The organism is Shewanella psychrotolerans (genome assembly GCF_019457595.1).
Taxonomy (GTDB): Bacteria; Pseudomonadota; Gammaproteobacteria; order Enterobacterales; family Shewanellaceae; genus Shewanella; species Shewanella psychrotolerans.
This window is the reverse complement of record NZ_CP080419.1, coordinates 57672-980417: the sequence shown is the minus strand read 5'-3', so window position 1 is coordinate 980417 and position 922746 is coordinate 57672. Positions and strand designations below refer to the sequence as shown.

At 45.2% G+C, this 922746-nt stretch carries 796 protein-coding genes, 13 tRNA genes, 10 rRNA genes, 1 other RNA gene, 5 pseudogenes and 4 riboswitches (2 of these 829 running past the window's edge); of the genes and pseudogenes, 341 read left to right on the top strand and 484 right to left on the bottom strand.

Annotated elements, in window-relative coordinates; translation table 11 throughout:
• The 4 genes and pseudogenes from K0I62_RS04330 to K0I62_RS04320 form a co-directional block, all read left to right on the top strand.
• Positions 1-1203, top strand: partial view of a DEAD/DEAH box helicase gene (locus K0I62_RS04330; RefSeq protein ID WP_220070297.1) — the 3' portion only. The gene continues 96 nt to the left of window position 1, outside the view; 1203 of the gene's 1299 nt are visible here — the last part of the coding sequence; the start codon falls outside the window, past its left edge; it ends in the stop codon at positions 1201-1203.
• A gap of 159 nt (positions 1204-1362) precedes the next feature.
• A pseudogene (locus tag K0I62_RS19365) lies at positions 1363-1500 on the top strand (peroxiredoxin-like family protein); the annotation flags it as partial.
• 100 nt (positions 1501-1600) lie between these two features.
• Entirely contained in the window at positions 1601-2233 is a 633-nt protein-coding gene (locus K0I62_RS04325; RefSeq protein ID WP_220070296.1) for a DUF2913 family protein, read from the top strand.
• Positions 2234-2275: 42 nt separating this feature from the next.
• Complete coding sequence (locus tag K0I62_RS04320) at positions 2276-3757, top strand: carboxypeptidase M32 (RefSeq protein WP_220070295.1); 1482 nt, start codon at positions 2276-2278, stop codon at positions 3755-3757.
• A gap of 66 nt (positions 3758-3823) precedes the next feature.
• Here K0I62_RS04320 and K0I62_RS04315 read toward each other — a convergent pair whose 3' ends face one another.
• Both K0I62_RS04315 and K0I62_RS04310 read right to left on the bottom strand, forming a co-directional pair.
• A complete protein-coding gene (locus K0I62_RS04315; protein ID WP_220070294.1) occupies positions 3824-5650 on the bottom strand; it encodes a flotillin family protein in 1827 nt (608 codons plus the stop codon).
• Between the two features lie 89 nt (positions 5651-5739).
• Positions 5740-6384, bottom strand: a complete 645-nt coding sequence (locus K0I62_RS04310; protein WP_220070293.1) for a YqiJ family protein — start codon at positions 6382-6384, stop codon at positions 5740-5742.
• Between the two features lie 309 nt (positions 6385-6693).
• Here K0I62_RS04310 and K0I62_RS04305 point away from each other — a divergent pair, with 309 nt between their 5' ends.
• The 3 genes from K0I62_RS04305 to K0I62_RS04295 are packed head-to-tail and all read left to right on the top strand — an operon-like array spanning position 6694 to position 8045.
• Positions 6694-7182, top strand: a complete 489-nt coding sequence (locus tag K0I62_RS04305; RefSeq protein WP_220070292.1) for a GNAT family N-acetyltransferase — start codon at positions 6694-6696, stop codon at positions 7180-7182.
• A gap of 45 nt (positions 7183-7227) precedes the next feature.
• A complete protein-coding gene (locus tag K0I62_RS04300; RefSeq protein WP_220061770.1) occupies positions 7228-7476 on the top strand; it encodes a DUF2960 domain-containing protein in 249 nt (82 codons plus the stop codon).
• A 59-nt stretch (positions 7477-7535) separates the two neighbouring features.
• Positions 7536-8045, top strand: coding sequence for an RDD family protein (locus K0I62_RS04295; protein WP_220070291.1), 510 nt, complete (start codon positions 7536-7538; stop codon positions 8043-8045).
• Between the two features lie 129 nt (positions 8046-8174).
• Here the strand turns inward: K0I62_RS04295 and lptG are convergent, their stop codons facing one another.
• Positions 8175-9233, bottom strand: coding sequence for an LPS export ABC transporter permease LptG (gene lptG, locus K0I62_RS04290; RefSeq protein ID WP_220070290.1), 1059 nt, complete (start codon positions 9231-9233; stop codon positions 8175-8177).
• Positions 9230-10342 carry an LPS export ABC transporter permease LptF gene (gene lptF, locus K0I62_RS04285; protein ID WP_220070289.1) on the bottom strand — a complete coding sequence of 371 codons (1113 nt, stop codon included), beginning with the start codon at positions 10340-10342 and terminating at the stop codon, positions 9230-9232. The genes lptG and lptF overlap by 4 nt, the downstream gene beginning before the upstream one ends.
• 221 nt (positions 10343-10563) lie before the next feature.
• Here lptF and pepA point away from each other — a divergent pair, with 221 nt between their 5' ends.
• The 5 genes from pepA (at position 10564) to K0I62_RS04260 (ending at position 16320) form a co-directional block, all read left to right on the top strand.
• Entirely contained in the window at positions 10564-12072 is a 1509-nt protein-coding gene (gene pepA / locus K0I62_RS04280; protein ID WP_220070288.1) for a leucyl aminopeptidase, read from the top strand.
• Between the two features lie 467 nt (positions 12073-12539).
• Positions 12540-13307, top strand: a complete 768-nt coding sequence (locus K0I62_RS04275) for an EAL domain-containing protein (RefSeq protein WP_220070287.1) — start codon at positions 12540-12542, stop codon at positions 13305-13307.
• Between the two features lie 227 nt (positions 13308-13534).
• Complete coding sequence (locus K0I62_RS04270; protein ID WP_258405083.1) at positions 13535-14431, top strand: tetratricopeptide repeat protein; 897 nt, start codon at positions 13535-13537, stop codon at positions 14429-14431.
• A gap of 502 nt (positions 14432-14933) precedes the next feature.
• Entirely contained in the window at positions 14934-15362 is a 429-nt protein-coding gene (locus tag K0I62_RS04265; protein WP_220070286.1) for a hypothetical protein, read from the top strand.
• Complete coding sequence (locus K0I62_RS04260) at positions 15349-16320, top strand: hypothetical protein (RefSeq protein ID WP_220070285.1); 972 nt, start codon at positions 15349-15351, stop codon at positions 16318-16320. Before K0I62_RS04265 ends, K0I62_RS04260 begins: the two co-directional genes overlap by 14 nt.
• A gap of 432 nt (positions 16321-16752) precedes the next feature.
• Here the strand turns inward: K0I62_RS04260 and K0I62_RS04255 are convergent, their stop codons facing one another.
• The gene (locus K0I62_RS04255; protein ID WP_220070284.1) at positions 16753-18645 is read right to left on the bottom strand and encodes a methyl-accepting chemotaxis protein; all 1893 of its coding nucleotides are present in this window, start codon (positions 18643-18645) and stop codon (positions 16753-16755) included.
• Positions 18646-19244: 599 nt separating this feature from the next.
• Between K0I62_RS04255 and K0I62_RS04250 the strand changes: the two are divergent.
• From K0I62_RS04250 to K0I62_RS04240, 3 genes and pseudogenes are all read left to right on the top strand, one after another.
• Positions 19245-19760, top strand: a pseudogene (locus tag K0I62_RS04250) (IS110 family RNA-guided transposase); the annotation flags it as partial.
• Positions 19761-20389: 629 nt separating this feature from the next.
• A pseudogene (locus tag K0I62_RS04245) lies at positions 20390-20877 on the top strand (DNA polymerase III subunit chi).
• Between the two features lie 20 nt (positions 20878-20897).
• Complete coding sequence (locus K0I62_RS04240) at positions 20898-23798, top strand: valine--tRNA ligase (RefSeq protein WP_220070282.1); 2901 nt, start codon at positions 20898-20900, stop codon at positions 23796-23798.
• A gap of 127 nt (positions 23799-23925) precedes the next feature.
• Here the strand turns inward: K0I62_RS04240 and K0I62_RS04235 are convergent, their stop codons facing one another.
• Positions 23926-25578: a methyl-accepting chemotaxis protein gene (locus K0I62_RS04235; protein WP_258405082.1), complete on the bottom strand. Its 1653-nt coding sequence runs from the start codon at positions 25576-25578 to the stop codon at positions 23926-23928.
• 558 nt (positions 25579-26136) lie between these two features.
• On the opposite strand from K0I62_RS04235, the gene K0I62_RS04230 reads away from it, so the two are divergent.
• A complete protein-coding gene (locus tag K0I62_RS04230) occupies positions 26137-27675 on the top strand; it encodes an MFS transporter (RefSeq protein ID WP_220070280.1) in 1539 nt (512 codons plus the stop codon).
• Positions 27676-28169: 494 nt separating this feature from the next.
• Here K0I62_RS04230 and K0I62_RS04225 read toward each other — a convergent pair whose 3' ends face one another.
• From K0I62_RS04225 to K0I62_RS04210, 4 genes are all read right to left on the bottom strand, one after another.
• Entirely contained in the window at positions 28170-30437 is a 2268-nt protein-coding gene (locus tag K0I62_RS04225; protein ID WP_220070279.1) for an OmcA/MtrC family decaheme c-type cytochrome, read from the bottom strand.
• 159 nt (positions 30438-30596) lie between these two features.
• Positions 30597-31562: a LysR family transcriptional regulator gene (locus K0I62_RS04220; protein WP_220070278.1), complete on the bottom strand. Its 966-nt coding sequence runs from the start codon at positions 31560-31562 to the stop codon at positions 30597-30599.
• A gap of 119 nt (positions 31563-31681) precedes the next feature.
• Positions 31682-32452 carry a 16S rRNA pseudouridine(516) synthase gene (locus K0I62_RS04215; protein WP_220070277.1) on the bottom strand — a complete coding sequence of 257 codons (771 nt, stop codon included), beginning with the start codon at positions 32450-32452 and terminating at the stop codon, positions 31682-31684.
• 8 nt (positions 32453-32460) lie between these two features.
• Positions 32461-33087 (bottom strand): helix-turn-helix transcriptional regulator, encoded by a 627-nt coding sequence (locus K0I62_RS04210; RefSeq protein ID WP_220070276.1) that lies wholly within the window; start codon positions 33085-33087, stop codon positions 32461-32463.
• A gap of 155 nt (positions 33088-33242) precedes the next feature.
• Between K0I62_RS04210 and K0I62_RS04205 the strand changes: the two genes are divergently transcribed.
• Both K0I62_RS04205 and K0I62_RS04200 read left to right on the top strand, forming a co-directional pair.
• Positions 33243-33848: an NAD(P)H-dependent oxidoreductase gene (locus K0I62_RS04205; RefSeq protein WP_220070275.1), complete on the top strand. Its 606-nt coding sequence runs from the start codon at positions 33243-33245 to the stop codon at positions 33846-33848.
• A gap of 46 nt (positions 33849-33894) precedes the next feature.
• Entirely contained in the window at positions 33895-34320 is a 426-nt protein-coding gene (locus tag K0I62_RS04200; RefSeq protein WP_220070274.1) for a VOC family protein, read from the top strand.
• A gap of 39 nt (positions 34321-34359) precedes the next feature.
• Here K0I62_RS04200 and K0I62_RS04195 read toward each other — a convergent pair whose 3' ends face one another.
• Positions 34360-34674 carry a TehB-like domain-containing protein gene (locus K0I62_RS04195; protein WP_220070273.1) on the bottom strand — a complete coding sequence of 105 codons (315 nt, stop codon included), beginning with the start codon at positions 34672-34674 and terminating at the stop codon, positions 34360-34362.
• Positions 34675-34789: 115 nt separating this feature from the next.
• On the opposite strand from K0I62_RS04195, the gene K0I62_RS04190 reads away from it, so the two are divergent.
• Both K0I62_RS04190 and K0I62_RS04185 read left to right on the top strand, forming a co-directional pair.
• The gene (locus K0I62_RS04190; protein WP_220070272.1) at positions 34790-35260 is read left to right on the top strand and encodes a YcxB family protein; all 471 of its coding nucleotides are present in this window, start codon (positions 34790-34792) and stop codon (positions 35258-35260) included.
• Between the two features lie 182 nt (positions 35261-35442).
• Positions 35443-36117: a YiaD family glycine zipper/OmpA-like lipoprotein gene (locus K0I62_RS04185; RefSeq protein WP_220070271.1), complete on the top strand. Its 675-nt coding sequence runs from the start codon at positions 35443-35445 to the stop codon at positions 36115-36117.
• Positions 36118-36258: 141 nt separating this feature from the next.
• Here K0I62_RS04185 and K0I62_RS04180 read toward each other — a convergent pair whose 3' ends face one another.
• Positions 36259-36822 carry an acetate uptake transporter gene (locus tag K0I62_RS04180; RefSeq protein WP_220070270.1) on the bottom strand — a complete coding sequence of 188 codons (564 nt, stop codon included), beginning with the start codon at positions 36820-36822 and terminating at the stop codon, positions 36259-36261.
• Between the two features lie 629 nt (positions 36823-37451).
• Positions 37452-37547 (bottom strand): GNAT family N-acetyltransferase, encoded by a 96-nt coding sequence (locus tag K0I62_RS19195; RefSeq protein WP_258405081.1) that lies wholly within the window; start codon positions 37545-37547, stop codon positions 37452-37454.
• A 475-nt stretch (positions 37548-38022) separates the two neighbouring features.
• Here K0I62_RS19195 and K0I62_RS04170 point away from each other — a divergent pair, with 475 nt between their 5' ends.
• The 4 genes from K0I62_RS04170 to K0I62_RS04155 are packed head-to-tail and all read left to right on the top strand — an operon-like array spanning position 38023 to position 41311.
• A complete protein-coding gene (locus tag K0I62_RS04170) occupies positions 38023-38898 on the top strand; it encodes a MipA/OmpV family protein (RefSeq protein ID WP_220070269.1) in 876 nt (291 codons plus the stop codon).
• Between the two features lie 44 nt (positions 38899-38942).
• On the top strand, positions 38943-39314 hold the full coding sequence (locus tag K0I62_RS04165; protein ID WP_258405080.1) for a DUF3019 domain-containing protein: 372 nt from the start codon (positions 38943-38945) through the stop codon (positions 39312-39314).
• Positions 39314-40027, top strand: coding sequence for a response regulator (locus tag K0I62_RS04160; RefSeq protein WP_220070268.1), 714 nt, complete (start codon positions 39314-39316; stop codon positions 40025-40027). Before K0I62_RS04165 ends, K0I62_RS04160 begins: the two co-directional genes overlap by 1 nt.
• 12 nt (positions 40028-40039) lie before the next feature.
• The gene (locus tag K0I62_RS04155) at positions 40040-41311 is read left to right on the top strand and encodes an ATP-binding protein (RefSeq protein ID WP_220070267.1); all 1272 of its coding nucleotides are present in this window, start codon (positions 40040-40042) and stop codon (positions 41309-41311) included.
• Between the two features lie 7 nt (positions 41312-41318).
• Here the strand turns inward: K0I62_RS04155 and K0I62_RS04150 are convergent, their stop codons facing one another.
• Complete coding sequence (locus K0I62_RS04150) at positions 41319-41588, bottom strand: DUF1289 domain-containing protein (protein ID WP_220070266.1); 270 nt, start codon at positions 41586-41588, stop codon at positions 41319-41321.
• A 255-nt stretch (positions 41589-41843) separates the two neighbouring features.
• On the opposite strand from K0I62_RS04150, the gene K0I62_RS04145 reads away from it, so the two are divergent.
• On the top strand, positions 41844-42386 hold the full coding sequence (locus tag K0I62_RS04145) for a DUF4136 domain-containing protein (RefSeq protein ID WP_220070265.1): 543 nt from the start codon (positions 41844-41846) through the stop codon (positions 42384-42386).
• A gap of 96 nt (positions 42387-42482) precedes the next feature.
• Here the strand turns inward: K0I62_RS04145 and K0I62_RS04140 are convergent, their stop codons facing one another.
• Positions 42483-43952, bottom strand: a complete 1470-nt coding sequence (locus K0I62_RS04140) for an AAA family ATPase (RefSeq protein WP_220070264.1) — start codon at positions 43950-43952, stop codon at positions 42483-42485.
• A gap of 326 nt (positions 43953-44278) precedes the next feature.
• On the opposite strand from K0I62_RS04140, the pseudogene K0I62_RS19360 reads away from it, so the two are divergent.
• Together K0I62_RS19360 and K0I62_RS19355 are read left to right on the top strand one after the other, a co-directional pair.
• Positions 44279-45061, top strand: a pseudogene (locus tag K0I62_RS19360) (PAS domain-containing protein); the annotation flags it as partial.
• Positions 45062-45145: 84 nt separating this feature from the next.
• Positions 45146-45592 carry a methyl-accepting chemotaxis protein gene (locus K0I62_RS19355; protein ID WP_434086835.1) on the top strand — a complete coding sequence of 149 codons (447 nt, stop codon included), beginning with the start codon at positions 45146-45148 and terminating at the stop codon, positions 45590-45592.
• A gap of 351 nt (positions 45593-45943) precedes the next feature.
• Here K0I62_RS19355 and K0I62_RS04130 read toward each other — a convergent pair whose 3' ends face one another.
• Both K0I62_RS04130 and K0I62_RS04125 read right to left on the bottom strand, forming a co-directional pair.
• The gene (locus tag K0I62_RS04130) at positions 45944-47794 is read right to left on the bottom strand and encodes an SLC13 family permease (RefSeq protein WP_220070262.1); all 1851 of its coding nucleotides are present in this window, start codon (positions 47792-47794) and stop codon (positions 45944-45946) included.
• 461 nt (positions 47795-48255) lie between these two features.
• Positions 48256-48369, bottom strand: a complete 114-nt coding sequence (locus K0I62_RS04125; RefSeq protein ID WP_434086824.1) for a DUF3302 domain-containing protein — start codon at positions 48367-48369, stop codon at positions 48256-48258.
• Between the two features lie 290 nt (positions 48370-48659).
• Between K0I62_RS04125 and purT the strand changes: the two genes are divergently transcribed.
• The gene (purT, locus tag K0I62_RS04120; RefSeq protein WP_220070260.1) at positions 48660-49835 is read left to right on the top strand and encodes a formate-dependent phosphoribosylglycinamide formyltransferase; all 1176 of its coding nucleotides are present in this window, start codon (positions 48660-48662) and stop codon (positions 49833-49835) included.
• Positions 49836-49925: 90 nt separating this feature from the next.
• On the opposite strand, the gene K0I62_RS04115 is transcribed toward purT, so the two are convergent.
• The 5 genes from K0I62_RS04115 to K0I62_RS04095 all read right to left on the bottom strand — a co-directional run bounded on the left by K0I62_RS04115 (position 49926) and on the right by K0I62_RS04095 (position 54153).
• A complete protein-coding gene (locus K0I62_RS04115; RefSeq protein WP_220070259.1) occupies positions 49926-50879 on the bottom strand; it encodes a D-2-hydroxyacid dehydrogenase in 954 nt (317 codons plus the stop codon).
• An 84-nt stretch (positions 50880-50963) separates the two neighbouring features.
• On the bottom strand, positions 50964-51620 hold the full coding sequence (locus K0I62_RS04110) for an outer membrane beta-barrel protein (RefSeq protein WP_220070258.1): 657 nt from the start codon (positions 51618-51620) through the stop codon (positions 50964-50966).
• A 40-nt stretch (positions 51621-51660) separates the two neighbouring features.
• Positions 51661-52437, bottom strand: a complete 777-nt coding sequence (gene djlA, locus K0I62_RS04105) for a co-chaperone DjlA (RefSeq protein WP_220070257.1) — start codon at positions 52435-52437, stop codon at positions 51661-51663.
• A gap of 13 nt (positions 52438-52450) precedes the next feature.
• A complete protein-coding gene (murU, locus tag K0I62_RS04100; protein WP_220070256.1) occupies positions 52451-53152 on the bottom strand; it encodes an N-acetylmuramate alpha-1-phosphate uridylyltransferase MurU in 702 nt (233 codons plus the stop codon).
• Entirely contained in the window at positions 53149-54153 is a 1005-nt protein-coding gene (locus tag K0I62_RS04095; protein ID WP_220070255.1) for an aminoglycoside phosphotransferase family protein, read from the bottom strand. The genes murU and K0I62_RS04095 overlap by 4 nt, the downstream gene beginning before the upstream one ends.
• 156 nt (positions 54154-54309) lie before the next feature.
• Here K0I62_RS04095 and lptD point away from each other — a divergent pair, with 156 nt between their 5' ends.
• From lptD to K0I62_RS04060, 7 genes are all read left to right on the top strand, one after another.
• Positions 54310-56631: an LPS assembly protein LptD gene (lptD, locus tag K0I62_RS04090; protein ID WP_220070254.1), complete on the top strand. Its 2322-nt coding sequence runs from the start codon at positions 54310-54312 to the stop codon at positions 56629-56631.
• A 124-nt stretch (positions 56632-56755) separates the two neighbouring features.
• Positions 56756-58057: a peptidylprolyl isomerase SurA gene (gene surA / locus K0I62_RS04085; protein ID WP_220070253.1), complete on the top strand. Its 1302-nt coding sequence runs from the start codon at positions 56756-56758 to the stop codon at positions 58055-58057.
• Positions 58058-58062: 5 nt separating this feature from the next.
• On the top strand, positions 58063-59064 hold the full coding sequence (pdxA, locus tag K0I62_RS04080; protein ID WP_220070252.1) for a 4-hydroxythreonine-4-phosphate dehydrogenase PdxA: 1002 nt from the start codon (positions 58063-58065) through the stop codon (positions 59062-59064).
• Positions 59064-59873, top strand: a complete 810-nt coding sequence (gene rsmA / locus K0I62_RS04075) for a 16S rRNA (adenine(1518)-N(6)/adenine(1519)-N(6))-dimethyltransferase RsmA (protein ID WP_220070251.1) — start codon at positions 59064-59066, stop codon at positions 59871-59873. Before pdxA ends, rsmA begins: the two co-directional genes overlap by 1 nt.
• Positions 59874-59926: 53 nt before the next feature.
• Positions 59927-60307, top strand: a complete 381-nt coding sequence (gene apaG / locus K0I62_RS04070) for a Co2+/Mg2+ efflux protein ApaG (RefSeq protein WP_220070250.1) — start codon at positions 59927-59929, stop codon at positions 60305-60307.
• Between the two features lie 51 nt (positions 60308-60358).
• Positions 60359-61183, top strand: coding sequence for a symmetrical bis(5'-nucleosyl)-tetraphosphatase (locus K0I62_RS04065; RefSeq protein WP_220070249.1), 825 nt, complete (start codon positions 60359-60361; stop codon positions 61181-61183).
• A gap of 104 nt (positions 61184-61287) precedes the next feature.
• Positions 61288-63312: a methyl-accepting chemotaxis protein gene (locus K0I62_RS04060; RefSeq protein ID WP_220070248.1), complete on the top strand. Its 2025-nt coding sequence runs from the start codon at positions 61288-61290 to the stop codon at positions 63310-63312.
• Positions 63313-63697: 385 nt separating this feature from the next.
• Here the strand turns inward: K0I62_RS04060 and K0I62_RS04055 are convergent, their stop codons facing one another.
• From K0I62_RS04055 to rplU, 7 genes are all read right to left on the bottom strand, one after another.
• Positions 63698-64093, bottom strand: a complete 396-nt coding sequence (locus tag K0I62_RS04055) for a DUF3718 domain-containing protein (RefSeq protein ID WP_220070247.1) — start codon at positions 64091-64093, stop codon at positions 63698-63700.
• 85 nt (positions 64094-64178) lie between these two features.
• Positions 64179-64661, bottom strand: a complete 483-nt coding sequence (folA, locus tag K0I62_RS04050) for a type 3 dihydrofolate reductase (protein WP_220070246.1) — start codon at positions 64659-64661, stop codon at positions 64179-64181.
• Between the two features lie 40 nt (positions 64662-64701).
• The gene (locus K0I62_RS04045) at positions 64702-65172 is read right to left on the bottom strand and encodes a threonine/serine exporter family protein (RefSeq protein WP_220070245.1); all 471 of its coding nucleotides are present in this window, start codon (positions 65170-65172) and stop codon (positions 64702-64704) included.
• Complete coding sequence (locus K0I62_RS04040; protein ID WP_220070244.1) at positions 65169-65930, bottom strand: threonine/serine exporter family protein; 762 nt, start codon at positions 65928-65930, stop codon at positions 65169-65171. The genes K0I62_RS04045 and K0I62_RS04040 overlap by 4 nt, the downstream gene beginning before the upstream one ends.
• Positions 65931-65965: 35 nt before the next feature.
• The gene (gene cgtA / locus K0I62_RS04035; protein WP_220070243.1) at positions 65966-67129 is read right to left on the bottom strand and encodes an Obg family GTPase CgtA; all 1164 of its coding nucleotides are present in this window, start codon (positions 67127-67129) and stop codon (positions 65966-65968) included.
• A gap of 217 nt (positions 67130-67346) precedes the next feature.
• Positions 67347-67601: a 50S ribosomal protein L27 gene (rpmA, locus tag K0I62_RS04030; protein ID WP_011864676.1), complete on the bottom strand. Its 255-nt coding sequence runs from the start codon at positions 67599-67601 to the stop codon at positions 67347-67349.
• A 15-nt stretch (positions 67602-67616) separates the two neighbouring features.
• Positions 67617-67928, bottom strand: coding sequence for a 50S ribosomal protein L21 (rplU, locus tag K0I62_RS04025; protein ID WP_033537952.1), 312 nt, complete (start codon positions 67926-67928; stop codon positions 67617-67619).
• Positions 67929-68203: 275 nt separating this feature from the next.
• Here rplU and ispB point away from each other — a divergent pair, with 275 nt between their 5' ends.
• Entirely contained in the window at positions 68204-69175 is a 972-nt protein-coding gene (ispB, locus tag K0I62_RS04020; protein WP_220070242.1) for an octaprenyl diphosphate synthase, read from the top strand.
• Between the two features lie 116 nt (positions 69176-69291).
• Here the strand turns inward: ispB and mdh are convergent, their stop codons facing one another.
• Positions 69292-70227, bottom strand: a complete 936-nt coding sequence (gene mdh / locus K0I62_RS04015) for a malate dehydrogenase (RefSeq protein ID WP_220070241.1) — start codon at positions 70225-70227, stop codon at positions 69292-69294.
• 308 nt (positions 70228-70535) lie between these two features.
• Here mdh and argR point away from each other — a divergent pair, with 308 nt between their 5' ends.
• Positions 70536-71006: a transcriptional regulator ArgR gene (gene argR, locus K0I62_RS04010; RefSeq protein ID WP_220070240.1), complete on the top strand. Its 471-nt coding sequence runs from the start codon at positions 70536-70538 to the stop codon at positions 71004-71006.
• Positions 71007-71160: 154 nt separating this feature from the next.
• Here argR and K0I62_RS04005 read toward each other — a convergent pair whose 3' ends face one another.
• From K0I62_RS04005 to K0I62_RS03990, 4 genes are all read right to left on the bottom strand, one after another.
• Positions 71161-72096 carry a Dyp-type peroxidase gene (locus K0I62_RS04005; RefSeq protein WP_220070239.1) on the bottom strand — a complete coding sequence of 312 codons (936 nt, stop codon included), beginning with the start codon at positions 72094-72096 and terminating at the stop codon, positions 71161-71163.
• A gap of 173 nt (positions 72097-72269) precedes the next feature.
• The gene (locus K0I62_RS04000; RefSeq protein ID WP_220071274.1) at positions 72270-73301 is read right to left on the bottom strand and encodes an ABC transporter ATP-binding protein; all 1032 of its coding nucleotides are present in this window, start codon (positions 73299-73301) and stop codon (positions 72270-72272) included.
• Positions 73301-74932, bottom strand: coding sequence for an ABC transporter permease (locus tag K0I62_RS03995; protein ID WP_220070238.1), 1632 nt, complete (start codon positions 74930-74932; stop codon positions 73301-73303). The genes K0I62_RS04000 and K0I62_RS03995 overlap by 1 nt, the downstream gene beginning before the upstream one ends.
• Positions 74933-75104: 172 nt before the next feature.
• Positions 75105-76112, bottom strand: a complete 1008-nt coding sequence (locus K0I62_RS03990) for a Fe(3+) ABC transporter substrate-binding protein (RefSeq protein WP_220070237.1) — start codon at positions 76110-76112, stop codon at positions 75105-75107.
• A 171-nt stretch (positions 76113-76283) separates the two neighbouring features.
• On the opposite strand from K0I62_RS03990, the gene K0I62_RS03985 reads away from it, so the two are divergent.
• The gene (locus K0I62_RS03985) at positions 76284-76763 is read left to right on the top strand and encodes a hypothetical protein (RefSeq protein WP_220070236.1); all 480 of its coding nucleotides are present in this window, start codon (positions 76284-76286) and stop codon (positions 76761-76763) included.
• 113 nt (positions 76764-76876) lie between these two features.
• On the opposite strand, the gene K0I62_RS03980 is transcribed toward K0I62_RS03985, so the two are convergent.
• Complete coding sequence (locus K0I62_RS03980) at positions 76877-77617, bottom strand: ferredoxin--NADP reductase (RefSeq protein ID WP_220070235.1); 741 nt, start codon at positions 77615-77617, stop codon at positions 76877-76879.
• Positions 77618-77744: 127 nt separating this feature from the next.
• Complete coding sequence (locus tag K0I62_RS03975; RefSeq protein WP_220070234.1) at positions 77745-78326, bottom strand: DUF5610 domain-containing protein; 582 nt, start codon at positions 78324-78326, stop codon at positions 77745-77747.
• Between the two features lie 158 nt (positions 78327-78484).
• Here K0I62_RS03975 and K0I62_RS03970 point away from each other — a divergent pair, with 158 nt between their 5' ends.
• Together K0I62_RS03970 and K0I62_RS03965 are read left to right on the top strand one after the other, a co-directional pair.
• The gene (locus tag K0I62_RS03970; protein ID WP_220070233.1) at positions 78485-79018 is read left to right on the top strand and encodes a phosphoglycerate mutase family protein; all 534 of its coding nucleotides are present in this window, start codon (positions 78485-78487) and stop codon (positions 79016-79018) included.
• A 111-nt stretch (positions 79019-79129) separates the two neighbouring features.
• Positions 79130-79339: a hypothetical protein gene (locus tag K0I62_RS03965; protein ID WP_220070232.1), complete on the top strand. Its 210-nt coding sequence runs from the start codon at positions 79130-79132 to the stop codon at positions 79337-79339.
• On the opposite strand, the gene K0I62_RS03960 is transcribed toward K0I62_RS03965, so the two are convergent.
• Positions 79336-79599: a hypothetical protein gene (locus tag K0I62_RS03960; RefSeq protein WP_220070231.1), complete on the bottom strand. Its 264-nt coding sequence runs from the start codon at positions 79597-79599 to the stop codon at positions 79336-79338. The genes K0I62_RS03965 and K0I62_RS03960 overlap by 4 nt on opposite strands.
• A 359-nt stretch (positions 79600-79958) precedes the next feature.
• Positions 79959-81737, bottom strand: a complete 1779-nt coding sequence (locus tag K0I62_RS03955) for an ABCB family ABC transporter ATP-binding protein/permease (protein WP_220070230.1) — start codon at positions 81735-81737, stop codon at positions 79959-79961.
• A gap of 571 nt (positions 81738-82308) precedes the next feature.
• Between K0I62_RS03955 and K0I62_RS03950 the strand changes: the two genes are divergently transcribed.
• Entirely contained in the window at positions 82309-82485 is a 177-nt protein-coding gene (locus tag K0I62_RS03950) for a hypothetical protein (protein WP_220070229.1), read from the top strand.
• Between the two features lie 51 nt (positions 82486-82536).
• On the opposite strand, the gene aroG is transcribed toward K0I62_RS03950, so the two are convergent.
• The 5 genes from aroG to K0I62_RS03925 form a co-directional block, all read right to left on the bottom strand.
• Positions 82537-83595 (bottom strand): 3-deoxy-7-phosphoheptulonate synthase AroG, encoded by a 1059-nt coding sequence (gene aroG, locus K0I62_RS03945; RefSeq protein ID WP_220070228.1) that lies wholly within the window; start codon positions 83593-83595, stop codon positions 82537-82539.
• 927 nt (positions 83596-84522) lie between these two features.
• Positions 84523-85455, bottom strand: coding sequence for a tetratricopeptide repeat protein (locus tag K0I62_RS03940; RefSeq protein WP_258405079.1), 933 nt, complete (start codon positions 85453-85455; stop codon positions 84523-84525).
• A gap of 317 nt (positions 85456-85772) precedes the next feature.
• The gene (locus K0I62_RS03935; protein ID WP_434086823.1) at positions 85773-86126 is read right to left on the bottom strand and encodes a hypothetical protein; all 354 of its coding nucleotides are present in this window, start codon (positions 86124-86126) and stop codon (positions 85773-85775) included.
• Positions 86127-86220: 94 nt separating this feature from the next.
• Positions 86221-87471, bottom strand: a complete 1251-nt coding sequence (locus K0I62_RS03930) for an ammonium transporter (protein ID WP_220070226.1) — start codon at positions 87469-87471, stop codon at positions 86221-86223.
• 12 nt (positions 87472-87483) lie between these two features.
• Positions 87484-87822: a P-II family nitrogen regulator gene (locus tag K0I62_RS03925; RefSeq protein ID WP_220070225.1), complete on the bottom strand. Its 339-nt coding sequence runs from the start codon at positions 87820-87822 to the stop codon at positions 87484-87486.
• A 248-nt stretch (positions 87823-88070) separates the two neighbouring features.
• On the opposite strand from K0I62_RS03925, the gene K0I62_RS03920 reads away from it, so the two are divergent.
• The gene (locus tag K0I62_RS03920) at positions 88071-88613 is read left to right on the top strand and encodes a hydrolase (protein ID WP_220070224.1); all 543 of its coding nucleotides are present in this window, start codon (positions 88071-88073) and stop codon (positions 88611-88613) included.
• Positions 88614-88687: 74 nt separating this feature from the next.
• Here K0I62_RS03920 and nrfA read toward each other — a convergent pair whose 3' ends face one another.
• Positions 88688-90088 carry an ammonia-forming nitrite reductase cytochrome c552 subunit gene (gene nrfA, locus K0I62_RS03915; protein WP_220070223.1) on the bottom strand — a complete coding sequence of 467 codons (1401 nt, stop codon included), beginning with the start codon at positions 90086-90088 and terminating at the stop codon, positions 88688-88690.
• Between the two features lie 247 nt (positions 90089-90335).
• On the opposite strand from nrfA, the gene narQ reads away from it, so the two are divergent.
• Both narQ and K0I62_RS03905 read left to right on the top strand, forming a co-directional pair.
• A complete protein-coding gene (gene narQ, locus K0I62_RS03910; RefSeq protein ID WP_220070222.1) occupies positions 90336-92039 on the top strand; it encodes a nitrate/nitrite two-component system sensor histidine kinase NarQ in 1704 nt (567 codons plus the stop codon).
• 60 nt (positions 92040-92099) lie between these two features.
• On the top strand, positions 92100-92729 hold the full coding sequence (locus K0I62_RS03905) for a response regulator (RefSeq protein WP_220070221.1): 630 nt from the start codon (positions 92100-92102) through the stop codon (positions 92727-92729).
• 81 nt (positions 92730-92810) lie between these two features.
• Here K0I62_RS03905 and K0I62_RS03900 read toward each other — a convergent pair whose 3' ends face one another.
• Together K0I62_RS03900 and fkpA are read right to left on the bottom strand one after the other, a co-directional pair.
• A complete protein-coding gene (locus tag K0I62_RS03900; RefSeq protein WP_220070220.1) occupies positions 92811-93185 on the bottom strand; it encodes a YacL family protein in 375 nt (124 codons plus the stop codon).
• Between the two features lie 164 nt (positions 93186-93349).
• Positions 93350-94117, bottom strand: coding sequence for an FKBP-type peptidyl-prolyl cis-trans isomerase (fkpA, locus tag K0I62_RS03895; RefSeq protein ID WP_220070219.1), 768 nt, complete (start codon positions 94115-94117; stop codon positions 93350-93352).
• Between the two features lie 212 nt (positions 94118-94329).
• Here fkpA and K0I62_RS03890 point away from each other — a divergent pair, with 212 nt between their 5' ends.
• The 6 genes from K0I62_RS03890 (at position 94330) to K0I62_RS03865 (ending at position 100767) form a co-directional block, all read left to right on the top strand.
• Positions 94330-95283, top strand: a complete 954-nt coding sequence (locus tag K0I62_RS03890) for a WD40 repeat domain-containing protein (protein ID WP_220070218.1) — start codon at positions 94330-94332, stop codon at positions 95281-95283.
• A 9-nt stretch (positions 95284-95292) separates the two neighbouring features.
• Positions 95293-95505, top strand: coding sequence for a SlyX family protein (locus K0I62_RS03885; protein ID WP_220070217.1), 213 nt, complete (start codon positions 95293-95295; stop codon positions 95503-95505).
• 119 nt (positions 95506-95624) lie between these two features.
• Complete coding sequence (locus K0I62_RS03880) at positions 95625-96992, top strand: COG3014 family protein (RefSeq protein ID WP_220070216.1); 1368 nt, start codon at positions 95625-95627, stop codon at positions 96990-96992.
• Positions 96993-97016: 24 nt separating this feature from the next.
• Positions 97017-97610 carry a penicillin-binding protein activator LpoB gene (lpoB, locus tag K0I62_RS03875; protein WP_220070215.1) on the top strand — a complete coding sequence of 198 codons (594 nt, stop codon included), beginning with the start codon at positions 97017-97019 and terminating at the stop codon, positions 97608-97610.
• A gap of 110 nt (positions 97611-97720) precedes the next feature.
• Entirely contained in the window at positions 97721-100327 is a 2607-nt protein-coding gene (gene pepN / locus K0I62_RS03870) for an aminopeptidase N (protein WP_220070214.1), read from the top strand.
• A gap of 227 nt (positions 100328-100554) precedes the next feature.
• A complete protein-coding gene (locus K0I62_RS03865; protein WP_220070213.1) occupies positions 100555-100767 on the top strand; it encodes a hypothetical protein in 213 nt (70 codons plus the stop codon).
• An 89-nt stretch (positions 100768-100856) separates the two neighbouring features.
• On the opposite strand, the gene K0I62_RS03860 is transcribed toward K0I62_RS03865, so the two are convergent.
• Entirely contained in the window at positions 100857-101417 is a 561-nt protein-coding gene (locus tag K0I62_RS03860; protein ID WP_220070212.1) for a phosphoribosyltransferase, read from the bottom strand.
• 271 nt (positions 101418-101688) lie between these two features.
• Entirely contained in the window at positions 101689-103461 is a 1773-nt protein-coding gene (locus K0I62_RS03855; protein WP_220070211.1) for an alkaline phosphatase D family protein, read from the bottom strand.
• Positions 103462-103792: 331 nt separating this feature from the next.
• Between K0I62_RS03855 and K0I62_RS03850 the strand changes: the two genes are divergently transcribed.
• On the top strand, positions 103793-104215 hold the full coding sequence (locus K0I62_RS03850; RefSeq protein ID WP_220070210.1) for a CBS domain-containing protein: 423 nt from the start codon (positions 103793-103795) through the stop codon (positions 104213-104215).
• A gap of 21 nt (positions 104216-104236) precedes the next feature.
• Here K0I62_RS03850 and K0I62_RS03845 read toward each other — a convergent pair whose 3' ends face one another.
• Together K0I62_RS03845 and K0I62_RS03840 are read right to left on the bottom strand one after the other, a co-directional pair.
• A complete protein-coding gene (locus tag K0I62_RS03845) occupies positions 104237-104938 on the bottom strand; it encodes an LrgB family protein (RefSeq protein ID WP_220070209.1) in 702 nt (233 codons plus the stop codon).
• A gap of 1 nt (position 104939) precedes the next feature.
• Entirely contained in the window at positions 104940-105380 is a 441-nt protein-coding gene (locus K0I62_RS03840) for a CidA/LrgA family protein (protein ID WP_220070208.1), read from the bottom strand.
• Positions 105381-105488: 108 nt separating this feature from the next.
• Here K0I62_RS03840 and K0I62_RS03835 point away from each other — a divergent pair, with 108 nt between their 5' ends.
• Positions 105489-106382 (top strand): LysR substrate-binding domain-containing protein, encoded by an 894-nt coding sequence (locus tag K0I62_RS03835; protein ID WP_220070207.1) that lies wholly within the window; start codon positions 105489-105491, stop codon positions 106380-106382.
• A gap of 93 nt (positions 106383-106475) precedes the next feature.
• On the opposite strand, the gene K0I62_RS03830 is transcribed toward K0I62_RS03835, so the two are convergent.
• Positions 106476-107099 (bottom strand): peptidylprolyl isomerase, encoded by a 624-nt coding sequence (locus tag K0I62_RS03830; protein WP_220070206.1) that lies wholly within the window; start codon positions 107097-107099, stop codon positions 106476-106478.
• A 129-nt stretch (positions 107100-107228) separates the two neighbouring features.
• A complete protein-coding gene (locus tag K0I62_RS03825) occupies positions 107229-108149 on the bottom strand; it encodes a DUF808 domain-containing protein (RefSeq protein ID WP_220070205.1) in 921 nt (306 codons plus the stop codon).
• A gap of 315 nt (positions 108150-108464) precedes the next feature.
• Between K0I62_RS03825 and rpiA the strand changes: the two genes are divergently transcribed.
• Both rpiA and K0I62_RS03815 read left to right on the top strand, forming a co-directional pair.
• Complete coding sequence (gene rpiA, locus K0I62_RS03820) at positions 108465-109121, top strand: ribose-5-phosphate isomerase RpiA (protein WP_220070204.1); 657 nt, start codon at positions 108465-108467, stop codon at positions 109119-109121.
• Positions 109122-109276: 155 nt separating this feature from the next.
• Entirely contained in the window at positions 109277-109561 is a 285-nt protein-coding gene (locus K0I62_RS03815) for a helix-hairpin-helix domain-containing protein (RefSeq protein ID WP_220070203.1), read from the top strand.
• Positions 109562-109585: 24 nt separating this feature from the next.
• On the opposite strand, the gene K0I62_RS03810 is transcribed toward K0I62_RS03815, so the two are convergent.
• From K0I62_RS03810 to K0I62_RS03795, 4 genes are all read right to left on the bottom strand, one after another.
• Entirely contained in the window at positions 109586-110566 is a 981-nt protein-coding gene (locus K0I62_RS03810) for a catalase family peroxidase (RefSeq protein WP_220070202.1), read from the bottom strand.
• Positions 110567-111035: 469 nt separating this feature from the next.
• Complete coding sequence (locus K0I62_RS03805; RefSeq protein ID WP_028762437.1) at positions 111036-111410, bottom strand: PH domain-containing protein; 375 nt, start codon at positions 111408-111410, stop codon at positions 111036-111038.
• A 395-nt stretch (positions 111411-111805) separates the two neighbouring features.
• Positions 111806-113731, bottom strand: coding sequence for a peptidase U32 family protein (locus K0I62_RS03800; protein ID WP_220070201.1), 1926 nt, complete (start codon positions 113729-113731; stop codon positions 111806-111808).
• Positions 113732-113855: 124 nt separating this feature from the next.
• A complete protein-coding gene (locus K0I62_RS03795) occupies positions 113856-114173 on the bottom strand; it encodes a cupin domain-containing protein (protein ID WP_220070200.1) in 318 nt (105 codons plus the stop codon).
• Between the two features lie 180 nt (positions 114174-114353).
• Between K0I62_RS03795 and K0I62_RS03790 the strand changes: the two genes are divergently transcribed.
• On the top strand, positions 114354-116042 hold the full coding sequence (locus K0I62_RS03790) for a sensor domain-containing diguanylate cyclase (RefSeq protein ID WP_220070199.1): 1689 nt from the start codon (positions 114354-114356) through the stop codon (positions 116040-116042).
• Positions 116043-116101: 59 nt separating this feature from the next.
• Here K0I62_RS03790 and nagB read toward each other — a convergent pair whose 3' ends face one another.
• Positions 116102-116902: a glucosamine-6-phosphate deaminase gene (gene nagB / locus K0I62_RS03785; protein WP_220070198.1), complete on the bottom strand. Its 801-nt coding sequence runs from the start codon at positions 116900-116902 to the stop codon at positions 116102-116104.
• A gap of 237 nt (positions 116903-117139) precedes the next feature.
• Between nagB and K0I62_RS03780 the strand changes: the two genes are divergently transcribed.
• A complete protein-coding gene (locus tag K0I62_RS03780) occupies positions 117140-117754 on the top strand; it encodes a pseudouridine synthase (RefSeq protein ID WP_220070197.1) in 615 nt (204 codons plus the stop codon).
• A gap of 31 nt (positions 117755-117785) precedes the next feature.
• Here the strand turns inward: K0I62_RS03780 and K0I62_RS03775 are convergent, their stop codons facing one another.
• The 3 genes from K0I62_RS03775 to prfB form a co-directional block, all read right to left on the bottom strand.
• On the bottom strand, positions 117786-120281 hold the full coding sequence (locus tag K0I62_RS03775; RefSeq protein ID WP_258405078.1) for a putative bifunctional diguanylate cyclase/phosphodiesterase: 2496 nt from the start codon (positions 120279-120281) through the stop codon (positions 117786-117788).
• Between the two features lie 629 nt (positions 120282-120910).
• The gene (lysS, locus tag K0I62_RS03770; RefSeq protein WP_220070196.1) at positions 120911-122413 is read right to left on the bottom strand and encodes a lysine--tRNA ligase; all 1503 of its coding nucleotides are present in this window, start codon (positions 122411-122413) and stop codon (positions 120911-120913) included.
• 12 nt (positions 122414-122425) lie between these two features.
• Positions 122426-123524 (bottom strand): peptide chain release factor 2 gene (prfB, locus tag K0I62_RS03765; protein ID WP_220070195.1). Its coding sequence is split into 2 segments (ribosomal slippage): positions 122426-123448 and positions 123450-123524, totalling 1098 coding nucleotides; the frame shifts between segments, so codons are not numbered across the junction.
• A gap of 405 nt (positions 123525-123929) precedes the next feature.
• On the opposite strand from prfB, the gene K0I62_RS03760 reads away from it, so the two are divergent.
• Entirely contained in the window at positions 123930-124913 is a 984-nt protein-coding gene (locus K0I62_RS03760; protein ID WP_220070194.1) for an ion channel, read from the top strand.
• 251 nt (positions 124914-125164) lie between these two features.
• The gene (gene fdhF, locus K0I62_RS03755; RefSeq protein ID WP_220070193.1) at positions 125165-129397 is read left to right on the top strand and encodes a formate dehydrogenase subunit alpha; all 4233 of its coding nucleotides are present in this window, start codon (positions 125165-125167) and stop codon (positions 129395-129397) included.
• A gap of 107 nt (positions 129398-129504) precedes the next feature.
• Here the strand turns inward: fdhF and K0I62_RS03750 are convergent, their stop codons facing one another.
• The 5 genes from K0I62_RS03750 to ohrR all read right to left on the bottom strand — a co-directional run bounded on the left by K0I62_RS03750 (position 129505) and on the right by ohrR (position 135611).
• The gene (locus K0I62_RS03750; RefSeq protein ID WP_220070192.1) at positions 129505-131169 is read right to left on the bottom strand and encodes a methyl-accepting chemotaxis protein; all 1665 of its coding nucleotides are present in this window, start codon (positions 131167-131169) and stop codon (positions 129505-129507) included.
• Between the two features lie 239 nt (positions 131170-131408).
• Positions 131409-132587 (bottom strand): chromate efflux transporter, encoded by a 1179-nt coding sequence (gene chrA, locus K0I62_RS03745; RefSeq protein ID WP_220070191.1) that lies wholly within the window; start codon positions 132585-132587, stop codon positions 131409-131411.
• Positions 132588-132685: 98 nt separating this feature from the next.
• Complete coding sequence (gene rlmC / locus K0I62_RS03740) at positions 132686-133822, bottom strand: 23S rRNA (uracil(747)-C(5))-methyltransferase RlmC (RefSeq protein ID WP_220070190.1); 1137 nt, start codon at positions 133820-133822, stop codon at positions 132686-132688.
• Between the two features lie 120 nt (positions 133823-133942).
• Positions 133943-135112 (bottom strand): glycerol-3-phosphate dehydrogenase/oxidase, encoded by a 1170-nt coding sequence (locus K0I62_RS03735; RefSeq protein ID WP_220070189.1) that lies wholly within the window; start codon positions 135110-135112, stop codon positions 133943-133945.
• Between the two features lie 34 nt (positions 135113-135146).
• The gene (ohrR, locus tag K0I62_RS03730) at positions 135147-135611 is read right to left on the bottom strand and encodes a transcriptional regulator OhrR (RefSeq protein WP_220070188.1); all 465 of its coding nucleotides are present in this window, start codon (positions 135609-135611) and stop codon (positions 135147-135149) included.
• Between the two features lie 322 nt (positions 135612-135933).
• Between ohrR and K0I62_RS03725 the strand changes: the two genes are divergently transcribed.
• The 3 genes from K0I62_RS03725 to K0I62_RS03715 all read left to right on the top strand — a co-directional run bounded on the left by K0I62_RS03725 (position 135934) and on the right by K0I62_RS03715 (position 138328).
• Positions 135934-136368 carry an OmpA family protein gene (locus K0I62_RS03725; RefSeq protein ID WP_220070187.1) on the top strand — a complete coding sequence of 145 codons (435 nt, stop codon included), beginning with the start codon at positions 135934-135936 and terminating at the stop codon, positions 136366-136368.
• Between the two features lie 217 nt (positions 136369-136585).
• Positions 136586-137995 carry a cytochrome C biosynthesis protein gene (locus tag K0I62_RS03720; protein WP_220070186.1) on the top strand — a complete coding sequence of 470 codons (1410 nt, stop codon included), beginning with the start codon at positions 136586-136588 and terminating at the stop codon, positions 137993-137995.
• Between the two features lie 135 nt (positions 137996-138130).
• On the top strand, positions 138131-138328 hold the full coding sequence (locus K0I62_RS03715; protein ID WP_220070185.1) for a cytoplasmic protein: 198 nt from the start codon (positions 138131-138133) through the stop codon (positions 138326-138328).
• 572 nt (positions 138329-138900) lie between these two features.
• Here the strand turns inward: K0I62_RS03715 and ahpF are convergent.
• The 3 genes from ahpF to K0I62_RS03700 form a co-directional block, all read right to left on the bottom strand.
• Positions 138901-140466 carry an alkyl hydroperoxide reductase subunit F gene (ahpF, locus tag K0I62_RS03710; RefSeq protein WP_220070184.1) on the bottom strand — a complete coding sequence of 522 codons (1566 nt, stop codon included), beginning with the start codon at positions 140464-140466 and terminating at the stop codon, positions 138901-138903.
• A gap of 175 nt (positions 140467-140641) precedes the next feature.
• Entirely contained in the window at positions 140642-141211 is a 570-nt protein-coding gene (gene ahpC, locus K0I62_RS03705) for an alkyl hydroperoxide reductase subunit C (protein WP_220070183.1), read from the bottom strand.
• Between the two features lie 210 nt (positions 141212-141421).
• Positions 141422-142165 carry a spermidine synthase gene (locus K0I62_RS03700; protein WP_220070182.1) on the bottom strand — a complete coding sequence of 248 codons (744 nt, stop codon included), beginning with the start codon at positions 142163-142165 and terminating at the stop codon, positions 141422-141424.
• Between the two features lie 349 nt (positions 142166-142514).
• Between K0I62_RS03700 and K0I62_RS03695 the strand changes: the two genes are divergently transcribed.
• Complete coding sequence (locus K0I62_RS03695) at positions 142515-143060, top strand: mechanosensitive ion channel family protein (protein WP_220070181.1); 546 nt, start codon at positions 142515-142517, stop codon at positions 143058-143060.
• Between the two features lie 14 nt (positions 143061-143074).
• Complete coding sequence (locus K0I62_RS03690; protein WP_220070180.1) at positions 143075-144046, top strand: magnesium transporter CorA family protein; 972 nt, start codon at positions 143075-143077, stop codon at positions 144044-144046.
• 85 nt (positions 144047-144131) lie between these two features.
• Here the strand turns inward: K0I62_RS03690 and K0I62_RS03685 are convergent, their stop codons facing one another.
• Together K0I62_RS03685 and K0I62_RS03680 are read right to left on the bottom strand one after the other, a co-directional pair.
• A complete protein-coding gene (locus K0I62_RS03685) occupies positions 144132-144869 on the bottom strand; it encodes a dienelactone hydrolase family protein (protein WP_220070179.1) in 738 nt (245 codons plus the stop codon).
• Positions 144870-145061: 192 nt separating this feature from the next.
• Positions 145062-146051, bottom strand: coding sequence for a 2-hydroxyacid dehydrogenase (locus K0I62_RS03680; protein WP_220070178.1), 990 nt, complete (start codon positions 146049-146051; stop codon positions 145062-145064).
• Positions 146052-146339: 288 nt separating this feature from the next.
• On the opposite strand from K0I62_RS03680, the gene K0I62_RS03675 reads away from it, so the two are divergent.
• The 6 genes from K0I62_RS03675 (at position 146340) to K0I62_RS03650 (ending at position 150510) form a co-directional block, all read left to right on the top strand.
• The gene (locus K0I62_RS03675) at positions 146340-146750 is read left to right on the top strand and encodes a hypothetical protein (RefSeq protein ID WP_220070177.1); all 411 of its coding nucleotides are present in this window, start codon (positions 146340-146342) and stop codon (positions 146748-146750) included.
• Complete coding sequence (locus K0I62_RS03670) at positions 146725-147255, top strand: class I SAM-dependent methyltransferase (protein ID WP_220070176.1); 531 nt, start codon at positions 146725-146727, stop codon at positions 147253-147255. Before K0I62_RS03675 ends, K0I62_RS03670 begins: the two co-directional genes overlap by 26 nt.
• 74 nt (positions 147256-147329) lie before the next feature.
• Positions 147330-147617, top strand: coding sequence for a hypothetical protein (locus K0I62_RS03665; RefSeq protein ID WP_220070175.1), 288 nt, complete (start codon positions 147330-147332; stop codon positions 147615-147617).
• An 84-nt stretch (positions 147618-147701) separates the two neighbouring features.
• The gene (rluA, locus tag K0I62_RS03660) at positions 147702-148379 is read left to right on the top strand and encodes a bifunctional tRNA pseudouridine(32) synthase/23S rRNA pseudouridine(746) synthase RluA (protein WP_220070174.1); all 678 of its coding nucleotides are present in this window, start codon (positions 147702-147704) and stop codon (positions 148377-148379) included.
• A 204-nt stretch (positions 148380-148583) separates the two neighbouring features.
• The gene (gene asnC, locus K0I62_RS03655) at positions 148584-149045 is read left to right on the top strand and encodes a transcriptional regulator AsnC (RefSeq protein WP_220061902.1); all 462 of its coding nucleotides are present in this window, start codon (positions 148584-148586) and stop codon (positions 149043-149045) included.
• 145 nt (positions 149046-149190) lie between these two features.
• Complete coding sequence (locus K0I62_RS03650) at positions 149191-150510, top strand: IS4 family transposase (protein WP_220068122.1); 1320 nt, start codon at positions 149191-149193, stop codon at positions 150508-150510.
• A 46-nt stretch (positions 150511-150556) separates the two neighbouring features.
• Here K0I62_RS03650 and K0I62_RS03645 read toward each other — a convergent pair whose 3' ends face one another.
• From K0I62_RS03645 to K0I62_RS03630, 4 genes are all read right to left on the bottom strand, one after another.
• On the bottom strand, positions 150557-154354 hold the full coding sequence (locus tag K0I62_RS03645) for a S8 family serine peptidase (RefSeq protein ID WP_220070173.1): 3798 nt from the start codon (positions 154352-154354) through the stop codon (positions 150557-150559).
• A 310-nt stretch (positions 154355-154664) separates the two neighbouring features.
• Positions 154665-155771, bottom strand: a complete 1107-nt coding sequence (locus K0I62_RS03640) for a succinylglutamate desuccinylase/aspartoacylase family protein (protein ID WP_220070172.1) — start codon at positions 155769-155771, stop codon at positions 154665-154667.
• Positions 155771-157126, bottom strand: coding sequence for a lysine-sensitive aspartokinase 3 (lysC, locus tag K0I62_RS03635; protein WP_220070171.1), 1356 nt, complete (start codon positions 157124-157126; stop codon positions 155771-155773). Before lysC ends, K0I62_RS03640 begins: the two co-directional genes overlap by 1 nt.
• 131 nt (positions 157127-157257) lie before the next feature.
• A riboswitch (Lysine riboswitch) is annotated at positions 157258-157431 on the bottom strand.
• A gap of 130 nt (positions 157432-157561) precedes the next feature.
• Entirely contained in the window at positions 157562-157993 is a 432-nt protein-coding gene (locus K0I62_RS03630; protein ID WP_220070170.1) for a DUF3293 domain-containing protein, read from the bottom strand.
• A 573-nt stretch (positions 157994-158566) separates the two neighbouring features.
• Between K0I62_RS03630 and arcA the strand changes: the two genes are divergently transcribed.
• Complete coding sequence (arcA, locus tag K0I62_RS03625; protein WP_220061907.1) at positions 158567-159286, top strand: two-component system response regulator ArcA; 720 nt, start codon at positions 158567-158569, stop codon at positions 159284-159286.
• 333 nt (positions 159287-159619) lie between these two features.
• Here arcA and K0I62_RS03620 read toward each other — a convergent pair whose 3' ends face one another.
• The gene (locus tag K0I62_RS03620) at positions 159620-161872 is read right to left on the bottom strand and encodes a S9 family peptidase (RefSeq protein ID WP_220070169.1); all 2253 of its coding nucleotides are present in this window, start codon (positions 161870-161872) and stop codon (positions 159620-159622) included.
• A 208-nt stretch (positions 161873-162080) separates the two neighbouring features.
• On the opposite strand from K0I62_RS03620, the gene K0I62_RS03615 reads away from it, so the two are divergent.
• Positions 162081-163070: a class 1 fructose-bisphosphatase gene (locus tag K0I62_RS03615; RefSeq protein ID WP_220070168.1), complete on the top strand. Its 990-nt coding sequence runs from the start codon at positions 162081-162083 to the stop codon at positions 163068-163070.
• 381 nt (positions 163071-163451) lie between these two features.
• Here the strand turns inward: K0I62_RS03615 and K0I62_RS03610 are convergent, their stop codons facing one another.
• Together K0I62_RS03610 and K0I62_RS03605 are read right to left on the bottom strand one after the other, a co-directional pair.
• Positions 163452-164429, bottom strand: coding sequence for a transposase (locus K0I62_RS03610; RefSeq protein WP_220070167.1), 978 nt, complete (start codon positions 164427-164429; stop codon positions 163452-163454).
• Between the two features lie 877 nt (positions 164430-165306).
• Entirely contained in the window at positions 165307-167103 is a 1797-nt protein-coding gene (locus tag K0I62_RS03605) for a flavocytochrome c (protein ID WP_220070166.1), read from the bottom strand.
• A 397-nt stretch (positions 167104-167500) separates the two neighbouring features.
• On the opposite strand from K0I62_RS03605, the gene K0I62_RS03600 reads away from it, so the two are divergent.
• On the top strand, positions 167501-169471 hold the full coding sequence (locus tag K0I62_RS03600) for an ATP-binding protein (protein ID WP_220070165.1): 1971 nt from the start codon (positions 167501-167503) through the stop codon (positions 169469-169471).
• Between the two features lie 4 nt (positions 169472-169475).
• On the top strand, positions 169476-170855 hold the full coding sequence (locus K0I62_RS03595) for a sigma-54-dependent transcriptional regulator (protein WP_220070164.1): 1380 nt from the start codon (positions 169476-169478) through the stop codon (positions 170853-170855).
• A 69-nt stretch (positions 170856-170924) separates the two neighbouring features.
• Here K0I62_RS03595 and K0I62_RS03590 read toward each other — a convergent pair whose 3' ends face one another.
• The 6 genes from K0I62_RS03590 to K0I62_RS03565 form a co-directional block, all read right to left on the bottom strand.
• Positions 170925-172193 carry a dicarboxylate/amino acid:cation symporter gene (locus tag K0I62_RS03590; RefSeq protein WP_220070163.1) on the bottom strand — a complete coding sequence of 423 codons (1269 nt, stop codon included), beginning with the start codon at positions 172191-172193 and terminating at the stop codon, positions 170925-170927.
• Positions 172194-172740: 547 nt separating this feature from the next.
• Positions 172741-173961 carry a phosphoenolpyruvate carboxylase gene (locus tag K0I62_RS03585; protein WP_220070162.1) on the bottom strand — a complete coding sequence of 407 codons (1221 nt, stop codon included), beginning with the start codon at positions 173959-173961 and terminating at the stop codon, positions 172741-172743.
• A gap of 1 nt (position 173962) precedes the next feature.
• A complete protein-coding gene (locus tag K0I62_RS03580; protein ID WP_220070161.1) occupies positions 173963-174616 on the bottom strand; it encodes a hypothetical protein in 654 nt (217 codons plus the stop codon).
• On the bottom strand, positions 174617-178288 hold the full coding sequence (locus K0I62_RS03575; RefSeq protein WP_220070160.1) for an ATP-binding protein: 3672 nt from the start codon (positions 178286-178288) through the stop codon (positions 174617-174619).
• Between the two features lie 297 nt (positions 178289-178585).
• Positions 178586-178969 carry an MAPEG family protein gene (locus tag K0I62_RS03570; protein WP_220070159.1) on the bottom strand — a complete coding sequence of 128 codons (384 nt, stop codon included), beginning with the start codon at positions 178967-178969 and terminating at the stop codon, positions 178586-178588.
• Between the two features lie 54 nt (positions 178970-179023).
• The gene (locus tag K0I62_RS03565; RefSeq protein ID WP_220070158.1) at positions 179024-179839 is read right to left on the bottom strand and encodes a cobalamin-binding protein; all 816 of its coding nucleotides are present in this window, start codon (positions 179837-179839) and stop codon (positions 179024-179026) included.
• Between the two features lie 241 nt (positions 179840-180080).
• On the opposite strand from K0I62_RS03565, the gene K0I62_RS03560 reads away from it, so the two are divergent.
• The gene (locus tag K0I62_RS03560; RefSeq protein WP_220070157.1) at positions 180081-181634 is read left to right on the top strand and encodes a DUF3369 domain-containing protein; all 1554 of its coding nucleotides are present in this window, start codon (positions 180081-180083) and stop codon (positions 181632-181634) included.
• 38 nt (positions 181635-181672) lie between these two features.
• A complete protein-coding gene (locus K0I62_RS03555) occupies positions 181673-183001 on the top strand; it encodes a sensor histidine kinase (protein ID WP_220070156.1) in 1329 nt (442 codons plus the stop codon).
• 495 nt (positions 183002-183496) lie between these two features.
• Here K0I62_RS03555 and K0I62_RS03550 read toward each other — a convergent pair whose 3' ends face one another.
• The 10 genes from K0I62_RS03550 to K0I62_RS03505 all read right to left on the bottom strand — a co-directional run bounded on the left by K0I62_RS03550 (position 183497) and on the right by K0I62_RS03505 (position 193827).
• Positions 183497-184078, bottom strand: a complete 582-nt coding sequence (locus K0I62_RS03550) for a hypothetical protein (protein WP_220070155.1) — start codon at positions 184076-184078, stop codon at positions 183497-183499.
• A gap of 108 nt (positions 184079-184186) precedes the next feature.
• Positions 184187-184591 carry a GNAT family N-acetyltransferase gene (locus K0I62_RS03545; RefSeq protein WP_220070154.1) on the bottom strand — a complete coding sequence of 135 codons (405 nt, stop codon included), beginning with the start codon at positions 184589-184591 and terminating at the stop codon, positions 184187-184189.
• Positions 184592-186048: 1457 nt separating this feature from the next.
• Complete coding sequence (cobO, locus tag K0I62_RS03540) at positions 186049-186681, bottom strand: cob(I)yrinic acid a,c-diamide adenosyltransferase (RefSeq protein ID WP_220070153.1); 633 nt, start codon at positions 186679-186681, stop codon at positions 186049-186051.
• A 113-nt stretch (positions 186682-186794) separates the two neighbouring features.
• Positions 186795-188363: a cobyric acid synthase gene (locus K0I62_RS03535; protein WP_220070152.1), complete on the bottom strand. Its 1569-nt coding sequence runs from the start codon at positions 188361-188363 to the stop codon at positions 186795-186797.
• A gap of 18 nt (positions 188364-188381) precedes the next feature.
• Positions 188382-188906 (bottom strand): bifunctional adenosylcobinamide kinase/adenosylcobinamide-phosphate guanylyltransferase, encoded by a 525-nt coding sequence (cobU, locus tag K0I62_RS03530; protein WP_220070151.1) that lies wholly within the window; start codon positions 188904-188906, stop codon positions 188382-188384.
• Entirely contained in the window at positions 188903-189670 is a 768-nt protein-coding gene (locus tag K0I62_RS03525; RefSeq protein WP_220071271.1) for an adenosylcobinamide-GDP ribazoletransferase, read from the bottom strand. The genes cobU and K0I62_RS03525 overlap by 4 nt, the downstream gene beginning before the upstream one ends.
• 74 nt (positions 189671-189744) lie before the next feature.
• On the bottom strand, positions 189745-190773 hold the full coding sequence (gene cobT / locus K0I62_RS03520; RefSeq protein ID WP_220071270.1) for a nicotinate-nucleotide--dimethylbenzimidazole phosphoribosyltransferase: 1029 nt from the start codon (positions 190771-190773) through the stop codon (positions 189745-189747).
• 53 nt (positions 190774-190826) lie between these two features.
• Complete coding sequence (locus tag K0I62_RS03515; protein ID WP_220070150.1) at positions 190827-191900, bottom strand: FecCD family ABC transporter permease; 1074 nt, start codon at positions 191898-191900, stop codon at positions 190827-190829.
• Positions 191897-192787 (bottom strand): ABC transporter ATP-binding protein, encoded by an 891-nt coding sequence (locus K0I62_RS03510; protein WP_258405077.1) that lies wholly within the window; start codon positions 192785-192787, stop codon positions 191897-191899. The genes K0I62_RS03515 and K0I62_RS03510 overlap by 4 nt, the downstream gene beginning before the upstream one ends.
• 130 nt (positions 192788-192917) lie before the next feature.
• A riboswitch (cobalamin riboswitch) is annotated at positions 192918-193083 on the bottom strand.
• A gap of 141 nt (positions 193084-193224) precedes the next feature.
• Positions 193225-193827: a histidine phosphatase family protein gene (locus tag K0I62_RS03505; RefSeq protein ID WP_220070149.1), complete on the bottom strand. Its 603-nt coding sequence runs from the start codon at positions 193825-193827 to the stop codon at positions 193225-193227.
• A 389-nt stretch (positions 193828-194216) separates the two neighbouring features.
• On the opposite strand from K0I62_RS03505, the gene metH reads away from it, so the two are divergent.
• The 3 genes from metH to K0I62_RS03490 all read left to right on the top strand — a co-directional run bounded on the left by metH (position 194217) and on the right by K0I62_RS03490 (position 201067).
• Positions 194217-197942, top strand: coding sequence for a methionine synthase (gene metH, locus K0I62_RS03500; RefSeq protein WP_220070148.1), 3726 nt, complete (start codon positions 194217-194219; stop codon positions 197940-197942).
• Between the two features lie 239 nt (positions 197943-198181).
• Complete coding sequence (locus tag K0I62_RS03495) at positions 198182-200224, top strand: S9 family peptidase (RefSeq protein WP_220070147.1); 2043 nt, start codon at positions 198182-198184, stop codon at positions 200222-200224.
• A 180-nt stretch (positions 200225-200404) separates the two neighbouring features.
• Positions 200405-201067: an SDR family NAD(P)-dependent oxidoreductase gene (locus K0I62_RS03490; RefSeq protein ID WP_220070146.1), complete on the top strand. Its 663-nt coding sequence runs from the start codon at positions 200405-200407 to the stop codon at positions 201065-201067.
• 153 nt (positions 201068-201220) lie between these two features.
• Here K0I62_RS03490 and K0I62_RS03485 read toward each other — a convergent pair whose 3' ends face one another.
• The 5 genes from K0I62_RS03485 to K0I62_RS03465 all read right to left on the bottom strand — a co-directional run bounded on the left by K0I62_RS03485 (position 201221) and on the right by K0I62_RS03465 (position 205693).
• Complete coding sequence (locus tag K0I62_RS03485) at positions 201221-202705, bottom strand: protein adenylyltransferase SelO (RefSeq protein ID WP_220070145.1); 1485 nt, start codon at positions 202703-202705, stop codon at positions 201221-201223.
• A 159-nt stretch (positions 202706-202864) separates the two neighbouring features.
• On the bottom strand, positions 202865-203188 hold the full coding sequence (locus tag K0I62_RS03480) for a ribbon-helix-helix domain-containing protein (protein WP_220070144.1): 324 nt from the start codon (positions 203186-203188) through the stop codon (positions 202865-202867).
• A 75-nt stretch (positions 203189-203263) separates the two neighbouring features.
• Positions 203264-203824, bottom strand: coding sequence for a DJ-1/PfpI family protein (locus K0I62_RS03475; RefSeq protein WP_220070143.1), 561 nt, complete (start codon positions 203822-203824; stop codon positions 203264-203266).
• A 186-nt stretch (positions 203825-204010) separates the two neighbouring features.
• Complete coding sequence (locus K0I62_RS03470) at positions 204011-205093, bottom strand: rhomboid family intramembrane serine protease (protein ID WP_220071268.1); 1083 nt, start codon at positions 205091-205093, stop codon at positions 204011-204013.
• Positions 205094-205108: 15 nt separating this feature from the next.
• Entirely contained in the window at positions 205109-205693 is a 585-nt protein-coding gene (locus tag K0I62_RS03465; RefSeq protein ID WP_220070142.1) for a hypothetical protein, read from the bottom strand.
• 667 nt (positions 205694-206360) lie between these two features.
• Between K0I62_RS03465 and K0I62_RS03460 the strand changes: the two genes are divergently transcribed.
• On the top strand, positions 206361-207218 hold the full coding sequence (locus tag K0I62_RS03460) for a pirin family protein (RefSeq protein ID WP_220070141.1): 858 nt from the start codon (positions 206361-206363) through the stop codon (positions 207216-207218).
• 293 nt (positions 207219-207511) lie between these two features.
• Positions 207512-208987, top strand: a complete 1476-nt coding sequence (gene nhaD, locus K0I62_RS03455) for a sodium:proton antiporter NhaD (protein WP_220070140.1) — start codon at positions 207512-207514, stop codon at positions 208985-208987.
• A gap of 81 nt (positions 208988-209068) precedes the next feature.
• Here the strand turns inward: nhaD and K0I62_RS03450 are convergent, their stop codons facing one another.
• Entirely contained in the window at positions 209069-210451 is a 1383-nt protein-coding gene (locus K0I62_RS03450; RefSeq protein ID WP_220070139.1) for a Na+/H+ antiporter NhaC family protein, read from the bottom strand.
• Positions 210452-210970: 519 nt separating this feature from the next.
• Here K0I62_RS03450 and rihA point away from each other — a divergent pair.
• Positions 210971-211963, top strand: coding sequence for a pyrimidine-specific ribonucleoside hydrolase RihA (gene rihA, locus K0I62_RS03445; RefSeq protein ID WP_220070138.1), 993 nt, complete (start codon positions 210971-210973; stop codon positions 211961-211963).
• A gap of 50 nt (positions 211964-212013) precedes the next feature.
• Complete coding sequence (gene rbsK, locus K0I62_RS03440) at positions 212014-212925, top strand: ribokinase (protein WP_220070137.1); 912 nt, start codon at positions 212014-212016, stop codon at positions 212923-212925.
• Here the strand turns inward: rbsK and K0I62_RS03435 are convergent.
• Positions 212922-213443 carry a hypothetical protein gene (locus K0I62_RS03435; RefSeq protein WP_220070136.1) on the bottom strand — a complete coding sequence of 174 codons (522 nt, stop codon included), beginning with the start codon at positions 213441-213443 and terminating at the stop codon, positions 212922-212924. The two genes, rbsK and K0I62_RS03435, sit on opposite strands and share 4 nt — an antisense overlap.
• Positions 213444-213722: 279 nt before the next feature.
• Here K0I62_RS03435 and K0I62_RS03430 point away from each other — a divergent pair, with 279 nt between their 5' ends.
• Together K0I62_RS03430 and K0I62_RS03425 are read left to right on the top strand one after the other, a co-directional pair.
• Entirely contained in the window at positions 213723-213947 is a 225-nt protein-coding gene (locus K0I62_RS03430; RefSeq protein WP_220070135.1) for a ribosome alternative rescue factor ArfA, read from the top strand.
• Positions 213948-214113: 166 nt separating this feature from the next.
• On the top strand, positions 214114-215049 hold the full coding sequence (locus K0I62_RS03425) for a DMT family transporter (RefSeq protein WP_220070134.1): 936 nt from the start codon (positions 214114-214116) through the stop codon (positions 215047-215049).
• A 13-nt stretch (positions 215050-215062) separates the two neighbouring features.
• On the opposite strand, the gene K0I62_RS03420 is transcribed toward K0I62_RS03425, so the two are convergent.
• The 6 genes from K0I62_RS03420 to K0I62_RS03395 form a co-directional block, all read right to left on the bottom strand.
• Positions 215063-215236, bottom strand: coding sequence for a hypothetical protein (locus K0I62_RS03420; RefSeq protein ID WP_220070133.1), 174 nt, complete (start codon positions 215234-215236; stop codon positions 215063-215065).
• A gap of 189 nt (positions 215237-215425) precedes the next feature.
• Positions 215426-216325, bottom strand: coding sequence for a hypothetical protein (locus K0I62_RS03415; RefSeq protein ID WP_220070132.1), 900 nt, complete (start codon positions 216323-216325; stop codon positions 215426-215428).
• A gap of 106 nt (positions 216326-216431) precedes the next feature.
• Positions 216432-217556, bottom strand: a complete 1125-nt coding sequence (locus K0I62_RS03410) for an AI-2E family transporter (protein ID WP_220070131.1) — start codon at positions 217554-217556, stop codon at positions 216432-216434.
• Positions 217557-217559: 3 nt separating this feature from the next.
• On the bottom strand, positions 217560-218231 hold the full coding sequence (locus tag K0I62_RS03405; protein WP_220070130.1) for a potassium channel family protein: 672 nt from the start codon (positions 218229-218231) through the stop codon (positions 217560-217562).
• Between the two features lie 75 nt (positions 218232-218306).
• On the bottom strand, positions 218307-219593 hold the full coding sequence (locus K0I62_RS03400) for a BamA/TamA family outer membrane protein (RefSeq protein ID WP_258405076.1): 1287 nt from the start codon (positions 219591-219593) through the stop codon (positions 218307-218309).
• Between the two features lie 406 nt (positions 219594-219999).
• Positions 220000-221040, bottom strand: coding sequence for an endonuclease/exonuclease/phosphatase family protein (locus K0I62_RS03395; protein ID WP_220070128.1), 1041 nt, complete (start codon positions 221038-221040; stop codon positions 220000-220002).
• 314 nt (positions 221041-221354) lie between these two features.
• Here K0I62_RS03395 and K0I62_RS03390 point away from each other — a divergent pair, with 314 nt between their 5' ends.
• The 3 genes from K0I62_RS03390 to K0I62_RS03380 all read left to right on the top strand — a co-directional run bounded on the left by K0I62_RS03390 (position 221355) and on the right by K0I62_RS03380 (position 224161).
• Entirely contained in the window at positions 221355-222011 is a 657-nt protein-coding gene (locus K0I62_RS03390; protein ID WP_220070127.1) for a DNA-J related domain-containing protein, read from the top strand.
• A gap of 155 nt (positions 222012-222166) precedes the next feature.
• Complete coding sequence (locus K0I62_RS03385) at positions 222167-222829, top strand: thiol:disulfide interchange protein DsbA/DsbL (protein ID WP_220070126.1); 663 nt, start codon at positions 222167-222169, stop codon at positions 222827-222829.
• A gap of 258 nt (positions 222830-223087) precedes the next feature.
• A complete protein-coding gene (locus K0I62_RS03380) occupies positions 223088-224161 on the top strand; it encodes a DUF3083 family protein (RefSeq protein WP_220070125.1) in 1074 nt (357 codons plus the stop codon).
• A 238-nt stretch (positions 224162-224399) separates the two neighbouring features.
• Here the strand turns inward: K0I62_RS03380 and K0I62_RS03375 are convergent, their stop codons facing one another.
• Both K0I62_RS03375 and K0I62_RS03370 read right to left on the bottom strand, forming a co-directional pair.
• Positions 224400-225062 (bottom strand): cold-shock protein, encoded by a 663-nt coding sequence (locus K0I62_RS03375; RefSeq protein WP_220070124.1) that lies wholly within the window; start codon positions 225060-225062, stop codon positions 224400-224402.
• Positions 225063-225319: 257 nt separating this feature from the next.
• A complete protein-coding gene (locus K0I62_RS03370; protein WP_220070123.1) occupies positions 225320-226297 on the bottom strand; it encodes a transposase in 978 nt (325 codons plus the stop codon).
• A gap of 272 nt (positions 226298-226569) precedes the next feature.
• On the opposite strand from K0I62_RS03370, the gene K0I62_RS03365 reads away from it, so the two are divergent.
• Positions 226570-226956, top strand: coding sequence for a hypothetical protein (locus K0I62_RS03365; RefSeq protein WP_220070122.1), 387 nt, complete (start codon positions 226570-226572; stop codon positions 226954-226956).
• A gap of 418 nt (positions 226957-227374) precedes the next feature.
• Here K0I62_RS03365 and K0I62_RS03360 read toward each other — a convergent pair whose 3' ends face one another.
• The 8 genes from K0I62_RS03360 to K0I62_RS03325 all read right to left on the bottom strand — a co-directional run bounded on the left by K0I62_RS03360 (position 227375) and on the right by K0I62_RS03325 (position 235978).
• On the bottom strand, positions 227375-228352 hold the full coding sequence (locus K0I62_RS03360) for a transposase (RefSeq protein ID WP_220070121.1): 978 nt from the start codon (positions 228350-228352) through the stop codon (positions 227375-227377).
• Between the two features lie 116 nt (positions 228353-228468).
• Entirely contained in the window at positions 228469-228915 is a 447-nt protein-coding gene (locus tag K0I62_RS03355) for a hypothetical protein (RefSeq protein ID WP_220070120.1), read from the bottom strand.
• A 107-nt stretch (positions 228916-229022) separates the two neighbouring features.
• Entirely contained in the window at positions 229023-229502 is a 480-nt protein-coding gene (locus tag K0I62_RS03350; RefSeq protein ID WP_220070119.1) for a hypothetical protein, read from the bottom strand.
• A 905-nt stretch (positions 229503-230407) separates the two neighbouring features.
• The gene (locus K0I62_RS03345) at positions 230408-230935 is read right to left on the bottom strand and encodes a cytochrome b/b6 domain-containing protein (protein WP_220070118.1); all 528 of its coding nucleotides are present in this window, start codon (positions 230933-230935) and stop codon (positions 230408-230410) included.
• Between the two features lie 27 nt (positions 230936-230962).
• A complete protein-coding gene (hemG, locus tag K0I62_RS03340; RefSeq protein WP_220070117.1) occupies positions 230963-231484 on the bottom strand; it encodes a menaquinone-dependent protoporphyrinogen IX dehydrogenase in 522 nt (173 codons plus the stop codon).
• A gap of 208 nt (positions 231485-231692) precedes the next feature.
• Positions 231693-233315, bottom strand: a complete 1623-nt coding sequence (locus K0I62_RS03335) for a di-heme oxidoredictase family protein (protein WP_220070116.1) — start codon at positions 233313-233315, stop codon at positions 231693-231695.
• 89 nt (positions 233316-233404) lie between these two features.
• Positions 233405-234556 carry an imelysin family protein gene (locus K0I62_RS03330; RefSeq protein ID WP_220070115.1) on the bottom strand — a complete coding sequence of 384 codons (1152 nt, stop codon included), beginning with the start codon at positions 234554-234556 and terminating at the stop codon, positions 233405-233407.
• A 42-nt stretch (positions 234557-234598) separates the two neighbouring features.
• Positions 234599-235978 carry a hypothetical protein gene (locus K0I62_RS03325; protein ID WP_220070114.1) on the bottom strand — a complete coding sequence of 460 codons (1380 nt, stop codon included), beginning with the start codon at positions 235976-235978 and terminating at the stop codon, positions 234599-234601.
• Positions 235979-236209: 231 nt separating this feature from the next.
• Between K0I62_RS03325 and K0I62_RS03320 the strand changes: the two genes are divergently transcribed.
• Together K0I62_RS03320 and K0I62_RS03315 are read left to right on the top strand one after the other, a co-directional pair.
• Complete coding sequence (locus K0I62_RS03320) at positions 236210-237379, top strand: MFS transporter (protein ID WP_220070113.1); 1170 nt, start codon at positions 236210-236212, stop codon at positions 237377-237379.
• An 80-nt stretch (positions 237380-237459) separates the two neighbouring features.
• Complete coding sequence (locus tag K0I62_RS03315) at positions 237460-238284, top strand: TIGR03899 family protein (protein ID WP_220070112.1); 825 nt, start codon at positions 237460-237462, stop codon at positions 238282-238284.
• Here K0I62_RS03315 and cobA read toward each other — a convergent pair.
• Positions 238271-239092 (bottom strand): uroporphyrinogen-III C-methyltransferase, encoded by an 822-nt coding sequence (gene cobA, locus K0I62_RS03310; RefSeq protein WP_220070111.1) that lies wholly within the window; start codon positions 239090-239092, stop codon positions 238271-238273. The two genes, K0I62_RS03315 and cobA, sit on opposite strands and share 14 nt — an antisense overlap.
• 277 nt (positions 239093-239369) lie before the next feature.
• Here cobA and K0I62_RS03305 point away from each other — a divergent pair, with 277 nt between their 5' ends.
• The 3 genes from K0I62_RS03305 to K0I62_RS03295 are packed head-to-tail and all read left to right on the top strand — an operon-like array spanning position 239370 to position 242376.
• A complete protein-coding gene (locus tag K0I62_RS03305) occupies positions 239370-240299 on the top strand; it encodes a phospholipase A (RefSeq protein WP_220070110.1) in 930 nt (309 codons plus the stop codon).
• Between the two features lie 21 nt (positions 240300-240320).
• A complete protein-coding gene (locus tag K0I62_RS03300; RefSeq protein WP_220070109.1) occupies positions 240321-241775 on the top strand; it encodes a S41 family peptidase in 1455 nt (484 codons plus the stop codon).
• Between the two features lie 58 nt (positions 241776-241833).
• On the top strand, positions 241834-242376 hold the full coding sequence (locus K0I62_RS03295; RefSeq protein WP_220070108.1) for a peroxiredoxin: 543 nt from the start codon (positions 241834-241836) through the stop codon (positions 242374-242376).
• Between the two features lie 25 nt (positions 242377-242401).
• On the opposite strand, the gene K0I62_RS03290 is transcribed toward K0I62_RS03295, so the two are convergent.
• The 5 genes from K0I62_RS03290 to K0I62_RS03270 all read right to left on the bottom strand — a co-directional run bounded on the left by K0I62_RS03290 (position 242402) and on the right by K0I62_RS03270 (position 249463).
• Complete coding sequence (locus tag K0I62_RS03290; protein WP_258405075.1) at positions 242402-242839, bottom strand: DUF3010 family protein; 438 nt, start codon at positions 242837-242839, stop codon at positions 242402-242404.
• 65 nt (positions 242840-242904) lie between these two features.
• Positions 242905-244623, bottom strand: coding sequence for a hypothetical protein (locus K0I62_RS03285; RefSeq protein WP_220070107.1), 1719 nt, complete (start codon positions 244621-244623; stop codon positions 242905-242907).
• 532 nt (positions 244624-245155) lie between these two features.
• Positions 245156-245908, bottom strand: a complete 753-nt coding sequence (locus K0I62_RS03280) for a phosphoadenylyl-sulfate reductase (RefSeq protein ID WP_220070106.1) — start codon at positions 245906-245908, stop codon at positions 245156-245158.
• Complete coding sequence (gene cysI / locus K0I62_RS03275; protein WP_258405128.1) at positions 245901-247625, bottom strand: assimilatory sulfite reductase (NADPH) hemoprotein subunit; 1725 nt, start codon at positions 247623-247625, stop codon at positions 245901-245903. The genes K0I62_RS03280 and cysI overlap by 8 nt, the downstream gene beginning before the upstream one ends.
• Before the next feature lie 59 nt (positions 247626-247684).
• Positions 247685-249463 carry an assimilatory sulfite reductase (NADPH) flavoprotein subunit gene (locus tag K0I62_RS03270; RefSeq protein ID WP_220071266.1) on the bottom strand — a complete coding sequence of 593 codons (1779 nt, stop codon included), beginning with the start codon at positions 249461-249463 and terminating at the stop codon, positions 247685-247687.
• Positions 249464-250105: 642 nt separating this feature from the next.
• Here K0I62_RS03270 and K0I62_RS03265 point away from each other — a divergent pair.
• From K0I62_RS03265 to K0I62_RS03255, 3 genes are all read left to right on the top strand, one after another.
• Entirely contained in the window at positions 250106-251632 is a 1527-nt protein-coding gene (locus K0I62_RS03265; RefSeq protein ID WP_220070104.1) for a Re/Si-specific NAD(P)(+) transhydrogenase subunit alpha, read from the top strand.
• A gap of 11 nt (positions 251633-251643) precedes the next feature.
• Positions 251644-253128: a Re/Si-specific NAD(P)(+) transhydrogenase subunit beta gene (gene pntB, locus K0I62_RS03260; protein WP_220070103.1), complete on the top strand. Its 1485-nt coding sequence runs from the start codon at positions 251644-251646 to the stop codon at positions 253126-253128.
• A 471-nt stretch (positions 253129-253599) separates the two neighbouring features.
• Positions 253600-253884: a hypothetical protein gene (locus K0I62_RS03255; protein ID WP_220070102.1), complete on the top strand. Its 285-nt coding sequence runs from the start codon at positions 253600-253602 to the stop codon at positions 253882-253884.
• A gap of 91 nt (positions 253885-253975) precedes the next feature.
• On the opposite strand, the gene K0I62_RS03250 is transcribed toward K0I62_RS03255, so the two are convergent.
• Positions 253976-254812: a hypothetical protein gene (locus tag K0I62_RS03250; RefSeq protein WP_220070101.1), complete on the bottom strand. Its 837-nt coding sequence runs from the start codon at positions 254810-254812 to the stop codon at positions 253976-253978.
• On the bottom strand, positions 254809-256239 hold the full coding sequence (hldE, locus tag K0I62_RS03245; protein ID WP_220070100.1) for a bifunctional D-glycero-beta-D-manno-heptose-7-phosphate kinase/D-glycero-beta-D-manno-heptose 1-phosphate adenylyltransferase HldE: 1431 nt from the start codon (positions 256237-256239) through the stop codon (positions 254809-254811). Before hldE ends, K0I62_RS03250 begins: the two co-directional genes overlap by 4 nt.
• 103 nt (positions 256240-256342) lie before the next feature.
• Between hldE and K0I62_RS03240 the strand changes: the two genes are divergently transcribed.
• From K0I62_RS03240 to K0I62_RS03110, 27 genes are all read left to right on the top strand, one after another.
• Positions 256343-257269 (top strand): LpxL/LpxP family Kdo(2)-lipid IV(A) lauroyl/palmitoleoyl acyltransferase, encoded by a 927-nt coding sequence (locus tag K0I62_RS03240; RefSeq protein WP_220070099.1) that lies wholly within the window; start codon positions 256343-256345, stop codon positions 257267-257269.
• A 269-nt stretch (positions 257270-257538) separates the two neighbouring features.
• Positions 257539-259830 carry a nitric-oxide reductase large subunit gene (locus tag K0I62_RS03235; RefSeq protein WP_220070098.1) on the top strand — a complete coding sequence of 764 codons (2292 nt, stop codon included), beginning with the start codon at positions 257539-257541 and terminating at the stop codon, positions 259828-259830.
• A 184-nt stretch (positions 259831-260014) separates the two neighbouring features.
• A complete protein-coding gene (norR, locus tag K0I62_RS03230) occupies positions 260015-261562 on the top strand; it encodes a nitric oxide reductase transcriptional regulator NorR (RefSeq protein WP_220070097.1) in 1548 nt (515 codons plus the stop codon).
• A gap of 77 nt (positions 261563-261639) precedes the next feature.
• Positions 261640-263025 (top strand): M16 family metallopeptidase, encoded by a 1386-nt coding sequence (locus K0I62_RS03225; RefSeq protein ID WP_220070096.1) that lies wholly within the window; start codon positions 261640-261642, stop codon positions 263023-263025.
• Entirely contained in the window at positions 263022-264521 is a 1500-nt protein-coding gene (locus K0I62_RS03220) for a M16 family metallopeptidase (RefSeq protein ID WP_220070095.1), read from the top strand. Before K0I62_RS03225 ends, K0I62_RS03220 begins: the two co-directional genes overlap by 4 nt.
• 188 nt (positions 264522-264709) lie before the next feature.
• Positions 264710-265345: a helix-turn-helix transcriptional regulator gene (locus tag K0I62_RS03215; RefSeq protein ID WP_220070094.1), complete on the top strand. Its 636-nt coding sequence runs from the start codon at positions 264710-264712 to the stop codon at positions 265343-265345.
• A 110-nt stretch (positions 265346-265455) separates the two neighbouring features.
• On the top strand, positions 265456-265728 hold the full coding sequence (locus tag K0I62_RS03210; RefSeq protein ID WP_220070093.1) for a Flp family type IVb pilin: 273 nt from the start codon (positions 265456-265458) through the stop codon (positions 265726-265728).
• Between the two features lie 91 nt (positions 265729-265819).
• Positions 265820-266122 carry a Flp family type IVb pilin gene (locus K0I62_RS03205; RefSeq protein WP_220070092.1) on the top strand — a complete coding sequence of 101 codons (303 nt, stop codon included), beginning with the start codon at positions 265820-265822 and terminating at the stop codon, positions 266120-266122.
• A gap of 43 nt (positions 266123-266165) precedes the next feature.
• Positions 266166-267557 carry a hypothetical protein gene (locus tag K0I62_RS03200; protein ID WP_258405074.1) on the top strand — a complete coding sequence of 464 codons (1392 nt, stop codon included), beginning with the start codon at positions 266166-266168 and terminating at the stop codon, positions 267555-267557.
• Positions 267557-268420 carry a hypothetical protein gene (locus tag K0I62_RS03195; RefSeq protein WP_220070091.1) on the top strand — a complete coding sequence of 288 codons (864 nt, stop codon included), beginning with the start codon at positions 267557-267559 and terminating at the stop codon, positions 268418-268420. The genes K0I62_RS03200 and K0I62_RS03195 overlap by 1 nt, the downstream gene beginning before the upstream one ends.
• A 3-nt stretch (positions 268421-268423) precedes the next feature.
• Positions 268424-269095, top strand: coding sequence for a hypothetical protein (locus tag K0I62_RS03190; protein WP_220070090.1), 672 nt, complete (start codon positions 268424-268426; stop codon positions 269093-269095).
• 6 nt (positions 269096-269101) lie between these two features.
• Positions 269102-269293 (top strand): hypothetical protein, encoded by a 192-nt coding sequence (locus K0I62_RS03185; protein ID WP_220070089.1) that lies wholly within the window; start codon positions 269102-269104, stop codon positions 269291-269293.
• A gap of 14 nt (positions 269294-269307) precedes the next feature.
• Complete coding sequence (gene cpaB, locus K0I62_RS03180) at positions 269308-270204, top strand: Flp pilus assembly protein CpaB (protein WP_220070088.1); 897 nt, start codon at positions 269308-269310, stop codon at positions 270202-270204.
• Complete coding sequence (locus K0I62_RS03175) at positions 270201-271511, top strand: type II and III secretion system protein family protein (protein ID WP_220070087.1); 1311 nt, start codon at positions 270201-270203, stop codon at positions 271509-271511. Before cpaB ends, K0I62_RS03175 begins: the two co-directional genes overlap by 4 nt.
• 9 nt (positions 271512-271520) lie before the next feature.
• Entirely contained in the window at positions 271521-273215 is a 1695-nt protein-coding gene (locus K0I62_RS03170; RefSeq protein ID WP_220070086.1) for a TadA family conjugal transfer-associated ATPase, read from the top strand.
• Entirely contained in the window at positions 273208-274059 is an 852-nt protein-coding gene (locus K0I62_RS03165) for a type II secretion system F family protein (RefSeq protein WP_220070085.1), read from the top strand. The genes K0I62_RS03170 and K0I62_RS03165 overlap by 8 nt, the downstream gene beginning before the upstream one ends.
• Positions 274060-274068: 9 nt before the next feature.
• A complete protein-coding gene (locus K0I62_RS03160) occupies positions 274069-274932 on the top strand; it encodes a type II secretion system F family protein (protein ID WP_220063154.1) in 864 nt (287 codons plus the stop codon).
• A 1-nt stretch (position 274933) separates the two neighbouring features.
• Positions 274934-275278 (top strand): DUF192 domain-containing protein, encoded by a 345-nt coding sequence (locus tag K0I62_RS03155; RefSeq protein WP_220063153.1) that lies wholly within the window; start codon positions 274934-274936, stop codon positions 275276-275278.
• Entirely contained in the window at positions 275266-275748 is a 483-nt protein-coding gene (locus K0I62_RS03150) for a tetratricopeptide repeat protein (protein WP_220070084.1), read from the top strand. Before K0I62_RS03155 ends, K0I62_RS03150 begins: the two co-directional genes overlap by 13 nt.
• On the top strand, positions 275745-276428 hold the full coding sequence (locus K0I62_RS03145) for a TadE/TadG family type IV pilus assembly protein (protein WP_258405073.1): 684 nt from the start codon (positions 275745-275747) through the stop codon (positions 276426-276428). Before K0I62_RS03150 ends, K0I62_RS03145 begins: the two co-directional genes overlap by 4 nt.
• 61 nt (positions 276429-276489) lie before the next feature.
• Complete coding sequence (locus tag K0I62_RS03140; RefSeq protein WP_220070083.1) at positions 276490-280665, top strand: IPT/TIG domain-containing protein; 4176 nt, start codon at positions 276490-276492, stop codon at positions 280663-280665.
• A gap of 173 nt (positions 280666-280838) precedes the next feature.
• Positions 280839-281519, top strand: a complete 681-nt coding sequence (locus tag K0I62_RS03135) for a hypothetical protein (protein ID WP_220070082.1) — start codon at positions 280839-280841, stop codon at positions 281517-281519.
• Between the two features lie 86 nt (positions 281520-281605).
• On the top strand, positions 281606-282112 hold the full coding sequence (locus tag K0I62_RS03130; protein WP_220070081.1) for a hypothetical protein: 507 nt from the start codon (positions 281606-281608) through the stop codon (positions 282110-282112).
• A gap of 431 nt (positions 282113-282543) precedes the next feature.
• Positions 282544-283694, top strand: a protein-coding gene (locus K0I62_RS03125; RefSeq protein ID WP_220068250.1) for an IS3 family transposase whose coding sequence is annotated in 2 segments (ribosomal slippage) — positions 282544-282781 and positions 282781-283694 — 1152 coding nt in all. Because the reading frame shifts where the segments join, the coding sequence is not laid out codon by codon here.
• A gap of 144 nt (positions 283695-283838) precedes the next feature.
• Positions 283839-284240, top strand: coding sequence for a hypothetical protein (locus tag K0I62_RS03120; protein WP_220070080.1), 402 nt, complete (start codon positions 283839-283841; stop codon positions 284238-284240).
• 171 nt (positions 284241-284411) lie between these two features.
• Entirely contained in the window at positions 284412-285935 is a 1524-nt protein-coding gene (locus K0I62_RS03115) for a leucine-rich repeat domain-containing protein (RefSeq protein ID WP_220070079.1), read from the top strand.
• Positions 285936-286016: 81 nt separating this feature from the next.
• Positions 286017-287453, top strand: a complete 1437-nt coding sequence (locus K0I62_RS03110) for an OmpA family protein (RefSeq protein ID WP_220070078.1) — start codon at positions 286017-286019, stop codon at positions 287451-287453.
• A 341-nt stretch (positions 287454-287794) separates the two neighbouring features.
• Here the strand turns inward: K0I62_RS03110 and glnE are convergent, their stop codons facing one another.
• Positions 287795-290659, bottom strand: coding sequence for a bifunctional [glutamate--ammonia ligase]-adenylyl-L-tyrosine phosphorylase/[glutamate--ammonia-ligase] adenylyltransferase (glnE, locus tag K0I62_RS03105; RefSeq protein ID WP_220070077.1), 2865 nt, complete (start codon positions 290657-290659; stop codon positions 287795-287797).
• Positions 290660-290901: 242 nt separating this feature from the next.
• On the opposite strand from glnE, the gene K0I62_RS03100 reads away from it, so the two are divergent.
• The 8 genes from K0I62_RS03100 (at position 290902) to K0I62_RS03065 (ending at position 297788) form a co-directional block, all read left to right on the top strand.
• Positions 290902-291858, top strand: a complete 957-nt coding sequence (locus tag K0I62_RS03100) for a hypothetical protein (protein ID WP_220070076.1) — start codon at positions 290902-290904, stop codon at positions 291856-291858.
• Positions 291859-291871: 13 nt separating this feature from the next.
• The gene (locus K0I62_RS03095) at positions 291872-292771 is read left to right on the top strand and encodes a DUF350 domain-containing protein (RefSeq protein WP_220070075.1); all 900 of its coding nucleotides are present in this window, start codon (positions 291872-291874) and stop codon (positions 292769-292771) included.
• A 24-nt stretch (positions 292772-292795) separates the two neighbouring features.
• Positions 292796-294526 (top strand): polyamine aminopropyltransferase, encoded by a 1731-nt coding sequence (locus tag K0I62_RS03090; protein WP_220070074.1) that lies wholly within the window; start codon positions 292796-292798, stop codon positions 294524-294526.
• Between the two features lie 73 nt (positions 294527-294599).
• A complete protein-coding gene (locus tag K0I62_RS03085; RefSeq protein ID WP_220063136.1) occupies positions 294600-295013 on the top strand; it encodes a YjfI family protein in 414 nt (137 codons plus the stop codon).
• Positions 295014-295093: 80 nt separating this feature from the next.
• The gene (locus K0I62_RS03080; RefSeq protein ID WP_220070073.1) at positions 295094-295780 is read left to right on the top strand and encodes a PspA/IM30 family protein; all 687 of its coding nucleotides are present in this window, start codon (positions 295094-295096) and stop codon (positions 295778-295780) included.
• Between the two features lie 86 nt (positions 295781-295866).
• Positions 295867-296514: a DUF4178 domain-containing protein gene (locus K0I62_RS03075; RefSeq protein WP_220070072.1), complete on the top strand. Its 648-nt coding sequence runs from the start codon at positions 295867-295869 to the stop codon at positions 296512-296514.
• 80 nt (positions 296515-296594) lie between these two features.
• Positions 296595-296927: a hypothetical protein gene (locus K0I62_RS03070; protein WP_220063133.1), complete on the top strand. Its 333-nt coding sequence runs from the start codon at positions 296595-296597 to the stop codon at positions 296925-296927.
• Between the two features lie 66 nt (positions 296928-296993).
• The gene (locus K0I62_RS03065) at positions 296994-297788 is read left to right on the top strand and encodes an ion transporter (RefSeq protein WP_220070071.1); all 795 of its coding nucleotides are present in this window, start codon (positions 296994-296996) and stop codon (positions 297786-297788) included.
• 117 nt (positions 297789-297905) lie between these two features.
• On the opposite strand, the gene K0I62_RS03060 is transcribed toward K0I62_RS03065, so the two are convergent.
• On the bottom strand, positions 297906-299390 hold the full coding sequence (locus tag K0I62_RS03060) for a CYTH domain-containing protein (protein WP_220070070.1): 1485 nt from the start codon (positions 299388-299390) through the stop codon (positions 297906-297908).
• 253 nt (positions 299391-299643) lie between these two features.
• Here K0I62_RS03060 and K0I62_RS03055 point away from each other — a divergent pair, with 253 nt between their 5' ends.
• The 5 genes from K0I62_RS03055 to K0I62_RS03035 all read left to right on the top strand — a co-directional run bounded on the left by K0I62_RS03055 (position 299644) and on the right by K0I62_RS03035 (position 306608).
• Positions 299644-300324 carry a TIGR00153 family protein gene (locus K0I62_RS03055; RefSeq protein ID WP_220063130.1) on the top strand — a complete coding sequence of 227 codons (681 nt, stop codon included), beginning with the start codon at positions 299644-299646 and terminating at the stop codon, positions 300322-300324.
• 24 nt (positions 300325-300348) lie between these two features.
• Positions 300349-301617 (top strand): inorganic phosphate transporter, encoded by a 1269-nt coding sequence (locus tag K0I62_RS03050; protein ID WP_220070069.1) that lies wholly within the window; start codon positions 300349-300351, stop codon positions 301615-301617.
• A 505-nt stretch (positions 301618-302122) separates the two neighbouring features.
• On the top strand, positions 302123-302698 hold the full coding sequence (locus K0I62_RS03045) for a TIGR04211 family SH3 domain-containing protein (protein ID WP_258405072.1): 576 nt from the start codon (positions 302123-302125) through the stop codon (positions 302696-302698).
• A 315-nt stretch (positions 302699-303013) separates the two neighbouring features.
• Positions 303014-306193 (top strand): bifunctional proline dehydrogenase/L-glutamate gamma-semialdehyde dehydrogenase PutA, encoded by a 3180-nt coding sequence (putA, locus tag K0I62_RS03040; RefSeq protein WP_220070068.1) that lies wholly within the window; start codon positions 303014-303016, stop codon positions 306191-306193.
• Between the two features lie 238 nt (positions 306194-306431).
• Complete coding sequence (locus K0I62_RS03035) at positions 306432-306608, top strand: helix-turn-helix domain-containing protein (RefSeq protein ID WP_220070067.1); 177 nt, start codon at positions 306432-306434, stop codon at positions 306606-306608.
• A 6-nt stretch (positions 306609-306614) separates the two neighbouring features.
• Here K0I62_RS03035 and cydC read toward each other — a convergent pair whose 3' ends face one another.
• From cydC to K0I62_RS03015, 4 genes are all read right to left on the bottom strand, one after another.
• Complete coding sequence (cydC, locus tag K0I62_RS03030) at positions 306615-308423, bottom strand: heme ABC transporter ATP-binding protein/permease CydC (RefSeq protein WP_434086822.1); 1809 nt, start codon at positions 308421-308423, stop codon at positions 306615-306617.
• Entirely contained in the window at positions 308420-310231 is a 1812-nt protein-coding gene (cydD, locus tag K0I62_RS03025; protein ID WP_220070066.1) for a heme ABC transporter permease/ATP-binding protein CydD, read from the bottom strand. Before cydD ends, cydC begins: the two co-directional genes overlap by 4 nt.
• 764 nt (positions 310232-310995) lie before the next feature.
• The gene (locus K0I62_RS03020; RefSeq protein WP_220070065.1) at positions 310996-311676 is read right to left on the bottom strand and encodes a hypothetical protein; all 681 of its coding nucleotides are present in this window, start codon (positions 311674-311676) and stop codon (positions 310996-310998) included.
• Positions 311677-312456: 780 nt separating this feature from the next.
• Complete coding sequence (locus K0I62_RS03015; protein ID WP_220070064.1) at positions 312457-314319, bottom strand: sensor histidine kinase; 1863 nt, start codon at positions 314317-314319, stop codon at positions 312457-312459.
• A 193-nt stretch (positions 314320-314512) separates the two neighbouring features.
• On the opposite strand from K0I62_RS03015, the gene K0I62_RS03010 reads away from it, so the two are divergent.
• From K0I62_RS03010 to nrfD, 4 genes are all read left to right on the top strand, one after another.
• Positions 314513-315100, top strand: a complete 588-nt coding sequence (locus K0I62_RS03010; RefSeq protein WP_220070063.1) for a response regulator transcription factor — start codon at positions 314513-314515, stop codon at positions 315098-315100.
• A 295-nt stretch (positions 315101-315395) separates the two neighbouring features.
• On the top strand, positions 315396-317678 hold the full coding sequence (gene phsA / locus K0I62_RS03005) for a thiosulfate reductase PhsA (RefSeq protein ID WP_220070062.1): 2283 nt from the start codon (positions 315396-315398) through the stop codon (positions 317676-317678).
• A gap of 12 nt (positions 317679-317690) precedes the next feature.
• Positions 317691-318263, top strand: coding sequence for a 4Fe-4S dicluster domain-containing protein (locus tag K0I62_RS03000; RefSeq protein ID WP_041508400.1), 573 nt, complete (start codon positions 317691-317693; stop codon positions 318261-318263).
• On the top strand, positions 318260-319201 hold the full coding sequence (gene nrfD / locus K0I62_RS02995; protein WP_220070061.1) for an NrfD/PsrC family molybdoenzyme membrane anchor subunit: 942 nt from the start codon (positions 318260-318262) through the stop codon (positions 319199-319201). The genes K0I62_RS03000 and nrfD overlap by 4 nt, the downstream gene beginning before the upstream one ends.
• A 141-nt stretch (positions 319202-319342) precedes the next feature.
• On the opposite strand, the gene K0I62_RS02990 is transcribed toward nrfD, so the two are convergent.
• Positions 319343-319663 (bottom strand): DUF3622 domain-containing protein, encoded by a 321-nt coding sequence (locus K0I62_RS02990; protein ID WP_220070060.1) that lies wholly within the window; start codon positions 319661-319663, stop codon positions 319343-319345.
• A gap of 416 nt (positions 319664-320079) precedes the next feature.
• Between K0I62_RS02990 and K0I62_RS02985 the strand changes: the two genes are divergently transcribed.
• Complete coding sequence (locus K0I62_RS02985; protein WP_220070059.1) at positions 320080-321549, top strand: DEAD/DEAH box helicase; 1470 nt, start codon at positions 320080-320082, stop codon at positions 321547-321549.
• A gap of 208 nt (positions 321550-321757) precedes the next feature.
• Here the strand turns inward: K0I62_RS02985 and ftsZ (K0I62_RS02980) are convergent, their stop codons facing one another.
• From ftsZ (K0I62_RS02980) to K0I62_RS02960, 5 genes are all read right to left on the bottom strand, one after another.
• Positions 321758-322891: a cell division protein FtsZ gene (ftsZ, locus tag K0I62_RS02980; RefSeq protein ID WP_220070058.1), complete on the bottom strand. Its 1134-nt coding sequence runs from the start codon at positions 322889-322891 to the stop codon at positions 321758-321760.
• 32 nt (positions 322892-322923) lie between these two features.
• Complete coding sequence (locus K0I62_RS02975; RefSeq protein WP_220070057.1) at positions 322924-323952, bottom strand: helix-turn-helix transcriptional regulator; 1029 nt, start codon at positions 323950-323952, stop codon at positions 322924-322926.
• Positions 323953-324883: 931 nt separating this feature from the next.
• Complete coding sequence (locus K0I62_RS02970) at positions 324884-326737, bottom strand: PKD domain-containing protein (protein WP_220070056.1); 1854 nt, start codon at positions 326735-326737, stop codon at positions 324884-324886.
• A gap of 1175 nt (positions 326738-327912) precedes the next feature.
• Positions 327913-329316: an ATP-dependent RNA helicase DbpA gene (gene dbpA, locus K0I62_RS02965; RefSeq protein WP_220070055.1), complete on the bottom strand. Its 1404-nt coding sequence runs from the start codon at positions 329314-329316 to the stop codon at positions 327913-327915.
• Between the two features lie 269 nt (positions 329317-329585).
• Complete coding sequence (locus tag K0I62_RS02960; RefSeq protein WP_220070054.1) at positions 329586-331019, bottom strand: MFS transporter; 1434 nt, start codon at positions 331017-331019, stop codon at positions 329586-329588.
• A gap of 290 nt (positions 331020-331309) precedes the next feature.
• Here K0I62_RS02960 and K0I62_RS02955 point away from each other — a divergent pair, with 290 nt between their 5' ends.
• Entirely contained in the window at positions 331310-333232 is a 1923-nt protein-coding gene (locus K0I62_RS02955) for a methyl-accepting chemotaxis protein (protein ID WP_220070053.1), read from the top strand.
• Positions 333233-333355: 123 nt separating this feature from the next.
• A complete protein-coding gene (locus K0I62_RS02950; protein ID WP_220070052.1) occupies positions 333356-333667 on the top strand; it encodes a hypothetical protein in 312 nt (103 codons plus the stop codon).
• A gap of 28 nt (positions 333668-333695) precedes the next feature.
• On the opposite strand, the gene K0I62_RS02945 is transcribed toward K0I62_RS02950, so the two are convergent.
• Positions 333696-333896: a YheV family putative zinc ribbon protein gene (locus K0I62_RS02945; RefSeq protein ID WP_220070051.1), complete on the bottom strand. Its 201-nt coding sequence runs from the start codon at positions 333894-333896 to the stop codon at positions 333696-333698.
• A gap of 176 nt (positions 333897-334072) precedes the next feature.
• On the opposite strand from K0I62_RS02945, the gene K0I62_RS02940 reads away from it, so the two are divergent.
• Positions 334073-335986, top strand: coding sequence for an ABC transporter ATP-binding protein (locus K0I62_RS02940; RefSeq protein WP_220070050.1), 1914 nt, complete (start codon positions 334073-334075; stop codon positions 335984-335986).
• A gap of 51 nt (positions 335987-336037) precedes the next feature.
• The gene (locus K0I62_RS02935) at positions 336038-336472 is read left to right on the top strand and encodes a TIGR02444 family protein (protein WP_220070049.1); all 435 of its coding nucleotides are present in this window, start codon (positions 336038-336040) and stop codon (positions 336470-336472) included.
• Positions 336473-336531: 59 nt separating this feature from the next.
• Here the strand turns inward: K0I62_RS02935 and K0I62_RS02930 are convergent, their stop codons facing one another.
• Both K0I62_RS02930 and K0I62_RS02925 read right to left on the bottom strand, forming a co-directional pair.
• Entirely contained in the window at positions 336532-338124 is a 1593-nt protein-coding gene (locus K0I62_RS02930; protein WP_220070048.1) for a GMC family oxidoreductase, read from the bottom strand.
• A gap of 62 nt (positions 338125-338186) precedes the next feature.
• Positions 338187-338693, bottom strand: a complete 507-nt coding sequence (locus tag K0I62_RS02925) for a twin-arginine translocation signal domain-containing protein (RefSeq protein WP_220070047.1) — start codon at positions 338691-338693, stop codon at positions 338187-338189.
• Between the two features lie 135 nt (positions 338694-338828).
• Between K0I62_RS02925 and K0I62_RS02920 the strand changes: the two genes are divergently transcribed.
• The 3 genes from K0I62_RS02920 (at position 338829) to K0I62_RS02910 (ending at position 341039) form a co-directional block, all read left to right on the top strand.
• On the top strand, positions 338829-339800 hold the full coding sequence (locus tag K0I62_RS02920) for a hydrolase (RefSeq protein WP_220071261.1): 972 nt from the start codon (positions 338829-338831) through the stop codon (positions 339798-339800).
• Positions 339801-339805: 5 nt separating this feature from the next.
• Entirely contained in the window at positions 339806-340051 is a 246-nt protein-coding gene (locus tag K0I62_RS02915) for a YheU family protein (protein WP_220070046.1), read from the top strand.
• Positions 340052-340151: 100 nt separating this feature from the next.
• The gene (locus tag K0I62_RS02910) at positions 340152-341039 is read left to right on the top strand and encodes a phosphoribulokinase (RefSeq protein ID WP_220070045.1); all 888 of its coding nucleotides are present in this window, start codon (positions 340152-340154) and stop codon (positions 341037-341039) included.
• 291 nt (positions 341040-341330) lie between these two features.
• Here K0I62_RS02910 and K0I62_RS02905 read toward each other — a convergent pair whose 3' ends face one another.
• Positions 341331-342110: a tetratricopeptide repeat protein gene (locus K0I62_RS02905; protein WP_258405071.1), complete on the bottom strand. Its 780-nt coding sequence runs from the start codon at positions 342108-342110 to the stop codon at positions 341331-341333.
• A gap of 460 nt (positions 342111-342570) precedes the next feature.
• Here K0I62_RS02905 and crp point away from each other — a divergent pair, with 460 nt between their 5' ends.
• From crp to K0I62_RS02885, 4 genes are all read left to right on the top strand, one after another.
• Positions 342571-343206 (top strand): cAMP-activated global transcriptional regulator CRP, encoded by a 636-nt coding sequence (crp, locus tag K0I62_RS02900; RefSeq protein ID WP_011864391.1) that lies wholly within the window; start codon positions 342571-342573, stop codon positions 343204-343206.
• A gap of 80 nt (positions 343207-343286) precedes the next feature.
• Positions 343287-343625 carry a PepSY domain-containing protein gene (locus tag K0I62_RS02895; protein WP_220070044.1) on the top strand — a complete coding sequence of 113 codons (339 nt, stop codon included), beginning with the start codon at positions 343287-343289 and terminating at the stop codon, positions 343623-343625.
• A 108-nt stretch (positions 343626-343733) separates the two neighbouring features.
• Positions 343734-344408 carry a response regulator transcription factor gene (locus K0I62_RS02890; protein WP_220070043.1) on the top strand — a complete coding sequence of 225 codons (675 nt, stop codon included), beginning with the start codon at positions 343734-343736 and terminating at the stop codon, positions 344406-344408.
• The gene (locus K0I62_RS02885; RefSeq protein ID WP_220070042.1) at positions 344405-345739 is read left to right on the top strand and encodes a sensor histidine kinase; all 1335 of its coding nucleotides are present in this window, start codon (positions 344405-344407) and stop codon (positions 345737-345739) included. The genes K0I62_RS02890 and K0I62_RS02885 overlap by 4 nt, the downstream gene beginning before the upstream one ends.
• 78 nt (positions 345740-345817) lie before the next feature.
• Here K0I62_RS02885 and K0I62_RS02880 read toward each other — a convergent pair whose 3' ends face one another.
• From K0I62_RS02880 to orn, 35 genes are all read right to left on the bottom strand, one after another.
• Positions 345818-346615, bottom strand: a complete 798-nt coding sequence (locus tag K0I62_RS02880) for a DUF1338 domain-containing protein (RefSeq protein WP_220070041.1) — start codon at positions 346613-346615, stop codon at positions 345818-345820.
• A 158-nt stretch (positions 346616-346773) separates the two neighbouring features.
• A complete protein-coding gene (gene astD / locus K0I62_RS02875) occupies positions 346774-348234 on the bottom strand; it encodes a succinylglutamate-semialdehyde dehydrogenase (RefSeq protein ID WP_220070040.1) in 1461 nt (486 codons plus the stop codon).
• 9 nt (positions 348235-348243) lie between these two features.
• On the bottom strand, positions 348244-349263 hold the full coding sequence (gene astA, locus K0I62_RS02870) for an arginine N-succinyltransferase (RefSeq protein WP_220070039.1): 1020 nt from the start codon (positions 349261-349263) through the stop codon (positions 348244-348246).
• A gap of 137 nt (positions 349264-349400) precedes the next feature.
• Complete coding sequence (locus tag K0I62_RS02865) at positions 349401-350618, bottom strand: aspartate aminotransferase family protein (protein ID WP_220070038.1); 1218 nt, start codon at positions 350616-350618, stop codon at positions 349401-349403.
• Positions 350619-351013: 395 nt separating this feature from the next.
• The gene (locus K0I62_RS02860) at positions 351014-352159 is read right to left on the bottom strand and encodes an HDOD domain-containing protein (RefSeq protein WP_220070037.1); all 1146 of its coding nucleotides are present in this window, start codon (positions 352157-352159) and stop codon (positions 351014-351016) included.
• Between the two features lie 141 nt (positions 352160-352300).
• A complete protein-coding gene (locus tag K0I62_RS02855; protein WP_220070036.1) occupies positions 352301-354775 on the bottom strand; it encodes a S9 family peptidase in 2475 nt (824 codons plus the stop codon).
• Between the two features lie 171 nt (positions 354776-354946).
• Positions 354947-355522 (bottom strand): anthranilate synthase component II, encoded by a 576-nt coding sequence (locus K0I62_RS02850; protein WP_220070035.1) that lies wholly within the window; start codon positions 355520-355522, stop codon positions 354947-354949.
• Between the two features lie 237 nt (positions 355523-355759).
• A complete protein-coding gene (locus K0I62_RS02845) occupies positions 355760-356215 on the bottom strand; it encodes a ClpXP protease specificity-enhancing factor (RefSeq protein ID WP_220070034.1) in 456 nt (151 codons plus the stop codon).
• Positions 356215-356844: a stringent starvation protein SspA gene (gene sspA / locus K0I62_RS02840; RefSeq protein ID WP_220063096.1), complete on the bottom strand. Its 630-nt coding sequence runs from the start codon at positions 356842-356844 to the stop codon at positions 356215-356217. Before sspA ends, K0I62_RS02845 begins: the two co-directional genes overlap by 1 nt.
• 110 nt (positions 356845-356954) lie before the next feature.
• Complete coding sequence (locus tag K0I62_RS02835) at positions 356955-357656, bottom strand: cytochrome c1 (protein ID WP_220070033.1); 702 nt, start codon at positions 357654-357656, stop codon at positions 356955-356957.
• Positions 357656-358870 (bottom strand): cytochrome b, encoded by a 1215-nt coding sequence (locus K0I62_RS02830; protein ID WP_220070032.1) that lies wholly within the window; start codon positions 358868-358870, stop codon positions 357656-357658. The genes K0I62_RS02835 and K0I62_RS02830 overlap by 1 nt, the downstream gene beginning before the upstream one ends.
• Positions 358870-359460, bottom strand: a complete 591-nt coding sequence (petA, locus tag K0I62_RS02825) for a ubiquinol-cytochrome c reductase iron-sulfur subunit (RefSeq protein WP_220070031.1) — start codon at positions 359458-359460, stop codon at positions 358870-358872. The genes K0I62_RS02830 and petA overlap by 1 nt, the downstream gene beginning before the upstream one ends.
• Before the next feature lie 326 nt (positions 359461-359786).
• Positions 359787-360665: a protease modulator HflC gene (hflC, locus tag K0I62_RS02820; RefSeq protein WP_220070030.1), complete on the bottom strand. Its 879-nt coding sequence runs from the start codon at positions 360663-360665 to the stop codon at positions 359787-359789.
• 2 nt (positions 360666-360667) lie between these two features.
• Positions 360668-361810 (bottom strand): FtsH protease activity modulator HflK, encoded by a 1143-nt coding sequence (hflK, locus tag K0I62_RS02815; protein WP_220070029.1) that lies wholly within the window; start codon positions 361808-361810, stop codon positions 360668-360670.
• Positions 361811-361853: 43 nt separating this feature from the next.
• A complete protein-coding gene (gene hflX / locus K0I62_RS02810; protein ID WP_220070028.1) occupies positions 361854-363152 on the bottom strand; it encodes a ribosome rescue GTPase HflX in 1299 nt (432 codons plus the stop codon).
• 20 nt (positions 363153-363172) lie between these two features.
• Complete coding sequence (hfq, locus tag K0I62_RS02805; RefSeq protein ID WP_220063089.1) at positions 363173-363448, bottom strand: RNA chaperone Hfq; 276 nt, start codon at positions 363446-363448, stop codon at positions 363173-363175.
• 92 nt (positions 363449-363540) lie between these two features.
• Complete coding sequence (gene miaA, locus K0I62_RS02800; RefSeq protein WP_220070027.1) at positions 363541-364467, bottom strand: tRNA (adenosine(37)-N6)-dimethylallyltransferase MiaA; 927 nt, start codon at positions 364465-364467, stop codon at positions 363541-363543.
• Positions 364460-366307 carry a DNA mismatch repair endonuclease MutL gene (mutL, locus tag K0I62_RS02795; protein WP_220070026.1) on the bottom strand — a complete coding sequence of 616 codons (1848 nt, stop codon included), beginning with the start codon at positions 366305-366307 and terminating at the stop codon, positions 364460-364462. Before mutL ends, miaA begins: the two co-directional genes overlap by 8 nt.
• Positions 366308-366318: 11 nt before the next feature.
• Entirely contained in the window at positions 366319-367641 is a 1323-nt protein-coding gene (locus K0I62_RS02790; protein ID WP_220070025.1) for an N-acetylmuramoyl-L-alanine amidase, read from the bottom strand.
• Positions 367628-368101: a tRNA (adenosine(37)-N6)-threonylcarbamoyltransferase complex ATPase subunit type 1 TsaE gene (tsaE, locus tag K0I62_RS02785; protein WP_220070024.1), complete on the bottom strand. Its 474-nt coding sequence runs from the start codon at positions 368099-368101 to the stop codon at positions 367628-367630. The genes K0I62_RS02790 and tsaE overlap by 14 nt, the downstream gene beginning before the upstream one ends.
• Positions 368102-368209: 108 nt before the next feature.
• Positions 368210-369688: an NAD(P)H-hydrate dehydratase gene (locus K0I62_RS02780; protein WP_220070023.1), complete on the bottom strand. Its 1479-nt coding sequence runs from the start codon at positions 369686-369688 to the stop codon at positions 368210-368212.
• Positions 369689-370020: 332 nt separating this feature from the next.
• Positions 370021-370476: a hypothetical protein gene (locus tag K0I62_RS02775; RefSeq protein ID WP_220070022.1), complete on the bottom strand. Its 456-nt coding sequence runs from the start codon at positions 370474-370476 to the stop codon at positions 370021-370023.
• 465 nt (positions 370477-370941) lie between these two features.
• Positions 370942-372264, bottom strand: coding sequence for a serine hydrolase domain-containing protein (locus K0I62_RS02770; protein ID WP_220070021.1), 1323 nt, complete (start codon positions 372262-372264; stop codon positions 370942-370944).
• 90 nt (positions 372265-372354) lie between these two features.
• Complete coding sequence (locus K0I62_RS02765; RefSeq protein WP_220070020.1) at positions 372355-373110, bottom strand: enoyl-CoA hydratase/isomerase family protein; 756 nt, start codon at positions 373108-373110, stop codon at positions 372355-372357.
• A 29-nt stretch (positions 373111-373139) separates the two neighbouring features.
• Positions 373140-373916, bottom strand: a complete 777-nt coding sequence (locus tag K0I62_RS02760; RefSeq protein ID WP_220070019.1) for an enoyl-CoA hydratase-related protein — start codon at positions 373914-373916, stop codon at positions 373140-373142.
• A gap of 72 nt (positions 373917-373988) precedes the next feature.
• Complete coding sequence (locus K0I62_RS02755) at positions 373989-375578, bottom strand: AMP-binding protein (protein WP_220070018.1); 1590 nt, start codon at positions 375576-375578, stop codon at positions 373989-373991.
• A gap of 47 nt (positions 375579-375625) precedes the next feature.
• Positions 375626-376099, bottom strand: a complete 474-nt coding sequence (locus K0I62_RS02750; RefSeq protein WP_033538749.1) for a MaoC family dehydratase — start codon at positions 376097-376099, stop codon at positions 375626-375628.
• Positions 376100-376237: 138 nt separating this feature from the next.
• Positions 376238-376696 (bottom strand): MaoC/PaaZ C-terminal domain-containing protein, encoded by a 459-nt coding sequence (locus K0I62_RS02745; RefSeq protein ID WP_220070017.1) that lies wholly within the window; start codon positions 376694-376696, stop codon positions 376238-376240.
• An 81-nt stretch (positions 376697-376777) separates the two neighbouring features.
• Positions 376778-377992 (bottom strand): CaiB/BaiF CoA transferase family protein, encoded by a 1215-nt coding sequence (locus tag K0I62_RS02740; RefSeq protein ID WP_220070016.1) that lies wholly within the window; start codon positions 377990-377992, stop codon positions 376778-376780.
• Between the two features lie 1064 nt (positions 377993-379056).
• Positions 379057-379132, bottom strand: a tRNA-Gly gene (locus tag K0I62_RS02735).
• 15 nt (positions 379133-379147) lie between these two features.
• Positions 379148-379248, bottom strand: a tRNA-Gly gene (locus K0I62_RS02730).
• 9 nt (positions 379249-379257) lie between these two features.
• A tRNA-Gly gene (locus K0I62_RS02725) sits at positions 379258-379333 on the bottom strand.
• 8 nt (positions 379334-379341) lie between these two features.
• Positions 379342-379417 (bottom strand) — tRNA-Gly (locus K0I62_RS02720).
• A gap of 46 nt (positions 379418-379463) precedes the next feature.
• Positions 379464-379539: transfer RNA gene (locus tag K0I62_RS02715), tRNA-Gly, on the bottom strand.
• A gap of 104 nt (positions 379540-379643) precedes the next feature.
• On the bottom strand, positions 379644-380189 hold the full coding sequence (gene orn / locus K0I62_RS02710) for an oligoribonuclease (RefSeq protein WP_220070015.1): 546 nt from the start codon (positions 380187-380189) through the stop codon (positions 379644-379646).
• 115 nt (positions 380190-380304) lie between these two features.
• Here orn and rsgA point away from each other — a divergent pair, with 115 nt between their 5' ends.
• The 7 genes from rsgA (at position 380305) to K0I62_RS02675 (ending at position 389197) form a co-directional block, all read left to right on the top strand.
• Entirely contained in the window at positions 380305-381360 is a 1056-nt protein-coding gene (rsgA, locus tag K0I62_RS02705; protein WP_220070014.1) for a small ribosomal subunit biogenesis GTPase RsgA, read from the top strand.
• Between the two features lie 36 nt (positions 381361-381396).
• Entirely contained in the window at positions 381397-382257 is an 861-nt protein-coding gene (asd, locus tag K0I62_RS02700; protein WP_220070013.1) for an archaetidylserine decarboxylase, read from the top strand.
• Between the two features lie 8 nt (positions 382258-382265).
• Complete coding sequence (locus K0I62_RS02695; protein WP_220070012.1) at positions 382266-383147, top strand: DMT family transporter; 882 nt, start codon at positions 382266-382268, stop codon at positions 383145-383147.
• Positions 383148-383299: 152 nt separating this feature from the next.
• The gene (locus tag K0I62_RS02690; protein WP_220070011.1) at positions 383300-386488 is read left to right on the top strand and encodes a mechanosensitive ion channel domain-containing protein; all 3189 of its coding nucleotides are present in this window, start codon (positions 383300-383302) and stop codon (positions 386486-386488) included.
• Positions 386488-387186, top strand: a complete 699-nt coding sequence (locus K0I62_RS02685) for a glycerophosphodiester phosphodiesterase (protein ID WP_220070010.1) — start codon at positions 386488-386490, stop codon at positions 387184-387186. Before K0I62_RS02690 ends, K0I62_RS02685 begins: the two co-directional genes overlap by 1 nt.
• A 701-nt stretch (positions 387187-387887) precedes the next feature.
• Complete coding sequence (locus K0I62_RS02680) at positions 387888-388814, top strand: D-2-hydroxyacid dehydrogenase (RefSeq protein WP_220070009.1); 927 nt, start codon at positions 387888-387890, stop codon at positions 388812-388814.
• Between the two features lie 191 nt (positions 388815-389005).
• The gene (locus K0I62_RS02675; protein ID WP_220063075.1) at positions 389006-389197 is read left to right on the top strand and encodes a bacterioferritin-associated ferredoxin; all 192 of its coding nucleotides are present in this window, start codon (positions 389006-389008) and stop codon (positions 389195-389197) included.
• A 134-nt stretch (positions 389198-389331) separates the two neighbouring features.
• Here the strand turns inward: K0I62_RS02675 and K0I62_RS02670 are convergent, their stop codons facing one another.
• The 4 genes from K0I62_RS02670 to metB all read right to left on the bottom strand — a co-directional run bounded on the left by K0I62_RS02670 (position 389332) and on the right by metB (position 394806).
• Positions 389332-389559, bottom strand: coding sequence for a cysteine-rich CWC family protein (locus K0I62_RS02670; RefSeq protein ID WP_220070008.1), 228 nt, complete (start codon positions 389557-389559; stop codon positions 389332-389334).
• A 379-nt stretch (positions 389560-389938) separates the two neighbouring features.
• Complete coding sequence (gene metF / locus K0I62_RS02665; RefSeq protein ID WP_220070007.1) at positions 389939-390829, bottom strand: methylenetetrahydrofolate reductase; 891 nt, start codon at positions 390827-390829, stop codon at positions 389939-389941.
• A gap of 397 nt (positions 390830-391226) precedes the next feature.
• The gene (locus K0I62_RS02660; protein ID WP_220070006.1) at positions 391227-393620 is read right to left on the bottom strand and encodes a bifunctional aspartate kinase/homoserine dehydrogenase II; all 2394 of its coding nucleotides are present in this window, start codon (positions 393618-393620) and stop codon (positions 391227-391229) included.
• A 19-nt stretch (positions 393621-393639) separates the two neighbouring features.
• A complete protein-coding gene (gene metB / locus K0I62_RS02655; RefSeq protein WP_220070005.1) occupies positions 393640-394806 on the bottom strand; it encodes a cystathionine gamma-synthase in 1167 nt (388 codons plus the stop codon).
• Between the two features lie 223 nt (positions 394807-395029).
• On the opposite strand from metB, the gene metJ reads away from it, so the two are divergent.
• Complete coding sequence (metJ, locus tag K0I62_RS02650) at positions 395030-395344, top strand: met regulon transcriptional regulator MetJ (protein WP_220062133.1); 315 nt, start codon at positions 395030-395032, stop codon at positions 395342-395344.
• Between the two features lie 95 nt (positions 395345-395439).
• Positions 395440-396174, top strand: coding sequence for a sulfite exporter TauE/SafE family protein (locus K0I62_RS02645; protein WP_220071259.1), 735 nt, complete (start codon positions 395440-395442; stop codon positions 396172-396174).
• Positions 396175-396258: 84 nt separating this feature from the next.
• Here K0I62_RS02645 and K0I62_RS02640 read toward each other — a convergent pair whose 3' ends face one another.
• On the bottom strand, positions 396259-397455 hold the full coding sequence (locus K0I62_RS02640; RefSeq protein WP_220070004.1) for a conjugal transfer protein TraF: 1197 nt from the start codon (positions 397453-397455) through the stop codon (positions 396259-396261).
• A 589-nt stretch (positions 397456-398044) separates the two neighbouring features.
• Here K0I62_RS02640 and K0I62_RS02635 point away from each other — a divergent pair.
• The 4 genes from K0I62_RS02635 to K0I62_RS02620 all read left to right on the top strand — a co-directional run bounded on the left by K0I62_RS02635 (position 398045) and on the right by K0I62_RS02620 (position 403124).
• The gene (locus tag K0I62_RS02635) at positions 398045-398374 is read left to right on the top strand and encodes a c-type cytochrome (protein ID WP_220070003.1); all 330 of its coding nucleotides are present in this window, start codon (positions 398045-398047) and stop codon (positions 398372-398374) included.
• Positions 398375-398421: 47 nt separating this feature from the next.
• Positions 398422-400134 carry a DUF3373 domain-containing protein gene (locus K0I62_RS02630; protein WP_220070002.1) on the top strand — a complete coding sequence of 571 codons (1713 nt, stop codon included), beginning with the start codon at positions 398422-398424 and terminating at the stop codon, positions 400132-400134.
• Positions 400135-400180: 46 nt separating this feature from the next.
• Positions 400181-401587, top strand: a complete 1407-nt coding sequence (locus K0I62_RS02625) for a tetrathionate reductase family octaheme c-type cytochrome (RefSeq protein WP_434086821.1) — start codon at positions 400181-400183, stop codon at positions 401585-401587.
• Between the two features lie 379 nt (positions 401588-401966).
• Positions 401967-403124 carry a putative sulfate/molybdate transporter gene (locus tag K0I62_RS02620; protein ID WP_220070001.1) on the top strand — a complete coding sequence of 386 codons (1158 nt, stop codon included), beginning with the start codon at positions 401967-401969 and terminating at the stop codon, positions 403122-403124.
• A 129-nt stretch (positions 403125-403253) separates the two neighbouring features.
• On the opposite strand, the gene K0I62_RS02615 is transcribed toward K0I62_RS02620, so the two are convergent.
• Together K0I62_RS02615 and K0I62_RS02610 are read right to left on the bottom strand one after the other, a co-directional pair.
• Entirely contained in the window at positions 403254-404525 is a 1272-nt protein-coding gene (locus K0I62_RS02615; RefSeq protein ID WP_258405127.1) for an ammonia-forming cytochrome c nitrite reductase subunit c552, read from the bottom strand.
• A 170-nt stretch (positions 404526-404695) separates the two neighbouring features.
• Positions 404696-405907, bottom strand: coding sequence for an NnrS family protein (locus K0I62_RS02610; RefSeq protein WP_220069999.1), 1212 nt, complete (start codon positions 405905-405907; stop codon positions 404696-404698).
• 231 nt (positions 405908-406138) lie between these two features.
• On the opposite strand from K0I62_RS02610, the gene K0I62_RS02605 reads away from it, so the two are divergent.
• On the top strand, positions 406139-406474 hold the full coding sequence (locus K0I62_RS02605; RefSeq protein ID WP_220069998.1) for a thioredoxin family protein: 336 nt from the start codon (positions 406139-406141) through the stop codon (positions 406472-406474).
• Between the two features lie 15 nt (positions 406475-406489).
• On the opposite strand, the gene K0I62_RS02600 is transcribed toward K0I62_RS02605, so the two are convergent.
• From K0I62_RS02600 to K0I62_RS02590, 3 genes are all read right to left on the bottom strand, one after another.
• Positions 406490-407041 (bottom strand): NifB/NifX family molybdenum-iron cluster-binding protein, encoded by a 552-nt coding sequence (locus tag K0I62_RS02600; protein ID WP_220069997.1) that lies wholly within the window; start codon positions 407039-407041, stop codon positions 406490-406492.
• A 9-nt stretch (positions 407042-407050) separates the two neighbouring features.
• The gene (locus K0I62_RS02595; RefSeq protein WP_220069996.1) at positions 407051-407335 is read right to left on the bottom strand and encodes a DUF134 domain-containing protein; all 285 of its coding nucleotides are present in this window, start codon (positions 407333-407335) and stop codon (positions 407051-407053) included.
• Between the two features lie 204 nt (positions 407336-407539).
• Positions 407540-408037, bottom strand: a complete 498-nt coding sequence (locus tag K0I62_RS02590) for a peptidylprolyl isomerase (protein WP_220069995.1) — start codon at positions 408035-408037, stop codon at positions 407540-407542.
• 376 nt (positions 408038-408413) lie between these two features.
• Between K0I62_RS02590 and K0I62_RS02585 the strand changes: the two genes are divergently transcribed.
• Both K0I62_RS02585 and K0I62_RS02580 read left to right on the top strand, forming a co-directional pair.
• Complete coding sequence (locus tag K0I62_RS02585; protein ID WP_220069994.1) at positions 408414-410306, top strand: methyl-accepting chemotaxis protein; 1893 nt, start codon at positions 408414-408416, stop codon at positions 410304-410306.
• A gap of 208 nt (positions 410307-410514) precedes the next feature.
• Positions 410515-411147: a flavin reductase family protein gene (locus tag K0I62_RS02580; protein WP_220069993.1), complete on the top strand. Its 633-nt coding sequence runs from the start codon at positions 410515-410517 to the stop codon at positions 411145-411147.
• Between the two features lie 80 nt (positions 411148-411227).
• Here K0I62_RS02580 and K0I62_RS02575 read toward each other — a convergent pair whose 3' ends face one another.
• Both K0I62_RS02575 and dauA read right to left on the bottom strand, forming a co-directional pair.
• On the bottom strand, positions 411228-412691 hold the full coding sequence (locus K0I62_RS02575; RefSeq protein WP_220069992.1) for a carbon starvation CstA family protein: 1464 nt from the start codon (positions 412689-412691) through the stop codon (positions 411228-411230).
• A gap of 269 nt (positions 412692-412960) precedes the next feature.
• A complete protein-coding gene (dauA, locus tag K0I62_RS02570; RefSeq protein ID WP_258405070.1) occupies positions 412961-414709 on the bottom strand; it encodes a C4-dicarboxylic acid transporter DauA in 1749 nt (582 codons plus the stop codon).
• Between the two features lie 529 nt (positions 414710-415238).
• A riboswitch (glycine riboswitch) is annotated at positions 415239-415369 on the top strand.
• A gap of 172 nt (positions 415370-415541) precedes the next feature.
• Here dauA and K0I62_RS02565 point away from each other — a divergent pair.
• Entirely contained in the window at positions 415542-416930 is a 1389-nt protein-coding gene (locus tag K0I62_RS02565; RefSeq protein WP_220069990.1) for an alanine/glycine:cation symporter family protein, read from the top strand.
• A 104-nt stretch (positions 416931-417034) separates the two neighbouring features.
• Here the strand turns inward: K0I62_RS02565 and fliB are convergent, their stop codons facing one another.
• Positions 417035-418210: a flagellin lysine-N-methylase gene (fliB, locus tag K0I62_RS02560; RefSeq protein WP_220069989.1), complete on the bottom strand. Its 1176-nt coding sequence runs from the start codon at positions 418208-418210 to the stop codon at positions 417035-417037.
• A gap of 626 nt (positions 418211-418836) precedes the next feature.
• On the opposite strand from fliB, the gene K0I62_RS02555 reads away from it, so the two are divergent.
• Positions 418837-419316: a hypothetical protein gene (locus K0I62_RS02555; RefSeq protein ID WP_220069988.1), complete on the top strand. Its 480-nt coding sequence runs from the start codon at positions 418837-418839 to the stop codon at positions 419314-419316.
• 77 nt (positions 419317-419393) lie between these two features.
• Here K0I62_RS02555 and K0I62_RS02550 read toward each other — a convergent pair whose 3' ends face one another.
• Positions 419394-419780 carry a hypothetical protein gene (locus tag K0I62_RS02550; RefSeq protein ID WP_220069987.1) on the bottom strand — a complete coding sequence of 129 codons (387 nt, stop codon included), beginning with the start codon at positions 419778-419780 and terminating at the stop codon, positions 419394-419396.
• 184 nt (positions 419781-419964) lie between these two features.
• On the opposite strand from K0I62_RS02550, the gene K0I62_RS02545 reads away from it, so the two are divergent.
• The 7 genes from K0I62_RS02545 (at position 419965) to K0I62_RS02515 (ending at position 426591) form a co-directional block, all read left to right on the top strand.
• Complete coding sequence (locus K0I62_RS02545; protein ID WP_220069986.1) at positions 419965-420216, top strand: DUF2999 family protein; 252 nt, start codon at positions 419965-419967, stop codon at positions 420214-420216.
• A gap of 1113 nt (positions 420217-421329) precedes the next feature.
• Positions 421330-422946: a methyl-accepting chemotaxis protein gene (locus K0I62_RS02540; protein WP_220069985.1), complete on the top strand. Its 1617-nt coding sequence runs from the start codon at positions 421330-421332 to the stop codon at positions 422944-422946.
• 35 nt (positions 422947-422981) lie between these two features.
• Positions 422982-424214: a hypothetical protein gene (locus K0I62_RS02535; RefSeq protein WP_258405069.1), complete on the top strand. Its 1233-nt coding sequence runs from the start codon at positions 422982-422984 to the stop codon at positions 424212-424214.
• Positions 424215-424225: 11 nt separating this feature from the next.
• Positions 424226-424621 carry a type 2 periplasmic-binding domain-containing protein gene (locus tag K0I62_RS02530; RefSeq protein ID WP_220069984.1) on the top strand — a complete coding sequence of 132 codons (396 nt, stop codon included), beginning with the start codon at positions 424226-424228 and terminating at the stop codon, positions 424619-424621.
• Positions 424622-424922: 301 nt separating this feature from the next.
• Complete coding sequence (locus K0I62_RS02525) at positions 424923-425294, top strand: ArsR/SmtB family transcription factor (protein ID WP_220069983.1); 372 nt, start codon at positions 424923-424925, stop codon at positions 425292-425294.
• Positions 425291-425539, top strand: coding sequence for a thioredoxin family protein (locus K0I62_RS02520; protein WP_220069982.1), 249 nt, complete (start codon positions 425291-425293; stop codon positions 425537-425539). The genes K0I62_RS02525 and K0I62_RS02520 overlap by 4 nt, the downstream gene beginning before the upstream one ends.
• 44 nt (positions 425540-425583) lie before the next feature.
• Positions 425584-426591 (top strand): permease, encoded by a 1008-nt coding sequence (locus K0I62_RS02515; RefSeq protein WP_220069981.1) that lies wholly within the window; start codon positions 425584-425586, stop codon positions 426589-426591.
• A gap of 178 nt (positions 426592-426769) precedes the next feature.
• Here the strand turns inward: K0I62_RS02515 and K0I62_RS02510 are convergent, their stop codons facing one another.
• From K0I62_RS02510 to K0I62_RS02465, 10 genes are all read right to left on the bottom strand, one after another.
• The gene (locus K0I62_RS02510; protein WP_220069980.1) at positions 426770-427408 is read right to left on the bottom strand and encodes a hypothetical protein; all 639 of its coding nucleotides are present in this window, start codon (positions 427406-427408) and stop codon (positions 426770-426772) included.
• 224 nt (positions 427409-427632) lie between these two features.
• Positions 427633-428313, bottom strand: coding sequence for a hypothetical protein (locus tag K0I62_RS02505; protein ID WP_220071256.1), 681 nt, complete (start codon positions 428311-428313; stop codon positions 427633-427635).
• Positions 428314-428447: 134 nt separating this feature from the next.
• A complete protein-coding gene (locus K0I62_RS02500) occupies positions 428448-429611 on the bottom strand; it encodes a BamA/TamA family outer membrane protein (RefSeq protein ID WP_220069979.1) in 1164 nt (387 codons plus the stop codon).
• A 306-nt stretch (positions 429612-429917) separates the two neighbouring features.
• On the bottom strand, positions 429918-430322 hold the full coding sequence (locus K0I62_RS02495; RefSeq protein WP_220069978.1) for a hypothetical protein: 405 nt from the start codon (positions 430320-430322) through the stop codon (positions 429918-429920).
• 616 nt (positions 430323-430938) lie between these two features.
• Positions 430939-431193: a hypothetical protein gene (locus K0I62_RS02490; protein ID WP_220069977.1), complete on the bottom strand. Its 255-nt coding sequence runs from the start codon at positions 431191-431193 to the stop codon at positions 430939-430941.
• Positions 431194-431483: 290 nt separating this feature from the next.
• Positions 431484-432785, bottom strand: coding sequence for a HipA domain-containing protein (locus K0I62_RS02485; RefSeq protein ID WP_220069976.1), 1302 nt, complete (start codon positions 432783-432785; stop codon positions 431484-431486).
• Positions 432786-432788: 3 nt separating this feature from the next.
• Positions 432789-433025, bottom strand: coding sequence for a helix-turn-helix domain-containing protein (locus tag K0I62_RS02480; protein ID WP_220069975.1), 237 nt, complete (start codon positions 433023-433025; stop codon positions 432789-432791).
• A 559-nt stretch (positions 433026-433584) separates the two neighbouring features.
• Positions 433585-435189 (bottom strand): RICIN domain-containing protein, encoded by a 1605-nt coding sequence (locus tag K0I62_RS02475; protein ID WP_220069974.1) that lies wholly within the window; start codon positions 435187-435189, stop codon positions 433585-433587.
• Between the two features lie 528 nt (positions 435190-435717).
• Positions 435718-437367, bottom strand: coding sequence for a chaperonin GroEL (groL, locus tag K0I62_RS02470; RefSeq protein WP_220069973.1), 1650 nt, complete (start codon positions 437365-437367; stop codon positions 435718-435720).
• A 56-nt stretch (positions 437368-437423) separates the two neighbouring features.
• The gene (locus K0I62_RS02465; protein WP_220062912.1) at positions 437424-437714 is read right to left on the bottom strand and encodes a co-chaperone GroES; all 291 of its coding nucleotides are present in this window, start codon (positions 437712-437714) and stop codon (positions 437424-437426) included.
• A 223-nt stretch (positions 437715-437937) separates the two neighbouring features.
• On the opposite strand from K0I62_RS02465, the gene K0I62_RS02460 reads away from it, so the two are divergent.
• Both K0I62_RS02460 and K0I62_RS02455 read left to right on the top strand, forming a co-directional pair.
• The gene (locus K0I62_RS02460; RefSeq protein WP_220069972.1) at positions 437938-439305 is read left to right on the top strand and encodes an MATE family efflux transporter; all 1368 of its coding nucleotides are present in this window, start codon (positions 437938-437940) and stop codon (positions 439303-439305) included.
• A 41-nt stretch (positions 439306-439346) separates the two neighbouring features.
• Entirely contained in the window at positions 439347-440006 is a 660-nt protein-coding gene (locus tag K0I62_RS02455; protein ID WP_220069971.1) for a Qnr family pentapeptide repeat protein, read from the top strand.
• Between the two features lie 47 nt (positions 440007-440053).
• On the opposite strand, the gene K0I62_RS02450 is transcribed toward K0I62_RS02455, so the two are convergent.
• A complete protein-coding gene (locus K0I62_RS02450; protein ID WP_220069970.1) occupies positions 440054-440998 on the bottom strand; it encodes a LysR family transcriptional regulator in 945 nt (314 codons plus the stop codon).
• A gap of 194 nt (positions 440999-441192) precedes the next feature.
• On the opposite strand from K0I62_RS02450, the gene K0I62_RS02445 reads away from it, so the two are divergent.
• The 4 genes from K0I62_RS02445 to K0I62_RS02430 all read left to right on the top strand — a co-directional run bounded on the left by K0I62_RS02445 (position 441193) and on the right by K0I62_RS02430 (position 446246).
• Positions 441193-442272 (top strand): efflux RND transporter periplasmic adaptor subunit, encoded by a 1080-nt coding sequence (locus tag K0I62_RS02445; protein ID WP_220069969.1) that lies wholly within the window; start codon positions 441193-441195, stop codon positions 442270-442272.
• A gap of 3 nt (positions 442273-442275) precedes the next feature.
• A complete protein-coding gene (locus K0I62_RS02440; protein ID WP_220069968.1) occupies positions 442276-445374 on the top strand; it encodes an efflux RND transporter permease subunit in 3099 nt (1032 codons plus the stop codon).
• A gap of 147 nt (positions 445375-445521) precedes the next feature.
• Positions 445522-445848, top strand: a complete 327-nt coding sequence (locus K0I62_RS02435; RefSeq protein WP_220069967.1) for a hypothetical protein — start codon at positions 445522-445524, stop codon at positions 445846-445848.
• 44 nt (positions 445849-445892) lie between these two features.
• Positions 445893-446246 carry a hypothetical protein gene (locus K0I62_RS02430; protein WP_220069966.1) on the top strand — a complete coding sequence of 118 codons (354 nt, stop codon included), beginning with the start codon at positions 445893-445895 and terminating at the stop codon, positions 446244-446246.
• Positions 446247-446409: 163 nt separating this feature from the next.
• Here K0I62_RS02430 and K0I62_RS02425 read toward each other — a convergent pair whose 3' ends face one another.
• The 4 genes from K0I62_RS02425 to K0I62_RS02410 all read right to left on the bottom strand — a co-directional run bounded on the left by K0I62_RS02425 (position 446410) and on the right by K0I62_RS02410 (position 454657).
• Positions 446410-448812, bottom strand: a complete 2403-nt coding sequence (locus K0I62_RS02425; protein ID WP_220069965.1) for a zinc-dependent metalloprotease — start codon at positions 448810-448812, stop codon at positions 446410-446412.
• Positions 448813-448953: 141 nt separating this feature from the next.
• Positions 448954-452661: a response regulator gene (locus K0I62_RS02420; RefSeq protein ID WP_220069964.1), complete on the bottom strand. Its 3708-nt coding sequence runs from the start codon at positions 452659-452661 to the stop codon at positions 448954-448956.
• A gap of 267 nt (positions 452662-452928) precedes the next feature.
• On the bottom strand, positions 452929-454323 hold the full coding sequence (locus K0I62_RS02415) for a PhoH family protein (RefSeq protein WP_220069963.1): 1395 nt from the start codon (positions 454321-454323) through the stop codon (positions 452929-452931).
• Positions 454324-454471: 148 nt separating this feature from the next.
• Entirely contained in the window at positions 454472-454657 is a 186-nt protein-coding gene (locus K0I62_RS02410; protein ID WP_220069962.1) for a hypothetical protein, read from the bottom strand.
• A 41-nt stretch (positions 454658-454698) separates the two neighbouring features.
• Between K0I62_RS02410 and rapA the strand changes: the two genes are divergently transcribed.
• Positions 454699-457605: an RNA polymerase-associated protein RapA gene (gene rapA / locus K0I62_RS02405; RefSeq protein WP_220069961.1), complete on the top strand. Its 2907-nt coding sequence runs from the start codon at positions 454699-454701 to the stop codon at positions 457603-457605.
• 134 nt (positions 457606-457739) lie between these two features.
• Complete coding sequence (locus tag K0I62_RS02400) at positions 457740-458600, top strand: DUF3530 family protein (protein ID WP_220069960.1); 861 nt, start codon at positions 457740-457742, stop codon at positions 458598-458600.
• Positions 458601-458614: 14 nt separating this feature from the next.
• On the opposite strand, the gene K0I62_RS02395 is transcribed toward K0I62_RS02400, so the two are convergent.
• Both K0I62_RS02395 and K0I62_RS02390 read right to left on the bottom strand, forming a co-directional pair.
• On the bottom strand, positions 458615-459112 hold the full coding sequence (locus K0I62_RS02395) for a YqhA family protein (protein ID WP_220069959.1): 498 nt from the start codon (positions 459110-459112) through the stop codon (positions 458615-458617).
• A 126-nt stretch (positions 459113-459238) separates the two neighbouring features.
• Positions 459239-460045 (bottom strand): crotonase/enoyl-CoA hydratase family protein, encoded by an 807-nt coding sequence (locus K0I62_RS02390; RefSeq protein WP_220069958.1) that lies wholly within the window; start codon positions 460043-460045, stop codon positions 459239-459241.
• A gap of 399 nt (positions 460046-460444) precedes the next feature.
• Between K0I62_RS02390 and K0I62_RS02385 the strand changes: the two genes are divergently transcribed.
• Entirely contained in the window at positions 460445-461440 is a 996-nt protein-coding gene (locus K0I62_RS02385; protein WP_220069957.1) for a response regulator, read from the top strand.
• Between the two features lie 13 nt (positions 461441-461453).
• Positions 461454-462413 (top strand): GGDEF domain-containing protein, encoded by a 960-nt coding sequence (locus K0I62_RS02380; RefSeq protein ID WP_220069956.1) that lies wholly within the window; start codon positions 461454-461456, stop codon positions 462411-462413.
• A gap of 160 nt (positions 462414-462573) precedes the next feature.
• Here the strand turns inward: K0I62_RS02380 and rraB are convergent, their stop codons facing one another.
• The 6 genes from rraB to K0I62_RS02350 all read right to left on the bottom strand — a co-directional run bounded on the left by rraB (position 462574) and on the right by K0I62_RS02350 (position 467270).
• Positions 462574-462981: a ribonuclease E inhibitor RraB gene (gene rraB, locus K0I62_RS02375; protein WP_220069955.1), complete on the bottom strand. Its 408-nt coding sequence runs from the start codon at positions 462979-462981 to the stop codon at positions 462574-462576.
• A 33-nt stretch (positions 462982-463014) separates the two neighbouring features.
• Positions 463015-463746, bottom strand: coding sequence for a 1-acylglycerol-3-phosphate O-acyltransferase (locus K0I62_RS02370; protein WP_220069954.1), 732 nt, complete (start codon positions 463744-463746; stop codon positions 463015-463017).
• 208 nt (positions 463747-463954) lie between these two features.
• Complete coding sequence (locus K0I62_RS02365; protein WP_220069953.1) at positions 463955-464749, bottom strand: metal ABC transporter permease; 795 nt, start codon at positions 464747-464749, stop codon at positions 463955-463957.
• 63 nt (positions 464750-464812) lie between these two features.
• The gene (locus K0I62_RS02360) at positions 464813-465724 is read right to left on the bottom strand and encodes a metal ABC transporter solute-binding protein, Zn/Mn family (RefSeq protein ID WP_220069952.1); all 912 of its coding nucleotides are present in this window, start codon (positions 465722-465724) and stop codon (positions 464813-464815) included.
• The gene (locus tag K0I62_RS02355) at positions 465708-466910 is read right to left on the bottom strand and encodes a hypothetical protein (RefSeq protein WP_220069951.1); all 1203 of its coding nucleotides are present in this window, start codon (positions 466908-466910) and stop codon (positions 465708-465710) included. Before K0I62_RS02355 ends, K0I62_RS02360 begins: the two co-directional genes overlap by 17 nt.
• 78 nt (positions 466911-466988) lie before the next feature.
• Complete coding sequence (locus K0I62_RS02350; protein ID WP_220069950.1) at positions 466989-467270, bottom strand: ABC-type zinc uptake system zinc chaperone; 282 nt, start codon at positions 467268-467270, stop codon at positions 466989-466991.
• A gap of 289 nt (positions 467271-467559) precedes the next feature.
• On the opposite strand from K0I62_RS02350, the gene K0I62_RS19180 reads away from it, so the two are divergent.
• Entirely contained in the window at positions 467560-467685 is a 126-nt protein-coding gene (locus tag K0I62_RS19180; protein WP_258405068.1) for a hypothetical protein, read from the top strand.
• 52 nt (positions 467686-467737) lie between these two features.
• On the opposite strand, the gene K0I62_RS02345 is transcribed toward K0I62_RS19180, so the two are convergent.
• On the bottom strand, positions 467738-468073 hold the full coding sequence (locus K0I62_RS02345) for a hypothetical protein (RefSeq protein WP_220069949.1): 336 nt from the start codon (positions 468071-468073) through the stop codon (positions 467738-467740).
• 125 nt (positions 468074-468198) lie between these two features.
• On the opposite strand from K0I62_RS02345, the gene K0I62_RS02340 reads away from it, so the two are divergent.
• Entirely contained in the window at positions 468199-469830 is a 1632-nt protein-coding gene (locus K0I62_RS02340; protein WP_220069948.1) for a mechanosensitive ion channel family protein, read from the top strand.
• A 49-nt stretch (positions 469831-469879) separates the two neighbouring features.
• Here K0I62_RS02340 and K0I62_RS02335 read toward each other — a convergent pair whose 3' ends face one another.
• Complete coding sequence (locus K0I62_RS02335) at positions 469880-471577, bottom strand: formate--tetrahydrofolate ligase (protein WP_220069947.1); 1698 nt, start codon at positions 471575-471577, stop codon at positions 469880-469882.
• Positions 471578-471748: 171 nt separating this feature from the next.
• Between K0I62_RS02335 and K0I62_RS02330 the strand changes: the two genes are divergently transcribed.
• A complete protein-coding gene (locus K0I62_RS02330) occupies positions 471749-472639 on the top strand; it encodes an aldo/keto reductase (protein WP_220069946.1) in 891 nt (296 codons plus the stop codon).
• A gap of 92 nt (positions 472640-472731) precedes the next feature.
• Here the strand turns inward: K0I62_RS02330 and K0I62_RS02325 are convergent, their stop codons facing one another.
• On the bottom strand, positions 472732-473571 hold the full coding sequence (locus tag K0I62_RS02325; protein ID WP_220071255.1) for a MaoC/PaaZ C-terminal domain-containing protein: 840 nt from the start codon (positions 473569-473571) through the stop codon (positions 472732-472734).
• 206 nt (positions 473572-473777) lie between these two features.
• Here K0I62_RS02325 and K0I62_RS02320 point away from each other — a divergent pair, with 206 nt between their 5' ends.
• Entirely contained in the window at positions 473778-474566 is a 789-nt protein-coding gene (locus tag K0I62_RS02320) for a methyltransferase (RefSeq protein ID WP_220069945.1), read from the top strand.
• Here the strand turns inward: K0I62_RS02320 and K0I62_RS02315 are convergent.
• Both K0I62_RS02315 and K0I62_RS02310 read right to left on the bottom strand, forming a co-directional pair.
• Complete coding sequence (locus K0I62_RS02315) at positions 474563-475195, bottom strand: chemoreceptor glutamine deamidase CheD (RefSeq protein WP_220069944.1); 633 nt, start codon at positions 475193-475195, stop codon at positions 474563-474565. The genes K0I62_RS02320 and K0I62_RS02315 overlap by 4 nt on opposite strands.
• 118 nt (positions 475196-475313) lie before the next feature.
• The gene (locus K0I62_RS02310) at positions 475314-476198 is read right to left on the bottom strand and encodes a TraB/GumN family protein (protein ID WP_220069943.1); all 885 of its coding nucleotides are present in this window, start codon (positions 476196-476198) and stop codon (positions 475314-475316) included.
• A 48-nt stretch (positions 476199-476246) separates the two neighbouring features.
• On the opposite strand from K0I62_RS02310, the gene K0I62_RS02305 reads away from it, so the two are divergent.
• Positions 476247-476558, top strand: a complete 312-nt coding sequence (locus tag K0I62_RS02305; RefSeq protein ID WP_220069942.1) for a prephenate dehydrogenase — start codon at positions 476247-476249, stop codon at positions 476556-476558.
• An 81-nt stretch (positions 476559-476639) separates the two neighbouring features.
• Positions 476640-478409, top strand: coding sequence for a GGDEF domain-containing protein (locus K0I62_RS02300; protein ID WP_220069941.1), 1770 nt, complete (start codon positions 476640-476642; stop codon positions 478407-478409).
• On the opposite strand, the gene K0I62_RS02295 is transcribed toward K0I62_RS02300, so the two are convergent.
• Positions 478406-478927 carry a DUF3016 domain-containing protein gene (locus K0I62_RS02295; RefSeq protein WP_220069940.1) on the bottom strand — a complete coding sequence of 174 codons (522 nt, stop codon included), beginning with the start codon at positions 478925-478927 and terminating at the stop codon, positions 478406-478408. The two genes, K0I62_RS02300 and K0I62_RS02295, sit on opposite strands and share 4 nt — an antisense overlap.
• Positions 478928-479168: 241 nt before the next feature.
• Here K0I62_RS02295 and K0I62_RS02290 point away from each other — a divergent pair, with 241 nt between their 5' ends.
• Together K0I62_RS02290 and K0I62_RS02285 are read left to right on the top strand one after the other, a co-directional pair.
• Positions 479169-479474: a hypothetical protein gene (locus K0I62_RS02290; RefSeq protein ID WP_220069939.1), complete on the top strand. Its 306-nt coding sequence runs from the start codon at positions 479169-479171 to the stop codon at positions 479472-479474.
• 278 nt (positions 479475-479752) lie between these two features.
• A complete protein-coding gene (locus tag K0I62_RS02285; protein ID WP_220069938.1) occupies positions 479753-480064 on the top strand; it encodes a hypothetical protein in 312 nt (103 codons plus the stop codon).
• A 59-nt stretch (positions 480065-480123) separates the two neighbouring features.
• Here K0I62_RS02285 and K0I62_RS02280 read toward each other — a convergent pair whose 3' ends face one another.
• Positions 480124-480633: a DUF4240 domain-containing protein gene (locus tag K0I62_RS02280; protein ID WP_220069937.1), complete on the bottom strand. Its 510-nt coding sequence runs from the start codon at positions 480631-480633 to the stop codon at positions 480124-480126.
• Positions 480634-480777: 144 nt separating this feature from the next.
• On the opposite strand from K0I62_RS02280, the gene K0I62_RS02275 reads away from it, so the two are divergent.
• The 5 genes from K0I62_RS02275 to K0I62_RS02255 all read left to right on the top strand — a co-directional run bounded on the left by K0I62_RS02275 (position 480778) and on the right by K0I62_RS02255 (position 483905).
• Positions 480778-481167: a hypothetical protein gene (locus K0I62_RS02275; protein WP_220069936.1), complete on the top strand. Its 390-nt coding sequence runs from the start codon at positions 480778-480780 to the stop codon at positions 481165-481167.
• Between the two features lie 88 nt (positions 481168-481255).
• Positions 481256-482053 carry a response regulator gene (locus K0I62_RS02270; RefSeq protein WP_220069935.1) on the top strand — a complete coding sequence of 266 codons (798 nt, stop codon included), beginning with the start codon at positions 481256-481258 and terminating at the stop codon, positions 482051-482053.
• Between the two features lie 146 nt (positions 482054-482199).
• Positions 482200-482472 (top strand): HU family DNA-binding protein, encoded by a 273-nt coding sequence (locus K0I62_RS02265; protein ID WP_220062872.1) that lies wholly within the window; start codon positions 482200-482202, stop codon positions 482470-482472.
• Between the two features lie 238 nt (positions 482473-482710).
• Positions 482711-483403 carry a TorF family putative porin gene (locus K0I62_RS02260; RefSeq protein ID WP_220069934.1) on the top strand — a complete coding sequence of 231 codons (693 nt, stop codon included), beginning with the start codon at positions 482711-482713 and terminating at the stop codon, positions 483401-483403.
• Positions 483404-483731: 328 nt separating this feature from the next.
• Positions 483732-483905: a hypothetical protein gene (locus K0I62_RS02255; protein ID WP_220069933.1), complete on the top strand. Its 174-nt coding sequence runs from the start codon at positions 483732-483734 to the stop codon at positions 483903-483905.
• Positions 483906-484163: 258 nt separating this feature from the next.
• Here K0I62_RS02255 and K0I62_RS02250 read toward each other — a convergent pair whose 3' ends face one another.
• Positions 484164-485537 carry an alanine/glycine:cation symporter family protein gene (locus tag K0I62_RS02250; protein ID WP_220069932.1) on the bottom strand — a complete coding sequence of 458 codons (1374 nt, stop codon included), beginning with the start codon at positions 485535-485537 and terminating at the stop codon, positions 484164-484166.
• Positions 485538-485968: 431 nt separating this feature from the next.
• On the opposite strand from K0I62_RS02250, the gene K0I62_RS02245 reads away from it, so the two are divergent.
• Positions 485969-487885, top strand: coding sequence for a methyl-accepting chemotaxis protein (locus tag K0I62_RS02245; RefSeq protein ID WP_258405067.1), 1917 nt, complete (start codon positions 485969-485971; stop codon positions 487883-487885).
• A gap of 407 nt (positions 487886-488292) precedes the next feature.
• Here the strand turns inward: K0I62_RS02245 and K0I62_RS02240 are convergent, their stop codons facing one another.
• From K0I62_RS02240 to pmbA, 7 genes are all read right to left on the bottom strand, one after another.
• A complete protein-coding gene (locus K0I62_RS02240; RefSeq protein WP_220069931.1) occupies positions 488293-489999 on the bottom strand; it encodes an amidase in 1707 nt (568 codons plus the stop codon).
• A 79-nt stretch (positions 490000-490078) separates the two neighbouring features.
• A complete protein-coding gene (gene aguA, locus K0I62_RS02235; RefSeq protein ID WP_220069930.1) occupies positions 490079-491185 on the bottom strand; it encodes an agmatine deiminase in 1107 nt (368 codons plus the stop codon).
• Between the two features lie 494 nt (positions 491186-491679).
• A complete protein-coding gene (gene arsJ / locus K0I62_RS02230) occupies positions 491680-492900 on the bottom strand; it encodes an organoarsenical effux MFS transporter ArsJ (protein WP_220069929.1) in 1221 nt (406 codons plus the stop codon).
• Between the two features lie 39 nt (positions 492901-492939).
• Positions 492940-493950, bottom strand: a complete 1011-nt coding sequence (locus tag K0I62_RS02225) for an ArsJ-associated glyceraldehyde-3-phosphate dehydrogenase (RefSeq protein ID WP_220069928.1) — start codon at positions 493948-493950, stop codon at positions 492940-492942.
• Positions 493951-493984: 34 nt separating this feature from the next.
• A complete protein-coding gene (gene arsB, locus K0I62_RS02220; RefSeq protein WP_220069927.1) occupies positions 493985-495025 on the bottom strand; it encodes an ACR3 family arsenite efflux transporter in 1041 nt (346 codons plus the stop codon).
• 42 nt (positions 495026-495067) lie between these two features.
• Positions 495068-495412, bottom strand: coding sequence for a metalloregulator ArsR/SmtB family transcription factor (locus tag K0I62_RS02215; RefSeq protein ID WP_434086834.1), 345 nt, complete (start codon positions 495410-495412; stop codon positions 495068-495070).
• A 182-nt stretch (positions 495413-495594) separates the two neighbouring features.
• Positions 495595-496935 (bottom strand): metalloprotease PmbA, encoded by a 1341-nt coding sequence (gene pmbA / locus K0I62_RS02210; protein ID WP_220069925.1) that lies wholly within the window; start codon positions 496933-496935, stop codon positions 495595-495597.
• A 140-nt stretch (positions 496936-497075) separates the two neighbouring features.
• On the opposite strand from pmbA, the gene yjgA reads away from it, so the two are divergent.
• The 3 genes from yjgA to K0I62_RS02195 all read left to right on the top strand — a co-directional run bounded on the left by yjgA (position 497076) and on the right by K0I62_RS02195 (position 499370).
• Positions 497076-497615, top strand: coding sequence for a ribosome biogenesis factor YjgA (gene yjgA, locus K0I62_RS02205; RefSeq protein ID WP_220069924.1), 540 nt, complete (start codon positions 497076-497078; stop codon positions 497613-497615).
• Between the two features lie 226 nt (positions 497616-497841).
• Positions 497842-498738 carry a LysR family transcriptional regulator gene (locus tag K0I62_RS02200; protein WP_434086833.1) on the top strand — a complete coding sequence of 299 codons (897 nt, stop codon included), beginning with the start codon at positions 497842-497844 and terminating at the stop codon, positions 498736-498738.
• A 143-nt stretch (positions 498739-498881) separates the two neighbouring features.
• Positions 498882-499370 (top strand): hypothetical protein, encoded by a 489-nt coding sequence (locus tag K0I62_RS02195; RefSeq protein ID WP_220069922.1) that lies wholly within the window; start codon positions 498882-498884, stop codon positions 499368-499370.
• A 639-nt stretch (positions 499371-500009) separates the two neighbouring features.
• On the opposite strand, the gene K0I62_RS02190 is transcribed toward K0I62_RS02195, so the two are convergent.
• The 41 genes from K0I62_RS02190 to K0I62_RS01990 all read right to left on the bottom strand — a co-directional run bounded on the left by K0I62_RS02190 (position 500010) and on the right by K0I62_RS01990 (position 548496).
• Positions 500010-501161, bottom strand: coding sequence for an ABC transporter permease (locus K0I62_RS02190; protein WP_220069921.1), 1152 nt, complete (start codon positions 501159-501161; stop codon positions 500010-500012).
• Entirely contained in the window at positions 501158-502315 is a 1158-nt protein-coding gene (locus K0I62_RS02185; RefSeq protein ID WP_220069920.1) for an ABC transporter permease, read from the bottom strand. The genes K0I62_RS02190 and K0I62_RS02185 overlap by 4 nt, the downstream gene beginning before the upstream one ends.
• Positions 502316-502327: 12 nt before the next feature.
• On the bottom strand, positions 502328-503299 hold the full coding sequence (locus tag K0I62_RS02180) for an HlyD family secretion protein (RefSeq protein WP_220069919.1): 972 nt from the start codon (positions 503297-503299) through the stop codon (positions 502328-502330).
• On the bottom strand, positions 503289-504692 hold the full coding sequence (locus tag K0I62_RS02175) for a TolC family protein (protein ID WP_220069918.1): 1404 nt from the start codon (positions 504690-504692) through the stop codon (positions 503289-503291). The genes K0I62_RS02180 and K0I62_RS02175 overlap by 11 nt, the downstream gene beginning before the upstream one ends.
• A gap of 139 nt (positions 504693-504831) precedes the next feature.
• Positions 504832-506280: a metalloprotease TldD gene (gene tldD / locus K0I62_RS02170; protein ID WP_220069917.1), complete on the bottom strand. Its 1449-nt coding sequence runs from the start codon at positions 506278-506280 to the stop codon at positions 504832-504834.
• 65 nt (positions 506281-506345) lie between these two features.
• Positions 506346-507173: a carbon-nitrogen hydrolase family protein gene (locus K0I62_RS02165; RefSeq protein ID WP_220069916.1), complete on the bottom strand. Its 828-nt coding sequence runs from the start codon at positions 507171-507173 to the stop codon at positions 506346-506348.
• Positions 507097-511485 (bottom strand): YhdP family protein, encoded by a 4389-nt coding sequence (locus tag K0I62_RS02160; protein ID WP_220069915.1) that lies wholly within the window; start codon positions 511483-511485, stop codon positions 507097-507099. Before K0I62_RS02160 ends, K0I62_RS02165 begins: the two co-directional genes overlap by 77 nt.
• A complete protein-coding gene (rng, locus tag K0I62_RS02155; protein ID WP_220069914.1) occupies positions 511485-512987 on the bottom strand; it encodes a ribonuclease G in 1503 nt (500 codons plus the stop codon). The genes K0I62_RS02160 and rng overlap by 1 nt, the downstream gene beginning before the upstream one ends.
• An 81-nt stretch (positions 512988-513068) precedes the next feature.
• Entirely contained in the window at positions 513069-513650 is a 582-nt protein-coding gene (locus K0I62_RS02150) for a Maf family protein (protein ID WP_220069913.1), read from the bottom strand.
• Positions 513651-513652: 2 nt separating this feature from the next.
• Positions 513653-514141 (bottom strand): rod shape-determining protein MreD, encoded by a 489-nt coding sequence (gene mreD / locus K0I62_RS02145; protein ID WP_220069912.1) that lies wholly within the window; start codon positions 514139-514141, stop codon positions 513653-513655.
• On the bottom strand, positions 514138-515022 hold the full coding sequence (gene mreC / locus K0I62_RS02140; protein WP_220069911.1) for a rod shape-determining protein MreC: 885 nt from the start codon (positions 515020-515022) through the stop codon (positions 514138-514140). The genes mreD and mreC overlap by 4 nt, the downstream gene beginning before the upstream one ends.
• Before the next feature lie 141 nt (positions 515023-515163).
• On the bottom strand, positions 515164-516213 hold the full coding sequence (locus tag K0I62_RS02135; RefSeq protein WP_011864209.1) for a rod shape-determining protein: 1050 nt from the start codon (positions 516211-516213) through the stop codon (positions 515164-515166).
• Between the two features lie 230 nt (positions 516214-516443).
• Entirely contained in the window at positions 516444-520742 is a 4299-nt protein-coding gene (locus K0I62_RS02130; protein WP_220069910.1) for a DUF6701 domain-containing protein, read from the bottom strand.
• A complete protein-coding gene (locus K0I62_RS02125; RefSeq protein ID WP_434086820.1) occupies positions 520735-521235 on the bottom strand; it encodes an MSHA biogenesis protein MshP in 501 nt (166 codons plus the stop codon). The genes K0I62_RS02130 and K0I62_RS02125 overlap by 8 nt, the downstream gene beginning before the upstream one ends.
• Complete coding sequence (locus tag K0I62_RS02120; protein ID WP_220069909.1) at positions 521225-522049, bottom strand: PilW family protein; 825 nt, start codon at positions 522047-522049, stop codon at positions 521225-521227. Before K0I62_RS02120 ends, K0I62_RS02125 begins: the two co-directional genes overlap by 11 nt.
• Before the next feature lie 19 nt (positions 522050-522068).
• Entirely contained in the window at positions 522069-522638 is a 570-nt protein-coding gene (locus K0I62_RS02115; protein WP_220071252.1) for a type II secretion system protein, read from the bottom strand.
• Between the two features lie 70 nt (positions 522639-522708).
• Positions 522709-523155, bottom strand: coding sequence for a type II secretion system protein (locus tag K0I62_RS02110; protein WP_220069908.1), 447 nt, complete (start codon positions 523153-523155; stop codon positions 522709-522711).
• Positions 523156-523301: 146 nt separating this feature from the next.
• Complete coding sequence (locus K0I62_RS02105; protein WP_220069907.1) at positions 523302-523832, bottom strand: type II secretion system protein; 531 nt, start codon at positions 523830-523832, stop codon at positions 523302-523304.
• A 12-nt stretch (positions 523833-523844) separates the two neighbouring features.
• Positions 523845-524360 carry a type II secretion system protein gene (locus tag K0I62_RS02100; RefSeq protein WP_220069906.1) on the bottom strand — a complete coding sequence of 172 codons (516 nt, stop codon included), beginning with the start codon at positions 524358-524360 and terminating at the stop codon, positions 523845-523847.
• Positions 524361-524445: 85 nt separating this feature from the next.
• The gene (locus tag K0I62_RS02095) at positions 524446-525060 is read right to left on the bottom strand and encodes a pilin (RefSeq protein ID WP_220071251.1); all 615 of its coding nucleotides are present in this window, start codon (positions 525058-525060) and stop codon (positions 524446-524448) included.
• Between the two features lie 93 nt (positions 525061-525153).
• Complete coding sequence (locus K0I62_RS02090) at positions 525154-525645, bottom strand: hypothetical protein (RefSeq protein WP_220069905.1); 492 nt, start codon at positions 525643-525645, stop codon at positions 525154-525156.
• 40 nt (positions 525646-525685) lie between these two features.
• Positions 525686-526906: a type II secretion system F family protein gene (locus K0I62_RS02085; RefSeq protein WP_220069904.1), complete on the bottom strand. Its 1221-nt coding sequence runs from the start codon at positions 526904-526906 to the stop codon at positions 525686-525688.
• 2 nt (positions 526907-526908) lie between these two features.
• On the bottom strand, positions 526909-528669 hold the full coding sequence (locus tag K0I62_RS02080; protein WP_258405065.1) for a GspE/PulE family protein: 1761 nt from the start codon (positions 528667-528669) through the stop codon (positions 526909-526911).
• Positions 528666-529892, bottom strand: a complete 1227-nt coding sequence (locus K0I62_RS02075) for a tetratricopeptide repeat protein (protein ID WP_220069903.1) — start codon at positions 529890-529892, stop codon at positions 528666-528668. The genes K0I62_RS02080 and K0I62_RS02075 overlap by 4 nt, the downstream gene beginning before the upstream one ends.
• On the bottom strand, positions 529889-530797 hold the full coding sequence (locus tag K0I62_RS02070) for an ExeA family protein (protein ID WP_220069902.1): 909 nt from the start codon (positions 530795-530797) through the stop codon (positions 529889-529891). The genes K0I62_RS02075 and K0I62_RS02070 overlap by 4 nt, the downstream gene beginning before the upstream one ends.
• Positions 530798-530803: 6 nt before the next feature.
• Positions 530804-532495, bottom strand: coding sequence for a pilus (MSHA type) biogenesis protein MshL (gene mshL, locus K0I62_RS02065; RefSeq protein ID WP_220069901.1), 1692 nt, complete (start codon positions 532493-532495; stop codon positions 530804-530806).
• The gene (locus tag K0I62_RS02060; protein WP_258405064.1) at positions 532496-532837 is read right to left on the bottom strand and encodes an MSHA biogenesis protein MshK; all 342 of its coding nucleotides are present in this window, start codon (positions 532835-532837) and stop codon (positions 532496-532498) included. It abuts the gene before it with no gap.
• The gene (locus K0I62_RS02055) at positions 532818-533474 is read right to left on the bottom strand and encodes an MSHA biogenesis protein MshJ (protein ID WP_220069900.1); all 657 of its coding nucleotides are present in this window, start codon (positions 533472-533474) and stop codon (positions 532818-532820) included. The genes K0I62_RS02060 and K0I62_RS02055 overlap by 20 nt, the downstream gene beginning before the upstream one ends.
• Entirely contained in the window at positions 533471-534079 is a 609-nt protein-coding gene (locus tag K0I62_RS02050; RefSeq protein ID WP_220069899.1) for a fimbrial assembly protein, read from the bottom strand. Before K0I62_RS02050 ends, K0I62_RS02055 begins: the two co-directional genes overlap by 4 nt.
• Positions 534080-534958 carry an MSHA biogenesis protein MshI gene (locus K0I62_RS02045; RefSeq protein WP_220069898.1) on the bottom strand — a complete coding sequence of 293 codons (879 nt, stop codon included), beginning with the start codon at positions 534956-534958 and terminating at the stop codon, positions 534080-534082. It lies immediately after the preceding gene.
• A 247-nt stretch (positions 534959-535205) separates the two neighbouring features.
• The gene (csrD, locus tag K0I62_RS02040; RefSeq protein ID WP_220069897.1) at positions 535206-537116 is read right to left on the bottom strand and encodes an RNase E specificity factor CsrD; all 1911 of its coding nucleotides are present in this window, start codon (positions 537114-537116) and stop codon (positions 535206-535208) included.
• A 109-nt stretch (positions 537117-537225) separates the two neighbouring features.
• Positions 537226-538294 (bottom strand): IS630 family transposase gene (locus K0I62_RS02035; RefSeq protein ID WP_220068015.1). Its coding sequence is split into 2 segments (ribosomal slippage): positions 537226-537799 and positions 537798-538294, totalling 1071 coding nucleotides; the frame shifts between segments, so codons are not numbered across the junction.
• Between the two features lie 159 nt (positions 538295-538453).
• Positions 538454-538569: ribosomal RNA gene (rrf, locus tag K0I62_RS02030) — 5S ribosomal RNA — on the bottom strand.
• A 33-nt stretch (positions 538570-538602) separates the two neighbouring features.
• Positions 538603-538678 (bottom strand) — tRNA-Thr (locus tag K0I62_RS02025).
• An 83-nt stretch (positions 538679-538761) separates the two neighbouring features.
• Positions 538762-538877 (bottom strand): 5S ribosomal RNA (gene rrf / locus K0I62_RS02020).
• A gap of 122 nt (positions 538878-538999) precedes the next feature.
• Positions 539000-541893, bottom strand: a 23S ribosomal RNA gene (locus K0I62_RS02015).
• A 347-nt stretch (positions 541894-542240) separates the two neighbouring features.
• Positions 542241-542316, bottom strand: a tRNA-Ala gene (locus K0I62_RS02010).
• Between the two features lie 135 nt (positions 542317-542451).
• Positions 542452-542528 (bottom strand) — tRNA-Ile (locus tag K0I62_RS02005).
• Positions 542529-542655: 127 nt separating this feature from the next.
• Positions 542656-544198, bottom strand: a 16S ribosomal RNA gene (locus K0I62_RS02000).
• Together the 16S, 23S and 5S rRNA genes with 3 tRNA genes alongside form the textbook arrangement of a ribosomal RNA operon.
• 614 nt (positions 544199-544812) lie before the next feature.
• Positions 544813-547536 carry a preprotein translocase subunit SecA gene (secA, locus tag K0I62_RS01995; protein ID WP_220069896.1) on the bottom strand — a complete coding sequence of 908 codons (2724 nt, stop codon included), beginning with the start codon at positions 547534-547536 and terminating at the stop codon, positions 544813-544815.
• A gap of 60 nt (positions 547537-547596) precedes the next feature.
• On the bottom strand, positions 547597-548496 hold the full coding sequence (locus tag K0I62_RS01990; protein ID WP_220069895.1) for a M23 family metallopeptidase: 900 nt from the start codon (positions 548494-548496) through the stop codon (positions 547597-547599).
• Positions 548497-548523: 27 nt separating this feature from the next.
• On the opposite strand from K0I62_RS01990, the gene K0I62_RS01985 reads away from it, so the two are divergent.
• The gene (locus tag K0I62_RS01985; protein ID WP_220069894.1) at positions 548524-548976 is read left to right on the top strand and encodes a DUF721 domain-containing protein; all 453 of its coding nucleotides are present in this window, start codon (positions 548524-548526) and stop codon (positions 548974-548976) included.
• A 7-nt stretch (positions 548977-548983) separates the two neighbouring features.
• Here K0I62_RS01985 and lpxC read toward each other — a convergent pair whose 3' ends face one another.
• From lpxC to mraZ, 15 genes are all read right to left on the bottom strand, one after another.
• A complete protein-coding gene (lpxC, locus tag K0I62_RS01980; RefSeq protein WP_220069893.1) occupies positions 548984-549904 on the bottom strand; it encodes a UDP-3-O-acyl-N-acetylglucosamine deacetylase in 921 nt (306 codons plus the stop codon).
• Positions 549905-550082: 178 nt separating this feature from the next.
• Entirely contained in the window at positions 550083-551258 is a 1176-nt protein-coding gene (gene ftsZ, locus K0I62_RS01975; RefSeq protein WP_220069892.1) for a cell division protein FtsZ, read from the bottom strand.
• 33 nt (positions 551259-551291) lie between these two features.
• Complete coding sequence (gene ftsA / locus K0I62_RS01970; RefSeq protein ID WP_028763076.1) at positions 551292-552527, bottom strand: cell division protein FtsA; 1236 nt, start codon at positions 552525-552527, stop codon at positions 551292-551294.
• Positions 552528-552530: 3 nt separating this feature from the next.
• Positions 552531-553295 (bottom strand): cell division protein FtsQ/DivIB, encoded by a 765-nt coding sequence (locus tag K0I62_RS01965; protein WP_220069891.1) that lies wholly within the window; start codon positions 553293-553295, stop codon positions 552531-552533.
• Positions 553296-553444: 149 nt separating this feature from the next.
• Positions 553445-554896: a UDP-N-acetylmuramate--L-alanine ligase gene (murC, locus tag K0I62_RS01960; RefSeq protein ID WP_220069890.1), complete on the bottom strand. Its 1452-nt coding sequence runs from the start codon at positions 554894-554896 to the stop codon at positions 553445-553447.
• Between the two features lies 1 nt (position 554897).
• Entirely contained in the window at positions 554898-555983 is a 1086-nt protein-coding gene (gene murG, locus K0I62_RS01955; RefSeq protein ID WP_220069889.1) for an undecaprenyldiphospho-muramoylpentapeptide beta-N-acetylglucosaminyltransferase, read from the bottom strand.
• Positions 555983-557197: a cell division protein FtsW gene (gene ftsW / locus K0I62_RS01950; RefSeq protein ID WP_220071248.1), complete on the bottom strand. Its 1215-nt coding sequence runs from the start codon at positions 557195-557197 to the stop codon at positions 555983-555985. The genes murG and ftsW overlap by 1 nt, the downstream gene beginning before the upstream one ends.
• Complete coding sequence (gene murD / locus K0I62_RS01945) at positions 557190-558521, bottom strand: UDP-N-acetylmuramoyl-L-alanine--D-glutamate ligase (RefSeq protein WP_220069888.1); 1332 nt, start codon at positions 558519-558521, stop codon at positions 557190-557192. The genes ftsW and murD overlap by 8 nt, the downstream gene beginning before the upstream one ends.
• Before the next feature lie 6 nt (positions 558522-558527).
• Positions 558528-559610, bottom strand: coding sequence for a phospho-N-acetylmuramoyl-pentapeptide-transferase (gene mraY, locus K0I62_RS01940; RefSeq protein WP_220069887.1), 1083 nt, complete (start codon positions 559608-559610; stop codon positions 558528-558530).
• Complete coding sequence (locus K0I62_RS01935) at positions 559610-560980, bottom strand: UDP-N-acetylmuramoyl-tripeptide--D-alanyl-D-alanine ligase (protein ID WP_220069886.1); 1371 nt, start codon at positions 560978-560980, stop codon at positions 559610-559612. The genes mraY and K0I62_RS01935 overlap by 1 nt, the downstream gene beginning before the upstream one ends.
• Positions 560977-562446: a UDP-N-acetylmuramoyl-L-alanyl-D-glutamate--2,6-diaminopimelate ligase gene (gene murE, locus K0I62_RS01930; protein WP_220069885.1), complete on the bottom strand. Its 1470-nt coding sequence runs from the start codon at positions 562444-562446 to the stop codon at positions 560977-560979. Before murE ends, K0I62_RS01935 begins: the two co-directional genes overlap by 4 nt.
• Complete coding sequence (locus tag K0I62_RS01925; protein ID WP_220069884.1) at positions 562443-564179, bottom strand: peptidoglycan D,D-transpeptidase FtsI family protein; 1737 nt, start codon at positions 564177-564179, stop codon at positions 562443-562445. The genes murE and K0I62_RS01925 overlap by 4 nt, the downstream gene beginning before the upstream one ends.
• Complete coding sequence (gene ftsL / locus K0I62_RS01920; RefSeq protein WP_220069883.1) at positions 564176-564490, bottom strand: cell division protein FtsL; 315 nt, start codon at positions 564488-564490, stop codon at positions 564176-564178. Before ftsL ends, K0I62_RS01925 begins: the two co-directional genes overlap by 4 nt.
• 37 nt (positions 564491-564527) lie before the next feature.
• Entirely contained in the window at positions 564528-565469 is a 942-nt protein-coding gene (rsmH, locus tag K0I62_RS01915; protein WP_220069882.1) for a 16S rRNA (cytosine(1402)-N(4))-methyltransferase RsmH, read from the bottom strand.
• 33 nt (positions 565470-565502) lie between these two features.
• Positions 565503-565961 carry a division/cell wall cluster transcriptional repressor MraZ gene (mraZ, locus tag K0I62_RS01910; protein ID WP_220069881.1) on the bottom strand — a complete coding sequence of 153 codons (459 nt, stop codon included), beginning with the start codon at positions 565959-565961 and terminating at the stop codon, positions 565503-565505.
• A 409-nt stretch (positions 565962-566370) separates the two neighbouring features.
• On the opposite strand from mraZ, the gene K0I62_RS01905 reads away from it, so the two are divergent.
• The 3 genes from K0I62_RS01905 to K0I62_RS01895 all read left to right on the top strand — a co-directional run bounded on the left by K0I62_RS01905 (position 566371) and on the right by K0I62_RS01895 (position 568584).
• A complete protein-coding gene (locus tag K0I62_RS01905) occupies positions 566371-567078 on the top strand; it encodes a peptidase (protein WP_220069880.1) in 708 nt (235 codons plus the stop codon).
• On the top strand, positions 567075-568118 hold the full coding sequence (locus tag K0I62_RS01900) for a PepSY domain-containing protein (protein WP_220069879.1): 1044 nt from the start codon (positions 567075-567077) through the stop codon (positions 568116-568118). The genes K0I62_RS01905 and K0I62_RS01900 overlap by 4 nt, the downstream gene beginning before the upstream one ends.
• 166 nt (positions 568119-568284) lie before the next feature.
• Positions 568285-568584, top strand: coding sequence for a hypothetical protein (locus K0I62_RS01895; protein ID WP_220069878.1), 300 nt, complete (start codon positions 568285-568287; stop codon positions 568582-568584).
• A 47-nt stretch (positions 568585-568631) separates the two neighbouring features.
• Here K0I62_RS01895 and glpK read toward each other — a convergent pair whose 3' ends face one another.
• From glpK to leuA, 7 genes are all read right to left on the bottom strand, one after another.
• A complete protein-coding gene (glpK, locus tag K0I62_RS01890; protein WP_220069877.1) occupies positions 568632-570119 on the bottom strand; it encodes a glycerol kinase GlpK in 1488 nt (495 codons plus the stop codon).
• Between the two features lie 16 nt (positions 570120-570135).
• Positions 570136-570612, bottom strand: coding sequence for a nuclear transport factor 2 family protein (locus K0I62_RS01885; RefSeq protein WP_220069876.1), 477 nt, complete (start codon positions 570610-570612; stop codon positions 570136-570138).
• 224 nt (positions 570613-570836) lie between these two features.
• Positions 570837-572189 carry an outer membrane protein transport protein gene (locus tag K0I62_RS01880; RefSeq protein WP_220069875.1) on the bottom strand — a complete coding sequence of 451 codons (1353 nt, stop codon included), beginning with the start codon at positions 572187-572189 and terminating at the stop codon, positions 570837-570839.
• A 506-nt stretch (positions 572190-572695) separates the two neighbouring features.
• Positions 572696-573301 (bottom strand): 3-isopropylmalate dehydratase small subunit, encoded by a 606-nt coding sequence (leuD, locus tag K0I62_RS01875; protein WP_220069874.1) that lies wholly within the window; start codon positions 573299-573301, stop codon positions 572696-572698.
• A gap of 9 nt (positions 573302-573310) precedes the next feature.
• Entirely contained in the window at positions 573311-574711 is a 1401-nt protein-coding gene (gene leuC, locus K0I62_RS01870) for a 3-isopropylmalate dehydratase large subunit (protein ID WP_220069873.1), read from the bottom strand.
• Positions 574711-575805, bottom strand: coding sequence for a 3-isopropylmalate dehydrogenase (gene leuB / locus K0I62_RS01865; protein ID WP_220069872.1), 1095 nt, complete (start codon positions 575803-575805; stop codon positions 574711-574713). Before leuB ends, leuC begins: the two co-directional genes overlap by 1 nt.
• A gap of 92 nt (positions 575806-575897) precedes the next feature.
• Entirely contained in the window at positions 575898-577469 is a 1572-nt protein-coding gene (gene leuA / locus K0I62_RS01860) for a 2-isopropylmalate synthase (RefSeq protein ID WP_220069871.1), read from the bottom strand.
• 514 nt (positions 577470-577983) lie between these two features.
• Here leuA and K0I62_RS01855 point away from each other — a divergent pair.
• Entirely contained in the window at positions 577984-579732 is a 1749-nt protein-coding gene (locus K0I62_RS01855) for a tetratricopeptide repeat protein (RefSeq protein WP_220069870.1), read from the top strand.
• A gap of 21 nt (positions 579733-579753) precedes the next feature.
• Here K0I62_RS01855 and recQ read toward each other — a convergent pair whose 3' ends face one another.
• On the bottom strand, positions 579754-581586 hold the full coding sequence (recQ, locus tag K0I62_RS01850) for a DNA helicase RecQ (protein ID WP_220069869.1): 1833 nt from the start codon (positions 581584-581586) through the stop codon (positions 579754-579756).
• A gap of 310 nt (positions 581587-581896) precedes the next feature.
• Here recQ and K0I62_RS01845 point away from each other — a divergent pair, with 310 nt between their 5' ends.
• A complete protein-coding gene (locus K0I62_RS01845) occupies positions 581897-582361 on the top strand; it encodes a thioesterase family protein (protein ID WP_220069868.1) in 465 nt (154 codons plus the stop codon).
• Between the two features lie 160 nt (positions 582362-582521).
• A complete protein-coding gene (rarD, locus tag K0I62_RS01840; protein WP_220069867.1) occupies positions 582522-583406 on the top strand; it encodes an EamA family transporter RarD in 885 nt (294 codons plus the stop codon).
• An 81-nt stretch (positions 583407-583487) separates the two neighbouring features.
• Here the strand turns inward: rarD and argA are convergent, their stop codons facing one another.
• From argA to radC (K0I62_RS01820), 4 genes are all read right to left on the bottom strand, one after another.
• A complete protein-coding gene (gene argA / locus K0I62_RS01835; RefSeq protein ID WP_220069866.1) occupies positions 583488-584807 on the bottom strand; it encodes an amino-acid N-acetyltransferase in 1320 nt (439 codons plus the stop codon).
• A gap of 325 nt (positions 584808-585132) precedes the next feature.
• A complete protein-coding gene (gene rpmG, locus K0I62_RS01830) occupies positions 585133-585306 on the bottom strand; it encodes a 50S ribosomal protein L33 (protein ID WP_028773492.1) in 174 nt (57 codons plus the stop codon).
• Positions 585307-585312: 6 nt separating this feature from the next.
• Entirely contained in the window at positions 585313-585549 is a 237-nt protein-coding gene (gene rpmB / locus K0I62_RS01825; RefSeq protein ID WP_011867275.1) for a 50S ribosomal protein L28, read from the bottom strand.
• Positions 585550-585672: 123 nt separating this feature from the next.
• Positions 585673-586350 carry a RadC family protein gene (gene radC, locus K0I62_RS01820; protein ID WP_220069865.1) on the bottom strand — a complete coding sequence of 226 codons (678 nt, stop codon included), beginning with the start codon at positions 586348-586350 and terminating at the stop codon, positions 585673-585675.
• A 165-nt stretch (positions 586351-586515) separates the two neighbouring features.
• Between radC (K0I62_RS01820) and coaBC the strand changes: the two genes are divergently transcribed.
• From coaBC to folE, 5 genes are all read left to right on the top strand, one after another.
• A complete protein-coding gene (gene coaBC, locus K0I62_RS01815) occupies positions 586516-587712 on the top strand; it encodes a bifunctional phosphopantothenoylcysteine decarboxylase/phosphopantothenate--cysteine ligase CoaBC (protein ID WP_220069864.1) in 1197 nt (398 codons plus the stop codon).
• The gene (dut, locus tag K0I62_RS01810) at positions 587709-588167 is read left to right on the top strand and encodes a dUTP diphosphatase (protein ID WP_220069863.1); all 459 of its coding nucleotides are present in this window, start codon (positions 587709-587711) and stop codon (positions 588165-588167) included. The genes coaBC and dut overlap by 4 nt, the downstream gene beginning before the upstream one ends.
• Before the next feature lie 84 nt (positions 588168-588251).
• Positions 588252-588845 (top strand): nucleoid occlusion factor SlmA, encoded by a 594-nt coding sequence (gene slmA, locus K0I62_RS01805; protein ID WP_220069862.1) that lies wholly within the window; start codon positions 588252-588254, stop codon positions 588843-588845.
• Between the two features lie 128 nt (positions 588846-588973).
• Positions 588974-590938 carry a S9 family peptidase gene (locus K0I62_RS01800; protein ID WP_220069861.1) on the top strand — a complete coding sequence of 655 codons (1965 nt, stop codon included), beginning with the start codon at positions 588974-588976 and terminating at the stop codon, positions 590936-590938.
• A gap of 222 nt (positions 590939-591160) precedes the next feature.
• The gene (gene folE, locus K0I62_RS01795) at positions 591161-591805 is read left to right on the top strand and encodes a GTP cyclohydrolase I FolE (protein ID WP_220069860.1); all 645 of its coding nucleotides are present in this window, start codon (positions 591161-591163) and stop codon (positions 591803-591805) included.
• 76 nt (positions 591806-591881) lie between these two features.
• Here the strand turns inward: folE and pyrE are convergent, their stop codons facing one another.
• On the bottom strand, positions 591882-592523 hold the full coding sequence (pyrE, locus tag K0I62_RS01790) for an orotate phosphoribosyltransferase (RefSeq protein ID WP_220069859.1): 642 nt from the start codon (positions 592521-592523) through the stop codon (positions 591882-591884).
• 93 nt (positions 592524-592616) lie between these two features.
• Positions 592617-593330, bottom strand: a complete 714-nt coding sequence (gene rph / locus K0I62_RS01785) for a ribonuclease PH (RefSeq protein WP_220069858.1) — start codon at positions 593328-593330, stop codon at positions 592617-592619.
• A gap of 181 nt (positions 593331-593511) precedes the next feature.
• On the opposite strand from rph, the gene K0I62_RS01780 reads away from it, so the two are divergent.
• Positions 593512-594375 carry a YicC/YloC family endoribonuclease gene (locus K0I62_RS01780; RefSeq protein ID WP_220069857.1) on the top strand — a complete coding sequence of 288 codons (864 nt, stop codon included), beginning with the start codon at positions 593512-593514 and terminating at the stop codon, positions 594373-594375.
• Between the two features lie 198 nt (positions 594376-594573).
• The gene (locus tag K0I62_RS01775) at positions 594574-595788 is read left to right on the top strand and encodes a tyrosine-type recombinase/integrase (RefSeq protein ID WP_220069856.1); all 1215 of its coding nucleotides are present in this window, start codon (positions 594574-594576) and stop codon (positions 595786-595788) included.
• 74 nt (positions 595789-595862) lie between these two features.
• Here the strand turns inward: K0I62_RS01775 and K0I62_RS01770 are convergent, their stop codons facing one another.
• From K0I62_RS01770 to K0I62_RS01740, 7 genes are all read right to left on the bottom strand, one after another.
• Positions 595863-597122 carry a hypothetical protein gene (locus K0I62_RS01770; RefSeq protein ID WP_220069855.1) on the bottom strand — a complete coding sequence of 420 codons (1260 nt, stop codon included), beginning with the start codon at positions 597120-597122 and terminating at the stop codon, positions 595863-595865.
• Between the two features lie 162 nt (positions 597123-597284).
• Entirely contained in the window at positions 597285-599957 is a 2673-nt protein-coding gene (locus K0I62_RS01765; RefSeq protein ID WP_220069854.1) for an ATP-binding domain-containing protein, read from the bottom strand.
• An 87-nt stretch (positions 599958-600044) separates the two neighbouring features.
• Positions 600045-602792, bottom strand: a complete 2748-nt coding sequence (locus K0I62_RS01760) for a phospholipase D-like domain-containing anti-phage protein (RefSeq protein WP_220069853.1) — start codon at positions 602790-602792, stop codon at positions 600045-600047.
• Between the two features lie 57 nt (positions 602793-602849).
• Entirely contained in the window at positions 602850-605903 is a 3054-nt protein-coding gene (locus tag K0I62_RS01755) for an anti-phage-associated DUF1156 domain-containing protein (RefSeq protein WP_220069852.1), read from the bottom strand.
• Positions 605904-606027: 124 nt separating this feature from the next.
• A complete protein-coding gene (locus tag K0I62_RS01750; protein ID WP_220069851.1) occupies positions 606028-607107 on the bottom strand; it encodes an anti-phage-associated DUF3780 domain-containing protein in 1080 nt (359 codons plus the stop codon).
• Between the two features lie 50 nt (positions 607108-607157).
• Positions 607158-610283 (bottom strand): anti-phage-associated DUF499 domain-containing protein, encoded by a 3126-nt coding sequence (locus K0I62_RS01745; protein WP_258405063.1) that lies wholly within the window; start codon positions 610281-610283, stop codon positions 607158-607160.
• A 300-nt stretch (positions 610284-610583) separates the two neighbouring features.
• Positions 610584-610772 (bottom strand): helix-turn-helix transcriptional regulator, encoded by a 189-nt coding sequence (locus tag K0I62_RS01740; protein ID WP_220069850.1) that lies wholly within the window; start codon positions 610770-610772, stop codon positions 610584-610586.
• Positions 610773-610918: 146 nt separating this feature from the next.
• Between K0I62_RS01740 and radC (K0I62_RS01735) the strand changes: the two genes are divergently transcribed.
• The 4 genes from radC (K0I62_RS01735) to K0I62_RS01720 all read left to right on the top strand — a co-directional run bounded on the left by radC (K0I62_RS01735) (position 610919) and on the right by K0I62_RS01720 (position 612874).
• Complete coding sequence (gene radC, locus K0I62_RS01735) at positions 610919-611395, top strand: RadC family protein (protein ID WP_220069849.1); 477 nt, start codon at positions 610919-610921, stop codon at positions 611393-611395.
• Positions 611396-611563: 168 nt separating this feature from the next.
• On the top strand, positions 611564-611977 hold the full coding sequence (locus K0I62_RS01730; protein WP_220069848.1) for a DUF2787 domain-containing protein: 414 nt from the start codon (positions 611564-611566) through the stop codon (positions 611975-611977).
• 121 nt (positions 611978-612098) lie between these two features.
• Positions 612099-612659, top strand: coding sequence for a tyrosine-type recombinase/integrase (locus tag K0I62_RS01725; protein ID WP_220069847.1), 561 nt, complete (start codon positions 612099-612101; stop codon positions 612657-612659).
• Positions 612656-612874: a helix-turn-helix transcriptional regulator gene (locus tag K0I62_RS01720; RefSeq protein WP_220069846.1), complete on the top strand. Its 219-nt coding sequence runs from the start codon at positions 612656-612658 to the stop codon at positions 612872-612874. Before K0I62_RS01725 ends, K0I62_RS01720 begins: the two co-directional genes overlap by 4 nt.
• Before the next feature lie 211 nt (positions 612875-613085).
• Here K0I62_RS01720 and K0I62_RS01715 read toward each other — a convergent pair whose 3' ends face one another.
• Both K0I62_RS01715 and K0I62_RS01710 read right to left on the bottom strand, forming a co-directional pair.
• Positions 613086-613760: an inovirus Gp2 family protein gene (locus tag K0I62_RS01715; RefSeq protein WP_220069845.1), complete on the bottom strand. Its 675-nt coding sequence runs from the start codon at positions 613758-613760 to the stop codon at positions 613086-613088.
• Between the two features lie 373 nt (positions 613761-614133).
• Positions 614134-615360 carry a hypothetical protein gene (locus K0I62_RS01710; RefSeq protein ID WP_220069844.1) on the bottom strand — a complete coding sequence of 409 codons (1227 nt, stop codon included), beginning with the start codon at positions 615358-615360 and terminating at the stop codon, positions 614134-614136.
• 224 nt (positions 615361-615584) lie between these two features.
• On the opposite strand from K0I62_RS01710, the gene K0I62_RS01705 reads away from it, so the two are divergent.
• Together K0I62_RS01705 and K0I62_RS01700 are read left to right on the top strand one after the other, a co-directional pair.
• A complete protein-coding gene (locus K0I62_RS01705) occupies positions 615585-616367 on the top strand; it encodes a hypothetical protein (RefSeq protein ID WP_220069843.1) in 783 nt (260 codons plus the stop codon).
• A 439-nt stretch (positions 616368-616806) separates the two neighbouring features.
• The gene (locus K0I62_RS01700; protein ID WP_220069842.1) at positions 616807-617412 is read left to right on the top strand and encodes a paraquat-inducible protein A; all 606 of its coding nucleotides are present in this window, start codon (positions 616807-616809) and stop codon (positions 617410-617412) included.
• Between the two features lie 89 nt (positions 617413-617501).
• On the opposite strand, the gene K0I62_RS01695 is transcribed toward K0I62_RS01700, so the two are convergent.
• The 4 genes from K0I62_RS01695 to K0I62_RS01680 form a co-directional block, all read right to left on the bottom strand.
• Positions 617502-618788, bottom strand: coding sequence for an acetyl-CoA hydrolase/transferase family protein (locus K0I62_RS01695; RefSeq protein ID WP_220069841.1), 1287 nt, complete (start codon positions 618786-618788; stop codon positions 617502-617504).
• Between the two features lie 183 nt (positions 618789-618971).
• On the bottom strand, positions 618972-620033 hold the full coding sequence (locus K0I62_RS01690) for a phosphotransferase enzyme family protein (RefSeq protein WP_220069840.1): 1062 nt from the start codon (positions 620031-620033) through the stop codon (positions 618972-618974).
• A complete protein-coding gene (locus K0I62_RS01685) occupies positions 620026-620952 on the bottom strand; it encodes an NTP transferase domain-containing protein (protein ID WP_220069839.1) in 927 nt (308 codons plus the stop codon). Before K0I62_RS01685 ends, K0I62_RS01690 begins: the two co-directional genes overlap by 8 nt.
• A 154-nt stretch (positions 620953-621106) precedes the next feature.
• On the bottom strand, positions 621107-622231 hold the full coding sequence (locus tag K0I62_RS01680) for a hypothetical protein (RefSeq protein ID WP_220069838.1): 1125 nt from the start codon (positions 622229-622231) through the stop codon (positions 621107-621109).
• Positions 622232-622452: 221 nt separating this feature from the next.
• On the opposite strand from K0I62_RS01680, the gene gmk reads away from it, so the two are divergent.
• The 29 genes from gmk to K0I62_RS01535 all read left to right on the top strand — a co-directional run bounded on the left by gmk (position 622453) and on the right by K0I62_RS01535 (position 650241).
• Positions 622453-623076 carry a guanylate kinase gene (gmk, locus tag K0I62_RS01675; RefSeq protein ID WP_220069837.1) on the top strand — a complete coding sequence of 208 codons (624 nt, stop codon included), beginning with the start codon at positions 622453-622455 and terminating at the stop codon, positions 623074-623076.
• Between the two features lie 59 nt (positions 623077-623135).
• The gene (rpoZ, locus tag K0I62_RS01670; protein WP_220062238.1) at positions 623136-623417 is read left to right on the top strand and encodes a DNA-directed RNA polymerase subunit omega; all 282 of its coding nucleotides are present in this window, start codon (positions 623136-623138) and stop codon (positions 623415-623417) included.
• A 13-nt stretch (positions 623418-623430) separates the two neighbouring features.
• Positions 623431-625536: a bifunctional GTP diphosphokinase/guanosine-3',5'-bis pyrophosphate 3'-pyrophosphohydrolase gene (gene spoT / locus K0I62_RS01665; RefSeq protein ID WP_220069836.1), complete on the top strand. Its 2106-nt coding sequence runs from the start codon at positions 623431-623433 to the stop codon at positions 625534-625536.
• Positions 625537-625598: 62 nt separating this feature from the next.
• Entirely contained in the window at positions 625599-625982 is a 384-nt protein-coding gene (locus tag K0I62_RS01660; protein WP_220069835.1) for a RidA family protein, read from the top strand.
• Positions 625983-626053: 71 nt separating this feature from the next.
• Positions 626054-626752 (top strand): tRNA (guanosine(18)-2'-O)-methyltransferase TrmH, encoded by a 699-nt coding sequence (gene trmH, locus K0I62_RS01655; protein ID WP_220069834.1) that lies wholly within the window; start codon positions 626054-626056, stop codon positions 626750-626752.
• Between the two features lie 304 nt (positions 626753-627056).
• Positions 627057-628715: an AMP-binding protein gene (locus tag K0I62_RS01650; RefSeq protein ID WP_220069833.1), complete on the top strand. Its 1659-nt coding sequence runs from the start codon at positions 627057-627059 to the stop codon at positions 628713-628715.
• Positions 628716-629009: 294 nt separating this feature from the next.
• Positions 629010-631085: an ATP-dependent DNA helicase RecG gene (gene recG / locus K0I62_RS01645; RefSeq protein WP_220069832.1), complete on the top strand. Its 2076-nt coding sequence runs from the start codon at positions 629010-629012 to the stop codon at positions 631083-631085.
• Between the two features lie 142 nt (positions 631086-631227).
• Positions 631228-632094, top strand: coding sequence for a DUF3014 domain-containing protein (locus K0I62_RS01640; protein ID WP_220069831.1), 867 nt, complete (start codon positions 631228-631230; stop codon positions 632092-632094).
• Positions 632095-632288: 194 nt separating this feature from the next.
• The gene (locus K0I62_RS01635) at positions 632289-633026 is read left to right on the top strand and encodes a beta-ketoacyl synthase chain length factor (protein WP_220069830.1); all 738 of its coding nucleotides are present in this window, start codon (positions 632289-632291) and stop codon (positions 633024-633026) included.
• On the top strand, positions 633019-633840 hold the full coding sequence (locus tag K0I62_RS01630) for a lysophospholipid acyltransferase family protein (RefSeq protein ID WP_220069829.1): 822 nt from the start codon (positions 633019-633021) through the stop codon (positions 633838-633840). Before K0I62_RS01635 ends, K0I62_RS01630 begins: the two co-directional genes overlap by 8 nt.
• On the top strand, positions 633818-634072 hold the full coding sequence (locus K0I62_RS01625) for a phosphopantetheine-binding protein (RefSeq protein ID WP_220069828.1): 255 nt from the start codon (positions 633818-633820) through the stop codon (positions 634070-634072). The genes K0I62_RS01630 and K0I62_RS01625 overlap by 23 nt, the downstream gene beginning before the upstream one ends.
• Positions 634073-634080: 8 nt before the next feature.
• Positions 634081-634329, top strand: a complete 249-nt coding sequence (locus K0I62_RS01620) for an acyl carrier protein (protein ID WP_220069827.1) — start codon at positions 634081-634083, stop codon at positions 634327-634329.
• Positions 634329-634877, top strand: a complete 549-nt coding sequence (locus K0I62_RS01615; RefSeq protein ID WP_220069826.1) for a COG4648 family protein — start codon at positions 634329-634331, stop codon at positions 634875-634877. Before K0I62_RS01620 ends, K0I62_RS01615 begins: the two co-directional genes overlap by 1 nt.
• The gene (locus K0I62_RS01610; RefSeq protein WP_220069825.1) at positions 634874-636238 is read left to right on the top strand and encodes an AMP-binding protein; all 1365 of its coding nucleotides are present in this window, start codon (positions 634874-634876) and stop codon (positions 636236-636238) included. The genes K0I62_RS01615 and K0I62_RS01610 overlap by 4 nt, the downstream gene beginning before the upstream one ends.
• Positions 636231-636602 (top strand): ApeI family dehydratase, encoded by a 372-nt coding sequence (locus K0I62_RS01605; protein ID WP_220069824.1) that lies wholly within the window; start codon positions 636231-636233, stop codon positions 636600-636602. The genes K0I62_RS01610 and K0I62_RS01605 overlap by 8 nt, the downstream gene beginning before the upstream one ends.
• Positions 636602-638329, top strand: coding sequence for a glycosyltransferase family 2 protein (locus K0I62_RS01600; protein ID WP_220069823.1), 1728 nt, complete (start codon positions 636602-636604; stop codon positions 638327-638329). The genes K0I62_RS01605 and K0I62_RS01600 overlap by 1 nt, the downstream gene beginning before the upstream one ends.
• Entirely contained in the window at positions 638330-639892 is a 1563-nt protein-coding gene (locus tag K0I62_RS01595) for an HAL/PAL/TAL family ammonia-lyase (protein ID WP_220069822.1), read from the top strand. It abuts the gene before it with no gap.
• Positions 639893-639902: 10 nt separating this feature from the next.
• Positions 639903-640337, top strand: coding sequence for an acyl-CoA thioesterase (locus tag K0I62_RS01590; RefSeq protein WP_220069821.1), 435 nt, complete (start codon positions 639903-639905; stop codon positions 640335-640337).
• A gap of 1 nt (position 640338) precedes the next feature.
• Positions 640339-641049, top strand: coding sequence for an outer membrane lipoprotein carrier protein LolA (locus tag K0I62_RS01585; RefSeq protein ID WP_220069820.1), 711 nt, complete (start codon positions 640339-640341; stop codon positions 641047-641049).
• A complete protein-coding gene (locus tag K0I62_RS01580) occupies positions 641046-643442 on the top strand; it encodes an MMPL family transporter (RefSeq protein ID WP_220069819.1) in 2397 nt (798 codons plus the stop codon). Before K0I62_RS01585 ends, K0I62_RS01580 begins: the two co-directional genes overlap by 4 nt.
• On the top strand, positions 643442-644680 hold the full coding sequence (locus K0I62_RS01575; protein WP_220071246.1) for an NAD(P)/FAD-dependent oxidoreductase: 1239 nt from the start codon (positions 643442-643444) through the stop codon (positions 644678-644680). Before K0I62_RS01580 ends, K0I62_RS01575 begins: the two co-directional genes overlap by 1 nt.
• Positions 644677-645306, top strand: coding sequence for a DUF3261 domain-containing protein (locus tag K0I62_RS01570; RefSeq protein ID WP_220069818.1), 630 nt, complete (start codon positions 644677-644679; stop codon positions 645304-645306). Before K0I62_RS01575 ends, K0I62_RS01570 begins: the two co-directional genes overlap by 4 nt.
• A gap of 15 nt (positions 645307-645321) precedes the next feature.
• The gene (locus tag K0I62_RS01565) at positions 645322-646509 is read left to right on the top strand and encodes a beta-ketoacyl-[acyl-carrier-protein] synthase family protein (protein ID WP_220069817.1); all 1188 of its coding nucleotides are present in this window, start codon (positions 645322-645324) and stop codon (positions 646507-646509) included.
• A 4-nt stretch (positions 646510-646513) separates the two neighbouring features.
• The gene (locus K0I62_RS01560) at positions 646514-647020 is read left to right on the top strand and encodes a hotdog family protein (protein ID WP_220069816.1); all 507 of its coding nucleotides are present in this window, start codon (positions 646514-646516) and stop codon (positions 647018-647020) included.
• A complete protein-coding gene (locus K0I62_RS01555) occupies positions 647020-647748 on the top strand; it encodes a 3-ketoacyl-ACP reductase FabG2 (protein WP_220069815.1) in 729 nt (242 codons plus the stop codon). The genes K0I62_RS01560 and K0I62_RS01555 overlap by 1 nt, the downstream gene beginning before the upstream one ends.
• The gene (locus K0I62_RS01550; RefSeq protein WP_220069814.1) at positions 647748-648989 is read left to right on the top strand and encodes a beta-ketoacyl-ACP synthase; all 1242 of its coding nucleotides are present in this window, start codon (positions 647748-647750) and stop codon (positions 648987-648989) included. Before K0I62_RS01555 ends, K0I62_RS01550 begins: the two co-directional genes overlap by 1 nt.
• Before the next feature lie 155 nt (positions 648990-649144).
• Complete coding sequence (locus K0I62_RS01545; RefSeq protein WP_220069813.1) at positions 649145-649600, top strand: GNAT family N-acetyltransferase; 456 nt, start codon at positions 649145-649147, stop codon at positions 649598-649600.
• Positions 649601-649717: 117 nt separating this feature from the next.
• Positions 649718-650041, top strand: coding sequence for a rhodanese-like domain-containing protein (locus K0I62_RS01540; RefSeq protein WP_220069812.1), 324 nt, complete (start codon positions 649718-649720; stop codon positions 650039-650041).
• Between the two features lie 14 nt (positions 650042-650055).
• Positions 650056-650241, top strand: a complete 186-nt coding sequence (locus K0I62_RS01535; RefSeq protein WP_220071470.1) for a hypothetical protein — start codon at positions 650056-650058, stop codon at positions 650239-650241.
• A gap of 178 nt (positions 650242-650419) precedes the next feature.
• Here the strand turns inward: K0I62_RS01535 and K0I62_RS01530 are convergent, their stop codons facing one another.
• Positions 650420-651013 carry an FMN-dependent NADH-azoreductase gene (locus K0I62_RS01530; protein ID WP_220069811.1) on the bottom strand — a complete coding sequence of 198 codons (594 nt, stop codon included), beginning with the start codon at positions 651011-651013 and terminating at the stop codon, positions 650420-650422.
• Between the two features lie 314 nt (positions 651014-651327).
• Here K0I62_RS01530 and K0I62_RS01525 point away from each other — a divergent pair, with 314 nt between their 5' ends.
• The 5 genes from K0I62_RS01525 to K0I62_RS01505 all read left to right on the top strand — a co-directional run bounded on the left by K0I62_RS01525 (position 651328) and on the right by K0I62_RS01505 (position 657928).
• The gene (locus K0I62_RS01525; protein WP_220069810.1) at positions 651328-652695 is read left to right on the top strand and encodes a DUF4397 domain-containing protein; all 1368 of its coding nucleotides are present in this window, start codon (positions 651328-651330) and stop codon (positions 652693-652695) included.
• 245 nt (positions 652696-652940) lie between these two features.
• Positions 652941-655364, top strand: a complete 2424-nt coding sequence (gene plsB / locus K0I62_RS01520) for a glycerol-3-phosphate 1-O-acyltransferase PlsB (RefSeq protein WP_220069809.1) — start codon at positions 652941-652943, stop codon at positions 655362-655364.
• Positions 655364-656623 carry a tryptophan permease gene (gene mtr / locus K0I62_RS01515; protein WP_220069808.1) on the top strand — a complete coding sequence of 420 codons (1260 nt, stop codon included), beginning with the start codon at positions 655364-655366 and terminating at the stop codon, positions 656621-656623. The genes plsB and mtr overlap by 1 nt, the downstream gene beginning before the upstream one ends.
• Positions 656624-656834: 211 nt before the next feature.
• A complete protein-coding gene (locus tag K0I62_RS01510) occupies positions 656835-657614 on the top strand; it encodes a VOC family protein (RefSeq protein WP_220069807.1) in 780 nt (259 codons plus the stop codon).
• 140 nt (positions 657615-657754) lie between these two features.
• The gene (locus K0I62_RS01505; protein ID WP_220069806.1) at positions 657755-657928 is read left to right on the top strand and encodes a hypothetical protein; all 174 of its coding nucleotides are present in this window, start codon (positions 657755-657757) and stop codon (positions 657926-657928) included.
• 62 nt (positions 657929-657990) lie between these two features.
• On the opposite strand, the gene K0I62_RS01500 is transcribed toward K0I62_RS01505, so the two are convergent.
• From K0I62_RS01500 to K0I62_RS01475, 6 genes are all read right to left on the bottom strand, one after another.
• Entirely contained in the window at positions 657991-661134 is a 3144-nt protein-coding gene (locus K0I62_RS01500; protein WP_220069805.1) for an efflux RND transporter permease subunit, read from the bottom strand.
• A gap of 8 nt (positions 661135-661142) precedes the next feature.
• Positions 661143-662843 (bottom strand): efflux RND transporter periplasmic adaptor subunit, encoded by a 1701-nt coding sequence (locus K0I62_RS01495; RefSeq protein ID WP_220069804.1) that lies wholly within the window; start codon positions 662841-662843, stop codon positions 661143-661145.
• A 23-nt stretch (positions 662844-662866) separates the two neighbouring features.
• Complete coding sequence (locus K0I62_RS01490; protein WP_220069803.1) at positions 662867-663400, bottom strand: heavy metal-binding domain-containing protein; 534 nt, start codon at positions 663398-663400, stop codon at positions 662867-662869.
• 261 nt (positions 663401-663661) lie between these two features.
• Positions 663662-664069 (bottom strand): hypothetical protein, encoded by a 408-nt coding sequence (locus K0I62_RS01485; protein ID WP_220069802.1) that lies wholly within the window; start codon positions 664067-664069, stop codon positions 663662-663664.
• A gap of 106 nt (positions 664070-664175) precedes the next feature.
• On the bottom strand, positions 664176-664613 hold the full coding sequence (locus K0I62_RS01480; RefSeq protein WP_220069801.1) for a DUF2057 family protein: 438 nt from the start codon (positions 664611-664613) through the stop codon (positions 664176-664178).
• Between the two features lie 117 nt (positions 664614-664730).
• Complete coding sequence (locus K0I62_RS01475) at positions 664731-665186, bottom strand: hypothetical protein (protein ID WP_220069800.1); 456 nt, start codon at positions 665184-665186, stop codon at positions 664731-664733.
• A 370-nt stretch (positions 665187-665556) separates the two neighbouring features.
• Between K0I62_RS01475 and K0I62_RS01470 the strand changes: the two genes are divergently transcribed.
• Positions 665557-666120, top strand: coding sequence for a NapC/NirT family cytochrome c (locus tag K0I62_RS01470; RefSeq protein WP_220071245.1), 564 nt, complete (start codon positions 665557-665559; stop codon positions 666118-666120).
• Between the two features lie 202 nt (positions 666121-666322).
• Here the strand turns inward: K0I62_RS01470 and K0I62_RS01465 are convergent, their stop codons facing one another.
• From K0I62_RS01465 to K0I62_RS01445, 5 genes are all read right to left on the bottom strand, one after another.
• Complete coding sequence (locus K0I62_RS01465; protein WP_220069799.1) at positions 666323-666763, bottom strand: thioesterase domain-containing protein; 441 nt, start codon at positions 666761-666763, stop codon at positions 666323-666325.
• Between the two features lie 14 nt (positions 666764-666777).
• Complete coding sequence (gene dtd, locus K0I62_RS01460) at positions 666778-667215, bottom strand: D-aminoacyl-tRNA deacylase (RefSeq protein ID WP_220069798.1); 438 nt, start codon at positions 667213-667215, stop codon at positions 666778-666780.
• Between the two features lie 30 nt (positions 667216-667245).
• Positions 667246-667785, bottom strand: coding sequence for a type III secretion system chaperone family protein (locus K0I62_RS01455; protein ID WP_220069797.1), 540 nt, complete (start codon positions 667783-667785; stop codon positions 667246-667248).
• A gap of 62 nt (positions 667786-667847) precedes the next feature.
• Positions 667848-668798, bottom strand: coding sequence for an alpha/beta fold hydrolase (locus K0I62_RS01450; RefSeq protein WP_220069796.1), 951 nt, complete (start codon positions 668796-668798; stop codon positions 667848-667850).
• A complete protein-coding gene (locus K0I62_RS01445; RefSeq protein ID WP_220071244.1) occupies positions 668795-669670 on the bottom strand; it encodes a virulence factor BrkB family protein in 876 nt (291 codons plus the stop codon). The genes K0I62_RS01450 and K0I62_RS01445 overlap by 4 nt, the downstream gene beginning before the upstream one ends.
• Before the next feature lie 125 nt (positions 669671-669795).
• Here K0I62_RS01445 and K0I62_RS01440 point away from each other — a divergent pair, with 125 nt between their 5' ends.
• The 4 genes from K0I62_RS01440 (at position 669796) to K0I62_RS01425 (ending at position 673430) form a co-directional block, all read left to right on the top strand.
• Positions 669796-670026 carry a hypothetical protein gene (locus K0I62_RS01440; protein ID WP_220069795.1) on the top strand — a complete coding sequence of 77 codons (231 nt, stop codon included), beginning with the start codon at positions 669796-669798 and terminating at the stop codon, positions 670024-670026.
• 14 nt (positions 670027-670040) lie between these two features.
• Positions 670041-670691 carry a DUF2959 domain-containing protein gene (locus K0I62_RS01435; RefSeq protein WP_220069794.1) on the top strand — a complete coding sequence of 217 codons (651 nt, stop codon included), beginning with the start codon at positions 670041-670043 and terminating at the stop codon, positions 670689-670691.
• Positions 670692-670983: 292 nt separating this feature from the next.
• Positions 670984-672198: a 4Fe-4S binding protein gene (locus tag K0I62_RS01430; protein WP_220069793.1), complete on the top strand. Its 1215-nt coding sequence runs from the start codon at positions 670984-670986 to the stop codon at positions 672196-672198.
• A 101-nt stretch (positions 672199-672299) separates the two neighbouring features.
• Positions 672300-673430 carry an iron-containing alcohol dehydrogenase gene (locus K0I62_RS01425; protein WP_220069792.1) on the top strand — a complete coding sequence of 377 codons (1131 nt, stop codon included), beginning with the start codon at positions 672300-672302 and terminating at the stop codon, positions 673428-673430.
• Positions 673431-673599: 169 nt separating this feature from the next.
• On the opposite strand, the gene K0I62_RS01420 is transcribed toward K0I62_RS01425, so the two are convergent.
• The 3 genes from K0I62_RS01420 to K0I62_RS01410 form a co-directional block, all read right to left on the bottom strand.
• Positions 673600-674769, bottom strand: a complete 1170-nt coding sequence (locus K0I62_RS01420; protein ID WP_258405061.1) for a BamA/TamA family outer membrane protein — start codon at positions 674767-674769, stop codon at positions 673600-673602.
• Positions 674770-674843: 74 nt separating this feature from the next.
• A complete protein-coding gene (locus K0I62_RS01415) occupies positions 674844-676532 on the bottom strand; it encodes an aspartate-alanine antiporter-like transporter (protein ID WP_220069791.1) in 1689 nt (562 codons plus the stop codon).
• 317 nt (positions 676533-676849) lie between these two features.
• On the bottom strand, positions 676850-677755 hold the full coding sequence (locus tag K0I62_RS01410; protein ID WP_220069790.1) for a LysR family transcriptional regulator: 906 nt from the start codon (positions 677753-677755) through the stop codon (positions 676850-676852).
• Between the two features lie 239 nt (positions 677756-677994).
• Here K0I62_RS01410 and K0I62_RS01405 point away from each other — a divergent pair, with 239 nt between their 5' ends.
• From K0I62_RS01405 to K0I62_RS01380, 6 genes are all read left to right on the top strand, one after another.
• A complete protein-coding gene (locus K0I62_RS01405; RefSeq protein ID WP_220069789.1) occupies positions 677995-678207 on the top strand; it encodes a DUF1656 domain-containing protein in 213 nt (70 codons plus the stop codon).
• 12 nt (positions 678208-678219) lie between these two features.
• Positions 678220-679083: an efflux RND transporter periplasmic adaptor subunit gene (locus K0I62_RS01400; protein WP_220069788.1), complete on the top strand. Its 864-nt coding sequence runs from the start codon at positions 678220-678222 to the stop codon at positions 679081-679083.
• 12 nt (positions 679084-679095) lie between these two features.
• On the top strand, positions 679096-680535 hold the full coding sequence (locus tag K0I62_RS01395) for an FUSC family protein (protein ID WP_220069787.1): 1440 nt from the start codon (positions 679096-679098) through the stop codon (positions 680533-680535).
• A 452-nt stretch (positions 680536-680987) separates the two neighbouring features.
• On the top strand, positions 680988-682676 hold the full coding sequence (locus K0I62_RS01390; protein WP_220069786.1) for a hypothetical protein: 1689 nt from the start codon (positions 680988-680990) through the stop codon (positions 682674-682676).
• A 294-nt stretch (positions 682677-682970) separates the two neighbouring features.
• A complete protein-coding gene (locus K0I62_RS01385; protein ID WP_220069785.1) occupies positions 682971-685061 on the top strand; it encodes a carboxylesterase family protein in 2091 nt (696 codons plus the stop codon).
• A 77-nt stretch (positions 685062-685138) separates the two neighbouring features.
• On the top strand, positions 685139-686608 hold the full coding sequence (locus tag K0I62_RS01380; protein ID WP_220069784.1) for a phospholipase D family protein: 1470 nt from the start codon (positions 685139-685141) through the stop codon (positions 686606-686608).
• A 1350-nt stretch (positions 686609-687958) separates the two neighbouring features.
• On the opposite strand, the gene K0I62_RS01375 is transcribed toward K0I62_RS01380, so the two are convergent.
• Positions 687959-688402, bottom strand: coding sequence for a hypothetical protein (locus K0I62_RS01375; protein WP_220069783.1), 444 nt, complete (start codon positions 688400-688402; stop codon positions 687959-687961).
• A gap of 73 nt (positions 688403-688475) precedes the next feature.
• The gene (locus K0I62_RS01370) at positions 688476-689657 is read right to left on the bottom strand and encodes a patatin-like phospholipase family protein (RefSeq protein ID WP_258405060.1); all 1182 of its coding nucleotides are present in this window, start codon (positions 689655-689657) and stop codon (positions 688476-688478) included.
• A 321-nt stretch (positions 689658-689978) separates the two neighbouring features.
• Between K0I62_RS01370 and K0I62_RS01365 the strand changes: the two genes are divergently transcribed.
• Entirely contained in the window at positions 689979-690386 is a 408-nt protein-coding gene (locus tag K0I62_RS01365; RefSeq protein ID WP_232479471.1) for a glycine zipper family protein, read from the top strand.
• 111 nt (positions 690387-690497) lie between these two features.
• Here K0I62_RS01365 and K0I62_RS01360 read toward each other — a convergent pair whose 3' ends face one another.
• The 8 genes from K0I62_RS01360 to K0I62_RS01325 all read right to left on the bottom strand — a co-directional run bounded on the left by K0I62_RS01360 (position 690498) and on the right by K0I62_RS01325 (position 699653).
• On the bottom strand, positions 690498-691253 hold the full coding sequence (locus K0I62_RS01360; protein WP_220069782.1) for an enoyl-CoA hydratase/isomerase family protein: 756 nt from the start codon (positions 691251-691253) through the stop codon (positions 690498-690500).
• 42 nt (positions 691254-691295) lie between these two features.
• A complete protein-coding gene (locus K0I62_RS01355; RefSeq protein ID WP_220069781.1) occupies positions 691296-692624 on the bottom strand; it encodes a serine hydrolase domain-containing protein in 1329 nt (442 codons plus the stop codon).
• Between the two features lie 47 nt (positions 692625-692671).
• Positions 692672-693445, bottom strand: a complete 774-nt coding sequence (locus K0I62_RS01350; RefSeq protein ID WP_220069780.1) for an enoyl-CoA hydratase-related protein — start codon at positions 693443-693445, stop codon at positions 692672-692674.
• Between the two features lie 86 nt (positions 693446-693531).
• On the bottom strand, positions 693532-695112 hold the full coding sequence (locus tag K0I62_RS01345) for an AMP-binding protein (RefSeq protein WP_220069779.1): 1581 nt from the start codon (positions 695110-695112) through the stop codon (positions 693532-693534).
• Between the two features lie 38 nt (positions 695113-695150).
• A complete protein-coding gene (locus K0I62_RS01340) occupies positions 695151-695621 on the bottom strand; it encodes a MaoC family dehydratase (RefSeq protein WP_220069778.1) in 471 nt (156 codons plus the stop codon).
• Between the two features lie 82 nt (positions 695622-695703).
• Positions 695704-696162 (bottom strand): MaoC/PaaZ C-terminal domain-containing protein, encoded by a 459-nt coding sequence (locus tag K0I62_RS01335; RefSeq protein WP_220069777.1) that lies wholly within the window; start codon positions 696160-696162, stop codon positions 695704-695706.
• A 125-nt stretch (positions 696163-696287) separates the two neighbouring features.
• Positions 696288-697502: a CaiB/BaiF CoA transferase family protein gene (locus K0I62_RS01330; RefSeq protein WP_220069776.1), complete on the bottom strand. Its 1215-nt coding sequence runs from the start codon at positions 697500-697502 to the stop codon at positions 696288-696290.
• Between the two features lie 810 nt (positions 697503-698312).
• The gene (locus tag K0I62_RS01325) at positions 698313-699653 is read right to left on the bottom strand and encodes a metal-dependent hydrolase family protein (protein ID WP_220069775.1); all 1341 of its coding nucleotides are present in this window, start codon (positions 699651-699653) and stop codon (positions 698313-698315) included.
• Positions 699654-700462: 809 nt separating this feature from the next.
• Here K0I62_RS01325 and K0I62_RS01320 point away from each other — a divergent pair.
• Positions 700463-701722, top strand: a complete 1260-nt coding sequence (locus K0I62_RS01320) for a carbohydrate porin (protein WP_220069774.1) — start codon at positions 700463-700465, stop codon at positions 701720-701722.
• Positions 701723-701939: 217 nt separating this feature from the next.
• Here K0I62_RS01320 and K0I62_RS01315 read toward each other — a convergent pair whose 3' ends face one another.
• The 7 genes from K0I62_RS01315 to typA form a co-directional block, all read right to left on the bottom strand.
• A complete protein-coding gene (locus K0I62_RS01315; RefSeq protein WP_220069773.1) occupies positions 701940-703646 on the bottom strand; it encodes a hypothetical protein in 1707 nt (568 codons plus the stop codon).
• Positions 703647-703830: 184 nt separating this feature from the next.
• A complete protein-coding gene (locus tag K0I62_RS01310) occupies positions 703831-705477 on the bottom strand; it encodes an amidohydrolase family protein (RefSeq protein WP_220069772.1) in 1647 nt (548 codons plus the stop codon).
• Positions 705478-705855: 378 nt separating this feature from the next.
• On the bottom strand, positions 705856-706809 hold the full coding sequence (locus K0I62_RS01305) for a patatin-like phospholipase family protein (RefSeq protein ID WP_220069771.1): 954 nt from the start codon (positions 706807-706809) through the stop codon (positions 705856-705858).
• A gap of 12 nt (positions 706810-706821) precedes the next feature.
• Positions 706822-708084, bottom strand: a complete 1263-nt coding sequence (locus tag K0I62_RS01300; RefSeq protein ID WP_220069770.1) for a DUF4056 domain-containing protein — start codon at positions 708082-708084, stop codon at positions 706822-706824.
• 5 nt (positions 708085-708089) lie between these two features.
• Complete coding sequence (locus tag K0I62_RS01295; RefSeq protein ID WP_258405059.1) at positions 708090-709280, bottom strand: outer membrane protein assembly factor; 1191 nt, start codon at positions 709278-709280, stop codon at positions 708090-708092.
• Positions 709281-709289: 9 nt separating this feature from the next.
• Positions 709290-710189 (bottom strand): hypothetical protein, encoded by a 900-nt coding sequence (locus tag K0I62_RS01290; protein WP_220069769.1) that lies wholly within the window; start codon positions 710187-710189, stop codon positions 709290-709292.
• Positions 710190-710722: 533 nt separating this feature from the next.
• Positions 710723-712549, bottom strand: coding sequence for a translational GTPase TypA (gene typA / locus K0I62_RS01285; protein WP_220069768.1), 1827 nt, complete (start codon positions 712547-712549; stop codon positions 710723-710725).
• A 371-nt stretch (positions 712550-712920) separates the two neighbouring features.
• Between typA and glnA the strand changes: the two genes are divergently transcribed.
• The 3 genes from glnA (at position 712921) to ppnP (ending at position 715858) form a co-directional block, all read left to right on the top strand.
• The gene (gene glnA / locus K0I62_RS01280; RefSeq protein ID WP_220069767.1) at positions 712921-714330 is read left to right on the top strand and encodes a glutamate--ammonia ligase; all 1410 of its coding nucleotides are present in this window, start codon (positions 712921-712923) and stop codon (positions 714328-714330) included.
• Between the two features lie 267 nt (positions 714331-714597).
• Complete coding sequence (locus K0I62_RS01275; protein ID WP_220069766.1) at positions 714598-715422, top strand: N-acetyl-ornithine deacetylase; 825 nt, start codon at positions 714598-714600, stop codon at positions 715420-715422.
• Between the two features lie 121 nt (positions 715423-715543).
• Complete coding sequence (ppnP, locus tag K0I62_RS01270; protein WP_220069765.1) at positions 715544-715858, top strand: pyrimidine/purine nucleoside phosphorylase; 315 nt, start codon at positions 715544-715546, stop codon at positions 715856-715858.
• A gap of 85 nt (positions 715859-715943) precedes the next feature.
• Here ppnP and K0I62_RS01265 read toward each other — a convergent pair whose 3' ends face one another.
• Together K0I62_RS01265 and K0I62_RS01260 are read right to left on the bottom strand one after the other, a co-directional pair.
• On the bottom strand, positions 715944-717053 hold the full coding sequence (locus K0I62_RS01265; RefSeq protein WP_220069764.1) for an aminotransferase class V-fold PLP-dependent enzyme: 1110 nt from the start codon (positions 717051-717053) through the stop codon (positions 715944-715946).
• On the bottom strand, positions 717054-718235 hold the full coding sequence (locus K0I62_RS01260) for a PrnB family protein (RefSeq protein WP_220069763.1): 1182 nt from the start codon (positions 718233-718235) through the stop codon (positions 717054-717056).
• A gap of 205 nt (positions 718236-718440) precedes the next feature.
• On the opposite strand from K0I62_RS01260, the gene K0I62_RS01255 reads away from it, so the two are divergent.
• The 4 genes from K0I62_RS01255 to glnG all read left to right on the top strand — a co-directional run bounded on the left by K0I62_RS01255 (position 718441) and on the right by glnG (position 722208).
• The gene (locus tag K0I62_RS01255; RefSeq protein ID WP_220069762.1) at positions 718441-718905 is read left to right on the top strand and encodes an Lrp/AsnC family transcriptional regulator; all 465 of its coding nucleotides are present in this window, start codon (positions 718441-718443) and stop codon (positions 718903-718905) included.
• 134 nt (positions 718906-719039) lie between these two features.
• Positions 719040-719579, top strand: a complete 540-nt coding sequence (locus K0I62_RS01250; protein ID WP_220069761.1) for a DUF4124 domain-containing protein — start codon at positions 719040-719042, stop codon at positions 719577-719579.
• Positions 719580-719707: 128 nt separating this feature from the next.
• Positions 719708-720751: a nitrogen regulation protein NR(II) gene (gene glnL, locus K0I62_RS01245; protein WP_220069760.1), complete on the top strand. Its 1044-nt coding sequence runs from the start codon at positions 719708-719710 to the stop codon at positions 720749-720751.
• Positions 720752-720798: 47 nt separating this feature from the next.
• Positions 720799-722208, top strand: a complete 1410-nt coding sequence (gene glnG / locus K0I62_RS01240; RefSeq protein WP_220069759.1) for a nitrogen regulation protein NR(I) — start codon at positions 720799-720801, stop codon at positions 722206-722208.
• 55 nt (positions 722209-722263) lie between these two features.
• Here glnG and K0I62_RS19175 read toward each other — a convergent pair whose 3' ends face one another.
• Complete coding sequence (locus tag K0I62_RS19175) at positions 722264-722398, bottom strand: hypothetical protein (protein ID WP_258405058.1); 135 nt, start codon at positions 722396-722398, stop codon at positions 722264-722266.
• A gap of 92 nt (positions 722399-722490) precedes the next feature.
• Between K0I62_RS19175 and K0I62_RS01235 the strand changes: the two genes are divergently transcribed.
• Positions 722491-723381, top strand: coding sequence for a LysR family transcriptional regulator (locus tag K0I62_RS01235; protein ID WP_220069758.1), 891 nt, complete (start codon positions 722491-722493; stop codon positions 723379-723381).
• 113 nt (positions 723382-723494) lie between these two features.
• Here K0I62_RS01235 and K0I62_RS01230 read toward each other — a convergent pair whose 3' ends face one another.
• From K0I62_RS01230 to K0I62_RS01210, 5 genes are all read right to left on the bottom strand, one after another.
• Complete coding sequence (locus tag K0I62_RS01230) at positions 723495-726596, bottom strand: efflux RND transporter permease subunit (protein ID WP_220071240.1); 3102 nt, start codon at positions 726594-726596, stop codon at positions 723495-723497.
• Complete coding sequence (locus K0I62_RS01225) at positions 726593-727948, bottom strand: efflux RND transporter periplasmic adaptor subunit (protein ID WP_220069757.1); 1356 nt, start codon at positions 727946-727948, stop codon at positions 726593-726595. The genes K0I62_RS01230 and K0I62_RS01225 overlap by 4 nt, the downstream gene beginning before the upstream one ends.
• Entirely contained in the window at positions 727938-728594 is a 657-nt protein-coding gene (locus tag K0I62_RS01220) for a TetR/AcrR family transcriptional regulator (protein WP_220069756.1), read from the bottom strand. Before K0I62_RS01220 ends, K0I62_RS01225 begins: the two co-directional genes overlap by 11 nt.
• Before the next feature lie 190 nt (positions 728595-728784).
• Positions 728785-729654: a cation efflux pump FieF gene (gene fieF, locus K0I62_RS01215; protein WP_220069755.1), complete on the bottom strand. Its 870-nt coding sequence runs from the start codon at positions 729652-729654 to the stop codon at positions 728785-728787.
• A gap of 65 nt (positions 729655-729719) precedes the next feature.
• The gene (locus K0I62_RS01210) at positions 729720-730229 is read right to left on the bottom strand and encodes a Spy/CpxP family protein refolding chaperone (RefSeq protein ID WP_220069754.1); all 510 of its coding nucleotides are present in this window, start codon (positions 730227-730229) and stop codon (positions 729720-729722) included.
• Between the two features lie 317 nt (positions 730230-730546).
• Between K0I62_RS01210 and K0I62_RS01205 the strand changes: the two genes are divergently transcribed.
• Positions 730547-731230: a response regulator gene (locus K0I62_RS01205; protein WP_220069753.1), complete on the top strand. Its 684-nt coding sequence runs from the start codon at positions 730547-730549 to the stop codon at positions 731228-731230.
• Positions 731230-732597: an ATP-binding protein gene (locus tag K0I62_RS01200; RefSeq protein WP_220069752.1), complete on the top strand. Its 1368-nt coding sequence runs from the start codon at positions 731230-731232 to the stop codon at positions 732595-732597. Before K0I62_RS01205 ends, K0I62_RS01200 begins: the two co-directional genes overlap by 1 nt.
• Positions 732598-732924: 327 nt before the next feature.
• On the opposite strand, the gene acuI is transcribed toward K0I62_RS01200, so the two are convergent.
• On the bottom strand, positions 732925-733905 hold the full coding sequence (gene acuI, locus K0I62_RS01195) for an acrylyl-CoA reductase (NADPH) (protein ID WP_220069751.1): 981 nt from the start codon (positions 733903-733905) through the stop codon (positions 732925-732927).
• Positions 733906-734394: 489 nt separating this feature from the next.
• Here acuI and K0I62_RS01190 point away from each other — a divergent pair, with 489 nt between their 5' ends.
• Positions 734395-735945: a YjjI family glycine radical enzyme gene (locus K0I62_RS01190; protein WP_220069750.1), complete on the top strand. Its 1551-nt coding sequence runs from the start codon at positions 734395-734397 to the stop codon at positions 735943-735945.
• 39 nt (positions 735946-735984) lie between these two features.
• On the top strand, positions 735985-736914 hold the full coding sequence (locus K0I62_RS01185) for a YjjW family glycine radical enzyme activase (protein WP_258405057.1): 930 nt from the start codon (positions 735985-735987) through the stop codon (positions 736912-736914).
• Positions 736915-737381: 467 nt separating this feature from the next.
• Here K0I62_RS01185 and K0I62_RS01180 read toward each other — a convergent pair whose 3' ends face one another.
• From K0I62_RS01180 to K0I62_RS01160, 6 genes are all read right to left on the bottom strand, one after another.
• Entirely contained in the window at positions 737382-738719 is a 1338-nt protein-coding gene (locus tag K0I62_RS01180) for a metal-dependent hydrolase family protein (protein ID WP_220069749.1), read from the bottom strand.
• A 543-nt stretch (positions 738720-739262) separates the two neighbouring features.
• Positions 739263-739397 (bottom strand): hypothetical protein, encoded by a 135-nt coding sequence (locus K0I62_RS19170; protein WP_258405056.1) that lies wholly within the window; start codon positions 739395-739397, stop codon positions 739263-739265.
• Positions 739398-739524: 127 nt separating this feature from the next.
• The gene (locus K0I62_RS01175; RefSeq protein WP_220069748.1) at positions 739525-740100 is read right to left on the bottom strand and encodes a hypothetical protein; all 576 of its coding nucleotides are present in this window, start codon (positions 740098-740100) and stop codon (positions 739525-739527) included.
• Between the two features lie 80 nt (positions 740101-740180).
• Positions 740181-740528, bottom strand: coding sequence for a YkvA family protein (locus tag K0I62_RS01170; protein WP_220069747.1), 348 nt, complete (start codon positions 740526-740528; stop codon positions 740181-740183).
• A 74-nt stretch (positions 740529-740602) separates the two neighbouring features.
• On the bottom strand, positions 740603-742903 hold the full coding sequence (locus tag K0I62_RS01165) for a YgiQ family radical SAM protein (protein ID WP_220069746.1): 2301 nt from the start codon (positions 742901-742903) through the stop codon (positions 740603-740605).
• A 191-nt stretch (positions 742904-743094) separates the two neighbouring features.
• On the bottom strand, positions 743095-743490 hold the full coding sequence (locus K0I62_RS01160) for an MAPEG family protein (RefSeq protein ID WP_220069745.1): 396 nt from the start codon (positions 743488-743490) through the stop codon (positions 743095-743097).
• Between the two features lie 145 nt (positions 743491-743635).
• Between K0I62_RS01160 and K0I62_RS01155 the strand changes: the two genes are divergently transcribed.
• The 8 genes from K0I62_RS01155 to K0I62_RS01120 all read left to right on the top strand — a co-directional run bounded on the left by K0I62_RS01155 (position 743636) and on the right by K0I62_RS01120 (position 752235).
• The gene (locus tag K0I62_RS01155; RefSeq protein WP_220069744.1) at positions 743636-744856 is read left to right on the top strand and encodes a threonine/serine exporter family protein; all 1221 of its coding nucleotides are present in this window, start codon (positions 743636-743638) and stop codon (positions 744854-744856) included.
• A gap of 183 nt (positions 744857-745039) precedes the next feature.
• Positions 745040-746701, top strand: coding sequence for a ShlB/FhaC/HecB family hemolysin secretion/activation protein (locus K0I62_RS01150; protein WP_220069743.1), 1662 nt, complete (start codon positions 745040-745042; stop codon positions 746699-746701).
• A gap of 474 nt (positions 746702-747175) precedes the next feature.
• Positions 747176-747658, top strand: a complete 483-nt coding sequence (locus tag K0I62_RS01145; RefSeq protein WP_220069742.1) for a TlpA disulfide reductase family protein — start codon at positions 747176-747178, stop codon at positions 747656-747658.
• A 3-nt stretch (positions 747659-747661) separates the two neighbouring features.
• The gene (locus tag K0I62_RS01140; protein ID WP_220062738.1) at positions 747662-747877 is read left to right on the top strand and encodes a DUF4266 domain-containing protein; all 216 of its coding nucleotides are present in this window, start codon (positions 747662-747664) and stop codon (positions 747875-747877) included.
• On the top strand, positions 747868-749166 hold the full coding sequence (locus K0I62_RS01135) for a DUF3570 domain-containing protein (protein ID WP_220069741.1): 1299 nt from the start codon (positions 747868-747870) through the stop codon (positions 749164-749166). The genes K0I62_RS01140 and K0I62_RS01135 overlap by 10 nt, the downstream gene beginning before the upstream one ends.
• A 148-nt stretch (positions 749167-749314) precedes the next feature.
• Positions 749315-750157 carry an FAD:protein FMN transferase gene (locus K0I62_RS01130; RefSeq protein WP_220071238.1) on the top strand — a complete coding sequence of 281 codons (843 nt, stop codon included), beginning with the start codon at positions 749315-749317 and terminating at the stop codon, positions 750155-750157.
• A gap of 39 nt (positions 750158-750196) precedes the next feature.
• On the top strand, positions 750197-750856 hold the full coding sequence (locus K0I62_RS01125; RefSeq protein ID WP_220069740.1) for a response regulator: 660 nt from the start codon (positions 750197-750199) through the stop codon (positions 750854-750856).
• Positions 750856-752235 (top strand): sensor histidine kinase, encoded by a 1380-nt coding sequence (locus K0I62_RS01120; protein ID WP_220069739.1) that lies wholly within the window; start codon positions 750856-750858, stop codon positions 752233-752235. The genes K0I62_RS01125 and K0I62_RS01120 overlap by 1 nt, the downstream gene beginning before the upstream one ends.
• A 59-nt stretch (positions 752236-752294) precedes the next feature.
• Here K0I62_RS01120 and K0I62_RS01115 read toward each other — a convergent pair whose 3' ends face one another.
• From K0I62_RS01115 to rsmI, 3 genes are all read right to left on the bottom strand, one after another.
• Positions 752295-753812 (bottom strand): diguanylate cyclase domain-containing protein, encoded by a 1518-nt coding sequence (locus K0I62_RS01115; protein WP_220069738.1) that lies wholly within the window; start codon positions 753810-753812, stop codon positions 752295-752297.
• A gap of 445 nt (positions 753813-754257) precedes the next feature.
• Positions 754258-754603: RNase P RNA component class A (gene rnpB / locus K0I62_RS01110), an RNA gene on the bottom strand.
• 85 nt (positions 754604-754688) lie between these two features.
• Positions 754689-755531 carry a 16S rRNA (cytidine(1402)-2'-O)-methyltransferase gene (rsmI, locus tag K0I62_RS01105; RefSeq protein WP_220071237.1) on the bottom strand — a complete coding sequence of 281 codons (843 nt, stop codon included), beginning with the start codon at positions 755529-755531 and terminating at the stop codon, positions 754689-754691.
• Between the two features lie 88 nt (positions 755532-755619).
• On the opposite strand from rsmI, the gene K0I62_RS01100 reads away from it, so the two are divergent.
• The 4 genes from K0I62_RS01100 to dolP all read left to right on the top strand — a co-directional run bounded on the left by K0I62_RS01100 (position 755620) and on the right by dolP (position 759039).
• Positions 755620-757470, top strand: a complete 1851-nt coding sequence (locus K0I62_RS01100; protein ID WP_220069737.1) for a penicillin-binding protein activator — start codon at positions 755620-755622, stop codon at positions 757468-757470.
• Positions 757467-757811, top strand: a complete 345-nt coding sequence (locus tag K0I62_RS01095; RefSeq protein ID WP_220069736.1) for a YraN family protein — start codon at positions 757467-757469, stop codon at positions 757809-757811. The genes K0I62_RS01100 and K0I62_RS01095 overlap by 4 nt, the downstream gene beginning before the upstream one ends.
• 68 nt (positions 757812-757879) lie before the next feature.
• Entirely contained in the window at positions 757880-758473 is a 594-nt protein-coding gene (locus tag K0I62_RS01090) for a phosphoheptose isomerase (RefSeq protein ID WP_220062731.1), read from the top strand.
• Complete coding sequence (gene dolP / locus K0I62_RS01085; RefSeq protein WP_220069735.1) at positions 758470-759039, top strand: division/outer membrane stress-associated lipid-binding lipoprotein; 570 nt, start codon at positions 758470-758472, stop codon at positions 759037-759039. Before K0I62_RS01090 ends, dolP begins: the two co-directional genes overlap by 4 nt.
• Before the next feature lie 20 nt (positions 759040-759059).
• Here the strand turns inward: dolP and K0I62_RS19165 are convergent.
• The 4 genes and pseudogenes from K0I62_RS19165 to rpe form a co-directional block, all read right to left on the bottom strand.
• Positions 759060-759269: pseudogene (locus K0I62_RS19165) on the bottom strand (DMT family transporter); the annotation flags it as partial.
• A 199-nt stretch (positions 759270-759468) separates the two neighbouring features.
• The gene (gene trpS, locus K0I62_RS01080) at positions 759469-760467 is read right to left on the bottom strand and encodes a tryptophan--tRNA ligase (RefSeq protein ID WP_220069734.1); all 999 of its coding nucleotides are present in this window, start codon (positions 760465-760467) and stop codon (positions 759469-759471) included.
• Positions 760468-760472: 5 nt separating this feature from the next.
• The gene (locus K0I62_RS01075) at positions 760473-761171 is read right to left on the bottom strand and encodes a phosphoglycolate phosphatase (RefSeq protein WP_220069733.1); all 699 of its coding nucleotides are present in this window, start codon (positions 761169-761171) and stop codon (positions 760473-760475) included.
• On the bottom strand, positions 761168-761848 hold the full coding sequence (gene rpe / locus K0I62_RS01070) for a ribulose-phosphate 3-epimerase (protein WP_220069732.1): 681 nt from the start codon (positions 761846-761848) through the stop codon (positions 761168-761170). Before rpe ends, K0I62_RS01075 begins: the two co-directional genes overlap by 4 nt.
• A gap of 213 nt (positions 761849-762061) precedes the next feature.
• On the opposite strand from rpe, the gene K0I62_RS01065 reads away from it, so the two are divergent.
• Both K0I62_RS01065 and K0I62_RS01060 read left to right on the top strand, forming a co-directional pair.
• A complete protein-coding gene (locus K0I62_RS01065) occupies positions 762062-762409 on the top strand; it encodes a hypothetical protein (protein ID WP_220069731.1) in 348 nt (115 codons plus the stop codon).
• The gene (locus K0I62_RS01060; protein ID WP_220069730.1) at positions 762375-762593 is read left to right on the top strand and encodes a DUF2970 domain-containing protein; all 219 of its coding nucleotides are present in this window, start codon (positions 762375-762377) and stop codon (positions 762591-762593) included. The genes K0I62_RS01065 and K0I62_RS01060 overlap by 35 nt, the downstream gene beginning before the upstream one ends.
• Here K0I62_RS01060 and K0I62_RS01055 read toward each other — a convergent pair.
• The 9 genes from K0I62_RS01055 to K0I62_RS01015 all read right to left on the bottom strand — a co-directional run bounded on the left by K0I62_RS01055 (position 762590) and on the right by K0I62_RS01015 (position 771604).
• Complete coding sequence (locus tag K0I62_RS01055) at positions 762590-763429, bottom strand: Dam family site-specific DNA-(adenine-N6)-methyltransferase (protein WP_220069729.1); 840 nt, start codon at positions 763427-763429, stop codon at positions 762590-762592. The two genes, K0I62_RS01060 and K0I62_RS01055, sit on opposite strands and share 4 nt — an antisense overlap.
• 52 nt (positions 763430-763481) lie before the next feature.
• Positions 763482-764909, bottom strand: coding sequence for an AAA family ATPase (locus K0I62_RS01050; RefSeq protein WP_220069728.1), 1428 nt, complete (start codon positions 764907-764909; stop codon positions 763482-763484).
• Positions 764910-764927: 18 nt separating this feature from the next.
• Entirely contained in the window at positions 764928-766004 is a 1077-nt protein-coding gene (gene aroB, locus K0I62_RS01045) for a 3-dehydroquinate synthase (RefSeq protein WP_220069727.1), read from the bottom strand.
• 15 nt (positions 766005-766019) lie between these two features.
• Positions 766020-766535, bottom strand: coding sequence for a shikimate kinase AroK (gene aroK / locus K0I62_RS01040; RefSeq protein WP_220062721.1), 516 nt, complete (start codon positions 766533-766535; stop codon positions 766020-766022).
• 215 nt (positions 766536-766750) lie between these two features.
• Entirely contained in the window at positions 766751-768802 is a 2052-nt protein-coding gene (locus tag K0I62_RS01035) for a type IV pilus secretin PilQ (protein ID WP_220069726.1), read from the bottom strand.
• A gap of 21 nt (positions 768803-768823) precedes the next feature.
• The gene (locus K0I62_RS01030; protein WP_220069725.1) at positions 768824-769339 is read right to left on the bottom strand and encodes a pilus assembly protein PilP; all 516 of its coding nucleotides are present in this window, start codon (positions 769337-769339) and stop codon (positions 768824-768826) included.
• Positions 769336-769959 carry a type IV pilus inner membrane component PilO gene (locus tag K0I62_RS01025; RefSeq protein ID WP_220069724.1) on the bottom strand — a complete coding sequence of 208 codons (624 nt, stop codon included), beginning with the start codon at positions 769957-769959 and terminating at the stop codon, positions 769336-769338. The genes K0I62_RS01030 and K0I62_RS01025 overlap by 4 nt, the downstream gene beginning before the upstream one ends.
• Entirely contained in the window at positions 769956-770537 is a 582-nt protein-coding gene (locus K0I62_RS01020; protein ID WP_220069723.1) for a PilN domain-containing protein, read from the bottom strand. Before K0I62_RS01020 ends, K0I62_RS01025 begins: the two co-directional genes overlap by 4 nt.
• Positions 770525-771604: a pilus assembly protein PilM gene (locus K0I62_RS01015; protein ID WP_220069722.1), complete on the bottom strand. Its 1080-nt coding sequence runs from the start codon at positions 771602-771604 to the stop codon at positions 770525-770527. The genes K0I62_RS01020 and K0I62_RS01015 overlap by 13 nt, the downstream gene beginning before the upstream one ends.
• A 184-nt stretch (positions 771605-771788) precedes the next feature.
• On the opposite strand from K0I62_RS01015, the gene K0I62_RS01010 reads away from it, so the two are divergent.
• The gene (locus tag K0I62_RS01010; RefSeq protein ID WP_220069721.1) at positions 771789-774320 is read left to right on the top strand and encodes a penicillin-binding protein 1A; all 2532 of its coding nucleotides are present in this window, start codon (positions 771789-771791) and stop codon (positions 774318-774320) included.
• 210 nt (positions 774321-774530) lie between these two features.
• Here K0I62_RS01010 and argH read toward each other — a convergent pair whose 3' ends face one another.
• From argH to argC, 5 genes are all read right to left on the bottom strand, one after another.
• The gene (argH, locus tag K0I62_RS01005; RefSeq protein WP_220069720.1) at positions 774531-775892 is read right to left on the bottom strand and encodes an argininosuccinate lyase; all 1362 of its coding nucleotides are present in this window, start codon (positions 775890-775892) and stop codon (positions 774531-774533) included.
• An 85-nt stretch (positions 775893-775977) separates the two neighbouring features.
• On the bottom strand, positions 775978-777198 hold the full coding sequence (locus K0I62_RS01000) for an argininosuccinate synthase (RefSeq protein WP_220069719.1): 1221 nt from the start codon (positions 777196-777198) through the stop codon (positions 775978-775980).
• A 64-nt stretch (positions 777199-777262) separates the two neighbouring features.
• Positions 777263-778168 carry an ornithine carbamoyltransferase gene (locus K0I62_RS00995; RefSeq protein WP_220069718.1) on the bottom strand — a complete coding sequence of 302 codons (906 nt, stop codon included), beginning with the start codon at positions 778166-778168 and terminating at the stop codon, positions 777263-777265.
• Positions 778169-778193: 25 nt separating this feature from the next.
• Entirely contained in the window at positions 778194-778979 is a 786-nt protein-coding gene (gene argB, locus K0I62_RS00990; protein WP_220071236.1) for an acetylglutamate kinase, read from the bottom strand.
• 27 nt (positions 778980-779006) lie between these two features.
• Positions 779007-779987 (bottom strand): N-acetyl-gamma-glutamyl-phosphate reductase, encoded by a 981-nt coding sequence (gene argC / locus K0I62_RS00985; RefSeq protein ID WP_220069717.1) that lies wholly within the window; start codon positions 779985-779987, stop codon positions 779007-779009.
• A gap of 533 nt (positions 779988-780520) precedes the next feature.
• Here argC and ppc point away from each other — a divergent pair.
• Positions 780521-783160 (top strand): phosphoenolpyruvate carboxylase, encoded by a 2640-nt coding sequence (gene ppc / locus K0I62_RS00980; protein ID WP_220069716.1) that lies wholly within the window; start codon positions 780521-780523, stop codon positions 783158-783160.
• A gap of 5 nt (positions 783161-783165) precedes the next feature.
• Positions 783166-783702 (top strand): YceB family lipoprotein, encoded by a 537-nt coding sequence (locus K0I62_RS00975; protein ID WP_220071235.1) that lies wholly within the window; start codon positions 783166-783168, stop codon positions 783700-783702.
• A gap of 16 nt (positions 783703-783718) precedes the next feature.
• Here K0I62_RS00975 and K0I62_RS00970 read toward each other — a convergent pair whose 3' ends face one another.
• The 8 genes from K0I62_RS00970 to K0I62_RS00935 form a co-directional block, all read right to left on the bottom strand.
• Positions 783719-784993 (bottom strand): CinA family nicotinamide mononucleotide deamidase-related protein, encoded by a 1275-nt coding sequence (locus tag K0I62_RS00970; protein WP_220069715.1) that lies wholly within the window; start codon positions 784991-784993, stop codon positions 783719-783721.
• 354 nt (positions 784994-785347) lie between these two features.
• Positions 785348-785463 (bottom strand): 5S ribosomal RNA (gene rrf, locus K0I62_RS00965).
• A 103-nt stretch (positions 785464-785566) separates the two neighbouring features.
• Positions 785567-788460: ribosomal RNA gene (locus K0I62_RS00960) — 23S ribosomal RNA — on the bottom strand.
• 369 nt (positions 788461-788829) lie between these two features.
• Positions 788830-790372 (bottom strand): 16S ribosomal RNA (locus tag K0I62_RS00955).
• Positions 790373-790989: 617 nt separating this feature from the next.
• The gene (locus tag K0I62_RS00950) at positions 790990-791541 is read right to left on the bottom strand and encodes a TlpA disulfide reductase family protein (protein ID WP_220071234.1); all 552 of its coding nucleotides are present in this window, start codon (positions 791539-791541) and stop codon (positions 790990-790992) included.
• A gap of 38 nt (positions 791542-791579) precedes the next feature.
• Complete coding sequence (gene nrfF, locus K0I62_RS00945) at positions 791580-792059, bottom strand: heme lyase NrfEFG subunit NrfF (RefSeq protein WP_220069714.1); 480 nt, start codon at positions 792057-792059, stop codon at positions 791580-791582.
• Positions 792059-792616, bottom strand: coding sequence for a DsbE family thiol:disulfide interchange protein (locus K0I62_RS00940; RefSeq protein WP_220069713.1), 558 nt, complete (start codon positions 792614-792616; stop codon positions 792059-792061). The genes nrfF and K0I62_RS00940 overlap by 1 nt, the downstream gene beginning before the upstream one ends.
• A 17-nt stretch (positions 792617-792633) precedes the next feature.
• Positions 792634-794607 carry a heme lyase CcmF/NrfE family subunit gene (locus K0I62_RS00935; protein WP_220069712.1) on the bottom strand — a complete coding sequence of 658 codons (1974 nt, stop codon included), beginning with the start codon at positions 794605-794607 and terminating at the stop codon, positions 792634-792636.
• A gap of 407 nt (positions 794608-795014) precedes the next feature.
• Here K0I62_RS00935 and ccmI point away from each other — a divergent pair, with 407 nt between their 5' ends.
• Positions 795015-796259 carry a c-type cytochrome biogenesis protein CcmI gene (gene ccmI / locus K0I62_RS00930; RefSeq protein ID WP_220069711.1) on the top strand — a complete coding sequence of 415 codons (1245 nt, stop codon included), beginning with the start codon at positions 795015-795017 and terminating at the stop codon, positions 796257-796259.
• A gap of 594 nt (positions 796260-796853) precedes the next feature.
• Here ccmI and K0I62_RS00925 read toward each other — a convergent pair.
• Positions 796854-797147 (bottom strand): c-type cytochrome, encoded by a 294-nt coding sequence (locus K0I62_RS00925; protein ID WP_220069710.1) that lies wholly within the window; start codon positions 797145-797147, stop codon positions 796854-796856.
• Between the two features lie 336 nt (positions 797148-797483).
• Between K0I62_RS00925 and ccmA the strand changes: the two genes are divergently transcribed.
• The 6 genes from ccmA to K0I62_RS00895 all read left to right on the top strand — a co-directional run bounded on the left by ccmA (position 797484) and on the right by K0I62_RS00895 (position 801342).
• Positions 797484-798134 (top strand): cytochrome c biogenesis heme-transporting ATPase CcmA, encoded by a 651-nt coding sequence (gene ccmA, locus K0I62_RS00920; RefSeq protein ID WP_220069709.1) that lies wholly within the window; start codon positions 797484-797486, stop codon positions 798132-798134.
• A 10-nt stretch (positions 798135-798144) separates the two neighbouring features.
• Positions 798145-798831, top strand: a complete 687-nt coding sequence (ccmB, locus tag K0I62_RS00915) for a heme exporter protein CcmB (protein WP_220069708.1) — start codon at positions 798145-798147, stop codon at positions 798829-798831.
• Between the two features lies 1 nt (position 798832).
• Positions 798833-799579 carry a heme ABC transporter permease gene (locus K0I62_RS00910; RefSeq protein WP_220069707.1) on the top strand — a complete coding sequence of 249 codons (747 nt, stop codon included), beginning with the start codon at positions 798833-798835 and terminating at the stop codon, positions 799577-799579.
• The gene (gene ccmD / locus K0I62_RS00905; protein WP_220069706.1) at positions 799579-799773 is read left to right on the top strand and encodes a heme exporter protein CcmD; all 195 of its coding nucleotides are present in this window, start codon (positions 799579-799581) and stop codon (positions 799771-799773) included. The genes K0I62_RS00910 and ccmD overlap by 1 nt, the downstream gene beginning before the upstream one ends.
• 2 nt (positions 799774-799775) lie before the next feature.
• Positions 799776-800261, top strand: coding sequence for a cytochrome c maturation protein CcmE (gene ccmE, locus K0I62_RS00900; RefSeq protein ID WP_220069705.1), 486 nt, complete (start codon positions 799776-799778; stop codon positions 800259-800261).
• Positions 800262-800367: 106 nt separating this feature from the next.
• Positions 800368-801342 (top strand): ABC transporter substrate-binding protein, encoded by a 975-nt coding sequence (locus tag K0I62_RS00895; protein WP_220069704.1) that lies wholly within the window; start codon positions 800368-800370, stop codon positions 801340-801342.
• Positions 801343-801433: 91 nt separating this feature from the next.
• On the opposite strand, the gene rplQ is transcribed toward K0I62_RS00895, so the two are convergent.
• The 44 genes from rplQ to K0I62_RS00675 form a co-directional block, all read right to left on the bottom strand.
• A complete protein-coding gene (gene rplQ, locus K0I62_RS00890) occupies positions 801434-801826 on the bottom strand; it encodes a 50S ribosomal protein L17 (protein ID WP_220062695.1) in 393 nt (130 codons plus the stop codon).
• A gap of 40 nt (positions 801827-801866) precedes the next feature.
• Positions 801867-802856, bottom strand: a complete 990-nt coding sequence (locus K0I62_RS00885) for a DNA-directed RNA polymerase subunit alpha (protein WP_011863990.1) — start codon at positions 802854-802856, stop codon at positions 801867-801869.
• Between the two features lie 24 nt (positions 802857-802880).
• Positions 802881-803501: a 30S ribosomal protein S4 gene (gene rpsD, locus K0I62_RS00880; RefSeq protein WP_220069703.1), complete on the bottom strand. Its 621-nt coding sequence runs from the start codon at positions 803499-803501 to the stop codon at positions 802881-802883.
• 35 nt (positions 803502-803536) lie between these two features.
• Positions 803537-803929: a 30S ribosomal protein S11 gene (gene rpsK / locus K0I62_RS00875; protein ID WP_011863988.1), complete on the bottom strand. Its 393-nt coding sequence runs from the start codon at positions 803927-803929 to the stop codon at positions 803537-803539.
• A gap of 17 nt (positions 803930-803946) precedes the next feature.
• A complete protein-coding gene (gene rpsM / locus K0I62_RS00870) occupies positions 803947-804303 on the bottom strand; it encodes a 30S ribosomal protein S13 (protein ID WP_028764665.1) in 357 nt (118 codons plus the stop codon).
• 116 nt (positions 804304-804419) lie between these two features.
• Entirely contained in the window at positions 804420-804533 is a 114-nt protein-coding gene (gene rpmJ, locus K0I62_RS00865) for a 50S ribosomal protein L36 (protein WP_006083579.1), read from the bottom strand.
• 21 nt (positions 804534-804554) lie between these two features.
• Complete coding sequence (gene secY, locus K0I62_RS00860) at positions 804555-805895, bottom strand: preprotein translocase subunit SecY (RefSeq protein ID WP_220062693.1); 1341 nt, start codon at positions 805893-805895, stop codon at positions 804555-804557.
• Between the two features lie 7 nt (positions 805896-805902).
• Positions 805903-806337 carry a 50S ribosomal protein L15 gene (gene rplO, locus K0I62_RS00855; RefSeq protein WP_220069702.1) on the bottom strand — a complete coding sequence of 145 codons (435 nt, stop codon included), beginning with the start codon at positions 806335-806337 and terminating at the stop codon, positions 805903-805905.
• A gap of 1 nt (position 806338) precedes the next feature.
• On the bottom strand, positions 806339-806524 hold the full coding sequence (gene rpmD / locus K0I62_RS00850) for a 50S ribosomal protein L30 (RefSeq protein ID WP_028764668.1): 186 nt from the start codon (positions 806522-806524) through the stop codon (positions 806339-806341).
• 5 nt (positions 806525-806529) lie between these two features.
• Entirely contained in the window at positions 806530-807036 is a 507-nt protein-coding gene (rpsE, locus tag K0I62_RS00845) for a 30S ribosomal protein S5 (protein WP_028764669.1), read from the bottom strand.
• Positions 807037-807049: 13 nt separating this feature from the next.
• Entirely contained in the window at positions 807050-807400 is a 351-nt protein-coding gene (gene rplR, locus K0I62_RS00840) for a 50S ribosomal protein L18 (protein WP_028764670.1), read from the bottom strand.
• Between the two features lie 10 nt (positions 807401-807410).
• Entirely contained in the window at positions 807411-807941 is a 531-nt protein-coding gene (gene rplF, locus K0I62_RS00835; protein WP_220069701.1) for a 50S ribosomal protein L6, read from the bottom strand.
• A 10-nt stretch (positions 807942-807951) separates the two neighbouring features.
• Positions 807952-808344 (bottom strand): 30S ribosomal protein S8, encoded by a 393-nt coding sequence (rpsH, locus tag K0I62_RS00830; protein ID WP_220069700.1) that lies wholly within the window; start codon positions 808342-808344, stop codon positions 807952-807954.
• 23 nt (positions 808345-808367) lie between these two features.
• Complete coding sequence (gene rpsN, locus K0I62_RS00825) at positions 808368-808673, bottom strand: 30S ribosomal protein S14 (protein WP_220062690.1); 306 nt, start codon at positions 808671-808673, stop codon at positions 808368-808370.
• 10 nt (positions 808674-808683) lie between these two features.
• Positions 808684-809223, bottom strand: coding sequence for a 50S ribosomal protein L5 (gene rplE / locus K0I62_RS00820; RefSeq protein ID WP_011863978.1), 540 nt, complete (start codon positions 809221-809223; stop codon positions 808684-808686).
• Between the two features lie 12 nt (positions 809224-809235).
• Positions 809236-809550, bottom strand: coding sequence for a 50S ribosomal protein L24 (gene rplX, locus K0I62_RS00815; RefSeq protein ID WP_110456979.1), 315 nt, complete (start codon positions 809548-809550; stop codon positions 809236-809238).
• Positions 809551-809561: 11 nt separating this feature from the next.
• A complete protein-coding gene (gene rplN / locus K0I62_RS00810; protein WP_011863976.1) occupies positions 809562-809930 on the bottom strand; it encodes a 50S ribosomal protein L14 in 369 nt (122 codons plus the stop codon).
• A gap of 179 nt (positions 809931-810109) precedes the next feature.
• A complete protein-coding gene (gene rpsQ, locus K0I62_RS00805; protein WP_220062688.1) occupies positions 810110-810358 on the bottom strand; it encodes a 30S ribosomal protein S17 in 249 nt (82 codons plus the stop codon).
• Entirely contained in the window at positions 810358-810549 is a 192-nt protein-coding gene (rpmC, locus tag K0I62_RS00800) for a 50S ribosomal protein L29 (RefSeq protein WP_011863974.1), read from the bottom strand. The genes rpsQ and rpmC overlap by 1 nt, the downstream gene beginning before the upstream one ends.
• Complete coding sequence (gene rplP / locus K0I62_RS00795) at positions 810549-810959, bottom strand: 50S ribosomal protein L16 (RefSeq protein ID WP_028764677.1); 411 nt, start codon at positions 810957-810959, stop codon at positions 810549-810551. Before rplP ends, rpmC begins: the two co-directional genes overlap by 1 nt.
• Positions 810960-810970: 11 nt before the next feature.
• Complete coding sequence (rpsC, locus tag K0I62_RS00790; protein ID WP_110456982.1) at positions 810971-811660, bottom strand: 30S ribosomal protein S3; 690 nt, start codon at positions 811658-811660, stop codon at positions 810971-810973.
• A 9-nt stretch (positions 811661-811669) separates the two neighbouring features.
• Positions 811670-812002: a 50S ribosomal protein L22 gene (gene rplV / locus K0I62_RS00785; protein WP_011863971.1), complete on the bottom strand. Its 333-nt coding sequence runs from the start codon at positions 812000-812002 to the stop codon at positions 811670-811672.
• A 15-nt stretch (positions 812003-812017) separates the two neighbouring features.
• Positions 812018-812296, bottom strand: a complete 279-nt coding sequence (rpsS, locus tag K0I62_RS00780) for a 30S ribosomal protein S19 (protein WP_006083596.1) — start codon at positions 812294-812296, stop codon at positions 812018-812020.
• An 11-nt stretch (positions 812297-812307) separates the two neighbouring features.
• Entirely contained in the window at positions 812308-813135 is an 828-nt protein-coding gene (gene rplB, locus K0I62_RS00775; RefSeq protein WP_028764679.1) for a 50S ribosomal protein L2, read from the bottom strand.
• Between the two features lie 16 nt (positions 813136-813151).
• Entirely contained in the window at positions 813152-813451 is a 300-nt protein-coding gene (gene rplW / locus K0I62_RS00770) for a 50S ribosomal protein L23 (protein ID WP_011863968.1), read from the bottom strand.
• The gene (rplD, locus tag K0I62_RS00765) at positions 813448-814053 is read right to left on the bottom strand and encodes a 50S ribosomal protein L4 (protein WP_220062687.1); all 606 of its coding nucleotides are present in this window, start codon (positions 814051-814053) and stop codon (positions 813448-813450) included. The genes rplW and rplD overlap by 4 nt, the downstream gene beginning before the upstream one ends.
• 16 nt (positions 814054-814069) lie before the next feature.
• Positions 814070-814708 carry a 50S ribosomal protein L3 gene (rplC, locus tag K0I62_RS00760; protein WP_220062686.1) on the bottom strand — a complete coding sequence of 213 codons (639 nt, stop codon included), beginning with the start codon at positions 814706-814708 and terminating at the stop codon, positions 814070-814072.
• A gap of 27 nt (positions 814709-814735) precedes the next feature.
• Complete coding sequence (rpsJ, locus tag K0I62_RS00755; RefSeq protein ID WP_011070616.1) at positions 814736-815047, bottom strand: 30S ribosomal protein S10; 312 nt, start codon at positions 815045-815047, stop codon at positions 814736-814738.
• Positions 815048-815408: 361 nt separating this feature from the next.
• Positions 815409-816593, bottom strand: a complete 1185-nt coding sequence (gene tuf / locus K0I62_RS00750) for an elongation factor Tu (RefSeq protein WP_220069694.1) — start codon at positions 816591-816593, stop codon at positions 815409-815411.
• A gap of 79 nt (positions 816594-816672) precedes the next feature.
• Positions 816673-818769, bottom strand: coding sequence for an elongation factor G (gene fusA, locus K0I62_RS00745; protein ID WP_220069699.1), 2097 nt, complete (start codon positions 818767-818769; stop codon positions 816673-816675).
• 76 nt (positions 818770-818845) lie between these two features.
• On the bottom strand, positions 818846-819316 hold the full coding sequence (rpsG, locus tag K0I62_RS00740) for a 30S ribosomal protein S7 (protein ID WP_220069698.1): 471 nt from the start codon (positions 819314-819316) through the stop codon (positions 818846-818848).
• Positions 819317-819395: 79 nt separating this feature from the next.
• Positions 819396-819770 carry a 30S ribosomal protein S12 gene (gene rpsL, locus K0I62_RS00735; RefSeq protein ID WP_069670836.1) on the bottom strand — a complete coding sequence of 125 codons (375 nt, stop codon included), beginning with the start codon at positions 819768-819770 and terminating at the stop codon, positions 819396-819398.
• 189 nt (positions 819771-819959) lie between these two features.
• Entirely contained in the window at positions 819960-824177 is a 4218-nt protein-coding gene (gene rpoC / locus K0I62_RS00730; protein WP_220069697.1) for a DNA-directed RNA polymerase subunit beta', read from the bottom strand.
• Positions 824178-824258: 81 nt separating this feature from the next.
• Positions 824259-828290, bottom strand: a complete 4032-nt coding sequence (gene rpoB, locus K0I62_RS00725; RefSeq protein ID WP_220069696.1) for a DNA-directed RNA polymerase subunit beta — start codon at positions 828288-828290, stop codon at positions 824259-824261.
• 241 nt (positions 828291-828531) lie between these two features.
• Complete coding sequence (gene rplL / locus K0I62_RS00720; protein WP_028767981.1) at positions 828532-828897, bottom strand: 50S ribosomal protein L7/L12; 366 nt, start codon at positions 828895-828897, stop codon at positions 828532-828534.
• Between the two features lie 53 nt (positions 828898-828950).
• Positions 828951-829448 (bottom strand): 50S ribosomal protein L10, encoded by a 498-nt coding sequence (gene rplJ, locus K0I62_RS00715; RefSeq protein WP_220069695.1) that lies wholly within the window; start codon positions 829446-829448, stop codon positions 828951-828953.
• Between the two features lie 280 nt (positions 829449-829728).
• Complete coding sequence (gene rplA / locus K0I62_RS00710; RefSeq protein WP_220062681.1) at positions 829729-830430, bottom strand: 50S ribosomal protein L1; 702 nt, start codon at positions 830428-830430, stop codon at positions 829729-829731.
• Between the two features lie 4 nt (positions 830431-830434).
• A complete protein-coding gene (gene rplK / locus K0I62_RS00705; protein ID WP_011863956.1) occupies positions 830435-830863 on the bottom strand; it encodes a 50S ribosomal protein L11 in 429 nt (142 codons plus the stop codon).
• A 126-nt stretch (positions 830864-830989) separates the two neighbouring features.
• Entirely contained in the window at positions 830990-831532 is a 543-nt protein-coding gene (nusG, locus tag K0I62_RS00700; RefSeq protein ID WP_220062679.1) for a transcription termination/antitermination protein NusG, read from the bottom strand.
• A gap of 9 nt (positions 831533-831541) precedes the next feature.
• Entirely contained in the window at positions 831542-831913 is a 372-nt protein-coding gene (gene secE, locus K0I62_RS00695) for a preprotein translocase subunit SecE (RefSeq protein ID WP_220062678.1), read from the bottom strand.
• A gap of 284 nt (positions 831914-832197) precedes the next feature.
• The gene (gene tuf, locus K0I62_RS00690) at positions 832198-833382 is read right to left on the bottom strand and encodes an elongation factor Tu (RefSeq protein ID WP_220069694.1); all 1185 of its coding nucleotides are present in this window, start codon (positions 833380-833382) and stop codon (positions 832198-832200) included.
• Positions 833383-833568: 186 nt separating this feature from the next.
• Positions 833569-833642: transfer RNA gene (locus tag K0I62_RS00685), tRNA-Gly, on the bottom strand.
• Between the two features lie 36 nt (positions 833643-833678).
• Positions 833679-833763 (bottom strand) — tRNA-Tyr (locus K0I62_RS00680).
• A gap of 7 nt (positions 833764-833770) precedes the next feature.
• Positions 833771-833846 (bottom strand) — tRNA-Thr (locus tag K0I62_RS00675).
• A 234-nt stretch (positions 833847-834080) separates the two neighbouring features.
• On the opposite strand from K0I62_RS00675, the gene coaA reads away from it, so the two are divergent.
• Positions 834081-835031 (top strand): type I pantothenate kinase, encoded by a 951-nt coding sequence (coaA, locus tag K0I62_RS00670; RefSeq protein WP_220069693.1) that lies wholly within the window; start codon positions 834081-834083, stop codon positions 835029-835031.
• 5 nt (positions 835032-835036) lie between these two features.
• On the opposite strand, the gene birA is transcribed toward coaA, so the two are convergent.
• The 7 genes from birA to K0I62_RS00635 all read right to left on the bottom strand — a co-directional run bounded on the left by birA (position 835037) and on the right by K0I62_RS00635 (position 842641).
• Positions 835037-835996, bottom strand: coding sequence for a bifunctional biotin--[acetyl-CoA-carboxylase] ligase/biotin operon repressor BirA (gene birA, locus K0I62_RS00665; protein WP_220071233.1), 960 nt, complete (start codon positions 835994-835996; stop codon positions 835037-835039).
• Entirely contained in the window at positions 835989-837023 is a 1035-nt protein-coding gene (gene murB / locus K0I62_RS00660) for a UDP-N-acetylmuramate dehydrogenase (RefSeq protein ID WP_220069692.1), read from the bottom strand. Before murB ends, birA begins: the two co-directional genes overlap by 8 nt.
• A gap of 200 nt (positions 837024-837223) precedes the next feature.
• Positions 837224-837339, bottom strand: a 5S ribosomal RNA gene (rrf, locus tag K0I62_RS00655).
• Positions 837340-837442: 103 nt separating this feature from the next.
• Positions 837443-840336, bottom strand: a 23S ribosomal RNA gene (locus K0I62_RS00650).
• Between the two features lie 347 nt (positions 840337-840683).
• A tRNA-Ala gene (locus K0I62_RS00645) sits at positions 840684-840759 on the bottom strand.
• A 135-nt stretch (positions 840760-840894) separates the two neighbouring features.
• Positions 840895-840971 (bottom strand) — tRNA-Ile (locus K0I62_RS00640).
• A 127-nt stretch (positions 840972-841098) separates the two neighbouring features.
• Positions 841099-842641 (bottom strand): 16S ribosomal RNA (locus K0I62_RS00635).
• A gap of 659 nt (positions 842642-843300) precedes the next feature.
• On the opposite strand from K0I62_RS00635, the gene K0I62_RS00630 reads away from it, so the two are divergent.
• Entirely contained in the window at positions 843301-843762 is a 462-nt protein-coding gene (locus K0I62_RS00630) for an RNA recognition motif domain-containing protein (RefSeq protein ID WP_220062674.1), read from the top strand.
• 43 nt (positions 843763-843805) lie between these two features.
• Here K0I62_RS00630 and murI read toward each other — a convergent pair whose 3' ends face one another.
• Positions 843806-844597: a glutamate racemase gene (gene murI, locus K0I62_RS00625; protein WP_220069691.1), complete on the bottom strand. Its 792-nt coding sequence runs from the start codon at positions 844595-844597 to the stop codon at positions 843806-843808.
• 141 nt (positions 844598-844738) lie between these two features.
• On the opposite strand from murI, the gene trmA reads away from it, so the two are divergent.
• Entirely contained in the window at positions 844739-845836 is a 1098-nt protein-coding gene (gene trmA, locus K0I62_RS00620) for a tRNA (uridine(54)-C5)-methyltransferase TrmA (RefSeq protein ID WP_220069690.1), read from the top strand.
• A gap of 75 nt (positions 845837-845911) precedes the next feature.
• On the opposite strand, the gene fabR is transcribed toward trmA, so the two are convergent.
• Positions 845912-846526 carry an HTH-type transcriptional repressor FabR gene (gene fabR, locus K0I62_RS00615; protein WP_220071232.1) on the bottom strand — a complete coding sequence of 205 codons (615 nt, stop codon included), beginning with the start codon at positions 846524-846526 and terminating at the stop codon, positions 845912-845914.
• Between the two features lie 140 nt (positions 846527-846666).
• On the opposite strand from fabR, the gene K0I62_RS00610 reads away from it, so the two are divergent.
• The 3 genes from K0I62_RS00610 to mnmH all read left to right on the top strand — a co-directional run bounded on the left by K0I62_RS00610 (position 846667) and on the right by mnmH (position 850094).
• Entirely contained in the window at positions 846667-847773 is a 1107-nt protein-coding gene (locus tag K0I62_RS00610) for a fatty acid desaturase (protein WP_220069689.1), read from the top strand.
• A 171-nt stretch (positions 847774-847944) separates the two neighbouring features.
• Positions 847945-848988 (top strand): selenide, water dikinase SelD, encoded by a 1044-nt coding sequence (gene selD, locus K0I62_RS00605; RefSeq protein ID WP_220069688.1) that lies wholly within the window; start codon positions 847945-847947, stop codon positions 848986-848988.
• Positions 848988-850094 carry a tRNA 2-selenouridine(34) synthase MnmH gene (gene mnmH / locus K0I62_RS00600; protein ID WP_220069687.1) on the top strand — a complete coding sequence of 369 codons (1107 nt, stop codon included), beginning with the start codon at positions 848988-848990 and terminating at the stop codon, positions 850092-850094. The genes selD and mnmH overlap by 1 nt, the downstream gene beginning before the upstream one ends.
• Before the next feature lie 63 nt (positions 850095-850157).
• On the opposite strand, the gene K0I62_RS00595 is transcribed toward mnmH, so the two are convergent.
• The 4 genes from K0I62_RS00595 to nudE all read right to left on the bottom strand — a co-directional run bounded on the left by K0I62_RS00595 (position 850158) and on the right by nudE (position 854077).
• A complete protein-coding gene (locus tag K0I62_RS00595) occupies positions 850158-852032 on the bottom strand; it encodes an MFS transporter (protein WP_220069686.1) in 1875 nt (624 codons plus the stop codon).
• 181 nt (positions 852033-852213) lie between these two features.
• Positions 852214-852675, bottom strand: coding sequence for a GNAT family N-acetyltransferase (locus tag K0I62_RS00590; RefSeq protein WP_258405055.1), 462 nt, complete (start codon positions 852673-852675; stop codon positions 852214-852216).
• A complete protein-coding gene (gene cysQ / locus K0I62_RS00585; RefSeq protein ID WP_220069685.1) occupies positions 852668-853480 on the bottom strand; it encodes a 3'(2'),5'-bisphosphate nucleotidase CysQ in 813 nt (270 codons plus the stop codon). Before cysQ ends, K0I62_RS00590 begins: the two co-directional genes overlap by 8 nt.
• A 51-nt stretch (positions 853481-853531) precedes the next feature.
• Positions 853532-854077 (bottom strand): ADP compounds hydrolase NudE, encoded by a 546-nt coding sequence (gene nudE / locus K0I62_RS00580; protein ID WP_220069684.1) that lies wholly within the window; start codon positions 854075-854077, stop codon positions 853532-853534.
• A 98-nt stretch (positions 854078-854175) separates the two neighbouring features.
• On the opposite strand from nudE, the gene yrfG reads away from it, so the two are divergent.
• The 7 genes from yrfG (at position 854176) to K0I62_RS00545 (ending at position 861093) form a co-directional block, all read left to right on the top strand.
• Positions 854176-854844: a GMP/IMP nucleotidase gene (yrfG, locus tag K0I62_RS00575; protein WP_220069683.1), complete on the top strand. Its 669-nt coding sequence runs from the start codon at positions 854176-854178 to the stop codon at positions 854842-854844.
• 123 nt (positions 854845-854967) lie between these two features.
• Complete coding sequence (gene lexA / locus K0I62_RS00570) at positions 854968-855585, top strand: transcriptional repressor LexA (RefSeq protein WP_220069682.1); 618 nt, start codon at positions 854968-854970, stop codon at positions 855583-855585.
• Entirely contained in the window at positions 855582-856091 is a 510-nt protein-coding gene (locus K0I62_RS00565; protein ID WP_220069681.1) for a cell division inhibitor SulA, read from the top strand. Before lexA ends, K0I62_RS00565 begins: the two co-directional genes overlap by 4 nt.
• Positions 856092-856485: 394 nt before the next feature.
• On the top strand, positions 856486-858048 hold the full coding sequence (coxB, locus tag K0I62_RS00560; RefSeq protein ID WP_220069680.1) for a cytochrome c oxidase subunit II: 1563 nt from the start codon (positions 856486-856488) through the stop codon (positions 858046-858048).
• A gap of 9 nt (positions 858049-858057) precedes the next feature.
• Positions 858058-859650, top strand: a complete 1593-nt coding sequence (ctaD, locus tag K0I62_RS00555; RefSeq protein WP_220069679.1) for a cytochrome c oxidase subunit I — start codon at positions 858058-858060, stop codon at positions 859648-859650.
• A gap of 1 nt (position 859651) precedes the next feature.
• Positions 859652-860221 carry a cytochrome c oxidase assembly protein gene (locus K0I62_RS00550; RefSeq protein WP_220069678.1) on the top strand — a complete coding sequence of 190 codons (570 nt, stop codon included), beginning with the start codon at positions 859652-859654 and terminating at the stop codon, positions 860219-860221.
• Complete coding sequence (locus tag K0I62_RS00545) at positions 860218-861093, top strand: cytochrome c oxidase subunit 3 (RefSeq protein ID WP_220069677.1); 876 nt, start codon at positions 860218-860220, stop codon at positions 861091-861093. Before K0I62_RS00550 ends, K0I62_RS00545 begins: the two co-directional genes overlap by 4 nt.
• Before the next feature lie 63 nt (positions 861094-861156).
• On the opposite strand, the gene K0I62_RS00540 is transcribed toward K0I62_RS00545, so the two are convergent.
• Positions 861157-861375: a DUF2909 family protein gene (locus K0I62_RS00540; protein ID WP_220069676.1), complete on the bottom strand. Its 219-nt coding sequence runs from the start codon at positions 861373-861375 to the stop codon at positions 861157-861159.
• On the opposite strand from K0I62_RS00540, the gene K0I62_RS00535 reads away from it, so the two are divergent.
• The 12 genes from K0I62_RS00535 (at position 861323) to K0I62_RS00480 (ending at position 873472) form a co-directional block, all read left to right on the top strand.
• On the top strand, positions 861323-862132 hold the full coding sequence (locus K0I62_RS00535) for an SURF1 family protein (RefSeq protein ID WP_258405054.1): 810 nt from the start codon (positions 861323-861325) through the stop codon (positions 862130-862132). The genes K0I62_RS00540 and K0I62_RS00535 overlap by 53 nt on opposite strands.
• A gap of 161 nt (positions 862133-862293) precedes the next feature.
• Positions 862294-862839 carry a redox-active disulfide-containing membrane protein gene (locus tag K0I62_RS00530; RefSeq protein ID WP_220069674.1) on the top strand — a complete coding sequence of 182 codons (546 nt, stop codon included), beginning with the start codon at positions 862294-862296 and terminating at the stop codon, positions 862837-862839.
• Positions 862839-863822, top strand: coding sequence for a COX15/CtaA family protein (locus tag K0I62_RS00525; protein WP_220069673.1), 984 nt, complete (start codon positions 862839-862841; stop codon positions 863820-863822). The genes K0I62_RS00530 and K0I62_RS00525 overlap by 1 nt, the downstream gene beginning before the upstream one ends.
• A gap of 13 nt (positions 863823-863835) precedes the next feature.
• Positions 863836-864738 carry a heme o synthase gene (cyoE, locus tag K0I62_RS00520; protein ID WP_220069672.1) on the top strand — a complete coding sequence of 301 codons (903 nt, stop codon included), beginning with the start codon at positions 863836-863838 and terminating at the stop codon, positions 864736-864738.
• Between the two features lie 4 nt (positions 864739-864742).
• Entirely contained in the window at positions 864743-865372 is a 630-nt protein-coding gene (locus K0I62_RS00515; protein ID WP_220069671.1) for an SCO family protein, read from the top strand.
• A 155-nt stretch (positions 865373-865527) separates the two neighbouring features.
• Positions 865528-865827, top strand: a complete 300-nt coding sequence (locus K0I62_RS00510; protein WP_220069670.1) for an STAS domain-containing protein — start codon at positions 865528-865530, stop codon at positions 865825-865827.
• Entirely contained in the window at positions 865824-866186 is a 363-nt protein-coding gene (locus tag K0I62_RS00505) for a response regulator (protein WP_220069669.1), read from the top strand. Before K0I62_RS00510 ends, K0I62_RS00505 begins: the two co-directional genes overlap by 4 nt.
• Before the next feature lie 22 nt (positions 866187-866208).
• Positions 866209-868233, top strand: coding sequence for a chemotaxis protein CheA (locus K0I62_RS00500; RefSeq protein ID WP_220069668.1), 2025 nt, complete (start codon positions 866209-866211; stop codon positions 868231-868233).
• A gap of 35 nt (positions 868234-868268) precedes the next feature.
• Positions 868269-868826: a chemotaxis protein CheW gene (locus tag K0I62_RS00495; protein ID WP_220069667.1), complete on the top strand. Its 558-nt coding sequence runs from the start codon at positions 868269-868271 to the stop codon at positions 868824-868826.
• 22 nt (positions 868827-868848) lie between these two features.
• The gene (locus K0I62_RS00490) at positions 868849-871443 is read left to right on the top strand and encodes a methyl-accepting chemotaxis protein (protein WP_220069666.1); all 2595 of its coding nucleotides are present in this window, start codon (positions 868849-868851) and stop codon (positions 871441-871443) included.
• 118 nt (positions 871444-871561) lie between these two features.
• Entirely contained in the window at positions 871562-872386 is an 825-nt protein-coding gene (locus K0I62_RS00485; protein ID WP_220069665.1) for a CheR family methyltransferase, read from the top strand.
• A gap of 39 nt (positions 872387-872425) precedes the next feature.
• Positions 872426-873472, top strand: coding sequence for a protein-glutamate methylesterase/protein-glutamine glutaminase (locus tag K0I62_RS00480; RefSeq protein ID WP_220069664.1), 1047 nt, complete (start codon positions 872426-872428; stop codon positions 873470-873472).
• A gap of 58 nt (positions 873473-873530) precedes the next feature.
• Here the strand turns inward: K0I62_RS00480 and K0I62_RS00475 are convergent, their stop codons facing one another.
• Positions 873531-874577: a polysaccharide deacetylase family protein gene (locus tag K0I62_RS00475; protein WP_220069663.1), complete on the bottom strand. Its 1047-nt coding sequence runs from the start codon at positions 874575-874577 to the stop codon at positions 873531-873533.
• A 22-nt stretch (positions 874578-874599) separates the two neighbouring features.
• Here K0I62_RS00475 and K0I62_RS00470 point away from each other — a divergent pair, with 22 nt between their 5' ends.
• Positions 874600-875943 (top strand): MATE family efflux transporter, encoded by a 1344-nt coding sequence (locus K0I62_RS00470; RefSeq protein ID WP_220069662.1) that lies wholly within the window; start codon positions 874600-874602, stop codon positions 875941-875943.
• Between the two features lie 67 nt (positions 875944-876010).
• On the opposite strand, the gene nfuA is transcribed toward K0I62_RS00470, so the two are convergent.
• Positions 876011-876589, bottom strand: coding sequence for a Fe-S biogenesis protein NfuA (gene nfuA / locus K0I62_RS00465; RefSeq protein WP_220069661.1), 579 nt, complete (start codon positions 876587-876589; stop codon positions 876011-876013).
• Between the two features lie 208 nt (positions 876590-876797).
• Here nfuA and K0I62_RS00460 point away from each other — a divergent pair, with 208 nt between their 5' ends.
• Positions 876798-879335, top strand: a complete 2538-nt coding sequence (locus K0I62_RS00460) for a M14 family zinc carboxypeptidase (protein ID WP_220069660.1) — start codon at positions 876798-876800, stop codon at positions 879333-879335.
• Between the two features lie 112 nt (positions 879336-879447).
• Here K0I62_RS00460 and gltS read toward each other — a convergent pair whose 3' ends face one another.
• The 16 genes from gltS to moaA all read right to left on the bottom strand — a co-directional run bounded on the left by gltS (position 879448) and on the right by moaA (position 890654).
• Positions 879448-880671, bottom strand: coding sequence for a sodium/glutamate symporter (gene gltS / locus K0I62_RS00455; RefSeq protein WP_220069659.1), 1224 nt, complete (start codon positions 880669-880671; stop codon positions 879448-879450).
• Between the two features lie 255 nt (positions 880672-880926).
• A complete protein-coding gene (locus K0I62_RS00450) occupies positions 880927-881094 on the bottom strand; it encodes a DUF2986 domain-containing protein (protein ID WP_220069658.1) in 168 nt (55 codons plus the stop codon).
• Positions 881095-881281: 187 nt separating this feature from the next.
• Positions 881282-881449 (bottom strand): YqaE/Pmp3 family membrane protein, encoded by a 168-nt coding sequence (locus tag K0I62_RS00445; protein WP_220062647.1) that lies wholly within the window; start codon positions 881447-881449, stop codon positions 881282-881284.
• Between the two features lie 20 nt (positions 881450-881469).
• Positions 881470-882144 carry a TIGR01621 family pseudouridine synthase gene (locus K0I62_RS00440; protein WP_220069657.1) on the bottom strand — a complete coding sequence of 225 codons (675 nt, stop codon included), beginning with the start codon at positions 882142-882144 and terminating at the stop codon, positions 881470-881472.
• Positions 882145-882159: 15 nt separating this feature from the next.
• Positions 882160-883419 (bottom strand): sensor histidine kinase, encoded by a 1260-nt coding sequence (locus tag K0I62_RS00435; protein WP_220069656.1) that lies wholly within the window; start codon positions 883417-883419, stop codon positions 882160-882162.
• A gap of 49 nt (positions 883420-883468) precedes the next feature.
• A complete protein-coding gene (locus tag K0I62_RS00430) occupies positions 883469-884146 on the bottom strand; it encodes a response regulator transcription factor (protein ID WP_220062645.1) in 678 nt (225 codons plus the stop codon).
• A 4-nt stretch (positions 884147-884150) separates the two neighbouring features.
• Entirely contained in the window at positions 884151-884681 is a 531-nt protein-coding gene (locus tag K0I62_RS00425; protein WP_220069655.1) for a PepSY domain-containing protein, read from the bottom strand.
• Between the two features lie 57 nt (positions 884682-884738).
• The gene (locus tag K0I62_RS00420) at positions 884739-885095 is read right to left on the bottom strand and encodes a NirD/YgiW/YdeI family stress tolerance protein (RefSeq protein WP_220069654.1); all 357 of its coding nucleotides are present in this window, start codon (positions 885093-885095) and stop codon (positions 884739-884741) included.
• Between the two features lie 99 nt (positions 885096-885194).
• A complete protein-coding gene (locus K0I62_RS00415) occupies positions 885195-886304 on the bottom strand; it encodes an ABC transporter ATP-binding protein (RefSeq protein ID WP_220069653.1) in 1110 nt (369 codons plus the stop codon).
• Entirely contained in the window at positions 886285-886965 is a 681-nt protein-coding gene (gene modB / locus K0I62_RS00410; RefSeq protein WP_220069652.1) for a molybdate ABC transporter permease subunit, read from the bottom strand. Before modB ends, K0I62_RS00415 begins: the two co-directional genes overlap by 20 nt.
• A 3-nt stretch (positions 886966-886968) precedes the next feature.
• Entirely contained in the window at positions 886969-887721 is a 753-nt protein-coding gene (modA, locus tag K0I62_RS00405; RefSeq protein WP_258405125.1) for a molybdate ABC transporter substrate-binding protein, read from the bottom strand.
• An 81-nt stretch (positions 887722-887802) separates the two neighbouring features.
• Positions 887803-888267, bottom strand: a complete 465-nt coding sequence (gene moaE / locus K0I62_RS00400) for a molybdopterin synthase catalytic subunit MoaE (protein WP_220069650.1) — start codon at positions 888265-888267, stop codon at positions 887803-887805.
• Position 888268: 1 nt separating this feature from the next.
• Positions 888269-888520, bottom strand: a complete 252-nt coding sequence (gene moaD, locus K0I62_RS00395; protein WP_220069649.1) for a molybdopterin synthase sulfur carrier subunit — start codon at positions 888518-888520, stop codon at positions 888269-888271.
• A 28-nt stretch (positions 888521-888548) separates the two neighbouring features.
• Positions 888549-889025 (bottom strand): cyclic pyranopterin monophosphate synthase MoaC, encoded by a 477-nt coding sequence (moaC, locus tag K0I62_RS00390; RefSeq protein ID WP_220069648.1) that lies wholly within the window; start codon positions 889023-889025, stop codon positions 888549-888551.
• Positions 889018-889548, bottom strand: coding sequence for a molybdenum cofactor biosynthesis protein B (gene moaB, locus K0I62_RS00385; RefSeq protein ID WP_220069647.1), 531 nt, complete (start codon positions 889546-889548; stop codon positions 889018-889020). Before moaB ends, moaC begins: the two co-directional genes overlap by 8 nt.
• Before the next feature lie 125 nt (positions 889549-889673).
• On the bottom strand, positions 889674-890654 hold the full coding sequence (moaA, locus tag K0I62_RS00380; RefSeq protein WP_220069646.1) for a GTP 3',8-cyclase MoaA: 981 nt from the start codon (positions 890652-890654) through the stop codon (positions 889674-889676).
• A riboswitch (molybdenum cofactor riboswitch) is annotated at positions 890642-890776 on the bottom strand. (Overlaps the previous gene by 13 nt.)
• A 228-nt stretch (positions 890777-891004) precedes the next feature.
• Between moaA and K0I62_RS00375 the strand changes: the two genes are divergently transcribed.
• A complete protein-coding gene (locus K0I62_RS00375) occupies positions 891005-892654 on the top strand; it encodes an electron transfer flavoprotein-ubiquinone oxidoreductase (RefSeq protein WP_220069645.1) in 1650 nt (549 codons plus the stop codon).
• Positions 892655-892898: 244 nt separating this feature from the next.
• The gene (locus K0I62_RS00370) at positions 892899-894815 is read left to right on the top strand and encodes a methyl-accepting chemotaxis protein (protein ID WP_220069644.1); all 1917 of its coding nucleotides are present in this window, start codon (positions 892899-892901) and stop codon (positions 894813-894815) included.
• Between the two features lie 63 nt (positions 894816-894878).
• Here K0I62_RS00370 and K0I62_RS00365 read toward each other — a convergent pair whose 3' ends face one another.
• From K0I62_RS00365 to K0I62_RS00340, 6 genes are all read right to left on the bottom strand, one after another.
• Entirely contained in the window at positions 894879-895202 is a 324-nt protein-coding gene (locus tag K0I62_RS00365; RefSeq protein ID WP_220071230.1) for a DUF4870 domain-containing protein, read from the bottom strand.
• A 93-nt stretch (positions 895203-895295) separates the two neighbouring features.
• A complete protein-coding gene (locus K0I62_RS00360) occupies positions 895296-895988 on the bottom strand; it encodes an MOSC domain-containing protein (RefSeq protein ID WP_220069643.1) in 693 nt (230 codons plus the stop codon).
• Positions 895989-896448: 460 nt separating this feature from the next.
• Positions 896449-897288: a PfkB family carbohydrate kinase gene (locus tag K0I62_RS00355; protein ID WP_220069642.1), complete on the bottom strand. Its 840-nt coding sequence runs from the start codon at positions 897286-897288 to the stop codon at positions 896449-896451.
• A 326-nt stretch (positions 897289-897614) separates the two neighbouring features.
• Positions 897615-897896 (bottom strand): putative quinol monooxygenase, encoded by a 282-nt coding sequence (locus tag K0I62_RS00350; protein ID WP_088903504.1) that lies wholly within the window; start codon positions 897894-897896, stop codon positions 897615-897617.
• Positions 897897-897997: 101 nt separating this feature from the next.
• Entirely contained in the window at positions 897998-898621 is a 624-nt protein-coding gene (locus tag K0I62_RS00345; RefSeq protein WP_220069641.1) for an HD domain-containing protein, read from the bottom strand.
• Between the two features lie 69 nt (positions 898622-898690).
• A complete protein-coding gene (locus K0I62_RS00340; protein ID WP_220069640.1) occupies positions 898691-900028 on the bottom strand; it encodes a coproporphyrinogen III oxidase family protein in 1338 nt (445 codons plus the stop codon).
• A gap of 380 nt (positions 900029-900408) precedes the next feature.
• On the opposite strand from K0I62_RS00340, the gene K0I62_RS00335 reads away from it, so the two are divergent.
• Positions 900409-900930: a phage baseplate protein gene (locus K0I62_RS00335; protein WP_220069639.1), complete on the top strand. Its 522-nt coding sequence runs from the start codon at positions 900409-900411 to the stop codon at positions 900928-900930.
• A 35-nt stretch (positions 900931-900965) separates the two neighbouring features.
• Here K0I62_RS00335 and K0I62_RS00330 read toward each other — a convergent pair whose 3' ends face one another.
• A complete protein-coding gene (locus tag K0I62_RS00330; protein ID WP_220069638.1) occupies positions 900966-901835 on the bottom strand; it encodes an AraC family transcriptional regulator in 870 nt (289 codons plus the stop codon).
• Between the two features lie 192 nt (positions 901836-902027).
• On the opposite strand from K0I62_RS00330, the gene K0I62_RS00325 reads away from it, so the two are divergent.
• Entirely contained in the window at positions 902028-903191 is a 1164-nt protein-coding gene (locus tag K0I62_RS00325) for an iron-containing alcohol dehydrogenase (RefSeq protein ID WP_220069637.1), read from the top strand.
• A 64-nt stretch (positions 903192-903255) separates the two neighbouring features.
• Here the strand turns inward: K0I62_RS00325 and K0I62_RS00320 are convergent, their stop codons facing one another.
• The 14 genes from K0I62_RS00320 to K0I62_RS00255 all read right to left on the bottom strand — a co-directional run bounded on the left by K0I62_RS00320 (position 903256) and on the right by K0I62_RS00255 (position 919714).
• Positions 903256-904638, bottom strand: a complete 1383-nt coding sequence (locus tag K0I62_RS00320) for a class II fumarate hydratase (RefSeq protein ID WP_220069636.1) — start codon at positions 904636-904638, stop codon at positions 903256-903258.
• A gap of 195 nt (positions 904639-904833) precedes the next feature.
• Positions 904834-905760: a hypothetical protein gene (locus tag K0I62_RS00315; RefSeq protein WP_220069635.1), complete on the bottom strand. Its 927-nt coding sequence runs from the start codon at positions 905758-905760 to the stop codon at positions 904834-904836.
• 200 nt (positions 905761-905960) lie between these two features.
• Entirely contained in the window at positions 905961-906950 is a 990-nt protein-coding gene (locus K0I62_RS00310; protein ID WP_220069634.1) for a formate dehydrogenase subunit gamma, read from the bottom strand.
• Positions 906951-907020: 70 nt separating this feature from the next.
• Positions 907021-907590: a formate dehydrogenase FDH3 subunit beta gene (gene fdh3B, locus K0I62_RS00305; RefSeq protein WP_028763401.1), complete on the bottom strand. Its 570-nt coding sequence runs from the start codon at positions 907588-907590 to the stop codon at positions 907021-907023.
• A gap of 20 nt (positions 907591-907610) precedes the next feature.
• On the bottom strand, positions 907611-910466 hold the full coding sequence (locus tag K0I62_RS00300) for a molybdopterin-dependent oxidoreductase (protein ID WP_220069633.1): 2856 nt from the start codon (positions 910464-910466) through the stop codon (positions 907611-907613).
• 17 nt (positions 910467-910483) lie between these two features.
• Complete coding sequence (locus K0I62_RS00295) at positions 910484-910681, bottom strand: twin-arginine translocation signal domain-containing protein (RefSeq protein ID WP_220069632.1); 198 nt, start codon at positions 910679-910681, stop codon at positions 910484-910486.
• A 475-nt stretch (positions 910682-911156) separates the two neighbouring features.
• Positions 911157-912164, bottom strand: coding sequence for a formate dehydrogenase subunit gamma (locus tag K0I62_RS00290; RefSeq protein ID WP_220069631.1), 1008 nt, complete (start codon positions 912162-912164; stop codon positions 911157-911159).
• Between the two features lie 50 nt (positions 912165-912214).
• Entirely contained in the window at positions 912215-912805 is a 591-nt protein-coding gene (fdh3B, locus tag K0I62_RS00285) for a formate dehydrogenase FDH3 subunit beta (RefSeq protein ID WP_220069630.1), read from the bottom strand.
• 27 nt (positions 912806-912832) lie between these two features.
• Entirely contained in the window at positions 912833-915682 is a 2850-nt protein-coding gene (locus tag K0I62_RS00280; RefSeq protein WP_220071229.1) for a formate dehydrogenase subunit alpha, read from the bottom strand.
• Between the two features lie 66 nt (positions 915683-915748).
• Positions 915749-915949: a twin-arginine translocation signal domain-containing protein gene (locus K0I62_RS00275; protein ID WP_220069629.1), complete on the bottom strand. Its 201-nt coding sequence runs from the start codon at positions 915947-915949 to the stop codon at positions 915749-915751.
• A gap of 174 nt (positions 915950-916123) precedes the next feature.
• Entirely contained in the window at positions 916124-916789 is a 666-nt protein-coding gene (locus K0I62_RS00270; protein WP_220069628.1) for a TorD/DmsD family molecular chaperone, read from the bottom strand.
• Between the two features lie 10 nt (positions 916790-916799).
• Entirely contained in the window at positions 916800-918470 is a 1671-nt protein-coding gene (locus K0I62_RS00265) for a 4Fe-4S binding protein (protein WP_220071228.1), read from the bottom strand.
• Positions 918471-918659: 189 nt separating this feature from the next.
• Entirely contained in the window at positions 918660-919244 is a 585-nt protein-coding gene (locus K0I62_RS00260) for a DUF3306 domain-containing protein (RefSeq protein WP_220069627.1), read from the bottom strand.
• Positions 919244-919714 (bottom strand): DUF3305 domain-containing protein, encoded by a 471-nt coding sequence (locus tag K0I62_RS00255; protein ID WP_220069626.1) that lies wholly within the window; start codon positions 919712-919714, stop codon positions 919244-919246. The genes K0I62_RS00260 and K0I62_RS00255 overlap by 1 nt, the downstream gene beginning before the upstream one ends.
• A gap of 299 nt (positions 919715-920013) precedes the next feature.
• Between K0I62_RS00255 and K0I62_RS00250 the strand changes: the two genes are divergently transcribed.
• From K0I62_RS00250 to K0I62_RS00240, 3 genes are all read left to right on the top strand, one after another.
• Complete coding sequence (locus tag K0I62_RS00250) at positions 920014-920859, top strand: formate dehydrogenase accessory sulfurtransferase FdhD (RefSeq protein WP_220069625.1); 846 nt, start codon at positions 920014-920016, stop codon at positions 920857-920859.
• A gap of 14 nt (positions 920860-920873) precedes the next feature.
• Positions 920874-921779: a substrate-binding domain-containing protein gene (locus K0I62_RS00245; protein WP_220069624.1), complete on the top strand. Its 906-nt coding sequence runs from the start codon at positions 920874-920876 to the stop codon at positions 921777-921779.
• 269 nt (positions 921780-922048) lie between these two features.
• Positions 922049-922746, top strand: the start of a protein-coding gene (locus K0I62_RS00240; protein ID WP_220069623.1) for a DUF294 nucleotidyltransferase-like domain-containing protein. 1192 nt of this gene lie beyond the right edge of the window; 698 of the gene's 1890 nt are visible here — the first part of the coding sequence; its start codon is at positions 922049-922051; the stop codon falls past the right edge of the window.

The following is a 922746-nucleotide window of genomic DNA, read 5'->3' as shown; positions in this document are numbered from 1 at the left end:
CCAGCCATTCGTCGCGGCCAAGATGTGCTAGCCAGTGCACAAACAGGGACGGGTAAAACCGCCGCATTTGCCCTGCCTATATTGCAAAAAATGGTCGACAACCCAAGCGAGACTCAACGTTCAAATACCCGCGCGCTAATTTTAGCGCCAACTCGAGAGCTGGCCGCGCAAGTCGCTGATAATATCAAAGAGTACAGCCGCTATCTGCCCATATCTGTGTTGACCATCTACGGCGGCGTCAAAATGGATTCTCAGGCACAGAAGTTAAAGAAAGGTGCCGATATTATCGTCGCTACACCAGGCCGTCTACTGGAACATATTCAGGCTTGTAACCTAAGCTTATCTCATGTCGATTTCTTAGTACTCGATGAAGCCGACCGTATGCTGGATATGGGCTTTATCAGTGACATTCAAAAAATTCTGCAAGCGGTTAATAGCAAACGTCAAAACCTGCTATTTTCTGCGACCTTCTCAAATGCGGTAAAACAGCTCGCAAACGAGATGTTAGTTAAACCAAAACTCATTAGTGTCGATAAGCAAAACACCACCGCTGTGACAGTAAGTCAAGTGGTCTACCCAGTAGAGCAACGCCGCAAACGTGAGTTACTATCAGAGTTGATTGGTACTAAGAACTGGCAACAGGTACTGGTATTTACCGCCACTCGAGAAGCTGCCGATACCTTAGTTAAAGAGCTAAACCTCGATGGTATCCCTTCAGCCGTAGTACACGGCGAAAAAGCCCAAGGAAATCGTCGCCGTGCGCTGCGTGAATTTAAAGAGGGTAAAGTACGCGCTTTGGTTGCCACCGAAGTGGCTGCTCGCGGCTTAGATATTCCAGCGCTAGAATATGTCGTTAACTACGATCTGCCCTTCCTTGCAGAAGATTATGTCCACCGTATTGGCCGTACAGGCCGTGCAGGTCGCAGCGGCGTCGCCATCTCTTTGGTCAGTCGTGAAGAAGAGCGCACCTTACACGACATCGAAAAATTGATCGGTAATAAGATCCGCCGTATTACGATCCCAGGCTACGAGGTTGGTAGTCGAGAGCTACTGATCAAACATCTACAGAAACGTCGCAGTTTCGCCAAGAGACAACAGCGAACCGACAACGTCGGTGCCCAAGTTGTCGCCGAAAAGAATTTAGGGACTCGCCGAGTGAAGCTGAAGAACTCTGCTAACGCTAAAATAAAGAAGCCCAAATAATCGACGTACAGTTTTTATAATCAAATAAGGCACTTAACTGTGCCTTTTTTGTGCACATCGATAAAGCGTGGTTTATTTGACCAGTGCAAAAACAACTCAAACTGACCAAAGTAAGCAGCATGTAAAAAATTAACGATAAAAAATAGGGACGGCGACGAACGCTTTCGATTACCTGTTCCCGCCATCTATATCATAGATAAAAATGGCTTAGTCCACTTTCAATACGTCAACCCCAATTACAAGGTTCGCGCCGATCCAAAACTCATCTTAACCGCTGCGAGTTTAGTCACGCAGTAATAGAGGCATGCAGTTATAAAGGAATGCAATCATAGAGGGATAACAAGGATATAGGGTATACTCTCCGAGCAAATCGCCACTTTTTCTGCTCGGAGAAACCATGACAGAGCAAACCTATAACCAAGCCATTGTTGAATTAGCCCAAGCTGGACTCGCCGCTTTAGCCCAAAGAGCCGACACGCCTAATGCCATAAAAACCGCCGCGGCTGAGAGCCACTTTATTTGTAGCTGGATGGCACAAGCATTAAAAGAGCGACGTTTTTCCAAATTAGTTGCAGGCGATCTGACTAACTGGATCCGTGACGGTCGCAGTCTGGGCGCTAATGCTCAGCTGCCAGACCTTCTGGCTCGAATTAACACGCAATATCATGCAGCCATGGGCAACCAGGGTGTTGGCGATGCGCTAAAGGCGATGATTGCAGCACTTGATGAAGAAGAGTGGCTAGTGATCCTTGACTGCGAAGTCAGTGGCAAGCTTAAACTCGATAGCGATGGACGCAACAGCCTGATTATCTCAGTTGAACAGTATGAGCAACATATCCAAGCCGGAAAACTGCTTAAACCCATCACCCTCTATGTCCGCAGCGATGAGCAATTGCTTGCCCGACTTGCCGCCAAACATCAGCTACTGCTGAGCCCTGGCAACAAGAAAGCCAGCTTAATCAAACATCATAAAGCCTATAAAGTTTACCCAAATAATCAGCAACCAGCATTGGCGCTATTAGTTAGCTAACGCTAGCGAGCAATTCCAACAACTCTGCATACGAGAGCGGCTATGACATCATCATCACAACACTACAATAACTTGTGTCAGCAGTTTAAAACCATTTACCACTTTGAGCATTTGCAGGCTCTAGGAGATTGGGATCAGGCGACCATGATGCCTGCTGGCGGCAGTCAGGCTCGCGGCGAGGCCATGGCACAACTGGCACTGCATATTCATACTCTTAAGACCTCTGCCGATTTAGGCGAACAGCTGGCACGTGCCGCCTATGAACCATTGTCAGATGATCAGCGCGCTAACTTACGCGAAATGAACTACCAACACCTTCAAGCGACGGCGCTTCCGGGTAAACTGGTTCAGGCGAAAACCGAGCTCACTTACGCCTGTGAACATGGGTGGCGGGAGCAGCGAAAAAATAATGATTGGCAGGGATTTAAGCCCAATTTAGAAGCGGTTATCGCCTTGGTTCGAGAAGAGGCGAACATCCTAGGTGAAGTGCAAAATATCGCCCCCTATGATGCCTTGATTAATAAATTTGAGCCAGGTACCAACACAGCACAAATTGATAAGGTATTTGGCGATCTGAAAACCTGGTTGCCAGATCTTATCAGCCAAGTACAAGCGCAGCAGCAAGCGTGGCCGAAGCTCAAACTTCCCAGCGCCGCAGTCGATGCGCAGCGGATCTTGAATACCGAGGTGATAACCCAATTGGGGTTTGATTTTAGCCTAGGAAGACTCGACACCAGCAGCCATCCATTTTCAGGCGGTGTTCCTGGCGATGTGCGCATCACCACTCGCTATGATGAACAAGATTTTCTTACCGCGCTGTTTAGCACTATTCATGAAACGGGTCATGCTAGGTATGAGCAAGGATTACCAATCAAATGGCGTGGACAACCTGCTGGGCACGCCCGCTCGATGGCGATTCACGAAAGCCAGAGCCTGTTTTTTGAGATGCAACTGGCCCGCGGTGAAGGCTTACTCAAACAGCTCACTCAAAGTATTAACCTGCATCTCAATACCCAATTCAACGATAGCCAGCTACAACAACTGGTTACCCGAGTCTCACCTGGGCTTATCCGTGTCGATGCCGATGAAGTGACTTACCCTTGCCATATTATGCTGCGTTATGAAGTGGAAAAAGGCCTTATCGATGGTAGCCTGACCGTGGCCGATCTGCCTGAGTTTTGGGATCTGTCCATGCAATCGCTATTAGGATTATCGACTCAAGGAGATTATCGCAACGGCTGTATGCAAGATATTCACTGGCCTGTGGGTGAGCTTGGTTACTTCCCTAGCTACAGTTTAGGCGCCATGTATGCCGCCCAGTTCAGAGCCAGTATGGAGAGCCAAATAGGCAATCTAGACTCACTGATAAGCAGTGGCAAGATTGCTACAGTCATGCAATGGTTAAACGACAATATTTGGTCTCAAGGTTCACTGCTCACCACTGATGAACTAGTCACTACCGTGACAGGGGAAACCTTAAATCCGGCTCACTTTAAGCGGCATCTGCTTAATCGATACCTTTAGTAGTATTAGCGACACCTAAAACAAAGAAGCACCCAAACGGGTGCTTCTTGCTACGCAACTTACAGCCTATTGGCGCGGCTCAGCATCAGTAGCTGCGGCACCATTTAACCCGCTACTTTTTGAACCTGCACCGTTTAAGCCAGCCCCCTTGACAGCATCAGTATGGTAAGTGGATTCACCCGCAGGGAAAACCTCATTGATTAACTGATGATTGCCACTGAGTAGAGAGTTCAGGCTCCCTTTATCGGCATCCACCAAACCTAGCTCTCTTAACATAGCATCGACCAAGGGCGCATTAGCGCGATAATTAAGCGCCGCGCTAGTGACCTGCTCGGCCATACCGCCTTGACTTGCATGTCCTTCACCCTGACCTGTCGCTAGGGTATTTCCACCAGCGCCATAACCTTGAAGGATCTTAATCCCCTCAATGTTCTCTAACGGCTTAACCGATTGCTCAATGATCTGTGGTAAGGCCTTGAGCATAGCGAGTGCCTTCTGCAACTCGATCTGTTCTATACTCAGCACGTTTTCAGCTTCATGTAAGGCCTGCTTACCTTTAGCATCGACTTCGTACACTTTCTCATTCGCCTGTGCCTGCAATATCTTAGCATCTGCACTGGCTCTGGATTCCGTCAGAATCGCACTCGCTCTATCTTCTGCGGCGCGTTTCTCGGCTTCCGCTTCGACGGTTACCGCAACCGCTTCACGCTCTGCCTCTTTACGCGCATCGATGACTTCAATCTCTTTACGGCGATTAGCCTCAGCCACTTGACGAGCGGTAATGACCGCTTCCTCTTTCTCAACCTTTAACTTTTCAGCCTCGGCCGCCTTAGCACGCGCCGCAGACTCCTCTTCTGATTTAGTCGCAACGGCAATCTGTTTCTCCTGCTCGGCAACTTCAATATCGCGCTGCTGCTGAATGCGTGATTGCTCAATCGACTTACGCTTCTCAATCTCACGGGTTTCGATATCTTTGGTCTTTTCAATCTGTGCCGTTTCAACGGCGCGCTCTCTGGCGATCTCCGCTTCACGCTCTTCACGGGTCTTCTGTTCTTGCTGCTTTAAGATCTCAGCTTTTTGCTCGGCGCGCTTAAAGTCGAGCACCTGTTGTTGAGCCAAGCGGGCTTCTTGTTCCGCCTTTTCAATCTCTAGCGACTCTTTTTCCGCTTCGAGGTTACGCTGTTCGATCTTGATGCGATTATCTTGTTCGATATCGTTAGTTTCTTTGCGCTTCTCTTCAATAATCTTAGCCAGACGCGCGCGACCTTCGGCATCGAATGCGTTGTTTTCATTGAAAAACTGTAGGTCTGTTTGGTCAAAGCCGGTTAACGAGACAGACTCAAGTTCTAAACCATTCTTTTCAAGATCGTTGGCCACATTGTTTTGTACACGCTGCACAAAATCCGCCCGCTGCTCATGCATCTCTGTCATGGTCATCTCTGCTGCGACCGCACGCAGTACGTCGACAAACTTAGACTCCATCAGCTTTTTGACCTCTTCGACGCGGGTTGTTCGCGTGCCTAATGTCTGGGCTGCCATCGAGATGCCTTCGGAACTTGGAGCAACTCGCAGATAAAAATCGGCGCGCACATCGACGCGCATTCTGTCTTTAGTGATCAGCGCATCTTTTTGCATCTTCTCCACTTCGATGCGCAGCGTATTCATGTTGACGGCAATGGTCTCATGAAGCACTGGGAGTACGATAGCACCACCGTCCTTGATGATTTTTTCACCACCAAAGCCGGTTCGCACAAACGCCATCTCTTTCGACGCACGTCGGTAGAGCTTTGCGAATATCAATCCGATCACCAATAAACCAATTAATACCGCACCTGCGACAATAAACACAAAACTGCCGTTAAGCGTCGAGCCGATCCCCTGAATTTCACCCATTTTTATTCCTTAAAAAATGCCACTACTTATCGTTGAAAAACATCACCAGTGGCACTGGTAATGCCCGTTATTGACAAGACAAAGAAACGTCAATCGTTAATCTTTGCCGCTGACCATACCTTTCCTACGCGCTGAAGCAACACGACTTGTGTGCCTTTAGGAAACTCGAACGCTTCAAACTCAGGTTCGACTAACACATAATGCTTTTGATTAAAGCCATCGCGCACCGCAGCTTCACTTGGAAATCCGCGCCGGGCGCAACCCACGGTGATCACCCCCACCAATCCAGACAACTCATCGACAGAAATGGCCGAAGATTCGTTTTTAGGTAATAGCGAGGCTAACTTAGCGCCTAAAAATCGGCAGGATAATGCGGTAAATAATAGCGCTATAGGCAGGCTAATGATCACAGGTAGGGATGAATAGACTATCAAGGCAATATAATTGATAGAGAAGCCGGCAATAGCAAAGCTGGTGAGCATCAAGACCAGCCAGATGAGTAAGGGTAAGCGATCTAGGCATAACCAGCCCACAACACCGGTGATCCCCGTTACCCCTGTATCGACATCGGCATCAAGATCGATAGGTGATAGGTCGTCGAGTAAGCCAAATAAGCTTACGCCCAATACCATAGAAATACCTTCAACTATGCCTAACAGCACGACAAAGGCGATAGCTAAACTAAAAGGTAAGTTATCTGACAGAAGTAAAAAATCCACCTCATCTCTCTCCATGAGAATAGCCTTCACCAAGAGATGATTAAGGCCTAATTAATGTTTTACACTTACTTTGTGCCCCAAGACCATAGCAAAAATGTTGAGGCTGATGTGCGAACTGGATTTAAATAATTAGCGATTTAGGGTAACAGACTGAATAGGCAAATGAAACATTCAAGACTCAGATAAGCCGACTAAAAATACAGCCCTCAAGGTGCGTAGTGCGTTAGCAGATAATTGATTAGCTAATCATACTGTGAGATCATCGAAAATCGCTCAGCCCTCATTCGAATAACATTAACTCTAAGAATAAGCGATATAAGCATCATGAACATTCGTCATATAATTCCAACGGACTGGCCAGCAATTTTAACCATTCAGGAGGAGTGTTATCCCGATATCGTTCATGAATCCTTAGCAGCGTTGCAGAGTAAAGCCTTAGTTGCACCAGAGTCTTGTTATGTACTTGATGTTGATGATCACGTGTTAGGTTACTGTTTAGCCCACCCTTGGTATATCAACCAACCACCAAGCCTAGAGCAGGTTATCGATAGACCGAGCGATGCCGATACGCTCTACCTTCATGATATCGTTTTTTCACATAAAGCTCGGGGATTAGGCGCTGGGGAGAAAGTCTTTAACCGCTTGGTCAATAAGGCAAAACAACTCAATTTTGACACCCTGTCTTTGGTCGCCGTGCAGGGGGCGAACACTTATTGGCACCGTCTTGGGTTTAAATCGCGTATAATCGACAAACCCCTCGACAACTACCCCGAAGATGCCTGCTATATGGTGTATCAGTTATCTGATAAGTAGTTTTTAAGTCGATGAATTTAAAATATAAATATTTAAGAGAATGATATGGCCCGTAGAGTCGGTTACACCTTCAAGAAGCAATATAAAGAGATCAACTTTGTTTACGATAAGTTCAACGACATGTATGAGGCGGTTGCTGCTGCTGAGGGTGTCGATCTCACCCGTTATCACGCAATGGAAGCCCAAGTCGCGATGACCTCTAAAGGCTCACAAGCCGTGAAAGATTATCGCCTTAAGGAGTTTGAACGCTTCGGTTTTACCAACATCCATTTTATTCGTGATGAAATTGAATAAGCAGTTCGATAAACTATCGCTTTACGCATTCTCGTTTACCACTAGATGTAGGAACTCAGATGTCCAATAGTGAACACGCTAACTTTCCGCGGGCAGGATTTTTTCGCCGCCTAGGCGCCATTATTTATGATCTTTTACTGGCTGTTGCGGTATATATGATTGCTGGCGCCATAGGGTTTGGCATCTTTACCGCTTTAAGTTCATCAGGGCTCTTGTCGATGAACGGTTTCGAACATGTTTCAGATTTACTCAATGGCACACCGCTTTACAAAGGCATTTACCAGCTATGGATCACCTTATGTGTCGGTCTATTCTATATCCTGTTTTGGAGTTACGGTGGTCAGACACTCGGCATGCGCGCTTGGCGTCTGAAGATCCAACATCCTAACGGTCAGAGCCTAAGTATGATCACCGCAGCTGCTCGGCTAATCTGGTCTTTGTTGGGGATTGGCAATTTGTGGATCTTAATTAACGGCGATAAACTCGCATTGCAAGACATGATGACCCGCTCTGAAGTGGTGGTGCTATCGAAAGAAGCCAATCAAATGCGTAACTGGCATGGCGTGTAAATCGCTTGGTTCGTAATCGCGGTGTAAGCGGCTCATCGCAACTTTAGCCGCGTTAACCTACTAATAAAAAAGGACCTCTAGGGTCCTTTTTTATTAGTCTGCTTAGCATCAGGATATGCTCAGTCTACGCTATTTTCGAATATAGTAGATCGCCACGCCACTAAAAATAATGGGGGGCATTATCGCACCAACGATTGCGGGTAACCCATAAACTAAGGTCATAGGCCCAAAAATCTCATTACAGATATAAAAGCTAAAACCTGCCACAACCCCTAATAGAACACGCCCCCCCATGGTCACAGTGCGCAGCGGTCCAAACACAAATGACAAGGCAACCAACATCATTACCGCAACCGTAATGGGTTGCATCACCTTACGCCATAGTGCCAGCTCGTAGCGTCCTGAATCTTGATTGTTTATCTTTAAATACTCGAGATAATCGACCAAACCTTGAATCGAGAGCGCCTCAGGTTTTACCGATACGACGCTGAGCTTATCTGGCGTTAAGGTCGAATCCCATCGATACAGGGTCAGATCCGTAATCGCAACGCTATCTTGGCTTATCTTAGTTTGGCGCACATCTAAAAGACGCCAATGGTCTTGTGAATAGATACCACGTTTGGCCTCAATTGTATTGATCAACTTAAGGTTGTCATCAAACTGATACAGCATCACATTATGTAAGCTATTGATATTTTCTGCTTCGCCTATATTCACGAACAGGTCGCCATCTTTGGCCCAGATCCCACGACTCGACTTAAACAGGCTACCACCGGAAAGTTTTACCGCTTGCAACTCTTTAGCATGACGCTCTGCAACTGGCGCGCCCCATTCGCCCAGCGCCATGACTAACATCATCAAAGGCACAGCCGTTTTCATTGCTGACAGGGTGATCTGAAACCTTGAAAGCCCAGATGATTGCATCACCACTAACTCAGAGTTAGAGGCGAGCATCCCCATGCCAATGAGTGCACCGAGCAACACGGCCATAGGGAAAAACATCTCAATATCGCGGGGAATGAGAAACAATACATAGACGCCCGCATCCACCATACTATAGGTACCGCGGCCGACTAAGCGCAGTTGATCGACCCATTTAATAATGCCCGACAACCCGGTTAGCACAAGTAAACATAAGGCGGAGGTGCTTAACAATACTCTTGAGATATAGAGATCTAAAATTCTCACGCAGCCACCTTCTTACGTTTAAGCAGCCCAGAAAGTTTAACTCCAACAGGTCTTTCTTTACCCAATAGCAATATCCCCATAAAGAGTGCCGATGCATGAATCCACCACATCCCCAAATATGCTGGTACCACCTCATCTTCGAGCGCCTTACGCCCCGCAATCATCAGACCGAAATAGCCTAAATAGAGCAAAATGGCGGGGAACATCTTAGCAAACTTACCCTGACGCACATTCACCCTCGCCATAGGCACGGCAATCAGAGTCATAAAGGGAATCGACAGTGGAATAGCTAAACGCCAATGAAATTCGGCGACGGCACCAGGACCTTCGGTATCGCGAAGCTGAGCGATAGGCAATGCAGACAACTTACGTCTTCGCTGATCAACCTCTTGCTCCTTAATCTGCATCTCGTAACCCACAAAGTCAGCCACTTGATAATCGAGCTGCTTAGGCTTGCTTTGATACTGAGTGCCATCATTAAGCTTTAAACGCTGTGCTCCTGTCTCATCTTCAACGATGCTGCCGCCTTGAGCCACAACAATGTTAGCCTCGCCACTGCCATCTTCAGGATCGGGTAATTGAGCAACAAATACTTTATCTAAACGATTATCGCGACCGATACGCTCAACAAACAATACCGCCCGACCATTGGGACTTGTTTGAAAGCGGCCTTGAGTTAACGCTGCGAGTCCAGCCTCCGACTGTGCATTTTCTAATACGCGGTTTTGGGTCTCTTCAGCCCAAGGAGTGACGTAAATAGATAAAAAGCCAGTAAACAACATGTTGGCAAACGCCAATAGCAAGGTGACACGGGTAATATACCATTCACTAATACCTACCCCATGAAACACCACCATCTCGCTCTCGGCATACATGCGGCCATGGGCCACCAAAATCCCTAAAAAGAGACTCAAAGGTACCACTAGCACAGCAAGATAAGGTAGATTTAGCCCCAATAGGGTCATCACGAGCGAGGCGGGAAACTCGCCTTCGGACGCATCAGCAAGCACCCGAACAAAATGTTGGCTAATAAAAATAGCTAACAGTACTAAAAGTACCGCCATTTGGGCTTTTAAAACTTCTCGAATCAAGTATCTAAATACAATCACAGGCAGGATTCAGTCCCTAAACTTATATTTATGCTGGTATCAGCCCACTTTTCATGTAGACTGTCTACTTTTGGTAGTTTTGTGACCAACCATTAACTAAAAATGGTAGACAAACACCCGAAAAATTAACATTGGTGTACCAATTTTTAAGTCCGATTTGGACATAAGCAGACATTATCTAATAAATAATAAAATTTGTCTTTAAGAATCTAGGAGAGCTCATGGAGTTTAGCGTTAAGAGCGGCAGCCCGGAAAAGCAACGTTCGGCCTGTATTGTCGTTGGTGTCTATGAACCTAGACGCCTCTCTGGTATTGCTGAGCAACTGGATAAAATCAGTGAAGGCTACATTAGCAACCTACTTCGCCGCGGCGATTTAGAAGGTAAACCGGGTCAGATGCTGCTGTTGCATCATGTGCCTAACGTGTTAAGTGAACGCGTCCTTCTTGTGGGTTGTGGCAAAGAACGAGAACTAGACGAACGCCAGTACAAGCAGATCATCACTAAAACCATCAACACCTTGAACGAAACAGGTTCAATGGAAGCGGTTTGCTTCCTGACCGAACTGCACGTTAAAGGCCGTGATACGTACTGGAAAGTACGTGAAGCGGTTGAAACCACACAAAACAGCCTATACAGCTTCGATGCCTTAAAAACCCGTAAAGGTGAAACTCGTCGCCCGCTGCGTAAGCTCGTGTTTAATGTGCCAACCCGTCGTGAACTCACCGTTGGCGAACGAGCAATCGAACACGGCATGGCCGTCTCATCGGGGATGCACCTCTGTCGTGACGTAGCAAACATGCCACCTAACATCTGCAACCCAGCCTTTTTGTCTTCACAGGCTCGCCAAATTGCAGAGAACTTTGACAACCTAACGGTAACAACGGTAGGTGAAGAACAGATGGCTAAACTGGGTATGAACTCATACCTAGCAGTGGGTCGTGGTAGTGATAACGAATCCATTATGACCGTAATGGAATACAAAGGCGCAGTCGATAGCACTGAAAAACCGATTGTATTAGTCGGTAAAGGCCTTACCTTCGACTCAGGCGGTATTTCTCTTAAGCCAGGTGAAGCCATGGATGAGATGAAGTACGACATGGGCGGCGCGGCAGGTGTTATTGGTGCCATGAAGGCCCTTTGCGAACTCAACCTCCCCATCAATGTGGTAGGTATTTTGGCTGGCTGTGAAAACATGCCATCAAGCAACGCTTATCGCCCAGGCGATATCTTAACCACAATGTCAGGTCAAACAGTTGAAGTATTAAATACCGATGCTGAAGGTCGTCTGGTACTGTGTGATGTTCTGACCTATGTTGAGCGTTTCGACCCAGAACTTGTGGTGGATACAGCAACCCTAACCGGCGCCTGTGTGATCGCATTAGGTAAACATGCATCGGGTCTATTCTCATCACATAACCCACTCGCCCATGAGCTGCTCAATGCAGGCGAGCAAAGTGGTGACCGCGCATGGCGTATGCCAATTTGGGATGAGTATCAAGAACACCTCGAAAGCCCATTTGCCGACATGACCAACTTAGGTGGTCGTCCAGCTGGCGCAATCACAGCGGCCTGCTTCCTGTCGCGTTTTGCCAAGAAGTATAACTGGGCGCATCTGGACGTTGCCGGCACAGCCTGGAATAGCGGTGCAAACAAGGGGTCTACTGGTCGTCCTGTACCATTATTGACCCAGTTCTTGATCAATCGCGCAGGCGTTGAACAAGGCGAATAGCCCCAGGCAATAGTCACTGTCGACGCTAATTAGCGAAATAAAAAGGTGAAGCAGTGCTTCACCTTTTTATTACCTCAACCAACAGGGTCTTTGGTCTTATATCAATCAGTATAAGAAAGTGATCGACTCATCGTGTTTTTTGGCCACTAATCCAAGGCGAATGGATGACGGAATGATTGTTCCCTTGGGAGGCTATTCAACTCTGAAGTAGCAAGCGAAGAAACACGCCTAACAGGCGATTTTTAGCACTTTTGATGCTGTGTTAACGAGTTTTAGCCTAGTTCAACTATGCGCTTCACTCGTTTTGAACGTCTATGATATTAAACACGTAATGAACTTGGTGAACGTAAGCAACTGACTAAAATTTATCGATATTAATCGTCCTGATATACGCTATACTGGTTTACTAATAGTCTGCCATTATCAATATAAACAGAAGTGATAGACACAATAGAGAAGGGTATTAAATGGAAGCACATGATTCACTTTTAGCGAGCACTTCATGTAGTAATTGCGCCAACAATGAAAAGCTTCCCTTTGATTTCACTATGGCATTTCAGCCAATCGTCAATGTTGCCACTCAAAAAATATATGGTTACGAAGCCCTAGTGCGTGGCCCAAATAACGAATCGGCTTACTCAATTATCGCTCAAGTCAACAACGAGAATCGTTACGCTTTCGATCAAACCTGCCGCGTTAAAGCAATAAAGCTCGCAGCAGAGCTGAAGCTAGAAGGGATGTTAAGCATTAACTTCCTGCCAAAAGCCATCTATCAACCAGAACGCTGTATTCGTACGACGCTGGCCGCCGCAAAACAGTATGGTTTCCCGACAGAAAGGATCATGTTTGAATTTACCGAAGCGGAAAAAATTGAAGACTGTGGTCATGTAAAACGTGTGGTGGAATATTACCGCTCGCTCGGTTTCATTACCGCTATTGATGATTTTGGAGCAGGCTACGCAGGGCTAGGCCTACTGGCCGATTTTCAAACCAATATCATAAAGCTGGATATGGCGCTGATTCGAAATGTCGACCAAGATAAGGTACGCCAATCAATCGTTAAACATACACTGAATATTTGTCGCGATCTCAATATCACCATCCTGGCCGAAGGGATAGAAACTCAAGGTGAGATGAACTGGCTGAAAGATATCGGTATCGAATTAATGCAGGGGTATCTATTTGCCAAACCCGGATTCGAGTGTCTACCTGAGATCAAATTCCCTCAGGATTAACCGCGCTCCCCTCGCCACACCACCAGCGGGGTTACTGTCCGGCACTTGAACCCAAAGGCAAGTCAAAGCCCTCGAGCAACTTCCCCGACTTCGACACCTGAAACACTGAGTTTATTACGCTATAACAATTAGCTAAATTGGCATCAAACAGTGTAACTTGTTAGGGTATAGCTCTATTTTAGCCATCTCTCGATGAATTGCTTCACCAAAGTCCAAAGGAATCGACCATGTTTCGCCTGTTTATCTCCCTAATCACAGTTCTACTCGTCACTCTCACCTTCGATGTGAGTAGCGCTGCAAACGATGAAACCGTAGAAAAAGTGACGCCTGCAACCGTCGATAATCGTCATACGGATCTCGATATTCTGGATAGGCCATTAATCGAACGCTACATCTTAGACGAGCTCAAGGCGCTGAGAATGGAGCAGCAAGATTTAGAGCGCCGCATGACGGTAGATATTACCGACCGTGAACTGGCGGTGGCCGATAAATCCCTTAATTACGCCAACGTCACCGTGACTTACTTCTTCTATATCATCGCTGGTGTCGCCTCACTGATCGCCTTTATTGGCTGGCAGTCGCTGCGAGAGATTAAAACCAATACCGCTAAACTTGCCGCCGAACAGTTACAGAAAATCACTGAACAATATGAGAATAAGTTCAAGGATCTTGAGCACGACCTAAAGCGCAAGAGTCATATCATCACAAAAAACAACCGTGAAATCGAAATCATCAACGAAATCCACACCCTTTGGCTGCATGCTCAAAGTGCACAAACTCCTGAACAAAAGATCTCTGTCTACAACGAGATCTTAAGTATTCGCCCCGGCGATTTAGAAGCCATGACCTACAAAGCTGATGCCGCGATGGAGATGCGCGAATTTAACTGGGCACTCAGTCTATGCAATCGGGTACTCGAAGTCGATGGCGGCAATGCCCATGCACTCTACCAACGAGCCTGTGCCTTTGCCTGTTTAGGACAAGAAGATCGCGCGCTTTCTGACTTAGAACAAGCCATTGAAAACAGCGTCTCCTTCAGGGAGGTCGCCGCCAACGAAGCCGATTTTGCTAACCTGCGAGACAATCCTAAGTTCGATGTATTGATATCATCTAGCGAGGTCTAATTCAAACTGCCCACGCTGCAGCACCGCGGCCAAAGAAAAGGGACGAGTGTCCCTTTTCGCCCCCCCTTCGCTGTGACTTAACGACAGCCTGGCGAGGAATGTGTAAACGCTTGTGCGACACGGTGAGTGAAGTTAGCTTTGCATTAACGAACGAGAAGCGCTGCTGGCAAAAGCCACTGTCGCGTTTACACTCGGTATCCAACGTCTCTTCGATTTAACCTCACTGAACTCTCACTAAGACAAGCTATTATTTTTACGAAAAAAATTTCAATAAAATATGGCTCCGAATATTGAATTAATGTCGCAAAATAGATTAAAGTATCGGCACTCAAGGACAGAGCTAGGCCAACTCGACTCAAGCATCGACTACGCCATTCAGGGAATGAAAGCCAATCACCATGCACCAACCCACTCCCTCAAAATTTATTCTGTCCCTGTTAATTTGACCCTGTTTATTTGATTAGCTTATTTAGCTAAGAATAATATAAAAAAGGAATTTTATATGATGCGATTTCTCATGATTGGATTACTGTTAGTTGCCAATGCAGCCAACGCAACATCAATCGATGAACATACCGAAGATAAAGCACAGATACGCGCCCTGCTACACCACCTATATATTGATGGCAAAGATGCTAACTCTTCTGCAGAGGCATACTTATACAATTATTTTTTGCCAACCGACTTAAAAAGACTTCACATTGTTTCTGGTTCTGACGGTGAACGTAAAAAATGGAATAACATGTTGCAAGCTTTTGATATTGAAAATGAAAGGTTTCAGCAATATTTGGAGATGCTATCGAAAGCGGAGCACGCTTCAATCAAATTCTTTACCGGTAGAACAGGTGAATCTCAAGCAATCATAGAAGTCGAAGCGCCAAGACAACCACGCTTTACTAAGTATCAAGGGAAATGGTATGCATCAATGTAATTCTAGGATAGAAAAAAATACCCTCAGTAAATATGCCTTATTAACGCTATCGTTATTAATTAGCGCAAATACTTTGGCAGCCGATTGCCAGTATGATGTTAAATATCATTCCAGCCTGAAGAAAGGAAATTTTCTGGTCGATGTTTCGGTAGGGTTACCTGCCAATTTTACTTCTTCGGGTACATTAGAAATAAGTGGTTTCAAATGTGTATCTGAAGTCACTGCGGAACAAGAATTTAAGATGTCGATGAGCAAGCAAGCATCACTGCCTCAATTTGACATAATTTATACTGATCCTGATGGGGTTAGATTCAACAACATTATGCAAGCGAGCGTCTTTCCGTGGAGCAAATCCGTAAGAGTCGATATGCAATCTACAGTACTCGCTGATTTATTGAAGAATATTCCCAAGTTTCGACATTATGAAGACAAAGACAAACCAATATTATTAGACATGGCAAGCAAATCTTCATATTTAAGCAAATGGGCAGAATTACGTAGTCAACGCACCGCCAAAAACCCATTGATATATGCTTACCCACTTCCCAAAAATGAACATGATTTGCTGTTACTCGCTATCGACGAGTTCAACGAAAATTACAAACAGCTTCAGCAAAGCCATATCGATAAGATCGCTAAGCAACCCGACGAAGTGCTCTCAGAGCTATTTACAAAATTAAAAGCAGGTAAACTAACTGATGATGCCTTATCTGGTTATTTAGTTAACAAGAGAGAGTATAGTGATCGGTATTTGCAAGACCTTTTTGATAAACAGATCAAAGATATAAAAAAAGTTGAGTTGCTAGAAAGCAAACCCATCGACGGAAAGGCATTCGTGAATGTCACATATAACACTCAATCAAATCCTACGGTTGTAAAACAGAAATTTTTCATGAAGCGAGTTCAATCTCAATGGTTAATATTTTCTGCTTATAACCTACGTGTAGTGCCAAATTAGGTATTTATAGATGCCTTGTAGTGGCCAAGTTTAGGTGCTGCGGCGTCCATCACATTACTACCGTATGAAGGTCGTACCTTCATGGCCATTTATCACCTGCGGTGAGGGTTAATGAAACGTTAACCTTCGCTGTGACTTAACACCTGTCTGGTGGTGATCGATATGAATATACCAATGTCATGATCACTGGGTCAGCGATGCTCTATACATCACACTGACATGCCCCATATCCTTATGGGACAGATGTGAAGGAACGACCTTATGTGTTGGATTAACTTCTATAATAAAGGCGTTATGTAGAAAATAGATTCTCACTTAAAAGCTTGAGCATTGTAGCTCAAGCTTTAAGTTAATAATTAAGCTAAACAAATAGATGAGAACAAAATAATATCTGAAAGATCAGCATATGCTGATCAACCTAATTCAGATTAGTTAAACTTTAAACTGTGATACAACATCTTGCAGCTCATTACCTAATTGAGCTAATTGACCACTAGCCAATGCCGTTTGTTCATTTGCAGCAAATGCTTGTTCAGCCTCATCCCTAACACTAATGATGTTACGATTAATATCCTCTGCAACCGTTGTTTGTTCCTCCGCTGCAGTCGCGATCTGCTCATCCATATCACGAATATGACGAGTAAGATCTGCAATCGTAATCAAAGAACTATTAATTTGACCTATTAAATCAACAAGTTCATTAGTAGCATTAAAGCTATCACCGACTTCAACCGCAGCTTGTCCTGCCGAACTTTGCAGCTTGCCAATTATCTGTTCAATTTCAGAGGTAGAATCATGAGTACGCTGAGCTAATCCCCTCACTTCATCGGCAACCACAGCAAATCCTCGACCAGACTCACCAGCACGGGCAGCCTCAATTGCGGCATTTAGTGCCAGCAGATTAGTCTGTTCAGCAATACCTTTAATCACATCCATGATGCTGCCGATTTGATCGCTACTACTGACCATGCTCTCCATCGCAGCTGAAGATTGGGTCATTTTCGCACTCAGCTCTTCAACTTTACTTATCACGGTAACGATTTTAGCACTCGCTTCAGCAACATTTTTATCAGCCTGCTGTACTGCATCCGCTGCAGTTTCTGTATTACGAGCAACCTCAGCTACCGTAACAGTCATTTCATTCATAGCCGTAGCAACTTGATCGGTTTGATCTTTTTGATTGCGTGCGCTCATGCTAGTTTGTTCTGTAACAGCTGAAAGCTCAGAAGCCGATGTTGCAAGCTGTAATGAGGAGCCCTTCACTTTGGTGATGACATCACGCAAATTAGTATTCATCGTTTTAATCGCTGACTGTAATAGTCCTAACTCATCCTTACGATCAACGTAAATATCTGATGTAAGATTTCCGTCACTTATATTTTGCGCGATTTCTAATACTGATTTTAATGGCGGAACGATACCATTATTAATAAATATAGTTGCTGATATGCCTGCAACAATAGCAATTATCATTGTGACTAAAACAACAAAATACGCTCTATAAGTAGCGGTCTCTCTTTCTTCATCCTGAAATAGGCGTATTTTTTTACTATCTTTAACTATATTACTAGCCTCACCAACCAACTTTTCACCAAAGTTGTGTTGCTCTTCTTTAATCTTAACAACAGAAAAAACTTTATCTAAATAGCTGTTGAAACTTTCCTTAACACCATTAACTAATTCAACTTCTTGCTGATTCGTCATTTGCGTTTGAACGTTTGCCAGCTGGTTTTCAAGTTCAGCAACGGCAGAGCGCACACGATCTTCTTTTGAATTACCTAACATCATACTCAAAACCGAATAACGACTAACATAAAATTGCGTCTCTAAGTTAGCGAGTGATAGCTGTAACTCGCTATCAATATTCCTACCGGTAAAGTATTTTTTAAGTTCTGACAACATTTCGCTGCTAGTATTAATGCTTGCAACTAAAGAATTTTCTGTTTGCCTAAGCCGTTTTGTAGCGTTATCTATATTAGTAAAAATATCTAAATAACGATCAATATATCCCTTAAGCTCTTGTAGCAAAGCCAAACTGTTTTCATCAGCTCCGACTCTTAATTCATTTTGAGTCATTAGCGACGCGGCCTTTAGCGAACTAACGACTTTAGCTGCAGTTTGTGAATCAAAATCCTTAAGATATTCACGGCGAGCTTGTCCTGCTAGGGTAATGTAAGCGCTGAAATCATCGACTACCTTTTGATTCTCAACTGTAGTTTGAATTCTATCTAATGAAAAAAGAGAAACACCTCCTAATAATATAGTCAATAAGATAACAACACCAAAGCCAACAGACAGCTTGTTTTTAACACTCCAATTATGCATACCACTACCTCAATCCATTGTTAAGTTTAGCTTTTTTACAAATAACCCTATTGTAATATCTATGCTTAGCGAACCTCATTTAGTTCAAAATCAAAAACTATACAAAGCACTACATAAGCTTCAACTAATCTAAATTTTACTTATTAAACATCACTGGTATGTGATATGTGTCACCTAACTTTTTTCAAAAACATTAAGCAATAGCTATCTGAATAAATTGAAAAATGTGATCTTCCCCCCTTATTAACTAAGACTTTACTAAGTAAAAATAGTATAAAAATCTATTTCAACAAGACGTAGTTATTACTATTTCTACCCCACCATCAAACTTTTCTTAAATAACAAAAGCTTACGCTATTTACTCGAGTAAAAAAAATAGCGTTAAATAGCACATCACCAAATCCAAATTTAGCAATCGCTAACACAGGTTAAAAACTAACTAAATAACCCAATGAAAGCTGAATACCTAAATTTTAATTCCATTATGTAAATCTTAAACTAATAACTTTTTCTAAGAATCTCACTCATTAATAAGATGGTACGCCCCAACCTAGTGTTAAACTCCAGTTTGCCTGGTTAACAAAGAAGAGGTGATCATCATGTCTAACTTTCGCGTTATAGGGATTGATTTAGGTAAAAGCACATTTCATCTTATTGCTCATGACTATGCAGGGAGGGAAGTGCTTCGTAAGAAATTAACCAGACCGAGGCTGATTCAATTCTTATCCATTCAAGAGCCAACCATCATTGCAATGGAAGCCTGTGGTGGCTGCCATTGGCTGGCTAGAAAATGTGAGTCATATGGTCATCAAGTTAAATTGATCCCCGCTCAATATGTAAAACCTTACGTTAAAACTCACAAAAATGACTTCATTGATGCTGATGCCATTGCTGAAGCGGCAATGAGGCCTAGCATGAGATTCACATCACCAAAAAGTGAAACCGCACAAGTCGCCACTGTCATTCGTCGTATACGTTCCGGCTACATCAAAGAAAGAACTGCCAGCATGAATAGAATTGGCTCAATGTTGCTTGAGTTTGGTATGAGCTTCCCTAGAGGCCATGCCCATATGAAAAAGCTGTTCCAATGGCTAGCAGATAAAGGTGAACCAATGGAGATACCGTAGAAGAAGCATTAGCATTCCTAGAAGACGCTATCTCCGAAGCGAAGCAATATGCGATTGAATGGTTTATTAACCAATCGTTAGATAACCGAGGGTGGTGTCTTGACACTTGGTCAGAAACTAATTTGCGCAGATTGAGCAATTGCTTACACGGAATAAAAGAAAGTCCTCTCACCCAAGCTGTCGATGCTCTCTTAGGTAAGGATAATAACATTGACGTTGTCGCTTAGATTTAAGTAGGGTGAGAGCAAACATATCGATCTTGTTTTTTTATGCCATAAATGACTCACAACGCTAAATCGAAGAGACAGATAACTCAGTGTATGCGCGCTTTTGGCCCTCGGCGGCATGGATGCCGCCACGGAGCATATAGGGACATCCACAGCGTGCCAAAAGAGTGCATGCACATTCCCCGCCGGACAGGCGATTGAGAACCATGAAGGTGCGACCTTCAATCCCACTCAATCAATGACAATGCGGCCAAACGCTACCACCAAAAATATTACCCAATTTGTTATTCGACAAATCCCCTCCCCCTATGGTTTAACACCCCACTTTTAGTGTAAAATCTCCCCTTTCGTCAATCATCAAGTCAGACTCAGCCAACATAGAGCCAGATAATGCCAAACGCCCTGTTTTACCTGATGCCAGAAACACCCTCTGTGGCAGAGCAATCAGCCGCACAAACCAGTGTATCGGCGACCGATGACGTATACCGTTTGGCATGCCAACTTGCAGAGCAGGCACTTGCTCGCCAGCAGTTAGTCTATGTTCACTGTAATGACCAACAACAGAGCTACGCCATTGACGAAATTTTATGGCAGTTTGAACCCACAGCATTTGTGCCCCATAACCTAAAAGGTGAAGGGCCAACGGGCGGCGCGCCAGTGGAAATTGGCTTTGATAAGCTCGGCCCCAATAAAAAACGTCATCTTCTGATTAATCTTGCAGACCAAGCGCCGCAATTTGCGGTAAACTTTGGCCAGATTATCGACTTCGTTGCTAACGATGCTGCCAAAAAGACCATCGCCCGCGATCGTTATCGGCAGTACCGTGATTTAGGGATCGCCTTAACGACCCAAAATGCGTAACACAACCAATTAATTAGTTTGAGAAGCACACGCTCCTATGGAAAAGACATACAACCCACAGTCAATCGAACAAAGCCTCTACCAAGACTGGGAAGAGAAAGGTTACTTTAAGCCACATGGCGATGAGTCAAAGGGCAACTATTGCATTATGATCCCGCCACCAAATGTGACGGGTAGTCTGCACATGGGTCATGCCTTTCAAGACACCATCATGGATACCTTAACCCGTTACCAGCGCATGAAGGGCAAAAACACCCTTTGGCAGGTGGGCACCGACCATGCCGGTATTGCCACTCAGATGTTGGTTGAGCGCAAAGTGGAAGCCGAAGAGGGTAAGAGCCGTCACGATCTCGGTCGCGATGCCTTTATCGAGCGTATCTGGGATTGGAAAAACCAATCTGGTGGCACCATCACTAAGCAGCTACGTCGTCTTGGCGCATCGGTTGATTGGGATCGTGAGCGTTTCACCATGGACGAAGGGATGTCTGAAGCGGTACAAGAGGTGTTTGTTCGTCTGTATGAAGATGAACTCATCTACCGTGGTAAGCGCCTCGTTAACTGGGATCCCAAACTACACACTGCAATTTCTGATCTCGAAGTTGAGAACAAAGAGAAGCAAGGTAGCATGTGGCATTTCCGCTACCCGCTTGCCGATGGCGCGCTGACCGCCGACGGTAAAGACTACCTAGAAGTCGCCACCACGCGTCCTGAAACCATGTTAGGTGACAGTGCGGTTGCGGTGCACCCTGATGATGAGCGTTATCAATCACTCATCGGCAAATTTATCATTCTGCCTATCGTTAATCGTCGTATCCCGGTTGTGGCCGACGATTATGTGGATATGGAGTTTGGTACCGGTTGTGTGAAGATCACCCCTGCCCATGACTTTAACGACTATGAAGTGGGTAAGCGCCATGGGCTACCTATGTTCAACATCTTAACGATTGATGCGGCGATTCGCTCAACGGCTGAAGTGGTTAACACCGACGGCACCGCCAACAACGAGCTAGATAACAGTCTGCCTGAGCGTTATGCCGGCCTAGATCGTTTTAAAGCCCGTAGCGCCATCGTTGAAGAGTTTGACACCTTAGGCTTGCTGGGCAAAATTGATCCTCATGGATTAAAAGTGCCTTATGGCGATCGCTCAGGCGTAGTGATTGAGCCGCTACTGACAGACCAATGGTATGTTGCGGTTGCACCAATGGCGAAAACCGCCATGGAAGCGGTTGAAAACGGTGATATCAAGTTTGTACCGCAGCAGTATGAGAACATGTACAACTCTTGGATGCGTGACATTCAAGATTGGTGTATCTCACGCCAGCTTTGGTGGGGACACCGTATTCCGGCTTGGTATGACGAGGCGGGTAAAGTGTATGTGGGCCGCGACGAAGCTGAAGTACGTGCCAAACACGGCTTAGCTGACACCCTTGTGCTACGTCAAGATCCAGATGTGCTGGATACCTGGTTCAGCTCGGCGTTATGGACCTTCTCTACCTTGGGCTGGCCTAAAGATACGCAAGCGCTTAAAACCTTCCACCCGACCGACGTGTTGGTGACAGGTTTTGACATCATCTTCTTCTGGGTGGCGCGCATGATCATGATGACCATGCACTTCATTAAAGATGAAAATGGCAAACCACAAGTGCCATTTAAGACGGTTTATGTGACGGGCCTTATCCGCGATGAAGCGGGTAACAAGATGTCTAAATCTAAGGGTAACGTGCTCGATCCACTGGATATGATTGACGGTATCGAGCTTGAAGCCTTAGTTGAGAAGCGCACCGGCAACATGATGCAGCCTCAGTTAGCCGCAAAAATCGAAAAGAGCACCCGTAAAGAGTTTAGTGAGGGCATCGAAGCTCACGGTACTGACGCACTACGTTTCACCTTGGCATCGATGGCTTCAACTGGCCGCGATATCAACTGGGACATGAAGCGCCTCGATGGTTACCGCAGCTTCTGTAACAAGATCTGGAACGCATCGCGCTACGTGTTAATGAACACCGAAGTGCAATCGGATGATGCTGCAGATGATGCAGTAGGCGAGCCATTAGATTGTGGCCAACATGGCGGCGAAATGGAGCTTTCATTAGCCGATCGCTGGATTATCGGACTGTTTAATCAAACCATTAAGACTTACGATGAACACATGGAAAGCTACCGCTTCGACCTTGCGGCCAACACCATCTATGAGTTCACTTGGAACCAGTTCTGTGACTGGTACTTAGAGCTAACTAAGCCTGTGATGCAAAGCGGCACCGACGCGCAGCTTCGTGGTACTCGCCACACCTTGGTGACGATTCTTGAAGCGATGCAGCGCCTGATGCACCCAATGATGCCTTACCTAACTGAGACCATCTGGCAGCGCGTTAAACCGCTAGCGGGCGTTGAAGGCGACACCTTGATGTTGGCAGCGTTCCCTGAGTATCAGGCGAATAAAGTCGATGCGGTTGCGATGGAAGATCTTGAGTGGGTCAAGCAAGTGATCACTGCGGTACGTAACATCCGCGCCGAGCTAAACATTGCGCCAAGCAAGCCGCTTAATGCGCTGCTGCGTGGCGTGAGCGAGCGCGACAAGGCCCGTATCGAGACTAACCAAGCCTTCTTTAAGACCTTGGCCAAACTTGAAAGCATGACCATTCTTGGCGACGGTGAAACTGCGCCTATGTCGACCACTCAATTGATTGGTGACATGGAGCTATTGATCCCAATGGCAGGTCTTATCGATGTGGCGGCAGAGATGGCGCGTATCGACAAGCAACTTGAGAAGCTAGCGGGTGAGTTTAAGCGTATCGAAGGTAAGCTGTCTAACCAAGGTTTCGTGGCCAAAGCCCCTGCTGCCGTGATTGAAAAAGAGCGCGCTAAGCAAGCGGAATACCAGCGTGATATGGACAAGCTCACCGAGCAAAAAGCAGAACTTGCCAAGTTGGAAGCATAACCGCTTTTACAGGCTAGAAGGTTTAAGGGCTGGAAAGCGAAAAGGCTTAGTTAGTCGCTTAAAAAGAGAGGCAGTCGCGAGACTGCCTTTTTTATTATTTAACGAATCAAGTTCGATAAGAAAAGGGTCACACCTTGTAGTGAGCGATATCGGCTTCCATCGATTCGGCGAGTCTGGCTAAATCTTCGGTCGCGGCACTACTCTGCCTCGCCCCTTCCGCGGTTTGATCAGAGATCTCACTGATATTCGTGATGTTGATGTTAATCTCTTCGGTCACCGAACTTTGCTCTTCTGAAGCGGTCGCAATTTGCGTATTGAGGGCATTGATCTGCTCGATGCTATCCATGATCTGTTGTAAAGCTTGTCGTACCGACAGCGATTTATTGACACTCAGTTTCACCTGCTCGGTGCCACTTTGCATCATCTGCATCGAACTTTGCGCGCCCTGTTGCAAACGCTGGATCATCTTCTGGATCTCTTCGGTAGAGTCTTGAGTGCGCTTAGCAAGCGAACGTACCTCGTCGGCCACCACCGCAAAACCTCGTCCCTGTTCACCAGCCCTTGCTGCCTCAATCGCGGCGTTCAATGCGAGTAGGTTGGTTTGCTCTGAAATAGCCTGGATCACATCGACCACACTACCAATCTCATTTGAGTGCTGCGCGAGTAGCGTCATCGCTTCACTCGCACTGGTCAACTCTTTAGCGAGCGCTTCGATAACCGAGATGCTTTCATTGACTACGGTTTGCGCCCCGTGAGCGGCACTATTAGCCTCCTCTGACGCGGTTGCCGCGGCAGCAGCACTTTGCGCAACCTCACGCACGGTCGCGGTAAATTCATGAATAGCGGTGGCGATAAGCTGGGTTTGTTGTTGCTGATCTAAGACGTTGCGTTGGGTCTGAGTTGACACCACGGCGTTTTCTTCGGCAGAGCTTGCAAGACGCGACGTGGATTGATGAGTATTGTTGACCGCTTTTTGGAAGTCTGAGGCGATACTGTTCACATTTGCGGCAATATGAGCAAACTCATCGCTACCACCAAGTGAAATACGCTTCGTCAGATCTCCCGCGGCAATATCTAACGCTGTGCCTTCTAGCTGAGTAACTGACTCGCTAACCCGTTTAATGATAAGGGTTGAGCTTACACTTATGACTAACATACTGATGCCAGAGAAGATGGCTACCAGCCAGATATACTGGCCAATATTATCTTCAGACTGCTCAAAGCTGTTCTTCGCCTCATCGATCTGAAGATCTAAGAACCCTTGCGCCTCACTGGTGATATCTTTAAATAGTGGGTTAATTTTGGTCAACAGGATTTGATTCGATTGCGAATAATCGCCATTACTTAACGCCGTCGTGGCGGGCTTAAAGCCCTCCTCTGTCACCTTGTCGAGTAAGCTAACGAGTCGATTGACCTGCTGGCGCTCACGATCATCTAAATTTGAGCTTAAAATCTCGTTATCGACAATATCATGCAGCTTTTTAATCGATGCCTTACTGGCATCAAGGTGAAACTCAAGGGGATGATTGTGCATATCGGCAAATTTGCTGCTAGGATCATGTTGAAAGCCAAGCAATAGGCCGCTACGGGCCTTCTCTAGCTCATTTAATACTTTACCTGCGCGGATACTATGCTGCATACCTTGGGTATAGAGATCACCAATCGAATCCCCAGCTTGCTGCATTCCAGTTATCCCTTTATAGCCCAAAAACAGAAAAGCAATAATGATCAAAAACACATTCAACTTAAGTTGAAATCTCACTGATTTAATTCGATCCATAAAGTCATTTCCTTGCTGTCGATTCATATCATGTTCAACCCTAGTCTCTCTAGCGGACGATATCCCTATAACGGACTACATGCCTATAACGGACAATGTTTTTATAAGGGACACTGTCTTTATAATGAAGATAGTCTTTCATAATGGAGATCGTCTTTTCTCTTACCGGCCCACAAATTAACAACAAAGCAACAAAATATTAACCACCATAGTGCCACCCATTAAGCATACCTACTAGTAAGTAGATCACAGTTAAGAAATCATTTAATTATTATAAATGGGGTGCTCTGTATAGATTGATATCAACTGCCCCCCTTCCATATTAAGCCACTTGTACCTCATCTTCTGTCACAACATAAAGCAAAGCGCGACAAGCTTAATAAGCCAGATAAGCTACAGGTACGAATACTCATGTTTAAGCGAATTAAACTTCCCGTTAATCACTTTGGTTTTTAGTGCCAAATTTAGGTAAAGTGTGCACTGCAATCACAAGTGGTTATCGCAAGGTCAACATCATTGCGAATAAAACAACAATAAAATAAGAGTAGAAGGAAGGGTATGAGCGACTCCAAAGATGCTTACGCAGACAATGATCTGCGTGAAGTTAAGCAGCTGGGTATGTGGGCTTCCATTGCCAGCTTAAGTTATATTTTCTGGATAGTCGGCGGTATGGAGCTGGTAGAGCGTATTGCTTACTACGGCGTCAAAGCCAGTGCGGGCCTCTATGCCAAGGCACCCGTTTCTGAAGGTGGCTTAGGGATCAGCCTGCATGACTACGGTGTGATCATCTCTATTTGGGCCTTAATGCAGACCTTTATTCCTGTATTTACTGGCGGTATCTCAGATCGCGTGGGTTACAAGGAAACCATTTTCGCCTCGACCATTATTAAAATTTCTGGCTATTTAGTGATGGCCTTTTTCCCCAATTTCTGGGGATTCCTGTTTGGCGCTATCCTGCTTGCCAGTGGTACAGGAATATTTAAACCCGGTATTCAAGGCACCTTGGTGCTATCAACGGGCAGACAAAACACCTCGATGGCCTGGGGTATTTTCTACCAAGTGGTCAACATAGGTGGCTTCTTAGGGCCACTGGTTGCCGTACATATGCGTCAACTTTCGTGGGACAATGTATTTTATGCCTGCGCAGCCATTATCTCGCTCAACTTCCTATTCTTGCTGGCCTACAAAGAACCTGGCAAAGAGGATCGCATGGAGCGCAACCGCAAAATAAAAAGCGGTGAAGTTAGCCAGCAGGCACTATGGAAAGATGCCTGGCATGAACTGAAAAAGCCTGTCGTTATCTACTATATGCTGGTGTTTGCCGGCTTCTGGTTTCTGTTCAACTCACTGTTTGATGTTCTACCGATCCATATCGCCGAGTGGGTAGACACCAGTGTGATTGTGACTAGTCTATTTGGCACGGAAGGGACATCTAATGGCATCTTACAATTTTGGCTCGGTCTCGATAATACTGGGACTAAAGTGATGCCAGAAGGCATGCTCAACCTCAATGCGGGGATGATCATGACTAGCTGCTTCCTAGTAGCCGCACTCACTGCAAAATACCGTATCACCACCGCTATGTTAGGTGGCTGTCTGCTGAGTATCTTAGCCTTCGTGTTTATCGGCGCGACCAATGCGGCCTGGATGATCGTGCTGGCAATTGTGATGTTCTCTTTTGGCGAGATGATGATCAGTCCAAAGAAGAATGAGTTTATGGGTAACATTGCCCCAGAAGGCAAGAAAGCCATGTATTTGGGCTTTGTGATGCTGCCACAGGGGATAGGTTGGGGTCTGGAAGGCTATTTCGGTCCTAAGCTTTATGAGATCTATGCATCGAAAGAAATTTTCTCTCGCGAGCTATTAGCAGAGCGTGGCATGAACGCAAACGATGTCGCTGCGATTCCTCAGGGCGAAGCGTTCACGACGTTAGTGAGCTATACAGGCGAATCAGCGCAATCACTCACCACCTTGCTGTATAACACCCATAATATTGGTATGGCGTGGTATATCATTGCCGCTATTGGCACCATCTCTGCGGTAGGGATATTCATCTACGGTAAATGGCTGCTGAACTTACAGCGCGCCCGAGCCTAACTCAGTTAAGGGAGCCAATGGCTCCCTTTTTATTTGCGCCTCGACCGCTTTTTTACTCCCCCAGCGATAACCCGGTGTAACGCTTGACTTCATCGACGGGCACGTGCAGATATTTGGCAAAATGAAGCGACAGCAGTGCCATTAAGGCAAAAAAGGAAACAGAAGATAACCTAACTGACTCTGCTACACCTAGGCATCACAGGTTTGCAAGCCTGACAGGCACACATCCACCAAACCGTGCACGAGTGCCAGTAATGAGTTCACAAAGAAAAAGACAAGAGTGTAATAAAAGACTCATTTATCACTACTAAAACAGGCTGAGTAGCTCACTTTCTTGTACAGATTGTATAACCAGCCAAGTCCAATAGCGCGCCCTAGACACAAAAGCCGAGCACAAAAAAGGGGAACCTAAATCAGGTTCCCCAAGATTACAACTTTCTCAGTGGGCAGTTAGCAGGGGTATGCCCACTTAGCGAGAATTATTATTGTAGGCTCTAGTGAGCGCCTCCAGCGTGAACTTTATCAACACCGTATGTCTTACCTTCGGCGTGACAGGTTGCACAAGACTCTACAGGTAGATTAGCTGTGCCAGCAGGCGTACCTTGAACTGTCGCACCGTTACTCTCGAAGTGAGCGAGTGCAGATGCACTGATGTGACATGAACGACAGGATTCAGCTACAGGAGAGATGTAGTCTGTCGCAGAGACTTGGATTGAACGCTTACCAGAAGTCAAACCGCCATCTGCTGCGAAGAAGGTCGCACCATCTTTGTGACAGGCTTCACAGTCAGTCGCAAGGGCTGGGTAACCTACAGTTTCCAAGTTCTTATCTAGGTAGATACCACCACCGTAAGAGCCTGTGTGGAAACGGTGAGTCGCGGTCATCAAATCTCTGTGCGAGAAGGTTACACCTTCAATTGGCGCAGTGATTGGTTTACCATCGGCATCGACTTCACCTGTTTGATACATCCCATTTGGATAGTAAGTAACAGGATTTTTATCATTGTGACAATCCATACACTGAGTAAACTCGCTCACACCATGATGCCCTTCCTTAGGAACCGTCAAGCTACCGTGACAGCTATTACATTTGGCTTCAGTTACAGTTACACGAGCAGGATCACTCATACGAGCTTCTTTTGCGGCAACAGTTGAGTCATCTAAGTTAAAGTACTTAACAGGAGCGCTTGCAGACACTTTAGAAGGGTTATTAACCTCAGTACACTCAACAGCCTCACCATCGGCCGCACAAACCAGCATATCCCCTGTCACATAGATAGAGCCAGTCAGGCGAGTAGAGTCGAAGCTCTTAGTCGTAGTCAGGATACCGCCAGTGATAGCCACCCCTTTAACAGACATGCCTAATCCAGTAATTGGAGCTCCGTTGCTATCTACATTACCAATTAACAGTTTACCTGCCGTGTCAATGTATGGATCCAACATAACACCATCAGCAGGTGCAGCGCCATTGATAGTGACCTTAGTAGTAACGGTTAACGCACTAGTGCCATCTCCATTGTCAGTCACTGTCACGTCTTGGAAATCAAGAACCACTTGATCTTGTTCTATGACTCTGTTACCCACTTTGTGAGCAATTTTAGGACTTAAAGAACCAGCACCGTGACAGCCAGAACAGGCTGCATCACTACTGGGAACAATGCCTTTGTGACCTTCACCAGTTTCAAAGTTAACGGTTACGTGACAACCTACACAAGCTTCAGCATAAACATTGTCGTTCCACTGCGTGCCATTGTCGTGACAAGTTGTACATTGATTTAGCTCTGCTGGGAAGTGAACACCTGCAAACTCTTCTAAAGCCTCACCTTTTAGCACACCCCACTCGGCAAGATGACCACCAGCATGAATAGTGTGGATCATTGCGTTGAAGTTAGGGTTAAAGCCTTTTTCAGGATCGTTCTGGTCAGCGGCATAAGCTGGATTATGACACGCAACACAGTTTTCCACTTTCTGATAGTTATGGTGAGCACCGATGTTAGCAATGCGTTGATCGCCTTCACCATAGCCCATTAACTCACTGTGACACTGAATACAAGCAGCATTAGAAACTGAGTCTTTAGCTGACATGGCTAGCTCGCCAGTGGCAGGTATGAAATCAACTGGTGTAGAAAGTAATTTATCGCTAATGCCGACACCAGAAGCATCGGTCACGTTATAGGTACGCACCATGACGCGGAACATGCTAGTTGGATCGCCATCGGCAACCACTACAGGCGCATTGCCATCATGTTCCCATGTACCTGTATAAGTACCTGGGTTTTCAGGATCTTCTACCAAGGTACAAGCATCAACTTCGGCGCCGCCACGAGCTGTCGCCTTACCTGTCGGCGTACAGTACATGCTAGAGCCAAACTCGTTGACCAAGGCATTATTTGACCAGAGCAAAGGCGCGCCCGAATCAGTGGGGTTAGCCATCTGGTTCGTCACATAAAGAGCAACTTTGTCAAGACCTGTGAATGGAACGTCATCTCCTTTACTGTTTTTACCTGTTGCAGTGAACTTAATAGAGAAGTCATCAGTTCCTACAACTACGATATCACTAGGTGCAACAGTTAGTTTGAAGTCTGCGGCAGTGGCTACAGTATCAACGGTCGATCCCGCTGGTGCACCAGGTACACCAGGAGTACCTGGAATGCCAGGTTCACCAGGCGCTCCATCTTTACCGTCATCACCATCACTACACGCGCTCACACCAATGGCACAGAAGAGTGCCATGGCTAATAATGTAATTTTATTTTTTTTCATCGCCATATCCCTTTATAGGTATTTTCTGCTATTGCAGTACCTCTAATATAAGGGAGTTGTGACAAAATGTTAGTTAATTGAATCCAAGTTGTGATTGCAATTTAAAGATTCACTAACGGAAATTTCAAAATTTGAAATGGCGAATTTCAAATTTTGAAATCAGCTGGCAACGAGTAGCTTCTTGATAAGTTGAATAATTAGTTCGCGTTGTTCGATAGAATAGCGACGATACTCTTGCGGATTCTCGATTAACATGTATTCGGGGGACATACTCTCACCGTGAAGACGCTCAACTTCATCGGTGGATAAAGACTCAACTTTAATGCCTGGTAAGCTCGTACAAATTCCAGCTTCAGAGCAGGGTAAAAATGAGATTGACCCCATGGTTAACAAGTGACTATACCACTCGTCTCTGCTGCTGACTCGGGTGATACTCTCGATGGCCACTCCCGCTTGACGGGCAAAAACTTCGAGCGGATCAATTTTGTCATTAAACCCTTTACCGTCGAGGCAGAGAAAGGGATAACTACAGATCGTTTCTAATGTTATTGGTGCTGAAGTAGTCCAAATAGGATGAGCATCTTCCGCCGCAATGCTGATCTGCGACAATGCGCCGAGCGACTCAATAGACAACTGATGCTCATTTGTCGTATCGAATGCGACTCCAATATCAATCTCACCATTATGAATTAAATCTGCCGATTCACTATCCCAACAGACAAACTGCAACTTTCCAATTAAATGACGATATTGACTACGAGAAAATGCAAGTGACAAACTAGCCAAAATACTGGAGGCAACCGCTATTTTTATACACTCGACACTATGTTCTTCAACCTTTTCAGCTACAGACTGTTCTATTTTTAAAACGGCATCACAAAACTGACAAATAGGCTCATACAAATATTCAGCTAGCGGCGTGGGCTTTAAGCCCAACTGACGCCTGTAGAATAACTCGTCATCAAAAGTGGCTCGTAACATATTCAAACAACGACTAATTTTTGGGGCTGACACATTGAGTTGCTTAGCCGCAATATTGGCATGCCCAGTTTGAAATATCACTTTAAAAGCGATCAGGCAAAAGACATCGAGCTCACTGATTTTTTTTAGGCTTTGACTAGTCATCGGCATTATTGTTTATTTGAGCAATCTAATATTTATAACACAATATTCCATCAAAACAATATAGGGCACCATCACACTATTAGCACTCGCTTATTTATTTTTTTATGCGGAACATTTGACTAATTATTACCAGGAATACCTCCAACAGACATCATTTCCGTCGCCGTCAATTGACGACTTTGACCAGGTAAAAGCGATTCATCTAACCTTATATCTCCCACCGATAACCGGTGTAACCCAATCACAGGGTTTCGAAAGCGACCAAACATTCGCTTAATCTGATGGTAACGTCCCTCTTGCAGAGTAACCAAAGCACAATGACTGCTTATGATCTCTAATTTAGCTGGCAACGTCGTGATATCTTCATATGCAAAATAAAACCCTTCTTCAAATGCCTGAATATAACGCTCATCGATTGGGTTTTTCAGTGTAACGACATAGATTTTATCGACCTTAGAATCAGGCGACATAATGCCCTTTGACCACTGGCTATCGTTGGTCAGCAACACTAAACCTGAAGTATTTAAATCGAGACGCCCGACAATATGTAGGTCATCAGTATTGGATGACTCGCTATTTGATTGATTGCTATTAGGTGCATCGTTAACCGCTTCATTGATAAGATCAATAACCGTACGATGCTTATCGTCTTTTGTTGCACATACCACCCCGACGGGCTTATTAAGCATGATATAGCGAGCCTGTCGCTGCTGCAGCACAAGACCGTCGCAGATGATGTGGTTAAATTGATCGATTTGTAGATCAATATCCCTAGCAATTACCCCATCAACCTTTACTCGTCCCTGAGCTAATAGCAGTCTTACCTGCTTTTTAGGTATTTGGATATGACGACTAATAAACCGATCTAATCTTGAACGCTTAGACTGCATTATTCATCCTATGAGTTAGGAACCACTTTATAGGCACAACGACGTGCACCTTCGATGATATGTTCCTCTCTGCTAATCGTTGCCAGATCGTTAAACAGCCATTGAAACAGCTGTAATTCAGAACGACAAAAATTGACACAATGGCTTGCGGCCGCGCAAATAGGACAATGATTTTCTAGCAACCAATAATGATCCCTCTCCCGCTCAACCGTAGCGACATAACCTTCTTCTGTTCTCAGTTTAGCCAGAGCATTAAGCTTAGCAAGTACACTAGAATGAGCTGCTAATGCCTTCTGATAAAGCACTTTACTGGCCTCTTCTCTATGGCGAATCAATTGCTCTAAGCCACTATCGCCAAAAACCACTTTTACCGATTCGATCAGTTGACTGGTGAGATCATCGTGCCTATCAGGAAACAGGGAATAACTTTTCTCGGTGAGTGACCAATAGCGTGTTGGTCGGCCACGACTCGCTTTGCGATCTTCAAAGACAAGCATGCCCTCCTCTTCTAACCCTTGTAGATGCTGACGCACTCCCATGGTTGTTAGCGAGAACTGTTCAGCCAATACCTTGGCAGTAGTTGGCCCCTCTACCTTTAGATAATCCACTATTTTATCAATTGTTTTCTTAGTCACCCTATCTCCCCAAATAACATACCGCAGCCCACATTATTACCTATCGATAACGAGTATCCAATAAATAAGTAAACTTTTTTGTTTACTTTATTATTTACAATCTTAAGTAAATAAATTACATTACAAAACATTAAATAAACAATATGGTTTACATAATGAATATTCTTATCGTCAGCTCTAGTCAAAGAACCCCATCACAAAGCGCTAAAGTTGCAAGTTACATTGCGGAGCACTGCCCACAATTTCAATCAGTTACTCATATTGAACTGTGTAAGTTTACGCTGCCATTTTGGGATGGTGACAGAGCTAGCCCTGCGTTACTCAATAGTAATTGGAATGATATTAGCGCGCTGATCAAACAAGCCGATGCCTTAGTGCTGATCACACCAGAATGGGGTGGTATGGCATCGCCATTACTAAAGAATTTTCTCCTACTGTGCGATGGCCAAGATACCGCCCATAAACCCGCGCTGTTAGTTGCTGTATCGGGGGGCATTAGCGGTGCTTATCCCATTGCCGAACTCAAGATGAATGCACTAAAGAACAACAAACTGGTCCCTATACCTGATCACCTCATCATCAGAAACAGCGAAACTGTATTACTACAAGGTGAACAAGATCAGCGTGAGCAGCAGCTAAGAGGTCGAATTGATTACAGCATTCACATGCTGCATCAATACAGTATCGCGCTAAAAATGGTTCGAGATAACCATCAAGATCAACCCTACCCGAAGCAACAGGAATATAGTTATGGCATGTGATCGTTGCGATCATCTGACCGTGATTAGTTTCCTAAAGGAGTAAGAAATGATCCACTTAGAACATGTTAACTTAGTCGTTAGAGACATCAACGCCAGCTTGGCCTTCTATCAAGCAGCATTCCCTCACTGGACGGTTCGTGGTGGTGGCGAAGGAACTTGGTACGGCAAACCTCGAAACTGGATTCACTTTGGCGATGACTACCAATATCTGGCATTTAATGATGATGGAGAAGCAGATAACCGAGACTTAACAGGCCATCAAGTGGGCTTGGCACATTTTGCTTTTGTGACTCATGATCTTGATGGGGTTGTCAGTCGACTAGCGCAAGCAGGATTTGAGGTTGATAAAGAGGGTGCTATCGATCCCTATCGGCGTAATGTGTACTTTATTGATCCTGATGGATTTGAGGTTGAGTTTGTCGAATACTTGACCGACCACCCCAGCAAACGTAACAGCTACGAAATGCGCTAGCTGCAATATTATTGTCTTATGAGCGGGGGCAGATTAAGGTTAGGGGTTGTTTAAGGCTTCTGGTTTTATGTAGAAATGGATTTCAAACTGAGTATCATCTGTTAACGGCATGATGCTGTGCCAATATTCAGGATGGGATATCGCAGTTTCAGAGGCTTTTAATCTTACCTCTCGCTCAACCTCGCCCTCCTTATCTTTATAGCCATAAAACATCAGTTCACCACTAATAACATGGATCTGCTCATAAACTCCTCTGCGGGTAAAGTGACGTTGGGCATAGATATCGGGAATACTCTCTTTACCGAAAACTTCTGTAGTTTTGCACTTTACATAACCTTTTGGTATGCACGACATAGACACCTGCCTAACATTAAAATTCATTTATGAATAAAGATCTAAAGCTAGTACATCGTTGCACAAATTTCTATTGCTATTACACTAGGGCAAATTTTATAAACCCGTGATATGCATGACTAGCTCATTTCGCTATACCACACAATTTATTCTCGATAAGCCATACTATAGTGAGTGCTTCGATCAATCCGTCAGCCTTGATCATTCGATGAAACGTTATAGCAAAGCGGGGATCTTTGTTGCTATCGGAACAATACTCTTGCTAACTGGTGCAAATAATTATGCTTCATGGTTTATTATCGGGCTTGGGGTTCTCGAAGCATTAAGCGTTAAATTCAAACGCCCTTGGTGGCTACTACGCCAAATGTGGAGCAGAGCAGCCGGTAATGAGGTTGAACTGACGATAGATGAGAATGGTATAGCCACTAAATCGGCTTATATAGACTCCATTATCGCGTGGACTGACATTTACCGATTAAAAGAGACTGAGCAAGGTTTCCTTTTCACTCTAGAGCGAGGGCAAAGCTACCTTTCCAAACGCTACCTTGATCAACAAGCTTGCGAATATATACGTAGTAAACAGTAATAGCAGTCCGATTTTAACTAAGTAAAACTCAGGTTAACAAAGTAAGATCGCCAAGGAATGGTGAACAATAATCTATCACTTGTTTATGTAAATGCATTATCTACTTAATTCCCTTTGTTAGAAATGCGAAAATCTACACCGATATCAAGTCGACATTTTTCGACAGCATTTTGGGAGTCATCATGATCAAAAATAAACTTTCTTTAGTCGCGCTCTTTGTAAGCTCAAGCATACTGCTATCAGCATGCCAAACGACTAATCCTTATACCAATGAATCTCAAAATGCCAAAGCCACCAATGGGGCGATCATTGGCGCCATTGCTGGTGCCGCTATTGGGGTTGCCTCTTCAAGCAAAAGTGATCGTGGTAAAGGTGCCTTGATTGGTGCCGCTTCTGGCGCAGCTGTTGGTGGTGGAATTGGTTACTATATGGATGTACAAGAAGCAGAGTTACGCAAACAACTGCAATCTACAGGTGTGAGCGTGACTCGTAATGGCGACAATATCGTATTGAACATGCCAAATGAACTCACTTTCGGTGTCGATCAATCGAATCTGAGCCAACGCGCCAAACAGGTGCTAAATAGCGTTGCTTTAGTTGCGGCCAAATATGATGAAACTAAACTCAATGTACTCGGTTTCACCGACAGCTCTGGTAGCGACGCATATAACCTTCGACTATCACAAGTACGTGCAAGTGAAGTGGCAAACTACTTAATGTCACAAAAAATTGATAACCAACGTATCAGCTCTGAAGGGCTTGGTGAGGCTCATCCCATTGCCGATAACGCCACGCAGCAAGGCCGTGCCCAAAACCGCCGTGTTGAGATAGTTTTGACACCGATGCCAAAAGGTTGATTGAAAGCCCCTAAGCAGCTTGTCATCTGCTTAGGGGGCTAGATAACTTGTATCCCCCGCAGATTGAAAGGCTATTGACTCTAACCTTTCTATCGCGCAGAGCTCCTCTATACGGTCAAGGCTTCTATCGACTGACTGGTTTTAAGACTTCATTTCGCCGACAGGTAAGATCGTTCGACCATATTCACCGTTAAGTACTTGAGCCATTGCAAAATAGATAGCACTCGCACCACACAACATACCTTCAAAACCCGCTATAGTGCCAATCAGTTCGCTACCAGTGAAATCTCTTGCCGCCAGTAAAAAGAACAAAATGGTCAATGAACCAAAGACAAATTGCTTCGCTCTGGGATAACGCAGTGAACCGACAAACATAAATGCGGTAAATGTTCCCCACAGGGCTAAATACCACCCCATAAAGTGGGCAGGGCTTGCGGCAACCCCCGCATTTGGCATTAACATAAGACCGACTAAGGTTAACCAAAAAAGTCCGTAAGAGGTAAATGCGGTGGTGCCAAAGGTATCGCCTCTAGCAAAACACATGATGCCGACAATGACTTGACCAATACCACCGTAAAATATGCCCATAGCAAGGATCATCGAATCAATGGGGAAATAACCCGCATTGTGGATATTGAGTAAAATAGTGGTCATGCCAAAACCCATAAGCCCTAACGGCGCTGGATTTGCCAATTTTGTAGACATCAAGTTCCCCTAATAAAATCTCGTCAATAAATGCGTAGACTGCTTTGCCTGCGCAACAGGCGGCGGATTTTATTAGATGGCTATGTTCTCGGCAATCTCCCGTATCTGTAGGTGGCAATTTAAAACAAAAACATCTAAATACAATGACTTACAGGCATAAATATTCTTAATCATAATTATGTGAGGTAGTTTACTTATTAAAATCAATAGGATACAAACACACCCAATCCGCATGAGACTCTAATCAAGTAATCTATCGATATTGAGACAAGACTCACAAGATGAGACATCTAAGTAACTAAATAACAGGAGAAAGTAATTCAGCGACAACGATTACTACCACTTCGTTCTCACTAACTCAAATAACGAGATGTTAATCACAAACTAATTTAATGCTAAATAAAGTTGAATTTGAACTGATCTAGATCAGCTTTAAATACCACGCCTTTTTGGAAATAAGCTCAAACTCACGACTCAGATTAACAAGCTTTGACTCAACAAGCTTAACCATAAATAAGCATTAATATACTGACCGTCCCAAAAGCATAATCTTTAGCGCCCCTTCAATAACAAAGTCATGGCACTTATGTAACGCAATAGCAGCTTCATTATCGGTATAGACTTCCAATTCACGTAACGGCTAACCCATTGTGGGCTACATCAACAATCGCTTTCAAAAGTGCAGTGCCAACACCTTGACCTCTAGCCGATTCACATACCGCCATCCCCATATTCGCGACATGCTTGGCCCTAGGACCCGCGCAAACCTCCGTACCGTTCGGCCCCCGTATTGTTACCTCATAGCCTACTTATCAAGAGCCTTACAAAATAACGCCTGCCTGCACACCAAAAGCCTATTTTGTAGAAAGAGACGACACAATGTAGGGAATAACACGCTGATTTGAGTTACGCTTGCTAATGAACTATTTAAACCGTGCAAAATTGGGTCTCACTCAAGCTAAAACACCTGCTGACGTTACAAAAATGCAAACAACAGCACACAAGTAACAACAATATTTACTCAGATCGAACACAATACTTGCTCAGATAGAAAACAGTCGAATAAATTCAACATTACAACACCCAGAATTGTGTATCATTTTGCATCATAAAGACTGAAGTATCTGGTTAAAATGTAGTTCAGTGGTAATCTATATTTCCAAATAACCATTATTATAGAAAACGTAATAATCCTAAATCATGAACAAGTTTGCTGTTTGGTTACTAACGACATTACTCCTCTCATTTCACGCTTTTGCTGATAGTGAGGTTTTGTGTGAGGCAAATAATGATTGTATCGAAATTGGTCGCTGGGATATTGGCGTAGCATTAGGTTATGGCGTAAAAGAAAATCCATTGAAAGACCGCGAAGATATCCCTATTTATGTCGCCCCCACTATTGCTTATTACGGAGATAGTTGGTTTTTCGATAATGGCAATATTGGCTATACGCTAGTAGAAGATGAAAAATTTACCATCAATCTGAACACCAGCTTCAGCACAGATAGCGCATACTTCTATCGATGGGATCCATCGAATATATTTATAGCAGGCACAAATCAATTTGCTGTACCCACAGAGAAATTCGCGGGACCAAGGGATGTATCAAAAAAAGCAGAGCCGATATTTAATGAACTTGAAGACAGAAACTTTACGCTTCTTGGCGGAATTGATGCATTTATTTACACCGGCATCGGTATAATCAATTTAACGGTTGCGCACGATTTATTTAACGTACATTCCGGTTCAGAAGCCAAATTTAAATGGCTGTATAATCTCGCATTAGATGAGTGGAGAATTGAGGTAGCCGCTCTCGCTAATTGGAAAAGTGAAGAAATAATCAACTACTATTACAGCGTTAGACCTAGTGAAAACCGCTACTGGAGTGAACAGTATCAAGCGGGTTCGACAACCAATTTAGGACTAGAATTGACAACTCAATATGTAATTAACGAACACTGGGAGCTCGTTTTCTTAGCTCGCTACACTGAACTTGGCGATAAAATCGTAGAGAGCCCCTTAGTCAATCAACAGAATACCAATACTTTTTTTGTTGGCACTGCTTATAGGTTTTAAACCCAGTGCAATTGTCGATATATAAACTTTTACAGATAATTCTTGTGTTAGTTTTTCTGTGTAATACGGTGCAAGCAGCAAACGAGGCCGTTGGAGCTAGTCTATCGCTATCCCCAGAATTTTGTATTACCGATAGTCCAAATAAAACCTGCGATATTAAATTGGTACTCAATTGGCACACTGATACGCCGTATACGGTCTGCATTATGTCTGATAATGAATCATTAACGACGTGGTGCGCCGATTCACCCAATATTAACTCACTGAGCATAATGGTATCGACAGAGAAAGATATTCAGTTCGTGATGATGGATAAAGAAACCCATCAAACCTTAGCCGATGCCAAATTACATGTTACCCCCACAGCAGAGCCTCAAGTTAGGCGCCGCTACCGAAACCCATGGAGTCTATTCTAATGACCGAACCCCAATCACCCCATAGAGTATTACTTGTCGAAGATGATATTCGTCTAGCAAATTTGATTGTGGATTTTTTAAAGTCGCATGGAATGCATGTTGAAGTTGAACGTCGTGGAGACACTGTGCTTACCCGACTAATCAGCTATAAGCCTGATATTATCTTGTTAGATATCATGCTACCAGGAATGGATGGCCTAACCCTTTGTGAAAAACTACCAGACTACTTTGCAGGTCCAATTCTATTAATGAGTGCTCTTGGCTCAAACGAGGACCAAATAAAAGGACTAGAATTAGGCGCCGATGACTATGTCGTAAAACCCGTCGATCCTGCATTGCTGGTAGCAAGAATTAATAACCTGCTTCGTCGCTCGGCTAAACCGCCACAAGCCGAATCACATTGCCTCAGTTTTGGTAAACTAAGCATCGACCCTCATACACAAGCCATTAGATTAGGCGATATCGAGGTCGATCTGACAAGCCATGAGTTTGAATTACTCTGGTTACTCGCTTCGCAAGCTGGACAGGTACTAAGTAGACAATATATCTATCAATATCTACTTAATATTGACTTTGATGGTAAAGATAGAAAAATTGATGTCCGTATTTCACGCCTGCGTAAAAAGTTAGGTGACAACATCGAAACCCCGTTTAGAATCAAAACGGTATGGGGGCAAGGCTATCTATTTGCTCCCGAAGCTTGGAATAACTAGACGGGAGCATCGGTGAAAAGACTTTTTATCAGCCTATACCTACTGCTAAGCCTTAGCTTTTTAGGTATAGGTTGGACGCTAGATAGTTTATGGCAAAAAAATGTCGAAGAGAGTGGTGCTGCCGATGCACCGCTCATTGCATTAGCCCAGTTAATTAGCAAACTTCCAAAAGCGCAAAGAGCCCACTATCTGTCTGAGATCGATACCGCTGCCAATTACCCGCTTCAGTTACTAGACAAAGATAAAATCGCTTTAGGAACCAATGAGCCGCTGACGCAAACCAGCGTTCTAGTCGCTTCTCAGGACAAAGAACACGAGCTCCATTTTATCAAAGTCGATGCCGAACAAATCTTAATGGCAGGCCCTATAGAAATAGACCCTAGAGGCCAGCTTAGAGGCCTGTTTACGCTGTTTTTCTACTTATCATTGGCCTTTGTTACACTCATTTGGGTATGGCCTCTATCTCGCGATCTAAAAACCTTAAGACTGGCCACCAAAGAGTTTGGTCAATCAAACTGGGATACCCAAATCCAGCTTTCACGGCGCTCTCAGGTACAACCGTTAGCAAGTACCTTTAACGAAATGGCCAACCATATTCGAGCATTGATAGAAAGCCAGAAACATCTTTCTAATGCCGTGTCCCACGAAATAAGAACGCCACTGGCTAGACTTAAATTTGCCCTCGCGTTAATGCCACAATACTGCGGTCCAGATTCAAACGAAGCACGTAGGCTGGCGTTCTTAGATGAGATGCAGCAAGATGTAAAAGAGATGGAAAATCTACTGCAAGAACTACTCACCTACGCCAGTTTAGAGTCACAGCGCAAAGCCATTCAATTTGAGCGGTGTGATTTGACGAAGCTCACCCAGCAAACCATTGAGCGACTTCAAGGATTACATTCGATACCGATACAATTTGAGTGTGATATAAAACGGGTAGAAGTCATGGGCGATCCATCGCTTATAGAACGCGCGCTGCAAAACCTAATCATTAATGCACAACGTTTTGCCGATCAGATGATCGTTATCAAGTTGACCATTAAAAACAAAAGTATAGTCTTAAGTGTTATCGATGATGGCCCTGGCATCGCAGCAGAAGATCAGGGTAAGATTTTCGAACCTTTCTATCGTAGTAACGTCGTGCAAAATGGTAATAAAGGTCATGGTCTAGGGTTAGCTATCATCAAGCGGATCATGGAGCGTCATGAAGGAGAGGTGTTACTTCAAAGTCAGCCAGGGTTTACGCAATTTACACTCTGCTGGCCACCATTAAAGGCAAGTTAAACCAACTTTAAGGCTCAGCATCAAAATCAAAACCGTCTGTTGCTGCCGCGCGCTCTTGCAAAATCTCGATTTTCTTTGCTTTTAACAGTGCAAGTTGACGCCTTCGTTTTCGCTGCTTACATAAACGAATGACGTCATATTTTTGTGCATCAGAAAAACTAAGCCAATTAAAACGTTCATCTCGATTGCGCAAACACCCCTTACAATAACCACGAGCATCTGTTTGACAGATGCCAATGCAGGGGCTGGGGATCTCAAAAAACTCTAATTGTTCCATAAGTAACAACTAACCTGAACAGAGGCTAAATTGACACCTTATTTCAAATTCACTCATAATCGTCCCCCTTATCCCACCAGCAAATATGATCTACAAATCAATTAAGCTAAAGTTGGAAATCTAACAAAGTGATTAAAACATAACTGATTTATTTACCGTTTGCTAAATTTTATTCTTAATGAGTAATTTAAAAGTCTTGCATAAATAAGTAGATATGGTCACATTGTTTAAAATATACTCATCAAGGTGTTTGCAATGAACCTTAATAATAGGATAGTCATCCTACTCATTAGTTTGCTAGCTGTTGCTTGTGCAAGCAAGCCCAAGCTGGATTACGATACCCATTACGATTTTAGTCAGCTGCAACAGTTTACAACCCAACCACCACAGAACATCACAGATCCCCTAAGCGCAAGGCGCATCGAGTCGGCAATCGATACCTCGTTAACAGCACAGGGATTTATCAAGACAACTGACTCACCACAGTTTTCAGTCACCTATTCGTTTAAAGTTGAAGATAAGCCGAAAAGCTCAGGCTTATCTATCGGACTGGGTTCAGGTTCTTGGGGAAGTTCTGGTGGAATCAGTGTCGGAACCAGTGTTGGAGTACCATTAGGCAGTGACAGCAATAAAATTCAATTGATTCAAATTGATATTATCGATTTAGCCAGTAATCGTTTGATCTGGCGAGGCAGTGATAAATTTGATTTCAGTGACGGCGGAGTAGAGAAAGCCAGCGAGACTCAACAAACCGTGAGCAAAATATTGGCTCTGTTTCCACCTAAGCCTACCCCCTAATCAGCATAACCCCCTAACCTCGGTTGGCGGTGCAAACACTCGGCTTTGACACCGTCACTTCTATCTACCGCTCTTATCCAAAAAGCCAAGCAGACACTAGGAGGTATGCGCATTAACCGTGCGCCCATTGGCCCACTGCCTTAATGCGGTCAATTGTTCACGCATCACCACAGATAATGGTCGCGTTTTCATTAGTTCATCGAGCAGCAGTTGCTGCGACATCTCAATATTGGTCGCTCTGGCACTATAAATGGCAGAAATGATAGCCTGCTCAATTTCAGCACCTGAAAAGCCCTGGCTCGCCTGTGATAGTTGAGCCAAGTCAAAAAGGCTCGGTTCAAGTTGCCTGCGTTTAGCATGAATGAGAAATATCGCTTGGCGGACACTGTCATCGGGCAAATCGACGAAAAATATCTCATCCATCCTCCCCTTGCGCATCAGTTCTGGTGGCAACGCACTAATATCATTTGCGGTAGCAACTAAAAAAACCTCTGACTTTCGTTCTGCCATCCAAGTTAATAACGCCCCTAAAACCCGCTTAGAAGTACCATCATCGTTATGACTACTGCCTAAACCTTTTTCAATTTCATCGATCCACAATACACAAGGCGACATAAGATCGGCGAGCTCTAAGGCATTACGCAAATTTTTCTCTGTTTCACCTATATATTTGTTATATAAGGTAGACATATCCATTCGTAATAAGGGACGTCGCCACATTCCAGCGACCGCCTTAGCAGCTAAACTCTTACCACTGCCTTGTACACCGAGCAATAATATCCCCTTTGGCGAATCTTCCATATGACTATCGCTAGATGGCATTCGGCGTTTTAACCACTCTTTAAGGTTATGTAAACCAGCTACCTGAGAAAAATCACTGGTATCATATTCAAACTGTAACACTCCCTCCATATCGAGAAGCTTAAACTTTCCTTGGTTGATTCGATCGACATCGCAAAGGGTAATCGCCCCATCATCCACAATCGCCTTATGGGCCAGTCGTCTGGCATCATCGAAGGTTAACCCTCGCAGATTATCGGCAAGTTTACTCACAGCTTGGTCATCGACACTTTGCAATAAACCGTCACTACGCGCCCTATCTATCTGTTCATAGATTAAATTTTGTAGCTGACTAACATCGGGCAAAGAGAGCCTAAAATGAGCACAGTATCGCTGGATTTCGGGCGGTATATCAAAGGCGTGGCTGACTAATACCACGGTGTGTTTTAGTGCCTCATATTCGAGAGCGATCTCTTTTAGTAAGCGCACGTTCTTAGGCGCGTTGTCGACAAATGGATGAAAGTCACAGAGAACATAAATCCCCTGCTGACAGGTTGATTTTATCTGCCCTAAAATTTCGGTGGGATCGGTATTGAACTTCTGTGTCCCCATATTAACGTCCACACGAGTCAACCCCTGAGTTATGCTCCAAGTAAACAGCGGTTGGTAAAGAACCGTCGACACTCGCTTTAATAGCTCTATCACTCTATGTTCTTCGTAGGTTTCAATGATAACTAGTGGCGTGTTAGACCGCAGCACTGCGGTAAGGTCCCTGATATCTTGCATTTAACATCCTTTATGCATAGCTTTAATGGTGCTAGAAGCCTTTCTCAGCCGATGATTATAGATACTCCACATCGATAGCAAATTCAATCGTCATCTTTAAACAAGCAATACAGTTGCATCTAATTTGATCTTACCGTCCAGTTGGCTCGTATTAACGAGATAGTGTCCGCTAGAAAACGAGTTATAGCGATATTTTTTGATAACACGAGTTAAATATGGATGGTACGAGATCAGCAGCGCATCATTTCATTCAATTTGAACTAAGATTGCCGTGAGCAAATTTTTGTATATAGAGTCCTTGTACTCGAAAAATTAGGTGTATCCATATGTTTGATTTTGGTCGTCGTAAGTTAGAGATGCAGCAGAAAGAGCAACATTATCAAGAGTTGCGCTCAAACAACCACATATTAAAAGCTGTCCGCAATAACGTGCCTTACATTGAGTTTTCAGTGGATGGTAACGTATTAACTGCCAATGAGCAGTTTCTTGCGGCTGTAGGATACTCAATGGACGAAATCCAAAGGCGGCATCATAGTCTCCTGTGTGATAAACAGTTAGTAGCAAGTCGCAGTTATAAACAATTTTGGTATAACCTTACTCAAGGTAAACCGAACCACGGCGTCTTTCCGCGTGTTTGTAAAGATGGCTCAGTGATCTGGATTGACGCTACCTATGTGCCAGTGCTCGATAGTAATGGTCGTGTCATCAAAGTGATCAAAATAGCCAGTGACGTGACTCAAGATAAAGTAAAAACGGATCATCAAAAAGCGATGTTTGATGCATTGAGCAAGTCTCTTGCATTTATCGAGTTCACTCCGCAAGGAGACATTATTGATGCTAATGACAACTTTTGCAGCGCAATCGGCTATACCAATAATGAGATAAAGGGGCAACATCATCGTATTTTCTGTACCGATAAGTTCCTTCGTGAACATCCAGATTTTTGGACCTCACTAGCTAAAGGGCGCTTTCAATCTGGCCTATTTGAGCGCGTCACGAAACAAGGCAGCACCATTTGGCTTGAAGCAACTTATAACCCTATTTTCAACGATTCAGGAAAAGTCGTAAGAGTCGTCAAGCTAGCAAGTGATGTTACTGAGCGCATTCAACATCAACAAGCGGTGCAAAATGCATCACAATTAGCATATCAAAGTGCCATAGAGACAGTTGATATTGCCCAGAATGGTGCCAACATGATCGATTCAGCATCAAGTGTGGCTAATGATATCGATACCGCGGTATCTGAAGCGACCAGCTTAATGGAGCAATTAGCGCGGCAATCTGAGCAGATCACCCAAATTGTTAGCACCATTGCCAAGGTTGCCGATCAAACCAATCTTTTAGCCTTAAATGCGGCAATCGAAGCAGCACGAGCTGGTGAATATGGTCGAGGGTTTGCGGTGGTCGCAGACGAGGTAAGAACATTGGCAGCCAACACTTCTCAAGCCACTCATGATATCGAAAAAATTGTCGAACGTAATAGCAAGTTAACCAAGACATCTGAGGAGGGAATGCTATCCATCCAAGCGAAAGTTTCCGAGTGTAATCACCAATTACAGTTAGCCCAATCCTTGATAAACGATATTCGAGAAGGAGCTCAGAATGTTGCAGATACTGTCAATGATTTGGTCATAGAGTAACTCATACAATTTATACTCTTGCTGTGGTGACCTAACTAGACGCCAAAAGAGGTGCGATAAACACCTCTCTTGGACCTCACATTCAATCTAATTGCCCCCATAAGTGCCCTCACATTATTGTAGTTAATGAACAGCATAAAGGTCAGATGTTGTGAATATCTTTAATGCACGACGCTATGGATATAGCTGGTAGGGTAACGCATGGCGCTATTACCGAGGCGCAATTAAAGACCTTGCCTTATCAGCCCTAAACTTTAGTGCTAAATCGTCGCTGAGCCATCACATATTTATACTGATTAGTATTACTCATAAGGCGATGTTTAATCGACTAAATTCCTACAGACTCATTCATTAAAATGGCCACACCCATAACAACATAGGTACACTCACCGCAACCACAACGACTTCCAGAATCAAACCCAGCCGCCAATAATCACCAAAATGAAATCCTCCGGGACCAAGAATAAGGGTGTTGTTCTGATGACCAATGGGCGTTAAAAATGCGCAGGATGCCCCCACAGCAATAGCCATTAAAAAAGGATCTGGATTAACTCCAAGCTGACTTGCAGTACTAATACCGATGGGACACATCACGGCAGCTGTTGCGACATTATTCATTAAGTCTGATAGAAACATGGTTACCACTAACACCAACACCAGAGCCGCTATCGCGTTACTCTGGGCGATGGTATTTAACAGAAACTGGGCGATCAAATCGGCTGCGCCAGTGGTAAACATAGCATTAGCAACAGGAAGTAACGCTGCCAATAGCACGACAACAGACCAGTCGATTGAAGTATAAATCGAACGCACGGGGACAATCCCCAAAATAGCAAACGCGAGCGCCCCCGCAACAAAGGCGACCGCTGCAGGCAAACTCCCAAACGCCACTGCCGCCACCGCAATGGCCATAATTAACGTAGCGATAACGGCATGGCCTTTTTGGGGGACGCTTATCTCACGAGCCGCCAAAGGAAGGCAGCCAAATTGAGAGGCAAATCCTGAGACCGATTCAGGGTCTCCTTGCAGAAGAATGACATCGCCCTCTTTCACAGGGGTAGAGCGTAAACGCTTAACGAATCGCCGACCTTGACGAGATATCGCTAACAAATTAATGCCATAACGAGTACGTAATTGAATATCGGTTACCGACCGATTAACTAACGCAGCCCCTGGGGTTACCACCAGTTCCTGAATAACAACCTCTTCCGATTTGCTGACTGCCACGTCAGAACCTTGATCAAGAACCTGACTATCTGATCGATATACTTCTGCACCTGCTTTAGGGTCAATTTCTCCCTCCTCCGCGGAAGAAACATCTGCTTCCAGTTTCAGGCCTAGGCTGGAAATCGCTTTTGGCAAAGACTCAGGTTCAACCTCAATAACCAGAATATCGCCATCTTGCAAAATCCGCCTAGGATTCGGGGCTGATAGACGCACTTCACGGCGGATCATCGCAATGATCTGAGCATCGGCCTCATCGAGTAATTTCTCAACATCCCGTAAATTCATCTTTTCAGCTTTGCTGCCTGCCACAATACGCACTTCACTCAGATAGGTGCCTGTATCAAAGCTTCCCACATCAGACTGCTTACGCACAGGAACGAGTCGCCAACCTAATATGCCGACAAAGGCGATACCAGCAAGCGCAACCGAAACCCCGACAGGAGAAAAGTCGAACATAGAGAAGCTTCCCATGCCGCTTGATTGCCGAAAACCTGCAACCACCATATTAGTTGGCGTACCAATTAAGGTGGTCATGCCGCCTAAAATTGAACCGAATGCTAGAGGCATGAGCACTTTACCGGCAGGTAGCTCATATTTAGCAGCCATCTGTATTGCAATAGGCATCAAGAGTGCCAAAGCCCCCACATTATTGATAAATCCCGACAACAACGCGGCCAAGTTAATCAGCGCAAAAATACTCAATGTCGGACTGGATGTTGATGGCAGCAGGTGCTTTGCCAGTACATCTACAGCACCCGAAATTTTTAACCCATAACCTAATACCAATACACTGGCAACGGTAATGACTGCTGGGTGGCCAAAGCTCGCAAATGCCTCGTTGCTGGGTACTAACCCTGTAAACACGCCTACAAGCAACGCCCCCATCGCAACCACGTCATGACGCCATTTTCCCCAGAGGAACATCGCCATCGTGATCGCCAGTAGTGCCACAATGATAATTTGATTAAATGACATAATATTTAGACTCTATCTGTAGGAGCGTAAATGGGTTCCCTATTGTCTTTAACCAAAGCAATAACCGAAAGCCATTAATAACAGTCATTAACTGATAGCTTTATCATAGTTCACTTTCTCCATGAAAATAGTAGCTTATTTAAAAGTGACTTTAGTAACAGTCGAGCCTAGCTCTCCTAATAAATTGCTTTCAATCCATTTCGCGAACAAAAAAGGGCTCGCATTGCGAGTCTTTCGATATCATTAAATCAGCGCTTAATGTTACTGCACCTCCAGCTCTGAGATGGCTAAAGCAGCTCATTTTTGCATCACAACCACCCCAAAAAGCGTGGCATCAAGCTTAAGCTGCACCTCTCCTTTCTTCACAGGTACATTAGGTTTTACATTTATCTCTTTCACTACACCACGAACAGCAGGGTCAATCGGACCGGAAACAAAAATCTCTTTAGCGCAGGAGGTTATTAAGGATGGGGACGTTTTATCGCTATTTCATAGGGAATATCATGGATCACTCTCCCCAAAAAAAATAAAAATATCGCAACAAAGATCATGACGCACAACGCAAAATGTTCCAAAAACAAGACCCGCTTTTAACGGTCGAATAGCCGAAAAGCAACTGTACCACACGTTATCTTTTAGCTTTAAAACAATCGCTTGCGACACGCACCCTCCAAGCCTTTATACGGCAACACAGAAGAGTAATTGACTCTATTTCTCATTAAATTCCCTATAAATTGTTGATCGAGTACACACTTGTTCTGGGAAATCATCTAAATATTCCAGTAAAAAAGGTAAGATGCATCAAAATAATGAGTAAAAATTGGCGTTAACACCGACCAATCATATACAAAAAGGTACCCATACAATGATAGGCACACCACACTGTAAAGGCGCGATCAGAGCCATGCTCCTCGGCTGCGGCGAACTTGGTAAAGAAGTCGCTATTGAATTGCAACGAATGGGCGTTGAAGTGATCGGCGTAGATCGATACCCCAACGCACCTGCTATGCAGGTTGCTCACCGGTCTCATGTGATCAACATGCTTGATAAACAGGCCTTGCGAGACGTGATCATCCTAGAGCAACCACACCTGGTCATCCCTGAAATCGAAGCGATCGCAACCCAAACCTTGGTCGATATGGAAGCTGAGGGAATAAATATCGTTCCAACTGCGAAAGCAACACAGCTCACCATGGACAGAGAAGGCATTCGTCGTCTTGCGGCAGAAACCTTAGGCTTGCCAACATCACCCTATTTTTTCTGTGATACCCAAGCTGAATTCGAACAAGCCGTAAAAAAAATTGGGATCCCATGCGTTGTAAAACCCGTCATGAGTTCATCGGGCAAAGGCCAGAGCGTTATTCGTCAATCCTCTGAGATACTATCTGCTTGGCAATATGCCCAAGAAGGGGGACGTGCTGGCGGTGGAAGAGTTATTGTTGAAGGCTTTGTGCCATTCGATTATGAGATCACTTTACTGACGATTAGTGCGGTTAATGGTATTCACTTCTGCGATCCTATTGGTCACAGACAAGAAGATGGTGACTACCGTGAATCTTGGCAACCTCAGCAAATGTCAGCAAACGTGCTAGAGAAATCTCAACAGATAGGCCAAAAAGTCGTTGAAGCGTTAGGCGGATATGGGTTGTTTGGCGTCGAACTGTTTATCAAAGGCGAAGAGGTTTATTTCTCAGAAGTGTCACCGCGCCCACATGATACTGGACTAGTCACCCTGATCAGCCAAGATCTATCGGAATTTGCATTGCATGTTCGCGCCATACTTGGGCTCCCGATAGCGAATATTGCCCAGCATGGCCCATCGGCTTCGGCCGTGATTTTAGCTGAAGGCAAGTCGCAAAATATCTGTTATCAAGGCATGGCTGCAGCACTAACAGAGCCCAATACTCAACTAAGATTATTTGCCAAGCCTGAAATCGATGGTCGTCGCCGTTTGGGTGTAGGGTTAGCTCGCGGAGAATCGATAGAACAAGCAGTAGAAAAGGCGTTAACCGTAGCTTCTAAGGTCGAAGTTATTTTATAGACTAATCGATTTAGGATGTTGGCTTTTTAAGTTAATCGCTTACTAACAAAAAAGGCGCATCAGCGCCTTTTTTGTTGCAGACTAAAACGATTAGCAGATACGATTAACGGCATCACCTTTAATAAAAGCCTTTAAATTATCCAGCGCTATCGCCATTAAATTTGCTCTCGCTTCCAATGTCGCCCACGCATTGTGAGGACTAATACTGATGTTTTTCGCACGCAGCAGCGGATTATTTGCTTCCGGTGGCTCAGTCGAGAGCACATCGACACCAGCCGCCGCGATCACCCCATGATTAAGCGCATCGGCCAGTGCTTGTTCGTCAATCAAACCACCGCGGGCCGTATTTATCAACAGCACATTGGGTTTCATTCTTGCTAGGCTGACAGCATTAATCATCTGATCTGTGTCTGACGTTAATGGGCAATGCAGTGAGATAATATCAGCTTGCTTATACAGTAAATCAAGTTCGCACCAAGTGACGCCCTCGGGCAGATCTGTCTTAGGCCGATGGCTATTGACCAGCACCTGCATCTGAAATGCTCGTGCAATCGTCGCGACTTGGCGGCCAATATCACCATAACCGATAAGCCCTAATGTTTTGCCTTTGAGTGATTGCAACGGCGATAAAGTAAAGCAAAAATCATCACCTTGGCTCCATTGACCATCACTAACCGCGTGATGATGAGCGGCAACTGCTTGGGTATGGTGCAATATATGAGCAAATACCATTTGCGCAACGGCATCTGGTCCGTAACCAGGCACATTAGTCACCGTTACGCCATGAGCCTTTGCAGCCCCAATATCGACAACATTGGTACCTGTCGCTAACACCCCGATATATTTTAACTTGGGTAATGCGGCAATGGTTGCAGCATCAAGCACGGTTTTATTGGTTAATAAAACCTGTGCATCGATGGCTCGCTCAAGAAGTTGATTAGCAGGGGTTCTATCAAAACAGATAAAATCGCCAAACGCCTCAAATCCCTGCCAATTAAGATCGCCAGGGTTTAAGGTGTATCCATCAAGTACAACAATATTCATATTATCTTCCACTTTTACTTATGATAGCGCGATCAAATAAGCATCGATAAACCAAATGGCTGGGCCACTGATAATGATAAAACGTTAAAAGCTGAACTTTATTCCAGCATTAACCTGCCCTTGCCACATAATGTCGGCGCGAATATTCCACACACATTGGTTTGCATCACAAAATAAGGCGTTGTCACTACTGATAAAGGTGGCATATCCACGGGCATCGGCTAAAAGTGAGAATCTTTCTGTCATTTGATATTCAACACCCACACCAAATCCCATCGAAAAACGCGTTTCAATACTGTAGTCATCCGTTGGACGCATCTGCGTCATCCCCGCGCTGGCGGTAACATAGGGACGTAAATTACCCCGAGGGAAATAAAGCGAGCCACCAACATGCAGATAATCAACATCAAGCTGAGTAAGAAAATCTGGGCTAAAGCTGCCACCAAAGCTCAAATCTGTGACTTGATGGCTATAGAGCAAATAGATATCGCCAGGCTCCTTAGTTTTAACCCCGATCATCATGCCATAGTGCTCCGACTCGGCAATTTTAACCTTGGTGCTGGCACTATTGCCGATATTGTTAGTCGAGCTTATCTCATTCGCATCGAGTTCGCTCGCGGCAAAACTATAGCCACCAAAAGGAGCAATGAACCATTGCGACTCAGCATATGCCCCAGTAGATAAACTCATTACTAGCAATCCACATTTACCGCTAAGTAAACAACGTTTTGAACTAGTCATGCTCATCTCCCCCAGCAATATAATACCTGCAAACACAACCTTATCTCATACTGCGATCCTGTTTTACCCTATCATAAGCCGCTTGAATATCTTGGGCTTTTTTCTTAGCAAGCTCCATCATCTCGGCTGGTAAACCTTTGGCAACCAACTTGTCAGGATGATGTTCATTCATTAGTTTTCGATAAGCACGTTTAATCTGTTGGTCTGAATCGGATTCGCTCAGACCTAACACATCATAAGCATCTTTAAGGGATGTTTTATGATGACCACCGCTATGAAAATTAAACTCCGCTTGCCAACGCTTTAATAACTCATCAAGTTGTACCTGACTATAGCCAAGCTCTTTTGCAACCGTTAACAAAATAGCATGCTCATTAGCATCAATTTTGCCATCGGCAAGGGCGGTTTGAATTTGGATCTCAAGGAACATCTGCAGCAGTTCTTTGCGCCCCATCGAAATCAGGCGAAACGTTTTCAAACAGGCTTTTAGATCGAAACCACTCGCTTTACCTTGATTGAAAGCCGCTTGAGCATCACGCCTTGGCTGCCCAGTTAACTGCATTTGATCCATTAAGGCCGTTGCCATGCGGATATCATTTTCAGTCACCCGGCCTGAAGCTTTGGCAACATGCCCCATTACCGCAAAAGCGGTATTAAAAAATAACGACTGTCGATCGCTGCCTTTACCAATAACGGCGCTCAGTTCTGCCCGTTTTTTATCGTAAAGATGCCCAAGCCATAGGCCAATGATCCCACCAATAATTCTGCCAAACATAAAGCCAATAGCAAAACCAAAAAACTTACCCCAAATTTTCATTCAATGACCTATTTTATTTGTTCGCCGTTGCCGCTATGCGGTCGTTTAATTGAGCCAATCGGTCTAAGGTGCCGACATCACACCAATACCCAGGGAAACGTTCGCCAGCCACCAAATCTAAGGCCATTTTTTGCTTTAACAGCGGCGCCAAACCAAATCGACCATCGGGCGAGCTATCAAAAAATGCTGGGCGATATACCGCAATCCCGGAAAACGTTAACCTTGGTTCAGTCGTTAATTCGACCTGATCACCATTTAATCCAAAATCACCGTGAGGGTGCTGGGGAGGATTATCGACCAACCATAAATACGCCTGACGATTCATCATCGCCTTTTCAATAGCGGTTAACGACAGCGGTTTACCATTAATCGTTGGAGGCGCATCGATAAATACATCACCATTGATAACCAAAAATGGCTCAGTCCCCAGCAGCGGTAGCGCCTTCTTAATGCCGCCACCGGTTTCTAACGCTTCTAATTCACGACTGTAGCTGATCGTTAATTGCCAGCGGCGACCATCGCCCAAGGCTTGCTCTAACTTATGACCTAACCATGCATGATTAATAACGATATGCTTAACCCCAAGGGCGGCGAGACGCTCGATGTGATAAATGATAAGTGGCTTTCCAGCGACTTCAGCTAAGGGCTTAGGTATATGATCGGTCAATGGACGTAAGCGCTCACCTCGCCCTGCGGCTAAAATCATCGCCTTCACGATTGCGTCTCCATTAAGGGAATAACCTCGTTATCTAACCATGTCACTAAACGAGCTAACTCTGGGTAAGGCTTAGCGACATCCTTGATATATTGCAGCGTTAACGGAATATCTTTCATATAACCAGGCTTACCATCTCGGTAGTTTAATCGGCAAAATATGCCTGCAGCTTTGAGATGTCGCTGTATTCCCATCAAATCAAACCAGCGACGATATTGCTTTAAGGTGACCTCGTTAGCGAGCAAGCCAACCTCTTTCATCTGCTGATAATGACTTTGCATTAAAGACTCAACAACATCATCGGGCCAGCGCACATAGCAATCCCTTAAAAGCGACACGGCATCATAAGTAATGGGGCCAATGACAGCATCTTGAAAGTCGATAACCGCAAGCTTGTTATCACACAACATCAAATTGCGACTATGGTAATCACGATGCATCCCCACTTTAGGTTGTTCCCTGACATTACTCACCAGCAGTTGGTACACATCATCGAGCATTGATTGAGTCTGAGGCGCGAGCGTTAGCCCCAAGTGATGCACAATTAACCAATCAGAAAATATTGCTAATTCTCTTTCAACAAATGCATCATCGTACAAAGGCAGTGACTTACCGCCAGACTCTGTAATGCTGGCGATAGGATTTAATAGTTCCAAGGCCCGTTGATAATAATCGCTGACATTATCCAAATTAAGTACACTGAGCAGTTGAGTATCGCCTAAATCACTTAGCAGCAGAAAACCTTGTTCAATATCTTTTTCAATCACTTGAGGCGCATATATATCATTGTACTGATACATCTCGGCAAGTGAAATAAACGGTGTGACAGCGATTAAGTCTGGCGGGGAATCCATTGCAATATACTGTTCCCTTTCAAATGAGACTCTAAAATACCGCCTAAAACTGGCATCACCAGAGATGAGTACTATCTGCGCATCCGCGCCTAAAGTTCGCGCTATCCACGCTCGAAGGGCAATAAATCTCTGATCTGACAAGGGCACCTCATGGCTCTTAAGTAAAAATTGCTTTATTATAAAGCAAAATGGAAACAGCAATTAAGATGATTTTTATCTCCTTGCTAGGTTGCTTGTACATTTAGATGCAACTATCCTCTCCGATAACTTGTCTAGACTAAGAAATCACAAAAACGATAAAAGATGCATATCCGTTACTTATTGGCTTTAGTACTGCTTCCGCACCTAGTCTTGGCAGACGACTCAGCAACATCTCTTGATACTGGCGCGCAATGTCTTGTGGAGCCTCCAGTGCCTATTCCTCAAGCGGAAGAAACTGATACGCCAATTAATTTACAGCAAATTACCATTGTTTCAGATCGTACATCGGCAAAAATGGGCGACAAAACCAATTTCGATGGTGATGTTACCTTTAGCCAAGGTGGACGTCATATCTCAGCAGACAGTGCCATATTAGATCAAGCCAACGAACGTTTAGATGCTAATGGCAATTTAGTCTTTCAAGACAGTATGTTCACCGTTACAGCCGACTCTTTAAGCGCTGAAATGCGCAGCAACAACGCCCAATTAAACTCGGCTCAATACTGGCTTCATGGTCAACAGATACATGGTGAAGCACAAAAACTTGAGATCACCCAAGATAATAATCTGCATTTAACCAATACCAATTTCACCACTTGCCCACCAGGAGATAGCTCTTGGTTACTCGAAGCTGAAACGATCAAAATCGATAGCTCCGAAGAGTGGGGAGAACTGTGGAATGCGAAACTAAAAGTCGGTGATGTACCGGTGTTTTATCTGCCCTACATGACCATCCCGGTATCAGAAAAACGTAAGTCAGGTTTTCTTTTTCCGGCATTCAGCACCAGCACAACCAATGGTGTGGAACTGGCGACTCCATATTACTGGAACATAGCCCCTGAATACGATTTAACCTTTACGCCTCACTACATGTCGGCCCGAGGTCTTTTCCTAAAAACAGAGTTTCGTTATCTCATGGGTGAAGCTCAGCAAGGACAATTCAATGCTGAATATCTAGCCGATGATAGTTTGATGCCGAATAAAGACGATCGCTACCTTTATCATTGGCAACACAAAGGTGCAATTAACGACAATTGGCGTGTGTTAGCCAATTATACCAACGTATCTGATAATAACTATTTTAATGACCTCAAATCGGATGTATTGCGCTCAACTGACAACCAACTATCCCGAATTGGTGAAATCGCCTATTTTGAGAATAACTGGGACATTACGGCCAAAGTTCAAGATATTAAAGTACTGGGTGAAGACGAATCCCCTTACCAAGTGATGCCACAAGTCGGATTTAACTATCGTTCGCCTGCACTTTGGAGTGGACTAGATTTTAACCTATTAGGTGAAGCAACCAACTTCCGTCATCAAGATGACCAATACGCAACGGCTAAACGTATCCACATCGAACCAAGTATCACCCTGCCGATACATGGACCAGCAGGCTCATTAACCAGTGAGTTAAAGCTAATGCAAACCAATTACTGGCAAGATTTAACCAGTAATGTAAGCAGTGACAAACTCGACAGCACAGTGAGTCGTACACTACCTCAAGTACGAATACATGGGCAGATTAACTTCGAGCGCTTCACCGACTATTTTGATGCAAACTATCGCCAAACGTTAGAGCCTCAGTTTCAATATCTTTACGTCGGTTACGAAGACCAATCTAATATAGGTATTTATGATACGGCACGATTACAAGATGATTATTATGGCCTATTTAGGGATCGTCGTTTCTCTGGTCTCGATAGAATCGCCGATGCCAATCAAATGACGCTGGGTTTAACGACCCGATTATTTGATGAACATAATCTCGAAACCTTTAAATTTAGTATTGGGCAAACTTATTACTTTGAAGACAGTAAAGTCGGACTCACAGACCCGTCCCTGCCCAATCAAATGCTGAAACAGGAAAATACCTCTAACTCGGTATTAGCCGCGGAACTAAACACCAAAATTTATAACGACTGGTTTATGAGCGGTGCCATTCAATATGACACCAAAAACAGTGACAACAAGAAAAGCGAAGTTACCTTAGATTTTCGCCCTGAAACAAATAAATTACTGCAACTTAGCTACCGCTATGTTCCTGACTTAATTAACAGTAATACCAATGAGTCGGTTAATATATCGCAAACAGGAGTTCGAGCGGCATGGCCTATCAACGACAACTGGTATATCGTAGGCAACTGGTATTACGACCTCAATGAGAGTAGAAGTGTTGAGACTTATACTGGATTTCAATACGAATCTTGTTGCTGGGCGCTTCGCTTAAGTTATCATTACCGCATTAAGACAAACTACGATGACGATTTAGAACCCTCATTCGATGATCGAGAGTTATTTGAACATGGATTTTATCTTAACTTTGTAATCAAAGGCTTAGGAGGTTCTGGACCGCTTGGCGTCGCAGATATGCTTAACGATGGCCTGTTTAATTATCGCAAGCCCTTGTACTTAAAAAACTAGCATTTGATAATTAGTTAACATTTTGCTGAACCTAGATACGGACTTGTAGTCCAATCAGAATAATCGAATTAAGTGGTCGGTCAATAAGTGACAAACGACCTCAATATGCCAAGGATTTTTGTGGATGAGACCCTGTAAACAACTGATTATTGCTTTTCTGACATTAATAATGAGCCATGCCGCCCTTGCTGCACAACCTTTAGATCGCGTAACGGTGCAGATCAATGAAGGTATCGTTTTAGAAAGCGAAATCGCTAATATGATAAAGACAGTAAAAGCAAACGCACAAGCTTCAGGCCAAGCGTTACCCTCAGATAAGGCGCTTCGTACTCAAGTTATCGAACGCCTGATAATGACTCGTCTGCAATTGCAAATGGCCGATCGTATTGGTTTACATATTGGCGATCTACAATTAGACCAGACTATCGAAAACATCGCTAAAGAGCAGGAAATGACGCTTGAGAAGATGCGTCAACAAATCGAAACCGAAGGCTCAAGCTGGAATCAATATCGCGAAAAATTACGTGAAGAGATCACTTTAGGTGAAATACAACGTATTCAAGTTCAAAGGCGTATCCAAGTTTCACCTCAAGAGATCAACAGCTTAGTAAAATTGATCGAAGAGCAAGGTATGCAACAGGTTGAATACCAAATTGGCCATATCTTAATCGAAGTTCCAAGTAGCCCAAACAGCGAACAACTAGAGAATGCAAGCAAGCGTGCCAATGCAGTGTTAAAACGCTTGCAAGATGATGCTGACTTTAAGCAAACGGCTATTGCATCTTCCTCAGGCCCTAAAGCTCTTGAGGGCGGAATTTGGGACTACATGAATATTAATGAAATGCCAACCTTGTTCGCTGAACTACTAACTGGTGCCAAGACCAACGATATTATCGGCCCTGTTCGTAGTGGTGCAGGTTTTCATATCATAAAGGTAATAGATGCTCGAGGCTTACAAACGAAAGAGATAGATGAAGTACGTTCACGTCATATCCTCATCAAACCTTCACCTATTTTATCTGAAGAGCGTGCTAAAGCCATGCTAGATAAGTTTGTTAAGGAACTTCGTTCTGGTGATGCCGACTTTGCTGAACTTGCACGCCAATATAGTGAAGATCCAGGTTCTGCTACAAAAGGTGGCGAGCTAGGTTGGGCGGATCCATCTGTCTATGTGCCAGCGTTTGCTCAAACCTTAGGTACACTAGATATTAATGAAATAAGTGAGCCATTCCGTTCGAGTCATGGTTGGCACATCGTTCAGCTTGAAGAGAAACGCAAAACCGATGCGACGGATAAGTTTAATACTAATCGCGCACATCAACTCATCTTCCGTCGTAAGTTTAATGAAGAGTTACAAAACTGGTTAAACGAAATGCGAGCCGAAGCTTACATCGAAGTGTTTGATGCCGATTTTAACCGAGGCTAATTATATTGACGACTAAACGTATCGCTATCACACCAGGCGAACCCGCCGGTGTAGGACCAGACTTAGTCATTCAACTTGCTCAGCGTGCTTGGCCCGCTGAGCTTGTTGTTTGTGCCGATCCAGCACTATTGAAATCTAGGGCTAAAAAAATCGGCCTGCCAATCCAGTTGCGCCCATATCAACCTAGTCAGCCACCTAAACCTCAAGAAGCGGGTACATTAACCATAGTCCCGTTTCCATTGGTAACGGAAGCGATATGCGGCACGCTAGATGAACAAAATAGTAGCTACGTTATTGACACGCTGAGCTACGCAGGCGAAAAAAACATGAGCGGCGAGTTCGATGCCGTTGTCACAGGTCCGGTGCACAAAGGTATTATTAATCAAGCCGGTATCCCTTTTAGTGGACACACTGAGTTTTTTGCCCATCAAGCTAATTGCCAAGATGTGGTGATGTTACTGGCGGCTCCGGGTTTACAGGTCGCGCTTGTCACAACTCATATTCCACTTGCCTATGTATCGAAAGCCATCACGCGAGAGCGTCTGCACCAAATTATCAAAATATTGCATGAAGACTTGGTTAACAAATTTGGACTGACGCAGCCTAAAATTTATGTCTGCGGTTTGAATCCACATGCAGGTGAAGATGGCCACTTAGGCAGAGAAGAGATTGATGTTATTATGCCCGCGCTAGATGAACTGCGCGAGATGGGCATGAGTATAGTCGGGCCTCTACCTGCAGATACTCTGTTTCAACCTAAGTACCTTGAAGATGCCGATGTCGTATTAGCCATGTACCACGATCAGGGTCTTCCTGTATTAAAGTCACGCGGATTTGGTAGCTCGGTTAATATTACCTTGGGCCTGCCATATATTCGCACCTCGGTCGATCACGGAACGGCATTAGCCCTTGCTGGGACGGGTGACGCAGAAATAGGAAGCTTCGTCTGCGCACTAAATAAGGCTATAGAATTGGCCGACAGAAATGAGTCAAAAAAAGAGAAGTAATGAGTAATAAAGTACATTTAGGCCACACGGCAAGAAAGCGTTTCGGACAAAACTTTTTGACCGATAGCAATGTGATCAATCGAATTGTCGGTGCCATAGCACCCGACAATGATCACGTTATGGTTGAAATTGGCCCAGGCCTTGCTGCATTAACTGAGCCTGTTGCCGAGAGCATAGATAAGCTCACGGTAGTTGAGTTAGATAAAGATCTGGTTGAACGTCTAAAAACTCATCCTTTTCTCAAGGATAAGCTTGAGATCCATCAAGGTGATGCGCTTAAATTTGACTTTAATCAGCTGGTCGAAGAAGGCAAGCAGATGAAGGTGTTCGGTAACTTACCTTACAACATCTCAACCCCACTAATGTTTCACCTTTTTGAGTTTGCACAGCATATTGAAAATATGCATTTCATGCTGCAAAAAGAGGTGGTACTTCGACTATCAGCGTCTCCTGGCACAAAAGCTTATGGCCGTTTAACCGTCATGGCGCAGTATTTCTGCCAAATTATGCCTGTACTTGAAGTGCCACCAGGTTGCTTTACACCACCACCTAAAGTGGATTCTGCGGTTGTCAGATTGGTGCCCTACAAGAATAAACCATGGCCGTGTAAAGATGTCGACCTACTGAGACATATTTGTACTACGGCGTTTAATATGCGTCGTAAAACCCTGCGTAATAATCTTAAACATATTATTTCTGACGATGATTTTGAATCATTGGGTATCGACGCCAGCAAACGTCCAGAGCAGATAACAGTTGAACAATATGTTGCGATGGCAAATCTAGTCGCTAATAAGAAAAACGGCTAAGAACATCAAGGGGAAGCGATTCCCCTTCCTCTCTGTGACATTTAGGACTTTCAATGAACAAACTTGAATCCTCAATTAAAATTGAGGTAAAAACTGAATATATCGAAGAACAATCATCCCCCGATGAAGAGCGTTACCTTTTTAGTTATACCATCACCATAGTCAACCTTGGTGAGAAGGCGGTGACGTTAAAGAGTCGTATGTGGTCAATCACCGATGCCAATGGCCATCACAGCGAAGTCCAAGGTGCTGGTGTCGTTGGCGAAACTCCGACTATCGCTCCAGATACTGCATACCAATATACGAGCGGCACCGTTTGCGAAACGCCGTTTGCCGTGATGCAAGGCTACTATGTGATGCTAAGTGAAGATGGGATTGAATTTAAAGCCCCCATCGCCCCCTTTAGATTGGCAGCGCCAGGATTAATCCATTAGCTCGTCTGACAACTCTAATCATTTCCTAAATCGCTAACTAACGAGTATTTAATGGCAACATACTTTATCGGTGACATACAAGGCTGTTACGATGAGTTACAAGCCATATTGAGTCAAGTCGACTTCAATCCTTCAAAAGATGAGTTATGGATTGTTGGTGATATGGTGGCTAGAGGTAATAAATCACTACAGACCATCAGATATATTAAATCACTAGAAGGTTCAGCCAAGCCTGTCCTTGGTAATCACGATCTTCACCTTATGGCATTGCATGGTAAACTTAAACGCCCAAAGCCCAGTGATCAGCTTACTTCATTGCTCAACGCTGATGATATCGGCGAACTCGTCGATTGGTTAAGATTACAACCTTTATTAAGATGCCACCCTTCTAAAGCGATAGTGATGACCCATGCAGGTATTCCTCCTCAATGGGATATAGATACGGTAATAACAGAAGCGAATGCAGTCCATCAAGCGCTAATAAACCCAAATTACTTAACCTATCTAATCGCCGATATGTACACTAATGATATTGCTCGCTGGACGGACTCAATGCCAAATAAGGCGCGATTAATCTACTGTATTAATGCACTCACTCGAATGCGGTACCTTAATGCTGATGGGAGCTTAGATTTTGACTGTAAACTCCCCCCCGAATCCAATCCCGACAACACCTTGAAACCATGGTTTCAATTTCCAAGTATGACGAGCAACACTCACACATTAGTATTTGGCCATTGGGCAGCACTAATGGGCAAAGTTGACCATCCATCCCTTCAAGCCTTAGATACAGGTTGCTGTTGGGGTGAACATTTAACTCTTTGGCACCTTGAATCTAATCAAAAAATTACCCAAAAGAAGTTAGAAAAGAGTTAAACTGATTGCAATTCTGGCCGATATAAAGCTAGCTATGCATGCAAGAACTCCCCCTGATATTATTTTTATAATTAGGGGGATAACAACAAAAAGCGGAGTACCCTATGAAATTGAATGTCGCCACTAGAGTTATCGGTGGGTTTAGCGTTGTAACTTTATTGCTAATAGCATTAGGTGTTGCTTCATTAATAACCAACGAAAATATCAAATCGAGTACTCTGGTGTTGCAAGATTTGAGTATACCAGCGTTAGAAAGTAGCAATCATCTGACACAAAATTTAGCACTTCAAGAGAAACAACTTTTAGTCGCGTTTCATACTACACGTTCAGAAAAAATGCCTAAAGTTGAACAGAATTTCGAGGAGTATTCTCAGAGTTTTTTAAACGAAATAGGTACCTTACAATCGATCATCAGTGGCCATAGACAAGAGCTGGATGCCCAAATCACTTCGTTAAAAGCTAACTATCAGGGCTTTAAAGATAACAGCTTAAAAATGATGTCAGCACGTGAACAGTCTTTGCAAACTCAAGAAGGTCTACTAAAGCAGCTCGAAGATCTCGAAATTGCTGTCGATGATACCGCATCGCTGCTTATCGACCTGGTCGATTACGAATCCAGCGAAGACCCAACAGAAAGAGAAATCGCTGCAACAGCAGGCAACATAGACACCAGCTTTAGCAGTCTTATCACTAGTAGTTACGACCTCGTAAAAACTACAGAGAAATCGAAGTTCGAAACCATCACCAAAGAACTCGAATATGTAATCAGTGATGTAACGAACAAGCTGGAATATGTAAGTCGCCACTGGGAAGGAGTTATAGACCAAGATGTTATCGACGATATAACTAAAGAAGCAACAAAAGCCCTCGATATGCTTAACGGCGCAAATTCACTCCAGACTCGCAAAGGTAAACAACTCTCGCTTGATGCATCTACAACTAGGCTTTTAGAGCAAGTTGAAATCAACGTTGGCTCAGTAAACCAAAGTATGAATAGCCTTAATAAGCAGATCGAAGTTGTTTCACAAAAAGTCAGTAACGCTGCGTTAAAGGATATCGATAATGCCAGCTATAAAACCATGGCATTAGTACTAATCGCCATTATAGTCTCAATCATTGTCAGTATTGCAGTGATACGTCCACTCAAGCGCTCTTTAGACAGTGTGAATAACGCGCTCGACATTTTGGCTTCAGGCAATCTAACTCATAAGCTAGATGATTCTGGTCATGATGAGTTTGCAGAGTTATCACGTAACTGTAATCGTCTCGTCGACAGCTTAAGAACCCTCATACAGGGTATTTTAGACCGTTCTAATCAGTTAGCTGCCGCAGCAGAAGAAACCTCAGCCATTACCGCTCAAACCACTGCAGGTATTCAAGAGCAAAAGAATCAAGTTGACCAAGTGGCAGCAGCAACAACTGAGCTAAGTTCTAGTGCGATGCAAGTCACAAGCAGCGCCGACGAAGCTTTGACTCAAATAAAACAGGCCGATGATGAAGCTCAGCATATGCGTACCATTGCCGATGAAAACAAACGCACAATACTTGCACTCGCTGACGAAGTCTCAAAAGCATCTCAAGTGATCAACAAGGTACACTCTGACAGCGCTTCTATTGGCTCTATTTTGGATGTTATTCGAGGTATCGCAGAGCAGACTAATCTACTGGCACTCAACGCCGCTATTGAAGCGGCACGAGCTGGCGAACAGGGACGAGGGTTTGCCGTCGTTGCAGATGAGGTTCGTAGCCTAGCTTCTCGTACCCAAGATTCAACTCAAGAGATCCAGCAGATGATCCAAGTGCTGCAACAAGGCACTCAAGAAGCGGTATCAGTGATGGAACTTGGACGCAATCAAGCTAATAGCTGCGTCGAAAAAACAGAGCAAGCAAATATTGCTTTGGAAAGTATCAGCCAGGCAGTGCATAATGCCCATGACTCAGGTACTCATATTGCTAATGCAGCCCAAGAGCAGAACTTAGTCAGCCAGCAAGTTTCCGAGAAGCTAGAGCATATTGCAGCCATATCTGAAGAAACCGCAACGGGTGCAGACCAGACAGCGCAATCGAGTCATCAAGTTGCGCAACTTGCCGAGGAGCTTCAAGCTTCTGTCGGTGAGTTCAGGGTTTAAACTTAAAATAAGCCTGTTATTCTCAGGCTTATACCAATTAGTATAAAGATGTGATCGCTCAGCGAGAATTTAGCGCTTATGAGGCAAGGCAACGAGTGAAGAGCATAGTTGTTCTACGGTCAAACTCGTTAACACAGCATCGAAAGCGCTAAAACTCGCCTGTTAGGCGTGTTTTTGGCTTCCTACTTCTGCGTTGAACGGCCTCACAAGGGAGTGACCATTCCATCGTCCATTCGCCTTGAATTAGTTGCCAAAAAACACGCTGAGTAGATCACTTTCTTATACTGATTGGTATTATTTGGCGAATTCAGCAAATATAAGACATAAAAAACCGGATATAACATCCGGTTTTTTTTTAGTAAAATGTAGCTTAAAACTAATCTAATTACCCCGATATACGCTCTTTTATCGCAGCAGTGATTTCACTACCACCGTGCCCATTAGCTTCGGCCCATTCAACAACGGTTTTACCATCAGCCTCTTTAGCAACTAAATCAGAAGTAGATAAACGTTTTGCCACGAAAGACCCCACATCATTCGCACCACTTTTTATCGCAAAGCGTAAAAGACTATCACCTTCACAGGTGAGTGCTTGATAAACGGTACGCAACTTAACACGTGTTTCTTTTAATTTATTACGTAAACGGTTTTTATCATCTGCATGAACATAGTTGCAAATATTCGCTGCAAGCTGATCATTAGCATCAGCATGTACCGGAACAGTATAAGTATAAGCAGAGGCTGCAATAACCACAGCAATCGTTGTAGGTAACAAGCGCATCGGGTACTCCTATAATATTTTATTATTTTCAATAGAATAAGAATCACTCTATTATTCTAAAGACAACTCAGGACAACACCCTAATTTAACATTTTTTCACCAAAGTGATAAAGCGATATTGCAAGCTTTTATCATTTGTGTGACTTTCGCTTGCCTCTATTTGCCAAGACCCATCATCCCAAAGAGGAAAATGAGTATCCCCTTCTACATCTAAGGAGATCTCGGTCAAGTATAGAATATCCGCTTTAGGTAATAGCGCTTGATACAACTGTCCTCCACCGATAACAACTAGCTCTTCACATTCGCCAGCTAATTCGACCGCTTTCTCAAATGAAGTCGCACAAGTGACGCCTTCAATGAATAAATCTTTCTGCCTACTAATAACGATATTATGACGCCCAGGTAATGGCCGACCTATTGATTCAAACGTCTTTCGCCCCATGACCACAGGCTTCCCTAATGTCATAGCCTTAAAATGACGTAAATCTTCGGGCAAATGCCAAGGCATCTGATTATCTTTCCCGATAACCCGGTTATTCGCCATCGCGGCAATCATTGCAATTTTCATGGGCTCTCCAACGGTCTTTTGCCGTTTATTGAATTCAAAATCAGATCACAGGACGGGTACGAAAATAGAGCAGGCTGGGCATAGCCAATCCCACTGACAGTGCGCCTAAAATAAAGATGGTCTTCAGACCATTACTGACCACCTCGGCAGTTAGATCGGGATTGACCTCAGACAGAGCGGTCAACTGTACCAAGGCGATAACCGTATTGTAGGCATAAGTTCCAGGGATCATCGGGATAATTGCCGCAACCGCATACATGAGCGGCGGTGCAAGATGTCTCTTCGCGAAACCTATGGTTAATACACCGACCAGAGCTGCGGCCGCGAAGGTCCCCCACTCTATCGGCATACCAAAATGCATGAGCAAGGTACGTAAGCTATGGCCTAAAGCCCCGCCAAGGGCACAGTAAGGCAAAAAACGCCTCGGCACATTGAATACCATGGCAAACCCCACCGCAGGCACAGCCGAGAACAGTGCATCATTCAGCAGCTGAATGAACAGATCCATCATAGGAATAGTCCCCCAATCTGCATCGCAATAGTGATCCCGATAACCGACGAAACAGTTAACAGAGTGGCATGTCCCCAACGTGAGATCCCCACATTCAGGTGCCCCTTCACCATATCAGAGATAGCGTTGATCATAGGGAAGCCTGGGACTAGCATCAGTACGCTGGCAGCCATTGGTAACTTGGGGGTATCAGTCACTTGCAGGTGATACCCCAGTTGCGCCACCAAAGTGGTGACAAAGGCGGTAACGGCAAAGTTCAACAGCAGGTTGAAATGTCGCTTGGCAATAGCGAGGCGAACCGACATCCCCGCTGAGGCCGCTAATATCGTGATCAATACAGCCATGGTATCACCGCCAAACAGGTGGCAAAAGCTACCGCACGAAAGGCCGATCATGGGCACTAAATAGCGTTTGGGATAGCTCTTGGGTTGAATGCGGGCAACACGCTTACGCACTTCATTGAGGCCGTAGATCCCCTTTTCGGTCAATAGGCAGATACGCTGCAGCTCGCAGACGACACTCATATTGATACCATGTTCGCGAATCCGTCTGGTCGTCGTAATACAACGCCCATGCACTAAGCTGGTTAAAACGAGTGAATTGGAAGAGATTGAGATCTCAACACTGGCAAGGCCTAACGCCTGACCTAAGCGCTGACTGATCTCTTCTACAAGTTCAGATTCAGCACCATAGGCCAGAAGGAGTTGTGCAACCCGGACCACTTGCCGAGTAATATCATTTTGAGTATCTGCGTACACGTTATTCTCAGAATGAAAACATTAACAAGCGATAGTTATCTTTGATAGATGATCTCAACATCATAGTCATCATCGTCAAAGTCATCATCAAAATCATCATCATAATCTTCGTTAACAACCTCTTGATTCTGTTGATGATAATTATCCCATTTAAACTCAACTTCAGCATCAGGATCGGCTTCTTCTTCTTCAGGAAGCGCATCGATAAAATCCATCAGCTTAAGAGATAATGCTTCTGTACCTTGACGGTTATATGCCGAAATACTAAAGACTTCACCCTGCCAATCAAGCTCTTTAACAATACGTTCAATACGTTCTTGAATCTCTTCTTCAAGCAACAAATCCGTCTTATTAAACACTAACCAACGAGGTTTACTCGCAAGCAATGGAGAATGTTTTTCAAGCTCGCCAACAATCGCACGTGCACTATCAACAGGATCACTACCATCGATAGGCTCAATATCTAAGATATGCAATAATACACGACAACGTTCAAGGTGTTTAAGGAACCGAATACCAAGACCTGCACCATCGGCAGCGCCTTCAATCAAGCCAGGAATATCAGCCACAACGAAACTCTGCCCGTGACGTGGATTAACTACCCCTAAATTAGGCACTAAGGTCGTAAATGGATAATCAGCGACTTTAGGCTTAGCTCTCGATACAGCTCGGATAAAGGTAGACTTACCAGCATTAGGCATACCTAATAAGCCAACATCCGCAAGTAACATCAGTTCAAGCCGTAAGCTACGAACTTCACCCGGCGTTCCTAACGTTTTCTGTCTAGGTGCACGGTTAGTACTGCTTTTAAATCGCGTATTTCCCAAACCATGGAAACCGCCCTTAGCAACTAATAACTTTTGACCGTGAGTTTTAAGATCACCTAAGGCTTCTTGAGTCTCTTCGTCAACCGCACGAGTCCCCACTGGTACTTTAAGAATTAGATCTTCACCACCGTGGCCTGTACAATCGCGTCCGCGGCCATTTTTACCACGCTCGGCAAAATGAAAACGTTCAAAACGATAATCGATTAGTGTGTTGAGGTTTTCGTCCGCTTCTAAATAGACACTACCGCCATCACCACCATCACCGCCATCAGGACCACCATCCGGCACATATTTTTCACGTCTAAAACTAACGCAACCACTACCGCCATCACCAGCTTCAACTCTGATCACAGCTTCATCGACAAACTTCATACCAACTCCAGGCACCGCACAATAGACCGATTATACTGCCTATCTAATCGTACCGCCAAAAAAACAATTATCGTATCGAGCTAACAAACAAGGTTACTCAATGCTTTTCTGGTGCTGGAGCAACATAATCGGCTCATTTCACCAGATATTAATCTTTATAAACAATAAAGCCCTACCAGAGGCAGGGCTTTATAAACTATCTTAGGTGAACTAAGAATTAAGCTTCGATGCTAATGAACTTACGGTTCTTAGGACCTTTAACTTCAAACTTAACCTTACCGTCAGTTAGTGCAAATAGAGTATGGTCACGACCAATACCTACGTTAACACCTGCGTGGAACTTAGTACCACGTTGACGTACGATGATGTTACCAGCAAGAACTGATTCACCACCGAAACGCTTAACACCTAGACGTTTACTTTCTGAATCGCGGCCGTTACGAGTAGAACCGCCAGCTTTTTTATGTGCCATTAGTCAGACCCCTTATTAAGCGTTGATAGCTGTAATTTTAACTTCGGTGAACCACTGACGGTGGCCCATCTTTTTGTCGTGGTGCTTACGACGACGGAACTTAACAATAGTCACCTTCTCGCCACGGCCATGGCTGACAACTTCAGCTACAACCTTACCACCTTCAACTAAAGGTGCACCAACATGAACAGTCTCACCATCAGCAACCAAAAGAACTTGGTCGAATTCGATGGTTTCGCCTGTAGCGACTTCTAATTTTTCTAGACGAACAGTATGGCCTTCAGCAACACGGTGCTGCTTACCACCACTTTGAAAAACAGCGTACATAGCTATTTTACTCCGATATTTCAAGCACGCAGACCTTTTTGGTTTGGCTGGGTGCTATAAAAGCTTTAATGACAATGGTCGCGGAGTTTACGCTAAGTTAGCCAAGCTGACAACCCCTAATTCACTTTGATCAAAAAAAGATCGGAATTACTCGCACATTGTCGTTCTAATACTGTCTTGCAATCCATTTTTAGGTAGAATCTACTTATTATAACAATTTTGCCTTAATTTGGGTTGCCTGAACAACTTAGCACCCCTACAAGTAGAGCCTATATATGGATTTGAACGCCATTCGTCAGCTGGCTGATGCTGATATGAAAGCCGTCGACCAACTTATTTATAAGCAGTTGGAATCAGATGTAGCCCTAATTAATCAACTTGGGTTCTACATTATTAATGGTGGGGGCAAAAGAATGCGCCCACTACTCTCAATTCTTGCCGCAAGGGCCATCGCCTATGAAGGTACGACTCACTTAAAGTTAGCGGCAATTGTGGAGTTTATTCATACGGCGTCATTACTTCACGACGATGTAGTAGATGAATCCCTGCTTCGGCGTGGTCGAGAAACCGCGAATGCGCTATTTGGTAATAGCGCAAGTGTCCTTGTCGGTGACTTTCTCTACACTCGCTCATTCCAGATGATGACAGAGCTTGGCAGTATGAAAGTACTCGAAGTGCTCGCTGATGCAACTAATGTGCTTGCAGAAGGTGAAGTCCTTCAGCTAATGAACTGCAACGACCCTGATACCACAGAAGAGCGCTATATGCGTGTAATCTACTGTAAAACGGCTAAGTTATTCGAAGCAGCGACACGTTTAGCTGGCGTACTGGCAGGAAGCAGCATTGAAGTACAAACAGCCCTAGCCGATTATGGTAAATACTTAGGCACCGCATTCCAGCTGACTGACGATCTACTCGACTATACTGCTGAAACAGAAGAGTTAGGCAAAAATATAGGCGATGATCTTGCAGAAGGTAAACCAACCCTGCCTCTCATCTACGCTATCGCTAATGGGACGGAGCAAGAACAAGCACTTATTCGCAGTGCTATTGAGAAGGGCGATGGCTCAGGCCACATCGAAACCATTCTAAATGCACTAAATCAATGTGGTGCATTAAAATACACAGAGAAAAGAGCGCTAGAAGAAGCTGAGAAGGCGATAGACGCGTTAGATATATTACCAGATACCGATTATAAGCAAGCATTAATATCGCTAGCGAGAATCGCTGTCGCACGCAATCATTAATCGCACTCAGTAAGTCATAACAGCGTCGTTAAGTCTCGCGTTAACCTAAAGTTGATGACAAAGTGTAGACATAAAAATGGAGCCTCTAGGCTCCATTTTTATTACTTAGTTTTAGATTACTTCACAAATTCGACACCAAGCTTTATATCAGCTTTAAGCGTGTCGAGCATTGCATCACGAGCGTTGGCTTCAAACTCACTCACGTCTCCGTATGCAAGTACTTGTTCCACCCCATTCTTACCAAGAAGAATTGGTTGAGCAAAAAATTCGGCATGCTCGCTACCACCGTCTACATAAGCGCACTCAACCACATTGGCTTCGCCTTGTAGACCACGAACCAGTGATAGACCGAAACGACATGCCGCTTGACCCATAGAGAGGGTTGCGCTGCCCCCACCGGCTTTAGCTTCAACAACTTCAGTACCTGCATTCTGAATACGCGTAGTCAGAGCAGCAACTTCTTCATCACTAAAGCTCACGCCTTCAACTTGTGAAAGAAGGGGAAGAATCGTCACGCCACTATGGCCACCGATAACATTCACTTTAACATCGGCCACATCTAAACCTTTAGCTTCAGCAACGAAAGTTTCAGATCGAATAATATCTAGAGTCGTCACACCAAATAAACGAGCTTTATCATATACGCCGGCAGCTTTTAATACTTCAGCAGCAATTGCTACTGTCGTATTCACAGGATTAGTAATGATACCAATAAGCGCCTTTGGACAAGTCGCAGCACACTTTTCAACAAGATTACGTACAATACCAGCATTAATATTGAATAGATCTGAACGATCCATACCAGGCTTACGTGCGACACCCGCAGAAATAAGAACCACGTCGGCACCTTCTAGTGCGGGAGTAGGATCTTCACCAGCAAACCCTTTGACTTCAACCGCCGTAGGGATATGGCTTAAATCAACCGCAACACCAGGTGTTACAGGCGCAATATCATAAAGGGACAATTTCGAACCAGCAGGCAATTGAGTCTTAAGTAGTAGAGCAAGAGCCTGGCCGATACCACCAGCGGCACCAAGTACAGCAACTTTCATAGTTATCTCCGTCAATTCTTGGGTATTTGTGATGCAGATCATAATTCACTGATGGCGCAACATTACTGCAATCACATAAATAATTCAATTATCCGTTAGTCGTGTAGCCAGATATTTTACTTTTCTGCTCTAAATTGTTATTTCACTTGCTATCACGTATAGTCGGTGTGCCAACAAATCTTTCCACATCCCTTCATACACCACAATGTTAAAAGTGAATTTTTATTCACATTTTCCGATTAACACTTGACTTCAGCACTAACTCTATTCAGAATGAGCCAGATTTTTGAATAAAGAATAATAAAATTATGCAAGCAAATAAGAGTCAAGACGAATTAATCAAGACCTTTAAAGCTATTTTGAAAGAGGAGCGTTTTGGCTCTCAAAGTGAAATAGTCAACGCCCTTCAAGCTGAAGGCTATAGCAATATCAATCAATCTAAAGTCTCTCGCATGCTGAGTAAGTTTGGCGCTGTACGTACTCGTAACGCGAAGCAAGAGATGGTGTATTGCTTGCCGGCAGAGTTAGGGGTGCCGACGGCAGGTAGTCCACTTAAAAACTTAGTTCTAGATGTTGATCATAATCAATCAATGATTGTGATTCGAACCAGCCCAGGCGCAGCACAGTTAATTGCAAGACTACTCGACTCAATAGGTAAGCCCGAAGGTATCTTGGGGACTATTGCTGGTGATGACACTATTTTTATCTGTCCTTCTAATATTCAAGAAGTAGATAAGACGCTAGACACGGTGAAATCACTATTTAATTATGCTGACTAAATAGAGGCCGTTACTCTTGCTAGCTCAGTTTAACTTAAGTTGATTAACGCGCTTTTTACCTCTAAAAAGCTAGAGCACAAAAAATGGTTAAATAAAAACACACCTTTAAGGTGTGTTTTTTATTCTATGTTAGCTAACAGCTTAGATTCAGTAGTTAATCAACGACGCTTTCCATAAAGTCCAATGACGGCGCAAAAAACGCGGAGCCTGTTAGTGCTTGAGTAAAATGCATCAGGTGGTCATGATGTCCCTCTCCGTCACCATGGATCATGCTATGCAGCATTTTTTCGAAATGCACCGAATTACGGCAATTAGAGATAAACATTAACCCCTGCTCTTTCATCGACCCATAAGGCATACTCTGCCTTAAAATCTCCATTGACTTACCATCACTGTCTTTAAGATTAACTCGTTTCGTATGGCTAGTTAACGCTTTCTCTTCTGATGCGTATTCAATGTTGTCGATCTTTGTCCGGCCGAAGATATCTTCTTGTTTCTTTAGCGGTAATCTATGCCACTTACTTAAATTATGCGCGTATTTTTGTACATGCACATAACTCCCTGAACGAAATGGCCTATCTTCATCGCCAACTAAAGCCACTTCTTGACGATGACGGCCTTTAGGATTTTCAGTGCCATCAACAAACCCTGTAAGATCGCGAGTATCCATAAATTGGAAACCTCGCTCTTCATCAACAAGTTCAACGAGGTCCTCAAACATCTGACACACTTCATTAGCAACCAAGTGCAATATGTCGTAACGATCACATCGAAGATGAACGAAAAGATCATATTCGTGCGCTGGCGCATCTCGATTGTCAGAGCTCATTGCAGGAAAGGGTTTGAGTTGCGCTGGTCTGGCTATTGGATACAAGTTATCCCAATAATTAGCACCAATAGCCACAAAACCATTAAATGCACTATCAGCGTACTGATCTGATAAGTCATAAATATATTGAGCAATGTTTGCGACACAGGGACGCAATTGAGATTCAACGCCATCATTAGCGCTAAACATTAAATAAACACTATGCAAATTACCTTCTGCGCACACACCCAACTGTTCACGTGGCATAACCTGACTATCCATATAACCCCTACCCTTTGTCAGTCTCAACTTCGGCAATATTATCCGAAACTTTAGCGGTAAATAGTATTACATAACCCAAAAACCATTAAAATGAAACCCATATAACCGTTCAGGTTAACGTGTTTTTCTCCTAACGACCAGATACAGTTACAAAAGTGTTAAGCGTGATACCATTAAAACAAAACTAAGGCATGCTCCAGAATTTTAAAGCTAACACTTTGACCGACTTCAAGCCCGATCTGAGCCGTCTTGATATCGAAAATATGATCATCGGCCTGTACTCGGTAATGACAAATACTCCCTAAGAATCGTCGTTCAATAATACGTCCTAAGCCTTGTTCATCAGCAGTGATCGCTATCTGCTCTGGCCGTAAAAGTAGCTCGCCATGATAACCTATAGCTAGCTCCATTGATTGCGAGCTTTTCGCTTCGCCTATTGGAGTCGCGACGGTCATCTCATCAATTACTGTGGCAGCGACATAATTTCCTTTGCCAAGAAACTCAGCAACATATTTATTTGATGGATGACTATAAAGCGTTTCAGCACTGCCATATTGCGCAATTGCACCCTCGTTGAATAGAGCTAGTTTATCGGCAAATACGAATGCTTCGTCTTTGCTGTGGGTAACAAATACGGCGCTCACGTTACGTTGCTTCAATATAGCGCGGATCTCCAGCATCATCTCGCTACGTACTTTTGCATCAATATTGGAAAAAGGCTCATCGAGTAATAACAGCTCTGGCTCATAAGCAAGCGCACGAGCGATAGATACTCTTTGTTGCTGCCCACCAGATAGTTCGTGAGGATAGCGTTTGGCCAAACCATCAAGTTTAACCAGCGTTAACATCTCATCTAATCTCTGTTGCCGCTCGACTTTACTCAGCCCCTTTACGCCAAACAAAATATTCTCAGCCACAGTCAGGTGCGGGAAAAGCGCATAATCTTGAAAGATCATCCCCACCTCCCGTTGATCACTTGGAATGAATATATCGCCCGCCGACAATAATCGGCCATTAATGCTTATCAGCCCTTGAGTAATTGGCTGAAGCCCCGCAATTGCACGTAGTAACGTCGTCTTACCGCAACCACTTGGCCCAAGTAAGGCAGCGATTTCTCCTTGTTGAATATTAAGATTGAGTCCGCTCAATATCACCTGACCGTGATAATCACTATGAACGTTTTCGATATTAAGTGTCGACATAATTAGCTGCGATGCTCCAGAGAACGATTTAAATAGATAAGCGGAACAAGTCCAACAAGAACAATCACGATTGCCGCCAGTGCGCCATGTTCTAACTGTTCATCTGATACGAATTGATAGACATAAGTTGCAAGGTTTTCAAAACCAACGGGTCTAAGCAGCAGCGCAGCAGGAAGCTCCTTCATGCTCTCGATAAACACCAGCAATAGCCCTGCAAATATCCCCTTTCTAAGTAATGGTAAATGAACGCGCCACAACAAGATTTTCGGCTTAATCCCCATAGTAATTGCAGCCATATCGAGCGTCGGACTAATTCGCTTATAACTACTCTCTACACTGCCAATCGCTATCGCCACAAAACGAACACTGAAACCAAACAGCAATACAAAAACACTACCACTTAAAATCAGTCCGGGACCAATTGCATTAAAATAGGCATAAATGTCATTTATCGCAAAATCTAAGTATGTCAGTGGTACTAGTACGCCAATCGCGAGTACTGTGCCAGGTAAAGCATATCCGGTTGAAGCAAATCGAGAGGGAAGCTTATCGACCTTGTGTGGACTACATCTTCTAACAAACATCAACAATACCGCGATGCAGACGGTAATAACACTAACGAGCACCGCAATATAAAGGCTGTTAACAGCATAGTTGAGAAAGTCACGATTCCAGCTCACCTCAAAATACTGCCATCCATACCCCACTAGAATGATAAACGGTAACAAAAAGGCCAATAATAACAATCCAAAACAGTATGTCAGAGCCAAATATCCCTGCATTTTTGACAACGGATAACGGTCGCCATCATTTAACTCGGTATGCTTTTGAAATAGCTTTTGTTTTCTACGGGCAAACCGCTCTATACCTATGATGCCAAAGACGACAAACAACATGATGGCGGACAACTTAGCGGCAGCAGACAAACTGCCATATTCCAGCCAAGTATCATAAACGGCTGTAGTTAATGTCGGTACAGCAAAGTAACTCACGGTCGCAAAATCTGCCGCGGTTTCCATCGCAACTAATGCCCCACCGACAGCGAGAGCGGGTCTTGCCATAGGTAAGCTTAGACGCCAAAAGCTGCGCCATGGCCCACACCCCATAACCCGGGCAGCATGTTGCAAACTGGACGACTGCTCTAAAAAAGCCGTACGTGCTAAAAGATAAATATAGGGAAACAACACCAAAGCCAAGATGACAGAGGCACCCGCTAAGGTACGGATGTCAGGAAAGAAATAATCTTGAGGCGATTGCCAATTAAACAGGTGCCTCAACCCACGCTGAATAGGTCCCGCATAATCCAATAGATCGGTATAAACGTAGGCGACGATGTAAGCAGGCATAGCTAATGGCAGTAACAAAGCCCATTGAAAAATTTGCCGTCCAGGAAAGTCACAACGTGCAACTAACCATGCAGCAGGGATAGCGATCACCGTGGCTCCGATACATACAGAGAGCATCAATAACAAGGTATTGAGTATATAAGTCGGCAATACCGTGTTGAGCAGATGGGGGAAAATCGATTCATCAAGGGCTGTCGCCTGAATAACGATGGCGACAAGAGGGAGCGTCAATATTGCTGCAACAACATAGCTGGCTAACGACCAACGCTTAGCAAAACCTAAAATCATTAATTATCTCTTTTAACTCAGTCGCACAATTATCTGCCATCAACCTAAATCTAATCTTAAAGAACAAGAATAATAAATGACAAAATGAGCATTATTCGATAAAAAATAAAATAGCCCTCTCTATAGAGAAGGCTATCGCTTAAAGTCTATTAATCTGTTTTACAACACGCCATCACAGATCAAACTGAACCTCATCTAATAACTTAACTGCAGCTTTATGATATTCTGCTAATTTAAAAATCGGCAACTCATCGGATTTAAACTCCCCCCATGACGAGACAAGTTTTGACGGCGCCACATTTAACTTAACTGGATACTCCATATTGACTTCGGCATAAGACTTTTGCGCGGCATCACTTGATAGATATTCCATTAACTTTATTGCATTCTGTTTGTGTGGAGCATGCTTCGCTAAAGCCATACCAGAAACATTGATATGGGAACCTCGATTCTCTTGGTTCGGAAAGTTGATACTTACCGCCTCAGCCCAAGAGACTTGATTAGGGTCTTGCAGCATCTTACCTAAGTAATAACTGTTGCCAATGGCCAGGTCGCACAATCCCTCTTTAACCGCCTTGACCTGAGCGCGATCGTTCCCCTGAGGCTTGCGAGCCAAGTTTGCCTTGACACCTTCTAACCATACTTTGGTTTCCTGTTCTCCATGATGTGCGATCATGGACGCGACTAAAGAGATATTGTAAGGATGCTTGCCGCTACGAGTACAAATTTTGCCTTTAAACTTAGGATCAGCAAGATCTTCGTAGTCTATCGCTATTGGTCCCACCCGCTCTTTGGATGAATAGACATTTCTCACCCGCTTGGTCAATGCATACCAGTCATTTTGTGGCGATCTTAATGCCTGAGGAATATTGTCATTCAAGGTTTTACTATTCACAGGCTGCACGAGTTCTTTGTCTACTAACTCCATTAAACGAGAAAAATCTGATGTCAAAATCAAATCTGCAGGAGATAAGCGCCCTTCTCGCGCAACGCGTTCAGCAATGCCGTTTTTAGAAAAGACGACATTGACCTTCACGCCAGTTTCTTTAGTAAAGTCGGCAAGAATAGGTTCTATCAAAAACGCCTGACGATAGGAATAAACGGTTAAGGTGTCAGCCGCGTTCACTAACGTTGTGACACAAGCTAATCCTAAAACAGCCAAGCTTTTAACAAACTTCATTTATACTCTCCCACAACAATGGTGATAATGATTATCAATTACGGGTAGATTAATCAATCGATTGTTAAACGGCAAGCTAAAATCCCCAAAATCTATCTAGTATAAATTTTGCTCCTTTAAAGGTCTCAAACTAGACTTTGCTAAAAATAAGCAACAAACGGTATCGATATCTTGATTAAAATATTTGCTCTGGTGTTAGCTGTCACCGTCTTAATGTTTATGTTTAAACACAGATTTACTCGAAGGAAATTAAGGCGCTCTAAGAAAACGGTCCATCAACATGATAAAATTCGTCATAGCCCAATTAGTGAGCAACCACCGATTGCAAGTGAGCAGGAATTGATCTCAACTCACGAGGGGAAAGCAACCCCTCACTCCTATCACTGCGTTGAAATTGTGAATGAATCGGGCATGTGTGCTAGCGCAAAAGGATTAAAAGGCAAGCGCTATCTCTCTCAAGAAGCCCCTAGGCTGCCACTAGCTGGCTGTGAAAATGAAGAGTGTTGCTGCCGTTATATTCATTATGAAGATAGAAGAAAATACAATGAAGATAGACGATTAGATTTCGGAGTTACGCAAGAATTATTCGGCGTATTTGGTGAAAAGAATCGCCGAGGATCTAACCGGAAGGGACGACGATCATCAGATTAAAAATAGCGTTAGACTGCTAATTTAAAAATGCTATTCATATGATTAATGTAAAATAGCCATAAACCCAACAAAAACAATAATCGATATATTATTGTCCGACTAACATGATTTAACTACCAATACTTTTCAACCGTAATTTGTCCTGGTGCCCGACGTAAATTTTTCGCTAACCCACGCTCAAGTAGCAATTGATTGAGCTCTTTAATCATCTCGGGATGACCACATATCATCACCTGCGCATCTTCGGCTGTGAGCTTGACTCCTATTTGCGCTTCTATCACACCAGAGAGCATTCCTTGAGGTATACGCATATTAATTGCACCTTCATAAGGTTCTCTCGTTACCGAAGTCACCAATTCAAACTGTCCTGGATACAGAGACTTAAATGATTTCAGTTCTTCAAAGTAAGCCAGGTCATCTGCATGCCGGACACCATAAACCAAAATGACTTTCTCAAAACGACTCCAAGGTTGTGCTGTTCTCATCATTGAAATAAACGGCCCTACAGCAGTACCTGTGGCGAACAGCCATAAATGACGCCCTTGATTAGGTAATTCATCAAGCGTCATAAAACCTGCAGCTTTAGTAGAAATATCAATTCTGTCACCGACTTTCAAAGCTTGAAGGTTTGGAGACAGCATTCCACCTTCAACATTAATCGCCAGCACTTCGACAAAATCACTTGATGGGGCATTAACAAGCGAATAGGCGCGCGCCACACGCTTACCTTCTATATGTTGCGACAATTTTATAAATTGCCCAGCAATAAAATCACCGATATCAGCAGATAGCTTTAAAGTAAATAGTTGATCATTCCAATCTATACGCTCTACTACTCTAGCCTCCCCCCACATATATCCACCTCATCAATTAATTTTAACTGGTAATATATCCATCATTGATGGTTATTTCTCGTAGAGTCAAGATAACAAAAACTCCCTTTAAATAGCGGCTCATTATTGCAAGCAGACAAACCTATCTTTACTCAGGCTCTTTATCTGTAGTAAAGCTGTCTCGAAATGCCATCAAACCTTCCTGCACTAATCCGTAGGTTTGCTCGACACCATCTGCAATATCACCCTCGAGAACTTTGAGACCAGACAAAATGTCTTTTGCTTCATCAAATCCCTGATCGATCGCACCGCCAATAACATCCATAAAGGAACTGAGCTGCTCATCAAACGACATACCACGATTTTGTTCTTGATGAATGGCAAAAAATTGAGTCGCAAAGCTAACAATACGGTCAGCAGTTGCTTCAGGGGAAGTATCAACACCTTGTTCTGCGGCAGTTTCGATTGCTCGCTCACCCATAATAGGTGCCAACTCTTCATTTATCGCCTCAATAGCCGCTTTATATAGCAAGCGCATCGGCTCATTACCTGAACTCAAATTGACTTCTTGTTGAGCAGATAAGATAGCAGAATTCATCAAGTGCTTACTTGCAGCTAAAGCAGTCTTATTTTTGGCAACCTCAGAGACCTGCTGCCCATGATTCGATGTGGTTTCTGATTTTTGACGAGCAACCTCAGATACAGCCCCACCGTGATTTTGAATTTGCATAACTTCCTCTCTCAACATAACAGCCGATCGCCCATCTTCTATTATCGACCATTTTTCAAACAGCTTTAGACAAAAGTGTGAAATTCATCACAATTATTCGAATTTCCCCCCAGACTAGGGTATACTGCGACAGTTGCCATAGTAATGAAGCCACGACAATGCGACTGATTGGTATTTTTATAATTGCAGCATTATGCTTTAGCGCGACATCCGCCGCGCAGGACGCTATAACGAAAAGCGTTATCTTAGTTAGGCATGCTGAAAAATCGACAGAACGACAAGATCCGAGTCTTACTGAAGCAGGGAAGATTAGAGCGAGACAGCTTGCAAAAACGTTAGCAAAAACGGAGCTAACACTCGCAATAAGTACTCAGTTCGCGCGAACAAAAGAAACCTTGGAACCAATCACTAATGCGCAAAAAATTCCGTTGCTAATAATGCCAGCGACAAACGATATTAACCAACATATTCAACAAGTCGTAGCAAAAGTGAAACAGCACGATGGCAACATTATCATCGCGGGACACTCGAATACGGTTCCTCTGATAATAAAAGCTTTAGGGGGGCCGAAAATACCAATGTTATCAGAAGGCGAATATGACAATTTATTCATTGTCTCAATCCCCCAAAATGGTGCAGTAAGCTTGATCCGAACCCAATACGGTGCAAGTTCAAGCAACAATAATGAGTAGCTAAATATTAATCTAGATAGCCCTAGATTTATGGGCTAAACTCTATTACATTAGCAATGCATGGAATAGGGGGCGCTATTAGCCCAAGGTTTAAAGTAAGGAGAACTACTGGTGAGTGATTCATTTTTTGGATCGGGAAGTAAAAGCAAACCGTTATCGGTGAGCTGCCAAAATTGCGACCGATTAACCGTGATCGAAGGTGAAACAATCTGCTTTAAAGGCGGTGAAATAATTCGCCTAACCCCTTATGAGCCAAACAACATGAAGTTAAGCCTACTTTGTGATGGCTGGAGACTGATTAATACCTCCAAGTCAGCCTAAGGGCTAACCATACCTATAAAATCCTGCGAAGATATCTTTGGCTCTCTCGTTACTCCTTCAATTGATGTATCACCAACAATCTTTGACAAAGTCAGTCCTCTGGTTGTCACCCGCAGATAGGAAGTTAATTGCGCGTATACCAACATAAGTTCTTCTTGCTCTAAGCCACGCTTTTTTAATGTAGCCATAATAGCTAACCAGTCAGTATCTACGGTGGCGTGCTGACCCTCAATGCTCGCATGAATTGGTATATTTTTCATCGATATATTCTCGTTGCATTTTGCCTTCAACTTATTATGCAGCTGCAACCTGAACAAGAACTTAATTAACCAGCATTTATACTCATCAGTATCAGAAATTGTTCTACTGAGCGTGTTTTTTGGCAACTCCTTCAAAGCTAATTTATGATGGAGTGCTTGTTCCCTTGTGAGACCACTCAACGCATAAGTCGGAAGGTAAAAACACGCCTAACAGGCGAGTTATAGTACTTTTGATACTGTGTTAACGAGTTTGAGCCTAGAACAAGTATGCCCTTCACTCGTTGCAAACCACAAGGTCTTGCATCTTCCCTACATCCTCGCTGAGTGATCAGCTCATTGGTATAAAGCACATAAGATTATCATTGATGCTGATTCTGGACGGTCCATAGCTTGTGATACACCCCCCCAGCTTTTAACAAGCTATGATGATCTCCTCGCTCAACAATCTTCCCCTGACTTAACACTAAAATTTGATCGGCATCGACTACCGTAGATAGCCTGTGAGCGATCACTAAACTTGTATGTCCTTTAGCCATCTCTTTTAACGCTTTAAGTATTGCCTGCTCAGAATGACTGTCGAGTGATGAGGTTGCCTCGTCAAACACCAATAAAGGAGAGCCCTTCAATATCGCCCTTGCAATTGCCACTCTTTGCTTCTCTCCTCCTGACAACTTTAAACCTCGCTCACCGACTTTGGTATGCCAGCCATCATTAAGTTGTGCAATAAATCCTGAGAGATGTGCCATTTTAATAGCCTTATTCACCTCCTCATCAGAAGCATGAGGTGAGCCATAACGAATATTTTCAAGCAATGAATCGTTAAATAGCACGGTATCTTGAGGTACTATCGCAATTGCTTGGCGTAAGGCATTTTGGGTTAAAGAGCAAATATTGTAGTTGTCTATACATATGTATCCCTGCTGCGCCTCATAAAAACGAAACAGTAATTTAACTATCGTCGACTTACCTGCGCCGCTATCGCCGACAATGGCGACTTTCTTCCCTGGCGGTAATTCAAAACTCACATCATTGAGGATCATCCGTCCATCATAATTAAAGCTGATATTGTCAAAACGTAACCCACCTCGGAGTATCTCTGGGCTGCTCGCATCAGTGCTATCTTGGATTTTAGGTTCTCTATCCAACAACGAGAACATACGTTCAATATTAGCCAAGGCTCCTCGGATCTCTCGGTAGACAAACCCTAAAAAATTAAGAGGCATAAACAATTGCATCATGAAGGCATTAATGAGAACAAAATCACCAATGGTCATAGCTCCTTCACTCACATGTTTTGCGGCAAGAGCAAGCATCATCGTCATTGCCAACGAAATAATGAGCGCTTGGCCTGCATTTAATGCAAATAAGGATAAGCGGTTGCTACGTTTAGCACTCTCCCAAGCCTCTAAGGTCTGGTCATACTTTTCAGATTCATAGGTTTCATTATTAAAATACTTTACGGTTTCGTAGTTCAACAAACTATCTATTGCTCGCGTATTAGATTGCGAATCAGCGCGTGCGGCCTCTCGAACAAATTCAGTACGCCATTCTGTCGCAACAACTGAAAACAAAATATAAGCGGTAACCGCACCTAAAGTGATAAGCGCAAAAAGAACCCCATAATTGTAAAACAAAATGCCCACGACTAAGGCTATCTCCAACATAGTTGGCACAATATTAAACACCATAAAACGCATTAAGAAACTCACGCCACTAGTGCCTCGTTCGATATCACGAGATAAACCACCTGTTCGGCGCTCTAAATGAAACGCTAAATCCAGCCTGTGCAGGTGCTCGAATACGGAAAGGCCTAGACGACGAATCGCACGCTCTGTTACACGACCAAACAGCGTATCTCTCACCTCGGAAATCACAGTATTGAGTAAACGCATTCCGCCATAGGCAACAACAAGCGCAATAGGAACACTAATCATCTGCTCAGTAGATGCAACACTTAAGGTATCGACTAAAGACTTGAGTATGAATGGTAACCCGACGCTGGCTATCTTAGCGATAACCAAACATAGCAAAGCTAACACCACTCGTCCCTTAAACTCTAATAAGTAGGGCCAAAGCAACTTAAGAACATGCCAGTTTAATTTATCAATTGGACCATCAAAATACAGTGTGGGGCGCATAATTACTCCATGTAAAAAAACAAAATACAGATCGCCCCAAGGCTTACATCTGATAATAGTTAGAAAAATTGAACCTATCCCAACTTGAGTGTCTGTGTCTTAGTCACTCTGAATCAAGCTCCTACCTAATTGGTAATACTAACCTAAACAAGAGATTAATCTTGTTGTCTAATATGATTAAAACCAAGAAACTAATTACGCTTAACTCTGTACAGCCCTCGACCTTAAACTAGTCCTTTCAGTGACTTTCAACATTAGTGATTCCAAGAACAGATAACTTACTTTAACGCTGAGCTAAAACTCAAACTGTGATCATATGTCAGTAACAACAATCAACTCCTAGTAAACAGATTCCCCAGACATATCGAGTAGCACTTTAGTTCTACATTTTGTGTAAAAAACGATAAAAAAGAACTAGAATAGAGTGAATAATTTACCAAATATGCTCAAATGAGATGAATTGTTGTTATCTCTTTATATATATTTTGGTAATCTGCACTTGTCGCTAAGGCTGCTTAACCTTAGCGAGTATGACATCGGGAATAACCCCATATAGTTAAAGGAAGCCGATATGCCACAATCATCTGAAGCAAAATACCCACCATTGCCGTTAATACAAACTTGGGTATGGATGATGACAGAATCGAATAGCCCAGAAATTCAACAAAAAGGGCAAAACAACTTGATATCGTCTTTTGGTAGTCTCGCAAAAGCAAATGAATATTTGGTAAAACAGAAGTTAATATAACGACTGTAAGCTAATTTAATAAAAGGAAGCTTACGCTTCCTTTTATCTTTGTTACAAAGCTCTTCTGCGTTTAATAATACTATTACTCAGCACCGCTAATAGCTTTTCTGTATCTTCCCAACCGATACAAGCATCGGTGATACTTTGACCATAACATAATGGCTGACCTTCAACATAATCTTGACGTCCCTCAACAAGGTGACTCTCAACCATGACGCCAAAAATAGACCGATTACCAGCACTAATTTGACCTGCAACATCATCGGCAACTAGCATCTGATTCTTAAACTGCTTACTACTGTTAGCATGACTAAAGTCGACCATAATATTTGCAGGTAGGCCCACCTGAATTAATTGCTCTTGAATCGCATCAACATCTTGCGCGCTGTAATTAGGCTGCTTACCACCGCGTAAAATAATATGGCAATCTGGATTTCCCTTGGTTGACACAATCGCTGAATGTCCATATTTAGTCACAGATAAAAAATGATGGGGTGCACTGGCTGCACCGATAGCATCGATAGCAACTTTAATTGTCCCATCGGTTCCATTTTTAAAACCTACAGGACAAGATAAACCCGAAGCTAACTCTCGATGCACTTGTGATTCAGTGGTCCGAGCACCAATTGCTCCCCAGCACATTAAGTCAGCCACATACTGGGGCGTGATCATATCTAAAAACTCACCAGCAGTTGGAACACCAATATCATTGAGGTCAAGTAACAATTTACGTGCTGTTCTCAATCCATCATTGAGTTTAAAACTATTATCCATATACGGATCATTAATTAGCCCTTTCCAGCCAACTGTCGTGCGGGGTTTTTCAAAATAAACACGCATGACAATCTCTAACTGATCCTTATATTGCTCACGTAAACCGACCAAACGCTGGCCATACTCTAAAGCAGCTTTAGGATCATGAATTGAACAAGGGCCTATCACAACTAACAACCGATCATCACGATGCTTTAATAGTTCATGAATATTTTTTCGTGCGTTAAATACCGTCGCAGATGCATTTTCGGTAGCCGGGAATCGCTCAAGTATCGCGACAGGAGGTAATAACTCTTTAATTTTATTGATGCGAACATCATCATTTTGATAATACATGGTAACGTTTAAACTCCGGCTAACGATTAAATAAAAGTCTCTCTATTGCACTACTTCTTTCAATTTATCCAGTATTGGCTACCATTGCAATCAAACATTGATAAATTTAACAAACATAAAATAACATATTGTTATTATATGAAATTATATTTATTTAATTACAAAAATGCTTATCCCAACGAGCGTTCCCAACCCGTTAAACACAACAACAAAACCAACATGGCCGCCAAGTTTAGCTATATTACGCCACATCAAATCACTCATGCAGCGGAAAAATCTTCGACACGCGCAAAATATAGATACACACTGACTGTAAGCAACCACAAAGGATTGCCTAAACGACTAATGATATGTTTACTGTTTTTATTATGCTAAGAGTTTCGACAATTCAGTCATTTAGCCAATCCTGCGCCGCAAGAAACCCGTTACCGACTTGGCTCATTTATCGCTAAATGGGCTTCAAAATGCGACCTGATATTTGAGTGAGGATTTTAAACTGATGGCGGCCCCGCCAACGCAGCCAGGTATTAATGCTGTTTACCAAACGTGTCGAAGCGGTTGTATTATAAAGGCGAATGTTTGCTTATTATAAAGCGCTATTACAACACAGAGTAGATACGAGTTCCCCAGTGTCTGAGCATCAAATATTTGCGCCAGCACAACGAAAAACAGCCACCTTTGACAATGAGTTAACCTAACAGATAAATAAGGGGATCAAGCAGATCAATGCTAAACCGTCTGCAGAGTAGTATTCAATACTAACTAAACAGAAAGCAAACTATTCAAAGAGAATTGAGGCGGAGAGAAGCCTCAACACGCTATGGCTCTATCCATCGATTTACGTTAGTAAGCCCCGTTAAAGCCATCAAAAAATATAACTTAAGTTCAAACGCCTATGCTAAAAACGAGCATCAAAGATGTTAACCATTAATGGTTTTTCATCGCATGTAATTTTGACTGGTAACGACGTTTATTCATCTTATCCTCAGTTAAGGCTAATGCCTTTTCAAGATTTAATTGAGCCTTACGCTCATCCCCTGTCGCCCAGTACACTTGCGATAAACCGAAGTAAAACTCATGACGATAATTGGCCTTCTCAACCGCTCGTTTATACCAAGTTAATGCAGTTTGATACTCACGGTCAAAATATGCTTGTTGCGCCATATCGTAGTAATAGTAAGGATTACGAATCCTCGCAAGCTCAAGTGTTTTATGAACTTCAGCCCATTCGTCTAATCGCTGCTGACTCGACAATAACACCGCATAATTATATAGCGTCGTTAAGTCTTCGCTACTCTGAGATAAAGCTAACTTGTAAACCGTTTCCGCATCGCTATCTAGCCCTTTATGACGATATAAGATCGCTAACGTATTCAGCGCAGACACAAATTCAGGCTTTAATAATAAGCTCTGCTTAATATAGGCGTAGGCTAGGTTATACTTGCCATCAACCAAAGATTCCGCGGCAATGTTATTAAAGAACATGGCCATGACCGTGGTTTTATCTATGCGTTTTGTGGCATATCCGCGCATGCTTCTTTCTGGTAAGAAATCAATTTGGATTGCATCTTTAGAGACTAAATAGGTATCACTGGTTTCTCTGGGGATTAAACGTAAATTGATATGACCGTTAACCAAATAAAAGTTTCCATGCTTGCCCCAAACAGGCGGAACTTCTACCTCTTGAAACTCTACATTTACATCGAGTACTTCAGCCAAAGCAGCTGTAAGTAAAACTAAAGATAGGCAGTTCCCCGCTCTATCACTAAAGGTTTCTTGAGCAATACGGGTAACATTATCTTGATATATAAATCCACCGTTACTGGCATTGATGTAATTAGCCAACCAACGATTTGCCATAGTGTAATCTCTAGACCTGCGACTATTTTGAAAATCTTGCCTTAATGTCTCTGTGATCTGAGGAGATAGAGAGAAAAGCTCCTGCGGCTGAATAAGGTCGTCAACGGGGGAAAAATGAGCATCCAAAAAATACTGTTCTACATTGTCAATGGGAGTTTCTGATGTCGAAGATGCGCACCCTTGTATGAGCAGAAGTAAAGCGAATAAACATATTATTGACCTCATAATAGCGAACCTTTACGATCACATCATAAAATCTATCATAAGGCAGTAACTTGGCTTTCGCCTCATCAAAGCGTTACAAAATATTAACAACCTTATTTATTTAACGGTGGATCTACCTGAATATATACCTCGTCAACACCAGATCGAGCACTTGGATAGCCGTAAGGGCGATAGTAATAACCACCACAACGAAAATGACGATAGGGAACTGATATAGCTACGCAGCCTGTAGGTAGCGCTTGCAAAATTTTGATCTGCTGCTGCATTCGCAACATCTCTTGCCATTGATGGTCTTTAAGAACCTTATCCCTAACTGCAAACGCATCAAACGGTTCACTCGACTTGCGAACAACCACTTGACCTGAATGAACCACTGCAACAAAAAATAAACTAATACACAATGCTAGCACTCGCATGTGAGTTCTCCAGTCAACAATGACTCTCATTAATAATACCAATTAATATAACTTATCATACATAAAAAAAGGGCCTTTGCGTGAATAGCAAAGGCCCAGATAGAGATAACACTATATTAAGTGATTAGTTAGCACTTTTTAGTGATACAAACTCAGGATAAGCATCGATACCACAATCAGAAGCATCCATACCGTTGTACTCTTCCTCTTCGGTAACGCGGATACCCATCGTTAACTTAAGTGCATACCAAACTACAAATGACGCACTAAATACCCAAGCGAATATCACTGCTGCACCGTAGAGCTGACCCACTATAGTTGCATCAGCATTTGACACAGGCACCATCACCAATCCAAACAAACCAGCCACACCGTGAACCGAAATAGCACCTACAGGATCATCAATTTTAATACGGTCGAACATCACGATAGAGAACACCACAATGCCACCAGCCACTAGACCAATCGCACCAGCAAGCGGCAATGATGGAGATAGTGGGTCCGCGGTAATTGCAACTAAACCTGCTAATGCACCATTAAGAATCATGGTTAAATCGGCTTTACCCCATACCATTTTACATACGATCAAAGCAGATATTGAACCAAATGCCGCGGCAGAGTTAGTGTTTACAAAAATCTTGGCTACTGCTGATGCATTTTCAACATCAGACACTAACAGCTGAGAGCCGCCGTTGAAGCCAAACCATCCCATCCATAGAATAAACATACCTAATGTCGCCATGGGCAGGTTAGAACCAGGGATAGGATTAACCTGACCATTTGCGCCATACTTGCCTTTTCTCGCACCAAGCAATAACACTCCTGAAATCGCTGCAGCAGCACCAGCCATGTGCACAATACCACTACCAGCAAAATCAACAAAACCCGCTTCAGAGAGGAATCCTCCCCCCCACGTCCAGTACCCTTCAACTGGGTAGATCACGCCGGTCATGAAAATTGAGAAGACTAAAAATGCCCACAGCTTCATACGCTCAGCTACAGCACCAGAAACAATAGACATCGCAGTCGCAACAAACACCACTTGGAAGAAGAAGTCCGATTCCAATGCATGATCAGCATCTCCAGCTTGAGAACCAATCAAGCTCGCAAACGATGGCAACCAACCTCCTTCAGCATTATCGACATACATGATGTTATAACCGACGAGCAAATACATAATGCATGCAATTGAAAATAAACATACGTTTTTGGTTAAAATTTCAGTGGTATTTTTCGAGCGAACTAAACCAGCTTCAAGCATGGCGAAACCAGCCGCCATCCACATAACTAACGCGCCAGAAATAAGAAAGTAGAATGTATCTAGTGCGAATCGCAGCTCAGTAACTGTTGCACCCAGTGCCTTTAACTCTTCCATTATCTAATCCTCTTAAAGTGCTTCGTTATCGAGTTCGCCAGTACGGATACGGACAACCTGATCCAGATCCGTAACAAAAATTTTACCGTCGCCTATCTTGCCAGTTCGCGCAGCTGAAACGATCGACTCAATCAGATGATCAACATTTTCAGCTTTGGTGGCGATATCAAGTCTCACCTTAGGTAAGAAATCGACCTGATACTCTGCCCCACGATACAATTCTGTATGCCCTTTTTGGCGGCCAAATCCTTTCACCTCGGTGACGGTCATCCCTTCTATACCCAACCCAGCTATTGCTTCTCGTACATCATCCAATTTAAATGGTTTGATTATTGCGCTGATTAGTTTCATTCCAGCCTCCGGCTCGTAATTGTAGTTTTGTTATAAAAAAAACAATTCAAGCATCAGGCCAAAAGTAAAAACATAAAAAATACATACTGTTAACTTGTTGCGCTGCCAAATTTGAACACACCTACGCACCAATAAGGTGCAAACATGCAGCTAGCGCACAAAAAACGGGCAGTGTTTATTCGACCTATGACGGATTGGTAAAATAGTCTTTATCGGTATGATGGGACACCAAAAAATAGGAGGTAACTATGTTGACACCACAAGATTGTGTACTCGTCATCGTTGATGTGCAGGGCAAACTCGCTCAAATGATGCATCAAGCAGAAACAATGACGAACAAGTTGGAAACCTTAATTAAAGCAGCTGAATTATTTGAAATTCCCGTTGTTTGGCTTGAACAACTACCAGATAAACTCGGAGCAACCAGCCAAAACCTTCAAACACTGCTCTCACCTAAATATCAACCGATAGCTAAAGCACATTTTAGTGCGTGGCATACTGAGGCTTTTCGTGAAGCCATGGAGCGTCATGATCGCAAACAGGTATTAATGGCGGGGATTGAGACGCATATATGTGTTTATCAAACATGTAGAGATTTATTAGATAATTGTTTTGAAGTCAACGTGATTGCCGATGGAGTATCTTCTCGTACCGCTGAGAATAAGCAACTTGGTATTCAGATGATGACCCAATATGGCGCTAAAGTAACAAACTGTGAATCTCTGCTGTTTGAACTTCAACAGCACGCTAGCGGTGAACGCTTTAAAGCCTTACTTAAGATGATTAAATAGTGGTTAATCGCATAAAAAAACCCTGGTTATCTAACCAGGGTTTTTACTAAAACACTTTTACTAAATAATATGGCTTAGTAAGTTGCTTCGCGCTTCTTAGCCTCTTCATCCCACTTAGGCAATGTAGTTTTCTTGAACTCTTCTTTCGCAGCGTTCATCTTCTTCATATCCATACCTAGCGCAGCTTGCGCTTTGGCTTTGGTAGATACATCAGGAATAGCAATTGGTTGCTTCACGCCTTTAGCAGCAAGTAGTTGAGCAAGTTTAACTCGTGCATCACCCGCTTTATCTACTGAAGTACCAAGAATACGCAGTGCTTCATCTGCAGCATGAGCGGCTACACCATGAGATGCTGTTGCATAATCCCAACGCCATTGTGAATGACGAATATCCATAAGAATCGGCTTCATTTCAGCTTCAGTTGCACCAGCATCCCATGCCGCTTTCGCTTCAAAGTGAGCTTTAACTAACTGAGATTCAGCTCGAGCCTTAAGATCACTAACCTTAGTTTGCTTCTCTTTAGTCAAGTTAACCATGAACTCTTTGCTTTGAGAGTGACAAGTAGCACATGTCTCTTCGAAGCGATCGAATGGGTTACCTACTTTGTGGTCGGTAAACTTACGACCTTCAGCATTTTTAACTTTAGGCATATGGCAATCAACACAGGTCACATTGTTCTGACCATGTACACCAAGCTTCCAAGTTTCATAACCTGGGTGTTGTGCTTTCAACATTGGCGTCTTAGATACGGCGTGCGTCCAATCAGCGAACTCCATGTTGTCGTAGTAGACTTCCATCTGTTCAACGGTTGTGCCCATATCCCAAGGGAACTTAACAAACCCTTTGCGATCTTTAGTCTTCTCGAAGTAGTACTCTACGTGACACTGACCACAAACCATAGATTGCTTATCTTTCTTAGACGCTTTATCAAATGGTGTGCCTAATGTTGCCATTGCGCGATCGGCGAATGGACGAGACATACGTAGTTTAGAAGAACCTTTCTCATGACAATCACTACAACCGATAGTGTTAACGATTTCAGCGCCACCTTTATACCACTTACCAGTGAAGTAACCATCTTCACCTTGTTCTTCGATCACGCGAGGTACGTCAGGACTCTTACAAGACCAACATGCCATTGGCATTGGACCATCTTCGGCTGATTTAGGTGCACCGGTGCGCAGTGTATTACGAACATCAGTGACGGCATACATGTGGCCACGTGGCGCATTATAATCTTTGGCAAAACCATAACCAGCCCAAAGTACGACTAAGCTAGGCACTTTCTCGAGCATATCGACGACTTCTTTGCTCTCAGCAGTGTCATGCCAACTATCGTACTGCTTAGAAAACTTATCTTTATAAACTTCATTACGAGGCTCTGTTTTTTCGCTCGCCATCACGCCAGTAGCCATAAGGCTTGCCGCGACCAAAGCACTTAGTGCAAAGGTTTTCTTAGTTAATGTTTTCACCATCTCATCTCCGTGTTACTTTTATTGTAGTCTTAATAACCACATCATCTCCATGGCCAAAGTTAGCCTTTAACCCGCACTTAAAATATACCTCTTATGGGGTATCCTGGGTAAAATTTGAGTTAGATCATAATGTGAATGTGTTGTACGTCACACTTTTACCAATATGTTAATTTAATGCACGAAGACTAATAAAGCGGTGTAGTGGATAATCACTAAATTCTGAAATAAATTAATGAGTTCTAAATAGATGAAGAAAGGTAGTCTTACCTCCACAATTTTTGGGTTAATGTTAACCTTTATTTTACTTTCCAGCGGGCTGGCAACCTTTGCTATCGCTAATTTGGCATACAGCCTAGGTGACGCTAGAGCGATTAATGCCTCAGGGTCTTTGCGGATGCAGAGTTATCGCCTGATGTTTTATGCAAACTCGGGTAGTGCTGATGCCGATGAGAAAATTAAAGAGTTTGAAACAACCCTTTATTCCAACGCACTTAAGCGGTCATTAAGTTGGATGGCCCCAGATGTTCTAGGAGAGCAGTATCTGTTAGTGATCCAAAAGTGGAAGGTGATGAAAGCCTATATTGAAGAGGAAAACTCTCGCCTTTATGCCTCTGCACTCAAGGATTTTGTTGATACGATCGACCTTCTGGTTCTTGAGACTGAACAACATGCCGCCTTTAAACTAAAACTGCTCACCGCAAGCCAAATTGCAGGCTTAAGCCTAATGTTGTTGATCGCCTTTTTCGCCGTCCGCTATACCAAGCGAAAAGTCGTCAAACCATTGCATCAGCTAATGGAGTCAGCAAACACCATATCTAAGGGAAATTTTAATGTCGATGTACCTCAAAGCGAATATATAGAGCTAAGTGCGCTTAGTAATGCACTCGCCACGAGCGCCCTGGAACTATCAAGTCTATATGACAACCTCGAGAATCAAGTTAAAGAGAAAACCTTCGCATTAACCCGAGCCAACAATGAACTCAAATTACTCTATGACAACCTCGTCATGCTGCATTCAGGTAAGCTTGAAAAAAATACGATAAGACAGGCACTCAACCAATTAAGAGCACATGAACCAAGCACGTTTATCAGAGTGATCATAGTACAAGATGAAGATGAACAGCTCTGCATCGAGGCTGATGGGGGCTGGCCGCGTTCATCCATAGCACAGATACGCTTTGCCCTAAAATTCGCTGAAAATGAGCTAGGGTATCTCGAAGTTGCAGCAAACGGAGGGATCAATCATGCACTATTTGAAAACTTCGCCATCATGCTTGCTCGTTCAATTGTTATCTATAACGCGGGCGAACAACGTCAACAGTTAGCCTTAATGGAAGAGAGAGGAGTCATTGCAAGGGAGTTGCACGACTCATTAGGGCAACTGCTCTCATTTCTAAAAATCCAAGTTAGCCTGCTGTCTAAAGGGTTAAATGATCAATGCCGTAGCCCTCAAGTAGAACAACAGCTTAGCGAAATCAATGAAGGGGTAAATACAGCCTACGTGCAGCTTAGAGAATTACTATCCACATTTCGCTTAACCATTAATGATCCGAATCTTAACCATGCAATAGAGGCGATGCTAGATCAACTCCGCAGTCAATCAACAGCCGAGATCACACTCGACTATAAGCTCCCGATGCAATTACTCGGCGCTCATCAGCATATACATGTATTGCAGCTCACCAGAGAAGCGACCCTAAACGCAATTAAGCATGCCAATGCCAAACATATCGACATTTCTTGCGTGACCGAAGGTGCTAATGTTCGCATTAGCATCAGCGATGATGGTGTTGGCGTCGATAAATTAAAAGAACGAGATCAACATTTTGGGATTGGAATTATGCATGAGCGCGCCAGCAGGCTTTCTGGTATAGTAGACTTTTTTAGCAATGATAATGGCGGCACCACAGTAACCTTACTTTTTCCGCCAGAAAAAGCACCTGACCAATAGTCGGTTTAGGTAGCACACATTAATTTTTTTATACAGCATACAGCCGCTGGAGAGTTAAAAATGGGCAAACCTTACTCAGTACTCGTGGTAGATGACCATCCTTTATTACGCCGAGGGATCTGCCAACTCATCGCATCAGACACTGATTTTACTCTTTTTGGCGAAGCGGGTAGCGGATTAGATGCGCTATCTTCCACTGCTGAAGATGAGCCAGATATCGTATTACTCGATCTCAATATGAAAGGAATGACCGGACTAGATACCCTTAATGCCCTGCGGCAAGAAGGGGTCACCAGCCGTATCGTTATTCTCACCGTATCTGACGCCAAACAAGATGTTGTTCGCTTGGTAAAAGCTGGAGCTGACGGCTACTTACTTAAAGATACTGAGCCCGATCTACTCCTCGAAAAACTCAAAAATGCAATGCAAGGTCACCGAGTGATCTCTGATTCTGTAGAGGAGTTTCTTTATGAGCGTAAAGATAGTGAAGATGAGCAGATTTGGATTGATAGCTTAACGCCTAGGGAGTTACAGATTTTAGAATTGCTGGCAGAAGGCAAAAGCAATCGAGTCATCTCCGAACAACTCCATATCAGTGAAGGAACCGTAAAGGTTCACGTAAAGAATTTACTCAGAAAAGCCAATGCTAAATCTCGTACAGAAATGGCGGTGCGTTACCTAAATCAATAAACTCTGTCAATTGAACCTTGACGGTTTTTAAATAGTAAAGGCAGCTAACGCTGCCTTTACTATTTCGGTTTAATGCCTGTCTTAGCGGCTATCCTTAATAAATGCCTGCCAACTATCCAAGGCTGCTGCAAAATCCTCTAAACCACAAAAAGCTTCTGATTCACCATTATAGAAAGACATGGATTCATCGAGTTCAACCTCATCTCCCATCTCTAACACATTAGCAAATACGCGAACTTGTTCACTATCTAGTTCAATCGAAATCGCCTTACCCACAAAACGTTTATCACTTATCGCACTTTGTTGTAAAAGTAATATGGTATTTTGTAATTGCTGACATAATTGACTGTCCTCGCCCAGCTCATCGACAAACCACAGCCCCATGATCTCATGGTCCATCGAAAAATTGGCGACTAACGTGCCAGTTAACGTATTACGGCGAAACTCATATTCCATAACCAAAATCCCAAAACAACTATGTGCAAATTTTAACTCAAGCTAATGGGAAATGCGTAGTTATCTAGCTCGGTAAATTGACGTAATCAAAAAAGATCTATCAAGCGACTAAAATCCAGACACAAAAAAGGACGCTATGCGCCCTTTTAGTGTTTAGCTATCGCTTACTTTGCCGCCGCAGCATCTGCTGTTGGCGCAGCAGCTTTTTCAATAGAGAGCAGTTCCACTTCAAATATCAAGGTTGAATTTGCAGGGATACTACCTGTATCTCGATTACCATAGGCAAGCTCAGCAGGAATAACAAACTTATACTTAGCACCGACAGGCATTAACTGCACCCCCTCGGTCCAACCAGGAATAACACGGTTCAATGGAAACTTAGCCGGCTCACCGCGCGCAATAGAGCTATCAAACTCAGTTCCGTCAATTAGTGTTCCCACATAATGGACTTCAACAGTGTCTTCAGCAGCGGGTTTTTCACCAGTACCAGATGTTAACACTTCATATTGAAGACCCGATTCAGTAGTAACCACACCCTCTTTCGCCTTATTCGCCTCGAGGAAAGCTTTGCTTTCTGCTTGTGCTTTTTCAGCTAAAGCAGCTGCTTGTGCTTGACGCTTTTGATTTAAAGTTTCATCTAAACTTTGAAGAACCGTTTGCATCTCTTCTTCAGTCAGCTTGAGCTCATCACTAAGCCCATTGCTAAAACCAGTAATGATTAGACTGCGATCAACCGGTAAACCTAATTCTTCTTGCTCTTTAATGTGTCCTGACATGTACTTACCAATCGAAGCACCGACACTATATGCTTGCTTTTGCGCAGCTGTTTCTAACTTAACTTCTGGCGCAGTTGTTGTTTTTTCTTCTTGATTACAAGCAGTTAAACCTACCACTGCTAGCGCGACCAGAGAAATTTTGTAAATCGACTTCATTAAAGCTTCCTCAGTATTTTCTTGTGGTTACAATAACCTTACTGTTATAAGACGAACCACTCTATACTAGTTAATTAACATATTCCAATTACATTGCTGATGTTTAATCTAAGCTATATGAGTACGACTCAACATTCAGCATAGCGTGACGCTTTTAAACAGCATAATGCAATAACACTTGAGCTACAGACAATATCTTTAGGGACAAGTTCATGAAAAAAAGCAGTTTGCTGCTAATTTGCTCTATTATCACAGCCTGTCAGCCAAAACCTAACGCGACTCCGATTATCTATGAGCCAGGATATAGCGCTACGCTCTCAGCTGGTAGCAGGTTTTTACTGCTCAGCACAGCCCGCAGTAACTTACAGCTATGGGAGCTAAAATCTAACACCCAGCGTTATCAATGGTTTCATGGTAAACACAACGAACAAGCTATCGACACCGCAATTTCGAATAATCTCAAATATGCCGCATCGCTAAGTCGAGACTCCGTCGCCCTTTGGAATCTTGAAGATGGGCAATCTTTAGGTTGGTGGTCGCTACCATCCACAGGGCAATCTGTTTCACTGGCCAATACTGGTGCACTTTTAGTTGGCTTGACCGATGGCAGCGTGATGTCTTTAGCACCCAAAGAAAACCGCTTGATTAAATTTCTCGGCCATACGGAGAAGGTCAATAGCGTCTCCATCTCCAATGATGGACGGCTTGCGCTCACAGGGGCCAATGATAATCAGGTGATTTTATGGCGCGCGCAAACGGGACAACCAATATATCGATGGCAACTACCGAGTCGAGTGCTTAAAGTGAGCATCAGTAACGATGGTCAACTTGCGTTTGGTTCTGATAGCACCAACCAAGGTATTATTTGGCAAACTAAAAATGGTCAGCAGTTAAGTCAATTGAAGATTAATCGCCGAACAATGAACTTTTCATCCGCAAGGTTTACCAAAGACAATACAAGCCTACTTACTGGGTCCCCCGCGCGTGAAGTGATGTATTGGCAAGTTTCAAATGGGAAATTGCTGGCTAATTGGCGAGTTAACCTTACAGAGCATGCTCAAAACAAAGGAGCCGTAGTATACTCTGTCGCTGAAGCGCAAAATAATCAAGTTATGAGCATTAGCAGTAATGGCTTATTAGAAACTTGGGCAATCCCCGCCCAATAGAGGAAAAGATTGGTGCAACTAGAACAAAGAATTGAAGAACTGGAAATGAAACTCGCCTTTCAAGAAAGCACAATTGATGCACTTGATGAACAGGTGATAAAACTCAACGAGTTGGTCAATGAACAACAAGAAAAGCTACGCATACTTATCAGTAAAATACAACAGGTTGAACCCAGCAATATGGCCAGCCAGGCTGAAGAGACTCCTCCACCACACTACTGATAACGCTCCATTATAGCTCGGTATCGATATCGCTATTAACCGAGCATGGAAACCAATCAAGGGGTATTAAATAGTATGGCGATAACTCAACACGCTAGAGCCATTAAGGTGCATAGGTAATGAAACAGTTTTTGGTTGCCACTTTACTGAGTTTAAGTCTGTCAGGTTGCGCCTTCAACAGTATATTCATTAATTATCCTTCTCAAATTGCGCCGATTAAGGCGCAACTAAACTCACCAACCACAACGAATAGCTATCTGCAATTTGATGACAAGCTCAGTGGTGCCGATGGCTTACTATATGCTCAAGAAGCTGGCCGAGTCGCTCAGTTAGAAGGTGATTTTGAGGCCAGTAAAAGCTACTACGCTAAAGCCGTTGCGGCGTATGAGAAATTTGATGACAAGGCTGTGCTGAGTGCTAGTGATTTAGGCGCTACTGCCAGCAGTTTATTTATCAACGACAACGTTATTCCATACCGAGGTCCCGGCTTTGAGCGGATAATGTTGCATCAATACCAAGCGCTCAATTATCTGTTTAGCGGTGATGCCCAAGGTGCATTAGTCGAAGTTCGCCGCAGTAATGAGCTACAGAGCCTAGAGCAATCTCGTTATCAGAAGTCACAAAAATCAGTACAATCAATGGCAAATGGCACCATTGACAACGAGATGGATAGACTCGCCAACGCAGCGGGCGCTACAACGAGTTCATTTTTGAATGCTTACAGCTATTATACCACTGGCCTATTATATGAATTATTAGGGCAACCAAACGATGCTTTTATCGATTATCGAAAAGCGGCTCAAATAACGCCTAACAACCCTTACCTTCAGCAAGACCTAGTACGTTTAGCACAGCAGTTATCGATGCCTCAATATGATGAATTTAAGCGTCGCTGGGGAGAAGCTAAGACTGCAAGTAAGCAGCAAGGGCAAGTCGTCATTCTGTTAGAACGTGGCTTTGTTCCAGAAAAGCAAAGCCTCACAGTGCCATTTACGATAAATGGCAACTGGCAAACTGCATCTTTAGCGACCTATTTTCCTAACCGAATGGCAACTAAACCAGGCGAGATCACCGGCTTAGGTACCGTTTTGACCACAGCGCCTATAGCCAGTATTGATGCGCTCGCCATTACAGCATTAAAAGAAGATCTGCCCGCAACCCTTTTTAGGCAAGCAGCTAGGGTCTATGCTAAATCAGAGATGACTAAAAGCGTTCAAAGTAAATCGAAGCAACGCAACAATGAAATTGATGCGGTAGCAATAGCCATGCAAATTTTTAATGTGGTCTCGGAGCAAGCAGATAGACGCAGTTGGCTAACTTTACCGAGACAGGCACAAATAGCGAGGAAATATGTCTCCTCAGGAAGCTATCAAATAGCGCTCGACCAACGCGCGCCACAAAGCATCGAGGTACAAAGTGGTAAAACAACATTAATTTGGATAATAGATACTGGTAATTACACCCGCTTTTATTCAATAATCATTTAATCTACTTATAGGAATCGGTATTTTATGAAAAAGTTCAAACTTCTATTTATCATTGCAGTGGCAATCGGTCTCGCAGGCTGTCAATCAAAGGTCCAATACGGTGATGCGACTGAAGTAGAAACCGTCAATGAAAACTTCGGTTCCACCGATCTACAAGCGATAACCGCTAAAATGGTCGACAGTATGCTAACTTTCCCTCCAGTGGTGGCCATGACAGCAAATGACCGTCCAATCATTTTTGTTGATAAGATTAAGAATAAAACCTCAGAACATATCGATACTGAATCGGTTACCGACTCGATTAGTAACAAGCTATTACGCTCAGGTAAATTCCGTTTTATCGATATGACAAAAGTCGATGCGGTACGTAAACAGCTCGACTACCAAAACAACTCAGGCATGGTCGATCCATCAACTGCAATCAACTTTGGCCGCCAAATTGGTGCCCACTTTATGTTATACGGCAACCTATCTAGCATCGTTAAGCAAGATGGCAGTACTAAAGATGTCTATTATAAAATGACCATGCGTCTAATGGACCTTGAAACAGGGCTGATTGAATGGTCTGATGAAAAAGAGATCCGCAAGGTGAAGTCTAAGTCTTTTCTTGGCATGTAATGGCTAACGGTATTAATTTAGAACAGATTTAAAAAACCAGCAAAAGTGCTGGTTTTTTTATGCCATCAGGTTAAAAATAGCCGCGATATTTAATCATTAAGGGTCCCGTTTTGAAACTGATTCAGCTTTGTATTGTTGGCGTAATATCACTATTGCTTACTGCCTGTCAAAGCACCACAAATCCAAAGCCAAATTTGGTTTTAAACCAAAATCACAGCATGAGTGCACAGCAAGCCCTGCTGCGAGCCAAACGGGTCAGTGATGTAAATTATCAGCTTGATTTGGAATTAACTCACCCACGACAATTTAGTGGTAATGCCTTAATTAGCTTTAATCTAAGTGATACCGAGCAACCTTTGGCCCTCGATTTTAACCAAGCCAATGTGACCGCTTTTACCATTAACGGCAGCAAAGTTTATCCCAATTACGATGGCAAGCGTTTGAGTATCTCTGCCGCCCTGCTAAATCATGGTAACAACCAAATTAGCCTTCAGTTTCGTAAGCCATACAGCCAGACTGATCAAGGTCTGATCCGATACACTGATCCGATTGATGGTAATACTTATCTCTACTCTCACTTTTTACCGTCAAGCGCACAAATGATGGTGCCTCAGTTTGACCAACCCGATCTGAAAGCCGTATATGACCTAACGGTTACGGCCCCAAATGGTTGGACGGTGATAAGTGCCAGCACTTCTAGCAATCACACTAAAGGTGACTCTGCTACCCGCTGGCAATTCGCTGCAACTCAACCAATTAGTCCACACAGCTTTTCGCTGCATGCTGGGCCCTACAAGCATTGGCGCACCGAACTAGAGCAACTGCCCATCAACTTATATGCTCGCCAATCAATTGCCGAGCAAGTCGATTCAGCCCAGTGGTTTGAGCAAACTAGGCAGGCACTAACCTTCTATCAACAACAATTAGGCATTCCATATCCATTTTCTAAATATGATCAACTGCTAGTCCCCAAGCTACCACAAAGCATGATGGCAAATGCCGCTGTCAGCACTTTTGAGGAGCCAACGCTAGAAACCAAACAACTTCACTTTGTCGTGTCACGAGCGATTGCAGAGCAATGGTTCAGTAACCTTGTCACTTTAAGGTGGTGGGACGATCTATGGTTTAGCCAAAGCCTTGCGACTTTTATGGCTAACAAATCACTGGCAGGAAAACCTAGCGCAGCAATCGATTATCAAGATAAATATGATATTTATCAGATTGATGAACGGGATAATAGTCAACCTATAGAGACCGCAGTAACCACCAGTCAGCAGGTCGATGAGGGAGTTCCCCCTAGCACCATTAAAAAAGGAGTAGCCTTACTTACTCAACTTAGCTTTTTATTAGGTGAAAAACCGTTTTACCAAGGGTTAAATCAATACTTGAAGCAATACCAGTATGGGACTGCCACTCTCAATGAATTTATGGCAACGCTTGCTGCATCAACCAAACGCCCATTGGATGATTGGACAACGAATTGGTTCTATCGAAGTGGTGTTAATCAAATTGAAGCACAGTACCAGTGCAATAATAACCGTATTAGTTATCTTTCCATCAATCAGAGCGCAAGTGATGACAGCTCAGTCCTGAGACAACAAAAGGTCAAACTCGGCCTATTTACCTTAGGTCGCCAAGCACTGCATCCCAATCTGATATCCACTGTCACTTACGATGGCCAGACCACTAATATCAAACGTCTACAAGGTATTAGATGTCCAGATCTTGTTTTTCCCAATTACGAAGACTTAGGCTATGTCAGGGTAAAACTCGACCCTCGCTCACTTGAAACCGCGCTAATACATCTGCATAAAATTGAAAATGCACAACTGCGGAGCATGCTTTGGCAAACATTATGGGGCAGTGTACTAGAAGGAGATCTACCTCTTAATCGATTTTTAGGCAGCGTATTGATAAATGCGCCCCATGAACAACAACCTATGGTATTAGCGCAACTGATCGACAAACTAGAGCAGACTAAAGCACTATTAGAACAGATGAGCCCTAACCAGCAAAGTTATAGTCAAAAAGCGCTGCGAGCTCTGGAACAGATGAGCCTGCGCCTCACCATGACTCAAACCCAAGATCAGATAAAATCCTTATGGTTTAATGCCTATATAAACTTCGCGACTAGCCACCAAGCTATCCAACACCTTGCAGCGCTACTCGCTGGAACCGAACAACTCACTGGCATCAACCTCGATCAGAAACAGCGCTGGGCGATCATTATCCATCTCAACCGATACGATTACTCTGGTGCTCAACGGTTACTCTTTAAAGAGAAGCAAGTTGATAGCTCTGAAATAGCAGCAAAATATGCAATGAGTGCTGAAGTCGCCCAGCCTAAAGCAACTCAAAAGCGTCGATGGTTTGAGCGAGTACAACAACATGATGCTAATAGCGATCCTTTGATGCTAGATAAGTTAACGCTGGTAATGAAGCAACTGTATCCTAGCGAACAGAAAGCACTAAGCCAAGCGACCGCAGAACAACGATTAGCAGAGCTTACCGAAGTAGATAAACGCAATAGTCCCGAGTTTATGCGGTTATATACTCAGTTCCTTTTACCGATGAACTGCTCTTATGCCAGCGTCGCAAAGCTAACACACACACTCAATAATGAATCCCATTTAAGCCAAGTAACTAAGCAAGGGCTCGAGCGCGCTTTACAAACAGAAAAACAGTGCTTATTGGTTAAAGAGCGCATATTTCAGTAAAAGTATCATTAGCAAGAGTTGGAGATAGTCGCTGGAACTCTAAATAGTTAGTTAATTTAGCGAATAGTTAGTCAGAATAAAAACAGTAATACACCAATAACTTATAAAATCAACAAGATAAAACTGGCCCAAGCTTTGCTTAGCATTATCAATAGTGATTAATACCAATCCGTATAAGAAAGTTTGTATCTGAAAGTTTATAAAAATTGAGGTTAAGGGAGAAAACAATGGGACCTTTTGAAATTGCAGCGATAGCGATGATCGGTGGCTTTGCCATTAGTGGTTATAAGGAGTACAACAAACGCCACGCCAATATAGACAATCAAGAAATCGACACCTTAAAAGCTGAACTAGGGAAGTTAAAAGATCGCGTCGTAACCCTAGAGAAAATCGTCACCGATAAATCTTATCAATTAGGTGATGAAATAGACCGCTTATAAAACAAAAATGCCACCTAAAATTAGGTGGCATTTTTCTGGCTACGAGTCTAGTTCTGTTTAAGCAAACTAATATGCCAGCCTATTGATAACTATACAAATAAATGCTTGATATTCTTAAGATCACCTTTCCCCTCTGCAAGTTCTTCAGGCGTTAAACCAGACACTTCATGGGGAAAGACTAACCACTCTTCAGATTCATGAATAAAATAATCAGGTTTTAATTCAACGGCAGTATTCTTTGGCTTGTAATAGGGGCAAGCAATACGTACATCCGTTGGCATATTAAGACGCATTAACTCTTGTAACTTCTCTTTTAACGCATGAATACTACGCCCAGAATCAAATACATCATCTACGATTAGCAGGCCGTCATCCGCATTGGCATTTTCAACAATATAGTGCAGACCATGTACTTTAATCTGCTTGCTTTGTTGATTAATTCCATAATAAGAAGAGGTTCTAACGGCAATATGATCTGTATCTACCTTCTTAAAATCAAAATACTCTTGAACTGCAATACCAATTGGAGCACCACCACGCCATATCCCAACGATAAATTGTGGTCTGAAACCACTTTCATAAACCTGTGCCGCTAAGCGAAAAGAATCCTCAAGCAACTTCTGTGCAGTAATAAAGTGTTTTTCAGACATCAGACCGTCCCCATCTTGTTATATTTAGCGTTATGAGTAGGTAAAGAACTAATCAGAAAGATTAGCTTTCGCCCAAATTCAACGTAGCACAATTAAACCGGATTGATGCTCAAAACGGTTAAAAATTAGCAACGAGATTTTGGAGCTGGATTTTATACTAAAATCACTCAAACTGCAGAACAAAATAGCAAAATGTCGATACAGAATGGTCTTTTAGTCAAAAATTAAAGCCGCCTGACGGCAGCTTTAATTTTTATTATAAAAAGAAGGATTAAACTGGGGTTATTGCAGGTTCTCCCAACACAGTAACCGCAGCAAAATGCTTATCAGTCGCTTCATTAAACTCGGTAGACATCAAGGTATCAACATAATGCCAATCACTTCGGACTTGAGTTTGATTGAAGCTGAGCAACATAAATCCACGATCACGCAAGTTGGTATACTTTAGGCCATCAACAAGATCCACAATACCGGCTTCTGTCACCGTTTGCTGCTCCGCCTCTATACCCAAATAATACTCGAGCCCAGGAGAAGACACCGAGCTCGTCGCAAATTCAACAGCAACAACATCTCCATGACTATCAGATATTTCATTAGCCCAAGCATTGTGAGTATCACCGGCGATAACAACCAGATTAGCTGCTGCAGCCTTAGCCGTCGCTAAAATAACTTCTCGCTCATAAGCGTAACCATCCCAAGCATCTAAGTTATAAGGGATAGATGGCAGCTGTAACAGCCCCATCACCTCAGGTGTTAACTTATGCTGATTACCAATTAAATAACTGTATTCCTGTGTTGTTAATGTCGGATCGTTCGCAGCAGCGCGGGCGGCAAGTTGTGCCAACGCACCTAATTCAGCGTATTGATATACCGTCAGCTTTTGTGTCGCTATCGCTGCAGGCAACATCATGGTGCCCATTAAGACTTGTTGCCCTAACACCTGCCATTTAGCGGTTGAAGTAAGTAAATTAGCTTGAAGCCACTGCAGTTGATCAGCTCCTAGCATGGTTCTCTCACTGCTAGTCACATCAGCCATGAAGCGAGCGCTATCCATGCTATTAGTAGCGTCATCAATGTAGTCAGCATAATCTAACTGCTTGTCACGCGCCAAAAGACGAGTATCAAGCATATGTAAGTCAACTAAATCACCAAAACTAAAGGAACGATAGATCTCTTCATGATTCCCCTCTGTCCAAGGACGAATAGGTAACCACTCAAAATAGGCCTGAAGTGCTGCGGCTTTACGCGCGTCGAAATCACCTTCACCCTCGTTATGATTTTCGGCGCCATCAGACCAAGTATCATTAGCCACTTCATGATCGTCCCATACAGTAATGAAAGGGACCTTCGAATGCAGGCCTGAAAGTGATGCATCACTGCGATATTGCCCATAGCGCGTACGGTAATCTTCAAGAGTCAATAATTCTCCCGCTGGCAACACCTCTCGGCCAAGCGCTGCTGCATTCTCACTGGCATAGCCACCACGTCCATACTCATAGATGTAATCACCAAGATGCACCACTGCATCAAGAGAATCGATTTGGCTGGCTAATTGATATACGTTGAAATGACCCGCTGGAAAGTTAGCGCAAGACATCACGGCTAACTTAACACTATCGACGGCACCCTCTGGTAACGTCTTAGTCAATCCGATGTTAGACACCTTATCACCAGCTTTAAATCGGTAGTAATAATGAGTTCCCGAATCTAAACCAATAGCATCAACTTTAACGGTGTAATCACGATCTTTATTCGTCACCGTCTCACCGTTACCCACTAAATCAGTAAATTCAGCATCGGTTGCGATCTCCCAGCTAACGCTAATATCAGCGTCGATATCTGGTGTAACTCGCGTCCACAAAATTATGGCATTATGCATAGGGTCGCCACTGGCTACACCATGCTGAAACTGTACCTCAGCACTCGACGTTTCATCATCTTTAGCGCTGTTCGAACACCCCATGAGTCCGTATGAAACGACAGCGGCTCCAACACCTTTAGCCGACATTGCCAAAAAGTCCCTGCGCGAATAATTTGTTTTCATTGTTATTCCTTTAATTATGCCGGTTATCCCTTCAGATCTCATCTTACATCTAGTGAGCTTGGTAACTACCACATCGAAGAGAAACACGCATTATTATTTTTATTGCTAGTAAGAGGTCTAATGGCTTTTAATTATCAGTGACTGATGTTGCAGATTTATTAATGATAGGCAACTTTCAAGAGGATATTGTCAGGCCCCTTAATGGTATTGAAACAGGTGATAATTCCGCTCACACTCAAGATGGAAATACCTCGAAAACCCTTTTAGTGAACAGGACGATATCCAACAAAACTGTTATGCTTTACTTATCGATATCTTGAGGGAGTAAACCATGAAAGTGAGTGACATTATGACTGCAGAGCCTATCTGTATTAGCGATCAGGCAACGGCAAAAGACGCACACCTGCTAATGCAAAGCCGCAGCGTAAGGCATCTCCCCGTTATCAGCGAGGAAAGTGGTGATTTAGTTGGCATACTAACCCACAAGAAAATGATCTCTACCGTAGTTCATATGCTGACACATTACGGTAGTGGGGCGTTAGATAGAAAAGAGCGTAAAACCTTAGTCAAAGAGATTATGGAGTCTGAATTTCAAAAGTTGGCTTTAGATGAGCCCCTAGTTGTGGTTGTTGATTACTTTATTAATAACAAACTCGGTTGTCTGCCAGTCGTTGATGAACACCACAAAATAAAAGGAATTGTCACTTCATCTGATTTCGTAAAGTTATGCGCCACATTACTTAAATCCCAATAGCGTAATAGACGCCGATAATGTCTATATTAGAATATAGGCAAAAAATGGTGCGACAATTACCATAGTTATTCCTGTCAAGATCATGGTGAGGCTTGCGACAACGCCCTCCTCTTGTCCAAGTTCAGCTGCTTTTGCTGCGCCAACACCATGAGCCGAAGCTCCTAAGGCTGCGCCCTTCGCCAGAGGGCTTCTGACGCTAGCCAATTTAAAAACCGGCCCACACAGTAGCATCCCCAAGACGCCAGTAATTAACACTAACATTGCCGTCAAATCGGGAACGCCACCAAATGCTGATGTAGCCTCTAAAGCAAATGGCGTAGACACCGAGCGAACCAACATGCTGTGAGATAATTCTGGTGGTAAATAGATCAATTTCACTAACAACCAAGATGAAAGCAAGCCAACAAGCAAACCCGTTATCACGCCTAAACTGATGGTCAATGGATAACGTGCAATCAAACGTCTCTCTCTATAAATTGGCAGTGCAAAGGCAATGGTCGCCGGAGCCAACAAGGCACTTAAGTAATGACTATAAGCAAAATAAGTTGGCAGAGGGATCGCAAATAGCACTACCAAAGTGAGTAAGCTTGTGGGGGTTATAATCATGGGTGATAACCACCACTGACGAAAAGTGCGGTATAAACGCTTACTAACAAAGTAGCATACTAGCGTGGCAAGTAAGCACAACACGGCAACGCTTTGAGAGGAGAGATACTGCAACATATTAGTGACCAGCTACCTTAGAATGTTCAATCGGAGCAAAGACTCTTTTGGCACGATTATGACGTCGTTCAAAGCGAAACACTCTATCGATAACAAACCCTGTTATGAGTAAAACACTAGTGCTACCAAGCACTAAGGTCAGCATTAGGCTGACACCATATTGTTCAAACAGCGGAGCATAATGAAGAGAAGCAATCACTGGTGGAATAAAAAATAGTAGCAACTCCCCAAGTAACCAAGCAGCGCCAACAGCGACAAATCGTTCGGGCAACCAATTGAGCGCTAATAAGCACAATAACCCTCCTAAGCCCACAACACTACTCGGGATGGGTAGAGAAAACAGCTCAACCAGCCACTGCGCCGATAACGCAATCAAGCAAAGTAAGCTTACTTGCAGTAACACCTGAAAAAGACGTTTTAATGATAAAATAGAGTCATTCATGACCGAGTCTTAAACCGAAATGATTGTAATGTGATGATTTTACGCTTGCACTATTAATAAAAAAAATGAATATTATTTATCAACTGAATAACCAAAAGAAATTAAAATATGGATCTGAAGACACTGCATTATTTTGTGGAGATCGTTAACAGCAAAGGGTTTAACCGAGCAGCAGCTAAAATCCATATCAGTCAACCTGCGCTATCTAAATCAATAAACCAATTAGAAGCTGAATTAGAACTTCCCCTGCTGCTACGTGGTAAACGGGGAACAGCGGTCACACTAACCACTCACGGCCAATTGGTTTATCAATACGCGCAAAAGCTATTAGATACCAAACGTGAACTATTTACCGCACTCGATGCGCTTAAAGGGTTAAATAAAGGTGAATTAAAACTAGGACTGGCACCACTTGGCAGCGCAGAACTGTTTGCACCAATCATCGCCAAATATCGTCAACGCTACCCTCAAATTCACACCCAACTCTTAGTTCGTGGTGGTGTGGAGCAAACATCCGCTCTTAAACAAGGTGAGATCGAACTCGCAACAGGCATCATTGAACTCAATCAAGAATTTGAAGGAATAGCCATCCATACCGAACCTATGGTAGTGGTTTTACCTAGCGTGCATCCACTTGCGGAAAAGGCAGTTATTCCTATTAGTGCGTTACATCACTGTGCTCAAATTATGTTTGAGCCTGAGTTCTCATTATACGAAATGGTTATCAATGCCTGTGACAATGCACAGGTAACCATAGAGAACCCAACGCTTGTTAATCAGCCTGAATTTGGTATCGCATTGGTTGCAGCCGGAATAGGGGTGATGCTATTACCTAAGTTCATTGCTGAGCGTTATCAACTCGCAGGCGTGGTCAGCCGCCAATTGACAGAGACAGATCTCAACTGGCGCATGAGCCTATTTTGGGAGAAAGATAAGCCACTTTCATTTGCCGCAAATGCGATGATCAATCTGTTGCAGGAGCATTTAAAAGAAAAGTCTTAAAATAGACGCCGCATGGGTTAACGGCGTCTAATACCAACCGAGATGAAGATCAGTATAAAGATATGGCCCCTTCCCAGTACTGATTGGTCACTATTAAAGGCTAGCGCATTGAATGCTAGCCACTGATTCGATAACGACCTCGTTCACAGGGACATCACTGTGACCATTTTGATTCGTAGTGGCAACGATACTTATCTGATCTACCACCTCCATTCCTTCAATGACCTTACCAAAAACAGCATATCCATAGCTATTTGCACTTTGGTCTAAATGGGGATTATCAAGCGTGTTAATAAAAAACTGCGAGGTTGCCGAATTAGGTGCACTCGTACGAGCCATTGCTATAGTGCCCCGCTCATTAGTAAAGCCAACACTGGCCTCATTCACTATCGGCTCAAAACCTGGTTTGCCAATTAACCCCGAAGTAAAACCACCACCTTGGATCATAAAGTTATGGATCACGCGATGAAAAAGGGTGCCATCATAAAAGTTGGCCTCTACATAACGGGCAAAATTTTTGCCTGTAACAGGAGTATTAACAGTATCAATAGCTAAGGTAATATCGCCCAAACTGGTACTCATCAAATAGCATTGATCGCTAGATAACTGAGGTGTTGGAATTGGAGTCGGCGCAGGGGTAGTATTGCCATCTCTAGAATCAGAACCGCACGCCGTTAATGCAAAAGCCATAAAGGCTACAACCGATAATTTTCTCATTTGTACTTACCAACCTCATTAACATGTAAAAACCATCACGGGAATGTTAAGGGTTGGTAATCGTAAAAACAATATGAGATACAAGTTGTTACGGTAAACACTCTTACTCTGCATACACAATAATGATGTTTACCGTAGCTTGCTAATCGCAGACATAAACGACAAGACAATCGCACCAGCAATCACCCCAAACAGCGAATTGAGTAAGCTCGGTACCAGCATAGATAATGCAGAACCTACCACATGCCATTGCGCCACCAGCGATGCCCAAAGATTAAATTGCTCGCTAATAATATGAATACCGTGGGTCAGTATCCCGCCGCCCACCATAAACATAGCAATAGTACCGACAACGGTTAAACCACGCATTAAATAAGGTGCAGCATTAACCAGTCCACCACCTATCCAGCGCCAAAATCGCGTGAGTACACCTTGGCCTTGTCGTTGACTTAAATAGAGCCCTGCATCGTCAAGCTTGACTATGCCTGCAACTAATCCATAAACACCTATGGTCATCAATACCGCGATCACACTTAAAGTGACAAGCTGAGTTAAAAAGCTACTATCAGCAACCACACCTAAGGTGATAGCAATGATTTCAGCCGAAAGCACAAAGTCGGTACGAATCGCACCAGCAACTTTCTCTTTTTCAAAAGCCTTAAGATCGGTCACAGCCTTAGCTAACTCACTGTGACTCATCTCGTCTTGCTGTTTATGTACCATTGAATGATATAGCTTTTCAAAACCCTCATAACAGAGAAATAAGCCACCAAGCATTAATAATGGTGTCACTGCCCAAGGAATAAAAGCGCTGATTAACAAGGCTGCAGGTACCAAGATACACTTATTGCGCAGGGAGCCTTTAGCCACAGCCCAGACAACGGGTAGCTCCCTATCAGCATTCACACCTGAGACTTGTTGTGCATTTAAAGCTAAATCATCGCCAAGAACCCCAGCTGTTTTGCGCGCGGCAACCTTACTCATTAAAGCCACATCATCCAAAATTGCCGCAATATCATCAAGCAAGGTTAATAAACTTGCACCAGCCATGTTCTCTCCTAATTTCCTTATATTACCGACTATCGATAACGACTCATCTATGTAGTCGCTAAAGTACTCCGCTCAATCAATTTTTACCAGTCCTAGCGATATCAACAAGCTGCTCATTATATGACGGCTGATAAACGGGACGAAAACGATGTAGACTCAGCTACGTTCGTTCAAGCCATCTGCGATGACACTCGGCTTTCTAAATAAAGCAAAATACAGCCAAATGAAACAAACTGAGTCATTTGACATATCCCCAACGGCAACTAAAGGTATAATAGCGTCAAAATGATTCGCTTATCTTCATAGGAACTACTCATGACTCAAGATGAAATGAAAAAAGCTGCAGGCTGGGCTGCACTCCAATATGTTGAAAAAGATACTATTGTTGGCGTGGGTACTGGCTCGACAGTTAATTACTTTATCGATGCACTAGCCACGATGAAGGCTGAAATCGAGGGTGCGGTTTCTAGCTCTGAAGCATCTACTGATAAATTAAAAGCCTTAGGTATTCCCGTTTTTGATCTTAATAGTGTCGATGAGATATCTGTCTATGTTGACGGAGCCGATGAGATTAACAGCCACATGGATATGATTAAAGGTGGTGGTGCGGCACTGACCCGCGAGAAAATTGTTTCAGCCGTAGCGAAAAAGTTTGTTTGTATCGTCGACAATACTAAAGAAGTCGACGTATTAGGCGAGTTTCCACTGCCTGTTGAAGTTATCCCAATGGCTCGCTCATACGTGGCTCGCGAACTTGTAAAACTCGGCGGTGACCCGGTCTACCGTGAAGGCGTTATCACGGATAACGGCAATGTGATCCTTGATGTTTACAACATGAAGATCATTAACCCGAAAGAGATGGAAGAGAAGATCAACCAGATCGTCGGTGTAGTAACAAATGGTCTGTTTGCTCAACGCGGCGCAGATGTACTCCTCGTTGGCACCCCTGAGGGTGTAAAAACCGTTAAGTAAATCTTATTGGTTAACCATATCAAATAAGCCACTCATCGAGTGGCTTATTCTTTATAGCCATGCCCTATTCCTCAGCGGTTGCTCACGGAGAAACGAGACAGCTTAGGTGATAGCCAGTACACTGGTTCCCCCTGTCCAGAATAAAAGTCGATAAGATGAAATCCAGATACAAACAGGTTAGCGATCTAACATCGATCCCTAATGTCGGCAAGGCAACAGCAGAGGATCTGCATCTGCTCGGGTTGCATAATCCTGATGCACTGATTGGCCAAGACCCCTACCAGATGCACCAGCGATTAGAGGTCATCACCGGCAAACGTCATGACCCCTGTGTTATCGACGTATTTATTGCCGCCGTCCGTTATATGGAAGGACACGACGCCAAAAACTGGTGGGACTACACCGCCGAGCGTAAAGCTTATCTCGCGGGCAGAACGTAATCCCACACCAATACACTCTGTTATTTAGTTGCCGCTCAGTCGCTTGCCAAATGAGATAGCATAAGCGGTAGAGCGTAGCTTTAATACTGGGTCATCGCTCGGCTCAACGCCCTTAGAAAGCACGTTAGGATCATAGTTAATCTCATCACAGCTGCTATCACCACTTTGATTGATAGTTAGCAGACCTAAACTAATGATCAAGCGATCTTTCGGCCAAAACAGTGAAGGATCGTCAGTAACATCATCGTCATGCCCAATAATAGCTTGCAGCTCAAACTGTACACTATCGGTGATCAACTCTTGCTTTAGGTTATCAGCTAAAAAGGTCGGTGGTAGTTGTTCCATCTGCTTACTGGTTAAGGGAAGCTCACCCGCAACAGGCACCAAGCGCCATTTAAACTTGGTTTTATGACCGGCTTCATCGACAAAATAGAAGGCATGGATACCAAAGTACTGAGCACGAGAGTATGAACTTGGTGGATTATGAGTTCGTAACCAATTAAATTGGGCCTGTGTACTTGGATGATCTTGGCGATATTGACTGACTTTAGCAAAATCGACTTTGCCTTGCTCATTAGGCACCAGTGTTTTAAGCAGTCCCAAAAAAGTCTGTGGGTCCTTCCCCGGAAAAACGGGAGTCGTCAGGCCTGCAATATTATGAATACTGCCATCTGGCAGACTAAACTGAATGCCCACACCTCTAGGGCTACGAGCCGTTTCATCGGCAAATGGATTACCTCCAGCCATGGAGAATCGAATATTGGCTTTGATCTTTTGGCCACTGAACAAACGACTACTTGAATACGGCATCGCTTCTTGTGACGGTATAAAATCACCAAGCGCACATACGCCTTTCGCATGACCTTTTCTCACGCCTAGATGCTTACCCGACAGCTGCTCAAACACCTGAATAAAGTCATTGCCCTGCACTTCAGCACTTACCATCTGGCTCTGCATGATCGCTGGCAACAGAAGTATAGATAACTTTTTTAGTTTAGATATCACAAGCGACTCCAATATAGATGATTTTACACACTAATTTAATTTGAAATCAGATTAAATTAGGATTGAGCAATGTAAGACCGTAGCCAAACAGTTAATCTTTCACTCTTCCTAAAACAGATAACTGGGAGTGAAAACATCGATAGCAAAATTATCATACCCTGATAAAAGACGAGAGCTGGAACTGGCAGTAAAAATCCACCTTCTGAAGAAGGTGGCTTTGTATTAGCCCCCTCAAAGGGGGCCAAAAGCGTCTACTTATTTACCCAACCTATTTTTGGCTCTATTTAGCCTGCTTATAGCATTGGGAAAATAATTACACTGCCCCGTACGATGGGTAACTGCATCTATCCATCAATGCAAATTACAGGCTAAGCCTAAATGATGATAACCACCTACTGAAGTAGGTGGTTTAGGGCTGAAAACAAAAAGCCCAAGCATAAGCTTGGGCTCATTAAGACAAACTTAAAAGCTAGAGTGAGAAATTGGCGATGGTCTTTTGAATACCGACCACATCGGTACCTTTCTTTAACTCCTTCACTAAAGGATCTTTCTGACCCGAGATCCACAGCTTTAACTCTGAATCCATATCAAAAGTTCCGGCAGTTTCCACCTCAAAATGAGTGATCGCTTTATAGGGTACTGAGTGATAACTGACTTTCTTACCGGTCATCCCCTGCTTATCGATGAGGATAAGACGCTTGTTAGTGAACACAAACATATCTCTTACCACCCGATAGGCCAGCGCTAGCTGTTCATTGTCGCCCATTATTGGGCCCAACTCCTCAGCTAGCTCATCTAAATTTACCTCTGAAGCATTGCCCATTAGCGCGTCGAGTAATCCCATAGCCATTGTCCTTAATCTAGGCCGCGATTGCGGCAAAAAATATATAAGTACCTAACTTACCCATAAAAAACTGATTATCCAATAGCCTATGGAGAGTATTTGCTCCCGACACACTGCTTAGCCTCTAATGGATATCGCATTCCGCTCTACCAGCAAGGTCAATAAACAGCTCATATAACGCATCCGCCTTCAGGAGAGCTTGCCTATTTTGCTTTAGCAAGACGCCATAAATATATTCCTATAGGCACAGCTAAATCATCCCTGATGTAGACGCTTGCACAGCACTTCTCGCAAAGCTTAATTGATGCTAACCACCTACTTCTGTAGGTGGTTTAGGGCTGAAAATAAAAAATCGCCAATTGGCGACTTTTTAGGGGAGAAAACAGATGTGGCAATTAGTCGCTCGATTTAACCTGGCGATTTTCTGCGACCACCAGCATCTCACACTTAGGGCAATCAAAGACCAGCTTTAATACGTCTTTACCTATCTCCAATACCATAGGGTCAGCTTTGATCCCCGGAACCTCTTTTGGACACAGATTAAAATTAAAGCGTAAACAGTGTTTAGTGACCATTAATGGCACATCTTCGGTTACCCCATTTTTCTCATAGGTATCTTGAATGTCGATAACACCATGACGAGTATAAAAGTCTTTGGCCTTTTCATTGGCCACATTACCCAAATAACTTAGGTGTTTAACTGGATAAGTCGCTTCTTGATTATATTTCCATGCTTTTGGACGTTGATAGCCATCGACTCGCGCCAGTTCTAATGCCGCAACCGTGTCACGACGCAAGCCATTTAACATTGAAGTGGGGATAAACCAAGTTTGCTCGGTTTCGATGGCGATCTTACGCGCCTTAAAATCAGTACTGCCTAACTTAGCTAGTTGCTTACGCAGCCCCTGCAGTGTTTTCTCGACGTCGGTTGCCACTGTCTTTTCGACCACTAAAGACTGACTGGCACTATGACCATAGCAGTCGGTCATGGTTAAACATACGCCGTCGTCTGTATCGGTTAATTGCAGATCGACCTCAATCACCCGTTTAGATGACTCTTTAGCTAATACCGCTTCAAATGCCTGATTGTGATTACGATAGATGGTCATCCCCACCTGTAACTCTTTCGGGACGCGAGTAAGATGCAGCTTAAGGCCTTCGGCGCGGTTAACCCGCATCCCTTTTAACTTGTCATCTGACTGTTTAGCCTCGGTAAAGTTACTGGTAAAGAAACATAAGCCATCGCCATTATTGAAGCTTTCTTCTGAACTCACTTCGATAAAGTCACTGCCAATGCGTTTTACCTTGGCAACTTCTTCGCCGATGTACTTTGGCGAGCGAAAATCATTCATCCCTTGGCTGCGCTCATGGACAAAATAATCAGTCTTACCGCGGTTAAAGGTTTTCTCTGGATCTGGGGTAAAGCTATGCTCACAACGACCATGTGACGAGGCGGTAAACTCTGGGCGTCTCGCCATTATTTTATCTAGCTCTTGGCGATAATGGGCGGTGACATTTTTAACGTAACTTAAATCTTTAAGCCGGCCTTCAATCTTAAATGAGCGGACACCTGCGTCGATAAGCAGCTCAAGGTTGTCGGTTTGATTGTTATCTTTTAACGATAGTAGATGCTCATTTTGTGCTAACACTTCACCTTGGCGAGTTTTTAAATCTCCAGGTAAACGGCACAATTGCGAACATTCACCGCGGTTGGCACTGCGGTTACTAAAAGAGTGACTGAGGTTACATAAGCCACTAAACGCAACACAGAGCGCCCCATGAATGAAAAACTCAATTTGCATGTTGGTGTTGGCGGCAACGTCACGGATCTGACTTAAGCCAAGCTCCCTTGCCAATACCACTTGCGAAAAGCCCACCTGCTCAAGAAAGGCGACCTTCTCTGGACTTCGATTGTCCATCTGAGTACTTGCATGTAACGCAATAGGGGGAATATCAAGTTGCAAGATCGCCATATCTTGCACAATAAGCGCATCCGCGCCGGCCTCGTAGACTTCCCAGATCAATTTCTCTGCTGCGGCTAACTCGTCATCCATCAAGATGGTGTTGATCGCAACAAAGACCTGCGCATGATACCGATGAGCAAATTCACATAAGCGCGCAATATCTTCAACGCTGTTCCCGGCTGTCGCACGAGCGCCAAAGGCTGGCCCGCCAATATAGACTGCATCAGCGCCATGTTTAATCGCTTCGATACCGTAATCGGCATTCTTAGCAGGTGCTAATAGCTCGAGGCGATTAGACTGTACCTTTAGTGGTGCTGGCGATACAGAATCGGGGGTAAAAATCTCAGGCTTGTCCATGGGGTACTCAATCAGCTCACTGTTGGATAAAAGTTGGATAAAAATTAGCGCGCGATTATAACAGATCTAGCTCACAGATCACGGTTATCATAACTAGATTTTAGTCATGTTGAAGTGATAAAGCTTAATAATGCACAGCAAGCCAGAGAGTGGGTTCGCTTTCACAGGTCCAACTGACTCTGTGCTTACAGCGGGACGGAATGGTTATATAATCCCCCTTTTTGAGATGAACCACTTGTGAATCATCAAATACTAGCTTAGCTTCACCTTGTAACACCATGACCCACTCACTGCGATCTTGGCAGTACCATTGCCCTTTGGGCGTTACATGAGCCATAGAAATAATACGCTCAATAACAACGCCATCCTGATCCACAATCGGCTCAAACACCTCACAAGTTAAATCGTCTGGTAACGTGCTAAATATATTATGTTTTTCCAAATCAATGATCCGCCTTCGCTACAGAAACAATAAACTGCGCTAAAAACAACTATAAAATGCCAACCCATTCTAGGTGAAATTCTATGTTTGTGTTAAAGGTAGTCTTTGCGCTAACATATTATTTATAACGAACCTTAATAAAATTAGGGGCGCACATTATCACTTTTATTAAAGAAAACAATGACCTTTAAATGGATTTCATTCTACCTATTATTAGTAAGTACGCTAGCTTGTTTGGTAACTAGCAACGCCTATGGCTTAAATATAAATGACCACTATACCGACTCGATTAGCGAGCAGTTTTCCACGAAAGAAGCCCAAGAACACCTTTCTTCAGAGCAAATATTAAACAGTTACCTGAATGGCGAATTTAACCAAATTGAAAACAATGTCGCCAATTTTGGCATAAATGCAACACCTCATTGGCTTGCTATAAGCATTCGTAATCCCGAACAGTTCACAATAGAGAGACAACTTACCGTAAGTAATGCTTGGCTTGATAAAATTGAGTTCTATTTTTACTCCCCAAATGACAAGTACCACAAGTTAGTGCGGGGCGATCATCTCCCCTTTTCTCAACGGGGTAACAATCAACGATTCTTTAATATTGACTATGGGTTTCCCCCTGGCATCACCCATCTACTTATTCGCGTAGAGTCTATCGATCCCATGTTAGTACCCATATATTTTCAAGATGAAAATGAATCCGTAGCTCATCAACGCTTTGATAGTTATAGCTACGGCTTTCTGTATGGCGCAATATTCTGCCTATTGGCATACAACTTGATGCTATTTATCGGCCTAAGAAATGTAAGTTACTTTTATTATTCATTGTTTTTACTTAGCTTTATGATTCTCAACATGGCCTACACAGGCCATGGATATCAGTGGCTATGGCCTAACAGTATTCAATGGCAACAGCTGGCAAACCCGCTATTAATGGGAATATTTAACCTCTTTGGCTTACTCTTTGCGCTTCATTTTTTATCTATCAAAAGGCTAAGTCTATTGCTATATAGGAGTGTACTAAGCCTGTGTGCCATCTTCTTATTACCACTCATTATTATCTTAGCGATGGGCGAACAGGCCATTGCCTTATATATTGCATTTGTCTTTATGTTACTGTTTTCAATATTGATGTTGATATTGGGGATGTTTGCCATAAAAAGAGGAAACAGTAACGGCAAACTGTTTTTACTCGCTTCAATGACATCAATGCTTGGCACAGCTTCCACAGGTATAACGGTTTTGGGACTGATTCCCTATACCACATTGAGCTACCGAGCATCTGAAGCGGGCATGTTAGTGGATATGACGTTATTAGCTTTCGCATTAGCACGTCAATTTCGTCACATCGAAAATGAAAAACTCCACGCTCAATATATGGCTAAGCTAGACCCGCTTACAGGCCTTAATAATCGTCGAGCCTTTTATGAGTTAATGCCTCAATTGTGGCAACAAAGTCAACCTAAGCAGGGCTTGAGCCTTGCCATGATCGATATCGACTACTTTAAACAGATAAACGATAGATTCGGTCATTCCTGTGGTGATTTAGTGCTAGCCAAGGTTGGCTCAATGTTAATGCAGCAGTTGAGACAAAAAGATGTGGCTGTAAGGTGGGGAGGTGAAGAGTTCTTACTGGTTTTTTATAACACAAAATTAGCCGATGCTATTATCATCGTTAATGAGTTTGCTGCACAAATACAGCAATATCCGTTTGCTAAAGGAGATGAAACCTTCAATATCACCATAAGTGCAGGTGTCGCTTATGGAACAAGTAATCAATGTACTTTAGGTCAGCTTATTGATAAAGCAGACGAACTCCTTTACTTAGCCAAGCATGAAGGGCGCAACCAACTTCGCTTCTAAAGGTCAGCGTTACGTTGGTTAATCCGCACCGATGACCACAAAGTGGTGCAGAACACCAATTACCCCTTTGCTTTATATAATCTCGCCCTCAACTTTTGATTTTCAACTTCTATATGCTTATAAAAATCACAATCCGCTAATTTTGAAGCGGCGGCTTCATCCAATACTAATACAGCATGACGATGTAGCTGTAGTGCTGAAGCTGGACAAGAAGCGCTTAACGCTCCCTCAACCGTCGCCTTAATCGCATCGGCCTTATTATCACCAGTGGCGAGGAGTACCACTTTCTTTGCGTCCAAGATGGTGCCTATCCCCATTGTTATGGATAAATGTGGCTGATACTCTCCTTCGCTAAAGAAGCGGGCATTATCATCGATTGTCGCCTTAGTTAATGTCTTAACTCGTGTACGAGACATTAAACCTGAAGATGGTTCATTGAAACCAATATGTCCATTACGGCCAATCCCAAGTAGCTGAATATCAATACCACCAGCGTCAACAATTTGATTCTCATAACGCTCACATGCCTCTATAGGATCTTGGGCATCGCCTGGTGGAACAAAGGTTTGGGCCTTATTAATATCGATATGCTCGAATAGCTGTTCATTCATGAAATAACGATAACTCTGTGAATGAGAACCATCGAGACCAAGATATTCATCGAGATTAAAACTTGTTACCTGGGCAAAAGAGACCTCTCCAGCCCGATTGGCATTGATTAGTTGTTGATAAAGCGACACTGGCGTCGAGCCCGTCGCCAATCCAAGCACAGAGTCAGGCTTTGCCTTTAATTGCTCAATAAATATATTCGCTCCATATTCGGCGACTTCTACACTATTTTTTAGAATAACAATTTGCATATTTTTGACTCATTCAGCCGTTAGTAACACAGATCGATGCCGCCAGTTATTAATGCCCAAAACATGATAAGCGCATCAATGCCCCAGTGCGGGTGATCAAATTAACATTACTATAACCACGAATGACAGCGTTGTCATTATTAATATTGCAGTATATTAGTTCAAATATAGCTAGCATATAAACCCAAACTCAACATGATATAATCCACTTTTAACCTCCAAGAAGCTCGCTAACTCATGTCAGACAGTCAACAAGACTTAAACCGTGATCGTATCAAAGCGTCTCACTTTAAAATTTTCAAACCTTATAATTACTTAAGTCAGTTCGTACCCGAGCGACGTAAACGTAAACCGCTTCTGGCTGATTTGGCTGCCTTCCCAAAAGGCATAATGGCTATTGGGCGCCTAGATCATGATTCTGAAGGATTATTACTATTGACGACCGATGGGATGACAAGCCACCTAGTTCGCAGCAAATCAATAGAAAAAGAATATTATGTACAGGTAGATGGAGATATAGATGCTAAGGCATTAGCGCTGTTAACAACAGGGGTCAATATTGGCATTAAAGGGGAAAAGTACCATACCTTACCTTGCAAGGTATTTAAACTAACACAGATTCCCGAACTACCCGATAGAGGACGAGCCATCCGAGACCCACGCCATGGCCCGACAAGTTGGATATCCATTACGCTCACCGAAGGTAAAAACCGTCAAATACGTAAAATGACCGCTGCAGTTGGCTTTGCCACCCTGCGCCTAGTGAGAGTGCGTATAGGCAATATTCATCTCGATAATATGGCTTCAGGCGAAGTAAGACAGATAGATGACCTCCCCAGTGCAATATGTTAAGTGAATATCTCGTTATTAAGACTAGCGAAACCTAAGATAAAAATGACGCTAAATCTGTTGCTAATAACGGCCGACTGTAAAGGTAACCTTGTGCTTCATCGCATCCTGCGTTAATGAGAAACTCGGCTTGTTCCTCGGTTTCAACCCCTTCGGCGATAACCGTTAGATTCAAGGCATGTCCCAACGCAATAACCGCCTTAGCGATAGCTGTATTGTGACTATCACAGGGAATATCTCTGACAAACGATTGATCAATCTTTAACTTATGTATTGGCAACCGTTTAAGGTAAGTGAGTGAAGAATAACCCGTTCCAAAATCATCCACAGATAACTCAAGACCCAGATCACCTAGCTTCTTCAGCAAGGTGATCACCGTCTTAGGATCCGACATCATACAGCTTTCCGTCACCTCTAATTCTAAGTGATGTGGTGGCAAACCGGTGTCATTTAATACCCTTTTGACGTCATCATAAAAGTTCGCTTGTTGTAACTGTGGTCCTGCGACATTAACCGAAATACGCTCAAAGGTTTTTCCCTCGTCTAACCAGCGCATCCCTTGAGTCGCAGCATTTTTTAGCACCCACAAGCCTATTTCGTATATTAAACCGATTTTTTCTGCCACTGGGATAAAGATTGCCGGAGAGACATTGCCTAAACTAGGGTCTTGCCAACGAAGTAGCGCCTCAAATCCACTGCATTTAAGCGTAGTGAAATTAACTTTGGGTTGATAAACCAGATGAAAAGCATTGTTAGCAATTGCATCGTGGAGCGCACTTTGTAATTTCAGGTGTTCGATCGATTCCAGCGTTAACGATTGAGTATAAAAAGCATAGTTATTTCGGCCATTAGTCTTGGCCCTATGCATCGCAGCATCGGCATTACTTAATAAGGTATCACAGTTGTCACCATCGCCAGGATAAAGGGCGATCCCCATACTCGCAGTGAGACGAATTGCGCCACCGTCAAACACAAACGGCGCGTCAAATACTTCTCGCAACTGACTGACCATCAAAGCAACTTGATCGCTACTCTCGATATGGGATAACAGCGCCACAAACTCATCACTACCAAGACGAGCCAAAGTCCCTCGACTATCCAATTTAGCGGCTAAACGTTGTGCCAGTTCAACCAAAACCGTATCGCCAGCAACATGACCAAAACTATCGTTAATATGCTTAAACAGATCAACATCGATAAAAATGAGAGCAAGTTCGGCTTCTTCTCGCTTAGCATGACGTAGCTCTTGCTCAAGCTGCGCGGACAGTGTCATTCGGTTAGGTAATTGAGTCAAAGGATCATGATAGACCAAACGCGCTAACTCTTGCTCACTCTGTTTTTGCGCCGAAATATCAGTAAATACGGCGACAAAATAACGTACGTTATTATCATCATCATACATTGAACTAATCGTCAGTCTCTCAGGGAAAATAGCACCACTTTTATGGCGATTCCATACTTCACCGTGCCACTTTCCTTGAGTCAAAATCGCGTGCCAAAGCGCCTCGAAAAACGCTTTACTCTGTCGACCTGAACTAAATATTCGGGGGTTCTTTCCAATCACTTCATCACGACTAAATCCAGTGATGTCAGTAAACGCACCATGAACTTCGACGATATTGCCAGCGGCATCGGTGATCAATACACCCTCTAGCGAATTTTCAAAGACGCTAGCGGCCATTTCTAACTGCTCTTGGGCGGCTTTATGAGAAGTAATGTTTCGCGTTATTCCTATAACCCCTTCTAAGATACCATCATCACTGACCACTGGTACTTTGGTGGTTTCAAGCCAAGATTTTTTATCATCTATATCAAGACCTTGGCATTCAGCAGCCGTAATCTGTACCCCACGAACAACAGCGTCATAATCTCCCTGTACGAAAGCCTCTGCTAGCTTCGAGTCAAAGATCTCGTCATCGGTATGGTTAATAATTTGATCTCGAGGACGACCCCAAGCCAGCTCAACACTATGGTTAGCAATGATGTATCGCCCAGCAATATCTTTCATCCATATATGTTCTTTGATGCTATCGATGAACAGCTGCAGGTCTATTGGTGGAGATAAGGGAGATTGCCGAGATGCTATTTTTTGTTGGCGCGAAGACTTAAAAACACGATTCAATGATAATTCGATAGAATCAACACCCATCATAATCAATCTATTCAAACTTGGGGAGTTGCCACCTTGGGTTGAATCACTGACCTTATTAGATACAAGGCATAATGCGCCATAAACGGCTTTTTGCGGCCATAAAACAGGAATAAGACTGATGCCATCTTCAGACCGATAAACTTCTGTAGGCTCGGTTAAATGGATTAAAGGTGTTAATAAATTAAGGCCTTGTGCAACAAGCTCATCAGCGCGTAACATATCGTCAGCCGAAGCGTTTTGACATTTTAGCAGCAAACTTAACTCATCTAACTCGCCTAAAACGTAAAGAAAAATACTGCCATCAAAATGTTCAGACAGAGTATCTATAGACTCCTGCCATACCTTAACGTGTTGTTGTGAAAGCGAAATATTTATCACTATCTGCTGTTACCTTTAAAAATTCAAAACAAAACTATGTTTTACCGCTATTTAGCATATCGTCATTTAAAGCGAATAAACACAATCAACAGAAAACTTCTGGACGATAATAAACAAATACAATTAAATCATAGATTAAATCACTATACACCCCACTAACTAAAAGTCGCTATAAAACACCAGAAATGGATAGAGTCGGAGTTAAGAGGTAGCCCTTCTGACATAGAAACCGTGCTAATACCCATTAGTACAAAGATGTGATCGCTCAGCGACGATTTAGCACTAAAGGTTAGCGCTGATGAGGCAAGGTATTAAGGATGTCGGCAACATGCAAGACCTTGTTGTTTACAACGAGTGAAGCGCATACTTGTTCTAGGCTTAAACCCGTTAACACAGCATAAAAAGCGCTAAAACTCGTCTGTTAGGCGCATTTTTTACCTTCCGACTAGTGCCTTGAATGGCCTCACAAGGGAACAACCATTCCATCATTCATTGCCTTGAATGAGCTGCCAAAAAACACGCTGAGTCGATCACTTTCTTATACTGATTAGTATTAAACTGATTGGTATCAAAATATTTAGACATAAAAAAACCAGCCATTTGGCTGGTTTTTTAACTCCTGTCTAAGCTTATCCTTGAGGACGCATTGCAGGGAATAAAATTACGTCACGAATAGTGTGAGTGTTAGTAAACAGCATCACCAAACGGTCAATACCTATACCTTGACCCGCTGTCGGGGGTAAACCGTGTTCTAATGCTGTGATGTAGTCAGCGTCATAGAACATAGCTTCATCATCACCAGCATCTTTAGCATCGACCTGCGCTTTAAAGCGTTTATCTTGATCTTCAGCATCGTTAAGCTCAGAGAAACCATTAGCCACTTCACGACCACCGATAAAGAACTCGAAACGGTCAGTGATGAAATGATTTTCATCATTACGACGCGCTAGCGGTGAAATGTCCGCTGGATAACCAGTAATGAAAGTCGGTTGCATCAGCTTAGGCTCAGCGGTTTCACCGAAGATCTCTTCGAGTAACTGGCCACAGGTCCAGAACTTCTCGATTGTCATACCTAAGCTCTTAGCGAGGTTACGCATAAATTCAACGTCTTTGACCTCTTCATAGGTCATTGACTGAATGGTTTCATTGTCTGGGTTGTACTTCTTAATTGCGTCTAGCATGCTTAAACGCGCATAAGGACCACCGAAATCAACAGTATGCTCGCCATACGGAAGCTGTGCGCTACCACATAGCTCAATCGCGATAGAGCTGAGCATCTCTTCGGTAAGATCCATTAGATCTTTATAGTCTGCATACGCCATATAGAATTCCATCATAGTGAATTCAGGGTTATGGCGAGGCGATAGACCTTCATTACGGAAGTTACGGTTGATCTCAAATACGCGCTCAAAACCACCAACCACTAGGCGCTTAAGGTAAAGCTCTGGCGCGATACGCAGATACATAGCGATATCAAGCGCATTATGATGAGTTTCGAACGGACGAGCCGATGCGCCACCAGGAATGCTATGCATCATTGGCGTTTCAACTTCCATGAACTCTTTTTTGATCATAAAGTTACGGATTGCAGATACCACTTTAGAGCGCATGATAAACGCATTGCGAGACTCTTCGTTAACGATCAAATCGACATAACGCTGACGATAGCGAGTCTCTTGGTCAGTTAGACCATGGAACTTTTCAGGTAGTGGACGCAGCGCCTTGGTGAGTAATTGGTACTCTTCCATGTTGACGTAAAGATCGCCTTTACCAGAAAGGTGTAATTGACCAGTAACACCAATGATGTCACCAATATCGAGACCTTGATATTTCTCTTTCAGCTCTTTCTGTACATCTTTACCAGCATAGGCCTGAATACGACCGCTCACATCTTGGATAACCAAGAATGGACCACGTTTCGCCATGATACGCCCAGCAATAGAACGCTGAATATTCATGCCTTCCAACTCTTCTTTGGTCTTGTGACCAAATTCAGCTTGGATATCTGCCGCTTTATGTTTTCGATCGAAGTTATTTGGGTGACCGTTAGCAGGGCAAGAAGCGCGTACATGCTCCAACTTGGCACGGCGCTCTGCAATTAACTTGTTTTCGTCTTGAGTTTGTTCAGTCATCTTCTTCTCTCGTTAAAGGCCAGATTTAAGGCTAGCTTCAATAAACTTATCCAGATCGCCATCGAGGACGCTCTGAGTATTTCGATTCTCTACACCGGTACGCAGATCTTTAATGCGCGCATCGTCGAGCACATATGAGCGGATTTGGCTACCCCAACCGATATCAGACTTAGCATCCTCGGCGGCTTGCTTATCAGCATTTTGCTTAAGCATCTCCAGCTCATACAACTTAGCTTTAAGCTGCTTCATTGCTGAATCACGGTTCTTGTGTTGTGAACGGTCATTTTGGCACTGCACCACGGTATTGGTCGGCAAATGGGTAATACGGATCGCCGATTCAGTCTTGTTGACGTGCTGTCCTCCGGCCCCTGACGCGCGATAAGTGTCGATACGCAGATCCGCTGGATTAATGTCAATTTCAATTGAATCATCAATCTCTGGATAGACGAAAACCGAACAGAAAGAGGTATGGCGCTTACCTGACGAATCAAATGGTGATTTACGGACTAAGCGATGTACGCCCGTTTCGGTACGTAATGAGCCAAACGCGTATTCACCAGTAAACTTAATGGTCGCGCCTTTGATACCGGCAACGTCACCATCGGTCACTTCCATCAACTCAGGCTTATAACCCTTTGCTTCACCCCAACGCAAATACATACGTAGGACCATGTTGGCCCAATCCTGCGCCTCTGTACCACCAGAGCCAGATTGAATATCCAAGTAACAGTCTGATGCATCATGAGGGCCAGAAAACATGCGGCGGAACTCGAGTTCTTCTAAGCGTTTTTCTAAATCACTTAGCTCACTAGAGGCGTCGTTAAAAGTCTCTTCATCGTCTTCTTCAATAGCAAGTTCAAGAAGACCTTCAATATCTTCCAAGCCACTATCCATATCATCGATAGTCTTGACGACAGCCTCAAGAGAAGCACGCTCTTTTCCTAATGCCTGAGCATTATCAGGATCATTCCACACTTCAGAGCTTTCAAGCTCTCGGCTAACTTCTTCTAGACGCTCACTCTTGGCATCATAGTCAAAGATACCCCCGAAGAAGTTGGGTACGGTCAGCCAACTCCTTGATTTTAAATTTTACTGGATTTACTTCAAACATGACTTTTTCTACTTAAAAAACGATGGGCAGGAGTGCAAACGCGGTATTTTAACTCAATCACCCGCTTTAGCCTAGGGGCAGTGAACTTTTTACAGCTTGTTTTTAGCGCTATTTAGTTGGCTGTTTTGATAACCCAAAGACCATGACCTTGCTTCATTTTGCGAAGCATCACCGGCAATGCAGCCAAACTAATCTAGGCAGCGCCCACCTCAAGTTGCTTGCCATGCTTTAATGACGATTTCATCCGCTTTTGTATTAAAGCTACTCTGGTTTGTTGATTTACTCGACTTAGCTTAAGAATGAGAGTGAGCGAAAACCAACATATATTCAAGGGCTAGCCATAATTTTTTATAAGATCTAAGACACATCTCACCAATTGAAATTTGCTAGCTATACTTTATTAATATGGACCAAAAGCGAAACCAATGTTGCTATCACGAAGATGAAGGATTTTCATGCACTGAGCCCGCAGAACCTTCAGGTTTGTGTTACTGGCATGATCCCAAAATCATCAAAGATAAACCTGACGATATTGCCAGACTCGAGGAGTATGCTCGAAGCGGCGGTATGCTTCGGGGTATAAGTCTTAAACATGCACAACTTCCCGGCATAGACTTAGTGCGCCATCATCAAAAAACCGGGTTTGACATGAGCCATGCCGAGCTTTACCGCGCCAATTTGCAAGGCGCACACATGTTTAACCTCAATCTGCAAAATGCCAGCTTAATGAAAGCAGATCTGCGCGAAGCTAATGTACACTGCGCCAACTTAGTGAATACAAACTTGCTTGGTATAAAGTGGAATGGGGCCAAAATAGAGAATATTCATACGGGTAAGGTGCTCAAGCAAGAACGTTTAGCCAACGAAGCCGATCGCCTTAGAGAGCACGAAATCGCCGACGACTATTTTGAGCAGGCAGAAGAGATCTATCGTGATCTACGTAAAGCCGCCGAACGTGAAGGGTTATTCGCCATGGCAGGGGATTACCTGCGTAAAGAACTCACCATGCGCCGCCATCAAATGCCTAAATACAGCTATTCTCGCATGCTATCGAAAATGATCGATATTTTTTGTGGTTATGGTGAGGCCCCAATAAGAGTTATCGTTTTTTCAATGGGGTTGATCTTTGTCTGCGCGCTACTCTACCTTTTTACGGGATTAAACTATGATGGTAATGTGCATATTTTTAAATTGAGCAACAGTTTCTCCGCTAACCTCAATCTCTTCTTTAACTGCCTATATTACTCTGTCGTTACATTTACCACCTTAGGTTATGGTGACTTTACCCCAATAGGATATTCGAGGGCCATAGCCGCTATAGAAGCCTTTACCGGTAGCTTTACCATCGCATTATTTGTGGTTGTATTTGTGAAAAAAATGACACGTTAAACCTTCATGCTGCCAGCCCTAGCGGCAAAATCAGATAGCGCTCACCAAACCACCCCAGCAAGCCTCGACACGATCCCACTCTTCAGTACTATCGTGATCCCAACCACACAAACAGCATTAATTTGCACTACTAAGACCTGTCGCTAAAACAGCTCTGGGTATACTCAAGCAAAGCCTTAATCTCTATATGTACTAACTCAGGGTCATGGATTGCCGAGCATAGTTCACGAATCTAATGAAGGTCCCTATTAATGATAAAACTCAGTTTCGATGGTAAAACGGCTAATGCATCCTTAGGTGAAAACCTGCTTACCTGTGCCACCAATGCAGGAATAACAATCCCTAATTTGTGTCACCACACACCTCAACCTCACAGCAATAGCACAATTAACAATAAACAGAGCTGCGGGCTCTGCTATGTAGAATTGACCAATTCCAAAGGTGAAGTAACAACGGTCAAAGCCTGCGAAACCAGGATAACGGAAACAGTCAGCATCATTACCCATTCAGCAGCACTGAGTAAGATCCGCCAAGCATCCCTAAAACAACTATTAAGCGATCATTTTGCCGATTGTGAAGCTCCTTGCCAGCAAGCCTGCCCCGCAGGCGTCGATGTCCAATCCTACCTATTTCAAATAGCTCAGGGCAATCACCGAGAAGCAGTCAAGATAATCAAAGATACCTTACCACTGCCCTTATCTATCGGCCGCGTATGCCCCGCATTTTGTGAGTCTGCATGCCGCCGAGGCGAACTCGATGAGCCGTTAGCCATAAGGCAACTTAAACGCCATGCGGCCGATATCGATCTGCAGGGTGATAGTTACATTCCCAATAGAGCGCCTGCAACGGGTAAAAAAGTCGCTATTATTGGTAGCGGCCCAGCAGGAATAAGCGCCGGCTTTTATCTATCCAATGCTGGCCATGAGGTCACTGTATTTGAGGCGATGCCCAAAGCTGGCGGCTGGTTAAGATATGGCATTCCCGAGTATCGCCTGCCTAAAGCGATACTGGATCAAGAACTCGAATTACTCTGCAAAAATGGGATGAATATTCAAACAAATACTCGTCTCGGAAGAGATATTCACCTCAATGGTCTATTGGACTCTTTTGATGCCGCCTGCCTGGCCATTGGAGCGCAAAAAGCCGTACCGATGAACTATCCAGGGGTCGAGCTCGATGGCTGCTACCTTGGGGTTGATTACCTGAGAGACTTTTGCACCGATAAACACTACATCACAGGCAAAAAAGTCGCCGTCATTGGCGGTGGCAATACGGCTATAGACTGTGCCCGCACGGCTCTCAGAGAAGGTGCAGAAGTCACACTGGTTTATCGACGCACTCGTGATGAGATGCCTGCCGAAGATTATGAAATTGAAGAGGCTGAACACGAAGGTGTACGCTTCTATTTTCTAACTAATCCCATTGAGAATCATGCTGACAGTCATGGGCGTATTAATAGCGTCACCTTCGAGAAAATGGCACTCGGTGAAGCAGATGCTTCGGGGCGACGATCGCCTAAAGCCACTGGCGAAACCTTCAATGAGGCGTTCGATACGGTGATCCCTGCGGTATCACAAACACCCGATATGGCGTTTCTTGGTCACCCCGAAAGCCAGTTGTCTACAGGTGAAGTCGCACTAACGCGCTGGAACACCTTCTCAGGTTGCGAACACACCATGTCATCTGGTATTGAAAAGTTATTTGTTCTCGGTGACTCTCGAACAGGCCCCGCCACAGCGGTAGCCGCCGTAGCAGATGGCAAGAAAGCCGCTGAAGCTATCCAAAAACAGCTTAATGACCAGCTCACATGTGAACTCACACAAAAATCGTTTAACTCAGAAAAACGCAGCCAAACCCCATTAAATACGCATCATTTTCCTCAGCGATTAAATCAAAAAAAAGCAAAAATGGCTGAACTTTCAGTAGAAGCGAGACAGCAGAACTTCGATGAAATTGAGCTTGGATTTAGTGATGAAACGGCCATTGCAGAAGCGGCTCGCTGCCTCGAATGTGGCTGCCAAGCTAACACCGATTGCAAGCTCAGGGATTATGCTAGTGAATATCGTATCGACAACACAACACTCGACAGCGAGCAACACCGACATTTTGTCCAGGATAGCAGCTCACCTTTTATCAACTTTGATCCCAATCGCTGCATCAGTTGCGGCGCCTGCGTTGCCATGTGCCACCAACAAGCTGGACATAATGCAATCAGCTTTGAGGCCGACAGTTATCTGGCTATTCCGCAAGGGGCGCCACATGACACACTTCGTCAGGCTCCTCGAGCCGGATTTACTGCCACAATGGCAGACAGTCAATGCGTGCAGTGCGGCAACTGTGTTCAAGTTTGTCCAACTGGCGCGCTAACCGATGCGCGCGACAAGGCCCAGGGGCGCAAGGCCGCACTAAAACAAACATCCACTATCTGCACCTATTGTGGAATTGGTTGTCGAATGACCCTTCATACCGACCCAACCAACGACAAAATACTGCATATAAGTGGCGACGCAGCATCACCTGTCAACGAGGGAATGCTGTGTGTCAAAGGGCGATTTGGCTTTGACTTTGTAAATAGCGCTGAGCGTCTAACTACTCCACTGCTACGCAAGCAGGGACAACTGGTCGAAGTAAGCTGGGATGAAGCTATCGCCTATATTGCAAGCAAGCTTAAGCAGATCAAAGAGCAGCATGGTAGCGATGCCATCGCAGGTCTTGCATCCGCCAAAGCCACCAATGAAGATAACTATCTATTTCAAAAGCTATTTAGAAGCGTTATCGGTACCAATAATATCGATCACTGCGCTCGTTTGTGTCATGCCTCAACGGTAACAGCTCTGCAAGACGCCCTAGGCAGTGGCGCCATGACTAACGATATTCCATCGATTAAAGAGTCTGATCTCATCTTTATATTAGGCTCAGATACTGAAGTGGCTCATCCCATTATCGCCTCCAAGATAAAACAAGCTATCGACCAACATGGTGCAAGACTCGTCGTTGCCGATCCAAAACGAGTCAGTATTGCCGACAAGGCTGAGCTTTACCTTTGCCATCGCCCAGGTTCAGATGTCATGCTGCTTAATGCCTTAATGCAGCAAATCATTGTTAATAATTGGCACGATCTTGATTACATTGAACGCCGTGTCGATGGATACAACGCGCTATACAATGAGGTGATGAAACCAGATTACAGCCTTGAAAATGCGGCATTAATCACCGGTGTCAGTGCAGAGCAGATAAGCTTACTTGCCAAGATGATTGGCACTGCCAAGAAGACGGCAGTTTATTACGCCATGGGGATCACTCAACACACCAGTGGCCATGACAATGTCACAGCTATTGCTAACCTACAACTGCTGTGCGGCAACATAGGCGTCGAGGGAGCGGGGATCAATCCTCTACGGGGCCAAAGCAACGTACAAGGCGCCTGTGATATGGGGGCGCTACCTAACTACTTTACTGGTTATCAAAAAGTCGATGACCCGAAGGTACAGCGCCGCTTTAGAAACGCTTGGCACAACGAGGAACTACCTTCAAACATTGGCATAGCCGCAACCGAGATGATGCATTCCTTGGCTCACGGACAACTTAAAGCGCTCTATGTCATGGGGGAAAATCCGATTCTGAGCGACCCTGATCAGGCCCATGTACTCAAAGGGTTAAAAAATGCTGAATTATTGATAGTTCAAGATATCTTTATGACAGAAACGGCTCAGCTTGCCGATGTCGCGCTACCTGCGGCGAGCTTTGCTGAAAAACAGGGGCACTTCACCAATACCGAGCGCCGTGTTCAGCAGTTACAAGCGGCTATCCCATCTCCGGGTGAAGCTCGTCAAGACTGGCAGATCATTAATAATATCGCCAATGAACTCGGTGCCAATTGGTCATATCAAGATGAGCGCCAAATTTGGCATGAGATCAACCAAGTCACACCACAATACCGCGGCATTAATTGGCAGAGCCTCGATGCAACTAACCCTATAACTAGCGAAGGGATACAGTGGCCTTGCCCAAGTGAAGGGCATCCCGGCACTCCGATTTTACATACTGAGCAATTTACCCGAGGCAGAGCAATTATGACGCCTGTAGGCTATAGACTGCCAGCGGAAATGCCCTGTAAAGAGTACCCTTTTATGCTGTCGACAGGGCGGCTTCTAGAACAGTTCCATACAGGCACTCTGACTCGGAAGACTGATGGCTTAAACCAATTAGCGACACCTAGAGTGATGATATCGGCTTTCGACGCCGATAAACTGCAGCTCAGCAATGGCGATATGTTAACTCTTTCTACTCGGCGTGGAGCGATTAATATTGCTGCTTTTGTGACTAAGCGAGCGCAAGCTGGCGTGCTGTTTTTACCATTTCACTTTGCCGAGGCGGCAGCCAATAAACTCACTAATAATGTGCTCGATCCGGTAGCAAAAATTCCTGAGTTTAAGATCTGCGCGGTGAAAGTTGAAAAAGCACAATACAGCGAAGCGGTATAGTCAAAGTAGCGGAACTAAAACAGGACTAGAAGCCTGTAGTTAAAGCAGTGCTCACAACAAAAGGCCGCTAATGAAATAGCGGCCTTTACTTTTACACTTTAGAGTAACTAAACCTTAAACTGTCCCAATAGCTTATCTAAGTTACGCCCTTCATTGGCCAAACCTTGGCTAATATCAGACGCATTGTTGCTCGATTGCAACAGCTCATTAACGATATCTTGGATAGCAAACACGTTTCGATTAATCTCTTCTGTAACCGAACTTTGTTCTGTCGCTGCGGTGGCAATTTGCGTACTCATATCGTTGATAGAGGTCACCGCCGAGGTGACAGCACCTAAACTATCAGAAATCGCCCGTGATGAGATGACCGAACGATGGCAGCTCTGCTGACTCGACTCCATACTGGTCACCGCTAGCGACACCAGATTGTGAAGCTCAGACAGCATCTCATTAATCTCTAAAGTGCTCGCCTGAGTTCGACTTGCTAAACTTCTCACTTCATCGGCAACCACCGCAAAACCGCGTCCTTGCTCTCCCGCTCTAGCCGCCTCAATCGCTGCATTAAGTGCAAGCAAATTAGTTTGTTCTGCGATACCACCAATAACGCTTAGTACGCTATTAATTCTCTGAGATTGCTCATTAAGCGAATTAATATGATTAGCTGCGGTATCGATTTCAGACATTAAGTTAGACACTTCATGTAACGAGCTGTCTACACACTGCTGGGCATTACTCACATCATCAGTGGCGGCATGGGTCGCTTCTGCAACCTGGCTGGTATTCATTGCCACTTCAGATGCTGTCGCCGACATCTCAGTGATAGCCGTAACCACTTGGTCGGTTTCATTATTGTGACTAATCAACTGTGCGGCCATGGCGGCAGTTTGCGCTGAAATATTGTCGGCGCCACCTTTGACCTCAAGGGTGGCTCTGGCAACATCTTTGATAATCCCCTGAAGCTTATCGACAAATTGATTAAACGCTCTACCCAGCATGGCAATTTCATCACTACCATGAACATTTAAACGCTTGGTTAAATCACCTTCTCCTTTGGCGATATCTTCAAGGTTTTGCACCATGTTATGTATAGGATTAACCATACGCTGTGCGGCAATTAAAATAACCACTGCAGTTACTGCGACTAAAATAAATGCGATAAAGATAATCATCATGATTTTATCATTCATATGATTAGTCATCACATCGCGGTAGCTATCCACCTGAACATCGATATCATCGGTATAAGCGCCCGTTCCCAAAATCCACTCTTTACCCGGCACGGTGGCGGAGTAGCCAATTTTAGGTACTAGCCCTGTGACCCCAGGCTTAGAGTAATCGTAATTAAAGAATCCATCGTTGCGCCTCGCCGAATCGATAAGTCCCGCAACAATTTTCTTACCATTGGGATCGGTCATACCGATCTGTGCAGTACCTTCTAATGCAGGCTTAACTGCATGAAAACGGTTAAAACCATCGAAATCGTAAATATAGAAATAACCCGCACTGCCAAATTTGACATTACGTAGTGCTTTATTGACATCCCCAGCAGAACCAAGACTTAACTGGTACTCGACGATATCCAATGCGATATCAACTTGGTCTTTTAACTGTGCCTTTCGTTCGCTATAGAGACTATCTCGAAAAGTGGTCATGTTCTCTTCAAGTGAACTAGATTCGAGGTTATAGGTAATCGAAACCAAAAACAAAAAACTTAAAATCAAGGGCGATAGTGCAAAAACCAGCAGCTTATTCTTCATTTTTAATTGCCACATTTTTTTCTCCTGGGGCAAGTGATGCATCTACAAGCTAAAATATAGCTAATAAATGGGAATATCAGTGATTATTTATACTGAGGCGGTAATAGATCAATAATTTGGCTGATTGAACACTCTTCAGCAAAAGAAAGCAACGTTAGTTAATACAATAAGATTAAAGTGTTAAATAGATCAAGTCACCTAACACTAATTGCAGCGTTCTGTTTATCGAACGCTTTAAGATAAAGCAAATAATGTCATCCAAGAAGCAGTGTTAAATTTGAACTAATACCAAGCAGGCTAAAAATAAATAACAACCACATAATGTTGAGCCTAAATAGTTTAAGTAAACTAAAACCAATCAGCACAATGAGAACATCAACCAAAGAAGTCAAAGCACTGCTCATCACCGGAGTAACAAAAGCCGTCACAAGCAAGCCCACAACTGCCGCATTAATTCCCGAGATCCCCCCTTGTATTGAAGGAAGCTCAAGAGAGCTTTGCCAACTGTGACATACCGCTAAAAATAACAAAAAACCAGGCAAAAATATCGCTATTGTTGCGATAACAGCCCCTAACAATGGTGTATCGTTAAGTAGTTCGGCACCGAGAAAAGCAGCAATTGAAAACATCGGTCCAGGAACGGCCTGCGCCATCGCATACCCAGTAAGAAAACGTTCACTAGTCATATTCTGGCCAACCGTCATTTCTAGTAATGGCAGCACAACATGGCCTCCACCAAAAACTAAAGCGCCTGCCTGATAAAATTGAGCGAATAACTGACTCATTGGTTCATTCTGATCAATAAACAGCAAGCTAAACGCAAACAGTAATACAAATAAAACTAGCCACTTGTAATTAAATTTGATTGATTGAGCAGATTGATGACGCTGTAGTGTTGCATTTAAAGAACGGGGAGATAAAAAATAATACCCCATGGCGCCTGCAATGAACAATATGCCCAGCTGACTCCAAAGAGTTGAAATCGATAACGAGATAATAGCCGCCAACATCATTATTATCCGAGTTATTAGTTTACGACAAAACTGATTATACATAGATAGGACGGCATCAAAAACAACCACTACGGCCATCAACTTCAGCCCATGGATCAAACCATTAAACCAACTTTCATTGAGCCAAGGATCACTGGAAACAGCCAGAGAGAACAGCAACACAAAGGAGGGAGAAGTAAACCCTAAAAACGCCGCTATACCGCCAAGTAAGCCAAATCTATGGTAGCCAATGGCAAATCCTACCTGACTAGAGCCAGGCCCTGGGATCACCTGGCTTAACGCGACAAAACTGGCATAGGTATTGGCATCGAGCCAATTTAATTCATCGACGAAACGTTTTTTAAAATAACCGATATGAGCAGCAGGACCACCGAAACTCATCAAGCCTAATAGAAAAAACTGCCAAAAAATCGCCAACACCATCGCATCCTTTTATCCAATAGAGCCGATAGATTATTACTGCTGCGTGACAGCTTAATGACAGACTTTGGTCAATGCCTCTTTGGTATCAAGCAGGATTAGATCTCACGTTGTAACATGACTAGTACTTCGAAATGGTCCGTATGAGGAAACATATCAAAAAGTTGTACCTTAGTGATTCGGTAACCATTGATCTGTTGTAGATCTTTAGCCAAGGAGTACGGATTACAACTTGAATATAAGATAGCCTTAGGGGCAAATTGACTAAGTGAATGACAAAGCGCTTCGCCAATTCCCCTTCTTGGAGGATTAACAATAATCAGATCGGGTTTATCTTGGGCATCGCCACCACGAGCAAATTCGGTAGAATCAAGTGCAGTAAATTGCACATTTTTAAGCCCCATTGCCGCTGCTGACATCTTGGCACAAGCGATGGCTTCAGGCTCAATTTCAATACCCGTTAGTGCTATCTGCTTTGATGCGCAATGCAAGCCAAAACCACCCACACCACAAAACAGATCCCAAATCGCACTAGGTTGTAATTGCGCAGTCCATTCACGAGCGGTTTGATACAGTTTTTCGGCAATCTCTGGATGAGTCTGGAAAAAACTTTTAGGGCGAATAAAGAGAGGCACATCATTGAAGCGCTCCTCTAACCGTGTTGCTTCACTCAGAAAGATCTCCTCGTCACCTTCCAAAATAGCCATGTGAACGGGTTGCAGATTAACTGACACCACTTTTATCTGCGGATATTCAGAGAGTAATGTCGATAGTTCCCGCTCGATGCGCTCAATCGCGGTTGTCGAACGCAGTACAAACCTCAGCATATACTCACCACGCACTTGACTGCGCGTCAGCAAGATATACTTAAGTTCGCCTTTTTGTTTATCAACGCGATAAGGCGGGATCCCAGCTTGGCGTACGAAGCGTTCGAGTCGATGCAACAACTGCTGCATCTCTGGGGGATAAAGCGAACAGTCGCACAAGCTAACAGGCTGACCACTTGGGCTAACTAAACCTAAAATAGGTTGATGCGCGGCGCCAAGCACCACCATTTTCGCCTTATTGCGAAATCCGCTCTCTGGACCTGATATTGGTGGCAACCATTGCTCAACGGAGATGTCGGCAAAAAGCTCACCTAGTACTGCTGACTTTGCCGCTAACTGCGCCGACAACGGCATCTCAATATTGCGACAAGATAGGCACTGCTTGGCATCGAAATAAGCACACTTCACGAAAACTGGACTCGCTAAACGGGATAAAAAAGGCGCTACACTTTAGCCCTTTTACGGTAAAAAATCATCCCATCACTGGGATTTATTAAACACTGCAGAGTTAGATTCATACAATAGCCCTTAATCCAAAGTCAGTGAATTAATGTCAGCTTTAATTGGTCTCGCCCCTAACTGCTCAGCAATCCAGGTGACTGCCACCTCTGCAGTATGGCGAAAAGTGGTTAACTTACCGCCATAAATAGTTAACAGATGTGGGTGAGTTTCTTGGCTACTCATCAAAGTCTCTCTTGGAAGGTCAAATGCCTCGCCACTTAGCTTTGGCAGCACCCTAATACCACAATAACGACCGACTATCTTTTTATCTAATTGATTACTATCGGCGAGATGTGGAAAATAGTGGGCAAAAATACCCAGTAAATAGTCGGTTTCGGCACGAGTTATTCCAGCATCTTCTATTGTCGAGATTGGGGTTTCTGTGGTGCCAACCATAGTCTTACCATGCCAAGGGATCACAAACACCACGCGTTTGTCATAAATCGATTCAAGGTACAAAATCCCACTTGGCGGCAGAATATCGAGCACCAGATGACTCCCCTGCACTAACTCTATGTTGACCTTAGAGATTGCGGGTGACACTAGATCTAGTGTCTGATTAACCCAAGGACCGGTAGCATTGATGACACTTTTAGCGAAGATCTGTTTGGTTTGTTGCTGACATTGATAATCCAAGATACAGCCTTCAGCGTTATGAGTGATGTGTTTAATATCGACGTTAATTTCAATAGTTGCACCTAAGGCTTTGGCACTTTTTGCTACGGCTAAGGTTAAGGCATGATCATCTGTTTGCGCATCCCAATAGCGAAACACTGCACGCAATCCCTCAAGCTTTAATCCCAGTGAAGTCCACTCTTTAGCGTCGACAGATTTAAACTGCCCCAAAGTATCAAATTCACTTAACATCGCATAAAGACTTAAACCCGCACGTATTGCTAACGGACCTCGCTTACTCCCTTGATAAATAGGAATATAAAAAGGCACAGGCTTAACCAAGTTTGGCGCTAAAGTTAATAATGCCTTGCGCTGAGCCAAAGACTGTCGCACAAGACTAAGTTGCCCTGTCTCTAAATAACGTAAACCGCCATGAATTAGCTTACTAGAATTAGCAGAGGTTTTCTCTCCGATCCCCTCTTTTTCTAATACGAGAACACGATAGCCAGCAGCTTGCGCACACTGGGCAATGCCGACACCCGTAATACCGGCGCCTATTATCACTACATCAACAGCGTCCATACTGCGTCCTCTGGTTACACACTTATTGCGAAATTCAGTTCTTATCAGGTTTATCAGCGTTATCTAGGTAGCGGTAAGCCTTATCACAAAGTTGCTTTAACTGGGCAAACTCTTCGGGTTCGCCACCTAATTTACAACGCATTTGCAATGGAACCTCTACAGCCTGCTCTCTCAACAACGCCCCTTTATCGGTAAGGTGCAGAACCCTTACTCTTTCATCGAGTTCACTTCTGCCTCGGTTGACCAATCCCTTTGCTTCGAGTCGTTTAAGCAGTGGAGTTAGCGTCCCAGAATCCAGATGCAGCTTTTCACCAAGTGTTTTCACGCTAATTCCCTGATGTTGCCATAACACTAACATCGCTAGATACTGGGAATAGGTTAAATCCAAACGTTCAAGTAAAGGTCTATAGGCACGCACCATAGCGTTCGCCGCACTATATAACGAGAAACAAACCTGATTTTCCAAAGAGAGAGGATCACGCTGACTATCTTGACTCATTTTGACTTTACCATTATTTAATTGCACACAACCTTTAGTCAGTTTACTGCAATGACGAAACAAAGTGAAAATTTATCAAACATTTTATTTATAGAAATCTAAAGTCAATAAATTGTCATTTATACATAGACTTAATCAAATTACTACGCAAAACCATTAAGATAGTATCCGACTAGATTATGACGCTAGAAAAATAGCATCGCTTTGTCATTACATTTGACCAGTAGCGAGCAAAAACATGATTGATTTTCAAGCGAAAAAGGCCTAAGTTGCGTCCGAGGTTTAGATTTTTACTTTATAAAACACATTGGAGGTGTTCACTGTGAAGCGTCAGCTAATAGTGGTTGTGCCATTTCTGTTTCCCCTACAAGCGAGTGCTTATTGCCCACAAAACATAAATTTTGGCGATATTCCGTTTGAAAAAAATAGTTCGTACTTTGCTAATAAACATACAAAACAATTACAGCAGTTAATAGAAAAGACTCAGTCTGACAATGGCTACTTGCTGTTAGAGTTCCCCGTATTCAAAGGCCAAACAGATAAGAAACTGAGACAGTATGATATGTGGTTAGCGAATCGCCGTATCGAGCGTGTCCGAAACTATTTATCACAATCTGACTATAACCAACCCGTCGTCACTCGTATCCTCACCGCGAGTAACACAGACTCTCGCACATTGAGCATACATTGGTGCCAACCAGAACATGAGCAAACGATTGTCGCAGACGCAAACCAAAATCTTCACAATCTTGAATAGTGTTAAGCTACTTTGGCTAAATCAAAAATCGATACATGTGTTATTTCAGCAGGCAAAAAGCAGTGCTGGTTAACACTTTGCGTACATTTCAAGATTTCCATAGCAAATCGAGAACATAAACTTAAACTCCCCTTTTTTGCACAGTAAACTGTTGCTAGAGGATTTACGCCTTTGTCATCATGCTCTTGATTTGGTAAACACTTCCCGGGGAGGGAATATGTTAAGACCCCTGATTCTATGTTTGTTAATACTCTTTAGTACAATCCCATCATTTAGTCAGGCAGCTGACAGTCCAAACCCAGCGACAAGTACCTGGCATTATGTAGATGCGCAAGGCCAGCTAAAAATAAAATTGTACTTCTTCTGGTCTAAGACCTGTCCTCATTGTGCAGAGGCTCATCCTTTCATCGATGCACTACCTGAAAAATATCCTTGGATTGAGCTTGAGTCCTATATGGTTTCAGCAGAAGGAACCATGGATAAATGGCAGCAAATAGCCACTGAAACTAAGGTGCCTGCACGTTCAGTTCCCTATATAGCATCATGCGAAAAGGCTACTGTAGGCTACAGTAGCCAAGCGGTTACTGGTGAGTATATTTTACAAAGTCTCAAGACATGCTACCGCTCATTGGGTGGAAAAATCGATGAAGCAGACACAGGTGTTACGTCCGTTAATACTTCTACCGATGATGCATCCCCATTATTTGCCACTTGTAGTGAAAGCGCAGAAGAAGGCACCTGTGATTTAGGCTTGAGCAACAGCGACGAAACTCAGGTTAGCAATGTACAACCAATTGAATTACCGCTTATTGGGGTGATTGCACCAGAAACACTTTCGCTTCCAGTGCTTACTGTCGTGCTTGCTGGAGTCGATGCATTTAATCCATGCGCCTTCTTTGTATTGCTGTTTTTACTATCCATTATGGTTAACGCCAAAAGCCGCAGTCGCATGTTGATCGTTGGCGGGATATTTGTCTTTTTCTCTGGCTTTATCTACTTCTTATTTATGATCGCTTGGCTCAATATTTTTGAGTTACTCGGCGCAGGCAGTGATGGGGGATTAATAATCCTAGGCGCAGGGCTAATGGCATTAATCGCAGGAACGCTTAATATTAAGGACTATTTCTTTACCAAAGGTGAAGTCACCTTATCAATGTCTGCCGAAAATAGAACGGGTTTGATAAAACGAATGGGCAAACTCACGAGTGCTAGCAGTATGGCCGCGATGATAGCCGGCACTGTGGTATTAGCCATTCTTGCTAATGCATACGAGCTATTATGTACTGCAGGCTTCCCAATGATTTACACCAGCGTTCTATCTATGCATGAACTGCCAGCTGTGGAACGTTACATGTATTTGGTGTTTTATAATGTCGTTTACGTGATCCCGCTTGCGGCTATTGTTATTGCGTTTAGTGCGACCCTAGGCAAACGTAAACTCACTGAAAAAGAGGGGCAAACCCTAAAATTGATGTCTGGCATTATGATGATTGGCCTAGGCGGCACATTAGCAGTTGACCCAACGGCGCTACAAAATGTCACCCTAGCGGTGGGCTTGATAGCAGCCTCAATCGGTTTAACTTTTGTCGTGACGCTAACCAGAAAACTGGTGACTAAAAACAGCTAATAAGACCTTTTATTGGGTGAACACGTTCGATTAAAAGTTCACCCTAAGGTTTTACCAAACAGAGCCGATAATACTATAGTTAAGACGTGTCACCCTACTTATGTAACAGACATACATCAATTTAAGGCGGTAATTATGGCAGTAACAGTTGGAACAAGTAATCTTCAACCCAACCTAAGCAACGGAAGTGTTGGTGTGAAAGTGGCTCAACTTGCTAAAGAGCAACAACAGGCTGAGGGAGAGATTGCACTACAATTGATAGAGGCGGTGGATGCAGCCCCTAGTGCACAACCTGTTGGTAATAGTGGTCACAATATTAATACAACAGCTTAGTCAGAAAAAATATCGATAGCAACGCCATCCACTTAATCGATCGAGGTAAGGTTTTTAATTGTGCCTCGGTAACGGCTCCATGCATTACCCTATCTTCTATACCCATATCATCGTGCATTAAAGACATTCACAACACCCGACCTCCAGGGATGGAGGGAATGTCTTAAGTATATCGGGAACACACAAAACCTTGTTGTTTGCAACGAGTGAAGCGCACAGTTGAACTCGGATCAAACTCGTTAACACTGCATCAAAAGTGCTAAAAATCGCCTGTTAAGCGTGGTTTTACCTTGCGAGTTCTGCGTTGAATGGCCTCATAGGAGAGCCAAGCATTACATCATTCATTCGCCTTGAATGAGTTACCAAAAAAACACGCAGAGTCGATCACTTTCCTTTACTGATTGATATAACAGCCTCATCGAAGCTTTTGGGTATATAATTGTTCACACCTAGAAAAACTGCTCAGATTAGCTAATAAAATATAAATTTACTCAATATCTTAGCTAAATTATATGGTCAAATAAAAAACAGCCAGCATATAGCTGGCTGTGATCAACTTAATCTATACCGCTTTAAGCAGCAATCGTCTCGGTCGACTCGCTGTGGCGAATTAGATAATCGAACGCCCCTAAGGATGCGGTAGCGCCGCTTCCCATTGCGATGATGATCTGCTTATAAGCCGAGTTAGTGACATCCCCGGCAGCAAACACACCAGGTAGTGATGTTTCACCTTTACCATCAACGATAACTTCACCTCTATTAGTCAGTTCAAGCGTCTCTTTTAACCACTCTGCATTGGGTATTAAACCTATCTGCACAAAGATACCGGCTAGCTCAACGTGATGACTTTCACCTGTCGCTCTGTCTGTATAATTTAGCCCATTAACGCGGGCACCATCACCCGTTACTTCAGTGGTCATCGCCTGAGTAATAATTTTAATATTGCCCATGGACGCAGCTTTACGCTGTAATACTTCGTCAGCGCGTAATTTACTGTCAAACTCTAGCACAGTGACATGTTCAACGATATTGGCTAAATCTATCGCAGCTTCAATACCTGAGTTACCGCCACCAATCACCGCAACTCGCTTCCCTTTAAACAGCGGGCCATCACAATGCGGACAGTAAGCCACACCTTTTCCGCGATATTCTTGCTCACCGGGTACGTTCATTTCACGCCAACGAGCACCTGTAGCGAGTAATATGGTTTTACTGCGCAGCACGGCGCCACTTTCTAATTCAAGCTCGAAAAGCTCAGCGCTCTTTAAACTCAAAGCACGTTGGCTATCCATAATATCGACATCATACTCATGAACATGGGCTTCTAAATTGGCAACCAGTTTAGGCCCCTCAGTCGCTTTGACAGAGATAAAATTCTCAATCCCTACGGTTTCAGCCACCTGCCCACCAAACTTATCGGCGACGATACCTGTACGTAACCCTTTTCGAGCAGCATAGATAGCAGCTGACGCCCCCGCAGGGCCCCCGCCAACCACTAATACATCGAATGCCTCTTTCTGATTAAGTTGCTCAGCCTTTCGGCTACTGGCATTGACATCGAGCTTATTGAGAATTTCAACAACGCTAATGCCACCGACAGAGAATGCTTCACCATTAAGGTATACCGACGGCACGGCCATGATATTACGTTCATTCACTTCGTCTTGGAAAAGTGAACCATCGATCATCACATTGGTAATATTAGGATTGATCGCCGCCATCATATTCAATGCCTGCACCACCTCGGGACAAGTTTGGCAGCTCAATGACACATAGGTCTCAAATTGATATTTGCCAGGCAGCGCACGGATCTGCTCGATTAGTTCACTATCGAGCTTGAGTGGATGTCCACCAGTATGCAATAACGCCAATACTAGTGACGTAAATTCATGCCCCATAGGTAAACCAGCAAAGGTGATTTCGCTTTGGGATTCTTTATTGGTTACAGTCATCGACGGGGTGCGCAAACCCGCAGATTCGGTCAATGACACTAAATTTGATATGTTAGCAATATCTGTTGCTAACGACTTTAATTCTTGCGCTTTGGGACTGTCATCTGCAGATACGACAAGTTCAACTGGGCGCTTGAGGTTTTGCAGATAAGTAGTCAGCTGACTTTTTACATTCGCATCTAACATGAAAACTCCTAACAATAAGACAATGATTAATGATTCAAGAAAACTAAGATAAAAGGCCAGCTCACGCTTTGCAGGGAGCTAACATAAGCTGGCAGGAGATAATGGGGCTTAGTTAATCACCAAGCCTTATCAGATAAGGGAGATGAGTCCTTATCTGATAGGAGTTAGCGAGACATTAGATCTTACCAACGAGGTCTAGAGATGGTGCAAGTGTTGCTTCACCTGGCTGCCATGCTGCTGGACATACTTCACCGTCGTGAGTAGCAACATATTGAGCAGCTTGGATCTTACGAACCAACTCAGATGCGCTACGGCCGATACCTAGGTCATGAACTTCAGCAACCTTGATTTGACCTTCAGGGTTAATCACAAACGTACCACGTAGCGCTAGGCCATCTTCTTCGATCATCACGCCAAAATTACGTGTGATAGTGCCGGTTGGGTCACCAATCATTGGATAGTTGATCTTACCGATAGTGTCTGAACTGTCGTGCCAAGCTTTGTGAGTAAAGTGAGTATCAGTAGAGACTGAATACACCTCAACGCCCATAGATTGCAGCTTCTCGTAATGATCTGCCATGTCACCTAATTCAGTTGGGCAAACAAAAGTGAAATCAGCTGGGTAGAAGAAAACGACTGACCACTTACCTAGTAGATCTTGCTCTGTCACAGAGATAAAATCGCCATTGTGGTATGCAGTTGCAGAGAAAGGCTTGATTTCAGTGTTGATGATAGATTGTGTCATTTATAGCTCCATTTACGTTATTAACGGATTTTGTTACGGGTTGACGACAACTGCCGAAACCCTGTATTCGTTGTCGATGGAGTAATAATAACGACTGAAGGCAATTAAATATAACGGATAAAAGCTATCATGCTAATCGGTTTTTGTAATTGAACTATTTTCCCAACTCAAAAACCGATTAGTAAAAAGATAAAGTCTTTTAAATAGTAATCACTGCCAGTGCTCAAAACGAGTAAGGCTGCGCGCTAAAGGAAAGTCGAGTTGTACTGATAATTGCTGTGCATCTGCCTTCAAACCGCTACTGGTTATATCTCTGGCCACTTTGCCAGCAATCACAACCCAGTTGCCACCTCCTGTTAAGCAGGCTCTCACCTCAGAAAAGTGGATTTGCAACAAGGCTAACAACTCCCGATTTTGGCTATGTTCCTTCCAACAATTAAGCACCAAGTAACCATCGGCTTTAACCATGCTCGATGCATTAGCGATAAATGTCTCGGTCAATTGATTCTCATCGACCCCATCTGCACCGTATATATCGGCAAAGATCACATCGGCCTTTTTATGATCACGCTGCACTAAAAAATCGGTCGCATCTTGATGAATGAGCGAAAGCTTCTTACCTATGGGAAGTTGAAAATAGCGTTTAGCCACCTCGATCACGCTAGCCCTAAGCTCAACTGCGGTAACATTAATCGCCCGATCGTAATTACGCAATGCGTGAATAAGCCCCCCACCACCTAGACCCAATACAATCACTCGCTTTGGCTTAATAAACAGTAACACCAATAACATAGCTTGAAGGTAAGTATGCTGAGGAATATGCGGTGCGCTCTTGAGTAACTTACTTTGTTCGTCCGTGTCGCCAAATGAGAGTAAACGCATATCTCTATCTTCGAGTACGATCACTGGCCCGAACTCATCTTCACTGCGGTGTATAGTCTGATAATCTGTCATGCCATTTCCAAAATAAGCCCATTACAATAAGCCGCTTATTTCTTAAGTACTAATAGAATTAACATTATGAAGCAATTGCCTATTCAACACAGCAATTATCCCAAGTTGAATTGAGAAATGTCATTGGAGAACACAATAGTGAACGATTAATGGTTAGTATCATCTAATTCATACGAGGTCATTTACATCAGCCTTAAATACAACATTGATAACCCATTATTGCGGCAATAAAACAACGAGAATTGAAATAGCATCAGCTTAAGGTCAACAGTCTGTGACTGAAGATTAATTGCATAAATCTAGGCAATGTAGTATTTGTTTAAAATCTAATATTTATAGTAGTTTACTCATGACCCAATCACTGCTTATCATCTGCCTCTATATCGCGATATTTATTTTCGGTCAGCGTCTGCTCAACAATTGGGTGAATAAACTAGCACAGTTAAAACAGGTCTCTCAAACCCGCTCTAAACTGGTCACCCAATATATCAGCTACCTGTTTTTTGCCACTATGACTTGCTTAATGATAGTGTCTCTGGGCATCGAATATCAGCAAGTATCTCTGTTTATCTCCTCAATATTTGCCGTGTTAGGCGTCGCATTAGTCGCGCAGTGGTCAATACTCAGTAATATCACTGCGGGTATACTAATTTTTTTCGTATTTCCCTACCGTATTGGCGACAAGATTAAGATCATCGATAAAGATGAAGATGTAAGCGGCGTTATTGCAGAAATAAGCCTGTTTCACGTGCTGATCGAGCGAGAAGACAATGTTGTTATTACCTACCCGAATAATTTGATGTTACAAAAAGGGGTACTAAAGTTATCTCACAAAACCCCGAAGGCTATCTCCATTGATGAGCATAAAGACCATACCCAGCAGCAAAGCGATTAACTAGAGGTATAAGCATGATAACAACCTTACTCTACAATCCCAAAGACGACACTTTAGTCAAGGGAGGTGAATCGGCAATCGCTACTTGGCAACAGAGCGAAGACAGCATTTTATGGCTTAATATCGAGGGGGAATTAACTGCATCGCTGCAACAACAATTACAGCAAACCTTTGGCTTACACCCATTGGCGCTTCAAGATGCGTCTAGAGATAGACATCCGCCCAAAATCGAAGATTTCAATGATCACACCTTTATCATTTTAAGAGGCTTGTCTGCAGATTCTGAATCGATAGACTGCAATAACATTCTGCTGGCGATGTTTGTCAGCGAACGTTTCATCATTACCCGTCATTTAGATCGCTCGTTAAGCATTGAACGTACGATGACAGCGCTCGAATCAGGCTCGCTTTCCTTGAGCGCTGGCACCGGAGCGATAGCGCTCAAAATAAGCCGCTTTGTCATTAAGCGTTATCACAAAATCTTGTTTGACCTTGAAGTTCGCCTCGAAGAACTCGAATCGGTCATGCTGACCACAGCCGATGACAAAGTGCTCGCCGAAGTGGTGCTTTATAAAACTGATCTCACGCGATTACGACGTAATTTTCACTATCACGTAGAGTTATTTAACACATTACGCGACGAACAGTTTGCGCCATTTGACAGTCGTTTAGCCCATGAAATTAACGATGTGTGTGAGCATCAACACCGTGCCGCCAGCCTCGCGGATCTCTTCTATCAGGTATCTAGCGATCTTATAGATGGTTATATCTCTATTAGCGCCCACCGACTAAACAACATAATGAAAGTGCTCACCATTATCACCGCTATCTTTGTCCCATTAACCTTTATCGCGGGCATTTATGGAATGAACTTTGAATACATTCCAGAGCTAAAACATCACAATGGCTATTTCATCGTATGGGGAGTCATGTTGACCATCACTGCGGTATTAATCTGGCTATTTAGAAAGAGAAAGTGGATTTGATTTGATAACGCAATAAATAGGCGAACCTTAGTTCGCCTATTTATTATGCTTCAAACCTACGAGCTGGCTTGATGTTATCCATAAACTAACGCAGGACTCGATGGAAAAAGGCCACCGCTTGCTGATAGATCTGTAACGCCAACGCTGGGTCGTACCTGTCTCCTTCATCACGCATAAATGCATGCTGTGCATTCACCTCATGCCAACTGAACGTTCGCCCAGTTTCTGTCAGTCTGTCGTAAATCAACTTACGCCCTTCACCAGACACGTGAGGGTCTTGCTTACCGAACACCAATACTAACTCCCCCTGGATATCGGCGGTTCTACTCAGAGAGTCATTACCACTATTGCACGGTAGCGTATTTGAATGGATGTCTGTGGGATAAAGACAAAATGCGCCAACCACATCACTATTTAACGCCGCTCGATAGGCCAAATGACCACCGATACATACGCCCATAGCACCGACCAGACTAGTACAAAATGATTGGCTTTGGGCAAATGCCACTAACGCTTGAGTATCAGTATCGTGATGCTCTAACCCTTTAGTAAATTTGTCCTCATTGCCTTTATCTTTACCTACGTCATCATAGGCAAGAACAGTACCGATAGGATTGAGTTCATGGAACACTTCTGGCACTAAGACCACAAAACCGTGTCCAGCCAGCATCGCTGCCGCTCTTGCTATAGGTTCGGTCTGTTGAAATATTTCGGAATAGAAAATGATTGTAGAAAACTGCCCCTCAGCATCAGGGCGATAGAGATAACATCTCATTGTCCCTGTAGGGGTATCGATATCGTGAACGTCCTGCTTAACCATCATACTCACGCCCTCAGGCTAATAAATTTGACTATAAGTTATCAGCCAAAGAGATGAATGTCAGTTATCCTCGCAAATTAAATAAACCAACGCTTTATTAATGATAAAAACTGAGCTAAAACCCAAGGTAAACTGGGATAACTAGTGATTATAGCTATCCCATTGGTATCACCACAGCGCTTTTATTCCTCCTGCTTAATAGAGCTGGTTTGGACACGCTTCGCCATTAAGTAACTGTTTGATGTTGCTCAAGCTAGTATGGGCAATAGCGCCTAGCGCTTCTTCTGTAAGGAAGGCTTGGTGACCAGTAAATATGACATTATGGCAAGCCGATAAACGTCTAAATACATCATCATGAATGATCTCATTTGACTTATCTTCGAAAAATAACTCTTTTTCATTTTCATATACATCTAAGCCCAATGAACCAATTTGGCCCACTTTCAATGCTTCCATTGCGTCGATAGCGTTAAGTAATCCACCGCGACTGGTATTAATGACCATCACTTTCGGTTTCATCTTAGCAAAGCTCTCTTTATTCAACAGATGATGATTATCTTCGGTCAGCGGACAATGCAAACTAATGATGTCACATTGTGGATATAGCTCATCTAACGAACAATATTCGACGCCTAAATCGAGCACGGTTTGATTTTGATAAGGATCATATGCAACGACTTTACAGCCAAAACCGAGCAATATCTTTATGGTTGCAACCCCAATTTTACCGGTTCCAATAACACCAACTGTGCGGCCATACATATTAAAACCAACCAATCCTTCGAGAGAGAAATTTGCATCTCGGGTGCGCTGATAGGCCTTATGTACCTTACGATTAAGGGTTAACATCAAGGCGATAGTATGTTCCGCGACAGATTCTGGAGAGTAAGCAGGCACATTGACAACTTTTAGACCTAAGCGTTTTGCGGCAACTAAATCGACATTATTAAAACCGGCACAACGCATCGCAATGATTTTGGTGCCATTTTTAACTAACTCAACCAGCACTTCCTCACATAAAGAGTCATTTACAAAGGCGCAAATCACCTCATAACCCAGTGCCAATTTTACCGTTTTCATGCATAAGCGAGAATCAAAGTATTCAATATGGGCACCAAAGGCACTATTAGTGCGATTGAAATGTTCCATGTCATAGTATTTAGCACTAAAAAAACCTATTTTCATTTGTCGTTACCTAATGTTGTCTTTGCATTGTATTAAGCAGCGCTCAATACCCAATTGAATATATCTGTCGTTTAACAACGAATATGACCACAATATCTAAACTATGCCTTAGTATAACCAAGCATTATTGGCTATTGAACAATTGTCCACATCAGAGCTCAAAGTGAACAGACAAGTGCAGTCTAAAGCACAGTTTACAGAATAACAGCGCAGCGATCTCTGTCGCTAAATGTCTTTTCGAGTATTTCCTGATAAGCTGAGCCTAAATTTACCCACTTTACGAATCATATGGGACGAAAGCAGATCTCCGAAAAACAGTTTTGGGTGCAGCGACTCAGTAAAACCAGCTTAAGAGCCTTACATATTTTAGGTGTTGTTGGTGCGGGCGGAGGTATTTTATTAAGCGTACCTATGGCTGATTGGGCCCTTTATTGGATTATCGCGATGGTATCTGGCTCAATGTTAATGCTATGGGAAATATTTCGTGATTGGCGCTGGTTAATTCAACTTAAGGGCGCATTAACGATAATGAAGCTTGGACTGTTAAGCTTGTTCATTCCCCTCGCTAATTACAAACCTGAGCTGTTGATAACCATCATATTGTTATCTGTGGTGGTTTCTCATGGACCAGCAGGTCTGCGCCACTATTCGATTATTCATAGGCGACGTATCGATGGAAAAAAAGAGATTAAAGGATAACGCGTCAAAGTTACTGACTAACCATCTTGATTTGTTAAACATCAATAGCAATAGTCAAGTACTTGATTTGGCCTGTGGTAGTGGCCGTAATGGCTTATGGCTAGCCGAACTAGGAGCTAATGTCACTTTTGTCGATAGAGACCTAAGTGCGCTTAGTGACACCCCAACACATTGTCATACAGTCGAATTTAATCTAGAAACAGGCCAAACTCTCCCTCTCGCACAGCAATTTGATATCATCATCGTGTTTAATTACTTACACAGGCCGATATTCGAGTCACTAAAGCAGATGCTCAAACCCGGCGGTTTTTTGGTATATGAAACCTTTATCACCACTCAAGCAGAGTATGGTCGGCCGAAAAATCCTGATTTTTTGTTACGCGATAATGAACTTTTAGATGAGTTCAATGATTTTGCTGCTTTGCACTATTTCCAAGGTAATGTAGGCTGTGAAGATGACCCTTGCTTTAAGGCACAATTGATTGCCCAAAAGCCAAACAATTAAAAGCCAGTCACCTAAAAGCTACTCAATGACAAGCAAGGTTAGGCTTCATCTAAATACAGCATAAGGATATCCACATGTTTCCCTACCCTGAACAGTATCGACTCGCAGCACCGCCGCTGATAACCGCATTTATGGTGGTATGGTCGTTATTGTCTCGGGCATTGCTTGGTGATGCGAGTCCTATTGGTTTCTACCCACTATTCATGCTGTTCCCACTGGTAATTTTACTTCACGGTCATTTGATATGGACGGCAAAAGGAATGGAGCGATTAGATCAAGCCATCTATGCCTTCATTCACCTCTCGCTGGCATTCGTTGTTTGGACTTTTGCCATCATGCATGTCAATGGCCACAGCCTGTAAAGCTCGACTAACTTAACTCGTTTTCCTTGCTCGCAACTAAGGTAAAAGGTATCTTTGCTGCCGCTTAAAAATGACGAATAGACTATGACCGATTTTGTATACGCCCCACCCACTTCGCCATGGCTAGAGGTGGTTCATCAAGATAAAGACATTATTGTCCTTAACAAGCCATCGGGACTACTCTCAGTCCCTGGCCGCGATCCCAATTATCACGATAGTATCTACTCACGAGTCCTCAGTGAGCACCCGAATGCTCAGATAGTTCACCGTTTAGATATGGCGACTTCAGGGATCATAGTCATCGCTCTTAGACGCAGTGCCGAACGGGAACTCAAACGTCAATTTAGAGATAGAGAGACTGAAAAAACCTATTACGCTAGAGTCGCTGGACACCTAAAATCGCAGTTCGGGACAGTCGTTCTTCCGCTGATTTGCGATTGGCCTAATCGTCCAAAACAAAAAGTCGATCACAAAATTGGTAAACCTTCGACCACCCATTTTGAAGTCGTTAGTAGGGCCAAGCGTTCAACCTTAGTCAAGCTGACACCAATCACTGGTCGCTCTCATCAGCTTAGAGTGCATATGATGGCGCTTGGCCACCCGATCCTCGGCGATAATTTTTATGCCGACGCCTTAGCTAAACGTCTAGCACCGCGTTTATTGCTGCACGCTCAATCACTGACAATAAAACACCCATACAGTGGTGAGGTCATGACGTTTTCGACAAAAATCCCCTTTGTTGACGTGACAGAGCAGCAGTAACTTCGCATTATTGATATCGCCGTCTATAGACGGCTTTTATTAGCCTATCCAGCTACAGGATGCTGGTCGCATTAAATCGGCATAATAAGCGGTTAGCATTAACCCAAATGATGTTATAGCCAGCTTTAAACACAAAAAGTTAGCCGTTTAACAAAAAATACCGTAAATTAATTAACAATATTAGTCATTATGCGGTATCTATTGATGGATAACTCATTTCAACGCGATCAACTCGACAATCAAATTCTTTCAGCCTTAATGGAAGAAGCTAGAACCCCGTTTGCCGAATTAGCCAAACGATTTGGTGTCAGTGCTGGGACGATACATGTGCGCGTAGAGAAGATGAAACAAGCTGGAATTATCACTGGCGCACAGATCACTGTTAACCCAAAAGCATTAGGCTATGACGTTTGCTGTTTTATAGGTATCAACCTCAAAAGTGCTGGCGACTACCCTGCTGCTATCGCAAAACTGAACGCCCTAGAAGAGGTCACCGAAGCTTACTACACCACGGGCAACTACAGTATTTTTGTCAAAGTCATGTGTCAATCGATTGATGGCTTACAACACGTCTTAATCAACAGGATTCAATCTATCGATGAGATTCAATCAACCGAAACGCTGATCAGTTTACAAAACCCCATTGTTAGAGCAGTAAAGCCTTAAGTGGAATAATTAAAAGGCAACCCATATAAAAGAAAAAGGCTAACGTTCGTTTAATGCCGATCAGTTAATGCCAATATGATCGGTTGACTGATCTTTAAAAGCCGTCAAAATCCAGTACAGACTCTTGTTTGTACTGGATTTTTTAATGGAACTTTCTGAAGCTTTAGCGCGTACTTCTATCAATCGACCTACTGAGTTCACCAATCTTGGGGAGCTTCTTTGTCCAGAGCTTATTCAAAACTGTTTACAATCCAATGGTGTAGCCACGCTTCGTAAGCGAAAATTACCTATGGAGTCTATGATTTGGGCTGTTATCGGCATGGCTTTATTTCGGGGGGAGTCCGTTAGGCAACTGATTAATAAACTGGATATTATCCTCCCAAATAAGGTCGATTATGTTGCTCGAAGTGCTGTCACTCAGGCAAGAAAGAAATTGGGCAGTGACGTTGTAAAAGATATTTTTCGACAGACTCAAAAGAGATGGAACATGCTGGCTGAGCATCCACAATGGTGCGGCCTTAATCTTTATGGCGTGGACGGTGTCGTCTGGAGAACCCCTGATACACCTGAAAACGATAGCGCCTTTTCTCGCACGAGCAACCAATCGAGTAATGCTTCCTATCCTCAAGTTCGCATGGTGTGTCTAATGGAACTCAGTAGTCATCTGTTAGTCGACTCATCTTTTGGGAGTGTAGCTGAAAATGAAATGGCATTAGCCGCTAATCTCATCAACAATACGCCGGATAACAGTTTAACCCTGTTCGACCGGGGCTTTTACTCGTTGGGGTTATTACATGACTGGTCACAAGCTGGCAGTAATAGACATTGGTTAATGCCATTGAAGAAGAATACACAATATGAAGTGGTACGTTCTTTAGGGCGACAAGATAAGCTTATCAGGCTAACCACAACCCCTCAATCTAGAAAGAAAAGGCCTGATTTACCTGAGTTTATGGAAGCACGTTTACTCACTAAAACAGTGAAAGGAAAAACGCTGCAAATCATCACTTCACTCACAGAGCCAATGCGTTATCCATCAGGTGAAATCGTTGATTTATATGCACATCGATGGGAGATAGAGTTGGGGTACAGAGAGATGAAGCAGTATATGCTTGAAACTCGGTTTACACTCAGAAGTCAGCTTCCGGAATTAATTAGGCAGGAGTTGTGGGGAGTCCTTCTTGCGTATAACTTGCTGAGATATAAGATGGTATTGATGGCACACTCATTAAAAGGGGTCTTCCCTAACCAATTGAGTTTTAGAGAAGCGTCGTCGCATATTATTTTTAAACTATCCCAACTTCCTAGCATATCTCCCGGCAATATTCCTAAGGTAATCTTTGATATAGAAAAAAATGCAAAACAGTTTGTTTTAGAAGGAAAGAGGGAGCGTAGTTATCCTAGAGTGTTGAAGTGTTCGAAGGACCGATATCCCATAAAAAAGAAAGCCGTTCACGTTAAGTGAACGGCATTAAACGTTCGTTAGCCTTTTTTATTACTTCACAAATATATTAAGCTTTAAATTTGCGACGCATCCATACAAATGGCAATAACATCAAAGTCATCCATCCAGCAGCACCACCATTATCGGCTTTAATAGATTCAGCAATTGAAACATGAGTCGTTGCGACATCAGAGTTACCATTGCTATCAGACACTGTTAACTCAAAAGATAATATCATTCCTTTGCTGTCAACTTCTGGAGCCTCGAATGTAAACGATGCAGCAGACTTATCAATTTGAACAGGTGTGCCACCTGTTTGTACCCACTGATACTTTAATGCATCATCGTTGCCATCAAAAGATGAAGATCCATCAACAGTAATACTTTGACCCTCATATCCTGTAGCTGGAGAGCTAGCGATAGCAACTGGCGCAACTTCAGCGACACCAAACTTAAAGGTCTCTTCTATAGCGTCACCATTACGCTCATTAGTAAGCTTGAGCGCATAAGGATAACCAGCTTTAGTTGGAACCAGGTCAAATCCTACTGACAAACTCTCACCAGAAGAGGCCTCTTGAACGACTGTCCAAGTAATAGTATTGCCTTCCATTACACCATCATGAGAAATATTAGCGACCTTATGACCAGCAGACATCTGAGCACTAAAACTATATTCTCTATCTTCATCGGTAAAGTTAGGCTCGACTTCAAAGCTAACACGACTTGCTTCACCAGCGACCATCGCATCAGACAAGTCTGTCACATGCGTTACATCAATGGTACGAACAATACTATACGGCAATTGAACCATAGCTGACTTATCACCAGACTCAAGAACAACTATACCAGCAGAGTTTTTGTCGGTATCCCAGTTAAACGTCAGGTTAAACTTACCATCGGCTTCATCAACCACAACTGCAACATCATCACTTTTTGACTCATCATTAGCCAATACCGAAGTGACTCTTACAGTAACATCGTCACTTCCGCCCGGAGTCGATGCCTTATAACCGTCAACAACGATATAATAAACACCGGCTGGTAGATTAGTAAATGCAACCGCTTCATTAGAATCAGGGCCAGCACTGCTTCCAATCTGAACATAGTTAGCATCAAAAATGCGAAGGTCCACATCAGGTGCGGTTTCTGAAGAGGTAGAGAAAATAACATTACCTAAGTCATCAGGTAATTCAACACCAATGATTTCGTAATCATCCTCAGGTACACTCAATACCGTTGGTTCGATTAGATTCGACGTTTTATCATAGGCTCCAGCAGTAATATTACTTAGTTCATTAGAAGTAAAACCACTATAGGTAATACTCCCTTCTGAGCGAGAAGCGGTAATAGTTAAGCTATCTGGTAAGTTATCACCGTTAGACTTCACCGCAACAGGAAGCTTAACCTCTGGCATACCTTCAGAAGCGAGCTTGATATTAGCAAAGTTCCAACCTGCGCTTGCAGCAGAAACATCAGCTGTAACAGTAAGCTCTTGCGTTTCACCCGCCTTCAACTCAAAAGTACTAGGCGTTACGCTAAGCACTAAGCCATCGGTAGCACCTAAGCTACTTGCAGTCCACGCACCATCTTTAGTCGCCTTAACCGTTCTTGTCCAAGTACATTTCTCTACGCACTTAGCGTTCGCCATTGTTGCTAAGTTAATTTGAGAAGGTTGTCCACCTAAGCTTGGATCGGCTTTAACATAGTCAACATAGCTCTCATCCATCACTAAACCAGTTTTAGCTGCAGCCTCAACATTTGCATAGCCAGCGCCCATGTCAAAGAAATCTGATGGGGTTGTGCCATCATCTTTAAGGGTCGTTTGATTAGCTGTCATCATCAATGCAGACTGAACTTCAGCAGGAGTCCAATCAGGATGGATGCTTGCCAAAAGTGTCAAAGCTCCGGCGATATGAGGACTCGCCATTGATGTACCGCTTAGGAATGCGTAGTCACTTGGATCTGGAGAAGCTTTAAATGCATCAGACTGGTTATTAGCATAAGCAGCAAAAATACTAACTCCTGGTGCCGCAATTGAAGGAGCAATAACATCTGGTACTGATTTGTTAGGTCCACGAGATGTAAACTCAGCAGCAATACGTGCTAGTTTGTCATCATGGATAACCTTTGTGCCGCTTATGGTCGCCTTGTGATCTGCACCACTCGCTAACCACGCTCGAAGCACATCACCTTGAGCAGCATCGATATGAATTGCAGGCAATACGTGAGCATCTGCAACAACAGAATCAGCACCACCGCTAACATTTGCCAAAACTAAAGCTGAGGCACCACCAGATTTAACATTACGACCTTTATCAACTCGTGCTATTGCACCACGATCACAAACAACGATGGTATCTGCGGCAAATGTATTCTCAGGGAAAGGCTCAAGACACTGTGCAGGATCATTATCTGGATCATTAGCATTTTCAAAATCACCAGCATAAACAATAGAACCAGCAAAGGCTCCAGTCATTGCTTTACCCGTTAGTGCTGCAGGAGCTGCGGTATCTCCGCCGGTAAATCCACTAATTTCCTTTTCAGAAAAATCACGGTCATGGGTGTAGGCTGCAACTGAAGTTAACCATGGAGCATCTCCTGGCGAACCAACAGTTTCAGGTCCTGGACCAGAGTTACCAGCAGACGTCGCGACATGTATGCCCGCTTTGCGTGCAGAGAGGAACGCAAGAGCATCGGCATCATTCCAAGGATTACTTGAACCACCACCAATAGAATAGTTAAGTGCATCAACACCATGCTCAATTGCATGCTCAACAGCTAAAACCGTTAAAGATGGGAAGCAACCACCAAACCCAACATCATCATCTTCACCAGGAAGACAAACCTGATATGAAACAATATTTGCGTGAGGCGCTACACCAGACATTGAATCAAAAACCACGCCAGTATCGCCACCGTCAGCATCAGGAACATTCGTTCCAACTAGAATATTACCTGCTGTCGTGCTTGCGGTGTGTGAACCATGACCATTATGATCTTCACCATTAGCTGGGACATCAATATCATAATCAATATACTGATCGGTTATTGCTGGCCAACTATGAACACCAATCAACTTATCGTTACAAAGCTCTGGATAATCAACGGCACAATCCCCCGAATAGACACCGGGTCCCCAAGGGTTAGTATGGTCATAATTATCACCACCGATATCAGCAAATGATGGATGATCGCTATTAACGCCAGTATCGATAATACCAACGATCATGCCTTCACCCTTGCTCTCAACGCCAGTTGCATCTCCACTCCAAACTGCTGGCGCTTTGATGATTGCTGGACCAGCGTCAGTCATTGGCTTACGTAACACTTCTCGTTGAATCTGGGCAATTCCTGCAATGTTAGCAAGTTTGGCAGCTTCATTCTGAGTCATTTCAATGACCATACCGTTATAGGCCAGCGTCGTTCTCTGCTTAACGTCCAACTTACCTAATAAAGAACGCGCCTTAGATAAAACCGAATCTTGACGTGAAGTAAGCAAGGAACGGTAAGATGTTACATTTTTACTATTAATATCAAGTTTACGATTCTTATACTTAACCACTTCAGCGGAAGTCGCCTCATACCCTGGAATCCCTCCTTGATAGAGTGCTACAGGACTGTCAGTAAGGCGAACAAAATATCTATATTTCCCTTCCGGTAAATCATGTTCCGGTGAAAAAACAGCTCGATTACGTACTACCTGCTCCTGAGAGTAGGACTTAGAATCTACCTGAGGAATTAGATTTTTAACGTTGGCTGGCTTAGCTATAACAGCCGCAGAGGTTTGGATAGAACTTATTGAAGCTGCACTCGAAGACATGCTTAATAACGCAGTAGAGACTGCAATCGCGATTTTAGTTTTCACTTGTCAATTCCTTAACTTCTTATAGTATTTTTATTATGTCGGCTCTATCAACAGATAAAGCAGAACCTAATGCTCCCTTCCCAGAATAATCACTAGGTCAATACGACTTCGTCAGCACATTTATCTAACGAAGTACACCTTTTAACACGGAACGAACAAAAAAAACAAGACAGAAACAAAAGAAGTTTATTTGAAACAAGAGAACAATAAGAAAAGGGATGGCGGAAATTGTAAACCGTCATCTAAAAAACACGACATGAAGCGGAGGTAAAGCGATACTCACATAAATTACAAATAGTTAGACTTGGTTTTAAACCTCAAAAACATTGGTCATCACTTTATACAACTCGGTCCCTTGATAAACAGATGCTGACGCAAAATGTAAAATAGGAACACAATCTTGAGGTAAAGATAGTGGGGTGAGTACCTGTTCTGAGCCGTAATGATCTAACCGTAAAATGTTGGCAAGCGGTTGACCAGCCTCTAATGTTTGACCCACTTTAGCCAAGTACTCAACCATGCCACCGATGGGAGCATGATATTTTTTATAGTCCTTTAAGTAACAGCCAAACCTTTGCATATTAGCGGGTTCAACACGCTCACCTATAACGCCACGATGACTCAAATACGCCATAATCCCCTGGGCATCGACCAAAGCATCTTCTAGATCGATATGTTCCTGTGAACCGAGTTCCAAGGTAAATGCAGAGACTGGCACGGCAAACTTTCTGCCTTGCGTCTTAAGATGCTCACTAAGTTGCCACCATGGACAAAATATCGACTCATCCATTGCACCACCAAAATCATTAGGAATAAATAAAGTGTAAGGAATTGAAAACAGCTTCGCCGCTTCGGCATCGTATTCGGGGCAATAGAGGTGCTTACAGGACTTAGGTCCGGTATGTAGATCTAGAACAATATCTGCACCATGACCCATCAGCTGTAAATTCACTGCTTGATGGTGACCCGTGGTCACCCCCCAATCACTAACTAACCTCGAATGGCAACGCTCAATCAATAAAGTACGATAGTGCATAACTAACGCCTCATCATCTAAATGAGCATGCTGTTCATACCAAGTCGCCACATCGATATTATGATCTAAATACTCTCGGTTCCAATTAACGCCTGTAATAGGGTCGAAACGCCCTAAGGTAAACTCACCACTTTTTTGATTAATGCCTAAGGGGTTAGCCAAAGGCACCAAGGTTATGCGGCCCCGCACGTCGCTATCTTCCAGTAAGCGCATAAGCTGATAGATAACCGCATTGCCCTGTACCTCAGCGCCATGTACATTCGCTTGAATATAGACACTAGGTCCCGATATCGAATCAGGCTTAAACTGAAAAATAGGCAGTTCTAAATCTTGCCCTGTCGCCAATTCACCAATTTTAAGCATGGTTCGATTCGGTTTCATTACGCACCTTCAAACAAATTTTCATGTAGCGAACGAACAACTTGTGCCGCTTCAGATTCTGCTACCAAAACACACAAATTATGTGGACTAGCACCTTGACAGATCATGCGCACGTTATGGGGTTCTAGTACTTCAAATACCCGTCGGCAGACCCCTGGTGTGGAAGCGATTTTATTGCCAACAATAGCAACTAAGGCCAATTCATCCTCAACACGAACGCGGCAGTGCTGAGATAACTCCTGCAACAACGCCTCGCTGAGCAAGCTATTGCCAGCCGAATCTGAGCCGGTTTTATCTAATGTGAGCGACACATTCACTTCGGAAGTGGTGATCAAGTCGACACTAATTTTATGCCTAGCCAAAGTAGCAAAGGTTTCCGCTAAAAAGCCTTGGGCATGTAGCATCTGTAAACTATGAAGATTGAGTAATGTTTGATCTCGGCGCACGGCAACCGCGCGATAAATAGGTTCATCACTCACCTGATGACGGATCCAGGTTCCTCCGAGCTCAGGCTCTTTACTCGACCCCACAAAAACTTGAATTCTTTGTCTTACCGCAGGCAAGATTGTCGCAGGGTGTAACACTTTAGCACCAAAGGTTGCCATCTCTGCCGCCTCATTAAAGCTGATCTCGGCAATGGGTTTTGCATTCGGAGCCAAACGAGGATCGGTCGTATAGATACCTGCGACATCGGTCCAAATTTCTACCGCCGATGCCTTAAGCGCCTCGGCAAGTAAAGCTGCAGAATAGTCGCTACCGCCCCGCCCTAATGTTGTCGTTGCTCCCAGCTCATCAGCACCGATAAAGCCTTGGGTAACAATACGCTGACTAGCTAACAATGGCGCTAAATGTTCAGAACATAAGCTAGCTATCTGTTCTATTTGAGGTTCTGCACGACCAAAATGGCTGTCGGTACGCATTACTTGGCGAACATCAAAAGAGGATGCAGACTCACCTTTCTCACGCATTACGGCAGCAAAAAGGGCTGATGAACACTGCTCACCTTGAGACAACAGCTCATCCATCGTCGCCTTATTACGCTCTAGGCTAAGAGACTCACTTAACACCGCAATTCGGCTAAGCACAGTATCTAATCGAGCAGCAACATCACTCGGACGACCTAACTCATCGAGGATTTTATATTGAATCGATGCAATCTCTTTCAACAGTTGCTGACGTCGACAGTCCTCGAGTTGCTCTTGAGTAAGTTCAACCAGTAGGTTAGTTACACCACTGGAGGCACTGACAACAACGACACGCGTATCGGAACTGGCAAGAATAATATCAGCACAACGACTCATAGACTGATAATCAGCGACTGAAGTGCCACCGAATTTTGCAACAACAATAGACATTAGCTCACCTCAACTTGATTAATTGAGACAGGCATTAAAACTTGAATAGTTAACATGATTACGCTCCGAACTAACTTCGTTCGAAGAGCCTGGTGCAAAGATTACGCACCCCAAGACGGGAAACAGCGATCACCACCAGAAGCTCTCCACCAAAACAGGTGACAATCGACGGGATTCAGCCCTGACGACCGATAAGCAGATGAACCAAACAGATGCTTATCTCGGCGTTAATCTCCCTCATAAACCGTCATCAGAGTTTGGACTCTTCAAGCTTACTACCTAGTTAACGCTCCTCTTCTGTATCTCAATCAATAAAGATTAAGATGGACGAAAATTAGCAAACATATCTCTAACAAGTCAACGATTTTTATTCTATTTGAATAAGTTTCTCGTTCAACTCTGCAAATCCTGTCAACATTGTAAACAGCTAAGCCTTTAAGGATAAATATCTGGCAAACCGCTGACTAAACTCACCCGCGACGAAAAACACCCTAAGGACAGTTCGTCATAGTTAACTAAACAAGGAACCAGTTGCAGCTGATCTTGCTCTATATAATAGATAGCGTTTTGATTAAACACCCGACCTAAGGCGACCGCATCTATTTTATCCATAGTTATCGCCCAGCTTTTTTCCATATGGCTCTTGTCTGATGAACAGCCAACCACAGATCGGTAGGGATATTGTAGCTTCAATATATGCCGCTGAAGCTGCTTATCTAACAAACGATTCTGTGAGGGGAAGAGTATTTCACCTCTCGGATTATGAGCAGTAATTATTGCGAAGGATAATAAGGGAGAAAATGTTTGGGTTAATAGAAATTGTGTTTGCTGATAACAGTGCCAAAAATGATCAATCTCGGTACTCATCACTAAATCATTCCTAAATTAGACTCTGGAAATTATAGCAAAATAGCGCCCACTTACTATACCTGTGATATACATCACTTTATTAATTTTTATTAATTCACTAAATAACAATGACATAGAGAATTTTTAGTGACACAGATCAAATCTCAAAGCAAATTTGTTAACATTTCATTTGTTAACAAATGACTAAAACGAGTACAATAGCAGCTTGATTCACTTCCACTCATCTAACGATGAAATACTTTTTGTTACATCTTGCTCCTGAGGCAGTAGCACAAAGTTAGTCAGTTTCCTGTATAAAATGTAAGCTTAGGCTGTTTTAACATTTAAACTTGAAAATAGTTGATAGTTAAAGGAACTATTTCCTACTACAGTTAATCGAAGTGAATACAATTCGCGTAGCTTGTTATCAAGATACGCATACTTTACTAATCATGAAGTGTGTTGCTGTTTCAGGCCAGTTTTATGGAAACACCTACGTGAATCAGTAATGGTCAGCAAGACAAGATAGGCCACAGCACCATCAGGCGCTCATGGTTAGAACAGATTTAAACAAATATTAGGTAAATAAATATGCAAAACCCGCACATTCTGATCGTTGAAGATGAAGCCGTTACCCGGAACACGCTAAGAAGTATTTTCGAGGCTGAAGGATATGTGGTAACTGAAGCCAATGATGGCGCAGAAATGCATAAAGCAATGCAGGAAAATAAAATCAATCTAGTTGTTATGGATATCAACCTTCCAGGCAAGAATGGTCTTTTATTAGCTCGCGAACTCCGTGAAATCAATAATATCGGTCTAATCTTCCTAACGGGCCGTGATAACGAAGTTGATAAGATTCTAGGGCTTGAAATTGGTGCCGATGATTACATCACTAAGCCGTTCAATCCTCGAGAATTAACTATCCGAGCTCGTAACCTGCTAACTCGTGTAAATAGCACTGGCGCAGAAACAGAAGAGAAAAGCTCTGTTGAATACTACCGCTTCAATGGTTGGAGCTTAGAGATCAACAGCCGCTCATTGGTGAGCCCACAAGGCGAGTCATACAAGTTACCACGTAGTGAATTCCGCGCAATGCTGCACTTCGTTGAAAATCCAGGTAAAATTCTGACTCGTGCAGATTTATTAATGAAAATGACAGGTCGTGAGCTTAAGCCACATGATCGTACTGTAGATGTGACTATCCGTCGTATCCGTAAGCATTTTGAAAGCTTACCAGATACGCCAGAAATCATCGCGACCATTCACGGTGAAGGCTATCGTTTCTGCGGTAACTTAGAAGAAGCATAAATCACATCCAGCTAGCGCAAATGTGATTTGATTAAAAACCACGGTCTACAAACCGTGGTTTTTTTATGTTTTGAATTGCCTGTCCGGCAGGGAATATGCTGATACCTCTGCTCCACGGTGAGCTTGGCGACTGCCATATGCCTATGAACTAAAGAATAAGATTGTCAAACGAGCTTTTAGATAGGGATTGCATCAAATCCATATATGGACTTGATACAATCTGCGGGAGTCAACCGTTAATAAACACTCATTTTTTTCCGATAACAAAAAGCCCTGCCGCTTATTATCCCAAGCAACAGGGCTTTATTTTTGGCTAAGACTAAGCGCGATAGCCTAGTGTTTCAACTGCTTATCCAAGAAGTCAGCCAATGAACGATAAAGATGAGTTCTCACCTTCTCGCCGCGCATGGAGTGCTTAGAGCCTGGGTAATCGATCATTTGGAACAGCTTACCTTCATCTTGAAGCGCCTTGTAGACGCGAGTACTGTTTTCAAACAACACGTTATCATCAGCCATGCCGTGATACATCAACAGACCAGATTGATAATCTTTCACATAAGGTAATACGCTGCTGGCTTCATAACCTTTGGCATTGCTGTCGGGGTGTGAAAGATAACGTTCGGTGTAATGAGTGTCATACAGTGACCAATCAGTAACGGGTGCTCCAGAAATTGCCGCTTTAAAGTGGGTCGGCGCTTTGAACAGGCTCATCAATGCCATGTAACCACCATAGCTATGACCATAGATAGCAATATTGTCACCATCGACATAATTTAGGCTACGCAGAAAATCGACGCCCGCCTTTTGATCGTTCACCTCGGCTTCGCCCAGATGCTTATAGATCACATGCTCAAACTGAGTACCACGATGGGCAGAGCCGCGATTATCGAGCTGAAACACGATAAAGCCTTGCTGCAGTAGATACTGAGTAAAGTAATCTTGCTCGCTCCAGCTGTTAACCACCAACTGAGCATGAGGCCCACCGTACACACGCACCACAACGGGGTACTTTTTGGTTGCATCAAAGGAGGTGGGTTTAAATAGACGATATTGCAACGCCTGACCATCTTCGGCTTTTATCTGACCAAACTCAGGCAGTTGCCATTGACCGAAGAAGGAATAAAGCGGGTGAGCCTGATCGACTTTATTCTGCTCAACCCAAGCTAAATGCTCACCTTTGGCGCCATGCAAACTGATCTGTGGCGGCTGAGCTAGGCTATTAAAATAATCGAGATACACGGCTTGATTATCGGCAAATACCGGGCCATGCATACCACTTCGCTCGCTTACCTGCTCAACCTTGCCACCTTTTAACGCTACTCTGAACAAGTGCTTTTCGATGATGCTTGCTTTGCGACCAGTAAAATAAACCCAGCCGGCTTTTTCATCGATAAACTCCACTTCGTCGACAGCCCAATCACCACGGGTCAACTGTCTGATTAAGCGCCCCTGTAGATCAAAAAGATAAAGATGGTTGTAACCATCACGTTCCGACGCCCAGATCAACTCGGGCTGCTTTTTCAAAAAATGCAGATCGTTATTGAGATTAACCCACGCATCACTTTGTTCTCGTATGACAGTAACTGGCGCCTCATTATCTCTTAAGTCAGCAATACGTAGATCTAACGTCTGCTGATCGCGGCTTTGCCACTGAAACGATAACAGCTTGCTATTGGGTAGCCATTTTACTCTCGGCAGATAGATATCTTTGTCTTCACCGATATCGATCCACTTAACTTTGTTGTCATTAATGTTCACCACAGCAAGCTCGATGGTGACGTTATTTTTACCCGCATAGGGATAACGCTGTTCGGTGAGCTTAATACCATCGGCATAAATTTCGTTACGTGTCACCTGCTCGACACCCGACTCGTCAATACGGGTAAAGGCAATCGACGACTCATCGGGTGCCCACCAGTAGCCTGTCATGCGGTCCATCTCTTCTTGAGCGACAAACTCTGCCATACCATTTTTAATCGCCCCGCCACCATCGGTAGTTAGCGCGGTTAAGGTTTTCGTACTGAGATTTAAAACATAAAGATTTTGATCGCGAACAAAAGAGACAAAATTGCCTTTAGGAGAAAGCCTCGCATCAGTAGTAAAACCCTCACCCGTAGGCAGCTCGGCAACCTTACCATCGGCAATAGAGTAATAATAAAGCGCGCCAGATGCAGGAATTAAAATGGCCTTGCTATCATCAGCCCAAAAATATTCCATTATCCCGTCACCATAGATGCGCTGACGTTCGCGCCTCGCTTTCTCTTCATCCGAGAGTTCAGCACTTTTTAATCGATCGGCATTGAGTAAGATTTGCTGCTTCCCCGTAGCCACCTCCATCTGCCATAGGTCATAGAAGTATTGATCGTCACTGCGCCCGGCAAGATAGGTAACTAACTTGCCATCGGGTGAGAGCTTTAAGCCGCGAGGGCTAGTACCTGCGAGGGCTGGGGAAGCATAAAGCCGTTCGATGGTTAAAGGAGTGTTGCCGCCAACAGGCTGTTCTAAACCAACTTGAGAAGCGATCACAGATTGAGATAAAAGCATAGGCACCGCCATAAGGGCTGAACTTATCCATTTTTTAGTCATTATTATGTCCTGGATATAAAACGAATTCGATAAACCTGAGTAGCATACAGGCTCGAGCATTGTGCCTCAAACTAGCAAAAAACAAAAACCAACCACTTTGACACTGAAAAAACAGCAAAACTGGGGTAGAATCACCAACATAATTAAAACATATAATCTGGATCTGACCTTAAGCGTAAGCTTAACTCTCTATGTCATAGGAAATAACATGCAAACTCTGGCGCAAAACCTCAGTTCACAAGGGATAGAAGCCCCCTTATCTCAGCTTATTCTTACCCTAGCCGACACCTCGAAAGCGATTAGCTACGCCGTTCGTCGCGGTGCTTTAGCGGGTGTACTCGGTGCTACCGAGCAAGAAAATGTTCAAGGTGAAACCCAGAAAAAGTTAGATATCATCACCAACGACATGCTAAAAGATGCCTTAAAAGCCGACAGCACTGTGCGTGGTTTAGCCTCTGAAGAGGAAGATGATATCGTTGAGGTCGGCCAGAATGGCGATTACTTGGTGTGCTTCGATCCATTAGATGGCTCATCAAATATCGATATTAACTCACTTGTAGGCACGATTTTCTCAGTGCTTCCAGCACCAACAGGTGAATTAAGCGAGCAAAGTTTCCTACAATCAGGTCGCAACCAAGTTGCCGCAGGTTATGTGCTCTATGGTCCTTCAACTATGCTGGCATTAACCACAGGCCAAGGGGTGCAACTGTTTACCCTAAACCCTGAAACCAATGAATACCTGCTAACCGATGAAGCCATGTCAATCAGCAAAGACACAAGCGAATTTGCCATCAATATGTCAAACCAGCGCTTCTGGGAAGCCCCAATGCAAACCTACATTAGCGATCTGCTACTGGGTAAGATTGGCCCTCGCGAAAAATCATTCAACATGCGCTGGATTGCGGCCATGGTGGGCGATGTTCACCGTGTACTCTCTCGTGGCGGCTTATTTACCTACCCTACCGACAACAAGAACCCTGAGAAGCCATATAAGCTGCGTTTGATGTATGAGGCCAATCCTATGTCGTTCCTTGTAGAGCAAGCAGGCGGTAAAGCCTCGACGGGCTATGAGAACATTATGGATATCGCGCCGACCCACATCCACCAGCGTGCGGCGGTGATCTTAGGCTCTGCCAACGAAGTCGATGCCTGCCTTGAATACCACGGTGTTGATTACAGCGAAGAGCCGAGCCTGTAGGCGTTAGCCAATTGCCCGTGTCACTCGCAACAGAAAAAAGTCGCCAAGGGCGACTTTTTTATTACCTCTAACTATGACATTTTGAGCTATCGATTACTTGCAGCGTCTTACAGATTAGGTTTTGCGAAAGACCAAGCTACGAAAGACCGCCACGAAAGACCGAGCCACCCATAGTTAATCAATAACATAGCACCACTATTTGCTAGTGGTTTCTACGCCTATCCAGATAAGCATGACAAATGAGAAAACTCATCGATATGGCAGTCAGCGGAGCAGAAAATAGGTTTGAATAAGTGAAAAGATAATAAAAAAGTAGAATTTAAGGCATCACAAATTGACCTGACTAACAGGCCGAATGCAGAAGTGGAGAGCGGCTAAAGGCTAGCTGAACTGAAGGTGCTGGCAACTACTTGCAAAGTGCCTTCGTCGTTTTTCTAGGTGGGTATAATAGTCATCAACCTCTTGCACTGAACCAACTGGCCCTCTAAAGAGTTTGCCAAAATCTGTCGTTAATTTGAGCCAGGTTTCTGCTGGAACATTAATTCGTTGCAAGATATTCTCAGCACTTTTAGAAATAGCGCCTCGTTTATCTTCTCGGATAACCCGTCCAGTTTCGTCCACCAACTCAAGGTAATCTTTAAAGCTGAACGCTATGCCTTTCGGTTGTTGCGTTCGCTCATTACCAATAAACGGCAAAAGAGGCTTAGGCTGCTCACCGTTCAGTGCTGCATTAATACGTAATTGGATACTGGTGTAGTCACTGTGCTCTGGAGTGCTGGCTATCTTAGCTCTAACAGGGTTTAACTCAACATACGCCATACAGGCTAACAGTGCAGCTTCATCAAGTAAGGCTTGGCTTTTAAAGCGTCCCTCCCAAAAGTGCCCTGTGCAGTTATCTTCCATGTTGGCTTGCCTAGCGATGGGCTCATTGAGGCAGCGCATAAACCAACTGACATCACTGAGTCTTGAGCGATAAGTGGCAATAAGGTGTTTTAACTGGCTAACGAAATGCACTTCAATTAACTCACCTTTGACAAAGCGTTGAGTTAGGTCATTACCGGTAAACAACTTATGCCACTGTTCAACCACTTGTCTATCTGACCAGTTATTCACCGTCTCGATATCGATATGAAGCACTAGGTGAAGATGATTGCTCATTACACAATAGGCTGCTACATCAATGGCAAACACTTCTGATAGCTTCTGTATTTGGGCTTCAACCCACCCCCGACGATGGTCATAATTTTTACCCGTGTATTGGTCTTCTCCGCATAAGAACGCACGGCGAACAACGCGGCTACAACAATGATAATAGGGTGTGTCTTCGATGCTTATTTGAGTTCTGCGAGGGCGTGGCATAAAAACCTCCTTGTTCATGCTCTTCCAAAGCATAGCCGGAGGTTAACCTCTGCGCCATTAACGATGGGTGTCTTAACGATGGTGCATTAACGATGGGTGAGTCACACCAAAGACTGTCAAATCGAAGAGATAAAATCACCTAGTGTAAGTGCGGTTTTGGCCTTCGAAATCATGGATGATTTCGCTGAGCCCTGATGGATGTGCTCGCGGCAAGCCAAAAGAGCGCTTGCACATTCCTCGCCGGACAGGCGATTAGTAACAGTGAAGGTGTGACCTTCAAGCACACTTAACAAATAAGATGCGGCCAAACGCTACTCAAGCAAACATAAAAAAATGCCATCCCTTCATTCCAAGGGCAACAAACTTTGGGGCAAAACCTTCTTAGCTTTTAATTCTCAAGTCACACCAAACACTGTCAAATCGAAGAGATAACATGACCCAGTGTAAGCGCGGTTTTGGCCTTCGAAATCATGGATGATTTCGCAGAGCCCACATGGAAGTGCTCGAACAACATCCTTGTTTAAAAGCCAGTTCGGCAATCCCTGCCTCTCGTTCGTGAGCTCGAAGCTATGCTTCACTCACCGAGCCAAAAGAGTGCTTGCACATTCCTCGCCGGACAGGCGATAAGTAACAGTGAAGGTACGACCTTCAAACCCACTTCCCAAAAAACACAGCCCAACGCTACTTGAACAAACGCTACCTAAGCAACCCCTACAGAAACAACCACCTCGCCAGTAAAATGCAAAAAAGCCACAGTGCAATACTGTGGCTTTTTTAGCGGCGGCTTCCTAGCCACCTTTGAGTCTTACTAAACTATGCCAACAACCTATATTAATAAATTATGTTAATAATCTATAAGTTAGATTGATAAGAAGATTTAGTTCTTCTTAGCGTATTTCGCCGCTTCTTCACCCGCTAGACGACCGAAAGTGATGATGTCAGAGATAGCGTTACCCCCTAAGCGGTTAGCACCATGAACACCACCAGTGACTTCACCAGCGCCATATAGGCCAGGAATAACCTGTTTCTTAGCATTCATCACTTCCGCTTTAGTATCGATCATCACGCCCCCCATAGTGTGATGAACACCAGGAGTCACTTCGATAGCGTAGTAATTACCTTCGTTAAGTGCACGAGGCAGGTTTGGACGCTCAAAATCAGCATCTTTACCGCTAGTCACAAAACTATTGTAACGTGCAACCGTTTCAGTCAAGGCTTTGCCGTCAATTCCAACACCAGGCATATCACCGAGTTTAACTAAGCTATCCGCTGTTGGCGCGACACCTAAACCAATGTACTTATCAATTTTCTTCAATGATTTACGTACTGAATCATCGAAAATCAAGAAGGCTGATTTACCCGTTTGATTAAGAATAGCCGCAGACGCTTTATCACGAGTAGTGATTTCGTTAACGAAACGCTTACCTTCACGGTTAACCAAAATTGCACCGTTACCACGAACGGCTTCGGTCACCATTACACCACCTTTAACAGATAAAGTTGGGTGAGCTTGGATATATTCGATATCTTTCATCGCTGCGCCAGCATTTTCAGCCACATCGATACCATCACCTACCGCACCAGGTTGGTTAGTAGAGATAAAGCCTTTTAGCTTAGGATCAAACTTAGCGACGCGTTCATTGTTCTTAGCGAAACCACCAGTAGCAAGAATAACCGCATCCGCTTTAACCCAGTAGTATCCCTTATACATACCCTTAACGAGGATACCTTTAACTTTACCGCTATCGTCTTTAAGTATTTCGATACCGCGGGTGTTCATGCGTAAATCGATGTTACGTTTAACCGCATTATCATAAAGCACTTGAACCACGTGAGCCCCAACACCAGCACCACCCGTTGGACGGTGTGAACGGTTAACTGATGCGCCACCCATACGGCCCACATCGTTCAGATCGGCGCCCATCGCGGTCATCCAATCGACAGAACCTTTAGAGTGTGAGCTTAAAATTTCAACTAATGCTGGATCGTTAATGTTACGGCCACCTTTCATGGTGTCCTTATACATTAACTCTGGGCTATCGGTAATATCTTTGGCTTTTTGTTGATCGGTCCAAGCCGCGTTCATACCACCAGCGGCTAACTTAGCGTTACCACCAATAACGGGTTCTTTCTCGATAAGAATAACTTTAGCGCCATTATCATGAGCAGAAACTGCAGCAGAGAAACCTGCGCCGCCAGAACCTACAACCACTACGTCAACGGTATCATGCGGTGCGCTAGCAAGAGCTGCTTGACGTTCTGATTTGTCTTTTGCCAATTCAGCAATAGTAGGCTCGTTACGCTCCCACTTCTTAGCATATGGCATGTTAAAATCGAAGCTATGGCAAGAGTCACAGTAAACCATAGATTTTTCATGAGCGCTGTGACATGAGGTACATGCTACATCGCCAGGGAAATGAGAGTCATGAGCATTGTAATGTTCATGTTTAGTGCTTTCAGCCACCTCAGCTAGAGTACCGTGACAAGAAACACATTGTGCATTTTCATAAGTTAAACTGTCATTTGATAGTTCACCGTCTGGTGTATGGCAGCTATCACATTCTTGGTTTTGCACGTGGAATTCGGCTAAATTATCAGCCGCTATAGCATTGCCCACTAGACCGGCTGTGCCCATTAATGTGGCAAGACAGACTGCAAGTTTCATCTTTTTCATTTTTGCTCCCCCTTCTACATTTAACGACGATTAGCCTGCTAACTATAGAAGCACTCTCATTATTTTATTAAGGTTGAAGTGGTATTCACTTTCGAAAGTAGCGTCAAAACTTATCTTGATTTGAACGACTATTACTTTCGCTCGATTTAATCTTTACCCATCGCCTTAGGACCAGCAATAAAATAACCAGAAGTAGAGTGATAAATGACACCTCAATCACAAGCAGTAAAACTGCCTATGCAAAGATGCATAGCCACAAAGAGGTATATGCAATTTTGCATAGCCCATGTAGAGATAGATCACATTGACTCTACATTAACGTAAAATGTATATAACGATTTGCTAATTCGCGCAATACAGCACAGTTTCAATGACAGGTTGGAGGTAAAATTACGCTATGAAATATCTCCTAATTATCCTGTTCAGTATCATCCCCTCTTCCCTGCTAGCCCAGGAAAGCATTGTCTTTGGCGTTCACTCAAAAACAGCGCCATTAGAGTGGCGTAATAACGGAGTCGATCAAGGGTTTAACATCGAATTGATAAATCGAATCGGCCAGCTAATAGACAAGCGCATCATAGTGCGCCGCAAGAGCTTCCAGCAGTTACTAGAAGATGTGCATAATCCTAATAGCGATATCGATGTTATCGCTGTGGTGAGCCCTGTAAATTTAGATCGTAAGTTAAATCAATCCGATCCCATCTATGCCACCCATGCAAAAGCGTATACGCTGCAGGGCAAAGCACTAATAAACAACTGGGCCGATCTGGTTGGTAAGCGTGTTGCTATCAAAAAAAGTGCATTTGTAGATGTATACCTATCTGGCTATCCACAAAACTTTGAACGAGTGGATGTCGATCTCTATGAGACAGGATTTCAGCAGATGATTGACGGCAAAATTGATGTCGTTATTGCTGAAAACTTCGTCGCAAGGCGTTTACTCCCCCTCTACCCATCGGTACGTAGCTCAAGCAATGCGCTCATCTATGGTGCGTTTAACTTTGTTTGCAACGGCGAAAAAAACGCGCTAATGAATCAGATAAATGACGCACTTAGACAACTCAAACTGTCTGGCGAATATGACAAACTCGTCAATAAATGGTTTGGTACTGGGCGAGAAAAAGTTGACTTAACCTCTACCGAAAAGCGGATGTTTTCCTTAGCCATTTTAGTGGCTGTCATCTCTGCCATCGGGATGATCTATACCGGATTTATTAGTGCTAGCTTACGTCGCCATACTAAGGCGCTCGACGCCGAGCTAATTCAACGCAACCGAATAGAAGCTGAAATATCCGAGCTGTCGAAACAATTCCAATCTGTGCTTGATGGGATCCCCCATGGAGTCACCATAGTCAACCAAGAGTTACAACGCTTATGGAGTAATGACAACAATATCCACTTGCTGGTTTCCGACGAATTTTTCTATATCGACAATCGCTCTTTCGTCCTAAAGACAGCGGTACTTGATGTACTATCAAGCCAGAGCTCCTTCATTGCCGACATGCAGTACCAACAACAGTATTGGCAACTACAGATACACCCTATTGCCGAAGATCAGGTCGTTATTCTGCTTGAAGAGTCCACAGAGCAACATCGCCTACGACAAGCCAATGAAGAAGCGAGTCGCCTTGCCTCGCTTGGTGAATTATCGGCAGGTATTGCCCACGAAATAAATAATCCAACGGGATTAATCGTGCATGCGGTATCGCTATTTAGTGCCGCAATAAAAGACTTAACGCCTGCCACGGTACATTATCAGAAGCAAAACCCCTTTTGGCAGGTTGCTGGACTACAACCCCAAGTGGCCATGGAGGAGCTATCTCATAGCTGCAACACTATCGAAGAGGGTGCAAAGCGTATCAGCCGGATCGTTAACGATCTAAAACGTTACGCCATGCCTCATGTTGCCGACGAATATACCCAAGTGTGTCTCAATGATGTGGTCCAAGTCGCGCTGCGCCTGACAGCAAATCAAACTAAATATCACCAAGTAACCACCATGCAGTGTGAACCAAGCCCGCACATTAAGGGCGATGCTCAGCAGCTACATCAAGTACTGATTAATCTTATCCAAAATGCTTGCCATGCTTGCTCTGAACAATCTGGGGCCATAGTGATAGAAACTCATGTTGAAGATGATAAAGCCATATTGAGTATCACTGACAACGGCTGCGGCATGGATAGCGCCACATTAAAGCGTATAACTGAACCCTTTTTCACCACGAGACGCAACCTAGGAGGTAGTGGATTAGGGTTATCGGTATGTAGCCGAATAATCAAAGAGCACCGCGGAGAAATGCAGGTGCAATCGAGTCTGGGTAAAGGCACACAGATCCGCCTGACCTTCGCATTGGAACAACAGGATTAACAAGATGAAACTGGCCAGAAATATTCTTTTAGTCGACGATGAAGCCTCTTGGCTCCGAACACTTGCGGTAACGCTAAGTCGTCTGGTTCCCGAGGCCGATATCGACAGCTGCGTCGATAGTCGCCAAGTGAAGAACCGACTTCAAGTGGGCGACTATGCTCTAGTGCTGCTCGATTTGACGATGCCGTTTCACTCTGGTGAAGAGTTGCTAGCCATGATCCGTACTGAGTTTCCCAACACTCGGGTGATTATTGTGACAGGCGTGAATGAGGTCGATACAGCAGTGCGCTGCATTAAAAAAGGCGCCTATGATTACTTCATTAAAACAGACAATGTGGACGATCTCGCCCACACGGTGCGCCGAGCACTCGAAGTCGTCGGGCTTGAAAGAAACTACCTCTACATCAAAGAGAAATTTTTAAGTCGCAGCTTAGATAACCCCCAAGCCTTTAATAATATATTGACCTGCGAACCACAGATATTAGATCAATTTCGCTATCTCGAAGCCGTCTCATGTAGCCCTGAGCCATTACTCATTTATGGTGCCAGCGGTACAGGTAAAAGCGAGTTTGCCAAGTCTTGCCATAGCCTATATAGCCCAAACGAGCCCTTTATTAGCATCAACTTAGCGGGCATTAATAGCGAATCATTCGAACAGAAAATGTGTGGCCAACTCTATCATCACAGCAATGGTGAATTAGAAGCCGTTGCTGGATTACTCCATCAAGTGGGCAGCGGTGTCCTCTATCTAAATGAAATTGGCGCGCTACCGCTTAACGCCCAAGTAAAACTATTAGCGCTATTAGAAACCAAACAATATTACCCATTAGGTAGCGATACCGCCTACCCAGTAAAATGTAAATTTGTGGTATCGACACAAGACGACTTACTTAAACTCCATCAAGCGGGTCAGTTTCGCAGCGATCTGCTTTATCGTTTGCGCGCCCACAAAATAAAATTACCACCACTAGCGGAGCGTCAGCTGGATATCTCTATGCTAATCAATCATTTTATTGCGCTTGCCGCAGCCGAAATGAATTTACCGGCGCCGATCCAACCGTCAGACTTAGCACCGAGACTCGCCAATTATGATTTTCCAGGCAACCTACACGAGTTAAAAGGAATGGTGTTTGACGCGGTCAGCCGCAGCGATGGTATTGCACTTAACACCTCTCCGTTTATCGAGGCGATTAATGAGCACAAATCATTGCACGAAATCCCCCAAGATCAGATTATCTTCCCCAAGGTGTTACCCACCTTAGCGCAGATGAATCAGGCCCTAATGGATGAAGCCATGAGTCGAACCGCCAATAATCAAACCGCTGCGGCGCAGATATTGGGGATCAGTCAAAGCGCGCTAAGTAGAAGATTAAAAGGACACTAGCGATAACATTGAACATGCAAAAACTAAAAAGCTCGCTTTAAAGGCGAGCTTTTTAGGTCAAAACCAGATTTAGGCTTGATTCGTTTGTGCCAGTCTAGCTTCAGCTTCTTCAGACTCATGCTCTTTTTCTGTGGCATCGACAATGGTCAACACCGCCGCATCACCCACCACGTTACACGAGGTCAATACCATATCTATCAATCGATCTAGGGCTGCCACAATCACGAAGGCTTCAATAGGTAACCCCATCTGATGAATAAGCACACCTATCATTACCATTCCACCACCTGGCACACCACCAGCTCCAACTGACAGTAGGAAGATACTAAATAGCAACGATGGCAACTGCTCCATCGCAATAGGCGCACCAAAGGAGTTCGCCACAAAGAAGATAGCAATAGTGATGTAAATCGATACGCCGCCCATGTTCATCGTCGCGCCTAACGGAACACCAAACCCCGCAACTGCGCGCTTAACACCTAACTTTTCGGTCAAGGTGCGCATGGTCACTGGGATAGTCGCATTAGAGCTGGCAGTCGATAGTGAAAACAGGATCTGCTCTTGCGTCTTAGCACGAAACTCTTTCGCGCTAACCGACGAAAATAGACTCACGGCAACCGGGTATACTACGAAAATCCACAGCAGTAATAATGAGATAATCACCACCATATATTCGATAACACTCATAAACAAACTGGCTTCTAAGGTCGCTCCAAGCTTAAGCATCAAAGCAAACACCCCGAAAGGCGCCAGTTGCATCACTAGGCCGATGAGTTTCATCATCAGCTTGTTGCCTTCTTGAAAACCTTGAGTCAGCAAAGGTACCGCACTGCCCATCGACTTGAGTACGCCACCCACTAACAATGCCATAAAGATAACTTGTAGCATGTTGCCAGAGGTGAATGCCGACACGGGGTTATTAGGCACAATATTAACAATAAGCTGCATCAAATTAGGCAACTCGGTCGCGGTGATCTCTGCTCCAGTGCCGCCAGACATGTCGACCCCAAGGCCCGGTTTTAATAGCAGAGCAACCACTAATGCCGCAAAGATAGCGACTAAGGTATTGATGATGTAAAAACCAAAAGTTTTGCCACCTAAGCGTCCAAAGCTTTTAAGATCATCTAACTCCAACACACCACACACAATACTGACGAATACCAGCGGAACGACCATCATCATGATCATGTTCACAAACATGGTGCCCACACCAGAGGCGACTTCGACTGTCATGCCAGAAAATAGCGAGATATCCGCCAGGAAATACTGAATGATGGAGCCAAGAATTAGACCTGAAAATAGGCCAATAAAGATCCGAGTTGAAAGTGATTTTGTCATATGTTTGCCTTTAATTTAGCGTATCTAATTGCACGCTTTTATCTAAATATCTCATCATTTGAGATCAAGACTCGAGGTGGGAACCCCACTAAGTAGGCAAGGATAGTGAATCATGCTGGCATCAATTTCAATATCAATTAAACCAAGTTAAATCAATCACAAAAAAACAACAGCAAAAACCAAGCGTAAGCAACTGAAATAAAGCTACAAAATAAAAAGGCGACCTTAAACACTAAAACAAACTTTTACATCACATCATATAAAACAACTGTAGGGCCAAAAAACGCTCAAAAATAGCAGGGATATCAACTGCAAAAACCACAACATACAGCAGTAAACCCCACCAAAGATCAAGTGTTAAGTCAAAATGCCTGCACACTATATAACAGCAGTTGATCCCACTGATGTTGCAGCAAGTTAAACCAGTACTCGCACTGTTTTAGCACAAAATAAAAGCCGCCAAACCAAATATTATAAACAATTGATTTAGCAGCATTAATAAGATTAATTTAACAACAAGGTTAACCTAAAAGATAACATTTAGTGCTTAAGCTAACCAAAGCTCCACATCACGAATAATAAAGTTGCCAGTATAAACCGGATGAGGTTCACCTATTGGCTCTAGCTCAAAATAGCGGCGATGATCTTCAGGTAAGCCCTCATAACCACAAATCACCTGATACAACCAACTCTCTTGATCCCACGCCAATGCCAACTGTTGGTGATATTCTAGCGCCGACTGCCGCAACCCAGAATCAATCACAGCGCAGAAGTATTCATCGACCGCCAGTTTTAATGGATTATCAGGGATATCGAAGTCTTCAGCATCGACTAAGGCAAATGGCACATCGTGCTCACGCACAATCGTCTCGCGACCCACACGGGAGATCGCCTTGATCTGCGCCACCATCTGCAGCAGTTCGCTCTCATAGCCAGTATTATTCACATCGACCGCGGCGGGAGCCAATATGGCATCGGCGCGATTAAACAGTGTCGGCAGTTGCTTATGGCCAACGTGATCGGCTACCTGATAATCAGGATGCTGATCGGTATAAAGTAACCAGCCTTTAAGCAGACGAGTACGCCCCTGGATCTGTCTAAAACGCCCCAGTAGTTCAAGTAAACGGCCCTGCACCACACTCAGCTCCTGAGTACAGTCACTCAAGGTTTCCTGTAGGGTGGTGATAAGTAACTTACGTAACTCACGGATATCACCGGCGATTTCACCCAGCTCACTAAACTGGAACATCTCTAAGCCGTTAAGCAACTCAGAAACCTGACTCTGGGCTAATTCGTTTTCACGGATCTTGGCGTTGATGGTACCGACATAACCAAACTCGTTGTTAATCCGGCTCCAAAGTACCCGAATCGAATAACGTATGCCTTCTGCAAAGCTATAGACATGCTCACTTAAATCAGCCAGATAGGCCTCACTGGCACTGTAATCCACCGCATGACGGGCTTCTTTATAGTGATCGGCTAAGGTCTTAATCGTGGCGAGCCCTGAGCCAACATTGGCATCAATTTGACGATTACGCTCATCGCTTAACGCTTCTTCCAACAGTGCACGCACTGAGCGCTTAAGGCGCAGCTCTTGATCAGGTTCTGGGCGCCACAAGATATCGGCTTTACGCAGCTTCTCTACTGCCGCAGCATTCTCGCCATCTTCAGCAACCGAGCCAGATAGGTACACATCCATGACCAACTCGGCATGACGCCCCAGCTGTTTAAGTAGCGTTACCCCGGCTTGGTGTAAGTTACTACTCATATTAGATAAGATCCCTTTGAGTGGCGGTTTCGGCTTGCGCCTCTAAGCTTAAGCCTTCGGTTTCATCAATAAAGCGGATCACTTCATAAAGATAATCCAGTTTGCCAGTGGCGATATAGATTTGCTTCTCGATATTAGGACGCAGCAAATACCCTAGCTCCACCAAACGCTTAAACACCAACTTTATCTGCGCGTCCACTTGGCTACTGCTAGAGCCAAACAGACGATAATGGCTGATCTTAGCCAGTTGCTCGCGAAACGCAGGCGTATCTTCGATGCGCATCTGTAACTCGCTTAAACGCACGGCAGCGCCTTCAGATAACGGCGCATCTTGACCACTGGCCTCTTGCACTAGTACCAACCATTCCACCAGCGGGATCAATGCATTACAGATATCCTTAAACTGACTCGATATCACTTTACGTTCATCATCGCCGAGCTGAAGATAACCACAAAAAAACACCTCACCTTCACCGGCCGAGGCCACAGTACGGTTAATCTGATTCAGGTATTGCTCAACGCTATCGCGTGCCGATTGAGACTTTAGCGCACGCCAAGCCTCTTCGTTACTGGTGCGGCAGATAAACTCACCGCGCAACAAGCTTTCAATCAAAGCGCCCTGACCAACTAATACAGTTTGTGTGGTGCTACTCATTTACACAGCCTCCTTGGAAAATCGTTGGCTTAACTTGTCGGCGATAGGATTAACTTGTGGCTTAACCACCTGTAACTTCTTGGTCTGTTTGTTGATGATATAACGGTTAACAAACAGGTTAAGCACCTCAGATTCTGGGTTAGGGAACGCACCTAATACACTGATATTGTTGTTTTCACAGGCATCAAAAATCTTTTTCACGTTACCGTGGTGTAAAGTCCCCAGCTCATCGATAGGCCAATGAATAGTGACGTCGGCACGTCCTCTGAGCAGTCGGGTAAAGGCAAGCAGGAACTTACACAAGATCAGATAAGCCATACCATGGCTCGATGATTCATTTAGCTGTCTGTCGGTTCGAATAATAAGGTCGCTGTTCCCCTCTTTCAGACGTAGCTCAATCTCGAGCAACTTAGCGATCCCGCCAGTTAACGCAGCGCGGCCAATAATATCGAGTGCTCGGCGCATACTGTTGGTGTAGTGCTCATCGGGCAGCTCGGCAAAGCCATCGGCCTTCCACAGACGGAACGCCTTAACAAACACCTCAAGCTCAGGCCAAAACTCCAGTTCACTAATGCGTGAGCGGATACGAACCGCAGATTCGCTAACCCCATCGAGAAACAGTTCTTCACCCACTTCACGAGTAATACGCGCACTTTGCGAGGCGATGCGGCGATCGATATCGGCCAGTACATCGTAAAATGCGGTTAGATCGATACCAAAGTTACGCCCCTGTTCACGCAGGCCCATTACCGCTTGCGGCACCATAACATTAAGTAACTGCTCAAGCTGTGGCACCAATTTACGATAGTCCAGCAGACGGATGCCTTTATCGTTAATAAAGCTCGACTCTTCACGAGCGCGCTCCCAGGTTTCGGACAGACTCGAACCTGACTTGCTGGCGATCACCGAATCAAAGTGCTCGATATACTGTTTTACCGCCCCAAGTTGCTGATCACGGCGTAGTAATAACTCTTCACCTTGGCGCAGACGTTCGGTCAAGCCACCTTGAAGCTCATCGTTATTGGCTGGCAGTTTTAACTCAGCCAGTTTACGCATCACGCTGCGTAGCTTGGTGAGGTTTTCAGACGCCTCAACCTGAATCGCATCCGACTGTTTACGCTCACCATCGAGGATTTGACGCTGATGTTTAACCTCATTGGCCTTAGCTGTTAGCTGCTGCTCTAGTTCCGATGCGGCAATTTTGACCTGACTTAACTCTGTTTGCAGCTTAGGTTTACGTGAAAGCCAAGTGTGCTGATACCAGTCATCGAAACGCAGCACTTCGCTGCGACGTTGCTCGGCTTTGCTAATATTGGTTTCGAGATCGCGGATCTCTTGCTTAAGCTTAACGATCTTGTCTTCATCTACGCCGCGAGATTTAAGCTCGTTCTTGTACCATTGCTCACAGGCTTTCAGCTCGTTTTTGGCATCTTGACGGCGCTGGTTAATATTGGTTTTAACCTGAGCTAGCTGATTGTCGAGCACACCGACAACCTCTTGCCAATAGGCATTTTTCTCCATCCGCGCTTCGAGGGCTTGCTCTTTTTGCTCTTCGATCCACGCTTGATGTTGAGACGCAAGCTGCTTAACCTCGCTATCGAGGCGGCTAAGTTGCTTTTGCGCCTCGGCCTTACGACCACTTAACGCCTTATTGATCTTTTCTTGCTCGCTACGCTTCTCGTCGAACAGGCGGCGTAAATCATCACGGCTATTCTTATAAGCCGTCTTAGCAAAGGTCAGTTCACGATTGAGCTTATCCAGTTCGGCGTTAATCGCCACCAGCTGATCTTCTGCCTCTGCCTGCAGCGCTTTGGCAGCATTTAACGATTCTTCCGCTTCGCTATAGCGGCCGCGCAGCTCCTGCTCAGACGCCGCGTATTCAGGGATCTCAAGGGCTTTTAGATCGAGCGTTACGCCGCAGAAACTGTCTTGAGGCTCGGCAAGCGTCGGGTGCAGATCGCTACGATGTAGTAGCTCTGGGTTGATTAACTTACCGATATTAGTTTCCCAACCCGATACTTCTTTGCGTAAATATTCGAGTAAGGTGTGGGATTGTGGGAAAAGCACATGATGCAGCTCATCAAGCTGAGTCTGACGCTCAATGACGCGCAGACCGGCTTGACGCAGCGCCTCGTTGGCTTGATCGCGCTTAGCCCTAAGTTTTCGCTCTTCACCGCTGAGTCTATCAAGCTTAAGGTTGCAGGCTTCTTGCTCTTCATCGGCACGGGAGATCCGCTCATCAAATACCGCAAGCGCCAGCTTTTCCTCTTCACTATAGGTGACATTGTTGACCTGCATAGTCAGCTGGGCCGCTGTCAGTTTAAGCTGGTATTCCTGTTCGCTGTGCTTAGCTCGCCCAGCGTCCATCTGTTCACGCCACTGCAGCTCCAGTGCGGCAAGCTCATTGCGAGCTAACGCTTGCTGCTTGTCTCTGGCCTCACGGTGTTTATCTTGCTCTTTATCGAGTTGTTCAAGTTCGCGGTTGAGGTTTTCACCAATCTTACTGCGACGGGCGTTATAGGCCGCTTCAATATCTTGGTGTTTTTCGGTTTGCAGCTTATGACGCTCGGTTAAGTTCTCTAAACTGCCACGCCAGCTAGGCAGCTGCTCAAGATCCAGCTTGGCTTGCTCGATATTGGCATCGAGAAACGAACCATGCTGATCTTCGATAGCATCGAGTTCATATTCAATCTTAGCCACATCCCCCTTTGCCGCGGAGAGATCAAGGTTAAGCTCGTCACGAACTTCTTTCCACTCATCATCGAGTTGGCGTAGTTTAATGCCCAGCTCTTTAGAGCGCTGCTGATGTTGTTCTTGGCGCTCAACTTCTGCGGATTCATCTTTACCGTAGCCCCGCTTTAAGCTCCCAAGACGCTGCTCTGCACTCAGTAACTGGTTGAACTCTTGCTCTAACTTGTCGAATTCGGGACGGATCTGCTCGAAGCCTTGAATAAGCTGGCTTTCTCTAATCCAGGCTTCTACACGTTGTGGATTGAGTCGCGATGTCGGCGGGTTAACCCCATCTTCTTCAAGAATGGCAGCGATCATTGATTTGATCGTTTCCATCTTGCCCTCTTTCGAGTGCACCGCTTTGGCTAGCTTCTCAATATGGCGCAGCGAGTGCTCGCTCTGACACAGTGAAAATTGACGGGCATACGCCCTAAGCTCACTGCGGTTGCTGCCCGTGCTCAGAAGGGCGCGATCGTTTTGAATAATGGCGCGATATTCACGGGTATTAAGCAAGTTACTTACCGCAACGCCAGCCCGCTTCATCTCACGGCCCAGTTCAGCCATGTTATGGCATAAAATAGAGCCGCCTTGCTGTGACTTAACATAATCGTCTAACGCAAACTCTTTTGCGATAAAGCGGTAGTTAACCCCTTTACCGTCACCCGCTGAGGCTAATACGGCTTGGCTAAATAAGCCATCATCACGCGTGTACTCGTAAATGATATAACTTGAATCGTGGGGCAGATACCAACGCTCGAAACTGTCGCGTGTAGAGGGCACCACTCGGCTCGGGTATTCGCCATAAAATACCGGGACTAAACGCTGTAGGGTGGTTTTTCCAGATGCATTGGTACCACAAATATTAGTATGTCCATTGAGGGCGAGTTCCACTACGCCGGGGAGGTGCGTATTAATCAGCACTATTCGATTCAAGCTTGGCATCTGTATCCTTATCCAAACGGCACTAATGATCGACAATAGCTCGATACTAGCCCGTATAAAATCCAGTCGATATTAAGGCATCACTAGATAGGGTGTGCAATATAATCCCACTAAAGTAAATCAAAGCAGCAGGCTTGGCAATTAAGGCTGAAGATAGCAGCTTTTAGACGTTTAAAAAGCGCGCTGAGAGCGAAAATTGGTACAAGAAACAAACAGGCAGGCGACAACAATCCACAAGAATAATGCGATTCTTGTGGTCGACCTCTTCCGAGAGCGGGACATGATCAATAAGGAAAATTAAAACCCTTGGGCAAAGATCCCAAATGAGCAAAACACCGCCACAAACCAAGAAAGCGATCTCATGGTACTTTTATCAAGCAGATATAAAATATGGTACAGGATGCGTGCAAGCACATGGACGATAGCCAACAGCGCGACGGTATCGTTAACCTTACCCAGCGCCATGACAGTTAATGCCGATAGACCAAACAGTACCAAAGACTCAAAGGCATTTTGATGCCCAGCCACAGCGCGAGCGCCAAATCCAGTTAACTGCGCCTGTTGGGTTCTGGGATGGCTGTTATCATATCCCCCATGTTTGGCCATCGCCACTGCCACAGGCCCTTTGGCCAAATAAGGCAATAGCATGGCTATCAGTAAGCAGGTCAATAATATCGTCATGGTTATTATTCCTTATATCAGTCAGTTGCTAGGTGCTAGCAACGGTATTGATTTTCATCGCGCCTTATCGAGTGCATCGCAGAGCGCCTCAATCCCCAAAACAGTTCTTGGCGTAGCACGGTGTAACAGATCGGCATTTAACTGGTAAATGTGTGCTTGTTTCACCGCGGGGATCTCTTGCCATTTGGACCAGTCGATACCATTGATATTGCCCTCATCTTGGCTTTGCAAAATCACTTGCGGCATTTTCAGCAACACGGCCTCAAGGCTCACCTGTGGATATTCATTAGCGGCATCGGCAAACACATTTTCGCCGTGACACACCTCGATGATCTGCTCAATCCAACTGCCCTTAGCCACAGTCATTAAGGGCGTGGACCACAACTGATAAAACACTTTAACCGCACTCTTTTCATTATTGCTAAGGCGTAGGGCTTGCAGCTTGGCAAGGTATTGTTCGGCCACCCGCTGTGATTGCGCTTGATGACCTGTACGCTCACCAAGGGCTTTTAGATCATCGGCAACAGCTTGTAACGATTTGGGGTCACTATCAAAAATAGGGTAACCAAGCTGGGTTAAGCGCTCAATATCTTCCAGCTTATTACCGCTGCCCCAAACCACAATCAGATCGGGATTAAGCTCAATAATCCGTTCTATCTGGATGCCATAATAGCCACCAACACGTGGGATCTGTTTTGCTGCTTCGGGAAAATCGGCGTGATCTGTAGCCGCAACGATACTGTCTCCTGCGCCTATCGCATAAAGCATCTCAACCCCATGGGGCGAGAGCGCAACAATCCGGCTCGCGGGCGCTGCCAGCAAGGTAGAGGAAAATAAAAATAAGCATAAAAACAAACATCTACAATACATATTGACTCTTATCAACCTAATTAGGATAACGTTTAAAGGAAAACTGTTTTTTAGCATCAACAACGAAAAGCAATATTACTACTATAGCGTTTCGACACAAGCTAAAGTAGCATGGGTTGTAAGCCGAAAAATTAATCAGTACAGACATTTAGAGTTATAACCGCGCGCCCATAGATAATGTCTATACTTTTAAACAAATGTTGACTCACTAGCGACAATGCAAGCAACGGAGTACCCAGCTTTGTCTACATCACTCAAATTCAGTAATAAACCTAAACTAACCAAACCGAGTAGCACACTCCCGCCATGGCTGGTTCTGATCGTTGATGATGATCATGCCGTTCATCAAGTGACTAAACTGGTGATGCGTGGTTTTGAATTTTGTGGACGCAATATCGAATTTTTATCAGCCTTTAATGGCGAAGAAGCTAAGCAGATCCTAACAGACCAGCCCAATATTGCCATGACACTGCTAGACGTTGTCATGGAGAGCAACGATGCAGGTCTGCAACTAACCCGCTGGATAAGGGAAGATTTGGGTAATCTTAATATTCGAATTGTACTGCGTACTGGCCAGCCGGGTCAGGCTCCTGAAGAAAAAGTGATCCGTGATTATGATATCAACGATTACAAAGAAAAAACCGAACTAACCCACGCAAAACTCGTCACCGTATTCTATGCAAGTCTTAGAGGCTACCGGGATATTATTAAGCTTGAAAGAGCAAAACTCTCCCTTAGACGAGCAATCAGTGCAATTTCATCAGTTTACGATGTGCAGAACCTGCGAGAGTTCGCTTCAGCAGTGCTTGAACAGCTTAATGACCTGTTAAACTTTAACGGTGATGGGCTATGTGCCAGCATCACCGAAAGCTATACGGCAAGCTCCAATGAGGGGCAGCTTAAGATCTTAGCGGCAACCGATGCCTACTCAGATATGCAATTAGACAACAGTATTGATAACCTGCCAGCATCGGCTAAAGCCTCGATCCATAAAGCACTGCAAGACAAACAGCATCACTTTGATGAGTATTCAGTCACCTGCTATTACCGCAGTAAAGTGGGCAGTGAAACCGTTGTCTACCTCTCGTTTGACAATAAAATCGAAGCCGAAGGGCAAGAATTACTAGAGATATTCACCGCCAACGTCGCTATCACTTATGAAAGCCTACTACTGCGAGAAGAGATAGAGGACACCCAAAGATCGACCATCTATATTCTCGGAGAAGCCGTAGAAAAACGCTCCAAAGAAACTGGAGCACATGTTAAACGCGTCGGTGAAATATCCGCGCTGCTGGGACGAGGATTAGCCTTGCCAGAACGCTATGTCAATGACCTCCTCCAGGCTGCTCCTCTGCACGACATAGGCAAGATAGGGATCCCAGATGCCATACTCAACAAACCGGGAAGATTCGAACCCGATGAGTGGGAGATCATGAAACAACACGCATTTATCGGTTACGAACTACTGGCCAGTTCAGATAAACGTATATTACAAATGGCCGCGACCATCGCCCATCAACATCATGAAAAATGGGATGGCACGGGTTACCCTCAAGGATTAGCAGGTGAGAATATCGATATTGCAGGCAGAATATCAGCACTTGCGGATGTGGTTGATGCCCTAGTGAGTAAACGTTGCTACAAACCGTCTTGGCGTCTGCCTGAGGCACTCGATTATGTAAAATCTGAAAGCGGTAAACACTTTGACCCAACACTCATTAGCATACTGTTTTCAAACCTAGATCAATTAGAAAAGATTTATGAACGTTATCCAGATACCTATAATCTAGCTTGATTAACTGATGCCATTAAATGACCGCAATAGGCGACACTATGAAGACAACACTCTTTGATGACACAGAAAGCCGCATATTAGCTGAGGCCGCACTGCGAAAAATATCTGAAAACACCTCCCGCAAAACGGGAGATGACTTCTTTCAGGTGTTGGTAAAAGATCTCGCTCAAGCGCTGGACATCTTCTATGTTATCGCCGGTCGTATCGTCAAAGATGAAACACAAACCGTCCATAACCAAACCATCGCGATATGGGCTGGTGATGACTATATGGAAAATATCAGTTATCCGCTCCAAGATACCCCTTGTCACGAGGTCATGACCGACAGCATATGCTTTCATGGCAGTAATATATGCCAACTCTACCCCAAAGATAAGCTTCTGGTCGATATGGGGGCAGACAGCTATATCGGCATATCTATGGTCGATACCCATGGTGAGACTTTAGGGATACTGGTCGCAATAGATAAAAAGCCCATCGATGCCAATAAACGCTTATTGGCGCTGTCTTTACTCTCGATATTCGCCACTCGTTGCGCCGCAGAGCTACAACACCAAGATAGAGAGAATCAACTCGAAAACCTAGTTAAGCAGCGAACTGCAGCACTAAAGAAAACCCAAGAAAGTCTATTAGAAAAAGAGAAAATGGCTTCTTTGGGCTCACTGGTTGCGGGCATTGCCCATGAAATTAATACCCCAATAGGCGTTGCCGTGACTGGTGCATCTAGCCTGATTGAGTTTGCAAGTGAAATGGATCGACGCCTCAATAGTGATGAAGTCACCAGAGAGGAGCTACAAGAGTTAATTGATCTGATCACCCAAGGCGCACAGCTCATCGATGTCAACCTGCAACGAGCGGCAAGTTTAATAATGAGTTTTAAACAGTTAGCAGTTGATCAGAGTAATGAGCACAAGTCAGAAATTGAACTCGGTGAGTATATCGATAGCATTTTTATCGCCCACGCTGCCGCAATGCGAAAAGCCAAAGTCAGCTATAGACTCAAGATAATTGATAACGTCAGTATCCATCTCCATGTGGGCAAGCTAGCGCAACTGTTTTCTAATTTGATAATGAATAGCCTCACCCATGCCTTTCCTGAAGATAGTGGAGGCCAGATAACGGTTACAATCGAACACAAAAAACAGCAGGCAATAATTACTTTTACCGATGATGGCGTCGGCATTAAACCTGAAGTTAAAAGTCATATATTTGATCCGTTTTTCACCACCAACCGCGGAAAAGGCGGTAGCGGTTTAGGCATGCATATTGTCTATAACATCGTGAGTAACTTTAATGGCAAGATCGCCATACCAGATACAGAAACGGGCTTAACACTTAAGATCACCTTGCCGTTAATCGAAGATTAATATCTGCAGCAGCGCCGACACAGCGTTGTCAGCCGCCTCGATTTGAGCCTATGGGAAATTTTGAACATAAATGAGCTGACCTCCGAATGAAGGTATTAGCATTGTTTGGCTTGTAGCATTTGCCGGAATAGGTTTTTACATCGCTGATGGTAGCGTTAACCTTCATGGTTTTGAATTGCTTGCAGCAGGCCTCACGTGCAAACACATTTGTGACACGGTGAGTGAAGCGGAGCTTCGTGCTTACGAACGAGAGGCATGGATGCCGAACTGGCTTTTAGACATGGACGTTGTTCAAGCACTTCCATGTGAGCTCTACCTCGGCATCCATGCCTCGGAAGGTCACAACTGTGTTCACACCTAGTTTTCTATCTCTTCGATTTGACCTTACTGGTACCACTTGGGCAATCACAAGTTAACTCATTTCTGGACATTTTCGAGTTAAAACCTTAACTCTAACCTGTCTGTTTCAGATAAAAATTTCTATGGGATAACGCCCTAATCAGCCGACGCGTTAGCGGTCGGCTGCATTTGATTGTTATGCTCTGGTTCGATTAGGCGCTGTATCATTTGGTCGTAAGCTCTTTGCCGTAGTTGTACCGCCAACATTACCGAACAGAACAGCAGAAAGACAAAGCCGGCAACGGATGTAGCTCCATGACCAAAACCAAGCATCCCAAGTGAAAGCAGACCAAGAATGCTGAAGAAGCCTATACTCAACCTCAAAAACCAGAGATCAATAAATCTAAAAAATCTGTTTCGTGCAATTTGTGCGTACCGGAACTCGCCTCCTTCATAAGAGACCATTCCTGGTGTTTTCTTTAGTGCATAGATAATTTTTGAACACTGTTCATGTCGGATGAGCTCAATAATATCTCCGTAGCTCATTCTTAGTCCATGAATTAGGCGGAATAACTCGGTCACAGAATGAATGCTCTCTCTGCCGACTGCTTCTTCAAATTTTTCTAGGAGTTCAGCTTTGATTTTTCTTGATTGTCCTATATTGAAAAGCACCAAAGCAATCGTTCCAAGAGATGAAATTAGGCCGAAAGCTAATTTCGATATTACTTCAATGTCCATATTTCTCTCCGAGAGCATAACGCTTTTCTACACTGGCGAAATTGCGCGGAGCGTGATTGAGTCCAATGCCCACTGCGAAGCAGTTTTGTGGGCGGGTGCTAGAACTTGTTATATTTTCGTGCTCATTAATTTAGTACTACCTTGGAAACCATATTTTTTATATAAACTATGCGCATCATCTGTGGCAAGCATTAGAAATTTACCTTTCCACCTTTCATCATTAACAATGACATCCATAAGCCACTTTCCAATACCATTACCTTTGTGTTCGGTATCAATGATTACGTCCGCGATATACCCAAACGTAGCATAGTCAGTTACCACCCTACCAAAACCGATTTGTTCTTTGGCCTTATATACTGAAAAGCACACTGAATTATCAATTGTTGTTTTTATAACATCGATACTTCTAGTTGATGCCCAATATGATGATTCTAGTAATATTTTCAGAGTCTCTATATTAACCCGCTCTGAATCATCGGTAATATAATATTCGCCATTGTCTAGTTGCATATACTTTCCGAAATATAACGATCGTGATTCACGAGCCGAAGGTCTCGTGTAATGGGTTGTTCTTTACTTTCGGAGAGAGGCGGTTATCGCTACTCAATCCGTGAGTTCATATTCCATGCCCTTGGGGCTTAATTGATGCCCCCCTGCGGCGTGAGGGAAGCATCGCTTCTTTACTTGAAGTCAATTGCAGGTCTCTTTAAAGCTTCGCTTTACGAGCCTTAGCAAGTGCCTTCAAGCTATCATAAATAAGGCGTTTCTTCCATCGCGTTTGGCTCTATCTATTCCTTCGGCTAGACTTAAATATCACTTCTTTTTTGCTAAAAATCGTCTACCGCAGGTCAAGAACATTTTATTAGTGCGCATGCGCGTTTACCTCGTTGGACCAGTGAAAACGCGCACAGTTAACTATCTGTATGTAATGAACTTATCAGCATTTTGCTAAATATACCATCTGGAAAAACGCGCATGCGCGTTTTCCAAACCTATTATCTACTTGACGAATAGTATAAGTGATTAATTTTAACACTATTTATTTAAGCCAAAATGAGAAAATGCGCACGAATATAGGATAAAAATCGTTCAAAATCCTGATAATTTGAATATAACTGTATACTTATCCCATTTTTTGATGGGCTGTATGTAGTGGTATAGTGAATCACATCTCACGGGTGTCGCGATGATAATTGCTAGGCCAAAAAGTCCATTCATTACTGAGCTACCGAAAACCCATTAACCCACTTTTGGGCAAAAATCAGTTAGCTTTTGAACTAGCAGCTCACACCAAATGCAGCTTAATCGAAGAAACGTTAGAACCCAAGTGTAAACGCGGCTGCGGCCTTTGCCAGCATGGATGCTGGCGTAGAGCCCACAGGGACTGTGCTTGCGGCGAGTCGCAGAAGTGTTTGCACATTCACTCACCGCAGGTGATAGGTTGCCATGAAGGTACACTTTCAAGCACTAGTTCCAAAAAAGACTCCGCCAATTACTACCCAAACATAGTAAAAAATGCCAAGCCTTCATTTAAAGGGCAACAAACTTTGGAGGCACTTTTAATTCTGAATTCACACCAAATACGACTAAATCGAAGAGGCGTTAGATATAGGTGTAAGCGCGGTTTTGGCCTTCGAAATCATGGCCGAAAATGTTCCCGACATTGTTTCGGCATTCACGACTTCCATGTAAGTCAGATGATTTCGCAGAGCCCACATGGATGTGCTCGAACAACATCCTTGTTTAAAAGCCAGTTCGGCAATCCCTGCCTCTCGTTCGTGAGCTCGAAGCTATGCTTCACTCACCGAGCCCAAAGAGTGCTTGCACATACGTCGTTGCTTCATCTCCTTGTGATCACGACATTGGTACTTCCATGTACAGCACTCGCGGGACTGGCGTTAGGTAACAGCGAAGGGTCTCCCTTCAAGACTTTCAATAAATGAACATGCAGCCAAACTCTATCTAACTTAATAATCAAATCCGATTTGCGCTTTAACGCCGGCTTCAAAGGCGTGTTTAATCGGTTGCACTTCACTCACGGTATCGGCTAACTCTAAAATCGCGCGATGGCACGCCCTTCCAGTAATGATCACGTGTTGCATTGGCGGCCGATTCTTAAGGGCCTCAAGAACCCGATCTAACTCAATGTAGTGATAACTCACCATGTAGGTCAGTTCATCGAGCAAGATAATATCTATGGTGTCATCTTTAAGCAAAGCTTCAGCGGCTTCCCACGCTCCCATCGCCGCTAAGGTATCTTTCTCTCTGTCTTGGGTTTCCCAGGTAAACCCTGTGCCCATAACATGAAACTCGACTCCCACCTTCTCTAATACGTTGCGCTCTCCACAAGGCCAATTCCCCTTGATAAATTGCACTACCGCCGCCTTTTTACCATGGCCGACGGCTCGGGTTATACTGCCAAAGCCACCTGTAGACTTGCCTTTGCCATTACCAGTAAGTACCAGTAGTACCCCTTTTTCGATTTGCGCCTTCGCTATCTTAGCATCGACTGCCGCTTTTACTTTTTGTTGACGGGCCTTATGACGCTGCGCCTTTAGCTCATCTGTGCTCTTGCTACTATCATCCATCTTATCTGTCATTTTCATTCCTATTCATTCGCCTAGAGCCCTATTCCCTCACTTAGAGCGAAGTATTCAGTACGTTGTGCTTTTATGATTCTATTATTGGAAGATCATTTAGCTCGGCTAATGATCTATGTGCTTGCTGAAATAATTGCTGAGACTCTTTGCATATCCATATGTTCGGCTAACATATCTGCTAGTCGGTCTAACTGCTCTTGCCTCAGTGCATCAATATCTATAGCGTCAGGGCCCATCTTTCCTGACTCGCTCATGCCAGCCCAGCCCATTCCTGCCCAGCTTAGTAGTAAGCGGCACGCCTCTGGCGTATCGAAAACACCATGAAGATAGGTGCCCAAGATCTGCCCATCAGAGGATAGGCAGCCATCATGGAACTGACGACCATCATCACTGTTTAACATCATTAGCGCCGTTTGCTGAGAGAGAAGCTTAGAGCGGCCACAATGGATCTCATAACCACTCACCTTAGCTTGTTCACCGAGCAGATTTAAACAACCTGACACTTGGGCTAAACGCTTATCTGGGGTCAACTCCGTGACTATTGGCAGAAGGCCGAGACCATCACTCTCACCGACAGCTCCCTCAACACCTAAAGGATCATCAATTGCAAGCCCGAGCATCTGGTAACCACCGCAGATCCCAATCACCTTGCCGCCATACCTAAGATGGGTTTTAATCAGTTTGTCCCAACCGTTATTCAACATGGTCGTTAAATCTTGGCGAACGCTCTTACTGCCGGGCAAAATAATCAGATCCGCTTGGGGCGCTGTGCCATCAAATGTTGAAGTCACTGTCACATAATTAAACTCAATATCTGGATGTAAGCGCAGGGCATCAAAATCGGTATGGTTACTAATGCGCGGCCAAACCAACACCAACACCTTAAATTTCGCTTGAGCAGATTTTTGCGGTGCGACCATTAAGGCATCTTCGGCGTCCAGGTGCAGATCGTTCAGGTAGGGCAATACGCCTAACACAGGTTTATTGATCTCTGCTTCAAGCCAATCTAATCCCGATTGCAGCAGGCCAATGTCACCGCGAAAACGGTTAATCACCACTCCTTTCACTCGCGCACGCTCGGAGTCGGACAACAAGGCTAAGGTGCCAACGATATGGGCAAACACGCCCCCTTTATCGATATCGGCAATCAAGATAACCGGGCAATCGACCTCTTCGGCAAACCCCATGTTAGCTATATCACCTTCACGCAAATTAATCTCGGCTGGGCTACCCGCCCCCTCAACCATAACAAGCTCATATTGCGCTATTAATCTTGAGAGTGAATCAAGCACCGCAGCCATCGCCTTAGTACGATAACCCGCCGCATCTTTGCCAAAATAGGCTTGGCCGTCCATATGAGATAGCGCTTTACCTTGCACTATCACCTGCGAGCTGGTGTCGGAACAGGGCTTTAACAAAATGGGATTAAAATCCGTGTGGGCTGCTAAGCCACAGGCAACCGCTTGTAACGCCTGCGCTCGGCCAATTTCGCCACCATCAGCGGTTACGGCACTGTTTAGCGCCATATTTTGCGGCTTGAAGGGTGCGACCTTAACACCTTTCCGCGCAAAGTAACGGCACAGACCAGCCACCAAGGTACTCTTGCCCGCATCTGACGTGGTGCCCTGCACCATTAAGATTGATGATTGATTGCTATTTGAGGACACTGTTATCCAACCCATTCATTAACTATTTACGCCTCACTGCCCCTTCAAGATCATAGGTAATCCCGCCGTAACCAACACGACCTCATCGGCTAACTTTGCGATGGCCTGATGCAACCACCCTGCCTCATCAACAAAGCGGCGACTTAAAGGATCACCTGGCACTACGCCTGTACCCACTTCATTGGAAATTAATATTATCTTTCCCGGTAACGTCGATAGCACACGTAAAAAATCGGCTTTAATTTGCGACCAATCGCTACTGGGATTAAGCAGGTGATTAGTCAACCACAGGGTTAAACAATCGACCAAGATAACTCGATCGTCTTTAGCCTGCTTAGTTAAACACTGGCTCAAGTCTAGTGGACACTCGAAAGTTTTCCACGCCAGCGCAGCTCGCTCTATTTTATGACGCGCAATACGGCAAGCCATCTCATCATCAAACGCCTCGGCCGTTGCCACAAACAGACACTCATCGCCCTTGGCGACGTAATTGGCAGCAAGCTCGAGGCCATAGCTAGATTTACCGCTACGCGCACCGCCTAAAATAAAATGGATCATGACGCTAGCGCCAAAATAAACAGATACACCGAGAGTTCACTCACCTGCTGCGCGGCCCCTAAAGTATCACCGGTATAACCACCGATTTGCCGCCTAAAGCCCCAAATTAACAAGTAGCGCAGCACCAGCAACAAGGCGCACAGCCCTAGCGCCGCAGTGATCCTGCTAATCCAAAGGGCTAGCGCTCCTGTTATCAACAAAATAGCGAGTTCATTTATGGTTTGTGATTGAGCTAAAGGTTTGCTTTTACTGCTGGCATCTTCACGGACATAGGGTTCGGAAAAAATCAGCGATGCCGCCAGCACGCGACTCAAACAGTGAGATACGATAAGCGCACTCACCACTAAATGTGGCGCATATAACGCTATTTCACTGAGCAGTACAAACTTAAGTAGCAGCGCAAAGACCAGCGCCAAGACGCCATAAGTCCCCACACGAGAATCTTTCATGATGGTGAGCTTATCTTGCAACGTCCAGCCACCACCAAAGCCATCGGCGGTATCGGCTAAACCATCTTCATGAAAGCCTCCCGTGGTCAACACACTTGCGATCATAGCCAGTACAATGGCAATGCTACTGGGGAATAACTCGCTGGCGATCACATAGACCAGCGCACTTATGCCACCCACCACTATGCCGACAGCGCCGAAGTAACGACTCGCTTGATTAAGCCGCTCGCTGTTTACCTCAACCCATTTAGGCATAGGGATGCGCGTAAAAAAGCCCATCGCAATAAAAAACAGCTGCAACTCTTTTATCATCATCTTGCTCTCATCATTTGCGTCCACACGTTAAACCTTCAAGCCCTATTCCCCTCAAGCTATCAAACCTGCCAGCCTCAAATCTCAATCGACAAATCTTGTAAGCTAGCCATCTCGTTGTAAAAAGCCGCCGCAGCACGCACTAAAGGCAGGGCGAGTGCCGCACCAGAGCCTTCACCGAGACGCATGGATAACTTAAGCAGTGGCTTGGCCTGCAGATGGGTGAGCATTAACTGATGGCCACGTTCATCGGATTGATGGGCAAAAATCATATAATCTCGAGCGGCAGGCGCTATGCTTGTCGCCACCAAAGCGGCCGCCGTGGCGATAAAGCCATCGACGAGTATCAACATCTGATGCTCCGCCGCAGCCAACATAGCCCCGGTCATTTGTACAATTTCATAGCCACCAAGGGCCGCCAAAACAAGATAAGGATCAGATAATTGGTCGCGATGCAGATAAAGCGCCTGCTCAATTAACATCTGTTTACGGGCAAGGGTTGCCGAATCAATACCTGTGCCGCGTCCAACACAATCGGCCACGTCTAGCTTTAAGATAGCGGCCATAATGGCCGCCGCAGAAGAAGTGTTGCCTATACCCATCTCGCCAAACGCAATAAGATTAGTACCATTGTTATGATGAAAAGTGACGCGTTCGAAGGCCATAGCAAAACCTTGTTTTACCGCCCCTAAGGTCATCGCACTCTCTCGATGAAACGCATTTGTTCCAGCTCCGAGCCTGTGATTAATGAGGCGTTCGTCGCTTTCAATAGGAGTCGCAATACCGCAATCTATCACCTCCATATCGAAACCCGACTGAGCACAAAAAACGTTAATGGCTGCGCCGCCATTGAGAAAATTCTGTACCATCTGCGTCGTCACTGCACTCGGCGCAATTGACACACCAGAAGCCGCAATCCCATGATCGCCAGCAAACACCAGCAACTTAGGATTATTAATCGATGGTGACGTTTTTCCCAACACTTGCGCTATCTGCAGCGCTAATGGCTCAAGCTCTCCCAATGCCCCCAGGGGTTTAGTTTTGCCGTCTATTTGGGCTTGAATCGCTTGATCAAACTCATGACTCACTGGCGTTATAGTAAACATCTCTTTCATCTTACTGCGTCCTCACCTTACTGCACGAGAAACCGATACGAAGCCTATCCACGTCGCTTGGTGGCTAAAATAAATAAAAAGAACAAGCTACCAATAACGGCAGTGATAATGCCGATTGGCAATTCTTGATAACTCAGCAGGCATCTGGCCAACACATCTATCCAGATCATAAACAGGCCGCCAACCAAGCCTGTGGTCAACAAGGCAAACCTTCCAGGCAACAATAGCCGCACCATATGGGGGATCATCAAACCCACAAAACCGATACCGCCGCAATTGGCCACCAGCACGGCGGTAATTAAAGAGCAAAGCAGCAACATACCTAGGCGCAACCCCTGTACATTAATACCTAAAGTATGCGCGGTCTCATCACCGGCCTTCATGGCTAAGATCTGGCGTTTAGAGAGCAAGATGATTGCCGTGGCTAAACCTATCACCACAAAAGGCAAACTAAGCCCTGCCCAGCTTGCCTTAGCAAAACTCCCCAGACTCCAAAACAGCACAGAAGCCGCCGCTTGAGGACCGGAGAAATAGAGCAACAGACTGGTCAGTGCGCCAAACATAAATGATACCGCCACTCCAGAAAGCAACATGCGCTCGATCTGAGTGCTCATGGCTCGGCCGCACAGTGCCAGTACCATCAACACAGAAAGCGCCGCACCAATAAACGCACCAATGGGCAAGCTAATGCTATTTATCAATGAGCTAGGCAGTGTGCCCGACATCGCATTTGAGTTACCAAGTAGGGTGATCACCAATACCGCACCAAACGAAGCCCCAGAAGAGATCCCAAATAAATAGGGATCGGCAAGCGGGTTACGGGTAACGGTTTGCAATACTGCGCCAGCGATCGCCAGACCAAAGCCCGCGATAAAGGCCAGCAGAATACGAGGCAATCGTAGTTCCATCACAATCCGTGAGGTTACAGTGCCACTAGACTCACCATTTATCCCCCCTAATATGGCATCAATAACTTGTTTTACCCCTATATCGGCCGCGCCAAAACTGGCCGCTAAAATGGGGGTTAACAGAGAAAAGAGGACAATCAATACCACAAACAACATGACTCGCTTTAGCTTATTTGTGCCCAAGGAGCCTCGTATTACCTCGGTGATCATTTAACCTTGTCCCCTTTCAGATCGCGCGGTCCCAAATATCTGCTATTGGCAGGGTTAGCTTCTATGGATGAGCCACAGGCCGCGCCACCTTGATCGCCTAGATGGCGATAACCGTAAAAATAATTAATCTGCGGATTGCCATGTTGTGGATGAGGCAATACCTGACAGCATACGCCAAAAACCTCGCCAATCTGCTGCTCGGTCAGCACCTCTGCGGGCGAGCCTTGGATCACCGCTCTGCCTCGATTAAGCAGCAATAATTGATCACATAAGGCACTGGCTAAATTCAGATCGTGAATAGAGATCACCACGGTAATATCTAACGAGCGCAGTAGTTCTAAGATCTGGATTTGGTAACGAATATCAAGGTGATTTGTTGGCTCATCAAGGATCAATAATTTAGGTTTCTGGACGATGGCACGAGCGATCAATGCCCGTTGTTTCTCACCGCCCGAAAGTTGCTCATAGGATTGATTAGCCAGCTCATTCAGACCGACAGTTGCAAGCGCATGACGTACCTGCACCTTATCTTGCTCACTTGTGAAGGAGAATGCGCCTTTATGGGGCGTGAGCCCTAAGGTCACCAATTGCGCCGTCGTCATATCGAAATGATGGGGGGTATCTTGTAAAACGACAGCCACTTGCCGTGCAAATTCCTTAGCGGATAGCTCACTCGCAGGATGACCAAATAAGCAGATATCGCCTCGACTAGGGGTCAAATAGCGATAGAGGCAACGCAATAGGGTCGATTTACCCGCACCATTAGGACCGATAATCCCAAGCATTTTACCTTGAGACAGCTGCACACTGACATCAGACAAAATTTGGCGTTCGCCGCTGTGCCAGCATATGCCTTTAGCGGATAAGGCGGTAACGTCTTTAGTCACAAACACCTACCCAAGGTGCGGCCTTAATGCACAGGTATCGCGCGGCAAAAGATAAAGACAGGGCAACCGCCCCAAATGTAATGGTCATGAGTAGCTCCCTCAAGTCACCCGCTTGAGTCATAAGGCTATAAAGTAAGGCAGGTATCCTGACTCGTGGTTAACCTAAGGTACTCGCCTTATTTAACACACTCACAGTTGCGGGCACAGTTTGGGCTTATGGCTGATCGCCTTCCCAATTCCCTATTAAGTTTAAGTTACTCGACTCATGACTAGAGACGAATCTCAACACCTTACTCTCGGCATCTTCGCTACTGAAATTTCGCTATTGAAAGACACCTAAAAATTGTTGGTTATTATGCGGTATTTCAAGCAAGAGACAAGCACTAGCTATCGCGACATCAAACCAGCACTGACACTTATCGCTTATCTTCTATGATTCAGCCCCAATGCAGTCGCCAAAAACCCTTGCCATCCTCATCTCTATAATGAGTAATTTTCACCACACTGGCATACTCAAGGCTCAATTGCGTATAAAAGCCTACTGCCTTGATCACCCCTAGCGCCTTAGCCATTAAATAACGAATAACACCACCATGGGTAATAAGTAGCAGCTTCTCGCCACTATAAAGACTGACCAGCTCATCCACCAACCCATCGAGACGTTGCTCAAAGGCTGACATGGCTTCAGCTTCAGGTAAAGGGAACCGCCAAGGATCCTGCCAATAAGCCGTTAACTCTTGGCCGTGATCTTCATGTAAAGTGGGAATTTCAAGGCCATCCCAACGGCCAAAGTAGATCTCCTTTAAACGTTCATCAAAGCTGATGCTCATTCGCCGCTTGCTGGCGATATGTTCAGCAAAGGCGGCACAACGGATTAAAGGCGAACTCATTACTCTGTCAACGGCTTCGGGTAGCTTCGCATAAGCCAATTGCATCTGCGCAAAACCGATTTCGGTCAGCTGAATATCGCAATGGCCCCGCAGCAGATTTCCACCTTCACATTCGCCATGACGCATCAAATACAGCGTTGTTTGAGTCATATAAAACAGCATCGACTAGCTTGAGTGTAATACTTGAGGAGGATACTCTTAACCGATAATACATTGCAATAAATGATGATTCAGCTTTTAGTAATTTACAAAAATCCATTGCCATATCCATTTAATCAATTGCATCGCTACAGTCTCTTCACTGCCTAAATAACGAATAACATAGCTAGGTTATGAGTCCACAAAGGTTATACTATTTTGACTTGCCCTAAGCGCTATAAGTCGATTAGTATAGGCAAGAAGTATAGACGTCTATACGTTTATACTTCCGAGTGAACATAGCAAGCGTTATCGTACCCTGAATGACACTGCATTAACCTCATAACGATGGTTTCCCTGCAATGACGTAGTTAGAAGTTAGTAAAAATAGGTAAAACTTTATGGCGACCCATACCCCTGTTAATCATGTAAGACAGATAGCACCGCAGATCATCGAGCAACTCAAATCGCAGATCTTGATCCTCGACGGCGCAATGGGCACCATGATCCAAGAGCATAAGCTTGAGGAAGCAGCCTTTCGCGGCGAGCGCTTTAAAGATTGGCCCTGCGATGTTAAAGGCAATAACGATCTGCTCGTACTGACTCAACCAGCCATTATCAAAGATATCCATAAACAATACCTGCTCGCTGGTGCCGATATCATCGAGACGAATACCTTTAACGCCACTCGTATCGCCATGGCTGACTACGAGATGCAGGAACTGTCCGCCGAAATCAATCTTGAAGGTGCACGTCTTGCCCGCGCCGCCGCAGATGAGGTCAGCGCAGAAACAGGTCGTGCTTGTTATGTTGCCGGGGTTCTTGGCCCCACCAACCGCACCTGTTCAATTAGCCCTGATGTCAACGATCCTGGTTATCGCAATGTCAGCTTCGATCAGCTGGTTGAAGCCTACCGCGAATCGATTGAAGCGCTCATCGAGGGCGGCGCCGACATCATCATGGTGGAAACCATCTTCGACACCCTCAATGCCAAAGCCGCGCTGTTTGCCGTTGAAAGTATTTTCGATGAGATAGGTCAGCGTTTACCTATTATGATTTCAGGCACCATTACCGATGCCTCCGGTCGCACCCTAACCGGACAAACCACCGAAGCCTTTTACAACTCGCTACGTCATGTTAAGCCACTGTCGATTGGCCTTAACTGCGCCCTTGGCCCACAAGAGCTACGTCCCTACGTTGAAGAGTTGTCAAAAATTGCCGAATGTTACGTATCGGCGCATCCTAATGCCGGACTCCCTAATGAATTTGGTGGCTACGATGAAACCCCAGAGGAGATGGCCGAGGTTATCGGTGAATGGGCACAAGAAGGCTTTCTCAATATCATTGGTGGATGCTGCGGCACAACCCCTGCGCATATTAACGCCATTCGCCAAGCGGTGATTGCACATCAAACCCGTGAATTACCGACTATTCCCGTCGCCTGTCGTCTATCGGGTTTAGAGCCACTCACCATAGATGAAAACTCACTGTTTCTAAACGTCGGTGAACGTACCAACGTGACGGGTTCGGCCAAATTTTTACGCCTGATTAAAACTGGAGAATATGAAGAGGCGCTGTCAGTTGCCCGCGAACAGGTAGAAAACGGTGCCCAGATCATCGATATCAATATGGATGAAGGCATGCTCGATGGCGTCGAGGTAATGCAAAAATTCCTTAACCTTATCGCCTCCGAGCCCGATATCAGCCGAGTGCCGATCATGATCGACTCCTCCAAATGGGAGGTGATTGAAGCAGGCCTGAAATGCATTCAAGGTAAAGGTATCGTTAACTCCATCTCCCTCAAAGAGGGCGAAGAGAAGTTTATCGAGCAGGCCACCTTAGTGAAACGCTACGGCGCTGCCGCCATTATCATGGCGTTCGATGAAGTCGGCCAAGCCGATACCAAGGCGCGTAAAATCGAGATCTGCACCCGCGCCTATCGCGTATTAGTCGATAAGGTGGGCTTCCCACCTGAAGATATTATTTTCGATCCCAACATTTTCGCCATCGCCACAGGCATTGACGAGCATGACAACTACGCCGTTGACTTTATTGAAGCTACGGCCGAGATAAAACGCACTCTGCCACACGCGATGATCTCCGGCGGTGTATCGAACGTGTCGTTCTCATTTCGCGGTAACAACCCAGTGCGGGAGGCGATTCATGCGGTATTCCTCTACCATGCGATTCAAGCCGGCATGGACATGGGTATCGTCAACGCGGGGCAGTTAGCGATTTATGACGATATCGACAGCGAGCTAAAAGCGCGTGTCGAAGCCGTGGTGCAAAACTTACCTTGCCCAGTTGCAGATTCGAGCAATACAGAGCAGCTGCTGGAGATCGCCGAGAAGTTTCGCGGTGATGGCAGTCAAGTTGCTAAGAAAGAAGATTTAGAGTGGCGCAGCTGGGAAGTGAGCAAGCGTCTTGCCCATGCCCTAGTGAAAGGCATTACCGACTTTATCGATGAAGACACCGAAGAAGCCAGACAGCAGGCCACTCGGCCGCTGGATGTAATTGAAGGGCCGCTCATGGATGGCATGAACGTGGTCGGCGACCTCTTTGGCTCGGGTAAGATGTTCCTCCCCCAAGTGGTCAAATCGGCACGGGTAATGAAAAAAGCGGTCGCCTATTTGAACCCCTATATCGAACTAGAAAAAGTCGAAGGTCAGTCTAACGGTAAAATTCTGATGGTCACCGTAAAAGGTGACGTACACGATATCGGTAAGAACATCGTTGGTGTGGTGCTGGCCTGTAATGGCTACGAGGTGATCGATCTAGGGGTGATGGTACCCGTGGAGAAGATCATCGAAGTCGCCAAGGCAGAAAATGTCGATATCATCGGCATGTCAGGCTTAATCACCCCAAGTCTCGATGAGATGGTGCATAACGTTAAAGCCTTCCATAAGGCGGGGCTTACCATCCCCTCGATCATTGGCGGCGCGACCTGCTCGAAAATTCATACCGCAGTTAAAATTGCGCCCCACGCCCCAACAGGTGCTATCTATATTGCCGACGCCTCACGCGCCGTGCCTATGGTGTCGAAACTGATCAGCAATGAGACGCGCCAAGCCACCATCGATGCCGCCTATGATGAATATCAGGTGATGCGCGACAAGCGTAACTCGCAGGAGAAACGTAAGCAGATCATCCCGATTTCCGCCGCGCGCGATAACCGTTGCCAGCACGATTGGGCCAATTACACCCCATTTGTGCCTAACCAACTCGGGCGTCAGGTGTTCGATGACTACCCACTGGAAGACTTAGTCGAGCGTATCGACTGGACCCCATTTTTCCGCAGTTGGGAGCTGCATGGCCATTTCCCAAAAATCTTGGAAGACAAGGTGGTCGGTGAAGAAGCCCGTAAACTATACGCCGATGGCAAAGCCATGCTTCAACAGATCATCGACGAAAAATGGCTTACCGCCAAGGCGGTTATCGGCCTGTTCCCTGCCAATACCGTAAACCATGACGATATTGAGCTCTACACAGATGAAAGCCGCAGTGAACTTGAATTAACCACTCATCATCTGCGGATGCAGATAGAACGTGTGGGCAACGATAACTTCTGTCTGGCTGACTTTGTCGCCCCCAAAGACTCAGGCGTTGCCGATTACATGGGCGGTTTCGCTGTCACCGCAGGTCATGGCATCGACGAACATGTTGCCCGTTTCGAAGCCAACCACGATGACTACAACGCCATCATGCTCAAATGTTTAGCCGACCGTTTAGCCGAAGCGTTTGCCGAGCGGATGCATGAGCGTGTCCGTAAAGAGTTTTGGGGCTACGCCGCAGATGAAGATCTCGATAACACGGCACTGATTCGCGAAAAATACAAAGGCATTCGCCCAGCACCGGGTTATCCCGCCTGCCCAGATCACACCGAAAAGGGCTTACTGTGGGACTTGCTTAAGCCAGATGAAACCATTGGGCTTAATATCACCGAAAGCTACGCCATGTTCCCCACCGCCGCGGTATCGGGTTGGTACTTCGCGCACCCGCAATCACGCTACTTTGGCGTGACTAATATTGGCCGTGATCAGGTAGAAGATTACGCCGCACGTAAAGGAATGAGTATCGAGGAAACCGAGCGCTGGCTAGCACCAGTATTGGATTATGACCCAGAGTAGGAATTGATTCAGTAATCAGAATCGACCTTACGCTAACGCGGTTTTGCGTCGGTCTTACGACTTTCCTAGGTCGTAAGACCGCATCGCAAAATAGTAACAGTAAGCCCCATAACTTATGCTCCAAACTAATACAAAATTAATATCCACCATCTACAATAGACACGCACTGACGAACTAATTTAAAAACCAATTCAATAGTCTAATGTAAACCAGACGATCAAGTAGAAGGAGATCCACTCGTGAAGAAAGTAGGGATTCTATTAATCTGCCTGCTGATGCCCTTTGCTACGGCATTTGCACAAACCACTAAACCGCTTTCAGTCGATGTACTGTGGCAACTCAAACGTATTGGTAGCCCAATTATCTCATCGCAGGGTGACTATATTGTTGCACCAGTAACTCAATATGATGTCCCTGAAGATAAAGGTTCAACCCAGTTATGGCTGTTCGCTAAGGATGGGGCGAGCCAGCGCGCGATTACCGCCGAAGGAATGAGGGTCAGCGAGCCACTATTTTCTCCCGATGGCAAAACCTTAGCCTTTGTTAGTAAGCGCGACAAAGATGAAGATGGGCAAATTTATCTATTGCCAATGGATGCGCCCGGTGAAGCCCAGCGACTAACGAATGTCCCTGGTGGCGTTTATGGCATCAAGTGGGTCGGTGAACATCTCTATTTCATTAGCCGTATTTATCCTGGTAAAAACTGGGATGAAATGACGAAACAGTTAAAGGCAGACAAAGATTCGAAGGTCTCTGCCCATCAATGGAATGCCCTGCCCTATTCAAGCTTCGATCATTGGATTGAAGAGGAACGCCAAGCCCATATCTTCCGTATTCCAGCCAAGGGCGGCGATATAGAAGCTGTAACCCAGCCGCTAAAAATCGAATTACCTCGCTCTTCCCAAGGGGCTGACAGCTATGATATCGACCCAAGTGAAACCTGGGTGGCGTTTAACGCTAACGGCTGGGAAGCCGACCTTAAGACTCGCCAGGTCGATCCTAAGATTGATATCTTTTTGGCCGCAATTGGCAGTGATAAAGCGGTAAATCTGACCAAAGATAACCAAGCGCCCGACAGCAATCCCTCATTTAGCCCAGATGGCAAAACCTTGGCCTTTACTCGCCAACTCATTCCTGGCTTCTATGCCGACAAGTCACGCCTGATGCTACTCGATCTAAAAACACATAGTGAACGAGAGCTTGCCAAAGAGTGGGATCGCTCTGTATCAAGCTTTAGTTGGACGCCTGATAGTAAAGGGTTTTATGCCGCCATTGATGATGCCGCCACCAGACGGATTTATCACATCAATGCCAAAAATGGCAAAGTAAAACCTATCACTAAGGCCACCAATTTTGGCCAGCCAGCTATTGCTAAAGACGGTACCTTAGTCGCGACTAACGATAGCTTCCTCTATCCTGCCCGTGTTGTCGCGGTAAATCCCAAAAATGGTAAGACTTCGCGTTTAGACTCATTTAACGATGATGTGCTGGCCGATGTTGATATGGGCACCTACGAGTCGGTCACCTACAAAGGCTACCAAGGTGATGATATTCAGATGTGGGTGCACTATCCTCCAGGATTTGATCGCAGCAAGCAGTATCCGTTGATGATGCTGATCCACGGTGGTCCTCACAATGGTATCTCTGACGGATTTCACTTCCGCTGGAATGCACAAACCTTTGCTTCTTGGGGTTATGTTACCGCTTGGCCTAACTTCCATGGTTCGAGTGGTTTTGGACAAGAGTTTGCCGACAGCATCAACCCCGACTGGAAAAATAAGTCACTGGAAGATGTGTTAAAAGCCGCCGATTGGTTTAAACAAAAACCGTGGATCGATGGCGATCGCATGGTCGCTGGCGGTGGCAGTTACGGTGGTTACTTATCCTCAATCATCTTGGGCCAAGAAAACCCCTTCAAAGCCCTGTTAATTCATGCTGCGGTTTACAACATGTACTCGCAAATGTCGGCTGACTTTGCGGTCCATAGCACTCGTTTCGGCTACTACTGGGAAAAACCTGAGATCTATCAGTCCATCTCACCGCACTACTTTGCAGGCAACTTTAATACGCCGACACTGATCATCCATGGGCAATTGGATTACCGCGTTCCCGTAGGTCAAGGCTTTGAGCTATTCCGCACCTTACAGAGTCGCGGTGTCGAATCACGGATGATCTATTTCCCCGATGAAAACCACTGGATCTTGAAGCCTAATAACTCTATCTATTGGTATAACCAAGTTAAAGATTGGATGACCCACTACGCCGAGCCAGGTGGGCGCTAAACATCAACAAGACTCAGGCTTAACCGCTTGTCGATAAAATCTGAAGAGGCTACCGAATAAGGTAGCCTTTTTCATTTATTAACCTCAGCACTTGCTGCTAGCAGGCGCTTTTAGCATCACAGATTATGACTGATATTTAGGGCATAATAAGTCAATGTAAAACCATAGAAGTGAGTCCGCATGATACTAATTACTGGCGCAAGCAGCGGCTTAGGGGCGGCATTAGCCAAGCTTTATGCCGATGAGAACCAAGACGTGACTATTACTGGTCGCGACCAAATCCGCCTCCAGCAAGTCAGTGACGCATCAAATAAGATACAAAGCATCGCCGCCGATCTCAGTGATGAATCGAGCGTCTCGGCGCTGCTGGATCAGTTGCCCCATAGACCCGGCAGTGTTATTCACTGCGCTGGCAGTGGTTATTTTGGCCCCATCGAAACACAGCAAGTCACTGAGATAAATAAGTTACTGGAGAATAATGTCACCTCCACCATACTGCTAGTGCGTGAACTCGTTAAACGCTATAAAGATCAGAAGATCAATGTGGTGGTAGTGATGTCTACCGCGGCCTTAGCCGCCAAAGCGGGCGAATCGACCTATTGTGCGGCTAAGTGGGCGGTGCGCGGCTTTATTGAATCGGTACGTTTAGAGCTTAAAAATAGTCCGATGAAACTCATCGCCGTGTACCCCGGCGGCATGGATACCGGTTTTTGGCCGAGCAGCGGTAAGACACTGGATACCTCTAGTTTTATGTCGGCCGAGGAAGCGGCGGGGATGTTAAAACAAGCTGTGACGGCAAGTGAACATGGTTATATCTCAGATATCACCATTCAAAGGGGCTAGCGGTATAGCTAAAAACAGAAACTAAAAAGCAGAGCTAGCGCCATCACGCAATGACGGCACACTCTGCCTTTTGTTAATTTCAACTGCCTCAGTAACGACTGCTAAACTGAACTATTGCTTAGCTAATTGTTATTTAACTTGTATCTGGGTTAGTTAAGTACCGCAATAACTGACAAATGGACCAAAGCTCGCGGGGGCTGGCTTTGCGTAATCCTCTGCCCCCGATTGCGCAGTGTATGGGTTAGCTAACACACGAACCAGCTGTTCGAACGGCTGATAATCACCATGCTGCTCGGCGGCCTCGATCGCCTGCTCCACCAAATGGTTACGGGCAATGTAGAGTGGATTGACCTGATTCATCATCTTGACGCTATCGAGCGTGGATATCGACTCCTTCGCTAGGCGCGTTAACCACAATTGACGCCATTGATTAAAGTTAGTGCTATCGCTGAAGAGCTGTTCGCTGTCATTGCGACCGGTTTCTAGATCACTGGCCAGCTGACGAAACAGCAAGGTAAAATCCACCTTTTGACCCTGCATGGACTCAAGCAGCTGCTCGCCTAACTCAAAATCAGTATCCTCTTCTGTGGTTAAGCCAAGTTTGGCGCGCATCCCCTTAAGCCAGTGGTATTTAAATGGGGTCCAAAAGTCGCTGACAGCTTGGGTCCCTTCGGCTATAGCCAACTCATCATCGGTATTAATCAATGGTAATAAGGTTTCGGCTAGGCGAGCTAAATTCCACTGAGCAATAGCAGCTTGATTGCTGTATTTATAGCGCCCATCTCTATCGATGGAGCTAAATACCGCATTGGCATCATAATCATCGATAAAAGCACAGGGGCCGTAATCTATGGTTTCGCCGCTGATGGTCATATTATCGGTATTCATCACCCCATGGACAAAACCCACCAATAACCAGTTAGCAATCAACTTGGCTTGTCTATCTCGCACCGCGCATAGAAACGCCAGATAAGGCTGCTCACTCTGCAATACCTCAGGGTAATGACGACCAATGGCGTGATCGGCTAATAGCTTAACCTTATCTTGCTCACCTTGAACGGCAAAATACTGAAAAGTCCCCACACGCAGATGACTCGATGCAATCCGAGCAAGCACTGCACCTGGTAGTTGCTGGTTATTGCGTAAAATAGTCTCACCTGTGGTCACCGCTGCCAATGCTCGGGTAGTCGGTATATCAAGGGCGTTCATCGCTTCGCTAACAATATACTCCCTTAGCACCGCACCAATGGTCGCCTTACCGTCACCACCACGAGAAAAACGTGTCGGGCCAGAGCCTTTAAGTTGTAGATCGAAGCGCTGTCCCTGTTTATCTAATACTTCGCCGAGCAATAATGCCCGGCCATCCCCCAGCTGGGGATTAAAGCCGCCAAATTGATGCCCAGCATAAACCTGCGCCAGTGGCGAGGTCCCCAGTGGTGCATTACCTCCCGACAGTGCCAGAGCCAGTTGATCGCTATCGAAATTAGTTAGGCCAAGCTGCTTGGCCAGCGGCTCATTTAACTTGACTAACAGGGGAGCGGGCGCCACGTCTCCGAGACAAGCGACATAAAAACCATCAAGTTCATTGGCGTAGCTGTTATCGAAATTAAGGCCAAGATCGATAGGAGTCTGGGTCATGGTGATATCCGTAGCTGAAAAAGTGAATCGAGAATGCATGTCACTACTTTAGCTTAATTACGCCAAGAAAGAGACTGTAATTTACGGAGATAATATAGGCTCAAACCCTTACAAATAAAGGGGATTTGATAAATTGACAGTCTCAGACGGCGCTAAGGCTTATACCGTCATCTCAGAGTCGAGTGACTCAAGGTTCGAGATCGTCGGAGCAAGCACAAGTCGAGTACCTTGGTTCAAGTAAGTAGTACAAGCGACTCTTAATAGGGAACTAAAATTACTCATCTGTGGGTTTTTAAGTTGCACCTCACCATAGATGCGGGTTAAAAACTCAGCAATAGTCAAATCAGTCTCATCCGCTATCTGTTGTAAAATCTGCCAAAATACCGCCTCTAGGCGAATACTGGTAACCACACCATCGATACGAATAGAACGAGTCTTAAGGGCAAATAGTTCAGGCTCGGCACCGGAATAGATCTCACACATGATTTTCTCCCTGTTTATCACATCAACCTAGCCTGAACTCATTTGTGCTACAAGGCAATTAGACCTTTATCCCCCTTAACTCAACAAGGCGTTAAATTGTGCTAACCATGCAGGATGCGCAGGCCAAGCCGGTGCCGTCACCACGTTGCCATCGGTAATAGCATCCGTTACCGCAATATCACAATATTCACCACCAGCTTGAGTTACTTCAGGCGCGCAAGCTGGGTAAGCAGAAATTCGTTTGCCTTTAATCACGTTAGCGGCCGTTAATATTTGCGCGCCGTGACAAACCGCTGCGATAGGTTTATGACTAGCGGCAAAAGCCTGTACCAGTGCAATGACCGCCCCATTAAGTCGTAAATACTCAGGCGCTCGTCCACCAGGAATTAATAAGCCATCGAAGTCTGCTTCTACAACCTCTGTAAAAGTGCCGTTTAAACTAAAAAGGTGACCCGGTTTTTCAGTGTAGGTTTGGTCTCCCTCAAAGTCATGGATCGCGGTTTTTAGGTTATCTCCCGCTTTCTTGTCAGGACAGACTACAGTCACTTGATGCCCTACCATCTGCAATGCCTGAAACGGCACCATTAACTCATAATCTTCGACAAAATCACCCGCAATAATTAGTACCTTTGCCATCATTCACTCCTTGTCTGTTAATGGGACAAAATACAGTCTAATCCGATCTACTTTACCGATCAAAAACAAGGTGAGGTAATAGCCGATTACTACAAGACGAGTTAGGCTAAATAGGTGGGAAATAGATACGAAAAAGCGCCCGCTGGCGCTTTCAAAAAGAGAGGGTAAAACGATAAACAACGGCCCTTAACGAGTGACTTTCACCTCAGGTTCATTCAGCATTGCGAGTAACGGATTAGTCGCCATCACCTTGGATTTGAGCAGGATACCAATCACTAGACCAGCGATAAAGCCACCAATATGAGCCCAGTAAGCAACGCCCTCACCCGCCATTATTAGTCCAACAATATTAAAGCCTAGCCAGATCCCAAAGAAAGCTAACGGACTGAGTTTCTTCTGATAAACAACAAACATAAAGGTTAGGCTGGCGTGACGGAACCACATCAAATACATACCAAATAATCCGGCAATGGCACCGCTCGCACCGACCATATAAACGCTTGATGCTGGGTCTGCGACAATTTGCGCGCCCGCGGCGGCAAAGCCACACAGTAGATACAGGCCTAAAAACTTGACTCGGCCAAGTGCATCTTCAAGATTGTCTCCGACCACATAGAGGAAATACATATTGCCAGCCAGATGCATCAAATCTCCATGAAGGAACATATGACTCAGCAAAGACCAAGGATGATGCCCCGTAAGTAGATCGCTCGAACGCATGGCAAAGTTGTCAAATACCGTATCTGTGGTGTTGATATCGAAACCATACCCAGCAAAAATTAAAATATTCAGCGCCAGCAAAAGGTAGGTCACTATCGGACGCGATTTTGGCTTGATATTAAATTCGACAGGCATCTGTGATAAAAACTGAAATACCCAAGTTTTCACACTGATGTTAGCATCCAATTCACCCAACAGATGTTTCACCCTAGGGGAGTTAACCACCTTACTGCGTTCGTGCTCATCAATCCAAATGCCACTGCATTGATGACATACGTCGACCTCTATCTGATAACCATCCATCAAATGATAACGCTGCATGTTAAAGTCACACTGCTGGCAAAAACGCAGGGAAATCCCTAAGTGTTGGCCTAAGGTCTCTTCGACTCGCACCGCATCATCACCATTATCGGCTTTCGATAGTGCTGCATTTAGCTCGCCATTTTCAAACCACATACCACCACATTTTTTACAGCTATCAACTTCTTCACCATAAAAATGGTTTACTGTCATTACACCTAGCTCACAGCCAGGACAACTCATTACCATCATTAAATCCCTTTATTAATCAACAAAAATATCGTTACGCTTTAATTCGACGGCCAAAGCGCTATAGTTCGCCTTTAATGCTGGCAAGGTTTTATCACTAACCTCTTGAGTTAACTCTTTAAGCAAACCAGCACCATATTTAACCCCATAGATACGCCCCTCAATCTTGTCGATAATATCGGCTGACTGCATGTAAAAGCGACGGATCTCAGACAGCAAGGCTGGCGGTGTCTCTAAGGTATAGGGTGAATAACGCATGTTTTCCCATACAAAGTTCGACATTACAGGGTGGTGACTTTTTATATCATAAGGCGCATTACTTGAAATAAAATCGGCGTACTCATTGATAATAACCACGTTGTCATTCACTTCATCATACAGAGCCTGACGTAGGTAATAGTTATTTTGCTTATTGGTGAGGTTGTCAAAAGTGATTGCCTGAGATAACCCTTCTTGCGCAGCCAGATAAACCCCGACTATCGTTGCGATGATCATAAAGATCTGACTCACCCAGAAGCTGGTTTTTATTAGCTCACCATTATCGAGCTGAAAACGTTTGGTATGCACTTTATTGGCACTGGCATTTGAATTGATCTCCATATCCTACAGATTCCTTTAATAATACCAATCAGTATAAGAAAGTGATCTACTCAGCGTGTTTTTGGCAACTAATTCAAGGCGAATGGACGATGGAATGGTCACTCCCTTGTGAGGCCGTTCAACGCAGAAGTAGGAAGCCAAAAACACGCCTAACAGGCGAGTTTTAGCGCTTTCGATGCTGTGTTAACGAGTTTGACCGTAGAACAACTATGCTCTTCACTCGTTGCCTTGCCTCATAAGCGCTAAATTCTCGCTGAGCGATCACATCTTTATACTAATTGGTATAACATATGTAACTGGCAGTTTATCAAGCAGCTAGCTAATCTAGCTATTTTTAAGAGGGCGAATACTAACATAAGAATAAGTTAAAAAGTGCTCAATAATCATGATTGTAGCAATCAAAGCAACATGTTACCTAGCCTTCATGACGCCAGCGCTATCTCAGTCGTCATCGCGATGGCTCCGCAGATCTATGGCACTCAACGAGTGATACCAAACAATATAGATTCTAATAATTCGAATAATATGGGCAAAATTTCGCTATATTCGTTCGATGTAATAGTTGTTAATCTCAGCTTAATCACCTCTTGCTACGACACACTATTGAGCACAATAGTGCTATGAGTTAGCAGGCTACACAAATTTGGTCTCAAGCGAGGAAACAGAAATGAAAGTATTAAGTCAATTTAGCGCCAGACCCGCAATGGACGGCGACGGCGTCAACATTCGACGAGTCGCCGATTTTCAGAACACCAAGTTCGATCCCTTCTTGATGCTTGATGAGATAAAATCCGATGATGAACAAGATTTTATCGGAGGTTTTCCACCGCATCCTCATCGCGGTATCGAAACCTTTACCTATATTCGTAAAGGTGGTTTCGAGCATAGAGATCAATTGGGTAATGTAAAAGCCATTCGTGCCACAGATGTTCAGTGGATGAGCACGGGCAGCGGTGTGGTGCATTCGGAAATGCCCTTGGCCGATGCAACCGATGGACTGCATGGCTTTCAGATCTGGCTCAATATGCCAGCAAAAGATAAGATGCGTCCTGCAATTTATAAAGACAGTACCGATACTCGTAACCCTGAAATCAGCAATAGTGATGGCGCTGTACTACGCGCCTTAGCGGGCGATTGGCAGTTTGCAGGGGAAAACACCATTAATGCTCCTGTACAGGGATTAGCAGGCCAAGGTATGGTGGCCGATCTCATGCTTAACCAGAACGCTCGCGCCAAGATTGATCTAAGTCACCGCCAATATGCGGGCGTATATCTATACCAAGGTAGTCTGATTAATACTGAGCAGAATGAAACCAAACAGTATCGCGAAGGCCAATACCTAATCGTGGACAGCCAAACTTTATTGAGTTTACAAGCAGGTGCACAGGGGGCTGGCGCATTAATCTTTGCGGGAGATCCTATCAACGAGGAGATCGTCCATATGGGACCGTTTGTGATGAACACTCAGGCCGAAATCCGTCAGGCGATTGAGGACTATCAAGCCGGACGTTTCGGCGCCATCTAAAGCCCCTCTATATTTATCAAAGAGCGCACAATAATGGTGTGCGCTTGATCAATTCAATTAAGTCGTTTACAGCCAAACACCAACATCGCCCTGATTGCATTAACACTTACTAAAGCAACTAAATATGTATAAATTGTTAACAATAAGTGAATTTTATTGCACTTTATTAGCTCTTTTACGCAAAAAATTAGTAATTTGTTTAAAAGTAATACTAATAAACTTGAACCGTATCAAAATTTAACACATCGAAGCTGTGGTAATTTTTAAGTCATCCTTAACTTAGAGAATATTTGATGAAATTACTTCCGCTATTTAAACCCCTGCTTTCATCACCGATAGCACAGTGTATTTTACTCCTAACGGCACTCTTTACGCCTTCGGCATTTGCAAATGCAGCCGAAAGTGCAGAACAAGTGTTAAATCTCACCGCGTCAGGCGCGGGCTATGCTGCAGTGGCCATCTTCGTCTTAGCCTATCTGTTAGTTATGGGTGAGGAGGTGCTGCACCTTCGAAAGTCGAAACCCGTATTAGTTGCGGCAGGACTTATCTGGGGCATTATTGGTTTTATTTATGTGCAGCATGGAATGTCTGAGCTCTCAGAGGCCGCCTTTAAGCACAATCTACTTGAATATGCCGAGCTACTGCTGTTCCTGCTTGTGGCGATGACGTATATCAATGCGATGGAAGAACGTAATCTTTTTGATGCACTACGTGCATGGATGGTGGGACGCGGTTTTAGTCTGCGTACCGTTTTCTGGCTAACGGGATTCATGGCATTCTTTATTTCTCCCATCGCAGATAACCTGACAACAGCGCTATTAATGTGTGCAGTGGTGATGAAAGTGGGTGGTGACAATAAGAAATTTATCGCCATCGCTTGTATCAATATTGTGGTGGCTGCCAATGCTGGCGGTGCCTTTAGTCCCTTTGGTGATATCACCACCTTGATGGTATGGCAAAAAGGCATGGTCCACTTCGGCCAATTTATCGACCTGTTTATCCCCTCTCTGATTAACTATCTCGTGCCAGCCGTAATAATGAGCTTCTTCATTGTTAACACGGTTAATCAAGCCGAGGTCGAAAATGTGGCAATGAAACGCGGTGCGCGCCGAATTGTTGCACTGTTTTTGATGACTATCGCAACCGCCGTATGTACCCATAGCCTATTGGGTTTACCTCCCGTCCTCGGCATGATGACAGGACTCGGCTTTCTGCAGTTTTTTGGTTTTTACCTACGTAAGACCTTCCCTACGGCGGTAGTTAAGGCACGTGAGCAAGCTGAACGAGACAATAATATTAAGCGTCTAGAGCAACTCGGCAACGTTGTACCTTTCGACGTATTTGCTCGTATCGCCCGTGCCGAATGGGATACCTTACTCTTTTTCTATGGCGTAGTACTGTGCGTTGGTGGCCTTGGGTTTATGGGCTATTTAAGCCTAGTGTCTGAAGGCATGTACACCCATTGGGATGTCACCTACGCCAATATCGCCGTCGGCATACTCTCTTCTATCGTGGATAATATTCCTGTGATGTTTGCGGTGCTCACCATGAATCCAGATATGGCATTAGGCCAGTGGCTGCTAGTGACGCTAACCGCTGGTGTGGGTGGCAGCTTGTTATCGATTGGCAGCGCTGCTGGCGTAGCCCTTATGGGACAAGCACGTGGTACCTATACCTTTATGACCCATTTAAAGTGGTCACCAGTAATTGCCCTAGGATATGTCGCCAGTATATTGGTGCATCTATGGCTGAATTCGGCGCTGTTTTAATACCAATCCGTATCACAAAGTACGCTTTGGCTAATAAAAAAAGGGACCATAAATAGGTCCCCTTTTTATGCGCTGCGGTTTCTACGCCAGAATGAGGAAACCAACAAACGCAAGCCCTGCAGCAATAAGAGCATAGGGAAGCTGAGTCACCGCATGGCTGACAAGGTTACAATCTGAACCTTGAGCGGCCAGCACGGTAGAGTCGGAATAGAAACATGCTTGACTACCAAATGATGACGCCGATAACAGCGCGCCGATCACTAACGGAATATTGGCATCAACCGCCTGAGCCAGTGGCATGACAATCGGTATCGAGACCGCAAATATGCCCCAGCTCGATCCCGTTGCAAATGCCAATATCGACATGGTTAAAAACACCACTGCAGGCAAGAGTTGTGGGGTCATAAATGGACTGAGATTACCAATCACATACTGTGGCAACATCAACTTGTCACACACATCTTTAAATACAAAAGCCGCGATAACAGTACCAATAGCAGGCAACATAGACTTAAAGCCATCGAGCATCTGTTCCATCATCTCAGATAGTGGCATTAGGCGCTGCACAGCGTAATAAGGCATGGTGATCGCCAATGTGGCAATCAAGCCCTTAAGCACATCGATATCGAAATACAGGGTAAAACCCACCAGCAATAAGATAGGCACGAAGAAATTATGCAATTTACCGAAGTTATCAGCATGCTTAAACTCATCTTCGATCGCCTTCACACCATAATCATCAGGGGTTTGCACCTCATCAGGATTGCCTTGCTTTAAAGCCGGTTTCCCCTGAGCCGCGGCTAACTGCGCTTTCTTCATCGGGCCAAATGCAGGCACTATTCCCAAAATAACTAACAGCACCATAAACACGGCAAGCCAAGCGTAGATCATATAAGGGATCGCTGACATATAAACAGCAATACCTTGCCCTTCACCGGCGACTCCGTTATCGACTAACAAACCGCCAAAGAACACCGCCCAAGTTGAAAGCGGCACTAATACACAGATAGGCGCCGCTGTAGAATCAACAACGTACGCCAACATCTCACGAGACACCTTAAACTTGTCGGTGACTCGCTTCATGGTTGAGCCAACGGTCAACGCATTGAGGTAGTCGTCGATAAAGATCACGACACCAAGGATAAAGGTCATAAACAGTGATGATTTAGGTCCTTTGGCAAATTTTAGCGCGTAACGACCAAATGCCATCGATCCACCGGTTTTCACCAACAGCGCGATCAATGCACCGAAGCCACCACATACTAAGATGAGCCAGCCAATGGTTTCATCGGCCATCACGGATAATGAGATATCAGAAAAATTGCTTAGCACTTGATCGGGTTGATACATCACTAGACCGACTAACGCACCAATAATTAATGAGAGGATTGGACGGCGTAACCAAATAGCTAACACCAAAACCACCACAGGTGGGATAAGACTTAAGGCTGTCGGTTCAGACATGGCTTAAGGTCCTTCTTAAATTGAGCCAATATGGCAAACTAATTTCACTAGGCGTGATTGAATAAATTTTCAACAACGCTTAATTGCTGCTTTATTATGGACATACCACTGATCACAAGCTGGAGATCAATGCCTTTTTGTGCACCCTAGTTAAAACATCGGCGGCAAAATAATCCTCAAAGCAAGCTGAGTCAATAATAAATATTTATTTGGATAAAAAAATATTTTCACCTTAAACACAATCAAAGCTAAGCGACTGAAAAATAAAAATATAAGAAAGTGTTAAACGAGTAACCAATCACCATGTGATTCCCGTGGTTATTCACCTAATCTGCTTATCTAAATGTTTATTGGCTGGAAGGTGTGATTTGAGACTCAAGTGCTAGAGGCTCGAAAATCGATTTAAACATCGATGTTCCATTGCAGCTCAGCACCTTTAATCACAATTTACAATGAGAGAGATGACAATCACAAATAGCGTGTTAATCTGCCACTGGTGTCAATCAATGGAGTATGACAATGACAAATTCTACCACCCCTGTACATCCAACTGCGGCTATCAAACCTGCTGTATCGGCTCGGCCTATTATTCTTGATTGCGATCCTGGACATGATGACGCGATATCACTCATCTTGGCGTTAAGCAGCAACCAACTCAGCCCATTGGCAGTTACCACCAGTGCGGGGAATCAGACCCCAGATAAGACCCTCAACAATGCGCTACGCATTCTAACCTTACTTAACCGCTCTGACATTCCTGTTGCCGGCGGCGCAATAAAACCTTTAGCGCGCGAACTGATCATTGCCGACAATGTCCACGGCGAAAGTGGTCTAGATGGCCCTAAACTACCCGATCCCGCTTTTGCGCCTGTTGAGCAAAATGCGATTGAGTTGATTGCACACAAAGTGCGTCAAAGTAGCGAACCCGTCACGCTTATTCCATCGGGACCGCTCACTAACATTGCGCTGTTTATTGCCAATTATCCTGAGCTACACCACAAGATTGAGCGTATCGTTCTGATGGGTGGCGCTGCAGGTGTTGGCAACTGGACTCCCGCCGCAGAATTTAATATTTTCGTCGATCCAGAAGCTGCCGATATGGTATTTAAATCTGGTATCCCTATTACCATGTGTGGCCTAGATGTCACCCATCAAGCACAGATCATGGATGAAGATATTGAGCGGATTCGTCAAATCCCCAATCCTATCGCCCAATGTGTTGCAGCGCTGCTAGACTTTTTCATGATTTATCATAGAGACCCTAAATGGGGCTTTACTGGGGCACCATTGCATGATCCTTGTACTATTGCTTGGTTACTCAAACCTGAACTTTTCAACGCGCAAGAGTGTTGGGTGGGCGTCGAAACCAAAGGGGAGCATACCCAAGGTATGACCCTAGTCGACCGTTATCAACTCACAGATAAACCTGCCAACGCCACAGTGTTATTTGATATTGACCGTCAAGGGTTTGTCGATCTTATCGTTGAATGTTTAACCGCTTATAACCAATAAGTCACTCATAGAGTAGGAGGGAAAGCCCTCCTACTTAGGACAAGGAACCCATGACTAGACTACTTATTTTAGGCAGTGCTAATGCCGATCATGTAATGAATCTGGAATATCTCCCCAGCGCCGGACAAACCTTGTTAAGCCAAAACTACCGTCTCGAGCATGGTGGCAAAGGAGCTAACCAAGCTGTAACTGTTGCTCGCCTGCGAGACCCCAATACTCGGGTCGATTTTATCTGCCACCTTGGTGACGACGCCATAGGTGAAGCCATGGCGAATTCTTGGCTCAGTGATGGTATTCAGTCTGATGGGATCAACACACAATCGGATGTTGCAACAGGAACGGCGATGATTTTTGTCGCCAATAACGGCGAAAATATGATTGGAGTATCAGCGGGAGCCAATGCTTCTTTAACTCCCAAAGCACTTGAAAAACACCGCCAACTTATCATTGATGCTGACTATCTGTTAGTACAACTTGAAAACCCAGTGGTCACTATTATTGCCGCCTTAGCTTTAGCAAAAGAGCATGGTGTCACCACCATTCTTAACCCTGCGCCTGCCACGGTATTAGGGAAAGAGCTATTTGGTTTAGTGGACATCATTACCCCCAACGAGACCGAGGCCGAAGCACTAACGGGAATCGAAGTCACCGATGAAGAAAGTGCTAAATTTGCGGCGCAGATGCTACATCAACTAGGCCCAAAAACGGTGATCATTACCTTAGGTCAACAAGGTGCGCTGCTAAGTTGCGAGGGTTTTAGTGGCATCATCCCCGCGGTAGAGGTCAAGCCTATTGATACGGTAGCGGCGGGTGATACCTTTAACGGCGCATTAATGGTTGCCCTGAGCGAAGGTAAAGATATGGTTAGCGCGGTAAAATTTGCCCACCAAGCTGCCGCTCTGACAGTGACCCGTGAAGGCGCTCAACGCTCTATTCCTTATCGTCACGAAATCGCTAATTAACGAGCCTCACGACAATCGAGTAGCAATTGACGAAAATGGCCACCGAGATCTTGACTCGCAAACTCGCCGCCAGAACGGGCCAATTGTTCCACACTCAGCAAGGCTTGCTCTAAGCCTTGCTGCTCAACCAAGACTGACGCATAAGTGGCTAAATCTGCGCCTTGCTGCAACAGTGAGATGATCTGCGACAGACTAAACTCCTGCTCCATTGCTCCTTGAAGGTCGCTCATTAATTCGGTAATTTTTGTCGACTCCGCTAATGCACCCTCGACACTGACAAGCTGACCTAAGGGATCATTCGCTAATGTCGTTGCGATGCATTGAGACAAAGAGCCCGCCTTAGCGCCACTGGCAACCACATCAATACCTTGGCTACGGATCTCATCGATAATGCTTTTAAACTGTTGATCTTTATCCAGCCAAGCTTGTTCTATTTGTGTCTTGTCACTACCAATAAAACCGCAACTAGCAAGAAAAAGGAGCCCAAACACTATCATTGATTGCGTTATCGTATTCATCTATCGCCACTCCTTCAACATATAAACGATTAACCTGAGTTCAGGTCATTTAACTTTATTAGCAATAAAAAAATAAGTATAGGAACTCATACCAATCAGCCCCCAAATACCGCCCTATATTGGCTCAAAAAAAATACGACACCCGCTCATTTTTTGATTGATTTACCAGAAAAACAGGCGTAATGTTCGGCGATCTGAGCAAAGATGCTTAGCCTCAAACAGCGAGTTCATCGATGCACAGAATAGGTGGAAAACTTAGGTAATAATAGAGGATATTAAATGAGTAAAAATCGCAACAGGAGCGGTGCTATCTCCCACGATAGTGGTCGCGGAATAATTAAAGACAATGCCCTAAAGGCTATCGTTACCAGTGAGTTATTTAGAATGCGCACTGAGAAGCCAAGAAAAGGCAAAGGTTCATATAACCGCAAACAACAAAAGGGGCAAATGCTGAAGGGCGTTGCCCCTTTTGACTTTTTAGGCTTGCGCGTTTTGGCAGCCTAACGACTCATTAATTAAAGCCACACATTAATTGTAACAACGCCGCATAATCCCATAGCAATAAAAGTTAAACTCAGTCAAAATCAGCCTTTATCACTATTTGCTTAATCAACTCACTTAGCAAGTTAATCATAATAGCTAATCGTCGTCAGTAAGGACGCTGTTGTATATGTCATCTCAATCGGTTCTTCCCAAATTAGTCCCTATCTCTTTTTTGGCTGTCGTGTTGATCTGGTCCACGACACCACTGGGCATTGTATGGAGCAGTGAGTCGGTACATCCAACCATGGCGGTTCTGCTGCGAATGGTAATAGCACTGGTGATTGGCTCAATGATCATTTTGTTTTCTAACATCCGCCTACCTTGGAACAAAACAGCATTTAGACTCTATGGCTTCTCCTCGATAGGCATTGTTGGCGGCATGCTGCTGAGTTACTTTGCCGCGCGTTATCTGCCGTCGGGCACCATGTCACTCATTTTCGGCCTATCACCTTTGCTTTCAGGGCTTTTGGCACAAAAATTACTTAATGAACCCAAATTCAGTCGGATGAAGATTATCGCGTTGGTGGTGGCATTCACGGGGTTAGGTGTCGTCTGCTCAGCAAAGCTGTCACTTGCAAGCGACAGCTGGATAGGCCTAATGCTTATCTTGTGTGCCGTATTTTTGTTTAGCCTAAGTGGTGTACTGATTAAGACGGTTAACATTGCCATTCACCCTATCGCGAATACCGTGGGCGCCCTGCTATTTTCAACCCCTCTATTTGCATTAGCCTGGCTGCTATTTGATGGCACAGTTCCAATCGATACTTGGTCATTACGGTCCATGGCGGCCATCATCTACTTAGGTCTGTTTGGGTCATTAATCGGCTTTATTGCATACTTTTATATTTTGCAGCACCTCAATGCTAGCACGGTCGCACTAGTGACTCTTATCACACCTGTATTTGCCATGGGGTTAGGTGCAGTGCTCAATGGAGAGACAATAACCGATGCGCTAATCATTGGTGCAGGCCTAGTACTTGGCGGCTTAGGCCTATATCAATTTGGCGATAAATACCTCAGCAAAGGCTCATCGGCACTAGAGGCAACCAACAACAGAAAATAGGCACTCGCTACTTTCATCCTAGAGCGCTTTGCTCTCGACGGGTATGGGGGCAGGTTTGCAAATCACAACAGCGATACTGCCGCTGCAACTTGCGAATATAGTTGATACGTTGACGATACGCTTCACTCTCAAGGTACAGCGCCTTATTCACCACAAAGCCTAAATCAGATACATGACAGGTTTTCATATTCAGCTCCTTATCTATTGACCTAAAAGGTCATAGAGACTGGGACTACTAGACAACAATAATCACAGCATAAGTCGTACCAAGATAAGCTTAAATGAACTAACTCACTTATATACTGGGATATAACAGACTTATTAATGGATACGTTGAATATGACCTAACCGATCAAGTGTCAAAGATCTGAGCCAATCACTCCTCTTCTGCAATGGAGATGTGCATTCTGCTAATGTCGCGGTTCCATAGCTGAATAATTTTTCGTGTTTTGTCCTTATTCCAAAAACATTTACCAAAAATGATAATGCCAGCCCCTTCAAGATCTCGACGAGCGCTCACCGCAAAACGCTTCTTCAGCTCAGCGTTAAAGCCATCGATGGGAATACCGACATCTTTGCAGTCGGCGGGATTGAGCCAAGACATCGCCTTATCACTATGGGAAATTGTCCCCCAATACATGCGTGGCGCACCATTTTCTGTAGGCTCTGCCTCACTAAAATTAACGAATAAATTCTTGGCGCGCCAACGGTATTTTTCATCTGTATACACCCAAAGATCCGATGAGGCCAAATCGCTACCACGTAATAAGCTATGCAGCAGCTTCTCTAAGCCTTCGCTGCCAATTTTAGGATTAGGCTCAAGCGGTTTTTCAGCCACATGATAGCAAGGTTTTGACTCATTGATGTCGCTCTTGATGCGCTTTTTAGGTGAGGATGTGTCAAGGGCTTTAACGTCAACCTGACTTGTTTTCACTTGTTTATTAACAGGAAAATGAGATCTCGGCACCTTAGTGAAATCGATAATGAGCGCTTCGCTATCGACGATAAGCTGATTCACCTCAACCGCATCAAGCTCCTCTCGCTGACGACTTAAAGAGGGTTTAAACTCGCGGCAATCAAGCTGATGATAACGAGAGCCAAAGCAGGCCGCTTTACCATCGCTTGAAGCTTTCCTGAAATAGGCTTTACCATCACATACAGGGCAATATAGATGCTGGCGTAACCGTTCCATTTCCGCTTCATCTAGGGCTTGAAACCTAAACACCGAATAGGTGACCTGAGGAAGATCATCTATCCGGCAAATCGCATCTAACATTGACTACCTCTGCATTAACACTCATGCCAGCGTTAAGGATGTAGATTAAAATGAGTACACCTTTAGATGAGTGCAACCACTCGCTAAAAAGCAACTCACCAGCCTCTCACTTATCGCCCGTTTCTTGGCTGTCGCCTGCTAAAATCCCCTCTTGCTCAGCGACCTCTCCATTGCCTAGCCAGGTAATAAACAGCTCATACCAAATGGCCAAGATCACCGCGCCTAAAAAGAGACCAATAATCCCAGCCGTCAACATACCGCCAATAGCGCCAATAAGAATAACGGGCATAGGCACATCGACACCACGCCCCATCAACATAGGTTTAAGGACGTTATCAGATAAACCACCGAGTAAAACCCATATACTAAATATGGTCGCCGATGTGCCGTCCATGGTTGAATATGCATATCCAATCAACGGGAGCACGATAATTAGTGCAGGGAGTTGAGCGATTCCCATAAACAGCACAACCAAGGTCAGCAACCCCGCTAGCGGAATACCAAAAACGAATAACGCCAAGCCCATAATCATGGTTTGAATAAACGCGACACCGACCACGCCAAGTAACACGCTACGAATCGTCGCAGCCGTTAGGCTAGTCCATGCTTTGGCATCAGGGCCAACAGCCCTAACGGCAACTTTACTCACCGCGCTAGCACATGACTCTGCATTTGCCATAAAACCAGCAGCGATCAACAGGGAGATAATAAACATCACTAAGGTTAACAGACTGCTACCAATAAGCCCCGCGAGTGTAGAAAATGTCGATTTAATTTCTGGCAAAAATTGTAAAATGGCCTTCTCTACATTACTCGCAATCGAACTCCACCCTTCAAAAAGCTTGTCGCCAATTAAGGGGATCTCAGCCACTCTTTGAGTTGGACCTGGAATATTAATGTTGCCGCTTTGCAGTACCTCTATGGTACGTGCCACACCATCAAAAATAGAACCGCTTACCACAACAACAGGCGTAACTAACAGGACAATCCCCAGTACAGCTAATACTACTGCCGCTAATCCCCTACGCCCTTTAAAGGCACGTTCGAGACGATGAGTTAATGGCATTAACGCCACCGCGATAATCGCGCCCCATAAGACAGGAATAACAAAGGGTCTAACAATATCGTATGTCCATACAATTAAAATGAACAACAACCCGATACGAATTGCCGATTCCATCATATTGCTAACAAACCACTTTCTTTGTGCACTTAGATCCTGATTGTCCATAATTCATTCCCTACTATTTTTAGTTTGCGATAAACCCGTACTGACTAAACTTGCAACAACAACTGCCATGTAAAACACACCAACAATTGCCTCCATGTAAACCATAACCTGAGCAAATGGCGTTCTTGGACTAATATCTCCATAACCTAAGGTCGTTAATGTTACAAAACTAAAATAGGTTAATTCCGATAGATTCTGCCTCCAAGGTCCTCCTTCGATGCCATTAAAGGCCTGAGGAGATACAACAAAAATCAAAATATAGATTATCGACCAGATCAATCCAATCAATAGAAATAGCACAATTGAGCCAATAATTTTATTGGCATCAACATGACCAACAAACAGAATTTGCCGCGCTATCGATCGAAACGTTCCCCAAAAAAATGCCATCATCAAAACCAGTGTCAGATAATCGAGCATTTCGATAGCAAATAGACGATAAATTAGGGTTGCAGCAAGCCAGCAGATGATGAGACTCACCATAAAACGGGTCCACGCCTTGTCGAAGCGTAAACTCAATATACACACCCCAAATGTCAATAAGGTGAAACCCTCGACAATATATTCAAGTATCCCCTCGGGCATCACATTAACCAAAGAGGCACTGATCAGTAAGGCAATAAGCGCCAGCGCGGTATAAATAAAGTTGTTACGTTGAGTAATTTTTCCCGACATTTAATACTCCTCTTGTCAACACAAGGATGCCGCTAAGCCTTTTTATTCGCAAGTTCAACAACGCTCAGTCCCATACTAAAAAGGATGATCAACCATGATCCACAAATTCGTCCCCTCCTCAGATTGAGCGATATCGGTTCGAACCACTAAACCCGCCATCATAGCGCGCAGCGACACGCCATAGTCATACTTAACATCTTTTAGTAACTCACTGGCTCGATAAGACTCACCAACGCGACCAACCTCCACAAATCCGACTAATTGCAGCCAATCGAGATGCAGAAAACGCAGCCAATTAATATCGGCAATAGGGTTAGCCCTCAGGGTATAACGATATTCCGCCGTACCATAAATAACCGCCTTATCATGAAAGCGATTTTGATCATAACCACGCATGCGATAGAAGCCACCAAGCCGAGCGCCCTCATTGTAAGGGGCATTTCCAAAAACGGTTCGAGCGCCCATCTCGTTATATTTCAACTCCCATGAGGGTGAATATCCAGTCCAAAAGTTAAGCGCGACAACACGTTGACTGGCATATTTAGAACTCCCCAAGGAGAAATATTTACTCATATCTAAGTTGATAAAAGTCCATTCGTGGTCAGACTCAAACCAAGCCGCATCATGAGAAATAGACAAATACTGACGACTGCCATAAGAGGGATTAATAGGAAAATCTGTGTTGTCGTAGAGTATTCCCAGTTCAAGCGCATGGATGGTACCATCTAAGGTGTTGTGTTCAAACTCGAAGCTTTGATAGCGATTAAACTGCCTGAGCACAAGTACTGTAGCTCCGCTCTCAAGTGGATTCCACACTTTACCGCCACTAGGCTCTGATACCAGTAAACCACCCTCTAACTGATAACTCACTAGACCACTCTTTTTGGTTGCCCCCCAAGGCAGGGCGTACTCAAGTTTAATGTCGAACCAATTTGACGCGCCGTCTGCTTCAAGGTACTGCTCATTAGAAGAATCATTGCTACCAGGCAAGGGTTGATCTGGTGGCACAAATTGCCCACCCAATCCAGTATAAGCACGTTGATTAGGGTAATAGCCAAACATGCCATAAATGCTTAAAAACATTCTATCTGTATTTGGAAGAGCATAATTCCAAACACCGCCAGCGATACCTCGGCTAACATCGCCACCAAACGCGGTTCCCCCTATCGTCATCTGCTCCTGATAATACCCGCTTAACATACCGCCAACCCCAAGGTTTAATCCCATGGACTCAGTATTAAACAAATAGGGTAGCACTAGCTCCTCTTTCGCTTTATCAGGCATTTCGGCGCGATTAATAGCAATTTTAACATTTGCGGCAGGAGCCGCCTGAACGAAAGGGAAAAGGCTGCAACTAATCACCAACAATCCAACAAAAGCCTTACAACGCGGCCCCATTATACTCTCCGAATAAATGCTAATAAAAACAATATAACCTCATACCAATTAGTATAAAGATGTGATGGCTCAGCGACGATTTAGCACTAAAGGTTAGCGCTGATGAGGCAAGGTCTTTAATTGCTCCCCGGTAACAGCCCCATGCGTTACCCCACCTCCGATATCCATAGCGTCGTGCATTAAAGACATTCACAACATCTGATCTCCTTGAATGGAGGGAATGTCTTAAATATGTCAGGAACATGCAAGACCTTGTTGTTTGCAACGAGTGAAGCGCATCCTTGAACTCGGGGCAAACTCGCTAACACTGCTCAAAAGTGCTAAAACAACCTTGAAAGATCTACAGGATCTAAGCTTAATCAAATATAAATTACTGTCTCACTCTCAAAGTGATCATGACCGGCGCATGATCGGTACTGTGACTATCAAGCGCATACTCAGGGTTAATCAAATGACGCTCATAGGTATGATAATGTTCAACCTCTGCAAGACACTGATCGTTATGTGGGTCAAATTCACTCGATAACAATATGTAATCGATCACCGCCCCTTGATTTTGATGATAATGAGTTGCAGGCCTAGCAATCGCTGTGGGGCAATAATGAGAGTCTTCAAAAAGTTGATACGCATCTTGTAAGCGGTATTGTTGAAACTCTTTAACAGAGAAACAAGTTAACAAACGGGTATCCTTTGAGGTAAGGCCCATCAGCACACCATCATTAAGGCTGTCATTAAAGTCGCCCATCAATACAACGGCATTTTGCGTTTCTGCGCGGCGTTTGGCAATAGCATATCTAAGCAAACTCGCCTCACTGCCTCTAACGATGGCAGCGCTCCATTTAGCGGCGGCTTCAATGGCAAAACTCGGTTGCATCTCAGTGATATGCTCGCCTAATAACTCTAGTCCCTGTTCAACGTCAAATTGCCCGCGCTTAGATTTAAAATGCACTATGTAACAGTCACATGAGCCAATAAAGGGTAAAGCAACTGTCGCGCGTAATGGGACACGACTAAATTGAAAGGTATCACTCAACCCCATTAGCGCTGCTAACTTGCTATCAGGCTCACAAGGTGCAACATCGACGATTTCATACTTAGACGCTAGTGCCACCACTGGGCTGCGATAGATAAAGCCATCGCTGACCTCGGGTTGATCAACAACAGCGAAATAGGGATAGCCAGCCGATAACGCTAAATTTCGCAAGGCATCGATAGAAAAAACCTCTTGAAACCCGACAACATCGGGTTGATGGATTGCTAAATACTGAATGAGCCAGTCGCACTTTTTCTGCCACTGTTCATGGGAGTAAATATTAATAAAATCATAATATGCATTGGGAGGCGCTAGAAAATTAAACAGATTAATAGTGGCAATTTTTAAGCGTTGCTCTGCGATTAAATCAATAGACAATCAGCCTCCTTTCGCGCTCAATCAACGCCCTCACCTCATCCACCAAAAGAGTTCTCGGTGAGCTCAATGAAAGTAATGCGACCGCAACCTCAAACATGATAACCATGGCAGATTAAATGAAATATCAACCAACAAATCCTTATTCTATGGCAAATAATGGCAGATAATCAGGATCAAGGTAATAATTTCAGCATCAATAATACCTTAGCGTCATCACGCCCATAGTATAGCGATGAGCCTACAATTTAAGGCTTGCGTTCTTTTTATGCTATTGCCATAGTAGAAATCATCGCCAATCACGGATGACTCAACCTATGTTGCCAGCAAAACCTTCTCTAATGAAAGCTCAGGCCGATGATGAGACCGCCGCAGGCCCCATGTTCTCAATCAAAGGCGACAACCCTCTTATTTGGCCACTACTTTCACTACTCCAAAGTTCAAATCACAGTTGGAAAGTACATCACCTTGCCGCAGAACTACAGCAAAAAGGCCTGTTGCAGAACCTAGATGATAATGCCCAAAAAGCCCTGTTTAAACAAAACTTCTTACTCATGAATGCGCTGTTTGAACTACAACAGATGCTACTTCCAGATAGCTGGCTGCAAGTAAAATCGATGGAAATCCAAATTTTCAGGATCATCCCTAGCGATCTCAATCAACAGCTATATGAAGCCGATGCGCTACGTGATTACTATATGGATTGGCGTAACTACGACACCTGCCCAAACATTATCCAAGAGATGTTAGAGTCATTTTGGAATCGTTATGAACAATACATAGGCGCTAACCCCAATCTTATGCACAAAAGTCAGGCGTTACGGGTATTTGAACTCGATGACAATGCCACAGATAAGATGGTGCGAAAACAGTGGCGTAAGTTAGCACTCATATGGCACCCAGACCGAGAAGGCGGCGATGCGGCCAAATTTCGACAGGTTTGTGAGGCTTGGCAAACTTTGCGCGTAAAATGATAAAAAATCATCTCAATATACAACTTAGCTCACACTGTAGGCGCTGTTTCTTAGCACCAGTTCAGTCATGCTTAAGCTTTCGCTATTATGCTAAAAAACAATTTAATTTTTACGCTTAAGACTTTTGTACAGCGCAGCTGTCACTAGAGGACTCTATGATTAAACATATCGCATTAGCGCTCACCTTAGCTGTAGCGCCATTAAGCAGTTTCGCTACACAATTTATTGAAGGTAAACATTTCACTACGGTATCTGAAAAAGCCCCCAGTGCAGAACCCAAACTGACCGAGTTCTACTCTTTCTATTGCCACAACTGCTTCAACATGGAGACGCAATATCTTGGCGATATTAAAGCAAACCTAAAGCCAGAGGTGAGCTTTGACAGCAAGCATGTTGACTTCATGAACAGCGATATCGGCACAGAAGTGATGCGTTCACTGGCGGTTATCCAAGAGCTCAAAGTGCAAGATAAGATGATGCACGCGATGTTTGTTGCCATTCAAGGCAATGAAGGAGCCCACGGACATGATCATAACCACGATCATGGCGCCCACGAAAAACCACAAATCAACAACCGCGCCGATATCAAAAAAGTCTTTGCCGACAAAGGCATCGATATCAGTAAATATGATGAAATCGCAGACAGCAAAGCAGTTAATGAAAAAATAGCCCTATGGCGTGCGCAGCAACGAGAGTTTCGCATTCAAAGCGTGCCAACCTTTATCGTTAACGATAAATACGCCGTTAACCTCAGCGAAATGCGCACCCTTGGTGAGCTTATCGACCTGATTAACTATCTCGCGGTAGAGCACAAGTAAGCCCAGCGCTTAGCGTCGATTTCATAACATCGATTTCATAAAAAAAGGCTCCCACGGAGCCTTTTTTTATGCGCTTTGTTATTTAAATAAAGCACATAACAGAATAACGAGCTAAACATTAAACAATGGTATTATAACCTTAGCATCATGATATGACGCTAGCAGAAACAAAATGTGTGTTGGCACATCATTTTGTCAAAATTTGTCGCTATCATCTGCATCAGGCTAAATATAGTCAAATTACTACAAGGAGTATTTATGTCCCTTAGCCATAAGCAAAAAGTGTACATACCAAAGGAAGTTAGAAGTAATCAATACATTACAGCGGAGATTAAGGTAACCGATGAGTTGCTGAGTCATTACCCTGACTACAACACATGTTACCAAACACTGAGTCATACTATTTTCAACCTAGCCACTGAAGAAGATATCCGTAATATTCATGTGATCACCAATGATAAGCTACCCATCGTCCGCTTTCATACCGAGGCGTATTGCTTCCCAACGGCAGAGCAGATAGTGTTTTTCTATAATCCTCAATACCATGAAGCACAGACTCTTCATAGTCAGCCAGGTTACCGCGCACGTAAGATAAAAATTCTATTCTTAGCCACCGGTGACGAAATTCGCAGCAACTCGGCTAATTTTCACATTAAAGTGCTCTCTTTCCTCGAAAAGTTAGCGCCACAACTGCCAGAAGCCGCTCTCAAAATAAAAATCCGTGATCATCAACATCTCTCTTACGATCTCTTTGCAAAGGCCAAAGGCAATAAAGAAACCTACGGCTTTAAGCTGCGCCCTATCGACCTAAGATATAAAGCAAGGAACTGCCCACTGCCTGACGATCATTGCTCAATATGCTATGTCACAGTGAAATTAACCCTAAGCCGCAAGCTCAAACAAGAGATATTACCGAGTCATACCGATGACTATAGCCCGCTGTATAAAAAGCTAGAGGAGACATTTCTCCAAGCGGCATCAGCCAAGCAATTGAAACAAATAGCTATGGTTGCTAATGAACTAACACCACTGGTACGCAACAGTAAATATGACCAAGTTGAACGCACCGATGAAGTGCAGATGCTGGGTTTCAATCCCCATCAAGAAACGCAGCAATTTGTGAGTCATTGGGACGGAAATCATTTAGTCGAAATGGTTAACTTTATTATTGTAGCCGAGCCCAAAGACTGTAAAGATGCAGGTTTAGGTCGTTTTCTGAATCAAGTCGAAGATGCACTCAAACTGCTGACTTCTGGACTCGCATTAGATAAATCCCGTGAAAGCTTGATCGTCCGATTCTACCAGCACATTAGCTATCAAACCGCTAAGTAAAATCGTGCACTGGCCGCTAGCTCATAGGCTTAACGCGATGAGTTAGCGGCTAGTGAGTCAACCGCGACAAGTTGTCCCTAAATCCCGCCGAGTTAGATAATGACTATAAATCCCGTCTAACTACGTTAGCGAAGTCCACTGATGATCATTTAAAAAAATCTAAGCCACTACATCAGATATGGCGTCATGTAGTATAAATATACTGGTGGAAATCAGTTATTGACGCCATAGTCGTTGGTTAGGTAATTGCTATCAACACACCCACGAAAACGATACCTATAAGGATGTATAGCCCTACTTTGCTCGTCTCAAACTGTTTAGCTCTAGCTTGAGCTTCCGCTTGCTGAACCCGAACAAACTGGGTATCGAAATAGTCAACCTTATTTTGCAACTGCATCACCGAATCGGTTTCTTCAGCCTTGGAACTACAAGGAATGCTATCCGTTACAAGGGCAAAATCGCCCTTGAATGCATGAACTGTGTATTTATAGTTTCCAGATCTAAAAGTTTCTTTTTCAAAACCCAAATTCAAAATTGCGTTGCAGCCAGCTTCTCTTGCTAAAGTCTCAATATGCTCCCGAGCCTCTTCGAAATCCTTTATGAAGCGAGTATTAATTGCCTGTCTTTTTTCAACGTTTCCATGTTTGGGTAATTTGCTTTTGCTCGTAAAAAAATCAACGACCTGCTTTTTAAAGTAAACTGTCGGAATACTCACTTTTTTCGCCGCCAGCCCTTTTGGCGTTGGCGTCGGGTCAAACTCTATTACAACATCTTTTACTAGCTTAACTTCATCGTTTCTATCTAGTAAACCAGACACATGTAAGAAGTAGCTTTCACCATCCTCCCCCGTTACGAATCCATATTTTTTATTTGCAAGATATGATACAACTTTACCCTTCAAACCTATTCCTCTTTATAGTTATTCCATTTGAATGCTGAAAACAAGCCACCCATTATAAAACAAAAACATAATACGCTTTCGGTTTATGTTCAATCGCCGTGCTGTGATTTAGCCATATCTAGGTCGATACGATATTGCCGGAATATCGATGTATGACGACATTAACCCTTCTGACTTGAAAATGGCGTATTTCAGCTGCACTAAACCAACCTATTGCACCAGAACAACAGGTTTTGTGATGCAATAAAGCGTTAATATCAGTCTATTTTGAAATGCTGGCAGCTCGCGGCAAAGTGCCGTCGTCGCTTCTCTAAGTGTTCACAGTAATGGGTAACTGCTTGTAATGTGCCCACCGGGCCATGAAACAATTGACCGAATTTGCTGATAAGCTTAACCCAATTTTCATGAGGGATATTCAACCTTGTCAGTACGTTGGCACTGTTTTCACTGATAGCGCCACGTTTATCGTCACGAATAATACGTCCAGTATCATCAACCAGTTCGAGGTAGTCTGTTAAGGAAAAAGCAATACCATTCGGTTGATTGTCGCGTTCATTGCCGATAAAAGGGAGTAGCTTTTTGGGCTGCTCACCTTTTAAGGCAGCCTTAATGCGTAGTTGAACACTGGTATGGTCTGAGCCCTCAGGTGTCGCGGCCATCTTGGCTCGAATGGGATTCAAATCAACGTAGGCCATACAGGCTAAAACCGCGCCTTCATCTAACAAAGCTTGGGATTTAAAGCGTCCTTCCCAGAATCGACCCGAGCAGCCATCTTCTTGATTCGCTTGCCTTGCTATCGGTTCATTCAAACAGCGCATAAACCACGAAATATCACATAATCGACTTCGGTAAATTGCGATAGCATGCTTGAGTTTAACCACTTCATGGGGTTCAACTAACTCACCTTTTATGAATTTACGGGTTAGGTCATCACCATTAAACAGCTTATGCCATTGTTCAAGCACTTCTCGGTCAGTCCAGCGATTTGCGGTCTCGATATCAATACGTAGCACCACATGAAGGTGATTCGACATTACAGCAAATGCTGCCACATCAATGGCAAAAGCCGCTGCAAGCTCAAATAGCAGCGATTCAATCCAACTGCGGCGATGATCATAATTTTTCCCCGAATAAGCATCATCACCACATAAAAAGGCTCGCCTTACTACACGGCTACAACAATGATAATAGGGAGTGTCTTCAAGACTAATTTGGGTACGGCGAGGACGTGGCATAACAACCTCCTTGTCTAATGCTCTTTCAAAGCTTAGTAGAAGGTCGTTTCTGATGCACATTAACTATGGGTGTCTATTTATTTTCTCTGTAAATCATACAGTAAAGCAAATACTTCCTTAGCACAATGCGAACAGGATCATGTATCGGTTCAACGCATTCCTGAGCTACAGTATGTAAATTCATTCACCGGAAAAATATAATGAATATGTCACATTATTCACATTTGGATTCATATAAAATGTTTTAAATTATTATTTAATTAAGGTGTGTTATGAAAGCTAAAGTTTGGCTGTTGTCAGCATTGGCGTTTCCACTGTTTTTTACTTGCAAGAGTGCTAATGCAGAGGTAGAAATGGGACAATTCATCAATATCTGTAAAGAATCAGAAGATATATGTGCAATGATGTTTTTTTCGACACTAGACGGAATCAAATATGGTTCATTTACTAATGAAGACTATCGAGTAGGTTCTGACACTCAAAATAAAAAGCTTTTTGTTTGTTGGAAGGAATTAAATAAAAATAATCAGGGATATCTCTTTGAAGAGTTTTACAATAACTTGAATATAGAGCAATTTACCAGTGGTCCTGGCGCAAAACTTCCAGTTGCCTATGTCCTTACTTTTTCTTTAAAATCCAGATACCCTAGCTGTAGCTGAAAAATATTATTGTCTATCTTCATTATCACTGTTCTATAGTAATCTAAAGTTGATCACTATAGCCCCTGACAGTTATATGGACTATTTTCAGCTATGAATCGGCAAAGAATCGACTAATTTCAGATTCGAAGTTAGTATCGAAAAGAAATAAACCTGTGGCCAATTTTTATTGGCCACAGGTTTAGCAATAGGTTTCTGAAAACAAGCCACCCATTATAAAACAAAAACATAATACGCTTTCGGTTTATGTTCAATCGCCGTGCTGTGATTTGGCCATATCTAGGTCGATACGATATTGCCGGAATATCGATGTATGACGACATTAACCCTTCTGACTTGAAAATGGCGTATTTCAGCTGCACTAAACCAACCTATTGCACCAGAACAACAGGTTTTGTGATGCAATAAAGCGTTAATATCAGTCTATTTTGAAATGCTGGCAGCTCGCGGCAAAGTGCCGTCGTCGCTTCTCTAAGTGTTCACAGTAATGGGTAACTGCTTGTAATGTGCCCACCGGGCCATGAAACAATTGACCAAATTTGCTGATAAGCTTAACCCAATTTTCATGAGGGATATTCAACCTTGTCAGTACGTTGGCACTGTTTTCACTGATAGCGCCACGTTTATCGTCACGAATAATACGTCCAGTATCATCAACCAGTTCGAGGTAGTCTGTTAAGGAAAAAGCAATACCATTCGGTTGATTGTCGCGTTCATTGCCGATAAAAGGGAGTAGCTTTTTGGGCTGCTCACCTTTTAAGGCAGCCTTAATGCGTAGTTGAACACTGGTATGGTCTGAGCCCTCAGGTGTCGCGGCCATCTTGGCTCGAATGGGATTCAAATCAACGTAGGCCATACAGGCTAAAACCGAGCCTTCATCTAACAAAGCTTGGGATTTAAAGCGTCCTTCCCAGAATCGACCCGAGCAGCCATCTTCTTGATTCGCTTGCCTTGCTATCGGTTCATTCAAACAGCGCATAAACCACGAAATATCACATAATCGACTTCGGTAAATCGCGATAGCATGCTTGAGTTTAACCACTTCATGGGGTTCAACTAACTCACCTTTTGTGAACTTACGGGTTAGGTCATCACCATTAAACAGCTTATGCCATTGTTCAAGCACTTCTCGGTCAGTCCAGCAATTTGCGGTCTCAATGTCGATACGTAGCACCACATGAAGGTGATTCGACATTACGGCAAATGCTGCCACATCAATGGCAAAAGCCGCTGCAAGCTCAAATAGCAGCGATTCAATCCAACTGCGGCGATGATCATAATTTTTCCCCGAATAGGCATCATCACCACATAAAAAGGCTCGCCTTACTACACGGCTACAACAATGATAATAGGGAGTGTCTTCAAGACTAATTTGGGTACGGCGAGGACGTGGCATAACAACCTCCTTGTCTAATGCTCTTTCAAAGCTTAGTAGAAGGTCGTTTCTGATGCACATTAACTATGGATGTCTATTTATTTTTTCAGCCCGAAGGGCGATGCTGCCTTTGCTTGTTAGTGGTTTTTGACGATTAATTCGCATTTATAGCCGCCATTTTCGCTTTCCAAATTTGTGCTTACATAAAGTGTATATTTTCCTGGCTTGGAAAATATTGCTTCATTGCCGCCTTTACTGTCCCACCGATATCCCGTTGTTACTGGGGTTATTTCAATTGCGTTGACGCCTTCAAATTGCAAGGGAGACATTAAAGAAGTCATCGCCGATGGCGGTGAGCCAACAACCAAAAACAACCATAGATTCTCTTCGTGTCGATATACGGCAAGTTCTTTGCCGTGATGCTCACCAAGTTTTACTTGGAGAGATTCTCCTAGGTTTAATTCGCGTGGAACACATGAAACCATCTTATCTGATTCTAACCAGATGGTTTCTGGGGCCTCTGATTCTTCAGCAATCCCTTGCATGCAGGAGAGAGCGAAGATTAGAAATAGAGCTCGGTTCATGGTTGACCACTAACGCCTTGCTTTGGGGCCGCAGTGCATGCGCGAAGCGCCGGAACGGAGGTCCCAGCCGCGCAGCGGCGACAACAGCAACTTGTTATGAGTTGCCACTACGGAAGCTCCCCTAGATATGGAAATGCGCACCAGGACAACAATACAAATAGGGTGAGATTTGCAGTATATGCCAGCGCCCTAGACCCTTTAGCTAATGCTGTTGCCGATATTACAAACGCAACGCCAAAGCCCAATAAATTTTCAATGGCCACAATCTTGGTATGTTCTGGGCCCTGATATTTGATGCCATACTCCCATGCAATTTGAAAGTACATAAAGTTAAGAACGCCAATAGCGACCACCAAAGCCAAAATAATTTTAGTGAAGTGTACCGAAGAAGATGAAAGTTTAAGTACCAATAAGTAAAGTGCCGGAGTGACAAACGGAAAAAGAATCAAGGTAACAAATGCAACAATCACGATAGGTAACGGCATTGGAACCCAGGCATTGGGCACGCGACCTAACACGATAGCGCCTGAAACTGCTGCCAATAATACAGCCCCGCCATACATCCATTGTTTATGGGACAAATCCATGACTCTCCTGTGACTCATAACCTTTTATTAGTGCGCATGCGCATTTACCTCGTTAGACCAGTGAAAACACGCACAGTTAACTATCTGTATGTAATGAACTTATCAGCATTTTGCTAAATACACCATCTGGAAAAACGCGCATGCGCGTTTTCCAAACCTATTATCTACTTGACGAATACCATAAGTGATTAATTTTAATGCGATTTATTTAAGCCAAAATGAGAAAACGCGCACGAATACAGGATGAAAATCGTTCAAAATCCTGATGGTTTTAATATCACTGTATACTTATCTAGTTTTTAATGGGAAGTAGTGAATTACATCACACACGTGTCGCGATGAAAATTGCTAGGTCATAAAGTCCGTTCGTTACTGAACCACCGACAACTTGTTAACTCATTTGGGGGCAAAAATCAGTTAGCTTTCACGCCTTAAACACACCAATACCACCAAATCGAAGAGACGTTAAATACCAAGTGTAGATACGCCTGTGACCTTCGGTTTCAGGGATGAAACCGCAGAGCGGCCAGGGATGGCGCACAGCGTGTCACAGGCGTATCAGCACAGCCCTCGCCGGGCAGGCGTTAGATGGCGATGAAGGTACGACCTTCAACTCATTTAATAAATGAGCGTGTCGCCAAATGCCAACCAAGCAAACTAGAGAAATGCCAAACCTGCATTCTAAGGGCAACACATTTTGGGGCAAAACTAAGTTAGCTTTTGCACTAACGGCGCACACAAAATGAATCCGAATCGAAGAGATAGAATAGTCCAGTGTAAACGCGGCTGCGCCCTTCAAACACATTCAACTTAAACCCTAGCACCACCGAGCACAAACCGACTCGAAGCAAAGCAATCCCAAAAAACCTAAAACCTAAAATCTAAAATCTAAAACCTAATTGGGGCTAATTACGGATAAAATCCAGTAGGTGCGCTGCCGCACAAATACTATGCACTATGATAAAAGCGATAAAACCATGGGCGGCGCTATGGTGATAACTGCGCCAATTGAGCGCCTCACTGCTGCCTTGAGTAATAAACCACATCACCCCAGTAAACGACACTAAAACCAGTAAGATTAAACCAATCCCTTCAATAACACTAAACAGTCCTCGACCGCCCGCTAGGGGGATTTTACCTTGCTTAAGGCCGCAGATATCATTGCTCAGTTGACTAAAATCGCCTACAAGCCAAGGAAAATATTGACGCCATTTACCTTTCACGACATTGGTCAGCAAGATAGAAACCGAGAAACAGGCAACCAATAAGCCCAGATAGACGTGTAAATAGTCCCACATCGACGCATTAGCCCTAATGGCACGCCCCATGAGTAGCCAACCGCTAGTGGAGATTAAAAATAGCGACGATAGAATCAACACAAGATGTTGATATTCAATCACCTTCTTGCCCAATGAGGTGAGCAGTTTAACCATTTACTATCTCCTCAATACGGATTGCCACTAGAGTTGGTGCAATTGCTGTGCATACTGACTGACTTTATCCCAGTCAGTATATTCCACCTTAGTATCCGCCGCGGTTGGCCCCTTAGTTATCCACATAATAAAGCGAATGATGTTTCTATCGACGGCGTTATAACCTTGATAATCTAAGTTACCGCCGAATACGGCTAATAGCTTAGGCTTCCATGTTGTTTTCGCTAAGAATGCTTGCATATATGGGTTAGTTTCAGGGGTGTTTTTAGCCGGTTTTCGCGCCACTAAACTTACCGAAAAAAAACTACTGACCTTATCACTAAGCTGATTAATATTGCGGCTAATAAAATCGTAAACCGCTGGATTATGTTTACCATGGCGGATACTGGCACCGATCACCACTTTGTCGAAAACATCGAGTGCGGGCGCCTCATCAATACTGGCACAAGTCACCTCGTTGCCATAAGACTCTAACTGCTGCTTTAGATAGTCAGTGACTTTGCGTGTCTGTCCGTGAACGCTGGAATAGATGATTAAAATTTTACTCACTGATACCTCTAATATTATTAATTTCAATCTGTAACATCATCATAAGTCATCTAGGTCAACATTTAGTTGAAACAGATCACGAGGGATAAGTGCAAAACATCGAGTAAGTTTACCTACATCACAAATTAATTCCATCGATGTAAAACACAGGCAGAAAAAAGCGGAGCTATGCTCCGCTTTTACCTTTACGCTGTCGGTATAACCTAAGCTATAACGACATCACAAAAGCGATTAACTGTGCCCGTTCACTGACGCTCAAGGCCATAAAATTATCGGTGCTAGTTTGCGCTTCACCACCGTGCCATAAAATCGCTTCTTCTATGGTATTTGCACGACCATCGTGTAAAAAGCCCGCTTGTGGATTCACCGTTTGAGTTAAACCTATCCCCCATAACGGCCGAGTGCGCCACTCATTACCATTAGCTAAAAAGTCAGGACGACCATCGGCAAGCCCCTCTCCCATATCGTGGAGCAACATGTCAGTGAATGGATAGATAGTTTGTCCTTTTAATGCATCAATCATTGGTATGCCACCAATATCCCCCGAGGATTTAGTCACAAAACTCGGTTGATGGCAGCCACTGCAATTAAGCTCACTAAATAGCCGAGCACCTTCACGAACATCGGTATCTTGCACATTACGCCGCGCTGGCACAGCTAAGGTTTCTGCATAAAACACCACATCATCACTGAACGCCGCGCTGGCCTCTGGGGCACCACTCTCATCACTGCCAGTATCGGTAAAACCTGTGCGAGTTAAATAGCTATCATGCAGCGAGGTGCCGACAATGCTTTCGTCAGGAAACAGCGGATTGGTTATACCGATATCGCCTCGCAGCGCACCTAAGGATTGCACTCGCACACTTGGAGTATTGGCTTTCCAACCAAAACGCCCGAGTGACACTGGGTTTTTATCTCCATTTTGGGCTTTTACCGCATCGAAAACATAGTTAGGACGACCAGAAATATGGTCGCCATTCACATCATTCTCATCGGCAAGGGCGACAATATCGGCCTCAGGAATGGCCTCTAACAAACCGAGACCAAAGACGGGCATACCGTTACGCCATCCCATCAGCACATCATCTTGTAACAGGTTCGAGGTAAGGTTACTGCTAGCCTTGGTTTCCCCTGGGGCATCAAACGGGTTTTCAACCTCAAATAGGGGCTTTTTCAAATTGACGCTACGGCCATCGGGATAAGTCACGGTATGAGTCTCATAGGAGAGATACACATCGGCCTGACCACCAAACAGATTTTGCTCCCAGTCCGCACGCGCCTTAAGCACGCCACGATGAAACAGTTGCCCCCCAAAATTAGGCACAGGGATCGGGGCGCAGTAATCATTTTCCATCACCCCCTCAGTGCAAGGTACATCGGGTGCTTTACTGATTCGAAGAAAGATCCCGGCTTCTGAGCCCAGTTTGATACGCATCTTACCCGCAGGAATACTCGGTGTTGAGTTACGGCCATCTCGTTGATGACAAGAATTACAGTCGGCATTGTTAAACACTGGGCCTAAGCCATCAAGCTCTGGATGCTCACTATTGGGAGCCGTGGTAAAGGCGGTTTCAAAATTGACGTCTCCGGCGAGATGCTGGCTGAGTTCTGCGGGGGTGAGGTTGACCGCAGGGGTCGAAAATCCATGGCCAGATGAAGCCGAATCGAAGGTTGTAGTCTCTCCCCCCAATGCCGCTACATCGGTATAAGCTGGATAGACTTTATCTGGCGTTGGTGTGGTCACTTCATCACCCGAACCACCGCAACCGCTTAAACAACAAATGATCGCTGCCACGCCGAGCGCTTGGCGTTTAATATTATTTTTAATCATTAACTTACTCACATTTAACCTTGATAAATCTGGGGGCTTTGGGGCAAAAAAAGAGGAGAGCGCATAGCGCCTCCCCTTTTGTATTCGCCCTATTTCCCTTGCCACTCTTGCAGTAATGGCAGTACTTCGTTTTGTAGGCTAGTTTGTAACTTGGATAAGGCATCTACCGCTTTTTGTACCCTAACTCGCCCTGCGGTATCTTGTATTGCCTGACGGAATGGCATGTTATTGGTTCCTGCGATGGCGCGGATCTGCAAAATAGCCTCATCGATTTCTCGCCCAACACGGGTGGCTAACTCTGGATTTGCCGCGCTAACAAAATCGACAATACCTTGTTTATCCGCCTCACCTGTAAATTCACCTTGGTAGACATTACGTACCCCAATGATGTTGTCACTAAAATCGGTAAGCGAATTCCAAGAATATTGAGACTCTACCTTTGACGTATCGGCAGTTTGCGCCGAGCTACCGAAGGGATCGGCGATCTTACCGTTGCCCACTTCGTCGACGATACCGATCATCCCTTTAATCAACTCTTCAATTACCCCAACTTGAGAGCTATAAAAGGTATTGCCATTAGTCCCTGGTGTTTTAAGTAGCTCACCATAAGCGGCACCAGATTTGCCATCATGACTAACTAGCCAGGCATCGGCGAGGATCCGTGTATAGTCACGGAACACTTCGGCAAGCCCCATGAGATAATCGCGCTCATTTGCGCTAAGTTCATCGATACTTTTAACGTTGTTATTAACCCCATCGCCAAAGAGTAGATATTCCATGGTATGGAAACCTTGAACATCATCGTTCCACACTTTGATGGTATCGGCGTCAAAGCCAGAGCTATTTGCCAATACCGTTTGCAAATCTGTGGTGTTTAGCGGCCAGCTATCTAAATGGGGATCGATACCCAACGAGTCTACAGGACCAAAAATGTGCGATTCTCCCTGCTCCCAAGGCTGACGGGCATCTTTCCATGCCGCTTGCGCCGCCTCCAAATTGGCCTGAGTTGGTGTTGCCACTAAGGTTTGGGTCGCTAAGAGTAATGCCGTACCACGATCGGCTAAAATCGAATATCCGCTGACAATCACGTCATCACTTAGATTGACTATCATCTCGTCAGCCGAAAAACTAAAGCCCGTTTCTGGCTCCACGACGGGGGTATCGTCGCTACCAGAGCCACCACAAGCAGCTAAAGAAGAGATAAGGGCTAAGGCGATCGCACTGTATTTAAGTTGTTTCATTGATAACTCCATTTATTTATTCGAAATGACGGTCAGCGCCACTTATAGTGAGAATTGATATCCAACACCTAAAGCGAAAAAGTTGGTATCAGGAATGGCTGCGACGGCAACTTGCTGACGCCCAGCTTCAGCCTTAATGACGATTTCAGGAATTGGAGAATAGTTAACCCCGAGGCTGGTCCAGGTGTTTTCGTAACGTTTGGTAGCACTGCCACTGTCCACGTCGGCAAGCGGATTGGCATAATCGAGGTTGGCAAATACCGTTAATGGAAGGTCAAAGAAGTGATGTAAATCGATACCCGCTTCGATAAAGAAGGCTTCAGACTCGCTGCCCAGCTGGGCAAAGTTACCCGGCTTTAAGCCTGGGGTCGATTTATTCGCTTGAGTGATCGCATCGGCATCACTCAAGGTGCCATACAGATATTGACCACGTACGATCCATGGCCCTTCAACATAGGCTCCTGACACGGCAAGAATGCTGACACTACCATCGCCACTTACCTTGTTACTCTTATGGCGATTACCGCTCGTGTTACCGTAATAGTACGCCACACCAACGGCTGTACCTTTTTTAAAGCTGCCATAATCGAGGCGCAAAGCATAAGCTAAGTCGTCGGCATTGACGCTTTCGAAACGCTTTTGATGCCCTGACGCTATCCAATCGTAGGTACGAAAATATTCAGAATTCAAACCACTAATCACTTGAGCCTGATAGTGAAAGTCGGCATATTCACCAAAAATTCCCACCCCAGTTTCATTCCATACTGCGGGCAACATAGCCGCTTCACTACGATGACGCAGTACGGTCAGGTACTGATTAGGTTTATGTAATATGCTAGACAAGCCGATAGGCAGATGAATGTTACCGAACTTAATCCCAAAATGTTGATTGGGACGATAGCGAAGTTGGGCCTTTTCAATCATCACTTCACCGCCCGCTTCGACCTCTGACTCAAACTCACCAAACTCATCGAAACCATCGTATTCTAGCGCGCTCCCCGTGCCGCCATGTTCATATTCAATTTCGACCTCCATGTCCCATTCATCAGTAAACTGATAACCAAACTCGGTCACAATACGCTCGAGATCGAAACGGCCACGACGCTCTGGTCGAGTATCTTGAACATTGTCATAGTATTCATCACTGGTGTAATTAACACTGCCATATGATTCGAACTTAAATCGACTCCAAGGGCTCTTAGCCGCTTCCGACTGCACCAGGGTTTTTACCACTTCTTGCTGTTTTGATACTTGCTCCTGCTGCTGTTGAGCCATTGTCGCCAATTGCTGCTTCAATAACTTAAGTTCATTCTCTTGACGCTCTATTGCCTGTTGCAATACTTCAGGATCGACCGCAGCCAACGCGTTAGTCGATAAGAAAACACTCATCCCGAGTACCACTGCATTTAGATCCCACTTCATATTATCTCCACGCTGAACAAACAGCTTCCCCCCCTAAATGCGAGCAACATACATTAAATGCAAATCATTCTCATTATAATTTACATTTGTTAATAACATTTTTGCAAAATAACGATCACATGAAAATATCAAGCAGAAGAGGTTGGCAAAGATTGAATCCATCTTGGTGACTAAATAAACATGAGGTAGACTAGCTGTCTGTTTTTTCTCCCAATAATTAAGCAACAACTCATGCAGAAAAGTCCGCAAAAACTATTGTTATTAATGACATTTGTTATGTCTCTGGTGTTTTCTGTTTGGCAAGTATTACTGAATAACTTTGTTATCGAACGGGCCAACTTTACTGGTGCTGAAATCGGCATGTTACAAAGCCTCAGAGAAGTCCCCGGGTTTCTGGCATTCACCGCCATCTTCATTTTACTGCTGTTAAAAGAGCAGACATTTGCACTGTTATCTTTGGCGCTATTAACCATAGGTGTCGCCATCACTGGGTTTTTCCCGCAAGTGATTGGCCTCTATCTCACGACGATCTTGATGTCGGTAGGCTTTCATTACTTTGAAACAATAAATCAGTCACTGACATTGCAATGGATCGACAAACAAGAAACGGCAGGATTTTTAGGTAAAGCGTTGGCTTGGCGCTCGGCTGCAGCGCTAACGGGATACGCTAGCATTTGGATTATCATGACGTGGCTGCAACTCGATTATCAGTGGATGTATGCCATCATTGGTGCACTCGGCTTAGTGATGGTCATTATCTTAGCGGGTTATTTCCCACAGTTTCCTCAGGGGGAGCTCCAACATAAGAAAGTGATCTTACGCAAACGCTATTGGCTCTACTATTTGCTGACCTTTTTCTCAGGCGCAAGACGTCAGATATTCATGGTTTTCGCCGGCTTTATGATGGTTGAAAAGTTCGGTTACAGCGTTAGCCAGATCACCGCACTGTTTCTGATTAACTACGTGGTTAACCTATTGTTTGCACCTGCAATTGGTCGGTTTATTGGCCGCATTGGCGAGCGTAATGCCCTGACCTTGGAATATATTGGCTTAATCATCATTTTTACCAGTTATGCCTTTGTCGAACAAAGTGAATTTGCTGCCGCACTGTACGTTATTGATCATCTGTTGTTTGCTATGGCCATTGCGATAAAAACCTACTTCCAAAAAATTGCCGATCCAAAAGATATCGCCGCGACCATGTCAGTGAGTTTTACCATTAACCATATCGCGGCAGTCGTTATCCCTGCGTTATTGGGACTTTTCTGGCTTTACTCTCATAAAATAGTGTTCTTTATCGGTGCTGGATTTGCGCTATGCTCCTTGATGTTGGCATTCAATATTCCACGCCACCCAAGTGCGAAGAAACAAGTTAACTGGCCTATTGGCGCTAACTCTTAATTGCCTAAACAGACACTAGGGGCTATAAAACTTTTACGATAAACTGCTTTAATGCACCTATTACATAGAGCAACGTAAACATGGCTGAAGTCGTAAAGGTATCTAACAATCAACTTGATGTGTCTGCACGCAAAAAAACCTTGCTGCTAGGACGACAATTAGGTTTAGGTAGCGAGGAGGGCTATCGGCCATCGAATGCATCTATCATTGAGCGCGCCGAACATCGAGCGCTCAAACAGGCGAGCCAGTACCAGAGTAATATTGAGACCATCTACGCTATCGCAATATCTCACAGCTCATCAGAGGTCACTGGTGCGGACTTAGATCCTGACTGGGTACACCAGTTCTTTAAATTGGCAGAACAGATCCACAACCGCAACATGCAAGAGTTATGGGGACGAATCTTAGCCAACGAAGTCAGCAGCCCAGGGAATTTCAGCTTAAGAAGTTTGGCAGCACTCAAACAGCTGACCCATAAAGAAGCACAGATGTTCGAGAAAGTGTTAACCATGGCAGCCACCATTAATGGTGATTCAAAGCTCAAGCTTATCAATGGCTATCGTCACACAGGAGGCATTGGGCAACTGTTTAGAAAATCGGAAAACGTGAATATCGCCTTTTCACTGTTTGGATTACCCTACTCTTCAATCCTCACCCTGATGGATGCAGGATTGTTACACAGAAGTGAGTTCGAAACTGGTGAGCTAACCTCAAAGAATCCTATCAGCTTTACCCTAGCAGGCATTAAAAAGACACTCACCCCTAAGCATGGGCATCTGATCTTAAGCTACTATCGATTAACCTCTACCGGGGATGAATTAGCTCAGCTAGTTCACCCCAAACCAGATGAAGAGTATGCGAAGGCGCTAGGCGCCCTATTCACTAAAGATTTTAAACTTGATTAGTGACAGCTAGAGTTTCTTCAACAGAAAGATTAGCTTCATCAGGATTAAACCAGTTTAAGCTAGTCGCTAAACCGACAACTTCACCAATAATCATCAGCGCTGGCATCTTAAGTTCTGGTGATGCAGCTAATTGTTCAAGCTCACCTAAGGTACCAATAACGCTACGCTGATTTGCGGTAGTCGCTTTAGACACAATCGCCACTGGCGTAGAGGCAGCGCGGCCAGCGTTGATCAAGCCTTGCTGTATGGTGCCTGCATTTAAAATACCCATGTAGATAACGAGCGTATTTTGGCTATTGGCATAGCTGCTCCAGTCGGTTGGACGACTCTCAAGTTTGCAATGACCGGTAATAAAAGTGACCCCTTGAGCATGCTCTCTATGGGTCAGGGGAATACCAGCATAAGCAGAGGTACCGCTCGCAGCAGTAATGCCTGGAACCACTTCAAACGCCACACCCGCCTCAACCAAGGTTTCTAACTCTTCTCCGCCACGACCAAAAATAAACGGATCGCCACCTTTGAGCCGCACCACGTTTTGACGAGTATAGGCTTTAGTGACTAAGAGTTGATTGATCTCATCCTGCGCTGCACTGTGTTTACCTGCGCGTTTGCCTACGGCAATCTTTTCAGCATCTGCAGGCACCAATGCCATGATCTCATCACTCACCAAGGCATCATATAATACGACATCTGCTTTTTTTAAGATGCGATAAGCCTTAAGCGTTAATAGCTCAACGTCTCCAGGCCCAGCCCCAACGAGCCAGACCTTGCCGAGTGCCTGCTGCCTGGGTAAAGTAAATAGTTCCATGTTCGCATCTCTCACTGTGTAGTCAGACTAATATACCGCCATTCTTATTCCCTAAAAAAGAGCTAATAGTTAACATTTATTCCTTTTAGTTATTAAAAATAGAGACAGAGATGATAAGAGTTACTTTTGTAAAATAGATCAATGGTATAGAAGTGAGATAAACTGAAGAATATAAAAAGGTGCAGAATTGTGCTTCAGATGTTAAAACTGCTGTTCATTTTTACGCAATACCACATCATATGATCTGTGCTAAATGGTGCAAACAAGGACCCCTAAAATGAAAGTTGCTCATTATTGCTTATGCTTGCCTCTATTTGGCCTACTGACCTTTTCCTCGCAAACCTATTGCACAGAGAAACCAGCGGAAGCATCACCAAAAGAGAGTAATGATTCATTACTCAATGAGAGGATAAAAGATGAATTGGCAACGGCTGAGCTGCCTTTTGTGATCACTCCTCACAAGGTTAACTACATCTTGCCAATGACCTATAACAACACCCCCAATGAAGCTCCCTTTAAAGAGGAGATAGAAAGAAACTCAGCAGAGGTCGATAAAGCTGAAGCCAAGTTCCAGATTAGCTTCAAGTTTCCCTTGATGTATAACGTCTTTGGTGACAATGGCCATCTGTTTTTCGCCTATACCAACCAATCCTATTGGCAAGTTTACAATAAAGAGGTGTCATCCCCTTTTCGTGAAACCAACCATGAACCCGAAATATTTATGATGTTCAACAACGATTGGAAAATTGGCTCATTGACCAATTCGATTTGGGGCGTGGGTGCAGTGCATCAATCGAATGGGCAATCGGGTAATCTCTCCCGCAGTTGGAACCGCATTTATGGCACTATGGTGTTTGATGACGGTCCATTAGCATTGGGAGTAAAGGTATGGTGGCGCATCCCCGAAGATGAAAAGGAGTTTCCCACCTCACCTAAAGGAGATGATAACCCTGACATCTTAGATTACATGGGTAATTTCGAAATTCACGCTGTTTACGGGCTTGATGAGCATAGATTTAGCCTGATGCTTAGAAACAACCTCGAAAAGCCTAATTATGGTGCGATAGAAGCGACTTGGAGCTACCCTATCGTTGGCACGCTTAGGGTTTACGCTCAGTACTTTAATGGCTACGGCGAGAGTTTAATCGACTATAATGCCCATACCAATCGTCTCGGTATCGGCGTGTCGATAAACGACATATTATAGCCCCCAAATAGACTAAGGAGCATGATGAAATTCGGACATCAAACCATTATCAATGGGTTCGGACTGATCATGCTCATCAGCTGTATTCAACTCACTTTTATCGCGCTGCGGAGCGAGCCTCCAAAGGCGCTACTCAGTCAACAAGAGATCCACACCGATCTCGTGCTGCTTGAGCAGAAAATTGCCACTCACTCGTCTTTGGCCGCTATCGCCCCGCAGCATTTTGAGCAGTTTAAAAAAAGGGCGATGCAAGTCGCTAATTCACCGAGAACAACCATCAATCGCGGTGAATTTGCCATCCAACTCCTTAAAGTGCTCGCACCACTCGATGACATTTCCAGTCGAGTGTCAAACATTCGAGCCAAACAATACCTTCCCATCACACTGCGCCAGATGGATGGTGGCTGGTTAGCCTTAAATCGTAACGATGAGCCTCTAGATGCAGATTTTCCCTTTATCACACATATAGATGGCCTGCCATTAAAGCGCTGGGTAGCTGCCAGCCAACAATTTCTACCACCATCGATACAATCCGTAGCCACCGAGCAAGCAAAGATACTGCGGATGTTATCGATACTGCGACAGGAGATAGGTATCTCGAGTAGCGAAACGGTTCGTTTAACACTCAGTGATCAGCAACAACATATCCGCCAACTCAGCTTGGCCGTCGAACGGAATATACCTAGAGCGCTGCAACCTTCGAAGACCACCACAAACTTCAACAATACGCCAGAGGGTTTCTTTAGCTTTAATGATCTCAGCCAATTTACGCTCGGCAACTCACTCGAACAGTCTCTAAAACGCTCCCTATTTTCACCTATTACTATATTGGATTTACGTCATGCTTATGGCAATGGCGAACAGTTACTCGCTTGGCTAGCTAGCTATTACAGCCCAGCAGTGGCGGCGCCGCTCAGTGGAGTGAATCTATCGAACACTTACGCCATCGCTCGTTATAGACGCGCAGCAAACGTACGAGGCGACTACCTGACGCCAATGAACTTTGTCCCCTACGATTCATTATCGAGACAAGATCAGTATGAAGTTGATCTGACAGAGCAGCAGATAGAGACTCAGTTCGATGACGGTTTTAGCCAATGGCATGTTCGAAAATGGCAACAACAAGCGCTTCCGCTGCATCTATTGCCTCAACCCAAACCAGGAAAATTGATACTGTTAATCGGGCCAGGCTGTCGTCAGCAATGCCAATGGATAGCACATTTTGCAAAACAGTGGCCCAAGACTGTCTTAATTGGCGAACCCACTCGGGGGGATTTCGGCAAGCATCATCATTTTAAGTTACCCAGCAGTGGCATCACAGTGGCTATCACCAGCAGTATCATCTTTGACATGGTAGGACAACGTTTGTCGGGAGTCCCCACCAAACCAGATATTGAGCTTCCCATCGATGAGATACTCTATTGGCAAGGGATCCTTGCCTTAGTTAACGCGCACAACCAAACCAGTAGTCACTAACAATAATCCTCAGGTGCAATACCGCATCTGGCAAAATACCGACAAAAGGACGTCCAACATGAATACCCTTTTTAAACGCTTCATCATTAGTGCAGGCCTAATCATCAGCATCTGCAGTGTTAACTTGGCTCAAGCTACCGACCTTAACGTCGGTGACAAGGCACCTGAATTTCGTCTGCAAGCCACCGATGGCCACTTTTATCAGCTCAGTGACTATCTTGGAAAACAAACCTTAGTGCTTGCCTGGTACCCTATGGCGAACACCCGAGGTTGCACGCTTGAGTGCAAATCATTAGTGCAAAAAGGGGATCTTATTCGCCAATACAATGCGGTATATATGATGGCGAGCGTCGATGACTTAGAAGACAACCAGAAGTTTGCCAAAGAACAGCAAGCCGATTTCCCCATGCTTAGCGATCCCACTAAAGCGGTAGCCAAGGCCTATGACGTACTGAATCTGGTTCGAGTCGCTAGCCGCGTCACTTTCTATATAGGTAAAGATGGCACCATCTTAAAAATTGATGATGACATCAACCCAGAAACGGCTGCTGAAGATATCGCAGCAACATTAGCGCAGCTCGGTGTTGAGAAGCAGGGCTAGGTTCCGTCTATGTTGAAGTAACCATTTAAACCAATGCCTCGAAGGCAAGGTCGTAGGCCTTGCCTAAATCAAGCGTCTTGGGCTTATCAGCTTTCAATTCGCTATTTCTCTTATCAGTGGCTTTAAGCGTCGCGGGATGCACAAAAATGAGCGGCACTGGCGTAATAGTCAATAATACCCCTTCAAGTATAAATGTGCCCGCTCCACCAGCACCTTGGCCAGTGGTAGCACGTCGATTTAGCACTAATTGCTCAACATGATGTTCAATGCAATATGCACTGAACGCTTCACAAAACGTCTTGATATCTTCTACCGTTGGCGCCTTAGGAATGGCAATTTTATTGACCTTAGTGGCCACGACTCGATGCATGGCACGCGTCCCGTCAAGGCTAACTAAACGCACCTCATTGCCCTTTAAAAATACACCTGTCGTTATCAAAATATTCACCTCTACACAAAACATAAAGCCCCATCATTATGATAAGTCATAGTGATAGGGCTCTAGGAGAAACTTGCTTTTTAATGGTATTACTTGTTGTTATGGGTCTGCACAAAGGAATCGATAACAATACCTTGAGCATTCACATCCACATCAAGCTTAACCTTCATGTTGTAATCTTTAAGAGTGGCAAACTCAGGAGGAAGCGACTCGCCGCTCATCTCCATAAGGGTCATCATAGGCGTAAATATCTTGCCGTAGTCAGCCGACATACTCAGCAAACCATTCGCCGACAATGTCTCTTTTGCTAAACCATCAGCGATCGCTTGACTCTTGTTGCCGCTATAGATAGCCAAATGATTGCCTTTAAGTGCCATGTTAGCGCTAAAGCCAAGATATGGCGGCAGTTGCAATGCACGGTTGAGATCAACCGCACTACCATCTGTCGGTAACTGGATATTAGCAAGCTCAGGTGCAAATGGTTTCACCATGTTAAATAGGGTGGCAGGATCATCAGCCGATAACGTCACTATGGCATCGAGATCTTTAAGCTGAACCTGTTCAGTCCCCTCGCTCAATTCATAATCGATAAGCGACATAGACAGGCCTTTAACACCATTAGCCATTCCGGTGAACATGCCTAACATAGCAGGTGATTGATTTGCCATTTCAGCTTGCATCTGCTGCAATGGCCCACATTGATATGAAGGCGTTAGCAGTTCGTTCCATACCTTAGTCAAGGCTGGAACAAACTCGTTGACATCGACACCTAAGCCAAATGAAAACACACTGTTATTCACATCTTGGGTATAGGCAGGTAAGAATCCACGGATCTGCTTTAGTGCGCCCATGATCACCTGATTATGACTTTCGATCACAGTGCTAAAGCCCATGCGAGTCTGCTTATCTTTAATCTCAAACTCTGTATAACCGATGACGGTTCTAGGCCAGTTTTGCGCGATACCCGTTAATTCTGTGCGGCAAACATCGGATCTCAGCTCAGCAAAAGGATCTTCTTTAGTGATGGAATAAAAATGATTCAACTGTTTCGCCAGCTGATTACCATCACTAGTGGTGATAGCCTTAACAAGTTCTTGATGATTGATATAGCTGATGCCATCTTTTAAGAAACTATGCTTAGCAAAAATATCTTCGACAATACCCGCTTCACTCAGTGGATTAGGGACGGCTTTGATCCCGAGCGCGGTTTCAAGCAGGGCTGGATCGCTAAAGCTGGTTGCTAACGTGATAGTTAACACCCCTTTATCGATAGCCAATACGAGATCTATCTGCTCCTCTTCAGTTTCATCCAGTAGCGGATAGGCACGGTAACTAATGCCTCCTATCGTTCGTAGCTGGTGAGTTAGGCCACTTTCGGCATCGATACCATCTAATAACGCCCAAAGCACGTCGGGCTTAGCAACATCGAGCTTAAGGACAGGCAAAGCACCTAAGGTATAAAAATAACTGGTTAGGTTATCAGGTAAACCAAAGGTGTCGACAAACGTCTGACCATCTTTTATCGCGGCCATATAACGGTTAAATAATCCGAGGAAAAACTTAATACGTGGATCATTTTCATATTTCATAAGCTCATGAAGATCTTGAGGATATTGCTTTTGAGCATCAGAAATTGAATCGATGTAGTCTTTGATTGGAAATGGCTTGAACTGTGCTGAAAAAACTGGCGTATCTGCTGGCACGAATGCCAACATTGCATGATTGGGCTCGGCTTCCTTCTGCTGAGTCACCCAGTATGCGCCTGCTCCAATAGCGATCACTGCCGCTGCCACTAATGCCTTTTTCATTAAAAACTCCCTTTAAATTTTATAGCGGCTACGGCTTTAATTGAGCCTAAAACTCGCTTACACACAAATCGTGACACGGATGATACTATATGGATGAATAGAAAGGAAAATAACTCTGTGGCTTAACTTGTATCTTTAAAGATATTTTGAAATAGATATGAGGGATTGTGATTGGAAGCTCCCTGGATAGCCACAGCGGACTATCCAGGGCCTAAAGCTATTAATTAGCATGCGCTAGCAGGCCAATCAAACATCAAGCTCTCGCGAGTGCGAGGGTGTTTCGATATTGTCGGCGGCTCTGTCTGTAACTTAAAAGAGGAAGTAAGTTACGTGATCCAAATTAGATCGGATACAGACAACATATCAAAACCATCTACGGGAACTTATCACTATAGATCAACTAAACAACCTGTGCATAACGCTGTGCAAAAAAAGTGCACAATTCATAATAAAGTGCTAATCCTTTAGGCTAAGATCGTCTCATTGTTAGCTGAATAACTCTGCAAAACGCTGCTTCTGGCAAAACGCACCATTAGATCTCGTAATGCAATCCACATTCGCGCTTCAGACCATTAAAACGCGTTTCCTCCTCAGTCATTCCAAGCTCTAATGGCTTACTCGAATGAGTATCTCCCACAGAAACATACCCTTTCTCCCAAAGTGGATGGTATGGCAGTTGATGAGTGGTTAAATACTCATGCACATCCTTATTACTCCACTCTAAGATCGGCAATAATTTATAGCGATTGCCATGAATAGCCAACACAGGAAGCGCTTCACGAGTGCTAGATTGTGACCGTCTAAGGCCAGCGAACCAGGTTCCCACATTAAGATCTTGCAGCGCATTCTGCATAGGGATCACCTTGTTGAGCCGGTTATACTGCTCGAGACCATCGAGCCCTTGTTCCCAAAGGCGACCAAATTTAGCCTCTTGCCAAGCGGCACTCATAGGTGCGCGATACACCTTGAGGTTAAGGCCTAAACGCTCGGTCAATTCATCGATGAATTGATAGGTTTCGCTAAACAGATAGCCAGTATCGGTTAAGATCACCGGAATATCGCTTTGGATCTGACTCACCAGATGCAACATCACCGCAGCTTGGATCCCAAAGCTCGATGAGAGTGCATGGTTGCCCGGTAAATAAGCCAGCCCCCAAACCACTCGCTGGGCAGCGCTTAAGGTTTCCAGATAAGCATTTACCCTAACCAGCTCGGCTTGCTGCTCGACTTTTGGCGCATTGAGTAGTGCCAAAAGTGCATCGGCAGAGATCACGGATTTATCCATGAAAGTCCTTAGCGGCATCTAAAACCGCCTTCACTACGCCAACGCGCACAGTGAAGTTACCAAAAGTTTCGCCAGCTTCACGCTCACTCACGTAGCGAGCAAATAGCACATCTAACTCAGATAGAATCTCAGCTTCTTGAATATTCTCACGGTAAAGCTTATTCAAGCGCGTACCTTCAAAGCTAGCACCAAGATAAAGATTGTAACGTCCAGGGGCCTTACCCACTAAGCCGATTTCGGCAGCAAATGGTCGAGCACAACCATTAGGGCAACCTGTCATGCGGATCACTATGCCTTGATCGAGAAAACCATGTTTCTCTTGCAGCGCTTCAACCTTAGTCAAGAAATCAGGAAAATAACGCTCAGCTTCCGCCATCGCTAAGGCACATGTTGGCAATGCCACACACGCGATAGAATGACCGCGGGTTTCAGTGATCAACTTGCCCATCAAGCCATGACTGCGGGCAATAGCTTCAATTTGGGCCTTATCAGCTTCAGCAACGCCAGCGATGATAATATTCTGGTTTGAGGTCATGCGAAAATCGCCTTTATGCACTAATGCGATCTCACGTAATCCCGTCTGCAATGGCTGACCTGGAAGGTCTTTAATGCGGCCACCTTCGATGAACAAAGTTAAATGCCACTGGTCATCGACCCCTTTGATCCAACCATAACGATCGCCGCGATCACCGATCACTACATCTCGCTTTGGCTGAAACTTAATACCTGCTCGCAGCTCAACTTCAGCCTTAAATGCCTCAAAACCATGTTTAACTATGGTGTACTTCAAACGTGACTGCTTACGATCGGAGCGGTTACCCCAATCACGCTGTACTTTAAGGACCGCTTCGGCAAATTTTAGGCAATCTTCGGCTTTTATAAAACCAAAGTCATCGCCAAGACGCGGGAAGGTAGCCACTTCACCATGGGTTGAACCCATGCCGCCACCCGCGACTAAGTTAAAGCCAACCAGCTCGCCCTCTTCGGCAACAGCAACAAAGCCGAGATCATTGGTGTACACATCGACATCATTATCTGGCGGCACTGCAACGGCCATCTTAAACTTACGCGGCAGATAAGTTTTACCATATACAGGCTCAACCTCATCCCCTTCGCTCACCGCAACCTTGTCATCACCTAACCAAATTTCGGCATAGGCTTTTGTGCGCGGTAAGTAGTTATCCGATAGCTTCTTCGCCCAATAGTAAGCCTGTTGATGCAGCTTAGACTCCACTGGATTAGGGTTACACATCACGTTACGGTTCACATCACCACAGGCGGCAATAGAATCGAGAGCCTCTTTATCGAGATCTTGAATAAGCGTCTTCAAGTTGCGCTTAGGAATACCGTGATACTGGAACGTCTGGCGCGTCGTTAAACGAATACTATTTGAGCTGGTCAATGTCGACGCTATCTTATCGACGCCTAACCACTGCTTAGGTGTACACACACCACCAGCCACGCGAGCACGTAGCATAAAGCTATATAAAGGCTCTAACTTCTGCTCTTTACGCTCGTTACGCAGATCACGGTCATCTTGCTGATAGAAACCATGAAACTTAATAAGCTGCTGATCACCTTCACTAAAAGACCCTGTGAGAGAGGTATCTAGCCCCTCTTCGATAGTGCCACGTAGATAATTGCTGTCAGTCTTTAGGTACTCGTTTACTGATAATTTTTGTTCGCTCATGGCTACTGCCTTATCCTTTTCGAGCAGTCTTGTTATTACTGCTCATTAATCTTTTTAGTCAAATTTACGGGTATCAAGACCTAGGGTTAATAGACATCTTTTTGATAACGCTTTTCGCTACGCAATGTTTCTAAATACTCTGCCGCCTGCTCGTCATCTTTACCGCCGTATTGCTTCACTACATCGACCAAGGCTTGATGGACATCTTTTGCCATACGTTCAGCATCACCACAGATATAGAGATGCGCGCCATTTTCTAACCATTGCCATAAAACTTCACCGCGCTCGGCGATACGGTGCTGCACATAGATTTTATGGGCCTGATCGCGCGAAAATGCTGAGTCTAAACGAGTCAAAGTACCGTCTTTGAGATACTGCTGCCACTCGGTCTGATAGAGAAAGTCTTGCTCGAAGTGAGGGTTACCAAAGAACAACCAGCTCTCACCGCTCGCCCCTTGCTGACTGCGCTCCTGCATAAAGGCCCTAAACGGCGCCACACCAGTACCAGGACCTATCATGATCACAGGAGTTTCAGGATTTTCGGGTAGACGAAAATGGTTGTTAGGCTCGACATAAACCTTCACCTCGCGCCCCTCTTCTGCGCTAGCAAGGAACAGAGATGCACCGCCATAACGCTTGACGCCATCACGCTCATCTTCAACTAAAGCCACAGTTAAATGTACTTCAGCTTCAACTTCCGCTTGACTCGAGGCAATCGAATACAAGCGTGGCGTAATTGGGCGTAACAGCTCAACTAATTGAAATGGTGTAATATCCACTGGATAGTCAGCGACCAGATCGGCCAACTGATGATTAAGCACAAACTGGCGGGTTTGTTCTCTATCTTCACTTAACGTCTGCAAAGATTCACTGCCACTAAGTTGTGCCCAGTTTTGCACCAACCCCGGATAAAGCTGAGTCAATTCACGTTTATCTTTTAGCGCATCGAATAGTGACAGGCTTTCATCACCAATGGTCACTTCAGCTTCACCATCGAGTGACAAGCCAGTCAAAATCTCATTGACCAATGTGTCTGAGTTACTAAACCATACCCCCAGCGCATCACCGACTTGGTAGTTAAGCCCTGAGTCACCAAGGTCTATCTCGACGTGGCGCACATCTCTATCTGAGTCTCGACCTGTGAGTTTTTGACTCGCCACCAACTCAGCAGAATAAGGTTTCTGTTTGGTATAAGCCGAAGTGGCTACATTGCTACCTATGGATACCACACTCGCACTAGAGGCCGTGACTAAAGGCTTAACCGCTTCTAATACCTGCTGCTGCCACGTGCTCGCAGCAGCTTCATAGTCAACATCACACTCGACAAGCGGCACGATAGATGTTGCACCTAATGCCGATAAACGCTGGTCGAAATCTTTACCCGTTTGACAGAAGAACTCGTAGCTAGAGTCTCCCAACGCTAACACTGAATAATTAAGCTGCTCTAAACGCGGGGCACGCTTGGACGCTAAAAACTTATGCAACTCGATTGCATCATCGGGCGCCTCACCTTCACCATGAGTGCTGACAACTGCCAATAATAGAGTTTCTTGCTTAAGCTGACGCACTTTATAGTCGGCCATTGAGACCAAATTAACCGCATAGCCTTGAGCCTGAGCTTTTTCAGCCAGTACGCTGGCCACCCCACGACCATTGCCCGTTTGGCTGCCATATAAAATGGTAATGGTTTGCTCTGGCGTACTTTCGGCGCTTCCCGCATTGATGCCAAACTCTGCGGTGGCAGAAAGATAACCGCCCATCCATGCCAGCTGCACGGCATTCAGTTCAGAAGTGAGTTGCTTAAGCTTATCCACCTGTCCTTGGGACAATGGAGAAGCCAACGATGAAAGCTCTTTTAACAACATGGAAGACGGCCCTTTATCAGTGTAATTCACTCAGCTTAATCCTATATTCAAAAAGCAAAAAAGAATAAAATCTAATTTTTAATTCGATTTTGGAATATACAAAGTACAAGAATTAAGCTACAAAAGTGTGGACGGGTTAAAAGTTTTTGCTCCGACCAGTTAAGAAATGGTCACTATGAGAAATATGCACTTGTGTCTGACCACACAATTGCCACAATGAATGGCCGATGCTACAAGTCAATTTTCTCCTATTTACAATGGTTTAAACTTGTACAACTGAGCATCGACATAAAAGCAATGTCACCCGAATGGGAATAGAGTCCAAACTTATTATCCATTTGGGCTTACGGCTTATTGATACTAAGCCCTGCTCTGAGCTTTAAGCTAAATGGATTTAGCCCTAAAACACGATAATTTTTCTGTTTGTTTTGCCTAAAAAAAGCAATCCAAGTTAAATTGAATGGGTTCTCATGTGTTGGTCCACATGAAAACAACAATGGTGTGGGTGATAGCTCAACGCTTCAATCAAACACCTTAGAAAGATAGAAGTTATTATCGAAACATAAACCGATAGCGTATTTAACTGCGTTACACCGCAGAAAATAGATCAGGCTATTATTCATTAACTATCAGGGAATAGTCATGCAGATTGGAATACCGAGAGAGAGTCTCAATGGAGAAACCCGGGTCGCAGCGACCCCGGCGACCGTAGAGCAACTTAAAAAGCTCGGCTTTGAAGTTGCAATTGAAGCTGGTGCTGGCCAGCTATCTAGTTTCGATGATTCAGCCTTTGAAGCTGCCGGAGCGAGTGTCGTCGATAAAGTATGGGACGCTGACTTTATTTTTAAAGTTAACGCACCAACGGACGCCGAAATTGAGCTGCTAAAAGCAGGCACAACGCTTGTTAGCTTTATTTGGCCCGCTCAAAACCCTGAATTAGTAGAAAAACTATCCCAGCGCAATGTCACTGTGATGGCAATGGACATGGTTCCGCGTATTTCACGCGCTCAATCGCTCGATGCCTTGTCATCCATGGCCAATATCGGTGGTTATCGCGCTGTCGTTGAAGCCGCGCATCAGTTTGGCCGCTTCTTTACCGGACAGATTACCGCTGCAGGTAAAGTGCCACCAGCCAAAGTGTTAGTCATTGGTGCAGGTGTTGCTGGTCTTGCAGCCATTGGTGCTGCTGGCTCTTTAGGCGCTATTGTGCGTGCATTTGATACTCGCTTAGAAGTGGCTGAGCAGATCGAATCTATGGGCGGAGAGTTCTTAAAACTCGACTTCGGTGACGAAGAGGGTGGTTCATCTGATGGCTACGCTAAAACCATGTCGGATGAATTTATTGCCGCAGAGATGGCCCTATTTGCCGAACAGGCAAAAGAGGTCGACATCATCATCACCACCGCATTAATTCCCGGTCGCCCCGCGCCAAAGCTCATCACCAAAGAGATGGTCGATAGCATGAAGCCAGGTTCCGTGATTGTGGACCTCGCCGCGGCCACTGGCGGTAACTGTGAATACACCCAATCCGGTGAGTTGATTGTCACTGACAATGGCGTGAAAGTGATTGGTTACACGGATTTACCCGGGCGCCTACCCGCTCAGTCATCACAACTGTATGGTACCAACCTCGTTAACTTGATGAAGTTAATGTGCAAAGAAAAAGACGGTAATGCCGTACTCAACTTTGATGATGTTGTCATGCGTAATATGACTGTGACTAAAGAGGGTGAAATTACCTTCCCGCCACCAGCGATTTCAGTTTCTGCTGCGCCGCAAAAGCCTGCCGCGAAAGCCGAAGCCAAAACCGCTGAAGTGAAACAGCCTTCAAAACTCAAGTACATCTTAGCTGCGTTAGGCGTGGTTGGCTTTGGCGCTGTAGCCTCTGTCGCACCTCCAGAGTTCTTGTCACACTTTACGGTATTCGTACTGGCCTGTGTGGTGGGTTACTACGTGGTATGGAACGTATCCCATTCACTACATACACCACTGATGTCAGTGACTAACGCCATTTCAGGCATCATCGTTGTCGGCGCCTTACTACAGATCGGCCAAGGCTCGACCTTAGTCACTGTTCTGGCTTTTATCGCTGTGCTTATTGCCAGTATTAACATCTTTGGCGGCTTTACCGTCACTCAGCGCATGCTGAAGATGTTCCGTAAGGATTAAGGGGGTTTAACGTGTCTCAAGGACTGGTAACAGCAGCATATATAGTTGCAGCCATACTCTTCATCTTCAGTCTCGCAGGATTGTCGAAGCAAGAAACGGCCAAACATGGCAACTTATTCGGAATCATAGGTATGGCTATCGCCCTCGGCGCAACCATACTCAACCCAGACACCAATGGTGTGCAATGGATAATCCTTGCTATGGTCATTGGTGGCGTGATCGGTGTGCGCTTAGCATTAAAAGTCGAAATGACTGAAATGCCAGAGTTAGTTGCCGTGCTTCACAGTTTTGTGGGCTTGGCAGCGGTGCTCGTCGGTTTTAATAGCTTTATTGACCTACATCCACAAGCGGTAAATGAAGTCGTCGTGGCCGTTGGTAGCGATCTTGACAGCACATTAGCTGCCGTCAAGGAAGCCTACAGAGATGCAGCCAACGCCGCCGATAAGGTACATTTAACCGGTGCAATGCTTAATATTCACTTGGTTGAAGTGTTCCTCGGGATCTTTATCGGTGCAGTCACCTTCACCGGTTCGATTGTTGCCTTCGGTAAACTGCGCGGCATTATCTCATCGAAACCTATGATGCTACCCCATCGCCATAAGCTTAATCTGCTAGCGGTATTGGTATCATTCGCCTTGATGGTGTACTTCGTAAACACTGGCGGCACTATGCCGGCGCTACTACTGATGACACTGATTGCCTTCGCCTTTGGCTGGCACTTAGTGGCGTCGATCGGTGGTGCAGATATGCCAGTGGTTGTTTCAATGCTCAACTCCTATTCAGGTTGGGCAGCGGCGGCAGCAGGTTTCATGCTATCAAACGATCTATTGATCGTAGTTGGCGCGCTCGTTGGCTCTTCTGGTGCGATCCTCTCTTACATCATGTGTAAAGCGATGAACCGCTCGTTCATCTCTGTTATTGCGGGTGGTTTTGGTAGCGATGGCGTTGCTTCTACAGCCGATGAAGAGATGGGCGAATACCGCGAAACCAATGCCGAAGATGTGGCTGATATGTTGAAAAATGCAACTTCGGTTATTATCACTCCAGGCTATGGTATGGCCGTTGCTCAGGCACAATATCCGGTTGCAGAGATCACCCAGAAACTGCGCGAACGCGGGGTCAAAGTGCGCTTTGGTATTCATCCTGTTGCAGGACGCTTACCGGGCCACATGAACGTACTGCTTGCCGAAGCCAAAGTGCCTTATGATATCGTGCTAGAGATGGACGAGATCAACGATGACTTTAACGACACTGATGTGGTGCTAGTGATTGGCGCTAACGATACGGTTAACCCAGCAGCGATGGAAGATCCAGGAAGTCCAATCGCAGGTATGCCAGTGCTTGAAGTCTGGAAGGCACAAAATGTTATCGGCTTTAAACGCTCAATGAACACAGGTTATGCCGGTGTGCAAAATCCGCTGTTCTTTAAAGACAATACCCAAATGTTGTTTGGCGATGCAAAAGCCAGTGTTGAAGCGATTTTAAAAGCACTTTAACGCAGCAATGCACATACAGAAAAGGGAGCACAGGTTGCTCCCTTTTTTATTTTAATAACCCTAATACCAATTAGTATAAAGATCTGATCGTAGTATAAAGATCTGATCGCTCAGCGACCATTTAGCACTTAAGTTTAGCGCTGATGAGGCAAAACAACGTGTAAAGTGCATACTTGTTCTAGAGTCAAACTCGTTAACACCGCTTCAAAAGTGCTAAAACTCGCCAGTTAAGCATATTTTTTACCTTCCTACTTCTGCGTTGAATGGCCTCACAAGGAAACAAGCATTCCGTCACCCATTGCCTTGAATGAGTTGCCAAAAAACACGCTGAGTCGATCACTTTCTTAAACTGATTGGCATAATATCACCACTATGATCAATAAGTGGGATAGTACAACTTGCATAAATTTTCTACATCTGATTATATTATCGACGATACTTAAATTAGGTCACCCTAAAAAGGCAACTAAAATGCACGCATCAGCAATCGATAATATGTATCTATCTTTCGAAGATAGACGAATTGCCCATGCTAAATCAGGTGAGCATTGGGATAGATTAACCACTGCACAACGTTTCGCGTTTTACACATTAGCGAAACTGGGTTATCAGTTACTGTTTGTTAGGCAAACCCCAACCACTAGCACTGCGGTGGCAAAGCAAGATGAGCTGCTAGCAACTATAGATGATGATGGTGATATCGATTTTAACCCTACTTTGGTGTTGCGTGAGCGTCGCGCTCCTCGGCAACAGTAATTCGTAACTAAACGAATCCCGTTACTGAAAGTAACCTAAGTAAAATAAGTCACAAGAAAAGGAGCTTCTAGGCTCCTTTTTACATTTTGCTTCATTCACCATTCATCGCGTTTTGGGTTAACCAAGACTCGGCAGCTTGCTTGCCCATTAGCGTTTCTATCGTGGGGCGAATATAGCGTCCCATTTCAGGGCGACGCCAAAACATATAATGGGGTAAGCTGTGCATCACTCCTGAGCCAAATACCCGCTGAATTAAACTCGAAAACTCATTAAGTTCATCTTGATCATATTGGCTAAGCCTAGGATAAAGATCATCGATCAATGCATCGAACCCCTCAAACTCAGCCAACTGCTGCCAACTATATATCTGCATCAACTGGCCAAGCATAGGCGTCGTCCAATGAGACATCGCAGACGTACTTGCAAACACAGCGAGATTACGACGATGATATTGTTGCCATGCCAAATCATTCGGTTGATTGTTCTTTGCTAACGACCAGAGTAGATAAATATCGGCAAGCCATTCATGTTGATATCCTGATAGCCGATGATTGTTCAAGTAAATAGAGTGGGATGAAGCGATAGCCAGATGACCTAACTCATGTAACAGAGTCAACTGAACCGCATGTTGCAAGGTTAAACTGTACACCTGCCCATTCAAAAGCGCCGAAGAGGCACGAGGAATGTTATCAGTAGCGAGCAGTATTACCCCAGTAATAGACTGATGCCGAATGGGTCTAGCCATCGCGCCTCTATGACCCATTTCTTGCAGTAACACATTAGGATCTTGAGGCAGTTGCTGCCGAGCATCAGCTGGCAGCTGCGCTAAACATATTGTTAATTGAGGCGACTGACACACCAAAGCTTGGCCTTGGGGCATAGGCGCCCAAAACCAAGCAGAGGCAAGCAGCAACGCCTCGGTTATCACTGCTTAGCCATAATATTTTCAATAATGGCCGTAGTTGATACGCCATCTTCAAAGCCTAACACTTCAACGCTGCCACCCGCCTCGATAACCTCTTTACCACCGGCAATATCTTCAACCTTATAGTCACCGCCCTTAACCAGCATATTGGGTAATAACTTGGCGATAATACGCTGCGGCGTGTCTTCACTAAATGAAACCACCCAGTCAACCGAAGCGAGTCCTGCGAGCACCGCCATGCGTCTATTTAAAGTATTTACCGGACGACCATCGCCTTTAAGACGTTTAACCGAGTTATCATCATTGACCGCCACAATTAAACGCTCGCCTAAAGCCTTAGCTTGCTGAAGATAGCTGACATGTCCTGCGTGCAAAATATCAAAGCAACCATTGGTCATCACCACACGCTCACCGCGAAGTTTGGCCTCTTCAAGCGCGTAGACTAGCTGTTCTTCACTGAGGACACCAAAGCCAGTTTCGCCATGACTTAGATTCAATGCGGCAATCAACTCAATTCGGCTAACAGTCGAGGTGCCGAGCTTGCCTACAACGATACCGGCTGCCGTATTGCCTATGGCACAGGCTTGTGGCAAGTCACTTCCCGCAGCCAAGGCCGTCGCTAACGCAGAGATAACCGTATCGCCCGCCCCCGTGACATCATATACTTCACGGGCAACGGTCGGAATATGTAACTCAGGCGCTAAACGACTGATCAGCGTCATTCCTTTCTCCGAACGCGTAACTAACATAGCGTCTAAATCATATTCGGCTAACAGTGCTTGAGCTTTTTCCACAAGATCGGCTTCACTGGTTACGCTGCCAGCAACTTGTTCAAATTCAGCCATATTAGGTGTCAGTAAACTCGCGCCACGATAACGTGAAAAGTCACTGCCTTTGGGATCGACAAGTACCTTGACCCCTTTCGCTCTCGCTAACGCGATAAAAGCTTGTGGATTATCGATAGCGCCTTTGGCATAGTCGGAAAGCACCACTACCGCAACATTTTCAAGTTCTGACTCGGCTTGTTTTAGCAGCGCTTGGCTGTGGGAAGCAGCATAAGGCTCCTCGAAATCTAAACGCAATAACTGTTGATTTCGTGACATCACCCTAAGTTTAGTGATCGTCGGTTTGTCTGCCACACGGTGCCATTTGGGCTCAACCCCCAGAGTTTTCACTCCTTGAGTTAATGCGTCCGCGGTTTCATCTTCACCGACAATACCCGCTAAATGAACTTGGCCACCTAAAGCCGCAATATTCAAGGCGACGTTAGCCGCACCACCGGGTCTATCCTCAACCTGATTAACCCGCACCACCGGCACTGGTGCTTCAGGCGATATACGGCCAGTAGCCCCTGTCCAATAACGATCTAACATCACGTCACCGACTACGAGAACTTTGGCTTTTTCAAATGCTGGCAGAGAAATCTTCATATTGCGGTTATCTTTTTTAAAATTAATCCATGATTATACCTAATTTTACGCATTTTTTGAGTTAGAATAAGCGGTAATTTTCATTAATAACTCTGAGATGTCCGTGGTCGATAAAGCACAATTCTCCTCACAATTTTTCCACCCTAAATATTGGCTGATCTGGTTTGGTGTCGGAGTGATGCGGCTCACTCAGCTTTTACCGCTATCGATACAGATGTCCTTAGGTAAATGGTTAGGACGCTTTGCAAAAACCATAGCTGGCAGTCGAGTGAATATCGCTAAACGCAATATCGAACTCTGTTTTCCTCACATGTCCGCTACCGAGCAGGCACAGCTGTTAACGCGCAATTTTGAAGAGACAGGCAAAGCGATCTTCGATATCGCCAATGCATGGTGGTGGTCTGATAAAAAAGTGCAACGTCATATGACAATTAAAGGCCAGCAACATGTAGAACAGGCAATTGCCAGCGGCCAAGGTGTCATTTTATTTGCGGTGCACTGTCTACCACTTGAGATGGGCGCTCGTATCCTAGGTCAATTTCAGCCTGGCGTAGGTGTCTACCGCCCCCACAATAATCCACTGATGGAATACCTTCAGGTCAAGGGACGTTTGCGCTCCAACAAAGGGTTAGTACATAAGCGAGATATCAGACAGATGGTGCGCAGCCTGAGAAGCCCCAATGTGGTCTGGTATACCGCCGATCAGGATTTTGGTCGCTCCAGCGCCGTCTTTATCCCCTTCTTCGCTGTACCAGATGCGGCGACCATCACGGGTGCCACCACCCTAGCTAAGCTGGGCAAGGCCAAGGTGATGCCTTTTATCGTGGTACGCAACCCTGATGACCAGGGCTACACCATAGAGATCCAACCGCCACTAGAGGATTTTCCTGGGGAAAATGAGGTCGAGGATGCGATTCGCGGCAACAAGATCATCGAATCGATGATCGAACGAAATCGTGCCCAATATATGTGGTTACATCGCCGCTTTAAGACTCGCCCAAATAAAGACGATCCATCACTGTATAAATAGCACTTACCTCTAATTCAAAAGCCAGTATTGCACTGGCTTTTTGATGCCCCCTTTCTAAGCCATCACTAGCACTATCAATTAGACATTCATACAAATGTCAAATAGACACGCAAATGTCATTTTGACAATTAAAAACAGTGTCCTATTGACAGTCAAGAATAAACAAAAAGCAACAAAATCATTATAAAACAACTAATTAGATAATTGGCACAAACCCTGCTCTATACAAGCACATCAATACCCATACTAAATTTGTACAGAGAGGTTTTATGAGCAAACAACGGCTAACAGCGATAGCTTTACTACTGGTGCTAATCGCTTCTTTTACTGTGTTGCTGAGCATCGGCAGTGAGATCTATAGAGAAAAACCCCCTATTCCAACTGCATTTGTCGGTGAGCAGGGTCAAGTCCTTTACACTCAAGATGATATCGAGCAAGGGCAGTTAGTCTGGCGTTCAATGGGGGGGCATCAACTCGGATCTATCTGGGGACATGGCTCATATGTCGCGCCAGATTGGACCGCAGACTGGCTACACAAAGAAGCTCAAGCTTGGTTAGATATCACCGCTAAAAGCCGCTACAACCTGCCATTTAGAGAGCTCAACTCTGAAGTGCAAGCGGGCTTAGAGCAAGCACTACGCGAAGATATGCGTCAGAACAGTGTGGTTGATGATGCTAAAGGTACTATCACTATTTCCTTATCGGACACCCGTATAGCTGCGATAAACCAAGTCGGTGAGCACTATATCGCTTTATTTGGTGATGATCCTCAGCTCTCGGTTCTAAGAGAGCAATATGCAATGAAAGAAGGCACAGTTCCTGATTTAGCGAGACGCCAGAAACTCAATGCTTTTCTATTTTGGGGATCATGGGCAGCCGTCACCGAACGAGCGGGTGAGAATTACACCTACACCAACAACTGGCCCTACGATCCACAGATTGGAAATACACCAACCTCAGATAATATCGTCTGGTCTATTTTAAGCATTGTTACGCTTATCGCCGGTATTGGTGCTTTAGTTTGGCACCATGCTGCAGGCAAACATGAAGATCTACCTAAACCAGCGAGCCAAGATCCACTATTTTTAACTAAGCCTACGGCATCACAAAAAGCGGTAGGAAAATACTTTGTCACGGCTATAGGTCTATTTTTACTGCAAATATTCTTAGGTGGTATCACAGCGCATTATGCTGTTGAGGGGCAAAACTTCTATGGCATCCCCCTTTCTGAGATTCTGCCTTACTCAGTCACTCGTACTTGGCATACACAATTAGCCGTATTTTGGATAGCAACCGCTTGGCTAGGTACAGGCCTTTATATTGCCCCAGCGCTCTCTGGACATGAACCCAAGTTCCAACGCCTTGGTGTAAATATTCTTTGGGTCGCCTTAGTGATCGTCGTCCTAGGGTCTATGGCCGGAGAGTGGATAGGCGTTCAACAATATTTCGATCTCGACACCAACTTTTTACTCGGTCATCAAGGTTACGAATATATCGATCTCGGCCGCGTCTGGCAGGTATTGCTGCTTGTAGGGTTACTCATTTGGTTAGCGCTGGTAACTGCTGCGATTCGTCCAGCCCTGAAAGTTAAAGGTGAAATGCGCCCTGTAATTTGGGTACTGTATGCCTCTTGTGTCGCCATTGGCCTATTCTATGGTGCAGGCTTGTTCATGGGAAAACACACTAACTTAGCCATTGCCGAATATTGGCGTTGGTGGGTGGTACATCTGTGGGTTGAAGGCTTCTTTGAAACCTTTGCCACTTCGGTCATCGCGCTCATGCTAGTTCGTCTAGGGTTGATCCGTGGTCGTAGCGCTAACGCCGCGGTACTATTTACCACAGTTATCTTCTTAACCGGCGGCCTTATCGGTACCTTGCATCACCTCTATTTCACTGGTACGCCCACGGCGGTTATCGCATGGGGCGCAATCTTCTCTGCACTGGAAGTGGTTCCACTAGCCATCATTGGTTTCGAAGCCATGGAAAGCTACCGTCTACGTGAAGCAAGCCCATGGATGATCCATTATAAGTGGGCCATCATGTTCTTCGTCGCCACTGCATTTTGGAACTTAGTCGGAGCAGGCGTATTAGGTTTCTTAATCAATCCACCTATTGCCTTGTACTTTATTCAAGGGCTAAATACTACAGCAACCCATGGTCACGCCGCATTTATGGGAGTATATGGCATGTTAGGAATGGGATTAATGCTATTTTGTCTACGTGGACTGACAGGTCAAATTGTCTGGAATGAGAAACTACTTAAATGGGCATTTTGGACGCTTAATATCGGCCTAGCGGCCATGGTATTTATGTCTCTTCTACCTGTGGGCATTACCCAGTTCTTCGCGGTACTTGAACATGGCTATTGGTTTGCGCGTTCACCAGAGGTGATCCACAGCCCTCTCGTTGAAACCTTAGTTTGGATGCGTATGCCGGGCGACATTCTGTTTGGCGCAGGTGGTTTATTTATGGGAATATTTCTTTTTGATCTCATCAAAAAAGCCATCAATAAAAAGACACAACCAGTATTAAGCCAGGATCAACTCTCGGCTAATGCATAGAATGTTCATCAGCAATTAATATAAGGGGGTCATTAAGCCCCCTTTTTACTGACTACTGGCACGAGATAAAAGCATGATATAAAGTCGGTCAGCCTGTACCATCTAGTATTCTGACCACAAATAAATGTATGCAATAATGGTTAACCTATGTAACCGCCATCCCATATAAAATCGGAGATTTCACATGGCGTTAAGTCAAATAGAACTTACTCGTATGGCCCTAGATATTACCTCGGGGCTGTCGAACCATGACCGATTTTCCCGTTTGCTCGATACCATTCGTCAATGCCTGCAATGTGATGCAGCCGCCCTACTACAATTTAGTGGACAACAGTTTACGCCACTCGCTATTGATGGGCTTAGCCCCGATGTGCTCGGCCGACGTTTTGTGCTGCAAGATCATCCCAGACTCGAAGCCATTGCCCGAGCAGGTGATATCGTTCGCTTTCCTGCCAATAGTGATTTGCCCGATCCTTACGATGGATTGATCCCTAATCAAGGCGATAACCTTACCGTGCATGCTTGTATTGGCCTTCCTCTAATCGCCGACGGCAATTTGATCGGTGCCATTACGATAGATGGTTTCGACCCCAATCAATTTAAATCTTTTAACAATGAGCAACTACGAGGCATTAGTGCTATCGCAGCAGTCTCTCTTAGTAATGCCCTATTGATTGATAAATTGGAGAAGCAGGCACTTCAAATTCAATGGGATAATGCCCCCAGCAACTCACGCATCAATGCCTTAGAAACCGAATTAATAGGCCAATCTGCTGTCATGCAGACACTACAGCAAGAGATTGCCGTTGCAGCACCAACGGATCTCAACGTGCTGATTCTGGGCGAAACGGGGACGGGTAAAGAGCTTATCGCCAATGCGATTCATCAAGGGTCGCTACGCGCCAATCAACCACTCATCTACTTAAACTGCGCAGCATTGCCCGAATCCGTTGCCGAAAGTGAGCTCTTTGGTCATGTCAAAGGCGCCTTTACAGGCGCGATTAGCAATCGTAGCGGCAAGTTTGAGATGGCCGATAAAGGCTCACTCTTCTTAGATGAAATAGGTGAATTGCCATTAACACTGCAAGCTAAATTACTGCGAGTCTTACAATATGGCGACCTACAGAAAATAGGTGATGATCGCAGTCTCAAGGTCGATGTTCGTATCATTGCTGCGACCAATAAAAACCTAAAAAATGAAGTACTCGCAGGCCGATTCCGTGCAGATCTCTACCATAGACTCAGCGTATTTCCCTTAGTTGCACCACCACTGAGGGAGCGCGATCAAGATATCACCCTATTATGCGGTTTCTTTGTCGAGCGCAGCCGAAAGAAATTAGGGTTAAAAGGCTTAATGCTCAGCCCAGCGAGCCTCAAGTTACTCGGCGACTATTCTTGGCCAGGTAACGTCAGGGAGTTAGAACATAGCATCTACCGCGCGGGGATATTGGCCAGAGCAAAGGCAACTAATAACATCGCGCTTATTACTCCCGAGCACTTTGAGTTTTCGACCAACATAGAGCCTGCAAAGCCATCCTCGCTAGAGATGCTGCCCAGTGGCATCGCTGGTGGCCTAAAACAGGCGACCGAACAGTTTCAAGCGGGTTATATTAGTCAGGTGTTAGCTCAACATGAGAATAATTGGGCCGCAACCGCCCGTGCGTTAAATATCGATTCAGGAAATTTACACAGACTAGCAAAACGGCTAGGGTTAAAGCATTCTAAAAAATAACATATTCCCCATACAGGGCGGTATCGGTGAAATTGGACTCTTCTCGACACTTGATTAATCCATTGCTGATAATAGCAATGGCCTCTATATCGACTCTTACTCAAGCGAGCGAGCAAGAGTTAGCGACATTAGCCGCACCGCTATACCAACTCGAGCAAACCATACAATACCAGCGTCTCGATAATGGCTTACAGCTAAGGCTGTTACCCCTTAAAAATAAGCAAAGTGTCGCACTGGCAAGTCAATTCGGGGTCGGCTCTCGTAACGAGGCTGTCGGTCAAACGGGTTACGCACATCTGTTTGAACATATGCTTTTCAAAGGCAGTCAAAATGCCCCCGGAGACAGTTACAGCCAAACGATGAGCTCCCTCAGTGGCAAATTTAACGCCAGTACCTTCTTTGATTACACCAATTATTATTTGAATGTCCCAAGCCACGCCTTGCAGCTGGCACTATGGTTAGAAGCAGATCGTTTTATTCGTCCCGCATTAACGGAGCAAACCGTAAAAAATCAGCAACAAACCGTGCTAGAAGAGATGGCGACGACCATAGATAATCAGCCCTATATTCGTCCTGCTATGGAGTTCTTACTAAATCAAGTGAAAGGCAGCCCCTATGGCCATGCCGTGATTGGATCTAAAACCGATATTGAAGCGGCAACCACCGAGAGCCTAACTCAGTTTCATCAAACATTTTACCGACCCGATACCCTGCAACTAAGCATAGTGGGGCAAGTGCCACCACAGACACTCACCTGGGTAACAGCGTATTTTGCTGACTGGCCGATGCCAAACAACAAACCTCAAGGCTTTCATCCACTCGAGGTTAACAGGCAGTCGGTACATCATGAGATCATCGATGCTAGAGGCCCTTGGCCAGCTTTGCTACTGGCATGGCACACGGTTGGTCGTTCGCATCAAGATGCCGCCGCCATCAGTTTAGTTGAATCCTACCTGTTACAAAGCCGCTCTAGTGTATTAGAGAAACTCAGCCTCACAGAGCCGAAACAGTTGCTGTATTACTCATTGCCATTGACCATGGAACATTTTGGCGTGATGAACCTTGTGATGGTGCCAAGAGCCAACACCTCCTTAGATCAGCTCACCGAGCAGATCACCGCGATTATCGATGACCTTGCCGCTGGAGGGCTCACATCCGAACAACTTGAGCAGTTAAAGCTGCGATCACTACAGCAGCAGCTGGCAACACTTGATAACGACATCAGCTTAGCGACAACACTCAGTGCCACTCTTGAACAGGACAGATTAACCCCGCTATCTGGCCCCTGGGAACGCATAAACGCAGTGACCAACGACGATATTATTCGAGTGACTCGACAATATATACAGCCTGGTGTCGTCCGTTTAGATCTGCTGCCACCTTGGTATATTCGCTGGAGTAAAGCCCTACTCGAATGGCTACCGACGGGGTGGACCGACTCATTAGAGGAGCAAGCGCTATGAGGACGTTTGTTGTAAAGCTGTGCGGTATAAAATCAGGCCTCTTACTCAGTGTTTGTCTCATCTTGCTGATTTGTGGCGGTTGCCAGCAGACCAAAATGACCTTTACCCAAGTTCAATCCCCCGTGACCCCGAGCTTCAAACCGTTAATCAACGCACCTAAAATAGAATCGTCATCAGATTCGAGCCAAGTAGAACCCCATTTTGCGCCGCAAGTAAGTGTGCTAGCCCCATTTCATCACCTGCATATTCTCCCCGGAAGGTTATCTGCACTTAACCGTATTCATTTAGTCGCAATCAGTCCAAACCAGCCTTATCAAGATGCCGATATACTGGTAAAGGCGTTTCATGAAAAAGGACTTTGGCTGGCAAATAAAGCATCTGCAAAAACACCGCTCAACTGCATAGAGAGTTTTAAGCCACAAGTAAATCTACACAGTATTACACTCACTCTAGCCTGCCCTGATAATCAGCTTGAAACCGCCTTATCACTATTAATCGATACATGGTCAGCCGATAGTTTTAGCGATCTAGATATTGCCAAATTAAGCCGACAACTGGCACTCGATAAACATATTAACGCGTTTAATGGTAACGAAATAGAGAAGCTGTGGGCGGAAAAAATATTGGGGAAAAACCATCCTTATAATAGTGCGCTCAATAATGAATCACAGCAAAAAACATTAACACATAAGTCTCTTGAACAGATTACTCATCAAGCAGCGAATCAAAGCCAGTGGCATTTGATCATCGAACGCGACGCACCAATTGAGCCACAGCAAAAAACGGTTATCACAGCGCAGATGAAACGCCTGCCAGTGCCATCGAATTTCAGTAAACCAAAGCAAGATAACTTTAAACCCTATGGTAAGACCCTCTACGTTATCGATGCGCCGGGCAGCGTACAAACCCAAGTTCGCCTAGGTTACCATTTGCCATTACAGGTCGATGACAGTCATAGCGACCAAATGGATAGCACTTTTAATTGCGAGCTGCTCAGTCGCTGGCTAGGCAGAAGTTTTTCAGGAAGGCTTTACTATGATCTGCGTGAGCGACGAGGACTCACCTATGGAATTTATGGGCGCTGCTTCGACAACCCCATGGCAACAATTCTAAAGTACTATGGTAGTACTCAGTTACAGCACACAGGGGCTTTTATTAAAGGGATTTTAGATCATTTACAGCTAGCCCAAACTGAGCTCGCCGAAAACGACGAGATTAAAGCACTCGCAGATTACTATCAAAACCAATTCAACTTAATGTTTGACGATCCCGCTCACCGTACAGCGCGCTATATTCAGCTGCTGAGTAAACATCAAGAGTGGCAAGCGATAGTGAATCAGCAAGCTCAATGGCAACAGCTCAATCCATTGATATTAAAACAAACAGCACAGCAAGTGTTTAACGCTCCACCAGTGATGGTTATCCGTGGCGATCTGGATAAAATAACACCCGACCTCCAAGATAAACTACCAGATTGGCAGATAATCACACCCTAGGTTTAATTGTCTCATTTATGCCACATTATAGTGCTAGCAATCTGCGGGGTTGTGTTTAAGTAATATATCGATAGAATAGCTTACACATTTTGATACAACTAACATAACAATAAAGTCGTACGATTTAGTCGTTTCAAACATAACCCTAGTAACAAAGTAGTACATTATAAGTCTCATAAGGAAGTGAAATGTATAATGGTGAATTATTTACCCTGAGCAGATGCCCTAGAAATATTCAATTCTTAAAAAGTACTGCGGGCTTACTCAACTTAAAAACAAATATACTCACACACCAAAATACCGATCCACTCGTCTCATGGAAAAACTCTGAACATGAGAAAAAGATCCTATTTCATTTCATCAATAATGTTCAAAATGATCTTGTCAATATCCCACCAGCGGTAATGGACGACGGTAAACATGTCGCTATTTGTGAAAATCTATCTTTAGATGATGAGTTGATACTTTTGAAACTTGGTTTTTCGGCTGCAGCCAACACAGAAGAACCAGCCCACAACACATTGAAAATGATTGATAATGTTTTAAGTGAAAACTTACATTTCAGCCTAAAAGCACTTTCAAAATATATTTTAACTCAACAAAAAAAATCGCTGTCCAGCAATCAAGTTACTTTATTTTCAGGCATAACCAAGAAAGAAAAAGAAGTACTCTCTTTTGTCTGTAAAGGGCTGAGAAATTCTGAAATCGCTAACAAGATGAACGTTTCAGTCAACACAATAAAAATGCATCTACAGAACATTTACAAAAAAACAGATTGTAAGAGTAGAGGTCAACTATTAGTAAAATACCAGCAGCAAACATAATAATAATGGATAATATTGAGAGTTGAATATTATCAAAAAGGATAATTGAGTAACGAAGTTGTGACGATAAAATAGCCTAGTCTAAAAATGTATTCTCAAGGAGAAAAGAGATGTTAAATAAAAAACAACGCGGTCAAGGTATGACTGAATATATCATTATTGTTGCACTCATTGCCGTTTCGGCTATCGGTGTATACAGCTTCTTCGGTAAAACCATCCGTAATCAGGTCGCTGGACTATCGGCAGAGATGTCGGGAAATGATTCTTCCGGTCAAATTAGTAATGCACAAGGTGCAGCAACCAAGGCAGATCAAGTAGCAAATAAAGATTATAACCTTGGTTCCTACGACAAGGCGGCTAATAGCAGCGCTAAAAGCAACTAGAAATTCCTATTAGTGCTACTTCAAGCCACTAATACTATATAAGCAAGAAGTAGTGTGCTTCTTGCTTTAAATCCGATCATAAAAGGAGTTTATGGTGAAAAAATCAACACTACTGGGTCAAGGAATGACAGAATACATCATCATAGTCGCCTTAATTGCAGTATCAGCCATTGGGGTTTATAGCTTTTTCGGGAAAACCATTCGCAATCAAGTCGCAGGCCTAGCAGCCGAACTTTCAGGTCGGGATTCAGGCGCACAAATTGGCGCAGCCAAGAGCTCAGCCAGCGAAGCAACTCAAGTCGCCAATAAAGATTACAACTTAGGCAACTACAACGAAGGAGCCAACGGTGCAAGCGGTGGAACGGGTTCTGGAGGCGGTAGCGGCGTAGATTAATATCGCTGTTTCGCTGACGTTTTAACTCCAAGAGATTCCCCCTATGAATTTAATATCGACACGCTTTAAACAGCGAGGCCAGGCGATGGCATTATCGTTAATGTTAATGTCGCTTGCGCTAATGACCGTCATGTATAGCTTTAACACATCAAAGTTAAACCTTAATGGCACTAAGCTGCAAAATACCGCCGATAACACCGCCTACAGCGTGGCCACATTCGCCGCTCGAGACTTCAACTTTAAGGCTTATACCAACCGCGCATCAGTAGCAAATCAAGTCGCAATCGCCCAGATGGTGGGGCTTTCCTCTTGGTTTAACATGACAGATAGATTCGCCCAAAACGCTTGTAACACTCTCTGCTGGGTGCCATATCTTGGTCAGGTACTTTCAGGAATTAAGAGCGCCGTTGGTACCATAAATCAGGTCGCTCAACCTGTCCTCGAAGGGATGATTTTTCTCGAAGATAAAATGCTCTGGGCACTAAGCAGCTCACAACAAGTTATTCATTACGCAGGACTGACATCGAGTGTTGCCTCTGCTGGCGATGTTGTAAAGGCTAATGACCCTAACGCAAAGCTAGATTTAATGCAAAATCCACAACTGCTTGGAGACGTCCGTGATGTCTGGATGAAATTCCAAAACCGCCATTCTAGGCAAGCCAATTCAGGAAAGAGTACTCAATTTAGTGATTTTATTGGGGTCACCTTGAATTCTCGCGATTCATTCAGTGAGAAACGCAGCTACAAGCTCGGATTCCCTTGGTCATTAACTGCTTTTCCGCTGCGCTGGAAAACCTATAAGACTGGTGGCAGTGATTTGATCAGCAATGGTGAGAATGAGGCGGAAACTTGGACCTCTATGGATACCATCAGCTTCCACTTATCTAAATTTCGCTGCAGTTGGTCTGGCTGTCGCTGGCGTGGCTTTAGAGAGATCCCACTAGGTTGGGGCGCGACCACCTCAGATGATCGTGCAGACATATGGAGCGCTGGTAACAGAAGCTCTTGGGGAGAAAGTCGAAAAAGAAATGGAACTGCTGCCAAATACGCGGCCTACAACCAAGAAACTCATGGTGATTACGGTGGTGTACGGCCTTTCTATGGCCTATCGAACGATGCTTATAAAAAGAGCCAAACAGATAACATTGCCATCGTTGTCTCCAAGTCTCGCGACAAGGTCCGCACCACTGACACTGCAACGCTTGTTGGTAAGGGAATAGATCCCGCTGTCGATGAAGAGATGCTGGGCGATAGAATGACCGCACTGTCGACCGCACAAGCTTATTATTCACGTCCTCGCGATCTATCTGCTTGGGTCAGGGCCGATGGCCGCCATGAGTACGGTAATCTTTATAATCCGTTCTGGCAGACTCGTTTAACCGACTCCAGCAATGGCGAGCGTAGCATCGTACTCGCCTTAACGAGGATGTTGTAATGGCTATATCCTCTCAACGCGGGCAAGCACTAGTCGAAAGCATCATAGGCTTAAGTTTCGTGGTGATCCCCTTGCTTATCATGATGCCATTTCTCTCAAAGATTACTGGAGCACAACACAGAGCAGAACAAGCGGCCCATTACAGCGCATGGGAGCGTACCGTTTGGAAAGAACGTAATCCAGACCAGATGCCAAGTAGAAGTGGTTTGTATGTGGCAAAGCGCTCAGAAACAGAGCTAATGAAACAGATTCCTTGGCGTTTTTATCAGACTGACGGCCAACAAATTACTAGCCGATATCAAGATAAATGGGACTGGCAGCAGAATGTTCACCCCTTGCTTAAGCATCAAATGGAGCAAGATACTCAACAGGCTACCATTTTAAAATCAACTCAAGAATCACCAAATAACCAAAATGAGCTAGATAGACTCACCGCGACTAATCGTGGCGGAGATACCCCAGGCCTCTACGGTAAGAGTGTGGAAAAGGCGGTTGATCTAATCTCTTACACAGGATTTGACCTCGAACTTGACCAATACTACCGAGCCAGCGTAAGTACGGATTTAGAGAACCTTTATCTCGCCCCTTTTGACAACTTAAACCTCAAGATCAAAGGTCAAAGCGCCCTACTCGCATCGGGGTGGAACGCCGCAGGACCTCACCATGTTGAAAACCGCGTACGCCGTTTGGTATTGACCAACTATATGGATGTTGGCGTGATCAGAACCGCGCAACGTCTTGTCGGCATCATTCCCTTTGGCAAAGAACTCAAGCCCAATCGACTCAAGCTGGGTTTTGTGAAACCTGATGTCTTACCTAGTAACCGCCTATGCACCTATGGCACTAAAAATTGTGGAGGCTAATCTATGAAATCCAGTTTGTTCGTCGTATTGACCCTTGTTAGCGTCTTCGCTTACGGCAAAGATTGGCCCAATGTCGAGTTTCCAGACACTTCGGAAGTGGAAATTGTTGCCGATGAGATGCAATACAACGGCTACCCAATGAAGACATGGGTGGTCAAAGATAAGCGTAGTTTGATGGTGATGGCCGACTTTTTTAAAAAGCAGTGGCAGGCAGACAGTGAACGCTTCGATGCCCGCATGTTTAACGGCGACTATGTGATCAATAGCCTGCAACCACCTTATCTACTCACAGCACGTATCAATCAGCAATATCAAGGAGTTGTCGCTTATGTCGGCATCACCAAGAACATGGATAACACCCAGCTGGCTAAAGTAAATCGTGACAAATTCCCCAAACCTAGCGGCGCGGCTGTACTGTCTGATATCCAATCACAGGATCTCTATAAACTGGGTAGAACAGTCATCCTCAGCAGCACTCAGAGTTTATCGAGTAACTACCACTATTACCGTAGACACTTTCAACAAAAAGGTTGGATTGAAAACTCGGCCATTCTTGATACCAAGGCAGGTAAAGCCGCCCTACAAATGAGTCAAGGAACGGACAGTGTCGACATTAGTTTCGATACCAAAAATTCACAAGTATACATAGTTGCCAATCAAGTTACACAAGGATGATAACCAATGCGATTTAACATAAAACACGGCCGGGGTCAGGCTAGTGTCGAATATCTAGTGGTATGTGGGGCGCTCATCGCAGCACTGCTAACGCCGGTATCCAATAATCAGAATGTTTTAGAAATTAGCGCAGATACCTTAACCGATTGGTACACCGCTTTTGCCTATAACAAGTCTTTATCGATTCTTCCTAACTAATTTCAGGTTTTACAATGAAACTTAAATCAATTGATTTCAATTGGATATTGCTAGTTATTGCCTTGATATTAGGTGGTATTTCAGCGTGGGCAACCAAAAATTACTTTATCACCAAAGAGCAACAACTACGTGATGAACTGTCACATGACAATATTGAGATGGCTGACGTCATCGTTGCTACCAAAGAGCTGCGTAAAGGGGATATTATTTCAGATCAAAATATGTCGGTTCGGCAAATTCGTGCCGATACCCTGCCTCTGGATGCTATTCACCCAAGTCGCTTCGGCGAAGTTGCGGGCCAGATGATACTCGAGCCTATGTTACCGGGCAGACCACTCATAGGAACCTACCTACCCGGTATGCGAGTAGCCCAATTTTCAGACATTCTCCAAGAGGGTCAGCGGGCTATTACCATAGATATCGATGAAATTAACTCATCGGCAGGCATGCTCGTGCCTTCAGATCATATCGATGTGTTACTCGCTTTTAAGGAAGATAAAGACGGCAAAGATCGTGAAAAGTTACAACTTCTTATCGAAGATGCAACGGTATTAGCGACCGGACGACGCAGTATTGATATCAACCCCGAGCTAGTCGATACCCTCTATGATAATCCAAATGCCTACAACACAGTGACATTAGCCCTATCAGTTGAAGACGCTGCACGAGTCGCACTAGCCAAGGAGAAAGGTGATTTCGTTACCCTACTAAGAAACCAAAAAGAGACCTCAGCCCTAGAGTTTGTCTCGTTACATGAGGGACAGATTTTCGATACCTCAGAAGAGAGACTAGAAAATAGTGTCGAAGTGATCACCGGTGGCAGCGGCATCAAGACCAGTACCCAAACCTACCCCCTTTCAAACGAGATGTTAGAGCAGCTCAGTCAACAAAAAGATAAAGCCGTATTATGAAACTATTAAAAATTATCGCCTTTTTTGGGATTTGCCTCATGCTGCCCTCTGTCACCATGGCACACAATAATAAGCAGATGAAACTCTATGTTGGGGCGGTTGAACTTTATAAGGCCAGTAACGTAGAACGTATCGTGGTAGGTAACGGCAAAGTACTTAGCGCTAAAGTCGTTGATAACAAGGGAGTGTTACTTATCGGTGAAGCGCCGGGAAATACCGATCTTCAGCTTTGGCAAAAAGATGGCAAATTGATCAAGCTAAGCCTTACAGTGACATCCGATAACAGTCTGCGCACCACAGCAATGGTAAAGAAGATGCTCAGCGCCTTTCCATCGCTGACCGTCACCGAAAGTGACGGCCTAATCATAGTACAAGGCGAAGCAGCTCTTGGGCAAAAAGAGCAACTGGAGAAGATCCTTGAGGGTAGCCCAAATATTGTATCTCTGGTGAAGTATCTAAAATTTGCTAAAACCATGGCTCCCATGGTGAAGATGCAGGTCAAAATCGTCGAATTCAATAAATCGACACTAAACAATGTCGGCATAAAATGGGAAACAGCTATGGCGGGCCCCGCCTATGGTGTAGCAAAAGGCTTTACCGCTAACCCAATTTTCAATGTTGCCTCTCCAGGGCAGTACACCGAAGCAATAACCGAAGCGATCACAGGTAATATCGGCGTATTAGATACTCGCGGATGGAGCTCACTGGGTATCGTCTCTGGTATCGGCTCGCAGATCCAACTGTTATCGGAAAAGGGTGATGCTCGTATGCTCGCCGAGCCTAACCTAACCACTCGCAGCGGTGAGTCAGCCAGTTTCTTAGCTGGTGGTGAGTTTCCAATTCGTAGCGTCAGTGGTTTAGGTGCCGTCGATGTCGAATTTAAAGAATATGGCATCAAACTCGATATCGAGCCTGTTGTTGATGATGAGCTCAATATTGTTAGCCGAGTGATGGCAGAGGTCAGTTCTATCGATCCCTCCGTTGCCGTTGACGGTGTTCCCGGCATGCTAACCCGCCGCACCGAATCTGTCATCAATGTTAAAAACCACGAGACCATAGTGATCTCCGGTTTGGTTAACAGCGAAATGTCAAAAATTGTCAATAAGTTTCCTATTCTCGGCGATATCCCCATCCTCGGAGAGCTATTCAAGTCACGTGACTTTAAAGATGACAAGACCGAATTAGTCATCTTTGTCACCCCGGTCGTTGTCTATCCGGGGCAAGAAGATCACGATGCTCAACTCAATCGTGGCCTAGAGATGGCCGAAGAAGCAACTAAGCTCGAAGCTTTCTATATCTTGGACTAGGAGTGTCACATGTTTAATGTCTTAGTGAGTACAACAAAAGGCACCAAGGTTGGCGAGTTTCAATGTATTCATAGTGAGTGCATTGTTGGAAAAGATCCAGAACAACTGATCGTGTTAAGAGGCTTTAAGATCTCTAAACATCACGCGACGTTGCGCCAAAATGAACAAGGAATTTTCATTCTAGATAACAAGAGCCGAACGGGTATTAGGGTCAATGATGAAAAGCATCAAGAATTTGGCCCGCTATCACTCAAAGATAAAATACAGGTGGGTGATTACCAGTTAAGAGTGCAAAGCAGCGATCCTGAGTTTAATAGTAAACCAGCGACCGACTCGGCGCCTCAGCCTGCTCCAACGCCGGCAGTGCCACTCCCCAAAAAGGATATAGCACCACCAACGACAATAGATTCAGAGCTAGCCGCCAAGATACAACTGCGCAACGAATGGCGTCGTAAGGTACATACCGAACTGCTTAAGCAGATGGACCTGCGCCGCGTTAACGTTAACGAAATGAGTGACGTTGAACTCAGAGCGCAAAGCGAAGTATTGATCAAACAGATCATCGACAACATCAATCTTCCACAAGAGATCGAAGTAGCTGCGTTAACCAAAGAGGTACTTGACGAGACCATAGGCCTAGGTCCTTTAGAAGCACTGATCGACGATATCGATGTCACAGAGATCATGGTTAATAGCCATGATCAGATTTTCTATGAAAAGGCTGGTAACCTTTATCTTTCAGATATTGCCTTTTCAGATGATCAAGCTGTCTTAGGTGCGATCGAGCGGATCGTAACACCTATAGGTAGGCGAATAGATGAAAGCTCGCCCATGGTCGATGCTCGCCTAAAAGATGGCTCAAGGGTTAATGCCGTTATCCCTCCTCTAGCGCTAAAAGGTCCCTGCATAACAATACGTAAGTTTATGCAACGCAGGCTCAATTGCACCGACTTAGTCAAGTTCGGCTCGATGAGCGAAGCCATGGCGGACTTTCTCGAAATGGCTGTCATGCAAAAACGTAATATCGTTATCTCTGGCGGTACGGGCTCAGGTAAAACAACGTTACTGAACGTGCTGTCAAACTTTATCCCCGACAACGAACGCATTGTCACAGTAGAGGATGCTGCCGAACTACAGCTTTACCAACCCAATCTAGTGGCGCTTGAAGCCCGGCCACCTAACCAAGAAGGCAAGGGAGCGGTGGAGATCCGCGATCTGGTGAAAAACTGCCTACGTATGCGACCAGATAGAGTGGTTATTGGCGAATGTCGTGGTGGTGAGGCGCTAGATATGTTGCAGGCAATGAACACGGGCCATGACGGCTCACTAACAACAGCTCATTCAAACTCACCACGAGACTGTATTTCCCGCCTCGAAGTGATGGTGATGATGGCTGGAATGGATCTGCCAGTAATGGCAATACGTGAACAGATCACCTCTGCGGTTAATATCATCGTGCAGCAATCTCGTTTCTCCGATGGATCGAGACGAATTACCAGCATCTGTGAAGTCACAGGGATCGAAGGTTCGATGGTACAGCTATCGGAGATCTTTAAGTTTCAACAAACGGGCTTCAACGAACAAGGAAAAGTACAAGGATATTACACCGCAACAGGCACCTTACCAGAGTTCTATGAGCAACTAAGAAAGCAAGGTGTTGCCGTTAAACTCGACATTTTTGACAAGGAAACTGGTCATGAGTAGTCCGATATTCGCGGCTATTCTAGCCTTCTTCTCGGTCAGCTTGTTGATATGGGCGCTAAAACATCTATCAACCCGATTCGCCAAGCGCTATCAGGAAACTTTTACCAGTTCAGCCAGAACCAACCTATTCGATATGTTTCTCTTTATCGAGCCTCGGCAGCTGTTCTGGATAAATATGCTTACACTCATCGCCGTGCCCTTTTTAATTAGAGTGTTTTTAGGATCATGGGTACTGGGTTTTATTATCAGTATCGTTTTGGCGCTACTGCCTCGTTTTGCTTACAAGTTCCTTCACAAGCGACGTCGACGTAAGTTTGTCCACCAGCTACCCGACGCGCTCAACATGATCGCCTCATCAATGCAATCGGGGGCCAACGTCAGCAGTGCCATCGAATTTATGGCAGAAGAGATGGAAGCGCCAGCAAAACAGGAGTTTCAACTGTTTTTAAGAGAACAAAGACTCGGCGTAGAGTTTAATACGGCATTAGACAATATGTTTAAACGTATTCCTGAGGATGAATTTCAACTCGTTACAGCAGGGATGCAGATATCTAGAGAGGTCGGTGGAAATCTGGCAGAAGTTCTCCAACGTCTATCATCTACCCTGCGACGAAAGATAGAGATGGAAGGCAAAATCGATGCACTCACCTCACAAGGTAAGATGCAGGGTGTAGTGATGACCCTGCTCCCCATCTTCATCGGAGTGGTGCTATATCACATGGAACCTAGTGCTATGGGGAGAATTCTCACCGAACCCTTAGGTTGGGCGCTAATCGCCATGATCACCATCATGCTGACAAGTGGTTACCTGTCGATTCGTAAAATCGTAGCAATAGACGTATAGGATAAATTTATGGTCAATCTCATTGTTGCCTGTTTTGTAATTTCCGTCGTCTTTCTCGCGGTTAGTTGCATTAGAATCTATCGCAGAGTACCAACTGAAAGTCGCGAGTTTATGGATCCCCTCTCTCCGGGGTTAAAACTTATTTGGCCGCTTGTCAGGCTGGTCGCCTTTTATATCAGTGAAAACTTAAGTGTTGATTATCTAGAGCGAGTCTCAAAGAAGTTACAAGTATCAGGCTTGTCATACATCATGACGGCCGAGCAATACTTCGCCATTCGTATTTTAAGCACCCTGTTTGCGCTAGGCTTAGCCATTATCTGCAGTGCCTTACTTGACACCTACGTTACTCAATATCTATTACTAGCAGGCGTATTCGGTTACTTCCTCCCAGTAATGACCCTCAACGACCTACGTAAGAAGCGCCAAGGGCAAATAGTTAAAAGCTTACCCGTCTATCTAGACTACTTAACAATGTCGATCGAAGCGGGACTCAACATGACAGGCGCCCTTAGCCAAGCCGTCGAGCGCGGGCCTGCAGGGCCGCTCAGAATCGAATTTGAAAAGGTGATCCGTGATATGCGAGCGGGTATGTCCAGAGCCCAATCGTTTCGTAATATGGCAAACCGAGTTCAAGTATCCGAAGTCAACAGCCTAGTCAGTGCGCTTGCTCAGGCAGAAAAAACCGGCGCCAGCTTGGGTCAAACCTTAAGGATTCAATCGGATCAACGCCGAGTGGAACGTTTTCAACGTGCAGAGAAAAAAGCACTAGAAGCCCCGGTAAAACTGGTATTCCCACTGATCATCTTCATCTTTCCAGTAACCTTTATGATTTTGGCATTCCCGATTTTAATGAAATTTATGTATGAGCTATAACATGAAAAAATCAACAATAACCACGCCCAAAGGGCATGCGATATCAGAGGTATTTATCGCAAATACTCCATGGCTAAGACTAAGAGGCTTACTCGGTAGGCGTCCGCTTTCAAGCGAACAGGGGCTGCTTATCTCACCTTGTAACTCAGTACACACCATAGGTATGCGTTATCCACTGGATATCGTTTACCTCAATAAACACAACAAGGTACTTAAAGTCACTAGAGATCTAAAGCCTTGGCGCAGCAGTGCTTGCAGAGGAGCGACCACAGTATTGGAATTAATGGCAGGCAACTCTAGCCAGAAGCAGATCAAACCAGGAGATACGTTAACATGGACAGAATAAGGTTGCGCACACTCATCGCCATATTCGCCCTTTTACTGGCAGCATGCTCTTCAACTCCAAAAAAAGAGGAGCATCAAGGTAATGAGCAGATCATCGCGATTCAGTCTCAAGCTGAGCGAGCCTATAAGTTAGCCATGCTAGATCAAGCTGAGAGTCTCTACTTACAGGTTCTGCAAAGTGTTCCTAACTATGCCCCAGCCTGGTTTAGGCTCGGAAATATCTACACTCGCACCAGTCGCCATGAGGCGGCGATCTCGGCCTATATGCGTTGCATAGAACTTGAGCCTAACAATCAAAAAGCTTGGTATAACATGGGATTGGTTCGCATTAAGCAATCGACTAATGTGTTGACAAGTGCCAGCGGCCAAGGCGATAAAAATTCACCTGTTGGACGTCAAATTCGAGCACTACTCGATGCATTGAATCAACTGCAGAGCCAACCTCAAGCCGAGGCACAGGCATCACTATGATGTTGCAAGTAACTAGGCAGAAAGGCCAAAGCATGGTCGAGTTTAATCTCGCCCTGCCCTTCTTAATGCCTATCATCCTCGTCGCCATGATGTTGATCGTCCAATGGGGATTTATCTATGCCAGCAAGAGCACCTTAGATGCAGCCACCGTATCGGCGGTGAGAGCAGGAACACTGCATCACGGCAATATCAGAGATATCCGCAAAGGGCTTGCCCAAGGCATGATGCCGCTATTTGCTCACGGCACAGGCATGACTGACACACTTGAGGCTTTGGTTAGGGCGCAAGTAGCTGCGAACGTCCAAGCAGAAATCCGCGTTCTTAGCCCAGATCAAGCCACATTCGATCAATTTAAAGTCAGAAGTAGATACCCTAGTGGCCATATTTACGAGATCCCCAACAATAACTTGATGTATCGAAATCCCGGCCTCAAAAATGTCGGCAATAATCGCCAGCTCAATGTACAGGATGCCAACTTACTGCAGATTGAAGTGCGCTGGTGTCAAAAACTCATTGTGCCCTTCGCCAATTACATCATAGAGGAGATCGTCACCTCGGTACTTTATCAGCCGAGTCGAGATCAACTTGCCTGTAATGCGCTAGGACTTGCGACTGGCGACAGTTATTTAGCCTTAACTTCTCAAGGGCTGATGCGGATGCAAACGCCATTTCGCATGTAAACCAACGACCAAACATTAATTAGTACTATTTGGATATTCCAACATATAGGGACATACAAAGATGAAATACACGTTCAAGCTAACCAAATACCACTGGCTAGCATTATTACTCACTTCAACCATAGCGATAAGTGGTTGTAACGGTGAACTCGAAGAAGGCGAAGGACAAGGCACAGAAGTGCCAACCGATCCTATCGATCCGACTAATCCAGATCCAACCGACCCAGACCCAACGGATCCGGAGCCAACCGACCCAATAGAATTTGTTGGCACCTGGGAAAACAAGGATGAAGATGGTGACGGCGTACCAGATGAGCTAGATGATTATCCTTTTGATGCGAGTAAGAGTAAATATCCGCTATTTATCGAGCAGGAACCGAACGATAATCCTAGTGTTGCGACAGCGATTGAATTTACCGATGGTGTAAGAGTTCAAGGTGTTATTAGCTCAGAACTCGATAAAGGTGACCTGTTTAAATTTGAGGTAGAAGAGCGTCGTTCGTTAACTGCAATTTTTAAAACGCCATCATCGCGCTTTCAACCACAAGTATACATATCCAATGCCGATGGCTTGGTTATAGATTCGATTTTTTTATACAAATATGCCGTTCCTAATATCTATGTAGTTAACTTTCCTATCTATGATCCAGGCACTTATCAGTTAAGTGTAATAGATGAAAACTTTGCTGGTGGCCCTGACTTGTCTTACGAAATGATATTCTTTAATGACGAAGATGTGGATTCATTTGATGATATAAAAGAGCGTGCTTTTGCATCTGATTTAATTACAAATGACATGGACGAAGACAAAGTACTTGATGGTTTGGAGTACTTATTTGGTTTAGATACCGATGGGGATAATTTACCTAACTGGACTGATGTAGATGCTGATGCTGATACATTCTCTGACTTAGTTGAAGGTGATAGTGATATTGATGGTGATGGTATACCTAATTTTTTAGATAGGGATTCTGACGGCAACAATTTGGACGATCAATTAGAAAGTGGTTCTGCTAATTCGCCATTAGACTTTGATGACGATAATATTATCGATCACCTTGATATTGATGATGACAATGATGGTATTTTTGATGCTAATGACTTGCAAAGGCTTTCACCGGCTAAAGTACAGTTATGGCAAAAACCAGGTGACTTATTTATTGAGACGATAGCAACCTTGTATGAAGATACAAAGGTTAAGTATTTTGTCAGGTCTGGTGACAAATTTGAAATTGAAGTTGATGGTTATCCAAGTTCCTCTAATTCGCCAGTTTTAGTTGTAAATATTCAAGGAAAACTGTTTAATTTGCACCCTATTACAACTCGCACGGATGATGGATTAACCTATCTAAGTTTTTTAATGCCAACAGTCAAAGGTAGCGGAGAAGTTTCGCTAGCAATTGGTGAGATTAAGTCTGAGCCATACCCTATTGAAGTTGGTAGCGCTGATTTACCTTTACTTAAAGTGAATAATGTAAAGGAAGTGGCTGCAGGTGATGTGATTACACTGCAAGGTGATAATTTTGATGATGATACCTTAGTTTTTTTCAATTCAACTCCAGCTGTAACTCAATACCTTAATAGCAATGAATTAAGTTTAACCGTACCAGAAGGTATTACTGGCGGTAGTTATTCTGTCAATAATAGTGTGGGTAAAAGTAATTACATTACTTTTATCGTACAACAAAACGTACAGATTAATGTTGTAGCTCCAAATGCAAAACAAATTACAGCAATTGGTGGGATTTATCCGGAGTTAGCTTTACCACTATCATCCGATAACTACACGGTACAGAAAATGGGGACGAGCGCTGAAGTTGTTTTTACTTATACCGATAACGGTTATGAGTTAGTTAGCTACTTAAGCGCCATTCATTATGTTGGTGATACAAACCTCGAATTTTCATATCGTTCAACAGCATTGGCTAATATGGTTTTGCAGTTAAATTATTACCTTGAACCTAGAGGGCTAAATACAAAGCAAATTGCACAATTTATTGAAAAAACGTCGGTATATGAAGAGTATGTTTCTGAGGTCGAAGCGCACTTATCTGAGAGCAGTGACTTTTTTAGTTTTAAAAATCGTTCAGATGAAACCGTAAAGTTTTTAGCTGATTACGAAGCACGTATGCTTAAAGAATTAACGAGCATTCAAAATTTACCCCCAACAAGTCGAAGCCAAGTTAACCCTTCTAATTATGCGCTCAATGATAGAAATAACTCAGTATTATCAACTTTAGAGCCCACTATTGTCTCATACCCAGAAACCGTTGGAACCTGGAATGCTTTTGATATGACGATGGAGGCGACAACTTTTTTTGAAAACCAAGGCGAATTAGCGAATAACTGTGGTGAAGGGGTTGACCCTAAATGGTACCAAGTGCTCAATTTAGATGGATGTATAGAGTTAAAAAATCGCAGTCAGTTATATCTAAGTGCTCGAGTTTATGCGTTAGACCCAAAGACAGGATTAATGAAACAAGACTTAGCATCATTAAACTCACCTATTGAAAATCATGTTTCACAGCCTTGGGATAACGCTATGCTCGGGCCGATTACTGGGACATTTCTTGGCGTTGATGTTTGGTCTAGTGACTCACTTATTGATAAATGTGTTTATAAAGACTGTTTATATCAAATAGTAACACCAGGTGTTGACGGTGTTTTTGGTCCAAGTCCATATCAGTTTAATGGTACAGAAGACTATAATATAAAAGCCAATAAAGCTCGCCAATACCTCGCCATAAGAACGATTATTGACAACATAGTTATTCGTTTTTATTCCATATTGTTTGATGCAGCAGGCATCGATTTAGATGCTCCGGAGCATCGCTCTAAAGATAAAGTATTAAAAATCATCAAAGCGGTTTATACCGGAGTGCCAAGTATTGGCCAAGAAGTGGCTAAGATTTTATCTAAAGATACAATTACAGAAGCAGATTGGACGAATCTTGCTAGCGCAATAGGCCAAGGCTTGTATGAGAGTGAAATTAAAAAGGTGCTTAGTGATCCTTTAGATCTTGGTTCTTATGGGCCAGTGACAAAAGCAATTCTATCTACGTTAGAAATTACCCCAGAACAGTTTGCTTTAAAAATAGCTCAAAAAGTAGCTGAAAAGTTTATTCCTGGTTGGGGGCAGGTTACTGCGGCATATGAAGCAAGTACTCTCGCTTCTTCAATGATAGATATGGTGGCGACGATTAAAGATTTAATTGTTGTACCTACTAAACTTGATTTTATTGTTACGTGGGGCCTTAAAGCATCTGACATTACCCCGCGTATGATCCAAAAAACAGGCCAGACTAAAAGTTTTACCATTGTTGGAAGTGGCATGGCAAAAATACCCAGTAGCTTGGGTCTTGAACCAACTCCTCCCCAAGTTAAGGTTTACGACCTTGGCAATAGAGAAAAAGAATTGTCTACAGAGGTATCTTATGTTAATAAGCAAGGTACGGAGTTGACGTTTTATTTGCAATATATAAGCGAAATAGAAGCCGCTGTTGGCCCATTAAAAGTAGAGGTTGAACATCTTAATAAAGTTGCAACTGTGCCTTATGACATACTCATAGGCAGTGATTTAACGATTGCGGATATTACCCCCGCTAAAGCCAGTGCGGGTGAAGAAGTTGTTATTACGGGGGTTGGCTTTAGTCGCTCAGTTTCAGGTAATAAAGTAACTTTTAGTGGTGCTAATGGTCAACGCCTAACAGCCCCAGTCAAATCTGCATCTACTGACTCACTAACGGTTGTTCTCCCTAGTGGGGTTGCCTCTGGTTATGTAACAGTTGAAGTAGCTGGTGGTTTAAGCAATGAATATCCATTCTCTGGTCCAGCAGCTGTACTTATTACTTTTGGAGATAATGGTAATTTGAATGATGATGTGTTTAAACTGAGTGTGGATAACCGGGTGGTGTATGATAATAACCAACCAGAACGAAAGGTGGGCCCATTAACAGTTGCATTAGATGATGGTGATCACACTGTACAATTAACGGGTATTAGGGCTGATGACGGTATTGCAACTTATTATATCGAGTTTGCAGGTGATGTTATTAGTGTCAGCGGAGATGAGTTATCTGGACGAGATTTATGCCCTAACACACATAAGACTTATCAGCTAACGGTTAAAAGTGGCTCTAGTGTTGTCAGTAAAAGTAAATCTAAGCTTTCAGCACCATTAGTATTACTGAATGAGTCTGCAGCTGAGCCAACAGAGTGCCCTACGACTGGTAATTAATTTAACTCGCCCCGAAAGGGGCACAGTTTTATGCATTAAACGCTTATTCGCATTATGTGGCATACATTAACCTCTGTTTACTTGTTGTCGTTTTATCTCTGCGATGGTCAGTGTAAAACTATTATGAGAATAAAGAGTAAATTTATAGAAAGAGCAAATAATTAGAAGTAAATATGGCTAAAAAAATAGAGTTAGATGATAAATCTTGGTTTTATAACCTGCACATTAAAGGGATGCGTAACTTTAATGCACAGAGTGATGTGAGTTTATATGTCGCTAATATAGGTTACCCTCTTTCTTTAGGTGTTTCGCTGTTATTGCTTATTTTGATGGTCGGTTTGGCGGTGTTACCTCTTAACTTCCCTAATACTGAGCTTGCTCGTGCATTAGTATTAATCAACGTGGGATTATTACCTGTCTATTTAATAGGGCGGTATTGGCTGGTTAGGCGACGTTACGGTATTAGTGGGACATTACGTTGCTATGTGAGCCAGCAGCGTCTAGCCATTCCTGCTAATGCGATAATCAAAAAACCGTTGGGGACGTTGGAGTTACAACGCGATGACATTGAGCACCTCACGGTAAAGTATAAATCTCAAATGCATCGTCTACATGTGCGCAATCATATTACCGCTTGTGATATTAAGCTAAAAAACGGTGAAGTCATTACCCTTAATGCGATGTATTTCCCGCTTAAGCACATTGTTTACCTGCTGCGTTTTTTTGACTATCCAATGAAAACGCAGCACGGCAATTGGTCATGGACTTTTTTGCCTAATATAATAGCCCTCACATTTCCTGTTTTAGCCAATGTCGTTGTCACAGGCATACTAATGAAACACTATTTTTTTTAGTGTATGTTCAATTGATTACATATATGATTGATTGTGAGTTTTTAAGAGTTAGTAAAGAAATAACGTAAAATTAAAAGGATGTTTTTATGTACAAATTGATCGCTATCATTTCATTTCTACTTATATCGACGCCTTCAATGGGTTCTCCTGATGATAAAGATTTAATTCAGTGGTTGGCAGCAGCAAAAAAAATTGATCAGTCAGAGCCGAATGCATTGTGTAAAGCATCAGTCGATGTTGTTAGAAATCAAGATGTAAAATTATTCAGAAAGGTGTTTGCTGCAATACCAGCAACGGATGAGCAAGTAAAAGTACATTTATCTGAGTTACATGATAAATATTTTAAAACATCATATTTAGGTATCGATAATTATCAAATAGATGAAAATGCGGCGTTAGCTTTTGAAGATGCTAAAAACTCCACCAGTAACTTAGTTAGTGAAAGCGCAAAACAGCGGGGTTATGACTTAGCGTTGTGGGTTGCATACCGTTTCGACACGATATCACCAAAGACTAACAAGGCTATTCAAGGGTCTGGAACTTGCAAGCTAGCCTATTTACAAAACCAGTGGAAGGTTATTAAGTTATTGTAGGTAATCATATGGTGTAATGGCATAGTCAGTTTGGCCACCTGAACTGGAGCAGCTCTGGGCGACAGTGGCAAAGGTAACAGTACCTCAACGGCTTGTAAGTTCCTTCGTATAGGCGAGAACTGGTATTTCCGCTCACTAAGGCTATAACCTTAAATTAGTCGCAGTGTTCGAGGGTTCTACTCGTACTAGAAGGGCAATTTTATTGCCCTTTCTATCAACTTAAGCGGAAATAAAAAGTCATGATGCACTGTATCCATAGTTAGCAAAGGATTCTCAATCGCGATGAAATCACTCAAGCACCTGCAAGAAAATCTGCAATGGTTCGACATCACCTTCTTAAGCCAATATTACGGTCTTGATAGCAAGTGGTAAGCCCCTAGAACAATAGACACTTCATAGAGTTATAATGAACCAAAAATATGAGGTGTTACATGCGCGGAAAACGTTATCCTGATGAGTTCAAAATTGAAGCCGTCAAACAAGTCACTGAACGTGGTTATAAAATCGCTGATGTGGCAGAAAGGTTAGGTATCACAACTAAAAGCTTGCATAACTGGATTAACAAGTTCGATAAACCAGAGAAGCAACACATCACCATTGATAATCAGCAAGACGAAATTCGTAAACTGAAAGCAGAGCTTCGGCGAGTCACGGAAGAGCGAAATATACTAAAGGAGGCCGCCGTGTACTTTGCAAGCGAGTCAAAGAAAAGTACACGTTCATAAAGTCTCGACTCGACCAATATCCCATAGCCGTACTGTGCCGAGTGCTCAATGTTCATCGTAGTGGTTTTTATGCTTGGCTAAAGCAGCCCTGTAGTAAGCGTACCATTGAAGATAAGCGACTTCTGGGCAAAATTAAGCAATTTTGGCTAGAGAGCGGTTGTGTCTACGGTTATCGAAACCTGACTTTAGATTTAAAAGACGATGGCGAAAGCGTCGGGAAAAATCGTGTTTATCGAATAATGAAGGAAGCCCAAATAAAGGCCATTCGAGGTTACAAACGCAATCCAAGCTTTGGAGGTGGGAATATTAGCCACACGGCACCAAATACGTTAAATCGTGGCTTTGATGTCGCAGAACCCAACAAGGTTTGGGTGACCGACTTTACCTATATCCGTACGCATGAGGGCTGGCTATATTTAACAGTTGTTATTGACCTTTTTTCTCGTCAAGTCGTGGGTTGGACGATGAAGAATACACCTAAAGCTGACTTGGTAATTGATGCACTATTAATGGCCATTTGGCGACGTTCACCGAAATGTAAGGTTTTGATACATTCTGACCAAGGAGTGCAATATACCTGTTCTGATTGGCGTAGCTTCTTAAAAGAGCACAATTTAGAAGCCAGTATGAGTCGACGAGGAAACTGTCATGATAATGCTGTCGCGGAAAGCTTTTTCTCGTTGCTGAAGAAAGATAGAGTTAAGAGAAAAATCTATAAAAACAGAGATGAAGCTCGCTCAGAAATATTTAACTATATCGAATATTTCTATAATCCTGTGCGTCGTCATGGTAGTAATAATGGACTGTCTCCTGTGCAGTTCGAAAAACAGTACTTTGAGAAACAGTTAAGTGTCTAAGAAATTAGGGGCTTACCAATCCGTGCGTAAAACTAAAGTTTTATTTTTAGCAAATAAGGTTACATCTCATTGTGATGCTTTTTTGTCTAGATTAACATCCACTCCTTGATGGACGATTTACTGTTGATATAAAGGACTATTTTAATGAAATATGCTTCACTTTCTGCCTTAACACTTGCCGTTATTCTTACTGGTTGTGCTTCAGATCCAGGCCCTCGTATGGCACTCGAAAAAACGGTCGAAGTCGATGGTACAGTGCTCAAATTTAATGGCAGTTATCACGATAAGAAAAATATTTTGATCTTAACCGTAAACGGCGACCCCATTATGCAAGGCCGTTTTCCTCCTTACACTCCAACTCAAAACTTAAACGCCAATTACAGAGATTTTGCTGTACGCAGTCATTGCTACTTTGGTTCAGTGTTAGGTAATCAAGGCGGTGCCTTTGGTGCCATCGCAAGTGTAGTGCAATCATCAAAGAGCAGCACGGCCGATAAATGCGAGTTATATGTCAATGAAAAGTTAGTCGATAACTTATATTTCTAAATTTCGACTTAACGATTATTCAGGGGGCTTGTTCCCCCCCTGAATTAATATCTCATGGCCCATCTTTTGTGGTATAGCTTTTATAAATCAGCTTTATAAATCAGCTTTGTGGGCAACCTTTATGGAGAGTCGTCAATCAAGGTTAGATTGATTGTATAAACAGGGAAGCTAATGGCAATCAAGCGATTATTAAGACTAGCGTACGACCGCTGCTCGGCAATATCTTTTATATTTGTTCTCACAGCGATAACATTCAGCAGCGAGCTACTCGCAATGTCGACCCGCGATGCCATCCTGAATTTCAAACAAGATACCAGCACTATCGTCGAACAATCTCATCGACTCAGTAAACAGCATGCTCGGCAAATGGAGCTGTTATCACAAAAGCTGGACGAAACTCAAAGCGCTAAAATCGTGCTACAAAGCGAATTCATCGGTGATATGACACAGACTGCCGAGCAGATGTTAGCGCTCGCTAATGAGTACTTACCTCATTATCAGCATTTTCTCGCAAACATCGATAAAGACAGCGACTGCTACCAACCCGAGCAATTAGCGCGATTTCAACAAACTACAACTGAACTGCAAGACTATGTCGATAACATCGACTCCCTGCGAACAACCCGAGATGAAGCCGAAGCGTTCTCGGCATTAGTGGCGTTCAATCTTGGTCAAACTCAGGTCAATATGCTGGTAGACATGTTTGAGGTGTCTAAATTCTGCTATTTGTCTGAGGCTCTGCCCTCTCTGGTTGAAGATGTTCAGATCGTCGAAACTGAACTGGTTGAGAAACTGATACAACATGGGGCGACAGATGAATTTGATCACGCGACGTTGCAGACGGATCTAACAAGGGCACCTGACCCTCAAGCACCGCAGCTACAGAACAAGTCAGTTGAAACACTGACGCTAAGCTATGAATTTACGGCTAATGATCTCCCTTATTTTAACGATCTTAGCACTCTTGAAGTCAGCGATATAGCTGAACTCAAGCAACTTACGCTGACCAATCAACTCAGTATTAATGACCAGCTTCAGTTACAACTGCCTGATTCAGCATTAGCAGATATAAGCCTGCCATACCAAGCCCGTATTACCGGTGTTGTCGAGACCGACAATGAGCGAGTCACCCTAGATATATTACTAATCCGCTCGCCATCATATTCCATCGGTGCAATGTCATTTAACGATCCACAAATAGCAAGCTGTATAAAAGCTAGCGCCAAGCAGCTTCAATTAACTAACAGCAATGAGCTTACCCAGCTTAACTGCCGTCTGTCATCGACAGTAAATCTTGACGACCTGCAAAAATTCAAACAACTGCAAACAGTCAGTTTAATGGGCGGCAAGCTCACTGATTTATCCCCCTTATCGAGCTTAGCGCAATTAGAAATGCTCAACTTAGAGCGAAGTCAGATAACCCAGTTTGGCGATATCAGCGGACTATCAGCCAACCTGATGCTGTCAAATATCGACACTCAAGATTGGCAGGCATTAGCACAAAGCCAAGCAACATCGGTCTCCATCATGAACATTACAGATTGCTCGCGGTTAGCCCCTTTAGCGCACCAGCCTAATGTCGCCTTAATGTATAAAGGACTTAACCCCAATGAAATGATGGCGTTAATGCAACAGGTGGACAAGGGCAAAAAATCGCTGACAGTGTTAACCGATTGCTCTGCTCCCAAAAACTAATAACCAAACAGCTGAGCGACAGAAACTGAGCGACATAGATAGTCGATGGCCTTTAGCCAATAAACTGTAAAAGGAAATACAATGATAAAAAAAATGTTATTAGCACTATGTAGTACTTTAGCGCTTAGCGCTCAAGCAGAGACAGAGCAACTGCCATTTACACCGCTTGTCGATAGCCAGGTTTATAAAAAGCAGACTCGTCATTATATTCCTTTTGCCTTTATCTCAGGTATTGATAAGGGGTCATATCAAACTCAAACTTATGCCGGACAGCTAAAACGCATCTATTATGAACTGCCCACCAGCTATGACCCTAGCCATGCCGTTAATAACTATAAAGCACAAATTATAAAGCTAGGAGGCAACATACTGTTTGAGTGTCAGCTAGATGCCTGTGGTAACAAGAGCAAACTATCGAAACAAGTGAGTCCGCTTCACGATATTCCTAAAAGCTCTCCGGCGCTACTCACAGCTAAGCTCCCCCTTAAAAACAAACAAGTTTACCTCTCAGTCTATGCCGCCAATTGGCAAAATGGTGCTGGGCTGCAACTGGATATTATCGAGGAAATCGATGAACCATTGGATCTGTTAACAACCAATCAAGCCTATCTCGGCGCGGTGGTAGAACAAGAGTCATTTAAAGACAGAACAAATAAGGATACGCAAGGCGCTAGCGATCATCCCATGATAGCCAGACTACCCGGTGCCTATATTCATGATTACCTACAACAAGGATTTGGCCAAACCTTAGTGTTCGATGGCGTCGATAAAGACCAACACAAAATCAAAACCCTTGAAGGTAAGATCACCGATATAAACTATAAACTTCCTCGTGGTTATTCTGAGTATGAGGTCAATGCCAATTACAAGGCGGCGTTAGAAAAACTCGGTTTTGTGCGCGGATTTCACTGCCAAGGTAATGATTGTGGTCAATCACAAAAAATTCATCCACGCATCAAAACATTTGCACATATCGGACAGGATGAAAATCAGTTTTACTCTCTCTATACCTTAACTCGCCCCGAGGGTAATGTGCATGCCATGGTCTACATTACAGGTTACAAAAATGGCCTATGGAGCGAGCTTAAGCTCGTTGAAGAAACTAGCCTAGTAGATGATAGGTTAGTTATTGATCTAGAAGGTCTAACCGATAAAATTGCGCAAACGGGTCACGTGGCGCTAGACGGCCTGTTGTTTAAGTTTGATAGCGATGAAATGTTACCAGAAGCCGCCGAAGTGATAACGATTGTCGCAAGTTACCTTAAGGCGCACCCGAAGCAAGACTTTTATGTTATCGGTCACACCGATGATCAAGGCAAGCAGAGCTACAATCAAGTGTTATCAGAAAAGCGGGCTAAAGCAGTAGTGCAGTCATTAACAACTCAGCACAACATCAACAAGCAACAGCTTACCGCCAAGGGGATTGGCGAATATGCCCCCGTCGCAAACAATAGTAACGATGCAGGTAAGCAGCTTAATCGCCGTGTGGAACTGGTACTTCGCTCCGATAATAAGTAATCCCAATCAGTATAAGAAAGTGATCTACTCTGCGTGTTTTTTTGGCCACTCATTCAAGGCGAATGGATGATGGAATGCTTGTGCCCTAGTTAGGGCTTCAACACAAAAGTCGCAAGGTAAAAACACGCCTAACAGGCGAGTTTTAGCACTTTTGATGCGGTGTTAACGAGTTTGAGCCTAGTTCAACTAGGCTCAAACTCGTTGTTTTGCCTCATAAGCGCTAAATTATCGCAGAGGGCTCACATCTTTATACTGGTTGCCATCACTACGCTACAAAGCTTCTGCCTTGTATAAATACCCCACAATTCGCTGCCAAAATAATCTTACAAGCTCCGCAGGCCCTAGATACCCAAAATCTGCTCATAGATATCTAATACCCTTTGCGTATGCAACGCCACCATTTCTATCGGTAGTTTGCCACTTTGCTGTTGCAAGGTCAGGTGATGATTCTCATCTCGAAGATAACAATAAGCCTGAGTCAAATGCTGTGCACTCAGATGTGGTAAGAGTTCTAGTTCAGATAACACCTCAAAAATCCGCACATTATCGGACCAGATAGCCAACTCTGGATATGCGTGAGTATTAGCAAGCACCAAATATTGAGCAATGAATTCAATATCGGCAATTCCCCCTGCACTCTGTTTTAAATCGAAATAACCGTCCTCGACTTTAAGTAAATGCGCTCGCATCTTCTGGCGCATCTCTCGCACCTCTTTTGCCAGCTGTACTGTATCTCTTTTAGTCGCTAATACTTCAGCCCTTAGCTGACTAAATCGCGCCGCGAGCGCATTGTCACCAAATAGAAATCGCGCTCGCACCAATGCTTGATGCTCCCATGTCCACGCTTCCTCTTTTTGGTAGAGACCAAAATATTCAATTTCGCTGACTAATAATCCTGAGGCGCCAGATGGTCGTAAACGCATGTCGACCTCATACAATTCACCCGAGGTGGTACGAGTCGAAAATAGATGCAAAACACGTTGAGCCAACTTAAGATAGAAGTGACTAATATCGATCGGCCTGTCACCATTGGTTTCTAGGCTGTTAGGGTATTTCTCACGGCTATAGTCATGCAGAAAAACCAAGTCAAGGTCGGAGCCATAACCGAGCTCAATACCTCCAGCTTTACCGTAACCGATAACCCCAAAACCCATATCGCCCGCTTCGAGATGAGGCGGTACACCATGACGCGCTGCAATTTGTTGCCATGCTTGAGCCACCACCTGCTCAATAATAGCTTCTGCCAAAAAGGTCAAATGATCGCTTACTTGCATAACGGGTAACACACCAGTGACATCGGCGGCAGCAATCTTTAATTGTTGAGATAACTTGAACTGCCTTAACGCCTCCATCTGCTGCTCCATATCCTCTTCGGGCACGCGCAACAGATATTGGCGCAGCTCACTCGGATAATCATCAAGGGATGTGGTGTCGTATAAGTGAGCGGGATCGATAAGCTCATCGAGCAACATCGGAAACTTCGCCAGCTGCTCACCAATCCAGGGGCTGGCAAGACACAAACTCACTAACTGCTGACGCGCGCCAGGGTTTTCAAACAGCAATTCTAAATAGGTGGTACGAGTCAGAATTTGATCTAGTACCTTAGATACTGGCGCAAATGCTTTGGAGGGATGTGACAAATGAGTAAACTCTTGCAACAGCAGCGGCATCAGCTTATCTAATGTATCACGCCCTCGCGGCCCAATAGTGCGCTTGGCTACCGTATCTCGCCAACGTCTAAGTGCAGGCCACAGGTCTTGATCTTCGATACTTTGCTCCGCCATCAGGCTAATAGCATCTTCATCATCTTGGATATTCCACAGCTGCTGGGTCCAAAGATCATTGATTTCATCATTATCATGCCCCCCCACGGTTTCTCTAAAATAGCGATGTATTTTGCTCATCGCATCTTCAATATGAGTACGTAATTGGGCTTCACCCGCCATTCCCATGGCGAAACAGAGGCGTTGCCAATCGAGGTAAGTCGACGGCAAAGTTTGCGTTTGATGATCAGCAATTGCTTGCAATAGGTTTTCGACCCGTCGCAGCAGTAAATAGCTATGCTTAAGCTCGTCAACAGCAAGGTATTCCAGTTGCCCTAAGCTGTATAGGGTATCAATCGCCGCAAATAGACTCTGTTGCCTTAGCGCAGGCTCACGGCCGCCTCGAATTAGCTGAAAACTTTGTACCACAAACTCGACCTCACGGATCCCACCAGCACCAAGCTTAATGTTGTCGGTTAACTGACGACGCCTCACTTCTTGGGTAATTAACTGCTTCATTTTCCGTAATGATTCGATAGCAGAAAAATCGATATACCGTCGGTAAACAAAGGGGCGCAGCATATCGTGCAGTTCATCAGAGTGTGCGGTCCAAGGCCCTAACGCGCGAGCCTTAACCATGGCATAACGCTCCCAATCTCTTCCCTGCTCTTGGTAATAATCTTCCAAACCACTAAAGCTCACCACTAACGGACCGCTTTCACCATAAGGTCGAAGGCGCATATCAACGCGATAGACAAAACCATCGACCGTGACTTGATGCAATAAATTAACTAAACGTTGCCCCATGCGAATGAAAAATTGCTGGTTATCTTGAGAGCGGCGACCACCGACGGTTTCACCATGCTCAGGGAAAGTAAAAATGAGATCGATATCAGAGGAGAAGTTTAGCTCGCGCCCCCCCAGCTTCCCCATGCCGAGAATGATTAACGGTTGTGGATTACCGTCACTATCACATGGGGTGCCATATTGCTGGCACATCTGACCATAGAGCCAATCGCGTCCCGCAATAATAAGAGCTTCGGCCAGTGCCGAAAGATCTAATAGTGATTCATTAAGAGCGCTATAACCGAGAAAATCCCGCCAGGCTAAACGCACCATCTGCCGATTTCGATAACGGCGCAATATCGCTTTGGCTTGTTCCTCATCATTGGCGCCACAGAGTAAAGACTCAAGCTCCGATGAAAATGAAGAACGATCAAACTGCTGAAGTTGACCTTCAAAAAATGACATTACCCAGTTAGGATGCCGACACAACTGCTCGGCAACAAAATCACTCAAGCCCATGATTTGACGTAACTCTGACTCTTGGGCTGTCGTGAGTTGTTCGGGCATATCTGGCCATACTTCAATAAGGCGCTGCCAGTGCTGCTCAGCAGCTTGATTGACTACTTGGGGTAACACTTGTTCTCGAATATTTTCCATAGCCCAAACAATCCCTAACATTTAAACGGTCGACATAATATGTCTTGAGTGATATAGATATGTATCAATTGAAACTAAGCTGTCACCATCTAGGCACTAGGCCGTGATAAAACAGCAGTAGATAACGAATTGATCATGCTTAAGGGTTACTATAATCCATCTAATCGCGATATTATGCAAAGAAGTGATTAACTGATCATCCATTATCAGTCTCAATCTAAACTAAATTTTATGGAGAACACATGGCAGTGATGCTAATGCGAATCGTCACCCTAGTATTACTATTGACCTTAACTGGCTGTGGTGATGACAGGCCTGAAAAAATCGCAAAATTTCAGCAATTAGCTCAGGAACGTATCAACACCTTAGGTCAGATGTTGGACAATGGCGAGATCCGTAACGCCAACCTTCTCAAGCAATACACCAATATACTCGAAAGCCAGAAAACCGAGCTGGTTCCACTGCTCAATGAGCTATCCAAAGATGGCACCAGCAAGGGGCCGATGTATACCTCGTTAAAACGCCGTCTGAGCGAACTAGGTAATGGCAATAATTTCGTCGATCTTGATCAACAACTCGAAGAGGCGAATAATCTCTACCAAGCAGCCGATCCAAGTCTATTTAACGATATGCTTTCCGACCCAGTTAACGTTGTCGCTGACATGTCCGATGGCGCCCTTGCTCGGGTTAACTCTATTAGTCGAGAAGCAGCGGTGCTCGCCAATGGTGCCGAAGATTTTGGTGCCGGCAGTCAATTAGTCGGAAATCCCGCCTATGGTAACTGGCAAACAGGCTCTAATGGCATGTCATTTTGGGCTTGGTATGGCATGTACTCGATGTTTTCTAACGTGATGCGAGGCCCAGTCTATTACGACCGTTGGTCTAGCCGTCGCAACTATAGTTATTACAACGACGTAGGCCGCTATCGCTATACCTCGCCAAAACAGGCTAAAGCACAAAATCAAACCTTTGAACGCACCAAGAAGCAATTTGCTAATCAAGGTAAGCGGTTCGATAGCCCTTATGCTAAATCACGGGCCGGCTCGACCAGCCTTTCACGCCAAAGCAGCAGTGTCCCCAAGGCGAGTACCGTAGGCAGAGCAACGGGCGGCAGTAAGTTCCGTTCAAACTACTCAAAAAATAGTAACTTTAGAAATTCAGGAAGTCGCACGACTCGCGGTGTCCGTCGAGGCAAATAAACAGGAAATCGAGATGACAATTTTTCAAAACTTCGGCATCACACAAGATCTGGCAATCATACTCTGTATCGATCTTACGATTGCGATAGTGCTATTAACAGCAATGCGTTACCTGCAAGGTTGGAGCATTAAAGTGAATAGTACTCACGAACTCGCTGAGCAAGACAATTTTGCCTTTGGGATCAGTACTGCAGGCGCTGTAGCGGCCTTAGGTATTGTGCTAACAGGCGCAATAACAGGTGAAGCAGCGACCTCATATTTAACTGAGGCGATAGGCATGAGTGCCTATGGTATTTTTGGATTAATCTTGATCAAGTTTGGGCGTCTGCTACATGACAAAATCGTCCTTAACAAGATAGACAAAAACGCCCTTATCCTTAAAGGCAATATGTCTGTCGCAATAGTCGATGCCACCGCTGCAATTGCCACGGCGATCATCATTCGCGCGGTACTTATCTGGGTAGAAGACCTCACTATAGATACCTTTATTGCTATCTTCAGTGCCTTTGCTGTCTCTCAGCTAATGCTAGTGCTGCTGACCAGAATGCGTGAAAAAGGCTACGCTAAACGCAACCAGAATGCTTCAATGCAAGGAGCGCTTGCCAACGGTGATATCGCTGTTGCTATTCGTCATAGCGGTTATATGCTAGCGATGGCGTTAAGCTTTAATGCTGCTAGCCATTTCATTATTTTTACGCCAGAAGCCCATTTTAATAATATTATGGGTTGGTTGGTGTTCTCTGTGATCATGTTAGTCGCGCTGTCATTACTACAAGCGTTAGTCAAAAAGTTAGTGCTTGCCAACATCGATTTAGCCGCTGAGGTAGAACAACAACACAATATTGGTATTGCCACGGTAGAGCTGGCTATTAGCGTTGCAATCGCGCTTATTCTCACCAGTCTTATGATCTAACTCGCTCGCGCTTTAAAGGATTTAATGCAATCAACTTATCCCCCAGCGCCAACCCCTGTTGGCGCTAAAAAACTAACCTGGTTTGACGATCTACTCCTGCTCGGCATTATGGCGGTATTAGCAGCCTGCGGTCTGATTTACGAATATTTACTCTCCCATTACGCTGGTCGCGTACTTGGCGCATTAGAAGCCGCTATCTACACTATGATAGGCCTGATGATTGTTTCCATGGGGATTGGGGCATTTGCCGCCCGAAAAATCCGCTGCGCCTTTACTGGATTTGCCATATTAGAACTCAGCGTAGCCCTGTGTGGTGCATTAGCGATTTTGATCACCGCCGCCGTTATCGGCTTTGGCCAGCAACTGCCAATGATTATAGCCAACACCATAGGCCTGCCACCCGACCAACTGCCTCAAGGCGGCTTCATTGGTAAACTGCAAAAACTCAGTGAGTACTTACCCTATTTCTGGGGGGTATTACTGGGCTTAATGATAGGGATGGAGATCCCACTTATCGCCAGGGTGAGACAATCTCTATGCGAAGAACATCTGTTACATAATGCGGGCACCATTTATGGCGCCGATTATATAGGTGCTGGCGTTGGCGCGGCGATCTGGGTAACACTCATGTTGGCCATCGATATTCAGCTGGCAGCGGCCCTTACGGCGAGCTTTAATCTGCTGGCAGGCTTTATTTTTATCTGGCGTTTTTGGCACAAAATTCGTCATGCAAAAATACTACTGGCAGGGCATCTCATTGCCAGCGTGGTATTGCTAATTTTAGCCAATCATGGGCCACAGTGGGAGCAGCAATTTAATAATCTGCTCTACAAAGACAAGGTGATCTTTGCCAAATCAACCCGTTTTCAGCAACTCACCTTTACCGAACGTTTACGAGGTAACAACCTGCCACCTGTTTATTCACTTTATATCAATGGACGTTTGCAGTTTGCCAGCCAAGATGAGCACATCTATCACTCGTTTTTAGTTCACCCGACACTCGAAGCGAGTGCAAGACGCAACAATATTTTGATCATAGGTGGCGGAGATGGCTTAGGACTACGCCAAGTACTTAAGTGGCACCCAGAACACGTGACACTAATGGATCTCGACGCTGATCTGGTCAAGCTATTTAAGTCTGGTGATCAACAGATGCCAACAAGACTTTCGCACGCACTAACCCAGCTCAACGGAAATGCGCTTAACGATAAACGAGTAGAGCTAATTTTCGATGATGCCTTTAATGGTGCAGACAAACTGATTAAACGCGGCGATAAGTTTGATGCCATTATTGTTGATCTTCCCGATCCGAGTCATCCCGATCTCAACAAACTCTACTCAGATATGTTCTACCGTAAGCTGAAGGAACTATTGAGTGCGGACGGCGCCCTAACGGTTCAATCCACCTCCCCTTACCATGCCCCTAACGCGTTTATTTCTGTAGGTAAAACCCTCACCAGTGCGGGCTTTAATGTACAGCAATACCATCATAACGTGCCAAGTTTTGGTGAGTGGGGCTGGAGTATTGCAACAATGACAGGCAAAGATGCCAAGCAACGTTTGCAAACATTAACGAGTCTGTCGATTGAAGAAAACTGGCTGACACCTGGACTGATTAAGGGTAGCTTCGAATTTCCTGGCAATTATTACGATCATGCTGATGAGGTAAAGATAAATGCAATCGGCTCAACGCAGTTGTATCGTTATCATCAGCAGGCTTGGTCTGAAAATGAAAACCTGACACTTTTTGAATAGCAAAATAGCACTTGACATATTATGTCGTAGTGCTATCTTTAACCGCAGACATAATATGTCAAAGAGGACAAATATGAACATTCACAATATTGCAAACCACCTCAATGCTCTTGGTGACAACAGCCAGACAGGCTTTCAGTTTGATTGCTATCCCATTGACGGTGATGTTGAAGTATTGCAGGTCAATATTATTGGACGTGAAGAGATCCCATTGTTTGTATCGGTAACGGAAAACCAAGTGCTATGTATTAGTTACCTCTGGGGCGAAGATGAAGTTAACCAAGAACGTCGCAGTGAGATGTTCGAAACCATGCTTGAGCTAAACATTCCAATGCCACTGTCATCGTTTGCAAAGATTGACGACAAATATGTGGTTTATGGTGCTCTGTCAGTGCAATCGAGCATGCTTGAAATTGAACAGGAGTTATCAGTGTTGTCTGACAACTGCCTAGAAGTTATCGATGAACTCGCTGATTTCTTAAACTAACGACTAACCAAATTAAATCATGTAATGGTGAGCTAAGCATCTGTGTTTTGGTAGCCGTTACACTGTAAAGGAGTCTCAATATGGGCATTCTAAATAAGATATTAACTGCGTTCCGTGGTGGTGCAACCGAAGTGGGTCAAGGTATCGTCGATGCCAACTCTACTCGTATTTTCGAACAAGAGATCCGCGATGCAGAGAAGCACCTCACTAAAGCTAAACGCGAACTCACCGACGTGATGGCCAAAGAGATGCAAGCTAGCCGAGAAATCGATCGCCTAAAGCGTTCTATCTCTGAACATGAAGGTTACGCTACACAAGCACTTGAAAAAGAAAATGAAACATTGGCATTAGAAGTTGCAGAAAAGATTGCCATGCTAGACCAAGAACTAGCAGAGCAACAATCGGCAAATGACAGTTTCAACGCTCATGCGACACGTCTTAAAGAACTTGTGCGTAAAACCGAGCGTCAGTTAGCGGATTACCAACGTCAACTTTCTATGGTTAAAACCACTGAGAGCGTACAAAAGGCAACCGCAACAATCACTGATTCATTTGCCAGCAGTAACTCTAAGCTGCTTAATGCTAAAGATTCACTTGAGCGCATCAAGGCTCGTCAGCAACAGTTTGACGATCGCCTTAAAGCCTCTGAGACATTAGCAGAAGAAAACAGCGATAAATCGCTACAAGCGAAATTGGCAGAAGCTGGGATTGGCGAACAAAAATCTAATGCTAATGCTGTGTTAGAGCGCCTTAAAGCGCGTAAATAAACACGTTTGCCTATTTAATGAAAAGCACCTCTAGGCTAAGCCTACAGGTGCTTTTTAGCCATTCCCCTCAGCGTTAGGAGTATTTCATGGGATTCTTAAAAGGGCTTTTTGGTAAAAAGGCACCACCGCCACGACAACTGAGTCACCCCAACCACCTACAACTTGGTGACATGATATCAATGGACGACAGCTTTGCTCTTCCCCCGCAGCTACGTGGTCAACAACTGCGAGTCGAAGCCATTAATACTTATGAATTTGAACGCAAACAAATAACAGAGTGGGTGTTCAAAGGTCATGGTAATGACACGCTATTTTTATCACTCGATGAAGACGATGAAACCTATCTTGGCTTTTCACTGAAGATCAATCGTGCACAAGTTGAGCAGCTATTCGATCTCGATGCCTTTAGTGATATCTTTGAAGAAGATGTTCAAGCTCAACTGACAGTGCAACACCCTATTGCCGAGCAACTTGAACAGTGGCTTGGAAAGCAATACCATCAAATAAATTTTGCCCAGTTTGGCTATTTTCACCGCCAAGACTACCGAGGCCAACGTCCGCCACAGGATGAACAGGGTGCAACTGGCGAGCAATTTGAAAGTTATCTGTTACTCGATGATGAAGAACGATTTGCCGTTGAGGTCGAGGTCTATGAGGGTGGTGAAACCGATGTCATGCTTACTCTATATCGCCCCTTAAGTGATATCCGCGAATACTGGCCTGGTAAAACATGACAACAGATGGTGCATAATGTTGGAGCGGGCGACATTATGCCGTTGAATAATCAATAGGCGATACGACCTAAGGTGAGTTAATGACTAAAAGCAAAAATCCACTTCCAGAGCAATGGCTGCAAAATCAAAAAGCCGCTAAAGCAACTCAAGTCGCCTTCGATCTTGATGAAAAATTTCAATATTCTATCCGTAAAGCAGCACTCGATTCAGGTGTCAGCCCGTCGGATCAAATACGTGCGATCTTAGGTCTGTCGGTCACCAAACGCCCCAAGCGGCCCCGTCTCACCGTCTCATTAAGCCTAGATGACTATGAAAAACTGGCAGAAAAATACCAGCTCGATGCGAGTGAGCAACTGGAAATCAAGCGCAGAGTACTTGACGACTTGGTTCATTTTGTAGATGGAAAAGAATAAACTAACTAGTCGAAACCACCGACAAAGAGTCAAAACTCGATTTGACCAAAACTAAGGGTTTATTTTATGGCAGAAAAAAAGCGCTGGTTGCTTCCAATCAATCAGGCTCCAACGCCATTTCAGTTGGCGATGATGGTATTGTCACTTATTTCTGTGATCATAGTGTTGATGCTAACCTTCGCCAAACTAGAGAGTGAAACCCGTCGAGTACTCCTGTTTGTTGATACCAGTATCTGTACCATTTTTATTAGCTATTTCTTAATCAACTTATACCGCGCCGACAGCAAACTCGATTACATCAAGCATAACTGGATCGACCTTATTGCCAGTATTCCAGCCGTCGAACCCCTCAGAATGGCACGTCTGTTCCAAATATTGCGCGTTATTAGATTAATTAGAATGACCCGCTCAATTTTGGTCCCTATGATGAAGCAGCGACGTCAAGCGACATTAGCCAGTTTATTGGTCGCGATGGTCACCATATTAACCTTCGCCTCAGTGCTTATTTTGATTGTCGAAAGTGGCGAACCCGGTGCTAACATCCACACCGCCGAAGATGCTATCTGGTGGTCATTAGTGACGATTTCAACGGTTGGTTATGGCGACTACTATCCTGTCACCACGGTTGGGCATTTTATTGGCGGCATCGTTATTATTTGTGGCGTCAGCTTCTTTGGGGTAATTTCGGGTTATATGGCATCCATCTTTATTGCTCCCGACGAGCACGAAAAAATGGAAGTTCAGAGCAAAGAGATACGCTGCGAGTTGGAACTAGCCCTGGCTAGAATGGAGCAGAATCAACAAGAGTTAATAAAACAAATAGCCGAATTAAAACAACAGGTGAATGACAAACAAAGCTAATGAAAACTAAAAAGCCCTGACAGCATAACGTCATCAGGGCTTTATTTATCATGAATTTAGACCTCAAGGCTTAAACCATCAAGACTTAAGTTATAAAGACATTAGTTATCAGCTGATCTACCAATAGGGATGCGCTTTCAGCGCCGAACGTCTCGAATGTTCCATCGCAAATAACAAACTATGCTCTTTATTGTCGAGCCACTCTTGCATATCAATCCCCAGCTGGTGACTAAGCAGATTAATACAACGATAAGCGGCTAAGGTTCTGATCCCCAGCACTAAGTCTCGCCACGGCGCTCGAAACTGATCTCTCGCCTTAGCATCATAAAGCTCACCATAAGCAACCCCGACAAAGATACTTTCATCCAGCGCCTGGGCAAATGATTGATAATCTTCACTGTTGAGATCGGCTTTTGAGGGCATCAACTGCGTAATACGTTGCCAAGATGCCTCCTGCATCTTATCGGCAAAGTGTTGTAGCCCCATACCGATATCCACATTAATTTTACCAGCCTTGCACTCAAACAGCAGGTTAACTAGTTTAAGTTGCAGGTGCCCATAACAAGTATCAGCGAGCATGGCATCTATTGCATTAGGCATATTTAATTCCGCTAAGCCTTGATTCGCAGCAACGGATATCTGCTGTGCTTGGGGTAAACTAGCAAGTAAAGCCGCATCATTATCAAGGATCTCCGCTAAGCTCAAACCTGGTTCGACATACTCAAGATGACGCTCAATACAATCAAACTCATGGTTTAGCTCACTATCCAATAGCTCAAATTGAGATAATGAACAACGAATAAGACGCACGCAAGCTCGCAACCTATAGCTAAGTAACGGCAATTGCTCAACAGAGTCCCTAGACTCCAACAGCATCGCCTCGAGCAACTGCCAACGTTCCAGACCTGTGCTCAACAAGGTAACAAATGCCTGCTTTAGATCGTTAACTTGACCTAACTGAATAAACTCCAACGCCTCTAATTGTAGCGGACTCGCCATTGCAGCAAGACGATAACCTCGCTCGGCCTTGCTAGCTCGTCCGAGTCTAGTGGGGATCTGTTTAGCAACACCTTCTGCAAGAATTAATAGTGCCTGAGTATCGCCTGCGAGCAGTTCAAATTCTAACTCACAGATCGGCTCACTCAGCCCATTCGCGGAGATTTTACCGATATCGAGTGCCACTTCCACTAAGCTATCTTGCAGGTAAACATGCCATTTCATCCGGATAAAATCGGTATCAAACAATGACTGTAATTGCTGTTCAACCTGCTCAATATTTGCACCGATTGGCCAAATCTTCTCAGGGAAAAGTGATAAATTGACCTTTACTTGATCAATATCAATATTGTATTCGGGACGAGAATGAACCCCGCCAACCACACTGCCCGCCGTCTTTATTGTTTGCTCAAAACAGCCGTCACAGCCACGAATTCGCAATCCCATGTCCCAATGACGCAATTGTAACTCTGGGGTATCGAAGTAACTATTACTAAGATGTTTTGATCCTTTTGGCTCACTATGGGGTAGACTATCTAGCAGCGAAACCAAGGCTTCTCGTGCTTTTTCGGGGAAAAATAGTTTAAGTTCTATTTCGGCTTCCATTCGCCAATTGCTCACTTTTTGATTAACCAATCAGAAGATGTCATGAAAGTTTAATTATAATTTAATCAAGCCTTCATAGTGTAATATTGCTGTAATAAATGCCCTTTAGGATTATGCTTTGAAGTTTATATATAACTCGTTAGAATAAAAACTGTGGGTTTTTATATAAAAACACAGTTTCAATACGCGGACGCTTGGGTTAACATGCGCCCGCATTTTCCAACAGTGGAATAACCTAAATAGGTACACGGCAATGCCAGTAAACTCTATTTTGGGCGTGTTTGCAAAATCGCCAATAAAACCGTTACAAGAACACATAGATAAAGTGCACGATTGTGCGTCGATTCTAGTGCCATTTTTTGAAGCTACTGTCGCAGGCGACTGGGACAAAGCTGTTCAACTTCGCAAGCAAATCAGCCAAGCGGAAAGAGAAGCAGATGAACTCAAAAGAGAGATCCGTCTGACTCTGCCTGGTGGCTTATTTATGCCAGTTGAAAGAACTGACTTACTGGAGCTACTTACCCAGCAAGATAAGATCGCTAATAAAGCGAAAGACATTTCAGGCCGAATCATTGGCCGTCAACTACTTGTCCCAGAAGCAATACAAGAGCCTTTTTCTGCATATCTACAGCGTTGTTTAGACGCGGTAGCGCAGGCAAAACAAGCCATTAACGAACTCGATGACCTACTTGAAACTGGTTTTCGCGGACGTGAGGTAGATCTTGTCGCTAAAATGATCGGTGAACTCGACCAGATCGAGGAAGATACCGATGATCTACAAATCAAGATCCGTCGTCAGTTATTTAGCATTGAAAATGAGCTAAATCCTATCGATGTGATGTTCCTCTATAAGATAATTGAGTGGGTTGGAGACTTAGCAGATCTTGCTGAGCGCGTCGGTTCCCGCCTAGAGCTAATGTTAGCTCGCGTCTAAAACACAAGTTATCAAGGTATCAACATGGTTGATGTATTAGTCACCAATGGGCCATGGCTTATTGCTATTGCAGCCGCATTTGGATTTTTAATGGCGTGGGGTATTGGCGCGAACGATGTCGCTAATGCTATGGGAACCTCTGTAGGTTCTAACGCTATTACTATTAAACAAGCGATCATTATTGCAATGATCTTCGAGTTTGCTGGTGCTTATCTAGCAGGTGGTGAAGTCACAAGCACGATCCGTAAAGGGATTATCGATTCGGCTTACTTCATCGACTCTCCAGAACTACTGGTATACGGTATGATTGCCTCTCTGCTTGCAGCAGGTATCTGGCTAGTCGTCGCTTCAGCATTAGGCTGGCCTGTATCAACAACACACTCTATCGTAGGTGCAATCGTTGGTTTCGCCTCTGTTGGTGTGAGTGCAGATTCTGTCGCTTGGGGTAAAGTATTTGGTATTGTTGGCTCATGGATTGTCACACCCGCTATCTCTGGTTTTATCGCCTTTATGATATTCCAAAGTGTGCAAAAGCTGATTTTCAATACCGATAAGCCTCTCGAAAATGCTAAACGTTATGTGCCTTTCTATATGGCACTCGCTGGCTTTGTTATGTCACTTGTGACCATCAAGAAAGGGCTTAAACACGTTGGTCTTCACTTTTCAAACCTTGAAGCCTATGCCCTAGCGATAGGTATTGCCGTATTGGTTGGCTTAGCGGGTATGATTGCCATCAAGCGCCTGAAAATGAGCGACAAAGCCGATCGTCAAACTCAGTTTGGTAATGTAGAGAAAGTCTTCGCTATCTTAATGGTGGTGACGGCATGTTGTATGGCTTTCGCTCACGGTTCAAACGATGTTGCTAACGCCATTGGCCCGCTAGCAGCGGTTGTATCTGTCGTTAACAGTGGCGGCGAGATCAGCAGCAAAGCACCGCTTGTTTGGTGGATTCTGCCACTTGGTGCGGTCGGTATCGTCATGGGTCTGGCTATCTTTGGTAAGCGCGTAATGCAAACCATTGGTAAGAACATCACTCACCTGACACCTAGCCGTGGCTTTGCAGCCGAATTAGCAGCAGCGTCTACCGTTGTCATTGCATCTGGTACTGGTCTTCCTATATCTACTACACAAACCTTAGTCGGTGCGGTATTAGGTGTCGGTATGGCTCGCGGTATTGCAGCTATTAATATCGGTGTTGTACGCAATATCGTGGTATCTTGGGTGGTTACACTACCTGCTGGTGCGGCGCTCTCTATCGTGTTCTTCTTTATGATCAAGGGTATCTTCGGATAATTGATCTTAATATAGAGATATATCTAAAAAGGAAGCCAATCGGCTTCCTTTTTTGTTTTAGCGCGACTAAATACCAACATCTACGCCCCCTAACAAAAGCAATTTGAAGATGATATCAATCAGTATAAGAAAGGGAATATAAAGCTGTTATACCCATTAGTATAAAGATGCGATCGCTCAGCAACGAGTGAAGCGCATACTTGTTCTAGGGGCAAACTCGTTAACACAGCATCAAAAGTGCTAAAACTCGCCTGTTAGGCGTGTTTTTAGCTTCCTACTTCTGCGTTAAATGGCCTCACAAGGGAACAACCATTCTGTCATCCATTCGTCTTGAGTAAGTTGCCAGAAACACCCTGAGGCGATCACTTTCTTATACTGATTGCTATCAGCAAAATAAAAGCCTGTTTGAGATACCTTTGTTATCCTAGGTTCAATTTAACTAACCCTTGCAAAATTGTGTCTAAATCCCTAGCATGTGGCAATATTTCGTTGAAGAGAACTCAAAGTGTTAAGACTACTATCTATCGTTGCACTGATGTTGCTGTCGCCCACTCTTTTGGCAGCTGAGCAAACCCGATATATTTCGGATAACGTCTTCACCTTCCTCCATGGCGGCCCAGGGACTCAGTATCGTATCTTAGGCAGTGTCGAAGCAGGCCAACCCATCACCTACCTAGGTGAGACTCAAGATGACTACGTAAAAATTATTGACCATAAGGGCCGTGAAGGCTGGGTCGACGGAAAGTTGGTTGCTAGTGATAAGAGCTTTAGGGTGCAACTTCCTGAAGTGGAGGCTAAGCTAGAAACGGTTCAGGCTGAACTCGACGAGCTTAAAGCACAAACCAATAATAGCGATCAAACCATTCGCCAACTACGTTCACAACTCGCAAGTGCCGAAGAGCAGCTTTCTATCGCCAGTAACGAACGTGATAGCGCAGTGCGTGAATTGACACAGATACAAAATAACGAGCGTTTTGAACAGCTCAAGCAAGGCGGGATGATCGCAGGTATTGGATTAATCTTAGGCGTTATTATTGCCTACCTCCCTAGACCTCGCCGTCGTCAAAAGAATCGCTGGTGATCCCAAGCGATAATAGATTAAAAGCCAGCACTTTGATTGCTGGCTTTTTTGTTTTACCTCAAAAATGATAACAAATCGACAACATCCATATTTCCCCAAAGCCGCGTAAACACTGGGTTGGCGCACAGTCTCCACCGACCAGACCAAGCAAAGTTCACATTCCCGATCACAACAGTGTTCCTTATCACATTTTGGAGGTATAATCGGCGCGAAAAAGGCGCCAGATTGTATACAAAAAATAATAAGCGTCTTAACACATACATTTTGTTCAAGCCAAAACTGTCCCTAAATTAGGTCCAGGTGGAAGTTATTACTATGTTCCAAGCAAGTGAAGTTCTAACTGGTCGATACGACTCAGCTACCCTAGATGAGCTTTTTCAAGCGATCACCAACAACTATATTGTCGATGAAGAGCAATACCTCGCTGAACTGATTAAACTGGTTCCATCAAGTGAAGCAGAGATCCAGCGAGTCACTCAGCGCGCCCATGATTTAGTCAGTAAGGTCCGCCAATACGATAAAAAAGGCCTTATGGTCGGTATCGATGCTTTCTTGCAGCAATATAGCCTAGAAACACAGGAAGGCATTATCCTGATGTGTTTAGCCGAAGCCCTGCTGCGTATTCCTGATGCGGAAACTGCAGATGCATTGATCGAAGATAAGCTCTCTGGCGCCAAGTGGGACGAGCATCTCAGCAAGAGTGATTCGACACTGGTTAACGCTTCGACTTGGGGACTGATGCTCACGGGTAAGATCGTTAATCTAGATAAAAATATCGACGGTAAACCGAGCAGCTTACTTAACCGCTTAGTCAACCGTTTAGGCGAACCTGTGATCCGTCAAGCCATGCTTGCCGCTATGAAGATCATGGGTAAGCAATTCGTACTTGGACGCACAGTAAAAGAAGCACTTAAAAATAGCGTTAACAAACGTAAGCTCGGCTACACCCATAGCTATGACATGCTAGGTGAAGCGGCACTCACAATGAAGGATGCGCAAAAGTATTTCGATGACTACTCAAATGCCATCGCAACCCTAGGCGCTGAAAACTACGACGAAACCGAGGCACCACGCCCAACGATTTCTATCAAGCTGTCTGCGCTACATCCTCGTTATGAAGTGGCTAACGAAGACAGAACCATGACAGAGCTATATGACACCTTAATCAAGCTCGTCATTCAAGCTCGTAGTCTCAATGTCGGCGTATCTATCGATGCCGAAGAGGTCGACCGTCTAGAGCTATCGCTAAAACTGTTTGAAAAGCTATATAACTCAGATGCAGCCAAGGGATGGGGATTACTCGGTATCGTCGTTCAGGCCTACTCTAAGCGCGCTCTACCAGTATTATGTTGGCTTACCCGCTTATCTAAAAATCAAGGCGATGAGATCCCTGTGCGTCTAGTCAAAGGCGCTTACTGGGACAGCGAGCTAAAATGGGCACAAGTCGCGGGTGAGAGTGGCTACCCACTTTACACGCGCAAAGCGGGCACCGATGTGTCATACCTTGCCTGCGCGCGCTACCTATTGTCTGATGCCACTCGTGGTGCCATCTATCCTCAGTTTGCCAGCCACAACGCCCAAACCGTTGCCGCTATTTCAGATATGGCGGGCGATCGCTCATATGAATTCCAGCGCTTACATGGCATGGGCGAAGAGCTATACGACACACTGCTTGCAGAAAGCGGTGTCAGTACGGTTCGTATTTATGCCCCAGTGGGTGCCCATAAAGATCTACTGCCCTATTTAGTTCGTCGCTTACTTGAAAATGGGGCTAACACCTCGTTTGTACACAAGTTAGTCGACCCTAAGACACCGATTGAATCTTTGGTTGTCCATCCTTTGACGACCCTACAAGGCTACAAAACCCTAGCTAATAACAAGATAGTTCAGCCAGAAGATATATTTGGTACTGAGCGTAAAAACTCTAAGGGAATCAACATGAATATCATTTCAGAGTCAGAGCCATTCTTCGCGGCTTTAGACAAGTTTAAAGACACTAGCTGGTCGGCAGGTCCAATCGTTAACGGCGAAACCCTCAGTGGTGAAACCATTGAAGTCGTCAGCCCATTCGATACCACTAAGGTGGTTGGTAAAGTCGCATTTGCCAACAACCAAGCCGTTGAGCAGGCACTCGCCAGTGCTCATAATGCCTTTGGTAACTGGTGTTCAACGCCAGTAGAGGTTCGTGCTAATGCACTACAAAAACTCGCCGATCTGTTAGAAGAAAATCGTGAAGAGCTTATTGCACTTTGTACTCGCGAAGCGGGTAAGAGCATTCAAGATGGCATCGATGAAGTTCGCGAAGCGGTTGATTTTTGTCGCTACTACGCAGTACAAGCAAAGAAGATGATGGCGAAGCCTGAACTACTGCCAGGCCCAACGGGTGAACTTAATGAGCTATTCCTACAAGGTCGCGGCGTATTCGTCTGTATCAGCCCGTGGAACTTCCCACTGGCGATCTTCCTAGGTCAGGTCGCTGCGGCGCTAGCCGCAGGTAACACGGTTGTAGCTAAACCTGCCGAACAAACCTCTATCGTTGGCTACCGCGCAGTGCAACTCGCTCACCAAGCGGGTATACCGAAAGAAGCGCTGCAATTCCTACCGGGGACTGGTGCAACGGTTGGTGCAACGATCACCGCTGATGAACGTATCGGTGGCGTCTGCTTTACGGGGTCTACGGTTACGGCTAAACGCATCAATCTGACGCTAGCCCAGCGTGATGGTGCGATCATTCCGCTCATCGCCGAAACAGGTGGCCAAAATGCCATGGTTGTCGATTCAACCTCACAACCTGAGCAAGTAGTTAACGATGTGATTTCTTCCTCATTTACCAGTGCAGGCCAACGCTGCTCGGCACTGCGCGTGTTGTTCTTACAAGAAGATATTGCAGAGCGCGTTATCGACGTAATGAAAGGCGCGATGAACGAACTGACCATAGGTGACCCAAGTTTCGTCAAAACCGATGTGGGTCCAGTGATTGATGCCACCGCTAAGGCAAACCTCAATGCCCATATCGATCATATCAAACAGGTGGGTCGTCTGATCAACCAGTTGGAGCTGCCAGCGGGCAGCGAAAATGGTCACTTCGTGGCACCGACAGCGGTAGAGATCGATTCAATCAAGGTGCTTGAGAAAGAACACTTTGGTCCGATCTTGCACGTGATCCGCTATAAAGCCTCCGATCTGCCAAAGGTTATCGATGAAATTAACTCTACCGGCTTTGGTTTAACATTAGGCATCCACAGCCGCAACGAAGGTCATGCGCTAGAAGTGGCCGATAAGGTTAACGTGGGTAATGTGTATATTAACCGTAACCAGATAGGCGCAGTGGTTGGCGTACAGCCATTTGGTGGTCAAGGTCTTTCTGGTACTGGCCCGAAAGCGGGCGGCCCACACTACTTAACTCGTTTCGTAACCGAGAAAACCCGCACCAACAACATCACTGCAATCGGTGGTAATGCGACGCTACTTTCCTTAGGCGATAGCGACGAGTAATAAGCTGTTTTAAACCGCTTGTACATTAAAGCCAGTGATTCACATCACTGGCTTTTTTATTTTTAACTGCGTTGCAGATCAGCTCCTATACTTAATACCGATCAGTATAAGAAAGTGATCTACTCAGCGTGTTTTTTGGCCACTCATTCAAGGCGAATGTATGATGGAATGCTTGTTCCCTTGTGGGGCCATTCAACGCAGAAGTAGGAAGCCAAAACATCCAAATAGGAAGCCTAGCATGAGCGAAAAACAACTGACTCTCGATGAAGTCTGCACCCTACTCGATAAAACACCCGCGACCATTAAACGCTACGCCCGAGAAAACCTGCTATCGAATATCGCCGAGGGTGATGACTACCTTTTCAGCGAAGCCGAAGTACTACGCTATTTAGAGTTTGCTAAACGCTTAGGTTAACCTCAGTTAACCCACATTTGGGCTGTGCAATCTTCGATGCAAACTGGCGTAATGCGTATCTTGTTGCAACAAAGTTTGATGGTTGCCACTGCAACGAATCACCCCATTGTCCATCAGGTGGATCCTATCCATCTGTGCCATTGCCGTTAGACGATGGCTTATCATCACTAGAGTTTTATCTTGTGCAAATGCTAACAATAGCGCCATTATCTCTCGCTCGGTGCGTTGATCTAGCCCCTCTGTTGGCTCATCGAGTAACAGTAGCGGCGCATCACGCAGCAGAGCTCGGGCGACACCGATACGGCGCTGTTCACCTCCAGAAAGCTGACGCCCGCCCTCACCAATCCAAGTATCTAGCGGCTTATCACCTTGAGTCAATGTGGCTAGTCCGACTCGATTTAGTACCTCTATCAGCTTAAGGTCATTAGCGGCAACGGCTGCCTTTGTCTCTGCACGGGTTAAGCCTTGGGGTATCTCATCAAGCTGAGCTAAGGTTAAGTTATCTCGCAGCGTTCCAGTAAACAGATAAATACGTTGACTCACCACTGTCATACCGCGGCGCAGTTCACGTTCACTGTAGCGATCAATAGGTTGCCCATCTAAAGTCAGCTCACCCGCTTGTTGCTGCCACTCTCGGGTAATTAACGACAACAGGCTCGATTTACCACAGCCCGTTTGCCCAAGTAACGCAACTTTTTCGCCCGCTTTGATGGTTAAATTGATCCCATTGAGCACCTTATGCCCAGCAAGATAACCAAAATCAATATCTTTAAGCACTAGCGCACCTTGGGTGACTTGCCGATGCGAGGTTTCATCAAACTCAATACTAGGTGTTTTATCTACCAACTGATTAACACGTTCAGCCGCTGAAACACAGGCAGACAGATGCTGAAATGCTCCAGCCAGTGGCATCAACATCTCGATACAGGCTAAGGTCGAAAATACAACGAGAGCAAGCATGGGGCCTGGCGGCAGGTTATCGCCAACCCCATCGGCGGCCAAATAAAGCAAAGTAACAACAGCCAAGCCGTGAGATAAGACTAACGCGGCCTGACTCAGCGCGGTAACATTGGCCATCGCAGCCTGACTGGCAAAGAGTCGCGACTGAGCCTTATCTAATTCGCCACGAAAACGCGTCACTGCGCCAAACAGGGTTAGCTCAGATTGCCCCTGCAGATATTCGAGCATGAGCACCCTAAAATGACGCTTAGCATCCAGTTGCTCAATGCCGGGCTTATGCCCCAACTGGTAAAACGTTAACGGTAACAGCACCCACAACATCAACAACAGACTGCACAGGGTCAATGCCAGGGTTGAATCAAACCAACCGAGGAACAGATAGAGCGCGGCGATCATCAATAGTGAGGCCGCCATTGGGGTCACTAAACGCAGATAGAGGTGATCGAGCGTATCGATGTCTGATACCAAGCGATTAAGCAGATCGCCCCTACGCACCCCTTGAAGATCACTGGCACTGAGTGGCATTAGCTTGCGCCATGCCCAGCAACGAAGGGTTGTCAGTAACTTGAAGGTGGCTTCATGGGTAGCAAGACGCTCGCCATAACGACTGGCGGTACGAGCTATCGACAAGAAGCGCACGCCGCCGGCTGGGGTAAAATAGTTAAATGCCTGCGCCGTTGCCACACTGAGGCCCGCCACCGCAGTGGCCGATAAAAACCAGCCAGACAGTGACAACAAGCCAATACCCGCCATTAAGGTGGTAATACTCAAAGTTAAACCAATAAGCATCATCAGCCATTGGCGCCGAAACAGCTTTAAAAATGGTAGCAGATGCGCCACGCCGTTACGCTTCATAGTCGCACCTCATCTTCTGTTCCTTTTACTGCCACTGGTTCTATCTCTTGTTGATCGTGGCACATATCGCGAAATACCCCGACCTGACGGGCTAAATCGCTATAACTCCCCTGTTGCACCACAAGCCCTTTGTCTAACACAAAAATAGTGTCCATCTGAGCTAAGGAGTCCAATCTGTGAGTCACCATCAATGAGGATGCACAGCTCATCGCTTGCGTTAAGGCAGACAACACCGCTTGCTCGCTGTGGCTATCTAAGCTTGCTGTGGGTTCGTCGAGTAAAAACAGTTTGGCGTCTTGACCTAATGCTCTGGCAAGACATAAACGCTGGGCCTGGCCAACAGAAACCCCTCCACTTTGCTCACCAATAGGATGGGACAGCCCCAATACTTGTTTATCGACAAAGTCACGAATGTTGGCTTTATCGAGCAGTGACAAAATGGTCTCATCACTCATCTCTGGGTCACTCATTGCAATATTGTCGCGGATCGTGCCGTGAAACAGTTGCGGCTCTTGCCCAAGCCACGCCAAATGACGGCGATAACTCACTTTATCGAGTTGACTCAATTCAACACCGTTGACCAATACTGAGCCTTGATAGGGTAAAAAGCCGAGTAACATATTAAGTAAACTACTCTTACCCGCACCGCTTGGACCAACGAGTGCGATATGTTTTCCGGCGTGTAATTCTAAATTTATAGGCCCGACTAACCTTTTGCCATCGAGACTATTAACGATGACATCTTGCATCACTAGCTGTAGTGGTGCTCTGGCAGAAAAAGGCTGTAATGCTGTAGGCGGCTTGTCTGCTTCAACTTGATGGTTAAGGAGCTCCATCAAGGCTTCTGCAGCGCCAATTGCTTGGGCTTTGGCGTGATAATGGGTCCCCATATCACGCAGTGGCTGATAGAACTCTGGTGCTAAAATAAGCACAAACAAGCCAGTAAATAGCGTTAGCCCAGCGCCATAATGACCAAAATCTAAATGATCGAGAAAACTAAAACCAAAATAGACCGCCAACACGGCTATCGATACCGCGGCGAAAAACTCAAGTACCGCAGAGCTTAAAAATGCCAACCGTAAAACCGACATCGTACGCTCACGGAACTCTTCTGAAGCCGTTTCAATCACCTTGACTTCATTGCCACCGCGATAAAAAAGCTTGATGGTGCTCATCCCTTTAAGACGATCCATAAAGTGGCCACTGAGCTTCGCCAGCGCGCTAAAATTTTTGCGATTAGCATCGGCTGCGCCCATACCCACTAGGATCATAAATAGTGGAATAAGTGGCGCCGTCGCTAACAAGATGATGCCCGCCGCCCAGTTAATGGGAAACACCACGGCTAAAATCGTTAACGGAATAAACCCAGCTAACATCATTTGCGGCAAATACTTAGCGTAAAAGTCATGCAGATCTTCGACCTGCTCTAATACAATACTCGCCCAGCTTCCTGCGGGTCTTCCCTTAATAAAGATAGGCCCAAGGTCGGTTAACTTATCTAAAACGGCTTTACGAATCGCGCCCCTTAATAGACAGCCAGCCTTAAAGCTAACCCGTTCTCGCCCATAGGCTAATAAGGCTCGAAGCACGATAACACCAAGCAAGGCATAAAAGTGGTTAATAAACTGGGTTTTAGGCAAAGACTCGATGATCATACCCTGCAACATAGTCGCGAGTAGATAAGCTTGCGCTACCAAGGCAAATCCCGTCAGTACACCCAACATGACAGTTAGGTTGAGGTAGATACCACAAGTCGATTTTTGTTGTTTCAACCAACGAGACAATACTTTTTCTAAGCTTTTATCCATGGGGCTCCGAAGAGAACGGGTTTAAGGGCAAGAGGAGGCATATTCAATATTGGTGAAGTATCGCAGGCAATCAACAGGGAATAAATAGCGGCTAACGTAAATGTTATGAGGCTCACAAAAATTGAGCTAGATCAAAAAAACTGGGAACTCAGTTTTTATCGAGTTTGGTTTTAAGGTGTCAGGTTTGTTGGATTTTGATGGATTTCATGCAGTCTTCATGTGGCTAGGTTAATGACTGTAGCCACTGCTGGGGGTTGTGTTTGCTAACGTTTTGAAGGTCGCACCTTCATGGCTGTCTAACGCCTGCCCGGCGGGGGACGTGCAAACACGTTTTTGGCACGCCACAAGCACGTCCCTGTGGGCTCTGCGAAATCATCCCTGATTTCGAAGGCCAAAAACGTGTTTACACCAGTATCTATCGTCTCTTCGACTTGACCTTATTGTTTGCTGCTATGGGTTTAGCTTTGACCCAAATTTGAATTAATTAGAGAGACTGAAAAGCATACCTTCATGGCAACCAATCACCTGCCCGGCGGGTGCAGTAAATGGATGTACCAATGTCACGATCACATGGATGTGATGGAGTGACCTCATGTGCAAACACCAGTATCTATCGTCTCTTCGATTTAACGTTATTGCACAGCCTAGCTTTAAAAACATTCTTGGACAGAAATGGGTTAGAGTCAAAGCTCTTAAAGTGATGATTCTTATTAGGGAAAGTATGGCAAGCTGATATACGGTAACGCCCAAAGCAGCAGCGCGCGTTAGCGCGTCTGACTGCCTTTGTTTGTTAGCTGACTATTCGCATTCTGAACAATCAGCTCTCTTATTTTTACTAATTTGTTCACACCGAGCACATCACGCAATGAGTTCTGAATGTAATTAAGTTGAACCTCTGGATGGTTACTTGATGGCTCTTTCCAGGACGTAAATGCAGACAGAATTTCTAACAACTCTCGAGCTGCCTGATCTCTATGCTCCTGGTTGGTTCCTTCACCCTTGGGCATTTTTATATATTCACTATTAGCGCCCAAGGTGCGAAGCTTGTCTTCAAATTTGATTAGTTGTAGATCAATGTCATTCGTAAGCCATGCTGAAAACTTAAATCTCAATTTGGTCAAGTCACCTGCGAATCCTATGGCTTTTTCACTATCACGATTACTTCTTAAATAATGAAAAGCTTCCATAACCTTTTCAATATATAGCTCTGAAAACTCAACATGCTTATCAAACACCGTCCCAGCCATATGAGACATAGCGCCTAGGTTAAAAACTTGCTGTTCATGCTGTAACTCAGATTGAATTTCTTTCTTGAAAGCTTCTAATTTTTTACTGTATTCGTGACCGATAGACTGCTTGAGGCGCTCTTTTAACCAAAAGACTCCAATTACATTAATCAATAAAGCCAAAATACCGGATGCTGTTAAGGTTACTCCATCGATCAATTTACTCTCCTTGGCAGCTAACATTTGTATAGTGCGCATGCGCACGTATTTGGCAAAACACGCATGCACATTTAATAAACCTATTATTTAATTTTTGCTGAAGAAAAGCTATTGATTTATAAACACTCTACCAGAGTATTACTGGGTAAACGCGCACAGAAATGAGCAAAGTGAGCATTGGTATTGATGTTGAATCGAATGTCATTCGTGATTATTACTTATCGATTCGTAAAAGTTGGCCAAGAGACTCTTCACTGTGCTTTCCAGCTTATTGCCTGTAACTAATAAAGGGGCAGCTTTTGAACTAGCAACGCACACCAAATGCAGCCAAATCGGAGAAAGTTAGATACCAAGTGTGAACGCGGCTGCGGCCTTTGCCAGCATGGATGCTGGCGTAGAGCCCACAGGGATTGTGCTCGTGGCGTGTCGCAGAAGTGTTCGCACATTCGCTCACCGCAGGTGATAAGTAGCCATGAAGGGTCGACCTTCAAACTCACTTGACAAATAGACATGCAACCAAACGCTACTCGCACCCAATACCGTCAAATCGAAGAGACGTTAGATACCCAGTGTAGATACGCCTGTGACCTTCGGTTTCAGGGATGAAACCGTAGAGCGGCCAAGGATGGCGCACAGCGTGTCACAGGCGTATCTGCACATAAGCGAGCCGCAGGCTATTGGTTACAACTCAGGTTAACGCTACAACTAAGTAACTAAACTCAAACTACAACTAATGTAATCAACGGTAACAAGGCTAATTTGCCGATTAGCCCCAACCGGCTAACTTCCCTTCTCACAAGCCCCCAACTTTCTTGGTAAAGTTAAACTCACCACGCATCCCTCCTTCCAAGGAAGATCGGTGTGATCGGCGCAATTATCTATGGTGAACTTGCCCTTGTGCTGACGCATCACGTCGCAGCAGATGGCAAGCCCCAGCCCCAAGCCGTCGTCTTTAGTCGAGTAGAAAGAGGCCATAAGATCTTGCGCCTTGCCCTTGAGACCGGGGCCATTATCCACCAGCTTGAGGCTCACCTGCTGCTCACCATAATCAAGGCTAAGTAGCAGCCGCTTCTCCCGCTCTGAATGCATCTCGGCCATGGCATCGAGACTGTTTTTAATCAGATTCACCAGCACCTGATTCAAGCCGACGCTATCGCCGCACAGATGATAGGACGCGCCCTGAACCTCCTGAGTGAGGACAACTCCCTGCTGCTGAAACTCGCGGCGAAACAGCGCCAAGGTGTTGGTGACCAGCTCATCGAGGGACAGCTCTTCATACTGGGATTTACGCCGCTGAAGCAGACCTCGAATGCGGTGCACCACGGCACCTGCCCGAGTAGACTGAGCGTTGATCTTTGCCAGCAGCTCGTAGATCTCTGAGTCGGCATCACCATGACGGTTGAGCTGCATCATGCCGCCTTCGCTATATTGGGTAATGGCGGCGATAGGCTGGTTCAGCTCATGGGCCAAACCCGAGCCAATCTCGCCGAGGATCGCCGCGCTCTTCATCCGCTCTACCTGCAGCGCCTTATCCTTGAGCTGGCGCTCGGTATCGATCAAAAAGTCACTCTTCTGCCTGAACTTATATTCCAGCCAGAGGTGATAGACGGTGGACACCAGAAACAGCAGTAGCAGCGTCAGTCCCCACTCCTTGTTCTTCTCCATCCACTTTAATACCGTATAGTGCAGCGGCGGCGGTGGCGCCTTGAGTTGTAACTCTTTGAACAGTTTGATCACCCTGAGCTGACTGATGGGCGCTGTCCAGCCCAGCGTCTTGGCCTGAATGGCGGCCGGATGATCCGAAGGCAAGGCAAACAGTGCCTGGGTGATCTTTTGAGTAATGGTCGAGGGCACGGTATCGGCAGCGGCAAATGACCAGTTAGGATAAAGCTGGGTACTCACCAGGCATTCATAGCCCACAGGCATCGTGGGGTGGATCACTCGAAAATCTTCTTTGTTTACCAACCCCTCCTCAATCATCTCCTCCAGCGTACAGAAGGGAGTGATAGCGGCATCGACGGTCGCGTCGCGCACCTGATAGACAATGGGTTCCAGCGGGAATCCCAGAAAGCGCAGCGAGCCGAAGTAGTTCTCAGGGCGATACCCCATCTTATGCAGCAGACCTATGGCGGCCTGATAGCCCCCCAACGCCTGAGGATCACTGGCCACCAGATGTTTGCCTTCGAGATCTTGCAGGGTATAAATCTGACTGTCGGCGCGCACGATAATGGTGGAGCCGATGGCAAAGGTGGCACCGCCATGCATGTGGCTCTTCATGGTCGCCAACCAGGAAAGCGGAAATTTATTGCTGAGGTTTAAGTATTGTCCAGGGTTGGTGACGATAAACTGCAGCTCATGGGCCAGCAGTTGGCGGCTCATCTCATCGAAATCTACCGGCACCACCTCAAAATGGGTGCCAGGCACCTCTTGAGAAAGATAATCCATCATGGGCTGCCAGCGATCAATTCCCTTCTGCACCCCGTGATTAGCCAACACCCCGACCCTGAGATGGATAAGATCTGCGCGATCTTGCTTTTCCCCTTCGGCGCAGACACTGGAGCTCAGTAACAGGCAGAACACAAACAGGCTCAGCCAGCCAGTGCGCAGACAAGATACTAACCATTTACCGAATTGCCTTTTCATCGCGCGCCCAATCACTTAATCCAAGCCCTACTCTAAGCAAGAAGCCAACACTTTGATGTGAAGCGGTGCAAACTCCCTCTAGTACCAGCATCAGAAAATGATCATTTAGTGATCTGTCTCAAAGGCCCCGACGCCATTTTTGCCGCTTGTCCGTCAAGACGCTAGGCTAGATAAAACTGACTCAGGAGATCCCATGTCACAAACCCTGCCCCTCTACTTGGTCGACGATGATGAAGCTGTGCTCGATTCGCTGAGCTTTATGCTGCACCAGTTTGGTTATCAACTCACCACCTTTGTCTCTGGCCTCGACTTCTTAGACAAAATCGATTTAAATCAGGCGGGATGTGTCGTGCTCGACAGTCGTATGCCGGCTATCACAGGCCAGGCTCTTCATCAGCGCCTGAACGAGATCAACAGCCCCTTGGGAGTGATCTTTTTAACTGGCCATGGCGATCTGCCCATGGCGGTCAACGCCTTTCGCCAAGGCGCCTGCGACTTCTTCCAAAAACCTGTTTCGGGTCAAGCCTTGGCCGCTGCCATCGACAAGAGCATGCTCCGCAGCCAGAAGGCCTTCGAAGCACTGCAACTGAGCCAAAACCTAGCGACCCTCAGCGAGCGTGAACATCAAGTGCTGGAACTGTTGATTCAAGGTAAAACCAACAAGCAACTTTCCGAGGCACTCTATTTATCGCTGCGCACCATAGAAGTACACCGTTCTAACGTGATGAAAAAGCTCAAGGTACACAACCTGGCAGAACTGGCAAAATACAGCCAAATCTGATGCTTAAAATACACTTTCTGACTTTTTACTCGGCTCAGTCTGGCTGTTAGCCCTGCCCTTTATCACCCAGCGGTTCCCCCTCCGACCTTCCTCTAAGCGTGAGTAAAGGTCACATTTTTTTTACATTTGCGCTAAAAATCGTTGCGCCAGATCACGCCTGTTCTTCCTATGTGGTTTACCACAATACCCCTGTATTTCATATGGGATAACAATAGCCTCAGACCTCCTGCGGGAGGGAACAAAAACCAATAACAGTGTGTGATTTCATCTGCTCAGGCAGATGAAGGAGGAAACCATGATAAAGCTTGATAGACGAACGTTTATTAAGGGTGCTGGCGCAGGGGGAGCAAGCTGTGCACTAGCGACATTATTACCCGGTTCTTTAGCTGCGCTGGAGCAGAAACCCTTAAAAGGGGTGGGCAAGGAAGTCGCCAGTATTTGTGAAATGTGCTCGACACGTTGTCCTATTTCGGCACGAGTCGTCGATGACAAGAATGTATTTATTAGCGGTAATAAGGAAGCCAAGTCTTTTGGCGGTAAAGTTTGCGCCCGAGGCGGCGCCGGTCACAGCCTGCTGTATGATCCGCAGCGTATCGTCAAACCGCTTCGCCGGGTCGGCGAGCGCGGTGAAGGCAAATGGGAAGAGATCAGCTGGCAAGAGGCCTATAAGACGATCGCTCAGAAGCTCAATCTGATTAAGCAAGATCATGGCCCAGAGGCCGTGGCCTTCTCCTCTAAATCAGGCTCACTCTCAGGCCACCTGTTCCATTTAGCCAAGGCATTTGGCTCACCCAATACCTTTACCCATGCCACTACCTGCCCGGGTGGTTATGTGATTGCCGCCAAGGCGATGTTTGGCACTAAAGTGAAGCGTGACTTAGGCAACTCCAAATACATCATCAACTTCGGTCACAATCTCTATGAAGGGATCAACATGTCCGAGACTCGCGGCATGATGAAGGCGCAGATGGATAAAGGCGCCAAGTTAGTGGTATTCGAACCACGCTTCTCCGTGGTCGCCGACAAAGCGGACGAATGGTTTGCCATACGTCCGGGTACGGATGTCACCGTCGCGCTAGCCCTGTGCCATGTGCTGATCTACGACAACCTCTACGACCAGGCCTTTATCGAGCGCCACGTGGAAGGATTTGATGCCTTCGCCAAGGAGGTCAAAGCCTACACTCCAGAATGGGCCGAAGGGATCAGCGACGTGCCCGCCAAGGACATTCGCCGCATCGCCCATGAGTTTGCCGGCAAGGCGCCCCATGCCGTAGTGGACTTTGGTCACCGCGCCACCTTCACACCAGAAGAGTTTGAGATGCGCCGCGCCCTGTTTGCCGCCAACGTGTTAATCGGCAACATTGAGCGCAAGGGCGGCCTCTACCTGGGTAAGAAGGCTAAAACTTACAACAAGTTTGCCGGTGACAAGGTCGCTCCAGGTTTAGGTAAACCCGGTGTCGAAGGCATGCCTAAGCCTCAAGCCAAGCGTATCGACCAGGTAGATGAGCAGTACGCCATGATGTGGTCATCAGGCGGTATCTATCAAACCATTCTCGATGCCACCTTAGCAGCCAAACCCTATCAGCTTAGAGCCTGGGTGATGAGCCGCACCAACCCGATGCAGACCATGACAGACAGAGCCTTGGTGGTTGAGACCCTGAAGAAACTCGAGTTTGTGGTCAGCTGTGATGTTTATATCAGCGAAACGGCGGCCTACGCCGACATCATTCTCCCCGAATCCACCTATCTGGAACGGGACGAAGAGATCGCCGACAAGTCAGGCAAGAGTCCAGCCTACTACGTGCGTCAACGTGTGGTTGAGACCATAGGCAACACTAAGCCAAGCTGGCAGATCTTCAAAGAATTAGGCCATGAGATGGGTCTAGGGCAATACTTCCCATGGGAAAACATGGAAAGCCTGCAACTGCTGCAAGTCGATCGTGACGTGGCACGCTTAAATGAAATTAAAGAGAAGGGCTATGTCAGCTACGGCAAGCCGCTAATGCTGCGTGAACCCGCTATGGTAGCGGCGTTCGTGAAGCAGTATCCCAATGCTAAACCTACCGATGACGACGGCACCTATGCCAGCGCCATGAGCTTCAAGACCCCTAGCGGCAAGATAGAACTCAGCTCAGATAAGGTCGAGCAGATGGCCGCCGGTCGCGGAGTCATTAAGTATCGTCCAGTCAAACTCAAACAGGACAACGAACTCTACTTTATTCAGGGCAAGGTAGCGGTGCACACCAATGGTGCCACCCACAACGTGCCCATGCTGGCCAACCTGATGTCTGACAACGGCGTGTGGATCCACCCTATCACCGCAGGACGCTTAGGGATCGCCAGCGGCGATAAGATACGTCTCACCAGCAGTGTCGGCAGCGAAGAAGGTACCGCCCTGGTCACTCTGGGTATTCGTCAGGATACCGTGTTCGCCTACATGGGCTTCGGCTCTAAAAACAAAGAGCTATCCAGAGCGACCGGCAAAGGGGTTCACTGCGGTAACCTGCTGCCAAACAAAACGGCGCCTGTCTGCGGCATGAATATTCACACTACTGGCATCACGCTAGCGAAGATCTAATAGGAGTCCAGTATGAGTAAAAGATATGTAATGGTGCACGACGAGAATCGCTGCATCGGCTGCCAGGCCTGTAGCGTCGCCTGTCGCAGCGAAAACGGTACCCCAGAAGGGGTCACCCGTCTGCAAGTGCGGGTCGAAGGCCCCTTTGGCGATGCCCCGCACCTGCACTTTAAATACAACCGCGTCTCCTGTCAGCAATGTGAAAACGCGCCTTGTGTCACCGTCTGTCCGACAGGCGCGGCCTATGTGGGCGAAGATGGACTGGTCTCAATCAAAGAAGATAAGTGCGTCGGCTGTATGTACTGTGTGGCGGCCTGTCCCTACAAGGTACGTTTCATTAACCCTGAAACCAAGGCGGCCGACAAGTGTAACTTCTGTAAGGATACCCGCCTAGCCCGCGGCGAACTGCCAGCCTGCGTGACCGTGTGTCCCACCGATGCACTCACCTTTGGCGATGCCAACGATCCAAGCAGCGAGGTGGCCAAACTGATCAACACTAAAGCGACCTATCAGGAGAAAACCCATCTGGGTACTAAACCCAGGGTTTATCGCATTCCAACTAAACGAGGGGGGATACAGTCATGAACAATACCTGGGGCGATATGGCGCAATATGATCCAGTCACCTGGAACTGGATTATCGCGGTCTACCTGTTTATGGCAGGCCTCTCGGCAGGCTCCATCCTGATCGGCATAGGTCTGCGCTGGTACAGCAAAGATAAGTCGGTAGAGAGTGCAATATTAAAAGCGGCGGCGATTATCAGCCCAGTGGCTATCTCTGTCGGTCTTGCCTGCTTAATATTTGATTTAACTAAGCCATTTGATTTCTGGCTTATTCTAATCAACTACAACTTGAGCTCGGTAATGTCCATAGGGGTGCTGGCTTTGTTAGCTTACTCACCCATAGGGATCGCCTACTCCTTAATTGTGTTGCGAGATGAGCTGCCTAAGTGGAAATTGGGCTTCCTAGTGCCAGTGGCACACGCATTAATGCCATTTAGAAAGGTGATGGAAGTGGTGTTATTTGTGCTCGCCATTGGTGTCGGTGCCTATACAGGCTTCCTCATCTCAGCGATGAACGCCTACCCGATGTTAAACACGGCTGTGCTACCGGCACTCTTTTTGGTATCGGGTCTGTCTGCAGGCGCCGCAGCCAACGCCGTTGGCGCGCTGCTGATGTTTAACACTCACCCCCATGATGCGAATCTGGGTAAGATGCACGGCCTAGAACTGCCCGTGATGCTAAGCGAGATCATGTTCCTGTTCATGCTGTTCTGCGCCCTCTACTTCAAGGGCGGTGCAGCTGCAGCGGCGCTGGTGTCACTCACTACAGGTGTGTGGGCAAGTGTCTTCTGGGTCGGTGTGGTCGGTATCGGTTTTGCCATCCCACTGCTCACCATGCTGATGCCATCACAGACGCGCCACAGCAAGGGCGTGATGATCGCGGTGGCTTGCTGTAGCCTCACCGGGGTGCTGGCGCTGAGACACTTTGTGCTATATGCAGGGCAGAGTTATATTAGCTAATATTGTTTGCACTCTTAAGGTCACGCTAGGCTAAGCAGTAAGTAAGCTAGCAGCAAACCTAAATGACTTAATGTTAGACACAAAAAAGCCCAGAGATGCATAGCATCCTCTGGGCTTTTTCATCAACTGGCCGACAGGATTTTATTTGTCGTCTTCGTCGTAGATGTCGTCTTCATCTGCATCGTGTTCGGCGCGCCATTTCTCGGCAGCAGCATCCTTCTCGGCCAAAGCCTGATCGCGCTCCGCGCGTTGCTTAGCACGACGTTCGTTACGCACCATGAGATTTTCAACAATCTGTTGTAATGCTTTATTGCCCCACTCATTGGCTTCTGCTTCGGTAGCGAAACCTTTTTGAGATTTAGAGACAACCGTCTTACGTGCAGTCATGCGGCGAGTCACTTGTGCAGTCCATGTACCTTCGGCTTCGATCACACGAAGACCGTATTTCTTTTGTTGCGTCATTGTATTTCCTAATTCGATCTTCGAGTGTCTAGTTCGCTATCAATATGGGTTGGGTGCTGCTGACATAAAAATGATGTAAAGCAGAAAGGCGGCTATTGTAGTCTCCTTTGCACAAAACTCAATCATGAGCGACAGAATAATAGCATTAAATTGATTTTACTTAACCCGCTAAGCAAATATTCACCATGCCGCCGCGATGCAAGCGACGATCACTCACTGCTTTTTACACTTTCAGAGCGATTAGCCTATACTTTTATCCACACGAAAGACCCAACGTAATCTTTTAACTGTACGTTTGCTCGCCTAGTTTCACCGAATAATTAGCGATTATTAAGCAGATCCTGTAAGATGCACGCCCGCCAGCGTACCTGGCACCTGAAATTTTGCTGCCCTTGGCAGCCCCAAGAGACCCATCTATGAGTTTTACCTCCCTAGGTTTATCCGCCCCAATCTTAAAAGCTGTAGCCCACAAAGGTTATGAAACACCCTCTCCTATCCAAGCACAGGCAATACCTGCAGTGTTAGAAGGCAAGGATGTAATGGCGGCGGCACAAACCGGCACGGGCAAGACGGCGGGCTTTACCCTGCCACTGCTAGAACTATTGAGCAAAGGCGAGCGTGCTCGCGCGAAACAAGTGCGCGCCTTGGTATTAACACCAACACGAGAGCTCGCCGCACAAATCGCAGAGAGCGTCACCACATACGGTAAATACCTGCCGCTTCGCAGTGCAGTGGTATTTGGTGGTGTGGGAATTAGCCCACAGATCAGCCAACTTAATCGTGGTGTCGATATTTTGGTGGCAACCCCAGGACGTTTGCTCGATCTTTATAATCAAAGAGCCTTAAGCTTTAGCCAACTCGAAGTCTTAGTGCTCGACGAAGCCGACCGCATGCTGGACATGGGCTTTATTCACGATATCAAAAAGGTATTGGCCATATTGCCGCCAAAGCGCCAAAACCTAATGTTTTCGGCCACCTTCTCCAATGAGATCCGCACCTTAGCCAAAGGCTTAGTGAATAACCCCGTCGAGATCTCGGTGACGCCACGTAACACCACGGCTAACACTGTAGAGCAGCTAGTTTGTCCTGTAGACAAAACTCAAAAGTCAGCTGCACTAGTACAACTAATTAAGCAAAACGATTGGCAACAAGTACTGGTGTTTAGTCGCACCAAACACGGTGCCAACCGTTTAGCCAAGAGCTTAGATGCCAAAGGTATCACCGCTGCTGCGATCCATGGCAATAAGAGCCAAGGCGCACGAACCAAAGCCCTCGCCAACTTTAAAACCGGTGAAGTACGAGTGTTAGTGGCGACCGATATCGCCGCTCGTGGTCTCGATATCGACCAACTACCGCAAGTCGTCAATTTTGACCTGCCAAACGTACCAGAGGATTATGTGCATCGCATTGGTCGTACTGGCCGTGCGGGTGCCGATGGTAAAGCGATCTCTCTGGTGAGCAGCGAAGAGTTTAAACTGCTAGCGGATATTGAACGCCTTATTGGTAAAAACTTGCCACGTACCGAAGTGGCTGGGTTTGAATCGACTCACAAACTGCCAGAGACTGACTTAACGCCTAAGCGTCATAACCAAAACCGTGGCCCGCGTAATGCTAAGCCAAGCGGCAACCGCCCACCGCGTAATAGTGGTGGACACAACCGCAATGACGATAAGCCGCAAGCCAACCGCGAAGGCCAAAGTAAACGTCGCAGTGGCGCAGCCAGCAAACCTAGCGCCGAAGGCCAGAGCCAAGATCGTCAAGGTCAAGACCGTCAAGGGCAAGGACAAAGCAAGAGTCCTTACCAAGGCAAGAGCGAACACAGAGATGGTAACGCACCAGCACGCCGTCGCACTCGCCGCCCGAGCCAAGCGGCTACAAAAGCCTAAGCTCACAGATAGCGGACATACGACCGCTAATAGCAAAATAAGCCTGTCATTTGACGGGCTTTTTTATTGGTCAGGCACTAGCGTTGACTTAGCTTGGGAATTTACCGACAGCATGGCGTTCGGCATGGAGAGGCGTATGACATGGCAACAGGGAAAATAGACCAAATAGACGAAACAAACGCTTTGAGAGCCCTGTCGGCAGCTTGGCTCATCTATTTTTTAGTGAGCTAGTGCAAATAAAGGTCGGAGTGTCATATATATCAGGACGCATCTCATAGGGCCGCTCGCCCTGCTCTTGCGCCTCTTCCTTCTCCTTGAGAAAGTCGGTGATGTTAACCAGTTCGGCATTATCGAAACGCTCCCCAAGAGTGAGGCGCTCCTCCTTTGCCGGTATACCTGTGGCGATAACCATCAACTCAAGCTCACACTCAAGCTCGGGCACAATCGACAGGCCTATGATCACCTGTGCCTGCCTGTCGAGATGTTGCTGCACCAAGGCGCCGATGGCATGGTATTGGTTTAGCTCAATCGCCTCGGTTGCCACCACGCTAACGATAGCGCCTTTGGCACGGGACAGATCCATCTCTTCCAGTAGCGGATGATTAAGCGCATGGGCAACCGTGTCGGCCAAGGCATCGCCCGCCTGCTGTCTTGCAACGCTCATGGCCGCCCGCCCTTGATGGCTCACCACGGTGACGAAGTCGTTGAGATCGATATTGATAAGCCCAGATTGGCTGATGGTGACCGTCAGCCCCTGCAATACATCCTGCAGCACTCGATTGCTCTGACTAAAAGCATTCACTAGGGTGACCTTCTCATCCAACATGGCCACCAACCTATCATTGGGCAGCACTATCAAACTATTGGCCTGAGCTGACAACCTATCGACGCCTTGCTGGGCGACACGATTACGCTGATCACCCTCGAAGTCAAAGGGAGTGGTAACCACAGCCACCAGAGGCTTACCAAGCCGCTTCACCACTGCCGCGATAAAAGGCATGGCCCCAGTGCCCGTACCGCCGCCCATGCCGCCGGTAATAAATACTAAGTCGGCAGCGCCCACCAGCTCGCCGATCTCTTTTTCCGACTCCTGCGCGGCGGCCAAGCCTTTATCTGGGTCGGCGCCTGCGCCTAATCCGCGGGTGCTATGATCGCCTATCTGTAATCGACTCGTACACTGGGCACTGGCCAGCGACTGAGCATCTGTGTTGACCGCCACCAGCTGCACCGCGTCACTGAGCTCGGCCTGACTGAGTTGATTAATGGTATTGCAGCCACAACCGCCTACACCAACAACCAAAATCTTCGGCAGATAACCGCCTTGGGGAATGAGATCGAACATGGTAAAGCCTCCATTTGATGACTCGACCTAGCTTACCCCGCAGCTGCGACAAACTCCGTCGCAGCAGTTTGATATTGTTGATTTAGCTTGATTGCCAAGCGGCTAAAATGCGCCCTGAGCTTGGGCGGCGCCACCACTTCGACGCTATCGGCCATCTCCCACAGAAAGGCCCTGAGCCTGGGAGTATCCTTCACTTTAGCCTGCACTCGATAACGGCCATCATCAAGACGCTCGATATGTTGATCGGCGGCGAGCTTAGCCTGCCTGAGAATAAAGTTAGCCGAGGGTGAAAATAGCAGATCGATATTGATCCACTCTGGCTGACGCACCCCGTCGTGCAACGCATCCGCAAAGTTTTCGCGAGTCATCACAGGAGTGTCGAGCAGGCGTACATGACGAACAGAATCTATAGGCCGGGCGTAGAGCTTGGTGTGAAAGCTGCCGATGGTAAACACCAGCAAGGCCACGCCATCGCTAATCTTAATCCCTTGCAGATTTATCGGTGAATAGTCCACCCAATGCACCTCTCCCTTGATAAAACGCTTAAGCTGACAGGCTATCTGACGCTTTTGCAGCAAGGCCTCCTGCACCGTCGCCAGCACCTGTGGATCTTGCTCGATAAGCATCAAGGGCAGAGGCTCAGGCAACTGAGCCACGCGACAAGCCCAGTAGAGCCAAGATCTGTCCGAGTCGCTGCCCAGCACCTGATCGGCGCGATCGAAATAGGGCGCCAGCTGTTTGAGGCTATCGGGCGGCAACAGTTGACGAGCGTTATGTTTCAACGTGAAAAACGCCAAGGCCACATGACGGTCCATCAGGGTAAGGTTCATCCCCTGCCAACAGGCGGCGACCGACCAACCGAAGGGCTTGCACCTGTCGTCCATCTCCAGGCCGAACAGCCCCATCTCATACATGGCCTTGAGTTCGCGCTGCACAGTGCGCAGCCCCACATCGAAGTTCAAATCTTTGAGGTGCTCGGTGATCCTATTGGCCGTGATCCGTCTGGGATGCCTAGGGATCAGCTCAAGCATCTTAAGCTGACGCTGGATATTGGTTTGCATTCAGAGTTCCCTTGATGAGCTATATCAACAGCATACTACTCACCTACGACAAAATCTGTCGCAGCGATTCGCTTTGCTTCATAAATGTCAGGACTAGGGGCTCATATTGATACTTCCCATGTCCCTATGGGTCACGTGTGAAGGAGCGACCTCAAGTGTTGGTGCGGCTGAGAGATATTTTTAGCTGTTTTCGATTGGAGGATTTAACGGCCTTTGCCATTTTAAATGTGGGTTTTGAACCATGGCTTCATGGTGAGCCTATCACCTGCGATGGGTGAAATGTATGGATGCACCAATGTCGTGATCACATGAATGTGAGTAAACGGCCTTTTGTGCCCCCTCTCTTCGATTTAGCGTTAATTGTATGACTAGCGCAATCTGACTTATTTTTGGACAAAAGTATTTAGACCTTCGAATGAAGGTATTGGCTTTTTTAGCTTGTAACCTTTAGCTGCATAGGTTTTTACTTCGCTGATGGCAGCGTTGGACTTCATGGTTTTGAATTGCCTGCGGCAGGCTTATGTGCAAACACATTTGTGACACGGTGAATGAAGCAAAGCTTCGTGCCTATGAACGAGAGGCATGGATGCCGAACTGGCCGTTAGACAGGGATGTTGTTTGAGCACTTCCATGTGAGCTCTACCTCGGCATCCATGCCTCGGAAGGTCACAAATGTGTTTACACAGATATCTATCGTCTCTTCGATTGAGCGTTAATTGTGTGACTAGCACAAGCTGAAATATTTTTGGACAGAATGCGTTATAATATTAGATCAGTAACGCCCCAAGCATGGGCAATTTTCAAGCTGGCTAAAATTAGGAACGTAGCGACGGAGTCAGCTAAAAATTGTCCCATTGACTTGGCTTGTTAGTTGCTGATTAATGATAGTATCAATTTTCAAATGCAACGCACTTGTATCTATACAATAAAATCACGGCGCAATTACTATAACTCTTTCTCTTGCTGATACTGTATAGTTTTTATTTCCTATATATAGAAGCATTTCTTGCTCTCCTATATCTGTTGGTTGCCATACAACGCTTAACATATTGTTAGCTTTGTCAAACTCAACGCGGCAGTACCCTGATGTTACACGGCAATCTCCGTCAATTTCTGATAACGCAGTATACTGGTAATTAATAATTAGGGCTTTGTCTACTTCAATTTCGGCGACATTAGAAGTTACTTGATTAAGTTTAATTAACTGCGTATCTACCGCAATCAGGCCCCCTTCAGTATCAATACCGTATAATGTATCGTCCTTTTCAATCATACTAACTAGCTCGTCAGGCACTTTATATCGGGCAAAATGTTTTGGTTCAAAAGGATTTTTAATATTTAAGCTATTTAAATAATAGTTCCCACTTACCATGTACTGGCCAAATAACTGATCACTACTCAAAATTTTAAAATTCTCAAAATGTATTTGAGATAATGTAAGCTTTCTATTATGTACATCGTAAACTCGCAAATCACTTTGACTATCATCTATCCGATAAACAGCTCCATCATTCACTAAAATTGAATCAGGCCAGCCGGAGTCGGCATCTAAAAACTGGTCGCAACCATCAGCGTCATCTTTCCATACACTTACAGGCTCTGCTGTAGCTGTAACCAATGAACAATCCCCCCAAACATAGTAATCACCGTTTACATCAACACCAAAAGTATTACCGAATCTGCGAATGTACTGTGGATCATTTGGCATACTAATATCTATTGCATCATATAGCTCATCAAAGCCTTCATTTTCACACATTTCACAAACATCTCCGTTATGAGGTATATAAGCATATTGTGAAGATAAATAGAAAGGATCTGAAGCACGGAGAGTAATAGGGTATTGAGCAACTAATAGCAGCGATAATGGGTTACTCGCATCAATAACATCAATGCCATAAGAGCCTACTAAATAAAGGTGTTTGTTCGCAAAACCAAACTGTAAGTACTCCCCGCTATAGCTGTTTATCTCAATTATTTCAGTGCCATTATCTTCCAAGACAAGGAGTTTGTTACTTAACAGAGCGTATAAATATTGTCCGTCAGAGGTTAAAGATTTTAAAGGTTCGTCATATGTAAACTGACGAACTGCGCTATTAGTGCTGTACCAATCCGCCATAGGTATTGGATATTTGTTTTGTGAACGTTCACCGCTATACTTTTTACTGGAGATATTTACCGTACTCACATTGGTGTCATAATCATCAGACACGGTAAGCTCAAAAGTATAGATGCCATCATAATCGGATAGCTGTAGTTGTGGAGAACATGCGGTTGTATCACTTAATTTTAACTCAGGACCTTCCAATTGCTTCCAAAAAAAATTTAGATTGCCGATATCTGTATCATTCGGATTACAATTTAAGTTAAAACTTTCGTAATTAAAGTATGTTTTATCTTCCCCTGCATTAACAGGAAATAATATCGGGGTTATCGTTATATCTACAGTATCTGATGCTGTTGCCCCTTCATTATCTGTCACGGTAAGCTCAAACACTATTACTTCTTCAGTATCTACACTTGGTGTTACAAAGGATACAGCAGTTATATCTGTGCTTGATGTTTCTACCATGGAACCGCTAATTTGCGACCAATGGTAACTTACTATATCCCCGTCTTCATCAGAACCAGTACCGTAAAGAGTAATGGAGCTTCTTTCAGTAATAGTTTGATCAATACCTGCATTGGCAATTGGTGGGCTATTGACTTTGTCGCTAGAGCCACCGCAAGCAGATAGTCCGAATAGGGTAAAAAATAGAATGAATAATTTATAACTAAAGTCCATGTTGGTTTTTTCTCCTTATAACTCAATAGGGGGGACTGGGTTACATCAGTACTAGCTTGTAATCAATAGCACCTAACGATCGTGATTCACGAGCCGAAGGTCTCGTGTAATGGGTTGTTCTTTACTTTCGGAGAGAGGCGGTTATCGCTACTCAATCCGTGAGTTCATATTCCATGCCCTTGGGGCTTAATTGATGCCCCCCTGCGGCGTGAGGGAAGCATCGCTTCTTTACTTGAAGTCAATTGCAGGTCTCTTTAAAGCTTCGCTTTACGAGCCTTAGCAAGTGCCTTCAAGCTATCATAAATAAGGCGTTTCTTCCATCGCGTTTGGCTCTATCTATTCCTTCGGCTAGACTTAAATATCACTTCTTTTTTGCTAAAAATCGTCTACCGCAGGTCAAGAACATTTTATTAGTGCGCATGCGCGTTTACCTCGTTGGACCAGTGAAAACGCGCACAGTTAACTATCTGTATGTAATGAACTTATCAGCATTTTGCTAAATATACCATCTGGAAAAATGCGCATGCGCGTTTTCCAAACCTATTATCTACTTAACAATGGATGCAATTAGTTGATTTTAATGGAAGTTATAATATCAACAACGGCAAAACGCGCACGGATTTAGACTTAAAATCACCCAAAAGTCACATAATTTAAATATGACTGTATATCTGTCCAGTTTCTACTTCTTGTGGTGAATAGCCCAAACAGGACCTAGATAAGAAATTGTAGAGCAGTAAGTTTGCGATTTACAGGCTGACCACCGACTCACTTCGGGGCAAAACCAAAACAGCTTTTTCATTCCCTCTTCACACCAAACACGGCCAAATCGAAGAGACGTTAGATACCGAGTGTAGATACACCAGTGACCTTCTGTTTCATGGATGAAACCGCAGAGCGGCCAGGGATGGCGCACAGCGTGTCACGGACGTAGCTGCACATTAAGCCTGCGGCAGGCAATAAGCTTCAATGAGGGTCGACCTTCAAACTCTCTCAACAACTAAACATGCTGCCAAACGCTGCTCAAACAAAGAGATAGGATATCTCGATGAACTGCCCCCGCCAAACACCAGACAACAAAAAAGGAGCTAACGTTAGTTAGCTCCTTTCATCGAATCTATATGAATGTTACACACTCACTGCTGGCTAGCCTAATCGTTAGCTAATACGATAAGTTAGCGCAGTTCCCATGCGCGATAACTCTTACCTTTAAGCTTGCCTTTAGTTATCTTGTTAAGTGCCTTATTCAGCACTTTACGATCGACAGCAACATATGAGCGGAATTCGGTGATCTTAATTTTACCCACTTCGGTGCCTTCGATGCCGTTGTCACCCGTTAGGCAACCTAAGATATCGCCTGGACGAACTTTGTTCTTCTTGCCACCGTCGATTTGAATCGTCACCATGCGAGGCTGAGGTGGATAGGTATCGAGTAAGCTTTCGCTCGGTAGCGCCTCATCCACGATGTCACGGCCGATCTCATCTTCAAGCAGTGCGATCTTATAGCCATCTTCATGATTATAAAAAGTGTGCGCAGCGCCTTTACTGCCCGCGCGACCTGTGCGGCCGATACGGTGAATATGCACTTCGGTATCGTAGGCAACATGGTAGTTAACCACCATATCCAGCGCATCGATATCGAGTCCGCGAGCGGCTACGTCAGTTGCCACCATCACGCTGGCACTCTTGTTAGCGAATCGAAGTAACATCTGATCACGATCGCGCTGCTCTAAATCACCGTGAAGTGCGACAACACTAAAGCCATCATTAGCCAATTTAGCGGCCACATCTTTGGTTTCGCGTTTGGTATTACAGAACACTACAGCGCTTTCAGGCTTATGGTGCAGTAGCAGCAGACGTAAGGCTTTCATGCGATCGTTGTTATTACCGCACTCATAAAAATGCTGATCAATGGTGTTACCGTCATGCTTACCTTCCACTTTAACCATTACCGGATTAACCAAGAACTGCTCACTAATGGTTTGAATTTGCTCAGGGAAAGTGGCACTAAACAGCAAAGTCTGACGTTCACGCGGGACTTCAAACATGATAGCGTCTAGCTCCTTTTGAAAACCCATCTCTAACATACGATCGGCTTCATCGAGGACTAACATGTTCACGTTTTCAAGATCTAAGCGACCACGATCGAGATGATCGATAATACGACCCGGTGTACCAACAATAATATGAGCACCATGTTCTAGTGAGCCGATTTGTGGCCCCATAGGCACACCGCCACACAGAGTCAGAATCTTAATGTTATGGATACCACGCGCCAAAGTACGCAGATCGGCAGCCACTTGGTCGGCCAATTCACGGGTTGGACACATAACTAACGCCTGAATACGAAAACGTTTTACATCAAGTTTGTTAAGCAGACCTAAACCAAAGGCGGCGGTTTTGCCTGAGCCTGTTTTACCCTGACCAATGACATCTTCGCCATTTAGGATCGCGGGGAGACTTTGCGCCTGAATAGGCGTCATCGATTCAAAGCCGATGGTGGTTAAGGTATCGAGTAACTCTGGTTTTAACGGCAGGCTATTAAACGCAGTCGCAGTGTTTTTATCGGCTTGGCTCACGGTATTTTCCTAGTCGGATCATGCTGAGCTAGGCCGAGTATTAATCGTGCTTGCGCAGCTAATCGAATGTTATCGCTTGTAGATAGGCTAGCTAACCCAACCACATCTATGATGACCAAATGCGTTAAGTCCTGCCCTGTATTGGCGGCGATTATAGCAATGTTTTAACTAAAGTGCGTTAGGCAAGTGAGGTTAAAGAGATTAATCCATAAAAGCCCTGCACCAAAGTTAGCGAGTCGTACTGCGGCGCAGGGCTTAGATAGGAGACGTTATGCGGTTGCTAATTCGCCCTCATCATTATCGCTATTACTGTCTTTGGCATCGAGACGTTTAATTACCGCGCCATAGATAATCAAAGAGACAGCTGAAACACTCGCAATACCGGCAAAAACGTACCATATGTAGTGTGCATGGGATGATGCTTCAACCCACAAAGCGTGGTCACTAAAGGTGCGAGGATCGGGGCAATATGCTTCGAGCAGATATCCTGACAGACCAAAACCCAGCAGTGAACTGATAAACGAGTGTAGATGTGAGAAGCCCAAGTACAAACCTTCTTCGCCCTTAGGTGCCTGCAGTGAAAAATATTCCAAGAAGCGAGGCGAAATAAAACACTCAGCTAAACCTTGAAACACGATCCCTATGATCATCATCGCCGCAATAGGATGCATGCCTAAAATAGTTTCACTGCCAGCAAACATATTGCCCGATGCCATTAACAGTGCCGATACTGGCATGATAAACATACCAATAGTCATCGATGATAGTGCGCTGCGTTTAGCCATCATTGCGGTCACGACACTGACGCACAAAAACACCACCAGCGGATTCACGTTAGCGTACCAAGACGGCGAAGAGCCTTCGCCAGCCATGCGCAGTACATATTTTGGCATAGTGGCATAAAGCTGATGTTGCACCATCCAAAAACCAGAGATAATCACGGTAAGTGAAATTAAACGACCATTAGACAGCACTTTCGTTAATGCTTGCCAGATTTGGCCTAGGCTCTTACCAGAGCGATTATTGTCGGTACTTTTGAAGAACAAGAAAATACTGACAAAGGCGATAAAGGTCATGGTGGCGGCGAAGTAGTTGAGGTTAATGAGCCCCATATCGCCCATCGATTCACGTAGCGGTTTAACCACGGTCTTACCTGAAAACGCCCCTATGTTGACCATCATATAGAAAATAGAGAACCCTTTGGCACGGGTTTCTGCGGTGGTCGATAAGGCTACGGTTCCTGTGATCACCGCTTTAATAAAAGAGCCACCGATCATGATAATAATTAAGATAGGAATAATCGCCCAGCGAATATCGGCTTCTCTTAAGCCATGGTAAACCGTGTCTTTACCGTATTCCACCAGCCCCTGGGTCTCGATTAACATGGGGAAAATGGCTAATGACGCATAACCTATAGTCAATAGGCCAAACGCCAGCAACAAGGCGCCCCTGAAACCGATTTTATCGGCCAGAGCACCACTGAATGTCGGTAAGAAATAGAGACCGGCCGAGAAGGAGCCCGCAAGCCAAGCCGCTTCGACATCGCTAAAGCCCAAAATACGCGATAGATAGAGAGTGATAACAATAAATACGCCATAATAGGCGGCGCGCTCAAGTAGTTCGACCCCGTTAGCGATCCAGAACATCCGCGGAAATACGGTTTTTGTATTACTGCCAGGATTGGATGTGACTTTATTATTCATTTGATGTGATCCAAGATAAAAAAACACATCAAACTACCGCGAGCCCTTTAACAACGCAACAGTTGTAACCGCTATTAACAACTATTTTTCATTGATTGCGATCCATACCACATCCGATAACAAGCCTAGATCTGAGTCTGCATTTCACCATCGCGATCTAAGAGCTGTTACTTTTGGATCTGCTCACTTGCCGCAATTAACCCTAAACTTATCAGTCAGTTCTATGTAAACATTCCACTCCAGCATGGCGTTTCTCTCCTATACTTATTTTCACATAAGGAGAAAGCGCTATGTTAACACTCAATATTCGCCAAAAAGTGGTACTCGCTACTATCATCTCAGTGGTTTTATCCATCTTTTTAATTAGTCTCTATGCGATGACGAATAGCCGTAATATCATCTTAGACGGTACCCTTAACCGAGAGCTACCGGCTGTACTTGGCGAGGTTGCTAATGACGTCAATGGTCAACTGTTAACGCCGATAACCATCGCTAAAGTGATGGCAAATAATCTTAAATATCAATCTTATATTAACCAAAGCGAACCTAAAGAAATTCAACCTGAGCTTATTGAGTCGCTTGCGAATATTCAGCAAAAATTCAATACCATTACCGCTTTCTTAGTCTCTAAAAATACAGGCAACTACTTTACTCACGAGGGCTTATTTAAAACTATTTCGCCAACAGACAGTCGCGATAAATGGTTCTATAACTTTCTCGCCAGTGGTAAAGAATATGATTTCGCCATTGATGTCGATGACCTTAACCATACTTTGACATTATTTATCAATTATCTAGTAAAAATAGATGGTCAAGCTAGCGGGGCGGCGGGGGTTGGCCTATCACTGGACAGCTTAGCCAACAATGTTAGGCAGTATCATATCGGTGAGAATGGCTTAGTTTTTTTAACCGACGGTAAAGGGATAATCAAAATCCACGCCGATACCGCCAACGTGGGTAAGAGTGTTAGCGAACTGGGTGATATCGATATTAGCCAATTGATGAATCAAAAACTGTTTGCGACCTCTGAATACCGCAAAAACGGTGTAGATACACTAGTGGCAAGTCGTTATCTCGACACCATAGGTTGGTACCTCGTCGCTGAAATTCCTAAAGACGAGCTATATGGCCCGATCAATGATGCAACTTGGTCGTTAGTGGTGATGGGGCTTGTGCTCTCACTGATTATCATGGTCAGCAGTACTTGGTTAATCAATCGCTTGATCGCCCCATTTGGTGAGCTAGCCAAGATACTCAAAGCGATCGGTGAAGGAGAAGGCGACCTGAGCATACGACTCGATGACACCCGACAAGATGAAACAGGCAGTATGGCCGAGGGATACAACCAATTTGTCAGCTATTTAAGTAAAACTTTACAAAGCGTTTCTGCAACCGGAAATGATCTGTTTGATGCCGTCGAGCGCATAGATAATCAAGCCAAACATATGGAACATGAGATCAATGAGCAGGTGAGCAAAATTGAACAAGTGGCTACCGCAATCCATGAAATGGGTATGACAGCCGAAGAGATCGCAGGCAGTGCAAATAATGCCGCGCAAAATGCACAAGTCGCAGGTGAATCCGTTAGCCAAGGCAATCTGTCGGTACAAAACACCATAGCCAGTGTCGCCACCATGAGCGAGCAGCTCAACCATACCAGCCAAACCATTAGTCAGCTGGCGGAAGATGCCAACTCCATTGATACCGTGTTAGAAGTGATCCGAGCGGTGTCTGAACAAACGAACCTGCTGGCGCTCAACGCTGCCATTGAGGCCGCTAGAGCCGGCGAACAAGGACGCGGCTTTGCGGTGGTCGCCGACGAAGTGCGAACCTTGGCATCACGCAGCCACGCATCAACTGAAGATATTCGTCATATCATCGAAAAGCTGCAAACGAAAACCCGCGATGTCGTTGAAGCCATTGCCCAGAGTACCGAACTTAGTGAACATAGCCAGCAGGAGGCGATCACCTCTGGCGAACACTTACAAAGTATCTCTGAGAATATTTTGGCAATGAATGAGATGAGCGCGCAGATCGCAACCGCAACTGGTGAACAATCGAATGTGGTCGGGGAGATTAATCCCCATGTTACCGCGATTGCGGATATCTCAAGCGCCAGCAGTGAAGTCGTACGCCAGACCTCTTTAGATTGTAGCGATCTGCGAGAGATGGCGGTGCAGCTAAACGAATTGGTATCACGATTTAAGTTTTAGTGAGCCATTGCCAGCCAAACGGCTTAAGTACTTAACCTTGCTTAAGCCGTCGCATCTTAGGTCATTAATGGTTATCCTAGCCGCCATTGAATGACCCTATTGTAGAGACAACGTTTTAGCGCTATGACAAAAAATAACATCAGTAAGACTCAGCTAGTTGAACAACTAATGCAGTGGAAAAACAAGCAGATCTCAGCCGAGCAATTACAAGATTGGATGGTAAGCCATTATGAGCCCGATGAAGTCGATATTGGCCTAGGTGAATGCGAATGGACTATTGAAGCGATGAATATCGTAATGAATGAATATGAGATAGCCAAACTAGACAAGTTTCGCCAAGAGAATGCGCAACTTGCCATCGATTTCATCGACACCGACGAATCACGCTTTAACCAAACTCGGCATCTATTCTTGCAAGATGGTTTTAGAGACTAGCGTCTAGCATAGAGTAGACTCGGCGCGGCTATGGCTTAAACACTCCGATCACGCTGCCTGTTGCCTTTGCGGCCACTTGCTCTTCGGTTTGCTGGTCGCGATAGTCGCATTCGACACACTCAACCGTCTCAACGCCCTGCTCTTTAAACAAAACAATGGTGTCGGCCGCTTTACATTTAGGGCACTTTGCCCCAGCAACAAAACGTTTCTTGACTCTGATTCTACTCACGCTGCAATTAACCTGCTGACATAACAATAGCTGTGTTGATGGACGCATTTTGCCATAAGCAGATCAAAAAGACTCCAATTAGTTGGAAATAGTTCCGCCTAAAGAGTGGCTAAAATAGCCGTTTCTACGCTATTATCCTCCTCCAATTGTCTCCATGTAGTATCAAATCAACCGCAATGATCACCATTACTCAAGCGCAGCTTATTCGTGGCACCAAAACCTTATTGGACGAAACGTCACTAACCATCTATCCCGGCCATAAAGTGGGGTTGGTTGGCGCCAATGGCACAGGTAAGTCATCACTACTCGCCTTAATTTTAGGGCACTTGAGCTTAGATAAGGGTGAGATCAACGTGCCAAGCGGCTGGCAAATATCCACAGTGGCACAGGAAACACCAGCGCTGGATGTCAGTGCACTAGAATATGTTATCGATGGTGACCGAGAATATCGTCAGCTTGAGCAGCAACTACATCAAGCCCAACTCGATGACGATGGTCATGCGATTGCGCTACTCCATGGAAAAATTGATGCCATTGGCGGTTATGCTATTCATTCTCGTGCTGCGAGCTTATTAGCAGGCCTGGGGTTTAGTGAAACTGAGCAAAAAAATCCCGTTAAGAGCTTTTCCGGTGGTTGGCGCATGCGCCTTAACTTGGCCCAAGCACTATTGTGTCGCGCAGAACTGCTACTCCTCGATGAGCCAACCAACCACTTAGATTTAGATACCATGTATTGGCTTGAAGGTTGGATTAAGTCTTATCAGGGCACGCTGATCTTAATCAGTCATGATAGGGACTTTATCGATGGGATTGTCGATGAGATAGTCCATGTAGAGCACCAGAAACTCAACTACTACAAAGGTAATTACAGCGCCTTTGAACGTATTAGAGCCGAGCGTATGGCGCAGCAGCAAGTGGCTTTTGATCGCCAACAGAAAGAGCGCTCGCACATGCAGTCATTTGTCGACCGTTTCCGCTATAAAGCCAGTAAGGCTAAACAAGCGCAGAGTCGCCTAAAAGCCCTCGAACGCATGACCGAGCTGTTACCCTCAAAAGCCGATAGTCCATTTTATATGGAGTTCAGACCACCTGAAGCACTGCCTAACCCCTTAGTAAAAATGGAGCAGGTCTCCGTGGGCTATGGCGATAAAGCCATCTTAAATCATGTACACCTAAACTTAGTCCCAGGGGCGCGTATCGGCCTACTTGGTCGTAATGGCGCGGGTAAATCGACGCTCATTAAGCTATTGTCAGAACAACTCAAGCCCATGAGTGGCATCTATGAAACCAATCCCGGGCTTAATATTGGTTACTTCGCTCAGCATCAAATTGAATTTCTACGCTTAGATGATTCGCCACTGCAGCATCTAAGTCGTCTATCACCTAATCACAGAGAACAGGAGCTGCGCGACTTCTTAGGCGGCTTTGGTTTTAACGGTGATATGGCGCTCGCTCCTGTTCGCCCCTTCTCTGGGGGAGAAAAGGCGCGCTTAGTGTTAGCGCTGCTGGTGTGGCAACGCCCTAACCTATTACTGCTCGATGAACCCACCAACCATTTAGATCTTGAGATGCGTCATGCGCTAACCATGGCACTACAATCGTTCGAAGGCGCGATGATCATTGTGTCTCACGATAGGCATCTGTTGCGTCTCAGCTGCAGTGATTATTACCTGGTCGACCAAGGTGAAGTACGCAGTTTCGATGGCGATCTCGATGACTATCATCAGTGGTTACTCGATGCCGCCAAGAGTGAAAGTAAGAACGAAACAGCGCTAGAGGCATCACCAGCCCAAGATAAAAAATTGCAAAAACGCCTCGAAGCAGAATTAAGACAAAAACTTTCGCCCATGAAGAAAGTGCAAAGCAAACTGGAAAAAAGCCAACAGCAGTATACTGAAAGATTAAGCGAACTTGAGAACATGCTCGCAGACACGAGCTTGTATGATGCCGATAATAAAGCCAAGCTCACCGACGTATTAAGCGAGCGAACTAAGCTAACTCAAGCCCTCGAAGAGAGTGAACTTGAATGGCTTGAACTGCAAGAAGAAATAGAAACGGTAGAGCAAAGTGTCAAAGCTGAATTAAGCTAGCCTACAAGTAGCTACTGCTCTAAACATTTATTTGTAACAAGGATGACAATAATGACCTATCTTAATCACTTCGATTTGTCGCTATGGCAAGAGTGTGATGGGCTTTATGCCAAGCTGCAGGAAGCGTGTCTTAAATTACAAGACGCACACGGCGTTAACGTTAATCTGCTGCTGCTCGCTCATTGGCTAGACAGCCAACGTTATTGGCTCAGCACCGACGCATGGCAGCAACTTTTTGCACAGATAGACTGTTGGGAGCAGCGGATATTACAACCTTACCGCCGTCTTAGAAAGTTAAGTAAAAACAATTTAACAGAAAATGAATATCAGCAAATGTTAGATGTTGAATTGATGCTAGAGCGTAAAGAACAAGGGCTAATTTTACATAAATTAAGACAGTGCGCGGCAGAAGACACCTCACATAATCTGCCACGCTATCTGAGCCTATTTGGTATAGATGTTAACCTCTACCCCGAGTTGAGCTAAACAAGTCCAATTCGGACGTGCAGTTTAAGTGCTCAATTCAGTCAGCAGGTTAGCTTAAATCAGCTTTTTAATTTAAGCTCCTGCGCCAGCAGTGTCGCGTTTCTTGCAGTGATCCCATAAATTGACAGCTGCGGATTAGCGCCTAAGCTGGTTGGAAATAACGAGCCATCCATCACCGACAGATTGTCAAAATAATGTGAGCGCCCTTCGCTGTTCACCATCGACATCTTAGGGTCTTCTCCCATTGGGCAACCTCCCATCACATGTGCACTCGCCACTATGGTTTTTAGCGGTGCTAAGGTCATCTCTGCAATCGCTTTTTTAGCTTGGGGCCAACTTGATAGCATCGACATGCCTTCGCTGATGGGTAATACTTTTTCGGCACCAGCGGCAAATTGAAGCTCAGCCATGCTGGCAAATGCCCGTCGAGCCGCTTCCCAGAAGGCATTGTTGAGAGGGTAGTCTAGGGTAAATCCGTGATCAGTTAATTCCACCTGTCCACCTTGGCTATCGGGATGATAACCATCTCTGACCAATGCAATAGTGACTTGAAGTTGATTAAACTGTGCCATCAAATCCGCATGGCTTTGGCCGTAACCTAAGGTTTTCGATGCAATTAAAATCGGGTGCACTGGCGGTACTTCCAATTTATAACCCAGATCGCCAGCGGCCCCATTTTGCCAAACAAATTGATCGGAATAGATAGATTGCGGCGCACCACTATGGCCGTTAATCGCATCGTTAAACAACGCACCACTCAGTACCGTTGGGTGTAAAAAGGTCCGTTTGCCGATAATGCCGTAGGGGTCAGGTAGTTTAGATCGCATCATCAAGGCTGGAGTATGAATGGCGCCCGCACTCAAGATGTAATGTTTGGCCTTAAATAACAACTCAACCCCAGTAGGCGTTAATGTTTGACTCAGTGCTTGGGCCTTCAATCCAAAAATTTTATCTTGGTGATATTCAATTTTGGCCACTTTGGCACGACTAACTAAGGTGGCTCCACGCTCTAACGCTGCAGGAATGGTAGTCACCAACATCGATTGCTTCGCATTAACTGGGCACCCCATGCCGCAATAGCCAGTATTCCAGCAACCAGCTACATTGCGCTTGATCACTGTATACTCCCAACCTAATGCCTCACATCCCTGCTTTAGTGCCATATTGTTACGATTAGGCTCAAACTCCCATTTGCTGATATTGAGTCGCTGCTCCATCTTGGCAAACCAAGGGGCGAGCGTTTCTGTGGATAGCCCCTTAACAGACTTCTCTTTTGCCCAAAACGCTAATGCGTGATCAGGAGTACGGATCGATGTAGTCCAATTAACTGTGGTTGAACCTCCCACCGCCCGGCCTTGAAATATCCCAATCGCTTTATCTTTGGTTTTCATCGACGCGGCTTGTTGATAGAGGTTTGGATAGGCTCGTCGCTCCTCCATATTAAAGCTCTCGGACGACTTCAGTGGCCCGCCTTCGACAATGATCACCGATAAGCCAGCTTCAGCCATGATCTCGGCAGCAACGCCGCCGCCTGCGCCGCTACCAACAATAACCACGTCGGCTTCGAGCGTTAAGGGAGCGCTAACTTGGCTGGCATCAATATGATTCCAGCCCTTGGCTAAACCTTCTACTATGGGATCTTGTATGGCCAAGACTCTGCCTCCGAGCTGAATACTCTTTTTATATTATTAAGTAACAAACTAACGATAGCGGGTTAACTGAACAAGATGGGCTTCTCATAATTTAATCGCCCCCAATGTTCGGGACAAGCATAATAACTGGCCACCACCAACTCCCTTAATCCTTGGTAGGCCGTCACCATCATATCGAGATAACTCGATCGCCATTTTTCTAACATCTCAATAAGCTCATTAGGCGTTCGAAGCAACAGGGGGGTCATACTGCCAGTAAGGAGCAATAATCCTAAGCGAGACTCAAGCAGAGTTAGCAGCTGTTCTAGCTCATCGCGGGCGTCTGTTGGTAGCAATGCCATCGTTGCGACAATCGCGTCTATAGTGCGATTCTGCGCCGCTACACGTAAGGATTCGGTTTGTGGCAAGGCACCATCGAGAAACACCGGAACCAATAAACTAAATAGCAGCTGATGTTCGCTATTAAGGTGCTTGTTCACCCCCACGTAAGAAGGACTGTAGAGATTAACCCCGAGCGCCAGCGCTCCGGTACCCGCGAGAGCCGTGACTAAAAACGTACGTCTATTCATTGTCTCCGCTATCCTTAATATTACGCTGTCGATGTTAGGCCAAAAGGTGCCTTAATTTCAGTCCAAGGATCTGTGTTACACTAGCGTTACTTCTCATAATTAAACACACGTTTTAATATTCAGCAATAGCCAATGATGACAAAGCCTCTATTTACGCCACCATGGTGGGCGAGAAACCCTCATATTCAAACAATATTGCCAGTACTGACTAAGGTGGACAGACCTGAACTAACAAGGCAACGGTTGGAGCTAGATGATGGCGATTTTATCGATCTCGATTGGTTAAGCCCCCCCACTCAAGGTAACCCTATAGTCATACTGGTTCATGGCCTAGAGGGAAGCGCTGACTCACATTATATTCGACGCCTGCTGAACATGATGGCTGACAAAGGGGTATGCGCAGTCGTCCATCACCATAGAAGTTGCTCAGGTGTCACCAACCGTCTGGCTCGCAGTTATCACAGTGGCGATACCCAAGACTTACAGACCACGCTAACCATGATTGCGACGCAATATCCTGATAGCCCAATATCGGCAGTAGGTTATAGTCTTGGCGGTAATGTATTGACCAAATATTTAGGTGAGTACAGAGAGGCAAGTCTGGTTAACGCAGGAGTGATCGTATCGGCACCACTGCAACTCGGCGCCTGTGCGACAAGGCTTAAGAGCGGGTTTTCAAAGATTTATCAAAGCTACTTAATAAAGCAGCTACAGCAAAAAGTGCATGATAAGCTCAGCGTACCCAACCTAACGGCGCAAATGCCCGTTACTCAAGCAGAAGTCGCACAATTAACTACGTTTCATCAGTTTGATGATAAGGTGACAGCACCACTGCATGGATTTACTAGCGTTGAAGATTATTACCAGCGTGCCAGCGGTCTACCCTATTTGCGCCACATCACCAAGCCAACATTGGTCATTCACGCTAAAGATGATCCCTTTATGAATGATGAAGTGATCCCAGCCCACGATGATTTAGCCCCAGCAGTCACCTATGAACTGCATAGCAACGGGGGGCACGTTGGCTTTATTGATGGAGGTAGCCCCTTGCATCCCAAATACTATTTAGAAAAACGTATTCTCCACTTTCTGTTCGGCCAAGGATAAAAACCATGTTAGTGCCATATCAGTCGTTATTGCAGCTTCCCCAAGCCACATTGGAAAATTTAATAAAAGAGTTTCTGCTGACCCAGATGGAAGATGGTAGTTTTGTTACGATGGATGATCACGCAATGTCAATAGCCATTGCTCAATGTAAGCAAGCATTATCACGCTCTGAACTTGTGGTGGAATACAGTGAAGATGACGAATCTATTGCGATTCGACACAAAGATAACACGCTTGCGCAGCACCCATGAATGAACAGGAAGATTGACCTTTAACGGGTCTGTGCCGTATAACTATTGCTCCACCGCTGCTGTGCAACGGTGTCTATTTCAGCATTTCTTAGGTAAATAAATGTCAGCTAAACATCCTATTATTGCCGTTACAGGCTCCTCTGGAGCAGGCACAACCACCACCACAACAGCATTCAGTCACATATTCCGTCAGCTCGGAATCAATGCTGCCGTGATCGAGGGAGACAGCTTTCATCACTACACCCGCCCAGAGATGGAACTGAAAATTCGTCAGTCTCAAAATGAAAATAAAAACATTAGCTATTTTGGCCCCGAAGCCAATGACTTCGCGAAGCTAGAGCAGTGTTTTAGAGACTATAGCGCAACCGGTCAGGGAGAGACTCGCTCCTACTTACACACCTTTGACGAGGCGGTTCCCTTTAATCAAATGCCAGGTACTTTCACTCAGTGGCGACCACTGCCAGAAAATACCGATATGCTCTATTACGAAGGGTTACATGGTGGCGTGGTCACTGAGGACTGCAATGTCGCTCAACATGTCGATCTGCTTATTGGCATGGTACCGATTGTCAATCTTGAGTGGATCCAAAAAATCATTAGAGACACCTCTGACAGAGGCCACAGCCGTGAAAAGGTGATGGGGTCAATTGTGCGCAGCATGGATGATTATATTAATCACATGACACCACAGTTTTCACGCACTCATATTAATTTTCAACGCGTGCCGACGGTAGACACCTCGAACCCGTTTAGCGCAAAAACGATCCCTAGCTTAGATGAAAGCTTTGTCGTCATTCGTTTCCGCGGCATAAAAAATGTCGACTTTCCCTATTACTTAAAAATGATAGATGGCTCGTTTATGTCTCGAATTAATACCTTAGTGGTGCCCGGCGGTAAGATGTCATTGGCAATGGAGTTGATATTAACGCCACTGATCCGTGATCTATTAGAGAAGAGACAGCATCTGCTCGATTTAGATAATGAATAATGATACCGAATGCAGGTGAATTAACTTAAGCTTCGTTTAAGTCTGTCAGCGTATACTCTTGGTTATCGGGATTTCAGGCGAAAGACTGATAGTTAGTATACTCTTGGGAGTGAATTCCCCCATCTTGATCTGTTTGCTTCCTTGAGTATGCTAGCGTACCTAATCTCCCTCTCTTATCATTCCCGTCAGTAAATTCATCGAATACCAAAGACAAACGGCCATTAATTTTGAGCAAATAAAAACGCCAACCTCTTTCGACATTGGCGTATAACATAAGCTGGAGTTAAGTAACTACTCACCCAAAGGGATCACTTCACGATAGGGTTTTTGTTGCTGATAATGGTGCAATCTTGCTTCAAACTCATCATAGCGATTGTACTCAGCGGTTTGTTTCAGTGCTTCAATAGCACGCTGCTGCGTATTGATCGCGGCGGTATAATCACCAATTTCCGCATACGCTGCAGCTAAGTTATCTAAATTAGTCGGGTCTTGATTATTAGCCGCAACCAATCCTTTACCTATTTCAATGGCCATATCACCATTACGATACTCAGATTCGGGACACGTAGACAATATCCATACAACATTTCCTAGAGAAACGTCATCACCTACAGCCAGAAATCGGTCAACAGCCTTACCGCAGTTACGTTCAATTCCTTGACCACCGGCGGCATAAATAAAACCAAGGCGAAATTGCGCCCACTTATCATCTTTATCTGCAAGTTGCTGATACCAATGTTCAGCTAAGATCAGATCCCGTTTGATAATTTTGCCATCAAAGGCCAAATCGGCAATAGTTTGGGCAGCTTTTAGATGCCCTTGCTCGGCAGCCTTAATAACCCACTTAACCCCAAGATTTTGATCTTGTTCGACAAAACGACCAGACAGATACATTAAACCAAGTAGAAATTGCGCCTCAGACTCTCCCAGAGTCGCTTTTAGCTGAATATGGGCTAACTTGCTTGCTTTCAACGATTGCTCTGTCTGCGGAAGGGAAAATGCCAACACACCTTGACTGACTGACATGCCGGCCAATAATACAACGGCCATTATCCAAGCATTAATTTTCACGGTATCTTTTCTCCTAGGCCATTCACGCCATGTAAGCACTAAATGGTTCAACCACAACGTTTGGCAGCTTCAATCTTACATCTACATAACTAGAATCCAAAATTACGTTAGCAATAATTGACCTCTCAAGTCGAGAGAAAAGCACATTAAAATGCATTTAATCTTCCTGTGGTCACATTATGGTAAGGACTGTGAGGTATGGTAAAGACTGTAAGGCTAAGTTAGATGTGATTTACGCAGCATTGTCAGGCAAATAACATGCGGTTTTTAAGGTATTAGTTGACATATATTACTAATGTATCAAAATAAACCTCCATATCTAAATGGTAGTAGAATTGAGTAACGCCTTGCATCTTTATGGCAAAGTTTGATCTCCAACGAGGTTTTTTCAGCTCAATTGACGTAGTCTGCTTATTTAGCATATTCTTGTATTTACATTAATCAGTCGAGGAACACAGGCATGGCTCTGATTGGTAAGCCTAAACCGGATCCAACTTTGGAATGGTTTTTATCACACTGTCACATTCATAAATACCCAGCCAAAAGCACTCTGATCCATGCAGGTGAAGACTCTGATACTTTGTATTATATCGTTAAAGGCTCTGTCGCTGTCTTGATTAAAGATGAAGAAGGTAAAGAGATGATCCTCTCTTACCTTAACCAAGGTGACTTTATCGGTGAACTAGGTTTGTTCGAAGAACAAGCTGAGCGTACTGCATGGGTTCGCGCTAAACAAGCATGTGAAATTGCAGAAATCTCATACAAGAAATTCAAGCAACTTATCCAAGTTAATCCTGAAATCTTAATGAAACTGTCTTCACAAATGGCTTATCGTCTACAAAGCACCAGCCAAAAAGTGGGCGATCTAGCCTTCCTTGATGTTGCTGGCCGCATTGCGCAGACATTATTACACTTAGCTAAGCAACCTGATGCGATGACCCATCCTGACGGAATGCAGATCAAGATCACTCGTCAAGAGATTGGTCAGATCGTGGGTTGTTCACGTGAAACCGTTGGCCGTATTCTTAAAATGCTTGAAGAACAAAATCTTATTCAAGCACACGGTAAAACAATCGTGGTATATGGTACTCGCTAAGCTAGTATTAAGTTAGATTTAATAGATCTTATATAAAGTGGCCTGACATCTTGTCAGGCTATTTTTTTAGGACAGCGTTAGTGAAACCGATATACTTTGTTAGCGTATTAATGCCCTCACTCTTATCTGTCTCGTCGATTCAGGCGCAGCCGCTTATCGAAGTAGAACATAATCAAGCCAAACAACTTGTGAGCGAAGGAAAAATCGTCTCGCTTGATTTCGCCCTTACCCATATGAAACGATACTGCGCGGGTAAATTACTCGACGCTCACCTTTATCAAAACCAAGGCAACTGGCATTATGATTTACAGCTGCGTAGTGATGCTGGTGAGATGATCTCTTTGAGTATTGATGCGACTACAGGTAAACCTCAACAATACACGCAACTCCCCATTGCTTGTCGAATTGACAAAAAATAGCCTTAAGCTACATCCGCGAAATTAAAGAGTGTATTATCTTGTTAGTAACGCGACATAAATCGCGCGTTCAGCTAGTCACTCACAACCTAAAATAGGTAGATGCTTACTATGAAATTGCTGCTCGTTGAAGATAACCCCCTTTTAGTTGAAGAGCTCGCAAAGCAGCTCAAACAGGCTGGCTATGTCACAGACGTCACCGATAAAGTCAGTGAAGCAGACTACCTGACTAAAGAGACTCACTATGATTGCATCATTCTTGATATTGGCCTCCCCGACGGCAATGGATTAGATCTACTGCAAAAGTGGCGTACTCAAGGACTAAACACACCTGTCATCATGTTGACGGCGCGCAGTCAGTGGCACGAAAAGGTCGAAGGCTTTAATGCTGGCGCTGACGATTACCTTGGAAAACCATTCCATACCCAAGAGTTACTGGCACGGATCCATGCTCTGATCAATCGCGCCCATGGCAAAACCAACACGCCAACCAAAGAACTGAGCTTCGAAGGCGTTGTCTTAGATGAGAATCAGCAAAGTGTGATGGTGGGGGAGCATAATTTTGAGCTTACCGCCATGGAATTTCGGTTACTGAAAATCTTCTTGATGTCCCCAAAAAAGCTACTCTCTAAAGCACAGTTGACCGACAAGCTATATCAGTTTGATGATGAAAAAGAGAGCAATGTCGTCGAAGTTTACGTTACCCATTTACGTAAAAAGCTCGGAAAAACCGCTATCGAAACTCGCCGAGGTCAAGGATATATCTTTCACGGCCTGAAACAATGATATCGATTCGGACTCGGCTAAGCCTTTGGTTATCAGCTTTAGTGATCATCTCCACCTTCGTGGCGATTGTCATTTTTGAGTCTATGTTGCGCCAAGCGTTTCACGACTCTATTATTGCCCGCTTAGAGGAAGATCTGCAGCAAGTATTGGTTGCCATCACCTTTGAAGATGGCGAGATAAGCATAGACAATAGCCAGCTCTCCAGTTTCTATAAACCTGTCTATTCTGGCCGCTATTACCAACTCAATGTGGATGATATCGAACTAAGATCACGCTCCCTGTGGGATCAGCGCCTCGATGTTCGTCCTCTTACCAAAGGTCAAACTCGGGTTTGGCAAACCAAAGGCCCACAAAATCACGATATTCAACTACTTTCAATCGGCATAAGTAGCAAGAGCGCGAATATACAAACGACCCTGACCGTTGCTCAAGACTTAAGTATTGGCCGTCAAGTGTTCACCCAAGTCTACGGTACTAAGTTAGGGGTTAACCTCGCCATGTTAGTCGCCATGGTTTGCGGTATTTTTATTGTTTTAAGGCAATCGTTTAAACCGATAAGTGCTATGCAGCAAGCCTTAATAAGACTTCGCGAGGGCGAAATCACCTCCTTGGATGTTAACAAGATCCCCCCCGAACTTACGCCGATTGCCGAGACATATAACGAGTTATTGCAATACGCGAGCAAACAGATGGAGCGTAGCCGCAATAACTTAGGGAACCTTAGTCATGGCTTGAAGACGCCACTCGCGGTAATGCAACAGCAAGTTGAAACGCTGGGGTTGAAAGATCCAGACTCGGCCATTGCGCTGCAAAAGCAACTAGATCAAATTCACAAGATGATCGAACGCAAATTGGCTGCGGCAAGAATAACAGGCGACATGCTGCCAGCTGCGCAAATGCAACTGCCAAAAGATCTGCTCGACCTCACTCAAACACTGGATAAAGTACATCAAACAAAACAGGTGATTTGTCAGTTTGACATTCCCGATGCGGTTTCACGCCTACCTATCCACCGTGAAGATGGCATGGAGTTGATAGGTAACTTGCTCGATAACGCCTACAAATGGGCAAAGTCACAAGTTTTCATCAACGTCATCAACAAGGGAGACACTATTGAGTTCACTATTGAAGACGACGGTCCAGGGGTTGCTAATGATGAACTTTCACAGCTTACTGGCAGAGGAAAACGCTTAGACGAAGACATTATGGGTCATGGTTTAGGTCTTTCGATCGTCAAAGATATTGCCGAGCAATATGAGATTAAGCTGGACTTCGATCGAAGCCACGATCTTGGTGGATTAAAGATCTGCTTGGAGTTTAAAAAGCTATAGCTTTCATCGTTAACCAGCAGTTTTATCGTTAAAAAAGCCGATAAATTAATATCGGCTTTGTTTTTTTAAGCAATATGCTTACATCGCATTGGTGCTTTCAAAGATCTTGTCAGCAGAAGCTGCCACAAAGCCCGTGTAGAGCTCGCCGTCTGCTTTAGGGTAACGTAGAGCAAACTCATAGAAACAGCTTGGAATACGCTTTACAGTGTCTTTAAAGGCGACATCAATCTTATCTGCCATGGTTGAAGATTGCTCAAGTAACACCTCAGCAGAACCTTTCACTTCCCCACCGACGCTGTTAAGCACAAAGCCAGCCTGCTTAAGCGCATCATTCACTTCAACTATGGTGTGATAACCTGGCAGATGGTTAATCGACACCGTAAAGTGGTTAGCACGATAACCAAATGCGGCTACCCATGCGGCGTATTCACTTTCAGCAAGCAATGCTTCATAGGTGCTAGAGTCTAATTCCCAGTGGCGACCAGAATATAAGAAGTTATCCGCAGTAGTTGCTGCCACTTCAACTTGGTCAACCAAGCCTTTTATGGTGGATTGTAGCTCAGGACTAAACGCTTCAACCATCAACTCAGAAATGAAGACTTTGGGCTGAGTCGGATCTGAATGCTCAAAGTGCTTCGCCTTTAACTTCTTCGCTTCGAAGTGATAATCACCACATGCTACATATCCGATTGACTCGAAATGCTTGGCTAACACGCTCAAGTTTACTTTATCAATATTAAAGGTACGTAGCGCAATATGATCGTTAATAATATCGTCACCCTTAGCCAGCAATTGGTGTACTTTCGCGGCCGAAGGTGTCATCTCAACATAGTCTTCCCATAAGGAAGCAAATAGCTTATTTACATCTGTGTGCATTAATTTAATCCTCAACGGTATCCTAGTGCTAATCATTAGCTCACGCCACGTTAGTATTATTGTTATCACGATATCAACTAACCAGAGTACAGCGTCATCTCTTTAATGTACGAGCTATAAAAATGGGATATCTCAATAAGATATCCCATAATTTCATATTAAACAGTTAAGCCTGGACTTAAGGTTGCCGGCAGACTGACCGCATCGGCTTCAACCGAAGCAACAGGGTAAGCACAGTAATCGGCGGCATAGAATGCACTTGCCCTATGGTTACCCGACGCTCCGACACCACCAAATGGGGCCGCGCCTGACGCGCCAGTGATCTGTTTATTCCAGTTAACGATGCCAGCCCGAATACGCGCGAGGAAATACTCATAATCATCACGGCTATCGGCCAAAATACCAGCAGAAAGACCATAACGGGTATCGTTGGCCAGCTTTATCGCTTCGTCAAAGTCGCTGTAGCGAACCACTTGTAACAATGGGCCAAAATACTCTTCATCTGGCAGTTCAATCACCTGAGTGACATCGACAAGACCGGGAGAAACTAAGCCTGTACCCGCCTCAAGATGAGTCAGTTCAACCAAAGCAGTACCACCTAAGTTGATTAAATTGCGCTGAGCTTCAATCATACCTTTAGCCGCAGCTTCAGAGATCATCGATCCCATAAACGGCTGAGGCTGAGCATTCCAAGGACCCACTTTTATCTGCTTAACGGCTTTTATCAGTTCCGCTAATAGTGCATCCCCTTGAGTTCCCTTCTCTAGGTATAAACGACGAGCACAGGTACAACGCTGACCCGAAGAGATGTAAGCCGACTGAATAATGTCATGAACAGCGGCTTTAGTATCTTCAACCCCTTTGATGATAAGCGGATTATTACCGCCCATCTCTAAGGCTAAGATCTTACCTGGGTGACCGGCATATTGTTGATGTAAAATATGGCCAGTGCGTGAACTACCAGTAAAGAACAGGCCGTCGATTTGTGGATGAGAGGCTAATGCCTTACCCGTTTCGACTTCCCCCTGAACTAAGTTAATCACACCAGCAGGAAGCCCTGCTTGCTGCCAAAGCTTAAGCATTAGCTCAGCCGTTTTGGGGGTAAGTTCTGAAGGCTTAAATACCACGGTATTACCGGCAAGCAATGCTGGCACAATATGACCATTAGGTAGATGACCTGGGAAGTTGTATGGCCCAAATACCGCAACAACACCGTGTGGCTTATGACGCAGCACGGCGCGCCCTGCTGGCGTGTCGCTTTCACTGGTGCCAGTACGCTTATTGTACGCCGCAACTGAAAGCCCAATTTTACCAATCATGGCTCCCGCTTCAGTCGCCGTTTCCCACTGAGGTTTACCCGTTTCTTGAGCAATGGTTTCTGCGATCTCAGCCTTGTTAGCCTCAAGCTGATCACGGTAAGCCTCAACAATCGCTAAACGCCCCTCAAAGCCAAGCATAAACCAATCAAACTGTACATTACGGGCAGCTTCAACAGCGCTGTTAACTTGCTCTGGTGTCGCGGTTTTGCTATTCCAAATAATTTCATTATTAGCAGGGTTTTTCGATGTCACATCGTGACCAAGACCGGCAACCCACTGGCCGTTAATAAATTGACTCATTGTAATTCCCTAAATTGCCAAGACACGGATCTGCTCACCTTGAGCAACCATCAATGCAGTTGCAAGCTCAGGTGAAATTGTCACTTCATCAGTTTCGTCACTGACCAGCAAATTTGCCGATGTAGCGCGATAATCCGCTAACAAAGTATTTGAAAGAATAAAGCAGCTTTTTGATTCAGGCATATCACCGACATTCACGGTCAACAAACGACTCTCTCTCACCGCTCGAATATCGTTAAGATTACATTCAACCGTTGGACCGCCATCGAAAATATCGACATAACCACGGCATCTAAAACCTTCCGCTTGGAGTAGATTCAATGCTGGACGCGTATTGGCATGTACTTCACCAATCACCTTCTGCGCTTCTTCAGGCAGTAAACAAACATAAACAGCATTTTTAGGCATCATCTCAGCCATAAACGCCTTTTGCCCTAAACCAGACAAATAGTCAGCTTGCACAAAATCGATACCTAAGAAGTTCTTTTGCAACCAGCCATAAAAAGGTGAATTACCTTCTGTATCGCTCTCGCCACGCATTTCAGCAATCACCACATCACCAAAACGTGCAGCGTGTTGCGCTAAAAAGAGAAAGCGGCTACGTGACAACATACGGCCGTTATTATTTTTACGATAAGATTCACGTAAAAACAGCGTACATAACTCAGCAGAGCCAGTGTAATCGTGGCATAGCGTCAGCGTTTCAACTTCATTGCGTACGCCAATTTGCTCTGAATAGTAAACTTCGGTACCTAATCGATAATGATAAAAGGCATCTACCATGCCAACCGCAGCTTCGATTCCACAGGTACCGACCACTTCACCGGTCTCGGTATCTTCCAGAACCATTAGATAGCCTTCATCGAATGGTTTGTCGATCTGTTTAACAAATGATGCTTCGACGCGAGCAATTTTACTTCTTAATAGCGCTTCATTGACGGGTAAAGACGTGAATCCATGACCTGACTCCACAGCGATTTGATATAGAGCCTCATAATCGCTGGAACGAATGGGACGGATAATTAACATCTTTGGTCTCCTCAGTTTTGCTCGTCACTCAAATGCAAATCCCTGTTAAATATAAGACAGGCATTTAGCATCTAAGATTCAAGTATTTCTACTGACAAAAAAAAGCGCGAATAATCTATCCGCGCTTAATCTATCTATTAGCCAGCAACCACTTTAGCTACAGCACGTTCGAAACGAGCAAGACCTTCGGCAATATCAGCCTCAGGAATAACCAGAGAAGGGGTAAAACGAATAACATTTGCACCAGCGATCAGTGTCATCAAACCTTCAGCCACTGATGCAACGAGGAACTCTTTTGAACGACCTTGATATTGTTCATTTAACACCGCACCAATCAGTAGACCTTGTCCACGGACCATTTCAAAAACATGGTACTTGTCGTTGATCTTGTTGAGACCATCGCGTAATAGCTGTTCGCGACGCTTAACACCATCAAGTACTTCTGGCGTATTAACAACATCTAAAACCGCATTACCAATGGCACAGGCTAATGGATTACCACCATAAGTTGAACCATGAGTACCAATTTTAAGATGTTCAGCAATCTCATTGGTGGTCAACATAGCTGCGATCGGGAAACCACCTCCTAAGGCTTTAGCTGTGGTTAAGATATCAGGTACAACATCATTACGCATATAAGCATATAGCTCACCTAAACGACCGACACCTGTTTGTACTTCATCGAAAATAACCAATGCATTGTGCTTATCAGCAAGGGCGCGTACGGCTTTTAAGAATTCAATGTCCGCATCGATAATGCCACCTTCGCCTTGCAGCGGTTCTAACATAATCGCACAAGTCTTATCCGACACTTCCGCTTCTAACGCGACGATATCATTGAATGGTAAATGGGTAATGCTCTGTGGCTTAGGGCCAAAACCATCTGAATAAGCCGCTTGCCCACCCACACTCACGGTGAAGAAAGTACGTCCGTGGAAAGCTTTATCGAAAGCGATAATTTGATCTTTTTCTGCGCCAAACTTCTCCAAAGCGTAACGTCGAGCCAGTTTCAACGCGGCTTCGTTTGCTTCTGCGCCAGAGTTAGCGAAATACACTTTATCAGCAAAGGTAGCATCAACCAGCTTAGTGGCTAGTGCTAACGCAGGTTCGTTTGTCATGACATTAGAAAGATGCCAAAGCTTCTCTCCCTGCTTTTTTAGTGCGCCCACAAGTGCTGGATGACAATGACCTAAACAGTTAACAGCAATACCGCCAGCGAAATCGACGTACTCATTGCCATCCTGATCCCAAACTCTGCTTCCCTCACCACGAACAGGAATAACGGCAGACGGTGCATAGTTAGGCACCATTACTTCATCAAATTGGGCTCGGGTTAACGTATTGTTCACACTCATTCCTCTCATCCTTTATTTGTTGCCGATGGCTCAAAAGCCTGTCGTATCCGTCTTTTATCTTAACGATTGCCTATAGCGGCGACGGTTGTTTAGTTATCTTAAGTGACATTAATAACGAAAATGTGATCAAAATACCAGTTTCTTACACTCTAAGTAATGATTGAGAGCACGATTAGTGCATAAAGATTTGGGCTTAAGAGTTATACAAGCGTTTAGCATGGGGGTTTTGGGCATAATTAGTCATAAAAAAGTTTATTTGCACCCAAATTCACTAAGCATGCATCAATAATGCATATATAAACATCAAGATGCTATCACTTAGTATCCACACTTGTTAATTTTGCTGCTTTTTAACACAATGAAGGCAGCCAACCGCTGCCTTGATAACCTCAAACCTAAATTAAATCGAGCTTTCGATAATTTTGCCCTTTGAGACGAATATGCTCCTGTTCTGATAATTCATAATAATCAAACATTAAGCGTTTTTCTTTAGGCGAAATCATCCGCATCTCTTCTAGCATTAACACCTTAGCAAAGCAGCTTGCCCGCGCGACTAATGCCGAATAATCGGATAATTCGCTATAACTTAGGGTCTGGTCTAGTTCTGCTTGTACTTGGGTCAATGGGCTTTGCTCGAAATTAAGCAAGCTTAGCAGTTGCCAATTGAGTTTTTGTGCATGCTTTAATACCTGTTGATAAATGTTATCTGCTGGAAACTCTGTCGCCAAAACCGCGTCATAAAGCTCTTTATCTCGACTACTGCTAGCTTCTCGAAGCCAATTACCCCAGACATTTTCATATACTTTGGCGCCGTTCTTCAACACGACAGAGGTTCCCAATTGATGTAGTAAGCTACAGCTATAAGCTAACGCAACATCTTTCTCATTTAACTCGGCAAGTGCTTTGGCTGCAATACCGGTTAACATGGCGTAACGCCATAGCTTTCGCGTTGTCCACAGTAAGTTAGCATGACCAGTAGGCAGCCAATTACGTAGACAAAAATAAGGGATCAACATTCGTAAATTTTCAATACCGATAAAATTAAGCACTAACTTTATCTCGGTGACTTTAACATCGGAATGTTGTTGGTATTTATGACGAAAAGAAGCGCTGTTAACGATATTGGTTAAGTCTCGACACAGCCAAGGAAGCTCACTGATGAGTAGGCGTAAACGGTTCAAATCTAAATTCTTTTGATGCAATGTTTCTAGCACCAACATCTGATTTTCATTGATCCCTGAGTGCTTAAGTAACAACTCAGGAGAAGCCAATTGATTGTCGAGGGTGGAATTAACCGTGGTAATTAACTGGGCCGATACCGCTTCAAATACTTGCTTTGCTTGAATTTGTTTAGACAAACGCTGAAATACGGCATCGCGCTCGATGGCTAACTTATTAGCATCCCCCTCAAGCTCTCTATCTAGTGCATCAAACATAGATGCGGCAGCTTTTTGCTTACCTACGATGACTTGCTTCAAAAGCCGATGTTCTATCTCAATAATAATACCGGGGCGCACGCCACCCGAAACGGATTTACCCACCTAACGCTTTCTCCACGGAGTCTAATTGCTGTTAACTTAGCATATATTACACCAAATCACTGACTTGTAAGAAAATTGATTAATACCAAATAAAACGGGCCGCCAATGGAGACCCGTTTTATTATTTAAGCTGGACTAGGATTATTTAAGCTCTTGTTCGAAGAGTTTAAAAATACGACGATATTCATCTAACCAACTAGAGGGCTGACGGAAACCGTGTGGCTCAACTGGATAAATCGCAGTTTCAAACATGGGCTTCTCAAGCTCGATCAAACGCTGAACTAAGCGCACACTATCTTGAAAGAACACGTTATCATCAAGTACACCACTCATAATTAGCAGCGGTTTTTGTAATCCTTCGGCATGTTCTATCGGGGAGCTACGCTCGTAAGCGATAGCATCGATATCAGGCGTGTTTAAGATATTAGAGGTATAAGGTGCATTATAGTGAGCCCAATCCGTTACAGGACGCAATGCAGCCCCCGCTTGGAACAGATCAGGCTCTGTGAATAGTGCCATAAATGTTAAAAAGCCGCCGTATGAACCACCGTATGTACCGACACGATTAACATCGACATTAGCATTGCTGCCCATCCAACTTACGCCATCTTTCAAGTCTTCCACTTCAGGATGACCCATGTTGCGATAAACGGCCGTCCGCCAGTCACGTCCATAACCCTTTGATCCCCTATAATCCATATCCATGACAACGTAACCTTTTTGAGTTAATAGGTTATGGAACATAAATTCACGGAAGTAACCAGAGAAGCCATAATGTGCATTTTGCAGATAACCGGCCCCGTGGTTAAAGATAACAGCAGGATACTTGTCTATATTGGCTTTATTGTAACCTTGCGGTAAATACACCCGAGCATAAATATCATCAGCGCCATGGGTCGATGGCACCTTAACAACTTCAGGCGCTTGCCAAGGATATTGCTTAAACGCGTCACTAGTATAATGAGTCAACTGCTTTAGCTCACCGCCAATAGACTGAACAAATAACTCGTTTGGTTGAGTACGACGAGATGCACTAAGCAATAGCTTAGCCCCGTCTGGACTCAAGCTATAATCAAGCTGACCATCCCATTTCGTCAACTGCTCACTTTGACCTGACGTAATTTCAACGCGATAGACGTTGTCTATGCCTGGATGGTCTTTATTCGCTTTGTAGTAGATAAACTTAGCTTTAGGGCCCAAGGTAATATCGCTAACCACATACTTGCCTTGAGTTAACGCTTTAGCCTTACTGTCTTTAGCCTTCAAATAAAGGTGTGAGTAACCCGTTTCTTCAGAAAGATAATAGAGCGTATCGCTGTTAGGTAACCAGCCAAACTGATTAAAGTTGTAGTTTACCCAAGCGTCATCATGCAACCTATGTTCAGTAATAAGCTTGCCAGCGTTCAAATCGACTCGAGCTAACCAACGATCTTTGTTGTCAACGGCTTCAAGCATAATGGCAACTTGACTAGTGTCACTTTGCCACTGAATAGCACTTTGACTCCAACCCCAATCTTGCATCAGTTGGATTTTACGTGGTGCTTTTTCGCTTTTATAAGACTCTCCTTTAGCCTTAGCGTTTTCAGCTTTTACCGCGCCAAGCACATCAGCATCGAATCCCTTAAGCCCTTCGATGGTGATATCACGCTTTTTGTGCAACTCTAAATCCAACAACACTAAGCGCTCACCAGGCGGATTATCTTCAGCAACCCTTGCTCTAGCTGGCACGGAGTCAACATAGCCTTTACTTCCCAAATAGTTAGGCATAATGTCATGTTCGCTGCGCCAGCTGTAACTTTTGTCGACCAGAGACAGTAGCAAATAACGGCCATCGGGTGACAAACTCATCTCTGAAACCACCTCTGCATCACCCAGATACCAGGTCTTAGCCGCAACGGTTGGATCTAACTTGGTCAATTCAGCCTGATATTGCTCTTTTTGCTTAGCCTTGCTTTGTTGCAATGCCACATAATCGATCAATCTATGCTGTTGCTTAGCGATATAGCTATCAGGCTCTTGAACTCCCTGAGGTGCTTTAGCCATTTTGATATTCGCAATCTGTTCGTATAGGCCAGTATCTTGGTGGATCCTAAATACTTGCTCCCCCTGCCAATAGGCAATATCACCATTTTTCAAAAAACGAACACCATCAACATTGGTATTCTGTCGAGTTAATTGACGTACTCCCCCTGTAACTAAATCCTTAACGAACAAGTTACCTTGGTAGATATAGGCTTTTTGGCTACGACTAGTGTCATAAACACCGCGTTGTTGGTCGGCTAGGTGTAGCTGCTCGATGGTAAGCTGCGTCGCATTTTTTGCATCGATAGACTGCTGATAGTAATCGAGTATTGCTGAGCTATGAGGCTGACGGGCAAAATAGACAGATTGACTGTCATCGCTCCAATATTCACCTTTAGCGAAAACCCCCATCCAATCGGGATTAGCCATAATTTGATTGAGTGTTAATTGCTGCTCAACCGTTGGAGGTGTGACTAACGAGACAGGCACTGAATTGATCGCCTGAGATGATTCATCTTGGGGAGTAGCGGCGCATCCCCCTAAAATAGTAAGGGTCAATAAACTTAGACCGAAACCACGAAAAGCACCCTTCATCTTGCTTCCTTATCGTTATTTTGCAAAAGCAGCTGTCGCTACATAGGCAGTTATTTTGCTGCCTTTTATATCATAAAATAACGAAGAAACGCGGATGATCACTGATAAATCTTGTAACAGTTTGAAAAGAAAATCGACATTTTAGGGTCAAAGATTAACAACCAACATAGCTTAACAAGATTTGTTCACGAAGTTCTTTAGTAACGCTAACCCTTGCTCAGTCAATATTGACTCAGGATGAAACTGCACACCATATATGGGCAAACTACGATGGCTCATTGCCATAATTTCCCGGCCATGCTGCGGATCGTCAAACCAAGCATCAAGCTCAAAATTCTCAGGAATTTTATCAACTAGCAAGGAGTGATATCGAGTGACCGTGAGCGGTTGATTTAGATTAGTAAACAGACCTAGATTACGATGAGTAATTGCACTTGTTTTGCCATGCATAACACGCTTTGCACGCACGACTCTTGCTCCAAAAGCCTGAGCTATTGCTTGATGCCCCAAACAGACTCCTAATATCGGCAACTTACCGGCAAAATATTTAATCGCCGCCAAGGAAATACCCGCTTCATTCGGCGAACATGGGCCGGGTGAGATCACTAACAACGTAGGCGCTAATGCCTCTATCTGATCTAATGTAATTTCATCATTACGTTTAACGACAATTTTTTGCCCTAGCTGCTGAAAATACTGCACTAAGTTAAAGGTAAAAGAATCATAGTTGTCGATCATTAAGATCATATTACTGTTCGCTGGCCTGACGTTTTGGGGATTGGATACTGGCGCAGATGCTAACACAGAGTGAAATAGGATTCATCAAATTGAAATCGACGGCAACATTATAACAATCAATATAAGGAAGTGATCGACTCAAGGTGTTTCTTAGCAACTCATTAAAGGCGAATATTGGTATTACTAGCAAGATTTATAGCGACAAAAAAACCAGCCTTTTGGCTGGTTTTCATCACAATGCAGCGTCTATTTAACGACGGTAAGATGACTACGACGTTTAGGTTTATCCGTTTTCGTCGCAGGCTTATCTGCAGACTCTACCGAAGGCTTATCATCAACAACCGACAGACCTGTTTCTTCAGCCTCAGGCTCTAATTGATATGCTTCTTCCTGATCAAAAACAGTACCTGCACCGTTCTCACGAGCATAGATAGCGACAATAGAAGCCATAGGCAATAAAACCTGTTGAGGTACGCCGCCAAAACGAGCATTAAACTCAATAAAGTCATGCCCTATCTGAAGGTTTCCTACTGCACTAGCCGTAATATTAAGCACAATCTGTCCATCCTTGACATATTGCTGCGGCACTTGTGTACCTGGAACATAAGCATCAACCACTACATGCGGAGTAAGCTCATTATCCATTAACCAGTCATAGTATGCCTGTAGCAAATATGGACGATTAGGTGTCATCGGCTTCATTAGATACCCATGCGCATTTCGCGCTCGGCTTCTGTTAATGATGCTTTAAATGATTCACGATCAAAAATGCGCGTCATATAGGCTTTAACTTCTTTTGCTGTACGGCTATCGAGTTCGATACCCAATACAGGCAAACGCCAAAGTAGTGGTCCTAAATAACAATCTGCTAAACCAAACTCTTCAGCCATAAAATAAGGCATTTCATTAAAGATTGGCGAAATAGACGTTAAGCTCTCTTGTAACTGTTTACGAGCAGCGTCGGCACGATCACCATTACGGATACGATCGACCAAAGTGTACCAGTCATTTTCGATACGGTGCATCATCAAACGAGTTTGACCACGTGAAACAGGGTAAACAGGCATTAGTGGCGGATGAGGAAAACGCTCATCTAGATATTCCATAATAATGCGTGAGTTATATAGGACAAGTTCGCGATCAACGAGTGTAGGAACTGTATTATATGGATTTAGCTCAATTAGATCTTCAGGCATCTCGCTAGGGTCAACCTGCAGAACATCGACAGTTACTCCTTTTTCAGCCAAGACAATACGGACTTGGTGACTATAGAGATCGTCTGCGCCTGAAAACAGGGTCATGATTGAGCGTTTATTGGCAGCAACAGCCATTGATACCCTCCAAAATTAAAATCAAAAAGCTAAAAAAAGCAAAAAACAAACGAGGGGCAAAGCCCCCCGTTTAGAATATGCGGATAATACATTCTAACCTTTATTGGGGGTTAGTGTACATCTTTCCAATACTCTTTCTTTAAGAGATAGGCCACAATAAAGAAAATAAACAGGAAGCCCAATACCCACCAACCTAAGCGTTCACGCTCAAGTTTGACTGGCTCACCCGAATAAACCAGGAAGCCAGTGATATCGCGAACCACTTGATCATACTCTTCTGCAGTTAACTTACCGCCCGTTGTGACTAAAGTGCCATCTTCTTGTTTAACCGGCAAACCTTGCAGCTCTTCCAGTACGTGTGGCATGGCCACTGACGGAAATACTGTGTTGTTTACGCCAAAAGGACGACTATCATCCTGATAGAAGCTCTTCAGGTAAGTGTAGATCCAATCTTCACCACGCACCCGAGCTACTAGAGTCAAATCTGGAGGCGCTGCGCCAAACCATTTTGCCGCATAAACTTCTGGAATTGCGTTTTCCATCAGATCGCCAACTTTAGCGCCCTCAATAAACATATGCTTATTACGCATATCGTCTAGTGAAATGCCTAAGTCTTCAGCGACACGATTATAGCGTTGGTATTGAGTGCTATGACAACCAGAGCAGTACTGTTGGAATGACTCTAAACCACGCTGCAGTGACTCTGTATCTTTAAGATCGACGTTAGCACTTTCTAAATCTACATGTGCTCCACCTGCCGCAAAGGCAAGAGATGGCACCAATGTAACTAATGCAATTAATAATTTCTTCATTAGTGAGTCAACCTCTCTGGTACAGGCTTAGTTTTCTCATTCTTGCTGTAAATCCATAAAGCAAGGAAGAAGCCGAAGTATGTCAGAGTAAAGATACGTGCAGCAATTGTTAACGCTGGCGTTGCTGGAACAGCACCTAAGTATCCTAAGATAACAAATGATACCGCAAACTGACCAATGTTCAGTTTATGGATCATGCTACGGTAACGCACAGATTTAACCTTACAACGATCTAACCATGGCAATACGAACAACACAGCAATTGCTAAGCCCATGCCGACAACACCTAGTAACTTGTCAGGAATCGCACGCAAAATCGCATAGAATGGCGTGAAGTACCATACTGGCGCAATATGCTCCGGCGTCTTCATCGGATTAGCCGCTTCGAAGTTTGGCTTCTCGAGGAAGTATCCACCGCCTTCTGGCATAAAGAACAGCACGTAGCAGAAGACAATCAGGAAGCCAGCGACGCCCATGATATCTTTCACTGTGTAGTATGGGTGGAATGGGATACCATCTTTCGGCCAGCCATTCTCATCCTTGTTCTTCTTAATTTCGATACCGTCAGGATTGTTAGAACCCACTTCATGTAACGCAATTAAGTGTAGAAATACCAACACAACCAAAACTAATGGCAACGCAATAACATGCAATGCAAAGAAACGATTTAGTGTCGCGCCAGAAACAACGAAGTCACCACGTATCCAAAGTGTTAGATCATCACCAATCACAGGGATCGCGCCAAATAGCGAGATAATGACCTGAGCTCCCCAGTAAGACATTTGTCCCCATGGCAGCAGATACCCCATAAAGGCTTCAGCCATCAGTACCAAGAAGATCAACATCCCAAACAGCCAGAGTAGTTCTCTTGGCTTTTGGTATGAACCATAGAGCAGTCCACGGAACATGTGCAGGTAGATCACCACAAAGAAGGCTGAGGCCCCCGTTGAGTGCATGTAACGTAATAGCCAGCCATACTCCACATCACGCATGATGTATTCGATAGAGGCAAACGCACCTTCTGCAGTCGGTACATAGTTCATGGTTAGCCAGATACCGGTTAGCAGCTGGTTAACAAGTACCAACATGGCTAGCGAGCCAAAGAAGTACCAAAAGTTAAAGTTAGTAGGCGTCGCATATTGTCCGACATGACGGTTATAGGTCGCCGTCATAGGAATACGTGCATCAATCCAATCAATAATATTCTTAACCATTACGCAGCCCCCTGATCGACACCGATAATCACGTTGCCGTCATCAATATATTGATGAGGTGGAACAACAAGGTTCAATGGAGCAGGTACGCCTTGGAATACACGACCCGCCATATCAAACTTAGAACCATGACATGGACAAAAGAAACCAGACGCAACACCTTCAACCTGCTCACCAAAGGTATCTGGTAGATACGTAGGAGAACAACCTAGGTGAGTACAAAGACCTACAGCGATAAAATACTCAGGCTTAATTGAACGAACCGCATTCTGCGCATAAGCAGGTTGCTGTTCTTCACTTGAGCTAGGATCTCGTAGCTGATCGTCATGTGTGGCAAGACCTTTTAAGATCTCTTCTGTGCGACGGACAACCCATACAGGCTTTCCGCGCCACTCAACACGGATCAGCTGACCCGGCTCTAATTTACTAATATTTACTTCAACCGGCGCACCTGCAGCTTTCGCTTTGGCACTCGGATTCCATGACTTTATAAACGGGACCGCCACAGCGACGGCACCTGCACCACCTACTACGGCGGTTGCTGCGGTCAGAAATCTGCGACGTCCGGTATCGACTGGCGCATTGCTCATCCACTTATCTCCAGAGAGTGTTGGAATTTTTGTTTTAAAAATTTTTGAAAATGGGGTTCTACCCCAAAGAGCAAAAATCAAATTTGAGGCGGGGCTCATTATAGCCAAAAATTAGAGACAGATCATAGTAAAACAGAGAACAAAGTTAACTATGTAAGCAAAACAGCCTATCTAGAGGATTATATGCAACTACTCGGAGGGTATATATTCAATATTTAGCAGGTATAGTAACTAAAAAACAAATAACAACTTTATCTAAATTAGTTGTTTACTGAAGTACATATAAAAAAAGCCCGAACTAGTCGGGCTTTTTAAAATTATAACGCTTATTTGCCGTTGGCATGCTTCATATACTTGAAGAAGTCACTGTCTGGCTCTAACACCATGACGTTAGATCCACCTTCAAAGCTGGCTTTATAGGCTTCTAAACTACGCAAGAATGAGTAAAACTCAGGATCTTTATTATAAGCATCCGCATAGATCTTAGCAGCAATCGCATCACCTTCACCACGAACAGCAAGGGCTTTACGCTCAGCTTCAGCAATTTGAATCGTAACGCTTGCGTCAGTCTTAGCACGAATGATTTCAGACTGCTCTCTACCTTGCGCACGGTGTTCTTTTGCTACTGCGGTACGTTCAGCACGCATACGCTGATAGATACTTGAACTCACGTTTGCTGGCAAATTGATCTGCTTTACGCGCACATCAACAACTTCGATACCCAGATCTTTTGCACTGTCAGACGCATTTCTTAAGGCATCTTGTTGCAGTTCATCACGACTACCAGAAACAATATCTCTAATAGTGCGGCGACCAAACTCAGTACGTAAATCGTTATTTATCTTACGTTGTAATAAAGACTCAGCTTGAACCTTGTTACCACCGTTAGTGGCAAGATAGTATTTTTCATGATCTTTGATGCGCCATTTCACATAGGAATCAACCATCAAATCTTTCTTTTCAGAGGTAACAAAACGATCGGCTGCGCCATCCATCGTTTGGATACGTGAATCTAACAGCTTAATCTTATCAACCAATGGCAACTTAATATGTAAACCAGGCTTATAAATCCGCGTTACGCCATCATCTTTTAAGATCTTACCAAAACGAGAAACAATAGCTCGCTCACCCTCATTTACAACGAGCAGTGATGATAAGCCGATAGCGATCAAAATCGCCGCAATAATTACTGATAATCTACCCATGATTAGTTTCTCCCCTGGCGAATGTTGTCGCTACGAGAAGGACGCCCATCAAGTGGAATTCCAACACTATTTACTACGCTATTAACTGAATCAGTCGAAGTATCGTTCACAACCGTTTTAGGCTGCTTAGATGACTTACCCTGTTCCATTAGCTTATCTAAAGGTAGATACATCATGTTGCCATTGCTTTTAGCATCAACCAAAACCTTATTGGCTCCAGAATAAACTTTAGACATAGCATCGATATAAAGACGATTTCGAGTCACTTCTGGCGCAGCTTTATATTCAGGTAAAAGCTGTTCAAAGCGAACCACTTTACCGCGAGCTTCTAAAATTTCACGTTGTTTATACGCGTTAGCTTGCTGCTCCATACGCTGAACGGTACCACGAGCCTTAGGTTCAATCTCACGAGAATAAGCTTCGGCTTCTCGAATAAAGCGTTGTTCATCTTCCTGTGCAGAAATTGCATCATCAAACGCATCTTTCACCTCTTCAGGTGGACGCGCAGGCAAAAAGTTGACATCGCGGATCTCTATACCCAAATTGTAAGGCTCAATAATGCGATTCACTTCATCCCAAGTATCACGACGAATTTGGTCTCGACCAGTGGTCAAAATGTCATCCATCTTGTTGTGGCCAACCACATAGCGCAATGCACTATCCGTCGCTTCACGTAAACTTGAGTTAGCATCAACTGCGCTAAACATGTAGCGATAAGGATCGACTACAATATATTGCACATCAAGCTCAACCAACACGACGTTTTCGTCAGCAGTAAGCATGCTGCCAGATGCAGGTATAGAGCGGACGTTACTCACGTTCACGGGATAAACTTCATCAATAAAGGTCGCTTTCCACTGTAAGCCTGGCTCAACTTGGCCAATATATTGACCAAAGCGTAAGGCTACGCCTTTTTCAGCTTCTTTAACTGTATAGAAACCTGAAAGTCCCCATACAACCACTGCGATACCTAAGACAATAACGAATCCTAATGCACTGAATCCACCGCCAGAACCGTTACCTTTGCCGCCAAAGCGTTTAGAGATATTCTTAAACACTTCGTCTAGGTCTGGTGGCCCTTTGTCATTGCCATTTTTGTTTCCCCAAGGGTCTTGACCCTTGTTACCGGGCTCGTTCCAAGCCATTTAGCACTCCATAGGTGTATGAAATAAACGAGATTACTAAAAACTACTCTACTGCTGCTGTTTCAACAATAAAGGTTTCCAACTCCCCTTGGCTCTGCTTTGTTAATCGATGCCAATCGGCCTCTAATAAACGTACAGACAAGATACAGTTCCCCAGATCGTCATACTCTTTCTGCTGTATCACATCCAGTCGATAAAACTGACCAAGATAATGCCCAGCCGTCGCTGGGATTTGCAAGGTTAACTCTAGAATGACACGTCCAACAATTTTGTTGATTGCCTCCTGGAGCAGTTCCAAGCCTTTTTGCTGCTGAGCCGAAACCCAAACACGCGTAGGGACCCCTTCATCGTCGTAATCGATCTTAGGACCTACATCTTCCAACAGGTCAATCTTGTTACAGACAACCAATTGTGGAATATCATCGGCACCAATCTCTTTGAGCACAAGCTGCACTTGCTCAAAGTTATCCCCCATATTTTCATCAGCACAATCGACTATATGCAGCAAAAGATCAGCTTCACGAGTCTCTTGTAGTGTCGCCTTAAATGCTGCAACTAGATCATGGGGTAGATGCCTAATAAAACCAACGGTATCGGCTAAAATCACCGGACCATCTTTTAACTCTAACTTTCGCAGTGTTGGATCTAGCGTAGCAAATAACTGATCTGCTGCATAAACGTCAGAAACCGTAAGCGAGTTAAATAATGTTGACTTACCCGCGTTGGTATAACCCACTAAAGAAACTGTGGCTAATTCACTCCGCTGGCGAGCTCGTCGACTCTGCTCTCGCTGTTTATCGACTTTTTCCAGACGTTTGTTAATGGTTTTAATACGACCACGCAATAAACGTCTATCTGTTTCAAGCTGAGTTTCACCTGGGCCTCGCAGGCCGATCCCACCTTTTTGTCTTTCTAAGTGGGTCCAACCTCTAATGAGGCGCGTTGACATGTGGCGCAATTGCGCTAGCTCCACCTGTAACTTGCCTTCATAAGTACGTGCGCGTTGGGCAAAAATATCAAGGATCAATGTAGTGCGATCTAACACACGGCACTGACACACCTGCTCAAGGTTTCTCTCTTGTGCAGGGCTTAATGGATGATTAAAAATCACCACTGTGGCTTCTGTTGCAGCAACAAGCGCTGCTAACTCTTCCGCTTTACCTGAACCAACAAAAAACTTACGATCTGGAGAACGACGACTTCCCGTTATCACACCAACGGTTTCAGCACCTGACGACTCAACTAATAAACGAAGTTCAGTAATATCTTCTCTACTGTCTTCATCCGAAAAGTCTATATGAACAAGAACTGCAGCATCTCCCGCTTCATAGCGATCAAACAAAAAGCAAACTCCTCAGGAAATTACTCAGCACTATCATCTTGCGGTGCGTTATAACCGCCAGCTTGATTTGGTGTGTGGTGGTTACTCACGTTAAATGGACGTGCAGGTACCACAGTAGAAATAGCGTGCTTATATACCATCTGGCTGACAGTATTCTTCAATAAAATAACAAACTGATCGAATGACTCAACCTGTCCTTGAAGCTTGATACCGTTAACAAGGTAGATAGATACCGGAACGCGTTCACGTCGTAATGCGTTCAAAAATGGGTCTTGTAAAGATTGCCCCTTTGCCATTATATAATTTCCTTTTTATTAAAATTAAATAAAACCTAATACAGCATCAATTTCTGGTTTGGTTTTAGTATTATATAGAGTGAATGAATTAGCTAGCGACAATACTGTTTTAGTCGGGCTAGATTTGATTCATTTCCACTTTCTAGCCAATTTAGTTCAGCCCACCCTCGTAACCATGTTAATTGACGCTTAGCCAATTGCCTAGTCGCAACAACAGATTTTTCGACCATAGTATCATAGTCATAGTCTCCATCGAGATATTGCCATGCTTGACGATAACCAACACAGCGCATCGAAGGAAGGTCTAAATGCAGGTCTTCCCGAGCCTTCAAACGCTCAACCTCTTCAATAAAACCCTGATTTAACATCAATTTAAATCTTTCTTCTATAGCTCGATGTAACACTTTACGATCGTTAGGCGCGATTCCAAATTGAATAACTGAATAGGGTAATGCTTCAGATTTAACTTCAGTCAACTCAGTCAGACTTTTACCACTTATACGATAAACCTCTAACGCTCTTGATAATCGCTGAGGATCATTAGGATGAATCCGCTTCGCAGAAACGGGATCGATCTTGTGTAACTGTTGATGCAAAACTTGCCAGCCAAGGGTTTCTGCTTCCTTGGCAATCTCTGCACGGATCTGCTCATTAGCCGCAGGTAATGGAGATAACCCTTCCAAAAGCGCCTTAAAGTAGAGCATGGTACCGCCCACTAACAATGGGGTCTTGCCTGCATCAATAATATTTTCGATCTCTATAAGCGCATCACGACGAAAATCTGCCGCAGAGTAGCTCTCACTGGGATCGCGAATATCAATGAGTCTATGGGGTGCTCGGCTAAGCTCCTCAGCATTAGGTTTAGCGCTACCGATATCCATGTCTCGATAAATCAATGCTGAATCAACCGAAATGATTTCACACTGATGCTTTTCGACGAGTTCGATAGCTAACGCCGTTTTACCAGAGGCCGTTGGTCCCATTAGGGTCAAGATTGTCGGCTTGTTGTTGCTATTCACTCGTTTGCTCACCTAACCAATTCTGCCAAGGTAAAACCTTAGACTCTGACATAATATGTTGTTGCTGCGACTCAGATAACTGACAAAAATCAGTCCAAAGTGCTGCCGCCGAACTAAAATTAGCTCGGCTCTGTGTTACTAACCAGTTAGTGATCGCTTCATCTGCTGGTTCTTCGAAACGAATCCACTGTAAAAACTCAGGTATCACATTAGCTAACTGGCTCTGCCTTAGATATGGGGGCACTTTTTTGATAATCAACTGACCGAGACGAATAGTTAACTCTATTCCTAACTTTCTAATCAGTAGTGCTCGTTGGGCAATGGTATCTTGCCAATCTTCATCCAACTTTATTGATACGGGCATTAAAAGTGGTTGACCAACTAAGCCTGATGATAGTTTGCTACTAATTTGGCTTCGGACAACCTCATCGGCAACCATTGAAAATGAGATCAGCCGTAGCTCATCCGCTTCTGTGACGACCCAAAACTTGCCCGCAAGCACAGCAGGCATAGCTTTACCTTGCACAGGCTTATCTTCAATAACCCTAGCGTTAGGCGTTGTCATCAATTGTGCGTAGTTATTGATCGCAGTTTGAGATGGCAACTCTGGAGCGCGATAGTTATCAGTTCGCGCACCATGATTGCTATAGTCCCCACTATAAGCAGAAGCACGTTCACGAACACCCGCTGTCGGTGCAGACCAAGACAATGAGGTATCACGCTGCCTATGACTAATTGGCGGCTCACTACTGCAGGCATTAATCACCTCAGTTTCATATTGGTCGTCATCTTCCTTATCAAGCTCAAAGCCACAAGGTTCATTTGTGACACCGAGCGGCAATTGCTCAGCCTGTGACAATGCAGACTGTAATGCCTGTAAAATAAAATCATGTACATAACGACTTTCATGAAATCTCACCTCATGCTTAGCCGGATGCACGTTCACATCCACCTGATGAGGGTCGAGGTTCAGCATAAGCACATACCCTACCTGAACCCCTTCAAGCTGCTGAGCAAATGCCTGTCTAACGGCATGGTTCACTAACCGATCACGAACTAATCGACCATTGACATAAAAGTACTGGGTATCATTAGCGCTAGCTTCAAAATAGGGAGACTGAATATAGCCAGTTAACTGTAAGCCATTGTGTTCACAATCTACTGCTAACGCATGCTCAGCAAACTGCTTGCCACTGATCTGGGCTAAACGTTGTAGGTACTGTTGCTCATTTTTAGCTGGACGATAATGACGAACCATCTTGCCATTATGTTTTAAGGTAAAATGGATATCACGGCGCACTAACGCAATCCGTTTTAACCATTCATCAATATGGGTGAACTCCGTCTTATCACTTTTAAGAAAACGACGCCGTGCTGGTGTATTAAAGAACAAGTCGACCGCTTCAACCGTTGAACCGACAGGATGAGCCGCTGGAATCACTTTAACCGCCATATCAGAACCTTCAGCATACGCCTGCCAAGCCTCGGCTTGTTCGGCAGTACGGGAAGTCAAGGTCAAACGCGACACAGAGCTAATACTCGCAAGCGCTTCGCCACGAAAACCAAAGCTTAAGATTGCATCGAGATCATCCAAGGTGGCTAGCTTCGAGGTGGCGTGGCGCGACAAGGCTAAGTTGAGCTGTTCCTTTGGGATCCCAGAACCATTATCTTGGATCTTAATCAGCTTGCTACCGCCTTTATCGATCTCTATATCTACTCTTGTGGCGCCAGCATCTAAGCTGTTTTCAACCAATTCTTTAATAACTGAAGCTGGACGCTCAACGACCTCACCCGCCGCTATTTGGTTGGCAAGCTGTGGAGGCAAAATTTTAATCGACATTTTTGACTCCTTTAAGCGCGAGGAATAACCAGTTTCTGGCCAATACGTAACGTATTGGATGTTAACTTATTTGCCTTCTTTATGCTCGCTATCGAAACTTGGTAACGATGTGCAATAACAGACAAGGACTCACCTTTGGTCACTTTATGGCTAATCATCCCGTTTTTAGCCATTAACGTATTGGCAGGGGGATTGTTCTCAAAATAACGAACAACGCCTTTATGGACTGCATTTGCGATATTGTTTTGGTGCTCTCGTTGGGTCAACAGACGCTCTTCTCTATGATTCGAAATAAAGCCTGTTTCGACCAAAATGGAAGGAATATCTGGCGACTTAAGCACTGCAAAACTTGCCGCTTCAGGCTGATGCTTATGTAACTTGGTCACTCGCCCCAAATTAGACAATACGTCACCGGCAATATTGTGACTAATCGCCATAGAGCGATCCATCGACATATCGAGCAAGGTCATTGCCAAATATTGTTCGTTATCAGTATTTTGAATAATCTCGCCAGCACCACCGAGCAACTCCGAATGTTTCTCTTTTTGCTCCAACCAACGACCTATTTCACTGTTTGCGCGACGCATCGATAACACCCAAACCGATGCCCCTTGAGGTTGAGGAGAAGTAAACGCATCAGCGTGAATTGAGACAAGTAGATCGGCTTTACTATTTCGGGCGATTTCAGAGCGCTTATTTAAGTTAACAAAATAATCACCAGATCGGGTCATCACCGCCTTCATACCTGGAGTCGCATTAATTTTTGCTTCTACTTTTTTAGCGATCTGAAGAACCACTTTCTTCTCGTAAGTACCTGATGGTCCTATTGACCCAGGATCATCACCACCATGACCAGCATCAATGGCAACGATAACATCTCTCATTTTTTCAGAAGGATTTACTTTTGGAGCCTGTTTTACGCCACCAGCACCACCATCAAGATCCACAACCAAGCGATTGCCGTAGGGCGCTGTAGGAGATAAGGCAAAAAGATTCGCTTTAACCGGTTTAACGAGATCAATAACAAGGCGCAAAGTGCCTTTCGACGGCGGCTGGGAAATGCGCACCTTTTTTACAAGCTTACTATTATTCTCAATCTTGCTCAGGTTTACGTTCTTCACCGTTGAATTTAAATCAACCACTAGACGATATGGGCTGGTGAGCGTGAAATGAGTGTATTTTGGCGCTTCGCTCAGGTCAAAAACCACTCGTGTAGATTCAGGCGCCGCCCATATGCGTACACCTTCTAACTTATTTGCACTGTGCGCGATTGCCGGTACGCATAGCAGCAATACAACTAAAACAGATTTTATAATAGAATCAATTCTTATCATTATTATGCAAACTATCTAACAACTTCCCACCTGCCAGGGTTTGTGGAGTAAGCGTAACCTCTCGCCCTTTGCTTAGATACTTTATATCGATCAACAAATCGGCTTCGGGCAAAATACCATCACCCTTATCTGGCCATTCAACGATACACAAACTCGAAGCAGAAAAATAATCTCTTATCCCCATGAACTCTAACTCTTCAGGGTCACTCAATCGATAGAGATCAAAATGAAAAACGTCTATTCCGTTTAATTCATAAGGCTCAACAAGTGTATAAGTCGGACTCTTTACTGCCCCGCGGTGGCCCAAGCTTTGAATCAAGCCACGACTAAACGTGGTTTTACCCGCACCTAACTCACCACTAAGATATAGGGTCAAAGGTGGTTTAATCGCCTGCGCTAACTTTTTACCTAAGCTAACCGTTTCAGACTCATTTTCAAGATAAACTTTCACTGGCACCATTTACTATTCGCCGCAACCTAATAGATAACAAACCTCTTAATAACTGGATACTTTACCCGAAAGTGATCTCTATCTAAACAAACATTAGCGCTTTTTAATCTCAGCAGCCTAAATCTTATCTACCAACAATCGAATATAAGGGAAAAGATCGCAAGCAAGCATTCCTCTCTCTCCCTCTTTAGCAGCCATATCAGCAGCGATGCCATGAACGACAACACCAGCACTAGCGGCATCCATATTGGTCATACCTTGAGCCATCAAAGCCGCGATAATACCGCCTAAAACATCGCCACTACCACCACTTGCCAGTCCTGGATTGCCAACGGGGGCAACATGACAATGGGTACCATCATAAATCAAGGTTCCGGCCCCTTTTAATACTATGACGCCGCCATACTTTTTCTGCAGCGCATATACAGCTGCAAACCTGTCACGTTCAACCTCTTCAATGCTGATGTCTAACAATCGAGCGGCTTCCCCACTATGAGGCGTTAACACCCAATTGTCCTGTTTTTGCGGTTCGAGCGACAATAGATTCAGTGCATCAGCATCCACGACACTGGGTTTATCACTTAATCCAGTAGCTTTTAATAAGTTATATCCCCAATCGTGCTTACCTAAACCTGGCCCAATGAGCAACACATCCGCCCAACCAAGGCGTTGGTAAACTTCCATGTCAACTAACTCGCATCCCCAAAACATTAACTCAGGCCTACCGGAATTGATGATGGGCAGATGTTGAGGACGTGATACCACCGCCACCAAACCTGCGCCTGCTCGTAGGCAACTTTCTCCAGCTAATCTAGGGGCCCCCGCCATTCCAACGTCACCACCAATTACCGTGACTTTCCCACAAGATCCCTTGTGGCTGTTCTTGGCACGTATTGGCAAACCGAGATCTGTCATTCGATAGGCTATATTAAAACATCTTGTTTGCGGTAAAAATGGAGTAAGCCCAATATCGGCAAGCCATAGAGCTCCAACACAATCACGGGCCTTACCAGTAACTAAGCCTTGCTTGACCGCACCAAAGGTTAAGGTTGCATCGGCTTTGACTGCAACGACACCAGTACCAGTATCGGCCTCTATTCCAGAAGGGATATCTAACGAGAGTATCCAGCCATTATGTTGATTTATCGCATCAATAACGCTAGCGATAGGCGTTGACACCTCGCCATAAAAACCGGTTCCTAACAATCCATCAATAATAACATCGGCACCATCTAACGCGAGTTTAACGTCATCAAGCACTCTTCCCCCAGAAGCAATAAAGGCCGCTTTAGCATGGGCGATACCTTCACCGAGCTCATCTCTTTCGACAGCATACAATTGGACATTGCAACCCGCTTCCAGCAGTAAAGTGGCACAAATGTAAGCGTCTGCACCATTGTTTCCATATCCTGCAAAGACTGAAATATTGCCGCCAAGGCGCTGAGCATTTTGTAATAATTCAAATGCAGCCTGCCCCGCCCGCTCAATCAGTTCAATTAAGCTAACCTCTTGTGAATTAATAAAGCTGACTTCGGCGTCCCTAATCATTTGCGCAGAATATAGTTCTTGAGGAAGCTGAGCTTCAGTAAACAACATAGGTATCTCCTTGAGAAAAGCTTTTATATAAAACAGTTACCTTAAATAAGCTTTAAGCATATTCGATATTGACCGTTTTATTGCTGATTAGATTCATTAGAAGCAGGGCTTATTGAAGGAAGATTGATCTTGCACAAAAAATGAAGCGCAGCAGTGGTACTTTTGTTACAAATTCAATCCATAACTAGCACCCGCTAATGCAAAACAAAAAAGCCTGACTTCGGTAAATACCAAAATCAGGCCTCAAAAGTCACTTAACTAGGTAGACTAATTAACTAAGCCACCTCTATACGTGATTAGTCGTTATATTAAAAGCAAAATCAAAACAGCGACTAAATGTCTTCCATACGAATACTATTATGGACTAATCGCTGCTGCTGGATCTTCTCGACACGAACCAAATCATTAAGTGCATTTTTGACATCGCCAGGAACAGACGACTCGGCAGTCTTTTGCAATAGCCCGATGAGTCGATTATCTAAGTCTAGATGTAGCTCAAGTAAATCATCTTCATCCATATTGGCTTTTACAACAAGATCTTGGCAACGTTTGATAAAGTCTTCGAATACGATATCGTTATACCACAGCTCTAACAGACGAGATGGTGCCTCTTCGATGTAATCATCTATCTTCTGAGACACTTCTTTTTCATGTTGTTGCAAGTACTCTAGCATCAACTTCACGCGAGAAGAGTCTACGCCATCATGTAAACGACGATATAGCTTAGCCATCTCTAAACGACATTTAGAGACATATGCTAGCTGTTCATTTAGCTGTTGAAATCTCATCTTACCTTCTCCAATCGATGCCAATTCTAGGCGTTAGTACTGACTTGATTTCATTATGGAAGTATTTATCCCAGTTTTTTTTGAACAAGGTCATAGTTTGAGTACTTCTAAAGTCACTACATTAGATAAGCTTAAAGAATTTTATCTCATATCACGCAAATGCAAATTCTGTGATCTTCTCGCCGCAGCATTGCCAACTAGTTGCTAATTTAGGCGCTTTGGCAACCAACTTACCCAGCAACAACTTACTTAGATTAAACTCTTTTTAATAAATTAACATTCACCGCTTGCATCGGACAGCCACTTGGTAAGGCCTGAGAAACCTAGACACTTTCTAGCGACTGCAATGAACGCCTACAACACTATGCCCCCAGCTTTAAGTGAAAACATATCTGCGCCAGCAATACAAAAGCGGCACCCATTGGGTGCCGCCTTACGAGTATTCAACTTGCGATTAAGCGCAGTTTATTTGTCGAATAAACCTGACGTGGCAATTTTACGCGCATAGCGGTGGCCAGAGTGGTCTTCGTTATTCACGTTGAAATATACAATCACTAGGTCTCGGCTCGGTGATACATATAAACCTTGAGTCATCAAACCACCTTTCCACATATCACCATCAGCCCAAAGTACATCCCACTGACGGCTGTTAGCAACGATATCGGTAGAACCTAAGTAGTCCTCCATAACCGCGCCATCGAAGCCTTTCATAAAGAATTCGTGAGAACGTTTTTCAGTATGAATGCGTTTTAGAATGTCATCTGAAACCACTTGTTCGGTAGCGATTTTGTTCCAGCTTGGCGTGTAAAGCATACCAAAGCGTGCGAAGTCTCTCAGGTTACTAGAGATTAAGCCATGAGCCGCGACAATACCGTCGGTAGTCATGTGTAACTGTAGTGAACCTTCAGCGCCCACTTTTGACCATACTCGACGGTCAAATATTTGATGCCAACGTTCGTGCTCTACTTCTTCAGCAATAAGCACTAACATTTGAGTAAGGCCAGAAGCGTACTGAAAAGACAAACCAGGTTCTTCTTTAGCTTTAGTGCTTTTAAGTACTTCAGCCAGCTTTTCTACACCATGTTTTTCATTAGGAAAACCAAATTCCGCTTCATAAACACGGCGCGCCACGTTATTTGGGTCAAAGCGAGACTCGCTGGTATCTTCCAAATCCATACCCGTCGCCATATCCAAGATATCGCGTGTGGTAATGCCGTCCCAATCAGTGCCTTTAAACTCAGTTAAGTAGTTAGTTACTGGGGCATTTTCGTCAATTTTACCTTCGCTGATCAGCATGTCGATCAATAAGCTAGCGGTAGGTTTTGCCGACGACATCCATACGTGAACGTCCTCTTGGCGCATCCGTGGGTATTTTTCATATACAATATTACCTTTATGCACCACAAGGAAACCCTGCGCACCATCAGATTGCTCTAAAAACTGATCCAGTGTCAGCGGCCCTTTTAATTTACTTTCTGAGATCATGTCGGCTTTAATCAAGCCCACTTCAGGCATTGGCTTTTGCCCCAATGGCATCACCGCTTGGCGAGCCGGTAACACAGCCGTAGGTAAAAACTCAGAAGCACGCATGTTGAAATAAGCAGAAATATCACCGCCTAAAAACAACTCGCCATAGTTTGCTTCACGCGTTGCCTTCTCAAGTTCGATTGGAAAACCATTTTTAAACTCAATAAGAGGCGTTTTTTCTTGAGCCATTGCTTGCGGCAAAGCGCAGGCAAAAGCAGAGGCTAAAAGCACAGATTTAGAAACTTGACTAAACTTTTTCATGATGAACCCTATAAACATTATCTTGTTACACAAAGCCTATAAGCCATGGTGGCCTTATAGGTTTAAAGTTAAATAACTCGCCACTAACAATTATTTGGCTTGCCAGTTTGGTGCACGTTTTTCAGCAAAGGCCGTAGCGCCTTCTTTGGCATCTTCGGTTTTCATTAGCCATTCAAAGCTCTCTTTCTCAACTTTAACGGCTTCTGGTAGAGGTAAATCCAAACCTTTCATTACGGTGGTTTTCATTTTTTGCACTGCCAAAGGCGCACTTTTAACGATGTCTGAGGCAATTTGCTCACACCTGTCCATTAACTCTGCTACTGGCACAACATGGTTGACTAAGCCAAGGCGGTAGGCTTCTGCCGCATCAATACGGTTACCTGTGTAAAGCAACTCAAGCGCATTACCTAGAGGGATCACACGAGGTAAACGTTGGGTACCGTGACCACCAGGGATCCAGCCTAGGCGAATTTCACCAAAGCCATAGTGAGCATCGTCTGTTGATACACGAATATCTGCACCAAGAGCTTGCTCTAAACCACCACCATTACAGTGACCATGAATAGCGGCAATCACAGGTTTAGTCATGGTAAGTAGGCGAGGATATAAACGGTCAACATAACCGTCGGCAGCTGGAGAATTCACCCATTTAACATCGGTCCCCACACAAAAGGCGCGACCTTCACCACTGATAATGCCAACTCGTAAGGTAGGATCATTTTCTAGTTCATCCCAGGCATCGGCAATAGCATTGTAGGTATCGCCATCACAAGCATTCATCACTTCAGGACGGTTAAGTTTTACGTAAATAACACCATTTGCTTTTTCAACGATTACTTTTTCCATTTATCTATCCTCTTGATAATTTGATTTTTTTAATACTTACGGTAATTAGGTTTGCGTTTTTCGGCAAAAGCCGCCATGCCTTCTTTCTGGTCTTCAGTACCAAACAGGCCATGGAATAAGCGGCGCTCTAAATTAAGACCAGGCGCCAAAGGTAGTTCTGCTTGCTGGTTAACCGCTTCTTTACCCGCAAGCACCGCTAAACGGGGGTTGCTGGCAATGGCACTTGCTAATGTCATGGCTTCATCGAGCAACTGACCGTCTTCAACGACTTTAGTGATCAAACCGATTCGCTCAGCTTCTTCGGCGCTGAAAGGCTTGCCAGTCAGGATGTAATACATGGCTTTGGCTTTGCCTACCGCACGCGTTAATCGAGCCGGACCACCGCCGCCTGGAATCACACCTAGCGTTACTTCAGGTAAGGCAAATTTAGCGGTGCTATCGGCAATGATGATGTCGCACATCAACGCGATTTCGGTGCCGCCACCAAAGGCAAAACCACGCACTGCCGCCACTACCGGTTTACGCAGCTTAGCCACTTGGTCCATATAGGCCGCAAGGTTGCCACGATAAGCCGAATCAAAGTCTTGTGAGGCAATCCACTTTAGGTCTGCGCCAGCGCAAAAGGCTTTGTCGCCACCCGCCAATACCATGCAGCCTATAGCGTCATCTGCATCGAAGGCTTTCAGTGCATCAGTCACATCCATTTCTACTTGTTCATTTAAGGCATTTAATGCTTCAGGGCGATTAAAAGTCACCACTCCAACATTGCCAATCTGTTCTGTTGTTACGTATTTGTAGGTCGCCATCTTTAGCTCCTGATTAATTACTAACTATTTACAAGTTGTTGATATAAATCGAAAACCACATCAACAATGAGCTTATGACTCGATTGGAGGTAGTCGTTCTCTCAATACCTTTTTCGAAATTCTGTCTAGGGTTGAACGTGGAAAGCTCGCCACAATCATCACGTTTCTAGGGACTTTGAAATCCGCCAGTTTTTCACGACAGTGGGCTATCACTCTCTCACTCACTTGCTCATGTTTGAGTTTTTTGCCTTCATCACTCAATGAAACAAATGCAACTGGGACTTCACCTAACATGTAGTGCTGCTGGCCAACCACGGCACACTCCATCACTAAACCGGTTTCATCGATGGCAGTTTCGATCTCTAGTGCAGCAACGTTTTCACCGCCAACTCGCAACATATCTTTGTAACGCGCGACATAATGCAGCCAGCCTTGCTCATCGATGCGGATGATGTCGCCGGTATCGAGTGCGCCACGCTTATCGAACGCTTCCGCGGTATGGTCTGCTTGTTGGTAATATTCTTTAAACAGCGTCACGCCGCGATCGCCACGCACGAACAAGAGACCTTGCTCGCCTGGCCCGGCTAAACGCCCATCTTCTTCCTTACGAATTTCGATATCGTAGAAGGGTGAAGGACGGCCAATGCTCCCCGCAGGGCCTGGGTGAAACGGGTCGGTCACGATGCAAGCAGAGAGGGTTTCCGTCATGCCCCACATCGCCATAATTTGTACACCAAACTCTTTTTCAAGCTCGGGCATCAGCTCAAGCCCCATCATCACTCGGACTTTATGGTCTGAAGGCACCGGCTTACCTTTGAGCGCTTTAAAAGCGAAAGGAATCATAGATATCCAAGTGATATCATGATCAACACAAGCATCCCAAAAACGCGATACAGAGAATTTAGGCTGCACAACGACAGTACCGCCGACCCACAAGGTGCTTAATAAACTGATCTGTGCGTTGGCATGAAATAGGGGTAAAAAAAGTAAAGTTCTGTCGTCGTTATTTAAACGCAGGTTGGTTGACATCGACTTACCCGCCCACAATGCATTGGCATTGCTCCACATAGTGGGTTTAGGGCGTGAGGTGGTGCCTGATGTAAACTGAACCGCAAAATTACGCTCAGGATCGCGCGTTAGCTCAGGAATGGACTCATTGCACGCGAGATCGGCAAAGGATTCTGTATGTAAAGTGGCAACAGCTTCTGGTGCCATCTCCCCAGAGACAATCACGGGCGTTAAGTCGCCGCATGCTTCACGCACCACATTTGCATAGTCTGCTGACGTGATCGCACACACAGGGTTCATGACCTGCGCGAAATAGTGAACATTTTCCGCCACTGAGCGCGTATTGGTCGTCACCGGCACAGCACCAAGATAGGCACAGGCAAACCAAGCGATAAGAAAATCAGGCGAATTGTCAAAATGCATTAAGACAAATTTTCCTTCACTTACTCCGCGCTTTTTCAGTCCTGCTGCAACCTGCTTGGCTGCAAGTGATAACTCCGCATAAGTCCAAGATTGACTTGGGCTACCATCGAAAGGAGACCAAACAACAAACGGCTTGTCTGGTTGGCGCTCAACCCATTGGTTCAGCAGCCAAGCAACGTCCATACAACGAAACTGTTCCAATTTAGAGGCTTTATGTTCGTTTACTTTCATCAACTTATTCTCCTTTCAACGATAATTGGCGAGATAAACCTTAAAGACTAAGGATTACGTTTCTCTACATAGATAACGTGATGAGCAACGCATACAACTTGACCATGTTGGTTAGTGGTCACTTTCTCTTCAGTGATCAAACCGTGAGTCGGGCGTTTAGGATGATCTTTTTTCTCAATCACTGTCATGGTGACTTGAATGGTGTCACCTTCAAACACAGGGTTTGGGTAACGGATTTTGTCGTAACCGTAAGACATGCCATGTGGATTTAATGGCTCACCTTGAATACATAAACCCGTGCTGATACTAAATGTCGCATTGCCATGGATAATCGGCTTTTTAAACGGTTGTGTCTTACACCACTCAGCATCAGTGTGGTGTGGCATCCAGTCACCCGAATGCATTGCGTGCATAACAAAATCAGTCTCTGTAATGGTTCTGCCTGCAGTCGTACGTGTTTCGCCGATTTCAAAATCTTCAAAGAATTTGGCAACTTCTTTATATTTCGCTACTTCACTCATATCTGTTCTCTCTTTTTGAATTCTGCATGGCGCAGAATTTAAGGAAATTTAGCTTGGCATCGAACATCTGCACCATGCCATCTGGCTGAGCCTATCCTCGCTGAATATCAATCGCGGGGTAGGCTCAACCACTTGGTTTTATGCGGTTGGAGTTCGCTTGGTTACATACAACTCATGCTCAACATAAGCCACGGTGTCGCCACGTTGGTTAGTGGTCACTTCGGTCTGTGTTATCAGGCCGTGTGTTTTCTGCTTAGGATGGTCTTTCTTCTCAATGACGGTGACTTCTACCTTGATAGTGTCCCCAGGGAAGACAGGCGCTGGATAACGCACTTTGTTAAAGCCATAAGCCATGACGTTTGGATTTTCTGACGAAGATTGGAAAATCAAACCTGTACTGACACAGAAAGTCAGGTTGCCGTGGGCAATACGCGTTCTAAATGGTTGCTCTTTAGCAAATTCTTCGTTGGTGTGATGCGGTTGCCAGTCTCCACTGTGCATGGCGTGCATGACAATGTCGGTTTCCGTAATGGTGCGGGCGTTAGTGACAAAACTTTCGCCAATTTCGAAATCTTCAAAAAACTTATGATCTGACATGATATTTACCTTTTAGTTGAATTTGGAAACCCAACCTGGCCATACACCCAGGTTGGTATTACATCGTTTCGATTAATGTGATTAACGTGGAAGTCCAACGGCTTTCGCTGCAACCAGTGCCTGCACTTCTTCTTCGCTATAGCCAAGGCCAGTTAGCGCAGATATAGTATGCTCGCCAACTTTAGGTGGGTTTTGCGGCTTAACCTTGTTAATGCCGTTACCTTCAACCTGGATTGGGCTATCAATGGTGCGGATCCCCTCGGTACCCTCTACTTCAGGGAAGCAGCCATTGGCGATCATGTGCTCGTCACGAGTACACTCTTCTGTGGTTTGCACCACGCTGAAGTTGACTCCGAACTCTTTTAGACGTGCTTTTACCTTAGCGAGATCATGCAGGCCAACAATCGCTTGCATCTCATCAAACAGCGCTTGATGATTTACAGCGCGCAACTCAGGCGTTGCAAAACGCTCATCACCTTTTAAGTGATCCGCACCGAAGGCATCGCGTAAGTTATCAACGTTGTTTGGGTTCAGCTCAACGATAATGACATAACGGTTATCTTGGGTTTTGAACACACCGCCAGTGACAGGGTTTGGCCACTCTTCACGGTGATACTTCTTCATCGCTGGTGCGCCAACTAATGCGGCCTGCATCATGCTTGAGTTAGCCCACAAACCGTTATTCATCAGAGAGGTAGAGACTTTAGAGCCTTTACCGGTACGCTCTTTATGGAAAAGGCCTGTCATTACTGCACTGAACAGTGCCGTGGCGGTATTCAAGTCGCCGGTGCCAACTGGGAGCGGAACTGGGCCTGCTTCTTTCGGGCGTAGCTCTTCCATAATGCCTGTACGTGCATACCAAGCTGTCATGTCAAAGCCTGGAGCATCTTTGTCTGGACCTTCCAAACCGAAACCGTTAATCCAGGCGTATACGATTTCAGGATTGACCGCTTTGATATCTTCGTAGGTGTGCTTAAGATGTTTTTGCACATTACGTGGAGAGTTAGTTAAGAACACATCCGCCGTCGCAACTAACTTAAGTAGCGCTTCCTGTGCTTCTGGCTTTTTCAAATCCAGAGCCACTGACTTCTTAGTGCGGTTCTGTGTATAGGTGGTGTAGGCAATTTTGCTTTTTGGCATACCAGCAACCATGTGACCATAGCGCCATGGGTCGCCTGCTAGCGGTTCAATCTTAATCACTTCAGCACCGTGGTCGGCAAGCATTACGGTTGCAGATGGTGCAGCTGCCATTGATGCCACTTCAATTACTCGGATACCTTCTAGAATTCCAGCCATTATGGAGTCTCCTAATTTGAACTAAATCTATAAAACCTACGCATTAATAAATCTATTGATTGCAATGTGTTGGCTTAACTAAAAATCCAGTACAACTTGATTGTTAAATGCATCTTGGTTGCACAATGAATTCAAGTGACTGATTGCGTGAACCGGCCAAAACAGCAGGGCCCATAGTTGGGGTGATAAAATCGCAATGTTAATTTGCATTGTGATTTAGCCTCCCCTTCTTGATTCACCAGAAAGTAGTCAATGTATGATTAGGTCCTCCTCAAGCTAGCGGGGGGGAACTCATCTTTGTTGCCATCTCTCCGTCTTGTGATTAATTTATGCCAGTTTTTCATATACGAACAATACAATTTGAAGGACTGAACCCTTCAAACAACTTTTGGTAACTGAGCATGCTTTAACCGATAAGCCAGGATTCAAAGGGGCTTGACTCAACCGAGTGGGTGCCACTGACGGCAAACCAAGAGATAAATCGAAGTAAAATTATTTGCAGTAAAAAACAAAGGGTGTGAGAAAAAACTTGCTGGGGCATATTGGCTGGCCCTTACCTCTGCAAGGTACCGCACTTACTCTACGCAAAGCGGCAACTGAGCTAATGTCGTGAATAATATTAAAAGGGAAGTTAAAACTGAAAAGAAGATTGGAGCGACATATCGGCTTAGAAACAAACAGCCGATGACCTATACCTTAGCAAGGTATCGCACTGACTCTGCACAAAGCGGCAACTAGGCTAATGTCGTGAATAATATTAAAGGGGGAGTTAAAACTGAAAAGAAGATTGGAGCGACATATCGGCTTAGAAACAAACAGCCGATGACCTATACCTTAGCAAGGTATCGCACTGACTCTGCACAAAGCAGCAACTAAGCTAATGTCGTGAATAATTTTAAAGGGGAAGTTAAAACTGAAAAGAAGATTGGAGCGACATATCGCCTTAGCAACAAACAACCGATGACATACATCTTGGCAAGGTATCGCACAGACTCTGCACAAAGCATCAACTGAGCTAATGTCGTGAATAATTTTAAAGGGGAAGCTAAAACTGAAAAAAAGATTGGAGCGACATATCGGGTTCGAACCGATGACCTATACCTTGGCAAGGTATCGCTCTACCAACTGAGCTAATGTCGCATAAATCTTTAAACTTGGAGCGACATATCGGCTTCGAAACAAACAACCGATGACATAAACCTTGGTAAGGTATCGCCCTTTTGCTCTATACAAAGAGTCAACTGAGCTAATGTCGCATAAAATTTTGGAGCGACATATCGGGTTCGAACCGATGACCTATACCTTGGCAAGGTATCGCTCTACCAACTGAGCTAATGTCGCATAAAATTTGGAGCGACATATCGGGTTCGAACCGATGACCTATACCTTGGCAAGGTATCGCTCTACCAACTGAGCTAATGTCGCTTAAAATCTGTGAGTCTGGATATTGGTGTAGCCAAACTTTTTAATTTGGAGCGACATATCGGGTTCGAACCGATGACCTATACCTTGGCAAGGTATCGCTCTACCAACTGAGCTAATGTCGCATTTCAATCTCTACCAACGAACATGCTAGTAAAAAGTTGAGGCCGCATTATAGGAGAATTTCGCCCCTCTGCAACCCCCTAATTTAAAATTTTCTCTCGTTTGGTCAAATTTTAAATACTTTGTCACGATAAAATTGCAATTCAGCGATAGATTCCTGGATATCGACCAGCGCTTGGTGGGTACCTTTCTTCTTGAGCCCTTCCATCACCTCTGGCTTCCAGCGACGAACCAGTTCTTTAATTGTACTAACATCGATATTGCGATAGTGGAAGTAATCTTCAAGCTCGGGCATATAACGATTTAAAAAACGTCGATCTTGGCCAATACTGTTACCGCACATAGGTGAAACACCTTTTGGCACATATTGTTTTAAAAAGGAGATAGTTTGCTCAATCGCTTGAGATTCACTGATATTACTCGCTTTTACTCGATCAATTAACCCAGATTCACCATGATGTTTTTGATTCCAATCATCCATCTTTGCTAGCACATCATCAGGTTGAAAAATCGCAAGAACAGGACCTTCAGCTAAAATATTTAGCTCCTTGTCAGTTACAATAGTGGCGATCTCAATAATTCTATCGATGTTAGGCTCTAACCCAGTCATCTCCAAATCAACCCAAATCAGATTACTTTCATCCGCAGCCATATATCTGCCTTATAAATTAGTGTTCGCCTAAACTCAGGCTTTTTTGTTTAAGACCGTGTATCATACTGCTTTTTTAGACGACACAAAATAACCTTATTTTGACGATGATGACACTGTGAGCAAAAAGAAACCCCTAAGCCAAGGCCAACGCCGCCGTATGCGGGCCAATCACGAAAAGCGTTTGCAGCGAAAAGACGCTGGAGATACAGCTCCTGAATTACAGGATAGCTCACTCGGCCCAGAACTACTCGGTACTGTGATATCCCGTTTCGGTCAACACGCAGATATTGAAACCGAAGATGGCCAGCTCGTTCGCTGTAATATTCGCAGAAATATCGAAAGCTTAGTGACTGGTGACAAAGTGATTGTCCGTTTAGCTAACGAGACAACCGCTACCATAGCGGGTGTTGTCGAGGCAGTACATCCAAGGCACTCTTCGTTATCCCGGCCCGATCTCTATGATGGCATTAAAATTATTGCCGCCAACATTGACCAAATCTTAATTGTGTCATCGGTCGTGCCAAGTTTTACAACCCAGATAATCGACAGATACTTAGTTGCAGCAGAAGATACGGGTATTTCACCCGTTATCATTCTCAATAAAATCGATCTACTCAGTGAAGCCGAAGCTCCACAAGTTGAAGCTGCACTGAAACGTTATCAAGATATTGGCTATCAAGTATATCAAGTCAGTAGCATCAAAGGTGACGGCGTCGAAACCATAAAGTCACTATTGAAAGATAAGGTTAGCGTGTTTGTCGGCCAATCAGGTGTGGGGAAATCGTCATTAATTAACGCATTACTTCCTGATGCCGAGTTAATTACCGGCGATGTATCATCTAACTCAGGCCTAGGCCAACACACTACAACGACAGCTAAGTTATTACACTTCCCTAGCGGTGGAGACTTAGTCGACTCTCCAGGTGTTCGCGAGTTTGCATTATGGCATCTCCCTGCTGAACGCGTCGGCTGGTGTTTTATTGAATTTAGAGATTATATTGGCACTTGTAAGTTTAGAGATTGTAAACACAAGAATGATCCAGGATGCGCCATTACAGCCGCATTTGAAGAAGGGAAGATATCTGAAGACAGATATAATAACTATCACCGCATCATAGATAGTCTCGATGAGCAGCGCCATGCACGCCATTTCAGAAATGACAACGACTAACAAAAAAAGCCATATTGTATTTGAAGGATAAATAACGTGGACAAACTGAAAATTGCTTTGCAATACGTAATGCCAAAACACCTGTTATCACGACTTGTCGGCAAATTGGCCGCTGCTGAGCTAGGTGCCATAACGACTAGCGCCATCAAATGGTTTATCAAACAATATAAGATCGATATGAGCGAAGCAGCTCAAAGTGAACCTGAAGCGTACTCCAGTTTCAACGCGTTTTTCACTCGTGCCTTAAAACCTGGGATCCGTCCATTGTGTCAAGATGATGATTACATTGTTCACCCTGTTGATGGTGCTGTGAGCCAATGCGGTCCAATTAAAGAGGGGCGTATTTTTCAAGCCAAAGGACATGACTATTCGTCACTAGCACTGTTAGGCGATCAAGCGGAAGATGCCAAACGCTTCGAAGGTGGTGATTTTGCAACCATTTATCTAGCACCTAAAGATTATCATCGGATTCATATGCCAATTAAAGGTACCTTGTCGAAAATGACCTATGTCCCAGGCGAGTTGTTTTCGGTAAACCCGTTAACGGCTGAGAATGTGCCAGGACTGTTCGCTCGTAATGAGCGGGTTGTGGCCATATTTGAAACAGAAATTGGACCGATGGCGATGGTGCTGGTGGGTGCAACTATTGTCGCCAGCATAGAAACGGTATGGGCAGGTACAGTGACACCACCAACCGGTAAACAAGTGTTTACTTGGGACTATCCAACGCAAGGTCCAGAAGCCCTAACCCTAGACAAAGGCGATGAAATGGGCCGATTTAAACTCGGTAGCACAGTCGTGATGCTATTCGCAAAAGATGCGCTTGAAAAATTTGCTGACGATGTAAAACCCAAAGCTGTAACACGCATGGGTCAAGCCTTTGCAAAGATAGACTAGAGAGTATATTGAACACAAGATCAAGCAGCCACACAGGATTAATCGAGCTTCATATTGCCGTACTGCTCTTTGGTGGAACGGCATTATTCTCAAAACTGATCCCTCTTAGCGCACTCGACATTACCTTGCTGCGCTGCGCTGTGGCGGCCGTGATCTTAGCCCTTATCGTAAAAAGCACTGGCACTCGGCTTCGTCTCAAAACCCAAAAGGATTATTTCATTGCCGTTGGCTTAGGCGTCATCGTCAGCCTTCATTGGGTCACCTATTTTGCGTCGATGCAACTGTCATCCGTGGCTATTGGCATGATCGCCTTCTTCACCTATCCAGTAATGACGGTATTGATAGAACCTATTTTTACTGGAACCAAACTCAAGCTAGCAGATCTAATAAGCGGAGTCAGCGTTCTTTGCGGTGTCGGCCTACTGATACCAGAAGCAACACTAGGCAATGATGTCACTTTAGGGATCATGATCGGTATTTTCTCAGCCATGCTATTTACCGCACGAAATCTACTGCATAAACGCTACTTTTCAGAATATAGCGGCCCACAAGCCATGTTCTATCAAACTGCCGTTGCAGTGCCGTTTCTGCTGCCTTGGCATCAAGCTGACATCAGTGCTATTGAAAATAATGTATGGTGGTTGATTCTACTGTTAGGAGTATTTTTTACCGCAGCTCCCCACGCCTTATTCACCTCCGCGCTGCGTCAGCTTAGCGCTAAGACAGTGAGTTTGGTCTCCTGCCTGCAACCTTTATATGGGGCAGTATTGGCACTATTATTATTAGGCGAAGAGTTAGCCTTGAAGACTATTATCGGCGGCGCTTTAGTGGTTATCACAGCGATCTATGAAACCCAGCAAAGCCGTAAAGCACACCGAATAGCGAAATAGCTCAACCATCGATTTCGTCAGCACCGCTCTCTTTGCCGTTACTGGCAATCACTCTGAATTTCCTTAATTGAATTAACACTTAAGGATCACATCTGAAAAGAAGTTGGTATACTATAGCTGTCCATTCACGCGTTAACGCGAATAAAGCAATTATGTTTCGTACTTCACTGATTTTTTTGTGCCTTTTTTCTATCAGCACCTACGCTAATTCTCCGCTGTCTCTCGATAAGCGATTAGGGCTTGGCCAATCTAATGCCGTTGTCGAAAAGTCAACACAAGAGCAGCTTGCCTTACTTGAAACTCAAATTAATGAGCAAAGAGTTTTACAAGAGAGCTTTGAGGCCATTCAAAATCAATATCAAAATAAAAAGCGCCATCTAAATGAGCAGCTTAAAGAAGCCGATTTTCAATTGGAATGGCAGCCAAATCATGATCTTAGCCAACAAGCGTCAATGGCTTATCTACGTCTTTCAGAACTAAAAGAAACCGAAGCGAATCTTAGTCAGCAAATCAACCAACAGATCCAGCGTCAACATCAACTACCAGAGCTGATCACGCAAGCAAACACGACGGTCGTCCAATTTAAAAAAACGTCGACAAATACAGATAACTCAATAACTGAAGCGCAAAAAAGGCTTTCTAGCCAAACGTTATCAACGCTAGAGTCAGAACTTGCAAGTAGTCAAAAACATATTGCCCTGAACCAATTACAACTGAACGTCGTTCGCCGTCAACTACTTCAGCAAGAACGCCTCATTGAAGAGCTCAATAGTGCAATATCACTTGCGCGCCACAAAACCACCGCCGCAACCATTGCTGCAAGCCAAATCGAAACATTAGTCACCGATGACACGCTCGCACTTCAACTAAACGAACAAAATCGAGCCTATAGTGAGCAGCTACGACAGCTCACTCACGACATAACACGAGTCACAACCAAGCAAGAACAAGCTGAAACCCAATATCAATTTCAAGCAAAGCAACTGACCAATATTCAACAACAAATAGCATTGGTTAAGCTCAACTCTGCGTTTGGTGAGCGCTTTTTGCGAATTTTATCATCTCTGCCCAAACCACCCAATCAAGATGAAATTAGCAATGAGATAGCAAATGCACGGCTTTCCCGCTACCAGATAGAGCAAGATCAAGCTTTGTATGCCGGAACGATTGATCTTGGTACAGAGCAAACACAATTACAGACGAAGTTGCTTGCCTCTCAACAAAAGCTTCAACATCAACTGCTTGAAAATTATGATCTCTATATCGGTGAACTCGCAGAACTACGGGTGATTTATGAACAACTAGGGCAACAGTATCGCACCCTAAAGACTACCCTAAACGAACACCTTTTTTGGGTAGCAAATGCTAACAGCATCGATCGTTTCTGGTTTAACGATCTACTGCAAAGTAGTCAATGGCTGTTAACAAAAGCACCATGGCAGCAGCTCTCTGAATCCTTATCTGAACAAGGCTCATTATGGTCTTGGTGGCTGATCCTTTTGGTGCTATGTCTAGTCGCCCAAGATCTGCTAACACCACTCTTTCATCGCACGATGAGCCACAATGCTGCCTTTGTCGGTAATGTAACTCAAGATAAGTTTATCTATACCTTTTCAGCACTGTTCACCTCAATACTTTATAGTGCCATCAAACCACTACCACTTATCGCCGCTGGGTTTATCTTGTTCGTCTCGAACCAAAACTTAGTCTCATCGGTTGGTATGGCAATGCTCACGATTGGTGCGCTTTATTGGCTGTATAGAATCACCAATCTGCTGGCTTTAGATAACGGTGTATTAATTGGCCACTTTAAAGGAGATGCCAAACTCATTCATGCGACTCAAGAGCGCTTATATAGCTTTACGCTCATCACTATGCCATTCATCGGTATTATTGGCTTTACTGAAATACTCGAGACATCGATGATAAGAAATAGCTTAGGTCGAGGCGCTTTTATCCTATTTGCTATCATGTTGTTTTGGTTTTACAAAGACATACTGCAACTTTCAAAACAAGATCATAAGCATCATCAAGATGATAAAAATAAACGCTTATTTCAAAAAGCACTTTGGGCTGTACTACTCATTTTACCTGTAGCCTGTGCAATATTGGCTTTTAGAGGTTATTACTACACCGCGTTCCAGATGCTATTGCAACTGCAACTATCGCTCATTTTGTCCCTTGGTTTTATACTGCTATATCTGTTAATTAAACGATGGATGCTTATTGAGCGAAGACGAATTGCATTTAACCGTGCTAAAGCCAAACGTGCAGAAATATTAGCTCAACGAGAAAAAGAAGATGACAGCCCAAGCAATGAACAGGGTGATACCTATGAAGAGCCGGTCGTTGATCTAGAAACCATATCAAGCCAATCTTTAGGTTTAGTGCGTTCATTACTGACTTTGGCATTCTTAATCAGCTTAATCGGCTTGTGGACACAAACCCATAGTGCCATTTTCTCCTTCCTTGATGGCATCACGCTATGGACCAGCTCCACCGTTGTCGATGGTATTTCACAACAACTGCCTATCACGCTCAAATCCCTGTTATTAGGGCTTATTATTGTTGGATTATCTTTAATGATAGCCACTAATTTACCGGGTCTGCTGGAGTTAATGATATTACAACGACTCGATCTCTCTCAGGGCACAGGCTTTGCGGTCACGACGGTTACTCGATACCTAGTGGTTTTCTTCGGTATGCTGAGTGGTTTCTCTACCTTAGGGATGGAGTGGTCCAAGTTGCAATGGTTAGTTGCAGCATTATCGGTAGGTTTAGGTTTTGGTTTACAAGAGATTTTTGCCAACTTTATCTCTGGTCTTATCATTTTGTTTGAAAAACCAGTTCGTATTGGCGATACCATTACTATTCGAGATCTTTCAGGTACCGTCAGCAAAATCCAAATTAGAGCCACGACTATTGTTGACTGGGATCGAAAAGAGATCATTATCCCCAACAAGGCCTTTATTACTGAACAGTTAATTAACTGGTCTCTGTCAGACCCAATTACCCGAGTTATTGTGCATGTCTCTGTCGCTCGAGATTCTGATCCTGCAAAAGTAGAAGCTGTATTGTATCAAGCAGTTAAAGAGTGTGAGGAAGCCTTGCTCACACCAGAGCCTGAAGTATGGTTTGCTGGTTTTGGCAAGCATACTCAAGATTACGAGATCCGTGCTTACGCTAAAGATATGAGCGCTCGCTGGCCACTGCGACATACGTTGCACAATAAAGTCAGTAAAAAATTAAAAGAGAATGATCTCGAGCTGGCGTTCCCTCAACTAGAAGTTCACATTAAGGGAAACCAAACAAAAGAGACTCAAGGACTAATTAGAAGCTAATGTTAGTATTTGCCCATCGAGGGGCCAGTGGTTATGCCCCTGAAAACACCTTAGCAGCGATCAAGAAAGCGGTTGAACTTGGAGTTACCGCTATTGAGATAGATGTGCACAATGTCGAGGGTGAGTTATTCGTCTTTCACGACAGACGCCTCGATGGTAAAAGCAGCGGAACCGGTCTTATTGAAGAGGTGAGTCAAACCTATTTAGCCTCGCTCACTGTCGATGGCGAGCCGATACCTAAGCTCTGGGATCTCTTGGTTTATCTGCAAGATTTTGATTGCCTATTAAACATTGAATTAAAAGGAATGAAGTCTCTTCAACCTTTTCTAAACTTGTATCCTCAGATATTAACCCAACTCAACTTTACACCTGAGAAACTGCTCATATCCTCTTTTAATCATCATTTTATTAAAGCCGTTAAACAGCAATACCCTCAAACATTAGTTGCTCCTTTACTCGAAGGCATTCCAGTAGATGATGCTGCAATTGTCAGTCACGTAAATGCCTATTCATTGCATCTCAGTTTAAGCTTTATCACCGCGGAGTTAGTTGTGGACGCCCATCGACGCGGCGCAAAAGTCTATGTTTATACTGTCGATAACCCGCAAGATATCCATTACCTAATGGGGTTAGGTGTTGACGGTATTTTTAGTAACTATCCAGACTTAATCCAACAAATTATCGATAGTGATCAATAAACTAAAAATCGGCGACTTTATGACCCCTAGACACCCATCAATATTTTTGTAAACCTGCTCTAACTGACCTGAACTCAGGTCTATTGCCAGTCTATGGCAAGAAATGCAGCACATTTAGCGAAATAGAGTGCAGTTTAAAATAGAGACATAATACCAACCAGTATAAGAAAGTGATCAACTCAGCGTGTTTTTGGCAACTCATTCGAGGCAATGGATGATGGAATGCTTATTCCCTTGTGAGGCCATTCAACGCAGAAGTAAGAAGGTAAAAAAACACGCCTAACAGGCGATTTTTAGCACTTTTGATACTGTGTTAACGAGTTTGACCCTAGAACAAATATGCGCTTCACTCGTTGCAAACAACAAGATCTTGTATGTTGCCGACATACTTAAGAGATTCCCTCCATCTCTGGAGATCAGATGTTGTGAATGTCTTTGATGCACGACGATATGGATATAGAAGGTAAGGCGAAGCACGACTAAAGGGATTTAGGAGGTAGGGTAACACATGGAGCCGTTACCGAGGATGCTAGAGCCAAGGAGTAATTAAATACCTTGCCTCATAAGCCCTAACCTTTAGTGCTAAATGGTCGCTGAGCGATCACATCTTTATACTAATTGGTATAATCTCCGATTTCAGGTTAACAAACCCAAAAAGCAACACTCTCAAATAACAAGAATAACAGTAACAAGGACTCACTATGGAACACAAACTGATGCTCCTCACCAGTGACAATCAAAAATATCGAAAGTTACTAACCTCGTGTCACTTACCTCACTTAACCATACTTGGTGACGATCCCCAAAGCATACTAACTGCCGATATTTGGCTAGCTGAGCCGCCTTTAGCTGCGCCATTAATCGGCCACGCCAAAAGTATCACTTGGCTACAATCGACTTATGCGGGGGTGGATCCGTTGATTAAACCTCGGCTACGTAAAGACTACTTACTCACCAATATTAAAGGTATTTTTGGCCCCTTAATGAGCGAGTATCTATTTGGATATCTACTTGCCCATCAACGCCATCATCAACAATATAAATCGCAACAAGCAGAAAAAATATGGCGTCCAGGAAACTTTAAAACCCTTCAAGGTCAAAATTTACTGTTACTCGGTACCGGCAGCATAGCACAGCATATTGCACAAACGGCTAAGCACTTTGGCATGCATGTAACAGGTATCAACAGAGGTGCTAAACCGACCCTAGGTTTTGACCATATCGATACCTTAGCCAACTTAGCAAGCCATATTGCTCAAGCCGATGCGATTGCTGCGATTCTACCAAGCACGCCCAGTACCCAATGTATTTTAGATCAACAGACCTTAAGCCTACTTAAAGATGACGCCATTCTATTCAATCTTGGCCGTGGCGATGTACTCGATCTTGATGCACTCTATCAGCAGCTTAGTCAGCGCAAACAACAGCACGCTATTTTAGATGTGTTTAATCAGGAACCTTTACCACAAGAGCATCCAATATGGTCACTCAACAATGTGATCATCACTCCGCACATTGCGGCGCCGAGTTTTCCAGAGCAAGTAGTGGAAATTTTTGCTAACAACTACCACAAACTCATTAATAATCAACCGTTAAACAATCAAGTGAATTTTGAGCGTGGATACTAAATCAGCATTACAAATAGCAGTAGAATGTCTGGTTGAACTTATTTCTATACGGGCAGTAAACCGTGATATCTATCACCCTTTTTAATAGCTCGATCTATCCATATAAGTTCAGTTATATAGCTGATAGTTATTAGAATTGAGAATTGTTTTCATTTACAATTACAACTATCGAAACTGAAAGAGTTATTAGTATGTATGTTTGCTTATGCTACGCCATCACTGACACCCAGATAAAACAGGCTGTGGACCAAGGTGATTCCTCGTTGGCAGATGTTAAACAGCGCCTCGGCGTTGGTAGCCAGTGTGGCAAATGTACTCGTATGGCAAGTGAGATTATCCAAGCAAGATTGGATGTCGTGCCTAACTTCTACGAAGTCGCCTAATACCTCGATATTAATTTTAGCGAAAGGAGCCTAATGGCTCCTTTTTTATCTTTGTATAATAACTCTGTAGCACATGACGACCGATTTACTTCTTCAAAGATTTAAGTCGGCTTATAACGGTAAACTTGTACAGCTCAATCCACTCGTTTTAATCCTAACTGATATTCCTCAAGCAGCCGTTCGGCACAGCTCTGACAGATGCATGCCTTTATATCCTGATTGCTTAAGCCTACTGTGCTTTTGGGTGGGAAAACTTCTTGATGACACCAACAATGCTCAAGTGACTGCTTGTTTGCGACAGCACAAGCATTGAGCCGTTGGCATAATGGACACACTTTATCGCTATTAATCGATTGAGCCATGGGCTGCTATAAAAAAGGGAATAATAGTCTAAGCTACCACTCCCTTAATACTGGCTCAATATTGCTACCGTTATTTCGATGGATTTATAGGGTACGCTTTGCTACCGAGCAGGACATTGCCACCAGCACTCTTACCCTAATAGCCCTGATGTTGATGAGATTGCTTTTGCAAGGCTTCAATATCAACTGTATATCGAGGATCTTGTGGAAGCGAATGGGAGACGACGAATGCCGCAACAACCTATGCTTGTTGAGCACTCAGCTGAATACTCTTACCACAGGGCATATTCTCATAGATAACATTAGCCGCAGTGTAAACCCTATGCATAACGGCTCCCCAGCGTTAACACTGAGGCGTTTGACGCGTAAACAGCAAACCTTATTTTGCAGGCCTAACACCTAACGTATGGCAAATGGCATAAGTTAGTTCGGCGCGGTTTAAGGTATAGAAGTGAAAATCCTTCACCCCTTCACGAGATAGCACTTTGACCATATCGATAGCCACGTTAGCCCCAACAAGTTGACGCGTCGATGGGTCGTCATCTAACCCCTCAAACTGCTTATGTAGCCAACGAGGAATGGACACATTAGTCATACCCGCAAAACGTTTTAATTGAGTAAAGTTAGTCACGGGCAAAATACCAGGGATGATCTCGACATCGATCCCCGCCGCGACACAGCGGTCGCGAAAACGTAAATAAGATTCTACATCAAAGAAAAACTGAGTAATGGCTCGATTGGCGCCCGCATCAATCTTCTTCTTAAGATTAATCAGATCGGCTTGCGCATTGGTAGCATCAGGATGCCCCTCGGGATAGGCAGCGACAGAAATGTCAAAATCAGCTACCGAACGTAGTAAGCGAACGAGATCATTAGCAAATCGAGTCGGCTTAGGACTGCCATTAGGTAAATCACCACGTAACGCAACAATATCTCGAATGCCTGAGTTCCAGTAATGCTTTGCTAACTCAACAAGCTCCTCATCGCTAGCATCGACGAGCGTAAGATGAGGCGCGGCGACCAAATTGGTCTCTTTTTGGATACGCTCAATCACACCATGGGTGCGATCGCGAACGCCAGAGTTAGCGCCATAGGTCACCGAAACAAACTTAGGATTAAGTGGCTCAAGACGTCGAATAGAGTTCCATAAGATAGTTTCCATCTCTGGCGAGGCCGGCGGGAAAAACTCGAAAGAAACGTTTATGTCACCATTGAGCTCAGACAAGCTTTGGTTTAATGAGTTTGCATGTTGTGCGTGGTGAAAAGCCATCTCAATTTCCTCAGACGTTCGAATAAATGTTAAATGGACGTTTGGACGTCTATATGTCCATATACTAGAGAAACTCAGTTTGAAGTCAAGCGCAAAAGTTAATCAAAATTAAAAATAGTGTGTTCCGCACGAATCTCCACCTTTGAAAGCGTCTGAAATAAGGCATAAGCCATGGTTAAATTTAACTTAAACAACCAATCAAACGAGTCGACATCAGAAAGGAAAATGAGGATTTGGTAGCGAGGAGAAACAATTTATGCAAATCTGTTTAATCCATCAGTATAAGGTCAAAAAAAGATAAAGAGCACAAATAAAAAACAATAAAAAAAAGCCGCTATATTAACGGCTCTATTCTGCGTATAAGCGGTTCAGTGATCCAAGCCACTATCATTCACCGTTACTCTTGCAAGAGATCACGACAGATCTGTGCAAGGTCCGACTGCACAGCCGCAGCCGTGACCTCTCTGCCAGCGCCCGGGCCTCGAATGATTAATGGATTCGCCTGATAAAAATCACTACGGATCACAAACACATTGTCACCGGGAGTTAAATTTGCGTACGGATGATTACTGTCTACCCACTCAATACCCACTTGCGCTTTGAGCTGACCATCGAGGCGATCGAGCGCCGCCACATACCTCAGCACTTTATTCTGCTCAGCAGCAGCTTGAAACTGCCTTTGCATCTCATCGTCTAACTCAGGTAAACGCTCAATAAATTCAGACACCGAAATATCTGCAAGGTGTGCAGGTACTAAGGACTGCAACTCAATGTCATCGAGCTCAATGTCGTAGCCTATCTCGCGGGCTAAAATGAGCAGTTTACGCTGCATATCTCGGCCAGAAAGATCGTCTCTAGGATCGGGCTCTGTTATCCCCAATCCTTTTGCTTCTATAACGAGTTCTGAAAAGGGTTTCTTGCCATCAAAATGTTCAAACAGCCAACATAAGGTGCCCGAAAATATGCCCCCAACGGCTTCAATCTGATCGCCACTATTGTGTAAATCATTAAGCACATGCTGCACAGGCAAACCTGCACCGCAACTGGCATTGTAGCGCCAAAATAATCGACGATTACCCAGTTGCTGCTTCAGCTCTTGATAGAAAGGCAACGGCCCAGAACCCGCTAATTTGTTAGCACTAACAATATGAATACCACGAGCAAAAAACTCAGGGTATTGCAAGGTTAAGTCTGAACTGGCACTAATATCGAGCGCAATAAGTTCATCACACTCAAGACGTTGCAACTGCTCAAATAGATGGGTGTACTGCCAAGGCGTTGCTCGCTCGTCAAACTCTTGTTTCCAGTTGTCTAAATCGATATCCGTTTCACTGAGCAGGGCTTGTTTTGAGCTCAATAGTCCCACCAACTCGACGCTGACCTCTAACTCTTTATTGAGAACTGGCCTGGCTCGTTTAAACAGCTCAATCCAAGCTTCACCAATGTTACCAATGCCAAGCAGTAACACCCCAATACGCTTTCTTGGCCCCGCACAGCGGCGATGTACTTTCTGGGTTAACAGATTAACCTGCGCCTTAGGCACCAAGGTCACCAAGCTCAAACCATCATTACATAAAGGGTGAGCATCACGACTTAATAATCGCGAGAAACCACGGCGGTATAGTCCGGCATCGGCACTAACTAGCGCAACAAGACCAAGATCTTCACGCATTTGCAGCTCGTCAATCCCCAAGAATTCACGATTCGCTTCAAATATGGCTAATGCCTGCTTCTGGTTTTCATGGGTGAAAGCAAGCTCTGCTCGTCCATGGGCAAGCGACCAGTAGGCGAGTGGTGTCAAGCCCGCGTGAGCAAAACAGTTCAGTAACTGAGGTAACTCGGCATTTAGCGTCAAATAAAATAACGATACGCTAGGCAAACTCGTTACCACAGGCGCGCTAGCAGAAGAACTCTTAGGTGCAATTAAGGTAAAGTCAGTATGAGGCGCGTAACTTGAGCGTACAGCAAGACTCACTTCGGTATCAAATAGTGGCTGCAATGTACGATTATGCAGTACAGGTGAACCTAGGTGGGCCAAGCGGTTAGCTTCAGTTAAAGACATACTCTTTAGCAGTTTAGCATCGTTAATACGATTAGGATCTGCGTTAAACACCCCTTCGACATCGGTCCATATAGTCACCCGCTCGATATCTGCAAGACTGGCAAATAAGGTGGCACTAAAATCTGAACCATTGCGCCCCAGAAGCAAGGTTTCCCCTCTATCGTTGGCACAAATAAAGCCGGTGATCACTAGTCGTTCATTAGGATGCTTATTAAGCAAGTTTTGTACTTTACGCTTAGATTGCTCAATACGGATCTGCGGCACGGCACCTTCATCAGCGACCAATAAGGTACGAGCATCGACATCGGATGCGACTACACCAGACTCTCGCAGCAATGCAGCTAATAGTCGCGAAGACCAACGCTCACCGAAACTGACCACTTGATTACGCTGATAATCATTTAATGGGTCAATCGAGAGTAAGCTCGTTAATTGTGCTTTATCGGTCGATAAACGCTCACGTAAACTACGGGCTTGTTCATTAGAGAGTAACTGTTCAATTAAATTCTGTTGATAGCTAATCAATACTTGCAGCTCTTCTTGCCACAGTTGATTAGATTCACTTAGGTCGAGCAGCTTATATAAAAAATTTGTACTCTTACCCGCAGCAGAAACCACAATGAGATCATCGCTATGGCCATGAGTAAGAAGAATATGAGCGACACGGCGGTAACAATCTGCATCAGCTAAACTAGAACCACCAAATTTATGCAAATGACATCGTGTCATTTTTTGCTCCTCAATACCTTTAACAACTTACTGCTTCAGCAGCATCTAGACCCGCCAGAATATCAGCAACCAAATCATCACCATCTTCGATCCCCACAGACAAACGAATCAGAGTATCTTTTACTCCCGCTTCAAAGCGCGCTTCTGGGTCCATCGCTCTGTGGGTCATGGTAGCAGGAACTGCAACTAAGCTCTCTACCCCACCAAGACTTTCGGCCACTGAAAAGTATTTTAACTGATCTAAAAACGCAATAAGCTCTGATTCTCCACCTTTTAATTCAAAACTGAGCATAGCGCCAAAGCCTCTTTGCTGTTTTGCTGCAATCTCATGCCCAGGATGCTCTGTAAGCCCTGGATAATATACCTTGTCAACCGCAGGGTGAGATGTCAGCAGCGCCAGTACCTTCTGTGCATTTGCTTGATGCTCGCGAATTCTTATTGGCAAGGTACGTAAACCACGCAAAGTCAGATAACTATCAAAAGCTGAGCCAGTTAACCCTAAGGTATTAGACCACCAATGCAGCAGTTCGCCGAGCTCAGCATCTTTTGCGACAACCGCTCCGCCGACCACATCACTGTGACCATTGATATATTTGGTGGTTGAATGAATAACAATATCTGCGCCAAGTAATAAAGGTTGCTGCAAAATAGGAGATAAGAAGGTGTTATCGACCACAACCAGTGCACCGACACCGTGACATGCGTTCGCTATTGCTTCGATATCAACCACGCGTAACAGTGGATTAGAAGGCGTTTCTAGCCATACCATTTTGGGCTGCTGAGCGATCGCTGCCTCTAACGCTTTAGGATCGGTTTGATCGACGACAATAAGCTTAAAAGCCCCTTTCTTTGCAAGATTGGTAAACAGACGATAACTACCACCATAACAATCGTGAGGCACGATCAGCAGATCATCAGGCCCAAGCAAGCTAGTTACCAATGTAATGGCTGCCATACCGGTGCAAGTCACCACACCTGTTGCCCCTCTCTCTAATTCAGCTATCGCATCGCCCAAAATAGATCGAGTCGGATTCCCCGAACGGCTATAGTCAAAGTCGCGGGGATTGTTATGACCATCAAAAGCGTAATTTGTCGACAGGTAAATGGGAGGTACAACAGCACCATGTTGAGTATCCGACTCAATACCGGTACGAACCGCTGCGGTGGCTAGTTTTCGCTCTGTCATCTATTGCTCCTAAAATCGATACGCTAACAGTCATCTATCACAAAGAGATGTCTGGACGTCTAAATGTACCTAAGCAACTCGTCACCGTCAACATATTTAGACGTTTAGACGTCCAAACATTTAGAAATCTATTTGCAATTCACAAAAATTAAAGGCAATAATTTGACTGTAATTTGTAAGGGTATAAAATCTGCCCCGAATTTGAGAATTTACAGGTGAGTCGATGACTGAGTGGAATGGCGATTATATCAGCCCATATGCTGAACATGGTAAGAAGAATGAGCAAGTGAAAAAAATCACTGTTTCTATTCCTCTAAAAGTACTTAAGGTATTAACCGATGAGCGAACACGTCGTCAGGTAAATAACTTACGCCATGCCACCAACAGCGAATTGCTCTGCGAGGCATTTTTACATGCCTACACTGGTCAACCTCTTCCCCATGACGATGACTTGTCAAAAGACAAGCCTGACAGTATCCCAGCTGAAGTAAAAAAGTTAATGACAGAGATGGGTATCGAATGGGAAGAGCTAGAGTAATACGCTCTACTCACCAAATTGCCATCTAAAAAGGGATCCATTAGCGATCCCTTTTTTGTCTATCCCACCTGCCAAATGGAGTAACCGTGGCTGACTTGTTCATCGATCCTACGATCTTAGTGCTCGCCTCATTGATTATATTCATAGGTGCGTTAACTCAAAGTCTTATCGGTTTTGGCTTAGCCGTTGTCGCCTCGCCACTGCTTTACCTTGTCGATCCTAGTCTGGTTCCTGCTCCAGTAATTTTGATGGGATTTTCCATCTCACTGTTAACACTTTTTAGAGAACGAGGCTCACTTGAGTTTAACGGTCTGCAATATGCGCTAATTGGACGAATTCCAGGGGGTATATTAGGTGCTTCGCTATTGCTATGGGCACCACAACCCATATTAGGTTTAGCCATAGCAATTATTGTGGCACTGGCAGTATTGCTAAGTTTACTTAAATTATCTCTTCCTATCACGCGAACTAGCTTATTTGCAGCAGGTATATTGTCTGGTATTTTTGGTAATATTGCCGCCATTGGCGGGCCACCATTAGCGATCTTACTGTCAGGAAAAGACGCCAAACAGTTCCGAGCAGCACTGTCGGCATTTTTTATTTTCAGCTCAACTATAGCGCTCATCATTTTAGGCTTCAGTGGCCTGCTGACATTACACCACTTTTATATTTCGTTACTGCTATTACCATCGGTTATCTTAGGGTATTTGCTGGCGAATCGACTCATTGGGCGAGTAGATAAACATAAAACACGGATCATGACACTCTGTCTTTGTAGTCTCAGCGCAATCATCTTAGCAACTAAGTCCATTTTGGAGATAAGCAATTAATTTATAATATGTTATCGTCAAACTAATATCAAAAAAGCTGAGACAATCACTTGCCTCAGCTTTTATCGTTTTTAATTATCAAACTTAAAAATGATAAGACGTTTGAAGCACACCGCCAATAACATCATCGCTACCCATCATGCCGGTTAAGTCGAAATTGAATGAACGGCCAACGGTAAATCCCGTGCCAATGGAATAGATGTCAGCGGTCGAATCCTCAAGGTCATGACGATATCCTAAACGTAAGGCAAACCAATCGGTTGCTTTTATTTCACCGCCAACACGCCAGTACTGGGTGCTATCGATCTCATCAAAGCGCTTATTTTTATTGAGATCTATATCTGTCGTTACGCTAAATCTATTCCACCCATAAGAAACCCCTGCGGTATAAAGCGCCTCAACTCGATAAGTAAATTGACGCCCCAGTGACTCGACAGTATCCACTTTCTGGCTGATCAAATTACGACCAGACAAACCAACAACCATTCCTTCTAAGGGCTGCATTGCGACACCGACATCTAAGTTAATCGCGGTCTCCTTGTTACGATATTTTTTATCATCGAAATCACCCGCATCGAAATCATTAGCACTAATGACATAATTGTATGTATCAATACGTTGTAACTTAGGCGATATTCCGACAGCTATCGGCATGTTAACTATGGATAGAGGAAAGCTAAGTGCAACCCCTAAATCTGAAACTGCACCAGCGATAACGGCCCCCTGGGAATCCAGATCAGTCAAGGCGGGAGGACTATTGGGATCGATATTTTCCAACAAATCTAAATCACTTTGCTCTATCGCAGCGACACTCACCGCATCAATATACGTTTTATAGAATACTGCCATTGGCATGCGCTTAGTGGGCAATACCACAGAGAAACCGAGCCCTGCGCTAACATAAGCACTTTCATCTTCTAAAGATTGTAAATCACCGATTAGCGCCATTTTATAACTCTCAACTCCTGCCGCATCGGCTGCATCAATAGCGCTTTCTAATCCATCATAGGACAGCTGAAGCGCATCAAATTGATCGCTTAGGTTATCTACATTGGCGGCATCGGCTCCCAACGCAGGTAGCATCACCAATCCGCCAGAATATTTTGGCGCATGCACAGCTAATAATGCTGGATTGATAAAGGCGGCCCCCTCACGATGAGAAGAAGCAACACTGGCACCTCCCATCGCATCACTGCGTGCTTCATAATATTGTTGACCAGCGAATGCCGATACAGACAAACCTCCCAACACCATGGTAAATACCGTATTAAGGAACTTCATTCCATTCACCCTAATTTTTTTATTTTGATTCTCCTGCCGCTCGATTTTAAAGATAGTTCATCATCAGCATATTGTGGACGATTTATGCCCTACAACATAATTAATATATTGAACCTCATCAGCCCTAACCTTTCGTGCTAAATGGTCGCTGAGCGATCACATCTTTACCCTAATTGCTGTAGCACTGTCTATGATATTGTCACCCCAAATAAAACGAGTATTCAAAGCAATTTCACCCACCCACATTTTCGCAACAACATAACTTAACAGTCTCCTTCAAAACTCAAAACCACCTGTTAACCAAGCTTATTTAGACATCGTTAAAATAATGATATGTGACATAAATCATCAAAAAACTGGCCACGCAAATTTCAAACCGCATAAAACCATAAAACTAAATCATTAAATAACAATAAGTTAAATAACAATCATTAGATTTTTATTGATGATATTTTTATCAATTAGATTATTTTAATTAAAGTGATCAACATCAAATTAACATCCAATCTCTTTTGCTAAATTTTAAAACAAGAAGCAAACATTTTGTTTCATGTCAATAAATCACTCGCAGTAGTGATTAAGGAAATAGATGATGAAGAACCTAGTAAAAATTGCGACTTGCTTAATGTTAACCCTGTCAATCGGCGGACAAGCCTACGCCGTAGATGGCGGTAACCCTAAAAAGGGCAAACATCTCTACAAAAAAGAGTGTAAAGCCTGCCATAGCAAAGGTGATGCTGCAGGTGAATTAACCCCGATGAGTAAAACGATGAGTCAGTGGGACCGCTTCTTCCAACGTGATATGCACAAAGTAAAACCGGACGTATTTGAAAACCTTTCAGAAAAGGACCGTTTAGATATTCAACAGTTCCTTTATGACCATGCGGCGGACTCTGATCAGCCTCAAACTTGCGGTTAAAAAAAAGCGGCCAACTTACTGCATCTTTACGCAACGGGAGAGATCACATGCGTACTCTACTATCAATATTAATAGCCAATGCATTAGCTTTTTCAGGCAGCGCCTACAGTGCTGACCAAGAACAACAAAAGCTCGCAGACCTAAAACAGCAGCTAGCAGAACTAGCACGAGAAATTGACGATATTAACAGCCGTGTGGATAAAAATGAGCGTCATACTTCGTTAGATAGAATTGAAATCACTGGAGATTTTCGTACCAAGGCCCATTCATTGCATTACCAAAATGTCACCTGGAATCCTGCTATCAAGGTAGACTTTAATGATTTTGGTCAAAAAGCCATGTCTGGTGCCTTTGGTATGCCTAATGACCCTAGCTCACCACTAGGACAGATGCTCAGCGCCAACCCAGATCTTGCAATGGCTTTCCAAAACGGCCTGCTACAAGGTGTTATGCCTTATGTGCTCGCACCAAAGACCACCCAAGATATTAACAACGATATTTTCTACACCACCCGTTTACGCCTGAATCTAAAAGCCAAGGTCTGGGATAATGTTAGCTTCGCTGGTCGCCTAAGCATGTATAAAAACTGGGGCGACTCAACAGGCACCCAAGTATTCGATTCATGGCGCTCATTCACTATGGATGGCACCAGCAGCGGTAACACCAGCGGTGACTGGCTCAGAGTGGAGCGCGCTTATTTCAATTGGAAAGATATCGGCGGCTCGAATACTTTCCTATCGATAGGCCGCAGACCTTCGACCTACGGTCCTCCATCTCACTACCGTGAAAATGAAAAACGTGGTGGCACACCGTCAGGCCACTTAGTTAACTTTAACTTTGATGGTTTGACCTTAGGCTATAACCTCAGTGAAATTACCGGTATCGATGGCCAGATAGTACGCTTTTGCTACGGTCAAGGTTTCGAATCACAGTGGGGGAACGGCGAGATGTTTGGCGATATAGTCACCAAAGATACTCATCTTGGCGGCTTCAATATCGATGCCATCAACGACGGTAACCACTTCCTGCAATTTACCCTGTTTGGCGCCAAAGATATTAACGACGGTTTTAAAGGCACCATGGCCTTCCCCACTCAGTTAGCGGGCATTTTTGCACCAACCATGTACCAAGATATGCAGAAGTTTTCTAACTTCAACTTCGAAACCCGAGTGCAACCCAGCGGTGTCATCGGTGACATGTACTTAGGTGGTATCGGGTATGCCTATGAAAGCGATGAGGACATGAAAGTATTTGCCTCTCTAGGTTGGACTCGCGCCGAAGGTAACGGCAATGCTGGTATGTTCGGTGGCATGTTAAGCGATGCCGTATTTGAAGCACAGCTTAATGCCGATGGTAGCGAAATCATTATGATGCCAAGCGCTGCGGACTCAGATGATGCTAAAGATGGCTACGGCGTCTACGTCGGTATTCAACTTACTGTTCCTTACGGTAAATTTGGTCTCGAATATAACTATGGCTCTAAATACTGGACTCCATTCACTCAAGCCCAGGATGATCCTATTGGTAGCAAGTTAGCCACCCGAGGTCACGTTGCTGAAGCCTACTACATGTTCGATATCAATCCACGCATGTTCATCAAGCTTGCTGGTCTCTATTACGACTATGAATACACAGGGAGTGGCACCCCTGTTGGCGCGCCACAGAAAATTGATGATGTGATCGCTGGTACTGCATTCTCAATGCTACCAGCAGTCGACACAGCATATGACGTTAACGCCTCATTAGTTGTCAATTTCTAAACCTTTTACTCCCTCCGGCTTTAGGTCGGAGGGTAGGGATGATTCGATGAAACATACGCTTTATTTAGCTTCGATTATCACCGCAGGCGTAATGGAACTCACCACCTTTAACGCTGCGGCTGAAAATCCACATAAAGAAGCCATTCAAGGACCATTTACTCAAGGATCCCAAGTCACCGAACAATGTATCGAGTGCCATGAGGATCACGCAAAAGAGTTTATGAAGTCTTCGCACTGGACATGGGAGTTAGAACAGGAACTGCCTGGTCGCACCGTTAAACGTGGTAAGAAAAACGCCATCAATAACTTCTGTACCTCGATCTCAGGCAACGAACCAAGATGTACCAGTTGTCATGCTGGCTACGGCTGGAAAGATAACAGCTTCGATTTTACCGACATGACAAAAGTCGATTGCTTGGTATGTCATGACACCACAGGGACTTATGTAAAAGACCCCGCAGGCGCTGGTGAAGCGGCTTCTAAGGTCAATCTTGAACGCGTCGCACAAAATGTAGGGAGCCCTGTTCGCGATAACTGCGGAACCTGTCACTTCTACGGCGGTGGCGGAGATGCAGTTAAACATGGTGACTTAGACTCTTCGATGGCCTACCCCGACAAGGCAACAGATGTGCATATGGACAGTGATGGCAACGATTTCCAATGCCAAACTTGTCATACTACCGCGCAGCACCAAATCACAGGTAATGCCATGGGTGTCTCGCCTGGCGGCACTAACGATATCGGCTGTGAAAGCTGTCACGATAGCGCACCTCATAGCAACAAACGCCTTAATACCCATACGGCTAGTGTCGCTTGTCAAACCTGTCACATCCCATTCTTTGCCCGCAATGAACCCACTAAGATGTACTGGGACTGGTCTACTGCAGGCAGCGATCAACCAGAAACAGTCGATGAATACGGCAAGCATACCTTCATGAAGAAGAAAGGTAGTTTCGTATGGAAGAAGATGGTGCAACCTGAATACGCTTGGTATAACGGTAAAGCAGACGCTTACATGGCGGGTGATAAGATGGATCCCACAAAGGTCACTAAACTAACCTACCCATTAGGCGATATAGCCGATACCACAGCGAAAATCTATCCGTTCAAGGTTCATAGAGGTAAGCAGATCTATGACAAGAAACAGAATATCTTTGTCACGGCGAAGGTTTATGGCAAAGGTGGCTACTGGAAAGACTTCGACTGGGATAAAGCCGCGAAGTTAGGTATGGAGGCTAACCAAGCGTTAGCAGAAAAAGGGATCAAATATAGCGGCGAACATGGCTTTGCCGAAACCGAGATGTGGTGGCGCATCAACCACATGGTTTCGCCAAAAGACCAAGCACTTAAGTGTAACGACTGCCACAACAAGGGCACTCGGTTGGATTGGAATGCTCTTGGCTACCAAGGCGATCCAATGAAGAATAAGCAAGGCCCTAAACACGCGAAATAGCATCATATTGATAGCTCTATCTGCAACCGATGGAGCTAGTTTTATCGCCAATAAAACATCACTATTGCAATCAATGGTTATGAGTAACAATGATTTCATATGGTACAGCCCCTACCATACAGATAGCCTTGTTACTCAGCCATTTTTTGTTATGCAGCCATTGCAGTTATAGAGAAAGTGTTCGAACTCTTTGGACGACCCGAACATTAGTCATCGCCAATGTTAGACCTCTTGACCCACTTAGAGCCACCAATGTGACAACTTGTCTCAATTGATGGGATCAAACAGGCCCACAGACGTCCTATTTGCCCAATAAACTCACAAAAATGTGGCATTAAAATTGTATTACCGTCATTGACGATTTCCCACGGCAAGCTTTATGAGATGTAAGACAACACCCATCGACACCCTTAACAAATATTCTGGAGAATTCAGCGGCGCCTTTGCCGACTTGGGCACCTTCCTGCCCCTCGTACTCGGGCTTATCGCTATTAACCATTTTTCTCCCCAAGGGATCTTCATGGGGTTTGGCATCTTCGCGCTCTTTACCGCCTACTTCTACCGCAGACCCATTCCGGTACAACCCATGAAGGTGATTGCCGCACTGGTGATTGCCCAAGGATTAACCCCCGGCATGTTGCAGGCAAGCGGCATGATGATGGGAATAATTTTACTTATCCTCGCCTACAGTGGCGCTATCACCTGGATGGCCAAACAGCTCTCTCCGGCCATTAGCATAGGTATACAACTTGCGATCGGGTTACAACTGATCTGGATGGGCGGTCAAATGATTAGCGACATGTGGTTAATAGGCCTCACCGCCTTCAGTGCCCTATTTGTTAGCCGCTTTCTACCTTTGCCTTACCTGGCGATGCCACTGGTATTGATACTCGGTATCCTTTGGCAATCCACTAGCGGCCTCGCCCCTAGCTTTGACCTATCGGCCAGCAGCGAGTGGCACCTTGGCTGGCCAGCGTTAGAAGAGTGGAGCTCGGCAGCAGTGCTATTAGTACTACCGCAACTTGCACTCACCTTAACTAACGCCGTCATCGCAACCTCAGCGATGGCCAAAGACAAGTTCCCACAAGACAGTTTTGTGGATAAAGAACGCTTCAGTCCAAAGCGTTTGGCTACAAGCTCAGGCTGGGCAAATCTATTACTTGCGCCCTTAGGGGCAACGGCCATGTGTCACGGTGCAGGAGGACTTGCGGTGCAGCATCACTTCGGCGCGCGCACATGGATTGCGCCAACGTTATTTGGCTCAAGCTGTGTATTAATCGCCGTATTTTGGGGAGAAGGTATTGCTAGTCTATTATCACTTATACCGTTAGCGATACTCGGCAGCTTACTTGCTATTGCCGGAGTGCAATTAGCATGGTCGAAACGTTTTATCGACGGTAAGCCTTTTTGTATTTTTGTCATCCTGTCCACTGCAGCGATGTGTTTATTTATCAACACGGCGGCAGGACTTGCCGTTGGCGTACTATTAGAAATGGGACGACGTCAATGGCACCTCATTTCTGATTTAAAGAGTTGATCTAATCAAATCTAAGGCTAATACCATGCCTTGTTGAATCTCCTTTAGGCCCCATTGTCCACATGAGTAAAAACAATAACACCAGCCTTGCGGCCGGTGTTATTGTCGTTAATGATGCTCCCAATAGCCTTAATAACCGTGCTGACTCACCTCAGGCCAATGTTTGTCAATTTCATCTTTGATAAACGCTTGCTTCTTTTCGGTCAATTTGTCTAATTCTATACCAACCGCTTTCTGAGCACTCTCTTTAGTTGATATATCTGGATAACTAACTTGCTTGACCTCTAGCATGCTTAGTACTTCAGCCAAGGCTGTTCGTGCGTAGCTTGCCTGCTCAATAGCGGTATCGAGTAGTTCATTGCCCTCTTGTGGATTATGAGCATATAAACCGTGTGATGACATAGCAAAGTCCCAACGCCACTGAGCATGACGAATTGCCATAATGGCATCGTTCATGATCGGCCAACTCGCCCCTGCATCCCAGGCGGCACCCGCTTCATAGTGAGCTTTAACCAAAAGCAGCTCAACTTCTCGGGCTTTAGCGTCAATCTGTGCTTTCCCTGTTTCCAGCTTGGTCAATAACGCTTGCTTGTCTGTATGACAGTCTTGGCAAACCGTATCATAGTTAGGTAATGCCTTACTTACCTGATGGTTAGTAAATGTTTTTCCCTTACTATCAGACGATTGAGGCATATGGCAGCTAATACAGCTTACACCTACTTTAGCATGCTCACTACGGCTCCAATGTTCAAACTCAGGATGACGCGCCTTTAAGATTGGCGTCTTAGAGATAGGATGGATCCATTCATAGAAACGACGAGTATCGTAATACTTCTCGATCAAATCCGCTGTACTGCCAAAGATCCACGGAATATTGACCTTATTACTACGCTCAGGCTGAAAATAATAGGTCACATGACACTGACCGCACACTTGTGAACCTTGCATATTACTGTCTTGCTTTTCGAATGGCAGATGCACCTTACTCATAGCATCTTGAGCATGGGGACGAGGTAAAGCCAGCTTAGCTGAACCTTTAACATGACAATCGGTGCAATAAACAACGCTGTTCATTTCTGTGCCAAGATCGGTAAAGTTCTTTGCCGAAAACCCTTCAACGCCTAATTCATCGATTAACCGTGGCACATCGGGCGACTTACACGTCCAGCAACTTGCAGATAATCCTTTCTGCCCCTCGGCTGGTGCTACACCAGTTCGTAGCGTATGACTGACATCGGCGACAGCAAAATGGTGACCTCGAGGACTATGGTACTCTTTGGCATAAGCTGAGCCCGCCCATAAAATAATCGCGGCAGGGTAATTGGCGAGCATGTCACTACGTTCCTGCTGCTTGGAGGTTGCCAGCCAGCTCGCATATTGATTGGGGAATTTCGCCTTCATCACCTCAGGGCTAGCAACATCGTCGCCAGCAAAACAATTGGTTACAGGTAGCAGTATGGCGAATATCGCCATCGCAAACGGCTTAAAATCAGTAAACATAAATCGATTCGTTCTCCTGGTTATCTTTCCAAATGTAAACAGTATAGTGAACTCGCAACTCACAATGTTAATCAACCTGGTCGGCCATCGACTCTAGGTTTTGTCAAAATAGGCGCATACCACCAAACAAATAAACCAAAGGCTAAGGTCCAGCAGCTTGCCGCTGCCCAGAGCCAAAACTGTGAATATTGGGGCCATAACAGTGGCATGACCGCTCGAAGCACAGCCGCAAGTATCAAGGCAACAAAGGCGATGCTCATATTAGGACCTTGATAAATGTTTCGGCTGGTATGGCCAAGTGATACCCTAGAAATCATCGACAAACAGATGGCCGCTAACGTGCCGATAGCAAACAGATGCAATAGTTGACGATAGGCATTTTCATCATGAATATTCCATGCAAGCGCAGCTAAGGTAATAGGTAAACATAAATAGGCACTGTGCAGTGACCATAGCAAAGGCTCACCTAAGGTTTTATGGGGATACCAGCGTGACCAACGGATAAGATGGAGCAGAGCAGCCGCAGCCAGTAAGCCTTGTTCTATGTCAGCGGGTAAAAACTTGGTTATCCCTTGAAACACAAATACCAGCATCAACAAGATCAGGCTAATCTCAACCACTTTAATAGGATCAGGTTTAGTCTGCTTAATCCGCATTGCGGTAAAGAAGGGAATAACCCGACCACCGACAATGGTGATGATGAGCCCAAGCCACCACAGCATCCCCTGCCAAATATGCTGGCTTAAGGTAAAGTTACGCTCACTAAGCGCATAATAGCTAAGCAAATTAATACCGGTCGCCAATATCAACATTATCGGAAAGCCAATGTTATTCCACTGCTTGACCTTAAAAATACAGCGCCAGAGGGTAAAGGCCGAAATCATCAAAAATAGCGAATCAAACAAGGCAGGCAGCCAGATTGGCAATTCAAATGGCATCAGCAATAACACGCGTGCCATTAACCAACACCCAAAAGTTACCGCCAGAGGCCAGCCTTTTAAACTCGGTTGATTGGTCCAAGTTTGCACAGCTGTCAGTAAGAAGCCACATACGATGGCCAACGCAAAACCGAACAACATCTCGTGTGGATGCCACCATAAAGGGATGACTTTCACCCAAAACTGATCTTGAAAAAGGCTATATTGCGGCAGAAACCAACTTATGATCCATAAGGGGATATAGAGCATGGCGACACAAGCGCCCCCGAGAAAAAATGGTCGAAAGCCTAAACGCCAAATTGCAGGCGTCTTTTCAACTTCTCTAGGGTCATCAATATTTAACATTTATCTTGCTCCGCCAACCAATAACAAGCATATGAAATACAGCTTTAATATCATCTATAATAACCAGCAGAATCTGCTTCGACAATAGTTAAAAGAAAGTATCTGAAGAAGTGTGAACCAGACTGACAAAATTAACCACTATTTAGGTTGTATAGTGATGATATTAAAATAAAAATACCTCTTTAGAGGCATGTGGTAATGAACAACTAACGATGGATTGGTGAATGCTCAATGCACAACCTAACCCCAAACGACTCATCACACGAGTTACAGCAAATACTAAACCAACGCCAAGCTGTAATGATCTTGTTTGGTGCACCAAGCTGTGGGGTTTGCCAAGGTATAAAACCACGCTTGACGACAATGCTGAACGATCACTTTCCCAAAATGAAATTTATCTACATCGATTGCATAACCCAACCCGATATTGCAGCAAACCATAACGTGTTTGCACTACCCGTGGTCGAGCTCTATTTTCAAGGACAAGCTTTCGGACGATTTTCTAAGGTATTTTCAATGGTTGATGTGAAAGAGGCGATCACTCGCCCCTACAGCATGTTAGATTGATCCGAGTGGCATGAATCAATTAACGATTCTAAAGCCTGAATAACTCACAGGCTCATCGGCTAATGCTGTGGCTTGATGATGTTTATCAAGCATGCGAGAGCTCGATTCATCGGTTTTACTACCGCAACCACAGCCTCCAGCGCAATCGCCTGAATTAGTCTCTGAACTGGCACAACAGCCAGAGCTAGAGCTAGAGCAGCATCCACCTTTCTTCTCATGATTGAGCGAACTCCTTCCTTGAGAGGCATCGAGGAGTCGCAGGTTAAGGTCGCTCGTCGCCGTTAATAAGGATTCGATACTGTTAGTATTATCGCCCTTACTGACACTTATCCCTGCATCGAGTAGTTTGCCCAGCATCCGCTCACCAATTTGCTGCACAATCACAATATCGGTTTTTTGTTCAACAATAAGGGTTAACATTGCCTTTTTAGCACTGCAACCGCCATCAAGAGCAGGATTGTCAAAACTGGTAATTAACTGGTGATATTCATTAAAAAAGCCAATTCGCTGCGCTTTAGTAAAATGAGCGGCAAGGCGACCTCGGCTCATCGGCATAGCAATAATCATGATAATTTCCTATTGATCAGATTGAGGCAGCACAAGTGCATGCCCCTGAGTAATAGCTGTTGCTACCTTTTTACGTGCGCTCGCCAATAGATTGCCAAAGGTTTGCCTAGAGATCCCCATGGACTCGGCCGCATCGAGTTGACTTAATTTCTGCACATCACCTAAATTCAGTGCCTCAAACTCATCGGCTTCTAGTTGGATCTTGGTTAATTCATTCGATGCTATGCCATTAGGCTTAAACATGCTGCAAGGGGCGCAGCAAGAAAGCTGACGGCATTTTTTGGGTCTGGGCATAACGTTAGCCTATACATATGAAATCAAGACGTTTAACTGGGTAGAGATAAACAACACTATCAGTTATTGGCCTACGCCAATAACTGATAGTGTCTGCTTGTTAGCAATAAGAAACTGTGCCAACTGTCACAATCAGAAGATTTACGCTGATACGTCATAAATGGCGTTAATAATCTAGCCCCATTAGTTTGGATAAATGCCTGTTCAATCGTCCTTAATCGTCACTTTCTCGACCAGGATAATATCGACAGGCACGTCATCATGACCATCTTTAGAGCATGTTTTAACTTTCGCAATCTTGTTGACCACGTCCATCCCAGCAGTAACCTGACCAAATACTGCATAACCCCAACCCACATTGGTTGTCGCTGTGTGATCCAAAAAACTGTTATTGGCTAAGTTAATAAAAAACTGCCCTGTAGCCGAGTGAGGTGCATCGGTGCGCGCCATGGCGATTGAGCCTTTGACATTTTTAAGACCACGGTTGGCCTCATTAACAATAGCAGCACGCGTAGGTTTCTCATCCATATCAGCAGTAAATCCGCCACCCTGGATCATAAATCCTTTGATCACTCGATGAAAAATTGTGCCTTCAAAAAATCCATCTTGGCAATATTTAAGGAAATTCTTCGAACTGACAGGTGCATGCTCTATATCGAGCTCGATTTCGATATCGCCATAGTTGGTCGTAAAGGTGATCATAACAATTAACTCAGTTGCTTCATTTTAAGTTGGTGCAAGTATACCTGCTGTTTCGATATACAGAAAAGCGCGCTATGCCTACCCCCCTTAGCCCTGTTTACCGTCAAACATGCGGCGATTGGCGCACACGCTATCGGTTTTCTAGACCAACACACTGAAATAAACAATGAGTAAAACCCATTGAGCTACACAAGAAAGATCACAGCCAACTCTAAGCTGCGTCCGATGGCTAATCTTAGTAGCATTAAAGAATGAATATATTCACTAATTTGTTACTCTTAATTAAAGTTTTATCCAAACATTCCGATACTGAGTCCAGTGCAAGCACTATACTGAATTAACGTTAAAATCTATCTGGCGGCTAGAGGACTTTGATATGCGATCAACGCTCAAAACCCGTCTGCTATTCAGCAGTCTATGCGCGGTACTAATTACCGTTTCTGTCTTGGTTGTTATTTCAAGTTATTTCATCAGAAATAATGCACTCAATAATACCCAACAGGAGATTGATCAACTTGCCAACACCTTCGCTCAAGGCATTGGTGGATGGATTCAAGATAAAAAAAATGCCATATCAAGCCTTAAACAAACCATTGAAACAGATCCTGATCGCGACTTAGTTCCCTATCTTCTGCAGACTCATATCGCGGCTGGATTTGGCTTAACCTATTTTGGTGATGAACAAGGCAACATGTATCGCCAAGATCCCAAACTCAATAAGGCTGGTTACGACCCCAGAGTGCGACCTTGGTATCAAGATGCCAAAGCTGCTGGTCAAATGATCATGACTAAGCCCTATGTCAGCGCGACCTTAAAAAAACAAGTCGTTACCATAGCCGATCCTGTCATGATCAATGGGCGTCTATACGGCGTCGCGGCCGCCAACCTGACCATAGGTCAATTAACTGATGCAGTGCAAAAACTTCAAGTTCCTGGCAAAGGCTATTCCATCATGGTCGACAATGCGGGACTCATCATTAGTCATCCCAATAGTCAATTCAATAACAAGCAACTAAATGAGGTCGATCCAAGTTATACAACCAGTTGGTTATCACAACGAGCGAACGCCAACACAATGGAAGAGCGCAGTGTTAATGACTCAACATCGCTAATATATGTCGCGACAATTCCCAACACTGATTGGGCGATTATTTTTGTAATGAATAAGCAAGAGATTATGTCTCAAGCCACCAATTTAGCTTGGTGGATGTCTATGATGGGTCTCGCGTTATTGGTGCTATTTGGTCTAGTACTTATTGCTATCTTTAAAATTCAATTCAAAGATCTCGAACGAGTAGCACTGGCACTCAATGACATCGCCGAAGGAGATGGCGATTTAACGGTTCGTATCAAAACCGCTAACACTCATGATGAAATAGGTATGCTCGCCTCTGGCTTTAACCGTTTTGTAGAACGGATTCACGGCATGATATCTCGCATGCATGACATTGCAGGTCAATTAGAACATCAAGCTCAAGGTACGAGCACGTCAGCAACCGAAAATAGCCAAAGAATTGAAATTCAACAAGATGAGGTGACCATGGTCGCAACAGCCGTAACAGAAATGGCCAGCGCGACAGAAGAAATTGCCAATAACGCAGAGCATACAGCGCATACGGCCCAAGATGCGGTGGGTCTTTCTGAGCATGGTCAAAAACAAGTGATGCAAAGCCAGCAATCCATTCGTAATCTAGCCAACGAAGTGGATACCGCCAGTCATATCATTGGCGAATTAAACGAACACTCGCAAAAAATCAATAGCATCTTATTAACCATTAGCGGTATCGCTGAGCAAACCAACTTGTTAGCACTCAATGCGGCAATTGAAGCCGCGCGCGCAGGTGAACAAGGTCGTGGATTTGCCGTGGTTGCCGATGAGGTACGTGTACTATCCCAGCGCACTCACTCTTCGACGCAAGAGATCCAAGGTATGATTGAAACCTTGCAACAAACTGCGGCTAAGGCAGTAAAATCTATGGGTCAGAGTCATGACATGGCCGAAACCAGCGTTAACGATGCAAATTCTGCCAGCGAAAGCTTGCTGCAGATTAGCCGAGCAATTAACGATATCTCCAACATGGCGAGTCAAATCGCCACGGCAGCAGAGGAGCAAACCTCTGTAACCAGCGAGATTAATCGCAACACAGAATCGATTAGAGAAGTGTCAGAAAATCTCTCTAACGAAGCACAAACGTCGATGAGACAGGCTCAAGAGTTGGCGCAATTAGCCGCGTCTCTGCAACAGGAAGTTACCCGCTTTAAACTGTAACCGACAATACCTGTATCAAAAGCCCGTTTGTAATCATTTATAAACGGGTTTTAATTTGCGTTAGTTACATCTTTGGCCCAATGCCTAACTTACGCTATTGTCGGTAGCTAAACTTCTAGAACTAAGTAAACAACTAAGCAATAGTGTTTACAGACGGCGCAGCGTTAAATGTTGAATAAAGATAACGTGATTAGCTTAAGGTTTGACGATGACTAAAGATGATGTTTATTTCTATGAACCAAGTAAAGGACATGGTCTGCCACATGACCCTCTCAATGCGATTATTGGCCCAAGACCCATAGGCTGGATCGCTTCACGTAATGCCGAAGGGCAGCGTAATCTAGCACCATACAGTTTCTTTAACTGCTTCAACTATCATCCCCCTATCATCGGCTTTGCCAGTGTTGGCTATAAGGATAGTGTCGCCAATATTATAGAAACGGGAGAGTTCATCTGGAACCTAACCACTCGTGGTTTAGCTGAGCAGATGAACCAAACATCAGCGCCACTGCCTCCTAACCAAGATGAGTTCGATTTAGCCAAATTGACTCCATTACCTGGCAACCTCGTTGCTGCCGACCGAGTGGCACAAAGCCCTGTTAGCTTTGAATGCAAGTTATCACAACATATACAATTACAATCGGCCAATGGTGACAATATTGATACTTGGTTAGTGCTTGGCGAAGTCGTCGCGGTGCATATTGCGAAACATCTATTAGATGCCCATGGAGTCTATCAAACGGCGTTAGCTCAGCCCATACTTCGGGCCGGAGGACCATCTGCTTACTACGGAATATCTGAAGATTTGCGGTTCGATCTGCAGCGGCCCCTATCGACTTGATCAAGCCAAAGTTATCTTAATGGATCAAAAAACCGTCCAATATCAATATTGGACGGTTTGTTCAAACGCAGTGTAGTGATTTACGCAGGAACCACTTTACGTCGTCTATCGGCGAAGATCAGCGCGATTAAACAGATGATACCAGTTGCAATACCAATTGGATCGCTTAGCGACTGCTCTAAACCTAAGCCTATACCTGCCGTCGCGATATAGGATACCGTCACTGCCGTACCAATGATCGCAGGTAAACTGACAATCCAATGAATCGTTCCACGATCAAACAGATACTTAGTCGCTAACCACAATACACTGGTCGACAACAACATGTTTGAAAACGCAAAGTAACGCCACACCAACGAGAAATTAATCATAGTCATAAAGTACGCGATAACTAAGATAGGCACAGCGACTAATAGACGATTGCGGATACTCTGTGGGATCTTAAAGGCATCGATAATGGTCAAACGTAGTGAGCGGAACGCGGTATCACCCGAGGTAATTGGAAAGATAGCGACCGCAATAATCGCCATGATACCGCCAGCAACACCAAGATATGTGGTGGCGACTTGATTAACTACCAGACCAGGGCCACCAGCATCTAACACGCTTTTTAGCTCTGCATATCCACCAGGGAAGGCAGCAATACCCGCAAGCGCCCATACACAAGCGACAATACCTTCCGACATCATGGCGCCATAATAAACAGGACGAACATACTTTTCATTAGTTAAGCAGCGCGCCATGATGGGGGCTTGAGTCGAGTGGAAACCGCTGATCGCTCCACAAGTAATAGTCACAAACAGAAGTGGCCAAACTGGCAGTCCATCAGGATTAGGTGTCAACAAGGCTTCATGTGCACCGTGATCGAAATAAGCAAAAATATCATCGGCAACAGGTAGGTGCGGCGCATTGATAAGTAAAGCGACACCGATAGACACTGTCATAGTGATCATCAATAGGCCAAATGCAGGATAGAGCTTAGTGATGATTTTATCGATAGGTAACAGAGTCGCAAGGAAGTAATAAGCTAAGATAACCAACACCCAAAATGTATTACTGGCCATAATAGTGCCTTCAAACATGTCGAGGTGGCTAAGCAATCCTGCTGGGCTCATGATAAATACCACGCCAACGAAAAACAGTAGCATGGCGGTAAAGACTAGCATTAACCCTTTGAAGTAGATGTTAAAATAGTGACCGGCGATCTCAGGTAAACTCTTACCATCTTCTTTAATGCTAAGCACCCCAGAGAAGTAATCGTGTACCGCACCACCTATGATGTTACCCAATACAATCCAAACTAATGCAACAGGGCCATAAAGTGCACCCAAGATAGGACCGAAAATAGGACCAACACCCGCAACGTTAAGGAACTGAATTAAGTAAGCTTTAACTGGATGAACCGCGACATAGTCGACACCATCATTAAATCTTGCTTGTGGAGTTTTTGCGTTAGGGTCAATACCAGCCTGACGTTCTACAAAAGGACTGTAGAATTTAAAAGCCAATACGAGTAACGCAATACAAATAAAAAATATCAGCATTGTTATCACCATTTATAGATTTATAAGTAGGGTAGGAGCATCGATCTTCAGCAACTTATACAACCCCGTCAATTAACTATAGGTAGTATTGCAAAGCTATTGAAAAACCAGTTAGATTAACATCTAGTGCAGACTGCTCTTCAAGCAACAACAAAAATCTAACCTGCGGTTTCATCCTACTACAGGCCTAGTCGAATTAACATTAGTGACCACTGATATTTATCGTCATAAAATAGACAAGCTCATCGAGTCGTTTGCAAACCAAAGCGTTACAATAGGCTGGAACCATGACGCATTTTATCGACTAACTTAAAACTGTCACTTAAGGTTCTTGAGTACTCAACTTTACCCAAACGCTTGCGCACACCTGCCCGTCTGAGCTTTAAGATCATTCTTGGCTGTAGATTATTAATGATCAGCCCTACCTGTTTATTAGCAAGATCGTTGACGATAGACTCCATCGCCACAATAGCGCTCATATCAAGCAAGGTCACTTCCGACATATCGAGGACAACTATCTTCACATCAGGCCGCACCATAGCAATGGTTTTTAGTGCCTTTTGCGCTGAGCCAAAAAACAGCGGCCCATTAATATCGTAAACCACCACATCATCAGGTATCTCAGTAGAATCTGTTTGGCGCGCTAACGCTTTGGTGTCGGTCAAACTAATACTACGGCGAATAAACAGCAGCGCCGCTAAGCCCATTCCAACAGCGACAGCAACCGTCATGTCAAACAACACGGTTAATGAAAAGCATAAAATAAGAATCAGCACATCATCTCTAGGCGCGATTTTAACGGTACGAATAAAATGCTTCGCCTCACTCATATTCCAAGCAACAACCAACAATAACGCTGCCATTGATGCCATTGGTATATAGGACAATAGGGGCGAAAGTAGCAGGATCCCCAATAGAATAAATACACTATGGATCACCGAAGATAGGGGCGAGTTGCCCCCAGCCTTAACATTGGCAGCAGTACGAGCGATCGCTGCGGTTGCAGGGATCCCACCAAATAAAGGCACCAACATATTGCCTATGCCCTGACCGATAAGTTCATCATTAGAATTATGTTTTTTACCCGACATACCATCGGCAACAACGGCACATAATAGCGACTCGAGTGAACCTAAGATGGCAATGGTTATCGCTGCAGGCAACAGCTCTCTAATCAACTCAAAACTTAAGCCTATCGGCTCACCTACGGCATTAGGCAGATTCCATGGCCATTGAAAAATTGGTAAAAAAGGAGGAATGCCGTTGCCAATGACGCCACTGGCCTCAAAGTGGAAACGACTTCCTATGGTCGCTACTGAAAAATCGGCAAGCGTTTGAGTCATAACCCAGGCCACTATGCCACCGCATAATAATGCCGCTAAATGAGCAGGCACTTTCGTTCGTAATTTGGGCCAAACAAGCAACACAGCTAAGGTTAACGCACCAACTAAGGTCTCTTGCCAAGCTAGACTAGGAAACGCCTGCGCTATATTAGCGAGCTTTTCTAAGTAATGTTCACCACCAGCAGCAACTTCAAGTCCGAAGAAATCCTTAATCTGAAAGGTCGCGATCACAACCCCTATACCCGCAGTAAAGCCCACGATGACAGGGTAAGGCACGATTTCAATCAACTTGCCGAGTCGACCAAGCCCCATCATGACTAAGATCACTCCCGCCATGAAACCACTAATCAATAAACCGCCGAGGCCATATTGCTGCACGATAGGCAGCAAAATGACGACAAATGCTGCCGTGGGGCCGGAGATATTGACCTTAGAGCCCCCAGTAAGCGCAATAACGATCCCGGCGATAATGGCGGTATAAAGTCCATGTTGCGGCGGCACACCACTGGCAATGGCCAACGCCATCGACAAGGGAAGAGCGATCACGCCGACAGTCAATCCGGCCAATATATTGGCTTGAATATCCTGTGATGAGGGTTTACTCCTAACTGATTTCTTAAGTGCTGATAACATGTTAATCCCGATAAAATGGTGTCCACGACACCGTAATACCAATAGGTATAATGACTACCGAGTGTAGAGAGTCTAGATCAAGGCTTGTATGCACAAAGGCAAATAATGCAAGTCTGAGGTGACGGTACACCTTTGGGTTGTTGCAGGTGACAAAACTGAAAAGCTCAATCACATTTCATAACCACCAAGTGGATACAAGCTTTTATTCTAAACCCTTAGGCAGGATTTAGGTAAGGGGTGTTGTAAATAAATACCGAGAGAAATTAGGACCTAGTCAAGCCATGGTAACTGATACAGGGGCATCACTCTCTTTCTGGAATAAAACAGCGCAATCGAACTAAGTATTCACAAATTGTGAGCTTCCCCTCTTGAGCTAGGTCCCAAATTAACGCATGCTACCCGCCCCCGATAACTGACAACATACAACCATTGTCACTTATCGGGATCCGTTCGGATGAAGGTAGCAGGAGAGCGGGGATTAACCCCACACCGACGAGGCAACTTTGTCGCTGATAAATAGTCAGTGCAAAGCACTCTTTCAGGTGCCACTTTAGTGGTGAGGACTGTTACTGGACGAGCCTCTGGAGAGACTGTGAACAGATAGTGTTCGTTAGCTAGATGTCATCACGGCGCCGAAGGCGAAAGTATATAGGTATCAAACCTTTATGCGAAACGCTCAGGCAAAAGGACAGAGGAGAGGATGACTGTATCGGTTATAACGCTGTGCGTTATATCAGTCACTGTCGTTTGTCGCTGTACCGCTTCTGCCTTATCTCATGTAAGTCAGTGGTTACCTGCATTCGTCAGCGCCACCTATCAGCCATTTCTTTTCCTCCTCCATATTAATTTTGTTGTTTAATATTCGAGGAATATCATGAATTTTCACGCGCTACTCAGCGATATAAATGCGATCGTTTGGGGACCTGTCACCCTTTGTTTACTGGTCGGCACCGGTTTATACCTCACACTGCGGCTTAAACTTATCCAAGTCTTTAAACTGCCCCTCGCTCTGAGTCTATTATTTAAACCTGCAAGTGGTAAGGGTGATCTGTCGTCATTCGCTGCCTTATGTACCGCACTATCGGCAACCATAGGAACTGGTAATATTGTCGGTGTCGCTACGGCGATTAAAATTGGCGGCCCAGGCGCGCTGTTTTGGATGTGGCTCGCCGCCTTCTTCGGTATGGCAACTAAATACGCCGAGTGCATGCTAGCGGTAAAATATCGCACCACAGATGCACGCGGTCAAATCGCTGGCGGCCCAATGTATTACATCGAGCGTGGCTTAGGTCTAGGCTGGCTCGCCAAACTGTTTGCCATCTTCGGTGTCGGTGTTGCCTTCTTTGGTATCGGTACTTTTGCTCAAGTGAATGCCATTAGTGATGCGATGAATATCGCCTTCAATGTTCCGACATGGGGCACGGCTTTCGTGTTAACAATCATGGTCGCTGCTGTCACCTTAGGCGGCGTTAAACGTATCGCCAACGTCGCGCAAAAATTAGTACCGACTATGGCGCTGGGATATGTCATGGCTTGCGGCTGGATCTTAATCACCTTTAGCGAACAGATCATTCCAGCCTTGCAGTTGGTACTTCATTCGGCGTTTACCCCAACTTCTGCCGCTGGCGGATTCTTAGGTGCAACCGTGGCTCAGGCTCTGCAAATTGGTATTGCACGCGGAGTATTTTCTAACGAATCAGGCCTTGGTAGCGCGCCGATAGCGGCGGCGGCAGCTAAAACCAACGAACCCGTAGAGCAAGGTTTAGTTAGCATGACTGGCACTTTCTTTGACACCATCTTAATCTGCACCATGACAGGGCTGGTATTAATTATCACTGGCGTGTGGAACGGCGACACTGCAGGGGCTGCAATGACCAGTGCAGCATTTGCTTCTGGCGGCTCAGTTATTGTTGGACAATATGTGGTGACCATTGCCTTAATCTGCTTTGCTTTTACGACTATTTTAGGTTGGCATTATTATGGCGAGCGCTGCTGGTACTATCTATCGGGTAAACGCTTGGGAGAAAAAGGAGTCAAGATCTATCAACTACTGTTTTTAAGCCTCATTGCGGTCGGTGCATTTATTCAACTCGACCTTATCTGGATGTTAGCCGACACAGTCAACGGTTTAATGGCCATACCTAACCTAATCGCCATTATCGGGCTGCGGCACGTGATTTTGCTAGAAACCGACAAGTATTTTGCCAGAGTCAAAGGCCTTCATCATAGTGACATAAAAGAAACTCAATCGATAAACACCTAGGGGAAACAACTCAAACTTCGAACCTGAGTATCAATATGAATACGTATCTCTGATCCAATGAAATAATCTTCTGAGTTGCTTCCCCAAGCAACTCAGAATCAACATTACTTTGTCTTCAGTAGACTAATGGTCGAAGGTATTGTTTGAATATCCAACTCCTGCATTATTTCATCTATCACATCGGCAAAACTAGAACGATGCTGACGTACCACCTGATACACCTGAAAACACAAGATAATATCGCTCTGGGTTAAACCTTGATATTTAAAAGCCATCGCAGATAAATAACAACGGATAAGCAGACAATCCAACACCAATAATCTAAATGCTTTCAGTGGCCCATTCTTGCCCAACATCGGAAAGTGATTATGAAAAATAGAATAGAGAATAAATCGCTCAAACAGATCTGGTGACTCACTTAATGCAGGTAAGGCAATGTTGTGCCAAGCTTTATTTAACTCTTCAATACTGTACTGATTATCTTCATTACATATTGAATTTACCGCCTCATTTAATCTTGTAAAACGAGGCCGATGAGCTCGAGAATGGATTTTACATAATTTCGAGTGCACAGAAACGAAAGCATTTTCTTGCACGGCTGGTGTACAGGAGAGCTGCTCATACTGTTCATTTAACAGTCCTGCCTGAACAAATTTCTGTAGCTGTTCAAACCTGACATCAAGAGCTGAAGCAGGCTCGAGACCATTAGCAACGTTTTCGCTGGTTCGTATAAGCAACCCAATTGCAAGCAAGGCTTGCTCCCAATCTAACCCCAAGCCCACTAGCAACTCAAGACTATAATCGTAACTTTTCTCTTGCCACTCAGGAATGGGAGCCGCTGATTTATTACCGCTAATTTGAGCTTCAAATTGAAAGGCTTCTGGCTCAAACAGCACAATTCGAGCAACTTCAGGACAAGATAAGCTCAGACTCCTATATCTATTACCAGCTATATGATTGTTCACTTTAGGGTAGGTTTGACAAGTGTTACTTAACGCTTCCACCCCCGCTTGATCGTGGATCTTGCATAGCTTGTTCTCATTGAGAAACGGACAAGCTCCTGCTTCATCGAGTTCTATTACCGCCCAACTATTGTTGTCCGTTTTAACTTCCTTAAACGCTATTTTGGCTAACGAGGAAAAATCAGGATGTTTAACTATTTTTTTATAGGTCTTTTTATCGAAATAAATGCCCCAGTCATTGCAACAACTATCTTCGCATTTAGGTCCTATACAACTAAATATATTTACATAGTTTGGTGTAATGACGAGATTATTCATAGCAGTACTTCGATAGACTAATTTAAAATTAAGATAACAAACAAACACCTCTACTCACAAGATGATTTTTAGTGCAAAACCGGCAACAATCAAAGCTAATATATTCAAAATATAAACAAACTCCGCTTTATCAAATTGAGTTCTGGCCAGTGATTTAACCTAAACTTTAGAAATTTAACCACACTATCGTAGATCCCAAATAAAATGGCACTAAAGAGCCTTAGGATTTAATTCTTCCCCTAAACCTTAAAGATAACTTGCTGGCGCACAAATGAGCTAAAGTTTGATGCTGACGATTGATCTCTTAGAGATCTAAATCGAGGGCATTGCCCCACTCGATCAATTTATAATACGGCCCATTGAAGCCGCATGTAACATGCCAATCCTTTTGGCTAATTTAGGGGAGGGTTACAATATTAGCAGAAGATGTTACTTTCTAACTCACTCAGGTGTACTAAAAAGGTGAGCATCTGCGTAAAGTAAAAGACCCAACTTTTATCAAAATAGACTATTGAAGTGCCAAATAAACTTCCATATACCTAGTTGTAACCTATCGCTAAATTTATTCATCGGCAAACGCTGAGGTCTGTTAAAGTAAAACAAACTACACTAAAAGGAGTTAACTGATGCGTACATCTGTTGTTCTATCTATATCCTTCATTGCCACGCTACTACTAGGTTGCAATGAGGACGTTAAATCACAACCAACTCAAGAAAAGCAAGTAACCGAAAACAAAACAATTACTCAAGCCTCAACTCCCGAACTCACTGAAACTAAAACAGTAAATAATCAACTTGATACCCCAGATAATATGATGGCTGAGAAGCCACAAATTTCACAACCAAAAGGGATCGTTATGAAACAAGGCACGGTAAGGTATCTCAATCTTGAAGGGGGATTTTGGGGAATTATTAATGACGACGGTAGTCATCTGTTACCGCAAAACCTCGCAAAAGAATATCGAAAAGATGGCCTACGCCTGAGCTATAAAGCACAAGAAGTCAAAGGCATGATGACGATACAACAATGGGGTACCTTATCTACCTTAAGCGATATCGAAGTGATTGGCCAAGTCGAGAGTAAAAATAGCGATCCACGTATTTAGTGGTCAGCGGCGCTAACACTGGGCTAATCGCATATGCCGTTAGCCCTGATGCATTTATTGAGGTCAAAACAACTCAGTTATCCACCAAGTAGATCCCGTAGCTGCTGCTCGGCTATTTCCGCCGCTGTTTTAGGCTTGTCCGCTGTTTTTTCTGATGCCACTAGCGTCTCACCAACTAGCTCTGCGAACTCAGCCTTTGCTCGCTCATTAGCAAGACTCTTGGTATTGATATGCGCCATCATAGAGGGCTTAAAATAATCACAAAAATTAGCGCGCTCACGCTCCGATATCCATTCGGCACGCTCTTCACGGCAATCTCCTCGACCCGAATCATTAAAAAACTCACACATCTTACAAACATGCTGATCGGCATGACAAGCAACACACTCCTCTCGCCGCGACATAGGCAGAATAAGTGCTTCTAGCGGTTTACCACACTGCCAGCAATGAAATTGTTCAGACATAATGACACCTGCAAATAAACAGTCTACGAGTCTAGATAATAGCCGATATCACTGACTTAAAGCGATTGTTTCTCTCGTCATTTTAACCGACTGACTCTTACCTCCACACTAGCAGAATTATGTTAGAATCTCCGGCTAATACCAACTGGTACCATTAACGTTAACCACCATATAAGGCATCTCAATGAATCCAATTATTGCCATCTTAAAAGAACACAATGTAAGTGATCAGAAGATCAATGATCTATTTCAGACATTGACTGAAAACCCATTAATGGCGATGGGTACAATAGGCCAGCTAGGCATTGCGCCAGAGAAGTTACAACAGCTAATGACGTTAGTGATGCAAAATCCAGCTTTGATAAAAGAAGCCGTAACTGAATTGGGTTTAGATTTTGCTAAAGTTGAAGCCGCCAAAGCGCAGCTGCAAAAATAACTACAACTCACTGCCCTTCACGGGATTAAAAAGAAAGGCTGCCTTGAACTATATAGTCGTTTGTGACAGCCTTTTTTATTTTGCTGTGCCGTCAGCAGGTACGCGATAGCCCAACTGACCATGGGCTACTCACCTTGGCGTATTAAAGTTAGCCGCACCACAGTGAGGCGAGATAGATTGATAGCTCTCCGGCTTTTCCCAGTGATGACCCAAACGGGCTGTGCCCCCCAAAAATCCGCTGCTATCTGTGAATACATTTTGTATACCCTTGCATGGGTTAATCTTGCCTTGTTCTGTAAATACGATTCTCTTCACCGGCCCTCTCCTCTCGTTAACCCCCCCTAACCTAGTAGCGTTGATCAATCGTTATTCTTGTTACATCGACATGACCATTCTTGACGCTTACACCAAACCAAAACTCTCCAATACCACGTGCAATGCCAGCCAAACACTACGTTTCTCCTTAATTTACTGTACAAAAAAGATCAAACTGCGTGTATACACTGGTGATCCTTCGGCTTATAATTGAAATGTTAATTTTGTTACCTAAAAGAGCGGTGTTATAAATTATCAGCGCTATACAGTAACTCAGGGCAAGGAATCGCCTAACGATTAGTATTGATGCTATGGTTATTAATACTGATCAACTTAAACCGAAGAGTAGCTAACGCCTGCAGCGTTAATAGCGGTTTAATAGTGGCTTGAAATTGTCGCAGTATAGATAAACAAGGCAGGAAACCAAAACCACTTAACAGCAGCACAATCGTTAAGTTGGAAATCATTCAAGGAAAGCTCAAATTCAACTCTCTAGCACCGTCTATTGCGGGTGCTCTTCACTCGAAACATACGTTTACGATTTCAAAAATTATCATTAGCAATCATACGTGTAGCGTTATCTAAAGTACAGTTACCGACGAATTACTGTGTCGTGCACTTTTTAAGTATTGATTGCTAAATCAGGAAGATATGCGGTTTGCCGCTTCCTAAACACGGAAGTATCTCTTTGTTGCACTGGGTTAGATGATGGATAAACAAATATGCAGCCATTATCCATTTTATAGCCAGTAGTGTTATGTAATCATTTTACTCGCCGCAGGCAGCCAAGGTTAAGATATGAAACTCAACAAATTAAAAATCAAACATAGAATAGTGTTATTAACACTGGTGGCAATCTCTTCGTTCATTGTTTCTCTCGTCATCAACAATCAAAGTGTTCAAGATAACGCCGAGCGCCTCAACTACGTTAACTCTCAACTGTTTCCTGTATTGAAACTGGCAACCATCAATGATGGGTTAATCATTCAACTCGACCAAAATATTCAATCGGCTGTCACCACAGGAGAAGAAGACTCATTAGTCACCGTAGACAAAATGGTTGAGCAAATCGTGAAGAACTTAAATGACATAGGTCAGCTGCTGCCTAACGAGGCCGAACAAGCCCTATCCATGAGCAGAGATCTCAAGCTTTATCATCAAAAAGCGAGAGGGTTGGTCAACGAGTTTCTAAAGGATGATGTCGATTTTAATCTAATTAAGAACCAAGCCGCTGAAAACGCTGAGCGCTATAATAAGCTGCTTAAGCAATTTAATGCTAAACAACTCGACTTTTCTGAGCAGTTTGCGCAATCAATTCAAAACACCCTCAAAAGTTCAGACAACGCTTCAACATCTATGCTAACCATCGGTATCATCGCGTCTATTTTCCTGATCGTGGTGGGTTATTTTGTCAACAAATCTATTATTCTGACCCTCAATAGTGTTACCGATTCACTGCGTAATATCTCTGAAGGTGAAGGGGATCTGCGTTCACGCATTCAATATGACGGTAAAGATGAAATTGCCGTGCTAGTTCATTGGTTCAATCAGTTTGTGTCCAAACTACAAGCCTCTATTGCCGACACCCAAAGAACCACCGAAAGCCTCGGCAAAGTATCGACTACCCTACTAGACAGTTGCAGAAACAGTGAAATCACCGTCACCGAACAATCTCAATCGGTTAAGCAGATATCTGTTGCGATGCGCGAGATGTTTGTCAGCGTTGAGCACGTAGCTGAGTACGCCACCAATGCAGCCTCTGAGGCCGATAACGCCAACCAAGAAGCACTGCGTGGTCAAACCGTTGTGGCAAATGCCATCGCGACAATTAACCGATTATCAGAGGAAGTAAAAGCCGCTGCTATAGTGGTTAATCAACTGGACGCTTTCACCAGCAATGTAAATGCTATTTTGGGCACCATCCGTGGTATTGCAGAACAAACGAACCTACTCGCGCTTAACGCCGCGATCGAAGCGGCACGAGCAGGCGAACAGGGACGCGGCTTCGCCGTGGTTGCCGATGAAGTCAGAACCCTAGCATCACGTACTCAATCCTCAACAGAAGAGATCCAACAGGTACTGCAAGAGCTAAGCTCAACCTCAACCCAGGCAGTAGAAGCGATGCAGCGTGGTATAGAAACTGCTGATGAAGGGGTACAAAGTACTTCACTTGCGGGCGATGCATTGGTCAGCATTACCGACAAGGTTAGCGCAATCGTGGTCGTCAATGAACAGATAGCAGCCGCCACAGAGGAACAACACAACACCTCAGAACATATACAGCAATACGTAGCTGAAATTGAGAGCAATGCTCAAAAAGTGAAAGCCACCACCGATGAGCTAGGTGGCATTAGTTACGACATCGAAGGCGTCAGCAAACAGCTGACCACTATCACCGACCAATTTAAAGTTTAATCAAACAATATAAAAATAGATCCTATCGGGAGCATATGATGAACACACGATTCAATACGGCGCTAAAAGCGCTGCCAATAGCGGTATCTGTCGCACTGGTGTCAGGGCAAGTTTTTGCCGCAGATGAGACTAATGAACAGAAGATCGCTAAGCTAGAGCAACAAGTTAAAACTTTGCAAAATCAACAAACTGCAAACTTAACTGAACGCTTTAACTTTAATGGCTTCATGAGCGGCGCCTACATTACAGCCGATAATAATTCGGGCTATTTGGGTTCAAGCACCTCTGCCGACTTTAGCGAAGAGAGTAAGCTAGGTTTCCAAGCTATCTTTGCCATCACCGATAACACCCAAGCCGTGATGCAACTCATGATGAAAGGCGAAAACGATTGGGACGTCGAAGCCGAATGGGCTTATGTGTCTCATCGTTTCGAAAGTGGGGTGCAACTGCGTGGTGGTAAACTACGTGTACCGCTTTTTATGTACTCTGATTATTTGGATGTGGGTTATGCCCAACCTTTTGCTCGTCCACCTGAAGAAGTTTATGGCGCGGTACCATTTACAACCTACACAGGTGGTGATGTCAGCTATGCACTTGAGTTTGATGACTCGACCTTAACGGTGCAAGCCTTTGGCGGTGAATCAGAAGAATCAGGCATAGACATCAAGAATATTCTCGGCGCCAACCTAACATGGACCGATGAAACTTGGACCTTGCGAGCGGTTTACGGTCAATCCACTTTAGATGGTACCACCAGCCGCTCCGTGGCGATTCCGTCACAAGATCCAAACACAGGCTTGCCAATCTTTATCGATGCATCGGTACCACTGCTAACTCTCAACAATGAGAAAGCCACCTTTACTGGTGTTGGCGCAAGCTATGACAATGGTCAGTTCCTTGCCGTCACAGAGTGGACCCGAGTAGAAGTTGATGGTCAATATACCGACTCTGACTCTGGTTATATTACCCTAGGCTACCGCATCAATGCGTTCACGCCTTACGTCACAGCCGCCTATTATGAGTCGCAAGATGATGACCAAAGACCTGTTGTCGGTGAAAGTAGCGCACTGATTGCGGCTCTATTTAATGGCCAACGTACCTCATACAGCGGTGGCTTGCGTTGGGATGCACTCGACAACCTTGCCGTCAAATTTGATGTCACTTACGCCACCGACTTTGGCGATACATCAGGCGGCTTCCAAAGCAATGTGTTGCAAAAGTATGACAATGTCACTGTCTATACCGTTAAATTCGACGTGGTATTTTAAGGAGCGCTATAATGAAAAAACTACTCTCTATCGTAGCGCTTAGCCTATGCAGCATGGTCTCAGCTCAAGCCGCCGTAGTATTAATTGGCGCACCGGGTGCAAGCGATATTTCAGCCTCTGATGCTAAGAAATTATTCCTCGGAAAAGGCTCATCTTCTGCGGTGCCATTTGAACTTGATGAAGGTAACGCTACCCGCTCAGAGTTCCACGACAAAGTGACCAGTAAGAGCGACGCACAATTAAAAGCATATTGGTCAAAGCAGGTATTTACCGGTAAGGGTAATCCACCCGCCACAGTCAGCAGCGCTGCGGCAATGAAATCTACCATTGCCTCGACCCCTAATGCCATTGGTTATATCGACGAAGCGGATCTAGATGACACGGTAAAAGTTATCTTAAAGCCGTAAGTGTTAGCCTAGCTAACGTGATAAAAGCCGAGTGAATGATCACTCGGCTTTTTTGTCTGCGAGTTACTCACTCAATGACGTTCAACGCCAATCTCAACAAATGCCAATCTCAACAAATGCCAACGCTATATTAACGACACATTACGAAGCAGCCCCCCCAAACTCGGCATAAAGTGTTTAGTGCATCACGATAATGACCAAACATCTTGTGCAATACTTGTTCAGGTGAAATACATTTGGCTATTATGCCAAATAACAAAATGATAGTTACCCTAAAGCAGCATTCAGCTTGGAGATTGCCATGACAGAACAAGAACAGCTTAGGCTTAATGCTCGCGCTGCAGTTCTTAAGGCATTAGCACACCCAACCCGCCTATGGCTACTGGAACAAATACAGCAGCAAGAGCGATGTGTCTGCGATCTCACCGATGGCATCAATGCCGATATTTCCACGGTCTCAAAACACCTATCAATCTTAAAACAGGTAGGGATCGTCAGTAGTCGCCGCGATGGTAAACAGATCTACTATCGTCTCGAGACTCCTTGTCTATTAAAGATGGTTGGCTGCGTAGAGACCGTACTGGAAAAAAACGCCCAAGCACAAACCTCGTTGCTTCAATCTTCTCAAACACTCAATAACTCCCAAACACACGTAAACAAGGTAACGACATGAAAATTGAAATATTAGGCAGTGGCTGTAAAAAATGCACCAATTTGGCGGCCGATGTAGAACAAGTCGCTAAACACTTATCGGTAGATATTGAACTTGAAAAGGTGACCGATATGGCAACGATTTTAGATTATGGCGTCATGTCCACGCCCGCCATCGTGATTAACGGTATCGTTGTTTCTTCTGGAACTGTACCTGCTCATGCCGAAATCGAAAAACTATTAACCCAAGCTAATGTTGCCAATTAATCAATAAACTAACTCGGTTTTTCATCCTTTAGCGAGGTCGACCAATGTTAATTTGGTTTTCTGTATTTGCCGATTGGCTCGTCTACGATACGTTAGGGTTATCAAATCAAACCCAATTTGGACAAGCGCTCCACTTCTTTATTGAAGACACCAGCAAGATTTTCGCTCTGCTTATCGTGATGATTTATGCCATAGGCTGGTTACGCGCCTCGCTAAATGTCGAACGCGTTAGAGATTATTTATCGGGTAAACCTAAGGTAGTCGGCTATGGGTTAGGCGCGGGGTTTGGTGCTATAACCCCCTTTTGCTCATGTTCAAGTATTCCCGTTTTTTTAGGCTTTACCTCTGCGGGGATCCCCATAGGGATCACCATGGCATTCCTACTCACTTCGCCACTGATTAATGAAGTCGCTATCCTATTACTGTTTAGCCTATTAGGTTTAAAGATCACCCTATTATACGCCTTAACGGGGATCGTTATCGGCATGCTCGGCGGCGCATTACTCGATCTATTAAAAGCGGAGCGCTGGCTGCAACCATTGGCGGCCAAAGCGTATGCTAGGGGACAACAAACCGCCCCCTCAAACACCACCAATGAGACATCAGCAAACGCGCCTACTAGCAGCTTAAGCTGGCAACAAAGGCATCAGTTTGCGAAATCGGAAACCAGTGAAATTTTTGGCCGAGTATGGAAATGGGTGATTATCGGTGTGGGCATTGGCGCCGCACTGCATGGATTTGTGCCTGCGGGTTGGTTACAAGCCAATCTAGGTGAGGGTCAGTGGTGGTCTGTACCGCTTGCGGTATTAATGGGCATTCCTCTCTATGCCAACGCGACGGGTGTTATCCCCGTATTAGAGAGTTTACTCATACAAGGCGTGCCATTAGGCACAACATTAGCCTTTTGCATGAGTACGGTTGCTGCGAGCTTTCCTGAATTTGTGATGTTAAAACAGGTCATGCAGTGGCGCTTACTCACCCTACTGTTTGCTTTATTGTTGATCTCATTTACTGTCATGGGCTGGATATTCAATCTGGTTTCGTTGACCTAGCCTGCTCAGCAACACAAAAACCAGTAGAAAGATAGATGTTGAGTTTTGTGCATCCATGATAGCCGCTCCCTCTATTCACTGTCACAGCACACAACCAAGAAAATGAGTATAACTAGCGACCTTAGGCATAGATAAGAAATCTATGCCTACATATTGCCAAAGTGAACTATTTTAAGAGTTAAAACAGATCTTCGAGCCACTGCTTAGTCAAGCCAGCACCAACCATCAACTTAAGTTTTAACAGTGCCATGCTATCACCAGGCTCCAACACCTCTTCGCCACAACGCGGATCTGAGCGCTGCAGCGCACCAGTCATCTTATGGTCGATGGGGATAGGTTCGCAACCGTGACCAGACTCGCAAATAAAGTCCCACTTCTCTCTAGCAGGAGCATGGCAAGCAAAGCAGTTACCTTCGAAACGATTGACAACATCAACAAAACCACGCTTAGCAATTTTAGAGCCCCCCTCATCTACTTCTAACTCAAAAAACTCCCAATCATTAGTTGCTGCAAAGGTGCCCGGTTCACGCTTAACCATCACTTCGGTCGGTACCAGTTGCACCACAGAGCCGGTGGGATAAATAGCGCCTTCAGGCGAATTGGCAGCTGCGAGGGTTTCTTCAATATTGCCTAACAAATTATCTACGTAAAAATGGCGCACAGGCGTCATATCACGTATGCACTTAAAGCTGGTTTTATCGATATTGACAGCGACGGCTTCAGTTTTAGTTGTTACATCAGCATAGCTCGCTGTACTGGTAATTAATGTCATAAACAACATCATTACACCCTGGCCAATCGTTATTGCAACTTTCATGGTATCCCCTATGACTAAAACTGATTAATTTATTATGAGTTAGCACCTGTAGCGTTTATTGAACGGGTTCACAGCGATATCAAATATCGGCATTACACTCATATGGCATAAGCATAACGCACAAATAAATTGCGCGCAATTTAAATGCTAAAAACTCGTGGATTGTATGCACTTTTTATCAGTTTATGATAGATAAACTAATGTAGACGGGAAAAATTGGCGCGTTACTCGCAAGTAGAGCGATAGTGATTTAGCTTAATCAGACCTTGCAGCAGAATGCCATGATAGCGCGCCTGCACAAGCTGATAATCTAGCTCGGGAGCGAAATAGTAGGTCACCTCTTCGGCGCCCGTCTGCTCCACCGGCACCAGCATCAGCTCCCCCCAAGGGGCCACCTCTACCGGCTGCGGCGCCTTAACATAGTATTGATAGCGCTCGGTCGCATCCGATGCCTGGCGAATCAAGGCAAACTGGCTCCGTCCCTGCATTAACAATCGGCGGATCTCTAGCGCCAGGGTATCCACATCACGCAGCGCAGTTTCATCGGAGCGATAATGAGTCACCTCACCGTCCAGATCCACCCGTGCAGCGCGGCCATTGTCACTAAAACTCACCTGCATGTCTCTGCTACGAAAACCGCTCACCTGCTGATGAAACTTATTCGTTAACCACTCATCGCTTGCCGTCGACCAAGATAGCTCGGCGCGCTGACGATACTCAGTCCCTATACCTAAAATACTGGCTTTACTGTGAGAGGTCACTACGGCGCTTTGACCCTGCCAATGCTCGGTGCGGCTCATTGTGCCTGTGTGTATGCCACTAAGATAGATGTCGTATTCTGAGCTGCGCGTGCACTCAGGTTTTTGCTCAAGTGTCTTTTGCTCAGCCGATCTGTCCTCACTCATCGGTGCGCCGCCAGAGGCGACCTCACTCGAACCAGCAAGCGCTAGCGGGCTCGCCGCAAAAACGGCGACCGTCAAGAGTGTGGATAGTGACCTTGGCCATCGCCAAGTCTTGAGCTCAGAACAATTAGGCATGCTTAGAAGACTTCGTTCACATTGAGGTAAAAGTTGGTTTCGTTTTCACCCACACCCACGTCGAAACGCAGGTTGATGTTATCTTTAATCTTGAAGCGGAATCCCGTGCCGTAAGAGGTCAGCAGCTCATCGCTTAAATCACTCACCTTACCAGCCACGCTACCCACGCCGCCCCAGAACACCATGCCATAACGCTGAAAAATAGGCAGGCGATACTCGACCTGGCCCATCATCATCTGCTTGTCGCGATAACGTCCCTTGATGTAACCGCGCATGGCGCTGGAACCACCGAGATCAGGCAGCATGTTCCACGGCACATCACCACTGGTAAAGTGGCCCTGCACCTGCCAGGCAATAAGCCCAGGCATAGCGCTCAACAAAGCAGTGCTGCTGAGATCGATATAGTTGGCCAGCTCAAGATCATACTTGGCGAAACTGTCGTACTCGCTATTTTGATACAAGCCCACATCCAGCTGGAACAACCAGCCCTTGGTGGCATTAAGGCGATAGTCGCGCGAATCATAGATACTGGTCACCACCAGGCCCGAACTAAAGTTGTCCGGCAAAATGCCATCAGATGGCAGAGGAATATCGCCCTCTACCCGGGTGAACTTGTCGGCGCTGACATAGGTAAAATCGGCGCCCACGCCGATAAAATAGTTGTCGGCCATCTGAGTCATCCAGCGCGGCGTAAAGCTGTAGAGCTGCTCGTCAAACTCATGGTGATTGCTGTCAATATTGCCATCGGCAATCCCGCGGCCATAGAAAACAGACGCCTCGTTATGTAGCTCCAGCCCCAGTAGCAATCGCTGCTTACCGCCGTTGAAGAAGGTCATGTTTTCCACTTCAACGCCGTATGAGTTGTTCATCGACACAAAAGAGTTGAGCACCAGTGATGAAGGCTGCTCCTCGGGCGCCGCGCCCTCTGTCTTATACAGACCGACCATCAAGAGGCCCACGCCAAACTTCTTCTCGGGCGTGTAATAGGCGGTCGGCAGGTAACTCATATCTATGGGCTTGCTGTCATCAAATTCACCATCGGCGCCAAACACGTCGAGGATCTCATCGACCCAGGTGGGCTCCATATCTTTTGGGGTTTCAATCAAGGGTGCAACGGCAGCCGCCTGATGAGATAACACAAGCAGGGATAACAAAATCCGTTTCATAGAGACTCTGATCAATAGTGGAGAAAAATAGGGTGTAGGTAGGCAAGAGATCAATAAAAACTCCATCCTACAACGTCAACGACGGGGCGCATTTTAACACCCCGTCACTTTTCAACAACGACTTTTTTGATTAACAATTCTTCAAGTAAAGTACAATAGCCACCACAGCTTCGCCTAACCGCTTTAGCTGCTTGGGGAACAACAGAAAAATGCGCAACTCGCATTACAATAAAAAAGCCCTCTCGTATTTGGCTGGGCTATCTCAATTATTCAGCAAGCGTTCTGACGGCTCATCCGCTATAGGCGTTATCGTACCCAGCGCATCAATTGATTGGCGTCTTGCACTGCAAACTGACGTTTTACCAGCTTGCCCGAACCATCGAATAACAGCAGTTCGGCGGACCCAGCACGATACTTAGCGATCATCTTATCGCCCTCAGGAGTACCGACTCTGGCCAGCAAAAACAGTACATTGTCACCCAGGTGACCTCGCGCCTCATTCATCTGCTCGGTCTGAGATCCGCTAATGGTCAGGTTGGGATCATACACAAAAACCACCGCAGGTTTACCTGTACCTATCTCTTCATGGGTCGCCTTAAACCCTTTTGGCATCATCGCCAGCAATAAACCGATCAGCGCGACGACTGCCACGCTCACGCCAATGGCTATCCAAGGCCCTCGCTTAACGCCGTTTAATTGCTCATTATCCATGATGCTCACCCCTTTAATGACTATTCAAAACACTCAATAGCACCATACTACCCAAACAAGCTGAGACAAAGATTAAAAGTGGTTAAATAAATCAGTGTGCAGCCGCAACAAGTGCCCTAACAGTAACGCTTGAAGGTTTATGACGCTTGGTCTGATCAATCAAAGAGAATGGTACAAAATAATACGATTTACCCGACCTGCCTTACTAACAGATGAGTAAAAAGAGAGAAAAATAAATCTGTGGCGATTGAGTGTTTATCCATGCCTGATGATAGTGGACATATTGACTGAAAATGGATCGCCCCTGTAAGGCCACCACAATCAGTGTACTCTGACCCACTGATTGTGAGCTCACAAATACAGTTGAAGGGCCTAAGGAATCTCGCCCCCCCTGAGGCTCCTTACGAATTTAAACTCAATATCGACAACTTGTTCGATGAGGACTATTACGTCTTATACCAAACAGTATTAGAAAGTGATCTACTCAGCGTGTCGATTCATGGTGACCACCAAAACCAGCTAACGCGGGGTTTGGCCTTTAAACTAGAAGTTTACAGCCTCCACGTAAAGGTGACGAAGTGAATCAGAGTTTTTAGGTATGGGCTAGCTTCAATCATTACCTTTTTTTGGGAATATCCCTTGCACCCGCTAGTCGACCAAAAAATTCGCTAATACCGACCCGTTTTCTAATGCGTTCAGCCCAGAAGCCACCAATGATGAAACCCACAACTCCCCAAGCAATAATGGTGAGCGAGTTAAACTGACCCGATTGCAAACTCAACGCAGCCCCAACAAAAAGGCCTAAAAGCGTGGGGGATGCCGCAATAGCCAACCACTGTAACGAGTAAACCAATAAACTAACTAAGCGCATAGGTTCTCCTTAACCTCTTATATTTAAAGCAATAACAGAATACAGATTAAACAGTTTACTTGAAACATATTATGTCTCAAATGTCAGCATAGCATGCTTGAGCCCGCTCAAGCAGGTAAAACCCATTACAACCATAGTGTAAATTATCTGCAATTATGAGAAATTGAGTAGATGACATGCTTTTACAGGAATACCAAAGATTTGCAGTGGAATGCACTTTTGCTATAGAAAAGATCCCAGACGAATTCACGCTTAGCTCAGCTGCCAGGCCACTTTAACTTTAACTAGAACTACAGCTCTATATCTTTGATTTCTGGTGCCATCGCTAAGTAGCGCTCACACCTTGCTAATAACTGTTTTCTATAAGCATCGACAAAATCTTGCTCGGCCTTATCAAGCGCGGGGAGCATAGCGGTAACCTCATCTATGGCTTGGGCTATTTTGGTCGCCATTTGAGTTAGATTGTTGACTAGCAAAGCTCTTGGTAAGCCTATCTCATCAATAAATGCGGCGAGCTGATAGGCATAAATCTTGTTGGGATCGAACTCATCATCAATCGCCATTGCCAACTCTTGTTCAAAATCATCGTACAGCGCGACACATACCAAGTCGTACCATGGCGTCGGCGCTAAGCCTGTGGGTGTCATAAAGAATGAGTAGTTTTTGCCGTGGGCATCGGCATTGCCGCTCAGTAAATTAAATAACGCCCACTGCAACATATCTTGCTTAGCGGCTGCAGGGTTAGCGCACTGACTCGCTAAGCTAAACAACCTTGCGAAGCTAACCCCTTCACGGATATCTTTTACATCGCGGCCAGTACCAAAATTCCGCTCATACTTTTTGTTAACGCTAAAACCGAGTGTTTGGCAACTATCGATGATATGCCGTCTCTGCACCTTGTGTTCGGCTGGCAGGTAGCGACGATCAAAGCGTTCAACACAAAGCGCCTTATGTTCGCCAAAGTAGCTGATATCGACATTGGCCACATTCATTGAGATAGCGTTAGCCAAACGCATCGTCAGAAATTCATTAATCACTAAATGCTGGTGCTTTTCGAACTTGAGAATATGGGTCGATGACAGCGCACCTTCAGCAAAACCAAATGCTTCACCGTTATAGAACAAATTTAATTTTGACTGCACGCCCGCTACCGATAACCTTGGCTTACCGTCCCAGACTTCCATTGGCCAAATATCTGGATCCTCGAGTCGCTTTATCACTTCATCGTCGCTTATTGCTCGAAATGACGTTCCTGGCAATAATACGCCTTTAGGCACAAAGGCGATTGCTCCGGCGGTATCAAGACCGATGCCACGAATAAGCGCGAAGGTATTACCTCTCGATACTCCCAATGATTCCACGAGGTAATCGAGCCCCTTATTCTCGGGCAGTAAGTTAACCAAGAACATGGCAATTTGGTTACTACGACCACTGCCATCTAGCGGGATCATGGGTGATATGGGAAAACCATTTTGTTGCCATATGTCGGTATAGCTAACGGCAAATTTCTCGATATCTGGGTCGAACGACAACTCACCAATAATGCGATCGCCCAAATGCATATCCAAAACAAGCTTGACTGAATCCGTCATAAACTAGTACCACCCACTCGCATTAGCACTGTTGTCCTGCTTGGCAACAATAGCGACGCCCAATCCATCAAGAATTTTAAACACGGTAGAGATATAAACGTCTTCACCTTTCTCTACTCGGATAAAGGTCTTTTTAGTGACACCACACAACATCGCCGCCACCTCTTGAGTCAGCCCTGCTTTTTTGCGGCTTTCTTTAACCAGTGATCCCAAGGATTGTTGATTTAGCGAAGATTTCATAACGTAAATTCCGTAACGTTAGCTAAAAGTGTACTTTGATACACTTTAGCCCTAAATATTCGATTACTCAACACTAAAGTGTAACTTCGTACACTTTAGTATGGATAAGCATTTCGATATCACATAAAGTGTAACTTCGTACACTTTCGTTGTTGCCCTGCCATTAATCGGTCTCAAAGTGTAGTTATCTACCCGCCGTTATATTGATAGACGAAGCACCACGACTTACCTCGGCCATACAACCGCCGATTTAATAAGCAGACACAAAAAAGCCTCAGTACTTTTTCAAGTCACCGAGGCTTCCTTTTTAGATGTCACTCTCAGCGAACGAAGAGATCAGACCTATGGAGCAGGTGTTCTAGCGCAGGAAAAATTAAAAGTCGCAAAAGCTGGGGCAGAGTAAACTTAAAATATTTAGCTCAACTCCTTATCTAGAATCGACTTGCAAATGACACTTGCACAAATAAAAGCCATGCTTGAACAAAGTTTAGTAGCACTGTAATAAACTTGCTCAGCGCATGTTAAAAACATTCGCTGAGCAATAAGACGAGCTCTATATCTATTGAGGGCCAGTCCCTGCATCTACTTGGCTGCCCAAAGTATTTGCACTATCTAATCTATATGGGTAAAGCTGAACATCACTAAAAACCGTTGCGCCACTATCACGATATTGATCAGTTGCTGAACGTCCTGTGTAAATGTTTCCTGATGCACTAAAATATCCAGACCCTTGATTCCAATGAGGCTTTGCTGAGTTTTCAAAATAATTGTTCTCAACAAGTACTTCAGCGCCATCACTCCCACTAATTGCAAAATAAGTAATGTTTTTCCAGTAATTATTAAACATATGAACGCGTGAATTATAGCCATCTATTTTAGGGTTTCGCCCTGCTGCTGTATCCCAAAAGTTGTGATGAACAGTCACCTGAGAGTTTCTGAATAAATGAGTGTACCAATGCTGATTAGCGCAAACTTGGGTGTTATAACCATAGAAACGATTCCAACTAAGGGTAATATTCTGACTATTGTCAATATCGATATAGCCATCACTTATTTTGTTAAAGGCCATATGATCAACCCAAACATGACTACTATCATCAATTGAAATACCATCGCCCGCTTCTACAAGTGCAGGGTTAATGTTTTCAAGCATCACGTTTTTAATAATAATATTACGTTGCTTGCTTATAACGAGGCTGGCACCCACTATTTTTGAGTTTTTACCTAAACCTTGTAACGTTTTATTAGACTGAACAATAATACGACGTTCATTACGCGTAACGTTAACCTGTGAATTTGAAGCGCTGCCCAGTTCGCCACAGCTTTGATTCCCTACAGGTACTCGGTACCATGTTTTACCGTAATCGTTCCATTGGCCACAATCTAAGGGACACGCCTGCACAGTTCTGTTACTGGTATGGCAGTTAATCGTCGTGTTATCGGGGATGTGGATCACAGCAGGAGACGTCGAGCTTAACGCATTATTTAACGCGTTACAGCTTGTTACTGTAATAGGTGTTGCATTACCGCCACCCGTGGTTGTCGATAAGCCATCTTGGCCTGGTTGTGCAGCAAATCCCACTAAGTTACTCGGCGTTGGTTGGCTGCCACCGCTGCCACATTCTGCATCAACAGGGTTTATAAACCATCTTTGAGAGCTCATTCCCGCGTCATCATTTTGATATACATTAGCCGCATTGTTTGACCCAGCCACAGTCAGCGACTTATTCGTTAGCTTATTAGTAATATTAAACCCGCCGGATGACGATGCTTTAACTTGCCAACGTTGATTTGTACCCTGCCAATCATCATAAACAATAACGTTTGCCCCATTAGACTGAGACGAATCAAGCACATCTAACACTTTGTTGTTGTACTTAGAGCGGATAACCCAATAACCATCACTCTCTTTAATAAATTGAAACTTTTGATTATTGCCTCCCCAATAGTCATACGTTATAACATTAGGCGCAGCTCCCGAATCGGTCGTATTAATATCTAACGCTAAGCCAGAGCCTCGGTTAATAACAGAATACAATTGACCTGATTCAGGCATTGCATTGCAATCTTCAGCCTGCACTGAGTAACAGGATAAAGCCCCCAACAAAGCGACCCCCAACTGAAGTATCGAAGTTTTTTTAGATTTTTGTGTCAATTTATACATAAAACAAATCACTTCTCTAATTGTATTATTAAATTACATTTTGGAGCACTAAGACTAATTTATATGTAAAAAAATAAAAACCGAAATGTATAAGTTTTGTGAACAAACGTGTGGATATGGAGGGCCTACAGAAAGGAGTGTCTTTATAATTATATTAGATCAATAAAAATCATAAAATTAGCTACTTAACACTCAACAATTGCGCCCTTGGGCTTTTGCTTGGTATAGCGCTTCATCAGCCTAAACAGTGTATTTTATCGAAATACAGCCTTCTCTAACCCTAAAAAATCCCCTCTTAGTATATCCATATACTCCGGGGATAATCATTTCCAAATGAAAAAGCCCCGATACCGTTAGATATCGGGGCTTTACTATTAAATTAACTTGGCTTCAGGCTGTTAAGCTTAAGACCAGCAGAGTATTTTACGTGGTATAAATCTTGTTAGAGCAAGGCGCTTTACCGTGACGTTTAGTCTACTAAACGAGTGGTGAAGCAACGCAGCTATCACAGATTTAGGCCCGTAAAATTTACATCATGCCGCCCATTCCGCCCATACCACCCATTCCACCCATGCCGCCCATATCGCCAGCACCAGCTTCTTGAGCAACTTCGCCCACCATAGCTTCGGTCGTGATCATCAGACCAGCAATAGATGACGCGAACTGTAGCGCACTACGAGTTACTTTAGTTGGGTCAAGGATACCCATCTCTAGCATGTCACCGTAAGTGTCGTTACCTGCGTTGTAACCGTAGTTACCGCTGCCGTTCTTCACGTTGTTAGCCACAACTGACGCTTCTTCACCTGCGTTAGTCGCGATTTGACGTAGTGGCGCTTCCATCGCACGTAGGGCGATAGTCACACCGTGCTTTTGGTCTTCGTTTAAGACTTCAACTTCACCAATCTTGCTAGCAACACGCACCAGTGCAACACCACCACCAGCTACGACGCCCTCTTCAACAGCGGCGCGAGTCGCGTGTAGTGCATCTTCTACGCGCGCTTTCTTCTCTTTCATTTCAACTTCAGTGGCTGCGCCCACTTTGATCACTGCAACACCGCCAGCCAATTTGGCCATACGCTCTTGTAGTTTCTCTTTGTCGTAGTCAGAGGTTGATTCTTCAGCTTGGATCTTAATTTGTGCAACGCGAGATTGGATCTGCTCTTGTTCACCAGTACCGTCGATAATAGTGGTGTCATCTTTAGTGATAACAACGCGCTTCGCTGTACCTAGGTCTTCTAGGGTTGCTTTTTCAAGCTCTAGGCCAATCTCTTCAGCAATCACAGTACCGCCAGTTAGAATAGCGATATCTTGTAGCATGGCTTTACGACGGTCGCCAAATCCTGGTGCTTTAACAGCAGCCACTTTAACGATACCGCGCATGTTGTTTACAACCAATGTTGCTAATGCTTCGCCTTCAACGTCTTCAGCGATGATAAGCAGTGGCTTACCCGTTTTCGCAAGACCTTCAAGGATAGGCAATAGTTCACGGATGTTTGATACTTTCTTATCAACCAACAAAATGTATGGGCTTTCTAGCTCTACACTGCCAGTCTCAGGCTTGTTGATGAAGTATGGAGAGAGGTAACCACGGTCGAACTGCATCCCTTCAACGACGTCGAGTTCGTTTTCTAGTGCTTGACCTTCTTCAACCGTGATAACGCCTTCTTTACCAACACGCTCCATCGCGGTTGCGATGATTTCACCGATTGACTCGTCAGAGTTTGCAGAGATAGTACCTACTTGAGCAATCGCTTTAGTGTCGCTGCACTCTTGAGATAGGGCCTTCAGTTCAGCAACAGCAGCGATAACCGCTTTGTCGATACCGCGCTTAAGATCCATTGGGTTCATGCCCGCTGCAACGGCTTTTAGGCCTTCAGTCACGATAGCTTGTGCTAGTACCGTTGCAGTAGTGGTACCGTCACCGGCGGCATCGTTGGCTTTAGAAGCAACTTCTTTCACCATTTGAGCGCCCATGTTTTCGAACTTATCTTCTAGTTCGATCTCTTTTGCTACTGACACACCATCTTTAGTGATAAGTGGTGCACCAAAGCTTTTGTCTAGTACTACGTTACGGCCTTTTGGACCTAAGGTAACTTTAACTGCGTTTGCTAGTACGTTTACGCCCGCTAGCATTTTTACGCGTGCGTCATTACCAAAAAGAACTTCTTTAGCTGCCATGTTCTGTATCCTTTAAGAAAAATAGGTTTAACTGGGATAGAAAGTAACTTAGTGGATTATTCCACTACAGCCATTAAATCTGATTCAGATAGGATCAAGACTTCTTCGCCGTCGATCTTCTCTTTTTTCACACCGTAGCCTTCATTGAAGATAACCGTGTCGCCGACTTTTACGTCAAGAGGCTGAACAGTACCGTTTTCAAGGATTCGGCCATTGCCTACTGCAAGCACTACACCGCGAGTTGATTGCTCTGCTGCGCTACCTGTAAGTACGATGCCACCGGCAGATTTTGATTCAACTTCAGAACGCTTAACAATGACGCGGTCATGTAATGGACGAATATTCATCTATGGACTCTCCTAATGATTTTCTTGCCCAACAAACGTTGGCGGTTTATCAAAGTAATACGGCATAAGGCTTATACCGTCTGATGTTTGCTTATATGGGGATCACCGCAACAAGATCCAAGGGCTTTACAAAAAAAATCTCATTTTTTTAACTCGGTTTTATAAAATATCAGCCAACCCTGATAGAATTGCCCTCCTTCTTTAATTAGGCATTCCGTATTTAATGAGAGACAGACACGGGCTACTTAGCCAGCCAATCGGTCGTATACTGCTAAACATGAGCCTGCCGAACCTGATTGGTATCTTAACCATTCTTGGGTTTAGTCTTATAGATACCTTTTTCATTAGTCAGTTAGGCACTGAGGCCTTAGCAGCTATCAGTTTTACCTTTCCGGTTACTTTGATTATCTCCAGCATCGCGATTGGCATTGGTGCAGGCGTTTCGACTAATTTAGGCCGACTTATTGGCAGTGGCAACAGTCACAAAGCTAAGGTGTTTTTGCACGATGCGTTAATGCTCACCTTTTGGTTAATTGCGGCAGTATCTTTGCTGGGCAGCCTCTGTATTGGACCGCTGTTCACCTTGCTCGGCGCCAATGATTCCAGTTTGCCACTGATCCGCGACTACATGTTTTTGTGGTATTTAGGCGCACCACTGTTAGTGCTGTTAATGGTGGGCAATCAGGGATTACGTGCCACTGGCGATACTAAGTCACCAGCCAAGATCATGGCCCTAGCGTCGCTCATCAATCTAGTGCTCGACCCACTGCTTATTTTTGGACTTGGGCCATTTCCACGTTTAGAGATCCAAGGCGCTGCGATTGCGACCCTAATCTCTTGGATAGTCGCACTGTCGTTATCGGGTTATCTGCTGATTATTAAACGTAACTTGGTTGAGTTTGCCGAATTCAATTTGACCCGCATGCGCTGCAACTGGAAACAACTGGCGCATATTGCCCAACCAGCCGCATTGATGAACCTGTTAAACCCCGTGGCCAACGCCCTAATTATGGCGATGCTAGCACGCATAGATCATAGCGCCGTGGCCGCCTTTGGTGCAGGAACACGCTTAGAATCGGTGCTATTAATTGCGGTAATGGCACTGTCCTCTAGCCTAGTGCCCTTTGTGGCACAAAACTTAGGCGCAGGGCAAACCGAGCGCGCTCGCGAAGCCTTAATGCTGTCGCTAAAATTCGTGCTGATATTTCAAACCTTAATCTATCTGCCACTGCTGTTTTTCGCGACGCCTGTTGCCGAGTTATTTAGTAGCGATCCTCAAGTGCTTGAATGGCTGACGTTTTATATTATTGCCCTGCCCGCTGCTTATGGCCCTTTAGGCATGGTGATCTTAATGGCTACAACACTCAACGCCTATCATAGACCCATGAGCTCGCTGGTATTAAATGTCTGTCGATTGTTTTTACTGTTGCTGCCACTGGCGGCATTAGGCTCCTATCTTGGTGGCGTGAAAGGGTTATTGTTAGCGCTCCCTGTGACAAACACTGTGATGGGGATTGCCTGCTATATTTTGGCGAGCCGCATCACTGAACCTGCGAAAGCCGCTAAGCACACACAATCGATTAAGCATTAAGCTAAATTTGCGACAAACTCACACGCGCTAAGGAATAAACCATGTATATCATTGCTGATCAGCATTATATCGACCATGATTTTAGTGGCGAAGATCTGCAGGAGCATCAATTTAAAAATTGTTATTTCTATCGCTGTCAGTTTACCCATAGCGATCTCACCGATTGCCAGTTTGACCATTGTCAGTTTGTAGAAAGCAGCGATCTACTTGGCTGTGACTTTAGTTACGCGACCCTAACTAATGCTAGCTTTAAGCAGTGTAATTTGAGCATGAGCCTGTTTAAGGGGAGTCGCTGTTTTGGCGCAGAGTTTCGTGATAGTAACCTGCAGGGAGCCGACTTTCATCGTGCCAGTTTCGCCAACTATATCACACAAAAAAGCTACTTTTGTAGCGCCTATATTACCGGCTGTAATCTTGCCTACAGTAACTTTGATGGCGTACTGCTTGAAGAGTGTGAGCTGTTTGATAATCGCTGGCGCGGCGCGAATTTAAACGGTGCCTCAATGAAAGGTGCCGATCTGAGTGGCGGTGAGTTTTCTGCCGAACAGTGGGGCAGCTTTGACCTGCGCGGTGCTAATCTAACCCGAGTCGAGCTTGAAGGGCTTGATCCAAGAGTGGTGCCACTTGAGGGGGTGATCATCAACCAATGGCAGCAAGAACAGTTACTTGCGCCGTTTGGTCTCATCATTAGCCCTGATTAATGCTAGGGTTTACCTCAAAGACCATCGTTTAGCTCAACGCTCGTTTCTTAAATCAACGGCTTAATAACACCTTTGGTTCTGGCTTCGCGATCGCAGGCACCATTTTGAATACACGCTTCTAATGCTGTCATAATGTAGTCAATAAAACGTTGGCTGGCGAGGCTGATAAAACGCCGCGAAGGATAGACTAAGAAGCACTTACCTTCATAGGGCTCTACATCTTCAAATAACATCACTAACTTACCGTTTTCTACATACTCTTGCGCAACAGGAAGCGGCATCATAGAGATCCCTCTGCCCATCAATGTGGCTTCTAAGCAAGTCTCTAAACTGTTAACACACAAGTTACCTGTCACCGAGAGTGTCTTTTCCTTACCAAAGGGCACCTCATTAAAAATCCGGCCATTAGGGTAGCGAAACAGGATGGAATTGTGCTTGGGTAACTCTTCTGGCGTTAACGGTGTACCCACTTTTTCGAGGTATTCTGGGCTGGCAAAAAAGTGCACCCTTTCATCAATAATATGGCGTGCGACCATCTCATTCTCATTAAACGCGTCTTCAAGCATAAAGGCCAAATCGATGTTGTTGCGAATCATATCTTTAGGCTCTGAACTCACGATGATCTCAACCGTAAGCTCAGGGTTGATATCCATAAATTCAAAGATCGCATGGGTGATATGTAAAATCTCAGGGATGGGGAAAATTAAGATCCGCAGATGGCCGGCCACTTCCGCTTCTTGCCCTGACAGTTCCGATAGGGTTTGTTCCAATGCGGCCAACATCGGTGTGGTTTTATCATAGAAATGGCTACCTGAGGCTGTTAGTGTCATCGCCCTACTCTGACGATGAAACAACTTCACGTTCAGCTCATCTTCTAGGGCCTGCAAGCGGCGACTTAAGGTGGACTTGGGCAAGTTTAAAATATCTGCCGCCTCAACCAAACTGCCAGTTTCAACAATACGGTGGAATAGCGCAATATCTTCGGTCTTCATGGCGACATCTCAACATTTAGGCAATAGAACTCGACACACTATCACTTTGCACACACTCAAGGCGGTAAAGCAAGTGAAGATGGTTTCATTTTATGGAACCCATGATTTCACATAATTCCATTTTACTCAACAATAAGAGCTGCTATCTTGGCACGCTAGCAAGATACACTTCGTAACAATGTGAGATTAGTTTTATGAAAAACGTAACAATCGGGCTCTCTATTAGTGCACTACTGCTTCTAGCTGGCTGCACGACAGAGTCTGCTGAAATTCAGGCACCAAGCATTCGCCCGGTCAAATTGATGGAGATAACCGATCTCAATCGAGCGGCAACGCGCAGCTTTCCGGCCAAGGTAGCGGCAACAAAACAGGTAGAGCTATCATTTCGTCTCTCAGGTCAGCTAATTGATTTTTCACTAGTGGAAGGCCAGAGAGTAAACAAGGGGGATGTACTTGCTAGACTCGATGATAGAGATGCGCGCAACACCTTACTCAACAGAGAAGCGGATCATGAGTTAGCCGTTGCTGATTTCGAACGTAAAGGCGAACTGCTGCGTCGTGAGTTAATTTCACAAGCCGACTACGACTTGGCCAAGGCTCAAATAAAATCGGCGGCAGCCAACCTTGCTAGCGCTCAAGATCAACTTAGCTACACCATCATTAAAGCACCATTTAACGGCATCGTGGCTAAAAGATCGGTTGAGAACTATCAAATTGTTCAAGTAAACCAACCCATTTTAATCCTCCAAAAAGATGGCTTTATCGATGTGGTTATTCAGGTACCTGAATCATTGGCAAGTCAAGTAACACGCTTTAGTCCCGATGCACCTGCGCTGCCTAGCGTGACCTTTAGCAACCATCCAGAGCAACGCTATCCTGCGCGTCTAAAGGAGTTTGCGACTCAGGTGACTCCAGGCACCCAAAGCTATGAAGTGGTGTTTACCCTACCCGCGCCGCAAGATATCAGCATTTTACCTGGTATGAGTGCCGAACTGACCTTAGATCTATCGGGGGAAACGCAAACCAAGACAGGCGCAACAGTCCCCTTGAATGCGGTTATCAAGCGAGATCTGGATGGACAAACCATTATATGGACCTACAACCCAGAGACAGGTTTAGTTAAGTCACAAGAGGTCACCGTCGGAAGAGTCACCACGAATGGCATTGAGGTGCTCGACGGCATCAATGTTGGTGACAAGGTTGTCGTGGCTGGGGTGCAATATCTGCAAGACGATATGCAAGTAAAACCTTTGCGCTGGCAACGGGGTGTTTAATCGATGAATTTTGCCGAGTATTCGATTACCCATAAGGTTGTCAGTTGGATGTTTGCCCTGCTGCTATTAATTGGTGGCAGTATCTCTTTTTTCAGCTTAGGTCAGCTAGAGTTCCCTGAATTTACCATTAAACAAGCGCTTGTGATTACCGCCTATCCTGGCGCGTCACCTGAGCAGGTTGAAGAGGAAGTGACCCTGCCACTGGAAGATGCGTTACAACAACTCGATGGCATTAAGCATATCACTTCAATTAACAGTGCTGGGCTGTCTCAAATCGAGATAGAGATTAAAGAAAATTATGGTGCAGACGAACTCCCCCAAGTGTGGGATGAAGTGCGCCGTAAAGTGTACGACACCAAAGGAACCTTGCCCCAGGGCGTTATGGAACCTGCAGTTATCGATGACTTTGGTGATGTGTATGGCATTCTGCTCAATTTAAGTGGTGACGGTTACAACGACCGTGAGCTACAAAACTATGGTGACTTTCTACGTCGCGAACTCGTACTGGTTAAAGGCATTAAACGTGTCAGTATCGCAGGTATCGTATCCGATCAGGTGGTGGTGGAGATCTCAACCCAAAAGCTCAATGCCTTGGGGTTAAATCAAGATTATATCTATGGCCTGATCACTAGCCAAAACGTGGTTTCCAATGCGGGTAGTGTCAAGGTGGGTGATAATCGTATCCGTATTCACCCCACAGGGGAGTTCGATAGCGTAGAGCAGCTGTCACACCTAGTTGTGAGTTCGCCTGGCGATACCAAGCTTATCCATTTAGCCGATATTGCAAACATCTACAAAGACGTTGAAGAGACACCAGACAGTATCTATCACGGTGGAGGAAACAAGGCATTATCTATCGGGATTGCTTTCTCTAGTGGTGTTAACGTGGTGGATGTTGGCCAAGTGGTCAATGATAAGATCGCGGCCCTAGACAGTGAGCTACCACTTGGCATGACACTGACTACCGTCTATGACCAAAGTAAGATGGTTGATGAGACCATTAATGGCTTTTTAGTCAACCTTGCCGAATCCATCGCGATTGTCATTGGCGTGTTACTGATCTTTATGGGCGTTCGCTCGGGTCTGTTAATGGGACTAGTGCTGCTGCTGACGATTCTCGGCACCTTTATTATGATGAATGTACTCAATATTGAGCTGCAGATCATCTCATTAGGTGCGCTCATTATCGCCTTGGGTATGTTGGTAGATAACGCCATTGTAGTCACCGAGGGGATATTAATTGGGATCAAGCGCGGCCAAACACGCCTAGAAACCGCTAAGCAAGTGATCAGTCAAACTCAATGGCCACTGCTCGGCGCGACGATTATCGCTATCATGGCCTTTGCCCCGATTGGTCTGTCGGATAATGCGTCTGGTGAATTCTGTATCTCATTATTCTTGGTATTGTTGATTTCACTGTTTATCAGCTGGATCACAGCGATGACGCTAACTCCATTCTTTTGCAATATCATGTTTAAAGATGGCATACCCGTCGACGATAATAATGAAAGCGATCCCTATAAAGGCTGGTTATTCAACCTTTACCGTTTAACACTCAACCTAGCAATGCGCTTTCGGGCTCTCACCCTGATTGTCGTTATTATCGCTCTTGTGGGTTCGGTGATCGGTATGGGCCATGTAAAAAATGTGTTCTTCCCATCGTCTAATACACCGATGTTTTTTGTGGATGTATGGATGCCAGAAGGCACAGATATCAAGGCTACCGAAGCACAACTTAGCCGTATTGAGCAAGACCTGCTTTCAGAGCAAGCTGAACAAGATAGTGGACTGATTAATATCACCACGGTTCTAGGTCAAGGGGCACAACGTTTCGTACTGCCTTATGTGCCAGAAAAAGGCTACAAAGCCTATGGCCAGCTGATATTAGAGATGACAGATCTTGATAGTCTCAATAAGTACATGCGTAAACTTGAGCGCGATTTGAGTGTCCGTTATCCCGAGGCTGAATATCGCTTTAAATACTTAGAAAATGGCCCCAGTCCAGCGGCTAAGATTGAGGCACGTTTCTATGGTGAAGATCCTCAAGTGCTGAGAAACCTCGCCCAACAAGCGGTCGATATTCTTAAAGCAGAACCAACCGCCACCAGCGTGAGGCATAATTGGCGTAATCAGGTCACCCTGGTTCGTCCACAATTGGCTCTAGCTCAGGCAAGAGAGACAGGGGTTAGCAAACAAGATCTTGATAATGCGCTGTTGACTAACTTCAGTGGCAAACAGATAGGCTTATATCGTGAAAACAGTCACCTGTTACCTATTATTGCTAGGGCACCAGCGAGTGAACGTTTTAACGCGAATAGCATATCAGAGCTACAAGTATGGAGTTCGGGCAACAATGTGTTTGTGCCCATCAGCCAAGTCGTCTCTGATTTCAGCACCGAGTGGGAAAACCCGCTAATCATGCGCCGCGATCGTAAACGTGTGATTGCCGTGTTAGCTGAGCCAGTCAACGGTACCGATGAGACTGCCGACTCGGTATTTAGAAAAATCCGCTCACAAATAGAAGCCTTACCCCTTCCTGCGGGTTACACCCTCGAATGGGGCGGCGAGTACGAAACGGCAACCGAAGCTCAGGTCTCGGTATTTAGCTCAATTCCACTTGGCTACCTTGCTATGTTCTTGATCACCGTCTTACTGTTTAACTCGGTAAGACAGCCATTGGTGATCTGGTTTACTGTGCCACTCTCTTTGATTGGTGTGGTATCGGGTTTACTACTATTAAACGCGCCATTTAGCTTTATGGCACTATTAGGCTTGCTTAGTTTGACTGGGATGGTGATCAAAAACGGCATTGTATTGGTCGATCAGATCAATCTAGAGCTCAGCTTAGGTAAAATCGGTTATCAGGCGGTTATCGATTCGGCAGTCAGTCGTGTAAGACCGGTATTAATGGCGGCGATCACCACAATGCTGGGGATGATACCACTGTTATCGGATGCCTTCTTCGGCTCAATGGCAATCACCATTATCTTCGGCCTTGGGTTTGCATCGGTACTGACGTTAATCGTCTTGCCAGTGGCCTATACCTTGTTATTCGGGATCTCCCGCCCAGCGAATAATGGGAGGTCTACACAACAAAATTAATCAAAATCACGCTTCCCGGCGCGCCCAGCTCGATATGAGCTGGGCTTCCGTTGTTATCCTTCTGCAGTAAAATCCCACCATTATTGTCACTATCTTAAGTCGCCAGTTTGCGATACATTTTACGTATCGAATCGATAAGGATCCAAGATGAAAGCCGCTTTGATATTACTGTTAGCCATAGTTAGCACAGCCGCTAGCGCTGTGGATGATGAGACGCTATCGACTCAACAGCAGATTGGTTTTATGGTGCAATCCCTGGCTGATGCCATTGACTCGCCCTCTCCAAAATCGGTTGAGATTATTGCTCACTATGGCACTAACTCACGCTATTATGTGATGATTCGTGGCTGGCTAGTGCAAGAGTTAACGGGTATCGAAAGCCAGCTGGCGGCGCAAGGTGACAATGCCGATCCTGTGCTAGTGAACAAAGCCAAACACTTAAAAATCAGCCTTAGGCGTATCGACTTAGAATAGTTAACCTAAACTCGGGTTAATTAATCATCCCAAAAGAGAACCCCATGAATAAAGCCATGATTGCCGCCCTAATGTCAGCATTTATCTGTCCGGGCAGCGGCCATTTCTACCTTAAGCGTTATAACACGGGCACGCTTATTTCATTTATTAGCCTGTCGGGTTTGGTATATCTGTTATATAAAGCGGTTGAACGGGCACAGGCGATCTCCGATCGCATCCTATCTGGCGAGATCCCGCTGGATGTTAATGTCATCTACCAGCATATCAGCCAAGTTCCTGCAGGCGATGATAGCCAGTGGATTAACATTGCGACCTTTACGTTTATCGCAGCTTGGCTTGTGGGTATTATCGATGCTTATCGTATTGGTAAGCTATTGGACAAACAACAGGCTAGCTAACAAACCTCGACTTTAAGTAAAAATGAACCTCTGTTGGTGCTAATGGTAGGCTACCATTCAGAGCCTGAAAAGAAGACCGCTAGAAACTTTCTTCATTCGGTGCGCTCTCTATCACGAAAGTACACTAAAAAAGCCCCTTCAAATAGGGGCTTATCGCTATCAGTTAAATTGGTGATCCCGGCGGCATCGGTAGCGGCTTAGAAATAAGTTTAACCTTTGCGTCGACGAGCGCTTGCTCTACGCCTTGGCGCAACCACTCAAAATGTGCCGCCTCATAGGCGCTGCTGCGCTTAACCTTACGGCTCAATTGCTTCAAGACATAATTTAACCTATCCGCTAACAGGGCTTTGACTTCGGGGGAACTATCGTCACTGTGATAGCTACTGAGCAGTTGCTCTAACACCACGGCATTAACTCGCATCCAAACGCCTAATTCGGAGCCAGTAGGAATATCGCTATAGAGTGTCGCCCCCAATAATCGATCGACTAAGTTCAATACCGACAACTGCTCTTTATCGGCCAAGTACCCCTGCTCGACTCGGTTTAAGCGTGCTGGCGAGAGTAGTTGCTGACAAGTATGACGGCTAAGCACTTCAGCCATACCTACAGGATCTACAATAACTCCTGTAGCACCGACAAAGCTTTCCCTTGTCGCGCCATAATTACCCGATTTAGGCACTAATGCATCGACCACGTTAGTCGGAATGTTCAACGCACTAGACTTTAAGGTGCGTAACAGACTATCGAGCGCCTCTTTTTGTAACTCTGGCGCCATATAATGCCACTCTCTACCCGCATCATTGGTTCTATAGCTGTAATCACTACCGCCAATAAACTTGGCTGCAGCGGTGATTTGATAACGTGTTAGCAAATAGATTGGCACGAAAGCATCACGCAACTCGCCATAGGGTTGATCAGCCAACAACGCAGATGCGGAGAACTGTTCGATGGCTTTCTCGCGCACAGCCCCAAGACGATCGAGCTCACTAACGGGATCTTGACCATTATCCCAAAGACTTGCATAAGCATGGCTTGCTCCTTGAGCGCGCGAGTCGGCCTCGCCAATATAACGCAATCCCTCAGACTCCACATCACTCATGAGTTTGGCAAGCTGTTCGGATTGATGCTCAGGGCTGTACTGACCATAACCATAGGCAACGGTAAACTTATCCCAGCGGCCAATACCTTCATCATAGGGGGATGAAATATCGATGCTATCACCATTTAGCGTTGCCTTGGGATGGGGGTAGTCCATCACTGATGCATTATCATTGCTTGAGGCGGCAAAGTTATGATCTAGCCCTAAAGTATGACCGACTTCATGGGCGGCAAGCTGACGAATACGCGCGAGCGATAACGACGTAGCAGCCTCTTCGGCCGCATCTCTATCTTGCCATCCAGCCGTTAGGCCACGAGCGATAAGGTGATCTTGTCGTACTCGCTGACTGCCTAAAGTGACATGACCTTTAATGATCTCACCTGTGCGCGGATCGGCAATGGCGCTGCCGTATGACCAACCCCGAGTCGCACGATGCACCCACTGGATCATGTTATAGCGAATATCTTGTGGATCGGCATCCTCTGGCAGTAATTCAACCTTAAAGCCATTGATAAAACCTGCATTAGTGAATGCTTCCTCCCACCAACGAGCACCTTCAAGTAACGCGCTGCGGATCGGTTCTGGTACGCCGGGATCGAGATAGTAAACAATCGGTTTTACCACTTCAGAAGGCGCATCTCCGGGTGTCACTTTTTCTAATCGATGTCGCAGCAAATGGCGTTTCACAATGTCTTGATTAATGGCCGTACCATAATCAAGATAATCGTCAGAAAGGTAACCACTCATAGGGTGATATGCCCTAGGCTGATAGTTATCATCGGGCAGCTGTACAAACGAATAACGCATGCGTATCGACAGGTATTTTCCATCTGGTGTCACCTGAGCAAGCTGAGTTCCAGCCTTGGCGCTATTAAAGGTTAATAGCACGTCAATGTCGCTATTGCGCTCGAAGGATTTAACTCCCTGAGGCAGAATAAACGATCTCTCCTTATCTAGACGATAATCGCCCTGCTTAGTGTATTGGAGCACATCGCCAACACCATGAAGATCGTTAACGACCAGATCCTTAACCGACACGATAGCTCGCTGGCCCTCAACAATCTTGCCACGCCAAAGCACGGATTCAGCAAAGGCTTCTTTAACAGCACGCTGCTCGGCAAAGTTATCGGTATTGGCACGGTACTTGGTATTGAGCTGCTTTAAAATAAGATAGGGACCATGACGCTCAAATTGCACCATACGGGTGACACCAAGCTGGCCTCGGTCTAAACCGATATCATTGGAACCAACACCATGAGGCACGCTGGTTAATAACAAGAATGGTTGATTTAAGCGGTTGGCTTCGAGATACAAGTCGCCAGACTGTTTTTCATAAAATAGATTGATAAACCCTTGAGATAATTGACTCGTTTTAATCAATTTAGCACTACTATCTGGTGCAGCAATAACGTTGGCGGTAGGAAGGATCGCTAGAGCGACGGCCAACGCAAGTGTAGAGGGTTTCATGGGTACTCCTAATTTAGGCAGTTTGTTGTTTTTATGAGCCAGTCGAAAACCTAGCTTAACAGGTATTTTCGCTGCCTCAAGTGCAAATAATGGCTAAATAAAAAGGGAGCGAATGCTCCCTTTTTATCAACTGAGTCAAGATCAACGACTTTGGTTAATCCAATGGCTAAGGGTATCGAACAACTCATTTAATACTATCGGCTTAGTAATATGAGCATTCATGCCAGCCGCCAAACTCTTTTCTTTGTCACCCGACATTGCATGGGCTGTCATAGCGATCACAGGTAATTGCTGTTGAGAATAACGCTTACGCAGCTCTTTTGTTGCGGTTAAACCGTCCATCACTGGCATTTGAATATCCATCAATACCGCGTCATAGTCTCCCTTATCAACCATAGTTAACGCCACTTGACCGTTTTCAGCCACATCAACTTCGTAACCCGCACTTTTCAGTAGCTCTGTCGCAACTTGCTGGTTAATAAAATTATCCTCAACCAATAGGATTAAACCTGACACTTGACTGTCACGCTCTTTGGCTGGCTCCTTGGCCAATTCAAGGGCAGGATTAAGCTTAGGTTTATCCACAAAGGCGGAGATGATCTCATCGAACAATGCCGAGGCTTTAAAGGGCTTTTGTAACATGGCATAGATATCAAGATCATCTAAATCATCTTTAAGCGGCTCAGATGCGTAGGCGGTCATCATGATGATCACGGGGCGTTTATCTAGACGGCCATCGGCTACCATCATATCCAGCTCTTTAATCACTTCAATGCCATCCATTTCAGGCATCATCCAGTCTAACAAGAGCAGATCAACAGAGCGACGACCCAGTTTGTATAACGCCTCGGCGCCACTCGCGGCCGTTTCAACATCGAAGTGAAAATCTCGCATCGCACTGGAATAGATCTGTAACGCGGTAGGATTATCGTCCACGACTAAGGTTCTCAGTTCCCCTAGAACTTCAGGAACCACCAGTTTCTTCACTTCGGCTTCTTCAGCAATTTCAAAGCTAATCGTAAAGCTAAAGGTACTACCAACACCGAGCTCACTCTCAACCTGCATCGTACCGCCCATCATGGAGACCAGATGCTTACTAATAGACAAGCCCAGCCCTGTTCCCCCATATTTACGGGTGGTGGAACCGTCAGCTTGAGCGAACGCATCAAACAGGCTCTCTTGTTGCTCTTTGCTAATACCAATACCGGTATCACGAACCCAGAATTTCAAAGTAATTCGATGATCACGCTCACCCACATCTTCGCAGCCCAGTTCAATCTCACCATGCTGAGTAAACTTGACCGCATTACTGAGCATATTGATTAACACTTGCCCTAGACGTAGCGGATCGCCTTCGAGGATCAATCCCGCAGTGACTGGTGCATATAGCAGTAGCTCGACCCCTTTCTCTTGGGCTTTGAGCGCATTAAGATCGAGCGCATGATCCAGCACTTTGTCGAGCGGGAAGGCAACCCGTTCGAGTTCAAGCTTACCAGCCTCAATCTTAGAGAAATCGAGAATATCATTGATAATTCGCAGTAATGATTGCGCTGAGAATCCCGCTTTATCGAGATAGTCAGCCTGCTGCGCAGTAAGCGATGTCCGACTAGCTAACTGCAACATACCAATAATGGCGTTCATTGGCGTGCGGATCTCGTGGCTCATATTCGCCAAAAATTCACTCTTATACAGGTTAGCCGATTCCGCATCCTGCTTGGCTTCTAACAGCGCGACTTCGTTACTCTTATGACGGGTAATATCCTTGTGAGTACCCAACATACGTTTAGGCTGGTTGTCATCAGTGAACTCGACCACTCGACCACGACTAAGCACCCAGTGATAGAGGCCGTTCTTGCCACGCATCCTAAATTCGATTTCGTAGGCGCCAACTGGATCGGCTAAATACTGCTCACGATACTCTTCCACGCGGATACGATCATCGGGATGAATAAGCTCATCGATAGTCGAAACTAACGCTGGGAACTCATTGGTCTTATAGCCCAGCATAGAGTAGTAGGCAGGGTTACAGATGATCTGTTCCGAATCTAAATACCAATCCCATAGGCCATCTTCTACCGCATCCATCGCGAGATGATAACGCTCTTCAGAAAGACGTAGCTGCTCGGCAGATTCATATTCACGGGTCACATCACGCCATACGGCAATCAAACCTAATAGTTCACCGCGACGGTTGTAAAACGGAATTTTGAGGGTATCGAGCAGTACAGGTTTTCCAGCAAGTTCCACTTTCTCTTGATATCGCAGTGGCGTGCGTTCAGACAATACACGTTCATCTTCGGCGCGAATGCGGATAGATTGCTCATTGGTCGTCATTGACAAAGAATCTTGACCAATCATCTCACTCTCGGTGAAACCCAGCATACGTTCGGCAGACTTATTACAACCTAAGTATTTACCCTCTTTATCTTTAAAAAGAATCGCCTCAGGAATGGAATCGAGCAGTGAACGTAGCAGGGCATATTCCCGCTCCCGTCGCTCAGTGGTCTCTTTTAGTCGCTCGGTGCGACGAGCCACCAGCTTATCGAGGCGGCGGTTTTGCTCTGCAAGGTGACGAGTATATTGCTGGTTCTCCTCAAAAATACGGCTAACCAACTGGAACCAAGGCTCCCATCCTTTAGTGATCTTCTCTGGTGGCTTACGAGGCTCCTGTGAACACCCCTCAAGGTGAGAAAGTAAACGTGATGCCGGATTTACAAACGAACGCCGCGTCTGCCAATGTACTATGGTCACCAACACAGATAGCGCTATCACCACCAGCAAGAAGGTTAACTCTAATTTTTCCCACGAGTCTTTAAATAGCTCATTTTCATCTTGCAAATAGAGCAAACGCCACGGGGCATTTTGCAGTGCCACTGAGTGAATATAGTAGCCGTTACGCATGATCCCTTCGTGGGCATCAAACAACTCTGACTCGGGCACTGAGTGCAACGCCGAGGGGATCTTCTGGCTGATATGATAAACCCGGCTGATATCAGCGGTATCAATGTCACTGTCGGACAAAATGTTGTTTTGCTGATCGAGCAAAATCACTGTGCCAGGCATTTTGAAATAGAGGCGGATCTGCTTAGCAAGCGATGACAGGGTCATATCTAAGTTAATCGAACCGATAAATTCATCTTCAAGGTAGATGGGCACACCTAGGGTGGTTAGTAACCCTTTAGCGGTCGGTTCGACATAGGCCGGACTCCAAAACACGCTGCGCTGAGGATTCATCGCTGGCGTCGCGAGTTGGAACTGATTTTTATTAAGTAGCTCTTCTCTAAAGCGCTGCTCGTCCGATGGCCAAGGATAATAGGACATCATTCGGTGTTTAGAGATGTAATAGATGGATGAGGCTTTGGGGGCAGCTTCGGTAGCAACAGGGAAAGAGAGAGATAACTCAAATAGCATTTCAAGTTCTTGGTAAAACTTATCACTGCGGCCATTGAGAGAGCCTGCGCCCGTAATTCGTCCCATATTGGTAAATGGTTTACCACTAGTGGCATAACTAGGTTCTAAGGTAAAAAACTGCCCGCTTTCGTTAAATTTTTCATATTGGGGCAAGCGCTCGGTACGCACCAGTTCGCCCAACTTTAAGTGATCCACCGCCACATTGCGTAAGCTTTTTACCGCTCGAATACTCGACTCGAGTAATAAATCGATTTGCAATACATGGCGCTCAACCAACTCTTCGCGTTGGGACATCATCTGGGTTTTCTGCCGTTCAAAAAAGACCCAAGCAGTCAACAGAGCCATAATAATTACACCGATATAGGTGTAAAACACGGCACGGTTATAGTTTTTTTGGATCGGTGACTTAAGTTGTAAGTCCGGCTCTGTCGATTTCATTCATTACCTTTAAGAACAAGTGCCTGCCATAATGAATCCATATCATGGCACAACATATTCCTCATATAGTATCAGGAACCAAGTGCTTTGGAATACAAACTACAATGGGCTAGAGTAAAACTTAAATAATTTGTGAGCACTACAACGCAAAAAGACCCCAATCGATGGAGTCTTTAACACTCGGGTCTATTGAGCTTTGCCTGTAAATGTGTGTTGCTTCACCCAATAGCCCGACAGTGGCAGCTGCCTACAGAGTCCCTTTGAAGATCACAAATTCTCCTCCGCAAATTCGGCTAAACGTGAGCGCACTACGCCATTGAGATAAACATTGGCACTACCTTCAAAGTTTTTGAAACGTTCCACTATATAGGTTAATCCCGAGGTGACCGCAGTCAGATAGTTAGAATCAATCTGCGCTAAGTTACCGCTGCAGATCAGTTTGGTGCCCTCGCCCATTCGGGTGATCATGGTTTTAATTTGTGAAGCGGTTAGGTTTTGACACTCATCGAGCAATACCACAGAGTTTTGGATCGAACGACCGCGCATGAAATTAATCGATTTAAACTGGATATTGGCCTTATCCATGATGTAGTTCATACTGCCACTTGGGTTAACATCATTTTTATGAAGAACTTCTAAGGTATCGGTAATTGCCGCCAGCCAAGGCGCCATTTTCTCCTCTTCGGTTCCTGGTAGGAAACCAATAGATTCGGCGATTTCAGGGGTGTTTCGCGTCACGATTACCTTGTCGTATAAGCCGCGTTCCACCACCATCTCTAACGCTGCGGCCATCGCCAGTAGTGTCTTACCACAACCGGCAGGCCCAGTGAGTATCACCAGATCGATATCAGGATCGAGCAGCGCCTGTAACGCCATGCCCTGATAGATATTTTTAGGTTTAATTCCCCATGCATCTAAGTGCAGCAAGCGCTCTCGACCGAGATCAAGGATCTCTAAATCCTTGTCGTTATTGCTCAGGACTCGCCCACAGAAATTAGACTCTTCGTCGATGAGGTATTGGTTGGTGTAAAAGTTCTCCTCTCCTACTTCAGCAAGCGGCACTGTGTGCACAGTATGACGCCCCTGACTCTCTGTGGTCACATGCTCTTTGCGTTCCCAGAAGTCGCCGTCGAATTGGTGAAAGCCTTTCGTTAAAAAGCGAATATCATCGATTAACTGGTCAGTGCGATAATCTTCGACAAAGGAGATACCCGCTCCTTTTGCCTTCAGACGCATATTAATATCTTTAGTGACCAAAACAACTTTGCGGGGATGATGCAGATTTTGCAGATGTAATGCAGTGTTGATAATACGGTTATCGTTGTTATCGCCGGGAAGCGATGCTTGAGTGAACTCCAATTGATGATCGGGGAAAATAGACAGAGTACCAACGGCGTCGCCGTGACCTTCACGTTTAGGTAAATCCACCCCATTGACAATCTGTTCTGGGGTCGTCTGCCCACCGAGGATATCTTCTAGCGCTCTAATCGCGACTCGAGCATCTCGGCTAACATCTCGTTTTCTATCTTTGATCTGGTCTAATTCTTCCAGAACGGTCATGGGGACAACTACATCATGCTCTTTAAATGAATAGATAGCTAAAGGTTCATGCAGTAACACATTGGTATCCAGTACAAACAACTTCTTGTCGTTTTGTTCCATGGCGCCTCCACTTGTGCGTAGGGATAAATTGTCGTTAAGCTAGCACTTCGATAATCAACACTCTCCTTCTAGTCAGTATAATCGGCTTGAAATAATAACCACTTTCAAATCCATACTGACACCAAAGCCGATGAGCTTCAATCGAAAATTAAAGTCCCAAAATGAGCAGACTATCGATCAGAGACTGAAAGCGATCGATGACATTAGGATGACAAACCCGCCACATCAAAATTCGATTGATGGATTTGTAATCTATAGGGTTAGCAATTAGGCTTTTAAACAGAGCGGTAACGAGGCATTTGTGTTCGACATCATAGCCTCGATTGGATAACATACGCGCCCTTCCGTGATTCACCCTGTAGATGAGAATTTGTAATGCCCTTTTCCTTAGGTCAACGTTGGATTAGTGATACCGAATCAGAGCTTGGTTTAGGTACTGTTGTTGGATTAGAAGACCGTATGGTCACTGTGATGTTTCCGGCAACCGATGAGAACCGCATGTTTTCGCGCAACGATGCGCCATTAACACGCGTAATTTACAATCCTGGCGATACCATTGAGAGTCACGAAGGGTGGAGTTTGACGGTTAGCGAACTGGAAGAAAAAAATGGCTTGATTATCTATCACGGTGTGCACGCCGAAACGGGTGAGCAAACCAGCCTAAGAGAAACCTTGCTTAACCACAATATTCGTTTTAATAAGCCCCAAGACCGCCTATTTGCAGGCCAAATCGATCGTCTCGACAGATTCGGTGTCCGTTACCAAAGCCAACTGTTACGCCACAAATTAGCCACCTCAGATCTACTTGGGTTGCAGGGACCTCGTGTCGGCTTAATTCCACATCAGCAGTGGATTGCTCATGAAGTGGGTCAACGATATGCACCAAGGGTACTACTTGCCGATGAAGTGGGCCTTGGAAAAACCATCGAAGCGGGTTTGATTATCCATCAACAACTGCTAACTGGCCGCGCCGAACGTATTCTCGTCATTGTGCCAGACACTCTGCGCCATCAATGGTTAGTGGAAATGCTACGCCGCTTTAATCTGCGCTTCTCGGTATTTGATGAAGATAGATGTGTCGAAGCTTACGCCGATCACGACAACCCTTTCTATACTGAGCAATTGATTATCTGCTCACTCGAACTGCTACGTAAAAAGAAGCGCTTAGACCAAGCGTTAGAAGCTGACTGGGATCTAATGGTTGTCGATGAGGCTCATCACCTTGAATGGACCGAAGAGGCGCCAAGCCGCGCTTATCGTGTGGTTGAAGCCTTAAGTGAAGTGGTACCTGGGGTATTATTACTGACGGCCACCCCAGATCAGCTTGGCCACCAGAGTCACTTTGCCCGTCTGCGTCTGCTAGATCCCGATCGTTTTTACGATTACCAGGCCTTCCTTAAAGAGGAGGCGAGCTACAAAGAGGTCGCTATCGCTGCCGATGCACTCGCCTGCGGAGCTAAGCTTCCAGATGATGCTGTTGCGAGCCTAACAGAACTGCTCAGTGAAAAAGATATCACCCCGACCCTACGCCTTATTGAAGATGACAGCGTCGATATCGATCTGCGTAATGACGCTCGCGATGAATTACTGCAAGAACTATTAGATCGTCATGGTACAGGCCGAGTGCTTTATCGTAATAGCCGCGCCTCGGTAAAAGGGTTCCCGACCCGTATTTTCAACGCACATCCTCAAACCATGCCAGCACAATATGTGACTGCGGCCAAGGTATCGGCCATGATGGGCGGCAGCACTGACATTAAAACCAAAGTAAAACAGGCATTAAGCCCTGAGAAGCTGTATCAAGCATTTGAAAGCGATAGCGCCAGTTGGTGGAAATTCGATCCGCGAGTCGATTGGTTAATCGACTTTTTGAAGAGCCACCGCAGCAAGAAAGTGCTGATCATTGCCAGCCAAGCAGAAACCGCCCTCAGCCTTGAAGAGGCATTGCGTACTCGTGAAGGTATTCAAGCTACGGTATTCCACGAAGGTATGTCGATTATCGAGCGTGATAAGGCGGGAGCTTACTTTGCTCAAGAAACCGGTGGTGCTCAGGCACTTATCTGTAGCGAAATTGGCTCAGAGGGACGTAACTTCCAGTTTGCCAGCCATTTGGTACTGTTCGATCTGCCGCTGAACCCCGATCTATTAGAGCAGCGTATTGGCCGTCTCGATCGCATCGGTCAAGCAAACGATGTAGAAATTCATCTACCTTATCTTGAGAATACAGCTCAGGAAAACCTAATGCATTGGTACCATAAAGGGCTAAATGCATTCGAGCAAACCTGCCCTATTGGTCATATTCTGTTTAGCGAGTTTTCTGAGGAGCTGTTGACTCAATTGGTTTATCAAGACGAAGACCAATTTACCCAGCTACTCAATCATACTCAAACTCGTTATAAAGCCTTGAAAAAGGCGATGGAGCAAGGTCGTGATAAGTTACTTGAGATCAACTCGCATGGCGGTGACAGAGCCAATAAATTGGTAGAGAGTTTAGCTGCGCGGGATGAAGATACTCAGCTTATCGGCTCGGTAATTCGCCTGTGGGACATCATAGGTGTCGAGCAGGAAGATAGCGGTGAAAATGCCATCGTATTGCATCCCAGTGAGCATATGATGTTCCCTACCTATCCAGGCTTACCCGAAGATGGCATCACGGTCACTTTTAACCGTGAGATGGCACTGTCTCGTGATGATATCGCGTTGATCACTCAGGAACACCCATTGGTTCAAACGGGCCTTGATTTGATCACCTCGTCGGAAACTGGCACGACTAGTGTTGCTATCTTGAAGAATAAGGCACTGCCAGCAGGTACCATCTTCTTAGAGCTCATCTATATGGCTGATGCGTCTGCACCAAAATCGAGCCAGCTTTATCGTTATATGCCACCAACCCCCGTGCGGATCTTATTGGATAAGAATGGCAACAATCTGTCTGATAACGTCAGCTACGAAAGTTTCGATAAGCAACTCAGTGCGGTTAATCGCCATATCGCCAGCAAGCTAGTGAATGCCTCGCAAACGATTCTGCACCCGCTGTTTGCTAAAGCAGAAACCTTCGCAGAAACTGAACTTGAGTTACTCAGAGAAAGCGCAAGATCCAAGATGACAACCCAATTGACCGCTGAACTTGAGCGCTTAGAAGCACTTAAAGCTGTTAACCCTAACATTCGTGATGAAGAGTTAGAGCACTTGCGTTCGCAAATGAATGAACTCAATACCTATTTAGATGGTTGCCTACTCCAACTCGATGCAGTGCGTCTGGTCTTGGTCAGTCACGCCTAGTTTTTTACGGCATAGAGATAATTAAAAAATGCAGGGGTTAATCGCTCCTGCATTTTTTTATCTCCTTAAAATTTTTACAGCCTTGAGACAAAACCCATTATACTCAGCCAATAACAATCTGCTTTAAGCCTTTAATGAAACGACTCGCACTTTACCTTGCTGCACTGACGCTTTTGTTCTGTCTCTCTCCTGCCTATGGTGCTACTACAACACCCACTTACGATTACCTCCCACAAAGCGAGGTTGCAACTCTAACCGTAGGCGATCAATCAAACTATGCATTAGTTCGTTCTTGGCGTGGACACTTTCAATATGGCGCTGCAATATTAATAGCTGATTTTGATACCCATGCCGATCCAACCGGCCTCATTGGCTACCTTAGAAGACATATCAACGATAGGGGTTGGGCAAGTATCAGTCTAGAAGCACCATCTGGCGCACCTGAAATCAATCATACTACCGATGCAGAGGAGGTCAGCAAACCAGGCGAGAAGCAGCTTGAATTAAAGGCCAATAAAGCCCTGCCCAAATACAGCGAAACACAATGGCAGAAGGTCAGAGAAGCACAGAATAACCAGTTAATTCAAACCATGAATCAACTCGATAGCTTAGGTCAGCCTTACCCAGGTAAGCGACTTTTAATCGCCTCAGATAGAGGAGCAGGCTTAGTCATATCACAGCTCAATGCTGGCACCCTGCCTAAACCTGATATGCTAGTGATCATCAACCCCTATTTAGATCATCCTGACGAAAACCAACAGTTAGCTAAATTACTCAGCGAACTGGATATTCCGGTGTTAGATATCCAGTCGCCAGACGGACCTGCCCAGTCGCTAACCACAGCCAGTGAGCGACAAACATTGTCACCGCTCAACCAGCCTCTACGATATGAACAGCAACGCCTAGCGCTCAACTTAGATCAACCTAATGCGTGGCAAAATACCTTGGTATTAATTGACGGCTTCGCCAGAAGGATCAATAAAGCATATCCTTAGGCATAGCCTCAATATCACTTCTTATCTTTGCTGAGCATCAATGCCAGTGCGACGAGAACAACAATGATCCCCATGTAGAGCAGTTCCAACATAGAAGCAGGCTTCATCTCGGTAAAGTAAGAAAACACCTTGATAATTAACATCATCAAGATCACTTTTCCGAGTTTACTTTTAAGCGAATCGATACTGCTGATGACTAGAATTTTACCGCCTGCAACGCTATCTTCTGCCGCCTGTAGATTACTGATAAATAGCTCATACAAACCAAACGCAAAAATAAGTAGTACAGAACCAAGCAGAAAAGTATCTAAAATTTCGACGACCACCATCACTAACGAGTTGCGGACATCATAACTGCCTGTCATCAAATAGTCCCAAAGCAGCGCAATCATATGCACCACATCTTTGATCCCCATGATAAACACAACAAAAGCGGCAATGACACAGGCAAAAACGCCGAACATTACCGATAAGCGACTGCTCCATAAAAAACGTTCAAACAACTCTCGCATCGATGAGTTCCTAATAATGATATTGGTGGAAGATCCTAGCCGTCCGACGACTTAAGGTCTCAAGCAAATAAATAGAGTGTGAACTAGCTCACCTTCAAATTGCGACAACTCCGTTTTCGTCAGCATTTACCACCATGACTGACGCTGTTGATAGGCACGCTCAGGGTCCTTAGTTTGACGAAGGGCAGCAATAATCCGATTCTTGCCTAGTAATAAACGGATCTGATATAGGCTTTCACGGCATAATAAACTACGCTCACTCGCTCGCCAATTCTTGTTAATACTCGACTTTATTGCAGCATTAGCATCGGGAGAGGTTTTCGATAACTGCTGAGCTAAACGATTAGCGCGCTCGCGTGGTTGCTCACATACCTCTGTGACTAAACCATAACTCTGTGCCTGCGTTGCCTCAATAACCTCAGCTGTCATGGTTAATAACAACGCAACATCTTTACCAACTAGCTCCCTTAACCCAACAAGCCCAGCCATATCGGGAACGAGTCCCCACCTTGCTTCCATAATTGATAGGCGGCAATCAGGACTGGCAATACGCACATCAGCCCCTAAAGCAATTTGCATCCCGCCGCCATAGCAGATCCCCTCTAGCACACAGATAACGGGCACAGGTAAGCGTCGCCACCCAACAGAAACTTGCTGGGCAAGATTGGCGTTACCAGGCAACCACTTGAACAATAATTTTACTGCCTGCATAGGAGAGCGCATCACGCTACTGACATCGAGCCCAGAACAAAAGTTTCCGCCACTGCCCGTTAAGATAACGCAACGAATAGACTTATCTTGAGCGAGGCGGCGCTGAACCTTACGAATAGAAGTAAAAAGCTGGTAATTTAAAGCATTATATTTATCAGGGCGATTCAACTCGACAATGGCAATTCCTGATTCGACAGTCAAATTAACACATGGATGTCGCATTCCTTTACTCCTCAAAACCACTGGTCTGTCCAGAAATAAGAATGTTAACACATTTGTAATTTTTACCTAAAACATATAACATCCAACGATTTTTTGACTGGGGTCAAAAATGTGTCGCTCGAATTTTACCTATTAGGCTCGATCTGATAGTTATGGTAGCGAAGCATAATTTGTCATATTTTTTTACAGTTACTCGAAAGTGCAGAAGGAAGATTCACTGTAATTCTTAAATAAAACCATGATTAGCATGGTCTGATATACCCTGCCCTGAAAGCTCGGAAATATTAGGCTTTCTCAGACGACTCAACAAAAAACAGCCCAAAATGAATGTGTTTCACCCGAAATTCACCAATTAGTGTTATCTTCAATAGAAGGGCAGATTAGGATGTTATATATAGAATGTCGATCCCAGTACTAATATGTGATGATTCTGCACTCGCTAGAAAGCAGATGGCACGGACACTTCCAAAAGAGTGGGATGTGGAGATCACCTTTGCAAATAATGGCGCCGAAGGTATCGAAGCCATTAGAGCGGGCAAAGGTGAAGTGGTTTTTTTAGACCTCAATATGCCAGTAATGGATGGGTATGAGGTACTCGAAACCATCCAAAAAGAAGATCTTCCAGCGCTAGTCATTGTGGTGTCTGGCGATATCCAAATAAAAGCTCATGAGCGGGTTAAGGCTCTTGGTGCCCTCGATTTTATTCAAAAGCCGGTTAGTGCGGATGCCATCAGCAATATATTGCAGGAATATGGAATATTAACCATCGCCCTTGGTGAGAACGCTAACGATAATCCTATGCTCGAAGTCGATTTAAGGGATGCATGCCAAGAGGTCGCTAATGTTGCGATGGGGCGTGCTGCAGATCTGTTAGCAAAATTACTCGATGTGTTCGTACTTCTTCCGATCCCAAATGTCAATGTACTCGAAGTTAGCGAGCTCACCATGACACTCAAAGCGACGGAGCAGTACGGCACAGTTTCTGCGTTGTGCCAAGGCTTTATCGGTGCAGGGGTTGCGGGAGAAGCCTTACTACTCTTCCATGATTCCTCATTTCAAGATATGGCAAAGCTCATGGGATTAGCTAATCCTGAAGATACCAATACTGAAATAGAGGTGATGATCGATACAGGTAATGTGTTGATCGGCGCATTTCTTAGTGGTATCTCAGAGCAATTACATATGAAGTTCAGCCAAAGTCACCCCGTGGTGCTTGGTCGACATTGTACCGTTAACGATCTTATTCACGATAACTCCGAAAAGTGGGCAAGAACGCTAGCGATGGAGATTAACTATCGCATCGAAGGTCATGATATTCAGTGTGATCTGCTACTGCTATTTACCGAAGAATCATTACCGACGCTCAACTTCAAGCTCGGTTATCTGTTAGATTAAGTTGGACTCATACATGGCATATGATCAAAGCGCAATGAACGAACTACACTGGCTTATCGATATGGTACAAACCATAGAGGTCGGCTTGGTGGTATTAGATCGTAATTATGATATCCAGCTCTGGAATGGCTTTATGGAGAACCACAGTGGAATCTCTCCTAATTCCATTAAAGGTGCCAACCTGTTTGATAAGTTTGATTACCTTCCTGCGACTTGGTTAAAACAGAAAATGGAATCGGTTTTCCTATTGAAAAACCGAGCCTTCATCAGTTGGGAGCAGAGGCCATTTGTATTTAAATTTGGTAATTACCGCCCAATTACAGGCCGTGCAGACTTTATGTACCAAAATGTCACCCTACTGCCGCTCTCTTCGCTTACGGGTCAGATAACCCATATCAGCATGATTATCTATGATGTAACCGACGTCGCCATCAACCGCTTACAACTCAAAGCCGCGAATGAACGATTAGAGCACCTGAGTCAAACCGATGGTCTTACGCAACTGAATAATCGCAGACATTGGCAAATGTGCATGCAACGTGAGTTTGATCGCCACACTCGTTATGGTGAACCAACAACTTTAGTCATGATTGATATCGATAACTTTAAGCGGATCAACGACACCTATGGCCATTTAGCTGGTGATAAGGTAATACAACATGTGTCGCATATTCTAAAGCAGTCACTCCGTGAAACAGACTGTGCGGGTCGTTATGGCGGCGAGGAGTTTGCAGTGGTCTTATCTAACACCAATGCAGAACACGCCCTCAATTTCGCCGAGCGCTTACGAGAAAAAATAGCCGCTTCAGAAATGCGTTACGAGAGCGTTAAAATTAGCGTTACCGTAAGTATTGGGATCTGTGATATTGGCACAAAACTGGAAAACAGTGCAAAGTGGTTAGCCAATACAGACAACGCGCTCTATCAAGCTAAACAAGCAGGCCGAAACTGTTGTGTGACGTTTAAAGAGTAATACTAATTGGTATTATATTAAGCAAGTTGCGATAACCTGCCGATAATCAACCCGTTTTATATCTCTAATCACTAAAAAACCTTAGCATCGAGTCATGCTAAGGTTTTTTTGTACGTAAGCAATATTGCTCACTCACTCTGATTTAGCGCGATATTAATGATTAATGGAAACGAGCTTCGTCTTCATCAAACTCGTCGTCATCTTCGTCGACTTCATCACCAATAAAGTAAGTCCCCCAACCGTCATAATCAACTTTTTGCTTAGCGGCTAGGTTAATAAGATCTTCACAGGCTTTATCGAGCAACTCGACTTCTAATTTGTGATAGGCGATAGCATCAAAACAGAAGATCACCGAACCATCATCCAGTTCCATCTCTTCGGCATCATTAACTTCAAAACCCATTTTAAACGCTTCAACAGCAGCTTTTTCAAGACGATCAAAATTGGTCGCTGAGAAATGGTGTTCGATAGTGTACTCAGCATCTGGCTCAGAACCATCAGCAAGGATCGCCTCAACGATCTCTTGATTCTCTTGTTTCTGTTCCTGTAACTGACGTTCTGTAGACATGGATCACTCCGAATTTATCTATAATATGATGAGTTAAACGGCTTTCTTCGCCATAAGCGTCATGGCTTCATGGTTTAACTGGGCTAACTTTTCCGACATCATGGCATGGATGCGCGTCGAAAGCTCTTTAACTTGTGTTTTAGCCAAACCTTTGGTCTCTATGGGTTCCATCATCTCAATGATCACCACGCCATTATTCCAACGATTAAGCTTAATATGTTCTTGATTTGAGGCTAGCACAGGCACCATAGCAACACCGGCTTCTATCGCCGTATGAAATGCACCCGATTTAAATGGCAATAAACCTTTTCCTCGAGAACGAGTTCCCTCGGGGAAAATCCATATCGACAGGCATTTCTCTTTGATCTTCTTAGCCGTTTCCGCCATGGTCTCAAACGCTCGATTACGATTTTTACGGTCAATAAGAATATTACCCGACAACCAATAGATCTGCCCAAAAAATGGGATCCACGCTAGGCTTTTTTTGCCCAAACTCACCGTTCCCTTCGGCACTGCTGCCGTATGGGTAAACATATCAAAGTTATTTTGATGATTCGCTAAATAGATACAAGGCTCTGTTGTCTCAAATTTAGCTTTACGCAGTACGACTTTCACCCCTAACACAGGCGCTGCCCACGAAAATATTTTAGCAAACAGATGTACGTTATCACGATGACGAGGCCTAAGCAGACAATAGAGCCCACCAAAGACAAATGCCAATAGCAACATAATAGCCAAGATCAATGATCTGAGGATTAACAGCACAACTTACTCCTGTGATTTCAGTGGCGATATTATATCAGTAAGCAAAAACGACTTACACCTGTAGTCTGAAGATTTAACCTAGGCTTCATCTTTACCCCCCTAGTACAGTAGTCACTGTCATAACTAATCGAATTTTAAGATAAAAAAAATAGGCTACTCGAATCCAAGTAACCTATTATCACTAAGCTTATGATGTTCTGTATCGAATTTACGAATTAAACTCTACCTTCCCAACTGAACTTTTCTTAAAAAGCAGCGGCAGAAGAAAACGAAATAACACTGTGCTCAACGCAAGAGTTGCAACGATAGCCGCACCGCTAGGCAGATCAAATGTGGCCGATAAAACGAGTCCTACAGCATAACCGATAAAGCCCACCATATAGGCCAGCCCCCACTTCCCCTTACCAGCATATTTGTTGACCGCTAACGCAGGTAAAATCAGCGAACTAAACACTAAGTAAACACCGACTAACTCAACAGACAAAGTGATAACTAACGCAAACAGCAGATAGAAAGCAACACCATCAAGCAGTGTCGGTTTAAATGCAATAATGGCTAATACCAACAATGAAATAATGGCAGGAAACAGCAATTGTGACCAATTTACCCACAAAATTTGCCCCGACATTAACTGCTTTAACATCTCTGCGCCATGAGGATCATTGGATAGCATCAACATTGCCGCCACCGCAGATAACACATAGAAACAACCAATAATTGCTTCTAATTCATCGGACATGCGCTTAGATAACCAAGCAATAAACCCTGCCCCCATTAAAGCAAATAACGCAGGCATCCATACTGTGGCATAAGGAATATGCTCTATGTCATGATTCGTATGGGCTATGATGGCACCTAAGGCTGCAACTTGTGCAATGGCCAAATCGATAAAGATAATGCCACGCTTGAGTACTTGGCTGCCGAGTAATACATGGGTCGATAGCACCAATATTCCTGCAGCAAAAGCAGGTAGCAAAATCGATAACAGGTCTAAATCAAACATGATGTGTACCTAATAGCTTAATAAGATAGCGCCTGACGCTTAGTCAGGCGCTATCGAGAATCACTATTTATTAAGGTTTAACAATAACGTAATGACACTTTGGTAAAGAGAAAACAGATCTTGGCTATCATCATTTCCCCCGACCGACATAGGCAACACTTGCACAGGCAATTGTGTACGTTCACCAAGCCAATTGGCACCACGCTCATCCTGATAAGACGCGACAGTGATCGCCATAACATCACCTTGTTTAGCTCGATTCTGTAAATCGGCTAGATGGCTAGTGCTTGGCGGAAGGCCTGGCTTTGGTTCAAGATCGCCTACTTGCTCAATCCCTAACCAGTTATACAGGTAACGAAAACTCGTATGATATCCGATTACTTTTTTACCCTTTAACGGTGCAGCCATGACCTGCCACTGAGATATAGCGGCTTTCCAACGTGTTGAAAAATCGGCTAACGCCGCTTCATATTCAGCTTTCGAATCGGGATCCAATTGCACCAATTTACTGCTTAGTGCGTTTGCTACCAAGAGTAAGCGCTCAGGATCGAAATGCAAATGGGGATTCCCCTTCGCATGCACATCGCCCATGCTGCGGTCGACATTGTCTAGCTTATCAAGCGTATCAATATGCTCAGCGGCGAAAAACAGTCCCTTCTCGGTTGAGCGCACCTTAGCGTTAGCCGACTTCATTTGCAGCATAGGCAACCAACCCACCTCAAGATCGGCACCGGCACACACGGCCAAATCTGCTTGACGCATTTTAGCAATTAGACTCGGTCTCGCCTGCACTTGATGTGGATCTTGCATCGCTGTCGTTGCCGAATAAATTTTAGCATCGGGAGCTAACTCCTTCGCTAACGCTGCGTATTCAGGCTCACAGGCAAAAATGTTTAATTTAGCTTGTGCTCCACTCGCCATCGTTAACGCAATAGCAGCGCAACTGGCTTTAATAAATTTAGAATTGATGCGCACCGTGAGCCCCCAGAGTCATAACATATTGAAGAGTAATGACGTTATCGTCTTCGATGCCGTCAAAGTTCGTGCCTTGTTGATTCGTGTACTGTAAACGCACTGTCGAGAAATGGCTGTGGTGCCATGCGAGGCTCACTTCGGTTTCTTTTAGCTTCTGACTATCAAAATGCTCGTCATGTAACTCCTGAGTATCGACCTGACCATAGCGTAATCCAGCCGACCAGTTTGGGCTAAATTGATAAACAGAGCTAACATACCAGCCCGTTTGGTCATCAGGCGCATGCTCCGCTCCATGAGGTTCTGCCAAACCTGCGACATGCTCCTCTAACGGCGCGAAATCTGTGACTCTGAAATATTCACCACTCACAGTAAGGTGTTGATATTTATAGTTTCCACGGGGTGCCCATTTATAGACGAAATCAGCAATATAGGTATTTTCGCCAGTATACATGGCCGCATGGCTATGATCATGTTCATGCTCATCCTCGGCGACAACTTCATCTTCATGCTCTTCGTGAGCCGTCAGTCGACCATTCTCGTTGCGTAAATAGCTTAGTCCCAACATCCAAGAACTACTATCGCCAATGTCACCACCTAATTTAGTGTAAGCGGTATAGACACCAAGGCTTTTAAAATCACGCTCACCATGTTCATCTTCGGCGCGCATACTCTCGCCTTTAAAGGCTTCAACACCCATAGCCCAATAAAGATCCGTTGGCGCAACATAATCGAGGCGCACACCATCATCAAAATAATGGCTACCTAGGAAGGCACGATAGGCTGCAGGTCTATCTGTAAATGCATCAGTATGAACATGTTGGTTGTTAAGATAACCCACATCCGATAAAAAACGTCCAGCACGAACAGAGAATCCAGCGGGTATTGCTAAGGTTTGAATAAAAGCCTCTTCCAAGCCGACTTCAGTTTCACTGCCATGGGTTTCTACCACTGCAGTTAGTTTGCCATAAAACATATCGTCAATATTGGCACTTAACGCAAGCTCGGTATGCCCTAGGCCAAACCCCTCTTCTCGTTCTGCCATCGGTCGTTCAGTGTTTTGATAATAACCATCTAAAACGCCGCTTATCGCAGGATTGGTCAAAGTAGCATCTTGCGCAAGAGTCACAGTTGAAACAAAAGCACAGGCCACCGCTACCGCAGATACACGGAAATTAAAGGTTTGCATAACATCTCCAAAAAACAGGTATAGTCCTCTGCTGTCATTAGACAGAGAGTGGTAATAATCGATAAATTAGATGTGGTATTACAAACGACTGGGAGGAGCGCGGCTTTGGAAATAGCTAACATGAACACTCGATGTTGAGGTGACGAGTTCAACATAGGATTCAACAGCGAGTTGCGGAAGAGTAAAGCTGAAGTCGCTAATAGGCAGTAGACTATTAAGCTGAACTTTTTGAATACAGAGGGTGCAATGGGTTTTAGCACCGTCATCGAAGTGTTCTAAGCTATGGGCAGGCGCAGCAACAGATAAGCAAAACAGTATGGCACTAAGCCATATTGCCACTCCTGTTGCTGATCTTTTCATTACTGATGCCATAGTTCCGAACTAAGATGACAGAAATTTTGACCAAGTTTATGGATTGACGGGGTGAAGTCAAGTGACAAATAGCGCTCTCAACATCACGGTTTAACAAAATTTAACACTGATGTACCAAAACATAACGCACCTTAGCGCATCAACAAAGCATGAGCAGGATCACTGAATAGCCACCTGCAATTAAGTCTGACTTAAGTAATAGTGGCTAGAATTAATCCATTATATGAAATCTAATACAGCATGATTTCAACGAACTAGGCGCAAGGAAACAAACAGTATGAAAGAATTTTTCCGCGAAAATTTCAAGATGATATTTTGGACAACCGTTTTCTTCCTCGCTGTCTTGGGTGGTATCTACTATGTAGAAGCGGCACTAGAAGCTCAAGTTCAAGTTATCGATTAATACCGACCAAATGGTGAGCACACAGCTCACCACGTCTCTCTCACCTTGTCTCTTAGCGATATTTCTTACGATGTTCGCTATCATCCACAGGCTCAACTTCAGGCGCTTCCATCACCTTAAGGTGGTCCATCATGTGACTAACCAGTAAGGCCATAATGGCAAATATCGCCACTGGCGTGGTGATATGGCGTAGTGATGGCGAGAAATATCCATAAGCAAGCGCCGCGCATCCTAAATAAAAGCCCACCATTTTCATCCGAGTGAGTATCGGATTTCTTCCCAACCATGCACTGCAATGTGGGCACTGGATCTGTGCATTTAACCCACGCCCCCTTTGATTTTTGACGCTATCAGCGGCAAACGTTTTACTACAATGTGTACACAGCACGATAATATTCTCTAATGATTGAGTGGGCAGTTTACCAGATAGCGCTATAAATTCGCAGTTGTCATTTTACAGCTTCAATAAGAGCGATTATGATTCACCCCATAACATTTCAAAGGATTACACATATGTTGCGCACACTATTAATAGTGTATATCACCCTATTTAGTATCAGTGTTAACCTCGTTAACGCTGAACCTCTGACGCCCGAAACCACTATTGCTTCCCCCATAGTAGAGTTGCAACAGTTAGAAAGCTCTATTAACAAGGATATGAAGAAGCTATCTAGCACTAACGGCGAAATGAAGCAATTTATTGAATATCGTATCAAAGAGCATGCTAACCAGTTCCATAACAAGCTAAAAGCGCTCATGTCTGATAAAGATTTAGATAAAACAGCATTGCTTCCTTTAGTGAAAGAGCACTTCGCCTTTATTAATCAGGTCGGTGACTACTATGCGCAGGATATTGAGGTATTTAAAGCCAAGCTAGGTAAAAATGACGACTTAAATATCATGTTTAGTCTAGTAAATAGAGAAAGAGAACGTGATGATATCTTACGCGCTAAATACGAAACCCTTACTTGGCTAGAAACCTTAGGTGAAGATGTTACCGTCATTAAAGCAAAGCTAACGGATAATCTGCTAGCCCGCTCTGATATGCTAAATAGCTTGGTGCATTTCACTCAAGATAAGTTAAAAAATGCGGTAGATGATGCTGCGACTGCAGGTAAAGATGTCACTAGCGAGCAAACAACACTCATTACCAAGTTAAAAGAACGGATATCGCTTACCAGCGCCAGTTTATCTGTTGCGATTGATTTGCTTGATAAACTAGAACAAGATACCTCGTCCCTCAAACAAACTTTATTCAGTATCTCGGGAGATATCACCCAAGATGTGCTCAATATTGATGTAGCAAGTAATCTGCTAGAGCAGTGGTGGGATACCGCGAAAAACCAAGCCATAGACAATGGCCCAGGTATGATGTTTAAGGTATTTATCTTTGTGCTTATCCTCTTTTTAGCCAGCTTAGCGGGTAAAGCGGTGCAGCGTATCATCAAGAAAACGGTCAGTAACTCTAAACTTAAATTCAGTCACTTGCTCCAAGACTTTTTTATATCTCTTTCAGGGAAAATCGTTTTCGCCCTTGGATTAATGATCGCACTATCTCAACTCGGTTTCGAGTTAGGCCCACTGCTAGCTGGTTTTGGTGTGGCTGGTGTCATCATTGGTTTTGCCTTGCAAGATACCTTATCTAATTTTGCTTCCGGTATGATGATCTTAATCTACCGCCCCTATGATGTCGGCGATCTCATTAATGCCGCCGGCGTGACGGGTAGGGTTAGCCAGATGAGCTTGGTATCAACCACTATCAAAACCTTAGATAATCAGCGCCTTATTATTCCAAACAATAAAATTTGGGGCGACACCATCAATAACATCACTGTAGAGCACCAACGCCGTGTCGATATGACATTTGGTATTGGTTATGGCGATGACATAGAGAAGGCCGAAACTGTGCTGCGTGGCATAGTGGATAAGCATCCTAAAGTACTCAAGCAGCCTGAGCCAACGGTGAAGTTACACCTGCTTGGCGAGTCCTCGGTGGACTTTGTGGTGCGCCCTTGGGTGAAACCGGAAGATTATTGGGATGTTTACTGGGATGTAACTCGCGAAGTGAAAATGCGCTTCGATCAAGAAAAGATCTCGATTCCATTCCCACAGCGAGATGTCCATATCTATCAGACAGACAAATAACACCAAAAGCGCCTGCAATGCAGGCGCTTTTTTTACTCGATTGTCCAAATCAAGCCAGACCGGTTATCTCACCGCGCTCATCGATATCGATATTCAGATAGCCGGGACGGATCCCCAAACCAGGCATAGTCATTACCTTACCCACTAACGCCGTGATAAACCCGGCGCCGGCATTCAATTTAAGTTCAGTGATGGGCAACTCAAAGCCTTGCGGCGCGCCCTTAAGTTTAGGATCATGGCTAACCGACATAGGCGTCTTGGCAATACAAAGCGCCAGCTTGCCATAGCCTTGGTGCTGCAACTGAACCAGCTGCGACTTGGCCTTATCGGATAAATGAATGCCACTGGCACCATAACCGGCCTCGGCAATGGTCAGCAACTTGGCTTCAATGGACTGATCCGTATCATAGAGATGATGGAAATGATTGGGCTGCTCGGTGGCGCGCACGACCGCATGTGCCAAGTCCACAGCGCCCTCGGCACCTTGAGCAAAGGCCTCACAGATCTCACAGGCAAACACACCCTCTTGCAGCGCGCGCTCCCTTAACCAGTTAAGCTCTTGCTCTGTATCGTCGGCAAATCGGTTGATTGCCACCACGACAGGTAAACCATACTTACTCACATTGGCGATATGCCAGCTGAGGTTGGCATAACCGGCAGCAAGCTTATCCATCTCGCTTAAGCTTTCGTCACTGACGTGTGACTTTAGCGCCTTAATGGTCACCACCAATACGGCAGCGTCCGGCGCCTTGCCCGACTGACGCGCCTTGATATTACAAAACTTCTCAAAGCCCATGTCGGAGCCAAAGCCCCCCTCGGTCACCACGATATCTGCCAGCTTCAAGGCGATATCATCGGCAATGATTGAAGAGTTTCCATGGGCGATATTGGCAAACGGTCCAGCATGAATTAAACAAGGAGCTCCGCTTAAGGTTTGCATTAATGTCGGCGCGATAGCATCACTCATGATGGCTGTCATCGCACCCGCAACGCATAAATCTTCGGCAGTAATATAATCACCGTCAAGATTTTGCGCTAATACTATACGTCCTATTCTTTGACGCATATCCTGCAGATCATGGCTTAACGCTAAAATAGCCATCAACTCTGATGCAGCGCTGATATCAAATCCGCTTTCATGTACAGGACCGTTATTGTCACCTAAACCGATTGAGATTTTACGTAAGCTACGCTCATTTTGATCGACAACTCTGCGCCACAATATGTTATCGGGATCGATATTAAGCGGCGTCAAACCTGATTGAGCACTAAACTCCTCAGCGCGCAAACGTTGTTCATGATACAAACGCGCATCTATTGCTGCCGCAGCAAGATTATGAGCGCTAGTAACGGCATGAATATCTCCAGTGAGGTGCAGGTTTAACGACTCCATTGGCACCACTTGCGCGAATCCGCCACCAGCCGCACCACCTTTAATGCCAAATACAGGCCCCATACTCGGCTGCCTAATACAGGCACAGCTTTTCTTACCTATGGCTTGGAGGCCTTGAGTAAGGCCGATACTGGTTACGGTTTTACCTTCACCAAAAGGGGTCGGCGTGACCGCGGTGACTATCACTAACTTACCTTGTTTGTTATCTTTGATTCTGTCGGTGATGGTCAGATCGACCTTGGCCTTAGTCTTGCCGTAAGGGGTTAATTCATTGGGCAAGATCCCGAAAGCCTGGGCGATATTTTCTATGGGTTGTAAGCTGGCTTGGCGTGAGATTTCGATGTCAGTCAGCATATAGGTTCCTACAATAAATAAGAGAGGAAAAAGCGAGCTGCAGCGAATATAAAGCAAATAGTGCTCGCAACAAACAGATTCATTGCCACTGTCAGCATTAATTAAGGATTTATGAATCTAAATCAATAAAATAATTATTAATAGAAAAAATTAATCCAAACGGAGCCTCTGATGAGTCAGCAAAGCTTTACACTTTCCCCCTTTATCGCCGGTTTTTGGCGTCTCGATAGCTGGCAGCAATCGCCACAACAGACCCTGGCACTGATTGAACACTACCTCAGCCTAGGTGTGACCTGCATGGATCACGCCGACATCTATGGCGAATACAGCTGTGAAAACCTGTTTGGCCGTGCCCTGGCCCTCAAACCTTCACTAAGGCAACAGATGCAGATCGTCACCAAGTGCGGTATCAAGCCCGCCTTTGCCTCGACGCCCGATCGCTACATCAATTACTATGACACCAGCTACCAGCATATCCTCTCGAGCGTCGACAACTCACTGCGCGCCCTGCAGGTCGAGGAGATAGACCTGCTGTTGATCCACAGGCCCGATCCGCTAATGAACGCCGATGAAGTAGCGCAAGCATTTGAGCAACTTTACCAAACGGGCAAGGTTAAACATTTTGGGGTATCCAATTTTACGCCATCCCAATTCGACCTGTTGCAGTCTAGGCTGGAACGCCCTCTGGTAACAAACCAACTGGAGATCTCGCCGATGCAGTTGTCGGCATTGCATGATGGTACGTTAGATCATTGCCAACAATATCGCTGCCCCCCCATGGCGTGGTCTTGTCTTGGCGGCGGAGGAATATTTACAGGCTCTTCAGCCCAGGCCATTCGGCTGCGTGAGACGCTCACTCAAATAGCCAAAGCACATGATACCGACGATATCAGCCAGATTATCTACGCGTGGGTACTTGCCCTGCCGAGCCAGCCAAAACCTATCATAGGTAGCGGAAATCTCGACCGCATCAGTGCTGCCGTTACATCAAAACAGATCGTATTAGATAAACAGGAGTGGTTCAGCATCTGGCAAGCCTCTACTGGCCACAGCGTGCCATAGACCTAGAATACAGATAATCCACATCACCAAAGCTCAAAAAAGCCAGCATTTTTGCTGGCTTTTAAAGGCAGATAAAACATTACCCGCAACAACTAATCGAGGAATGTTACGTTACCGCTCAAATGAGGACGTCGCCCTTTGATATCTCTAAGCTCGAAGGTCAGTCCTAATTCATGCTCAGTATCAACGCCAAAACTCACTTGAGCAGGCATCAATAATGGCAACTTAAATGTGACGTCAACGGTACAAGGCCTATCACCAATATGTGGCATGAGCTGCGCAATACTGCGGGCTTTCGACCACATGCCATGAGCGAGTACTCGGTCAAAACCAAATCGCTTAGACAACACTGGATGTAAATGAATCAGATTATAGTCACCCGATGCCTTAGCATAGCGGCGGCCTAAATCTTCACTTAACTCCCAAATCACAGGATCATTCCAATTCATCGCGCTCGCTTTAGGTGGGCGGACTCGACGGCCAGCGTTCTCGATACGATAAAGGTAAGTGGACAATGACTCCCACACCAACTCATCGCCAACAAACGCCTTAGAGACTAAGGTAAACTCAAGCCCCGAGTCGGTCATCTGGCTGCTAGTCAATCCACATTCGAGATAGAAAGACTCACTTAGCCCAACCTGACGATATTGGGTGATACTGTTTTTGAGGTGAATCATCCCAAGCAGTGGAAACGTGAGGGCCTGATGGGTAAAAATAGTCGCATGTAACCTAAACGCCATCACATAAAGATAAGTCATTGGTAATGCTTTACCATCAAACTCAAACCCACATACTTTAGCGTACTGATGCACCTTTTCGGCGCCAACATTTACCTCTGGACAGGTGACACGAATATGAGGCAAAGGTTGCTGATCCCAACCGGGTTTACGGCCAAAAAAGATCTTGCGATAAAGCGACAACAGCGACGGCATCGCTTTCAATTCAACACAAATTTCTTTATCCACGCTATATAAACCCTTCAATATTTACATCGTCTAAAAATTTTCAAGCCCGGGATTATACCCTAAAATCTGCATTAACATCTAAATCTTACATCACAAGGTGCTTAGCCAGTTTGAGTGTGGCAAAATAGCGCATATATTTTCCTTATTTTTTCCCGTCAATTGGTAGCGCCCCAGTGCAAGACAAAAATTTTGATCAACTCGCCAATAAATTTGCAAAAAACATCTATGGAACCCCTAAAGGTGAGGTGCGTTCGGCCGTTCTATGGCGCGATCTAAGCCAAGCTTTGTCTTATTTTGACGATCAAAAACTCCATATTTTGGATGCTGGAGGTGGGTTTGGTTTTTTTACACAGAAGCTGGCAAAACTTGGGCATAAGGTAACCTTGTGTGATATCTCTGCCGAAATGCTTGCGATCGCCAAATCACAAATTAATGACTATGAAACCGAAAACCAACATCAACTTGAGATCGAATTACTCCACGCTCCGATCCAAGCGCTAAATGTTGAGCAGCATGGTCAATTTGATCTGGTGATGTGTCATGCGGTGGCCGAATGGTTAAGTGATGCCGAAAACACCTTGTCCGCACTCACCAAACTAGTCAAACCAACGGGGCTATTTTCCTTGATGTTCTATAACAAGGAAGCGATGCGCTTTCACAGTTTAATTTCGGGTAACTTCGACTATGTCGCAGCCGACTTTAGGGTTAAAAAGAAAGTGGGACTAACCCCGACTCATCCGCTTTATATTCACGATGTCAAAAACTGGGTCAGTAACTGGAAAATGGAGTTAGTCTCAGAGTCTGGCGTGCGGGTGATCCATGATTATCTAAAAATCAACCAACCACCTAACTTTGACTTTAATCAGTTAATAGAAATGGAGCTTAAATATTCTCAGTTGCCGCCTTATATCGCATTCGGACGTTATGTTCATTTCATGACGAAATGGCGTAGTGAAATTTAGTCGAACAATTCAACAGGATGAACGTCTTGCTGAGCAACAATTTGCTTAAGATAATGCTTCTCTTGTGACATCATCTGAGTGATGCGATCTGGTGACAGGCGCATCAACTTGACCTTGCCGCTGTTGGGGTGAAACAACACCTTACGCGGCCAAGGTCCACCGAGATCTTCACTCACTATCTCTATCGCCTCTGTCATGAGGTAATTTTTAACGAAGCTGATATTAGATTCACCGACGTTGAGCACACTGGTCTGTGTCATCTGCGCGCCGCCAAACACTTTGGCTTTCAGTCGGTTACGCATCCCTCCCAAGTTCAATATGTTGTTGATCAACTGCTCCATCGCCCAGTTACCATAGCGACAACTATAACTGGTGAGCTGATGCCAATCTTCATGCAGTTGACGCTCCGGCAGCAGAAAGTGGTTTAAACCGCCAATTCCCAACAAAGGATCCCAGATACAGGCGGCCACACAGGACCCCAAACGAGTAAAGATTAACTCATCGTGGGCGGTGACGTAGAAACTGCCGGGATCGACACGGGCCACCACGGCGTCATGACGCGTATCCCATTGGCGGGTGATCGCCTGAAACTCTGGGCGTACTGGGAGAAGGGTCGCTTCAGCCTGCATCTTGCCTCCATGCATCCTTGAGCGTCAGCTGAAAGCGTTCAGCGACAACTCGGCTTAAGGTAATCTTGCTTAACAGTATAGCCAACCACAGACTCAGCGACTGAGTTTCCTATTAGCCCTACTTACAGTCTTGCTGCCAACAGTTTTGCACCTTTACGCCCTCAATACGGGAAAATTTGGCAGGAATCCCCTTATCACCCACCACATGACCAGCTCCCACCACCACAAACAAGGGTGACGGCGTGGTCTGATTCGTCATCAGTGACAGGATCTTGGTCGTCATCTGCTCGTTACGTTGCCAGAGCATCTTATCGATAAGCGCTTGATCGCCATCGTGTAACATCTGTTCTTGCATCAAGTCATCCAAAGCGGCTTCATCACCACCGCGCCAAGCCTTAATCAACTGCTGCATCTCATCGTCCGGCGCGTCGATCGCATCAAGCACCATCTCCCACTGAGTGTTGGCATTAAAAGACGCCATCAGCTGAAATTGAAACTCTGTACTTTCCAGTTCTATAACTGGGCGCACCCCATTCTTACCCAGTAACACCTGATCGACACCCCACTGCGCCTGATATCCCAGCGCCGAAAAGCGCATCACGCTCAGCTGCATCGCCTGCATCCAGGGCGAATAGGGTTGCAGCTGATTGCAAAGCTCTGCGCGGTTTTGACAAAAGCGCTGCACCCGCGCTTGAGTCTTAGTATCGGCCGTCACCTGAGTCAGCCCATATTGGCGAATAAGTCCCATGACATCAGCCTTGCTGGTATCCGCCTCAACCGCCAAGGCGCCCGCCTCAACAAACGCTGCCTCAATCTGAGGCGCCATGGGGTAAAAGTCAGCCACCCCAACATGGACTGAGCCCAACAAGTAGGCCTGTTTGCCTAAATAACTGATTTTATAAAAAGGAGGTTTATCTTCAGGAGCTGCCAGCACATTGAGTGACAATATCCCTGTCAGCAGTAACATCCCTATGGTTAATAATCGCGGTCGACTTGTTGCCATCAAGCTTGCCCCTTATAATTCGGCTAAATTTTTCAATAAGAGGCAGTTATGCCACATAGTCAACTAATAGAGCAACTGAAAGAAAATTTACAAGTCGCTTACCGTCAGGCTATCGATGCCGATGCTAAGCTCGATGAATTACAAAAAGCGGGTCATGGTAAGTTCAGCACCATCTTCACCCAAGATGAAGGATTTAATGCGCGTAGCAATCGTTTTGGCCCTTATGTTCAGGAACTCGCCAATGAGATGACGTTACTGCCAATCGAAGCGGAAACATTAGCGCCCGCACTAGAAAAATATGTTCGAAAACTCGGTGTATTACTGCAAACCTTGCAAGCATTTAAGGCACAAACAAAATAATTCATCTTAATGGTGAATGTCATATAGCTGTCATAGGCTAGTCATAGAATCGCCCTACTCTAGTCAGTAAGGCGATTCACCATGACGGCAATTGATCTAAGCGGTGCGCTGGATAAGATCATCCAAAATGAAAAAATCCAGATACTATTTCAGCCAATATTTAATATCACGACGCAAACAATCCACGGTTTTGAAGCCCTGAGTCGAGGCCCTGAGCATAGCGCGCTATTTTCGCCCGTTCCACTATTTCAAACAGCTGTTCATGAAGGACGATTATCCGAATTAGAAGAGATATGTCGTCGCCATTCGATACAAGAGTTCGATGTCCGCCAGCTGCCTGGAAAGTTGTTTATCAATATATCCCCCAAAGCCTTGCTAGAACCTAGCCATGCCAAAGGATTGACCCTGAGTTTAGTGCAAGAGTTAGGACTATCGCCAAACCAAGTTGTTATCGAACTCTCTGAACAGTATCCCGCCGATGATATTGACCTACTAAAAAGCTGTTTAAACCACTACCGTAGCCAAGGTTTTTTAACCGCAATCGATGACCTAGGGACGGGTTATTCAGGTCTGAGACTCTGGTCAGAACTCGCACCAGACTATGTCAAAATAGACCGTCATTTCATTCATCAAATCGACAAATCCCCAGTTAAACAAGAGTTCGTCCGTTCAATTATCGACTTATGCCAAAGCCTGACGTGCAAAGTCATAGCTGAAGGTATAGAAACAGAAAATGAACTTGCCCTATTAAGGCAACTCGGTATTGTTTATTGCCAAGGTTATCTTTTAGGTTATCCCAAGAGCCAACCAAATCAGGTATTCAAGCATGACAACCAACATGAATCATTCCATTCTCAAGTCAGATATGCAGAATCGGCAGAGAGTTTGACAACTCAGGCGATCTCTTTACCACCCGAGACAAAACTAAAGGTTCTTAGCGAGCTATTTATGATTCAACACTCTCTACAAGCTATTGCGATTGTGGATAAGCAGCAACCTGTGGCCATTGTTGATAGAGCTCAGCTTATGGAGCTATTTAGCACGCCCTATGGCCGTGCTCTACATGAAAACCGCCCCGTTGCTTCGGTCATGAACTCCAATATGTTGATAGTCGAAGCTAGCGATCCTATCTCTAAAGTGAGTCAATTACTGACATCAGCGGATCACGGTTGCGTCGCACAGCAGTTTATCATCATGCGCAACAAGCAATTTTTGGGCATAGGCTATACCAAAGATCTACTGCAGCAGATCACTGAGCAACGAATTAAAATCGCTCGCCACGCCAACCCCCTAACGGGTCTCCCCGGAAACATTCCTATCCAAGAAGAACTACAACGACTTAGACAGCAAAATCGTCCTTTCTATTTAGCTTATTTTGATCTTTGTTATTTTAAGCCATACAACGATATCTATGGGTTTTGTCGCGGAGATGAAGTCATTCAATCAGTCGCAAAATTACTGCAACTACAGTTATGCGGAGATAATTTTGTTGGTCATATTGGTGGTGATGACTTTGTGATCATTAGCACAGAAAAGAACATCATACAGCAGTGTTTTGATGTACTAAATTTATTCAATCTTAATAAGCACTTATTTTACAATGAGCCGCATTGGCAAGCCCAAAAAATAGTAACAGAAGACAGACACGGCATAATGCGAGAACATCCATTGATTAGCTTGTGTGTAGGCTTACTGCCGCCAGAAGTGACTATGGGATGCAACGAACAAGTTTTATCGGCTTATAGTGCGGCGGCAAAGAAACAGGCTAAGGAAGCAGATAATGCTTTTAGCCTGTTTAAAATCAACACGGATGAACAAACCGTTATCTATCCTCCGTTAAAAAGTGCTTAGAGCTTTGGAATGACACTCTTTTTAAGCCACTCATCTAACATTCTAGTCTCATATCTCAGAGGCTTGTCGTTAATAACGCCAACGGTTTGCATAAAGCCTATATCACGGAGTTTTTCATCTCCAGCAACGATAACCTTATCATCTTCAAGCACCTTGTAACTGAAAGTTAGGCTCGGTGGATAGATATCCTTAACGACTCGAATATCATTGGAGGTCGCGCCAAAGGTAGGCCTAACATCTCCCGCCAAATCGACATTAGTCACCACCATTTCCAGTTTTTGATTAGATTGAAAGCTCTTAGTTGCGGTTTTGTTCAAATTCTTAGTGAGAGTTTCGAAGGTACGTAACTCATAGCGTGATTGAATATCGCTGGTCGCCTTAACATCACGAAATTTATCTGCACCTTGCCAAGTAATTTTGACCACTCCATCCTCGGTAACAGGATCTTCTTTGGCTTCCTCTGCGTTAACATTAAGGGAAACTAATGCCCCCACTATCAGTAGAGTTTTAAATTTCATATTAGCCTCCTTTAGGCTGAAAATGTTGTGCTCGGCCGTACGTATATAAACCACATTACTGTACAAAAGCTAACCTGAATATGAGCTTAATGCAAAAACAATAACCACGGTGTTAGTATTCAATCCCGTGAAACCAGAAGTCAACAAGGCTATTGCGTCATACCTCAAACTTGCTTCATTTTGTATCGATTTGAAATTGACTTAAGGTAAACTAATAGCACTTTCACAGATCAGATCCATTATGAAACAATATCAGCCATTCCTATTTTTCATTGTACTCTTGTTAATCGTCTCCGCGGCGATAATATCAATAAACCAAGATCAGAAAACTCAGGAACCAGAGACCTGGTCCGCTTTCGTCTACGCTCATGGCTACGATTCTGGTCGTTATAAAAAAACCGACGATTTTGATGATTATCCAAGCTGCAAGTTATTCGCAGAGCAACAAGCTAGCGAATTTGGCAATGTTGTTTGGGAATGTGGCCTTCGTTGTCGATTTGACTCCAGTCGCCAAGGTTATCAATGTGAAACGATGCAAAATAACTAAACATAACTCATTAATCGCGATAGCAAATATCACCGCCCTACTGATTATTTTTCATTCAGCCTAGATTCAGCATCCAATCATTAACATAGGTATCAAGTTAACTCGGCTGGGCGCACTAAGATTTAATGCACCAGCATAGTTTAAATATTAGTGTAAATAATAGATATCGAATGAGTGACCCTGAGGATGACACCCTCAATTTGACAACCCCACCAGATCAAATTGAAGCAAACGGTTCCTGATAGTCGGTCTAATTGAATGTAATTGGAGCAAGTATTATGAGCAACTTCCTTAACACAACCCGAGTGATTTTTTCCGGCAAGACGGCGCTCATTGCAGCAATATTCCTTGGTTTCGCGATCTCAGCTGAGGTACAGTCCAACGAACTAACGCCTTCAGAAGAAACTGCTGTTAAACAACATTTTGCAATACTCGAACAGCATCAACAAGCGAGTGAAATGCAAATCATCAATGATATTCAAGCCAATCTTGATGCGCTGGTGGAACAAGCTGAAGAACATTTTATGGAAACGGCCTGTGACGAGTACGACAGGCAGTATGATAACGACTTTCAAGTCTGCTACGAATAGAAACCCATTAATAAAAAGCGGACCAAGTGTCCGCTTTTTAACATCGAGCCTTAGTAAGGCTAATATGGAAAACGCTGGCTCAACAGAGGATAGCTAGCTTTAAGCTGTTTCTTTTTATGAGAAAACTTTTTCCCTTGTGGGCTTGCTTGACCCGATGGCACAAATGGCAGCTCATCTCCCGTTCTCTCTTCAAATAGTTGACCCGCGATCAGATCATATTCATCGACAAAGGGATAGGCATAGCCATCTTTCTCTGGCCATTGAGGCAATAACCCTAACGCATCGGGATCGACCAACACCTTCTCAAACCACTCTTGTCCTAATGAGATTAAAAAACAACGAAACTCGGCAAATTCATATTCGCTATCACAACCAGTCACAACATAGGCTGCGCCCCATAACGACCAAAGGTATGCTTTGCGCATCTGCTGGGAAAAATACTTATCAAAAGCCGCCAACTCTTCATTACTAAGTTCATTCAAGCCTTGCTTTAAATTATCAGCTAGGCTGTATTGATCTTGATCGGCCGTCTCTCGGGTTACCAATAGCCAAAATTCTTTTTCTGTCATATTACTCTCGACCATAAAAAATCGTCATCATATTAACCTAAGAAGCACTTATCAGCAGCTAGGCATTGCCTAACACAGTAAAAAATTGGACTAATAGTACTGTTTTTTCTACACTCGCTAGCAAATTTGTTACCGACATTATCCATGAATCGACCCAGCGTAGCGCTAATCATACTAATCTGTTTATATATAGTAGGCACTGTCCTTGCCCTGTGGCGGACCTTCGAAATTCAAAGCTTAGATCTATTTACTGCGGGTGTGATCCCAGTATTAATAGGCTTATTGATGAGAACCGCTTGGGCAAGTCTGGTGCTTAAAATTTATATTGGGATTCAGACTCTTGGGTTCACCGCACTTGCAGCAACAGCGGTCATCGCTTATCAAATTACACCTGAGGACGTTAAAGTCGTATTTAATGGCCAGAATATTCCAATTCCCGCCATTGCTGCGGTAGTATTGATTTTGTTATCGTTTCAGTGGTGGGTCGCATTCTCGCCATCAACCAAACAATACTTAAATCCACCACAAGACTGACACCTCAAGATCAACGCCTTATTTATTGCTAACGTGTTAATATTAAGCTAGTTTTACCATCCAAACTAATAAGCCGAGAGCCGTGACTATGGGCAGCCTATCTCCGAGTGAACTATCTATTCTTCTGGTCGAGCCATCAGATACGCAACGTAAAATTATTTCCAATCGCTTAAGCCAAGAAGGAATAAGTAACATCCAGACGGCAAGTAATCTAAGTGAAGCTTTAGTACTTATGACCCGCCATCATCCTGATTTGATTGCCAGCGCAATGCATTTCGAAGATGGTACAGCCCTAGAACTGCTAAAAACGATAAAAGAAACAGAAGCCTTCTGTGACATTCAATTCATGTTGGTCTCTAGTGAGTGTCGCCGAGAACAACTGGAGATCTATCGCCAATCTGGTGTTGTTGCAATTTTACCTAAACCTTTCTCATCAGAACATCTAGGTAAAGCCCTGAATGCAACAATTGATCTACTCAGTAATGATGAACTGGACTTAGAACATTTTGATGTTCATAACATCCGAGTATTAGTGGTTGATGATAGCAAGATGGCACGCAACATCATCAGACGTACTATTACTAATTTAGGATTAAAACTGATCACTGAAGCCACCGATGGTGCTGAAGCGATAGAATTAATGAAGAACAATATGTATGACTTAGTGATCACCGATTACAATATGCCAAATGCTGATGGATTAGCACTAACTCAATTTATTCGCCATCATAGCCAACAATCGCACATTCCAATCTTAATGGTGTCATCAGAAGCCAATGATGCTCATTTGAGCAATGTTTCCCAAGCAGGCGTTAATGCTCTATGTGACAAGCCTTTTGAGCCGCAATTGGTCAAACAATTGCTGTACTCATTGCTCGACGATTAACATTTTTGCAAAATTTGGCTCAAACCTCATTTATCGGCATAAAACCGCTTTCCTTATAGAGGTGCTTGTGGCATGTTAAGTTCAGCAATTGCAAGTACCTAATGTAATTGATATTACTAAATCTACGGAAAGAAGAGACTATCCAAATGAATAAAACTGAACTTGTTGCAAAAATAGCAGAAAGCGCTGAACTCACTAAAGCAGAAGCTGCACGTGCATTAAAATCATTCGAAGAAACTGTAGCGGAAGCGATGAAGAACGGCGAGAAAATCTCTATTGTCGGTTTTGGTTCTTTTGAAACGACAAACCGTGCAGCTCGTACAGGTCGCAATCCACAAACAGGTAAAGAGATCCAGATCCCTGCAGCGACTGTACCTAAGTTTAAAGCTGGTAAAACGCTAAAAGACAGCGTTAACTAAAAACTGCTTTAACCTATTAAAAAACCTCCTTATTGGAGGTTTTTTATGCACCAAAAATGTGCAATATTGCCTCATTATTAATCAACGTCCATTACCAATTCAGTGCGAATCTTTTTAAACTATTGAATTAAAACGCTTAAACAATTGGCACACTCTTCGCTTTAGCTTATTTGCAGCCTAACAATACTTACAACCATAGCGCTAGGCCGCTCCTATAGACTAATAAAAAGGAATGAGTATGAAACGAGCACTTCGAACCCTTAGCATCCTTGCGGGAACAATGATGATTGCCTTACCAGCCAGCGCTAGTGTCACTGGCAATGCAGGTGTGACTTCTAACTATTTATGGAGAGGCGTAACGCAAACTAATGATTCAGCTGCAGTTCAAGGCGGTATTGATTACGAACATGACAGCGGCTTTTACCTAGGCACTTGGGCCTCTAATGTCGATTTTGGCGACGACACCACCTATGAGATCGATTTCTACGGTGGCTATGCTGGCAGTGTTGGCGAGGACTTTGGTTATGATATCGGCTACCTCTACTACGCCTATCCCGACAGTGATTCGAGCATAGACTTTGGCGAAATTTCCGTGGGCATAAGCTGGAAATGGTTGAGTCTCTCCTATTCCCATGTCGTTAATGCCGATAGCGATGTCGCCTCAGATCCCTATGATGAAAAAGATCTCCAATATATCAATGCAGGCATCAGCTTCCCGGTATCAGAGAGCCTGTCGCTAAATGTCCATTATGGTTACTCAAGCGGCGACGTGGTGAATGCTTGGTTCGACGCAGATGACTATTCGGACTATTCAGTGTCACTAGATAAAGAAAGCGAATTTGGCACCTTCTCATTCATGGTCAGCGATACCGACCTTGATGAAGACGATCCGAAAGTACTCGTAAGCTATAGCTATAGTTTCGATTTGTGATCCACATTTACATGGGTTGCCACTAAATTAGCTGGCAACTCACCCTTCATCTAAAACAAATACAAAAAAACAAAAACTTAAACTACACTTCCCGCCTAAAAAGCACCTTTTTATCATAAATACCGACAAATACAATTGTGTTAACTCGATCAAACAAAAAAACAAAATCCCCTGCTACCTTTCTCATTAGCGCTCGCTAATGTGCTCTGAATTCAGATGGCACCTTAAGAGACCAAAAGCTAATACCAGTTGACTTTATGTTACAGCGAATCAGTGCTAAGTAGCACCAAATGAATGCTCAAGCACTTTATTTGATGAGGATTTCACTATGGCTCAGTTACTCGATGTTATTCCGAATGATGCTGAAATCGAAGCGATCACAGCACCTAAGAACCCTAAAGCCGCCTGCGAATTACAACACAGACGCGAAGTTAAACGCCGCTTGGAAGAGCGACTCGAAGAAGCAGCACTAAAACGAGCCATGGGAGGCGACTTCTACTGAACTTCACCGCAACCTCTCACCAGCGATGGCATGGCGCCAAGCTTCATGCAGCTCAATCTATTTGCTGCGCGGTGGTGCCCAGAGCGACATGCCATTTAATGCCCTCTGGTTGATCGGTTTCCCCTTGGTCGGCATCCTAATCACCTCGTTATGCTTCACCAAGCACTTCGACTAGCATTTTCACTAGCGACAGAGTTCGCAACACAAAAAAGCGCCCAAGGGCGCTTTTTGTCATGTATCAAGTTTAACTCTTAGCGATTAACTCTTAGCCTCGGCCTCTTGCTGACGCTTCTTGATAAAGTACTCACGGGTTAACCCGAAGACTACTGGGCTAAGCAGTGCCAAAGCGATCAAGTTAGGGATCGCCATCATGGCATTCAAGGTATCGGCAAGCAGCCAGATAAAGTCGAGTGAACTGACAGCCCCTAACGGGACGACTAAAACCCAGATTGCTCTAAACGGCTTCACCGCTCGCACACCAAACAGATACTGTACACACTTCTCGCTATAGACGCTCCAGCCCAAGATAGTGGTAAAGGCAAAAATAGAGAGGGCGATAGCCACAATATAATTACCCATAGGTAAAGCATGCGAGAAAGCATAGGAGGTCAGTGCAGCGCCATTCTCACCAGAAGTCCAAGCACCGGAGACCACTATCGCCAGGCCGGTAATGGTACACACCACCAGGGTATCGATGAAGGTCCCTAGCATGGCCACTAACCCCTGAGCGACCGGGTTATTGGTCTGCGCCGCCGCATGGGCAATGGGCGCACTCCCCAGACCCGCCTCGTTAGAGAATACGCCGCGAGCCACACCAAAGCGCACCGCCGCCCAAACAGCTGCACCAGCAAAGCCGCCCTGAGCAGCCACAGGATTAAAGGCACTATGAACAATGAGCGCTATCGCATCGGGAATACCAGCGGCATTAACCACAATCACCGACAGCCCTGCGGCGATATAGAATACTGTCATCAGCGGCACCAATTTTCCTGCCACATCGGCGATACGCTTGATTCCCCCCATCAAAACGGCGCCCACCAGCACCATAAGTACCACACCTGTGACCCAAGTTGGCACATCAAAATTACTTCTTAGGGCATCGGCTACCGAGTTGGCCTGTACCGTATTGCCGATACCGAAACCTGCGAATGAACCAAACAGCGCGAAGGCCGTTCCCAACCAGGCCCACTTACTACCAAGACCATTCTTGATGTAGTACATGGGGCCACCGATATGATTACCATTATCGTCAACTTCACGGTATTTCACCGCCAGCACGGCCTCAGAAAATTTAGTCGCCATACCCACCAAGGCGGTACACCACATCCAAAACAGGGCACCTGGGCCACCGATGAAGATAGCGGTTGCCACCCCAGCGATATTACCCGTACCAATAGTGGCCGAGAGTGAAGTCATTAAGGCATTAAAAGGGCTGATCTCCCCTTTCATCTGTTTATCTTTATCGGGAATGCGTCCCGACCAGAGCAGCTTAAAGCCTGTCCCCAGTTTAAGAATCGGCATTAACCGCAAGCCAAAAGAAAGAAAGAGTCCCACACCTAAGATCATCATGAGCATGGGGGTACCCCATACAAATCCGTTGATCATACTGACAAATTCAGTAATTCCTTCCATTCAAACCTCGTCATTTTTATCGTTATTTTAGGTGATCTTCGCCACACTTAATTGATTGCTTCCCAGAGTACAACGAAAAGTGCTCAAAATGAAAGCAAGTATTGTTAACAAATTGAAACAAAACGATGTTCGCTCAGATACTGACTAAAACAGTGCAGCAAACAGCACGGCTAACTCATAAACCCGCCATAGCAACTTACATCGCACCAACTTTCATGCCCAAACAACCCAAACAACAAGCAACAATAAATAACAATAAATAACAATAAACAACAATAAATAACAATAAATAACAATGAATAACAACAAAATATAATACGTATTAAGTATCTTGTAATTTAGTTAACTACATCAAAAAACAACACTTCAAAATTCGTTACCATCCCCCGCAACATTAGTTAACTGATTAAACAATCAGAAATGAGGTCCGAATGATGGAAGGCTTACGTCGCCTGCTTAGCAATATATCTGTGGTCAATAAGCTGAAATTAGGCTTTGGAACGCTATTATTGCTGATCTTAATTGTCGCAGCGATGGGATATCAAGGTCTCATCTCGATAGAATCAAGCACTAAAAAGTTAGAGTCGATAACCCAGCTAGACAAAATACTGCTCAACGCTAAGGCAACTCGTCAGGAATACATGACCAAGGGTGATCCCGCTCTATTAGATACTCTACACGGCCTGATCGAAAAATCTAAACGTCTCATCCAGCAGCATCTCGACGAGGCCAATGAGGCCAATGAGGCCAATGAGCGTCAACACTTACAAGACTCACTGGTCGCTATTGAAGATTACAACAAAGCAATCCACCAATTTGAGCTGGCATTTAGCAAGAAGTTAAGCCTCAATGTTAGCGGAGCACAAGTTGGGGTAAAATTGGTCTCCACCTATGCCAGCTTAGTCGAGCGGATGACTGAGAAAGCACAGGAAACCCAAAATACTGCGCTACTACACGAAGCCTTCAGTATAAGTCAGCAGATGACCATGTTGCGCTACCATGTCCGTGGTTATGTTTATGCTGCCAACGATAAAAACCTGACAACAGCCAAAGATGCGATGGCCTCTTTACTGCAAGAAGTCGCGACGTTAAAAGGCGAAGATACTGCGGCAGCCATTCAAATACTACAGCGTTACGATCATGATATTGACGCCTTAGTCGAGGTCAACCGTAATATCGATGACGCAGGGAAATCCCTAACAAAAGTAGCTCAAACATTAATGGCCAAGATTACCGCAATAGTTGACGAGCAAAAAATTAAGCGTGAACAGGCAGACAACCGCTCAAAATCAGTCGTCATCACTATCGTTATCATAGCCTTTTTAGTTGGACCGTTCCTTTCCTGGATGATTAGTGCACAGATTGTCGATCCCTTAAAACAGAGCTTATCAATCGCAAAAGCGATTGCCTCAGGCGACCTAAGTAGCGATATTGATTCCGTTCGCAAAGATGAAATGGGCGAGTTATTGCGTGCAATGGGTGGAATGAACAACACCCTAAAACAAGTACTCACTCAAATTGACGACAGTGTCGTACAGCTCACATCATCAGCGGATCAACTATCAGCTGTGACGGTACAAAATAGTTCTGGAATGCAAAATCAACGCAGTGAAACAGATCAAGTCGCTGCAGCCATTAATGAGATGGCCGCAACGGTACAAGAGGTTTCAGCCAGCGCTGAAAATGCAGCACTTGCGGCAAAAGAAGCCGATGACATTACCGCAACTGGCAACAGAAAAGTCGTAGAAGCCGTGAGCCAAATCGAATTATTAGCTCAAGAGATCACATCAACGGCACAGGCTATGGAACGATTACAATCTGAGAGTGACAGTATTGGCTCGGTACTCCATGTCATTAAATCAGTCGCAGAACAAACTAACTTACTAGCATTGAATGCTGCGATTGAAGCGGCAAGAGCGGGCGAAGCTGGACGTGGATTTGCAGTGGTGGCTGATGAGGTAAGAAGTCTTGCAAGTCGTACCCAATCTTCTACCGAAGAGATTGAAAAAATAATAATCAATCTACAAAAAGGAACCTTAGAGTCAGTGCAAATGATGACAAAGAGCCGCACTTTGAGCGACGATGCCGTCTCATTATCACAAGAGGCTGGGGTTATGCTAGTAGATATTGCTGCTGCAGTTAGCCGAATTCAGGATATGACCCACCAAATCGCGGCAGCATCTGAACAACAAAGCTCTGTAGCCGAAGATATCAATAAGAGCGTGATCAGGGTTCGTGATATTGCAGAGCAAACAGCAGAAGGTGCTGAGGAAACCGCGCATTCTGCAGAGGATCTTGCAGGCCTAGGCGTCACATTAAAAGGGCTATTAGCACGTTTTAAACTCTAATCAATCCACCTACGCGACTTGTTATGTGCAACATATTTACACTGCTCGATGTTAAAGATGGAATGATACTAATCAGTATAAGAAAGTGATCGACTCAGTCTGTTTTTTGGCAACTTATTCAAGGCGAATGGATGATGGAATGCTTGTTCCCTTGTGAGGCCATTCAACGCAGAAATAGGAAGATAAGGCGAAGCACGACTAAAGGGATTTAGTCGGTTGGGTAACGCATGGAGCGGTTACCGAGAATGCTAGAGGCGAGGAGCAATTAAAGACCTTGCCTCATAAGCGCTAACCTTTAGTGCTAAATCGTCGCTGAGCGATCACACCATTATACTGATTGATATGACGTTGAAATAAAAAACGGGATTGGCGCGCTGCAACCAATCCCGTTCTTCACTGCTTGTTGCTTATTGACTCAGCGCTGGTGTGCGCGAAGGAACTGTGCGCTTGCTGCCAGTGGCCTCAAATGCGCCTGCAAACCTAAGCAGATTGTTGTCATCGTAAGCACGGCCTGCGAATGTTAAACCTACAGGCATGCCGATATCGGCCATTATCCCCATAGGTACTGTTACCGTAGGTACTCCTAAGTGGCGAATAGCAAGGTTGCCGTTAGCGACCCAAACACCGTTGCTCCATGCAATGTCAGCGGAGGCAGGATTAATGTGCGCATCGGCTGGGCCCACATCTGCTACGGTTGGGAAGAGTACGGCATCGAGTTGCAGTTCATCCATCCAATCTTCTAAATCCAGCTTACGAGTCTTCTCTAAACCGCGTAGACCATCCGGTATGCTGTCAATCTGGTCATAGCGCTTGAGCCCTCGTTTGGCCATGTTGACATACTCTTCCATGCCTGCGGCTAAATCCCCTTCCCGATTGGGCAAGGTGCCAAGGTCGTGTGGAAAAATCAAATATCCGTTAACGTCAGCCAGTTTGTTGAGTTTAGGATCATTATTAGCACGTAAAAACTCATCGAAAGCCCAACCAGATAATTCCCACAGCTCATCTTCGAGGAACTCTGGCGAGACGATGCCACGGTTGAACACAGTCGGCGCACCAGGACGGTCACCTTCACAGTTGGAAACCAGCGGAAAATCAACTTCAATGACTTCGGCGCCAGCAGATTCCAGCGCTTTACGCGCCGCTTCCCAGAGTGCTATCACAGACGCGCGAGTATTGATGCGCTGACCGGTCGGGCCTCCGATACCTGGGTTTTCGCTGGTACCAGCCAATTCATCCTTATTGATGAACATGCGCGGCACCCCAAAACGCTTACCCTTAAGCATATCGGGTTGGGCGGCAAGACTCAGGTAAGATGCAGGACGAATTGTTGATGCTTTGGGGATCTCGACCCAAGGTTGTAAACGCCACAGATCACCTCGGGTGATAGGGTCGTCGGCAACAATGACGTTCAGCACTTCGAGCATGTCTGCCATAGTGCGAGTGTAAGGCACTACAACATCCATCGTCGGGGTCAAGGGCCAGTTGCCACGTACGGAAATCACACCACGAGAAGGTGTATAGGCACACAATCCATTGTTCGATGCCGGCCCACGACCGCTCGACCAAGTCTCTTCGGCTAGGCCGAACGCAGAATAGCTTGCAGCCGTACCAGTACCCGCCCCGTTAGAAGACCCCGAGGCGAAAGGAGCCGTGAGGTAGTTAGCGTTGTATGGGCTTTCGGCCCGACCATAATGACCGCGCTGCATACCACCATTGGCCATAGGTGGCATATTGGTTTTACCTAAACAGATAGCCCCCGCGCCGCGCAGACGCTCCACAGCAAAGGCATCATATTGGGCAACTAAATCCTTAAACGCCGGGCTGCCAGACGCCGCAGTGAGTCCTTTAACTAAATAGCTGTCTTTGGCCGTGTAGGGAATACCGTCAAGTGGGCTAAGTGTTTCACCGCGAGCTCGGCGTGCATCGGACGCTTCTGCTTCCTTGATAGCATCTGGATTGCGGACCACGAGCGCATTCAGCTTGGTTTGTGTCGCTGGGCCGTCGTAAGCGTCAATCCGTGCTAGATATGACTCCACCAGTTCAACCGCTGTGGTGCGACCTGATTCGAGGGCTGCACGCAGCTCGGCAATAGAAACCTCAGTTACTTCATACATGCTAGGATCTCCTACCGAAAGCCAATTGTGTTGCAACAACAGTGACATAAATGGTCATTGTGTTCTCCTTGGTTTTTACTTATTGCCCAGAGGGGATCTGTTGAGTAATACAATGGATATTACCACCACCCAATAGGATCTCACGGGCAGGCACACCGACAATCTCATATTCGGGGAAAATCTCCTGCAATTTTTGCGCAGCGATATCATCGGTCAACGGATCAAGCAACGGGAAAACGATACGTTGGTTGGTAATTAAAAAGTTTACATAGGACCCCGCTAAGCGCTCACCTGCCGTGCGTGGCACGCCAGTTCCCTCGGTTACGCCGCGAGATTCCTCTTCAGTGCAATACAAAGGCCCAGGTTGTGGCATTAGATGAATGGTTAACTTACGACCTTTTGCATCCACACTGTCTTGCAAAATATCCAAAGCGGCTTTTGAACGAGGGTATTGAGGATCTGTTTGATCATCCGTCCAGTGTAAAATCACTTCGCCTGGGCGAGCGAAACAGCACATATTGTCGATATGCCCGTCGGTCTCATCCATGTACACGCCTTCTGGCAACCAGATAAACTGCTCCACATTCAAATAATCACGCAGTAATGCTTCTATGTGTTCACGAGTCAGCTCAGGGTTGCGATTGCTGTTGAGCAAACATTCGCTACTCGTCATGCAGGTGCCTTCACCATCGACATGAATTGAGCCCCCTTCTAGGATCAGCGGAGCCTGATAACGGCCAAAACCGTGCTGTTTCAGCATCTGCTCTGCTACCTGTTCGTCCATATCCCATGGATAGTACAAGCCACCGTTATGGCCACCCCAAGCATTAAAGCCCCAGTCAACACCGCGGCATTCACCCTTAGCATTCACCACTACAGTAGGCCCTGTATCGCGAGCCCAGCAATCGTTGCTATCTATCTCGACCAAAGTGACGTGGTGAGGCATAACTCTCTTGGCCTCAGCCAAAAATGCCTTGGGAACCCCCATATAAACAGGTGTCGCCGCACCAATGGCATCTGCCACCTTAGCAAATGTCGCCTGAGCATAAGCGCCCGCAGAGCGCCAGTTGTCAGGACGATAGGGCCAAAGCATCCACACCGCTTGCTGAGCCGCCCATTCGGCCGGCATGTGGAAACCATCTTGGGATGGCTTAGTCGTTAACACCGTGGCATCCACGTTTGTCATGAGTGTTGTCTCCAGTAATGCTGAAAAACTATAAAAGGGTATACGCCATAATAATAGGACGATTGAATAAAAATACGCCTAACATCAATCAAATGCATAAATCGAATGACCGCATTGCTCATGCGGTGCTCATCAGGTGTTTACTTAAGTCAAAATTGCCTGATCTTCACTAGGGCTGACTTTGCGGGTTGAATTTAGATCGCCCCCTTCGGGCAGCGTTTGTTGGTCATTGCTACTGCGTTCTGAGCTTTTTACGTAGAATAACTACAGCTACAAAGCTTCTGCCTTGTATAAATACCCCACAATTCGCTGCAAAAACAACCTTGAAAGATCAACAGGCCCTAGGTGAGTTTTAGCTTCGTTGGAATAGTAAGGTATATCTTAGCATTTGAGAATACTTACATTGAATAGTGTTATGACAGCCATAGAAGAGAATCTAGCTTAGCGCAGTTTACTCAAACAAACAGAAATAATGGCCACGCCTTATTTCAGGATTATCGCCTCGGTAAGCCAACACTGAGCAGCGCAGTGGCCCCGAGTAGCCCAGTTGAGATCCACAGACAAGCAATAAGCCCAAACTGCTGATACACCCAGCCAGACAAAAGGGTGCCGAGCAGGCGTCCCATAGCATTGGCCATATAATAAAAGCCAACGTCCAGTGACACACCATCATCGCTGGCATAGCTAACGATAAGATAACTGTGCAGGGAAGAATTCACCGCAAACACAACGCCAAACACGAGTAAACCAAGCAGCAAAGCGGCTTGGGAATATTCGGTGGCATAATTGGCAGTCATGAGGAGCGCGATAGCCGCAGGAATAAAGGCCAACCCACACGCCCACAATAGCGCGGTACGGCCATCGGGTACGACGCCACTTGCTTTGCCAGTCAGCCTAGGGGCAACACTTTGCACCGCACCATACCCTATCACCCATAACGCCAGAAATCCACCGACGGCATAATGATCCCAGCCAAACTGACTGGCAAGATAAACAGGCAATGCCACCACAAACCACACATCTCGCGCGGCAAACAAGCACATACGCGCCGCAGACAAGATATTAATCGCGCGGCTTTTAGAAAACAGCTCACTAAACTTAGGCTTATACTTCGCCTTGCCTAAGTCTTGCTTCAGCTTGATGATACTTGTCAACCAAACAAGGCTCAGCAGCGCAGCCATTAACCCAATCGCCCCCTGAAACCCCAGCAGAGCCAACAGTGCTCCACCTAAGAAAAAACCCGCGCCTTTTAGCGCATTTTTAGACCCCGTTAGCAGCGCGATGTATTTGTATAATCTGCCCTCTTCGCCCTTGGCCACCAGCATCTTAACGCTACTTTTGGCACTCATCTTGTTGAGGTCTTTGGCGATCCCTGACACGGCCTGCGCAGCTATCACCCAAGGCACAGTAAGCCAAGCACTAGGCACCAATAACATCAACAAGGCCGCCACTTGCAAACCCAAGCCGATGTTCATGGTGCGATTAAGGCCTAAACGCGCACCGAGATAGCCGCCAACTAAATTAGTGACGACCCCAAAGAACTCATAGAAGATAAACAACATGGCAATGGCTAGCGGCGAATAACCGAGTTGGTGAAAGTGCAATACCACTAGCATACGCAGCGCACCATCGGTCAAGGTAAATGCCCAATAGTTACCAGTGACAATCAGGTATTGTCTTATCTCAGCTGGTAGCGCGCGAATCGTGGCAAACATCAATCATCACTTCCCTGACTAGGCAATGTAAAATACCCGCTATGCCTTATCCAAACGACCAACCATTCTGGCAAGTTCCGCGGTGCGGTTAGCGTAGCCCCACTCGTTGTCATACCAAATATAAACTTTAAGCTGGGTATCGTTCACTACCATGGTCGAGAGCGCATCGACAATGCTTGAACGCGGATCTGTCTTATAGTCCACCGATACCAGAGGGCGCTCCTCATAACCTAAAATATCTTTGAGTTCGCCTTCTGCAGCCTGTTTAAACAGCCCATTCACCTCAACTTCGGTGACGGGACGCTGCATCTCGAACACGCAGTCTGTGATAGATGCATTAGCCAGCGGCACCCGAACCGCATGGCCATTCAATTTGCCTTTTAGCTCAGGGAAGATATGAGTGATAGCCGTTGCCGAGCCGGTAGTAGTTGGGATCAATGACTGACCACAAGCCCGTGCCCGGCGAAGATCTTTGTGGGGTGCATCCAAGATAGTTTGGGTGTTGGTGATGTCATGAATGGTCGTCATCGAGCCATGCTTAATGCCTATCTGCTCATGTAAGACTTTCACCACAGGCGCTAAACAGTTAGTGGTGCAAGACGCTGCGGTCACAATAGGATGTTTATCCTTGTCGTACAGATGATGATTAACACCCATGACGATATTTAGCACGCCATCTTCTTTCACAGGGGCTGTCACCACAACGCGCTTAACGCCTTGCTCTAAATAGGCTTGCAGTAAGGCCTTGGTTTTCATCACCCCCGATGCTTCAATCACCAGATCGCATCCTGACCAGTCGGTATCGCTAATCGTCTTGTTCATGCTGGTTGCTATGCGCTGCTGACCAATCACAATCTGCGAGCCATCGGCGGTCGCATCATGGGCCCAACGGCCATGGATTGAATCAAACGTCAGTAGGTGCGCCAAGGTGGCCGCATCCCCAGCTGGATCATTGATGTGCACAAACTCCACATCATCCCAATCCCACGCCGCACGCAATGCTAAGCGCCCCATACGGCCAAAGCCGTTAATACCTATCTTAATTGTCATATTACTATCCTAAAAAAGGGGAAACTTTGATCATTTAGCAACCGGATTCGGTGCTTATGGCCTGCTGATATTTGGCTTTATCTCGATTAACGAACGCAACCAGCGACAACATGACAGGCACTTCGACTAATACGCCGACCACAGTGGCTAGTGCCGCTCCCGAATGTAATCCAAACAACGAGATAGCAACCGCAACTGCGAGTTCAAAAAAGTTGGAGGTAGCGATCATACACGCAGGGCCTGCTACATTTTGCGCTATATTGAGTTTTTTCGCGGCAAAGTAAGCGATAAAGAAAATGCCATAGGTTTGAATAAGCAGCGGAATCGCGATAAGTACAATATTCTGCGGTTGGGCCAATATGGTGTTAGCCTGCAATCCAAACAGCAACACCACTGTCGCTAACAGCCCCAATATAGACCATGGCTTAAGGCGACTAACAAAGGTATCGACTCCATGTTGACTTCGGCGATTTAACACTTGGCGGGTTATCACCCCAGCAATCAAGGGCAACACCACATAGAGCACCACAGATATGAGTAAGGTTTCCCAAGGTACCTGAATATCACTCACCCCAAGAAGAAAAGCACAGATAGGGGCAAAGGCCACCACCATGATCAGATCATTTACCGACACTTGTACCAAGGTGTAATTGGGATCGCCCTTAGTTAATTGGCTCCAGACGAACACCATAGCCGTACAGGGTGCGACGCCGAGTAAGATCATCCCAGCGATATACTCGCTCGCAGTTTGCGCATCGACCAAACTAGCGAAGAATACTTTAAAGAATAACCAGCCAAGTAACGCCATGGTGAAAGGTTTAATCAACCAGTTTATCACTAGGGTCAACACTAAACCTTTGGGGCTTTTACCCACATTTTTTACTGCTGAAAAGTCAATTTGCACCATCATTGGATAGATCATCACCCAGATAAGCAGTGCAATTAATAAATTGACCTTGGCGTATTCTAATGCAGCGATAACACTAAACAGATCGGGGAAAAAATGGCCCAAAACCACACCAAACACAATTGCCAAACCAACCCACACACTCAAGTAACGCTCAAACAGTCCCATGGTATTTACCTATCACTATGTGTTGCGCCCAGTCGCCGTTAGCTAGCAGCAAGCCTTTACTCGTTCAGGTCTTTGCCCCATCTGTTGCAAGCGCGCTAAGCCTCTGGCTAACAGAGACTGATTACCAGCTCTTGTTTGCTCTATGACATTTAACGCCCATGGCGCTAATCCAGGGTTTATACGATAAAATACCCATTGCCCCTGACGACGATCACTCAGCAGCTCAGCCTTACGTAACTGAGCCAGATGACGAGAGATCTTGGGCTGACTCTCATCAAGCGCTGCCATAAGTTCGCAAACACATAGCTCGCCTTCTGCATGAATCAACAACAAACTCAGCAAACGGGTATCATCGGATAATGCCTTAAAAATCGCAGTCGCCATTATCTTTCCCCTAAAAACACTCTTCATATATGCCAAATCATATATATGGATAGCCATATATTCAAGCTTAAGTTTAGCTTTTTGTTCACAAGAGTGCGACGGTCGAGATTTAGTTGCTGCTTAATTGCAGACATAAAAAAGCGAGTGCCTTGGCACTCGCTAATCTTAACGCAAGAGAATGGCTCTTAGTTACCCGCGATCTTCATTTCGTCGAGTAAGATCCCACCAGTTCTAATCGATGAACGCAGATCTCTATCTTTACTCACCGCAACGATATTGCGGTACATGTCTTTGAGGTTGCCCGCAATGGTGATCTCTTCTACTGGATATTGAACCACGCCGTTTTCGACATAGAAGCCAGCCGCGCCGCGAGAATAATCGCCAGTCACGCCGTTCACTCCTTGACCCATCACTTCGGTGACTATGAGGCCTGTGCCCATCTGCTTGATAAGCTGGTCAAAGGTTTGTCCTGTATGAGCAAGGGTCCAGTTATAGATGCCACCCGCATGACCAGTATTGGTTAATCCAAGCTTTCGCGCCGAATAACTGGTTAACAGGTAAGTCGATAAGATGCCCTTATCGATAATATTACGATCGATAGTCGCCACGCCTTCATTATCATAATAGGCACTGGCTAATGCACCTTTAAGATGAGGCTGCTCGGCAATAGTAAACCAATCAGGAAACAGTTGAGTGTCGATGGAGTCTTGCAGGAAACTCGATTTACGATACAAGCTACTACCGCTGATCGCACCAACTAAATGGCCCATTAAGCCCGTTGCCACATCTGGGGCAAACAGAATAGGTAACTTGGTGGTCGCAATCTTACGCGCGCCGAGGCGACTAACAGTTTTCTCAGCCGCTTTTTGGCCAACGGCTTCTGGCGTCCACAGATCGCTAAACTTACGCGCTACCGTATAATCATAATCACGCTGCATGTTGCCATCTTGTTCGCCAATCACCACACAACTAAGGCTATAGCGAGAACTGACGTAGCCATTTAAGAAGCCGTGGCTATTACCATAAACTTTTGCACCAGTGTGGGCGTTTGCACTAGCACCATCGGAGTTTTTAATTCTGGAATCAGCGTCTAAAGCTGCTTCTTCGGCGCGAGCGGCTAACACTTCAAGCTCAGCAGGCGTTGTTTCGTGAGGATAATAGAGCTCAAGATCTTCAATATGCTGAGCCATTAAATCAGCATCGGCTAAACCATTGAAGGGATCTTCTGAGGTGAACTTAGCAATATCATCGGCCGCTTTAACGGCACGGCGAATCGCGTCAGGACTTAAATCTGAAGTAGAAGAGCTACCTTTGCAGCCATCCCTAAACAGGGTGATACCTAGCGCACCATCTTTATTAAACTCGACGGTTTCAACCTCTTTAAGGCGAGTCGATACCGATAATCCTTGTTGTTTACTAATTGCGACTTCGGCACCCGTGGTGCCCAAAGTAGCGGCATATTCTAATGCCATAGCAACGGCGTCTTTTAATGAATCCAGTTCAGTTTCAATGCTAGGTGAAGGCACAAATCTACTCTTTAGTGATCAATAATGGCAGTAGCATAACAAACCCGATGCGCTTTCACATTAAATAACTGCCGTGCTTCGTAGGCGATATTCCAATGAAATGGTATTATTAAGCCAGTTTATGTAAGAGATTTTTGATTATGAATATTGTTGGTGACTCGGAACACTTTAAACAACCCTTCGACCATGACGATGAATACGTCAGCAGAGCCGAAGCGAAAAGAGAAATAGCGGTATACCAAGAGTTAGGAAAACAATTGGTTTCACTGAGCAAGAGTCAGATAAACAAGCTCGAACTTGACGAGCTGCTTTATGATAACGTGCTCAAGGCGAAAACCATTCGCATCAATACCGAAGCTTATCGTCGCCATCTGCAATATATTGGCAAGATCATGCGCAATGTTGATATTGAGCAGCTGCAAACCGATCTTAAAAACGTGCTAAACCAAAACCGCAACGAAAGCTCCAAGCTTAACGTTGCAGAAAAGACTAAAGATCAGCTATTAACCGGCGGCGATGATGCGATTCAAGCCCTTATTGAGCAGCATCCAAAACTGGAAAGACAGAAGCTACGTCAACTAGTACGACAAGCTAACAAAGAACTGGCGAAAAAGCCTGATGAACCATCTAAATCTGCAACAGAATTAGTTAAATATATCCGCACCGAAACAGCCGAGTGATCACTTGGCTGTTTAAATTTCATTCCGTTATAACTCAATTGACTATCTCTGCCATTACGCCTCATAATGAGGCGTACTAGCACCATCTTGGTTATATTGCGCTGAAACAGGGCATTCTATTAGTATGCCATTATCATAAGACGCTGAAGTATAAAGGCTAACAACTGGCCCATGCTTTGCTTTATCTATAATTCGTTAAGCAACTCAAGAGTATTACATGCTTCCTTTGCATACCTCACTTAGAGGATTACGTTGTTTTTGTGTCGCAGCTGAGTGTCTGAGTTTTAAAGAGACGGCTAAAAAGCTATTTTTGACGCCATCGGCCGTAAGCCATCAAATCAAACAGTTAGAAGAGAATCTACAACAAACACTGTTTGTTCGCCAAACTAGGTCTATTTCGCTAACGGAAACTGGCGCGCGTTTCTATGAACAGATAGAACCTTTAATGCAGCAACTTACCACAACCGTTAATGAGTTTAGCCATGTCAACTTGGCGTTAGAAGTCAGCATTTCCATGCCTGAGTTCTTTGCCAGTGAATTATTTGTGCCGCAACTCGTTGGTTGGTCGACCCAATACCCTAACATTAATCTCAAACTCGAAACCGTTAAAACCCGTTCAGAACAACTTACCCATACCGACCTATCAATTGTGTTGTCGGGTAATCGCCCCCAATTTGAGCACTCGTTCGATCTGTTTCCACTCAATTACGTTCCAGCATGTAGTAAAGCGCTCTATAAAAAAATAGCCTCTAAAGGCTATGCAGCGTTAACTGAAACACCATTGATTTTACATCAGGCTCGCCCTCATGCGTGGCATCAATGGGCTGATAATATTGGCTTTGATGATTTTCAACCGAAACAGATCATCCAACTAGACAGTATGTTTAGTGTTGCAAGGGCCGCAGAGCAAGGAATAGGTGTCGCCTTAGTCCCTCTGCCAATCAGCCAAGCTTGGCTAGATAGCGGTAACTTAATTCAGCTTTTCTCAACTGCACTCAACAGTCATGACCGCTATTTTTTAATTCATCACGGTAAAGATAAGCCCAAAAAAGAGGTGCAACTATTGATTGAGTGGGTCGTTAAGCGATTTGCCTACTCTAACGACAACGTCTACAAAGGATAAACAGATATACAGATATACAGATAAACCCATGAGTGAAAATAATTAACCTGTCGATATGATTTTTCTCGTTTGTCAGCAGCTCCTAATTTATCTAAATTTAGTCCTGTAGCGAGGGGCTACTACCAACCAAGGGAAAGATGAACATGAAAACATTAGAACTAATTGCCGCAGGTTTTCTACTTACCATGTCTAGCACTGCATTTGCTAATTTAGATAATAGCCAATACAAGATGGTCGTCATCAAGGATACTCCTGGCGTAGAAGCATTGCAGTCTGGTGACACCGAAAAAGGTGTTGAAATAACAAAATCAGCAGAAGCAAACGAATTAGACCACTATACTCGCAACCTAAACCTTTGCGTTGGATACACAAAGCTTGCACAGTTTGACGAGGCAGAGAAAGCGTGTAGCGCAGCAGTAGCCAGTTCATTAAGCGCTTCTCTAGCACCGAGTGCTGATATTCGAGCATACGCATTCAATAACCGCGGTGTAATGAAACTAATGGCTAACGATAATCTAGGTGCTTTAGAAGACTTTAAACGTGCAGCTAAAGCCACTGATAACGTTATCTACAAATATAACTTAACTCGCTTAGAAACTGCGCTTAATAGCATCAATACAGCTAGTTTATAATGTGCGAAGCGAGCAAGGGTTCCACATTAAGCGATCGAAAGTAGACAATTGAATAGGCATTTAGTTAAATTAAATGCCTATTTTTTATCTTTGCTGCTTGTTATACCATTCCATCTTAATTTAATTATTATTGCCCACACTCTACGACATAAAGAGATCACTCTTGTCGTATCACTGATCAAGTTGTTCCAAGCCCAGAACAGGCTGCAACGATATCCTCATAACAACGATATCCTCATAACCTTAAAAGCTGCGATTCGCTAAATGGTGCAGCCGTAACCAGCTCCACACTTACGCTATCGGGTTTAGTTCGGGGAGTATGGTGGTAATTTGATGATCCTAATACCAATGAGTATAAAGGTGTGATCGCTCAGCGACGAGTTAGCACTAAAGGTTAGCGCTGATGAGGCAAGGTCTTTAATTGCTCCTCGTCTCTAGCATCCTCGGTAACCGCTCCATGTGTTACCTCCTAAATCCCTTTAGTCGTGCTTCGCCTTACCTTCCTACCTCTGCGTTGAATGACCTTACATGAGCACAAGCATTCCATCATCCATTCACCTTGAATGAGTTGCCAAAAAACACCCTGAGTCAATCAGTTTTCAAATTGGAATACGGGTTAAGGTTGCGGTGAATATTAGATCACTGCTCATTATTAATTGGCATTACATTCAAGCGATAACGCACTCCGAAATAAGCCAGTACCAAGTAAACTAATGCCAAACCCCAAAGTTGCCACCACAAATGCACCACACTTGGCCAACTAGCCCCCATTTGATTAAGCTCTAACATCCCCTTGATGGTCACCACCCCAGGGATCAGCTGTGATACGGCCTGCAATGGCACGGGGATCAACTCCACCGGCCAGACAAAGCCCGACGCAAACAGGATCGGCATCGAGATGAGCAGTGCCACCTGGGTCGGCAGATCCCGTCGAACAAATAGGCTGCTAAAGGCAACACCGGCTAGACTGGTCGACAAAATAAAGGGCAGCAGAAACAAACACACTTGCCCGAGATCGCCCTGCACTCCCACCTGATACCAGTAATGACAAAAGCCTATGTAGAAGGCAGTAAAAATACTGTAGATAACCGAAAAGGTCGCCACCCTGGCACACAGAAGCTGGCCTAAGCTTACCTGACGCCAATAGCCCTGGCGCTGCCATTGGCCAGCCCCGAGGATCCCTGTACCGATTAACAAGGTTTGGTGCAGCACTAGCAAGAGCACGCCGGGCACCACATAGGAGGTATAACCCAAGCTCGGGTTGAAGGCTGGCACACTGTTAAGGTGAATAGGATCCAGCTCAAGCTGTACCTGCTTGGCCGTCTCTCCCATAGCAAGTAGACCGGTAAACTGTATGTATTTACCCGCTTCTATGCCGACCGAAACCAGCCCTTCTAGAATGGCCGAGTAGACCAGAAAATAGTTGGCATCGCCGCCATAAGCTAAGGTAACGCCTTGCTGGCGCAGCAGATTGTGACGGAATCCTTCAGGGATAACCAGATAACCATGAGCCTCCCCGGCATTGACGGCCGCCTGCGCTTGGGTCAAGTTAGCCACATGAGCGACGACATCAAGTTTAGGACTCGCCTGCGCGTGACGAATCACCAAGCGACTCAAGCTGGAATTATCACCATCGACCACGACAATTTGCTGCTTTGTTGGTACCTCATTGAGATAAGGCAAAGGGTAGAGCACGGAATAAAAAAGCACGCCACCAAACAAAGTAATAGCAATCGCCTTGTCTGAGACTATGGCCTTGAACTCCTCAAACATCAGGCTGAAAAAGTTCATCCCTGCACCTCCGCCATCTGCTCTTTAGCCTGGTCTCGGCGGATCTTTGTCAGTAACACGGCGATCACGGGGATCAGCAGCAGAAAGCCCCAATAGCTAAAGAGTTGCAGCAATAACGCGTCAATGCCTTGGTCATAGGCGATCACACCGATATGGGTATCGACATAGTGACTGGAAGGCATGATCTGCCGCCACCACTGAGCCAACATAGGCATCTCATGGGTGGGGAAAGTGACGCCCATAAAAGCAAATGATGGCGCAAACAGAGCGGTGCAGAGACTGATCACCCTTGCACCGTCCTGCAGCACAGCAAAGATGGTCAACACGATCAACCATACCACCAACAGCATCATTACCTGTGCGGCAAACAACTGACCCAGACCACTGCTTAGCGGCAGGCCGAGATAGCCATAGAGCCAAGCATATATCACCCCCATCTGTAACATCAGCAGCGGCGTATAAACCAGCACCTTAGCCCAAAGCACCTTGTAAGTACCTAAGGCAAACCACTCGGGCAAGGTATTGTGTCTTAGCTCATCAGACAAAGCATTGGCAAACACCAACATGGCCACTATCTGCACCAAGGCGATCAAAATAGGTGGTACCAAGAAGGCGACATAGTTGTTATTGGCGTTATAGAGTGCACTGCTCTGGGTCTTTATCATGTTCAGATTAATATTGGCCTGCTCGGGCGACACCCCAGAGGCCAGCATTTTCAGTCTTGCCTTCTGTTTAAGACCGTCGGCCAGGCTCATCTGTATCTGACTGGAGAGCAGTTTACCCACCAACAAAAACTGGGCGTTGTAACGAATATCTATCGTGGGCTGATGACCAATCAATAGCTTACGATTAAGTTGAAATGGCAGAACCATCACGGCATAGACATCGGCCTTCTCCATAGCCGCTTGGGCTTGACCTATATCTTGATAACTAATGGGTTTGACAACAGAATTGGCCGCTAACTGACGTACCAGCATACGGCTTAGCTGACTCTGATCCTGATCCACGACCGCCACCGGCAGTGCGGTCGGCAATCCTGCGCTAAACAACCACCAAAGCACGAGCGTGCCCAGCAGAGGCAGATAGCTGACCAGGGCGAGTTGCCAGGGCGACTGCCATAGTCGCCTGAGCTCTCGCTTTATAAGATTGACCATGGAAGTCAAGGCTTAAGGCACCAGTAAGCTGGTCATACCCACCCTTAAGTCGGCAATGGGCTCCATTGGTCTTAACTCCATCTCAAAGGTGCGCATATCGAAGTCGTGACCACTCTCGGTAGAGCGCCAAGTGGCAAAGTGTCCCATGACGCTAATGTGCGCCACTTTAAAGGAAAAACGTTGGCCGAGTGCAGGGATCTCCACCTCTAGCGTATCGCCAACCTTAAAGTCTTTAAGCTGATCTTCTCGAACCTGAAACACTGCCCAGGCATCCTGCATATCGATCACACTCACCACAGGAAAACCGCTAGGCGCCAGTTCGCCAGCTTGCAGCAGCACCTCGCTAACCTCACCCGACTTAGGTGAGCGCATTTGACTGTCGGCCAAGATGGAACTGACCTCATTAACGGCCCCTTCGGCCATGCGGACATTACCCTCAGCAGCCGCCTTGGTTTCTTCACGGGCCCCCTCTTCCGCCATCTGATACATGGCATAAGCCGCCTGCTCGGTATACTTGGCAGCCTGCCACTGGGTAAAGGCTTCGTCACGCTTTTGACGCGCCAACACGCCCTCACTGAACAGGGCTTCTACCCGTTTATAGGTGGTCTCGGCCAAGGTGGCCGCCGCTTTTGCCTTCAACCACTGCTCTTTCGCCGCCGATATCTGTTGCTTACGAGCGCCGTTATCCGCCTCTTGCTGCAACGCCTTGGCGGCATCACGTCCTCCTTGTGCCTGCATCAACTTGGCATTGAGCTCAGGACTGTCGATGGCAAACAGCAGATCGCCTTCGGCCACTTGGTCACCTCGACGCACCATGACCTGAGAAACCCGCCCAGGCACTTTGGAGGAAACATTATATTCTCTAGCCTCGATCTGCCCCTGCAAACGCGTGACCTTAGGAGTGTGAGCCAAATGAAGTCCATAGGCCAAGAGGACAATCAAGGCGACTAGGGCAACAAGGGCTAAGATTCTGTTAGTGCGCATCTGCTCTCTCCTGGGCGGTGCGTGAACGACCGATAAATTCATCTAACTGACCACTGATGGCCATCAATCTGGCATAGGCCTGTACATAACGATACTGGGCAGCCAACTGCTGAGTCTGCACCCCGCTTAGTTTAAGCTCGGCATCCACCTTCTCAATCGAGGTAGACAGTCCCTGACTAAAGGCGAGATCCCGCAGGCGTTTGTTTTCCTTAGCAAGAGACAAGGAGAGGTTTAACGACTCTGTCTCCTCTCTGGCCTGCTGCAGCTGACGATAGCTCTGATCCAGTAAAAGACTCAGATCTTGCTGAGTCTGGGCCTTGGTATAGCGCGCCTGCAACAGGGCACTACGGGCAGCTTCGACCTTACCACTGCGACCGTCGCGACTGATAAGCGGGATCTTCACCCCAACACCAACCATCCAGTCGGGCTCCATCTTGGCTAGCAGGGAATCGTCTTCATACAGGGTATAGTTACCATAAAGAAAGACCGTAGGGTAATAGCTGCCCTTTTCCACATCGATAAGGCCATTGGCCTGAACCTCTTTGGCCTCCAGCAACTTGAGAGCCGGATGGCTAGAAAGCGTCAGTTGACTCAGCTGACCTAAAGAAGGCGAGATTTCCAGAAGAAACAACTGAGAGACGGTATCGACATTGGGCTGGTGCAACATACGTGACAGGGCAATCTGACTCATCTCCAGCTGGCGCTTAGCGCTGGCATAATCCACTCTGGCATTTTCCAATGCCACCTGAGCGTTAAGACGTTCCACCTTGGCGATCTGTCCCTGCTGCTCCAACTTAACGGCATGATCGGCATGTTCGGTCAGCGCATCCACTAACTGACCTCTTGTCGCCATCAGGGCATGGCTCACTGCCACACCATAGTATCTGTCCACCAGCTGGACGAAGAGATCCCGCGTCGACAGTTGATGCTGCTGCTCCTTCTCGGCCACCTGAGCTTCATGTATACCCTGAGCGGCACTGATGCGACCACCGGTATAGATAGGCCACATCGCCTGCAAGCTGGAACGGAAAATATCTTGCTCGGTAAAAGGGGTGATAAACAGCGAACCAGGAATAGCCCCCAAGGCCGCACCAAGGGTTGGGGGTAAACTCGCGGGGTCGAAAGTCGCTAAGGGGTTAAGATCCCTTAAGTCCAGCTCTATCGGTTTCTCTAACCGTGTATAGCTGCCATTTATCGACAGCGAGGGCAGATTAAGATCATCCCCGGCGTCTTTCTCCGCCAGGGCTCGATTAACCTCCTGCTGACTGGCCTGCAGCTTATCACTCACCTGCAATAGCTGCTGCCACGCCTCGCCAAAGGCAAGCTCTTGCCCATGAGCGGCCTGCGCCCCTAGGACCATCAAGGACAGCCAGATCGTATACAAATATTTCATTAACACCTCTAGAGTTATTACTCTATATCCTTGGTGAATGTTAACACCCTATAGGAGTGTTGAAAAGATGACCAAGCAATTAAGGGCAAAATGCCCCTCATCAATCGCGGCGTCTCAGCTGACACGCCGCAGCCATTTGCTAGGCCGTCCCCCCGACTGTCAGCCTGTCGAGCTTCAGGCTCGGCTGCCCCACGCCTACGGGCACACTTTGCCCATCTTTGCCACAAACACCTACGCCTTGATCTAACGCCAAGTCATTACCCACCATAGAGATCTGTCCCATGGCCTCAGGGCCATTACCAATCAACGTTGCCCCTTTGATTGCTTGGGTAATTTCGCCTTTTTCAATTAGGTAAGCTTCTGACGCCGAAAATACAAACTTGCCTGAAGTGATATCCACCTGTCCGCCACCGAAATTAGGCGCATAAATCCCTTTTTCAACCGACTTAATAATATCAGCAGGATCTGACTCTCCCGCTTCCATATAAGTATTGGTCATGCGCGGCATTGGCAGATGGGCATAAGATTCGCGGCGACCATTGCCCGTTGAGTGCTCACCCATCAAGCGAGCATTGAGCTTGTCTTGCATATAGCCTTTGAGAATACCGTTTTCAATCAACACGGTTTTCTGAGTGGGCATACCTTCATCATCGATGCTAAGTGAGCCACGACGATTAGCTATCGTGCCATCATCAACAACGGTAACTAATGTTGATGCCACTTGCTGGCCAACAAGCCCACTAAATGCACTGCTACCTTTACGGTTAAAATCACCTTCTAAACCATGACCTACAGCCTCATGCAGTAATACACCGGGCCAGCCAGCACCAAGTACTACCGGCATCTCTCCTGCGGGTGCATCGATAGCGGTTAAGTTAACCGATGCTTGGCGCACGGCTTCTTTTGCAAATGCAAAGCAGCTGGGTAACCCAGTCTCATCATTGTCAAAGAATCCTTGATAATCATGACGTCCACCGCCACCACTGGCACCGCGTTCACGTTTACCATCTTGCTCTAAAATCACACTACAGTTAAACCGTACTAATGGACGAATATCCGCCGCTAGAGTGCCATCACTTGCCGCCACTAAAATCTCTTCATGAACTCCAGAAAGGCTGATAACCACTTGAATAATACGGCTGTCTAGACTGCGAACATAAGCATCGGCTTGCTTTAATAGCTGGATTTTTTTCACCTCTTCCATCGCTGCAATGGGATCAGCGCTCTGGTAAAGAGGATTAATATTCTGGGTCTTCCACGCTTGTACGCGACCACTATTGCCCGCAACAGAGATCCCTCTAGCCGCTTCGACCGCTGCGCTCAGCGCCACTGGTGTGATTTCATCGGCATAAGCAAAGCCCGTTTTCTCTCCAGAAATAGCGCGAACACCGACACCACGTTCAATATGGAAACTACCATCTTTGACTATGCCATCTTCTAACACCCAAGACTCATGACGACTACCTTGAAAATAGAGATCAGAAAAATCGATCTTATGTTGGTGAATACTGTTGAGGTAGCCTTGCAATTGATCTAGTGACAATCCATCCTGCAATAAACTCTGTTCTACTTGGGTTAAAAATGGCATTAATTCTCTCTCTATTAGCTCGCATTTCACGAGTTATACATTATTCGTTTAATACAATCAGCTTATTACCTTAACTTAGGTTCAATGAAACGATTGTGCTTTACTACGGGGATCCCCTTGCGAATATCTTCTATCTCGCTGACATCTATAGAGGTCGTTAACCAACCACATTGCTCAGGCTTTTGCGCCAATACATCACCCCATGGGCCAACCACACAGCTGTGACCCCAAGTTTCTCGACTGCCTTGATTATGTTGCCCCCACTGAGCAGCAGCCAACACAAAACATTGAGTCTCTATCGCCCTAGCCTGAATTAAAGGCAGCCAATGAGCCTCACCTGTTACTCGAGTAAATGCTGCTGGAAGTACAATGATCTCAGCCCCTTGTATTCTCATCGCCCTAAACAGGTCGGCAAACCTTAAGTCGTAGCATATCGCCATACCTACTTTTCCGAAAGGTGTATCGATAACGCTTATTTGCTCCCCGGGGCAAAATGTATCACTTTCACGATAGTTTTTGGTGCCATCGGCAACATCGACATCAAACAGATGTAATTTGTCATAGTGCCCTAAAGTTCGGCCATTATCATCAAACAGGTAACTTCGACTGTACACTCGTCCATCATCGGCAAGAATAGGGAGGGTTCCTGCGACAAGGTAAACCCCATATTGTGAAGCTAGATTGGCTAGCGCCTGTTTAAGTACGCTTTGCTCATTGGTTCCCGCATGGGCAAGTTGTTGACTCTCATGCCCGCCAAATAGCAAACAGCACTCGGGTAGAACCACTAAATGCGGTTTTTCGGTAACCTTTAGCTGCTCAAGCTGCTCGCTGATAAAGCTGAGGTTGGCCTCGACGTCGCGGCCACTCTGACATTGTAATAAGCTTATCTGCATCCACTTGCTCCTTGTTACCACGGCTGTCACCGTTATCACTCGAACTTGTATTCTCGCTTTGTTCTTGCTTTGGTTTTACGGGTATTGGCACAACCTTAGTAGGCGCAACATTTAAAGGTTTAGATGACTCTTTGAATTCCGGCGGGGCTTCAACCACGGGTTTAGGGATCTCAACACCGGCCGCATTGGTTTCACTCTTAACCGCTTGAGTTGAAACGGGTGTAGTAGCTGCCCTACTATTACTATTTATATCCTTGGTACTGTTTGATTGCGATGGTTTTATCGCCTCAAGACTAACACTGTCACCTAAGGGCTCTGCAATACTCTTTTTCCTTAAGTGTTCAGGCAAGGCCGATTCAGGGATCTCAATCTCTTTACTCTTACGCTCTAATTCTTCCAGTTTGGGCTCTGACATGGTTCCTGTCACCCTAAAGCGTATTTCAGAAATCACTTCAATCACAGGCTCAAGGACCTTAGTTAACGCAAATGCACCCAAACCGAAGGTCCAACCGCCCGTACTCAGCAGCACCACGGTAGGTACACTCGAGGCTAATTTGGGCACAAAACGAATATCATAGTTAAGGCTTTCAGTGGTTAAGTCAGTATAACCACGTACCCGCATATTACCCGCAACCGCTGCCATCTCAGAATCGGTCGTTTTTACCACACCGTCATCGAGTTTTAAGGTACCTGAAAACGAATCAAAATAGAGGCCTTTACCAAATACATCGGAGAAATCTAACGATAACTTGCGCAGCAGAGAGTCGAGGCTAAATAACGAAAAGATACGCGCCCCTTTATCACTCACTTCTGACAGATGCCCCTTACCTAGCTTGTAATCAATCTGACCATTAAGGGTTTCCAAAGAAAATCCATAGGGCGCACCAGTCCATGACAGTTTAGCTTGCAGATCAAGCGGAGCCTCTTTTAAGCCTGGGTCTATTCCCAAGCGCTCAGAGACTTCATCAAACTGCTTTGCCTGCAGATCAAGTTCAAACTCGGTAATATTTTGTTGTTCATTGTTTAACCACGCCCCTTTACCTTTTAACGCAATGCTAGGCGTATTAAGCGAAATAGTTTGAATTTGATAGTCCCCACCAACAGGTGTACCTTGAAATACTAAGTGGCCTAATTGCTTACCGTAAAGACTAAATTCGTCCACATCCACCGCCAAAGGGGGAAGATTGCTTAGTACGGTATCGCTGGCAATAATCGCTTCTTCAGGCTTCTTCACCGCTGGTGAACAATCAAAATGTTTAGCAACTATTTTTAATCCTTGTGACGACCAATCTGGGTAAAAATCAACACGACCTTCAAACTCATGCGACTGCCCTTCAAAGCGCCAACCGTGCTCCGTCGGATTGGCCTGCAAACTCAGGTCAGTCATAGATAATCCAAACACTGTTAGCTGTTTCATACGACCATCAATCGAAACCAGTGGTGGGAAAAATCCTAACTGCGGCGCCTCGGCTGGTTGTACCGCTAAAGCTTGGGCTAAGGTCTCATCAATAACTAGGCTTTGCTCAGGCGCTAAACTTTCATCAGTCGCTAGAGCCTCGGTCATCGCGGCATCTATCGCTAATTTACTCACTGGGATATCTGCAATGAAACCTCTAATAATTGGCAACCAGGGTGATAAATCTGTCTGTGGCAAATCTAATTGTAAATGTCCTTGTTGACGACGTAGCTGATCACCCGGCTTAAAGGTCCGTCCCAGCAGCAGATCAAAGTGAGCGAGCTGCCCAGCCGAATCCTCGTTAAAGCCGCCCCAAAACTCCAACTGGTCACCTAACTTTGCCCCCAGCGAGGATTGTTTATTGTCACCAATAAGCTCAAAAGATAATTGTCTTTTACTATCGGCTCCCTTAGCAAACTTACCGGGCAATGTTAAGCTAACCCCTTCGAGATCACTATCAACCTGAGCCTGAATGCGATAGCCCAAGGGGTCAAAAATCAATGTCATTGCCCCCTGCCAATTAGCTTGGCCTTGATAATAGTCCTTAAGGGGGTTATCTAAGATTTTTGGCAGCGAGTCCAGTTGCCAACTCCCCTGCATATCTAAATTCAAGCCATAATTTTTATTGAGTTTTCCAGTATCAAAACTCAAACTAACGGGCTGCTCAAATAAGTTAGCCTGTATTGCTTCACCAGTGACGACATCATTAACAAAATAGACCTCACCCGTTACCGCGTCGAGCTGTACACCTGGTTTCGCTAAATACACTGGCGTGTCGGCAAAACTGACCGTCCCCTTAATGTCCGCAATACCGCCTTTATACAAAGGGATAGTGAGATCGAGCTTGCCGTCGACCTCGCCTTGAACTTGTACCACTTGAAGCGTGGCCCCGACACTGTCCTTAAGCGGTGAACGAATTAACACCTCTTTCGCGGCATCACCCGCGGTATGCAGATCAGCGCGTACCGTCAACACAGTCTCATGACTCATTTTAGCAATAGCAACATGAGCACCATCGGCAGCCACGTCCAAGAGCTGGCCTTTGTTAACCCAAAGATCCATCGAAGCATTTTCGAACAAGGCCTCCAAACTCAAGTCGGTCACGTCAGGCCAATCAGGCTGAAACTGATATCGAGCTTGCTTCAGCGAGAACCCAGCCTGAAAGACGCCACTGTTATCTTGATAAGGAAAATCCGCTAGTGCACCTTGCCAAACCACTGTTGCATCATCACTATTACCCGCTTTTATCGCGCCTTCGAGATAACTTCTCAGCGATTCACTCATGCCATGTTTAGGAAAATAATATTTGGCCTTGGCGGCATCTTTAATATCGACATCCGCTAACAAACTCAGATAAGCAGTTTGATCGAACTGCATTTTTAATCCAGCATCGACCGCAATATCAGCATTCTCAAAGGTTAATTTAGGCGCGATAAGCACGGCATCATTAAATGCATATTTAACGGAAAACGCCTCACCTTGTAGCTCGATAGGTCGCTCGAATCCACCATCAAAATCAATAATGTACTCTTGAGCAGGTGCAGACACATAGAGGTTATCACCACGCATACCAAGCTGGAGATCGATTGGGGCACTACCGAGAATACCGTTGGCATATTTCCAAGTTACTTTCTGTGCATCTACCGAAAGCAACAACGGCTGCTCAAATTGATAGTCAAGCTGTAGGTTCTTAATCACGCCATGAGGATCCATTGCCTGCCACTTATGCAGTCCCGCAAGGCTCATGCTAGGCAGGAGAGGCAATAAGGGCAACAGCGCTTGGATATCAAGCTCATTAAGCCCCGCTCTGATATGATCATTGCGTTTATTTACTGAAAATTTTAGCTCAGGCCATGGGGTTTCATTGGTGACGAATGCCAAGTTCGCACTCCCTAGGTGCCACCCCAGTGCCGTTGGAGACCAATTTAACTGCCCGCCTTGGATCTCGAATTTCTGTTGTTCACCATTAAGTTGCCACTGTAACCAACTCGGACTAAATGCAACCGTAGCGGAGGTGATTTGGCGATCAGAAAAATCAGCCCATGCCTGCAGATTAACCACCCCTTCTAGAGGCAAAGCACGCTTATTGTCATAGGGGTTAACCTGCCTTGACGCCCATTTACCGAGATCTAACGAATTGGCCGCGAGATATATTTGTCCCTCTAAACTATCTGGTTGATAGCCATTACCATCAATATCAATACTCAAAGATAAACGCTCAAGCTTAGAGGCGTTTTTATCCAAATAGAGCTGACCTTGAGCACGGTGGGAATCATCTCGATTACGCCAGCGCAGGTTATTGACGTGAATAGGGCGGTATTGATGGCTTTGACTGACCAGTTGCAGAGTCACATCGGTAATCGAAAAACGCTCAAGTTGCTCCAGCATAAGCTGATAAAGCCAATCAATGTTGACCTCTCTCGCCACACTATCAGAGGAATCGACAGTCGCTGTGGTTGATTGATTAAGCTTATCAATATCGAGGGCAATATTAACGCCTTCAAATATCACATTCTCAATTTGAGGTGACGCTGACACTAAGGTTTGCCAAAAATCGAGCTTCACATGAACATTTTCAACAATGAGCGTTAACGGCAAATTATCTTGAGGTGGAAGCACCAGTTTTTTTATCGTCACTGCAGGACCAAATGCCTGCCACTCCGCGCTCAGTTCTGATAGTTGTACTGTAACTTGATACTCTTGCTCGATATAACTCACTAGCTCTTGGCGCACTTGATCTAGCTTAGGCAATAATCCCCTAAAAAGACTGACTCCTAGGGCAAACACAACTAAAATTATCGCGACAGTCTGCCAGCAGAGACGGCCAAAAGTTCGAGGACAAAATGTGCGTGACACTACATTATCACCACATCAAATTTGTTTTGCGCATACATAGGTTCATTCTGTAATCTAACTCGCTTACCAATATAAGCGCCAAGCTCAGCCACCAAATGGCTATCCTCGCCAGTTAAACTGCCATACACAGCTGGCGAGCAGTACACCAAAAACTCATCGGCATCGTAGCCACGATCGAGACGAATGATCTCCCTGAATATCTCATAGGAAACTGTTTCAACCGTTTTCAAGCTGCCTTTACCTAAACAGACTGGGCACTCGCCACAAAGTACATGCTCTAAACTTTCTCGAGTACGCTTACGAGTCATCTCCACTAAGCCCAAACCAGAAAAGCCGCTGACATTGGTTTTAACTCTATCGTTGGCTAAAGCCGCCTCGAGAGTACTCAACACCCGCTTTTTATGATCCTTATTAAGCATATCGATAAAGTCGATAATGATGATGCCACCCAAATTGCGCAGTCGTAGTTGACGCGCAATGGCATTAGTCGCCTCAAGGTTGGTATTAAAGATGGTTTCTTCAAGATTACGGTGACCAACAAACGCCCCAGTATTAATATCTACCGTGGTCATGGCTTCGGTTTGATCTATGATAAGGTAACCGCCGGACTTGAGTTCTACCTTACGCCCAAGTGCACGCTGTATTTCATTTTCAACATCATAGAGATCAAAAATAGGTACTCGACCAGAATAGTGCTCAATTTTATCGGCAACCTCTGGCATAAACTCTTGCGCAAACTGCAGTAACTCTTCGAAGGTTTGGCGAGAGTCGACCTGAATTTGGTCTAATTCTGTACCCACAAAATCTCGCACAATCCTGACTGGCAACGCGAGATCTTGATACAACAGCGCAACACCTGAGCGTTTACGGCGCTCGCTGACTTTTGCCCAAACTCGTCTTAAAAAAGCCGCATCTTGAACTAACTCTAGCTCCCCGGCATTTTCTGCTGCGGTGCGAATAATAAAGCCGCCATCTTCGTCCACAAAAGGCTCGGTAAGGCCTTTGAGACGAGCGCGAACCTCTTCAGACTCAATACGTTGTGATACACCCACATGGCTAGAGCCTGGCATAAATACTAAATAACGAGATGGCAGAGTGATATCGGTTGTTAGGCGGGCGCCCTTTGTTCCCAAAGGATCTTTAACCACCTGCACCATAATATCTTGGCCTTGACGCACTAACTCGCCAATATCACGCACAACGAAGTTGCCTTTTTCGACATCGGCGACACACTCGGTATGGGGAACGATATCTGATGCATGCAGGAACGCCGCTTTATCCAAGCCAATATCGACGAATGCTGCCTGCATTCCAGGTAATACTCGGCTGACCTTGCCTTTATAAATATTACCAACTAAACCGCGCTTCATCCGACGCTCAATATGCACCTCTTGTAAGATGCCATATTCAACCAAGGCAACACGAGCTTCTGTCGGCGTCACATTGATCAATAATTCAGAACCAATCTTTCCCTGTACTCTGTTTTTGACTACGTGACTCATTAATAACTCACTTAATGTTTATAGGCATTAGCTAAAAAGGATCTTACGACACTAAACCTAAACAACTTATTTTGGATTAAATTATAAGGCCTGCATCTGGATTAATAGTGCTCTGGTTTCCACCAAAGGCAACCCCACAACCGCAGAATAACTGCCTTCGATCCCTTGCACAAAACATCCACCCAAACCTTGAATACCATAAGCGCCAGCCTTATCCATCGGCTCACCAGTGGCAATATAGGCAAGAATATCTTGTTCTGTTAGGCTACGAAATTGCACTTTAGTTTCAACAAGTGTCGACACTGTTTGTCTTCCATCAGTCACCGCAACCGCGGTCATGACACTATGTTGTCGGCCAGACAGTTGCTCGAGCATGCTTTTAGCGTCAGCCTCATCTTGAGGTTTACCTAAAATATGCTCATCGAGCACTACAATAGTGTCAGAGCCTAGCACAACCACATCCGTCTTGCCGCACAGCGCTAACCCTGCTTGAGCTTTCTCAATTGCAACACGCTGCACAAAGACTCGAGCCGATTCGCCCTCGATATGTGCCTCGTCAACATCAGTCGCTAATACATCGAATGTAAATTGCTCATCACCCATCCCAAGCTGCGCCAATAACTCTTTACGGCGCGGAGAAGATGATGCTAATACCAATGCCATTTTTATCTCACTTTATAAATACGTCGGATCCGTCGAAGCATCCAAAACACCCACGGCCAAATGATTAAACTCGATACCGCAGGTAAAAATAAACTAGTATCAAATGTGGCGACATTGACAACAAAATGCACCCAAAACACCACCAGATGATACAAACACACTAAACTGACAATCATCAGCGACTGCTGCCACATCGGAAAGTTACGTAGCCGCTGAAAATGCAGCACCACCACATAGATAACCAATGACATTGCTAAGGCCCGAATGCCTAAATGGGCACCTAGTAGAATATCCAGCAATACACCTAATATCCATGCAGATAAAATGTTGTAACGGTGAGGCAACGCCATCGCCCAGTAGATCATTACCAAGAGTAACCAATCGGGACGCCAACCTTCGACAATACTCGGTAGCGGCATGATTTGAAATAACATCGCTATCAGAAAGCTTAACCACACGACCCAGCGGCCATGAGGAATATGCATACTCATGGAGTCACCTCCGGAGTATTAGCATTAGATTCGTTACTCGGGTCATTCGCGACCTCCCCTTGAGGAACATAACCATCAGGCCAGATCAACAACAGATAACGAATGCGATCTAAAGCTGCAAGGGGTTGGGCTATGACCGTGGCATAGCTTTGGCCATCATCTTTTTCAACACCTAGTATTCGCGCTACAGGATACCCCTCAGGAAAACGCTTACCCAATCCAGAAGAGACGAGCAGGTCACCTACGCGCAAATCGGTGCTCTTGGCCACATGGCGTAGCTCTAATTCATCCAATTCACCCGTGCCCTGAGCGATTAAACGCACATCGTTACGGGTTACCCTTACTGGGATAGCATGAGTCACATCAGAAATAAGTAGCACGCGACTCGTGAGCTCACTAATCTCAACAACCTGACCAACAACACCTTGGGCATCGACCACAGGCTGCCCGACATACACGCCACTACGCGCACCGTGATTTAACACCACATAATGACGAAAGGGATCGCTAGCGACTTCCATCACTTCAGCAACCACCTTTTTGGCATCCATATGAACAGGCGAGCCAAGCAAAGCCCTAAGACGCTCGTTCTCTTGACGCAAATGTTCAAAACGCTGCAGGCGTTCGCTCATTAATAGCTGCTGGCGAAGCAATTCGGTGTTTTGCTTTTGCAGCATGTTACGGGTTGCAATACTTTCGGCTGACCAATCAAGTACCACACCAGGAATATTGGCAACGTATTGTAATGGGCTCAAAATGGAGGAGATAGACTGCCTAACAGGCTCTAGCCTGTCATTAGCCACAAGCAAGATCACCGACAAAATAATTGCCAATGTTAGCCTGAATTGATTTGAAATACCGCGAGCAAAAATGGGTTTCATAAAACACTTAAGGCAGCTAGATGCGGCAACCGATATAACCTTTCATAACTCAAAAAGGCTGGGTTAAATGGGTATAGAGACATAGGCTATTCCCCCAGAAAACCAGGTTACCAGCATTTCACTGCCAGTATTAAACTCAAATTAGTTTTCGTCAGAGAATAGATCGCCGCCATGCATATCGATCATCTCTAATGCCTTACCACCACCTCGTGCAACACACGTTAATGGGTCGTCGGCAACCATTACCGGAATACCCGTCTCTTGCATCAGCAAACGGTCAAGATCACGCAATAGTGCACCACCACCAGTTAACACCATGCCGCGTTCAGAAATATCTGAAGCCAGCTCTGGTGGTGATTGTTCAAGTGCAACCATAACGGCACTGACGATACCAGATAACGGCTCTTGCAGTGCTTCTAAGATCTCGTTGCTATTTAGCGTAAAGCTGCGTGGTACCCCTTCAGCTAAATTACGTCCACGAACTTCAATCTCTAATACTTCATCGCCAGGGTAAGCGGTGCCAATCGTATGCTTAATACGTTCAGCGGTAGCTTCACCAATTAAACTACCGTAGTTACGACGTACATAGTTGATAATGGCATCATCAAACTTGTCACCACCAATACGCACAGAAGAGGAATACACTACGCCATTGAGCGAAATAATTGCAACTTCAGTCGTACCACCACCGATATCGACAACCATAGAGCCTGTAGCTTCAGATACAGGAAGACCTGCACCAATCGCTGCCGCCATGGGTTCTTCAATCAAATACACTTCACGAGCACCAGCCCCCATAGCCGATTCACGAATAGCGCGGCGCTCAACCTGTGTAGCCCCTACAGGCACACAAACTAACACTCGTGGACTTGGACGGAAAACACTGTTGTTATGCACTTGTTTAATAAAGTGCTGCAACATTTTTTCGGTCACATAAAAATCGGCAATAACCCCATCCTTCATCGGACGAATAGCCTGAATATTACCTGGCGTACGACCTAACATCTGCTTAGCTTCGGTGCCAACCGCAGCAACAGATTTCTGTCCGCCACTGCCGCGCTCGCCTCGAATAGCGACTACAGAAGGCTCATTCAACACTATGCCCTCTTCGCGAACGTAAATTAAGGTGTTAGCCGTACCCAAATCGATCGAAAGATCGTTAGAAAAAATGCCACGCAGCTTCTTGAACATGTAACCAGCCTGTCTCAGTGGAGTCGGAAAAAGAAAAATCAGGTAACTTTATCAATCACCTCCCGATTCCACAAGGATATTATGCTGATCCGATGATAAATATCTGTTCATCTTCAGAGTTTATCGTGCCAGCACCTCAGGCGTAGTAAATACTCGCTTTAACCCAACGATGTATTCAGCCACTCATATCATTTTAATTGTCAGATTAATGCTCATTCCTATGATAAAAACTAGCGAACTTCGCGCCAAAAAATGACTTTGTCATGACCCCGATAGGTGCCGAAGTATGCATTTGCTCGTGGGTCATACAGAACCGTTGGTGAGGCACCATCAAAGTTCCAATACCACTTAAGCCAAGGCTCCACATGCTGTTTAAGCACCACCTCTCCCGTCGCATTCGGTATGGAGAAATAGCTGTAGCCATTCCCCAAGCTTAGGCTGCCACTCTGCAGGGTTAAACTGGAATCGCTGTAGGCACGAATGGCTGGGAAGCCTGTCGGTGGCTGCATATATAAGCCAGTAGTTGACACCTCGCTCGCATCAGCTGAGGTTTGAGTATTATAGATAGAGCAGTTGTCTAAACTGTTGGGCAGCCAAGTGGCCTCTCCTGTTAATGCGACACTGCTAACATACTCAGCGCGCAGCGGTAGACGTAAACTCTCAGATTCAGGCCCATAACCGTTTTCTACTACTAAGCGTCCATAGCGAAGTTTAAAGCTATCATTGAGGGCAATATTCTCAAAAGTAATACCACTACAACTCAATGCTTCATCGACTTGATAGCAGATGCCATCACTATCTTTGAGATCATCAACTGATAGCTGTAATTCCATCAAGGCATCGAAAGGGGCTAACGCCGTTGGAGTTCGTTTATATTTAAGTGTTTCATTTAGCAAATAGGCCGAACGTGGCTGATTATTGCTGCTTGCGAGAAATTTAACCTCGCCAGCATCGACTCGAACGAGCTCAGCAAGAGTTGAACCATTGAGATGGCTAAACGCGCGCTGCGTCCATTGATTGTTATATTTCCACCAGCCTTCAAGTTGGTAGTTCTTGGTTTCATTGTTTTGCTTATTTTTCCCCGTAACCAGCAGCTTAGGTTCACTAGCCACCACAAAACCAAAAGGTTGATCCATATAGGTAAAGCTATTACAACTCGGTGCTAGCTTTGGCTCATTGGGCGTGACGGTTAAATAATAAGGAGTAAAACGCCCCATCTTGCCCGTTGTCGCGCCCGGGATACTATAACCAAAATAGCTGTTAGGTTTAGGCGTTGCCGAAAACTGGAATACTCCGACTTCAGAAACCGACTGTGTAACCGTCTGCTTTCCAGATTTTTGCTCATACTCATCCAATCCCAATGCGCCTTTCACACCACCATCAGCAATGGTAGGAAGCACTAACTCATGGGTTAATGCTATCCCTGTTAATGTGAAGTTAGGCGTCAACGCATTGCCGCGACAAATATCGCCATCGCTGTCAGACTCCCATGCCATTGCCTTTACCGTCATATCAAACTCTTCACCGGCTTTTTTATATACGGGCCCAGATACACTGCAATTGCTACACACCTCTGAATCGATACATAAACCCACTGGGCGACGGACAAACTTATTGCTGCCGTTCATCACTAACCCCTGTTCGTCGCCACTACCTATATAACGGGCATTTAATTGCATCTCACCGGCATCGGCATAGTTAACATCAATAATCGCTTGTCCTTTGTCATCAAAGCTAAGCGTCAGGGGTTCTGCTGTATTCTCGGAAGCACCGACTGGGCGTTCAATAGCACCTGTAGTGACTTTTACAGGCAGAGTACCGCGGTTGGGGGTGATATAATCACTCCAAAAATTAACGGTTTTATCCCCTTTGAAAGCGGGGACACATTGCAAACTTTCATCATCACGCTTCACCGCTTTAACTAAAATATTGGTCGAAGGCTTATTAGAGAGTTCATCGGGCACGTCAAAGACAAATCCGCTTTCGGCAAAGCTCAGTGTACAGCTCGCGGTATCTAAATCTCCATTTCCTTTACGGCACAGCGTATTACTGCCCGCAATGGTTGATGGCGACGAACTACTGACGCCAATGGTGACAGGATCTGTGGTATTGGACCTTAAGCTAACAGTGCCAATTCCATTGTTTATAGTGACAATATTGCCACCGACCCACCCACCATTGCTCATATTGGCAGGCAAAAGAGTCGCTGTAACCGGATCGGTAAACAGATCGCAATTGGCATTGCGACATGCCCGAATCGTCATCGACTCAGGATTACAGGTTAATGGATTACTCGAGTAATCAAACTCAAAATGATGCACCTGCTGACCCACAGGTCGAGAATCAAGGGCACAAACCTCAAAATTATCAATTTCATGATTGTTATTCGCGCCCCCAGTTGACCCCGTAATAGACAGATAAAAATCTGCTGGAACGCCACCTTGGCCATTAATATTTCTCGCATCAAATTGAGGTATTAAGACCTGAAAGCCATTACCATCTTTAATATCACGTTCGACTAGTACCAGTGCCTTGCCAGCCTGCCTAGAATCAACCGTAATTCGATATCTATGGTTAGGCTTAGCACTATTGGTTCCTCTCACATCAATTGTTGGGGAGATATTGGCTCTCGTCCCCGCTAAGTACATATAGCCACTATGATTTGAACCACGTATAGCAACCGCCTGCGGCCTAAATCCTAGCCCCCCTTGTTTACCTTCATTAGGATTAGAAAAATTGCCATACTCATCTAGTCCAATGCCTATCCAGCCCCCTGCAAATCCGGGGGTTCCGTCATCTCTTTGTGCGTAGCCTAACGAACCGCCAAAGCTGCCAGGTTGAGGTGTAATAGCAGCGTCAGACAGAATAATAGCTACGCCATCACCGCCGGTACCTGATGAAGGTGACCAAGCAAAATAATCAAATTCAACTTGAACTAAGTTATTTTCTGCTGGGAATAGTCGCTGAAAAGTACTCGATGTTGCCTGATTACCACTCGCTTCAGTAATCCTCATCCGCTGTGAATTAATCGCGGGCGGCACCGAACTACCGAGTGTTTTAATTGCCCAATCACTGCCGAGATCTTGGCGATTAAAATCATCTTTAAAACACCCAAGCTGTGTCGACGAACAGGTAAAATAGGCGCTGGCAGGTACTTTTACTAAGCTAGTTGAGGAGGGTAACTGCCAATAGAGGTGATAGGCTTCATGACCTGTGGCTTCATGAAAGCGCATCTCAACTTTGTGTGTCCCCGCAGCCAAACCAATTTGTCCGGTTTCACAGGGCCAGCCACATTGTGCATGTATGCCATAAAAGCCAGCGACAACGCGATCGTCAATCAATAGCTCTATCGCATCATCACCATCAATACCAAAGGTGTAGATGCCCGACTCTGGTACATCGATATACCCCTCAAAAACCCCAAGATAATAGTCGCCTTGATCAGAGTGCGGGTTAATACCCGAACCATAATCATCTATCTCAGATTCTATCGATTCGCCGAGCTGCTGAGCTGGAGTTTTAACATTAGCAATAAGATCATTAAAGTCATCATGATCGACAGGGCTAGTATATTGTCCGCCCTTCCAAATACGAGCGTCATAAGTACGATAGGTAACCCCAGAAATAGTACTTTCGCCAGCTGGGCATTGAAGGGGAACGGTAGGTAAAAGTGGTGTTGTACCGCAATCAGGAACTACGTTAATATTTTGCGCGGATCGATCAAAAACGACTGAAGCGCCCCCATACAACTTGACATTTCGCCCAGTAACAGCCCCGACTAAGTGGGAACTCCCCGAAATAGTCGCATCGCCTTCAGCCATAACATAAGCATTAAGGCTTGCTTGACCACCTAACGTAAAATTCCCATAATTATATATAAGAAAGTTTTCTGAACGCACATCTAACGCTAAATTAAAATGCGTATAATCATTCTTAATAAAAAAGCTCACTTCACCTGAATCTGGAAAAATAAGTTTTACGTTAGAATTGATAAATAAGTCTTCTATCCAATACTGACCAGCAGCAAGCTTTACAGTACCATTCTCAATACGTAAACTCTTAATTTTATAGACTGCAGATTCACTATCCGAAGTAAACTCTACTATTTTAGTGTTATCTTGATTAATTTTTATATTTCGATATTCGCCTATCGGTATATCTGTTTCAACGCCCCAAGATGGATTAATGTCTACATCACTCAAAGATTCACATTGGGAGAACTCCAAGATATCATTTGGTTTACTCGCAACATAATCCCCCGCTCTACACGGCTTGGCATTTCGACCTTGGCTAGCAATACAGGAGTCAAATCTAGGGTCGCCGTCTTGATAATAATTGTACGTCGGTAGCTTAGCATTTGAAGGAGCGTTGCGAATTGTCGCAGTATTTAAATAAATATCACCATCAGCAGTGTAGTTATTCACCCCCTCTTTAAAAGTTTGAGTCCAGTCTGCTGCATGCCCAACGCCACACAGCAACATACAGATAGAACAAAAAGCATAAACAGACTTTAAATCAGGTCTAATCACGGGCCTCTACCTCCACCTTGCGATTGACTCTAATGCAGCTATCGCCATCACAATTGCCAGCTGAGCAGGTCGCTTCGCTGGTGATAAGATATTGAGTCACACCTACAACTTCAGCCCCATTACAGGTCAAGTTGACAGAGCAGCCATGGAAACCAACAACATCAGGCGGTGTCCATGTACTGTTAGCAGCACATACTCGATCGGCTGCTAAGCCGCTAAGCGGAAATAACCGCGCTAACGCCACATCTGCGCCGCTATTGGCCGCAGCAAATGCGCGTGCGCCTAATACTTCTAAATTCACCTGCTCATCGGCATCGCTCAAAATATTGATCAATGCAGCTGCCATTAAAAACATCACAGTGATGATAAAAATACCTATCACTAGCGCGCTGCCTCTTTGATTCGCCTTTATGCTAACCATAGGCAGAGCTCGAATCGTTCGACTATTCATTCGGCTAGGAGTTGTGAGTGAGCGATTAAAGTTAAGGGACATTGATCACCTGCACTTGATGCTGATATTGAAACGACTGACCATTCACCTCAAAACGTGGTGACAACTGCACCACAGCATTATTGATCAGCGTTCCAGGGGTGTAACTGATAGGAGGCTGGTTCTGTAAATTATTGGTGACATTTTCTGCCATCAACACACCTGTTCCCATCTGACTTGGATCGGGCTGCGCCGAGGTTAAACTATAACCGCTATAGCGCCGCACCTCTCCAGAGGCTAAGAAACAGTAACTCACGGCGCCATTAACCATAAAATAGCGCTGCTGCGGTGATGCCTGAGCAAAGCGAACGGGGCGGTCAAACTCAACGTCATTGCCCGTCACCTGCTTAATATTAAAAATATGTCCTTCACTACCCGCTGGAGTACCACCATATATTTGAGTGGGGGTTAATGGATAAACCACCATTTGATCGATAGCATCAATTGTCTGCGACGGCAGCATAATCAAACCACGACTATCAGACGCATTGGGCGCAATAGGCAATTCAAGGTAACTGGCGCTGCTTTTTATCGGGATAAATTCAATGCATTGATAGGATAGCGGTGATGTTTTAACCCGAATACTGTTAGGCAACGCATTACGTAACTCACGGGTCATACGCTCGATGGCAAAGCGGCTCTGGCTCAAGACTTGATCGACCGATGTCGACTCAATAAAAATACGAGTGCCGAGAATAACAAAACTGCTGACTCCCACCACTAAAATGCCGAGAATGATGATAACCGTAACCATCTCAACTAAGGTAAAACCTAAGTTTTGGCTACGTGCTTTAAAACCACTGAAGCGATTATTCATCGCCTGTTATCCGCATTCATTAATAGTTACTCCGCAGCGCGTTATAGGTGATCACTTCACCATTTGGAGTCGTCACATTGATCGTAACCAGCTTGCTATTTTTATCACTATAAGGATAAGTCACACTGACCGACAGCTGGTAGTTGAGGTACTCCTCGGCATAGGTTCGAGAGGAGTTCAGCATCTGGCTTGATTGAGTCAAGCCATGATAATCGTCGACATCGCGATAAGCATTTCGCGCTAAGCCTGCTGCGCCAAAATCAGCCTCATCGGTGCAGTTATCCCCGGCTGGCAGACCGACGTCAGGTCTTGCTGCTGCCCCGCAGGCGGGCACACCACCATTGGGGTTAGTATTTTGATCATAACGTTTTCCCCAAATCTCATTTAACAACGAATGAGCCAGTTCGGCGGAGCGTACTCGATGCAAGGTTTCTGCGGCGCGATCGGCTTGAGGGAACAGCATGGTCGATAACATCACTAAGGCTATGCCCAGTACCAACATCCCAACCACAAGTTCGATTAGAGTAAAACCTTGCATCCTGTGATGCGCTGCGCGGCGGCTAAGGCTTACGCTTTCACTATTAGCCATAACAGGCTTGGCGCTTTCACCTTTAGGCAGCTCAGAATTAACCTCGTTCACGTGAGTAACCACCTTAATATCAACGCCCATGGATATAGCCCTGGCTTTCGATAGTAATGTCTAAGGTGTCATCGGCGCTCACCTTAATGACGCAGCCAGCGCTGCAGGATGTGACGCCACCGTCACGGTTAAACACTAATGCAAAACTAGTGTTACCGTTAAGATTGATTGCTGTATTGCGAGGAAGATTTTGTGCTGTGCCTGTCACAATCACTGAGCTGCAGTCTGTTTGATAGATCATCATACGATAATCACTGGCGGTCATATTCACGCCATAACAGCGGTCTTGATTGTTCATCGCCATCAGCTGCACTCGCCTCAGTTCGCCAATAAACTCATCACGCAGGGTAAAGGCACTGTAACTCGAGGCGGTAAAGAAGCGCGGCAAGACCACCACAGACAAAATGGCAATTAACATGATGGTAGTCACTAGCTCTACAAGGGTAAAGCCTTGCTGTTTTTCCATTGGTGATCCGCCCACAAACCGCTGATAGCACTATAGTTTCTAATAACTTAATCAGTATGGCAAATAATGCCATCTATTTCAGATATTTCTGTTATCCCCAGAGACAAAAAAGGCCTGCATTGCAGGCCTTTTTCTAAGATTCAGATTTAACAATCATCACTTGTAACCACATAAGATGGTTTCGATGTTAGAGATGATGCTGGAGTATAAGTTATATAACAACGATTAGTCGTGGTTGTTGTATTTCCGAAGCGAGCAGAACCAGCTTGATAAAGCTGTGCAGCCTTAGCTCCGTCAGCTCCTTCTGCAATATACCAGTCAGCAGTATCACTTTCTTTATTACTAATAATAATATCTATCGCGTTGGATAACTCACCGGCCGTAGACTGCAAATAACCGTAGTTAGTCGCAGCATTAGTAGCGGTACCAATATCTACACTTCCAAGCTTAGACGATTCGGCTGTTGCGGAACCCTTTCTTTCTTCGCCGCTAAGTGCTGCTTTAGAAAAAACTAACGAATTTGCGCCTTGTAATGCTCCTTTAAGCCCTTCTAACGTCGATTTCTTAGCATCAGACTGTAAGTTAATAAACTTAGGTGCAGCTGTTACCGCTAAAATACCTAAGATGATGATCACGACCACTAATTCGATTAGGGTAAAACCGTTTTGTTTTCGCATTGAAATATCCTATTAACAACCATTATCTAAAATAGCATATGTAGGTACAACTGTTGTACTGGCAGCTTCTGTGTAAGTTAGCGTACAACCTGTAGCAACCTCAGTTCCAGACGCCGCAACACTGGCAGCAGCTCCCTTTTGCTTAAGTACAATAGTTTTAGGCTCAGTTGTAGTTGAGCTTTCAACTTCCCAATCACCACCGAAATCTGCATCTATAGCATTTTTCAATTCAGCTGAAGTTGCTTGTAAGTATCCATAATCAGTCTTAACGTTTGAACTAGTTCCGATATCTACACCAGCAGTTCCAGTCCAATCAGCCGATGCTTTTTTCTCATCACCAGCTAAAGCTGCTTTAGCATAAACTAACCCATTTGCACCTTGAATCGCACCTTTTATCCCTTCTAATGTCGACTTACGCGCATCACTTTGCAAGTTAATAAACTTAGGGGCGGCGGTCACCGCTAAAATACCCAAAATAATAATCACCACTACCAACTCAATAAGCGTAAAGCCTTTTTGCTTATTCATATTTAACATCCCTTAAGATTATATCGACTGCACTTCTACTGTTAGAAACACATATTATTAAAATACAAGTTGTGAAAAAAAACGTTTAATTGGTAAAACTCAATACTTGCCCTGTACCTGGGTTATACAAAACCCCTTTAGCACCTGCGGTCGCTAAATCTGGCGCTGGCGTCGGTACACCACTAGCTTGATCAAGCGTCAATGAGGACACCTGATGATACACACATAGATCTAGGTTGTTTACCGTAGTGCCATCGATAGCCACACCATTACCACCCGCGCCAGTCACAACACGAGCGGTATAACGTTGGTTACGCGCATCTTGCGTCACCAACACATTACGCGGTGCATTTTGTAAAATATTGGCGAAAACCTCTTGGCATGATGCATTGGTCATAGCCGTTGCGCTCACGACGTTACTACCAGAAGCTAATCCGGTAGGGAAACCAAAACGTCTATCCAATGAAATATTGGTACCGTCCAACACCACACTGGCGTTGTTGCGGCCGTCGACTTCCCACTGTGAACGCACAAAGCTGACTGCGGTGGCAATACCACCCGACACGCCATCGACGCTAGCGTCTTCGGCATCGTCAGTGACATTCAAAAAACGAGGGATAGCAGTTGCGGCTAAGATACCCAGAATAACGATCACAATAACTAACTCAATAAGAGAAAATCCTTGCTGTTTTTTTCTAATCATAATGCCTGTCATAGCCATACCTTAATTCTTAGATAATCCTATTAATTCTATCAGTTAAACAAAAATTAGAAACTATTGTTACCGCGTAATTTAGTGATCTGTCAAAAAAACAACACGCCCGGCACTCAACTGATAACTTAATCGATCGCCATTACTTGCAATAAAACTACATATATCTCCGTCAGGGCCCTGCAAGGTTACAACTTGAGCTATATTGTTTTTGGTTCCAAGTAGCTGCCACCAAAGCTGATTACAGCTACTTTCCGTCACCTTATCTAATGTCGGCCAACCTTGATTACTCATTAAAATGATATTTTGCTCACCATCACCTCTACTGAGCGTTGTAGACCAGTCGAGCATCATTTGTTTTGGCCGCCCCTGTGTCATCCATTGAGATCTCACCATTGCTAAGACATTTAATAGCCGCGCATGTTCAATTTTAAGCCCTTGAGCCGACACCTTGTCGACACTGCCAACGAAACGAAAGCCCAGTACCGCTAAAATGAGTAACATCACGGCAATGGCCACTATTTTGCCATAGACTTGAATTAACTCGCTGTCGGCTTGCTGCTGACTCCGCATACTTTACGCCAATACCTTAGTTAACCTGTGATGCTTCACTTTATTTACCGCCCTTGACCACATTGAGCATATCCCACATCGGTAGATAAATACCCAGAGCGAGGATCAACACGATCACAGCTACAATACCGATTAATATAGGTTCAAGCTTTGCGGTCAGGTTTTTAAGATCATAATCGACTTCACCTTCGTAAAAATCGGCAGCGTCGTTAAGCAATTGATCGATTTGCCCAGTCTCTTCACCGACGGCGACCATCTGCAGCACTAAAGGAGTAAATAACTTGCTATGGCTAGAGACTCGTAGCATCGAGTCGCCCGACTCAATACCGCGGCGCATCCCAACAATACGATCGTGCATATAAGCATTGTCCACGGCGTCGGCAACGAGACTTAATGCCTGAGTCATTGGCACCCCAGCACTGAGCATCATTGAAAAACTGCGACAATAACGAGACAGGGTCGAGCGTTCGATAATACTCCCCACTGCAGGAATTTTGAGTTTCCAGCGATCCCACTGTTTTTCGCCCTTCTCACTACTATGCCAATAGCGAATAGCGATAAATATACCGACGAGTGCCGCCAGTAACAGGTACCAATAATTAACAAAGAAATTGGAAGTACCAATCAATAATTTTGTCGCCCAGGGTAAGTCGGCGCCAAAACGAGAGAACATATCGGCAAACTTAGGGATCACCATGATATTGAGAACAACCATTGCCAGCGCCACGGCTATCAATACAAAAATCGGATAACGCATCGCCGCCTTGATGCGTCTACGGGTCTCCTGTTCGCGCTCGATATAGCCAGATAACTGAATAAAGGCATCCTCTAACTTACCGGTATTCTCACCCACATGGATCATGGAGACAAACAGGGCGTCAAACACATCTGGATGATGATTCATTGCCGAAGATAGCGGACGACCCGAAGTTAACTGCTCAGAAATATCCCGCAGCGCCTCTTTCATCCTTTTAGAATGAGTGCTTTCGGCGAGTCCAGCAATCGCTCGTAAGATCGGAATACCTGAGCGAGTTAACGAATACATCTGCCGCGTGAAAATTTGTAACTCATCGAGGCCAACCTTGCCCTTAAATAAAGTGCCAAGATTAAACTCACGCTTAGGTTTCGTTTCATTAAGCGCTAGCGGGATAACCGCTCGAGACATAAGTTGATCCGCCGCCGCGCTCTCAGAAACCGCATCGAGTTGACCCGTTACGGCTTTGCCCTGAGAATCTCGTCCGCGATACTGATAAACAGGCATAATTAGCCCTCAACCTTTGAATGGCTAATCATATCGGTAGAGAGAGGTATTTGATTTTCAGAGACATCTTCAACAAGTTTTTCCACCTCTTCAATGGTGGTTAGCCCTTGGGCCAAATATTCGAGTGCTGACTCGGCCAGCGGCGTAAAATTAGGGCTATTGTAAGCGGCAGCAGCGAAATCTTGTGGATTACCACTTCGCATCGCATCAATCATCCCATCATCGAGTTCAAGTATCTCAAACACCCCAACACGACCACGATAACCGCTACCATTGCAACTTTGACAGCCTGTGCCGATTTTAAAGGTCGCATCAGAAAAATCTTGATGGGTTACCGAATTTAACCAAGCAATATCTTGAGCGCTAGGGTGATAGGGCTGGGCGCAATTTTGACACACTCGGCGTACGAGCCGCTGTGCGATAATCACTCGTAATGCGCTCGCAACCAGATAACTCGCGGCGCCCATATCCAGCAAACGCAAGGCGCTAGTTACCGCATCATTAGTATGTAAGGTAGATAATACAAAGTGACCCGTAAGCGCGCCTCGAAGACCGATTTCAACCGTTTCTTGGTCACGCATCTCACCGACCATGATGATATCGGGATCTTGACGTAGTGTGGTGCGCAGCACGTTAGAAAAATTCAACCCTATTTTATGGTTAACCTGTACCTGATTGATTCGAGGCAACTGATACTCGACAGGGTCTTCAACGGTAATAATTTTTCTATCGGCGGTATTAAGCTCACTTAACACGCCGTACAAGGTGGTGGTTTTACCGCTACCTGTTGGTCCTGTCACCAATAACATCCCATGAGGACGTTTTATCTGTTTGCGTATCCTCGCCAGCATAGCTGGCGGCATGCCTGTCTCATTTAAGGTTAATAAGCCTGCCGATTGATCCAGCAAACGCATCACCACAGACTCTCCGTGATAAATAGGCATAGTCGACATACGCACATCGATCTGATGACCTTTGATCTCCATATGGAAACGACCATCTTGGGGCAATCGTTTCTCAGAGATATCGAGTCCCGCCATTAACTTCAGCCGAAGCACCAACGCGGCGGCAATATTCACCTCAGGTAAGATATTCTCTTGCAACTGACCATCAATACGTTGACGAATTCGCAGTACCTTATCACCCGGTTCGATGTGAATATCCGACGCACGCATCTGCACTGCATCTTCAAATATCGACTGCAAAAGCTTAACGACAGTCGTTTCATTGTCACTATCGGCATCAGTGAGGCTAACTAAGTCAAACTGGTCGTCAGCGGCGTACTCTTCATCTAGCTTGCCTGCAATTTGCGCAATTTCACCCGTACGGCGATACAGATTGTCAAACGCCTCTAGCAACTGGGATTCTGTGACAACGGCAATGGTTATCGTTTTAGGTGCAAGTAGTACCTCAATATTATCCATTGCCTGCAGATCAGCGGGGTCGCTCATTGCGACCAAGACGCTATCACCTTGATCTTCAACGACCAAAGCACGATAACGTCGTGCTTGTACTTCCGGTAATAGATTGACCACCTGAGGAGCAATAGCGCGGCGACTAATATCTAAAAAGGGAATATTGAGCTGCTGTGATAAAAACTGCAGTAGTTGGTCTTCGGTAATAGATGCGAGATCGATTAACGTGCGGCCAAGCTTTTTACCACTATTTCTTTGCTCTGCTAAAGCCTGCATTAGCTGATCATTGGTGATGATCTGCTCTTGTACCAATAGGTCACCTAAACGCATTTTTAACTTGGGTTTCACTCGATCTCTCCTAACTGCGCTAAACGGCTATCGATAAAGGCAATGGCTTGATTTGACAACCCCCGTTGCGCTAACGCCTGCTGATAGGCTTGCTTTGCGGCTGAAAACTGGCTCTGAGAATCTAACGCATAGGCGAGTCCCATCCACCACTTCGCCTGCTGAGGCTCAACTTGAGCCAACTTTCGATAGCTCTGCTCTGCTAAACCATATGCCTTGGACTGCTGAGCAAGGTGACTTTGCATGGTCCATTTTTGTTTTGCCAGCATGTTGCTATCGGGGATTTGCGTCAGTGCAGCTAGCGCCTTATCCAATAACCCTGCCGCCTCATATACCCGAGCCTGCAATAACGCGTAATCATATTCCTGCGGATATAATACCAACCCCTGAGCCAATACCGATTCAGCTTCAGTGAGCATACCTTGCCCATAGTAGAGTGCGGCTAAATGCTGGCGAGCCTCATGCATAGCTGGATTTATCTTAACCGCCTCAGCAAATAACGCTTGAGCCTGCTTTATACGACCTTCATTTTGTGCCGACTGAGCTAATCCAAAACGCTTTTGTGCCAGCTCGGTTGGCGATAACTTAACCTCGGTTATCACCATCGCCCCGCTGCCATTAGTGCTACTTTTTGTGGCAGGCTTGGCGTTCCCAGACTTGACGCTTGGCGCTTTAGCGCTCTTTGCCGGATTGACCTCTGCCACTGCGGTGTCAGGCGTAGAGTTAGTTTGAGGACTCCCTATAGCGTTAGCTGCGACCATTACCGCTTCAGTATCTTTAGTATGACTTGCTACGGCTGGCGCCGGTAGATTCATCGCTTTAGGTAAACGCTGACTAACACTCGCAATGTTCTCTGTCATTGGCTGCTGCGCAACATGACTCTCATCAACAGCGGTATCTGCAACAATAGCCGATTTCTTTGGGAGGCGATTTGAATCTACTGCGATGGGTGTCACCTTAACAGCAGGCTTAACAACCTCACCTTTAGATGCAGCTTGCTCAATGGTGTGTGTCAATTGCACATTATCTTGCTGCAACAGCTCGAGGCGTTGCCAAGCTATCCCGCTGCCAAGTAACAATACTCCCGAAACTAAGGCTAATAAGATCCAAGGCAACTTACTGGTTGCAGCTCTTTGATACTGTAGCTCAGGCACAGGTAATTCATCGACACCATGACTCTGCTGACGCTTATCGAGATCTTTAAGCATGGTATTTATTACACTCATACTGAGACCCCTACAAACCAACGCCATGCAACAATAGATAAAATAGATGCCACACTAATGGCACCTAACCACCAGCGTTTTGTCGTCAAGATCTGCTGAGCATCTTCAGTATCGTTAATAGCCGCGCGCACATGATGTGGGCTAACAACCGGCTGACCTTCACCAAAGGCAAGTAGCAGTGCTTTATGAGACAATATGTTGATCAATCTAGGGATCCCTCTGGCAGCTTTCGCTATCCGTTTACTGTCAGCTAACGAAAATAGTGGCTGACCTGTGTAGCCTGCGATCTGCAGACGATGGCTCAAATAGGCGCTGGTTTCTCCATGAGTTAAGGATCTAAGTTGATAACTAAAACTTATCCTTTGCCGCAACTGACGAAACTTATTTAAACGCAGTCGCTCATCAAGTTCAGGCTGAGCAAACAACACCACCTGCAATAACTTGCGACTCTCAGTCTCTAAATTAGTAAATAGACGCAAGGCTTCTAAGCTTTCATCTGGCAAGGCTTGCGCTTCATCGAGCACCAACACAATAGAATGACCATGAGCCGATAGGGCAATTAACTGCTGTTGAATCAAAGTGGTCAGTTGTTGCTGGTCAATGTTCGCGGAATACTTAAGCCCTAACTCGAGCGCTACAGCCCAACGTAACTCATCGGGGGTTAAATAGGGGTTCGGCAAATAAGCACAATGAAACCGCTTCGGTATATCATTGAGTAATTTACGGCAGATAAGCGTTTTACCTGTCCCCACCTCTCCTGTGACTTTGATAAAACCTTCACCCGTTTGTAGCGCGGTCTGCAACACTTGTAACGCCTCAACATGAGGCGCTAGTCCAAAAAAGAATCCGGTATTAGGGGTTAGCGAAAACGGCGCTTCCCCCAATCCAAAATGTTGCAGATACAAACCGATTTACTCCTTTTTGTCTTCTGGATACCAACGGTCTAGCAAAGCTTTTGAACGCTCTAACTCGGTTTTCCATGTATCAGCACCAACCACGGTAGGTTTAAGCAAAATCACGAGTTCAGTCTTTTTCAAAGAATTGGCTCGGTTCGTAAAGGCTTCTCCCAAGAAAGGAATATCGCCAAGCAGAGGCACTTTTGATACTAATTCAATATTCTCACTCTTCATCAAACCACCGATCACCACAACATCACCAGTCTTCGCCTTAATGACGGTATCAGACTCACGGATCTCGCTCTGGGCTAACGGCAGTTCTAGGGTGTTTTCCGACACCTTAATCGACTTATTTTGCTCTTTGATATCGATAACTGAAGGGTGGATGTGTAGTAGCACATTGCCCTCTTCATCTATTTGTGGTGTCACATCCAGCGCAATACCCGAAAAGAATGGTGTTAACTCCACCTCAGGCGAAGTCACTGGCGTAACTCCTGAGACGGTTGTGGTCGATGAAACATCGGTAACAAAATACTCATCACGACCTACTTTTATCACCGCTTTTTGGTTGTTAGATGCGGTCACACGAGGGCTAGATAACACATCTACATCACCTTGAGTATCGAGCAGCGTGATCATGCTAGAAAAATCTGAACCGGAAATCTTAAGAGATGTTACCCCACCTAATGCGGCAGAGATCTGATCGCCGAACTCACCCGCTGACGTACCAAAATTGATCTTAGTGTTGCCATTGGCTAGTGCACTACCTAACACATTTTCCCACTGGATCCCTTGTTGAAAGCCATCAGAGAGCGTCACCTCTAAAATTTTTGCCTCAAGAATAACTTGGCGTTGCAGATGACTTTCTGCAGTTTGCAGAAAGGTTTTTACCTGACGTAATTCATTAGGGTAAGCGCGAACAGTGACTAATCCTGCTTGAGGAGTCACCACAACCTGACGTCCACCACCGGTTTCTCCTACGATTGAGACTAATGTTTCTTTCAACTCACCCCAAAAGTCGGTTTTGGTTGTAGACCGGATAAAAGTACCGTTGGTCGTTTCGTTACTGCCGCTATTGCTTGAGTTATTGTTCGAGTTGTTACTCGAGTTATTGTTGCTGCTATTGCCGTTATTATTGCTATTGTTACTATTATTCGAGTTATTACTATCTGAAATACGGCCAGAATTCACCGAAGTTAACGATAACCCTTGGCGCTCCATATACAGGTAATTTAACGGAAAGGTTTCAGTTCGCATACCCGCGGGAAATACTCGTAAAACTCGACCATCTCGACTCACTTCATAACCATAAATATCTTCTACAACCTGCAACGCTTCGCTCAAGGTGATCCCTTTTAACGATAAGGAGATGGTTCCCGTTACGTCAGGATGTACGGCAACGCTAAGAGGCGTTCCTTGAATCAAGCTAGGAAAAAAGACTCTTGCATCAACATCATTTGCCGATACATCAAAACGGCGCTCAGTAGGCATAACTGGAGATACCCCACTGAGTAGGGTGTTTGCAGATAATTCACGTTGCACAGAATCGGGCATCACGGCTGCTGGCGGCGGTACTTGCTTGGCCGTTTCACTAGCAATGGAATCAGAAAGCGTCGATTTAGATTCGACAGGTTGTGGACGGTCGGTTGTCTGACATGCCACTAATAAAAGCACTAGTAGAGGCGTAATTGTTTTTATAGCTGTCATTTATTGTCCCTTCGTCTCTGTTACGGCTTGGTATAAAGCAAACTGGCGGCCATCAGCGAGCCAAACACCTTTATTATTTATACGCACAATTTTTACACCCTGAACCAAATCGCCTATGGCATAGATCTTATTATTAAAAATAGCCGTAGCACTGCCGCTTGATATCAGTACACTGTTTAGCTTAAGTTTTTCTGTAACACTTTGCGGATTTTCCGATATAGACACACCACCAATTCCCGGCCGAGTAGGATCTCGTAGAGATTGGGCTTGGACAAAATAAGTTGCCATCAATAGCACCATAAACAGCAGTGCTGAAAGTGAGTTAACCTTGATTCGCGACACTGATAAAATCCTTATTGATACTTAAGGTATAGAGCTCCAACACCACACTCGCCTTAGGGTAATCGGCCACAGAATAATCTAGCTGTTTCCAATAAAGTTTATTTGGCATGTTTTCAACAGCCTGCACAAAACGTAATGTTGAGAAATAATCTCCCACTAATTCTAGTTTTATACCATGGCTATAGAGGTTCAATTTGCTGTCATCGGCAGCGGCCAGTAATGGTTTTGGAGTAATGGTATCGAACGCCAATAATTTAACACCTTTCACCCGCCCTAATAATTCACTCAACATGGCGGGCATATGTTCAGCAGGAACCATATCAACCATTTGGAACGAGAGTTGTTCGTCAATAGCAGCGGTTTGCTGGATCAGGGTTATCTGGCGCTGTCTATAATCATCGTCGGGATCTTGTGCTAATCGTTCTTGATACAGTGCAATTTGTTGAACCGAAATAGCATTCTCAGAAGTTAATGATTTTACATCTCTTTGCAGATGACTACGCTCGAGCCACTGTGACTCGATAGGTAGATAAAGCAACATCCCCAAGACAATGATCACGGCTAAAGCAACCATCACCCTCTCACGCCGTGAAAGTTGGTCAAACCTTTCAGCTAATTGATTAAATTTAGTTTTCATTGCGCAGTCTCCTCCACGACTACACGGCTGCGCAGTATGAAAGACAAAGGCTCACCTTCTCCGCGACTCATCGTTAATGTACTGAACGCCTGCCCCTTTAGCGTCTCAACTTGCTTTAGTCGTTCGACCCACTGAGGCACATTGAGCGGAGCACTACTGTAGCCTTCAAATTCAAACTCATTTTCAAGCACATGAATGCGACTCAACCAGATAGAGCTGTCTGAAACCGTTGCTAAATCGGTCAATAATGAAGAGTAACCACGACTCGTAAGCGCTTGAACATTACCCAGCTCACCTAACAATCGACGCTTCACTTCCAGCTGTTGAGTCATTAGATCAACCTCAGCCACTAAAGCAGGTGAAGCGGCTCTGGCTGCAATCTGATTTTCAAGTTGCGACTTTTGCTGATCATAACTGGTTTTTTGTTGTGTCAAACTCGATTTTTGCTGAGTTAAATCACTCACACTTAGATAACTAATTAGATTGGCTATCAGCAGCAACACCACAAGACCTATTGTAAGTTGCGTTAGCTTTACAAAGGATAATCTCAGCTTGGGAGGTAGTAAGGACTCGTTGAACAGGTTAACTCGCTGTTTAGGCACCATCTAAGCCACCTCCAGTTCACGATCATGATTAAACTCGGCGAAAGCCAACTCGGCAAATTTATCGGCAACATGCTGACATGGAATAGTATTGACCTGTTGATCAAAATTTGCCGATAACAAACGGGCCAATTCTTCTTTTGCTCCGCCCATCAGTAACTCTATTGAGGCGACTGGCGCTTGACGTAACTGGCTTTCAAAATAGTCCATGGAACGTTGCAACTCCAGACTCAGGTTATCAGCTACACCTAAGCGTAAATCGTCTGCTGTCACAACATCAATCTGATTAAACCCTCTGACGCTTCGCTGCATATAAAGCGCGCCCCGTTTAATCACAGTCAATTTAAGCTCGTGATTTGGCTCGTGGGATAAGACTAATTTAGCTAGGTTTTCATTCTCAGATAGGTTGCTAATTGCCATCTCTTCAATACTGATCCCGGCAATCGCCACATCACATTGCTGGGCGGCAAGAGCGAGAGCCGTCATCACCTGACGATCGACAACCACCACAGTTAGCTTATTATTGTTAGCTTGAGGAGACTCAAAATAATCGAAATGAAGCTCGGCAATGGGTTTTGATACCATATCTTTAATCGACCATTGCAACGCTTGGCCAATCTCTTCATCGTCAACCGCAGGCTTATCAACAACCAAGAGTTGATAATAGTCGCTGCTTAAGACGATCTGAATATTGGCACCAGGAACTTGCTCAACTAGGGTTTGAAAAGCTGTACGCCAGTCTTGCTTAATCAGTGGAATTTGACGCAATAGCGACTCAGCCTGATAGACAGTCATTCCATCGGTGTTGATATACACACCTAAGTCGACTCTATTGTGTTTCTTTTGCCAAAAGGCAAACTTACTCAAAAGATTATTTTTCATCAAGGCTTGTCCGTTATCCAATGCTCAAGCAAAGTTGAGAATCCCCAATTGCCCACTAAAAAGACCCACGAATAACAACTATACAAACTCATGAGCGATCAAGCGTCAAAAAACTATCATTATTGTAGCGCCTAATCTGTTAATTTTATAGAAAAAAACCAATATCAATGAGATAGATTGCTTTAACTGCGAGGTTGCAACCAAAAGGCAGCAAACCAGCCTCAATAACAACAGAAAAATAACGAGATTAAACTTCCTCCATCGGCTCGCTAAAGAGACTTCCCTGGCCTGCACTCACCCCTAAAATTTTCAATGTTTGCCACTCTTCAAATGACTCAATACCTTCGGCAAAAAACTGTACTTCGGAGCGATACAATCCCCCGATAATACTCCTTACAAACAGTTGATTTTCCTGACGTAGATGAATTTGTCTCACGATTGAACGATGCAGCTTAATGATATCGATTTTGCAGGCTTGAATATATTCCATACTCACCACTTGTTGACCCACTCGATCGACACACAAACTAGCCCCCATCTTGCTGATCATGTCCAAAGGCGGCCTTAATTTATCAATATTATGAACCAAGATATCTTCGTTCACCTCAAAAATAAGTTTCGAAGCGAGGTGGCGGTATTCGAGTAAAGTGGTTTTTAACCAGCGAATAAACGCGCGGCTAGTTAAGGTATCTAAACTTAAGTTGATACTGTATCTAGCATCAGGATTAGCATTACTCACCAGTAGATCAAACAGCACGGCCTCAATCACCTGACGCTCTATCTGCGGAGTCAAACCACACTTTATCGCCATTGGTAAAAACAGCGTCGCACGCACCAGTCCACCACTGTTATCTCGAAGCCGGCAAGAGATCTCTTTGTGATGTTCGAGGCCATCGCTATCCATTACTGGTTGGGAGAAAGCAACAACCCGTTTGTTTACCAAGGCATATTCTAAAAAGCTACGCCAACGTACAGTGCCTCGAGCAAATTCTCCATCCACAGCGCCTTTATCATACATAAACCAACTACTATTGCCTTGGAATTGGGCAGCCCTCAAAGCCATCTCAGCTTCTTCGAGCAACTGCTCTTTACTCTCTCCCACCTTGAAATACGCCAATCCGATATGAAAAAAATCATTTTGGTTGATAACCCCATCTAGAGGTTGAGCTAAGCAGACTTTTAATAATTTAGCAGCAAGCTTTTCCACATCAGCTAACGAAATCTGCGGCACAACAATCGCAAACTGATTATAAGAGCGACGGGAGAATATACTGTTCGCTTGAGTATCAAGTAACTTGCTTATCCCGCTAATCGTTTGACTGAGCAGTTCATGGATCATCTCTTCACTCATCTCCTGCTGAAGTAGGTCAAGATCTTCCATCTCTAACAAAAGCAGCACTCCAGGCGCCATCATGCCCTCACCATTACTTAAGGCGTCGAGTCGGTTCTTTAAAAATAAACGGTTACCTATTCCAGTCTCAGGATCAAGAAAAGTATTAGAGCGAATAAACTGATCGAAGCGGGCACGTTGTTTTTGGGCATCCTCAAGTTCGAGTAATAGCTGTGTCAATGCACGATTAATCAAGCGTGGTCGACCGTGGCCGCTTTCAGCGAGAGCTTTATCATAATCCCCCGACAAAATAAGATGACTGCGCTTGGCGAGCTCTTCGACCCCCTCAAGCTGCTGAGCTAACCAAGTATGGCCCCAGCGCACAAACAACCATATGGCCGCGACACCGAAGAGAAAAATCAGCATACCATGCCAACTTACATTATTAAGTACAAAGGGCTGCGGTAAACTGATATTAAATGTTAATGCCAGAGGCTCGCTTACTACTCGTTCGTAATTCACTAAACTGGTTTCATCATCGGAATTTTCATACTGATAAACCACTTCACCATTACGAGTTAACAAAAAATGCTGAGCCTTATAGGCAGAGAGTATTTGCGGTAACCAAATATCGAGGTGTTTTAATTGATGCTGCTGTTGATGCTGCAGTAACATCAACTCAAATTCGGACATCTGGTGTTGTTGAAATTTATAGGTTAGCTGAACAAAACTGACCAAAGCGATAAATAAAAAGATAAACGCTACAGCAGCTAAAGATAGCAGCCAAAAAGCGGTTAATTTTTTAGTCAGTATTTCAGTGATTTTCATTTCCGCTTCCTGCAGGATTATTATTATCGATAGAATAGCTATTCTACAGCGCTATAAACAACATACAAATAAACACTATTGTTCATGTCTGAAATAATACCATTCCATCTTAATACTTAGTCATTATTGCCCACTCTCTACGACATAAAGACATCACTCTTTTCGTATCGCTAATGAAGTTGTTCCAAGCATCAGAGCAGGCTGCAACGATATCATCGTATCCTTGAAAGCTGCGATTAGCTAAATGATGCTGCCGTAACCAACTCCATACTTGCTCTATCGGATTTAGTTCAGGGGAGTATGGCGGTAATTTGATGATGCTAAGGTTGTTAAACTCATCTGCGAGATCTGCTGTATGCCAACCTGCACCATCCATGACAACAACGGCATGCCTACCTGGTTTTGTCCTTTGTGCTATCAGTGATAGATGCTGACGCATGACGTCTTTGCTTAGGTAAGGAACGATCATCGCTTCAGTATCGCCTGTTTGCGGACAAACAGCGCCAAAGAAATGCGCATATTCGAACTGTTGCTGGCGTATAGCGCGAGGACGAGTGCCTTTTCTTGCCCATAAACGTGTGGTCGTGTTTTGCTGCCCGAAGCGGGCCTCATCTTGAAACCAGATATCAACTCGCTCAAGCGCCACACTACCAGGGATGTTAAGGATCGTTTCCAGTTGGAACTTTTTTAAAAGCCTCTTGGACTTCTATTGATTGCTTAGGATGTTTTGAACGACTCGTTATCCAACTAAAACCTAATTGTTCCAGTAATTTGTAAATCGCGTTTGGATGGTAATCAACATTAAAGTGATATTTGACATATTTTAGGATCGCATCACCTGTCAGTCTTCCACCTGAATCACTCGAGCATTGTTCCTCTATGTAGGCACTGAGTTGCTGCTTTTGACTTGAGGTTAAGTAGCTATCACGTCCCTTATTTTTCTTAGCATCCAACCCTTTGATACCGTTGGCAAGATACTTAGCTACCCAAGCGTTGACGCTAGCGCGGGCAACTTTGAGCCTCAAGGCGACATCAGTACGATTATTTCCCTCGAGGAAGAGAGCGACGGCAAGTAATCGCATACGTTTACGAGGTTCTTTTTCTGCTCTAGATAAAGCTAAAAGCTCTTCGGCACTATAAGTTTTCAATTTGGAATACGGGTTAAGGTTGGTGCGCATATTAGATCATAGATCATTACTAATTGGTATAATACCAATTAGTATAAAGATGGAATCGTATAAGTTCGAGAGGTAAGCGCTGATGTTATTTAAAGGCCCAAACGCAAAAAAGCCACCTTATTCAGGTGGCTTTCGCTACTCTTTATGAGTAAATTAGGCGTCTGGAAATGACCTACTCTCACATGGGGAGACCCCACACTACCATCGGCGCGATTGCGTTTCACTTCTGAGTTCGGGATGGGATCAGGTGGTGCCACAATGCTATGGTTTCCAGACAAATTTTGTTAACACTAAATGTGTTTTAATCATGGTGCTGATACCCAGAATCGAACTGGGGACCTCATCCTTACCAAGGATGCGCTCTACCGACTGAGCCATATCAGCACAAAACTGTTAAATAACTATGCGTCTTACTCTAAATGCGCTTGGTTATTTTGCTTATACCATAAAGGTTAAGCGAAATTAGTGTCTGGAAATGACCTACTCTCACATGGGGAGACCCCACACTACCATCGGCGCGATTGCGTTTCACTTCTGAGTTCGGGATGGGATCAGGTGGGACCACAATGCTATGGTTTCCAGACAAATTTGGAAATTTAGAAAGCTGCACTCTTTATTCAAGAGTTAATTTGAGTCCGCACTTCAATCAAGTACTTGTATTCTTCTGATTCAGTAACCATTGCTTACGAAACCCTTTTGGGTTGTATGGTTAAGCCTCACGGGTCATTAGTACAAGTTAGCTCAACGCCTCACAACGCTTACACACCTTGCCTATCAACGTAGTAGTCTCCTACGGCCCTTTAGAGGACTTAAAGTCCTAGGGATGACTCATCTTAGGGCTCGCTTCCCGCTTAGATGCTTTCAGCGGTTATCGATTCCGAACGTAGCTACCGGGCAATGCCATTGGCATGACAACCCGAACACCAGCGGTTCGTCCACTCCGGTCCTCTCGTACTAGGAGCAGCTCCCTTCAATCATCCAACGCCCACGGCAGATAGGGACCGAACTGTCTCACGACGTTCTGAACCCAGCTCGCGTACCACTTTAAATGGCGAACAGCCATACCCTTGGGACCGACTTCAGCCCCAGGATGTGATGAGCCGACATCGAGGTGCCAAACACCGCCGTCGATATGAACTCTTGGGCGGTATCAGCCTGTTATCCCCGGAGTACCTTTTATCCGTTGAGCGATGGCCCTTCCATTCAGAACCACCGGATCACTATGACCTACTTTCGTACCTGCTCGACGTGTATGTCTCGCAGTTAAGCTGGCTTATGCCATTGCACTAACCGTACGATGTCCGACCGTACTTAGCCAACCTTCGTGCTCCTCCGTTACTCTTTGGGAGGAGACCGCCCCAGTCAAACTACCCACCAGGCACTGTCCTCAACCCCGATTCAGGGGCCAGAGTTAGAACATCAACACTACAAGGGTGGTATTTCAAGGTTGACTCCACAAGAACTGGCGTTCCTGCTTCTAAGTCTCCCACCTATCCTACACATGTAGGGTCAATGTTCAGTGCCAAGCTATAGTAAAGGTTCACGGGGTCTTTCCGTCTAGCCGCGGGTATACGGCATCTTCACCGCAATTTCAACTTCACTGAGTCTCGGCTGGAGACAGCGTGGCCATCATTACGCCATTCGTGCAGGTCGGAACTTACCCGACAAGGAATTTCGCTACCTTAGGACCGTTATAGTTACGGCCGCCGTTTACCGGGGCTTCGATCATGAGCTTCTCCGAAGATAACCCAATCAATTAACCTTCCGGCACCGGGCAGGCGTCACACCGTATACTTCCTCTTGCGAGTTTGCACAGTGCTGTGTTTTTGATAAACAGTTGCAGCCACCTGGTATCTGCGACTCCCGTCAGCTTAGAGAGCAAGTCTCATCACCAACAGGAGCGTACCTTCTCCCGAAGTTACGGTACCATTTTGCCTAGTTCCTTCAGCCGAGTTCTCTCAAGCGCCTTGGTATTCTCTACCCAACCACCTGTGTCGGTTTGGGGTACGATTCCTGCTAACCTGAAGCTTAGAAGATTTTCCTGGAAGCATGGCATCAACTACTTCAGTTCCGTAGAACCTCGTCATCAACTCTCAGTGTATGTGCACCCGGATTTGCCTAAGTGCACCACCTACTGCCTTAAACGCGGACAACCAACGCCGCGCTAGCCTAGCCTTCTCCGTCTCTCCATCGCAGTTAGCAGAAGTACAGGAATATTAACCTGTTTCCCATCGACTACGCCTTTCGGCCTCGCCTTAGGGGTCGACTCACCCTGCCCTGATTAACATTGGACAGGAACCCTTGGTCTTTCGGCGTGGGGGTTTTTCACCCCCATTATCGTTACTCATGTCAGCATTCGCACTTCTGATACCTCCAGCGTGGGTTACCCCTTCACCTTCAACGGCTTACAGAACGCTCCTCTACCGCACTAGCGCAAGCGCTAGTACCCATAGCTTCGGTGTATTGCTTAGCCCCGTTAAATCTTCCGCGCAGGCCGACTCGACTAGTGAGCTATTACGCTTTCTTTAAATGATGGCTGCTTCTAAGCCAACATCCTAGCTGTCTAAGCCTTCCCACATCGTTTCCCACTTAGCAATAACTTTGGGACCTTAGCTGATGGTCTGGGTTGTTTCCCTTTTCACGACGGACGTTAGCACCCGCCGTGTGTCTCCCGAGTAGTACTCATTGGTATTCGGAGTTTGCAAAGGGTTGGTAAGTCGGGATGACCCCCTAGCCTTAACAGTGCTCTACCCCCAATGGTATTCGCTCGAGGCGCTACCTAAATAGCTTTCGAGGAGAACCAGATATCTCCCGGTTTGATTGGCCTTTCACCCCCAGCCACAAGTCATCACCGCATTTTTCAACATACGTGTGTTCGGTCCTCCAGTTGATGTTACTCAACCTTCAACCTGCCCATGGCTAGATCACCGGGTTTCGGGTCTACACCTTGCAACTAAACGCGCAGTTAACACTCGGTTTCCCTACGGCTCCGCTATTCGCTTAACCTCGCTACAAAATGTAAGTCGCTGACCCATTATACAAAAGGTACGCAGTCACGGTCTCAAGAACCGCTCCCACTGCTTGTACGTATACGGTTTCAGGTTCTATTTCACTCCCCTCACAGGGGTTCTTTTCGCCTTTCCCTCACGGTACTGGTTCACTATCGGTCAGTCAGGAGTATTTAGCCTTGGAGGATGGTCCCCCCATGTTCAGACAAGATGTCACGTGTCCCGTCCTACTCGTTTTCACGTAAAGTTAGTTTTCATGTACGGGGCTATCACCCTGTGCCGCTGTGCTTTCCAACACATTCCACTAACACCCTCTACGCTTAAGGGCTAATCCCCGTTCGCTCGCCGCTACTAGGGGAATCTCGGTTGATTTCTTTTCCTGAGGGTACTTAGATGTTTCAGTTCCCCTCGTTCGCCTCATTAAGCTATGTATTCACTTAATGATGACAGCTTATGCTGCCGGGTTTCCCCATTCGGACATCGTTAGCTCAAATGCTTGTTACTAGCTCGCCAACGCTTTTCGCAAGTTACTACGTCCTTCATCGCCTCTGACTGCCAAGGCATCCACCGTATACGCTTAGTCACTTAACCATACAACCCAAATGAGTTTCATAAACTAATGTCTACAAATCACATCCTATCCAAGCGGGTAAGCTCGGACGTTGTATCGTAACTAATGGTGTTTACTTTCGCCAAAAGAATACTCATGAATCATCATCCTAATTAAAGGTAATGATTCGGCACTTGATTTAAGTGTTTGAGAACTCAATTTTAATTTTCGCGTCAATGCTACAAACCATAACCACCTACAATGTAAGTAATTACAGTCCCTTTCACATCAACACTATCAGCTTTCCAAATTTTTAAAGAGCGGGCTTAAAAAAGCCAAAGATAAATTTTTCATTTATCTTTGGCATCTCTATCCATGTGCAAGTAAATGGTGGAGCTATGCGGGATCGAACCGCAGACCTCCTGCGTGCAAGGCAGGCGCTCTCCCAGCTGAGCTATAGCCCCATTTACATGCAGTCAAACAAATATATCGAATGCCAAATAATTTTGGCGAAGCCAAATCGAGTTTAGTCAAGGCAACTTGTTGCGACGTTTAGTTCACTAAACGAGTAACAAGTTAACGTAGAATAAACGAAGATTTGGTGGGTCAGAGTGGACTTGAACCACCGACCTCACCCTTATCAGGGGTGCGCTCTAACCAGCTGAGCTACAGACCCATTCTTTTTGGTTATTTAATTCTTACTGAATTAAATCCCTCAAAAATTATCTTTCGATATTTTTGCTCTTTCTTTCTATCAAGTAATCTGTGTGAACACTCAACAAACATTAAGTTAGTCGTATAGGTAAGGAGGTGATCCAGCCCCAGGTTCCCCTAGGGCTACCTTGTTACGACTTCACCCCAGTCATGAACCACACCGTGGTAAACGCCCTCCCGAAGGTTAAGCTATCTACTTCTGGTGCAGCCCACTCCCATGGTGTGACGGGCGGTGTGTACAAGGCCCGGGAACGTATTCACCGTGGCATTCTGATCCACGATTACTAGCGATTCCGACTTCATGGAGTCGAGTTGCAGACTCCAATCCGGACTACGACAAGCTTTGTGAGATTAGCTCCACCTCGCGGCTTTGCAACCCTCTGTACTTGCCATTGTAGCACGTGTGTAGCCCTACTCGTAAGGGCCATGATGACTTGACGTCGTCCCCACCTTCCTCCGGTTTATCACCGGCAGTCTCCCTAAAGTTCCCACCATTACGTGCTGGCAAATAAGGATAAGGGTTGCGCTCGTTGCGGGACTTAACCCAACATTTCACAACACGAGCTGACGACAGCCATGCAGCACCTGTCTCACAGTTCCCGAAGGCACTAAGGTATCTCTACCAAATTCTGTGGATGTCAAGAGTAGGTAAGGTTCTTCGCGTTGCATCGAATTAAACCACATGCTCCACCGCTTGTGCGGGCCCCCGTCAATTCATTTGAGTTTTAACCTTGCGGCCGTACTCCCCAGGCGGTCTACTTAATGCGTTAGCTTGAGAACCCAGTGTTCAAGACACCAAATTCCGAGTAGACATCGTTTACGGCGTGGACTACCAGGGTATCTAATCCTGTTTGCTCCCCACGCTTTCGTACATGAGCGTCAGTCTTTGTCCAGGGGGCCGCCTTCGCCACCGGTATTCCTTCAGATCTCTACGCATTTCACCGCTACACCTGAAATTCTACCCCCCTCTACAAGACTCTAGTCTGCCAGTTCGAAATGCAGTTCCCAGGTTGAGCCCGGGGCTTTCACATCTCGCTTAACAAACCGCCTGCGTACGCTTTACGCCCAGTAATTCCGATTAACGCTTGGACCCCTCGTATTACCGCGGCTGCTGGCACGAAGTTAGCCGGTCCTTCTTCTGCGAGTAACGTCACACCTAAACGCTATTAACGCTTAAGCTTTCCTCCTCGCTGAAAGTGCTTTACAACCCGAAGGCCTTCTTCACACACGCGGCATGGCTGCATCAGGCTTGCGCCCATTGTGCAATATTCCCCACTGCTGCCTCCCGTAGGAGTCTGGGCCGTGTCTCAGTCCCAGTGTGGCTGATCATCCTCTCAGAACAGCTAGGGATCGTCGCCTTGGTGAGCCATTACCTCACCAACTAGCTAATCCCACCTAGGTACATCCAATCGCAGAAGGCCCGAAGGTCCCCTCTTTTCCCCCGTAGGGCGTATGCGGTATTAGCAGTCGTTTCCAACTGTTATCCCCCTCGACTGGGCAGTTCCCTAGGCATTACTCACCCGTCCGCCGCTCGTCAGCAAATTAGCAAGCTAATTCCTGTTACCGCTCGACTTGCATGTGTTAGGCCTGCCGCCAGCGTTCAATCTGAGCCATGATCAAACTCTTCAATTAAAGTTTTGTTGAAGCTAAAAGCTTCGGCTCAATGAATTCTGATTCCACATTAAAGACTCGGAAGAATCTCTAACATGTTGTACATATTGCTATGAACACTCATCTTACATTGAGTAAAATTTTTGATTGCTTTACATCCGAAGACAGAAAAGCAATTTCGAATAACTCAACACCTGCGAGTGTCCACACAGATTACTTGATAAATTGTTAAAGAGCGTTAGCACATCTCGGTAGTTCCAAGTGGCTAGGGCTGCGTATTCTACGCATTCCCGTGTTCGCGTCAAGCAGTTTTTGAAAACTTTTTGATGCGGCACTTTTCAGTGCCTGAACACCTTGTAAGCTAGGTTTATTAACTTAGCAACTTAGTGTTTCGACTTGTCTCTGCGAGCTTTGCCGTGTCAGTGGATGCGCATTATAGGGAGTTCTTGGATGGGCGCAAGTGCTTTTTCAATAAAAATCAGACTTTTTTCGATCTTTTTAGATAGTCACACCATACACACCATTTACCCCCAAAGTTATCCACAAACATAGGCTTTGGAGGCCATTTGAGCCTACGCCAAGATCAAAAAAGCCATCCTAAGGATGGCTTTTTCTATTATAGGTAAACTAACGAATTAACTTAGCTTGCCGTGACACTGCTTATACTTGCGACCCGAACCACATGGGCATGGGTCATTACGGCCAACCTTCTCACCGTCACGGACAACTGGTTGTGTCGCTGCAAGTGCTTGCGCCTCTTCAGCACCGACTAATGCCTCGGCTTCTTCATGTTGATAATCAAGACGGATCTTAGCTTCTTCTTGGCGACGACGCTCTTCCATCTCTTCAACATCAGACTGAGCCTGAACCTGTACCTTTGACAAGACGCTAATCACATCATGCTTTAAGGTATCAAGCATTTGTTGGAAAAGTTCAAACGATTCACGCTTGTACTCTTGCTTAGGGTTCTTCTGCGCATAGCCACGTAAGTGAATACCTTGACGTAGGTGATCCATCGCTGCTAAATGCTCTTTCCACAGACCGTCAAGAGTTTGCAGCATTACTGCTTTTTCAAATTGACGTAGTACTTGAGCACCGACCATCTCTTCTTTTGCCTTATATGCCTTAGCCCACATATCGACAATACGTTCACGAAGTGTTTCTTCATGAAGATCTTCTTCTTTATCTAGCCATTCTTGAACAGGCATCTTCAATGCGTACTCTTGCTCAAGACGAGTCTCTAAGCCAGCAATATCCCATAACTCTTCGACAGATTGTGGTGGAACATACTGGTCGATAAGACTGTTCACCACATCGGCTTGGATATTAACGATAGTATCTTGAATGCTTTCTGCATCCATGAGTTCATTACGCTGAGCATAAACCACTTGTCGTTGATCATTAGCGACATCATCGAATTCAAGTAATTGCTTACGAATATCGAAGTTACGTGCTTCTACTTTACGTTGGGCATTTTCAATGGCGCGAGAAACCCAAGGATGCTCAATCGCTTCCCCTTTTTCCATACCTAGCTTCTTCATCATCGAAGATACGCGATCTGAAGCAAAGATACGCATTAAGCTATCTTCCATAGATAGGTAGAAACGTGAAGAACCCGCATCACCTTGACGACCCGAACGACCACGTAGCTGGTTATCGATACGACGAGACTCGTGACGCTCGGTACCGAGAATATGTAAACCACCGGCCGCAACAACTTCGTCATGGCGGATCTGCCAATCGGCTTTTATCTTGGCTTTTTGCTCCGCTGTGGGGTTATCGAGTTGTTCGATCTCCATATTCCAGTTACCACCAAGCACGATATCCGTACCACGACCCGCCATGTTAGTTGCAATGGTTACCGCACCAATACGACCCGCTTGTGCCACAATTTCGGCTTCACGCTCATGGAACTTAGCATTAAGTACTTCATGGGGGATCTTCGCTTTCTTTAATAGGCTATTAAGCAGTTCAGATTGTTCAATGGATACGGTACCGACAAGCACTGGCTGACCACGTTCACGACAGCCGATAATATCTTTGATAATGGCGTCGTATTTCTCTTCAGCAGTCAGGTAAACCAAGTCAGCATTATCTTTACGAACCATTGGACGGTTAGTTGGGATAACGACTGTATCTAGGCCATAAATATGCTGGAACTCAAACGCTTCAGTATCTGCTGTACCCGTCATACCCGCGAGTTTTTCATACTGACGGAAAAAGTTCTGGAAGGTGATCGATGCCAATGTCTGGTTTTCATTTTGAATATGAACGCCCTCTTTAGCTTCGACTGCTTGATGCAAGCCTTCCGACCAGCGACGACCTGGCATAGTACGACCAGTATGCTCATCGACAATGATCACTTCATTATCTTGCACGATATAGTCAACATCTTTTTCGAATAGGGTATGCGCACGTAATGCGGCATTAACGTGATGCAGTAACGAGATGTTTGCAGCAGAGTAAAGAGAATCGCCTTCGGCTAACATGCCGCGCTCAGTCAATAACACTTCAACTTTCTCTTGACCACGTTCGGTCATATGAACTTGCTTGGCTTTCTCGTCAACCGAGTAATCACCTTCACCGATCTCTTCCTCTGTATCCTCTTTCTCTTGACGGATAAGATGAGGGATAAGCGTGTTGATCTTAATGTAAAGTTCAGAGCTGTCTTCGGCGGCTCCCGAAATAATAAGCGGTGTACGAGCTTCATCGATAAGAATCGAATCGACCTCATCGATCAAGGCGTAGTGAAGCGGACGTTGTACACGTTCAGCTGGCGAAAACGCCATATTGTCACGCAGGTAATCGAAACCAAACTCATTGTTAGTACCGTAGGTAATATCAGCGTCGTAAGCCATTTTCTTTTCGGCTTGCCCTAAACCTGCAACGTTAATACCGACAGTCATGCCAAGAAATTCAAACAGTGGGCGGTTATTTTCAGCATCGCGGCGTGCGAGATAATCGTTCACGGTAATGACGTGAACCCCTTTGCCTGTTAGGGCATTAAGGTAAGCTGGTAGCGTTGCGGTTAATGTCTTACCTTCACCAGTACGCATCTCTGCGATACGGTTACTATCGAGCACCATACCACCGAGTAACTGCACATCGAAATGACGCATCTCGAATACACGCTTAGATGCTTCACGCACCACAGCGAATGCTTCAGGCATAACATCGTCTAGTGACTGACCTGATTCGATACGGGCCTTAAAATCTGCCGTCTTCGCTTTGAGCTCATCATCTGAGAGCTTCTCAAAGTCAGACTCGAGAGCGTTAATCTTAGTGACAATCTTACCGAGTGTTTTAAGGGTGCGATCGTTACGACTACCAAATATTTTTGTCAGTAATTTACCAAACATCTGAACCACTTTTTATGTTATTGGCTGACTCTCTACAGAGTCTAAAAGCCTATTTTAAGTTTAACCTGCCTTGCGGTAGACATATTTTTGTGGGTCTATCTGCTGCCCACCACGCAACACTTCATAATGCACATGGGGGCCAGTTGAACGCCCTGTGCTTCCCATTTTGGCAATACTCTCGCCTTTTGCGACCACATCACCTATAGCTACTAACAAAGACTTATTGTGCCCATAACGAGTACGTAGACCATTGCCATGATCAATTTCAACCAACTCGCCATATCCAAACATATTGCCTGACCAAGTCACGACACCACCAGCGGTAGCCACAACATCGGTCCCCTCTTTTCCGGCAAAATCGATACCTTTATGCATCGTTCTTCTACCGTTAAAAGGATCATTACGTAAACCATAGGGGGAAGATAACCAACCTTTCTGGATGGGACGCCCCGATATATAACGCTCATCATCTATATGGAGATTAGATGTCACTGTTTCAAGTAGTGATAATTGAACATTATTGTTATCTATTCGTGACACTAGCCTATCCATATCTTGAATAAGCTGATCGAGTTCGATATTGCTGCCCAGTTCACTCAGGCCGCCAACACCGACTTCAGAAGAGAAATCGAATTGATCTTCGAGTTTGTAATCTTTAGCAACTTGCTGGCCAAGCGCCTCTAAACGAGCCACTTTCGCTTGCATACGGGCGACATGAGTCACCAACATTGCCAATTGGGATTCGGTAGCACCTTTTAACTCGATGAGTTGATGCTTTTGATCTTCGCGCGCAACACGCTCGTTATCCACGCTCGTTTGTTGCTGCTCAAGTTGTTTTGCATTGTGTTGATAAACCCCTGTTCCTGCAGCAATTAGCAAAACAGGGAGTAACAACCAACGCTTTCCAGGTTGCCAGCGCGTGGCACCATTTCGACCCTGAATAAAAACTGTTACACTCATAGCCTAATTAAGCCATTTTATTATGTTATGAAAAAGCCCCCGCAGGATCTCAGTCAGCTACTACATCAGCAAGGTCAATTACCTTCCATTGCTGAAAAAGCAGAACTATTACTTCACTTGGATCACTATGTGAAACAGGTGATAACTGGTCCTGTCACGGAACATCTAAAAGTTGCCAATTTCCGTCAAGGTGTGCTCGTTATCGAAACCACCACTGCAGCATGGGCTGCACGAATTAATTTTCAAAAGCCCAAAATGTTACAACAGTTACAAGTCGAAACGCTTCCCATGCTGTCCGCTATTGAGGTTAAAGTCAACCCAGGCCTGAATATGTATGCAACAAAATCAAAGCCGGCTCACAACCAAATAAGCGAAACTGCTGCAGCCCATATACAGGCGCTTGCAGAACATACAGAAGGTTCTTTAGGACAAAAACTAAAACGGCTGGCTGCTTTAGCCAGCCGTTCAAGGCAATCCTAATACTGAATTAGGCGAAAGTGGCGCTGGTCGGCACCGCGAAGCTCACTGGAGCCTCTTCTTCTTTCTCGAAACTCACTAACTCCCAAGCATCTTGCTCGGCTAACAAGGCGCGCACCAATTGATTATTAAGTGCATGCCCCGTTTTATAGGCACAGAATTCGCCAACAATGGCATGACCAGCGACATAAAGGTCACCGAATGCATCGAGTATTTTGTGCTTAACAAACTCATCCTCATAACGCAGACCATCGGGGTTGAGGACGCGATATTCATCAAGCACAACGGCATTTTCCATGCTGCCACCTAACGCCAGGTTATTGGCTCGCAAATATTCGATGTCGCGCATAAACCCAAAGGTTCTCGCACGGCTGATATCACGAACGAATGCAGACGATGAAAAATCCATCACCATATGCTGCTGACTTCTGGCGATTTCAGGATGATTAAAATCGATAGCAAAATCGACTCTGAACCCTTTAAATGGACGTAACTCTGCCCACTTGTCGCCATCTTCAACACGCACAGGGCGCTTGATTCTTAGATATTTTTTAGCTGCCGCTTGCTCTTGAATGCCAACTGATTGCAATAGGAAAACCCATGGGCTAGCACTGCCATCCATGATCGGAATTTCGGGCGCATCGACGTCGATAACTGCATTGTCGATCCCTAACCCCGCTAACGCAGCAAACAGATGTTCAATCGTAGAAATACGAACACCATCGTCATTTACCAGCGCCGTACACATGGTTGTTTCACGAACTTGATCCGCTTTGGCTGCAATCGCAACGCTAGGGGTTAAGTCAGTACGAACCAATACGATCCCAGTATTAACTGGCGCGGGTTTGATCGTCAAAGTCACCTTGTTACCGGAATGCAATCCGACACCAGTGGTCTTAACCATTTCTTTAACAGTTCTTTGAAAAATCATGTATTTACCCGTTATACCTCAACAAAAAGCATACTATTTTTGCACAACAAAGCAGCGCAAAAGGCGCGGCAGGTCGGACATGCTAGCATATCTTTGCCAATTAACCAAAATTTAGCGTTTTAATGGCTTAAGTGCTAATTTTGGTCATCGCAGTCACTAGCAATGTCTAACAACCCAATTAGTCAGCTTGCTTACGCAAAAACGCTGGAATATCTAAATAATCAAGATCGCTTTTAGGCGCCGTCGCGGAAGCAGGTTGTGCAACTGGCACTACATTACCTGCACCCATCGCTTGTGGCATAGCTTCATCAACTGGTAATTCGATCTTTACTTCTGCTGCAGCCACTTGCTCTTGACGAGGAGCAGGCTTAGACACCAACTGAATGTCAGGCTTCTTCTCTGCACCAATACCGGTTGCAACAACAGTTACACGTAGTTCATCGCTCATTTCTGGGTCGATAACTGCGCCCACTACCACAGTGGCATTATCTGATGCATAGGCCTTAACGTGATTACCGACAGTTTCAAACTCTTCGATACTCATGTCCATGCCTGCAGTGATATTCACAAGTACACCACGTGCACCCGCGAGATCGATATCTTCAAGCAATGGGCTTGCAACCGCAGCTTCTGCAGCCTCTTCAGCGCGATCTTCACCACTCGCAACACCCGTACCCATCATGGCATTACCCATCTCAGACATCACGGTTTTCACATCCGCGAAATCCACGTTGATAAGACCAGGACGAGTAATGAGTTCGGCAATCCCCTGTACAGCACCAAGCAGCACGTTGTTCGCGGCAGCAAAAGCGTCGAGTAAAGAGGTGCCACGACCTAAAACTTTAAGCAGTTTCTCGTTGGGAATAGTGATCAAAGAGTCGACATGCTTAGCGAGCATTTCGATGCCTTGGTCAGCATAGGCCATGCGCTTTTTACCTTCGAAAGGAAAAGGCTTAGTCACTACAGCAACGGTTAGAATGCCCTCTTCTCGGGCAATTTCTGCCACCACTGGCGCAGCACCGGTACCTGTACCACCGCCCATCCCCGCAGCAATAAAGATCATGTCAGATCCTTTGATCGCATTGCGGATATTTTCTCTATCTTCTTCAGCCGCTAGACGCCCAATCTCTGGGTTCGCTCCAGCACCAAGTCCTTTGGTGACGTCTCGGCCTAATTGAATCGTAGTGCCAGCCGCTGATTTACGCAGCGCCTGTGCATCTGTATTTGTGGCAACAAACTCAACACCTTCGATGTTGTGTTTTACCATATGTTCAACGGCGTTTCCGCCGCCACCGCCAACACCGATGACTTTAATCACCGCCTCGTCTGAATGGCTATCCATGATCTCAAACATGGTATTATCTCCGTTTAGTCTGCGTTATTAAGCTTAAAACTCGCCCTTAAACCAACTTTGGACCCGATTCCAAAGACTGGTTACCCCTTGGCGCTCAGGTCGCTCGAACTGACGTTCAATCACCCTTCTTGCACCATAATGTAACAACCCAACACCTGTGGAGTAGATGGGTTGGTTCACATATTCAAATAAACCTTTTACAGGTAATGGTTCGGCCACTCGAACCGGCATACCAAATGTCGCTTCGGCAACATCTACCGCTCCTTCGATTGAGGCCGTTCCCCCTGTTAATACAATCCCTGCGGCAACTTGATCTTCAAGGCCACAGTCTCTTAATTCTTTACGTACCAATTCAAACAACTCTTGGTAACGAGGCTCAACCACTTCAGCCAAGGTATGTCGAGACATGGTACGAGATGGACGTCCACCAACCGATGGCACTTCGATACTGTCTTCACGACTGACCATCGAACTTCTAGCGCTGGCATACTGCACTTTAATCTGCTCAGCATGCGATAACGGCGTACGGAAAATCTTGGCAATATCGCTCGTCACTTGGTTCCCCGCGACAGGTACAACCGCACAGTGCCTAAGCGCACCATTGGTATAGATGGTGATATCTGTGGTTCCCCCCCCCATATCAACTAGGCATACGCCTAAGTCTTTCTCATCATCAGTCAGTACTGAATCGGCTGATGCTATTGCCGAAAACACCAAGTCATCAACTTTTAGACCGCAACGCTCAACGCTTTTAGTAATATTTTTGGCCATATCATTAGCGCAGGTGACGATATGCACCTTAGCTTCCATACGCATACCCGACATGCCAATGGGACTCTTGATACCATCTTGCACATCGATGGCATATTCCTGCGGTAACACATGCAAAATACGACGCTCGGTAGGGATCTTCACTGAGCGAGCGGTATGAATAACGTTATCAACGTCTTCCTGAGTCACCTCTTCGTCATTAATCGATACCATGCCATTTTCATTTTGACATTCAATATGCTTACCTGAGATCCCTAAATAAACAGATGCCACCTGGCAATCGGCCATCAACTCCGCTTGATCAAGCGCTCGTTGCACGCTACGCACGATGGAATCAAGATCGTTAACACCACCTTTGTCCATGCCACGGGAAGGATGGCTACCTAAGCCGACCACACTGATCTCACCGTCAGGTAGCACCTCGCCAATGATCACAGCAACTTTAGATGTTCCTATGTCTAATCCAACGATCAGATTTCTATCTTGATTCTTGGTCATTAATTAATGGCTCTCTTCTTGTGCATCATCCCAACCTACGGCCAATCCGGTATCGTAGCGCAAATCTACTCTAACAAAGGGTTTCCCCTGTTTTACCAATGTGGGGTACACATCGATAAATCGTTGAACCCTTGCCATTTTATCTTCTCGTCCTAAATTCAATTTTATGCCGCTGTCTAATACGCCCAGCCATGCATGTCGAGGACTCAACTCTAAGTGGCTTAATTTAAAACCATTTATTCCTAACAACTCACTGACCAACTGATAACTGTTCAGTACCGACAACGCCTGATCTTCAGGGCCAACTAGATAAGGTAATTCACCTGCTCCCTCTTTCATTGGCGCTTTAAATACCTGTCCTTGATCGTTAAGCCAATCAGTTTCATTCCAATGAGCCACTGCGGTTTGCTCAACCAAGTACACTTTTAATTTTGCAGGCCATTCGCGCCGAACCGAGGCTTGATAAACCCAAGGCAGCGCTTCTAGCGCCTGCTGTACTTGATTAACATCTGCCGAAAAAAAGCTGCGTTGCATTAAATCCTGCAAAGCTTCTTGAATCTCTTCGTCGGACGTAAACCGCCTTTCACCTTTAATTGCTACTGCTTCAATCGGCAGTGCATCTGCATCATTTAACACCTGATGAAGCTTCCAGCCCCCCATGCATAAGCCACAGAGAACAAGGAATAGAAAAATCAAACCAAAACAGAGATACCAGTCCACCCGTTCCAGTCTCTTTTTCCAGCGAATTCCAACTTCACTCCAGGACATTATTTATCGCCCTAACACTCTATTTTTAGAGCAAAAAACAACCAGATCTTTATTCATATGCTGTCGTAAATAACCGGTCATTATAGCGACCTCTGCCATAGCGTCAAAAGCTTCATCAACGGCCTATAAATCCGTACCCAAAAACGGCATTATTGAGTCTGCTCAAATAGCAGATTCGAGTCGGCCAGCTGACGACTTATCGCACCAATATTACCCGCACCTTGAGTTAGCAACAGATCTCCGCCCTGCAACACACTGGGTAAAATTATCTGTAACTGCTCAGGATCGGCAACGAAAATCGGTTCAAGTTGTCCACGCTGTCTTATGGAACGACATAAGGCGCGACTATCGGCACCTGGCACCGGCGTTTCACCCGCGGCATACACATCAAGCAAGAGCAAACAATCGACCTGAGCTAACACCTCGACAAAATCTTCATAAAGATCGCGGGTTCGACTATAACGATGAGGCTGATAAATCATCACTAAACGCTTTTCAGGCCATCCTGAACGCGCAGCCTTAATCGTGGCGGCCACTTCGCTTGGATGATGACCGTAATCATCGACTAGCATCACATCGCCAGCGTCGATAGCGAATTCGCCAAGCTGTTGAAAGCGACGACCAATCCCTTGGAACTCGGCTAGCGCTTTAACAATTGCCGCATCTTCAATCTCATCTTCCGTTGCAACCGCAATCGCTGCCAACGCATTAAGCACATTATGCTGACCAGGTAGATTGACCTTCAATTCGAGATCATCCAAACCTTGGCGGCGCACAGTAAAGCTGCAGCTATAACCTTGCTGAACAAAATTAAGTGCCTGCACATCCGCATCTTCACTAAAACCATATGTCACAGCTTTTCGGGCAATGCGCGGTAATAACTCTCTCACCACAGGATCATCGATACAGGTAACCGCAACGCCATAAAAAGGCAGATTATGCAAAAAGTCGACAAAGGTAGATTTTAACTTTTCAAAATCGCCTTCATAGGTATCCATATGATCGGCTTCAATATTAGTTACCACGCTGACCATAGGTTGCAGATGCAAGAAGCTGGCATCGCTTTCATCGGCTTCGGCGATAAGGTAACGACTCTTACCCAATCGCGCATTGGTACCAGCGCTGTTAAGCAAGCCACCGATAACAAAAGTTGGATCGCGCTCAGCCTGTGCATAAATACTGGCGATTAAACTTGTGGTCGTGGTCTTACCATGAGTACCGGCAACGGCAACACCATGACGATAGCGCATCAATTCAGCCAGCATCTCCGCTCGGCGAACAATGGGGATACGCAGCTCTTTGGCAGCCATAATCTCTGGATTACTAGCATCAATCGCCGTCGATACTACCACTACATCGGCGCCTTGAACTTGTTCGGCCTGATGGCCAATATAGACATTAGCTCCTAATCGTCTTAATCGAGTGGTCACGGCGTTTTCGGCAATATCAGAACCACTTAAGCGATAGCCTTCATTTAGCAATACTTCAGCAATGCCGCCCATACCCGCACCGCCAATCCCAACAAAATAGATCTGCTTTACACGACGCATCTCTGGGATAAACGTTCTTAATTGTGCGTATTTCTCTTCGGCTTTACTCATTTTAATCCTTATTTGCCAGCGCGATACAAACCTCAGCAACTCTGTCTGTTGCATCTAATACCGCAACACTTTTGGCTAATGCCCCCATCTCATCTAGGGCCTTTCTGTCTGAGGCCAGCATCTCTAATTTGCTGATCAACTTTTCACTGTCTAATACGGCTTGCGGTAATAAAAAGGCACCGCCAGCTTCAACTAATACTTGGGCATTTTTGGTTTGATGATCGTCCACAGCATGGGGATAGGGAACCAATAAACTGGGTACCCCCACCGCAGCCACTTCTGAAACCGTAAGCGCGCCGGCTCTACATAGCACCACATCTGCCCAGCGATATGCCGCTTCCATGTCATCAATAAACTCAGCAACTTTAACGCGACCCGAATGGCCAAGTTGTTGATACTCACCTTCAACAGTCGCCAAATTTCCCTTACCTACTTGATGCCATACCGTAATCGAATGGTGATTACTCACCGCCGCTGTGACCACTGGCATTAAATCGTTAAACACTTTAGCACCAAGACTGCCGCCAACGACTAAGACCCTTAAGGCATCGTCTTCTGCGTTGACTGAATCTTGCTGACCCAATGCAATCAACTCAGTTCTAATTGGATTACCAACCACTTCAGCGCCAGATTCAAAGGTATTTTGAAACGCACATAACACCCGAGTGGCGATACGTGATAGCAGCTTATTGGTCATGCCAGGAATCGCATTTTGCTCATGTAACACTAACGGTATACCGCTTAATCGCGCTGCAACACCGCCGGGGCCACTTGCAAATCCCCCCATTCCCAAGACAACATCAGGCTTAAACTCATTGATCACGTTACGTGCCTGTATAATCGAACGCAGGATCTTAAAGGGTGCGGCCAATTTCCGAATCACACCATTGCCGCGCACACCTTTGATATCGATGAAATCGATATCAAATCCATGTTGTGGTACTAAGCGAGCTTCCATTCGCTCGGCCGTACCAAGCCAGCGTACTTTCCAACCTTGTTTTGCCAAATGCTTAGCCACAGCTAACGCCGGGAATACATGTCCGCCCGTGCCACCAGCCATGATCAAAATTCGTTTTTCTAAGACCATTATTTCACCCTACCTTGTACCGCCTGAATAAGGCTTAATCGTCGTTCATGGTCAATTCTAATTAATATCATCGCTGCTGCGGTCATCACCCACAGGCTACTGCCGCCATAACTAATAAACGGTAACGTTAGCCCTTTAGTGGGTAACATCCCTATACTAGCGCCAACATTCACCACAGTTTGAAAGCAGATCCAGATGCCAATTGAATAAGCTAAATAACCTTCAAACGCGCTATCTCTAAGCAAACACAAATTGCCTAGTTTTATTGCTCTTAGTGCCACAAACAATAAAACTGACAACACCACAATAATGCCGATGAACCCAAGCTCTTCTCCGATCACGGCGAAGATAAAATCCGTATGTGCTTCGGGCAAATATTCCAACTTCTGAATACTGTTCCCCAAACCTTGGCCTAACCAATCGCCTCGCCCATAAGCCATCAAAGATTGCGTCAACTGATAGCCGCTGCCAAATGGATCTTGCCAGGGGTCCATAAACGAAGTGACTCGTCGCATCCGGTATGGCTCTAGTAGAACCAACCCCACAAATGCCATCGCTCCTGTTAAGATCAACGCAAAAAAGTCGAGTAGTCTCGCCCCAGCCAAAAACAGCAAACCAACTGTGCCGACGAATAAAACCACGACTGTACCCAAATCTGGTTGCAGTAAGATCAAAAAGGCATAAACCGCAAATACAGCGATGGGTTTATAGAAGCCTTTAGCGTTCTCTCGCACCTCTTGATGCCGCCTAACCAGATAACCCGCCATATAAATGGCAAAAGCAAACTTAGCTAACTCAGCCACCTGGATCCGAATAGGCCCAACCGATAACCAACGAGTCGCACCGTTAACCGTGGTACCAACGATTGGCACTGCCAATAACATAATGCCAACGACTAACAGCAATATCGGACTCAATTGTTGCCAACGATACATTTCAATCTGTAAGACAACTGCCGCAATAACGATACAGCCCACAATATAAGCAACATGGCGCCATACAAAATGATATGGGTTACCCGTTAAACTCTGCGCCTCAGGCATCGACGCCGACATCACCATAATAAAGCCGAAACCAATCAGCGACATCACAGCAAAGAGCAGCGATCTGTCATAGAGCTGCATCCCGGGCGCTTCACGCTGACTAAACAAACTCGGTAGCGACCAAGCGAGTGAGCCACCAAATAAGTTGAGCTGACGCTCATCGTTACGCATTGACAGCCTCAGCATCTAGTGCTGCAACTTGTGCTTTAAAATCATCGCCACGAGCCATGAAGTTGCTATACATATCTAAGCTCGCACATGCGGGCGACAACAACACTATATCCCCCTCTTTCGCCAGTGCAGCAGCTTGAGTGACCGCTTCTGCCATTGATTTAACCTTGATCGCCCCCTCAAATATCGCCGCGATCTTATCGCCATCTTTGCCTAAAGTGATAAGTTGGCTGACATCTTGGAATGCCTCAGAAAGCTGAGCAAAATCAGCACCTTTACCTTCGCCGCCAGCAATAAGGATGATATCTCCTTGATGAGCCGATAACCCATTGAGCGCGGCAACCGTAGCCCCAACGTTGGTTGCTTTAGAATCATTAACAAAGCTGACGCCATGTCGCTTTGCAACCAACTCACAGCGATGTGCAAGTCCTGTAAACTGGGTCGCCACCTCAATCATGGCCGCCTTTTTTATCCCTACACTGTCAGCCAATGCCATCGCGACCAATAAATTAGCCTGGTTATGACTACCGACTAACGCAATTTCTTCTACCGCAACATATTCAGTCGTGCCATGAACCAAAACGCCATGATCGATCCCCCACTCATCGCCATCGGGTTGCGATAAACCAAAACTGGTTTGATTCATGGGCTCGTTTGGCAGTGTCAGTAAGTCGTCTCGATTAACGATAGCCAGCTTAGACTGCTGATATAACTTCAATTTGGCCTGACGATATGCATCTAAATCAGAATACCTGTCCATGTGGTCTTCACTGATGTTTAGGCAAGTGGCACTGATGCAATTTAGGCTTTTAGTGGTTTCAAGCTGAAAACTAGAAAGCTCTAGAACATAAAGTTCATAATCTTTATCAAGCAAATCCAACACGGGAACACCAATGTTACCGCCTAGGGCATAGTTGATCCCTGATTTAGCCGCCATCAACCCAACCAGCGTCGTCACAGTAGACTTGCCATTTGAGCCAGTGATACCAATGACGCAAGGCGCCTTATCCGCGATAGCACGGGCAAAAAGCTCCACGTCACCGACAATATCAATCCCCATATCTAAGGCCGCACGGATCTCTGGCGTATCCATAGGAATACCGGGACTAATAACAATCTGACTCGCTTGTACCAAATAGCGGCAATCAAATCCGCCAGTGATCAACAACACCTCTGGAAATTCATTAGTTAGCTGATCGCGTCCAGGCGGGTGCTCACGACTATCCATCACCAACGGTGTGATGCCCTGCTTAGTCAAATAACGCACGACTGAAAGCCCTGTAGCTCCCAGACCTAAAACGACGTGCGTATAACAACTTGCCATAGCGTTTTACCTTAGCTTTAAGGTTGCTAAACCTAGCAACACTAAAAACAGTGAGATAATCCAAAAGCGCACGATCACTCGAGGCTCAGGCCAACCTTTCAATTCGTAATGATGATGTATTGGTGCCATTCTAAAAATACGCTGACCACGCAGTTTGTATGAACCGACCTGCAAGATCACCGACACTGTTTCCATCACAAATACGCCACCCATAATCACTAACAAAATCTCCTGGCGCACCAAAACGGCAATCGTGCCTAAGGCCGCGCCGAGAGACAAAGAGCCTACATCGCCCATAAAAACTTGCGCTGGGTAAGTGTTAAACCATAGGAACCCCAAACCTGCGCCGACGATTGCAGTGCAGACGATCACTAACTCGCCCGAACCTTGCAAATAGGGAATATGGAGATAATTAGCAAACTGAACATGGCCCGATAAATACGCAATCAAAGCAAATGCCGCGGCAACCATCACCGTTGGCATAATCGCCAAGCCATCTAAACCGTCCGTTAAGTTAACCGCATTACTGGCACCAACGATGGTGAAGTAGGCGAGCACGATGAAAAACACACCGAGCTGGGGCATCACATCTTTGAAAAAAGGCACCACAAGTTGGGTTTCACCCACGTCTTGCGCCGACGCATAAAGGTAAAAAGCAATTGCCAGCGCCGCGAGGGACTGCAAAATATATTTCCAGCGAGCGATCAATCCTTTAGTGTCTTTGCGTACCACCTTGCGGTAGTCATCAATAAAGCCAATTAAACCAAATGCGCCTAATACAAACAACATCACCCATACGTAACGACTACCGAGATCTCCCCAAAGCAGCACACTGATAAACACACCAGCCAAGATAAGTAAGCCGCCCATAGTCGGGGTTCCACGCTTACTGAAATGAGATTCCGGCCCATCGTTACGAACCACTTGACCTATCTGCAACATTTGCAGACGCTCGATCATTTTAGGTCCCCACCAAAGGCTAAATACCATGGCAGTTAACAGGCCAAGAATGGCCCTAAATGTGACGTAGGAAAATACGTTAAACCCTGAATAAAATTGGGTTAAATACTCAGCCAGATAAACCAGCATTAAAACAACTCCTTGCGCTCAAAGGCGACAATTAAGGCTTCGACAACTCGCTCCATTTTAGCGCTACGAGAACCTTTAACTAACACAGTCACATTTCCTGTTAACTGGTTAAAATAATTAACTAAACCGACTACTAACTCATCTAAATGGGTAAAATGTTGCCCCGAAAATGCCTCACTGCTATTTCGGCTAAGCTCTCCTAGCGAGAACAACGCATCGATCCCCTGCAATTTAGCTTTTTCGCCTAATTGCCGATGTAAAAGGGCCGCATTGTCCCCTAATTCCCCCAAATCGCCCAGCACTAAACAACGATTTCCTTCAATTTCTTGAAGCCAGTCAATGGCCGCGCCAACCGAGGCTGGATTGGCGTTATAGCTATCATCGATTAATAGGATTCGACCTAGCTGAGTTGGCTGCATCCGCCCCTTGACTGGTGTGAGTAACTTAAGGCCAGCCACTATCTCATCGAGACGCAAACCGAGCGCCAAGCAGATAGAGGTTGCCGCCAGAGCATTACTCACCTGATGACGACCAGATAAAGGCAAGATGACGGGTCTCACTTCGCCTTTGTAGGTCAATTGAAACTGATAACGCCCGACAACATCAGCTTTCAAATCAGTCGCTAATACATCCGCAACCTGACCTTGGCTAGAGAAAGAAAGCTGCCGATAGGCTTTTGCCGCCTTTCGCATGACATCAGCAAAGTCATCATCGGCATTAATCACCGCAACACCGTCTGCCGCTAGATGATTAAAAATTTCTGATTTTGCTTTGGCCACCCCTTCGAGGGAGCCAAAACCTTCAAGATGCGCCGAGGCGACATTATTAACCATCGCCACATCAGGTTGCACCAAAGATGAAGTGTAATTAATTTCTCCGAGATGATTTGCTCCTAATTCGAACACGCCATACTCATGTTGGGGTTCTAGACGTAGCAGAGTTAAGGGCACACCCACTTCATTATTGAAGTTTCCCGCGGTATAAAGCACCGAGTGCGATTGAGACAAAATCGTCGCCACCATCTCTTTGACACTGGTTTTACCGTTTGATCCCGTTAATGCAATCGATTTAAGCGCAATGATTTTCTTTATATAAGCACCTATCTGCCCCATCGCCTTCTGAGTGTTAGCCACCACAAGTTGTGGGACTGCGATAGGCAGTTCACGCTCAACCAGCAATGCTCTCGCGCCATTGTTTACCGCTGTTTGAGCAAAATCATGCGCATCGAAACGCTCACCTCTCAATGCAACAAACAGGGTATCTGCATTGGCTTCACGGCTATCAGTGGAGATCGCTTTAATCGTGGCATCTTGCCCAACTAAGCTAGCATCCAGTTGCACAGCAAGTGTTGATAGGCTTAAAGGGATCATAGCGCTCTCCTTGAGATCGCTTCTGCAAACGCTCGTTCATCATAATCTAGACGCTTGCCCGCTATTTCTTGATAAGTCTCATGTCCTTTACCTGCGAGTAAGATAAGATCGCCAGATGAAGCGAGTGTCATCAATTGTTCTATCGCCTTTTGACGATCGACTTCAGTCAATGCCACTTGCGGGCGGGATAAACCGTTAAGTACATCCTTGATAATTAATTGAGGATCTTCGCTGCGGGCATTATCACTGGTGACCATAACACAATCGGCGTTAGCTTCTGCAGCCTGTGCCATCAAAGGACGTTTGCCTTTATCACGATCACCGCCACAACCGAAAAGACACCAGAGTTTCCCTTGGCAGTGGCCTCTCAATGCCTTTAAAGATTGTTCGATTGCATCTGGGGTATGGGCATAATCGACAACAAGAGTGACACCATTTCGAGCGGTAAAACGCTCCATTCGACCGGCAACAGGGCATAGGGTCGACACATGTTTTAGCAATTCAGTCATCGAATAACCACACAGATACAGTGCTCCCAGTGCGGCAACCAAATTGGAGAGATTGAATATCCCAAGTAAAGGTGAGTCAATCAACGCCTCACCTTCGGGCCAGACCAAGGTCGCACTCACGCCATTGGCGTGTTGTTTTACATCCTTGGTGTAAATAGCCGCATGGGGACTCCCCAAAACACTAAAGCCGATCAGACCTTTATCGCGCCGGTCTTGTAACCACTGCAGACCGATATGATCATCAACATTGAGTAAGCCACTCGATAGCGAACTAAAGCGAAATAGACGTTGTTTGGCTGCGCCGTACGCATCCATGGTGCCATGGTAATCGAGATGATCACGACTCAAATTGGTAAACACTGCCACATCAAACGGCACGGCATCGACGCGCCCTTGAACTAGACCATGACTAGAGACTTCCATTGCACAAACTTTAGCGCCTTGCTGGTCAAAATCATGGATCTGACGCATCACAGTTATCGGATCGGCCGTGGTATTGCCACTCTCGGTCAACTCGCCCCACAAGCCATTACCTAAGGTTCCCATGACGGCACTTTTGAGCGCCATACCTTCACATAACTGAGCGATTAACTGAGTTACCGAGGTTTTGCCATTAGTCCCGGTCACTCCAATCAACTTGGTACGTTCAATGCCGAGGTTATAAACTTGGGATGCTAATGCTGACAGCTGACGCGATAGTTGAAAAAACTGGATCTGCAAACCAGCGTCACGGCTGACTTTGCCATGTTGCTGAGGGTTATCGGTATGAACCAAGGCTGCGACGGCACCTTGACTCAGAGCAGCCTCAATAAACTGACGCCCATCGACTTGATGCCCAGGAACAGCGACGAAAACAAAACCTGGCGCGATCTCACGACTATCAAGGCTTAAATGAGTCATAGACTCAGGGCCAGAATAATGAAACCAAGGGGCAAGCAGATCTCGGATTAACATCATTCGCCTCTCCTGACATTGCCCGCTAATTTAATTTTTTCACGAGCGCTAATTGGCTCAACATTTAACATCTGTAGTGCACCTGACATCACTTTGGCAAACACGGGAGCAGCAACATCGCCGCCATAATAACGATCGCCTTTTGGCTCATTAACAACCACGACCATAGCAAGTCTTGGATTGTGTACCGGCGCGACCCCAGCAAATAGGGCAACATAATCTTCACCATAACCACCTGCGACAGCCTTACGTGCAGTACCTGTTTTTCCCGCAACTGGGTAGCCATCAATGTGGGCTTTCTTCGCTGTGCCACCCGGCTCAGTAACACCAACAAGCATCTCCATTACGCTCTGTGCCACATGAGGAGAGATCACCTGTTCGCCTTCAGGCTGTTGTTTTAGCTTTAAAATCGATGAGGGATACAAAACACCGCCGCTCCCCAACATGGCATACATGCGCGCGATCTGTAGCGGTGTCACAGTCAATGCGTAACCAAATGAGAGAGTGGCACGTTCGAAATCAGACCAACGACGACGATCTTGGATAATTCCTGCGCTCTCACCAGGTAAATTGATTCCTGAGTAGTTCCCCAACCCCATAGATTGGTAATAGCCAAGTAGCTCTTGCACCGGCATAGATAAGGCAATTTGGGTCATCCCCACATTACTCGAATGCACTAACACATCGCCTAAACTCATATCGCCGTAATTACGGCCATCACGAACAATTTTGCCACCGATACGAATACGCCCAGGATGTGTCTTAAATATTTGATCTTCTTCGATAGTACCCGCTTCTAGGGCAGCGGCAACCACAAGAGGTTTAATGGTCGAACCCGGCTCGTAGGCATCAGTCAAGGCCCGGTTACGCATACGGTAACTCTGTAAATTTTCGCGAGAGTTTGGATTATAAGATGGCGTATTGGCCATGGCTAACACTTCACCAGTGTGTACATCGAGAACAACAATTGATGCAGATGTAGCCTGATTAATTTCAGTTGCCCGCTTGATCTCACGATAGGCTAATTGCTGAATTCGCTGATCGATACTAAGCACTAAATCATTTGAATTTTCACCGGTTTGTACCGTATCGAGACGCTCAACGACATGGCCATCACGGGATTTACGCACCTTCTGTTTAGTCGGCGTTCCAGTTAACCAATTGTTGTAAGTGTTCTCTATGCCTTCGATACCGATATCATCGATATTGGTTAGTCCGACAAGTTGTGCGCTAATTTCACTGGTTGGATAATAACGACGTGATTCTGATTTAAGATAAACGCCAGGGAGTTTTAACTGTTTAATATATTCAGCAACCGCTGGAGTCACTTGACGTTTCAGATAAGTAAATCGCTTCTTAGGATTAGATTGCACTCGCTCAAGAATGGCATCTTTAGGCTCGTGTAAAACGTCAGCTAACGCCTGCCAGCGACGCATATCGGCGAAGCCATCTTTGTCATGAACAACTTTCGGGTCAGCATAGACAGCTTTAACTGGCACGCTCACCGCCAGCATCTCACCGTTACGATCGGTGATCATACCGCGATGCACTTCGCGACTCGTTGTACGCAAAGTGCGCATATCACTCTCGTGGCGCAGTTTTTCTGGTTCAATGATCTGAATATAGGCAGCACGCCCAACTAAACTGGTAAACAATACACACACAAAAGCCACCACGACGTATAAACGCCAATGGAACAGTTGTGGTTTTTGCTTACGTTTAGCCTGCTTATTCACGGTATTCTTACCACCACTTCTTCGTTGGGCAGCGGCCTGCTCATATTTAGCTCTTTAGTCGCAATACGCGTTACGCGACTATGCTCCGATTGCGATTGTTCTTCGAGTAGCAAATTACGCCACTCAATATCGAGCCGATCTCTTTCCTGTAGCAACTGATCCCACTGGGTCGTGTATTTACGGCTAGCATGGCTGGTATACACAACCAACACAGCATTTGCTAACACGATAACAGCCAGCAACAGCACCCATTTATGATGCCAGAGATCCAGTAAAACGATTCGGGTTAGGTTTAGTTGCGATTTACTCACTAACGCTGCCCCTTAACTCGATATTTACCAAACACTGTTAATAATCTAATCTTTCAGCGACTCGCAGCACTGAGCTTCTGGCTCTGGCGTTACGATCGATCTCTTCAGCAGAAGGCTTAATCGCCTTGCCTACCGCCTTTAATAATCTGGTCTTATTTATTTCCGCCTCGGTGATCGGCAAACCATGAGGCACCGACTCGCCCTGGCTATGTCGGCGAATAAAGCGTTTAACCATACGATCTTCTAATGAGTGAAAACTGATCACCGACAACCGTCCCTGGGGAGCTAATACGGTTACAGCCCCCTCTAAAGCCTGATCTATCTGCTCTAATTCGCTATTGATGTAAATACGAATGGCCTGAAACACTCGGGTCGCGGGATGCTTGTTACGCTCTTTACTCTTAGTGATCCTTGCGATTAAATCCGCCAACTCTTTAGTACGCAAAAACGGGGTTTTCTCTCTATCGGCAGCGATGCAACGAGCGATATGACGTGCATTTTTTTCTTCGCCATAGGTCTTAAACACCCATGCCATATCTTCTATCTCTGCACGGGCAAGCCACTGTGCGGCAGTTTCACCTTGAGAATTGTCCATTCGCATATCGAGTGGACCATCGCGCAAAAAACTAAAGCCGCGCTCAGCATCATCAAGTTGAGGTGATGAAACCCCAAAATCGAATAAAATACCGTCGATTTTACCTTTGAGATTGAGCTCATTGACATATTGTGCCAACTGGCCGAATCCACCATGAACGATGGAAAAACGCTGGTCATCGGCAAACTGCTCAGCAGCAGCAATAGCTTGAGGATCTCTATCGATAGCAATTAATCGTCCATGCTCGCCAAGTTGCTTAAGCACTTCACGAGAATGGCCACCACGGCCAAACGTGCCGTCAATGTAGATACCATCAGGCTTAATATTGAGTCCTGCTACGGTTTCAGTTAGCAATACGGATAAATGCGCAAATTCTTGAGTCATCGCTCTCTTCTATCTATTGAGTTAATCTCTTTATTACAAAGAGAAGTCCGCCAAACGTTCGCTTTCAGCAAATGCTTCACTCTGAATCGCTTCGCGGCTATGCTCGATCTGTTGCTGCCATGCAGCTTCATCCCAAAGCTCGAATTTATTTAGTTGACCCACCAACATGGCATGCTTATCTAAATTGGCATACTGACGCAAAGGCGGTGGTAACAACAGACGGCCGTTACTGTCTAATTCACACTCATGGGCGTAACCAAGCAGCAAACGTTTCATGGCTCGCTCTGGTCCTTGGGTATCTGAAAGATGCAACAACTTGGCTTCAATTGTCTTCCAAGCTTCTAGTGGATACAGCAACAAACAGGTAGATTGAAAATCAACGGTAATCACTAATTGGCTATTAAATTCGACGTGCAGCGTCTCCCGGTATCGCTTTGGAATGGCGATCCGTCCTTTAGTATCAAGGTTAATAGCACTTGCACCGCGAAACACGTTAATCTGTCCCTGTTTGAATTAATAGATCCACAAATATCCACAATTTCCCACGAATGCTAAGTTTAGAGATACAACGCAAGCATTGTCAAGGGATGAAACTATTTATAAATCCAGTATTCAAGCGGGTTTCCAGCATGGTTGTAAATTTTTGATAACAGTGTCGTTGCGGGGTTATAAGTGGGGTTTTCAAACTGGATTTGTTGGAAAAACAAACAGAAGTAAGCAGTTAGATCGATCTAAATGATCCTAAAGTGGATCTTTCGCCCAAATTTAGGCCATTTAGCTCTTTTTAAACACTCAAATACAAAGGTAGCCAATCGTTCTTGGATAACTGATTGTTAGCAGATAAAAAATAGCTTGAGCCTCGAAGTCATCTCCCATAGGATGTGCAATAAAAACGAAAACTATGTTCACTAGCACTCAGCGTAATTGGATTCGAAAATCACACAAATGGCTGACCTTGGCCATCAGTATTCAGATAATGCTCTGGCTTATCTCTGGTCTCTACATGGTATTAATGGAGATCGATTTTATTCGAGGCCAGCATTTAGTTAATAGCGATAAGCTAGAACTCGATATTTCAGGCGATATATTAAGCTTCGCCGAGCTGTCTACCACCTACCCCAGCGCCAACAGTATTACCTTGTATGCGTCGGCGATTGAACCTAGATATAAGATCAAAACCGATAAACAATTACAAGTGATCTCAGCCTTAACAGGAAAACCTGTCGCTAAGATCACCAAAGCAGAAGCGCTATCACTCGCTAAGCTATTATACACTGGCTCAACTGAACAAATTGAAGCCACCTTGCTGATGACAAGTCCACCCAGTGAGGTCAGCGCTCGCGCTTTACCCCTTTGGCAAATTAATCTAAATGACGCGCTCGACACTCGGCTCTATATTTCAGCAACTACTGGCGAATTAATGAGTAAACGCCATGCTTATTGGCGTATTTTTGATTTTATGTGGATGCTGCATATCATGGATTATGACGAACGTGAAAATATCCATAATCCACTACTCACAGCAATAAGTATTATCTCGCTACTATCCGCCCTTAGTGGTATTGCACTGTTGTTGGTCGCTTTTCAAAAACCTGCGAGTAAAACATGATGATACAGGCTCGCACTTTACATCGTTGGCTAGGATTGATTGTCGGCGGACAAATGCTGATTTGGATTGTGACCGGACTCGCCTTTAATTTGGTAAATGAAGACTACTTTAATGCCAACCACTACCGCACAGGCATAGACACTAGCACTCTTGTTAAGCAAGGCGAAAATGAGATGCTGGATATAAAACCTGTTTTAACACAACTCGCCAATGAGTCGGTTCAATCAGTGACCCTCGAAACTCTGCTTGGTCACCCCATATTCAGAATAAAAACCACAGCCGCAACTCATAGTTATTGGGGGGCTGATCTTAGCCCTTTAAGGCTTAGCAAACAGCAAATTAAGCAACTTGCTCAAGCTAGCTACAACGGGCCTGGATTAATAAGCCCACCACAACCCGCTGCTGACGAAGCACAAAAATATGCAGCAAGTCCTATGCTACTTAGGCTCGACACCAACGATGAACTGGCAACATCAATCTATATCGATGGCAACACTGGTGAAGTAAAAGCCCATGAAAATCGGGGATCACGCCTCAAGCAACTGCTCTTCATGTTGCATTTTATCGACTACTTCCCAAGCAATGGTTTGAGCTTTAATCACCTAGCGGTTCGGATTGTTGCGCTGCTTGCCTTTATATTAGGTGTAAGTGGCATGACAATAATGGTGCGCCAGATGAAAGCAGGGCATTATCGCTTAATCAATAACAAACAGAGCAATAAACAAGAAAACCAACAGATCATTTTACTCTCTCCTCAAGGCGAAATTCTTGAACACCTAACACTGCACCACTTAAATTTACTCGACAATTTGAATCACAAAAAAGAGCGCATTCGAACTCAATGTGGTGGCGGTGGCCAATGCGGAATGTGCAGAATAAAAATCCTGAACAATCCGCCACAACCGACTCAAGAGGAACTAAGTAAGCTTCGTCCACAACACCTTGAGGAGGGCATTCGTCTTAGCTGCCAACATCTAAACATTAGTGGCGAAGTGTCACTCATTAGCGCAGCTCAGCTACGTCATTGGAATATGCAATAATATTTATTTTCATATAGTTATAGATAACGACGGCAATAAGGCTGGCTTTCGAACTGCAACGAACATAAAAAGCAATAATACCAATCAGTATAAATAGATTAAAATTCAACCAGAAACGGCCGATATAACAGTAGGAGCTGTTATTTAGTCATTAATGGAGGAAAATATGGTCGCGTTGGATAGCTTGTACGCCATGTTGGCAAGGCCTGTGATCAAGGTCGATAAGCGAAAAAGAGTAGTAGAGCAAACCGAAGACATCGATAGCATTCATGCCGATAGTCATGAGGCTCCTCAGTCTCAGCTTCCACCGCATCTCGAGCGTCGCCGTCATCTCGAACGCCGTACAACGTCACGAGGAGATCGTCGAGGTAAAACCAAAAAAGAAGAGGAACAACAAAAGAGACAAGAACAAGAACAAGAAGATGTTATCTCATCTCCACTTCCTCATATCGATATTGACGTATAGATAGTGATAGCCTTAATCTGCACTGAACTATTAATCCATAATTAAGCTTATTTATCCGTCACTTGTGATACAGCCTGCTTCCAACCAAAATATAAACGTTGGCGCTCTTCATCGGCAATAATCGGCTTAAAGCTACGATCTAATCCCGCCTTGTGTTTTAACTCGGCTGTCGATTGCCAAAAGCCCACGGCCAGACCAGACAAAAAGGCCGCGCCCATCGCCGTGGTTTCGGTAACGACCGGACGCTGAACTTCTACATTGGTAATATCGGCTTGAAATTGCATTAGAAAATCATTCGCAACCGCACCACCGTCGACCTTTATCTGCTTTAACTCCACGCCGCTGTCCTTAGTCATGGCATCAAGCAGATCCTTACTTTGATATGCAATAGCCTCTAGCGCAGCGCGAATAATATGATTCCGGTTGGCACCGCGCGAAAGCCCAACCAAGGCACCTCTCGCATTAGCATCCCAATAGGGTGCCCCTAAACCGACAAAAGCTGGCACCAAATACACACCATTTGTATCATTCACTTTTAAGGCGAAGTATTCCGTATCTTGGGCATCACGGATCAAACCTAGTTCATCACGTAACCATTGGATAGTCGCCCCTCCCATAAACACCGAACCTTCTAGCGCATAGTTAATCTCACCTTGGGGTCCCACCGCAATTGTGGTTAGTAGTCCATGACTAGATTTCACCGCTTGTGATCCGGTATTCATAAGCAAAAAGCATCCTGTTCCGTAGGTGTTTTTAGCCATCCCCTCATCGATACATAATTGACCAAATAACGCTGACTGTTGATCGCCAGCCATACCCGCAACAGGTATCTCTCCGCCCTCTCCTGCAATCCGGGTCTTACCATATACCGCACACGAAGGTTTAACTTCCGGCAACACCGCACGAGGAATATCCAGCTCTCTGAGCAAGGTTTCATCCCATTGCTGCTGATGAATATTAAACAGCATGGTGCGTGAAGCGTTAGTGGGATCGGTAACGTGAACCCGACCTTCGGTCAATTTCCACACCAGCCATGTATCTATGGTACCAAACAGCAAACGCCCCGCTTCAGCTTGTTGACGAGCATTTGGAACATTATCTAAAATCCAGCGAATCTTTGTCGCTGAAAAGTAAGGGTCGAGCACCAAACCGGTATTTTGCTGAATATACTGTTCGAGTCCACGCAGCTTAAGTTCTTCACATAAAGGTTGACTGCGACGACACTGCCACACGATCGCGTTATGAATAGGCTTTCCGGTTGCTTTATCCCAAACAACCGTCGTTTCTCTTTGATTGGTGATGCCTATTCCAGCGACTTCATCACTATGAATACCTGCTCGGGCTAAGACTTCGATTAATGTCGAGCTTTGAGATGACCAGATCTCCATAGGATCGTGTTCAACCCAACCAGCTTTGGGATAGATTTGGCTAAATTCACGCTGAGAGGTCGCCACAATATTTGCATCGTGGTCAAAAATAATGCTACGAGAACTGGTAGTGCCCTGATCGAGAGCAATGACATACTTTTTCTTCACTGGACACTCCAAACAATTACTGATGAATCTCGTCAGACTCTGGGGTCACAGCAGTGTCAACATCTGCGGGCTCATCGCAAGCATGAGCGGGCAAATACCAAAATTCGGCAATCTTACCATCTTGCACCCGAAAGTTACCAATACTGCACTGACTCAATTGCTCCCCATCGGCGCTCCAAGCGATACGCTCAACTGTGCTGACATAATGACCTGAAGCGACCATCTGTAATATCGACGCTTGTGGATTATTTAAGGTTTCAAAATAATCGGTCATCGCCGCGCCAAATTGCGCCTTATCAGAGGTTTCTACTTCCACTTTTGTACCAGAAATATGCATCCAGCGAACATCATCTGCAACATATTGCACCATAGCGCTGACGCTATGCTGGTTATAAGCGGTGATAAAGCGGGTGACCACCTCAGAAGCGCTATCTGCAGCAATAGCGGATGTTGGAAGTAAAGCGATGCCAATGGCGACAAGATAGGGTTTCATTTTAACCTCTTATTTAAATTAATGTGCGCCTAACAACACACTGCGAAGTAGCAAAAATTAGCTGCAGTATAATAGGACGAAAAATGAGATATAACCAAAAATGCGTTGAGAATTAGACGAATATAATCCGATGTAGTTCATAGATCCAATAAATATTCTCGAGATAAAAAAGCCCCACATCGGTGAGGCCTCAAATCGCTTGGTTTAAGCAATATTTTTCAAAATTACATTCTATAACTTAACTGCGCACCGACTAACCAAACGTCACCACTGGCTTTGCCATCAAAACTGACTTGTGCCAGATCAAGAAGGTTCATCGACTCGTTGATAGGTGCATCACCATGAGCCTTAATATAGGTAACAGCAAAATCAACAGTCAGGTTCTTAGTTGCTTGATAACCAGCGCCAGCGCTAAACCAAATACGGTCTGAATCAGGAATCGTAATCGTACGATACTCATCTTCTACTGCAGTGTTATCTAGCGCAACACCACCACGAACAACCCAGTCGTTATTCACTTGATAGGTCGTTCCTAGTGCAAAACGCCAGTTATCTTTAAAGTTCTCTTCTTTTACAAGATCAGACTCAAGATCACCAATCGGCTTCTGTTCACCAGGGAAATAAGCAACTAACTCGTCAAATACACTCCACTGAGTCCAGTTAATACTCCCGTGGATAGCCCAGTTATCAGTTAGCTGATGATGAGACGCTAGCTCAGCAAATGCTGGCAATTCTAAAGGCATGTAACCTTCAATCTGTACGTCTTGTCCGCCGTTATAACTCAAGCCTGAAGCATAACCATCTAGCTCTAGCTCAACACCACTATGATAAGCAAAACCAAGACGATGTGCAGGCGTGATCTGCCAGCTTGCACCTAACTGCCAACCGAAAGCAATATCATCACCTTCCATGGTTTTTAAGCTAGTACCGCTTGGAGGTAAAGCTGCAGCAACCTGAGCAGGAAGTGTTGGGATAGCCTTGATACCGTCAACCCATGCAGGCGTAGACGCGCCAATCTTGCCATCACCATAAACGATCCGAACACCGGCACCTAAAGAGAATTCATCATTGATTTTATAGGCAATATTTGGGTTAAATTCGACAGTTGTTACCGCAGTTTCATTACCAAAAATCGCTGTAGGATGAGTACTAGGCACTTCAGTGGCTAAGCCGTAATTAGAATTAAGCGCAAATCCCCAAGTCCATTGATCATTGAGTTGATTTGAGTAATAAAAATTTGGCACCAATGCATCGCCAGCGACATCTAATGCATCGGCATTCATTGTCATCGCTTGTGGACCTAAAAATGGAGAAGCTAAAGTAACATCACCATGAACATCCACATTAGGCATAACGTAGATACCACCAGCAGACAGTTGACGCCCTTCAAGGTAAGTCAACATTGCAGGATTACGACCTTGGGCAGAGGCGTTATCAGCCATAGCAGCTTCACCAGCAAAGGCACGACCTAGTCCGGTAGAAGAATATTCTGCCAGTTGAAACCCAGCAGCTTGAACTTGAGATATGGGAGCAGCAATCGCCGCTAATACTGCTAAAGATATAATTCGCTTGTTCATCATGGCTCTCTAGTAATTATTCATTCGACATAGAGCAATAACTCCAGTCGTTTTATGAGCCGCAGTCTACTTATACAGAACATCTTTACAAGCAAATTAATTATTTAAGACGATTATGCTAACAAACTAACTAAAACCTAGCTAAGAAAAGGCGTTTATGAGTCTTTTAAACACTCTAATTTATCAAAAAGTGTGATCTAGATTCACAAACTCATATTCGCAAAATGTAGCGAACAGAATAAAAACCCTTAAAAACAACACCTTGAAATAGATAAAATTATTTACGTATGTTCACTGCAAAATGGGGGATAAGCCAGCATAAATCACTACCGAATAGAAAATGACACTAATAACCACTCACAGCAAAAGCATAAGCATTTGAAAAGTATATATAAAATACAGGGGGCAGGATAACTTAAAACAAAGCCAGTTAAACCTAAGATTCAACTGGCTGTAATATCATCAATATTGAGTACAAATGTTCGCTAAATATCTATCAATGGTATTTAGACTCTCCAACTCGGCACATTGGCTTCATAATCTTTGATCTGATCATCATAGGTTAAGCTGATCCCAATCGCGTCCAAACCATTTAATAGATTGTGTCTAGCCGACTCTGCAATCTCAAAATTAAATTGAGATCCGGAGGGTGATGTAACCGTTAGGCTTTGAAGGTCTACAGTGATCTTGGCGCCTTCAGCAGCCTCAACCTCATCCATTAATTGCTGTACTTCGGTATCCTTCAATTTAACTGGCAATAAACCATTATTAATAGAGTTACCGTAAAAAATATCAGCAAAACTGGGAGCGATAATCACTTTCAAGCCAAAGTCTGCCAACGCCCATGGCGCATGCTCACGACTTGAACCACAACCAAAGTTCTCTTTCGCCAGTAATATCGACGCACCTTTATAACGAGGCTGATTTAGACTGAACTCAGGATTGGGCTGATCACCCGCATCATCCAAATAACGCCAATCATGAAACAGATGCACGCCAAAACCATCACGGGTGACTTTAGACAAAAACTGCTTAGGGATGATCTGATCGGTATCGATATTGGCACTATCGATAATCACCGCCAAGCCGGTATGTGTTGTAAATGCTTGCATGGTGCTCTCCTAGTAGTCTTTGCGAATGTCGACGAAATGACCAGCAACTGCCGCAGCCGCTGCCATCGCTGGACTCACTAAGTGAGTGCGACTGCCTCGTCCTTGACGCCCTTCAAAATTGCGGTTGCTGGTCGATGCGCAGCGATCGCCTGCTTCTAGTCGGTCATCATTCATCGCCAAACACATAGAACAACCTGGCAAACGCCATTCGAAACCCGCTTCGATGAAAATTTTATCTAAGCCTTCAGCCTCTGCTTGCTCTTTCACTAAACCAGAGCCGGGAACAACGATAGCTGTCACCCCTGGGGCAACCTTACGTCCCTTAGCTTGATTGGCCGCAGAGCGCAGGTCTTCGATGCGCGAGTTGGTGCACGAGCCGATAAATACTTTATTTATCGATACATCGGTCATATGAGTACCCGCTTCTAATGCTACATACTCAAGTGCTTTCTCAATGCTGGTGCGTACCGTTGAGTTTTCAGCATCAAGCGGACTCGGTACAGGCTGATCGATAGCAACAACTTGGCCAGGGTTAGTCCCCCAAGTCAATTGCGGTGCAATATCGGCAGCCTCAAGCACAACATGGGCATCAAAAACAGCATCACTATCGCTTTTTAATTCACCCCATGCCGCAATGGCGTTTTCCCAATCGCTGCCTTTAGGTGCAAACTCACGACCTTTTAGGTATTCGATGGTTGTAGCATCAGGCGCGATCATCCCCGCCTTTGCGCCCATTTCAATCGCCATGTTACACACGGTCATACGACCTTCCATAGAGAGCGATTCGATCGCCTCACCACAGAACTCGACCACATATCCCGTACCGCCATCCATGCCAATTTTGCCTATGATCGCTAGCACGATATCCTTAGCAGTGATGCCATCGGCAACCTGACCGCGAACCTCTATTTTCATCGTTTTGGCTTTTAACTGACGCAAGGTTTGTGTTGCCATCACATGCTCAACTTCTGAGGTGCCGATACCAAATGCCAATGCACCAAATGCACCATGAGTTGCCGTATGTGAGTCGCCACAAACGATCACTGTACCGGGTAATGTAATACCAAGCTCAGGTCCCATTACATGGACAATCCCTTGGTTTTTATGATGAATATCATAAAGCCGCACACCAAACTCTTCACAGTTTTGCGCAAGCGTTTCAACTTGGATACGCGCCATAGGGCTCAAAGCATCTAAGCTCGCACTTTTGGTCGATGTGTTGTGATCCATGGTCGCAAAGGTTTTTTCTGGCGCACGTAGTTTACGTCCAGCCACTTTCAAACCACTAAATGCCTGTGGTGACGTTACCTCGTGAACCAGATGTCGGTCGACATAAATAAGCGGCGCTTCCCCCTGTGGAGCGGCAACAATATGGCTATCCCATACTTTTTCATACAACGTCTTAGCCATTACTTTGCCTCCCTAATTGCTTGAGCGATATAGTCGCCCATTTCACTGGTTGATTTTGCATTGCCACGCTCACTAGCAGGTAACAACTCACCGGTTAAATATCCGTCGCTAAGCGCTTTAGCTACCGCAGCTTCAATGGCCTGCGCTGCATCTTCAAGCTTTAAGCTGTGGCGTAGTAATAACGCGGCAGATAAGATCTGCGCAATGGGATTAGCTATCCCTTGACCCGCGATATCAGGCGCACTGCCACCAGCGGGTTCATAAAGACCAAAGCCTTGGCTATTTAAACTCACCGATGATAACAAGCCCATTGAGCCAGTTAACATCGCGATTTCATCAGAGATAATATCGCCAAACAGGTTAGAGCAAAGCATTACATCGAAATCGAATGGGCGACGTAATAGCTGCATGGTGGCGTTGTCGATATAGATATGTTCAAGCTCGACATCGGGAAAATCTTTAGCGACCTCTTCAACTACTTCGCGCCAAAGCACTGAGCAAGCTAAGACGTTCGCTTTATCCACGGATGTCACCTTTTTATGGCGGCCTTGAGCGGCTTGGAAAGCAATTTTAGCGATACGGCGGATCTCCTTGCGACTGTAACGCATAGTGTCGAACGCCTCTTCCTCCTCACCTTCGCCTTGACGGCCCTTAGGTTTACCAAAATAGATACCGCCTGTCAGTTCACGTACACATAGAACATCAAAACCTTGAGAAGAAATATCACTGCGTAGCGGTGACATATGCTCTAAACCGCTGTGTAACTTTGCAGGACGAATATTGCAAAATAGCTCAAAATGTCCACGCAGTGGCAACAAAGCGCCACGTTCAGGTTGATCATTTGGTGGTAGATGCTCCCATTTGGGTCCACCTACCGAGCCAAATAAGATCGCATCGGCGGCCTCACATCCTTTAAGCGTTACCTCCGGTAATGGACAACCGTGATTGTCGATGGCCGCACCACCTACATCGTATTCGCTATATTCAATATCTAAGGAAAAACGTTCCTCGACCGCTGCTAACACTTTACGTGCTTCGGCCATCACCTCTGGGCCGATCCCATCTCCAGCAAGCACTGCTATTTGATAACTCATACGACACCTAACTCCCTGCTCATTATTTATTGAATACTTCGCTGCTAAATATAGCGTTGCTTAATATAATTATTAATTGCTTCGACCCAGCTTTATACGCCACTTAAAGCGGCACGTTTTTCTTGTATCTTACTTTTATTCTCAGCCACTTTATCGGCGCGCCAAGTTAAGTTCATCACATGCACCAGCGCCTGAACTGACGCTTCTACGACGTCGGTAGCCAAACCTAACCCATGAAAGTTCTGTTGGTTATAATTTGCGGTAATATCAACCTGCCCTAAGGCATCCTGTCCCTCACCTTTAGCGCCTAACTTGTAACTGGTAATATTGATCTTGCAATTACTGGCATGGGTTACCGCGTTATAAGCGGCATCTACCGGACCGTTACCCGTTGCGGTCTCCGTAACCATCTCATCACCAACGGCTAAAGTGACTGTCGCCGTCGCTTTACCTTGAGTCGTGTCAGACTGAATAACCAACTTATTCAACTTATAGTGATTTTCATCGCCTGCTTGAGCTTCCATAAATACTATGGCTTCCAGATCATAATCAAACACTTGGCCTTTCTTATCGGCCAAGTTTAAGAAGGCTTCGTATAGCGTATCCATATCATAATCTTGCTCGCCATAACCCATCTCTTGCATACGATGCTTGATCACATGACGCCCTGAACGCGACGTCATATTCAAGTTATTACGGTTTAAACCTATGCTTTCGGGCGTCATGATCTCGTAGGTATTTTGTGCTTTAAGCATGCCATCTTGATGGATACCAGATGAATGAGTAAAGGCATTGGCACCCACAATGGCCTTATTGGCTTGAACTGGCATATTACAAAGCTGACTAACCAAGTTCGAGGTTCGATGGATCTCTTTCGCATTGATACCGGTTTCTAATCCTAATACACCTTTACGCGTAGCTAGAATCATAGCGATCTCTTCTAGTGAGCAGTTGCCCGCTCGTTCACCAATGCCATTGACGGTGCATTCAATTTGACGCGCACCATGCTGAACCGCAGTGATCGAATTGGCGACCGACAACCCTAAATCGTCATGACAGTGAACCGAAATCACCGCTTGATCAATATTAGGCACTCGGTTGAACAGTGATTCGATAATACTGCCAAATTCACTCGGAATGGTGTAACCGACAGTATCAGGAATATTAATCGTCTTCGCACCCGCCTTAATAGCCGCTTCGACCATACGACATAAATTATCGATTGGAGTACGGCCAGCATCTTCACAGGAAAACTCAACATCATCGGTAAAACGACGAGCATATTTCACCGCGCCGACAGCCATATCAAGCACCTGCTCGAATGAGCGTTTAAGCTTACTTTCAACATGAATAGTGGAAGTAGAGATGAAGGTATGAATACGAAATTGGTCCGCTACTGATAAGGATTGTGCAGCAGCATCGATATCTTTCTCTAATGCCCGAGCTAAGGCACAAACACGACTGTTTTTAATCGTGTTAGCAATCGTCTGCACGGATTCAAAGTCTCCAGGAGAAGAAACAGGAAAACCCACCTCCATCACATCTACACCGAGTCTTTCCAGTGACAATGCTATCTGTAGCTTTTCCTTAACCGTTAAACTTGCTGCTAATGCTTGCTCACCGTCACGTAAGGTCGTATCAAATATTATCACTCGGTTAGACATCTAGTTTCTCCATGGAACGTCTAGGTTCTATCTTGTGTATTAATCAAATCCATAAACAAAAAAACCCCGCGTTGTAAGGCGCGGGGTTTATGAATGCTGGGGTGTGTTATTAAGCGTGCAACACTACATTCTCCGCGCAGAGTCTGCGAGAAAGAGAATAAGGAGGCTGAGTAGTGCACGATTAGTATTCATCTATTATATTCAAAAAAAGTAACTATTTATTCTATGCTTTTGGTAAAGACGATTAATTTTTAACGTGTGTTGCCATAATAGTCAACCCCATTTTTTTCACCTTTAAGATATTAGACCAGCTGGAAATGTCGATTTAGGGAGCAAACTCGACAATTTATTCTATTAAATTGATGACTTAATGATTAAATTCAGCATACTCGTTTATAAATCCGGCGGTACAACTGTTTGCGTTGAACTAGATATTTTTTATGCAATTAACCATAAAAAATCAGTATAATGCTCGCCATGGAAATATCTTAATGATCTAGTTTCGGAGTTTTAAATGGATTTTCGTTTCATAGTGCTTTGCCTCAGCCTTTGGCTGACGCCGTCGTTGGCGGACACTATGACAGACTTAGATAAACTAGCCGAAAGCGTTTATCAATATCCACATGCAACGCTGTCGAAAATTACCGACCTAGAATCCACCTTAGATAAAGATAACTCAACACCACTACAACAACTCAGGCTAGCTTTACTTAAATGTGAAGCCTATGTCCAACTTGGCGAAAATGAAGCGGCAATCAATTTAGCTCGAATGAGCGATGCCAAAGCTAAGGCGATGGGAATTCAACAAGCCAGCCCCTATTTTTTCAACTGTATGGCAGCAGCTTATATCGACTATGGTGACCTACGCCAAGCACTGACGCTATTAGATACCTCTATTTTTCAATCTAGAGAATTACAGCAGCCCCAATCTTTAGTGAATGGCCTGTTACTCAGAGGCCGAATAGATACTCACATCGAAAGCCAAAGTAGCGCGCTCGAAGATCTGCGATTAGCACAAGATGTTTATCCCGATACATTGCAACAGCGACAAAATTGGGCCACGCCACCACAACCATACATACAGCTCGCCATGGCAAAACTATTGCGTAATAAGGGAGCCTTAAATCAATCCTTCAATACGGCTAAAGCCGCACTAGACAGCCAGCAAACTACAGGCAAAGTCAGATTAACCGTATTGTTAACGCTCGCAAAAATCGCACATTTTAATCAAGAAACGAAGTTTAGAGATGAGATGATTTTGGAAGCCAAAATCTTAATCCCTGAAATAGCGACTGCAACAGAATTAGCTGAAAGTTACACCGAACTCGCTGAAATAGAGTTTCTTCGAGCTAACAATAAAAGTGCTACCCAACTTTTAAATATTGCACTCAACACGTTTAATAAACAAAAAAAGATTAACGACAGTCTCAGAGCGAGTCGGTTGTTAGCGCAAATACAGTTAACAAGTGGAGAAGAGCAAGAGGGTTTAACCCTAATGCAACAGGCGATAGCCATTGGTGAACGTACAAACCAGTTTGATGAACTTATCGGTTGTTACCAGATTTTAAGCAACTATTTTGTCGGTAAAGATGATTTTCAGCGAGCATATCAGTACCAATTGAAACGCTTTGAGAGCGCACAAAGCAGCTATGAATTTTTAAAAGATACACGATTGCTGCAAATTAAGGCACAGTTGGGCCGCTATCAACAGTTGTCTCAAAACAACAAACCTCAACCCATCAAGCTCAATGCACAAATCAGCAATAACTATGATTTAATTGGTATTCTTATCCTCTTCCTCATTCTCACCATCTTTATCTTGCTATCACGTTTTCGAGTTATGCCCACGCCAAAAGCTGATTTGCATAAAGAAGCCCCCTTAAACGTCGATGAGAAAATGGAGGCATTACTGACCAGTGCGAAACAGATAGGTTATCCAATCACCATTTTGCTGATAAATCAAAGCTATCTATACAAAGCAGACATGGAACTGTTACTAAATCGTTTGAATAACAAGTTGCGTCAACAAGACATATTAATTAATAAGAGTGATGATCAGATCTTAATTATGCTGCCATTCACGTCCCTTAAAGGAGCGCAGATCATTGCCAAGCAGCTAGAAACCATTATTGAGCCGATGCAGAATGGCCATAAGGCTCCACTGGGAATGGCTGTGATGCAACATCATGACACCCTGACATCGTTAGTAAAAAGAGCAAGCGTTGATCAACTCAGCAGATACAACGACCAATTGGCACATTGAGTTGATACTCCCCAGAGTTCACTACCCCTGAGTTAAATAGTGACTTATCTCATCTAAGAATTCACCACCAAAACGATTTAGTTTGGTTTCTCCAACGCCATTAACCGCTAACATTTCACCAGGACTGGTCGGCAACATTGCCGCCATTTCGGCTAAAGTCGCATCGTTGAAAACCAAGTAGGGCGGCACATCTAACTCTTCCGCAAGACTGCGTCTTAACAACTTTAAACGAGCAAACAGCTTTCTATCGTAATTAAGCGGAGCTCGACTGCTACCTCTCCGTTTAACATCGGTTTTCAGTGCCAGTCGGGGCTCAGCCAATAGTAATGGTAACTCCCCTTTAAGTACGGCTCTAGCTTGAGGATTAAGCTTGATCGATGAGCCACGGGTGATATCTTGACTAGCGAAGCCGAGATGAATAATTTGACGAATAATACTCAGCCAAAACTCATGGCTTTTATCCTTACCGATCCCCCAGGTGGATAGCTTGTCGTGCCCTCTATCCATCACACTTGCAGATTTTGAGCCTCTGAGTACTTCGATAATGTGGTTGACGCCAAATTTCTGCTGCAATCGAAACACACATGACAATACTTTTTGAGCATCTTCAACACCATCGTAGCGTTTCGGAGGATCAAGACAGATATCACAGTTACCACAGGGCTTTGATGCGCTTTCATCAAAATAGTGCAGCAACACTTGTCGTCTACACGTTTGCGCTTCAGCAAAAGCCGCCATCGTGTTGAGTTTATGAAACTCAACTTGTTGCTGTGAACCAGGTTCAGATTGCTCAATCAAATGACGAACTCGGCCAATATCGGCGGGATCAAATAACATAAAAGCTTCAGCATCGAGGCCATCACGACCTGCACGCCCTGTTTCTTGATAATAGGCTTCGATACTTTTAGGAATATCGTAATGCACTACAAATCGTACATTAGACTTATTAATTCCCATCCCAAACGCAACCGTTGCGACCACGATATCAAGCTGATCTTTCAAAAAGCGTTCTTGAATATCGCTGCGCTCTTGTTGCGTTTTACCCGCGTGATAACCATCAGCCTTATAACCTTGTAGACGTAAACGTTCGGCAACTTCATCAACTCGGCGGCGACTACCACAATAGATGATGCCACTATTTCCGTTCTGAGCTTGAATAAACTGCCTGAGCTGATTAGCTGCGTTCAACTTCTCGGCAACCGTGTAGCGAATGTTTGGACGATCAAAACTGGTCAGCAATACATAAGGGCTAATCCCCAAACGCTGACAAATATCTTGCCGAGTCGCCTGATCAGCCGTAGCGGTAAGCGCCATAATCGGCACTATGGGAAAATACTGCCGCAACTGGCCTAAGGAAGCATATTCAGGCCTAAAATCATGACCCCACTGCGAGATACAATGGGCTTCATCGATAGCAAATAGAGATATTTGTAAGTGTTGAATCCGCTCAATAAAGCTCGCCATCAATAGCCGCTCTGGTGAAACGTAAAGCAGTTTAAGCTCACCTCTGTGCATCTGCTGAAAAATGGTCTGCGAATCTTCGCGAGATAAAGAAGAGTTCAAATAACCAGCGGCAACCCCCATCTGCTTTAAGCTATCGACCTGATCCTTCATCAATGAGATTAACGGCGAAACGACTATGGTAAGCCCAGGCATTAGCAGCGCGGGTAATTGATAACACAAGCTTTTTCCACCGCCTGTAGGCATAATGACTAATGAATCTTGCCCCAAGAACGCCTGTTCTATAACTTCTCGCTGACCTTTCCTAAAAGTACGATAGCCAAATACCGCCTGCAAACAACTCGCTAGCGGATCATTATCAGTGGTATCAAGGTGGCTTACGGTAGCTTCCATCAGTCTTCGCTGTCATCAATCGGACCGCCTATTCTAATCAAGCCAACGCGTCTTGTCTCGCTCACATCCATAATGATCTGCATTTCTGACTATCAAATTGAACGAGTATACTAATTATTGATGAGTAGAAACTGAATTTTGTAAGCCAAAGAACATGATCCCCTACCCACACAATGGATATTATTTGCCACTACACTTATCCGACATAAGATAACGCTTATAAAACTAACGAATGCTTGCTATCGGAAGTTGTTTAGATATAGGTTATTTACTCTACTAACTGGATATCGATTAATGGAGTCGTCTTCTAATGACAACGAGCGTTCAAGCCCAGATCTTAGCCGCAGTAGCTGAGATATTTGACAGTAAAGTCCCGTTTCATAATCTACTTGGGATGAATATTAAGCGCTATGACATCAATGGCATTGAAGTTGTTGTCAATATGAAACAAGAACTTATCGGCAATATACATCAACAAATCCTACATGGCGGCGTTACCGCAACAGTGCTCGATGTAGTCGGCGGACTGACAGCATTTTCCGGCCTCGTCGCAAGCCGAGACGATTGGAGCATGGAAGAACTCCAGACCCGCTTACAAACCTTAGGCACTATCGATTTACGTATCGATTACCTGCGCCCAGGAAGAGGAGAGCTGTTTACTGGTACTGGTACTGTGATTCGAGCGGGTAATCGTGTATCCGTTTGCCGTATGGAACTACATAACGAAAAAGGCGACCATATTGCTTTTGGCACAGGTACTTACATGGTGGGTTAGCTTGAGCCTAAGTGAAATCGCGCTCAAAGTGTAAGCTTACTATGACTAGGTGTCAGCTACGCGTAACGGCGAATAAGATTAAAGCAGGTCTTATCTCTATTGAGTCGAAGGGCTTTGCAACCTACAATGCCCCTCCTTCTTACATCAGAATCCCAGATTTATGGCCGACACCGAATACCGCAAAGGCATAGTTTTAGCCCTTTGCGCATACAGCCTTTGGGGCTTTGCGCCCTTATACTTTAAACTTCTCAATCAAGTTTCGGCAACCGAGATCTTGCTGCATCGCGTTATCTGGTCATTCGTTTTCATGATTATTTTAATGCAGTTTATCGGTGGATTCGCCAAGCTGCGACAACTATTCAAACGACCGAAACAGTTAGCGGTACTAACCGTGACCTCCATTCTTATCGCGGGAAACTGGTTACTGTTCATCTGGGCGGTGAACAATGACCATATGCTGGATGCTAGCTTGGGTTACTTTATTAATCCGCTACTTAACGTTTTATTAGGGATGCTTTTTCTAGGCGAGCGTCTTCGTAAACTACAGTGGTTTGCGGTAAGTTTAGCCTGCGCAGGCGTGCTGGTTCAGCTCATCTCTTTTGGCTCCATTCCGTTGGTATCTCTGGCCTTAGCCGCGTCATTTGGGTTTTACGGCCTGCTGCGCAAAAAAGTAAACGTAGACGCAAAAACGGGTTTGCTGGTAGAAACGGCACTCTTGCTGCCCGTTGCTATTATCTATCTGTTTGCCACATTGGACTCAGCAACCGCAAATATGTTGACTAACGATATCAACATGAACCTGTTACTCATTGCGGCTGGAGTAGTAACCTCGGTCCCGCTACTCTGTTTTGCAGGCGCGGCGACGCGTATTCCATTGTCTATGTTAGGGTTCTTTCAATACCTAGGCCCAAGCATCATGTTTATCCTTGCCATTAGCCTGTTTAAAGAACCATTTGATTTGGAAAAAGGAGTAACATTCGCATTTATTTGGAGTGCCCTGCTAATTTTTACTCTAGATATGGGGTTAAGAGCTAGACGCCGCTGACATATTATAAAAGCCTCGATTTGTTCTAGGCCTTATGCATAACAAACCACGCTTAGGCGTGGTTTTTTTAAGCTAAAAGCGCTACAGATCAAGAGCCAATATCTTGGACTTACGTTGATAGTTATATAGCTGCTTCTTCTTATTGGGCAACGCATCGACCTCCACTATTTCAAAGCCATGCTCCAAAAACCAATGAATGCTACGAGTTGTCAGCGCAAACAAACGAGAATATCCCCTCACCTTCGCCTGGCCAATAATATTCTTAAGCAACACGCTGCCACGGTCGGCATCACGATAATCTGGATGCACAACAAGACAAGCGAACTCACCGGCATTATCTTCTTCAAATGGATATAAGGCAGCACACCCAATCACTAATGCATCACGTTCGATCAGCATAAACTGCTCAATTTCCATCTCTAGCTGCTCACGAGAGCGCCTCACTAGCACGCCGCTTTGCTCTAAAGGCCGAATGAGGTCGAGTACGCCACCAATATCCGCAATCGTAGCGCGACGCAGACGCTCAGCGCTCTCAGTAACGATTTGAGTACCTATACCATCACGCGAAAACAGCTCCTGCAGTAAAGCACCGTCGTCCAAGTAACTCACAAAATGACAACGAGCGACGCCGTTGCGGCACGCATCGATACTGGCTTGTAAAAATGCCCTAGTTCCGACACACCAATTGTCCTCGTCGGTTAACTCTGACAAAATTTGCTGTGCGTGGGTCGGCATTAGCTCGGCAAGCACTTCGCCGTCACTGTCTAAAATGCCTTTTTCGGCACTAAAACCGATCATCTTATCCGCTTTGAGCTTCACGGCAATTTGAGTCGCAACCTCTTCAGCAGTTAAATTAAAACTTTCACCCGTAACAGATGCGGCCACAGGACCAAGTAATACTATGCCGTGATTGTCCAGCTGACGTTTTAACCCCTGAACATCGATCCTTCTCACCTTACCGCTAAGGCAATAGTCGACACCGTTATCAACTCCCAAAGGCTGAGCAATCACAAAGTTACCGCTCACGACATTAATCTGCGCGCCTTGCATAGGCGTATTACTCAAGCTCATCGACAAGCGCGCGGTGATATCGAGCTGCAGTCCGCCAACCACCTGTTTAATGATTTTTAACGACTCATCATCGGTGATCCGAATACCATTGTAATAATCTGGTATTAATTGATTTTGAGCTAACGCTTCGTCGATTTGTGGCCTAGCACCATGCACTAATACGATTTTTATCCCCAGACTATGGAGCAAAGCAATATCATTGATAATGGAGCGAAACTGACGCTGTGCCAACGCCTCACCACCTAACATGACCACAAATGTTTTACCCCTATGTGCGTTGACATAGGACGCAGAATGACGGAAACCATCGACTAACTCAGTAGTGCGCACGCGCGTAACCTCTAAATATCAATAATTATGTAACAGCAACAGCTGAACCAGAATAACAACCCAATAATATTGCATTTAAATTCACTTTAAAAGAGTTTATTTTCATTAACGGTAATTATTAGAGCATTGGATAGATAATAGCTAAGCAACTGACTAACCGCGATATTATAGCAATTAGTTAAGTTGATGATTGATAATAACAAACAATCAAATACTCACAACTTCCATGGCCCTTCCATTTAATAACACTAATTTGATTTAGGAGAAAATGAGGGCAAAAAAAAGCCCCTCCGAAGAGGGGCTTTCAAAAAAGTAGAATCAAGAATTACTTGATTTTAGCTTCTTTATACATAACGTGCTGACGAATAACTGGATCAAATTTCTTGATTTCCATTTTTTCTGGCATGTTACGTTTGTTTTTCTCAGTCGTGTAGAAGTGACCTGTTTTAGCGCTAGAAACTAGCTTGATCTTCTCACGGTTACCTTTAGCTTTAGCCATGGTTTATTACACCTTCTCGCCGCGGGCACGAAGTTCAGCAACAACAACTTCGATACCTTTTTTATCGATAATACGCATACCTTTAGTAGATACACGTAGTTGAACGAAACGCTTTTCGTCTTCTAACCAGAAACGATGGTTCTGTAGGTTAGGTAAAAAACGACGACGAGTCGCGTTCTTAGCGTGCGAACGGTTGTTACCAACCATAGGCTTTTTGCCAGTAACTTGGCATACTCTTGACATGTCAATCTTCTCCAAAAACAATTTAACGCTCGAGCACTAATGTACCTCGAATATGGCCGTCGCCCGAGGCACACAAAGAGGGCGCATTTTATACAGCATCTAAAATCAAAGATCAAGGGATATTCAATCTATCCATCCCCTCTCTGCAAACGAAACTATCTCACGATCACCTATAACCATATGGTCTAAAAGCGAAACATCGATAGTTGCTAACGCGTATTTCAATCGCTCAGTAATTCGCCGGTCGGCATGACTTGGCTCCGCAACACCCGAAGGATGGTTGTGGCAGACAATAACAGCCGCGGCTTTTTTCTCAAGCACTAGACTTACCACTTCACGTGGATAAACCGAGGCTGAATCTATGGTGCCACGGAACAATTCAACGAACTGAATTACTCTGTGCTGACTATCGAGTAATAAGATGGCAAACACTTCATAGGCACGATCCGTCAATTGTCTCATTAAATAGTCTCGAGTTAAATCAGGATCTGTTAAAATCTTGCCTCTTTGTAGATTTTCTTTCGAAATTCGCTTACTTATTTCAATCGCTGCTTTTAATTGGGCATATTTTACCGGCCCAACACCACCGATAACGCACATTTCACTCTGATTAGCCGTCATTAGCGCCCTAAGGCCACCGAAATGACCAATCATAGTCCGCGCCAAGGAAACCGCGCTCTGCCCTGGTAAACCATTTCTAAGGAGTACTGCTAGCAACTCGGCATCGGATAGTTGGCTAACACCTTCTCGAAGTAACTTTTCCCTAGGGCCCTCGCCTTCTGGCCAATCTTTAATTGCCATCACAACCTCCGTGTTGCTTAACGCGCGCTTTTCAACTGTCAAAGTTTTGTGTGAGACCTTGAGTATGGCCCAGTTTTTAAAAACTTGTATCCTCAAGCTAAGGTGGATTGTGGTATGGTTAGTCACACGCCAATCACGGCAAGATGAATACGATTAGTGATGAAAATGAGTCTGACAAATAAAAAAGTATTGCTCGGGATAAGTGGCGGTATTGCCGCCTATAAATCAGCTGACTTAGTTCGCCGCCTAAAAGAGCGCGGCGCCGATGTTCGTGTGGTCATGAGCCAAAGTGCCCAAGAATTTATTACTCCACTAACACTGCAAGCCTTGTCAGGTCATCCCATTGCTACCGATCTTTTAGATACCGCAGCCGAGGCTGCCATGGGGCATATAGAATTGGCTCGCTGGGCAGATTTAGTACTTATCGCTCCTGCTACCGCTAATCTGATTGCGCGCATCAATGCTGGTATGGCCGATGAGCTGATCACCACAACCTGCTTAGCTACCGAGGCTCCTGTCGTATTGTGCCCCGCAATGAATCAGCAGATGTACCGTAATGCGGCAACTCAAAGCAACTTAGACTCATTGCGCAGCAGAGGCATCACCATTTGGGGACCAGCCTCGGGCAGCCAAGCATGCGGAGAAATCGGTCCAGGACGCATGGAAGAACCCTTAGTGATAGCTGAGCGTGTCGAACAGTTTTTTGCACCCAAAATCTTGCAAGGCATGTCGTTGTTGTTAACCGCAGGGCCAACGCGTGAAGCGATTGATCCTGTGCGTTATATCTCCAATCACAGCTCAGGTAAGATGGGCTTCGCTATCGCCAAAGCAGCGGCTGATATGGGGGCAAAAGTCACGATTGTGGCGGGACCTGTGAATCTCGATACGCCACTGAATGTTAATCGCATTAATGTAAAGTCGACCCAAGAGATGCTTGATGCAGTCATGGAACAAGTACATCACAGCGATATATTTATCGGTTGTGCAGCAGTCTGCGACTATCGCGTTGCCGAAATAGCTAACGATAAAATAAAAAAATCAGCCGAAGAGATGGCGCTTGCGCTAGTGCGTAATCCTGATATCTTAGCCACGGTTGCGGCCCATGAACATCGTCCGTTTACTGTAGGCTTTGCTGCAGAAACACAAGATGTTGAACATTACGCTAAAAATAAATTGACCCGTAAAAAGCTAGATATGATTGCAGCAAATGATGTGTCAGATCCGGCATTAGGCTTCAATAGTGATGCCAATGCGCTGAAAGTCTTTTGGTCAAATGGCCAGTATGATTTGCCGGTAACCGACAAGCATACTTTAGCGAAACAACTACTCACCCTAATTGCACAGCAGATGAAAACAGCATGAAGACGCCAATTGAACTGAAAATTCTCGATTCACGTATAGGTTCACAATTTCCGCTACCCGCCTATGCCACTCCAGGCAGTGCTGGGATGGATCTTCGTGCCATGATTGACACCACACTAGAGATTCAACCAGGTGAAACTCAATTAATTCCTACAGGTATTGCGGTACATGTTGCCGACTCAAGCCTCGCCGCGGTTATTTTGCCTCGCTCAGGTTTGGGCCATAAACACGGCATAGTATTGGGTAACCTAGTTGGTCTGATTGACTCCGATTACCAAGGACCATTGATGGTATCTTGTTGGAATCGCAGTGATAAACCATTTAGCATAGAGATAGGCGATCGTCTAGCTCAGCTGGTGTTTGTCCCTGTGGTACAAGCCGAATTTAAACTCGTCGATGAGTTTGATAGTTCAGATAGAGGTGAAGGTGGTTTCGGCCACTCAGGCACCCGATAATCCGACGCGCCAAACACAGAATTTGAGAGCTATGGGTACAACTTACCCATCGGCTCCTGTAGTAATTGAGTAAAGGAAACTTAAATGGCTGCAAGCCCCAAAATCAATCGTCGTGAACATATCCTGCAATGTCTCGCCACTATGTTAGAGACCAGCCCTGGGCAGCGTATCACTACAGCCAAACTCGCTGCTGAAGTCGGCGTATCGGAGGCAGCGCTTTATCGCCACTTCCCCAGCAAGGCGAGAATGTTTGAAGGGCTAATCGACTTCATCGAAGAATCCTTACTGTCGCGTATCAACCTCATCATGGATGACGAGAAAGACACCATGAAACGCTGTCAGCTGCTGCTACAACTTTTACTGGTCTTTGCCGAACGCAACCCAGGGATCTCACGCGTATTAAATGGCGATGCACTACTTGGAGAAAATGAACGTCTACGTAATCGAACTGGGCAGATATTTTCAAAAGTGGAGACCCATCTTAAGCAGATTTTGCGGGAAAAAACCCTACGTGAAGGTAAAGCTTTTAACATTGAGGAAGCGATTCTAGCCAATTTACTGTTAGCGGTTGCCGAAGGCCGTATTGCTCAGTTTGTTCGCAGCGATTTTAAACAAAAGCCGACCGAGCACTTTGCCGAACAGTGGAATTTTATTCAGCAACAACTGCTTCAAAGTTAGATCACCTCCCCTATTGAGGCAACCTAATTGGTTGCCTTAAGTCATTGCACTCACAAAATCTTTATTTTACTCTCCTCTAAAAACATAAAACCTACAACCATTAACAAAATGATTTACAAGGAAGTTCGATGAAACTAATTCGGTCGTTTAGTTTTTTTTGCTTATGCGTACTTAGCTGTAATGCCCAAGCGAAAGAAACAGATAAAGCTCACTTATTCAGCCGTTCGACTGAATTCAGTCAAGTTAAAATTTCTCCTAGTGGGGATTATCTCAGCGCTATCACCTCTAAAGATGGCAAGTATATGCTGATGATCCTCGACGCAAAGACTAAAAAGCCCGTTAATGTCGTGCGATTCCCTAGTAATGCTCAAGTCGGACATTACGAGTGGGTCAACGATGAACGAGTCGTATTAACCAAAGAGTATTTAAAAGGTTGGAGCGATCATCCTATCTACTATGGCGAGCTAATGGCCATCAATGCTGATGGTTCTAAAGCCACCTATCTCTTTGGATACCTTGGTAGCGAGCAGCAGACTGGTTCGCACATTAAGAAAAACACACCAATACGAGCAACAGCTTACATCCTCGATCCAATGCCGGAAGATGAGCGATATATGCTAGTCAAAGCCCTTCCGTGGGGATCCGGAGGAAGTAACACCGCTGAAAACTTACAACAGGTTTATCGCGTCGATGTCTACAAAGGTACTCGAAAAAAAATTGCTACAGCCCCTATATCTTACGCAAACTTCCTGCCTGATCACGATGGTAATATCCGTTTTGTCAGCGGCACCCGCGACTATATTTCATCTAGCCTTTATTACCTCGATGATGGTAACTGGGTCGATACAGAAAAACTTAACTTAAATCTCAACGATATAAGTCCGATAGCGTTTAGCGACGATAAAAACAGTGTTTATGTGCTCGGAAGTGAAAATAACCAACCAAAGGCTATATATCTCGTTAACGTAAAAACGGGCACTAAAAAGCTAATCAGCCAAGATAAAGTGGTAGACCCGAGTAATGTCTGGATCAACAAAATTAATAAACAGATTTACGCAGTTGAATATGGGAATGGCTATCCAACTTACGAGTTTGTTGGCAACCAAGACAAATTGGCGACCACGTTGAAACAGTTACTAGAAGCACTCCCGGGTCACCAAGTTCATTTAGTCAGCCAGACTAACGACATGAGTAAGCTTGTTATTAAAGCCTTCAACGATCGAAATCCTGGCGACTACTACATCTTCGATAGCAATACGAAAAAACTTGAATACCTAGTATCTCAGAAGAACTGGTTAGACCCAGATCAAATGGCCGAAGTTAAGCCCATAACCTTTACCAGTCGAGATGGAACCGTGATCAATGGCTATCTAACACTGCCTTTTGGCAAAGAGGCTAAGAATCTTCCACTCGTGGTTAATCCCCACGGTGGACCTCATGGCGTTCGTGATTGGTGGGGCTTTGATGCTCAAAATCAGATGATTGCCAGCGAAGGCGCTGCAGTACTGCAAGTTAACTTCCGCGGTTCTGGCGGTTACGGTAAGGCTTTTGAACACGCAGGTCATCAAAAGTGGGGCAGTGATATTCAATACGACATTATCGATGCGACTCAATATGTGATCGACCAAGGCATAGCTGACAAAGACAGAATTTGTATTGTTGGCGGCAGTTTTGGCGGTTATTCGGCACTGCAAAGCCCAATCCTTGCTCCAGATTTGTTTAAATGTGCCATTGGATTTGCCGGCGTTTATGATCTTGAGGTGATGTTTAACGAAGGTGACGTACAAGGCCGCCGCGCTGGTCAACGCTATTTAGCTCAAGTATTAAGCGAAGACCCTAAAACACTAAAGGCTATGTCACCAAGCCAAAACATCGACAAATTAAAAGCCAAATTACTATTGGTCCATGGTGGCGAGGATGAGCGAGCGCCAATTGAACAACTAGAAGCCTTAGAAGAAGGCTTAAAGAAACACAATTATCCTTATAAAAAATTGGTAATGGACGATGAAGGACATGGTTTTTATAACGATGAACATCGCGCTAAGTACTATCGCCAAATGATGAGCTTCTTAAAGCAAAACCTACAGCTCTAACAACAAAAACGTTAAAGCCGATTATCCCAATCGGCTTTTTTTGCAATTCCCCTACTGATTTTGGGTATAAATTACCCGTAATTAAGGGTATTCTCCCTACCCCGCCACAGACTGTTTAACTTAAGCTGGCGAGCTATAATTATTATTTTAGCGACAAAACTTTCATCTTATTCGTTATTTTGTTGCACTGAACTAACCACTATCCACATGGTGGAGGATCTAATGGCATTAAGTGAAGCAGCACAGCAGGTGCAAACTGCATTATTAGCACGTGGTCTCGAGACCCCTATGCTCCCTTGCGAGCTGAGCAGCGAAGAGCGCAAGGATAAAATCGAACACCATATGCGTGAGATCTTGACCTTAATGTCGCTCGATCTACGTGATGATAGCTTAGTCGAAACACCGAAACGTATCGCCAAGATGTACGTTGATGAGATTTTCTCAGGCCTCGATTACGCTAACTTTCCTAAAATCACGGTTATCGAAAACAAGATGGGATTCGATGAAATGGTCAAGGTAAAGGACATCAGTCTAACCAGTACCTGCGAGCATCATCTAGTGACCATAGATGGCGTTGCGACCGTGGCCTATTTGCCACGTAAAAATATTATCGGCTTATCTAAAATCAACCGTATTGTACGCTTCTTTGCTCAACGCCCCCAAGTGCAAGAACGCCTGACACAACAGGTTCTGGTGGCATTACAGACGCTACTTGAGACCAAAGATGTGGCGGTGAAGATGGATGCGGTGCACTACTGCGTCAAATCTCGCGGCGTAATGGACTCCACCAGCTCAACCACCACCACGGCGCTCGGCGGTATCTTTAAATCGAATCCTGCTACTCGCGCCGAGTTTCTGAGTAACTAGATACGAGCAATGAGCTGAGAAGTTCAACAAAAAACGCTGCATAATGCAGCGTTTTTTGTTAGCACGACCCCTTGGATTAAATCCCGTATTGGTCACGATAAGCGCTGACTGACGCCAGCTGCGCTTCCATACCTGGTTTTTCAGACAAGTAGTTAATCAGATCTTCAAGCTTAATAATCGACACAATGTCACAGCCAAAGTCACGCTCAACTTCTTGAATCGCAGAGAGTTCGCCCTTGCCTTTTTCTTGGCGATCCAGCGCAATCAATACACCTGCAAGTTGGGCTTTATGAGCTTCGATAATTTCCATCGACTCACGGATCGCTGTACCTGCGGTTATCACATCATCGACCAACATCACCTTGCCCGTTAACTCGCTACCCACTAACGAACCGCCTTCGCCGTGATCTTTCTTCTCTTTACGGTTAAAGCAGTAAGGCATATCGATGTCATGATGATCGCAAAGCGCAACCGCAGTCGTGGTCGCGATCGGGATGCCTTTGTATGCAGGGCCAAACAGAAGATTATACTCAATACCAGAGTCGACTAACGCCGCTGCATAAAAACGACCAAGACGCGCCAAATCACGACCGGTATTAAACAAACCCGCATTAAAGAAGTAAGGGCTAGTGCGGCCTGACTTTAACGTAAATTCGCCAAATCTTAATACATTACGCTCAAGGGCAAACTCAATAAACTCACGTTGATAGGCTTTCACAATCTCTCCTTAAAAATGTAGGGGTAGTACTTATAGTTTGGATATTAACTTACAAAAAGGACCCCGAAGGGCCCTTAATAACAATAAAATAAATTAGCTCAATGCGGCCTTCTGCACATCAACGATTTCACGAATACCGTGCTTAGCCAGTTCAAGTAGACTGAGCAACTCTTCATGACTAAACGGCTCACCTTCAGCGGTGCCTTGGATCTCAATGATCTTGCCCGTTTCAGTCATCACTACGTTCATATCAGTTTCTGCAGCGCTGTCTTCGATATATTCAAGGTCACAAATCGGCTCGCCTTTATAGATACCCACACTAACCGCAGCGATTAAGAACTTAAGTGGATTGCTCTTAATGATACCTTTACCACGAGCCCAGCTAAGCGCGTCAACCAATGCCACACACGCACCGGTGATAGCAGCTGTACGTGTGCCGCCGTCGGCCTGAATCACGTCACAGTCGATAACGATAGTGTTTTCACCCAGCGCTTTCATATCAACCGCAGCACGTAGTGCGCGACCGATAAGACGTTGGATCTCCTGAGTACGACCAGATTGCTTACCACGAGCCGCTTCACGGTCCATACGGCTATGGGTCGAACGTGGCAACATACCGTATTCTGCGGTTACCCAACCTTGGCCTTGCCCCTTAAGAAAGCGTGGCACGCCCTCAGTGAAGCTAGCAGTACAAAGTACTTTAGTCTCACCAAATTCAACCAAAACAGAACCTTCTGCGTGAGCGGTAAACTGTCGAGTAATCGTTACTGGACGAGATTGAGCGGGCGTTCTGTCACTTGGGCGCATAGGAAATTCCTGTTTAGATAAATTGAAAGCAAATTTGGCTGCATATTATAGGGGCTAGCGCCGATGGATGCCATGATATTCATGCGTCAACGCGTAAAGGCGGCAGAGTTTGCTTTAACCCTGTGCATCATCAGACTATAATCGAGGCTCAATTAATCGATTTAAACAATTGGAATAACCCATGATCCAAAGCATGACAGCCTACGCTCGCATCGAGCACAAAGCACAATGGGGCACCGCCTCTTGGGAGATCCGCTCGGTCAATCAGCGTTATCTAGAAACCTACCTACGCCTACCAGAGCAACTTCGCAGCCTAGAGCCTGTGCTGAGAGACCGTCTACGCAAACGTTTAAATCGTGGCAAGATCGAAGTCAACCTGCGTTATGACCTAGGTGAGAATAAAGACAGCGATCTACAACTTAACCAAGCCTTGGCAACCCAGATAATTCAAGCTGCCAACTGGGTAAAGCAAGAAGCCGGACAAGGCGAAATCAATCTCGTCGATGTATTGCGCTGGCCAGGCGTAATGTCTGGTAGCGAACAGGATATGGACGCGATCAGCAAAGAACTTCTCGTCGCCTTTGATGATGCCATCGAACAGTTCATCGAAGCCCGTGGTCGCGAAGGCGATGCCATCAACACCATGCTTCAAACGCGTCTTGATCAAATCGTCGACCAAGTCGCTATCGTACGTGAGCACATGCCAAGCGTTATGCAGTGGCAACGCGATAAGATCAGCAATCGCTTAAGCGAAATTCAAGGCGAACTCGATCCCGCCCGTATGGAGCAAGAGATGGTGATCCTGGCACAGAAGATGGATGTTGCCGAAGAGATGGATCGACTCGACGCTCACGTTGCCGAGACTCGTCGCATCCTTAAAAAAGGCGGTGCTCAAGGTCGTCGCCTCGACTTTATGATGCAAGAATTTAACCGCGAATCTAACACCCTCGCCTCTAAATCGATCAGCAGCGACGTCACCGCAGCAGCGGTAGAGTTAAAAGTGCTTATCGAGCAGATGCGCGAACAGATCCAGAACATTGAATGATATCCAATAGAGCCCAAATAAATCATTTTATGGTTGATTCTAAACGATTTAATTAAACATCAATCCAAAGAGGTTCATTGGCACCCACCACTTTCCAACACAAAAAGGTGGGTGATTTGGTGAGTAAACTAGTATACAGTTAATACGTAGTGGTGGGTAAATGACCCGCCCTTGTATTTGGCTGGAGACTAAGGGCTTATGGGAAAGTTAACCGCAAAGGAAGTTGCAGCAAAAACTAAAGGAGAGCCTGGCCGATTCGCTGATGGTGAAGGTTTATATTTTGTCGTTCCCAAATCCGGCAAAGCGTTTTGGATGCTCCGCTACACCGCCAACAAGAAACGCAAAGAGATGACACTGGCTAAATACAGTGATCTTTCATTGGCAGATGCACGCGCAGAAGCCGCAATTAAAATGAAGCAGTTTCGTGATGGCTTAGATCCTCTTATTGCCAAGAAACGCGCTGAACAAGCCGAAATTAAAACCGTCGATGATCTCTTTGCTGATTGGCATTTAGGCAATATCAAAAGGCTCAAACATCACGAAATCCCCGAACGTATCTACCGTAAGGACATTGCTCCCCATATAGGTAGCTTTAACGTCGATAGCGTTACAGCCAGAGACATAAGAGCAGTTTTACAAGCCATCGCAGCCACGAACCGCCCAGCAATCGCTAACGACGCACTGATGTACAGTAAGCAACTTTTCAATCACGGCATAAAACTGGATTTGCTTAGCGCAAATCCAGCGAGTGCATTTTCTGTTACTGATGCTGGTGGCGTGGAAAAAAGCAAAGACAGAGCCTTAACCATCGAAGAGCTCACTCAATTTTTTAAAGTTGCACGCGAAAATAGTGACAGCTTTAGCCGAGAAAACTATCTTGCTTGTGCATTGCTGGTGACATTGGGTATTAGGAAGTCTGAATTGGCAGAAGCGCCATGGAAGGAATTTGATCTAGAGCAGAAGGTTTGGAACTTATCAAAAGAGCGAAGTAAATCAGGTGTTGGCATTGCTATTCCATTACCTGAAATCGTGATGGGTTGGATACTGGAGTTAAAAGTAAGAGCTTGTGGGTCTGAATATGTGTTCCCTAGCCGACGTTCGAGCAAGAACCCGCATATGGGCAAAGACACACTTAATCGCGCTATCACCAAACTTTTTGGTCATGAAGCCGGTAAGAAGAAACAACCACCTAACTTAATGGGCGATATGGCTCACTTCACTGTTCATGACTTACGCCGCACTTGCCGTACTCTACTAGCCAAGCAAGGCACACCAGGGCATGTCGCAGAGCGTTGCCTGAATCATAAGCTTAAAGGTGTAGAAGGGATCTATAACCAGCATGATTATTTTGAAGAGCGGAAAGAAGCTTTAAATCAATTGTCAAAAGTCATAGATTTAATAATCAATCAATAACAAGTAACCTAAACACATGAAAGAATAGCCCCCTAAAATGAAGGTTATTCTTTCAAAAAGAGAGTAATGGTTATTCAGTCAATATAAATTGCAGAAGGAATATAGCCGCCATTGTCAGCAACAGCGCGCTTGACACTATTCATCATAAAAATATTTTCGATTTTAAAATAATCAAATATACCCTTTAACTCATCAAAAACATTCTGCCTATCTTCAACTTGAATCATCAAGCATCTATTACAGATCGCACCATATTCATCATCAAAAAGTTTAAGCTCAACAAGGTAATTATACGTTTCAGTGTAAAACAGCCTAATTGTTATAAACCTATGTCTATGAGGCATGATATCTCGTTCATACGAATGAGAGTAATCTTCCCCCGAGCTCCAGCCAATCACACTATTCATAATGATAGGCACCTGTAACCTAAATAGTTTATCGGGGTCCCATACACACTTACCAACCACCACGTACTCTTTAACTGGTGAGTTTTTGTGATTTATTGTCAGCTTCTTAGAAAATAATGAATTTTGATCTTCGAATAAATAAGCATACGTTTTGCCTTCCATTAATTGCCTTAATCGATACAAAATAATTATTTTTTCTATATGACGCGAATTGATTTCGTATCCGCCTGAAATTCTAAAGTGAGGCTCAACCTCATCACAAATCATAGGCAGTCTTTTAAAGTCACTAGTAGGAACATTCCAGTGAACAACACCATTTTCTACAATTGCCGAGAGGATATCCTTTTCGTAAAAAATATTTTCATAGAACTGATTATCTTTAACAATGCCACTTTGGTGCATTAGATAATGGGCTGAGTCACACCACTTCTGAAAATCGTCTCTTTTAAAAAGCTTATCCAATAAATTAAGCTTATATTTTTTTAAAATTTCATTATTTTTGGGACCGATGAGCTCTTGCTCTTCCCATGATAACGTCCAAGGTAACTTAAATCCCGGGACCGATGATTCATTTACTGACACTCCCTTTAAAAAAGAGTCCCAGAAACGTTCAGAATTTACCAGCTCAATCAGATTTATGAAATGTATAGTTAGCCCGTTATCAATAAAACTTTTGTGGAAGTCTTTTGGCAATAACTCACCTTCAATCCAATGACTTTGTGACGCAGATGGCAGCCCATAAATTTTTTTTATTATTTCAGCTTGCTCAGTTGTTAACTGACGACGCGCGCCCTTTAATTCAGAGACTCTCGATGCATCCAGGTTTAGCTCTTTCGCAACCTGACCAGTGCTTGATATTCCACAAGCGTGTTCAACATAGTACTTCGAAATCTGTTTATTCAGCTTAGCGTTGGAACTATTCATCATCACCTCCATAAAGTGTTGCCCCATAGTAACAACATAGAGTTACGATAAAACCGTAATTTTAGTGTAATTATTACAAGTACTATTTATGTCAATATAATCATAGGTTAATAATTAATTTCTATGAAAAAATCTCCAGGTAGGAGGTTCTCTGATGACTGAAATCTAGTTGGCTTGCCAACATGAATCAAACCTATCTCTGAGAGGCTCAATAGATTCAGGTAATGAGTTATGGCAGACAAGGCCTAAATAGGTTGCAGCTCTTGTTGTGCCAACATAAAGATAACGATCAAAAAGATCAGGCTTTTTTTGAGCTAATTCATCGATACCGACAAAAAAGACAGCTTCAAACTCAAGTCCTTTGATATGCTGGACATCAAATACTCGGATATCGGTCCCCTCACCAAGGGCACTTCCTTCTTCGCAAGCTACAACACTGAGGTTAACTTCTTCTAGATAACTAGCCAGTTTCTCGGCTATTGGCTTTACTTCTGCTTCAGAGTTAACCAATACGGCAATGGTAGGTAATTGTTGAACTGCACGTTCCACCTCCATAATCCGTTCAGCGATCCAAATTACAGATCCGTTATCGCCTGCGTTTTCGCATAGCACTGGCTTGACACCGATATGATTGCTCTCCACGGGGAGCTTGCCTAATGCGCTTAGATCTCCACCCTGTATGCGTAAGAGCTCGCCTGCAAACTCATTTAAAGTTTTGCTTTGTCGATAAACAAGCTGAATATGCTTGATAGAAAGACGAGGTGAAATCCAAGACAATTGTTGCTGACTGCGAATGCCTGTGGCCGTTATACGCTGATTAAAGTCTCCACATGCAAAAAATGATTTAGTTTTCAAAGAGGTTAAACTTTCCATACAGGCTAGTTGCAAAATCGAAAAGTCAGTCGCTTCATCGACCATGACTTGATTTTTATATAGGTCCGAAATACTCGCAAGATATGAAAACCTCGCTTCATCAAGGGATTTAGCCACAAAACCTTGCATCATCAATTGCCGAGCTGTTTTTAGCATTAACAGAATGATGGCATCCAGTTCAATGCTCGAGAGCTGAGTCGTATTAGTTACTTCAATGTCATAGAAATCAGCCAGAACTGTTTTGTCCTTTCTAAAATATCTATAACTCGTAGCTACATCTGACACATAGCGTTTATGGCTATTCACAAAGCGGCGTAAACCATTTTGATAGCTAATGTGCTTGCCGATTTCAAACAGCACATCATCGCTGGGCACAGACTTTTCAAGAAATCTAATAATTGATGATGAGCGTGATTTTTTTGGTAAGCTACGTTTTAAGTACTTAGTTCTTGCCAAAGCTCGAATCGCAGACAAGTAGGCTTTCACAGCGACTTGAATCGTATTATTACTCAGGGCAGAAACTTCTTCTTGCTCATCATCGAAAAACTCTTCGTCATCCGGTTCATTTTCCTGATGAAGGGTTTCTAAGTACTTAGCTAATTTATGGAAAATTTCTCTATCATTATTATATAAACGGTTACGTTCTTTTTTTAACAAATCGTCGGCAATAGTTTTTGAGTCATTCAGTGCTGACTTAAAAGAATCTTCAATCGTTTCTAATTCACGATAAATATCTATCAGATTCCGAGATTCAACTTTGCTAGCTAGCAATTGTAAATGTTCTGATATGGTATATGCAGAATCTGGGGCTGCAGAGGTGGCAATCACTACTCCTTCTTTAAATTGGTATTTTAATCGTTGTTCATGAAAATCCTCAAAGGATCCATACCAACGACTAGCATCGTCAATCACTGCAGGCGCTAGGTTTAATAAATCGTTCTTTAACGAGAACTTCCCGCCATTAGCTGAACGTAAAACACCCAGAGCATTGCGTGCAATATCGTTGCGAAAACTTATCCATGTCCTGATGTGTGAGTCCGATGCCGGTACTTGTTCCCTGCTAAAAGCCTCTTTTAAATAATGCTTAAGTAGCTCCGACGGAGTAAACATTATCCAGCTAGACGAATGTTGCATTTGGTTTTTAGATGTTTCTGTAAGCCGCTTTTCTTCGGCTTCAAGAGACTCTATGTCCAGCTTTTGTCCCAAGCGCTTAATTAACGTGGTGGTTTTCCCTGTTCCTGGAGGTCCGAGAATGATAAGTTGGCTATTCAAAGGTAAGCGAAAGATTTCTCCTTGGAACGTATCCAATATTGGCTGATCCCTCAAACCCATCGCAGTGCGAACTTGATGGCCAATACCCGCCGAAACACCACTTTTAGCCTCAGCCTGTTCCAGTAGTAGATCAAGCTCATCAGCACTATCGAAATCTCTTGCTTGTATAAGAGCGCGCAATGATTCAATAGAATAGGCGCCTCTATTAAGATGGCGATATTGAGTTTGGGTTGAATCCCATCCATCGGTTTCTTTTTTTGGTCGAAAACTGGTTTTCTCTATCACATAAAACAGCTGCTCTCTTCCGTCGAGAGTAATCTTAGCTTCGTCGCCTAACATCACCTCTGCTAACCGTCCGATCGGCGAACGGTAGCTAGCAAATATTTTTCCCGAAGGAAGCGGCAAGTTGGTGTTTCGTGCAATAAATATTACTTCTTGATTTTCGTTGTCATCCTCAATAACTAGTCTAGCTATCGCTGGTTCTTGACAGAGTTTGAGCAGTTGGTCACGATTAGTTTGTTGGATACTGGCGAGGTTTTGAAAAGCTTTATTTCCTGTAAGAGTATTGCCACTGGCAAAACTATCCGCCCTCCAAAAGCCTTCACTGTCAAGCTTACTAGTTGCGTTATCAGCAATTTCTGAAAATGTAGACAATGTGTCTTCAGCCAAAGAAGAAAAATCAATATCTGCCATATCCAATATCCTTATCCATAGTTAATCAAACTAACCAAAGCTACCTTTTACAACTTGAGTTGACCTCAAAATTCATTTTATTCATGCTTATTTCGTATCACTCCACCCAGAAGTCATCAACTCACTAAAATCTCGACGAGATAAAACATCTGAACAATCTCGCCAATCTTTTTCTGAAGGTTCCATCGTTGAGGTGTAACGAAGGTCAAAACCATTAGCTTGTTTTTGCGCATCGATATATTCATCCATTTTCTCGCCCATGGTTTCTATATCTTCAATCCATTCATCTTTGATTGTGTCGGGGAGTGAACCAAACAAGTTGTAGCGATCTTGCATACGCTCAGATAACTTATCGTAAACCTTCTCATCAACGGTTTTTTCATTGACTAAATTAAGCATGTCGACTTTATCGCGTACTTGACCAAAACGCTTGATTCGACCAATTCTTTGTTCAAGTTTTGTTGGGTTCCAAGGCAGATCAATGTTCATTAACGTGCCTAATGTTTGTAGGTTCAAACCTTCACAGGCAGCGTCAGTGGCTACCATAATTTCTAGTTGATGTTCAGCAACCATGCGCTTTAAGGTTTCACGTTCAATATTAACGCTATCACCTTTTTGGTAAAGTCTGCTGCGGCCTGCGCCTGCGTATAAACCCACAGGTTGATCAGGGTAACGAGCAGCTAATGAGTCTGCCACCCATCTAGCAGTGTCGTAATATTGGCTGAAGATAATTACTCCATGCTTAAGCCACTGCTCTTTTTCAAGATAATGGATAATAGCTTCAAGTTTGGGATCTTGTTTTATTTTTTCTAAACGAGCGATCATACGTTCAAGAACGGCAATCTCATCTGAGTTTTTATCAACTTTTATTTCAATTAACTGTTCGTCGCTTTCTTCTTGAACCGTTCTTCCTTCTAAAAGCATTTTGGCGGTATTAAGGCCAGCAACAATACTGGAACAAATTCGTTGCTCCATAAGGTTTTTCATGAAGCCACTGCCTTTTCCGCTTTGAGCTAGCGCTTTACCAAAATTACGCGCTTCCGCATAAGCTTGTTGAAAATCTTCGCTTGTTCTAAGTGCTTTCCCTTCGAATAAACTTGTGAAGGTATGCTCGTCTTTCGACAAGTTTCTCTGAGGATGAACGTCTACACCTATTCGGGGTAATAATTTTGCATCTTCAAGTGTGACTCGTTTACGTAAAACGATATGACGAATAAAGGGGTTCTCTCTTTGAAAAAAACTCGCGCCAGCTATATCGCGCTCTAACTCATCTTCAAGGTAGTCCCTTGAGTCATATGATAAATCAGTCAGTGGGTTTTTAATATCCCACTTTTTGATATTCAGAAGACCTAGGTCTTCTCTGATCAAACGAAATAATTTTCTAGAATGCGGCTCGTTTGAAGAATCAACGTCAGGTAATGGTGAACGTAATAATTCCCAAGCAAAATTAGGCTGAGTTACTCGCTGTTCACCTGAAAGTATTGGTAACACTTTTTCGGGCCAATGCCAGTTAGCAAAATCATTACCTAGAACAAAGTTGCCACTACCTTGGTGTAAAATACCCATAAGGTCCCATAGATCTTCTGGGCGGGTTTGTATAGGAGTTGCTGTGCCTAAAAGTACATGGTCAGAGCGAGCCGCAATGTCTCGCATAAAGGCAAGCAAGTTATTATGTTCACCTGCGTCTTTGCCAAATCCTTGTTTACTTCTAGCTTTATGTGCTTCATCTAAAATAGATAGGCCAAAACGCATACCGAGCAAATATTCCTTTTCTGGGGAACTTTGCATCATTAAGCCAGTTGAAACGATACCAATCCGCAATGGGCATTTTGCAATAAACTGTTGGCCAGATGGTGAAATTATTCTTCCTTCTGGGTCTAGCCAGGCTTTCTTTTGTGTGTGCCAGCGAGCACAAGGAATGCCCAATTTATCTATCATTTCGGTCTGCCATTGCTCACATAAGGTGGCTGGACAAAAAATAATAACGGGCTTTCTTTTTTTGTGTTCTTTGTCGCTAAGTAAGCATAAGCTGAGTGCAGCAGTCCCCATAGACAACGTTTTACCTAAGCCGACTTCATCGGCTATTAATAGGCGAACAATGCCATGATTATGATAATGGCGAATACATTCACTGACAAAGCCCTGCTGCCAAGGTTGTAATGAAAACCCTTGTCGGTACAGTGGCGACTCAATGAGTGCCGCTGGCGCTACATCATCATCGTCAATGTCTTCAAAATCAATTTCTCGACGATATCCTCTGCGTTTTACTTCTCGAATAACTGCATCAGGCAGTTGGCGAGCGGCATTCCATAAAAACTCGAATTCCTCTTCTATCCAAGCTACTCCTTCCGGCGAATCATCTTCCCACAGAATTTCATAATGCCGTTGCCAGCCACTGCTGGTTTCATTCATCGAGCCCATAAAACCGAGTTTGCGGCCATCGGCACACTCAATAACACCCGCTTTACCGTGTAAAAAACCGCAAATACTGTCAGGCGCAACGCGAATAACCTGCCCATGTTTAGCTAAAAAACTGTCAAGTCTTCTGTAGCGATCACGGTTTAACAATGCTTCAGTTTCTATATCTTGCTCGTTCCAGCGACCAATCATTTTTGATTCACGTAATTTAGCAACCTTGAGGTCATCGGGATGGATATCGACATTACAAACAATTTTGACTTCAGGAATAGCTTCTATTAGCTCATGCGCAACTTCAAATAACGAGCTAGTAAAGTAGCCCGCTATACGTTTATAGCTGCGAGCATCTTTTAAATGCTCCAGTAAAAAACTACTGTCTAGCTTATGAGTGCGTGAAGAAAACCGTCTGATCGTCATTATCTTACTAAACCTTATTCCATGGGTTTTTAATCACTTGAATTTAAAACTAAATTCCTAGTTCCCTATTGCCCGCATATTACGTAAACGTGCACCTAATACTTCAGCGGCATCACGGGTCGCCTTTTCTGGTGCTTTGTTTTCAATGAAGGTCAGTACATCAAGCAATAACACGCGTATCTCCATAAAATCAGGAAGTTCTACTTGAAATTGACTAATCACCACTTGTGGATCAACTTCGGCTAATAATTGCTGTAAACCTATGATTAAATGCCCAAGCCAAGTAGACCCTAACTCGTTACTGTCTGTCAGGTCACGTGAAGCAAATTCAGATATTCTTTTAAGCTGAGCATTATTTGCAGTCACCTTACCCATCACTCGGTTATATTCAGAGACATCAACACCAAAGGCTTTTTGGAAATTTTGGTAATTATCTAGCTTAGATGCACCTGTAGTTTCTATATCCATCATGCGTAGATAAAAACGCTGAAGCCCGCTGAGCTTTTGCCACGTATCAACGGTAAGTCCATCAGGAACTAATAAGCTATTAGCTGCTTGTGCTGCTTGTTGCACAATTTCATCTATAACGGTCACTTCGCCTTTAGTGCGAGGTTTCAGTGCAAATGTTGTGACATCTTCACCACCAATGTGCGTATATGCGGTTAACACTTTTAAAGCAGCGGCATAACCAGCCATTTGTAAATCGGAATCGTTAAATACTGGTTCACCCATCTTATCTTTCACGTCATCGTTAAGATGCATCATGGTTTCGATTTGACGTTTCACCTCGGCACGAACGGCAGGTAATAACCGTTGTTTAAAGCCCACGTTTTCGCCAGCAGGGCGTTTACGTAGCATCAAAATAACTGTGCCTTGCACGTACCCCCCTTTTTTCAGTTCAGTGCTGGTTTCTGTAGCGATATACCAAGCGCCGACCACTTGTAAACCCGCTGCCCAGAAAATACCAATCATGTCAGACCAAACACTGGTATCTTGATGGGTGAACATCACGCATTGCATGCCGTTATCAGGCATGTGGTCAGCCATAGCTTTATAGGCATTGACCATGCCTTTTCGGAAGTTATCTCCAACCCCTTTAACAGCTAAAGCTCTTCGTGAATCCCATGTCCACTGGTCAAACGGTTTAGGTGCATTCTTTCGTAACCATCCAATGAAAAACTCTGTAATTTCATGGTAGTGAACCGCATCAGCATAAGGAGGGTCAGTAACCCAAATATCACAAACATCAGAAACATTTTTTGCTTCGCAGGTAACTATTTTAGTACTGGTTTTGATAACGCCTCTAGAGTGATATCTGGGGAGGTAAGAGTCTTTAAGCCCATAAAAGCTTCTATGTGCATAATTATAATTAGGATTGAGCGCCTGGTTTGAAAAGGTATCTGTGGCATTATCACTAGCCCCACCGACCTGCTTACCAGTTCCATCTTTGGCAATTCTTTTTCCAGATGTAGCCCATCTACATAACTTGGAATTAAAGTTCTGTAAATCTAAAAAGTTAAAAGCAGTAATAGAATTGACATGCTTCGCAGTTAGCGCACCTACCAACAAGTTTCTTGGCGTATGCAAGTGATGCCAGTGCGTCCAGCCTCTTGTTTTTATTGGCTCATCTGTTTTGTCTCCTGATTCAATCTCCATATCAGGAATAAACCCAGAATCCTGCCAAGACGCAATATTTTCATTTAGAATTTCATAAACTTTATTTTCTCTTAGCTGATCTTCCTCTCTATTTTTTGTAAATAAAGTGACTTGTCTAGTTTCGTTTATAGATTTCTTAGTAATCCACTGAATTGCATATAGTCTTTCTCTAAATATGTCATCTACTTTTGGTTGGAAGTCTGATTTTTCCCACCTTCTCAACTTATTAACAACTTCTCCATCCTGGTTTTTATGGTCACCTCTCAAAGTTTTAATGGGGGTACGATATGTTTTACCATCTAAGGTATAGACCATGCTGCCATTTTGAATTGTCCCATTGTCAGCAACCTTCATTTCTTCTTCACTAACATTTTCTACAACATCAATATCGAAAGTTTTAGTGCTTGTATTCGCAACTAGTTTAGCTACGATATTTCTATTTTTAGAAATAACCCAGCTCGGCGCAAGTGGTATGCTCCATCCTGTTTCTGGACATGTTGCTTCTAAGCAATATAAGAATGCTTTTGCTCTATTCCCAGATGAATCAAATTCAACACCAAGTTCTGTTAATTCTGCATCTACTTTTTCAAAAAGCTCTTGCTGCTCTTTTGAAATTATTTTTCGCTTATCATCATCAGAGCCAATTATATTTAGTGCCCCCCAGGTCAGCATGCATGCCACTGGGTTCAAATCAGATGCATATGCATTGCAACCTAGTCGTGCTGCTTCAAATGGGATTGAACCTCCGCCACTAAATGAATCACCAACAGTAGGTCGATGACCATATCTAAGCACACCGAGTTGCTCAATTAATTCATATAGAGAAAAGGCGCTTATTCCAAATTGACTGTAATATTTATTTATCTTCTCCCAAACTGGCTTAAGGAGCCATTCTTCATCTATTTCTTCTGGGCGTTTGCAATGAATTGCCTTTTCTTCATAACTTGCCATTGACGCTAATGCGCTTTTATATAGTGATATTTTATCTTCGTCGGAGACATCTCTATTCCAACGTATGTTGATACCTAGTTCATCAGTATTTATTGGGAAATGTAAATTAACGACTTCATCTTTCTCTACAGAGTTCTTGGTAGAAAAAGCAAAAAAATGCCAAGGATTTTCAAGAGAAAGAATCGAAGCTAGGTGTTTTGGCTTGAGTGAATTCTGTTTAAGTGCTCTTCTAGATAGACCATTATCATCTATGGCCATTAGCATTTCGAAAATTTCTAAATCTTTTTCGGTATTCCCTGTTTGCGGTAAAAGAGTCCCTATGACCACGGATCTGACTAAGAACAACGGCTTTCTACCTTTCCAAAAAGAACCTATAGCAGTAAGCGTTTGATTCGATCCTGATTTCCGCTCACGTTGCGCTTCAAAAGATATTTTTTGTGCTGGAAATACAGCTTCGATCAGTGCTGGCGCATCTTTTAGTGCAAAGGGTGTTAATTGTGTCATGTAATTTTCATCTCCAAACAGCGCGAACATGAGTAAATTAACTAATGAAATGCGTCGCTCTGTATTGTATTAAGTATTGTTTTAAGCCTCGAAGTATCACTCTACACTAAGCTAAAATACTGTTTTACTTTTTGCCAAAACCAAGTTCTTTGAGGCTGCGGCCTTTTAGATCTCGCCATGCATCCATACCGCTACGTGGGTTGCCTGCTATCACACAAGCAGCAGCACTTGGACTTTTAAATTGGTACTCACAGGTAAATGAATATATATCGCCATCTTTTACAAACACGCCATCATCTACAAGCTTTTGACGAAGGTCTCTTATGGCTGGACGCAGTGATTTAGCTTGTGCAATATTGGCAGTAGAGCCTTTTGTAACCAAAAATTCCGGTTTACTCATTTCACCTACTGGATGCCCAGCGGCTTTAGCCTGCTTTGCTTCAAACAAAAACAAGTCATTTTCAGTGGATAGAACTTGATGAGTTGATTCATCGGATGGCAATGAATTGGTGTCATCCTCAGTTACTGAAACTTCATAACCAGGTGACGATTCTTTTACGTCATTAGTTGTCAGTAACTCTGTGCTTTCATCATTGGATGACTGTGGTTTTGTACCTGCTGATTTCAATAAAGCGCTAGCAGTAGTATTAGATGTTTGGCTGCGTTCTACTTGCTCTGTTTGTACAATATCACCAAGTGCATGACGCAAAGCAATGCGCCAGCCGACATCACGATCTTCAATACCTCCAGTACTCATGGCCGTCATGCCAAATAGCCACCAGCGCTCTTCAGGTTGAAGTGCTAACCAGTTGCGTATTGCTACAGGGATATTATCAATATCCATACCCTCAACTGCCCAAGCTAGTACACAAAGTTCTTTGCCTAGTAAACGGTCAACAACATTTTCACCTACTTGCCAAGAGCTGGTTTTTAAGCCGTAGCTTTTCAAGCGCGCATTAAAAGCACGCTGAACTTCCGCACGAATTGCCGACCAACAAGGGCGATCGAGAATAACGCGATCAATTACGGACAATTCTTCGCTTTGTGCTTGTAACCCAAGATGTTCACGAATTTCAATTTTTCCGCTATTGGCTTTAGGAATAATGACCTTAAAGTGATGAGGATCACTCGATGCAGGCACTCCAAAGCCCAGCGTTGGGTGTTTAGCCGCCGCTTGTTCTGTGGATGTTTTCACCTTTGCCATTATTTTATCCTCACTAGTGTCATCATTATTGCTTGTATACCCTCAATTTCTTATTCATCTTGAGAGACATCGCCAGGTTTCAATTCAATACCCACTAATTTTGCGAATTCTTTAGCTTCAAAGCCGTTTTCAAACTCAATACCGTCTTTAACTGAGATAGTAACCTGAGCATCCGCTTCCTTTAGTACTTCGCGTAAGCTGTTAATAGTGTTTTCTATCATGGCGGCAGTAACCTGACGCTCACCAAATCGAATACCTACGGTATTTTCGCCTTCTCCAATCTCTATTCTAACGCCTTTGAATTTGGTTGACGTTTGATCTCGAAAACGATTGATCACACCAAATACTTTGTCTGTGCTATCAAGCGGCACTCGTTTAGTACTGTTTAACCGTGCAGGCTTGGTATCATCTACTTGTACAGTTTTGTCACCACTATGCGGTATTGGAAAATCTGCTGTTTTGTTGGCTTCACCTGATTTTGCATAAACGAGCAAGCGGGCAGCGTCAGTGCCAATTTCAAACGGCGCATCATAAGCTTTACCGTCTTTTGGATTGGAGCCATCTAAGGTGTAAAACATTTGCGCACTTGGGGTGCATTGCAAGGTGATCTTACGTTTGTCTGCTAGCGGTTCTACTTGATGGCGAATTTTTAAATCAGCCAACCAACGCGTTATAGGACCTACTTCATATTTGCCACTTGGATCTTTTACTAAAAAATACAATGTGCCTTGCGTTGAGCTGAAACTTTCTAAATCTTCGACTTGTGCGTCAGCTTCTGTTACTTCAGGTTTAGTTGAATAATAAATCACAGGGCTTTCACCAGCATTGCGCGGTGTTAGACTGAGATGTGATTCTCCAGTGTCTGGATTAGTACTAAGCAAAGAAACATTAACGCTGGTTTTTTCTTTAGGGAATGGACCTTTTTCAATATAGCCATCTTCACCCAAGCGCCAGCGACCTTGTTTTAATGCTTCAGTTTTAAGCGTATCCATGCCACTACTTCCAGGCATCCACGGCCAACCAGGATTACACTTGGCTTTACTTACAACATCTTTCCATGGAGTACGTCGGTTGTTTGCGCCCGATGGCCATAATTCATATTCTGCCAAGGCAAAGAATTCACTAAATTTGTCCTTTAGATCTGCGGCTAACTTATAATTTGCGCGAGGATCTGCCATTAATTTTTCAATCTGCGCTTCAGCTGATTGATCACCTTCACCTACTTTCAAGCCATTGTCGATAGTGACTTTTAGTAAACGCTCTGAACCGTCTATTTCGTCTATACCTGGGAATAAAATGGTGTTGTATGCAGCTGATAGTGCCTTAGTAAAACGACCTTCAGCCTCTTCAAGGCGGTCTCGCGCTTCTTCGTACAAGGTATCACCAGCTTTTAAGCGCTCATTGATTCTCTCTATTGCATAAAGCTCGCGCAAGCGCTCTTCAACCGCTTCGGCCATTAAACTATCTTGGCCTGTTAGTACCAATAAGTTATTTTTTTCTTGCTGAAACTCAAAAAAATTAATCAATTCGCTAGGCGGTACTTTTCCATCGGGCTTTATGACGATTAATACACGTGGTCCAGTTAATTTTAACTCATCCATACGTGGCAATATTTGCACTTCCTGATAAGCATTACGCTTGTTTGGCTGCAATATCCCTTTTAAGCGATTAATTAAAGCAGTATCTATTTTCGGTTGAGGAATTTCTTTGGCATTACGCTCAATTTGACGAGATAAATTCTCCGTTTCTTTAATGAAAAAGCGTTGATCTTCGCGGTGTAGGTACCATGCATGTTCACGCAGGTTTTTTATCGCATCAAGAAACTCATCGGCTTTTCTATTAGGGGCAGCCAAGAACTCAATAATTTCACTTTCAGATAAACCAATACGACCACCTACAGCACGAGATAATGAAGATGCAAGTAATAACGTCATTAGCTGAGTTGCAGCATCATTACTTTGTTCAGCATCGATTGCCTCTGCTATCGCATCGCCTTTATCAGCAATGTCACGAGTAACCGCTGGGACTAGCTTAGGTGAAATCCGCTCTATCTCGTCTTTGACTTGTTCATCATTCAAATCAAGGTGCTGAGTTCCTATTAAGAAGACATCATCAGTTGTTCTTTGATCAACGCTTTTAAGTAAGCGGGCAGTAAACTGCATCAAACCACGAGTTTGACGGAACCCTTCGTTTTCTTTGAATAACGCAACTAAGTGTTTAAAAGAGGGGTGGAACGGATACGTTTCACGAATTTGTTCTGCAATTTGCTCAATACTGGATGCAATGATGTAGCCGCCATCCTCTGCTTTTTTAATTTGCTGAGCATATTCTTCGGCTATCTCATTAATGACGGACTCATCAGGCATCTCATCAACTAATCGCTTTTTCAGAATTTCATAAATCTCATTACCTGATAATTGCACTGGGGTAATGGTCATTGATTGACGGCGAGTTTCTTGCTGAAGATTCGAGATTGAATCAGCTAATGCTTTGGTTTGTGCCTTATAGCTGCCAGTTAAATTAGCAATAACGATACAGCAGTTAGGAAGCTCTAGAGCTGCACTCATTAATGCGCTTAAACTGTAAACAACCATATTAGCTAATGTGCCTGAACCGTAAACTTGGGTGCTTGCATTGTCTAAATATGGCGGTAACTCGTCGATCATTATTAGCGTTGGTGTATCACCAATAATGTCTTTCCATTTTTGTTGATCAACTGATTTTGGACCATTTACCCAATAGTCTTTTATCTCATCTGCTGCACCTAACTGTGTGGCTATTTCACCCCAGATATAATTATCAGGATTATTTCGACCATTGAAAGCAGCAATGCGTGCATTACCAAAATCTAAGCGGTTATTGAGGTCTGCTGGTAAAACACTAGGTCGCAAGTGAGCATGCTTTGCGAGCAATCCTAAGGCGATCATCATGTGGGTTTTACCACCACCCATTGCTTGGGTTAGTTCGAAAACAGCTTGATCAGATTTACCAGATAACCTTAACATGCCTTCACGGAATAGCTGCTCCATACCGTGTGTGACAAAGTTTCTTGAAAAGAAATCTCCTCCGTCACCTGCGTCGGTGATGAGGTCAGCCAAGTTCTCTATTCCTTGGCTCATTCTATAATCCTGAATTACAGGATTAAAGCGACATGCCTGCTTAACCGTCTTGATCATCTTAATCGTACTCCAATGGCGCTAACTTAAAAAATAGTCGTGATTATTCTCACCAATCAACTTCTATATAAGCATCTGAAAAAAAAGGGAACACCAGATAGATGCGAAGCCGTTCCCTTAGAACATAAACCCGAACAAGTTTGGGATTATCAAACCATACATGGCGTTATTTTACGGCCTAAAACAACGCTTAAGTCTACAATTTTTCCAGTAATAAAACTATGATTTGCTTTATGAAGTGCAACCTTAAATCATCGTGCAAAAATTAAGCATCCACACAAGAAATACAATTACATTGAGTTAATCTTGACCATCCCGCTCTTCTATCCTTTCTAAAATCCAATCTTGCACTTCACTTTCAACCCAAGCAACAGCCCTTGCGCCTAGACTTACTGGTTTTGGAAAGGTCTCATCTGCAATGTAGTTATAAATAGTTGAGCGCCCTAGGCCAGTACAATCCATTACTGCTTTCAGTTTAATTAGTCTCATTGTGAATTCCTCATGTTTCATTCACAACATGAGTTGAGCTTGTAAAAATTTACGGTTGTCATCACCTAGATAAAATACGAAACCAATAAATTTCAGATATATATCACCACTGTGCATAAGCAAATAACTGATTAAAGGAGGCTTATATGCACAACAAATTTATCAATCAAACAACGTCACATTGGCCCACGACAGCCCTTCAAGTGCTTGAGAGTGCTGCGAGTATCATTGCAGAAAAACTGAACCATCAGGATGTGTTCACTAACCCTCAGAGCACAAAGGACTTCCTTACTTACAAGTTAGGTGGTTATGAGCGAGAGGTATTTGGGGTGATGATGCTCAACAGTCAACATCAGCTCATAGAGTTTCGTGAATTATTCTTTGGCACCATTGACGCTGCCAGTGTTTATCCAAGAGAAGTAGTGAAAGCCGTACTTGAAGTAAATGCCGCTGCAGTGATCTTTTCTCACAATCACCCTTCCGGTGTATCTGAACCATCTCAAGCAGATAAGCTCATCACTAAGAAGCTCACCGAAGCCTTAGGGTTAATTGACGTGCGAGTCTTAGACCACATAATTGTGGGTAAATCCCCGGTCTCACTGGCGGAAAGAGGTCTAATTTAACGGTCTCGGCATTCAGTATTTTCTATTTCGAAAACTTCGGGTTAATAGCATTCGAAGCCTATCAATTTCGATGTAACTCAAAACAACTCAACCACCAGCTAACAAGAGATTAGGAGCGTGTGCTCCTAATCTCTTGCTGTTGCGCGTTTATTCAGTAAGGACGTTTATATGACAATTTCAATTGATACCAATCAAAGACCCGCTATGCCGGCCCCTTTCTATCAGTTACTAACACAAGAGTTAATTAACACTAATCCAAAGGACGCAAATGCCATCACCTTGTACTTTAGAGATCCTGACTACTCACCTCAGCGAGGTGGATTTCATCCTGTTGAAGTGAGGCTTGAGAAACAAGTTGATCACTGGCGATTAGTTTACGTGACTGATTTCGCTTTTCATGGGCATGACTCCCCAGAGCTAATCAAGGATATCGATATCTGCTTTAACAGTAAGCAGGTCTATAGCTCGATTGGCGGATGGATAAATCATGATGAAGGAGCAGACCTGATTGAACTATTTAGCGACAACTTCACCAGCTATCACCATATGAATGTTTATCAGGTGCAAATTGCACTGGGATAACACCATTTAAATCCCAAGTTCCCATATTGGTAAAACGGGAACAAGCAAACCCTTACCCCATGGGCCTTTGCGAAACCAAAGTGCCCAAAACATCGATATAGCAGAAAAAAGGAACTTGCCCATGCCAGAGGTTCAAGCAGTTAAAGATCATGATACGGTTAAACTCATTAGCTTCTTGCTTGAGAAACAGTTTAGCCAACAACTTGCTGATGTGTGGAATATCGGCCTAAACCTAGCGTTACGCATCTCTGACCTACTTTCAATTAAGTTTGATGATATCCAAGACGACAGGTTAATCATCCGTGAGTCCAAAACAGGTAAACTCGCTAACATTAAACTCAACTCGACAACCCTTGAGCGTATAGCACGTATTCGCCAAGAACATCCTAACCATATCTATCTTTTTCAATCCTACCGTAATCAACGATCTAAGACCGTGAAGCCTGCACCGCTTTCTCGGCGTTACGTTTGTAGAGCACTAGCGATGGTAGGTGAAGAAATAAAACTAGCCCTAGGTACACACTCCATGAGAAAGACCAGGGGCTATCATCTCTACCAAAACACTAAAGATATCGGTCGTGTAATGAAGATGCTCAGACACAGCTCTGAGGGCGTTACATTGCGATACATCGGCATTGAGCAGGATGATGTCGACCAAGACTTTCAGGAGCTTGAATTATGAATACTCTACAACCAACATCTAAGCACTTTCAGCTGATGAAGATACAACAAGTCATGAAGGTGACTTGCTTGGCTCGCTCAACCGTATACAAGTACTGTGCAGACAACAACTTTCCCAAACCGATTCAACTTGGCAAAAGAAATGCTGCCTGGGTAGAGAGTGAAATAAAAGAGTGGATTGAGCAGAAGATGCTTCAACGAGCACAGCCTCGTTGATCATCCATACTAAGAAGTGGGGTTACCTCCATTTCTTTTTTGGTCATATATCGCCCGTTCACTCATTGACCTCTAGCTATTTTATTTGGTGATGAATATTGGTTTTATCAGAAGTAATACAACAAGACTAATGAACCTGGAACCTTTAAAATGCTAGTTAGTACCCTAAAGGCCTTCAGGTATATATTATCTTCTAAAAACGATTTTCAGCTTATTTGCGACTACAGCCAAATGAATGAGTACGATCACCATAATGCTTGGTATCGACTTTAGCCAAGTAGCTAAGCCTGTTGAATACAGATTGATAATCCTGATGGAAAGTAACAGCATTGATATCTAAAGTGTAATACGGTGTATCTTTCGGGAAGTGAACAAGTGGTGCGGCTTGAAATGCTTCTCTACGTAGCGCGCTAGCCCAGGCCTTAGTGATTTTAGTACTGAGATTATTACCAAGCTGATTATAATCCCCTAGATTAAAGTACCTATCCCGATTAAAGAATAATGCTACATGATAATGATCCTGTAGAGCATCATTCCTTTCTTTGACCCATACGTACCTGACAGTACATGGATGCACCCGAATACCTTGCTGCATCTTCCTCAGTAAGTCTGCTTCGACTTGAGCTTTAAGCGAAGCCATAAAACGTGAGATAACGTTAGTATCGAATTCCATTGGATAATCAACACAATCAGGTCTTGCTGGTAAATGTAGATCAACTCGAACCACAAAGGTTCTTCTATGATCTTCTAGTGAGTATCCAATAACACGTTGAATAGAGCACAAGTGGTTCTCGATTAACTGATAGTTATGATTAACGGCTACGCCATTAAACACACTACCATTAAGTAAAACTAAGTTCTTGTTATCACAATGTCTTAAAGCCATTCTTACTCTCCTATGATTAAGTTCATAAGAGATGTCTAATTACTATTTTTTTATCGTGTTCTCATGCCACCCAAAGCCATCACTTTGAAGGTGATGGCTAGTTACTAATCACTACTAGCATTGTCATTAGTCTTCGACATGACAATGAAAAGCTTCTTTTAGCAGTATTAACAAACAGACAAACCAACCTTGAAAAACCAGCAGGCTGATAGGAATCGATATTTCGATTTCGTTGGGATAGCTTAGGGTGAGGTAGTTCAGATTTACTCTGAAAATAAATTATTAAATTAGTTATGAAATCTTGTTTATTAGAGATTGATTTCAACTATCGGAGACTATGATATCTTACTTCATCAACACGAAAACCGAGGTGCTACTCCTTCTTAAAAAAACAAATCAATGAACACAATTCTAGGCGAAATCGCGGATTTTCAGTCTGTTTAAAAGTTCGCTCAATGATAAAGTTCATTTTTTCAAAGTCGTGTTCCATATTTTCATCCATTTTATTCCTAACAGCTTTAGCAACATTGAGAGATATCTCAAAAATTAATCTAGAAAATAATTTGTTATGTTCAATTAATGGAAAACCAGTTTGTTTCTGTTCTTTTAAAAAACTTGCAGGCAATAGTTCATTTTCAATCTCAAGATGCAATTCATCATAAACGGCATTGGCTTCAGCTAGTTGATTCCAACATGAAGACAAAATATATGCTGCCAGCTCAGTTAAATACGCTTGTAGGTATTTCACTTCCTTATTAGTTGGATCTTTAAAAAAAGCTGATAACACTCCTATCTCATCAGGCTCAAAAATACCTGGCCTCACATTAGGCCAATGCTCAAGTCTTTTATGTTGAAATAAATCAACAGCCTCTACTACAAGACGTTCTGAGATATTTTGAGGTAATTGTATTACAGGCCCACGGGCTTTTTTATCACCAAGTGATTCATGCTTTAAATCTAAAAAATATATACTTGGCTTGAGTCCAAATAACGCCTTACCAGTCATTCCTGTCACAACGTTTTTTATGTAACCTTTCTTAACTAGCTCATTTAGCCTTGGCTTAATCTGCGCAACAGACATACATAAAATTTTAGAGAAATCAGACAATCCATAACCTTTAACAACACCTCTTGAATCCCCCAACAACAGGAGTACAGCCAGCACAAACTTACAATCAACTGTCAAATCTAATCGAAAATTATTAATTGTAACGGTATCTTCGGTATCTTCTTTACTAGAAACGACTATATGGTCACAAGTGGGACTTAATACATATTCGACTATATCTGTTTGATAAGAAGCACGTTGAATCCTTGGTTTTTTAGATATCAACTCTTTAATTGGTTCCCCCAGATCAAACCTGTTCTGGCGCCTACCTTTACAATCTTTGTATGCCACTTTTATCAAATACTCATGCTTAACCAAGTACTTCAAGGCATCCCTAACAACTCTCTCTGACACACTAAAAATTTTTGCTAACTCTTTCACTCGTCCCTCATCTAAGGGATCTTCATGAAACTTCAAAACCCAACATATGAGAAACAACTTAACTTGATACTTTGCGCCTTTCATTTCATTAAGTAGCAAATTAGCAATCATAAACAATCCATTACATTTCATTTAATCAACGCTATAAGCTACTTCAAAATGATACATTCCACAATAAACTATAGTTATCATGTAATCGTCACGAGTGACAGCACGAGTGACAGTACGAGTGATAGCACGAGTGACAGCACGAGTGACCATTAATTCATTGACCAAGAGTGACCAAGTCAATTAATGTATCTTGGCAATTAGATGTATCTAAATGGATAAATGGTATGATGCTTAACAATAATAGAAATGCTAATTGGCTCAATGAAACAGATCATGAACAGTGTCGCTGGGCTAGGAATTACATAAAAAAAAGCTGGTTTTACCTTAAGGAGATCCAACTGCTGAATCTTACAGGAACTTCAGATCAGCAATATATTTCAACAGCGTTATCGATAATGGAAACGCAACAGGATGTAAAGCAAAAGATAAGAGCCATTCGAAGCGCGTGGAGCTCATACAAAACGAGAAAAAAGAATAAAGGCGATAGCAGACATCTAACTATAAGGCTGTCTATCGATACTCAACGCAAATTAGAAAAGTTAACAAAAACGACACAGTCAAAAAGCTGGGATGACGTAATTGATCACTTAATTAAAGAACAATATAAGAATATTATATTAAAAATAAAAGCTAACAATCTCTCCCAAAATATCTCCCAAAAAAGTAGCAGGTATTCTTCAGAAAATATTAATTTTTTAGAGCATAATAAAGTTAAAAATAAACTCAAAAGTGCTGAAGAAAAAAAAGCCCAATTAGAAGTATCACTACAAATTGCTACAGAACAATTAGCTTTTAAAGAAAAATGTATAGAATCACATTTAAAGAAAATAGCTAAGTTCGTTGACCAACTGAATGCTTCCTCCATCACAAATGCGAACTTAGTAGAAACGGAACAATTAGAACAAAACGAACAGCAAGGCCAATCTAACTCTGAGAAGCCTTCCCCCATTGTTGCAAGGAAAGGAAGAAGACGAACTTATAGTAAGGTAAGGGACGCGTATAAATGAACACCATTCATGGTGGGTGAAATGGTGGGTATGAATCAACAATCAAACAACACCGCAATGTAAGTAACTGTTTGCAGTGTAATTTTTATATGATTGCCATATTCAGATCCAGAACGTGGAATAAGCCATCCACTCTTAGCTAAAAGCCTCAAGTTGAGGCTTTTTTCGTGTTGAGATGCTGTAAAGCTAAACGGTGAGTCACCATATATCGACGGTCTCTTGGCAGAGGTGCTCTCTAAAGTTAGGATAGGCCATGTCAATCAGTCTCCAGATGACCTCAAGCAAACGGCATTTGCAGTAGCCAGACTTTAAAGGTAACGCCTGGCATGGTAAAAAATACCTCTTAGGTGAGAGGCGATATTCAGCCAGCGTTCATTGCAAAGAACTTATAACCGATCCCCAACGCTAACCCACTGGCAGCATAGAAAATGGAGCAATCATGTCACAACGGAGTAAATGGCTACAGTTACTCGTTATTCTCATCGCCTTGGCACTACTTATACCCGGTGTCAGCCTGCCGATGTTAAGTTTGGATGGCCACGCAGACAAATCCCAATTTGCCCAGACCAGCATAGAGTTAATGACGGAAGATAGTGAAACACGCGGTCTGCTCGGCTCGCTATCAGCCTTCCTCGGCTTTAACCAGCTGGAGGGCCAGGTGGAAATTTATCACAAGCACCGCAGTATACTGGGAACAGTGCAAGACCTGATGCAAAGTGGTAACCTGCTGGTAGGGCTCTTAATTGTCACCTTCTCTGTCATTATTCCTACCCTCAAGCTACTGGCGCAAGCCGTTCTGATTTTCGCTAAGGGCAGCACGGCGACAATGCTAACGCGCATTATCGACGCCATAGGCAAATGGAGCATGGCTGATGTATTTGTGGTCGCCATCATTGTCAGTTACCTCGCTGGTAACGCCAAAGGTCAGATGGGTGAATTAATAGTGATGCACGCCCAACTAGAAATCGGCTTCTGGTTTTTCACAGGCTATTGCCTATTTGCCATCGCGTCCAACATGATGATGAGCAAGCCGAAACAGCCATAGACCTGACACTTAACGCGCTCAACAAAAGAAAAGTAAAAGCCCCTAGTTGATGTATCGACCAGGGGCTTTATTCGTTAAAGGAAAGCAGGCTAAACGCTTAATCCCCACATATCGAAAGTTTCTTGGCAGAGCTGCTCTCTGAAATCGGGATGCGCGATGTCGATTAACGCGCGGGCACGCTCGCGCAGTGATTTACCCCGCAGGTTAGCGATACCATATTCGGTGACGATATAATGAACGTGGGCTCTGGTAGTGACCACGCCTGCACCGGGTGACAGCACTGTGGTGATACGTGAGACACTTCCTCGCGCAGCGGTACTTGGCAGTGCGATCACCGAGCGGCCACCTTCAGAGAGGCCTGCGCCGCGAATAAAGTCCATTTGACCACCGACACCTGAATAGATACGAGTACCAAGCGAGTCGGCACAGATCTGCCCGGATATATCCACTTGCAGCGCCGAGTTTATTGCCATCACATTGGGGTTCTTACGGATAATAGAAGTGTCATTGACCTGCTCAATATCCATAAAGATCACCGATGGGTTGTCATCAACATAGTCATAAAGCCGCTGACTTCCGAGCGCAAACCCTGTGACCAATTTACCTGGATGCACTTTTTTACGACTATTGTTAATCACCCCAAGCTCGACCAGATTCAGCACGCCATCGGAAAACAGCTCAGTATGAATACCAAGATCTTTATGCTCTGTTAGACAAGAGAGTACCGCATCAGGGATCGCACCAATGCCCATCTGCAAACAGTCGCCATCACAGACTAACTTAGCCACATTTTGACCTATCGCTAGGCTAGTAACATCGCTGGCAGCGAGTGGATGTTGTGGCAACGGCATACTCTGCTCATACACAGCAGCAAATTTATTATAGTGAATGAATCCATCACCATGAGTACGCGGCATCATAGGGTTGATGTGAGCGATGATCTTTTTCGCCATCTGACAGGCGGCTAAGGTGGCCTCAACCGAGATCCCTAATGAGCAGATACCATGTTTATCCGGTGGAGAAACTTGGACGATAGCAGTATCTATGGGCTGCTCGCCAGAACGAAAAAGCTTGGGCACCTCAGAGAGGAATATCGGCACATAGTCGGCATCGCCCTGTTGCAATAATAATCGCGTCGGTAAGCCACCGAAGAAACAACGGTGACGAATGTGGCCTTTCAAGCGTGGATCGCTAAGTGATTCGGCGCATTCAGTATGCAGCTGTAACAGGGTTAAGTCTTGAATCGTTAAGGCATGCTCAGCGAGCGCATCGAGCAACAGCTTAGGTGTCGCCCCCATGGAGTGAGTCCACAAGGTTTCGCCACTTTCAATTAACGATACCGCTTCTAAAGCACTATTACAGATAATGGGGGCCATTAATATTACCTAAGGTCAGGGAGCTAATTGCAGTGTAAGGGCTAATGCAAGGCTTTGATAGCGATAGCTATGCTGAGTTTGATCTCACGCAAAGAGTTCATGTCACAGAAGCAAAAATTAGATTGAAACAAGCAAACTTAATAAGATGAACGAGGAGGGAAATCCCTCCTCTAATAGTGACGCTTAAAGATATTTCTTTAGGTTATCTTGCTGCGCTAAAAGGCTTTGATACAAGGTAAACTGATTAACCGCTCGTTGTAGATTATGGTTTTCATGATGTACATGAAAATAGACATCGCCATTTAAATGGTCTGTCAGAAAGCGTACACCGATCATCAAGCAGATCACTCGTGCGCCAAGCCAAAGACTTTGCTTCTCATCAGAGGTTAGCACATCACCTAGTTCACCTAAGTAACCACGGCAAATTGCGGCAAATATCGACTCGCGCACTTCAACCTTATCTAAGTTGGTAGAGTCTTCCTCTTCCGGCGAGGTAAAGGTGCGTACCATGTCGCCAAAATCATACATTAGATGCCCTTTCATACAGGTATCTAAATCGATAATAGCTAGGCTACTCATATCACGCTTATCATAAAGCATGTTATTGATTTTGGTGTCATTATGGCAGATCCGCAATGGCAACTTAGTTGAGGCTTGTTCAAGCTCTAGCATTAAATCTAACTGCGATAAGGCAAAGTCGACCCAAGTTTTGCAATCAAATAGACGACCTACGGCATCTTTGGAGGCGGCAGCTTTTAGCTGTTCAATACGCCCAGGAAGATAGTGAAACTGTGGGATCGAATCCTCTAAATCCGTTGCATCCAAGTCGCTCAATGCACAAGAGAAATGCCCAAATGCCTTTGCGGCAGATTCCGCCTCATGCTCATTGGTCACGACTTCAATGCTGTGACTGTAGGGCAGATAATTGATGGCTCGCCAGTAACCTTGCGTGCCTAAATTGAGTGCCAGTGCATTATCTAAGGTAGAGATAGGCTCGACGACACTAAGTTGATATTCTCCTTGAGCCACTTTTTTGTGCAGATGCCGGGCAATTTTTTCAGCGTTATTCACTAACGCATCGGGTGTTTTAAATACCTCAGTATTAATACGCTGTAATACCAGCTCACCACTTTGCCAACGCACTAAGAAGGTATCATTAATATGGCCATTCCCAAGGGGAGTCACCTTGGCTGAATTTGCGATGCCAAAGCGTGGCAACACCTGCTGCCGAATAATCTCAATCACCCAATAACTCCATTAATTTTTGTTTTACCCACACAGTATCTTGTGGATAGGTCACACCTAACCATGATTCATCCGTGGTGTTGACATAAACCGCCTTACCCATAGGCGCTTGTGTTGTCTCGACATCTGCTGATGCTAGACAACTTTGTACTACCGCAGGTAAATAGCATTCACTGCTAGGCAGTTGACCGCTTACCTTAACAAATTTGGTTAACGCCTGCGCGAGTACGGTAAATATATCTAGCGTAAATCCCCAGCAGGTCATAGAGACTAAACTTGCGGGATCCAGCGTCGCCTCGCCAACGTCATTGCGACCAATCACCCTTTCGCCGTGCCATTTAATATCAAGCCACTCTACAACCGAAGTTAAATAATGCCCCTTGGTCTGACATATGCCACGGTTAACACCGCCATTATCAGACAAGGTTTCAGCTAAGCAATAAGCGACCATCTGCCAGCCATCGCTATCACGCCGAAATCCGTCGGCCAACAACTGAAATGCCCTATCACCATAGTAATCGTCAGCATTTATCACAGCCATAGGGCCATCGACTAAATCTCTTGCTGCCCATAACGCATGGGCAGTCCCCCAAGGCTTAGTGCGATAACTTGCATCACCAACTAAGGCTAAACATTCGAGGGGAAGATCTAGCTTGTGCTGCACACAAAAGCTCAGCCTAAAATCTTCTGGTAAGTGCTTGAGTAAGCGATTTAATGGTTCAATCAGCTCTGTTCTTGTCACGATCACCGCAGCGGAAAAACCAGATTTTATGGCGCTCGCTATAGAAAGTTCGAGCATAGTTTCGCCATGAGGCCCCAATCCCGCCAGCTGCTTATCACCGCCAAAACGACTACCGAGACCAGCCGCCATTATCACTAAAGTAAGCGACGGTTCTTCTAAGGAGAACACTAAAGACATAGTTACAACCAAACTGACTCACAGGGTAACCCATGATTACCCATACAAATACCGACAAACGAGTCTAATGAGTTAACACAATTAACACCAGTTCTAACTCATCCCTAAACTATCTCTATACTATTTCTAAACTCTCACGACCAAGTTTCCACCATTAGAGGTAAGGACGAAATGCGGGCTCCTTAGCCAACGCAGCCTGACTGCCCTTGAGGCTAAATTGATAGCCACACAATTTAAGACTACCTCGCATCGCAATATCATTAACAATCGCGCGCGTATCCAGTGGCGAAAAACGCGCTACCGTTGCGGTAGTGGCAGTCAATCGAACCTCTATTGGGCGATATTTGGCATCATTATTAAAAGTCAGATTTTGACAACTTTTGTCCCCTTTCGCTGTGGCTAAAGACCAGATTAACCCGGGTTCCCCGCGCTCTCCAAGCCAACTGAGCTGCAGCACATCACCATCGAGCAGCACATTAAAACCATCGGGCATTTCCGCCGTTTTAATATCACTATTTCCCTCAGATTGGGGCTCGATTGGCACCTCATGCTCTGCAGTTGCACCTACCTTCTCTGCCACAGGCCAAAGCATACTCACAGCTATCAAGACCAGCATTGAGGCTGCAAAAGTGCTCCCTACAACCTTTGGATGACGCTTAGCTAAAGCAATCAAGGGGCTAACCGCCTTACTCATACCTGAAGCGATAACAGCAAGCGTTTCGGTCAAAGAGCCATTTAAATTCATTGCTGCGTCATGGGAGCGTTCTGGCTCGAACGAAGATTCAGCGCTATGAGCCGGCTCAAATTGCTCATGCCCTGCACCATCGAATGGCTCTAGGCTAACTTCGCCATCAGACACCAATGTCGGCTCAACTCGTCTGCGAGACGGTCTCGTCGCCATAAGTGGCCCACTGTAACCAAAAGCATCGAAACGACTTCCCATACTAGGCAGCGGACGTAACCCAATAACAACAACTGAGATTGCAGACATCACCACACTCACGCCTGTTAAGATAGGCCATTGATAAACGAGTCCCACGCTGAATAACAGCAGGCCTAAAGCGGGAATAAACTGCAACGGAGTAAACTTACCATTGACGCGACGTACGGCACTGAGAAGCAGTATGACCGCTGCCAACAGCGCCACCAAGATGCTGTAGGGCTGCCCAGAGAACAACACACAGAAGAACAGTACTAACAAAAAGCCCGCTAGGTTAATTAATCCAAAACGTAGATTACTATCTACACCGCGACGACAAAAAAAGGTATTTAACTGCATAACGCCAAGTCCCATAAAAATCATTCGATACAAAAATTTGCTAGCCCAGATAATTGCTTTACATCCTGAGTCCTAACTTAAAAACCACACAAAAGCGAACAAACCTGCGTTTCAATGAACATTAGACCACTTGTTGTTCGCTAAATCACTAGCCTAAAATTGCCGCTAGGTTGTATAATACGCGGCTACCTAAAACCAATCAGCCTTTGGATAGCAAACAAATGACCGCTCGCGGAAACCTATTTATCATTTCAGCGCCTAGTGGTGCCGGCAAGTCTTCTCTTCTTAGCGCTATTTTGCAGGATAAACCCGCCGATATGAAGGTATCAGTGTCGCATACGACTCGCCAACCACGGGTGGGCGAAGTTAACGGCGAGCATTATCACTTTGTTTCTGTTGATGAGTTTAAAGCGCTTATTGAAAAACAAGCCTTTTTTGAGTGGGCAGAAGTTTTTGGTAATTATTACGGTACTTCTCGCGAAGCCATCGAAGTCATGCTAGCGAAAGGTATCGATGTGTTTCTTGATATCGATTGGCAAGGTGCACAACAGGTAAAACAGATGATGCCAGAAGCGGTGGGCGTATTTATTCTTCCGCCGTCGAAAGCCGAACTTGAACGCCGCCTAACAGGCCGCGGTCAAGACAGCGAGGAAGTCATTGCTGGACGTATGGCACAAGCTACATCAGAAATTTCTCACTATGGTGAATATGATTTCATCATAGTAAATGACGACTTCGAGCAAGCTCAGGTCGATTTAAAAGCAATTATTCGCAGCCAACGCCTCACTCGCGCTGGTCAAATTCATGCTCAAAATGATATGCTTAATGATCTGTTGGCAGATTAACTGTCATCGTGTACAATTTTGCGTCATTTTTTCACCCATAATCACTGGAGTTTCAATACATGGCTCGCGTAACTGTAGAAGACGCCGTAAACAAAATCGGCAACCGTTTTGATATGATCCTGGTTGCAGCGCGTCGTGCTCGCCAAATCGCTGTGCAGGGCAAAGACCCTATGGTTGAAGAAGAGAACGACAAACCTACGGTTATCGCTCTTCGCGAAATCGAACTTGGTTTAGTCACCGCTGACACCCTTGATGCCGATGAGCGTCAAACTGTCCGCGAACGTGAAGCAGCTGAAATCGCTGCTGTTGCTGCCATCGCTGAAGGCCGCAACATTTTATAAGGAGTGAAGCCACTTGTATCTGTTTGAAGGTCTCAAGGAGTCTGCGTCAAGTTATTTAGAATCGGCGCAAGTAGAATTACTCAAGCAGGCCTATCAGGTTGCGCGCGATGCCCATGAAGGTCAGATGCGCACCAGTGGCGAACCTTATATTACCCATCCGGTTGCGGTAGCCCGCATCCTGGCCGATATGCGTCTCGATCATGAGACGCTAATGGCCGCACTCTTGCACGACACCATCGAAGATACACCTGTCACCAAAGAGGAACTCTCTGAGTTATTTGGTGAATCTATAGGTGAGCTTGTCGAAGGGGTTTCAAAACTGGACAAACTTAAGTTCAGAGACAAAAAAGAAGCCCAAGCAGAAAACTTTCGTAAGATGATGATGGCGATGACTCAAGATATCCGAGTCATTCTTATCAAACTTGCCGATCGTACTCATAATATGCGCACCTTAGGCGCACTTCGTCCCGATAAGCGTCGTCGTATTGCGAGAGAAACCCTAGAGATTTATGCACCAATCGCCAACCGTCTTGGTATTCATAATATTAAGACTGAACTCGAAGATTTAGGTTTTCAAGCTTACTATCCCATGCGCTATCGCGTCCTCAAAGAGGTCGTTAAAGCAGCACGCGGTAATCGTAAAGAACTGATCCAAAGTATCGAAGGTGCGATTGAAACCCGCCTAGAAGATGCAGGAATCAAGGGCACAGTCAAAGGCCGCGAAAAAAATCTCTACTCTATCTATAACAAGATGCGTAATAAAGAACTGCAATTTCAAGAAGTCATGGATATCTATGCCTTCCGCGTGATTGTTGATTCTATCGATACCTGCTATCGCGTCATGGGCGCTATGCATGGCTTATATAAGCCACGTCCAGGGCGATTTAAAGATTACATCGCGATTCCAAAAGCCAACGGCTACCAATCGCTGCATACTTCACTTTTTGGTCCACATGCCGTCCCCGTTGAGATCCAGATCCGAACTGAAGATATGGATCAGATGGCAGATAAAGGAGTTGCCGCTCATTGGCTTTACAAAGGTGCAGGAACGCAGCAGCAAGGCACCACAACTCAAGTTCGTGCCCGTAAGTGGATGCAAAGCCTGCTTGAGCTGCAACAGAGCGCCAGCACCTCATTTGAGTTTGTTGAAAACTTCAAGACCGAACTGTTCCCGGAAGAGATCTACGTCTTTACACCAGAGGGACGCATTCTCGAACTCCCTGTTGGTGCCACCGCTGTGGACTTTGCCTATGAAGTGCATACCGATGTGGGCAACACCTGTGTCGGAGCGCGTGTTAACCGCCAAGCCTACCCATTAAGCCAACCCTTAATCTCTGGGCAAACTATCGAGATCATCACGGCTAAAGGTGCCAGACCCAACGCGGCTTGGCTTAACTTTGTCGTGACGGGTAAAGCACGATCCAAGATCAGGCAGCTACTCAAGAGTCTTAAAGAAGACGACGCAGTAATCTTGGGCAAACGTCTGCTAAATCATGCGCTTGGTGATGTTAAGATTAGCGACATTACCCAAGAGCAAATTGACAAAGTCGTGCAAGACACTAAGCATAAAGATCTTGATCATCTGCTTGCTGATATCGGTTTGGGGAACGCTATGAGCATTGTTATTGCTCAGCGTCTCAAGGGTGACCGAGTCGAGCCTCATGAGCACAAAGAATCGAATATGATGCCGATCCGTGGTGCCGAAGGGATGTTGGTGTCATTTGCTAATTGCTGTCGCCCTATTCCAGGCGATGCGGTTATCGCTCATGTCAGTCCAGGTAAAGGCTTAGTGGTACACATGGAAAGCTGCGCCAATATTCGCGGCTACCAAGGTGAGCCAAATAAATACATTCCAGTGCATTGGGATAATGCCGAAGGTATAGAGTTCCAAGCCAATTTGCGAATTGAGATTGTGAACCATCAAGGTGCACTCGCCAAGATCACCTCGATTGTGGCGGCTGAAGGTTCCAACATTCATAACCTAAGTACCGAAGAGCGCGACGGCCGTGTGTTCCTGATTAATTTGCGGATCTCGGTTACTGACCGAATCCACCTGGCAAACGTTATGCGTCGTATTCGAGTGCTGCCAGAAGTGCTGCGTACCTCTCGCAATCGTTAATCCGATCATGAGCACCCAATACTTCATCACATAGACTTAATCACAATAGTAGAGAGATCGTTATGGCAGAAAAGATTATCATCGCGACCGACAAAGCCCCACAAGCTATCGGTACTTATTCTCAAGCGGTTAAAGTTGGTGGCACAGTATATCTATCAGGTCAGATCCCACTTGATCCTGCCACTATGCAGATGGTGAGTGACGAATTTGAAGCCCAAGTCGTGCAAGTCTTCGACAACCTTACCGCAGTATGTGAAGCTGCCGGCGGTTCACTTAAGGATATTGTAAAGTTAAATATCTTTATGACCGATCTAAGCAATTTCGCTACCGTGAACGAAATCATGGGGCGCTACTTTGAGCAACCCTATCCAGCTCGTGCCGCGATTGGTGTTAAGCAATTGCCGAAAGATTCTTTAGTTGAGATGGATGGTGTGATGGAGCTGTAAGGCTAACCCACCGCATTAGGGCGCTAAGGCGCCCTTTCTCTTTTTTAACACACTAATAAAGCTTAATTACCATGAGTCCTGAACGCTTCGCCCGCATCAATCAAATGCTCGATAATCGCCAAACCGATCTTACGATTTGCCTCGATAAAGTTCATAAAACCAATAATATCGCAGCGGTTATCCGCACGGCAGACGCCGTCGGTATTCATCAAATTCACGCGGTATGGCCAGATATCGAGATGCGCGTATCGGGTAACACGGCGTCAGGTAGCCAGCAGTGGGTTAAAACCATCAAGCACTATCACATGAGCGAAGCAGCTGAGCAGTTTAAGGCACAAGGAATGCAGGTGTTAGCCACTAACTTTTCGCCGACGGCGGTGGATTTTCGCGAGGTGGATTACACTAAACCCACAGTCGTGATCATGGGAAATGAACGAGATGGCGTCAGTGATGAAGGATTGGCCATTGCCGATCAACATATCATTATTCCTATGATAGGTATGGTGCAATCACTTAATGTTTCGGTGGCATCGGCACTCATTATGTACGAAGCTCAACGTCAACGTGAGCAAGCGGGCAAATATGGTCGACGCACATTAGATGACACCTACTGTCAGACCATGCTGTTTGAACAGGGACACCCAATATATGCTAAAGCGTGTCGCCGTAAAAATATTCCCTATCCGCAAATTGACGACCAAGGCCAGATCCTAGCAGATGAAACCTGGTGGCAACGGATGCGTGAACCCGATCCTCAAGCACAAGCTTAACGTTTTAAACAGATAATAAAGCGTGTAATTAGCACGCTTTATTTCTGCAACATCACATCCAAATCTATGACAAATCGTCTATTATTCGGGCAAAACAATTGTCATAGATCACATTATTCGCCATACTCAAATGTACGCATATAGATCTAACCAGCGCTAAGGAAAGGCCGCAATGCTCATTAATGGGGGTTAATTGAGATTGGCGGATAGAGACAAAGATATATTCGCGCCCTTTTCTTAAGCCAGGTTAAATAAGCAAGCCAATGCGTCTCCTTAAACACTAAGAATAATTATGGAATAGCAGATGGACTCATTATTTAAATCTCCAGTCGACATGTTGCAGCATTGGGTCGAGCAATATGGAGACAACACCTACCTGAGACAACCGATTAATGGCCAATATGTTGATTTTAGCTGGCGTGCAGTACAACAAAAAATGCAACAGCTCGCTGGCGGCCTGCGTCACTTAGGATTAAAGCCTGGCGATAAAATCGCAGTACTATCGAAAAATTGTGCCGAATGGTTTATTACCGATCTTGCTTTAATGCATGGTGGTTATATCAGTGTGCCGATTTACCCCACTGCAAATGCCGACACCATACGCTATGTGCTTGAGCACAGCGAAGCTAAAGCCATTTTTATCGGTAAGTTAGATTATTGGGCCGACCAAGAGGCTGGCGTTGGGGGAGATATTCTCAGAATGGCGATGCCCTACGACACCATGCCAGCACAATACCAATGGGATACCTTACTTAACCTTGGTCAACCACTGGTTGATGCCCCTGCGCCTACATCCGAACAGATAATGACCATTATCTATACCTCAGGTTCTACAGGTAAACCAAAAGGAGCAATGCAAACATTCAACAGCTATGCCTGGACCTGTAAAGCCGTCGTTCGCGATCTAAAAACCGATAGCAAAGACCGCTTATTATCATACCTACCACTGGCTCATATTACCGAGCGTGTTGCGATAGAAGGCTCCTCTTTCTATTCCGGTAGCAGCGTTGCCTTTGTCGAGAGCCTCGACAGCTTTATTGCTGATGTCCAGCGTGCACAGCCCACGGTGTTTTTCTCCGTGCCTAGGCTGTGGAGCCTATTCCAGAAAAATATCATCGATAAGATTGGTTATGCCAAACTTAACTTCCTGCTCAAGTTACCAATTATTAGCGGCATAGTGAAAAAGAAGATCCACCAAGGTTTAGGACTAGAACATTGTCACCTGCTGGGATCAGGCTCCGCTCCAATCCCACCATCACTGATCGCTTGGTACCATAAAATTGGCCTCAACATCAGTGAAGCTTGGGGCATGACAGAAAACAGTGCCTACTCAATTATTAACCATCCTTTCGATGCTCGTAAAATTGGTACCGTTGGTCATGCTATTGAGGGATGCGAGATTAAAGTCGCTGAGACGGGTGAGCTATTAGTTAAGAGCCCTGGTCTGATGCAAGGCTACTACAAACAACCTGAAGCAACTGAAGCCTGTTTTGACGAAGATGGTTTTTTCCATACCGGCGATCTATGTTCCATCGATAGCGATGGCTGCGTCACCATCACTGGCCGAGTAAAAGACAACTTTAAAACCTCAAAAGGTAAATATATCGCCCCAGTGCCAATTGAACGTAAATTGGCACAAGATCCTCATGTCGAACTCATTTGTATTATCGGCTCAGGCTTGCCTCACCCTATCGCACTGGTGCAGCTATCTGAAGGCGCAGCATTGCAGCCGCGAGAAGAGGTTCGCACCTCACTAAAGGCAACCTTAGACAGCATTAATCCGAACCTAGAGTCTCATGAAACTGTCGATGCCATTGTCGTGGTCAGTGAAGCTTGGGATGTCGAGAACGATGTGCTAACACCAACACTAAAAATTAAGCGTCACGTATTAGAAGCCAGATTTAGTGCAAAGGTCGATGGCATTCGTGGTGGCAAGGTGCGCTGGGAAGATGAGATAGAGTGAGCTCAATTCATCTATCTAGAGGGCACGTTTTTATACGTGCCCTTTTTATTTGGGTGGCTATTTGGGTCAACAAAATTTACTCTCTATATAGCAAAATTGGGTTGCTAAAGAACGCCGAAAGCCTACCCTCGCTGGCTGTTAAAAGGAATGGCTATAGCCTCAACCCGTAAAGTAAACCGCGGGTAATTGTGGCAAGATTGCGTTCACACAAAACTCTGATAATATATGTATATATTTACAGTAATTGAGTTATCTAACTTCTAAATGACTCAATTAATCAAATAGGTATAAAGCGTGGATAGACTCGATCTTATGGCTGTAACTGAGCTAAAAGGCGTAGCGACCAAAATGGCGCAACGACTAGAAAAGCTCGGCATAAAAACAGTCCAAGACCTGCTGTTTCATCTACCACTACGCTACGAAGATCGCACCCAAATATACCCGATAGCCGCGCTCTCCCCTGGCAGCTATGGCACCATAGAAGCCACGATTCAATCATCACAAATTATTCAGGGGCGTAAGCGCATGCTCACCTGCACAGTGAGAGATGATACGGGCATGATGACGCTACGCTTCTTTAATTTCTCGGTTGCGCAGCGCAACGGCCTAGAAAATGGTGCTACGATTAGAGCCTATGGCGAAGTGCGCCGCGGCAAACATCATCCAGAAATTATTCATCCAGAGTACAAGGTGCTTCACACCGACAGTGATCTAAACTTGAGTGAAACCTTAACGCCAATCTATCCCACGACAGAAGGGCTTAAACAGGCCAGTTGGATAAAGCTTACCGACCAAGCACTCGCGTTATTAGCCCATGGTGCACTAAAAGAGCTATTACCACCTCAGCTGCAGCCAAATCAGATGTCGCTAAATGACGCGCTGCAACTATTGCATCGCCCACCGATTGGCGTCGCCCTCTATGAACTAGATCAAGGCACTCATCCAGCGCAACAAAGATTGATCCAAGAAGAGCTGCTCGCCCATAACCTCAGCATGTTAAAACTGAGACAGCGCAGTAATCATGACGCGGCAGTCTCGATGACAGCCACCGGCCAACTGCTTAATCCGTTTCTCGCATCTCTGCCTTTTAGGCCAACAGGGGCACAACAGCGAGTTGTTGCCGATATCACTGCCGATTTAGGGTTAAACCATCCTATGATGCGCTTGGTGCAGGGCGATGTAGGCTCAGGTAAAACATTAGTGGCCGCATTAGCCGCACTGCAAGCCATAGAAAGTGGCTATCAAGTTGCAATGATGGCCCCGACAGAGCTGCTGGCAGAACAACACGCGACTAATTTCGCTGCTTGGTTTGAACCACTTGGGTTAACCGTTGGCTGGCTAGCGGGTAAACTTAAAGGTAAGGCTCGCAGCCAATCATTAGCGCAGATCAAAAGCGGTGAGGCTCACATTGTGATTGGCACCCATGCAATTTTCCAGGAGCAAGTGGAATTTAATAAACTGGCACTCATTATTATCGATGAGCAACACAGATTTGGTGTCCATCAACGATTAGGGCTGCGGGAAAAAGGCATTAATCAAGGCTTCCATCCTCATCAATTGATCATGACGGCAACCCCTATTCCTCGCACCTTAGCGATGACAGCCTATGCGGATCTCGATACCTCCATTATCGATGAACTGCCACCTGGACGAACACCTGTAACTACCGTCGCTGTGTCTGACAGCAGGCGCTCCGAAGTCATTGAGCGCGTACGCCAAGCTGCATTACATGATAATAGGCAAGCTTATTGGGTCTGTACCCTCATCGAAGAATCTGAAGTATTGGAGTGCCAAGCCGCTGAAGATACCGCCGAAGAGCTAAAACAACAATTGCCAGAATTATCCATTGGCTTAGTGCATGGACGAATGAAACCTGCCGAAAAACAAACCATTATGGCTGATTTTAAAGCAGGAAAGATTCACCTATTAGTGGCGACAACCGTCATTGAGGTTGGTGTTGATGTCCCCAACGCGAGCCTGATGATTATCGAAAACCCGGAGCGCCTTGGTTTAGCGCAGCTGCATCAACTCAGGGGGCGAGTCGGTCGAGGAGCCATTGCCAGTCACTGTGTACTCATGTATAAAGCGCCGCTTTCCCATACTGCCACCAAACGGTTGGGTGTGCTTAGAGATAGCAACGATGGATTTGTTATTGCACAAAAGGATTTAGAAATCAGAGGGCCGGGTGAGGTGTTAGGCACCAAACAGACGGGCATTGCGGATATGAAAATCGCTGATCTTATTCGTGACCAAGCGCTTATTCCCCACATCCAAAAACTCGCGCAACACGTTATGCAGCAAGCGCCAGATAATGTCGATGCCATCATAATGCGCTGGCTAGGCGAGCGACAACAATATGTACAAGCCTGATCTTTGACTGAATAAACTCTCATATCAGGTTAATTATTTTTTATTTCAGCCAACTTCACTAGACAAGTCGAGTTAATTTTGCAGAATGGAGGAAGGCCATTAAGGTTGCCCTCCGTAAATACCAGCTTTTCAAGGAACTTTCATGCAAGTTAGTCAAGAAGATAGAATCGCACCGCAGGAAAAACGTGGTGGTGCTAGCGCATTAACAATTGCCGTTGCCGTCATCTTGCTGATGATCGCTGGCGGGGCCTATTATCTATTAGATGGCGAAGATAGACAGCCTGAGCCTGAGGTTGCTGTGCCAGTAACGCTACCTGAAATCTTACCGGAAGAACCATTAACAACCGATGCTAACATACCTGAACCCGAGATAATTGCCGAGCCAGAAGCACCAGAACCAGTAGAAGTGGTGCAACCTCAGGTCGCACCTATCCCCGCTTTGGCAGAAAGTGATGAATATGTCAAAGAGAAGACCTTAGACGTCGCGAATGGAATGAAAATAGATCCTATATTGGTCGAAAAAGATATAGTGCGTCATTTCGTGGTCTTCGTTGATAATCTCGCTCAAGGTGAGTTGACGCGCAAAATGAGTCCACTTAAAGCGCCTAACAGCCAGTTTACCGTATCTGATGTCACCAATAAGACCTACCTCAATCCTGACAGCTATCATAGATACGATCTGTATGCAGACTTTGTTAGCAATTTAGATGAACAACAATTGGCAACCACTTATAAGCAGTTAACACCACTGATGAGCGAAGCGTTCGATGAACTCGGGTATGGCGATATGAGCTTCAATGACCGTATCATTGAAGCTATCGATGTGATGTTAGCTGCACCGATAATCGAGCAAGCAATCGAACTCAATAGTGTCAGTGTAAACTACAAGTTTGTCGATCCCGAGCTTGAAGCCCTCCCTAATGCGCAAAAGCTAATGATCCGCATGGGGCCAGAAAACAGTAAGAAAGTTAAGGCAGCTCTGCGTAAGTTAAAAAAGCAACTTAAGTGAGCCCTACACCACAGAAAACCGCCTCTAGGGCGGTTTTTTAGTTGTATGTTTGATAATTGCAACATCTTAGCAGCACAAAGAGTGCTTTCCTTCCACACTTAGGTGTACAATACCAGCCCCGTTTACCATCATTAACGGGTTCAACCTAATTGTTATGGAAAACGGCAGTTTATACTGTTTGCAGAGGCAAAGTTGTGCAGTTAATCTTTGGCATTCAATCTTCGGGCGCCTGGTCCCCTATCTATCAAAAGATCGCAGATTGGCAACAATGGCCCAATAAGCTAATTGAGGGGCAAGATAACCAAGCCTTAGTACCGAAGCTTCCACAAGTACCCGCTATGCAGCGCCGCCGCTATAGCAAGTTAACCAAGATGTTGCTTGAAGTCGCTTTCCAATGTCATGCCCCTGCGAACTGCCGCACTATTTTCGCTTCACGCCATGGAGAGTTAAATCGTACCGTCGATTTATTGCAAGATATCGTGCGAGAGCAACCCATATCACCTATTGGGTTTAGTCAGTCGGTACACAATACTGCCAGTGGTATCTTCAGTATTTTGACCAATAACCGTTCACCATCGACATCGATTGCTGCAGGTGAAACCACGTTAGCACAAGCCCTCATAGAAGCTTATGGCCAACTCAGCGAAGACAACAGCGATCTGTTATTGGTGTTTGGCGATGAGCCAGTAGCTGACATTTATAAAGAGTTCACCGATGAACCCGAGCTACCAATCGCCCTTGCACTGCAACTAACACTGCCCAAGCACGGCCAAGAGCTTAAATTAACACTAAGCCTAGAAACACAGCCAACGGCAGCGCAATTGGCCACAGTCGAGCCTATCTGCTACGGCCAGTTATTACACGCGATCGCCAGTCAGCAAAACCTTTGCGGCCAGCTAAACCAATTTGTATGGCACATCACTCATGGCTAAGGCTAAGGCGACAAAACGCTTAACCGGGATTGCCTATATTCCTCGTTGGCTTGGTGGTGTCAGCTGTTACATCGTTTTTGGACTAGGCGGCTTATTCATTTCGCTCACCCTATTGCCGCTGCTCAGACTTTGGCCTGGAACGCCACAAGCAAAAGTCGCCAGAGCGCAGCGAACCGTGCATCGTATGTTTCGTGGTTTTGTTGGCATGCTTACTTGGGCAGGTGTAATACAAGTCCGTACTCAACACTTAGAAAGATTAGCCACAGCCAAAGGAAAGGTGATTATTGCCAATCATCCAACCTTGGTCGATGTTGTGGTGTTAATCAGTCTGATGCCCAATGTCGGCTGTATCGTCAAACAAGGGTTATGGCGTAATCCTTTTATGCGCGGAGTCGTCTCATCGGCAGGCTATATTCCTAATCGCGGTGCAGATCTGTTATTAAGCGACTGTAAAGGAGTCTTAGCACAGGGAACCAATCTGATCATTTTTCCTGAGGGTACCCGCACCCATATTAATGCTGTCATTAATGACTTTGCCCGCGGCGCGGCCAATATCGCACTGCGAACCCAAACAGACCTTATTCCGGTCGTACTGCGGACTAATGCCGTAGGCTTGACCAAACAACAACCTTGGTATGAGATCCCTCGCCAAACCATCGGCATGAATGTCGAAGTAGGCGAAACTATCGAACATATCAGGTATCATTCTCAATCGGATGGAGAGGCCAAAATGGCTCGCCAGCTGACTCGAGATCTTGAAAATTATTATAAACAACAACTTGATACTAATTATGAGCTTACAAAACAAAATTAAACAACTGATCATTGATTGCTTAGATCTTGAAGACGTTAGCATCGACGATATTGAATCTGATGCACCGCTATTTGGCGAAGGTTTGGGGTTAGACTCGATTGATGCACTCGAACTGGGCTTAGCGATTAAAAAGCAGTTTGATGTCAAAATTGAAGCAAATTCCGAGGCAACTAAAGCCCACTTTTACAGTGTGGCCAGTCTCGCTAGTTTCATTGAAACCCAGCGTGGTTAGGAGTCAAGATGCAAAATCGTGAACAGATCCTAGCAATGCTAACCAAGATATTAATAGATGAATTTGAAATCGATGCCGACGATATCACATTAGAAGCTTCGCTATATGAAGAACTTGACCTAGACAGCATCGATGCTGTCGATCTAGTGATTAAGTTGCAGCAGTTAACTGGCAAGAAGATTCAACCCGATGAATTTAAAACGGTGCGCACGGTCGATGATGTCGTCTCAGCTATCGAAGGACTAGTGAAACAGTAATGCGTGTGGTGTTGCAACTAGTGACTGGCATCCTGCTACTGGGATATCCTGTGGCCGTTTATTTCGGCTTAAACTATTTGCCTCCAGGCGTTATCGCGCTTGTTTTATGCCTAATACTGCTACTGCGACTTGCTATGCTAAAGCAGCAAGTCAAATCGATGGCGATACCGGTTTTAGTCGGTATTGGACTCACTGCGGGTAGCTTTATCGCTAAACGTAACGATTGGTTACTCTATTACCCAGTAGTGATCAATCTTAGTATGTTAGCCTTGTTTGGTTATTCCCTTAAACATGGACCGAGCATGATAGAACGGCTCGCCCGGTTTAAAGAGCCAGACCTCCCAGATGAAGCTATCCCCTATCTAAATAGGGTCACGCAAATTTGGTGTGGGCTGTTTATATTAAACGGCACACTTGCCTTCTACACGGCAAGCTATGCCAGCTTAGAGATCTGGACATTGTATAACGGCTTCATCGCATATCTGCTTATCGGATTATTGCTCGGTGGAGAGTGGCTATATCGAACATTGTGGTTAAAAAAGTCATGACAGAGTTACTTAAAACTTGGCTGTCGCACGGCCCATCAAGCCAGCAACTTATCAGCTTCAATCATCATGATATCGTCATTGGTAGTGCCTTTACCGGACAAGTGGCGGCTTTACATCAAGCGCTAAGCGAACATAAAGCCACGCGCTGGCTGCTCGCCTGTGATAGCAGCGACCTGTTCGCCGTAGGGCTATGCGCAGGCTTATTAGCAGGTAAACAACTTATCCTACCGGGCAACACTCAAGCGGGCACCTTGAGCGAATTGACCCATGAGTTTGATGGCATACTGTCTGACACTTGTCTATGTGAAGGTAAAGTGTTTCTGCCGCTTAAAAAGGAGCTACATTTAAGCGATGCAACTTGGCCTCACGGTGAAAAACTGGGAGAGCTCATACTCTTTACCTCAGGAAGCAGTGGCCAACCTAAGGCGATCACCAAAACCATAGATCAGCTTGATGCAGAGGTCAGCGTACTCGAACAGACCTTTGCCGCACATCTGCCACAATGCAGTGTTATTTCAACGGTTTCACATCAACATATCTATGGTTTACTGTTTAAGATCCTCTGGCCGTTGGCCGCGAGTCGCCCCTTCTTGAGCGATCTAGTTGAGTATCCAGAAACCCTGACCTATTACACTAATTTGTTCCCTAATTTATGCCTGATCAGCAGTCCTGCTCAACTGTCACGACTGCCTGAAGCCTTAGAAAACCAACCTCAATATCGTTCGCCAAGTCTGGTATTTAGCTCTGGAGGCCCATTAAGTCATCAGGCCGCGATAGACATAGCCCACTGCTATGGTAAACCGCCGATTGAAGTCTTTGGTAGCACTGAAACTGGTGGCATCGCTTATCGTCGACAAAGTATAGAAAATCAACCTTGGCGCGCCTTTAGCTCACATCAAATAAAACAAGATGAACACGATGGGGCTTTGCTGCTTAAATCCCCTTATTTGGATAGTGCTGACTGGCTAAAATGCGACGATAAAATAAGTATCACTTCTGCAGGGGAATTTGTGCTGCAGGGCAGACTCGACCGTATCGTTAAAATCGAAGAGAAACGTATCTGCCTAGTGCAGATGGAAGCCTTATTAGAAAGACATCCTTTGGTATCACAAGCAGCGCTTTTAGTGCTAAAGCAGCCTAGAGTTCAGCTCGGTGCAGCCATAGTGTTATCAGAGCTGGGGCAGCAGATGCTCGCAGATGAAGGCAAGCTCTCGGTCAATAACCTATTAAAAACACATCTATTAACTCAGTTTGAACGGGTGACGCTACCAAGACGCTGGCGTTATCCTGAGACGCTCACCATCAATACTCAAGGCAAGCGTTTATATCAGGAGCTTAAAGAGCTATTTCGTCATGATTAAGTCTAGTTTACCGCCAATCATAGCCAAAACAGTAATGGATGATGGCGTCAAATGGCAGCTCGCTATTACGGCAGAACTCCCCTATTTTAAAGGGCATTTTCCCCAGCAAGCCGTACTTCCTGGCGTAACCCAATTAGATTGGGCAACCCAACTAGGGGCACAAGAATTTGGTTACGCAGCGGAAGTAGTAAACCTTGAGGTATTAAAGTTTCAACAGCTTATTTTGCCTGGCACTCAAGTCTTTCTAAAGATCAGCCATAATGCAAGTAAGCATAAGCTCACCTTCGCCTATTATGATGGCGACCAACGTTTCGGCTCTGGCCGTATCGCCCTTAGTGGTCGTAAATTGGAGGCGTCAAACTAATGCGTTTAGCCTTAGTTATCCCTAATTACAACCATCGCCAAGCGATCACGGTAACTCTCGAACGCCTCGCGCCGCTCAATCTTCCCTGTTACTTAGTCAATGATGGTAGTGATGATGAAACCTGCTACCTACTGACTCAATTAGCCAAGCAGTATGATTGGGTAACCCTGATCCATCATCCCTTTAATCGAGGTAAAGGCGCAGCCGTCACCACAGGCTTAAGAGCTGCCTACGCCGATGGCTATAGTCATGCCTTACAGGTCGATGCCGACGGTCAACATGATCTCGACGACATCCCTGCCATGATAGCCAAAGCGACAGCGCATCCGCAGGCGCTTATTTCGGGTCTGCCTCAGTATGATGAATCCGTGCCTAAAGGTCGACTCTATGGCCGCTATATCACCCATTTTTGGGTTTGGGTTGAAACCTTAAGCCTAGACATTAAAGACTCTATGTGTGGTTTTCGGGTTTACCCGCTAGCTGAGACTGAAGCGCTTTTTCTCAGCCAGTCCTTAGGTGAGCGGATGGATTTTGACATCGAAATCTTAGTCAAACTCTACTGGCAAGGGGTGAAGGTTATTCATTTACCCACTAAGGTGATCTACCCTGAAGATGGCAGTAGCCACTTTCAAGGTGTCAAAGATAATCTGCGGATCACTGCCATGCATACCAAACTATTTTTTGGCATGCTCAAACGGCTGCCCAATTTACTCCGTCGTCGCTCAGATCAACAACAAAACAAGCATTGGTCACGTATTGGAGAGCGCGGTAGCTATTGGGGAATTAAGTTTCTCGCCACTAGCTACAAAATTGGCGGTCACTGGCTATGCCGGGCGATCATGTATCCGGTGATCTGCTACTTCTTTTTGACGGGAAAAACGGCCCGTGCAGCATCATTAGCCTTCTTGCAGCAAGTACAAAAAGTTGATCCCAAGCATCCACAGCTACAAGGTGAGATCGATTGGCGCTATAGCCTAAAACACTTTATCGCCTTCGGTAACGCTGCGTTAGACAGGATAGATGCTTGGTGCGATAGAATTCAACTAAGCCAGGTGGATTTCCCTCAGCGAGAATTGCTTGCCAGTCAACTTCAACGGGGGCAAGGCGCGGTGCTATTGGTATCCCATTTGGGAAACCTTGAGCTGTGCCGAGCGATCTCTATCCACCAGCACAAAGTGAAAGTTAACGTCATGGTACTGACAGAGAATGCCGAGAACTTTAATCGCGTGCTCAAACAACTCAACCCCAATAGCGCCCTGAATCTAATCCAAGTCACTGAACTCGGCCCTAGCACCTCCATGTTGTTGCAGCAAAAGATTGAACAGGGAGAGTTGGTAGTTATTGCGGGTGACCGAACCTCCTCTAATAGTGAAGGCCGCGTCATATACGCGCCATTTATGGGCAAAGAGGCGCCCTTCCCTCAAGGCCCCTTTATTTTAGCAGGACTACTCGATTGCCCAGTTTATCTGATGTTTTGTATTAAGGAACAGGGACGTTATCAAGTTCACTTAGAACATTTTGCCGACAGCCTAAAAGGCCCACGAGCGGGACGTATGCAACGCCTAGAGCAAGCAGTCAAACACTACAGCACACGGCTAGAGTATTACGCTCGACGTGAACCACTGCAATGGTTTAACTTTTTCGATTTTTGGCGCAAGGATGAAGAACTCCAGCGCGAGGCTAGCACTAAAAGCAGCCCTCTCACTCCAAACAGGACAGATAAATAGATGACTCAGACGACTCAAACACCAGCATCGGCAACTACAGTTGAGTTCGGCCAACGCTCGCTAACGCTAGAAGAAGTGGTAGCGATAGCCAAGGGGGCTAAAGCACATCTGAAAGACAGCGCTGATTATCAAGAGTATATCCAAAAGGGCGCCCGCTTCATCGATAGTCTATTGGCTGAAGAGGGCGTGGTTTACGGTGTAACCACAGGTTATGGCGACTCATGTACCGTCACCGTCGGATTAGATCTGGTCCACGAGCTGCCGCTGCATCTATCTCGCTTTCATGGTTGTGGACTCGGAGAGATCTTATCGCCAATGCAAGCCAGAGCCGTAATGGCCTGCCGCCTCAGTTCACTTGCGATCGGTAAATCTGGGGTGAGCTACGAGTTGCTGCAGCGCATCGAAACCTTGCTTAACCTTAATATCACTCCCGTTATTCCAGAGGAAGGATCTGTCGGTGCCAGTGGCGATCTAACGCCGCTTTCCTATCTTGCCGCTGTACTAGTGGGTGAACGAGAAGTGATCTATCAAGGTGAGCGCCAAAATACTGCTGATGTTTACGCTAAATTGAATATCACTCCACTGAAGCTGCGCCCTAAAGAGGGCTTAGCCTTGATGAATGGCACAGCGGTGATGACAGCATTGGCCTGTCTTGCCTACGACAGAGCCCAATATTTAGCTCGCTTAGCAAGTCGTATTACCGCCATGGCATCATTAACCCTTAAAGGTAACTCCAACCATTTCGACGAGATTCTCTTTGCAGCAAAACCTCACCCTGGGCAAAACCAAATTGCCGCGTGGATCCGTGAGGATTTGAACCATCATGAACACCCTCGTAATTCAGACCGTCTGCAAGATAGATACTCGATTCGCTGCGCACCGCACATCATAGGTGTGCTGCAAGATGCACTGCCATTTATGCGCCAATTTATCGAAACCGAACTCAATAGCGCAAACGATAACCCTATCGTCGATGCCGAAGGCGAGCATATTCTCCATGGCGGACATTTCTATGGTGGCCATATCGCCTTTGCCATGGATTCGATGAAAAATACCATTGCCAATATCGCCGATCTTATCGATCGTCAAATGGCGCTGGTGATGGACCCTAAGTTCAATAATGGCTTACCCGCAAATCTATCGGCTGCCACCGGCAGTCGCCGCGCGATTAACCATGGCTTTAAAGCGGTGCAGATCGGCGTTTCAGCTTGGACAGCTGAAGCATTAAAAAATACTATGCCAGCCAGCGTATTCTCGCGCTCAACGGAATGCCATAACCAAGATAAAGTCAGCATGGGCACCATTGCTGCTCGCGATTGCATGCGTGTCTTACAACTTACCGAACAAGTTGCCGCGGCGGCGCTACTGGCGATGACCCAAGGGATCAAACTGCGGATTACCCAAAATGAACTGTGCCAAGCGTCACTCACCCCTTCGGTGGCAAAAACCTTAGAGCAGGTGAATCAGGATTTTGAAACCTTAATAGAAGATCGCCCGCTAGAAAGTGTACTCAGACAAACCGTTGATAAGATCCAACAGGGTCTTTGGGAAGTGTGTCACTAAGGCTATGGCAATGAAATCAATACTGACAACCTCACTGGAGATGATCATCCCCTTCCACGATGTGGACTCAATGGGCATTACTTGGCATGGTAACTATTTACGCTATTTTGAAATCGCGCGCTGCCAGTTACTCGATGAGATTGATTATGGCTATCGTAAAATGCAGGCCTCTGGTTATGCATGGCCTATTGTCGATGCCCAGATAAAATATGCTCACTCAAGCAGCTTCGATCAGAAGATCAAGGTAATAGCCTCATTAGTTGAATGGGAAAATCGCATCAAAATCAACTATGAAGTCCGTGATGTAGACAGCAATAAACGCCTAACTAAGGGCTACACCATACAAGCTGCAGTTAACATGCTTGATAACGAGCTCTGTTTTGTAACACCCGACTGTTTTCGCGAAAAAATCGCTCACCTTGTCGATATAAAGCAGGAGCAATAAGATGACTAGGCTGCTCGCAACTCTTCGACTGCCAATACTTCTTTGCTGGCTATGCACGCTGAGTCTGTATAGCCATGCGACAGAAAACCCCTCTTTTGAGGCTCTCTTTAACGCTCAAGTAAACAATGACCAGCTTGAGCGGCTTGCAAAACAGTTAAATATAGGTAAAACCGCCCAGGGAAAATTTACCCAGTACCGTTATCTAAAGGTACTTAAGCAGCCTTTAGTCAGCCAAGGGGAGTTTATTTTTAAAGAACAATTGGGCTTGGCTTGGTTACAGCACAGTCCATTTGAAAGTGCACTTATATTGACCCAAGGCAACTTAATACAGATCGATAGCGACGGTAATAAGCAGCTGACTCAGGCAAGCGACAATCAAGAGGCCAACAACTTAGCGCAGATGATGCCGATCTTAATGAGTGCGCTTCTACAGGGAAATATCGCCCCACTCGCCGAGCAATTTAGTCTTCATCTTGTTGAAGATGCTCAGGGTTGGCAACTGGGTTTAATCCCATTAGACAATCTCTTAGCGAAAGCGATGAGCGGCATTGTTTTGCAGGGGAGTCATCAGCTAGACAGCTTGACGCTACTCAGTAGTAACGGCGATCGCAGTCAAATAAAATTTGAGCAGCTGAGCAATGCACCGCTCAGCGACAAGCAGTTAGATTACTTTTTGGGTGTTACGGCCCCCGAATCTGTAACCACGCCATGATCGCCCTTCTTCGCTATCAACTTAACCGACTATCTGCAAATAGTAGGCTGGTTATTTGGTTACTGTTACTGCTGATGGTCACAGCTTTGGGCGCGGTTCAGTTGCTACAAGGAGCTAAGGTCCAAAGCGACATCCTCGCAATGCTACCTAAAATTCAAGAGGAGCCGTTGACCCAGAGGGCCATCAATCGAGTCGAGCAGCAGCTTGCCGACAGGCTGTATATCGCGCTAATCGTTAAAACAAAAGCCCAAGCGGTCACAGCGGCTCAGCAGCTTATCGATGCATTACACAGATACCCAGACATCTTTACTCAAGTAAAGAGTGCCGATATCGATAGCGCTCAATCGTTAAATCAATTCTATTTTCCCCATCGATTTAAACTACTGACTGAGCAGCAAAGAACCCTAATTGAAAATGGACAAATATCTAGATTAGAGGCAAATACGGTATCCCAGCTGTACAATGCCTTTGGTTATGCCAATAGTAGTCTACTGAGCCAAGACCCCTTATTACTCTATCCTGATAATTTAAAGGCACTGGCACCAAGTCAGCGTTTGCATAGCAGCCAGGGAATATTACTCACCTCCGTCACCGACGGATCAGGAAACATCAAGCACGCAGCTATCGTGATGGCAAAAGGTATTGGTAGTGCCTTCAATCCTAACGTGCAGCAAGCGCAAAATACCGCCTTAGAGAACGCACTTAGTTCGGTGGCTGCCAAGTTAGATCAAGACGCGCAATTAGAAGTACTCAAGGCGGGAGCGCTATTTCATGCTAGCGCGGCAACAGAGCAAGCCAAAGCAGAAGTTTCTACTCTTGGGTTAGCCTCTCTCATCGGCGTCATTGCCTTAGTGTGGTTCGCCTTTCGCTCTATTTTTCCATTAGTTATCGCCAGCCTTACCATCGCCACCAGTTTATTATATGCAACGGTTTCAACCCTGTTTATCTTTGGCGAGCTTCACCTACTTACCTTAGTTTTTGGTACCAGCTTAATAGGCATAGCGATCGATTACAGCTTTCATTTTTACTGTGAACGGCTCAGCAATACCGATGACACTGCAACGGCTTCGGTCAGTCATGTATTCCCAGCAGCCTTACTAGCACTGCTGACGACAGTTTTAGCTTACCTAGGAATAGGGCTCACGCCATTTCCAGGTATGCAGCAAGTTGCTGTTTTTTGTGCGGCAGGGCTTATCGGGGCATTCTTAACGCTAGTGTTGGCCTACCCAAAGCTCGCCAACAGCAGCCTAACACCTCGCCCTCGGCCACTTAATTTGGCAACAGCTTACTTAACTTGGCTAGCCAAACTCAATTACGCCAAGCAAAGCCCTTTTGTATTCGCCACGCTTGCGACGCTCTCCTTGGCAACCCTAATCGGTTTATGTCAACTCGATATCGATGACGACATTCGTTCTTTACAGCAAAGCCCCGATAAGGTGCTCAAGCAGGAACAAGCCTTACGTCAACTGCTTAGCGGTGGTACCGATAATCAGTTTCTATTGGTAAGAGGTGATACCCCACAGCAGCTATTACAAAATTTAGAAACTCTCACCACTCCACTTAACAAACTTAAACAAGATGGTGTCATTGGTAATGCTATTAACTTAGCCAGCTATATTCCTAGCCACGCAAGGCAACAAGATAACTACCAACTGCAAGGGTTAATCTATAGCCAAATAGATAACTCACTGAGCCGATTGGGGTTAGATGAAACACTTGCCCTAGAGATAAAGCGCCAATACGCCCAGAGTCAAGATCGGTTCATTGAGCCAGTGGCTTTCCTCAATTCACCAGCGGGTCGCCTATTTACTCCGCTTTGGTTAGCACCAAAAGACAATGAGCATCAATATGGCGCAATAGTCTTGCTTGGCGGGATCAAAGATCTAAACCAGCTACAAACAATCATTACCCCGATAGCCCATACCCAACTGATAGATAAGGTCGCGGATATCTCCGAGGTGATGGCTAAGTACCGCAGTCTCACCTTAGGTCTGCTGGTTCTCGCCTTGCTGATTGCAGGGGCGATATTCTCACTGCGCTTTGGATTTAAGCTCGCGATGCGAGTAACCGCCGTCCCTACCTTGGCGGCAATAATGACGTTAGCGATGCTTGGACTATTTGATTCCCCCTTAACCCTGTTTCATGCACTCGCCCTGATCCTAGTCTTTGGCATTGGGGTAGATTACAGCCTGTTTTTCGCCGAAAGCAAACAAGGCTCAGGGGTTATGATGGCGGTATTTATGTCTGCTTGCTCCACATTAATGGCATTCGGCCTATTGGCCTTTAGTCAGACCCCCGCTATTCATTACTTTGGCTTAACATTACTACTCGGCATTGCAGTCACCTTCTTGCTCTCGCCGCTTATTTACACTTTTACAAGGATTGACAAGTGATGCCCACAACTCATTATGATGTAGTTATTATTGGTGCTGGCCCCTCTGGTAGCGTCGCAGCAAGCTTACTACATCAACAGGGAAAGCGAGTGCTAGTCATAGAGAAGCAACTATTTCCACGTTTTTCGATCGGCGAAAGTTTACTCCCCTGCTGCATGGAAATGCTTGAAGAAGCTGGTATGTTGCAAGCGGTAAACGATGCTGGTTATCAGTTTAAAAATGGCGCGGCGTTTAACTCGAAAGGTCGGTCTATCTTGTTTGATTTCACCGATAAATTTACCCCAGGTCCAGGTACTACGTTCCAAGTGGAGCGTGGTCACTTTGACAAATTGTTAGCCGATACCGCCATCCAGCAAGGCGTCGAAATACGTTACGGCGAAACAGTTACCGCCGTCGACCTCACCGATAAACCCACCCTATCTGTTATCGATGCGAACAATGAAGCCTATCAAATTAGCGCCGAGTATCTGCTCGATGCGAGTGGTTTTGGCCGAGTACTTCCCCGTTTGTTAGACCTTGAACGTCCATCTAACTTAGCCAGTCGCACCGCGGTATTTACCCACATCGAAGACAATATCGATCAGGTTGAAATGGATGACTATCAGTTTGATCGCAATAAGATCCTCATCAGTGTTCATCCTGAAAATCGTGATATCTGGTATTGGTTAATCCCGTTTAGTGGTGGTCGCTGCTCACTTGGCGTCGTCGGCGAACCTCATCTACTGGGCGATCTTAATGAAGATTTAAACACAATATTGATGCGCTTAGTGAAACAAGAGCCTCGCCTAAAGCAACTGCTTTCGAAAGCCGAAATTGTACGCGACTGTGCGCGCATCGAAGGTTATTCGGCCAATGTCAGTACTCTGGCAAGTGACAAATTTGCTTTACTCGGTAATGCGGGAGAGTTCCTCGATCCAGTATTTTCATCAGGTGTCACCATTGCGATGCAATCAGCCTCTATGGCCGTTAAATGTGTAGTCAAACAACTCAATGGCGAAGTCATCGATTGGCAAACGGATTACGCCAAGCCATTAATGCGTGGTGTCGATACATTTAGAACCTACGTAGAAGCTTGGTACGACGGCCGCTTCCAAGATGTGATTTTTTATGAGTCACCCAATCCCAAGATCAAGCAGATGATCTGCTCTATCTTGGCAGGCTACGCTTGGGATGAAAACAATCCATTTGTGACTGAATCGGAACGACGCCTCAATATGATCGTTGAGCTCTGCCAATGACAAAACACAACTTGATTCGCTCTCTCATACTCCTATGGGTCGTTATCGGCATGAGTGGCTGCGCTCAACATCTGCAGCGACAAACCTGTATGACTCTGGCAACAGATCTTGATTATTGTCTCGCGCCTCTGCTACAAAATAGTCAACGCTCACAGAGTCAAAGAGTTAATTTAGAGGTCGATGGCAAGCGTCACCAACTCATGAGCCAACTGGAGTTAAGCTCTGAGCAGCTAACACTTGTTGGTTTAGCCCCCTTAGGACAAGCCCTGTTTACCTTGACCTTCGATGGCGAGCAGTTAAATAGCGAACAGAGCCTATTGCTTGGCGAGCAATTTAAAGCCGAGTATCTACTCGGTTTGCTGCAGTTAATCTATTGGCCCCTTGACGATGTAAATCGCCATTTACAAGGAGGCGTAATCACTTCATCCGCCTGCGAGGCGGTAATGTGTAGAAAACTATATGCTAGTGGCAACATAGATGACAAAAACAATGACAATAGCAGTGAGATTATTGATATTAGCTACAGTGATCGATCCCTGTGGCAAGCGAACATAATGCTCACCCTAGCCCAAGCCAAACTTACGTTGAAGATAACACCGATTGAGTCGCAATTTCGCGACCACTGAAGAAGAACGGATACGATGACAGAGATAGCGATCACCCACTTGGGACTATGTACGCCGCTAGGACAAACTCCAGAACAAGTCTTGCCCCATCTGCTTGACGGAAACACCGATGGCATGCAATGGCGCAGCGATTTAATCCCTAATACCCAAGTGTTAGTTGGCCAAGTCAACGCCATTTTACCTGATATCCCAGAACGATTTAAGCGCTTTCGCTGCCGTAATAATCAACTTTTACTCGCTGCAATTCAGCAGATAGAGCAGCAGGTTGAACTAGCTAAAACGCAATTTGGTCCCGATCGAATCGGTATCATCTTAGGCACCAGTACCTCAGGGATCGCAAAAGGCGAAAACGCACTAACTTATCGAATGGAGCATGGCGTACTGCCTGACGATTACCTCTATTCCAAGCAGGAGCTGGGGAATAGTTGTGATTTCTTAAAGCATTATTTCGAGCTTTCAGGCCCTTGCTATACCGTGTCCACGGCATGCTCCTCCAGTGCAAAAGTGTTTGCCAGTGCTAAGCGTTTATTAAATGCCGGGATATGCGACATGGTCATAGTAGGCGGCGCCGATAGTCTGTGCAAACTCACCTTGAATGGCTTTCACTCACTAGAGTCGATTTCTAAAGGCCATTGCCAACCCTTTAGTATCAATCGTGACGGCATCAATATTGGCGAAGGTGCAGCCCTTTTCACCTTAGTGCGGGGCAAGAGCGAAATCATGCTCGCTGGCGTAGGCGAATCGAGCGATGCACATCATATATCTGCGCCACATCCAGAAGGTACCGGCGCCATCACCGCCATCGAAATGGCACTAAAAGACGCCAACATAGATGCCAATCAGATTGACTACATCAACTTGCATGGCACAGCTACCATGAAAAATGATGCCATGGAAAGTCGAGCGCTCGCTAAGGTGTTTGGTCAATCCTTACCAATGATGAGTTCGACTAAACCCTTAAGTGGTCATGCGCTTGGCGCCGCGGGGGCCATTGAAGCCGCATTTTGTTTCTTGCTACTATCTAAACTCAACGTTACTGGCAGAATGCCACCGCAATTGGGTGACCATCTATGGGATGAAAATAACCCCCCATTGCCCTTCGTCCAATCAAATATGCACACTAAATTAAACTATATTATGAGCAACTCTTTTGCCTTTGGCGGTAGTAATGCCAGCGTGATTTTTTGCCGAGCGACGATCTAAACCTATGAGTCAATCTATAACAATGGACTATCCACTAGCTCATCTCGATGTAGCTGAGTTCATCCCTCATCGCGCACCGATGATATTGATAGACAGCTTGCTAGAACATCAAACCGACACCCTGCTAACCGATGTCTATATTAGTTCGCAAAGTGCTTATTTCGACCCTGTGACTCAATCAGTCCCTAATTATGTGGGGATTGAGTATATGGCACAGAGCATTGCTGCATTAGCGGGGATAGAAGCAAAAGCCAAACAGGAACCGATTAAGATAGGGTTCCTGCTCGGTACCCGCAAACTCAAGCTCGATGTCAAAGCGTATAAGCACGGCGAACACTACCACACCCGCGTCACTCGTTTATATCAAGAAGATAGCGGACTCGCCGTATTTGATTGTCAAATTTTACATAACAATGAGGTTGTGGCGCAGGCCAACGTTAATGTATTTCAGCCTCAAGATACACAAGCCTACATATCGGACAGTATCCAAGGCCAAGAGGAAGAGAAGTAATGACCAATAAACGAATACTCGTCACAGGATCAAGCCGCGGTATAGGTAAAGCGATCGCGCTCAAACTCGCTCAAACTGGCTATGATATTGCGCTGCACTTTCACAGCAATCTGCCAGCAGCACAAGCGACACAGGCAGAACTTGAATCTTTAGGCGTAAACGTCACTTGCTTGCAATTTGATGTAGCCGATCGCGCCGGAGTTAAAGCCGCTATAGAAGCCGATATTGAGCAGCATGGGGCCTATTATGGCGTGGTATTAAATGCAGGGATTAACCGCGATACCGCCTTCCCTGCAATGACCGAAGATGAATGGGATAGCGTGGTTCACACTAACCTTGATGGTTTCTACAATGTGATTCACCCCTGCACTATGCCGATGATCCAGACGCGTCTGGGCGGCAGAATTATAACCATGGCATCGGTTTCTGGCATTGCAGGCAATCGCGGCCAGGTCAACTATAGTGCTTCTAAGGCAGGTATTATCGGTGCAACAAAGGCACTAAGCCTAGAGTTAGCCAAACGAAAAATTACCGTCAACTGTATCGCTCCCGGCCTTATCGAAACCGACATGGTTGCCGATATTCCCAAAGATATGGTGAAAGAGATGGTGCCAATGCGCCGTATGGGTAAACCAGAAGAGATCGCTGGACTAGCGAATTTCTTAATGTCTGAAGATGCGGCCTACATTACCCGTCAGGTAATTTCAGTCAACGGCGGGATGATCTAATGGCAAATTCAACAAGACGAGTCGTTATTACTGGCGTTGGTGGCGTTACGGCCTTAGGTCATGATTGGCCAACGATTGCGACAAGTTTAAAAGCACAAAAAAACTGCGTAACAACCATGCCAGAATGGGATCGGTACGATGGATTAAACACCCGTCTAGCGGCCCCAGTGACTGACTTTGAAAAACCAGCACACTACTCTCGTAAGAAAATTCGCTCCATGGGACGCGTGTCATTGATGGCTACTTGGGCGAGCGAAAAGGCCTTAATCGATGCTAACTTATTAGACTCGCCAATGGTCACCTCGGGCGCGATGGGAATTGCTTACGGCTCCTCAACTGGCAGTACTGACCCTATTATTGCCTTTGGCGATATGCTCAAAGAGGGGGATATGTCTGGCGTTACCGCAACCAGTTATATTCGCATGATGGCCCATACCACTGCGGTTAACGTCGGGGTATTTTTTGGTCTCAAAGGGCGAGTACATACCACCAGCAGTGCCTGTACTTCAGGTAGCCAAGGAATTGGTTATGCCTATGAAGCAATCAAGTATGGTCAACAAGATCTGATGTTAGCTGGCGGCGCTGAAGAGCTTTGCCCTACCGAGGCTGTGGTGTTCGATACCCTATTTGCCACTAGCACCAAAAATGACACGCCAGAGCTGACACCGAGTCCGTTCGATAGCAACCGAGATGGGCTAGTCATAGGCGAAGGAGCCTGCACTCTAGTACTCGAAGAACTTGAGCACGCCAAAGCCCGTGGCGCCAAGATATACGCTGAATTAGTCGGTTTTGGTACGAACTCCGACGGACTACACGTGACTCAACCCAATGCTGAGACCATGGAAGTGGCCATTCGCTTAGCACTAAAAGACGCCAAGCTTGAACCTGACGCTATCGGTTATGTTAATGCCCACGGCACAGCAACCGATCGCGGCGATATTGCAGAGACCCAAGCCACAGAGACAGTATTTGGTCAACACATGCCAATCTCTTCACTCAAAAGCTACACCGGCCATACGCTCGGCGCCTGTGGTTCACTCGAAGCTTGGGTTTCTATCGAGATGATGAATGCAGGTTGGTTTGCGCCAACTTTAAACCTTGCTAATATCGATCCTACTTGTGGCAAGCTTGACTATATCCAAGGCTCAATTCGTGAGATCGATACAGATTATGTGATGAGCAATAACTTTGCCTTCGGTGGCATCAATACATCGCTGATCTTCAAAAAATGGCGTGATTAGGTAAGCATGAATACCGCTAGTCAGCGGTATTTCCATCCATACTCACTATCATCTCCCCCAATCACACTGATCCCCACAATCATATTCGTCACGATCTCCTTTGGCATGTGCTTTGCTAAATATCTAACGACACCCCGCACTATTTGGAGCTAATTATGCAGTTCGTTCTAGGTCTTATCAGCAACGCCAATGTGGTACAACTTTTACAACAACATAGCAATGATATGTTTGCTACTTCACCAGCGGATAGTGTTCACACCTTAGATATACAGGCACTATCACAGCCTGATATTCGTTTTTGGACCCTATGGGATGGCGATCATCTTGCTGGCTGCGGGGCGCTAAAACGTTTAGATAGATATCATGGCGAAATCAAGTCGATGAGAACCGCAAATGCCTACCGTCAACAAGGACTTGGGACGCAAATATTGCACCATCTAATAGCAGATGCCGCACAACTTGGGATCAACCGTGTCAGCCTAGAGACAGGTTCAATGGCATTTTTTACCCCAGCGAGACGCCTATATCAAAAATCAGGGTTTCAACTTTGCCAGCCCTTTGGCCACTATCGTTCCGACCCTAATAGTGTATTTATGACCAGAGCCTGTTGAGCTATAGCTCTGAGCCAAGGGGCTCTCGCTCATGGTCCGTTAAAACAGAGGTTGCGCTCGAATATCAATTAGAATAATCTTATTGAATGTTTTCTAATTGATGTTCGAGGTAACCTAATGTTTCAATCTATCTTAGCTAAACTTTCTGGCAGCCAGTCGTCTGAAAATTGTTGGCAACTTATCGAGCAGGGAGCGAGTGTGATTGACGTTCGCTCACCTGAAGAGTTTGCTCAAGGTCACCTACCTCAGGCAATCAATGTGCCTCTAGCAAGATTAGATCATTGGTTAGCCAACCAAAAAGATAAGCAGCAAGTCTTTGTATTGTATTGTGGTGCAGGTATTCGGGCACAAAAAGGCTGCGACATACTGAGAGCCAATGGCTTTGAGTGTGCGATCAATGGGGGATCGTTAAAAGATCTACTCTGTTGCCAACCTAAGTAGGCGACGGTGTTGATATGTACAAAGCCGCCAAAGATAAAACCACTCACCCCGAGTTAATACCTATCAGTATAACGCCACCACAATGCACCAAGGCGCAATTTAGGTTTAGCGCTAACCGCCATTTAGCAAGTTATAAGGTTCGCTACATTGAAACCAGCAATAACAGCCAAGAGTGCAGCTTGTGTGAATTAAGTCATTGAGTGCGTTGGACGAAAAATAGCGCTATTCATACTGATAACTAGAATAGCGCTCTACCGACAAATAATAGGGGGGTTTGTTGGCAAGCCTTAAAGATAGGCTCGAAATGAGATGATGAAAAAGAGATTGGTGTTAACTAAGCCGATAGCAAATCAACTGCGACCGGCTTATTAAAACCAGTTAAGCAACTAGCTGGTCAATCGTTTGTTTAGCCGAATTGATCCCTTGCTCAGTCGCCTCAGGCCCCATATTCAAGGCTTCTGCGTAAACCGTATCGACATTATCTATGCCGATAAAACCAAGCACTGTCTTTAAATACGGCACAACATGATCGGTTACACTGTCTTTATGAACACCGCCACGAGTCGTAACTAATACCGCACGTTTACCTTCAACCAATCCTTTAGGTCCGGTTTCTGTGTAGGTAAAGGTGATGCCTGCACGGGCAATGAGATCGATCCAGTTTTTCAACTGAGTCGGAATATTAAAGTTGTACATTGGCGCCGCAATCACAATCGTGTCATGGGCTTTTAGTTCGGCAACAAGTTCATCAGACAGCGATAATGCTTGCTGCTGTTTCAGCGACAAGTCGTCACCACCTCTTAATGCCATAGCAATCTCACCATCCAGCACCGGTAGTGGGGTTTCCACTAGATCACGCACAGTCACTTGCGCACCCTGATCTTGCCAGTGTTGCTGCAGATGGTCGACTAACTTAGCCGATTGTGAATAGTCACCTAAAATACTCGATTTTAACACTAAAACGTTAGCCATAACTCACCTCAAAACTGGATTAATAATAAACAATGAAGCCAGTTTAAATATCGATTAATCGAAACAAAAGCGCATTAAATGCGACAAAACACACCAAAAAATCGAACGGTTAAGCTGACGGATAATAAAAACGACAATGCCGAAATCGCTTAATTCAGCTTCCGAAAATTTTAGTAAAAAATAAATCATTGATTTAAAACATAAAAAAGCCAAATTGAATGTATAACATCAATATCTGCCGTTTTATTAGTGATCTTAATATTAATTAGCCTCGTAACGACAAATGTTAATCAACTGTTATTGAGGAAAGGCTAATGAAAAGGATATACCCAGCTCTACTATTTGGCGCAATGATAGGTCTCACCGCTTGTGGCGGTGACGATGATGAGAAGCCCGTAATCAATCCACCCGTTGCCGAAACCAGCATCCGCGTTATCCATGCCGGCGTCGATGCACCAGCCGTCAACGTCAATGCTAATGGCGCAGAAATTCTCGCTGACGTTGACTATGCCCAATCCAGTGGCTTACTAACGGTACCTGAGGGCATGTATGCCGTAACCGTTGATGCCAAGCTCGCAGATGGCACTGTAGCTGAAGTGCTCAGCGCAGACTTAGATGCCATGACAGAGATGGAATACACTGCGGTTGCTGTTGGTAAAGTCGCCGATGAAACATTACAGCTCAAACTGATCGCTAACGCCACCAGCGATATCGCTGAAGGCTATACACGCGTTCAGGTGCTCCATGGCACCTCAGATGTGGGGTTGGTCGATGTCTATGTCACCGCGCCAGGTGATGATATTAGTGATGCCGCGCCCACGTTATCGGCTAATTTTTTAGACGTTAGTGACCAGCTAGAGATTTTAGCAGGAGATTACCAGATCAGGATCACCGCATCGGGGATGAAAACCCCCGTATTTGATTCGGGTACTGTGACACTTGAAGCCACTACCGACTATCTCGTGAGCGCAATTCCAAATGCATGGACTGGAGATTCCCCCGTGGCACTCTTGGTCGCACTTAACGATGCACACCAAGTCGTGCTCGACAAAATGGCGGGCAGCGATGTTCGAGTGGTACATGGTGTTGCCGATGCCCCTGCAGTGGATGTGTTTCTCGATGGCGCAGCGACTCCCGCTGTGGATATGCTAGCCTTCGGTGAAACAACGGATTATCTTAATGTTCCAGAAGGAGATCATACCGTTACTGTAGCTGCAGATGCCGACAGCAGCCTAGTTGTGATCGATAAAGCCCCAGTTAACCTAACCGCTGGTCAAAGTTATAGCGTATTGGCCGTCGGCTCACTCGGTGATGATGCCATTCAACCTTGGGTATTCATGGAAAATCGCCGCGCCGTTGCAACTGAAGCCAAGCTCAATGTGGCTCATGCTTCTTATTCTGCCGGTAACGTCGATATCTATCTCACCCCATCAGATGATATCTCCGAAGCGATGCCTGCACTGACTGATGTACCATTTATGACGGCATCGGGTAGTTTGTCCATCACACCAGGTGATTACGTGGTGAGTGTCACCCCAACAGGCACCAAAACCGTCGCCATTGGTCCACTGAATATCAGTTTAGCTGCAGGTGGATTATACGGTGTGGCAGCCGTTGATGGGCAAGGTGGTGGAGCACCGCTTGGCGTTATCCTGATGGATGATTTTATTGACAATATGTAACAACACTAGCCAAAGTGATGGATGACAATATCGTTTTAGCTTCACAGATACATAGTTAAAACTTAACAAAAAAACGCACTTTCAAGATGGAAAACAGCGCCACTTTTGGCGCTGCTTTCTTTATCAAGCCTATGGCCTTAAGTTTGCCACTCATTTACCAAAGCGTGATACACAAATTAGGGTTTACTGATGATTTTCTGGTATTCTATGCAGCTATTAAAAAATGACTCTATGCATAAAGAATAATGTCAAAACAAGACTCTCTTTGGTTTAAATCATTACGTTGGATCCAAAAGAAATTAGTACACACAATTGTGGTACCACAGGATCCTTTTGATGACCTCAATTTAGACGCCGATAGACCGCTGGTCTACGTGATGAAAACAGAATCAATCAGTGATATAGCAGCACTGAGTGAGATCACTGACAAACTCGGTTTACCTAGCCCCTATACCCCGCTAGAAATTGGTGGTGAAAGTGCGCCGCGAGTGGTCTGTCTCGAGGGCGCTAAGCCGTTATTTGGCCAGCGCGAAGGTAACGAATATTATCTAGACAGCTTTACTCGCTTGTTAAGCGCTCATAAACAGCAGTGTGAACTGGACATTCAGTTGGTGCCAGTCAGCTTATATTGGGGCCGCACGCCAGGTAAAGAAGATGACACCATGAAAGCAGCGGTGTTAGAACGAGAAAATCCAACTTGGTTGCGAAAATGTTTGATGATCATTTTCCTCGGTCGTCACAATTTTGTGCAGTTCTCTAATGCAATGTCATTGCGTTATATGGCCGACGAACATGGCACCGACAAACGTATTGCACAAAAACTGGCCCGAGTTGCTCGCGTCCATTTCCGCCGCCAACGTAAGGTGATGACGGGGCCACAACTCCCTAATCGCCAGAACCTATTTCATGCCCTACTTAAATCTGAATCGATGAAAAAAGCGATTCAAGAAGAGGCGCAAAACAAGAAGATCTCTGAAGAAAAAGCACGCGAAACCGCGATGCAGTATCTAGATGAGATTGCAGCAGATTACTCAGATAGCTTAGTGCGTATTGCAGAGCGTTTCCTGACTTGGCTGTGGAATAAGCTCTATAAAGGCATCAATATCAAGGGCGCGGAGCAAGTTCGTCAGTTACACCATGATGGCCATGAAATCGTCTATGTTCCTTGCCATCGCAGCCATATGGACTATCTATTACTCTCTTATATTCTTTACTATCAAGGTATGGTTCCACCTCACATTGCAGCAGGGATCAACCTCAATTTCTGGCCAGCGGGCCCTATGTTCCGTCGTGGTGGTGCTTTCTTTATTCGCCGCAGTTTCCGTGGCAATAAGCTCTACACTGCAGTGTTTCGCGAATACTTAGATCAACTATTTGCTAAAGGCTACTCCGTGGAGTATTTCACCGAAGGAGGCCGCTCACGCACGGGCCGTTTACTTGCCCCTAAAACGGGCATGATCGCCATGACACTCAACAGCGTGTTGCGCGGTGTTGAGCGTCCAGTAACATTAGTCCCCGTCTATCTAGGCTACGACCATGTTATGGAAGTAGCGACTTACCACAAGGAACTAAGCGGTAAGAAAAAGAAAAAAGAGTCGGTTTGGCAAGTATTTGGCGCCATTCGTAAGCTAGGGAATTTTGGACAAGGTTACGTTAACTTTGGCAAGCCAATTACCCTGCATAACTTCCTCACAGAGCAGGTGCCAGATTGGCGCGAAGAGTTAGCCAAAGATCCAGAGCAGAAGCCAACCTGGTTAACGCCTGTGGTCAACACCTTAGCGAATCGAGTCATGACTCGCATCAACGATGCTGCCGCAGTGAGCTCAGTGACCTTAACCAGCTTGGTCTTGTTAGCATCGGAACAAAACGCACTCGAACGCTCTCAGCTTGAGAAGCAACTCGATTTCTACCTAACACTGCTAAAAGAGCTGCCCTATACCGAGTTTGCTTCTGTCGTCGAAGGAGATGGTGCCAAATTGGTCTCTCAAGGGCTTGAGCTGAAAAAATTCACCCTTGAGAGCGACTCATTAGGTGACATCATCTCTATCGATGAGAGTATCGCGGTGGCAATGACCTATTATCGCAATAATATTATTCATCTGATGGTCGTTCCTTCATTGATTGCCAGTTGTTTGACTCAGCAAAAGCAATGCTCTCGCCAAGAGATCATCGATACCGTAAATGATTTCTATCCATTGTTACAGGCCGAGTTATTTATGGGGATTGAAGATGTGCCTGCGTACGTGGAAAAGCTGCTGGATCTATTTATCGAGCAAGGACTAATCCTTGAATCCGAGCGCTTTTTTGTCAATCCAGAGCGATTGAACCAACTGCTATTGCTCGCAGGTAGTATCAGCGAAACCATGCAACGCTATGCGATTATTTTCAATATTCTGGCCACTTCACCCAATATTGAACGCTCATCGCTTGAAAGTGATAGCCATCAATTAGCCCAACGCTTAGGGGCGCTACACGGTATTACCGCACCTGAATTTTATGATAAGAAACTTTATGGCACCCTCAGCGTTAAGCTTAAAGAGCTAGGCTACTTATCTGATAATGCAAATAAAGATGATGTGCAACGTATTCGTGCCCGCGCAAATCAATTATTACGCGCATCAGTAAAACAAACTATCGTCGATAGCGTGGCTGCGGAGCATAACGACTAATGGCCAATCATATGAATGCGGCAAAGAGTGCCGCGTCTGGCAAATCATTATTGGGCGGCGCGATGATCATTGCCGGTACTGCAGTGGGTGCAGGCATGTTTTCTCTGCCAGTCGTCGGTGCGGGAATGTGGTTTAGCTACTCACTATTAATGATGATAGGCGTATGGTTTTGTATGCTGGTGTCTGGCTTACTCTTGCTAGAAACTAACTTACACTTTGAACCTGGCGCCAGCTTCGATACTTTGACCAAAGATACCTTGGGTCAGTTTTGGCGCATAGTCAATGGCCTTTCAATCGCCTTCGTCTTGTATATCTTAGCGTATGCCTACATCAGTGGCGGTGGCTCTATCGTCAATCACAGCCTGACGACTTTAGGTATAGAACTGCCACAAAGTGTTGCCGGCTTAGTGTTTGCACTAGGTTTAGCGATTATCGTATTTATCAGCACCAAGGCGGTAGATCGCATTACCACGATTATGCTCGGCGGTATGATTATTACTTTCTTCCTCGCTATCGGTAATTTGCTCATAGATATCGAACCCGCCAAGCTATTTGTACCCGACGGTGAAGCGACTTATCTGCCATACATGTTGGCTGCAATCCCATTTGGTCTCGTTAGCTTTGGTTACCACGGCAATGTCCCTAGTCTAGTCAAATACTATGGCAAAGATCCAAAGACGATTGTAAAAGCGATCACCCTGGGTACCCTCATTGCTTTCGTTATCTATGTCTGTTGGTTGGTGGCGACCATGGGCAACATTGCTCGTAGCGAATTTGTCGACATCATAGCAAAAGGTGGCAATATGGGAGTGCTGGTTGCAGCGCTTTCCGATGTGATGGCGAGTGACTGGCTCACGACTATGCTAACCCTGTTTGCTAACCTCGCGGTTGCCTCATCATTTTTAGGGGTCACTCTAGGTCTATTTGATTATCTAGCGGATCTATTTGGTTTCGATGAGTCACGTAGCGGCCGCCTTAAAACGGCGGCAGTGACCTTTTTACCGCCAACATTGCTTGGATTGCTATTTCCCAACGGCTTCTTAATCGCTATTGGCTTTGCAGCGCTTGCGGCAACAATTTGGGCGGCTATTGTCCCGGCATTAATGGCCTATAAAGCCAGAAAGATGTTCCCAAATAATCAGGGTTTTAAAGTCCCTGGAGGTACGGTGATAATCGCTATTGTGATCGCCTTTGGTTTGATAACCGGAGCCTGTCATCTATTGGTTATGGCCGATCTACTCCCAGTATACGGCTCCTAATCTAGTCAATCTATACCATTAAAAAGGCGCTTAATAAGCGCCTTTTTTTACAACTTTCCCTCGCCTTATCCCCACATACTATTGTTACCTTGAGATATCACTGCATTAAATGAAACCACAGTAAAGGGACGGCTTAGCGTAGACAGATCCCCAAAAGCCGACTTAACTTAACACTTATATTGAATGAGATTTTATAGCCAAGGATACCTACATGAAAATATCGCATTATCAACATGGTAGCCCCTGCTGGATCGAACTAGCGAGCCAAGAAGCGGCTTCTGGTAAACATTTTTACGCGGCTCTATTCAACTGGCAGCTCAAAGATATGCCAATCCCCGAAGGAGTCTATACTCTCTTTGCTATCGATAATGACGATCTAGGTGCTATGTACCAACTGCCAAAAACGTCGACGGAGCTGACGACGCCAACATACTGGGGCATTTACTTTGCAGTAGACGATCTCAATACTACCCTTGAAATCCTCAAAGCTCATGGCGGTAAAGTAGTTGTAGGCCCTCACGTTGTTGGTGATGCTGGACAAATGGCGCAATGCCAAGATCCTGAAGGGACGACCTTCTCCCTATGGCAAGCAGGACAACATATCGGCTCCCTCCGCAAAGATGAACCCAATAGCTTATGCTGGGTGGAACTGATGTGTCGAAAACCCGATATTTGCAAAGCATTTTACTGCAACGTACTGGGCTGGCTGCCACAGATCACCCTAATGGATGACTTTGATTACTGCGAATGGCTTGTAGGTGATACCGCCATTGGCGGCATGATGGAGATGACGCCAGAGTGGGGCAACATGCCTTCGCACTGGATGCCCTACATCATGGTAGAAAACTGTGACGCCACAGTTGCTAAAGCGGCCGAAATTGGTGGCAAGGTCTGCGTGGCGCCTACAGATATTCCCAAAGTCGGTCGTTTTTCGGTGTTAAAAGATCCACAGGGAGGCGTCTTTTCGGTGATAAAACTACTCTCGCAATAGCGAGAAACACACGACTCACTACGACTAAAGTCTGATTATCTAGCGAAGTAAAGCGAATCCATTGTATTGAAATCTATTTCTGGTTAATTTTACTAACGCTATTACTCAAGCAAATTAATCAAAAATCAGGGATGTTAACAATGCTAAAAAAATGGATACTGGTGCTTCTACCAGCATTATTAATCGGGGTGACAGGCTGTGCATCGACCAACGATGAAGAAAACCAAACCGATGATCAATCGGTAACTAAAACGAGTAAAGATTGCCAAAAAGTAAAAACAACGGGCAGCCGACTTAGTCGTTGTAATAGATAAAACTATTCAAAATATAGCATAGCGCAACAAAGTAGAGCCACTTGTCGCGCTATTTTTTTCATCTATTTCGCCAGCGATTTATCCAAGTCTCGTCCATAAATCAACAGATACAAGGCTGGTAAGACAAATAGCGATAATAATGGCGCAGTAATCATCCCGCCGACCATAGGCGCAGCAATTTTCTGCATGACATCATTACCCGATCCGGCTCCCCACATAATGGGCAATAAACCGAAGAAGATGGTCGCAACCGTCATCGCCTTAGGACGAATACGCATTACCGCACCTTCAATAAGCGCCGCTTTAAGATCGCCAATAGACTCATAACCGCCCGTCTCTTTGCGGTGCGCGATCGCATTGTTAAGGTAGACCAACATGACCACACCAAATTCCGCTGCAACGCCAGCCAACGCGATCATACCAACAGCAACCGCAACCGACATGTTAAAGTCCAGCAGATATAACAGCCATGTACTGCCGACTAAAGCAAACGGCAAGCTAAGCATGATAATGGAGGCCTGCAAGGTTGAGCCAAAGGTCATCATCAACAGAATAAAGATCACCCCTAATGCCATCGGAATCACTTTTTTAAGCTTGGCATCCACACGCTGCATATATTCATATTGCCCAGCAAAGTTATAGCTATAACGAGGGGGGACCACCAACTGCTGCGACAATGCCGATTTAGCCTGCTCGATATATTCGCCGATAGAAATCCCTTCAATATCAACAAATACCCATGAGATTAAGCGACCATTTTCACTCTTAAGCATGGGGGCTCCATCGGTTATTTCAATATTGGCCAAATTACGCAATGGCAGATAATGGCCCGATTTGGTGATCACAGGCAACTCTCTTAACTTCTCAATGTTGTCTCGTAAGGCACGAGGGTAACGTAGATTAATAGGATAACGTTCGGCGCCCTGTACCGACTCACCAATCTCCATACCACCAATGGCGTAACGGACTACATCCTGGATATCCGTAAGCGTCATGCCATAGCGCGAGGCGACATCCAGCTTAGGCGTAATATCGATATAACGTCCACCACCAACACGCTCGGCATAGGCCGACTTGGTATTGGGCAGCTGACTGAGAATCGCCTCAATATCGGCCCCCACCTTCTGCAGCTCATTCACATCGGCACCGGTGATCTTAATCCCCACGGGAGTCTTAATCCCTGTCGATAACATATCGATACGGGTTTTAATGGGCTGCACCCAAGCATTGGTTAATCCGGGGACTTTGACCGTTTTCTGTAACTGGTCAATCACATCTTTTAATTCAACACCTTCGCGCCACTCCTCACGAGGTTTTAGCATAATCGTGGTTTCAAGCATGGTTAATGGCGCAGGATCGGTCGCCGTTTCTGCGCGCCCCACCTTACCAAATACCCGTTTGACTTCCGGCACCGTCTTAATCAACCTGTCGGTTTGCTGCAATACCTCAGCGGCCTTACTGGCACTAATGCCTGGCAGAGCTGTCGGCATATAAAGTAAGTCACCCTCTTCCAGCTCAGGCATAAACTCGCTGCCCATATTAGCAACCGGATACCAAGCGCTCAGTAATGCAGCAACAGCTAGCATTAAGGTGACTTTTGGAAAACGCAGCACCAAATTAAGTGAAGGTTTATAAACGGCAATCAACACCCGACTGATCGGGTTACTGGTTTCTTTAGGGATATTCCCACGGATAAAAAAGCCCATCAAGATCGGCACTAAAGTGATCGATAACACGGCCGCCGCGGCCATCGCAAAGGTCTTAGTGTAGGCTAAGGGACTGAACAATCGCCCCTCTTGCGCTTCGAGTGAGAATACAGGTACAAAACTCAAGGTAATGATCAATAAAGAGAAAAATAGGGCAGGGCCAACTTCAATCGAGGCCTTAGAGACGATATCCCAATGCTCTTTATTATCGGGGGCACGTTGGTGCTCGTCTTTAAAATGCTCCAAGTGCTTATGCATATTTTCGATCATTACAATCGCGCCATCCACCACTGCACCAATTGCGATCGCAATACCCCCTAGGCTCATGATGTTGGCATTCACCCCCATCTTATTCATCACAATGAACGCAATAAGGATCGACAGCGGCAAGGTAATAACAGCCACTAAGGTGGAACGTGCATGCAGTAAAAACAGCAGACACACAATCCCCACGACAACCATCTCTTCTATTACTTTATGGAATAGGTTTTCCACAGAGTTTTCGATTAAGTGCGATCTGTCATAGGTTGGAACAATCTCAACCCCTTGGGGCAATCCGGCTTTTAGTTGTTCAATCTTGGCTTTAACGGCATCAATGGTTGCCAGCGCATTTTCGCCATAACGCATCACAATAATGCCGCCGACCACTTCACCCTCACCATCTAGCTCGGCAATCCCACGGCGCGAAGCGGGTCCTTTACGCACGGTAGCCACATCCTTTAGCAATAATGGTGTGCCCGATGGACTGGTTATCCCCAGCGGAATTTCACGAAAATCATCCAATGTCTGCCGATAACCTTTGGCGCGCACCATATACTCAGCCTCGGCCATTTCGATAACCGAGCCGCCGGCTTCGGTGTTCGATTTTGCAATCGCATTTTTGATGGTAGCAATATCGAGTCGATAGATAGCCAGCTTGTCAGGTTCAACCACAATCTGATAGGTTTGCTCCATTCCGCCCACAGTGGCGACTTCCGACACCCCTGCCACACTTTGCAGTTCAAGCTTTAAATACCAATCTTGCAAACTCTTTAGTTGTGATAGATCTAAACTGCCTGAACGATCGACCAAGGCATATTCATAAATCCAACCTACTCCCGACGCATCAGGCCCCAATGAAGGTTGAATTCCTTGAGGTAAACGGCTGCTGACTTGACTCAGGTATTCTAGTACCCGCGAACGTGCCCAATAGATATCTGTGCCATCTTCGAAAATGACATACACATAGGAGTCACCAAAAAAGGAGTAACCCCGCACAGTTTTAGCACCTGGCACAGCTAACATCGCCGTTGATAGTGGGTAAGTTACCTGCTCTTCAACTAACTTAGGCGCCTGACCTGGAAAGGGGGTCTTGATGATCACCTGCACATCAGACAGATCTGGCAGCGCATCCAAAGGGGTGTTTCTTAGCTCTTGTACACCCCATACAGTGATCATGATGGTGACAATTAACACCATCAACCTCTGGCGGATGGAGGCCTCAATAATCTTCTTTAACATAATGCCTCCTAGTGCTGATGGTCACTACTAAGACGCATAAGACTGCCTTTCAGGCTAGCCTCTGAATCTAGCAGGAATTGGCCCGAAATCACCACTTGCTCGCCTTCACTGATCCCATTAAGGATTTCAGCTTTACCTTGGGACATCATACCGACCGTCACTTGCCGCGCCACAAAACTACTATCGGATTGCTTAACGATCACTCGATTATCTTTACCCGTCTGGATAAGGGCTTCTTGGGGAATAACTAAAACATCTTTATTAGGACCACCAAAAATATCTATTTTAGCCAAGGTATTAGGTCGTAATACAACATCTGGATTCTGCACCACAATACGCACTCGTAAACTGCGAGTGACAGGGTCAAGCTCAGGGTAGATATAATCGATCACGCCTTCTATGCCCTTAAGTCCCATTGCCGGCACCGATACCTCAGTTTGCTGACCGATAGCCAACCAACTCTGTTCATTCTCGAATACATCGGCAATGACCCACACCTTAGAAAGATCCACCACTGAGATCACCTCGGTAGCGGGCTGAATATACATGCCGTCACGAACCGACAGTTCTTTCACTATACCGTCAGCCTTGGCGTAGAAAGGCACCCGATACTGGGTCTGCTTGGTCTTCGCCAGTCGTTTGATCTGCGCCTTATTCATCCCCAACAGCTCGAGACGCAGGCCGGCCTTACGCACTAAGTCCTGATAGTTACCGCTATCCCTAGAGCTATTGAGACTACTAAGCGCTAAAAGATAATCGTCCTGGGCGTTAATCAGATCCGGTGAGTAGATCTCATACAAGAGCTGCCCTTTAGTGATCTTATCGCCCACGGCATTGATGGCTAACTTTTCAATCCAGCCATTGACTCTGGCGTGAATATGGTTGATCTCGCTCTCGTCGTAGCCAATCTGTCCCACGGTTTGCACAAACTTCCACAGGGTATCTTTTTCGGCTTTAGCCACCTTTAACGCTAACGCCTGTTGCATACCGCCAGAGACCTCGATCTCTATCTGCTGCTGGTTACCACCCACCTCAACTTTCTCCAGATTCATGCCACAAATAGGGCAAGTACCGGGCACGTCGCTGACAATGTGGGCATGCATGGGGCAGACATATTTAATCGATGGTTCGCCAGTGAGCGGGGCAGGTTTCACCTGAGATAGGGGATCATGTTGACTGTGATCCATCTCAGCTTGCGACTTAGTGCTGGGCGATTCCTCTTCCTCTTCGGCCACCAGGAACATATTACACTTAGGGCAGCGGCTACCAGGCTCATGACTGGTCTCTTCAGGGTGCATTGGGCAGGCATAGGTCTTCGCCGCCTCCTCGTTAATAGGGTCGGCCTGAGTCTCCTGCTCCACCAGGAACATATTGCACTTAGGACAGCGGCTGCCCGCCTTATGGCTAGTTTCCTCTGGATGCATAGGGCAAGCATAGGTCTTCACTGCCTGCTCGCTAATGGGCTTGGCCTGAGCCTCCTGCTCTACCAAGAACATATTGCACTTAGGGCAGCGGCTACCTGGCTCGTGGCTGGTTTCCTCTGGATGCATAGGACAAGCATAGGTCTTCAGACCAGACTGATGCTGATGATTCTCATGTGCATGAGTGTCGCTGGTCTGGGTATAGCCTAATTGAGGTGTCGCCACCAGAAATAGGCTCAAAAGATAAGCAAGCTTTTGGCCTCTGTTTTTCGAATTTACCTGACTCATAATGCCTCATCTCCACTCATGAACTAGTGATGCTTGTGGGCGCTATCTGCGCTCGCCACAGGCTCAAGGAACATGCCACACTTAGGACATGAATCCCCTTTCGCGCCCTTCACTTCTGGGTGCATTGGGCAGTGATAGCTTTGCTGGGCCATCTGATGTTTATGCTTAGGGCAGTTATCACAAGCCTTGCCAGCCTGCTTCGCCTTAGCTTGCTCTAGGTTCATACCGCACTTAGGGCAGGTATCACCTTTGGCACCTTTCACTTCTGGATGCATAGGGCATTCGTAACCACCAGCTTTGTCACCTTTAGCATGTTGGTGATGTGGGCATTTGTCGCAATTTTTGCCGTCATGCTTAGCCATGCCATGGTGAGCCGCTGGCTCCAGGTTCATGCCACATTTAGGGCAAGTATCGCCCTTGGCGCCTTTTACTTCAGGATGCATGGGGCAGTCATAACCTTGCTCGGCTACCGCGCCATGGTGCTGCTCGGCAAACGCCTGCGGGGCGGAAGTTACAAATATAAAAGCAGTTAAAATCAGACTGATAAGGGTTTTCATTTATGGACTCCATCAAATGATGACCGCAGCGGGATGCCGAGTTGCTTAATACTCAAACACTCCATATTTAATATGCGGCTAATATAATTCATTTTTCGTTATACATCAGTGAAATAAATATTGAGGCGCTTCTGAGGATGGATCTTTTCCAAAATCAACAGAAATAAATTACGCCAATACACCGAGCAATAACGTCAATCAAAACTAAAGGGGTATAACGATTTAGACTCAGGCAGCTCGACAACGAGACGCCAGATAAGATCAGGCAATCGGGGGTCTGAAAGCTGAGCCTAAAGAAATAGAGTGGAAATGAGGCATTTGAATGGCCATAATAGACTCAGAACTGCTAAAGCCAGGCCAAGACTTAACAGTAAATAGCGTTCCAACCACCGAAATCACCAAGCAGTGATTACAATCTCCCTTGCAATATCCATTGCCTTCGCAACAATGCTGAGCCGCGGGAAGCACATTTTGCTCACCATCGCAACATTGGGATTTCATATCAACTTGGCTTTCATGGCAATCATCGCCATTTGACATCTGCATCATAGGCATCTCATCCGCTTGCGCATACGACACCATAGAAAAACCATTAGACAGCGTTACCTGGCCCAGCATAGCGAGCAAAGTAAAAACAACTAATGTGTGATGTCTAAGCGTACGACGCATGATTTAACCCTATAATAAGACGTTCTAAGTCTATCACGATCTCGAAATTTGGCCTTGATAAAACTCACATTTCCGACATTTAAAAAGCAGTCTTTCCTCGATGCAACTAGTTTTCCAGCCAGATCTTTTCCATCAGCTGCTGATGATTCATCAGGGTAATCTGCTGTTGCTGCCCATCTTCAGACACCAGAAGCGTCTTGGGCATGCGAATGAAGGTTTCGGCGTCCTGCTGAGTGACTATCTCGGGCAGCACCAGTCGATAAGCATCGTCGCGCTGGACATCTAAGGTTAAATAGAGAGGGGCTGAGGTAAGCCAGGCGCCCGAATCATCTGCGTTATCGGCAAACAAGTCACGATAAACGACCTCAACCAGTTGCTTACCGGAATCTAAGGATAATACCTTCTGTTGCTGAACCAGTTTCACTTCGCTCCCTTGCACCTCTAACTCACTAGGCAAGGTAAGACTGGCCGCACTGGCAACATTGGCGACAAAAAGGGTCAAGGCTGAGGCAAAAAGGCGGCTAACAAAATGACGTGTTTTCATGATTAACTCCCATCAGGCGTTCACCTGACAATTTAACTGAATGCTTGGCCACGCAAGGTTCTTTAGCGGCGCGGCGGATTAATGTTCGTACGCATTACGCGAGTTAAGGACGAAACATTAGCCTATGGGAGGGGGGGATAAAGGGGTAAGCTCGGCCGTCTGTAACGACCAGGCTGAGGTAACAATTGGACCAGAATGATTTTGTACCGCCAGAGATGGTACCGAGGCGTCCAGCGCTCCCAGTATCGAGGCGCAGTGTGACACGCAATCACCGGGACCGATGGCGGCGCACATGGCTTCACAATCGACCAGTTGACTAACACCACTCATCTGACAGGGCTCCCCCTGATGAGACATCACACTGACTAACTCGTTTTGAGATGGCATCTCTGTCTGTGTCATCTGCATATGACCACTCATATGACCACTGTGCATAGTCGCAACCAAGGCACTGGGCATAGCCATGGCTGGCGTCAGAATAAACTGACCCAGAAGCGCTATGATCAAAACCAACTTGCCTAAAATGCGTGTCATAGAGATAAAAAGGAAGCCAAAGTCAGTGATAGTTACCATGATAGACCGGACAACAGAGAAAAAGGTTCCATTCAATGCAAAATATCAATGCAAAAATATTTTTAATTAGTGCGAACAGTTGTCATATTCACCCTGAATAATACACCTTAAAATACAACAAAATCATTACCAAGCAGCAAAAGAAAGGTGACAAACTTGTCATCTGACACCCTTTGCTATAACTTTAGTAGTTGCGCATATATTATGAGCAATTTGAGAAAATCTTGCTTATGTAAGATAGAGTTAGAGCTAGCTCTCATTTTACGGTTTTAAAGCCAGATCAATAACCCCCTTCTGGTTATACTCTCAGCTACAGAGATGCATTTAATATAATAGATATAAATATACGTATTATTTTGGAGATAGAGTGATGAACTGGCGTGCACTATTCAAACCTAGCGCGAAATACTCAATATTTGCCCTGCTTGTGGTAGGTATTGTTGTCGGCGTTGTGGGCTACTTTGCAACACAACAAACTTTACATGCAACCAGTACAGATGAATTCTGTATGTCTTGCCACAGCAATCACTCTTTGAAAGATGAAGTGTTGGCGTCGGCTCACGGCGGCGGACGTGCTGGTGTTACCGTTCAATGTCAAGACTGTCACTTACCACACGGTCCTGTTGACTACCTGATCAAGAAGATCATCGTATCTAAAGATCTTTATGGCTTCCTTACTATCGACGGCTTCAACACACAAGAGTGGTTAGATGAAAACCGTAAAGAGCAAGCTGATCTAGCACTTAAATATTTCCGTGCTAACGACAGCGCTAACTGCCAACACTGTCATACTCGTATCTACGAGAACCAGCCTGAAACCATGAAGAAGATGGCGAAGAGAATGCACACTAACAACTTCAAAAAAGAAGCTGATAAGCGTAAGACCTGTGTTGATTGTCACAAAGGTGTTGCTCACCCTTATCCTAAGGGATAAGACTCAGCTCACCCTTGGGTGACTCTTAAATAAAAAAGCCTCACACTGTGAGGCTTTTTTTATACAGGGATGTATTTATCCTCGGAGGCCATGGATGGCCTAAGAGGGGATTTGTACAGGGCCAAAAATGTTCCCTGAGACCAGTTCCAAAAAATCGAAGATGGCTTAAGAGAAGAAGCGGATTAACAGAACCGCTTAGGCTCTAATCTGCTTTCGGCAGACTCACATAGGTGCCTTCAAACTGAGCGCAGCACTGCTCGCTGCAGTAGAGCTCCACACTCAAGGTGACCTTAGCGCGCTCACCCGACGCCAGCACAGAGAGGTCGCCACCAGGCCAACTGACACTGGCCTGAGGTGCCTGCCCCACAGGGGCGAGATAACGAATATCCGCCTTACCTAACACTATGTCACCCTCAACACCGGCCAATCTCTGCTGCAGCCATACCATGCCCCAGCCTGTCAGAGTCATCAGGGTATAGATGCTACCGGCAAACATAGTGTGATGCAGGTTGATATTAGGTGCCAAGGGGGCACTGACTGTCAGCGTCTGAGCGTGATAATCCTCTGGGGCTATCTGCATAAAGGCGCTCACCGGAATCGTCTTATGCCAGGTGCTTCCCAGTTCCCTCAGTAAATCCTCCATCTGCCGCGCCATGCTCATACCTGCAGATTAAAGGTGACCGGACCGTCATTGACCAAGCTAACCTGCATATCAGCGGCAAATTCCCCGGTTTGCACAGGCACGCCTTGGGCGGCGCAGTAATCGACGAAGGCCTGATAAAGCTGCCTCGCCTGCTCAGGCGTTCCAGCCCCCGAAAAGCTAGGACGAAGGCCTCGGCCGGTATCGGCCGCCAAAGTAAACTGAGACACCACTAACAAACTGCCCTGTACCTGCTTAAGGTTAAGATTCATCTTGCCAGCTTCATCGCTAAACACGCGGTAGCTCATAACCTTATTGGCTAATTTTTCCATCTTCACCAGATCGTCTTCCCGCTCGACGCCCAGCAATACCAATAGGCCCTTGTCTATGGAGCCTATGGTCTGGCCATCCACATCGACACTGGCCTGCTTGACCCGTTGAATTAACGCTATCACTCCCTTACCGACTCCTGTTACTTATTCTGGTTACATCACTGGGATAGGTTTAATCATATGTTCCGTGGTATTGGGCAGCGCCTCACCTACGCGCACTAAGGCATCGTCAATCCAGATCAGAAAACGACGCAGCTCTTCCAGCTCTAGGGTATCGACAAAGGTCGCCGCGCCCTGCACCTGAATCACCTTGCCCTCTTCCCTCAAGGTGAACTTGGCGAAATTGAGCTTATCGTTCAAGGTGCCGATGAGCAGCATCAACTCTTTGGTACCTATTAACTTAGGACTAACCCCATAGAAGCGGCTCGCAAGAATACGGTCTATTCCCTCAGAATTTAAACTAGGCTGCAATACAAACTGATGCTCCCCCAACTGCACACCAATGCGGTTAGGGCCAACCTTTTTCGCCAGATAGTTCTTATTGATCAGCGACACCAACAAAGCATCGGCCGCCAGATCATTGCTCATGCCACTAAAATAGACGCGCTCTGGCACCGGCTGGGGCGTGCGTTCATTTGCCAATCCCGTGCTGCACATCACAAGCGCCATGATGGCGACTATGGTTTTTTTCATTATTCTACTTCCTTAGACTTTTAATATTATTATGAACAGCTAGCTGTATCGACATACTTACCTCACGAAGGTAAGCTCGCCAGATAACGTCCCATCAGTGTCACCGCCTCGGCAACCGCCTGGCACATGCGCGTGTCGGCCAGGGTATGATAACCTCCTTTCACTAGACGAGACCTTAATAATTTAGGACCATAGGCCTGTAAATACTCATCCACAAGACGCTGAGGGCAGACCCAGTCAAGTTCCCCCTGCAAAATGATAGTCGGACAGTTCACGTCAGCGCCGACCCGTTTCATCAGCTGATAGCCGCCAAAATAGTCGTGGCGGGCAAAATGCAGTTCTAGGCGAGCCAGCACACTGCCCTGCTCCACCAAAGCCTCACTCAACTCGAAGCTAGGTATCGCCAGCGACAACTCCCAGCTCAACCAACGGCGCACAAAGGCGCGGCGAACCTCGGCATCGACCTGATTCAGGCCCTCCTCAAAATGGTTAAACAGTTGCAGCAGCGACTCCCCCTGTCCAGCCGAAAACTGCTGATATTGAGTCGAAAAGATCTGCGCCGCGCCGCCTCGTCCGTAGAGCCACTCCATCCCCTCGACAGAAGGAATAAACATGCCCCAATAGATCTGCGACAGCACACGATGGGGATAAATACAGCTATAGAGGTAGCCCAGAGTCGCACCAAAGGAACCACCGAGCAGACACCAAGCTTCGACGCCAGCCCAGTGACGCACACGCTCAATATCTTTGACCAAGCTGGGAAAATCGTTGTTGGTCAATTCACCACAGGGTTTAGAACGCCCCGCCGCACGTTGATCCAGCAGATAGATATGAAAGCCCCTGTCGATAAACAGCCTCAACTCTAGGGGATCGCAGCCCGCCCCCGGACCGCCGTGAAGATAGAGCACAGGGATCCCCTGAGGATCACCGTATTGCGCCAAAAACAGCTGATGCCCCTCGCCAACATCGAGCCAATCCTGCCGGATCAGCGAATGTGACTTAGCCGAACTCACCTTTTATGCTCGTCGAAGTGATCGCCAGACTCATCTTCTATCTCCGTGTTCACCAAATCCATCAGGCGCTTATCCAGATACTCTGGCATGGCAGCCGTTATCTCCGCGCCGATCAAGACAATGATCCAGGAGAGATAAACCCAAACAAATAAGATAGGAATGGTCGCCAGAGCGCCGTAGATAGCCTCATAGGCTGGAAACTCGGTGAGATACAGGGCAAAGCCCTTCTTGCCGAGCTCAAATAACAGGGCCGCCACTATGGCACCTAGCAGTGCGTGGAAGAACTTCACCTTGGTATTGGGCACCACCATGTAGATCAATAGGAAAGTAGCAACCGAAAAGAACATGGGCAGACGCTCCACCAAGATAGGCACCACACCGCTGAGATCTGTGCCATTAAACACCTTAAGTGAGACCACATAGGAGGTGGCGACCAAGCTGGCCCCCATTAATACTGGCCCCAAGGTCAACACCATCCAATACATAGAAAAGGAGACCACAAAAGAGCGCTGCTCCGTGGTGCGCCAGATGCCATTGAGGGACTTGTCGATATTGGAGATCAACAGAATCGCCACCACCACCAGTGCACCGATACCCACGGCCGTGCCCTTAGAGGCGTTAGCGACAAACTCATTGATATACATCTGCACGCTGTCGCCGGCAGAGGGGATAAAATTTTCGTAGATAAAGGTCTCGATATGGACGCGAATGCCCTTGAATACTGGGAACGCTGACAACATAGACATGGTCACGGCGACCATAGGAACCAAGGACAACAGGGTCACATAGGCCAAATGTCCCGCGCGCATATTAATCTGATCTTCCGCCACACGCCGTTTTAGATGTATCATAAACTCCCAGATACCCAGCATAATTGAGCGAAACAGGCTCCCATCTATTCTATTTATCACGGTATTCTCTTGATTCAAGTGGTGTTAACTGCGTAAGCTAGATTACAAGTTTAAAGATGCTAGATACAAGTGTAAGGAACAAATAGATGTCACAACAAGGTTCAGCAGGCAATGTTATTGCCGCAATAGCAAGTTTCTTCTTCCCAGGATTGGGGCAATTAGTACAAGGACGCATCTTGGCAGCCTTGTTATTTTGCGTTATCACAATTGTTGGTTACGCCATGTGGTGGCTTATTGTACCGGCTATCATTGGTGGTATTGCCCATCTTTGGAGCATTATCGACGCAGCAAAATTTAAGGCCGATCAACCCTATTAAAGGATAATTTCAGGATGAAAAACATATTATCAACTGTTGTCATCGCCTCAGCTATGCTGCTTAGCGGCTGCCAAAGTGCTTATTACGGCGCCATGGAAAAAGTGGGCTACCACAAGCGTGACATCATGGTGGATCGCGTAAATGATGCCAAAGAATCTCAAGAAGAGGCTCAGCAGCAGTTTAGCTCGGCGCTGGAAGAGATGCAGGCACTGCTGAACCACGATGGTGGCGATCTACAGAGCGCCTACGAGAAAGCCAGAGACGAGTATGAATCTTCCCAAGAAGCCGCCGACGACGTCAGCAACCGTATCGACAAGGTCGAAGATGTTGCCGAGGCATTATTTGACGAATGGCAGACAGAAATCGGTGAGATCAGCAAGGCCAGCCTGCGCCGCAACAGCGAAACAAAACTGCGTGACACTCGCCGCTCTTACGAGCAATTGATCCGCACCATGCGCCGCGCCGAAAGCAAAATGCCGCCAATTCTCACGGCGATGAAAGACAACATGCTTTACCTTAAACATAACCTTAATGCCCAAGCCATTGGTGCGATAAAAGGTGAATTTGCTAGCCTGCAAACCGACATATCTAGTCTGATAAAAGAGATGAATAAGTCAATTGCCGAATCAAGCAAATTTATCGAATCGATCGAAGGTGGTAAATAGCCAGCTCAACACTCGCTAAGCGATCAAATTTTTATACTGATCAGTATTATAGAAAGCCCTGACTTTGTGTTGGGGCTTTTTATTTTCTCTCTCAGTTATGCGGAAACACAAAATGGCAGCAAGGCGACACAATCTAGCAACAAGGCGATACAGATCATCAAAAATGGTATCAGGCAGCTAAATTTCGAGAGTCACTGCACACTAATTAGATAGGATAAGAACTTACATCACCAAATACTCTCTCATTGATACAAACGGTTACATTACTTTCTCAACTACTGGTTCTATCACTATGAGTATCATCGAATCAATCACCCTAATGCTGGCTTTGGTATATAGCATTAGTTTGCTTTACTGGAGTGGAAAAAAATGGGGCGCCCTAGCAACGGGCGGCTTACTTGTTGGCTCGTTAATCACTACGCTCTATTGGCCCCTATGGTTAGCACTTGTTGTCGCGGTTATTTGCCTTGCCGTCGCGAGCCGATACCAAAACGAACTCACCAAAGGTGAAGTGCGTTCCAACACGCTGCGGAATGTTATTCAACATCTGTTAGCCCTGTCTATGTTACTTGTCGGCATTCAATTTGCGGCCAATGCCGCCATGCTCAAGCTGGGAATAACGCCTTGGCTAATGCGCCCTGATGTCGGCGATGCTTTCTTGCCCATCGCCGGAGGCATTGAGATAAAAGCGATTCTAACTCTTGGGATCTGGGATGAAAACCATCCTGCTGCAGCCGTGATGCTAACGGTTGTGTTACTTACAGGCCTATTGTGTAAACGCGCATTCTGCGGCTGGGCTTGCCCCTTAGGACTAGCAGGGGAATATCTTTATAAACTAAGAAAACGCTTTATCAAGCGAGAGTTGTTACCGCCAACATGGCTCGACTGGCCACTGCGCATGTTCAAATATCTATTACTTGGAGGATTGTTTTATATCATCCTAACGATGCCATCAGCCTCTATTCCTCATTATCTCAACGGTAATTATCATAAGATAGCCGACTTAAAAATGGCGCTGTTTTTTATTACGCCTGGCCTAGCGACGCTTATCGGTTTCTCGGTAATTTTAGGGCTGGCAGCTTGGCGCCGCCAAGGCTTTTGCCGTTACATCTGCCCATACGGCGCACTATTAGGACTGCTTAGCTTCCTCAGCCCGTTTAAAATTCGCAGAAGTCCCCAGCACTGCCTGATTGAATCTAAAGGGATGAATTGCGACAAGTGTACCCGAGCCTGCCCAGCTGCGATCAGTGTTCATACTCAACGCAATATCCGCTCAGATGAATGCCAAGCTTGTATGCGATGTGTTTCAGCCTGTCCTAAACAGCAAGCTTTACACTTCAGTACGCGCAATGGCATCAAGTTATCGACACGAGGGCTGGCTATCATGTTGCTAATGTTACTGTTCATGGTGCCATTGATCGCCTATGTAAGTGGTTTTTGGGTCAGTCAAACGCCGACCGAGATCAGAATGTATTTAATTCAACACTTAGGATCGATAGGCCATTGATAATGCTTACTAACACTCAGATTTAGCCACAGAGAACTGCTATACTTTCTCGCTTCACAGAACCTCTCGGCAACTGAGTGTTAGTTTGACAAGGAATAACGATGAATCCATTTACCCATTTGGGCAACGCAAAATTGATTTTTGGTAATGGCGAAATAACTAAGTTAGCCGACCTACTAAAACCCTATCAATCGGTCCTGATCATCACAGGCAAACATTTTATAGAAACAGAAAGCTGGACGGTAATCCAAACTAAGTTACACCAAGCGAAGATCCCCTTTAATCACGACATTGTCAGCGGTGAACCGACCCCTCAAATTGTCGATAACCTAACGGAAATGGCGCGTCTCCATGACGTTGATATTGTCGTCGCCATTGGTGGCGGCAGCGTACTCGATGCAGGTAAGGCTATTGCTGCAATGCTTTGTCATCAAGGTTCGGTCCTCGATTATTTAGAGGGCGTTGGCACTAAAACGCCAGAGCCCAATACCCTGCCACTTATTGCCGTACCAACAACAGCAGGAACCGGAAGCGAAGCAACTAAAAATGCGGTGATCGGTCAACGAGGCGAAAATTCATTCAAGAAATCGCTAAGACACGATGCTTTCGTGCCTCACCTAGCCATTATCGATCCCCAATTGGCAGTCGGAACCCCCACATTAGTCACGCTCGCCTGTAGTATGGACGCCTTCTGTCAACTGCTAGAGTCATTAGTTTCAACTAAGGCAACCCCGCTTACTCATGCCTTGGCGTTGCAAGGGATCAGCTTATTTTCTCAAGGAAGTCGGTTATTCACCGACGCACTTTATGGCACGCCAGCAGAGCTAGAGCTAAGAGGCAAACTTGCACTAGCCGCTTATCTCTCAGGCCTTAGCTTAGCCAATGGAGGACTGGGAACCGTTCATGGTATTGCTGGGCCTCTTGGCGCTGTATGCAACATTCCCCATGGCGCGGCCTGCGGAATCTTACTCGGCCCGGTATTTAAACGTTTACTCGCTAAATCTTCGATTAAACAGTTTACCCTTGCGCGCCAAACTCTCTTTGGTGAAGCGATCGATGATATGGAAGCGATAAATCTTTTCGAGCAATGGGCTCAGCCACTGGGTAAATTATCAGACTATGGCCTTAGCGAGTTAGATATAGATGCGGTCATCGCACACGCCGACAATAAGAACTCTCCAGTTTCGCTTGACGAACATGAGATGACCCAGCTATTGCTCGAACTGCTCTAATGTAATTTTCAAGCTTAAAACGACCTTCACTAATCATCATGTGGCTTATCGAAGAACAATCATAATAATGAATATTATGATTGTTCTGGCTTAGGAAAAGCATTTAACCTTAAATCAACAAAGCTAGCGTTCGAACAGAAAGTGGCTAAGTTCAAAGCGTTCTCAAAAATCAAAACCCTGATCCCACTTGGAAGTAGATAGCGTTGTCGTCGCCGCTTCTCGCCAAATCGACACCCATGTGGATACCATAACGACGGGCAATCTGATAACGGAAACCCACGCCATAGGCATTTACCGAGTCTTGGTTATCATAATTGCTGTCATTAGCCGTTTGGCCATAACCGTAGAAGCCAGAAACTGTCCACCTGTGATCAAAGTGATACATCAACTGAGACTGCACCGTGGCAACCTGATCGCCTTGGTAACGAAACGCCGACACACCGCGTAGGTTCACAAAGGGTTTTGCCGTTGGTGTTAGCTCGTCGTCATCACCATAGATGGCGTCATAGCTAGCCGCGGCCGCAAAGGTCCAATGCTCAGTGATCGGCACGTAAACCTCACCATTGACATTCAAGGTTTGGTAGTTAATGTCAGAGCCGATAGCCTCATCGAACACCATGTATTCACTCGATACAATAAAACCCTTCTTGGGGAAGAACATGTTGTCGCGAGTATCATACTCGGCCACAAGTCCCAAACCCGAAGTCGTACTGCTATCGCCTAAGCGATTTTTTAAAATCCAATCCACCACAGCATCCGAAGAGGAGACGCTCGACTCGCTCCAGATCTGTTTAACCCCTAACATCAATGGCGTTTTTGCCACCCTAAACTGTGCCTTTTGCAAGGCAAACACGGCTTGGGTCTGAGTATCAAATTGAATCGCATGTTCAGGGGGCAATAGGCCACCTAGGCGAGAGTAGATATCCAAGTTCGCATTGGCGACACCGGCAATCCCGGTATACCGAATAGTATCTTGCAGCCAGGAATGACGATGACCCGCAAACGCAAGCCAGGTACCATTTTCGGTGCCGGCAGCACCGACTAAGGTCATGGCCGCAGGCATAAGTTGGGCACCACCGTCGATAGATTCACGGGCCTTTTGCATACGACGAACTTTTTCCTCTTCGGTTTCATGCAGAAACAGGCCCACCAAGCCACCACCCACGCCGACAGCGGGTTCGGTGATTAACATAGGGATCGGCAGAAAACCGTAGGCATTTTCTGCTAAATAATGGCCCAGATCTAACTGGCCATCTTGCTCATCGAAAAAATCAGAAGCATCTGCAAGGGCTTGTGATGAAGCCATGAGCAAGGCGCACAAGAGAGTTTTTTTAATCATTGCTTAATCACCTGTAAATCTGTTTTAAAAATAAAATTAGCTAATGAGTCTAACGATTTGGTGTGACACTCAGGTCACATCAAATTTAAAACCATTGAGACAACAATCAACATCAAGAAGCTTGATGTAATATATGAAACCACCAAGGCATGAATAGTGCTTTTATATCCATCCTGCTTATAAATGGCAGGCATGCCCAGACCTGAATGCTGACTCCCACTGACGCAGCCGATTAAGTCGCTCGGACTCTTAATCTTAAAAATCCAATAAGCGATAGCAAATGAAAGCAGCTGTGATATCAGCACCACAGCACTGCCAACCAAGGCGACCTTAATTCCGCCGACATTCATGGCATAAAGCATCTTCGGGCCAAAATACAAACCCGTGATCGCGGTAAACACCAGCAATGACACGTTGCGTACAGCATTACTGGTATCTACAGGCAACATATCTAACGGGTTGATTTTGTGACACGCCCAGCCCACAGCAACCCCCGAAATCAAGCTGCTCAGACCCATACTGAAATAGAGGTAAATACCGCCTATGTTGAGGTGCCACATGCTGATCATGTACGCCAACACCAATCCCGCACCAAACAAGATCTGATTCACACCTCTGTTTGATGAGCGCTGACTAAAGTCATTTTTAACCAGCTGCACATCACAAGAACTGCCGGTGATCTGCAATATGTCATGGCGTTTCACCACTAAATCGGGAGTGATCTCCAGCGCCTGATCTCCTCGAAGCAACTCGGTGATGCAAACACCTCTGCCTGTACTCTGATTCAAAGCGGTTTTTACCTGCTGCAATGACTGATCCACGAGTTCAGTCGTACTGACCTGTATCAGATAACTCTCTTCGCTGACATTAGTCTGACTATCACAGGGAAGCTCTGTTCCTAACAAATTATCGTCGAAGTAAAACAGGGCATTGTGGCGACCGGTAATGGTGATGATATCGCCTATCGCGATTGGATCCCCATCCTTAAGCCCCTGATCACTATTACTGCCACGTGACAGCTCAAAAATAATATCGATAGATGGTGCAGTCAGCTGCTGCAGGGTCTTGCCCACCACAGTGCTCTCTTGGTTCACCTCAAAAACACGCCTGACGATACTATGCGCGCTATTGATAGACTTACGCATGGCCAATGGGGTGGCATCGAGCAGATCGCTCGTCTCCGCCTGAAACCCCATCACCTTTGGCATAACCTTGGGGAAAAACCAAGACATCATGATCACAGGACCTAGCACACCAAAAATAACCGTGAGCATATAGCCTAAGATAATTTCACTTTGGGCCAGATTTTTAGCGGCTTCACTCACACCAGAAAAATCACCGATAGCGTCAATGGCGGCACTAATGATTTCAGGATGAACAAAGCTGCCAGCCGTCATGCCAATTGCCATATAGAGATCTAGCTCGAATAGCCAGCTAGCAATAGCAAGAGTCGACACGGCAACCAAACTCATCAAGACACTCGCCAGAAGTATAGACTTCTTGCGCAATTTCAGTGTGCTAATAAGGTGATAGCCCCCTTGGTAGCCCACCACATACATGAAAAAGCCAAAGAATACCCACCTAACGCTTGGCGTGATTTCGACACCATTTAAACCAACCAGCATGCCCACCAATAAGGTGCCCACTATGCTGCCTAAGCTAAAACGCCCTACCGAGATCTTTCCGACCAAGAACCCCAAGACCAAAGTGATCAAAATGGGGAAGTAAGGAGAGAAATTAAAAATATTTTGTAGTGTTTCCATCGCCTGACCACTTGAATGTTATAGGCATGCCTAGGTGTTCAGTCATGTCTAGTTAAATTCTATTTATCGTGGCCATCGCTATCTCCTTTTGCGACACACTAAAGTAGTGCAAAAGCTAAGCGTATAGACCTCGATTTCAGATGAATTTTATGCCCGACAATGAAACTTAGATAATCGTCTATGAAGGATGAAACCCTTCATAAAAGCCGAAACATGACTTAAGCCATGCCAGAAGAATAGGTAAGGACTTGAATTAATTTAGAAAAGTAAGGTATAAGGATAGGCCCCTGACGTTGCAGAGGCCAACCAATGTATTGTTAACTTGGTGAATCGAGCACCTTAAGGTAATCCATAATACTCTTGTAAATGACTTTCTTAACGATCATCACCTGCTTTGAATGCTGACACCAGAGTGACACGGGGACATGAACGGCTTCTTTAAGCTGATCGAGCTCAATCTCGACAATATCGTCTGAATAATATTCAGATTGGACAATGGTTCGTGGCAGCAATGCCCAGCCCAATCCCTCTTGTACCATCCTAACAATAAGTGTCTGCTGGTCCACCACTTCATAATGAGACGAAAGGATCACCCTACTTGCCATATCATCGTCAAGCATAGACTTGAGTACAAATTGGCGGGTCGACTTCATTGCCGTGTAGGTTTCATTCGACGGCATCCGCGCCAGCTCACTATTTTCGCTGGTAAAGGGCACAAAGGCGATACTGCGCATCAACACCGAATCGATACTACTTATCACCTTGCTTTCGAACACATTGACTAGGCCAAAATGAATAGAGCCGTCTTGAATCCCCTTCTTAATGTCGGCTTTCGAACGCACCAATAAATTAACCCTCATATAGGGAAACTCTTCTATTAGCGCCATGCGTATCACAGTGAGCACATGCTGGGGAATAAAACTCGGGTAAGCAATGGTCACCGATTCTAACGTGCCATAAGACAGGCTTAACGCGACACGATCGAAGGTACGGGTTTGTTCTATGGCTTGCTTAGCGTAGTGATAGAGTAAATCGGCATCTTGAGTAGGCTCAACGGAGCGCCCAATACGCTCAAACAAGGTGATAGCCAACTGATCTTCTAAGTTAGTGATCACCTGACCAATCGTCGTGCGATGCTTATCTAGCTTAACGGCTGCTTTACTGAAAGACTTAAGATCATAAACAGTAACAAAAGCAAGAAGTTGTTCTAAGCTAAAGTTCATTATTCCACTCCCTGAAAAATCTTACATACATCACGAATTCACTAGCCATCCAAAATGGATATGTTGAAGCCCTAAGCTAACATATCCCCAAGTGTTTGTTTATCTGTTTTGATGGGTTTGATCCGTCATATGTGATTGTGACTTTATTTGCCAAGCCACTAACATGGCAACCCTATCAAAGATTCGGTGCCATCAAACCTCGACATGCGCCATTTTCACATACATAAGGTTAAACACAGATGAACATCATGCCCCATGAAATAGCATTAGGTGATGTCTATTTCCCACCCTTATTGCTTGTTGGAATACTGGCTTACTTCCTCGCGGCCGTGGTTACCACGATCGGAACCCGACTTGGCTGGCACAAGTATATTGCTGTACCAGCTATAGCAGAGCTCTCTATCACCATCATCTTCGTTGGTGTGATTAGTCAGTTTATTTCAATTTTCTAATTAGGTAACAAGATGTTAAGAAAATATTTTATCACGGCGATAATCGCTATAGCGGCCATTGCGACCCTATACAGCCAGTACCAGACTTACCTTGAAAACCCTTGGACCAGAGATGGTCAGGTGCGTGCCCATGTTATTCAAATCACGCCAAGAGTCACTGGCCAGATCATCAATATGCAGATCGAAGACAACTCACAAGTTAAACGCGGTGATCTCTTGTTTGAAATCGATCCAAGCATTTACCAAGCCAGCCTGAATAAGGCGATCGCCAACGAAAAACAGGCGGCTACACTAGTGGATAAAGCAAACAACGAGGCCCATCGCGCGGTAAACCTTGAAAAACTAACACCAGGTGCGCAATCAGAATTAACCCTTAATAACCTGCAAAATGCCATTGATACGGCAGAGGCTAACCTATTGATGGCCAAAGCACAGGTCGAGGAAGCCAGATTAAACCTGCAGTACACTAAGGTCACTGCCCCGACGGACGGTTATATCACTAACCTCAACTACCGAGTCGGCTCTCAAGTGATTGCCAACAATCCGGTGGTTGCCTTGATCGACGCCTCGAGTTTTTGGATTGAAGGCTTCTTCAAAGAAACGGATCTTATGGATGTCGATGTCCAAGATAAGGCACAGGTCACCCTAATGATGCGCGACCATGCAATGCTTAAGGGTCAAGTTCAAAGTATTGGTTATGGTATTGCCAAATCTGACGGCAGCACAGGAAACTCTCTGCTACCCAATGTTAATCCTAGCTTTCAATGGATACGTCTGGCTCAACGTATTCCAGTAAAAATTAAACTCGATCATCTGCCTGAAGATATGCAACTAAGAATAGGCATGACGGCATCGGTTAAAATTCTGAAGCACTAAAGTGAGACTCACATGCTCAGTTCATCATTAAAAGAAGCGATTAAGATCTCACTCGCTGTCGGGCTCACCATCGCATTGGCGCTATTTTTTCAATGGGACAAACCCTATTGGGCCGCCATCACAGTGATAGCGATCTCAGCCAATGAATCCTTCGGTCACGGCATATTGCAAGGCAAGCTGCGCATAGCGGGAACCGTCACGGGTATCCTCTTTGCACTCGTGCTGATCAGTCTGTTTAGCCAGGACCGCGTGATGTTCATTGCATGTTTTCACCTATTTTTAGGCGTGTGTGTCTTCTTTAGCGGCCACAAGCGCAACGGTTATGCCTTCACCATGGCATTTACAGCCTTTGCTATTATCGCCATGCTTGGCGGCACCAATGGTACCGCCTCATTTGATATTGCGATCTTAAGAATTCAAGAAACCATGCTAGGTGTGGTTGTGTACTCTGCTGTCTATCGCTTTATATGGCCTGTCACAACAGAGTCACTGTTTTTCGATACCCTTAAGATAGTAACTAAACAGTTTACCTTAGCCAGAAAAGCTCTGGTTGAAGCGAAGACGGAGAAGCACACACTAGATGCTAAATCTGATCTCTTTGCCAATCAGCAACATATCGATAAGCTCATGGAACTACTAGCACTTCCTTTGGCCAGCACCTACCGATTGCGCTATGAAAAGGCCAAATGGCAAAGCGTTGCTCTGGCTTGCGATGGCATACAGGCGCACCTACTGAAGCTCGCTAAAGGGATACAGCATGAGATGGATCCTAACGATCTCGACAATGGCCTCACCCAACTAGGTCATGAGCTCAGGCTACTTAACGCGACCATCACCAATGAACAATCCAAAGACGCTGAATTGATTCAGCATTGGACGAAGCGCGATAGCAAGCTTGATGCTAAAGTCGATGCTAAGATTGATGCCGCAGAAGCAAGAGCAGTCGCTGGAGTAGGAGCAAAGCGTAGGTTGCTACGACATCGTTTCACTAACGCCATCACCGCCGTTGCCAGCTCGTTAACCTGCTTCGGCCTATGGATCTACTTTGCCATACCGGGGGGGCCCATTTTTCCGCTTTTGGGCGCTGCCTTGGCTAACGCCAGTGTACATATGCCTGTAAGTCTAGTAAGGCAGGCCAAGTTGGCGTGTCTCGGCTGGGGCGCACTGTTTCTGGTCGAGTATTGTTTAGTGTTAACCAACATCACTGAATTGTGGCAGCTTGTGGCCTTCTATAGCTTGAATACGCTATTGATTTTCACCGTTTTCAATAAGCCATCCGATGCTGTCATTCGAATCCTGGGCGGTAACATGCTACTGATCATGACCATGAATGCGCTACATGGCACGCCCCAATACGAGATCATCACACCACTGTTAATGCTGATCATCATGTTGCTTTCCTTGACTGTGGCACGCTTTTACATCCGCTTGTTTAAGGCTGAGCCAGTGTAAAATGCCGCCAACTCGGCTTAGACCACTGTAAATCTATTTTCTATTTTGGGTTGCAGCCTTATTCAAGCTAAAACCCAAAATATTTTTTCACTTTTAACAAAAAAAATAACTCACAATAGGTCAATTTACCCCCCCACACAGAGTCAAACATCGCCCCTCATTTACACAACAAGAACTCGACAGGTAATAAAATCTATTTTAAAACAATACAATAGATAAGTTACCGTTAGTTTTTTATCCTAATGCGATTGAAGGGTTTCATCCTTCATAGGCGATTACTTAATTGTCACATCTGCTCATAAAATACCCTCATCGAATGAAGAAATCGAAACCGCATGACCGCTTTAAACCAGATGTCTGTCAGTTTCGCAACACTTCAACAATAAACAGTGAATCCAGATTCAGGATTCGGCCAGTAAACAAAGACTAGGCAAACGAAAAGGGTAACCTACATGCAAAAGCTTCAATTTCGCACTATCAAAATGACTTCGGGTAAAGTAGCCATGCTTAAAGCGATTCCTTTGGCGCTAGCCTTATCTTTTGGCAACTTAGCCTATGCAGGTGACGATGCACTGCAAGGAGCACCAGCTGCAGTAAAAAGTGCAGAAGAATCTGTGCTTGAGCGTTACGGCATTACCGATGAGCTGCTGAAACTGGGCCTAAGCTCACTAAGCTATGACGACCAGCAAGTTGAGCACGTTAAACGCACAATTGAAATTGATGGCGAGAAGCATGAGTCAGATGTGTTTTTAGTACAAAGCACAGACAACCGCGGCAACATAGATCTGCGCATCAAGTATGACCAAAACAAGCTCGATGCCGATGAAGATGTGATCACTAAGATTGAAGAGATCACTAAGCTGGAATATCGCTTAAAAGACTACATGGAGAGCTACGACAAGTCTTCATTAGTCGTCAATGAGATCGCCCCAGACCATGTTGAAATTCATTTCAACTACTCTAAGTATGGTTTGCCGCAAGATATTGCCTACTTCCGTTTTATGCAGGTCAAACTGACAGTGCTCGACGGCAAGGCCAGCACTATGGAGATCACTAACAACGGTAGATCTTTTAAGTATGACGACTATCGTGTGACCGAGTATGCACAGGACATCACCTTCGATACCCTGCCTAATGGCAAGATCATCATTAAGGAGAAAAACATTAAGGCCAAGGGGCTAAAAGGTAAGAAGCCAGTTAACTACGAGGCAAAACTCGAGCCTGTCGCCTTTTATGATGACGTACTGGGCGTAATGGTTATGGATCAGGATCTCCTGTCAACCGTCTCTGATCCTCGCATTCGCGAAGAGAAGGTGGACCTAGATAGAATGTTCCCAATCTTGGGTGACTTCGTGCGTCAACAAGGCATAGATGTACCGCTACCATTCGGCGTCTCGGTGGCCTACCGCAACCAGGATATGAATGTCGGCTTCAACAGTTTTGACATCATGGGCGTTAACCTCGATGAGTTCTTCGACCCAGAAAGCTCAATTGGTACAGTGAATGCTGAAAGCTACTCATTACGAGCTGACATCAACATTTTGCCCTTCTGGAACGTGTTCGGCTATATCGGCAAGGTGAATGTTGATGCCGTTGTGGATGCCCACTACACAGGCAAGATGAAGGATGTGTTCGAAGACAAACTGGGCGTCGTCGGCGGTAAGCTGGCTTGTGCCGCGGTCGAGAGTCAAGGGGTAGATATCTGCTCACCTGGTGAGTTAAACGTCCCGCTGCATCTTGAATATGATTTGGTCGGTGTGGGTACTACCTTGTCGGTAGGCTACAAAGAGTTCTTTGCCTCGGTCACCGCGAGTTATAGTCAGACGCGTATGCAAGGTAATGACAAATGGGGCGATGGCATCATAACCGTTCAACCTATGCTGGGTTATCAGTTCCTTGACTATCGCGCTCAGGTCTTCATCGGCGCCGAGTATCAAGGTCTCAAGCCTAATATGGAAGGCACCTTAGGCTTAGATGTAGGCGGCCAGGAGTTTACCTTCGACGTAGGTGTCGATATCGATAAGTGGGCCTACTTAATCGGCTTTAATAAGCAAATTGGTAAAAACTTAAACTTTACCGCCCTATACAACAAAGGCGAAACCAGAAGCGCCTTCACCCTCAACCTGGGCTACCGCTTCTAAACAGTCAACAAACTATCAACGACTCAATCTATCCGGTTGAGTCGTTTTTTTATTTGTTGTCCACACTTTACCCGTGCTCGTGAAGATAACGATCTACTTTGCTCGTGATCCACAAGATCCAGCAATTTGCTAAGTGACAATGCTACGTAAACCTTTCACCAGCTAGTACTTATCACAATCCGTTTAGAGAGGGTTCAATCCTTCATACATGATTATTGTCTGGTCAGAAAGCGTACTACTATAGCCCCATCAAATGAGCCACTGCTCATCCTATGCCGATATTTGGAGTCAAAAATGACAATGTTTTCACGCTCAGCCTTAGCCGTACTTATTTCGCTATCGTTAGCCGCTTGTGGTGGCGATGATGATAAATCAGGTGGCAACCAGCCAGTTCCAGAAGTACCAGCTGTCGAGCCGCTGCCACCGCAGCAGATCACGGTACAAATTGGCGTTCACAACCTTTCTGCCATGAAAGAATCTGTTGTCGTCGACGATATCGAAGGTGAAGCCGCACGGGTTGAACTTGAAGCCTTTAAAGGCATCCCTTATGCCAATGCCGCTCGATTTGAACACAGTCAGCTCAATGCCCTAGACACAGTGACGGATGCCACTGAGTTCGGCAATGCCTGCCCGCAAAACCGCGACACCATCCAGGCTCAGTCAGAGGATTGCTTAAACCTCAACATCTGGCGTCCTGAAGATACCGCTGCATCTGATGCTCTGCCTGTCTATGTTTTCATTCACGGCGGTGATTTTGAAGTCGGTTCAGGTGCCGATCCTCTGGTTCAAGCTGACAATGTCGTTGCCCAAGGCGCACTCGATGGCAAACCTTTTATTGCTGTGACCATCAACTATCGTCTCGGTATTCTAGGTAGCTACTGGCTTGATGGTACCCAAATGCCAGAAGGCGGTAACTTTGGCTTAGGCGATCAGAAACGAGCACTGCAGTGGGTGAACGAAAACATCGACCTATTTGGCGGTGATCCAGATAACGTCACACTTATCGGTCAGGACGCGGGCGCTATGTCTGTGGGCATTTTGCAGCAAAGCCAGACCCAAGAAAATATTGCAGGCACCTACTTCCAACGCGCCATTATGCAAAGTAATGCCTATGGATTTGATTACAAATCCTATGCTCAGGCACAAACATTTAGCCAGAAGCTAGCACAATATAGCGAAGCGCTGCATCAAAATGATACCGAGTTAGCAGAGCTTACTCTGGACCAGCTGATGCAAGTTCAAGCCAAAGCCACTGGACTGTTACACACAGTTGGCGCCTGGTCTGGCATCGACTGTATCGACATCGAAGATCTGGTTGGCAGCGGCCTATGTTTCGCTGGTAAGCTAGACAGCGAAATGACCCCCCAGCATCATTTGAAGCCATTTGCGCCCTACGTAGAGTATCGCGCTAAGGGGTTCTTGAAGCCTGAAATCAGCGGCCACCACCTCACTACTCAGCCAGCGCAAACCGAGTACACAGTACCTACTGTGGTTGGCTTTAACAGTAACGATGGCGCAACAACCAGCTTTTTGCCGAGCCTAACCTCGTTGATCCCAACAATCATTGAGTTGATCAAAGAGATGAATGATGCACCTGAGGGCACAGAGCCATCAGCGCAGGCCATTCAAACCTGGCTTGCTTCTCAAGACAACCTTGACCAACTGGAGCAGCGTTTGATGCAGCTAACACCAGAGCAGGTTGCCACGCAGGTAGAACTTGGCGATATCCTGCCAGGCAGCGCCTACGAGGCCATCGTGAAATTCTTCTTTGGCCTGGGCAATGGTGAGTTGGCTAACCAGTTGTTTGCATTAACCGATTACGCCCCTAACAAGGAGAGTAACCTCTCGGGAGCTGTGGCAAACATGGCACAGTTTGGTCAGCTGACTAACGACTTACTCTTCAGTGGCCCTGCTCGCATTAAGGCAAAGCAGAGCAGCGACAACGGACAGGCGGCCACTAGCTTGTATCAATTTGACTATAAGCCAAGCTTCAATAGCTGGACGGTATATAACGAAGGGGAAACCATTCACCCAGGCGATATGTTCAGATCAACTAGCTGCTTAGGCAAAATATGTACGGGTGCAGAGCTGCCGTTCATCTTTAATAAGCCTTACAACTTGGCCGGTAGCCAGGTGAAGCCAAGTGTTAAAGACACGCTACTAATGAACAAGATGTCACGTATCTGGTTTAGTGACGAGCTATTCGCCGACTATCAATATGATACTGCGACTGACAATGTGCTCAACATCAATAAAAACGGTGAGATCTCAACGATCACCGACTGGGATGCCCAACAAAATGTTGGCGTAGATCCAGAGCTTAGACAAGGCCGCCTAACGGGTCTAGAGCAGCTCGGTCTAATCATGAGCTATTTCGACAAGTAAGCCTTAACTCCCCTTCCTTAAGGCTGACTGGCAAATCGCCAGTTAGCCTTAAAAGCCGAATTAGGACTATAAAGCCAATGAGAAAAAAATCTTTATACCGCACAGCAAGCACACTTTTGCTGTCACTATGCGCCCTGGTACTCACGGGATGCGCCAGCTCCTTCCCAGAGGTGGAGCCCACATTCGAGTCTGATTGGCAGTCTCAGCCTCATCAGGCACAGGTGTATCTGATCCCCAAGGCAAGTGAAGCGCTTGCGCGACGCATAGAGGCGATTCGCCATGCGCAGCACAGTATCGATATCACCTATTTTTCCTGGAATAAGGATCTCTCAGGCCTGTCGCTACTCAACGAGTTGAAGCAGGCGGCTGATAGGGGAGTGAAGGTTCGCATCGTCTTAGATGATCTGCTGGTGTTCAATGAAACTTGGCTGGCCGAACTGGGCCATCATGAACAGATGGAGATCCGCATCTTTAACCACTTCAACTCGCGTAAGGCGGGTTGGTTAGGTCGTAGCATCGACTTTCAACGCCATAGGGGCCAGCTGGATAATCGTCTGCATGAAAAATATTTCAATGTTGATGGTCAGTTGATGATCTTGGGCGGGCGCAATATCGGCGATGACTATTTTGGTTACAGCCAGGACGCTAACTTTTTCGACTTAGATGTAGTCTTTAAAGGCGATATTATTCAGCCATTTGTGGCTAACTATAAACAGCTGTGGAACAGTGAGCTGGTGACCCCAGTGACGACGCTGATTAAGACCAAAGAAGCTGGCAGCTACCGCCAATTTAATCAGGCATTGGAACATGCTCAAGCAGAAGAGACTCAAGTCGTTGAGGCGATTGCTAGCTCGCTAACCTCACTACCTGCCATGAGCTTTATTGATGCCAAGGTAACGCCTGTCTTCGACTCGCTAGAGAAAGTAAAAGACAATAAGCCTTATTTTAGAACTCGGGTTGAACGCCTGATGGAAGAACCGGTAAACAATGCAAATAAAGCCGTTATCTCAACACCTTATTTGCTGCCGACTCAAACTAAGTTCAAAATTATTGAGACCCTGACTCAACATAACGCGGCGGTGACTCTCATCACCAACTCGTCGGCATCGAACGACTCAGCTTTCGTCCCTGCCTACTTTGAGCAATATCGCCCCCAGTTATTGGAGATGGGCGTAGAGCTGTATGAATTTAAGGATAGCGCCATCAATGATGATCATCTCTATCATGGTGCAACTTACTATCACAATAAGACATTTATATTTGACGACAAACTCTCTTATATAGGTTCGTCAAATTTCGACCCACGCTCAGACTTTCTTAATATTGAGTTTGGCGTGGTGATCGATAGCCCAGCCTTTGCAGCCAAGTTGACAGACTATCTGCTGGGCAAGAAGGAACAGCTCTATTGGCACGTATCTCAAGCCGAAGACGGCACCATACGTTGGCATTCGGGTGAAGAGATTCACGATGCCTCACCAAACTATGGTGACTGGCACAAGCTGCCTGATTGGTTTATCAGGCTGCTCGATACCGAATTCGAGCTATAAGCCTATTCATCATTAATCGCAGCACCGGGTGACGACTTAATACAAGTCGTTGCCCGGAAAATGCCAACCTTAGCGCCCTAAATACCGTCTGTTCGCCTCTGCAAACCCCTCGCTTATCCACAATCTGGCTTTTCTGTCAGTCGCCCACACTCTGCTGTGAATGCCCTTGGTTTCCAAACGTCTTACACTGATCCCTAAAAGAGATTCGAGAGCCAGCTTCCCTCTCCTACTATTCGCACACTATTGTCTAAAAATGCATAGCACCGTGCTAAAACAGGTCTCTCTGACTCTATCATGCCTCACCTAACGCGCTCTTTTGGCCCTCGCTCCTGTGATGCTATATCAAGATTGAAACCTAAAATTCAGGCTTGGCCACGACTATGTTGATGACTGTGTTGATGGCGGTGTTGATGAATCTCGATAAGCTTGGGCATATGACCATCAGCATCACCCAAGATGAGAAGTAAGCTGACCACAGCAGTGCAACCTATGACCGCCAGTAACGGCTCTAATGGGCTAAGTCACCTACTCCATAGGCTAATTCAAAACAGCTAACGCCAAACAACTCACTCGGGATCGCCAACAGGCAAGTCGGTGACACTCAAGGCCTGTCACCTCTAAGTTAGGCGCACAATGAGCAAGGCCTCGAATTAAAGCCCCCCCTCCTTTCCAAGAAATGTCCAGCACGGCAAAGCGGGTAAAGGCTAGGTCTGTAACCTGCGAGTCATTACCTCAGGCAAAGCCTGGTCACCTTGTCCACGAGGCCTATAGCCTTTTTGGTGGTGCCTATGACCTTTGGTGACCGCGAATATTGCTCTCGATAAAGAGACATCCGGTTTTTTAGGCTGGGGAAACAAAGCGCGTCTCCCATTGGGATATGGATTAGTCGAGAAGCGGCCTAAAGAGCTAAATGCCTGACATGCAGAGCGATGAAAACACGCTGAGATCTGACGATGGAAGGCTGAAGAAATGAAAAACGATACAGCTCAAACAGAGCAAGCGAAAACAGAGCAAGGAGAGTGGGGCAACTTCACGGGCTATACCAATTAGTATAAAGATGTGATCGCTCAGGACGATTTAGCATTAAAGGTTAGCGCTGATGAGGCAACACAACACAACACAACACAACGAGTGAAGAGCATAGTTGAACTAGGGTCAAACTCGTTAACACAGCGTCATAAGTGCTTGATATAGGCGCTTGGTTAACAAAATAGCATTCACTATCGGTCGTACGCTAATCGCACCAAGGCTATAACGCCAAAGATATAATGTTAAATCCATAAGGCTGATACCCACAAACTTAGGCCAAAAAAAGCCCGCACTGTGGCGGGCTTCATAAAACAATGGTGACTACTTATATTCTACGACACGGGCGACGTAGTTAAATTCGCCTGAATCACCATGGTAGTTGCGATAAAGATCGACTGAGAAAAATAGTGGCTTATCCTGCTCGATACGCTGCACGATCTTATGTTCTAGATTAACGATATCTTTCTCACCAAACGCATACTTACCATACACATAAAACTTGCGAGTTTTTTCAAGTTTATGCGCTTTGGCCTGCTCCCTCGTGACATAGATTTCACTGAATTTGTCAGTGATGAACCCCTTATATTTGACGGACTCAAAACTAGCCTCTTCATCTATGGCGATAAAGAGTTCGGCCTCTTCCGTCACTGTCACTAGCTGTTCCATATCATGGGCCAGCTGTTTGGTTTCACGACGATCGACATCCTGAGCGAAAACGCTAGTACTCAGTGCGACCAAAGTCAGTGACAAGAGTGCTTTTTTCATATTAATACCTTCTTTTAAGGAGTTCATTATTTATGGGTTGTATACCTAAGAAACACATTCCTAGGACTTATCCCTAGGGGACTTCTGTCGACCAGAGCTCATTGTTATTCACCTTGTCATACCCATACTGGTATAAGGCCTTCATGTACTCAAAGTCGAACATATCTTTCGTGGCCTTTGGCGGATCGAACTCATCGTCAACATAAGCAAACGTTAGATCTAAACCACTCATTTCACTGAAATAGAGCATGCGATAAAGATCACCTTTCGCCTGTTGAATCGTCATGCTAGAGACGCTTCTTGTCAGCAATTGAACGCCCTTGTCTTCAATAGACTCATAGGGCATTTTCAACATGCCGTTACGGATAACATGTACCTGTGGCTTAGTCGTTAAACCAAGCGCCTTGTTGAGTTTTTGATAGTCGATATTCACCACTTCAAAAAACATCTGCACTGTCAGACCGCCATCGACATGTAACTCTTCTAGACGCTGATTATCATATTCCACTTCAATAAACTGAGGCGGGAAAACCCCAGGAATTGATGAGCTTGCAGCCAGAATCTGATGGATCAGACGCGCCTTGTTAGGCAAATGACTATCTGCAATTCGTCCTAGGTTCCACACCACCAGCTCTTCAGAATCGAAATGAGTGGTACCGATAAACAGGCGACGACCGGCTCTATGCTGCTCAGCAATCTTTTCGATCATCTCAGGGGGATAAACCTGCTCGATAAAATCAAACATCTGCTCACCATCGGTAAAGGCATCTTTAATCAGGGTGTTCAGAAAATTGCGCTTGCCTAAGATCATCTTATCGTTGATGCCAAGCATCACATCTTTAAGACGTGGGATCTCTTCACCACCCACAAACACAAAAGGGGCGATGAGCGAGCCAGCACTGATCCCAGTGACAATGGTGTAGTCCTCCAGCTGATCGCTTTCATACAAGCCATTAATAATGCCAGCACCAAACGCGCCTTTAGCGCCGCCGCCAGACAATGCGAGAATATTCAGCCTTTCACCACTCACTTTTAGAGGGGTAGTACCATCTTCGGCATTAAATAAAAAATCAGAGGCGTCATCAAACCAGACACGATAAGGCTCAGAGGCCGCATCGACTTCGTTAGACGCTAAAGTTACCGCACGGTAATTATCTTTAGTCACTCGATTCTCAAGTGTGTGCGTTGAGCTACACGCCACGAGAAACAGGCCTAAAAACATCACCAAAGGCAGAGACTTAGTGTTAACCATCATTATCTCCTTACAGGGTTCACCACTCTGTAGCAGTGAATTTAAAACAACAGATGAGCCAAAGGCCCGGCTAAAGTTAGCAATTGCTCAAAGTGTTAACTGAGCAGTGCAAAATTCTTGAATGGATGTATTTTAAACAACTACTAGAGAGACAATTAATCGCATTTGTAGGGTCAGACCCTACAAACAAACATCAAAGAGGCACGATCTGAAAAAGATGGAGAAATAATTTTGATGGATACGATCCTTCAAAATAGATATGGATGATGCTTATTGGTTGGTTATATTAAACAATTCGGATACGTTTGAACCTATAGGTCAATTATGAACAGAAAAACCTTGTTAATGAGTGCAACACTACTGCTATCAGTCTCTGCCTACACTCATGCCAATATCATAGTCGACACAAAAAATGTTGATACCAACCAATATCATGCTGATATGTATGAATGTGAACAGCTCAGTCAGCAAATAGAGCATTCTGAATCAAAGTCGTTAGGCCATGATCTGCTGGGCTCCGCCGCGAAAGGAGCGGCAATAGGCGCGGCTGGCGGTGCAATATCTGGTGGAAGCGGCTCTAATGGGGCAAAAACTGGCGCAGGGATAGGCATTATTGGTGGTGCCTTAAAACATGGTGCAGAAAAACGTCGAGCGGAACAGAATTTTGAGCAGCAAACGCAAAATGTCATGCGTAACTGCATGGTGGGCAGAGGTTATACTGTACTGAACTAATCCCCCCCGTGATCTACGGCCCATATCGATGATGAGCCACTTGTAGCATAGACATCCAATCTCAGCGAAAGGATGTCTATGACTAATACCAATCAGTTATACTCGCTCAGACTATTTAGCCTTCCAGTTAGGCGCGCGCTTTTCTGCAAACGCGAGAGCTCCCTCTTTTGAGTCTTCGGTTCGCATCAACCAATCAAAGCACTCTTTTTCTAATCGAACCGCTTGTGGTAATGGCATATCTAAGCCTTGCATTACCGCCTCTTTCATTTTCTGCACGGCCAGTGGCGCACTCTTAAGAATCTCTTCGGCAATCTGTTGGCATTTCGCCAATAGTTGATCTTCGGCCACCACATGATTCACCAAGCCTAAGCGGTATGCATCATTCGCATCGATTCGGCCACCAGTGTAAAGTAACTCAAGTGCAGCGCCTAAGGGGATCACACGGGGTAAGCGCTGGGTGCCATAACCGCCAGGAATCCAACCCAATCGCACCTCGCCAGAGCCAAAGTGGGCGTCTTCTGTACAAACGCGAATATCACAAGCTAATGCTTGCTCTAAACCACCACCGTTACAGTGGCCATGAATGGCGGCAATAACAGGTTTAGTGAGTGTAAGCATGCGAGGATATAAACGGTCAACAAAGCCTTCAGCGTCAGGTGATTTTACCCACTTGATATCGGTACCCACACAAAATGCACGTCCCTCACCACTGACAATACCCACCCGTAAACTCGGATCATTCTCCAGCTCTTCCCAGGCATCTGCAATAGCGTTATAGGTATCGCCATCACACGCGTTCATCACTTCAGGACGGTTAAGTCTCACGTGGATAATACCATTAGATTTTTCAACAATAACTTTAGTCATATCCATTTCCTTTTGGGTTTACAGTGAATTCACTTTAGGTTGCTATTTATCGAAAAGACCCGAAGTTGCTATAGGGCGGACAAATCGGTGAGCAGAGAGATCTTCGTTATTCACGTTAAAGTAGACGATGACGAGATCACGCGTAGGCGATACATACAGCCCTTGTCCCATCAAGCCAAACTTCATCAAATCACCATCCGGCCACACCAGATCCCATTGACGACTGTTGGCAATAAAGTCATCGGTGCCAACGCGATCGGCAAACACAGGTCCATCGAAACCTGCCATGATGAATTCATGAGAACGGACTTCACTATGAATGCGATTAAGAATCTCTTTAGAAACAACTTGTTCAGTTGCAATCTTTTGCCAACTTGGGGTGTAAAGCATACCGAAACGAGCAAAATCTCTTAGGTTACTGGACACCAGACCATGAACCGCGGCAATACCATCGGGAGTGAGGTGGAGCTGTAATGCCCCTTCGGCGCCAACTTTAGACCAAACTCGGCGATCAAATATCTGCGCCCAGCGATCCTGTTCGACTTCCTCAGCAAGAATAACCAGCATTTGTGTCAGCCCAGAAGCATAGTTAAAGGCCAATCCTGGTTCATCTTTTTTAGGCGTACTTCTCAGCACATCCCTTAAATTCTCGACGCCTCGGGTTTTATTTTCAAAGCCAAATTCAGATTCATAGACTCGCCTTGCAATATTGTTAGGATCGAACCGCGATTCTGTGGTGTCCTCTATATCCATCCCGGTAGCCATATCCATCACGTCTCGGGTTGTCACACCATCCCAGCTGGTGCCCTTAAAGTCAGGCAGGTAAGTGGTAATGGGCTTGTGCTGATCAATTTTGCCTTCGCTAATCAGCTGATCGATAACGAGACTCGCCATAGGTTTTGCACAGGACATCCATAAGTGATGATCTTCCTGGCGCATTCTTGGGTACTTCTCGTAAACAATTTTCCCTTGATGAACCACAAGAAACCCTTGGGCGAAGCTCGCTTGCTCAAGAAACTGATCTAAGCTCAATGGCCCTTTGAGCTTACTCACTGACATCATGTCAGCTTTAACCTTGCCAATTGCTGGCATGGGTGCCTTGGCTAACGCCATGACTCCCTGACGTGAAGGGAGAATCGCCGTAGGCAGAAACTCCGAGACTCTCATGTTGAAATAAGTTGATGCATCGCCACCGCTAAACAACTCATTGTAATCGGCATTACGCGTCTCTTTTTCAAGCTGCATTGGGAAGCCGTTAATAAATCTATCTAACGGGGTTGGTTCGGTAGCAGCAATCGTTGCTGTCGTAAAAAGTGCCGTCGCCAATAAAAATATTCTATTTATTTTCAACGGCTTGATTAAAGCTGACATAGTTAGTTTCCTGTTTTAGATTTAATGGGGTATATACAAAGTGCGAGTTAATACTGCTTGTAGTTAGGCTTACGCTTTTCTGCAAACGCTGCCATCCCCTCTTTTTTATCAGCTGTACCAAATAGCGCATGGAATAGACGGCGTTCAACTTTGCGACCTTCAGTTATGGGCATTTCCGCTTGCTGATTCACCGATTCTTTACCAGCAAGAACCGCTAGACGTGGGTTATTGGCAATCTTAGTCGCTAGCTTTACCGCCTCCTCAACGACATCGCCCTCTACGACCTCGGTAATCAAACCTATGCGCTCGGCCTCTTCGGCTTTAATCCAATCTCCGGTTAAGATATAACGCATCGCCTTATATTTACCGATTCGGTGAGCCATACGCTGGGTGCCACCACCACCAGGGATCACACCAAGTGTCACCTCTGTCAGACCAAACTGAGCCGTTTTATCCGCAAGGATCATGTCACACATCAATGAGATCTCAGTTCCGCCACCAAATGCAAAGCCTCTCACAGCAGCAATCACTGGTTTACGCAGCTCAGCCACTTGATCCATGTAAGCTGCATAATCTTTTTGGTACGCTTCTTCAAACTCTACGTCAGCAATCCACTTTAAGTCGGCGCCAGCGCAAAAAGCTTTTTCTCCACCGGCTAGAATCATACAGCCCACGGAATCATCGGCGTCAAAGGCTTTAAGTGCATTGGTCACATCTTCTACAACCTGTTGATTAAGCGCATTCATTGCTTCTGGACGGTTAAAGGTCACTATGCCAACCTTCCCTTGTCGTTCTGTTTTAACAAACTGGTAATTGTCCATCTTTACTTCTCCATGTAACGGTTTCTGATGAGTCATTTTCAAACATTGAACTAAACACTAAGGATTAATTAGGGGACACTACAGCTTTAATCTGAATCTATAGAGGGTAGCGACTCGCGTAATTTGGCCTTGGCAATTCTGTCTAGTGTTGAACGAGGAAACTCTTCAACAAAAATCACCGTTTTTGGCACCTTAAAGTCAGCCAATGTCACTATACAGTGATCGATGATCTTTTGTTCCAACTCCTTTTTGGACAGCGTGTTACCTGCATCATTAGGTCTAATAAAAGCAGCGGGAACATCGCCAAGCATGTAATGTTTTTGGGCGACAACGGCAGACTCTAGAACCAAGCCTGTGTCATTAATGGCGGTTTCAATTTCCAGCGCAGCGACATTTTCGCCACCTACACGAAGCATATCCTTGTCTCTATTAAGGAAATACATCCAACCATTTTCATCAATACGCACGACATCCCCAGTATCCAGCGCGCCGCTATCATCGAAGGCTTCTTCGGTTTTTTGCGGATTTTGATAATACTCTTTAAAGAGTGATATCCCCCTGACGCCGCGAATATACAAACGCCCCTGCTCTCCCGGTCCAGCTAGAGCACCGTCGGGTTTACGTACTTCTAACTCATAAAGAGGAGAGGGCCTACCCATACTGCCTGCAGGCCCGGGATGATCGGCATCTGTGACAATGCAAGACGCTAACGTCTCCGTCATTCCCCAAAGTGCCAGGGTCTGAACGCCAAACTCTTTCTCCGCATCAGGAAGCCTTTCTAAGCCGAGCAATATACGCACCTTATGCTCTGGAACCGGTCTGCCTTTGAGCGCCTTAAATGAAAATGGAATCATAGACACCCAGGTCACACCGTGTAACGCACAGGTATCCCAAAAGCGCGATGCCGAAAACTTAGGATGCACCACTAGAGTCCCACCAGACCAAAGCGTCGAAAGTAGGGTGATTTGCGCATTAGCGTGGAACAAGGGCATATACACTAAGGTAATATCCTCCCTCCTCAGCCTCAGGTTCATTGCCATCGCTTTACCACCCCACAAGGCATTGGCGTGAGTCCACAGGGTGGGCTTAGGCTTTGATGTGGTCCCAGAGGTAAATTGGATAGCAAAATTGCGATCAGGATCATGGGCAAGAGGCGGTAATGCCTCATGGCTAAAGATCTGCTCAAACTCTTCAACACTATGAGTCACAGCACTTTTATCGATAGCGCCTGTGACTATCATCTGGATGCAGTCTGAACAGGCATCAGCGACAATTTCCGCATAGTGTGGGTCAGTTATCACACAAACAGGCTGCATCACCTCTACAAAATATTGAATATTTTCAGGGGCTGAACGAGTATTTGTGGTCACTGGCACCGCGCCTAAGTAAGCGCAGCCAAACCATGCAATCAGAAATTCAGGGGAGTTATCCAGGTGCATCAGGACAAAGTCCCCGAGGCCAACACCACGAGCCTTTAAACCGGCAGCAAAACGTTTGGCATCATCAGCAAGTTCTGCATAGGTCCATTTACGTACCGCTTTATCGAATGGTGCCCAGATAACAAACGTCTTATCGGGTTGGCGCTCAACCCACTGGTTGAGCACCCAAGTGACATCCATACCTCTGAATAAAGCAAATTTAGAATATGAGTTTTCAGCTAGAGTCATAGAAAAATCAGCCTAGTCATTCGTCAGAGAGATAAAAGTTAAGGGTTTCTCTTTTCAACGAAAATCACATGATGTGCGACACATACCACTTCATCATTCTGATTGGTGGTGATTTTCTCTTCGGTGATCAGTCCATGGGTTTTCTTCTTAGGATGATCTCTTTTATCGATAACGGTCATTTTGACCTTAATGGTATCGCCCTCAAACACAGGGTTAGGATATCGAATCTTGTCATAGCCATAGGACATACCATGAGGGTTTAGCGGTTCCCCCTGAATACACAAGCCAGTACTGATACTGAAGGTGGCGTTACCGTGAATAATGGGTTTCTTGAAAGGCTGGGTCTTACACCATTCATCATCGGTATGATGGGGCATCCAGTCACCTGAGTGCATGGCATGCATGACAAAATCGGTTCTTGTGATCGTTCTGCCTGCTGTCTCACGGGTTTCACCAATCTCAAAATCTTCGAAAAATTTGGCGACTTCTTTATATGTAGATTGGGACATCTTGCTCTCCTTTAAGATGTATCTATGTTACAAATCCTTCCTGTCAGCGATGGCCCACTCATTTAGTGGGCCCGCTTGTGTCTTAAGAAGGCTCTCTCTTGGTGGCATAAAGCACATGCTCAACAAAAGCGACGGTTTCGCCTCTTTGATTGGTCGTAGTCTCAGTTTGTGTCAGTAAGCCATGGGTCTTACTTTTCGGATGGTCTTGCTTATCCGTAATTTTGACTTCTACTTTGATGGTGTCGCCTGGAAAAACAGGGGCAGGATAACGAATCTTATTGTAGCCATAGGCCATAATATTAGGGTTTTCTGAAGAAGACTGAAAAATAAGGCCAGTACTAATACAGAATGTCATATTTCCGTGGGCCAGACGTGTCTTGAAAGATTGCTTTTTAGCAAACTCCTCATTGGTATGATGAGGTTGCCAGTCACCAGAATGCATGGCATGGGTCACAATGTCTGTTTCAGTAATGGTGCGAGCCGATGTCACATATGACTCGCCAATTTCGAAATCTTCAAAAAACTTAGCATCTTCACTCATGTGATTTTCCCTTTATCTTTTAGAGATATAACGCTCTTTTAAACATCAATAAGAGATGCGAGTCGTAATAAAGCGGAGCTAACCAAACTTTAAAATGCTCGCATCACTAGATGGCTCTCATAACACTATCGAGGTAAACCAATGGCGTGCGCTTCAGCCATAGCTTTAATTTCCTCTTCGCTATAGCCCAAGGCGGTCAATTGGGCAACTGTGTGCTCTCCCACCGCAGGCGGATTTTGAGGTTTAACCTTTTCAAGACCATTACCTTGTATCTGTATTGGGCTATCGATGGTGCGGATCCCGTCTGTCCCTTCAACTTCAGGGAAGCATCCATTGGCTATCATATGTTCATCGCGGGTACATTCTTCAGTCGTTTGAACAACACTAAAGTTAACCCCAAACGCTTTAAGTCGTTTTGACACTTCCGTTAGGTCATGCTCACCCACAATTTTTTGCATTTCGGCAAACAGTTCGGTGCTGTTTTCGGCTCGTAACTCTGGCGTAGTAAAACGCTCATCCCCTTTGAGATAGTCAGCGCCAAAAGCATCACGTAAGTTATCAACGTTATTGGGATTTAACTCGACGATAATGATGTAACGGCTGTCTTTGGTTTTGTAGACACCACCGCTGATGGGATTTGGCCATTCGGTTCTGTGGAATTTTTGCATTGCAGGGGCACCGACTAATGCAGCCTGCATCATGCTGGAATTCGCCCAAATACCGTTATTGAGAAGAGATGTCGAAACAAATGAGCCTTGGCCTGTGCGCTCTCTATGGTAGAGGCCGGCCATAACGGCACCAAATAAGGCGGTCGCCGTATTGAGATCGCCACCACCGACAGGAAGAGGCACTGGGTCGCTATCTTTAGGACGTAACTCTTCCATCATACCACTGCGCGCATACCAAGCCGTCATATCGAAACCAGGCGCGTCTTTGTCTGGACCTTCCAGGCCAAAGCCGTTGATCCACGCATAAACCACGTTAGGATTTATCGCTTTAATATCATCATAGGTATGCTTAAGCGCTTGTTGCACTTTACGAGGTGAGTTTGTCAGAAACACATCGCAATCTGCTGCGAGTTTCGCTAACACCTCTTGGGCTTTAGGATCTTTCAGGTTTAACGCAACCGATTTTTTGGTGCGATTTTGAATGTAAGTGGTATAAGGAATTTTACTTGGTGGCATACCGGCAACTTGGTTACCGTAGCGCCACAAGTCTCCCATAGGAGGTTCAACTTTAATCACTTCGGCACCAAGATCAGCAAGAATCACTGTGGCGGAAGGGGCGGCAGCCATAGAAGCGACTTCAACAACTTTAATTCCTTCTAAAATTTTTGACATTTTTTACGCTCTCCTGTTTTAAAATTCACTGCATCCAGCATATAGGTAAGTTGATTACCTTTAAGATTTGGCCTTGCCGAATGAAACTTACCAAATGCTTTATCTCAGATAGTTAACCAGCACAAACTATAGGCTGTAGAGCTGAACCGTGCTGCAACTCAGGTTCTGTTCTAACTAACATCACAATTATTTCAATTTAATTTCAATCGCTAAAATGGGTTCAAAATAAGTGTGAAATCTTCTTGTATCGCTCATCAGATAAAATCATCACGATACGAACTCTATTGGATATCCACGTATTAGATGCAAACTAGCTACACGAGAAAACCGTGCTTTAAGAGGTGTTATACAAGCGTGTTGAGGGGCTAAAAATCAGCTGATAGGCATTGAATATCATACATATCCCTATTCGGTGTTCTGGCCTCTCTCATCTTACAAGGCCAGTCAAAAAGTGATTAATCTCTCTTTAAAACCGAAGATTTAAAGAGCGATCGACCAACCTTTTCACCCTAAGTGGTTTATCCATCCGCGGTTAATATTTAAGCAAATGGCACTGCCGTATTTTGTGACTCATATCTCGTTTTAGGTATTTATGGGCTTTTTATAACTATTTCCAACTTATGGGTGACACGCCCACCAATAGAAATAAAACGATGACTAAATAGCTAGATAATGAGTCTGTGGCGAGTCAAATAAAGAGATGATAGCCACGCATACTGCTTGTGGGGCGTTATGCAACCAGATAGGTCGTTTTTAACGCATTTGGCCGCCTCAAATTGAGACGGCCAAATGCTTAGAAGGGTAACGCTATTAGTTCAACGCGTTTTTATAGACCTTGCCATCTTTCATAATCAAATCGAAGTTCTTATCGGGATCCGCAACCAAATTTAAGTCTTCCAATGGATTCCCATTAACTAATATCAAATCCGCATAGGCGCCTTCAGTGATCCGACCCAAAGGTCCTTTGCGGTATGGATGACGGGGACCTGCCAGCTCCATTAACTCAGCATTGTCTGACGTAGCCATTTTTAACGCTTCATAAGGGGTAAACCAGCGGCTGAGTTTACTTAGGTACTTACCCTGTTTAGCCGCCATTCCTGGATCCATAATGGCATCTGTACCGAAAGCGATTTTCACACCGATTTTTTTAGCCAGTTTATAAACGTTATCTGTACCATCAGTGGCCTTTATCCATTTCTTTGTTGATTCAGGATTAGGGAAAACCATCCTATCTTCGTCATCAACCAAGGGCTGTGTACTGAGCCAAACCCCATTTTTCTTCATCATTTTCAGGGTATCACTGGAAAGCAACATGCCATGCTCGATGCTTTTAATACCCGCTTTCACCGCCATTTTGACGGCTTCATCGGTAAAAACGTGCGCCGCGACATAGCTGTTATAACTCCTAGCGACATCAACAATGGCTTCCATCTCTTCAAGTGAGTACTGCCTAACATCTAAAGGGTCAAAAATAGATGCTACACCGCCACCCGCCGCAATTTTGATCTGACTTGCTCCCATGCGGAAAATTTCACGAGCACGCTTACGCACTTCAGGTACGCCGTCTCCAATGACAAAGAAGCCACTCTTTCCCCAATAATCTAAGGATGTCTCAGAAGGGATATCATGCGGTAGGCGATAGTCATAATGCCCACCTGTTTGGCTAAGTGGTGGTCCTGCCACTAACATACGAGGGCCAGGGATCACACCTGAATCAATCAGTTTTTTTAGCGAGAAACTATTACCACCGATATCTCTAACCGTGGTGAAGCCACGCATTAAGGTTTTCTCTGCGGTGGGTACTGCCCGCGCCGCAATTTCGTATGCATCACCAGTAAGAAGTGTGATTTGAGGCACTTCAGCCATGGTCATATGCCAGTGGGCGTCAGTTAACCCAGGAATTAATGTGCGGCCACCACCGTTAATCACAGTAGCACCTTCAACCGTTAGGTTTTCGGTAGACACCCGAGTGATTAAGTTTCCTGTGATTAAAACATTGGCATTTTTGATGAGGTCTTCATTTACACCGTCAAAGACATTGACGTTGGTGATGAGTGTTTGGGGTTCGGGGGCCACCTCTTCAGACAGCACAGTTGAGGATGTTAACAACGCGGCCATAGTGCCCGCGATTAGATACAGAATTTTTCTCATGTTTAGCTCCATTTTACAATGAGTTACTGTTTCGCTCTGTGTTAGATTTCACTCTTTATTATGGTGAGTGACTGATCAATGCTCTCCCGATAATTTGGCATCGTAATTATCTTTATCACTAACGGGTAAAAGTTATGCCGTATTGCTGATTACAGCGTATGTTGTTGATTCAAAGTTCAAACGCCACTATGCGTAAACAAGGACCCTGTTTAGTGCTGGGAAATATCGGCCAGATTTTTTCAACTTACCTTTGCAAATCCGTTTCAAAAGTTTGCTTTACTCATACCGCCTTCATTAATTGCCATTAAGGTCTTAATCTTAGTCCTATGACCGCGAATTACAAAAATATTTCTTATGTTGAGCCCGCATTTTTTACGGTAACCAACTGATTATGAATATTTATTATAAATAGCTTCACGAGACAAATGACATCTAAAGCCAAGTGTGGCCTGAGCAAAACAATTTATCAACTTAGTAGTTGATGAATAAATATAAGTGTTCAATGAGTAAGCGTGCATTTAGATAAGGCGATAATGCATTGAAACATTTATTTAGCTGTGGCTGTTAACCAGAAAAATTTATTTAAAGCTAGATTAACCCCACCAAGGCTATATTGAACGTGAAATTTTTATGGCAATAAAATCACGCTAATAAAGAGTAATTTAATTCCAAAAAATCAGATGATTAGCTAGTATGAATAGATATATTTAAGACGAAAAACTTAATATTTGTATAGACACTTTAGGACGACTAGGCTTTCCCGAGTCAACTTGGGTCATCTCAGCTACAGCAAGGAATGAGGAAGTAAGATGAAAAGAACGCTTAATATCTCAATAGTTACAACGGCACTGCTATCATATTTTGCCAGCCCAATGTTTGCCACTGCCAAGGAGACGAATACCGAATTCGAAAATGTCGCTGTAATGAAAGATAAGACAGGGCCCTCTGACTTCGAGGCCTGGAATCAGACCAAGCAAAGCTGGCAAAAAGAGTATGGACTGCAACTTGGAATGGATTACAACATGCTTGGTTTACAGGCCGTTGATGCCATTGGCGACTCAAGCGCTGCATCTGGTGCTGTGCGAGTGTATGGACAATGGGACTTGGTCAAGACAGATTCAGGCTCAACGGGAGGGGTTGTCTTTAAGTTCGAACATCGCCATAAATACACAGAGACATCGCCAAAAGAATTTGGCCTAGCAGAGCTTGGCTATATCGGTTTTGTTCACTCTTTATATGGCGATCAAGGATTTCGAGTCACACACTTATTTTGGCGTCAATCCATGCTAGATAATCGTATGGTGACCTATCTTGGTTTTCTCGATATGACCGATTATACCGACTTTTACCCGTTGGCTAGCCCTTGGAACGATTTTAATAACGGCGTATTTTCTTCAGGTAGTGGAACCATTGGCGGCCTTCCTGATGGTGGACTTGGTATTATGTTGGGCGGATTTATTACCGATAAAGTCTATGGCTCTGCCAGTATCATGGACGCCAAAGGCAATGCCTCTGATCTACTCCAAGGCGCTGAAGATCTGTTTGACTCTGGCGCAACATGGAAAAGCCTGGAAATAGGCTATACACCTTCTCGAGATATGCTGTTTATCCAAAATGCTCATCTCACTTTTTGGCAACGAGATGAGGTGGGTAATGATGAAGAAGGTTACGGCATCAACGTTAACCTTTCAGGATTAATAGAAAAACAATGGCTTCCCTTTATCCGCTACGGTTGGGCCGAAGATGGTGGCGCAATGTACGACTCTTCTCTCAGCGCAGGCTTTGGTTATATTCCAGCGCAACGTAGCGAGGATATGTTCGGCTTAGCATTTAACTGGGCAAGTACCATGGCAAGTACATTTGGCAATATTGATTTTGAAGATCAATATACTGCTGAACTCTATTACCGCGCTCAGGTATTACCTTGGCTGCAACTTTCACCAAGCGTCCAAGTCATTAATCACACCGCGATTAATTTCGATGCGATTGAAATCGGCGACCTTGAACATATATTTATAGAAGATAAAACGGATGTGGTATTTGGGGTTAAGGCACGCTTTGCCTTCTAGCGTTGAGGCTGAAAAAAGCCCAAGTACTAGCTATCTCAACTTGCCCTATTTATCAGCATGATTCATAGGGCTCTGCAAACAGCGATCCCTATGAATTGACAACTCGGCTAAATACGACACTGAGTAACACGCTTACGAAGAGGTTATGCATAAGCCTGTGAAATAGCGCCAGAATAATTTCTGGCGCTATTTTAAGACAATTTAGAAGGATAACCGTTTAGAAACGATAACCAAAGCTGATAGTTACGGCATCACGGGTTTCACCAAAGTTATACAGTGCTGTAATGTTATAGTGTCGGCCGATTTGCTTGTTAAAGCCAACCAAATAAGCCCACTCATTTAATTTAACACCCACATCATATTCGAAATCACCTTCTAATGCTTCGACATAGCCTAAGTTACCACTAAGACGGGAGTCGAGACCTTGATATTCTGCTCCCACCAAAATTTGCGCCCGGTAGTCCACCAGCTGATAACCTATCATAGGTTGCACCACCAATAACGTGTCTCCCCAAGAGCTCTGGCCCTCTAATCGCGTCTTAGAGACGGTTGCATTTAATGTAGCAAAGAACTCCCGATAGCCAATCGCAAAGGTGGTTCCTGCACCCACTAAATCGTAATCTAGCTCCAAGGGAATACCTAACCGAGATTCATCGCACAACGGCAATCCATCATCAGCCAAGGACTCACACAATGCATCACCCAGCTTCAATATATCCCCATTAAGGCGATCACGGATCTTATTCATCGTCGCTGCTGTGTATTGCGCATCGATATCTGCCCGCACCTTAATCTTACCTAGCAAAGCATAAACGTTCCAAAAGGGTAAAATAAACACATCACCACGAAGCGAAACACTCTCTGCCGTAACCGAAGCAAAACTTCTACTCGGATCAAAATCTTTATCTAAATTTTGGTAACCAAGCTTCCCTAAGCCTAAATTGAAGGTATCAAAACCCAAGTCCATGTTTTGGTTGCGATATGCTAGGGAAATACCATAGGGAAGCGGCAGATCGATACCTTGCTTTCGAACGAGATCAGCCATCAAAGGGAAGGTACGATCGAGTGCTATTTTTTGCTCTCGAATACGGGGATCAGAAACGACTTCAAACAGCTTCTCATTCTTCACTTCGATACCAGTCACATCATCATAGAAAACCACTGGTGTTGTGATCACTTCCAGTTTTGCGGGTTTGCCTTTAAAGGTACCCTCGGCAATGACTGATTTTGTTTTGACATACAGGGAGCCATCACTCAGTTTGTCGAAGATGATCTCTTGATGATAGTCACTGATGTTATAGCGTCCATACTCAAATGGCGCGGAATTCACAACAACCATTTTTTGCGGTTGACGATCAACCACATGAATATTGACTTTCATAAAACGAAAATAAGCAACATCTTGAGGCAGCGCATATTTTGAGTAATTGAAACTCACTATCGCCGTTCTATCATCAATATCTTTAACCACGATGGAAGCAGCATCATAATTATCAGCATACTGACGCAACTTATATTCAGTTCGAGACAGATATTCGATTGAGTCAATTACGTCGCCATCATCGACTAGGGAAAGACCATCTTTATCTTGGGAAAGTTGATCCGGAAAATATTTTACTCTCAAATCAATCACTCCCTTCTCATTAGTTGTCTGAACTAAATAGAAAGAGGATTTAGCGGCGTTACCATCAATGGTGGTGATCTTCTCAACATGCTCAACAATATGATCTCCCTGCGTCAGAGAGCTGATGCCATATTTAGGCAAGTGGTTAGGTATGCCATATTGTTCAAAAACGGTTTCAGCGGTCGCAGCTGAGTACGGCAATGCGATATAACCCAAGACTATGGCAAGCGCTCGAATGCCGTTTTTACTCATCAATGCGCATTGCACGCGCTGATAGATTAAGTGGATAAAGTTAGCCAACGGCTACATCTCCTTGTTAACTAATAAATGTTGGTGTGAGAGAAACATCTGTCACAATCACGAATTTAATATGAAAATCAATACAATCGATTAACAACATGACTTTAGTTCAAAATGTAACAAAAAGACATTGAAATCATACAATAAATGCATAGCAATCAATGATTGCTATGCATTTGGCTTTCTATGGCTTAGCTAAACCACCGTCATCGATACTTATCGGTCTAATGACATGTTGTTCTGACCATGACTCAACGGTCACTGGCTTAAACTTGCCTTTAGCCTCGACAGGGAAACGAATTGACTTGCCTGGTTTAACGCTTAAGTCAAAGACTCCCTTATTCACTACGGGGACACCGCTCACGATGACATAGGGGATACCCGAGGTAGGCAACCCTTGCTCTCCCATCGTGTAGGTGGCGTTATCTTTAACCGTTAGCGGGTCAAAGATAGTAATGTCAGCGACTTTGCCTTCTTGCAATCGGCCACGCATCTTCATCGATTCAAGCCCAGTATCACCTAGGTGTTTCGCCGGCCAGTAAGACATTTGCGCAATAGTAAACATCAATGGCACTCCTAGCTCACGTGCTTTTGACAACACTTTTCCTCGTGTACCTGCGGTGCGTGGATGACCAACATATTCAGTGGGGTTTAAATCCCAAGAATCGATCCCTTTTCCTGACCACATAGCATCGGATGCCACTATCATATGGGGCATACGTAACCAGAACGGAAGCCATTCATCTCTCTTGCGGTTAAACGCAAAAATAGAACGATCAGGATGCTCTTTAGAGGTTTTTTCCCATTCAGCCTGAGTTAAAAATTTATTTTGTACAGGATCGAAGATCACCTCTTCGTATGGCAAGCCACCACTTAGCACTTTGAATTTGTCTGGGTGAAAGAACTCCGCAGAGATCGCGGTAGAGGCGGCTGTATAAGGATAGTACTCAGACCACACGTTGTAGCCCTGCTCCCTGGCTGCCTGCAGTTTTTCCTCATTTTCCCACCAACCGTACTCATTGTTATGGTTCAGATTTAACGGTGCATCGAGTGCTATCGCATTGGCAAAAATCTCACTAAATCCAAGAGGTCCCTCTGGATTACTCGGGTTACCATGAAAACGCACATGGGCACCCGTAAAGCGACCATAGCGTGCAGCCGCCTCTTGTGATTTAAACATCTCATAGGTGGTGACGCCTTGCGTCATGTAACCTACTGTCGAGGAAAGGCCTAACGCTCCCTGACGAAACTCTTCGTCTAGGTATTCCAAGATTTGGTTGAGTTGTTCTTTAGAGCTGCGAGACACAGACCAGCCCGGTGTACCGTCTTGCATGGACTTGCCTCGAAGTTCAAAAACGGTTGTGGCATCATTTGGCTTGCTGGTATCAATTTCTGTATCGTGTACGCGCATCCGTGTCATTTCTTGGCTGACACCCGTACCATAGTTTAACGGCCACCCCTTATCCTTTTCGGCATACCACTTAGCAACATGAATGGCCCCCGCTTCTAAATCCATACCTGTGGTCACACCGTCTAACGCCGCAAGCTTTAATGACAAGCCATCTAGCGCATGAAAATGTGTATCAATGAAACCAGGAGCAACAACATGCTTGCTAGCATCTATCGTTTTACTGCCCTTTATATCGTCAGGCGTGATCTTAACGATCATCCCATCTTTAATACCGACATTCAGTACTGCATCTAACATGGTTTCCGGGTCTATCACTCGGCCGTTCTTTATCACCAGATCGTAATCTGCAGCATAAGCTGAAAAACTACATGCAAGCGATAGGCACAGCACACCATAACCAATGTTTCTTCTAAACCTCATAACAACTCCTTTGACTTTGAGATAGTTAGGCAAAAAACCGAACAGGCAATTTTATGATGCGCTGATCATTAGGACTCACGCCCCCCAAAGCACCATATTAATCATTGCTAAACCTTTTACGACAACACTTCGCACAGATATAAAATCAGTAGGCCACCTTATTGTAGAACGATTCAGTGCACATTGAATCAACAATTCCAATGATTTGGCAAATTTTGCATCAATTAATTAAGGCTTTCCATGAGCCGGGAAAGCCTTAGTTCAAGGTGCTAACCAAGCGATGAAATGTTGCTCTTTTAGAGGATCAAGAGATCTTCTCACCAATCGATTGCAGATGAAGTGATACTGCTAACAGTAAAAGAAGAAACTAAATTGATATTAATGTGAACGGTTCAATTTCAACTTAAGTTCGGGCAATTGCGCTTTCATCGCTTCATAACCCACCTGCTGGGCTTCCCTGCGTGTTTCTCCATCACCAAAATTAATTAAGCTAGGGTCTGGAGCCGTTGGCACTAACACGATATCTGCGCTGTGAAGTTCATCTTTAGCGATAATACAGCTTTGAAGCCAAAAGGTGTTTGCCATGGCATCTATTGCACTGTAGTCCAGTGGAGGCGGTATACTGCAAAAGACATCGATACCGATAACGATATCGGCCCCCAGCTGCCGGGCAGCGTATACGGGAACCAGTGAAAGCACTCCACCATCAACCAGAATATCGCCATGGTGATAAATTGGCACAAAGGCGCCGGGCACACTCGATGATGTTTGTACCGCCTGGCCTATATCACCTGCAGTAAACACTACCGCTTTGTGCTGAGTTAAGTTGGTGGCGACAATACCTGTAGTGATGGGTAGCTCTTGAATATCATCATAGCCAGTCTGCGTATTGACCCACTCAGCCAACGCCTTGCCTTTTAATAGGCCTGCACCCGAAAAATTAATATCGATAATGTCGTGTTCGTTGAATTCAAATATTTTACGTTCTATGTCGGCGTATTCATTACTACTGTATAGCGCCGCCGCAATTGAACCGATCGATGTCCCGGTGACGATATCGGCTTTAATTCCCGCTTCTTCAAGCGCCTTAATGACGCCAAGATGCACTAAGCCTCGCGCTGCACCACCGCCAAAGGCGATTGCCAGCTTAGGTTTATGCGCTATGGTAGCTTGCTCTTTAAAGGGTGTAGCCGACACAGGAGGCAGCCGAATCTCTTGGGCTGTAAGCTCGCCATATTGATTTACACTTGAGCATCCATATGTCCCCACACACAACAAAGCGACAAGGAATCCTTTGTACATCTGTTGCCAAACTGGAGCGTTACTCATCATAAGTTCTCAGTATTAGTTCTCAGTATCATCAGTTTTCAGCATCTCTAGGTCTTTGCTGTCTTGCTCTTTGGCATATTGTGCAATCACAGGAAACTGTGGATGTTCAATTCGCGTAGACCAGATTGCCGCAGGAATATGGTTAAAGGTCTCTGCATAGCTCGCATCTATCTCTAGCACTAGCTTTGCAACATCATCTAATTCAACCGACTCCACATTGGCAGGTAAGGAGATCACCGTGGGTGATGCATCGGAAAGATGCTGCAAGTCAGGATACTTGTCTGCCAATGCCTTTGGCAGTAGATAGGGAACCTGACGATCGCCAAGGTCGTAGTGACGCTGCAAAACCATATACTTATTTGGGATCGGCTCCTGTGAGTTCCACCATATCCCATCTACGGCCGCTAACACGGCCTTAGACTCAGCCTTCTCGACAATTCCCAGCTCTTTTAAGGTCGCATTTAGCCACAAGCTGGCGTTTTGGTTGTAATCAGTTTCACTTAAGACTTTATGTTGCTTGATTAAATTAAGCGTAATCTTGGCACCCAACATATTGGAATAGAGATCTTCGAGCGAGTATGCCGAAATGGTTTCTGGCCACCCAGAAAAGCTCGCATATCCATGCCACTGCGCAATTTCGTGAGACTCAGCTTTAAAATACGCTAGACGTGCAGCCAAGTGCGCCGCCACTAGCCATTTTTGCTCATCGTTGAGTCGCGCCACATCGAAAGCCTTCATTTCGATATATCTAGGCCCAAGCTCGGCGGGTAGCTCGATACGATGGTCATTGCCTAAATTGCTCAGTATTTCGAAAAATAAGCCTATCGTGTCATCAGCGGTATCGCGTACATGCGCCAGGTCGATAAAACCGCCTTTCGCCGAATATAAAATGCCGTTGCTTTCACCGCCGCCATGGCCGAGTGCCGATGACGAGGAAGGTGTGTAATGATAGATACCGCTTGCAAACTTATGTGGACCGATATGCTCAAGTCCCACAACATTGCGCAGTCTGAAAAAAGGGATGGGAACAGACCCAAGATTAACCTTCTGCATATCGCCAAATGCACAGCAGGGACGCACATTTTGAGGCACGGCTAACTGCGGCAAGTTGGAGCCAGTCATATTCCAACGCTTAGTCGCCGGTTGCTCGACGGTCAGCATTTCTGCCACCTCATCTGACGTCGGCTCAGAATGAATTTGCCAGCTGTTAGCCGCACAGCCCGCGAGTAAATAACATGCACCTAGTGCATAAAAATAACGTGAAAACATACAGTTCATATCTATTAAAACGCTTCGTTAATGGCAAAGTAAAAACCACTTTGGTCATTGCCAAAGCCCATATCCAATCGCAAATTGACCCTTTGCTTAATCTCAAATCGATAGCCAAGGCCAACAGTATAGAGCCAACTTTCTTGCCCCAAATGCTCAAACTCATCGGCCAAGGTACCCGCCCCTAACCAGTACACCATTCCATGGCGGCCAGTGATTGGTTGACGATACTCCACCTGAGAGATAAGCATGTTCTTATCTCGGTATTGGCCTTGTTCGTAACCACGTAAAGCACCGGCCCCACCTAATAATGCCATCTGATCCCAGCTGACCTCACCAAAATTAGACTCTGTACGCAACTGCCAAGCCAGCACGCCAGGAATGACTGATAAAGTGTAGTATTCGCTGTAATTTAACTTTACTCGTTCAAAATCATCATCTGAGCCTAACGCTTTGCTGAAATTATGATACTCAAGCTCAACCAATCGTCCTTTCGACGCATTAAGCGCAAAGTCTCTTGAATCGTAGGTCAAGCTAACTAAGCCGCCAACGTTATTTTGCGTTTCAGGAAACTGGGCAATGCCATCGCCAATCCAAGGTAACTCGACCTGCTCGAGTTCAATGTTAGCGGCCTCATTATGGGAGAATGTCATCCCTAAGCCTAAGTAGGTATAAGGGAATACCCTCACCATCCCCGTCACTCCGGCCGAATAAGCACGGTGATCATAATCGACACGGCCATTATGCTTGCCAGCATCAACCCCCAGTCCATGAAAGACATCTGGAGAATCCGTTAATTCAGCATCAGCAAACAAGCGGTATTTGTCATTGAACAAATAGTTAGCATTGCGGACCGAAACACCATAGGCGCCATTGATTGAGCCGAAACCATTAATGGTTATAGAACTTGGCTGAGAGACCGCATCCTTGAGATCTGGCTTATATAAACCAACCGCCGACACGCCAATACCGAACTCCTTCTCTGGTGTATAGAAAGGTCCCGGCATCACACTCCAGTCAACCCCCTTTTCTGGGTTAAACTGACCATCGGCGCCCAACTCCAACAAAAATTTCTCCAGCCAACTTTGGTATTTCTGATACAGGGTCAACTCAGGTTCTTCTGTTTGCACCTCACTGGCTGCAGCAAAGCTCATGCTTGATGTGAATATGGATAATGCAATAACAAGTAATATTTTTTTAATCATATCAATCCCTTAAAATCGACGTCCCAGTGCAATAAAGAGGGTCTCACGCTCACCAAACCCAGCCTCCATTAAGATATCCCAATCGCGGTTAAAGGCATATTGAAAACCTAAGATACCATTCCAGTTTTCATCAGCACTTTGACTAACGGCAAAGCCCGCCTCAGGACTCAACGTATCAATCAAGTCCACAATCTGTGGCGGCAGATTTAAACTTTTCAGATCACCAGATAATTCTTGCTCCACATCTTGATACATAGCGCCCACAAACACCCTCAGCTCACGACCGCCGTCGAACTCCCAACGGTAGCCTGCGCGAGGCGCCCCCACAAAGGTTTTAATATTGCCATTAATGGCAGCAATGCTGGTGTAGGTATAGTTAATGTCTACTAAAGCAAACCAATTGCCTACGCCACCCGCCAAGGTGGTGCCTATACCATAGGTTCCACCATCCATATCTAATTGAAAAGTAGCATTATCTGGCAAGTTTGCACCAGCGGTATCAAGCAGTTGGCATAAGGCTTTATTACCAATACCAGACACGGATGTGACATCACAATGCAAAGAATTAATGTTAGCGGTACTGGTTCCATCGGTGTAACCAATAATGCCGTATAGATTCATAAATGGAAAAATCCACACATCGCCTCGCAGCGTAACATTTGACCCTTTAAAATCAGCATGTTTGGCGTCGATATCGATGGCTTCGAGTACCGGATGCCCGGTCAGATCAATGCTATTGACCGTAACTGGATTGCTCATATCCATATAAGAAAGTGAAATACCATAAGGTTTTGGTAGGGTATAACCGCGCGCCTCAGCTTCCTCCCCCCAAATGGGAAAAAAGGATTGTTGTGCAACACTTAATGGGGCAAAGAAGATAAGTAAAGACAATAAAACCTTTATTGGCACTATGATATTCCTCCTGGACATACACCTCTGACAACTGAAGCATACAATTTATTATTGCTATTCATTAAACACAGCCTGAAGCAAACATGACTTTTGTGGACTTCATATTGGCTAGGCGATCAGTATTTAGCCCAAGTATCTCACATTTAGCGGCTGAAATAGTGATAATGCTATGTCTTTGCAGCACACCTCTCAAGATAGCGGTAAATTCAATGCGTCAGCTTTCCTAACAAACAATCTTGCCTAGAAGAATAGCAAAAAAACTTAAGTATTCAGCGGCATTGCTATTTTCTCATCCAAACTAAATACGCCAGACTGACTGGCCAGCACCACCTATTACCATCAATGGCCAAGACGAAAGCGCTGAAAAATTAGCATGGGTGTTTTACAGGCACATGGCCAACAAAATAATAATGATCTTAATAAACCCTCCTTTTCTGACCATCATAAAAAAGCCCCGACACATTCATGTTCAGGGCTTTTTTAACGCTTACTCATCATCGCACCAAAATAGTGCTCAATGACTTAAAGACTTAAGAAGCGTCTTTTGAACTGCGGTTATGGCGCTTACGATCGTTCTCTGTTAAGTAACGCTTACGAACACGAATGCTCAATGGCGTAACTTCAACTAACTCATCATCATCAATGAACTCAAGCGCTTGCTCAAGAGTCAGGTTGATTGGCGTCGTTAGCACTTGCGCTTCATCGGTACCCGATGCACGCATGTTAGTTAGCTGCTTACCTTTAAGACAGTTAACCGTTAGGTCGTTAGAACGTGAGTGAATACCAACAACTTGGCCTTCATACACTTCAGTTGCATGACCAATAAACAGACGACCTCGATCCTGTAGACCAAATAGTGCGAAAGTCAGTGCTTTACCCGTTGCATTAGAGATCAATACGCCGTTAGCGCGTTGACCAATATCGCCACCTTTAACAGGACCATAATGATCGAATGTGTGGTAAATCAGACCAGTACCAGAAGTTGCAGTTAAGAACTCAGTTTGGAAACCGATTAAGCCACGGCTTGGGATAACGAAGTCGATACGAACACGACCCTTACCATCAAGCTGCATATCTTTCATTTCAGCTTTACGAATACCAAGCTTTTCAATAACCGTACCTTGATGTTCTTCTTCAACGTCAACAGTAACTGTTTCATATGGTTCACACATCTCGCCATCGATCTCTTTCATGATCACTTCTGGACGGGATACTGCTAATTCGTAGCCTTCACGACGCATGTTTTCAATTAAGATTGAAAGGTGAAGTTCACCACGACCTGAAACACGGAAACGATCTGGGCTGTCCGTTTCTTCAACACGGAGTGCAACGTTATGAACTAATTCCTGCTCTAGACGCTCAAGGATATTACGTGAAGTCACGTACTTACCTTCTTTACCCGCAAATGGTGAAGTGTTGACCTGGAAGGTCATGGTCAATGTTGGCTCATCAACAGAAAGCGGCGGCAATGCTTCAACTGCAGTAGTCGCACATACAGTGTCAGAAATCTTAAGCTCACCCAAGCCAGTAATCGCTACGATATCACCAGCGTTAGCCACTTCAACTTCAGTACGTTCTAGGCCCATGTAACCTAATACTTGGCCCATCTTGCCGTTACGCGTCTTACCATCAGCACCGACGATAGTCACTTGCTGGTTAGTCTTAACACTACCACGCTTAATACGACCGACACCGATAACACCAACATATGAGTTGTAATCAAGTTGCGAGATCTGCATTTGGAAGTCACCTTCCGAATCGGCATCTGGGAATGAAACTTTTTCAACGATAGTTTCAAAAAGCGGCGTCATATCAACACCAACTTCATCTGGATCTAAAGTTGCGTAACCGTTTAGCGCTGAAGCGTAAACGATTGGGAAGTCTAGTTGCTCATCAGTCGCACCTAAGTTATCGAACAGATCGAATACTTGGTCGATAACCCAATCAGGACGTGCACCTGGACGGTCAATTTTGTTGATAACAACGATTGGCTTTAAGCCTTGAGCGAATGCTTTCTTAGTTACGAAGCGAGTTTGTGGCATTGGACCATCAACCGCGTCAACTAATAGTAATACACAATCAACCATAGATAGAACACGCTCTACCTCACCACCGAAGTCGGCGTGGCCAGGAGTGTCAACGATGTTGATGCGGTAATCGTTCCACTTGATGGCAGTATTCTTTGCAAGAATCGTGATTCCACGCTCCTTTTCAAGATCGTTCGAATCCATCACCCGCTCAGCGGCCTCTCCTCGAGTTTCAAGGGTTCCAGACTGTGCCAGCAACTTATCAACCAAGGTTGTTTTACCATGGTCAACGTGTGCAATAATGGCGATGTTACGTAAATTCTCTAACACGGATAAACCTCTTACCATCAAAAAAATAGGGTATTGATAACAGCTAATAATAATAGCTGTTGCAATAAAAAACGTGTCATTCTACTCTAGCCGAGGGCTCTCGCACAGGATTATTTTTTAGTCAGCTATGAATAGTCATGTTTATCATGGTGCGCACCAAGATGGTGACCGCACCACAAAAAGGCAGCTGCCGCACCAAGTTGGTGCAAAATTGTCGAGCCTGAATTTCCCCCTTCTTTTCAAATCATTATTAATCAATAAGTTAATAACTTGGCACGAGTCTAGCTTTACATTGGCCAGAACCGCGTTAAGCGCTACGTTGAATTATAAAAAAGAAGGGCATCCCCTCTACCCTACTCGGAGACTTTAGAATGTCAGTTGAATCAGTTTTACAACAACTAGAAGAACTTGAAGTTAAGTTTGTTGATTTGCGTTTTACGGATACTAAAGGTAAGGAGCAGCATGTTTCTATTCCTGCTCACCAAGTTGATGCCGATTTCTTTGAAGACGGTAAAATGTTCGATGGTTCATCAATCTCTGGCTGGAAAGGCATTAACGAATCAGACATGGTGCTGATGCCAGATCCTACGACATTTGTATTGGACCCTTTCACAGAAGAAACCACTGCTCTTATCCGTTGTGACATTCTTGAGCCAGGTACTATGACTGGTTATGACCGCGATCCACGCTCTATCGCTAAAAAAGCAGAAGAGTACCTAATCTCTACTGGTATCGCAGACACTGTATTGATTGGTCCAGAGCCAGAATTCTTCCTATTTGACGATGTTAAGTTTGGTACCGACATGTCAGGTTGTTTCGTTAAGCTAGATGCTAAAGAAGCGGCTTGGAACTCAGGAACTCACTACGAAGATGGCAACACGGGTCACCGTCCATTTGTTAAAGGTGGTTACTTCCCTGTAGCACCAGTTGATTCTTCACAAGATCTACGTAGCGCAATGTGTCTTGTACTAGAAGAGATGGGTCAAGTTGTTGAAGCACATCACCACGAAGTAGCAACCGCGGGTCAAAACGAAATTGCTACTCGCTTCAACACGCTAACTGGAAAGGCTGATGAAATTCAGATCCTTAAGTATGTTGTGCACAACATGGCACACGCATATGGCAAAACAGCAACCTTTATGCCTAAGCCAATCGTTGGTGACAACGGTAGCGGTATGCACGTTCACCAATCACTAGCAAAAGACGGTGTTAACTTGTTCTCTGGTGACAAATATGCAGGTCTAAGTGAAACTGCACTTTACTACATAGGTGGTATTATCAAGCACGCTCGCGCGCTTAACGCTTTCACTAACCCAAGCACTAACTCTTACAAGCGTTTGGTTCCACATTTTGAAGCACCAGTAATGCTGGCCTACTCGGCACGTAACCGCTCTGCTTCTATCCGTATCCCTGTGGTACCAAGCCCGAAAGCTCGTCGTATTGAGACTCGCTTCCCAGATCCAACCGCTAACCCATACTTAGCGTTTGCAGCACTACTCATGGCTGGCCTTGACGGTATCCAAAACAAGATCCACCCAGGTGAAGCGATGGATAAAGATCTATACGATCTACCTGCTGAAGAAGCGGCTGAAATCCCACAAGTTGCAACCTCTCTAGAGAATGCACTTGAGAACCTAGCAGCTGATCACGAGTTCTTAACTAAAGGCGGCGTATTCAGCGAAGATTTCATCGAATCTTATATTGCACTGAAAACAGCTGAAGCTGAGCGTGTGTCTCGCACCACTCACCCAGTTGAATTCGAGCTTTACTACAGCTTGTAATCAGTTAAATTAGTAATAAAAACCGCCTAAATGGGCGGTTTTTTTATGCCCAAAAATCCCCCTTTAAAAAGAGTTATGCAATGCATTTAGCGATGTGATCGCTCACGTTATAACACTAAGCGCTATGGCAGAAATCAAGATCCGAGTAGTGATGCGACTTCCGCAAGATTAAGCAAAAAATTTCACTCCCTCCCATAGTTAAAATGATTTATCTTTATCACCAAACTGCTATGATGATCAGGCCGTTAATTTACCATAGAATCAATTATGTCTATCCGTTCTCCTTTTGAATGCTTCACCTGGAAAAGTGATATTTTTAGTTGCGACAGTAACGATATCGATACCTTTTATGCTCGCTTGTCTGAGCAGGTCTCACGCTTGGGGCTGCAGGAAAGAAAGTTAGGAGAGACGGGTGATTTCCCGGTTAATTTTTATCAATCTCCGGCTCAAAAATCAGGCCAACCATCTCTATTAATCAGCGCAGGTTTTCATGGCGAAGAAGCTGCAGGCCCTTGGGGCATGCTGTATTTCTTAAATGAGCTAGAGCCAGAGTTATTTAACCAGCTCAACCTGAGCCTGCTGCCTTTAGTTAACCCTACCGGTTTTAAACGCGGCCACAGATTCAATAAGTCAGGAGAAAACCCAAATCGTGGTTTTGTGCTTGAAAATGGCCGTGGTAAAACTAACGATGACACTTCTGTCGAAGGTAAGATTTTGCTCGACCATTCACAGCTGCTTCAAGCGGCGAGTAAGGATGGCATCTTGACCTGTCACGAAGACGTACTGCAAAAACAGACCTACATCTACTCGTTTGAAGCCAATCAAACCCCTGGGCACTTCAGTCGTACGTTACGTGACACCTTAGGCCAGTTTTTCCCTATCGCGCAAGATGGTGAAATCGATGATTGCCCAGTAAAAGATGGGATTATTTTTAATCATTTCGACCTATCCTTCGAAGCATTTCTGGTGCGTTTAGGTGCGGGGGTCGGTGTATGTAGTGAAACACCTGCCCTGCAGAGTTTCGATCAACGGGTACTTGCTAACGCCGCGATTATGAGACGTTTTATCGAACTGACGCTCGAAAAACAGTGATCCTCAGGCGACATCTGTTGTTGCCGCTAGCGGGAGCTATAACCTAGTTCAAATTTGAATAGATATTCCATTTATTCAGATATATAGTCATCCTATCATCTCAGAAATAATAGGAAGTACTATGCAGGAGTTTAACCAAGTTTCCGTGTCAAAACTGGCCAATATCTATTTTGATGGCAAAGTCACCAGCCGCACAGTCACATTTGCAGATGGAAGTAAGCAAACACTGGGAGTGGTGCTGCCTGGAGAGTATCAATTTTCCACCGCTGTAGGCGAAATTATGCAAGTTACTGCAGGCACGATGTCAGTACTACTGCCCGATGCCAATGAATGGGTGGATTATGCTGCGGGGAGTGAATTCCAACTCGCCGCAAAAGTCAGCTTTAGCATTCGATGTGTAGAAATAGCCCAGTACTGCTGCCAGTACATAGACTAACTACGTCATTAAAGCTGCTTAGTTCAAGCGGCTTTAATGCAAGGAAATTTCCCTCTCGAATTTGCATTATCAATAAACACCCGTGCTAGCAGTAAGGTGTTATCACCCGCAATAACCGAGCGACATCTTGCTCGGTATTATAAACATGAGGCGATACTCTGATCCCTTGGCTACGCGCATCGACGCTAATATTGGCCTCACTTAAGGCTGCCATCACCTCACGCTCTCGATCTAAAAACTGTAAAATCATGGTACCGCTGCGCCGCTCATACTCTCTCGGAGAGACAAATTGTTCGCCCAAAGATGCGGCAACCTTATCGATCTGTTGCTGATTGTGCTGTCTCACCACCTCAATCCCTAACTTGGCAAAATAGGCAATACTATGGCTGGCAATAGCATAGGGCGCGATTGACGGCGTACCGCCCCAAAACTTGAGTGCCGAAGGGTGATAGCGAAAGTCATGAATATCAAACTCAAATGGATTCTCATGACTAAACCAACCGACATCTTGAGGCTGACATGACTCAATGTGACTTTCATGCAGCCACAAATAGGCTGCACCAGGGCCACCACACAGCCATTTGACGCTGGAGCCAATCATAAAATCGGGCTGTAACGCCGTTAGATCGATAGGCAAGACACCTGCCGATTGAGCCACATCGATAAGCGATAAACAGCCTCGTGACCTTGCGAGGTTAATCACCTCAGCAATAGGCGCTTGCTGACCAGTATTGGAATAAGCATGACTGATAAATACCAAGTCCACATCATCACTTAAGTGATCGGCCCACACCTGAGGGTCAGTGACATCTAAATGTTTCGCGATAAAGCGCAGTTGGCAATGGGGTAGCGCTTTTTGTAGTACAAATCCCATGCTAGGAAAATCGATTTCACTCATCAACACCACAGCGTCATCGCGCACTAGCCGCGGCAAGGCCATCACCAACTTTGTCAGCGCACTAGAAAGGTTAACTTGAGGACAAAACTGCTGCTGCGGGCTGTTAAATAGCTGCGCTAAGCTTGCGGCAAAGCTGTCAATAACACCTAGCCACTCTCCCCACGGCTCCCGACTAGAAGCTTGCCATGGCACAAAAAAAGCTTGCTGAAATGCACTTTCGCTGGTTTTTAACGGGCGACCAACCGAGTGATTGAGTAAATAGGTACCTTCGGCTAGTACAAAGTGATCTTGCAACATTTACGACTCCCCAACTTGAAGGCTTGCTTTTAGCTTAATGAGATCATCAAAACGGGTACGAATATCATCCCGCTTGGCTGCTGCACGTCTGTCTCGAAGCTTCTCTAACGCATTCAACAGTACAGGTAATGGTGGGCCACTTGCGGTGACCTTTTCCATGTGTTGTTGCTCCATCTGTTTTGACGGTTGGGTAATATACTTATCAACTAATTGATTATGATGTTGTATCGCCGTCTCACCATGGCATTCACATACGGCAATAAAACGCTGTAAATTTTGTTGATACCACTGCTGTTCCTTACAATCGATAGCGCCTAAGAACTCATCCATTATGCTAGAGCGACGCATGCAGTCTCGCAAAATGCGCTGATCTTCTGGCATCATGTAGAGAAATTTATCCACCAGCAGCTGAGAATAGGACTGCTCATTGGCAAAGCATAATCCCAGCAGCAGATCGATCACATTAATCCCAGCAAAATCACCCGCATTAGCACCACGATAGATCTGCTGCCCAACACGATAAGGTTTGTAATAAGGTCGAACACAGTTAAAAAACATCTCCGCATCGAGTTTCTCAAATAGGGTCTTATTTGAACTTATCACCTCTGTCAACGCATGATGAGCGACATCGAGTAGATCGGCTGTTATCGGATGTGAGATCCCTAAGGGTTGGATTTTTAACAAGGCATCCGCGGCACGTTTATAAGCGAGAATCCCCTTAGTATTGTAATCGACAAACAGTTTTTCATCTTCGAGGTTGGTAAAGCGTTTATATAGGCCATTTACCGCACGGTTATGGGTCGTTAGGTGTGCGGTAGCAAAGCGTGGGGTAACGCCAATAGAGGCCCCAATGTGCATGGCGAGGGCTGAAGCTTCCACCAATGGAGAACTGGTCTCTCGACTCGGCTCAGTGATCTCATGACGACGACATGCCGCCATATATAGACCGACATTCCCCAACAGATCGAAGGCACAGTCAAAACCTTCATCGGTATTGCCTTCATCGAGTAACGTCTTGATTAACCCTCTTCCCTGCTGTTCTAACTCTGTTTTTAACGCGTCGCCAATACCAGCAACATTGGCAGGATCATCTTGCTGCAAATATTTGCGCTCGAGTGCCGAATTTAACTCAACGAACTCATTGCGAATCCAATGATCGAACGCCTGAACATCTCTACTCATAGGGTACCCTTATCTATTTGTTTTTATGGGTTAAAGGTTATTGATTAACGGTGACGGGCTACCGTTTTAGATTTATGCAGCTAACCTAACATCAAGCGGCGAGTTCATGTCGCCATAATCTGACCAATCTTTTCCAAAAATTAGTGATTTCCGATAAAAATTAACCTATAAATAAAGATAATCACTCATCAAAATATGAATACAAATGAAATCCCTAGATAGCAAAGACAAGCAGATATTGGAGATCTTGCAAAAAGAGGGGCGCATCTCGGTTGCTGAACTCGCCACTCGGCTCAATATGTCTGATACCCCATGCCTTCGACGAATAAAAAAATTAGAGCAAAGCGGCTATATTGATGGATACTGCGCTAGGCTTAGTGCTCAGGCATTACAACTCAACGTCGTGGTTTACGCTTTCATTCGCTTAACTGAAAATTCCGATAGTTATGCAGATCAGTTTGAGCAGGAGATCTCACAACTGGAACAGATACTTGAGTGCTCGGTGATCACCGGAAGCCATGACTATCTATTGAAAATAGTGGCCCATGATCTGCTGGAATACGAAAGGTTTGTTAAACGCAAGCTAGGTAGCCTAAAGTGCATTGCCAGCATCGAATCAACCGTAGTACTCAAGCAAACCTTCTCTCGCCACCAACTTCCTGTGGATTAGAGTAAAGCGGCTAATTCGTCTGGGATTATCCCATACGTTAACCCCAGTCTAGGTTAGTTAACATTTACTCAATGATTTTTTCGGCAAAAGCGGCTAATCTGATAGTGATATTACCGTATAACAAAGGAGCTTTTATGCGACCGCTTCTGTTGTTTATCCTCATGCTGCTCACAGCGTCTGCGACGGCTGCCATCTATAAATGGGTAGATAAGGATGGCAAGGTTCACTATTCCGATTCTCCTGTAGAGAATGCACAAGCCGTCGAGTTTAAGAGTAATACCGAAAACCAGATAAAGCTACCTCCCCCCGTGGTACGCGAGTCTGCCCCCAAAGAACCCGAACACGTTGGCGATATCTATAAGATGCGGATCACCAGCCCCTCGGAAGAAGAAACAATTCGTGAAAACAATGGCAATATCACCATTATCGGCTCTATCACCCCCGATCTTGCCAAAAACCATGTACTGATTCTCTTGATGGATGGTCAAGTGACAGGAGCGGCACAGTCAACGCCAGTATTTAACCTAGAAAATGTTGACCGTGGCGAGCACATTTTTGAAATTAAAGCACTGGCACAAAACGGCAAACAACTTGCATCTACTCCTCCAAGAACTATATTTCTTCATCGAGCAAGCATAAACGCCGTGCCGCGACCAACACCTCGTGGCAACTAAAAATATAATTTTATTGTTTTTTAGTTAGTTACATACAAACCATTTCATACCGGCTCGATGAAGTTAGCTTGCACCATGCACCATAATGGTGCACCATAATGGTGCATGCTATTTTCAGGGAGTCGTAAATGAACACAGACCCATTGCTCAACCATTTGGTGACCGCCATAATCGTCATCAATGGTGATCTCAATCTGCGTTATGTTAATAGCGCGGCCGAGCAACTACTTGGCTTGGGTAGCCACCGACTCACAGAACATACCTTAAATGACTGTTACCAATCCCTCAGCGTCGAAGCTGAATTGTTAACCACCGCAATTGGAGAGCATCAAGGCTTAACGGTAAACGCAGCAAGCATAGTGACACTCGATGGCCAGCTGCACACTGTCGATATTACGTTAACCCCGATAGAAACAACCAATGGTGAAGAGCAAGGGCTATTAGAATTACGTCAAGTCGATCAGCAACGACGTATCTTGCAGCAACTCACCATCGATGCCCAACAACAAGCGGCTCAATACCTAGTCCGTAATCTCGCCCATGAGATCAAGAATCCACTCGGCGGTTTACGCGGTGCAGCGCAGTTGCTAGCGAGAGAGCTGGAAGATGAAGGGCAACGTGAGTTTACCGATCTCATCATCGAGCAGGCAGATAGGCTGCGAAACCTTGTAGACAGGTTACTTGGTCCCCAAAAACCAAGCCAACACAGTATCCATAATATCCATGAAGTGATCCAAAAGGTACTCAAATTAGTGCGAGTCACCTTGCCCAGTAACATCAGCCTAATCCAAGATTATGACCCATCAATTCCCGATATCGAGATGGATCAAGAACAACTACAGCAGGCCGTACTCAATATTGTCCAGAATGCGATTCAAGCGCTGGAAGATGGTGGTGAGATCCGCATAAGAACGCGTACTCAACATCAAGTGACCATAGGCACTCAGAGGCATAAGTTAGCCTTAGCGCTATCGATAATCGATGATGGGCCCGGTATCAAACCTGAACTCATGGATACCCTGTTTTACCCTATGGTGACGGGACGTGAGCAAGGATCAGGCCTAGGTCTATCTATCGCACATAACTTCGCCAGACTACATGGAGGACGTATCGATTGCACCTCTGTGATAGGCCAAACCGAATTTACCATTTTATTGCCTGTTAAAAATTAGGCTGGTGATTAGAAATTAATGAGTATTCAACTTAAGAGAGTAAGCGTATGACAGAAAAAGTTTGGGTTCTCGACGATGATAGCTCTATACGCTGGGTTGTAGAAAGAGCCCTTAAAGGCGCCAAGATTAGTTGCGCCAGTTTCGCTGCAGCAGAGTCACTTTGGCAGGCATTAGAGCTCGCGCAGCCGCAAGTGATCATCTCTGATATTAGAATGCCTGGCACCGATGGACTAACCCTGCTGGAACGACTCCAGCTGCACTATCCCCATATACCCGTGATCATCATGACTGCGCACTCTGACTTAGACAGTGCAGTGAGCGCTTATCAAGCAGGAGCATTCGAGTACTTACCTAAGCCATTCGATATCGATGAGGCAATCGGCTTAGTCGAACGCGCTCTTAGTCACGCCAAGGAGCAATCGCCTAAACAGAAAGCCGAGCCAGAAATCAAGGCCCCTGAGATCATAGGTGAAGCGCCAGCGATGCAGGAAGTTTTTCGCGCCATTGGCCGTCTATCACGTTCCTCTATCAGTGTGCTGATCAATGGCCAATCGGGAACCGGTAAAGAGCTCGTTGCTGGGGCGCTGCACAAACATAGTCCACGTAGGGACAAGCCTTTTATCGCTCTCAATATGGCTGCGATCCCAAAAGAGCTGATTGAATCAGAGCTATTTGGCCACGAAAAAGGCTCCTTTACCGGAGCGGCAAATGTTCGCCAAGGACGATTTGAGCAAGCAGATGGTGGGACGTTATTTCTCGATGAGATTGGTGATATGCCACTGGACGTTCAAACAAGGTTATTGCGCGTATTAGCTGATGGACAATTCTATCGTATCGGTGGGCACCTTCCCGTTAAAGTTGATGTTCGCATCATCGCCGCGACACATCAAAATCTTGAGGCTCAAGTGAGTAAAGGGGAGTTTCGCGAAGATCTATTCCATCGTCTCAATGTTATCCGAGTGCACCTGCCACCATTATCTCAACGCCGTGAGGATATTCCACAACTTGCACGCCATTTCTTAGCGACGGCAGCAAAAGAGATCAGTGTCGAGCCAAAGATCTTAACCAAGGCGACGGCAGAAACCTTAGCCAGTTTGCCCTGGCCCGGTAACGTAAGACAGTTAGAAAACACCTGTCGCTGGTTGATGGTAATGGCATCGGGACAAGAGATATTGCCACAAGATTTACCCCCCGAATTGCTCACCCCTTCGATCAACAATCACAGTGCGACTGAGGTAGAGTCAGGCTCTTGGCAGCAAGCATTAACCCTATGGATCGAACGACGTCTCAGCGAAGGCGAAAGTGATCTACTGACCGAAGTTCAGCCCGCTTTTGAACGCATACTTCTGGAAACGGCGCTAAAACATACCAATGGCCATAAGCAAGAAGCAGCGAAGCGTTTAGGATGGGGACGTAATACTCTGACGAGAAAACTTAAAGAGTTAGAGATCGACTAACCAAAACCCAGCTTAGTAAGAGAATAAATAACCCAGCTTACGCTGGGTTATTATGTCACTGTTTAGCACTTGATGGCATCGCATCGGCTTTAGATTGACTTGATTGCTTTGCAGCACTCTGCTGTTCATTTTCAACTGGCATAGCGGCTTCCCATAAGGCACCGACCCATAAACGTTGACCTTGCTTCATAACTTTCCCCTTTTCTGTTAGCCAGCTTAAAGTATTCTTATTAGCATCATTGGTAAAATGAATACATTCCATACCATAGATGCCATTTAAGAATGAACATACCAATCAAAACCTTGCAGTATTATCTCGTGTTAGTTGACAGTGCTAACTTCACTCGTGCAGCCGAAAAGTGCTTTATCACTCAACCTACGTTAAGCAAGATCATCCAGCGACTCGAAGAAAGTCTTGGGCAGCAACTGCTAAACCGCAACAATCAAAAAGTGGAGTTAACTCAGGCGGGAGTTCTGCTGGAACATAGTGCACGAGAAATTTTGGGTCAATGGCATAGATTACAGGAAGACTTAAACAACTTAAGTGGCCTTAAATCTGGCCGACTCCGTCTCGGTGTTTGTCCGATGATGAGCAGCCTGATCATTGGTTTGCTGACAGAGTTTAGGCAACGCTATCCAGGTATCGAACTGCAAATGTATGAATATGGAGGATTTGGCTGTGAACAAGCGTTACTCAATAACAGCCTAGATATCGCCTTTACTGCACTGCCAACCACCCACGACACCGAATTAGCCAATCAAGCACTGACGCGCTATCCCTTACTTGCCTGTCTTCCAGAGGGACACGAACTGACGAACAAAACCTCGATCACTTGGCAAGATTTTGCAGCCTACCCTTTCATTCTTTACAACGAAGATTTCTCACTAGCCAAGCTCATTACTCGCCTAAGCGCCAAAGCTGGAGTGCAACTTAATATCGCCTTTCGAAGCGGCCAATGGGACTTCTTAGGCACCATGGTTGAAGCGCAAATGGGAGTGGCGATATTACCCGAGCCCATCAGCGATAAATTGAGCAACAACAAATTGGTATTTATACCTATGGAGCCCAATCTCACTTGGGATTTGGCATTAATCTGGCGAAAAGATCTACCTTTAACTCCTGCAGCAGAAGCTCTACTCAAGGTCAGTCAGCAAGTTCAATCGTCACAGTGACCGATTGATTTAGCCTAGTACTGATACACATCAGTATCAGAAAGTGATCGACTTAGCGTGTTTTTATTGGCTTACCCCCATATCGAATAAGACTCGCCGAGCAAATTATTCGTCTATATCTCTTGGTGTTTATGTATCCTGCCAAAGTCGGCCAAGATGGCATACGCACAAGGGATGATGAATAGCACCAATATCGTTGATGCAAAAATACCAAACACGATCGAAACAACCAGGGGCTGAACCACCTGTGCCTGTAAGCTGGTTTCGAGCAGTAGCGGTAACAGCCCTGCAGCCGTGGTTAACGAGGTGAGAAATACCGCACGAAAACGCTCACGACTAGCGCTAACCACCGCTTGGTGGACACTATCCCCCTCATCCACATGATGACGAATATATTGCACCAGTAATATCGAATCGTTCACCACAATCCCTGCCAGCGAAATAAAGCCCATTATCGATGGCATCGACAGGTTATAACCCAATAGGAAGTGACCCCACAACACACCAATTAAAGCCAATGGAATAGCTAACATCACCACAGTAGGCTCTAGATAACTTCTAAATTGAAAGCTTAAGATGGCAAACAATCCAAATAGCCCAAAGATAAAACCTTTGCCCATAGAGCTTGCGGTTTTGGCCGTCTCTTTGGCTGAACCTTCGAAATCCACCCGCAGTTCGGGATAGCGATGCTTAATCTTCACCAGCCATTCACTTTTAACCTTAGCTAACGTTTCGTTAGCATTGGCTCGGCGATTATCGACATCGGCCATCACAGTTACTGTGCGCAGGCTATTGATGCGCTGGATTCGCACATAGGATCGCTGGTCTTCCAGTATTGCAATAGCCGACAAAGGTAACTGGCTGCCATCATTAAGCATAATAGGAAAGTTAGCCAAGGCTTGGAGATCGCCAGCTTGCAACTTGTTTAAGCGTACTTCAATTTCAATATTTTCAGGACCAACTTGCACCTCATCGGCTAACTGTCCAAAAAAGGCGCTACGCAATTGAGCGGCCACCAGCTGACCATCAATACCAAAGCTTTCAGCACCGGGACGCAAACTGACTTTGATCTCCTCTTTACCGGGACGCATATCATCCAATATGCCACTGATCCCATCAAACTGACCAATATAAGATTGCAGCGACACCGATGCTGCTTTTAGCATATCTAAATCATCACCTTGCAGACGAACTTCGATATCACGCCCAGCAGGCCCCATCGTTGGCTGCTTAAACACCAAAGATAGAGGCGTAGCCAGCTCACCAGTATCTTCACGCCAATCATCGATAAAGTCATCGATGAGAGTGTTACGGATCTCAGCCGACAGTAAGTCTAATCTGACCGTGGCGACATGAGGCCCCTTCTCCCCAGCATCGGCATTAAAGTTGTATTGAGCCGTGATATCTTCAATTAGCTGATTATCATCCTCAACCTCTTGGCTATATTTGGCTCCAACTCGCTTAGCACTGGCAATCAGCTTATCGACCACACCTTTAGTCAGGCTCAATGATGAACCTGGTGGTAAAATTATTCTCGCCTCGGCAATGTCACCATCAAGTTCAGGAAACGGAACAAATTTCAGAGCGCCCCCGGCAACCAAGGCTATCGAAGCTAACAGCACACCTAATGTTGCGCCGACACTGACATAACGCCAGCGCACGAGAAAGGTTACCATTCTAACCAGCTGGTCATTCCTAAACTGCTCAAACTTCAATAAAAATTTACGTTTAAACTCAAATGGCTGCCTATCTTTACCTGCATGAGACAAGGAGTGGTTCAAATGATTAGGCAAAATCAAAAACGCCTCGAATAAGCTAATGGTCAACACCATGATCAACACGGTTGGGATCGCCGACAACACTGCCCCCATCTGGCCATCGAGTCCTAGCAGCGCACTAAAAATCAGCACCGTCGTCAAAAAGGATGACACCACCCCTGGTGCAACCTTGCTGACGCCTTTTACAACCGACTCGCTAGGAGTAAAGCCGCGATCTACATGGGAGGCAATCGATTCGGCAATGACAATGGCATCATCCATCATAATACCGATAGCCATCAGCAACCCCACCAGACTCATCAGGTTAATAGAAACCCCAAAAAGGCTCATCAAATAGAGGCCACCGAGAAAAGCGACCGGAAGACCTGCCGACACCCAAAATGAGTAACGCAGCGAGAAAAAGAGCCACATACTGAAAAAGACTAAGATAATCCCTTGCCAGCCATTTTTCAGCATCATAGACAAACGATCTTGCAGTATGGATGAGAGATCATTAGTCATAGTAAGACTAATGCCGTCCGGCGCCCGAGCTTGTTCCTGCTCGACAAATTCGGTAACTCGCGCCTTGATACGCAATGCATCATCGGCTTTGTTTTTTTGCACCTTGATTAATGCTGCATTTTTGCCATTAAACTGAATATGTTCTTCATCTAGTTCAAAGCCGTCGGTTATGATCGCAATATCACCGAGACGAACCACGCTACCATCGGGATTGGAGGCGACAATGGTGGTCGATAGCGCTGCAGGAGTAACCTTTCGCTCATCGAATCGCAGCAATATATTTTTATCTTTAAGCTCGATATTCCCTGCGGGCATCTTTACATTTTGACGACCCACTTTATCGGCGATTTCAGCCGCAGTTAAGCCCAATCGCCGCATATCCACCTGATTGAGTTCGATGCGCAATTGATGATCCGAAAAGCCCGCTATGGTGACTAAATTAACCCCTGCATCGATCTTCAAACGACGCTTAAAATCTTCGGCATAATGTTTAAGATGCGGCCAACTGGTATCGGCGACAATGGCGACATCCACTACAGGCTCGGCCCAGTCGAGTTCTTTGACCACTGGAGGCTCGATCTGAGTGGGAAAGTTTTGAATGGCGTTAATTTGGGTCTGTACATCTACCAATAAACGCCCAAGGTCGGCATTAGCTTCAAGCTTTAGTCTCATAGAAGCGATACCCTCTTGGGCATCACATTTTACTTCTTCGATATTCGCTAAACCGTCGACGGCATCCTCCATCCGCAAACAGATACTCTCCTCGACTTCTACCGGAGATGCACCGGGATAGACAACGCTAGCAACCACATAAGGAGGCGAAAACTCGGGAAAGGTTTCACGTTTTATCGTCCCTATATGCAGCAAACCTAACAGCAAAAACGTTAGCATCAACAAATTGGCTAAGGTTGGATGGCGAGTAATATAGGCTATCACTGGTCTGCTTCCCACCCTGTATCTCCTTTCTGAGGCTCCCCAGAAGCACTATTTCGCTGCAAGTTACCGTTAACAAGTTTCAATGACATCCCAGCGATCGCAGGAATAAGATCATTGAGGACCACCACATCCCCTTGGGCAAAATCACCGGAGATTGCAACCCTTTGCTGATGACGATATAGCACTTCGACTGGCTTAATCACTAATCGGTTGTCCTTATCCATAAGGTAGACATCGCGACCATGGAGTGCTCTTTCAGGGATCACAAATTGCGACCTCGACTGGCCATAAAGAATGGCGCTGACAAACATCCCTTTAGTTAAAGGCGGGCGTGTAAGGAGATCTAACTGGTGAAAATCTTGCTCAACCTCAAGATAAACCCCAATCGTCCCCTGATTAAGATTAACGGTATCTGACACTCTAGTGACTTTTGCCGGCCAGCTAAAACGATTACCACCACTTTGAAAAACCACTTCAGCTTGGATATCAAACCGTTCAATTGAGGGCATGCTTAAGGGTTGAGTGTCACTCAAAAAACTGCTCACGAGTGTTCGCATATCTTGTACAGACAGCTCGGCTTTAACCTCTGCCGTTCCCAACTGATGCGCCACTAACATCACAGAGCCGCTACCCACCACTTGGTCCTGTTCGATGTTGACGTTAGAGATCCTTGCGTCAAAAGGTAACACCACTTTGGTTTGTAACAAGCGGCGTTCAGCGTCTTGCAATAGGGCCTTATCAACATTTTCTTGAGCTAAGCTTACCTTTCGATCATCTGGTAACAAATTTAATGAGCTTTGCAGGTCTTCAACTAACTTAGTTTGAGCTAATAAGGATTGTTTTTGGTTCTCTAATTCCGAACTGGATACCAGATCGCGCTTCTTTAACGTCAGCTTGCGTTGATACTCTTGTTCAGCTAATGCTAATTTTTGCTTTTCAATTTTTAAGCTGGTATTGAGATTACGTTCTTGCTGATCAAGTCGAGTGATTTGCGCCTGTGTTGCATTTAGGCTTGCTTCGGCTTGAGCCAGTTTTAGCTGATACTCTAACGGATCGATCGCTAGCACTAAGGTATCTTTAGACAATAAACGTCCCGTCTCAAGTTGTGGGTGACGATAAACCACTTTCCCGCCAACTTCGGCTACAGCTTGCCACACATGTTTAGGCTCCACACGCCCAAAGGCTTCAATCTGAGGCGATATTTCACTCATGGTCAATGGCAATACGTCGACCGCTACGGCCTTATCATACCCAGGCGCTAGGATAGGCGAAGGTTTTAGTACAACCGCTAAAATAAGTATAAGTAAACCAACCGCAATACCTGGTAAAATTAAGCGCTTTTTAGTATTCATCACGACTGCCCTGTTGTTTCATTATTCCTCGGTGTAACAGCTGAGTATTTTGGGTGGCAAGCTGCTGCAAAAATTCTGGATTCAGTTCAATCCCTAATAAGTTGAGTACGTTATCGGGAACCAAAAAAGGAAAGATCATCATGGCAAAAAAGCTCAACTGCGCACATTGAGCATCAACGTCATCACGCAACATGCCATTGTTCTTTAATTTTTTAAAAATCAAAATATTATCTGACCTTACCACATCATAAAACACTCGAGCGATCTCTTGATTCTTCGGCAGGCTTTGATCTAATCCGGCAATACGAAACATCAGCCGGGGAAAATGAGGATGCTTAGACATCACCTGATAATAGGTCTGCAATAGATCGCCAGGACTCGTAGGCAAGGTATTACGTTTCACGCTATACAACTGCTCGATGACAGGCAATGCGGTCTCGCGAATCATGGTGGAAAACAAACTCTCTTTCGAGCCAAAGTAGTAACGTATCAATCCAGGATCTGTACCCGCTAAAGCCGCAATATCTCGAATCGTCACTTGCGCGTAATCACGTTCTACAAATAGCGTTCTCGCGGCAACAATCAGCTTTTCTCGATTCTGCGTATCCCCACTAGGACGCCCGACACGATTTTTTGCTTCAGCCATTACAAATTCCTCTATAGAAGAATTAATTTTAGGAGAAGCGGAGAAAAATAGGCAGTAAAATAATTCTGCCTAAAACCTCATGTGCAGAATAAAAAAATCCGCTTAAAGAATACTCCCAAGCGGATCTATAACATTAACTAAATACATTGAATCATCTTATATATTCAATGGCGGTCGCCTCGAGTTTTCGCTAGATAGGATCTTGATGAATAAGCACTTCAACATCATCAAATAGCGCCCTAACCCTAGCCTCTGCCGCATCGGCAATCGTATGAGCTTCATCTAAACTTAACTTTCCATCTAGCTCTAAATGACACTGAACGAAGGTGGTTTTACCCGACTCGCGTGTACGTAAATCATGAAAACCATTGATGCGAGGATCCTTCTCCAACGCCTGAACTATCTTCAGCTTAGTATCGGCATCTAACTCGCGATCCAATAGCGACTGTGCAGAACGATACCCTAGCTCTAAAGCCTGTTTGCCAATAAATAGCGCGATCAATATTGCAAACAAACCATCGGCCCACACCCAACCATATTGGGATAAGAATAGCGCTAAAAGCACGGCGGCATTGAGCAGTAAATCCGATTTATAATGCAGTGAATCCGCTTCCACAACAGTACTGGATGTAGCGACTAGCGCTCGTTTTTGTAACATCACCAAAGCAAAAGTCAGCACGATGGCGATCACAGAGACCACCATCCCCAGTGATGCATGATTCACAGGCGCTGGATTAAGCAATCTATCGCCACCATGAAACAGCAACAAAAATGCCGAGCCCATAATAAATGCCGATTGCGCCAAGGATGCCAATGGTTCAGCTTTGCCATGCCCATAGCGATGATCCTGATCTGCTGGAACAATGGCGTAACGTATGGCAATAAAATTCACGATAGATGCGAGAGCATCGGCAAACGAATCGGTAAGGGAGGCCAACATACTGGCGGAACCTGAATACATCCAAGCCGCCAGTTTGATGACTATAAGGGTGAGCGCTGTCGCAACAGATGCACGACTAGCCAATTTCACCCAAAAATCGTATTGGGAAGTGTCTTTCATAAGGTCATATTACTACTGATTAAAGTAGGGGAAGAAATATGACCCAAGTGTAACTCAGTTCAACCTTATGGGCGATCTCCTTTACGAATACCACGCTTAGCAAAGTTCTCTTTAAACTGAGCTTGCTGCGCAGGTGTGAGCAACTGATAAATCTCTCTTTGTACTTTCATCATTTCGATAGCGCCCTGCTGGCGTTGTGCTTGCCTGGCTTCCATAAAGGCTATTGCATCAGCTTCATTAAACGAATCAGCGGTCACCAAGGTTAACATCTGCTCTTGATGAGCCTGACGCACATCACTTGACGGGCGTTTATCTTGCATCGCATCTCGGTGTTGTTGCATTAACACCTTGATATCGGTGCGCTGCTGATCGGTTAAATTGAGTCCACGAAACATCTTACGCATGTGATCATGATAACCTCGATGGTCGCCACGCATATCTTGTCGAGATGCGAAGCAATCACCACGGCCTTCACCAGTTCCATAATGACCATTACCGGCATAAACCATTGGCGCCATTAATGCTGCGGTTGTAACAAAAGCCAGTAACCCTGATTTTAAAGTAAACTTATTCATAATTTGCCTCTTACGCTGGTTTCGAGTGGTAGCGAACAATTAGCTCTGGATGAGCCTTGGTATTCAGTGTACGCGGCACAACGTAATGGAGGGTGTTTGCTAGGTAAACGTCTGTAAAGTTAATGTAAAGTGATCTTTAATCGGATCAAAACCACGACTTTACACAGACTTACATTGGTAGACTGCAATTGACATCGAAACAGGTATACTCAAACAATTACATGTCCAAACCGTCTTAAAAAGACTTGTCTCTCTAAGGCAAGCCTATGCATATTGTTGGATAAAATAGTCATAAGCACTTAAAGTTAAGGCACACCATGAATCAAATACTGTTAATCGATGATGACCTAGGGCTAGCCGAATTGCTTGCGCAATTACTGGAACTGGAAGGATTCAATTTAACCTTAGCTCATGATGGGCAATCTGGCCTCAGCCTCGCTTTAGAGCAAGAGTTTGATCTGATTTTATTAGATGTCATGCTCCCCCAATTAAATGGCTTTGAGGTACTTAAGGCCCTTCGCAGTAAAAAACAAACGCCAGTATTGATGTTAACGGCTCGTGGTGACGAAATAGACAGAGTCGTCGGTCTCGAAATTGGCGCAGACGATTATTTGCCTAAGCCATTCAATGACCGTGAACTGGTTGCACGTATGAAAGCCATTATTCGCCGCACAGGTCAACACGTTGATGAGACACAACCCACCACCATCGAATTCTCCGACATTAAGCTTGACCCAAGTCGCCAAGAAGTGATCTGTCAGGATCAACTATTAATCTTAACGGGTACCGAGTTTGGTTTACTCAATTACATGATCCAACATAGCGGTGAAGTACTAAGTAAAGACTGCTTAAGCGAAAAGGTGCTCGGTAAAAAATTGATGCCATTTGACCGAAGCTTAGATATGCATCTGTCTAATTTACGCAAAAAACTACCCGAACGAACCGACGGCCGCCCAAGGGTTAAAACCCTGCGTGGCAAAGGTTATATCTGGTTAACTTAATGAAATTCAGCAGTCTACCCAATCGCATATTTATCAAACTGCTACTCAGCTTCTGGCTATGTAGCAGCCTAATTATCGCCATCGTCGGTCTATTGCCTTTAATCCAACAAAAGCACGACCAAACCAAGATCCCCCCTCACCTAGAGGCTCTACTCGAACGCGTCGCTAAACGCATCGAACAAGAACCGGCACAGCTCGATTCTCGTCGTCCACAGCGATGGCATCGATTTAGAGAGATGGGGCATAAACCTGTACGCTTTTATCTGGTTGACGAGCAAGGACAAGTGGTCAATACCGACAGAGTTTCAAGAGCGATGCGGCGCTTTATGCTGTTGGCGGAAGAAGCTGGCCAACCGATAAGTCATCAATTTAAAGATGAGATCCTGTTTGGCCCCCATGAATTTACGGTCAATGGCAACAAGTACAGCCTGTATGGTCGATTAGCCGAAATGCACCCTAGGCCTTGGTTCTTCTTTTTCATCGACAACATCATAATGACCTTGATTCTGGCTATCATACTATCTGGGCTACTATGCGCTATTTTGGCATGGCATCTAGGTAAACCACTTAGGGCGCTCAAGCACAGCGTCGAAGCCGTAGCAAGAGGCGATTTAAGTCATCGCGCCGACAAATACACCACAGCACGTCACGATGAAATAGGCCAACTAGCCGTGGCATTTAATGCCATGGCCGACGCTATCGAGTCTATGGTCAATAGCCAACAACGGCTTATTAGCGACATATCCCATGAACTTAGGACGCCACTAACGCGCCTGCAATTGGCATTAGCACTCGCGCGTAAAAAAGGCCAAGAATCCACGGAACTCGAGCGAATTGGCTATGAAGCACAACAACTTGAGGCCATGATAGCCGAACTATTGGAACTATCACGGGCCAAGCTAAACCGGCACGAAAACAAACACAGTTTATCGCTCAGTGAAACCTTAGGCCAAGTATTAGACGATGCAGAGTTTGAAGCCGAGCAGCAGAATAAACAGCTACTGATAGATATTGATGAGCAGTTGACCCTGCCAATCACCCCGCGCCCCTTATCTAGGGCGATAGAGAACTTACTCCGAAATGCGATTCATTATGCTCATAAACAGATCAGCATCAAAGCTGCACCGTTTAACGATCATGTACTGATTGAGATCATCGATGATGGTCCGGGTATAGCATTAGAAGCCGATCTCAAAGCCATATTTGATCCCTTCTATCGACCACAATCTGCGAGGGAAAGAGAGTCAGGCGGCTGGGGATTAGGCTTGGCCATTGCTAAAGCTGCTGTCGACGCTCATAAGGGACAAATAACCGCAACCAATGCAACACCTCACGGTTTATTGGTCAGCATCAAGCTGCCGAAATAGCAGTTTGCGCATGTAACTGTAATAGCCAATCAGTAAATTTTTGTTTGCTGGGAATTCGCTTGTCCGAATGCCCCATTAGCTGGCCCATCGCGTAGCTAAATTGATAATAGGTCTGCAGATCCGACTAAGTTGGCGACAGATATTTTCAACCTTGAGTGCAGACAGGACTCAGGGCCGCCACAAGGGTATCTTTGCCAACTTCAACGGACTTAATTGCCCCCACAAAAAAGTGGCTATCTCAGCCACTTTTATTCACTTCAGTCAGTTCTAGAATTAGCGCTCTACTTAGAAGGTTTAAGCTAAGACGCTCGATTTAAAAGGTTGAAGTTAAACCTTAACCAAAATACGCCCAGTGACCTTACCTTTTACGATATTGGCAGCGTATTCTGGTACAGCTTCCAAGGAGACGGTTTGACAAGCTTGCTCATAGAAACTATCAGGCAACAAGCTAATCACTTGCTCCCAAGCACTCATTCGTTTCTCATAGGGACAAGACACTGAGTCAACACCGAGCAGATTTACGCCCCGCAGAATAAATGGCATGACCGTGGTTGGCAACGCAAAACCACCCGCTAAACCACAAATAGCAGCACTGCCACCATAGTTAATCTGTGACAGCGCATTGGCAAGCACCTTGTTACCCACGGTATCAACAACCCCCGCCCAGCGCTGCTTATCCAGTGGACGACCCTCTTGTTCGAGTTCACCTCTATCGATAACGTCGCTGGCACCAAGCTGCTTAAGTAGCTCGCCGTTAGCTTCGACCCGACCCGAGCTTGCCACCACGCGATAACCCAGTTGCGCAAGTAAGGTCACTGCCACCGAGCCTACACCGCCGCTCGCACCTGTCACTAAAATATCGCCAGCGTCAGGCGCAACACCTGCTTGTTGCAGCGCTTGCACACATAACATGGCGGTTAAACCTGCAGTGCCGATCATCATCGCCTTAGCTGCATCACAACCTTTTGGCATAGGGACTAACCAATCGGCTTTGACTCTTGCCTTTTGCGCCATACCGCCCCAATGATTTTCGCCCACGCCCCAACCCGTGAGGATCACCTCATCACCCACCTTGTAACGAGGATCGGCTGACTCGCTCACCACGCCAGCAAAATCGATCCCGGGTACCATAGGAAACTGACGGATGATTTTGCCAAGCCCTGTCACCGCAAGACCATCTTTATAGTTTAGTGATGAATAGCTAACATCAACCAGTACATCGCCTTCAGGTAGATCCGCTAGGGATAATTGACGAACTTCTGCTTGGGTTTGCTTATCATGCTGGGTCAATACGAGTGCGTTAAACATGGCGCCTCCTTATGTTTCAAATAGACCCAAAGCATAGTGTAAAAAACGCTATGAATATACTGCACATTTTGCATATTAAGCATGCATCACACACATAGTGACATTCGGCTTAGAGTTTAAGCCCAATCAACTTAAGTTTACGCTACAGGGGATTACGACGAATACCCTAATACTTGGCACACTGGCTGACGTTGCCATTAAGTCGATGAAAGGTAGCGACAATACTCGCGTTCCCCCTCAGCGCTAATTCACTTTCACAAGCCTCGGGTTGTGGTGTATCCCTAGTGATTTGCCCTAGCTGTTGCAGTAATAAACGGGGGCGGGGTTGGATAAATGGCTACCACGCCTACCCAGATCTCACCTTTAGCAGAAACTAAGATATCGCCCAGCGGATTTCCAGATTGGAAACGCGCCATTAGCGGTTTTTCACTTTTCGCTCATCCACTAACCAAGTAAATTTATACCCATAATATTATTGTGGATACCATCATGACCGTTATCGATAAACTAGCCAGCATTGTTAGCGACCCGCATCTTTCTCCTAAACAGAAATCGGCCTATTTGGCCTTAGAGGCTGAAGCAAGCCTGCCCTATGTAACCATTTCCGATGCGGTAACAGAGGCCATGCAAGCGGGGATTATTTGCGACATGTTTGAGGGTCACGCCCCCTTTAAGCCACGTTATGTATTGCCAGATTATGCGAAGTTCTTACGCCAAGGCTCAAGCCACTTAGAGCTAGCCGCCGCGACAGATTTAGATGAAGCAATCAATGCACTGGTCATTCTCTATCACCATGTACCGTCAGTCACCAACATGCCAGTATATCTGGGCCAGCTCGATGAACTCTTAATGCCCTACGTTGAGGGGATTGATGAACAAACCTTATACCGCAAGCTTAAAAACTTGTGGATCATGCTAGATCGCACCCTGCCCGACGCCTTTGTGCACGTCAATATCGGCCCGAGGGATAATATCGTTTGCCGTACCATTCTGAAGATAGATGCCGAGTTGAAACAAGTCGTACCTAACTTGACCTTTATGTATGATCCAACCACCACCCCCGATGATCTGTTGCAGATAGCGGCCAGCAATATTTGTGAATGTAATAAGCCCCATATCGCTAACTACCCAATGCACGCGAGCGCCTTTGACGCAAAAGGATTCGGCATTGTCAGTTGTTATAACGCGCTACCACTTGCCGGCGGCGCCAATACCTTAGTCCGGATTAATCTAAAACAGTTAGCCAGTCGGACGACTAGCATCGACGACTTCTTTGAACATACCCTGCCAAGCTACTGCGCCCTCGCCTATGAGCTGATCGAAGCCCGCGCTAAATTTCTTCATCAAGAATCGCATTTTTTCGACAGTTTCTTGGTAAAAGAGGGCTTAATTGAACCGTCACGTTTCGCGCCTATGTTTGGCATCTACGGTATGGCCGAGGCGGTGGATATTCTACTCGGCAATGCGCCCATATCTGAGCAAATGAGCAACAAACCGAGCAAGAATTACGGCCATCACGACAGCGCCAATCAGTTAGGCTACCGCATATCGAAGGCCTTAAATGCCATCGTCAAATCGACTCCAGTGACTTACGGTTATAACGATCGCGCCCTGCTGCATTCTCAAAGCGGCATTAGCTTAGATATTGATGTAACCCCGGGCGTGCGGATTCCCTATGGCACAGAGCCCAATCCTGTGGCGCATATTCAAGCGTTAGCGCCGCACCATCAATACTACACCTCTGGGATCAGCGACATCCTTACTATCGATGCCACCGTCAAGCAAAACCCCGAGGCCATGCTGCAGCTATGCAAGGGCGCATTTAACTTAGGCTTTCGCGAGTTCAGCGCCAATGTCGCCTCTAATGACTTAATTCGTGTCACGGGTTACATGATAAAACTCTCGGACATAGCCACCTTTAAGCTGCAAGGCTCGCGCACCAACACCACAGGGCTTGGCGCAGAAGCGGCGCAAAATACCGGCATACTTAAGCGTCAGCCCAGAGTCGCCGCCCATGAACTCACGCCACACTATTTTTAATAAAACAGCTGTGAGTAAAAAACCGTGAGCAAAAGAGCCGTGAGCGAAACTAGCATAAACCGAGTATCGGCAAGTCCATTGGCCAATGTCAGCCAGATCTTGCCCTTCTCCTGTGTCGATGGACCGGGAAGTCGACAGGTGATCTTTTTGCAAGGGTGTAATTACACTTGTAAGAACTGTCATAACCCCCACACCATCACCCTTTGCGATCATTGCGGTGACTGTATTCCCGCCTGCCCACAGGCTGCGCTCGCCTTTGATAGCTTAAGCTTAAATCAGGTGAACAAAAGGGGCATGAAACCACGCATTGTATGGAGTCGCGAACTATGCAGTCATTGCGACAAGTGTTTGTCCGCTTGCACTAAACAATCTAACCCAAAAACCCAGCAATACAGTGTCGAACAACTACTGGCTCAGATCCGCACTAACCAACCCTTTATCAACGGCATCACGATTAGCGGCGGTGAAGCCAGCTTGCAACTGCCGTTTGTTATCGCGTTATTTAAAGCAATCAAAGCCAGTCCACAACTTGGCCATCTTAGCTGCATGCTCGACACTAACGGCAGCTTAAGCGAGACAGGTTGGCGCAAACTATTGCCCTATCTCGACGGCGCTATGGTGGATTTAAAAGCTTGGCAGCAAGAGACCCATCACTACATCACCGGCCGCGATAACCACAGGGTATTTCAGTCGCTGACCCTATTAGCCCAGCATGAAAAGCTGTACGAAGTACGCCTACTGCATATCCCCAGCATCAGCGATTTCGACCAAGAAATAGATGCTCTGTCTCAGTATCTAAACAAGTTACCCGAAACGGTACGCATTAAACTCAACGCCTTTCACCACCATGGCGTCATAGGCGAAGCGAACCACTGGCCAAACTGTCATGAAGCCGATATCCAGCGGCTCGCCGCGAAGCTGTCACAGCGAGGAGTGAAGAATCTAGTTTTACCTAGTGTGTATTTGTAATGTGATTGAGCTTCTGACCAGCTCAGAGGGAATTTAATGGTTTGCAACCATGACTTCATTGTATTGAGTTGCTTGCAGCAGGTGCATTACAGCGATACGCCAATGATTTGAAGTTTTTACCTTCGCTGCTGTTAATCGCCTGTGGCTCGCTTATGCGCAGATATGGCTTGGTGATGCTATGACGTCATCCCTGATCGCTTAACGAAAACCGCTAACCTACACGGACGTAGGGAGTGCCGCAAAATATTTGGAACATTTTTGGATAAAACCTGCAAGCGACTTTTCTAAACTAGCAAGATAGAAACAACCACAAGTGTGCACTTCGCTCGATGCAAACAACAAGGTTTTGTATGTGCCTACATACTTAAGATATTCAACTCAGCGTCCAATCTATTAACAGTACAAAGCCCTGCCATAACTCCACCGATGACGAGCAGTTTTACGACAGGGCATGGTGCTAACACCAATTAATTGAGTGTGTTTTTGTAGATTTTTCCGTCTTTCATGATGACGACAAAGTTCTTCTCAGGATCGGCAATCAGCTTGATGTCCTTTAGCGGGTTACCATCGACCAAAAGGATATCAGCCAAAGCGCCTTTCTTGATCACACCATTTTCACCAGGGTATGGATCTCTAGGGCCTGACATTTTGAACAACTTATAATTGGTACTGGTTGCCATTTTCAACACTTCCCATGGTTCATACCATCTTGTTAGCTTAGTCAGTGCTTTACCCTGTTTAGCGGCAATCTCAGGGCCGTTTTGCAAATCTGTACCAAAGGCAACTTTAAGATCATACTTTTTGGCCAAATCGTAAGCCTTCTCTGTGCCAGAGGTCATTGCTAACATTTTTTGTTGTTCGAAAGAGCCCTCTGGGAAGACAATTCTATCTTCATCATTGAGTAGAGGCTGCAAACTCAGCCAGGCATCTTTTTTCTTAATCAGTTTTGCCGTGGCTTCGGTCATCATCTGGCCGTGATCGATACACTGAACCCCAGCTTCCAAGGCACCTCGAACCGCATTATCGGAATAAGCATGCACGGTGACATAAGTATTCCACGTTGCTGCGGTATCCACAGCGGCCTTCATTTCTTCATAGGTATATTGCATTACATCCAGAGGGTCACTAAACGAAGCGACGCCACCACCCGCCATAACCTTAATCTGAGTTGCGCCTCTCATTAGGTTCTCACGTACCCGTCTTTGCACTTGAGGGACTCCGTCAGCAATACTGGTCCATGCCATAATTTCTGCATCAAGAAGTTCTCTGCCCTCTTTTCTTGGTATCGACGTCGGAAAACGCATATCGCCATGACCGGAAGTTTGAGATATATAAGCGCCAGAAGCGTATATTCTAGGCCCTAGATATCTGCCCTCATCAATCATTTTCTTGATACCAAAAACCGGGCCACCAAGATCGCGAACCGTTGTGAAGCCCCGCATTAGCGTTGCTTCAGCGGCTTCGGCCCCCGCGAGAGTCAAATAACCAAGGTCATTGACAAGAATTTGCCGACTAGCAATATGGGCATGCATGATGTGAAAGTGAGCATCGGTAAGCCCTGGCATCAGGGTACGGCCACCACCATCAATAACTTTACCGCCAGCGACGGCGAGAGGCTCTGTAGATATCTCGGTGATCCGGTTGCCTGTGACGACAACATTGGCGTTCTGAATCAGATTTTCATGAACGCCATCGAATACATTGACGTTAGTAAATAGGGTCACCTCGCTTTCATTCTGCGCAAAGAGGGCAGAGCTACTTAACAACAGCGTCAGTGAAGCTATGTTGACCAAAAATCGTTTCATACTAGATGTCTCCTTTTAACCTTCCTGGTTTTAAACTACCGGTACCATGCATCGTGGAGAACATAGAGAGCTATCGACGGTGTCATTTAGTACCGATAAACGCTTTATAGTCTTTGACTAAGATACTCCGAAAATCTGATACAACAAGATATTTTACGTAACGTCAAATGAACCCGTTACCGTTCCCTAGCCTGATATAACCACCAATAAATTATATTCAATTATTCAACAACAAACAGTTGCATCCAGTTGCATCCAGTTGCATCGAAAATCATGACAGCCCAAAGAGAACAAAATGACGACAACACTCAACAAAAAAACACAAAATATCAAGCGCATAAACCAAAAGAAGTGATTTAATTCATTGACCAGTTTGCGAGATAGATTCAGTTAAAAAATTGATTAGAGAAAGGTAAGCCGAAGTTTATCTTTAAAAAAATTTAGATAATCAACTTCAATACCTAAGGGCAGACTAAGAGCAGAAAAATAAGCAGATCTCCGAATGAAGGTATTGGCATTTTTGTGGTTCAACATGTGGCTGAATTAGTGTTGGTAGAGTATCTGGCTGTGTTGATTTTTACTTCGCAGATGGTAGAGTTGACCTTCATGGTTTTGAATTGCTTGCAGCAGGTGAAGCGCATGTACAAATGTCGTGATCACAGGATGTGAGCGCGACATTTGTACTTCCATGTATAGCACCCGCTGGGCAGGCGTTCGATGACCACCAAGGCAAGATCTTTAAATCACCTCACCAATATCCATTAGACTAGGCACCAAACAACAATGCCCAACCTTCATTGCAACACTACTCGTGTCCCCATGGCGCTGGCGGCAACGCCACAGGCTTCGTCAAATCAAACTCTACTTTAAAGTCACGATTTTCTCTGGTTAATCGATACATAAAGCTGGTTTCACTGATCCCCACGTGCCACACATTGGTGATCGACTGACTAAGACCATTTTGGTTAAAATTGTCGATAGAGAATTGGTCGACAGGGAAAGATTGTAGCTGAGCACTGCCATTATCTATAGTGTCACCGCCATACATAGTCACCTTATCTTCAGTGCCATCTTGATGACGATGATCGTGCTTTAACCTAAGTCCAGAATCGGTTTTGGTGATCACCCAAGTCCGTGAATGATCGTCGCCGACATGAAACGGGACTTTTAGCTCCTTGTCACTGCACTCGCGCACATGCATGACTAGTTTCTTGCCACTAAATGCCGAATCGGCACTATTGCCGGCGGTCACCATGCCCTCAAAAGCTTTGCCACAATGTGCGGCGATATGCTTAAAAAACTCGACTTGCTCAGTGGTTGTGGCCAAAGCCGGCATTGTACACATGGTCGATAGTACAAATAGAGGTAACTGTTTTTTCATTTTATTTCTGCTCTCCATTAAGGTAATCAAAAACAGTACCACAAGCAGATAAATTAAAACTGAATCGGATAGATACAGGTCTAATCAAACCAAGCAGCGGTCTTTTCTGCTGCTTGGTTTTTTACATTGTCATCCACATACATGCTGACCATAGCCAACGCGGCAGCCAATGCGCCGAGATCGTCGGAGAATCCCACCACAGGGGTGAGATCGGGTATGGCATCCAGCGGCATAATAAAATAAGCCAGAGCGCCAAAGATAACCGTCTTGGCCCACTTGGGTGTATCGGGCCTCTGCGCTGCGTAGTAGAGGCACAGGGCGTTGTCTATCACCTCTCGCCCAGCTTGCTTAGCAAACTGTTTGACCTTACGCCAAAAACCCTCGTCGCTGTAACCATCGACCTTGGCCGTGCCATTTGAGTCGCTCATAAGAAGCTCCTGTACAATAAAAAAGGGGAGTCATTAGATACTCCCCTTTTTTCATCGTTTTGACCAGCGGTGGTTTAACGCTGATGTTTCGGCGTGGTGCCCCAAGCATTCTTCACCGGACGTTTGCCAGGCTTACCAGTGCTAGCTTTACCGGCTCCGCCTTTACCAGCTGCCGATCCCGTCGACTTGCCCTGAGGCTTAGCATTAGACTTGCTCTTGCCTTGGCCACTGCCCTTACGCTCATCGAACTGATTAGCAGAGAAACGAGTCACCGCCTTTTTACCCGCAGGGGTTTTACCACCAGCGCCTTTGGCTAATAAACCTTGACGTTCTTGACGGGTTTCGGCTGGCACTAAGCAATTTAAGCCACCACCGATAAGGTGCTCCTTACCCATCTTGATGAGCGCTTCGCGGATCATTGGCCAACCGGCTGGGTCGTGATAACGCAGCAGTGCCTTGTGCAGCTTACGCTGACGGCCGCCTTTAGGTACTTCAACCGTTTCACTGGTGTGTTTCACATTTTTAAGTGAATTAAGCTCAGTGTGATAAATCGTCGTGGCGTTCGCCATAGGTGACGGATAGAAGTTTTGCACCTGATCGAGTTTAAACTTCTCGCCCTTAAGCCATAGCGCCAAGTTCACCATATCTTCATCTGTGGTGCCTGGATGCGCCGAGATAAAGTAAGGGATCAAATACTGCTTCTTGCCCGCTTCAGCGGAATACTTATCAAACAGTTCTTTAAACTTGTCATAGGTTCCCATGCCCGGCTTCATCATCTTAGTGAGCGGTCCCTCTTCGGTATGCTCTGGGGCAATTTTTAAATAGCCGCCCACATGATGACTGGCCAACTCTTTCACATAACGCGGATCTTCGGTGGCCAAGTCGTAACGCACACCCGAGGCGATAAGCACCTTCTTGATGCCCGGCACATCACGCGCGGCGCGGTACAGATCGATCGTCGCTTGATGATCGGTATCGAGATGACCACAGATAGCGGGGAAGACGCAAGAGAGTCGGCGACAGGTACTCTCGGCCTTCACCGAGGTACAACCCAGTCGATACATGTTGGCGGTTGGGCCGCCAAGATCCGAGATCACCCCAGTAAAACCGGGCACCTTATCCTGAATATCTTTGATCTCTTTAATAATAGAGTCTTGTGAACGGCTCTGAATAATCCGCCCTTCATGCTCGGTAATAGAGCAAAATGAGCAGCCACCAAAACAGCCTCGCATAATATTGATCGAGGTCTTGATCATGTCATAGGCAGGGATTTTTTCATTACCATACACAGGATGTGGCACCCGCTTATAGGCTAAGTCGAAAACCCCATCCATCTCATCGGTGTTCAACGGCCAAGCAGGCGGATTAACCCAAATAGCGCGCTGCGCATGGGTCTGAAATAGCGCTCGGGCACACCCTGGATTTTGCTCTTGGTGCAAGATTCGTGAAGCATGGGCATAGAGATACTTATCTTCAGCCACTTTTTCATAGCTAGGTAACAACACATAGGTATTTTCCCACGGCTTTGGACGTGGCGGCTGCACCGAAATGGCTTTCGGCGCTTCGTTATCAAACACCTTAACGTCGCTTGGGCCTGAGAGATTTTGGCAACCCACATCGTCGGCACCATAAGGATTGGGGATTGGGTCAATTTTATGCAGCTGATCTAGCTTACGCGAGTCCATGCCTTTCCAGCCTGGCAATGGCTCTTTGCGGATCACTGTAGTGCCGCGTACATCATGGATCTCACTTATCGGCTCGCCAGATGCGATACGATGTGAAAGTTCCACCAGCGGACGCTCTGCGTTGCCATAGACTAAGATATCAGCCTTGGCATCAAGAATCACTGAGCGGCGCACTTTGTCTGACCAATAATCATAATGGGCAATACGGCGTAAACTCGCCTCAATACCACCGATAACCACAGGTACCTGCTTAAAGGCTTCTTTACAGCGCTGAGTATAAACAGTGACGGCGCGGTCGGGACGTTTACCGCCGATATTGCCCGCAGTGTAGGCATCATCGTGACGCAAACGACGCTCAGCCGTGTAACGGTTGATCATCGAATCCATGTTGCCGGCAGTCACACCGAAATAGAGGTTAGGTTTACCTAACTTCATAAAATCGTTTTTATTCGACCAGTCGGGCTGAGAAATAATACCCACGCGAAACCCTTGGGCTTCCAGCATGCGACCGATCACCGCCATACCAAAACTGGGATGATCCACATAGGCATCGCCAGTGACAATTATGATGTCACAACTATCCCAGCCCAATTTATCCATCTCTTTTCGAGACATAGGTAAAAATGGCACTGGCTTTTCAGTGCGATTTAAATATTTGGGATGCGTAAATAACGTGGATTCAACCTGCATGAATATGACTGCCTAACTTCCAAACCAACAATAATTGTAGTTACTGAGCTTTAAGTATCCCAGTAACTTCTGCGACCCCCTACCACTCTGCCTAAGTTTAGACAAAGCGTAGAGAGCAACAAAAAGGACGCGGAGTATAACAGCGAAACAGCCATTTGCGCGAACAAAAAAGCAGCAAATCCGTTAAAAAATCAGCCTAGAATAAAATAACCAATATTAACCACAGATAGCGTAAGGATTAGGATCCAGGTCAATAACACTCCCCAGAAACGTCCGAAATGATAACCACCTAGGCCTTGCGTTAGCCCGATGGCATGCAGCATACGAGCCACCAGCCAAACTGTACCTATCAGGTGAATATACACCTCGGCTAAACCATTCATTTCTGCCACTAATAATAGTGCCATCACAATGGGAGCATTCTCGATAAGATTGGCATGAACACGACTTGCTAAGGTCAGAGCTTGATTGCCATCAGTACCTAAACCTATCTTAAGTCCCCTTCTTAACTTCACGACTCGCCAGCTAAAATAAACAGCCATGATGGCGGTCAATCCAATATAAAACCCTGAAACTGCTACTGACATGATATTTTCCTATCCATCAAAAAACTCTACATACTCTATGCTTAAGTCAAAAAATTTCCAAGCCATTAACCTTTTTTGTACAAGATGGGTTAAGATGCGCTCGTTTTAACACTACCCATAAGTTTCAGCATCATGGACTGTACAATTGGAAAACGCAGAATTCATAGAAAAAAGACGTTTTATCATTAAGTTAGGAAAGTACCTTCATAAGTTTGGTACACCTGCTTATCGACTAGAATCTCACCTGCAAACCATCTCAAAACTATTGGGTATCGAAGGCTATTTTCTGATATCACCCACTTCTATGACTTTTGTTTTACAACATGATGCCGATCAGGAATACAATCATGTTGCCAGAGTCAAGCCTGGTGACCTAGATCTTGGGTCTCTAGCGCGTACCGATGAACTGGTGGGTGAGCTCGTTTCTGGTCAACGAACCTTGCAAGAAGCCACCGAAAGACTCGAAGAGATCGCCAACAAACCCAGCCCCTACGGTCCATTATTAAATCTGCTGGCCTTTGGCAGTTCGGCTGGGGCTTTCGCCATGCTGATGGGAACCAGTTGGAACGATGTGTTTTGGTCGTCAATGCTGGGCATCATGGTCTACGGCCTGGTTTATCGCGCCGAACGTTCAAAAAGGATGGCCGAAACGTTAGAACCTTTAGCGGCCATTTTGTGTGCGATTGTCGCCTGCGGGATCTCCTACTTCGATCCCTATATTAATATTCCTGTGGTGATCCTCTCGGGGATTATTATTTTTGTTCCCGGCCTCGCACTTACCCTTGGATTAGCCGAACTCGCCGCACGCGATTTGATATCAGGCACAGCACGCATCATGGATGCTTGCATGTTGCTGTTTAAACTCTATTTTGGCGCCATTTTTGGCATGGTGATTGGTAATGCTATTTTTGGTGAGGCGATCTACTTCGAGCCGACACCACTACCACGTTGGGCGATTTGGTCTGCAGTACCTATTTTGTCCACTGCACTGGTTATCATCTTCAAGGCGCGTCTTAAAGATTCTCCTTGGGGCATATTTGCCGGTATCATCGCCTTCTTCTCCGCCATGTTAGCAGGCATCTATTTGGGTGACTCGATCGGTATTTTCTTTGGTGCATTAGCGGTTGGGATCTACTCAAATCTCTATGCACGCTGGATGAAAGCACCTGCATCAATCGCCTTGCTCCAAGGAATAGTGATCTTGGTGCCCGGCAGTAAGACCTATATAGGACTTAATACGCTGATCTTAGGTGAGACCATGTTGAATCAATCCCATATTGGCAGCCAGATCTTTCTGATCTTCATGTCATTGATAGCAGGACTTATCTTTGCCAACGTGGCCGTGCCTCCGCGACGTACCCTCTAAAAAACCAACTCGAGTGCTGATGCGGCCAATAGGGCTGCATCTAAAATTGCTCAAGTAAAATCATCGCCTTATTCTTGCCCGCACCTTGACTATTTGCCATTACAGGTGTGTTATTAAATTGTATCTCGAATTTAATCTCTGCGTCCTTCTTAAAGATAACAAGCTAAGATAAGGATGATTATCATGCGAACAGGTGCGCGCCTTCTTCCTCTGCTCTGCAGCCTATTGGCCAGCGGTCTGATGGCGGCCGACAATCAACAAATGACGCAAGCACCAACGCAGAATGAAACAGTATCATCCGAACAAAAGCACTCCATCAAAAAAATAGTGGTCGTGAGTAACGCCATCTTCGATGAATCAGATCCCGATGCCTTCTTTATTCATCGCTGGGCTAATTATCTGCACATTAATACCCTCGAATCGACAATACTCAACAAACTCAGCTTTGATGATACTGAAAAGGTTTCACAAAAAGATCTGGATGAAGCGCAACGTATTCTGCGTTATGAGTCCTACATTCGCGATGCCAAAATTGGTTTCGCCCAGCGCGACCCAGATGCCACACAAGAAGAGATCGGCGAAGGTGAAACCGTATTGGTTGAGACCTGGGACAATTGGTCACTGCTCCCCACCTTTAGTGCCAGCCACAGTGGCGGCGAAAACAAGTTTTCCGTCGGGATCAAAGAAGATAACCTGCTGGGTCTAGGGGTGCGTACACGCCTAAAATACACTTCCGATGTCGATCGCACCGGCTATCAACTCGCCTTTCGCGTCCCTAGCGACTGGTTAGTGAAACACTCCACCTTCAGTGCCAACTTTTATGACAACAGTGATGGCCAAGCCACTATTTTTAATTTCACTAAGCCCTTCTACCGCCTTGATAGCAAAACTATGTATTCGGCGCACTTTATAGACGATCTACGCACAGATACCATAAGACAAAACGGCTTCGACATTAATGAATTTGAACATCAGGTCGAATACCTCAACGCCCAATATGGCTGGCGACTAAATAAGAAAGACAACTGGCGCTCACGCATCATATTGGGCATGACCCAAGATAAACACAGCTTCGACAATATCCCCTTGTACCCCAACAGTGAGCTGCCACAAGACAGAGACTTCCTATACCCCTGGATTGCCTATCAATTTATTGAAGACGACTATAGGGTTCTGAACAATATCTACCTGATTAACTACAACGAAGACATAAACTTAGGCTGGCAACACTATCTCAAATTCGGCATAGAGACCCAAGATACGGATAGCCATTCGTCACCAGGTTATCATTTCAACTGGTACTCCTCTCGTGGGTATAAAAGCGATGAACAGTTAGTCCTACTGCGCATGGACGGCGAAGGAGTGTTAGCGACCCGTCAGGCAGACTACTTTAGGGTCAGCGCCACAGCCGAATATTTTTACAAGTTCAACCCCAAGTGGACCGCTTACTCGAAAATGCGACTAAGCACATCTAACAATAACTATCTAGACGCGCCGCTCGCCTTAGGGGATAACACTGGCGTACGAGGCTATCCCAACGACTACCAATATGGCGATAATCAATGGCTGATCAGCGCAGAGATTAGAAACTATCCCAACATCAATCTGTACCAACTGGCCGAACTTGGTTGGGCCCTGTTTACCGATGTGGGTCAGGCAAGTGGCGGCCCGGATCATGACAATGAAGTTTCGGGTCCTATCGGTAGCATTGGTATAGGCGCCCGCATCTACTCCTCACGTTCCAGTTATGGCAGCGTCGCCCACATAGATCTCACTCTGCCTTTTACCAGCGGCGCCGAGATCAACAGCTGGGAATGGCGTTTACAGGTCAGAAGCCATTTCTAAGCCAAACGAGCATATCTCGGTCATGGGATTAAACCCTTGCAGCAGGGGCTGCTTAGATACGATTTACCAGAAATATGAGATGCAACCAATACGGCTGCCAGAAAAGGACTTAGCCGCCAAGATCATCCACTACTGAGAAATGACGACACAAATTACGATACCGCAAAAACCTTTAACCATCTCTTCAGCCAACGGCTAACGGCTAACGGCTAACGGCTAACGGCTAACGGCTAACGGCTAACGGCTAACGGCTAACGCAGGGCCAACTTAATGACCAGTAAACGATTTACAACACCTAGTAGGCTAGGTTGTTTCACATAGTGAAATAGTCATTTTCGCTCTAGCCTTCCACTAAAGTCATTAACCTGCTCTCAAATGATCCACGGCTATCCAAATAAGTTTAAACTATTTGTTAAGGAAACCTTAAGATTAGGCTAATAGATTGATCATAAGCGATCATACTGGAACCTGTATATGAAGAAATTTGTGTTGTTGCTAGGTGTTATATTGCCAAGTTTACTCTCGCTGCCGATTAGTGCAGAACCCGCTTTAACTCAATCTGTTCAAAATGCTCAAGCAAAAACCACGACCCTTGAAGAGTTTAAAGGCAAAGTGGTTTATGTCGATTTTTGGGCCTCTTGGTGTGGTCCTTGTCGCAAGTCATTCCCATGGATGAATGCCATGCATGCTAAATATGCAAACCAAGGTTTAGCGGTGGTGGCGATTAATTTGGATTCAGACAAAGCACTCGCCGACAAATTTCTAGCTCTATTGCCAGCCAAGTTTCATATTCGTTTCGACCCAGAAGGCGATGCCGCCGCCGCATTCGATCTTCAAGGTATGCCGAGCAGTTATATCTTTAATAAACAGGGTCAACTGGTACAAAGCCACGTAGGTTTTTTTGAAGAGTATGCCAATCAATATGAGCAAGAGCTCGTGACACTATTGAAGGAGTGATCTATGAATAAGTCTGTTATCGCGATTGCCATTATCGCCAGTTTATCCGCCTGCTCCAGCTTAGGCGTCCAGCCTTGGGAAAAAGATCAATTGGCCCGTGCCGACATGGCGCTCGACGCAGAGAAGCTCGATCTTGCCCTCGATGACCATATCTATTTCAGCAAAGAAGGCACCAGTGGTGGCCGTGCATTTGCGGGCGGAGGTTGCGGATGCAATTAAACAAACACCGCAATATAGCCAGTGCCTTAGCCATGGCTAGCTGCTCCTTAGTCGGCCAACAGGCCCAAGCAGTAACCCCAGATTCAACCCTTGATGACTGGAAAATCGATGCTGCGCTGATGTATTACGGCGAACAAGACAGAGTTCAGGCTATTGAAGCCATAGGTAATGTACAAAAATCCTTCGGTGATACCTCACTGCTGGATATGAAACTGGTGGTTGATAGCTTAACGGGCGCATCGGCATCCGGCGCCGTAGCACAAAATAGTAGCCAAACCTTTACCCGTCCCTCTGGTAATGGCGAATATACTATTGCTGCAGGTGACACTCCGCTCGATGATACCTTCCACGACACTCGCGTACAGGCAAGCGCTAACTGGAGCGAGACCTTAACTCCACAGTGGAAAGTCAACGGCGGGCTTTATGGGTCTAAAGAGTTTGACTATATGTCGATGGGACTCAATGGTGGCGTTGAGCGTAGCTTCAATAAAGACAATACCACCTTGTCTCTATCTGGCTCCTATACCTATGATGTTGTCGACCCTGTCGGCGGACGCCCGGTTGCATTTTCCGCGATGGCGCTAAGAAAAGACTATGATACGGAAGCCCAATTTAAGGCCGCGTTCGATCAAACACGTTTAGATGGCTCTGACGACAAATCCACTGCCGATATCATGCTCAGCGTGACCCAAGTATTAAGCCGTCGATGGTTATTTCAAGCCAACTATGGGTTATCGAGCGTCTCGGGGTATATGAATGATCCCTATAAAATTTTAAGCCAAGTTGATGATACAGGTACCAGCCAAAATTATCTGTATGAGAGTCGACCAGATACCCGCCTTAAGCACAGCTTTTACATGATGACGAAAGGGGCACTAGATTCAGGGGTTGTCGATCTCTCATATCGCTATAGTACCGATGATTGGGACATACAATCGCACACCTTAGAAACCCATTACCGATATTACTTTAGCGGTAACTTTTATGGTCAAGTTCACCTGCGTTATTACCAACAGCAAGGAGCCGACTTTTACAGACCATTCTTAGTCGCTGGAGAGCCATTACCTGAGTACGCCAGTGCGGACTATCGCATCGGTGATATGAACGCTTATACCCTTGGGATAAAATTCGGCCAAAGATTGGCTGGCGGCCATGAAATGAGCTATCGATTAGAGTACTATCAGCAAAATCCAGAAAATAATGGCACTCAATTGTTTGGTCAATTACAAAACTATGACTTATTCCCACAAGTTAAAGCCATAGTCGCGCAATTTAGCTACTCTTTTTAAGCCAGTTAACGGCAGGTAATGCCTATAAACAAGGATAGCCATGGGTTACAAGGCTGCAGATGAGATTGATACAACACGCCCCGTTTCATTGCCCCAGGAAGCACAACTGCAGCCTCGGCCTTGGGGCTTTGTTGGACAATTTCGCGCCATGGCGAGCCCTTGTGAACTGTTAATCGCCAGCTTCGATAAAGTAATCGCGAGTGAAATACTCGCTGTTGCTGTTAAAGAAGCTCGGCGAATAGAAGCCAAATATAGCCGCTTTATCACTCATAACCCGCTTTGGCAGATCAATAATAGCGATACAAATCCCGTCGCAATTGACGAGGAGACCTATCGCCTGCTGACGTTTGCCCAGCAGTGTTTCGAGCTAAGCGACGGCAGATTTGACATCACGGCTGGCCCATTAATGCAATTGTGGCGGTTTGAAGACGGTAACCAAGCAAAACTACCCGATAATGGTGCTATCCAAGCAGCGAAGGCATTAGTCGATTTTTCCGCAGTAACATTTTCAACATCGACTATGGTGATGCCCACCAAGATGAATTTGGATTTAGGCGGCATAGCCAAAGAGTATGCGGTGGACAGTGCCGCCAACTTAATCGCTAACCGTTGGCCGACTGTCTCTGTACTGGTTAATTTTGGCGGGGATATAGCCTGCCCTGTGGCCCGAGATAATCAAAACCCGCCGTGGCAAGTGGGCATAGAAAACCCCGATGATCTCGATAAGGCATCGGCGGTATTGCAGATCCGTCAAGGCGCACTGGCCACCAGCGGTGATACGCGTCGCTTTATCGAACGAGATGGCAAGCGCTATGGCCATATCATTGACCCTAATACAGGTTTTCCCGTTGAGCACGCGCCTCGATCTGTCACTGTGTTGGCGCAAAACTGCGTGATGGCGGGGATGTTATCGACCATGGCGATGCTCGAAGGCAGTAATGCCGAATCCTTTTTAAACGCCCAAGGTGTTTATTTTAAAGTATATCGATAAACCCAATTCATCACTGGCTCCAGATTATGTAGGACACATATGCGCATACTGCTCGTCGAAGATAATGACTTACTCGCCCAAGGGATCTGCCTAAGCTTAGATAAATTGGGGATGCAAGTCGATCACCTCAGTACCTATCAGCAAGCCGCAAATGCAGTCCACAATGAAACCTTTAGTGCCATAGTGCTCGACCTCGGACTCCCCGATGGCAATGGTATTGATCTCCTTAAACAGTGGCGGCAGCAAGGCCTATCTATCCCCACTATCGTCCTGACGGCCAACACAGACTTCGATACCAAACTAGATTGCCTCGACATTGGCGCTGATGATTACCTCAGTAAGCCTTTCGATATAAGAGAACTAGCCGCGCGCATTCGCGCCATTGTGCGTCGCCAACATGGGCGTGATAACAATGTGCTCAATGTAGGTGCATTAGATATCAACCTCTCCACCCGAGAGGTATTATTTCGTGGTCACTCAATTGTACTATCTCGCCGTGAATACCAGCTACTGCACGAGCTAGCCCAATCCAGTGGTCGTGTATTAACCAGACAACAACTCGAACAATTAACCTATGGATGGGAAGAGGTCGGCAGTAACTCTATCGAGGTGCATATCCACCACCTACGCAAAAAAACCGCCAATGAGCTGATTAAAACCGTACGCGGCATTGGTTACACATTAATGGAAATAGAATAATGTACTCACTGCGTCTCATGCTCACCCTGCTGATGCTATGCGGTATTGGCTTATCTGTCGGGCTATCGAGCTGGATGAGCACCTCTGATTCCTCAGCCCAGATAGAGGAGCTATTTGATGCTCAACTGTTGCAAACAGCCAAGACACTGGAGCTATTTTACCACTATGAGATCACCGCCAGTAAAACGAAGTCGTTAACCGAAAAAGCTCTCGTATTACATATTGAAGACAGTAACATTGAATCATTTGCAGAAAAATCAGATGCACTAAAACTGGCCTATGAACACAAGCTGGCTTTCCAAGTGTGGTCCGTCGATCACCAAGCGTTAATGCGATCTGACAACATTCCGAAAACCCCATTAACTGACTTTAAACAGGGATACCATCTGCTCGAGCGTGACGGGCAATTATGGCATGTCTTTAGCTATTTTTCGGTAGCCAATAATATCTGGCTCATCACGGCACAACAGGATGAAGTTCGCGGTGAACTAGTGTCGCAAATTATGGGGAATGCCTTTGAGGCGCCCCTGTTGGTTGTGCCACTAATCTTAATGGCCATCTTGTTGCTCTCGTATTGGCTATTTAAACCACTCAAAGCCCTTGAACGATCGCTGAGTCAACGTAAAGCCCATGACCTCACAACCATTGCGATGCAATTACCGAGCGAGCTTAAACCAGTACAAACCGCGCTAAACCTCTATATCAATCGCTGCGCAAGCGCCATTGTAAGAGAGCGACGCTTTAGTGCCGATGCAGCCCATGAGTTGAAAACGCCACTGTCAGTGATTAAATTGCACCAAGATGGCTTGAAAGAACTGATCCCAAGTTCAAATCAGGCAAACTTGCATCTCAATGCTATCGATACGGGTGTAGCACGTTTAAGCCATACGGTAGAACAACTGCTATTACTGGCCAGAGTCGACTCCATAGAGGAGTTAGATTTGGAACGCTGTAATGTTCAATCAATGGTTGAAGCTGCGCTGAATCAGTTAATGCCAGGAATTGCCGATTTCGAATGGGATATTAATATTCCGCCAAAGCTGAGCCTACAAGGCAATCATTTCTATCTCGAGCTCGTACTAAGAAATATTATTGAAAATGCCTGTAAATACAGCCCTAAAGAATCTCTCATCTCTATCAGCGCAATAGCAAAGCAAAATAGTGTAGAGATCAATATTACTGATAGTGGCAAAGGCATGACCAAAGCCCAGATGGACAATGCCATTGAGCGCTTCTACCGAGTGAACGAAAACGAAGGTACAGGTGCAGGCTTAGGATTATCGATTTGTCATCATATTGTGGAGCTGCATCGCGGTAAACTGAACTTAACCTCATGCCCCCAAGCAGGACTCACGGTTACCATCAGCTTACCCGCCTAGAGCCAAAAAGACTGAAGGTGCCAGCCAAGATCACACAGTATTTCTGACAACGACTAAGGTTAGTTGGCAAAAGCGTAATTATTTTTACCTTGCCTTTTAACCTGATACATCGCCTTATCGGCCATTTTAACCAAGGTCTCTGCATCATCACTATCTTGAGGATAAAAGGCGATCCCAATACTGGCGGAGATAGTGACCTCCGCATCATCATAAATAAAAGGCTGAGCCAATAGATTAACAATATGCTCAGCAACTAACTTCACCGCAGCTTGGCTCTCGACTTCTGTGCATAAAATTAAAAACTCATCACCGCCAATACGCCCAACAATATCAATATCGCGAACGCTGCAACTCAGACGCCGAGTCGCTTCGATTAACAACTGGTCACCGGCATCATGCCCAAACGAATCATTGATCGCCTTAAAACCATCTAAATCAACAAACAGCACAGCACAGTTTTTAGCATGCTCAGATCGCAAGACATTGCTCAGGCTTTGCATAAAAAAAGTCCTGGAGGGTAGCCCTGTTAATCCATCGTGATTAGCTAAGTGGTGGATCCGCTCTTTGGCCTCTTTTAGCGCTGAGATATCTTCTTTAACAGCCACAAAATGACTAATGTGACCATTACGCTGCTTCACTGGCGCAATAGAGGCTATCTCCCAAAAAAACTCACCATTTTTCTTACGATTATGAAATTCGCCACGCCACGTATCTCCAGAGGAGATCGTCTGCCATAATCTTGAATATTCACTAGCGTCCATTTCACCTGATTGTAACACACGAGGATTTTGTCCCATCAGTTCTTCTGAGCTATAACCCGTTTTATCGATAAAGGCTGGGTTTACATATTTAATCGCACCAACTTTATCAGTAATAACAATGGATGATGCCGACTGCTCAATTGCTAAAGAGACTATGCGTAATCTCGCCTCTAATACCGAATAACTTAATAAGACCAGCGAAATAGCAATTCCACCAATAATAAACACGCTGCTTAATAAAACGATGCTTGAAGTCACGCTCGGATCTAGAAATCCAGTATATGAAGCAGAAAAGAGTGCAATAATGCCGCGGCTGCCATGGGATAAACCAAATAGACCAAACATAAACGCAACCGCATACCCTGCGGTGCGCCATGGAGCGTCCTTTTCCGCCAGTAACGTTTTCACAACCATGGTACATATAATGAAAAAGGCTGCGCTGAGCACAGCGATTCTAATATTAAGGTTATTATCGATATAGTAGAAATAACAAAACAACAGCGACATCAGCAGCGGAAAACTAATATCAAATAGCCCTAAGGGTTCACGACCAGTAAAAATACGTATGCCACGATAAATAAGTAAGAAACCAACAACATAAAAAGTGTTAGCGATAACCAAGGAGAGAAATTCTGGCAGAGAGCCACGGCCAAAAAGCAGCACACTAGCCAACGCAATACAAGACATGCCCGATGCCCAAAAGCCAGATCCATTACGCTTGTTTTGTGCTCGCCACAACGAAATTAACGCCACGGCGGAGCCGATTGAAATAAGCGCAATGACGACGAGTAAAGTACGATTATCTAATATTTGCATAGAAACGGCATAAGACCATTTGCATCGTTGAACCCCTTTTTAACCCCTTGCAGGCTTTGCATCCATCGCAAAATGAGCAGTGACCTTTATCTGTATTTTATAATGTATCTATTTAGTGATAGTTAAACTATGGATGTTAACACAAAAAAGATCATTTAAACGTCACGATAAAGCATATACAGCTTTATTCTATTGCGCAGCAATAGTCTGCTGCTTATAACCTCTAGACGAATCCGACCCTCTACGCCATTTGGTCTCAACCCTTCAATGTTTTACCAACAAGGTCCATTGCTACCATTAACGCCGAATGAGTAATGGGTAATGAGCACGAGGAGAAGGAAAAGGAGAAGCAGGAGCTGAACAACACTAAGTATCGCTATTTTACGATACCGAGATAGCATAAACATAAAAGGCCTCACATCGCTGTGAGGCCTTCTAATTAAAGAGGTTGAGTTGGCCGATAAGCCGGGTCCTGTCGTGGACAGTTATTCATCTAGGCCTGCAATCGCTCACAGGCTCAAGCGACCTACCCGGTCCCAACGCGAGCAGCGCCATACGGGACCCTATTTGGTCTTGCTTCGGGTAGAGTTTACCTTGCAACGGACTATTACTAGCCGCCCGGTGCGCTCTTACCGCACCCTTTCACCCTTACCAATCCGAAGACTGGCGGTCTCCTCTCTGCTGCACTTGTCGTCGGTTCACACCGCCCAGGCGTTACCTGGTACCCTGCTCTTTGAAGCCCGGACTTTCCTCCCCGTTCTTGCGAACGCAGCAACTGTCTGGCCAACTCGGCGCGGATTATAGCCTAATGAGGCCAAGCGTACCACCTAATATTGGAAGCACTGTGGTCACAATGGCTTTCGCAACAAAATAGGGTTACAGACCCAGCTCTAAGCCAAACTTATATAAAGCATTTTTCTTCAAACCATGTATTTGTGCGGCGATGGCGGCCGCTTTTTTCAGCGGTAACTCCTCACTGAGCAGCTTGAGGGTATTTACCGCGACCGTTGGTATGCCTTGATCTTCGTCCACACGATGTCCGTGACACATGAGCACAATTTCACCTTTCTGCTGATTAGGATCTTGTTTGACGGTTTCTAATATTTCAGCAACAGGTCCTGACAGGAAGGTTTCGAATGTCTTAGTCACCTCTCTCGCCATGACAACATGACGATCCGCGCCTAATGCGGTCACGATAGATTCAAGGCTATGTACTATGCGATGAGGCGATTCATAAAAAATCAGTGTGCGAGGGTCTTCGGCGAGTTCGGTTAATTTATCCAAACGCCCTTTCTCTTTAGCAGGTAAAAAACCTTCAAACGAAAAACGATCTGACGGCAAACCCGATGCACTCAGGGCGGTAATGGCCGCACAAGGACCCGGCAGCGGGATCACGTTATAACCCGCCTCACGCACTTGAGAAACTAAGTGATAACCTGGATCAGATATTAACGGTGTCCCCGCATCGGAGATCAATGCTACCGCCTCTCCATTAGACAATTTCTGAATGATCCATTGGGCGCGATCTCTTTCATTGTGATCATGCAGCGCAGTTTTACGGGTTTCGATACCAAAATGGCTAAGAAGTTTGCCACTATGGCGAGTATCTTCACAGGCGATAAGTGATACCTGATTCAACACCTCGATAGCGCGGCTGCTGATGTCTCCAAGGTTACCGATTGGAGTTGGAACAATGTAAAGTGCGACCGACAGGTCCATATCTACCTCTGTAATGATTGTCACAAGACTTTCGTCAAGCGGAAGAGAAGGTTAAACTACAGACAGCATCTTACCAGAGTGAAGTCCTGTGTTAAAAAGCCTGAATACAACTAAATTTATCTCAATCGCGATTTTATCAACTGTTTTATTCGGTTGTGCCACGCAAACAGCGCCCGTAAAAGAGGCCGATAGCCAAGTGTCTTTGGTGACTGCCCCGTTAAGTGGCTCACAATATCTAGCCGATGCCGCGCAGGCAAAGTCGAGCGAACAGCGTGACAGATTGATGCTTCTTGCCGCCCATGCCTTTATAAATCAAGGCGATACATCTAATTCGACCAAGACACTCGCATCGATAAAAAGCAACTTGACTCAAAAACCAGAACTAGTTGCAGAACATAAATACTTAACAGCTCGGGTGTTAGAGTTAACCTCAACCTATGATGATGCCTTAGCTCAACTGAATTATCCTAGCCAATGGCGTTTAGCCGATTGGCAAATGGTCTCGTACTACCAGTTAAAAGCGCGATTATACCAACTCACCAAGCAACCTATTGAACAAGCAAGGCAGCTCAGTCTACTCAGTAAGCATCTTCCGACGGCAGAAGCTAACGAAGTAAGCGATCAGATCTGGCGTATACTACAACCGCTACACGAACAAACTTTACTCTCGTTTAGTCAAGATACTAGCAATCCGATTTTTTCAGGCTGGTTGCAGCTGGCGTATATCGCGAAGCATTATGCCATAGACCCTCAGATCCTAGTGCAACATTTAGGAAATTGGCAGCATGATAACCCTCGCCATCCTGGTGCGATAAAATTACCGACCGATCTCGAAAGAGCGATTAATGCTAAGCCCTATAAGCCAAAGAACATAGCGGTACTGCTGCCACTCACAGGCCCAAGAGCCGCTATCGCTAACACGGTGAAACAAGGGATTATCTCGAGTTACTTCGCTAATCCAGACGACTCTGTCTCAGTGAACTTTTACGATTCGGCCATTGGTGCAGACCTAGCCTATCAACAAGCCATTGATGCTGGTGCGGAGTTTATTATCGGCCCGCTGCTGCAGTCTGAAGTCGAAACGCTGTTACAAGCACAACAGAGCCATTTTTCAGCAACATCCGACGATAAAAAACAGGTCATTCCTCAGCTGTTCCTCAATAATGCCGACAACATAACGCCAAATCAGGATCAGTTTTTCTTTGCACTTTCTCCTATAGATGAAGCCATCGATGCCGCGCAAAAGCTGTTTAACGATGGAATCACGACACCACTGTTGCTGGCCAGTAATGATAGTATTGGTCAACGAATGGCAGAGTCATTTAACCAAAAATGGCAATCTCTTACTCAACAAACCGCTGAAGTGCATTTTTATAACAGTGGTGACGAAATGAAAGTAACGGTGCAGAAGTCTCTCGGCGTTTTGGACAGTAAAGAGCGAATTGCGCGCATCAAAGCACTATTAGGCAGCAAAATTGAAGCCGATTTTAGATCTCGCCGTGATATCGATGCAATTTACATGATAGCCAATAACCAAGATTTACCGCTGCTTAAGCCATTTATCGATGTGAATTTCAGTGTATTTGCCGAACCCGTGCCGCTGTACACCACCAGTCGCAGCCGTATAGAAAGTAACTCAAGAGCCTCTGCCCAAGAGCTCAATAATTTAACCATTAGTGATATCCCTTGGTTACTTCAGAACAATAGCGAAACCGCTGAAGTTGAGCAGCTTTGGCCCACTTGGAGCAATAGTCAGAAACGTCTCTATATCATGGGGTACGATGCACTTGAACTGGTGAGTAAACTTGCCCAGATGCGTGCGCTTCCAGGCTATCAATATTCAGGACGTAGCGGACTGCTTTCTGCCTCGCCCAATGGTACTATTAACCGTCAGCTAAGCTGGGGTCGCTATCAACGTGGGAACCTGCGACCAATATGACGCAGCCAAAGCACCTCAGCCTAGGGCAGCAAGCTGAAGACAATGCACTTGCCTATTTGGAACAACAGGGGCTTAAGCTTGTCGAGCGTAATGTGCGCTATCCATTTGGTGAAATTGACCTCATAATGATGCAAGGTCAAAAATGGATTTTTATTGAAGTTAAGTATCGCCAATCTAAACAATTTGGCGGCGCAATACAGGCGATTAGCAAAGGCAAGATTGATAGGTTACGCCGAGCGGCGAGCCATTATATGCAACGACACAATATTGATGCTCAATGTCGCTTCGATGTCGTTGCAATAGATGCTAGTGAAATTAATTGGATCACCGATGCATTTTAGTGATCTTTAAGCCTCGCTGATACCACTTGAGGCTGGTTAACAAAGTTTTCATTCTTAAGGATACATCCATGTTAGAACGCATTAAAGACAGCTTTACTCACTCGATCCAAACTAAGATCGATGCTGCCGAAGCCTTACCAGAGGCCATTGAGAAAGCAGCAGAGATGATGGTGCAATGCCTATTAAGCGGTAATAAAATTCTGGCCTGTGGTAATGGTGGTAGCGCGGGTGATGCACAACATTTCTCTGCCGAACTGCTAAATCGTTACGAAATCGAACGTCCACCTTTGCCGGCGATCGCCTTAACAACCGATACATCGACGATCACGGCAATTGGCAATGACTATAGCTATGATGAGATTTTTTCTAAGCAGATATTGGCCCTAGGGCAACCAGGTGACATCCTGCTTGCCATCTCCACCAGCGGTAACTCTGGCAACGTAATCAAGGCAATGGAAGCCGCTCTAAGCCGCGATATGACCATAGTGGCGCTCACGGGTAAAGATGGTGGTGCTATGGCAGGCCTAATGGGCGTAAATGATGTCGAGGTACGAGTGCCTTCCAATGTGACCGCTCGCATTCAAGAAGTTCATTTATTGGTTATTCACTGTCTTTGTGACAATATCGATCGCACCCTTTTCCCACAGGACGAGCAAGCATGAGAGCTCTGCTCCCATTAATTGCGATAGTGTTAATGCTGCAAGGCTGCGCTGGTGCCGTAATGGTCGGCGCTGTTGGCGGTGCCATGATGCTCAATGATGAACGCAGCTTTTCAACCCAGCTAGACGATACCAATGCTGATTTCCAAATATCGAGTGCCCTTGCCGCTCATGAAGATATTAAAAATCAAACCAATATCACAGGTGTCGCCATGAATGGTAATGTGCTCATGATAGGGCAAGCGCCAAACTCCATGTTGCGCGATAAGGCGATAAACACGGTGAAAGGCTTAAACCTTGGCGGCAAAATCCATAACCAGATCCGCATTGGCAATCCGATCTCTTTTACCACTCGCAGCAACGACACTTGGGTTACCACTAAGGTGAAAACCCGCATGCTCAATGATAAAGAGTTAGATGTGACCCGCATAAAAGTGATCACCGAAAACGGTGAAGTTTTTTTACTTGGGGTTGTCACTCGAGACCAGGCTGATTTAGCTGTGGAGATCGCTCGCAACACGGCTGGTGTCAGGAAAGTGATTAAAGTACTCGATACGCCAAGCTCATAATGGTGCTTGGCTTATTTGCTTTATAACTGCTGCAACGCAAGCCTACGTTTTGCTATAGCTAATGTCACTTTAGGTAGCAGTAACGACGGTAGCACAATTAATGCCGCCCCGAACCAGCTTAAAGCATCGAGCCATTCATCAAACTAGAGCCAGCCAAAGAACACGCAAAAAAGCAGTCCACTGTACTCGGAAGCGGCAATCTCTCCCGCTTGCGTCTTTGCTAATACCAATCAGTATAAGAAGTTGATCGACTCAGCGCTTTTGATGCTGTGTTAACCAGTTTGAGCCTAGTTCAACTATGCTCTTCACTGGTTGCAAACAACAAGGACGTTGTGAATGTCTTAATTGGTATTACCTTTATAGCGCGAGTCCAAGTTCCATAAAAAAAAAGCCAGCAAAGCTAGCTTTTTTAGCATTAAAGATAATGACTTAAACTAACAAACCAATCTTTTCATAAACCTTCTTCAGGGTCACTTCTGCACGTGCTTGTGCTTTTTCGGCACCTTCATGCATCACTTGATTGAGGAATGTTTGATCGGCTCTAAACTCTTTGAAGCGTGCTTGTAAAGGCTCAAGCATGCCAACGACGGCTTCGCCAGCTGCAACTTTTAGATGACCGTACATCTTGCCTTCAAAATCTTTTTCAATACTAGCAATACTTTGACCCGTCACACCTGACATCAAGCTAAGTAGGTTTGAAACACCAGGCTTATTTTCAACATCGAAACGTACCACAGGTGGCTCGTCACTATCGGTCATCGCTTTCTTGAGCTTTTTCAATACTGCTTTAGGATCTTCAAGCAGACCAATGACATTGTTACGGTTGTCATCTGACTTAGACATCTTCTTAAGCGGATCTTGCAACGACATCACCTTAGCACCGTGCTCCGGGATAAATGGCTCAGGAATGGTAAATGTCTCGCCATAGGCATTATTGAAGCGAGTCGCAATATCACGAGTCAGCTCAAGATGTTGTTTCTGATCTTGCCCTACAGGAATTTCATTAGCCTGATAAAGCAAAATATCGGCAGCCATCAATACAGGGTAGCCGAATAGGCCAACATTGATATTATTAGCATGCTTTTGCGACTTATCCTTAAACTGGGTCATACGGTTTAACTCACCCATTTGGGTGTAACAGTTAAGCGCCCACCCAAGTTGGGTATGCTGCGGTACCTGAGACTGAATAAATACCGTGCTCTTTTTCGGATCGACACCACACGCTAAATACAGCGCGAGCGTATCTAGACAAGCGTCACGCAATTTTGCAGGATCTTGGCGAACGGTAATAGCATGCAGATCAACAACGCAGTACAGGCAATCATGACTATCTTGCATAGCAACCCACTGACGTAACGCGCCCATATAGTTACCAATGGTTAATTCACCTGACGGCTGGGCACCGCTAAGAACGATAGGTTTAGTCATACGTTTTATTGCTCCAATACATTTTGACGATCTGTTATTTGCGCCAATACTTCGCTAAAGGTGTCACAGACGGCCGTTGGACCGCTGAGCCCAATATCTTCACCGTAGTTGTACCCATAGGTCAAGCCGATTGAGGCAATACCCGCCGCTTTAGCTGCAAAAATATCGTTTTTAGAGTCACCCACCATCAAAAGTTGCGACGGTAAAAGCTGCCACTCGGTTAACAGGTGAGTTAATGGCAGCGGATCGGGCTTCATCTTTTCGAGTGAATCCCCGCCAAGAACTAGGCTAAAGAGATGATCAATACCGAATGCCTCAAGCAAGGGGACGGTAAAACGATAAGGTTTATTAGTGACAATGGCCAGCTTGTGTCCTGCTTGAACTAACTGCTCAAGCGCAGCTTTAACACCATCATATAGCTTACTGTGACACTGAAGATGCTGTTCATAATGACGCATAAACACTGGCATCGCCATTTGTAACTCGGCATTTTCAATGTCTGTTGCTTTGGCAAAGGTCAGTGCACGCTCCATTAACTTTTCGGCGCCGTTTCCCACCCATGAGCGCACTTGCTCTTCTTGACAAATTGCTAGCCCTAACTCTTCGAGCGTGGCGTTGGTTGCGGCATGCAGATCAGGTACACTGTCAATTAATGTGCCGTCCAGATCAAAAGCGATTGCCTTTAGCTGTTTACCATTAATCATGAGTTTGCATCTACCTTAGCTAGCTCTTGACGCATCTCGTCAATAACGGCTTTATAATCGGGTTTATTGAAGATAGCTGACCCCGCGACAAACATATCGGCACCAGCAGCGGCTATTTCGGCAATATTATCAACCTTTACACCACCATCAACTTCTAAGCGGATATCGAAGCCACTTGCATCGATACGCTCGCGCACTTGGCGCAGTTTATCTAGCGTCGCAGGAATAAATGACTGGCCACCAAATCCAGGATTAACCGACATCAATAAGATCACATCAAGCTTATCCATTACATAATCTAAGTAGTGCAGTGGAGTACCTGGATTAAATACCAACCCAGCCTTACAGCCAGACTCTTTTATCAATTGCAAGCTTCTATCAATATGTTCAGATGCTTCAGGGTGGAAGGTAATGATAGAGGCTCCAGCTTCGGCAAAATCCGGAATAATACGATCAACGGGCTTAACCATTAGATGCACGTCGATATCAGCAGTTACGCCGTAATCTCGCAGCGCCTTACAAACCATAGGGCCAATGGTTAAATTTGGAACATAATGATTGTCCATCACATCAAAATGAACAACATCCGCACCAGCACTGAGCACGGCATCAACATCTTCCCCTAAACGGGCAAAATCAGCAGATAAAATTGAAGGAGCAATTAAAAATGGGCGCATGGCAAACTCGCTAGTATGGATAACAAATACGCTATTCTACCTTATTGGCGTATTGCCACTCTAGGACTTATCCAATATAAACCCATGCACAACCTCAGAAATGAGCAAATTTCACTGTCTGTAAATTTGAACGCAGAAAACATGTTCAAAATATAAACGTATTTGCTATAATGCCTTCAATTGTATGGGTTGCTTATTCAACAGGATATTGGAATGAAAGACAGGACAAAGCTTTCTGCTAGCATGAAATCAGCTGTGATGCTGGCGATTGCGGCCGTAGCTGTTGGGATGACAGCCTTAAGCGTGACGAGTCTTTCGGATAACAGCACATCAGTTGCCTGCGTATGTGATGGCAATACTAATTACAATCCTACATTACCCGCCAACCACCCAAACAACCGCTGTGCTCAACAGGGCGATAATGTTAGCTGGGGAAACTGGCTTACAGGTAAAAGTCGCTCTAGTCAGTTTCATTTTCTCGATTTGTTAGAGTTACTTCACGGTCATCATGAAAGACCGATAGACGATGTTAATCCAACGAGCCAGCAAAATCGCTACTAGACGGCAATCTCTATTTCGATTGCTATTATCGACAATAGCAGCGTTTTTTGGTGTGCAAACTGAGCGTAATCGTCACAGAGACTTTCAATCACGCTCTCCAATCCCGTTCATCATTATGGGAATCCTTATTGCAATTGTATTAGTTATATCTCTGATATTTATTGTAAAACTAGTTTTAGCTTAATCATTCTCGCTGTGGTATCTATCATCATACAGCGCCATCAACTCATCAACTTTTTTACGTCCACTACCATTTTGGCTTATATTGCGCTGCACCTGAATAGTATCAAAACGTGCACCATGATATAGCTCTCGAGTTAGCGCAATATCGTGGTTACTGATCAAGACAGGAATACCTCGGTCTATCGCTGTATGGCGCGCCTTTCGAGCAAGTAACGCCTGATCATCTAAGCTAAAACCTGAACCGACATAGGTGGTAAAACTTGAAGTCGTCGATAGAGGTGCATATGGAGGATCGCAATAAACCACATCTCCCGCCTTGGTTAAATCAAATGCCTGTTCGTAACCAATACATTGAAATTCAGCATTTTGCGCTTTTTCAGCAAAACCCATTATCTCATCGTGGGGGAAATAGGGCTTTTTATATGAGCCAAAAGGCACATTAAACCCGCCTTTCTTATTGTATCGACATAAGCCATTAAAGCCGTGACGATTCATATAAAGGAAGTACACCGAACGCAGAAATGGATCTGATGTCTGATTGAATTCTCGACGAACTTGGTAATAAGCCTCTTTGTCGTTCTTCACATCAACAAACATGGCTTTAGCCGCAGTAATATATTTTTCGGGAGTGTCTTGGACGATCTGATACAGATTGATCAAATCTTGGTTGATATCACACAATAAATAACGCTTATAGCGCGTATTTAGGAATACCGAACCTGCGCCGACAAAAGGCTCGACGAGTCTATCGCCTTGGGGAAGGTGTTGCGTAAGCGCATCAACCAGTTTAAATTTTCCGCCAGCCCATTTAAGAAAGGCTCTCTGTTTTTTAATCATCTAAATCGATTGGGTGCGCAGTGAAAACAAGTAGCCGATTGTACTCTGTTTATTATTGAATTTCACGATTAGGTAGCTCTTGTTGTAACTGATATTGAGATAAATCTGCCCACATGCGTAACCAAGGTAACTGAAGCCCCATCTCTTGTTGCAGCCGCTTGGCTTCATTTCTAGCCTGCTCTTGTGACTCATACTGCCCATATAAGATAACCCAGCGCTGCTTATATCTAGCCACCTGCATCTCTTTGGTTGACTCCAATTTATCTATAATTTCGTCTAACGACTCGAGTTTCTTAACACTAGCGAGTTGCAACGTATAACCTGAACTCGGATGCTCCACACTAACTGATGTGGATGGCTTATCTTCGACGACCCCAAGCTGGCTCGCTTTCTCTGTCGGTAATTCGCTAGCAGTAACAGCGAAGACCTCAACATTATCCGCTCTATTTTCTTCATTAATAACTGAAGCGTTTTTATTCGATGGTTTATCAAGACCTTGCTGTTTATTAGCAGCATCATTTAACGCTAAATCAGCATTTCCATCGACCTCACTTTTATTGTCGATGTCGATGGCTTCAACACCTACTGGTTCTATAATGGCCCATTGTTGGCGCTGTGAAAAATAGGGAAATAGCAAAGCCTCACCATAAGCGTAGTTATCCTGGCTCGCTCGTACCGACGAGACTGTCTGTTCAGGAGTAAAGTGAGACGAATCATCATCGGCAATAATAAAATACCCAACAAGAGCAATGAAAAAAAGAGTAATAGTGACGATAGAAAACAATAACCAAGGGCTAGACTTAACCTTTTCAGGTTTACCGTGTAACGCTAAATAAAGCAGTGTAACCACTTCACTAGGTAAGCCTTGCTGCTGTTGCAACTGATCTCGAACGATATCTCTGGGTGTAAAAGGTGTTTGTTCACTTCGATGTAGTAACGAGTAATACAGCGCTTCTCTTTCAACATCGGGCAGGGGCTCAATTGCCATAGGCAATAGCAGTTGATGCTGACTTTCAGGTAATTGAGTTAACAGTTCAGATAAGAAAGAACTGGGAGCCGTTAAGGTTAAGGAGATACTTTTCCCCGTCAACAACATTTGACTCAAGATAATACATTCAGCCCACACCTCAAGCGGCAGATAATGGGCATCATCTATTACGATATGAGAACTGGTAGGTAAAGAATCAGAGAGTTCAACAAGGGTTTCAGGTAGAGTCACTTCATCATCAAACAAAGGATCAGATAGTAATTGAACCAATATTTTACGGCGAATTTCTGCACTTTCGGCGTGTTGCGGACAAGTAACTAATGCTGAACTAACACCCTCTAATTCATCGACAAGAGCGGTGACGATAGTTGTTTTCCCTGCGCCCTCATCCCCCGTCAAAACAGTTAACTGCTGACCATATAACACCACATGCTGCAGACGATGCAGTAAGGATTCTTGGCTAGGTAATAATATTGATGCTTGAAAAGTCACGGAGTCACCACACAAATGCTAAGCGCGGCCGATAACCTCTTCCAAAAGTGATTCAGGGACTTCGCTATAAATACCTGCTTGGCCTAAACCCTCAGGTAATACCAAACGAAGCTTGCCTTGTAACACTTTCTTATCTCGCCGCATATGCTTGATGAACTGGTCAAAATTCATCGATTCTGGAGCCTCTACAGGTAAATCAAATGCTTCAAATATCGTAATGATACGACAAACAATTGACTCATCAATCAAGGCCATCTTATATGCAGTTTGTGCAGCAAGGACTGTGCCGACAGCGACAGCTTCACCATGGAGCCAAACGCCATAACCCATTTCGGCCTCGATAGCATGACCAAATGTATGGCCCAGATTAAGCAGCGCTCTGACACTTTGCTCGGTTTCATCCTGAGCAACCACATCGGCTTTTATCTGGCAGCAACGAGCAATTGCATATTTTAAAGCAGACTCATCGAGTGACTTAAGCGCGTCGACATTATTTTCCAACCACTCAAAAAATGCTTGGTCCCAAATAATGCCGTACTTAATCACCTCAGCCATACCAGCAGCAAACTCTCTTGCGGGAAGAGTCGATAAACATACAGTATCGATCACCACAAGTTGTGGCTGATAAAACGCCCCAATCATGTTTTTACCCATAGGGTGATTGACCGCAGTTTTACCTCCAACAGAAGAGTCAACTTGGGATAAAAGCGTTGTGGGAACCTGAATGAAATCGACACCACGCTGATAGCAAGCTGCGGCAAATCCGGTCATATCACCAACGACACCACCGCCCAAAGCCAGCAATACAGTATCTCGCCCCATATTCTGCGACAGCAGTGAGGTAAAGATATCATCCATTTGTGTGAGAGTTTTGTACTTTTCACCGTCTGGCAAAATGACAGGTGTTGCACATAGGAGAGGATTCAATAGCGCCTGTACCTGTTCTAAGTACAAGGGCGCTACTGTATCATTAGTAACGATAAGAACTTTTTTATTCTGAAGACAACCTTCAAATAATTCGGGCTGTTTCAGTAGATTCGGGCCAATATAAATAGGGTAACTGCGTACACCAAGCTCAACCTGAATCTGCTCCATACTACCGCCTAATAATTAAAAACCTAACTGTTCAATAATTTGATTCGCAACAACTTTTGCACTTTGTTCATCGGTTTTAACGATAACATCGGCAATCTCTTCGTAAAGAGGGTTGCGTATTTCAGCAAGGCTTTCTAATACCTCACGAGGATCATCAACTTGCAGGAGTGGGCGACGCTTATCACGCTGCGTACGCGCTACCTGCTTATCGATGGTCGTTTCTAAATAAACCACAATACCTCGAGCAGAAAGATTATTACGAATATCTTTGCTCTGAATTGATCCGCCGCCGGTGGCTAAAACAATACCTTGTTTTTCAGTTAAATCAGCGACAACTTGTGTTTCGCGACGACGAAAACCCTCTTCGCCCTCAACGTCAAATACCCACGCAATGTCCGCACCTGTACGGTGTTCAATTTCTTGATCGGAATCGTGGAATTCTAAATGGAGCATCTGCGCCAGATGACGACCTATAGTGCTTTTACCAGCCCCCATAGGACCTACTAGGAAAATATTACGTTTTTCAGCCATTGCTTTACGTCTGAATCTTATATTAAGTTTGCCTACGCCGACCAGAAAATCAGGCCGACCTTAAATGTTACCTTGCTCTAATGAGACTTGACCACAGATTATCTCAGTTAACTCACCTTAAAGGCAAGAGAAGCGTGTAAATTCTATGAAATTATACTTTGCCACAAAAAAGCCAGCGCCGATGCGCTGGCTTCTTCTATATAAAAAATAGTGCCTTAGATATCTTCAGAGATAATTTTAGGTGTCACGAAAATCAACAACTCCTGACGCACATTTTGATCGGTAGTGTTTCTAAACAGATAACCTAGGAAAGGAATATCGCCTAAAACAGGAACTTTGCTGACTCGATTGATCAAATTCTGTGAATAAATCCCGCCCAGCACAATCGTCTCTCCATGATCCACCAGCACCTGAGTACCAATACGCTGTGTATCAATAGATACTGCTTGACCTAAAGGTGTAGAAACGACTTTACCTTGTGAATCTTGGGTAATTTCGAGATCCAGTATCACACGATTATCTGGAGTAATTTGTGGCGTCACACGGAGTGATAACACCGCTTTCTTAAACTGTACAGTTGCAGCACCACTAGAGGCCGATTCAACATAAGGGATCTCAACACCTTGCTCGATATAAGCGGCCTTTTGGTTCGATGTTGTGATACGAGGACTTGCGATGATTTCACCTTTATCTTCTTGCTCAAGCGCGCTTAATTCAAGATCTAATAGGGTACCATCGGCCAATTTGGCGACATGGAAAGCTAAACTGGCTGGATTTGACACTGCTGCAGGTAAATTGACATTAAGTCTGTCACCAATATCTGGAACTGTTCCGTTCGCAATGTCATTTGCACCTTCTAAGCTACCTGAAGTGCCTTTACTACCTTGTTGATCAGATATCCCCCATCTAATACCAAGATTCTCAGAAACATCATCCTTAACCGTCACCATACGAGCTTCGATCAATACCTGGCGAATCGGAATATCTAGTACTTCAATCAAACGATGAATATTTTCAAGACTTTCTTCAGTATCTTTAACCAATAACGTATTGGTTCTATCATCTACTGCAACTGTGCCACGAGCAGAAAGCAGACTTGAATCTTCGCCCTTGAGCAACGCAGATATATCTGTCGCCTTGGCATAGTTAATTTGCAAATATTCTGAGTACAACGGAGCAAGCTCTTTAACTTCTTGCTGGTTTTTTAGCTCCTGGCTTTCCCGTATCGCCAACTCTTCAGCGGGAGCCACCATCAAGATATTTCCTTCGATACGCTTATCTAACCCCTTAGTCTGTAAAATAAGATCTAGGGCTTGATCCCAAGGCACATCGTCGAGTCTAAGAGTAATATCACCTTCAACGGTGTCACTGGTAACTAAGTTAAAGTTGTTATAATCGGCAATGATCTGCAACACCGTTCTAACTGAAATACTTTGGAAGTTAAGTGACAGCGAACGCCCATCATATTTTTTCTCTTCCTTTACAACGGTCGCCCTTTCAGCCTGTTTAATACTTAGGCGAAATAGATCACCCTCTTGCTTATAGTTGTATTCATACTGACCAGCTATATCAACTAAAACTCGAGTTGTCAGCTCATCTTTAAACGTCTCAAAGCTCTTAACTGGCGTCGCAAAATCTTGTACATCCATGACATACAGTAAGTCAGAAGCGATATCTGTGTTATATAGTTTTAGCTCCAACTTCGCGCCAACTTGTTCGACATTAGCGGCGACGGATGCATTATTTAACTTAACCAGTAATTCACCACCACCATTTGCTAAACGACGGAAATCTATCGCTTTAACACCATTAACAAAAGGGTTTACCGCACTATCATTTCTATTGGCAACTTCATCGTTAATAGTTAGTCGATAAGTATTACCGAGCACCTTACCTTGATAAGCTTTAACTTTAGCCAAATCCACCAGCACTTTTAATTGTTCGTTATGTTGTGAGGTCGTGAGTGATTTGACACCGACATTATTGATGGGCAGTACATCTTTTTCTAACCCTGACAAGCTATCGTCGAAGTCTAAAATAATTTGGGCAGGTGAAGCATTTAAGTTTATTCGAGGTTCATTAATGCTCTCCTCAAATACCAGTTGCAATTCAAGCTGATGATCGACAACTGAGTGATATTTAACATCCACTAAGCGGTTAGCAGCAGAAGAATACGGTGCCACACCTAATATTAAAGCCAAACCCAAAGCAGCCTTTAAAAAAGGTGACATATTTAATAATGCGTTTTTCGCGGCAGAAGATTCCATTATTCCCTCATCCTTCGCTTGTTATTCACCAGTTAGTTCCATGTTGCTCACTCTTTCAGTCCAGCAACCTGTTCCATCTGGAATTAATTCAACTATTTCGACCGTTTGCGGTGTTACTTTAGCAATTCGACCATGATAAAGACCTAAATATTCACCGACACCCAAACGATAAACACTTTCATCATTTGTTTCGATTAATGCCCAGATAGTTTGGCTCTCACTTAAAGTGCCTCGCATTTTGAGATTATCTAATGCGTACGTTTCTAAACGTCCTTTACGTCGCTTTAAGTCCGGTTGCAGACAGTCTTTCGTTGTATCAACAACTTCTTCCGTTAACTCCCGAGATGGCGGTACAAAAGGACTTCGCATTAAATTAGCTTGATAAGCAAAATGTTCAAATTTAGGCGTTTCTTTTAAAGGTGGAACATGAGCAACATGCTGAGCTTTAGTCGTTGTAACAAATAGCTCTAAATCACTTCTATCTCCCACACAACCAGTCAGGAGAATACTCAAGACTAACAAAGATAACTTCTTCATTTCTTAGCCCCCTTTGTATTCTTCTCAGCAGGTAACTGTGCCCCCTCTTTAAAACGATAAGTCTTGGCTAGAATTTCCATCGCCAAACTACCTTTATCGCTTCTTTTAATAACAAAATCATGCAAGCTAACAATTCGAGGTAATTTCGCGACTTCACTCACCAACTGTCCCATCTCATGATATTCGCCAGTAACGGCCATACTAATGGGAAACTCAATATAGAAGTCTCGCTGAATTTCCTCTTGCCACTCTAAGCTCTGTATACCTAAACCTGAATCCGTCGCAACAAATGTAAGGTCGTCTAACAATCCCGGCATCTCATTTTGCGATGGCAACATTTTTAGAAGCTCGGCAAACTGCACTTCCATGACCGCTAGTTGCTCTCGATACAATTTAAGGTTAGCTGCTAATTGATATTTCGCTTTAAAATCATCTCGCAAGGTGACTTCTTTATTTTGTTCGACGTTTAAGGTATCGATTGCATCAGAAACAAACAAGAAATAACTGGCAATAAAAATTAGGATTGCTAAAAAGAGCGCGAATACGGTCTTTACTTGAGCAGGCCAACCACCGATATTTTCAAAATCGATATCATTAAATTGACTTAGGTCGAGTTTCATTTGCTCGCTCCTTCAACAGCCTGATTGCTGTCTACACTCTCGTCACCAATAGAAACTCGTAAACTAAATCGTTGTAGTTGGCGCATTTCGTCATTTTGAGAAACAATCGAACGCATATTGGGGTCATGTAGCCATAAAGAAGATTTGACCTTACGCATCATGTTCGCGACATTATTATTTGATTCACTGCGCCCTTCAATCCAAAGTAAACTGCCCTTTTTCTCAATGCTAGAAAGGTATATTCCAGGCGGCACTATGCGTACCAGCTCATCTAAAACATGAGTAGGTAAATTTCGAGCCTGCTGTAAATTCAGAATAATCTCGGTTCGGCGCTCAATATCTTTCTTACGTTCACGTATTAATTTAATTTCAGCAATCTGCTTTTCTAATAATTGAATTTCAGACTGAAGATAAGCATTTCTGCCGCGTTGCTCTTCGAGCATCATATCAATAGCGGTAAGCGCTAAATAAACGATTATTGATGCACCAATAAAAACAGCTGCCAATATCCCAAGATAATCACGTTTCTGCTTTTCTCGAGCCTCTTCCCGCCAAGGTAATAGGTTTATGTTCGCCATTGAGAGTAACTCCTCAGCGCTAATCCACACGCAACCATGTATTTATTAATATTGGGTTGCAGATGAGTTTTTACCTCTTCATCAGCATGCAAACAGCCTAAGAACGGATCAGCTATGGTGGCGTGAACACCGAGTTCATTGGTCAATAGATTTGCCATGCCTTCGAGCTTAGAGGTGCCACCGCATAACACGATATGATCAACTTTATCTCTACCACTTGAAGTGCAGTAAATCTGCAACGTTCTTTTTATTTGTTGTAATAACTGTGTCTGAAAGGGCGATAACACTTCAAACATATAGTTACGAGGCAGATCGCCTTCAAGTTTGGCCTTTTCAGCCTGCTCATGGGACATACCATAAAATGACAAAATAGACTGAGTAAACTGCTCACCACCAAAAGCCTGCTCTCTAATAAAGGTCGTATCCCCTTTTTCAACAACCGCAAATGTGGTCATATTGGCACCGATATCAACTAAGGCGACAATTTTATTTTCAGCACCATCAGGCAATTGTGATGCAATAAGTTCAAATGAACGACCTAAAGCGTAACCTTCAACATCGACCACTTTTGTCTCTAGGTTAATCTCGTCGAGACTATCGACTCGAGCATCAATATTTTCAGTTCGACATGCACTGAGCAGTACATCCACTTTAGAAGCGTCGGTACTGTTAACATTGAGGGTTTCGAAATCGATACTCACCTCATCGAGTGAATATGGAATGAGATTATCAGCCTCAATCTCAATCTGAGTTTCCATCTCCTCTTCACTCAACGCAGCATCCATATAAATAACTTTGGTCATCACAGCTGAGCCAGAAACCGCAGCTGCTGCATATTTAACCGTTTTAGGTAATGCACGCTTAATCAACTTTAACGACTCTAAAACGGCATCAACATCTCGTATTTCATGATCATTGACAGCGCCCTTTTTCACCGGCGCTGATGCATGACTCAATATTTTATAACCATCAGCAGTCTTACTCAGCAGTATTGCTTTTATTTCATGGGAACCAATATCGATCCCAACCATCTGCGGAGCCTGACGCTTCCATAAATTTGAAAGCATAGTCAATTGTCACTTTTGTTATAGTTTCAGGAATTAGATTAGCACAAAATCAACTCGTTATAGATATTTGTACAAAATGTTTATAACTTTTACAATTGCCATTTTTTTGACAACCATTTTTACTTCACCAATAGCCACTCGCCTTATATACTGTTGTGCCTGCTATATTTATTGGAATAATCTAGTGAAGTGGTTCAAACGTATTACCATCGCTCTATTTAGCCTAGCTCTTTTAGGGATTGGTGCAATTGCTGCGGCATATTTTTATGTGCTTCCAGAACTCCCCGATGTAACCACTCTAAAAACGGTTAAATTACAAACACCTCTACGTATTTATAGCGCTGATGGAAAATTGATTTCTCAGTTTGGTGAAAAACGTCGTATTCCCGTTGAATATGAACAAGTTCCATCACAACTTATCAACGCTGTACTTGACACTGAAGATGCGCGTTTCTTTGAACACAAAGGGATAGATCCGATAGGCATCATTCGTGCTGCGGTTATTCTAGCTACAACGGGAAAAAAGAGCCAAGGTGCCAGTACCATCACCCAGCAGGTTGCTCGCGGTTTTTTCCTCTCTAGAGAAAAAACTTATATTCGAAAAATCAAAGAGATATTTTTAGCGCTTAAGATAGAAAAGGCCCTGAGCAAGAAAGAGATCTTAACCCTCTATCTCAACCGCTCATTTTTAGGTAATCGCGCCTACGGTGTTGGTGCTGCTGCACAAGTTTATTACGGTAAAGAGCTCGAACAGCTTACTTTACCAGAAATGGCAATGATCGCTGGATTGCCACAAGCACCGTCAGCAGCAAACCCAATTAGAAACCCAGCCAGAGCCATGAATCGACGCAACTGGGTACTTAGCAGAATGCTGGAAAAGGAAAATATTACCGAGGCAGAATATCAAGAAGCGATTACGGCTCCTATCACCGCTAAATATCATGGCGCTGAAATCGAACTATATGCGCCATATATCTCAGAGATGGCTCGAGACTATATGGTTGATAAGTTCGGTGAAGAGGAAGCCTACACAGGTGGTTATAACGTCTATACAACCATTGATTCAACGCTACAGCAGTATGCTCAACAAGCTCTGCGAGATAATGTTTATGCCTATGATGAAAGGCATGGATACCGCGGTCCTACTAAGGTGCTGTGGGAGTCACAACCTCCAGAAACAAAAGACATTATCGCTAAACTCAACGCCACCCAGGGTTTTCAAGGGTTAGAACCTGCTGCGGTTATGTCTGTAGCAGAGCAGAGTGCACAAGTGCTTACCGATAAAGGTGAACTAATCACGCTTGAGTGGGAAGGCCTCAACTGGGCAAGAAAATTCATTTCCAATCAACGTCAGGGGCGCGCGCCAAAACTCGCCGCTGATGTGGTTACGGCTGGTGAACAAATTTGGATCAGGCACAATGGCAATATATGGCAACTGGCACAGATTCCTCAGGTCGCAAGCGCTATCGTGTCGCTTGATCCCCACAATGGTTCAATCAAAACCTTGGTTGGCGGCTATAGTTTCCATACCAGCCAATATAACCGTGTAACTCAAGCTAAACGTCAGCTTGGATCGAATATTAAACCATTCATTTATACGGCGGCATTAGAAAAAGGCTATACGCTCGCCACTCTCATTAATAATGCGCCGATCAACAATGCCGATATAAGCCAAGGTACAGCATGGCGTCCAAAGAACTCACCAGATAGATATACAGGCCCAACCCGTTTACGAGTTGGCTTAGCCCAGTCAATTAACGTTATGTCTGTACGAGCGATGCGTTATACAGGCTTGGATACCGCTATTGATACGCTGGTAAAATTTGGTTTCGATAGAGCAGATCTCCCCAAAAACGAATCTCTTGCGCTAGGCTCCGCATCGGTGACACCGCTGCAAGTGGTCACTGCATTTTCAGTATTTGCCAACGGGGGTTATAAGGTGGAACCTTATTTCATCGACCATGTTGAAAATGCTTATCAACAAATTATTGAACAGGCAAATCCCACTCTCGCCTGTACTCCTGTAACTGTTGAACCACCTAAAGCAGATCCATTTGCAGCAATGGCCAATGAGTTTCCAGAACAGACGCAAACTACAGCTGAAGCTAGCGACAATAACTGTTCAATTGATGCTCGCCATGGTGAGCGAGTCATTTCAGAGCAAACCGCTTTTCTCATCACCGAAGCACTAAAAAGTGTTATCTGGGGCGGCGGTGATTGGAGTAAAGGTACAGGCTGGAACGGCACCGCGTGGCGAGCTGCACGCGTCGTTAATCGCCGCGATATCGCGGGTAAAACGGGGACGACTAACGAATCGAGAGATACTTGGTTTAGTGGTTTTAATCCCAAATTAGCGACAACTGTATGGGTTGGTTTTGATGATCATAGTCAGGAACTTGGCCGCACGGCTTGGAACACTAATGGCGCAAAAGATCAGATATCGGGGGCTGAAGCGGGTGCTAAAACCGCAGGTCCTGGCTGGAACGAATTTATGAAAAATGCGCTAGCTGGTACTCCACAAACTCCGACTCAACCACCAGAAGGAATTGTATCTGCTCGGATAGATTTAGCCACTGGCAAACTTAGCCGTAAAACCGATCATACTAGTGCCTTTGAATACTTCATTAGCGGTACAGAACCTGAAGAGTTCGTCACCCAACCAGAAGAACAGGGAGATATATTTATTGATGACCCAGTTGAAGAGTTATTTCAATAATGATGACTGCATCAATGACATTTTATGAGCAGTTCAAGCCCCTTGATGAAGCGTGATAACCAAGAGTAAAACCAGCTTATTGGGGTGTTTTACAGCCAAATTCAAACGCCAAAATTTTGATGCGATCAAGAATCAACCACAAAAAAACCTGCAACTGCAGGTTTTTTATTCAATAAAAATAGAGACTAGCCTCTACTCCCAAAACGATCTTTATAACTTTGCACTCAACGCCGCTTTGACTTGTGGCAAAGAGGTACCACCTAACGCTTCGCGTTTAGCTAAACAGGAGTCGATAGTTAAACAATCATAAACATCTTGCTCAATCACCGCGGCAAAGGTTTTTAACGTTGCTAACTCAAACTCTTCGATCGGTTTTTTCTGGGCAATAGCTGCAACCACGACTTCGCCAACCACATGATGCGCTTCTCTAAAAGGCATCCCTTTCGCAACTAAATAGTCTGCAAGTTCAGTAGAGTTTGCATAGCCTTGCTGAGCTGCTCGCAAAGTATTCTCACGATTGACCTTCAAGCCCGATAACACCAATGCCGCCATTTCGAGACAGATAGCCCAGCTATCCATCACATCGAATAAACCCTCTTTGTCTTCCTGCATATCTTTATTGTATGCCAGAGGCAGGGCTTTCATCGTTGTTAGAATACCGACTAAACTGCCATAAACACGGCCAGTCTTACCACGGATCAGCTCTAATGCATCTGGGTTTTTCTTTTGTGGCATCAGGGATGAGCCAGACGTAACCTGATCATCAAGTTCAATAAACCCAGCTTCACCACTATTAAAGAAAATAAGGTCTTCAGCCATGCGGCTGAGATGCATCATGCTAATGGATGCATCACTACATAACTCAATGACATGGTCTCTATCCGATACTGTATCTAAGCTGTTTAGTGTTGGCGCGCCAAAACCTAGTGACTTAGCCAATGCATACCGATCCATAGGATAAGCTGTACCAGCAAGAGCACCGGTTCCAAGTGGACAGGTATCGGCGCGCTTTAATGCATCTTCTAAACGACTAATATCACGTTCAAACATCTCAACATAGGCTAAGCACCAATGGCCAAATGCTACAGGTTGAGCACGTTGAAGGTGGGTATAACCTGGCATCACAGCATCTAACTCACGCTCAGTAAGTTCAAGCAGCGCTGTTCTCAACTTACCTAATAAAGCCAGTAAAGCTTGGCCCTCTTTTTTACACCATAGCTTAAGATCCGTTGCCACCTGATCGTTACGCGAACGCCCAGTGTGTAACTTCTTACCTAGGTCGCCGACCTTAGCGATAAGTGACTGCTCAACGAAACTATGAATATCTTCAGCACCTGACGCTAATATCAACTCAGGTTTATCTTTAACCTCACCAAGCAGTTGGTTCAGTGCGCTTTTCAATTCAACACATTCAACGTCAGTCAGAATGCCAACCGAGGTGATCGCATCAGCCCAAGCGATAGAGCCAATAATATCCTCTTCGATCAAACGATAATCGACGGGTAACGAATCATTAAAAAGCTTAAACAGTGCGCTGCTTTCTTGAGTAAACCTTCCACCCCATAACGCCATCTCGAAATCCTCTTTAATCCAATACGCTTTGATTCTAAAAAATTAAGGGGCGAATCACGCCCCTTACTAAACTGTGATACTGAAATTACTTCGCGTTTAATGCTCGAATACGACTAGCCAAAGAGTACAAACGGATAAAGCCTTCAGCATCTTTTTGGTTATATACATCGTCAGCACCAAAGGTTGCAAAAGCTTCAGAATATAAGCTATTTGGCGAACGCTTTTTAACTGCTTGCGCCTGCCCTTTATACAACTTAACAACAACCTCACCGTTAACTAGCTTAGCTAATGGCTCTGATGCGCCAATCAATGATTCACACAAAGGCGTAAACCAACGGCCATCATAAACAAGGTGAGCCATTTTGGCTCCAATCTGCTCACGCCATTCGCGGCTAGTTTTGTCTAAAACCAACTCTTCAATCGCACGCAAAGCAGCAAACATCACTGTGCCACCGGGAGTTTCATAACAGCCACGAGACTTCATACCAACTAAGCGGTTTTCGGTAATATCGATGCGCCCAACACCATGGGCCCCAGCAATATCATTAAGTGTCATCAAGGCTTCGTAGGGTGATAATGCTTCACCATTGACTTTAGTTACCCGGCCGGCTTCGATTTCAAGCGACACGTATTCTGGCTCATTAGGTGCATCTTCTGGTGCTACAGTCATAGTCCAGACACCTTTACTTGGCTCATTCCAAGGATCTTCTAACTCGCCACCTTCATGAGAAATGTGCCAAGCGTTAGCGTCACGGCTGTAAATTTTGGTCGCTGAAGCTGTGGTAGCAATATTTCTTTCTGCCAGATAATCAAGCAGGTCTTCACGGCTGACCATCTCCCATTCACGCCAAGGTGCAATAACGGTTAAATCGGGTGCAAGTGCCGCAAAGCAACCTTCAAAACGAACCTGATCATTCCCTTTCCCTGTACAGCCATGACACACAGCATCGGCACCCACTTTACGTGCGACTTCTACCTGAGCTTTGGCAATAATAGGTCGTGCCATTGAGGTGCCCAGTAGATAAGTCCCTTCATAAATCGCACCAGTAGCGATAGTGGGATAGATATAATCCGCCACCAGCTCCTCTTTTAAATCGACGATATAGCATTCAGATGCACCAGAGGATATCGCCTTTTCATGTAAACCTTCTAACTCTGCAGCTCCCTGGCCAACATCAGCACAGAAAGCCACAATTTCACAGTCATCATAGGTTTCTTTTAACCATGGAATAATTGCCGAGGTATCCAAACCACCAGAGTAGGCTAATACCACTTTTTTTACTGATTTTTTAGCTTCAATAGACATTTCTTGTTTCCTAATAAATTTCGATGAACGCCACTGCATTCAATATTGTATCTTGACTATATGGTTAACTTAATAAGGTTACTAAAACGGCATTCTGTGCATGCATACGATTTTCAGCCTGTTGCAGAATCAATGAGCCTTCACCGTCGACCACTTCCGCAGTCACTTCTACACCGCGATATGCAGGCAAACAATGCATGAAATATTTAGCCCCTGCTTTGTCCATCAAAGCTTGATCTACTTGGTAAGGATCAAATTTAGCTTTTATCTCATCCAAACTAGCATTGTCACCCATAGAGATCCACGTATCAGTATAAATGGCATCATGACCTTCAAGCTGCTCAATGTCGGACGTCAAAATGAGCTGACCACCGTGGGCCGCCGCGATCTCTTGAGCTTCAAGCACGACCTTTCCGTCGGGGAAATGCCCTTGAGGACAAACAACTGTCATCGTTGCGCCAAGTAATGCGGCACCATACATCAGTGAATGAGTCACGTTATTACCATCACCAACATAAGCTAATTTAACCTTACTAACATCATCAAACTGTTCTGACAAAGTCAAAAAATCAGCCAACCCCTGACAGGGATGATACATATCTGAGAGTGCATTAATCACTGGCACGCTGCCATGTTCAGCTAACTGCTCAACAGTAGAATGAGCGAAAGTTCTGGCAACAATAGCATCGGCCCAACAAGAGATGTTTGCCGCAAAATCAGACACAGGTTCACGCTTACCTAAAGCCCCATTCTGTTGATCTAAATAAAGACAATGACCGCCCAGTTTATTGATTCCAATATCAAAACTTACACGAGTTCTTAATGAAGGCTTCTCGAATAACATCACGACGCTTTTACCATCTAATGCCTTGCGGTATTCACTAGGCTTGGCTTTGATCTGCTTTGCTAACGTTAGCAGGTCAATCAATTGCTGCTGGCTAAGCTCTTTAATCGATAATAAGTGATTCATTAATCTACTCCTGAAAAATTATAATTTACTGCGGCTGCACTTGGGTACCTATGGCTTCGCCTCTCTCTAACGCTGCAAGCTGTTCAGCATCGCGCCATGAGGCAACCTGTACCGCTTGCCCCAACCATTGAGCTACCTCTAATGCAGCCTCAACTTTAACCTTCATACCTTTATCGATAACACCCAGCTTCGTCAGCTCATCAGCATGGGATTTAGTGAGCGAAGTGATTAGCTTCCCCTTTCCATCTAATACTCCACTCACATCAGACAGTAGCACTAACTTACCATTCACTAGCTTAGCTAACACCGTTGCGGCCTGATCGGCGTTCACGTTTAATAATTGCCCTAACTCATCTATCGCTATAGAACTAACAATAGGCATCCAACCTTGCGACAATACGAAATTCAAATAAGTTGGATCTTTAGGAGACACCTCACCAACAAAGCCAAGTTGTTCATCCTTTATATGAGCAGAAACAATACCACCGTCGCCAAGGCTCATTCCCACACAAGTGATACCCGCCTTAACTGCTGCAGCCTGCAAAATCTTGTTCGACGTCCCCGCTAGTGCTCCAACGACAATAGGCACTTGTTCAGCAGGCGTGACGCGTAATCCATCAAGCTTGACGGTTTCCATACCATTGGCAGCAAGTTGCTCATCAACCAAGTATCCACCACCGTGAACCATAATAACCGATTGCCCCGCTTTAATAAGGTTTGACGCCGTCGCCATAAGACGTGCCATCCCCATTTCACACTGCATTAGGGCACCACCAACTTTGAGTACTAATGTATTTTTATCTGCTGACATCATGACTACTCTCTCAAAAAGGGATGATTAATAATTAAAATGAATCTTTATGCATTGATGCGCTTGACTCGCTGCGCCTTTCATCAAGTTGTCGATAGCACTAGCAACGACGAGGTATCCAGTCTCGGAGTCGAATTTCCATCCCAATAAACAATTAGGAGTGTGTACAACATCATCCACTTTAGGAAATTGATTTTGATACACGTTAACGAGCTCGGATTCATTGTAGACGTTATACGCCTGAATGACCTCAGCCTCAGTCGTTCCGGCTTTCAGTTGCACCGTTATTGTAGCCAAAATACCACGCTTAAAATTTCCGAGATGTGGGGTGAAAACAACTTGCTGTCCAAGCTGAGTCGCGATCTCCGGTTGATGCCTGTGCCCTAAAACACCATAGGGTGTTAAGCTAACTTCACAAAAACTGGTGTGTAACTGAGCTTTTCGACCAGCCCCTGTCACACCACTAACCGCATTTATAACGGGTAAGCTATCACCGATTAATCCCGCTAATGGCTTAAGCGCCGTTAGCGATGCAGTTGGATAACAACCCGGTACAGCAATCATCTTGCTCTTTGCAATTGCATCACGATTCCATTCTGCCAAGCCATAGACTGCCTGGGATAGCACCTCTGGATATTGATGCTCAAAGCCATACCATTTAGGATACTGTGCAATGTCTTCAAACCGATAAGCACCGCTCAAGTCAAAAACAGTAAGTTCCTTTTGATAAAACCAAGCCGCCAAATGTAAGCTCACTTGGTGATCGGTCGCCAAAACGACGGCATCAGCCTCTGCAACAATAGCATTTTTGGCCTCTTCAGAGAGAGGTTGTAACGGCATATTGAGATGGCTGTAAACAGGATAGAGTTCAGCTAATGCTTTACCTTTATCTAGACTATTTTCAGATACATATAGGCCTTGTATTGCCAGGTTGGCATCGGCCTGAATTAATGAGGTGATTTGCGCACCAGTGTATCCACTGGCGCCAATTATGGCTATGTTTTTCATACTCAATGACTTCTATAAATTAACAATAAAAAAGGAAAAAAGAAGGGGCACAACTTAAGCCCTGGTAGAATACCAATATGACAAGTTTATCGTCGCAGGAAGTTTTTACAGGTTACCTTATAATCAGTTTTTAAGTATGAAATATTCATTTTGATTCTCAATGTTAAGCCTTGGATAATGGCGCTTGCTCTAGCTGTTTGATAGACTACCATGAAAATTTATTTATGCAATATAGATGAATATATATTTCAAATATTTTTAGGAGAATATCGATATTTGTTGGTAGATGGCAAGATATATAACGATTGGTATTGTCGTCAGTCAAAGTAACTGTACGCAAAACGAACAAAGAAAGAACTACAGGCTAATCCGTACTTTACCTATAATGTAGAAAATTTCTTTGCAGTTCAATCAAATATCATCACCAGCAGTGACATTCAACACATAAGTTCACAATAACAACGATCCTTGTATTGACCTTAACCCGATCGGCTGGGTATTGTGATTGATTAATTAGAAGGTATGGAGCATTTATGGCTGATATGTACGCGTCGCTACGATCTAATGTTGGTACTTTAGGTCAGATATTGGGCGATACCATTCGCACACATTTAGATGAGCCCTTTTTAGAAAAAATTGAACAGATAAGACACTTAGCTAAGAGTTCTCGCCAAGGAAACGATGCAGCACGAGAGCAGATGCTAACCTTATTGGCTGCATTGCCAGATGATGAACTCGTCCCTTTCGCCAAAGCTTTTAATCAATTTCTTAATCTGGCGAACATCGCCGAGCAATTCCATACCATCAGCAGAAACTGTGACGAACTCGTTTGTGTTCCCGATCCAGTAGAACAGCTTCTTGGTCGTATGCTCAACGGCAAGGTTGATCAAGATAAGATGCTCGAATGCTTGCAAACACTCGATATTGATCTCGTGCTCACCGCCCACCCTACCGAGATCTCAAGACGTACTCTGATCCAAAAGTATTCGTCAGTTGTAGACAGCCTAGCCGCACTTGAAAATCCACAGCTGTCAGAGAGAGAAAGAAAACAGCATCACCTTCGACTCCGTCAGTTGATAGCACAAATCTGGCATACCAATGAGATCCGTCACGAGCGCCCAACGCCTGTTGATGAAGCAAGATGGGGACTGAGCACAATAGAAGCCTCGTTATGGCAAGCGATCCCTGATTTTCTACGCCAGCTAAATGAACAAGTTGAAGAACGTACTGGTAAGCAGATCCCTACCGATATTGCCCCAGTGAGATTCTCTAGTTGGATGGGTGGCGATCGTGATGGCAACCCTTTTGTCACCGCTAAAGTCACTCAAGAAGTCCTTGACCGAAACCGTCATACCGCTGCCCGATTATTCTTGAAAGATGTCGTGCTGTTAGTCAACGAACTATCGATGGAAGAAGCCAATGATGAGTTATTGGCCCTCACCAATAATAGTCATGAACCCTATAGAGATGTATTACGCGAAATAAGGCAAAAACTACGGGATACAATCGACTACTTAAATATGCGCCTTGAAGGTCATTCACCAGAAGTCGATCTTAGTCAACTTATTTGGCATGAAGATGATTTAAAGCAACCGTTAACCCTGCTTTATAACAGCTTGATAGACTCAAATATGAGCCTAATCGCAAACGGATTGCTACTCGATATGCTTCGCCGCATCGCCTGTTTTGGTATTCATATGCTCAGACTCGATATCAGGCAAGATGCCCAACGCCATAGCGATGTGATTGCTGAATTAACTCGTTACCTTGGATTAGGCGACTACAACCATTGGGATGAACATGAAAAACAAGCCTTTCTGTTAAGAGAACTAACGGATAAGCGCCCATTAATCCCCAACAATTGGCAGCCTAGCGACGAGGTTGCCGAAGTTATCAATACCGTAAGGCTAATTGCCAATCAGTCAGACAAGGCATTAGGCTCATACGTTATCTCTATGGCAAGTCAGCCTTCAGACGTATTAACCGTTCTATTGCTACTAAAAGAGGCTGGGTGTCCACATCCAATGCGAGTCGTGCCGCTGTTTGAAACCTTAGACGATCTCAACAATGCCTCAAGTTGTATGTCGGCATTATTTAATATCGATTGGTATCGTGGCTATTGCAAAGGTAGCCAAGAAGTGATGATAGGCTATTCTGACTCGGCTAAAGACGCTGGAGTCATGGCGGCTGCATGGGCGCAATATCGTGCTCAGGAACAGCTGGTTCAAATATGTCAGCGCGCCGATATCAAACTCACCCTATTCCATGGTCGTGGCGGCACGATTGGCCGAGGGGGCGGACCCGCTCACCAAGCTATCTTATCCCAGCCACCGGGTTCAGTTGATGGACGCATACGCGTTACAGAGCAAGGAGAGATGATCCGGTTCAAGTTCGGTTTACCCAAGCTGGCGGTGCAAAGCTTAGCTCTTTATACGTCCGCAGTCATGGAGGCAACACTTTTACCGCCCCCAGAACCAAAACCAGAATGGCGTGATGCCATGGAGCGACTAGCCGCGGATTCGGTAGAAGCGTACCGTGCAATAGTAAGAGACGAACCAGACTTTGTCGCATACTTCCGAGCCGCGACACCTGAAGTTGAGTTAGGTAAATTGCCGCTCGGCAGTAGACCGGCTAAACGACGAGTCGATGGCGGCATAGAAAGCTTAAGAGCGATTCCGTGGATCTTTGCTTGGTCACAAAATCGACTTATGCTACCAGCGTGGTTGGGGGCAGGCGAAGCTTTACAAGCGGCAAGCGACCGCGGAGAACTTGCACTGCTACAAGAGATGGAGCAACAATGGCCGTTCTTTGAAACGCGTATATCCATGCTTGAGATGGTTTATGCCAAAGCAGAGCCTAATCTAGCGAAATACTACGAAGCCTGCCTAGTACCGAAAGAACTTCATCACCTTGGCGAAGCATTACGAGAACGTATGGCAACAGGTATTAAAGCTGTGTTAGCACTAACCCAAGCCGATATATTAATGTCGCATACACCTTGGAATAGAGAATCTGTAGAGCTTCGTAACCCCTACATAGATCCACTAAACTTTTTACAAGCCGAACTACTCGCTAGAACACGCAAAAATGAAGATACAGCTTCAAGCAATGTGCAGTTAGCATTGATGCTAACCATTGCAGGTGTTGCAGCCGGTATGAGAAACACAGGTTGATACCAATAATTAAATTAACATTGGTAAGTGTATTGCTGTTATTGACTGGCTGCGTCAGTCAATACAGCATTACCGAGCGAGAGCTAACCAATTACTTAAACAATGAGATTCATTTCGAAACCAAGCAGGGAAACCAGCTATTTGGGATCGAAATGAAGCTCAATAATGTCGATGTCACTTTGGGTGATCAAGCTGGTGTTATGGGAATTACGGCTCACAGCGCTATAGACGTCCGTAACCCACTGATGCCAATCAAGGCAAAGTTAATTGTAAAGTTTGAAGCTAAGCCTTGGTACGATGCAGCGACTCACAGTGTTTATCTAAGCCAACTCAACTTAGTTAAAGTCGAATCGACACCGAAAGATATCGAAAAAGCAATAAGCCCTATCGCACCTCAAGTGATGCAATTTTTAACCCATTTTCTCGAAACACAGCCAGTTTATATTCTCGATGTAAAAGAGAGCAACCAGGCGTTAATCGCGGAGATGACCAAGAGAATCGAGGTCACCCCAGGTAAACTGAAACTCATTTTCAAAGATTAGTGACCGTGACTGATGATTACTTTGCAAATCGATGATAAGAGCCGTAGTCAACAATAACGGGCTGCTGTAACAACTCACGCCTCAGCATATCCAAAGCAACAGCAGTGCTTAAGCTACGCACTAGCTCTCTAGACCGCGCAGGAAATTTAAGCATTTGGCTGTACACGCCGTGTTTCGTTGCCAGTGCTATTGCGACGGTTCCAACTGGTTTATGTTCGCTGCCACCATCTGGACCCGCAATGCCACTCGTTGCCAGCGCGTAGTCACTATCGAGTATACCTCTTGCACCTTTTACCATCTCTTCAACCACAGCAATAGAAACCGCACCGTGATCATCAAGCTTTGCTGGGTTAACCCCCAACACCTTAACTTTTGACTCATTACTATAAGTCACTAAGCCTTGATGTAAATAAGCTGAACTACCAGCAAGAGCGACAAGATTGCTTGCAATCATTCCACCAGTACAGGATTCAGCAAGACTCAAACTAGCACCTTGAGCAAGTAGTTGCCGATGAATAACCGTCGCCAATGAATCAACATTCTCAGCGACTACACTGTCACCCAAAACTTGCTTAATTAGAGATACCGTTTCAGGTAGCTGCTTAATGACCTCTTCACCACGGGCAAACAACTTAATCTCTATGTAGGGCATGAACGATCGATAGCCCAAGGTCATGCCATTTGGCAGAACCAATGTGTCTAACTTATTTGCTAATGCTGACTCACCATGACCTATGGTCAATAACTTGTGTACTGAAACCTCGATATGAGAATCGGCAAGACGCTTAACGAATGGAATAAACTGCTCGTTAACCATTTGCTTAAACTCGAACGGTACCCCTGGGGTAAAGAACAGCCATGCACGATTTAGCTTTACCCTAAAACCGCAAGCGGTTCCAACCGGGTTATCGACCATTACCGCAGACGCTGGAAGCATGGCCTGCTTCAGGTTGCTCGGCGGCATTTCACGACCATTACGAGTAAACCAGTCTTCCAAGCGACTACGCCAAATTGAATTCTCAATAAGCGGCTCATCTTTAGCTAACGCCATCGCCAGAGATGACATGTCATCGGTTGTTGGCCCTAAACCACCATTAACCAAGATGATATCCGCATGCTCACTTCTTTCTTGAAACACCTTAATCAGATCATCAAGTCGATCTCCAACAGTGACACGCTGCTGCATTTCGATACCATGATCCATCAATGCATTTGCTACCCAAGCAGCATTCGTATCAACGATCTGTCCCGAAAGCACCTCTTCACCTGTGCAAATCATCTCAATTTTCATATTCATCCTTTGGGGAAAAACTGTTAGATGCCATAAGGTAGGTAACACTCAGACGAATAGCAATAGTATCAAGTAGTGTATTTAGCGTAACGAGCATAAATAAGCCTATACGCAACGTACATTAGGAACTCTTAGCGCGGATAGTCTTACCCTCGAGGCTTGGGACAAGGCAATTGGGATGTGGAGAATGCCGAAAATGTCAGGACCATTTTCTACCAGATCAGAATCAAGCTGTACTTGATAAGCGCAGAAGATTCACCCGACTCCACACTGGTATTGCGCCTCACTGTAAGAGTGATAATTTTCACACGTAAAAAAGCCCGCTACATCGTAGCGGGCTTTCTCGTATTAGGCGCCTGGAAATGACCTACTCTCACATGGGGAGACCCCACACTACCATCGGCGCGATTGCGTTTCACTTCTGAGTTCGGGATGGGATCAGGTGGTGCCACAATGCTATGGTTTCCAGACAAAATTGGAAATTTGAAAAGCTATTTAAAATTGAGTCACACTAAATCAAGTGCGGTATTCTTTCGCTAAGTATTCACTTAGTTAGAAACTCTTTTGGGTTGTATGGTTAAGCCTCACGGGTCATTAGTACAAGTTAGCTCAACGCCTCACAACGCTTACACACCTTGCCTATCAACGTAGTAGTCTCCTACGGCCCTTTAGAGAGCTTAAAGCTCTAGGGATGACTCATCTTAGGGCTCGCTTCCCGCTTAGATGCTTTCAGCGGTTATCGATTCCGAACGTAGCTACCGGGCAATGCCATTGGCATGACAACCCGAACACCAGCGGTTCGTCCACTCCGGTCCTCTCGTACTAGGAGCAGCTCCCTTCAATCATCCAACGCCCACGGCAGATAGGGACCGAACTGTCTCACGACGTTCTGAACCCAGCTCGCGTACCACTTTAAATGGCGAACAGCCATACCCTTGGGACCGACTTCAGCCCCAGGATGTGATGAGCCGACATCGAGGTGCCAAACACCGCCGTCGATATGAACTCTTGGGCGGTATCAGCCTGTTATCCCCGGAGTACCTTTTATCCGTTGAGCGATGGCCCTTCCATTCAGAACCACCGGATCACTATGACCTACTTTCGTACCTGCTCGACGTGTATGTCTCGCAGTTAAGCTGGCTTATGCCATTGCACTAACCGTACGATGTCCGACCGTACTTAGCCAACCTTCGTGCTCCTCCGTTACTCTTTGGGAGGAGACCGCCCCAGTCAAACTACCCACCAGGCACTGTCCTCAACCCCGATTCAGGGGCCAGAGTTAGAACATCAACACTACAAGGGTGGTATTTCAAGGTTGACTCCACAAGAACTGGCGTTCCTGCTTCTAAGTCTCCCACCTATCCTACACATGTAGGGTCAATGTTCAGTGCCAAGCTATAGTAAAGGTTCACGGGGTCTTTCCGTCTAGCCGCGGGTATACGGCATCTTCACCGCAATTTCAACTTCACTGAGTCTCGGCTGGAGACAGCGTGGCCATCATTACGCCATTCGTGCAGGTCGGAACTTACCCGACAAGGAATTTCGCTACCTTAGGACCGTTATAGTTACGGCCGCCGTTTACCGGGGCTTCGATCATGAGCTTCTCCGAAGATAACCCAATCAATTAACCTTCCGGCACCGGGCAGGCGTCACACCGTATACTTCCTCTTGCGAGTTTGCACAGTGCTGTGTTTTTGATAAACAGTTGCAGCCACCTGGTATCTGCGACTCCCGTCAGCTTAGAGAGCAAGTCTCATCACCAACAGGAGCGTACCTTCTCCCGAAGTTACGGTACCATTTTGCCTAGTTCCTTCAGCCGAGTTCTCTCAAGCGCCTTGGTATTCTCTACCCAACCACCTGTGTCGGTTTGGGGTACGATTCCTGCTAACCTGAAGCTTAGAAGATTTTCCTGGAAGCATGGCATCAACTACTTCAGTTCCGTAGAACCTCGTCATCAACTCTCAGTGTATGTGCACCCGGATTTGCCTAAGTGCACCACCTACTGCCTTAAACGCGGACAACCAACGCCGCGCTAGCCTAGCCTTCTCCGTCTCTCCATCGCAGTTAGCAGAAGTACAGGAATATTAACCTGTTTCCCATCGACTACGCCTTTCGGCCTCGCCTTAGGGGTCGACTCACCCTGCCCTGATTAACATTGGACAGGAACCCTTGGTCTTTCGGCGTGGGGGTTTTTCACCCCCATTATCGTTACTCATGTCAGCATTCGCACTTCTGATACCTCCAGCGTGGGTTACCCCTTCACCTTCAACGGCTTACAGAACGCTCCTCTACCGCACTAGCGCAAGCGCTAGTACCCATAGCTTCGGTGTATTGCTTAGCCCCGTTAAATCTTCCGCGCAGGCCGACTCGACTAGTGAGCTATTACGCTTTCTTTAAATGATGGCTGCTTCTAAGCCAACATCCTAGCTGTCTAAGCCTTCCCACATCGTTTCCCACTTAGCAATAACTTTGGGACCTTAGCTGATGGTCTGGGTTGTTTCCCTTTTCACGACGGACGTTAGCACCCGCCGTGTGTCTCCCGAGTAGTACTCATTGGTATTCGGAGTTTGCAAAGGGTTGGTAAGTCGGGATGACCCCCTAGCCTTAACAGTGCTCTACCCCCAATGGTATTCGCTCGAGGCGCTACCTAAATAGCTTTCGAGGAGAACCAGATATCTCCCGGTTTGATTGGCCTTTCACCCCCAGCCACAAGTCATCACCGCATTTTTCAACATACGTGTGTTCGGTCCTCCAGTTGATGTTACTCAACCTTCAACCTGCCCATGGCTAGATCACCGGGTTTCGGGTCTACACCTTGCAACTAAACGCGCAGTTAACACTCGGTTTCCCTACGGCTCCGCTATTCGCTTAACCTCGCTACAAAATGTAAGTCGCTGACCCATTATACAAAAGGTACGCAGTCACGGTCTCAAGAACCGCTCCCACTGCTTGTACGTATACGGTTTCAGGTTCTATTTCACTCCCCTCACAGGGGTTCTTTTCGCCTTTCCCTCACGGTACTGGTTCACTATCGGTCAGTCAGGAGTATTTAGCCTTGGAGGATGGTCCCCCCATGTTCAGACAAGATGTCACGTGTCCCGTCCTACTCGTTTTCACGTAAAGTTAGTTTTCATGTACGGGGCTATCACCCTGTGCCGCTGTGCTTTCCAACACATTCCACTAACACCCTCTACGCTTAAGGGCTAATCCCCGTTCGCTCGCCGCTACTAGGGGAATCTCGGTTGATTTCTTTTCCTGAGGGTACTTAGATGTTTCAGTTCCCCTCGTTCGCCTCATTAAGCTATGTATTCACTTAATGATGACAGCTTATGCTGCCGGGTTTCCCCATTCGGACATCGTTAGCTCAAATGCTTGTTACTAGCTCGCCAACGCTTTTCGCAAGTTACTACGTCCTTCATCGCCTCTGACTGCCAAGGCATCCACCGTATACGCTTAGTCACTTAACCATACAACCCAAATGAGTTTCATAAACTAATGTCTACAAATCACATCCTATCCAAGCGGGTAAGCTCGGACGTTGTATCGTAACTAATGGTGTTTACTTTCGCCAAAAGAATACTCATGAATCATCATCCTAATTAAAGGTAATGATTCGGCACTTGATTTAAGTGTTTGAGAACTCAATTTTAATTTTCGCGTCAATGCTACAAACCATAACCACCTACAATGTAAGTAATTACAGTCCCTTTCACATCAACACTATCAGCTTTCCAAATTTTTAAAGAACAAGCATCGCCGTTAAGACGTGCCACCTGCTCTAACAAGAACAAGTTATCTGTGTGAACACTCAACAAACATTAAGTTAGTCGTATAGGTAAGGAGGTGATCCAGCCCCAGGTTCCCCTAGGGCTACCTTGTTACGACTTCACCCCAGTCATGAACCACACCGTGGTAAACGCCCTCCCGAAGGTTAAGCTATCTACTTCTGGTGCAGCCCACTCCCATGGTGTGACGGGCGGTGTGTACAAGGCCCGGGAACGTATTCACCGTGGCATTCTGATCCACGATTACTAGCGATTCCGACTTCATGGAGTCGAGTTGCAGACTCCAATCCGGACTACGACAAGCTTTGTGAGATTAGCTCCACCTCGCGGCTTTGCAACCCTCTGTACTTGCCATTGTAGCACGTGTGTAGCCCTACTCGTAAGGGCCATGATGACTTGACGTCGTCCCCACCTTCCTCCGGTTTATCACCGGCAGTCTCCCTAAAGTTCCCACCATTACGTGCTGGCAAATAAGGATAAGGGTTGCGCTCGTTGCGGGACTTAACCCAACATTTCACAACACGAGCTGACGACAGCCATGCAGCACCTGTCTCACAGTTCCCGAAGGCACTAAGGTATCTCTACCAAATTCTGTGGATGTCAAGAGTAGGTAAGGTTCTTCGCGTTGCATCGAATTAAACCACATGCTCCACCGCTTGTGCGGGCCCCCGTCAATTCATTTGAGTTTTAACCTTGCGGCCGTACTCCCCAGGCGGTCTACTTAATGCGTTAGCTTGAGAACCCAGTGTTCAAGACACCAAATTCCGAGTAGACATCGTTTACGGCGTGGACTACCAGGGTATCTAATCCTGTTTGCTCCCCACGCTTTCGTACATGAGCGTCAGTCTTTGTCCAGGGGGCCGCCTTCGCCACCGGTATTCCTTCAGATCTCTACGCATTTCACCGCTACACCTGAAATTCTACCCCCCTCTACAAGACTCTAGTCTGCCAGTTCGAAATGCAGTTCCCAGGTTGAGCCCGGGGCTTTCACATCTCGCTTAACAAACCGCCTGCGTACGCTTTACGCCCAGTAATTCCGATTAACGCTTGGACCCCTCGTATTACCGCGGCTGCTGGCACGAAGTTAGCCGGTCCTTCTTCTGCGAGTAACGTCACACCTAAACGCTATTAACGCTTAAGCTTTCCTCCTCGCTGAAAGTGCTTTACAACCCGAAGGCCTTCTTCACACACGCGGCATGGCTGCATCAGGCTTGCGCCCATTGTGCAATATTCCCCACTGCTGCCTCCCGTAGGAGTCTGGGCCGTGTCTCAGTCCCAGTGTGGCTGATCATCCTCTCAGAACAGCTAGGGATCGTCGCCTTGGTGAGCCATTACCTCACCAACTAGCTAATCCCACCTAGGTACATCCAATCGCAGAAGGCCCGAAGGTCCCCTCTTTTCCCCCGTAGGGCGTATGCGGTATTAGCAGTCGTTTCCAACTGTTATCCCCCTCGACTGGGCAGTTCCCTAGGCATTACTCACCCGTCCGCCGCTCGTCAGCAAATTAGCAAGCTAATTCCTGTTACCGCTCGACTTGCATGTGTTAGGCCTGCCGCCAGCGTTCAATCTGAGCCATGATCAAACTCTTCAATTAAAGTTTTGTTGAAGCTAAAAGCTTCGGCTCAATGAATTCTGATTCCACATTAAAGACTCGGAAGAATCTCTAACATGTTGTACATATTGCTATGAACACTCATCTTACATTGAGTAAAATTTTTTGATTGCTTTACATCCGAAGACAGAAAAGCAATTTCGAATAACTCAACACCTGTGAGTGTCCACACAGATTTCTTGTTTCATCTTGTTAAAGAGCGTGGCTAACATGACGTTTTAACGCGTTCATTTAGCCGCCGTTGACGCTAGGTCGTTGGCTTAGGGATGCGTATTCTACACTTCCCGCTGTTGGCGTCAAGTGCTAATTTTAAGAAGTTTTTCAAGCGATGATTTCTTAAACAGCCATCATCATTTGAAGCCCTTAAAAGCGCTATCACCGAATTCAAATCGCTTACGCTTTTTGAATCCCTAACACCGCTGCAAGTCCCATACAATCTAGCTTGTCGCTAACTCGTTGGCCTGCTGTGCCGTGTCAGTGGATGCGCATTATAGGGAGTTCTCGGATGGGCGCAAGCGCTTTTTACAAAAAAAAGATCGCATGCCGATCTTTTAGGCAAATACGATCTTTTTCGCTTAGATTTAAACCAAATTGGCTATTTAAATCGATTTGTGGGCTTCTTTATCGATAAAACTGTTGATGAGTTCAACCGCTTTAGGATCATCCCAATCTACAAATGTTCTTACAAACGCAATTAACTCACCCTGTTTGTTCAATATAAACGTAGCGGGGATGGTATCTAAGGGAAACACTTCTCCCAAAGCCTGAGTTTGATCATAGTAGGTCTGGAATGCTTCCATTCCGAGTGTTTTTAAGAAGGGTTCAACCTTATCTTTTCCATCGATATCAATAGAGATAGGTAATACTGTAAATTTGGTTTGATCGAACTTTGCTTTAAAACGATCTAAAGCAGGTAGCTCTCTCACACATGGAGGACACCAGGTCGCCCACATATTCACCATCACTATCTGGCCACGATATTGACTGAAATCGACCTTTTGGCCATTACCGTCTTTAAACGCCACTATATCTATTGGATAAGACTTAGGTAACACGTTGATAAGATCAACGCTAGATTGCACCTGCCCTTCGGATTTTTTTTGCATACCTGGATATGCAACAGCATCTATTGATACGAACGAGGCACACATCAATAATGGCAAGACTAAACTCGTTCCAAAAAGCTTACTCATTTATTATCTCGATTAAGAAGTTTATCTAGCTCGGCTTGATCTTCAACGCTAAGCTCTTGTTCTACAGCACCGCTGATGCGTTGCTTGCGAACAAAGATAAAACCGATCATCAACCCAAATAGCAAAAGCACTATTGGACCTAACCATAATAGATAGGTCTTGGTTTCCATACGCGGCTTATAAAGTACAAATTCACCATAACGGCTGGTCATAAACTCGATAATTTCAGTATCGCCTTTGCCTGCATCAACCATTTGATAAACTTCCAAACGCAAATCTTGCGCTACAGGAGAGTTAGAATCGATAAGGTTTTGATTCTGACATTGAGGGCAACGCAACGAATGCGCTAAGTCGAGCGCTCGCTTTTGATTGTCGACGTTTTTAAACTCATAAGTATCTACTGGAGTCGCCACTGCGGTACCTATCATGGTGATAGACAGCAATAATGCCCCAACTAAGCCAATAAACGCTTTCATTAAGATGCTCCTTCCGCTTTAGCTTGGGCTTGTAACTCTTGAATCATTGGATAAAGCGTCTCTTTCCAGACACGCATATCGATAGGCCCTGCATAGCGAAAACGAATAATGCCATTGTGATCTACCAAGAAACTTTCCGGAGCACCGTAAACACCAAGATCCAAACCTAAACGGCCTTCATGGTCGAAAATATTCTTGGTGTACGGATCGCCTTCTCGCGCTAACTCTCTAACAGCGAGAGCACGCTCATCACGATAGTTAATACCATAAATCGGCAAAATATCTTGTCTTGCCAAACGCATCAGGTAAGGATGCTCATACTTACAAGATGGGCACCATGTAGCCCAAACATTGAGTAAGGATACCTGTCCCTTAAGAGTTTCGTTGGTAATGATCTCACTTGAATCCTCAAGCTTTTCTAGCTTAAAAGCCGGGATCGGCTTTCCTTCGAGAGCTGAGTCCAGTTGCTGTGGATTTAGGAATAAACCTTTATAGAGGAATATTCCCATCGCCAGAAACAATATCAACGGAATAAATAGTACTAACCTGTTCTTCATACTTGCCCCAATTCAAGTTATGCCGTTGCTAAATCTTCTTTAGCTTTTTCTTGTGTAGTTTCTTTAATCTTAGCGCGACGGTAGCGTTTATCAGACGCTGCAAAAACACCACCAACCATCATAAAGATGCTACCAAACCATAACCAACGAACGAATGGTTTATAGTTAAGACGTACTGCAAATTCAGTACTCGAAATAGGATCACCCATAGTGATGTATAGATCGCGGAATACACCCCAATCAATGCCCGCTTCCGTCATATCCATTGTACGTACGTTATATTGACGGCGGTCAGGCTTTAACAGTGTAATCACCTCGCCATCTTTACTGACTTCAACCTGCCCTTGCTGGGCCGTGTAGTTAGGACCAACGACATTTTTAGTTTCGATAAAATGGAAGCTATAACCCGCAAGCTCTTGAGTGATACCAGGGCCCATTCGAACACTCTTTTCCATAGAGTAGTTAGACACCATGGTGGCACCAACAACAGAAACTGCAATACCAAAGTGAGCGATCACCATACCTAATTGGCTTCGTCCCATACGGGCAAGACTTAAACCATCTTTACCGTTAATGATGTCGTATCCAGCTCTTAGTGTTGCAAGTACGATCCAAGTCGCTGTACCTATGCCAAATGCAACCCAAACATTGAAATTACCATCAGCAACGAAAGGCGCCGCAACACCGATGACTGCCGCCACTAATGCAGGGACCAGTAACTTGCGCTTCAATTCACCAGCTTTAGCACGCTTCCAACGAATGTTTGGACCAATACCCATAAACATAAACAATACAAGAACGATAGGTACAAACACCGCGTTGAAGTATGGTGGGCCAACTGAAATTTTACCCATGTTAAGCGCATCGATAAGTAACGGATAAAGCGTACCTAACAATACCGTACCGCAAGCAACGGTTAGTAAGATATTACCTACCAGCAACATGGTCTCTTTAGACATCAACTCAAAACGTGCAGGACTCTTCATATCACTCGCGCGGAATGCAAAAAGAGTGAGCGAACCACCAATTGCTAAACCAAGCAGCAACAGGATAAACATGCCTCGACTTGGATCAGCTGCAAATGAGTGAACCGAAGTTAATACACCTGAACGAACGATAAAGGTACCTAACAAACTTAAAGAGAATGCAAAGATCGATAGCAATACTGTCCAGTTACGGAAAGCCGCTCGCTTCTCCGTCACTATAACTGAGTGCAATAATGCGGTACCAATTAACCAAGGCATGAATGAAGCGTTTTCAACTGGATCCCAGAACCACCAGCCACCCCAACCTAATTCATAATATGCCCACCAAGAACCAAGTGAGATACCGCCAGTAAGGAAGATCCACGCTGCAAGCGTCCAAGGTCGGCTCCAACGAGCCCATGCAGAATCTAAACGCCCACCCATTAGGGCTGCAATAGCAAATGCAAAACTCACAGAGAAGCCAACATAACCCAAGTAGAGCATTGGCGGATGGAAGATCAAGCCAACATCTTGCAACATAGGGTTAAGATCACGCCCTTCCATAGGAATAGGAAATAATCGCTCAAAGGGACTCGAAGTTAACAACATGAATAAACTAAAGCCAATCACGATCATCGCCAATATAGCGAGTACTCGAGCAGTAAAGACCTCTTCTAAACCTTTGCTAAAAAAGGCAACGGAAGCTGTCCACACCGATAGAGCAAACACCCAAAACAACAGGGAACCTTCATGACCACCCCATACTGCAGCGATCTTAAAGAAAATAGGAAGTTGGGAGTTAGAATGATGTGCTACATAGGCAACAGAGAAATCATCAACCGCAAAGCTATAGCCTAGTACGATCACAGAAAGAAAAATAAAGAAAAACATACCATAGCTCAATGGCCAGGCATATCGCACGAGGTATTGGTCTTTACGAGCAACACCAATTAAAGGAACGCTGGCTAATAGAAAGGCGAATGCCAGCCCTATTATCAACGAAAAGTGTCCTAATTCAGGGATCATGGGTTTTCCTCAGTCCTATATAAGAATCCGATAAATTTAAGCTTTATCGATTCACGCGAGTTTGCTGTTCACACAACTCAAGGTACAAAATTTGAGTCATTTTAGTATTTGCTGTTGTATCTGTCTGCCTCTTTTGCACAATTATGGGTGACCTGTCTCATTCTTGTGGATTTAAAGCAGATGTTATAATTGTTAAAACTGACAGATTTTATTCTCTGACCCTTGTTTGAAACTTAAGTTTCAGCCAATTTTAGAAAATAGAATCGAACTGTGAACCAGTGCAAAAGTATCATCTTTTAAAAGCACTTAAACCTTATATTACTGTTCAATGAATAATCTTTCCGTATAATCTTATTTCTAATCGCGCGGTAACCCCGCATTTCTGTAACTAATGTGAAAAAGAAATAATGACCACTCTCTGGATTTTTATTGCGCTTTTTGTGTTAGTCAGCCTAGTGCTGATTTGGTTTCCACACTTCCGTCAGCAAAAAATGCTGCAAGCGGAAGAAGCAGGCGTTCGTAAACAAACGAACCTAGAACTTTTTAACAATCGACTAGCAACATTAGAAAAAGAACTCGAAGATGAGCTATTAGACCAAGTTGAGTTCGATTCATTAAAGAAAGAACTTGAAATCAGCCTGTTGCAAGACATGAAACAGGGTGAAGACGAGTCATTGGTTAATCAGGTAAAACCTAAAGGTTTATTATGGCCAGTGTTAATGTCTGCTGTCGTGCTAAGTCTATCTGGCTACTTATATTCGGACTTAGGCGCTTACGCAAACTTAGACAAAGCGGTACCAGATAACCCTCATGCTGGTATGGACGCTAGCCAAATTATGGCGCAGCGCATCGAAATGATGGAAGCGCAATTAAAAGCAGAACCAGACAATAGTCAATTGCTATTTAGTTTAGGTCATACTTATATTAGTGCCAATCGATATGATGATGCTGTAAAAGCTTTCGATAAAGCGATGGAGTTAGTCGGTACCCACGCTGAACTGCTCGGACCGAAAGCAACTGCACTTTATTACAAAGCGAATCAACGCATGACGCCGCAAGTTCAAGCGATCGTAGATCAAGCTTTAGCTTTAGATCCTGAAGATCCTTCGACTCTGCTTTTAGTCGGTATGGATGCGTTTTTCAACGCCAGCTACGATAAATCTATCGTGGCATGGCAAACCATACTCGATAGTAATCGCAATGATGTAGATCGTAGCGCGATTATGAATGCCATCGAAAGCGCTAAGATGAGAATGCAGGCAGAAACAGGTGAAATGCCGAATGATGCAACTCATCAGCAAGCACTAACCAGCAAAACCGTCACGGTTGATGTATCGATTGCTCCAGAGCTACTAGAGCAAGTCAGTGGTAGCGATATGTTATTCATTTTCGCTCGAAATACCGAAGGCCCTAAAGTACCACTAGCGGCGACTAAGGTATCGGCAAAATCACTGCCTATGACCATCACTTTGGACGATAGCACTGGTATGGGTGGCGATATTAAACTTAGCGATGCAAAGAATGTTGAGATTATTGCTGTCTTATCTAAACATGGCTCAGTGAAAGCGCAATCTGGTGATCTTCAAGGTAGATTAGACACTATTGAGGTCGGCTCTACTGGTACATTGGTATTAGATACTCAAGTTCAATAATCGAATTTCGTTTAGCAAAGGCTGACTTTAAAGTCTAATGCCGATCGTCTAAGAGCACTTGAACGATCTTGCTGATGATTGATAATCCCTACCAGTATTCTGGTGGGGATTTTTTCTGTTCGCTCAAGAGCTTGAATTAGAACATAAGTCCGTTGAAGAACATCGGCCTTATAGCGCTGTAATGGAAGCTATTGATTCGGAGTGGATCGAACAATCCTTACTTACATCGAATCCGTAATCGTCGCTTGCCTGCACAGCAGGCGCTCTGGCTTGTACTGAAAATGGGATTGATTCTAATTAATATACAGATGCGATTGCTCAGCGACGGTTTGGCATTAAAGGATCGCTCTGATAAGGCAATGTCTTATATATGTCGGGAACATGCATTCCATCATCCATTCGCCTTAAATGCGTTGCCAAAAAAACCAGAGTCGATCACTTTCTTATACTGATTGGTATTAGACTTTAGCGTCGGGAATTTTTGATGCTTAAATGCTTTGCATTGAGTGTTTACGATGAAAGCTGTAGACAACCTTAGAGCAAATCACAGGCATAAAAAAACCGGCATCAAGCCGGCTTTTCTTTGACAACAAATTACTTAGACATGAACTCGATAGCCTTCTTGTAATCTTCATCAGTACAATCAGTACACATACCACCTGGTGGCATTGCGTTTAGACCAGTCTTAACACTACCGACTAGCGCATCTAGACCCTTAGCTAAACGAGGTTCCCATGCAGCAGCATCGTGTGATTTAGGTGCACCGGCAACGCCCATGCTATGGCATACATGGCATGCCTTGTTATAGATAGCCTCACCTTCTTGTGCAAATACGTTTGCAGACAAGGTCAAAGCAGCCACTGCTGACAATGCTAACAGTTTTTTCATGTTCAATGTTCCTAATGCAAATATTAACAAAGCTCAATGCCACCCTGACTCTATGCTGGGCAGACTAATTTTATTGCCAGCTAAGGATACATCAAACTTCAACAAATCTCACCTTTTTGTGACTAATATCAGAATTTTCACTCAGATTGCGCGCTTGAACAGACATTTAGCTGTTACATTAGCAAAAGTTGAAAAAGTTCGATGCGAATAATAAAAGGTTTCACTTTTTGGAAGCATATCAAATTGCTGACACTAAAAAGTAACCAATGCTAAACCCTAATAAGGGATTATGTTAATATCACTTGCGTTGACATATGGCTTGAGATAGAGGGTTCAGTGGAAAAAGAAAAAATAGCAACAACACTGGTATCGGCCGATAACTTAACTTGCATTCGTGAAGAGCGAATCTTATTTGATGAATTGAGTTTCAACATCCAAGCTGGTGAAATTGTCCAAATTGAAGGTCCCAATGGCGCGGGTAAAACTAGCCTACTGCGTATTCTCGCAGGTTTATCTCGACCTTACGCTGGCGAAACACTTTATAAAGGTGAGGATATCACTCGATGTCGTGATGAATACAACGACGATCTTTTATATTTAGGCCATTTAGCAGGCGTAAAAAGTGAGTTAACTGCCGAAGAAAACCTTAACTTTAATTTAAGAATCACTGGGTATGATGAGTTCAGCACCAATGAGATATTAGCAAAAGTTAATCTTTCCGGTTTTGAAGAAGCGCTAGCAGGGCATCTCTCTGCCGGCCAACATCGACGAACCGCACTAGCAAGGCTATGGCACACTAATTGTAAAGTCTGGTTACTCGATGAACCGTTTACTGCAATTGACAAAAAAGGCGTTGAAGAGTTGGAACACCTGTTTTTAAAACATGCCAAGAATGGTGGATGCGTCATCATGACGACTCACCAAGATATGGGCATCATAGGTGAAGATATTCTGCGAAAAATTCGCTTAGATTACCGCTTTGTATAAGGTGCAGTAGATGAAAAAAGGCATTAGTTTTACCCAAGCATTTTTCACGCTTTTAAAGCGTGACTTACAAATTGCGATAAGACATAAAGGGGATATTTTTAATCCACTACTTTTCTTTATTTTGGTAGTTACGCTGTTCCCATTAGGAATAGGCCCTGAGCCGCAGGTATTATCGCGCGTGGCGCCAGGAATTATCTGGGTTGCAGCTTTACTTGCCTCAATGCTCTCGTTAGAGCGACTATTCAAGGCAGACTTTGTCGATGGTAGTCTTGAGCAGATGTTGCTAAGCCCACAGCCATTGTCTTTAATGGTATTGGCAAAGGTATTGGCTCACTGGATACTAACGGGTGTTCCGCTAATTTTAGTTGCACCATTGCTTGCCGTACTGCTGCACCTAGAGGAAAACAGCTATGGTGCACTATTAGCAACTCTGGCACTTGGAACTCCAGTTCTCAGCCTACTCGGCGCCATCGGTGTCGCGTTAACAGTGGGATTACGTAAAGGCGGAGTATTGCTTAGCTTGCTCATCCTACCGCTTTATATTCCGGTATTGATATTTGCCACCAGTGCAATCGATGCTGCAGGATTAAATCTACCCTACAGCGGCCATCTAGCCATTATTGGTGCGATGTTGGTCGGTTCGTTAATTTTGGCACCATTTGCGATTGGTGCCTCTCTAAGAGTGAGTACTAACTAATATGTGGAAATGGCTACATTCATACGCAGATCCTCAACGTGCGTATAATCTCGCTGGCAAGCTGCTGCCTTGGTTCGCTGCACTTGCGTTCGGATTTATAGGTGTCGGATCTATCTGGGGCTTGCTTTTCGCTCCCGTTGATTATCAACAGGGTGACAGCTACCGCATCATCTTCATCCACGTACCAGCCGCTTCAATGTCTATGTCGGCCTACATGGCGATGGCAACCTCAGCGTTCATTGGCTTGGTATGGCAGATCAAGTCGGCTGACTGGGCAGCGGCGGCCATCGCACCTATCGGTGCCGTTGTCACCTTTATCGCTCTGATCACGGGAGCCGCTTGGGGTAAGCCTATGTGGGGTACTTGGTGGGTATGGGATGCGCGCTTAACCTCTGAACTGGTACTACTGTTCCTCTACCTAGGTGTGATCTCGCTATACGCCTCTTTCGAAGACAAGGTGCTTGCTGCACGAGCGGCTGGTATCCTAGCGATTGTAGGTGTAATCAACATACCAATCATTAAGTATTCAGTAGAATGGTGGAACTCACTTCATCAGCCTGCAACTATTAAAATCACCGAGAAATCCTCGATGGCACCTGAGATGCTGTACCCGTTACTGATCAACATCTTTGGTTTTGGTCTCATGATTGGAGCCATCACTTTAGTACGTTTCAGAGCCGAGGTTTTAGCCAGAAATGGGATGCGTCCTTGGGTTAGGGAACTCGCGAAAGCTGAAGGAGTCAAATAATGCAGTTCGATTCATTAACAGATTTTTTTAACATGGGTGGTTATGCTTTCTATGTATGGCTATCTTACGGGGTCACGATCTTTTCGCTGGGGACTTTGATTTTTTTCAGTATGCGCCAGAAACGCAAAATTCTGACTGAAATATCGAAGAAAATGCAACGTGAAGAACGCCTAAAAGCAAATCGGAGTAATTAACAGTGAACGCTAGACGTAAGAAGAGACTTGCCCTTGCTAGTGCCTTAATTGGTGGTGTTGCCGCAATCGCATCATTACTTTTATATGCGCTGAACTCAAACTTAAACTTGTTCTACACTCCGACGGAGATCACGCAAGGCAAAAAAGATACAGGCGTAAAACCTGAAGTCGGTCAACGCATTCGTGTTGGTGGAATGGTTACTGTAGGCTCAATGATCCGTGATCCAAACAGTCTCCATGTAGAGTTCGCCGTGCATGACTCACTAGGTGGTGAGATTCAAGTGACATACGATGACTTGCTGCCAGATCTATTCCGTGAAGGGCAAGGTATCGTAGCTCAAGGCGTATTAATAGAGAACGGTAAACTTGAAGCCACAGAAGTGCTTGCCAAGCATGATGAAAACTATATGCCGCCAGAAGTCGCTGAAGCCATGGGACAAACCCACGAAAAACTCGACTACAACACGACACAAAAATCAGGCTATTAAGCCACTTACATTAAAGGCCTCTTACGAGGCCTTTTTTAATGCGTTTACACATACTTACGCGGGAAAATCAGCTATAACTATATAAAAGTGCTTTGGAAAGTCATCCATGCGTATCCTGGTTTTACTCTTATTATTCTGCTGCCTGCCGAGTGCTGCAGCGGACCTTCTATTTGTTCATAGTTATCATGAAGGCTACCCTTGGGTGCAAGATTACCGGCGCGCCATATTGGATAATCTAAGCCAACCAGCCCAAGTCGATAACTTCTTCCTAGACTCCAAGCGTCTACCCTATGAAGAATATGTCAAACGCGCTGATATGGCTTGGAACCGCATCAAAAGCCTTAAACCGGATATGATAGTCCTTGCTGACGACAATGCCATTAAACTATTAAGTGAACGCATTGCAACCACCAATATTCCAGTTGTTATTTTAGGGCTAAACACGAATCCAAGAGATCACGGAATCCAAAAATTTCAGCAATTCATCGGTGTCTTAGAACGTCCCTTGTTTAAGCGTTCTCTATTACTCGTCGATACCATATTACCGAAAGCCGAGTCTAGAAAGCTACTCATCCTCTCAGATAACAGCGCTACGAGTCTCGCCGCTCTAAACCCAATCAGTGAAGAGCTCAAACCGATCAGACTAGGTAATTTAACCATAGAATTTGAACTAGTTGAGTCCGAACGAGCATGGCACCAGGCTGTGCTCAATGCTAAAAAAGCCGGATATCAAGGGATATTCATCGCCCTCTATCACAGCCTCACTTCGGAGCAAGGAGAGCATGTAGACCCCCAAAAAATTATTGCCTGGACTGCTAAGGAGTCTCCCGTGCCGAATTTTGGTTTCTGGGATTTCACTATAGGCAAACAAGCCAATACAGGTGGTTATGTGCTCAATGGCTATGAACATGGCAAGCTAGCGGCAACCTTAATCAACAAACTATTACATGGCGCCAAGGCCGAAGACTTAGGCTATATCAGTGACAGTAAGGGCAGCTTTCGCTTTAGCCTCTCAGGCGTAGCTAGGTGGCACCTGTCGATTCCCAAGGAGATGTCAGATAAGGCACAGTGGGTTGACTAATATCGCGGCAAGAGTGCCTTTAGAGATGAATTTAAGATAAGAAATAAAAAAGCCGGGCAATTGCCCGGCTTTTTAACAATGAATCCAAGTGTTACTCAGCAGCGTCTTCAACAGCTTCAGCAGCTTCTGGACGACCTACTAGTTCAATATACGCCATAGGCGCTTTATCACCAGTACGTAGACCGCACTTAAGGATACGGGTATATCCACCAGGACGTTCCTGGTAGCGTGGACCCAATTCATTAAATAACTTACCTACGACTTCAGCGTCGCGAGTACGAGCAAACGCCAAACGACGATTTGCAACGCTATCACTCTTAGCAAGTGTTATTAGAGGTTCAACTACGCGACGCAGTTCTTTCGCTTTAGCTACAGTAGTCTTGATCACTTCGTGACGGACTAATGAGCTTGCCATGTTACGGAACATAGCTTGGCGATGGCTGCTGTTGCGGTTTAGTTGACGACCACTCTTACGATGGCGCATGACCTAATCCTTATTACCTAAATCTGTACAAACTAGGACTTTATAGGTCGTCTGCTAAACTAGCTGGAGGCCAGTTTTCAAGACGCATACCTAATGAAAGTCCGCGAGAAGCCAACACATCCTTAATTTCGGTAAGAGATTTCTTACCCAAGTTAGGTGTTTTAAGTAGCTCAACCTCAGTACGCTGTACCAGATCTCCGATGTAATGAATCGCTTCGGCTTTCAAACAGTTAGCCGAACGTACAGTTAGCTCTAGATCGTCGACAGGACGCAACAGAATCGGATCGAACTCTGGTTTCTCTTCTTTCTGCTCTGGCTCAGTGACATCACGAAGTTCAACAAACGCATCTAGCTGTTCAGCTAAAATTGTTGCAGAACGACGAATTGCTTCCTCAGGATCGATAGTACCATTAGTGGTCATATCGATAACGAGTTTGTCTAAGTCAGTACGCTGTTCAACACGTGCTGCTTCAACATTGTAAGCAATACGCGCGACAGGTGAGAAAGATGAATCCACTAGCAAGCGACCAATTGGACGATCGTCGTCTTCGGTTTGCGCTCTAGCCGAAGCAGGAACATAACCACGACCACGTTCAACGCGGATACGCATACTGATGTCATTATTACCAGTCAGATGACAGATAACATGATCAGGATTCATAATAGTAACATCACCATCGTGCGTGATATCTGCTGCGGTAACAGGGCCTGCGCCTGACTTGCTTAAAGTAAGCATAGCCTCGTCTTTACCCTCGATAACCACTGCTAAACCTTTAAGGTTTAATAGGATCTCTAGGATATCCTCTTGTACGCCTTCCTTGCTGCTGTATTCGTGCAGTACACCATCAATCTCGACTTCGGTAACCGCGCAGCCGGGCATAGACGACAATAGGATACGACGCAACGCGTTACCTAAAGTATGACCAAAACCACGCTCAAGCGGTTCGAGTGTAACCTTGGCACGTGTTGGGTTAACCTGCTCGATATCAACGAGACGCGGTTTAAGAAATTCTGTAACAGAACCCTGCATTGTGTCCTCTCTTGTTTATTAGCCTTACTTAGAGTAAAGCTCGACGATCAGCTGTTCGTTAATATCCGCAGATAAATCGCTACGTTCTGGTAGACGCTTGAAAGCACCTTCCATCTTAGCACTATCTACTTCAACCCATGTTGGCTTTTCGCGCTGAGACGCAACTTCTAAAGCAGCCTTAATACGAGCTTGCTTTTGAGACTTCTCACGTACGCTAATTACATCATTTGCAGACACTTTAAATGATGGAATGTTAACAACGCGGCCGTTGACCATAATAGATTTGTGGCTAACTAGCTGACGTGCTTCTGCACGTGTAGCACCAAAACCCATACGGTATACAACGTTATCTAAACGAGTTTCTAAAAGAGTAAGTAGGTTTTCACCAGTGTTACCTTTTAGACGTGCAGCGTCTTTGTAGTAGTTACGGAATTGCTTTTCTAGCACACCATAAGTACGACGAACTTTTTGTTTTTCGCGTAACTGAACGCCATACTCAGACAAACGAGCCTTACGAGCGCCGTGTTGTCCAGGTGCAGCTTCAAGCTTACACTTCGAATCAATTGCTCTCACACCGCTTTTTAAGAAAAGGTCAGTACCTTCTCGGCGGCTGAGCTTGAGCTTTGGACCCAAGTATCTTGCCATGTTCTTTCTCCAACTATCCTATTAAAAACGGGCGATTAAACGCGACGTTTCTTAGGAGGACGACAACCATTATGAGGGATCGGCGTCACATCGGTAATATTGGTTATTTTGTAACCAACCGCGTTCAGCGCTCGAATAGCTGACTCACGTCCTGGACCTGGACCCTTCACGAAAACTTCAAGGTTTTTAACACCATAGTCCTGAGCAGCAACACCTGCACGCTCAGCAGCTACCTGTGCAGCGAATGGGGTAGATTTACGTGAACCACGGAAACCTGAACCACCAGATGTTGCCCAAGAAAGTGCATTACCTTGACGATCTGTAATGGTGATAATTGTGTTGTTGAAAGATGCATGGATATGAGCCATGCCATCAGCAACCTGTTTACGTACGCGCTTGCGCGTTGAACGTGACGGAACTTTAGCCATATTGGTTTACCTTCCCGTTACTTTCTAATTGGCTTACGTGGACCTTTACGCGTACGCGCATTGGTCTTAGTACGTTGCCCACGAAGGGGCAGGCTACGACGGTGGCGAAGACCACGATAACAACCAAGGTCCATTAGACGCTTGATGTTCATGGATACTTCACGACGTAAGTCACCTTCTACAATGTATTTAGCAACTTCTTCGCGTAGTGTGTCTATTTGAGCTTCGCTCAATTCCTTGATCTTAGCATCTTCAGCAATTGAAGTAGCCGCGCAGATTTTTTGTGCGCGAGTTAATCCAATACCATAGATAGCAGTCAATGCAATGACTGTATGCTTTTGATCAGGAATGTTAATGCCAGCGATACGGGCCACTATGCACTCCTCATAAGTTAAAGGCCATCTGTGAAAAGCCCGGTAGGATACTCGACAGATGACAATTTTGCAAATAATATTTTGACCAGCTCAAAATTTGAGCTGGTCAAAAGTTTTTAGCCTTGACGCTGTTTGTGTTTTGGTTCAACACAGATAACGCGTACAACGCCGCTACGCTTGACGATCTTGCAGTTACGGCAGATCTTCTTCACGGAAGCTCGAACTTTCATTTCATCACTCCGTAAAGCTAATTAGCGACCAAAGCGATCTAAATTCGCTTTGTTTACTAGGTTAGCTTTCTTCATCACAGACTCATACTGATGAGACATCATATGGGTCTGAACCTGAGCCATGAAGTCCATGATTACGACTACCATAATTAGTAGTGAGGTACCGCCAAAATAGAACTGTACCTTCCACGCAATTAACATGAACTCCGGAATTAAACAGATAAAGGTGATATATAATGCGCCAGCTAATGTTAGGCGAGTCATCACTTTATCTATATAACGCGAAGTCTGTTCTCCAGGACGGATCCCGGGAATAAACGCACCGCTCTTCTTCAAGTTATCAGCTGTTTCACGAGGGTTAAACACCAACGCAGTATAGAAGAAACAGAAGAAAATAATTGCTGTTGAATACAATAATGAGTAAAGCGGCTGACCTGGTGATACTGCAAGTGAAAAATCACTTAACCAAGATAAGCCTTCATTCTGTCCAAACCACTGAGCCAGCGTGCCTGGGAACAAGATGATGCTTGACGCAAAAATTGGTGGAATTACACCAGCCATGTTTATCTTCAGTGGTAAGTGAGTACTTTGCGCAGCGAACACCTTACGGCCCTGCTGACGCTTAGCATAGTTAACAACGATACGACGTTGTCCACGCTCAACAAACACTACAAAATAGGTCACAGCAAATACAATTACCGCAATCAACAATAATACGAGTACGTTCAAGTCGCCTTGACGCGCCTGCTCAGCCGTTTGGCCGATAGCAGATGGTAGACCAGCCACAATACCTGCGAAAATCAAAATCGAGATACCGTTACCTATGCCTCTCTCGGTAATTTGCTCACCTAGCCACATTAAGAACATAGTTCCTGTTACTAGACTCACAACCGCAACGAAGTAGAAACCAAAGCCAAGATTTACAACTAAACCTGGGACTAAATTTGGTAAACCGGTTGCGATACCGATCGCTTGGAATGTACCCAAGACCAGCGTGCCATATCGTGTGTATTGACTAATTTTCTTACGCCCTGACTCACCTTCCTTTTTCAGTTCGGCAAGCGCAGGATGAACAACCGTCAATAATTGCATGATAATCGATGCCGAAATATACGGCATGATACCTAATGCAAAGATAGAAGCACGTTCAAGGGCGCCACCAGAGAACATGTTAAACATGCCTAAGATGGTACCCTTCTGCTGATTAAACAGCTCTGCTAATACAGCTGCGTCAATACCAGGAATTGGTACGAACGAACCGGCTCTAAAGACGATAATCGCACCAATCACGAACAGGAGGCGAGCTTTCAGTTCAGAAAATCCACCTTTCGCGCTTTTTAAATCAAGTCCTGGTTTTGCCATCGACGTATTATTCCTCGATCTTTCCGCCGGCAGCTTCAATAGCTGCACGAGCACCTTTGGTTACCTTAAGACCTTTAACGGTCACAGGGCGTTCAATGGTACCTGAAAGAACGACTTTAGCAAACTGTATGTTGCGAGTTACTAGATTCGCATCTTTCAGTGCATTCAAGTCGACAACATCACCGTTAACTTTAGCTAGTTCGCTAATACGAACTTCGGCAGACACCATCGCTTTACGCGAAGTGAAACCGAACTTCGGCAAACGAATCTTAAGTGGCATTTGACCACCTTCGAAACCGACGCGAACGCCGCCGCCTGAACGAGACTTCTGACCTTTGTGACCGCGACCAGCAGTCTTACCTAAGCCAGAACCGATACCGCGACCTACACGCTTAGCTGCTGATTTAGCACCTGCAGCAGGTGATAGAGTATTTAGACGCATCTTATACTTCCTCCACCGAAACCATGTAGTAAACCTTGTTAATCATACCGCGAATTGAAGGAGTATCTTCAACTTCAACAGTGTGATTAATACGGCGTAGACCTAGACCAGTCAAAGTTGCACGATGCTTTGGCAAACGTCCAATTGAGCTTTTAGTCTGTGTCACTTTTAAAGTTTTAGTAGCCATGGTGCTTAACCTCGAATTTCATCAACATTCAGGCCACGCTTAGCTGCGATTTGTGCTGGTGACTTCATGTGCACCAACGCATCTACAGTTGCGCGAACGATGTTGATCGGGTTAGTAGAACCGTATGCTTTCGACAGAACGTTATGAACGCCTGCTACTTCCAATACGGCACGCATAGCACCACCGGCGATAATACCGGTACCTTCAGAGGCTGGTTGCATGTAAACACGCGAACCAGTATGACGGCCCTTAACAGGATGGTGCAAAGTACCATTTACAAGTTCTACAGAAACAATGTTACGGCGAGCCTTTTCCATTGCTTTCTGAATTGCTGCAGGTACTTCACGCGCTTTACCATAGCCATAGCCGACTTTACCGTTACCATCACCCACTACAGTTAGTGCAGTGAAGCTAAAGATACGTCCGCCTTTAACTACTTTAGAAACACGATTTACTGCAACTAACTTCTCTTGCAGATCATCTTTTTGTTGTTGAGCTTCAAATTTAGCCATTTTTAATCATTCCTTAGAACTGTAGGCCAGCTTCACGAGCTGCGTCTGCTAATGCAGCAACGCGTCCGTGATACTTAAAGCCGGAACGATCGAATGCAACTACAGTTACGCCTTTTTCGATAGCACGCTCTGCAACGGTTTTACCCACTACTTTTGCTGCATCAACGTTACCTGTGTATTTAAGCTGCTCTGATACCGCTTTCTCAGCAGTAGAAGCTGCCGCCACAACTTGCGCATTGGCATCAATAACCTGTGCGTACGTGTGACGTGGTGTACGATGTACAACCAGACGGTTAACGCCCAGCTCTTGGATCTTCTTACGGGCGCGAGTAGCGCGGCGCAAGCGAGATGTTTTCTTATCCATATCGCGTTACCTACTTCTTCTTAGCCTCTTTACGGCGTACTTGTTCATCAGCATAACGAACACCCTTACCTTTATAAGGCTCTGGTGGACGGTAGCCGCGAATCTCTGCAGCAACTTGGCCAATCAACTGCTTATCAGTACCCTTAAGTACGATTTCAGTTTGAGTTGGACACTCTGCAGTTACGCCGTCAGGAAGCTGGTGAACTAGAGGGTGAGAGAAACCTAGAGTCAAATCAACGCCGTTACCAGCGACTTTCGCACGGTAACCAACACCAACTAGAGTAAGTTTTCTTTCGAAACCTTCATTAACACCAACAACCATGTTGTTGATTAGAGCTCGAGCGGTACCAGCTTGAGCAGCGGTTTTAGCGCCTTCAGCTGGAGAACACTTAACTTCGTTGTTTTCAACAACAACAGAAACTTCAGCGTTAATCACTCGAGTCAAACTACCTTTAGAACCTTTTACGGTGATAGTTTGTTCGTTTAAAGTCACTTCTACGCCTGCAGGAATAGCGACTGGTGCTTTTGCGACACGAGACATTGCTAGCTCCTTATGCTACGTAGCAGATAACTTCCCCACCCATGCCATGTTGGCGGGCGGCACGATCAGTCATCAAACCTTTAGAAGTGGACACGATTGCGACACCCAGTCCGCCCATCACCTTTGGAAGTTCGTTTTTACCTTTGTAAATACGAAGACCAGGACGACTTACGCGCTGGATAGTCTCAACGACTGGTTGGCCTTGGAAATACTTTAAAGTGATTTCTAAAACCGGCTTAGCTTCGCCTGCTACGGCGTAGTCAGCAATATAACCTTCTTCTTTAAGCGTCTGTGCAATAGCAACTTTTAGCTTATTAGAAGGCATAGATACTGATACTTTGTTAGCAGCTTGGCCGTTACGAATGCGAGTTAACATATCCGCAATTGGATCTTGCATGCTCATATTAGCTTACTCCGTGACAAGTATTACCAGCTGGCCTTACGCAGGCCAGGAACTTCACCACGCATGGTTGCTTCACGCAATTTAATACGGCTAAGGCCGAATTTGCGTAGGAAACCATGTGGGCGACCAGTTTGACTACAACGATTGCGCTGACGCGCAGAACTTGAGTCACGTGGTAGGCCTTGCAGCTTAAGAACTGCATCCCAACGATCTTCTTCAGAAGTTGTTGGATTGCTAATGATAGCCTTAAGAGCTAGACGCTTTTCAGCATACTTAGCCACGAGCTTGGCACGTTTTGCTTCACGTGCTTTCATTGAACTTTTTGCCATTTCGCTACCCTTATTTCTTGAATGGGAAGTTAAAGGCGTCTAGTAAAGCACGGCCTTCTTCGTCATTCTTCGCAGTAGTAGTGATAACAATATCCATACCACGGATTTTATCGATTTTATCGTAATCGATTTCCGGGAAGATGATTTGCTCACGTACACCCATTGCGTAGTTACCGCGTCCGTCGAACGACTTAGCGCTCAAACCACGGAAGTCACGGATACGCGGGATTGCGATATCAACTAAACGCTCAAGGAACTCCCACATGCGTTCGCCACGCAGAGTTACCTTACAGCCGATCGGGTAGCCATCACGGATTTTAAAACCAGCAACTGATTTACGAGCAACAGTTACAACTGGCTTTTGACCAGCAATAGCAGTCATGTCACGAAGCGCATGCTCCATAACTTTCTTATCTGCTACAGCTTCGCCAACACCCATATTAAGGGTGATTTTCTCAATCCGAGGGACTTGCATGACACTGGTATAACCGAACTTCTTAGAAAGCTCAGCGATAACAGTCTCTTTATATTTATCATGCAGTTTCGCCATCGTTTACTCCAATTACTTAACGAGTTCACTGTTCGACTTAAAGAAACGGACTTTTTGGCCGTCTTCAAATCGGAAACCAACGCGATCAGCTTTGCCAGTGGCAGAGTTGAAAATCGCTACATTTGATGCTTGTATCGGTGCTTCTTTCTCAACAATACCACCAGTCACACCCATTTGAGGGTTAGGCTTCTGGTGCTTCTTGATAAGATTGATGCCTTCTACAATTAATTTACCAGTTGGTAAAACTCGAGAAACCTTACCGCGTTTACCCTTGTCTTTACCTGCTAGTACAATTACTTCGTCTTCACGACGGATTTTAGCTGCCATTTTGAAGCTCCTTACAGTACTTCTGGTGCCAGTGAAACAATTTTCATAAATTGTTCGGTACGCAATTCACGCGTCACTGGTCCAAAGATACGAGTACCAATCGGTGCAAGGTTTGCGTTAAGCAAAACCGCTGCGTTCCGATCGAAGCGAATGACAGAACCGTCTGGACGACGCACGCCTTTCTTAGTACGGACTACCACCGCGTTATACACGTCACCTTTCTTCGCTTTACCGCGAGGAATTGCTTCTTTTACAGAAACCTTGATGACGTCGCCGATACCGGCATAACGACGATGAGAGCCACCCAAGACCTTAATACACTGAACTCTACGAGCGCCACTATTACAGGCGACTTCTAGAGTCGATTGCATTTGGATCATTTTAAGTGCTCCGCTATCGTTACTTCACAAATCCCACAATTGGGGCATATTTTAACCATTCTGGACGATATTATTGACCAAAATGGCGCGCAAGTATAACACCCAAAAACAGGAATAGATAGTACTAAAAATAAAAACGGCTCCAATTGAAGGAGCCGCTTCGCTAAATACCTAATAAATTAGGCTTTTGTTACTACTTCAACCAGAGTCCAAGACTTAGTCTTAGATAGCGGGCGGCATTCGCGAATAGTCACGATATCGCCAGCATTACACTGATTTGTTTCGTCATGTGCATGGATCTTAGTAGTACGCTTGATAAACTTCCCATATAGAGGATGCTTAACCTTACGTTCAATAGCAACAGTGATAGACTTGTCCATCTTGTCGCTAAGTACTCGACCTTGCAAAGTACGGATTTTATCAGTCATTATGCACCCGCCTTAGAAGTAATAATGGTCTTAACGCGCGCAATATTACGACGCACGATTTTAAGCTGATGAGTCTGAGTCAACTGACCAGTGGCGTGTTGCATACGCAGATTAAACTGCTCACGCAGCAGACCAAGCAGTTCAGCGTTCAATTCTTCAACGCTCTTCTGTGTTAGTTCGCTCGCTTTCATTACATCACCGTCTTAGTTACGAAGGTAGTCTTAATTGGAAGCTTGGCAGCAGCTAAAGTAAACGCTTCACGCGCTAAAGCTTCAGGTACACCATTCATCTCGTAAAGAACCTTACCAGGTTGAATCTGGCAAACCCAGTATTCTACGTTACCCTTACCTTTACCCATACGCACTTCAAGAGGCTTAGAGGTAATTGGCTTGTCAGGGAAAACGCGGATCCAAATTTGACCTTGACGTTTAATGTGACGTGTCATCGCACGACGCGCAGATTCGATTTGACGAGCAGTAAGACGACCACGTCCAACAGCTTTCAGACCGAATTCACCGAAGCTAACTTCAGTGCCGTTCGCAAGACCACGGTTGCGGCCTTTGAACATTTTGCGAAACTTCATTCGTTTTGGTTGCAGCATTGCCAGCTCTCCTATTTACCGCGAGGCTTACGCTTCGGCTGCTGTTTCGGCTCTTCATGCGCAGGAACAACGCCATCTAGGACTTCACCTTTGAAGACCCAAACTTTAACGCCGATCACACCGTATTGAGTGTGACTTTCTGCAGTAGAGTAGTCGATATCAGCACGCAGAGTATGTAGAGGTACACGACCTTCACGATACCACTCCGAACGCGCAATCTCAGCACCGCCTAGACGGCCGCTCACTTCAACTTTGATACCTTTGGCACCAAGACGCATTGCATTTTGTACTGCGCGCTTCATAGCACGACGGAACATAACACGACGCTCTAGTTGTGAAGCGATGCCTTCGGCAACAAGCTTCGCATCTAGCTCAGGCTTACGGATCTCAGCGATGTTGATTTGAGCTGGAATACCAGTCAACTTGGCAACTTCGTTGCGCAACTTTTCAACGTCTTCGCCTTTCTTACCAATCACAACACCTGGACGGGCAGTGTGAATAGTAACGCGAACACTCTTCGCTGGACGCTCGATAACAATCTTAGAGACTGATGCTTGCTTAAGCTTCTTTTCTAGAAACTTACGCACTTCCCAGTCGCTGCTCAAGTTATTGGCATAATCTGATTTATCAGCGTACCAAGTCGAGATCCAAGGCTTAGTGATACCCAGACGGATACCATTAGGATGTACTTTCTGTCCCATTGCTAACTCCTAGCGATCTGATACAACCACAGTAATGTGGCTGGTACGCTTGATTATACGATCAGCACGGCCTTTAGCACGTGGCATGATACGCTTCATTGTTGGACCTTCGTCTACAAAGACTTTTCCAACTTTCAGCTCGTCAATGTCAGCACCTTCATTGTGCTCAGCATTAGCGATAGCAGAATCTAGTACTTTTTTAACAAGTACAGCTGCTTTCTTAGGGCTGAAAGTCAAAATTTCGAGAGCCTTAGCAACAGGCAGTCCACGGATTTGATCTGCAACCAAACGACACTTTTGAGGCGACGTACGGGCAAAACGATGTTTAGCTAAAACTTCCATCTTGAGTCTCCCGTATTAACGCTTCTTCGCTTTCTTATCAGCAGCATGGCCGCGATAAGTGCGAGTTGGTGAAAATTCACCAAGCTTGTGGCCGATCATTTCGTCAGTTACGAACACAGGTACGTGCTGACGACCATTATGGACAGCGATGGTCAACCCAATCATGTTAGGGATGATCATAGAGCGGCGAGACCAAGTCTTAATAGGCTTTTTGTCACCCGCTTCCATCGCTTTCTCTACCTTCTTCAGCAAGTGTAGGTCAATGAATGGACCTTTCTTGAGAGAACGTGGCATGGCGAATCCTCTTACTTTTTGTTACGACGACGTACAATGTACTTGTCGGTGCGTTTGTTACTACGGGTCTTATAACCCTTAGTTGGGACACCCCATGGAGAAACCGGATGACGGCCACCAGAAGTACGGCCTTCACCACCACCATGTGGATGGTCTACAGGGTTCATTGCAACACCACGAACTGTTGGGCGTACGCCTCTCCAGCGCTTAGCACCTGCTTTACCTAACTGGCGTAGCATATGCTCGGCATTACCAACTTCACCTAATGTCGCGCGGCAATCTACAGGTACTTTACGCATTTCGCCAGAGCGAAGACGTAGAGTAGCGTAAGCGCCATCACGAGCTACAACTTGTACATAAGTACCTGCTGAACGAGCGATCTGAGCACCTTTACCAGGCTTCATTTCAACTGCGTGTACAACACTACCTACTGGAATGTTGCGTAATGGCAAAGCGTTACCCGCTTTGATTTCTGCATCGATACCAGACTGGATTTTATCTCCAGCTTGCATGCCTTTAGCTGCAAGGATATAACGACGCTCACCATCAGCATACAAAACAAGTGCGATGTTAGCTGTGCGGTTTGGATCATATTCCAAACGCTCAACTTTTGCAGGGATACCATCTTTGTTGCGTTTGAAGTCAACAATACGGTAATGCTGCTTGTGTCCACCACCTACGTGACGAACAGTGATACGACCAGTGTTGTTACGGCCACCACTTTTAGACTTTTTCGCCAACAGGCCAGCAAAAGGTTTACCCTTGTGCAGATCGCTGTTTACCACTTTAACTACGTGGCGACGACCAGCAGAGGTTGGCTTACACTTAATAACTGCCATGATAATTCTCCTTTGCTTACTCAGCGCCGACGAAATCGATATCAGCACCAGCAGCTAAAGTTACATAGGCTTTTTTCCAATCGCTACGACGGCCAGTACGGGCACCGTGACGCTTAGTTTTACCTTTGTTAACCAAAGTGCGAACTGAATCTACTTCAACTTCGAACAACTTAGCTACTGCAGCTTTAACTTCAGCTTTAGTCGCATCGATAGCTACACGGAAAACGACCGTGTTGTTATTTTCAGCGCATACAGTACTCTTTTCAGAGATGTGTGGCGCTAGAATAACTTTTAGCAAACGTTCTTCGCTTATCATCCCAGCATCTCCTCGATTTGCTTAATAGCATCGGCAGTAACTAGTACTTTGTTGAACGCGATTAGGCTAACTGGATCAATACCAGCAACGTCACGAACGTCAACTTTGTATAGGTTGCGTGCAGCTAAGAACAAGTTCTCGTCAATTTCTGGAGTAACAATTAAAACGTCTTCCAGGTTCATTTCTGCCAATTTAGCTTTTAGCTCTTTAGTTTTAGGAGCTTCAACACCAAAAGACTCAACGACAACAAGGCGATCTTGACGTACTAATTCAGACAGAATGCTCTTAAGCGCTCCGCGGTACATCTTCTTGTTAACTTTTTGGCTGTGATCTTGGGTTTTAGCAGCGAATGTTACGCCACCGCCACGCCAGATTGGGCCTTTAACAGTACCAGCACGTGCACGGCCAGTACCTTTTTGGCGCCATGGCTTTTTGCCAGAGCCAGTTACTTCTGCGCGAGTCTTTTGAGCACGAGTGCCCTGACGCGCGTTTGCAGCGTATGCTACAACTACCTGATGAACCAGTGCTTCATTAAAGTCACGGCCGAAGGTAGTTTCGGAAACTTCAAGAGCACTCTGTGCGTCTTTCAATACCAATTCCATTACTATCTCCTCAGACCTAAGCTTTAACGGCAGGCTTGATGATCAGGTCGCCATTAGTAGCGCCTGGAACTGCACCCTTAACCAATAGCAAGTTACGTTCAACATCTACACGTACAACGTCTAGATTTTGAGTAGTAACGCGCTCGGCACCCATGTGGCCTGACATTTTCTTACCTTTGAAAACGCGACCAGGTGTTTGGTTTTGACCGATAGAACCGTTAGCTCTATGTGCCAAAGAGTTACCATGTGTTGCATCTTGGGTACGGAAATTCCAACGCTTAATACCGCCTTGGAAACCTTTACCTTTTGATTGACCAGTAACATCAACTTTCGCTACATCAGCGAAGATATCAACATTAAGCTCGGCACCAACTTCAATGCCTTCGCCTTCACCGTCTTCCAGACGAACTTCCCACAAACCACGACCGGCTTCTACGCCCGCCTTAGCAAAGTGACCAGCTTCTGGCTTAGTGATGCGATTAGCTTTTTTGGTACCAGTAGTTACTTGAAGTGCACGGTAACCGTCAGTTTCTAAAGTTTTCACTTGAGCAACACGGTTAGCTGCGATTTCAATTACTGTTACAGGTATTGACGCACCATCTTCAGTGAAGATGCGAGTCATACCTACTTTACGACCGATAAGACCGATAGCCATCTCTCAAACCTCTTCTAAGGATCTCAATTAACCTAAGCTAATTTGAACGTCAACACCTGCCGCAAGATCAAGACGCATAAGTGCATCTACAGTCTTTTCAGTCGGCTCTACGATGTCAACAAGACGCTTATGAGTACGAAGTTCGTACTGATCACGCGCATCTTTATTAACGTGTGGAGAGATCAAAACGGTATAACGCTCCTTGCGCGTTGGTAGTGGGATTGGACCACGTACCTGGGCGCCTGTGCGCTTAGCAGTTTCAACGATTTCCGCAGTAGACTGATCGATCAAACGATGATCAAATCCTTTTAAGCGGATACGGATTCTTTGGTTCTGCATTGACCAGAGCTCCTAAAATGGACACATAAAAAATCACCCTCTAGCTTCTTCCTTACTGGAAAAGCAGAGCGAGATGATTTAACCGTTCGACTCCAAATCGGAGTCGCTGTATTATTTTACGTCGGCTTCGAGAGCCGACAATCTTTCGCCTAATGGTTAAGGCGAGGGGGTATTATACTGATCTAATCTTAGAGATCAACCCCGTTGCACGAATTAGCATCACTTTGTCTGCTAACCATCTAAGTGGCGGTTATTATACTCATTGAGATCAGAAAAGCTAGCCTTAGTCATCACCCAAATTACAGGCAAAAAAAAGACAGCCTTAGCTGCCTTTTTCAGTGTCTGTTAAGACTCGCTGCGATTAAGCTACGATCTCTGCAACAACACCAGCACCAACTGTACGACCACCTTCACGGATCGCGAAGCGTAAACCTTCGTCCATCGCGATTGGGCAGATTAGTGTAACAGTCATAGCTACGTTATCACCAGGCATTACCATCTCTACGCCTTCTGGCAATTCGATAGTACCGGTTACGTCAGTTGTACGGAAGTAGAACTGTGGACGGTAGCCTTTGAAGAATGGAGTATGACGTCCACCTTCTTCTTTAGACAGAACATAGATTTCTGACTTGAAAGTTGTGTGTGGAGTGATTGAACCTGGCTTAGCCAATACTTGACCACGCTCAACTTCATCACGCTTAGTACCACGTAGTAGTACACCACAGTTCTCACCTGCACGACCTTCGTCAAGCAGTTTACGGAACATTTCAACACCAGTACAAGTAGTCTTAGTCGTATCTTTAATACCTACGATTTCTACTTCGTCACCTACGCGTACGATACCACGCTCAACACGACCAGTTACAACAGTACCACGGCCTGAAATTGAGAATACGTCTTCGATTGGCAGAATGAATGCACCGTCGATAGCACGCTCTGGCTCTGGGATGTAAGTGTCTAGTGCGTCAGCTAGTTCAATAATCTTAGCTTCCCACTCTGGCTCGCCTTCAAGTGCTTTAAGCGCAGAACCTTGGATAACTGGTAGGTCATCACCTGGGAAGTCATATTCAGATAGAAGTTCACGAACTTCCATTTCTACTAGCTCTAGAAGCTCTTCATCATCAACCATGTCACACTTGTTCATGAATACGATGATGAATGGTACGCCAACCTGACGTGAAAGCAGGATGTGCTCACGAGTTTGTGGCATTGGACCATCTGTAGAAGCTACTACTAGGATTGCGCCGTCCATCTGTGCAGCACCAGTGATCATGTTTTTAACATAATCCGCGTGACCTGGGCAGTCTACGTGTGCGTAGTGACGTGTTGGTGTGTCATATTCGATGTGAGAAGTATTAATGGTAATACCACGCTCACGCTCTTCTGGAGCGTTATCGATTTGAGCAAAGTTCTTAACTTCACCACCGTGAGTCTTAGCCAATACAGCTGAGATAGCTGCTGTTAGAGTTGTTTTACCATGGTCAACGTGACCGATGGTACCAACGTTAACATGGGGTTTACTACGTTCAAATTTTTCTTTAGCCACGATATATTCCTTTCTTTTCAGAAAATGCTCAGCGTTGCCGAGCAATAGCATTCAATATGAGTTATAGACTAATCTGCGCTTATCCGCGCGCATCTATAACGGATTTAGCAACATTCTGTGGTGCATCAGAGTACTTCAAAAACTCCATAGAGTATGAAGCACGGCCTTGAGTGGCACTACGTAAGTCTGTTGCGTAACCAAACATTTCAGATAAAGGTACTACAGCATGAACAAGTTTAACGCCGCCAATGCCGTCGTCCATTCCTTCAATCAAGCCGCGTCGTCTATTTAAGTCACCTACTACATCACCCATATAATCTTCAGGAGTGGTTACTTCGACCTTCATACAAGGTTCAAGCAACACAGGGTCGGCTTCGAGAGCGCCCTTCTTGAAGCCCATTGAGCCAGCGACTTTAAACGCCATCTCGTTTGAATCGACATCATGATATGAGCCATCAAACAAAGTGACTTTAACATCCAATACAGGGAAACCAGCGAGTACGCCATTTTTCATCTGTTCTTGGATACCTTTATCTACTGCAGGTATGTATTCTCTTGGAATAACACCACCAACAATCTCGTTGACAAATTCGTAACCAAAACCTTCTTCTTGAGGTTCTAGCTTTAACCACACATGACCGAATTGACCTCGACCACCTGATTGGCGTACGAACTTACCTTCAACTTCTACACTAGAGCGAATAGTCTCACGGTACGCTACTTGTGGCTTACCAACATTACACTCAACACTAAATTCACGACGCATACGGTCGACGATGATGTCTAAGTGTAACTCACCCATACCTGAAATCAGGGTTTGACCAGATTCTTCGTTGGTTTCAACGCGGAATGATGGATCTTCTGCCGCAAGCTTTTGCAGCGCAATCCCCATTTTATCTTGGTCAGCTTGAGATCTTGGTTCCACAGCGATCGTGATAACGGGCTCAGGAAACTCCATACGTTCGAGAATAACTTTATGGTCAATATCACAGAGCGTGTCACCCGTGGTGACATCTTTTAGACCAATAGCAGCTGCGATGTCACCAGCGCGAACCTCTTTGATCTCATTACGATCGTTTGCGTGCATCTGCACCATACGACCAATGCGCTCACGTTTCTGTTTGACCGAGTTATATACGCCAGAACCTGTTTCCAATACGCCAGAGTAAACACGCATAAAGGTTAGAGTTCCAACGAATGGGTCTGTTGCAATCTTAAATGCCAACGCAGAGAAAGGCGCGTTGTCGTCCGCAGGACGCTCAACTTCATTCTCTTTGTCGTCGACGCCCTTAATAGCAGGAACTTCGACTGGCGATGGTAAATAATCAACGACAGCATCGAGTACCGCTTGCACACCTTTGTTCTTAAACGCAGAACCACAGGTCGCTAACACGATCTCATTAGCTAGAGTACGTTTACGTAATGCAGCTTTAATCTCTTCTTCTGATAACTCGCCACCTTCTAGGTACTTGTCCATCAGTTCATCTGAGGCTTCTGCCGCACTCTCAACGAGATATTCACGCATTGAGCTAGCCTTATCGACTAGATCCGCAGGAATCTCTTCATAAGTGAAAGTCATACCCTGATCAGCGTCATTCCAATTAATGGCCTTCATCTTGATCAGATCGACTACACCGCTAAACTCTTCTTCTGCACCGATATTCATTTGAATCGGTACACAAGTCGCTCCCAGACGGTTACGTATCTGCTCCACGACACGGTCAAAGTCTGCACCTGCGCGGTCCATCTTGTTGACGAACACTAAGCGCGGCACATGATACTTGTCCGCTTGACGCCAGACAGTTTCTGACTGTGGTTCAACACCAGATGAACCACAGAAAACAACAACCGCGCCATCAAGAACACGTAGCGAACGTTCAACTTCAATCGTGAAGTCAACGTGGCCAGGAGTATCGATGATGTTGATACGGTGCTCAGTAAACTGTGCTTCCATACCGCGCCAGAATGTAGTGGTAGCGGCGGATGTGATAGTAATACCACGCTCCTGCTCCTGTTCCATCCAATCCATGGTGGCTGCGCCATCATGAACTTCACCGATCTTATGAGACATACCGGTATAGAACAGTACACGTTCTGTAGTTGTGGTTTTTCCTGCGTCAACGTGAGCACAGATACCGATATTACGGTAGCGCTCAATTGGAGTTGTACGAGCCACGATTTAAACCCTCTTTACTAAGGTAATCACCTTAGTCATGTAAAACATGGTGCAGGCAAAAGCCTGCACCAAAAGATTACCAGCGGTAATGAGCGAATGCTTTGTTCGCCTCTGCCATACGATGCACGTCTTCGCGCTTCTTAACAGCAGTTCCTTTATTTTCAGAAGCATCTAGCATTTCACCTGCTAGACGTAGAGCCATAGATTTTTCACCACGCTTACGCGCAGCTTCAACTAACCAGCGCATCGCTAGTGCGTTACGACGCACTGGACGAACTTCACATGGTACCTGGTAAGTAGAACCACCAACACGACGAGACTTAACCTCGACAGTTGGACGTACATTGTCCAGGGCTGCTTCAAGGATAACTAGGTGATCTTCGCTTTTCTTTTCAGCGACAACATCTAGTGCCTTGTAGATAATTTTTTCTGCAGTCGACTTTTTGCCGTCCTGCATAATGACGTTGATGAACTTAGCCAACAACTCACTATGAAATTTTGGATCTGGTAGGATTTTACGTTGTCCTACAACGCGACGTCTTGGCATAACAATTTCTCCGTATGCTTCAGGGACCCCAAAACTGGAATCTCAAATAATCTAGCTTGGCCTTACTTAACGGAAAACGTTAAGACTTAGGACGCTTAGCTCCGTACTTAGAACGTCCTTGACGACGCTCACTAACACCAGCACAGTCTAATGCGCCACGAACAGTGTGATAACGAACACCTGGTAAGTCTTTAACACGACCACCACGGATTAGAATCACGCTGTGCTCCTGCAGGTTATGGCCTTCACCACCGATGTACGAAGTTACTTCGAAACCGTTAGTTAGACGCACACGAGCTACTTTACGTAGTGCAGAGTTAGGTTTTTTTGGTGTGGTTGTGTATACGCGAGTACAAACACCACGTTTTTGTGGACACGCATTCAACGCTGGCACTGCAGTCTTGATGACTTTAGGCGAGCGAGGCTTACGTACCAACTGGTTTACAGTTGCCATGTATAGCTCCGAATCAGTTGATAAACTCAACAGTAAGGTGTGAAAAATCTATATCCCACAGGTGTGGGACGCGAAATTTTAGAAGTGTCTGCTGTTTCTGTCAAGAAATAGCCAACTTTTTACTCAATTAAAGTAAAAAAAGGCACCAAAAGGTGCCTTTTTTACAATCTATTTACGTTTAAGCGCTAATTATTCAGCACTACCCGCTAGATTTAGTAGATCTGCCAAGTTTTGCTCAGCTTCACTTGCACTAATAGTAGGTGCAGCTTCAGCCTGACCTTTCTTAGCGCCCGCTTGATTGCGTTTCTGGTGATACGCATAACCAGTACCAGCAGGGATCAAACGACCAACGATAACGTTCTCTTTTAGACCACGTAGCTTATCGCTCTTACCGCCAACGGCAGCTTCAGTCAATACGCGCGTAGTTTCCTGGAACGATGCCGCTGAGATAAATGACTCAGTCGCCAAAGACGCTTTAGTGATACCCAGTAGTTCACGTTCGAACTTAGCAGGAGCTTTGCCTTGTGCTTCAAGTTCGCGGTTAGCGATCTTAACGCGAGACACTTCCACTTGCTCACCAGGTAAGAAATCACTATCACCCGCTTCAGTGATCTCACACTTACGCAGCATCTGACGGATAATCACTTCGATATGCTTATCGTTAATTTTTACGCCCTGTAGACGGTAAACGTCTTGGACTTCGTTAACGATGTAGTTAGCCACCTTGTGAATACCACGTAGACGCAGAATGTCGTGTGCAGCTTCTGGGCCGTCAGCGATCACTTCACCACGTTCGACTTTTTCACCTTCGAACACGTTTAAGTTACGCCACTTAGGAATCATCTCTTCGTATGGCTTACCACCATCGTTAGGCGTGATCACCAGACGACGCTTACCTTTGGTTTCTTTACCAAACGAGATAGTACCTGAGTACTCAGCAAGAATTGCTGGCTCTTTTGGCTTACGCGCTTCGAACAAGTCAGCAACGCGTGGTAGACCACCGGTAATATCGCGAGTCTTAGACGATTCTTGTGGAATACGTGCTAAAGCGTCACCCACGTTAATTGGTGCATTATCGTCTTGGTTTACAATCGCCTTACCTGGCAAGAAGTATTGCGCAGGTACTTCAGTACCCGGGATCATCAAGTCGTTGCCATCAGCACCAACCAGACGAATCGCAGGACGCATCTCTTTACCAGCAGAAGGACGTTGACCAACATCTAATACGACGATTGAAGATAGACCCGTTAGTTCATCTGTTTGACGCGTCATAGTGACACCATCAATCATATCAACGAACTTGATGCTACCCGCAACTTCAGAGATGATTGGGTGAGTATGCGGATCCCAGTTAGCAATGATGTCACCAGCGTTAACTGTCGCATCTTCTAATTTTTCTAGGATCGTACCGTAAGGTACCTTGTAACGCTCTTTCTCACGGCCAAGCTCATCAATTACTGCAAGCTCAGATGAACGCGATACGATAACCAACTTGCCTTCGCTGTTTTTAACATATTTAGCGTTGTGCAGTTTAAGGTTACCCGCATTCTTAACTTGAACGTTGTTTTCAGCAGAAGCTCGAGATGCCGCACCACCAATGTGGAACGTACGCATCGTAAGCTGTGTACCTGGCTCACCAATTGACTGAGCAGCAACAACACCGATAGCTTCACCTTGGTTGATGATATGACCACGAGCCAAATCACGACCATAACAGGCAGCACACACACCAAAGTCCGTGTCACAGCTGATAACAGAACGCACAATCACTTCATCGATTGAATGCTCTTCTAAGGTGTCACACCATGCTTCATCAAGTAAGGTGTTACGAGGCGCAAGAACGTCTTCAGTACCAGGGTAATAAACGTCTTCTGCAACCACACGACCCAGTACGCGCTCACGTAACGGCTCAACAACATCACCACCTTCAATCAGCGGCTTCATGGTTAGACCTTCGTGCGTACCACAATCGTCTTCGATAACAACTAAATCTTGTGCAACGTCAACAAGACGACGAGTTAGGTAACCCGAGTTCGCTGTCTTAAGTGCCGTATCCGCTAGACCCTTACGCGCACCGTGAGTAGAGATAAAGTACTGTAGTACGTTTAGACCTTCACGGAAGTTCGCCGTAATTGGGGTTTCGATGATTGAGCCATCTGGCTTAGCCATCAGACCACGCATACCCGCTAGCTGACGAATCTGTGCAGCACTACCACGAGCGCCCGAGTCGGCCATCATGTAGATACTGTTAAACGATGCTTGAGTTTCTTCTTCGCCATCACGGTTAATCACTGTCTCAGTAGACAGGTTATCCATCATCGCTTTAGAAACTTTTTCGTTCGCGCTTGCCCAGATATCGATGACTTTGTTGTAACGCTCACCGGCAGTAACAAGACCCGACTGGAACTGTTCTTGAATCTCAAGTACTTCAGCTTCAGCATCTGCTACAAGCGTGTACTTCTCATCAGGAATAACCATATCGTTGATACCCACAGAGGCACCCGATACTGTCGCAAAGTGGAAACCGGTATACATCAATTGGTCAGCAAAGATAACGGTATCTTTAAGACCGAGTTGACGGTAACAAGTGTTCAATAGCTTAGAGATCTGCTTCTTACCCATGTTTTGGTTAACCAAATCATAAGATAAGCCTTTTGGCAGAATTTGAGATAATAGTGCGCGGCCCACAGTCGTATCTACGATACGACGGCTTTCGGTACGTTCGCCATCATCAGCAATAGTTGTCTCAGTAATACGAACCTTGACGCGAGCATGTAGTTCAGCGCAACCAGTGCGGTAAGCTTTTTCAACTTCGGCAACCGATTCGAACGCCATGCCTTCACCTTTACCGTTAATGCATTCACGGCTGGTGTAGTAAAGGCCCAATACAACGTCCTGTGACGGTGTGATCACCGGCTCACCGTTTGCAGGTGAAAGGATGTTGTTGGTCGACATCATGAGTGAACGTGCTTCTAGCTGCGCTTCAAGCGTTAGCGGCACGTGAACAGCCATTTGGTCACCATCGAAGTCGGCGTTGTATGCCGCACAAACGAGTGGATGTAGCTGAATCGCTTTACCTTCTATGAGGACAGGTTCGAACGCCTGGATACCTAGTCTATGCAGTGTTGGTGCACGGTTAAGCATCACTGGGTGTTCGCGGATCACGTCATCTAGCACGTCCCATACTTCTGGTACTTCACGCTCTACCATCTTCTTAGCAGCTTTGATGGTAGTAGCTAGGCCACGACCTTCTAACTTGCCATAGATGAATGGCTTAAATAGCTCGAGTGCCATCTTCTTAGGAAGACCACACTGGTGTAGACGCAGGGTAGGACCAACGGTAATTACCGAACGGCCTGAGTAGTCAACACGCTTACCTAGCAAGTTCTGACGGAAACGACCTTGCTTACCTTTGATCATATCGGCCAAAGATTTAAGCGGACGTTTGTTAGAGCCCGTAATCGCACGACCACGACGACCGTTATCTAATAGCGCATCAACAGACTCTTGCAACATACGCTTTTCGTTGCGCACGATGATGTCTGGAGCAGCTAGGTCTAATAGACGCTTTAGACGGTTGTTACGGTTGATCACACGACGGTATAAGTCGTTCAAATCAGACGTAGCAAAACGACCGCCATCTAGTGGAACTAGAGGACGTAGATCTGGTGGCAGAACCGGCAGTACTTTGAGGATCATCCACTCTGGCTTGTTGCCTGAAGTGAAGAAAGCTTCAATGAGCTTAAGACGCTTAGTGATCTTCTTACGACGAGTCTCAGAGTTGATTGATGGCAACTCTTCGCGCATCATCTCAATCTCTTTCTCAAGATCGATAGCACGTAGCAATTCTAGAACGGCTTCAGCACCCATCTTAGCTTCGAACTCATCACCGTACTCTTCGAGTGCGTCGAGGTAGTTTTCTTCAGTCAGCATTTGGCCGCGTTCAAGGCTGGTCATGCCAGGCTCGATCACAACAAATGATTCGAAGTAAAGTACACGTTCGATATCACGCAGAGTCATATCTAGCATCAAACCGATACGGGACGGTAATGATTTCAAGAACCAAATGTGTGCCACTGGGCTTGCTAGATCGATGTGACCCATACGCTCACGACGTACTTTAGTCTGGGTAACTTCTACGCCACACTTTTCACAGATCACGCCACGGTGCTTAAGACGCTTATACTTACCGCATAAACATTCGTAGTCTTTTACTGGACCAAAAATACGCGCACAGAACAAACCTTCACGTTCAGGTTTGAAAGTACGGTAGTTAATGGTTTCTGGCTTCTTAACTTCACCAAATGACCAAGAGCGGATCAGATCTGGCGACGCTAGGCCAATCTTGATCCCTTCAAATTCTTCAGTCTTGCTTTGCTGTTTCAGAAACTTTAATAAGTCTTTCACGTTTCTCTCCTGAAGGAGTTAAACCGGGTGCTCCGCTCGCGCAGAGCACCGTTTATTGCCAAACTTTGGCGTGCCTTAGTCTTACTGTTGATCCAACTCGATATTAATACCGAGTGAACGGATCTCCTTCAGCAATACGTTGAAGGACTCAGGCATACCTGGCTGCATCTGATGGTTACCGTCGACGATGTTCTTATACATCTGAGTACGACCGTTAACATCATCTGACTTCACAGTAAGCATCTCTTGTAGAGTGTAAGCGGCACCGTATGCTTCAAGTGCCCATACTTCCATCTCACCGAAACGCTGACCACCAAACTGAGCTTTACCGCCCAGTGGTTGCTGAGTAACAAGACTGTAAGAACCTGTTGAACGCGCGTGCATCTTATCGTCAACCAAGTGGTTAAGTTTAAGCATGTACATGTAACCTACGGTTACTGGACGTTCGAATTGGTTACCGGTACGACCGTCAAACAAGGTGCGCTGTCCAGAAGTAGGAAGACCTGCTAATTCTAGCATCTCCTTAATTTCTTTCTCTTTTGCACCATCGAATGCTGGAGTCGCAGTCGGAATACCGCCTTTAAGGTTCTTAGCAAGACGAATAACTTCTTCATCAGTAAATGAATCGATATCAACGCGCTGCTGCACGTCTTCACCAAGTTCATAAACTTGCTTGATGTAGTTACGAAGCTCTGCGAGCTCGCGCTGCTCTTCTAGCATAGCAGTGATCTTGTCACCGATACCTTTCGCTGCAGCACCTAAATGCACTTCAAGAACCTGACCGATGTTCATACGAGATGGTACACCTAGTGGGTTCAATACGATGTCCACTGGGTTACCATTTTCGTCGTACGGCATATCTTCTACTGGGTTGATCTTAGAGATCACACCCTTGTTACCGTGACGACCCGCCATCTTATCACCAGGCTGGATAGTACGTTTAACTGCTAGGTAAACCTTAACAATCTTCAGTACGCCAGGTGCTAAGTCATCACCTTGAGTGATCTTACGACGCTTGATCTCGAACTTCTTATCGAAGTCTGCCTTTAGCTCTTCCGCTTGCTCAGCTAACTGCTCTAGTTCAGTTTGCTTAGCTTCATCGTCGATAGTTTGCACTAGCAACTGTGAACGTGGAATCGCATCAAGTTGTGCTTCAGTATAACCTGCACCTAGTAATAGGTTGCGAGCACGGCCAATGACACCATCTTCAAGAATCTTAAATTCTTCAGTTAGGTCTTTCTTAGCCTGAGCGATATGCATCTCTTCGATTTCTACCGCACGCTTATCTTTCTCAACGCCGTCACGGGTAAATACCTGAACGTCGATGATGGTACCTTTAACTGAGTTAGGTACACGCAGTGAGCTATCTTTAACATCAGATGCTTTTTCACCGAAGATAGCACGCAATAGCTTCTCTTCTGGCGTCAGCTGTGTTTCACCCTTAGGTGTCACTTTGCCCACTAGGATGTCGCCACCCTTCACTTCGGCACCAATATAAACGATACCTGACTCGTCTAGCTTAGACAGCGCAGACTCACCTACGTTTGGAATATCAGCAGTGATCTCTTCGCTACCCAACTTAGTATCACGAGCGATACATGAAAGCTCTTGAATGTGGATAGTGGTGAAACGATCCTCTTGCGCAACGCGCTCAGAGATTAAGATCGAATCCTCGAAGTTATAACCGTTCCAAGGCATGAACGCGATACGCATGTTCTGACCAAGTGCCAAATCACCTAAATCGGTAGATGGGCCATCGGCTAGTACGTCACCACGAACAACTGGGTCACCAACGCTGCAACATGGACGCTGGTTAATACAGGTGTTCTGGTTAGAACGCGTGTATTTGGTCAAGTTGTAGATATCGATACCAGCTTCACCTGGAGTCAATTCTGCTTCGTTTACCTTAACTACGATGCGGCTAGCGTCAACGTAATCAACATAACCACCACGCTTAGCTGCAACAACAACACCTGAGTCAACCGCTAGCGTACGTTCGATACCAGTACCAACAAGCGGCTTATCGGCGCGCAATGTTGGAACCGCTTGACGTTGCATGTTCGCACCCATCAATGCACGGTTAGCATCATCGTGTTCTAGGAACGGAATCAGTGACGCAGCAACTGAGATGATCTGTTGTGGCGATACGTCCATATATTGAACGTCAGCAGCACGCATAAAGGTAGATTCACCCTTATGACGACAAGCAATCTGCTCTTCAACCATACGGCCATCGGCATCGATCTCGATGTTTGCCTGTGCAATAACGTAACGGCCTTCTTCGATTGCTGACAAGTAATCAACCTGATCAGTAATCACACCATCAACAACCTTACGGTAAGGTGTTTCAAGGAAACCATAAGAGTTAGTACGCGCAAAGCTTGCTAACGAGTTAATTAGACCAATGTTTGGACCTTCAGGGGTCTCAATTGGACATAGACGACCGTAGTGAGTTGGGTGAACGTCTCGAACTTCGAAACCAGCACGCTCACGAGTCAAACCACCAGGACCAAGAGCCGAAATACGACGCTTATGGGTCACTTCTGATAGTGGGTTGTTTTGGTCCATGAACTGAGACAGCTGTGAAGAACCGAAGAACTCTTTCACTGCAGCAGAAATTGGCTTAGCGTTGATCAGATCTTGAGGCATTAGCTCATTAAGATCCCCAAGGCTTAAACGCTCACGTACGGCACGTTCTACACGAACTAGACCGACGCGGAACTGGTTTTCAGCCATTTCGCCAACACTACGGATACGACGGTTACCCAAGTGATCGATATCATCGACTTCATCATTACCGTTACGGATCTTGATGATGTTCTGCATTACAGCAACGATATCTTCTTTGGTCAGAATGCCAGTACCTTCATCATCATCAATGCTTAGACGACGGTTGAACTTCATACGACCTACTTTAGATAGATCATAACGCTCTTCGCTGAAGAACAAGTTCTGGAATAGTGCTTCTGCAGCATCTTTGGTTGGTGGCTCGCCAGGACGCATCATACGATAGATCTCAACCAACGCCTCTAGACGGTTAGTGGTAGAATCGATACGTAGTGTGTCAGAGATGTATGCACCGTGATCAAGCTCGTTGATAAACAGTGTATCGATCTCTTTGATGCCGGCCATTGACAGCTTAGCAAGATCTTCTAGGCTGATCTCTGCGTTAGCAGAAACCAATACTTCGCCCGTATCTGGGTCGATATAATCTTGTGCCGCGATCTTACCAGAGATGTACTCAACTGGTACTTCAAGCTCTGTGGTATTCGTCTTTTCAAGTTGACGAATATGACGCGCAGTAATGCGACGGCCCTTCTCAACTAAGATAGTACCTTCAGCATCTTTAATATCGTAGCTTGCTGTTTCACCACGTAGGCGATCAGCAACTAGACCCATTACCAAAGTATCTTTCTTAATCTTGTATTGAACACGTTCAAAGAACAGATCAAGGATATCTTGGGTAGAGTAGTCTAGCGCACGTAGGATGATAGAAGCTGCAAGTTTACGACGACGGTCAATACGTACGAATAGTGCATCTTTAGGATCGAATTCAAAATCCAACCAAGAACCACGGTAAGGAATAATACGTGCGTTATAAAGCACCTTACCAGAAGAGTGGGTCTTACCACGGTCGTGGTCGAAGAACACACCAGGGCTACGATGTAGCTGTGAAACGATAACACGCTCAGTACCGTTGATAACAAAGGTACCGTTATCAGTCATAAGAGGGATATCCCCCATATAGACTTCTTGTTCTTTAATATCTTTTACTGTGCCAGGCGCAGCTTCACGGTCATACAACACCATACGTAACTTAACACGTAGTGGCGCAGAGTATGTAACACCGCGAATTTGACACTCTTTCACATCAAAAACTGGCTCGCCTAGCTTATAGCTGACATATTGCAGCTCTGAATTACCAGAAAAGCTCTTGATGGGAAAAACGCTACGGAAAGCGGCTTCTAAACCACGCTCACCTGTAGGATCTTGATCGGTGAACTTCTTAAAGGAGTCCAACTGGATTGACAATAGGTAAGGGATATCCAAAACTTGTGGACGCTTACCAAAGTCTTTGCGAATACGCTTCTTTTCAGAATAGGAGTAAACCATGGGTTTCCTCTGATTGCGAGATGTGACCAAGACTGAAACAACACTCAATGGTTGAAACAGCACGTTTGCCCATCACCGTTGATAGCAAGAACCTAACCAGTAATCTCTGCTAGGAACTGCAAAATCTGGCGACAAACGGTGAAAAAAAAATCGCCTACGCTTACAGCGCAAAAAAGGCCGACGGTTAAAAAACCGCCAGCCTCCGCCCGATTGCTCGGGAGGTTGTAAGTTATATTATAACTTACTTGATCTCTACTGCAGCACCAGCTGCTTCAAGTTCAGTCTTAAGAGCTTCAGCTTCTTCTTTAGAGATAGCTTCTTTAACTGCTACTGGAGCAGATTCAGCCATACCTTTAGCTTCTTTCAGGCCTAGACCTGTAGCGCCACGAAGAGCTTTAATTACTGCAACTTTGTTGTCGCCGTGAGAAGTAAGAATTACGTCGAATTCTGTTTTCTCTTCAGCAGCAGCAGCTTCGCCGCCACCAGAAACAACAGCAGCAGCGGCAGAAACGCCGAACTTCTCTTCCATTGCTTCGATTAGTTCAACAACTTCCATTACAGACATTGCTGCAAGGGCTTCTAAGATTTGGTCTTTAGTGATAGACATAACAAAAAATTCCTAATTGTACTGAATTCAATTTAATTAAGCGGCTTGTAAAATTAAGCAGCTTCTTTCTGATCGCGTAGAGCGGCCAATGTACGAACGAACTTGCCAGCAGATGCTTCTTTTAGAGTCATCATGAACTGAGCTAGTGCTTCTTCGTATGTTGGTAGTTTTGCTAAACGATCAATGTTATCTGCAGGGATTAATTCCCCTTCAAAGGCTGCTGCTTTGATCTCAAAGTTACCTTGTGCTTTAGCGAAGTCTTTAAGAAGACGCGCTGCTGCACCTGGATGCTCATTAGAGAATGCGATCAAAGTAGGACCAGTAAACGTATCATTTAGGCACTCAAAAGCAGTACCTTCAACAGCGCGTTTAACTAGAGTGTTACGTACAACTTTAACGTACACACCAGCTTCACGAGCGGCTTTACGAAGACCGGTCATATCACCTACAGTTACACCGCGTGAATCGGCTACAACTGCAGATAAAGCACCTTTGGCAGCTTCGTTGACTTCAGCAACAATCGCTTTTTTGTCTTCGAGTCTTAATGCCATTGGCTTTACTCCTGGATTCTATCTAGGGAATTCCCTAGCAATTACCAAACTAAATCAATCGACTTAGTTACTTACGGCGCGAATATCCAGGCAGAATAAAATCTAACTGGGGTCCGACACCGTCTACGTAGGAAATTAAGTTATCGTTATACGCTAACACCTACGGTCTTGGACGAGGGCCTATCAAGTAATGCAATAAAGCGCTAAAGAATAGACCTCAACCCACAAAGTGGGCGCATTATAGACTAATACGCCCACCTTGTAAAATCATGCTAAGAAATTAAGCCGCTGGAGTCAGGGTACCCTGATCAACCGCAACACCTGCACCCATAGTGGTAGAGATGCTCACTTTCTTAACGAAAACGCCTTTAGCTGCTGCAGGCTTAGCTTTGATAAGCGCGCCAAGTAGAGCTTCTAGGTTTTCTTTTAATTGAACAGTATCGAAGTCCACTTTACCGATAGTAGTGTGGATAATACCGTTCTTGTCATTGCGGTAACGCACTTGACCCGCTTTAGCGTTCTTAACTGCTTCTGCAACGTTTGGCGTTACAGTACCAGTTTTAGGGTTAGGCATTAGACCACGTGGGCCTAAGATTTGACCTAACTGACCAACAACGCGCATTGCATCTGGAGATGCGATAACTACGTCGAAGTTCATTTCGCCAGCTTTAACTTGTGCAGCAAGGTCATCCATACCAACAAGTTCAGCACCAGCTTCTTTAGCAGCGTCAGCGTTAGCGCCTTGAGTGAACACAGCAACACGTACGTCACGACCAGTACCGTGTGGAAGTACAGTAGCACCACGCACGTTTTGGTCAGATTTACGTGGGTCAACACCTAGGTTAACCGCTACGTCAACACTCTCAACGAACTTAGCAGTAGCTAGTTCTTTAAGTAGTGCAACAGCTTCGTTGATGTCGTAGCTCTTAGTTACTTCTACTTTTTCGCGGATCAAACGCGCGCGTTTAGTTAGCTTTGCCATTATATTAATCCTCTACTACCAAACCCATTGAACGCGCAGTACCTTCAATTGAGCGAGTCATCGCTTCAATATCAGCACCAGTCATATCAGCGGCTTTAGTCTCAGCGATTTCCTGGACAGCGCTACGCTTGATAGTTCCCACTTTTTCAGTGTTAGGACGGCCTGAACCAGACTTAAGACCCGCTGCTTTAAGCAGTAGGAATGAAGCAGGTGGCGTCTTAGTTTCAAAAGTGAAAGAGCGATCAGTGTAAACAGTGATAACAACAGGAATTGGCATACCTTTCTCGAACTTTTCAGTACGAGCGTTGAATGCTTTACAGAATTCCATGATGTTAACACCCTTCTGACCCAATGCTGGACCAACTGGTGGCGACGGATTTGCAGCACCGGCTGCTACTTGTAGTTTGATGTAACCATCAACTTTCTTTGCCATGAGACATTTTCCTCAAGTATGGGTACAAACGCTAGCGACGACATGCCGATTAGCTCCCCGAAAATAATGGGTGCGGATTATACAAAAATCCGCACCCATTTCCAATACGTTTTGTGCTTTATTTAATCAGCTTTTTTCGATCTGACCAAAATCAAGTTCTACAGGCGTCGAACGACCGAAAATCATCACAGACACTTTAACGCGGTTCTTCTCGTAATCGACTTCTTCCACAGTACCATTAAAGTCTGCGAAAGGACCGTCGGTAACACGTACTACTTCACCAGGCTCAAACATAACGCGATGAGTTGGAGACTCAGTCGTTTCTTGAAGGCGTTGCAAAATCGCATCGGCTTCTTTGTCAGAAATCGGTGCTGGACGATCTGAAGTACCGCCAATGAACCCCATCACACGCGGGATGCTTTTCACTAAATGCCAGCTTTCGTCATTCATTTCCATCTGAACTAATACATAGCCAGGGAAAAATTTGCGTTCGCTCTTACGGCGCTGACCAGCGCGCATTTCGACCACTTCTTCAGTAGGTACTAAAACCTCACCAAAGTAATGCTCCATTTCGTGCATTTTGATGTGTTCAAGCAATGATTTGCACACACGACCTTCATAACCAGAAAAGGCCTGAACCACATACCATCTTTTTTTTGCTTCAGTCATACGAAATGCCTATACGCCTGTAATAAAATTAACAATTCTCAGCAATACCGCATCCATACCCCAAAGGATCAATGCCAGTATACCTGTTGCCGCTAGAACGATGAATGTCGTATTTAGGGCTTCTTGACGCGTAGGCCAAACCACTTTACGAACTTCAATGTGAGATTCGCGAGCAAATGTCAGCGCTTCCTTGCCCTTCACGGTTTGAAGAGCAATAAAGCCGGCTACTGCGAATGCCACTACGACACCGATAGCACGAACCAATACGCTAGCTTCGCTATACATTTGATTAGCAATAATGGCAGCCGCCAGTAGAATCACTACTAGGCCCCATTTTACGATATCCAGAGAATTACCCTGGTTTTCAGTATTTGTTGTCATCGGTTAATTCCGTTACTCACTACGACCTGAGCTTAAGTCTGGCCAGTCTATAAATTCTTTAATTAAGCAAAAATTGATTTGACCGCCCACATTATGCCCGAAAATAAATTAATCTCGGAGCAAATAAAGTCAGCCCAGAGGGTCAAAAATCGGCCATAGATTGTATTCTTATTCGTTGCTGTTGGCAAGGCGACTCAGTCACTGTTACCAACAAAAATCTATCACTGAAAACAAAAAAGGCAGCCTAAGCTGCCTTTTTCAGTGTCTATTAAGACTCGCTGCGATTAAGCTACGATCTCTGCAACAACACCAGCACCAACTGTACGACCACCTTCACGGATCGCGAAGCGTAAACCTTCGTCCATCGCGATTGGGCAGATTAGTGTAACAGTCATAGCTACGTTATCACCAGGCATTACCATCTCTACGCCTTCTGGCAATTCGATAGTACCGGTTACGTCAGTTGTACGGAAGTAGAACTGTGGACGGTAGCCTTTGAAGAATGGAGTATGACGTCCACCTTCTTCTTTAGACAGAACATAGATTTCTGACTTGAAAGTTGTGTGTGGAGTGATTGAACCTGGCTTAGCCAATACTTGACCACGCTCAACTTCATCACGCTTAGTACCACGTAGTAGTACACCACAGTTCTCACCTGCACGACCTTCGTCAAGCAGTTTACGGAACATTTCAACACCAGTACAAGTAGTCTTAGTCGTATCTTTAATACCTACGATTTCTACTTCGTCACCTACGCGTACGATACCACGCTCAACACGACCAGTTACAACAGTACCACGGCCTGAAATTGAGAATACGTCTTCGATTGGCAGAATGAATGCACCGTCGATAGCACGCTCTGGCTCTGGGATGTAAGTGTCTAGTGCGTCAGCTAGTTCAATAATCTTAGCTTCCCACTCTGGCTCGCCTTCAAGTGCTTTAAGCGCAGAACCTTGGATAACTGGTAGGTCATCACCTGGGAAGTCATATTCAGATAGAAGTTCACGAACTTCCATTTCTACTAGCTCTAGAAGCTCTTCATCATCAACCATGTCACACTTGTTCATGAATACGATGATGAATGGTACGCCAACCTGACGTGAAAGCAGGATGTGCTCACGAGTTTGTGGCATTGGACCATCTGTAGAAGCTACTACTAGGATTGCGCCGTCCATCTGTGCAGCACCAGTGATCATGTTTTTAACATAATCCGCGTGACCTGGGCAGTCTACGTGTGCGTAGTGACGTGTTGGTGTGTCATATTCGATGTGAGAAGTATTAATGGTAATACCACGCTCACGCTCTTCTGGAGCGTTATCGATTTGAGCAAAGTTCTTAACTTCACCACCGTGAGTCTTAGCCAATACAGCTGAGATAGCTGCTGTTAGAGTTGTTTTACCATGGTCAACGTGACCGATGGTGCCCACGTTTACGTGAGGTTTGCTACGTTCAAATTTTTCTTTAGCCATGGTATTGCCCCAATTAAGAGATACTTGGTGATGAAATCTACATACAACAAAAAATCCGATGCCTGTAATGTCATCGAATCGATTAAGTTAAGATATTTAGGAAGCTTAGCTGGGAGGCTGAAGGCAGTCTATCGAGAACGGCCCCGAAGGGAATGGCTCTTAGATATGGGCACTATCAGCGAAAATTGGAGCGGATGGCGGGAATCGAACCCGCGTTATCAGCTTGGAAGGCTGGAGTAATACCATTATACGACATCCGCGCAACCTAACTAAGGTTACCTAACTACCTAGAAAAATGGTGGAGGGAGAAGGATTCGAACCTTCGAAGGCTGAGCCGTCAGATTTACAGTCTGATCCCTTTGGCCACTCGGGAACCCCTCCAGAGAAATGGTGCCGGCACCAAGAGTCGAACTCGGGACCTACTGATTACAAGTCAGTTGCTCTACCAACTGAGCTATGCCGGCGTGTCATTTCGGTAGCGGATATTAGGTAATCATGAGCACAAGTGCAATAGCTAATTTTAAAAATCTTTAAAAAAAATGGTTAAACGGCGTTTTTTCGGCCAAACAAGACGGTATCCGTATACTATTCAGTCAAAAATTACAGATTGATTCATCCTCATGGTGCCAAAGGTGTTTTTGCGGTTGTCCCCCTAAAGATGATGGTGTACTGTGCTTTTCCTAAGGGGAGATTTGTCCATGCAAGCCACAAACCAAATTCACAACGCGTTATATCTCGCTTTCGAGCGTCAACAATGGGCGGAACTCAGAAAATCTGTACCGTTAATGTTAAGCGAAACAGATCTAGCAGATTTACGCGGTATAAATGAGTCCATCTCCTTAGATGAAGTCACAGACATTTACCTACCACTGAGTCGATTATTAAATCTAATCGTGGGGGGGAAGCAACAGCGCGGATTGGTACTCAGTCAATTCCTTGGACGAAAGCCGCCAAAACGCCCCTATATTATCAGTATTGCTGGTAGCGTAGCGGTGGGTAAAAGTACGACTGCTCGTATCTTACAGGCGTTACTTAGACAATGGCCTGAACACCCAAAAGTAGACTTAGTCACTACAGATGGCTTCTTATATCCATTAGCGGAACTGAAACGTCGCGGACTATTGCAACGTAAAGGCTTTCCTGAAAGTTATGATATGAAGATGCTGGTCGAATTTATCTCTAAGATAAAGGCGGGAGAAAGTCTGGTTCACGCGCCAATCTACTCACATATTAGTTACGATAGAATTACCGATACAAATCAAATCATTCAACAACCTGATATTTTAATTATTGAAGGACTTAATGTTTTACAAACAGGACAAGATACTCATGTTGCAATTCAACAGCCTTTTGTCTCTGATTTTGTCGACTTTTCCATTTATGTTGATGCAGAAGAATCGCTGCTAAAAAATTGGTATATATCGAGATTTTTGAAATTTAGAAGCGGCGCCTTTAGTGATCCTAATTCTTATTTCCATCATTATTCTGAATTGGATGACAATGAAGCAACCAAGATTGCGGCCAATATTTGGGACAGTATTAACGGTCCCAATCTGAATTTAAACATATTGCCGACACGCGACAGAGCTCATCTTATTCTCCGTAAAGGTACTGATCATTTGATGAACCAGGTTCTCTTACGGAAATAGTATCGCTATTGGGCACGGAGTGATATTTCACCGCCGACATAAGCTTTAACACCTTGAGCCGTTTCCAGTAAAACGGCTCCTTGCTCATCTATACCGCAACAAATACCTTCAACGACATTGTCGCCCATTAATAGTTTAATGGGCTGGCCGTCAAATAGATCAACATCACGCCAACGCTGTTTAAATACTTTTAATCCATCGCTTTCAAACTGCTCAAGATCGATAACCAACTGCTGCTGTAACTGAATCATCATAGACGTTTTATCAGGCATTTCGGTTAATTCAGACAGATCGCTCCACGGCTGATCAATCTTTTCAGATTGTTGCTCTGGCATCGACATATTCACACCAATACCGATCACTACATTACAAAGACTATCGGCCTGACCGTTCATTTCAATTAACACGCCTGCTAGCTTCTTATGATTTAAATAGATGTCATTAGGCCACTTAACACCAACTCCAGCCACGCCCATGTTGCGCAATACAGTAACCAGTGAACATGCAACGACAAGACTAAGCCCCATGGCTTGCGCCATGCCTTGAGAAAACTGCCAATAAAGCGATGCATAAAGATGGCCACCATAAGGTGATACCCAGGTACGTCCACGACGTCCACGCCCTGCCGATTGATGCTCCGCGACACAGATGTCACCACTGGCTAGGTCGTTAACATGATCCAGTAGGAAAGCATTGGTTGACACAATGTCGTCAAAATAGAAACACCTCGCATTTAACGACTTCTTTAACCGCTTTTCATCAATCAAGCTTAGGGGCGTCGCGAGCTTATATCCTTTTCCCTTAACGCTAAAAACGTCAACGCCAAACTCTTCTAAACTCGCTATATGCTTGCTTACCGCAGCACGAGAAATGCCAAGGTTAGCAGCTAACACCTCTCCAGAAATGAAGCCCCCGCGACTTAATTCGGCAATAATTGCACGTTTACGCTGCCACTGATCATGCATCATCAATCTCCTTTTGCCCTGACGCACCAATAATTCGAGGTTCGACTTCTAGCACCACCATAAAATGCGTTTGTATCGTCGCGATAATATGGCGTGCCAATTGGCAAACATCGTCACCGGTCGCTTGATTTCTATTCACCAGTACGAGCGCCTGCAGTGAATGCACTGAAGCACCGCCTACAGAAGAGCCCTTAAGACCCGCCTGCTCTATTAACCAACCAGCAGCCAGTTTCACTTCATCGTCATCGACCACATAACCGACGATATCAGGATACTGCTGTTGCAACATTTCGAAGTGTGATTTACTAACGATAGGATTTTTGAAAAAACTGCCTACATTCCCCAATACCTTAGGATCAGGTAGCTTTTGTTGACGTGTCGCGCAGATGCAATCAAATACAGCCTGAGGGGTAACACTCTCACAATCAAATCCCTTTAAAGGGCCGTAGCTTAGATTGGGATTCCATTGCTTATCAAGCCGTAATCCAACACTCAAAATCACCGCCCTGTGCTTTAATACCTGCTTAAATATCGAGTCTCGATATCCAAAAAGGCATTCAGACTTACTAAGACGCTGATAATCACCGGTTTCCAGATCGAGATATTCAACCCACTCACAGTATTGGGCAAACTCGGCACCATAGGCTCCAATATTCTGTATCGGTGCAGCGCCAACAGAACCAGGAATTAATGCTAGATTTTCTAGCCCCGGCATCTTATTTACCAGACAAAATACGACAAAATCATGCCAACTTTCGCCTGCTTCAACGACTAAGCTATAGGCGTTAGCATCTTCAGTAACTTTGATACCCTTACTGCCAACCACCACGACAGTACCTTCGAAGTGAGTTGTAAGCACGATATTACTGCCGCCACCAAGCACTAGCAAAGGTACTTCGTTACATTTAGCATTGAGACAGGCTTCGACTATCTGCTTGCGATCAGATGCATGGATCAGCTGATCACAATTAACGTCTACGCCTAGAGTATTTAGCTTAGCGAGTGAATGGTAAATGTTGGTATCCATAAGATCTGATTAACGACACAAAAATGCCATTGTACCCCATCAGCAGTCTGCTGCATAAAGCAAATGCTGACAAAAGAGATCCGCAATCCCGCTAGCGGTCTTCAGTGAAATCGACAGAGAAAAAATTCTCAGCATCATAGCTGATGATTTTCAGACGTAAAAAAGCCCGCTACATCGTAGCGGGCTTTTTCGTATTAGGCGCCTGGAAATGACCTACTCTCACATGGGGAGACCCCACACTACCATCGGCGCGATTGCGTTTCACTTCTGAGTTCGGGATGGGATCAGGTGGTGCCACAATGCTATGGTTTCCAGACAAAATTGGAAATTTGAAAAGCTGTTTAAAATTGAGTCACACTAAATCAAGTGCGGTATTCTTTCGCTAAGTATTCACTTAGTTAGAAACCCTTTTGGGTTGTATGGTTAAGCCTCACGGGTCATTAGTACAAGTTAGCTCAACGCCTCACAACGCTTACACACCTTGCCTATCAACGTAGTAGTCTCCTACGGCCCTTTAGAGAGCTTAAAGCTCTAGGGATGACTCATCTTAGGGCTCGCTTCCCGCTTAGATGCTTTCAGCGGTTATCGATTCCGAACGTAGCTACCGGGCAATGCCATTGGCATGACAACCCGAACACCAGCGGTTCGTCCACTCCGGTCCTCTCGTACTAGGAGCAGCTCCCTTCAATCATCCAACGCCCACGGCAGATAGGGACCGAACTGTCTCACGACGTTCTGAACCCAGCTCGCGTACCACTTTAAATGGCGAACAGCCATACCCTTGGGACCGACTTCAGCCCCAGGATGTGATGAGCCGACATCGAGGTGCCAAACACCGCCGTCGATATGAACTCTTGGGCGGTATCAGCCTGTTATCCCCGGAGTACCTTTTATCCGTTGAGCGATGGCCCTTCCATTCAGAACCACCGGATCACTATGACCTACTTTCGTACCTGCTCGACGTGTATGTCTCGCAGTTAAGCTGGCTTATGCCATTGCACTAACCGTACGATGTCCGACCGTACTTAGCCAACCTTCGTGCTCCTCCGTTACTCTTTGGGAGGAGACCGCCCCAGTCAAACTACCCACCAGGCACTGTCCTCAACCCCGATTCAGGGGCCAGAGTTAGAACATCAACACTACAAGGGTGGTATTTCAAGGTTGACTCCACAAGAACTGGCGTTCCTGCTTCTAAGTCTCCCACCTATCCTACACATGTAGGGTCAATGTTCAGTGCCAAGCTATAGTAAAGGTTCACGGGGTCTTTCCGTCTAGCCGCGGGTATACGGCATCTTCACCGCAATTTCAACTTCACTGAGTCTCGGCTGGAGACAGCGTGGCCATCATTACGCCATTCGTGCAGGTCGGAACTTACCCGACAAGGAATTTCGCTACCTTAGGACCGTTATAGTTACGGCCGCCGTTTACCGGGGCTTCGATCATGAGCTTCTCCGAAGATAACCCAATCAATTAACCTTCCGGCACCGGGCAGGCGTCACACCGTATACTTCCTCTTGCGAGTTTGCACAGTGCTGTGTTTTTGATAAACAGTTGCAGCCACCTGGTATCTGCGACTCCCGTCAGCTTAGAGAGCAAGTCTCATCACCAACAGGAGCGTACCTTCTCCCGAAGTTACGGTACCATTTTGCCTAGTTCCTTCAGCCGAGTTCTCTCAAGCGCCTTGGTATTCTCTACCCAACCACCTGTGTCGGTTTGGGGTACGATTCCTGCTAACCTGAAGCTTAGAAGATTTTCCTGGAAGCATGGCATCAACTACTTCAGTTCCGTAGAACCTCGTCATCAACTCTCAGTGTATGTGCACCCGGATTTGCCTAAGTGCACCACCTACTGCCTTAAACGCGGACAACCAACGCCGCGCTAGCCTAGCCTTCTCCGTCTCTCCATCGCAGTTAGCAGAAGTACAGGAATATTAACCTGTTTCCCATCGACTACGCCTTTCGGCCTCGCCTTAGGGGTCGACTCACCCTGCCCTGATTAACATTGGACAGGAACCCTTGGTCTTTCGGCGTGGGGGTTTTTCACCCCCATTATCGTTACTCATGTCAGCATTCGCACTTCTGATACCTCCAGCGTGGGTTACCCCTTCACCTTCAACGGCTTACAGAACGCTCCTCTACCGCACTAGCGCAAGCGCTAGTACCCATAGCTTCGGTGTATTGCTTAGCCCCGTTAAATCTTCCGCGCAGGCCGACTCGACTAGTGAGCTATTACGCTTTCTTTAAATGATGGCTGCTTCTAAGCCAACATCCTAGCTGTCTAAGCCTTCCCACATCGTTTCCCACTTAGCAATAACTTTGGGACCTTAGCTGATGGTCTGGGTTGTTTCCCTTTTCACGACGGACGTTAGCACCCGCCGTGTGTCTCCCGAGTAGTACTCATTGGTATTCGGAGTTTGCAAAGGGTTGGTAAGTCGGGATGACCCCCTAGCCTTAACAGTGCTCTACCCCCAATGGTATTCGCTCGAGGCGCTACCTAAATAGCTTTCGAGGAGAACCAGATATCTCCCGGTTTGATTGGCCTTTCACCCCCAGCCACAAGTCATCACCGCATTTTTCAACATACGTGTGTTCGGTCCTCCAGTTGATGTTACTCAACCTTCAACCTGCCCATGGCTAGATCACCGGGTTTCGGGTCTACACCTTGCAACTAAACGCGCAGTTAACACTCGGTTTCCCTACGGCTCCGCTATTCGCTTAACCTCGCTACAAAATGTAAGTCGCTGACCCATTATACAAAAGGTACGCAGTCACGGTCTCAAGAACCGCTCCCACTGCTTGTACGTATACGGTTTCAGGTTCTATTTCACTCCCCTCACAGGGGTTCTTTTCGCCTTTCCCTCACGGTACTGGTTCACTATCGGTCAGTCAGGAGTATTTAGCCTTGGAGGATGGTCCCCCCATGTTCAGACAAGATGTCACGTGTCCCGTCCTACTCGTTTTCACGTAAAGTTAGTTTTCATGTACGGGGCTATCACCCTGTGCCGCTGTGCTTTCCAACACATTCCACTAACACCCTCTACGCTTAAGGGCTAATCCCCGTTCGCTCGCCGCTACTAGGGGAATCTCGGTTGATTTCTTTTCCTGAGGGTACTTAGATGTTTCAGTTCCCCTCGTTCGCCTCATTAAGCTATGTATTCACTTAATGATGACAGCTTATGCTGCCGGGTTTCCCCATTCGGACATCGTTAGCTCAAATGCTTGTTACTAGCTCGCCAACGCTTTTCGCAAGTTACTACGTCCTTCATCGCCTCTGACTGCCAAGGCATCCACCGTATACGCTTAGTCACTTAACCATACAACCCAAATGAGTTTCATAAACTAATGTCTACAAATCACATCCTATCCAAGCGGGTAAGCTCGGACGTTGTATCGTAACTAATGGTGTTTACTTTCGCCAAAAGAATACTCATGAATCATCATCCTAATTAAAGGTAATGATTCGGCACTTGATTTAAGTGTTTGAGAACTCAATTTTAATTTTCGCGTCAATGCTACAAACCATAACCACCTACAATGTAAGTAATTACAGTCCCTTTCACATCAACACTATCAGCTTTCCAAATTTTTAAAGAGCGGGCTTAAAAAAGCCAAAGATAAATTTTTCATTTATCTTTGGCATCTCTATCCATGTGCAAGTAAATGGTGGAGCTATGCGGGATCGAACCGCAGACCTCCTGCGTGCAAGGCAGGCGCTCTCCCAGCTGAGCTATAGCCCCATTTACATGCAGTCAAACAAATATATCGAATGCCAAATAATTTTGGCGAAGCCAAATCGAGTTTAGTCAAGGCAACTTGTTGCGACGTTTAGTTCACTAAACGAGTAACAAGTTAACGTAGAATAAACGAAGATTTGGTGGGTCAGAGTGGACTTGAACCACCGACCTCACCCTTATCAGGGGTGCGCTCTAACCAGCTGAGCTACAGACCCATTCTTTTTGGTTATTTAATTCTTACTGAATTAAATCCCTCAAAAATTATCTTTCGATATTTTTGCTCTTTCTTTCTATCAAGTAATCTGTGTGAACACTCAACAAACATTAAGTTAGTCGTATAGGTAAGGAGGTGATCCAGCCCCAGGTTCCCCTAGGGCTACCTTGTTACGACTTCACCCCAGTCATGAACCACACCGTGGTAAACGCCCTCCCGAAGGTTAAGCTATCTACTTCTGGTGCAGCCCACTCCCATGGTGTGACGGGCGGTGTGTACAAGGCCCGGGAACGTATTCACCGTGGCATTCTGATCCACGATTACTAGCGATTCCGACTTCATGGAGTCGAGTTGCAGACTCCAATCCGGACTACGACAAGCTTTGTGAGATTAGCTCCACCTCGCGGCTTTGCAACCCTCTGTACTTGCCATTGTAGCACGTGTGTAGCCCTACTCGTAAGGGCCATGATGACTTGACGTCGTCCCCACCTTCCTCCGGTTTATCACCGGCAGTCTCCCTAAAGTTCCCACCATTACGTGCTGGCAAATAAGGATAAGGGTTGCGCTCGTTGCGGGACTTAACCCAACATTTCACAACACGAGCTGACGACAGCCATGCAGCACCTGTCTCACAGTTCCCGAAGGCACTAAGGTATCTCTACCAAATTCTGTGGATGTCAAGAGTAGGTAAGGTTCTTCGCGTTGCATCGAATTAAACCACATGCTCCACCGCTTGTGCGGGCCCCCGTCAATTCATTTGAGTTTTAACCTTGCGGCCGTACTCCCCAGGCGGTCTACTTAATGCGTTAGCTTGAGAACCCAGTGTTCAAGACACCAAATTCCGAGTAGACATCGTTTACGGCGTGGACTACCAGGGTATCTAATCCTGTTTGCTCCCCACGCTTTCGTACATGAGCGTCAGTCTTTGTCCAGGGGGCCGCCTTCGCCACCGGTATTCCTTCAGATCTCTACGCATTTCACCGCTACACCTGAAATTCTACCCCCCTCTACAAGACTCTAGTCTGCCAGTTCGAAATGCAGTTCCCAGGTTGAGCCCGGGGCTTTCACATCTCGCTTAACAAACCGCCTGCGTACGCTTTACGCCCAGTAATTCCGATTAACGCTTGGACCCCTCGTATTACCGCGGCTGCTGGCACGAAGTTAGCCGGTCCTTCTTCTGCGAGTAACGTCACACCTAAACGCTATTAACGCTTAAGCTTTCCTCCTCGCTGAAAGTGCTTTACAACCCGAAGGCCTTCTTCACACACGCGGCATGGCTGCATCAGGCTTGCGCCCATTGTGCAATATTCCCCACTGCTGCCTCCCGTAGGAGTCTGGGCCGTGTCTCAGTCCCAGTGTGGCTGATCATCCTCTCAGAACAGCTAGGGATCGTCGCCTTGGTGAGCCATTACCTCACCAACTAGCTAATCCCACCTAGGTACATCCAATCGCAGAAGGCCCGAAGGTCCCCTCTTTTCCCCCGTAGGGCGTATGCGGTATTAGCAGTCGTTTCCAACTGTTATCCCCCTCGACTGGGCAGTTCCCTAGGCATTACTCACCCGTCCGCCGCTCGTCAGCAAATTAGCAAGCTAATTCCTGTTACCGCTCGACTTGCATGTGTTAGGCCTGCCGCCAGCGTTCAATCTGAGCCATGATCAAACTCTTCAATTAAAGTTTTGTTGAAGCTAAAAGCTTCGGCTCAATGAATTCTGATTCCACATTAAAGACTCGGAAGAATCTCTAACATGTTGTACATATTGCTATGAACACTCATCTTACATTGAGTAAAATTTTTGATTGCTTTACATCCGAAGACAGAAAAGCAATTTCGAATAACTCAACACCTGCGAGTGTCCACACAGATTACTTGATAAATTGTTAAAGAGCGTTAGCACATCTCGGTAGTTCCAAGTGGCTAGGGCTGCGTATTCTACGCATTCCCGTGTTCGCGTCAAGCAGTTTTTGAAAACTTTTTGATGCGGCACTTTTCAGTGCCTGAACACCTTGTAAGCTAGGTTTATTAACTTAGCAACTTAGTGTTTCGACTTGTCTCTGCGAGCTTTGCCGTGTCAGTGGATGCGCATTATAGGGAGTTCTTGGATGGGCGCAAGTGCTTTTTCTGCGATCACCGATCGCTCGGCGATCTTTTGAACATTGTGATGTTTTTTGTATCGAATCGCTGATTTTTACGACTATAGATAGCTAGACAACTTTATATTATTAGTTAATTAAGTTCGTTTTTTCATCAATATACTAGTGTAATGATCAATAATTCATTACCATATACGAGCTGTTAACAGTTAATTATCAATTCTTCAGAGAACATATATATGCAAAAGCCATTTCTTATTGTTTTGATTGTCGCCGTCATTGGCGCATTGGCAATATCTCAGTTCGCGCCAGATCTCTATTCTGCAATCGCGTTTTTTACTGGTGCTATTATCGCAAGCGTTATTTTTACCCTTCAGTCTTCAAGTTCAACTACAGAATCAAATGAACAGTATAAAGGCCCCACTATGACACTTTATGTTGGCAACTTGCCATATCGTGTACATGAGGGAGAAGTTAAAGAGCTATTTGGTAAATATGGCCCTGTAAACTCGGTTCGTCTTGTGCGTGATCGTAAGACTGGTCGCCGCAAAGGTTTCGGCTTTATCGAGATGTCAGAAGCAGGTGCAAAAAAGGCGATGAGTAAGCTTAATGAATTTGACTTCCAAGAGCGTACTTTAAAGGTACGTGAAGCCAAATCTCAAGATGCTGATAAGTCCGACGCTGATCAGCAAGTCAGCTAAACCCTGTTTAACTTGTTATACAAGGAACATTAGTAGTCTATCTTTACTCTGTCGATGACGTTAGTTGCTCGATTACAGAGAATCCATATTCTGCTAGTGTTCTTTTTAATCCTATCGAAATATCCTTCGTAGTAAAGTATGCCTTACTCTCTATTGGTCCCACGTTAGAAGAAAGCTGTTGTAATAACACCTTCACTCTAGCCGCGATAGCTGCGGCAGAATCGAGTAAAGTGATACCATCGCCTAAACTAGCCTGAAGCTCCTCTCTTAATATAGGAAAATGGGTACACCCTAATACAAGTGTATCAATTTGCGATTGCTTAATCGGCAGTAGTATTTTCTCTATTAGCTGCTGTTCGACATATTCTTGGGCCATTTTAGCCTCAGCTAATAACACTAACTCCGACGAACCGAAACATTGCACTTCACAACCAGTGGCAAACCTCTGTATCAGATCATGGGTATAACTCCTGACGACCGTTCCAGGTGTTGCAAGCAAACCGATATGCTTATTTTTTGTCATTTCAGCTGCTGGTTTAATGGCAGGAACCACTCCGACTATCGGAATGGAGAGACTGGCGCGAAGCGCTGGTAGTATAAGTGTACTTGCGCTATTACAGGCAACCACAACTATATCTGCGTCCACTTGACTAACCGCGTTACCTATTATGTCAATGCAGCCTCGGATCAGTTGTTGCTCTTCCAACTCACCATAAGGCAGCCTGGCATTATCAAATAGATAGTAATAACTCTCGTTTGGCAGGGTTTGCTTAATTTCAGACAATATGGAGAGGCCACCGACACCGGAATCGAACACTAAAATATTTGCCGACAAACTGAATTCTCCAACTGTAAAATCATAAACGGGTAAAGGGATATTTTCCCATAGCAAGGGACAAATCAAAAGCTAGATACTGGACATCAACGCTGGGTAGTATACTATTTGCGCCCCCAATGATAGCAATGGTGTTTAAAAATGAATTTAGAAGCAATGGATCCTAACCAATACGATAAGCAACTTGATGCTAAACGTGAAAAATTAGCGCAACTATTTGCTGACTTTAACACGCCATCATTGGAAGTTTTCGCTTCAGAACCAGAACATTACCGTATGCGCGCAGAGTTTAGAGTCTGGCATGAAGGCGAAGACCTTTACTACTATATGTTCGATAAGGTTCTTAATCAAAAAGTACGTTGCGAACAATTCTTACCCGCCAGCGCATTGATTAATCAAATGATGCCAGCCTTAATGGCTGAACTTCGCCCCAACACCATATTACGCCATAAGCTATTTCAGGTGGATTTTTTATCGACCCTAAGCGGTGAAATTCTCGTCTCATTGCTATACCACAAGCAATTAGATCAACAGTGGCAAGATGAAGTGCAAGCCCTCAAGCAACGTCTGGGTGAGCAATTCAAGGTCAATATCATTGGCCGTGCTCGTAAACAGAAATTAGTTATGGATAGGGATTATGTTATTGAGTCATTGCCGGTCAATGGTCAAACGCTAACCTATAAACAAATAGAAAATAGTTTTACTCAGCCTAATGGCAGGGTTTCTATCAAGATGCTTGAATGGGCAATCGATATCACCCAACAGAGCACAGGAGATCTACTCGAACTGTACTGTGGTAACGGTAACTTCTCTATAGCCCTAGCGCAAAACTTTAATCGCGTATTAGCCACAGAGCTTGCTAAGCCATCTGTAGACTCGGCGCAATACAACATTGAAGCTAATAACGTCGACAACTTACAGATCATTCGTATGTCTGCCGAAGACTTTACCGATGCGCTAGCGAAAAAACGTAGTTTTAGACGACTAGAGGGCATTGATTTAGACACCTACCACTGCAATACCATCTTTGTCGATCCACCGCGTGCGGGCCTCGATGACAACACCTTGGCTATGGTTCAGGGTTATGAACGAATTATCTATATCTCATGCAATCCTAATACCTTGATGGATAACCTAAGCGTGTTAGATAAAACTCACAAAATTAGCCGATTCGCCCTGTTCGATCAATTCCCATATACCGACCACATGGAATCTGGCGTATTGTTAGAAAAACGCTAAATAGCGATTATTTAGATCAAAAAAGGGCCATATGGCCCTTTTTCGTGAAGATCCCACTAGAAGCGACTCGTGATATCAGCGACTTTCCATTTTTTGCTGCAAAGACTCTGCGCCTTTAGCCACCATACGCAACTGGATCACTAATCTGTCAGCCAATATTTTTCGATCAACACGTTTCATATCTAACGCAGCCGCTCCGGCATTAAATACCAAGGTCACCAAAGCTTCGGCCTGCGCCCTCGCTAGCTCTGGGGTTCTCTTTGCCGTCGCTTCAGTATAATGGGCCAATTCTGAGATAAAATGCTCGATCTCACGCGCAACCGCAGCTCGAAATGGCGCAGAAGTGCCAGAGCGTTCATGGAGTAAGATCCGAAATACGTTTGGATTTGATTCCAGTACCTCCATAAAAGTATCAACAGAAATGCGAATAACGCTACCACCAGCCTCAGCTCGTTGACGACCTTTACGCATCATCTGCCTAAGGGTTAAACCACCTTCATCAACCATAGTCAGACCTAACTCATTCATATCTTTAAAATGACGATAGAAAGAAGTTGGCGCAATTTTGGCTTCCCTTGCAACTTCTCGCAAACTCAGACTCGAAAAACTCCGCTCTGCGCTCAATTGATTAAATGCAGCATCGACTAACGCCCGACGAGTCTTTTCTTTCTGTTGTGCTCTGATACCCATCATGATGAATCCACTAGATAAAGTTAATCCCACGATAATACATTCTTTAGCAGAAAAACGCAGCCTACCTTGACCTAGGTAATGAAGCAGGTTAAATTTGCGTACAAGTGTACGCTCAATTATTGCTGTTGGATATTATAATGAAAAAACCTCCCCTGATCTGGACCAATATTTTACTATTTGCCATCACCTTCCTCGGTGCTGTCATTTTAGTTCCTTGGTATGGCATTACCTATGGTTACGGATTCGCTGAGTGGCTAGCCTTTATCGGCTTGGCTTTTGCTAGTGGCTTATCGATCACCGCTGGATACCACCGACTTTGGTCTCACCGTACTTACAAAGCACACTGGTCAATGCGATTCCTGTTTGCACTGGGAGGCGCCCTTGCATTGCAAAACAGTGCATTACATTGGTCATCAGATCATCGCATTCATCATAAGCATGTGGATGACAATGACAAAGATCCTTACTCAGCGAACATGGGTTTCTGGTATAGCCATATTGGCTGGATGCTCAGGGAGTATCAGTCGCAGCGTTATCACGATTACAAGAACGTTCGCGACTTACAAAATGAAAAAATTGTGATGTGGCAACACAAATACTACCTTCCGTTACTGCTGATCATGAATATTGGCTTACCCGCCTTGCTTGGTTGGTTAAACGGTGATGTGTGGGCAATGTTACTCATGGCTGGGTTACTCAGGCTAGTCGTGGTACATCACTGTACCTTCTTTATTAACTCATTAGCTCATATCTGGGGTAAGCAGCCCTACACAGACAAGAATACGGCTCGAGATAACGGCATTCTCGCAGTGTTTACCTACGGCGAAGGCTACCATAACTTCCACCACATCTTCGAAAATGACTATCGAAATGGTATCCACTGGTGGCAGTATGACCCAACAAAATGGCTAATTAATGCAATGGCTTGGACTGGGCTCGCAGCACAAAGACGCGTCACCCCTCAGGAACGAATCGAGAGTGCTAAGTTACAGATGCAACTCAAGCGCACCCAGCACAGAGTCGAACAACTAGCGAATAGAGAAGAGGTGCTAGAAAAATTACATGCTGAATATGAGCTATTGAAGACCCATATTGGCGAGTACTACCAAGCACAAAAAGAGCTACTTGAAGCAAAACGCAAGCAACTTGTCAGTCAACAGTTGATGGTTAGAGTAGAAGAACTCAAACAAGATCTGCTAGCACGTAAGAAAAATTGGAAATTACTCACGGCTAACTACGCCTAATATAATCAGTAACAGTCAATTGCGGATCAAGGTCACTCTAGCGAGTGACCTTTTCATTATTAGCCATATAGCTCACTAAGGTTCACATCACTAAAGAGACCTGATTGAAGTGGTCAATAGATGGGTCTATCATTGGCCGTTGTTCATTTCCTTATTAGAGTCTTCGAGTTCATGTCAGAAACAAAAATCAAACTCACCGAATACAGTCATGGCGCAGGTTGCGGCTGTAAAATTTCGCCTAAAGTTTTAGGCACCATTCTGGCATCACAGCTACCTCATTTCGACGATCCTAATATATTGGTGGGCAATAGTACCCGTGATGACGCCGCAGTTTACAAGCTAAACGCAGAAACCGGCATCATCAGTACCACCGACTTTTTCATGCCAATCGTTGATGATCCATTTACTTTTGGGCGCATCGCGGCGACCAATGCCATTAGTGATATCTATGCAATGGGTGGAACGCCTATGATGGCGATTGCAATCTTAGGCTGGCCAGTGAATATCTTACCTGCCGAGATAGCACAGCAAGTGGTCGACGGTGGTCGCCAAGCCTGTGCCGACGCAGGCATTATGTTAGCCGGAGGGCACAGCATTGATGCACCCGAACCCATTTTTGGCCTTGCAGTAACGGGACAGATCCCACTGACCGAGCTTAAGCAAAACAATACTGCCAAGGCGGGCGATAAACTCTATCTCACCAAACCTATAGGTATCGGGATTCTTACTACCGCCCAAAAACAAAAGAAACTCGCCGATGAAGATATCAACATCGCGCCCGATGCCATGTGTGAACTGAATAAACTTGGGCCAGCTATCGCAAAGATAAGTGGCGTGACCGCGATGACAGACGTAACCGGTTTTGGCTTAGCGGGACATCTTATCGAGATGTGTCTGGGGGCAAATCTATCTGCCAAGATAGCTATTGATACTCTCCCCTTATTGCCAAAAGCGAAAGCTTATCTAGAGATGGGGTGCATCCCAGGAGGAACTCATCGCAACTTCGACAGTTACGGCGAACATCTGCCGCAAGTAACCGAAGAGCAGAAAGCCCTGCTGTGTGATCCGCAAACCAGTGGCGGCTTACTTATCTCAGTGTCAAGCTCCCATGAAGCCGAACTAATTGCACTACTCAGCGCCAATCACATTGCAGCGATAAGTATTGGCCAATTGGTTGATAACACGGATTCAACTCAACTCGTGGAACTCATTTAATGATATCCAACATTGTGTCTAAGAGCACATATAAGCAGATCTTTCTCAACGACCACCCCATTATGGATGTTCGCGCGCCGATAGAGTTTGATAAAGGGGCTTTTCCGACCAGTACTAATCATCCTCTTATGCAGGATGAAGAACGCAGGCTTGTGGGTACATGTTACAAGCAAAAAGGGCAAGAAGCAGCAATAGCCTTAGGGCACTCTTTAGTTTGTGGGGATGTCAAACAACAGCGGATTGATGCTTGGATAGAATATTTCAACGCCAACCCCAATGCCTACCTATATTGCTTTCGCGGTGGGCTGCGTTCGCAGCTGACACAGCAATGGTTAAAAGAAGCTGGATTGGATATTCCTTATATCGAAGGTGGATATAAGGCGATGCGCCAGTTTTTAATAGACACTATCGATACAGCTCCCAGCGTGAAGCCCATGTTAATTCTGAGCGGTATTACCGGTAGTGGCAAAACAGAATTTCTGCAAAAGCGCAGCGAGGCTGTCGACTTGGAAGGTATTGCTCATCATAGAGGCTCTAGCTTTGGTCGATACCACGAAGTACAACCAACACAGATCAATTTCGAAAATGCCCTCGCCGTCGCGTTATTAAAACATCAACACTGTAATGCTAAATCATTATTACTCGAGGATGAAAGCTATCTCATCGGCCGCTCTGCACTACCACAAGTTTTTTATAAAGGTATGCAAGCCGCTGATATCGTGGTCCTAGAAGAAAGTAGAGACGCTAGGTTAAGCCGATTACTGGACGAGTATGTTCACAAAATGGCTAGCGGTTATATCGAACGTCTGGGGGAAGAAGCAGGCTTTATCGCCTTTGCAGAATATTTGTCCCAAAGTATCACAGGGATTAAAAAGCGGATCGGTGGTAAGCAGCACGATGAACTCCAAGCAATCATTAGTCATGCGTTAGCTGTTCAGCAGAGTCAAGGTGATACCGAAGCACATTTAGAGTGGATAAGTATTCTGCTCAATAAATATTATGATCCTATGTACCTGTATCAAATCAACAAAAAAAGCGACCGCATATTGTTTCGTGGCGATCATCAAGCGATGCACCAATGGCTCGATGAGCTAGCATTGAATTAAGTTCTTAAAAAGCCAGAGTTAACTTTCTGGCTTTTTAACTCTCGATAGCGCATATCTTGAAATCTACTCCGACTCATTGGAATCCGTCATTATAGCCGCCAGCTTATCGCGCAGTAGATGTCGATTCACATCTGCGCCATTGAGTGGATCATCGAGTGTCACCGAGACTTTTGACCAAAAACGCTTCGGCCGAGTGCTTAGAGCATGGCCATCTTTGTGACTAAAGTAAGAGCCCCACAAACCTTTTAGCGCCATAGGGATCACCGTAACGGGATCTCTAGCTAATATCTTATCAATCCCCGGCCTAAACTCCCCCAGTTGACCATCAGGACTCAAGCGCCCTTCGGGGAAAAGGCACACTAACTCCTCGTTGGCTAACGCTTGGTGGATAGACTCAAACGCTTGGTTATACGTAACTTCAGACTGTCTAGGTGAACAAATTGGAATAACCCCAGCGTGACGAAAAAGGGATTTAAGTAAAGGGATCTCGCTGATTGATTTATCCATGACGAAGCGAATGGGTCTTGAAGAGACCCCCATGATCACCAAGGCATCCACATAACTCACATGATTACACACTATGATCCCGGCGCCTTCTCTAGGCAGTTTATCTCTGCCTGTCACGGTGACACGATAAAATAGGTGGCTGAGCAGATAGCTAACAAAACGCTGAGTAAACTCAGGAACTTGAGAGTAAACATAGAGAGCAACAACTGAGTTAAGTATGGCTAGTAACAAAAATAACTCAGTAATACTCCAGCCAAATCCTTCAAGCAATAGCATCGACAACAGCGCCGAACAGACCATAAAGAGTGCATTAATAATATTATTTGCAGCGATAGCCTGGGCACACTCTCCCTTATCAGCCCGAGACTGAATAAATGAATAAAGGGGGACGATAAACAAGCCACCACTTAAACCAACCATAAACAGGTCAAACATCACCCGATAGTGTTGCTCATTACTTACAAAGCTGCCTAGGCTATAAACCGCTTGCAACTGAGCGGTAGGTTCAGGAATAGCCCACAACATATCGATGCCAAACAAAGTTAATCCCGCTACGCCAAAAGGTAGAATCCCTAACTCCACATGGCCATATGAAAAACGTTCACACACAAACGATCCGACAGCAATACCAATAGAGAATAGCGCCAGTAATAGCGAAACAACGGTAGCGTCAGAATGCAGGTGTAACTTTGCAAAATTAGGAAATTGGGTCAGATAGGTGGCGCCTAAAAACCAAAACCAGCTAATCGCCAGTATCGCCATCCATATACTCGGCGTCTGCTTAACCTTGGCAATACTGCGCCAAGTTCCAGACAAGGGCGTAAAACGAATTCTAATTACCTCACCTTGAGGCGGCAACGCTGGTATAGCCCTGCTAGACAAGTAACCACAAAGCGACAAAACAAAAACAGTGACGGCGGTAATGACAACCCCATGCTCATTGGCAACTAATAAACCAGCGCTTATGGTACCGATTAAAATTGACAAGAAAGTCCCCATTTCAACCCAAGCATTGCCTTTTACCAACTCAGTTTGAGCGAGCGCCTGAGGTAATAAGGAGTATTTTACCGGACCAAAATAGGCGGATTGACTGCCCGTTAAAAACAGTAACACCAGCATAGCCATATAGCTTTGAGAGAGAATTGCCATGGCGGCACAAGACATGATAACCACTTCTAACTGCTTTAACCTGCGTATTAATTTGGCCTTATCCATATTATCGGCGACCATACCAGCATGGGCGGAAAACAAAAAAAACGGTAAAATGAACACTCCCGCAGCAAGGTTTACAAACAGGTTAACGCTAATTGGCAACTCCCCTATCTGGGCATAGGTCACCATGAGTAACAGCACATTTTTGTAGATATTATCGTTTAACGCCCCCAAACACTGAGTCGCAAAATAGGGGAAAAAGCGTTTCGTTAGCAGCATATCAATTCCTTTTGGTATCCCTTTGCAGTTAAGAGCGAGTCAACATGATAGCGGAGCAAATGATCGAGTGTAGTGTCTTGGATAAAAAGCTTATCGTCTAACGCTAAACTGGTAAGTCCATCTATTCCAGTCCAAATCACCCGACGATCCTTTTACTGCAACGTTAAAGAGATACAGCTTACTAAGGCTCTAGATTAAGCAACATCAGCACACGGCATTCACCAGGGCCGAAATAATCCTCCTCGACGCAGTGTTCAATAAAACCTAGGGAGCGATACAGATGTCGTGCAGGATTCGTTGGCGCCACAGTCAGTTTAACTTCTGTAACATGCTTTGGCAGCGATGTGATCGCATCAACAATTAACCGTCTACCGACACCACGCCCTTGGGCAAGCGTGTCGACCACGACTGACAATATCCAAACACATTGAGCTTGCTCACTTGGCGCAACCAAAATATAACCAAGCAAATTATTGTGTTTATCTACCGCTACTTGTAGACCTCTAGGCCAACAGTCGAAGCTCTGACGAAAGAAAAAGTCAGGGTAACCATGATCACCGAAAAGCGATTTTTCAAGAAAATACACCGAATTTAGTTCGCCCTTTTGTATCGGACGAACTGAAAAACAGGTCAGACTATTCACTGATTAATAACTCGTCCCAAGGCAGATGTGTAGAGCCCACGACGATAAAATTGGGATTCTCTAACGTTTCACGTTCATTGTAACTTAACGGCTGCAGTTCAAGATCCATCACCTGACCACCGGCTTCTTCTATAATAATTTGCGCAGCACCTGTGTCCCATTCACCTGTAGGTCCAATGCGAACATAACAATCGGCACGCCCTTCAGCCACTAGGCAACTCTTCAACGCCGCGCCACCCAATACAATCAGTTCACAATGCCTAGATTGATTAAATAACTTCAACACCGAATGCGGATCCTGGCGACGACTGACGGCCAAGCGCAGCGAAGGTGTGTCTGCGTTAGTCAGCTGACGACTAGAGATACGCAGCTCTCCTTTACTCGACCGCTTATACGCTCCCAGTCCCGCAATGGCATAGTAGATCACCTCTGTCATTGGCACATAGACAATCCCCATAATAGGACGATTATGTTCAACGAGTGCAATAATGACCGAGAAGTCTCCACTTCCAGCAATAAATTCCCCAGTGCCATCCAAAGGATCCACTAACCAATAACGCTGCCATTCGGCACGTTCTGAAAGTGGTATATCAGCATCTTCCTCTGATAAAACGGGGATGCCAGGAGTTAATCTATTTAGCGCAGAAGTAATGATCTCATGAGCGGCAAGATCAGCAGAAGTCACAGGCGTATTATCGGCTTTGATCTCTTTATCAAAGCTGCCTTTTAAATAAATATCTTTTATCGCTAGCCCAGCCTCCACGGCAATGGCGATCACCTGTTCCACATAATCTTCTGGCTTCATCACAACTCCAACAGCCTAAACTGGCAATGCATATATGATAATTCTCATTAACTACTTTAGTTTTAGATGTTTCTGGGCCAAAAACAAGGCGCTTACACTTCTAGATTCAGAAAAATCTTCCTGCGACAATAAATCAAACCACTTTGCTAACGGCCAACTAACCACCTCGATTGGCTCAGGCTCATCACCTTCTAGCCGACTCTCATAAAGGTCTTCAGCAAGATAGATCTGCATCTTGCTAGAAAAATAGCCGGGGGCCAAACTTAACTCCATAAGGTGAGTAAGCTTATGGGCGCCGTAACCTATCTCTTCTTGAAGCTCACGATTCGCCGCTTGAACAGGCGTTTCACCAGGATCGACTAAGCCTTTGGGGAAGCCCAGCTCGTAAGAGTGCGTACCCGCAGCATATTCTCGACCCAGCAGCAATTGGTCATCTAGCACAGGAACCACCATAACCGCACCACGATTGTTGCCCTTCATACGCTCATATTGGCGCTCAACCTGATTAGAAAACTTTAGGTGCACTTGTTCAATCTGAAACAGACGGCTCTTGGCAACAACTTCTGCATGTAAAATCTGTGGCTTCTTGTCCGACATGAATGTCCCTGATAAAAATGACGTTTGCTTCACAGTCCAATCTTACTATGATGTGATTAATCCACAACTCTACCGATGGAATTTTTTCAAACCACAATATGTTTCCATGGAATAAGATAGATACAGTGCTACTCGATATGGATGGCACACTACTGGATTTGCATTTTGATAATCACTTTTGGCTCAGCCTAGTGCCTCAAACCCTTAGCCATCAAAAAAACTTGCCAATCGAGCGCGCAAGAACCCTAGTAGAAGCCGCCTATGACAAAGTCTTTGGCACCTTAGAGTGGTATTGTCTCGACTACTGGGAGCGTGAACTCCAACTTGATATCATCGCCTTGCACCGCTCGATTGTCGACAGAATCCAAATGCGCCAAGATAGTATGCCATTTCTAACCGCCTTAGGAGAGCAAGGAAAATCAAGAATACTGGTGACCAATGCCCATCCAAGCAGCCTCGCACTAAAACTTGAACATACTGATTTAGCTGCTGGGCTAGACCATATGCTATCGAGCCATGCAACGGGGTACCCTAAGGAAGCCCCCCAATTTTGGGAGACGCTTTTCACACAATATCAACTCGACCCAAGCCGATGCTTATTCATTGACGATAGTGAGCCGATCTTACAAGCCGCACAAAAAGCAGGTGTTGGTTATCTGCTTGGAATTAAAAACCCCGATAGCCAAAAGCCACTCAAGTCATTTAACGACTTCCCAGCAATCGCAGACTATCACGATCTATTAAATAGCCTTTTAACCAACAGATAAGCATAGGAACAAGTTAAATAAAATGAGATAGCTAATGGTTTTAGGCAAAAAGCTGGTTAATACTTGCACTACCATAAATACTGTATATACTAACAGTTACTGTATGGAAAGACAGGATAGATAATGAGACCACTAACACCCAGACAAGCTGAAATTTTAGAGCTAATTAAGCGCAATATAGCCGACACAGGCATGCCACCTACTCGAGCTGAAATTGCCCACAGATTAGGCTTTAAGAGCGCTAATGCTGCAGAAGAACATTTAAAGGCACTAGCGAAAAAAGGCTGTATAGAGATCATGCCAGGAACATCTCGAGGGATAAAGCTCCCCCAAGAAGATGAACCTGAAGAACTCGGTTTACCGCTAATCGGTCAAGTTGCCGCAGGTGAACCCATACTAGCCCAAGAGCATGTGGAGCAACACTATCAGGTCGATCCAAATATGTTTAGACCCTGTGCGGACTTCCTGCTACGAGTGCGGGGGGACAGTATGAAGAATATTGGCATCTTAGAAGGCGATCTACTTGCTGTACATAAAGTTGAACAAGCACGTAATGGACAAGTCGTCGTCGCTCGAGTTGAAGATGATGTCACGGTTAAGCGTTTTGAAAAGAAAGGCAACACCGTGTATTTGCATGCCGAAAATGAAGATTACTCACCTATAGTGGTTGATCTCGCTAATCAAAGCCTAAGCATTGAAGGCTTAGCGGTCGGCGTTATTCGCAACGGAGACTGGCAATGAACAATTTAATCGGTAATGCGCCACGTCATCCTGGTCTGTGGGTTGATATAAATAAGCAACTAAAACCATCCCACCCAAATACTATTTCCACCGTGTCAAGCAGCACTCAAGGCAGACAAGAGTTACAAGCGTTAACACCACAGCTAGCTAGATTAAGTCAACAAGGACAATGGGTCGTGCTAATCAGCCCACCGAATATTGGCTATAAACAGATGCTCGCAGATGCAGGGGTTCGTATGGATCGTATTCTACTCGTGCATACCAAAGATGAAGTCGAAGCACTTTGGGCGATGGAAAAAGCACTCACAAGTGGTACATCCAGTGCGGTGATTAGTTGGACTCAATCGCTCGATGCAAGAGATAATCGTCGCTTACAAATCGTCGCCAAAAACACTCGAGCACTGGGTGTCGTTATCGAAGATGCAAATAGTCACTTACCTGTAACAGCCCGTATGCAGGACGATCTAGGCATACAACAAGCCTGTTTATTTAGTTCATTGCATTAATCGATTTACTCCTCCTTTCCATACAAAAGCCCCGCAAGGGGCTTTTTTGTCGCTGTTTTGTTTAGAAAAATAAAATAAAAGTGATCTTGATCAATATTTGAACACCGATTAAGTTAATAGTAGATATCAACGATTATTTGTTATATCCGAACAATTTAGCTGTCGACGCAATTGAGCCCGTGAGAAGTCTTCTCTTGTGTCAATTCGTTGAAATTAGCCTGATATATTCAGCCGTAAGTGCAAGCGTGGTCACCACCAGCAATAACATTTACACCACCAGCGCACTTTGAAGTCATCGTTGCTTTTTTGGGAACCGAAGAGTTTGCATAGAGCCGAGACATACTGTGTGGCTCTTCTTTGTAGTTGCCTTCGCAATTGACAGAGGAGAAGTCTAGTGAAGCAAGTGTTGTATTATTTGCTGGCGTTGCTGTTTACGCCCCCCATACTCGCAGCCGATATGCCCCTCAACATGACAGAAGGGGTTACAGAGATAAGTGGAAGAGTGTTTGGCCTCCACATGACCATTCTCTACATCTGTTGTGCCATAGGCATTGTGGTCTTTGGTGTGATGATCTATTCGATCATCAACCATCGACGCTCTAAAGGTGCCGTTGCCGCCAACTTCCATGAAAGTACTAAAGTCGAAATTGCATGGACCATCGTTCCTTTCGTTATTTTAATCATGATGGCTATTCCAGCAACACAAACCCTGATAGCAATGGAAGACCCCAGCGATGCAGACTTGACCATTAAGATCACGGGTTCCCAATGGAAATGGCATTACAGCTATTTCGATTATGATATCGAGTACTACAGCCTGCTTGCAACGCCAAGAACACAGATAGAAGGTAGTGAAGCCAAAGGCGAGCACTATCTGCTTGAAGTAGATAAACCGCTCGTTCTACCAATTAATAAAAAAGTGCGTTTCTTAATGACTTCAGAGGATGTGATCCATTCATGGTGGGTTCCTGCATTTGCCGTGAAAAAAGATGCCAACCCAGGGTTTATTAACGAGGCTTGGACCCGTATCGATAAACCCGGTACCTACCGAGGTCAATGTGCAGAGCTCTGCGGTAAAGACCACGGCTTTATGCCTATCGTCGTCGAAGTGCTTTCTGAAGCTGATTTTGACAACTGGATACAAGACCAAAAAGCGCAAGCCAGCATTGCAGAGGCTCAAGCAAAAGCCTCTCTGAGCCAGACACTCTCAAAGGAGGAGCTGATGGCTCAAGGCGAGCAAGTTTACATGGCACGCTGTGCAGCCTGCCACCAACCTAATGGTGCGGGTTTACCTGGGGTATTTCCCTCATTAATTGGCAGTCCCATTATCACAGGACCTGTCTCAGATCATATTGACATAGTGTTGCATGGTAAAACGGGGACTGCGATGCAGGCATTTGCTAAGCAGCTAACGGCAACTGAAATTGCTGCCGTTGTCACCTTTGAGCGAAATGCTTGGGGTAACGACTCTGGCGATATTATTCAGGCCGCAGATGTCAGTGGCTCCGAAGAGGCAAGCGCTGCTGCAACGACTGATGCCACCCCAAAGACGCCAACCAACTTACCAGAAAACTCACCAACGACAGAAAACGTAGCGGCTTTAACCGAAGCACCACAAGATTCAAAGGCTGCGGTTTTAGATGACTTAACGATGGAAGAACTTATGTCCATGGGAGAGCAAGTTTATCTCAGCAGTTGCGTTGCTTGTCATCAGGCAACTGGCACTGGACTACCCGGCGCTTTCCCTTCACTTGTGGGTAGTCCTGTCATCAAAGGCCCTGTTTCTGGGCACCTTGATATAGTTATTAATGGTAAGCCTGGCACGGCTATGCAGGCGTTTGGCTCGCAGCTTACGCCACAACAACTTGCTGCAGTGGTGACGTATGAGCGCAATGCATGGGGTAATAACTCGGGTGATGCGGTTCAAGCTACCGATGTTGATGGTCACGGAAAGTAAGGGATTAAAATGAGCACTATTACACAAGATATACCAACCGCTCATGATGATCATCATCATGGTGCACCCAAAGGCCTTATGCGCTGGGTTTTAACCACAAACCACAAAGATATTGGCACGCTTTATTTGTGGTTCAGTTTCATTATGTTTTTAACCGGTGGTGCCATGGCCATGGTGATACGGGCAGAGCTTTTTCAGCCTGGATTACAATTGGTTGAGCCAAACTTTTTCAACCAGATGACCACTGTTCACGGTCTAATTATGGTGTTTGGCGCAGTAATGCCGGCTTTTACTGGGCTTGCTAACTGGTTAATTCCTATGATGATAGGCGCTCCAGATATGGCACTGCCACGAATGAATAATTGGAGCTTTTGGATCTTACCCTTCGCTTTTACCATACTATTAAGCTCGCTATTTATGGAAGGTGGTGGACCCAATTTCGGTTGGACCTTCTATGCACCACTTTCTACAACCTATAGTCCAGATAGCACGGCGCTGTTCGTATTCTCGGTGCACATAATGGGGATCAGCTCGATAATGGGTGCTATTAACGTGATCGTCACTATCGTGAATATGCGTGCACCTGGTATGACATGGATGAAGTTACCTCTATTTGTATGGACATGGCTTATCACTGCATTCTTGTTAATAGCTGTGATGCCTGTGCTCGCAGGAGTGGTCACTATGGTGCTGACGGACAAGTACTTCGGCACCAGCTTCTTCGATGCCGCAGGTGGGGGCGATCCCGTGATGTTCCAACACATATTCTGGTTCTTTGGTCACCCTGAAGTGTACATCATGATCTTACCCTCCTTTGGTATTATCTCGGCGATTGTCCCGGCTTTCAGTCGTAAACGACTTTTTGGCTACTCTTCAATGGTGTACGCGACAGCCAGTATTGCCATACTGTCATTCCTTGTGTGGGCCCACCATATGTTCACTACAGGAATGCCAGTATTTGCCGAGTTGTTTTTCATGTACTGCACTATGTTGATTGCCGTTCCAACAGGGGTAAAGGTCTTTAACTGGGTCGCGACCATGTGGCGAGGCTCGATTAGTTTTGAAACCCCAATGCTGTTTGCCATTGCGTTTATCATACTATTTACCATTGGTGGATTTTCAGGTCTGATGCTGGCGATTACTCCCGTCGATTTCCAATATCACGATACCTACTTTGTGGTGGCTCATTTCCATTATGTATTAGTAACAGGTGCCATTTTCTCGATTATGGCCGCGGCCTATTATTGGCTACCGAAATGGACAGGAAATATGTATGACGAGCGATTAGGTAAAATTCATTTTTGGTGTTCAACCATCTCGGTCAATGTGCTGTTCTTCCCAATGCATTTCTTGGGCCTAGCGGGTATGCCGCGACGAATTCCAGACTACGCGATTCAGTTTGCAGATGTTAACCAGATAGTCTCTATTGGTGGGTTTGCCTTTGGTTTATCGCAACTTATTTTCCTCGCCGTCGTGCTTAAATGCATTAAGGGAGGAGAGAAAGCCCCTGCAAAACCTTGGGATGGCGCAGAGGGATTAGAGTGGACAATACCGAGCCCTGCGCCCTACCACTCATTCTCCACCCCACCAGAGATCAAGTAACATGAGTCAGCACCCGGTGAGATCGAACCAGAAACTTATCATGCTGCTGATAGCGGGCTCTATTGGTATGTTCGGCTTTGGTTTTGCGTTGGTGCCGCTGTATGACGTACTTTGCGAACAGTTGGGTATTAACGGCAAAACTCAATCCACTGCGACGGCCTATACCCCGATGGCTATCGATACGTCTCGTATCGTTACCGTAGAGTTTATGGCCCACACACAAAGTGACATGCCTTGGCAATTTGTTCCTGAAGTTAAGCGAATGCAAGTTCATCCAGGTGAACTCATTCGCACCAGCTTCAATGCCAAAAGTCTGTCCTTAAATCGAACTGTAGGACAAGCCATTCCCTCCGTATCACCAGGACAAGGAGCGGCCTACTTCCATAAGACGGAATGTTTCTGCTTTAACCAGCAGGTATTAACCGCCAACGCAGATGCAGCATTACCCTTGATTTTTTATATCGATCCCGATCTTCCACAGTCGATATCGACACTGACACTTTCCTATACTCTCTACAATATCACCGATAATGGTTACGTCGGTGCTGTTGAACAAGGAGCAGCAAAATGACAACCAAACATGAACACTATTATGTGCCAGCACAGAGCGCTTGGCCCATCATAGGCGCTATTGGTTTATTCCTAATAGCATTCGGCGCGGGTAGTTACGTGCAACAGCTCAATACTCAGCAATCCAGTGGTGGCTATATTCTTACGGCCGGTATTGTGGTTATTATCAGTATGATATTTGGCTGGTTTCGAACGGTAATACATGAATCCATGTCAGGTTTGTATTCAAAACAAATGGATCGCTCTTTTAGACAAGGAATGAGTTGGTTTATCTTCTCTGAAGTGATGTTTTTCGCTGCTTTTTTTGGTGCCCTACTCTATGCTCGGACCATCGCAGTCCCTTGGCTCGGTGGCGCATCAAATAATGCGATGACCCATGAAGTGTTATGGCCAACATTTGAAGCGATGTGGCCTTTAGTGACCACACCAGATGGCACTCAAACAGAGGCCATGGGATGGACCGGACTGCCACTTTATAACACAATGATTCTGCTTACCTCATCTGTCACCCTCCACTTTGCCCATGTCAGCCTCGAAAAGAGCAAACGGACCGCCCTCACACTGTGGTTAGGTGTCACTATATTGCTTGGACTGGCATTCCTCATTTTACAAGCCGAAGAGTATATGCACGCCTATCAAGAGATGGGATTAACACTCTCATCCGGCATTTACGGCAATACCTTTTTCTTGTTAACTGGTTTTCATGGCATGCACGTCACACTGGGAACGGTATTTCTTTTTGTCCTGTTTCTTAGAGTATTAAAAGGCCATTTTACCTCAGAGAAACACTTTGCCTTTCAGGCGGGAAGTTGGTATTGGCACTTCGTGGATGTAGTGTGGCTATGCCTGTTTATTTTTGTCTACGTCTTATAACCCCTAAGGCTGATTTACGCTTTTAATATTTTACGCTTTTAATATAAGTGTTTTCACCACGCCCTAATAGGGCCTAGGATTTGGGGTGAGTGTCCCAAGTGCTAAAGCCAGCAAAAGCAATAGAACAACGAGTACAGAAAACAGGACTCGTCGCCCCAAATAACGACTCATCGGGGCCTTGTCCTCTCCCTTAACCAAGATGAAGAGCGCTTTCCCAAGATTAAATATAATGAAAAGCAGTAGTAGCACTAACACTAACTTAAACAACACTATTCCAGTCATGGGGGCTCCTAAGCGGCTGATATCCTGGGCTAGCATTTTTGTAGCCTGCCTTACTGTGCTGGTGTTTAGCATATTGGTCAAGTTGGGTTTTTGGCAACTCAGCAGAGCCGAAGAAAAACACGCATGGCAACAAGAATTAAATGAAAGACAAAATAAGGCTCCGATCTCATTCGATCAACTCTTAACACTCCCCGCCGATGACAGATTAACGGGGTATCGTTTAGAGGCAGAAGTAAATCCCATTAATCAGCAAATCATCCTACTAGATAATCAAATATATCAGGGCACCGTCGGATATTTGGCCTATCAAGCGGTACAAGTTAACCGGAATTCGCCCTTATTACTGGTGGAGCTCGGCTTTATAGCCAGTTCGATGGATCGACGTATTTTACCTAGGGTAGCCCCCATTACGACGACTCAATTGCTACATGGCAAGCTATATCAGAAATCGACTAATCCGCTCAGCGAGCATCTATTAGCGGAGCCGGGAAATCCACTGCGGATCCAAAATCTTAATCTGACAGAGCTTGGGCAACTATTACAACAAGAGCTCGCTCCTGCTGTGCTACAACCCGATCAGCTGGTAGGCAATACGCTCCCTAGACCGTGGCAGCCCATTCCGCTCAGTTCACAAAAACACCAAGGTTACGCATTACAGTGGTTTTCGATGGCGGCGGCATTTGCACTACTCATGCTTTATCTATTGATAATAAAAAAGAAAAACATAGACAAACCCGATAAAAACTCAACAAATTGAGCTGTTGCGTAAAGTAATAAGACCTTGTAGGTTAGAACATAATCGCTGTGAAATTAAGCAGCTGAAGAGATCACATTAATCACTTCCTAGCCGTCTCGGGAAGTTGGCATTTTTCGGTGTGGGCATAGATCCGCACTAAATGATCAACGAGAGGAGCTAAAATGAACTCCCTTAAGCCCAAAGGCGCAAAACCCCTTTTAATGCTATTGCTGGTATTCGTGTTACCTGTCGTCGTTGCTAAACTCGTTCTTAGTATGAACCTTTACCACGGTGGCGCCACGAACAAAGGCCAACTACTCACCCCCGATACTAGCTACAGCAGTTTGGCTATGGAAAATCCGCAGCCTAAATCTTGGCAGATCATCTATTTGCTTCCTAGCCAGTGTGATAACACCTGCTTAGACCGCCTCTATATCCTTCATCAAAGTCATATCGCATTAGGCCGAGATCAAAACAGGGTCAAAACAATCATCCTATTGCAACCCAGTAGCGATCTTGAAGCACTTGCACAATTTAAATTCGATACCGCAAATATCAGCCAACAGCTAGCCGAAATGATGCTCGAGCAAGAGTTAATCATCGTCGACCCACTCGGTTCATTAGTGATGCGTTATAAACAAGTCAATGACAAACAGGAGCAGATTTTATTAGGAAAAGCCATGGTGGCAGATTTACGCAAGATGCTTAAACTGTCGAGGGTCGGCTAATGCAACTATCTCCATTACTTAAACTCACGCTAGTTTTCACCCTATGCGTTATTTTAATGGGTGCTTATACACGCCTCTCTGACGCTGGGCTAGGCTGCCCTGACTGGCCAGGATGTTATGGCATGCTAAAAGTTCCTACCCAGAGTCATGAACTCAACCAAGCACAAATTGCCTTTCCTGAACATATTGTAGAGCCCGAAAAAGCATGGCTCGAGATGATCCATCGTTATATCGCTGGCACACTTGGTTTATTCGTTGTTTACATCCTATTTATTAGCTTTAGGACGCAGGATGCTCCCAAAAAGCTCCCCAGCGCCATTGCTGTACTTATCTTATTTCAAGCAGCGCTGGGGATGTGGACCGTAACAATGAAACTAATGCCGATCGTAGTGATGTCACATCTCATCGGGGGGTTCGCGTTAATCTCACTGCTCTGGATACTCTATTTACGTACTAAGCCACTACGAATCCCTGGTGGAGATTCAAGGGCCAGAAAACTCGCACCATTGGCACTGATAAGTTTAGTGATATTAGTCATGCAAATTGTCCTAGGCGGCTGGACATCATCCAACTATGCGGCGCTTGCATGTACCAAATTACCCATCTGCGAAGGCGACTGGATAAATAATCTCGATCCTCTACATGCATTTAATCCGCTACACAAAACAGAAGGCAGTTACGAGTTTGGCATTTTAGATTACTCATCAAGAATGACAATTCATGTGGCACACCGATTTGGCGCCATAATTACCGCGACACTACTGCTTTGGTTAGCCTACAAGATGTTAACCCAGTCGCGATCATCACTATTAAAACGCGCAGCATGGACGCTGATATCTCTTGTCATCATTCAAGTCGTACTTGGCATCAGCAATGTTGTCTTGCATCTACCTTTAGGTATTGCAGTTTCTCATAACGCTGGAGCGGCACTCTTGTTACTGACAATGGTTTTTATCAACTACGCCCTGTGGCGTAAAGCATAAGCGAGGCAAGGCAATGGCAAAACCTCTTACATTAACAAGCCAACAAGCCAGCAGCTTAGATTGGCGTGACTATTTAGAGATGACCAAACCCAAAGTGGTCGCATTAATGTTACTGACGGTATTGGTCGGCATGTGTTTAGCTGTACCAGGAGCCGTGCCGCTGCAACCACTAGTGGCAGGGCTTGTTGGCATAGGCATGATGGCTGGCGCTGCTGCTGCCTATAACCATCTAATCGATCGCCGTATCGATGCTCTCATGGCTCGCACCTATAACAGACCGCTTCCTAAGGGACGAGTCTCGATTGTCAGAGCGCTAACGTTTGCGACATCGATGGCGATACTCGGCTTTATGCTGTTATATCTCGCGGTAAATCCGCTTACCGCTTGGTTAACCTTCGCCAGCCTCATTGGCTACGCCGTCATATATACGGCATATCTTAAAAGAGCGACGCCACAAAACATTGTCGTTGGCGGCCTAGCTGGAGCAATGCCGCCTTTATTAGGCTGGACATCCATTACTGGCGAGTTCCATGGTCATGCCCTACTTCTGGTCATTATTATTTTCGCTTGGACTCCACCACACTTTTGGGCGTTAGCCATTCACCGAAAAGCCGAATATGCTAAGGTCGATGTCCCTATGCTACCGGTAACCCATGGCATAGAGTTCACCAAAACCTGCATATTGCTGTACACAGTGCTGCTCGCCATCGCCTCACTTTATCCTGTACTGGTTGGCATGTGTGGTCCACTCTATTTAGTTGGATCGACCCTATTAAGCAGTGCCTTTATCTACAAGGCATGGGAACTAAAGTATCGCGATAAACCCGGCCTCGCCATGCAGGTATTTCGATTTTCGATTTATCACCTGATGATATTGTTTATCGTCCTACTAGTGGATCACTACCTGTGGGGTTAGGCCAATGAGAATCACTCTGCTCATCTTAGGAATGTTACTCTTTGCTGGTTTAGGTAGCTTTGCTGCTATCTCCTACCATTCATCAGAGCCAGAACTCACCACTAGTTATCTGTATCCAGAGCAACGTAAACTATCGCCTTTTCAACTAACAGATCAACATGGTGAGGTTTTTAATAATGACCGCTTAAAGGGAAAATGGAGTTTGATCTTTATCGGTTACACTTCATGTCCCGATGTTTGCCCAACGACGATGGCAAAATTGGCAGCGGCTTATCAAAAACTGGCCTCAACCATGGATATTCAAGTGGTATTTGTTTCCGTCGATCCTGCTCGAGATACTCAAGCTAAGCTTTTAGATTACATTAACTTTTTCAACTCTGATTTTGTCGCAGTAACAGCATCTCATGCATCGCTGTTACCTCTGACTCGCCAGTTAGGTTTTGTTTATGCCATGGTGGGGGATGGGCAAAATTATCAAGTCGATCATAGTGCATCTATGGTACTTATCTCTCCCGAAGGGAGACGATATGCGACCATCAAACCTAAAGCTAGGGAGCTGGGTCAGCTTCCACAGATCACCACAACTAACCTGATCGCCGATATCACAGAGCTAAACCAACATTATCAACGTTAATTTTCACTCATTAAATCGTCAAAGAATTAGCACCAGCTAAATTACATCACAATAAAAAACTGATTGTTTTCATGCAAACCACTCATTTGCAGACTATCTTTTTATCGTATAGGGAGAATTAAATAAACTGATAAGGATTTCAACAGGAGCGATTTATGACACGAAGTCTAATTCAGTTAGATTCTGAGCTGACAATTCGTAACATTCAGCAAATACATCAATTGATCACCGAGCAACTTGTTGACGATCAACCTCTCTCTATCGATGCAAGCCTATTAACACGCGTCGACACTGCTGGTGCCCAATTACTTTATTTCCTCACCAAATACTGCCATACACACCATCAGAATATCGATTGGATCTATCCCAGTGAGGATATCAAATCGAATTTGGCGGAACTCGGAATAGAAGCCAGTGATATATTTTCACCACCACAGGAGAATGCGCCTCTATGAAAAAAATACTCGCGGTTGATGACTCAGCCTCAATGCGACAGATGGTTGGGTTCACCCTGAAAACGGCAGGATTTGATGTCACCGAAGCTTGCAATGGCGATGAGGCGCTAAATGCCGCTAAAAATGGGAGCTATGATCTGGTGATCTCAGACGTCAATATGCCGGTGATGGACGGCATAACCCTAATCAAAAATCTTCGTACCCTGCCAGAATATAAATTCACCCCTTTACTGATGTTAACCACCGAGTCTGGAACAGACAAAAAACAAGAAGGCCGCAACGCTGGTGCAACCGGCTGGATTATAAAACCTTTTAACCCTGATCAACTGTTGGCCACCGTCAACAAAGTCTTACGCTAACCCAAGCCAGGATGGTACTGAGATGGAAATCGATCTAAGTCAGTTTAGTCAGGTCTTCTTCGAAGAAAGCTTAGAAGGGCTTGAGAGTATGGAATCTGAATTGTTGAAATTAGATATTTCAGCGCCTGATCCCGAAGCCATCAATACCATCTTTAGGGCCGCTCACTCCATCAAGGGGGGAAGCGCAACCTTTGGCTTTGTTCAGGTCGCCTCCTATACCCATCTATTGGAAACCCTACTCGATGAAATACGTGATGGTCGTAGAAAAATGACTAACCATCACCAAGATATGCTGCTGTTATCGGTAGACCTACTGCGCAACATGCTTGATGCATTAATGCGTAAAATCGATTTTTGCGATCCGTTACTTGAAGAGTTGCAGCAGAAATTTTCGACCGAGCTTAATCAAGACTCAACACCGCTTCTATCAACCGAGGTCGAGCAAAAGGATGACTCTGCCGTATGGCAAATCACCTTCAAAGCTGGGACTGACATTCTTAGGTTTGGTAACGACCCAATCTTAATGTTTGCAGAGCTTAGAGCACTTGGTCAACTTGATGTAGTGTTGCTTGATACGCCAGTGCCCGACTTTACTCATTACGACCCCGAAGGCTGCTATCTTAGCTGGCAACTCACTTTAGCCACAGCTCAACCACTGTCTCAAATTAAACAGGCATTCGAATGGGTGGAAGATGAATGTGAGATCACCTATGAGGCATTAGATCAAAAATCTCTGGAGGTTACTACGCCAGAGTTAGCCATTGAAGTTGCCCCACAATTAGAAAATCTCACGACAGATACGCCAGCAACCAAAGCCACTAAACCCGCTGCAATCACTCAAAAAAATCAAGAGTCTGGGTCTATTCGGGTCAGTATTGATAAAGTCGATTTACTCATAAATATGGTTGGTGAACTGGTGATCACTCAAGCAATGTTAAGCCAACTAGGACAACAGGACGAAATAGATCACGAGTCGCTTATCTTGATGAAACAGGGCTTAGAGCAACTAGCAACCCACACTCGAGATCTGCAAGAAAGTGTCATGCAGATCCGTATGTTGCCCATTAGTTTTGCTTTTAACCGCTTTCCACGCTTGGTTAGAGATATCGGCCAGCAACTTAACAAGAAAGTTGAACTTGTCCTAAAAGGCGAAGACACCGAATTAGATAAGACGGTAATGGAAAAAATCGTCGATCCCATGGTGCATCTGGTTAGGAACTCTCTCGATCATGGTTTAGAAACCCCAGAAGATCGTAAAGCCAAAGGTAAGCGCGAAACAGGCACATTAACCCTTAATGCATATCATCAGGGGGGTAATATCATTATCGAAATCATCGATGATGGCGCGGGGCTAGATACGGCAAAAATACTCAAAAAAGCCAAAGAAAAAGGGTTGGTTAATCCTGACGAAGAACCAAGTGAAGAGGCAATCCATCAGCTTATCTTTAAGCCAGGTTTCTCAACTGCCGACCAAGTCTCCGATCTATCAGGTCGTGGCGTGGGTATGGATGTGGTACTCAGAAATATTCACCAGCTAAGCGGTAACATCGATCTCAAATCCGTAAAAGACAAAGGCAGCCGCTTTACTATCCGCTTACCGCTTACTCTAGCGATACTTGATGGACAGCTGGTTAGGGTCGGCAGTCATACCTATGTCGTTCCTCTAGTTTCAATTCATGAATCCTTGCAGGTGACACCCGACAGAATCAATCGTCTAAGCGAAGAGCATCAAGTTATCCGCCTAAGAGACGAGTACCTTCCTGTCATCAAGGTATTTGATCAATTTAATCATCGAGCCGATGCAAACGAGATCAAAGATGGATTAGTTATGGTCGTTGATGCCAATAACGACAAAGTGGGCTTGTTAGTGGATGAGCTACTGTCTCAACAACAGGTCGTCATAAAGAGTTTGGAAGATAATTACAGCAAGGTCGCGGGGATTTCGGGCGCGACTATACTCGGTGACGGCACCGTTGCACTGATTATCGATATTGCAGGCCTTGTCAGCTTAGCTGGGATCAACAACAAGCAAGACCACGCAGCCTAGTTAGCAATTAGAACAATGAAAATGGAGGGGGCTAAATGACACAGTTTGATGACGCGATAGTGCACAAAAACCTTAGCGAGAATGCGAGCGAACAATATCTGACTTTCATTATGGCAACCGAAGAATATGGTGTTGATATCTTATCCGTCCAAGAGATCCGAGGATGGCAAGCGACCACAGCGATCCCTAACTCTCCGGCTCATGTAAAAGGCGTGATCAATTTACGCGGAACCATAGTGCCGATAATCGATTTAAGGCAGCGCTTTGGGATCTCGGCACTTGAATACGGTTCAACCACCGTGGTGATTGTCGTCAAAGTGAATATCGCCGATGAACATAAAATTATCGGTATCGTCGTCGATGCAGTATCAGATGTATTTAGTGTCAACAATAACGACTTACGCGATGCTCCCGACTTTGGCGAAGATACCGACCTCAGCTTTATTAAAGGGCTGGCTAACCTAGAGGATAAGATGGTCATTCTGCTTGATATCAACACACTGCTAGGTAATGAAGCTCATTTTGAAGCAAAACAGCTCTCAAATATCATCAGTAATCTCGACGCTGAATCAACTCATGCTATCAGCGCATAATCTGCTTAAAGAGGACCAAAGGATGGATGCTATGAACTCGAGTAATCTCAAAACTAACAGCATGCCAATTATCGGACTGATGCTCAGCGTGCTGGCTGCAGGCTTGGCATTCACACAACAACCCTCCTTATGGATTGGCGCAACTCAATTGATCGCGATAGCATTTATTGCTGTAGGGATTCAAAAAGAGAGTCAGATCAAACGTCGTTTTCAACAAGGATTCAGCGAACTCCTTACCGCTGTCGAGGCGAAAACGCCCCCGTCGTTTTCACATATTGATCTCCCTCATTGGAGTCAATTAACCGAAGCATTAACCGAGCTTTGGCAAACCAACAGCACCAATAAGGCGCCAGCCCAAGCACTAGAGATATGCCAAGCAAATGTCATGCTCGCCGATCCTCAAGGCAATATTACCTTCTTTAATCAATCACTACGAAAAACATTACAAGACGCTGAAGAGGATATAAGGCAAGCATTCTCTTCTTTTAATGTAAAAGATTTAGTGGGAACCAATATGGATATTTTCCATAAGCATCCCTCTCATCAACAACAGCTCATCGCCAATTTAAAGCAGCCACACTCGGCACTAATCAGTGTGGGAACTCGTACATTTTCACTTATTGCCTCACCCGTATTTGATGATAACCAGCAACGAATAGCCACTGTAGTCGAGTGGGAAGATAAAACCGAACAACTCGCCAAAGAAGTTATCGAGCAACAACTCGCAGAAGAGAACAGCCGCATTAAACAAGCTCTCGATGTATGTAAGGCTAACGTAATGGTTGCCGACGCAAACTACGACATCATTTACCTTAATGACTCCGTTTTCGAGATGCTCAAAGAAAACGAATCGACCTTACAGCAAAGCCTTCCAAAATTTGCCACCGCCACATTAATTGGCAGCAATATCGACATTTTCCATAAAGATCCATCTCATCAACGCAAAATGCTCGACATGCTAACAACCAGCTACAACGCTAGCATCAACGTAGCAGGATTAGACTTTACCTTAATCGCGACACCTGTTTTTGAAAATGGCACACGTACAGGCACCGTTGTCGAATGGCAAGATGTTACAGCCAAACTGGCACAAGAAGCTAAAGAACGACAACTCGCTGCAGAGAATGCGCGGATCAGACAAGCGTTAGATAATGTCTCATCAAATACGATGGTTGCCGATGCAGACCTGAACATCATCTACATGAATACTGCGGTAAGTAATATGTTCAAACATGCACAGCAGGATATTGTTAAAGATTTACCAGACTTCGATGCCAACAATCTCATTGGCGTCAATATCGATAGATTCCATAAAAAACCAAGTCACCAGCGTAACCTATTAGGCTCTCTTTCCTCGACCTACACCAGCCAACTAAAAGTGGGCGGCAGAACATTCCAAGTAGTGGCTAACCCCATTACCGACGACAATGGTAAGAGTATAGGAACCGTTGTGGAATGGGCCGATAGAACTGCCGAAGTCGCCATAGAACAAGAGATTGATTCAATTATCTCCGCCGCGACTACGGGTGATCTATCAGGACGCATTAGCACAGAGGGCAAAGAAGGCTTTTTCCTCAATCTATCTAATGGGCTCAACCGCTTAGTGGGCATTGCCGATAACGTTATTGGTGATGTCGTTAACATGTTCGATGGCCTCGCCTGCGGTGATCTCACCAGACAGATTAATGGTGAATATCATGGCCAATTTGGCAAGTTACAACAGGATGCAAATGCGACAGTATCAAAACTGACCGAAGTGCTCGGTGGCATAAATCAATCGGCCAATACCGTAACCTCTGGTGCAGAAGAGATAGCTCAAGGCAACGCCGATCTCAGTCAGCGTACCGAGGAACAAGCGGCCTCACTCGAACAAACTGCATCAAGCATGGAACAGATGACAGCCACCGTAACCCAAAGTGCACAAAATGCCACCATCGCAAATGAACTCGCACAAGAGGCAAATACCAAAGCCGAGCATGGGGGCAAAGTCGTTGAGCAAGCCGTTACGGCGATGGAGGCGATAAATGATTCCAGTAAACGCATCGCCGATATCATAGGTGTTATTGATGAAATAGCATTTCAAACCAATCTTCTCGCTCTTAACGCTGCAGTTGAAGCCGCTCGAGCAGGTGAACAAGGCAGAGGCTTCGCTGTTGTTGCTGGCGAAGTGAGAAACCTAGCACAACGCAGTGCGGGAGCGGCAAAAGAGATTAAAGAGTTGATTAGAGATAGCGTAAACAAAGTCACCGACGGTACAAATTTGGTGAATCAATCGGGTGAAACCTTAGCCGATATCGTCCAAGCGGTAACGAAAGTAGCCGATATGATTAGTCAAATTAGCATCGCTTCCGATCAACAATCTTCTGGCATCCAAGAGGTTAATAAGGCTGTGTCTCAAATGGATGAAATGACTCAACAAAATGCAGCCTTAGTCGAACAGGTTTCAGCGGCAGGTGATGCTATGGCAGAGCAGGCAAGAAACATGAAAGCTCAATTGGAGTTCTTCCAAACCAAAGAGCTCAGTCACTCAGGTATCACCACCGCACCGCTAGCCTTAGTTGCAGGCGATAGCCATGGAAAATTGAAAATTAGCGATGAAGAGTGGACTGAATTTTAATGAAATATACCCCTCTGCATTAAGGCGCTTTAGTTAGCGATGCTAGCCTAATTCGACAAATAGAAATCGCTTCAACTAGGAGGCTATATTGGACAAGGGTAACCAAAAGGAATTTCCAATGACCATGCAAGATTTCGAATTTATTCGCAATCTTGCATATCAGGAGTCGGGTATTGTCCTTCCGGAAAGGAAACAACATATGGTGTACTCGCGACTCAGCCGCCGAGTGCGCCAACTTAAATTTAGTAACTTTAGCCAATACTGCGCCTTCATTCAGCAGCATCCTGAAGAAATGATTAACTTCATCAATGCACTAACAACCAACTTAACCGCCTTTTTCAGAGAGCAGCACCACTTCGATTATCTAGAGCAACACCTAGTGCCATTATGGAAAAGAAAGAGCCATCGCCGCCTAAGAGTATGGTCGTCCGCATGCTCTTCAGGAGAGGAGCCCTACAGCATCGCAATGACGCTCGCTCAACATTTCCCTCCCCCAAATTGGGACTTGAAAATACTGGCAACCGACCTAGACACAAACGTATTAAACAAAGCCAATACTGGGCGTTACAATATTGACAGCATAGCCAATTTACCAATCCGCCTACAAAAAGAATGCTTTGAAATTAACCCTAGAGAAAATTCTGCGTCCATTGTCGAACAGTGCAAAAAGCTGGTGCATTTTAAGCAGCTAAACCTACTTGGCGACTGGCCAATGAAGGGGTCATTCGATCTTATTTTTTGTCGTAATGTGCTGATCTATTTTGATAATCCAACCAAAGCAAAAATAATAGAGAAGTTTAGACAACTGCTGTCCGACGATGGACACCTATTTATCGGACACTCAGAAACCCTACACAATATATCCCAAGACTTCACATTGATTGGCCAGACGATTTATCAACCTATCTATCTTAATGCTCAGCGACGAACTTCAATTATATAAAGGTGGTGCCAATGAGAATCGTAATAATGGGTGGACTCGATGATTAAAGTGCTAGTAATTGATGATTCACCATTGGTGAGACAACTGCTCAGCCACATGCTAAACGATGCGCCCGATATCAATGTGATCGCAACGGCAGAAGATCCCTACGAAGCCCGAACCTTGATCAAGCAACACAACCCCGATGTGTTGACTCTCGACATCGAGATGCCAAAAATGGATGGCATCGCCTTTCTACGTAACTTAATGAAATTACGACCGATGCCTGTAATTATGGTATCAACCTTAACCCACAAAGGCGCAGAGGTGACACTTGAAGCATTGGCATTAGGGGCTATCGATTTTATTTCTAAACCCAAAGCTGATCTCACCAATACACTTTTAGAATATAAAGATGAGTTAATAGCTAAGATCAGAGTTGCAAACAAGAGTCATGTCAAAGCAACGACTAAAGCGCCGCAAATAAAACCAGCCCAGGCACATCTATCGCTCAAGACAGATAAAGTTATCGCCATCGGAGCATCTACTGGTGGCACCGAAGCCATTCAACGAGTCATTACGCAATTACCCGCCAATACACCACCAATCGTGATTGCCCAGCATATTCCCGCAGCGTTCAGCCTTTCGTTTGCCAAGCGTCTCAATAGCCATGCGGCAATTAATGTTATCGAAGCGCAAGGGGGAGAAACCTTAGAGGTGGGCACCGCATACCTTGCACCGGGTAATGCGCACCTTATTGTCGAGCAACGAGGCGGCAAGCTATACACCAAACTACTCGAGACCGACCCAGTTAACCGTCACAAACCTTCTGTTGACGTGTTATTTAATAGTGTCGCTGAATGTATTGGTCAAAGAGCAATTGGCATATTACTGACGGGGATGGGTAAAGATGGGGCTGCAGGACTACTTAACTTGAAAAAAATGGGCGGCTATAATCTAATTCAAGATCAGGCAAGCTCTGTAGTTTGGGGAATGCCCGGAGCCGCGGCGGAGCTGAATGCTCAGCATGAAAACTTACACTTAGATAAAATATCAGGACGTTTAATACAATTATTAAACACCGCAAAGTCCTCAGTTAAAGCCTAAACGACCTAAATCATAAGCGCTCCACGGAGCACCAACCTAGGCTTTGGTCAAATCAGGCTTACTCTTCTACCCAAGTCCCGTCATTTTTAGGCCTTACCCACGCTTGAGAAAACCAATAATAGCGACCCGTTGCTTTACTGGGTGCGGTGCAATTATAACGAGAGCGACCTGCAGGCAAATCTAATGCGGCCCGCACAGTAAACTCATTTTCGCTGGTCCACAGAGGCTTAACCGCCCCCTGTCCCTGCACAAAACACATTAGCTGGTGTGGATAGATATCACTCATATCCAAGGTGATTTTCAACTCTGGGCGCCAATTCCCCATGGATAATTGGGTATTGGCAGGCTCGAGGGCCAATACAGGCATGTTAAGGCTGTATAGCTTGGCTTGTAAACTAGAAAGCTCGGCATAAACACCAGCAACAGGAAACCGCGGTAGCGCAGTAAGGGATGAGTATTTTCCGGCCGCGCCCGATTGCTGCCCAAAACCGACAAAGCCATGACGTTTAAGCAGTGCCTCCAACTGCAGATTGTACTCACCATAAGGGTACGCTAGCATTTTTAGATGCTGCCCCGTTTTAGCCAAAATTTCAGCCTCGGTTGAAAGCAAGTTATCTTCGATGCGCGTTAACCATTCATCTTGGGTTTCATTGATGTCGTGACGAATCAGATGTTCATGGCCCCAGCTATGATTTGCCAATTCGGCACCCTCGCGACTCAAACGATTCAGCGTGTCCCAACTCATGACATCGCGATATTTCTGCTCAATCGGCTCAACAGCAATAAAAATGGCATAAGGAAAACCATATTCCTTTAAAATAGGGTGGGCGTTATCGGCAATGTTTTGATAGCCGTCATCAAAGGTGATGGCAACGGTCTTATCCGCAAGATCTTGTCCCTGTTTGATGCTCTCAACGACTTCAGAAAGCGGCTTAACCTTAAATCCATTGTCACTTAGGAACGCCATCTGTTGTCGAAATTGTGCTGGAGTGACGCTGGTAACGCTTGGTGTATCTTCAGAGACATGATGATATTGTAAAATCACCACGGCATGAGCAGATAAGCTCATAAAGAACATCAGTATAAGTAAAACGCTTTTTAACATAAAAAATAACCTCTGAGAGTCTATGTCACCACTTAATTTACTGTTGGATAAACAGAAAAACAGGCAGTTAATAGCGCTTGCTTTACCGATGATCTTATCAAACATTACGGTGCCACTTTTAGGCTTAGTGGATACCGCTGTAATTGGACATTTAAGTAACGCCTATTATTTAGGAGGTGTGGCTGTCGGGTCAACGATAATCACGCTTATCTTATGGCTTCTGGGGTTCTTACGTATGTCGACGACCGGTCTCGTCGCTCAGGCCTATGGCGCTAGAGATATCCAAGGGCAATACAGACTTTTACTGCAATCGGCCAGCCTAGCTATACTCCTCGGTACCAGTGCAATTGTATTTCAATCCCCTATCATCAGCTTCGCTACGGCCCTGTCTGATGCAAGCACCGAAGTACTGTATTATAGCCAACTCTATTTTAAAGTCAGGATCTGGTCTACTCCATTTGCACTACTTAACCTCGCCCTGCTCGGCTGGCTACTAGGTCGGCAGCAACCTAAAGCCGCAATGTGGCAATTAATCGCGGCCAATATGACCAATATTATCCTAGACCTACTATTTGTTATCGGTTTTAAATGGGGCGTTCAAGGAGCGGCATTGGCATCGGTTATCGCCGATATTATTGGTTTTATTGTCGCTGCAAGCATGGTCTACCGAGAGTTAGCTAAACAAGGAGGTTTTGACTTTATCAACCTGTGTCGCCAACTTACTTTAACAAGCTATAAAAAACTGCTTGGCTTAAATCGTGACATTTTCATTAGAAGTCTGTGCCTGCAACTGGCCTTCGCCTTTATGACATTTGAAGGCGCGAGCCTAGGTGATAATACCGTTGCCGCTAATGCCGTATTGCTTAATTTGTTATTGCTCATCTCCTATGCATTAGATGGCATCGCCTACTACGCAGAGGCTGAGGTTGGCCGAGCCTTTGGCGAGAACAATCGCCAGCGAATGACTGAATCGGTGACCTTAGCAACATTGTGGTCGGCAATATCCGCCATCTTATTCATGCTGTTTTTTAGCCTTTTTGGTAGTCAGATCATCACGTTACTTACCAGCCTAGAAGTAGTGCAACAGGTCGCCGAGCAGTACCTTATTTGGGTGGTATTCATGCCACTATTGGCCTTTGGTTCATACTTATTTGACGGGGTTTATATTGGTGCAGCAGAAGGGAAAATCATGCGTAACAGCATGATTGTTGCAACATTCGGCGTATTTTTCCCCGCCTGGATACTACTACAATCGTCTGGTAATCACGCTCTTTGGGCGGCAATGAGTCTGTTTATGGTCGCGCGAAGTCTAACCTTGGCATGTCATTATCATTACAGACTAAAGGTAAAGGTAAAGCTAAGTTAGTTGCAAACAAAACGGGATGACCTAAGTCATCCCGTTTTAATACTGATTAATACCACTCATATCTGCATTATTGATATGAGTGATCGCCATGTTCATGATCGGTCACATCTCTCACACCGCTCAATTCGCCTGGGAACATATCAAGAAGCTGCTTCTCAATACCATCTTTTAGTGTTACATCAACCATTGAACAACCGTTACAACCACCACCAAACTGCAGAACTGCAACACCTTCAGCGTCGATTTCAACGAGCATGATGTTGCCGCCATGGCTGGCTAGTTGTGGGTTGATTTCAGATTGAATGACATATTCGATACGCTCTTTCAAAGGTGCGTCGTTATCGACTTTACGCATTTTTGCGTTCGGTGCCTTCAAAGTAAGCTGCGAACCAAGCTGATCGGTTACAAAATCAATGGTTGCATCTTCCAAGAAAGGAGCGCTTTTTTCGTCGATCATGGCATGAAAACCATTAAACTCAAGCTCGATATCATCGGCTTCAACTGCATCTGGTGGACAATAAGAAACACCGCACTCAGCAGAAGGCGTGCCAGGGCTGATAACAAAAACGCGAATATGAGTTCCTTCAGGCTGATCAGCAAGTAGCTTTACAAAATGTGCCTGAGCTGCATCGGAAATGGTGATCATTAAGATATGCTCCGTCAGGTTAAACCCGAGTGATTTAGTAAGAATTAGCGCTATGATACTCTGACTGCGATAAGCTTTGTAGCCCTTATGGCGATTACTCGAAAAATTTTTACTTAAAAAGTAAAGCGCAAACCCATTAAATAATATGGTAACTGGGTTAACGAACTGTTAATTTAGCCTTTATATACAATAATTAAATAAAAATATCATGCTGCGACTGTGCATTTCTATACTGGCCATCACCTCTTTTTCTTACTGCTTTGCCTCAGATAATCAAAGCGTGGTCAGCGTCTTACCTGCAAGAGCCTCAGCACCGAATATCGAGTCTCCTGAGCAGTTTTTAGGTTACCCTCTTGGTAAATGGCATCTACGCCACGATCAAATTAACTTCTACCTCAAACAATTGGCACAGCAAAGTCCAAGAGTCAGCCTCGAAGCAACGGGCATGAGCCATGAAGCAAGAGAGCAACTAACAGCGGTCATCACCTCCCCCAAAAACCAAGCTAATTTAGGTCGAATACTTGCTGACCGTTCTCTCGTGAAAGCGGGGAATAAGCAAACGGGGCCGCTGATCATTTGGTTGGCTTATTCAATCCATGGAGATGAAGCAAGCGGGGCTCACGCCGCATTAGAAGTCAGCTATCAACTCAGCAGAAGCCAAGACCCCTGGATACAAGAGTTACTCGATAACACTGTCGTTTTAATCACCCCAACACAAAATCCCGATGGCTTTGACCGCTTTTCAACTTGGACCAACAATTACACAGGTAAGGTTAAAGTTAGCGATCCTAACCACAACGAACATAAGCAAAACTGGCCAGCAGGCCGCCGTAACCACTATTTTGCAGATCTCAATCGCGACTGGCTATTTCTAAGGCATCCAGAATCGCAGGGACGTATAGCACTATTTCACAAATGGAACCCTCATTACGTTGGCGACTTCCACGAAATGGGACACAATAAGAGCTACTTCTTCCAACCTGGTGTACCGAGCCGAACTCACCCACTTACGCCAACTGAAAATCAAGAGCTAACCAATAAACTCGCGACCTATCACGCTAAAGCGCTCGATGCGCGTAAGCAACCCTATTTCAGCAAGCAAATGTTTGATGATTTTTACTATGGCAAAGGCTCAAGCTATCCAGACATCAATGGCTCTGTGGGCGTACTGTTTGAACAGGCCAGTGTTCGCGGTCAGATTCAAGATTCCGATAACGGCACGCTTGTTTTGGCAGACGCTATCGCCAACCAAGTTGCCACCTCCTATTCGAGTTTGAAAGGCGCTTTTGCGCTCCAAAAAGAGTTAAAAGAGTACCAAACTCGGTTCTACCAACGAAAAGACAAACATCAACCCTCAGGGCGAGAAGCAGGAATATTAGTTAGCGCCAGTGATGATCCTGGTCGTCGAGATGATCTTGCCAATTTATTGCAGCAGCACCACATTCTTTTCTTTTATCTTAATGGCAACATCAAGCAGGGCAAGCATAGATACGAGCAACGAGACAGCCTGTTTATCCCAATTAATCAACCACAAAAAAGTCTGTTGCTGGCAATGTTTGATCAGCGCACAGAATTTGAAGATGCCACCTTCTACGATGTTTCAACATGGAACCTGGCTTACTCCTATAATCTAGCGCTGGCTCGCGATGTTAGCTTAAATGTTGATGATTTACTCACAACCGCCCCGAACTTTACGCCAGCAACCATTGATCTGAACAGTGTGGCGCTGCTGATTGATTGGCGCCAGCAAAATGCCGCGCCCATGTTGCAGAAGTTATTAACGGCGGGTGTTAAAGTAAAATTTGCCGCAAGCCCCTTTAGCATCAACACGGGTAAGCAGGTTACTCCATTTGCAGCAGGCACTTTGCAAATCCCATTAGGTAAGCAAAAGATGTCATCTAATGAGCTAACAGCCCTTATCTCTTCACTCGCTAATAGCTATCGGGTCACATTCTATAATGCCCCTAGTAGCCGTTCAGCAACAGGCATTGATCTAGGAAGTGCCGACTTTCATGGCATTGCGCCAATAAAGCCATTGATCATTACCGGAAATGGCACCTCGGCACCCGAGGTGGGTGAACTTTGGTATTTCATGGATAATCGCTTAGGTGTGCCGTTAACACAAGTGGATATCTCACGCTTACCTAGTTTACCGTTAGAGGAATATAGCCATCTTTTTCTAGCCGATGGTAGCTATAGAAACCTTGATGATATCTATGCGAGAAAACTAGGTCAGTTCGTCAAAAATGGGGGAGTTATCATCGCCCAAAAAGGCGCTTTAGAATGGTTAAGCAGAGGGAATGTACTGAAGAGTGATGTGAGAAGTGCTCGCTTCTTCAGCCAACTATTTGCTACCGAAGGGATGTCTTTTGCGGATAAAAGTAAGTTGAATGCAAGACAAGCAATTGGCGGCGCAATTGTTGCTCTAAATCTCGACCCAACTCACCCGATAACCTTTGGCATTGAATCAAAGCAGCTTCCTGTGCTGAAGAATAAAGCAATAGGGCTACTTAAAACTACAACACCGTTTATTACTGCAGCAACCTATGCAGATGAACCTCTGCTCGACGGCTACCTTGCAAAAGAATACCAACGTAGTCTAAGTCAAACACCCGCCATTATCGTTGAACATCATGGCAAAGGCGCTATCGTTGCCCTTACCGATAACCTGCTCTTTAGAAACATTTGGCTCGGTTCAGATAAAATTTACAGCAATAGCCTCTATTTCATCCCAGCGTTGCATTAATCACCTCATGACTCTTGATGGATTAATACCTAAATAAAACCAAAACGGCAGCTAATACCAATCGATATTAACGGCCGTTTTTTATGCTTCAAGCTAATACTAATTGGTATAACTAGGCGATAATGCTTAAGTATCCCTGCAAAATAATGGCATTGACTATATCAATAAAGAAAGCCCCGACGATAGGAACAACCATAAACGCCTGTGGTGATGGCCCCGTTCTCGACACCAAAGCCCCCATATTCATCACCGCTGTAGGCGTAGCCCCCATTCCGAAGCCACAATGGCCACCAGCGATAACTGCAGCATCGTAATTCGACCCCATCAATCTGAACGTAACAAAATAGGCAAACAAACCTAACACCACAGTTTGTACCAGTAAGATAATCAATAGCGGTATTGCTAAGTCAAAGATTTCCCACAACTTGAGATTCATCAGTGCCATCGCCAGAAACAGCGACAAGGATACCGTACCCAATACATCGACACTCTCACTGTTGATCTTATAGCCACGGGAAAGCTCGGTGATATTGGCGATCATCACACCAAAAAACAGCGCATAGACAAAGTCTGGCATCTTTAACCAGCCGATATCAAAATAGGCAATGAGAGAACCAAACCATTTGGCTCCGGCAACACAAAGCAACAAAATAAACATCACTTCAAGAATACTCTTAGCCGTGACGCGATCTTCCTCCAGCTGGTCATAAGTCACCAGATCTGGGTGATCTTTATGATGGTTCCCCCCAATACCATAGGAGGAAACGAGACCATTTTTGTGAATCAACCTTTGAGCGACAGGACCGCCGATAATCCCCCCCATGACCAAACCAAAGGTCGCGGCAGCCATTGCAAGCTCAAGGGTATTGATCCCATAATCCTCAGAAAACGTTTGCGCCCACGCAGCCCCAGTGCCATGGCCACCCGATAGCGTTATCGAACCTGCAATCAGCCCCATCAAAGGCTCTAAGCCTAACGCCGTAGCGATACTGACCCCAACTGCATTTTGAATCACGATGTAAAGGGAGGCGATTCCTAAGAACAAAAAGACCTTACTGCCTCCTTTCATCAACAGTTTATAGCTTGCGGCTAACCCGACCGTGGCGAAGAACATCAGCATCAGGGTGTTTTGCATCGACAAGGTGAACTCTAATGAGATCTGATTAAAGTGCAACAGGGTGATCACAGACGCGATAATCAAGCCGCCCACTATGGGTTCAGGGATATTATATTTCTTGAAAGCGGTCACATGGCGATTGACCGTATGGCCAATAAATAGTACTAAAATCGCGACTAAGAAAGACTCAAGCTCCCCGATGGCATATACAGTATTCATGAAACTCCTCTATTGGCAATATCACTAACAATTAGAAATAATCTATAGCGATTAGCCCATTCACGCTTGCTCAATTGGCACTGAGCCCACGTCTTAAAACAGTCACATTTGATCTCATTAAAGGCCAATTAACAGTTGAGTTAAAAACCATAAGTCGACCCGCTCACAAACAGTTTAAATCTGCGTTAGTCGGCCAGACGATGAAAAGATTAAAGTCACTATTTAGGTAAATGGAAAAATTGAAATTGGGTGTAACTAAGATTTCAGTGGAGAGAGCTCTTCAACTGAATGTTCAGTTTCTATCGCTAAACGTTCCCGCTCGGCTTTAGAAATATACTTGGGCTTACCCGTATTATGAAACTTAGCATTAGCTTTCTTAGCCTTTGCTTTAAGCGTTTGATTAATTTTTTTCTTTCTGTTCATCACGCCAGTATACCCCAAAACCGCCTATTTGTGTGTCTACACAGGCCTACCCGCACAACTATTAACCTATGTAAAACGAAGACTCTAGTCCTTTGGAAATTAGATAGGCCGAAAAAATGTAATTACTCATAAGTGATTAGCCACAAAAAAGCACAACCTAGGCTGTGCTTTTTTCTATCTTATTTAGCTATGACTTAGTCACAACCCATAGTGCGTGAAGTAAACCTGGCACAAAGAATAACAGACATAAGATGATGTTGATCAGCAAGTCTTTACCCACACCACTCTTCAAAAATACGGCAACTGGCGGCAGTAGTATCGCAATAATCACTAATAACAGTTTATTTGTATCCATTTAAGCTCATTCCTTGTTGATTATTTTCGCTTTGGCCACTCTAACTTCTCAGGCTTAGACCATGTTTGCAACTGGTTTTTTACCACCGCGTCGACAAAAAACGCTCCTGATGATGGCATACAGCAAAACTCGAATTGCTGACCATCTAACTCAAACTGCAACCCATAGGCATGCAGATAGCCGCGGTCAGCTGCTTCTCCCCCATAGAGGGTGTCACCTAAAATGGGCACACCAATACTGGCTAATGCCACCCTTAGCTGATGAGTCTTGCCACTTAAGGGTTTTAACAAGTAAAGCCTTAGACCATCGGCAATCGATTGAGAAAAAAACTGCGTGATGGCTGGATTCTCTTTACTACGCAGCAGTTTATACATACTGCGCCGCGACTTAGCCATGTCCCCAATGATAGAGCCCTGCTTCTTCTTCGGTTTGCCTTTAGCAAGCGCAACATAATATTTTTGCACCTGATGCGCTGTAAACTTAGCAGTAAAGCTCGCAGCCGCTTCACTGCTCTTAGCAAACAGCAACAACCCAGAGGTCATGGTATCGAGTCGGTGAACAGAATAAAGCTTTATACCCAGATCGAGTTCCAATTGTGCCATCACCCCAGCGGTACCGTCTTGGCTATGAAAATGCACTTTGGCAGACTTGTTGACCACCAAGAAGTCGGATTCATCAGCGATAATTTGATACATAATGGCCTACGATATTTAAGAAAAGGTAATGGTAACCAACAAACCGGGCTGATTATCATCTAAGGTAATAGCAGCATTATGACGCTGTAATATCGCTTTCACTAGCGATAGTCCCAATCCTGTGCCTTTATTGTGCCGGCTCGGATCGAGTCGCACTAAACGATCGAAAACCTTGTCTGTGGCATCACTTGGAATACCGGGACCATCATCGATAATCTGCACCCGTCTTCCTTGCTGCACAATCTTAACACTCGCGCCCTCGCCCGAATATTTAATGGCATTGTCGACCAAATTAAACAGCGCTTGGAATAACAAATATTTATCCCCCATCACAGTGTAATCATCGTCGGTAACCAGTGATAAGGTTTGTCCATTAAGCTCCGCCATGGCATCAGCCATCTCATACAAATCGCCACACATCGCCTGTAGGCTTAACGATTGTAACTCTAATGCTTGCTGCCCCTCCTCGATGCGGGTAAGCGATAACATAGCATCAAAAGTGGCCAAGCAATCATCTAGCTCTTCGGTTAAAATCGCGCAGGCCTCATTAAGTTCATCAGCACTCTTAGTCGGCAGTTGTTCAATTCCTATGCGCAGATGTGACAGTGGCGTACGAAGATCATGAGCAATATTATCTGTCGCTCCTCGCACCGCATTAAGGTTGTTTTCTAAGGTGTCCAACACGTCATTAAATTTAACCGCCAGCATATCGAACTCATCTTGACGCCAACTGATCGGCAGGCGGGTAGAATACTCACCCTGTTCGATGCGACGACTCAGGCGATTATATTGCACTAAGCGACGTAGAATCGCTTTCGAAAACAGATAGCCTAGCGCTAGAGTCAGCACAATAGTTAACATTAATGCCGTAATCGCGGCATTAACAAAGCGTTCGATAAGCGTCGCCAGCTGGTCGGTTCGCGTCGCAATAAGCACAGGTCCATAGCGGGTGATCGCTAAGCCGCCAGTCAGTATATGCAGCTTATCGGGCCCACCCGTCAAAATTGGAAAATCACGGGTATCAGGCAAGATGGGCATATCATCTGGCATCAAGCTTAAGGCGCCAACCAGATCTAAGGAGCTGCGCCATGCGACCAATGCGGTTTTAGGGTCGGCGTTACGAATTTGAGTGGCAAAACTACGTCTGTCTAAAGTCAGCGCCATCTGCTGATAACGCGTTTTCTCAGCCACCAAGTGCTGAATCGTTTGCAGTTCCTGTTCGTTAATCAACTGCCGATACATGCCAAACAGCAAGGTTCCGATAATCAAAGTCACCAGAGCAGAGAATATTATCGTAATGCGCCACGCACTACTTTGGTAAGGCTTAATGCCCTTTACGGAGGCGATAACCTGCCCCTCGAACAGTTTCGATCAGTTCACCATAGCCTAGCTCTTCGAACTTACGACGCAACTTGGCGATATGAACATCGATAACATTGGTGCGTGGATCGAAGTGGTAGTCCCAGACGGCTTCGAAAAGTAAGGTTCGGCTGATCACCTGATTCGGATGTTCCATCAAATACTTAAGCAACTGAAACTCTTTCGGTTGCAACATAATTTCACTGCCTTCCAAGGTGACTTTTCGCGTTAATAACTCCATCACCAAATTACCAACGGTTAACTCGGTATGGGCGGGTTGTGAATTACCCCGCTGCATCAATTTTTCGGCACGAACTAACAACTCTGAAAAAGCAAATGGCTTAGTCATGTAGTCATCACCACCAGCGCGAAGCCCCTTGACGCGTTCGTCTACATGACTGAGTGCAGATAAGATCAGCACAGGAGTCTGATTGCCTGTTGCCCGAATAGCGGCCAATACCTTGAGGCCATCGAGTTGCGGTAACATTCTATCCAAAATAATCAGGTCATATTGCATGCTTGTGGCTAGCAGCAGCCCTTGATGACCATCACTAGCAGTTTCGATATTGTGTCCCTGCTCTATAAATCCTTTTACCACATAGTCAATCGTGGTTTTATCATCTTCTACTAGCAATATTTTCATCAATTTAGTCCCACTTAAGCAGAGGTAAAGGTCGTTGCTGTTCGATGTCGAAGGCAAGTTTACGCTTACCATTTTCATTAATCAGCTTTAATTCGAGATAGCTAATGCCGAGATCATGATCGAGTTGAGCCTCGAGAATATGAGCCGTACTGTCTCCCATCGCATGCTTAATTAATTGAGAGAATGTCAGCCCCATCTCTAGCACGAGTTTGGTCGCCTTAAGTTCATCGCGGTCATCGGCTTCAAGCGCTTCTACTTTTTGACGGATTAAACGGCCATCTTTAGCCCAGAACTCAAACTCGGTTACGGTATCTTGCTTGGTATCTATGATACTGATCTCATATATCAGCTCCCCATTTTCCACATCGATATCGAACTCAGAAATCACACCTGGATAGTCTTTCTCTGCTTGAGCAATCAACATCTGTGGGGTCAGATTTTGGCTGTCTGATAGCAACTCTAGCACCGCAGGATTGGCGCAGACCACGCTTGGAATACTCGACAGCAACACCAAACTGATTAACCAACGAGCCATAGCTCCTCCATTAAAGTCTTCAATAACCGTATCTTAACCGCAGCAGTTGCGACCTTGCTAGCCTTTATCGCCAAGCCGTTCCATTTCATCTATTTCAATCTCGATGCCTTGCCATTCATCGTTTATGTCTCCCCTTAAGGTGACAGAGGTATTACTGTTAACCTCAATATCACGCCAAAGGGCATTATCTATCTCAACTTCGACGTCGCCACTATTGTCTCGAAATAGATACTTCTCGTCTCCCAAACTCTTAATTAGATGGCCAGTCAACTCAACGGGCATATCGTCTTTAACTTTCAAGGTATCGGCTGCGCGATTGATGGGCTTTTGTGCCCTAGGTTCATTGTCAGCGGCAAAGGCAGGCAGGGTTAATACACAAGATAGGATCAAGGTTCCAGTTAGTTTTTTGGGCATCGTTATCGTCTCCATAATATGTATACTCATTTTAGAGTTAGCTCAATGCAGGGGAGATGGAAGTAAGATTAACGATTGATCATTTAACCAGTAAACGCTTTATTGCGGTTCCAAAATGTGAATTAACTCCGATTTCAAGGCCACTTCGGTCTCGACGCCGGGAGCCAAAGCGAGTTTTTGCGCCAAATGCAGTGGGACTTCGGCATTAAGATGATGCTTTACCCCCTTAATGCTACCGACGATCCGCATGATTTCTCCCATCGCGAGAACGGATTCAACGGTGATCACTAGCTTATTAAAGCTGCGACATAGCCTACCTTTAGTGATGGAATTAAACCGAATACCTTGATTGGGGATCACCCATCGCACCTTGGTCCCCACTTCTAAGCTTTCAAAATAGGTACTTGCGATTAGATGCTCACCAAACTTTAACCAAGTGATCTGCCGCTCCTGCTCTTGCACTACAACATGGGCATCAAACATATTACGCAGCCCCATCTGCTTGGCAACAGCTTCATTGCGCGGTCGAGTAAGCACCTCTCTAGGCGTCCCCTGTTGCAGCATAATCCCTTGGCTAATGAGGATCATTCTATCGGCTAACAATAACGCTTCATTGAGATCATGGGTCACCATGATGACAGGAATAGATAACTGCTCTTTTAGTCTCGCCAGCTCAAGATATAAACGCTCTCGAGTTTCACGATCAACCGCAGAAAAAGGCTCATCGAGTAGCAAGACTGACGGCTCTCTGGCTAAGGCTCTAGCAAGTGCGACCCTTTGCCGCTGCCCACCCGACAAGTTAGCGGGTAACCTGTCGGGTAAGCCGTCTAAATTGACTCGCTCGAGCCACTCTTTAGCTCGTCGAACCCGAGCTGATTTAGGTATATGGTCAAGCGCCGCGACGACATTATCTAGCGCACTCATATTAGGAAACAGGCCGAAATGCTGCGGAACATAACCCAAATGACGCTGCTGGGGCGTGAGATATTGGGCATGCTGGCTACTAAACCACTGGCGTTCGCCATAACGGATCTCACCCGATTCAGGTTTACTCAGCCCTGCTATCATCCTTAGCAGAGTCGATTTCCCCCCACCAGAGGGTCCCACCACGGCTAGCACCTCACCAGCACGGCAAGTAAACTCTGCATCGAGCATGATCTCCCGGGTCTGATTCACCTTGCAGTAGAGATCAGCGACGTCTTGAGACATTTAGGCCCCCTAAACGACGAGATAAACTGGTGGTTAATGCTAAAGCGGTTATCGCAAACAGGAGTAACACTAACGACATCTGCCCCGCACTGGCAAAATCAAACGCCTGCACACTATCGTATATCGAAATCGCTATTGTCTTGGTTTCTCCGGCGATATTTCCGCCCATCATTAACACAACACCAAACTCGCCTAACACATGAGAGAAACACAATACTAAAGCGGTAAGCACCCCAGGCCACACCAGAGGCAGCTCTATTTTTGTCAGGGCTTTAATTGGGCTCATACCACAGCAAGCTGCAGCATCGCGGACCTCTTCGGGCACCGCTTCGAAAGCGCGTTGGATCGGCTGAATAGCGAAGGGAATATTAACCAATACGGAAGCCACCACTAAACCAGAAAAATGAAAGACTAACTGTTGGCCTAAAAGCTGCTCAAGCAGCTGCCCTAACCAAGACTGGCTCCCCAGCCCCACCAGCAAGTAGTAACCGATGACCGTTGGCGGCAATACCAAAGGCACCATGATCAAGGCTTCTATCCAAGATTTGCCACGAAACTGACGATATGCGAGGAAACGCCCCACCCAGATAGCAAAGGGAATCAAAATCAATACCGTCACCGCACTCAGCTTGACCGATAACCCTAGCGCTTGCCAATCCATCGACTATTGCTCGGCCAGCGTTTGGTTTGGTAATCCAAAGCCAAACTCACTAAATACCGCACGAGACCGCTGTTGTTGAAGATAATCATAAAACAGCTTTGCGGTATCGCCCGCCTTCTCGGTTAGCACCATGCGTTGATACATAGGTGAATGTAACTCGCTTGGCAGCGTCACATAATGACCTGCCGCTTGAAACTGTGGTGCCATTGCTAAAGATAAGGCCACAATTCCCCCTTCGGTTGAACCACTAAGGGCAAACTGCGCCGCTTGCGATACGTTCTCGCCATAGATGAGATAAGGATGAACTTGCTGCCATAAGCCAATCTTCTGTAAGAACTCCCGAGCACGTTCGCCATAGGGTGCGTGATCAGGATTGGCGATAGCAAAGCGATTTAACTCGCCCTTCTCCAATAAGGATTTCAAACCATTAAGTTGAGGGTCTAATGATAACGAGGAAGATTTCGGCGCGGCCAACGCTAAACGGCCAATAGCATAGAGTTCACCCTCGGTAGTCGTTACGCCCAATTTATGTAACTGATAAATATACTTATCATCGGCAGACAGAAACAGTTCGAATGGTGCGCCATGACGAATTTGGGCAACGAAATTACCCGATGAGCCATAAGAGATACGCACCTGCTTGCCTGTATCTTGGGTGAAATTGGTCGCTATTTTATCTAATGCAAATTTGATATTCGCCGCAGCGGCAATCGAAGGAACATCGGCTGCAAAACTAGAGAACGAACCGATCAACATCAAGCTCGCTACCGCAAGGCCTCTTAATAAATCCATCTTTTTGCTATCTCCAAACCCCTCATGACCTACACGAGCACTCGCCTATTTCTGCCACATTTTAGCGGCTTGCTCATCGGCATCTTTGGCTTCAACCCAATTTTTACCTTGATCACCCGCCTCAAGCTTCCAAAAAGGTGCCTTGGTCTTTAAAAAGTCGATTAAGAACTCACAGGCAGCAAACGCCGCCTTACGATGGGCACTGGTGACACCGATAAAGACTATCTGCTCACCCAAGGCCATGGTGCCGACACGATGAATAATTGTCACCTTGTTGAGCGGCCAACGCTCTCGAGCTTCCACAGCAATTTGATTCAGCACAGCTTCAGTCATACCGGGGTAGTGTTCGAGCGTTAAGTCGGTGACCGCACTGCCGTCATTAAAGTCACGCACTTTACCAATAAAGGTCACCACGGCACCATCACTGTTATCATCGGCAATCCTGGCATACTCATCTGGCACACTAAAATCTTGAGTTTGAACTAGCACTCTGTCTAAAAAAGCACTCATCTTAACCTCCAGTCACAGGAGGAAAGAATGCAACTTCATCACCGTCTTCAACTGGGGTATCCCAGCTGCTAATGGTCTGGTTAACGGCAACCAATAACTTATCAGACGCTAATACCTTGCCCCATTTATCATTTTTTGCCGCTAACTGAGCACGTAAATCTTCCGCAGTTTTAGTTGAATCTGACGCTTCAACCTTTAGTGCGTTTTCGCCAAGAAGCTCTCTGACTTGAGCAAAAAAAAGTACATTTATCATTTATCTACACCTTTAACACGATTGGCATTTATGCTTTGAAGTGGCCCGATTTCCCACCACGTTTTTCAAGTAAACGAGTCTGCGAAATCACCATATCTTTCTGTACCGCTTTACACATATCGTAAATCGTCAACGCCGCAACAGATGCAGCGGTTAGCGCTTCCATCTCAACGCCAGTTTTTCCCGATAATTTACATAGGCTGGTAATTCGAACGCGGTTATGTGCTGGTTGAGCCTCAAGATCGACCTCGACTTTGGTCAACATCAGAGGGTGACACAGAGGGATAAGATCTGAGGTTTTTTTGGCGGCTTGAATACCTGCAATACGGGCGGTGGCAAAAACGTCACCCTTATGATGGCTGCCACTCATGATCATCTCTAGCGTCGATGGCGCCATTTCAATAAAAGCTTCAGCGCGGGCCTCTCGCTCTGTAACGGCTTTCTCGGTGACATCGACCATATGGGCGTTGCCATCGGCATTAATATGGGTGAATTCATTACTCATCAATTGCTACCTTTTTTACGTGCATCACAAAGTTGCAAGGTCTATGTGTTGCATCGAGTTGTTCTTTAATGATGTTATTCCAACCTGTGCGACAAGCGCCAGTTGAGCCTGGCAAACAAAAAATCGCGGTTTTATTTGCAAACCCACCCAGCGCTCGAGATTGAACCGTTGAGGTACCCAGCTCGGTATAAGTGACATGACGAAACAGTTCGCCAAAGCCTTCTATTTCCCGATCAAACAGCGGTCTTACGGCTTCGGGTGTATTGTCGCGCTCGGTAAAGCCGGTTCCACCAGTGGTGATTACCACCTGTACATCATCGGTGGCGATCCATTGCGACAGCACTGAACGGATCTGGTATTTGTCATCTTTAATCAGTTTTCGGTCGATCAGAGTATGCCCTGCGTCCACCAAGGCATCGACTAGAAACTGCCCAGATGTATCTCGACTGAGATCACGCGTGTCAGATAGTGTAAGTACAGCGATATTTAAGGCTTTAAATTTTGAATTAGTACAATGACCCATAACGTCTCTCTTCGCCTAATAGTGAATTATCAGGAAAATCATGCCAAATAAAGGATGTAAGCATGAATTGGCTAAGTATATCCATGACCTAAAACATGATTGTTGAGTTAGGTCATAGAAGTCCGTTAACCACCAATGGATGCTAAATGTTGAGTGACACCAGTAATACCGTCATGGAGAAAATGGGTTTGCTTTTTGGTTTGTAGCTGCCCATGAAGCCTCTCGATCAACTCATCTCGCTGAGAACGCTGCTGTAACAGGTCTCTCAGATCAACACCATGCTCGGTAAACAGACACAGGTGCAACTTACCCTTAGCCGATACTCTAAGACGATTACAACTTGCACAGAAGTTTTTCTCATAGGGCATGATCAAACCGATACGCCCCTTGAAACCACTATGACTAAAGTTTTGTGCTGGACCGTCGTCGACCGCGGATTGATCTAATCCCCAACCATCTTCGAGTAATTGCTTTTTAATGTCAGCACCAGCCAAATGATGCGCATGAAAGTAATCTCGACCAAGTCCAGTTTCCATCAGCTCGATAAAGCGCAGATCGATCGGTGTATGCTTGATCCAGTGTAAGAAGCGAGGTAAATCTTTATCGTTAAGTCCTTTGAGCAACACGGCATTGATCTTAACGCGTTCGAAACCCGCCTCTAACGCCGCATCGACACCACGCATCACATCATCAAATTTGTTCTCACCCGTGATTTGATAAAACATACGTGGGTCAAGGCTATCCACCGACACATTGATCCGCCTTAAACCGGCGTCAAACCACTCTTTGGCATGCTTTTCCAAACGATAACCATTAGTTGTGGTGGCGATAGTTGAGATTTTGTCATTATCGGCAACGATACGAATAATATCGCTAAAATCTTTACGCAGAGTTGGCTCACCGCCAGTGATACGAATTTTTTGAGTACCGACTTCGGCAAAGGCGCCCACAAGATTTTCAATCTCATTAAGATCTAAAAACTTAGGTTTACCATCGGGGCGATAGCCATCGGGTAGGCAATAAGTGCATTTAAAGTTACAGACGTCTGTGACTGACATCCGCAGGTAATGAAACCGTCGACCAAAATTGTCTTGTAATTGAGACATGATCACCTTTCCAAGTAAGGGGAGGTGAGTCAATTTCTTTTCTCACCCCGGTGGCGTTATTGCCACGGCTGACTGCCCATATCTTTTGACGTAGGACTGAAAGCTCGGAGAACCGTCGTTTATCAATTATAGTCTTAATTCAATCGCAGATAATACCTTTAACCAATGATTATTTTCCCAAGATCAATTAACCGTTAAGATTATGTGACACCCCTCACGCTGATTAATCCTATCAATTAGTCTATCTTAACTGCTTAAACTCTGTGCCATGCTCAAATTTTAAGGTAAGGTGTTTAAAAGAATAAAACACCCGTTTCAATCAGGTGATAAGCAATAATAGAGGTGAAGTGATGGAACGCGAATCGATGGAGTTTGATGTCGTTATCGTTGGTGCAGGCCCAGCAGGCTTAGCTACCGCATGTCGACTGATGCAGATTTCTCAAGACAGCGGACAAGAATTATCCGTTTGTGTTGTTGAAAAAGGCTCGGAAGTCGGCGCACATATTTTATCTGGCGCGGTATTCGAACCCAAAGTGCTCGAAGAGCTATTTAGCGACTGGAAAGAGACTGGTGCACCTTTACATACAGCTGTCACTCACGATGAGCTATTTATGCTTAGCTCTGATTCCGCCTCTCGCGCAATGCCCAACGCTTTCATCCCAAAGACCATGCACAACGATGGTAACTATATTATCAGTGTCGGTAATCTCGCTCGCTGGTTAGCCGAGCGCGCTGAAGCCTTAGGTGTCGAAATTTTCCCAGGCTTCCCCGCAAGCGAACTGCTGTTTAATGAAGACAACAGCGTCAAAGGGATCATCATTGGTGATATGGGTATTGGAGCCGATGGCAAAGCTAAAGACAGTTTTGAGCCGGGCATGGAGCTTCATGCTAAATACACCGTATTTAGTGAAGGCTGTCGTGGGCACTTAGGTAAGCAACTGATTGAGAAATATCATCTCGACAATGGTAAAACACCACAACATTACGGACTCGGTTTTAAAGAGATCTGGAAAGTACCAGCCAAGCAACATCAGCAAGGAAAAGTAGTTCATACCGGCGGTTGGCCGCTAACTGATGGTGCCTCTGGCGGAGGATTCCTCTATCACTTAGAAGATAACCAAGTTGCTGTTGGCCTGATCATCGACCTCAATTATCAAAATCCACATTTAAGCCCATTTGATGAGTTCCAACGCTACAAGACTCACCCAGTGATTAGCCAATATTTAACTGGTGGTGAGCGCATCAGTTATGGCGCAAGAGCTATCACTAAAGGCGGCCTAAATTCATTACCTAAAATGAGTTTTCCTGGCGGGCTCATCATCGGCTGCGATGCCGGTACCCTCAACTTTGCCAAGATCAAAGGCACCCATACCGCAATGAAGAGCGGTATGATTGCGGCGGAAACCATCTGTCATGCTCTGCACGCAGGTGTCGAAGGTGGTAAAGATCTCGACTGTTACCAAGAAAAGTTTGACCAAAGCTGGCTAGCGCAAGAGCTTTATACCTCACGTAATTTTGGTCCAGCAATGCATAAATTTGGTGTTTATTTGGGTGGAGCCTTTAACTATATCGACCAAAACTGGTTCGGTGGTAAGTTCCCCGTCACCCTACGTGATGAAAAGCAAGATTACGCCCAAATGGCAGAGATCAGTGCCTATAACAAAATTGACTACCCCAAGCCTGATGGCAAGCTGAGCTTCGATAAGCTTTCATCGGTTTATCTGTCCAATACTTATCATGAAGAAGATCAGCTGTGCCACCTTCGCCTCAAGGATGCCGGTATTCCGCTAACGGTTAACCTTGTTAAATTCGATGAGCCAGCCCAACGTTATTGCCCCGCAGGCGTTTATGAAATCGTTGAAGAAGCGGGTGAAAAGAAATTTATGATCAATGGTCAAAACTGCATTCACTGTAAAACCTGCGATATCAAAGATCCTAGCCAGAATATTACCTGGGTTACACCTGAAGGTGGTGGAGGCCCCAACTACCCTAATATGTAAGATCTCAATGTGTTAACTCATTTAACGCGCCTGAATTAAGGCGCGTTTTAGCTTGCGCTTATAAACATTAATCATCATAATTGCTCACTATACCTACAAGCGTTATCTAAAACGCACAGTTTGAAAAATCCTACCTAAAGATCATTAAATGTTTGAGCTTATTGAATAAATAGCGACTAACCTTAAATGTAGCCAGTCAAACTACCGAATTACTATTCGAATATTGTAGATGTGAGTAAACACAATGAAGCTTAATATGCTAACGATCAAACAAAAAATATTGTTAACGGTAACCGTTGCGGTGCTGCTCTCAACTGTACTGGTAGGCGTACTCAGCCAGCGCAGTGCTAAAGAGGTTGTCGAACAGCGAATGCTGACTTCTGAGCTCCCCAACACTTTGCACGCTATCCGAAATAAAGTCGAAATGGATATCTCTGTGTTAATGAATGCAGCAGAGCAATTAGCCAACAGTAAAATGCTTAAACAGTGGCTAGTCGAAGGACGTCCAGAAAAAAGTGAGTCACTGGTCATCGACCAACTCAAAGGGCTGCAGAAGCAATATAAACTTGCACAGGCCTCCTATGCCGATCGGGAAACCGCGGCCTATTACACCCAAGATGGTTTCTTGCGAGTCTTGACACCAGATCAAGATGGCTGGTTCTTCGGTTATCGCGATAGCGGCCAAGAGCGTATGTTGAACGTCTTTACCGAGGCCAACGGCGAAGTAAAACTGTTTATCAACTATCAACAACCCAATGATAGAGGTTTAGTCGGCCTAGCAAAATCCCTCGATGATATGGTGCGCCTATTGGGCTCATTTAAAATTGAAGATAGCGGATTTGTCTACCTTGTCGATGCAAAAGGACAAGTAAAACTCCATCAAAATACCAGTCAAATAGGCCAAGCCAGCTTAGCTTCACTCTATCCAGAGGCAAATACCAACTCACTGCTATCTCGAAGCAATTTTAACCTCACCAGAACCGAAGTTGATGGTAAGTCGATGTTAGTGGCCAGTAGTTATATTCCCTCAATGGACTGGTATCTAATCGCAGAGGTTCCAGAAAGCGAGGTGTTCGCCTTACTTGAAGAGTCTGCTTTTAAAATCTTACTTTCGACCTTGGTTATCGCCGTTGTATTTATCGGTCTCTCTACGTTTGTCGCCAGTTCAGTCAGTAAGCCCATCGCAAAAGTCGCTGACATGCTACAAGATATCGGCCAAGGTGAAGGTGATCTTCGCCAACGCTTACCCGTCGAAGGAAATGATGAGCTCACGCAGCTAGCCAAAGGTTTTAATAGCTTCATAGAAAAGATCCAGCGCTCTATTATTGAAGTGACCGACACCAGCGTGCAGTTGAGTCAGGCGGCTAAAGATGTTGCCGAACAAGCACAACAGACTTTAGATGACAGCCAGCTGCAAAAAGATCAAACCATGATGGTGGTGACAGCGATAAATGAAATGGGGGCCACTGTTCATGAAATCGCTGGTAATGCAGCCCAAGCCGCCGATAACGCAAAAGAAGCTGACGACGAATCGAATGCAGGTCAGGTTGTCGTCACTCGTGCTCGGGATACCATAAATCAGCTATCAAAAGATGTTGAACAAGTTGGCAATGTTATCGAATCTCTTGCGACTCACACCACCTCTATTGGCAGTATTTTGGATGTGATTAGGGCCGTTTCCGAGCAAACCAACTTGTTAGCACTTAACGCGGCCATTGAGGCTGCTCGTGCTGGTGAGGCTGGCCGAGGATTTGCTGTCGTCGCAGAAGAGGTACGTAATCTGGCCTCTCGTACTGCTGACTCCACCGATGAAGTACAGAAGATGATCGATAATCTGCAAGCCGAAGCAGCCAGAGCTGTGCAGGCCATGACGCAAAGTAAGAGTCGTAGCCAAGAGGGCGTAGAAGCGGTAGATGAAGCGAGCCATTCTCTCAGCGAGATTACCCAACAAATAGGAGCCATTAGCGACATGAATATTCAAGTGGCCGCCGCGACGGAAGAGCAGTCTACCGTTGTTGAAGATATTAATCGTAACGTCACCGAGATCAGCGAAATCACTCAAAGAACCACTGAGACTTCGCAAGCTGTGGCACAAGCGAGTCAGTCGTTAAATCAATTGGCGCTTAGGTTAGATGCCTTAGTCGCTGGTTTTAAAGTGTAACTAAGATTAAAACTAAAAAAGCCCGCTTAACACGGGCTTTTTTTCTCTAACGACAAATCAAGTTCACTCGGGCTTAAAAAACTTTATCGACAGAGGATATTGATAACTAATCCCCTCGCTCGCCTTCATGGCGGCAATAATCGTCACTACAATATCAAAAATGGCCAAAATACCCAGCAAGAGAAAGCCAATACCGACAAACATTAAGATCATACTTATCATCGCATATATCATGACACTAATCTTAAAATTCAAACAGTTGCGACCACATTGATCAACAAACTCAATCTCTTCTCGCTTCATCAACCATACAATCAAAGGCCCCAAAATAGACCCTAATGGAATGAGATAACCTGAAAAGCTGGCAAGATGTACCGCCACGCCCATATTCTTATCATCTCTCGCTAATTCACCATACTCCGCCACGAATTTACCTCCTTGATTATTCATCTATTATTTGAAATATGTTACTCATATACCCTAGCTATCAGCACCAAAAAGGCGCATTTGCCAAGGCTCTATTTTTTTATTCTGCAAACGTCGCTGCAAACTCGTCACCCAAGATTGGGCCAAGCCTTCGCAACAAACAAGCCTGTCATATTCAACAGCATTAAATTCCGTAGCAAAGTAAATTGCCATAGCGTGACGCACGGTGATATCGCTGTGGCGTCCAACGAGAGATATACCATCGCTTGAGTTAATCACCCCTGGAGTTAAAATGCGATAAAACCAACCACATAACCCACTGGTCTGCATCGCCAAGGCAAACTCGGTATGGCCAAACTGGTGATTAAGCTTAAAGCAGGGGGAGCGGGGCTGGGTAACTTGCACAATAACCTCACCGATTGCCAGAATATCACCGATATTCACCATGGTTTCATCAAGCCCAACGGTACTAATGTTTTCTCCCATAGCTGGCGCATCTTTAAAGCCACTCATCATATCCCAGCGGCGATACTGACCATAATGCTCACGAGGAAAGTGATGTAATACGCGGTCGACACCACCATGATGCTTGGGATCTGATTGAGAGTCATGCTCAACGGTTAACTCACCCACAACCAATTGCTGCCGCGGTTGCTTAGCATCTATCATACTGCTGACGCCATCAAACTGCTTTGACTCATCACCAGCATACAATCCCGATATTCTTTCTATCATTGGTTTTATCATAAAGCATCCTATGCCACTACTTTAGCTATGGTCTAGCCAGACTCAGCCGCTATTCGCCATTGTCTCTTCGGTCTTATTAACCAAAAAGTAGAGGGCTACATTCCAATATGCAGGTATAGAAGATAATGATTTTATAGTGATTAATCCATCAATTCTTAGTCGGGTTTGTTGATCTTTCGAGCTTAGTTTTTATTTGAACTCGATAATACAAGTCCAAGGCTATAACTGTGGTTGAATAGATTTTCCTTGATGACAGTTTCAACGGCAAAGTCGGCACCCCACATACTCATCATCGTCGAGTGTCATTGACACAAAAAAAAGCCCCTAGGATATCGGGGCGAGAACAGAAAAAAATCAATGTTAGAAAGAAGCTATACATAACAAGGTCAGGGAGTGACTTGCGACCTATATAAACACTTTAATCACGCTGCGTGACACTATAATGACAATATCACCTTGCTTAAACAGATAGGTATTGCTTTAGCCCTTTGCCAGGAATAGAGCTTTGAGTGGCAACAGCGAAGGCGGCCCAACGAGCCCCCTCCTCCATCGCCTCAATAACACTCTCACCTAGCATTAAGCCATGGATTAACCCAGCGGCATACGCATCTCCAGCACCAGTGGTGTCAACCACGTCAGCGGGCTGTGCAGCAACTACCGCCTCACCGTCGGCTTGGTAAAGCATTGCACCAGATTCACCATCTGTGATGATAAAGCCGCACAAGCTTTCACCTGCGATGGTTAACCCATACTCCCAAGGCGATAGATCACTACGACCTGCCATATCAGACTTCGACGCAATTAAATAGTGACAAGGCCTAGGTCTATTATCTTTCGCTAATTGGGCCAATACTAAACAGTCATTTAGTGCCGTCTTAGCCCAGCTAACGGCCCCTTCTGCAGAGGAATTAATATAGAGCGCATCCCACTGAGACCATTTAGGTGGTGCTGCTAATTCAAATATGGGACGTTCAGGACGAATAATAGTGCGCTCGCCATCAGGGGTCATCACCAACAACATCTCACAAGTATTTTGTTCATAGCGCTGTATTAGGCGGCAATCGATCCCCATTGTGCTGGCCTCAGCAAGCAGCCAGTCACCAATTTTGTCTCGCCCAACTTGACTGACTAATCCAACATCATGTCCAGCCCACACGAGTCCAATACCCGTATTGGCACCACCGCCCCCGAGCCTCAGCCCACCATCTTGATAATGGAAACGTCCACCCATCTCTAACGGTTTATTGAGCCTAAGGATACGATCACAATTAAGATTGGCAACCAGCAAGATATTGGCCATGAATGCTCCGGGTAATAGCGGATCAACAGAAGATAAGATCGCCTAAACAAGAATGAGGTTATAGGCCCACAACCTAAATAAACGGGGCCTGCCGAGCTTCATTTATATCAAGGCCTGAAGGCCAGCTCAACTAATTAAGGCTGCTGCAGATACATGCCTTCACTCGCCGGTCGCGAGTATTCAAAGCCACATTTCAGGTAAAGGGCTGGCACATCAGCCATTAAGGTAATGTAGGCGCCCTTTGGCGTCTACATACGCCAATTCAAAGGTGCGGCAGAGCAGCCGCTGTGTCTCAAAGTAGATCATCTCTGTTGCCTTCGCTTCAGCTAAGCCAGCGCGTAATAGCTGCCGCTTGGCGGCGCGGCGAAGAGCGCCATGGCCTCTTGCATCTTGTCACTGGGGTAAGCCTGCACCGAGGCGCGGTGCTGCTCGGCAGACGCCCAACGCTCGACCACCACGAAGCGCCCTACTTCATCGAGCGGACACAAGACTTCGTAACTGAGGCAGCCGGGCGATGCGCAAATATAATCACTTAAAGATAAAAGGAAGGCCTTTAATTCGTCAGCCTGACCTGTGGCGGCCTGAAATTCACCTATACGTACTATCATCTGATTTCCCTGTACAAAATAAAGAAGTCACCAAACTACCCTATTCACAACGACGCTGCAAAGCCTAGTGATTATTCACCCTGACAGCCTAAAAAGCTTATTTAAATCTCCTCGGCCAACTGCGCGAGAAAGTCTTGCATCACTCTGGTACGATGCTTCGCCTCCTCTCTCGCGGCCGCAGTTTGCATGGTATCGGCTAAGGTATACAGCTTCTGTTTAAAGTGATCTAAGGTGTAGCGGCTATCATCCACCACTCTAGAGTGGCATAAGGGATCTTCCGAATGATACAGGGCTCGCCCCAAAGAGGTGCCCACCTGCAGGCAACGCACCACGCCAATGGCGCCCAGAGCATCTAGCCTGTCGGCGTCTTGCACTATCTTGGCTTCCAGCGTTTCGGGGGCGATACCAGCACTATAGCTGTGGGCTAAAATGGCATGATGAATCGCCGCCAAATACTGCTCTGGATAGCCAACCTCGGTGAGAAAAGCGATCGCCTTGTGGGCAGCCAAGGTTGAGCTGAGGTGACGCTGAGGATCGTCTTTGGCCAAAGCCACACAGTCATGCAACCAAGCCGCAGGCACCACCACTTCGGCGCAGGCAGATTCGCTTGCGCGCAGGCGCTTGGCCGTTTTCACCACACGGGTAACATGCTGCAGGTCATGGGCAGCATCGCTTGGTGTGATACCTTGTAGAAATTGTGCAAACAGGGATTCAAAGGCCTGCATTGGTAAGGCTCCGGCAATAAAAAAGGCTGATCTATGATCAGCCTCTTTAGCTCAGATGGCAAATGCCCCTTACATATCACAGGGCTTAAGCGGCTTACGCAGCTGCGCCCGCACGTTATCCATGCCTGAGTAGAACTCTTTCATCATCAAGAGGCCCATCATCTTACCATTATCTGTAACGATCAGGTTATCGGGATCGCTAGGATCATTCTTGATGGCACCGATCGCCTTCATCGAGGTCATCTCTTTAAACAGAGCAAAGTCGAGATTAACACCAAAGGTTTCACGGAAATATTTACGTGATAGACGCCCAGAGAACATGCCCAATAAGAAGCGATACTGCATCACATCTTTCTTGCTATAGTTCTTCTGCTGCTCAACCCCCATACGACCTGCGGCAATGTTTTCCTGATACTTGCGCAGAGAGAAGTTATTCACATACAGGGTGTCGTTCAGGAAACTAAATGATCCAGAGCCGACACCTAGATACTCGTCGTAATCGATCACATACTCATCGAAGCCTTCGTTGTTGGCCTTACCAAATGCCCAAGCTGACAACTGATTATATTGACCCGTCAGACTGTTTAGGATTTGAGTGTACTGACGCGTCATATCCCCCTGAGGCGCGGCAAGCTTACCTTTAACGCTCTTACGAGTTTGATGAGTGATCATCAAAGGATAGGTGGTAATTTGGCGAGGGTCTAAGCGTGAGGCCATATCCAAATCGTGCTGAATCACCTCATCGGTTTGACCTCTAAAGCCGAAGATTAAATCCACATTGATAATTGGAAATAGCTCTTTAGCCGCCATGATCTTGTCAAAAGTCTGTTGACCAGAACCGAATTTCTCTAAACGATCTGTCATCGCTAAAATGTCATCATTAAAGCTTTGAACGCCGATAGACATACGATCCACTAAGCCTTCGAGCAACTTAAAACCAGGGCTATCGAGATGCTGTGGATCTGATTCACACGACACCTCTTTAATGCTAGGAAAGAGCTTTTTCGCATGTTCTATGGTGCGTGCCAGCTCATCTTCCAATACGGTTGTCGTGCCGCCACCGATATACATAGATTCAAAGTCATAACCTAAGGATTTCACCATATCCATCTCTTTGCGCAGGGAGATGAAATAGGCACGCGCCTTATCCTCTTTAAACAGGAAGCGGTGGAAAGTGCAAAAAGAGCAGAGCGTATGACAAAAAGGCACATGGGCATACAACATGTACTTCTTGCCTTCTATAGGTGCAGGCATCATCGATGCAGATTGAGTATCGAGTCGCAAATTCTTATCGACATAATACTGCATCACTCGTTCCATCGAGCTTAGCATCCAGTTGGGGACGGTAATATTGGCTTGATACGGCTTGATCAATCCACCAGAAACCGCTTGAACAATTGACGACATAGTAATTCCTAACTGAACCAGACCTTGAGTTGCAAAGCCATTGAATAAATAAGACTTAAAAGAGATACACATCCTTTTGCGGAACACAAAAGTATCATTTACAAGACATATAAAACGTGAACTGGCTTCGAGTTACAACACCTAGCACCCGATTAACCAAATAATTGTTAAGCATGTCATACTTTAGGTAAAAATAATTAACAGTAATACTTCAAAAGTGTCACTCAGATGGGAGGAGGTAAAAAATGCTTACCTTGCTAGCGCGTCAATCCTTGCGGAATGGAAATGAATGGCGTAATTTAAGCTAATAAAAACAATAAAATAAAATTCATCTTCTCTGTTCTATGCTGGCGAAGATGGATCATACAAGGACGTCTACAATGAAATGGAACCTACTCTTTACAGTTATACTCACCGCGGCACTCGCGCTGTTTGGCTATCTAAAGTACACAGAACTACAGAAAGCCAACGTCGCCAATAGTCAACAACTTGCAGCCCTAAGTAAGCAGATAGCCAATGCGGGAAGCATCATTCCAACCAAGACTATCGCCTATTTCGATCTCGCGTCATGCCCAGAAGGTTGGCAGGCCTATGATAAAGGCCGCGGTCGTTTTCCGCTGGCGGTAAATAACCAAGACAATGACCTGTCAGTGCGTAAACTCAATACCATTGGCGGAACCGAGAAGCACAAGCTGACGATACAAGAATTGCCAAAACATACCCACGTCTACGATGATTGGTACTACTATGACTCGGGAAATGAGCCTGAGTACGCGACGGGAGAAGGTGATGATGTTGGTATGCGTCAACACCAAAAGCGCCGCACAGAACCAGAAGGCCACAGCATAGCCCATAACAACATGCCACCTTTCGTGGTGTTACTACAGTGTATTAAGCTGTGATTTTCATCCCACAGCAATAGGTCCAATCGTTACAACTAGAGCCGGGCACACTCGCCCGGACTCTGATTGAAATAGCGCTTAAACTCTCGACTAAATTGTGCTGCACTCTCATAGCCAACCTCTATAGCCACCTCTTTTACCTTCATTTTTTGCTGTTGGAGTAGCTCTCTTGCTTTGTTAAGCCGTATTTTCTTTAAATACTGAATCGGCGAAGAGGCTGTAACCTCTTTAAAACAGCGATGAAATGCAGAAGGACTCATGTTAACCAAGGCGGCAAGCTGCTCTACTTCGACGCTATCACCATAATTTCGATGTAAAAAGCTCAACGCCTTATCAATACGTGACAAGCGAGTATGACTTAACGCTAACGCATACAACGGTGCCGCATTAGGCAAACTTAAAAGACGATATAATAGCTCCAGCAACATAGGTTTACCCAAAACCTGCGCCTCTAGTGGCGATTGCAGCGCCAATAACAAGCGTTCGACACAGCACTCCATATCTTCACTATTAGCTGCGACAAAATAACCAGACTGACGCGACTCATTAAGATCTTTTGGCACCTTGTTATACTCGTCCATCACGCGAATAAGCTGATTAAGCTGAGCTAAATCGATATCGATCATTAGTACTAATACGGGCTCTTCGACCGACGCAAATGTTTCACATTCAACTGGCATCGGCACCGTCATCACCAAAGAGTTGTGCGGATCGTAGTCGAGTACCTTGTCGTCTAAATACACCCGCTTCTTGCCCTGACCCACAATCAGGATACCTTGGGAATAACACATAGGTCCGCGAGAGCCATAGGTTGAGCTGCGAAACACCTTGATCCCCTCAACGGCAGTATCATTAACGCCCTCTTTTGCCGCTAACGACATCATCAAATTTGCAATACGACTCATCACGCCCCCTATTCAATTGATAAAACCATATCACCAAAACAGGAAAATGCATCAAATTTACGGCAAATACGTCATTATCAAGTAATAAAGATAGGAATAGGCAAGCCAACTCCAGCAATAGGTATTTCTATTTACTCAAACTCAACTAACATTAACCTCAGATTTTACAGCTTGCTAAACAAGGTAATGACTATGCTTAATTTTGACTATCGCAACCCCACACACATCGTTTTTGGTAAAGATAGAATTGCCGAACTCGATAAGCTCATTCCTGCTGACGCTCGCGTAATGGTCACCTATGGTGGCGGCAGCGTTAAACGTTTTGGCACATTAGACAAAGTCATTTCTGCGCTTGGTTCGCGCACCGTCATTGAATTTGGTGGAATTGAAACAAACCCTAAATATGAAACCTTAATCCAAGCAGCAGAGCTCGCACGCAAAGAATCGGTTGATTTCTTATTGGCTGTCGGTGGCGGTTCCGTAATGGATGGCACTAAATTTATTGCCCTAGCAACCAAGTTTTCAGGCGATAGCAGCAGTTTGCTATTCCACGGATTAGCTCCGGCTCCAGTGGATGCTAAAGATGTGCTACCACTGGGTACTATTGCAACTTTGCCTGCAACGGGTTCAGAAATGAATGCCTTTGGGGTAATAAGCTACCAAAATGGCAAGTACTCTGTTAACCATCCAAGCGTCTATCCTACCTTTTCGATTCTCGACCCAACACTCACCTTCAGCTTACCTAAAATTCAAGTGGCTAACGGTGTTGTCGATGCATTCGTTCATGTGCTTGAGCAATACGCGACTTACCCAGCCGATGGCCGAGTACAAGACAGAATGGCAGAAGGGATTATGCGCACTCTGATCGAAATTGGCCCCATTACAGTAGCCGAACCAGAAAACTATCAGGCGCGCGCGAACTTAATGTGGAGCGCCACTTCAGCCCTTAACGGCATGATAGCTGTTGGCGTGCCATTCGATTGGACCACACACGTGATAGGTCATGAACTCACGGCACTGTTCCATATCGATCATGCACAAACTCTGGCAGCCGTATTGCCATCAGTTTGGCGTGTACGTAAAGCCCAGAAGCACGCTAAGTTACTGCAATACGCAGAGCGAGTATGGGACATCACCGAAGGTGATGAAGACAGCCGAGTTGAGCAGGCGATTGTAAAAACCGAAGCTTTCTTCCAGCAAGTAGGGCTCAAAACACGCCTACGTGATTATGATATAACCAAAGAACAGATTGACGATATCATTAACGCTCTGGAAGCTCATGGCATGACGGCGCTATCAGAGTCTGGCGATCTAGGGTTAGATATTAGCCGCGAGATTTTAGAAAAAGCTTGGTAAAACAAGCAGTCTAAACCACTTCAAAGAAGAGACTGATCTTAATCAGTCTCTTTTGCGTTCAGGGTTACTCGGCAAGCCCACCATAGGTCAGCCGCTGTGGATCGAGCAGCTTTGTTAACTCCTCACGGCTCAAATCGGTTAGCTCTTCTGCAACCTCAATGATAGGACGCTGTTGTTGATAGGCTTGTTTAACGATCTTCGCTGCCAGCACATAACCGACGCGAGGAGTTAACGCTGTCACCAAGATCGGGTTGCGAATCAAAGACTCCTCTAGTTTTGCCTGATTGACAGTAAAACTGGCTATCGCCTTATTTGCTAATAGCCGACTAACATTACTCAATATCTCAATACTATGTAATAGATTCGCCGCAATGAGTGGTTGCATTACGTTTAGCTCAAAATTCCCAGACTGGCCGCCAATGGTTATAGCTGTATCATTGCCCATCACTTGTGCCGCCACCATACAAGCCGCCTCTGGGATCACGGGGTTAATTTTCCCGGGCATAATGGAAGATCCTGGCTGCAGCGGCTCTAACACTATCTCGTTAAGGCCCGCTAGCGGCCCTGAGTTCATCCAGCGCAGATCATTGCTGATCTTCATAATCGCAACTGCAGTGGCCTTGAGCTGACCAGACAAGGACACCGCAGTATCATGACTTCCCATACGACTAAACAGATTGTCAGCAGGATGGAAATCCACTCGAGTCAGTACAGCTAATTTTTCACAGAAGATACGCCCAAAATCTTTATGAGTGTTCACGCCAGTGCCAACGGCAGTTCCACCTTGAGCAAGCGCCGACAAAGGCTGACGTAGCGTCTTTAACATATCACTACATTGCTCAATTTGACTCGCCCAACCATTGAGCACCTGATCAAAACGCACCGGCATTGCATCCATTAGATGAGTGCGCCCCGTTTTTGTATGATCACTCAACTGCAACGCCTTTTTCCTGGTCGTTTCTGCCAGCAATGTTAAAGACGGTAACAACGAATGCTCTAAGGCGAGTAAAGCACTAATGTGGATACTAGTGGGAATGATGTCATTGCTGCTCTGACCCATATTAATCACATCATTGGCATGTATCGGCCGCCCTAACTTGGTCGATACCAATGTGGCCAATACCTCATTGGCATTCATATTGGTACTGGTCGCTGAACCTGTTTGAAAAACATCGATAGGAAAATGTCTCATCATATTTGGGTCTGCCAGCAACTGCTGCACCGCTTCGGCGATAGCCTTGGTGATCTGCTGGTCCAGTAATTTTAGGTCCGCATTTGCCTCGGCCGCGGCAAGTTTCGCCAGCAGCAATGCCCGAATAAAATCTCGTGGCATCGAGTGGCCGCTAATGGGAAAATTACTTATCGCTCTTGCCGTTTGAGCACCATATAGTGCATCCACAGGGATCTTGACCTCCCCCATGCTATCTCGTACCAACTTATGTTCCATTTCGGCTCCTTTCCATGCCCTAAAGATACCTTGAGCTTAGGATAAAATGAGCCACCTCACCGCAGGCAGAGTTACTTTGCGATTTATAGTCATAATATTTAATGATTTGGAAGAATTGCAAACAGTGGCTTATAGCTGTTTTTGGTGCTTGTTATTTGTTGTTGGTGATGGTGGTGGTGGTGAAGAGTCTGGAGCTTAGCGATACTTTTGACACAAGATAGAAAAGTCATCTTGTGGGTTTAATAAAAATGCTTCGCCGACAATCGAAGCCATTTGCACTTCCGACACATGAGGGTTGTTGATTTTAAAGATTCGTCGTTCATTTAACTTACTTGCAAGCAAACTGTCGCAGTGATGTCGATAAAACAGTTGTTCAAATTGGCCATTATCAATAATTCTTTGAAGACCAATCTTTATCCTCTTAGCCAACCGTGGCTTGCTAGGTGAAACGTAATAATAGGTCGCTAGCGGTATGTGTAAAGCAATGTATTCATCAACGACAAAATCTGGATAGTACTGCTTAAATCGCTTAATTTCGAGAAAGACTTCATTCACCCCTCGACCAAATGTTACAAACCGCCCTTTAGACAACATATTGAACAAGCTATCGTATTGTGTACTTTCAATCACCTCAAACCCAGCCTGTTGCATGGCAACTTTAGTCGACCATTGGCTCCCAGAACCAGTTTCGAGCGACATTAGCTGTGTTAGTGTGGTGATGTCAGCCAATATAGCTTGATTTTCCTGTTTAATAATAAATAGCCTAAAGCCCTGAATACCCCGACGGATAGGAATCATTATGGGGATTAACTTCTCATTCCATAATGAATTAGCCGCTTCTGCTACGACATTAACATTCCCCCCCTCTTGCAGCTCTCTGAAGGTCCGATTTCTACTCATAACTATGTTTGAAATCTGCATAGAACCCTCGCCAAAATCGGAGTTGGTGGCTTCAATGATCAGCTCTAAAAGCTCATAGGAATATTGATATCGTTGATCATGTTTAGATGCTGCATTATTAATAAAAAAAACATCTTCAGCATAAGACTGCGGTAGGAACAGAGACGCCCCGAAAGTCAGATAAACGATAAGCCGCTTGACACTAAATATTAGAAAGTTCATTTCGATAAAAAAAAGTCCATCTCATTTATCCTCGTTAGCACGTAATTACAGTTTATTTTTTATTCAGAAAACTTACAATAAATACAAAAATACCACTTAAGAATCGAACAGTATTTGATCAAAACGCTCATTTGTGCTTAAAAAAAACACCTTATCAATTTTATGACAAGGTGTTTTATTTCTAGGGCTTGCTTAAGCAACTACTCTCTATATTTAAGCGTACCGTTTTCTTTGATCTCGTCATACCAAAGATTGTGATGTTGGCTTGCCCAGTTCTCATCACAGTAACCAGATACCATACACTCCATACCGCCTTCAGACATCACGGTTGCCATAAAGATATGTACGATAGAGAAAGCACAAATAACTATAGCACTTACAGAGTGAAGCACTAAAGCGATCAGACTTAGGGTACGGCTAGGCTCGAACAGGTTCGGGAACAGTAACAGCATACCTGAAGCTGAAATAATCAGACCAAATAATGCAAAGGCCCAGAACCACATCTTCTCACCGGCGTTAGCAAAACCAGCATCAGGGTGCTTACCTTTAAATGGACCGAAGTTGATGTAACCACCAACGACTAGGAACCATTTAACGTCATACATCTTAGGTAGCTGGTTCTTTGCCCAGAGTGTGGTCATCAGCGCCCAACCAATCATGAACGGAATCGCCATGAAATCGTGGATCTGCTTAGCGCCATACACTAAGCCAGCCCAGAAACCTTCACCCAGATACGGCTGGAAGAAGAAACGTCCCGCCAGTAGCGTCAACCCCGTGAGGATCAACAGCAGACAAGGGATCGCCCCTAGCCAGTGAATAGAGACATCAAATTTCGACCAGCGATAGACCATCTTGCCCGAGAAGCCATGATGCAACTTGGAGATACCATTCACCTTGATGAACAGTACAAAGATGATGATCATGCCAAACAGCGCCGCCATTAAGGCAGGTGCCAGCCAATCGCTACGAAGCTCAAGTACCCGCAGATCATAGCTGTTGATCGGCTGGTTATGGAACTCACCGTGAGAGGTAGTGTATCCCGTTGCGCCCGCCTGTAGCTCAGACCAAATCTGCCCTTCTGTCGCCTGAGGATTAGCCACAGGTGCATCTTGGGCAAACGACAACGCACTAAACACTGTCCCCACGACTAGAGCTAATACTAGGCCAAATTGTTTGAACCATTTGTTCATATTACATCCTTATCGTCCATACCGAGCCTTGCCTCGGTATGGATTATTGTGGTTTTATACAAGTTGAGGATTAACCCCAAATCGCATTTTTTGAACCACGGTACGCAACACGCTCACGGAAGATGTTTGAGATAACCTCAGCATCACCAGCAAGTAGCGACTTAGTCGCACACAACTCGGCACACATAGGTAGCTTACCTTCAGCAATACGGTTTGAACCGTACTTCTGACGCTCTGCATCTGAATGGTTCTCTTCAGGACCACCGGCACAGAAAGTACACTTATCCATCTTACCGCGGCTACCAAAAGCCCCCTTCTTAGGGAACTGAGGCGCACCAAACGGACAAGCGTATAGGCAGTAACCACAACCGATACAGGTGTCTTTGTTGTGCAGCGTTAGACCATCTTCTGTCTTGTAGAAACAGTTTGCAGGACAAACCGCTTGGCAAGGTGCATCGGTACAATGCATACATGCCACAGAAATTGACGCTTCACCCGGCATACCATCATTAATGGTCACCACGCGGCGACGTTGGATCCCCCACTCTAATGCAGAGTCGTTTTCGTTCTTACATGCAGTGACACAGCCGTTACATTCGATGCAGCGCTTGGTATCACATAAAAATTTCATTGTAGCCATATTGGCAAATCTCCCGATACTTAAGCTTTAGTGATCTGACAAAGCGACGCTTTGGTCTCTTGCATCTGCGTCACAGGGTCATAACCATAGGTCAATGCCGTGTTTGCAGACTCACCAATCACATAAGGCACTGTACCTTCTGGATAGTTATTCTCTAAGCTCTCACCGTGCATAACACCCGCAAAGTGATATGGCATCCAAGTCACGCCTGGTTTCACACGAGGTGTCACCATCGCCTTGATCTTGATGCGGCCGCCTTCAGCGCCTTCCAGCCATACAGTGTCACCGTTGCGAATGCCACGATCTGCCGCATCACCTGGGTTGATCTCAACAAACATCTCTTGTTGTAGCTCAGCCAGCCATGGGTTAGAACGCGATTCTTCACCACCACCTTCGTACTCAACCAGACGGCCAGAAGTCAAACCGAGTGGGTACTTAGCAGCCGTGTCATTCTGCTGGATTGACTTATACAGCGTCGGTAGACGGTGAACTTGCATGTCATCGTATGTTGGGTACTTAGACACAAGATCACGACGTGGTGTATACAGCGGCTCACGGTGTACAGGCACTTGATCAGGGAAAGTCCACACGATACAACGCGCTTTGGCGTTACCAAATGGAATACAACCGTGCTTCATGGCCACACGCTGGATACCACCTGAAAGGTCGGTCTTCCAGTTCTTGCCTTCCGCTTCCGCTTTCTCTTCAGCAGTCAGGTCATCCCACCAGCCAAGTTGCTTAAGCATCTTGTCGGTGAACTCTGGGTAACCGTCTTGGATTTCGCTGCCCTTGGAGAAGCTGCCTTCGGCCAAGATGTTCTTACCTTGGTATTCAACACCATAGCGTGCACGGAAGTTACCACCACCTTGCAATACGTGCTTGCTTGTGTTGTAAAGGATCTGTGTACCAGGGTGTTTCTGCTCAGGCGTTCCCCAACATGGCCAAGGAAGACCGTAGGTTTCACCTTTCGCAGGGCCGCCTTCTGCCTCTAGTGTCTTGTTGCTGAAAGTGCCCCAGTTTTGGGTGTGCAGCTTCAAACGCTCTGGGCTTTGACCAGACATACCAATGGTCCACATACCGCGGTTGATTTCGCGAGTAATATCTTCAATGACCAGCATATCTTTAGCATCTTTGGCGATACGTTTAGTGAACTCTTTATCGAAGCCTAATTTTTGCGACAGACGATACATGATTTCGATATCTGTCTTAGACTCAAACAATGGCTCGATAACTTTTTCACGCCACTGCTGGCTACGACCAGAGTTAGACACAGAACCTTCAGTTTCAAACTGTGTTGCCGCAGGTAATAGATACACACCATCTTTACGGTTATGCATCACACCAGCCATGGTTGGGAATGGATCCACAACAACCACTGTGTCCATCTTATCTAGCGCTTCACGCACATCACGCTGACGCGTTTCTGTGTTGACAGACTGTCCCCAGAAGAACGCCATACGCACACGATCTTTCTGCGCTAATTTTTCTGGTGTTTCCAGTACGCCATCGTGCCAACGAGAACACGGAATACCAGGAGTGTTCATTGGTACACGACCTAGGTATTCGTTTTGGTCGAAGCGACCCTTAACCCAGTTTATGTCGAGCTCCCATACATGACTCCAGTGCGCCCAGGCGCCAGAGCTCAAACCGTAGTAACCAGGAAGGTTATCGAACAGCAGACCTAAGTCAGTTGCACCCTGTACGTTATCGTGACCACGGAAGATGTTAGTACCACCGCCAGATACACCCATGTTACCCAAGGCTAACTGAAGGATACAGTAGGCACGAGTGTTAGCGTTACCGACGTGGTGCTGAGTACCACCCATACACCAAATAACAGTACCTGGACGGTTTTCAGCCATCAGCTTAGCCGCTTGGTAAACTTCTTCTTCGCTACAACCAGTGATGTTAGCCACTTCTTTAGGTGGGAACTTCTTCACTTCTTCACGAATAGATTCCATTTCGAACACGCGCTGCTCGATAAAGGCCTTATCTTCCCAACCATTTTCAAAGATATGCCACAACATACCGTAGATGAATGGAATATCGGTACCTGGACGCAGAGCACAATGCAGATCAGAGTGTGCTGCAGTGCGAGAGTAACGTGGGTCAACAACGATGATCTTAGCGTTGTTCTTCTCTTTCGCGATCAGAATATGCTGCATGGCAACTGGGTGTGCCTCGGCAGGGTTTGAACCGATAAAGAAGATCGCGTTCGCATTCTGAATGTCGTTAAACGAGTTAGTTTGCGCACCGTAACCCCAAGTGTTAGCAACACCAGCTACAGTGGTAGAGTGACAGATACGTGCCGAGTGGTCGACGTTATTGGTGCCCCACATGGCCGCAAACTTACGGTACATGTAGCAGCCTTCGTTAGAAAACTTAGCACTACCCATAAAATAAAGTGAATCTGGACCCGACTCCTGACGAATGCTTTGCATCTTGTCACCGACTTCATTGAAAGCCTGCTCCCAAGACAATTTTTTCCACTTACCGTCAACCAGCTTCATTGGGTACTTAAGACGCTTCTCGCCGTGACCATGTTCACGCAGTGCTGCGCCTTTGGCACAGTGACCACCAGCATTGAATGGGTGATCGAATGCTGGCTCTTGACCAGTCCAAACACCATTTTGTACTTCAGCGTATAGACCACAACCGACCGCACAGGCACTACATACGGTGCGCTTAATCTCAATAGGTGCGTCATGTGGAATATCTTTCGCTTCGGCACGGCGCATCATGCCGGTACCGAGAAGAGAGGCTGCAGCGATGCCACCAGTGGTGATACCTGCGTGCTTCATAAATTGACGACGGCTGATGCCTAAACTTGGCTTACCCGCGGTTGCTGCCTCATTTGTTTTGCGCGTTAACTTCATCGCTCAAATTCTCCTAATTAGCTACGCAAGCTATTGTAATAACTGCGGATATGTGCAGTTTCATGGTAGCCTTCGGTATGTTTTTCTTGAGATTTATTCTCTGTTGCATGAGCAACACTCACACCGCTGGCGGCAATGGCCACACCGGCCGTACCACCAATGGTGAGTGCTTTCAGCAAAGATCTGCGATTCAGATCGGGCTGTTGCTTCTTCATTCTTGCTCCTAGTGGATTTAGAAAAGTTCGATTACTAGGGATGATTCTATTCAAGCGAAGCCCCTAAACATTGGTTATGGCAATGTTATTTACAGGTGGCGATTTGGTAAAATTGCTTTATTTATTAAAAACATCCGATTAATTGCCGCGGCAATATAGGTAAGAAACAGAAAGCGAATATTGATCTAAACAGGGTTGGATAAGTAGAAAAAGTGAATAAATGGCCAAAGCGTTAAGCGTGTCACATTTTATTTGACACACTATGATGGCAAACGCCAAAAAAAGACAAAATCGGGATCCAGTAGATGTAATGAAGTTGTTGTTATTGAAAATAAAAATATTACTTAAAATTTCGTCAAAAGTGATCTAGGTCCACCTCTCTAGCTCAGTTCCCCATAAAAAAACACCCCACCTGATAACCAAGAAGGGTGTTTTTTCGATGCGCTTTTATTCAAGCTTAAGCGGCGACTCAGATCTACTCTTTGTAGGTCAGTGTACCGTTTTCTTTGATCTCATCATACCAAAGGTTATGGTGCTGAATAGCCCAGTTCTCATCACAGTAACCCGACTTCATACACTCCATACCACCTTCACTCAATACTGTCGCCATCCAGATGTGGACGATAGTAAAGGCGATGATGATGATGGCGCTCAGCCCATGGATCAGAAGTGCCGCCATCGACGCTTCACGTGGCAGATCTAGACCTGGCATAACCAACATAATACCCGAGACAGCAATAAAGAGTCCGAATAGTGTTAGTGTCCAGAACCACATCTTCTCACCCGCGTTGGCAAAGCCGCTGTCTGGATGCTTACCCTTGAATGGACCGAAGTTGATGTAACCACCTACAACCAGGAACCACTTAAGGTCATACAATTTAAATGTCTGCATCGGCATCCATTTAACCACACATAAAGCCCAGGCGACGATGAACAGCGGACCCACATAGTCGTGAATGGTCTTGCTGCCATAGATGAGCGATGCCCAAATACCTGTACCGACATAAGGCTGTAATACATGTTTACCCAGCATGATGTTGAGACCAGTAAAGATCAACGCCATGCATGAGATAGCCAGTACCCAGTGAATCCAAAGATCGGCCTTAGTCCAGCGCAGAACCATCTTGCCCGAGAAACCATGGCTTAACTTAGAGGCTCCGTTAACCAGATAGAAGAACAAGAAAGCACCAAAAACACCGACCACGGCCAGTGCCATAACGGGCGTAAGAAATTCATTCTTAATGTTTGTGCCTTCAATAGCCGAAACATTAATCATGACTCCACCCTCAGCACCTTGTGCCGTAGTGTATCCCTTGTCTCCAGACTTCACAGCTCGCCATAGATCGGCATCGCTGGTGTTTGCCATTTGTTGACTGGTTTGCTCATCGACCGCAACCGCCGCCGTACTCAACCCTAAGCCCATCGCCAAGACCAATGGCAATAACAACACAGTGAATAGGCTGCGCAGTGATTTTAATAACATAGTCACTCCTTTACAGACCGTAAGCCCGAGGGCTTACGGTACTATTCACTTTAAACGCCAGTCTTAGGGGTGTAACCCCAGATTGCATTAGGGTTACCACGTGCGGCAATACGCTCACGGTAGATGCTTGAAACGACTTCTGCATCACCAGCCAGCAGTGCCTTAGTCGAACAAAGTTCGGCACACATTGGCAACTTACCTTCGGCAAGGCGGTTAGCACCATACTTCTGACGTTCTGCATCGGAGAAGGTCTCTTCTGGGCCACCGGCACAGAAAGTACACTTATCCATCTTACCGCGGCTACCAAATGCACCCTGTTTAGGGAACTGAGGTGCGCCAAATGGGCAAGCATAGAGGCAGTAACCACAACCGATACAAGTATCTTTGTTGTGTAGCGTTAAACCGTCTTCAGTCTTGTAGAAACAGTTTGCAGGGCAAACGGCTTGGCAAGGGGCATCGGTACAGTGCATACACGCCACTGAGATAGATGCTTCACCTGGCTGACCATCATTGATGGTCACTACGCGGCGACGTTGAATACCCCACTCGAGAGCGGAATCGTTTTCGTTCTTACATGCTGTGACGCAACCGTTACACTCGATGCAGCGTTTGGTGTCACATAGAAATTTCATGACTGCCATAATGGCTTATCTCCTCATCAAGTTCAGTTAGGCTTTGGTGATCTGACACAAGCTAGACTTAGTCTCTTGCATCTGAGTCACGACGTCATAGCCATAGGTCAATACGGTATTGGCTGATTCACCAATGATGTAAGGTACAGTACCTTCTGGGTAGTTCTTCTCTAGGCTCTCGCCTTCGAACATACCTGCGAAGTGGTATGGCATGAAACACTCACCGTTAATAACCCGTGGTGTTACCATAGCCTGAACCTTAATTTTGGCGCCTTCTGGGCTATGAACCCATACTTCATCACCATCACGAAGACCACGATCCGCTGCATCACCAGGACTGATTTCGATAAACATCTCTTGCTGAAGTTCAGCTAACCAAGGATTAGAACGCGTCTCTTCACCACCACCTTCATATTCAACCAAACGCCCCGAGGTCAATGCCAGTGGGAAGTCTTTGGCGAAGTCTTGATCCTGAATTGACTTATACAGGGTTGGAAGACGTGCAACCATACGGTCATCATAAGTTGGGTACTTAGATACCAAGTCACGACGAGGCGTATAAAGTGGCTCGCGGTGCACAGGGATATCATCTGGGAAGTTCCAAACAATACAACGTGCCTTAGCGTTACCAAATGGAATACAACCGTGCTTGATAGCAACACGCTGGATACCACCAGAGATATCAGTCTTCCAGTTTTTACCTTCAGCAGCCACTTTCTCTTCAGCGGTTAGCTCGTCCCACCAACCAAGTTGCTTAAGCATCTTATCGGTAAACTCTGGATAACCATCTTTGATCTCACTGCCCTTAGAGTAAGAGCCTTCGGCCAAAATGTTGTTACCATCGTGCTCAACACCGTAACGTGCACGGAAGTTACCACCACCAAAGCGGACTTCACGGTCTGTACGGTAAAGGATCTGAGTACCTGGATGCTTCATCTCTGGTGTACCCCAACATGGCCAAGGTAGACCATAGGTTTCGCCTTTAGCTGGACCACCTGGCGCTTCCAGAGTCTTGATATCGAAAGTGCCCCAGTTTTCTTGGTGCATCTTGAGACGTTCAGGGCTCTGACCTGTGTAACCAATGGTCCACATCCCCTTGTTGAACTCACGAGTAATATCTTCGATCAACGGCTCATCACCGTTCACCTTGATATGCTTACAGAACTCTTTCTCTATACCCCACTTCTTCGCCAACTTGTACATGATGACGTGATCAGGCTTAGACTCAAACAGAGGCTCGATAACCTGTGAACGCCACTGCAGTGAGCGGTTAGAAGCAGATACTGAGCCATAGGTCTCAAACTGAGTCGATGCAGGTAACAGATAAACACCGTCTGTACGAGTGTGCATAACACCCGCCATCGTTGGGAATGGATCCACAACAACCACAGTGTCCATCTTATTCAATGCTTCACGCACTTCACGACCACGGGTTTCGGTGTTAACAGACTGGCCCCAGAAGAAAGACATACGAATATTATCTTTCTGAGCAATCTTAGTTTTATCTTCGAGTACACCATCATGCCAACGTGAACATGGGATACCGGTCGATGTCATTGGATCTTGGCCAAGATGTTGTTCCTGGTCGAAACGAGCTTTCACCCATTCATAATCCAAGTCCCAAACATTACACCAGTGCTTCCAAGCACCTGTCTTCAAGCCATAGTAACCAGGCAAGTTATCGAACAGTAGACCAAAGTCCGTTGCACCCTGTACGTTATCATGACCACGGAAGATGTTAGTACCACCACCAGACACACCCATATTACCTAGGGCTAGCTGCAGGATACAGTATGCACGGGTATTGGCATTACCAATATGATGCTGAGTACCACCCATACACCAAACAACAGTGCCAGGCTTAGTTTCAGCAAGCAGTTTAGCTACGCGATACATCTGCTCTTTTGGCACACCGACTACGTTTTCAACTTCATCAGGTGTCCACTTAGCTGCCGCTTCGCGGATGCGCTCCATACCATAAACACGCTGGTCGATGAAGGTTTGGTCTTCCCACTTGTTTTCGAAGATATGCCACAGCAGACCATAGATATAAGGAATATCGGTACCTGGGCGAATATGCACGAACTCGTCAGCTTTGGCTGCAGTTCGGGTGAAACGAGGGTCGACAACGATAATTTTCGCCCCGCGCTCTTTACCTTCCAAGATATGCTGCATTGAAACAGGATGTGCTTCTGATGGGTTAGACCCAATGAACATCATCGCTTTTGCATTACGAATATCGTTGAAAGAGTTGGTTTGCGCACCATAGCCCCAAGTGTTTGCAACACCGGCTACAGTGGTAGAGTGACAAATACGCGCTGAGTGGTCGACGTTATTGGTGCCCCACATCGCTGCGAATTTACGGTACATGTAAGCTTGCTCATTAGAGAACTTAGCACTGCCCATAAAGAATACAGAGTCTGGACCAGATTCAGCACGAATATCGAGTGCCTTTTGGCCAACTTCTTCAATGGCTTGTTCCCAAGAGAGACGCTTCCACTTACCGCCTTCCAGTTTCATTGGATACTTAAGACGCTTCTCACCATGACCATGTTCACGCAATGCAGCACCTTTTGCACAGTGACCACCAGCGTTAAATGGATGATCGAAGGCAGGCTCTTGACCTGTCCATACACCATTTTGAACTTCAGCATAGATACCACAGCCCACTGAACAATGAGAACAGATAGTACGTTTTACTTCAGTTGGCGCATCATGAGGAACTTCTTTTGCTTCGGCTTTGCGCATCATTCCAGCGCCAAGCATTGAGGCCGCGGCAATACCACCAGTTGCAAGACCTGCAGACTGAAGGAACTGACGACGGTTTAGACCTAGGGCTGGCTTTTTAGCACCTTCTGCCTGGTCTGTTTTGCGGGTTAATCGCATCACACACTCTCCTAATGTTATTGAATTACTGCGTAATTACCGTTTCGTAAACTAGCTAGTAGCCACTTACTTAGTACGTAACGACGCGTAATAACTACGAATATGATCTGTTTCGTGATAACCATCGCCGTGGGTTGACTCTGGAGTAGATGCTGGTGCCGCGGCCATCGCTTGACCACTGACTGTCGCAACTGCACCAGCAGCACTACCAACAGCTAACGCTTTTAGTAGTTGACGACGACCCATATCGGAAGCTTGCTTCTTCATAGTGTCTCCTAATGTTGTCTCAATTTGAGTCGTAACCTTTATCATCACAGTTAAGTCAAACTCAGTTTTGCTTAACCTTGTAAAAGCTACGATCCTGCTTGTGTTGAGGGTAACCCCTCATTTTCGCTATGCCAGTTCATATCAACGAACTGGCATAAAGGGTAAACCATCAACTTATGATGCTAACTCATTGGTTGACGGTTCAATCTTCACCGCTTCACTACCTGGGCAGTTCACCGGAATATTTAAACTTAATTGTTCAAACTCGTTAGCCTCGATAACAAAGAATGACTTTGCTAACTGAGCTACCGTCGCATAAAACGCAGCGCTTGGCGTACGCGCTAGATGATCGCAAAAACGCTCTATCCAGCTACCAATATGACGCTGATAAAATGCTAATTGGCGATAGCCAGGTGCTTCTAAAATCAAAGTGCCCATGACTTCGCAAAGCGCAGCAACATGATCTTCAGGCTCTTTGACATCGTCACTGCGCTCAAAGCCCAACTGCATTAAATCTTGACGTAGCAACGCAAGTGGCTTATCCATCAATGAGCCTGTCATAAACCAGCTGCCATAGGGCAAAATCTCACCACTGCCAACACCGAGGAAAATATTGAAATACTCCTCTTCTAGTTGTTCGGTCGTAAATTGCTCCGCAGCAAGTTTCAACCCAGACCAAGCTTTAGTCATGTCGCTGTCGTCATCGACATCGATTTCAAGGGTCGAAAGAAACTGCAATAGCTCGGCACTAGGCTGATGACGTAGTAGCGCCGCCAAAAGCTGGTAGATATCGGCTCTTAACTGATCGTTTTCTGATACTTCTCTTACTAATTCGGTCATGGCTAAACTCTTATCGCAATTGCTTTTCAGGATCTTGAAGGATGTCTTCAAACATGTCTTTTACCCGGCAGTCACTACACATCTTTAATCGTTCTGTGTTAGCGCTAAAGGCACTATGGCCTCCGACTACTTCCAGCATCCGTTGCACCATGGATTGGGTAGCAAAAGGGGTTCCACATCGAATACATTCAAATGGTTCCTCCTCGTTCAAGGTTTGACGCTCCTGACGTGCAGCAGCATCGAAATTCATTTGAGGTGTAAGGCTAATAACCTTCTCTGGACAGGCTGACTCACACAATCCACATTGCACACAATCTTGCTCAACAAAATGCAACGCAGGTTTGTCACCACCATCTGTCAACGCTTGCGTAGGACAGGTAGAAACACAAGATAGACAAAGGGTGCAGTTATCTTTATTAACGCTCACTTTACCGAAAGGTATATTGCTCTTACTTAAGCAAGAATCGGTAGAGGCCGCTTGGCTATTTAGGTGATCAATTGCCGCATACAAAGTTTTACGCTTAGTCGTTGCTGCAAACTCACCTGGTACTATCACAGGCCAGCTTGCGCTGACTTCAATTAACCTAGTCAGTTCACCCAGTTGATCTTGATTAAGTACGCTCACACGACGAGGCTGGCCCATCTCGTCGAAAATATCGTTAGCCAGCGATTGCTCACCGTTGAGCATCTGTGTCAGTGTCGGCGCTGTAGCATCGGTATTCAGGACGATTATCTGTCTTGCTCCCCAAGCCAAAGCCGACATCCAATGGTCCATACTCGCCACAGTGATCTCTTCAAGCTCTACTGGAATAATAGCCCCAGGTAAATCGTCATCAACTAAGCTGGCACCATTCGCGGCATCGTGAAACAGGATGACAGGCGCTATCAGGGCTTGATCACGAAAACGACTAACGATCTTGTGTAGATAGGAATGCAACGCCTGTGGTGTCGGTAGGTCATAACTAATGGCGCCTGTGGGGCAAGCATTAGTACAACTTCCTGCGCCATGACAAAGATAGGGATCGATCTCTATCTTCTTGTTAACACTTGAAATAGCATCTGCCGGACAAAAATTCAGGCAGCGATTACAACCATCGATACCGTTACGGTTATGAGCACAAATCTCACTATTCACTTTGACATAGCGCGGTTTATCAAACTCACCAATAAGATCGGGAAGTTGCGCAATAGCATCAGCGAGCTTAGCTTCATCTTGACCCACATAAAAATAGCCTGGTGGTAACATCTCAAGATTAATACAAGGAGATTGACTCAGATCGAGGATAAGATCGAAGTGCGCTTTGCGAATCGCCACTAAGCTTAGATCCGCAGAGCCGCTGTCATGTTCAACTTTGACTTGGAATTGACCAAGAAAGCCTTTAATTTCAATTAGCTTATTATAGTAACTCTCAACGCCTTCAGCGGCGGCCATCACCTTCTCAAGGTGGGCTTCATCTTGGCTAGTGATGGACTCATTTGCAAGAATGGCACGCTGGCCCATATTGGACAATTTGCCCGCAGCTAAGCGAGCCAAATCCTCGGGGCCAATGACTAACACATTGCCCTCGGTGGTATAGCTTACCGTTGGTGGGATCAGATTTTGAAGAATTTGTGTCTGCCCCAATACTTGCTGACGAACCTGCTTTAGGTCGGTCAGGTTCTCACTACTCTTTAAATGCATGCTCACATTGCGTTCCTGAACAGTTTTGGTTACTGATGTCAGCTAGGTGGCTGTCTTGCTCTTTGGCCTGCGCTTCAATTGCGCCAGCTTCACCTTATATATCAACAACAAAAACATTGTCGCTAATACGCCTCTAACACAGCAATTCACGTACCAAAATTATGGATTTAAAAACACTCTAAACTGACCTTAAGCAACAGGTGGTTTAGGTGCAACTTGTACTTCTTGTTCATTTTGGGGCAACTCACTGCCTGTGGCGTCCAAAATGTCCGAACCAGATTCATCCGCTATATTTTCAATGTCTTGTTCAACCGAAACCGTCATCTCTTCAATTTCTGGCTGAGCTTGCTCATCATCTTTAACTAAATGACGGAAAACCTTTTTTGCTAATTCAGCTGAAACTTCTGCTGATAACTTAGGCTGATTAGTGTAATCAAGCGCGTATTCGAGCAAACCGTCGATCTCGCTATAATGAGGCTGCTTCCATAAGGCTCTCAACGCTGCGTTTTTGGCATCAGGATCAACATTTTCAGCCATAAAACTAGCAAAACTGCCACCCACCTCAATCTTCTCTGGATCAGGCAGGTCCTCTGCCGTTAATACTTTCTCTTCGGTAGGCTCGGCAGCGCTAACCTCATTGGCTCGATCCGTGGTAGGAGCCGAGGCTTCAACTTGGCTCTCTTGCTCGCTCAGTTGCTCAGCTTGCTCTTCTTGTTGAACTTTCTGACGACGCAGATTCCAACGAGCAAGTAATCCACTAGGTTGTTCACTCATTATGAAACTAGCCCCCGGTTTGGATTGGTGCTTGGCCCCTCGTTTTTGCGGCGATTCACATGCTTACGTCTGTGAGCGCAGATCTCAACCTCGCCATGGCGAGTGATAAACGCTTCAATCCAACACGCAATAGCTTCGGGCATCGCAAAGTTAAGCACAGGAGTATCTCCTTCAAGACAGCCTGCAGCCACATTTTGATCTGCTGAAATCATAGTTGGTATCCAAGTACCATCTTCGAGCTCATCACAAACCACATAAAGCATGGCATTATCCATATCGAGGTTAATTCGATAGCTAGCACGCTCATCTTTATGTAACTCTAATGCGACCAATTTTGCGCCGTCAGGAGCATCTAATGATGCAGGAAGAACTTGGTCTAACTCCCAACTTTCAGCTGTCCAGCGCCCAACCTGTTTTTCCACTTTCTTCAGTGAAACATACATAGGCCATTGACTTTCGGTGCGTTGCATTGCGTCTCCGTTTACTTATAAGGAGCTTAGCCTTCAATACTCACGACCAAGCTACGGGTTAGCGATATATAGGTGGATAAGCAAAAAACATGCCAAAATATTAGCCGTAATTGTTTGAACTAGATCATCAAATCCTGTTCAAGAGTAGGACAATTTGTCCTAAATGCCATTTTAGACGGGACATAAAAGGGCGTTTTGTCACAGAGAATTTAACTAGATCACGCATTTCGACACCAATTCATCACCTAGGAATGAATATTGCTATGCTGCATTTAGCCCATTGCGAAAAGATGACATTCATGACAGTTAGCAAACAACCAAGATTCTTAAAAACTCAAGCAGATGCACCACTCACTATTGCAGTAAAGGCGATTAATGAACAAGGAGAGCTTGTCGATAAACATATCGCCTGCGAACGACCTCTCACCGTCTATCTTAATTGGCGACCCATCGTGACGTTAATGACATTAGGCGCTAGACCAGAAGCGCTAGCGCTTGGTTATTTGAAAAACCAAGGGTTCATTTCAGAGGTGAACCTGCTTGAATCGGTGATCGTCGATTGGGACATTAATTCCGCAGCGGTTATCACAAAGGAAGCAACAGAGCATTTAGACGAAAAGCTCGCCGAAAAAACCGTAACAACGGGATGCGGACAAGGCACTGTTTACGGCGGTTTTATGGATGGCCTAGACGATATAATGCTGCCGAAACCACTGCTGAAACAAAGCATGATTTATAGCCTACTAAATAATATTAGTGCCTATAACGAGACCTACAAAAATGCTGGCGCTGTTCACGGCTGCGGATTATGCGAAGGCGATCAGATCAAAGGTTTTGTCGAAGATGTCGGTCGCCACAATGCCGTTGATACACTGGCAGGCGAAATGTGGCTCAAGCAGGAAATGGGTGACAACAAACTATTTTATACTACAGGTCGATTGACCTCAGAGATGGTCATTAAAGTTGCCAAAATGGGCATCCCGGTGTTGTTATCTCGTAGCGGTGCAACCCAAATGGGCCTAGAACTGGCTCAAAAGTTAGGTATCACTATGATCGCTCGAGCCAAGGGACGCCATTTTCTTATTTATAACGGCGCCGAAAATGTAGAGTTTGACGCAACTCCACCCAAACGTAACATCAGTTAATTAAAGGAATATTGATGACCGAGCCAAGTGAACTCATCTACATGAGTGCCAAGCAGGTGGCTGAATATTTAGACCTTAATGAAAAGAAGGTCTATGCCATGGCAAATGATCGAATATTGCCAGCAACTAAAGTTACTGGGAAATGGCTGTTCCCAAAAATTCTTATCGACCGCTGGGTTATGGATTCTTGTCATAGCGGCATGTTATCGGATCGTATGCATATTACTGGCAGTGATGATCCCCTACTATCCATGTTGGTTGCCCGTTTGATGTCACGTATTGGAAAGAGCGACCTCGTTAGCTACAGTTCAACGGGATCACGTATGGGACTGGATCTGTTATCCCGTGGATATGCCGATGTATGCACCCTACATTGGGGCAATGTTGAAGAACGTAATATTCGCCATCCAGCCCTACTTAAAGGTTACCCAAACCACCAACAGTGGGTCATGGTTCACGGCTATACTCGTCAGCAAGGGCTAATGATGCGCAGCGAAATGCACCATAGATGCCAAGAAGAAGATAAAGTCATTGGGTTACCATGGCGCTGGGTCGGCAGGCAATCGGGTGCTGGTAGCCAACAACATTTAGAGCATTGGCTTATGAAAAAGGGCGCTTCGCTTGAACAGCTAAATGTGTCGATAACCGCCTATAGCGAACGAGAGCTAGCTGGGTTTATCGCCCGAGATGAAGCTGATATCGGCTTTGGTTGCCAATCGGTCGCGATGGAAAGTGGCTTAAGCTTTGTGCCATTGGTCACTGAGTCGTTCGATTTTGTTATGCCTCAAGGTATCTATTTCCGCCGCCAGCTACAGGCATTATTTGATATGTTAGGCAGCACTCAAACACGACAACTGGCCGCTCAACTTGGGGGTTACGATTTGAGTCAATGTGGCCAGATGTTATGGACGGCCCACTAGAACAGACTAGACTTATACCATCGCTTTTGCGCTGATGTTTTTAGCTACTTAGCAAAGTCGAAACGAAGACGTTTCTTTACTCTGTAAAAGTCACCGTTAATAGAGCCATGATGCATTTAATTGAAATCACATCGATAAATATGAGCACAAAAGTGCAGCTAGCCTTAATGAAACGACAATATGTGGTGTGATCTCTCACGAAACAATAGCGCAATAGGGTAGTATGTCCTCAGTACGAGTGTTTATGCAACGGCATGAAAGGAGATAACGTGGAAGCAGAGTTAAATGAGATCCAAAACTTCTTAGTACAATACCCACCTTTTGACTCGCTACCTGAAGAGGTTATCACCTACGCCAGTCGTCATATTGAGATCGCTTATTACCGTAAAGATACCCCTATCATTCACGCTGGCGATCATATCAATGACCTTTATATCATTCGCAGTGGAGAGGTCGAAGTATACCGCCGCAAAGGGGAGCTCTATAACCGACTCGACACGGGTGATCTTTTTGGCCAGATGGGCTTACTGACAAATAATAAGATCCGCTTTCCAGTTAAGGCCATTGAAGACACATTAGTTTACTGCCTGCCTGAAAATATATTTCAAGAACTTTACGATCAACATGATGTTTTTGCCGACTTTGTTGAGGTGGAAGATAACGCCCGTTTGCGACAAGCGGTTTCTAACTCGACCAGCCACGATGATCTCACGTCACCGAAAGTGCGAACCCTTTTAACCCGCGAACCTCCTTACATCAATAAAACGGAAAGCATACAAAGTGCTGCCATCCTAATGGCTAAGGACAATGTGTCGGCACTACTCGTGATAGATCCTGATGTGTTAGAGGATGAAGAGAATGAAACCTCTCCCTTAATGGGCATAATCACCGACAGAGATCTGTGTACGCGGGTATTAGCCGAAGGAATAGATCCGAGTGATAACGTTGGCTCAGTGGTAACCGCAGA

Excerpts from the sequence above, each read along its gene's own strand:
- K0I62_RS01600 (WP_220069823.1), top strand. The coding sequence starts at position 636,602 with ATGCGTTTAGCCTTAGTTATCCCTAATTACAACCATCGCCAAGCGATC.
- K0I62_RS02960 (WP_220070054.1), bottom strand. The coding sequence starts at position 331,019 with ATGAATAATAAAGTCACATCCAATCCTGGCAGTAATACAAAAACCGTA.
- K0I62_RS01130 (WP_220071238.1), top strand. The coding sequence starts at position 749,315 with ATGGCGAGCCCTTGTGAACTGTTAATCGCCAGCTTCGATAAAGTAATC.
- K0I62_RS04145 (WP_220070265.1), top strand. The coding sequence starts at position 41,844 with ATGAACCTTAATAATAGGATAGTCATCCTACTCATTAGTTTGCTAGCT.
- K0I62_RS00420 (WP_220069654.1), bottom strand. The coding sequence starts at position 885,095 with ATGCCCAAAAAACTAACTGGAACCTTGATCCTATCTTGTGTATTAACC.
- K0I62_RS03465 (WP_220070142.1), bottom strand. The coding sequence starts at position 205,693 with ATGGAGATCAATTCAAATGCCAGTGCCAATAAAGTGCATACCAAACGT.
- tuf (WP_220069694.1), bottom strand. The coding sequence starts at position 833,382 with ATGGCTAAAGAAAAATTTGAACGTAGCAAACCTCACGTAAACGTGGGC.
- K0I62_RS01740 (WP_220069850.1), bottom strand. The coding sequence starts at position 610,772 with ATGAGACTAATTAAACTGAAAGCAGTAATGGATTGTACTGGCCTAGGG.
- K0I62_RS04260 (WP_220070285.1), top strand. The coding sequence starts at position 15,349 with ATGCATCAATGTAATTCTAGGATAGAAAAAAATACCCTCAGTAAATAT.
- K0I62_RS02325 (WP_220071255.1), bottom strand. The coding sequence starts at position 473,571 with ATGCCGTCGCTGTTGTCGCTTTATCGCAAGATCTTTTTTGGCCGTAAA.
- K0I62_RS03580 (WP_220070161.1), bottom strand. The coding sequence starts at position 174,616 with ATGAGTAGCACCACACAAACTGTATTAGTTGGTCAGGGCGCTTTGATT.
- K0I62_RS03590 (WP_220070163.1), bottom strand. The coding sequence starts at position 172,193 with ATGACAAAATCACTTTCAACTCGGATCTTTATTGGCCTATTTTCAGGT.
- K0I62_RS01605 (WP_220069824.1), top strand. The coding sequence starts at position 636,231 with ATGATTAAGTCTAGTTTACCGCCAATCATAGCCAAAACAGTAATGGAT.
- K0I62_RS02305 (WP_220069942.1), top strand. The coding sequence starts at position 476,247 with ATGCCACATAGTCAACTAATAGAGCAACTGAAAGAAAATTTACAAGTC.
- K0I62_RS01530 (WP_220069811.1), bottom strand. The coding sequence starts at position 651,013 with ATGGCTAACGTTTTAGTGTTAAAATCGAGTATTTTAGGTGACTATTCA.
- glnA (WP_220069767.1), top strand. The coding sequence starts at position 712,921 with ATGTCAGTTGAATCAGTTTTACAACAACTAGAAGAACTTGAAGTTAAG.
- K0I62_RS00430 (WP_220062645.1), bottom strand. The coding sequence starts at position 884,146 with ATGAAAATATTGCTAGTAGAAGATGATAAAACCACGATTGACTATGTG.
- hfq (WP_220063089.1), bottom strand. The coding sequence starts at position 363,448 with ATGGCAAAGGGGCAATCTTTACAAGACCCATTTTTGAACGCATTACGA.
- K0I62_RS03750 (WP_220070192.1), bottom strand. The coding sequence starts at position 131,169 with ATGTGGCAATTAAAAATGAAGAATAAGCTGCTGGTTTTTGCACTATCG.
- moaD (WP_220069649.1), bottom strand. The coding sequence starts at position 888,520 with ATGATAAATGTACTTTTTTTTGCTCAAGTCAGAGAGCTTCTTGGCGAA.
- rpiA (WP_220070204.1), top strand. The coding sequence starts at position 108,465 with ATGACTCAAGATGAAATGAAAAAAGCTGCAGGCTGGGCTGCACTCCAA.
- nhaD (WP_220070140.1), top strand. The coding sequence starts at position 207,512 with ATGAAATTACTTCCGCTATTTAAACCCCTGCTTTCATCACCGATAGCA.
- K0I62_RS01435 (WP_220069794.1), top strand. The coding sequence starts at position 670,041 with ATGAAAAACATATTATCAACTGTTGTCATCGCCTCAGCTATGCTGCTT.
- putA (WP_220070068.1), top strand. The coding sequence starts at position 303,014 with ATGTTCCAAGCAAGTGAAGTTCTAACTGGTCGATACGACTCAGCTACC.
- K0I62_RS00245 (WP_220069624.1), top strand. The coding sequence starts at position 920,874 with ATGACCGAGCCAAGTGAACTCATCTACATGAGTGCCAAGCAGGTGGCT.
- K0I62_RS03280 (WP_220070106.1), bottom strand. The coding sequence starts at position 245,908 with ATGGATAAATCCGTGATCTCTGCCGATGCACTTTTGGCACTACTCAAT.
- ftsW (WP_220071248.1), bottom strand. The coding sequence starts at position 557,197 with ATGCGTAACGATGAGCGTCAGCTCAACTTATTTGGTGGCTCACTCGCT.
- K0I62_RS01885 (WP_220069876.1), bottom strand. The coding sequence starts at position 570,612 with ATGAAACCCTATCTTGTCGCCATTGGCATCGCTTTACTTCCAACATCC.
- K0I62_RS00550 (WP_220069678.1), top strand. The coding sequence starts at position 859,652 with ATGAGTCAGCACCCGGTGAGATCGAACCAGAAACTTATCATGCTGCTG.
- K0I62_RS00315 (WP_220069635.1), bottom strand. The coding sequence starts at position 905,760 with ATGAACTTTCTAATATTTAGTGTCAAGCGGCTTATCGTTTATCTGACT.
- K0I62_RS01420 (WP_258405061.1), bottom strand. The coding sequence starts at position 674,769 with ATGATTAAAAAAACTCTCTTGTGCGCCTTGCTCATGGCTTCATCACAA.
- lpoB (WP_220070215.1), top strand. The coding sequence starts at position 97,017 with ATGAAAAAGTTCAAACTTCTATTTATCATTGCAGTGGCAATCGGTCTC.
- K0I62_RS19195 (WP_258405081.1), bottom strand. The coding sequence starts at position 37,547 with ATGGCGGTATGTGAATCGGCTAGAGGTCAAGGTGTTGGCACTGCACTT.
- K0I62_RS02450 (WP_220069970.1), bottom strand. The coding sequence starts at position 440,998 with ATGAAGACCGAAGATATTGCGCTATTCCACCGTATTGTTGAAACTGGC.
- K0I62_RS03805 (WP_028762437.1), bottom strand. The coding sequence starts at position 111,410 with ATGGGATTACTCGACGCGCTAATGGGCAATGCTTCAGAGGTAAATTTA.
- K0I62_RS01495 (WP_220069804.1), bottom strand. The coding sequence starts at position 662,843 with ATGAGTCAGGTAAATTCGAAAAACAGAGGCCAAAAGCTTGCTTATCTT.
- K0I62_RS04325 (WP_220070296.1), top strand. The coding sequence starts at position 1,601 with ATGACAGAGCAAACCTATAACCAAGCCATTGTTGAATTAGCCCAAGCT.
- secE (WP_220062678.1), bottom strand. The coding sequence starts at position 831,913 with ATGACAACAAATACTGAAAACCAGGGTAATTCTCTGGATATCGTAAAA.
- K0I62_RS01510 (WP_220069807.1), top strand. The coding sequence starts at position 656,835 with ATGAAAATATCGCATTATCAACATGGTAGCCCCTGCTGGATCGAACTA.
- K0I62_RS01780 (WP_220069857.1), top strand. The coding sequence starts at position 593,512 with ATGATCCAAAGCATGACAGCCTACGCTCGCATCGAGCACAAAGCACAA.
- rpmA (WP_011864676.1), bottom strand. The coding sequence starts at position 67,601 with ATGGCACATAAAAAAGCTGGCGGTTCTACTCGTAACGGCCGCGATTCA.
- ohrR (WP_220070188.1), bottom strand. The coding sequence starts at position 135,611 with ATGAGTCAAGATAGTCAGCGTGATCCTCTCTCTTTGGAAAATCAGGTT.
- K0I62_RS00260 (WP_220069627.1), bottom strand. The coding sequence starts at position 919,244 with ATGAGTGAACAACCTAGTGGATTACTTGCTCGTTGGAATCTGCGTCGT.
- K0I62_RS02385 (WP_220069957.1), top strand. The coding sequence starts at position 460,445 with ATGTCGATCCCAGTACTAATATGTGATGATTCTGCACTCGCTAGAAAG.
- K0I62_RS02100 (WP_220069906.1), bottom strand. The coding sequence starts at position 524,360 with ATGAATAAGCAAAAAGGCTTTACGCTTATTGAGTTGGTAGTGGTGATT.
- K0I62_RS04005 (WP_220070239.1), bottom strand. The coding sequence starts at position 72,096 with ATGGATAGTCAGGTTATGCCACGTGAACAGTTGGGTGTGTGCGCAGAA.
- K0I62_RS01610 (WP_220069825.1), top strand. The coding sequence starts at position 634,874 with ATGACAGAGTTACTTAAAACTTGGCTGTCGCACGGCCCATCAAGCCAG.
- hldE (WP_220070100.1), bottom strand. The coding sequence starts at position 256,239 with ATGAAGATTTCTCTGCCAGCATTTGAAAAAGCCAAAGTTCTCGTAGTC.
- K0I62_RS01395 (WP_220069787.1), top strand. The coding sequence starts at position 679,096 with ATGCTCAGTTCATCATTAAAAGAAGCGATTAAGATCTCACTCGCTGTC.
- K0I62_RS01300 (WP_220069770.1), bottom strand. The coding sequence starts at position 708,084 with ATGAACTGTATGTTTTCACGTTATTTTTATGCACTAGGTGCATGTTAT.
- rpsQ (WP_220062688.1), bottom strand. The coding sequence starts at position 810,358 with ATGACTGATAAAATCCGTACTTTGCAAGGTCGAGTACTTAGCGACAAG.
- K0I62_RS02455 (WP_220069971.1), top strand. The coding sequence starts at position 439,347 with ATGTATATCATTGCTGATCAGCATTATATCGACCATGATTTTAGTGGC.
- nrfF (WP_220069714.1), bottom strand. The coding sequence starts at position 792,059 with ATGAAAGCGTTTATTGGCTTAGTTGGGGCATTATTGCTGTCTATCACC.
- K0I62_RS02165 (WP_220069916.1), bottom strand. The coding sequence starts at position 507,173 with ATGCAGATAAGCTTATTACAATGTCAGAGTGGCCGCGACGTCGAGGCC.
- K0I62_RS03630 (WP_220070170.1), bottom strand. The coding sequence starts at position 157,993 with ATGAGTACCGAGATTGATCATTTTTGGCACTGTTATCAGCAAACACAA.
- ppc (WP_220069716.1), top strand. The coding sequence starts at position 780,521 with ATGGCTGATATGTACGCGTCGCTACGATCTAATGTTGGTACTTTAGGT.
- mreC (WP_220069911.1), bottom strand. The coding sequence starts at position 515,022 with ATGAAACCCATTTTTGCTCGCGGTATTTCAAATCAATTCAGGCTAACA.
- K0I62_RS03680 (WP_220070178.1), bottom strand. The coding sequence starts at position 146,051 with ATGAAAATAGGTTTTTTTAGTGCTAAATACTATGACATGGAACATTTC.
- glnE (WP_220070077.1), bottom strand. The coding sequence starts at position 290,659 with ATGGAAAATATTCGAGAACAAGTGTTACCCCAAGTAGTCAATCAAGCT.
- K0I62_RS02690 (WP_220070011.1), top strand. The coding sequence starts at position 383,300 with ATGTTTCGTACTTCACTGATTTTTTTGTGCCTTTTTTCTATCAGCACC.
- K0I62_RS02185 (WP_220069920.1), bottom strand. The coding sequence starts at position 502,315 with ATGGTCAATCTTATAAAGCGAGAGCTCAGGCGACTATGGCAGTCGCCC.
- K0I62_RS04240 (WP_220070282.1), top strand. The coding sequence starts at position 20,898 with ATGGAAAAGACATACAACCCACAGTCAATCGAACAAAGCCTCTACCAA.
- K0I62_RS04270 (WP_258405083.1), top strand. The coding sequence starts at position 13,535 with ATGTTTCGCCTGTTTATCTCCCTAATCACAGTTCTACTCGTCACTCTC.
- K0I62_RS01160 (WP_220069745.1), bottom strand. The coding sequence starts at position 743,490 with ATGTCAGTAGCAGTTTCAGGGTTTTATATTGGATTGACCGCCATCATG.
- K0I62_RS01430 (WP_220069793.1), top strand. The coding sequence starts at position 670,984 with ATGAGTATCATCGAATCAATCACCCTAATGCTGGCTTTGGTATATAGC.
- K0I62_RS02935 (WP_220070049.1), top strand. The coding sequence starts at position 336,038 with ATGACCTATCTTAATCACTTCGATTTGTCGCTATGGCAAGAGTGTGAT.
- K0I62_RS01175 (WP_220069748.1), bottom strand. The coding sequence starts at position 740,100 with ATGAAAAAACAGTTACCTCTATTTGTACTATCGACCATGTGTACAATG.
- K0I62_RS01905 (WP_220069880.1), top strand. The coding sequence starts at position 566,371 with ATGTTCACTAGCACTCAGCGTAATTGGATTCGAAAATCACACAAATGG.
- K0I62_RS00255 (WP_220069626.1), bottom strand. The coding sequence starts at position 919,714 with ATGCAACGCACCGAAAGTCAATGGCCTATGTATGTTTCACTGAAGAAA.
- metB (WP_220070005.1), bottom strand. The coding sequence starts at position 394,806 with ATGACAGAGCGAAAACTAGCCACCGCAGCGGTTCGTACCGGTATTGAG.
- K0I62_RS03065 (WP_220070071.1), top strand. The coding sequence starts at position 296,994 with ATGGCAGAAAAAAAGCGCTGGTTGCTTCCAATCAATCAGGCTCCAACG.
- K0I62_RS00460 (WP_220069660.1), top strand. The coding sequence starts at position 876,798 with ATGCTGCGACTGTGCATTTCTATACTGGCCATCACCTCTTTTTCTTAC.
- K0I62_RS02545 (WP_220069986.1), top strand. The coding sequence starts at position 419,965 with ATGAATCCAATTATTGCCATCTTAAAAGAACACAATGTAAGTGATCAG.
- K0I62_RS02250 (WP_220069932.1), bottom strand. The coding sequence starts at position 485,537 with ATGGAAGGAATTACTGAATTTGTCAGTATGATCAACGGATTTGTATGG.
- K0I62_RS01680 (WP_220069838.1), bottom strand. The coding sequence starts at position 622,231 with ATGCAGTTAAATACCTTTTTTTGTCGTCGCGGTGTAGATAGTAATCTA.
- K0I62_RS01345 (WP_220069779.1), bottom strand. The coding sequence starts at position 695,112 with ATGACTCTAGCTGAAAACTCATATTCTAAATTTGCTTTATTCAGAGGT.
- purT (WP_220070260.1), top strand. The coding sequence starts at position 48,660 with ATGATAGGCACACCACACTGTAAAGGCGCGATCAGAGCCATGCTCCTC.
- K0I62_RS01140 (WP_220062738.1), top strand. The coding sequence starts at position 747,662 with ATGAATAAGTCTGTTATCGCGATTGCCATTATCGCCAGTTTATCCGCC.
- coaBC (WP_220069864.1), top strand. The coding sequence starts at position 586,516 with ATGAGTCTGACAAATAAAAAAGTATTGCTCGGGATAAGTGGCGGTATT.
- K0I62_RS01350 (WP_220069780.1), bottom strand. The coding sequence starts at position 693,445 with ATGGACAATTACCAGTTTGTTAAAACAGAACGACAAGGGAAGGTTGGC.
- K0I62_RS02355 (WP_220069951.1), bottom strand. The coding sequence starts at position 466,910 with ATGCAAACCTTTAATTTCCGTGTATCTGCGGTAGCGGTGGCCTGTGCT.
- rplE (WP_011863978.1), bottom strand. The coding sequence starts at position 809,223 with ATGGCGAAACTGCATGATAAATATAAAGAGACTGTTATCGCTGAGCTT.
- nrfD (WP_220070061.1), top strand. The coding sequence starts at position 318,260 with ATGAACAATACCTGGGGCGATATGGCGCAATATGATCCAGTCACCTGG.
- tldD (WP_220069917.1), bottom strand. The coding sequence starts at position 506,280 with ATGCCATTTTTAACCCAAGTAGAACAGAGTTTATTGCAGGATGGATTG.
- K0I62_RS01595 (WP_220069822.1), top strand. The coding sequence starts at position 638,330 with ATGACTCAGACGACTCAAACACCAGCATCGGCAACTACAGTTGAGTTC.
- aguA (WP_220069930.1), bottom strand. The coding sequence starts at position 491,185 with ATGACAAACGTGGATGCCACGGTGTTAACGACTAAGCCATCCCAAGAT.
- rplC (WP_220062686.1), bottom strand. The coding sequence starts at position 814,708 with ATGGCTATCGGTCTTATCGGTCGTAAAGTAGGTATGACTCGCATCTTC.
- K0I62_RS01615 (WP_220069826.1), top strand. The coding sequence starts at position 634,329 with ATGCGTGTGGTGTTGCAACTAGTGACTGGCATCCTGCTACTGGGATAT.
- K0I62_RS03935 (WP_434086823.1), bottom strand. The coding sequence starts at position 86,126 with ATGAGAGTCATTGTTGACTGGAGAACTCACATGCGAGTGCTAGCATTG.
- K0I62_RS02520 (WP_220069982.1), top strand. The coding sequence starts at position 425,291 with ATGAAAATTGAAATATTAGGCAGTGGCTGTAAAAAATGCACCAATTTG.
- K0I62_RS03675 (WP_220070177.1), top strand. The coding sequence starts at position 146,340 with ATGGGACGAAAGCAGATCTCCGAAAAACAGTTTTGGGTGCAGCGACTC.
- K0I62_RS01220 (WP_220069756.1), bottom strand. The coding sequence starts at position 728,594 with ATGGCTGAAGCAAAAAATCGTGTCGGGCGTCCTAGTGGGGATACGCAG.
- murD (WP_220069888.1), bottom strand. The coding sequence starts at position 558,521 with ATGGCAAGTTGTTATACGCACGTCGTTTTAGGTCTGGGAGCTACAGGG.
- ctaD (WP_220069679.1), top strand. The coding sequence starts at position 858,058 with ATGAGCACTATTACACAAGATATACCAACCGCTCATGATGATCATCAT.
- K0I62_RS03155 (WP_220063153.1), top strand. The coding sequence starts at position 274,934 with ATGAAAAAATCAACAATAACCACGCCCAAAGGGCATGCGATATCAGAG.
- K0I62_RS00360 (WP_220069643.1), bottom strand. The coding sequence starts at position 895,988 with ATGATAAAACCAATGATAGAAAGAATATCGGGATTGTATGCTGGTGAT.
- metH (WP_220070148.1), top strand. The coding sequence starts at position 194,217 with ATGGCGACCCATACCCCTGTTAATCATGTAAGACAGATAGCACCGCAG.
- coaA (WP_220069693.1), top strand. The coding sequence starts at position 834,081 with ATGCAAGCCACAAACCAAATTCACAACGCGTTATATCTCGCTTTCGAG.
- K0I62_RS01630 (WP_220069829.1), top strand. The coding sequence starts at position 633,019 with ATGGCTAAGGCTAAGGCGACAAAACGCTTAACCGGGATTGCCTATATT.
- K0I62_RS01095 (WP_220069736.1), top strand. The coding sequence starts at position 757,467 with ATGACGCAGCCAAAGCACCTCAGCCTAGGGCAGCAAGCTGAAGACAAT.
- K0I62_RS03235 (WP_220070098.1), top strand. The coding sequence starts at position 257,539 with ATGAGCAAACAACGGCTAACAGCGATAGCTTTACTACTGGTGCTAATC.
- K0I62_RS01440 (WP_220069795.1), top strand. The coding sequence starts at position 669,796 with ATGTCACAACAAGGTTCAGCAGGCAATGTTATTGCCGCAATAGCAAGT.
- K0I62_RS03320 (WP_220070113.1), top strand. The coding sequence starts at position 236,210 with ATGCAGAAAAGTCCGCAAAAACTATTGTTATTAATGACATTTGTTATG.
- groL (WP_220069973.1), bottom strand. The coding sequence starts at position 437,367 with ATGGCAGCTAAAGAAGTTCTTTTTGGTAATGACGCACGCGTAAAAATG.
- K0I62_RS02620 (WP_220070001.1), top strand. The coding sequence starts at position 401,967 with ATGAGATGTAAGACAACACCCATCGACACCCTTAACAAATATTCTGGA.
- K0I62_RS03110 (WP_220070078.1), top strand. The coding sequence starts at position 286,017 with ATGATAAAAAAAATGTTATTAGCACTATGTAGTACTTTAGCGCTTAGC.
- K0I62_RS04180 (WP_220070270.1), bottom strand. The coding sequence starts at position 36,822 with ATGTCTACAAAATTGGCAAATCCAGCGCCGTTAGGGCTTATGGGTTTT.
- K0I62_RS03960 (WP_220070231.1), bottom strand. The coding sequence starts at position 79,599 with ATGAAAAATATACCAATTCATGCGAGCATTGAGGGTCAGCACGCCACC.
- djlA (WP_220070257.1), bottom strand. The coding sequence starts at position 52,437 with ATGAAAATTTGGGGTAAGTTTTTTGGTTTTGCTATTGGCTTTATGTTT.
- K0I62_RS03610 (WP_220070167.1), bottom strand. The coding sequence starts at position 164,429 with ATGCCACGCCCTCGCAGAACTCAAATAAGCATCGAAGACACACCCTAT.
- K0I62_RS01385 (WP_220069785.1), top strand. The coding sequence starts at position 682,971 with ATGACAATGTTTTCACGCTCAGCCTTAGCCGTACTTATTTCGCTATCG.
- K0I62_RS02915 (WP_220070046.1), top strand. The coding sequence starts at position 339,806 with ATGTTAGTGCCATATCAGTCGTTATTGCAGCTTCCCCAAGCCACATTG.
- K0I62_RS03815 (WP_220070203.1), top strand. The coding sequence starts at position 109,277 with ATGAAATCCAGATACAAACAGGTTAGCGATCTAACATCGATCCCTAAT.
- K0I62_RS00970 (WP_220069715.1), bottom strand. The coding sequence starts at position 784,993 with ATGAAAATTGAGATGATTTGCACAGGTGAAGAGGTGCTTTCGGGACAG.
- K0I62_RS02535 (WP_258405069.1), top strand. The coding sequence starts at position 422,982 with ATGATGAACACACGATTCAATACGGCGCTAAAAGCGCTGCCAATAGCG.
- K0I62_RS03370 (WP_220070123.1), bottom strand. The coding sequence starts at position 226,297 with ATGCCACGTCCTCGCCGTACCCAAATTAGTCTTGAAGACACTCCCTAT.
- K0I62_RS03175 (WP_220070087.1), top strand. The coding sequence starts at position 270,201 with ATGAAACTATTAAAAATTATCGCCTTTTTTGGGATTTGCCTCATGCTG.
- rplO (WP_220069702.1), bottom strand. The coding sequence starts at position 806,337 with ATGCGTCTAAATACTCTATCACCTGCTGCAGGTGCTAAATCAGCAGCT.
- K0I62_RS00610 (WP_220069689.1), top strand. The coding sequence starts at position 846,667 with ATGAAAAAACCTCCCCTGATCTGGACCAATATTTTACTATTTGCCATC.
- slmA (WP_220069862.1), top strand. The coding sequence starts at position 588,252 with ATGGCTGCAAGCCCCAAAATCAATCGTCGTGAACATATCCTGCAATGT.
- K0I62_RS19355 (WP_434086835.1), top strand. The coding sequence starts at position 45,146 with ATGATCGATTCAGCATCAAGTGTGGCTAATGATATCGATACCGCGGTA.
- K0I62_RS01545 (WP_220069813.1), top strand. The coding sequence starts at position 649,145 with ATGCAGTTCGTTCTAGGTCTTATCAGCAACGCCAATGTGGTACAACTT.
- K0I62_RS02270 (WP_220069935.1), top strand. The coding sequence starts at position 481,256 with ATGGGCAGCCTATCTCCGAGTGAACTATCTATTCTTCTGGTCGAGCCA.
- K0I62_RS03350 (WP_220070119.1), bottom strand. The coding sequence starts at position 229,502 with ATGGATTTGTCCCATAAACAATGGATGTATGGCGGGGCTGTATTATTG.
- K0I62_RS02755 (WP_220070018.1), bottom strand. The coding sequence starts at position 375,578 with ATGAAAGTAAACGAACATAAAGCCTCTAAATTGGAACAGTTTCGTTGT.
- K0I62_RS02835 (WP_220070033.1), bottom strand. The coding sequence starts at position 357,656 with ATGAAGAAATTATTAATTGCATTAGTTACATTGGTGCCATCTCTTGCC.
- K0I62_RS01455 (WP_220069797.1), bottom strand. The coding sequence starts at position 667,785 with ATGAAAAAAACCATAGTCGCCATCATGGCGCTTGTGATGTGCAGCACG.
- hflK (WP_220070029.1), bottom strand. The coding sequence starts at position 361,810 with ATGGCTTGGAACGAGCCCGGTAACAAGGGTCAAGACCCTTGGGGAAAC.
- K0I62_RS01200 (WP_220069752.1), top strand. The coding sequence starts at position 731,230 with ATGAAATTCAGCAGTCTACCCAATCGCATATTTATCAAACTGCTACTC.
- rph (WP_220069858.1), bottom strand. The coding sequence starts at position 593,330 with ATGCGCCCAAGTGACAGAACGCCCGCTCAATCTCGTCCAGTAACGATT.
- rplN (WP_011863976.1), bottom strand. The coding sequence starts at position 809,930 with ATGATCCAAATGCAATCGACTCTAGAAGTCGCCTGTAATAGTGGCGCT.
- K0I62_RS02750 (WP_033538749.1), bottom strand. The coding sequence starts at position 376,099 with ATGAGTGAAGTAGCGAAATATAAAGAAGTTGCCAAATTCTTTGAAGAT.
- K0I62_RS03380 (WP_220070125.1), top strand. The coding sequence starts at position 223,088 with ATGTCCCTTAGCCATAAGCAAAAAGTGTACATACCAAAGGAAGTTAGA.
- modB (WP_220069652.1), bottom strand. The coding sequence starts at position 886,965 with ATGGATTGGCAAGCGCTAGGGTTATCGGTCAAGCTGAGTGCGGTGACG.
- K0I62_RS03490 (WP_220070146.1), top strand. The coding sequence starts at position 200,405 with ATGATACTAATTACTGGCGCAAGCAGCGGCTTAGGGGCGGCATTAGCC.
- narQ (WP_220070222.1), top strand. The coding sequence starts at position 90,336 with ATGAAGAAAGGTAGTCTTACCTCCACAATTTTTGGGTTAATGTTAACC.
- K0I62_RS03470 (WP_220071268.1), bottom strand. The coding sequence starts at position 205,093 with ATGGTAATGAGTTGTCCTGGCTGTGAGCTAGGTGTAATGACAGTAAAC.
- murG (WP_220069889.1), bottom strand. The coding sequence starts at position 555,983 with ATGGTCTTAGAAAAACGAATTTTGATCATGGCTGGTGGCACGGGCGGA.
- K0I62_RS03990 (WP_220070237.1), bottom strand. The coding sequence starts at position 76,112 with ATGAAGTTTGTTAAAAGCTTGGCTGTTTTAGGATTAGCTTGTGTCACA.
- K0I62_RS01275 (WP_220069766.1), top strand. The coding sequence starts at position 714,598 with ATGTCTATCCGTTCTCCTTTTGAATGCTTCACCTGGAAAAGTGATATT.
- K0I62_RS02330 (WP_220069946.1), top strand. The coding sequence starts at position 471,749 with ATGAGTCAGCAAAGCTTTACACTTTCCCCCTTTATCGCCGGTTTTTGG.
- K0I62_RS03475 (WP_220070143.1), bottom strand. The coding sequence starts at position 203,824 with ATGGCAAAGGTACTAATTATTGCGGGTGATTTTGTCGAAGATTATGAG.
- K0I62_RS03185 (WP_220070089.1), top strand. The coding sequence starts at position 269,102 with ATGCGATTTAACATAAAACACGGCCGGGGTCAGGCTAGTGTCGAATAT.
- argC (WP_220069717.1), bottom strand. The coding sequence starts at position 779,987 with ATGAAAAACATAGCCATAATTGGCGCCAGTGGATACACTGGTGCGCAA.
- K0I62_RS00565 (WP_220069681.1), top strand. The coding sequence starts at position 855,582 with ATGAACAATTTAATCGGTAATGCGCCACGTCATCCTGGTCTGTGGGTT.
- K0I62_RS01090 (WP_220062731.1), top strand. The coding sequence starts at position 757,880 with ATGTTAGAACGCATTAAAGACAGCTTTACTCACTCGATCCAAACTAAG.
- K0I62_RS03355 (WP_220070120.1), bottom strand. The coding sequence starts at position 228,915 with ATGAACCGAGCTCTATTTCTAATCTTCGCTCTCTCCTGCATGCAAGGG.
- rpmB (WP_011867275.1), bottom strand. The coding sequence starts at position 585,549 with ATGTCAAGAGTATGCCAAGTTACTGGCAAAAAGCCTATGGTTGGTAAC.
- rplB (WP_028764679.1), bottom strand. The coding sequence starts at position 813,135 with ATGGCAGTTATTAAGTGTAAGCCAACCTCTGCTGGTCGTCGCCACGTA.
- mdh (WP_220070241.1), bottom strand. The coding sequence starts at position 70,227 with ATGAAAGTTGCTGTACTTGGTGCCGCTGGTGGTATCGGCCAGGCTCTT.
- K0I62_RS03830 (WP_220070206.1), bottom strand. The coding sequence starts at position 107,099 with ATGAGAAAATTATCGGTTGTAGCCTTTATGGCTTTTGCATTAACGGCG.
- K0I62_RS02435 (WP_220069967.1), top strand. The coding sequence starts at position 445,522 with ATGAAAGCCGCTTTGATATTACTGTTAGCCATAGTTAGCACAGCCGCT.
- K0I62_RS01845 (WP_220069868.1), top strand. The coding sequence starts at position 581,897 with ATGACAACGAGCGTTCAAGCCCAGATCTTAGCCGCAGTAGCTGAGATA.
- K0I62_RS02770 (WP_220070021.1), bottom strand. The coding sequence starts at position 372,264 with ATGAAAAAGTTTAGTCAAGTTTCTAAATCTGTGCTTTTAGCCTCTGCT.
- K0I62_RS01060 (WP_220069730.1), top strand. The coding sequence starts at position 762,375 with ATGTTAATCCAACGAGCCAGCAAAATCGCTACTAGACGGCAATCTCTA.
- K0I62_RS01660 (WP_220069835.1), top strand. The coding sequence starts at position 625,599 with ATGGCAGAAAAGATTATCATCGCGACCGACAAAGCCCCACAAGCTATC.
- lptD (WP_220070254.1), top strand. The coding sequence starts at position 54,310 with ATGCATATCCGTTACTTATTGGCTTTAGTACTGCTTCCGCACCTAGTC.
- nrfA (WP_220070223.1), bottom strand. The coding sequence starts at position 90,088 with ATGGTGAAAACATTAACTAAGAAAACCTTTGCACTAAGTGCTTTGGTC.
- radC (WP_220069849.1), top strand. The coding sequence starts at position 610,919 with ATGCACAACAAATTTATCAATCAAACAACGTCACATTGGCCCACGACA.
- ftsA (WP_028763076.1), bottom strand. The coding sequence starts at position 552,527 with ATGACCAAGAATCAAGATAGAAATCTGATCGTTGGATTAGACATAGGA.
- rplJ (WP_220069695.1), bottom strand. The coding sequence starts at position 829,448 with ATGGCATTAAGACTCGAAGACAAAAAAGCGATTGTTGCTGAAGTCAAC.
- K0I62_RS01760 (WP_220069853.1), bottom strand. The coding sequence starts at position 602,792 with ATGACGATCAGACGGTTTTCTTCACGCACTCATAAGCTAGACAGTAGT.
- rplK (WP_011863956.1), bottom strand. The coding sequence starts at position 830,863 with ATGGCAAAGAAAGTTGATGGTTACATCAAACTACAAGTAGCAGCCGGT.
- K0I62_RS03835 (WP_220070207.1), top strand. The coding sequence starts at position 105,489 with ATGGATCTGAAGACACTGCATTATTTTGTGGAGATCGTTAACAGCAAA.
- K0I62_RS00515 (WP_220069671.1), top strand. The coding sequence starts at position 864,743 with ATGAGAATCACTCTGCTCATCTTAGGAATGTTACTCTTTGCTGGTTTA.
- K0I62_RS03405 (WP_220070130.1), bottom strand. The coding sequence starts at position 218,231 with ATGTCGGGAAAAATTACTCAACGTAACAACTTTATTTATACCGCGCTG.
- rpsL (WP_069670836.1), bottom strand. The coding sequence starts at position 819,770 with ATGGCAACTGTAAACCAGTTGGTACGTAAGCCTCGCTCGCCTAAAGTC.
- fabR (WP_220071232.1), bottom strand. The coding sequence starts at position 846,526 with ATGGGTATCAGAGCACAACAGAAAGAAAAGACTCGTCGGGCGTTAGTC.
- K0I62_RS03780 (WP_220070197.1), top strand. The coding sequence starts at position 117,140 with ATGTCAGACAGTCAACAAGACTTAAACCGTGATCGTATCAAAGCGTCT.
- moaB (WP_220069647.1), bottom strand. The coding sequence starts at position 889,548 with ATGGGTCATTGTACTAATTCAAAATTTAAAGCCTTAAATATCGCTGTA.
- K0I62_RS01715 (WP_220069845.1), bottom strand. The coding sequence starts at position 613,760 with ATGGCTTTAAGACATTGTGATAACAAGAACTTAGTTTTACTTAATGGT.
- K0I62_RS02490 (WP_220069977.1), bottom strand. The coding sequence starts at position 431,193 with ATGCGCTTAGTTAGTTTATTGGTTTACTCGTTACAGTGGTTGGCTATT.
- ccmI (WP_220069711.1), top strand. The coding sequence starts at position 795,015 with ATGACCACTCTCTGGATTTTTATTGCGCTTTTTGTGTTAGTCAGCCTA.
- lpxC (WP_220069893.1), bottom strand. The coding sequence starts at position 549,904 with ATGATTTTTCAAAGAACTGTTAAAGAAATGGTTAAGACCACTGGTGTC.
- K0I62_RS02050 (WP_220069899.1), bottom strand. The coding sequence starts at position 534,079 with ATGGTGCCTAAACAGCGAGTTAACCTGTTCAACGAGTCCTTACTACCT.
- K0I62_RS00290 (WP_220069631.1), bottom strand. The coding sequence starts at position 912,164 with ATGTTATTAAAATCACTGCGCAGCCTATTCACTGTGTTGTTATTGCCA.
- rplA (WP_220062681.1), bottom strand. The coding sequence starts at position 830,430 with ATGGCAAAGCTAACTAAACGCGCGCGTTTGATCCGCGAAAAAGTAGAA.
- K0I62_RS01310 (WP_220069772.1), bottom strand. The coding sequence starts at position 705,477 with ATGAGGTTTAGAAGAAACATTGGTTATGGTGTGCTGTGCCTATCGCTT.
- K0I62_RS03305 (WP_220070110.1), top strand. The coding sequence starts at position 239,370 with ATGAAAGTTGCTCATTATTGCTTATGCTTGCCTCTATTTGGCCTACTG.
- K0I62_RS03390 (WP_220070127.1), top strand. The coding sequence starts at position 221,355 with ATGTTGCCAGCAAAACCTTCTCTAATGAAAGCTCAGGCCGATGATGAG.
- K0I62_RS01465 (WP_220069799.1), bottom strand. The coding sequence starts at position 666,763 with ATGGAGGATTTACTGAGGGAACTGGGAAGCACCTGGCATAAGACGATT.
- K0I62_RS02135 (WP_011864209.1), bottom strand. The coding sequence starts at position 516,213 with ATGTTCAAGAAGCTGCGTGGCATTTTTTCTAACGATCTTTCGATCGAT.
- K0I62_RS01210 (WP_220069754.1), bottom strand. The coding sequence starts at position 730,229 with ATGAATAAGTTTACTTTAAAATCAGGGTTACTGGCTTTTGTTACAACC.
- K0I62_RS01355 (WP_220069781.1), bottom strand. The coding sequence starts at position 692,624 with ATGTCAGCTTTAATCAAGCCGTTGAAAATAAATAGAATATTTTTATTG.
- K0I62_RS01340 (WP_220069778.1), bottom strand. The coding sequence starts at position 695,621 with ATGTCCCAATCTACATATAAAGAAGTCGCCAAATTTTTCGAAGATTTT.
- K0I62_RS03880 (WP_220070216.1), top strand. The coding sequence starts at position 95,625 with ATGAAACAGTTTTTGGTTGCCACTTTACTGAGTTTAAGTCTGTCAGGT.
- K0I62_RS00250 (WP_220069625.1), top strand. The coding sequence starts at position 920,014 with ATGACAGTTAGCAAACAACCAAGATTCTTAAAAACTCAAGCAGATGCA.
- K0I62_RS00950 (WP_220071234.1), bottom strand. The coding sequence starts at position 791,541 with ATGTGTGCCTCGTTCGTATCAATAGATGCTGTTGCATATCCAGGTATG.
- hflC (WP_220070030.1), bottom strand. The coding sequence starts at position 360,665 with ATGGGTAGATTATCAGTAATTATTGCGGCGATTTTGATCGCTATCGGC.
- K0I62_RS03685 (WP_220070179.1), bottom strand. The coding sequence starts at position 144,869 with ATGATGGTTAAGCAGGACGTTCACGATATCGATACCCCTACAGGGACA.
- K0I62_RS03600 (WP_220070165.1), top strand. The coding sequence starts at position 167,501 with ATGAAATATCTCCTAATTATCCTGTTCAGTATCATCCCCTCTTCCCTG.
- K0I62_RS01525 (WP_220069810.1), top strand. The coding sequence starts at position 651,328 with ATGAAAAGGATATACCCAGCTCTACTATTTGGCGCAATGATAGGTCTC.
- K0I62_RS04110 (WP_220070258.1), bottom strand. The coding sequence starts at position 51,620 with ATGACTAGTTCAAAACGTTGTTTACTTAGCGGTAAATGTGGATTGCTA.
- K0I62_RS02045 (WP_220069898.1), bottom strand. The coding sequence starts at position 534,958 with ATGAAAAATAATCTTTTGAGTAAGTTTGCCTTTTGGCAAAAGAAACAC.
- rplF (WP_220069701.1), bottom strand. The coding sequence starts at position 807,941 with ATGTCTCGTGTCGCAAAAGCACCAGTCGCTATTCCTGCAGGCGTAGAA.
- K0I62_RS02260 (WP_220069934.1), top strand. The coding sequence starts at position 482,711 with ATGAAACGAGCACTTCGAACCCTTAGCATCCTTGCGGGAACAATGATG.
- folE (WP_220069860.1), top strand. The coding sequence starts at position 591,161 with ATGGCATTAAGTGAAGCAGCACAGCAGGTGCAAACTGCATTATTAGCA.
- K0I62_RS02565 (WP_220069990.1), top strand. The coding sequence starts at position 415,542 with ATGAATTTTCACGCGCTACTCAGCGATATAAATGCGATCGTTTGGGGA.
- moaC (WP_220069648.1), bottom strand. The coding sequence starts at position 889,025 with ATGAGTAATGAATTCACCCATATTAATGCCGATGGCAACGCCCATATG.
- K0I62_RS02600 (WP_220069997.1), bottom strand. The coding sequence starts at position 407,041 with ATGATTATTGCTATGCCGATGAGCCGAGGTCGCCTTGCCGCTCATTTT.
- K0I62_RS02880 (WP_220070041.1), bottom strand. The coding sequence starts at position 346,615 with ATGCACACAGATGTAAATAAGCTATTTGCTTCCTTATGGGAAGACTAT.
- K0I62_RS02890 (WP_220070043.1), top strand. The coding sequence starts at position 343,734 with ATGAAATTGCTGCTCGTTGAAGATAACCCCCTTTTAGTTGAAGAGCTC.
- K0I62_RS01360 (WP_220069782.1), bottom strand. The coding sequence starts at position 691,253 with ATGACTAAAGTTATTGTTGAAAAATCTAATGGTATTATCCACGTGAGA.
- aroG (WP_220070228.1), bottom strand. The coding sequence starts at position 83,595 with ATGTATTATCAAAATGATGATGTTCGCATCAATAAAATTAAAGAGTTA.
- K0I62_RS01500 (WP_220069805.1), bottom strand. The coding sequence starts at position 661,134 with ATGTTAAAGAAGATTATTGAGGCCTCCATCCGCCAGAGGTTGATGGTG.
- K0I62_RS03670 (WP_220070176.1), top strand. The coding sequence starts at position 146,725 with ATGGAAAAAAAGAGATTAAAGGATAACGCGTCAAAGTTACTGACTAAC.
- K0I62_RS02255 (WP_220069933.1), top strand. The coding sequence starts at position 483,732 with ATGGCTCAGTTACTCGATGTTATTCCGAATGATGCTGAAATCGAAGCG.
- gmk (WP_220069837.1), top strand. The coding sequence starts at position 622,453 with ATGACCGCTCGCGGAAACCTATTTATCATTTCAGCGCCTAGTGGTGCC.
- K0I62_RS03330 (WP_220070115.1), bottom strand. The coding sequence starts at position 234,556 with ATGAAACAACTTAAATACAGTGCGATCGCCTTAGCCCTTATCTCTTCT.
- K0I62_RS01475 (WP_220069800.1), bottom strand. The coding sequence starts at position 665,186 with ATGGTAACTATCACTGACTTTGGCTTCCTTTTTATCTCTATGACACGC.
- rpsN (WP_220062690.1), bottom strand. The coding sequence starts at position 808,673 with ATGGCAAAAAGTTCAATGAAAGCACGTGAAGCAAAACGTGCCAAGCTC.
- K0I62_RS01685 (WP_220069839.1), bottom strand. The coding sequence starts at position 620,952 with ATGTCTTTAGTGTTCTCCTTAGAAGAACCGTCGCTTACTTTAGTGATA.
- murB (WP_220069692.1), bottom strand. The coding sequence starts at position 837,023 with ATGGATACCAACATTTACCATTCACTCGCTAAGCTAAATACTCTAGGC.
- rplP (WP_028764677.1), bottom strand. The coding sequence starts at position 810,959 with ATGCTGCAACCAAAACGAATGAAGTTTCGCAAAATGTTCAAAGGCCGC.
- K0I62_RS02505 (WP_220071256.1), bottom strand. The coding sequence starts at position 428,313 with ATGAGTGAGGACAGATCGGCTGAGCAAAAGACACTTGAGCAAAAACCT.
- trmH (WP_220069834.1), top strand. The coding sequence starts at position 626,054 with ATGAGTCCTGAACGCTTCGCCCGCATCAATCAAATGCTCGATAATCGC.
- K0I62_RS00940 (WP_220069713.1), bottom strand. The coding sequence starts at position 792,616 with ATGAAGAACAGGTTAGTACTATTTATTCCGTTGATATTGTTTCTGGCG.
- K0I62_RS03190 (WP_220070090.1), top strand. The coding sequence starts at position 268,424 with ATGAAATCCAGTTTGTTCGTCGTATTGACCCTTGTTAGCGTCTTCGCT.
- leuA (WP_220069871.1), bottom strand. The coding sequence starts at position 577,469 with ATGTCTAACCGAGTGATAATATTTGATACGACCTTACGTGACGGTGAG.
- K0I62_RS02240 (WP_220069931.1), bottom strand. The coding sequence starts at position 489,999 with ATGTATGAAGTAACTGAGGTTTCTATTGCCGAGCTGCGTGCAGCCCTC.
- lexA (WP_220069682.1), top strand. The coding sequence starts at position 854,968 with ATGAGACCACTAACACCCAGACAAGCTGAAATTTTAGAGCTAATTAAG.
- K0I62_RS03665 (WP_220070175.1), top strand. The coding sequence starts at position 147,330 with ATGTTTCCCTACCCTGAACAGTATCGACTCGCAGCACCGCCGCTGATA.
- K0I62_RS01370 (WP_258405060.1), bottom strand. The coding sequence starts at position 689,657 with ATGATGGTTAACACTAAGTCTCTGCCTTTGGTGATGTTTTTAGGCCTG.
- K0I62_RS03300 (WP_220070109.1), top strand. The coding sequence starts at position 240,321 with ATGATGAAATTCGGACATCAAACCATTATCAATGGGTTCGGACTGATC.
- K0I62_RS00320 (WP_220069636.1), bottom strand. The coding sequence starts at position 904,638 with ATGGAACATAAGTTGGTACGAGATAGCATGGGGGAGGTCAAGATCCCT.
- K0I62_RS04225 (WP_220070279.1), bottom strand. The coding sequence starts at position 30,437 with ATGAAAAAAAATAAAATTACATTATTAGCCATGGCACTCTTCTGTGCC.
- K0I62_RS03345 (WP_220070118.1), bottom strand. The coding sequence starts at position 230,935 with ATGGTTAAACTGCTCACCTCATTGGGCAAGAAGGTGATTGAATATCAA.
- K0I62_RS03000 (WP_041508400.1), top strand. The coding sequence starts at position 317,691 with ATGAGTAAAAGATATGTAATGGTGCACGACGAGAATCGCTGCATCGGC.
- K0I62_RS03165 (WP_220070085.1), top strand. The coding sequence starts at position 273,208 with ATGAGTAGTCCGATATTCGCGGCTATTCTAGCCTTCTTCTCGGTCAGC.
- K0I62_RS19170 (WP_258405056.1), bottom strand. The coding sequence starts at position 739,397 with ATGTCGCGCTCACATCCTGTGATCACGACATTTGTACATGCGCTTCAC.
- nfuA (WP_220069661.1), bottom strand. The coding sequence starts at position 876,589 with ATGATCACCATTTCCGATGCAGCTCAGGCACATTTTGTAAAGCTACTT.
- K0I62_RS03425 (WP_220070134.1), top strand. The coding sequence starts at position 214,114 with ATGTCATCTCAATCGGTTCTTCCCAAATTAGTCCCTATCTCTTTTTTG.
- K0I62_RS03800 (WP_220070201.1), bottom strand. The coding sequence starts at position 113,731 with ATGGACAAGCCTGAGATTTTTACCCCCGATTCTGTATCGCCAGCACCA.
- K0I62_RS02425 (WP_220069965.1), bottom strand. The coding sequence starts at position 448,812 with ATGAAACCCTCTACACTTGCGTTGGCCGTCGCTCTAGCGATCCTTCCT.
- K0I62_RS02660 (WP_220070006.1), bottom strand. The coding sequence starts at position 393,620 with ATGACACGATGTCATTTGCATAAATTTGGTGGTTCTAGTTTAGCTGAT.
- K0I62_RS03715 (WP_220070185.1), top strand. The coding sequence starts at position 138,131 with ATGGCAGTAACAGTTGGAACAAGTAATCTTCAACCCAACCTAAGCAAC.
- K0I62_RS00270 (WP_220069628.1), bottom strand. The coding sequence starts at position 916,789 with ATGACCGAATTAGTAAGAGAAGTATCAGAAAACGATCAGTTAAGAGCC.
- K0I62_RS02495 (WP_220069978.1), bottom strand. The coding sequence starts at position 430,322 with ATGGATAATGAGCAATTAAACGGCGTTAAGCGAGGGCCTTGGATAGCC.
- K0I62_RS02910 (WP_220070045.1), top strand. The coding sequence starts at position 340,152 with ATGTCAGCTAAACATCCTATTATTGCCGTTACAGGCTCCTCTGGAGCA.
- rpoZ (WP_220062238.1), top strand. The coding sequence starts at position 623,136 with ATGGCTCGCGTAACTGTAGAAGACGCCGTAAACAAAATCGGCAACCGT.
- nusG (WP_220062679.1), bottom strand. The coding sequence starts at position 831,532 with ATGACTGAAGCAAAAAAAAGATGGTATGTGGTTCAGGCCTTTTCTGGT.
- crp (WP_011864391.1), top strand. The coding sequence starts at position 342,571 with ATGGCTCTGATTGGTAAGCCTAAACCGGATCCAACTTTGGAATGGTTT.
- K0I62_RS02340 (WP_220069948.1), top strand. The coding sequence starts at position 468,199 with ATGTTGCGCACACTATTAATAGTGTATATCACCCTATTTAGTATCAGT.
- K0I62_RS02290 (WP_220069939.1), top strand. The coding sequence starts at position 479,169 with ATGAAACAATATCAGCCATTCCTATTTTTCATTGTACTCTTGTTAATC.
- K0I62_RS03570 (WP_220070159.1), bottom strand. The coding sequence starts at position 178,969 with ATGACGATATTATTGACCTGCTTACTGATAGCCATGCTATTGCCTTAT.
- K0I62_RS00365 (WP_220071230.1), bottom strand. The coding sequence starts at position 895,202 with ATGGGCGTGGCGGTACATCTTGCCAGCTTTTCAGGTTATCTCATTCCA.
- K0I62_RS00295 (WP_220069632.1), bottom strand. The coding sequence starts at position 910,681 with ATGAAGAAGCAACAGCCCGATCTGAATCGCAGATCTTTGCTGAAAGCA.
- mtr (WP_220069808.1), top strand. The coding sequence starts at position 655,364 with ATGGCCAATCATATGAATGCGGCAAAGAGTGCCGCGTCTGGCAAATCA.
- K0I62_RS00335 (WP_220069639.1), top strand. The coding sequence starts at position 900,409 with ATGAAATGGAACCTACTCTTTACAGTTATACTCACCGCGGCACTCGCG.
- K0I62_RS03505 (WP_220070149.1), bottom strand. The coding sequence starts at position 193,827 with ATGACTCAAACAACGCTGTATTTGATGCGTCATGGCGAATGTGAAGGT.
- K0I62_RS00375 (WP_220069645.1), top strand. The coding sequence starts at position 891,005 with ATGGAACGCGAATCGATGGAGTTTGATGTCGTTATCGTTGGTGCAGGC.
- K0I62_RS01540 (WP_220069812.1), top strand. The coding sequence starts at position 649,718 with ATGTTTCAATCTATCTTAGCTAAACTTTCTGGCAGCCAGTCGTCTGAA.
- K0I62_RS02485 (WP_220069976.1), bottom strand. The coding sequence starts at position 432,785 with ATGACGGATTCAGTCAAGCTTGTTTTGGATATGCATTTGGGCGATCGC.
- K0I62_RS04265 (WP_220070286.1), top strand. The coding sequence starts at position 14,934 with ATGATGCGATTTCTCATGATTGGATTACTGTTAGTTGCCAATGCAGCC.
- K0I62_RS04300 (WP_220061770.1), top strand. The coding sequence starts at position 7,228 with ATGGCCCGTAGAGTCGGTTACACCTTCAAGAAGCAATATAAAGAGATC.
- K0I62_RS00370 (WP_220069644.1), top strand. The coding sequence starts at position 892,899 with ATGAAGCTTAATATGCTAACGATCAAACAAAAAATATTGTTAACGGTA.
- K0I62_RS02085 (WP_220069904.1), bottom strand. The coding sequence starts at position 526,906 with ATGCCTGTTTATCAGTATCGCGGACGAGATTCTCAGGGCAAAGCCGTA.
- K0I62_RS02925 (WP_220070047.1), bottom strand. The coding sequence starts at position 338,693 with ATGAATAGACGTACGTTTTTAGTCACGGCTCTCGCGGGTACCGGAGCG.
- rpsE (WP_028764669.1), bottom strand. The coding sequence starts at position 807,036 with ATGGCTAAATTTGAAGCTCAACAACAAAAAGATGATCTGCAAGAGAAG.
- cobO (WP_220070153.1), bottom strand. The coding sequence starts at position 186,681 with ATGACAGATAAGATGGATGATAGTAGCAAGAGCACAGATGAGCTAAAG.
- K0I62_RS01620 (WP_220069827.1), top strand. The coding sequence starts at position 634,081 with ATGCAAAATCGTGAACAGATCCTAGCAATGCTAACCAAGATATTAATA.
- K0I62_RS04215 (WP_220070277.1), bottom strand. The coding sequence starts at position 32,452 with ATGCAGTCTAAGCGTTCAAGATTAGATCGGTTTATTAGTCGTCATATC.
- K0I62_RS00355 (WP_220069642.1), bottom strand. The coding sequence starts at position 897,288 with ATGGCCAATATCTTGCTGGTTGCCAATCTTAATTGTGATCGTATCCTT.
- rplR (WP_028764670.1), bottom strand. The coding sequence starts at position 807,400 with ATGGATAAGAAAACATCTCGCTTGCGCCGCGCTACTCGCGCCCGTAAG.
- K0I62_RS03940 (WP_258405079.1), bottom strand. The coding sequence starts at position 85,455 with ATGGCAAATCGTTGGTTGGCTAATTACATCAATGCCAGTAACGGTGGA.
- K0I62_RS01255 (WP_220069762.1), top strand. The coding sequence starts at position 718,441 with ATGAAATCCCTAGATAGCAAAGACAAGCAGATATTGGAGATCTTGCAA.
- cydC (WP_434086822.1), bottom strand. The coding sequence starts at position 308,423 with ATGAAGCGTAACGGCGTGGCGCATCTGCTACCATTTTTAAAGCTGTTT.
- K0I62_RS04315 (WP_220070294.1), bottom strand. The coding sequence starts at position 5,650 with ATGGGTGAAATTCAGGGGATCGGCTCGACGCTTAACGGCAGTTTTGTG.
- asnC (WP_220061902.1), top strand. The coding sequence starts at position 148,584 with ATGGATAACTCATTTCAACGCGATCAACTCGACAATCAAATTCTTTCA.
- aroK (WP_220062721.1), bottom strand. The coding sequence starts at position 766,535 with ATGGCTGAAAAACGTAATATTTTCCTAGTAGGTCCTATGGGGGCTGGT.
- K0I62_RS02400 (WP_220069960.1), top strand. The coding sequence starts at position 457,740 with ATGAAACGACTCGCACTTTACCTTGCTGCACTGACGCTTTTGTTCTGT.
- K0I62_RS02790 (WP_220070025.1), bottom strand. The coding sequence starts at position 367,641 with ATGATAAGAATTGATTCTATTATAAAATCTGTTTTAGTTGTATTGCTG.
- astD (WP_220070040.1), bottom strand. The coding sequence starts at position 348,234 with ATGAGTCAATTTATTAACGGCCAGTGGGTTGCCGGTCTTGGTCACGAT.
- K0I62_RS03360 (WP_220070121.1), bottom strand. The coding sequence starts at position 228,352 with ATGCCACGTCCTCGCCGTACCCAAATTAGTCTTGAAGACACTCCCTAT.
- rpsH (WP_220069700.1), bottom strand. The coding sequence starts at position 808,344 with ATGAGCATGCAAGATCCAATTGCGGATATGTTAACTCGCATTCGTAAC.
- K0I62_RS00485 (WP_220069665.1), top strand. The coding sequence starts at position 871,562 with ATGACCATGCAAGATTTCGAATTTATTCGCAATCTTGCATATCAGGAG.
- K0I62_RS03845 (WP_220070209.1), bottom strand. The coding sequence starts at position 104,938 with ATGTTGCAGTATCTCTCCTCTCAAAGCGTTGCCGTGTTGTGCTTACTT.
- argH (WP_220069720.1), bottom strand. The coding sequence starts at position 775,892 with ATGGCGTTATGGGGTGGAAGGTTTACTCAAGAAAGCAGCGCACTGTTT.
- leuC (WP_220069873.1), bottom strand. The coding sequence starts at position 574,711 with ATGGCTAAGACGTTGTATGAAAAAGTATGGGATAGCCATATTGTTGCC.
- K0I62_RS02415 (WP_220069963.1), bottom strand. The coding sequence starts at position 454,323 with ATGGAACAAAACGACAAGAAGTTGTTTGTACTGGATACCAATGTGTTA.
- ispB (WP_220070242.1), top strand. The coding sequence starts at position 68,204 with ATGGATTTGAACGCCATTCGTCAGCTGGCTGATGCTGATATGAAAGCC.
- K0I62_RS02780 (WP_220070023.1), bottom strand. The coding sequence starts at position 369,688 with ATGTTGTTTACTGAAGCTCAGCTTCCTCAAGAACTATATTCTGCGCAA.
- K0I62_RS00470 (WP_220069662.1), top strand. The coding sequence starts at position 874,600 with ATGTCACCACTTAATTTACTGTTGGATAAACAGAAAAACAGGCAGTTA.
- K0I62_RS00325 (WP_220069637.1), top strand. The coding sequence starts at position 902,028 with ATGCTTAATTTTGACTATCGCAACCCCACACACATCGTTTTTGGTAAA.
- K0I62_RS03010 (WP_220070063.1), top strand. The coding sequence starts at position 314,513 with ATGTCACAAACCCTGCCCCTCTACTTGGTCGACGATGATGAAGCTGTG.
- K0I62_RS02075 (WP_220069903.1), bottom strand. The coding sequence starts at position 529,892 with ATGAGTGTAATAAATACCATGCTTAAAGATCTCGATAAGCGTCAGCAG.
- K0I62_RS03480 (WP_220070144.1), bottom strand. The coding sequence starts at position 203,188 with ATGTGTGAGATCTATTCCGGTGCCGAGCCTGAACTATTTGCCCTTAAG.
- K0I62_RS03890 (WP_220070218.1), top strand. The coding sequence starts at position 94,330 with ATGAAAAAAAGCAGTTTGCTGCTAATTTGCTCTATTATCACAGCCTGT.
- K0I62_RS04235 (WP_258405082.1), bottom strand. The coding sequence starts at position 25,578 with ATGGATCGAATTAAATCAGTGAGATTTCAACTTAAGTTGAATGTGTTT.
- K0I62_RS01335 (WP_220069777.1), bottom strand. The coding sequence starts at position 696,162 with ATGAGTGAAGATGCTAAGTTTTTTGAAGATTTCGAAATTGGCGAGTCA.
- metF (WP_220070007.1), bottom strand. The coding sequence starts at position 390,829 with ATGGCTTTTCACCACGCACAACATGCAAACTCATTAAACCAAAGCTTG.
- K0I62_RS02180 (WP_220069919.1), bottom strand. The coding sequence starts at position 503,299 with ATGCGCACTAACAGAATCTTAGCCCTTGTTGCCCTAGTCGCCTTGATT.
- K0I62_RS02775 (WP_220070022.1), bottom strand. The coding sequence starts at position 370,476 with ATGAGATTTCAACAGCTAAATGAACAGCTAGCATATGTCTCTAAATGT.
- K0I62_RS01800 (WP_220069861.1), top strand. The coding sequence starts at position 588,974 with ATGAAACTAATTCGGTCGTTTAGTTTTTTTTGCTTATGCGTACTTAGC.
- K0I62_RS02550 (WP_220069987.1), bottom strand. The coding sequence starts at position 419,780 with ATGTCTGAACAATTTCATTGCTGGCAGTGTGGTAAACCGCTAGAAGCA.
- K0I62_RS01505 (WP_220069806.1), top strand. The coding sequence starts at position 657,755 with ATGCTAAAAAAATGGATACTGGTGCTTCTACCAGCATTATTAATCGGG.
- K0I62_RS02940 (WP_220070050.1), top strand. The coding sequence starts at position 334,073 with ATGATCACCATTACTCAAGCGCAGCTTATTCGTGGCACCAAAACCTTA.
- K0I62_RS01775 (WP_220069856.1), top strand. The coding sequence starts at position 594,574 with ATGGGAAAGTTAACCGCAAAGGAAGTTGCAGCAAAAACTAAAGGAGAG.
- K0I62_RS03315 (WP_220070112.1), top strand. The coding sequence starts at position 237,460 with ATGGCTGAAGTCGTAAAGGTATCTAACAATCAACTTGATGTGTCTGCA.
- K0I62_RS02740 (WP_220070016.1), bottom strand. The coding sequence starts at position 377,992 with ATGGCTGGAATTCTAGAAGGTATCCGAGTAATTGAAGTGGCATCAATG.
- K0I62_RS02845 (WP_220070034.1), bottom strand. The coding sequence starts at position 356,215 with ATGAAGCCGATGACACCTAATCGTCCATATTTGCTACAGGCATACTAT.
- K0I62_RS03145 (WP_258405073.1), top strand. The coding sequence starts at position 275,745 with ATGATGTTGCAAGTAACTAGGCAGAAAGGCCAAAGCATGGTCGAGTTT.
- K0I62_RS01375 (WP_220069783.1), bottom strand. The coding sequence starts at position 688,402 with ATGAAAAAAGCACTCTTGTCACTGACTTTGGTCGCACTGAGTACTAGC.
- K0I62_RS03975 (WP_220070234.1), bottom strand. The coding sequence starts at position 78,326 with ATGCAAATTCAAAATCACGGTGGGGCTGTATCTGAGGTTGCTCGTCAA.
- rpmC (WP_011863974.1), bottom strand. The coding sequence starts at position 810,549 with ATGAAAGCGAGCGAACTAACACAGAAGAGCGTTGAAGAATTGAACGCT.
- csrD (WP_220069897.1), bottom strand. The coding sequence starts at position 537,116 with ATGAAAATCACTGAAATACTGACTAAAAAATTAACCGCTTTTTGGCTG.
- orn (WP_220070015.1), bottom strand. The coding sequence starts at position 380,189 with ATGGCTGCGGATGAAAGTAATCTGATTTGGGTTGATTTGGAGATGACT.
- rplD (WP_220062687.1), bottom strand. The coding sequence starts at position 814,053 with ATGGAATTGGTATTGAAAGACGCACAGAGTGCTCTTGAAGTTTCCGAA.
- K0I62_RS02765 (WP_220070020.1), bottom strand. The coding sequence starts at position 373,110 with ATGGAAAAAGTAATCGTTGAAAAAGCAAATGGTGTTATTTACGTAAAA.
- modA (WP_258405125.1), bottom strand. The coding sequence starts at position 887,721 with ATGTTGATCGGTTCGTTCTCTAGTTTTGCAGCCGATGTTCCTTCGATT.
- K0I62_RS00535 (WP_258405054.1), top strand. The coding sequence starts at position 861,323 with ATGAAAAGCAGTAGTAGCACTAACACTAACTTAAACAACACTATTCCA.
- K0I62_RS01025 (WP_220069724.1), bottom strand. The coding sequence starts at position 769,959 with ATGAAACTCGACCTAAGTCAATTTAATGATATCGATTTTGAAAATATC.
- K0I62_RS01055 (WP_220069729.1), bottom strand. The coding sequence starts at position 763,429 with ATGATTAAAAAACAGAGAGCCTTTCTTAAATGGGCTGGCGGAAAATTT.
- K0I62_RS03720 (WP_220070186.1), top strand. The coding sequence starts at position 136,586 with ATGTTAAGACCCCTGATTCTATGTTTGTTAATACTCTTTAGTACAATC.
- K0I62_RS02275 (WP_220069936.1), top strand. The coding sequence starts at position 480,778 with ATGAATCGACCCAGCGTAGCGCTAATCATACTAATCTGTTTATATATA.
- nudE (WP_220069684.1), bottom strand. The coding sequence starts at position 854,077 with ATGTCGGACAAGAAGCCACAGATTTTACATGCAGAAGTTGTTGCCAAG.
- K0I62_RS01565 (WP_220069817.1), top strand. The coding sequence starts at position 645,322 with ATGACAGAGATAGCGATCACCCACTTGGGACTATGTACGCCGCTAGGA.
- K0I62_RS02310 (WP_220069943.1), bottom strand. The coding sequence starts at position 476,198 with ATGGCAACAAGTCGACCGCGATTATTAACCATAGGGATGTTACTGCTG.
- murE (WP_220069885.1), bottom strand. The coding sequence starts at position 562,446 with ATGATGTTAATCCGAGATCTGCTTGCCCCTTGGTTTCATTATTCTGGC.
- K0I62_RS03485 (WP_220070145.1), bottom strand. The coding sequence starts at position 202,705 with ATGACCCAGACTCCTATCGATCTTGGCCTTAATTTCGATAACAGCTAC.
- K0I62_RS03515 (WP_220070150.1), bottom strand. The coding sequence starts at position 191,900 with ATGATCACCGAGGTAATACGAGGCTCCTTGGGCACAAATAAGCTAAAG.
- K0I62_RS19180 (WP_258405068.1), top strand. The coding sequence starts at position 467,560 with ATGAAAGAATTTTTCCGCGAAAATTTCAAGATGATATTTTGGACAACC.
- K0I62_RS04055 (WP_220070247.1), bottom strand. The coding sequence starts at position 64,093 with ATGCGCTTGTTACCTACAACGATTGCTGTGGTTATTGCAGCCTCTGCT.
- rplL (WP_028767981.1), bottom strand. The coding sequence starts at position 828,897 with ATGTCTATCACTAAAGACCAAATCTTAGAAGCCCTTGCAGCAATGTCT.
- K0I62_RS00530 (WP_220069674.1), top strand. The coding sequence starts at position 862,294 with ATGAACTCCCTTAAGCCCAAAGGCGCAAAACCCCTTTTAATGCTATTG.
- K0I62_RS01770 (WP_220069855.1), bottom strand. The coding sequence starts at position 597,122 with ATGATGAATAGTTCCAACGCTAAGCTGAATAAACAGATTTCGAAGTAC.
- cpaB (WP_220070088.1), top strand. The coding sequence starts at position 269,308 with ATGAAACTTAAATCAATTGATTTCAATTGGATATTGCTAGTTATTGCC.
- fdh3B (WP_028763401.1), bottom strand. The coding sequence starts at position 907,590 with ATGGCTACAATGAAATTTTTATGTGATACCAAGCGCTGCATCGAATGT.
- K0I62_RS04060 (WP_220070248.1), top strand. The coding sequence starts at position 61,288 with ATGAAATTGAATGTCGCCACTAGAGTTATCGGTGGGTTTAGCGTTGTA.
- K0I62_RS02350 (WP_220069950.1), bottom strand. The coding sequence starts at position 467,270 with ATGAAAAGATCAGCAACAGGAGTGGCAATATGGCTTAGTGCCATACTG.
- K0I62_RS00935 (WP_220069712.1), bottom strand. The coding sequence starts at position 794,607 with ATGATCCCTGAATTAGGACACTTTTCGTTGATAATAGGGCTGGCATTC.
- K0I62_RS02110 (WP_220069908.1), bottom strand. The coding sequence starts at position 523,155 with ATGGAAAAACAGCAAGGCTTTACCCTTGTAGAGCTAGTGACTACCATC.
- aroB (WP_220069727.1), bottom strand. The coding sequence starts at position 766,004 with ATGGAGCAGATTCAGGTTGAGCTTGGTGTACGCAGTTACCCTATTTAT.
- rraB (WP_220069955.1), bottom strand. The coding sequence starts at position 462,981 with ATGTCTACAGAACGTCAGTTACAGGAACAGAAACAAGAGAATCAAGAG.
- K0I62_RS02855 (WP_220070036.1), bottom strand. The coding sequence starts at position 354,775 with ATGAAGGGTGCTTTTCGTGGTTTCGGTCTAAGTTTATTGACCCTTACT.
- K0I62_RS03160 (WP_220063154.1), top strand. The coding sequence starts at position 274,069 with ATGGTCAATCTCATTGTTGCCTGTTTTGTAATTTCCGTCGTCTTTCTC.
- astA (WP_220070039.1), bottom strand. The coding sequence starts at position 349,263 with ATGTTAATTATCCGTCCCATTCGTTCCAGCGATTATGAGGCTCTATAT.
- K0I62_RS02335 (WP_220069947.1), bottom strand. The coding sequence starts at position 471,577 with ATGCTGACTGACATCGAAATCTCACGCCAAGCCAGCTTACAACCCATA.
- cobA (WP_220070111.1), bottom strand. The coding sequence starts at position 239,092 with ATGGAACTATTTACTTTACCCAGGCAGCAGGCACTCGGCAAGGTCTGG.
- K0I62_RS02555 (WP_220069988.1), top strand. The coding sequence starts at position 418,837 with ATGCGTACATCTGTTGTTCTATCTATATCCTTCATTGCCACGCTACTA.
- K0I62_RS00995 (WP_220069718.1), bottom strand. The coding sequence starts at position 778,168 with ATGAATCACTTATTATCGATTAAAGAGCTTAGCCAGCAGCAATTGATT.
- trpS (WP_220069734.1), bottom strand. The coding sequence starts at position 760,467 with ATGACTAAACCTATCGTTCTTAGCGGTGCCCAGCCGTCAGGTGAATTA.
- K0I62_RS03995 (WP_220070238.1), bottom strand. The coding sequence starts at position 74,932 with ATGATTTTAGGTTTTGCTAAGCGTTGGTCGTTAGCCAGCTATGTTGTT.
- K0I62_RS03115 (WP_220070079.1), top strand. The coding sequence starts at position 284,412 with ATGGCAATCAAGCGATTATTAAGACTAGCGTACGACCGCTGCTCGGCA.
- rpsK (WP_011863988.1), bottom strand. The coding sequence starts at position 803,929 with ATGGCTAAAGTTCCGTCACGTTCAACGCGCAAGCGCGTACGTAAACAG.
- tsaE (WP_220070024.1), bottom strand. The coding sequence starts at position 368,101 with ATGGTGCCAGTGAAAGTTTATCTTGAAAATGAGTCTGAAACGGTTAGC.
- arcA (WP_220061907.1), top strand. The coding sequence starts at position 158,567 with ATGCAAAACCCGCACATTCTGATCGTTGAAGATGAAGCCGTTACCCGG.
- K0I62_RS03410 (WP_220070131.1), bottom strand. The coding sequence starts at position 217,556 with ATGGACAATCAGGATCTAAGTGCACAAAGAAAGTGGTTTGTTAGCAAT.
- recQ (WP_220069869.1), bottom strand. The coding sequence starts at position 581,586 with ATGGAAGCTACCGTAAGCCACCTTGATACCACTGATAATGATCCGCTA.
- K0I62_RS03225 (WP_220070096.1), top strand. The coding sequence starts at position 261,640 with ATGGCCTCTATATCGACTCTTACTCAAGCGAGCGAGCAAGAGTTAGCG.
- ccmB (WP_220069708.1), top strand. The coding sequence starts at position 798,145 with ATGAAAAAAGGCATTAGTTTTACCCAAGCATTTTTCACGCTTTTAAAG.
- trmA (WP_220069690.1), top strand. The coding sequence starts at position 844,739 with ATGAATTTAGAAGCAATGGATCCTAACCAATACGATAAGCAACTTGAT.
- K0I62_RS02685 (WP_220070010.1), top strand. The coding sequence starts at position 386,488 with ATGTTAGTATTTGCCCATCGAGGGGCCAGTGGTTATGCCCCTGAAAAC.
- rihA (WP_220070138.1), top strand. The coding sequence starts at position 210,971 with ATGACAAATTCTACCACCCCTGTACATCCAACTGCGGCTATCAAACCT.
- K0I62_RS00495 (WP_220069667.1), top strand. The coding sequence starts at position 868,269 with ATGACACAGTTTGATGACGCGATAGTGCACAAAAACCTTAGCGAGAAT.
- mraY (WP_220069887.1), bottom strand. The coding sequence starts at position 559,610 with ATGCTGGTTTATCTGGCTGAGTATTTAACCCAATTTTATTCAGGGTTT.
- K0I62_RS01855 (WP_220069870.1), top strand. The coding sequence starts at position 577,984 with ATGGATTTTCGTTTCATAGTGCTTTGCCTCAGCCTTTGGCTGACGCCG.
- K0I62_RS02975 (WP_220070057.1), bottom strand. The coding sequence starts at position 323,952 with ATGCAAACCAATATCCAGCGTCAGCTTAAGATGCTTGAGCTGATCCCT.
- fdhF (WP_220070193.1), top strand. The coding sequence starts at position 125,165 with ATGATAAAACTCAGTTTCGATGGTAAAACGGCTAATGCATCCTTAGGT.
- K0I62_RS03220 (WP_220070095.1), top strand. The coding sequence starts at position 263,022 with ATGAGGACGTTTGTTGTAAAGCTGTGCGGTATAAAATCAGGCCTCTTA.
- rpsG (WP_220069698.1), bottom strand. The coding sequence starts at position 819,316 with ATGCCAAGACGTCGCGTTGTAGGACAACGTAAAATCCTACCAGATCCA.
- K0I62_RS01150 (WP_220069743.1), top strand. The coding sequence starts at position 745,040 with ATGCGAACAGGTGCGCGCCTTCTTCCTCTGCTCTGCAGCCTATTGGCC.
- K0I62_RS01190 (WP_220069750.1), top strand. The coding sequence starts at position 734,395 with ATGACCGTTATCGATAAACTAGCCAGCATTGTTAGCGACCCGCATCTT.
- norR (WP_220070097.1), top strand. The coding sequence starts at position 260,015 with ATGGCGTTAAGTCAAATAGAACTTACTCGTATGGCCCTAGATATTACC.
- K0I62_RS01330 (WP_220069776.1), bottom strand. The coding sequence starts at position 697,502 with ATGTCAAAAATTTTAGAAGGAATTAAAGTTGTTGAAGTCGCTTCTATG.
- K0I62_RS01935 (WP_220069886.1), bottom strand. The coding sequence starts at position 560,980 with ATGATCCCTTTAAGCCTATCAACACTTGCTGTGCAACTGGATGCTAGC.
- K0I62_RS03415 (WP_220070132.1), bottom strand. The coding sequence starts at position 216,325 with ATGTTAGATGCGATTTGCCGGATAGATGATCTTCCTCAGGTCACCTAT.
- argR (WP_220070240.1), top strand. The coding sequence starts at position 70,536 with ATGCAAGCAAATAAGAGTCAAGACGAATTAATCAAGACCTTTAAAGCT.
- K0I62_RS04195 (WP_220070273.1), bottom strand. The coding sequence starts at position 34,674 with ATGTCGTGCATACCAAAAGGTTATGTAAAGTGCAAAACTACAGAAGTT.
- K0I62_RS01535 (WP_220071470.1), top strand. The coding sequence starts at position 650,056 with ATGTACAAAGCCGCCAAAGATAAAACCACTCACCCCGAGTTAATACCT.
- fkpA (WP_220070219.1), bottom strand. The coding sequence starts at position 94,117 with ATGAAGTCGATTTACAAAATTTCTCTGGTCGCGCTAGCAGTGGTAGGT.
- apaG (WP_220070250.1), top strand. The coding sequence starts at position 59,927 with ATGAACAAACTTGAATCCTCAATTAAAATTGAGGTAAAAACTGAATAT.
- K0I62_RS01165 (WP_220069746.1), bottom strand. The coding sequence starts at position 742,903 with ATGCAGGTTGAATCCACGTTATTTACGCATCCCAAATATTTAAATCGC.
- K0I62_RS03900 (WP_220070220.1), bottom strand. The coding sequence starts at position 93,185 with ATGGAATATGAGTTTCGCCGTAATACGTTAACTGGCACGTTAGTCGCC.
- K0I62_RS03525 (WP_220071271.1), bottom strand. The coding sequence starts at position 189,670 with ATGATGATAAAAGAGTTGCAGCTGTTTTTTATTGCGATGGGCTTTTTT.
- K0I62_RS02300 (WP_220069941.1), top strand. The coding sequence starts at position 476,640 with ATGACGGCAATTGATCTAAGCGGTGCGCTGGATAAGATCATCCAAAAT.
- K0I62_RS02460 (WP_220069972.1), top strand. The coding sequence starts at position 437,938 with ATGAGAGACAGACACGGGCTACTTAGCCAGCCAATCGGTCGTATACTG.
- K0I62_RS02380 (WP_220069956.1), top strand. The coding sequence starts at position 461,454 with ATGGCATATGATCAAAGCGCAATGAACGAACTACACTGGCTTATCGAT.
- K0I62_RS00510 (WP_220069670.1), top strand. The coding sequence starts at position 865,528 with ATGACACGAAGTCTAATTCAGTTAGATTCTGAGCTGACAATTCGTAAC.
- K0I62_RS01145 (WP_220069742.1), top strand. The coding sequence starts at position 747,176 with ATGAAGAAATTTGTGTTGTTGCTAGGTGTTATATTGCCAAGTTTACTC.
- K0I62_RS02295 (WP_220069940.1), bottom strand. The coding sequence starts at position 478,927 with ATGAAATTTAAAACTCTACTGATAGTGGGGGCATTAGTTTCCCTTAAT.
- K0I62_RS00300 (WP_220069633.1), bottom strand. The coding sequence starts at position 910,466 with ATGAAGTTAACGCGCAAAACAAATGAGGCAGCAACCGCGGGTAAGCCA.
- K0I62_RS03650 (WP_220068122.1), top strand. The coding sequence starts at position 149,191 with ATGGAACTTTCTGAAGCTTTAGCGCGTACTTCTATCAATCGACCTACT.
- K0I62_RS02610 (WP_220069999.1), bottom strand. The coding sequence starts at position 405,907 with ATGTTAAATATTGATGACCCTAGAGAAGTTGAAAAGACGCCTGCAATT.
- K0I62_RS02630 (WP_220070002.1), top strand. The coding sequence starts at position 398,422 with ATGCGTACTCTACTATCAATATTAATAGCCAATGCATTAGCTTTTTCA.
- K0I62_RS02625 (WP_434086821.1), top strand. The coding sequence starts at position 400,181 with ATGAAACATACGCTTTATTTAGCTTCGATTATCACCGCAGGCGTAATG.
- K0I62_RS01580 (WP_220069819.1), top strand. The coding sequence starts at position 641,046 with ATGATCGCCCTTCTTCGCTATCAACTTAACCGACTATCTGCAAATAGT.
- K0I62_RS02445 (WP_220069969.1), top strand. The coding sequence starts at position 441,193 with ATGAAAAACGTAACAATCGGGCTCTCTATTAGTGCACTACTGCTTCTA.
- rarD (WP_220069867.1), top strand. The coding sequence starts at position 582,522 with ATGGCCGACACCGAATACCGCAAAGGCATAGTTTTAGCCCTTTGCGCA.
- argB (WP_220071236.1), bottom strand. The coding sequence starts at position 778,979 with ATGTCAGCAGATAAAAATACATTAGTACTCAAAGTTGGTGGTGCCCTA.
- K0I62_RS02285 (WP_220069938.1), top strand. The coding sequence starts at position 479,753 with ATGAGCAACTTCCTTAACACAACCCGAGTGATTTTTTCCGGCAAGACG.
- K0I62_RS03035 (WP_220070067.1), top strand. The coding sequence starts at position 306,432 with ATGAGCGAAAAACAACTGACTCTCGATGAAGTCTGCACCCTACTCGAT.
- K0I62_RS03120 (WP_220070080.1), top strand. The coding sequence starts at position 283,839 with ATGAAATATGCTTCACTTTCTGCCTTAACACTTGCCGTTATTCTTACT.
- K0I62_RS02885 (WP_220070042.1), top strand. The coding sequence starts at position 344,405 with ATGATATCGATTCGGACTCGGCTAAGCCTTTGGTTATCAGCTTTAGTG.
- phsA (WP_220070062.1), top strand. The coding sequence starts at position 315,396 with ATGATAAAGCTTGATAGACGAACGTTTATTAAGGGTGCTGGCGCAGGG.
- K0I62_RS02990 (WP_220070060.1), bottom strand. The coding sequence starts at position 319,663 with ATGACGCAACAAAAGAAATACGGTCTTCGTGTGATCGAAGCCGAAGGT.
- K0I62_RS01965 (WP_220069891.1), bottom strand. The coding sequence starts at position 553,295 with ATGTCCTGGAGTGAAGTTGGAATTCGCTGGAAAAAGAGACTGGAACGG.
- K0I62_RS01235 (WP_220069758.1), top strand. The coding sequence starts at position 722,491 with ATGAACATACCAATCAAAACCTTGCAGTATTATCTCGTGTTAGTTGAC.
- K0I62_RS02055 (WP_220069900.1), bottom strand. The coding sequence starts at position 533,474 with ATGAAAACTAAATTTAATCAATTAGCTGAAAGGTTTGACCAACTTTCA.
- plsB (WP_220069809.1), top strand. The coding sequence starts at position 652,941 with ATGTCAAAACAAGACTCTCTTTGGTTTAAATCATTACGTTGGATCCAA.
- K0I62_RS01015 (WP_220069722.1), bottom strand. The coding sequence starts at position 771,604 with ATGCTTTCAAATTTATGGAAGCGTCAGGCTCCGCAGATGGTTGGGATC.
- cobT (WP_220071270.1), bottom strand. The coding sequence starts at position 190,773 with ATGTTTACTATAACGCCAGTGAGTCATGAGTTTGATCAAGCGATTCAA.
- K0I62_RS02590 (WP_220069995.1), bottom strand. The coding sequence starts at position 408,037 with ATGATCACCTTTACGACCAACTATGGCGATATCGAAATCGAGCTCGAT.
- ahpC (WP_220070183.1), bottom strand. The coding sequence starts at position 141,211 with ATGACACAATCTATCATCAACACTGAAATCAAGCCTTTCTCTGCAACT.
- K0I62_RS02635 (WP_220070003.1), top strand. The coding sequence starts at position 398,045 with ATGATGAAGAACCTAGTAAAAATTGCGACTTGCTTAATGTTAACCCTG.
- K0I62_RS03690 (WP_220070180.1), top strand. The coding sequence starts at position 143,075 with ATGATAACAACCTTACTCTACAATCCCAAAGACGACACTTTAGTCAAG.
- K0I62_RS01750 (WP_220069851.1), bottom strand. The coding sequence starts at position 607,107 with ATGGCAAAGGTGAAAACATCCACAGAACAAGCGGCGGCTAAACACCCA.
- K0I62_RS02540 (WP_220069985.1), top strand. The coding sequence starts at position 421,330 with ATGAAACTCAACAAATTAAAAATCAAACATAGAATAGTGTTATTAACA.
- K0I62_RS01075 (WP_220069733.1), bottom strand. The coding sequence starts at position 761,171 with ATGATTAATGGTAAACAGCTAAAGGCAATCGCTTTTGATCTGGACGGC.
- K0I62_RS02745 (WP_220070017.1), bottom strand. The coding sequence starts at position 376,696 with ATGTCAGATCATAAGTTTTTTGAAGATTTCGAAATTGGCGAAAGTTTT.
- K0I62_RS00450 (WP_220069658.1), bottom strand. The coding sequence starts at position 881,094 with ATGAACAGAAAGAAAAAAATTAATCAAACGCTTAAAGCAAAGGCTAAG.
- secA (WP_220069896.1), bottom strand. The coding sequence starts at position 547,536 with ATGTTTGGTAAATTACTGACAAAAATATTTGGTAGTCGTAACGATCGC.
- K0I62_RS03970 (WP_220070233.1), top strand. The coding sequence starts at position 78,485 with ATGCGACTGATTGGTATTTTTATAATTGCAGCATTATGCTTTAGCGCG.
- K0I62_RS01410 (WP_220069790.1), bottom strand. The coding sequence starts at position 677,755 with ATGAACTTTAGCTTAGAACAACTTCTTGCTTTTGTTACTGTTTATGAT.
- K0I62_RS01550 (WP_220069814.1), top strand. The coding sequence starts at position 647,748 with ATGGCAAATTCAACAAGACGAGTCGTTATTACTGGCGTTGGTGGCGTT.
- K0I62_RS19175 (WP_258405058.1), bottom strand. The coding sequence starts at position 722,398 with ATGAAGCAAGGTCAACGTTTATGGGTCGGTGCCTTATGGGAAGCCGCT.
- K0I62_RS04200 (WP_220070274.1), top strand. The coding sequence starts at position 33,895 with ATGATCCACTTAGAACATGTTAACTTAGTCGTTAGAGACATCAACGCC.
- secY (WP_220062693.1), bottom strand. The coding sequence starts at position 805,895 with ATGGCAAAACCAGGACTTGATTTAAAAAGCGCGAAAGGTGGATTTTCT.
- K0I62_RS01205 (WP_220069753.1), top strand. The coding sequence starts at position 730,547 with ATGAATCAAATACTGTTAATCGATGATGACCTAGGGCTAGCCGAATTG.
- K0I62_RS02090 (WP_220069905.1), bottom strand. The coding sequence starts at position 525,645 with ATGCGGAGTCAGCAGCAAGCCGACAGCGAGTTAATTCAAGTCTATGGC.
- birA (WP_220071233.1), bottom strand. The coding sequence starts at position 835,996 with ATGCATGATCAGTGGCAGCGTAAACGTGCAATTATTGCCGAATTAAGT.
- rsmA (WP_220070251.1), top strand. The coding sequence starts at position 59,064 with ATGAGTAATAAAGTACATTTAGGCCACACGGCAAGAAAGCGTTTCGGA.
- metJ (WP_220062133.1), top strand. The coding sequence starts at position 395,030 with ATGACTGAGTGGAATGGCGATTATATCAGCCCATATGCTGAACATGGT.
- K0I62_RS03585 (WP_220070162.1), bottom strand. The coding sequence starts at position 173,961 with ATGAGTAGTAACTTACACCAAGCCGGGGTAACGCTACTTAAACAGCTG.
- K0I62_RS02670 (WP_220070008.1), bottom strand. The coding sequence starts at position 389,559 with ATGGCTCAATCGATTAATAGCGATAAAGTGTGTCCATTATGCCAACGG.
- rpmG (WP_028773492.1), bottom strand. The coding sequence starts at position 585,306 with ATGGCTAAAGCTAAAGGTAACCGTGAGAAGATCAAGCTAGTTTCTAGC.
- K0I62_RS03450 (WP_220070139.1), bottom strand. The coding sequence starts at position 210,451 with ATGTCTGAACCGACAGCCTTAAGTCTTATCCCACCTGTGGTGGTTTTG.
- rplW (WP_011863968.1), bottom strand. The coding sequence starts at position 813,451 with ATGATAAGCGAAGAACGTTTGCTAAAAGTTATTCTAGCGCCACACATC.
- K0I62_RS03955 (WP_220070230.1), bottom strand. The coding sequence starts at position 81,737 with ATGCGCCCCACACTGTATTTTGATGGTCCAATTGATAAATTAAACTGG.
- K0I62_RS04150 (WP_220070266.1), bottom strand. The coding sequence starts at position 41,588 with ATGGAACAATTAGAGTTTTTTGAGATCCCCAGCCCCTGCATTGGCATC.
- K0I62_RS01115 (WP_220069738.1), bottom strand. The coding sequence starts at position 753,812 with ATGCAAATATTAGATAATCGTACTTTACTCGTCGTCATTGCGCTTATT.
- K0I62_RS03015 (WP_220070064.1), bottom strand. The coding sequence starts at position 314,319 with ATGAAAAGGCAATTCGGTAAATGGTTAGTATCTTGTCTGCGCACTGGC.
- K0I62_RS01730 (WP_220069848.1), top strand. The coding sequence starts at position 611,564 with ATGACAATTTCAATTGATACCAATCAAAGACCCGCTATGCCGGCCCCT.
- K0I62_RS01260 (WP_220069763.1), bottom strand. The coding sequence starts at position 718,235 with ATGAGTAGAGATGTTCAGGCGTTCGATCATTGGATTCGCAATGAGTTC.
- ccmD (WP_220069706.1), top strand. The coding sequence starts at position 799,579 with ATGCAGTTCGATTCATTAACAGATTTTTTTAACATGGGTGGTTATGCT.
- K0I62_RS04295 (WP_220070291.1), top strand. The coding sequence starts at position 7,536 with ATGTCCAATAGTGAACACGCTAACTTTCCGCGGGCAGGATTTTTTCGC.
- ftsZ (WP_220070058.1), bottom strand. The coding sequence starts at position 322,891 with ATGTTCGATCTCATTCCCCAAGGCGGTTATCTGCCGAAGATTTTGGTT.
- K0I62_RS02390 (WP_220069958.1), bottom strand. The coding sequence starts at position 460,045 with ATGCGACATCCATGTGTTAATTTGACTGTCGAATCAGGAATTGCCATT.
- K0I62_RS02595 (WP_220069996.1), bottom strand. The coding sequence starts at position 407,335 with ATGCCCAGACCCAAAAAATGCCGTCAGCTTTCTTGCTGCGCCCCTTGC.
- K0I62_RS03700 (WP_220070182.1), bottom strand. The coding sequence starts at position 142,165 with ATGACAGATTATCAGACTATACACCGCAGTGAAGATGAGTTCGGGCCA.
- K0I62_RS03860 (WP_220070212.1), bottom strand. The coding sequence starts at position 101,417 with ATGTCTGAAAAACACTTTATTACTGCACAGAAGTTGCTTGAGGATTCT.
- K0I62_RS02500 (WP_220069979.1), bottom strand. The coding sequence starts at position 429,611 with ATGAAACGGATTTTGTTATCCCTGCTTGTGTTATCTCATCAGGCGGCT.
- K0I62_RS01560 (WP_220069816.1), top strand. The coding sequence starts at position 646,514 with ATGAGTCAATCTATAACAATGGACTATCCACTAGCTCATCTCGATGTA.
- mutL (WP_220070026.1), bottom strand. The coding sequence starts at position 366,307 with ATGTCGATTAAAATTTTGCCTCCACAGCTTGCCAACCAAATAGCGGCG.
- K0I62_RS03615 (WP_220070168.1), top strand. The coding sequence starts at position 162,081 with ATGCAAACTCTGGCGCAAAACCTCAGTTCACAAGGGATAGAAGCCCCC.
- K0I62_RS04045 (WP_220070245.1), bottom strand. The coding sequence starts at position 65,172 with ATGATGGATCTGTTCATTCAGCTGCTGAATGATGCACTGTTCTCGGCT.
- rpsD (WP_220069703.1), bottom strand. The coding sequence starts at position 803,501 with ATGGCAAGATACTTGGGTCCAAAGCTCAAGCTCAGCCGCCGAGAAGGT.
- K0I62_RS02920 (WP_220071261.1), top strand. The coding sequence starts at position 338,829 with ATGACAAAGCCTCTATTTACGCCACCATGGTGGGCGAGAAACCCTCAT.
- K0I62_RS03210 (WP_220070093.1), top strand. The coding sequence starts at position 265,456 with ATGTTAAATAAAAAACAACGCGGTCAAGGTATGACTGAATATATCATT.
- K0I62_RS03050 (WP_220070069.1), top strand. The coding sequence starts at position 300,349 with ATGGTTGATGTATTAGTCACCAATGGGCCATGGCTTATTGCTATTGCA.
- K0I62_RS01895 (WP_220069878.1), top strand. The coding sequence starts at position 568,285 with ATGGTCGCGTTGGATAGCTTGTACGCCATGTTGGCAAGGCCTGTGATC.
- K0I62_RS00505 (WP_220069669.1), top strand. The coding sequence starts at position 865,824 with ATGAAAAAAATACTCGCGGTTGATGACTCAGCCTCAATGCGACAGATG.
- K0I62_RS00445 (WP_220062647.1), bottom strand. The coding sequence starts at position 881,449 with ATGGATACAAATAAACTGTTATTAGTGATTATTGCGATACTACTGCCG.
- K0I62_RS03135 (WP_220070082.1), top strand. The coding sequence starts at position 280,839 with ATGGCTAAAAAAATAGAGTTAGATGATAAATCTTGGTTTTATAACCTG.
- dolP (WP_220069735.1), top strand. The coding sequence starts at position 758,470 with ATGAGAGCTCTGCTCCCATTAATTGCGATAGTGTTAATGCTGCAAGGC.
- K0I62_RS01120 (WP_220069739.1), top strand. The coding sequence starts at position 750,856 with ATGTACTCACTGCGTCTCATGCTCACCCTGCTGATGCTATGCGGTATT.
- K0I62_RS04170 (WP_220070269.1), top strand. The coding sequence starts at position 38,023 with ATGAACAAGTTTGCTGTTTGGTTACTAACGACATTACTCCTCTCATTT.
- K0I62_RS00415 (WP_220069653.1), bottom strand. The coding sequence starts at position 886,304 with ATGTCTCAAGACGTCGCTGATCTCTACTGCAAGGTGAATCAGACCCGG.
- K0I62_RS03090 (WP_220070074.1), top strand. The coding sequence starts at position 292,796 with ATGCAATCAACTTATCCCCCAGCGCCAACCCCTGTTGGCGCTAAAAAA.
- K0I62_RS04205 (WP_220070275.1), top strand. The coding sequence starts at position 33,243 with ATGAATATTCTTATCGTCAGCTCTAGTCAAAGAACCCCATCACAAAGC.
- K0I62_RS03205 (WP_220070092.1), top strand. The coding sequence starts at position 265,820 with ATGGTGAAAAAATCAACACTACTGGGTCAAGGAATGACAGAATACATC.
- K0I62_RS01485 (WP_220069802.1), bottom strand. The coding sequence starts at position 664,069 with ATGCGTCGTACGCTTAGACATCACACATTAGTTGTTTTTACTTTGCTC.
- cyoE (WP_220069672.1), top strand. The coding sequence starts at position 863,836 with ATGGCAAAACCTCTTACATTAACAAGCCAACAAGCCAGCAGCTTAGAT.
- lysC (WP_220070171.1), bottom strand. The coding sequence starts at position 157,126 with ATGTCTATTGTTGTTGCAAAATTCGGTGGCACTTCAGTCGCTGATTAT.
- K0I62_RS01575 (WP_220071246.1), top strand. The coding sequence starts at position 643,442 with ATGCCCACAACTCATTATGATGTAGTTATTATTGGTGCTGGCCCCTCT.
- K0I62_RS01725 (WP_220069847.1), top strand. The coding sequence starts at position 612,099 with ATGCCAGAGGTTCAAGCAGTTAAAGATCATGATACGGTTAAACTCATT.
- K0I62_RS02605 (WP_220069998.1), top strand. The coding sequence starts at position 406,139 with ATGCACAACCTAACCCCAAACGACTCATCACACGAGTTACAGCAAATA.
- mnmH (WP_220069687.1), top strand. The coding sequence starts at position 848,988 with ATGATATCCAACATTGTGTCTAAGAGCACATATAAGCAGATCTTTCTC.
- K0I62_RS01405 (WP_220069789.1), top strand. The coding sequence starts at position 677,995 with ATGAACATCATGCCCCATGAAATAGCATTAGGTGATGTCTATTTCCCA.
- petA (WP_220070031.1), bottom strand. The coding sequence starts at position 359,460 with ATGAGCAATGCGCCAGTCGATACCGGACGTCGCAGATTTCTGACCGCA.
- K0I62_RS04220 (WP_220070278.1), bottom strand. The coding sequence starts at position 31,562 with ATGACTAGTCAAAGCCTAAAAAAAATCAGTGAGCTCGATGTCTTTTGC.
- K0I62_RS03365 (WP_220070122.1), top strand. The coding sequence starts at position 226,570 with ATGAAAGCTAAAGTTTGGCTGTTGTCAGCATTGGCGTTTCCACTGTTT.
- K0I62_RS00345 (WP_220069641.1), bottom strand. The coding sequence starts at position 898,621 with ATGCAGGCCTTTGAATCCCTGTTTGCACAATTTCTACAAGGTATCACA.
- fieF (WP_220069755.1), bottom strand. The coding sequence starts at position 729,654 with ATGAAAGACACTTCCCAATACGATTTTTGGGTGAAATTGGCTAGTCGT.
- K0I62_RS01065 (WP_220069731.1), top strand. The coding sequence starts at position 762,062 with ATGAAAGACAGGACAAAGCTTTCTGCTAGCATGAAATCAGCTGTGATG.
- K0I62_RS00350 (WP_088903504.1), bottom strand. The coding sequence starts at position 897,896 with ATGATAGTACGTATAGGTGAATTTCAGGCCGCCACAGGTCAGGCTGAC.
- K0I62_RS03335 (WP_220070116.1), bottom strand. The coding sequence starts at position 233,315 with ATGATTAAAAATAATATTAAACGCCAAGCGCTCGGCGTGGCAGCGATC.
- arsB (WP_220069927.1), bottom strand. The coding sequence starts at position 495,025 with ATGGGACTGTTTGAGCGTTACTTGAGTGTGTGGGTTGGTTTGGCAATT.
- K0I62_RS03535 (WP_220070152.1), bottom strand. The coding sequence starts at position 188,363 with ATGGGTTGGATAACAGTGTCCTCAAATAGCAATCAATCATCAATCTTA.
- K0I62_RS03565 (WP_220070158.1), bottom strand. The coding sequence starts at position 179,839 with ATGTATTGTAGATGTTTGTTTTTATGCTTATTTTTATTTTCCTCTACC.
- cobU (WP_220070151.1), bottom strand. The coding sequence starts at position 188,906 with ATGATCCATTTTATTTTAGGCGGTGCGCGTAGCGGTAAATCTAGCTAT.
- K0I62_RS00340 (WP_220069640.1), bottom strand. The coding sequence starts at position 900,028 with ATGTCGTCAATTGTTCAAGCGGTTTCTGGTGGATTGATCAAGCCGTAT.
- cgtA (WP_220070243.1), bottom strand. The coding sequence starts at position 67,129 with ATGAAGTTTGTCGATGAAGCTGTGATCAGAGTTGAAGCTGGTGATGGC.
- K0I62_RS02970 (WP_220070056.1), bottom strand. The coding sequence starts at position 326,737 with ATGGACTTTAGTTATAAATTATTCATTCTATTTTTTACCCTATTCGGA.
- K0I62_RS03695 (WP_220070181.1), top strand. The coding sequence starts at position 142,515 with ATGACCCAATCACTGCTTATCATCTGCCTCTATATCGCGATATTTATT.
- surA (WP_220070253.1), top strand. The coding sequence starts at position 56,756 with ATGAGACCCTGTAAACAACTGATTATTGCTTTTCTGACATTAATAATG.
- gltS (WP_220069659.1), bottom strand. The coding sequence starts at position 880,671 with ATGAATACTGTATATGCCATCGGGGAGCTTGAGTCTTTCTTAGTCGCG.
- K0I62_RS00475 (WP_220069663.1), bottom strand. The coding sequence starts at position 874,577 with ATGTTAAAAAGCGTTTTACTTATACTGATGTTCTTTATGAGCTTATCT.
- K0I62_RS03790 (WP_220070199.1), top strand. The coding sequence starts at position 114,354 with ATGACCTTTAAATGGATTTCATTCTACCTATTATTAGTAAGTACGCTA.
- K0I62_RS02105 (WP_220069907.1), bottom strand. The coding sequence starts at position 523,832 with ATGCGAAAACAAAACGGTTTTACCCTAATCGAATTAGTGGTCGTGATC.
- K0I62_RS03295 (WP_220070108.1), top strand. The coding sequence starts at position 241,834 with ATGAATACCCTTTTTAAACGCTTCATCATTAGTGCAGGCCTAATCATC.
- K0I62_RS03735 (WP_220070189.1), bottom strand. The coding sequence starts at position 135,112 with ATGGACGCTGTTGATGTAGTGATAATAGGCGCCGGTATTACGGGTGTC.
- K0I62_RS02580 (WP_220069993.1), top strand. The coding sequence starts at position 410,515 with ATGACTAAAGATGATGTTTATTTCTATGAACCAAGTAAAGGACATGGT.
- K0I62_RS03060 (WP_220070070.1), bottom strand. The coding sequence starts at position 299,390 with ATGGAAGCCGAAATAGAACTTAAACTATTTTTCCCCGAAAAAGCACGA.
- rpmJ (WP_006083579.1), bottom strand. The coding sequence starts at position 804,533 with ATGAAAGTTCGAGCTTCCGTGAAGAAGATCTGCCGTAACTGCAAGATC.
- K0I62_RS01030 (WP_220069725.1), bottom strand. The coding sequence starts at position 769,339 with ATGAAGAAGTTATCTTTGTTAGTCTTGAGTATTCTCCTGACTGGTTGT.
- K0I62_RS02440 (WP_220069968.1), top strand. The coding sequence starts at position 442,276 with ATGAATTTTGCCGAGTATTCGATTACCCATAAGGTTGTCAGTTGGATG.
- K0I62_RS01135 (WP_220069741.1), top strand. The coding sequence starts at position 747,868 with ATGCAATTAAACAAACACCGCAATATAGCCAGTGCCTTAGCCATGGCT.
- K0I62_RS00885 (WP_011863990.1), bottom strand. The coding sequence starts at position 802,856 with ATGCAGGGTTCTGTTACAGAATTTCTTAAACCGCGTCTCGTTGATATC.
- K0I62_RS03640 (WP_220070172.1), bottom strand. The coding sequence starts at position 155,771 with ATGAAACCGAATCGAACCATGCTTAAAATTGGTGAATTGGCGACAGGG.
- K0I62_RS02615 (WP_258405127.1), bottom strand. The coding sequence starts at position 404,525 with ATGAAGGCGAAATTCCCCAATCAATATGCGAGCTGGCTGGCAACCTCC.
- K0I62_RS02280 (WP_220069937.1), bottom strand. The coding sequence starts at position 480,633 with ATGACAGAAAAAGAATTTTGGCTATTGGTAACCCGAGAGACGGCCGAT.
- arsJ (WP_220069929.1), bottom strand. The coding sequence starts at position 492,900 with ATGTTTGCCACGATTCGCGCGCTACCAGCTGAGATAAGACAATACCTG.
- K0I62_RS02315 (WP_220069944.1), bottom strand. The coding sequence starts at position 475,195 with ATGCAGGCTGAAGCGACCCTTCTCCCAGTACGCCCAGAGTTTCAGGCG.
- K0I62_RS03140 (WP_220070083.1), top strand. The coding sequence starts at position 276,490 with ATGAAATACACGTTCAAGCTAACCAAATACCACTGGCTAGCATTATTA.
- rpoB (WP_220069696.1), bottom strand. The coding sequence starts at position 828,290 with ATGGTTTACTCCTATTCTGAAAAGAAGCGTATTCGCAAAGACTTTGGT.
- lysS (WP_220070196.1), bottom strand. The coding sequence starts at position 122,413 with ATGACTGAACAAACTCAAGACGAAAACAAGTTAATTGCAGAGCGCCGT.
- K0I62_RS01225 (WP_220069757.1), bottom strand. The coding sequence starts at position 727,948 with ATGAATACTAAAAAGCGCTTAATTTTACCAGGTATTGCGGTTGGTTTA.
- K0I62_RS00500 (WP_220069668.1), top strand. The coding sequence starts at position 866,209 with ATGGAAATCGATCTAAGTCAGTTTAGTCAGGTCTTCTTCGAAGAAAGC.
- K0I62_RS02985 (WP_220070059.1), top strand. The coding sequence starts at position 320,080 with ATGAGTTTTACCTCCCTAGGTTTATCCGCCCCAATCTTAAAAGCTGTA.
- K0I62_RS02190 (WP_220069921.1), bottom strand. The coding sequence starts at position 501,161 with ATGAACTTTTTCAGCCTGATGTTTGAGGAGTTCAAGGCCATAGTCTCA.
- murC (WP_220069890.1), bottom strand. The coding sequence starts at position 554,896 with ATGAGTAAAGCCGAAGAGAAATACGCACAATTAAGAACGTTTATCCCA.
- K0I62_RS01325 (WP_220069775.1), bottom strand. The coding sequence starts at position 699,653 with ATGAGAAAAATTCTGTATCTAATCGCGGGCACTATGGCCGCGTTGTTA.
- K0I62_RS01650 (WP_220069833.1), top strand. The coding sequence starts at position 627,057 with ATGGACTCATTATTTAAATCTCCAGTCGACATGTTGCAGCATTGGGTC.
- K0I62_RS00330 (WP_220069638.1), bottom strand. The coding sequence starts at position 901,835 with ATGAGTCGTATTGCAAATTTGATGATGTCGTTAGCGGCAAAAGAGGGC.
- K0I62_RS00265 (WP_220071228.1), bottom strand. The coding sequence starts at position 918,470 with ATGCATTTAAAGAGTAGTGAGAACCTGACCGACCTAAAGCAGGTTCGT.
- K0I62_RS01590 (WP_220069821.1), top strand. The coding sequence starts at position 639,903 with ATGAAATCAATACTGACAACCTCACTGGAGATGATCATCCCCTTCCAC.
- K0I62_RS02640 (WP_220070004.1), bottom strand. The coding sequence starts at position 397,455 with ATGAAGTTCCTTAATACGGTATTTACCATGGTGTTGGGAGGTTTGTCT.
- K0I62_RS00310 (WP_220069634.1), bottom strand. The coding sequence starts at position 906,950 with ATGAACAAATGGTTCAAACAATTTGGCCTAGTATTAGCTCTAGTCGTG.
- K0I62_RS01170 (WP_220069747.1), bottom strand. The coding sequence starts at position 740,528 with ATGAGCGACTCAAATGGCACGGCCAAGGTCGATGGTTACAGCGACGAG.
- ahpF (WP_220070184.1), bottom strand. The coding sequence starts at position 140,466 with ATGTTAGATGCGAATGTAAAAAGTCAGCTGACTACTTATCTGCAAAAC.
- K0I62_RS02465 (WP_220062912.1), bottom strand. The coding sequence starts at position 437,714 with ATGAATATTCGTCCATTACATGACCGCGTCATTGTTAAGCGTTCTGAA.
- K0I62_RS01425 (WP_220069792.1), top strand. The coding sequence starts at position 672,300 with ATGAATCCATTTACCCATTTGGGCAACGCAAAATTGATTTTTGGTAAT.
- K0I62_RS03325 (WP_220070114.1), bottom strand. The coding sequence starts at position 235,978 with ATGAAGTGGGATCTAAATGCAGTGGTACTCGGGATGAGTGTTTTCTTA.
- K0I62_RS03850 (WP_220070210.1), top strand. The coding sequence starts at position 103,793 with ATGAAAGTGAGTGACATTATGACTGCAGAGCCTATCTGTATTAGCGAT.
- K0I62_RS01745 (WP_258405063.1), bottom strand. The coding sequence starts at position 610,283 with ATGATCAAGACGGTTAAGCAGGCATGTCGCTTTAATCCTGTAATTCAG.
- K0I62_RS01755 (WP_220069852.1), bottom strand. The coding sequence starts at position 605,903 with ATGACACAATTAACACCCTTTGCACTAAAAGATGCGCCAGCACTGATC.
- K0I62_RS03930 (WP_220070226.1), bottom strand. The coding sequence starts at position 87,471 with ATGGAAGAGTTAAAGGCACTGGGTGCAACAGTTACTGAGCTGCGATTC.
- K0I62_RS02225 (WP_220069928.1), bottom strand. The coding sequence starts at position 493,950 with ATGACAATTAAGATAGGTATTAACGGCTTTGGCCGTATGGGGCGCTTA.
- K0I62_RS03840 (WP_220070208.1), bottom strand. The coding sequence starts at position 105,380 with ATGAATGACTCTATTTTATCATTAAAACGTCTTTTTCAGGTGTTACTG.
- K0I62_RS04190 (WP_220070272.1), top strand. The coding sequence starts at position 34,790 with ATGACTAGCTCATTTCGCTATACCACACAATTTATTCTCGATAAGCCA.
- K0I62_RS04185 (WP_220070271.1), top strand. The coding sequence starts at position 35,443 with ATGATCAAAAATAAACTTTCTTTAGTCGCGCTCTTTGTAAGCTCAAGC.
- K0I62_RS01480 (WP_220069801.1), bottom strand. The coding sequence starts at position 664,613 with ATGAAAACACGTCATTTTGTTAGCCGCCTTTTTGCCTCAGCCTTGACC.
- K0I62_RS00525 (WP_220069673.1), top strand. The coding sequence starts at position 862,839 with ATGCAACTATCTCCATTACTTAAACTCACGCTAGTTTTCACCCTATGC.
- K0I62_RS02865 (WP_220070038.1), bottom strand. The coding sequence starts at position 350,618 with ATGAGTGTGAACAATACGTTAACCCGAGCCCAATTTGATGAAGTAATG.
- K0I62_RS01570 (WP_220069818.1), top strand. The coding sequence starts at position 644,677 with ATGACAAAACACAACTTGATTCGCTCTCTCATACTCCTATGGGTCGTT.
- acuI (WP_220069751.1), bottom strand. The coding sequence starts at position 733,905 with ATGTTTAACGCACTCGTATTGACCCAGCATGATAAGCAAACCCAAGCA.
- K0I62_RS01415 (WP_220069791.1), bottom strand. The coding sequence starts at position 676,532 with ATGGAAACACTACAAAATATTTTTAATTTCTCTCCTTACTTCCCCATT.
- K0I62_RS03825 (WP_220070205.1), bottom strand. The coding sequence starts at position 108,149 with ATGGCTGGTGCAAGTTTATTAACCTTGCTTGATGATATTGCGGCAATT.
- K0I62_RS03265 (WP_220070104.1), top strand. The coding sequence starts at position 250,106 with ATGCAGATTGGAATACCGAGAGAGAGTCTCAATGGAGAAACCCGGGTC.
- K0I62_RS03285 (WP_220070107.1), bottom strand. The coding sequence starts at position 244,623 with ATGAAAAAGGCATTAGTGGCAGCGGCAGTGATCGCTATTGGAGCAGGC.
- K0I62_RS02245 (WP_258405067.1), top strand. The coding sequence starts at position 485,969 with ATGATGGAAGGCTTACGTCGCCTGCTTAGCAATATATCTGTGGTCAAT.
- K0I62_RS02515 (WP_220069981.1), top strand. The coding sequence starts at position 425,584 with ATGTTAATTTGGTTTTCTGTATTTGCCGATTGGCTCGTCTACGATACG.
- K0I62_RS01320 (WP_220069774.1), top strand. The coding sequence starts at position 700,463 with ATGAAAAGAACGCTTAATATCTCAATAGTTACAACGGCACTGCTATCA.
- K0I62_RS01305 (WP_220069771.1), bottom strand. The coding sequence starts at position 706,809 with ATGATGAGTAACGCTCCAGTTTGGCAACAGATGTACAAAGGATTCCTT.
- K0I62_RS03430 (WP_220070135.1), top strand. The coding sequence starts at position 213,723 with ATGAGTAAAAATCGCAACAGGAGCGGTGCTATCTCCCACGATAGTGGT.
- K0I62_RS00595 (WP_220069686.1), bottom strand. The coding sequence starts at position 852,032 with ATGCTGCTAACGAAACGCTTTTTCCCCTATTTTGCGACTCAGTGTTTG.
- K0I62_RS02760 (WP_220070019.1), bottom strand. The coding sequence starts at position 373,916 with ATGGCGACCTACAAATACGTAACAACAGAACAGATTGGCAATGTTGGA.
- K0I62_RS00540 (WP_220069676.1), bottom strand. The coding sequence starts at position 861,375 with ATGACTGGAATAGTGTTGTTTAAGTTAGTGTTAGTGCTACTACTGCTT.
- K0I62_RS01180 (WP_220069749.1), bottom strand. The coding sequence starts at position 738,719 with ATGAAACGATTTTTGGTCAACATAGCTTCACTGACGCTGTTGTTAAGT.
- cydD (WP_220070066.1), bottom strand. The coding sequence starts at position 310,231 with ATGGATAAAAGCTTAGAAAAAGTATTGTCTCGTTGGTTGAAACAACAA.
- K0I62_RS03075 (WP_220070072.1), top strand. The coding sequence starts at position 295,867 with ATGGGATTCTTAAAAGGGCTTTTTGGTAAAAAGGCACCACCGCCACGA.
- K0I62_RS01765 (WP_220069854.1), bottom strand. The coding sequence starts at position 599,957 with ATGGCAGATATTGATTTTTCTTCTTTGGCTGAAGACACATTGTCTACA.
- K0I62_RS03555 (WP_220070156.1), top strand. The coding sequence starts at position 181,673 with ATGAAGACAACACTCTTTGATGACACAGAAAGCCGCATATTAGCTGAG.
- K0I62_RS01705 (WP_220069843.1), top strand. The coding sequence starts at position 615,585 with ATGATGCTTAACAATAATAGAAATGCTAATTGGCTCAATGAAACAGAT.
- K0I62_RS02395 (WP_220069959.1), bottom strand. The coding sequence starts at position 459,112 with ATGCGAGAGTTGTTTGAACGTTTTTTATGGAGCAGTCGCTTATCGGTA.
- K0I62_RS03460 (WP_220070141.1), top strand. The coding sequence starts at position 206,361 with ATGAAAGTATTAAGTCAATTTAGCGCCAGACCCGCAATGGACGGCGAC.
- K0I62_RS01990 (WP_220069895.1), bottom strand. The coding sequence starts at position 548,496 with ATGAGTGTAACAGTTTTTATTCAGGGTCGAAATGGTGCCACGCGCTGG.
- K0I62_RS00910 (WP_220069707.1), top strand. The coding sequence starts at position 798,833 with ATGTGGAAATGGCTACATTCATACGCAGATCCTCAACGTGCGTATAAT.
- K0I62_RS01585 (WP_220069820.1), top strand. The coding sequence starts at position 640,339 with ATGACTAGGCTGCTCGCAACTCTTCGACTGCCAATACTTCTTTGCTGG.
- rsmH (WP_220069882.1), bottom strand. The coding sequence starts at position 565,469 with ATGACTCAAGAATTTGCGCATTTATCCGTATTGCTAACTGAAACCGTA.
- K0I62_RS01470 (WP_220071245.1), top strand. The coding sequence starts at position 665,557 with ATGAACTGGCGTGCACTATTCAAACCTAGCGCGAAATACTCAATATTT.
- K0I62_RS04160 (WP_220070268.1), top strand. The coding sequence starts at position 39,314 with ATGACCGAACCCCAATCACCCCATAGAGTATTACTTGTCGAAGATGAT.
- K0I62_RS02850 (WP_220070035.1), bottom strand. The coding sequence starts at position 355,522 with ATGATCTTAATGATCGACAACTATGATTCTTTTACCTTTAACTTAGTG.
- K0I62_RS04140 (WP_220070264.1), bottom strand. The coding sequence starts at position 43,952 with ATGCAAGATATCAGGGACCTTACCGCAGTGCTGCGGTCTAACACGCCA.
- K0I62_RS04320 (WP_220070295.1), top strand. The coding sequence starts at position 2,276 with ATGACATCATCATCACAACACTACAATAACTTGTGTCAGCAGTTTAAA.
- K0I62_RS01900 (WP_220069879.1), top strand. The coding sequence starts at position 567,075 with ATGATGATACAGGCTCGCACTTTACATCGTTGGCTAGGATTGATTGTC.
- K0I62_RS01400 (WP_220069788.1), top strand. The coding sequence starts at position 678,220 with ATGTTAAGAAAATATTTTATCACGGCGATAATCGCTATAGCGGCCATT.
- selD (WP_220069688.1), top strand. The coding sequence starts at position 847,945 with ATGTCAGAAACAAAAATCAAACTCACCGAATACAGTCATGGCGCAGGT.
- K0I62_RS03980 (WP_220070235.1), bottom strand. The coding sequence starts at position 77,617 with ATGTGGGGGGAGGCTAGAGTAGTAGAGCGTATAGATTGGAATGATCAA.
- K0I62_RS03270 (WP_220071266.1), bottom strand. The coding sequence starts at position 249,463 with ATGTTGTTAAAAGAGCTTTCATCGTTGGCTTCTCCATTGTCCCAAGGA.
- K0I62_RS02430 (WP_220069966.1), top strand. The coding sequence starts at position 445,893 with ATGAATAAAGCCATGATTGCCGCCCTAATGTCAGCATTTATCTGTCCG.
- K0I62_RS01695 (WP_220069841.1), bottom strand. The coding sequence starts at position 618,788 with ATGGCCCCCATTATCTGTAATAGTGCTTTAGAAGCGGTATCGTTAATT.
- rpsC (WP_110456982.1), bottom strand. The coding sequence starts at position 811,660 with ATGGGACAGAAAGTACATCCTAATGGTATCCGTCTGGGTATCACTAAG.
- rng (WP_220069914.1), bottom strand. The coding sequence starts at position 512,987 with ATGAGTCACGTAGTCAAAAACAGAGTACAGGGAAAGATTGGTTCTGAA.
- K0I62_RS02830 (WP_220070032.1), bottom strand. The coding sequence starts at position 358,870 with ATGGTTAAGAATATTATTGATTGGATTGATGCACGTATTCCTATGACG.
- K0I62_RS00440 (WP_220069657.1), bottom strand. The coding sequence starts at position 882,144 with ATGTATCAAATTATCGCTGATGAATCCGACTTCTTGGTGGTCAACAAG.
- K0I62_RS04310 (WP_220070293.1), bottom strand. The coding sequence starts at position 6,384 with ATGGAGAGAGATGAGGTGGATTTTTTACTTCTGTCAGATAACTTACCT.
- K0I62_RS04305 (WP_220070292.1), top strand. The coding sequence starts at position 6,694 with ATGAACATTCGTCATATAATTCCAACGGACTGGCCAGCAATTTTAACC.
- moaA (WP_220069646.1), bottom strand. The coding sequence starts at position 890,654 with ATGTCTCAATTACAAGACAATTTTGGTCGACGGTTTCATTACCTGCGG.
- K0I62_RS03255 (WP_220070102.1), top strand. The coding sequence starts at position 253,600 with ATGCACGCATCAGCAATCGATAATATGTATCTATCTTTCGAAGATAGA.
- K0I62_RS03095 (WP_220070075.1), top strand. The coding sequence starts at position 291,872 with ATGACAATTTTTCAAAACTTCGGCATCACACAAGATCTGGCAATCATA.
- K0I62_RS01380 (WP_220069784.1), top strand. The coding sequence starts at position 685,139 with ATGAGAAAAAAATCTTTATACCGCACAGCAAGCACACTTTTGCTGTCA.
- K0I62_RS04230 (WP_220070280.1), top strand. The coding sequence starts at position 26,137 with ATGAGCGACTCCAAAGATGCTTACGCAGACAATGATCTGCGTGAAGTT.
- K0I62_RS03435 (WP_220070136.1), bottom strand. The coding sequence starts at position 213,443 with ATGAATACGATAACGCAATCAATGATAGTGTTTGGGCTCCTTTTTCTT.
- rplX (WP_110456979.1), bottom strand. The coding sequence starts at position 809,550 with ATGGCAGCTAAAATCCGTCGTGAAGACGAAGTAATTGTACTAGCAGGT.
- K0I62_RS02410 (WP_220069962.1), bottom strand. The coding sequence starts at position 454,657 with ATGTTATCCAATCGAGGCTATGATGTCGAACACAAATGCCTCGTTACC.
- K0I62_RS02530 (WP_220069984.1), top strand. The coding sequence starts at position 424,226 with ATGAAAAAACTACTCTCTATCGTAGCGCTTAGCCTATGCAGCATGGTC.
- K0I62_RS02955 (WP_220070053.1), top strand. The coding sequence starts at position 331,310 with ATGTTAACACTCAATATTCGCCAAAAAGTGGTACTCGCTACTATCATC.
- K0I62_RS03070 (WP_220063133.1), top strand. The coding sequence starts at position 296,595 with ATGACTAAAAGCAAAAATCCACTTCCAGAGCAATGGCTGCAAAATCAA.
- K0I62_RS01000 (WP_220069719.1), bottom strand. The coding sequence starts at position 777,198 with ATGTCTATTGAAGCTAAAAAATCAGTAAAAAAAGTGGTATTAGCCTAC.
- K0I62_RS01490 (WP_220069803.1), bottom strand. The coding sequence starts at position 663,400 with ATGAAAACCCTTATCAGTCTGATTTTAACTGCTTTTATATTTGTAACT.
- rplU (WP_033537952.1), bottom strand. The coding sequence starts at position 67,928 with ATGTACGCTGTTTTTCAAAGTGGTGGTAAGCAGCACCGTGTTGCTGAA.
- K0I62_RS03055 (WP_220063130.1), top strand. The coding sequence starts at position 299,644 with ATGCCAGTAAACTCTATTTTGGGCGTGTTTGCAAAATCGCCAATAAAA.
- mshL (WP_220069901.1), bottom strand. The coding sequence starts at position 532,495 with ATGACAGCTATAAAAACAATTACGCCTCTACTAGTGCTTTTATTAGTG.
- K0I62_RS02115 (WP_220071252.1), bottom strand. The coding sequence starts at position 522,638 with ATGGCTAATAGTGAAAGCGTAAGCCTTAGCCGCCGCGCAGCGCATCAC.
- K0I62_RS02525 (WP_220069983.1), top strand. The coding sequence starts at position 424,923 with ATGACAGAACAAGAACAGCTTAGGCTTAATGCTCGCGCTGCAGTTCTT.
- K0I62_RS00480 (WP_220069664.1), top strand. The coding sequence starts at position 872,426 with ATGATTAAAGTGCTAGTAATTGATGATTCACCATTGGTGAGACAACTG.
- K0I62_RS02475 (WP_220069974.1), bottom strand. The coding sequence starts at position 435,189 with ATGTATAAATTGACACAAAAATCTAAAAAAACTTCGATACTTCAGTTG.
- K0I62_RS01295 (WP_258405059.1), bottom strand. The coding sequence starts at position 709,280 with ATGATTAAAAAAATATTACTTGTTATTGCATTATCCATATTCACATCA.
- K0I62_RS04130 (WP_220070262.1), bottom strand. The coding sequence starts at position 47,794 with ATGTCATTTAATCAAATTATCATTGTGGCACTACTGGCGATCACGATG.
- K0I62_RS03905 (WP_220070221.1), top strand. The coding sequence starts at position 92,100 with ATGGGCAAACCTTACTCAGTACTCGTGGTAGATGACCATCCTTTATTA.
- fliB (WP_220069989.1), bottom strand. The coding sequence starts at position 418,210 with ATGAATAATCTCGTCATTACACCAAACTATGTAAATATATTTAGTTGT.
- K0I62_RS03605 (WP_220070166.1), bottom strand. The coding sequence starts at position 167,103 with ATGAAAAAGATGAAACTTGCAGTCTGTCTTGCCACATTAATGGGCACA.
- nagB (WP_220070198.1), bottom strand. The coding sequence starts at position 116,902 with ATGCAAATTGTTATTCTAAAAAATAGTGTAGAAGTCGCCGAATATGGA.
- rpe (WP_220069732.1), bottom strand. The coding sequence starts at position 761,848 with ATGCGCCCATTTTTAATTGCTCCTTCAATTTTATCTGCTGATTTTGCC.
- K0I62_RS02195 (WP_220069922.1), top strand. The coding sequence starts at position 498,882 with ATGAAAACATTAGAACTAATTGCCGCAGGTTTTCTACTTACCATGTCT.
- rsmI (WP_220071237.1), bottom strand. The coding sequence starts at position 755,531 with ATGGACCTGTCGGTCGCACTTTACATTGTTCCAACTCCAATCGGTAAC.
- leuB (WP_220069872.1), bottom strand. The coding sequence starts at position 575,805 with ATGAGTTATCAAATAGCAGTGCTTGCTGGAGATGGGATCGGCCCAGAG.
- K0I62_RS01265 (WP_220069764.1), bottom strand. The coding sequence starts at position 717,053 with ATGTTGCAAGATCACTTTGTACTAGCCGAAGGTACCTATTTACTCAAT.
- K0I62_RS01710 (WP_220069844.1), bottom strand. The coding sequence starts at position 615,360 with ATGATTGCTAATTTGCTACTTAATGAAATGAAAGGCGCAAAGTATCAA.
- K0I62_RS00425 (WP_220069655.1), bottom strand. The coding sequence starts at position 884,681 with ATGGCTCGTTGGTTAATCAGTTTGGTGTTGCTGTCGAGTATTCCAAGC.
- pepA (WP_220070288.1), top strand. The coding sequence starts at position 10,564 with ATGGAGTTTAGCGTTAAGAGCGGCAGCCCGGAAAAGCAACGTTCGGCC.
- K0I62_RS03920 (WP_220070224.1), top strand. The coding sequence starts at position 88,071 with ATGTTGACACCACAAGATTGTGTACTCGTCATCGTTGATGTGCAGGGC.
- K0I62_RS00545 (WP_220069677.1), top strand. The coding sequence starts at position 860,218 with ATGACAACCAAACATGAACACTATTATGTGCCAGCACAGAGCGCTTGG.
- K0I62_RS03550 (WP_220070155.1), bottom strand. The coding sequence starts at position 184,078 with ATGGACATTGAAGTAATATCGAAATTAGCTTTCGGCCTAATTTCATCT.
- K0I62_RS03130 (WP_220070081.1), top strand. The coding sequence starts at position 281,606 with ATGTACAAATTGATCGCTATCATTTCATTTCTACTTATATCGACGCCT.
- K0I62_RS02150 (WP_220069913.1), bottom strand. The coding sequence starts at position 513,650 with ATGGCATTGGTATTAGCATCATCTTCTCCGCGCCGTAAAGAGTTATTG.
- ftsZ (WP_220069892.1), bottom strand. The coding sequence starts at position 551,258 with ATGTTTGAGATCATGGATAGCCATTCAGACGAGGCGGTGATTAAAGTC.
- K0I62_RS01720 (WP_220069846.1), top strand. The coding sequence starts at position 612,656 with ATGAATACTCTACAACCAACATCTAAGCACTTTCAGCTGATGAAGATA.
- K0I62_RS00490 (WP_220069666.1), top strand. The coding sequence starts at position 868,849 with ATGGATGCTATGAACTCGAGTAATCTCAAAACTAACAGCATGCCAATT.
- K0I62_RS01700 (WP_220069842.1), top strand. The coding sequence starts at position 616,807 with ATGTCACAACGGAGTAAATGGCTACAGTTACTCGTTATTCTCATCGCC.
- K0I62_RS02510 (WP_220069980.1), bottom strand. The coding sequence starts at position 427,408 with ATGAAAGTTGCAATAACGATTGGCCAGGGTGTAATGATGTTGTTTATG.
- K0I62_RS02420 (WP_220069964.1), bottom strand. The coding sequence starts at position 452,661 with ATGAAATCGACAGAGCCGGACTTACAACTTAAGTCACCGATCCAAAAA.
- rpsJ (WP_011070616.1), bottom strand. The coding sequence starts at position 815,047 with ATGCAGAACCAAAGAATCCGTATCCGCTTAAAAGGATTTGATCATCGT.
- fdh3B (WP_220069630.1), bottom strand. The coding sequence starts at position 912,805 with ATGGCAGTCATGAAATTTCTATGTGACACCAAACGCTGCATCGAGTGT.
- K0I62_RS01390 (WP_220069786.1), top strand. The coding sequence starts at position 680,988 with ATGCAAAAGCTTCAATTTCGCACTATCAAAATGACTTCGGGTAAAGTA.
- K0I62_RS01445 (WP_220071244.1), bottom strand. The coding sequence starts at position 669,670 with ATGCTGGGTATCTGGGAGTTTATGATACATCTAAAACGGCGTGTGGCG.
- K0I62_RS02125 (WP_434086820.1), bottom strand. The coding sequence starts at position 521,235 with ATGTCCCTTAACTTTAATCGCTCACTCACAACTCCTAGCCGAATGAAT.
- K0I62_RS04065 (WP_220070249.1), top strand. The coding sequence starts at position 60,359 with ATGGCAACATACTTTATCGGTGACATACAAGGCTGTTACGATGAGTTA.
- K0I62_RS01555 (WP_220069815.1), top strand. The coding sequence starts at position 647,020 with ATGACCAATAAACGAATACTCGTCACAGGATCAAGCCGCGGTATAGGT.
- K0I62_RS01640 (WP_220069831.1), top strand. The coding sequence starts at position 631,228 with ATGCAAGTTAGTCAAGAAGATAGAATCGCACCGCAGGAAAAACGTGGT.
- yjgA (WP_220069924.1), top strand. The coding sequence starts at position 497,076 with ATGAATATTGTTGGTGACTCGGAACACTTTAAACAACCCTTCGACCAT.
- K0I62_RS03865 (WP_220070213.1), top strand. The coding sequence starts at position 100,555 with ATGGGACCTTTTGAAATTGCAGCGATAGCGATGATCGGTGGCTTTGCC.
- glnG (WP_220069759.1), top strand. The coding sequence starts at position 720,799 with ATGACAGAAAAAGTTTGGGTTCTCGACGATGATAGCTCTATACGCTGG.
- radC (WP_220069865.1), bottom strand. The coding sequence starts at position 586,350 with ATGGCAATTAAAGATTGGCCAGAAGGCGAGGGCCCTAGGGAAAAGTTA.
- K0I62_RS03855 (WP_220070211.1), bottom strand. The coding sequence starts at position 103,461 with ATGAAAACAAATTATTCGCGCAGGGACTTTTTGGCAATGTCGGCTAAA.
- rpmD (WP_028764668.1), bottom strand. The coding sequence starts at position 806,524 with ATGGCTACTAAAACTTTAAAAGTGACACAGACTAAAAGCTCAATTGGA.
- K0I62_RS02265 (WP_220062872.1), top strand. The coding sequence starts at position 482,200 with ATGAATAAAACTGAACTTGTTGCAAAAATAGCAGAAAGCGCTGAACTC.
- K0I62_RS00895 (WP_220069704.1), top strand. The coding sequence starts at position 800,368 with ATGCGTATCCTGGTTTTACTCTTATTATTCTGCTGCCTGCCGAGTGCT.
- K0I62_RS03575 (WP_220070160.1), bottom strand. The coding sequence starts at position 178,288 with ATGCCAAGCTTGAATCGAATAGTGCTGATTAATACGCACCTCCCCGGC.
- K0I62_RS00280 (WP_220071229.1), bottom strand. The coding sequence starts at position 915,682 with ATGCGATTAACCCGCAAAACAGACCAGGCAGAAGGTGCTAAAAAGCCA.
- K0I62_RS03290 (WP_258405075.1), bottom strand. The coding sequence starts at position 242,839 with ATGTTTTGTGTAGAGGTGAATATTTTGATAACGACAGGTGTATTTTTA.
- rpsS (WP_006083596.1), bottom strand. The coding sequence starts at position 812,296 with ATGCCACGTTCTCTCAAGAAAGGTCCATTCATTGACCTACACTTGCTG.
- sspA (WP_220063096.1), bottom strand. The coding sequence starts at position 356,844 with ATGGCTGTTGCTGCCAATAAACGCTCAATCATGACCCTGTTTTCAGGC.
- K0I62_RS03545 (WP_220070154.1), bottom strand. The coding sequence starts at position 184,591 with ATGCAACTAGACAATGGCGAATATTATATTACCGATGATTCAGAGCGG.
- K0I62_RS02120 (WP_220069909.1), bottom strand. The coding sequence starts at position 522,049 with ATGAATAATCGCTTCAGTGGTTTTAAAGCACGTAGCCAAAACTTAGGT.
- K0I62_RS03200 (WP_258405074.1), top strand. The coding sequence starts at position 266,166 with ATGAATTTAATATCGACACGCTTTAAACAGCGAGGCCAGGCGATGGCA.
- K0I62_RS00630 (WP_220062674.1), top strand. The coding sequence starts at position 843,301 with ATGCAAAAGCCATTTCTTATTGTTTTGATTGTCGCCGTCATTGGCGCA.
- K0I62_RS00275 (WP_220069629.1), bottom strand. The coding sequence starts at position 915,949 with ATGAAGAAGCAAGCTTCCGATATGGGTCGTCGTCAACTACTAAAAGCG.
- K0I62_RS00925 (WP_220069710.1), bottom strand. The coding sequence starts at position 797,147 with ATGAAAAAACTGTTAGCATTGTCAGCAGTGGCTGCTTTGACCTTGTCT.
- K0I62_RS02365 (WP_220069953.1), bottom strand. The coding sequence starts at position 464,749 with ATGTTTGATTTAGACCTGTTATCGATTTTGCTACCTGCTTTTGCTGCA.
- K0I62_RS01035 (WP_220069726.1), bottom strand. The coding sequence starts at position 768,802 with ATGGAATCTTCTGCCGCGAAAAACGCATTATTAAATATGTCACCTTTT.
- K0I62_RS02675 (WP_220063075.1), top strand. The coding sequence starts at position 389,006 with ATGTATGTTTGCTTATGCTACGCCATCACTGACACCCAGATAAAACAG.
- K0I62_RS01125 (WP_220069740.1), top strand. The coding sequence starts at position 750,197 with ATGCGCATACTGCTCGTCGAAGATAATGACTTACTCGCCCAAGGGATC.
- K0I62_RS03170 (WP_220070086.1), top strand. The coding sequence starts at position 271,521 with ATGTTTAATGTCTTAGTGAGTACAACAAAAGGCACCAAGGTTGGCGAG.
- K0I62_RS03420 (WP_220070133.1), bottom strand. The coding sequence starts at position 215,236 with ATGAAAACCTGTCATGTATCTGATTTAGGCTTTGTGGTGAATAAGGCG.
- K0I62_RS04115 (WP_220070259.1), bottom strand. The coding sequence starts at position 50,879 with ATGAATATTGTTGTACTTGATGGATACACCTTAAACCCTGGCGATCTT.
- moaE (WP_220069650.1), bottom strand. The coding sequence starts at position 888,267 with ATGAGTGCTTTTTTAGACAGAGTGCTAGTTCAAACTCAAGATTTTAGT.
- K0I62_RS03150 (WP_220070084.1), top strand. The coding sequence starts at position 275,266 with ATGGACAGAATAAGGTTGCGCACACTCATCGCCATATTCGCCCTTTTA.
- K0I62_RS01365 (WP_232479471.1), top strand. The coding sequence starts at position 689,979 with ATGAACAGAAAAACCTTGTTAATGAGTGCAACACTACTGCTATCAGTC.
- glnL (WP_220069760.1), top strand. The coding sequence starts at position 719,708 with ATGAACACAGACCCATTGCTCAACCATTTGGTGACCGCCATAATCGTC.
- rplQ (WP_220062695.1), bottom strand. The coding sequence starts at position 801,826 with ATGCGCCATCGTAAGAGTGGTCGTCAACTAAACCGCAACAGCAGCCAT.
- K0I62_RS03760 (WP_220070194.1), top strand. The coding sequence starts at position 123,930 with ATGGACCAAAAGCGAAACCAATGTTGCTATCACGAAGATGAAGGATTT.
- rbsK (WP_220070137.1), top strand. The coding sequence starts at position 212,014 with ATGACTAGACTACTTATTTTAGGCAGTGCTAATGCCGATCATGTAATG.
- K0I62_RS01625 (WP_220069828.1), top strand. The coding sequence starts at position 633,818 with ATGAGCTTACAAAACAAAATTAAACAACTGATCATTGATTGCTTAGAT.
- K0I62_RS02585 (WP_220069994.1), top strand. The coding sequence starts at position 408,414 with ATGCGATCAACGCTCAAAACCCGTCTGCTATTCAGCAGTCTATGCGCG.
- K0I62_RS03215 (WP_220070094.1), top strand. The coding sequence starts at position 264,710 with ATGTATAATGGTGAATTATTTACCCTGAGCAGATGCCCTAGAAATATT.
- K0I62_RS02175 (WP_220069918.1), bottom strand. The coding sequence starts at position 504,692 with ATGAAATATTTGTATACGATCTGGCTGTCCTTGATGGTCCTAGGGGCG.
- K0I62_RS03195 (WP_220070091.1), top strand. The coding sequence starts at position 267,557 with ATGGCTATATCCTCTCAACGCGGGCAAGCACTAGTCGAAAGCATCATA.
- K0I62_RS02575 (WP_220069992.1), bottom strand. The coding sequence starts at position 412,691 with ATGCTGATATTTTTTATTTGTATTGCGTTACTCGTATTGGCTTTTAAA.
- K0I62_RS03100 (WP_220070076.1), top strand. The coding sequence starts at position 290,902 with ATGGCAGTGATGCTAATGCGAATCGTCACCCTAGTATTACTATTGACC.
- K0I62_RS03950 (WP_220070229.1), top strand. The coding sequence starts at position 82,309 with ATGCCACAATCATCTGAAGCAAAATACCCACCATTGCCGTTAATACAA.
- K0I62_RS04255 (WP_220070284.1), bottom strand. The coding sequence starts at position 18,645 with ATGCATAATTGGAGTGTTAAAAACAAGCTGTCTGTTGGCTTTGGTGTT.
- dut (WP_220069863.1), top strand. The coding sequence starts at position 587,709 with ATGAAGACGCCAATTGAACTGAAAATTCTCGATTCACGTATAGGTTCA.
- rapA (WP_220069961.1), top strand. The coding sequence starts at position 454,699 with ATGCCCTTTTCCTTAGGTCAACGTTGGATTAGTGATACCGAATCAGAG.
- rplV (WP_011863971.1), bottom strand. The coding sequence starts at position 812,002 with ATGGAAGTTTTAGCTAAACATCGTTTTGCCCGTACGTCGCCTCAAAAG.
- mreD (WP_220069912.1), bottom strand. The coding sequence starts at position 514,141 with ATGAGTATGCATATTCCTCATGGCCGCTGGGTCGTGTGGTTAAGCTTT.
- rluA (WP_220070174.1), top strand. The coding sequence starts at position 147,702 with ATGACCGATTTTGTATACGCCCCACCCACTTCGCCATGGCTAGAGGTG.
- K0I62_RS01020 (WP_220069723.1), bottom strand. The coding sequence starts at position 770,537 with ATGGCGAACATAAACCTATTACCTTGGCGGGAAGAGGCTCGAGAAAAG.
- K0I62_RS03085 (WP_220063136.1), top strand. The coding sequence starts at position 294,600 with ATGAACATTCACAATATTGCAAACCACCTCAATGCTCTTGGTGACAAC.
- K0I62_RS01985 (WP_220069894.1), top strand. The coding sequence starts at position 548,524 with ATGAAAAAGCCCCCGCAGGATCTCAGTCAGCTACTACATCAGCAAGGT.
- K0I62_RS03620 (WP_220070169.1), bottom strand. The coding sequence starts at position 161,872 with ATGACTAAAAAATGGATAAGTTCAGCCCTTATGGCGGTGCCTATGCTT.
- K0I62_RS02680 (WP_220070009.1), top strand. The coding sequence starts at position 387,888 with ATGGAACACAAACTGATGCTCCTCACCAGTGACAATCAAAAATATCGA.
- ppnP (WP_220069765.1), top strand. The coding sequence starts at position 715,544 with ATGCAGGAGTTTAACCAAGTTTCCGTGTCAAAACTGGCCAATATCTAT.
- cysQ (WP_220069685.1), bottom strand. The coding sequence starts at position 853,480 with ATGAAGCCAGAAGATTATGTGGAACAGGTGATCGCCATTGCCGTGGAG.
- K0I62_RS01880 (WP_220069875.1), bottom strand. The coding sequence starts at position 572,189 with ATGAACAAGCGAATTATATCTTTAGCAGTATTAGCGGCGATTGCTGCT.
- yrfG (WP_220069683.1), top strand. The coding sequence starts at position 854,176 with ATGTTTCCATGGAATAAGATAGATACAGTGCTACTCGATATGGATGGC.
- K0I62_RS02480 (WP_220069975.1), bottom strand. The coding sequence starts at position 433,025 with ATGAAATCTTCGCTAAATCAACAATCCTTGGGATCACTGGTTAAAGAA.
- K0I62_RS03925 (WP_220070225.1), bottom strand. The coding sequence starts at position 87,822 with ATGAAACTAATCAGCGCAATAATCAAACCATTTAAATTGGATGATGTA.
- K0I62_RS03595 (WP_220070164.1), top strand. The coding sequence starts at position 169,476 with ATGAAACTGGCCAGAAATATTCTTTTAGTCGACGATGAAGCCTCTTGG.
- K0I62_RS04275 (WP_220070287.1), top strand. The coding sequence starts at position 12,540 with ATGGAAGCACATGATTCACTTTTAGCGAGCACTTCATGTAGTAATTGC.
- K0I62_RS03080 (WP_220070073.1), top strand. The coding sequence starts at position 295,094 with ATGGGCATTCTAAATAAGATATTAACTGCGTTCCGTGGTGGTGCAACC.
- leuD (WP_220069874.1), bottom strand. The coding sequence starts at position 573,301 with ATGCAAGCATTTACAACACATACCGGCTTGGCGGTGATTATCGATAGT.
- K0I62_RS03385 (WP_220070126.1), top strand. The coding sequence starts at position 222,167 with ATGATTAAACATATCGCATTAGCGCTCACCTTAGCTGTAGCGCCATTA.
- K0I62_RS02950 (WP_220070052.1), top strand. The coding sequence starts at position 333,356 with ATGACAAAAAATAACATCAGTAAGACTCAGCTAGTTGAACAACTAATG.
- K0I62_RS01250 (WP_220069761.1), top strand. The coding sequence starts at position 719,040 with ATGCGACCGCTTCTGTTGTTTATCCTCATGCTGCTCACAGCGTCTGCG.
- folA (WP_220070246.1), bottom strand. The coding sequence starts at position 64,661 with ATGAAAATTGCAATGATTGCCGCGATGGCGAATAACCGGGTTATCGGG.